The following is a 920,830-nucleotide window of genomic DNA, read 5'->3' as shown; positions in this document are numbered from 1 at the left end:
CGATCTACACCAACACGCTGTACCCCTTTCCGGTGGACCCGCCGCATGTCCCGACCGAGAACCCGACCGGTGACCACCGCCGCGTCTTCGACCTCCCGGAGAGCTGGCCGGACGGTGGGGAGGCGGTGCTGCGCTTCGAGGGTGTCGAGTCCTGCGCGCGGGTGTGGCTCAACGGGCGGGAGCTGGGCACGTTCAAGGGCAGCCGGCTGCCGCACGAGTTCGCGGTGGGAGCGGTGGGCGGGCTGCTGCGGCGGCGCGGCAACGTGCTGGCCGTGCGCGTCCACCAGTGGTCCTCCGGCAGCTATCTGGAGGACCAGGACCAGTGGTGGCTGCCCGGCGTCTTCCGCGACGTGACGCTGCTGCACCGCCCGGCCGGGGCGGTGGCGGACGTCTTCGTGCACGCCTCGTACGACCACGTGCGCGGGGAGGGCACACTGCGCGTGGACGCCGATCCGCACGGCCGGGTCACCGTTCCCGAGCTGGGCCTGGACCTGGCCACCGGCGAGAGCGCGACCGTCCCCGTCGAGCCGTGGACGGCGGAGACGCCGCGCCTGTACGAGGCGGAGCTGGGGACGGCGGGCGAGCGCGTGTCCTTGCGCGTCGGCTTCCGTACGGTCGCCGTCGAGGACGGCGTCTTCAAGGTCAACGGCGAACCGGTCCTCTTCCGGGGCGTCAACCGCCACGAGTTCCACCCGGAGACGGGGCGCGCGCTGGATCTCGCGACCATGCGCCGCGACCTGGTGCTGATGAAGCGGCACAACATCAACGCCGTCCGCACCGCCCACTATCCGCCGCACCCGGCGTTCCTCGACCTGTGCGACGAGCTGGGCCTGTGGGTCATCGACGAGTGCGACCTGGAGACCCACGGCTTCGTCGCCCTCGGCTGGCGCGGCAACCCGGCGGACGACGAGCGGTGGACCCCGGCCCTCCTGGACCGGGCGCGCCGGATGGTCGAGCGCGACAAGAACCACCCGTCCGTCGTGATGTGGTCCCTGGGCAACGAGTGCGGCACGGGCCGCGGCCTGACCGCCATGGCCGACTGGATCCGCGGGCGCGACCCGTCCCGCGTGATCCACTACGAGGGCGACATCTCCTGCAAGGACGCCGACGTCTATTCGCGCATGTACGCCTCGCACGAGGAGGTGGAGCTGATCGGGCGGCGTGCCGAGTCCCCGTGGGGCGACCCGGACCTGGACGCCAGGCGCCGCGCGCTCCCCTTCATCCAGTGCGAGTACGCGCACGCCATGGGAAACGGGCCCGGCGGGCTCGCCGACTACCAGCGGCTGTTCGAGCGCCACGAGCGCCTCCAGGGCGGCTTCGTGTGGGAGTGGATCGACCACGGCCTCGCCCGGCGCACCGCCGAGGGCGAGCTGCACTACGCGTACGGCGGGGACTTCGGCGAGGAGCTGCACGACGGCAACTTCGTCTGCGACGGCCTGCTGTTCCCCGACCGCACGCCCTCTCCGGGGCTGGTCGAGTACAAGAAGGTGATCGAGCCGGTCCGGATCGAGGGCGACGGCGCCGCGGGCACGCTCCGCGTCACCAACGCCTACGACTTCGCCGACCTGTCCCACCTGTCCTTCACCTGGGCTTACGAGGTCGAGGGGGAGACGGTCGGCTCCGGTGGCCTGTCCGTGCCGCCGCTGGCGCCCGGCGAGTCCGCCGACGTCAAGCTGCCCGCCCCGCCCGGCCCGGACGGGCACGGCGAGGCCCTGTGGACCGTACAGGCGGTGCTGGCCGCCGACACGGCGTGGGCGGATGCGGGCCACCGGGTGGCGTGGGCCCAGCTCCCGGCGGCGGGGCGCCCCCGGCCCCGTCGCGGCGCGGCTACCGCGGCACCGCGCCACGCGGCCGGCGTCATCCGCCTGGGCCCGGCGGCCTTCGACCCGGCGAGCGGCGCGCTGCTCGCCGTGGGCGCGGTCCCGGTGACCGGCGGCGCTCGGCTGGACGTGTGGCGCGCGCCGACGGACAACGACAACGGCGCCCCCTGGCAGCCGGACGACCCCCGCAACGGCCTGCGGTGGCGGCGGCTCGGGCTGCACCGGATGCGCCACCGCGTGGTGTCGCTGGAGACGTCCTCGGATACGGCTGCTGGGGTGACCGTCGTGACCAGGGTGGCCCCGGCCGCCGTGGACTTCGCCCTGCGTACGGTCTACCGCTGGACGGCGTCCGAGGAGCGGCTGCACCTGACCGTCTCGGTCACGCCGGAGGGCGACTGGCCGTGCCCGCTGCCCCGCCTCGGCATCCGGCTCGGCGTACCGGCGTCGTACGACCACGCCACCTGGTTCGGCGGCGGCCCCGGCGAGGCGTACCCCGACACCCGCGCCGCCTCCCGGGTCACGCGCTGGGAGATGGAGGTCGACGACCTCCAGACGCCGTATGTGCGGCCGCAGGAGAACGGGGCGCGGGCGGACGTCCGCTGGGCGCGGCTGAGTTCGGCGTCGGACGGACGCAGCCTGCGCGTCGAGGGCCGTCCGCACTTCTGGTTCACGGCGCGCCGCTGGACCAGCGAGCAGCTCGACGCCGCGGACCACACCACGGACCTCGTCCCGTCCGCCGACACGGTGTGGCTGAACCTCGACCACGGCCAGCACGGCATCGGCAGCGAGTCCTGCGGGCCGACCGTGCTGCCGCGGTACCGGCTGAACGTGGCGCCCGCGGAGTTCTCGTTCACCTTCGAGAGCGAGGAGACCGCCTGACGCGGGTGCCACGGTGCCCGCGGGCCGGCTTTCCCCCCGGACCCCGTCCGGGGGGAAAGCTGGAGGATCGACCACGCGTTCTCCTGTCTGAGGAACCGGAGAACCCTGCGGGACCCGGAGTGGCTAGGACGCCACCCCGCTCCCCGCGGTCCGTACCGCCTGCCGGGATCCGATCCGGTCGAGGAAACGCAGCAGCAGCGTGGTGAACTCGGCCGGCCGCTCCAGGTTGGGCATATGGGCCGCCCCCTCGATCACGGCCAGTTCCGCCCCCCGGATCAGCCGCCGCATGGTCTCGGCGTCCCGGAGCGGGGTGAACTCGTCGTCACGGCCGACCACCACCAGCGCGGGCACCGCGACCTGGGCGAGCACCGGGCGGTAGTCCGGCCGTGCCGCGCGGCCCCGCAGTGCCGCCGCTGCCCCCTCCGGCCGGGTGCCGCCCATCATCAGGCGCACATGCGTGGCGACATCCGGCAGCGCCTCGATGTTGTACGGCGCCACCATCTTGCCGAGCACCTCATCGGCGTACGGACCCATGCCCTCCCGCAGCAGCCGGTCCGCCATGGCGTGCCGCCACGCCCTGCCCTCCTCGGTCTCCGGCTCCGCGGAGGTGTCGGCGAGCAGCAGCCCGCGCACCCGGTCCGGATAGAGCCGCTGGAACTCCATCACGATCTGGCCGCCCATCGACAGGCCGCCGAGCACCACGCCGTCGATCCCCAGCTGGTCCAGCAGCCCGGCGAGGTCCGCCGCGAAGACGGAGAGCGGGGTGGTGCCCGGCACCACCGCGGAGCTTCCGTAGCCGCGCAGATCGGGGGCGATGACGCGGTGCCCGGCGCGGGCCGCCTCGGCGAGCTGGGGCCGCCACATGGACCGGTCGAAGGGGTGCCCGTGCACCAGCAGCAGAGGTGCCGCGCCGTCCCGGGGCCCCTCGTCGTCGTACCCGATCGAAATGCCGTTGACCAGCGCTGTATTCATCAGATCCCCGTTCTCCAGACCCTGTTGAGTGGATGCTAGGCGGGCCCGTCGGGTGAGTGCAATGATAACTTTGCCCTCGGTGCAATATGGGGCAATGCCCGAGAGGGGAGCGGACGATGGAGGACTACCGGCACGCGGCCGACGCGGTGGCCGAGGACATCGCGGCGGGGCGGCTGCGCCCCGGCGACCGGCTGCCCACCCAGCGGGCCTTCGCCCGCACCCATGGCATCGCCAACTCCACCGCGGGCCGCGTCTACCGCGAACTCGTCCGCCGCGGCCTGGTGGTGGGCGAGGTCGGCCGCGGCACGTTCGTCCGCGCCGAGCCCCCGGCCCCGGGCCCCGCCCTGGCCGAACCGGCCGTCCAGCACATCGACCTGGAACTCAACTACCCGGTGGTCGCGGGCCAGTCGGAGCTGCTGGCAGCCGGGCTGGCACCGCTGCTCCGCCCCGACCTGCTGGCGGCCGCGCTGCGCCCGGTCGCCGCGACCGGCACCCCCGCCGCCCGGGACGCCGTCGCCGCGCTGCTCACCCGGCCCGGCTGGGCACCCGACCCGAACCGGGTGCTGTTCGCCGGAAACGGCCGGCAGGCCATCGCCGCCGCCATCGCCGCCCTCGTCCCGCCCGGCGGGCGGCTCGCCGTCGAGGAACTGACCTACCCCGTGGTCAAGGCCGTCGCCGCCCGGCTGGGCATCACCCTGGTGCCGCTGGCCACCGACGCGGACGGGCTGCGGCCGGACGCCCTCGCCGCTGCCTGCCGGGTCGCCCGGACGCACGCCGTCTACCTCCAGCCGACCCTGCACAACCCGCTCGGCACGACCATGTCCGACCAACGCCGCGCCGAACTCGCCGACGCCCTGCGCCGACTGGGCCTGTACGCCATCGAGGACGCCGTCTGGGCGTTTCTCCGGGACGGGCCGCCGCCACTGGCCGACTACGCCCCGGACCGCACGGTCCTCGTCGACAGCTTCTCCAAGCGGCTGGCCCCCGGCCTCACCACCGGATTCACGGTGACCCCGGCACCGCTCACCGAGCAGATCGGGGCGGCGCTGCGCTCGGGGGGCTGGACGGCGACCCGCTTCGCGCTGGACGCCGTCACCCGCTGGATCGGGGACGGCACGGTGGCCCGTATCGTGCACGCCAAACGGGAAGACGCCGCGGCCCGGCAGCGCATCGCGGCCACTCGGCTGGCCGGTAGCACCCTGCGCGCCGACCCGGCCGCCTACAACTGCTGGTGGGAACTGCCGCCACCGTGGCGGGCCGAGACCTTCGTGGCCGCCGCCGCCTGGCGGGGCATCGCGGTCACGCCCGCCGCCGCGTTCGTGGTCGGCAGCGGGCGGGCCCCCGGCGCGGTGCGCATCGGCCTGGCCTCGCCCCCGCCGGATGTGCTGGGCGCCGCGCTGGACACCCTGGCCGCCCTGGCGCGCAGCACGCCCGAGGACGCCGACGCCCACTGAGAGCCACGGGTGAGATGCCGGCCCTGAGCCCGGCCGGGCGCCCGGCATCGGGCGTTGTCCGAGCCGGTCACGCGCCCCGTCGGACGGGTCCTCAAGCGGACAGGCCCTGATCCAGGCAGCCGTTGACACGGACCGCCTCCGGCGTCAGCCGGGCCCGGTGGGTCGGGCCGTCCGCCCAGCCGACCGTCACCTCGTACGCGCCATCGGCGGCCCGCCGCACCGCCACGTCCGCCAGAGCGTGGAGCGGCGCCGGGTCGCGCTCGCCGCTCAGCCGCGCGAGGCACACGAACAGGTCGCCGCTCTCGCCCCCGGCCACCATCTCGCCCGTCAGGACGGGAGCCACCGCCCGGGCCGCGAAGGCGGTGTCCGCGGCGGGCGCGGCGGGGCCCGCCGTGAGCCCGTGGACCGGCAGGAGTTCGGATCCGGGGCCGCCGGGGGCCACCGCCCAGCCCGTCTGGCGTACCGCCGTTCCCGGCGCCGCGCCCGTCACGAGGTGAACGCGGACTTCGGCGGCGCCGTGCGCCAGTACCAGGGCGGTGATCCGCAACGAGAGCGGCGGTACGGCCTTCGGCCGAAGGCGTACTACGGCTACACGCTGGACAAGGCCGCCGACGTGCCGTCGAAGGTGCGGTCCGGCGCCGGTCCCCGTGCGGGCATCGGCACGTCGGCGGGCGCGGCCGCGACCACCCTCACAGTGGCGAAGGACGGCTCCGGCCAGTTCACCACCGTGCAGGCCGCCGTCAACGCCGTACCGGCGGGCAACCCCTCACGGGTCGTCATCGCCATCAAGCCCGGTACCCATCGTGAGACGATCAAGATCCCCGCGAACAAGCCGCACGTCACGCTTCAGGGCACCGGCGCGAGCCGGAACGACACCGTCATCGTCTACGACAACGCGGCCGGCACGCCGAAGCCCGACGGCTCCGGCACCTACGGCAGCAGCGGCACCAGCGGCAGCGCCACCGTCGCCGCCGAGGCCGATGACTTCCAGGCCCGCAACCTCACCTTCTCCAACGACTTCGACGAGGCGAAGAACCAGCACCTCAACGGACTCCAGGCGGTCGCCCTGCGCACCGCGGCCGACAAGGTCTTCCTCGACGGAATCGCCGTCAACGGCGACCAGGACACCCTGCTGCTGGACACCGCCACCAAGGACAGGCTCGGCCGGGTCTACGTCAGGAACTCCTCCATCGCGGGGAACGTCGACTTCATCTTCGGCCGGGCGAGCGCCGTGATCGACCGATCGGCGATCACCCTCAAGAAACGATGGAACGGGTCCTCGGCCGGATACGTCGTCGCCCCCAGCACCGCCGCCGGCCGCAAGGGCTTCCTGATCGCCAACAGCACGGTGGGCGGTGACGTGTCCGGGTCCAGGTTCCATCTGGGCCGCAACTGGCACGCGGGCGGCGACGCGTCCCTCGACCCGATGGCCACGGTCCGCAACACGCAGCTGAGCAATGCGATCAAGTCCGCGCCCTGGACCGACATGGGCGGCTTCTCCTGGAAGGACGACCGCTTCGCCGAGTACCGGAACACCGGTCCCGGCTCCGGCACTGCGAGCGGCGACCGCCCGCAGCTGACGGACGACCAGGCCGCGGACCAGGAGATCCCGGACCGGCTGGGCGACTGGACCCCCACGGCCTCCTAGAGGACCGTCGCACCGTACGCCGCCGGGCCCCGGCGGCGGTCGGGCGGCACCCGGTGGCAGGCTGGTCCCGGCGCTGGCGTTGACACCGGCGTCAAGGTCTAGCGTCTCGGGTGGATCAGGGAGGAGCCGTCCATGCGGATCGGGGAACTGGCCGAGCGGGCCGGGGTCAGCACGCGGTCGCTGCGCTACTACGAGGCGCAGGGGCTGCTGCGGGCCCGGCGGGCCGCCAACGGCTACCGCGAGTACGGGGACGAGGACCTGCGGATGGTGCGGGAGATCCGCTCGCTGCTGGACCTCGGCTTCGGCCTTGAGGACACCCGGCCGTTCGTCGAGTGCCTGCGCGGCGGGCACGAGGCGGGCGACCGCTGCCCCGACTCGATCGCCGTCTACCGGCGCAAGCTCGCCGAGCTCGACGCGTGCATCGCGCGACTCGGCGAGGTGCGCGAGCGGGTCGCGGCGCAGCTGGAGCTGGCCGTCGAGTCCCGGGCGGCCGAGCCGCGCTGCGCGTTCTCCCCCTGACCTCGGCATGGATCCCGGCCTGGCTTCCGGCATCCGGACCTGACCTTCCGGCCCGGATCCCGACCTGACCGATCCCGACCTGACCGCCCGAAAGCAGAGGACATCACCTGTGACCACCACAGAGCCCGCCGTCGTCACCGTGACCGACGACACCTTCGAGCAGCTGGTGCTGCGCAGCCCACGGCCCGTTCTCGTGGAGTTCTGGGCGCCCTGGTGCGGCCCGTGCCGGCAGCTCGCGCCGGTCCTCGACGAGATCGCCCGCGAGGAGGCGGACCGCCTGACCGTGGCCAAGCTCAACACCGACGAGAACCCGGCCACGATGGTCGCCCGCAACGTCCTCGCCGCGCCCACCTTGCAGGTCTACCGCGACGGCGAGCTGGTCAAGGAGCTGGTCGGCGCGCGGCCGAAGCGGCGGCTGCTGCAGGAGCTGGAGGACGTCCTGCCGCACGTCGTCGAGCCCGGTCGAGGGCGCGTGGCGCCCGCGGCATCGCTGGACTGACGCACATCGCTGGACTGCCGTACGGGGAACGGGCGTTGTCAGTGGTGGGTGGCACCATCACTGCCATGACGGACACCACCACGGACACGCCCCTCGACTGGCGGCCCTTCCTGGCCCGGTGGAGCGAGGAATGGGCGGACGCATGCGACCCCGGCGAACAGCTCGACGAGGGGGACGAGGAGGCCCGGCGCAGCCGCTGGCTGGGCTTCCCGCCCGCGTCCGGCGCGCGGATAGCCGCGATGGAGGAACGGCTCGGCCACCGACTGCCGCCGTCGTACCGGACGTTCCTCGAGGTCAGCGACGGGTGGCGGCATGCGGGCGGCTTCGTATGGCTGCTCGCCGGCACCGAGGCGGCCCGCTGGCACGAGGACGAGTCCGGGCTCGGCGAGATGTTCCAGGAGGACCTGGACGAGGACTCCCTGCCGGACGAGGTCCTGGAGGCCGGCGTGTGGGCCCGTGCGCTGCAGTTGGACGTGGAGTCGGACGCCGTGTACGTGCTGCTCGATCCCGGGGACGTGGGCGACGACGGTGAGTGGGCCGTGTATTGCTACAAGAGCTGGGCGGCCATGCCGCCGGAACGGTACGCGTCTTTCCGGGAGTTCATGACGGAGATGTACCAGGAGTTCCACATGCTGCGCGCGGACCGCGCAGAGAGGGAGGCGGAGAGGGAGTTCGCCAACGACACGACGCGGGAGCTGGACGCGGCCGTCGAGGACGCGCGGCGGGACGCGCTGCGCGGTGAGTACGAGCGGGCCGAGACGGCCTTCGCGGAGGCGGCGGGCTACGGGCGGCCCCGGGCGCGGGCGCTGCGCGACCAGATCCGGCGGCTGCGAGGCCACACCGACATGGTGGACCTCGACGAACTCGCCGCGGATCCGGTGTACGCCCCCGAGGTGCTGCCCGTACTGGCGGTGGAGCATGTGGCCAGCCGGCATGACGTGGCCATGTGGTCGTTTCATGTGCGGGGCGCCTCCGACGAGGTGCGCGAGGCTGCGGACGGGATACTCCGGCAGGTACGGGAGGGGAGCTACCGCTACAGCGCGGCAGGCCCGTTCGGCCTGGCTGTGGACAGGGCGCGGGAGCAGGCGCGCTGGGGTGGGGCCGACGCGGCGTGGCGGACCCTGCTCGGCGCGCTGCCGCAGTGGCGGCCGCTGGGCCCCGACCACCTCGCGCCGCTCGGCCTGCTGGCCGACCCCGTCCTCGGCCCGCTGCTCACGCCGGAGCGGGGGCTGGAGCTGCTGGCCACCGCCAGGGGCGGGGAGGCGGGCGGCCCTCCGGGCCCCACGGCGGACCTCGACCCCGGCGGCCTGGCATGGCTGGCGGAGGCGGATCCGGACCGGTCCCGGGAGGCGTACCGCTTCATCCTGGTGGAGGGCGTGGACCCGGCCGAGCTGCCCGCTCGTATCGGCGCGGACGAGCACGGGGTGCTGCACGAGCCGATGACCTCGTGGGAGGCGCGCTGGAGGCTGCGCGACGGCCAGGAGAGCTCGTCGTACGACGACAAGGCCCTGGCCTCCGTCGGGCGCGCCGGTCCCGGCTGGAGCTTCGCCTTCGAGTCATCGCCGAGCCCCTTCGATGAGCGGCGGTTCACCTCCCCCGCCGTCGCCGCCTCCCACGGCACCCGCGCGGTCGTGGTCTGGAGTGCTCCCGCCGAGCCGCACGTGTCCCCTGGGCTCTTCCATCTCTCCGTCGCGGAGAACGGCGAGGAGGCTTTCGCGTTCACGGTTCAGGGCACGACGATCCGGCGGAGCGGGACGATACCGGCGGCGCTGGACCCTGACCGCCTCTTCGCGCGAGCGGCAGAGGAGACCGCGGACGAGGACGCCGGACGGCTGGGCGAGCAGCGCGCTCTGGAGGCGATCGCCGCCGAGTTCGGGGTGTCGCTCCCGCGCTTCGCCCTGGACCACGGCCGTCTTCACACGTTCACGACCCGGTCATGGACCCGGCCGCCGGGACCGGGAGAGGGATACATGGTCGTCCGCTTGGGGTGGCAGGAGGCGGACGAGGCCTCCGCTGAGCAGTGACGGCCGCACCACACGCTCCCGTCGGCCCGTCAGCCCGATGGGCCGATGGGCCGGTTGGCCAGCTCGTCCCAATTAATCATAAGATCCGTATAACCGATGATCCGCTTTCCGGGTGAAAGGGGCGCCCGGTGCGGCGGTGGCTGCCGGTGGGACGGCACGCGAATCACTACGGTCTGGCAGATGACCGACATGAGGGCTTGCGTGGCGGGAGCGGCAGTTCACCTGGCGGAGCGCTGGATCGACATCGCCGAGCGGGAAGCGCAGATCGCCGCGGCCAGCGCTCCGTTCGTCCCTCCCGCAGGACTGGTGCACCGGCTGACCGGTGTGGAAGGAGTGCATCTGGTCGCACCGGACCAGCAGGCGTCGGATCTCGCCGTGGCCGCGGCACGCAAGGCTTTGGCCGAGGACGGCGCGTCCGTCCGGGACATCGACCTGATGATCTTCGCAGCGGGCAGTCAGGACATGGCGGAGCCCGCGACCGGCCATATCGTGGCGGCCAAACTCGGTCTCACCTGCCCGGCGTTCGATGTGAAGAACGCCTGCAACAGCGTGCTGAACGGCATGGAGGTCGCCGCCGCGCTCATCGCCGCGGGCCGCTACCGCACGGTGCTGATCACGTGTGGCGAGGCGCCGTCCCTGACCGCCCGGTTACGGGTGAGCGACAACGCGACCTTCTTCCGTTCGTTCGCCTCCTACGGGTTCTCCGACGCGGGCGCCGCCGTGCTGCTCAGGGCGGGGGCGAACACCTCCCCCTCGGCTCCAGGGGTGCTCGGCAGCCGGTTCGCCGCCGACTCCGCCGCCTGGGACTCGGCGACCTTCCGCTTCGGCGGCACCGTCGCCCGCGACCCCGCCGGGGAGCGGGCGTACTTCGAGATGGACGGCTCCCGGCTCCGTAAGAGCATCGACGGGCTCGGCTGGGGATCCCTGCGGCCACTTCTGGACGAACTCGGCCTGGAATGGACCGACTTCGCCTTTGTCGGAGTGCACCAGGTCGCGGTCGCGGACGTGGAGCGGTACCCCGAGGACCCGGGCATTCCCGCCGACCGGCTGATCCTCACCCTGCCCCGGCACGGCAACGTCGCCTCGGCCTCGCTGCCGCTCCAGCTGGTACGGGCGATCGAGACCGGCAAGGCCCGGCCCGGCGACCTCATCGCGCTCGTCGGCCTGGCTGCGGGCACCAGCACGGGCCTGATGGTGATCCGGCTGTGAGCAGCACGGCCTGCCCGTACGCCGCCCACCCCGCGCCAGGCCGCTCGGGGTGGGCGGCCAGCCGGCTCCTGCCCTGCAGCAGCGAGCCGCGGGCGTTCCCCTTCTACCGCAGTCTGCACAGCCGGGGACCGATCAGGCTGGCCCCGACGCCCGCCGGGTTCTCCGGTTGGCTGGTCCTCCGACACGATGTGGCCCGGCAGTGGCTGAACGACCGGCGCCTGGTCAACGACGCCCGATCCGTGCTGCCTTCGCACCACGGCATGCCGCACCTGCGCTATGCCACCGACTTCCTCACCGTCCTGCCCAGCCCGCTCAGCCGCGACCACACCGAGCACCGCCGGCTTCGCGCGATCTTCACCCAGCAGCTGCACAAGGCGGCCGTGCGGCGCCGCGCGCCGCTCGTCCACCGCACCGTCGCCGAGGCGCTGGACGCGCTGGCACGGCACCGCGAGGCGGACCTGGTGACGGACTACATCCTGCCCATCGCCACCAACGTGGCCGGTGATCTCATCGGCATCCCGCCGCGGCGCCGGGCGGACGCCGCCGGCCTGGTGCGCGTACTCAGCAGCACCGCGCACCCGCAGGCGCCGCACATGCTCGACGCGGCCGCACGCCTGTCCGCCCACATCCGCGCGGCGCTGACGGAGGCGGAGCGCGATCCGGCGGACAACATCGCCACCTCGGCGCTGCGGGCGTACCGGTCCGGCGCCGTCTCCAGCCGTCAGGACCTGGTGGGCATGCTCATCAGCGCCATGTTCGCCGCGCTGGACTCCAACATCGCCTCCGCCTCCTCCGGCAGCCTGCACCTGCTGCGCGATCCGCAGGCCAGGCAGCGGCTCGTCGGGGACGCGGCCGGGCGCCACCGGGTGCTGGAAGAGGTACTGCGCCTGTCGGCCCCGTTCTCCGGGAGCAACTACCGGTTCGCCACCGAACCGCTGCGTATCGCCGGATGCGAGGTCGCGCGCGGCGACGTGGTCGTCTTCTCCTTCAAGGCGGCGAACCTCGACCCCCGCACATGGCCGAACCCCGAACAGCTGGACCCCGCACGCGACGCCCCGGCGGGCCATCTGACGTTCGGCCACGGGCCCCACTACTGCGCGGGGGCCACCCTGGGGCGACTGGTCCTCGACACCACCCTCACCCAGTTGTTCCGCCGCTTGCCCGACCTGCGGTTGGCGGCCGACGGCTCCACCCTCCCGTACCGCGTCGCCGTCGCCCGCCACCCCGAATCCCTGCCCGTCCTCACGGGAACCCGCCGACCGGGGCGCCGGGGAGCATCCGGCGTGTAGCGAGGCAAGGGAGCGGGCAGTGATCCAGCCCCCGATGACACGAAAGGCACATTCATGGACGCCATCGCCGCCAAGGCGCATATCTTCACCATGCTGGATGTGGATGGTGACGGTGTCATCTCCCGGCAGGAGTACCTCGCCCGCCCCGAACGCGCGGCAGCGGCGCTTGGACGCGAGGGAGGTGACCCCCTCGTCTCCGCTGCTCGCACAGCTCACGAACGCGTATACGCGTCGATGGACGCGAACGGCGACGGCAAGGTGACCTTCGCGGAGTACGCGACATGGGCGGGCGCCGAGACCTTCGACGACGTCTGCAGGCACGCGCTGGGGTCGTTGTTCGACCTCGCCGACACCGACGCGGACGGCACCCTGGGCCGCGCGGAGTTCACCCGGCTGCGTGCGGTACTGGGCAACCCGACCGAGAACGCCGAGAAGGCGTTCGACGCGCTGGATACCGACGGTGACGGACACATCGACCGCGACGAGTACCTGGCGTCCATCCGCGCCTACGTCACCGACGGCGCTTCGCCCATGGCGGAAGCCCTGCACAACGGCACCAGCCGCTCAGTCCGACGTCCAGACGACGGCGTCAGCTTCTGAGCACCTCGGCGCGGGCGGTGGCGGCGTCGGGGGCCGCGAGGGCTCGGGTCGCCAGGGCTCGGCAGTCGTCGAGGGTGCGGGCCGCCAGGGCGGCCCGCACCTCGCCCAGGCAACTCGGCGCGGCCGAGAGGCTGGTGACACCGAGGCCGACGAGGACCGGGGCCAGCGCGGGGTCGGCCGCGGCCTCGCCGCACACGCCGACCGGGCGTCCGTGCGCCTCGCCGGCCGCGGCCGCCATGCGCACCAGGTCGAGCAGGGCGGGCTGCCAGGGGTCCAGCAGCGCGGCCAGGCTGCCCAGGGTCCGGTCGGCGGCGAAGGCGTACTGGGCCAGGTCATTGGTGCCGACGCTGAGGAAGTCGCAGCTCTGCGCCAGCGACCCCGCGCGCAGCGCCGCCGCGGGGACCTCCACCATGGCGCCGGCGACCCGGAGTCCGTGGGCGCGCACCAGCGCCGAGAAGTCGGCGGCCTCGCCCGGCACCGAGACCATGGGGGCCATCACCCACACCTCGGCCGTACTGCCCTCGGCCGCCTCGGCGATGGCGGCCAGCTGGGTCCGCAGCAGCTCCGGGTCGCGGGTGGCGGTGCGCAGGCCGCGTACGCCGAGGGCCGGATTCTGCTCGTCGGCCGCGGTGGCGAACGGCAGTGGCTTGTCCGCGCCGGCGTCCAGGGTGCGTACGACGACGCGGCGGCCCGCGAAGGCGGTGAACACCTCCCGGTAGGCGGCGGTCTGCTCTTCCAGGGAGGGGGCCTGGGCGCGGTCGAGGTAGAGGAACTCGGTGCGGAACAGGCCCACGCCCTCGCTGTCGGCCGCCGCCGCGGTCGGCAGTTCGTGCAGCGCGCCCAGGTTGACCAGCAGCTTCACCGGATGGCCGTCCGCCGTGCGGCCGGGCCCGCGCACCTGGGCCGCCCGCCGGCGGCGCCGGTCCTCGCGTGCGGCGGCCTCGGCGACGGTCTGGGGCAGCGGGTCGGCCTCGACGGTGCCGGCGGCGCCGTCGACGAGCACCGACTGCCCGTCGGCGAGTGTGCCGGCGCCCGTGCAGCCGACCACGGCGGGCAGGCCGAGGATCTTGGCCAGGATCGCGGTGTGGCTGGTGGGGCCGCCCCGCCGGGTGACCAGGGCGAGGACCTGGGCCGGGTCGAGCAGCGCGGTGTCGGCGGGGGCGAGGTCGTCGGCGACCAGGACGTAGGGGTGCCCCGGGGCGGGCAGGCCCGGCATGGGCAGACCCAGGAGCCGGGCCACCGAGCGGTCCCGCAGGTCGTCCAGGTCGGCGACCCGTTCGGCGAAGTAGCCACCCGCCGCTTCGAGCCCGGCCCGGAACTCACCGAAGGCCGCGGCGAGTGCGTGCGCGCCGTCGGTGCCGTCCAGGACCAAGGCCTCGGCCCGGTCCGCCAGCGCCGGGTCGGTGGCCATGAGGGCCTGCGCGGACAGCACCTCGGCCGCGGCGTCGGATGCGGCGGCCGCGCGCCGCTCCAAGTCGGCGGCGACCTGCCGCAGCGCCTCGCGGACCGCGGCGGCCTCGGCCGGTGCGTCCGCCGCGCCGACGGCGCGCGGCGCGGGCAGGGCGGGCGGTGGCGCCATACGGGCGACGGGGCCGGCGGCGCTGCCGCCGCCGATCCCGATGCCGGTCATCACAGCCGCCACCGCTACTCCTTGGCGTCGAGGTCGGTGGCGAGCAGGGCGGCCAGCTCCGCGATCGCCGCTTCGGCGCCGTCGCCTTCGGCGGCAAGCACCACGTCGTCGCCGTGCTGGGCGCCCAGGGCCAGTACGGAGAGCAGGCTCCGGGCGTCGACCGGGTCCCGGCCGTCACGCGCGACGGTCACCTTGACCGGCTGGCGTGCGGCTGCCTGGACGAACAGCGAGGCCGGACGGGCGTGCAGCCCGCTGCGGGAGCCTACGGTCACGGTGCGCTGGGGCATGGGATCTCTCCTAGGGGTGGATGGGGCCTGGGAACGGTGGCCGAATGGATGAGGAGTTGGGGCGGTGGGGGCTGAGTGGATGAGGAGCTGGGACGCCGGCCGGGTGGGTGAAAGAGCTGGGACGGTGGCTGAGGGCCGGGGCGGGGCCCGGCCCCGCGGGGTTCGGTGGCGTCCGCGGGGCCGGGCGGTCGGGGCCGGCCTCCTCAGGCCGCGGCCGGTGCCTTGGCGGCCGTGTCCGTCGCCGTCACCGTGGCGGCGGCCGGTTCCCCGGCCCCGGCCGTGCCGCGCATGCCCTTGAGGACGATGACGAGTCCGGCGGTGACGGCCGTACCGGCGGCGATCGCGACCAGGTAGAGCAGTGGCTGTCCGATCAGCGGCACCACGAACATGCCCCCGTGCGGGGCCCGCAGGGTGCAGCCGAAGGTCATCGACAGGGCGCCGGTGACCGCGCCGCCCGCCATGGCGGAGGGGATCACCCGCAGCGGGTCGGCCGCCGCGAAGGGGATGGCGCCCTCGCTGATGAAGGAGGCACCGAGGACCCAGGCGGCCTTGCCGTTCTCCCGCTCGGCCTGGGTGAACAGCCTGCCGCGCACGGTCGTCGCGAGCGCCATGGCCAGCGGCGGGACCATGCCCGCAGCCATCACCGCGGCCATGATCTTCAGGCTGTTGTCGGTCGCGTCGGTCAGGCCGCCGACGGCGAAGGCGTACGCCACCTTGTTGACCGGGCCGCCGAGGTCGAAGCACATCATCAGGCCGAGGACGATGCCGAGGAGGGCCGCGTTGGCGCCGGAGAGCCCGTTCAGCCAGTCGGTCAGGGCGGACTGCGCGGAGGCGATCGGCTTGCCGACGACGACGAACATCAGGAAGCCGACGACCGCGGAGGAGATCAGCGGGATCACCACCACGGGCATGATGCCGCGCAGGACGGGGGGTACGTCGACGCGCTGGATCGCCATCACCACGGCGCCCGCCAGCAGACCGGCGACGAGGCCGCCGAGGAAGCCCGCCTCGATGGTGACCGCGATCGCGCCGCCGACGATGCCGGGGACGAGGCCGGGGCGGTCGGCCATGCCATAGGCGATGTATCCGGCGAGGATCGGGACCAGGAAGCCGAACGCGGCGGCGCCGATCTGGAAGAGCAGCGCGGCCCAGCTGGAGTGGTCGGTCCAGATGAAGTGCTCGGCGACCGAAGGGGCCTTGTTGATCTTGTAGCCGCCGATGGCGAAGGCCAGGGCGATGAGCAGGCCGCCCGCGGCGACGAACGGCACCATGTAGCTGACACCCGTCATCAGCCACTTGCGCAGCCGGGTGCCGAAGTGCTCGCCGGGTTCACCCGCGGCGTCCATGGGGGCCGGGGCCGCGGCGGGGGCGGTCGCCTCTCCCCCCGAGCGCGCGGCCTTCTCCCGTACCTCGGCGATGAGTTCGGCCGGGCGGTTGATGGCGGCCTTCACCCCGACGTCGACGGTGGGCTTCCCAGCGAACCGGTCCTTCTCCCGTACCTGGACGTCGTGCGCGAGGATCACGCCGTCGGCGGCGGCGATCACGGCAGGGTCGAGTCTGCTGAACCCGGCCGAGCCCTGGGTCTCGACGACCAGCTCGACGCCCTCGGCCTCGGCGGCCTTCCGGAGGGATTCCGCGGCCATGTAGGTGTGGGCGATACCGGTGGGACAGGAGGTCACGGCGACGAGCCGCAGCGGGCCGCTCGCCGGAGACCCGCTGGAGGCCGCTGCCTCGGTGCCGCGCGGCTCGGCGACCGGCTCGGGTCCCGCCGCCCCCGCAGGCGGCGGGGTCGGCTGCTCGCCGCGGATGAGGGCGGCGGCCGCGGCCGTGTCCCGCTCCGCGCGCAGGGCGCTGGTGAAATCGGCGTCCATCAACCGCCGGGCCAGGCTGGAGAGGATCGTCAGGTGAGCGTCGTCGGCCCCGGCCGGGGCGGCTATCAGGAAGATCAGGTCGGCGGGGCCGTCCGGCGCGCCGAAGTCGATGCCCCGGCCGCTGCGGCCGAAGGCCAGCGTGGGGGCGGTGACGTGCTCGCTGCGGCAGTGGGGGATGCCGATGCCGCCGTCCAGACCGGTCGGCATCTGGGCCTCGCGGGCCGCCACGTCGGCCAGGAAGCCGTCGATGTCGGTGACGCGGCCCGCGGCGGCCATGCGCTCGGCGAGCGAGCGGGCGGCCGCTTCCTTCGTCTCGGCGGACAGGTCGAGATCGACCAGCTCCTTGGTGATCAACTCACTCATTGCACGGATCCTTGCTCGCGGACCGCCCCGCAACAGGCGGCCTGGGGGGAGTGGGACTCAAGGCGTGGGGGGCGGGGCTGTGGGTCGGGGGCGGGGACGGGGGCTGTGCTGGCGGCCATGGGGACGGGGGCGTGGGGGCTGAGGCGGTTTCAGGAGGGCGGAGCGGCCCGCGAGGCCGGGGCAGTACGACGGGCGACGCCGCGGGTGGTCACAGCGCCGGCTCCGTCAACGCGCGGTCCACGGGGATGTCCGCGGTCGTGGTGACGGCGGACAGGTCGAGATCGGCGGGGGTCGGCATGGCGCTGCCCGGCAGCTGGACCGCCGCCGCGCCGTGGGCGACGGCAGCGGCGAGCGCCGCCGGTCCGGTGCCGCCCGCGGCCAGGAAGCCGGCCAGCGACGCGTCTCCCGCGCCGACGTTGCTGCGGACCGCGGCGACGCGCGCGCTGCCGAAGTGCGTGCCCGTGCCGTCGACGAGCAGCTGGCCGTCCCCGCCGAGGCTGGCGAGGACGGCCTGGGCGCCGCGCTCGCGCAGTTCCTCCGCCGCCTTGACCGCGTCGCCGACGGTGGTCAGCGGGCGGCCGACGGCCTCGGCGAGTTCCTCGGCGTTCGGCTTGACCACGTCGGGCCGCTCGGCCAGCGCGGCGGTCAGTGCCGCGCCCGAGGTGTCGAGGGCGATCCGGGCTCCGGCCCGGTGGACACGGGCGACCAGCTCGGCGTACCACTGGGGCGGCAGCCCGCGCGGCAGGCTGCCGCAGCAGGCGATCCAGTCCGCGGCGGCCGAGTGGGACCGCGCGGTCTCCAGCAGGGTCTCCGACTCCCCCGCCGCGATCTCGGGTCCGGCCGCGTTGACCTTGGTGAGGGTGCCGTCGGGCTCGACGAGGGTGACGTTGACGCGCGTGCTGCCGGCGATCTGGACCCCGGCCGCCTCGATGCCCAGCTCGCCGAGGAGGCGGGCGAGCAGGGCGCCCTCCGGTCCGCCCAGGGGCACGACGGCGACCGTGCGGTGCCCTGCAGCGGCGACCGCGCGGGAGACGTTGACGCCCTTGCCGCCGGGGTCGACCCGGTCCGCCGTGGACCGCAGCACGGCGCCGCGGTCCAGCCCGGGCAGCTCGTAGGTGCGGTCCAGGCTCGGGTTCGGGGTGATGGTGAGGATCATGCGCGTACTACTTCCGTGCCCTGCCGCTCGATGGCGAGGGCGTCGTCGGGGCTGAGCCCGGTGTCCGTGATGAGCAGGTCCACCTCGGAGAGGTCGCCGAAGCGGGCGAAGTGCTCCTTGCCGAACTTCCTGGAGTCGGCGAGGAGCACGACCCGGCGGGCGGCCGCGATCATGGCGCGCTTGACGGCGGCCTCGGCCAGGTCGGGCGTGGTCAGGCCGCCGTCGGTCGAGAAGCCGTTGGTGGCGAGGAAGACGACGTCCGCGTTGATCTCGCCGTAGGCGCGCAGCGCCCAGGCGTCGACCGCCGCGCGGGTGCGGTGCCGCACCCGGCCGCCGACGAGGTGGAGTGTGGTGCCGGGGTGGTCGGCGAGCCGGGCCGCGACGGGCAGGGCGTGGGTGACGACCGTGAGGGCGGACTCCACGGGGATCGCGGCGGCGAGGCGGACGGCGGTGGTGCCCGCGTCGAGGATCACGCTGCCGTCGGCCGGCAGTTCGGCGAGCGCGGCCTGCGCGATGCGGTCCTTCTCCTCGGCGGCGACGGCGTCGCGTTCGGCGAGGTCGGGCTCGAAGTCGAGGCGGCCCGCGGGGATGGCGCCGCCGTGGACGCGGCGCACCAGCCCGGCGCGGTCGAGGGCCTTCAGATCGCGCCGTACGGTCTCGGCGGTGACCTGGAACTCCTCCGCGAGGGACAGCACATCGACCCGGCCGCTCTCCCGGGCCAGACGCAGGATCTCCTGCTGGCGCTCCGCTGCGTACATGTGGGTTTACGTCCATTCAATGCCCGAAGCTGTGGTTCTGGCGTCAGATTACGCAGATGATGCAGGGAAGTAAACACACTCGGGCAAAGAAACAGACGCAATCAGAAACAAGGGCCGGAGGTCGTGGGCGCACGGACAGCGCCGCCCCGGCACCGGGGGTCCGGTGCCGGGGCGGCGTGGGCGGTGATCGCGAGTTGTGTGTGTCAGCCCGCGAAGGGCCGGCCGGGCAGGCCCCGGCCGGCGTCCGGCAGCACCAGGAGCGACCCGGAGAGGGGGTGCGGGCGGTCCAGGCCGGTGCGGGCCGTGGTGATGTAGAGGTCCCGCAGGCCGGGGCCGCCGAAGGCGCACGCGGTGGGGCGACGCACCGGCAGCTCGACGGTGCGGTCCAGGCGTCCGTCCGGGGTGTAGCGGCGGATCGCGGCGCCGTCCCAGAGGGCCACCCAGACGCAGCCGTCGGCGTCGACGGTGAGTCCGTCGGGGAACCCGGCGCCTTCCTCGATCTCCGCGAACGGCCGCCTGTTCACGGCGTATACGCACTCATCCTGGGCGCTGTCGAAGACGTCGATACGGCGGGTGGGGCTGTCGACGTAGTACATGAGCCGGCCGTCGGGGCTCCAGCCCGTGCCGTTGCTGACGGCGACCTCGCCGAGCTGCTCGGTGGCGGTGCCGTCCGGGGCGATCCGGGTCAGGCTGCCGCCACCCGGCCGCTCGTCGTACGCCATGGTGCCCACCCACAGCGACCCGTCCGGGGCCACGGCGGCGTCGTTGCCGCGGCGGCCCGGCACCGGGTTCCGCACCAGCCAGGAGAAGGACGCCCCCTCCGGTCCGTACAGGCCGACGCCGTCCCGAAGGTTGACCACCAGGCCGCCTCCGCGCCGCGGCTTCGCCGCGCCGACGTGCTGCTCCGTGGCCATGACCGTGCGGCGGCCGTTCCCGGGGGCGTAGGTGTGGACGCGCGAGCCGAGGATGTCGACCCAGATCAGCCGGGCGGTCGCCGCGTCCCAGGTGGGGCCCTCGCCGAGCGCGGCCGTCTCCCGCACCGCGACGTCGTACGCCGTCGTCCGCGCCTGCCCCATCGCCGCCCGCCGTGACGTCATCGTCCGCCCCGGTGGCCGAGGCGGACCGAGAGGTCGCCCGCGCCCTTGGCGGCCAGTTCGGCCAGTTCCCGCTCGCGCCCCTCGCTCCAGCGGATCATCGGTACGGAGATGGACAGGGCCGCGACGACACGGCCCGCACTGTCCCGTACCGGCGCGGCCACGCAGCTCACGTCCGGATTGGACTCGCGGTGCTCGGCCGCGACGCCCGCTTCCCGGACCTCGGCGAGCGCGGCGAGCAACTCGCCCGGGTCGGTGATGCTGTTGGGGGTCATCGCGGTGAACTCACGCCCCGCCATGCGGGCTTCGAGCTCCGTCAGCGGCAGCGAGGCGAGGAGCATCTTGCCGACCGAGGTGCAGTGGGCGGGGAGCCTGCGGCCCGCCGCCGAGACCATCCGCACGGCATGAGTGGAGTCCACCTTGGCGATGTATATGACGTCGGTGTCCTCCAGGATGGCCACGTGGACGGTCTCGTCGCAGGTCTCGGCGACCTCGCGGGCCACCTGCTGCCCCTCGGCGGCCAGGTCCAGCTGTTCGGCGTAGCGGCTGCCGAGCTGGTAGGTGCGCACGCCCAGCCGGTAGCGCCCCGGCTGCTCCGGGATCGGCACCAGGTAGGAGCGGGCGGCGAGGGTGGTGAGCAGCTCGTGCACGGTGGTGCGCGGCAGTTGGAGTTTGCGGGTGATCTCGGGCGCGGAGTACGTCCCGTCCCCTTCCAGGAACAGTTCGAGTATGTCCAGCGCCCTGGTCACCGCCGGCACCAGTCGCCCCATGGTCGGCCTCCCGCCCACACGTCCGAAACTTCGATCAATGATCGGTATGACGAACACAGAGTAGGGGGCGTGCGGTTCGCGGCGCAATGGCGGTACCCGGAAGGCCGACCCGTCCACACCCATTGACACCCCCCAGCGAACGTGAATACGGTCACGCCAACATTTCGAACGCGTGACGAAATATCGAACAAGTCAAGGGACAACTGTCGTGCGCATTACGGGAATCAGCACGCATGTGGTCGGGACACCCTGGCGCAACCTCACCTATGTCCAGGTGCACACCGACGAGGGCCTCACCGGCGTCGGCGAGACACGCATGCTCGGCCACACAGACGCACTCGTGGGGTACCTCCGTGAGGCGGAGGCGAACCACATCGCCGGTTCCGATCCGTTCGCGGTCGAGGATCTGGTGCGCCGTATGAAGTACGGGGACTACGGGCGGGCCGGCGAGATCGTGATGTCGGGCATCGCCTGTGTGGAGATGGCCTGCTGGGACATCAAGGGCAAGGCGCTGGGCGTTCCGGTCTGGCAGCTCCTCGGCGGCAAGGTCACCGACCGGGTCAAGGCGTACGCGAACGGCTGGTACACCACCGAGCGCACCCCGGAGTCGTACCACAAGGCGGCCCAGGAGGTCGTGGCGCGCGGCTACCGGGCGCTGAAGATCGACCCGTTCGGCACCGGCCACTTCGAACTCGACCACGAGCAGACCCTGTACGCGGTGTCGCTGATCGAGGCGGTACGGGACGCCATCGGCCCCGAGGCCGAGCTGATGCTGGAGATGCACGGGCGGTTCAGCCCGTCCACGGCGGTGCGGCTGGCGCGCGAACTGGCCCCCTACCGGCCCGCCTGGCTGGAGGAGCCGGTGCCGCCGGAGAACCTCAAGGCGCTGGCGAAGGTCGCGGAGAAGGTGGACCTGCCGATCGCCACCGGCGAACGCATCCACGACCGGATCGAGTTCCGGGAGCTGTTCGAGTCGCAGGCCGCGGACATCATCCAGCCCGACCTCGGGCACATCGGCGGCATCCTGGAGACCCGCAAGCTGGCCGCGACCGCCGAGACCCACTACATGCTCGTGGCCCCGCACAACGTCGGCGGCCCGGTGCTGACCGCGGCCTCGCTCCAGCTCGCCGCCTGCACCCCGAACTTCAAGATCCTGGAGCACTTCAACGACTTCGCTGACGCGGAGATCGAGAAGGTGGTGCGGGGCGCGCCGCGGGTGGACCCGGAGACCGGCTGCTTCGAGGTGTCGCACGCGCCGGGCCTCGGGGTCGAACTCGACGTGGACGCCGCGGCCGAGTTCCCGCAGCAGCGGGCGCGGTTCGACCTGTGGGCCGAGGGATGGGAGCGGCGGACGCCCGAGGGGACCGGGGAATGACCGGCTCCTCGGAAACGACCGGGGCCTCGCGCGCCATCGTCATCGACCGGCCCGGTGCCTACCGGCTGGTGCTCGGGCCGCGGCCCGAGCCCGGCCCGGGCGAGGTGCTGGTGCGGGTCGGGGCGGCCGGGGTCTGCATGAGCGACCGCGAGGTCTACGACGGCCACCGCGACGCGGCCTATGTGCGCTATCCGGTGACGCCCGGTCATGAGTGGTCTGGGACCGTGGTGGCGGTGGGCGAGGGCGTGGACCCCGCGCTCGCCGGGCGGAAGACCGTCGCGGAGGGGTTCCGGGCGTGCGGCGTGTGCGAGCGCTGCCGGTGCGGCGAGACGAGCCTGTGCGGCGGTGGATACGCCGAGACGGGCTTCACCGAGCCGGGCGCGTTCGCCGACCATCTGACGGTGCCCGCCCGGCTGCTGCATCCGCTGCGCGACGACGCCGACCTGCGAGCCGCCGCCCTCCTGGAGCCGGCGGCGGTGATCGCCGCCGCGGTACGGGCCGGCCGCCCCCGGCCCGGTGAGCGGATCGCGGTGGTGGGCGCGGGCACCCTCGGACTGCTCGCGGTGCAGCTGCTGGCCGCCTCCTCCCCCGCCGAGCTGACGGTGATCGACCCACGGGCGGCGCGCGGCGAGCAGGCGCTGGCCTTCGGCGCCGGCCAGAGCCTGTCGCCCGCGGACGCGGAGGCGCTGGACGGCCGCTTCGACCTGGTGGTGGAGACCGCGGGCGCGCCGTCGACGGCCGCGTCCTCGTGCCTGCTGGCGCGCCGGGGCGGCCGGGTGGTGCTCACCGGGATGTTCACCCCCGGCGCCACCGGCATCGACCCGGTGCACCTCAGCTTGAGCCAGCTGGAGATCCGCAGCGTCTTCGGAGCCCCGTCGTCGGCCTGGTCGGACGCGGTACGGGCGTTCGGCCTGGGGCTGCTCGACCCGGCGCCGCTGATCACCCACGAGTTTCCGCTGGAGCGGTTCGGGGACGCCATCGCGCTGGTCGGCGGCGGCGACCCGAAGACCGGGAAGGTGCTGCTGCGCCCCTGACATGTCCGGCGGCCCGGCCACGGCCCCTTGGGCCGATCTGGTCGAACCGCCTCCGTCCACAGGCTTGCATGTTGAGCGATTACGTCTGATGCTGCTGCTTCTTGTTGCCTTCCGTTCGGAGTCGCCGCATGAAAGCCCAAAGCCCGCCAACAAGACCCTTCATGTCCGAAATACCGGACGCATAGCACGGAGGAGCCCCGTGACCGCCCCTTCCCTACCGCGCCGACCCGGTGTCGACGCCCTCGCCCGCATCGGCCACACGGTGCGGGCCACCGATCCGGCCGACGCCTCACCGCACGCGTTCCCCGACGGCGGCACCTGGCGCACCGAGATCCCCTCGGTGGAGGGTCCGGAGGCCCTGGCCGTCGTCCTCAAGGAGAGCGCCCGGCTGGCGGTGCCCGTCCACCGGATCAGCCAGGGCAGCGGCGTCTGGATGCTCACCGACGACGAGATCACCGAGATGGTCGGGTCCTGCGCCGAGCGGGACATCGAGCTGTGCCTGTTCACCGGGCCGCGCGGCACCTGGGACATCGGCGCCGCCACCCGGACCGACTCCGGCGGCGCGGGCCTGCGCGCCCGCGGCCACGACGCGCTCGCCGGCTGTGTCGAGGACGCCCTGCGGGCCACGGCGCTGGGGGTGCGCTGCCTGCTCGTCGCCGACGAGGGCGTGCTGTGGACGCTGCACCGGATGCGCGCGGCCGGGCTGCTGCCCGCCGACACCACGTTCAAGCTGTCCGCGCTCACCGGGCCGGTCAACCCCGCCTCGTACGCCGTGTACGAGCGGCTCGGCGCGGACTCCCTCAACGTGCCCTCCGATCTGACGCCGGCCCATCTCACCGAGATCCGCCGGGTCAGCCGTGCCCCGATGGACTTCTACGTCGAGGCGCCCGACGACCTCGGCGGCTACATCCGGATGTACGAGGCCGCCGAGCTGATCCGGCGCGGCGCCCCGCTCTACCTCAAGTTCGGCCTGAGCCGCTCCCCCGGCATCTACCCGTACGGCGCGCAGCTGCGCGACACGGCCCTGGCGACCGCCCGCGAGCGGGTCAGGCGGGGCCGGCTCGTCCTTGACCTGCTGGCCCGGCACGGCGCGGACGGCGGGATGTCGCCGCTCGGCTCGCGGCAGCCCGGCGAACTCCGGCGTTTCCCCGTCCCCGAAGAGGACTGATCCATGCGCACCAGAACCACATGTACCGCGGCCGTGCTCGCCGCGCTGCTCACCGTCTCGCTCACGGCCTGCGGCCAGGAGGCCCGGGGCGGCAGCCGCTACAAGCCCCCGGCGGGCAAGGGCGGCACCATCGGCCTCGCCATGCCCACCAAGGCCTCGGAGCGGTGGGTGAACGACGGCAGGAACATGGCCGAGCAGTTCCGGAAGGCCGGGTACAAGACCGACCTGCAGTACGGCGACGACAAGGTCGAGAACCAGGTCGCCCAGATCGAGAACATGATCACCAAGGGCCGCCGGCTGCTGGTGGTCGCCGCGATCGACGGCTCCGCGCTCACCGGAGTGCTCAAGCGCGCACACGACGCGGGCATCCCGGTGATCAGTTACGACCGCCTCATCCTGGGCACGCCGTACGTCGACTACTACGCGTCCTTCGACAACGAGCGGGTCGGCGAGCTCCAGGCCACGTACATCGTAGACAAGCTCAAGCTCGGCAAGCCGGACAGGAACGCGGACGACAAGCACAACATCGAGCTGTTCGCGGGCTCCCCGGACGACAACAACACCAAGTACTTCTTCAACGGCGCCATGAAGGTGCTGGGGCCCTACCTCGACAGCGGTCAGCTGGTCGTCCGCAGCAAGCAGACGAGCATGAACCAGGTCACCACGCTGCGCTGGGACGGCGGCACCGCCCAGAAGCGGATGGACGACCTGATCAGCAAGAGTTACGGCGACGAGCGGGTGGACGCCGTCCTGTCCCCGTACGACGGGATCTCCATCGGCATCCTCTCGGCGCTCAAGAGCGCCGGTTACGGCTCCAAGAGCCAGCCGCTGCCGGTCGTCACCGGGCAGGACGCGGAGCTGGCCTCGGTGAAGTCGATCATCCGGGGCGAGCAGACCCAGACGGTCTTCAAGGACACCCGCAAGCTCGCCGCGCAGGCGGTGCAGATGGGCGACGCCGTACTCAACGACAAGAAGCCCAAGGTCAACAACACCGAGGACTACGACAACGGCAAGAAGACCGTGCCGTCGTACCTGCTGAACCCGGTCAGCGTCGACAAGTCGAACACCGATCTCCTCGTCCGCGAGGGGTACTTCACGGCGGGGCAGCTCAAGTGACCCGGCCGGTACTGGAGATGCGCGGCATCACCAAGACGTTCCCCGGCGTCAAGGCGCTCTCCGAGGTGAACCTGACGGTGCGGGCCGGGGAGATCCACGCGATCTGCGGCGAGAACGGCGCGGGCAAGTCGACGCTGATGAAGGTGGTCAGCGGGGTCCATCCGCACGGCTCCTACGAGGGCGAGATCCTCTTCGAGGGCGAGCCCGTGGCGTTCAAGGACATCCGGGCCAGCGAGCGGCACGGCATCGTCATCATCCATCAGGAGCTGGCGCTCAGCCCGTACCTGTCCATCGCGGAGAACATCTTCCTCGGCAACGAGCAGACCTCGCGCGGGTTCATCGACTGGAACGCGACGCTGGGCAAGGCGAGCGCGCTGCTCAAGCGGGTGGGGCTGCGGGAGAACCCGCAGACTCCGGTCACCGACATCGGCGTGGGCAAGCAGCAGCTGGTGGAGATCGCCAAGGCCCTGTCGAAGGAGGTGAAGCTGCTCATCCTCGACGAGCCGACCGCCGCGCTCAACGACGAGGACAGCGCGAAGCTGCTGGACCTGATCCTGGAGCTGCGCGAGCAGGGCATCGCGAGCATCATCATCTCCCACAAGCTGGGCGAGATCCGCGCCATCGCGGACTCGGTGACGATCCTGCGGGACGGGCAGACGATCGAGACGCTGGCGGTCCGCGAGACCCCGGACTCCGAACCTCTGCTGCACGAGGACCGGATCATCAGCGGCATGGTCGGCCGCGACCTCGACAACCGCTTCCCCGAGCGGACCCGGTACGAGGGCGAGGACGCGGACGAGATCGCCCTGGCGGTGCGGGGCTGGACGGTCCGGCACCCGGTCGACCACCAGCGCACGGTCGTCGACGACGTGTCGCTGACCGTGCGGCGCGGCGAGATCGTCGGGATCGCGGGGCTGATGGGAGCGGGCCGCACCGAGCTGGCGATGTCCGTCTTCGGGCGCAGTTACGGCAGTTACGTCGCCGGGACGGTGGAGATCGGCGGCGTCGAGGTGGTCACCAGGACCGTGGCCGCGGCGGTGGCCGCCGGGCTCGCGTACGTCACCGAGGACCGCAAGCAGTACGGCCTGAACCTCATCGACAACATCAACCGCAACATCTCCCTGGCCTCGCTGCCGGGCATGCGGCGCCGCGGATTCGTCGACGAGCACCACGAGCGCAGTGTCGCCGAGCGCTACCGCACCACCATGAACATCAAGGCCCCCACGGTCTTCGAGCAGGTGGGGCGGCTGTCCGGCGGCAATCAGCAGAAGGTCGTGCTCAGCAAGTGGATCCACGCCGATCCCGAGGTGCTGATCCTGGACGAGCCGACGCGCGGGATCGATGTCGGCGCCAAGTACGAGATCTACAGCGTCATCGACCGGCTCGCGGCCCAGGGCAAGTCGGTGCTCTTCATCTCCTCCGAACTGCCGGAGCTGCTGGGGATGTGCGACCGGATCTACACGATGGCCGAGGGCCGGCTGACCGGTGAGGTCACCCGCGCGGAGGCCACCCAGGAAGTCCTGATGCGCCATATGACCATGAACAGAAGCTGAGGCACCGCCATGACCACCACGTCCGCTCCCCCGCAAGAGCCCTCGCCCGCGAAGGCCGCCCCGCCGTCGGCCGTCGCGCTGCTGACGCGGCTCGTGCGCTCCAACATGCGCCAGTACGGCATGCTCGTCGCGCTGGCCTTCATCGTCGTGCTGTTCCAGATCTGGACCGACGGCACGCTGCTGCTGCCGAACAACGTCTCCAACCTGATCCAGCAGAACGGCTACATCCTCATCCTGGCCATGGGCATGATGATCGTCATCATCGCGGGCCATATCGACCTGTCCGTCGGGTCGCTGGCCGCGTTCGTCGGCGCCATGGCCGCGGTGATGATGGTCAAACACGACATGCCGTGGGTCCTCGCGCTCGTCCTGTCGCTGCTGATCGGCGCGGTCGCGGGCGCCTGGCAGGGCTTCTTCATCGCCTACCTCGGCATCCCGTCGTTCATCGTGACACTGGCCGGGATGCTGCTCTTCCGCGGCCTGACGCAGATCGTGCTGGAGGGTCAGTCTCTGGCCCCGTTCCCGGAGGGCTTCCAGGACATCGCGCAGGGCTTCATCCCGGAGATGGGCCCGTACACGCAGTACCACAACCCCACCCTCGTCCTCGGCCTGGTCACCGTCGCCTTCCTGCTGCTGCGCGAGTGGCGCGACCGCAAGCGGCAGCTGGCGCACGAGCTGGACGTGCTGCCGACCAGCCTGTGGGCGGCCAAGTGCGTGGCGATCACGGCGGCCGTGGTCGCGTTCACGCTGACCCTGGCGAGCTTCCACGGCGTGCCCGTGGTGATGCTCATCATGTGCGTGCTGCTGATCGGCCTCGGCTATGTGATGCGCAACGCGGTCGTCGGACGGCACGTGTACGCGCTGGGCGGCAACAAGGCCGCGGCGAAGCTGTCGGGCGTCAAGGACCAGCGGGTCACCTTCCTGGTGTTCGTCAACATGGGTGTGCTGGCGGCGCTCGCGGGCTGTGTGTACGCGGCGCGTCTGAACGCGGGCACCCCGCAGGCGGGCCTGAACTTCGAGCTCGAGGCGATCGCGGCCTCGTTCATCGGCGGTGCGTCGATGAGCGGCGGTGTCGGCACGGTGATGGGCGCCGTGATCGGCGGCCTGGTGCTCGGCGTCCTCAACAACGGCATGTCGCTGGTCGGCATCGGCACCGACTACCAGCAGGTCATCAAGGGCCTGGTGCTGCTCGCCGCGGTCGGGTTCGACGTCTGGAACAAGCGCAAGGTCGGTCGCTGACCCCTCCGATCGGCATCTCTTCTCCTCTCCTCATTCCTCTCTGGAGCCGCACATGGAAACGAGCAGACGGACCGTACTGGCGGCGGCCGCCGCCGCGGGCGTCACCGCGGCCGCCGCGAGCACCTCCCACGCCGCGAACGCCACGAGCGCCACGAACTCCACGAAGGGCAGGACCCCCGTGAAGGAGCTCTTCGGCAGGCTCACCGACGGCACGAAGGTCTACCGCTGGACGCTGGAAAACGGCGACACCCGCATGAAGGTGCTGAGCTACGGCGGCATCGTCCAGTCCCTGGAGCTGCCGGACCGGCACGGCCGGTACGCCAACGTCTCCCTCGGTTTCGACAACCTCGAGGACTACCTGACCGCGACGACCTTCTTCGGCGCGACGATCGGCCGGTACGGCAACCGCATCGCGGGCGGCCGCTTCACGCTGGACGGCACGACCCACCGCTTGTCCGTCAACGACGGCGAGAACAGCCTGCACGGCGGGGCCGAGGGGTTCGACAAGCGGGTCTGGGACGTCGAGCCGTTCACCAACGCGTCGGGCGCCGGCCTTCGTCTGCACTACGTCAGCGCCGACGGCGAGATGGGCTACCCCGGCACGCTGCGGGTGCGGGTGACGTACACCCTTGACCGCCGCGGTGACTGGCGGATCGGCTACGCCGCGACCACCGACCGGCCCACCGTGGTGAACCTGACGAACCACGCGTACTACAACCTCGCCGGGGAGGGCAGCGGCGACATCCTCGGCCACGAGCTGCGGCTCGCCGCCTCCCGCTACACCCCCACCGGCAAGGGGCTGATCCCCACCGGTGAGCTCGCGAGGGTGGCGGGCACGCCCTTCGACTTCCGGCACGCGAAGACGATCGGCGCGGACATCCGCACCGCGCACGAGCAGCTGACCACGGCCAAGGGGTACGACCACAACTTCGTCCTAGACAAGGGCGTCACGGCCCGCCCCGAGCACGCGGCGACCCTGCGCGACCCGGAGTCGGGCCGCACGATGCGGATCGCCACCACGGAGCCGGGCGTGCAGTTCTACTCCGGCAACTTCCTGGACGGCACGCTGACCGGCCCTTCGGGCCGGATCTACCGGCAGAGCGACGGCCTGTGCCTGGAGACCCAGCACTTCCCCGACTCGCCGAACCAGCCGTCGTTCCCCTCGACGGTGCTGCGCCCGGGCGAGACGTACCGCTCGACGACGGTGCACTCGTTCTCGGCTCGCTGAGGCCCTGGGACCTCAGCGAGCCTGGCGAAGGACGCCGACCTTCGGGTGAAGGTTTTCAACTCGGGCCCGGAATCCGGCGGTCGGCGGCGCGCGGGCAGGCGGGGCAGACGCCGCGGACCCGGATCGCCGAGGACGGCGACGCGTGGTCCTCGGCGGAGACCACCACGGCGAGGTGGGCGTGGCATGTCGCGCAGCGCCGGAAGCCGGGATTCCAGTCGTTGACCGCCGCGTCCCTGACCCGGTCGAGCGTGGCGGTGATGTCATCGTCCATGGCGCACATGTCCTGTCCTGACGGAGTGACCCGGCGATGCGTCATACCCGCCGGTGGCCGAGGTGCAACTCAGCACATGAGTACGGCGTACGGGTCAGCGGCCGGCGAGGCCGCCGCGCGGAGCGCCTCGCAGGCCGCCGCGGACCGCCGCGGACCGCCGCGGACCGCCGCGCCCAACTCCCGGAAACGCCGGGACAGTTTCCTGCGCGAGACATTGACGGCGCATCCAGCGGCGCCTAGCTTCGTCGCGTCGTACTTCGTACGTCATATACGAGACGCGATACGCGACCCTTGAGGGCACCGATGACCTTTGCGCCCCATCCCATCCCGTCCCGCACGCAGTACGTGCTGGAAGCCGTCAAACACCGTATCCTCACCGGGCAGTTGGCGCCCGGGCAGGCTCTTGTCGAGACCGATCTCGCCGCCCAGTTCGGGGTGTCGAAGACGCCGGTACGAGAGGCTTTGAAGACCCTCGCCGGCACCGGGCTCGTCGTGATGAGCCAGTACAAGGGCGCGACCGTGCGAGAGGTCGACGCGGCGATGGCGCAGCAGGTCCACGACGTGCGCCTGCTGCTGGAGCCGGAGGCACTGCGGCGCACGGTGCTGCGCGGCGCGCCGCTCGACGACGCGCGTGACGCTCTCGTACGGGCCGATGCGGCGAAGGACGCGGGGACGCGCTCCCTGGCGAACCGGGAGTTCCACCGCGCGCTCCATCTGCCGTGCGGCAATCCACTGCTCGCGCGCATGCTCGACGAGGTCCGGGACCAGGCGGCCCTGGTCTCCACCGTGGCCTGGGCGGCCCTGCCCTCGTGGGAGCGGGAGGCGGCCGAGCACCGGGAGATCCTGCGTCTGGCCTCCTCCGGCGACGCGGAGGGGGCCGCGCGCGGCCTGCGCGACCACATCGCCTCGTTCGTACAGCGGGCCTTTCCGGAAGGGGATCCTTTATGACCGGCCAGACCAGCGGCCAGACCAGCGGGCAGACCAGCGGCCAGCCGTTCGCCGCGCTGCGCGGCGCGCTCGCGGATGTCGTCGCGATCCCGGTGACCCCATTCGCCGCCGACGGCTCCGTGGCGGAGAAGACGTTCCGCGCTCTGCTGCGGCGCCTGCTCGACGCGGGGGTGCGCACCCTCGCCCCGAACGGGAACACCGGCGAGTTCTACACGCTCGGCGCAGAGGAGCGGCGCCTGGTGGCGGAGTGGACCGTGGAGGAGGCGGGTGGGCGGGCCGCCGTCGTGGTCGGTGTCGGGCACGACGTGCCGACCGCGGTCGCCGCCGCCCGCCACGCGCGCGGCGCCGGTGCGCAGATGGTGATGGTCCACCAGCCGGTGCATCCCCACGTATCGCAGGACGGCTGGGTCGACTACCACCGCGCCATCGCCGACGCCGTGCCCGAGCTGGGTGTCGTCCCGTACATCCGGTTGCCCCGGCTGAGCGGCGGACGGCTGGCCGAGCTGGGTGTGGCGTGCCCGAATGTCATCGGCGTCAAGTACGCCGTGCACGACCCCGCCACCTTCGCCGCCTTCGCCCGGGACGCGGGCGCGGGTCGCTTCGAATGGGTGACCGGTCTCGCCGAGCTGTACGCGCCCTCGTACTTCGCCAGTGGCGCCACCGGCTTCACCTCGGGCCTGGTCAACGTCGCGCCCGCGGTGTCCCTGAGCATGCTCGGCGCCCTGCGGGCGGGCGACTACCCGGCGGCCATGGAGGTCTGGGAGCGGATCCGCCGCTTCGAGGAGCTGCGTGCCGCCGACCAGTCCGCGAACAACGTCGCCGTCGTCAAGGAGGCCCTGGCCGCGCTGGGCCTGTGCCGGCGCGACGTACGTCCGCCGAGCCGGGTGCTGTCGCCGGATCAGCGCGCCGAGGTGGCCGCCCTGGTGGAGGAGTGGCGGATATGAGGCCGGAGGAGCTGCGCAGCCACCAGTGGTACGGCACCGACGGCCTGCGTTCGTTCAGCCACCGGGCCCGCACCCGCCAGCTCGGGTACCTCCCCGAGGAGCATCTGGGCAAGCCGGTCATCGCCGTCCTCAACACCTGGTCCGACATCAACCCGTGCCACGCCCATCTGCGCGACCGCGCCCAGGCGGTCAAGCGCGGGGTCTGGCAGACGGGGGGCTTCCCGCTGGAGTTCCCCGTGGCCACGCTCTCGGAGACCTTCCAGAAGCCGACGCCGATGCTCTACCGCAATCTCCTCGCCATGGAGACCGAGGAGCTGCTGCGCTCGTATCCCGTGGACGGCGCGGTGCTGATGGGCGGCTGCGACAAGTCGACGCCCGCGCTGCTCATGGGCGCGGCCTCCGTCGACCTGCCCGCCGTCTTCGTCCCGGCCGGGCCCATGCTGCCCGGGCACTGGCGCGATCAGGTCCTCGGCTCCGGCACGGACATGTGGAAGTACTGGGACGACCGGCGCGCCGGGCTCATCGGCGACTGCGAGCTGGCCGAACTGGAGGCCGGCCTGGCCCGCTCCCCCGGCCACTGCATGACCATGGGAACCGCTTCGACGCTGACCGCGGCGGCCGAGGCGCTCGGCGTCACGCTGCCCGGCGCCTCCTCGATCCCGGCGGTCGACTCCGGGCACGACCGGATGGCGGCCGCTTCCGGGATGCGGATTGTCGATCTCGTACGCCGGGATCTGAGGCTGTCGCGCTTCCTCACCCGGGAGGCGTACGAGGACGCGGTCGCCACCGTGCTGACGCTGGGCGGTTCCACCAACGCCGTGATCCACCTCATCGCGATGGCGGGCCGCTCCGGCGTGCGGCTCACTCTGGACGACTTCGACCGGATCGCCAGGACCGTGCCCGTGCTGGCCGACCTCCGGCCCGGTGGCCGCTACCTGATGGAGGACTTCCACTTCGCGGGCGGGCTCCCCGCCCTGCTGGCGCGGTTGGACGACGTACTCCATCTGGAGCGGCCGACGGTCGCCCACGGCACCCTGCGCGAGCAGCTGGCGGGCGCGCGGGTGCACGACCCCGCGGTGATCCGCGCCCGGGACGAGCCCCTCGCCCAGGAGGGCGGCCTCGCCGTGCTGCGCGGCAACCTCTGCCCGGACGGCGCGGTCATCAAGCACATCGCGGCCGACCCCCGGCTGCTGAAGCACACCGGGCCCGCCGTCGTCTTCGACGACTACCGCACGATGCAGCGCACCATCGACGACCCCGCGCTGGGCATCACCCCCGGCCATGTGCTGGTGCTGCGGAACGCCGGCCCGCTCGGCGGGCCCGGCATGCCCGAGTACGGCATGCTGCCGATCCCCGACCACCTGCTCAAGCGGGGCGTGCGGGACATGGTGCGGATCTCCGACGCCCGGATGAGCGGCACCAGCTACGGCACCTGCGTGCTGCACATCGCGCCCGAGTCGCACGTCGGCGGGCCGCTCGCCCTCGTCCGCACGGGCGACCCGATCACCCTCGACGTCGAGGCGCGCTCGCTCCGTCTCGGTGTCCCCGACGAGGAGTTGGCGCGTCGGCGCGCCGCGTGGACGCCGCCGCCCGCCCGCTACGAGCGCGGTTACGGCGCGCTGTACGGCGAGCAGATCACCCAGGCCGACACAGGCTGCGACTTCGCGTTTCTGGCCAGGTCCGGGAACGTGCCGGACCCGTACGCGGGCTGACTCCCCCTTTTTTTGTACGAGATCTCGAACGTTGTCCGCGAAGCGCTTCACCTGAAGAACGGAGAACCCGTCATGGCCTCAGCCGTGACACGACATCGATCGGCCCGTCGTCTCCCGTATCTGCTGATCGCCCCCGCCGGACTGCTGATGCTGGGCTTCATCGCCTACCCGGTGCTCAGCGTTTTCTACTACAGCCTGCGCCACTACAACCCCACCAAGCCGTGGCGGAACGGCTTCGCGGGCCTGGACAACTTCACCACCGCGTTCACGGACGACCCGCTGTTCTGGGAGACGCTCGGCTTCAGCCTGAAATGGGTGGTCGTCGAGGTCGTGTTGCAACTGCTGCTGGGCCTCGCGCTCGCGCTGCTGGTCAACCAGACCTTCGTCGGACGTGCCATGGCCCGCGCCCTGGTCTTCTCGCCGTGGGCGGTCTCCGGCGTCCTCACCTCGACGATCTGGCTGCTGATCCTCAACTCCCAGACCGGCATCACGCGCTATCTCGCGGACGCGGGGGTCGGATCGTACGGGACCTCCTGGCTCTCCGACCCCGGCACCGTCTTCCCGGCCGTCGTCGTCGCCGAACCCTGGCGCGGTGTCCCCTTCTTCGCGATCCTCATCCTCGCCGACCTCCAGTCCGTTCCCAAGGACCTGTACGAGGCGGCCGAGGTGGACGGCGCGAGCCGCTTGAGGCAGTTCCTCCACATCACGCTGCCGCATCTGAAGGACGCGATCATCCTGTCCACGCTGCTGCCCTGGCCGCTGACCTTCGAGCACTTCGGCAAGGTGTGGACCGAGCGCGCCTTCGGGACGTCCTTCTACAACAGCCTTCTCGTGGGCGTCTGCTCCATGGTGATGACCATGGTCGTGGCCCTCGCCGGCGGCTACGCGCTGGCCCGCTTCGACTTCCGGATCAAGCGCGGCTCCATGCTGGCGCTGCTGCCGCTGTCGATGATCCTCATCAGCGGCTTCATCAGGAATGTCCCGTACTCCCTCGAAGAGGCCGCGTGGGTCGACGGCTGCGGGCGCTTCCGCGCCTGCTGCGCGGTCGTGCTGCCGATGCTGCGGCCCGGTCTGATCGCGGTCGGCTCCTTCGCCTTCGTCCACAGCTGGAGCCACTTCCTGTTCGCCCTGATGTTCCTCAGCGACCAGGGCAAGCAGACGATCCCGGTGGGCCTGGCCACCTTGATGGGCGCCGACAGCGTCGACCTGGGCGCGCTGGCCGCGGGCGGCGTCGTCGCGGCACTGCCCGTCGTGATCGTCTTCGCGTTCATCCAGAAGTGGCTGGTCACCGGGTTCAGCGCGGGGGCGGTGAAGGGGTGAGCCGCCTCGGTGACGCCTCGCGCCCCGGAGCCGGTGAGCCGCACCGCGTCGTCCTCGCGGGCGCGCGCGGCCACGGCCGCCGGCACCTGGAGAACATCCGCCGCCTCCAACTGGCCGGTCGGTTGAGGCTCGTAGGCGTGTGCGAGCTGGTTCCGCTGTCCGGCGCCGAGCTCAGCGGCCCGGGCTGCTTCGACGGCGTGGCCCAGTCCGCCGACTTCGCCGCCCTGCTGGACGCCACCCGCGCCACCGTCGCCGTGGTCTGCACCCCCATCCCCACCCACACCGACCTCGCACTGGCCGCCGCCGAGCGGGGCGTCCACCTGCTGATGGAGAAGCCGCCCGCCCCCTCGTGGGCGGAGTTCCAGGGGATAACGGACGGGCTCGACGCGGGCGGCGCGGTGTGCCAGGTCGGCTTCCAGTCGCTGGGCTCGCACGCGATCCCCGCCATCCGCGCGCTGGTCGCCGACGGGACGGTCGGCGAGGTCCTCGGCGTCGGCGCGGCCGGGGCCTGGGTCCGCGACGAGGCGTACTACCGGCGCGCCCCGTGGGCCGGGCGCCGCCGCCTGGACGGAGCCGACGTCGTCGACGGGGTGCTGACCAACCCGCTCGCGCACGCGGTCGCCACGGCCCTCGCGCTGGACGGCACCACCCGCGCCGAGGAGGTGTCCGCCGTCGAGACGGAGCTGTTCCGGGCCAACGCCATCGAGTCCGACGACACCTCGTGCGTACGGATCACCACGGCACGCGGCCGCCGGATCACCGTCGCCGCGACCCTGTGCGCCCAAGTCCCCGACGATCCCTACGTCATCGTGCACGGCAGCCGGGGCCGTATCACGTTCTGGTACAAGGAGGACCGCGTACTGGTACGGCACGGGGGCCGCGCCCACGAGGCGGTACACGGCAGGACCGACCTGCTGGAGAACCTGGTCGAGCATCTGGCCGGCAGCGCCGCACTCCTGGTGCCGCCCGCGGCGACGGGGGCCTTCATGCGGGTCGTCGAAGCGGTCCGGCGGGCACCCGACCCGGTCGCCCTTCCCGCCGCCGCATGGCGCACCGCCCCGGGCGAGAGCGCGCCGCGGCGCGTCGTCCACGGCATCGACGGTCTGGTCGCGGCCGCGGCCGAGACCCTGTGCCTCTACTCCGAGCTGGGCCCTTCCTGGGCCTCCCCACCGAGGAGCGTCACGTCATGAACGGTTCGCTGGTCCTGCGCTGCGCGGGGCGCCCCGTCGGCCGGTACGTCATCCGGCCCGAGCTGGCGCACCGGCTCGTGCCCCGCCCCCACCTGCATCCCGTCCACACCCTCTCCGGAACCACCGTCACCGAACTCTGCCCGGACGACCATCTCCACCACCTCGGCGCGGGCGTCGCCGTATCCGATGTGCAGGGCCACAACTTCTGGGGCGGCAGCACCTTCGTGACCGGATCGGGGCCGACCGAGCTGGACAACCACGGGGTGCAGCGGCACCGGGGGTTCAAGCTGTGCGACCCGGACGGCTTCGTACAGGAGCTGAGCTGGGTCGCCGGGGCGGGCGAGCTGCTGCGGGAGCGGCGCACGGTCGCCATCACCGAACTGACCGAGTCGGCTTGGGCGCTGGACTTCACCTTCTCCCTCAGCAACGCCACCCGGGGCGAGATCTCGATCGGCAGCCCCGCCACCAACGGCCGCCCCGGCGCCGGGTACGGGGGCTTCTTCTGGCGCGCCCCCAAAAGGCCGTCGGCACCGGAGGTGTTCACCGCGGACGCCGAGGGTGAGGCGGCGGTGCACGGGGCCCGCGCCGACTGGCTGGCGCTGGTGGGCGACCGCTGGACGCTGGTGTTCGCCGGAGCCACGGCGAGACCCGCCGCGACCCGTGGTTCGTGCGCGCCGCCGAGTACCCCGGCGTCGGCTCGTCGCTCGCGTCGGCCGACCGGCTGCCGATCGCACCGGGCCAGACGGTCGTACGCCGTGTCGTCACGGTCATCGCCGACGGCCGGCTGGACCGCGGCGGCGCCGCCGCGCTGGTCCGCAAGGCGGTGACGGCGTGGCCTCGCGCCAGGCCGACGCGGGCCGACTGGGCGACCTGGGTGACCTGGGTGACGGGACGTACCGCAATCCGGTGCTGGGCGCGGACTGGTCCGACCCCGACGTGACACGCATCGGAGACGACTTCTACCTCACCCCGTCCAGCTTCGGCCGAGCCCCGGGCCTGCCGCTGCTGCACTCGCGTGACCTCGTCAACTGGACGCTCATGGGACACGCGCTCGACCGTCCCGAGCCCGCCGGGTCCTTCGCGGTGCCGCGCCACGACCGCGGGGTGTGGGCGCCGTCCATACGGCACCACGGCGGACGCCTCTGGATCTTCTGGGGCGACCCCGACCACGGTGTCTACCAGGTCAACGCGCCCGACGCGCACGGCTCTTGGAGCCACCCGTACCTGCTCAAGCCGGGCAGGGGCCTCATCGACGCCTGCCCGCTGTGGGACGAGGAGCGCGGCGAGGCGTATCTCGTGCACGCCTGGGCCAGGTCGGGCGCCGGTGTGAAGAACCGGCTCACCGGCCACCGGATGAGCGCGGACGGCCGGGAGCTCCTCGACGAGGGCCGGATCATCATCGACGGCGACCGCGTCCGCCCGCCGCCGGACGCCACGTGGAACAGCTTGCCGTCGAGGCCGGTCCCGGTGGGCATGACCGGCGTTCCGGTACGTTCCTGCGGCATGACCTGCCAGCGGACCAGGACATAGCCGCGCCCGCGCAGGGTGACCGCGTCCCCGCGGTGCTCCATCGCCGTCATCCCCGCGCCCGCCGAGCTGGTCAGGCCGGTCTCGGGGCGGCGCGGAAGCGGACCGGGGCGCGCCCAGGGGTCGGGGGCGGGTTCGGCCCGGTCGACGACGCTTCCGTAGCGGGCGGCGGGCGCGGCCGTCCCGCGGTCCGGCTTCGGCGACGGGGCGGGCGTCGCGGTCCGGGACGGAGCGGCTCGGGACGGGGCGGGCTTGGACGTCTCGACCCGCCGCGCGGCGGACGTGTGGATGCCGGGAGACGGGGCGGCGGTGCGCGGCGGGGGCGGGTCGTCCTGGCGGTCGTGGACGACGTACGCGCCGCCGGCCACGAGCGTCAGACCGGCGGCCGCGGCGACCGCCGGCTTGGCGAGCACCTGGAGCAGCTGGCCGGTCCAGCCCGAAGGGGCGGCGGCGTGCGCGACGCCGGTGGCGGTCGCCCCGGTCCCGGCCACCCCGCCCGCGGCCGCGCCGGTCGCCGTCGCACCGGTCGCGGTCGCACCGGTCGCGGTCGTAACACTCGCCGTGGCACCGGTCGCCGTGGCGCCGGTCCCATCGCACCACTCACCGTCGCACCGGTCGCCGTGGAACCAGTCCCCGTCGCGGTGGTTGCGGCGGCCGCCGTGGCCGCGTGGGCCGCGCCGCCGCCGAGCAGCCCCGGCAGCGCGTGCAGCGCGAGCGCGGCCGGGACGGGCACCAGGGCGAGCCCGACCAGCAGCCGTTCGGCGGGGACGGTGTCGGGCGCGGCCTCACCGCAGCGCGGACAGCCGCGCAGATGCCGGGCGATGCGCTTGCGCCACACCGATCCGGGCCGCCCGTCCCAGCCTTCAGTGAGCCCGGCCAGTTCGGAGCAGCGCGGCTCTGCGGCCAGTGCCCGCACCAGAGAGCGGGCCACCTCGAGGCGCTCCTTGAGCCGCTGGACGCGGACGGCGGTGTGCTGCCGGGTCAGCCCGAGCGCCTTGGCCAGATCGGGCCTGGTCAGCGATCCGGCGACCTCCAGCCACCACAGCGCCAGCAGCTCCCGGTCGCCCGCGTCGAGCCAGCGGGTGGCCTCGGCGACCTCGCGGCGCTGCCCCTCCAGGCCCAGGCGCAGTACGGTCAGGCCCGCGAAGTCGGCACCGGGGTCGGCGTGCTCGCCGTCCAGCGCGGAGGCGGGCGCGGCCTGCCGGGCGCGCGCCCGGTCCCGTATCCGGTGCATGGCGATGGCCACCAGCCAGGACCGGAACCCGGCGGGGTCGCGGAGCTCGGCGAGGGAGCGGACGACGCGCAGCATGGTGTCCTGGACGACGTCGTCCACATCCGGATGGCCGTCCAAGGCCCGGCCGACGATGTTGTAGACCAGCGGCAGATGAGCGGCCAGAAGGTCGTCCAGCGCCTGCCGGTCACCGGCCCGCGCCGCCTCGACCCAGCCGCGTATCCGACGCTCGTCCAACACCTGCTCAACTCCTCCGAGCCCTTGACGGGCGGGAAACCTACCTGATCTGCCTTTGAGAGGAGACGGCCGGACCGGCGCACGGATAACAGAAATCTCCGGGGTTCCCGCGCGAGCGAAACGCCGGTATGCGGCGGCGATGTGCGGCGGTGGTCCGGCAGCCTTCGCGCCCCGGCGGGGACCCAGTGGCACGACTGCCCTCTCCCCCAAGCGGACGCGTGCACGTGCACCACGCGCACACCGGAAGGCACCCCCGTCAGTGGCTACAACAAGGCCCAAGGTGCTGGCGTATGGGACGACATGGCCCTCTTCGACTGGACCGGCCACGTGAACCCGAACATCAGGTGGACCCCGTAGGAGAGGGCCGGCAGCCAGGCGAGGCAGACCTGCCGGGGGCTCGTCCCGCAGCAGACCTGCCGGGGGGCTTGTCCCGCGCTCCTGAGCGATCCCGTGGAAGACCGTCACGCGGGCCAGTCCCACGCCATCCCGTGTATGCCGGCCGGGCAGCGGACCGGGAGCATGTGGGCCGAGTGGGAGATGTCCAGGGATATCCGGCGGGTGTTGCGCGCCTCGGCGCCGATCCGCTCGCGGTAGTAGCTGCGGCAGCCGACCGGGAGTGCCGCCGGGTGGAAGTAGACGTGCAGCAGATAGTCGCGGAGATTGACCCGGGTGCGGCGTTCGTGGTGGGTGGATATCTGGCGGCTCGGGCCGAGCAGGACGTCGTAATCGACCACCATGGTCTCGTTCTTGTCCAGTTCGCGGCCGAACAGGATCTCCACCACGATGCTGCGCAGCTCCGGCAGGAAGCGTACGGAGCCGAGCCGTCCGCAGTTGGCGACGACGTCGATCGACTCGGTCTCGGTGTCGTCGATGTGGTGCACGACGGTGATCCGCCCGGCCCCGTCGCGGATGGCGCGCAGCACCTGGTTCACCGAGACACTGCGTATGCAACGGTGTTCGTCCAGGCGCACGGTCTCGCGGATCACGACCGCGCTGATGTCCTCATTGAAGTGCGCGAACGCCTCGCCGAGTGCTTGTTCCACGACCGAGTTCTCGCCGAAGACGCGCTGGGAGGCGGTCAGGTCCTGCGGCCCGGACGGTGCCCGGCCGCGCGGGCGGGGCGGGCCGAGCAGGGAGCGCAGGGTGCCTTCGGGGAGGTCGAGGATGGTCTCCAGTGCGTCCACGGCGCGTAGCGACTGCGCTCGTTCGGGCTGGCTGCGGCCGCGCTGCCAGTAGCTGAGGGTGGCCAGGCTGACGTTGATGCCCTGGGCCTTGAGCCGGTCCCGTACCCGCTCCAAGGGGAGGCCGCGCTGCCGCAGCGCCTCCCGGAGCACGGTCGCGAAGGACATGTCCGAAACACGGGGCTCGCTCGGGGAAACGCGGGAAGCGCTGGGCGAAGCCTTGGTGGTGGCTCTGCCACCCGGTCCGTCGTGGGGCGTCTCGGTCATGACGTCTCCGATGGTTCACACGGTGTCGCGATGTCGTGGGGGCGATGGTCATGGCGACGGCGGAAGGTCGCGGCCTCGTGCCCAACGGCACGGGGGGCGCTCACCGTATCCGGTGAGCGCCCCCCGGTTCTCCCGTGGGGTGGAAGTTCCTCAGTCGGTGTCGAGGGTCAGGTTGTAGTGCGCGAGCGTGTCGTCGAGCGGCTGGAAGTACGAGGAGCCTTCGCCGTTGACGCCGTCGCACTGCTGGTGGCTCGGGCCGCCGGAGGTCATGCCCTGGGCCTGGTCGCCGGAGATGTACGCGCCGCCGCTGTCGCCGCCCTCGGTGCAGACCGTGGAACTGCCGAGGCCGGTGACGACGGTGTCCGGGCCGCCGTTCTCATCGGTGTAGGTGACGGAGACGTTGTAGGCGGAGACCGTGCCGCACGTCCAGCCGGTGGTCTGGCCCGCCTTGCACAGGTCGGCGCCGACGGGGGCGCGCTCGCTGCCCTTGACCGCGTGGGCGTCCCCGTTGCCGTAGGTGTCGACCGTCGTGCCGACGGAGTCCTCGGCGTCGAGCCTGGCGATGCCCATGTCCACGCTGTCCTTGCCGAGCGCGAAGCGCGTGTTCTCGCCCTTGGCGAACCGCTCGCCCTGGTAGGCGAGTTCGGGCAGGTTCTCGATGCAGTGGCCGGCGGTCACCAGGTACCGCGTACCGTCCGCGGCCTTGGCCCCGTAGCCCACCGAACACAGGAACCCGTCGAACGTCATCCGCTTGCCCGGGGGCACCACGGCCTGGGTGACCAGCCGCTGCTTGTCCTTGATGACGCGGACGGCGTCGCCGTGCCGCTTGGCGGCCTTGAGGAACGAGCGGGCCCCGTCGCTCTTGTCGCTCTTCACCCGCACGGTGACGGTGTCGGAGGCGAGGTCGACCGACCAGGAGGTGACGCCGGTGGGCACCTGCTTGGTGGCCCTGGCGTCGAGTTCGGCCTTGACGCGGTCGAGGGCGGACTGGCCGCGCTCGGGTATTCGGGCCTTGAGGCCCGCGGCCTCGATCTTCGCGGCGGTCTTCGCGTCGGACGCGTTGACGGTCAGAGCGCCCTTGCTGTCGAAGAACGCCCCCTCCGTCCGGACCCCGTCCTTACGCAGCTCGCCGAACGTGCTCTGCTGTTCCGCCTGCTGGTCAAGCCTCTCGACGGCGGCCTTTTCGCTGATGCCGAGCGAATCGGCGAGCGCGTTGACCATTTGCGGCTGATAACGCGGGGCTTCGGGGGTGGACGCTCCGGCCTGGGCGCCCCCGGCAACGGAAACACAGAGCAAGGCGCCGGCGGTCGTGGCAAGGAAGCTGTTCCGGGAAACTCGCACGGATTCTCCTTACGATCGCAGGCCGCCCCCAGACAGTGGGGGGTAGGAAACACAAGGGGAAACCCGTGTCGTTTCCAGATGGGCGACGGCCTGGCGACGCGAGTGTGGGGGACCGCGCCGCGGGAAAGATCCTGACCGCGATGCCGGATTCCTCACAAGGTTTGCGTTCGATTAACTTTCAACAGATGTACGGAAATCTGTGAACAGCACGCGAGGCAGGGCAATTCAGGTGCCGTCGCAGCCCGCTGACCGGGCTCCGGCGCCGGAGGAACCCCCGTACACCCGGATCACATAAGCTCGTCAGCGATATGAACAGCGACTTCTCGCCGCTCGCGGGCAAGGCCGGCCGGGAGAGCGTGCGACGGCACAACCTGGGCCTGGTGCTGCGTGCCGTCCGCGACGAGGGCGAGGCGACGCGCGCCGGTGTCGCGGCGCGGGTCGGGCTGACCAGGGCCGCTGTGTCCTCGCTCGTCGAGCAGTTGCTGGCGGGCGGGTTCCTCTCCGAGTCGGGCAAGACGTTCAGTGGTCAGGCCGGGCGGCCGGGCACCGTGCTCAAGGTGGCGCGCACCGGTCCCGCCGGGATCGGTGTGGAGGTCAACATCGACTACGTGTCGGTGTGCGTGGTGGATCTCGCCGGTACCGACCGGGTGCGGCTGACCGAGTACGTGGACAACCGGGGCGCGCCGCCCGCCGAGGTGCTGGCGCGTGCCGCCCGGATCGCCGCGCGGGCACTGGTCTCGGCGGGCGAGCAGGATCTGCGCCCGGTCCAGGTGCGGCTTGCGCTGCCCGGTCTGGTGTCCGCGGGGACGGTGCGGCAGGCGCCGAATCTGGGCTGGCGGCGGGTCGCCGCGGCGGGCCTGTTCGGGAAGGCGCTGGCGGCGCTGCTGCCGGACCGGCCCGCGCTGCCGGTCAGTTCGGAGAACGAGGCGAACCTGGCGGCGCTGGCCGAGCTGTGGTTCGGCGGCCTGGAGGGGCTGCGCGGGTTCCTCTATCTGACGGGTGAGATCGGGGTCGGCGGCGCGGTGGTCGTCGGCGGCGAGCTGCTGCGCGGCGCGCACGGTTTCGCCGGTGAGATCGGGCATGTGGTCGTCGACGCGGACGGCCCCGAGTGCCGGTGCGGCTCGCGGGGCTGCCTGGAGCAGTACGCCGGGCAGTCCGCGCTGCTGCGGGCGGCCGGGATCGACGAGGACGCCGGCGCGGCGGGCGTCGCCGAGCTGGAGCGGCGGGCCGCGGACGGCGACGAGCGCGCGCTGGCCGCGCTGCGCGAGGCGGGCACGATGCTGGGCAGGGTGCTGTCGGGGGCGGTGAACCTCCTCGACCCGGACGCGGTCGTGCTCGGCGGGGTCTATCGCGGTCTGATGCCGTGGCTGGGCCCGGCGGCCGACCGGGAGCTCGCGAGCCGGGTGGTTTCCGGGCTGTGGTCCGGCGAGGACGGCAGGCTCCGCGCCTCATCGCTGGCGGGCGACGCGGCGCGAGGCGCCGCCGCGGGGATCGTACGGGAAGTGGTGGCCGACCCCGTCGCGTACGCGGAGGCCTGACCGGCACGTATACGGAGGCGTGAGGCGGCCGGACCGTCTCCGCCGCGGGCACGGGGCGCGGCGGAGACGATCCAGCGGGGCGCGGGCACCGTGGGGCACCACTTCGCGCAGGCCCGCCGTGCGGGCACCGCGCGCGCAGTCATCGCGGATGCGGGCGGGCCGGGAGCCACGGTCCTCATGAGGACCGGCGCGGGCGTCAGCGCACGCCCAGCAGGTGGTCCACGGCGAGCTGGTCCAACCGTTCGAAGGCCATGCCGCGCTCTCCGGCGGCGGTGGCGTCGAACTCCTCGAAGGCGCTTCGGTCGGCGAGCAGCGCGGCGAGCCCGTCCTCCGCGGTGGGTCGCGCGAGGTCGTCCAGCCGCGCGGCGCGCAGCGCCTCCCGGACCTCGGGGTCGGCGCGGAAGGCGGCGGCCCGCTCCTTGAGGATCAGGTAGGTGCGCATGCAGCCCGCGGCGGAGGCCCATACGCCGCCTGCGTCCTCCGTACGCGGCGGCTTGAAGTCGAAGTGCCGGGGGCCCTGGTATCCGGCCGACTCCAGCAGGTCGACCAGCCAGAACGCGGAGCGCAGGTCGCCCGCGCCGAAGCGCAGGTCCTGGTCGTACTTGATGCCGGACTGGCCGTTGAGGTCGATGTGGAAGAGCTTGTCCGCCCACAGGGCCTGGGCGATGGCGTGCGGGAAGTTGAGTCCGGCCATCTGCTCGTGGCCGACCTCGGGATTGACGCCGTACAGCTCGGGGCGCTCCAGGCGCTCGATGAAGGCGAGGGCGTGCCCGACGGTGGGCAGCAGGATGTCGCCGCGCGGCTCGTTCGGCTTGGGTTCGATGGCGAACCGCAGGTCGTAGCCCTGTCCGGTGACGTACTCGCCGAGCAGGTCGAATGCCTCCTTCATCCGGTCGAGCGCGGTGCGCACGTCCTTGGCGGCGCCGGACTCGGCGCCCTCGCGACCGCCCCAGGCGACATAGACCCGGGCACCGAGCTCCACGGCGAGGTCGATGTTGCGGATGGTCTTGCGCAGCGCGTAGCGGCGGACGTCGCGGTCGTTGGCGGTGAAGGCGCCGTCTTTGAAGACGGGGTGGGTGAAGAGGTTGGTGGTGGCCATCGGGACGATCAGCCCGGTGGCGTCCAGTGCCTGCCGGAAACGCTTGACGTGTGCTTCGCGCTCGGTGTCACCGGCGCCGAAGGGGATCAGGTCGTCGTCGTGGAAGGTGACGCCGTACGCCCCGAGTTCAGCGAGCCGCTGGACGCATTCGACGGGGTCGAGGGCGGGGCGGGTGGCGTCCCCGAACGGGTCCCTGCCCTGCCAGCCGACCGTCCACAGGCCGAAGCTGAACTTGTCCCCGGGGGTGGGTGTGAAGCGTTCCGTCATGGTCCGGCCGCCTTGACTCCATGGGGTCCGACACACGCCGGACCTATTTGTTTTCTGTCATGACTAATCATGCACGGCGGGCCGTCGCCGCAGAACCCCGCCGCTCACGAGGGAGCACAACTCGTAAGGAACACAGGAAGGGTCAAGGGTATGTCGCCATGAGGTGCCATCCCGTAATTTGTTCTCGGCACGACCAAAAGCGGCCGGGGAACCGGTGGGCCGGAGAAGAGGTACGCGCATGCCGCCGAGCGCCGTCGTCATCGGTGTGGACAGTTCGACCCAGTCCACCAAGGCGGTCCTCACCGACGCCGACACCGGCCGGACCCTCGCGGTCGGCAGCGCCCCGCACCGGGTCACCGGTGTGGCGGGCGCCCGCGAGACCGATCCCGAGGTGTGGTGGGACGCGCTGCGCGCGGCCGTCGGCGCCGGCGTCGACCAGGCCGGGATTCCGTCCGCTTCGGTGACCGGCATCGCGGTCGCCGGGCAGCAGCACGGGCTCGTCGTCCTGGGCCGCGACGGGCGCCCGCTGCGGCACGCCCTGCTGTGGAACGACACCCGCTCGGCCCCGCAGGCCGCCGCCCTCACGGAGGAGTTCGGCGGCCCCGCTGCGTGGACCGCGCGCACCGGCTCGGTCCCGGTCGCCTCGTACACGGCCACCAAGTGGCGCTGGCTGCGGGAGAACGAGCCCGCGACGGCCGACGCCGCGGCCGCCGTCCGCCTCCCCCACGACTTCCTCACCGAGCGGCTGGCCGGGGTTCCGGCGACCGACCCCGGCGACGCGTCCGGCACCGGCTGGTACGCCACGGCCACCGGGGCCTACGACCCCGGGCTGCTGGCACTGATCGGGCTGGACGCCGCGCTGCTGCCGCCGGTGGCCGCCACCGGCGCGGCCAGGGCCGGTACGCTGACCGCCGCGGCCGCCGCCGAGCTGGGGCTACCCGCCGGGATCGCCGTCGCCGCGGGCACCGGTGACAACATGGCCGCCGCCGTCGGGCTGGGCCTCGGCGGCGCCGGGCTCCTGGACCACCCCGTGCTCAGCCTCGGCACCTCCGGCACCGTGTTCGCGGCCACCCGCGCGCGGCCCGCCTCGCCCGCGCTGTCCGGTTTCGCCGCCACCGACGGCACGTACCTCCCGCTGGCCTGCACCCTCAACTGCACGCTCGCCGTCGACAAGGTCGCCGGGCTGCTCGGCCTCGGCCGCGAGGCCGCGGCCCCCGGCGGCGAGGCCGTCCTGCTGCCGTACCTCGACGGCGAGCGCACCCCCGATCTGCCCACCGCCGCCGGCCTGCTGACCGGTCTGCGGCACACGACGACGCGCGAGCAGCTGCTCGGGGCGGCCTACGAGGGCGCCGTCGTCACCGTGCTGCGCGCCCTCGACGAGGTGCTGCGCGCCTGCGGCCCGGAGGCGGCCGCCGCCTCCGACCGCCCGCTGCGGCTGATCGGCGGCGGCGCCCGGGGCCGGATGTGGGTGGAGACCGTGCGCCGCCTGTCCGGCCGGGCCGTGGTCATGCCCGAGGCGGGCGAGCTCGTCGCGCTGGGCGCGGCCGCGCTCGCCGCCGCAGCTGCGGGCGGCGGCGACCCGGTCGCCGTCGCCACCGCCTGGGGCACCGGCTCCGGGCCCGTACTCCCGCCCGTGGAGCGGGACCTGGAGACCTGGCACCGCGTCACCTCCGTCCTGGACCACGCCACCCCCGCCCTGCTGAGCTGACCGAGGAACGGCTGATGAAGTTCACCGACGGCTTCTGGCTCACGCGCGAGGGCGTCCGCGCCTCGTAGGGAAGGCGCCGCGGTAGTGGCCGACCGTGGTGGTGAGTGGTTCTTGAGGATGCCGCGCAGCTCGGCGGCCGGGTGGCCGCCGTTCTTCAGCCAGCCCGGCAGCTGGCTGTGCCAGACGAGGGTGTGGCCGCGTACGCCCTGACCGTGCGCGGCCGCGTGGGCGACGAGCCGGTCGGCGGGCGCCCAGTCGTACTGGCGCGGGTGGGTTCGAGGGTGTCCCACTTCATGGCGTTCCCGGCGGTCACGGAGTTGAACTCACGGTCCAGGACGGCGGTGTACGGCGCCTCGGAGGTGAGCGGGGTGTCGTCGGTCGCGGCACCGAACCGCACCCCCCGGGCGTCGGCGTACCCGCGCAGGGTGGTCGCGGACTGCGCGCCGTGCACGGGGTGCGGCGCGGCGAAGGTTGCCGCCGTCAGCGGCGGCCTTGTCCTCGTGCCCGTCGCGTCACCGCTGCTCCCGCAGGACCGTGAAGTGGCGTGCGAAGCCGGAGAGCCCCGGCAGTTCGCGGATCGGCGTCCAGGTCCGCAGCCCGTCGAGGCTGTCGCTGTAGTAGTACTTCTTCTCGGTGTAGCCGTCGAAGTAGATCCGCCAGCCGCCGTTGTCGAGCCGCACGAGTGCCGGTCCCTCGCGCCAGTTGCCCCAGCCGGCCCAGTCGCCCGTGCCGATGAAGGTGTAGGGCCCTTCGAGCCGGTCGGCGACGGCGTGCTCCAGGTACTTCGTCGTCTCCTGCTTGGTGATGGCGTGGTACTTGCCGCCGTGCCGGACGACGAACGTGTCGATGTAGTTGGCCCGGTCCAGGCCGGTCAGCGGCTTCGGGGTGCTCCAGCGGGTCAGCGACGCGTCGAGCGCCGTGAGCAGGTGCGGCCGGAAGGTGTAGTCGTTCGTGGTGTCGAGGGAGACGACGAGGTGGACGCGGCCGTCGTCGTCGACGAACCACTCGGGCGCCCAGGTGCGGGTGAGTCCGGCCACCGGCAGCGTGTGGTTGGCGACGAACCGCCAGGTCACGCGGTCGGTGCTGCGTGCGAGGCCGATGGTGTTCCCGGTCCAGTTCGTGGTGTAGGCGATGTAGTAGGAGCCGTCGGTGTGCCTGATGAGGCTGGGGTCGCGGATCAGGCCGGTGGGCGGGGTGTAGGCCGGGCCTTTCATCAGGGAGTAGGTGAGCGCGTCGGCGGACTCGTAGACGTACAGGTTGGATTCGCTGCTGTTGGTGAACGCGGTCATCGTGTAGCGCGTGGCCGCCTTGCCGCCGCGTGCGGGCGCGTCGGCCACCGGAATGCCGAAGTCCGGTGTGCCGTCGGCCTTCCAGCCCAGCGTCTGGACGCGGGTGTGCCGGTTGGGGTCGTTGAGCGGGTCGCCTTCGATCTCCTTGTACTGGCGGGCGTGGTAGACGAGGACGTCGGTGACGCCGTCCTCGGCGACGGTGAAGGAGTTGTGGCCGGGACCGTACTGCTTGGTCTGGTCGTTGCCGGCGAAGACGGGTACGGGTGACTTGCGCCAGGACGCCGGGTCCATCAGGTCGCTGTCGGCGTCGGCGGTCAGCAGGCCGAGGCAGTAGTTGTGGTCGGTGGCGCTGGCCGAGTACGACATGAAGACGCGGCCGTTGCGCTGGATGACGGACGGCCCTTCGTTGACCTTGAAGCCGATGGTCTCCCAGGCGTACTCCGGCGTGGTGAGCCGGATCTGGGGCCCGGTGAGGGTCCACGGGTTCGCCATCCTGGACAGGAAGACGCCGGTGTTGTTGTCCATGCCGGGCTCGTGCTGCGCCCAGGCGAGGTAGCGGTCGCTGCCGTGGGTGAAGGTGGTGGCGTCCAGCGAGAAGGTGTCCCAAGCGGTCTTGAGCTGCCCCTTCTCCGTCCACGTGCCCTCGAAGGGGTTCCGGCCGGCGTTCTCCAGCACCCAGATGCGTATCTTCCACACGTCGTCGGCGGGCGCGGCGGCGAAGTAGATGTACCACTTGCCGTCGATGTGGTGGATCTCCGGCGCCCAGATGTGCGCGGCCATGTCGCCGCTGCCGTGCTTGCGCCAGATCACCGTCTCCTGGGCACGCGAGAGACCGCTCAGGGTGCGGGAGCTGCGCAGGATGATGCGGTCGTACTCGGGGGCGGTGGCGGTGAAGTAATAGCGGCCGTCGGTGTGCCGGTGGATGTGCGGGTCGGCGCGCTGGCGGACGAGGGGGTTGGCATAACTCTCCCTGACCGCAAGCGCTTTGCCTGCGGTGAACGCGGCTGCGGGCGCTTCGCCCGTGGCGGCGTACGCGCCGGTGGGTGCCGCGGCGAGTGCACCGGCGGCCAGGGCTCCCTTCAACACCAGTCTGCGGTTGGGGACTTCGCTGCGACTCATACTCGTCTCCTCGTCTCGCCGGCGGCCCGAGACTCTCGTTGTACGAAATCTCGAACGCCATCTGTGATACCGAACGGCGAAAAGGTATGGGCGAGTCGGAGCGAGGTCAACGGGTAGGACGCCGCGACATTTCCGGGGCAGGCCGCGCACGGCTTGACCGGGCCGGGTGGATGAGTCCGACCATGCCGGGGTAGATCGCTATACGAAACCACTCAAACACATGCAGTACTCGCCTAGGAGGACAGATGGGGTCACACACGACAGCACGCCACGTCGCGTGCATCATGGACGGCAACGGCCGCTGGGCCCAGCAGCGCGGACTACCGAGGGCGCACGGGCACATGGCCGCCGAAACCGCTGTCCACACGGTCGTCAGAACCGCTCTGGAGGAGGGCGTCCCCTGGTTGACGCTGTTCGCGTTCTCCACGGAGAACTGGTCGCGCCCGCAGGAGGAAGTCGACTGCCTCATGGACACCGGCTGCCAGTTCCTGCGACGAAGAATCCACGACTGGCACCGCGACGGTATCCGGATGCGCGTCCTGGGCGACAAGAGCCCTCGCATCCCGGAGTCGCTGCGCCAAGAGCTGCACTACGCCGAGCACCTCACGCGGGACAACAGCGCGATGACCCTGACAGTGGCCCTGAACCACGGCGGCCGCGGCGAGATCGTGCGCGCGGCGCGCACGCTCATCGAACAGCAGGTTCCGGCCGAGGAAGTGACCGAGGAGAGCTTCGCCCAGCACCTGCAGCACCCCGATCTGCCGGACGTCGACCTCGTCATCCGCACCTCGGGCGAGTACCGGCTGTCCAACTTCATGCTGTGGCGGTGCGCGTACGCCGAGTTCGTCTTCCCGGAGGTGCTGTGGCCCGACTTCGGCGCCGACCACTTCAGGCAGGCCCTTGAGCTGTACGCCCAGCGCGCACGCCGCTTCGGCGGAACCACGGCCCAGATCCCCGCCCCCCGCTCCCCCGAACCGGCACCGCCCGACCGCGTCGGAGTCGGCCTGCCGTCCCTCTCCAGCGTGTTCACCGTCTCCAGCGGCATCGCCACCCGGCTCGGCCTGCACCTGCTCACCGGCCTGTGCGACACGGCCCGGTACGCCAAGTCCCACTTCGAACGGCCGCCCGAGCATGTCCCGGTGGGCGCCGCGGCCGCGCCGATGCCGCAGCCGCGCCCCTGGTGAGGAGCCTCACCACGGACCGGACGGGCACACGACCCGCCAGTCCAGGAGACGGCCGGGCCCCGCGTCAGTGGCGGGCCGAGGCCGTGATCATGAGATAGCCGAGGTGCCGGTCGGCCGCCGCCAGTTGCTCCACCAGCGCCGTCATCCGCGCCACGGCCGCGGATCCGTAGGCGTCGAGGAGCTGCTCCCGGCGGTGGCGAACGGCTTCGACCGTCTTGCGGCCGGTCGGGCACACCTGCTCGGTCAGGTCGTCGACGCGGAGCACGTCGAACCCCGCGGCGTCCAGCAGGGCGAGGTACTGCTCCCGGGTGGCCAGATGCACGGAGGGCGCTGCCGTGAGCTCGCCGTCCCGGCGTTCCGACCGGGGGGACAGCACCGAGTCGGCGAGCAGCAGGAGGCCTCCGGGGCGCAGGCAGCGCGCGGCCTCCGCCAGTGCCACGGCCTTCACCGACGGGCTCCCGCCGTTCGGGAGGTGGCCGGCGACCTCCACCATGAGCGCCTGATCGAAACCACCGCTCGGGAACGGCAGCGCGGTGACGCCACCCTGCTGAAAGGCCGTCATCCTGCCGGCCCCCGTCTGTGCGGCCCGTCGCCGAGCAGCGCGCACAAGGGCTTCACTGGCGTCGACGCCGGTCACCGAACACCCGGTCTCGGCGGCGAGGAGCAGTGCGGGCTGGCCCGTGCCGCAGCCGATGTCCAGCAGCCGGTCGCCGGGGGCCGGCCCGAGCCGCTCCCCGGCGAGGCGGGTGAGGCGGTCGGCTCCCTCCGCCAGCGTCGCCGGATCGTCAGCGCCGCGGAAGTACCCCTTGTGCAGCGCTCCGGTGCCCGCGGCGGTGGCGCAGAAGTCGGCGATCGCCCCGTAGAAGACGCCGACATCGGACTCGTCGCCGACGCCCTCGGCCAGTACGGTCACGGCGTGTCCCTCCCGGTCACCGGTGCCACGTCATCACCGGTGGCGGTGCGTAGGTGATACGGCTGCTCCGCAGTCCGAGGCGCACGGCGCTGTGCAGGGCCAGCAGCGCCGCGCCGGTGGGGTCGATGACCGGTACGTAGGGCCCGTGGGCGGCCAGGCGGTCCTGGAGGAGCGCGGCGACGCCCAGGAAGCCGGTGCAGCCGAGCACGAGGGCGTCCGCCTCGCCGGCGGCCACTGCCGCCGATGCCTGGGCGAACAGGTGGTCCACCAAGGTGTCCTGGTCGTGCAGCGAGAGCTCCGGGGTGTTGATGACCCGGACCGACCGGCAGCGTTCGGAGAGCCCGTGGTGCCGGATCAGCTCGTGGAAGATCGGTACGACGCTCGGCAGCACGCTGATGACGCCCACTCGGTGGCCCAGGGAGAGTGCCGTGAGCAACGCGGGCTCGAAGCCCCCCATGACGGGGATGTCGACCACCTCGCGTGCCGCGTGCACCGCCGGCTCTCCCGCGCAGGCGATGAACACCCCGTCGCTCCCGGCGTCCGCCGCGCGGGTCACCTCGGCCAGGAGCGCCGGGGCGGCCATGGCCATCTCGTACCGGGAGGCGACCGATGCGGCATCGCCGACCGCGGTGACCTCCAGCTTGGTGTCGTCGCCCACCCACTGCTCGCACTCCCGTCTGACCAGGTCGAGGTAGTCGGAGCTGCCGGGCATGACCACGGTCAGACGCATGAAGTCTCCGTTTCTGCGCTGCTCGGAGTGGGTACGGGGCCGGTCTCGGTTCAGGGGCGGTCGCTCTGCTGGGCCGCCGGAGTGCGCGGGTACGGCCGGGGTACGGGCCGCGGGCCGGCGGTCCGGTGCGCGGCGGCGGCCCGGGCGTAGCCGAGGGCGAAGCCGGCACAGGAGGCCGCGGCGCAGGCCAGACGGGCGCGCGGGCGGGGATGGAAGATGTCGTGGTCGGACCGCCGGATCTGCTCCAGGGTGATACGGCCGAGGCGTACGTACTGCCGTGGCAGTTCCTGGGCGGACGGATGCACCAGCCGCCACCAGTCGGCCGCCTCGGCGAAGCACCGCCGGGCGCGATCGGTCTGGAATTCCACCAGTTCCCGCAGTTGGGGGGTCATGCGCCTGTCCCGAGCGGCCTGTTCCACACCGGCGCGGGTCAGGCCGAAGTCGTTCAGGTCCTCCACCGGCAGGTAGAGGCGCCCGTCGGCGAGGTCTTCGCGCAGGTCTCGCAGGTAGTCGGTGAGTTGGAGCCCGAAACTCGCGGCGACGGCCCGGCGGTCGGCTTCCTCGTCGCGTGGTTCGAGCAGGGCGTTTCCCCAGATCGTGCCCTGCCCGCAGACCCCGTCGATGTACTCCGCCAGATCCGCGTAGCGGGGGTACTCGGTGACCGAGAGGTCGGTGCGGATGGTGGTCAGGAATCGGCGTATGGACCGCGTGGGAATGTCCCAGGTGCGGGCGAAATGACGGAAGGCACAGGCTAGTTGCCGACCGGTTCGGTCCTGTGTCGCCGCCGGCTTCCGCGGCCCTTCGCCGTCCCCCGCCAGGAGGTCCAGGAACTCCCGTACATATGCGTCGTACTGGGCGAGCCGCTCGGTGGTGGGTTTCGTCGGGTCGTCGATGAGATCGTCCACGTACGTGGAGAAGGCGAGGATGGCGTCCCAGTACGGCCGTCGTCCCGGCGGCAGCAGACAGCGCGCCAGCGGATAGGCCGCAGAGTTCCGCTGGGACAGATATCGTCCGCAGCAGGTGTAGGCGGCGGCGAGTCGCCTGTCGTGCAGACCGGCGGCTGTCAGTTCGCGCGCGTGCATGCACTCTCCTGGAATCGAGATTCCGGCCCCGCGGGACGGCCTGCCGGACGGATGACCGCGTATCCCTGACGCGGGGAGGGAGTCAGGTCCGCATTCCTTGAGAACAGGATGTCGGCGAGCGGGATCGGTTTGTGATAGAAGCACAGGGAGGACGAGACCCCGAATATCTCGGCGGACCCGAGGAAGAACGGCAGCTCGGCCAGTGGATAGCGCATTCCCGCCCGGACCTGGTCGTCCGTCGGCGCTGCGCCGTCGACGTACTTGGCGAGCGCGAGACGGCTCATCCGCAGGCAGGCCCGCCGGATCTCCCCGTCCTGGTGCAGCGCCGCTTCGGCGCGTTCGCGCAGGGTGCGGTAGACCGGGTCGTCCACGAGGTCCGACAGCAGGTGGACATGCGTGGCGCCGGCGGCGGGAATCCGCGCCGCGTCCAGCGCCCGTGTCACCCGGTTGCGCACGGCGTTGGTCTCCTGCCGGGATTTGCGCTCCGCGTATTCGGGGGAACGCCCCAGCACCAGCAGGTTCTCCCGGAGCGCCGCGTCGGGGATGATGACATCGACCCGGTTGAATCTGACATGACTCCAGCGGAGCAGGCTGCCGAGTAGTTTGACGCTGAAATAGCTGTTTCCGTGGCTGACCCCCACGACGATATGCCGCCCTTCCTCGTAGACCCGGCGGCAATTGTCGGTGATCGGAGCGACGGAGAAACCTCCCGACGGGTCGGAGGATATGGCCTCGGGAGGGGCGTCAGGAGGTCGTTTGCTGCGATCCACGCGCATCAATTCTCCTTTGGAGCAACAATCTCGGCAGAGGTTGTCCCCCGAAAAGCGACAGTCACGACAACTCCAGCACGGAACCGATGACCGTGCCACTTCGGCCCCGAGCTTCGCCAGTCTCCCAGCAGTCACTTGAGTTCCGATGGAACGCACCATTGGAACGCACCATGTCGTGCACCGCCACCGGCCCTGAGACCATGGTGACCGGCCGACAACAGGATGAATCCGCATGGACGCAGCCACCACAGCAGACGGCTATCCCTTCGCCGTCTACAACACCGCCGCAGCCCTGGTGGACGGTGCGGGCGCCCTGCTGACGTGGACCGCCGCGGCGGAGGAACTCCTCGGGCGCCGGGCCGAGGACGTGTGCGGCCGCCCGGTCACCGACCTCCTCGCCGACCCGGCCGCGCACAGGGCGAAGGCCGCGGCGCTGTGCGGCGCACAGGTGCGGGAGGGCAGGGCCACGGTGACGCACGGCTCCGGCCAGGAGCTGGAGATCCTGTGCCGTGTCATACCGCTGACCGGGCCCCGCCGCCGCCACGAGCCGAGCCATCTGATCCTCGCGGCCCCCGCCGACCTGATCGCCAGATGGCGCGAGGACCACGCCCTGGCCGGGGAGCTGTTCGCGCAGGACCGCATCGGACTGGCCGTCTTCGACGCGGGACTGCGGGTGGTGCGCACCAACACCCCGCTCCTGCCGTACACCGGCGTACCCCCGGACCTGCGCGGACTGCGGCTCGGCGACTTCCTGTGGGCACAGGACGCCGAGGCGGTCGACGCGCAGCTGCGCCATGTGCTCCGTACGGGCGAACCGGTGGTCGGATCCACCGCCCTGACGCGGACGCTGGAGGACCCGCGCAGCGGACGCCACATGACGTTCTCGGCGTTCCGGCTCCAGGAACCGGGCGGGCGCCTCCTCGGGGTGGCCGTCACCTACACCGACACCACCGAGCAACACCGTGCCCAGGAGCGGCTGGCCGTGCTCCACCGCGCCACCGCCGCCCTGGGCGGGGCCTTGTCCGCGGAGCAGACGAGCCGGGACCTGGCCGACGTGCTGGCGCCCGCGTTCGCCGACAGCGTGGCGGTGGACGTGGCCGACGCCGTGTTCGACGGCACCGAGCCCGTGCCCGACCGGTACGGGCGCGTCGCCCAGCGCCGCACGGCCACCGCCGGAGAGGGCGCGGAGGCTCCGGGCCCCGGGGCGCCGGCCACCGGGGACGACCTGGCCTCCCCGCCCGTACCCCGGGGGTCGCGCGAAGGGTTCCTCGTACCGGACACCGACCATCCCGCCGATGACCGGCCCACCGGCTGGGCCCGCGCCGTGCCGGGGGCCCGGTCGGCGATCAGCGCGCCACTGAGCGCCCGCGACATCCAGCTGGGCACCCTCACCCTCTGGCGCACCGCACCGCACCGGCCCGCGTTCGACGAGGCCGACCTCGCGCTGGTCCGGGAGATCGCCGCCCGCGTGGGGCTGGCGCTGGACAACGCCCGCCGCTACACCCGCGAGCATCTCGCCGCCGTCAGCCTGCAGCGCAGCCTGCTGCCGCCGGCCACGGCCGACATGGCCGCGGTCCGCACCGCCAGCGTCTACCTTCCGGCCGACCCGGTCGGCGGCGTCAGCGGCGACTGGTACGACGTCATTCCCCTGTCCTCCGCCCGGGTGGCGCTGGTCGTCGGGGACGTGGTGGGCCACGGCCTGCGGGCGACCGCGTCGATGGGACGGCTGCGTACCGCCGTGCGGACGCTGGCCGATCTCGACCCCGAGCCGGACGAGTTGCTCACCCACCTCGACGACCTGGTCATGCAGCTGCCCCTGGAACCGGGGCCGATGGAGCACGGAGAGTACCCGGAGCGGGCCGGTGCGGCACGCGGAGAAGAGCGCGGCCGCGTGCTCGACACCGGCTCCGACGGCGGGCGCGACTCGTTCGCCGCCACCTGCCTGTACGCGGTGTACGACCCGCTGACCGGGCGCTGCACGCTGGCCAGCGCGGGACACCCGCCACCGGCCCTGCTCGGCCCGGACGGCACCGCGTCGTACATCGAGCTGAACCCGGGCCCGCCGCTCGGGGTGGGCGGCCTGCCGTTCGAGAAGGCCGTGGTCGACCTCGCCCCCGGCAGCGTCCTGGCGCTCTACACCGACGGCCTGATCGAACGCGGTGAGGGTGACATCGACGAGGGCATGGAGCAGTTGCGGGCCCGCCTGGTGCGGGCGGACGCGCTGCACAGCCCGCTGCACGGCGTGGTCCAGGAGGTCGTGGCGGGGCTGCCGCCGACCCGGCTGCCGGACGACGTGACCCTGCTCGTCGCCCGCACCCGGCGCGTGCCGCGGGAGGACACCGCCACCTGGACACTCGACGCGGACCCGGCCGTCGTCGCCGACGCACGGGAGCTGGTGGCCCGGCAGCTCGCCACCTGGGGCCTGGAGACGCTGCAGTTCACCACCGAGCTCGTGGTGAGCGAACTGGTCACCAATGCCATCCGGTACGCGGGCGGCCCGGTGGAGCTGCGGATGATCCGCACCGACGTGCTGACGTGCGAGGTGTCCGACCCCAGTGGCACGCAGCCGCGGATGCGGCGCGCGCGGGCCACCGACGAGGGCGGCCGCGGGCTGTATCTCGTCGCTCAGCTGACCAGCCGGTGGGGCAGCCGCTACACGCGGCGGGGCAAGACCATCTGGGCGGAGCAGCCGCTGCCGAGGCCGCTACCGCTGGGCTGAGCTCCCGCCCGGCGGCTGTCTGACCGAGCGTGCGGGGCCCGCCGCGCGAGCCAGGGTCGTCGCTGGGTGGAGGCGCGAGCCCAGGTCGTCCCGGGGCGGACGCACGGGCCCGGGTCGTTCCGGCCGGACGCACAGGTCAGCGCGCGGACCGGGACAGAGCCTCCCGTACCGCCTCGTCCGTGCGCGCCACCACCGCCGATCCGTCGTCGGCCGTGATGATCGGCCGCTGGATGAGCTTCGGATGTTCCGCCAGGGCGGCGATCCAGCGGTCGCGTGTGCCCTCCTCGCGGGGCCAGTCCTTCAGCCCGAGTTCCTTCGCCGCGGCCTCCTGGGTGCGCGTGATGTCCCAGGGTTCCAGTCCGAGCCTGCCGAGCACGGCCCGGATCTCGTCCTGGCCGGGCGCGTCCTCCAGGTAGCGGCGGACGGTGTATCCGGCGCCTTCGGCGTCGAGCAGCTTGATCGCGCTGCGGCACTTCGAGCACGCGGGATTGATCCAGATCTCCATGGCCGACACGGTACCCGAAGTGCCCCTCAAACCCCGTCTGGCCAGGGGCTTTTGTCAGTGCCGGGACGTAGAATGGGGGGTGTTCAGCAAGCGGTTCCCGATCGTCTGTGGAGGATGCCGATGGCCGTTGCCGCAAAACCTCTCCCGTGCCTGCCGACCCTGCCGAAGAAGCGGTTGCCCGCGGGGCAGCCGCGTGAGTGGTACGAGTCCCACAACCGCCGTCTGAAGGCCATGCGCCTGGCCATCGCCCTGCTCGACTCGGGTGTGTACCGCCCTGAGCAGGCCCGCAACCGCCGGATACGGACCACCGCGGCGCGGATCGGGGTGCGCCCGCCGTCCAACACCACCTGCCGGATGGTCCGCTCTCTCATCCGAGACGAGACCCGGACCCGCTGAACCCGGCCGCCCCGCCGCGTCCCTGACAGGGGCGCGGCGGGGCGCTCACGTGTCCCGGTCGGCCCGTCCGGCGATCCGCCGGCCCGTTTTTCCACCGTCTCTGTCGGCCTGTTCCACTCGCATCCCGGCACGGGAAAGTGGGACCATGACGTATGGCCCGGACCCCAGCCCGAGCCCGGATTCTGGCGTATCTGCGCAGCCTGGCCGGGCAGGTCTTCGTCCTCCAGCTGATCGTCGTGCTGCTGCTGGTCGTCGCGGGGGTGGTCGCGCTGCTGCTCCAGGCGGAGCGGGACAGCAAGGAGGAGGCCCGCAGGCGGTCGCTGGCGGTCGCGGAGACCTTCGCCAGTTCGCCGGGGATCGTCGAGGCGCTGCGGAGTCCCGATCCGACGGCGGTGCTCCAGCCGCGGGCCGAGGAGGCCCGTGAGCTGTCCGACGTGGACTTCGTGGTGGTGACCGACACCGCCGGGATCCGCTACACGCATCCGCTGCCGGACCGGATCGGGAAGAAGTTCGTCGGGGACATCGAAGAACCGCTGGCCGGAAGGCCGGTCACCGAGACCATCGAGGGAACGATCGGCCCCCTGGTGCAGGCGGTGGTGCCGGTCAACGACTCCGACGGGCAGGTCGTGGGCCTGGTGTCCGCCGGGGTCACCATCGAGAAGGTCACCGGGGCGGTGGACCGGCAGCTGCCGATCCTGCTGGGCGGCACCGCCGCCGCGCTGGTCCTGGCCACGGGCGGGGCGGCCCTGGCCAGCAGGCGGCTGAGGCGGCAGACGCACGGGCTGGGCCCGGCCGAGATGACCCGGATGTACGAGCATCACGACGCGGTGCTGCACTCGGTCCGGGAGGGCGTGCTGATCGTGGGGGGTGACGGCCGGCTGCTGCTGGCCAACGACGAGGCGCGTCGGCTGCTGGAGCTGCCCGACCGCCTTGAGGGCCGCCCGGTCACCGGGCTCGGTCTCGCCCCGCGGCTGGCGGAGCTGCTGGCTTCGGGGCGGGAGGCGACCGACGAGGTGGTGGAGAGCGGTGACCGGCTGCTGGCGGTGAACAACCGGCTCACGGCCCGCAAGGGCGGCCCGCCCGGCAGTGTCGCGACGCTGCGTGACTCCACCGAGCTGCGGGCGCTGTCGGAGCGGGCCGATGTGGCGCGCCGGCGGCTGCGGCTGCTGTACGACGCGAGCACGAGCATCGGGACCACCTTGGACGTGACCCGGACGGCAGAGGAGCTGGCTCGGGTGTCGGTCCCGAGGTTCGCCGACTTCGTCACCGTCGACCTGGCGGAGCCGGTGCTGCGGGGCGAGGAGCCGCACGTCGGCCACGATCCGCGGATGCTGCGTACGGCGGTCGCCGGGATCCGGGACGACCATCCGCTGTTCCCGCTGGGGGAACGGATCGTCTACGAGCCCTCGACGCCGCAGGGATGGGGGCTGCACAGCGGTCGGCCGGCGCTCGAACCCGTGCTGTCCGAAGCGCTCGGCTGGCAGACGCAGCACCCGGAGCGGGCGGCCCGGGTGCTCGACTACGGCATCCATTCGCTGATCACAGTGCCGTTGCGGGCCCGGGGGGTGCTGCTGGGGGTGGTGAACTTCTGGCGGTCGGAGGCGCCCGAGCCGTTCGAGGAGGACGACCTCTCCCTGGCGGAGGAGCTGGGGACCCGTGCGGCGGTGTGCGTCGACAACGCCCGCCGCTTCACGCGTGAGCACAACATGGCCGTGACGTTGCAGCACAGCCTGCTGCCGCGGCGCTTCCCCGCGCAGGACGCGCTCGAACTCGCCTTCCGCTATCTGCCCGCGCAGGCAGGCGTGGGCGGCGACTGGTTCGATGTGATCCCGCTGCCGGGGGCCCGGGTGGCGCTGGTCGTGGGGGACGTGGTGGGGCACGGGCTGCACGCGGCCGCCACCATGGGCCGGCTGCGCACGGCGGTGCACAACTTCTCCACGCTGGACCTGCCTCCCGACGAGCTCCTGGGGCATCTGGACGAGCTGGTGGGCGGCATCGACCAGGACGAGTCCCCGCTGGGCGGCGAGGCCGCGATCACCGGGGCGACGTGCCTGTACGCGATCTATGATCCGACCACAGGGCGGTGCAGCATGGCCCGGGCCGGCCATCTGCTGCCGGTGGTCGTCCTGCCGGACGGTGAGGTCCGGTTCGCCGATGTGCCCGGGGGGCCGCCCCTGGGCGTGGGCGGGGTCCCGTTCGAGACGGCGGAGGTGCTGTTGCCCGAGGGGAGCATGCTGGTGCTGTACACGGACGGGCTCGTCGAGAGCCGTGACCGGGACATCGACACCGGGCTGACGCTGCTGACCGAGGTGCTGCGCGAGGAGGCCGGGCAGCCGCCGGAGCGGATCTGCGGCGCGGTGCTGGAGGCGCTGCTGCCGGCCCGCCCGAGCGACGACATCGCCCTGCTCGCGGCCCGGACGCAGCTGTGGGACGCCGACCGGATCGCGGACTGGGACGTGCCGGCGGACCCGGCGGCGGTGGCCGTGGTCCGGGCCGAGGTCTCCCGGCAGCTCGCGCGGTGGGGGCTGGAGGAGGTCGCGTTCACCACGGAGCTGATCCTCAGCGAGCTGATCACCAATGCCATCCGCTACACCTCCGGGCCGAGCCATGTGCGACTGCTGCGCGGCCGCAGCCTCATCTGCGAGGTCTCCGACACCAGCAGCACCTCCGCGCACATGCGCTACGCCGCCACCACGGACGAGGGCGGGCGCGGGCTGTTCCTGGTGGCCCAGTTCGCGGAGCGCTGGGGGACCAGGTACACCCTGACCGGCAAGGTGATCTGGGCCGAGCAGCCGCTGCCACCGCGCGGCCCCTAGCGGTGGTGGGCGAGGCCTGCGTGGGGGTCGGTGTGCGCGGGGTCGTGCGCCGGGTCTGCGTGCACCAGGGCCGCGGTGAGCCGGGGCACGGCGTGCAGCAGGGCGTGCTCCGCCTCGACGGCGACACGATGGGCCTGACGTAGGTTCAGCTCGCCGTCGACGACGATGGCGACCTCGGCGCGCAGTTGGTGGCCGATCCAGCGCAGCCGCAGTTCGCCGAGGTCCGCGACGCCGTCGACCCGCCGCAGCGCGGTCTCGGCGGACTCGACCAGCGCGGGGTCGACGGCGTCCATCAGCCGCCGGAAGACCTCTCGTGCGGCGTCCTTGAGGACCAGCAGGATGGCGGCCGTGATCAGCAGGCCGACGATCGGGTCGGCCAGATGCCAGCCGAGTGCGGAACCGCCGGCGCCCAGGAGGACGGCCAGGGAGGTGAACCCGTCGGTGCGGGCGTGCAACCCGTCGGCGACCAGCGCGGCGGAGCCGATCCTGCGGCCGGTGCGGATGCGGTAGCGGGCCACCCACTCGTTGCCGAGGAAGCCGACGACCGCGGCGGCGGCGACCGCCGCCAGATGGGACACCGGCCGCGGACTCAGCAGCCGGTCGATCGCGGCCCACGCGGCGAACGCCGCGGACGCGGCGATGGTGAGCACGATGACGACGCCGGCCAGGTCCTCGGCGCGGCCGTAGCCGTAGGTGAACTTCCTCGTCGCCGCTCTGCGCCCCAGGAGGAACGCGATCCCCAAAGGCACGGCCGTCAGCGCGTCGGCGGCGTTGTGGACGGTGTCGCCCAGCAGCGCCACCGAGCCGGATATCGCCACGATCACCGCCTGGACGACGGTGGTGGCGCCGAGGATGCAGAGCGAGCGCCACAGGGTGCGCATGCCCTCGGCCGAGGACTCCATGGCCGCGTCGACCTTGTCCGAGGACTCGTGGGAGTGCGGCGTGAGCAGATGCGCCAACCGGTGCCGCAGCCGCGCCCACGGAGGCTTGTGCGGGTGGTGGCCGTGTCCATGAACGTGCCCGTGGCTGTGCCCGTTGCCCGTCATGCCGCATACGGTGGCACAGGAATCCCGTTGCGGCTATTGCCGTGATACCAGCTCTGACCAGGTGCGATGCATGTGCAAGTGATCAGAGGCCGTCGGGCGGCAGCCTCAGTTGCGAGGACTCCCCCGGTTCCACGGTCACCTCGCGGTCGGCCAGCACCACGCGGATCGGTTCCGGGTCCGACGCCGGGACGGCGATCCGTACCTGACCGCGGCTCATCTGCAGGCTGACGCCCCAGTTGCCCCGGTAGCGCAGGGAGAACCCGTACTCGGACAGCTCCGGCATCGGGACGGGGTCCAGCCACAGCGCGTCCTGACGGGTCTCCAGGCCCGTCAGCCCGCGTTGCACCAGGTCCAGGGTGCCGGCCATGGCGCCGAGGTGGATGCCTTCGGCGGTGGTCCCGCCCTGGATGTCGGCGACGTCGCCGGTCAGCGCCTCCTGGCAGAACCGCCAGGCGTCGGCGCGCCGGACCCGGGCGAGCACCCAGCCGTGCACCAGTCCACTCAGGGTCGATCCGTGGGTGGTGCGGTGCAGGTAGTACCCGACCGTCGCGTGCCAGGTCTCGTCGTCGAGGTGGTAGCCCAGCCGCCCGAAGAGCCCGGCCAGTTCGCCGGGCGAGAAGAGGTAGCCGAGCATCAGGGCGTCGGCCTGCTTGGACGCCTGGTAGCGGTTGACCGTCTCGCCCTCGGCCTCCAGGATGCGGTCCAGGCGGCGGATGTCGCCGTAACGCCGCCGGTAGCCGTCCCAGTCCAGCTCCATCAGGTCGCCGTATCCCTCGAACTGGCTGATGACGCCCTGGTGGAACGGCACCCGCAGCCGTCGTGAGACGTCCTCCCAGCGGTCCAGTTCCGCCGTGTCCAGCTCGATGCGCTCGAAGAGCTCGCGGCGGCGCGGTTCGGGAAGGTCGCGGGTGAGGTCGAGGGCGCGCGCCAGCACCCACGCGGCGGTGACGTTGGTGTACGCGTTGTCGTCCAGTCCGGGCAGCGCGGCGCCCGGATACGCGTCGTGGTACTCGTCGGGGCCGACGACGCCGCGGATGCGGTAGCGCTCGTGCACGGGGTCGAGTACGGCCAGGTCGGCGAAGAAGCGGGCGATCTGCACCAGCATCTCGGCGCCCTTGGCGTGCAGGAAGTCCGTGTCACCGCTGGCCTGGCAGTACTGCCACACGTTGTACGCGACGGCGGCGCCCACGTGGCGCTGGAGCCGGGAGTGGTCCGGCAGCCAGTGTCCGGAGCGCGGGTTCAGATGCAGGACCTGGGCCTCCTCGCGGCCGTCGCTGCCGCTCTGCCACGGGAACATGGCCCCGGCCCGCCCGATGTCGGCGGCGGCCCGGCAGGCCCGGGGCAGCCGCCGGTGCCGGTAGAGCAGCAGCGCGCGGGAGACCTCGGGGAAGTGCAGGTTCAGATAGGGCAGGACGAACAGCTCGTCCCAGAAGACGTGGCCGCGGTACGCCTCGCCGTGCAGCCCGCGGGCCGGTACGCCCACGTCGAGTTCCGCGGTGTGCGGCGAGAGCGTCTGCAGGACGTGGAACAGGTGCAGGCGCAGGATGCGGCCCGCCTCTCCCGGCACCTCCAGTTCGGCGCGCCGCCACAGCTGCTCCCACGCGGTGCGGTGGACGGCCAGCAGGCCGGCGAAGTCGGCGGCGCGCCTGACCCGCTCGACCGCCGCCCGCAGCGGGTCGCTGATGGCCGGGTCGCGGGAGGTGTGCAGCGCGACGGTCTTCTCCACGGTCACAGAGCCCTGCGCGGCGATCGGGGCGGTCAGGGTCCGGGCGGCCCGCCGCCGGGTCAGGTCGGGCCGGGAGACCGGGGGGACTCCTTCGGTCACCCGGGTGCGGGCGGCCATGGCGATCCGGAGGTCGGAGGCGCTGGTGCGGAAGCGCAGCCAGACCGTGTCGGGCTCGACGGCGCCGGTGTGCGTCCGGGTCAGGTGCCGGGAGCCCAGTTCGCGGTAGCGCTCCACTCCGGTGTTGGTGACGGTGCCGTCGATGGCGGAGGCGATGTCGATCGCACCCGCCCAGTTCTCGGCCGTGAACGTGGTGCGCAGCGCGGCCAGATGCGGATCCCTCATGTGCACCAGCCGCCGCTCTTCGACGCGGAGTCTGCGCCCGTGCGGGTCTTCGTACGAGGACTGCCGGGTGAGGGTGCCTTCGCGCAGGTCCAGCGTCTGCCGGTGGTCGCGCAGCTCGGTCCGGTCGGGCGAGAGCCAGGGGCCCGCCGGGCCGTCCGCGGGCTTGAGGCGGTAGCGCAGCGACAGCCAGTTCGGCAGGTTGACCAGGTCCTCGTTCTCGACCCGCCGCCCGCTGACGGTGGAGACGAGGCGGTTGTAGCAGCCGGCGGCGTACGTTCCCGGGTAGTGGATCTCGTCCGCGACGGACTCGGACGCGGCGCCGCGGGTGGCGAAGTAGCCGTTGCCCAGCGTGCACAGCGATTCCCGCAGCCGCTCCTGGGCGGGCTCGTAGCCCTCGTAGGACCAGGTCCACTCCCGCATCGGCCCACCTCTCCAGCCGCTCCCCCTCCAGTGTGTGGCGTGCGGCGAGGGCGTGCACACCTCTTGACGCGCGGCTCGGGCGCGGATTGACTTCACCACGACCCGTACCGAATGTTCGGTCGGTTCGTTGTACGAGGTGGAGGTGAAAGAACGGCGATGAGCGGCGATGCGACGACCACCCCGGCGGGCGCGGCGGCGCGGCGTGGGCCCGCCCTCCCGGCGGCCCTCATGGACCCGGCGGAGCTGATGGACCGTGAGGAGCTGCGGGCGCTCCAGCTCAAGCGGTTGCGGGCCACGCTGCTGCACGCGTACGAGCATGTCGAGCTGTACCGGCGGAAGTTCGACGCGGCGGGTGTCGGCCCACGGGACTGCCGGTCGCTGGCGGATCTGGCGCGCTTCCCCTTCACCACCAAGGCGGATCTGCGCGACACCTACCCGTACGGCATGTTCGCGGTGCCCCTGGCGGACGTGCGGCGCGTCCACGCCTCCAGCGGCACCACCGGGCAGCCCACCGTCGTCGGCTACACCGAGCGCGACCTGTCCATGTGGGCTGATGTCGTCGCCCGGTCCATCCGGGCCGCGGGCGGCAGACCGGGCCACAAGGTGCACATCTCATACGGATACGGCCTGTTCACCGGAGGGCTCGGCGCGCACTACGGCGCGGAGCGGGCCGGCTGCACCGTGATCCCCGCCTCCGGAGGGATGTCCGCCCGTCAGGTGCGGCTCATCCAGGACTTCGAACCCGAGATCATCATGGTCACCCCGTCGTACATGCTCACACTCCTCGACGAGTTCGAGCGCCAGGGTGTCGATCCGCGCGGCACGTCACTGCGGATCGGCATCTTCGGCGCCGAGCCGTGGACCGAGGAGATGCGCCGGGAGATCGAGGAGCGTCTGGACCTCGACGCGGTGGACATATACGGCCTGTCGGAGGTCATCGGTCCCGGTGTGGCCCAGGAATGCGTGGAGACCAAGGACGGGCCGCACATCTGGGAGGACCACTTCTATCCCGAGGTGGTGGACCCCGTCACGGACGAGGTGCTGGCCGAAGGCGCCGGCGGAGAGCTGGTGTTGACGTCTCTCACCAAGGAGGCACTGCCGGTCATCCGCTACCGCACCCGCGACCTCACCCGGCTGCTGCCTGGCACCGCCCGGCCCGCCTTCCGCCGCATGGAGCGGGTCACCGGCCGCTGCGACGACATGATCATCCTGCGCGGGGTGAACATCTTCCCCAGTCAGGTCGAGGAGATCGTGCTGCGTACGCCGGGCGTGGCCCCGCACTTCCAGCTGCTGCTCACCCGGCACGGCCGGACGGACCGGATGACCGTCCGTGCCGAAGCCCGGGCCGGCACCGGTCCGGAGGAACGGGAGGCCGCCGCGGCGGCCATCGCCAAGGGCCTCAAGGACGGGGTGGGCCTGACCGTCGAGGTGGAGATCGTGGAGCCGGAGACCCTGGAACGCTCGGTCGGCAAGATCCGCCGCGTCGTCGACCGGCGCGAGGGGTGATGGCCGCGAGCGGACGTCCGGGCGGACGTCCGGGCGAGCCTGTGCTCAGACGTCCGGGCGAGCCTGTGCTCAGTCGGTCCGGCGTTTGGCGCGGCTGGGCTGGACCCGTTTCGGCTCCCCCGGCATCTTCGGGTGGTCCGGCGGATACGGCAGATCGCCCAGGCTGTGCTCCCGCTCGTCGCGGGCGGCCATCTCCAGCAGCCCGTCGAGCGAGTACGCGTGGTCGTCCAGGTCCGCGTGGACATCGCCGAGTTCGGCGAAGCGCCCGGGCATGGTGGCCAGATCGAAGTCGGCCGGGGTGGCCTCGTCCAGCTCCTCCCAGCGCAGCGGGGCGGAGACCGGGGCACGGGGACGGGGCCGCACCGAGTAGGCCGAGGCGACCGTCCGGTCACGGGCGGTCTGGTTGTAGTCGACGAAGATCCGCTCGCCCCGCTCCTCCTTCCACCACTTGATCGTGACCTTCCCGGGCATCCGCCGCTCCAGTTCCCGGCCCAGCGCGATCGCGGAACGCCGTACCTCGGTGAACGTCCAGCGCGGTTCGATCGGCACGAGGACGTGCAGGCCGCGGCCGCCGGAGGTCTTGGGCCAGCCGCGCAGCCCCAGGCCGTCCAGAAGCTCGCGCAGTTCGTGCGCGGCGCGCACGGCCTCCGGGTACCCGGTGCCGGGCTGCGGGTCCAGGTCGATGCGCAGTTCGTCGGGGTGGTCCAGCCGGCCGCTCCGTACCGGCCAGGGATGGAAGGTGAGGCAGCCCAGGTTGACGGCCCAGAGCACGGCGCCCAGGTCCGCCGGGCACAGCTCGTCGGCGTGCCGGCCGCTGGGGAAGGAGATCCTGGCCGTCCGCAGCCAGGCGGGGTGGTTCTGGGGGACGCGCTTTTGGAAGAACGACTCACCGCCGACGCCGTCGGGAAAGCGTTCCAGGGTGGTGGGGCGGTCGCGGAGGGCACGGGTGATCCCGGGACCGACGGCCTCGAAGTAGCGGGCGACGTCGAGCTTGGTGAAACCGCGCTCCGGGAAGTACACCTTGTCCGGATGCGACAGCCGGATCGTGTGCCCGGCGGCCTCGAGTTGCACTGCTTCGCCCATTCCGTCACCGTAGGCCCGCCGCGGGCGGCTCGCACATCGGCCCGCCACGTCGGGCGCGACCGCGCCGGGAGGCGCAGAATCGGGGCATGGACCTCCCGGTCATGCCTCCGGTGAAGCCGATGCTGGCCCGTCCCGTGGCGAAGATCCCACCCGGGATGCTGTACGAGGCCAAGTGGGACGGGTTCCGGGCCATCGTGCACCGGGACGCCACGGAGATCGTCCTCGGCAGCAGGACCGGCAAGTCCCTGACGCGCTACTTCCCGGAACTGGTCGGCGCCTTCCTGGAGCAGTTGCCCGACCGGTGCGTCGTGGACGGCGAGATCGTGATCGCGCACGACGGCCGTCTGGACTTCGACCAGCTGACCGAGCGCATCCACCCCGCCGACTCGCGGGTGCGGCTGCTGGCCGAGCGGACCCCCGCCCGCTTCATCGCCTTCGATCTGCTGGCGCTCGGCGAGGTGTCGCTGCTCGCCACCCGGCAGTCCGAGCGGCGGGCCGCGCTGGTCGAGGCGCTGGGCGCAGTGGCCCCGCCGCTCCACCTGGCGCCCGCCACCACCGACGCCGGGCTGGCCCAGGAGTGGTTCGAACGCTTCGAGGGCGCGGGCCTGGACGGAGTCGTCGCCAAACCGCTCGACCAGCCCTACCAGCCGGACGCCCGGGTGATGTACAAGATCAAGCACTCCCGGACCGCGGACTGCGTGGTGGCGGGCTACCGCCACCACAAGAGCGGTCCGGTGGTCGGCTCGCTGCTGCTCGGGCTCTACGACGCGGCCGGGCGGCTCCAGCACGTCGGGGTGTGCGCGGCGTTCCCCATGCGGCAGCGGCGAGAGCTGGTCGAGGAGCTGGAACCGCTGCGGATGGCCTCGCCCGCAGGGCACCCGTGGGGCGCCTGGATGGACGAGGCCGCGCATGAGTCGGCCCGGCTGCCCGGGGCGCCCAGCCGCTGGTCGGGCGGCAAGGACCTGGCCGTGTGGGTGCCGCTGCGCTGCGAGCGGGTGTGCGAGGTGGCCTACGACCACATGCAGGGCGACCGGTTCCGGCACACCACGCAGTTCCGCCGCTGGCGCCCCGACCGCTCCCCGCTGAGCTGCACGTACGCACAACTGGAGGAGCCGGTGAGCTACGACCTCGACGCCGTGCTCAGCGCAACCACCTCGTGAGCGCGCCATGACGACCGTCGCCGTGGACTTCGACGGCGTGATCCACGCCTACCGCCGAGGCTGGGCGGACGGCAGCATCTACGACGAACCGGTGCCCGGCGCGATGGAGGCGCTGCGGATCCTGATGCGGGAGTACGCGGTGTTCGTGTACACCACACGGGATCCGGCGCAGGTGGCGGACTGGCTCGCGGGGTACGGGTTCGAGGTGGTGGCCGACTCCCCCGGGGCGCGGCACCGGCGCATGTGGAACCGCCGCGGCCAATTGCTGGTGACCGGCTGGAAGTTGCCCGCGTCGGCGTACATCGACGACCGGGCGGTGCGGTTCCTGGACTGGGAGCAGGCGCTGCGGGACATGGCCGAGGTGGTCGGGCGGCAGCCGCCCGGGTAGCGCTCACACGCGATCTCCCGTGGGGTACGGACGGGTCAGCAGCCGGCACAGCCGCAGCAGGGTGTCCTCGTCCCCGAAGCCACCCGCCTTGATCAGAACAGGGCAGCCCGGGGCGCCGGGCGGCAGCGCCCGGGCGACGCCGGGCTCCGGTTCGTCGACGAGTTCGAGGGCCGGGACGCCAAGGGCGCGGAGTACGGCGCGGGCGGTCTCACCGCCGGTGAGCAGCAGTCCGTCCACAGCACCCTCCTCGACCAGCGGCCGGACGGCCGCGGCGAGACGCGCGGCGAGCAGCGCGACCTCGTCGGGCGCGGTACGCCCATCGGGGGTCCGCAGGGTGCGGACGGGGTCGGGCAGGGCGCGCAGAGCGGCGGCCGCGGCGGCGTCGCCGGCAGCGCCGTTCGGTGTGGGGCCGGTGCTCAGGACGACAACGCCGACACCGTCCGTACCGGCGAGCCGGGTGAGTTGACGGCGCGTCACGGGATTGGCGCTGCCGACGACGACCAAGGGCCGTCGGGCTTCGGGGACGAAGGCCGGCGGGGAGGGGCGCGCGGTGGCGCAGCGGCGGGCGAGCGCGGCGGCCAGCCCCGGGGAGCCGACCCAGAGCACGTCGTCCAGGCGGGGCACGGCGGCCACGACCCGGTCCAGGTCGCCGTCGGAGCGCGCCGAACACAGCAGCGTGCGGCCTTCGGCGATGAGTGCCGGCAGCCGCTCGGTCCGCTCGGGCGGGACCGGGGTTGCGTCGGCGACGAGTGTCCTCAGGTCGGAGCAGCGGACGGGGTGCGCCGGGTCGTCCGCGTACCCGGTGCGGTGCACCGGCACGCCGTGCGCCAGCTGCACGGTCCCTTCGGTGGTCCTGCCCTCGCCGGGGAAGGCGGGAGCGATGACGACGGCGCGGCGCCGGGCGCCGGTCCGGGCGGCGGCGAAATGCTCATGTAGTCGGTGCCGTACGCAGTTAGCTTGCCTTCCCACTCATCCACGGACGGGCCACCCTGTAAGCGAGCAGCGAAACCGACAGTGAGCAGGTCTGAGGCGACCACGGCGCTATGGCAGTGGTCGCCATAGCGTTGATGAACATACGACGCTTCACTTCCCCCTCAAGGACAGCCAGGTGTTGCGGGTCATGACGTTGTTGACGGTGGGTTTGGGGCGGTCGGCGGGGCGGGATCGGTTGTGGACGGTCTGGCGCGGACGATGGCTTGGTCTCCTCGTGGACCGAACAGGTGCAGGATCTCCACGGTGCTCGTGTCCGCGGGGCCGAACCAGTGGGGCTCGGTGGTGTCGAACTCGGCCACTTCGCCGGGCCGCAGCGTGAAGTCCTGCGCCCCGAGGATGAGGCGTAGCCGACCGGCGAGGACGTAGAGCCATTCGTAGCCCTCGTGGGTGACCAGTTCCGGCTGGCGGGGTGCCAGTACCTGTTTGAAGACCTGGACTCGGCCCGGGTACTGCGTCAGGGGCACGAGGACGCTCCCGCGCTCCTTGTGCAGGGGCCGGAGGTGCACCCGAGGGTCACCGCTGGCCGGCGCCGCCACCAGCTGGTCGAGTGCGACGTGGTGCGCCCGTGCCAGCGGGATGAGCAGGTCCAGAGTCGGGCGCCGCTTGCCCGATTCCACCCGGGACAGTGTGCTGACGGAGATCCCGGTCGTGGCTGCGAGTGCCTCGAGCGTGAGTCCCCGTTCCCGGCGCAGCCTGCGCAGCCGGGGCCCGATGCCGTCGAGAATCCGCTCCAGCTCCGCGTCCTTGGATCCTGTGTTCATGGATCCAGTTTTGCAGTGTTCGCAAAATCGATGGGCTGTGGTCGTCGTCCGGTCCGATCCTTGCCGGGCAGTGTTCCCGGACGTGAGAGGTGGACCTTGACCGCGACGACTCACCCTGTTCAGCCCATGCTGAGTGCGCGCAGGCGCTGGACGGTACTGGCCGTCTGCTGCCTGAGCATGTTCCTGGTGGGCCTGGACACCACCATCGTCAATGTGGGTCTGCCGGCCATCGGGCGCGGCCTGGATGTCGACACGCGCGGTCTCGAATGGATCGTGGACGCCTACACCCTCGTCCTGGCCAGTCTCCTGATCTCCTCCGGCGCGCTGGCGGATCGCTTCGGACGCCGCCGGGTGTTCCAGTGCGGGCTGGCCGTGTTCGGCGCGGCCTCACTGGTCTGCGCGCTCGCCCCGTCGGCGGGCGTACTCATCGCGGCCCGCGCCCTGCAGGGCATCGGCGCCTCGATGCTCAGCCCCGTGGCGCTCGCGATCGTGGTGAACGCGATGCCAGACCCGAAGGAACGGGCGCAGGCGATCGGCATCTGGGCGTCAGTGTTCGGGCTGAGCATGGCCGCCGGTCCCGTCACGGGCGGCGCGCTGCTCGCGGGGCTCGGCTGGCGGGCGCTGTTCTGGATCAACGCGCCGGTCATCGCGGCCGCCCTGCTGCTCAGTGCGGTGTTCGTGCCGGAGTCCCGGGCACAGCGGGCCCGGCGGCTCGACCTGCCCGGCCAGGTCCTGCTGACCATGGTCCTCGCAGTCGTGGTCGGCCTCCTGATCGAAGGGCCGCGCATCGGCTGGACGTCGCCTGCGGCGCTGGCGGGATACGCATGGGCTGCCGCGGCGACAGCCGGATTCGTGTGGGTCGAGTCCCGCCGACGTGAGCCGCTGATGGATCTGCGGCTCTTCGGGCGCCCGGTCTTCAGCGGTGCCGTCGTGGGTGCGGTGACGGTCTTCGTCGCCCTGAACATGACACTGCTGCTGAACACCCTCTACCTGCAGCACACCCGGGAATGGACGCCGCTGGCCGCCGGCGTGGCGACCTTGCCCTTGGCCGTCGGAGCGACCGTCTGCGCCCCCTGGTCCGGCCGCATGGTCGGCCGCACGGGACCGCGGCTGCCGCTGCTCCTTGCCGGCGGTTTCATCACGGTCGGCGGGCTCTGCCTGGTCCGGCTCACCCCGCACACGAGCGTGCTCCTGCTTCTGGCCGCATACTCGCTCATCGGCATCGGGTTTGGCTTCGCCAACGCCCCGATCACCAACACCGCGGTCAATGGACTGCCACCCGCCCGTGCCGGCGTGGCCGGGGCGATCACCTCCACCGCACGGCAACTTGGCTCCGCCCTCGGCATCGCTCTCGCCGGCAGCCTGGTCACGGCCACCAGCCCGACGGGGCTCGCACACGCCTCCCGCCCGGGCTGGATCCTGGTCGCCACCTGTGGCGTACTGCTCTTCCCCGTCGCCCACGTATCACGGCCGAAGGAGGCCACCACGGCCCCGCCTCCCCACAAGCGCGGTGAGTCGCTTCACTCACCGCAACGCGCCGTTGTCCGTTGAAGGGCGCCGCCGCCTCGTCGAGCGCTGCCGAACTCGCCCCATGGCTCACGTCGCCGCCGAGATGGGAATCTCCCGGGCCTGTGCCTCAAAGTGGGTGAACCGCTACCGCAGATTCGGCGAGATCGGGCTCTTGGACCGCTCCTCGACGCCACGACACCAGCCGACAGCCACCCCAGACGAAGTAGTAGCCCAGGTCGAGGTGCCCCGACGCGCCCACAAGTGGTCGGCAGCCCGCATCTCATGCGAGCTCACACAAGCCGGGACACCCATCAGCCGACGGACCGTGAGCCGACAGCTGGCCAGCTTAGGCTGAACCGGCGCCGGTTCATCGACCCAAACGGGGCGTCGAACAGGGAACCCCAGAAGATCATTGCTCGTCGACCAGGGCACATTGTCCACGTCGATGTCCAGAAAGTCGGTCGCATCCCCGATGGCGGTGGATGGCGCGTTCACATGCGATCGCGTTCCTGCGCCGGGCACGAGCGTCGACGGATCCTACTTCTCGGCCGTGCCGGGCTCCCCGCTGATGGACTCCTGATAGATGTCCGCGTTGGTGCGCGAGTCCTTGATCAGGTCGTCGCAGAAGGCGGCGACGTCGTTGCCGATGAGTTCCAGGACTCCCTTGCCGGCCGCCACGCCCCCCTCGAAGAAATCGACAATCCCTGAGAGCAGGTGCCCGTCATGCAAGTCGACCGGCCCGACCTTGAAGAAGTACCTCTGCATCTCCTTGTAGACGATCTGGTAGTCCGGCGGCAGCGCCTGCACCCGCGCCAGATGCGCCCGCCACTCCTTCTTGCCCTGGATGATGTCTTGGATGCCCACATCAGCCTCCCAGCCGGCCCAGTTTCTTTGCGACGTTCCTGTTCAACTGCTCGCGCCACCGGTCGCGATGGCTCCGAGCCCCTTCTCCGCCGGTCAGCGCCGCGCAGAAGCCAGCGATGTCGTCGCCGAGCACCTCGTGAACGCTCTGCCCATCCGCCGCTGATTCCTCGAGCAGCCCCAGGACGCCGTCAAAAATCGGCATCAGGTTGCGACCCGTGAAGCCCGAGTAGGGGGAGACGTAGTACTTGATCTGCTCCCACGCCGCCCGGTAGTCGGCCGGCAATTCCTCGGCCCGGGCTTCGAACGCCTTCCACTCCCTCGTGAGGTCGCTGCCCGTAATGGTCTCCCAGAAGTTCATCGCCCGCCCTCCTTGAGCCTGTCGATTCGTGATGAGAGGTACTCCCATTTCGCCCAGAACGTCGCGAGTTCTTCGCGCCCTGCGTCGTTGAGCGCGAAGAACTTGCGCGGTGGCCCCAGTCCGGATGGTCGTTTCGTCACCTGGACGAGCCCGTTCCGCTCCAGTCGCAGCAAGATGGTGTAGATCGTCCCCTCGACGACGTCGGTGAAGCCAAGTTCGTTCAGCCGACGCGTGATGGCGTACCCGTAGGTCTCCTCGCTGCCGATGATTTGAAGCACGCAGCCCTCAAGCGTGCCCTTCAGCATCTCCGTCAGATCGTCCATCGCGGGTCCTCTTCGGTCCTCCTGGTACTGCGCAGTACCAAGTACTGCTACACGGTATCACGGAGTAGTGGGCGGTACCTGGCACACGGAGGCCCATGTCCTCGCCTACCGGCAGATGGCCGCCATGACCGCGCAGCGGTTCGATCGGCGCCCACAAGTCGTCGTCCACGATCCACGGGCGGTTACTTACACCCCCACGAGCGGCCGAATCGACCCACCAGTCACGCCCGACCTGGGCACTTCAACAAGATCGTGTTACGAGCTCTAGGAGTTCGATCACCTGCGGCACGGCGTGCCGAAACGGGGCTCGGCGGTCGCTCATCGATCCTGCTGCGGCCACTTCCCGAAAGTCTGCCTAAGGCTTGTCCCGCAATGATCGATTGGACGAGTCAGACGGCGTCGCGACGGTGCGGGATGACCGGCCCAGTGCCGCGGTAGCCACCGACTGCTCAGCCACCGTGTGGTCACGCGTTGGAACCAGGGTCCCGTCCACGATGAGGATGGTGTCCTTGCGGAACCGGCGACGTAGCCGGAGTGCGAGAAGGGGGCCGACGTGGTCGATGATGCGGCCGGCCGCGGACTTTCGAGATCCCGAACAGCGGGGCCAGTTGGCGCAGCGTCAAGTTGGTACGCCAGTATGCTGCGACCAACAAGGGCACGGTCCTGCAATAGCAGGCTCCATGGCCGACCACGCCGGACGGCGTCCGCGCCCTTGCGGCGCAGCGCAGTCACGAGCTTAACCGAAGCAGCGCGGGTTCAATCCGGTAAACGGCGCTATCCAGGACGGTTCTGGCGCCGTGATCAAACCAGCCACACCACGATCATTCCACTGTGGGCAACAGGGCTGGAACGGCCGTCAGGGTTCCGGGATGAAGGTGGGCTCGATACCCATAGCGGCAATACCCTCTCGCACGGAGCGGTCAAACTGCTTGATCGCCGCCACCAAGACATCCCAGGTGACAGGAGAGGTCCAGAAGTCCGGCGTGTAGATGGAGCCGACCTGCCAGCCGTCATCGGAGTTCACGATTCGGATCAGCCCCTCCTCCGCCTGCATCGACTCAAGCTCGAAGTTCTCATAGCCAGCAGCCGGCCTCTGAAGCCAGAGCGCCAGGTGGTACGCCAGCTCGGCCACGGGGAACGCCTCTTCAGACCACACCACCCGCCCCTGCTCCCAGACGGAGAGCTCTGCCTCGATGTCGAGGAGTAGCACTTCCAGGGGAGCCTCTTGCGGGGTGAGTCCGCGCCGCGGCAGATCCGACAGCCCAAAGTTCCGACAGACGAACCGCACCGTCCGACCTCCATGTGATCTGAGGCCCTCGACGCCTCCAGGCCACCCAAATGCGGAGAACCTTACCAAGTCGCGGGAGGTGCCCCAGCTGGCCCCCGATTACCGGGACAGCCCTTGGGCCCCTCCCAGCTTGGGATTTCGCGGGAATCTTTAAATTTCCGGTCACTCCACATCAGACACTCGATTCCCCGACCATCTGAGCTTGGATAATTCCAATTACGCCACAGTGTGAAGCCGCTGCCCAAGGGATGCTGAGTGGTCATCCCCAATCAGGCGAGCTCTCCGACAACCCTCGCTTCGTTGATCTGCTCGGGCGTCATGTCGGCAAGGTCCTCACGGCTGAGCTGTTCCGGCTGCGCCGACGGCGGCGGCCGTTCGGCTGGCCGACGTGGTACGCGACGCGTTCGACCGGATCGGCGCCGCGGCCCGGCAGGTCGCCCGGGACGGTGAGGCGGGCCCGCTCGTCCTGTCGTGCGAGCCGACGCTGCTGACGCGCCGGCTGATCCCGCGGCCGCCCGAGCTCGCCGGGTAGCAGCCGCGCCTGACCCTGCACCTGTCGGCCGTGGGCGGCCGGTGTCCTTCGCCCGGGACGGCGTCGACGCGGCCATCAGGCGTTGCGGAGTTCGCCGTGCCGGCGGACATCGTCCGGACGCCGCTGTTCGACGAGTACATCCGCCCGGTCTGCTGCCCGGACCTCGCCGTCGGGCTGTCGGATCCCGCTCGGCTGGCCGGGCGTACGCTCCTGCACACCCGGATCCGGCCGGAGGCGTGGCCACACTGGCGGCGACTGGTCGGCGCCGGGTTCGCCGTGGGCGGCGAGCAGACCTTCGAGCACTTCTATCCGTCGCTGCAGGCGGCCGTCGCCGGACTCGGTGTCGCCATCGGCCCGTACGCGCTGGTCCAGGACGACCTGGCGCGCGGTCAGCTTGTGGCTTCGTTCAGCTTCGTTCAGCTTCGTTAGGCTTCGTTAGGCTTCGTTAGGCTTCGTTAGGCTTCGTTAGGCTTCGTTCCGGACGGTACCCGGCTACCAGTTGCTCACCGACCGGCTGCCCGGGCACGACGCGCGGCTCGAACAGCTGCCGGCGTGGCTGGGAACGCACACCGCCCGGTTGACGCCGCCCGGCTGACGGACGCCGGGACGGGATCGGGCCGCGGCCGGCAGGCGTGACCGCCGCTACCCGTACAGACCCCGGCACTGGCGCATCTGTTCCGGGCTGAGCCGCCGTCCCGCGAGATCGCACAGGCTGCCCGACGCCGCGTTCCCTCCCGGGCGCGGCAGCCACTGGTCCGGTACGAAGGCACCCGGCAGGCCGCCCGGGACCCCGGCCGCACCGGGCAGATCGCCGGCCCGGGGCCGTCGGTGTGCGGGCGGTGGCGACTGGGGCCGGGCGGCTCCGCCCCCCGGCGCCGTTCGAGGCCGGGGGACGGTGCCCGACGCCGACGGCTGTGCGGTGTGCTGTGACGTTCTGTCACGGTCCTTGTCCCGGTGGCCCGTCCCCGCGGGGGTACGGCCCGCCCGCCCGGGCGCCTCGGTCTGGCGCGGCGACGCCGCGGTCGCGCGCGGGCCGGCCGCGGCCGGTGTCGCGTGGCTCATGGCGCGGTCCGGCGAGACCACGACGCATCCGGCGAGCCCCGGCAGCAGCCCGAGCAGGGGGTAGAGCAGCAGTTGGTGACGCATGCGCATACCGTCCCGCACGGCGCGGGCCAGGGTGCGCGACGGCGCCGCGAGACCACCTGAACGACGGACTCCGCGCCGCGCCGTGATGACCGCGCGCGGCGGCCCGGGATCGGGTGGGGGCCGGTCCCCGCGCTCACTGAGTGATCAGGCAGGATCGGGCGCATGAGCGAGATCCTTACAAGCGCGCCGGCGCTGTCCTTCCGGCAGGCGGACGAGCGTGACATAGCCGAGCTCGTGCGGCTGCGGGACGCCGCCGCACGCTGGCAGATGAGTTCCGGCATCGACCAGTGGAAGCCGGGCGAGCTGGGGACCGACCACTTCCGGACGCGGCTCGCGGAGGGCGAGGTGTGGCTGGCCACCCTCGGTCCTGACGGGCCGACCGCGGGGGCCTGGGAGCTGTGGTGGGATGACGTCGCCGCGTGGGGAGCGCAGCCGCCGGTCGCGGGCTACGTCCACCGGCTGATGACGGACCGGGAGACGGCGCCCGCCGGGGCGGGGCGGGCGATGCTCGCCGAGGCCGAGCGGCGTATAGCCGCCGCCGGGCGGGGCCTGTGCCGACTGGACTGCCGGAACGCGCGGCTGCGCCGGTACTACGAGGACGCGGGGTACACCGTCGCGGGTGAGACGGCCGCCAAGCAGGGCGACGGCGGCAAGCGATACGCCGTCACCCTGTTGGAGAAGCGGCTCGCGACGAGCGCCGACCAGGCCTGCTGACGGGGCCTACTGACCGGGCTCCGCCTGCTCCGTGTACCCGCCGTACTCGGCCGCCTCGGCCTGATCCGTGTGCTGGCTTCGCTGGACGTACCGCAGCACGCCGAGCATGTGGTGCTCCTCGACCGTCTCCGGCGCCTGCTCGACGCACTCCCCCAGCCCGTCCTTGAGCGCGGCGGCGTCGATGCCGGCGCCGATCATCACCAGCTGGGTCGCGCGGGGCTCGTCGCGCTCCCACGTGGACTGCTGGAAGCGCAGGTAGGAGCCGACAGCGTGCAGGGCGAACTTCCCCGGCCGGTCCGCCCCGGCGAAGTCGATGAAGCCCTTCATGCGGTAGAGGCCGGCGGGCCGGGTGTCGAGGAACTCCATGAAGCGGCGCGGGTGGAGGGGCCAGTCAGAGGAGAACTCCACGCTCTCGTACGCGGCGTGCAGATGCGCGCCGCGTACGTGCCCGTCACCGTGCTCGGCGTCGTGCCCGCCACAGTGCTCGGCGTCGTGCCCGTCGCCACACGCGTGGTCATGCCCCTGGTCGGACCCGTCAGCCCACAGGTCCGCGAAGGACAGCTGCTGGAAGGGCTCGGCGCGCGTCGTACGGGGCCGCTGGTCGAAGAGGAAGCCGGGGTCGACCCGCCCGTGCTCCGCCACCACCACGGGCGCGGCCGGCGCCAGCGCACGCAGCGTGTCCAGCAGGCGCTGCCGGTGTTCCCCGCCGACCCGGTCGGCCTTGTTGAGGATGACGGCGTCGGCGGCCCTGATATGCCGGTCGAGCTCGGGGTGGCGTTCGCGGGTGCCGTCGAACTCGGCCGCGTCGACCACCTCGACCAGGCCGCCGTAGGTGATGCGCTCGTCCGTGCTGGCGAGCAGCATGCGGATCATGCTCTGCGGCTCGGCCAGCCCGCTCGCCTCGATGACGATCACGTCGATGCGGGCGGCGGGCTCGGTCAGCCGGTCCAGCATCCGGTCGAGTTCCTCGGCGTCCGCCGCGCAGCACAGACAGCCGTTCTCGATCGGGACCATCGAGTCGACCTGGCCGGCCACGGCCAGGGCGTCGATGTTGATGCTGCCGAAGTCGTTGACGATGACGCCGATCCGGGTGTCCCTGCTCACCCGCAGCAGATGGTTGAGCACCGTGGTCTTGCCGGACCCCAGGAAACCCGCGATGAGGATGACCGGTATCCGATGGGTTGCCAAGGCGGGGCCTCCGTACGACGAGCACTGATCACGGATCGGTCACTCATCGTAGCGGGACCCGCTCAGGGGATGGCGACCCCTGCCTCCGCCGAGAGCCGGTCGATCTCGGCCAGCTCCGGTTCGGTCAGCGGCGGCGTGTCACGGACGGCGATGTTCTGCTCCAGCTGGGCCACACTGCTGGCGCCGATGACGACGGATGTGACGCGGGGATCGCGCAGCACCCAGGCCAGGGCGAGCTGGGCGAGGGTCTGGCCGCGCCCCCGCGCCAGCTTGTCCAGGGCTCGCAGCAGGGTGAGCTTGCGGTCGGTGAGCGCGTCCCGTGTGAGGAAGTGGCCGACCGCCATTCGGGAGTCGGCGGGCACCCCGGCCAGATAGCGGTCGGTGAGCTGCCCCTGGGCGAGCGGGGAGTAGGCGATGAACCCGACCCCCGCGTCGGCGGAGGCGGCGAGCACCCCGCCCTCGACCTCGCGCTGGAGGATCGAGTACGGGTGCTGGTTGATCAGGTAGGGGGTGCGCAGCTCCTTGAGGAGGGCGGTGGCGCGGGTGATGGCCTCGGGCGGGTAGTTGGACAGGCCCGCGTACAGTGCCTTGCCCTGGCGTACGGCGCTGTCGAGGGCGCCCACCGTCTCCTCCAGGGGCGTGTCGGGGTCGAAGCGGTGGGAGTAGGAGACGTCGACGTGGTCCAGGCCCATGCGGGTCAGGGACTGGTCGAGGCTGGCGAGCAGGTATTTCCGGGAGCCCCATTCGCCGTAGGGTCCCGGCCACATCCCGTATCCGGCCTTGGTGGCGATGAACATCTGGTCGCGGTACGGGCGGAAGTCCTGGGCGAACAGGGTGCCGAAGTTGGCCTCGGCGCTGCCGGCGGGCGGGCCGTAGTTGTTGGCCAGGTCGAAGTGGGTGACGCCGAGGTCGAAGGCTCGGCGGAGCACGGCGCGCTGGGTTTCGAGGGGGTGGGTGTCGCCGAAGTTGTGCCACAGGCCGAGGGACACTTCGGGCAGCAGCACCCCGGTGCGACCGGAGCGCTGGTACCGCATGGCGTCGTAGCGGTCCTCGGCGGCGAGATAGGCCATGTGCGTCGTCCTTGCTCGGTGGGGGCGGGCGGGTCGGCCGGGTCGGTCCTGCCGGGCCAGTCTTCCAGCGCGGGACGGGGGTGGCGATCGTCCGTCGGGGGGAACGGTGCGGCCGTCCGGCGGCCCGGGTCCACCGGCTCCGATCCACAGGCCCCAGCACCGAACAAGGGTCCGAACGCGGGAACCCCGGCTCCCTCCCGAGCGTTCGCCGGGTACCAGGATCACGTGGGGAGGTGCGCCGTGGGCACCGATTCTGCTTCGCCGGGCGCGGACGACGGTTGGGACGAGGTCGTCCTCGATGAGGACTTCGTACGGGGTGCGGAGGTGTCGGAGCCTTCGGGACGGGCGCGGATGCTGTCCGCCCGCTGGGCGCAGGAGGCGCCGGAGCCGCAGCCGTGGCGGGCCGACGAGCCGCCCGCGGGCTGGTTCTGGAGCAGGCGGCGCAGGCGCAGACGGCGGCGGTGAGCGGCCTGGCCGTTACGTGCTCGCAACGCACGCGGCGGCGACAACGCGCACCGGCGGTGGCAGGATGCGGGCCAGCTCACTGATCAAGTAGGACGTTCGCCGACCTGTGCCCCGGAGGTGCCGTGTCCGCTCGCTCCGCACTGCCCGTGATCGCAACCGCCACCGCTGCCGCCCTCCTGCTGGTGGGCTGCACCAGCACCGAGTCGTCCGGTGACGGCTCGAAGATCAGCCTCGTCAAGTCCGGAAAACTCACGACGTGTACGCATCTGCCCTATGCCCCGTTCCAGGTCAAGGAGGGCAGCAAGGTCGTCGGCTTCGACGTCGACCTCGTCGATCTCGTCGCCGAGGAGCTGGACGTCGAGCAGGAGATCGTGGACACGCCCTTCGAGGGTATCCAGTCCGGTGAGGACCTCAACACCAACAAGTGCGACGTCGCCGCCGCCGGCATGACGATCACCACGGTGCGCGAGAAGAACCTGGACTTCACCGATCCGTACTTCGCCGCGACCCAGGCCCTGATCGTGAAGAAGGGCGCCGACTACCGGACGCTCGGCGACCTGGACGGCAAGTCGCTGGGGGTCCAGCAGTCGACCACGGGCGAGGAGTACGCCAAGAAGCACGGCGAGGGCGTGAAGCTGGTCCAGTTCGAGGACCTGGCGCTGCTGCTGACGGCGGTGAAGACCGGCCAGGTCGACGCGGCCGTCAACGACAACGGCGTGCTGTACGACTACGTGAAGGACAACGGCGACACGGAGGTGACCGCGGAGTTCGACACCGGGGAGAGCTACGGCATCGCGGTGCGGACCGGCAATGACGCGCTGCGGGAGAAGATCAACAAGGTGATCAAGGAGGCCCGGGCGGACGGCCGTTACGACAGGATCTACAAGAAGTGGTTCGGCACGGCGCCGAAGAAGTGACCCCATGTCCCCATATCCGCCACTGACCGCCGGAGTTGAGGAGTCGCTTCAGATATGGCCATGACCCGTCGCCAGCGGACGCGGGTGATCCGAACCCTCCAGTACGCCGTGCTCGTCGCCGTCCTGCTCGCCGTCGCCCTGGCCGCGGACTGGGGTGAGCTGCGGCGGGCGTTCTTCGATGTCGAGGTCGCCAGGGAGCAGTTCCCCGACATCATCACCACCGCCCTGGTCAACACCGTCGTCTACACCCTGTTCGGCTTCGCGTTCGGGCTCGTCCTGGGCCTGGTCCTGGCGCTGATGCGGCTCTCGCAGGTGCCGCCGTACCGCTGGCTGTCGATCGCGTACATCGAGTTCTTCCGGGGCGTGCCCGCGCTGCTGGTCTTCATCTCCCTGGGTTTCGGCGTCCCGCTGGCCTTCCAGGTCGCCCTGGACCGGTACGTCACCGTGATGCTGGCGCTGGGACTGGTCGGCGCCGCGTACATGGCGGAGACGATCCGCGCGGGCATCCAGGCGGTGCCCAAGGGGCAGCTGGAGGCGGCCCGTTCGCTGGGCATGTCCCAGGCGCGGGCCATGGTCTCGATCGTCATCCCGCAGGCGTTCCGGATCGTGCTGCCACCGCTCACCAATGAGCTGATCCTGCTCACCAAGGACTCTTCGCTGGTGTATCTGCTGGGCCTCTCGCTGGACCAGTACGAGTTGGCCAAGTTCGGCCGGGACGCGCTCAACCAGCACCGCAGCCTGACGCCGATCATGGTCGCCGGGCTGTGCTATCTACTCATCACCCTCCCGCTGGGCCATCTGGTGCGGCGGTTGGAGGCCCGTACGGCGAAGTCGAGGTGAGGGACGTGGACGTGGCGAAGACGGCCGCGGTAGACGGCGCGGCGGCGATCCGGGTCGAGGGGCTGCGCAAGTCCTTCGGTGACACGGAGGTGCTCAAGGGGATCGACTTCCGCGTCGCGCGGGGCGAGGTGGTGTGCGTCATCGGCCCCTCGGGGTCGGGGAAGTCGACGCTGCTGCGCTGTGTGAACCTGCTGGAGGAGCCGACGTCCGGCACGGTGACGGTGGCCGGCACCGAGGTCACCGACCCGGACGTGGACATCGACCGGGTACGGCGCCGGATCGGCATGGTGTTCCAGTCGTTCAACCTCTTCCCGCACCTCACGGCGCTGGAGAACCTCACCATCGCGCAGCGGCGGGTGCTGCGGCGCGACCGGGCCGAGGCGGACCGGGTGGCGCGGCTCCAGCTGGCCCGGGTCGGTCTGACGGGCAAGGAGGCGGCGTACCCGGCGCAGCTGTCCGGCGGGCAGCAGCAGCGGGTGGCGATCGCCCGGGCACTGGCGATGGACCCGGAGCTGATGCTGTTCGACGAGCCGACGTCGGCGCTGGACCCGGAGCTGGTCGGGGATGTGCTGGCGGTCATGCGGGCGCTGGCCGACGAGGGGATGACGATGCTCGTGGTGACGCACGAGATGAGTTTCGCGCGGGAGGTCGCGGACCGCGTCGTGTTCATGGACGACGGCGTGATCGTCGAGGAGGGCGGTCCCGGCCAGGTCATCGGGGCACCCCGGCACCCGCGGACCCGGGCCTTCCTGACGCGCGTGCTGGATCCCGCGGCCGCCCGTGTGGGCGAGCCGGACAGCCTGGAGCCGCCTGATCATCCCCGTACGCGAGTCTGACCGTCCCACCCGGGAATTCCCGCCCTCGTCCCTCGTACGCAACTGGTGATCCGACTCCGGGAGGTTCTCACCGTGTTCGTCGACCTGCCGCTCGATCAGCTCCGTGCCTACCGACCGCCGCTGCCCGTGCCCGGCGGGTTCGACGCGTTCTGGAAGCGGACGCTGGACGAGACCCGCGGGCATGGGCTGGACGCGCGGTTCGCCGAGACCGATGCGGGGCTGGCGCTGGTCGTCTGCCACGACGTGGAGTTCTCCGGCTTCGGCGGGCACCGGATCCGCGGCTGGCTGCTGGTACCGCGCGCGGCGTCCGGGCCGCTGCCGTGCGTGGTGCAGTACGTGGGCTACAACGGCGGACGGGGGCTGCCGTACCAGTGGCTGGTGTGGCCCTCGACCGGGTACGCGGTGTTCGTGATGGACACCCGGGGTCAGGGCTGGAGCCCCAGCACCTACGGCGACACCCCGGATCGGGTGGGCGGCACGGGGCCGGAGGCACCCGGGCTGCTGACCAAGGGCGTACTGGCCCCGGACGACTACTACTACCGCCGGCTCTACGCCGACGCCGTCCGTGCGGTGGAGGCGGCGCGGACGCATCCGGCGGTCGACCCGGAGCGGGTGGTGGTGAGCGGCGGCAGCCAGGGCGGCGCGCTGGCGCTGGCCGCGGCCGGCCTGGTGCCGGGTCTGGCGGGGGCGCTGGTCGATGTGCCGTTCATGACGCACATACGCCGGGCGGTGGAGATCACCGACGCGGATCCCTACGGCGAGCTGGCCCGGTTCCTGTCCGGCCAGCGCCACCTGGTCGACCGGGTCTTCGACACCCTGGACCACTTCGACGGGCTGAACTTCGCCGCCCGCGCGAGCGCGCCGGTACTGTTCTCGACCGCGCTGCGCGACGCCGTGACGCCCGCCTCCGGCGGCTTCGCCGCGTACCACCACTACGCGGGGCGGGAGAAGGAGCTCAAGGTGTGGTCCTTCAACGGCCACGAGGGCGGCGGGGCGCACCAGCAGGCGGAGCAGGTCCGGTTCCTGCGGAAGCTGTTCGGAGGCTGATGGCTGTGCTGCCGCTCCAGGGTGTCACCGTGGTCGCGCTCGAGCAGGCGGTGGCGGGCCCGTTCGCCACCCGCCAGCTGGCCGATCTCGGGGCGCGGGTGATCAAAGTGGAACGGCCCGGGCGAGGTGACTTCGCCCGCGACTACGACCGCGAGGTCAAGGGCATGTCCGCGTACTTCGTATGGGTCAACCGGGGCAAGGAGAGCGTCGTCCTGGACCTCAAGGACGACGCGGACCGCGCGCTGCTGGACCGGATCGTCGCGCGCGCCGACGTGGTGCTGCAGAACCTCAGGCCGGGCGCCTGCGAACAGCTCGGCCTGGGCTCGGCGGCGCTGCGCGCCCGGCACCCGCGGCTGATCACCTGTGACATCACCGGTTACGGCGACTCGGGACCGTATCGCGACAAGAAGGCGTACGACCTGCTGGTGCAGTGCGAGACCGGTCTGGTGTCCATCACCGGCACCCCGGAGGAGCCCGCCCGGCCGGGTGTCTCGATCGCCGACATCGCGGGCGGGATGTACGCGTACACCGGTGTGCTCACCGCGCTGTACGAACGCGAGCGCACCGGCGAGGGCACGGCGCTGGCGGTGTCCTTGCTGGACGCGCTGGGCGAGTGGATGGGGCACCCCTTCTACGCGCAGGCGTACGGCGGGGCGCCGGTGGCCCGCAGCGGCGCCCGCCATCCGTCGATCTCCCCGTACGGGCCGTATCTGTGCGGGGACGGGGCGCGGGTGTTCCTGAGCGTGCAGAACGACCGCGAGTGGGTGGCGCTGTGCGAGCGGGTGCTGCGCCGGCCGGAGCTGACCCGCGATCCGCGGTTCGCGGAGAACCCGCTGCGGCGCGCGCACGACGACGAGCTCACGGCCGAACTGGAGCGGTGTTTCGCGGGACACACGGCGAACGGGGTGAGCACGTTGCTGGAGGGCGCCGGGATCGCCTGCGCCCGGCTGCGGACGGTCGGCGAGTTCGCCGGTCATCCGCAGTTGGCCGCGCGGGACCGGTTCGGGGACTTCGGCTCCCCGGTCGGGTCGTTGCGCGGTCTGCTGCCGCCGGTGGAGGTGGCCGGGCGGCGGGCGCCGATGCGGTCGGTGCCCGCGCTCGGCGAGCACACGGAGGCGGTCCGCGCCGAGTTCTCCTGAGGCCCGGTCCTGAACCCCGGAAGGCCCGGCTCTGAGCCCCGGCCCCTGAGGTCCGGCTGCCGATCGGGTCAGGTCAGGCCGCGGCGGGGTCCAGGATCTCCACGACCCGGAAGCGGTCGGCGACCACCGGCGTGGCGTCGGTGACGGTGAACCCGGGGTCGCCGAGTGCCTCCCTCATCTGGGGGCTGTGCCAGAACCGCTCGTGCGAGGCGCGCCACTGGGCGATCGTCCCGTCGCCCTCGCCCTCGTCGATGACGTGCTGGAGGTCGATCTCCGCCACGGTCAGCTTGCGCACCTCGGTCACCTCGATGACGGCGACCGGCCGGTCCTGGGAGTCCACGACCACCTGCCGCTCACCGACGACCGGCAGCGCCTCGCCGAACGCCTCGAACTCCACCTCCAGTGTGGTCGTGGAGGTCTTGGCGCCGGAGAGGATCGCGGCGACCAGCTTGTCGCGCACCGGGCCGGGGAAGGCGAACTCGGCCTTGGGAAGATCGTCGTGGCGTGTCATGCGGACACCCTAGCTAGTTGCCCCTGAAGAAGTCCGGATTGCCGTCGGTTGAGCTGTGGGGAGAGCTGGTGCGGGCCGTTCCTGGCCGCGACAGTGGAGGCGGGTCGTGTGGCCGGGGGGGGGTAGTGATGTTGCGTGTCGCGGCAGTGCAGGACACCTGGTGGGAGGTACTGCCGGAGCAAGCGCGGCAGCTGCCCGCTGAACTGGCCAGGATCGATACCTTCCTGGAAGACGAGCGGTTCATCGCTCCTTGGCGAGCGGTGTTCGCCGAGCGGTTGGGCCGCCCGTCGGTACCGGTCGAGACGCTGCTGCGGCTGCTGTATCTCAAGCACCGGTACCAGCTCGGGTACGAGACGCTGTGCCGCGAGGTCGCGGATTCGCTGAGCTGGCGCCGGTTCTGCCGGATCCCGTTGACCTCGCCGGTGCCGCACCCGACCACCCTGATCAAACTCATGCGCCGCAGCGGCCCGCAGACCGTGGAGCAACTCAACACCGCGCTGCTGGGCAAGCTGGCCGAGGACAAGCTGCTGCGGTGCCGCAAGTTACGCATCGACACGACCGTGATCGAAGCCGACATCGACCACCCCACCGACGCTGACCTGCTGGAGCACGGAGTACGCAAGCTCGGCCGATTGGTGCACCGGATCAAGGCCGCCGGCGCCGCCAAGCGCACCCGCTTCCGGGACCGCAGCCGGTCAGCGGGCGCCCGGCTCAAGCAGATCTCCCGCACCCTGCGCAGGCGCACCGGCCAGGCGCTGGGGGACATCGACCGGCTCACCGGCGAGGTCGCCGCCATCGCCCAGGCGACGCTGCGGAACGTGGCTGCGGTGGAGCGCAACGCGCGCCGGGCGCTGAGTACACGGCCGTCGGGCCGCCTCGCGCATCTGGTGGGCGAGCTGGCTGAGACGGTAGCGGGCACGCGGCGTCTGCTGGAGCAGACCGCCCAGCGGCTGGCGGGCAACCGCACGATTCCCGATCGGCTGATCTCCCTGTCCGACCCCGATGCCCGGCCGATCCGCAAGGGAAAGCCCCAGCACCCGACCCAGTTCGGCTACACCGCTCTGGTGGCCGAGAACGAAGACGGCTTCGTCGTCGACCACCAGGTCCAGCGCGGGAACCCGCCCGATGCACCGCAGCTGGTGCCGTCGGTGGAGCGCGTCACCACACTGGCCGGCCGCCCGCCCGGCACGGTCGTCGCCGACCGCGGCTTCGGCACCGCTGCCAACGACAAGGCCCTGAGTGAACTCGGCGTGCGGCGGATCGGCCTCCAACGCTCCGGGAAGCCCGGAAAAGCCCGACGGGAGTACGAACGCAGCCGCCCGTTCCGGCGCATGCGCAACTGGAGAGTCGGCATCGAGGCCCGTATCAGCCACCTCAAGCGCAGCTTCGGTTTCCGCCGCACCCGCCTCCGCCGTCTGGCCGGGGCCCAGACCTGGGCCGGACTTGGAATCTTCGCCTACAACCTCCACCGGATGTCCGTCCTCAGCCGGTGAAGTACAGACCACCGGCAGGTCGGCAACAAACCGCCGACCATCAGCACAGCCCCGTCACCAGGCCAAACCCTTTTTCAGGGGCAAGTAGCTAGGCCGCGGGGGCGGAGGTCAGGTGGGCGTCGCCGCGAACGAGTGCCACGTACCGCCCGTCCGCGGCGAGCAGCTCGTCGTGTGTGCCCTGTTCGGCGACGCAACCCGCGTCGAGGACGACGATCCGGTCGGCGCCCCGGACCGTGGAGAGCCGGTGCGCGATGGTGATGGTCGTACGGCCCGCGGAGAGGGCGTCGATGGCCTGCTGGACGGCGTGCTCGGTGCGGGTGTCCAGGGCGCTGGTCGCCTCGTCGAGGATGAGGACGGGCGGGTCGCGCAGGATGGTCCGGGCGAGCGCGAGGCGCTGTTTCTCACCGCCGGAGAAGCGGTAGCCGCGCTCGCCGACGAGGGTGTCGTAGCCGTCGGGCAGGGACATGATGTGGTCGTGTATCTGGGCCGCGCGGGCGGCCTCGGCGATCTCCTCGTCGGTCGCGTCCGGCCGGGCGAACCGCAGGTTCTCGGCCACGGAGGCGTGGAAGAGATAGGTCTCCTGCGAGACGACGCCCACCGCGCGGGCGAGGGTGTCGAAGTCCAGCTCGCGGACGTCGACGCCGTCGATCATGACCCGGCCGCCGGTCACGTCGTACAGCCGCGGCACGAGATAGCCGAGGGTGCTCTTGCCGGAGCCGGTCGGGCCGACGACGGCCAGGCTGCCACCCGCCGGTATGGTCAGGTCGACGCCGCTGAGGGTGCGGCGGGCGGGCTCGGCGCTGGGCGGGTCGTAGGCGAAGTCGACGCCGTCGAAGCGGACTTCGCCGCGGATCTCCGGCAGCCGTACGGGCTCTGCGGGTTCGGTGATGTCCACCGGCATGTCGAGATACTCGAAGATGCGCTGGAAGAGCGCGAGCGAGGTCTGGATCTGCACACCGGTGGACAGCAGGCCGACGGTGGGCCGGAACAGGCCCTGCTGCAGGGAGACGAAGGCGACGAGCGTGCCCAGCGAGACGCTGGGGCCCCCGCCGCGCATGGCGATTCCCGCGGCCCAGTAGATGACGGCGGGCATGGCCGCCATGATCACGCCGATGGTGGCCATCCGCCAGCGGCCGGACATGCCGGCGCGGACCTCCAGGCCGACGAGCCGCTCGGATTCCCGCTCGAACGCCGCGGTGAGGGAGTCGGAGCGGCCCATGGTGCGCCCGAGCAGGATGCCGCTGACCGAGAGCGACTCGGTGACCATCGCGGACATGGCGGCCATCTGCTTCTGGCGCTGCGAGGTGATCTTCTTGCGTTCCTGGCCGACTCGGCGGCTGATCCAGACGAACAGCGGCAGCAGGAGCAGAGAGACGGCCGTCAGCCGCCAGTCGAGCGCGAGCATCGCCACGACCGTGGCGACGACGCTGGTGAGGTTGGAGACCAGCGAGGTGGCGGTGGAGGTGACGGTGGCCTGCATGCCGCCGATGTCGTTCGCGATCCGGGACTGCACCTCGCCGGTGCGGGTCCGGGTGAAGAAGGCGAGCGGCATGCGCTGGAGCCGCTCGTAGACGGCGGTGCGCAGGTCGTGCATGACGCGCTGGCCGACGGTCGTGGACAGCAGGGTCTGAAGTACGCCGAAGACGCCGCTGACCAGGGCGGCGGCGATCATCCCCAGGGCGAGGAGGGACAGCAGGCCGGTGCGGCCCTGAGGGATGGCGGTGTCGAGGATCTCGCGGAGCAGGAACGGCGAGGCGACCGAGACCAGTGAGGAGGCTGCGACGAGCAGCCCGACGAGGGCGAGCCTGCCGCGGTAGGGGCGGAAGAGGCGGAGGATGCGCCGCACCTGGGCAGGCTGATCCGGGTCGGCGGGGGGTGGGGTCCATTCGGGCGTGTCGGGGCGCATGGGCTCCTTCCGGGACGGGGTGCCGCCGAGGTGGGTACCGAGACGCCTCGATACCGGCCCCGGCGACGAGGCACGTCACAGCATTCTCCCCGCTTCGGGGGTGCGTCGCGCACTCCCGGGCACACGGCGGTGGCGGGCGACCACCGGGGCTCCTCGCGTGCCACCGCGACCACCGGAGCGCCTCACGTGCCACCGCGACCGCCGGGGCGCCTCGCGTGCCATCGCCCGCTCTCGCGGAGAAGTCCAACTTCCCGTGCCGATAAGTCCAATCCGCTCTCTTGTGCCTCCCACGCCTCACCCGCCAGGGTTCCTGACCGTGGTTCGACCACCAGCCGCGCACGTCAGTTCTCCTGGAGGATCGATGAACGAGGCAACACCGCAGCAGCCCAGCCGCCGGTCCGTACTGTGGACCGCGGGTGCCGCAGGCGCCGGGATCGGTGTCGGCGGGATGAGCGGTATCGGCGCCCAGAGCGCCGCCGCGGCTCCCACCGCGCCCACCGTCCCGAGCACTCCCCCGCGCCGGGACGCCACGATGGCCGGGGTCCCTTTCGAGCGGCGCGGCACCGTGCGCGTGGGCCTCGTGGGCCTCGGCCAGCGCGGCGGCGAGATGATCGATCTGTTCCTGGCCCTGCCGGGCGTGCGGGTCGTCGCGCTGTGCGACACGGTCAGGGCCAAGGCCGCCGCTGCCGCCGCGAAGGTCACGTCCGCCGGGCAGCCCGCCCCGGCCCTGTACACCAAGGGCGACCACGACTTCGAGAACCTGTGCGAGCGCGCCGACGTCGACTTCGTCTTTGTGGCCACGCCCTGGGACTGGCACTTCGAGATGTGCCGGACGGCGATGCGATGCGGCAAACACGTCGGTGTGGAGTGTCCGCTGGCGATGGAACTCGGCCAGTTGTGGGAACTCGTCGATACGTCCGAGCGCACCCGCCGCCACTGCATGCAGTTGGAGAACTGCTGCTACGGCAGGAACGAGATGCGGGTGCTGCGCATGGCCCACGCCGGGCTCTTCGGCGAACTCCTGCACGGCGCGGGCGCGTACATCCACGACCTGCGTCAGCTGATGTTCGATCCCGGGTACTACGAGGGGCCCTGGCGCCGGCTGTGGCACACCCGGCTGAAGGGCGACGTCTACCCCACCCACGGCTTCGGCCCCGTCGCCAACTACATGGACGTCAACCGCGGCGACCGCGCCGTACGGATCTCGACGGTCGGCTCACCCGCCCTGGGGCTGGCCGCCTACCGCGAGCAGCACATGCCGGCCGGCGACCCGAGCTGGAAGGAGTCGTACGTCGAGAGCGACATGTCGATCAGTCTGGTGCAGACGGCGAAGGGCCGGGTCATCCGGCTGGAGCACGCCGTCTCCAACCCTCACCCGTACAGCCGGCTGAACATCCTCGGCGGGACGAAGGGCGTCTTCGAGGACTACCCGGCCCGGATCTACCTCGAGCCCGAGATGACCGACGACCGGTGGGGTGACTTCGGCGCCTACGCGCAGTGGGACCACTGGCTCTGGAAGGAGCACAGCAACCCGCCCGGCGGCCACGGCGGAATGGACTACATCATGCTGTACCGGCTGATGCAGTGCATGCGGCTGGGGCTGGTGCCGGACTTCGACGTGTACGACGCCGCGACCTGGAGCGCGCCGGTCCCGCTGAGCCACGCGTCCATCAAGGCGAAGGGCGCGCCGCAGGAGATCCCGGACTTCACGCGCGGGCTGTGGGCGAAGGCCCGGCCGGGCGTGGATTCCGCGAAGCCCGCGGAGTGACGGCGGGTGCGGGCCCGGCCGGACGGGCGCCGGGCCCGCGCTCACGCCGGGCGTCGGGCCTCCCACGCCGCAGGCTTCCGGCCGGGCCGGAAGTCACCGGGCAGAGACGTCCTGGTCTCAGGTCGCCAGGTGCGCCTTGTCGCCCATGACCACGACCGGCCGCTGCCGCGGGTCGAGGGTCTTCAGCAGGTACTCCATACCGGACTTGGGCAGGCTCACGCACCCCGACGTACCGCTGCCGTGGTCCATGTGCAGCCAGATGCTGCCGCCCTTGCGCTGCCCCTCGGGCCGGGTGGGGTCGATCGGGCTGGTGCCCTTCACCCGGTTGTAGTCGATGGCGATGACGTAGTCGAAGTCGTGCCAGTGCGTTTTGGGCCAGTAGTGCGGCGCGGCGAACGCGGCGCCCTGTGAGTAGGGCAGCCGCGCCCCCGGATCGGGCAGGACCCCACCCGCGTCGGTGAGCGTGAACACCCCGACGGGGCTGCGCTTGTCGCCCTCCCGGTGGTCGGTCGTCCAGCCGCGCTTGCCGATGTGCGCGGGCCAGGTGCGCTTCTTCTCCCAGGCGCCGCTTCCCCCGGCCGCCCTGGTGTAGAGGACGGCGGTGGCGTCCGCAGAGTCCTCCCTCTCGCCGTACACGGCGACCACCTGGCGGGATCCGGCCGGGATGCGGGACTGGAGCGTGTCGCCGACCTCGGGGATACGGGTGGGGTCCGCGGTGGGCGCGGCGCTGCGCCCCGCCCGCTGGGCGGAGCCGGAGCTGTTCTTGCCCCCGCCGCCCCTGCCGCCTCCGTCGTCCGCACCGCCGCCGCAGCCCGCGACCAGGATCACAGCCATGGCGGTCAGGGCGGCCGTACGGGTGCACATCGTGCCGGAGATACGCATGTCCGCCATGGTCGCACTCCCGTGCGGCGGTCGGGTACGCGGCCTTGGCGTGTTCCGCGCGCCCTCGCGTAAAACCAGTTGAATTCCACGACCTGACGACGCGAACCTTTCACGGCCGAGCCCAGCACACCGCTCGCCTTCTCGCCTGCTGTATTTCCCCCTTCCTGCCTGCCGACCGTCTCACCGTCCTCCCTCATCCTCTTCGCCATCCACGTCTCTTCGTCATTCGAGCCTCTGGGACACCATGCAGATTCGTGATCTTCCGTACGTCGATCCCGGACGGCCCGATGTGCGGTCCGGTCCGCGCTTCCTGGTGTGGCTGGCCAGGAACCAGTTGGGCGGGCAGCTCAGGGCACTGGCCTGGGGGCTGGTCCACATGGCGGCCGTGGCCTCCTTCCCGATCGCCGTGGGCATCGCCGTACAGGCGGTGGTGGACCGTTCGGGGGCGCGGCTCGCGCTGGCGGGAGGGCTGATGGCGCTGCTCGGCGGGGCGTCGGCGCTCGGCGACGCGATGCTGCACCGGGCCGCGGTCACGAACTGGATCACCGCGGCCGCGCGGGTGCAGCAGTTGCTCGCCCGTAAGACGGCGGAGCTGGGGGCGGCCCTGACCCGCCGGGTCGCCGCGGGCGAGGTCGTAGCGGTCTCCACAGGTGACGTGGAGAAGATCGGCTGGTTCGTGGAGGCGCTGTCCCGCTTCACCGCCGCCTTGGTCACAGTGATCGGGGTCTGTGTGGCGCTGGTGCTCTACCAGCCGGCGCTGGGCGTCGTGGTCGCGCTCGGCGCGCCCGCCCTGGCGCTCGCCGTGCTGCCGATGCTGCCGCGGGCGACGCGGCGGGCCGACGAGCAGCGGGAGAAGGCGGGCCGGGCCACGGAGCTGGCCGCCGACACGGTGGCCGGGCTGCGGGTGCTGCGCGGCATCGGCGGCGAGGAACTGTTCCTGTCCCGCTATCGCACGGCCTCGCAGGAGGTGCGGGCGGCGGCGGTGCGCAGCGCCCGGATGTGGGCCCTCATCGCGGCGGTGCAGGTGGTGCTGCCGGGTCTGCTGCTGATCGGTGTGGTGGGGTACGGGGCGCGGCTCGCCCACGAGGGCCGGGTCGAGATCGGTGAACTGGTCACCGTCTACAGCGCCGTCACCTTCCTGCTGTTCCCGCTGCGTCACTTCGAGGAGATCGCGATGGCGTACTCCTTCTCCCGGCCCTCGGCGCGGCGCGCGGCGCGGGTGCTCGCGCTGCGCCGGTCCGCGCTCCCCGCGGAGCGTGCGGACGAGTGGAGCGGCGAACCCCTCGGTGGCCATCTGTACGACCCCGCGAGCGGGCTTCTGGCACCGGCGGGTGCGCTGACGGCGGTGGTGTGCGGCGATCCGGACGCGGCGGGGCTGCTGGCCGAGCGACTCGGCGGACACCCCGCCCGGGACGCGGAGAACCCAGAAGACCCGGCGAACGCGGAGGAGTCGGTGAACGCGGAGAGGTCGAAGACGCCGGAGAGCACGGAGAAGTCGGAAAGCACGGCGAAGTCGGAGAGCACGGCGGGCACACCGGCCTCGGCCGTGCCGTCGGTGCTGCTCGGCGGAGTGGCGCTGGACGACGTACCCCTGGAGGTGGCGCGCGCCGCCGTCCTCGTACAGGACAAGGACCCGATGCTGCTCTCGGGCACGCTCGCCGAACTGCTGGACGTGCCCTCCTCGGGCGCGGTGGCGGTGTCCGCCGCGCTCGACGCCGCGCAGTGCGGCGACGTCCTGGACGCGCTCGCACGGACGGTCACCCTGCCGGAAGGCGGCGCACCGGACCCGATGGAGGCCCATATCACCGAGCGCGGCCGGTCGTTGTCGGGCGGGCAGCGGCAGCGGTTGGCGCTGGCCCGCTCGCTGGTGACCGATCCCGAGGTGCTGGTGCTGGACGAGCCCACGTCGGCGGTCGACTCGCACACCGAGGCGCGGATCGCGGAGGGGGTACGCCGCCTGCGGCGCGGGCGGACCACCGTCGTGTTCACCTCCAGCCCGCTGCTGCTGGACCGCGCCGACCGGGTGGTGTTCGTGCACGACGACACCGTTGTGGCCGCCGGCACGCACCGTGAGCTGCTGCACGGCGAACCCGGCTATGAGGCGGTGGTCACCCGTGCCACCGAGCCGGAGCGGGAGAGCCGCGCACCGGTGGACGGCGGCGGGGCGCGGGACGACGCGGGCGGAACGGCGGACGGGGTCGGCGAGAGGTCGCCGCGCTCAGGCACCGCGGACAGGGTCGGCGAGGCCACGGACCAGGGCAGGTACAAGGCCGGGGACAAGGACAGGGACATCGAGCAGATCGGGGAGTCGGCATGATCGGCGTGGCGCCACCGGCGCACGACCCCGCCGCACCGGAGTCGGCGACGACGCTGCCGGTGGGCACACCCGCGACCGTGCGGGGTTATGTACGCGAACTGCTGCGCCGGCATCGCGGGGCGTTCGCCGTGCTGCTGGCGGTGAACACCGCTGCCGTGGTGGCGTCCATGGTCGGCCCCTATCTGCTGGGCGGGCTGGTGGAGGACCTGGCCGGGGGTGCCGAGGACCTGCATATCGGGCGCACCGTCGCTCTGTTCGCGGTGGCGCTGGCCGTGCAGGCCGTGTTCGTGCGCGAGGTGCGACTGCGGGGCGCGATGCTCGGCGAGCGGATGCTGGCGGACCTGCGGGAGGACTTCCTCGTACGGTCCGTGCGCCTGCCGCCGAGCGTGCTGGAGCGGGCGGGCACCGGTGATCTGCTCTCCCGCATCACCACCGACGTCGACCGGCTGGCGGAGGCGATGCGCGAGGCGGTGCCGCAGCTGTCGATCGGCGTGGTCTGGGTCGGGCTGCTGCTCGGCGCGCTGACCGCGACGGCTCCGCCGCTGGGGCTGGCCGTGCTGGTCGCGGTGCCACTGCTGGTGGTGGGCTGCCGCTGGTACTTCCGGCGCTCGCCGGCCGCCTACCGCTCGGAGGCGGCCGGGTACGCGGCCGTGGCCGCCGCGCTCACCGAGACCGTGGACGCCGGGCGGACCATCGAGGCGCACCGGCTGGGCGGGCGCCGGGTCGCGCTGTCCGAGCAGCGGATCCGGGAGTGGACGGCCTGGGAGCGGTACACGCTGTGGCTGCGCTGTGTGCTCTTTCCGGTGATCAACGGCACGTACACGCTGATCACCGGCTCGGTCCTGATGATCGGTGGCACGTTCGTGCTGCAGGGCTGGATGACGGTCGGCGAGCTGACGACGGGGGCGCTGCTCGCGCAGATGCTCGTCGAGCCGGTGGGGATGATCCTGCGCTGGTACGACGAACTGCAGGTCGCGCAGGTGTCGCTGGCCCGGTTGGTCGGGGTCCGGGAGATCGAGGCGGGGACCGGGGACGGCGCGGTGGTGCCCGATGGCCGGGATGTCCGGGCGGAGCGGGTGCGGTTCGGGTACCGGCCGGGCAGCGATGTGCTGCACGGGGTGTCGATGCATGTGCGGCCGGGGACGCGGCTGGCGCTCGTCGGCCCGTCCGGCGCGGGGAAGTCGACACTCGGCAGGCTGCTCGCCGGGATCTACGCGCCGCGGACCGGTGAGGTGACGCTCGGCGGCGCCGAACTGGCGCGGATGCCCGCGGAGCGGGTGCGCCGCCATGTGGCGCTGGTCAACCAGGAGCACCATGTCTTCGTCGGTTCGCTGCGCGACAATCTGCTGCTGGCCCGCACCTCGGCTCGGGACGCCGAACTGTGGGCGGCGCTCGCCGCGGTGGACGCCGATGCGTGGGCCCGGGGCCTGGACGAGGGGCTCGACACCGAGGTGGGGTCGGGCGGTCTCGCGCTCACCCCGGCGCAGGCTCAGCAGGTGGCGCTGGCCCGGCTGGTGCTCGCCGATCCGCACACGCTGGTGCTGGACGAGGCCACCTCGCTGCTGGACCCGCGCGCGGCCCGGCATCTGGAGCGTTCGCTGGGGCGGGTCCTGGAGGGGCGGACGGTGGTGGCCATCGCGCACCGGCTGCACACCGCCCACGACGCGGATGTGATCGCCGTGGTCGCGGATGGCCGGATCAGCGAGCTGGGCAGTCACGACGAGCTCGTCCGGGCCGATGGGGCGTACGCCGCGCTGTGGCGCTCCTGGCAGCAGTAGGGCGGCCCGGCGCCGTGCTCCCGTCCGGTCCCCCACACTTCGTACTCTCACCCTGAACTTGAGGGTGAGAGTACGGCTCAGAGGTAGCCGAGGGCGCCCAGCCCACCGACTCCGCCGAGCACCATGAAGGTGGGCATCAGCACCTTCAGCTCGACCCAGCTGCCCGCACGGAACCGCATGCCCTTCGGCGGCCCGACCGGGTACCAGCGCTTGCGCCCGATCGGGATGGGCCACAGGATCGGGCAGCCGGAGACGGTCAGCGCGTCCCCGATGTCGTGCACCAGCGCGCCGAGCACGATCGGCAGGCCGAGCCACAGGTACTCCTGGCCCGCTCCGCCGAACAGCCAGTCCGAGCCGTTCCCCGGCTGATGCAGGACATCGGCGAGGATCCATGCGCTCGTCGCGCCGAGCAGCCAGACCAGGACGTCGCTGGAGACCCGCGCCATCCGCCACAGGAGACCCTCGACGGCGAGCACCATGTGGACGAAGAGGATGCCGAGCACCGCCCAGCGGCCGCCCACCACCGCCAGCAACGAGGCGCCCGCGCCGATGAGCACCGCCCACAGCCAGGTGTGGGTCAGGGTGCGGTGGCCGCCGGAGCGGCGTGGATCGCCCTGCTTCTTCGTCGCCTTGTAGACGGCGTGGGACAGCTTGTCGGTCACTTCGCACAGTCCGCGCGAGAGTGGTCCGAAGGCCCGCGATATCGTCGCCGACTTGTGGTCGAGGTCGGGCGCGAGCGCCGCTCCGGCGCTGATCAGCGCGCCGACGACAAGCACCGGCCAGGGCATCTCGTGGCCCGCCGCCGACACCGCCGCCCCTACTCCCAGCCAGGCCGCCGCCCCGGACAGCGAGTGCGCCGGTCCCATCATGGTCGTTCCCCGCCCCTGTTCGTGCCCGCGTCAGCGCGGGAATCGGTCTCCTCGGCCCGGCACAGCCTAGCGGCGAGTGATCTTCGAACGCACGGCCGGTTCCCGGGCCGCGTGGAAAACCAGGCAGTATAGGGATGTGACTCTTATTGATCAGCTGCCGACCGACGCCGACCCTGATGCGCTTTTCGAGGCGTTCTCGACCTGGGTCGAGGAGCGGGGTATCTCGCTGTACCCCGCCCAGGAGGAGGCGCTGATCGAGGTGGTGTCGGGGGCGAACGTCATCCTGTCCACACCGACCGGCTCCGGTAAGAGCCTGGTGGCGGCGGGCGCCCACTTCACCGCGCTGGCCAACGACCAGGTCACCTTCTACACCGCGCCGATCAAGGCTCTGGTCTCGGAGAAGTTCTTCGAGCTGTGCAAGCTGTTCGGTACCGAGAACGTCGGCATGCTCACCGGCGACGCGTCGGTCAACGCGGACGCCCCCGTGATCTGCTGCACCGCCGAGGTCCTGGCGTCCATCGCGCTGCGCGACGGCAAGGACGCCGACATCGGCCAGGTGGTGATGGACGAGTTCCATTTCTACGCCGAGCCCGATCGCGGCTGGGCCTGGCAGATCCCGCTGCTGGAACTGCCGCAGGCGCAGTTCATCCTGATGTCGGCGACGCTCGGTGACATGACCAGGTTCGAGCAGGACCTGACCCGGCGCACCGGACGGCCCACCGCGGTCGTACGGTCCGCGACCCGTCCGGTGCCGTTGAGCTACGAGTACCGCGCGACGCCGCTCACCGAGACGCTGACCGAGCTGCTGGAGACGCGCCAGGCCCCTGTGTACATCGTGCACTTCACCCAGGCGGCCGCGGTGGAGCGAGCGCAGGCACTGATGAGCATCAACATGTGCACGCGGGCCGAGAAGGACGAGATCGCGGCGCTCATCGGCAACTTCCGCTTCACGACCAAGTTCGGGCGGAACCTGTCCCGTTACGTCAGGCACGGCATCGGTGTGCACCACGCCGGGATGCTGCCCAAGTACCGGCGGCTGGTGGAGAAGCTGGCGCAGGCCGGTCTGCTGAAGGTGATCTGCGGGACCGACACACTCGGCGTCGGCGTCAACGTCCCGATCCGCACGGTGCTGTTCACGGCGCTGACCAAGTACGACGGGCAGCGGGTGCGCACGCTGCGGGCGCGGGAGTTCCACCAGATCGCGGGCCGGGCCGGGCGGGCGGGCTTCGACACCGCCGGCTTCGTCGTCGCCCAGGCACCCGAGCACGTCGTCGAGAACGAGAAGGCGCTCGCGAAGGCCGGGGACGACCCGAAGAAGCGCCGGAAGGTCGTCCGCAAGAAGGCCCCAGAGGGCTTCGTCAACTGGGGTCAGAACACCTTCGAGAAGCTGATCGCCTCCGACCCCGAGCCGCTGACGTCCCGGTTCCGGGTCACCCACGCGATGCTGCTGTCGGTGATCGCCCGGCCCGGGAACGCCTTCGTGGCGATGCGCCGGCTGCTGGAGGACAACCACGAGCCGCGCAGGAACCAGCTGCGGCACATCCGGCGCGCCATCGCCATCTACCGTTCCCTGCTGGACGGCGGCATCGTGGAGCAGCTGGAGACTCCGGACGCGGAAGGCCGCATCGTGCGGCTGACGGTCGATCTCCAGCAGGACTTCGCGCTGAACCAGCCGCTGTCCACCTTCGCCCTGGCGGCCTTCGAGCTCCTGGACCCCGAGTCCCCGTCCTACGCCCTGGACATGGTGTCCGTCGTGGAGTCGACGCTGGACGACCCGCGCCAGATCCTGGCGGCGCAGCAGAACAAGGCGCGCGGCGAGGCGGTCAACGCGATGAAGGCGGACGGCGTCGAGTACGAGGAGCGGATGGAGCGGCTCCAAGACATCTCGTACCCCAAGCCCCTGGAGGAGGTGCTCTTCCACGCCTACGGCCTCTACCGCAAGAGCCACCCGTGGGTGGGCGACCATCCGCTCTCCCCCAAGTCGGTCATCCGCGATATGTACGAGCGGGCGATGACCTTCACGGAGTTCACCTCCCTCTACGACCTCGCTCGCACCGAGGGCATCGTGCTGCGCTACCTGGCCAGCTCCTACAAGGCGCTGGACCACACCGTGCCTGACGACCTGAAGTCGGACGACTTCGAGGACCTGATCGCCTGGCTGGGCGAGATGGTGCGGCAGGTCGACTCCAGCCTGCTGGACGAGTGGGAGCAGCTGGCCAATCCGGAGGAGGTGTCGGCGGAAGAAGCGCAGGAGCGCGCCGACCAGGTCAAGCCGGTCACCGCGAACGCGCGCGCGTTCCGGGTGCTGGTGCGCAACGCGATGTTCCGCCGGGTGGAGCTGGCCGCGCTGGACAAGGTCGCGGAGCTGGGCGAGATGGACGAGGAGTCCGGCTGGGACGAGTCCCGGTGGGCCGAGGCCATGGACGCCTACTGGGACGAATACGAGGACCTCGGCACCGGCCCCGACGCCCGCGGGCCGAAGCTGCTGCGGATCGAGGAGCAGCCGGAGCACGGGTTGTGGCGGGTGCGGCAGACCTTCGCCGATCCCAACGGCGACCACGACTGGGGCATCTCGGCGGAGGTGGATCTCGCGGCGTCCGACGAGGAGGGCCGCGCGGTCGTCCGGGTCACGGACGTGGGTCAGCTGTAGTCTCCGAAAGGCCACCTCCACGGCCAGCACCACCAGCAGAAGGGCACCAGCGATGACCAGTCCCGCCGAGCGCTTGGTCGATCTGCTCGACCTGGAACAGATCGAGCTGAACATCTTCCGCGGCCAGAGCCCCGACGAGTCGCTGCAGCGGGTGTTCGGCGGGCAGGTGGCAGGGCAGGCTCTGGTGGCCGCCGGCCGGACCACGGACGGGCTGCGGCCGGTGCACTCGCTGCACGCGTACTTCTTGCGGCCGGGCATGCCCGGGGTGCCGATCGTGTACCAGGTCGAGCGGGTGCGCGACGGACGGTCCTTCACCACCCGGCGGGTGGTGGCCGTCCAGCAGGGCCGGACGATCTTCAATCTGACGGCCTCCTTCCATCAGCCGGAGCCGGGGTTCGAGCAGCAGTTGCCGATGCCCGAGGTACCGGAGCCGGAGAGCCTGCCGAGGATCGGCGAGGAGCTGCGCGAGCACCTCGGCGAGCTTCCGGAGTCACTGCGCCGCATGGAGCGGCGGCAGGCGTTCGACATCCGGTATGTCGAGCGGTTGCGCTGGTCGGAGCGGGAGCTGGAGGGCGCGGAGCCGCGCAGCGCGGTGTGGATGCGGGCGCTGGGGCCGCTCGGCTCCGATCCGCTGATCCATACCTGCGCGCTGACCTACGCCAGCGACATGACGCTGCTGGACGCGGTGCGCATCCCCGTCGAGCCGCTGTGGGGGCCGCGCGGTTTCGACATGGCCTCCCTCGATCACGCCATGTGGTTCCATCGTCCGTTCCGTGCGGACGAGTGGTTCCTCTACCAGCAGGAGTCGCCCATCGCCACGGGCGCGAGGGGCCTGGCCCGCGGTCAGATCTTCGACCGTGAGGGCAAGCTGCTGGTATCCGTGATGCAAGAGGGGCTGTTCCGCAAGGTCGGTGGATGACGGGAGCTCAGCTCCGGCCGAGCAGCCGCCGCCAGAACGGGCGCGGGTGAGGCACCCGGGTCGGGCTCGCCGCACGCGGTGAGCACCGCGAGCGTGCTCGGTCCGGCAGCCGGAACGGCTCGCGCGCTGCCGGTCCGGGCCGCGTGCATGCAGCGGATTCGACCTCGCTTCCGGGAGTCGCGGCCCCAGCGTGTCCAGCGGACTCGGCCCTGTCGGGTCCGGAGGCTCCGGCCCTGGCGTGTCCGCGGGTCTCAGCCGTGGGGTCCCCGGCAGGCTCGGCCATGACCTCCCGCCCTGGCGTCCGCAACGGGGGCGGGAGCGCGGGCCGGTGGCGGCGGGCCTCCGACAGTGCTGTACGCAGGGCCTGGGCGTAGCCGCGGATCTCGTCCGGGTCCTCCGCGGTCAGCAGGGCGTCAACGGCGTCGTGGTAAGCGGGGCTCCCGGCCCTCGGCACGACCAGCGGCGGGGCGAACCGGGCGAGACAGGCCCGCTCGCGAGGGTCCGGCACGGCCGACTCCAGGTCCTCGGGGGCGAGCATCGCCGCCGTGACCGCGGCCCGCTCCCAGGGGTCCTCCGTCCGGCTCAGCAGTTGGCCGACCCTGCGGGCGCGCCATGTGCGAGCCCGCAGGTCCTCGCCCGACGCCTCGGCGGCGCGCAGCCGTTCCGGTGTACGGCCGCGCAGCAGGCCAGGCTCGCGGTCGGCGAACTCCTTCAGCTCGACCGCCAGATAGAGCCAGACCACGGCTCGGTAGCGGTTGATGTAGAAGGTGACGGGGTGGAGGCAGCCGCCCCGCGCGAGCCGGGCGAACCTGGCCGGGCCGATGCGCAGCAGCTCCGCCCCCTCCGCCGTGCCGACCACCCGAAGCCGCGCGGCCAAGGCCCGGGGCGACTCCTCTGTGGCCGTCAGCCGCGCCAGCTCCGCTCGGCACACCCGGGGCCGTTCGCCAGGGCCGCCGGTCACCGTGCGGACCTCACCCAGTTGCACGGCGAGCGCGAATTCCCTTGGTTTCAGGTTGAGTTCCCGGGCTGCACGGCTGAGGCTGACCGTGCCTGCGGGCACACCCCCTTCCACCGGCTCTGGGGCCGCCCCCGCACTCCGCCGCTGATGCTCCCGTACCGCCATGACAGTCCTCCCCCGCGACAAATCGATCACTGACAGTGACGACTGTAGCGGTGTCAAGCGGCTGTCGCTCGGGCCTGTGGATAACCTCGGAGCGCGGCCTCACAGGTGGCTGGTCGCGCTGCCCTGCTGCCGTGCCTCCACGCCCAGGTGCTCCCCCACCCTGTTGACCAGCAACGCCATCTCGTAGGCGATCTGGCCCACGTCGCTCTCCGGACCTCCGAGGACACACAGGCAGCTGCCGTCGCCCGCGGCCGTCACGAAGAGCACCCCTTCCTCGTACTCCACCATCGTCTGACGCACCTGCCCGGTCCCGAAGTGCTGTCCGGATCCCTTGGCGAGACTGTGCAGACCCGACGAGACCGCGGCCAGGTGCTCCGCGTCCTGCCGCACGAGTGACGAACTCGCCCCCGTCACCAGACCGTCGTTGGACAGCACCAAAGCGTGCCGTATGTGTTCGATCCGCTCGGTCAGGTCGTCCAACAGCCAGTCGAGCCCCTTGCTGAGTGCCATATCCTGCCTCCCCGTCCCCGGCTATGCCCAAGCTGCCGTGCCAGCCTTTCTCACTGCCGCTCTCCGGGCAACCCGACGGGCCGGTCGGCCTGGCAGTGTGAGCGGGTTGGCACAGGATGGGGACATGGCAGAGAAAATGACCAAGGATCAGTGGCAGAGCTTCGTTTCACAGGGCACGCGAACCGCGAAGCTGTCCACCGTGCGGGCCGACGGGAGCCCGCCCATCGCCCCCGTGTGGTTTGTGCTGGACGGGGACGACGTCGTCTTCAACACCGGCAAGGACACGGTCAAGGGGCGGAATCTGACACGCGACGGGCGCGTGGCCCTGTGTGTCGACGACGAGCACCCGCCGTTCGGCTTCGTCGCGCTGCACGGGCGCGCCGAACTGAGCGAGGACCTGGAGGACGTGCGCGGGTGGGCCACCCGGATCGCGGCGCGGTACATGGGCGACGACCTGGCCGAGGAGTTCGGCGCCCGCAACGGGGTTCCCGGTGAGCTGCTGGTCAGGGTCCGTATCGAAAAGGTGGTCGCGCTCTCGGGGGTCACCGACTGACCCGGCCTCCCGCTCCCCCGGCCCGGTTCGGCCGCGGCCCTCGACCAGCCCGTCGGACCGTTGCCGTCGACCCGCCGTACCGACACCGCACCCCACCACATCCGGAGGAAACACCGTGAACCACGACCACGACGAGGTCCGGGCCTTCTTCGCCGCCCGCGCCGCGGACTGGGACGCCCGCTTCCCCGACGACGGCCCGGCCTACGCCGCCGCCGTCGCCGATCTCGGGCTGCGCCCCGGAGACGCGGTCCTCGACGCGGGCTGCGGTACGGGCCGGGCGCTGCCCGAGCTTCGGGCCGCGGTGGGCGAGGCGGGCGCGGTCATCGGCGTGGACCTCACGCCCGCGATGCTGGAGGCCGCGGTCCGCGCCGGACGGCAGGAAGACGGCCTGCTGACGGTCGCCGACGTGTCCCGGCTGCCGCTGCGGGACGGCGTGCTCGACGCGGTGTTCGCGGCGGGGCTGATCTCCCATCTGCCGGATCCGGCCGCGGGGCTGAGTGAACTGGCCCGAGTGGTGCGACCCGGCGGACTGCTCGCCCTCTTCCACCCCGTCGGGCGGGCGGCACTCGCGGCCCGCAAGGGGCGGCAGATCACCCCGGGCGATCTGCGGGCCGAGCCCAACCTGCGACCGCTGCTGGCACGTGCCGGATGGGAGATGACCTCGTATACGGACGTGGACACCCGCTTCCTGGCACTGGCGGTCCGCACCCCCGGGGACCGCCGGAGCTGACCGGCGCTTCAAGGGTGGTCGTATGCCGCCGGGCCCGCGTACGCCACCGCGGCGGCGTACGCGGGCGCATTGTCGAACATCACGTTGTGCCCGGCCCTGGGGACCGTCACCACCCGGACCCCGGCGCCCTCCAGCGCCGCGCGCCCCGCCAGCTCTCCGCTGTGCTCTCCCTGAAGGTACGTACGGGGCACGGTCAGGCCGATCAGCATCTGCCGCATCGTCGGCCGGGTGCCCTCGACCAGGCCGACGGCGCTGCGGTGCAGGGCGGTCGGATCCGCGAGCCGCATCGTCGCGCGCCATATAGGACCCACCTTCTCCAGAGTCCGCGCGAACCCGCCGCCCTTGACGAACTCCTCCTCCGTATAGGTGGAGATACCGCTGCTCGCGGCGGTGACCGGCGGGGCCGGGTCGAGGTTGGCCTCGGTCAGCACCAGCCGGGAGACCAGGTCGGGCCGCCGGTGTGCGAGCACGATGGCCACCGCACCGCCCATGCTGTGCCCCACGAGCTCCGCGCCGCCGGCTCCCGCCGCGTCCAGCACGCGGGCCAGCGCTCCGGCGTGGTCCTCCAGGCTGTACCCGAAGTCCCGCGGCCGGTCACTGAGTCCGTGGCCCGGCAGATCGACGAAGAGCGAGCGCCGGCCGGCGAGCACCGGGGCGGCCGCGATATGCGCGTGGTACGGGGCGGAGGCCGCCCCGAGTCCGTGGACGTAGACCGTGGGCGGCCCGTCCCCGGCGGCCTCGGTCCAGACGATACGTGCCCCGTCCGGACCGAACTCGGTGTGGCGCATGGCCCCTCCTGTCATGTCATGTCGCCTGATCGGCTGTTGCCTCGGGCTCGCCGACTATACATCGAGAACGATGTATTGCGGATGCGATGTATAGCGACGGTGCGGCAGAATGCGGGGATGCTCGAACTCGCCATCCTCGGTTTCCTCTACGACACGCCGCTGCACGGCTACGAGCTGCGCAAGCGCATCAGCGCGCTGACCGGCCACGTCAAGCCGGTGGCCGAGAGCACGCTGTACCCGGCGATCAAGCGGCTGGAGAAGGCCGGGCTGCTGGCCCGCGAGACCCGGCCGGGCACGGGCGCCGCACCCCGGCACGTCCTGACACTCACCGCGGCCGGCCGCGCCGAACTGCGGCACCGCCTCGCCGAGCCCGCGGACTCGGACATCACGGACGAGAACAGTTGGTTCACGCTGCTGGCGTTCCTGCGCCACCTGGCGGACCCCGCCGCACAGGCGGGCGTACTCGAGCGCCGACTGGAGTTCCTGCGGCAGCCCACGAGCTTCTTCTACGAGGGCGACCGGCCACTGCGCGCGGAAGAGGTCGAAGACCCGTTCCGGCGCGGCGTGCTCACCATCGCGCGCGCCACAAGTCAGGCGGAACTCGCCTGGCTGCGGCGTACGTTGGACTCACTGCACGCCTCCGCCGGCTGACCGCCCCGCGGCGCCTCGCGTGAGCGCCATCCCTTGGTCAGATCGCGTTCGAAGCCCGTGCGAGCGGGGGACACTTGGCAGGACCGCGCATTCATCCGATCCGAGGAGAGGTGATCCGCGTGTTCGACGGTCTTCGTGGGTTGTGCAGACACGTCGGCGAACGGTTGCGCGCGCCCGGGCCGCCCGGCTCCGCGGAGCAGGGGCAGCGGGCGGCAGGGGCGAAGCCGCGCGCCCACCGGCCCAACCTGTTCGAGGCCGCGGCCGTGCACATAGCCGCGTGCGCGGACGCCGACGACCAGCGGAGCGCCGAGGCCGCGGAGTGGGTGTCGCCGGAGGCGCTGGCGTTCGGTGTGCACGAGCTGGCATGCCGCGCCGTCATCGCGCTCGCCCGGGAGCGTGACGAGTCCCCGCAGGAGGTGGCGCGCTCCCTGCTGGGCCTCCCGGTGGCGTGATCGGACACAGGGGGCGAGCCGGGCCCCGTGAGGGTAGGCCGGATCCTGTCGCCTTCCGCGCCGTCCGACCTCTCGACGCCGAAGCTACTCGCTGGTTAAGGTGCGCCCGCACGACGGATCGGTTCCGGAGGAGGAGGCTGCCGTGCCCACGACGGTAGGGATACCCCCGGCGGAGTCGGGTGACGAGTCCGGCGAGGACGCGCTGTATGTGCTCACAGCGGTCCTGCTCACGCCCGCGCAGTTCCCGAGCGTCCTCGGCGACGACTACCCCGAGGCCTGCGCCGTCCTCGGACTCGCGCCGTACGACGCCGGCTACGGACTGGTCCTCGGCCAGGACGGGAAGGGAGCGCGGTGGACCGTGGTGACCGATGACGTGTCCCTCGTCGCCTGCGCCATCGCGGCGTGGGACTGCGGCATGGAGTACGACCTGTCCATCCACGACCGTACGGTGGTCGCCTCGCTGCCGGGGTGGCCGCTGGCGGTCGCGGTGGCCGCGCCCGGCGTCCCGGCTCCGCACGACCCGGAACCCGGCCCCGACAGCGGGGACACCGCCCCGCCGCCGCTCGCGCCGCCGGACGCGGAGTCCTGGGGTCCGGCGCAACGTCGCCTCGGCGCCGACGAGATCGCGCTCCAATGGGCGATGTGGCGAGCCCAGGTCGGTGACGACATCACGTTCGTCTCGCCTGGGGAGAAACCGCACGGAGGCGTGCGGCGGGTGCTGGAGGAGGCGCGCGCCTACGTGGACACGCCGCCGCCCTTGGGCCGGGTGCGCTCGGCCTTCGCCTCGGGCGACGCCCGGACGCTCCGCGCCGACGGTCCGGGGTGGAGCATGGTGGCCCGGACCGATGACATCGCGTTCGTGCTGCTGGACGACGCGCCGGGGGAAGTGCTGCCGGTCGGGCGGGGGCCGGAGTTGCCGGGGCTGCTGTCGGCTCTGGACGGGCTGGCGGTCCGCCCACATTGAGCACGCACGTCTCAGCGGCGTCCGCCCACATTGAGCACGCACCTCCCGGCGGCCTCCGCCCGCACTGAGCACACACCTCTCACTGCGGCGTCCGCCCACGTTGAGCGCGCGCCTGTCGCTGCGGGACCGCCCGGCCGCCGCGCCGGCCGGGCGCGTCGCGCGTGCCATCATCGACTCGACATGATCGACCGTGTCGGCGGGTTCGCGGGCCCAGGGAACGGGCTTGAGAGGGGAGATGTCGTGGGGGACGGGGAGTTGGCGGCCGAGAGTGCCGTGGTGGCGGTGCCGATCGGCCGGGTGACCGGTGGGCGGGCATTGGTCGCGGACGACGACTGGGGACCGGTCGCGGCGGTGATCCGACTGGACGAGGCACGGTTCGGTCCAGAAGCGCTCTACGGGCTGGAGGACTTCTCCCACCTGGAGGTCGTCTACCACTTCGACCGCGTGCCGGAGGACAAGATCCAGGTCGGTGCCAGGCATCCGCGCGGCAACACCGACTGGCCACTGGTCGGGATCTTCGCGCAGCGCGGAAAGAACCGCCCGAACCGGCTCGGTGTCTCGCGCTGCCGCCTGCTGGCGGTCGACGGGCTGGAGGTACGGGTCGAGGGCCTGGACGCGGTCGACGGCACACCGGTGCTCGACATCAAGCCGTACATGGCGGAGTTCGGGCCGCGCGGCGACGTGGTCCAGCCGGACTGGTCGACCGAGTTGATGCGCCGGTACTACTGAGGCGTGCGGGAGCACGGGGCCCGGATACTCCTCAGAAGCGCTCCAGCGGGCGGTGCTCAGACGGGCTCCAGCGGGCGGTGTTCGCCTTCCGGTAGCACCGCCCGGATCCGGTCGCCGGGGCGAACCTGGCCGCCCGCCCGGACGACTCCCATGATTCCGGCCTTGCGGATGAGGGTGCCGTCAGCCGCGCGGCTCACCACCTGCTTGAGCAGCCCGCCCTGGAACCGGTCGATCTGCAGGCAGGGGTTGCGCAGTCCGGTGACCTCGACCACCGCGTCGTCACCGAGGTGCAGCAGGGTGCCGGTGGGCAGCGCGAGGAGGTCGATGCCGGCGGTGGTGATGTTCTCGCCCAGTTGTCCGGGGGCGACCGCGAAGCCCGCGTCGGCCACCTCCGCGAACAACTCTTCGTGGATGAGGTGGACCTGTCGCAGGTTCGGCTGGGTAGGGTCCTGAGCGACCCGCGACCGGTGCTTCACCGTCACCCCCAGATGGGCGTCGCCTTCGACACCGAGCCCGGCGAGCAGTGTGATGCCGTCCTGGACAGGCTTGCTGAACGTGTGCTCCGCGCTGTGGCACACCGCCACGACCGTCGCGTCCATATCGCCGCGTCCCCCTCCTCGCAGTCGTCAAAACCGCCGCCACTCTGCCAGGTACACCCCATGCAGCGAAGTGACGCGCCTCACGTCGCCATGCCGTCCGGGCGACGCGACGGTGCTGTACCCTCGGCGACTCCGACTCCGGCTAGTCAAATTTGAGGAATGCGTCATCGCTGTGACATCACGCCCTGCGGCAACGCCCGTCGAGATCGGCGAACTCATCGGCTGTGCCGCCGTGTTCCTGCCCGCGGACCCGGCCCGTGACGGCCGCGTCGCCTTCTGGCGGCCGGACGGTCCGACACCGGCCGGCACCGGTTCTGGTCCTGGCTCTGGTCCTGGCTCTGGTTCTGGTTCCGGTCCTGGCTCTGGTGCTGGTTCCGGTCCGGATTCCGGTTCCGGTCCTGTCGAGGACCTGACCGTCGTCGTCCCCGACGGCGCCGGGATACGCACGCGACAGGTACCGGCTCTCCTGCTCCCCGTACGCGAGGCGCTGCCCGTTCTCACGCGGGCGCGCGCAGCCCGAGCGCACCCCGCCGCGGCCTTCTGGGGGGCCGCCGCCGTGCTGGCCCTGCAACTGGCCGCCCGTGGGCGGCTGCTGCCGGGGCTCAGCGCCACCGATCACGACGTCTGGCGGGTCGGCCCGCTGACCCCGGAGGACCGGGAGCGGATCCGCGACCTGGCCGCCGCCATGCCGCCGGACGCGCACGCGGTGCCCCTGCCTACGGGATCGCCGGCAGCGTCGGCCTCGCCGCTGATGCCCGAGCCCGAGGGGCTGCTGCGCGCCTTCCTCGACGCCGTCGCCGACGGGCTGCCGCGCTCCCCCGCGGCGGCACTCGCCGCCGGCGGACCCGCCTTCGCCGCGCCGGGGCCGCGGCGGCTGCCCGAGCACCGTGCCTGGGCGGCGGACGTCGCGGCCGGGCACGACGCGGGCGTACAGGTCTCGTTGCGGATCGAGATGACCGGACTGGCCGGCCCCTGCGCGCTGCCCGAAGCCGATGCGTCCGCACGGGACGAGCCGGACACAGACACATACGCGGATACGGACACGTACGCGGATACGGGTTCGTACGCGGAGACGGACGCGAACACGGACACGTACGCGGACGTGCCCGCGCCCGGCTTCCGCGCCGTCGTCCAACTGCACAGCCTCACCGGCGTGGCCCTCGTCGCGGACGCCGCCGACGTCTGGGCTGGCGCCACGCCCGCGGCGACCGCGCTCGGGCCGCGCGCCCGGATGGACGCGCTGCTCACCCTGCGCCGGGCCGCCCGCGCCTGGCCACCGCTGGCCCCGCTGCTGTCCGCCGCCGTCCCCGACGCCATCGATCTCGCGGACGAGGAGGTCACGGAGCTGCTGGGACCGGCCGCGGCGGCGCTGGACGCCGCCGGGGTGCGGGTGCACTGGCCGAAGGAGCTGGTGCGCGGCCTCACCGCGCGCGCCGTCGTCGGCCCGAGCGGAGGCGGCGAGGGCGGCAGTGGCCGCGTCGACGGCGACGACCGCGACGGCCACAGCGGGGAGCCGCCCGTGTCCGGGCTGCCGTCGTTCCTGTCCGCCGACGCGCTGCTGCGCTTCGACTGGCGCTTCGCGGTCGGGGACCGCGACCTGACCCGCGCCGAACTCGACCGGCTCGCCGAGGCCGGTCGCCCCCTGGTGAGGTTGCGCGACCAATGGGTCGTCATCGACCCGGAGTCGGCCCGCCGGGCCCGCGAACGAGCCGGCCGCCGGCACGAACTCACACCCGTCGAGGCGCTCGGCGCCGCCCTCACCGGCCGTACGGAAGCCGACGGCACCACCGTCGCGGTCGAGGCGTCCGGCTGGCTGGCCGCCCTGCGCGACCGTATCGCGCGCCCCGCGGAGCCGGAGGGGGCCGGCGACGGCCTGGCCGCGCGGCCCGGCGAGGGCCTTGTGCCGCAGCCCGCCGGGCTCGCCGCGACCCTGCGCGACTACCAGTCGCGCGGCCTGACCTGGCTGCATCGGATGACCTCACTCGGCCTCGGCGGCTGCCTCGCCGACGACATGGGGCTGGGCAAGACCATCACGCTGATCGCCCTCCACCTGCATCGGCAGACCTCCCCGGAGTCCGCCGGAGCCACCCTCGTGGTGTGCCCGGCGTCCCTGATGGGCAACTGGCAGCGGGAGGTCGAGAAGTTCGCACCGGGGACGCCGGTGCGCCGCTATCACGGCCCGGCGCGCGATCTGGAGGCCCTTAAGGACGGCGAGTTCGTCCTCACCACGTACGGCACCATGCGGCTGGACGCGCACCGGCTCGCCGAGGCGGGGCCGTGGGGCATGGTCGTGGCCGACGAGGCGCAGCATGTGAAGAACCCGCTCTCGGCGACCGCGAAGCAACTGCGCACCATCGGCGCGAAGGCGCGCGTCGCGCTCTCCGGCACGCCGGTCGAGAACAATCTCACCGAACTGTGGGCGATCCTCGACTGGACCACGCCCGGGCTGCTCGGCACGCTCGGCGCGTTCCGCAGGCGCTACGCCGCTCCCGTCGAGGGCGGCACCGCCGACCCGGCCGCCGCGGCACGACTGGCGAAGCTCATCCGGCCGTTCCTGCTGCGCCGCCGCAAGTCCGACCCGGGGATCGCGCCCGAGCTACCGCCGAAGACCGAGACGGACCGCGCGGTCGCGCTCACCACGGAGCAGGCCGGGCTGTACGAGGCGGTGGTGCGCGAGATCCTCGCGGAGATCTCCGGCGCGGACGCGCATCTGCGCCGCGGCCTCATCGTCAAGCTCCTCACCGGGCTGAAGCAGATCTGCAACCATCCGGCGCAGTTCCTCAAGGAGGACGACCCGCGGATCCCGGGCCGTTCGGGGAAGCTGGAGCTGCTGGACGAGTTGCTGGACACCATCCTCGCGGAAGGCGCGAGCGTGCTGGTGTTCACCCAGTACGTCCAGATGGCGCGCATTCTGGAGCGGCATCTGGCGGCGCGCGGGGTGGCCACCCGGTTCCTGCACGGCGGTACGCCCGTGGCGCGGCGGGAGGTGATGGTGCGTGAGTTCCAGGACGGCTCGGTGCCGGTCTTCCTGCTGTCCCTGAAGGCGGCGGGCACCGGGCTGAACCTCACCCGCGCCGAGCACGTCGTGCATTACGACCGCTGGTGGAACCCGGCGGTCGAGGCGCAGGCGACCGACCGCGCCTACCGCATCGGGCAGACCCGTCCGGTGCAGGTGCACCGGTTCGTCACCGAGGGCACGGTGGAGGACCGGATCGCCGCCATGCTGGAGCGCAAGCAGCGGCTGGCGGACGCGGTCCTCGGCCCGGGCGGGACCGAGGCCGCGCTGACCGAACTGACCGACGCCGAGCTGGCGGAACTGGTGGAGCTGAGGGGGCCCGCTCGATGACCGATCCGTATACCGACCCGTACACCGACGGATACGAGGACGAGGAGACCGCGGGCGCCGGCGCGGCGGTACGGCCCGAGCGCACCTTCGCCGCGCTGCCGCCCGCCCACGGGCGCGGGTTCGCCCGCACCTGGTGGGGGCAGGCGTGGCTGAAGGCGCTGGAGGACACGGCGCTGGACGGCCAACAGCTCAAGCGGGGGCGCAGGCACGCCCGCGAGGGCGCCGTCGGTGCGGTCTCGGTCCAGCCCGGCCGGATCACCGCGGTGGTGCGCGACCGTGACGGCGCGGCGTACCGCTCGGACGTGCTGTTGCAGGAGCTGGGCGAGGGCGCGTGGGACCAGCTGCTGGAGATGGTCGCGGACCGCTCCGGGCACATCGCCGCCCTGCTGGACCGTGACATGCCGCCGCATCTGGTGGAGGACGCGGAGGCGGCGGGTGTCGAACTGCTGCCCGGCATCGGCGACCTGGAGCCGGAGTGCGCGTGTGAGGCGTGGGACCACTGCCCCCACACCGCCGCGCTCTGCTACCAGGTGGCCCGGTTGCTGGACGAGGACCCGTTCATCCTGCTGCTGATGCGCGGGCGCGGCGAGCGGGAGCTGCTGGAGGAACTCCAGGCGCGCAGTGCCGTGCGCGGCGCGCGGCGGGCGACGCGGGACACGGGTGACACGCACGACGCAGGCGGCGCGGACGGCACAACCGGCGCGTCCGAGGACGTGGGCGCCGCGCCGGAGCCGGTGGGGGTCGATGCGGTCGCGGCCTTCTCGGCGCGTGCCTCGCTGCCGCCGCTGCCCGGCCCGCCGCCCGCGGTGGGGGCCCCGGTCCGGCCGCCGACGCTGGACGGCGGTACGGAGCCGGGCCCCGGACTCGACCCCGCCGGGCTGGAGTTCCTGATCGCCGACACCGCCGCGCGGGCCCGCCGGATGCTGACCGAGGCACTGGCACCGGACCACGCGACGGCTCCGGTGGCCGCCGGTCTGACGGTGTGGCAGGACGCGGTACGGATGGCCGCCACCGCCGGCCCCGAGGCCCCGCTGACCGCCCCGATCGGCGGGCGCCTGGCCGACGGGTGCGGACGTGACCGCGGGGATCTGGCACGCGCGGCGCGGGCCTGGGAACACGGTGGCCCGGCCGGGCTCGCCGTCCTGGAGGAGGACTGGACGCCGGATCCGGAGGCGCTGGCCCGCGCCCGCGCCCAGCTCGCCGCCGCCTGGGCGGAGGACGACCGGCCGCCGGCGCTGCGGGCGACCGGCAACCGCTGGACGGCGGTGGGTGGCGACGTACAGGTGCGGTACGGCCCGGACGGGCGCTGGTGGCCGTACCGCAAGGAACGCGGTCGCTGGTGGCCGGCCGGTCCGTCGGACGAGGACCCGGCGGCGGCGATGGCGGCTCTGCTGACCGGATGACGGGCGACCGGTGACCGGGTGACCGGTTCACGCGTGGACGCCCTGGGGCTCCCCTACGCCTACGCCCTTTCGGGCGGGCATAGGGGCCCCGCCTTCCCGGCTGGGTCGTGACGGTCGTGGCCGGCGCGACGATGGCGAGGATGCCCAGCAACAGCTGGAAGAACGGCCGCGGCAGGGCGTTGACCGTGCCGGCCACGTTGTCCGCGACAGAGAGGGCTCCCCGGTTCCCTACCGGCCAGGCCGGCCCCACGGAAGGGAGCGTCACCCCGATCCGGGGTCGGGTTGGCCCCACCCCGGATCGGGGTGCCTGCGGGACCGGGCAAGAGCACCTTCCTGCACGGTTCCTCGCCAACCGCGCTTCCTCTCCCTCGGGCTCCGTCCGGGGGATGCCCTCGCCCCGGCCGCCGGACGGGTTGGTTCTCTCACCCGTCCGGCGACCGGGCCGGGCCTGGGGTGGAGCCCCAGTTAGGGGAAGCGGCTGGGCGGGGAAGGATCCCGTGCCCCGGACCCTCGGGCACCGCAGCCGCGCAGAGGAGAGCTCGATGGCCGCAGCCCCGTTGCCCGCGCCCGAAGGACCGCTCGTCGTCGGCGTGGACAGTTCCACGCAGTCCACCACGGTCCTGGTCGTCGACGCAGCGACCGGCCAGGTCATGGCGCGCGGCCGGGCTCCGCACGCCGTGGCCGGCGGCGGACCGGGCGAGGACGGCAGGGAGAGTGACCCCGAGCAGTGGTGGCAGGCGCTCTGCGAGGCGGTGGACGGCTGCGGGCCACGGGCCCGGGAGGCATCGGCGGTGTCCGTCGCCGGTCAGCAGCACGGGCTGGTCACCCTCGGTGCGGACGGCCGTCCGGTACGGCCGGCCCTACTGTGGAACGACGTGCGCTCGGCTCCGCAGCGGGACCGGCTGGTGGCGGAACTGGGCGGGCCCGCGGCCTGGGCCGAGCGGGTCGGCAGCGTCCCCGCGCCCGCGTTCACCGTGACCAAGTGGGCGTGGCTGCGGGAGAACGAGCCGGAGGCGGCCCGCGCCACCGCCGCCGTACGGCTCCCCCACGACTACCTCACCGAGCGGCTCACCGGCCAGGGCGTCACCGATCGAGGCGACGCCTCGGGCACCGGGTGGTGGGCGTCGGCGGTCGAGGCGTACGACGACCGGGTACTGGAGCACATCGGGCTCTCCCCCGAGCTGCTGCCGCGCGTGATGCGGCACGGCGAGGTGGCGGGCACCGTGCGGCGGCTGCCCGGTCTCGCGCTGCCCGCGGGCGCGCTGGTCGCCATCGGTACCGGCGACAACATGGCCGCCGCGCTCGGGCTGGGGCTGCTTCCGGATCAACCGGTGCTCAGTCTCGGCACGTCAGGCACCGTCTACGCCGTCTCGGCCCGCCGCCCGGCCGATCCCACCGGGGTGGTCGCGGGGTTCGCGGACGCCCGCGAGGCATGGCTGCCGCTCGCCTGCACGCTGAACTGCACGCTCGCCGTCGACCGGATCGCCGCGCTCCTCGGCCGCGACCGCGAGGCGGTCGAACCGGGCGGGACGGCCGTGCTGCTGCCGTACCTCGACGGCGAACGCACTCCCCATCTCCCGGCCGCCGCCGGCCTGGTGTACGGGCTGCGGCACAACACCACGCCCGGACAGGTGCTCCAGGCCGCCTACGACGGAGCCGCATGCACGCTCCTCGACGCGCTCGACCGGGTCCTCGGCACGGACGCCGACCCCGCCGCGCCGCTGCTGCTCATCGGCGGCGGCGCGCGGGGCGCGGCGTGGCGGGAGACCGTCCGCCGGCTGTCCGGACGGCCTGTGGTCGTGCCACGCGCCGAGGATCTGGTGGCACTCGGCGCCGCGGCACAGGCCGCGGGGCTGCTGCTCGGAGAGGACCCGGCGGCGGTGGCGCGGCGCTGGGGTACGGCGGACGGCGTGGTCTACGAAGCCGTCGAGCGCGATGAGGAGTCGCTGCGGCGGATCGGTGCGGTGCTGGCGGAGGCGGAGGGGTTGCTGCGGCACGGGTGAGGGCAGGGGCTCTGCCCCCAGACCCCAGACCCCGGACCCCAGACCCCGGACCGCTGACCGCTGACCGCTGACCGCTGACCGCTGCTCACAGCCGGATGTGCATCACATGCAGTCCGACAAATCCCTTGGTCGGGTGATGGAACGCCTCGGGAACGGTCCCGACCACCTCGAAGCCCAGGGAGCGGTAGAGCGCGACCGCGTTCGTGTTCGTCTCGACCACTGCGTTGAACTGCATGGCTCGGTAGCCCTCCGCACGCGCCCACTCCAGCGCTTCCGTGCACAGCGCCCGCCCCACACCGCGCCCCTGGTGTTCGGGAGCCACCATGAAGCTGGCGCTGGACACGTGGGCGCCTGGCCCCATCTGGTTGGGGTTCATCTTGGCCGTGCCGAGCACGGTGCCCCGCTCGTCGACGGCGACGACGGCGCGACCGGGTGCGGCGGGCAGCCAGATCCCGCGGGCGAGCCCTTCGTCCATTTCACGCGGGTAGGTGAAGGTCTCGCCCGCGGCGGTGATCTGACGCAGAATCGGCCAAATGGCGGGCCAGTCGTCGTCAGTCACGGTCCTGATCAGCATGGCGCAAGCATGGCATCGGACCCCCTGACCCGCCATCACTTTACGATAAGCATATGACCACTTACTTTGCGTTGCGAAGGAAATCCTCCAGTCCGGCCAGATCGTCCGTGTTGAGATGATCCACGCCCGCCGCCAGCAGTTCGCGCCAGACGGCTTCGCGCGCCGGTCCCGCCAGGTCGGGGGTGGCCCAGAAGCGGACCCGCCGCCCTTCGGCGTGCGCCGCGCCGACGATCCGCCGCAGCGCGTCCCGCTCGGCCTGCGGCATCGGGCCGACGCCCCGCCAGGTGAAGCTCTGCGTCCAGTTGCTGCTGATCAGCGGGATGAAGGAGGCCGGGACGCCGCTGCCGAGATCCTCCAGCCGCCCGTCGTAGAAGGCGCGCCGCACCAGTTCGCTCTCCATCGGGCCGCGGGCGGCCCGGTCGCCCGAGATGACGGCGGTGACCGCGCCGCGCCACACCTTGCCACCGACGGCGGTGCTCAGCATCGGGCCGTAGCGGCGCAGCCGCCTGGCGAGTTCCCGGTAGGTGGGGTCACCGGCGGTCTTGATGTCGATGAGCAGCTGGAGGGAGAGGTCGTGGCCGCGGTAGACCCTGCCGTGGTTCGCTCTCACCCGGCGGGCCAGCGGATCCAGATAGAGCGCCTCCAGGGTGCGGGCCGGGTCGAGGTCGACCTCGTCGTGGGCGACGAGCAGTTGCCCGTCGACCAGCCAGATGTCGGCCTCGACGCTGCCGAAGCCGTGGGAGAGCGCGTCGGCGAGCGGGCGCGGGTGCTCGTAGTCGTTGTGGGCGTGGGCCCGCGCCAGCGGCGGCGGTCCCTCCGCCGCTCCGGCGGCGTGCGCGGGGGCGGCCACCGCACCGGCCGCTCCGCCGGCCGCGGCGGCTCCGAGGGTGACGACGAAGGCGCGGCGGGTACGCATGACCATGGGGACCTCCCGGCTGACGTCCCGGCACGGGGCCGGGGATGCACTGGGCTGTACGCGGCGGACGCCAGTGAGTATCGGGGCATCGGGGCGCGATGGGCAGAGGCGTATGCAGAGTTCCGCCGCCGGCCCCCGGCCATTTCCCCCGCGTTCCCGCGCCCCGTGGTGAAGTCCTGGGCGGCGTCCGAGAGTTATCGATGGGTTCCGGGCCCTCTGGAGGGAACGTGACACGACGCATTCACGGCGGCCGGACGCGCGCGACGGTCGCTTTCATCACCGCATGCGCGGCGCTGTCCGGTGTCGGACTGGCCGGTGGGCAACCCGCTCAAGGCGCCCCCGCCGGGCCGCGGTTCATCGCCCGGTCGGCACCGGCGCCGGGTGTGAAGTACGAGGAGTTCACCCTGTCCACACCGCGCGGCGACGCGTACGGGCATCTGCTGACGGTCGATCTGGGCAACCCGCGCGTCGGGCTGGACCTGGTCCACCCGGGGGCGGTCGGGGCCCGCGCCCCGGTCTCCCGGCTGGCCGACACCCGCGGCGCGGTGGCCGCCGTCAACGGCGACTTCTTCCACCTCACCGAAACCCAGCATCCAGGGGTCCAGGTGACCGGATCGCCGGTCGGCCCGGCGGTGGGCGGGGGCAAGCGGCTGAAGGCGGCCGTGCCGGACGGACAGCGCTTCGGCCCCGCCTTGCCTCCGGGCACCGGTACGGAGAACGTCATCGGGATCGGCGTGAACGGGAGGGCGCGGCTGGACCGCCTGTCGCTGCGCGGCACGGTGCGCACCCCGCGGGGCACACTGCCGCTGCGCGGGCTGAACCAGTACGCGGTGGCCGTGGGCGGCGTCGGCGCGTTCACCTCGGACTGGGGCACGACGTCCCGGGTGCGCGCGACCTGCGGTACGGACACCGACCGGGCGGCCCCGTGCAGCACGGAGACCTACGAGGTGACGATCCGCAAGGGCCGCGTCGCGAAGGCGTCCGAGACACCGGGCAAGGGGCAGATCGCCGCGAAGACGGTGGTGCTGGTCGGCCGGGAGGCGGGCGCCCGGGCGCTGCGCAAACTGCGCGTCGGCGACCGGGTCCGCCTGGGATACCGGCTGGTGGCGACCGAGCGGGTGCCCCTGGCGTTCGCGATCGGCGGCTTCCCGATCGTCCACCGGGGCCGCCCGCTGGACGGTCTGGACCAGCGCACCGCGGCGGTGCGCACCAGCGCCGGGGTCGGCGCCGGCGGGCGCCGGTTCTATCTGCTGGTGCTGGATGGCGGGGCGGAGTACCGCTCGGGGCTGACGGTGAGCGAACTGGCGGAGGTGATGCGCCACTTCGGCGCCCAGGACGCGGTCAACCTCGACGGAGGCGGCTCCTCGACGCTCGTCACGCGGGACCCGGGCGCGGCGCGGGTCACGGTACGGAACCATCCGTCGGCCGGTGCCGAGCGGCCCGTCCCCAATGGCATCGGAGTATTCACCCGACCTTAACTACGCGATCATGCCACCCATTTGAGTGACTGCGGTTTTCAACTTTCGTTGATAGCTTCAGAGTTGCTTGCTGGCAATTCGAATCCGCAGTCCGTACAGGGTGGGTGGACATTCTTCATGACGACTTCGGTGGAATCCCGTTCCGATGCGGCGGGGCCGCAGCCGCAGCTGAGTCTGGGGACTTCGGCCGCACGGAATCTGGCGACCACGACCAAGTCCGTCCCGCAAATGCAGGGGATCACCTCGCGGTGGCTGCTGCGGCTGCTGTCGTGGGTCGATGTGTCCGGCGGCACGTACCGGGTGAACCGGCGGCTGACGCACACCCTCGGCGACGGCCGGGTGGAGTTCGTCTCGACCGGGGCGCAGGTGCGGGTCATCCCGGTGGAGCTGCGTGAGCTGCCCGTGCTGCGCGACTTCACGGACACGGACGTCCTGGAGTCGCTGGCGGACCGCTTCCGGCAGCGGGAGCTGGCCCCCGGGGAGCTGCTGACCGAGGCGGGCCGGCCGGCCGACGAGCTGGTGCTCATCGCCCACGGCAAGGTGGACAGGCTGGGGCCGGGCGCGTACGACGAGCCCACGGTGCTGGGCACCCTGGCCGGCGGCGACTATCTGGGCGACCGGGCCCTGGCCGCGGCCGATCCCGGCACCTGGGACTTCACGGCGCGGGCGGCGACGTCGACCACGGTGCTGGTGCTGGCCAGAGGGGAGTTCGAGGAGCTCCTGGCTCGTTCGGACCGGCTGCGGGCGCATCTGGAGGCGTTCCGGGCGGCGCCGGCTCCCGCGCAGAACGAGCACGGCGAGGCGGCGATCGACGTCGCGTCGGGGCACGCGGGCGAGCCGGACCTGCCGGGCGTCTTCGCGGACTACGACCTGGCTCCGCGGGAGTACGGGCTGAGTGTGGCGCAGACCGTGCTGCGGGTGCACACCCGTGTCGCCGATCTGTACAACGAGCCGATGAACCAGGTGGAGCAGCAGCTCCGGTTGACCGTCGAGGCGCTGCGCGAGCGCCAGGAGCACGAACTGGTCAACAACCGCGAGTTCGGGCTGCTGCACAACGCCGACCTCAAGCAGCGTATCCACACCCGCGGCGGTCCGCCGACCCCGGACGACCTGGACGAGCTGCTGGCCACCGTATGGAAGGACCCCGGGTTCATCCTGGCCCACCCGCGGGCGATCGCCGCGATCGGCCGGGAGCTCAACAGCCGCGGGCTGGTGCCGCAGAGCGCCGAGGTGGGTGGGCACGCGCTGCCCGCCTGGCGCGGTGTGCCGATCTTCCCGTGCAACAAGATCCCGGTGAGCCGGAGCGGGGTGAGCTCGCTGCTGGTGCTGCGCACCGGGGAGGAGCGGCAGGGCGTGGTCGGTCTTCACCAGACCGGAATTGCCGACGAATACCAGCCGGGGCTCTCGGTCCGCTTCATGGGGATCAGCGAAAAGGCCATCATCTCGTATCTCGTCAGCGCCTACTACTCCGCCGCCGTGCTGGTACCCGACGCGTTGGGAATTCTCGAGAACGTCGAAGTCGGCCACTGACGCCTGCGCATCACCGCCCCCCCACGTCCTTCACGTACAGAAATCGGGTGAACACCAGCCATGACCACGTCAGTCGAGTCCGTCGAGCCGCAGTTGAGCCTCGGTACCCCTGCGGCACGGAATCTCGCGACGACCACCAAGTCCGTCCCGCAGATGCAGGGCATCTCCTCCCGGTGGCTGCTGCGCGTGCTGCCCTGGGTGCAGGTCCAGGCCGGTACGTACCGGGTGAACCGGCGGCTGAGCTACACACTGGGAGACGGCCGGGTGGAGTTCGTCTCGACCGGCTCCGAGGTCCGGGTCATCCCGCCGGAGCTGGGCGAACTGCCGCTGCTGCGCGGCTTCACCGACACCGCCGCGCTGGAGAGCCTCGCCGACCGGTTCATCCAGCGGCAGTACGCCCCGGGCGATGTGATCGTCGAGGCCGGGCGGCCCGCGGGCGAGGTCGTCCTGATCGCCCATGGCAAGGTCGACATGCGGGGCCCCGGCGCGTACGACCAGACCGCCTCACTCGGTGTGCTGGCGGACGGCGACTACTTCGGTGACGACGCGCTGACCGGCCCCGAGCGGGACTGGGAGTTCACGGTCAAGGCGGTCACCCGCGCCACGGTGCTCGCCCTGTCCCGCAGCGCCTTCGCGGAGCTGGCCGACCGGTCCGCCGCGCTGCGGGCCCATCTGGACGCCGCCGACGACCAGCCCGTACCGCCGCAGAACCGGCGCGGGGAGGCCGATATCGCCGTCACCTCCGGCCATGTCGGCGAGCCGACGCTGCCGGGTACGTTCGCCGACTACGAACTCTCCCCGCGCGAGTACGAGTTGAGCGTGGCGCAGACCGTGCTCCAGGTGCACACCCGGGTGGCGGACCTCTACAACGACCCGATGAGCCAGGTCGAGCAGCAGCTCCGGCTGACCGTCGAGGCGCTGCGCGAGCGCCAGGAGCACGAACTGGTCAACAACCGCGAGTTCGGGCTGCTGCACAACGCCGACCTCAAGCAGCGCGTCCACACCCGCAGCGGCCCGCCGACCCCCGACGACCTGGACGAGCTGCTGTCGCGGCGCCGCAAGACGCAGTATCTGCTGGCCCATCCGCGCACGATCGCCGCGTTCGGCCGCGAGTGCAACAGCCGCGGGCTGGTGCCGCAGGGCATGGAGGTGCTGGGTTCCTCGGTGCGGTCCTGGCGCGGGGTGCCGCTGCTGCCGTGCAACAAGATCCCGATCAGCGGGACGGGGACCAGCTCGATCATCGCGCTGCGCACCGGCGAGGAGAACCAGGGCGTCATCGGCCTCCACCAGACCGGTATCCCCGATGAGTACGAGCCGAGCCTCAATGTCCGCTTCATGGGCATCAACGACAAGGCCGTGACGTCGTACCTGGTCAGCGCCTACTACTCGGCCGCGGTGCTGGTGCCGGACGCGCTGGGTGTGCTGGAGGACGTCGAGATCGGGCGCTAGGCCCGACCCCCGTACAGGTCAGCGGGGTGCGGCCGGGGCGGTCACGGCCGCACCCCGCTGACCACGTCCGCCGTGGCGGCGATGCCCCGCGAGATGGTCGGCGCGACGCTGCTGCCCGCCAGGCAGAAGCCCAGCAGACAGCAGACCAGGGCGTGGGTGAACCGCAGACCACCGTTGCGCAGGAAGAGCACCGCCAGGATCAGGAGCAGTAGGACCACAGAGATCGAAATGACCATGGCGAGCCTCCTCGGGCCGTTTCGGCTGATCGGGACCGGGCCGCCAGTCTCGCCCACGGCGGGCCCGCCACCTGGGCAATCAGGGTGCTCCGAACGGGTGAAGGTCGTCGGTTCGAACGCCCCCGGACGCGCCGGAGGCGTCAGCCTCCGGGCGGTGCGGCGTCAGCGGTCGCGCGCGGCCGTGGTGGCGGCGTCAGAGGTCGCGCGCCGCAGTGGCGGAGACGTCCGCCGTCAGCTCCGTCCAGCGCACCGTGCGGTCGCACCAGCGCTCCAGAAGCGTCCGGTCGTGGCCGACGGCGAGCAGGCCGGCGCCGCTCTCGCGGCGGTAGTCCTCCACCACGGTGACGAGCGCGGCCGTCGTGGAGGCGTCCAGCATCGCCGTCATCTCGTCGCAGATCAGCCAGCGGGGACGCAGGACCAGCGCCCGCGCGAGGCACGCGCGCTGCAACTGCCCGTCGCTCACCTCATGCGGTCGCCGCGCCAGCAGGTCGTCCGAGAGGCCGACACTCTCGGCCAGGACGCGGACGGTGCCGGCGGCGTCGGCGCGCCGTCCGGTGGCGCGCAGCGGCTCGGCGATGATGTCGCGCAGCCGTAGCCGGGGGTCGGCGGAGAGCCGGGGCTGCTGGAAGACGACTCCGCAGGCGGTGCGCTGGGCGCGCGGCGCTCGGTGCCGCCAGCCGCGTACCGGCTCGCCGTCCAGCGTGACGGTGCCCGCGTCGGGCCGGTGCAGCAGGGCGGCGACCCGCGCCAGAGTGGACTTGCCGCAGCCGCTCGGCCCGAGCAACCCGACGGCCTCCCCGGGGCGCACGCTCAGGGACACGCCCCGGAAGACGGGGCGGCGCGGGGTGTATCCGGCGGTGATGCCGCGCAGTTCAAGCATCGGCGCGCTCCTCGGCAGGCTCCGGCGCGGGCCCCTCGGCAGGCTTCTCAACACGCTGCCGGGCGGGCTCCTCAGCAGACCGCGGGGCGGGCCCCTCGGCGGGTTCCGGCGCGTGGTGGCAGGCGACGCCGCCGACGAACGCGGGGAGGGTGGCACAGGTCTCGGTGGCACGGTCGCAGCGCGCGGCGAAGGCGCAGCCGTCAGGCAGATCACCGAGTTCCGGCGGCATGCCGGGGATCGGGACGAAGGCCCGGTCGGGGAGCGCCTCCAGCAGGCCGCGCGCGTACGGGTGGCGGGGCCCGGGTGCGCCGAAGAACGCGGCGGCGGCGATCTCCACGATCCGCCCCGCGTACATCACGGCCACCCGGTCCGCGATGCGCTCGGCCGCCGCCAGGTCGTGGGTGATGATCAGCAGCGCCCGGCCGTCGTCGGTGTGGCGGCGCAGTTCGTCGACGGTGCGCTCCACGAGGTCGCGGTCGAGTCCGGTGGTCGGCTCGTCGGCGAGGAGCAGTGGCGCGTCGCCGACGAGCGCGAGCGCGGTGGCGGCGCGCTGCGCGAGGCCGCCGGAGAGCTGGTGCGGGTAGCGGTCGAGGTGGTCGGTGGGGAACGCGGCCCGGGTGGCGGCGGCCTCGGCGGCGGTCCGCAACCTGCTCCGGGGAGTTCCGGTCAGCTCCCGTACGGTCTCCTCCAGTTGGGAGCGTACGGTGCGTACGGGGGTGAGATGCGCGGCCGGGCTCTGCGGGATCAGGCCGACGCGGCGGCCGCGGACGGTGCGGGCCAGGGTGTCCTCTCCGGCGGCGGGCAGGTCCAGTCCGTCGGCCAGCAGGGCGCTGCCCGCCGTGCGGGCGTTGCCGGGGAGCAGACCGAGGAGCGCCGAGGCGAGCACGGACTTGCCGCAGCCGGATTCGCCCACCAGGGCCAGGCACTCCCCCGCCGCCAGGTCGAAGGTGGCGTCGGTGACGGCCGCGATCTCCCGTCCGCCGCGCATCCGGAAGGCCACGGACAGTTCGCGCACGCGCAGGACGGCCGGGGTCTGCGGGCTGGGCACCGGGGGTGTCGTCCGCGTCGTCACAGTGTCAGCTCCGATCGGCGGCGCGGGTTGATGCGTTCGCGCCAGGCTCCGGCCAGTCCGGCGACGGCGAGGGTCGGCACGATGATGAACAGGCCGGGGAAGAGGGTGGGCCACCAGTCCCCGGCCAGCAGGGACCCGCGGGCGCCGTCGACCATCGTGCCCAGGCTCGCCCGGTGCGCCGGGAGTCCCAGGCCCAGGAAGGACAGCGCGGATTCGTGCCAGATGGCGTGCGGCACCATCAGGACCGCGGCGAGACCGGCCTGCGGCAGGACGCCGGGCAGCAGGTGGCGGACGGTGACCCGCCACCGGGAGGCGCCGCCGGAGACGGCCGCGTCGATGTAGGGGCGGGTGCGCAGGGTCAGCACTTCGGCGCGCACGATCCGGGCGGTGGACAGCCAGTGGGTGAGTGCCACGGAGGCGATCACGGGCCAGACGCCGGGACGGAACATCGCGACGACGAAGATGCCCAGCAGCAGGTGGGGCACGGAGGAGAAGAGGTCGACCGCGCGCATCACGAGCCGGTCGGTCCAGCCGCCGAGGGCGCCCGCCAGCGCGCCGACGGCGGTGCCGATGACCGTGGCGACGAGTGCGGCGACGACACCGACCAGGAGCGAGACCCGCAGGCCGTAGACGCAGCGCAGCAGCAGGTCGCGGCCCACGTCGTCGGTACCGAAGGGGTGGTCGGGGGACGGCGGCAGGAGCTTGGCCCTCAGGTCCACGGCCTGCTCGTCGAGGGGCACCAGGAGCGGTACGACGAGCGCGGTGAGCACGACGGCGGCGAGCACGGCGGCGCTGGCGCGCGTCCGAAGGGTGCGGGCGCGCGCACCGCCGCGGGCACGCTCACCTCGGCGGGTACGCGCACCGCCGCGGGTACGCCGGGTGGGGTCAGCCATCGAAGCCCACCCTCGGGTCGGCGAGTCCGTACAGCAGGTCGGAGAGCAGGTTGCCCAGGAGTACGGCGGCGGTGGCCAGCACCGTGAGCGCGGCCAGCAGCGGGAAGTCCACGCTGGTGGCGGCCTCGACGGTGGCGGAGGCGATGCCGGGCCAGCTGAAGACCGTCTCGACCAGCAGCGCGCCGGTGATGAGTTCGGGGACGCGGGAGCCGACGAGGGTGAGGACGGGCAGCAGGCCGCCGCGCAGGGCGTGGCCGAGCAGCACGGTGCGGGGGCGCAGGCCTCGGGCGCGGGCGCCGCGCACCGGGTCCTCGGCCAGCGCGTCGCCGACACCCTGGCGTACGTAGAGCACGAACCAGGGCAGTTGGGAGATGGCGAGGACGGCCGCGGGCAGCACCAGGTGGCGGGCGACCTGGTCGGCCGTCACCACATCGCTGCCGGTGTCGGTGAGCCCGCCCGGGGGCAGGACGCCGAGCCGCACGGCGAAGAACCAGACGGCGAGCAGCCCCGTCCAGAAGGGGGGCGCCGCTTCGAGGGTGTAGGCGGCGGCGGTGACGGCGCGGTCGAGCGGTCCGCCGCGGCGTCGGGCGGCGAGGACGCCGAGCACGGTGCCCACGGTCACGGCCAGGACGAAGGCGACCGCGCACAGCAGGACGGACCAGCCGAGGCGTTCGCCGATGACCTGGGAGACGGGTTGGCGCAGGCTGCTGGAGTCGCCGAGGTCGCCGCCGGCCGCGTCCGTCAGCCAGCGCCACCAGCGGACGGTGAACGGGTCGTCGGCGCCGAGGTTGGCGCGGAGCTGGTCCAGGGTCCGGTCGCCCGCGCTGAGCCCGGCGGAGCCCGCGTAGGCGCGTGCGGGGTCGAACGGTGAGGCGGCGGCGATCGCGAAGACCCCGAAGGTGACGGCGAGGAGCACGGGGACGGCGAACAGCAGCCGGCGACCCGCCATCCGCGCCATCGGTCCCCAGGGCGGACGGCGGCTCACTTCTTGGGCTGCCAGGCCTCGACGTTCCACCAGGGACCCGCGCCCAGGCCGTGGTCGTGGGGTTCCACCTGGGTGCTGAAGCCGTCCCAGGCGTCGCGTATGACGTAGACGTGGTCGATGTGGGTGAGGAAGGTGTAGCCCGGGTCGTCGGCGAGTTCGCGCTGGACCTGGTCGTAGGCGAGCCTGCGGTCGCCGGTATCGGCGGAGCGGCGTGCCTCGTCCAGGGCCTTGTCCACGTCCGGGTTGCGGTAGCGGGCCATGTTGTTGAAGCCGTCGCCCGCGAGGGAGGAGTGCAGGAGGTTGTAGAGGTCGAAGTCGGGGTCGGCGGGGTTGCCGCCGCCCGCGAGGACCGCGTCGTGCTTCATCCGCGGCTCGATGACCTCCCAGGTGCCGCTCTGCACGGTGACCCTGATGCCGGCCTTCTTGGCGTCGCCGGCGTAGGCGAGGGCGTGCTCCTGGCGGAGCTTGTCGCCGGAGGGGTACCAGAGGGTGAAGGCGGCGCGGTGTCCGTCCTTCTCCCGGACGCCGTCCTCGCCGGGCCGCCAGCCGGCTTCGTCGAGGATGCGCTTGGCCTTGGCGAGGTCGTGCCGGCGTTCGGTGCCCTTGGTGAACCACGGGCTGTCGATGGGAACGGGCCCGTACGCCTCCTTGCCCGCGCCTTCGAGGATGGCGTCGACCATGGTGGTGCGGTCCACGGCGACGTCCAGGGCGCGGCGGATCGCGCGGTCGCCGGTGACCCGGTTCTCGGTGGGGAGGGTGACGGCGCGGTAGTCGGCGGTCTTGGCGGCGATGGTCCGCCGGTCCTCGTCGCTCTTGAAGGTCTTGGCGAGGTTCGGCGGGAGGATGGCGCCGTCGAGGTCTCCGGAGCGCAGCCGGGTGGCGCGTATGTCGTCGTCCTTGATGATCGCCATGGTGAGCTTCTTCACCTTCGGCGGCCCGCCCCAGTAGCCGGGGTTGGCCTTGAGGGTGATCTTCTCGCCCTTGCTCCAGTTGACGAGGGTGTACGGGCCGGTGCCGACCGGCTGGGTGTTGAACCGGCCGGTGTTGACGTCCTGCCCACCCGCGACGTGCTCGGGTACGACGGGCAGGACGGTGCGCTCGGCGAAGGCCGCGTAGGGGTACTTGAGCGAGAAGACCACGGTGTCGTCGCCCTTGGCGGTGACCTTCTCCACGGCGTCCAGCTCGCCCTTGGAGGGGTTGTTGGTCTTCTTGTCGAGGATCGTCCGGTAGGTGAAGACCACGTCGCGGGCGGTGAGCGGCTTGCCGTCGCTGAACCGCACGCCGTCGCGGAGGGTGAACGTGTACGTGCGGCCGTGGTCGCCGACCTCGGGCAGCGCGGCGGCGAGGGCGGGGGCGAGCTTCATGTCGGCGTCGTGCCGCAGCAGCCCGTCGAAGATCTTGGAGTTGCCGTCCTTGCCGTAGCCGAGCAGCGGGTTGAGGGTCTCGGGCTCGTTGGCGATGCCGACGACGAGGGCGTCGGTGGCCTTCCCGCGCTTGCCGTCGCTCGGCGCGGAGCAGGCCGCGGTGCCCGCCAGCAGCGCGCCGGCGGTCACCGCGGCGAGCGTCCGTATCGTCCGGGCCGTCATGCCCACACCCCTGTTGCTGAAAAACCGTTGTTGCGAGTTGCTCGCAATTACGGTCGCCATTAAACCGCACGTCAGGGGGCGGGCACGCCGCGGCCCGGGTGTTTCAGCTGGTCGGAGCGGGGAGACCGACGAGCCCGGCCAGTCGGGCGCGGTGCCGCCCCGGGGTGCCCAGGGCGATCTCCGCGCTCTTGGCGCGCTTGAGGTACAGGTGCGCGGGGTGCTCCCAGGTCATGCCGATGCCGCCGTGCAGTTGGACGCACTCCTGTGCCGCGTGGACCGCGACCTGGGCGGCGTACGACTGGGCGACGGACACCGCCACGGGCGCGTCGGAGCCGGTGGCCAGCGCGTCGGCGGCGTGCCGGGCTGCGGCGCGCGCGGTGACCAGTTCCAGCCACAGGGCCGCCATCCGGTGCTTGAGCGCCTGGAACGAGCCGACGGGCCGGCCGAACTGGGTGCGCTGGATGGTGTGCCGCACCGTCTCGGTCAGACACCATTCCGCGATGCCCAGCTGTTCGGAGGCGAGCAGCCCGGCGCCGGCGAGCATCGCGCGGCCGACCGCGGAGCGGGCCCGGCCGGCGTCGGCCAGGCGTCGTCCGGCGGCCCGCTCGAAGGTGACGGCGGCGATCGGCCGGGTGAGGTCGAGGGAGGTGACGGCGGTGATCTGCACGCCGTCGGCGGCCGCGTCGACGGCGTACAGTCCGTCGTCGGCCGGGACGAGCAGCACATCGGCACCCGCGGCACCGGCCACACCGGTGACCCGGCCGCGCAGGGTGCCGTCGCCGTCGGCGGTCACGGTCGTCGGCGGCCCGGCGTCGGGGGCGGTGTCCGGCCCGGCATCCGACGTGGCGCCAGGCCCGGCCTCCGGCCCGGCGGACAGCGGCACCGCCAGCGCCACGACGCTCTCCCCCGCCGCGAGCGCGGCAAGCGCCGCGCGTACGGCGGGCTGTGCGGTGTCGCAGCCGAGCAGCGCCTCGGCGGCGAGGACGGCACTGGTCAGGAAGGGGACGGGGGCGGCGGCCCGGCCGAGTTCTTCGAGGACGACCGCCGTCTCACGCGCGGTGGCGCCCTGGCCGCCTAGCTCTTCGGGCACCAGCAACCCGGCGACACCCGTGGCGGCCAGGGTCCGCCACAGCCCCTCGTCGTACGGACGGCCGGATTCCGCCACGGCGAGCACGGCGGAGGGCGAGCAGTGGTGGTCGAGCAGGGACCGCACTGCCGCGCGCAGGTCCTCCTCGGCTTCGGAGTACAGCAGGTCCGGCTCGACTTCGGAGTGCAGCAGCTCAGGTGTGCTCATCGCGGCAGGTCCTTCCAGGCGACGTCCTTGTCGGTACGCGGCTCCGGCGGCAGGCCGAGGACGCGTTCGGCGATGATGTTCAGCAGCACTTCCGACGTGCCGCCCTCGATGGAGTTGCCCTTGGCCCGCAGATAGCGGTAGCCCGCCTCGCGGCCGGTGAAGTCGACGAGTTCCGGGCGGCGCAGGGTCCAGTCGTCGTAACCGAGACCCTCCTCCCCGAGGAGTTCGACCTCCAGGCCGCTGATCTCCTGGTTGAGCCGGGCGAAGGCGAGCTTCATGGCCGACCCCTCGGGGCCGGGCTGGCCGAGCGCGAGCTGCTGGCCCAGCCGCATGCCCGCGAGGCGGGCGGCCTCGGCCTCGACCCACAGCCGCAGCAGCCGCTGGTGCAGGTCATGGGTGCGCAACTCCGGCCTGCCGCGCCAGGTTTCGGCGACCAGGCCGATCATGCCGCCTTCGCGGGGGATGCTGCCGCCGCCGATGGCGACGCGCTCGTTCATCAGGGTGGTCTGGGCGACGCGCCAGCCGTCGCCGACCTCGCCGAGGCGTGCGCTGTCGGGGATCCGCACGCCGGTGAGGAAGACCTCGTTGAACTCGGCCTCACCGGTGATCTGGCGCAGCGGCCTGACCTCGACGCCGGGATCGGTCATGTCGCAGACGAAGTAGGTGATGCCGCGGTGCTTGGGCAGGTCGGGGTCGGTGCGGGCGATGAGGATGGCCCAGCGGGCGAGGTGCGCGCTGGAGGTCCAGACCTTCTGGCCGTCGACGACCCAGGTGTCGCCGTCGTCGCGGACGGCGCGGGTGCCGAGCGCGGCCAGGTCGGAGCCCGCGCCCGGTTCGCTGAACAGCTGGCACCACACCTCCTCGCCGGTCCACAGCGGGCGCAGCAGGCGCCGGCGCTGTTCGTCGGTGCCGAATCCGAGGATGGTCGGGGCCGCCATGCCCAGGCCGATCCCGATGCGCCGGGGGTCGTTGTCGGGGGCGCCCGCGGCCGCCAGATCGGCGTCCACGACGGCTTGCAGCGAGCGGGGCGCGTCCAGCCCGCCGAGGCCGACGGGGTAGTGGACCCAGGCGAGTCCGGCGTCGAACCGGGCGCGCAGGAAGTCGAGTCGGGCGGTGGCGGCGGGCGGGTGCGCGGCCAGCAGGTCGGCGACCCGGCGGCGCAGGTCCGCGGCGTCGACGGTGCTCATCGGGGCTCCCCCGCTCCGCGCGTGTCGGCCGTGGGCTCCCGGCGCGTGTCCGTCATGGGCTCCGTCCCCGTGTCGGCCGTGAGTCCCCCGCGCGTGTCGTCCGCGAGGCCGGGTACGACGACGACACGCCCGGTGGTGGCGCCGTCGGCCACCCGCTGGACGGCGTCGGCCGCCCCGGCGAGCGGGACGCGTTCGCTGACCAGCGGTGAGACGGCGCCCTGGGTGGCGAGCTTGGTCAGCTCGTCGTGGCAGGCGCGCACGGCGGCCGGGTCGTGGGTGTTGTACAGGCCCCAGTGCAGGCCGAGGATCGCGTAGTTCTTGATGAGGGCGTGGTTGAGGGCGGCGCTGGGGATCACGCCGCTTGCGAATCCGACGACCACGATCCGGCCTTCGAACGCGACGCACTTGGTGGACCTGGTGAAGGCGTCGCCGCCGACGGGGTCGTAGACGACGTCGGCGCCGCGGCCCGCGGTCGCCTCCTTCACGGCCGCCACGAAGTCGTCGGCGCGGCGGTCGATCACCACGTCGCAGCCCAGCTCCCGGGCGGTGCGCGCCTTGTCCGCGCCGCCGACGACACCGATGACGGTGGCCCCGGCCGCCTTGCCGAGCTGGACGGCGGCGCTGCCGACACCGCCCGCGGCGGCGTGCACCAGCAGGGTCTCGCCCGCTTGCAGCCGCGCCCTGCGGTGCAGTCCGAACCAGCCCGTCTGGTAGCCGATGTGCAGGGCGGCGGTCCGGGCGTCGTCCAGGCTGTCGGGGGCGGGCAGGACGGCGGCCGCGGGGACGACCACGCGTTCGGCGAAGGCGCCCGCCGGGAGGGCCGCGGTGGCCAGGACGCGGGCGCCGGTCTCGGCGCGGACGCCCTCGCCGGCGGCGAGGACCTCGCCGCACAGTTCCACGCCAGGAGTGAACGGCAGCGGCGGCCGTACCTGGTACTGGCCGCGGCACAGCAGCGCGTCGGGGAAGTTGACGCCCGCGGCCCGTACCCGCACCAGCAGCTCGCCCGGTCCGGCGACCGGCTCCGGCACTTCTTCCAGGCGCATCACCTCGCGCGGCTCGCCGTTCTCGTGCACTCGCCATGCCTGCATGCGGTGGCCTCCCACAGGTGTCGTGAGGTGGGGCGCGGTCCCGCCCTCGCGGCATACTAAGCGGTCGGTCGGCGGCGGGGGAACCATCCACGGCGGGCTGTCGAGCCGGATGCGGTCCGCTGTCCACCCGGGCCGCACACGGAGCGTGATCGGCTCACTCTGCGCACTGTGAACTCTTGTGTAACTCTGTAGGCACCCTTGAGCCCGGCGACCTGAGCACGTTAGGTGGACGGCGGCATACCGGTCCGTGTCGCAACGGGCCGGTCACCGCGACGGGACAGGAGATGACAGCTGTGCCCGAACACAAGGCGACCGAGCACGAGACGATCACCGAGGCGGAGGCCGAGCTCGAGGCCCATCTGCGCGGGATCTGTTTCAAGAACGGCCCCCCTCGACTCATCGGGGTCGAACTCGAGTGGCTCGTCCACGACCTGAACGACCCGGCGACCCCCGTCGCCCCGGCCCGGCTCGACGCCGCGGCCACCGCACTGCGCGGGCTGCCCCTGCGGTCCGCCCTCACCTTCGAACCCGGCGGCCAGGTGGAGCTCAGCTCCCGCCCCGCGGACTCCCTGACCACGTGCATCGAGTCGACCGCCGCCGATCTCGCCCTCGTACGCGGGCTCCTCGCCGGATCGGGCCTGGGGATCGCCGGGCACGGCCACAACCCCTGGCATCCGCCGCGCCGGTTCCTGACCGACCGCCGCTACACCTCCATGGAGCGGTACCTCGACCGCTTCGGCCCGGCCGGGCGTTCCATGATGTGCCGCACCGCCTCGGTGCAGGTGTGTGTCGACGCCGGATACGCCGAACCGGGGCCGCTGGGCACCGGACGGCGCTGGCACCTGGCCCATCTGCTGGGCGCCGTACTGTGCGCGGCGTTCGCTAACTCGCCGCTGAGCGAGGGCGCCCCGACCGGCTACCGCTCCACCCGGCAGGCCCTGTGGGCCGCGATGGACCCGGGCCGTACGCTCGCACCGCCCGGCGGCCCGGACCCGCGCGAGTCCTGGGCGGGCTACGTGCTGGACGCGCCGGTGATGTTCATCCGATCCGAGGACGGGCCGTGGCAGGTCCCCGAGGGCCTGACCTTCCGGGAGTGGGTCCGCACCGGGCTGCCCCGCAGACCCACCCGCGAGGACCTCGACTACCACATCACCACGCTCTTTCCGCCCGTCCGGCCCCGCGGCCACCTCGAACTGCGCATGATCGACGCTCAGGCGGGAGACGCGGGCTGGATCGTGCCGCTCGCCGTCACGGTGGCGCTGTTCGACGACCCCCAGGCCGCCGAGACGGCCTACCGCACGGTGAAGCCGCTCGCCGAGACCGCCGGGCAGCGGCCCGCGCCGCGCAACCCGCTGTGGCGAAGGGCCGCCCGGCACGCCCTGACCGACCCCGAGCTGCACGCCGCGGCCATGCTCTGCTTCGCCGCGGCCCAGGAGGCGCTGCCCCGGCTCGGCGCCCCGCCCGCCGTCACCGACGCCGTCGCCGCCTTCACCGACCGGTACGTCGCCCGCGGCCGATGTCCCGCCGACGATCTGCTCGACCAGGCGGGTGCCAGGGCCTCTGCCCGTACCGAGCCGCCCGCCCGTACCGATGCCCATGGCCATACCGATACCCCTGGCCGCGCCGCGGCCCCCGCCCCTACCGGGAACCCCGCCCGTACCGGGAAGGAGCACCAGCTATGACCGCCCCCGGCTTCCCCCGCCGCCTCGGCTCCGCCGGCGCGCCGACCGGGCCCGAGCCCGAACTGCTGCGGCGGCGCGCCGAGCAGGCGCTGCGCACCGCCCGGGACCGCACCCGCGCCCTCACCGGCTGCGTGGACGACCACGACCTCACCGCCCAGCACTCCCCCCTGATGTCGCCACTGGTCTGGGACCTCGCCCACATCGGCAACCAGGAGGAGCAGTGGCTCCTGCGCGCCGTGGGCGGGCTCGACGCGCTGCGCCCCGAGATCGACTCGGTCTACGACGCCTTCGAGCACCCGCGCGCCGAGCGCCCCGCGCTGCCCCTGCTGCCGCCCGCCGAGGCGCGCCGCTATGTGGCCGACGTACGCGGGCGAGCGCTCGACGTGCTGGAGCGCAGCTCCCTGCGGGGCGCTCCGCTGGTCGACGCGGGCTTCGCCTTCGGCATGATCGCGCAGCACGAGCAGCAGCACGACGAGACGATGCTCATCACCCATCAGCTGCGCGGCGGCCCGGCCGTGCTGACCGCGCCCGAGCCGCCGCCGGCCGCCGAGAGTGGTGTCCTGCCGACCGAAGTGCTGGTCTCCGCAGGGCCGTTCACCATGGGCACCTCGACCGAGCCGTGGGCCCTGGACAACGAGCGCCCCGCGCACCGCCGCCTGCTGCCCGCCTTCTTCATCGACACCGTGCCGGTCAGCAACGGCGCGTATCTGCGGTTCATCGAGGACGGCGGCTACCGCGATCCGCGCTGGTGGACCGGGCCGGGCTGCGACCACGTACAGCGGCAGGGCCTGAGCGCCCCGCTGTTCTGGCGGCGCGAGGAGGGCCAGTGGCTGCGCCGGCGGTTCGGGGTGACCGAGCCCGTACCGCCGGGCGAACCGGTGCTGCACGTCAGCTGGTACGAGGCCGACGCCTACGCCCGTTGGGCCGGGCGCCGGCTGCCGACCGAGGCGGAGTGGGAGAAGGCCGCCCGGTACGACCCGGAGAGCGACCGGTCCCGGCGCTACCCGTGGGGCGACGCGGACCCGGCGCCCGAGCACGCCAACCTCGGCCAGCGGCATCTGCGGCCCGCGCCGGTCGGCAGCTATCCGGACGGCGCGTCACCGCTGGGCATACGGCAGCTGATCGGCGACGTGTGGGAGTGGACGGCCAGCGACTTCCTGCCGTACCCGGGCTTCGCGGCGTTCCCCTACCGGGAGTACTCGGAAGTCTTCTTCGGCAGTACGTACAAGGTGCTGCGCGGCGGGTCGTTCGGCGTCGACCCGGTCGCCTGCCGGGGCACTTTCCGCAACTGGGACCTGCCGGTCCGGCGGCAGATCTTCTCGGGGTTCCGCACCGCGCGCGACGCGGAGGACGTGTGATGGCCGCGCCGCCGGTACGACTCAGGTCAGGTCGAGGTGCCCTCACAAAGCCGCCGGAGGTGAGTCGCTGATGTGCCGCCACGTGGCCTATCTCGGTCCCGCCGTCCCGATCGGCGACGTCCTCGTCCGGCCGCCGCACGCGCTGTACCGGCAGTCCTGGGCCCCCCGCCGACAGGCGCACGGCACCGTCAACGCCGACGGTTTCGGAGTCGGCTGGTACGCGCCGGGCGACCCCGTGCCCGCCCGCTACCGCCGCAGCGGGCCGATCTGGGCCGACACTTCCTTCGCCGATCTCGCGCGCGTCGTCCGTACCGGCGCGCTGCTCGGCGCGGTGCGGGACGCCACGGCCGCCGATCCGGACGGGGAGGCCGCCGCCGCGCCATTCGGCACGGACAGCTGGCTGTTCAGCCACAACGGAGCGGTGTGCGGCTGGCCGCACGCGCCGGCCCGGCTCGCCGCCGCGCTGCCGCCCGTCGATCTGCTGTCCCTGGAGGCACGCTGCGACTCGGCGCTGGTGTGGGCGCTGGTGCTGCGCCGGCTGCGCGACGGCTACGAGGAGCCCGAGGCACTCGCCGGGACGACCCTGGCGCTCGCCGCGACCGCCCCCGGCTCGCGCCTGAACTTTCTCCTCACCGACGGCGAGACGATCAGCGCGACCGCCTGGGGCGACACCCTCTGGTACCGCGCCGACCCCGGCCGCGCGACCGTCGTCGTCGCCTCGGAACCGCACGACGACGATCCGCTCTGGACGGAGGTGCCCGACCGCACCCTGCTCACCGCCACCCGCACGGAAGTCCTTCTCACCCCGCTCAAGGAGCCCTCAGCGTGAGCCCGTACCGCTTGTCCCGCACCCTTCCCGCCGACGCCACCGCCGCGGCCCTGCGCGCCGACGTCTCCCACGGGCTGACCTGCTCCCCCAAGCAACTGCCGCCCAAGTGGTTCTACGACGCGCGCGGCAGCGAGCTGTTCGAGCGGATCACCGAGCTGCCCGAGTACTACCCGACCCGCGCCGAACGGGAGATCCTGATCGAGCGGGCCTCGGAGATCGCCTCTCTCACGCGGGCCCGCACCCTGGTGGAGCTGGGCTCCGGCTCCTCGGCGAAGACCCGCCATCTGATCGAAGCGCTGCTGCCGGAGCTTGCCGTGTACGTCCCGGTGGACGTCAGTGAGAGCGCCCTCGACCAGGCCGGGAACGCGCTGGTGGTCGAGCACCCCGGCCTGGCCGTGCACGCCCTGGTCGCCGACTTCCAGGCCGGTCTCGCCCTCCCCGAGACCCCCGGTCCCCGGCTGGTGGCGTTCCTCGGCGGGACGATCGGCAATCTGCTGCCCGAGGAGCGGGCCGTCTTCCACGCCTCCGTGGCCGAGCTCCTCTCCCCGGGAGACGCGCTGCTGCTCGGCACGGACCTGGTCAAGGACGAGGCCACGCTGGTGGCGGCGTACGACGACGCGCAGGGCGTCACGGCGGCGTTCAACAAGAACGTGCTGTCGGTGCTGAACCGCGAGCTGGGGGCCGACTTCGACCCCGCCGACTTCGACCATGTCGCGCTGTGGGACAGCGAGCACGAATGGATCGAGATGCGGCTGCGGGCGCGTACCGAACTCACCGCCAAGATCCCGGCCCTGGATCTGGCGGTGCACTTCGCCGCCGGTGAGGAACTGCGCACCGAGGTGTCCGCGAAGTTCCGCTGGGAACGAGTACGGGCCGAACTCGCCGCCGCCGAGCTGGACCTGCGGCAGTGGTGGACCGACAGCGCGGGCCGTTTCGCCCTGTCACTGGCGGTACGGCTGTGAACCGGGCGGTCCGGCGGTGCTGCCCCGGGGGGCCAGCCGCGGCAGGTCGTCCTGGATCCGCACCGCCGGGCCGCCGTCCAGCAGCGCGATGAGGAGTTCGGCGGCGTGCCGGCCGAAGGCCGCGGTGTCGCGGACCAGCGCGGTGAGGGAGGGGTGGGTGCTGCGGCACAGGACCGAGTCGTCCCAGGCCACGATGGACAGGTCGGCCGGGACCGCCAGGCCCCGCTCGGCGGCGGCGGCCAGCCCGGCGACCGCCATCACGTCGTTGTCGTAGACGATGGCGGTGGGCGGCCGGTCCTCGGCCAGCACCCGGCGGGTCGCCTCGGCGCCCTGGGCGTCGGAGTAGTCGGTGGGCACCGAACGCACGTCGGTGAGCCCGCGGCGGGCGGCCTCGGCACGCAGGGAGTCCATCCGGCGGCGGGTGTGGGTGAGTTCGGGCAGTCCCGCGATGTGCACGATGCGGCGGTGGCCGAGGGCGTGCAGGTGTCCGACGATGGACGCCATCGCGCCGGCGTCGTCCGCCCAGAGGTTGGAGATGCCGGGGCGGCCCGTGGTCGCGGCGGCGGCGCCCACCCTGCCGGTGCCGGGACCGGGGTCGCCCCCGGGCCGCGGCGCCGGACCGGCGGCAGCGGGCCCCGCGCCCGGGGCCGGGCCGTGCTCCTCGCCGCCGCCGCGCCCCGGAGAGCCGGACTCCCGTTCCGGCAGCGAGCCGATCACCACCGCGGGGAGGCCGAGCTCGTCCAGCAGGTCCGGCCGCGGATCGTCTCGGCGCGGATCGACGACGAGGAGTCCGTCCACCCGGTGCTCCGCCCACCAGCGGCGGTAGACCGCGGCCTCGGCGTCCACGTCCTCCACCACCTGGAAGAGCAGTCCCAGCCGCCGGTGCGAAAGCGCTTCCTGAACACCGGAGACAAGGTGCAGGAAGAACGACTCGACGCCCAGGGTGCGCGCGGGACGGGCCAGTACCAGCCCCACGGTGGCGGAGCCCTCGCCGGACAGCGCCCGCGCCGCCGTACTCGGCTGCCAGCCGAGCTGCTCGGCGACCCTGCGCACCCGGTCGCGGGTGGCCGGCGAGACCCCGGGCCGGCCGTTCAGCGCGAAGGACACCGCGCTCTCCGACACTCCGGCGCGGCGCGCGATGTCCTTCATGGTCGGGCGTCGGGCCGGGGTCCGGCGCATGGTTCCTCCCGGAGCGGTGCGTGCGCTAAAGCGCTTGAGCGTCAACAGACTAAAGCGCATTAGGCGTTGGCGGAACTCTTGACGCAACACGCCATACAGGTGCAGCTTCTTGAGCGGCCCCGCTGGACCGATCGAAGGAGCTCGCAGCTATGCGCATGTCCTGGAGATCCGTTGCCGCCGCCCTTCCCCTTGTCCTCTCGGCCCTCACGCTCACCGCGTGCGGTGGCTCCGGCGACGACGGCGGCAGCAGCGCGGATGGGAAGATCGAAGGCGACATCACCTTCCAGACCTGGAATCTGCGGGCGAACTTCAAGGACTACTTCAACGGGCTCATCGAGGAATTCGAGACGAAGTACCCGGACGTCCACGTGAAATGGCGGGACCAGCCCGGCGAGAACTACGCGGAGAAGCTCAGCGCCGACGCCGCCGCGGGCAGTCTGCCCGATGTCGTCAATGTATCGCCCGACCTGTCGTATCCCCTGGCCAAGGCCGGGCTGCTGATGAATCTGGACAAGGAGCGGGCCAGTGCCAGGTTCAAGGGGGAATACACCCCGGAGGCATGGCAGGGCACCTCGCTGCCCGGTCTGGACGGCAGTTACGCGTTCCCCTGGTATCTGAACACCGGGCCGCTGTTCTACAACAAGGCGCTGTTCAGGGAGGCCGGCCTCGACCCGGAGAAGCCGCCGCGGACGTTCGACGAGCTGTTCGCCGCCGCCAACGAGATGGCCAAGGCGTCGGACGGGAAGATCGCCACGCTGGCGGGCACTCCGGCCATCGAGGACTTCGGCCGCTACGGGGTGCGGCTGGTCAACGGCGACGCGACGGAGTTCACGTACAACGAGCCCAAGGGCGTCGAACTGCTGACCCGATACAAGGAGCTGTACGACAACGGAGGTCTGGACTCCCAGGTGCTGACCATGACTCCGGAGAAGGCCGGGCAGAAGTTCCTGTCCCAGAAGGTCGCGATGAATCCGGGGAGCGCCCACGACCTGGAGACGTTCAAACGGGACGCGCCGAGCCTGTACCGGAATCTCGGTATCACGGACGCGCCGACCAACAACGGAAAGCCGAACATGTACGTGATGGGCCTCGCGGTCAACGACCGCAGTGACCACAAGGCGGCGGCCATCGCCTTCGCGCACTTCGTCACCGACCAGCGGAACCAGGAGTCCTTCGCGCACCAGGTCGCGATCTTCCCCAGCACCAAGGGATCGCTGGAGAAGGCGTACTGGTCCAAGGCCGACGGCACGGACGGGGGACGGGTCCGGGTCGCCGCCGCCAAAGCGCTCAAGGGCGCGGTGAACTACACCCCCGTGGTGATGAGCGACGAAATGAAGACGATCCTGCAGAACGAGGTCGCCAAGGCGTTCCAGGGCAGGAAGTCGCCGCGGCAGGCGCTCGACGACGCCGTGGAGCAGAGCAACAAGCTGCTGCGGCAGAGCTGATGCGGCGCCGCCCCGCCCCGCCGGTGCGCAACCGTCCCGCCGTCCCTGTACGCACCCACCGGGCGGCCAGCCCCTGGCTGTTCCTGCTGCCCGGACTGGCGGTCATCACCGCCTTCACGCTCTATCCGTTCCTCACCACCGTCTACCGGTCGTTCACCGACGCCCGGACGCTGTCCGAGGGCCGGTGGGTGGGGCTGGAGAACTTCCGGACCATGCTGGACGACGAGCAGTTCCGGGTGGGGCTGCGCAACAGTCTGCTGTACGTCGCGCTGGTGGTGCCGTGCTGCGTGGTCCTGCCGCTGCTGCTGGCCCTGCTGGTGCGGCGGCAGGTCCCGGGGGTGGCCTTCTTCCGGTCCGCCTTCTACACCCCGGTGGTGGCCTCCGTCGTCGTGGTCGCGCTGATCTGGGAGTGGGTGCTCGACGACCGGGGCCTGGTCAACGCGATGCTGGAGTTCTTCGGGGCCGGGCCGGTGAACTTCCTCGGCGACCAGTGGCTGCTGCTGTTCAGCGCCATGGCGCTGACGGTATGGAAGGGGCTCGGGTACTACATGGTCATCTACCTCGCGGCGCTGGCGAACGTGCCGCGCGAGCTGCACGAGGCCGCCGCCGTCGACGGGGCCGGGGCGGTCCGCCGGTTCGTCCATGTCACGGTTCCCGCGCTCCGGTCGACGATGGTGCTGGTCGGGGCGCTGTCCTCGGTCGCCGCGTGCAAGGTGTTCGCAGAGGTGTACCTGCTGGCCGGGCCCAGCGGCGGCCCGGCGGGGCAGGACACCACGCTGGTCATGCTGGTCCAGCGGGTGGGGACCGGCCTCAACGGCCGGGTCGGCTACGCGTCGGCCATCTCCCTGGTCGTCTTCGCCCTCACCCTGCTGCTGATGCTGCTGGTGCTGCGCGCGGACCGGAAGGAGGAGCGGTGATGCGCCCGACCCGCTGGGGAACGGCCGTCCGCTATCTGCTGCTGCTCGCGGTCCTGGCGCTGACCGTCGGCCCGTTCGTGTGGCAGCTGTCCACGTCGCTCAAGGGCGGCACCGAGGACGTCTACACCTCGCCGCCGCGCTTCGTCCCCGAGCACCCCACCCTCGGCAACTACTCCGGTGTCGCGGACATCATCCCGGTGTGGGACTACGCGCTGAACTCGCTGAAGGTCGCGGTCACCAACGTCGTGACCAACTGCGTGGGCGCGTCCCTGGCCGGGTACGCCCTCGCCCGGCTGCGGTTCCGCGGCCGCAAAGCCGCCACGCTGGCGTTCGTCGCGGCGCTGCTGGTGCCGCTGGAGTCCATCGTCATCGCGCAGTTCACCACCATGCGGGAGCTGGAGCTGAACAACACGCTCATCGCCGTGGTGCTGCCGGGCGCGGTCGGCGCGCTGAACGTGCTGCTGATGCGGAACGCGTTCGCCGCCGTGCCGTACGAGACCGAGGAAGCCGCGGTCATCGACGGCGCCAACGTCTGGCAGCGGTTCACCCGGATCGCGCTGCCGCAGGTCCTGGGCACGCTCGCGGTGGTGGCGATCTTCGCCTTCATGGGGGCGTGGGACGACTTCCTGTGGCCGCTGATCGTGCTCTCCGACTCGGACAAGTTCACGCTGACCGTGGGCCTCAACTATCTGCACGGCACCTTCGCCAACGACCCCCGGCTGGTCGCGGCGGGCACGATCATCGCCGTCGCCCCGCTGATCCTGCTGTTCGTCTGCCTCCAGCGGTACTTCTTCCGCGGCGTCGGGGAGGGCGCCGTCAAGGGCTGACCGTGCCGGCCGTCTGCCGAGAAGGGATGGACCCCCGTGCGTTTCGGCGTCAACTACACCCCCACCCGGGGCTGGTTCCACCACTGGCTGGACTTCGACCTCGACGCGGTCCGCGCCGACCTGGACTCCGTGGCCGCGCTCGGCCTGGACCACGTCCGAGTCTTCCCGCTGTGGCCGCTCTTCCAACCGAACCGAACGCTGATCCGGCCGCGCGCCGTCGACCAGCTCGGCCAGATGGTCGACGCGGCCGGTGAGCGCGGCCTGGACGTCGGCGTCGACGGCCTCCAGGGGCACCTGTCGAGCTTCGACTTCGTGCCGTCGTGGACGACCACCTGGCACCGCCGCAACCTCTTCACCGACCCGGACGTGGTCGAGGCCCAGGCCGGGTATCTGCGCACGCTCGCGGGGGCGCTGGCCGACCGGCCGAACTTCCTCGGCATGACCGTCGGCAACGAGTTCAACCAGTTCTCCGGCGCCCCGCACCCCGACGCCGATCCGGTCGGCCGGGACCAGGCCGGGGCGTGGCTGCGGCGGATGCTGGACGCGTGCGAGCGGGGCGCGCCCGGCCGGCCGCATCTGCACGCCTCGTACGATGCCGCCTGGTTCCGGGACGACCACCCCTTCACCCCCGAGCACTCGGCGCGCATCGGGGCGGTCACCGCCGTGCACTCCTGGGTCTTCAACGGCACCGCCCAGCGGCACGGTGCGGACGGCGCCGCCACCGAGCTGCACGCCGCGTACCTGATCGAGTTGTCGAAGGCGTGGGCGGACGACCCGCACCGGCCGGTCTGGCTCCAGGAGGTCGGCGCCCCCGCCCCGCACATCCCGCCCGACCGGGCCGCGCGCTTCACCGAGGCGACCGTGCGGCGCGCCCTGGACTGCCCGGACGTGTGGGGGGTGACGTGGTGGTGCTCGCATGACGTCGATCGCGCGCTGGCCGACTTCCCCGAGCTGGAGTACGGGCTGGGTCTGCTCACCAACGACCGGCGCGTCAAGCCCGCCGGGGAGGCCATCGCCGCGGTCGTGCGCGCGTGCCGGGACCGCCCGCCGCGGCCGGAGCCGCGCACGACGGCGTTGGTGGTGGATCCGGGGGCCGGCCGGGCGGTGTGTGCGCCGGGCGGCGCGTACTTCGAGGCGTGGATGCGGCTCGCGGCGGCGGGGGTCCGGCCGGCGTGCGTGCTCGCCGAGCGCGTCGGCGACGCCGCGTACCTGGCCGCGCGCGGCATCACGGAGTTGGCCCACCCCGCCGGTGCCTGCTAGCCCGGCCCGGGCGCCCCGGGCCGCACGGGCCAGCCTGGCGGCGCGGCATCACGGAGTTGGCCCACCCCGCCGTTGCCGGCAAGCCGCCGGGCGGCCGGGACCGCACCGGCCAGCCTGGCCCCGGCCGCCGAGGGCGCCTGCGGCGGGCGTCTTCTCCAGCGCGGCCACTGGAGGTGCCCCCAACCCCGTTATGCGGCTACCACCGCGGGGGGGGGGAGCGAGCCCGGGGCTCCCGGGCGCCTGCCGCGGGCCCCCTTCCCCTGCCCCGTCCCTTCCCTCACCCGGCGCGGCCGCTGGGAGGTGCCCCGATCCGATGTGCGGCTACCACCGTGTGGGGGGCAAGCCCCGGCTCCGGCCCCCTGCGCCTGCCGCGGGCTCCTTCCCCTTCCCCGCCCCTTCCCGAGACTGGGGCTCCGCCCCAGACCCCGGCCCTCAAACTCCCCCAGCTAACGCTGGGAGGTGCCCCCAGACGGGCTGGCGGCACCGATGTGTGGCTCCGCCGCAGAGCGGGGCAAGCCCCCGGACCCCTGAGACGCCCTCCGGGCGGTCCTCAAGGACCGGGTCCGGGGCAGAGCCCCGCCACGCGGCGGAGCCGCGCGTCGGTGCCGGCCGTCCCGCGCTTGCGGACGCCCCTACGCCCTTACGGGCGTGGGGACCCCAGCGCGCTTCCGCAGGGTCGGGGCCCCGGCGCCCTCGGGCCCGGGGTCCGGGGCGGAGCCCCGGTTACGGGAAGGGGCGGGATCAGGGGAGAGAGCATCGCGCGCGGCCACCCACCGTTCGTCAACCCCGAGCAGAGGAGCACCCCATGAACGGCACACCACACGCACACCACCGCCCGCCCACCGGCCCCGCCCGGCGCAGCCTGCTCGCGGCAGGTGCCGCGGCCGCGGCGGTCGGGCTGACGGCGGGGCGGGCCGTCGGCGCGAGCGCCGCCGCCGAAGACCTCCAGCCGTACGCCTCGTACTGGTTCCCCGACAGCCTGCCGAGCGGCAGTCCAGGGCCCGGCGTGGTCTGGCGCAGCCTCACGGCGTGGACGCCCGGGGCCGACGCGGACCTGCCGTACAACACCGCGACCGTGCCGCTGGCGAGACGGTTCGCGCCCGTGTCCCCGAACGCCACCGCCCGCGCCGGGCAGGCCCGTGTACAAGCGCTCGCCGCGTTCGCGCCCACCTCGCGCAACCCCTCCCAGGGCGCGCCGACGGCGGACTACTACGCGCTCACCCACTGGGCGTACATCGATGAGCTCGTCTTCTGGGGAGGCTCTTCCGGGGAGGGACTGATCCTGGCGCCCAACGCGCCCGTGGTGGACGCCGCGCACCGCAACGGGGTGCCCGTCCTCGGCACCGTGTTCCTGCCGCCCGCGGCGTACGGCGGGCAGCTGCGCTGGACCCGGGACCTGGTGCGGCGCGGCGCGGACGGCGGGTTCCCGGTCGCGGACAAGCTGATCGCGGTGGCGCGGGCGTACGGGTTCGACGGCTGGTTCGTCAACGCCGAGACCGGCGGCGGGGACGCGGCGCTCGCGGCGGACATGCGCGGCTTCCTGCGCCATCTGCGGGAGCGGTCCGGCGGGTTGCGGGTGACCTGGTACGACTCGATGACCGACACCGGCGCGGTGAGCTGGCAGAACCGGCTCAACGAGCGCAACGCCGACTTCTTCCGCGCGTCCGACAGCATGTTCGTGAACTTCGGCTGGAGCCGGTCGGGGCTGGCCGCGTCCGGCGGGCTGGCGGAGGACATGGGCCGCGACCGGTACGAGCTGTGGGCCGGGATCGACACCGAGGCGCGCGGCTGGGACACCCCGGTCGACTGGGACGCGATCGTCCCGGCGGACGGGCCGCATGTGGTGTCGTACGGCTTCTACCGGCCCGAGTGGACCTGGACCGGTCTGCCGTCGGACCAGCGCACGCCCGCCGCCTTCCACGCCCGCGACGACCGGTTCTGGACCGGGTCGTCGCTGGATCCGTCCGCACCGGACGGCGGCTCCGGGGGGTGGCGGGCGCCCGCGCTCTCCGTCGCCGACCGGTCCACAGTGGCCGCGCTGCCGTTCGCCTGCGCCTTCAACACCGGGCACGGGCTGCGCTGGTACGAGCGCGGCGAGGTGCTCTCGGAGACCCCTTGGAACCATCTGGGCCTCCAGGACCGGCTGCCCGGGCGCCGCTGGGTGGTGCGGACCCGGGGCGTCCGGCCGCGGGTGGGCTTCGACTTCGCCGACGCCTGGCGCGGCGGCAGCAGTCTGCTGGTGGACGGCGCGCTCACCGCCCCCGCCACCGTCGAACTGCACTCGGTGCGGCTGCCGCTGTCGGAGGCGACGGTGGTGGAGCTCACGCACCGCGCCGACGCCGGTTCGGCCGCGGTGCGGGTGGAGTTGGCGGTCGCACTGGCGGAGCCGGGCTCGCCGGGCGAGCCGTACCGGTTCGCCTTCGTTCCGGCGGGGACCCTGGCGGCGGGCGACGGCTGGACCACGGTGACGCTGCGGCCGGGGCGGCGGCTGCGGGGCCCGCTCGGCGACCCGCGCGCCGTCACGGTCCACGCGCTGGGGGTGCGGCTGACCGCGCCCGACGGCGGTACCGTCCGCTGGCGGTTGGGCGCGCTGGCGGTGCGTGACACCCGCCCGGCCGCCCCGGCGCGCCCGGGTGCGTGCGAGGTGGCGGCATCGGGGAAGAATGCCGACGGGTCGGCCGCGCTGCGGCTGGTCTGGGGCCGCTCCCGCGGTTCCCTACGCCACTACGAGCTGTGTCAGGTGCTGCCCGGCGGGGGCCGCCGGTTCCTCGGCGGGACGTGCGGCACCGCGTTCTACGTCCCCGCACTGCGCCGTACGCGCGGTGAAGCGGTGACCCGGATCGAGGTGCGGGCTGTTGACGAGCTGTTCGTCCCGTCCGCGCCGTCCGTTGCCACGTACACCTGGTAGACCACTCGAGGAGCCGTTTCGTATGCACAGCGACCGCGACGTCATCGAAGCCCGTCTCAAGCGCGTGCTGGAGGAGAGGATCCGCCCGGCCGTCTACCCGGAGTCCGTGCCGCTCGAGGTCGGGGTCTGGAACGCGCCGGACGAGCCCGTGCCCGTGGCCGAGGGGCTGGCCGCCCCGCGCACCCCGATCGCGGTGGGCGACCAGTGGGGGCCGCCGTGGGGCACCAGCTGGTTCACCGTGACCGGGCGGGTGCCGGACGGCTGGGCGGGCCGGACCGTGGAGGCCCTGCTGGATCTGGGCTTCGACGAGAACATGGCCGGCTTCCAGTGCGAAGGGCTGGTCTACCGGCCGGACGGCTCGCCGGTGAAGGGGCTCAACCCGCGCAACCAGTGGGTGCGCGTCGGGGCCCCGGTGGCGGGCGGGGAGCAGGTGGTGCTGCACATCGAGGCCGCGTCCAATCCGGTGATCCTCGACTACGACCCGTTCCGGCCGACCGAGCTGGGCGACAAGGAGACGGCGGGCCACGAGCCGCGGTACCGGCTGGCCCGGATGGACCTGGCCGTCTTCGACACGGCGGTGTGGGAGCTGGTCCAGGATCTGGAGGTGCTGGGCCAGCTGATGCCGGAGCTGCCGGTGGACTCCCCGCGCCGCTGGGAGGTCCTGCGGGCGGTGGAGCGCGCGCTGGACGCGGTCGACCTCCAGGACGTGGGCGGTACGGCGGCCCGCGCCCGCGCGCGGCTCGCCGACGTGCTGGCCGCGCCCGCCCACGCCTCTGCGCACCGGATCAGCGCGGTGGGGCACGCGCACATCGACTCGGCGTGGCTGTGGCCGCTGCGGGAGACGGTGCGCAAGGTGGCGCGTACGACGTCGAACATGACGGCGCTGCTGGAGGACGAGCCGGGGTTCGTGTACGCGATGTCGCAGGCGCAGCAGTTCGCGTGGATCAAGGAGCACCGGCCGGAGGTCTACGCGCGGGTGAAGAAGGCGGTCGCGGAGGGCCGGTTCGTCCCCGTCGGCGGCATGTGGGTGGAGTCGGACACCAACATGCCGGGCTCGGAGGCGCTGGCCCGGCAGTTCGTGCACGGCAAGCGGTTCTTCCTGGAGGAGTTCGGGATCGAAACCGAGGAGGTGTGGCTGCCGGACACCTTCGGCTACTCGGCCGCGCTGCCGCAGCTGGTGAAGCTGGCGGGCGCGAAGTGGTTCCTGACGCAGAAGATCTCCTGGAGCCGGACCAACAAGTTCCCGCACCACACGTTCTGGTGGGAGGGCCTGGACGGCTCCCGGGTCTTCACGCACTTCCCGCCGATCGACACCTACAACGCGCAGCTGTCGGGCGCGGAGCTGGCCCACGCGGTCCGCAACTTCCAGGAGAAGGGGGCGGCGACCCGGTCGCTGGCGCCCACCGGGTGGGGCGACGGCGGCGGCGGTACGACACGCGAGATGCTGGCGCGCGCCAAGCGGCTGGCGGATCTCGAGGGGTCGGCGAAGGTCGTCTTCGAACGGCCCTCGGCGTTCTTCGAGAAGGCGCACGCGGAATACGCCCACGCCCCGGTGTGGGTGGGCGAGCTGTATCTGGAGCTGCACCGGGCGACGCTCACCAGCCAGGCGAAGACCAAGCAGGGCAACCGGCGCAGCGAGCATCTGCTGCGCGAGGCGGAGCTGTGGGCGGCGACGGCGGCGGTGCGGGCCGGCTTCCCGTACCCGTACGAGGAACTCGACCGGCTGTGGAAGACGGTGCTGCTGCACCAGTTCCACGACATCCTGCCGGGTTCGTCGATCGCCTGGGTGCACCGCGAGGCGGCCGCGACGTACGCGGCGGTCGCCGCAGAGCTGGAGCGGATCATCGGCGACGCGCAGACGGCGCTGGCCGGGGACGGCGCGGCGGGCGCGTCGGTCGTCTTCAACGCGGCGCCGCACGAGCGCGGCGGGGTGCCGGCGGGCGGCGCGGTGCCGGGGGCGGGGGCGGACCCGGGGGCGGTGTCGCGGGCGCCGCGGGACGGCGGCGGCTTCGTCCTGGACAACGGGCTGCTGCGGGTGGAGATCGACGGCCGCGGGCTGCTGGTGTCGGTGTACGACGTGACAGCGGACCGGGAGACGATCGCGCCGGGCCAGGCGGGCAACCTGCTCCAGTTGCATCCGGACTTCCCCAACATGTGGGACGCCTGGGACGTCGACCACTTCTACCGCAACACGGTGACCGACGTGGTGGAGGTGGAGTCCCTGGTCCCGATGGGCGACGAATCGGTGTACGTGGTGCGGGCCTTCGGCTCCTCGCGGGTGGGACAGCGGATCACGTTGCCGCCGGGCGAGCGGCGGGTGGAGATCAAAACCACAGTGGACTGGCACGAGACGGAGAAGTTCCTGAAGGTGGCGTTCCCGTTGGATGTGCACGCCGACCGGGCGGCGGCGGAGACCCAGTTCGGGCATCTGTACCGGCCCACGCACACCAACACCAGCTGGGACGCGGCGAAGTTCGAGGCGTGCGCGCACCGCTTCGTGCATCTGGAGGAGCCGGGCTGGGGGGTGGCGCTGGTCAACGACTCGACGTACGGCTACGACGTGACCCGCGCGGTGCGCCCGGAGACCGCGGCATCGGGAACGGGCGGGACCACGACCACGGTGCGGCTGTCGCTGCTGCGCGCGCCGCGCTTCCCCGACCCGCGGACCGATCAGGGCGTGCACCGGTTCCGGTACGCGCTGGTGCCGGGTGCCTCGATCGGCGACGCGGTGCGCGAGGGCTATCGCGTCAACCTCCCGGAGCGGCGGGTGCCGGGGGACGCGGAGGTGGTCCCGCTGGTGACGGCGGGCGACGACGCGGTCGTCCTGAGCGCGGTGAAGCTCGCGGACGACGGCAGCGGGGATGTGGTGGTCCGGCTGTACGAGTCACGGGGCGGCCGGGTCCGCAGCGGGCTCGTGGCGGGTTTCCCGCTGGCGTCGGCCTCGGTGTGCGATCTGCTGGAGCGCCCGACGGGGCCCGCCGACCACGCCGACGGCCGGGTCGCGCTGAACCTGCGGCCGTTCGAGATCGTGACGCTGCGGCTGGTCCGGGCGGAGCGCGGCTAGGGCCTGGGGCGCGGCGAGGGCGCTGAGCGCGACGCCGGGTGGCATCCGGCGCGCCGGGGCGCCCAATCGTCCGACGGTGGCGGGGGGAGGTCGCGGCGGGGGGTGGGACGGGGGGTGGCTCGCCGGGCGTTTCATCGCAGGGTGCGGAGCGGTGTGCGCCCCCGGCCGGCCATCCGCCGTTCCACGTACCCTCCACGTGGGCCCTCGGCCGCCGGGGGAAGCCGCTCGTCAGGGATGTGGGCGGCCGCCCGGCCGGCCGGGCCCGGACGCCCCGTGCGCCCACCCTCTCTCCGTGCGCCCACCCGTCATAAATGACGGGCCGTCAGCACCTCAGGCGATGGTCGCACGACGGCGCGAGGCGGTCCGCGAACACGGATGCGCCTTGTGACCTGCACCGCTCCACTGCCGTACTCGTGGCAGCCCGCCCGAGGACGGGTGGGCGATCCGCATGTCGCAGCCGAGAGGAACGGGTCCCATGGCCGTACGAGGAATCCACCGCCGTCCCGCATCTCCCAGCCACCGCGTCCTTCCGCTGAGCGCGGCTCTCGCCGCGTGGGGGGCCGGGCTCGCCCTTCCGATACTCGGCGTCGCCGCCGGTGGCGCGGCGGCGGCCTCTGCCGACATCTGGGAGCGGGTCGCCGCGTGCGAGAGCGGCGGCAACTGGAGCAGCAACACGGGCAACGGCCACTACGGCGGGCTGCAGTTCTCCCAGGCGACCTGGGAGGCGTACGGCGGCACCAGGTTCGCCGCCCGGGCCGACCTGGCGACCAAGTCCCAGCAGATCGTCATCGCGGAGGCGGTCCTGGGCCGGCAGGGCCCGGGGGCGTGGCCGACGTGCTCGGTCCGGGCCGGTCTGACGCCGACCGCGGGCGGTGCCCCGCGGACCACTCCGGCCGTCCCGCGGACCACTCCCCCTGCCCCGCGGACCGCCCCCGCTGCTCCCCGGAGGGCACCCAGCGCCACCCGCCAGGTGCCCGCGCCCGCACCGGCGCACCCCCACCGCGACCGGTCGCGGCCGGCGGCCGGGACGTACACGGTGGTCAGCGGTGACAGCCTGTCGGGCATCGCGCTGCGCCTGTCGGTCGACGGAGGCTGGCAGTCGCTGTACGACGTCAACCGCGAGACCGTCGGCCCACGGCCCGACGTGATCTTCCCCGGGCAGCGCCTCGTCCTCCCCGCGGGCTGAGTGACAGGGGCCGGCCGCCGTCCTCGGACTGCCGGGGCGGCGGCCGGCGTCAGCGCGCCCCGTACACCGGTTGGGGCGCGGCGGCCGCCGTGAGGAGCGCGGTGGCCGCGGCGCCCGCCTCGCGCGGGGTCCAGCGCGCGCCCTTGTCCGTGGCCGGTCCGGGGCGCCAGCCCTCCATCACGGTGATCCGTCCGGCCTCCGCCGCGAACACGCGTCCGGTGACCCGGTCGCAGGCGGCGGAGCCGAGCCAGACCACGAGCGGGGAGACGTTCTCCGGGGCCATGGCGTCGAAGGCGTCCGGCCGGTCGGGGGCGGCCATCTCGGCGGCGAAGGTGTCCTCGGTCATACGGGTCCTGGCGGCCGGGGCGACGGCGTTGACCTGGACGCCGTACGGGGCGAGTTCGGCGGCGGCGACCACGGTGAGGCCGAGGATCCCGGCCTTGGCCGCGGAATAGGCGCTCTGGCCGACGCTGCCGAGCAGGCCGGCACCGGAGCTGGTGTTGACCACGCGGGCCGCCGGGGTGCGGCCCGCCTTGGCCTCGGCGCGCCAGTGCCGTGCGGCGTGCCGCAGCGGCAGGAAGTGGCCCCTGAGGTGGACCCGTACGACGGCGTCCCAGTCGTCCTCGCCGAGGTTGACCAGCATCCGGTCGCGCAGGAACCCCGCGTTGTTGACGAGGGTGTCGAGGCGGCCGAAGGCGCCGAGGGCGGCGCCGACCAGCGAGACGGCGCCGTCCGGCGTGGTGATGTCGGCGCCGTGCGCGACCGCCTCGCCGCCGCGGGCCCGGATCTCGTCGGCGACCCGCTGCGCGGGGTCCGCCGAGTGTCCCGCGCCGTCGGGGCCGGTGCCCAGGTCGTTGACGACGACGCGGGCGCCCTCGGCCGCGAAGGCCAGGGCATGCGCGCGCCCCAGGCCGCGGCCCGCGCCGGTGACGGCCACCACCCGGCCCTGGCACAGTCCCGCCATCTCACTCCTCCTCGTGTTCGCGGTCGGCTTCCGGTGCGGCCGGTACGGACGGGTGGCGGGCCGCGTCGAGGAACGCCGGGCGCTCGCCGCCCCCGTGGACCTCCAGGCGCGCGCCGCTGACGTACGCGGCGAGTGGGGAGGCGAGGAAGACGCAGGCGCCGCCCGCCTCGGCGGGTTCGGCCAGGCGGCCCAGCGGAACCGTGCGGGCGACGGCGGCCACCCCGGCGTCGTCGCCGTAGTGCGGCCCGGTGCGTTCGGTGCGGACCATGCCGAGGACGACGGTGTTGACCCGGACGCGCGGGGCCCATTCGACGGCCAGGGATCTGGCGAGGTTCTCCAGGCCCGCCTTGGCCGCGCCGTAGGCCGCGCTGCCCGGGGACGGGCGGGTGCCGCTGACACTGCCGATCATCACCACGGACCCGCCGCCCACGCGCAGCAGGGGGAAGGCGGCCAGGGCAACCGTCAGCGGCGCGGTCAGGTTCAGTTCGACGACGCGGGCGGCGCGCCGGGGACCCGCGTCGGCGAGCAGCCCGTACGGGGTGCCACCCGCGTTGTTGACCAGCGTGTCCAGCCCGCCGTGGTCGGCCCGGACCCGTTCGAAGAGGCGGTGGACCGCGTCCGGGTCGCGGACGTCGGCGGGCAGGAACCGGGCGGCGCGCCCGGCGGCTTCGACGGGGCGCTCCGGCGGGCGCCGCGCGCAGACCACCACCTCGGCTCCGGCGGCGAGCAGGGCGCGGCTGATGCCCGCGCCGACGCCTCGGGTGCCGCCGGTGACGACGGCGACCTGTCCGCTCAGGTCGATGGTGACGGCCATCTGGCACCTCCCGCGCGCGGCCCGGCGCTGCTACCTTCTCCGTACCCGTACGCCTAACAAACGTTTGGTGGAAAGGTAGCTGATCCAGTGATGGGTGTCTCCACCTCCGTCCCCGAACCGGGCGTCGCCGTCGTGACGGTGGACTTCCCGCCGGTCAACGCCCTGCCCGTGCGGGGCTGGTACGACCTGGCCGAAGCGGTGCGCGGCGCGGGCGCCGACCCGCGCACCCGCTGCGTCGTCCTGGCCGCCGCCGGACGCGGCTTCAATGCCGGTGTGGACCTCAAGGAGTTGCGGCGCGACCCGGGGCACACGGCGCTGCTGGGCGCCAACCGCGGCTGCGCCGCCGCCTTCGCGGCCGTCTACGACTGCGAGGTGCCGGTGGTCGCCGCCGTGCAGGGCTTCTGCCTGGGCGGCGGGGTGGGGCTCGCCGGGAACTCGGACGCGATCGTGGCCAGTGACGACGCCACGTTCGGGCTGCCGGAGCTGGACCGGGGGGCGCTCGGCGCGGCCACCCATCTGGCCCGGCTGGTGCCGCAGCATCTGGTGCGCGCGCTGTACTACACCTCGCGCACCGTCAGCGCGGCCGAACTGCACCGGCACGGCTCGGTCTGGGCGGTCGTTCCCCGGGGCGAGCTGCGTGGCGCGGCCGTCGCGCTGGCCCGGGAGATCGCGGCGAAGGACGGCACGCTCCTGCGGCTCGCCAAGGCCGCGCTCAACGGCATCGACACCGTGGACGTACGCCGCAGCTACCGCTACGAGCAGGGCTTCACCTTCGAGGCGGGGCTGGACGGCGTGGCGCGGCGGGTCCGCGACACGTTCGGGGAGGAGCGGGAATGACGGCCTCCGATGGTTCGTGGGACAAGCGGATGACGGCGGATCAGGCCGTCGGCCGGCTGGCGAGCGGGATGACGGTCGGCATCGGCGGCTGGGGCTCCCGGCGCAAGCCGATGGCCCTGGTCAGGGCCCTGCTGCGATCGGACGTGACCGACCTGACCGTCGTCTCATACGGCGGCCCCGACGTCGGGCTGCTGGCCGCCGCGGGGAAGATCCGCAAGCTGGTCACGGCGTTCGCGACGCTGGACTCGATCGCTCTGGAGCCGTGGTTCCGGGCGGCGCGGCAGCGCGGCGGCCTGGAGCTGATGGAGCTGGACGAGGCGATGGTGATGTGGGGGCTGACCGCCGCCGCGCACCGGCTGCCGTTCATGCCGGTGCGGGCCGGGCTCGGTTCGGACGTCATGGCCGTCAACCCCGGGCTGCGTACGGTCACGTCCCCGTACCCGGACCGGGAGGAGCTGGCGGCGGTGCCCGCGCTTCGGCTGGACGCGGCGCTGGTGCACCTCAACCGGGCGGACGCGCGCGGCAACGGCCAGTACCTGGGGCCCGATCCGTACTTCGACGACCTGTTCTGCGAGGCGGCGGCGGAGGCGTACGTGTCGTGTGAGCGCATCGTGCCCACCGCCGATTTCGCCGCGGCGGGCGGCCCGCAGACGCTGCTGGTCAGGCGGCACGTGGTGACCGGGGTGATCGAGACGCCGCACGGCGCGCACTTCACCTCGTGCGCCCCCGACTACGGGCGCGACGAGGCGTTCCAGCGGGCGTACGTCCGGGCCGCCGCCGATCCGGCCGCCTGGCGGGAGTTCACCGGCCGCTTCCTGGCCGGGGACGAGCGGGGGTACCAGGCCGCGGTGGCGGCGTTCACCGAGGAGGGGGCATGACGGCGACCCGGGCGGAGTGCTGTGTGGTGGCCTGCGCGGAGGCCTGGCGCGGCGCCGGGGAGATCCTGGCGAGCCCGATGGGCACGGTGCCCGGCATCGCGGCGCGCCTGGCGCGGCTGACCTTCTCCCCTGGTCTGCTGCTCACCGACGGGGAGGCGACGCTGGTCGACGCGGCGGGCGAGGCCGAGGGCTGGCTGCCGTACCGGTGGCATCTGTCGCTGGTGACCGGCGGCAGGCGGCACGTGATGATGGGCGCCGCCCAGCTCGACCGGTACGGCAACCAGAACATCTCCTGCATCGGGGATTGGAAGCGGCCCGTGCGGCAGCTTCTGGGGGTGCGCGGCGCGCCGGTCAACACCCTCAACCACCCGACCAGTTACTGGATTCCGCGGCACAGTCCCCGGGTGTTCGTCCCCCGCGTGGACATGGTCTGCGGGGTGGGGTACGACCGGGCGGCGGCGGCCGGGCCGTCCGCGACCCGGTTCCACCGCATCGCGCGCGTGGTCACCGATCTGGCGGTGCTGGACTTCGAGTCTCCGGACCGCACCATGCGGGTGCGGTCCCTGCATCCGGGGGTGACGGCCGGTCAGGTGCGGGCGGCGACGGGGTTCGAGTTGCGGATACCGGAGCCGGTGCCGGTCACCCGTGAGCCGACCGCCCACGAGCTGCGGCTGATCCGGGAGGTGCTCGATCCGGAGGGGCTGCGCGAGCGGGAGGGGCTGAGCTGATGGAGACGGCACTGACCCGGCTGGTGGGCGTGGCGCACCCGATCGTGCAGACCGGCATGGGCTGGGTGGCCGGGCCCCGGCTGGTGTCGGCCGTCGCGAACGCCGGGGGCCTGGGCATCCTCGCCTCCGCGACCATGACCCTGGACGGGCTGCGGGCGGCGGTACGGGAGGTGGGATCCCGTACCGGCGCGCCGTTCGGCGTGAACCTGCGGGCCGACGCTCCCGACGCGGCCGACCGGGTCCGCGTCATCGTCGAGGAGAACGTGCGGGTCGCCTCGTTCGCGCTGGCGCCCTCCCGCGAGCTGATCACCCGGCTCAAGGACGCGGGCGTGGTCGTCATCCCCACGGTCGGCGCGCGGCGACACGCCGAGAAGGTCGCGGCCTGGGGCGCGGACGCGGTGGTGGTGCAGGGCGGCGAGGGCGGCGGGCACACCGGTCAGGTCGCCACGACCGTGCTGCTGCCGGAGGTCGTGGACGCCGTCGGCATCCCGGTCGTGGCCGCCGGGGGCTTCTGCGACGGCCGGGGGCTGGTGGCGGCGCTGGCGTACGGAGCCGCGGGGATCGCCATGGGCACGCGTTTCCTGCTGACGCAGGACAGCACCGTCCCGGACACCGTCAAGGCCCGCTATCTGGCGGCGTCCGCCGCCGACGCCGCCGTCACCACCCGCGTCGACGGCATGCCGCACCGGATGCTGCGCGGGGAACTGGTCCGGGCGCTGGAGCGGTCCGGGCGCGCCGCCGCGCTCGTGCGCGCGGCGCGACACGCCGCGTCCTTCCGGCGGCTGTCCGGGGTGGGCTGGCCACGGCTGCTGCGCGACGGGCTGGCGCTCAAGCGCCACAAGGAACTGACCTGGAGCCAGGTGCTGCTGGCGGCCAACACGCCGATGCTGCTGAAGGCGTCGATGGTGGACGGTAGGACCGATCTGGGGGTGATGGCGTCGGGCCAGGTGGTGGGCCGGATCGATGATCTGCCGTCGTGTGCGGAGCTGGTGGGGCGGGTGATGGACGAGGCCTACGAGGTCCTGGCCGCGCTGCCCGCCCTGTAGCCCCTGGCCCCGGACGTACGCGGCGCGGGAAGACCTCAGAGCCGTTCGACGATCGTCACGTTCGCCTGGCCGCCGCCCTCGCACATCGTCTGCAGGCCGAACCGCCCGCCGGTGCGCTCCAGTTCGTGCAGCAGGGTGGTCATCAGCTTCGCGCCGGTCGCCCCCAGCGGATGGCCGAGCGCGATGGCGCCGCCGTTGGCGTTGACCCGTTCGGGGTCGGCGCCGGTCTCCTTCAGCCAGGCCAGCACGACCGGCGCGAACGCCTCGTTGATCTCGATCAGGTCGATCTCGTCGATGGCCATCCCCGTCTTCCGCAGGGCGTGCGCGGTGGCGGGGATCGGCGCGGTCAGCATCCGGATCGGGTCCTCGCCGCACACCGACAGATGGTGGACGCGGGCGCGCGGGGTCAGCCCGTGTTCGCGCACGGCCCGTTCGGAGGCGACGAGCAGCGCGGCGGCGCCGTCGGAGACCTGGGAGGAGAGCGCGGCGGTGATCCGGCCGCCGTCGAGCACGGGGCGCAGGGCGGCCATCTTCTCCAGTGAGGTGTCGCGGCGCGGTCCCTCGTCCACGGTCACCTCCCCGTAGGGCACCAGCTCACGGTCGAAGCGGCCTTCGTCAAGGGCCCGGACGGCGCGCCGGTGGGAGCGGAGGGCGAACTCCTCCATCGCCTCGCGCGTGATCTGCCACTGCTCGGCGATGAGTTCGGCGCCGTGGAACTGACTGACCGGCTGGTCCCCGTACCGGGCGCGCCAGCCCGGCGACCCGGCGAAGGGACCCTGGTCGAGCCCCAGTGGCACGGCGGCCTGGCGGCTGGCGTAGGCGATCGGCACCTGCGACATGTTCTGCACGCCGCCCGCGACCACCAGGTCCTGGGTGCCGGAGAGCACGGCCTGCGCCGCGAAGTGCAGCGCCTGCTGGGAGGAGCCGCACTGCCGGTCGACGGTGACGCCGGGGACCTCCTGCGGCAGCCCGGCGGCCAGCCAGCAGGTGCGCGCGATGTCCCCGGCCTGCGGGCCGACGGTGTCCAGGCAGCCGAAGACGACGTCCTCGACGGCGGCCGGGTCGGCGCCCGAGCGCTCCATCAGGGCGCGCAGCACATGGGCGCCGAGGTCGGCCGGATGGACGGCGGCGAGCCCGCCGCCGCGCTTGCCGACCGGAGTGCGTACCGCTTCGACGATGTATGCCTCGGCCATGGCTGCCGCTCCTCCGTCACTCTCGCGTCACTCACGCCATGTGCGTGATGTGCGCTGTTCACGTCAATCGCGTCACTCGCGCAGGGCGATGCCGTCCAGCACCATCGACAGGTACTGGCGGGCGATCTCCTCGGGGCTGTGCTGTCCGCCCGGCCGGTACCAGGAGGCGGCGACCCATACGGTGTCGCGCACGAAGCGGTACGTCAGCCGGATGTCGAGGTCGGCGCGGAAGGCCCCGTCCGCCACGCCGCGCTCCAGGGTGCCCAGCCACGCCCGCTCGAACTTCTCCTGGGAGGCGGTGAGGTAGCCGAACCGGGGCTGGGCGGCCAGGTGCCGGGACTCCTTCTGGTAGATCGCCACCGCCGCGCGGTGCCGGTCGATCTCCCGGAAGGACTCGGTGACGAGGGCCTCGATGGTCTCCCGGGGGCCGAGACCGGCGGCGAGGACCGCGTCGTAGCCGGCCCACAGCTCGTCCAGGAAAGTGGAGAGGATCTCGTCGATCATCGACTCCTTGGAGTCGAAGTGGTAGTAGAGGCTGCCGGCGAGCATGCCCGCCTCGTCCGCGATCCGGCGGACGGTGGTGGCGTTGTAGCCGTGCGCGGCGAAGACCTCGGCGGCGGTCGACAGCAGTTCGCGGCGGCGCTCGGGGGAGGCGCTCACGGTCGTCTTCTTGCTGGTGTGGCTGGTGTTCGGCACATGGCCATTGTCGCCCCACGCCCCGCTCCCCCTCAGGCCCGCTGGGCGCTGACGGAGACCGTCTCGCCGGTCATGTACGAGGAGTAGTCGCTGGCGAGGAACACGATGACGTTGGCGACCTCCCAGGGTTCGGCGGCGCGGCCGAACGCCTCGCGGCGGGTGAGTTCCGCCAGCAGCTCGGGGGTGGTGACCTTGGCCAGGTGCGGGTGCGCGGCCAGGGTCGGGGCGACCGCGTTGACCCGTACTCCGTAGCCGGCGGCCTCGACGGCGGCGCAGCGGGTGAGGGCCATGACCCCGGCCTTGGCCGCCGCGTAGTGCGCCTGCCCGGCCTGCGCGCGCCAGCCGACGACCGAGGCGTTGTTGACGACGACCCCGCCGGAGCCGGTGGCCCGCATCCGGCGCAGCGCGGCACGGGTGCAGCGGAAGGTGCCGTTCAGCGTGACGTCGACGACCTCGTGCCACTGGCTGTCGGTCATGTCGGCGAGTTCGGCGGTGCCGCCGAGACCGGCGTTGTTGATCACGGCGTCCAGGCGGCCGTGCCGCCGCTCGGCGAGGTCGTACAGCGCGCGGATCTGCGGTTCGTCGCGCACGTCGCAGGGCAGACCGGCGACGCGGGCGCCGCCGAACTCGGCGGCGAGCGACGCGACGACCGCCTCCAGGCGGCGGGCGTGCGCGTCGCCGAGGACGACGGCCGCGCCTTCCTCCAGGAACCTGCGGGCGGTCGCTCCGCCGATCCCCGCGCCCGCCGCGGCGGTGACGACGGCGGTTCGGCCGGTGAGCAGCCCGTGCCCCGGGACGTACTGCGCCTTGTTGTCCGTCACACCGGAACGGTAACCTACCAAACACTTGTTAGGGAAGGTTGGTGGTGGCCGGATGGACCTCGAACTCTCCCCGGAGGACGCCGCGTTCCGTGCCGAGGCCCGGGACTGGCTCGCCACTCATGTGCCCGCCGGGCGGCTGCCCTCGCTGGAGACCGCCGAGGGCTTCGCCGCCCACCGCGCCTGGGAGCGGACCCTGGCGGAGGACCGGTGGTCGGTCGTGTCCTGGCCTGGGGAGTACGGCGGTCGGGACGCCTCCCTGCTGCGCCAGTTGCTCTTCGAAGAGGAGTACTACGCGGCGGGCGCACCGGGCCGGGTCGGCCAGAACGGCATCAGTCTGCTGGCGCCCACCCTGCTGCGGCACGGCACCGCCGAGCAGCGCGCCCGGATCCTGCCGCCGATGGCGAGCGGCGCCGTCGTCTGGGCCCAGGCGTGGTCGGAGCCGGAGGCCGGATCGGATCTCGCCGCGCTGCGCTCCACCGCCCGGCGGGACGCGGGAGGGTGGCGGCTGAACGGCCAGAAGACCTGGTCGTCGCGGGCGGCCTTCGCCGACCGCGCCTTCGGGCTGTTCCGCAGCCACCCCGGCACGGACCGGCCGCACCAGGGGCTGACGTACGCGATGTTCCCGCTCGACGCACCGGGGGTGACGGTGCGTCCGCTCGGCCGTCTCGACGGCAGGCCGGGGTTCGCCGAGATCTTCCTGGACGAGGTGTTCGTACCCGACGAGGACGTGATCGGCGAGCCGGGGCAGGGCTGGCGGGTCGCGATGAGCACGGCGGGCGACGAGCGCGGCCTGACCCTGCGCGCCCCTGGCCGCTTCACGGCGGACGCCCACCGCCTGGCAGCCTTGTGGCGCGAGCACGCGGCGGCTCCGGGCGGAACTCCCGGGAGAGGGGACCCCGGGGGGCGGGACAGCGGGCTGCGCGACCGGGTCGCCGACGTCGTGATCCGCGCCCGCGCCTACCAGTTGTTCGCGTACGCGCGGGCGACCGGCCCGGCGGGCGGCGGCTCGCCGGGCGCCGAGGCGAGCCTGACCAAGGTGTTCTGGTCGGAGCTGGACCTCGCGCTGCACGAGACGGCGCTGGACCTGCTCGGTCCGTACGGCGAGCTGGCCGACACGGCGCCCGACGCCCCCGCGCGCGGCGGCTGGGCGGACGGATACACCTTCGCCCTGGCCGGGCCGATCTACGCGGGCACCAACGAGATCCAGCGGGACATCATCGCCGAGCGGCTGCTGGGCCTGCCGAAGGGGCGCCGCGGATGAGACTCGCGCTGGACGAGGAGCAGACCGCGTTCGGCCGGACGCTGGACCGGATGCTGGGCGGCGCCGACGTGCCGGGCGCGGTACGGGCGTGGGCGGCGGGGGAACGAGGCCCCGGCCGTGCCCTGTGGCGGCGGCTCGCCGACGCCGGGGTGTTCGCGCTGGCCGTCCCCGAGGCGTACGGCGGCGTGGGCCCGCTGCCGGTGGAACTGGCCGTGGCGTACGTGGAACTGGGGCGGCACGCCGTGCCGGGCCCGGTGGTGGAGACCACCGCCGGGGCGGTCCTGCTCGGCGCCCTCACCGAGCGGGGCGGGACGCACACGGCGGAGCCGGCCGGACGGTGGCTGCCGCGGATCGCCTCGGGGCAGGCCATGGTCACGCTCGGCGCCCCGGAGGCCGGTCCGTACGTGCTGGACGCGGACGCCGCCGACGCGGTGTTCGTGGTCTCCGGACAGGACCTGCGGCAGGCCGCCGCCCACGGCCCGCTCCAGCCCTCCCAGGACCCGGCCCGCAGGCTGTTCCGGCCGGTGTTGGACGACCCGGGGCGGATGACCGGCCCCCGGCGCGATCCGGCGGCCGGGCGGGCGGGCGGCCCCGAAGCGGCGCGCCTGCCCGGTCAGGCCACCGGACGGGCGACCGGACCGGCCACCTGCCCCGGGCAGGCAGACGGCCCGCGGCGGCTGAACGGTCCGGCGGTGGCGGCCGCGGCCGCGCGGGCCGCCGACTGGGCGGCCTTCGCCACGGCGGCGCAGGCTCTGGGGGTGGGGCTCGCGCTGCTGGAGCGGACCGTCTCCCACGCCCGGCGGCGCTCCCAGTTCGGGCGGGCGATCGGCTCCTTCCAGGCCGTCAAGCACCGGCTCGCGGACGTGCTGATCGGGCTGGAGTTCGCCCGGCCGCTGCTGTACGGGGCCGCGGTGGCACTCGCGGATGACAGGCCGGACGCGGGTGCCGAGGTCGCCGCCGCCAAGGTCGCGGCGGGCGAGGCCGCGTACGGAGCCGCGCGGGCCGCCCTGCAACTGCACGGCGCCATCGGCTACACGGCCGAAGACGACCTGTCGCTGTGGCTGCGCAAGGCCCGCGCCCTGCGGTCCGCGTGGGGCGATCCGGCCACCTGCCGCGCCCGCTTCCTGGCGCTCCACACCGACCACCACCCCGCGAAACCGGAGGTCGGCGGCGCGTAGCCAAGATCAGCGACCTGGCGGCAACGTGACGTGCGTCACCGACGCACCGCATCCGACGCAGTATCCTGGCAGGCATGCTCCTGCTCGTACGCCGCCGCCACGTGGACTTCGTCCGCGTCACGAGCATGTCCTGTTTGCGCACTGGCTGACCCGCATTCACTCACCTAGCGTTCCTAGCGTTCTCCGGGAACGATCACCTCTCTTCAGCCTTCACCCGGTACCGCGCCCTGCCCTACCCGGGCACTGTTCGCGGTCAGCCCGGCCACCACCGGGCCCGCCGGGTCCTCACCTCGCGGATGTACCCATGTCGCAGCAGCTTCCCGTGATCGACCTCTCCGCCGCCTCCCGCAGCCCCCAGGACCGTGCCCGCCTGCACGCCGAACTCCACTCGGCGGCGCACGACGTCGGCTTCTTCCAACTGACCGGTCACGGCATCACCCCGGCGGAGACCGCCGCGCTCACCGGCGTGATGCGGTCGTTCTTCGCCCTCCCCGAGGCCGACCGTCTCGCGATATCCAACCTCCGGTCCCCGCACTTCCGCGGCTACACGCGGATCGGCGACGAGCACACCGGCGGCAGCCGGGACTGGCGCGACCAGCTCGACATCGGCGCCGAGCGCCCCCCGCGCGTCCCCGGCCCCGACGAGCCCGCCTATCTGTGGCTGGAGGGCCCCAACCAGTGGCCCGCCGCCCTTCCGGAACTGCGCACGACCGCCCTCGCCTGGATCGACCGGCTCAGCGCGGTCGCGGCCCGGCTGCTGCACGAGCTGCTGGCGTCCATCGGCGCGCCCCCGGACTTCTACGACGCGGCGTTCGGCGACGAGCCCCATCTGCACCTGAAGATGGTGCGCTACCCGGGCCGGGCCCCGGACGGTGCCGACCAGGGCGTGGGCGCGCACAAGGACTACGGCTTCCTGACCCTGCTGCTGCAGGACGACATCGGCGGGCTCCAGGTGGAGCGGGCCGACGGCCGCTTCCACGACGTGCCACCGCTGCCGGGCGCGTTCGTGGTCAACCTCGGCGAGCTGCTCGAGGTGGCCACCGACGGCTACCTCAAGGCCACCCACCACCGCGTGGTGAGCCCGCCGGGCGACCGGGAGCGCTTCTCGGTGCCGTTCTTCTACAACCCGAGGCTGGACGCGCGGATCGAACCGCTGCCGTTCCGCTACGCCCAGCAGGCGCCCGGGGCGACGGCCGACCCGGCCAACCCGCTGTTCGCGGAGTACGGCCGCAACGAGCTCAAGGGCTGGCTGCGCGCCCACCCGGGCGTCGCCCGCCGGCACCACGCCGCGCTCTTGGACGCCGTCGGCTGACCACGGCCCGGGGCGGATCCCGGTCATGGGGGGGGATCCAGGTCATGGGGGCGGGACCCCGTCACCAGGAAGCCCACCCCTCGTCCAGCGGCACCCATCGGCGGGGCGGCCCGGCCACCGGCCGGGGATCGGTCAGCCGCAGCCCGGCGCTCGCGCAGGCGTAGGCGAGTTCCGTGGCGCCGTACGGGGCGTCCGGGCCGCTCTGCCAGAAGCGGTACCGCCAGTGCCCCTCGGGCCAGATCCCGCCGATGGACAGACCGAGCTCCGGCGCCAGGCCGATCTCCTCGTGCTCCACGGCGCCGTCGCGGGCCAGATGGCCGAACGTGCCGCCCTTGGCGTTGAAGGTCACGCGGTAGGCGATCGTGCCCGCCGAGATCCGGCGCAGCACCTCGTCGTCGTAGGGCAGACCACTCATCCATTCCGCGATGACGCAGCCGCCGTCCACTCCGGTCACCCCGACGCCGCCTTCCATGTCGAACGGCTCGAAGGCGATCGGGTCCAGTGCCAGGACGGGGCAGGCCCGCGGGTCCGCGCCCAGTCTGCGGATCACCTCGTCCTCGTCGAGGCCCGCGACGAAGAAGGCGCCGCCGAGCGCTTCCGTCAGCACGTCCGCGAAGACCGCGATCAGCCGGTCCGCGTCCTCCTGTACGGCGCGCTCCTCGGGTGTCAGGGGGACGGCCAGATCGGCGACCACCTCGGCCGTGCCGTACTCGGCTGCACGGTGCGGTGGAGATGCCGACCCGTCGTCGAGCCGGTCAGGGTCCGCGCAGGGGATGCCCGCAGACGAGGCGCGCAGGAAGAGCCCCGCGGGGCCGGTCACCATCAGCAGCTCGTCGCCATCGGTCTCCTCGGCCCGTTCGTCCGGCGCCTGGCCACCGTCGCACAACGCCACGGATCTCCCCCTCCGTATTCGCCTGTAACAGGACGGAACCCTGGCAACGCTGTCTGAAGTGATCGTGACAGACGGGTCTGACAACGGCCGGTCGGCCGAACCGCGCCGGCCGTCCCTGGCCTTGATCCGTGGTGGGAGCATGGACCCGGATGACCGACGCCCGCTCCGACGCGGCCCGACGAAGTGTGAGGTGTGTGCGTATGCACCGGACCCGGCCCACTCTGGAGAGCGTGGCGCAGCACGCGGGCGTCTCACGCGCCACCGTGTCCCGCGTGGTCAACGGATCTCCCAAGGTCGCCGACGACAGCCGCCAGGCGGTGCTGCGCGCGATCCAGGAGCTGGGCTACGTCCCGAACCAGGCCGCCCGCAGCCTGGTGACGCAGCGCACCGACTCCTTCGCGCTGGTGCTGCCCGAGGAGCCGGGCCGGGTCTTCTCCGACGACCAGTTCTTCCCCGGCATCGTCCGCGGCGTCAGCCAGGAGCTGGAGGAGGCCGACAAGCAGCTGGTGCTGATGATGGCCCGCTCCGCCGCCAGCCGGAACCGGATCGAGCGGTTCGCCCTGGCCCGGCACGTGGACGGCGTCATGATGGCCTCGATGCACGGCGACGACCCGCTGCCCGCCACGCTGGCCCGCATGGGCATCCCCGTGGTGTGCAACGAACGGCTGCTGGGGGCCGCGTCCCTGCCGTACGTGGGGGTCGACAACGCGGGCGGCGCGCGGGCCGCGGTCCGCCATCTGGTCGCGGCCGGGCGGCGCGGGATAGCCACCGTCGCGGGCCCGCAGGACATGGTCGCCGGGATCGACCGGCTCGCGGGGTACCGGGCGGGGCTGCGGAGCGCCGGCCTGGCGGAGACCGTCGCCGTCGGCGACTTCACCCAGGAGTCCGGCGTGGTGGCGATGGATGAGCTGCTGGCGCGGGCGCCCGCGCTGGACGCCGTGTTCGTCGCCTCCGATCTGATGGCCGTGGGCGTGCTGCACGCGCTGCGGAGGGCGGGGCGGCGGGTGCCCGAGGACGTGGCGGTCGTGGGCTTCGACGACATCGATTCCGTGCGGTACACCGAGCCTCCGCTGACCACGGTCCGGCAGCCCGTCCCGGATCTGGGCCGCCGACTGGCGCGGCAGCTGCTGCGGTTGGCGGCGGGCGAGACGATCGAGCCGTCGGTGGTGCTGCCGACGGAGCTGGTGCTCCGCGAGTCGGCCTGAGCCGGCCCGCGGCTGTCGGGCCGGCTAGCCGGTGTGCCGGGGCAGCAGCCCGCGCAGCTCGCGTTCGAAGTCGTCGTAGCGGGCGCGCAGCCGCGCCCCCGGCCAGTCCGCGGGCAGCAGCCGGGCGGGCAGGACGGGATCGGTGAGCAGATGGCGCAGGATCGCGGCGGCGGCCGTGAACCGCCCGGCCGGTCCGTCCGCCCGGTCCAGGTCGGTCAGCAGCTGCCCGGCCTGCCGCGCCCAACCGTCCAGGTCCCAAAGGCGCGCGGCGAGCCGCACCGGGTCGCCTTCCGGGGCACCGGTGAGCAGCGTGCACTGCTCGCTGACGACGGCGGGCCGCGGGCGGAGCAGGTTGTCGGGCCGCAACCAGGTGCCTTCCCGCAGTTCGGCCAGGCGCAGGTCGGCCATGGCGGAGCGCAGGGCGGTGCGCTCGGCGGCCGGGCGGCGCTCGGAGGTGACCACGGCGATCTCCCAGCCGCCGTGCCAGCGGCGGGTGCGCGGGGACCGCGCGTCGTCCTGCCGGGCCTGGCGGGCCAGCAGCCGTTCGGTGAGCCGGTACATGCCGTCGCGCTGCTCCAGGTCGCCTGCGGCGACCATCCGGGTGAGGGCGACGCGGACGGTGCCCTCGGCGGTGCCGAACAGCGCGCCGACCCGGACCAGGGCGCGTGCGGGCAGCTGCGGCGGGTGGTGGCCCAGCAGGGTGCTCAGCACGACGGAGCGGGCGGTCAGCGGGCGCGGGGCGGGGGCGCCGGTCCGCGTGCCCGTGCTGGTCTGCGGGCTCTTGTCGGTGCCCGTGCCGGATGCGGTGTGGTCCATGGCTGTCCTGAACCCTATCCCTTACAGTTCCTCATCACGCATGATGGAAGTGTAAGACCGTGTCCGTCTCTGCCGTGCCCGCCCGTATCGGAGGTTGCCGCCGTGAGCGCAACGCACGAGGTCCTCAACCAGGCCCCGCCGCTGATCGACTTCAGTACGGCGGACGACGCCGCGCTGCTGGAAGCCCTGCGCCGCGACGGCGGCACCTGGGGCGAGCCCGAGGTGCGGGAGCTGGGCGCGCGCGCCGGCTCCGCCGAGGTGCAGGACTGGGCGCGGATGGCCGAGGAGCATCCGCCGGTGCTGCACACGCACGACCGGTACGGCCACCGCGTCGACGAGGTCGAATACCACCCGGCCTACCACCAGTTGATGACGGTCGCGGTGGAGAGCGGCCAGCACGCGGCGGCGTGGGCCGAGCCGCGCCCCGGCGCGCATCTGGTGCGCGCCGCCAAGTTCTACGCTTTCGCACAGGCCGAGCCGGGACACGGCTGCCCGATCTCGATGACGTACGCCGCGGTGCCCGCGCTGCGCGCGGAGCCGGACCTGGCCGCCGTCTACGAGCCGCTGCTCGGCTCTCGTACGTACGACTTCGGACTGCGCCCGCCGCTGGCCAAGCGCGGGCTGATCGCGGGCATGTCGATGACCGAGAAGCAGGGCGGCTCGGACGTGCGGGCCAACACCACCTCGGCGGTTCCGGCCGGGGACGGGACGTATCTGCTCACCGGGCACAAGTGGTTCACCTCCGCGCCGATGAGCGACGTCTTCCTGACCCTGGCACAGGCGCCCGAGGGGCTGACCTGCTTCCTGGTGCCGCGCGTCCTGCCCGACGGCGGCCGCAACGCGATGCGGCTCCAGCGGCTGAAGAACAAGCTGGGCAACCGCTCGAACGCCTCCTCGGAAGTGGAGTACGAGCAGGCCGTGGCCTGGCGGGTCGGCGAGCCGGGCCGGGGGGTGCGCACCATCGTGGAGATGGTCAACGTCACCCGCCTGGACTGCGTCATCGGCTCGGCGGCGGGCATGCGGGCCGGGCTGCGCCAGGCCCTGCACCACACCGAGCACCGGCGGGCGTTCGGCGCGGAGCTGATCGACCAGCCGCTGATGCGCAACGTGCTGGCCGATCTGGCGGTGGAGTCCGAGGCGGCCACGGCTCTCGCGCTGCGACTCGCGGCGGCACTGGACCGGGCCGAGGCGGGCGACGCGGCGGAGGCGGCGCTGCGCCGGCTGGGGTTGGCGGTGAGCAAGTACTGGGTGTGCAAGCGGGGCAGCGCCCATGCCGCGGAGGCCCTGGAATGCCTGGGCGGCAACGGGTACGTGGAGGATTCGGGCATGCCGCGGCTGTACCGGGAGGCACCGCTGCTGTCGATCTGGGAGGGCTCGGGCAATGTCGCCGCCCTCGACGTCCTGCGCGCGCTCGGCCGTGAACAGCACGCGCTGGAGGCGTTCCTGGCCGAGGTGGACGCCGCGGCCGGCGCCGACACGCGGCTGGACGCGGCCGTGGCGCGGGTGCGCGAGCTGCTGCCGCAGCTGGCCGATCCGCAGCGGGCGCAGCTGCTGGCGCGGCGGCTCGCCGAGCAGATGACGCTCGTTCTGCAGGGCAGTCTGCTGGTGCGGTTCAGCCATCCGGCGGTGGCGGACGCGTTCTGCGCCTCGCGACTGGGCGGGGACTGGGGGCACGCGTTCGGCACGCTGCCGCCCGGCGCCGACACCGGGCCGATCCTGGAGCGGGCCCGGCTCAAGGACGTGCGATGACGGTGCCCGCGTCCGACGCGGATCCGGGCCGTCCGGGCCGTGGCACCGTACCCGCCTCCGTCCGTACGGAACGGCAGGGTCCGGTCACCACGGTCGTGCTGGCCCGCCCCGAGGTGCGCAACGCCGTGGACGGCGCCACCGCCGCCGCACTCGCCGACGCCTTCCGCGCCTTCGAGGCCGACGCGGACGCGCGGGTGGCGGTGCTGTGGGGCGAGGGCGGCACGTTCTGCTCCGGCGCGGATCTGAAGGCCATGGGCACCGAGCGCGGCAACCGGGTGGCGGCGGATGGCGACGGGCCGATGGGGCCGACCCGGCTGCGCCTGACCAAGCCGGTGATCGCGGCGATCAGCGGCCACGCGGTCGCGGGCGGGCTGGAGTTGGCGCTCTGGTGCGACCTGCGGGTCGCCGAGGAGGAGGCGGTGCTGGGCGTCTTCTGCCGCCGGTGGGGCGTGCCGCTGATCGACGGCGGTACGGTGCGGCTCCCCCGGCTGATCGGGATGAGCCGCGCCATGGACCTCGTGCTGACCGGGCGGCCCGTGCCCGCACCCGAGGCGTACGCGATGGGCCTGGTCAACAGGCTCGTACCGGCGGGGACCGCGCGGGCGGAGGCGGAGCGGCTGGCCGCCGAACTCGCCCGCTTCCCGCAGGCGACCCTGCGCGCCGACCGGGCCTCGCTGCTCGACCAGCAGGGGCTGCCGGAGGAACAGGCGATGGCGGCCGAACTGCGCCACGGGCAGGCGGTGCTGGCCGAGGGACTCACCGGCGCCGCGCGCTTCGCGGCCGGGACCGGGCGCCACGGCGCCTTCTTCGAACCGGACGCCTGAGGCGGGCCTCACTGCGACTGCGACGCCGCGCCGCCGGCCACCGGCCGACCCCCACCTGCTCCGTGGCGCGTTCCCTCGTTCAGGCGAATAAGCCGGACCATACGGCTGCGAGCGCTGAGCGCCGTACAAGATCTCCGACGTGAACCGATGGAATCGCGCAGGGCGTGTGGGGGTCGTCGGCGCGGCGCTCGTCGTCGCATCGGCCGGAGCCGCAGCCGTCGCCGACGGAGGCGGCAGGGGGCACGGGCACGACGACGGAGGGCATGGCCCGCGCCGGTGCGCCGTGGCGGCCGCCTGGCCGCGGGGGTCGTGGGCGTGGCTGGGCTCGTGCCCTACGCGCCCGCCCACGCACAAACCCACACCCACGCCGACGCCCACGCCCACACATCCGCCCACGCACAAGCCGACGCACAAGCCGACCCCCACACCGACACCCACCCCTTCCCCGACACCCACCCCTTCTCCGACGCCGAGCCCCACCCCGACCCCCTCCCCCACGCCCAGCCCCACGCCCTCCCCCACGCCGAGCCTGACCCGGCCGCCGACGAGCGCGCCGCCGCGGCCCACGCCCCCTCCCCCCGAGCAGGCGGTCCCCCCGGTGCCGCCGCCCCCGCGGCACACGCCGCGGCGCAGTTCGGATCCGCCTCCGCCCCGCCCCGTCGCGCTTCGGACGTACTACAGGCCCACACACCACAAGAGGCCCGACAGCGGGGGCTCGCTCGTCACCTCCACCCTGCTGCTCACGGCGCCCGCCGTCTTCGCGGCCGCCGTTCTCCGTCCCCGCTCGAGCGCCGCCGGCGGCGGCCGGCGCTCCTGACCTTGGAGGTCACCGTTGTCCGAATGGCTGGTACTGGTCCTCGCGATGGTCGCGGCGTCCGCGGTCGTCCTCATCGTCACGGTGCTCAAGGAGCGCCGGGTGGGCGAGGACTACGACTCCTCGGAGACCCCCGACGTCATCGAGTACATGACGATGATGGTCGGCGTGGTGTACGCCATCGTCCTGGGCCTGGCGATCGCCGGGGTCTGGGAGGCCCGCTCCGCCGCGCAGGACGGCGCCCGGGTCGAGGCCCAAGCGCTGTACGAGATCAGTGAGCGCGCCGCCGTGTATCCCGAGCCGGTCCGCGACAGGATCCGCGCGGACGTCGACGCGTACGTGAACCAGGTGGTCGGCAAGGAATGGCAGGCGATGGCCGACCATGGGGAGCTGACCAAGGACGGGGACGTGCTGCTGCGCAAGGTCCGCCAGGACGTGGCGGAGTACGCGCCGCGCACCGAGGTGGAGGCGCAGACGTACCAGCCGCTGATGGACCAGGTGGCGATCGCGGCCGACGCGCGCGGCGCCCGTGAGCAGAGCGCAGGCTCGACCATGCCGGGGGTGGTGTGGTTCGGCCTGCTCCTCGGCGCGGTGATGACGGTCGGCCTGATCTTCACACTGCAGATCCGCCGGTCGCCCCGTGAGCTGCTGCTGGCCGGCCTGTTCAGCATGCTCATCGCGTTCCTGCTGTTCCTGGTCTGGGACTTCGACGCCCCCTTCGGCCGGTCGGGGGACGATGCGGCCGAGGCGTTCACCGCGCTGTTCCCCAGCTGACCGGCAGGTGCTTGAGTCCGTTCTGGAAGTTGGAGGTGAGCCGCACGGCCGCTCCGGCCCGCCGGAGCCCCGGTAGCCCGCCGAGCACACTCCGCAGCATGGCGCGCATCTGCACCCGGGCCAGATGCGCGCCCATGCAGAAGTGCGGCCCGAAGCCGAAGCTGACGTGGTCGCACGGGGTCCGGGTGATGTCGAACCGGTCGGGGTCGGCGAAGACGGTCTCGTCGCGGTTGGCGGAGGCGTGGTAGACCACGACCTTCTCGCCGCGCCGGATGAGCCGGCCGCCGAGTTCGACGTCGCGGGTGGCGGTGCGCCGCATGTGGATGACCGGTGGCCAGAAGCGCAGCATCTCCTCGACGGCGGAGCCGGTCAGCTCGGGCCGCTCGCGCAGCAGGGAGTACTGCTCGGGATGGTCCAGGAGAGTGAGCAGTCCGCCCGGAATGCCGTTGCGCAGCGTCTCGTTGCCCGCCACGGCGAACAGGAAGAACATGGTCTCGAACTCGTCGCCGGTGAGGCCGCCCTCGCGCATCCGGGCCATCACGCTGCCGGGCCGCGGCCGCTCGGCCAGGGCGTGGGCGTACGCGAACATGTCGCTGAGGGCCTGGCGTGAGCGCGGGTTCATGGGGCGCCCGTCCGGCCGGGTGAGGGTCGCGGGCCGCCGGGCGAGCGCGGCGCGCCCCATCGGCGTGAGCGCCCGGGCGTCGGCGGTGGCGGTTTCCGCGTACTCGGCGTCCTGATAGCCGATCACCCGGCTCGCCCAGTCGAACAGCAGCGGCCGGTCGACATCGGGGACGCCCATGATGTGGGCCAGGGTCCACACCGGCAGGTCAGCGGCGAGTGCCACGAAGTCCGTCCGGCCGTCCGCCGCGACGTCGGCCACCAGCCGCCCGGCGCGCTCCTCGATGACGCTCTCCAGCTCGCGTATCGCGCGCGGGGTGAGGGCGGCCGCCACGATGCGCCGCAACCGCGCGTGCCCGGGAGGATCCTGGTTGAGCGTCATCGCCCGGACGAACTCCAGGTCGGACGCGGTGTCCGGATCGCGGATCTGGGTGGCGCCCAGGTGCGAGGAGAACACCTCCGGTGTGCGCAGGACGTGCTTGACGTCCGCGTGCCGGAAGACCGCCCAGTAGCCGGAACCGGCGGGCCACGGCCCGACGGCGGGCTCGGCGATCCGGCAGACGGGGTCCGTGGCGCGCAGTTCGCGGAACAGGTCGTACGGCACGCCGGAGGTGTAGGTCCCGGGTTCGAACACCGCCACAGGGCCGGTGTCGCGCGCGCTCATCGCACCGCCCCTACCCGACCACGGAGATCGCCTGGACGGGGCACGCCCGGGCGGCGTCGACCGTCACCTTCATCGTCATCGTCCTTCCTCGGCAAGAGGGTTGACGTGCTCAGGCTACGGCCGGGCAGGCGGGCCCACCACAGCGTTCCGGCCGGATCGGATCAGCTCACCGCGACCCGCAGCACGCGGCGCAGCGGGTCCTCCGGCAGCCCGCCGTGCCGCTTCCATTCGCGCGGATAGCCGACGGAGACCTCCTGGAAGCGGACGCCGTCCTCCACGGTGGTCCGGGGAATGTGCAGATGGCCGTAGACGACGGTCTCGGCGCGGTAGCGCAGATGCCAGTCGGCGGTGAGTTCGGTGCCGCACCACAGGGCGAAGTCGGGGAACCGGAGGATGCGGGTGGGCAGCCGGGTCAGCGGCCAGTGGTTGATGAGGACGGTCGGCAGCTCCGGGTCGCGGGCGGCCAGCCGGGCCTCGGTCTCGGCGACCCGGGCCCGGCACCAGGCGTCGAGGGTGGGATAGGGGTCGGGGTGGAGGAGGTGCTCGTCGGTGCAGACCACACCGGCCTCGTTCGCGTGGGCCAGCGCCGCCGCCTTGGTGTGGATGCCGTCGAGGCGGAAGGTGTAGTCGTACAGCAGGAACAGCGGTGCGATGGTCAGCGGGCCGCCGTTGCCCTCCCAGACCGGGTAGGGGTCCTCGGGGGTGACGATCCCCTTGGCGCGGCACATCTCGACCAGGTGCTGGTAGCGGGCGACGCCGCGCAGTTGCAGCGGGTCCTTGGGGTGGGTCCACAGCTCATGGTTGCCGGGTGACCAGATGACCTTGGCGAACCGTTCGCTGAGCAGGCCCAGGGCCCATTCGACGTCGCTGTACAGTTCGCCGACGTCCCCGGCGACGATCAGCCAGTCGTCGTCGGAGCCCGGCCGCAGCCGTTCCACGATCGCCCGGTTCTCTTCGTAGGCCACATGCAGGTCACTGATGGCGAGAAGCTCGCCCCGGTGCGTGCCGCCCATGGTTTCTCCTGTCGTACGGTCGGTGCCGGTCGGGTGGTGGACGCGTCCGGCTCGCGGACCCCGGCACGGTGCGGCACCGTGGGAGGAGCAAGCGCCACCGGACCCTCGCACGGAACGGGAAAGCCGCCATGTCCCACCACACCTATCGGGTGACCGAGATCGTCGGCACCTCTCACCACGGTCTCGACGACGCCATCCGCAACGGCATCGGCCGTGCCACGCAGACGCTGCGCCATCTGGACTGGTTCGAGGTCACCGAGATCCGCGGCCAGATCCTGGACGGCAAGCCCGAGCACTACCAGGTGGGACTGAAGGTCGGATTCCGCTTGGAGGACGTCGAGGAGGGTGCCGGCGCCGCCGACGCCTGACGAGTACGGCTCAGCCGCTGATGAGTACGGCTCAGCCGCCGCCCCCGCCTCGGGCCACATCTGTCCCGTCTCCCCCGTCTCCCCGTGCTGTGCGCCTGCGCGCCGTCCGGCGCGCCGTAGCGCCTGAACAGCAGCGTACGCGAGAGTGATCGCTCCTTTCGAGCGATCTTCACCGGCGGGGCAGGTCCCGGACGGGTCCGTCCCAGTCCACGCGGTAGCCGGTGAGCCAGTCGTCGGCGCCCGCGCCGCCCCGGTCCAGGCGGCGCGGCAGCAGCGTGTCACGCAGTACGCGCCCCACGGGCCCCGGGGTCGTGCGGCGGGCCGTCGCCGCGCCGGCGGCCGCCACGCGCTCCACCCGCGCGCGGCGCAGCCGTTCGTACGCCGCGAAGGCCCGGCGCGCGGGCAGGTCGCGCAGACAGGTCGCCAGGACCACGGCGTCCTCCATGGCCATGGAGGCGCCTTGGGCGGTGCCGGGGGCGGGCCCGTGCGCGGCGTCGCCGATGAGCACCATGGCGTCGCCGGACCAGGTGGGGGTGGCCGCCAGGTCGTAGGCGTTGCCGGCGACCACGCCGTCATCGGCGGCGCGCACGATGCCGGCGGCGGTGCCGTCGCCCGCGAAGTACCCGGCGACCCGTCCGCGCCACTGCTCCGGGGTGGCGGCGGACCCGGTTCCGGGAAGGGAGCCGCTCCTGGGAAGTTCGGGGCCGGGGACGTCGGCGAACCACCAGACCTCGCCGTCCGGGGCGACCGTGCAGCCGAAGAACGCCTGCCTGCCGTAGACCATCGTGTACGCGCCCGGTTCCGGACGGGACGGCTCCGGCAGGGCGGCGAGGTCCCGGGTGTAGCCGCAGACGGTGTTCCGGCCGGTGTACCGGGGCCGGGGCGCCGCCGCGTCGATGAACTTCCGGGTGACCGAGTGGATGCCGTCGGCGCCGATGAGCACATCCGCCTGGGCCCGCCCGCCGTCGGCGAAGGAGGCCACGATCCGGCCGTCCGGGGTGATGTGGGCCGCGACGAACCGCTTGCCGTACTCGATGCGCACCCCGCGCCGCGCCGCCTCCTCGCGCAACGCCCGGTCGAGGGTGGCGCGCCGGAGCGTGCGCGCGCCGAGGGCGCCGTCCCCGCCGCCCGCGACCGGCCGTGAGCCCAGGGGCTTGCCGGCGCTGCCGACGAAGTGGACCCGTTCGGCGGGGAAGGACCGGGCGACCACCTCGCGGTGGGCGCCGACGGCACGCAGCGCCTCCAGGCCGTTGGCGAAGAGCACGAGGAACGCGCCCGTGTCGGCGGCTCCGAGCGGACGGGACTCGTAGACGGTCGCGCGGATCCCGGCCTTCCGCAGGGCGATGGCGGCCACCACTCCTGCGATACCGCCGCCGATGATCACGGTGTCGGGCATGCTGCTCCAAGCGGTCTGTTCCCGGTGGGGGGGGACGGGTACGGGTGCCGGAACAACGCTGTCAAGACCGGCGCGGTGCCGTCCATACCGCGTCGAGGAGGCCGGTTCGGGGCGGTTCGGGGGCGGTTCAGGGCTTGGGGGGCTCGATGTACACGATGACCTGCTGGTGGCGGAGGATCTGGCCGCGCCAGACGTAGCCGTGCCGGACGGTCTCGGCGATCCAGCCGACCGGCCGCCCGTCATCCGCGGGCCGGGACCCGACGACCTCGTGCCGCGCCGGGTCGACGGCCCCTTCGTCCCGCAGGTCGGCGACGTCGCAGGCGGCGAAGATCCGCGTAAGCCGCTGGTCGAGCCAGCGCAGCGCCGCCGCGGCCTGCTCGGCGTCGGCGGGCTCTCCCTCCTTGGTGAGGTCGGCCAACCGGTCGGCGAGTTGCAGGAGTTCGGGGACGACGGGGTGGAGGTGCCGCGCCTCGGCACGCAAGGCACGCTGTTCGGCGCGGAGTTCGGCGGCCTCGGCGCGCAACAGGGCGTTCTCCTGGCGCAGTCGCGCGATCTGATGTCCGGCCAGTGGGTTCCATGCCATCGTCGTCTCCCCCCTTGGCGATCTCCCGTCCGGATCGCCGGCGCCGGCGATTCGATCCGCAGCGGGTATGCGCGGGCACCCTCTGAACGGGGCCGCGGTGGGGATGTCCCAGTGTGCCGCCCGGCCACGGGCGCGTACAGCACATCGCCGTATTCCGTGGTCCGTAGGTGTGTCCGTAGGCAGGTGTGTCCACAGGTGGGTCCGTTCTGCCCGCGGCGGCGCGCCGTGCTCGCGCCCGCGCCCGCGCGCGGGTCGCGGGGCGAGGCGGCCGCCGGATCCGGTGCGGCGGCCGGGGCTACTTCAGCAGCCGCGACATCCTGCGGTCGGCCAGCGGCTTCCCGCCGGTCTGGCAGGTCGGGCAGTACTGGAGCGAGGAGTCGCGGTAGGACACCTCCCGGATCGTGTCGCCGCACACCGGGCAGGGCTCCCCGGTGCGTCCGTGCACCCGCAGGCCGGTCTTCTTCTCCGCCTTCAGCTCCCCTGCCGCGAGCCCGCGGGAGCGTTCCACCGCGTCGCGCAGGGTGCCGCGCAGCGCCTCGTACACCACGGCGGTCTCGTGTTCCGTCAGGTCCGCGGCGAGGCGGAACGGCGACATGCGGGCGGCGTGCAGGATCTCGTCGGAGTAGGCGTTGCCGATCCCGGCGATGACGGACTGGTCGCGCAGCACGCCCTTGATCTGGTGCCGCCTGCCGCGCAGCAGCGCTGCGAACGCCTCCTGGGTGAACGCCTCGGCCAGCGGGTCCGGGCCCAGCCGGGCGATGCCCGGCACCGCCTGGGGGTCGTCGACGACGTACACGGCAAGGGCCTTCTTGGTGCCCGCCTCGGTGAGGTCGAAGCCGGTGCCCGGCGGTGCGGTGAACAGCAGGCGCAGCGCCAGCGGCCCCTTGCCGGGCCGGGGCGGGTCCGCCGGGAGGCCCTCCTGCCAGCGCAGCCAGCCGGCCCGGGCCAGATGGACGATCAGATGCGGCCCGCCGGTGGCGAGGTCCAGGAACTTGCCGTGCCGGGTCGCGGCGGTGACCGTGCGGCCTTCCAGCGCGGTCAGCGGCGGATCGTAGGTCTTGAGCACGCTGACCGTGACGGGGTGCACACGGGCGATCTCCCGGCCGACGGCGTGTCCGGCCAGGAATCCGGCGAGGGCCTCGACCTCGGGCAGCTCCGGCATGGCACCAGTGTGCCGCAGCGCGGCGGGGCGGCAACCGCGCGCCGCGCCCGGCGATCGCGCCCGGCGGCGGGCCGCCGGTGGACCGTCCCGCGCGGCGGCTTCCCCCGCGCCCGGTGCTGCTTCATCATGTTCCGCCGTCAGCAGTCGGCGTCGGCGGAGAGGACACACCACCATGGCCAGGCTCCGGATGGGCGAGGGCGTACTGCGCCGCAAACCGATCGAACACATCGAGGAGCCGGAGGGCGCCGAGAGCGAGCGGCTGACCCGGGTGCTGGGGCTGTGGCAGCTCACCGCAATCGGCGTCGGCGGCATCATCGGCGCCGGGATCTTCACCCTGGCGGGCACCGTGGCGAACGGCACGGCGGGGCCCGCGGTGCTGATCTCGTTCCTCATCGCGGGGGTGGCGAGCGCGGCGGCGGCGTTCAGCTACGCGGAGTTCGCCGGGCTCATCCCGAAGGCGGGGTCGGCGTACACCTACGGCTACGCGGTGCTCGGCGAGTTCGCGGGCTGGTTCATCGGATGGGACCTGCTGCTGGAGTACACCGCGATCGTCGCGGTCGTGGCCATCGGCATCTCCGGCTACTTCTCCTTCCTGGTGGAGGAGATGGGGGCGGATCTGCCCGACTGGATGCTGGGCGCGCCGGGCACCGGCGAGGGGCACAAGGTGGACCTGTTCGCCGTCGTCCTGTGCCTGTTCGTGGCGTACCTGCTCAATCTCGGCATCAAGAACGCGGCCCGGTTCGAGATGGTGGTCGTGGTCCTGAAGGTCGCGGTCGTGCTGCTGGTGATCGTGGTGGGCTTCTTCCACGTCGAGACCGGGCACTACTCGCCGTTCTTCCCGTACGGGGTGGGCGGCGCGTTCACCGGCGCGGCCACGGTCTTCTTCGCCGTCTTCGGGTACGACGCGATGAGCACGGCCGCCGAGGAGTCCAAGGACGCGCAGAAGCACATGCCGAGGGCGATCCTGTACTCGCTGGCCGTCTCGATGGTGCTGTACGTCCTGGCCTGCCTGGTGCTGACCGGGATGCAGGACTACAAAGAGATCGACAAGGAGAGCGGGTTCTCCAGCGCCTTCAAGGCGGCGGGGCTGAGCGGCATCGCCGACGTGATCGCGGTCGGCGCGATCATCGGCATCCTCACCGTCATGTTCACGTTCATGCTGGGAGTGACCCGTGTGTGGTTCTCCATGGCCCGCGACGGACTGCTGCCGCACTGGTTCGCCAAGACCCACCCGACGCGGCATGTGCCGACCCGGGTGACCTGGATCGTGGGGGTCGGATCGGCGGCCATCGCCGGGTTCGTGAAGATCGGCGAGGCGGCGGAGCTGACGAACATCGGCATTCTGCTGGCGTTCGCGGTCGTCTGCGTCTCGGTGATCGCACTGCGGTACCGGCGGCCCGATCTGCCGCGCGAGTTCCTGTGCCCGTGGATGCCGTTCGTGCCGCTGGTCGGGGTCGGCGCGTCGATCTGGCTGACGACGTATCTGGCGTGGGAGACCTGGGTGCGGTTCGCGGTGTGGTTCGCCATCGGCATGGTCGTGTACTTCGGCTACGGCTACCGCCGCTCGGAGCTGGCCAGGGCGGAGCGCGCGGCGAGGGCGGCGGACAAGTAGGGCGCGGTACGGCTCGCCGTCGACCGGGCCACCTCGGCGGGCGTGCCGGCGGCGACGATCCTGCCTCCTTCGGCGCCCCCGCCGGGACCGAGGTCGATGACCCGGTCGGCGCCGGCCACCACGTCCATGTCGTGCTCGACGACCACCACCGAATGGCCCGCGTCGACCAGCCCGTGCAGCTGCCGCAGCAGCAGTTCGGTGTCGGCCGGGTGCAGTCCGGTGGTGGGCTCGTCCAGCAGGTAGACGGTGTGGCCGCGGCGGGTGCGCTGGAGCTCGGTGGCGAGCTTGATGCGCTGCGCCTCGCCGCCGGACAGCTCTGTGGCGGGCTGGCCGAGCCGCAGATAGCCCAGGCCGACGTCCCGCAGGGCGCGCAGGGCCCGCACGGCGGCGGGTACGTCGGCCAGGAACCCGGCCGCGGTGTCCACGGTCATGTCCAGGACGTCGGCGATGGTCACGCCCCGGTAGGTGACCGACAGCGTCTCCGGGTTGTAGCGGGCGCCGTGGCAGTCGGCGCAAGGGGCGTAAGTGCCGGGGAGGAACAGCAGCTCGACGGCGGTGAACCCCTCGCCCTGGCAGGTCTCGCAGCGGCCCCCGGCGACGTTGAAGGAGAACCGCCCGGCGGTGTGGCCGCGGGCGCGGGCCTCGTCGGTGGCCGCGAACACCTTGCGTACGGCGTCGAACAGGCCGGTGTACGTGGCGAGGTTGGAGCGGGGGGTGCGGCCGATCGGCTTCTGGTCGACCTGGACGAGCCGGTTTACGGCCGCCAGCCCCTCCGCCGCGGTGAGATACGCGCCGTACGCGCTGCGCCCGGCCCCTGCCTCGTCCGCGGCGGTCTCCTCCGCGCCGAGACCCAGGTGGTCGGCGAGGACGCCGGCCAGTACCTGCGAGACGAGCGTGGACTTGCCGGACCCGGAGACTCCGGTGACGGCGGTGAACACCCCGAGCGGCAGCTCGGCGTCCAGGTCGCGCAGGTTGTGCCGGGTGATGCCGCGCAGCCGCAGCCATCCGGCGGGGGTGCGCGGCGCACGGGGCGCGGGCCGGGCGCCGTCGGGGAAGAGGTACGGGCGGGTGGCCGAGGCCGCGACGGACTCCAGGCCGGACACCGGGCCGCTGTAGAGCACCTGGCCGCCGCGTTCACCGGCCGCCGGGCCGACGTCGACGATCCAGTCCGCCCGGCGGACCAGCTCCATGTGGTGCTCCACCACGAACAGCGAGTTCCCCGCCGCCTTGAGCCGGTCCAGCACGGTCAGCAGCGCGGCGCTGTCGGCCGGGTGCAGTCCGGCCGACGGCTCGTCGAGGACGTACACCACTCCGAAGAGCCCGGAGCGCAGCTGGGTGGCGAGCCGCAGCCGCTGGAGTTCGCCCGCCGACAGGGTGGGGGTCGGCCGGTCGACGGACAGGTAGCCCAGGCCGAGTTCGGTGAGCACCTCGATCCGCGCGGTCAGGTCGCGGGCGAGAGTCGCGGCGGTCTCGTCGGCCCCGTCCGCCGCGGGTCCCAGCACGTCGGCGAGGGCCGTCAGCGGGAGCGCGGCCAGCGCCGCGATGTCCTGCCCGGCGAAGGTGACGGCGAGCGCCTCGGGGCGCAGCCGCCGCCCGTGGCAGTCGGGGCACGCAGTGCTGACCAGGAAGCGTTCGGCGCGGGTGCGGAGGGTCTGGCTCTTGGAGTCGGCGAAGGTGTGCAGCACATAGCGCCGGGCGCTGGTGTACGTGCCCTTGTAGGGGCGCTGGATGCGGTGGGCCTCGCGTTCGGGGTGGACGGTGACGACGGGCTGGTCGTCGGTGAACAGGATCCAGTCGCGTGCCTCGCGCGGCAGTTCGCACCAGGGCCGGTCGATGTCGTGGCCGAGTGCGGCGAGGATGTCCCGCAGGTTCTTGCCCTGCCAGGCGCCGGGCCAGGCGGCGATGGCGCCCTGGCGGATGCTCAGCGACGGATCGGGGACCAGCGACTCCTCGGTCACCTGGTGGATCCTGCCGAGGCCATGACACGCGGGACAGGCCCCGGTGGCGGTATTCGGCGAGAACGCGTCGGAGTCCAGCCGCGCCGCACCCGCCGGGTAGGTGCCCGCGCGGGAGAAGAGCATGCGCAGGGAGTTGGACAGCGTGGTGACCGTGCCGACGGAGGACCGCGACGTGGGCGCGGAGCGGCGCTGTTCCAGCGCCACGGCGGGCGGCAGCCCGCTGACCTCGTCGACCTTGGGCGCGCCCGCCTGGTGGATCAGCCGGCGGGCGTAGGGCGCTACGGACTCCAGGTAGCGGCGCTGGGCCTCGGCGTAGAGGGTGCCGAAGGCGAGCGACGACTTCCCGGAACCGGACACTCCGGTGAACACCACGAGGGCGTCGCGCGGGATGTCCACGTCGACGCCCCGGAGGTTGTGGACACGGGCGCCGCGGACACGTACGAACGGGTCATGCGGTGGCATTCAGGTGATCTTAGGCGATGCGGGTACCCTGCGCCGTGGCGGTATGTCCGGCTGTGCTCAACTAATCCCTTTTTCGCGAGTTGCCATGAGTTTCCCAGGAGGAGACCCGATGACCGATGAGCACGTCCTGACCTGGGAGATCACCGGCACCGGCGGCTACGAGACGGCGTGGGTCACCCTGTCGGGGACGGGGCTGCGGGCCCGGGGCCGGGTGATGGCGCTGCGCCCGCGTCCGTACTGGATGACGTACGAGCTGGAGACGGGCCAGGGCTATGTGACCCGGCGGCTCCGGGTCACCTCCGAGACCGTCGCCGGGACGCACCGGCTGGACCTGCGGCGTGACGGCGGTGAGTGGACGGCGGACGGGAAGCCGCTCCCGGAACTGGACAGCGCGCTCGACTGCGATCTGGGCATGTCGCCGCTGACGAACACGATGCCGGCGCTCCGCCATCAGCTGCACACCGGGCCGGGCGAGCGGGAGTTCCTGATGGCGTGGGTGTCGGTGCCCGACCTGACGGTGCGGCCCGCCCGGCAGGCCTACACCCACGTCGGCCCGACCGGACGCGGCAGCCGGGTCCGCTTCACCTCCGGGGACTTCGCCGAGGACATCGAGTTCAGCCGGGAGGGGCTGGTGCTGACGTATCCGGGGATCGGGCATCTGCTGCGGACCGACTAGCCGTGTGGTCCCGGCGGGCCGGTGACGCGGGCGCGGCCGCCACGAGGGACGCGGTGAACGGGTGCCGGGGCCGGGTCAGTACCTGGGCGGCTGTGCCTTGTTCGACGATCTCCCCCGCGTCGAGCACCGCGATCCGGCTCGCCTGCGCGGCCGTGTCCAGATCGTGGGTGATGAGCACGAGCGCCATGTCCCGGCGGTCCCGCAGCAGCGCGGCCAGGAGGTCGAGGACGCCGCGGCGGGTGACCATGTCGAGGCCGGAGGTGATCTCGTCGCAGACCAGCACCCGGGGCCCGGCCACCAGGGCGCGGGCGAGCGCGGCGCGCTGGAGTTCGCCGCCGGAGAGCTCGCCGGGCCGCCGCCGCACCAGTTCCGGGTCCAGCCCCGTCTCGGCCAGTGTCCGCAGCGCCTCGGCGGCCGCCTCGCCGGGGGTGGCACCGCGGAGCCGTACGGCCGTGCGGGCGACCTGGTCCAGCACCGGCCGGTGCTCGTCGAACGCGGCCCGCGCGTCCTGGAAGACGTACTGCACGGCGGCCAGCAGCTCCCGCCCGCGGGCGCGCAGGCTGCGCGGCAGCACGGTGCCGTCGAGCAGCACCTCGCCGTCGTAGGACCGGTGCAGCCCGGCGACGCAGCGGGCGAACGTGGTCTTGCCGCTCCCGGAGCGCCCGACGACGGCCAGACACTCCCCCGCCGCGACCGTGAGGGAAGCGTCCCGCAGCACGGCGGTCGAGCCGTGCCGGGCGGTCAGCCCGCGCACCGTCAGCAGGGGCCGCGTGTCGGTGGCGGGCGCCGGGGGCGAGGAGTCCGGGCGGGCGTCGGCGTCGAGCGACGGTTCCGGGCGCGCATCGGTGGCGGGCGCCGGGGGCGAGAGGTCCGGGCGGGCGTCGGTGGCCAGCGCCGTCGGCGAGGGGGCAGGGCGGGCATCCGTGGCGGGCGCCGTGGGCAAGGAGTCCGGGTCGGCGTCGGTGGCAAGCAGTTGGCGGGTCCACGCGTGCCGTGGGGCGCTCCAGATCTGCTCGGCGGGGCCCGACTCCACGACCCGGCCGTCCTTCATCACCACGACGTCGTCGGCCAGTTCCCGTACGACGGCCAGGTCGTGGCTGAGCAGGACGACCGCGATGCCCTGGGCGGCGACCGACGCCAGTTCGCCGACGATGCGCCGTTTGGTGAGCGCGTCCTGCCCGGTGGTCGGCTCGTCGGCGACGACGACCCGCGCGCCGAGCAGCAGCGCCTGGGCGATGACCACGCGCTGCTGCTGGCCGCCGGACAGCTGGTGCGGGTAGCGGCGCAGCAACTCGGCGCCGTCTGGGAGCTGGGCCAGCTCCAGGGCACGCAGCACCCGTTCGCGCGCGGCCGCCCGCCGCTGGTTCCGGGGCAGCGTCCGTACCTGGGTACGGGCGATGTCGTGCAGGAGGGCGCCGACGTGCCGGACCGGGTTGAGGACGGCCGCCGGGTGCTGCGGTACGTAGCCGACCGGCCCCTCGGCCACCTGGACGTCGCCGGTGACCCGGGCTCCGGCCGGGTACTCGCCGAGCAGCGCCAGGCCGGTCGTCGTCTTGCCGCTGCCCGACGGGCCGACCAGCGCGGTCACCGTGCCGGGCCGCGCCGCGAGGCTCACCCCGTCGACGATCGGGCTGCCGTCGACCTCGACCCGCAGGTCCGTTATCCGGGCCACCGCGCTCACCGGTGTGCCTCCTTTCCCGTGCGCCGACGCCGGCTCGCGCCCTGGCGCGCCAGAGCCGCGTCGAACAGCAGGTTGGTGCCCATCGACAGGGCGACGATCAGCAGGGCGGGCACCACGACGGCCCACGGCTGCACGAACAGTCCGGCGCGATTGCGGTCCACCATCACCGCCCAGTCGGCGGCGTCGGGTTCCACTCCCACGCCCAGGAAGGCGGCGGTGGCCACCAGGTACAGCACGCCGGTGAGCCGGACGCCCGCGTCGGCGGCGAGGGTGCGCAGCATGGACCGGCCGACGTAGCCGAGGGCGATCCGCGCCCAGCCCTCGCCCTGCATCCGCAGCGCCTCGACGGCCGGGCGGGCGGCCACTTCCGCCGCCGCGGCCCGGACGATGCGGGCCGCGTCGGGCACGTTGACCGCGGCGACCAGCAGCACCAGCCCGGCGGCGCCGGGTGCGTAGACGGAGGCGACGAGCAGCACCACCAGCAAGGAGGGCACGGCGAGCAGCACATCCAGCGGCCGCATCAGCACTTCCTCCAGCCACGGCCGGTGGGTGAGGGCGGCGCCCAGACCGAGCGGCAGCGCGACGGCGTAGGCGAGCGCGGTCGCGGCGAGCGCGACCAGCACCACCGACTGGCCGCCGAGCAGCACCTGGCGCCACACGTCGCGGCCCACGAAGTCGGTGCCGAGCCAGTGCCCGCCGCCGAGGGTGAAGGACGGTGCCCGCCGTCCGGCCTCGTCCGCGAACAGCGGGCCGAACAGGGCCAGCAGCAGGGGCACACCGGCGAGTACGGCGCCGAGCGCGTAGCGGCCGGGGCCGGGAGACGTACGTGTCGCCGCGGCACGGGTGCGCGTCCTCGCCGAGAATCCACGCGACTTCGCGGAAGACATACGGCCGGTCACGCCGCCACCCCCGACCTGGGGGCGAGGCGGTGGGCGACCAGGTCGGCACCGAGGTTGAGGACGACGGCGATCAGGCCGAAGACCACCGCCAGCCCCTGGACCACCGGCACGTCGCGGGCGGCGACCGCGTCCATCAGGACCGTCCCGAGACCGGGGATGACGAACAGCGCCTCCACCACGATCACCCCGCACAGCAGCCAGTCGACGGTGCGGGCCAGTTGCTGTGCGGCGGGGACGACGGCGTTGGGCAGGGCGTGGGCGTAGCGCACGCGGACGCCGGAGACGCCGTAGCGGCGCGCCTGGGCGGCGTACGGCGAGGCCAGGGCATCGATCATGCCGGCGCGGACGAGGCGGCTGAGGGAGCAGACGGGCCGGGACAGCAGCACCAGGACGGGCAGCACCAGGACGGCCGGATGGCCCGCCAGATCCGTGCCGTAGCCGACGGCGGTCGGCGGCAGCCAGTCCAGGCGCAGGGCGAAGACCGTGACCAGCAGCACGCCGAAGGCGAACTCCGGTACGGCGTAGACGCCCAGGGTCACCGAGCTGACCAGCCGGTCGGCCCAGCCGCCCTCGCGGCGCGCGGCGAGCACGCCGAGGCCCACCGCGATGGGCACCAGCAGCGCCAGGGTGAGCCCGGCGAGCAGCAGCGTGGGCTCGAAGCCGCCGGACAGGTAGGTGGTGACGGGCCGGCCGGAGGCCAGGGAGGTGCCGAAGTCGCCGTGCAGCATCCCGGCCGCCCAGTCGGCCAGCCGCTCCAGGGCGGGCCGGTCCAGCTCCATGGCCTCGTGGATGGCGGCGATCCGTTCGGGGTCGGGCTGGTCGCCGGCCAGCGAGGTGGCGGCGTCGCCCGGCAGCGCCTCGGTGAGCGCGAAGACCAGGGCCACGACGGCCACGATCTGCAGGCACCCGAGGATCAGCCGCCGGACGAGCCAGGAACGCAGGTCCCTCACGCGAGCCAGACCTTGTCGAAGCGCGCCCAGTCGAGGGTGTTGGCGGGTGCCTTGCCCGCCACGCCCCTGACGTTGCGCGCGGTGCCGACGATCCAGTCGGCGAAGCCCCAGATCAGGAAGCCGCCTTCGGTGTGCAGGCGGCGCTGCATGCGCTCGTACACCGCGGCGCGCTCCTTGGGGTCCTTGGTGGACTGCGCCTGCTGGTACAGGGCGTCGAAGTCCTTGTGCTTCCAGTGGGTGGCGTTGGTGGTGGAGCCGGTGAGCAGCCGCTGGGAGATGTGCGACTCGATGGGCATGGCGCCGGAGCGGTAGCAGCACAGGGTGCCGGAGTCGAGGATGTCGGCCCAGTAGCTGTCCTTGCTGCCCATCTTGACCTTGACCTTGACTCCCGCCTTGGCGGCCTGGTCCCGGAAGATGCCCGCGGCCTCGGTGAACCCGGCGGCGACCTCGGAGGTGTCGAGAGTGATCCGGAGGTCCTCGGCTCCGGCCGCCTTGAGCAGGTGCCGGGCGCGGTCGAGGTCCTGTTCGCGCTGCGGCAGCCCGTCGGCGTAGTACTGGTACCCCTTGCCGAACAGGTCGTTGCCGATGTCGCCGGCGCCGGACAGGGCGCCGTCGACCAGCTCCTGCCGGTCGGCGATGAGGAAGAGGGCCTGGCGGACGCGCTTGTCGTCGAAGGGCGCGCGGTCGGTCTTCATGGCGAAGCCCTGCATGGCGCTGTTGCGCAGCCGGACGATCTCGACCTGGCCCTTGCCCTCGTGGGCGCGGGCGGTGGCGGGGTTCAGCTCGTGGGCGTACTCGATCTGGCCGCCCAGGAGCGCGTTGATCCGGGCGGACTCTTCGTTGGCGACGACGAACTCCAGCTCGTCGAGGTGGGGCGCGCCCTCCCAGTAGTCGCCGTATGCCTTGAGGACGGTGGACCGCCCCGGCGCGAAGGACACGAACCTGAAGGGGCCGGAGCCGATGGGGTGCTTGTCGAACTCCTCGGCGCCCTTGGGCACGATGTACGCGCCGAAGGCGGCGAGGACGTTGGGGAATTCGGCCGTTGGCCGCTTGAGCCGGAACTCGATGACGCGCTTGCCCTTGGCGCGGCTGGCGCCGAGGTCGATGGGCTCCAGGGACGCCTTGGCTCGGAAGGCCCGCTTCGGGTCGGCGATGCGCCGGTAGCTGTAGAGGACATCGTCGGCGGTGACGGGCCTGCCGTCGTGGAACGTCGCCTCGCGCAGGGTGACCGTCCAGCGGTCGAGGGCCGCGTTGGGCTCCCACTTGGCGGCGAGCCGGGGGACGGCGGCCATGTCGGAGCCGTAGTCGGCCAGCTTGTCGAAGAGGGCCTTGGCGCGGGCGGCGTCGGCGAAGAGGTTGGTCATGTGCGGGTCGAGGGTCTCGCCGGCGCCTCCGCCGGCGAAGGCCGCGCGCAGGCGCCCGCCGCGCTGGGGCTTGCCGTCCGCCGCACCGGATTCCGACGGCTTGGACGAGCCGCACCCGGTGAGCGCGAGGCCGCCGAGCCCGGCGGCGCCTACGGCTCCGGTGGCGGCGAGGAAGCCGCGGCGGCGCAGTCCGGGGTACGCGGTGGTGTGGTCGGGGGTGGTGTTCATGCGGGTTCTCCTCAGAGGGGGTTGGGGCCGTCCGGCGCCAGCCGGGCGATCAGGTGCAGCCGGTCGCCGTCCGCCGTGGGCGACTCGAACGGGTCTCCCGGCCGCCAGGCCGGCTCGGTGCGCGGGCCCGGGCCGTCGTACAGCGCCAGGACCGTGAAGCCGTGCGCCGCCAGCACGTACCGCAGCTCCTGGGGGAAGAGCAGCCGCCACGCGGAGTGCTGTTCGACCGGCGGTGTGCCGTCGTCCGCGGTCCACACGCGGCGGCGCCTGAGCAGCTGCGCGGCGCGGTCGACGCGCAGCGTGGTGACGGACCGATAGCCGGTCCCCTGCCAGGTGAAGCGGCTGACGGCGGGCGCGTCCAGGAGTTCGGTGCTGCCGAGGAAGAACGCCCCGTTGCGCATTTCGGCCAGCAGCAGCCCGCCGGGGGCGAGCGCCTCGCGGCAGCTGCGCAGCAGGCCGTCGAGTTGGTCGTTGGTGTGGCAGTACAGGAAGGCGCTGTCCAGGCAGACGACGGCGTCGAAGGCGCGCCCGCCCAGCTCGGACAGGTCGAAGTCGCGCAGGTCGGCGTGCCGGTAGTCCGGCCCGGGGTGGTGGGCGCGGGCGTGGTCGAGCATGGCGCCGGAGACGTCGGCGGCGACGACGCGCCGTCCGGCCCGGTGCAGATGGGCGGCGTCGCGGCCGGTGCCGCAGCCCAGGTCCAGGACGCGCGGCCCGGCGCCATACCGCCGCAGCCGGTCCTCGGCCCAGCGGGCGGCGAGCCGGTCGGGGTCGGGGAAGCGCGCCTCGTATAGGGCGGGGTTGTCGGTGAGCAGGTTTCCGCTCGCGTCGTCCGGGGCGGTCATGCGGGATCCGCTCATGCGGTTCCGGTCGGTCACGAGGCACCGTTCCTGTGGTTCCGGTCGGTCATGGGGCTCCTCACGCCGTCGCCGGTACGGGGGCGGGGGTACGGGTCGCCGGGAGGGCCCGCAGCCGGTGCAGCCAGGCGACCCCGGCGGCGGAGGCGAGCCCGAACCCGGCGCAGCACAGCCAGGGCAGCCACGTCGCGCCGCCGTGGTCGCCCGCGTCCATGGCCCAGCCGACGACGGTGTTGCCGACGGCGGCGGCGATACCCGAGACGACGTAGAAGATCCCGAAGTACGTGCCGGTGAGTTCGGCGCGCCCGAAGGCGGGGATGAGCTCCATCACGAACGGCTGGGCGATCATGGCGCCGACGTAGAGCAGAAGCGCTCCGGCGAGGACGGGCAGCAGGCGGAGCGCGGCGGCGCCGGTGCCGTCCGGTCCGCCGCTGCCGGCGGCGGTCAGCAGCGGCGGGAGGAACGCCAGCCCCATCAGGGCGAGTCCGCCGCCGATCCAGCGGGCGCGGCTGCCCCGCTCCTTCAACGCGCGCGTGACGCGCATCTGGAGGGCGAGGTTGGCGACGGTGCCGATGAGGAACACGAGCCCGGCCGCGCCGTCCCAGCCGGTGGCGCGGCGCGCGCCGTCGGGCAGCAGCAGGTACAGCTGGTTCTCCATGGTGAACATGCCGACCATGGCCAGGGAGAAGGCGAGGAACGCCCGGTTGCCGAGGACTTCGCGCCAGTCGCCGAGTACGCTGCCGGCGGCCGGGGGCACCTCGCGGGCGGGCAGGACGAGTGCCTGGGCGACGGTCAGCAGGGCGAAGATCCCGGCGGCGGTGAGCGCGGAGAGCCGGAAGTCCACCAGGAGCAGCGCGCTGCCGAGCAGCGGACCGACGAGGGCCCCGGTGGTGGCGAAGACGTTGAACAGGGCGAACGCCTCGGCCTTGCGGTCTCCGGCCTCCTGGGCGAGGTAGGCGCGGACGGCGGGGTTGAACAGGGCTCCGGCGAGGCCGCTGAGCACGGAGGCGGCGAGCAGCACCGGCAGCCCGTCGCCGAGGGCGAAGAGCGCGAAGCCGACGGTGCGGGTCGCGCAGCCGGCGATGATGACGCCGCGTGCGCCGAGCCGGTCGGCGGCCGAGCCGCCGACGATGAACAGGCCCTGCTGGCTGAGGTTGCGGACGCCGAGCACGATCCCGACGACCGCCGCGGACATTCCCAGGTCCTCGCCGAGGTGGGTGGCGAGATAGGGGATGAGCAGGTAGAAGCCGGTGTTGACGCCGAGCTGGTTGATCAGGAGGAGGCGGATGGCGAGCGGGAAGCCGCGCATCTCACGCCAGGTCTTCACGGTGTCGGTGCCTTTCCGGGGCGTGCGGGGTGGTGCTGGTGGGCGGCGTCGCTGAGCCGTACGCCGAGTCCGGCGCGGCCGTTCGCCCGTACGGTGCCGTCGGTGCCGCCGATGCCGGTCCACGGGTCGTGGGCGAGCAGCAGGTGTCCGTCCAGGTCGGCCCAGCGGGCGCGGCCGGCGAGGTGGACGGCGGGGGCGATGCCCAGCGAGCTGGCGGTGAGGCAGCCGAGCATCAGGTCGGTGCCGCTGCCCGCGAGGAGTTCGGCGATCCGCAGTGCGGCGTGGACGCCGCCGCACTTGGCGAGCTTGACGTTGATGCCGTGGACGCGCCCGGCCAGGCGGCGGGCGTCCTCGTAGTCCACCGCGTCCTCGTCGGCGATGACCGGCAGCGGGGAGCGTCCGGCGAGCTTGGCCAGCGTTTCGGGGTCGCCGGGGGCGGTGGGCTGCTCGACGGCCTCGACGCCGAGGTCGGCGAAGCGCGGGATCAGGATCTCGGCCTCGGCGGGGCTCCAGGCGCCGTTGGGGTCCAGCAGGAGCCGGACGTGTGGGGCGGCGTCGCGGATGGCGCGTACGCGGGCGAGATCGTCCTCGGGGTCGGGGGTGCCGGCCTTGACCTTGAGCAGGGTGAAACCGTTGTCGGCCAGGCAGCGGGCCTGGACGGCGGCGCGCGGCGCGGTGGTGATGCCGATGGTGCGGGCGGTCGCGGCGGCGGGGGCGGTGAAACCGCCGAGCAGTTGGTGGACGGCGCATCCGGCGCGCTTGCCGACGAGGTCGAGCAGTGCCGACTCGACGGCGGCGACGGCGGCGGGCGGGGTGCCGTCGGCGATCAGTTCGCCGTCGCGGAAAGCGGCCAGCGCCGTCTCCGGGTCGGGGATCCGGTCGAGTGCGGCCGCGGCGTCGCCCAGCAGCCTGGTCAGGGTCGCGGCGTCCAGACCGAAGTAGGCGCTGGCGACGGCCTCGCCGTTGCCGCGCAGGCCACCGTGGTCGACGGTGATCCAGACGGCGTCGCGGGCGGCCATGACGGAGCGGGATATCCGCAGCGGCTCGGTCAACTCCAGCCGTACGGTGCGCAGGGTGGTCTTCATCAGGTGGACTCCGGTCCGGTGTGGGGGTACGGCACCTCACCGCTGCTCAGCGGGTCGACGACCGTGGTGCAGCGGACCCAGCCGGTGGCCTCGGCGGCGTGCGGGTGCCGGATCTCCACCGGCCGGGTGGCGGCGCGCTCCGGGCCGATGCCATGGGCGGCGGTAAAGTCGTCGTCGTAGACGGTGCCGAGGTAGCGCTGGAGGCCGTCGGGGAAGACGGTGGCGACGACGGCGCCGGGGTGGACGCGGGCGGCCCAGGCCGAGACGAGCGCGACGGCGCCGGTGCTCCAGCCGCCGCTGACGAAGTTGTCGCGGGCCAGCCGGCGGCAGCAGTCGGCGGATTCGGCGGGCCCGACCCAGTGCACCTCGTCGAAGGCGCCGTAGGCGACGTTGCGCGGGTGGATGCTGCTGCCCAGGCCGCGCATCAGGCGGGGGCGGGCGGGCTGGCCGAAGATGGTCGAGCCGGTGGCGTCGACGCCGATGAGCCGCAGCGCGGGCCAGCGGCGGCGCAGCGGGGCGACGACGCCCGCGCTGTGGCCCCCGGTGCCGACGCTGCACACGAGGATGTCCAGGTGGTCGAGCTGGTGGGTGAGTTCGGTGGCGAGCGAGGCGTATCCGGCGACGTTGTCGGGGTTGTTGTACTGGTCGGGCCAGTAGGCGCCGGGGAGTTCGGCGAGCAGTGCGCGCAGCCGCGCCAGGCGTGCGGCCTGCCAGCCGCCGGCGGCGGCCGGGCGGTCGACGAGTTCGAGGCGGACGCCGTGGGCGCGCAGCAACCGCCGCATCGAGGGTTCGAGTTCGGCGTCGCCGACGAGGACGACGGGGTGGCCCAGGGCCTGTCCGGCGAAGGCGAGTCCGATGCCGAGGGTGCCGGAGGTGGACTCCACCACGGGCGCGCCGGAGCGCAGTTCGCCGCGCCGCCGGGCGCCGAGCAGCATGGAAACGGCGGCGCGCGCCTTCATGCCGCCGGCGCCGAGCCCTTCGAGTTTCGCCCAGAAGCCGGGCTGGGGGCAGGGCAGGTCGCAGCTGATCCGGGCGAGCGGGGTGCGGCCGAGGAGGGTGAGCAGGTCGGGGTTGGCGGTGGCGCGCGGCGAGGCGGCCGTCAGCGCGGTGACGGTCATCGGGCGTCTCCGTAGCGGTAGACGAATCCGGGGCCGCCGTCGAGCCAGAAGAAGGGGTAGGGCTCGGCGCAGACGGCGGTGACTCCGGCGCCGAGGAAGTGCGGCAGTACGGCGCTGCCGGTCTGGGCGAACATCACCAGCGGTTTGCCTTGCCGGTCGGCGTGCGCGCGCAGGGTCTCGAACGTGCCGTTGCCCAGGGTCATCCCGGAGGCGAGGACCGCGTCGCAGTGGGCGAGTTCGGCGGCGGTGTCGGTGCGGACCGGTTCGCCCCATTCGGTGGTGCCGCCCTTGAGGTCGCAGGGCACGTACCGCAGTCCGCGGGAGCGCAGCGCTTCGAGGAGGGAGTTGACGACGCCGACGACGAGGACGGTGCTGCCGGGCGGCAGGTCGAGCAGGCCGACGACGGCGCGGGCGCGGGCGCGGGACTTCTCCAGCGAGCTGCCGGCGGGCAGCGGCCAGGGCCGGGCGGCGCCGCCCGGGCGGGTGTGCGGGGTGGCGTGCATCAGGTAGGCGTCGAGGGCGGCGGTCCTGACGGGCGGCAGCGGGTGGTCGAGCAGGGTGGCGATGTCGGCGCCGACGCAGTCGTCGAGGGTGGTGGCGGGCAGTTCGCCGGGTTCGACGGCGCAGGAGCCGACGGCTTCGGCGAGCCGCAGGCTCAGCACCTCGTTGCGGTAGCCGCCGCCTCGGCCCTCGTGGCGTACGGCCTGGCTGGTGGTGAAGGCGACGGAGACGTGGGCCGCGGCCGGGTCGGGTCCGAGCGCGCCGGCGCGCACCCGGCGTATGAGGTCCTCGTAGGCGTTCATCGGCGCACCACACAGGGCCGCAGACCGGCTATGAGGGACTCGACGTGGGCGCGGGCCCGGTCGCCGCCGGCGGGGTCGGTGGCCATGACGTGGCCGAGGTATTCGTTGTTGCTGCCCGCGGCCTTGACGTGCGCGCCGGGCTCGGCGAGTTGCACCTCCAGGACGCCGGGGGCGCCGTCGAGGGCGTCGGTGCCGTCGATGCGGTCCAGTACGCCGGCGGTGGCGGGCACCAGGAAGCCGATGGCGGCGCTGCGTACGCCGGTCTGCCGTACCGTCAGGTCGGGTTCGCGGCCCAGCGCGACGTCCACGAAGGCGGCGGCGAGGTCGACGCCGGTGACGTGCCGGACGAGTTCGGTGATGCGGTTGCCGGCGGGCCGGGGGTTGACCTCGACCACGCGCGGGCCGCGGCTGGTGAGTTTGATCTCGGTGTGGGCGACGACGTCGTCCAGGCCGAGGGCGGTCAGCGCGGCCAGCGCGGTGTCGGCGGCCGCGGCCGCGTCGGCGCCGGTGAGCGCGGCGGGGAACATGTGGCCGGTCTCGATGAACGCCGGGGCGCCGCCGACGCTCTTGTCGGTCACGCCGACGACGTGCGCGGAGCCGCCGAACGAGACGGTCTCGACGCTCACTTCGGGGCCGTCAAGGAGTTCCTCGAGGAGCACCTGGGGTTCGCGCCGCTGGCCGCGCGCGTTGACGGGGAAGTCCGCGAGCGCCCGGTAGGCGGCGGACAGCGCGGCTTCGTCGTCGACGCGGCGTACGTACATTCCGGCGCACAGGTCGACCGGCTTCAGGACGAGGGGGTAGCCGATCTCGCGGGCGGCCGCGACGGTGGCCGCCCAGTCGGCGCAGACCGCGAAGCGCGGGCCGGGCACGCCCGCTTCGTCCAGGGCCCGGCGGGTGGCGTCCTTGCGGCAGGCGTCGGCGACGGCGTCGGGAGCCGGTCCCGGCAGGCCGAGGTACGCGGCGATGCGGGCGACGGCGGGCAGGTAGTAGTCGCAGGAGGTGAGGACGCCGTCGAAGCGCAGCACCTTGTGCAGCTCACCGATGCGGGGCAGCAGCGTGTCGAGGTCGTTGGTCTCGGCGGTGAGGACGTTGCGTGCGGAGAGCAGTGGATGGGCCGCTCCTTCAGGAGCCGAGCGCAGGTAGTGGTGCAGGTCGCGGGTGAGGAACGTGAACTCGTGACCGCTCTCGCGCAGCGCCCGCGGCAGCAGCCTGCTCATCGATCCGACCCAGCTTTCGACCATCAGCAGATGACCCACGACTCTCCTTCGTTTCGAAGCTTCGAAGCGTTGACGCTGTGCCCTTGTGCGGCTGGCGCCACGTGACAACATTAACGATAATCATTTTCATTGTCATCTGACTGGCCCGCACCTCCCCCTCCGATTGCGAGACCTGTGACCCCCACCACACGACGGGGCGCCCTGCTGTGCGCACTCGCCACCGGCGCGACCGTCCTCACACCCATGGCCCGGACCGCTCCGGCCGCCGCGTCCGCCCCCGCCATCGCCTTCGGCCCCTGCCCGGCGTCCGTCCCCGCTGCTCCCCCGCCGGACCGGGTGGAGTGCGGCACTCTGCGCGTCCCACTGGACCACCGGCACCCCGGCGGGCGGCACATCGACATCGCCGTCTCACGCGTCCCCGCCTCCGGGACCCCCGGCGAGCGCCGCGGCGTCCTGCTGGTCAACCCCGGGGGCCCGGGCGGCTCGGGGCTGCCGTACGCCGTCACCAAGCGCGCCAAGCTGCCCGCGAGCGTGCGCCGTTCCTATGACGTCATCGGCTTCGACCCCCGGGGCACCGGGCGCAGCGCGCCCGCGGACTGCGGGCCGATGGGCGGGCTGTTCGACAGCCCGGGCGCCGATCCGGTGCCGCGCGGCCGCGCCGCCGAGCGGGACCACCTCGCCGCGCTGCGCAGGATGGCCGCCGACTGCGCGGCCGCCACCGGCGACGCGCTGCCGCACCTGTCGACGGCGGAGACGGTCCACGACATGGACGCGATACGCACCGCCCTCGGCGAACCGCGGATCGCCTTTCTGGGCGTCTCCTACGGCAGTTACCTGGGCGCGGCGTACGCGGCCCGGTATCCGCGGCGGGTCGGCGCGATGGTGCTGGACAGCGTCGTCGGCCCGTGGGGCTGGTACGACTTCGATCTGCGGCAGAGCCGGGCGCTGCTGGCCCAGCGCGAGGTCCTCTTCGACTGGGTCGCCCGGCACCACGAGCGCTTCGGGCTCGGCGGCACGGCGGCCGCTGTCCGCGCCTCGTACCAGCGGGTGCGGGACGGCCTCGCGGACCGCCCGGTGGACGGCTTCGGCGCGGCGGGGTTCGACCGGGCGGTCTACCGGGCACTGGGCCGGACCGAGCGCTGGGCCCCGCTCGCGGAGGCCTTGCGCGCGTATCTCCGGGACGGCACCGTGACCGGGATGCGCCCGACCGCGCCGTTCGACGGCGCCGACTCGCGGACGTACGAGGCGGCCAACCGCGCGGTGAAGTGCGCCGACGGTCCGGGCCCGGACCCGGACCGGCTGCTGCCCGACATCCGCCGGCTGCGCCGGGCCGATCCGCAGCCGGTGCTCACCGGCGTCGAGGCGTCGGTGTGCGCCTTCTGGCCGCACCGGCCCGCGCGCCGCACCCCGCTGGGCGGCCCGGACGTGCCCCCGGTGCTGCTGATCGCCTCCGAGTACGACCCGGTCACCCCGGTCGAGGGGGCGCGGAAGCTGCGCCGCACGCTGCCCGGCTCGCGGCTGGTGACCTTGTACGACGACTACTCACACGGCGTGTTCGCCAGCCGGGGCAACGCCTGTGTGGACGCCGCCGCGGCGGCGTATCTGGTCGACGGGGCGGTGCCGGCGGCCGATGTGCGGTGCCAGGGCCCCGGGCTGCCGGTTCCGGAAGGCACCCCAGCCGGCTGAGGCACCCGGCGCGTGGATCCGGGCCCGGCCACGTCTGAGACCCGGCGCGTGGACCCGGGCGCGCTGCCGCGTGGATCCGTGTGAATGAACTTCCCTCCCGCCCCGTCGCACCGCGTCCCACCGGTGTGGCGGGGATGGTAGGCACCAGGGCATGGAGTGGTTCACGTCATCCGACTACTGGCTGAGCCGGCTGGTCTTCCAGCGGGGCCTGGCCGCCGTCTACGTGGTCGCCTTCGTCGCCGCGGCCCTCCAGTTCCGGGCGCTGATCGGGGAGCGGGGAATGCTGCCGGTGCCCGATTTCGTGAGCCGGACGCCGTTCCGCCGCTCCCCCAGCCTGTTCCATCTGCGGTACTCGGACCGCCTGTTCGCGGGCTGCGCGTGGCTGGGCGCGGCACTGGCCGCGGCCGTCGTGGCGGGCGCCGCCGACGCCGTGCCGCTGTGGGCCTCGATGCTGATGTGGACGGCGCTGTGGGCGCTGTACCAGTCGATCGTCAACGTCGGGCAGGTCTGGTACGCCTTCGGCTGGGAGTCGCTGCTGCTGGAGACGGGGTTCCTCGCGGTGTTCCTCGGCAACGACGAGGTCGCGCCGCCGGTGCTGGTGCTGTGGCTGCTGCGCTGGGTGCTGTTCCGCGTCGAGTTCGGCGCCGGGCTGATCAAGATGCGCGGCGACCGCTGCTGGCGCGATCTGACCTGTCTGTACTACCACCACGAGACCCAGCCGATGCCGGGCCCGCTGAGCTGGTTCTTCCACCGGATGCCGCGACCGCTGCACCGGGTCGAGACCGGCGCCAACCACGTCGCGCAGCTGGGCATGCCGCTGCTGCTGTTCACTCCGCAGCCGATCGCGAGTGTGGCGGCCGGGCTGATGGTCGTCACCCAGCTGTGGCTGGTGCTCTCCGGCAACTTCTCCTGGCTGAACTGGCTGACGATCCTGCTCGCCCTCTCCGCGGTCGACGGCCGCCGGGCCGCCGAGGTGCTGCCGCTGCCCGAGCCTCGGGAGCTGCCCGACGCCCCGGTCTGGTACGAGGTGCTGGTCCTCGCGCTCACCGCGTTCGTGCTCGTCCTCAGCTACTGGCCCGCCCGCAACCTCCTGTCGGGCCGTCAGCTGATGAACTACTCCTTCACCCCGCTCCATCTGGTCAACGCCTACGGCGCGTTCGGCAGCATCAGCCGCGCCAGGCAGGAGGTGGTGATCGAGGGCACCGACGACGTGTCGGTCACCGAGGACACGGTGTGGAAGGAGTACGAGTTCAAGGGCAAGCCCGGCGACGTGCGCCGGGTGCCGCGGCAGTTCGCCCCGTACCACCTGCGGCTGGACTGGCTGATGTGGTTCGCCGGGCTCTCCCCGGTCTACGCGAGCTCCTGGTTCGTACCGCTGGTCGCCCGGCTGCTGGAGAACGACCGGGCGACGCTGAAGCTGCTGCGGGTGAACCCCTTCCCCGGCGCTCCGCCGCGGTACGTCCGCGCGCGCGTCTACCTGTACCGGTTCACCACCTGGCGCGAGCTGCGCGCGACCGGCGCCTGGTGGCATCGCACGCTCATCCGCGACTTCCTGCCTCCGGTGCGGCGCGAGCACGCGTCCGGCTGACGCCGACGGCCCGTCAGCCCGGCTCCGGCGGCAGGTCGCTGGCGCCGGGCCGCGGGTGGGCGAAACCGCCGGTCAGTGAGGGTGTGCCGCCGAGCGGTGTACCGGGCCGTGTGCCGTCAGGCAGTGACCGGCCCGATCCCCCGGGCCGTGCTCCTCGGCGTCGGGGATGACGGTGCCGGGTGCGTGCTGCTCCGCCACCGGCGCCCGGTCGGGGACGTGGTCCACCTGCAACGTGGTGTGGGTGATGCCGTACTCCTCGCGCAGCACCTGCTCCAGCCGCTCGCGCACCGCGTGGCAGTCGCCGCCGGGCGCGACCAGCACATGGCAGGACAGCGACACCTCACCCGAGGTGATCTGCCAGACGTGCAGGTCGTGGACCTCGACCACCCGCGGGTCGGCGACCAGGCGGTCCCCCACCTCGTCCGGTTCGACTCCGGCGGGCGCGGCCTCCAGCAGGATCCGGCCGGAGGCGCGGACCAGGCGGACACCGGCGGTGACCATGAGGGCCACGACCACGAGCGAGGCGATGGCGTCGGCGCGGGCGAAGCCGGTGGTCAGGACGACCAGGCCGGAGAGCGCGGTGCCGATGAAGGCGTAGAGGTCGTTGAGGACGTGCTGGAAGGCGCCTTCGACGTTGAGGGAGGTGCGGTTGGCGCGCGACAGGCACCAGGCCGCCGCGAGGTTGACGGCCACGCCGGCAAGTCCGGTGCCCAGGACGAGGGCGCCGTTCACCTCCGGCGGGTCGATCAGCCTTTCCACCGACTCGTATCCGAGAAATGCGCCGAGCAGCAGCAGAGACAGGCCGTTCGCCTGCGCCGAGAGAATTTCCGCGCGTTTGAGCCCGTACGTGTAGCCGCCGGCCGCGGGCCGTGCGGACAGGCGGATCGCGACGAGCGCCAGCACGATGGCCGCCGCGTCGGTGAGCATGTGGGCGGCGTCGGAGAGGAGCGCCACCGACTGGGCGAGGATCCCAATGGCGGTCTCCACCACCATGAATCCGCAGATCAGCGCCAGTGCGAAGGCCAGCCAGCGGCGATCGGCCCCCGCCGTGACGCCATGTGAGTGGCCGTCGTGCGCGTGACCGCCGTGCCCCGCCCCGTGCGCATGCGTGTGCGCGCCCACCCCGAACTCCTCTCGCCATCACCGTCACAGCGAACGCAAGTGAACCGCATAACATCGGATTATCCAAAGGCTGCAATGGACACGGTTATCAATTGACGTCATATTCGACGGTGATTTCGGAAACCCTTTTCAGGTCGGGGTCGCCGAGATGTGCGAGGGGACGCCGGTCCGGGTGAGCCGTTCGCGCGGCCAGTGACCGCACCTTCCGACGGGGCGTTGGCCGAGTGTGGCAACCATGACGCAACGACGCCCCCTCGCGCAGCGAGGCCTGGCGCCGAGTACGACCCCGAACGCCGAAAGGGTTCGGTATACGGCGCACGTGCCCATCTACATGGCCCTGGTGGAGCGCTGGTCCTCGGCGGGTAAGACGGTGCCCGGGACCTACGACCAGGAGTGGGCCGACATCATGCGCCGTCCGGCCTGGCCGGACGGCGCATCGTTCCTCACGTAAGCGGCGGGTCAGCCGTCGCGGTCAGCGCTGTCCGCCTTCCCCTCGAGGTCTCCCTCGGTCTCCAGGTACAGCTCGCGGACCGCCGCCAGCACCTCGGCGTCCGGCTCGGCCCACATGCCGCGGCTCTCGGCCTCCAGCAGCCGCTCCGCCATGCCGTGCAGCGCCCAGGGGTTGGCCTGCTCCAGGAACTCCCGGTTCTGCGGGTCGAGCAGATAGGTCTGCGCGAGCTTGTCGTACATCCAGTCGGCGACCACGCCGGTGGTGGCGTCGTAGCCGAAGAGGTAGTCGACGGTCGCGGCGAGCTCGAAGGCGCCCTTGTAGCCGTGCCGGCGCATCGCCTCGATCCAGCGCGGATTGACCACCCGGGCCCGGAAGACGCGTGAGGTCTCCTCGTGCAGGGTGCGGGTGCGAACCGTCTCGGGACGGGTGCTGTCGCCGATGTACGCGGCCGGGGCGGTGCCCTTCAGCGCGCGCACGGCGGCCACCATGCCGCCGTGGTACTGGTAGTAGTCGTCCGAGTCGGCGATGTCGTGCTCGCGCGTGTCGGTGTTCTTGGCCGCCACGGCGATCCGCTTGTACGCGGTCTCCATCTCCGTGCGCGCCGGGCGCCCTTCGAGACCGCGGCCGTAGGCGTAGCCGCCCCAGACGGTGTAGACCTCGGCCAGGTCGGCGTCGGTGCGCCAGTCCCGGCTGTCGATCAGCTGGAGCAGACCCGCACCGTAGGTGCCGGGGCGGGAGCCGAAGATCCGTACGGTGGCGCGGCGCTCGTCGCCGTGCTCGGCGAGGTCGGCGCGGGTGTGCGCCCGTACGTGGTTGTCCGCGTCCGGCTCGTCCAGCGAGGCGGCGAGCCGGACGGCGTCGTCCAGCAGCCCCACCACATGCGGGAAGGCGTCGCGGAAGAAGCCGCTGATGCGCAGGGTGACATCGATCCGCGGCCGGCCGAGCTGGTCGAGCGGGATGGGCTCCAGGCCGGTGACGCGGCGGGAGGCGTCGTCCCACACCGGGCGGATGCCGAGCAGCGCGAGCGCCTCGGCCACGTCGTCCCCGGAGGTGCGCATCGCGCTCGTGCCCCACAGCGACAGGCCGACGGACTGGGGCCACTCGCCGTTGTCGGTGCGGTAGCGCTCCAGCAGGGAATCCGCCAGGGCCTGGCCCGTCTCCCAGGCGAGCCTGCTGGGCACCGCCTTGGGGTCGACGGAGTAGAAGTTGCGGCCGGTCGGCAGCACGTTGACCAGGCCGCGCAGCGGTGAACCCGACGGCCCGGCGGGGACGAAGCCGCCGCCCAGGGCGTGCACGGTGTGGTCGATCTCGTCGGTCGTGGCGGCGAGCCGCGGTACGACCTGGCGGGCGGCGAAGTCCAGGATCGCGGCGACGGCCTCGCGCTGCTCGCCGGGCAGGCCGCGGCAGACCTCGGCCACGGCCTCCGGCGCCCAGTCCGCGTCCTCCATCGCCTGCACCAGTGCGCGGGCCCGCTCCTCGGCGTCGTCCGCGCCGGTGCGGGTGGCCGCCGACTCGTCCAGGCCGAGGGCCTCGCGCAGGCCGGGCAGGGCGGACGTGCCGCCCCAGATCTGCCGGGCGCGCAGGATCGCGAGGACGAGGTTGACGCGCTCGGGGCCGGCCGGGGCACCGCCGAGGACATGCAGACCGTCGCGGATCTGGGCGTCCTTGACCTCGCACAGCCAGCCGTCGACGTGCAGCAGGAAGTCGTCGAAGCCGTCGTCGTCCGGCCGGTCGTCCATGCCGAGGTCGTGGTCCAGCTTGGCGGCCTGGATCAGGGTCCAGATCTGGGCGCGGATGGCGGGCAGCTTGGCCGGGTCCATCGCGGAGATCGACGCGTACTCGTCCAGCAGCTGCTCCAGGCGCGCGATGTCGCCGTAGGAGTCGGCGCGGGCCATCGGCGGTACGAGGTGGTCGACCAGGGTGGCGTGGACGCGGCGCTTGGCCTGGGTGCCCTCGCCCGGGTCGTTGACCAGGAACGGGTAGACCAGCGGCAGGTCACCGAGCGCGGCGTCCGGGCCGCAGGCGGCGGACAGGCCCGCGTTCTTGCCGGGCAGCCACTCCAGGTTGCCGTGCTTCCCCAGGTGGATCATGGCATCGGCACCGAAACCGCCGTCGGCCCGCGGGGTGGCGATCCAGCGGTACGCGGCCAGGTAGTGGTGGGACGGCGGCAGGTCCGGGTCGTGGTAGATCGCGATGGGGTTCTCGCCGAAGCCGCGCGGCGGCTGGATGAGGACCAGGAGGTTGCCGAAGCGCAGCGCGGCCAGCACGATGTCGCCGTCGGGGTTACTGCTCTTGTCGACGAACATCTCGCCCGGCGGCGGGCCCCAGTGCTCCTCGACCGCGTCCCGAAGCTCCTTGGGCAGCTGCCCGTACCACCGGCGGTAGTCGGCCGCCGGGATGCGCACCGGGTTGCGGGCGAGCTGCTCCTCGGTGAGCCACTCCTGGTCGTGGCCGCCCGCCTCGATCAGGGCGTAGATCAGCTCGTCGCCGTCGCCGGACGCCAGTCCTGGCACGGGCTCGGTCCCGAAGTCGTAGCCCTCCGCCTGGAGTCGGCGCAGCAGCGCGACGGCGCTGGCCGGGGTGTCCAGGCCGACGGCGTTGCCGATCCGGGAGTGCTTGGTGGGGTACGCGGACAGCACGAGGGCGAGCCGCTTGTCCGCCGGGGCGATGTGCCGCAGCCGGGCGTGTCGTACCGCGATTCCGGCGACACGCGCGGCGCGCTCGGGGTCGGCGACGTACACCGGCAGCCCGTCCGCGTCGACCTCCTTGAAGGAGAACGGCACGGTGATGAGACGCCCGTCGAACTCGGGGACCGCGACCTGGGTGGCGGCGTCCAGCGGGGAGAGCCCTTCGTCGTTCTCCTCCCACGCGGTACGGGGGCCGGTCAGGCACAGCGCCTGGAGGACGGGGACGTCGAGGGCGGCGAGGGCGCCCGCGTCCCAGGACTCGTCGTCGCCGCCGGCGGACGCGTCGGCGGGCCGGGTACCGCCCGCGGCGAGGACCGTGGTGACGACGGCGTCGGCCGTGCGCAGTTCGTCGATCAGCCCGGACTCGGGGGCGCGCAGCGAGGCGACGAACAGCGGCATGGCGCGGGCGCCCGCCTGCTCGACGGCCCGGCACAGCGCCTCGACGAAGGCGGTGTTGCCGCTCATGTGGTGGGCGCGGTAATAGAGCACGGCGATGGTCGGGCCGTCCTGCGTACCCGGCGCGTGGGCGCGGTCCAGCGGGCCCCAGGAGGGCGCGGGCGCGGGCGGCTCGAAGCCATGGCCGGTCAGCAGCACGGTGTCGGACAGGAAGCGGCCGAGCTGCTCGAGGTTGGCGGGGCCGCCGTGAGCCAGATAGGCGTGGGCCTCGGCGGCGATGCCCACGGGCACGGTGGACGCCTCCATGAGCTGGGCGTCGGGGGCCTGTTCGCCGGTGAGGACGACGACGGGGCGGGGCCCGGCGAGGAGGAGGTCGAGCCCTTCCTGCCAGGCGCGCAGGCCCCCGAGGAGGCGGACGACCACCAGGTCGGTGCCGTCGAGGAGGCCGGGCAGGTCGTCCAGGTGGAGGCGCGCGGGGTTGGCGAGCCGGAACGAGACGGGCCCCTCTGCGGCGCGGGCGCTCAGCAGGTCGGTGTCGGAGGTCGACAGCAGCAGGACTCGGGTGGGCTGGGGGCGCTCCCCGGACGAATGCAGCATGCGGCAGCAGGCCTTCCTCGGGGTCCGCGCCCCGGGCGGTGGGAGGACGGCGGGAGTTCCTGGCTCACTCGGCCGCGGTGTGCTGCCGTGCTCACAGTGGCGGGACCGCGCCGGACTCTCACCGGCTTCCTCCCCTGGCGCCGTCGCTGGCGTCCGGCGGACCGGGTCGGTCCGCCGAGCAGCATAGTAAAGGCTGATCATGCGAGCGGGGCAGGCGGCCGATGTGATGGTCGGTATGCTCGCCGCCATGCCGCTCACCCCCGAAACCAGCCCAACCCGGGCCGAACCACCCCCTCGTGGGCGTGGCGACGCCTGTCCCGGGGCGTTGCGACTGCACGAGGCGGACGACGGCGCACTGGCGCGCGTCCGGTTGCCCGCCGGATTGCTGACGACCCATCAGGCCGCCGCACTCGCGCGCGCCGCCGAAGAGCTCGGGGACGGGCGGCTGGATCTCACCTCGCGCGGCAACGTCCAGTTGCGGGGATTGGGTTCGGACTGCGGCGGCGCGCTCGCGGACCGGCTGCGGGGGGCCGGGCTGCTGCCGTCGGACCGGCACGAGCGGGCCCGCAACGTGGTCGCCTCACCGCTGGCGGGGCTGGACGGCGGGGGGTACGCGGATGTGCAGCGGTGGGCGCGGCGGCTGGATGAACTCCTGTGCACGGAACCAGACACAGCGTCTCTTTCCGGGCGATTCCTGTTCGCGGTGGACGACGGGCGCGGCGATGTGGCGGCGCTGGATGCCGATGTGACATTGATCGCACGCGTCGGCGGCGATGCCGTGTTGCGGGTCGGCGGCGCCGAGGGCGACGGCGCGGCGGCGTGTCGCGGGCTCCTGGTACGCGCCGAGGACGCGCCGGGCGCCGCCGTGCTGGCCGCGCTGGAGTTCCTCGCGGCCGTACGGGACAGCGGCACACGGGCCTGGCGGGTGCGCGAACTTCCCGCGCCGTACGCGGTGTCGGCGCGGCGGCTCGCGGGGCGACTCGCGGAGGCGGGGATCACGGCTACCGCCCTCGCCTCGCCGTGCCCGCTCGGCACCGGGAACGCGGAGGCGGCGCGGCCCGTGCCCGGACTCGTCAGCGGGCCGGAGGGGCGGTGTGCCCTGTCCGTCCTCGCGCCACTGGGCAGGCTGACCGCCGAGCAGTGGCGCCTGCTCACCGCGACCGCCGCCCGGGAGGGCGCGGGTGAACTGCGTGTGACACCCTGGCGCGGCGTGGTGATCCCGGGCGTGTCGGCCGCGAGCGGCCGTGAGCTGGTGGCCGCTTTGGCGGACGCCGGACTCGTCACCGACCGGAACTCGCCGTGGTACGGCGTCGGGGCGTGTACGGGACGGCCCGGCTGCGCCAAGTCGCTGGCCGATGTGCGGGCGGACGCCGGGCAGGCGGCACGGGCCGTGCGCACCGTGCCGGGAGCGGCGGCGCACGCGCTGCCCGTGTACTGGTCGGGGTGCGAGCGGCGGTGCGGCCACCCCGGCGGCCGGTGGGTCGACGTGCTGGCCACCGGCGACGGCTACCGGGTGGCGGCGCGCGGCACGGGCGCACCGGAGACGGAGCGCGCGGTGTGGGCGGTAACAGCGGAACAGGCGGCCGACGCGGTGGCGGCGGCACGCGGAACGACATGATCGAGGACACAGTGTTCGACTACGAGAAGGACGGCGCGGAGATCTACCGCCAGTCCTTTGCCACCATCCGCGCCGAGGCGGATCTCGCCGGGCTCCCCGCCGACGTCAGCCAGGTCGCGGTGCGGATGATCCACGCCTGCGGGATGGTCGATCTCGTACGGGATCTCGGGTACACGCCCGAGGTGGTCTCCCGCGCCCGCGCCGCGCTGCGCGCCGGCGCGCCCATCCTGTGTGACGCGCAGATGGTCGCCAGCGGTGTGACACGCCGGCGACTGCCCGCGGACAACGACGTGGTGTGCACCCTGTCCGACCCGTCGGTCCCGGACCTGGCCGCCCGGATGGGTACCACGCGCTCCGCCGCGGCGCTGGAGCTGTGGCGGGACCGGCTGGACGGCGCGGTCGTGGCCGTCGGCAACGCGCCCACGGCGCTGTTCCGGCTGCTGGAGATGATCGAAGAGGGCGGAGCGGGCGCGCCGCGCCCGGCCGCGGTCATCGGTGTGCCGGTCGGGTTCATCGGCGCGGCGGAGTCCAAGGACGCGCTGGCCGGCCATCCGGCGGGGCTCGACCACCTGGTGGTGCGCGGGCGGCGGGGCGGCAGCGCCATGGCCGCGGCCGCGATCAACGCGATTGCGAGCGAGGAAGAGTGAGCGAGCAGCAGGCGACGAGTGGCGGAGCCACCGGCAACAGCGGGGCCACAGGACGGCTGTACGGTGTGGGGCTCGGCCCCGGGGACCCGTCCCTGATGACCGTTCGGGCCGTGGAGGTCATCGCCGAGGCCGATGTGGTCGCGTACCACAGCGCCCGGCACGGCCGCAGCATCGCGCGCTCCATCGCCGAGCGGCATCTGCGCCCGGACCACATCGAGGAGCGCCTGGTCTACCCGGTGACCACGGAGACCACCGACCACCCGGGCGGTTACCGGGGCGCGATGGAGGAGTTCTACGCGGAGGCCGCCGCCCGGCTGGCCGCGCACCTGGACGCGGGGCGTACGGTCGCGGTGCTCGCCGAGGGCGATCCGCTCTTCTACGGCTCGTACATGCACATGCACAAGCGGCTCGCCGACCGCTACCCCACCGAGGTGGTCCCCGGTGTCACCTCGGTGAGCGCGGCGGCGGCCCGGCTGGGCAAGCCGCTGGTGGAGGGCGAGGAGGTGCTGACCATCCTTCCGGGCACCCTCCCGGAGGAGGAGTTGGCGGCGCGGCTGATGGCCACGGACGCGGCGGCCGTGATGAAGCTCGGCCGGACCTTCCCGACGGTACGGGCGGCGCTGGAGCGGTCGGGCCGGCTCGCGGACGCGCACTATGTGGAGCGCGCCACGATGGACGCGGAGCGCACCGCGCCGCTGGCCGAGGTCGACCCGGAGTCGGTGCCGTACTTCTCGATGGCGGTGCTGCCGAGCCGGGTGGAGCTGGCCGACCGGGTGGAGCTGGCCGACCAGATGGAGGTCCCCGGCCAGGTGGAACTCTCCGGCCAGGTCGACGCCACGCCCGAGGCGGCGCGCGGCGAGGTCGTGGTGGTCGGACTGGGCCCGGCGGGTCCGCTGTGGCTGACGCCGGAGGCGCGCGGCGAACTGGCCGCGGCCGAGGACCTGGTGGGCTACACCACGTACCTGAACCGGGTGCCGATGCGGCCGGGGCAGCAGCGGCACGCCTCCGACAACAAGGTGGAGGCCGAACGCGCCGAGTTCGCCCTGGACCTGGCGCGGCGCGGCCGGCGTGTCGCGGTGGTGTCGTCCGGTGACCCCGGCGTGTTCGCCATGGCGACCGCCGTGCTGGAGGCCGCGTCGGAGGACCCGTACCGGGAGGTGCCGGTGCGGGTGCTGCCCGGGATGACGGCCGCGCACGCCGCCGCCTCGCGCGTCGGTGCGCCGCTGGGCCACGACTACGCGGTCATCTCGCTCTCCGACCGGCTCAAGCCGTGGGAGGTGATCGCGGAGCGGCTGTCCGCGGCGGCCGCGGCGGACCTGGTGCTGGCGCTGTACAACCCCGGTTCGCGCAGCCGGATCTGGCAGGTGGGCAAGGCGCGCGAGCTGCTGCTGGCGCACCGTACGCCCGACACGCCGGTCGTGCTGGGCCGGGACATCGGCGGTCCGGAGGAGAGCGTGCGGATCGTGTCGCTGGCCGATCTGGATCCGGCGCAGGTGGACATGCGGACGATTCTGCTGGTGGGGTCGTCGCAGACCAGGACGGTACGGCGTGGCGACGGGACGCGGATCGTGTGGACGCCGCGCCGGTATCCGGAGCGGTGACACCTCCCGGCGAGGGGCCGTGGAGTGCGAGCCGCGCGGTGCGGGGTGGCGCCTTCGGCGGGTCGGTGGGCTGGGTCCCCTCCGGGGCTCCCCGGCGCGACCTTCCCCAGCACGGCCGCTGGGGGCGCCCCAGAGGTGCCCCCACTCGTGCGGTGACCCTATTGGTGGTCGCGGGGTGGGCCGGTCACTGCTTCACCTCCTGCGGGGAGCGCCTGTGGGTGTCCCCTCCCTCCCCCAGCTGACTCCCCCGAACTCCGTCCGGGGGCGCCCCCAGGGTGCCCCCGGTCCGGCGGCCGGCGGCCGGCGGCCCGCGGTGTCAGGCCGGCGTGCGGTGCAGCCAAGTGACCGCCTGAGCCGGGTCCTCGGCCACCGGTACCCCTGCCGGGACCGGCGGTCGGCGGACCACCACCACCGGCAGCCCCGCCGCGCGGGCCGCGGCCAGCTTGGCGGCCGTGGCCGCGCCCCCGCTGTCCTTGGTCACCAGGACGTCGACGCGGTGGCGGCGCAGCAGCTCGGTCTCCCCTTCGAGGGTGAACGGGCCGCGGTCCAGCAGCACCTCCATACGCGGCGGGAACGGTGGCTCCGGGGCGTCCACGGACCGGACCAGGAACCACAGGTCGGCCAGGTGCGCGAAGGCCGCGAGCCCCATGCGGCCGGTGGTGAGGAAGATCCGCTCGCCCAGCGCGGGCAGCGACGCGGCCGCCTCGGCCAGCGAGCCGACCGTGTGCCACCGGTCGCCGGGCCCGGCCACCCAGCCGGGGCGGCGCAGCGCGAGCAGGGGAACATGGACCGTGGCGGCCGCCTGGGCCGCGTGGAAACTGATCGTTCCGGCGAAAGGATGGGTGGCGTCGATGAGCGCGTCCACCTGGTGCTCGCGCAGCCAGCGGGCCAAGCCCTCGGGGCCCCCGAACCCGCCGACGCGCACCTGCCCGGCGGGCAGTCGCGGTTCGGCGACCCGGCCCGCGAGGGAACTGGTGACGCGCAGCGCCGGGTCGGCGGCGAGCTCCGCCGCCAGCCGCCGGGCTTCGGTGGTGCCGCCCAGGATGAGCACATGGCGGGGCCTGGTCGCGGCGTCGGTCATCTCGAACCTCTCGTGGTGCGGGTCCCGGCCCGGGCCGGTCGGCGTGTCGCGGTGCGCGGCGGCCCGGCCCGGCGTACGGGCTCGCTGCGCGGCGGCGCCGTCCGGCGCCCGGACGCGGTGCGCGACACGGCTGGATCATGCCAGGGCCCGGCACACGTCCGGGACACCGGGCGGCGGGTACGCGTGCGTGGGTGCGTCGGCGGTCGGCGGTGACACGCGCGAAGCGGCCAACGTGCGAGGCGGCCCGTACGCGGACGCCTCTCCCGACAGCCCGTACCGGTACCCGGATGCCTCTGCGAGCCGCGGGTGCGCGTGCGTGGGAGCGGCAGCGGACGACACGCGCGGGCCGGGGTGCTCCGCCCGGCTCCCCTCCGGCAGCGGCGGCAGGGGCGGCCGATGCGAGGGCAGCGCGTGGGCAGGCGACGGGTACGCGGGCACCGGCGCGGCGCGCGGCCGCGGCCGCCGAGGCGTGGACCGCCGGGCTCGTGGGGGGTGCCGTGGCTGAGGCGCAGGCGTCCGGGCGTGCCGCGCAGTTGGCGCGGACCGGGCTGCGGCACGGCTGGACGACCGGCGCGTGCGCGACGGCCGCCACGACGGCCGCGTACACCGCCCTGCTGAGCGGGGACTTCCCCGACCCGGTGACCATCACCCTGCCCAAGGGCCAGCGGCCCGCGTTCGCGCTGGCCGGTGAGCGGCTGGGGCCCGGTCGGGAGGCGATGGCCGCCGTGGTGAAGGACGCGGGCGACGACCCGGACGTGACGCACGGCGCGGTGATCCGGGCCACCGTGCGGATCCTGCCGCCCGGCGCGGGCGTGGTCTTCCGGGCCGGGCCGGGGGTAGGCACGGTCACCCGGCCGGGGCTGCCACTGGCCGTCGGCGAACCCGCGATCAACCCCGTGCCCCGGCAGATGATGCGCGAGCACGTCGAGGCGGTCGCGGCCGAACTCGGCGGCACCGGTGACGCGGAGATCGAGATCTCCGTGGACCATGGGGAGGAGATCGCCCGCAGTACGTGGAATCCGCGGCTGGGCATCCTGGGCGGCCTGTCCATCCTCGGCACGACGGGCATCGTCGTGCCGTATTCGTGCTCCGCGTGGATCGACAGCATCCGGCGGGGCGTGGACGTGGCCCGCGCGGCCGGGCGGACGCATGTCGCCGGGTGCACCGGCTCGACGTCGGAGAAGGTCGCGGTGGCGGTGCACGGCCTGCCGGAGGACGCGCTGCTCGACATGGGGGACTTCGCCGGTGCGGTACTGAAATACCTGCGCCGTCACCCGGTGGGCCGCCTGACGATCGCCGGAGGCTTCGCCAAGCTGTCCAAGCTCGCCGCCGGCCATCTGGATCTGCACTCCTCGCGCTCGCAGGTGGACAAGGGCTTCCTCGCGGACCTCGCCCGCCGGGGCGGGGCCGACGCGGAACTGGCGGCCGCGGTGGCCGGGGCCAACACCGGCCTGGAGACGGTCCAGTTGTGCGCCGCGCACGGCGTGCCGCTCGGTGACCTGGTCGCGGCGGCCGCCCGCGACCAGGCCCTCGGCGTGCTGCGCGGGGCGCCGGTGGCGGTTGACGTGATCTGCATCGACCGGGCGGGCACGGTCGTGGGCCGCGCCGAGTCGAGTGGACCGCGTTGACCTTGGCGCGTACGAGGGTGCCAGGTCGGCCCGGCACGGGCACTCCCCCGGTTTCCGCCGAGGAAGCGCCCGGCCGGGTTCAGGCGGCGACGGCCTGAACGGCGCGGCAGACGACGCCTACCTCGCCGCGCCCGAGGCGTCACCGCACGGGCGCTCCCGTTCCGTCGAGTACAGGTGGCTGTCGCGGAACTGCTCCGCGCCCAGGGTCCGGCCGACCAGGATGACCGCCGTGCGCGTCACGCCCGCCGCCTTCACCCGCTCCGCGATGTCGCCCAGGGTGCCGCGCAGGACCAGTTCGTCGGGGCGGCTGGCCATCGCGACGACGGCGGCCGGGCAGTCGGCGCCGTAGTGCGGCAGCAGTTCCGCCACCACGCGGTCGGCGTATCGCACCGCGAGGTGCAGCACCAGCAGGGCACCACTGCGGCCCAAGGTGGCCAGGTCCTCGCCCTCCGGCATCGGTGTGGCCTGCTGGGCGATACGGGTCAGGATGACGGTCTGGCCGACGGTCGGCACGGTGAGTTCCCGCTTGAGGGCGGCGGCCGCGGCGGCGAAGGCGGGCACGCCGGGCACAACCTCGTACGGCACGCCGGCGGCGTCCAGGCGCCGCATCTGCTCGGCGACCGCGCTGAAGACGGACGGGTCGCCGGAGTGCAGCCGTGCCACGTCATGGCCTGCCTCGTGGGCCTGTACGAACTCTCGGGTGATCTGGTCGAGGTCGAGTTGCGCGGTGTCGACCAGCCGGGCGTCCGGCGGGCATTCGGCGAGCAGTTCGCGCGGCACGAGGCTGCCCGCGTAAAGGCAGACCTGGCAGCGGGCGAGGGTGCGCGCCCCGCGCAGGGTGATCAGGTCGGCGGCGCCGGGGCCCGCGCCGATGAAGTACACCGTCATCGTTCTCTCCTCAGTCGGCACAGTCGGCTCAGGGGGCCGGCGGGGTCAAAGATCCTGGGGTTCATCAAGACGGAGTTCATCCGGGTTTGACCACGGACCACTGGGTGACCGGCATCGCCTGCCGCCACCCGGTGAAGCCGCCGACCGGGACGGCGTGCGCCACGGCGAGCCTGACCAGTTCGCCGCCGTGCCGCCGGTAGCGGTCGGCGAGCAGCGCCTCGGATTCGAGGGTCACGGTGTTGGCGACCAGCCGGCCGCCGCCGGGCAGCGCCGCCCAGCACGCGTCCAGCAGTCCCGGCGCGGTGAGCCCGCCGCCGATGAACACCGCGTCCGGCGTGGGCAGTCCGGCCAGTGCGGCGGGCGCGGCGCCGGTGACGACACGCAGGCGCGGCACGCCGAGCGCGGCGGCGTTGCGCTCGATGCGCGCGGCGCGCGCGGGGTCGCGCTCGACGGTCGCGGCGCGGCAGGTGCGGTGGGCGCGCAGCCACTCCACGGCGATGGACCCGGAGCCGCCGCCGACGTCCCACAGCTGCTCGCCCGGGGCGGGGGCGAGCGCGGCGAGGGTGACCGCCCGTACATGGCGCTTGGTCAGCTGGCCGTCGTGCTCGTACGCCTCGTCCGGCAGCCCGGGAACCGCGGCAAGGCGGGGCGTGCCGGGCGCGGCGGCGCACTCCAGGGCGATGAGGTTGAGCGGGTCGCCGGGCGGATGCGGCCAGTCCTCGGCCGTGCCGTCGACACGGCGCTCGCGGTCCCCGCCGAGCTGTTCGAGTACGCGCATCCGGCTGGGGCCGAATCCGCGGTCGCGCAGCAGCGCCGCGACCTCGCCGGGCGTGTCGGCGCCCGCCGAGAGGACCAGCAGCCGGCGGCCGGGGGCCAGGGCGGCGGTCAGTGAGGCGAGGGGCCGCCCGACGAGGCTGACGACCTCGGTCTCCTCCAGCGCCCAGCCGAGCCGCGCGCAGGCGTATGACGCGGACGACGGGTGCGGCAGGACGTGCAGGGCGTCCGCGCCCAGCACCTCCACCAGGGTCCGCCCGATGCCGAAGAACATGGGGTCCCCGCTGGCCAGGACGGCGACACGCCGTCCCGCGTGCGCGGCGAGCAGTCCGGCCACGGCGGGGCGCAGCGGCGACGGCCACGGCACGCGCTCGGCGGCGCAGTCGGCGGGCAGCAGGTCGAGTTGGCGCGGGCCGCCGATCACGGTCTCCGCGGCGCACAGCGCCTCCCGCCCGGCCGGGCCGAGCCCGCCCCAGCCGTCGGCCCCCAGCCCCACGACGGTCACTGCGGGGCGTGCGGTGCTCACGGGTACCTCATCGTGGGAGTTGGGAGTACGGGGATCGGTTCGGCGACGGAAACTCTACTGACCTGGTGGGGCGGGGCGGCGCCCGGGGCCCGGCGGCCGGGACCGCAGCGCGCAGTCACCGCAGAGCCCGCCGCCCGGCACCCGGTAGTACAGGCAGCAGCTCCGGCGCCGGAAGTCCCGCTCGGGGCCGAGGTGCCAGGTGCCGGTGTTCTCCAGTGGCGGAGCGGCGAGGAGCGCACGCGCCAGGACGACGGCCTGCCGCGCGGCCTCCGGGCGCCCCTGGGCATGGCACCAGCCGCACAGGACACGCAGCGAACCGGCGAGCGCGGCGGCGGCGTTGCCCCATAGCAGTGCCTCGGAGATCCGGCACGCCGTGCGCGTGGCGCGGTGCAGCGGCAGGAGGTTGACGTACACGGCGTGGCCCAGTTGCCCGGCGAGCCCGCCCGGCTCGCCCAGCACCCGCGCCGGACCGGGCAGCCACAGGTCGTGGGGCGCGGTACGGGCGGGGTTCCACCACAGGGTGTCGGGGCGCAGGTCGGGTACGTGGCCGCTGAGTGCGGCCGGGCCGAGTGCGATGGACCACAGGCGGGCGGCCAGCCCTTGGAAGACGAGGGACGCGGCGACCCGCCGCTCGCCGGTGCCCAGGCTCGCCGCGACGGCGTCGATGCGGTCGAGCAGCGGTTGCGCCGCCGTTCCATCGGTCGTCCGGTACGCCTCGCCGAGCGGTACGTACCCCTCGGCGCGGGGGCCGCCGGGACCGGGCGCGGCGTCGGTACGGACACCGAAGAACGGCCCTACTGCGGCTGCCTCGTGCACGTGGGTTCCTTTCCTTTCCCCTACCCGCCCCTTCCCTCAACTGGGGCTCCGCCCCAGACCCCACGGGGAAGGGGAGAACCCGCCGCAGGCGCCAACCACACCCCGTCAGCCGTCAGCCGTCAGCCGTCAGCCGTCAGCCGTCAGCCGTCAGCCGTCAGCCGTCAGCCGTGCCGAACGCCTCAAGCAGCCGGTCCGCCGCCAGCGTCGCCGTCAGCGTCCCCTCGCGTACCTGCTGTTCCAACACCGGTCCCAGCCGCCGCACCCCCGGATGTCCGTGCAGGCGCGCCAGCAGCTGGTCCCGCACCATCGACCAGGTCCACTCCACCTGCTGGTCGCGGCGCTTGGCCTGGAGCGCGCCCGAGGCGTCCAGGACCTTCCGGTGCTGCTCCAGGCGGTCCCACACCACGTCGAGACCGGTGCTCTCGCGCGCGCTGCACGTGAGGACGGGCGGGTTCCACGGCGCGTCGGCGGGCTGCAGCAGCCTGAGCGCGCCCGCCAGTTCGCGCGCCGCCGACTTGGCGTCGCGTTCGTGCGGGCCGTCGGCCTTGTTGATGGCGACGACGTCCGCCAGCTCCAGCACGCCCTTCTTGATGCCCTGCAGCTGGTCGCCCGTGCGGGCCAGGGACAGCAGCAGGAAGGAGTCGACCATGCCCGCCACGGCGGTCTCGGACTGGCCCACGCCGACGGTCTCCACCAGGATGACGTCGTAGCCCGCGGCCTCCATGACCACCATGGACTCGCGGGTGGCGCGCGCCACCCCGCCGAGCGTGCCCGCGCTCGGCGAGGGCCGGACGAACGCCGCCGGATCGACCGCCAGCCGCTCCATCCGGGTCTTGTCCCCCAGGATGGACCCGCCGGTCCGGGTCGAGGACGGGTCGACGGCGAGCACCGCGACCCGGTGGCCGAGCCCGGTGAGCATGGTGCCCAGGGCGTCGATGAAGGTGGACTTGCCGACGCCGGGCACCCCGCTGATGCCGACCCGGCGCGCCCGGCCGGCGTGCGGCAGCAGTTCGATCAGCAGCCGCTGGGCCAGCTCGCGGTGGTCGGGCCGGGTGGACTCGACGAGGGTGATCGCGCGCGCGATGAACGCGCGCGACCCGTCGAGCACCCCCTTGGCGTAGGTGTCGATGTCGATGCTCCGCCGCCGTCCGGTCGGCCGCACCGTGCTCAACGCGTCTCCTCGTTCTCCCCCAGCTCGTGGCCGAGGTCCTCGGCGAGCGACCTGACCAGGTCGTACGCGGCGTCCGGGACCACCGTGCCGGGCAGGAAGACGGCGGCGGCACCGGCCTCGTGCAGCGCCTCGACGTCCTGCGGCGGGATGACGCCGCCGACGACGATGGTGATGTCCTCCCGGCCCGCCTCGGCCAGTTGCTCGCGCAGCGCGGGCACCAGGGTCAGATGGCCCGCCGCGAGCGAGGAGACGCCGACGATGTGGACGTCGGCCTCGACGGCCTGCCGCGCCACCTCCTCCGGCGTCTGGAACAGCGGGCCGACGTCGACGTCGAAGCCCAGGTCGGCGAAGGCGGTGGCGATCACCTTCTGACCGCGGTCGTGCCCGTCCTGGCCCATCTTGGCGACCAGGATGCGCGGGCGGCGGCCCTCCGCCTCCTCGAACGCGTCGACGAGCCGACGGGTCTTCTCCACGGAGGAGGACGGTCCTGCCTCTTCTCGGTACACACCGGAGATCGTACGGATCTGGCCGGAGTGGCGTCCGTACACCTTCTCGAGTGCGTCGGAGATCTCACCGACGGTGGCCTTGGCGCGGGCCGCGTCCACGGCGAGCGCGAGGAGGTTGCCCTCCAAGCCGCTGCCCGGCCCCGACTCGGCCGCCCCCGTCAGCGCGCGCAGCGCGTCCTGGCAGACGGCCTCGTCGCGCTCGGCGCGGAGCCTGCGCAGCTTGTCGATCTGCTGGGCGCGCACCGCCGAGTTGTCGACCTTGAGCACCTCGATCTGCTCGTCGCTGTCGACGCGGTACTTGTTGACGCCGATGACCGGCTGGCGGCCGGAGTCGATCCGCGCCTGGGTGCGCGCCGCGGCCTCCTCCACCCGCAGCTTGGGGATGCCCGCGTCGATGGCCTTGGCCATGCCGCCCGCGGCCTCGACCTCCTCGATATGCTGCCAGGCCCGCCGCGCGAGGTCGTGGGTGAGCTTCTCGACGTACGCGCTGCCGCCCCAGGGGTCGATGGCGCGGCAGGTACCCGACTCCTGCTGGAGCAGGATCTGGGTGTTCCGGGCGATACGAGCGGAGAAGTCGGTGGGCAGCGCGAGGGCCTCGTCGAGGGCGTTGGTGTGCAGCGACTGGGTGTGGCCCTGGGTGGCGGCCATCGCCTCGACGCACGTACGCGTCACGTTGTTGAACACGTCCTGCGCGGTCAGCGACCAGCCGGAGGTCTGCGAATGGGTGCGCAGACTCAGCGACTTGGGGTTCTTCGGGTCGAACTGCTTGACCAGCTTGGCCCACAGCAGCCGGGCCGCGCGCAACTTGGCGATCTCCATGAAGAAGTTCATGCCGATCGCCCAGAAGAAGGAGAGCCGGGGCGCGAAGGCGTCCACGTCCATTCCGGCGGCGATGCCCGCGCGCAGGTACTCCACACCGTCGGCGAGGGTGTAGGCCAGTTCCAGGTCGGCCGTGGCACCCGCTTCCTGGATGTGGTAGCCGGAGATGGAGATGGAGTTGTAGCGCGGCATCTTCTGCGAGGTGTACGTGAAGATGTCCGAGATGATCCGCATCGACGGCTGCGGCGGATAGATGTAGGTGTTGCGGACCATGAACTCTTTGAGGATGTCGTTCTGAATGGTCCCCGCCAGCTTCTCCGGCGGTACGCCCTGCTCCTCCGCGGCGACGATGTAGAGCGCCAGGACCGGCAGCACGGCCCCGTTCATCGTCATCGACACGCTCATCCGGTCCAGCGGGATGCCGTCGAAGAGCTGCCGCATGTCGTAGATCGAGTCGATCGCCACGCCCGCCATGCCGACGTCGCCGGTGACCCGGGGGTGGTCGCTGTCGTAGCCGCGGTGCGTGGGCAGGTCGAAGGCGACGGACAGGCCCTTCTGCCCGGCCGCGAGGTTGCGGCGGTAGAAGGCGTTGGACTCCTCCGCGGTGGAGAAGCCCGCGTACTGCCGGATGGTCCAGGGCTGGTTGACGTACATCGTCGGGTACGGGCCGCGCAGATAGGGCGCTATGCCCGGGTATGTGCCCAGGAAGTCGAGGCCCGCCAGGTCCTCGGAGGTGTACAGCGGCTTGACGCCGATGCCCTCCGGGGTGTCCCACACCAGGGCGTCGACGTCCTTGCCGGTGGACTCGCGGAGCGCGGCGCGCCATGCGTCGCCGCTCGCCGGGGCGGCCGGGCCGTCGAGTTCGACGGACGAGAAGTCGGGGATCATCGCGTCTCTCCCATGGTGTCGAGAGCCGAGGAGAGGACCTCGACCGCGTCGCAGCCCGCGAAGACGAAGGTGTCGACTCCGGCCTGTTCGTACGTCTCGCGCAGTTCGCCCGGGCGGCCGGCGAGGTAGACGCGGAGCGCGCCCGCGGCCTTGAGTCGCTGGGCGACGGCGACGGCCTGCTCGGCGTACAGCGCGTCGCTGGAGCACAGGCAGGCGATCCGGGCGCCGCTGGCGGCGAACGCCTCGGCCACCGATTCGGCGTCGACGGAGGCCGGTTGGTGTACGGCCTCGATGCCGCCCGCCTGGAAGAGGTTGGCGGCGAAAGAGGCGCGGGCGGTGTGCGCGGCGGCCGGGCCGAGCGCGGCCAGGAAGACGCGCGGGCGGGTGCCGTCGGCGGCCAGGGCGGCGTCGCTGCGGGCGCGCAGCGCCTCGTACGCCTCGTCGCGGCGCACCCGCGGGAGGCCGCCACCGAGCGGGGCGGGGGCCGGCTCGCGGGTCACCGGCTGCTCGGCCAGGTTCGGGAACTCGCTGACGCCGGTGATGGGTTCCTTGCGGCGCGCCAGGTCGCGCGAGCGGCGCTCCCAGGTCGCGGCGATCCGGTCGCGGACGAGGCCGGAGGCCAGGGCCTCGGCGAGCCCCCCGGCGCGCTCGATCTCCTGGAACCAGGCCCAGGCTGCGCGCGCCACGTCGTCGGTGAGCCGCTCGACGTACCAGGAGCCGCCGGCCGGGTCGATCACCCGGGCCAGGTGCGACTCCTCCAGCAGGATGGTGGAGGTGTTCCGGGCGATCCGGCGGGCGAAGTCGTCGGGCAGGCCCAGGGCGTGGTCGAAGGGCAGCACGGTGACGGAGTCGGCGCCGCCGACTCCGGCGGCCAGGCTCGCGACGGTGGTCCGCAGCATGTTCACCCACGGGTCGCGGCGGCTCATCATGACCGGTGAGGTCACGGCGTGCTGGCGCTGCGCGCCCGCCGCGTCCGCCCCGCACACCTGGGCCACGCGGGCCCACAGGCGCCGGGCGGCGCGCAACTTGGCGATGGTCAGGAACTGGTCGGCGGTGGCCGCGTAGCGGAACTCCAGCTGCGCGCAGGCGGCTTCGGCCGGCAGTCCGGCGGCGGTCAGCTCGCGCAGGTACGCCACGGCGGCCGCCAGCGAGCAGCCGAGCTCCTCGGCGGTGGAGCCGCCCGCCTCGTGGTACGGCAGCGCGTCCACGGTGAAGGTCCGCACGCCCGGGTGGTCGCGGTGGACCAGCTGGGCGAGGCCGGTGGCGGCGGACAGGTGGGCGGCCAGGTCGGTGTCCTGGCCGGTACGGGCCACCAGGCCGAGCGGGTCGGCGCCGAGGTTGCCGAGCGCGGCCCGCGCGGGCACCTGGCGGTCGGCGTACAGGCGCAGCAGGGCGCGGGCGGCGGATTCGAAGTCGGCGCCCGCGTCGAGGACCACGGGGGCCAGGTCGAGGTAGACGCCGTCGAGGGCCTGTGGCAGGGCGTGGACGGGGATGCCCGAGGCGCCGACCGCCAGCCATACCGACGCCGCGCCGTTCTCCAGGTCCGCGAGGACGGCCTCGTTGGTGCGGCGCGGATCGGGGTGGGCGTGCCGGGGACGCACGTCCCAGCCGGAGGCCGCCGAGCCTTCCGCCCGCGCGCCGCGGAGGAACGGGGCGAATCCCGGATATCCGGCATCACCGGGTGCGTCCTGCGCGGTGTACAGGGGACGTACCGAGACGCCGTCCTGGAGCGCGGTGGCAAGCGCCTGTTCGGCGTCGGCGCCCAAGGCATCGTGTGTGCCTGATTTGCGCAGTACGCCTTCGACCAAGTGACACCACTGTTCCCGGGTAGCGTCCGGGAACTCGGCGGCTAGGGGAAGCCCGTCGGGCAGGACCGTCATGGACGGAAGGCTAGTGTGCGCTGGTCAGCCCATCAGAGTGGCCGCACCTGTGAGCTTGCTCTCTTGGGTGGCGGGGCTGCTCATCAAGAGCCCGCCCGGGAGCTCACAAAGGCCTGCCCGGTGCGACGGGGGATGCACACCGGGCAGGCACAGCACCTTTCTACCGCATGGAAGAGGTCCCCTGCATCAAAAACGTGTTCGCTTTTGCCTTCACCAGGAAACCGGGAGCGAAATCAAGCCACGTGCGCGGATAGTGGGACGGTGCCGCAGTTCCTCGCGCGGAACGCCGAGCCTCAGCCGCGGGAAGCGCTCCAGCAAGGCGCTGAGGGCGATTTCCGTCTCCAGCCGGGCCAGGGGCGCGCCCAGGCAGTAATGGATCCCATGACCGAGGGCAAGGTGCCCGGAATGGCCGCGGTGGAGATTCGGCCGATCCGGCTCATTGAAGTGCGCGGGGTCGCGATTGGCGGCGGCGAGCGACACCAGCACCGTCTCCCCGGCGGGCACCGTCACACCGCCGATCTCCGTGTCCGCCAGCGGGAAGCGGCGGATCGCCAGAGGAGCCGGGCCGTCGTAGCGGGCGAACTCGTCGACGGCGGGGGCGATCAGCTCGGGCCGAGCACGCAGCTCGCCCAGCAGCTCGGGGTGGTCGAACAGAGCGAGGACGGAGTTGGCGATGAGGTGGACGACGTTCTCGTACCCGGCGAAGAGGATGAGGAAGGCCAGCGAGGTCAGCTCGTCCTCGCTGAGCCCGTCGCTGCCGTCCTCGTCATCGCGGACGGCGATCAGATCGGAGAGCAGGTCGTCGCCCGGCTCGGCGCGCTTGCTCGCGATCAGGCCGGTGTAGAAGCGGAGCATGCGGCCGACGGCTTCCTTCGCCAGTTCCGGCCGCTGGGGGTCCGGAGTGACCATCGCGTCGGTCCAGGCCCGGAAGTCCGGCCGGTCGTCCTGCGGGACGCCCAGGAGATCGCAGATCACCGTGACGGGCAGCGGCCCGGAGTAGTCGGCGATCACGTCCATGCCGCCATCGGCCTCGACGGCGTCCAGCAGCGCGTCCGCGATCCGCCGGATCGGCTCACGCATCTTCTCGACGCGGCCCGGAGTGAACGCCTTGACCACCATCCGGCGCACCCGGGTGTGGTCCGGCGGGTCCATGTTCAGGAGGTTGGCGTCCAGGGCGGGCGGCAGGCGGAACCCCTGGTAGTTGCCGGGGAGGGCATGCCTCTTGTCCAGGGCGAGCCGGGGGTCGGCCAGCGCCTGCCGGACGTCGTCGTACCGCGTGACGAGCCAGGCGGTCTGACCGTCGGGGTAGCGGATCCGGTGCACCGGACCGGCTTCCCGCAGCCGGGCGAGGGCGGTGTACGGGTCCGGGATCAAGGTGGTCGTGTCGATCGGTTCCGGGGTGCCGGGCGTGGCGGTGCTCTGCATGAACACCGACTCTAGACGCGGCATTTGGGTGCCGCGCAGGCGCCCTGACCGACCGCGCCGCATACCCGGCTCCGGCCCGGCCCCGATACGTGTACCGCTCTGGCCCGGCCCCTACGTGTGCGGCTCCGCACCGGGCGCCCGGGCCCGGTCCGCACCGGAATGGCGTAGGGGCGGCGCCGGGTCTCCCCGGCGCCGCCCTGTGCCACAGGCGGCCCCGACCCCCGTCCAGGGCCACCTCGACTGCGGTCCCGCGCCTCACTCGCCGCGGGCGACGGTCCGTTCTCTCAGCTCGTCGAGCACGGCGTCGACCAGCGGCAGGTGGTAGGCGTCGGCGACCCTGGCCAGGTGCTCGTGTTCCTCGGCCAGGCCGGCGCCGGTGGCCACCACCACGCTGTCGGCGCCGGACGCCGGGACGTGTCCCGCCGCCTGGTTCTGCAAACCACGGCGCAGCGCCGCTGCTTCCACCACGGCAGCAACCTGCCAATCGCCCAACCGCGCCGCACGGGCCTTGACACGGGCGATGTCGAGGGTTTCGGCCTCCACATAGCGCCGCACGCCGCGCTGTACGTCACGGATCTCCGCCATCTGCCGGTTCGCCCGCCACTCCAGATCGGAGAAGGGCCACCAGGTGGACCAGCGCGAACGGCCCATGGACACCTCGGGGGCCGCGTCGGTGACCGCGCGCCACAGCGGCTCCAGCCGCCGGAGCCGGCGCCAGGCCGAGACCCGGGGGCCGATCGCGGGGATGGCGAAGCCGGACAGCACCAGCAGAGCGGCGACGGAAGCCGTCAGCGGGGCCACGCCGTTGGAGAGCCAGGGCAGGTCCCGGCCCGCCCACGAGAAGACGAATCCGATGAGCTTGCAGGCGCAGTAGACCAGGCCCAGCCAGCAGCCGACGGCCAGCACCCGCAGGCCCCGGGCGAGCCAGGAGCCCTCCAGACTCGCGGCGTAGCGCGGACACAGCAGTCCCAGCCCGGCGAGCGCGGCGCCGAAGATGGCCAGATACAGCACGAGAAAGGTGACGACGCCGGGGGCGTGGGCGTAGGCGGTGCTGAAGTCCCGCGGGTGCTCGACGGAGTCCGGGCGGCCGACGGCGAAGCCGGTGACGGCGACGGCCCAGAGCGCCGCGACGGCCGCCACCACCGTGCGGGGCCGTATCGCCGACCCGGTCCAGCGCAGCAGCAGCACCAGGGCGCCGGTGGCGAAGACCACGACGGAGGAGTACAGGAAGACCATCGCCAGGTTCGCCACGCCCACCAGCCGGTCGAACCAGCGGTACACGCTGGGGGCGGACAGCACGAAGACGTTCGCCACGCCGCCGGTCATGAGACATGCCAGACCGAGGTCGGTGTTGGCGCGGTCGCGGAACCAGGCGCGGGCCTTGTAGGCCACGATCGTCCAGGCCGCGGCGCCGAAGCACAGGTAGACGAGGTCAAACACGGGCGCCTCCGCCGGGCCCGCTGTCCGCGCCGTTCCCGCCGTCCCCCGCGCCGCCGTCGTCTCCCGCGCTGCCGTCGTCTCCGGTGGGCCGGTCGCCGCTGCGGACGTGGCGCAGCGCGGGGCCGAGCGCGGCGGCGAGTTCGGCCGCCCGGCCCTCCAACGGCAGGTTGCGGTCGGGAGCGGTGGGCACCACGTGTTCCATCAGCAGGGTGCCGAGGACCTCGGTCTCACGCTCGGTGAGGTCGTCGTAGCAGTGGTGGCGGGCGAATCCCGGGGCCAGCCCCATGCGCCGCATGGCGGTGGCGACGTCGACGGTGGGGGCCCACATCCGCAGGGCGTCCTCGGTGACGGCCGGATCGTGGTCATGGCCGAGGAGCAGATGCCCGATCTCGTGCAACACGATGTGGATCTGGTGCCAGGGGGAGGTCTTCAGTTCGTAGAAGATCCACAGGTCCTCGTCGGTGCTGGCCGTCATGCCGGAGACCACGCCGCCCAGGCTCATCGGCACCAGCCGGACAGGGCGGCCGACGCGGCGCGCGACGATGTCGCACAGGCCCTGAAGGTCTGTCGACGCGGGCAGGCCGAGCTCCTGGATGAGCTGCTTGCACTGCCGGCGGATCCGCCGCACTCGCATGCTTGCACCGTCCTCGCATCCGGTCCGCCGCCAGGTGAGGAACAGCTGGTCGGTCTCATCGACGAGGCTGTTCACGCGGTGCCTCACCGTCCGACTCACCCGGTCCGGCCGGATCCGGTGGCAGGTTCATCTGCTGGCGGAACTGGGCGATGATCGTGGTGAGGCTGTCCTGGACCTCCGGCGGGAGGCCCACAGCGCGCAGCGCGATTCCGCGCACCCGCTGGTCGCGCATGGCGACGAGGAACCGTACCTCCTCCTCCACGCGTTCCGTCTGGGACTCCGAAAGGTCTCCGAGAAGATAGCCGACCGGCACAGCGAAGAACTTGGCCAGCGCGCGCAGGACGTCGGGGCTGGGGTTGGTGCGCTTCCCATTGCGCAGCATCGACAGGTACTGCTCGCTGAGGCGGACGCCGCCGTACGCGTCGCCGCCGCTGATCTCCTCCGCCACGTACCCGTTGGTGTAGGGAGCGCCGGGCGGGTGCATGTTCGCGAACAGGTAGTTGAGCCGGCCCGCCAGCGGGCTGCCCTCGCTGTTCGGTGCCGTGTCGCTGCCGGGCGCCATCCCGACCTCCCTTCACTCTCACCGGTGGTTAAGCCGAGGGTTCCGTCGAGACGCATCCTGCCATGGCGGGAAGGACTGCACCAGCCCATGCCAGAGGCGGTATACCCAGGCAACTTAACCACCAGTTGGTCGCGGCTCACGGGGCCGGCCGCTGGCAGCAGCGATCAGCCGGGGCGGAACCACGCGTCCAGGTCGAGCCGCTTCCGTAGCAGATCACCTTGCGGCCGTCGGCGTGCAGCCGGTCCACGGTTCGGGCGGTCCCGCGGGCCGCCGTCGAAGCACCCTGTGAGCAGCATCAGCAGGCCGGTCGGCACGGCGACCGGCCGCTTCACTCCCGCACCCGTCAGTGGGTTCCCTCTCCAGCCCGAACCGGGGTCCGGGGCGGAGCCCCAGATTGACCCGAACCCACCGCTGACACCACTGACGCAAGGTACCGCCGATGCGCGGACCTTCCGTCGGCCCCGGACCTTCAGTCGACTCCCGGAAGGATGTGCGGTTCTGCGAGATCCTCCTCGTAGCCGGCGAGCCGGATCGGCGCGGACCTCGCCCACACCTCCAGGCTGCGCAGCTCGCCGTTCCTGGCGGGACGCTCCTCGCGGTCGGCCGACGCCTCGTTCCGCTTGGTCTTCTCGGGTGTCACCGCACACTCCATTCGTGTCGGGACCGGATGTGCCGACGCACGCGCTACCGGGCGCCGGACGCCCGGTGGGGTTCGATGTCACAGCACTTCGGACGCGGTAGCGATCCGTTGCCTCAGATTAACGACGCGCCCGGGTCATCGCGCGCCGATTTCGGCCACGACCCGCCGGGCAAGATGCCTCTGCCGACACGCCGCTGAGCCAGCGGGTGCGCGGCGGCCGGGTACGTGGTGAGCTGGAGCCGAAAGAGGTGAGAGCCGTGCGGGTCAATCGGGTCGGTGGGGCCGGAAGACGAGCGCTCGCCGTGCTCGCGGCCGCGGTACTGCTCGCGCTGCCGGCCTGCGACAGCGAAGGCGACGGCGGCGGTGGGGGGAAGAAGAAGACCGACGGCAGGTCGACGTTCACCGGGGAGCCTGCCGAGCCGCGCCCGGTGCTCGCCGTGAAGATCGACAACGTCGCGCCCGCCCGCCCGCAGACCGGGGTCGACCGGGCCGACGTCGTGTACGTGGAGCGGGTGGAGGCGGGGCTCAGCCGCATTCTGGCGATTTTCTCCTCCGACCTGCCGCCCCTGGTCGGGCCGGTGCGCAGCGCCCGCGAGTCCGATCTGGACCTGCTGCGGCAGTTCGGCCGGCCGGCCCTGGCGTACTCGGGGGCGCAGTCCAGGCTCGAGCCGGTCATCGACGACGCCCCGCTGTATCCGATCACGCCCGGCCGCGCGCCCGACGCCTTCGTCCGCAGCGGGGACCGGGCCGCGCCGCACAACCTCTTCGTACGCCCGGCAGCCGCGCTGCGCGCCGCCCCCGACGCGAGCGACGCCAAGGACATAGGGTTCCACTTCGGCGCGGCCCCGGCGAGCGGCGGCCGGCCGGTCCAGCAGGAGACGGTGCGCTATCCCGCCGCGCGGTTCGGGTTCTCCTGGTCCGGCGAGCAGAAGCGGTGGCTGGTGTCGATGGACGGGACACCCGCCGCGACCACGGACGGCAAGCGGCTCGCGGCGGCGACGGTCGTCATCCAGCACGTGGACATCCGGGACTCCCGCTTCCGCGACCGGTGGGGCAGCGTGTCGCCGTTCACCGACACGACGGGGTCGGGCACGGCCGAGGTGCTGCGCGACGGCAAGTCGTACCAGGCACGCTGGGTGCGGCCGGACGCCGAGGACGGTACGGAGTTCACGACCCCGAGCGGCGATGAACTCAACTTCGCCCGCGGCCAGGTGTGGGTGGTCTACACGCCCCGGTGAGAACCCCGGCGAGGACCCCGCGAGAACCCCAGTTGTGAAAATGATTTCCAATTGCATAGCATCCCGGGTGTGGCCGACGAGAGCGGCCGTACCCGGGGCCTGCTGAGCGTCGTGTACGGCAACACCCCCGAGATGCGTGGTCGCGCGCTGGAAATCCTGCTGCGCGCCGCGCCGCGGGCGATCGTGCTCTCCGTCTCGCTGCGGGCCGCCGACGGCGGCGGACGCGGCGAGAGTGGCGGGCATGGCGAGGACCACGAGAGCGGCGGGCGCGGCGGGAACGGCGGGCATGGCCAGGGCCACGAGAGCGGCGGGCGCCCCACCGTACAGCGCTTCATCTCGGGCGGCGGTGCGCACGAGCGGTGGGCGCGCGGCGCCACCGGCATCCCTTCCGTGATCCTCCGTCAGGACCTGCTGGAGCTCTCCCGCGCAGAGCGCGCCCCACACGTGGTCCTGTCCCTGCCCGAGCACATCGACGTCACGCCCTTCCTGGCGGATGTGTGGCGGCCGCCGCTGGGCTCCACCCCGCTCGCCTCCCGCTACGAGCTCGCCCCGGTCGTCGCGGCCCTCGATGTCGACCGGTTCCTCGCCGACCTGCGGTGCGTGCACCAGGCCGTGCCGGTGTGGGGCGACGCGGATCGGCCAGCCCCGTTGACCTTGGCCGAGGCCGCCGCCCGGCAGGCGGAGGGCGCCGGGGTGCTGATCACCGGGGGCGCTCCGCCGGAGACGGCGGGGCGGCACGCGGGCGTCCAGGCGCTGCTCGGCCACCTGAACCCCTCGGCCACGGTGCTCGGCGACGGCGTGGACGCCGCCGAGCTGACGGCCGCGGTGACACCCGGCGGCCGGGCCCTGCCGGCCGATCCCGCCGACCGGCTGGACCCGTTGGCCGGGTCGAGTGTGTGCCGCCGCGGGGTGCACCACGGGGTGTCCTCGGTGCTGTGGCGGGCCCGGCGCCCGCTGCACCCCGAGCGGCTGGCGGAGGCGCTGCACCGGGTGCTGCCCGGCGTGGTGCGCGGCCGCGGGCATCTGTGGCTCGCCGGCCGCCCGGACACGATCGTCGTCTGGCGGTCGGCCGGCGGGCATGTCGAGTTGGCGGAGGCAGGGCGCTGGCTGGCGCGCGACGACGCCGAGGCATGGCGCCGCGCGTCGCCGGAACGCCGCACGCTGGCCGCCTGGTTCTGGGACGACCATTACGGGGAGCGGCGCAACGAGATCGTGTTCACCGGTGGCGGCCTGGACCAGGACCGCATTCGCACCGGGCTGGACGCGGCGCTGCTGGACGACGGCGAACTCGCCCTGGGGGCCGCGGAATGGGCCCGGTTCCCCGACCCGCTGTTCGGCACCCGGCCCGGCCGCTGACGCGCATCCCGTCCGCGCCGAACGGGTAGGAAACCGTATCGGGGTGGAGGTCGATCGAGGTGGAGAACCTCCGGGTGGAGATCGTCCGAGAGTGCCTCGACGTGGTCGGGCGTACGGCCCAGGTAGGGAGTTGGGCCGTGGGTCGTACTCCGTCGGTAGTACATGAAAATGCGTGCTCAGGGACGACGACCCGGCGCGGGTTCCAGGCCAGGGTAGGAACATGGACGATGACCGACCAGCGCGGCTGGTCCCGACGTGACCGCGCTCGCGCTGTCCGTGCTGCTCGCTCTGGTCTCGGCGGTCTGTTACGCCGCCGGGGCCATCCTTCAGGAGCACGTGGCGGCCACCACGCCGGGACAGTCGTACGCCCCGCTGCGGCGCGGGAGTTGGTGGGCCGCCGTTTCGCTGAACGGCGCGGGTGCGGTGCTGCATGTGCTCGCGCTCGCGTACGGGCCGCTCAGCGTGGTGCAGCCGCTGGGCGCGCTGACCATCGTCTTCGCGCTGCCGATGGCCGCGTTGTTCGTCCGCCGCGAGGTCGGCGCCTCGGGCTGGCGGGGCGCGGTCCTGGCGACGGCGGGGCTGGCAGGGCTGCTGTCGCTGACCGGGTCCTCGCCCGCGGAGTCGCTGTCCCGCGGGGAGCGGGCCGGGCTGACGGCCGTCACCGTCGGTTCCATCGCCGTGCTCGCGCTGGCCGCGCGCTGGATACGACGGCCCGTCGTCCGCAGCGTCGTCCTGGCCACGGCCGCGGGCACCGCGTTCGGTGTCTCGTCGGTGTTCACGAAGAACGTGACCGTGGGGTGGACCTGGACCGCGTGGGCCGACGGGCTGCCCAGCCTGGTCATGATCGTGCTCCTCGCGGCGGCGGGGGTGTTCCTGTCCCAGGCGGCCTACCGCGGCGCCGGGCTGACCGCTCCCCTGGCCACCGCCACCGTCGTCAACCCCGTGGTGGCCACGGCGGTCGGCATAGCCGCGCTCGGGGAGCACTTCCGGCACGGGACGGCGGGCACGCTGCTGGCACTGCTCGCCGGGGCCGTGGCGAGCGCCGGCCTGGTACTGCTGGCCCGGCACGGCGCGGATACGGCCGCCCATGACGCGGACACCCCGGAGGAGCCGCCCACGGGGCCGGGAGCGCCCGGCGTCGTCGGCACGGGCGTGGACACGGCCGCGGAGCACGTCCTGGACCGGCGCGACAGCGCCCGCACCGGCAGGGAGCCGGGCACGGGCGTGCCGGTACCGTCCACCCGCCGGGTGCGCGTGCCCCGGCAGGCCGGGCGCGCGGACCGCGACTGCTCCGAAGGCGTGCTCCAGGCCCACGGATAGCCCGCCTGCGGCGGGTCCTCTCCCGACCCCGCCGCTTCCGGCGTGACGGGGCCGCACGGGCGGGGACTCAGCCCATGACCGGGTCGGACAGGGGGCTCAGCGGATCAGGTCCGCGTGCACGTGCGTGACCTCCTCGATGTCCACCCCCGCCTTGTCGAGCAGTTGCTTGGAGAGGTCGTTCAGCGCCCTGGCTGCCGCGATCTCCTCGCCGACCCGCTGCTGCGCCGGGTCGTCGGGGTGCCGGTGGGCCACACCGTGCGCCTTGAGTTCGGTTCCGTCGTGGAGTCGCACCCGCACCGCCGCCTCCGTCTTGGTGGCGTCGATCTCGTGGAACTCCATCTCGATGTTGCATCCCACGATCGTCTCCATGGGGGACCACCTCCTGTGTCACCCTTCTGCGTCGTCTTTCAAGAATGCGCGCGGAACCACTCAAGCGCGAGGTCTGAGACCGCCCGCAGCGCGCCCGGCTCCTCGAAGAGATGACCCGCCCCGGGGACGACGGACAGCCGGTTCTCGCAGCGGAGCCGGGCCTGGGCCTGGCGGTTGAGGTCCAGTACCGTCGTGTCGCGGCCGCCGACGATCAGCAAGGTGGGCGCGGCGACGTGCGGAAGCCGGTCGTCCCCCGCCAGGTCGGGGCGGCCACCCCGGGAGACGACGGCGGCGATGTCCGCTCCGGGTTCGGCCGCGGCGCGCAGCGCGGCGGCGGCTCCGGTGCTGGCACCGAAGTAGCAGACGGGCACGGAGGCCCGGCGCGCCCACCGGGTCACCTCGGTGAGCCGCCCCGCCAGCAACCCGATGTCGAAGACGTTCGCCCGGTCGATCTCCTCCTCGGGGGTCAGCAGGTCGAACAGCAGGGTGGCCAGGCCGGCCCGGTTCAGCTCCTGGGCGACCGCCCGGTTGCGCGGGCTGTGGCGGCTGCTGCCGCTGCCGTGGGCGAAGAGCACGACGGCGGGCGCCCCCTCGGGGACGGTGAGATCGCCCGGCAACCGCACCGCGCCGTCGGCCACCGGGATCAGGACGGTGGCGGGGCCGGCCGCGGAACTCGGAGCTGCGCTCCCTTCGGGCCTCGGCTCGGGGCCGGGGTTCGCGCCGCCGGGATCCGGGTCCGGACCTGGGCCTGGGTTTGGGTTTGGGTTCGGGCCTGGGCCGCCGGGATCCGAGATCGGGCCGCCGGGGTCCGGGTCCGGGCCGCCGGGATCCGGGGCTGAGCTTGGGCCTGGGTTTGGGTTCGGGCCTGCCGTGTCTTCCGGGTCCTCGGCGCCTTCCCGGTCCGCGTCCCGGACCGGACCCGGCTGCTCCGCCGCGGCCCTGGCCAGCAGGTCCATGACCTCCTCGTCCGGAGTCTGGGAGAAGTCCCGGTACCACTCCCCCACGGCGGCGAACCCCGCAGGGGCGGACAGATACACCACCTCGTCCGCCTCGGCGCTGAGCGGGCCCAGTGCGCTCGGCGATGTCACCGGTACCGCCATGACGACGCGCGCCGCGCCCTGGGCGCGGGCCACGCGGCAGGCGGCCTCGGCCGTCGCGCCGGTCGCGATGCCGTCGTCGACCACGACCACCGTGCGGCCCGCCAGGCTCAGCCGGGGCCTGTCGCCTCGGAACCGCCGCGCCTGCCGGTCGAGTTCGGCCTCCTCGCGCCGTTCGACCTCCGCGAGTTCGTCCTTGCTGGCACGGCTCATGCGGACGATGTCGTCGTGGATGACGCGCGCCCCGCCCTCGCCGATGGCGCCGAAGCCCAGTTCCCGGTGGAAGGGGACGCCGAGTTTCCGGACGATGATGACGTCGAGAGGCGCGCCGAGCACGTGGGCGACCTCGTAGGCCACGGGCACCCCGCCCCGGGGCAGCCCGACGACGATCGGCCTCTCGTCGCGCAGCCGTTCCAGGCGCGCGGCGAGGCGCCGCCCGGCGTCCGTGCGGTCGTTGAACAGCATGATCCGCTCCCAGCCCGGGGAGAGGTGGCGGGAAGAGTCGCCGCCCTCCTTCGAATCAATCCGAAATATCCCGTTTTGGCAAATGCACCGGTGAGCCGGCCGCGCCATCCGGACGGCCGTCGCCCATCACGTCACCGCCCGTAGCCTCACCGCGCACGGCGTCGCGGAACGCCCCCGGCGCCTGGCCGGTGCGGTGCTGGAAGAACTTGGAGAAGTTGGCCGCGTCGGTGAACCCGGTCTGGGCGGCGACCCGCGCCACCGGCAGCTCGCTGTGCGCGAGGAGCCGCCTGGCCTCCAGCACGACCCGGCGGTCGAGGAACTCCTTCGCCCCCACTCCGGCCGCCGCCAGCGTGGCGCGGGAGAGCGTACGCGGCGAGTAGCCGAGCACCTCCGCGTAGTCCGCGACCCGGTGGGTTCGCGCGAAATCGCGTTCGACGGCGTCACGGAAGCGCAGGTAGGTCTCGGAAGGCCGGGGTACGGGGCTGCCCGCCGGGGCCGTCTGATGCGCGACGCACAGCACCAGGACGGCGAGCAGATGGCGGAGCATCGCCGTGTGCACCTCGGCGGGCAGCCCGCGCCCCGACCGGAAGACGTACTCCAGATGCCGCAACGCCGCGGACACCGCCTCGCGGTCGTCCCCCACCGGCTGCCACCACGTACCGCCGAACCGGTCGTCAAGCCGGGCGGCCCGGGCCGTCTCCGGGGTCAGGAAACCGGGCTGGAACAGCACCAGCGTGCCCTCGATCGCCGTCAGGTCGCCGAACTGCTGCACCTGTCCCGGCCGCACCCAGAGCACGGTGCCCGCGCCGAGCGTGTAGCCCGTGAAGTCGACGGTGTGCGAGGCGGTTCCCGACTCGATGGCGAACAGGGAGTGGAAGCGCGGCCGCTGCGGCGCGTCGAACTCGCCTTCCGGAGCACGTCGGCGAAGCTCGCTCAGGGACATCACCTCGACGCCCGGCGGGGTCCCCGCCGGTGCCCGGTAGAGGACCTCGGGAATCGCATCGTGTCGCTTTTTCACCATAGCGAGTCACCACGCTACCTCGCTCACCTGCCGCGATGAACGTAGCGTGGACACCGTTGACCGAAACAGCCACAGGAAAGTGCAAGGAGTCCCCATGGCCCACGAGCGCGTCCGGCTGACGTACGCCTTCGACGCGTACTGCGGCTGGTGCTACGGCTTCGGCCCGGCGCTGCGCGCCTTCGCGGCGGGCAACGCCGATCGCGTCGAGGTCCGGGTCCGCAGCGGCGGCCTGTTCACCGGCGGCCGGGCCGGGCCCCTGTCGGCGCATCCCTACATCCCCGCGGCGAACGAGCGCATAACCCAGCTGACCGGCGCCGAGTTCGGCGCGCCGTTCCAGGCACTGCTCGCGGACGGCCGCATGGTCCTGGACTCGGCCGGCCCGGCGGTCGGGCTGGTGGCCCTGCGCCGCCAGGTGCCGTCCCGGCAGGTCGAGTTCGCGGGCGCGCTCCAGCGGGCCTTCTACCGCGACGGCCTTGACCTGTCCGCCCCCGCGACGTACGAGGTCCTGGCCGACCGGCTCGCCCTGGACCCGCGTGCGGTGACCGGGGCACTGGACGATCCGGCCGTGCACGCCGAGGCCCGGCAGGACGTCCGGGAGGTGCGCGCGCTGGGCGTCGAGGGCTTCCCGACCCTGCTGCTGCACACCCCGGGCGGGCCCCGGCGGCTCGGCGGCCCGGTCTCCTCCGCGGACGAGCTGACCGCCGCGCTGGACCGGCATCTGGCCTGAGCCCTCCTGCCCTGACACCTGGATCCCCTTTCCGGGGAAGCCCGCCGACTTTCCGCTGAAGCCCGCCACCCGGGCACCTCGGCCCCGCCGTTTCGAACCTTTCGAACACCAAGGAGAAACACCATGACCAAGATCGCCCTTTTCGGCGCCACCGGCACCATCGGACGGCGTGTGCTGGACGAGGCCCTGTCCCGCGGCCACGAGGTGACGGCCGTCGTCCGCGACCCCGCCAAACTGACCGCCGACCACCCGAAGCTCACCGTGACCACCGGTGACGTCCTGGACCCGGCGTCCGTCGCCGCGGTGGCCAAGGGGCAGGACGTCGTGGTCAGCGCCGTCGGCGGTGGTGACGGGCCGGGCCACCAGCAGCTCATCCCGGCCGCCGCCCGGTCCTTGGTGGCGGGGCTGCGCACGCTCGGCGACGGCGCCCCGCGGCTGATCGCGGTCGGCGGCGCGGGCAGCCTGGAGACCGCGCCCGGGGTGCGGGTGTGGGACGCCCCCGGCCTGCCGGACTGGCTCCTGCAGATCATGCACGCCCACGGCGAGGCGCTGGAGTTCCTGCGCACGGTCGGTGACGTCCGCTGGACCAGCCTGAGCCCGGCGGCGACCATCGAGCCGGGCGAGCGCACCGGGACGTACCGCACGGGCGACGACCAGCTGGTCGCCGACGCGGACGGCAACAGCTACATCACCGCCGAGGACTACGCCGTCGCGCTCGTCGACGAGGTCGAGAGCCCGCGGCACGTCGGCCGGCGGTTCACCGTCGCCCGCTGACAACCGGTCTCGCCGCCCCGTCGTCCCGTCCGCCAAGTCCGTTGTCAGACGCGGCCCGTAGAGTCGGACGCATGAAGAAGGGTTCGTATGTCTGTGGCACCGACGCCGCGATGGATGCCGTCGGCGGCAAGTGGAAGGTGCTGATCCTCTGGGCGCTCTACCACCACGCCCCGCGCTTCGGTGAACTGCGCCGTCTCATACCGGGCATCAGCGAGAAGGTGCTGGTCCAGCAGCTGAGGGAGCTGGAAGCGATCGGTGTGGTGCACCGCGAGGTCTACGAGGAGCTGCCGCTGCGCGTGGAGTACTCCCTGACCCCGTCCGGAGTCGCCCTCCACGAGGCCCTGGGGCCACTCGGCGCCTGGGCGAAGGAGCATCTCCCGGCCGCCGGAGTGGAGATCGCGCACGTCTGAGGCCCCCGGGCACCGCCGCCCGTTCTGTTAACGGGATGGAGAGTCGGGCCAACGCAGTCACCTGCGAGAACACACCCAGCGGAAGGGTTCACCCCTCCCTAAGGTCGTCGACCGGCGAGCTGGGCCAGATCTTCGAGAAGACACCGGCGCTGTTCGGCTACCCACTTGAGCGGGACGGCGTGGTGCTCAGCTCCGAACTATGCGTGGACAGTCCACGCATCAGCGAGCTCGCCAACCACTGGCGGGGTGCACCCCGCGCGGGTCTGCCGGAGCTGGGCGGCGAGTTCCGCATCACCGATCTGTTCAGCGCAATGAACAAGCATCCGCCCGATCTGATCCCCTCCGGCTGGCCAGGGGCCGAGCCCTGCTCCGAGTTGCGCGTCATCGACAACACCCCGCTCACGGCGGCAGGGCAGCTCGCGGCGATCCGGATCCAGCGGCACACCGACCCGCTGGACCACTTTCCCGGGCTCTTCCCCGCCTGGGACTACACCGACCTGCGGCGGCGCTTCACCGCCCGATTCGACTGATGTCACCACGCGGCTCGGCGCATGCGTGCGCTTCCTCGGTGCCAGGCTCGGTGCGCGTGGTGGATCTCGGGGCTGCCGTAGTTGTCGGCCCAGCCGGCGGCCCCGGCATACCGTAGGAGGTGGGCGCGCCTGCCCAGTATCGGTCCTTCGTACCCGCGACCTTGTGGACGGCATCGGCGTCGGTACGGTGTTCCGAGCGGCGGGAGTTCCAGACCTTGACGACGCCGCCCGGCCCGTCACCGAAGTTCTCGAGTCGGCCGCTGTCCCCGATGACGGTGTAGTTGCGCCAGTAGTCGGAGGTGAAGTGGCACTGCTGGTAGGCAGCCAGCAAACCGTTGTCGAGTACCGACCGACCAAAGGCCGCACGACACCTGACACGCCATCAGAACGAGCGTCGAATGAGCGTCACGAGCGCTCGGGCGCACCCACAGCGGCACGCCGTAGTGCGCGAACAGCGGGAAGTTGTTGCCGAACTGGGCGCCGCAGAAGGGCCGCTGCAGCTCGCCGATCACTACCGCGTAGAGCCGAGCCCGGGGGCCGGGCGAGCTGCTGGAGCGCGCGGTGGCGTCAAGGCACCCGCAGGCGGATCACCGATCGGTGGATCCAGCCTCAAAGCTTGCGCACAAATTACACACATCCTCTCTACATACTGGCCTCGATGGTCTAGATTGACCGTGCTTCAGCTGTTCGATCACGAGGCGACCAATAGTGATCCATAGGTCCGGCGCCACGGAAGGCCAGCAGTCACGTCCCCGGCGCCAGACGTGGGGATGATCAATTCTTGGAGCCCGAGAGGGGCCTTGGGTGCGGGGAGCACCCGAGGTTTCGACGGGTTCCCGCGCACCTCGAGAGCCTGGCAGGGCATGCGAGTCTGCTGCCGCCAGGGTGGGTTGTTCAGGTAGCTCCGAAATAGCCGGGATGTCATGCGCGGGGGGCGGGGGCCTCCCAAGGGGAGGAACAGCGCGGCGCCGGGGGGCGGGGGCCTCCCGAGGGGAGGAACAGTGCGGGGGGCGGGGCCTCCCGGGGGGGGGGGGAGGAACAGTGTTGGGCGAACACGTCGAACCACTGGGGACCTGGGGGGTTCTGTGCGGCAGGGGGGATTAGTCAGCCCGTTTCCGTCAGAGCGCGGGCGTCTGACGAACGGGGCAATCAGCCAGCTCGCGATCGGCTGGGAGCAGCGGTACCGCCGTACCGTGATCACCAGCGATACCGTGGCCACCGCCTTCGTGGTGGCGGCGATCGGCAACTTCTTCGGGGCTCGGGACGCGGCCAACTGGCATGAGAAGTGGGGAATTCTCGCATTCGGCACCGAGCTGCTGGTGCTGGGGGCGCTTGCGGTGAGCCGGTCGTGGGCTCCGGCCGTGCTCGGCCAGGGCGCCGAGGAATTCCGCAGGCTCGGACGCTCACTGTTCACGGCGACCGTCGTACTGGCGCTCGGCGGGATCGCCCTCACCTCGCGCAACATCAAGCTCTGGATCTTCGTCGCGATCCCCGCGATCGCGCTCATCACCATGACCGCGCGGTATCTCCTCCGCCTCTGGCTGCACAAACAGCGGAAGGAAGGACGGTGCCTGCGACCGGTCCTCGCTGCCGGGAGCCCGGCCACCGTGCGCGACCTGATCACCCGAACCCGCAAGTTCCCGCACCTCGGCTGGCGGGTGGATGCGGTGTGCACGACGGACGGTCTCGGGCTCGACGGTGACCATCTGGACGGAGTGCCGGTCGTCGGGCAACTGGCGGACGTCGCCAAGCACGTCCGCCACGACGGCTACCGTGTCGTCGCGGTGACACCGGACCCGCACTGGTCACCGGACCGGCTGCAGCGGCTGGCCTGGAACCTCGAAGGCAGCGATGCCGAGATGGTCGTGGCCCCCGTGCTGATGGAGGTGGCCGGCCCGCGGCTGCACGTCGACGCAGTGCTCGGGATCCCGCTGCTGCGGGTCAGCATGCCGACCTTCACCGGGGGGCGCCGGGCGGTCAAAGGGGTCGTCGACCGGGTGGGCGCGGCGATCCTGCTGATGCTGTTCGCACCGCTGATGGTGCTCGTCGGGCTGCTCGTACTGGTGGACAGCCGGGGCGGAGTGTTCTACCGCCAGCGCAGAGTCGGCAAGGACGGCCACGAGTTCACCATTCTCAAGTTCCGCACCATGGTCGCCGGGGCCCACGGGGCACGTGCCGAGCTGGCCGACCTCAACGAGGGCGCGGGGCTGCTGTTCAAGCTCCGCCGGGATCCGCGGGTGACCCGGGTGGGAGCAGTGCTGCGCCGGTACTCGCTCGACGAGCTCCCGCAGCTTTTCAACGTGCTCACCGGATCGATGTCGCTCGTCGGTCCGCGGCCACCGTTACCGGAGGAGTCCGCTGCGTACGGCCCGGACATCCGGCGTCGGTTGCTGGTCAAGCCCGGGCTCACCGGCCTGTGGCAGATCAGCGGACGCAGCGACCTGCCGTGGGAGGAGGCGGTGCGCCTCGACCTGCGGTACGTGGAGGACTGGTCGCTCGCCCTGGACACAGTGATCTTGTGGAAGACGCTGCGTGCGGTGCTCCATGGCCAGGGGGCCTACTGATGCGCGGGGGCCGTCGTCCGGCCGGCGCGCGGACCGCAGGCCACAAGAGCCTGTCCGGGGGGACCGCAGGCCACAAGGGCCTGCCTGGGGGGAGGAACGCGTCATGAGAGTCAGCGTTTTCGGGCTCGGCTACGTGGGCTGCGTGTCGGCCGCGTGCCTGGCCAGCATGGGTCACGAGGTCATCGGGGTGGACGTGAACCAGGTGAAGGTCGACCTGGTCAACGACGGCAAGGCCCCGGTGGTCGAGGAGCGTATCGGCGAGCTCATCGCCGAGGTCGTGCGGACCGGAGCGTTACGCGCCACCGGCGACGTCCGCGAGGCGATCATGGGCAGCGAGGTGTCGCTGGTCTGCGTGGGCACGCCGTCGGAGCCCAACGGCAGCCTGTGCACCACGTACTTGGAGCGGGTCACCGAGCAGATCGGCGCCGCGCTGGCCGAGGGGGCCAAGCAGGGGGGCCGGCATACCGTCGTGTTCCGCAGCACCATGCTCCCGGGCACCTGTCTGAACCTGCTGGTACCGATCCTGGAGAAGTACGTCGGCGGCACGGCCGGGGTGGACATCGGGGTCGCGGTCAACCCGGAGTTCCTGCGCGAGGGCACGAGCGTGCGGGACTTCTTCGACCCGCCCAAGACCGTCATCGGCGAGCTCGACCCGGCAAGCGGCGACGTGGTGGCGGCGCTGTACGACGGATTGCCCGGCGAGGTGTTCCGGGTGCCGGTCCCGACGGCCGAGGCGATCAAGTATGCGGACAACGCGTTCCACGGCCTCAAGATCGGCTTCGCGAACGAGCTGGGCGCGGTGTGCCAGGCGCTCGGGGTGGACTCGCACCAGGTGATGGACGTGTTCCTGGCCGACCGCAAGCTGAACATCAGCCCCGCCTACCTGCGGCCCGGCTTCGCCTTCGGTGGCTCCTGCCTGCCCAAGGACCTGCGCAGCCTGGTCCACGCGGCGCAGCGGGCCGACATCTCGGTGCCCATCCTCGCCCACGTGTTGCCCTCCAACTCCGCACATCTGCAGCGCGCGGTGGAGCTGGTCGAGCGCACCGGCAAGCGCCGGGTGGGCCTGTTCGGCCTTTCCTTCAAACCCGGCACCGACGACCTCCGCGAGAGCCCGCTCGTCGAGATGGCGGAGAGGCTCTTCGGCAAGGGCTACGACCTCAAGATCTACGACGCCAATGTGAGCCTCTCTCGGCTGATCGGCGCGAACCGCGAGTACATCGAGACCCGGCTGCCGCACCTCGCGCAGCTGCTCGCGGACTCCGTCGACGAGGTGCTCGAGCACGCCGAGGTGTGCCTGGTCGGGACCAGGGACCCGGCCGTGCTGTCGTCGCTGCCCCATGGCGACGGCCCGGTGATCGTCGACCTCGTCCACCTTCCCGACGCCGACGCGCGCCGGACCGAACCGGGATACATGGGCCTTGCTTGGTGACATAACCAGCGGCGACTGGCAAGGCCGGCGCGCGCTGATTCTGGTGGAGAACCTGTCGGTGCCGTTCGACCGGCGGGTGTGGCAGGAGTGCACGACGCTGCGCGACGCGGGCTGGGAGGTGCACGTCATCTGTCCCCGGGGGGAAAAACGGGACACGGAGTTGGAGGCGGAGATCGACGGGGTGCGGATCCACCGCTACCCGTTGCGCGCGGCCACCGGAGGGCCGGCCGGCTACCTGCGCGAGTACGGATCGGCGTTGTGGCACACGGTCCGGCTGGCCCGCAAGGTCGGCCCGGTCGACGTGGTCCACGCCTGCAACCCGCCCGACCTGCTGTTCCTGCCCGCACTGTGGCTGAAGCGGCGCGGCGCGCGGTTCGTCTTCGACCAGCACGACCTGGTGCCCGAGCTGTACCTCTCCCGGTTCGACCGCGGCAAGGATCTGCTCTACCGCGCCGTGTGCGCACTGGAACGGCGGACCTACCGGGCCGCGGACGTCGTACTCGCCACGAACGAGAGCTACCGGGACGTCGCGGTGCGCCGTGGCGGTCTTCGGCCGGAGGACGTGTTCGTGGTGCGCAGCGCGCCCGACATCGACCGTTTCCATCCGGTGCCGCCCGAGCCGGAGTTGAAGCGCGGCAAGTCTCATCTGCTGTGCTACCTCGGCGTGATGGGCCCGCAGGACGGCGTCGACTACGCCTTGCGGGCCCTCGCGAAGCTGCGCGACGAGCTCGGGCGCACCGACTGGCATGCGGTGTTCGTCGGCGCCGGCGACGCCTTCGACGCGATGGTGGAGCTGTCCCGGCGGCTCGGGCTCTCGGAGCAGGTGCAGTTCACCGGGCGCATCCCGGACGCCGACCTGGCGCGCTACCTGTCCACCGCGGACGTGTGCCTCTCCCCCGACCCGCGCAATCCGCTCAACGACGTGTCGACCATGAACAAGGTCCTGGAGTACATGGTGATGGGCCGGCCGATCGTCTCGTTCGACCTGAAGGAGGCGCGGGTCTCCGCCGGGGACGCCGCCGTCTACGCGCCCGCCAACGACGAGGCCGAATTCGCCGGGCTCGTCGCGCTGCTGCTGGACGACCCGGAGCAGCGGGCCCGGATGGGCAAGATCGGCCAGGAGCGGATCGCAGGGCAGCTTTCCTGGCGGAACTCGCAAGCGTCACTGCTCGCTGCCTACGCCGCTGCCTGCCGTGACCACGCTCCGGTGTCGGCGGGTGGCCCGGTCCGCACAGGGAAGAGGCCGCGGCGTTGAGCGATGACACGATCCGCCTGATCACCATCGGGCGGATTCTCCGTCGGCGGTGGCGGCTTCTCGCCATCGTCGCCGTGATGGGCGCGCTCGTCGGCTACGGCACCTCGGTGCTGTTTCCGCCGCGGTACACGGCGTCGGCATCGGTGCTGCTGCCGGGGGCATGGGAGGAGCGCGAGCTGCTGACTCAGGCGGAGATCGCGACCAGTTCGGTGGTGGTCGACCGCGCGGCTGCCACGCTCGGCTGGACCGGGGTCAGCGGCAGCAAGCTGCGGGATCGGGTGAGCGCCAAGGCCGCCGACGGGAACATCATCAAGATCTCGGGCACGGCCGACACCCCGGAGCGTGCCCAGCGGCTCTCCGACCAGGTGGCCAAGGAGTACCTCACATTCGCCGCGCGGATCGCAGGCGACAACACCGACCCCGAAGCGGCGGATGGGCCCGAGGCGCTGCGGAAGATGGTGGCGCAGACCAGCCGCCGCATCACCGACCTGGCCGAGGCGGCCGATCCGGGGCAGACCGTGGAGAGCGTGCAGGGCCGCAACGAGCTCGAGAAGCTGCGCACCGCGCTGCAGGAGGCCATGAAGAAGCTGGACGAGGCCGACCCGGCGACCGATAAGGCCAACATGGTCGTCATGGGGCCGGCGGCCCGGCCGACCGGCGAGGCACCGCCGACGAGGATGCAACTCATCGTCGCCGGGGCGCTGCTGTTCTTCCTGCTCGCGGTCATCGGCCATCTCACCGCCGCACGGATGAGCCGCCGGCTGCGCACCGAACCGGAGATCGCCGCGGCGCTGGGCTCGGCGCTCCTTGGCACCGTCGATGTACCTCGTGAACGGCCCGCGCACCGGCCACAAGGTGGTGGCCCGCGAGCCTGGATCCGCTGGCTCCTTGGCGTCGACACCCGGTGGGACATACCGACCCTTCAGGCGTCCGGCGGCGAGGCCAGCAGGAAGATCCGCTACCGGCGGGTGTGCGCTCGCCTCCGGGACCAGCTGCCATCTCCCCGGCGGCGACTGCTGGTTCTCGTCCCGGACGGCGACGAGATCGCCCGCCGGGCCGCCGGGCAGCTCGTCGCCGAGGCAGGGAGCGATCCCTCCCCAAGCTCTTCGAGCAGGGGATACCCCATGCTTCGGGTGGTTGGGGTTTCGGTGTTCCGGCCGCTGGTGCCGGACCGCGAGACCGAGTCCGGTGCCCTGGTCGTGCTCAGCGCGGGCAGCTGGACCGCAGGAGAGCTCGCCGGCATCGCCGAGGCGTGTGCGGACGCCAGGCATGAGGTCGTCGGCATTGTCGTCGCCGGCACGGTCCGGGCCCGTCCGAGGCGGTCTGCCGACCGTCCTCCGGATGCCGTCACGCCGGCGATCGCGGTTGGCGTCGACGCGAGGGGAGGTTCAGTGTGACGACGAGTACGACTTCGGAGTCGTCGGCCGCCGCTCCGCTCCTTGACCTGCAGGCGCTGATCGTCGCGGTGCGCAGGCGCCGCCGCCTCTGGTGTTCCATGGCCCTGCTGGGGCTGCTGGTCGGCGCGGCGCTGGCGGTCCTGCGGCCGCCGCCGCCGACCGCGGTGACCACGGTGCTGGTCGCGCATGAGGCGGACCAGCCGAACGACCCCGGAACGCTGATCCGCACCGACGTCGCGCTGCTGCAGACCACGCGGATCGCCAGTAAGGTCCTGCAGTCCCTCAAGTCCCCGGAAAAACCAGAGGACTTCATGCAGGACTACCGGGGTATCGGCTTGACCAACAACCTGCTGCAGATCAATGTGACAGGTGACAGCGACACGGAAGCGGTGACCCGAGCCAAGGCGCTGGCCGATGCGTTCGTCGCGGACCATGTGAGGCGGATACAGGAAGCCGCGAACGCCGAGGCCAAGGCCCTGCTCGACCAGCGTGACCGAATGCGGGACGAACTCGCCCAGGTCAACAAGGCGATCGGAGACGGATCGCCGAAGAGCGGCCCGGAAGGCTCGGCGAACCTCGAGTCGCTCTTCACCCGCCGGGCCGAACTCACCTCGCGGATCGCCGATTTCGACCAGCGCGCCGCGGAGGCGCGCACCAGCACGCCCAAGCTCATCGCCGGCACGCAGATCGTGGACGCCTCGCGCGCGGTGCAGCACTCCCTGCCCAGGGCCGCTGTCATCAACGCCGCGATCGGGCTCGCCCTCGGGCTCGTCCTCGGGCTCGCGCTGGCCGCGGTCGGCGCGGTGGTGGCGGACCGCCCCGTGCTGCGCCGGGAGATCGCGGCGAACCTCGGCGCCTCGGTCATCGCGGAGCTGCGCCGCACGCCCCGCAGGTCGGCCAGGCTGTGGCAGCGTCGGCGGACCCGGGCGGCACGGATACGGCTCACCTCGACCCTGGCGCGCACCATGCGCGGATCCGCGGAACCGGTGTCGCTGCTGGAACTGGGCTGTGCGCGCAGCACGAGCGTGATCGCCCTGGACCTCGCCGACGCACTGGCGGAGGAGGGGCCGGTGGTGATCATCGATGGTCTGCCCGGCCTGCGGCTCGCCAACCGCCGCCAGAAGCCAGGAGACCCGACCGTGGTCAGTGGCGAGCGTGCCGCGACCGTGCCGCATCAGATGCGCCGGCTGGGAGTTGGCTCGGTCGCGCCCGGCACGGCGTGGACCGACCTCCACTACCTCGGTACGCAGACCGTGCTCGTCGTCCGTGCCGGGCACGGCAGCGCCGCATGGCTGCACACGGTGGCGCGGCAGCTCGCGGATCAGCGCATTCCGGTGATCGGTGTGGTGCTGATCGACCCCGATCCACGTGACCGGACCGACGGCACCCTGTGGGACGGGCTGCACACCGCGCTGCGCGGCAGGAACGAGCGGCCGGGCTGGCAGAACGGGACCGGCCAGCGGCGGACGGAGCGGTCGTCATGGGCCGTACGGGTCCCGGACAGCAAGCAGGAGGCGCGGTAGGACATGTGTGGCATCGCAGGCACTTACCGATGGCCGGACGGGAAGATCGTGACCGACCGGCTCACCGATACCCTCGCCCACCGCGGCCCGGACGGTGCGGGCCGGTACAGCCACCCCGTCGGTGACGGCGAAGTGCACCTCGGGCACCGCCGGCTGGCCATCATCGACCTGTCCGAGACCGGCGCCCAGCCGATGGCCTCGGGCGGCCTCGTCCTGACGTACAACGGCGAGCTGTACAACGCGCCCGAGCTGCGTGCCGAGCTGGCGGCCGCCGGGGTGCGCTTCCGCGGTACCTCCGACACCGAGGTGCTGCTGGAGGCCTGGCGGCGCTGGGGCACGGACTGCCTGCCCCGGCTGCGCGGCATGTTCGCGTTCGGGATCTTCGACGAGCGGACCGGCGAACTGGTGCTGGCCCGCGACCAGTTGGGCATCAAGCCGCTGTTCCTGCTCCGGCGCGGCGAGGGCCTGGTGTTCGCCTCCGAGCTCAAGGCGCTCGCCGCCGCGACCGGTGGATCTCTGGAGGTGGACCATGCGGCGCTGGTGGCCTCGCTCCTTTACTACTGGGTGCCGGACTCGCGGTGCGCGTTCCGCGAGGCGGAGAAGCTGCCGCCGGGGAGCTGGCTGAGATGCCGGCCCGACGGCCGGGTGGAGCGTGGCCGGTTCTGGAACCTGAGGGACGTCGCCGCCGAGGGCCGGGAGCGGGCCCGCAGTGGCGAGCGGCCGGACCTGGCCGCCATCGTCGAGGAGTCGACGCGGCAGCACCTGCTCTCCGACGTACCCGTGGCGACCTTCCTCTCCGGCGGCCTGGACTCCAGCTACCTGACCGCGCTGGCGGCCCGCGACCGACCCGGGATCTCCGCGTACACGATCGGATTCCGCGCCGAGGACGCCAGGTTCGAGGCGATGCCGGACGACCTGCGCTACGCCCGGCAGGTGGCCGAGCGGTTCGGCGTCGACCTGCACGAGATCGAGATCGCCCCGAACGTGCTCGACCTGCTGCCGCAGATGACGTATCACCTGGACGAGCCGATCGGCGACCCCGCCGCGATCAACACGTTCCTGATCTGCTCGGCCGCCCGGGAGGCCGGGGTCAAGGTGATGCTCTCGGGGATGGGCGCCGACGAGCTGTTCGCCGGTTACCGCAAGCACCTGGCCAACCTGCTCGCGCTGCGCTACCAGCGCGTCCCACGGCCCCTGCGGCGCGGTCTGTCCAGGGCCGTGGACCGACTGCCGGTCGCAACGGCCCGCCGGGGGTACCGGTCGGTGCGCTTCGCGAAGCGGTTCCTCTCCTTCGCCGATCTGCCGGAGGAGACCGCGTTCCGGCGCAGCTACACCATGTACGACCAGGACGAGCTGCTCGCCTTGGTCAATCCGGACTTGGCCGGGACGGTCGACGACGTGCTGACCGAGCACGCGGACATCTACCAGGACAACGACCTCGACGACTTCGTCAACCGCATGTGCCTGGGCGACGCCCGGATGTTCCTGCCGGGTCTGAACCTCGCGTACACGGACCGGTCGAGCATGGCCGCGTCGACCGAGGTGCGGGTGCCGTATGTGGACGTCGAGGTGGTCAAGGCGGCGTTCGCCGTGCCCGGTGATCGCAAGATCGTCGGACGGCAGGGCAAGGCCGTCCTCAAGGAGGCGGCCACCTCGATCCTGCCCCGGGAGATCGTGTACCGGCCCAAGGGCCTGTTCAGCGCCCCGCTGCGGGCCTGGATGAGCCGGGATCTGGCACCGCTGGTGCGCGAGGTGGTCAACGACGGCGTGCTCGTCAATTCCGGGCTCCTGCGCCGCGACGCCCTGGCGTGCATGGTCGCCGAGGACGCCGCCGGGCAGCGGGACTTCTCCAAGCATCTGTGGCATGTGCTGACCCTCGAGTACTGGTATCGCGACGCGACCTCTGGGTCCGGTCAGAGCACTCGGTTAACGGCTTAGGAATCTCAGAGGAGTTCGGGTGAAGCAGGTTGTACAGAACTACAAGAGCGGCGAGCTGGCGGTGCTCGACGTGCCGGTGCCGGGGTGCAAGCCGGGCGGTGTGCTGGTCCGCACCGCCTACTCGCTGATATCCACCGGGACCGAGCTCATGAAGGTGTCCGAGGCCGGCATGTCGATGCTGGGCAAGGCCCGCTCCCGGCCGGACCAGGTGGCCAAGGTCATGCAGAGCGTGGCCACCAACGGGGTGCCCGCCACCTACCGCAAGGTGATGGGCAAGCTGGACTCCTACACGCCGCTGGGCTACTCGCTGTGCGGGGTGGTCGAGCAGGTCGGCGCCGGGATCGACGATGTGAAGGTCGGCGACCTCGTGGCCTGCGCCGGCAATGAGCACGCGCTGCACGCCGAGCTGAACTGGGTGCCGAAGAACCTCTACTCCCCCGTGCCGGATGGCCTCGCGCCGCGGCACGCGGCCTTCGGCACCGTCGGGTCGATCGCGTTGCAGGGCGTCCGCCAAGGCGAGTCACAGCTGGGCGACGTGGCGCTGGTCATCGGCCTCGGGCTGATCGGGCAGCTGGTGGTGCAGCTCCTTGCCGCCTCGGGAGTCCGCGTGGTCGGGGTCGACCCTGACCCGGTGCGCTGCGAGCTCGCCGAGCGCCTGGGCGCCGCGGCCTGCGGCGATCCCGCATCCGCCGCTGTGGAAGCCGCCGTCGCCGAACTCACCGGCGGTCACGGCGTGGACCAGGTGTACCTGGCCGCCGGCGGCGACAGCAACCAGCCCGTCGAGCTGGCCGCCCGGCTCTCCCGAGACCGCGGCCGGGTCGTCGACATCGGCAAGTGCCGCCTGGACCTGCCGTGGAACGCGTACTACGAGAAAGAGCTCGACGTCCGGTTCTCCCGCAGTTACGGCCCCGGTCGCTACGACCCGGAGTACGAGCTGGAGGGGCGCGACTACCCGATCGGCTACGTGCGCTGGACCGAGCGCCGCAACCTGGCGTGCTTCCTCGACCTCGTCGCCCGCGGCAGCGTCGACGTGGAGCCCTTGGTCTCCCACGTAGCCGACTTCGATGACGCCGTGGAGACGTACCAGCGCCTGAAGGACGGCGACCTGAAGGCCGTGGCCGTGCTGTTCCGCTACCCCGAACACACGGGGGAAGCGGAGGAAGCGGGAGCCCCGGCGGTGGCCGTGCCCGCAGTGAAGCGAAGCGGCGGAGTGTCCACCCCCGCCCGGGCCGCCAAGACGCCGGTGCGCCTTGCGTTCGTCGGCGCGGGAAACTACGCGACGTCGATGCTGCTGCCGCACCTGACGCAGCGCGACGGCGTCGAGTTGTCGACCGTCGTCACCACGACGGCGCTGTCCGCGGCCAACGCGCAGCGCAAGTTCGGCTTCGCCGAGGCGACCACCGATCTCGACGCCGTACTCGGCGACAAGTCCATCGACGCGGTCTTCGTCGTCACCCGGCACAGCTCGCACGCCGAACTGACCCGGAAGGCGCTGCTGGCCGGCAAGACCGTGTTCGTTGAGAAGCCCCTGGCCCTCACCGAGGACGAACTGGCCGGCGTACTCGCGGCGGTGGAGGAGTCCGGCAACGACCGGCTGCAGGTGGGCTTCAACCGCCGATTCGCGCCGCTGCTGCAGGAAGCCAGGAAGCGGTTCGGCGCCCGGACCGGGCCGGCGAGCCTCCGCTATCTGGTCAACGCGGGCCATCTGCAGCACGGCAGCTGGTACCTCCGACAAGGCACCGAGGGCTCGCGGTTCGTCGGCGAGGGCGGACACTTCATCGACACGGCGAGCTGGCTGCTCGAGGCCGACCCGGTTTCGGTGTACGCGGTCGCCCCGTCCGGCAACGAGGACCTGCAGGTCGTGCTGCGCTACCCGGACGGGTCCACCGCCACCATCAGCTACGTCACCACCGGCTCGTCGGCCTTCCCCAAGGAGACGCTGGACCTGATCGCGGACGGCAAGGTGCTGCGGCTCGACGACTTCGTCCGTGCCTCGGTCTACGGCCGCAAGCGGTGGGTCTCCTCGCGGCTGCCCAAGGCCCGGGACAAGGGCCAGTCCGCCGAGCTGGCCGCGTTCATCAAGGCCGTGCGGACCGGCGGGCCGATGCCGGTGCCTCTGGAGTCGCTGGTCGCCACCACGTCGGCCACCCTCGCCGTGCAGGCCGGCCTGGCCGGCGGCGCGCCGGTGACGTTGGCGAGGGCGCGATGACTGTGAACTCGGGGAGTCCGGGCTGGTACCTGCGGCGGCTGTCCCGGATGGGACCGCGGGAGGTCGGCGGCCGGGTGGGCGACGTGGTGCGCAGGCGGCGCTGGCGGTCGGCGCTGCCGGACTGCCCGACCGTGACCGGCGCCCGGTTCACCGCCGTACTGCCCGCCGGGACGATCGCCGCGATACCTCCGGACGCCGCGAAACGTCTCATCGCCGAGGCGGACCGGCTGATGTACGGGCACGCCGAGTATTTCGGGGTGGTCCGCGACGACCTGGCCGACCCGGACTGGTGGTGTGACCCGAAGACCGGGCGCCGGGCTCCGTGGGGCTACGCCTTCGACGTGCCGTACCGGAACGAGGACGCGGTCGGGGACATCAAGCAGATCTGGGAGCTGTCCCGGCATCAGTACCTCACCGTGCTCGCCGCCGCCTACGCGGTCACCGGGGACGACCGGTATGCCGAGCGGGTGGCCGAGCACCTGCGGTCGTGGTGGGCGGCCAACCCACCGCTGCGCGGCGTGCACTGGATCAGCGGCATCGAGCTGGGCATCCGGCTGCTGTCCTGGGTGTGGATCCGCCGGCTGCTCGACGGCTGGCCGGGCGCGGCCGGGCTGTTCGAGGGCAACCCGGTGGCACTGAACCAGATCTGGCACCACCAGCGCTGGCTGGCGGCCTTCCCCAGCCGGGGGTCTTCGGCGAACAACCACGTCATCGCCGAGGCCGCCGGGCAGTTCGCAGCGGCCTGCGCGTTCGGGTGGTTCCCCTCCTCGGCGCGTTGGCGAGCCGACGCGCTGCGGTCGCTGGAGCGGCACCTGCGCAGCAACACCTTCGGCTCCGGCCTCAACCGCGAGCTGGCCACCGAGTACCACGGACTCGTCCTGGAGCTGGGCCTGGCCGCGGTGGCCGAGGCGGATGCCGCAGGTGTGCCGGTCCCCGCGTCGATCCGGCTGGTACTGCTGCGGATGACCGACGCACTCGCGGCCATCGTGGACAACCGGCTGCGGCCGCCGCGCCAGGGGGACGCGGACGACGGGCACGGTCTGATCGTGGACGGCGCGGGCACCGACCGCTGGGCCTCGCTCCTTGCCACCGGGGACGCCGTGTTCGGCCGGCTCGACTGGTGGCCGACGGCGGGTGGCACCGATGTGCGCACCCCGCTGCTGGCCGCGCTCATCCGGCCGTACGCGAAACAGGGAACCGCACCGGCCGTGACCCGCCCGGCAGGCCGGCCGGCCCACTTCGCCGACGCGGGGCTCACCATCCTGCGCGGACCGGAAGAGATCTGGTGCCGCTGCGACGGGGGGCCGCACGGCTTCCTGTCCATCGCCGCGCACGGCCACGCGGACGCGCTGTCCGTGGAGGTCCGGCACGACGGGGTCGACGTGCTCGCCGACCCGGGGACGTTCTGCTATCACGGGCAGCCCGAGTGGCGGCAGTACTTCCGGTCGACCCTCGGTCACAACACCCTGCAGCTGGATGGCAGTGACCAGTCCGTCTCCGGTGGCCCGTTCCTGTGGACCCGGCATGCCAAGAGTCGCGTCCTGGTCGCGGACACATCCGGCGCCTCCGACGGGGGGACGGCCCGCTGGTGTGCCGAGCACGACGGTTACCAACCCTCCGTGCACCGCCGCCGGGTGGAGCTGACGGCCGCGAGCCAGGAGCTGACGGTGGTCGACGAGGTGCGCGGACCGCGCCGGGACGTACGCCTGGCGTTCCACCTCGGCCCGGCGATCGCCGCGGACCTGGTGGGGAACCGGGCACAGCTCACCTGGACCCGGGACGGCGAGGACCGATCCGCGGTGCTCGACCTGCCCGGGCAGCTGTCCTGGCAGGCGCATCGCGGCGAGACCGACCCGCCGCTGGGCTGGTACTCCGCAGGTTTCGGGCGCAAGGAACCCACCACCACGCTGGTCGGCACCGGCTTCGCCGACGGCACTGCGCTGTTGGGGGAGTTCACCACCGTGCTCAGGTTCCACGGCTAGGGGGGCGCGTGGGGAACAAGAGGCGGCACGGGGCGTCGGCGGCGGCACCGCTGGCGCTGGCCCTGCTGGCGGTGACCGGCTGTGACAGCACGTCGGACGCCGGGGCGAAGCCGACCGCTGCGCCGTCGTCCACGCCCGTGGCCCGAGTGTGCGCCAAGCCCGCCGCCGGACCGGCGAAGGCGCCGGCGGGCGCGGTGACGGTCGACCCCGCGGTGGTCGGTGACCTGGCGGCGAAGACCAAGAGCAGCCCCCCGAACACCACGTTCTGGCTTCGGCCGGGCAAGCACAGGCTCGACCCGGACCGCTACGCCCAGGCCATCCCCAAGGAGGGGAACCGCTACCTCGGTGCGCCAGGCGCGGTGCTCGACGGCCGGAAGACCAACCAGTACGCGTTCGGCGGCACCGCCCGCAACGTCACCATCCGCTACCTGACCGTGCAGGGTTTCGTCGCGCCGCACAACGAGGGCGTGGTCAACCATGACTCGGCCGACGGGTGGGTGATCGAACACGCGACGATCCAGAACAACTCCGGCGCCGGGCTGATGGCCGGTGCCCGCCAGCGGGTCCGCGCCAGCTGCCTGCGCGGCAACGGTCAGTACGGCATGAACGCGTACAAGGCCACCGGCCGTATCAGCGGCCTGGTGGCCGAAAGCAACGAGATCGTGGGCAACAACACCGGCGACTGGGAGCGGCGGCGGAAGGGCTGCGGCTGCACCGGAGGCATCAAGTTCTGGGCCGTCAACGGCGCCGACGTACGCGGTAACTGGGTGCACGACAACCGCGGAGCCGGGTTGTGGGCGGACACCAACAACAACGACTTCCGCATCGAGGACAACGTGCTCGAGGACAACGACGGTGCCGCGCTGATCTACGAGACCAGCTACAACGCGGTCATCCGGAACAACACGATCCGGCGAAACAACTGGGTCGAGGGCCGCAGGGAAGCCGACCGCGGCGACAGCTTCCCGTTCGCGACCGTCTACCTGTCCGAGTCCGGCGGCGAACCACGGATCCGAGCCCGCACCGACAAGATCGAGATCTACCGGAACGTGCTGGAGAACAACTGGTCCGGGATCACCCTGTGGGAGAACGCCGACCGGTTCTGCAACAGCCCGGCCAACACCTCGTCCGGTGACTGCACATTGCTGGTTCGGGACACCGACCGCTGCGCGCGGCCGGCGATCGCCACCGCACCGCTCTACGCCGACTGCCGGTGGAAGACCCAGCGGGTGGACATCCACGGCAACCGCTTCGTGCTGGACAAGTCCGTCGTCGACTGCACGGTGAAGTGCGACCGCATGGCAGTGCTGGCCAACTACGGCACCTATCCGCACTGGTCGCCGTACCAGGGCGAGCGGGTGGCCGAGGCGATCACCCGCAAGCAGCACAACCGCTGGCACGACAACGTCTACCTCGGACCATGGACATTCGTCGCCCACGACCCGAGCCGGGTGCTCGACTCCGGGCAGTGGCAGGGCACGCCGTACCAGCAGGACGCGGGCAGCACCTTCCGCGCGCGGGACGGTGGTTGAGATGGTCGCGGACCACACGTCGAAGATCGTCGGGACGGCCTGGGGGCTGCTGGTCCTCAACACGCTCGGCTCCGCCGGGGCGAAGACCATCATCCCGCTGCCTCGCTCCCTCATCCAGATGGTCACCATGGGCGCGCTGGTCGCCGCGTTCGCGCTGGCGCTCGCGGTCAATCTCCGGCTGCGCATCCGAGCCAGCGCCTTCGTGTTCCTGCTCACCCTGCTGCTGGTGCCGAGCGTGATCTCCAGCGCGAACCTGGAGTCCGGGTTCGGCGCGCTGTTCCGCTGCGCCCGGCTGGCTCTCTTCGTCGGCACGCTGTGGCTGCTCAGCCGCTGGTGGGACGGCGGCCCGACGTTCGTCCGGCACCACATACGGATGTACTTCGTTGTCCTCGGGTCGGTGGCCGCCGGCCTGGTCATCTCACCCGGCGCGGCCCTGCCCGAGCTCTACGGCGGGCGGCTGGTCGGCGCGCTGTGGCCGCTCACCCCGCCGCAGATCGGACAGTACGCCGCGGTGATCATCGGGCTGACCGTGCTGCTCGTTCTGGGCCGCCGGACCGACAGGACCAGCGCTGCGGTGGTCATCGTGCCGTCACTCGTCCTGCTCGCGCTGACCCACACCCGGACGGCCACGCTCGGCCTGCTCATCGGGCTGGCGTTGGCGATCGGCTCGCTCGTCCTGACCAGCGCCGCCGCCCGCCGGTTCTTCGCCTGGGCGGTGCTGTGCGCCACGGTGGCCGCGGTGGCGTTCAGCTCCGCGCTACAGGCGTGGTTCCTGCGCGGACAGAGCAAGGAGAACTTCTCCAACCTCACCGGTCGGGCCAAGGTCTGGGACACCCTGCTGGCCGCGCCCCGGTCGACCTCGGAGAAGTTGTTCGGCGTGGGCCTGGGCGACAAGTCGTTCGGCGGGCTGCCGATCGACAACAGCTGGCTGGCCGTTTACCACGAGCAGGGCCTGGTCGGCGTCACCCTCGTCGCGGCGATCATCATCGTGCTGGGCGGCGTCGCGTTGCTGCGGCCACCGTCGCTGCAGAGGGCCTGCGCGATCTTCCTGATCAGCTACTGCGCGATCGCGTCGTACACCGAGGCCGGTCTTGGCGACGCCTCGCCGTATCTGCTGCATCTGGCCGTGGCGGCCTCGCTGCTTGCGGCACCTGCCGCGGCCACTCCCCTCTCGACGCCCGAAGTCCCTCGGCGACACATCCCGCGCTGGGCCCAGAGATCGGAGGTGACCTGAGCATGCACGTCCTCGTGGTGCACAACCGCTACGCCTCGGCGCAGCCGAGCGGGGAGAACAAGGTCGTCGACCAGGAGGTGGACCTGCTGCGCGCGGCCGGCCACCGGGTCGAGGTGTTCGAGCGGCGCAGCGACACCATCGCCGACCGGTCCCTCCTGGCCAAGGCCGCGGTGCCGCTCCTCGTGCCGTGGAACCCGGCGGTCCGCGCGGAACTCGCCGCCCGGCTGCGCAAGGAGCGGCCGGACGTGGTGCACGTCCACAACGTCTTCCCGCTCCTGTCGCCCGCGGTGCTTTCCGCCTGCGCCGACGCCGGCGTGCCCGCCGTCGCCACGCTGCACAACTACACCCAGGTCTGCCCGCCCGGCACGCTGCAGCGGGACGGCCGGCCGTGCACCGAGTGCGTCGGGTCCACGCCGCTGCCCGCCGTCCGACACGGCTGCTACCGGAGCTCCCGGCTGGCGACGGTGCCGCTCGCGGTCAGCCTGTCGGTCAACCGGCGGCGGTGGTGGTCCGGCGTGGAGCGGTTCTTCTGCATCTCCGCGGCGCAGCGCGACGTCCTGGTGCGGGCCGGCATGCCGGCCGAGCGCCTTGCAGTGAAGCACAACTTCGTGCCGGAGCCGGGCACTTGCCGAGAGGAAGCCGGCGAGCATCTGCTCTATCTCGGCCGGCTCGCGGAGGCCAAGGGCGTGCGGCTGCTCATGGCCGCGTGGGACGAGCTCGCCGCCGGCGGCGGTGTGGGCGTGCCTCTCGTGGTCGCCGGCGCGGGGCCGCTGGAGCGGGAGGTGACCGCCTGGGCGGCGGGCCGGGACGACGTGCGGTACGTCGGCCTGTACGACACGGCGGAGTGCCGGAAGGCCCTCGCGCGGTCGGTCGCCGTGGTGGCTCCCTCGACGTGGCTGGAGGCGTTCGGCCTGGTGGTCGTGGAGGCGATGGCGGCGGGGGTCCCGGCCGTCGCCGCCGGTCACGGCGCCTTCGTCGAACTCGTCGAGGACGGGGTGACCGGACTGCTGCACCGGCCGGGCGAGGCAGCCTCGCTCGCGTCCTGCATACGCCGGATCACCGCCGAGCCGACCCGCAACCAGGAGATGGGCCAGGCGGCCCGGCGCCGTTACGAGCAGGGGTTCAGCCCGGCCGTCGGCCTTGAGCGCCTGGTGGAGGGGTACCGCACCGCGATCGCGGGACGGACGGAATCAATGGGGGACCGAATCAATGGGGGGCAGTAAATGACACGATGCCGACTCTGCGGCTCGGGGTCGCTGGCGAGCGTCGTCGATCTGGGGGCGACGCCACCATGTGAGAGCTTTCTCGCCGCGGACCAACTGGATCAACCGGAACCGGCGTACCCGCTGCACCTGCGGGTCTGCACCGACTGCTGGCTGGCGCAGATCCCGCCGCTGATCACGCCGGAGGAGACGTTCAAGGAGTACGCGTACTTCTCCTCGTACTCGACGTCCTGGGTGGAGCACGCGCGCACGTTCGTAGCCGACGCCGTACAGCGCCTTGCTCTCGGCACCGACGCCTTCGTGGTCGAGGTCGCGAGCAATGACGGGTACCTGCTGAGGCATGTGGTGGACCGGGGGATCCGCTGCCTCGGCATCGAGCCGTCGGAGAACGTCGGCGCCGCGGCGCGGGATGCGGGTGTGCCCACGCTCACGGAGTTCCTGAGCCCGGACACCGGCTCCGCCGTCCGCGCCGAGCACGGTCCGGCGGACCTGGTCGTGGCCAACAACGTGTACGCGCACATCCCCGACGTGGTGGGGTTCACCCAGGGGCTGCGCGCCCTGGTCGCCGACGACGGCTGGGTCTCCATCGAGGTGCAGCACCTGCTGACCCTGATCGAGGAGAACCAGTACGACACGATCTACCACGAGCACTTCCAGTACTACACGGTCGCCTCCGCGATCCGGGCGCTGGCCAGCGGCGGACTCACGCTCGTGGACGTCGAGTTGCTGCCCACGCACGGCGGCTCCATCAGGCTGTGGGCCCGGCCGGCCGAGATGGCCGGCGAGCCGACCAATGGGGTATCCCCTGCTCGAGCGGAGTCGAGAGCTTGGGGAAGGGTGGCCGACGTACTGGCACGGGAGAAGGCCGCCGGGCTGCAGGAGCTGTCCGGGTACACCGAGTTCTCCGCTCGGGTGGCCAAGGTGCGCCGGGACCTGCTGCGGTTCCTCATCGAGGCGGCCGAGCGCGGCGAGACGGTCGTCGGCTACGGCGCCCCGGGCAAAGGCAACACCCTGCTCAACCACTGCGGCATCCGGCCCGACCTGCTCCCGTACACGGTCGACCGCAACCCCTACAAGCACGGCAGGTTCACCCCGGGCACCCGCATCCCGATCCTGCCGCCCGAGCAGATAGCCGCCGACAGACCCGACTACGTGCTCGTCCTCCCCTGGAACCTGCGGGCCGAGCTGGTCGAGCAGCTGTCCTTCGTGCACGCCTGGGGCGGCCGGCTGGTCTTTCCCATCCCGGAACTGAGCATTGTCGAGGTCAAGGCATGAAGGTCGTACTGTTCTGCGGCGGTTACGGGATGCGGATGCGGAGCGGTGCCGCAGACGACGTGCCCAAGCCGATGGCGATGGTCGGCCCGCGGCCGCTGATCTGGCACGTCATGCGCTACTACGCGTACTTCGGGCACACGGAGTTCATCCTGTGTCTCGGGTACGGGGCGCACCACATCAAGAACTTCTTCCTCAACTACGAGGAGACGACGTCCAACGACTTCGTGCTGCGGGGCGGGCGGACCGAGCTGCTGTCCACCGACATCGCGGACTGGACGATCACGTTCGCGCAGACCGGCATCGAGTCACCCATCGGGGAGCGGCTGCGCCGGGTGCGGCACCACTTGGACGGCGACGAGATGTTCCTCGCCAACTACGCCGACGTGCTCACCGACGCCCCGCTGCCGGAGATGATCGACCGGTTCGCCCGGCGCGACGCCGGTGCGTCGATGATGGTGGTGCCGCCGCAGTCCTCGTTCCACTGCGTGGACCTGGGCGAGGACGGCCTGGTGGGGGGCATCACCGCGGTGAGCGAACTGCCGCTGTGGGAGAACGGCGGCTACTTCGTGCTCCGCCAGGAGGTCTTCGACCACATACCGGAGAACGGGGACCTGGTCGCCGACGGATGCGCCCAACTGGCCAAGCGCGGCCGGTTGGTGGCGCACCAGCACCGCGGCTTCTGGAAGCCGACCGACACCGTGAAGGAGCGGGCCGCGCTCGACGACGCCTACGCCCGGGGCGACCGCCCGTGGGCCGTGTGGGAACGGGACGGCGCGGGGGCGAGCGCCGGTGTGAGGACCGCGTGATCCGGCTCGGGGCCGGGCCCCTGGATCGGATGGTCGCGGTAGGGGCGCACTGCGACGACATCGCCATCGGTGCCGGCGGCACGCTGCTGACGCTGTGCCGCGCGCGGCCGGGAATCCGCGTCGACGCGCTGGTGCTCTCCGGCGGTGGCAGCGAGCGGGAGCAGGAGGAGCAGGCCGCGCTCGCCGCCTTCTGCCCGGGCGCCGACCTGCGGCTGACCGTGCTCAAGTTGCCGGACGGCCGGATGCCCGCGCACTGGGAGGAGGCCAAGGCCGCTGTCGAGGAGCTGCGCGAGCGTACCGAGCCGGATCTCGTGCTGGCCCCGCGTACCGATGACGCGCACCAGGACCACCGCGGCCTGGCGCAGCTGCTGCCCACGGCATTCCGCGACCACCTCGTGCTCGGCTACGAGATCGTCAAGTGGGACGGCGATCTCGGCCGTCCGGCGGCGTACCAGCCGCTGGCGCCGGAGATCGCCGAACAGAAGGTGCGGCTGCTGCAGGAGCACTACCCCTCGCAGCGGCACCGACCCTGGTACGACCGGGAAGCCTTCCTCGGCCTCGCACGAATCCGCGGGATCGAATGCCACGCGCGATACGCCGAGGCGTTCGCCGTCACCAAACTCACGCTCAACCTGGGGGAATGAACCTTGCGCGTACTACTGACCGGACACCAGGGCTACTTGGGCACCGTGATGGCCCCGGTCCTCGCGGCCGCCGGGCACGAGGTCGTCGGCCTCGACACCGGCCTGTTCGCCGACTGCGTCCTCGGCCCGTCGCCCGCCGACCCGCAGGGGCATCGGGTGGACCTGCGCGACGTCACGGCCGAACACGTGGCGGGGGTGGACGCCGTGATCCACCTGGCCGCGCTGTCCAACGACCCGCTGGGATCGCTGGCGCCGGAGCTCACCTACGACATCAACCACCACGCGTCCGTACGGCTGGCCCGGCTGGCCCGCGACGCCGGAGTGCGGCGCTTCCTGTACGCGTCGACCTGCTCGGTCTACGGCGCCGCCGGCGGCGACGACCTGGTGACCGAGGACGCCCCGCTGCGCCCGGTGACGCCGTACGCGGAGTCCAAGGTGCGGGTGGAGGACGACCTGCACGCCCTGTCCGACGGCGACTTCAGCCCGGTGTTCATGCGCAACGCCACCGCCTTCGGCCACTCACCCCGGCTGCGCGCCGACATCGTGCTGAACAACCTGGTGGGCCACGCGCTCCTGTCCGGCGAGGTGCTGGTGCTCTCCGACGGCACCCCCTGGCGCCCGCTGGTGCACGCCGCCGACATCGCACGGGCCTTCGCGGCCGCGCTGACCGCGCCGCGGGAATCGGTGCACGACCTGGCGTTCAACATCGGCAGCGAGATCAACAACGTCACGGTCGCCGAGATCGCCGAACAGGTCGCCGAGGCGGTGTCCGGCGCGAAGGTGGTGATCACCGGGGAGACCGGTGCCGATCCGCGGTCGTACCGGGTGAACTTCTCCCGGTTCCGCGCCGCGGTGCCCGGCTTCGACTGCGAGTGGACGGTGAAGCAGGGCGCGCTCGAACTCGCCGACGCCTACCGGAAACACGGGCTGACCCGGGAGGACTTCGAGCGCCGCTTCACCCGCCTTGCCGTGCTGCGCGCGGCGTCCGACGCCGGCGCCGTCGACGACACCCTGCGGTGGCGCCGATGACCGCAGTCGGCGAAGAGATGCACGCCCTGGTGGAGCGGCTGTACCCGCTGTGCCGGAGCATCACCGGCGACGGTGTGCGCGCCACTCTGGAGATCGTCGGCGAATACGTCCCGCTACAGGTGCACGAGGTGCCGACCGGGACGCAGGTGCTCGACTGGACGGTGCCGCAGGAGTGGAACATCCGGGACGCGTACATCGCCGACAGCGCCGGCAACCGGGTCGTCGACTTCGCCGCGTCCAGCCTGCACGTGCTCGGCTACAGCATCCCGGTGTCGACCACCATGCCGCTGGCCGAGCTGCGCGAACACCTGCACACCCTGCCGGACCACCCGGCCTGGGTGCCGTACCGCACCAGCTACTACAAGCCGGAATGGGGGTTCTGCCTGGCCCAGGAGGCCCTGGACGCGCTGCCGGACGGCGAGTATGAGGTACGCATCGACTCCACGCTGGAAGACGGCCACCTCACCTACGCCGAGCATGTGATTCCCGGTCAGGTCCCGGACGAGGTGATCGTCTCCTGCCACGTCTGCCACCCGTCGCTGGCCAACGACAACCTGGCAGGCATCGCGGTGGCGACGTTCCTGGCCCGGACGGTGGCACAGGAAACGCCGTACTACACCTACCGGTTCATCTACGCGCCCGGCACCATCGGGGCGATCACCTGGCTGGCCCGCAACGCGGAGCGGGTGGAACGGGTGAGGCACGGCCTCGTGCTGGCCTGCGCCGGAGACTCGGGCCAACTGACGTACAAGCAGAGCAGACGCGGCGACGCGGAGATCGACCGGGTGATGCGGCATGTGCTGACCGCATCCGAACGCCCGTACCGCGTCAACGAGTTCACCCCGTACGGCTACGACGAGCGGCAGTACTGCTCGCCCGGGTTCAATCTCGGCGTGGGCTCGCTCAGCCGGACCCCGTACGCCGGGTACCCCGAGTACCACACCTCGGCGGACAACCCGGACTTCGTCTCCCCGGAGGCGATGGCGGACACGCTCACTGTCTGCCGCGAGGCGTTCGCCGTGCTGGACCGCAACCGGCGGTACGTCAACCTCAGCCCCTACGGCGAACCACAGCTGGGCCGACGTGGGTTGTACGACGCGCTCGGCGGCCGCAGTGACACCAAGCAGGCCCAGATGGCCATGCTCTGGGTGCTCAACCTGTCCGACGGCGAGCACAGTCTGCTGGACGTCGCCGAGCGGTCCGGGCTGCCGTTCGACACCGTTGCCGTCGCGGCCGACGCCCTGCACGGCGCCGGGCTGATCAAGGCATGACGCCGATGACCATCGAGGGGGAGAAGACGAGGCCAAAGGCGGCGACCGCCAGGAGGGCCCTCGTCGGCCGGTTGTCCTGGGGACTGGCCGACCAGGCAGCCTCCAGCATCAGCAACTTCGTGGTGGGCATCTACGTGGCCCGCTCGCTGGGGGTGACCGCGTTCGGCGTGTTCAGCCTGGCCTGGGTGACCTACGGCGTGGTGCTCAACGTCTCCCGCGGGCTGGCCACCGACCCGCTCGTGGTGCGCTTCAGCGGCGTGCCGGACGCGTCCTGGCGCGGAGCGGTGGCCCGGTCGACGGGTACCGCACTCGGCGTCGGTGCGGCCCTCGGCGCGGCGTGTCTGGTGGCCGGGCTCGGCCTCGGCGGCCGCGTGGGGCCCGCGTTCGCCGCCCTTGGCGTCATGTTGCCGGGGCTACTACTCCAGGACGCCTGGCGGTTCTCGTTCTTCGCCGCCGGCACCGGGCGGAAGGCGTTCGGCAACGACGTCGTGTGGGGCATTGCGCTCGTCCCGGCCATGGTGGTGGCGGCCCGTGTGGGCAGCGTGGCCGCTTTCGTGCTCGCCTGGGGCGCGTCCGCCACGGTGGCGGCGGCGTACGGGTACATCCAGTCCGGCATCTGGCCCCGGATGGCCGAGGCGCGCGGCTGGCTTCGCGAGCAGCGCGATCTCGGCTACCGGTACCTGGTCGAGAACGTCAGCCTCAGCGGCGCGAGCCAGCTGCGGGCGTACGGGCTCGGCGCGATCGTCGGGGTAGGCGCGGTGGGTGCGGTGCGGGGCGCCGAGCTCCTGCTCGGCCCGTTCCTCGCCGTGCTGATGGGGCTGTCGCTGGTCACCGTCCCGGAGGCGGCACGGGTGCTGCGGCAGGCCCCGCACCGCCTCGGCGCGTTCTGCCTCGTGCTGGGCGGCGGGCAGGCCGCCGCCGCGCTGCTCTGGGGCGGGGCACTGCTGCTGATGCCCGACCGGCTCGGCGAGCTGGTCCTCGGCGGCGTCTGGCACTCCGCCTCGGAACTCATCGTGCCGGTCACCCTCGGCGTCGCTGGCGCCGGCCTCGGCACCGGCGCGGGGGCCGGGCTGCGCGCACTCGGCGCGGCCCGGCGCAGCCTGCGCTGCCAGCTGTTCGCCTCCGTCTGCTACGTCAGCGGCGGGCTCGGCGGGGCGGCCGTCGCCGGCACGGTCGGCTCGGCCTGGGGCGTCGCCGCCGCGACCGTCAGCAGCTCGGCCGTGTGGTGGCTGCAGCTGCGATCCGCCCTGCGCGAGCACCACCACAACCCCATCCCCGAAGTGAGGACCTCATGACCGCCCAACCCAGGCTGAGCATCGGCCTGCCCGTGTACAACGGCGAGGAGTACCTGGCCGAGTCGCTCGACGCCTTGCTCGGCCAGACGTACGAGGACTTCGAGCTGGTCATCTCCGACAACGCCTCGACCGATGGGACTCAGGAGATCTGCCGCAAGTACGCCGCGCAGGACTCGCGCATCCGGTACATCCGGCTGACCCGGAACATCGGCGCCGCGCCGAACCACAACTACGTGTTCACCGAGTGCCGCGGCGAGCTCTTCAAGTGGGCCTCGCACGACGACCTTTACGGCCGTGATCTGCTGCGGCGCTGCGTATCGGCGCTGGACGAGCGGCCTGACGTGATCCTCGCGCACAGCGGCCAGGCGGTCATCGACGGCGACGGCCAGGTGAAGGTCCCGTACGAGTACGGGCTCGCCACCGACTCGCCGCACGCGCCGGAGCGCTTCCGCAGTCTGCTGTTCGAGCCCGGCGGCGATGACTTCTACGGGGTGATGCGGGCCGACGTGCTGCGCCGGGTGAAGCCGCACGACAGCTACCACCACGCGGATCGCACGTTCGTCGCCGAGATCACCCTGCACGGGCCCTTCCACCAGGTGCCGGAGCTGCTGTACTTCCGCCGCGATCACCCCACCCGCGCCGAGCGGGCGAACCCCTCCAAGCGCTCCCGGTGCGTCAACCTGGACCCGCGCCGGGCAGGCCCGCTGCACCCGACGCCCCGCCTGCTCGCCGAGTACGTCTGGGGCTTCGTTTCGGCCATCCGGCGGGCGCCGTTGTCCGCGGCCGACCGCCGCGCCTGCTACCGCCACCTGGCCACATGGATGACCAGCCGGGTCCGGCCGGGCGCCGGCGAACGGGTCGAGGACCGAGCCCCGGTCGACCCGGCCCTGCTCACGGTCTCCGTCGACGCCCTCGTTGCCGGCCGTGAGGGGAGGCAGGCTTGACATCTGCGAACAAGACCCCGGTGCGCGTCGGGGTGTTCGGCCTGCTCGGCTCCGGCAACCTCGGCAACGACGGGTCACTCGAAGCCGTGCTCGGGTACCTGCGCGCCGAGCACCCGGAGGCGGTCGTGGACGCGCTGTGCGGCGGGCCGGAGGGCGTCGCGGCCCGGTTCGGGATCCCCGCGACCCGGATGCACTGGTACCGCGGCGAGTACCGGACCGCGTCGCGTGCGGGCGCCATCGCGGCGAAGGGGCTGGGCAAACTCGTCGACGTCTTCCGCACCGCCGCCTGGGTGCGCCGGCACGACGTGGTGATCGTGCCGGGCATGGGTGTCCTGGAGGCCACGCTGCCGCTGCGGCCGTGGGGCTTCCCGTACTCGCTGTTCCTGCTCTGCGCGAGTGGCCGGCTATTCGGCACCCGGGTCGCGCTGGTCAGCGTCGGCGCCGCCGAGATCGGCAACCGGCCCACCCGGGCCCTGGTGCGTTGGTCGGCGCGGCTGGCCGCGTACCGGTCGTACCGGGACGCCCAGTCCCGTGACGCGATGCGGGCGATGGGCGTGGACACTTCGCGCGACGAGGTCTACCCGGACCTCGCGTTCGCCCTGCCGACGCCGGAGGCGAGCACGCCCTCGGGCTCGCCGGGCCCGGTCTGCGTCGGCGTCATGGACTTCCACGGCGGCAACGACGACCGCGCCCGCGCCGAGGAGATATACCGGCGCTACCTCGACGGGACGATCCGGTTCGTCCGCACGTTGGTCGAGGAGGGCAGGCCGGTCCGGCTGCTCACCGGCGACGAGTGCGATGCGTCGGTGGTCGCCGCGATCCTCGACGCGGTGGACTCACCGCTGGTCACCGCTGCCGAACCGTCCTCACTGGCCGACCTGATGAAGGAGATGGCGGCTGCCGACACCGTGGTGGCGATCCGCTACCACAACCTGATCTGCGCGCTGAAGACCGGTACGCCGGTGCTCGCTCTCTGCTATGCGGCGAAGAGCGACGCGCTCATGGCGGAGATGGGCCTTGGCGCGTACTGCCACCCGGCGCGCGAGGTCGACGCCGACCGGTTGCTCGAGCAGTTCCGGGTGCTGGAGAAGCGATCGGCCGAGCTGCGGCGGACCCTCACCGAGCGGAACCTGGCCGCCGTCCGGCGACTTGAGCACCAGTTCACCGCCTTGACCGCGGCCCTGTTCCCGGCGACCGACCACGCCCACGCCCACGCCCGGCAGGAGACTCCATGAAAGCGATCGAAATCCCGGCGATCGCCGGCGCCTACCTGTTCGAGCCGACGCCGTACGCCGACGAGCGCGGCTTCTTCAGCCGCACCTTCGACGCCGACGTGGTCCGCTCGGTGGGTCTCGATCCGGACGCCTTCGTTCAGGACAGCCTGTCCCGCTCGGTCCGGGGCGTGCTGCGCGGCCTGCACCTGCGCTCCGGCGCCGGCGAGGCCAAGTTGGTGCGGTGCTCGTACGGGAGGATCTTCGACGTCGTCGTGGACCTGCGCACGGACTCGCCGACATACCGCAACGTGGCTTTCTTCGAGCTGTCCGACGAGACGCAGGTGACCCTGTACATCCCGGCGGGGTGCGCGCACGGCTTCCAGGCGCTGACCGATACCGCTGACACCTCGTACCGGATCGACCGCCCGCACGATCCGGCCGAGGACGTGACGATCGCCTTCGACGACCCGGAGCTCGCCATTCCCTGGCCGCTGCCGGTCACATCGATGTCCCAGCGGGACCGGGAGGCGCCGAGCCTCGCCGAGGTCCTGAAGCAGAGAGAGAGCTGAGGCCGGAGTGGACACCGAACACACCGGAGGAACCGAGGAGTTCGTCCTGCCCCGGTCGCGGGCGGCGAACGAGCGGCTGCACGCCATGATCCCCGGGGGCGCGCACACCTACGCCAAGGGCGACGACCAGTACCCCGAGAACCTGGCCCCGGTCATCAGTCACGGCCGCGGTGCCCACGTGTGGGACATCGACGGCAACCGCTACGTCGAGTACGGCTCCGGACTGCGGTCGGTCAGCCTCGGCCACGCCCACCCACGCGTGATCGAGGCGGTGCGACGGGAACTCGACCGCGGCAGCAACTTCGTCCGGCCGTCCATCGTGGAGGTCGAGGCCGCGGAACGCTTCCTGGCCACCGTGCCGACCGCCGAGATGGTGAAGTTCGCGAAGAACGGCTCCGACGTCACCACCGCCGCGGTGCGCCTCGCCCGCGCCGTCACCGGGCGCCCGCGGGTGGCCATCTGCGGCGACCATCCGTTCTTCTCCGTCGACGACTGGTTCATCGGCACCACGCCGATGTCCGCCGGCATTCCGGCGGCGACCACCGAACTCACCGTGGCGTTCCCCTACGGGGACCTGGCCGCCACGGAGGAGCTGCTCACCCGGTACCAGGACGAGGTCGCCTGCCTGATCCTCGAACCCGCCGGCCACACCGAGCCTTCCCCAAGCTCTCAACTTCTCCCCCAGCCTTCGGCCGGGAGGGGCCCCCAGAGCAGGGAAGACCCCACTCCCGGGTACCTCGCCGGCCTGCGCGAGCTGGCCGACCGGCACGGCTGCGTACTGATCTTCGACGAGATGATCACCGGCCTGCGCTGGTCCGAGGCGGGCGCCCAAGGCCTGTACGGCGTCGTGCCCGACCTCTCCACGTTCGGCAAGGCGCTGGGCAACGGGTTCGCCGTCTCCGCGCTGGCCGGGCGCGGCGATCTGATGGAGCTGGGCGGGCTGCGTCACTCCGGCGACCGGGTGTTCTTGCTGTCCACCACGCACGGTGCGGAGACGCACTCGCTGGCCGCCGCGATGGCCGTGCAAACCACCTATGCCGAGGAGGGCATCACCGCGCGGTTGCACGCCCTCGGCGAGCGGTTGGCCGCCGGTGTCCGCGACGCCGCGGCCGCCATGGGCGTCGGCGACCACATCGTTGTCCGAGGCCGAGCCAGCAACCTGGTCTTCGCCACCCTCGACGAGAACCGGCAGCCCTCGCAGCAGTACCGCACCCTGTTCCTGCGCCGGCTCCTCGCAGGCGGGGTGCTGGCCCCGTCGTTCGTGGTGAGCAGCGCGCTCGGCGACGCCGACATCGATCACACCGTCGACGTGGTGGCCCAGGCATGTGCGGTGTACCGGAAGGCACTGGACGCCGCCGACCCCACCCCTTGGCTGGCGGGACGACCGGTGAAGCCCGTATTCCGCCGCTTGGCGTGACGTGACGTCAGCGACGCTCCCGCCGACCGGCGTCGGCCATCCGATCGACCAGCCAGCCAGCCATCCGGTCGACCAGCCACGCGGTCGCCGGTATCACCGCCAGCGCGGTGCACCAGCCGCCGAGGACGTCGGTCGGGTAGTGCGCGCCCAGGGCGACCTGCGCCCAGCCCATGGCGGCGCCGGCGACCAGCGCCGCGGCGAGCACGAGTGACGTGCCGGCCGTCCTGCCGAGGCCGAGCCGGCCGGACGCGAGCAGCGCCACCACGAGGGCGAGCGCGGTGAGGAAGGCGGTGTGCCCGCTCGGGTAGGACAGGTTGTCGTCGCCGTGGATGGTGCGTCCCACCAGGGGCTTGAGCAGCGTCGTCGTCCCCACGGTCAGGCAGACGCCGGCCACGACGAGCACCACCGCGCGACGACGCCGAAGCAGCAGGCAGCCCGTCACGGTGGCCACGACCAGCGTCGCCGCTCCCACGGGCTCCCCCAAGAAGTCCGTGGCCAGCGCGACGTTCCGCCACGGCGGCCGCACACTGTCCGCCGTCGGCTGGATGATCCACCTGTCCACCGTGCCGGGCTCGCTGTGGCCTGCGTACAGGACCCCGAGCACGACGACCACCAGCGCGGCGAGGGCCGCAATCAGCCCGAGCCACACGCGCAGCGATGGGGGCAGCACCACGGACGCCGACCGGCCGGTCACACGCCCACCGCGCCCCCCGACGGCGGGGTGCAAAACACGTCACGTGCGAACTGGGCTGGGCCGGGCCGACTTCCAGACCCGCTCCGGCCAAGCGATCCAACGCCACTGACGCTCGTCGACGTGGCCTTCGGCTTCTGCTGGCGCCAACTCCCCACCAAGGAGCCCCCCGTCGTGTCTGACTTGGCCCGCGCGGGAGCCATCAGCCTGTGCAGCCCTGAACTCGCCAGCCTGTCCATCACCCTGGCCAAGGGCATCGGAATCAGTCTCTACGTGCCACCCTAACCAACAATGCGGTCGCGGCACATCCGTGCGTCAAGTGGCCCAGTGGCGCCGGCACGCAGCCCACCACCGCACCACCGGAAGACAGACCTCCTGAGACCCGCTCAAGAGCTTGAGCGCCTGCCGGTCTCCGGTAGAGAGGAATCCACCGCCTGTGTTAACGGGATGTTAGCTCTGGGCACCTGGCCTGTACGCGGGTGGGCCTCGGCGCGGAAGCTGCGACCCGCGGCGACGCTCCCCGCTCGGAGCGCCGCCGCGGCCCGCACACCTGTAAGGAGGCTTCCGTGACCGAGTCCGAGTCCGAGTCCGCGTCCTCGTCCGAGTCCGCTCCGGCGACCGAGTCCGCATCCGCGCCCCGCGCCCGAACGCCCTGGAGGGCCGTGATCGGCGGCTCGATCGGCAATCTCGTCGAGTGGTTCGACTGGTTCGTCTACGCAAGCTTCGCCACCTACTTCGCCGGGGCGTTCTTCCCCAGCGGCGACGACACCGCGCAGCTGATGAAGACCGCCGGCATCTTCGCCGTCGGCTTCTTCATGCGGCCCATCGGCGGCTGGCTGCTGGGCCGGTACGCCGACCGGCGCGGCCGCAAGGCCGCCCTCACCCTCACCGTGACGCTGATGTCGGTGAGCGCCCTGCTCATCGCCGTCGCCCCGACCTACGACCAGGCCGGCTATCTGGGCGCCGTGGTGCTGCTGATCGCCCGGTTGCTCCAGGGGCTTTCGGTGGGCGGGGAGTACGCCGCCAGCGCCACCTACCTCACCGAGGCCTCGCAGCCCGCCCGCCGCGGCTTCGTCTCCAGCTTCCAGTACGTCTCCATGACGCTGGGTCAGCTGTGCGGCCTGGGCCTGCTGATCATGCTCCAGCACACCATGTCCGACGACGCGCTGCACTCCTACGGCTGGCGGATCCCGTTCCTGGTGGGCACGGTCGGCGCGGCCGTGGTGTTCTGGCTGCGGCGGAACCTGCTGGAGACGGAGGCGTACGAGGCCGCCGAGGGCGCCGGGGGCGCCGGGGGCGAGGGCGCCGCGGCGGAGCAGGAGCGCGGGACGCTCCGCGGGCTGCTGCGCCACCGCAGGGAGTTCGTCCTGGTGATGGCGCTGACCATGGGCGGCACGGTGGCGTATTACACGTACACGACCTACCTCACCAAGTACCTGTCGAACACGGCCGGGCTGAGCAAGTCCGACGCCTCCCTGGTCAGCTTCTGCGCGCTGTTCCTGTTCATGCTGCTCCAGCCGCTGGCCGGGGCGCTGTCCGACCGGATCGGCCGCCGCCCGTTGCTGATCGGCTTCGGTATCGGCTCCATGCTCTGCACGGTGCCGATCATGACGGCGCTGTCGCACACCAGCACCTTCGGCGGGGCACTGCTGCTGTCGCTCGCGGCCCTGGTGATCGTCACCGGTTACACCTCGATCAACGCGGTGGTGAAGGCCGAGCTGTTCCCCACGCAGGTCCGAGCGCTCGGCGTGGCGCTGCCCTACGCCCTGGCCAACGCCCTGTTCGGCGGGACCGCGGAGTATGTGGCGCTGTGGTTCAAGAACGCGGACGCGGAGTCCGGCTTCTACTGGTATGTCTCCGGATGTGCCGCCGTGTCCCTCGTCGTCTACCTCACGATGCGCGAGACCCGCGGCACCGCGCTCACCGCGGAGGACGACGCCGGAGCCGCCATAGCCACCGATGCTCCGGCCGACCGGCAACGGCCCGAACAAGCCGCTGTCTGAGCACCGCGGCGCCGCTTACCCTTACGCGCATGCACGTTCTCCTGGTCGAAGACGACGACCGGCTGGCGGCCGCGCTGACCGCCTCGCTCGCCCGGCACGGACACCAGGTCGTCCGTGCCGGGCGCGCCGATGACGCACTGCGACTCAAAGACGGCGCCGACTTCGTCCTGCTCGATCTGGGGCTGCCGGACATGGACGGCTTGGAGGCGCTGCGCCGGCTGCGGCGGGTCTCGGCCGTCCCGGTCATCGTGGTCACCGCGCGGACCGAGGAGCGCGACGTGCTGCGGGGGCTGCGCGGCGGCGCCGACGACTACCTGGTCAAGCCGTTCCGTACGGCCGAGCTGATCGCGCGGATGGAGGCGGTGGTGCGGCGCGGCACCCGGCCGCTCGCGGCCCCCGGACCGGCGGTGGTGGCGGCCGCGGGCGGGGTCCGGATCGATCTGGCGGCCCGTCGGGTCGAGGCGGACGGCAGGCCGGTGGAGCTGACCCGGCGCGAGTTCGACGTCCTGGCGCTGCTGGCGCGCGAGCCGGGGGTGGTCCGCGGCCGCGAGGAGATCCTGGACGCGGTGTGGGGCGATGTGCTGCTCTCCGCCTCCCGTTCGCTGGATGTGCACATCGCGGGCATCCGGGCGAAGACGGGCTGTCCGGGGCTGATCGAGACGCTGCGCGGCACCGGGTACCGGCTGGGGACGGGCGGATGCGCCGCCGGATCCTGACCGTCTACACCGTTCTGGTCGCCTGTCTGGTCACCGCGCTCGCCGTGCCGTGTGCCCTGGCGTACTCCTCGCATCGGACCGGGCAGCTGCTGCTGGAGCGGCGGGCCGACGCCACCCGGTTCGCCGAACTCGCCGACCAGGCGATCCGGGACGGGGACACCTCCGGTCTCGCCCTGGAGGTGCGGCGCTACACGCTGCTGTACGGCACGCCGGTGGAGATCCGCGACCGGGACGGCGCGTCGGTCACCGGAGGCGGGGCGTGGCAGGCGGAGGCCGCCGACCGGGCCCTGTCCGGCCGTACGACCGGCAGCCTGCCGCTGGTCACCCCCTTCGGCCCGGGGGCGGTGGTGGTCGCGGAACCGGTCGGCCGGGACGCGCAGGTCTCGGGGGTGGTGGTGCTGCGGGCGGGCACCGCGGCGGCGCGGCGGGACGTGGCCTGGGTCTGGGCGGCCGTCGGCGCCGGTTCGGTGGTCGCGGTGCTGTGCGCGCTGTTCGCCGCCCGGCGGCTGGCCCGGTGGATCCTGCGCCCGGTCACGGAGTTGGACGCCACCACGCGGGCCATCGCCGAGGGGCGGATGGACGCGCGCGTGGGCGCGGCCGACCGCGGGCCGGCGGAACTGCGGCTGCTGGAGCGGCGGTTCAACGCCATGGCCGACGCGGTGTCGGCGGCGCTGGACCGGCAGCGGGCGTTCGTCGCGGACGCCTCGCACGAGCTGCGTACCCCGCTGACCGTGCTGTCGCTGCGGCTGGAGAACCTGGAGCCGCACCTGACCGCGGCGGGGAGCGCGGAGTACACCGAGGCGCTCGCGGAAGTGGAACGGCTGGCCCGGCTGCTGGAGGATCTGCTGGCCCTGGCCCGGGTGGAGGCCGACGCCGCGGCGCCGGAGCCGGTCCCGGCCGGTGAGCTGCGGCAGCGGCTGGCGGCGTGGCGGGAGGTGTACGGCGTGCGTGGGCTGACACTGGACCTCCGGCTCCACGACACCGGCCGACTGCCCGCCGCGGCCGCCCGGATCGCCGACATCGCCCTGGACAACGCGGCGAAGTTCGTACCGGACGGCGGCACGGTGACGGTGTCGCTGCGCGCGGGCACGCTGCGGATCGCCGACGACGGGCCGGGGCTCGACCCGGATCAGCGGGCGGCGGCACTCGGCCGGTTCTGGCGTTCGCCGAGCCATGGCAACGTCCCCGGCAGCGGCTTGGGCCTGGCCATCGCCGCCGAACTGGCCCGGGCCTGCGGCGGCACGCTCGCCCTACTCCCGGCGGAACCGCACGGCCTGGCGGTCGAACTGCGCCTGCCGGACGCCCGGTCCGACGCCACGGCGCCGCCGTCGGTCACCGGCGCCCGGCCGAGCGCGGGCGCCTGACCGGCGCCGAGTTCGGCGTGCACGGGGCCGCTGGAGCCTGCCCGGCTGTGCTCTTTCCCCTCCCCGCCCCTTCCCTGTTCCGCCCTCAAACGCCGGACCGGGCTCGAAGCAGCCCAGCCCTGCCACGGGGCCCGGGGCCCGGGGCCTGGGCGGAGCCCCAACCGGGGCCTGGGGCACAGTCCCCATCCGGCGCTCAGGGGCACAGCGCCCGGCGGGGGCTGCGGGCGCAGCCCCCGGCGCAGGCTTTGGGGCACCCCACAGGGTCTGGGACCCGCCCCCGCAGGTGCCTGGGGGCACACCCCGGCAGGAGGCGCAGCCCCGGTGGGGGTCTGGGGGCGCAGCTCCCAGTTTCGGGAAGGGGCGGGGTGGGGAGAGTGCTCCTCCCCCCGGGCACCCCGGGGCACACAGGGCAGCCGCGTAGCCGGCGCCCGGCGCCCGCCGCCCCCGGCAGGGGCACGCGTACGGGCAGGCGCGGGCTCGCCTGGGGCGCACGGCTCCGTCAGCCGTGGACGGAGCGGTAGTAGGCCGCGGAGCCCGGGTGGAGCGGCACGGCGCCGGTGCCGATCGCGTACCGCTCGTCCAGTCGGCTGCCCGGCGCGTCCGGCACCGGCAGCCGGTCCCGGCGTTCGAACAGCACCTCGGTGACCGCACGCGCGATGTCGTCACCCAGGCCCGTGCGGCAGACCAGATAGCTCGGGGTCCCCACGGTCGCGGTCGGGCCGCCGTGTCCGTAGGCGCCCGCGGGTATGGAGACGGTCTCGTACACGGGGCCGTGCGCCCGGCGCAGCCGCGCGGCGAGGTCGCCCAGCGGGACCAGCCGTACGGGCAGCTCGCGGGCGAGTTCGGCGATGGCCCGGGTGGGGGCTCCGCCGGACCAGAAGAACGCGGCGACGGCACCCTCGCGCAGCGCCGCCACGGACTCGCCGAGCCCCAGCCGTACGTCGCGCGGGGAGCGCACTCCGGCGGCGTCGAGGACCCGTCCGGCGCTCACGGAGGTGCCGGACCCGGCGGCACCGAGCGAGATGGTGCGCCCGGCGAGCTGGGCGGGCTCGTAGATCGCCGAGTCGGCGGGTACCACGAGGTGCAGGTAGTTGAGGTAGAGCCGGGCGAGGGCGGCCACCGGTACCGGCCGCCGGAAGGTGCCGCGGCCCGCCGCCGCGTCCGCCGCGCTGTCCGCGAGGGCCGGTGCCACGTCCGCCCGCCCGTCGGCGAGCATCCGCAGGTTCTCCACGCTGGCGGCCGTGGTGAGCACCCGTACGGTCAGCTCGTGGTGCGCGCGGTGCACCTCGTCGGCGAGGCGGCTGCCGAAGACGGCGTACGGGCCGCCTTCGGGGCCGGTGGCCAGCCGGATCGTGCCGCGCGGGCCGGAGGCGTCGCAGCCGCCCGTGAGACCGCCGGCCGCGGTGAGGGCGAGGGCCAGCAGGGAGCGGCGTGGGACGGCGGACACGCGCACATGCTAGGCGCCGTACGGGTCGGCGTCCCATCCTTGAGGCTCGGCCCGGACCCAGCCCTGGGGGATCGGCGGTCCCGGGCGGCTCGCCGGAAGCCGTGCACGCCGCCGGCGGCGCCCCGCTCCTGGCCGCTCCCCGAGCTCCCTCTCGGGCGTGTTCGGCGCCAGAGGGAGCTCGGGGACGATCGGGCCGGCCGCGGTCAGCGCCTCAAGCGCGCCCAGACCACGCGGCCGCCCCCCGCGGCGGGCCGGTCCCCCCACGCGTCGACCAGGGCGCACACGAGCATCAGCCCGCGCCCGCTCTCGTCGCCCGCGCCGGCCTGCCGCGCCGAGGGTCCGACCGGTCCCCCGCCCTGGTCGGCGACCTCGACGTACAACACCTCCGCTTCGGCCCGCAGCACGCACAGGATCTGCTCGCTGGCCGTGTGCACCAAGGCATTGGTGACCAGTTCGGAGATCACCAGTTCGACGGCGTCGCAGAGGTCGGCGCAGAAGCCCCACGCGGGCAGATGCACACGGACCCGGCGCCGGGCCGCGGCCACGGAGGTTCCCCGCGCGGGCAGTTGGAATCTTTCGTGGCACAGGCCGGTCTCGACACCGCCCGGGGGCAGGAGGCGGATCATCGTGCTGCGCTGAGGTAGTGCCACGGCCATGCGCCTTCCATCTACCTGTGGGGGCCTGGGTGCTGCAAATCCTCGGTTGCGCGGCCGAGTTGGCCGTGCCGCCACGTCACTATCGTTGTTGCGACCATCATTTGGCAAGAGGCGATCTGCGAATTGCAGAATAGCGAAGGCAGTCTGTTCGATTCAGGGCGGTCATGGCACACTGATCGCGTCGACAAGCAGGTGTCCCGGGAGGAACGACGTGGGTGAAGCGCGGTCTGCCCCGACCGTCGGCCAGATGGTCCTCGGCATGCGGCTGCGGACGCTGCGCGAGAAGGCCGGGGTCTCGTTCGACCAGGCCGCCAAGGCGCTGCACGTCAACCAGACCACGGTGCGCCGCATGGAGAAGGCCGAGGTCGGCCTGAAGATCCCGTACGTCGAGAAGCTGCTGCTGACGTACGGCGTCCCGCGCGAGGAGGTCGACGCGTTCCTCGCACTCGCGCAGGAGGCCAACAGGCCCGGCTGGTGGCACCGGTTCCGCGATGTGCTGCCCGAGTGGTTCAGCCTCTATGTGAGCCTGGAGGAGGCGGCCTACCGCATCAGGGCGTACGAGCCGCACTGCGTGCCCGGTCTGCTGCAGACCGAGGACTACGCCCGCGCCCTGTTCAGGGTCGGGTTCCCCGCCGCGAGCGACCAGGAGCTGGACCGCCGGGTCGCGCTGCGGCTGGAGCGGCAGGCGCTGCTCACCCGCCCCGACGCGCCCCATCTGTGGGCCGTGATCGACGAGACGGCCCTGCGCAGACCCGTCGGCGGGCCGGCCGTCATGCGGGCGCAGATCGACCGGCTCGTCGAAGCCCTCGCGATGCCGAACGTCACCCTTCAGGTACTGCCGTTCGCCGCCGGCCCCCATCCGGGCATGTTCGGTCCGTTCCAGATCTTCAGGTTCCAGATCCCGGAGCTGCCGGACATCGTCTACGGCGAGAACCTGACCGGCGCGGGCTACGTCGACCAGCGCGCCGACGTGGCCACCTATCTGGAGGCCCTGGACCGGATGTGCACCCAAGCCACTCCGGTGCACCGAACCGAGGCCTTCCTCGGCGCGATTCGCAAGGAGTACTGACTTTGGATCACATATACAACGGCATGCCCTCCAAACATCTCGGTACGGAGGGCTGGCAGAAGCCATGGAGCGGGCCGAACGGCGGCAGCTGCGTGGAGGTCATGAAGCTCAGCGACGGGCGGGTGGCGCTCCGTCAGTCGACCGACCCCGACGGCCCCGCCCTGATCTACGCGTACCACGAGATCGAGACGTTCATCCAGGGAGCCAAGGCCGGCGCGGCGGACTTCCTGCTCACCTGACGGCCCCACGCACACCCATCCAGCACCCCGAGCCGACCACTCCGGGTGACCCCCAGCGGCGATGACACACGAACGGAGGGCCGCATGACCGACAACGGCCTCACACTCGGCCAGATCGACACCAGCAAGCCGCACACGGCCCGGATGTACGACTACTACCTCGGCGGCAAGGACAACTACGAGGCGGACCATGAATCCGCCGATCACGTGATATCGCTCTTCCCCGCCATCAAGGTCTGCGCCCGCACCAACCGGTCGTTCATGCACCGCGCCACCCGCTGGCTGGCCCAGGAGGCGGGGATCCGCCAGTTCCTCGACATCGGCACCGGCATCCCCACCGAGCCCAACCTGCACCAGGTCGCCCAGAGCATCGCGCCCGACGCCCGGATCGTCTACACCGACCACGATCCGATCGTCCTCACCCACGCCCAGGCCCTGCTGCACAGCACCGCCGAGGGCCGTACCGCCTACATCCAGGCGGACGTGCGGGAGCCCGAACGCATTCTGTCGGCACCCGAGCTGCACGAGACGCTGGACCTGAGCCGGCCCGTCGCCCTCTCCCTCAACGCCCTGCTGCACTTCGTCTCGGACGAGTTCAAGCCGTACGAGATCGTCCGGCGACTGCTCGACGCCCTGCCCTCGGGGAGCTACCTCGTGTTGTCCCACTGCACGCCCGACTTCGCCCCGGAGACCTGGGCCAAGCTCGTCGAGATCTACCGCAACGGCGGTATCCCGGCCCAAGTGCGCTCCCGCGCCGAGGTCCAGGCCTTCTTCGCGGGGCTGGAGCTGGTCGAGCCGGGTGTGGAGGTGGCGCACCGGTGGAAGCCGGACGAGGAGGCGGCCGCGAGCACCGTCACGGACGCCGAGGTGTCCCTGTGGGCGGGCGTCGCCCGCAAGCCGTAGCCCCCTGACGCGACGGGTCGCGGGGGTACGCCGTCTGGTCGCGCGCCGGTCGCGGGCGATCGGGGGCGCTGTGAGCCTGAGGTGGTGACCGGCACCGCACCCGTTCTCACCCCTCGCGCCCGGCTCTCCGCGCCCCGGCGCCCGTCCGCCGTCCCGTGGCTCGCCGTGGTCGCGGTCGGGTACGCCGTGGTCCAGCTGGCCGTCGTCGTACCGCAGGTCGGCTTCGGGCTGCTGTGGGACGAGAGCGTCTACGCCTCGCAGGTCGACCCGCGGCGGCCCGCGCTGTTCTTCAGCGCACCCCGTTCCCGCGGCATCAGCGTGCTCGTCGCGCCGGTGGTGTCCGTGACGCAGTCGGTCGCCGTGCTGCGGGTGCTGCTCGCGCTGCTCGCGGCCGGTGCGCTGTACGCCGCGTTCCAGGTGTGGGAACGGCTCGTCGGGCGGGCCGCCGCCGCGCTCGCCGCGCTGCTCTTCGCCGGGCTGTGGATCACCCAGATCAGCGGCTCGCAGGTGATGCCGAACCTGTGGGTGGCGCTCGGCGCGGTCGCCGCCGTCGGCTGGTTCCTGCGGGTGCCCGGTGAGCCGCGCGCCCGCTGGTGGCTGGCCGCCGTGCTCGCCGCCATCACCTTGGTCCGCACCCCGGACGGCGGCTGGCTGGCGCTGCCGCTGCTGGTCGCCGCGGTGGCGGTGCGCGACTGGCGACCCGCTCTCCCCGCGCTCGTCGCCGGTCCGGCGCTCGGCGCGCTGCAGTGGGTGATCGAGGCGTACGTCCGCTTCGGCGGCATCGGGGAGCGGCTGCGGATCTCCAGCGCCACCGAGGGCGACATGGGCCTGCACTGGAACGTCGGCACGGTGCTGCGCAGCCTCAACGGGCCGCTGCTGTGCCGCCCCTGCGAGTCGGCCCTGGGCCCGCATCCCGCGCTGGCCCTGTGGTGGCTGGCGCTGCCGCCGCTGGCGGCCGCCGCGCTCGCCGTCGCCTGGCGTGACCGGCGCCGCGCGCCCACGGTCCTGCCCGTCGTCTGCGCCGCCGCCCTGTCCTTCTCGTACCTCTTCCTCATCGGCTACTCGGCGCCGCGCTTCCTGCTGCCCGCCTACGCCCTGCTGGCACTGCCCGTCGCCGCACTCGCGGTGCGTGCGGCGCGCCGCGTACGGGAACCCGGCGCCCGGCGCCGGGTGGCGGCCGCGCTGGGGACCGTCCTCGCGCTGCACCTGGCAAGTCAGCTGGTGGTGCTGGCGCACACCACGGAGTCCACCGCCGCCAGCGCCGCCCGCTACCAGCACGCCGCGGCCGACCTGCATGAACTGGGGCTGCGGCCGCCCTGCCTGCTCACCGGCTATCGCGCGCTGCCGGTCTCCTACGCGGCGGGCTGCGCCTCGGCGCAGCTGCGCGGCAACAACCGCTCCATCAGCGAACCGGAGCTGCGCCGCCGCGCCGCGCGCGTGCCGACCGCCGCGCTGGTCGAACCGGGGCGGTCCACCGCGCCGCGCTACGCCCGGGAGTGGACGCCGTACACGCTCACCCGCACCGGCTGGACGGTGTACGTGGCGCCGCTCGGCTGACCGTGGATCCGGCCCCGGACGACCGGGGCCCGTGCCAGGGCCGGCGCCGGTGGCCTGCTGGGGCTCAGCCGGCCAGGGTGTTCCAGAACATCAACTCGTAGGACTGCACCAGGCGCCCGTGACGGCGGGCGGCGCCGGTCACCCGGCCCGCGTCCAGTCCCGCCTGGACGGCGGCCCGGGTCCGCTCCTGGGCGTCCGGAGCGGGCTCGGCGAAGAGGTCGAAGAAGCCGCAGGCCGCGTCGTCGAAGCCGTAGTGGCGGCGCAGGGCCCGCGAGACGGTGGCGCAGTAGCCGCCCCAGGAGGCGAAGTTGACGGCGAGCGCGATCACCGTGTCGGCGGGTTCGGCGAGCAGCGCCAGCCGGGCGACGTACGACGGGTAGGCCTGGCAGCCCGCCCGCGGCTCGTAGGTCTCGATCGCCGACTCGTCCAGGCCGCAGGCGGCGGTCAGGGCCGCTAGCCGGTCCAGCGCGACGGTCTCGTGCTCCGCCAGGGCGGTGAAGAACGCGGCGACGGCCGGTTCCGGTGCCGCGCGCTGGGCCAGATGACGGAAGCTGCGGCGGTCGCTGTCGATGATGTGGCGCTGCTCCAGGGCGAGCGCGGCCAGGACGTCCCTGGGGGCGGTGCCCGCGGCGATCAGCGGGACCAGGCGGTTGGCGCCGCCCGCCGGGGCCAGTGCCCGGACCGCGTCGTGCAGGACCTCGGCCGCGTCACGCGTCATCGCGGGCACCTTTCCGTGGAGCCGGGGGCGTCGCCGTCCGCTCCACGGTCTCATGGGGCGCCGGCCGGCGGTCACCGGCCCGTGGTCATCGGCCCCGGGGGCGTCCGCCGGTGGTCACCAGTCGGTGGGCGCGTAGTCCTTGAGGAAGACGCCGAAGACGTCCTCGCCGTCCTCGCCCCGCACGATCGGGTCGTACACGCGGGCCGCGCCGTCGACCAGGTCCAGCGGCGCGTGGAAACCGGCTTCCGCCAGGCGGATCTTGTCCGGGTGCGGGCGCTCGTCGGTGATCCAGCCGGTGTCGACGCTGGTCATCAGGATGCCGTCGGACTCGAACATCTCCCGGGCACTGGTGCGGGTGAGCATGTTCAGCGCGGCCTTGGCCATGTTGGTGTGCGGGTGGCCCGCGCCCTTGTAGCCGCGGCTGAACTTGCCCTCCATCGCGGAGACGTTCACCACGTACTTGCGGCGGGCCGGGGAGGCCGCCATGGCCGGACGGAGCCGGCTGACCAGGATGAACGGCGCGGTCTCATTGCACAGCTGGACCTCGAGCATCTCGACCGGGTCGACCTCGTGCACCCGCTGGATCCAGGTGTTGGTGGCGTCCAGGTCGGGGACGAGCCCGCCCGCGTCGATCGCGGTGCCGGCCGCGATCCGCTCCAGGGAGGCGGAGCCGGTGGTCAGGGCGAGGGCGGCCACGTCGTCGGGGGTCAGGGCGTTGTCACGCGGGGTCGCGGGGCCGGGCAGGGCGGCCTGGGCGCCGCTGCCGAACGCGCCGAAGACGACGGACTCCGGCAGCTCTCCGGCCGGCAGCGCGGCGGACTCGCCCGCGACCAGCTCGGTGTACGCCTGTGCGGAGCGGCGGACGGTCTGGGCGGCGTTGTTGATCAGGATGTCGAGCGGGCCCGCGGCGGCCACGGAGTCGGCCAGCGCGACCACCTGGGCGGGGTCGCGCAGGTCGATGCCGACGACCTTGAGCCGGTGCAGCCAGTCGGCGCTGTCCGGCATCGCCGCGAAGCGCCGGACGGCGTCCTTGGGGAAGCGCGTGGTGATGGTGGTGTGCGCGCCGTCGCGCAGCAGCCGCAGCGCGATGTACATGCCGATCTTGGCGCGGCCGCCGGTGAGCAGCGCGCGGCGCCCGGTGAGGTCGGTGCGCGCGTCACGGCGCGCGCGGTTCTCCTTGGCGCACGGCTGGCACAGCTGGTGGTAGAAGGCGTCGACCTCGACATAGCGGCTCTTGCACGTGTAGCAGGAGCGGGGCCGCTGCAGGATCCCGGCGATCTCGGTGGTCACGGAGCTGGTCAGCGCCAGACCCAGGGTCTCGTCGTCGATCCGGTCGGCGGCGCCGGTGGCGGTGGCCTCGGTGACGTTCTTGTCGTGGGCGGTCTTCGCCGCGCGCCGCTCCTGGCGGCGGCGCTGCTTGACCGTGCGGTAGATGCCCGCGGTGGCGCGGCGCACCATGATCGCGTCGGGGTGGTCCAGCGGCAGCTCGTCCAGTTCGGCGAGGACGCCGAGGCAGACCGCGAGCCGCTCCGGGTCGATGCCCGGCCCGTAGGCGGCCGCTCCTTCGACGGCGGCCATGTCGACCCGGCCGTCCTCAGTCACCGTCATCGCCGCCGCCGCTTTCTGGTTCGTCTGTTCTACTGAAGCTTCGCCGGAACTGTACGTAAGCGGAGGCGGCGACGCCAAACCGGTGACGGGAACGCGGTCACTCCCGCTCCGGCCTGCGGTAGGCGTAGGCGGGCGCGACGGCCGTCCGGGCGGCGGCGTCGGTGAGGGCGCGCAGCCGTGCGTGGTCCGGGGAGAGCGCGCAGGCGGGGTCGGTGCGGGCGGGGTCGCCGGTGAGCGCGTAGGCCTGGCAGCGGCAGCCGCCGTGGTCCTCGTCCCGCCGGGCGCAGCTGAGGCAGGGCTCGGGCAGCCACGCGGTGCCCCGGTAGCGGCGGAACGCCGGCGAGTGGCACCAGATCCACTCCAGCGAGTGCTCCCGCACGCTGGGTGGGTCGAGGCCAGGCAGGGTGCCCGCCGCCGGACAGGGCAGGACGGTCCCGTCGGGGGCGACGGTGAGGGAGACCGCGCCCCAGCCGCCCATGCAGGGCTTGGCGACGCCGTCGAAGTAGTCGGGGACCACCCACACCAGGTCGGGGCCGCCGCGGAGCCGGCCGCGCCAGCTCTCGACCACCTCCCGGGCGCGCGCGAGCTGGTCGCGGGTGGGCAGCAGCGCGTCGCGGTTGCGCAGCGCCCAGCCGTAGAACTGGGTGTTGGCCAGTTCCACACGGTCCACGCCCCAGTCGAGGCCGAGGCGGATCAGGGCGTCGACGGCGTCGAGGTTGCCGCGGTGCAGCACGACGTTGAGGCCGAGCGGCAGCCCCGCGTCCCGTACGAGTGCCGCGGCCCGCTCCTTGTCCGGGAATGAGGCGGCACGCCCGGCGATGCGGTCCGAGGCGGCCGGGTCCGCGTGCTGTACCGACAGCTGGACGCCGCGCAGACCGGCGGCGGTCAGCTCGGCCAGCCGGGTCCTGGTGAGGCCGCTGCCGCTGGTGACGAGCTGGGTGTAGATCCCGGCGGCCTCGGCGGCGGCGACGATGCCGGCCAGGTCCGGGCGGAGCAGCGGCTCGCCGCCGGACAGGTGGGTGTGGACCACGCCGAGCCGCCCCGCCTGGGCCAGCACATCGGCCCATTGCGCGCCGGTCAGCTCCCGCGAGCAGCGGGTCAGCTCCAGAGGGTTGGAGCAGTACGGGCAGTGCAGCGGGCAGGCGTGCGTGAGCTCGGCGAGCAGCGCCCAGGGCCGGGGCGGGGCGGCTTCCCGCGGGGCGGCCTCGTGCGGGTCGGCCTCGTGCGGGTCGGCCTCCCGAGGTGCGGCCTCGTGCGGGTCGGCCTCCCGACAGGCGGCGGCCTCCTGTGGTGCGCCGCCGCTCACCGCAGCCAGCCCTCCTCCAGTACGCGGTGCAGGAAGGCGGGGACCTCGGTCTCCACGGGCGCGCCGGGGAAGCTCTCCGCGAGTTCCTCGACGATCTCCCAGACTTCGCGGGTGCCGTCGCACAGCCGCAGCACCGCCGCCGCCGAGCCGCCCAGCACGACCACCCGCTCGGGCAGGACCAGCAGGTCGTCGTCGCGTACGTGGTCGTAGCGGAGCAGGACCGTGGGCGACAGGTTGGGCCGCCACTGGGTCGCGAGGGTCACGACCCCGCTCGGGTCCTCCGCCTGTGTGTGATTTCGGTGCCGCCCCTGCTCCGGCCCTCGGTGTCGTCCCTGTTCTGTCACTGGGTGCCGTCCTCGGTCTCGTCCTCGGTTTCCTCGGTGTCGGTGGTGTCGGTGGTGTCAGCGGTCCCCGCGTGGTCGACGGCGTCGAGCAGCGCCCACAGCACGTCGCACTTGAAGGCCAGCGCGGCCACCGCCCGGTCCTGGTCGGCCTCGGTCCCGGCCCACTGGAGCACCAGGGCGAGCGCCTCCTGGCTGTCGCGCCGCCCTTGGCTGACGCGGGAGCGGAAGTACGCCAGGCCGTCGCCGTCGATCCATCGGTAGTGCCGTTCGAAGGCCGCGGTACGCGTGCGCATGATGTCGGGGGCGGACAGTTCGGTGAGGGAGGCGGCGACCGCCTCCAGTGGGGAGCGGAGCCGGCAGAAGTTGACGTAGCCGTCGACAGCGAGCGCCACCCCCGGCAGGACGTCCTGCCCGGACGCCATCCGGGCGCGGTCGAGCCCGGCGGCCTCGCCCAGCCGCAGCCAGCGTTCGATGCCGCCCTCCCCCTCCGCGGCGCCGTCGTGGTCCTGGATCCGGCGCAGCCACATGCGGCGCAGCGCGGGAGTCTCCAGTTTGGCGGTGATGAGGGCGTCCTTGACGGGGATGTGGCGCTGGTAGTGGAAGCGGTTGCTGATCCAGCGCCGCAGTTCGGCGGGGGTCAGTTCGCCTTGGTGCATACGGACGTTGAAGGGGTGGCGGTCGTGGTAGCGCTCGCGGGCGACGGCCCGCAGCCTCTCCTCGAAGGTCGCCATGCCGCTCATAGCGTGATCTCCATCCCGTCGGCGGCCACCTCGATGCCCAGCTCGGTCAGTGCGGTGTGCTGCGGTGCGGCCGGGTCGGCGAGTGGGTTGGTGTTGTTCAGGTGGGTGTAGAGGCAGCGGGCGCGCAGGGCGGCGAGCCGGTGCGCTGTGCCGCCGGGCCCGTCGATCGGCAGGTGTCCCATGGCGGTGGCGGTGCGGCCGGAGAAGCCGCTGCGCCGGGGTTCGTCGTCGTCCCAGAACGTGCCGTCGACGATCACGCAGTCGGCTGCCTCGACGGCCTGCTGGAAGGCGTCGGGCCAGGCGGCGAGCGCGGGGGCGTAGACGAGCGTGCGACCGGTGGTGCGGTCGCGCAGCCGCAGGGCCACCACCCAGGTGTCGGCGTCGGGTCCGGTGCCCGCCGCGTAGCGCGGGCGTTTGGCGGCGACCGGCAGGGCGCTCGCGGTGACCGGCGAGCCGGGTTCGAGCGGCTCGTCCCGGCCGCCGAGTTCACGCCATTCCAGCGCCGCGTAGGGGGTGAGGACGTCGCCGAGGCGGAGCCGGTCCAGCAGGGCGCCGCGGACGGGCGCGGTGGCGTGGATCCGTATCCGGTCCGCCTCGCGCAGCCGTGCGATGCCGAGGGTGTGGTCGAGTTCGGCGTCGGTGAGCAGGACGCCTGCCAGCGGGGTGCGGCGTACGCCGGGGCCGGGGTGGAGGTCCGGGCAGTCCTCGATCTGGTCGCCCAGATCGGGGGTGGCGTTGACCAGGTACCAGCGGCCTTCGGCGACCTGGACGGCGAGTGAGGCATGGCGGCGGCGCCGGTGCGGGTGGGCGCGCGCCCCGGAGCAGCCGGGACACGCGCAGTTCCACTGGGGTAGGCCGCCGCCCGCCGCGGTGCCGAGCACGCGCAGCAGCATGGCGGCGGGTCAGCGGGTGCTGAGCGAGTAGGCGGTGACCTCCAGCGCGGTCTCCACGATCACGTAGTCGGGGGTCTGCCAAGCGGTTTCCTCGGGGCGGAGCGCGGTCTGCTCCGCCTGCTGCGGGGTGTCGTTCATGACGGTTCCGCCTTCCTGTGGTTGGGGGTGATCCCCGGGACGGATTCCCGGGGATCCGCACATGGTGAAGGTCACGTCGTGGGCGTATGTGCCCCTGATGTAAGGCGAGTTGACGACCGCACACATCTCTTGACCCTTCGCGAGCGGCGGCAGTACGTTCCCACGAATCATCAGGAACCTTTCCTATCAGCTTTCCCCACCGTTGGAGCCGTTGATGCGGAAATCAACGCACCGCCCTCACCTCCCACCCCACAGCAGTACCCGCATTCGCCGCGGTCTGATCGCGGCGGGTGCCGCGACCGCCCTGGCCGCCGGGCTGCTGCTCGGCGCGGCCGGCAGCGGCGGCGCGGCGGACACGGGGGACACGGCGGGCACGGGGGCGGCGTCGGTACCCTCCGGCGTGACCACCGTCTCGTCCGGCTGGACCGTCCCGTGGGGCTTGGGCTGGCTGCCCGACGGCTCCGCCCTGATCACCGAACGGGACTCCTTCGCGGTCTCCCGGCTGACCGGGTCGGGAACGAGGACGCAGGTGGGCAAGGTGCCCGGGGTGGTCACCACGGGCGGCGAGGGCGGCCTGCTGGGTGTCGCCGTCTCACCGAGCTGGAACAGCGACCACCACGTCTACTTCATGCACTCGTCCGCGTCCGACAACCGCATCGTGCGGATGACCTACGACGGCTCCTCGCTCAGTGCGCACAAGACGCTGGTCACGGGCATCAAGAAGAACAGGTTCCACAACGGCGGGCGGATCGCGTTCGGCCCGGACGGCTATCTGTACGCCACCACCGGGGACGCGCAGGACACCGCGCTGGCGCAGGACAAGAACTCCCTCAACGGCAAGATCCTGCGGCTGACGAAGGACGGCGCACCGGCCCCGGGCAACCCGTTCGGCACGCTCGTCTACTCCTACGGGCACCGCAATCCGCAGGGGCTGGCCTGGGATCCGGACGGCAGGCTGTGGTCCGCCGAGTTCGGCAACAACGCGTACGACGAGCTCAATCTGATCGAGTCGGGGAAGAACTACGGCTGGCCGATCTGCGAAGGCTCCTGCTCCACCCCGGGCATGACCGGTCCCGAGCGCCAGTGGCGGACCGGCGAGGCGTCGCCCAGTGGTGTCGCCTACGCCGACGGGGCGCTGTACATGGCGGCGCTGCGCGGTGAGCGGCTGTGGCGGATCCCGGTCGACGGGGCGGACACCGGCACGCCGCAGGCGTACTACGTGAACGCCTACGGGCGGCAGCGGACGGTCGCGGCCTTGCCGGGGGCGAGCGCCCTGTGGCTGACCACGACGAACGCCGACAACAACGGCGGTGAGCCGGACGGGGCCGACAAGGTGCTCCGGATCGAGCTGAGGTAGCCCGGTCGGCGGCGGAAGCGGCCCGGTCGGCGGGCGGGGCGCGGGTGCGGCCGGATCCGGCACTCGTAGATCATCAGCGTGCGACACTGCGTCATGACGGAGTGCCGCATGCCGACGGGAGCCGCCGTGGACGCACAAGGGCGCGAGCACGCACGGGCCAGGGCCCGCCAGGAAGCCGACCGGCTGGCCGCCGAGGGTGTCCGGGGCGCCGCGCTGACCTGGGTGGACAACGCCGGGCTGACCCGCGTGAAGGGGGTACCGACCGCGCGGCTGCCGGATGCCGCGCGCTGGGGCGTGGGCATGTCGCCGGTCTTCGACGTCTACCTGGTGGACGACTCGATGACCAGCAGCCGCCATGTGGGCGGCCCGGACGGGGATCTGCGGCTCTTTCCCGACCTGGACCGGCTGACTCCGCTGGCGGCGCAGCCCGGTTGGGCGTGGGCGCCGGTCGACCGGTACGACCAGTCGGGGGCGCCGCACCCGGTGTGCCAGCGGCTGTTCGCCCGCCGGATGTCCGAACGCGCCGCCCAGCGCGGCTTCGGGCTGCGGATGGGGTTCGAGACCGAGTGGGCGGTGACGCGCGCCGGCACACAGGAGGCCGGTGCGGGGATGGTGCCCGAACTCGTCCGCCCGGGTGCGGGCCCCGCCTATGGCATGGCGCGCGTCGTGGAGCTGTCGGACTACCTCTCCGACGTCCTCGACGCTCTGTGTACCGAGGGCGTGGAGGTCCTCCAGCTCCACCCCGAGTACGCGCCCGGCCAGTTCGAGGTGTCCGTGGCGCCCGCCGACCCGGTCGGCGCCGCCGATCTGGCCGTACTGGTGCGGGAGACGATCCGGGCGGTCTCGGCCCGGCACGGACTCACCGCGCTGTTCGGGCCCGTCATCGAGGCGGGCGCGGTCGGCAACGGCGGGCATCTCCATCTCAGCCTGTGGCAGCACGACCGGAACCTGTGCCGGGGCGGCGACGGCCCGTACGGGATGACGGCGACGGCCGAGGCGTTCCTCGCCGGGGTGCTGCGGGAGTTGCCCGCGCTGCTGGCGATCGGGGCGCCGTCGCCCGCCAGCTATCTGCGCCTGGAACCCTCCCGCTGGGCCGGCGCGTTCCAGTGCTGGGGGCTGGAGAACCGCGAGGCCGCCCTCCGTTTCGTCACCGGCGCGCCGGACGCCCCGGGTGCGGCCAACGCCGAGGTCAAGTGCTTCGACGCGGCGGCCAATCCGTACCTGGTGGTGGGCGCGGTCATCGCGGCGGGTCTCGCGGGGCTCGACGCCGGGCTGTCGCTGCCGGATCCGGTCGCCGGTGATCCCGCGGTCTGCGGCGCAGCGCCCCGGTTGCCCACCTCGCTCGGCGGGGCGCTGCGGCATTACGAGGGCTCGGCGGTGCTCCGCGAAGCGCTGGGCGATCCGCTGTTCGAGTCCGTCGCGGCGGTGCGCCGAGCGGAGGCGGAGCTGTTCGAGGGGGCCTCGCCGGAGGCGATCGCGGCGGCCACCCGCGGACGGTACTGACATGCCGCCCGAGCACGGTTCCGGTTCGCAGCCCGGACAAGGCTCCGGTATGGCGCCCGAGCACGGTTCCGGTACGGCGCCCGAGCACGGCTCCCGTACGCCCCTCGCGGCGCGGGAGCTGCCGCTGCCGCCGCTGGTCGACCACCACTGCCATGGCGTGGTGCGCGGCGACCTGGACGATGCGGGGTTCGAGGGGCTGCTCAGCGAGTCCGACGCGCCCGCCGCCCGCGGCACCAGCTTCTTCGACACCCAGCTGGGCTTCGCGGTGCGCCGCTGGTGCCCGCCGCTCCTCGGGCTCGACGCGCACTGCCCGCCCGAGATGTATCTGGCCCGGCGGCGCGCACTGGGCTGGGAGGAGGTGACCCGGCGGCTGCTGCGGGCCGCGGGCATCGGCACGTTCCTGGTGGACACCGGCCTCCCCGGTGACCTGACGGACCCGTCGCAGCTCGCGGCGGCGGGCGGCGGCACGGCGCGCGAGATCGTCCGGCTGGAACACCTCGCGGAGCGGATCGCCGACGGCACGCGGTCCGCGGCGGCCTTCCCGGCCGAGCTGGCGGACGCGCTGCGCATCGCCGCGCGGACGGCGGCCGGGTTCAAGTCGGTGGCCGCCTACCGGCATGGTCTCGACCTCCCGGCCGAGCCCCCCACCGCCGCGCAGGTCGCGGCGGCGGCGGGCCGGTGGCTCGGCGACCGCGCACCCGGCGGCCGGCTCACCGACCCGGTGCTGCTGCGCCATCTGCTGTGGTCCGCGGCCCGGACGGGGCTGCCGCTGCAACTGCACACCGGGTTCGGCGATCCCGACCTGACCCTGCACCGCTGCGACCCGCTGCTGCTCACCGACTTCATCCGCGCCGTACGCCCCACCGGCTGCACGCTGGTGCTGCTGCACTGCTACCCGTACCACCGGAACGCGGCCTATCTCGCCCATGCCTTCCCGCATGTCTACGCGGACGTCGGGCTGGCCCTGGGGCACACCGGGGCCCGGGCCGAAGCCGTGCTCGCCGGGTTCCTGGAGTTGGCGCCGTTCGGCAAGCTGCTGTTCTCCACCGACGCGTACGGGCTTCCCGAGCTGTACGTGGTCGGCAGCCGGCTCTTCCGCGGGGCGCTGAACGGTCTGCTGTCCCGCTGGGTCGCCGACGGCGCCTGGGCACGGGCGGACGCGGAGCGGGTCGCGGCGCTGATCGCGGCGGGGAACGCCCACCGGGTGTACGGGACGGGTGCCTGACCTGGGCTCCGTCCCGGACCCGCTGCCCGGTAGCGTGCCACCGACCGAACAAACTGGAGGTGGATCGTATGCGCATCCCCGGCTCGACCGTCCTGATCACCGGCGCCACCGGAGGGATCGGGCGGACCCTCGCCCGCGCCTTCGCCGCCAAGGGCGCCAGGCTGCTACTCACCGGACGGCGCGCGGACGTCCTCCAGGAGCTGGCCGCGTCGCTGGGCGGGACCACCCGGACCGTGGTGGCCGATCTGGCCGTCCGCGCCGACGTGGAGCGGCTGGCGCACGAGGCGGCGGACGTGGACATCCTCGTCGCCAACGCCGCGCTCGCCTCCAGCGGCGAGGTGCTGGAGTGCGCCCCCGAGGACGTCGACCGGGCGCTGGACGTCAACCTGCGCGCACCGATCATGCTGGCCCGGCTGCTCGCGCCGCGGATGGTGGCGGCCGGGCGCGGCCATCTGGTCATGGTCGGCTCGATGTCGGGGCGGACCGCCTCCCCCGGCGCCGCGCTCTACAACGCGGCCAAGTTCGGCCTGCGCGGCTTCTCCCACGGCCTGCGGCAGGATCTGCGCGGCACGGGCGTCGGGGTGTCGATCGTGCAGCCCGGCTTCGTGCGCGACGCGGGCATGTTCGCCGACAGCGGCGCCACCCTGCCCGCGGGGGTCCGTACGGTCTCGCCGCGCCAGGTCGCCCTGGCCACCCTCCGCGCGGTCGAACAGGACCGCGGCGAAGTCAACATCGCCCCGCTGGAGCTGCGGCTGGGCGGGGCGATCGGCGGGCTGTTCCCGGGGCTGGCGGCGGCGGTGCAGCGCCGAGTGGGGGGCGACACCGTCCGCCAACTCGCCGAGGCGCGGCGCGGCAAGCGGTGACGCGCGGCGGGGGCGTCCGTCACCGGCTGACGACCGGAGGGACGCATCCGCCACCGTATGACCGGAAATGACGGCCTGGGCGCGATGTCGGCCTGGTCTGTCTTCTCCTCTCCCGGTCCGTACCGGAGGATGAGCGGGAGCGATTTCTTCGCGCTCGCCAGTCCACAGTTCGTACCGACAGCCGTCACCATAGGGGCGTACGGCGGACGGTGAGGGAGCGGGCCTATGCGGGCGGTGGTGTTCGATGCGTTCGGGCGGAAGCCTGAGGTCCGGGAGGTCCCGGATCCCGCGGCCTCGCGCGGCGGGGCGGTGATCCGCGTCGAGGCCACCGGACTGTGCCGCAGCGACTGGCACGGCTGGATGGGGCACGACCCCGACATCCGGCTGCCGCACGTGCCCGGCCATGAACTGGCCGGTGTGGTCGCGGCGGTGGGGCCGGACGTCGCCAACTGGCGGCCGGGGCAACGCGTCACCGTGCCGTTCGTGTGCGCCTGCGGCCGCTGCGGGGCCTGTGTGGAAGGCGCCCAGCAGGTGTGCGAGCGGCAGAGCCAGCCGGGGTTCACCCACTGGGGTTCCTTCGCCGAGTACGTACCCGTGGAGAACGCCGACATCAATCTGGTCGGCATCCGGGATGAGCTGTCCTTCACCACGGCGGCGGGTCTCGGCTGCCGCTTCGCGACCGCGTTCCGGGCCGTCGTGGCACAGGGCCGGGTCGCCCCGGGCGAATGGGTCGCGGTGCACGGCTGCGGCGGGGTCGGCCTCTCCGCCGTGATGATCGCGGCGGCGGCGGGCGCGCGGGTCGTCGCGATCGACATATCGCCCCGCACGCTGGACCTGGCGCGCCGCTTCGGCGCCGCGCTGTGCATCGACGCCTCGTCGCTGCTGGGCTCGGTGGCGGACGCCGTGCTGGACGCCACCGGCGGTGGCGCGCATCTCTCCCTCGACGCGCTGGGCAGCCCGCGTACCTGTGCCGCGTCGATCAACAGCCTGCGCCGGCACGGCCGGCATGTCCAGGTCGGCCTGCTGCCGCCGGCCGCCGGGAACCCGATGCTCCCGATGGCCCGCGTGATCGCCCTCGAACTGCACGTGCTCGGCAGCCACGGCATGGCCGCCGCCGCGTACGCGCCGATGATGGAGATGGTCAAGGCCGGGACGCTACGCCCGGACCTGCTGGTGACCCATACGATCGGCCTCGACGAGGCGCCGACGGCGCTGGTGGCGATGGGTTCCAGGAGCCGCAACCGCACCGGGGTCACGGTCATCGAACCGCACCGCGCCGCGGAGGGTTCCCGCTAGTCCGGGACGCGTCAGGCGCCGCTGGGGCGCGGCCCGGGCTCGGGGCCGGAGCCGTGGGGGCACCTCCCGGCGGAGGTCAGGGGAAGGCCGGGTGCGGCCGGGGTGCGCGGCGGCTCACTCAGGCGCGCACCCTCGACGTCGACGTCAGGCAGGATCCGGTCCAGCCACTTCGGCAGCCACCAGGCCTTCCCGTCGAGCAGGGCGAGCAGCGCGGGCACGATCGCCATACGGACCACGAAGGCGTCGAAGAAGACGGCCACCGCCAGCCCGAAGCCGATCGTCTTGACCATCACCTCGTCGGAGCCGACGAAGCCCGAGAAGACGCTGATCATGATCACCGCCGCGGCGGTGACGACGCGCGCGCCGTGCCGGAAGCCCGCGACCAGGGACGGGGCCGGGCGCATGCCGTGCACGTACGCCTCCCGCATCCGGGTCACGAGGAAGACCTCGTAGTCCATCGCCAGGCCGAAGACCACGCCGATCACGAAGATCGGCATCGTGCTGGTGATCGGGCCGGTCTCCTCGACCCCGAACAGGGCGCCCAGCCAGCCCCATTGGAAGACCGCGACGATCACGCCGAGGGTCGCGACGACGGACAGCAGGAATCCCAGCGCCGCCTTCAACGGCACGAGCACGGACCGGAAGACGACCGTCAGCAGTACGAACGCCAGGCCGACCACCAGCGCCAGATACGGCACGAGCGCGTCGTTGAGCTTGCGCGACATGTCGATGTCCATGGCGGTCCGCCCGGTGACGAGGACCTCGTCACCGGCGAGGCCGCGGAGCGCGGCGACCAGGTCCTGGGTGGTGGTGCTGGTGGGGGCGGACGCCGGTACCACCGTGATGGTCGCGGTGTCCCCGGCCTTGTTGAAGGCGGGGGCGGACGCGCTGGTCACGTCGTCGAGCCGCTTGACGGCCCGGTGGACCCGGCCCGCCACGGCCTTCGGGTCGCGGCTGCCCTTGGCGTCCACCGCGACGATGAGCGGCCCGTTGAAGCCCGGGCCGAACCCCTCCGCGAGCATGTCGTACGCCTTGCGCCGGGTGCTGTCGCCGGGCGCCGTCCCGTCGTCGGGCATGCCCAGTTCCAGGCTCGCCGCCGGGATGGCCACGGCGCAGAGCCCGAGCACGCTCAGCAGCAGCACGCCGACCGGGCGGACCAGTACGTAGCGGGCCCAGCGGGTCCCGGTGTTGGTCTCCGGCACCGCGACCCGCCCGCCGTCCGGGCGCCCCGCACCGTCCGGGCGCCGCTCGCGGCCCGTACGCCGCCCGTGGGCCGAGGGCTTCCCGCGCTCCGCGCGCCCGCGCCGCCCCGGGCGCCGGTCGCGGGCGAGCACCCGGTCGCCCGCGAAGCCCAGCAGCGCGGGTATCAGCGTGAGCGCGATGACGACCGCGACGGCGACGGCGCCCGCGCCCGCCAGGCCCATCTTGGTCAGATCAGGGATGTCGACGACGGACAGGCCGACCAGCGCGATGATGACCGTGAGGCCCGCGAAGACGACCGCCGAGCCCGCCGTGCCGACGGCATGGCCGATCGCGTCGTCCCGCTCCCTGCCCGCGGCCAGTTCGCCGCGGAAGCGGGAGACGATGAACATGGCGTAGTCGATGCCGACGGCGAGGCCGAGCATCATCGCCAGGATGGGTGTCGAACTGCCCAGCCCCAGCGGTCCGGTGAGCGCGGTGATCCCCGCGACGGTGACGCCGACGCCCACGACGGCGGTCAGCAGCGGCAGGCCCGCGGCGACCAGCGACCCGAAGGTGACGGCGAGGACGAGCGCCGCGACGCCGACGCCGATGACCTCGGTCACGCCGGTCGATGGCTGCTCGTCCATCGCGTCGCCGCCGATCTCCACGACCAGCCCCGCGGACCGCCCGCGCCGGGCCGCGTCCTTGAGCGCATGCCGGTCGCCGTCCGCCAGCTCGACGGCCTTGACCTCGTACGAGACCAGTGTGTAGGCGGTGGTGCCGTCCTCGCTGACCCCGCCGTCCCGGAACGGATCGCTGACGGAAGCGACCTTCCCCGAGCCGGGCCCGGTCCGCAGGCCCTGGACGACCTTCGCGACGCCGCGCCGGTGTTCGGGATCCTCGATCTTCTCGCCGAAGGGCGCCTGGAACACCACCCGGGCGGTGGCGCCATCGGAGTGGGAGTCGGGAAACCGCCTCTCCAGCAGGTCGAACGCCTTCTGCGCCTCGGTGCCGGGGACATTGACGTCGTTGGTCGCCGGGTACGACGCGGTCACCGCCGCCGTGCCGACGGCCGCGAGCAGGGCGACCCAGAGCAGTACGACGAGCCGACGCCTCCGGAACGCGAACCGGCCGAGTGTGCTGAGGAACGTGGCCACGAGGGTGGTGCTCCCGTCTCGTCGAACCCGACACGCCAGTGCATACGAGACGGTTTGGTACACCGGGTGGGTGGAGCACGGCTCTCGGACCGCTGGAACTCCGGCGGCTCAGCCGGTCTCGGTGCCACAGGGGCCGCCGCCGCTGCTCGGCTCCAGGAACACCTCGTCGCCGCCGAGCGTGAAGGTCCGGTAGAAGCGCGCGATGCTGCGGGTCGATCGGGGCGCGTAGTGGCAGATGAAGGAGCGCCGGAAGCGGTCGGCGGTGGTGTTGGGCTCCGAGCCGTGCACCAGGCTGCCGTTGAAGAACAGCACGTCACCGGGGTCCATGTCGACGGGCACCCGGGCGAGGCCGGGCGGCACCCGCACGTACTCCTTGGTGAAGTACGTGCCGGGGTCGGCGTCCTCCGGGCAGAACAGCTCCATCCGGTGGGTGCCGGGGACGACTTCCAGGCCGCCGTTGGACCGGTCGGCCCGGTCCAGCGCCACCCAGGCCGCGACGCAGGTGCCCGGTTCGACCCGTAGATAGAAGTTGTCCTGGTGCGGCGCCTGGCCGCGGGCGCCGGGCGGCTTGAAGTAGAACATGCTCTGCGCTGCTACCGGCTCCTCCCCCATCAGCTCGGTCACCACCCGGCCGATGCGGGGGTCCAGCAGGGTGCGCAGGGCGAGTTCGCTGACCAGGTGCGGGTTCATCACGCGCGGGTAGGCGCGCAGCGGGTCGTAGGGGCCGTACGGATCCTGCGGGCGGGGTTCGAAGTGGCCCGGCAGCGGTCCCGCGGCCCGCAGCGCGGTGAACTCCGCCAGCAGCCCCCGCACCTCGGCGGGCGGCAGGAAGCCGCGCAGCACGGTGTGCCCGGTGCGGTGGAACAGGGTCGTGTCCAGGCTCGGGTCCATGGTTCGACCGTAGGCGCGCCCGGCCGTGCCAGGCTATGCCCGTGGCGTCCGAGAACCTGCCTGATCCTGCTGCCCCGCCCGCCGAAGTGCTGATCGTCGGCCGCTACGCGCAGCGCGCCGGATACGCGGTGCGGCGCGAGCGCGGGGCACCGAGCTGGCTGCTGCTGTGGACCGACGGCGGCGCGGGGCGCGTCCGGCAGGGCGGGGCGGAGCTGACGGCACGGGACGGCGACCTGGTGGTGCTGGCGCCGGGTATCCGGCAGGACTACGGGCTCGCGCCGGATGCGGAGCGGTGGTGCTTCTGGTGGGTCCACTTCCAGCCCCGACCGGCGTGGGAGCAGTGGCTGCGGCCGTATCTGCGGGGTGCGGGCTGCTTCGCGGTGCCCCGGGTGGCGCCCGGGGTCCGGCCCCGGATCGGCGCCGCGCTGCGCCGGGCGCACGCCGACGCCCGGTGGTCGGGCGAGGGGGCGCCGCCACCGGCCGTCGCCGCGCACCGGACCACGGCACCGGCGGTGGTGGCCGCCCTTCCGCACGCGCACGAGCTCGCGCTGAACGGCGTCGAACGCGCCCTGCTGCTCGGCACGTGCGGCGCCCCGGGGGCGGTCGGGGAGGATCCGCGGGTGCGGCGGGCGGAGGCGCTCATCGCCGCCGACCCCGCCGCGCCGCACACCGTGGCCTCGCTGGCCGCGGCCGTGGCCCTGTCACCGTCCCGGTTCGCCCACCTGTTCGCCGCGCGGACGGGCCGTACCCCGATGCGGGCGCTGCGCGAGGCGCGGCTGCGGCACGCGGCGCGGCTGCTGGAGACGACGGCGCTGGACGTCGGCCAGGTCGCGTCGGCGTCGGGCTTCGCCAGCCCGTTCCACTTCAGCCGCGCCTTCCGGGCCCGCTTCGGGGTCTCTCCCCGGGGGTTCCGCGGCTGAGCCGGTCCGGTGGGCCTGCTCCGGCCGCGGCCGGACGGCGCCGTCCGCCCGGGGAGGGGCGGGTCAGGGGAGGGAGCCATGGCCATGGTGCTGCCCCGCCTCGATCGTGCCGCCGAGTTCGTCGCGCAGCGCCGCGAGCGGCTTCACCGGACGCGCCGTGACGACCCATCGCTTGCCGACGAGATACGTGCCCCCGTACGCGCGGGCCTCCGACAGCCAGGCGCGCTGTCCGCTGTCGGCGGCGAAGGTGACCATCCGGAACTCGCCGCGCTCGGTCCGGCAGCCGGCCTGGCGGAGCTCCTCGGCGTCGACGTAGACATCCGCCGTGCAGCCGATGGCCGCGGCGATGTCGCGCACCGACTCGGGGGCGGCGGCCGGCGGACGGGTGCGGTCCGCCGTACCGCCGCCCGCCACGCCGCCGCCCGCCGTACCGCCGCCTCCGCAGCCGCCCAGGAGGGCCGCCGCGCAGAGCGCGGCGACCGGGGACAGCAGCCGTCCGGGCCGGGGACGGGCCACGGTCAGCTCCCCTGCCCCGCGCCGGCTCCGGCCTTCTTGCCGTCCTTCGTGACGGCGAACCACAGGCCCTGCTTGCCCTGGCCGTTGGTGTCGCCGGGCTCGGTGTCGCCGGTGAACGTGTAGACGGGCCAGCAGTCGACGGCGAGCTGCTTGGTGCCGTCGGGCCGGGTGAACGTGCTGACCAGCTTGGCGTTCACGCCCTTGACCTTGGCCTTGTCGACGGCCGCGGCCGGCTTCCAGGTGTCCAGGCAGGCGTCGACGCACGCGGACTTCATGGGCCAGGCGCTGTCCTTGTTGAAGCGGTAGAGGGTCATCCACTTCCCGTCCACGATGATCTCGCCGAGCTTCGCGTCCTTCATCGTGGACAGCTCCGCGGCGTCCTCCGGTGCCTTGGGCTTGTCCGCCGTCTGGCCGGCCTTCTTGCCGTCGGGGGCCAGCGCGTTCCACGTGCCGCCGACGCCGTGTCCCTTGGTGTCGCCGGGCGCGGTGTCCTTGGCGTAGCGGTAGACCGGCCAGCCGCCGAGGGTGAGCTGCTTGGAGCCGTCGGCGCGGGTCACCTCGCCGAGGAGTTCGGGATCGATGCCACTGGACGCGGTGGCGTCGGCGGCGGGGACGGGCGGCCAGGCGGCGGCGCAGTCGCCGTCGCAGTTGGAGGCGGGGGGCTTGGCGGTGTCCTTGTCGAATCGATACAGCGTCCAGCCCTTGCTGTCGGTCACGACCGGGCCCAGTTCGGGAACGTCGCGCACGGCCAGCTTCTTCGCCGGTGCGCCTGCCTCGGACTTGCCGTCGCCGTAGCCGCCGGACTCGCCGGAACCGCTGCCCTCGCTCGATCCGTAGCCGTAGCCGGACCCCTTCGATCCGTCACCGGCGCCGTATCCCTTGTCGATCGCGTCTCCGGCCGGCTGGACCTTGTCGTTTCCCTGGGACTTCGTATCCGAGCCGCCGCACGCCGCCGTCAGCATGATGACCGCGACCGCCGTGCCGGCGAGTGCCGCGTGACGCCGATTCCTCATGTTCACTCCTTTGGGTCGGGGCGGCGGTGTGCCGCTGCCCCCTCGATACGGGGTGCGGCGCGCCCGGCGTTCAATCGGCCGGGAATTTGTCACAGAGCGACAAACGCGCCGCGGTCCTGTCACGGTTGGGGTTCAGGTCTGGATGCGCAGTGCCAGGGCGGGGCAGCGCCGGATCGCGCGGAGCGCCCGGGGGCGCTGGCGGCGCGGCAGCGGCATGCTGGCCTGCGCGGGATAGCCGTCGGCGCCGAGCCGGATCACGCCTGGCACGATGTCCGCGCACAGGCCGTGGCCCTGACACAGCGTCCAGTCCACGACCAGCCGCTCGTCCGCCTCGGCGGCGGTGCCGGTGGCCGGCGGTCCGTACGGGGTCGCGGCGGCGGGGTCCTCGGCGGGCAGCGGCAGGACACCGCGTACGGGGCGTCCGCAGCCGCTGCCGAAGGCGTGCTGTTCGAAGTCGTCGGGGAAGGCGGCGAGGGCGCTGGCCACGAAGTGCGAGGTGCCGTCGGGGTGGCTGCACGCCCCCCTGCCGCGGACGGCCCGCACCCGCGTGTGGACGGCCTCGAAGGCGGCCCGGCCGCCCCCCTGGACGAGGCCGGCGAGGGTGTCGGCGAGGGCGGGCAGGCCGAGCACGCACGGCCCGCACTGGCCTGCCGACTCGGCCGCCATCCAGCGGGCGACGCGCAGCGTCTCACCGGCCGGGCAGGTGTCCTCGGGCAGCGGCAGGACGGCGCCCGCGCCGAGCACCGCGCCCTGCGCGGCCAGCGAGTCGCGGGAGACGGTCGCCGCGCGGGCCGCGCCGGGGCCGAGCCACCGGCCGTGGTAGCCGCCGACCAGGACGCCCTGCCCGGCGTCGGTGCCGCACAGCTCCAGGACGTGGGAGAGCGGCACGCCCGTGGGGACCTCCACGACCTGCGCTCCGGCGACGGTGAGCAGGACGGTGCCGGGTTCGGTGGGCAGGCCGGTGGCGCGGAAGGGCAGCGCGCCGAGCCGGGCGGCGACGCCCAGTTGGGCATAGGTCTCGGTGTTGGACAGCAGCGTGGGCAGGCCGTCCAGGCCGCTCTCGCTGGTCCGCACCCGGCGGCCGGAGGGCAGCGCCACGCCGTTGTTCAGGCCGCCCGTGAGGGCGGTCCCCTCGCCGGTGACGAACCGTTCGGGCAGCTGGGTCACCCGTATCCGGCAGCCGCCGGGGGCGCGTTGGGCGACGGCCGCGGTCACCGACCGGGCCACGTCGGGCCGGGTGACGCCGATCGCGATGTCCTCGGCGCCGAGCGCCTCGGCGGCCAGTTGCGCGCCGTCGAGCACCAGGTGCGGGGTGTGCAGCAGCAGCGCGGTGTCCTTGAGGCAACTGGGCTCTCCCTCGCTGCCGTTGACCACCACGGCGGTCCGTCCGTCGGCACGCCGGGCGGCCGCTGCGACGGCCCGCAGCTTCCGGGCGAACGGGAAGCCCGCGCCGCCCCGGCCGCGCAGGTCGATGTTGTCGGCGAGTTCCAGCAGCTCGCCGGAGCGCTGTTCGGGCAGGGCGCCGTGCACGGTCAGGTGGGTGACCCGGTCCAGCCACCCCACCTCGTCCAGCCCGGCCAGCAGCCGGGGCGGGCCGACGCAGGCGAGCCGGGGGACGGGCCCGGTCATGGCCGGTACCCGCGCGGGCCGCGTGGTCGGCCGTCGGCGGCGGAGGTGGCGGCGGTGGTGGCACGGGCCGCCGCCGCACCGCGCCGGAGCCTGGCGTACGCGCGCTGGACGAGTACGGCGGCGACTCCGGCCAGGCACAGGGCGTACGCGGTGGTCGCCCACCAGGCGGCCGCGCGGCCGGATTTGAGGCCGTGCACCAGGGCGGCGCCCCAGGCCGCGTACGCGCACAGGTGCACCGCGCGCCACCAGTGGGAGCGGCCCTTGGCCGCGAACGAGCCGCGGACCGCGCCGGTCACCGCGGCGGCCAGGAACAGGTAGCCGGCGAGCGTGCCGAGGCCGATGAGCAGCCGCTGGTCGCCGTCGGTGAACGGCACCGCGGCGGCGACCGGGCCGGTGCGGCCTTCCGCGACCTTCACCCAGATGTGCAGCGCGAGGAAGCCGAATCCCGCGACGGCCGTGCCTCGGTGGACGGCCTGGGCGATCAGCCGGTGGCCGGTGCGCAGCAGCAGCCGGTCGGTCGCGACCAGCCCCCACAGCACGGTGGCGCTGAGGGAGACGAGCGCGAGGACCCCCGCGCCGAAGTCGAGGAAGTCCCAGAACCGGGCGAGGGCGCCCGCGTTGCCGGCGACGGCGAGGGAGAGCACAGCGGCGGCACCGAGGACGCCCGCGCGGATGGTGCCGGACACCGGCCGGAGCCGACCGGGATCCGGTCCGCCGCGGAGGAGCGGCGGTTCGGGCGGTTCCGGCCGCGGCGGGGGCCTGAGCCCGGCGCGCCGCCCGCCGGTGGCCGGCGGGCCCGCGTGGCGCCCCCTCCTGCGGGGCCGGTGCGGACCGGCCGGCGGACGGGCTGTCAGCGACTCTGTCTGAACGTGTGTTTGCGTTTGCGCTTGCGACTGCGTCGGGGAAAGGGTCATCGATGCCTTCCGAGCGCGCGGGCGCCCATTTCGTCTCGGATGCCCAGGTCGGGGGGTAGTCGGCTGAGGCGCCAGCGGCGGCAGCCGGGAGGCAGAAGTATCGCGACTCTTCCCAGAAGCTTCACAAGCTTTATCGCGGTGTGACAAATTCTTGGGCGCACCCGTTCGCCGTGCCCCGCGGCTACGGAAGATGCCCATCCGGGCGGTTCGGCCACGGCTTGGACCGGCCCCGAGTGGAAGGTGTCCCCATGCATGCATTCCCAGGTTCACGGCCCGTGAACAGCCCCCGCCCGGCACCGGCCGGGGCAAGATCCGCCGGCCGGCACTGACCGCGTCGACAAGCGCCCCGCGAGGCGCAGGAGGACCCTCAACTCCTGATTACCGGGCAGGTGCATTGCCCCCCGGCGAGAACGAGGTAAAGATGTGCGAACTTCTCAACCGCATGTGGTCGCGCCCGAAAAGCGAGTGGGATTGCGTTCTGCGCAGCGAAATCCCGATGTTCGCTGAAGTACTGGCGGATGCTCTGCGCCATACAGAACCGGGCTTTGCCGCTTTTCTGAGGGAAACATCCCAGGAAGCGGCCCGGCAGGGCATGGAGCTGGCGCTGCTGGTCGCGCTCGGCTACCGGACGGTCGCGGACGAAGCGCCGTCAGGCGCCGTACCGAAGCAGCAGCGCGGCGGCCGGGAGATCGGGCCCGGTCCGGCGGCGCTGACTCCCACGGTCGCTCCGGCCCCGGCGCCGAACCCGACCCCGGCCCCCGTCCCCGCCCCCGTCGCGGACCGCACCCGGCAGGCGCTGTTCGAGGCGCTGGTCGGTGACCCGGCGCGCGCGTCGCGCTCGCTGCCGGAGCTGGCCAGGTCGGCGCGGTGGCCGCTGCCCGACACGGTCCAGGCCGTCGTGCTGGCCGCGCCGGGCGAACTGCCCCGGCTCTCGGCCGCCATGGGCGATCTGCTCGTCGGCGCCGTCGACAACCGGCCGTGCCTGCTCATCCCGGATCCGGGCCAGGGGCCGGAGGCGCGAACCGCGCTGGAGACGGCGCTGCGGGGGCGTTCGGCGGCGGTCGGGCACACGGTGCCGCTGTACGACGCCGCGTCCTCGCTGCGCTGGGCGCGGCGGCTGCTGTCGATGGCGCCCGTGGACGGCGGTCCCGAAGGCCCGGTGGTGTTCGTCGACGACCACCTGTCCACCCTGCTGCTCCTTCAGGACGAGTCGCTGGCACGGGCGCTGGCCGCCCGCTGGCTGCGGCCGCTGACCGGTCTGACCCCGCGGCAGAGCGAGCGGCTGGAGGAGACGCTGCTGGCGTGGCTGGAGGGCGGGGGCGCGCCGGAGGCGGCGAAGGCGCTGCACGTACATCCGCAGACCGTGCGCTACCGGCTGCGCCAGATCGAGAAGCTCTTCGGCCCCGGGCTGCGCGATCCGCGGACCCGCTTCGAGCTGGAACTCGCGCTGCGCAGCCGCCGGTTGATGGCGCAGGTGCGGCGGCAGCGGGCGCGCGTGACCCGCAGGGCCCGGACTATGGCGGGCGGCGTGACCAGCGGCATGACGGGCGGCCGCCGCCTCGCGCTGGGTATCGCGCGGGAGGCCCGGGTCAACGGCCTGTGAGCGCCGCGGAAACCGTACGGCGGCCCTGGCGTCGGAGCCGGGGCCGCCGTATGTCGTACGCCGTGCGTCCGGTCAGCGGCACTCACGGCCGTCGTTGACGCAGTCCACCGCCTCCGCCATCAGCCGGTCCGGCATCACGTTGATGAAGTCGCCGTGGTCGGTCACCGGCTTGTGGAGCTGCTCGGGGAAGCTGTCGACGGCGAACAGCGTGCCTTGCGGAACGTCGTAGACGATGCGCTGCACCAGCTGGGGGATGGCCCGGAAGCCGTTCCCGCACGAGCCGTCGGCTTCGGCGAAGGCGACGTGAGTGCGGTGGTTGGCGCTGTCGGTGTTGCGGCCGTCCCAGCAGTTCTGGAAGGCGAAGGTACGCACCACCTTGCTGCCCTCGGGGCACAGCGGATACTTGTCCTTCAGCTGGCGGTTCTCGAATCCGGTGCAGCTCCATGAGGCGTTGGCGTTGCCCGGGCCGTTGGTGAACGCCTTGGCGTCGCCGGTGATGATCCGCAGGAACCGCGGCATCGCGGTGACCTCGCCGACCGGGCTGCCCTGGAAGGTGATCGTCACCTCGTCCGGGGTGAGGATCCGGCCGACGTTGGCGTCCTGTCCGCCGCCGGGGGCGTCGGCGTCGCGTTCCCGCTGGCCGTCGCGGAGCCGCAGCACCGGCCAGTAGTACGTGGACTGGTCGCCGTTGTCGCAGGTGGTGCCGGACGCCGCGAGGCTCTCGTCGGTCGAGAAGGCGTCGGTGGACTCGTTGCCGACGTAGTCGTGCATGTGGTGGGCGCCGTTGCTCACGCCCGGCGCGACGATCACGTTGTCCGGGTTGAAGTGGCCGTTCTCGTTGCGGCCGCAGGCGGAGGTGAACGTCCCGGTGGAGGCTCCGTCGCGCTCCTGGGGCCGGTCGGCCTCGGGCCTGACCGTCGTGATGTCGACGAAGTCGTCCCGGGACGGCCCGACGCCCTGGCCTTGCCCCTGATCCTGGCCCTGGTCCTGATCCTGGCCCTGATACAGGTCCTGGTCCTGGTCCTGGACTTGGGTCTGGTTCTCGCTCCGCACCTCGCAGGCGCTCATCCCGCGCAGCCGGTCGGCCTCACCCGACCCGGCGCCCATGGCCCGTACGATCCGGTCGATCGTCGTGCGGCGCTGGGCGTTCAGGTCGGTGAGCACGGCGTCGCCGCCGTCCCGGCCGGAGGCGAGCCGCCGGTAGGCGTCGGCCACCTGCTCGTCCAGCTTCGCCAGGTCGGTGTCGATGGAGGACCGCGCGCCGGACGGCACCCAGCGCAGCCGGTCCCCCACGTCCGGGCAGTCGACCGTCCGCACCTGCTCCCGCGCCGTGTCGCCACCGCCCTGGTCACCGGCGCCGCTTCCCGCGGAGGCGGTCGCCGCGATGGCGGCCACCCCGCCGGCGCCCAGCGCCAGCACGGCGGCCAGCACCACGTACGGGCGGGCGAACCGCGCGCGTTTATGGGTCTGTTCCCGCTGTTCCCTCATGAGATCACTTCGCTTCGTCATCGTGGTGCGATCGGTCAGTGCGATCGATCAGTGCGATGGGTGGGTGCCGTCGGTGAGTGCGTCGAAGTCCACGAAACCGGTGTCCTCCAAGACCGTGATGTGGTCGAGGACGACGGTGTTGGCCCGGGTCGCCAGTGACCGGACCATGGAGTTGCGGCTGTTGGCGCGGATCTGCGCGACCAGCGAGAAGACCTTTCCGTGCGCCTTCCGCAGCAGGTTGGCGAAGAGCCGGTCGTACTCGCGGCCGCGCGCGGCCTCCAACTGGGCCAGCCAGCCCTGCTGTTCCTCGGTGGGCTGATTGGCCAGGTCCACGCCGACGTCCCGCCCGACCTGGATGACCAGCCTGTCCAGCTCGGTGTGGCCCTCGACGAGGTGTTCTCCCGCTGTCCGCACCGCCGGGGTGGTGCCGCGCTGCTGCGCCTGGCGTCCCGCGGGCAGCTCCCACAGTCCGGCGAGCCGGACCTTGCGGACGAACTCCCGGTCCAGCGGGGTCAGCGGCCCGTACTGGGTGCTCATGACCCCGCGTCCGTCGTCCTCCCCCGCCGCCGGGCCGGCGGCCGCCGCGCCGCCGCGGCCGAAGAGCTGAACGGGGATCAGCAGGGCCACGAAAGTCGCGGTGAGTGCTCCCACCACCAAGGTGGTGGCGAGCATGTGCCGGGACTCCACTGTGCCGCCGAGGACGAGTCGCCGTAGGCCGGGTCGCATGAGCACCCTCCCTTACTCCGGGCCGGATGAGATGCGACGGGACGCTAGCGCCGGGCGGCGGGGTACCGGTGAGGGTTCGTCACCCATGGACAAAGAACGGCCGGGCCCCGGAATCCCTGGTACGGTGCGGCGGATCGGCGGCCCCACCTGCGGGTCCCCCGGCTCCCGGGACGCCGGTCACGGCCGTGCGCCGGTTACGGCCGTGCGCCCGTTACGGCTGTGCGTCGGTCACGGCCGTGCGCCGCCGTCGGGGAGCGTCATGAACTCGCACCACACGACTTTTCCGCCGCCGCGCGACTCCACGCCCCAGACGTCGGTCAGCCGGTCCACCAGCAGCAGGCCGCGCCCGGAGACGCCGGCCTCGCCGGGGTCCCGCCGCCGGGGCAGCGCGCTGGAGACGTCCTCCACGTCGACCCTGAGCCTGCGCTCGGCCCCGCTGAGCATACGGACGGTGACGATCGCCCCGCCGTCGGTGTGGAGCAGCACGTTGGTCATCAGCTCGTTGGTGACGAGTTCGATGTCGTCGGCCCGGCCTCCGGTGCCCCACGCCCGCAGCGCCGCGCGGAGCATGTGCCGGGCGGAGGACAGGGCCTCCGGATCGCCCTGGGCGACGTGCTGCTGGAGCCGCCCGCTGGACTGGGGTACGTCGCCGCCCTGGCGGCGCAGGAGCAGCAGGGCGATGTCGTCCTCGCCGCCGCGCGCCTCCGCCATGGCGCACAGTTTGTCGGCGAGCGGCTGGAGCTCGCCGGGGCCGTCGCGGACGATCCGGGTGAGCAGGTCGATCCCGTCGTCGAGGTCGTCGCCGGGCTGCTCGACGAGTCCGTCGGTGTACATCAGCAGGGTTTCGCCGGGGGCCAGCTCCACGGTGGTCACCGGGTATTCCAGGCGGTGGAACTCGGCCGAGAGCCCGAGGGGGAGGCCGCCGGCGACGGGCAGTCGCCGACAGGTGCCGTCGGTCTGCCGCAGCAGCGGGTCCATGTGCCCGGCCCGTACCACGTGCATCGCCCCGGTGGCGGGGTCGACCTCGGCGTAGACGCAGGTGGCGAAGCGGTCGGTGTCCAGCTCGTACAGGAACACCGAGGCACGGGCCATGACGGTGGCGGGGTTGTGGCCCTCGGCCGCGTAGGCGCGCAGCACGATGCGCAGCTGGCCCATGACGGCGGCGGCGTGGGTGTCGTGGCCCTGGACGTCGCCGACGGCGACCCCGACCCGGCCGCCGGGCAGCGGGACCACGTCGTACCAGTCGCCGCCGATGTCCCGGCCCAGGCGTGCGGAGCGGTAGCGGACGGCGACGCGGGCGCCCGGGATGACGGGGATCCGGCGCGGCAGCATGGCCTGCTGGAGCCCTTCGGCGAGGTCGTGTTCCTGCTCGAAGAGCATGGCGCGCTGGAGGCTCTGCGCGATGCTGGTGCCCAGGGTGATGATGAGGTTGCGGTCCTCCGCGGTGAAGCCCTCCTTGTCGCTGTAGAGCAGTCCGAGCGCGCCGATGGGCCGGCCCTGGGCGATCAGCGGGAGATACGCCGCCGAGGCGACGTCCAGGGGTTCGATGTGCGGCCACAGCACGGGGTAGCAGCTCTCGAACTCCTCGCGCGAGACGATGAAGCGCGGGTTGAGGGTCCGCACCACTTCGCTCATCGGGAACCGCTCGTCGATGCCGGTGTACTCGAACTCCGGGACGTTGCTGCCGATCTGTCCCTCGGCGACGATGTGGATGCGGGTGCCCTCGACCAGGCCCAGTATCACGCTGACCAGGCCGAGGTGGCCGAGCGCGCGGGCGTCCTCGAGGACGTCGATGACGTCGGAGACGGTCCGGGCGTGCGCCAGGATGACGGTGACCCGCTCCACCACACTCGTCTGGCGGACGCGCTCCTCGTCCAGATCGGCGCGGCCGGCGGCGTCGGCGAGCTCCTGGGTGGCGTCGCGGAACACGCCGAGGATCCGGTGCGGGCGGCCGCCGCTGTCGCGCTGGATGCTGCCCTGGACGTGGATCCAGCTGTCGGGGCCGTCACCGTGCCGGGCGCGCACATACGTGCTGTAGCCGCTGCTGCCGTCCTTGAGGGCCTGCGAGACCTGGGCGTCCAGGCGCGCCGACTCGGCGCCCGGGAGGAAGCGGGCGAGCGACGCGGGCTGCCCGTCGTACTCCTCCGGGGTGACGCCGAGCACCCCGAGGGCGCTTGAGTCCATGTGCATCAGGCCGCTGTCGAGATCCCAGTCGAAGCAGCCCATGCGGTTCAGGGCCAGGCTCAATTCCGGGCGGGCGGGCCAGTCGTCCGGGTCCTGCGCGGCGGCCGACGTCGCTCCCCGATCAGCCATAGAGCCACTCTGCCACCATTTGTCCGGATTTTCGATGTGGCGGCACAGGCGTACGGGAGCGTCACTCCTTCACCGACCCGGTGAGCATGCCCGCGATGAAGCGGCGCTGCAACGCGAGGAAGACGACCACCACGGGCAGGGCGATCAGCACGGCCGCGGCGGCGAGCAGCGAGGTGTCCGAGCCGTGCTGCCCCTGGAAGAAGGCCAGCCCCAGCGGCACCGTGCGGTGCTCCTCGTCGCTCACCATGACCAACGCCATGAGGAACTCGTTCCACGTCCACATGAAGGTGATGACGACCATGGTGGAGATCGCGGGCCGGCCCATCGGCACCAGGACGCGCCACAGCGTGGTCCAGCTGCCCGCCCCGTCGATCCGGGCGGCCTCGATCACCGCCCGGGGGGCACCGTTCCGGAAGTACGTACGCATCCAGAAGACGCCGAAGGCCAGGGACTGGGCGGTCTGCGGCAGGATCAGCGCCCAGTAGGTGTCCGTCAGCCCGGCGTGCCGCAGATCGAAATAGAGCGGGACGACGAGGGCCTCCTGCGGCAGGGCCAGGCCGATCACGAAGAGGTGGAAGAGCGTGTTCGAGCCGGGGAAGCGCAGCACCCCGAACGCGTACGCGGCCAGGATGGACAGCACGGCCGAGGCGGCGACGACGGCCACCGCGACCAGGACGGAGTTCGCCAGGTACGTACCGAAGTGGCCACGGCTCCAGGCGTCCGCGAAGTTGCTCCAGTGGAGGCCGTCCTCCGGGAGGGAGAAGCCGGTGTCGAGGGAGTCCCGCGGGCCGAGGGCGGTGGCCAGGATGCCGATGACCGGGGTGAGCGACACGGCGGCGAACGCCGTCAGGATGCCGTAGGTGACGGCGCGCTCCAGGCGGGTGCTCGTGGGAGGCGCGGCGCGGCGGCCGCGCGGGGTCGGCGCGATGCGTCGGCCGCTCGCGGTGGGCGCGCTTCGTCGGCTTCTCATGGGCGGCGCCCTTCGGCCAGCCGGGACACGGCGACGGTCAGGGCGAAGATCACCACGGTGAGGGCCACCCCGACGGCGGCCGCGGACCCGACCTGGTTGGTCTCGAACGCCCGGTGGTAGACCTCGTACGCGGGCACGGAGGTGGCGTTCCCGGGGCCGCCGCCGGTCGTGATGTAGATGAGGTCGAAGTTGCGCAGTCCGGCCACGATGGTCAGGGTCAGCGCGACCGCGATCTGCGGCCGCAGGCCCGGCAGGGTCACGGTACGGAACTCGCGGACCGGCCCCGCGCCGTCCACGCGTGCCGCCTCGTACAGCTCGCGGGGAATGCGCTGGGCCCCGGCGAGGAACAGCACCACGCAGAGCCCGGTCTCCACCCAGGTGCCGACCAGCCCCACGGCGGGCAGCGCCCAGTCGTAGTCGCCCAGCCAGGGCCGGGCCAGGCGGCCGAGGCCGACCGTGTGCAGGGTGTCGTTGAGCAGCCCGTCGGGGGCGAGGATCGAGCGCCACGCCACGCCGACCACGATCAGGGCCAGGACCTGCGGCAGGAACAGGGCCGTGCGGAAGAAGGCCATGCCGCGCACCGGGGCGCGGGAGAGCACAGCGGCCAGCAGCAGTCCGATGGCGACCGGCAGCGCGGAGTAGAAGACCAGGAGGAGCAGGGCGTGGCCGAAGGTGGCCCGCAGGTCGGGGTCGGTGAACAGGTCGCGGTAGTTGTCCAGGCCGGCGGGGGTGGCCCGGGTCAGGCCGTCCCAGTGCAGGAAGGACAGCCAGACCGACTGGCCGAAGGGGTAGAGGAGGAAGGCCGAGTAAAGGGCGAGGGCGGGGAGGATGTAGAGGTAGCCGACGGCACGCGGCTCGCCGGGGGCCCGCCGCCGGTACCGGCCCAGGTGCTCGTCCAGGTGTCGGCGGCGTCCTCGGGGCCGCTTCACCTCGCGCCCGCCGGGGCCGGTGGCGCCGACCGCTGCTTCCTGATGAAGGCGCCGTAGTCCTTCTGCAGGGTGGCGGCGAAGCGTGCGGGCGACAGCCTTCCGGCGACGACGCCCTGAAGGTGCTCGGAGAGGGTGTCGTAGAAGCTGGGCGTGGCGTAGTCGAGATACGGCACGAGCCCGTCGGCGGCACTGAGCCGCCGCCAGCCCGCGATCATCTGGCCGTCGACGGTGTCCGGCGGCACGCGGGAGGCGGCCTCGCCCGCCACCGCGGGCAGCACCCCGTGCGCGGTCATCACGTCCGCGGCGTGGCCGCCGGTGAGGAAGTCGAGGTAGGCGGCGGCGACTTCGGGGTGCCGGGACCGGGACGTCACGGACCAGGCCAGGCCCTGCCCGCCGGTGGTGACGGGGTCGCCGCCCGCGGTCGCCGGGGGCGGCGGCATGAAGCCGAGCCGGTCGCCCATGGCCTTCTTCAGCTGGGCGAGCTGCCAGGTGCCGGTGAGCAGGTACCCGCCCTCGCCGGAGGCGAACTTCTTCGCCGCGTCCTCGTAGCCGAGGCCGTTGGCGCCCTCCGGCAGGTAGCCGCGGTCGGCCCAGTCGGCGAGGGTCGCGGCGGCGGCGCGGGTATCGGCGGTGTCGAAGCCGGGGCCGTGGCCGAGGACGGTGTCGCGGACGCGCGCGGCGCCGAGCCGGCCCTGGAGTACGCCGAAGGTGTGGATCGCCGGGTACTTGTCGAGGTTGCCGAACTGGACGGGTAGCTCGCCCCGGGCCTTGAGCCGGCCGAGACCCGCGGTGAAGTCGCCCCAGGTCCTGGGCGGCGCGAGCCCGGCCTTCTCCAGCACGTCCTTGTTGTAGTACAGGCCGATGTACTCGCCGGTCTGCGAGATGCCGTAGAGGCGGCCGGCGCCGAACCGCCTGCCGTCGGCGGAGACCCGGTTGAGGTTGAGCAGGGTCGCGGGGTAGCGGGTGTTCCACTCGTAGATCCCCGCGTAGTTGTCCAGCGGGGCGAGCAGCCCGGCCTGGACGAAGGCCACCATGTCCGGGTAGCCCTGGTTGGCCTGGACGACGTCGGGCGGATTGGCGCCGGAGAGCGCGAGCTTGAGGGTCGCCTTGAGGTCGGTGAAGCTGCGTGCCACGCGTTTGACGCGGACGTTCGGGTACTTCTCCTGGAACTCGCGGTTGAGCTGCTCCAGTTCGTCGTTCTGGCCGCCGCGTATCTCCTGGTCCCAGACCGTCAGCGTGACCCTGCCCGCCGTCGCCGGGTCCGGTATGGACGTACCGGCGCCGGGGCCCGGGGCGCCGGCCGCCGACCCGTCGGTGCCCGGTACGCACGCGGCGGCGAGCAGGGCGGCACCCGCCGCCAGCACCGCGGGCCGGGCCCTCCCGGATAAGCCCATCGCGATCTCCTTCCGGCTCGGTCCGGCCCCGATCGGCCCGGCGTCAAGTCACGGAAACCTTGCAGCTCGGACGGGCCCGGGGCAAGAGGCCGAGCGCGCTCGCGCGGACTCGCCCACGTGGAGTACGTTGCGAACCGGAGGTACTGAGCGTATGAGGCTGACCGTGCTCGGCGGCGGCGGGTTCCGCATGCCGCTGGTGCATCGGGCCCTTCTCGACGACACCGGCGACGAGCGGGGCCGCTGCACCGACCTGGTGCTGTACGACACCGACCGGCAGCGCCTGGACGCCATCGGCGCGGTGCTCGCCCATCAGGCGCGGGGCCGCCCCGCCGCCCCGGCGGTCACCGCCACCACCGACCTCGACGAGGCCCTGCGCGGCGCCGACTTCATCTTCTCCGCCATCCGCGTCGGCGGTCTGGAGGGGCGCACCCGCGACGAGCGGATCCCGCTCGGGCAGGGGGTGCTCGGCCAGGAGACGGTCGGTGCGGGCGGGGTGCTGTACGGCCTGCGGACGCTTCCGGTGGCGGTACGGATCGCGGAGCGGATCGCCGCCCTGGCCCCGGACGCCTGGACCATCAACTTCACCAACCCGGCGGGCATGGTCACCGAGGCGATGCAGCGGATCCTGGGCGACCGGGTGATCGGGATCTGTGACTCGCCGATCGGGCTGTGCCGCCGGGCCACGCGCGCCCTGGGCGCCGACCCGGACCGGACGGTCTACGACTACGTCGGCGTCAACCACCTCGGGTGGCTGCGGCGGGTGCTGGTCGACGGCCGGGACCGGCTGCCCTCGCTGCTCTCCGACACGGCCGCGCTGGAGTCGTTCGAGGAGGGCAGGCTGTTCGGCGCGGACTGGCTGCGGACGCTGGGCGCGCTGCCCAACGAGTATCTGCACTACTACTACTTCAACCGGGAGTCGATCGAGGCGATCAGCGCGGCGGACGCCACCCGCGGCGAGTTCCTGCGGGACCAGCAGGCGGGTTTCTACCGCGCGGCCGCCGCCCGGCCGGAGAACGCCTGGCAGGCGTGGGAGCGCACCCGGCTGGAGCGCGAGGAGACCTACATGGCGGCGAGCCGGGCGGCCTCCGGCGGGTGGGAGCGCGACTCGTGCGACCTGGAGGGCGGCGGCTACGACCGCGTGGCGCTCGCCCTGATGCGCGCCGTCGCCCGCAACGAACGCACCAAGCTGATCCTCAACGTACGCAACCGGTCGGCCGTGCCGGGGCTGGACGCGGACGCGGTGGTGGAGGTGCCGTGCCTGGTGGACGCGGGCGGCGCCCACCCGCTGGCGGTAGGCGCCGTCGCCCCGGACCAGCTCGGCCTGATGCTCTCGCTCAAGGCGGTGGAGCGTTCGACGATCGAGGCGGCCGCGGACGGCGGCCGCCCCGCCGCGCTGCGCGCGATGGCCCTGCACCCGCTGGTCGACTCGGTGCGCGTGGCGGACCGTATTCTGCGCGCCGCGCTGGACCAGGAGTGAACGCCTGTTCAGACGGTCTGCCAGGGCCCGCACTCGGCGATCGCGTTGCCTCGACCGAGGTCAGGAGCTCGTGAGGATGACGAGTTGCCGGGTCGCTCGGGTCATCGCGACATAGCGGTCGACCGCTCCTTCGATCCCCTCGCCGAACGCGTCCGGGTCGATGAGGACGACCAGGTCGAATTCGAGCCCCTTCGACAGCTCCGGGGTCAGCGACCGGACGCGGGGCATCGCCCGGAACGTGCCCTCCCCGATGTCACCAGTGCCGATGACGCAGGCGATCCCCTCGGCATGCGCGGCGAGCCAGGTGTCGAGGATCGAGTCCAGGTCCGAGACGGATCCGTGGACGACGGGGACGTCGCCGCTGCGGATGGAGGTCGGCACATTGGCGTCCGGGAGCACGGCCCGGATGGCCGGCTCGGCTTCCGCCATGACCTCTTCCGGCGTCCGGTAGTTGATGCTCAGGGAGGCCACGTTGATCCGGTCGAGCCCGACCCGCTCGAGCCGCTCCTGCCACGACTCCGTGAACCCGTGCCTGGCCTGGGCGCGGTCCCCGACAATGGTGAAGCTCCGGGACGGGCAGCGGAGCAGCAGCATCTGCCACTCCGCGTCGGTCAGTTCCTGAGCCTCGTCCACGACGATGTGCGCGAACGGGCCGGCGAGCAGGTCCGGTTCGGTGCCGGGCAGTGCCGTCTCGTCGATCAGGCTGTCCTGTAGGTCCTGTCCGCGCAGCATCGTCACCGCTCCTTCACCGTCGTCGTCGGCGGCGAGCACGTTGTCGATGACGTCGGCCATGCGCGCGCGTTCGGCGGCGACAGCGGCGTTGTGCCGACGCTTCCGTCGCGCCGCCTCCGGGTCGCCGAGCCGCTGCCGTGCCGCGTCCAGGAGCGGCAGGTCGGACACCGTCCAGGCCTGGGGCCGGTCCTTGCGCCGAAGCTTCGAGACGTCATCGGGGCTGAGCCAGGGAGCACACATCCGCAGGTAGGCGGGTACCGACCACAGGTCTCCGACGAGGTCGGCCGCTTCGAGCAGCGGCCACGCGCGGTTGAGGGTCGTGACCAGCTCTTCGTCGTGCAGCAGCGACCTCCGGAACAGGTCCGGCGGGACGTCGTCGCCGTCGTGCTTGTCCATCAGGATCGTGACCAGCGCCTCCCAGACCTGCTCGCGCGCCTCGTTGTGCGGAGTACCTGGTTCCGGTGCTTCGAACGCCTCGGCCCAGTCGTCGGCGCTCAGCCAGATGTCGGACCAGTGGGTCGTGACCGTCATCCCCTCGGTGGGCGGCTCCTCGTAGAACCGGACGGCCGTCTCGATGGCCTTCACCATGTCCGCGGAGGACTTCAGGCGGGCCACGTCCGGGTCGGCCTCGATCGCCGCTGCGGCTCCCTCGGCGACCAGGTCCCGCAGGGTGCAGGTCTGCACGCCCTCCTCTCCGAGGCTGGGGAGGACGTCGGCGACGTAGGCCAGGTAGGGCTGGTGCGGACCGACGAACAGCACGCCGCCCCGACGGTGACCGAGGCGGGGGTCGGAGTAGAGGAGGTGGGCGGAGCGGTGCAGGGCGACGACGGTCTTCCCCGTGCCCGGACCGCCGTCGACGACGAGAGCGCCGCGGGATCCCGCCCGGATGATGGCGTCCTGGTCGGCCTGGATGGTGGCGAGCACGTCTCGCATCCGGCTCGACCGGTTGCTGCCCAGGCTGGCGATGAAGGCGGACTGGTCGTCGAGCGCGGCGTGCCCTTCAAGCCCGTCAGCGGTGAACACTTCGTCCCAGTAGTCGCTGATCCGGCCGCGGGCCCAGCGGTACCTGCGGCGGCTTGCCAGACCCATCGGGTTGGCGTGGGTCGCCGCGAAGAACGGCTCGGCCGCGGGCGAGCGCCAGTCGAGCAGCAGCCGCCGACCCGCGCTGTCGGTGAGGCCGAGTCGTCCGATGTACACGGGCTCGGGGTTGTCCGCGCCGACGATGTGTCCGAGGCACAGGTCCAAACCGAAGCGGCGCAAGGCGCGCAGACGACCGGTCAGCCGGTGGATCTCCATGTCCCGGTCCATCGCCTGCCGGCCCATGCCGCCGGGCGCCCTGAGCTCGGCATCGAGGCGGTCGGACAGTTCGGCGATCGTCTGCTCGAGGCTCTCCGCGATGGCCGCGAAGTGCTGGTCGTCGGCGGCGATCAGCATCGGGTCGGCCTTGGCGGAGAGACGGTCGGGAAGGTCGAACGCGCTGGTGGTCAGGGGGGTCAATGAATCTCCTGCTTCCTCAGGTTCTGGGCTCGGCGAGCGATTCTGCGGCACGACCCGGGCCTTGCCGCAAGCCCCCCGGTGCGCTATAAGTTGAAAGTGGCAAGGAGTGGGTACTCTCCTTTGCCCTGACGGGCGTCGCGGTCATGCGAGGCTGTCCCCATGCCGATCCCCGTTTCCTCCCTGCCCGAGCTGGTCGAGGCGCTGCTCGCCGGTCCGCGGCCACTGCCCATCGTCGCCGCGGGCGACCCTGTCCTGCGGACTCCCGCGGCGCCGTACGAAGGGCAGCTGGCCTCCGGGCAGTTGGACCGCCTGGTGCGGACGATGCGGGAGACCATGCGTGCCGCGCCCGGTGTGGGGCTGGCCGCTCCCCAGGTGGGCATCCCCCTGCGGCTGGCCGTCCTGGAGGATCCGGCCGAGGTGAGCGATGAGGTGCGGGCCGTCCGCGGCCGGGTGCCGCTGCCGTTCCGGGTGCTGGTCAATCCGGTGTACGAGCCCGTCGGCGACCGGAGCGCGGCCTTCTTCGAGGGCTGCCTGAGCGTGCCCGGCTGGCAGGCGGTGGTCGTACGCCACGCGGACGTGCGGCTGCGCGGGCAGGACGAACGGGGGCGGGAGCTGGACGAAGAGGTGACGGGGTGGCCCGCGCGGATCGTGCAGCACGAGACGGACCATCTGAACGGCACGCTCTACCTCGACCGCGCCGTGCCCCGTTCGCTGTCCTCGGCCCAGGCCATGGCCGAGCGGTGGTCGCAGCCCACGCCCGCCGCGGCGGCCCGCGCCCTCGGCTTCGACCTGCCCTGACGGCTCCTGGCCCGCTCACCCGGCGGAGCCCCCGTCACCCGCGGAGCCCCCGTACCCGGCGGAGCCGTACACGGCGGTGATCGCGGCCGCCGCGTGTGCCATCTCGCGCCGGGCCTCCGGCGGGCCCAGGACCTCCACGTCCGGGCCGAACTGGAGCAGTTGGCGGACCGCCCGGAGCACCGGGTACACCAGCTCCGCCGTCGCCCACTCCCCCTCGGGCACGGGCTCGTCGGCCAATTGCGGCCGGGTGATGCGGATGAAGAGAGCCAGCCGGGCGGTACGGACCCGGACGCGGACCCGGACGCCGTCGGAGCGCTGTTCCACCTCCGCGCGCAACGCGTCCCAGGCGTCGGCCAGTTCCACCCCGTCCCGGCGCCGCACGGGCGCGTCGGTGACCGTCGCCGCGGCCACCCGGTCCGCCCGGAACAGCCGGGCCCTGCCGCCGCGGTCCGCGACCAGGTACCAGGTGCCCGCCTTGGCCACCAGCCCGTACGGATCGACGGTGTAGGTGCGCGGCTCGGTCCGGCCGCCGTGCCGGTAGCGGATCCGCAGCCGGCGGTCGGTGAAGACGGCGGTGTGCAGCGCGTCCAGATCCACCTCGGGGCGCGGCCCGGCCAGCCAGCCGACCGGGTCGACGAGGATGCGGCGACTGGTGAGTTCGGCGGTGGGGCGGTGCGGGGCGGGCAGCGCGGCCATGACCTTGCGCAGCGCGGAGCCCAGCGCGCCGTCGAGGCCGAGCGCGCTGTGCGCGCCCTGCGCGGCGAGCACGAACAGCGCCCGCGCCTCGTCGCCCGTCAGCCCGGTGACATCGGTGCGGAAGCCGGGGAGCAGGGCGATCCCGCCGTGCCTGCCGCGTTCGGCGTAGACCGGGACCCCGGCCGCCGACAGCGACTCGACGTCGCGGTAGATGGTGCGGGCCGAGACCTCCAGCCGCCGGGCGAGCTCGGTGGCCGGGACCCGGCCGCGGGTCTGCAGGAGCAGCAGGATCGAGAGCAGGCGATCGGATTTCACCCCGCCAAGACTGCCGCAGAGCCGCCCGGAAAAACATGACGGTGGGTGTCAGGTTATCGCGGGATTCTCCTCCCACCTGGCCACGGGGCGCCGCGTCGATGCACGGCTCCGCCGCGTGGCCGAGTTCACGAAAGGGAAGAGAAGTTGACCAAGCACGCAGACCTGCTCGCCCCCGCCGCCGATGACCTCGCCGCCGACGCCCGGCGGCTGGGCGAACGGGTCCGGGGGCCGGTGTTCCTGCCCGGGGACGACGGGTACGACGCCGAGCGGTCCGGGTTCCAGACCGGGCTGCGGCACCTGCCCGCCCTCATCGTGGGGGCGGCCGGGGCGGAGGACGTGCGGGCCGCGGTGGCGTTCGCGCGGGACCGCGGGCTGCCGGTGGGCGTGCAGGCGACGGGGCACGGGCTGCCCGCGGCCGCCGAGGGCGGGGTGCTGGTCAACACCAGCCGGATGACCGGGGTGCGGGTGGACCCCGAGGCCCGTACCGCGTGGTTCGAGGCGGGAGTGCGCTGGGAGCGGATCGTGCCGGAGGCGGCCCGGCACGGGCTGGCGCCGCTGAACGGTTCGGCCCCGCACGTGGGCGCGGTGTCGTACACCCTGGGCGGTGGGCTGGGCCTGCTGTCGCGCGAGTACGGCTACGCCGCGGACCACGTGCGCGCCATCGACATCGTCACCGCCGACGCCGAGCTGCGGCACGTGACGGCGGACAGCGATCCGGACCTCTTCTGGGCGCTGCGCGGCGGGCAGGGCGGCTTCGGGGTCGTGACGGCCATGGAGGTGGACCTCTTCCCGGTGTCGCGGGTGTACGGCGGCGGCCTGATCTTCGACACGGATCTGCTGCACGACGCGCTGACGGCCTACGTGCGCTGGACGGAGACGGTACCGGAGGAGCTGACGTCCTCGATCGGGCTGATCCCGATGCCGGACCTGCCGATGGTGCCCGAGCCGCTCCGAGGGCGGCACATCGCGCACGTCCGGATCGCCTACACCGGTGACCCCGCGGAGGGCGAGCGGCTCGTGGCCCCGCTGCGGGCGATCGGGCCGCGGCTGGTGGACAGCCTGGCCGACATGCCGTACAGCGAGTCGGGCGCCATCTACAACGACCCGACGCGGCCGCATCCGTACCGCGGTGACAACGCGCTGCTGAGCGGCCTCGCCCCGGACTCGATCCGTGCCGTACTGGACCTGGCCGGGCCGGGCGCGCCGGTCGGCTGCGTGGTGCAGGTGCGGCATCTGGGAGGAGCGCTCGGCCGCCCGCCGGCCGTCCCCAACGCGGTCGGGCACCGGGACGCGCGCTTCCTGCTGAGCGTGCTGTCGCTGGCGGAGGACGGACAGCGCGAGGAGGTCGGGGCCGCCCACCAGCGCGTGTTCGACGCCGTGGCGCCGTCGACGGTGGGCCGATCGCTCAACTTCCTGTACGGGATCGGCGGCGAGGACGGGCAGGACGACGGCCAGGGCGGTCGGGCGCGAGGCGTGTACGAGCCCGGGGACCTGCGCCGGCTGCGCGAGCTGAAGGCGGTGCACGACCCGGCCGGGACGTTCCGCCTCAACTACCGCCTGTCACCGGCTTGTTGACGCCAGTTATTTGAAATTACGCCGTTTCACTCTTGCCTTCTCTCGCCATGCGCGCGTCAATGGCATGGTCCCCGCCCGACCGACCGTCAGGTGGGGGCGAACGCGCGGCCCTCAGGCAACTCCCCCCACCTTGGAGGAAGCTCCATGCGACGCAGCAAGCTCGGAATCGGCATCGTGACGGCGACGGCCGCCCTGGCCACGGGCGCGATCGTCCTGGCGCCCACGGCCTCGGCGGTCGACCCGACGACCGCCACGGTCACGGCCGACTGCGGAACTTACGGCTCGGGTACGGCGACCCTCACGGCCACGCAGGACGGCACGGCGGCGACCATCACCCTGACCTCGTCGGCGGTCAAGGCACCCGCGGCGGTGCCGGCGGGTTCGGTCGACTCCACCCTCACCCTGTCCAAGAACGGTTCCGGGACCACGACGTTCACCGGCAAGGACAACCCGGCGATGGAGACCGGTGACGATGTGACGACCGGCCCACTCAAGGGCACGGTGGCCGCCGGCGACATCCTGGAGGCGAAGTCGCTGAAGCTGACGGTCTTCGGGGTGATCACCGTCAACTGCACGGCGACCTCGGCGCAGTCGCCGGGGCCGTTCACCTTCTGACTCCGACGGCGCGCACGCACGACGGCGGGCCGGCGCCCTCGACGGAGGAGGCCGGCCCACCGCCACCAACCAGGAGCGGGGCGGTCTCACACGACCCAGGGGTCGGACGGCGTGTCTAGCCATGCTTGATGCCCGTCGGGAGTCACCGTCAGGCCGAACCGGGAGTGGTCCGGCTCGCCATGGCCGCCCCACCACCGGTGGGCCTCCTCTGCCTCATCCCACAGCCGCCGGGGGCCGCCTTGCCAGACACGTGCCTCCGCCCCGTCACGGAACATCACGCATGCCCAGGAGCGGTCAGTCAGCCCGTAGAACCAGACAGGCCGTGCTCCCTCGCGCTTGTCGGCGACGACGTGACAGCAGTCCGGAACGCGGAGCCCTAGAGCGAACCGGTGGGCGTCGAACTTCTCCCTGACGAACTCCTCCTCCGTGATCTTTGTGGAGGTCTCGTCACCCTCGGCCACGCTCCCCGGAACGTACTCGGCGTGCACCACAGGAGGGCGGCGCTGGGCTCGCAGCTTCATGAACTCCACAGGCCCGGTGAAGAGGCCCGATGCCTGCTCACCGTCCGGCGAGACCACAAGACGCGCGACGGCGTCCTGGTGACTGAAGTGCGTCCCCCAGGGGGCCACGATGACCCCACGCGGCCGGGTCTGCTCCACCCACGCGAAGGGGATGGACCGCAGGCCGCACGTCGCGATGACCCGGTCGTACGGCGCGTCCTCGGGGTGGCCGCGGAATCCATCTCCATGGACCACCTGTGCGGGCAGGCCGAAGCGCTCCAGCGCGGCCCGCGCGGACGCCGCGACCGCTTCATCCACTTCGACCGTGACCACGTTCGCCGAGCCGAGGCGGTGAGCGAGTAGTGCGGCGTTCCAACCCGTTCCCGTGCCGACTTCCAGCACGCGGCTGCCCGGCTGGACGTCCAGGTCGCGGAGCATGGAGAACACGACGCTGGGCATGGACGCGGAACTGGTGGACTCGCCGCCCGGCTCCGCGCCGGAATGCCTGCCGTCATCCCACTGAGTGACGATGGGGACATTGGAGTCCGCGTATCCCTGCCACGCCGCTGGATCGCTGGCCTTGCTGACGGCGACACTCCGGCCGGTCTCCATGTCTTGCGGCCAGATCAGATCAGGCAGGAACGCGGATCGGGGCACCGCCTCGTAAGCGGAGGCCCAGTCGGACGTCACGACCTCGGATTCGAGCAGGGAGCGGCCCAGCGGGGGCCGCTCCCCTTCCCGCTCATGCGACGTCATAAAGGGCCCCCAGGAGAACGCCGCACACCACAAGCGTCAGGACGAACAACGGACCCGCGAAGCGCCCCACGCGGGCCGGGACATGGCGTCTGACCGGCCGAGCGTGGGACCGGGGCCGGTGCGGCTGGAGCCCAGGAGGGGCAGCGGGGACGACCAAGAGGGTCCTTGGGGCCGGGGGCGGCTCCTCGCTGGTGGCGCAGGGGTCAACACGCCAGTGTTGTTGTGTCGTCACGAGGAACTGATGGTGTGTCGGCTCGGCTTCCGTGTGGGCGATGGCCCATGCGCCGATCGGCCGCGCGTCGTCGTCCACCAGACCGGACTCATGCCCGCAGCGGAGGCACTGCGCGCCATAGATTCCCTCCGGCGCACCCTCGGCGGTCTCGGGGCTCAGCACCCACTTCGCGCCCTTCATGATCGCCGGGGCGGTCACAGCCACTCTCCCGGAACGGCGCGGTACGGACGGGTGATGTGCTCCCGGTAGGTGAGATGCGCGGGGTTGGCCTTCAAGTGCTGGACGGCCCAGTTGTGCGCCTCGTCCATGTCCTCGCTGCGGGGTCCGACCGTGTGGCATGCGGTGCAGGTCATGGCGTAGGTGTGCGGTTCGGCCTCCGGCCTGGTGTCCGGGGTGATCACGTATTCGCGGAACCGGTAGGTCTTGCGGGTCACTTCTTCTCACCTCGCGCCAGGTGGTCATGGACCTGAGCCCCGAGCTCGTCTGCGCGCTTCCGCAACTCCGCCAAGGTCGGGCGGTCGATGCTGTCTTGAACGTCGCCTTGCTGGGGCGGGGGCGCGGCCGGGGCGTTCGTGGTCTTACTGGTCACCGACCGCTCCTCTCCGTAGCGCTTCCACTACCAAGGAGGTTCAGCGTGGACTAGAGTCAGGGGCCGTTCAACCTGTCACTTGTGGACGGAAGGACGGTGAACGCCCGTTGAATCGCAACGAGTTGAACCCGGACGCCTCCCCCCAGGCGGCCTACGGAGCGCGTTTACGCAGACTGCGGGAAGCGCGCGGCTGGACGCAAGACGATCTTGCCGAACGCGCGGAATATTCCAGTGTGCATGTTTCGGCCGTCGAAAATGGTCGGAAACCTCCGACTCTCCGGTTCTCGCGTAACGTGGACCGCGTCTTCGGCCTTGAGGGCACAGCAGACTCGTTCGAGCGTGAGTACCGCGAGATCAAACACGGCAGCCTGCTGGAGGGCTTCCCGGAGTACGTCGGGTACGAGGGCCGTGCAGTAGAGATCCGGCTCTACAACATCGGGATCATCCCCGGCTTGTTGCAGACACCGGAGTACGCACGCGTGCTGGCGGATAGCACCGTGAGGCGGGGCGCCATCACGCCCGAACAGGCGGATGAACGTGTCGCGTTTCTGGCAGAGCGTCAGGCGGCGCTGGAGCGGCCTCGGCCACCCATGGTGTTTGTGACCCTGGACGAAAGCTGTATCCGTCGACCGGTTGGCGGCTCCACTGTCATGGACGCACAGTTGGCGCGGCTGGTCGAGTTTGCTGACCTGCCGAACACGCTGTTGCAGGTGGCACCGTACGAGATAGGGGAGCGCCGCACGCTCAACCTGCCCGTTAACGTCTTGACGTTGCCGGACCGGTCCCTGATTTGCTACGCCGAATCTCAGGCTCAAGGAAACCTAGACCGGGAGAGTACCTCCGTGGTGCCTGTGCTGACGGCATACCATCAGTTGCAGGCCGAAGCGTTGTCGCAGGCGGCATCTGTGGCCATGATCGAGCAGATACGAAAGGGCACCCCGTGACAACCGAATCCCCTCGTTGGTTCAAGTCCTCCTACAGCGACAACGGCGGCGACTGCATCGAGATCGCCGCAAACCTCCTCGCCTCGCGTGGCGTCGTCCCCGTCCGGGACAGCAAGGACCCGAACGGCCCGTCCCTGGTCTTCGACGGTGCGGCGTGGTCCGCGTTCGTGGCAGGGGTGAAGGCAGGGGACTTCCCCAGCGCCTGACCCAAGCAAACGTGGCCCCGACCGGAGTGATCCGGCCGGGGCCTGTCGCTGCGAAAGCCCTGCTACGGGAGGTTGCGGGCCATGACGATGCGCTGGACCTGGTTGGTGCCCTCGTAGATCTGCGTGATCTTCGCGTCCCGCATCATCCGCTCCACCGGATAGTCCCGCGTGTAGCCGTAACCACCCAGCAGCTGGACCGCGTCCGTGGTGACCTCCATCGCCACATCCGACGCGAAGCACTTCGCCGCCGCGCCCTGGAACGTCAGATCCGCATCCCCACGCTCCGACTTCGCCGCCGCCGCATACGTCAACTGACGAGCCGCCTCGATCTTCATCGCCATGTCGGCCAGCATGAACTGGATCCCCTGGAAGTCCGCGATCGGCTTCCCGAACTGCTTACGCTCCCGCACATAGCCCTTGGCGTAGTCCAGGGCTCCCTGTGCGATCCCCAGCGCCTGCGCAGCGATCGTGATCCGCGTGTGGTCCAGCGTCTTCATCGCGGTGGCGAAGCCCGTGCCCTCCGCGCCGATCATCCGGTCCGCCGGGATCCGCACGTTGTCCAGATACACCTCACGGGTCGGGGAGCCCTTGATGCCCAGCTTCTTCTCCGGCGCCCCGAAGGAGACCCCCTCATCCCCCTTCTCCACCACGAACGCGCTGATGCCCTTGCTGCGCTTCTCGGGGTCGGTGACCGCCATCACCGTGTAGTACTCCGAGACGCCGGCGTTGGTGATCCACCGCTTCACACCGTTGAGGATGTAGTGGTCGCCGTCGCGTACCGCGCGGGTCTTCATCCCCGCCGCGTCCGAACCCGCGTCCGGCTCGGACAGGCAGTACGAGAACATCGCATCGCCCTTGGCCAGCGGACCCAGGTACTTGCGCTTCAGCTCCTCCGAACCCGACAGGATCACCGGAAGCGACCCCAGCTTGTTCACCGCCGGAATCAACGACGAGGACGCGCACACCCGCGCGACCTCCTCGATCACGATCACCGTCGCCAGCGCGTCCGCCCCCGCACCCCCGTACGACTCCGGCACATGCACCGCGTGCAGATCATTGGCCACCAGCGCGTCCAGCGCCTCCTGCGGGAACCGCGCCTCCTCATCGACCGCCGCCGCGAACGGCGCGATCTTCGCCTCAGCGAGCCCCCGCACCGACTCACGAAGCATCTCGTGCTCCTCCAACGGCCGGTACAGGTCGAAGTCCTGGCTCATGATCGGTACCCCTGGTTTCCTCGGTCGGACGGCAGGCAGAGCAACATACGGCACTCAGTACCCTCCAGTATGCACACTCAGTGCCATATGGTCATGCTGGTGCTATGTTCCGGGCATGAGCGAGGAACGCGGGCCGGGCCCGGGAACAGGTACGACGGCCTCCCGTCCCCCCATGCGGGAGGCGCTCGTCGCCGCGGCCTTCCGGCTGTTCCTGAAGCGCGGCTACGAGGCCACGACCGTCGATGACATCGTCACGCTGGCCGGCGTCGGGCGCCGCTCCTTCTTCCGGTACTTCCCCTCCAAGGAGGACGTGGTCTTCCCCGACCACGAGCGCTCCCTCACGGACATGACGGCCTTCCTCGACGCGGGCAGCGACGAGGACGACGAGCCGGTCGCGCGCGTCTGCGACGCGGCCCGCCTGGTGCTGCGGATGTACACGGAGAACCCGACGTTCTCCGTACAGCGGTACCGGCTGACCAAGAGCGTGCCGGGGCTGCGCGCCTACGAACTGTCGGTGGTGTGGCGCTACGAGCGCGCCATGGCCGCCTATCTGCGCCGCCGCTTCGCCGGCTGGTCCGACGGGGACCTGCGGGCCGACGTCATCGCCGCGGCCGTGGTCGCGGCGCACAACAACGCCCTGCGGTCCTGGCTGCGCTCCGGCGGCGAGGGCGACGCGGAGGCCGCCGTCGACCACGCCCTGGAGTTCGTGCGCCAGTCCTGGGCCCCGGACGGCACCGAGGGCGACGCCGCGACGCGGGACGACCGGGACGTGGTGGTGCTGATCGCCAAGCGGCGGACTCCAATGTGGCGGGTGGTGCGGGAGATCGAGGCCACCCTCGACGAGGCCCAGACCCCCCGGGCCAGGGCGGAGCGCCTGCCCAACTGAGGGAACTCAGTGCCTTTACATCTGGCACTGGGTGCCATAGCCTCGGGCCGAGCGCACCAGATTCCTCCGGCCCAGCGCAGGGAGATGACATCGTGTTCCACACCGTGGCCGAGATCGCCGAACATCCGCCCGCCCCCGACACGCCGGACACCGCCACTGTCCCGGATTCCGCCTCCGGCCTGGAGCCGGAGACGTACGTCCCTGCCGCGCCCGACGAGGGCTGGCCCGGTCAGACCTACCTCGACGGACTCCAGCACGGCGAGCTGTACTTCCAGCGCTGCCGCTGGTGCCACAGCGCGGCCTTCCACCGCCTGCTGTGCCCGGTCTGCGCCGCCACCGACATGGACTGGGAGGCCAGCGCGGGCACCGGCGTCGTCCGGCAGGCCACCGTCGTACGGCGCAGCAACGGCTCGCTGCGCACCGTGGCCGTCATCGACATGGCGGAGGGCTTCCGGCTTCGCGCGACGCTCTCGGGGGTGAGCGCCGACAGCGTCCGTCCGGGCACGCTGGTGTGCCTCGACCCGCACGCCGTCCACCCGCGGGAGCTCACCTTCAAGCCGGCCGACACCCGGTCCGCCGACGACCGGATCCCCGCCGCCTGGCGCTGACCGTACGGTCACGGTCCGCAGGGGGCTCTGTACGGTACGGGCCCCCAGCACCGAGCGGTCCCTCAGCGCTGGACGGTGCACCGCGCCAGGAACGCGGCCAGCCGGTTGGCGCGGAACTCGGTGGCGTCCCACGTGCCGGGGAGCACGTCCCCGCCGTGCCAGAGGTAGCTCCACGCCCACCGCCCGTCGGACAGCGGCAATCGGCGCAGCTCGTACTCGGCGTCCTCGAAGGCGTCCAGTATCCGCCACTCGTCCGGCGTGAGGCCGGTCAGCAGCAGGCCGGGGGCCGTCTGCCCTTCGGCGGGTACGAGGCCCGGGTAGTCGCGGCGCGCGAGCCGCGCCGCGCGCCAGCCGGGTGCGGAGGCGGCGGACCGCTCCGGTACCCGCCCCAGCAGCGCGGTGAGCACTTCGGGGAACTGGAGGCTCCCGTACGCGAACAGCACGTCGGGGGCCGAGGATATGCCGTGGTTCCTGCCGTGGTTCATGTCGAGGATGCCGTTCCGTGTCGTCCGTGCCCCGGTGGGCGGTCGATGTCTCCGGTGAGCGGTCGATCGGATCGTATGCCGCACCGCACCGTCCCGCGCCAGCCGTTGGCGCGCCAAACCGTCAGTCGGCCGGCGGGAGCGGCCCCGTCGTACGGGTCGGGCGGCCGGGCCCCAGCATCCTGCCGATCATGCGGCCGAACACCAGGCGTCCGACCCAGGCCGTCGGCCGGTCGCACAGCCGCGGCAGCGCCCGCACCCGCGCGTCCTCTTCCCAGACCACTCGCGAACCGGCCCCGTCCCGGCGTACGTGGATCTCCGCCCAGCCGACGACGACCGAGCCGCGCTTCTCCAGTCGGCAGTGACCGGGCCGCCCGGTCGGCTCCGGCGGCTCCCAGCGCACGACCTCCATGGGGTCGTCGAAGACGGCGCGGCCGACTCCGGTACGGGCGAGCACCACCGTGCCCGGGCGGGTCGGGCCCGGCGGAGTCGCGGTGATCCGGGTCAGCGGGACGTGGGCGGAGTGGCGCGGCCAGTCCGTGATCCGCCGCCAGGCCTCGTCGGCCGGCAACGGAGAACGGCGCTCGATCAGAAAGCGGGCCATACCGGGGATGTTAGGCGATCCGGGGATGACGGGGCGATCAGTGCCGGGCGGGCTCCGCGGCCGGGGCCGGCCGCCCGTTCACGGTGGGGATGCGCCGCCCGCGGGCGCTGCCGCGGAGGCCCGGACACCCTCGGCACCTGGCTCGGCCTCTCGGCACCTGGCTCGGCCTCTTCGCGGGCCCGCCCACCACGGTGGCACTGCCGCTGCCCCGCCTCACGCGGGCGATCGCCGAACGGACTTGATGTCATCGGCCTTGATGTCATCGGCCCTCCGGGGCGAGCGCCCGTCCGGGTCGAGCACTCCGGCGGCGCAGGCCACCACCACGCACAGCGCGACCGGGAGGAGGAAGGTCACGTTGAGCGGTACGAGACCCGTGAGCGGTCCGATGACGGCGGGGCCCGCCAGCATGCCCACGTATCCCAGGCCCGCGACGCGTGACACCTGCGCCCCGGCAGCGTCGGGGTCCAGCCGGCCGGCGGCGCTGAAGAACTGGGGGACGGCACCCGACAGCCCGATGCCGAACGCCGTCCAGCCCGCCAGGGCCAGCGGTATCCACGGCGTCAGGGCGGCGGCCGCCAGCCCCGCGGCGGCCAGCGCCGTGCCGTAGCGGACCACCCGCACCGGGCCGACGCGGGCGACGACCCGGTCGGTGGCGAACCGTCCGGCGGTCATCGCGGTGGCGAAGGCACCGTAGGCGAGCGCGGCCGTGGCGCCGGGCGCGTCGAGGGTGTCCCGAAGGTGCAGCACGCTCCAGTCGTTGGCGACTCCTTCACAGAGCATGACCAGCAGGGCGAGGACGGCCAGCGCCCAGCCACGCGCGGCAGGCCTCCGAGCGGGCGGCGCCGCCTCGGGCTCCGGACCCGCCTCGGGCGTTCCTGGGCTTGTCCCGGGCGTTTCCGGACCCGCCCCCGGCGTTTCCGGACCCGCCCCGGGCACTCGCCGCCCCGCCTCGGGCGCCGGCCTGAGCAGACCGAGGGCGCCGAGGCCGGTGGCCACCACCCCGGCGACGGCCACGCCGCCCAGGGTGCCGGGCACGCTCCAGCCCTCGCCGATGGTGCGGGCGCCCAGGAGCGCGGCGAGTACCCCGCCGACGGAGAACACCGCGTGGAACGCGGACATGACCGGCCGTCCGTAGCCGCGCTCAACCTGCACGGCGTGGGTGTTCATGGCGACGTCGAGGCAGCCGTTGCCGAAGCCGAGGACGAACAGGGCCGCGGCCAGGGTCCGGCCGTCGCCCGCCAGGCCGGGCAGGACCAGCGCCGCGCTGCACAGCACACCGCCCGCGGGCACGACCCGCCGGCTTCCGTACCGGTCGGCGAGCGTGCCGCAGATCCGCATGCCGAGGAAGGCCCCGGCGCCGAGGAAGAGCAGCAGCCAGCCCAGTACGGCATGGCTGACGCCGACCCGCTCCTCGACCGCGGGGATGTGCACGATCCACATGCCCATGAGGAAGCCGTTCAGCGCGAAGAAGGCGAAGGTGGCCAGCCGCGCCACGCGCAGTCGGCGGGTCGGGGCCGGGGCCTCCGGCCGGGGAGTCTCTGTCGTGGTCACCGCGGGAGCGTATCGAACATATATGGTGTGCGGAAGATTGACTTACGAACATGAATGCTGTGCGATAGCGCCATGACAACGAGCGTGGACCGATTGACGCTGATCACCGAGGCCTTGCGGGAGGCGGAGCGGCTGAGCGTGGCGGAACTCGCCGAACTCACCGGCTGCTCCGAGATGACCATCCGGCGGGACCTCGAACAGCTGGCCGAGCAGGGCGTGTTGGAGCGCTACCGGGGCGGCGCCCGGAGTCTGCTGCTGCGCGGCGAGGAACCCCCGTTCGGGCTGCGGGCGCGGGAGGGGACGGAGGCCAAGCGGCGCATCGCCGCGGAGGTGGCCGGGATGATCGCCGACGGCGAGTCCGTGGTGATCGACAGCGGCACCACGTGCCTGGAGGTGGCCAAGGTGCTCGCCGAGCGCCGGATCACCGCCATGCCGCTTTCCCTGCACGCCGCCAACGCCCTGGCGGGCGGGGCCTCCGGCGCGGTCACGCTGCTGCTGCCCGGCGGCGAGGCGCGCCGCGGTGAACTGGCGCTCACCGGCCCGCTGGCCGAGGCGTCACTGGCCGCGCTGCGTTTCGACACGGCCGTCATCGGCTGCTGCGGCATCGGTCCGGCCGACGGTCTGACGGCGTATGACCTCGCCGACGCCGCGGTGAAGCGGAAGGCGATGTCCGCGGCCCGCCGGGTGATCGCGGTCGCCGACGCCACGAAGTTCTCCCGCACCGCGCTGGCGTTCGTCGCGCCCGTCACCGCGCTGCACGCCGTGGTCACCGACGACGGGGCGGCGGCCGCGGACGTCGACGCGCTGCGGGCGGCCGGTGTGGCCGTACGCCAGGTGTGAGCCGTGGACGCACCGCACCGCACTTCACCTTCGCCTGCGACGGCGAACTGCTCAGCTGCGCGGCGCTCGACCCGGCGGTCGAGGCGCGCCCCGGCGTCGAAGCGAACCCCGGCGCCGAGGACGGCGACCGGCCCGCCGCGGTCCTCCTGCACGGCGCGGGAACCAGCGACGAGGGCCGGTTCTCCGGCCTGTTGGGCGATCTCGCGGCGCGTGGCCACCAGGCGCTGTGCTTCGACTTCTCCGGCCACGGCGCCAGTTCGGGCCGCCTGCCCCACCTGAGCCTGCGGCGCCGCTTCACCCAGGCCCGCGCGGTGATCGACGCGCACGTCCCGCCGGGCCGCCGACTGCTGCTGATCGGCTTCAGCATGAGCGGCCAGACCGTCGCCGACCTGGTCGCGCACTACGGCTCCCGGGTGGCCGCGATCGGCCTGTGCGCCCCGGCCGTCTACGACCGCGCCGCCTGGGACGTGCCGTTCGGCGACGGTTCACTCGGGTGCCATGGCGGAATGCTGCCGAACGCCGGGCGGGCCGTCGAACGAATGGCAGCGGCCCCGCCGCTCAGCGGATGCCCTCCCACACTCGGCGTTCCGCGGCCGCCGGGTCGTGGTGGACCATGGGCGGGCCGTCGCCCAGGCGCATGACCGAGCGCCGGATTCCATACGCGGGCCACTCGGGGAGCAGACCGCCCGCCGTGCCGGGGCGGCCGTCGCGGGCGAAGGCGGTCCACGCGGCGCGCATCTGGTCGGACAGTTCGCCCGGGGCGGTCTCCCCCGTCAGGCCGCAGCCGAGGTTGCCGAAGACGAACCCGATCTCGGCGGCGTGGCAGGCGCCGAGGGTGCCGTCGAGCGCGGGGGTCCGCCAGGCGAACTCGTAGACGTGGGTGTCGGCGCCGTGCGCGGCGCGGCCCTCGGCGAGCCGGAGGGCGGGGACGCGGTAGGCGTAGTCGGTGAGGGCGGCGGACAGCAGGTCGCCGGGGGTGGCGCCGGGACGGGCGGCGCGGTACGTGGCGAGACCGGGCTCGTCCGCCAGACCGCAGCCGGCGATCAGCTGCCCCAGGACCTCGTCGGTGATCAGGTTCTGCAGGCCCAGCGGTACGAGGAAGAAGCGGAACTCGTCGGCGTTCGTACCGATGAGGAGATCGACGTCGGCCCCGGAACCGGCGGCGATGGCGTCCACGGGCCGCGCCGGCAGGGTGGCGCCGTCCACGACCGGAAGCAGGGTGAGGACGCCGCCGGCGGCCTCGCCCCACACCGCCCGGTCCCGGTCCCCCGACAGCTCCTTGCCGAGCGCGGCGTTGGCGTCGATCAGCCGCTGCGGCGGGGCGGCGGTGAGTGCCTCCCTCGTGGGCTCGACCCCGGCGAGGGCGGCCAGACGTGCGGTGACGCGCCGGGCGACGTCCTCGGTATGGACATGGTGTCCGGCACCGCTCTGCGCGATGGCCCGGTGGAACAGGCCGCGGGCGCGGGGCATGGCCATGAGGGTGACAACGCTTATGGCCCCGGACGACTCGCCGAAGACCGTGACGTTGCCCGGATCCCCCCCGAAGGCCGCGATGTTGTCATGGACCCATTCGAGGGCGGCGATCACGTCGAGGAGTCCGAGGTTGGCGGTGCCGTCGGGCAGCCACAGGAACCCCTCCGGGCCGAGCCGGTGGTTGAGCGTGACGCACACGGTTCCGTCGGCGGCGAGCCGTCCGCCCTCGTATAGGGGCAGCGAGCCCGCCCCGTAGCGGAACCCGCCGCCGTGGATCCACACCATGACGGGAAGCCCGCCGCCGGTGCGACCGGGCGCCGGTGTCCAGATGTTGAGATTGAGGCAGTCGTCGCCGGGGCTTTCGAGGTTGGGGAAGAGATCGGACATCGGCGGCACATAGCCGGGCTGCGGGGCGCTGTCGCCGTACTCGGTCGCGTCGCGCTCTCCGGTCCAGGGCTCCGGGGGCCTTGGCGGCCGCATCCGGCGGGGGCCGAACGGCGGTGCCGCGTACGGGATCCCGAGGAACCCGGCGATACCGCCGCTGTCTCTGCCACGCACTCTTCCGTACCTGGTCGGGGCGGTGACGTCCATGTCTGTGTGCCTCCCGGAGCATGATCCCTGCGCACGCCCCGGCCCTGACCGGGCGGCGGCGACAAGTGGGAGTTTTCCCGCATCAGCGGCATACCTCACCTACCCGCCGCTGTCCGCCCGCTCCGCGGGAGCCCACCCGTGCGGCGGCACGGTCCGTACCCGCCGGTCACATCGGCCACCGCCGGCGGGCCGGCCGTACGGCCGCGGCGGCTACCCGGCCGTAACCCGTGCGGCCCATGCCCGCACCGGGCGGAAATCCTGCGTGCGACGCAGCGGCAGCGGCCGAGTACGTCCGGTAAGGTCATCGCACTTGATCTGGAAGTCGCTCACGCCCGGAGCGATGATGGAGGCCAGCGGTAGGCACGCCGAGCGGGGACCGGACCGACGCTGCCGAAAGCGCGTCGATCCGCGACGGCTGGCGGAAGGAGTGCCTGGATGGGTTCGACCGACGCGTTCCCGGTGCGCCTGGACCCGGCGGAGGCGGGCCCCTCCGAGCCCGGTGGCCTGCTGGACGCCCTCGGCGTCGCCGCGGTCATGCTCGACTCCGACGGGCGGATCACCCTGTGGAGCCCGCAGGCCGAGCAGCTCTTCGGCTGGACCGCCCAGGAGGCGCTCGGCCAGTTCGCCGCGCAGCTCATGGTCGCCCCGGAGCACGTCGAGCTCGTCCTGAGCCTGTTCGCCAAGGTCATGGCGAGCGGCGAGAACTGGGCCGGGGCCTTCCCCATCCGGCACAAGGACGGCACCACTCGGATCGTCGAGTTCCGCAACATGCGGCTGCTGGACCAGGCGGGTGCCAGCTACGCCCTGGGCATAGCCGCCGACCAGTCCGTGCTGCGCGGGGTGGAGCAGGACCTGGCCCTGTCGGTGCGCCTGGTGGCGCAGTCCCCGATCGGCCTGGCCGTCTACGACACCGATCTGCGGTACGTGATGGTCAACCCCGCCCTCGCCCAGATGAACGGGCTGCCCGCCGAGCAGCACGTGGGCCGCAGCGTCCACGAGGTCCTGGCGTTCCTGGACACCGAGGCCCTGGCGGCGACCATGCGGCAGGTGCTGGAGAGCGGCAGGCCGCTGCTGAACCAGTACACCGTCGGCCGCCCGCCGCCCGACATGCGGACCGAGCACGCCTGGTCGGTGTCGTACTACCGACTCGAGGACCACACCGGGCGCGTCCTGGGGCTGTCCACCTCCGTCATCGACGTGACCGAACAGCACCGGGCGGCCACCGAGGCGGCCCGCGCCCGGAAGCGGCTGGCACTCATCGCCGACGCCACGGTGTCCATCGGCACCACCCTCGAAGTCGATCGCACGGCACAGGAACTGGTCGACGTGGTGGTGCCCCAACTGGCCGATCTGGGCGCGGTCGACATCCTGGACGCCGTCCTGGAAGGGCGGCGCCCCGGCGTCTCCCCCACCACCGGCAGCACTCGTTTCCGGGCCCTGGCCGTCAGGGGATCCGCCTACGCCGCGGAGGCGCTGGACGCCAGGGACCCCACCGGGCAGATAGCCGCGTACGACTCCGACCGCCTGATCACCCAGTGCGTCACCACCGGCCGCCCGGTGCTGGTGGCGCACGTCGGCGAGCAGGATCTGCGGCGGATCGCCCCCGACGCGCGGTCCGCGGCGCTGCTGGCCCGCACCGGCCTCCACTCCTATATGGCGGTGCCGCTCATCGCCCGGGGCGAGGTGCTCGGCGCGCTGGACCTGGGCCGCGCCCGCAACCCGCTGCCCTTCGACGACGAGGACGTGGTGCTGGCGGGGGAACTGGCCGCGCGGGCCGCCGTCTGCATCGACAACGCGCGTTGGTACCAGAACGAGCGCCGTACCGCCCTCGCGCTCCAGCGGCACCTGCTCACCCATCAGCCGCCGCAGCCCAAGGGGCTGGACATCGCCTACCGGTACGAACCCGCCCACGCCGCCGGCCAGCTCGGCGGCGACTGGTTCGACGCCATCCCGCTGGCCGACGACCGTACCGCGCTGGTGGTCGGGGACGTCATGGGCAGCGGGATCAACGCGGCCGCCACCATGGGACAGCTGCGGACCGCCACCCGGACCCTGGCCGAACTCGACCTGGGTCCGGCGGAGTTGCTGCGCCACCTCGACCGCATCGCCGCCGACCTCGACCCGGCGCTCGCCACCTGCATCTACGCCCAGTACGACCCGCACCGCATGCGCTGCACGATATCCGTGGCCGGCCATGTGCCCCCGGTCGTGGTCCGGCCCGGCCGGCAGGCCGAGCTGCTGCACCTGCCGTCCGGCGCGCCGCTGGGGGTGGGCGGTGTGCACTTCGAGGAGAGCACCCTCCAGCTGTCCCCCGGCGACCAACTGGTGCTCTATACCGACGGCCTCATCGAGACCAGGGACCAGCCGATCAACGCCCGGCTCAACACGCTGGTAGGGCTGCTGGCGGAGCCCCGGGCGAACCTGGAAGACCTCTGCGACCATCTGCTGGCGGCGCTGCGCAACCCCGACGAGCACGACGACGTGGCGCTGCTGATCTCGCGGGTCGGCAAGTTCAGCCCGCCGCTCCTCTGACGCCGCCGCGCACCTCGCGTCCATCGTTCTGACACAAGATCGACTCATGCCGTTCACACGTTCGATGTCATGTCTGTGTCACTCTCTCTGGTTGAGCGATCAACCGTCAGCTCGCGCCGGGCGAAGGGGACATGCCCCGATCGCCCGCGCGAGCCCCCCACCGGGAGAGGACCTTCTCCATGCGCATCCACCGCGTGAACCGCTGGATACCCGTGACCTTGGCGACCGCCGCCGTACTGACGGCCGGCGTCATCGTCCAGACCCCCGCCGCCGCGGCGGACACCGACTTCGACGACACGTACTACAGCGGCGCGATCGGCAAGACCGGTCCGCAGCTGAAGTCCGCGCTGCACACCATCATCAAGGACCAGAACAAGGTGTCGTACTCCCAGGTGTGGGAGGCGCTCAAGGTCACCGACGAGGACCCGGCGAACCCGTCGAACGTCATCGAGCTGTACACCGGCCGCTCGATCAGCGAGAACAGCAACGGCGGCGACTCCGGCGACTGGAACCGCGAGCACGTCTGGGCCAAGTCCCACGGCGACTTCGGCACCGCCACCGGGCCGGGCACCGACCTGCACCACCTGCGTCCCGAGGACGTGACGGTGAACAGCATCCGCGGCAACAAGGACTTCGACAACGGCGGCAGCGCGGTCAGCGGCGCCCCCGGCAACTACACCGACTCCGACTCCTTCGAGCCCCGGGACGCCGTCAAGGGCGACGTGGCCCGCATGATCCTGTACATGGCCGTGCGGTACGAGGGCGACGACGGCTTCCCGAACCTGGAGCCCAACGACTCGGTCACCAACGGCACCCAGCCGTACCACGGGCGGCTCTCGGCGCTGAAGCAGTGGAGCCAGGAGGACCCGCCGGACGCCTTCGAAAAGCGCCGCAACGAGGTCATCTACGACAGCTACCAGCACAACCGCAACCCGTTCATCGACCACCCGGAGTGGGTCGAGGCGATCTGGTAAGGCGCGCCCAGCGCCTTGTCGCGGGAAGTGACGCGCGTAGCACCGCCGTGTGCTACGCGCGTCACCGCCCGTCCCGGCGGATCGCCGCCGGTTCCCGCGGGCTCCTCACCGCCTCCCGAAGAACTCGACCTCGGCGATGGCGAGCCTGCGCTGGGAGCGGGCGCCGAACGCGGCGTCGGCCGTCAGCCGGACCCGTACGACATCCGAGCCGCGCACGTCGAACGTCTGCTGGCCGGGCTGGTCCTTGAGGTTGACCGCCTCGGTGGTGCGCTTGCCGTCCGCGGAGAACAGCGTCACGGTGAGCTCGGCGGGCCGCGCCTGGAGGAGGAACTCGTCCTGCTTCGCCGAACTCCCCGGCGTGATCAGCACCTTGCGCAGCCGCACGGGTTCCTCGAACTCGGCTTCCAGATACTGCCCGACGCCGGGGCCCGCCTCCGCGGGCGCCCAGTAGCGGTTGTTGAAGCCGTCGAACGCCGCGCCCGCCCGGTGCCCGGACGCCTCGCTGGAGGCGCGGCTCTCCTTGGGCCGCAGGGCCTCCAGTTTGCCGGTGCGGTCCTGGGTGAAACTGAACACGTCGTCGAGCTGGGAGCGGGCGAACCAGGCCGCTGCCGCCAGGACGAGCAGGGTCAGGGGCAGCGCCAGGCGGGGCCGGGGCCAGGTACGGGTCCGGGGGCGGCTCCCCGCCTCCAGGACCCGGTCGGAGCGCCGCCGGAAGAGCCGCCGCCACCACGGGAGCGGCGACGCGTCCGGACCGGCACCGGTCTCCAGCAGTCCGCCGCAGCGTACGCACAGGTTCCGGTCGGCGGAGTTGTCCGCCCGGCACCGGGGACACGGGCGTCCGGACCGGCGCGGAGCCGCGATCGGAGCGGCTGCGGCGGACGGGGCGGGCTCCTCCTCGGGCCGGTGGCCGGGCCCGCTGCCCGGCCCGCCGTCCAGCGGGTCGCCGGGTCGGCGCGGGGCCGCGGGGCCGGACGGCACCGGCCCGGGGCGCGTGCTCCGGGCGGGCGGTGACGGCGCGGGCGAAGGCGGCCCGACGGGCCGCAGCGGCCCGAGGTGAATGGTCGGCGGTGTCGGAGCGGCGGGACGCGCGGGCGCCCCCGGCGACTCAGCCGCGGCCCGGTCCCCCGCGGGGGACCCCGCGCCCGGAGCCCCTGGCGGCACGGGCCGGTCGGGCACGCCGCCCGGCGCGGCCGGCGTGCCGGTCCGCCGCGACGCACCGGGCGGCGCGGACGGGGCCTGCGCGGGGTAGGCGGGCGGGCCGGACCCGGCGCCCGGCCGCGCCGGTGGCGCTCCCGACCCCGTGGGGGCCGCACGCGGCGCGGGCGGCTGCGGCGCTGCGGGGTCGTCCTGCGACCCCGGCCCGGGCGGGGCGGGCCACCGCGGCGGCACGGGCGCCGCAGGCCCCCGCTGCGGAGGCGTGGACGCGCCGGGTGCCGCGGGGTGGTCCGGCGCCGCGGGCGGGCCGGGTTGCGGTGGCGCGGGCGCCGTCGGCCGCTGCGGCGGCGCGAATGCGGCAGGCGGCGTGGGTGCGGCAGGTGCCGCCGGATGGCCCGGCGGCGCCGGAGCGACCGGTGGCGCCGGGTGGACCGGTGGGGTGGCTCCCGGCTGGGCCGACCGCTCGTCAGGGCCGTCCTCCCAGTCCAGAAACGCCTGGCACGACACGCAGAACCGCGCACCGGCGGCGTTGCGATGTCCGCAGTCGGGACAGGTCATGGTCTCCCCGCTCCCTCCGCCGTGGGCAGGATCTCGACCCGGTACGCGACATGCGCGGGTACCTCGGCCGCCACCAGCTTCTCCAACCGCGCGCGGTCGAGCCGCGCCGGATCCGGCACCCGCAGCCGGACCGCCACCCACGGCCGTGCCGAGCCGGGCAGCGCGCCGCCCGGCGCCGACGACCAGGTGGTCGCGCCACTCTCGCTGATCTCCGGCTCGATGCCGGTCTCCACCCTGATCGCCGCGGCCAGCCCCCGCCGGGTGCCGCGCCTCCGGTGCCGTACGACGGCGCCCGCGACCACGGCGCGCCGCTGGGTCTCGGGCCGCTCCTCGTCCACCTCCACCGCGACCCACCCGGCCAGCCAAGCGAGGAAGTCCTCGGGCGCGGTGCGCGGGTGCAGGTGGGCTGGCAGGTTGTCGAGGGTGAGCAGCAGCGGTGCCAGCACCTCGTCCAGCGCGCCGAGGAACCGCTGGAGGAAGTCGTGCTCCAGGTAGGCGGCGGGGAGTTGGTGCAGCAGCGGGTGGGGGGTGGGCAGTCCCGGGATCGTCGCGCGCACGGTCAGCCCTCCCGTACCCGGAGCTGGTGCTCGTAGGAGAAGACCAGGGCGTGCCGGTCGAGGGCAATCTTGTTGGTCGCCTCGGTGCGCTGCCCCGTCACGGGGTCGGCGGGGAACAGCCGTACGTCCTCGACCAGATCGACCCCCGGTACCTGCTGGAGCACCGCGAACACCTCGCCGGAGTGGATGGGCCGCCCGAAGGGCCAGCCGGTTCCGGCCGGGCCTCCGGTGAGCGGGTTGAAGTAGCCGTACAGCGCGGTCAGCGCCGCGTCGCGCAGCCGCTCGGCGGGGTGGCCGCGGCCCGCCTGGACCGAGGCGACGACGGTGACGCCCTGGTAGTAGGGCGGTTCGACCACCAGCCGGGTGCCGATCGGGCGGGCCGTGTCCAGATGCGCGGCGATCCTGGCGAGGGTGTCCTGGTGCGGGATGAGTTCGTCGAACTGGATGCGGCCCTGCGCGTCGCTGCGACCGGCGGGCACCACCAGCAGCCGTACCCCGCCGTCGCCCGCGGACGTCCGCGCCTCGCTCCGGTCACGGCCGTCGCCGTGCACACTGCCCGCGGGGACGCAGAAGACCCGGGCGGCGTCCGGCGCGACCTCGCGGGCGAGCTGCTCGTAGTCGTGCGGAACGACGGCCCGGTCCAGGGTGCGCAGCGTCATGGGGCCGCGCACCCGCGCGTTCTCCACGGTCTCGCCGTCCACGCCGCCGAGCGCGGGACGGCGGTTCTCCACCCGTGCCACGTACGGCAGCGAGCTGCGCAGCACCCGCAGCGCGCCGCGGGCCACGTTGCCGCGGCGGCCGCCGCCGGTGCGGTAGCCGCGGACCCGGATCGGGCAGCCTTTGGGCGGTACCGCTCCGTACAGCCGCACGGATCCGTCGCGTTCCCGTACCGCGGGGCCGAAGTCCACCTGGCCGGAGTTGGGGTCCAAGGTGATGTGGCGGTCGTGGGCGGTGGAGTGGGCGAAGTTCTCCACCCGTGTCCACGCCACCCATCCGCTGCCCTCCGCGACCTCGACCACGAACGGCTCCTCCCCCGGCACCACCGGGGGCCGGGCGATCCGGAAGCCCTGGCCGGGGACGCCTTCGGAGAGGCCGAGCAGTTCCTCGGTGACGGTCTCGGCGTGGGCGGCCTCCACGGTGCCGCCGATGGTGAACGCGGTGATCTGCCGCACGGTCGGGGAGGCGAGGTACGTGGGCTGGTCGGGGGCGGCCTCGACCAGGCGGCAGCGCAGCCAGCCGCCGGAGTGCCGGGCCACCACGGAGGCGGTGTGCGCGGCGGGCATGTGCAGGATGACCTCGCCGGCCTTGTTGAAGCCTCCGGTGTCGTCCTTGTCGACCGCGCAGGCGACCCAGTTGCCTCCGTCCCAGGCCTCCCACAGCAGCGGCGGGCGGCGCGGGTCGACGCCGACGCCCTCGACCTTGCAGTCCAGGCGCAGGACGAGGACGCAGCCGGGGACCGGGTTGGACAGGCCGATGTACAGGCAGTCGCCGGGGGTGGGCGCGGCGGAGAAGCAGGGCACGTCGCGGCCGAGGGCGAGTTCCTCGGAGCGGTCGGTGGCGTTGCCGGTGGCGGGCCAGCCGGCGAGGTGGGCGAGCGAGCAGGGCGCCACGGACAGGTCGCGGCTGGTGGTGAAGACGACCGCTTCCTCGGTCTCGGTGCGCACGGTGGCGACCTCGGTGCCGGATGTGACGCGCACCGGCTCCGGTTGCGGGGCCGACAGCCAGAACGTCACCTCGGTGCGGGCCGCCGTCGGCGGGTACAGCCGTACCCCGATCAGGTCCAGGAAGGCCAGGTAGTTCTTGTCCGGCACCCGGTTCAGCCGGTAGACCAGCTGGTCGACCATGGTCGCGAACGCCTCGATCAGGGTGACGCCCGGATCGGAGACGTTGTGGTCGGTCCACTCCGGGCAGCGCTGCTGCACCAGCCGCTTGGCCTCGTCGACCAGTGCCTGGAAGCGCCGGTCGTCCAGGTTGGGGCTGGGGAGCGTCATACGCCCTCCTCATGGTGCGGGAGCGTCATACGCCCTCCTCGTGCCGCGGGATCACGTAGAACGGGAAGACGAGGTTGCGCGGGTCGTTGGCGCCGCGCACGGTGTAGCTGATGTCGATGTAGAGCACGCCGTTGTCCGCCTCGTCGAACCGGACGGCGACGTCTGCCACGTCGATGCGCGGCTCCCACCGCTCCAGGGCCAGCCGTACCTCGTAGGCGAGCTGTCCGGCGGTGCCCGCGTCGGCGGGTGCGAAGACGTACTCGCTCAAGGGGCAGCCGAATTCGGGCCGCATGGGGCGTTCGCCGGGCGTGGTGCCGAGGATCAGCCGGATGGCCTCCTCGATCTCACGCTCGCCGCTGACCAGGGCGATGGAGCCGGTGGCGTCGGTGCGGGGCGGGAAGGCCCAGCCCGCGCCGACGAACTGCTGGGCCACGCTCAGCCTCCGATCAGTACGGTCGGGCAGCCGGCGACGATCGGCGCGCCGCAGCCCGCCATGTCGCCGACGCGGGCGGCCGGTCTGCCGCCGATCAGGACGCTGGTGCTGCCGGGCGGTGCGACGGGGCTCGGGGGGTGCACCGCGGGCGGGGGGAACGCGCAGATGTGCGGGGTGCCGACGGTGGCCGCGGGCATTCCGCCGATGAGCACCGTCGGCACACCTGGCGGGCCGATGGCACCCGGGTGTCCGGTGGCATCGCCGACACGGGCGGCTGGTGGCATGTGCGGGGTCCCCCTGCCTCAATTGATCTTCACCAAGGGGGCGTTGACGGACACCGTCGCGCCGCCCTTGATCTCGGTGCGCGCGGTGCCGTTCACCGTCACCTGGCTGCCCTGGACCTCGACCGCGCCGCCGCTGGACAGCTTGACCTGGCCGCTGCCGCCGTCGAGTTGCACTCCGCTGCGGGCGGTCAGCTTGACGGAGCCGCCCGCGAGTTCGAGCGTTCCGGTGCCCGCGTCCAGCGCCATGGAGCTGCCCTTGATCGACACCTTGTCCTTGGCGTCGATCTCCACGGTGCCGTCGCTGTGCAGCACGATGGTGGTGCCCTTGCGGTCCAGCGCGATCTTCAGCTTGCCGTCGGTGGACGCAAGCCGTACTTCCTGCGGGCCGTTGGGGGTGTCCAGCACCTCCAGCTTTCCGTGCTTGGAGCCGAAGGCGCGCTTGTTGACCGCGCCACTGGTGGAGTCCACCGTCTCGCCTTCCTCCTTGCCCTCCTGCCCCGGCTTGTCCTGCCCGTTGTAGAGCGCGGCGATGACGTACGGGCGGTCCAGGAACCCCTGGTCGAACCCGACCAGGACCTCGTCGCCGACGTCCGGGATGAACGCCTGGCCGCCGGCGGTGCCGGTCGCCTGCGCGGTACGCGCCCAGTCGCTGGCGTACTCGTCGGACAGCCACGGGAAGCCGACCTTGACCCGGCCGAGCCCTTCCGGGTCCTTGGTGTCCGTGACCGTGCCGTTGACCAGCCCGGACGAGGCCGCCGCGGGATTCTGGGCGCCTCCGGTCAGCCCGAACAGGGAGCGCTCCTGCTGCCCGGAGACGCTGATCCACGTCTCGTAGCCGCGCCGGGAGTCGAACACATGCCGGGTGGAGGTGACGGTGTACCGGCCTTCGAACGGTGCGCCGACACCCGTGAGAGTGACCGCGCCGCCCGCCCTGACCTGGGGGTTGCCGCGGATGACCGCCTCCAGTTCGGCGAAGGACCCGGCGATGCGCTCGGCCAGGGCCTTGGCGGCCTGGTCGACCTCCGCCTGGGTCCCGTACGCGGCGTCGCTGACGACGAAGTAGGCCTCCCCGAACGGCTCGGACACCTGGGCGGCGGTGACGCCCAGCTCCAGGGTGCCGGCCCTGCCCGCGGGTGCCCGGCCGACCAGCGGCCTCTTGGCCCGCAGGTCCCAGCCGCGCACCTCGACGGCCGACACCTGTTCGGCCGCCGACACCCCGGCTCGGCAGCGCAGGAGGTTGTCGCCCATCTCCAGGACCAGCGGGCTCTTGTCCGCGCGGGTGGAGACATCCGGTGCGCCGCCGGCCTCGGTGGGTCTCACGACGTGCAGCTGCCCGTCACGGACATAGATCTGCGCCCCCGCCTCCTGGGCGAGGTGGCGCAGGAACTCCCAGTCGGTGACGTTGGGCTGGGCAACGTGCTCCAGGACCGGGCCGGCGACATCGACCTTGCCGGGCCGCAGTCCCGCGCGCTGGGCCACCCGGGCGCAGATGTCGGCGAGCGTCATGTTCTGGTAGCTGGCCACCCGGCGGCCGCGGAAGAGGCGGTAGGACTCGTCGAGGCCGCGCACCACCGTGAAGGTCCCGGTGTCGTCGATCTCCACTTCGAGGGCGGTGACGCTGCCGGTGAGCAGGGGCTGCGGCGACGCGCCGCCGGCCTTGGCCAGCAGTCGCGCCTTCGCGCCGATCGTGATGCCCGCCTGCTCCAGCAGCACCCGGCTGGGGTCGCGGAACCGCAGCACGAACAGATCGGGCAGCGTACGGCTGTCGTCCACATAGCCCTCGACCAGGGTGTTGGCGAGGGCGGGAGGCAGCGGGCGGCCCGCGAACTCCACCACCACCGACTTGGCGACGCTCTGTTCGACCATGTCTCACCTCACCGGCCCGCGCGCAGCGCCGCGCGGGCACCGGGACGGTCGGGCTCGTCCTGGAGCCGTTCGAGCTCGTCGAGAGCCGGCAGCAGCAGCTCCCGGCCGTGGGTGAGCCGCATCGGGTCGTCGATGCCGTTGGCCTCGGCGATCACCCGCCAGGCGGCGGGGTCGCCGTACTCCCGGTAGGCCAGGTGCGGCAGCGTGTCGCCGGACTGGACCCGGTGCACCCGGCGGGCGTGCAGCGCGCCGGATGTCGGGTTCTGGCCGGGCGTCTCGCCGCTGATCTCCTCCATGGTCACCAGGCACACCGCCCGGATCGGCACCCCGGAGGTGGTGAACAGCGTGTACTTGACCTGGACCTGGCTGACGTAGCCGGGGAAGCCGGTGAGCCCGCCCCAGTGGAAGACCACCCACGGCGGGGAGGACCGCTGCTGCTGCCGGGTCTCGCTGGTCGGCACACAGCAGGCGAACAGCTTCTCCACCGACGTCACCACGCTGGTGTCCTGCTTGTCGCTGGCGTCGAAGAACATCTCGACGGTGAGCTTGCTGGGCTGCGGCCCCTGGTACTCGGGCGGGCCCGCGCTCTTCGCCCCCTTGGCGTTGTCGCGCTTCCACGCCGCGGCCTTGGTCAGGCTCAGTTCCTTGGGGTTGAACTGGAAGTCGATCCGGCCGCACGGTCCGCCGGGGGTCAGGCTGCCGCCGGGCGGCGGGGTGCGCAGCTCCAGGTAGGCGTGCTCGAGTTTGGGCCGGGCCCCGCCGGCGCGGGCCGCGGCGCCGCCGGTGCCCGCGGCGCTGAACGCGATGGGGGTGCTCATCGCCTCAGCCCTCCATGACGTAGCCGTGGTGGGCGATCTCGATGGTCTCGATGGCCACCTTGGGGGACTCGGGATTGAAGGTGGGCCCGGTCCAGCGCACCGGCACCACCTCCAGCAGCCCCCATTGGGCGACCTTCTGACCGTCGCCGGTGCGCGCCTCGATGTGCGCCGTCTTGCGGCTGAAGCCGGTGGTCATGGACGCGAACCACTTGGCCACCTTCTCGGTCTCCCGGGTCAGCGGCCGGGACAGCTTCACGTTGGAGTACTTCAACCGGGTGGGCAGCTGCCACAGGTGGAAGTTGTTGCCGCCCTCCTCGCGCTGCTCCAGTACCACCTCGCAGCCGAGCCCCTCGCAGGTGTTGAACGAGCCGAGCTCGATGCCGTCGATGGTGACGACGAAACAGACGCTGACCGCCGGGTCGTCGGTTACGGGCACGGCCTGCCCCCTTTCTCGTCAGTACCTGGTGTCGTCAGTGCCTGGTGTCGATCAGGAACCCGGCCCGTTCGCGTTCCAGCCGCAGCTCGGCCTTGAGCAGCCGGCTGAGCGGCCCGAACAGGGCTCGGACCAGCTCGTCGGTGACGGCGAGTGCGCCTGGTTTTCCGGCCGCTGCCCCTGGTGCGCCTGGTGCGCCTGCTGCTGTGGCGCCTCCGGGGGTGTCCGGCTCCGGGCCGGGGGCCGGCTGGGGCTCGGGGGGCGGTTCTGGGGGTGGGTCGGGCGGCGCCGGTGGACCGTCCGCCGCGTCCCGCTGGGCGGTGGGCGGCACGTCGACCGGTGGCGCGAAGCCCCGCGTGGTGTACGTCTGCGGGGTGTACGTCTGCGGGGTGTACGTCTGCACAGTGGGGTGCCGCGCGACTGGCGACGGGGGGACGGGCGCCTGAGTGACGGGGAACTGGGCAACGGGGAGCTGGGTGGTGGTGGGCGGCCGGTCGGGTGGCCGGAAGACCACGGACCCGTCGGCCATCCGCTGCGCCACCCCCGCGGCCACGGCAACTGCGCCCGCGTCCACCAGGTCGTGTCCGGGGCCCGTCCGAGCCTCCTGCCCTGCACGGGCCTGGTACGGCATGGCTGCGGCGGCGCGCTGTACCGGCACCGGGGCGGCGGCCGGGCGCGACACCGGCAGCCCGGATCCGGCCCCGGCCGTCTGGACCGACGGGGTGGACGGGATGGACTGGGTCGTCCGGACCCACTGCACCGGCTCGGCCGGCGACGCCGTTGAGGAGGCGGCGGCCGCGGTCGCCGCTGACCGCTGCACGGACGCGGCACCGGCGGTGAGCCGGTCCGGAGGGGAGCCCGTACGACCGGCGGGCGGCGGCGCGGGCGGGGCTGCGGCCGCCCATCGCAGCGGAACCGCCTCGGGCGCGAGGGCGGGTGACGCTTCGTCGGCCGATGTCGGCGCCGCTACGCCGGAGAACAGCGGCACGGAGCGCTGGGCGACGAGCGGCACCACCGGTTCCGCGACCGGTGACGGTGCGGCGGGCCCGGGGATCAGCGTGCCGTCGGCGGTGGTCCGCTGGAGTGGTACGGGCGTACGGAGCGCGGTGTCCGGCGAAGGAACGGTCGGGGCCACGGGCCCGGCGGGCACCGGATCCGGCCGCGTGGTCGTCGTCAGCGGATCGTCCCCCAGCAGCGGGCTGATCGGCTCGGCCGGATCCGTTCCGTCGGCCCCGGCGGGCGGGTCAGGTGGGGTGGCACCGGCGCTGTCGGCCTCCCGCGCCACGGGCAGCGTCGGGGCGTCCGCCGGACCGCCGTCCGACGCGCCGGAGGACGACGCAGCGGAAGGCGACACACCGGAAGGCGACACACCGGAGGACGACGCGCCGGAGGACGAGGCGCCCGGAGGCGGCGCATCGGAGAAGGTCGGGCCGGAGGGCGTCGGACCGGTGATCGGGGCCGCGGGCGACGCGCCGGTACTCGCGGCCGGTGTGCGCTGTGCGGTGGGCGGCAGGCCTGGCAGCGGCGCGCCGAGCCCGACCCCCCGGGGCGGCGGGGCGTCTGCGGCGCGGGACCGCTGCACCGGTGCGAACACGTCGTCGCCCGAGCGCGGAGCCGTTCCCGGACCCGGGTTCGGACCCGGGTTCGGGCTCGGGTTCGGGCTCGGGTTCGGGCTCGGGTTCGGGCTCGGGTCCGGGCTCGGGTTCGGGCTCGGGTCCGGCTCGCGGCCCGTCTCCGTCGCCTGCGGCGGTGCGACGACCGGCAGTTGTGCCAGGTCACGTAGGGATGTCTCCAGCGGCCGGGCGGAGACCAGTGACCGGGTAACGGCCCGTTGGAGCGGGACAGGCGGGGCGGGCGCGCCGTCGTCCGCCGGCGGCCCGGCGGCACTTGGAGCCTCGGGCAGGGCGGCAGTCGCGGCTGGGCCGCCCCCGACTCGGTCGGCACCCGAGGCACGACCGTCCTGGGTCCCGACACCACCCGAATCGAAACCGTCCTCGGCCCCGACACGCCCCGCAGCAGGACCATCCCCCGCCCGGACACCCCCCGAAGCAAGCCCCTCCCCGGCCCGGGCACCCCCTGGCCCGGAGCGGTCCGGGGTCCGGCTCACCGTCGGCTCGACGGCGTCGGCAAGCCCGTGCCCCAGCCCGGACGGGGCCCGCGCGCTGACCAGATGGCCGAGCGGGGCCGTGAAGGAAGCGTCCCGCCAGGTCGCCAGCGAGCCGCGGAACCCGGCCGGGTCGGAGACCAGATCGACGGCGCCCACGGCCCGCTGGAGCGGCGGCAGTTCGCGCCATCCCCCGGGCTCGGGCGACGGTCCCGGGGTCGTGGCCGGTGCGGGGGTCACCGGGGCGGCGGGCGCGGCGGTGTGCCGGCGGCCGCTCAGCCAGGACAGCAATCCCATGAGTTCTCGGTTCCCCCCTTGCGTGTGCTTGCGTCACTTTCCGTTCAGCCGGGCGATCTGGTCCACGTACCTGAGTCGGTCGGCGTGTTCCAGGTCGAGGATCTGATCGAGCGACCAGTGGAAGTGGTAGGCGAGGTACGCGACTTCCTCGTGGATGCGGTCCGCCGCGTACGTCACGATTCCCCCAGGCGACCACCGCCGGCGAGGTCCACCGCGAAACTCTCCTGGCATGAGGGGCAGGTGACGGCCGCCCGGGTGTGCCCCTCGGCGTTGATCCGGCGGTAGAAGTCCTGTAGGAAGGCGAGGTCGGAGGCGAACAGGTCCTCGACGACGCCCGGATGGATGTCCTCGATGGTGCCGAGGCTGACGAGGACACGGGAGATGAGCACCACGGACAGATAGGCGGAGTTCTCCCGCACGCGGTCATCCCGCAGGGGGATCAGCTCGTCGCGTGCGGTGGCCAGGCGCATCACGCCCGTGCGGTGCACGGTGCCGGTCTCGTCCACGTACCCCCGCGGCAGTTCGAAGGGGAACTCGGTACGCAGCCGCTCGGTACGCTCCGGTCTCCCCGCGGCCTCCGGGCCCGGGGATGCCTGGCCGTCGCGCACGGCCGCTGGGATCGTCCGGCGCATCAGTCGACTTCCACGCTCTCGTAGGTGATGACCAGCTTCTCCGTGAGCACCGAGGTGTCGCCCGCCTTGAGGGTGCTGATCTCCAGCGACTTGGGCCAGGCGCCGATCAGCTTGTACCGCTTGATCGGCATGCCCTCATAGTCGAAGACGATGATCGAGCCGCTGCGGCGGACCTGGCTCATCCTTCCGAACCGCGAGTCCTTGATCCACCGCTCGAAGCTGTTGTCCTCCGTCAGACCGCGGGTGACCGTGACCTCGCCGGCCTTCGGCTTCCCCGGGAGCTTCTTGACGATGTACTGGCCGTTGACGGTGTTCTGCTTCAGCTCGATGACGTCCTGCTCCATCTTCAGACCACTGACCTCCGTGATATGCCGGATGAGGACGCTGTCGAATTCCAGCCCGAAGGAATTGGCTACTGAACTGTCGAGATCGGGGAGCGGCATTGCAGCCTCCTTGTGTCAGTCTCCGAAAGGCCGTGGGCGGCCGGTAGGTCGTCTGTCACGGACCGCCGTTCGGACCACCGTCACTCGTCGACCGCGCCGGAGCCGGCGGACAGCTGAGCGAGCCGGAAGACCACGAACTCCGCCGGTTTGACCGGGGCCACCCCGATCTCGCAGATGACCTGGCCCGCGTCGATGCTCTCTGGCGGGTTGGTCTCGCGGTCGCACTTGACGTAGAAGGCCTCGTCCGGAGTGAGCCCGAAGAGCGCGCCCTTGCGCCACTCGTTGACCAGGAACGCCCCCACGACGCGCCGGACCCGCGCCCACAGGGCGTCGTCGTTCGGCTCGAACACCACCCACTGGGTGCCGGCCAGGATCGACTCCTCCAGGTAGTTGAAGAGCCGTCGTACGTTGAGATAGCGCCAGGCCGGATCGCTGGAGAGGGTGCGGGCGCCCCAGATCCGGATGCCGCGGCCGGGGAAGGCCCGAATGCAGTTGAGGCCGATCGGGTTGAGCAGGTCGTGCTCGCCCTTGGTCAGCTGCGTCTGAAGCGCGACGGCGCCCCGGACCACCTCGTTCGCCGGGGCCTTGTGCACCCCGCGCGCGTCGTCGGTGCGCGCCCACACGCCCGCGATGTGCCCACTGGGCGGTACGAACGCGTTGCGCCCGGCGCCCGGGTCGAAGACCTTGATCCACGGGTAGTACATGGTGGCGTACTTGGAGTCGAAGCCGGTGCGGTCCTGGCGCCATTCCCGGACCTGCTGCGGGCTCAGCCCGGGCGGCGCGTCCAGGATGGCGATCCGGTTGCCCATCGTCTCGCAGTGCGTGATCAGCCCCTGCTGCACGGAGATCACCGTCTCCAGGTCCAGCACGCCGCGCTCGTAGGCGCCCATCAGGTCGGGGGCGGCGACCATCGTGATCTCGTCGACCGCTTCCAGGCCGCCGAAGCCGGTGCGCCGCTCGGCGTCGCCGACGTAGCTCTCCGCCGACAGCCGCCCGGCGGCGGGGTCCCCACCGGACGGCACGGCCAGCGTGACCGACTGCGCCGCGGGCCGGGCGGGGGCGGCCCCCTTGCCCGGCTCCTCCAGCGCGATCACCCGGGACTGGGCCTTGACCTGCGTGGCCACGTTGTCCTTGCTGCGCTTGCTGGTGACGGCCGGATAGGCCTCCACGACCTGGCCGTCCCGCTTGACCACCAGCTTGAACAGGTCCTGCGGCGGGTCGTCGCCCTCCGGTTCGGCGACCTCCACGGTGATCTCGCCGGTCACCCCGGGCAGGGTCCGTACGACGTACGGGCCGAGCTGGGCCTGCGGCCCGGCGGCGAGCTCCGCCCTGCCGGGCCCGGCCGCGGCGTCGGGACCGCCGATCCGCACCACGTAGCAGATGCCGCCGCCGTTGGCGAAGAAGCCGTAGACGGAGCCGGCGAGGTAGGCCCCGTCGACGAAGTCGCCGAAGGCACTGACGAACTGGGACCAGTTCGTGATCAGTGTCGGTTCGTTGAGCGGACCCTTCTGCGCGAAGCCGACGAAGGCGGCGACCGACGTGCCCACCCCTTCGATCGGGCGGGATCCGGACTCCACTTCCTCGACGTAGACGCCCGGGGACAGGTACGACGGCATACCACTCTCCTTGACCGGGGAAACGACAGTGATTCTCGTCAGCGGCCGGGATCAGCGGATAGGGCTTTCGGCCGCCCCGCCGTACAGATCCGGCTGCCCGATGGGGCACGGGGTGGTGCACCGCGTCCGTACCCGACGCGCACCCGGTGGATCCCGGCCGCCGCACATGCTGGCGGGTATGGCGGGTGACGGGGACGGCGGGATGGACCGGGAGATGCCGTGAAGGCAGCATCGGAGAAGTCCGCGTCACGGGACCACCAGGACCACCATCGGTCGCAGCCGACTGCGGCCCGCACTCCCGACGGGCCCCCGGCCCGTCCGCCAGCGGTCTCCGGCGGCGCCCAGGCCCTGGACCACCGCGATCTCCGGCGTCTCCAGGGCGCGGTGGGCAACGCCGCGGTCTCGCGACTCGTGGCGCAACGCTACACCGCTCCGGTGAAGCCTCCGCCCGCGCAGGACGCGCGCTTCCGCAAGGTGAAGGCGGATGTGGCGGCGAAGAAGCAGAAGATGGCGCATCATCCGCCGGCGGCGAACGAGTCGAAGGCCGCGCAGGACGCGGCCGTGGCCCCGCCGGACGACAAGGAGGCGCAGGGCAAGGCGGCCAACGCCGAGAAGATGAACGCGGCCAAGCCGGGTGAGTTCGACAAGCGGGCGTTCATCGCCGCGGTCAACGAGGCCATCGCCAAGCAGGCGCCGAAGAACCTCGACGAGGCGGACAAGTTCTCCGAGTCCGGCAAGGCCGACAAGGTCAAGGAACAGGTCGACGGCAAGGTCTCCGACGGCAAGGACACCTCGGCGAAGGACATCGAGACCACGACCAAGGCGGAGCCGGACACATCGGCGGCCAAGGAGAAGCAGGTCACGCCGATGTCCCCGGACCGGCCGCCGGGGAATCCGGGCGCGCCGAGCGCCGAGGACGCGATTCCGGAGAAGCAGCCGCCGGAGGTCACGGACTTCTCCGAAGGGCCGAAGCGGACCGACAAGGAGATGGCGGACGCCGAGGTCACCGAGGAGCAGCTGGCCAAGGGCAACGAGCCGCAGTTCGACGAGGCGCTGGGCGAGAAGAAGAAGGCCGAGGCGCATTCCGCGAAGGCTCCGGCGGAGGGCCGGGCGGCGGAACAGGAACAGTTGGCGGCGGCGAAGGCGCATGCGGCGGCGTCCGGCGAGAAGGCGATGGCGTCGCTGACCACGACCCGGGCGACGGCGGGCAAGGCGGTCGACGGCGGCAAGGGCGAGACGAAGTCCAAGGACGAGCAGCAGCGCGAGAAGGTCACCGCGAAGCTCCAGAAGGTCTTCGACGCGACGAAGAAGGACGTCGAGGAGACACTGGCGGGCCTGGACAAGAAGGTCGACGACCAGTTCACGCAGGGAGAGAAGGCGGCGCGGGACGCGTTCACCGCCGACCACGAGCGGCGCATGAAGGCGTACAAGAAGAAGCGCTACAGCGGCTTCTTCGGCCCGGCGAAATGGGCCAAGGACAAACTCGCGGGCATGCCGGAGGAGGCGAACCAGCTTTACCAGGAGTCGCGCAAGCTCTACGTCGGCCAGATGCAGAGCGTCATCTCCGGCATCGCCGACACGATCGGCGCCGAACTGGGCAAGGCCAAGGCCCGCATCGCCCAGGGCCGCAAGGACCTGAAGGCGGAGGTCGACAAACTCCCGGACGATCTGAAGAAGTTCGGCGAGGAGGCGGCGAAGGACTTCGCGGGGAAGTTCGAGGATCTCGAATCACAGGTCAACGACAAGAGCCAGGAGCTGGTGCAGACCCTGGCCCAGAAGTACACCGAAGCGTTGAACGCGGTGGACGAGGAGATCAAGAAGCTCCAGGAGGCGAACAAGGGTCTGGTGCAGAAGGCCGTGGACGCGGTCGTCGGGGCCATCAAGACCATCATCGAACTCAAGAACCTCCTCCTCGGCATCCTGGCCAAGGCCGCCAGCGCCATCGGGAAGATCATCAAGGACCCGATCGGCTTCCTGGGCAACCTGGTGAAGGCGGTGGGTTCGGGTCTGAACCTGTTCATCACGAACATCGCCGACCACCTGAAAAAGGGCCTGGTCGCGTGGCTGCTGGGCACGGCCACGAAGGCGGGCATCGAGATCCCGGAGAAGTTCGACCTCAAGGGCATCATCAAGCTGATCGCCTCGATGCTCGGCCTGACGTGGGCGAACATCCGCGCCAGAATCGTGCGCAAGGGCGTCCCGGACCAGGCGATAGAGGCGGTCGAGCAATCGCTCCCGGTGGCCCAGGCACTGGCCCGCGAGGGCCCCTCCGGCGCGATGGAGAAGATCCAGGAGGAGGCGGGCGACCTCAAGGCCAAGATCCTCGACGACCTGAAGTCCTATCTCATCCCCACGGTCATCGTCGCCGGTATCACGTGGATTCTCTCCCTGCTGAATCCGGCGTCGGCGTTCGTCCGCGCGGTCAAGGCGATCGTCGACATCGTCAGCTTCATCGTGAACCAGGGCGCCCAGATCGTGCAGTTCGTCAACGCGGTCCTGGACGCGGTCATAGCCATCGCGAACGGCGGGGCGGCGGGCGTCCCGCAGATGGTCGAAACGTCCCTGGCGGCCAGCATCCCCCTGCTGATCGGGCTCCTGGCCTCGCTCCTGGGCATCGGCGGTCTGGCGAACAAGGTGAAGAGCGTCTTCCACGCGGTGGGGCGGCCGGTGAAGCGGGCGATCGACAAGGTCGTGGACTTCATCGTCAGGAAGGGCAAGGCGCTCTGGGCGAAATTCAGGAAGAAGGATCCCGCGCACAACAAGCCGGGCGGCAAGGACGGGACCGAGGAGATAACGGCGCCTCGGAAACTCGTCGAACCGGGCAGCGCCACGCTCAAGAATCCCTCACCGAAGCTCGCCCAGGAAGTGGAAGCAGTCGGCGGCGAGCACTCCATATACAGCAAGAGTGGCGACCCGGCCGCCGTCACCAAGGACATACTGACTCATCATAAAGACGCACATTACGATAAGAGGAGTAAGACCCTCACGCTGCCCCGGGTTTCGATGGAAAGCAAACCCGAGACGCTGTCGGAGCTCGGAGCCCAGCTGGGACAGCAGACCGGCGTGAGCAAGGTGATCGTTGAGAAGCAGAAGCACAGCGCGATACTCTGGGGCTCGATAAATCCACGCATCCGGCTGGCCACCTTGGCGAACCTGGATCAAGATCTTGCCATTGTCATGTTGGCCGTGGAGAAGTCCGGAGACGTGGTCAAGTTCCTCAAGGACATATCAAGCAAGGGCGGCTCGAAGACCATCGCGGTCAATAAGGGAGGCATCCAGGGGGAAATGAATCTCGACCTCTTCGAGAAGGCCTGGAACAAGCAGATCGACGGGAAGCTGAAGGTCAGAGCCTGGATCAAGGATCAATTCCGGCAGGTACAGAAGAACCATCACGAATGGATCCCGAGCGACCTGATACTGGATGTGACGAAGCAGGCAGCCACCATGGCGGAAGAGGGTCCCCCGTTGATCGACATGCAGAACGACCTCCGCAATGAGACGTTCTGCGTCGTCTTCAACGAAAAAATGGGACGACCGGAAATCGTTGAGGACCACTTCGTGCCGAACGGTCACGCCGGCGCCGTGTACTTTGCCGATCCCCAGCCGGCCAAGGGCCAACTCCTTGGGAAGCGGTCCCTCTACGAGGAGGACTTCCACAACGAGCTGCGAGACGCGTTCAACAAGAGCCAGACGGCCAAGGATGCCGCGAAAAACGCCCTGTCCGTTGCCAAGAAGTGGATATGGACAGGCGACCCCATGAGCCTGCCCATCCATCCGAAATGCCTGGACAGGAAACGCAAGAAGCTGGAGCCGGGCACCCAGCGGGACAGGTACCAGGAAATCATGAACATGTTCAGCAAGCACACATGAGACCGAAGGCTGAAAGGTTCACACTATGTCGCTCGTTCGCGGATCGAGCAGAGATGCCCTGGAGTGGATCGACGCATCGGAACTCACTACCGAGCAGAAATCCGAGCTCGCGCGGTTCGTCAACCGGTTTCCCACGCTGACGTACTCCAGGGCGTCTCGGGAACTGCTCGACGACATGGAGAACCGGCACGGGGTGAGAATCCCCGGTTGGCTGCGAACGCTGAGCTCCGCCGTGGCCTTGATCGGAGACTTCCCGGAATTCCAAGTGGAGAGCTACGCCCACTGGACACCCCGCATGGACCATGTGGACCCCGGCTGGTACACGAGCGAGTGGGGTTACGCGAATGAGCAGGAGCGCCAGTCGTTCGTCCAGGCCGGAATGTATCCCATTGCCCTGTGGATCGAGGACGCGCTCTCGTATCTCGCCGTCAACATCGCCGACGAGCACGATCAAAGGATCTTCGAGTTCACCGGCGAGGATATTTCGGATGACCTCCGCAACAGCCTGCCGGCGGACTCGTCCGTCTTCCCGGTCTACGACTCCTATACCGAGATGGTGTCCCGTATCGTCCAGCTCCGGATGCCGGACGGCTCGGTCGTCGAGGCGCGGTGAGCCGTGACGCGGGCGGCGCTGTCAGCCCGCCTGCTCCGCGTTCTTCTCCTTGATGCGCACTGCTTCCTTGCGCACCTCGGCCTGGGTGGCGCGCTCCTTCTGGAGCCACTCGGGGCTGTCCTTCTTCAGGGCGTCGATCTGCTCCGTGGTGAGCGGCTCGGTGACTCCGCCGCGGGCGAGACCCGAGATGGAGACGCCCAGCCTGGCGGCGACCACCGGCCGGGGGTGCGGGCCGTTGCGGCGCAGCTCCCGCAGCCACTCGGGCGGATCGGCCTGCAGCGCGCTCAGTTCGTCGCGCGTGACGACGCCCTCCCGGAACTCCGCGGGGGTGGCCTCGAGGTACACACCCAGCTTCTTCGCCGCGGTCGCGGGCTTCATGGACTGGGTGCTCTTGTGCGACGTCATGAGGTCAAGGATATCGAGCGTGTGCGCTGCCTCCGACCACACCCGGTAGCCTGGGCCGAGTGACAGGTTCGGAAACACCCTCCTCGTTCCGGCTGGCTTACGTACCGGGCGTGACACCCGCCAAGTGGGTGCGGATCTGGCACGAGCGGCTGCCCGACATCCCGCTGGATCTCGTCGCGGTGCCCGCCGCCGAAGCGCCCGACGTGTTGCGCCGCGGCGGCGCCGACGCGGGCTTCGTGCGGCTGCCGATCGACCGGACCGATCTCAGCGCCATCCCCCTCTACACCGAGACGACGGTGGTCGTGGTGCCGAAGGACCACCTCGTGGCGGCGGTCGACGAGGTGTCCGCTGAGGATCTGGCCGACGACGTCGTGTTCCATCCCCTCGACGACACCCTCGACTGGGAGCGGCGGCCGGGACGGCCCGCGATCGAGCGCCCCGCCACGACGGCGGACGCGGTCGAACTGGTGGCGGCAGGGGTGGGACTCCTCGTCGTCCCGCAGTCGCTCGCCCGCCTGCACCACCGCAAGGACCTCACGTACCGGCCGGTCACGGACGCTCCTCAGTCCCGTGTCGCGCTGTCGTGGCCCGAGGACGCGACCACGGACATGGTGGAGGACTTCATCGGGATCGTCCGCGGGCGGACCGTCAACAGCACACGGGGCCGCACCCAGGCCCCGGCCCAGCCGAAGGCCAAGAAGCGCTCTGACGCGAAGGGCGGCGCACGGCCCAAGCCCGCGGCCGGAAAGGCGGCCGGCAAGAGCTCGCGGGGCGCTTCCGGCGGCCCCAAGGGGGGCAGGCGGGGCAAGCCTCGCCGGCGGTCGTAGCGATCGCGGCGGATCACGTGCGGCTCACGTGCGGCGGAAGCGTGCCTGGCGCGGTGGCGCGAGGATGGTCTCCGGTGCGTACGTGTCGGCCCAGGTGAAGCGGAGCAGCGTGAGGCCGGGCACGATCACCGCCAGCCGGTTTGGGGGTCCCCCCACGCCCTCAAGGGCGTAGGGGGAGGAACCGGTCCTGGTAGAGGGCTGGGAGAGCGCCGTGCGCGGATCTGCCGTCGGCCTCGACGCCGACGAGTCGGGCGGGCCAGCCCAGATCGATGCGGAACCGCCAGCCCTGCTGCGGGTCCTGGATCCGCCACTGGAGGACGGGTGGGGGCAGGCCGCCGTCCAGGCAGATGAGCCGGATCCGGGTCTCCAGAGGGCTCTCCGCTCGGGCGTCGGCCAACGGCACCCAGGTCCGGGCCCGAGGGGCGCCGGGCCGGCCGGACAGGTGGGTCAGGACGGTCCGGCGGTCGGCCTCGGCCAGCAGCCGCTGGTGGAGGGCGGAGTCCAGGGCGCTCACGGCCTCCTCCCGCGGTAGCGCCAGCAGCAGATCCGCGCAGGTGCGCGCCGGGGTGGTCAGCGCGACGCCGCGGAGGAGCATGCGGGCGCCGGGCGGGAGGTTCGTGCGGTGTACGTGTCGGCCCACGCGCGAGCGCAGGCCGTGGCCCGATGGGGCGGCGAAGTGCAGGGCGCCGTCGTCTCTCGGCAGGCCCTGGACACCGAGCAGGCGCGCGGCCGTGAGGCCCGCGGCCACGACGCGCGGTCCGCATCCGAGGAGGACGGCGCGCACCCGAGACCGCAGTGGCGGACCGCAGGGGTCCGCGCCCACCCAGCAGCGGCCCCGGGCCAGCGGGACCCACTGTCCCGACCGGACCATCCGGCGTACGTCGTCCGGCCGGGCTCCGGCGGCCCGGAACGGAGCGGTGGTCACCACCCAGTCCTGCCGGGCCGCCACGGCACGGACCCGGTGCAACACCTCGTGACTGATCCCCATGTCGCACCATGGTGCAAGCACCGCGGATCTCCCGCTCGGCCCTGTGGATAAGTCGCGCGGTGACCTCTGGTGCCGCGTGGTGACCCCTGGCGTCGCATGCCGGCGCCTGACCGCGCCCGGTGCGCCTTCAGGTCAGCAGGTCCATGTACGGGCCGAACTCCGACGCCAGCGTCAGCCGGCCCAGTTTCTGGTACTCCCGCTGCACCGCGTGGATCAGGTCCGCCATCGCCACGGGTGCGCCCGACTCCGCCGACAGGTACGCGGCCGTCACCGCCACGGAGCGGATGTTGCCGCCCGCCAGGTCGAAGGACTCCGCGCAGAAGTCCAGGTCCAGGTCCGGCGAACACGGGACCGGGGCCAGGCAGCGTTCCCAGAGCAGCCTGCGCTGGGCCGCGTCCGGCACCGGGAAGTCGATGACGAGGTCCAGGCGGCGGGTGAAGGCGTCGTCCAGGTTGGCTCGGAGGTTCGTGGCCAGGATGGCCAGGCCGTCGAAGGTCTCCATACGTTGCAGGAGGTAGGCGCTTTCGACGTTGGCGTAGCGGTCGTGCGCGTCCTTCACCTCCGACCGTTTGCCGAAGATGGCGTCCGCCTCGTCGAAGAGCAGGACGCCGTTGATGCCCGCCGCCTCGGAGAAGATCCGCTCCAGGTTCTTCTCCGTCTCGCCCACGTACTTGTCGATGACCGTCGCCAGGTCCACCGTGTAGAGGTCCAGTCCCAGGTCCGCGGCGACGACCTCCGCCGACATCGTCTTGCCGGTTCCCGAGTCGCCGGCGAAGAGCACGGCCACGCCGCGGCCCCGGCCGCCGCCCGGGCGCATGCCCCACTCCCCCAGGACGCGGTCGCGATGGCGGGCGCGAGCGGCCAGTTCGCGGAGTTGGGTCAGGGAGTCCTTCGGCAGAACCAGGTCCTGCCAGGTCACGGCGGGTTCGACGCGGCGCGCCAGGCGGTCTAGGCCCGCCGCGTTCTGGGCGCGGGCGCCCGCCCTGATGTGGTCCGGGAGAAGCTCACCACCGTCCAGCAGCGCCGTCTGTGCCGCGCTTCTCGCCGCCCGCGCGATCTGGTCGGGCGTCAGCAGGAACGGGGACAGTACCCGGGTCACGTCCAGATGAGCCGGGACGTGCTCCCCGTAGGCCCGCGTCCACAGCCCCGCCCTCGCCGTCGGCTCCACCCTCGGCGCGTGCAGCAGCACCGGCGGGCGCGCGGACCAGTTCGCGTCCCATGGGGCCCTGCCGACCAGGACCACCGGCAGTGGGGTGTCCGCCACCGCCCGGATCGCCTCGGGCCGCTCCCGGATCAGCGCGTCGACAGGTCCGCACACCACGCCGGAACCCGTGAGGCGGGCCTCGCGGGTCAGAACGCGTACGGCCTCCGTCGGGTTCGGGTCCTCCGCCAGGCGCTCCAGGTCCACGCCCAGGACCCCGCGGCCCGACTCTTCCAGCGCCGACGCCGCCAGCGCCGTGCCCGCGCCGCCCTGCTCCTCCTTCACGTACACCAAGTGCGCGCCCGCGTTGAGGGCCCGTGCCAGCGGGGACGGATCGCCCACACGCGGGACGTCGCCCACCCCGGGTACGTCGTGCCAGGGCGCCAGGACGTCCGCGATGCGCGGGTCCGGGGTGTCGTCGCCGAGCAGGTGGGCGGTCACACGGTCGGGGACGCGCAGCGCCCGCGCCAGGAACGGGCGATCCGGCTCCTCCACCAGCAGCAGGCCGCCCGCGCGCAGCGGCGAGAGCGGATGCAGGCGCGCCCGCGCGCCCGCGTCGGCCGCCGGCACGCCGCACAACCCCAGCGCCAGGCCGGTCGACGGGCGGCGGCGTGTCACGTCGTCGTTCAGATAGCCGTAGAACGCCTCGAAGCGGTCGTCGAGATCCGGGACCAGCGCGATCAGCAGGATCTCCACGTCCAGCTCCGTCAGGTCGAACTCCGCCGCCAGTGAGCGGAGTCGTGTCGCACCCGGCGTCCGTGACTCCGCCTCGGCCACCAGAGGCGGCTCCGCCGCGTCCGGCCCCGCGACCTCCCGGCCCTCCTCCAGCAGGCGGCGCACCGCCTCGTCGCTCAGGTACAGGCCGCGGAACGCGTCGTCCGGATTCGGGTCGACGGACTGCCGGGCCTCCACCGCCCGGCGTACACGCTCCTCGATGATGACCGCGCGGTCGAGGAGATGGCGCAGGCTCGCCTCCTTGAGCAGGCTCGCCTCCCGGTGCCGGTCCGCGTACGGCTCCCGTGCCGCGCTCATTCCGGCCCTTCCGACGGCCCCGGCCGCTGTCCCGGCCCCTCCGCGACCCTTGACGCGATGCCGCTCCGGCGTGCACCGCCCGCGTCGCCGTCCGGGCGCGGCGGGGCCCCCGGGCGCCTGCCGTACACGGGGATCCGTCTGCCGTCCGGCGTCGTCGCGTACGGTCCCGAGGGCTCGGCCCCCTCCCCACCGTGGTCCGAGAGGCCGACGCGCAGGCCCTCCTCGCCGACCGGTGGGCCCGCCTCGTACACCGGCGAATCGGTGACCGGCACGCTCACCACGAGATCCAGCGACGGCTTGAGTTCGCCGCCGAGCGCGCTCCATACGTCGGCGAACGATCGGTCCTCCGGTGGCGGCAGGGCGATGGTCATGGGGACGGCCACGCCGATCTCCGCGAGAGAGCCGGTGAGCCGTTCGGGCGGAAGGGCCTCGTGGCGCAGCAGGCAAGACAGCAGTGAGGCGAGGAGGCGGTGCTCGTCCTCGGGGCGCTTGGTCCAGGCGGTGATGAGATACGAGAGCTTGAAGTAGCGGGGCGGGCGGTGGCGGGCCACGACCCTGCCCTGCTCGTCGTACTGGTTGTGCAGGCCGCGCTCCCGCCGCCGCATGTCCTCCCGTATGTCGTACAGGTACAGATTGACCGTGGGCGCGTTGACCTTGGCGGCCCAGTCTCGCGTGGGCGCGTCGAAGACCACCGATATCTGGGCGCCTTCGATCGCTTCCGCCCGGAACAGCGTGCGCAGGGCCTCGTCGACCTCATGGATCACTGTGGGCGTCTCCCGGTTCTCGATCGCGCTCACTGCTCGGTCTCGTGTGGCGTCAGCGCTCGGCCTCGTACGGCGTCAGCGCTCGGTCTCGGTGGCGTCAGCTCCGGCCCCGGAAGTCCGGCGGCTCCAAGTTCCGTTGGACGGCCAGGAACGGCTTGCGCAGGGGCTCCAGTCCCCCTACCTCGGCGCGCAGCACGCGCGGGCCGAGCCGGTCCTTGCGCAGGACCAGGACCTGCGCCTCGAAGGTGCCGTCCCGTCCTACCCGTACCGCCGAACGTGCCGCCGTGATCCCGGGCTGCCAGGTGAGGCGGACCGTGCTGCCGGGCGGGAAGTCCTTGCCGCGCGCCACCACCGTCTGGCCGGGCGGGCCCACCTCCGGGGTGATCGTGAACTTCGGCTGGAGGACGCGGAGCCGGGCACTGGCCTTGTTGTTCCCCGCCTTCGGGTCGCGCGGCGTGCCGCGTACGGAGACCGTCACGTCACCGTTGACCGCCGTGCGGTAGACCGCCTGCTGGGTCACGGTGAGGCGCTTGCCCGGGGCGATGGTGCACGGGTCGCTGTCCGTGCACCCCGGCAGCCGGCCGACGCTGCGCTTCGCCGCGTCGGCTGTACGGGGCCACGAGGTGCTCAGCACCACGCCCTTCGCCGTCTTGGGACCGGTGTTCGTGATCGTGAAGACCGCGGTGGCCGCCCGGCCCGTGTACGTGCGCTCGCGCGCGATGTTCACCAGAACCGCCAGGTCGGCCTCGTTCGGCACCGGGGCGGGGACGACCTTGAACGTCGCCGTGTCGGTGCCCTTGTTGCCCGCGGAGTCGGTCGCGGAGCAGGTGACCGTGGTCGCGCCCAAGGGGAAGAGGGAGCCCGACGCGTGGTCGCAGGTGGCGGGAAGCCGTCCGTCGACCGCGTCTACGGCCGCCGCGGTGAAGTCGATTTTCGCGCCGTCCTTGCCGGTGGCCTCGACCGTGCGGTCGTCCACGACGACCTGCGGTGCCTCGACGTCGTTGACGCTGATGGTGATGCGCTGCTGGTAGGCCGGTACGGGATCGTCGTCGCCCCCGTCGCCGCCCCCCGGGCCCTCGGTGTCACCACCCGGGCCCTCGGTGTCACCGCCGGGACCCTCGGTGTCACCGCCCGGGCCACCGACCTCGCCACCGGGACCGCCCACGTCACCACCGGGGCCGCCCACATCACCGCCAGGGCCACCCACGTCACCACCGGGACCGCCCACACCACCGCCAGGCCCGCCCACGTCACCGCCAGGGCCGCCGACCTCGCCACCCGGCCCGCCATTCGCGCCGCCATGCGCGCCACCGTGCGCGCCGCTGGTGACGCTGCCGATGAGGCCGCCGATGACCCCGGCGTTCTGGCCGCCGTCGGATCCGCCGATCGCGCCCGCGACGGCCCCCGCTGTCGACTCTTCGCCGGAGCCGCCCGAGTCGCTCGTGCCTCCCGAACCGCTCGTCCCGCCCGCATCGTCGGAGCCGCCCGACGCGCTCGTACCTCCCGCGGCGTCCGAGCCGCCCGAGGCGCCCGAGGCGCCGGATCCGCCGGTCGAGTGGCCGAACGTGCTGTCCCGCGCCTCGGCGTCGCCGATCACCGTGTCCGGGGTTCCGCCGCCCGGCACCTTTCCGTCCACGAGGAACTGGATGCCGCAGGACAGTTCGGCCCCCTGCGGGGCGTCCTCCGCCACCTTGATCGTTTCCTTGAACGCGGCGGTCTCGCCGCTGGTGACGGTCCGGGTCGCCGGTTCCAGGGTGACGGTCAGGGACGGGTGGCAGGCGAGGATCTGGTGGCTGACGGTGGTGGGGAGGTTGGAGAGCCCCTCCGCGATGGTGTCGGCCACCCGGTCGGAGTCGATGCCCTCGAAGAGCTTGCCCCCGGTGGCGTCGACGGCCTTCGTGGCCTGGTTCGGCTCGTGTGTGGGCTCGCCGGGCTGGCCGTTGCCGTTGTCGCCGTTGCCGTTGAGCCCGTCGCCGACGGGGGTGTCGATGTCCACGGCGAGGATGCGCGCGCCCTTGCTCTGCAGCGCGTTGACGGCCTCCGTCAGCGTGTGCCCCAAGCTGGGGTCGTGGCTCGACGCGTCGCCGACGAGGACCACGACAGGGCTCGCGCCGTCCCGGAAGGCCGTCCCGTCCTCCCCGTTGTTGGCGACCTGCCACAGCGCGTTGATCCAGTCCTCGGAGGGGCTGAAGTTTCCCAGGTCGGCCGTGAGCTTCCCGACGCCCCTCTTCACTGCGTCCAGGTCGTCGGTCAGCCCCTGTAGGACCTGGTACGCCCGCTCCCCGTCGGCCGCGTCACCATAGGTGGCCACGGCGAACCGGGCGTCGTCCTGCTCCCGGGTCACCGCGTCCGTGATGAGGTTCAGCTGGTCCTGGATGTTGCCGATGCTGCGATCCATGCTGCCCGTTCCGTCGACCAGCAGCACCACGTCCGGCCGCGGCGGCACCACCGGCGTACGGACCCGCTTGTCCACCGTGAGGGAGCCGCCGGGGTCCAGGGCGTCCTGGACACGCGCGGGCGTGACGGTCGGCTCCGGCTCCGGCGGCCGGGTGGGGGCGGCCGTGCCGGGTACGACGCTGATCACCAGGATCAGCGCGGCGGTGAGGCCGGCCACGCGGAAGGCCCCGGCGGCCCGTGCCCCGGCCCGCCGGAAGCCCGCCGCCCCGGTCCACCGGAAACTCGCTGCCCTGCTCGATCCGAGGCCCGCGGCTCCGGTCGACCGGAAGCCTCGGAGCCGCATGCCGCGTGGTCGAAGGCGTCGAAGGCGCTGAACCCCCCGCACGGAACACCCCATTCGAGATCGGCGCGCCGGGCCGGATCGGTGCGCTGGGCTCCAACGTCGCGCGGGCACGCGGCGCGTACAGCGGGAGGTGAGCCAACCCTTCGGGTACGGCCCCGTGCCCGAACGTGCATCCGGGTCGCATCGCGACCGCTCTACGCTCCGGCGGTCAGATCAGGCCCTGCCGCAGCGCGTACGCCACCGCGTGCGAGCGGTTCCGCAGATTGAGCCGGGCCATCACCGCGTGCAGGACGTTCTTGATGGTCCGCTCGGAGTAGGACAGCTTCAGGGCGATGTCGGCGGTGTCGTACCCCTCGGCGACCAGTCGCAGCACCTCGACCTCCCGCGCGGACAACCCGGTGAGGTTCAGCCCGCGCGGTCCGAGCACCTCGCCCTGCAGCTTGCCGACCTGTTCCAGCAGACTGCCGAGCAGGTCCGCCGGAACGTGTCCCTCTCCTCTCGCCACCGCCCCGATGACCTGCACCAGGCGCTCCGGGGTGGCCTCGGAGCGCCGTACGACGCCGACGAAGCCGCACTCCGCCGCGCTCATCAGCTGCTGTTCGTCGATGTGGGTGGTGACCAGCACTCCCCGCGCGGCGCTGGTTCGCTGGATCTGCCGCAGTATGCGGAGCACGGTGTCGTCGACCGCGTCCACGACGACCAGGACGACCTGGGCCGTCTCGGTGCCGTCCCGGTCGATGAGGCGTACTTCGGGCCGGGTCCGTAGATGACTGGCCACTCCGGCCTGCGAGATGGGGTCCTGGGCTCTCAGGTCCACTGGGATACGGTCGGCAGTTGTCTGATTCATGTCGGTTCCTCCCCCTAGAACGGCGACGCCATCACGCTGCTGTCATACCCTGCGCCTCGCTCCTCCCCGGCCGACACGTCTTCCCCTGCCAAGCACGTTATCCACCCAGGGAAACTGACGATGGCTCAGAGAGAACCTCATTGTGCCCGAAAGTGTTCCTGTGCGGCCGCTCCTTCGCTGTCCTACCCGGCCGTACGGTTCGCGCCATGAGTGTTTCGGCGAGTCTGGACGAGTCTTCCGTCACCGTCGAGCCCGGTGGCGAGGCTGACCTCCCCGTAACGGTGCTCAACTCGGGCACCACCGTCGAGGAGTTCCGGTTCGAGGTGGTCGGTCCGTGCGCCGGCTGGACCACCGTGGAACCGGAGAGTCTGTCGCTCTACCCCGGCGCGTCCGGCACCGCGACGCTGAAGCTGCGCCCGCCGCGCGACCACCGGATCGCCCCCGGCGAGACGCCGCTCGGGCTGCGGGTGGTGCCCACCGGTGACGCCGCGCAGGCGGTGGTCCCCGAACGCACCGTGACGGTGCTGGCGTTCTCCGAGGTCACCTCGGAGCTGGTGCCGCGCACCTCGCACAGCCCTTGGCGCGGTCGGCACAAGGTGGCGGTGGACAGCAGGGGCAACACGCCCGTGACGGTCATGCTGACCGCCCAGGAGGGCGGCGGGCGGGCCCGTCTGCTCTTCGAACCGGCCGAGCTGGAGATCCCGCCGGGGCAGGCGAAGTTCTCCACGGTGACCATCCGCCCCACCAAGCGCGTATGGCGCGGCGCGCCGGTCACCCACCCCTTCCAGGCGGTGGTCGCGCCGAAGCCGGTGCCCGGACGGGATCCGCACGCGCCGGTGGTCGTGGACGGCTCGTACGCGCAGCAGGCCATCCTGCCGCGCTGGCTGCCCCGCGCGCTGATCGCGGCCTGTGTGCTGGCGGCGATGCTGGTCGGGCTCTGGTTCTCGGTGCTGCGGCCCACCGTGCGGTCCGCGGCGCGGGAGGCGATCACCCCTGAGGCGGTGGAGTCCGCCATCGACAAGGGGAAGGACGGCGGCAACGGCGGCCAGAGCCCGGGCGAGACGGGCGGCGCGAACGGCTCGGGCGGGGCGAACGGCGGGGCCAGCGGCGGGGCGAACGGGGGCTCCGGCGGCGCGAACGGGTCCGGCAAGCCGAAACCGTCGCCCGGTTCGTCGGCCAAGCCCGGCGAACCGGGCGGGCCGGGAGCGCCGACCAGCGCCCGGAAGCAGGTCAAGGACTCGGTGGGCGGCGGCGCGACCACCGAACCGGTCATCGAGGTGCCGAAGGGCAAGACCTTCGAGCTGACCGACATCGTGGTCCAGAACCCGCAGGGCGACGCGGGCACGGTGGTCGTCTCCAGCCAGGACGGCCAGTTGCTGAATCTGGCGCTGGAGAACTTCCGCGACTCCGACTACCACTTCGTCACCCCGATCGAGGTGCCCGCGGAAGGCGAGGTCACCATCTCGGTCACCTGCCGCGAGGTGGGCAAGCCGGTCAAGGCCCCGACCCCTTCGCAGTGCGCGGAGTCGCTGTTCCTCGGCGGCACGCTGCGGGCGGACGACTCGGCGGAGGACGACTGAGGTGGTGACTGACCGGCCCGGCCCTTGGCCGGGCCGCGTCACTCCGGCGGTGCTTCCTCGTCCTCCTCGGCGCCCGCCGGGGCCCGCTGGACGAACAGGCCCTGGACGTCCGCCGGTTGCTCGTCCTCGCCTTCGTCCGCGGCCCGCTGTACGGCGGCGGGGGCGGCCGGGGCCGGCTCGGAGGGCCGCGCCATCGCCCGTTCGGCATTGGCGGTGGCCTCCTGCTCGAAGCGGTCGGAAGGGTCGCTGACCCTGATCCCGCCCGGTGCCTCGGTGCCGTCGACCGGCCCGTTCCGCTGCTGGATGACGTGGGTCAGTTCATGGGCGAGCGTGGTGCGGCCCGCGTGCGAGGAGGGGTCATAGGCGTCGCGCTGGAAGACGACGTTGTTGCCCACCGTGTAGGCGCGGGCGCCGACCTCGCGGGCCGAGTCGTGCGCCCGCGAGTCGTTGTGCACCCGCACGTCGGAGAAGTCGGCACCGAGCCTGGACTCCATGTCGGACCGGGTGTCGGCGTCCAGGGACTGCCCGCCGCCGGACGCGACCACGTCGTGGACGGACGAACGTGGCGGGGTGGGCGGGGTATCCTCGCCTGCCTCCTCCGGCGCGGCCTCCTGCGCCGCCCGGGCGGCGCGCTCCCGCTGGATGGCCGACCCCACGGCGCTGTTGCCCACCGCCCGCTGCAACGTGCCCATGCCGGAGGAGCCGATCACATCCGTACGGCCCGTGGCCGCGGCCTTGAACAGATGCGGCAGCTCCGCGGGCCCTGGTGCGTCCTGAGGCCCCCGCGGTCCCGTTGTCTCGTCGTGTTCGTGCCGGTGCTCGCGTTCGTGCTCGTACCCGGTCTCGTGTTCGTGTGCATGCATCGTCTGTCGCTCCCTCGGGGCGTCACGCCCGGCCGGACGTCTCCCGGTCCATCCCGGTCACCAGCCTCGCGGGCAGCCGCGGTGGGCGTCCAGGTCGGGCTCCGCCGGGCGGGGGCAGGCCCGTCTGCCCCTTCGGGCATCTGTGCGGTGCGTCGTCGTACGCGGCCCGCCCGTGGGCGGGAACACGGCGCGCCTCACACCGCGGCGCCGCCGAACTCCCGCATCGCGCCGTCCACGATCGCCTCGAGCTGGGCGTGGTGGGCCCCGCGCCAATAGACGCGCTCGCACGCCGTGCACTGCGCGAAGACGTCGTACGTACGGCGCGTGCCGTGCTCCAGGCGCTCGCGGACCGCGTCCTTGTCGGCCTCCTGAAGCAGCCCGTTGCAGGCGGTGCACCGCGTCCACGGAGCGAGCCGGGGCGCGAACCGGCCGAGGACGTCCCGCAGTTGCTCGTCGGGCCGCTCGCTGTAGACGTACGCGCCCGCCCAGAGCTCCCGCCGCCGCAGCAGTCCGCGGTCACGGGAGAGCAGGACGCGCCGCTCCGCCGCCGATCGGGCCGCCAGCTCCGGGTCGCCGATGTCCTCGCTCTCGTACGCCGCGTCCACCCCCAGGAGGCGCAGCCGCCGGGCGAGTGTGCCCAAGTGGACGTCGAGCAGGAAGCGCAGCGGCGCTCCCGGCACCCGCTGCGGACGCTCGACCGGACGCACCTCGACGCTCTCGCCCGGGCCGGGTACGTGCGAGGCCGACCGCTCGCGGCCGTCGACGAGCAGTCGGCCGACCTCGGTGAGCGGGACGCCGAGCGACTCGATGACGTGGCCGAGGGTGGACGAGCCGTCGGTGATGAGGGCCGTGCGGCCCTCCCGTCGCTCGGGTGCGGCGAGAAGCCGCAGCTCAGGGGCGAAGCTGAGGTGGATCTCCGGTCGGTTCACATGGTCAGGATGCCATCGCGGCGGGCGGTGCGGCGGAGGTTTTCCGCGGGTACGGAACCCGCCGGTACGGCGCACGCGCTCCTCGAGCCCCGTGGCCGGTTGTGGCGGGCGGCCGTCGTGGTCAGCCGGCGCGGTCGCGCACCGACGTGCCGCTGACCGTGACCGCGTGGCATACGCCGTCCGGCCAGCGGACCGCGACGGCGAAGGCGTCGGGTGCGGCGGCGGTGACCGTGACCTCCGGGTACGGACGGCCGGGGCCGGGGGCAGCCGTCAGCCGGGCCACGGCGGCGAACAGGTGGTACTCGTCCCCCGCCACCGTGCCGGTGAGGACGGGATACCGGGTGTGGGGCCCGTACGCCGTACCGCAGGCCGTCAGCCGTGCCGTGTCCTCGCCCCGGCCCCCGTCCCCTCCCCCGCCTCGGCCTAGTCCCTGGCCTTGGCCCTTGTTCCAGCCCTGCCCCTCGCTCCCGCCGAAGCCGTGGACGGCGATGAGCTCCGAGCGCGTCCCGGCCGACGGGTCCGCCGCCCAGCCGCTCTGCCGGACCTGTGTGCCCGCCGCGGCGCCGCCGACCAGGTGCGCGCGTACCTCGTCGGGGCCGTGCGCCAGGGTGACGGACACGATCCGGACGCCGGGCAGCGCGGCCCCGGCGACACGCGGGCGGTGCGCGGACGCCGCCCATGCGTCGCCGGTTCCCATCGGTTCGATACGCCCCCGCTCGGTGAGCTCGCCCTCGATGACCAGGGCGAAGTGGTTGTCGGGGAGCGCGCCGGGCGGGGTGGGCCCGGTGCGGGTGGAGTACGCGAGCCGCGCGTAGAGCGGGTCGTCGGGCTGGACGCCGTCGCCGGGCCGGACACCGTCACCGGGCTGGTTGTCGCTGCCGTGGTTGTGCAGCCGTACGAGCCCGTCCGCGGCCGTGGACTGGATCAGCCACCCGGGCACGGGCAGCGGGGTGACCGCGTCCCCGCGCTCGGCCGGAAGCGGTTCCTCCACCGCGGTCCACACGGGGTGGTCCGGCGGCATCAGCAGGCCGAGGAAGCCCTTGCTCGCCCAGTACGGGGACGCCGGGCCGGAGTAGGGCTGCACGGCGGGCTCGTACGGCCCGTACCAGCCGAGGTTCATCAGCCCGTGCGGGGCCGCCGCGCCCCGGTCGAGGAAGTGCCGCAGCGCTCCGGAGGCCAGTCGCCGGGTGGCACCCGGGGCCAGCGGGGTGCGGCCGGTCAGCGCGCCGAGCCAGGGCGCCGCCGCGGTGGCGAACCGGTAGGTGAGGGAGCGGCCCTGGTGGACGGGTGCGCCGTCGGCGCCGAACAGGAGGGCGGCCGCGCGCAGTTGGCCGGCGAGCCGGGGACCGTAGCGGGCCAGCAGCCGCCGGTCTCCCGCCAGATGCGCGTGCAGTGGCGGGTAGAAGTGCAGTGCCCAGCCGTTGTAGTGGTCGAAGGCCCGGGGACGTCCGTCGGTGTACCAGCCATCGCCCAGCCACCATCGCTCGATCCGTTCCAGACCGCGGTCCACGGCGCGCCCGGCGGCGTCGGGCTCCACCCCGACCTCGGCGAGGAACCCACCGACGGTCAGCGGGAACAGCCACCAGTTGTTGTCGCACGGCGTGCGGCGCAGTGCACCGCCCAGCCAGGCGGCGGCGCGCTCGCGCACCCGGTCGTCCAGCCGGTCCCAGAGCCAGGGCCGGGTGAGCCGGAGGCCGAGCGCGACGGACGCGGCCTCCACCATGGCCTGCCCGCGGTCGGTGACGGCCGGCCATGCCTCGGGGTGCGCGGCCGTCAGCTCGGGGTCGGTCACCGGGTGGGCGGTGCCCGACGCGAGTCCGTCGGCGTATCGGTCCAGCAGCCCGTGCGGGTCGTCCCCCTGGGCGCCGGCGATCCGGAAGGCCGCCAGCAGGAAGGTGCGGGCGTAGCCCTCCAGGCCGTCCGAACGCGGCCCGGACACGCTGGGCCGGGCGCCCGGCAGCAGGATGAGGGCCTGACCGGGGGTGGCATAGGGGCGCACGGCGGCCAGGAGGCCGTCGGCGACGGCCTCCCAGTGGGCGCGGGTCAGCCCGGTGAACGGGCTGAGCACGCGGTCTTCGGGCGGCAGCGGGAAGGGGTGGGCAGGGGGCGTGGGCGGAGTCGGAGGCGGAGCGGCCATGCGGGTTCTCTACCCGCGCCCGGACCGGCGCCCCAGACCCACGCCCGGACCCGCGCCCGGATCGGCGCCCGTTCCCGCCTTCGACTCCCGCCTCCATTCGCGAGTCCAGTGGGCCACCCGGCGGCCCGCCCCGATATTCCCGGTACCGGCCCGGGCTGCGACATAGACTCGGTGCGTGGCTTCAGACGAAGGGACCGTACGGGTCGACAGCTGGATCTGGTCCGTACGACTGACGAAGACGCGGTCGCTGGCCGCGACCGCCTGCCGGGCTGGGCACGTGCGGGTCAACGGGGAGCGCGTCAAGCCCGCGCATGGGCTGCGTCCGGGCGACGAGGTGCGGCTGCGGCACGCCGGACGCGAGCGGATCGTCGTCGTCTCACGCCTCGTCCGCAAGCGGGTCGGCGCCCCCGTAGCCGTCGAGTGCTACGTCGACAACAGCCCGCCGGCTCCGCCGCGCGAGGAAGTGGCGGTGGTCGCCGTGCGCGACCGGGGGACGGGCCGCCCGACCAAGCGGGACCGGCGCGACCTGGACCGGCTGCGGGGTCTGGAGGCGTCTCGGGTGGCGGCGGCGCAGTCCGCGGCGCGGGACGACGACGAGGAGTGACGCCCCACCGCTGGGCGAGGGCCTCGCGCCCGCTTCGGGCGACCGGGCACAGCGGGCATTCCGCGGCCCGGGGCATGGAGTAATCCGCATCATGGGGTGATCCGATCCTTCCGCGGGACACGGCTCCATGTGTCCCGCGGCCGCACATGTGCCCCTCGGCCGCAAGGGACAATGGAGCCATGTCCCGACGCACCCCCCGCCCGCGCCCGCGCCCGGCCGCCGACCGCGCCCCGGAGGGCTGCCCCTGCGGGCTGCCCGCCGCCTACGCCGACTGCTGCGGCCGGTTCCACGGCGGCCGGGCCCAGGCCGCCACCCCCGAGCAGTTGATGCGCTCCCGCTTCAGCGCCTTCGCCCTGCACGACGAGGCGTATCTGCTCCGCAGCTGGCACCCGGAGACGCGGCCGCCCGCCGTCGACTTCGACCCCGAGCTGCGGTGGCGGCGGCTGGAGATCCTCGGCAGCACGGACGGGGGCGCGTTCCGCAACGAGGGCACGGTCGAGTTCCGCGCCCACTACACCGCGCAGGGCCGACCGGGCGAGCTGCACGAGAACAGCCGCTTCGTCCGTCTCGACGGGGCGTGGGTGTACGTCGACGGGGTCATCGGCGACTGAACCGCCCCGGCCTCAGGGCCGGTTCGGCTCTGGGCGATTCTGCTGAGAGCATGCGGGCGTTCCCACGGCACCGGTCCGCGGGCAGAGTCGACCCCATGAGACTACTGATCTTGGGTGGCACGGAGTTCGTGGGCCGGTCGGTCGCCGAGGCGGCCGTCGCGCGGGATTGGGAGGTGACGGTCTTCCATCGCGGCCGCCACGCGCCGCCGGAGGGCGTCACGGCCCTGCACGGCGACCGTACCCGTGAGGACGGGCTGGCCGCCCTCGCCGAGGGCGAGTGGGACGTCGTCGTCGACACGTGGTCGGCCGCGCCCCGGGTCGTACGGGACGCGGCGCGGCTGCTGGCCGACCGCGTCGGCCGGTATGTGTACGTCTCCAGTGGCTCGGTGTACCGCCACCCCGTCCCCGCCGGGCTCGGTGAGGACGCTCCCCTGGTGGACGCCTCGCCCGACGACGGCGACGTCGACTACGCGGCGGCCAAGCGAGGCGCCGAGCTCGCCGTCCTCGACGCCTTCGGCGAGCGCGCGCTGCTGGCTCGCGCGGGGCTGGTCCTCGGCCCCGGTGAGAACATCGGGCGGTTGCCGTGGTGGCTGGGGCGGCTGGCGCGCGGCGGCGCGGTGCTGGCGCCCGGTCCGCGCGATCTACATATCCAGTACATCGACACGCGCGACCTGGCGGCCTGGATCCTGGACGCCGCCGAGAGCGGTCTCGGCGGGGCGTACAACCTGGTCGGCCCGCCGGGGCACACCACCATCGGCGAGCTGCTGGAGGCCTGTGCGCGGGTCACCGGCGGCACGGCCGAACTGCGCTGGACCGCTCCGGAGAAGATCGTGGCGGCCGGGATCGAGCCGTGGTCGCAGCTTCCGATCTGGCTGCCGCCGGGCGAACTGCACGACTCGATATTCCAGCGCGAGGTGTCCAAGGCGCTGGCGGCCGGGCTGCGGTGCCGCCCTGTGGCGGAGACGGTGGCCGACACGTGGGAGTGGCTGCGGGGGCTGGGCGGAGTGGCGCCGCAGCGGCCCGATCGGCCGCGGGTCGGCCTGGACCCGGAGACGGAGGCGAGGTTCCTGCGGGGCTGAACGGACCTGGCGGCGGGGGCCGTCCCGTACGACGAGGGCCGTCCCGTACGACGGGGGCCGTCCCGTACGTCCCGGGGCGGATCGCGTACCCCGTGGTGCGGCCCCGGCGAGGTCGGCGGCGCCCGCGCACGGCCGACCCGGCAACATCAGCGGCGGCGACGCACACCGCCAGCCCGGTGACGTCGCGGCGCCCGCGCGCGGCACCGACCCCGCGATGTCGGTGGCGCACGCGCGTCGCCCGCCCCGCGAGGTCAGCGGCGGGCGGCAGCGCCCTGTACGGCGATCCGTACCGGGCCCCCGTCCGGGTCCACCCGGACGGTCCAGTCCGCGGACAGGCACAGCGGCCGGTTCGGGATCGCGGTGCGGGCGGGCCGCTCGCGGTGCAGCTCGCGGCCGTCCTGGGCGACGATGAGCAGGGGCCGGGTGCGGAACTCCGCGATCCGCAGCGTGAAGTGACGGCCCACGGGCGGCGGTGCGCTGGGGTCGATGCGGTTCGGCGCCACCCAGCACAGCGGGGCCGCCGCCTCGACGGGCAGCCACGCGCCGGGCCAGGGCACACCGGCCAGGTGGCGCAGCACCGCCTCGGCGGTGTCCCGTCCGTCGCCCGCGGCGGCGTCCGCCGGTTCGACGGGGTGCAGCAGGTTGCCCGCGGCGAAGACACCGGGCCGGGAGGTGCGGAACCACGGGTCGACCGCGGGGCCCAGGGTGCCGGGGTCGAGGGCGATCCCGCCGGTCCTGGCCAGCTCGTGTTCGGGGATCCAGTCGCCGGTGAAGACCACCGTGTCGCAGTCGAGGGTCGCGGTGCGGCCGTCCGCGCGGCGGAGCCTGATGCCCGTCAGCCGGTCGCGGCCGAGCAGTTCGGTGACCGTGGCGCCGGTGAGCAGCGGGATCCGGCGGTGGAGCCGGGCGGCGGCGGCGAACGCCGGGAAGGACTGGTGGCGCGGGAGGTCGGTGACCATGGCGACGACGTCGGTACCGGCGCGGCGCAGGGCGAGCACCGCGAAGTAGCTGACGTGTTCGGCGCCGACGACGACGGCGCGGGTGCCGACGGGCTGCCGGTAGATGTTGACGGTCTGTTGCAGCTCACCCGTGGTGAACACCCCGGCGGGCCGGGTGCCGGGGATCAGCCGTGCGTTGCGCGGGCGTTCGCGGGCGCCGGTGGCGAGGACGACGGCTTTGGCGGTGACCCGTTCCGCTCCGCCGGGTCCGGTGAGGTCCAGGGTGAGCGGCCCGGTCCAGCCGGTGGCGGTGACCGAGGTCCGCACGCGGGCTCCGGCGCGGGCCGCCGCGTCGGCCCAGTGGCGGGCGTAGTCGGGACCGCTGAGCGGGCGGCGCACGTCGCGCAGCCCGTATCCGGTGTGGTGGGAGTGGCGCGGGGCGCCGCCGGCCCGCCGTTCGCGGTCCAGGACCTCGACGGTGCCCGCTCCGGCTTCGGCCAGACGGGCGGCGGTGGCGAGCCCGGCCGGACCCGCGCCGATGACGAGCACGTCGACGGAGCGCGCGCGGGGGGCGTCGGCGAAGCGCGTACGAGGCGCGTCGGCGAAGGCCACGCGACCGTCGTCGGCGGAAGCCGCCTCGGGGTCCTCGGGGACCTCGGGGACCTCGGCAGCGGCCGTGCGGCCGTCGTCGGTGGAGCCCACGGCACCGCCGCCGGCGGCCGTGCGGCGGTGGTCGGTGGCGGAGTGCGTGCGGGGTTCGTCGGCGGAGACCTCACGGCCGTCGTCGGCGCGGGCCGTGGTGGCCCCGCAGGTCCTGGTGCCGCAGGTCGTGGACCCGCAGGTCGTGGAGCCGCTGTCCGCGGTGCCCTTGGCCAGCAGGTCCCGGATCGCCGCCGCGCAGTGGAAGCCTTGGCAGCGGCCGCCCGTCGCGCGGGTGCGGCGGCGGAGTCCGTCGAGGGTCGCGGGCGGCACGGGAGACGCCAGCGCGTCGCGGATCTCGCCCCGGCTCACCCGTTCGCAGTGGCAGACGAGGGTGCCGTACTCGGGGTCGGCGGCGATGAGAGCGGCCCTCTGGTACGGGCGGGGGAAGGCCTCGCCGAGATTCGGTACGCGCAAGGGGGCCGGTTCGCGGGGTTGTCCGAGGGCGAGGCCCGCCTCGGCGAGGAGTCCGGTGACGTGCCGGGCGATGGCCATCGACGCGCTGAGCCCCGTGGAGCGGATGCCGCCGACCGTGACGTACCGCTGGCCGGGGTGGCCGGTGATGCGGTAGTCGCTGTGCTCGGTCGCGGCGCGCAGCCCGGCGTAGACGGCGGTGACCTCCTCGCGGAGCAGGTCCGGCAGGATGCGGGCGCCGCCCGCCCGCAGTGCGGCCAGGCCGTCGGTGGTGGAGCCGGTGGCCCGTTTGTCGTCCAGGTTCTCGGCGGTGGGGCCGAGCAGGACGTTGCCGAACACGGTGGGGCTGACGAGCACGCCCTTGCCGAGCGCGGTGGGCACGGGCAGCAGGATGTGCCGGACCAGGTCGCGGGCGGGCTTGTCGAAGACGATCAGCTGGCCGCGGCGCGGGGTCACGGTGAAGTCGGTGTGGCCCAGCAGCCGGTCGATCTCGTCGGAGCGCAGGCCCGCGGCGTTGACCAGGTGACGGGCCCGCAGGGTGCCCCTGCTGGTGGCGAGTTCGTGGGGTCCCGCGCCCGTTCCGGTACGGACGGACCGGACCCGGCAGTCGAGGTGGAGGTCCGCTCCCGCCCGTACCGCCTGGGTGGCGTAGGCGATGACCGTGGTCCACGGGCAGATGATGCTCTCGCCTGGGATGTCGAGGGCGCCGAGCGCGCCGGGCCCGAGCCGCGGTTCGCGGGCACGTAGTTCGGCCGCGTCGACCAGGCGGGCGTCGTGGTAGCCGTTGCGTTCCGCCTTGGCGGCGAGCCCAGGCAGGGCGGCGAGCTGTTCCTCGTCCCAGGCGATGAGCAGGGCGCCGACGGGTTCGACCGGGATGCCGGTCTCGGCGGCGTACGCGGTGAGCAGCTGGTACCCCTCGCGGACGAGGCGGGCCTCCAGGCTGCCGGGTACGGCGTCGAAACCGGTGTGCAGGATCGCGGTGTTGGCCTTGGAGGTGCCGTCGCCGACATCGTGGGCGGCCTCGACGAGCGCGATCCGCAATGGATGGCGGGCCAGTTCGCGGGCGATGGCGGTGCCCACCACTCCGGCGCCGACGACGGCGACGTCGTACACGTCGTCCGGCAGGTCACCCGTGGTCGTCAAGGTCATGGTGATCCCTCGTTCGATGGAACGTGATGGGGCGGATGTCCGTGTTCCGGGTCCGGGTCCGTGGCTGGGTCCGAGTCCGGGGCCGTGGCCGGGCTCGGCCGTCACGCCCGGTGGTCACGCCCGGCGGTCACGCCCGGTGGTCAGGCCCGGCCGTCACGCCCGGCGGTCACGCCCGGCGGGCAGGTGTCGCGTCCACCGCCGCGCGAAAGACGGCGCGGCGTTCCGCGGCCTCCTCCGCCGTGACGCGCGGTTCGTACACGGCGGCCGGTTTCCACTCGGGCAGCGCGTCGGCCAGTGGCAGCCGAGGGTCGAGGCCGAGCCGGGCGGCGGTGCCCACGCCCAGCGCGGTGACGTCCGGCAGCGCGGAGACCTCGACGGGCCGTTGCAGCAGGTCGGCCTGGGTCTGCATCAGCAAGGCGGAGCGGGTCAGGCCACCGTCGACGCGCAGGGCGGTCAGCGGGGCGCCGGTGGTGGCGGCGGCCGCGTCGGCGATCTCCACGATCTGGGCGGCGATCCCCTCGCACAGGGCCCGGACCAGGTGCCCGGCGGTGGTGTCGAGGCCGAGTCCCGTCAGCGAACCCCGGAGGTCGCTGCGCCACCAGGGGGCGGCGAGTCCGGCGAATGCCGGTACGAAGACGGTGCCGCCTGTGTCCGGTACGGAGCCGCCCACCGGGTCGAGGTCCTCAGGCCCGCGGATGACGCCGAGGTCGGCGAGCCAGCGTACGGCGGACGCGGCGGTGTAGACCTGACCGTCGAGGCAGTAGCTGGTGCGTCCGGCGAACCGCCACGCCACACAGCTGACCAGGCCGGTGGTGGTGCGCCGGGGGCGGTCGCCGGTCTGTGCGAGCAGGAACGCGCCGGTGCCGTAGGTGCACTTGGCGGTGCCGGGTTCGGTCACGTTCTGGGCGAGCAGCGCGGCCTGCTGGTCCACCAGGAGGCCGGTGAGGGGGACGGGGGCGCCGAAAGCGCTCGTCGTGCCGAACGCGCCGCCCGCGTCCACGATCTGCGGCAGCCGCTCCCCGGCCAGGCCGAAGACCTCCAGCGCGGACGGGGACCAGGTGACGTCGTCCAGGTCGAGCAGCTGGGTGCGGCCGGCGGTGGCAGCGTCGGTGACGAACGCCCCGGTCAGTTGGTGGGTCAGCCACACGTCACTGGTGGTGACCACCCCCTCGCGGGTGAGATGGCGGCGGATCCAGGCCATCTTCGGGGCCGCGAAGTACGGGTCCAGGGGCAGCCCGGTGAGCTCGCGCAGCGTGTCGGCGTGCGGGGCGAGTTCCGCGCACAGCCCTTCGGCCCGCCGGTCCTGCCACACGATCGCGTCGGTCAGCGGGGCGCCGGTCACCGGGTCCCAGGCCAGTACGGTCTCGCCCTGGTTGGCCAGTCCCACGGCCGCCACCGGTTCGCCCGCCTCGGCCAGGGCGCGGCGGCTCGCGTCGAGGACCGAGGAGAGCAGCGCCGCCGGGTCGACCTCGACCAGCCCGTCCGCTCCGTAGCGGGGCCGTACCGGAGCCGTACCGGAGCCGATGACTCCGCGTTCTGGGCAGAGCACCAGGGCCTTGGTCCCCGATGTGCCCTGGTCGACGGCGAGTACGGGACCGGTCATGTCGGGACTCCTTCACTCGTCTTCACTCGTCTTCACTCGTTCACGAGCTGTTGGCCGTACGGGCGTCGCGAAAGTCGCCCGAGTGCCGCCGCACCGACTCTAGACTGCCGAACGGAACGCCAACCTCCGGCCGCCGGACGGCTTTCCGTCTCCGCCGCGGCACCGCACGAGAGGGGCACACGACAGCGTCACCCGCACGAGAACGTCAGCTCCATGACCGTGTCACCCCCCACGACGCGTCCGCCCTTCGACACGACACGTCGCCCGCGACGCGGGCCGGTCACGCACCCGGACATGACGCGTCCCCGCCGACTCCGAGGACTTATGACCAGCACGACTCCCGCCGGATGCCGCAGCGGCGGCGCCGGCTCCGTCCGCCGCTCCCCCACCCGCACCGCCGCGGCGGCCGCTTGATGCCCGAGGACGGGTTCCGCCCGGTGTACCACCCGGCGGGTTACGACAACGGGCTGCGGATCGCGTTACAGGACCTGCGCACCGGGCGGTGGGTGGCGATGCGGAACCTCCTGGACGAGACCTCGGAGTGGGCGTCGTGGACCCGGCGGACGCAGGTGCTGGCGACGGCCGCGGCCGGGTCCAACGTGGTGCGCACATGGCGGACCGAGGAGCCCGACAGCACCGCCGCGCTGGTGATGCACGCGAGGGTCGCGGTGGAGCGCACCGTACGCGCCCACCGCGATGGCCACCGGCACACCCGTGAGCTGCGGCAGGAGGCGTGGGAGGCGTGCCACGCGGCCGCGCGCGGCGCGCCGGCCGACCCGGTTCCGTGGGTCTGCCTGCTGGCCCTGGCGCAACTCGACCACCGGCAGCAGTTGGCGGAGCACCGGCTGCGGCCACCGGAGCCGATGCTGTTCCCGGGGCCGTGGGGGCTGTTGGGTGAGGCGCACCGGCGGGACCCGTTCAATCGCGAGGCGTACCACCGGATGCTGCAGTTCGTGTACGCGCGACGCGACGGGGGGCCGCTCGCGGAGGCGGTCAACTACGCGCAGTGGGTGGCCTCGTGCGCGCCCGTGGGCTCGGCGCTCCAGGCGGTGCCGCTGTATGTGCACGTCGAGCGGTTCCGGGAGGGGCACGGCTACAAGCGGGCCCTGGATCTGCACTGGACCACGGAGGAGGCGGTCCGGGACGCGCGGCAGGCGCTGCGCAACTGGTTCGATCACGCCGACCCCGCCGCGTGCTCGCCGCTGGATCTGAACCATCTGGCACACGCTCTGTGGGGTGCGCTGCGGTTCGCCGACGCGGCCCGGGTGTTCGAGGCGCTCGGCCCCTATCTCACGCCGACGCCGTGGGCGCACCGGCACCCCGACGGCCCGGACGGCGGCCCCGAGCGGGCCGAGGAGGTGTTCCTGCGCGCCAGGAGCCGCTGCCTGGCCGCCGCGCGCGACCCGGGGTCCGGACCGGGGCGCGATCCGGACCCCGGGCCAGGGCGCGACCCGGGCGCGCCAAGCGGCTGACCACCCGCGCTCTCCCCCGCCTTTCCCCATGTCCCCCCACCCCCTCTCCCTTCCGGAGGTCGCGTATGTCCCGTATGACATGGACGAGTTCGAGCCAATCCGAACAGCGGGACGAAGAGCAACGGTTACGGGAACTCGGCTATCAGCCGGTGCTGGCCCGCCGCATGGGCGATTTCGGGAACTTCGCCATCAGTTTCTCCGTCATCTCCATCCTGTCCGGCTGCATGACGCTCTACGGGTTCGGAATGCGCACCGGCGGCCCGGCGGTCATGCTGTGGGGCTGGCTCGGTGTCGGGCTCTTCGTGCTCTGCGTCGGCATGGCACTGGCCGAGGTCACCAGCGCCTACCCCACGTCAGGGGCGCTGTACTACATGGCCGACCGGCTCGGGGGCCGGAAGTGGGGCTGGTACACGGGCTGGCTGAACCTGCTCGGCCTGCTCGGCGCCATCGCCGGTATCGACTACGGGGCCGCCCTGTTCACGGGCGCGCTGCTGCATCTGGAGTTCGGGTTCGAGCCCACTCCGGAGAAGACCATGGCCATATTCGGATGCATACTCCTGCTGCACGCGGTGCTCAACCTGTTCGGGGTGCGGCTGGTGAGCGTGCTGAACTCCGTCAGCGTCTGGTGGCATCTGGCGGGCGTCGCGGTGATCGTGACCGCGCTCGCGGTGGTGCCGGACCGGCACCGGTCGGTGTCGTTCGCGTTCTCCGAGTTCGCCAACGAGACCGGCTGGTCCAATCCGCTCTACGTGGCGGCGATCGGGCTGCTGCTGGCGCAGTACACCTTCTCCGGCTACGACGCCTCCGCGCACCTGTCGGAGGAGACCTCGCGCGCGTCGGTGTCCGCGGCCCGCGGCATAGTGCGCTCGATCTGGGTCTCATGGATCGCGGGGTTCGTGCTGCTGGCCGGGCTGACCTTCGCCATCCAGGACTACTCCGGCACGCTGGAGAGCGACACCCAGGTGCCGCCGGCGCAGATCTTCCTCGATGGGCTCGGCACGACCGGCGCCGAACTGCTGCTGCTCGTGGTCATCGTGGCACAGCTGTTCTGCGGCAACGCGGAGGTCGCCGCGGCCAGCCGGATGGTGTTCGCCTTCAGCCGGGACGGCGCGCTGCCGGGCTCGGGGCTCTGGCGGCGGGTCAGCTCCCGTACCCAGACCCCCGTCGCGGCGGTGTGGCTGTCGGTCGGCGTGGCCGGTGTGCTCGCGGCCCCCTCCCTGTACTCCGACACGGCCTACGGGGCGGTGACGGCCATCAACGTCATCGGCATCACCCCGGCCTACGCGATCCCCATCTTCCTGCGGCTGCGCGCCGGGGACCGGTTCCAGCCCGGTCCCTGGCGGCTGGGCCGCTGGAGCCGACCGATCGGCTGGGTGGCCGTGTGCTGGGTGGCGGTGGTGACCGTGCTGTTCTGCCTGCCGCAGTCCCGTCCGGTGACCGTCGATTCCATGAACTACGCCTCGGTCGCCCTGGCGGTGGTGCTGCTGCTGGCCACGGCGTGGTGGTACGTCGCCCGCCGGTCGTACGGCACGCCACAGGGCGCACCGTCCGCGTACGGGACGGCGCGTGAGCAGAAGGAGATAGCGGAGGGGATCGTGTGAGCGGCTCGCGCCCGCCCGCTCGGCCCCGGTGAACGACCCGGCCGCGCGGGCGACCTGAGGAACCGTCCCCGCCGTACGGCGGGGACGGACCTCAACCCGCGGCTCCGCAGTTGTTGCAGCTCCACTGTCCGCTCGGCCCCTGGATGACCGGGGCTCCACACTGGGTGCAGTTCACGACGCCCCTCCTTTCTGGCTCTCTCCAAGAGAGACGCAGTGGAGCCGCCGGAAGCTGCCTCCACGATCGCAACTCGCCGCGACACAGCGCACTGTGAGACGAAATCTCCGGAAACATACCACCCATGGAGATGGCCGAAATACGCGCACCCGGGACGTCGTCACGTGGTCACGTCGTCACGGGCGGGCTCAGCCGGAGCCGGACCTCCATCTCGTGCTCGCCCGATACGTGGTGTTCGCTCTCGATGCCGAACGCGCTCTCCAGCACGTCGCGCACCCAGCGCAGCTCCGGATCGGTGCCGAAGAGGTCGACGGCGATCGGTTCGTCCAGCCCGACGGGGCCCGCGACGCTCCCCCGGCCGGTCGCCTCCACCACGATGGACCACACCGTGGGGCCGTGGGCCGCGGCGCCCGGCGGCGAGGCGGCGGCCTTCTCGCGCACCCCCGCGTCGGTGGCCGGGAACGCGGCCTTGAGGACGTCGAACACGCGGTAGGCGTCGTCCCGGTCGCCGGAGACGCAGACGCCGACGCGCACCGAACTCAGCTGAGCACTCATTGCACCCGGGTAACCGCTCCTGAGGCCGTCAAACGCGGCGGCCGGGTGCCGTTAGGGAGCACCCGGCCGGGGAACCCGACAAGGTCGCACACGGGCCTGAGCACGAGAACGGGAGGTGTCCGCTGTGCCCAGGGGATCGAGCGCCAAGCGCGAACGCCAGTACGAACACATCAAGGACAGCGCGAAGGAGCGCGGCGAGAGCGAGAAGCGGGCCAAGGAGATCGCCGCGCGGACGGTGAACAAGGAACGCGCCCGGGCCGGGGAGTCGCGCACCGCGAGCCGCACGTCCACCCAGGACATCTCCTCCTCCCACCGGGGCGGCCTGCGGTCGGGATCGGGATCCCAGGGCCCGACCAAGGACCAGCTCTACCAGGAGGCCAGGAAGAAGAACATCGAGGGCCGGTCCCACATGAACAAGGAGCAGCTCAAGAACGCCCTCGGGAAGTAGTCGGCGCCCGCGGGCGGTGCGGCGGGACGCACCCCGCGGCGACCACCTTCCTCCCCTCCGCGAAGCGGGAGGGGAAGAGGGTGTCCGCCGCGAGCACCACACGGGCCTGCCGACCGTGGACGTCGACCTCGGAGTGAGCCGGATGCGGTGATCTTCCAGGATGGCTACGGTGGAGGTGACGGGTTGATTGTCATGCTTCGCCCGATTGAGGCGCGGCATTGACACGTGGCCCGTACACAACAGGTGCTTCGGACCGGAGGCACTCTCCGCGGGGTCCGGTCGCACCGGGACCGTCGCCTTCGGCCCCGGTGCGCACGCTCCCCCTGGTGCTCCGCTCACCACCGATCCTGGAGCTCTCCGACATGAGCGTACGTACACAGGCCAGGCGTCCCTCTGCACGGCATCCGCACGACGACGCCCCGGACACGGCGGACATGTTCGAGAAGATCGCCGCACTTCCGGACGGTCCCGAGAAGAACGCGCTCCGGCAGCAGGTGGTCAGCGCCTGGATGCCCATGGCCGACCGGCTGGCCAGGCAGTTCCGCAACCGCGGCGAGTCCCTGGAGGACCTCCAGCAGATCGCGGCGCTCGGGCTGGTCAAGGCCGTCGCCCGCTACGATCCCGCGCGCGGGAACACCTTCGCGAGCTTCGCGGTCCCCACGGTCGTCGGCGAGGTCAAGCGGCACTTCCGGGACCACATGTGGGGCACGCATGTGCCCCGCCGGGTGCAGGAGCTCCGCAACCAGGTGCGGGTCGCCGAACGGGAGCTGTCGTACTCGCTCGACCAGCGCGGCCCCAGCGTGCAGGAGATCGCCGCCTACGCCCACCTGAGCGATCAGGAGGTGCGGCTCGGCCTGGAGGCGATGAACAGCTACTCGCCCCTCTCCCTGGACGCCGAGCTGCCGGGCACCGAGGACGGCTATTCGCTGACCGAGACGCTGGGCGATCTGGAACCGGGATACGACTGGGTGGTGGACCGCGAGGCGCTCAAGCCCCAGCTGCGCAGCCTTCCCTACCGTGAACGGCAGATCCTCTACCTCCGCTTCTTCCGCGGCATGTCGCAGAGCCGGATCGCCGAGGAACTCGGGATCTCCCAGATGCATGTCTCCCGGCTCCTGAGCCGGACCTGTGCCACGTTGCGGGACCGCGTCATGGCCGACCCGGCCTGATGGTGGCTGTCTTTCCCGATGGTCTCCGCCGACCCTTTTCACCGACCCGGCTACCAGCCCGGCATGGCCTCCCATCCGCGCCCGCGGCCGCGCAGCGGCGGCGTCGGCGCCCCCGCCTCCTCCCGGAGGCCGCGCAGCAGTTCCGCCAGCGCCTCGCGGGCGCTGTACCGGGGGCGCCAGCCCAGTTCCTCGGCGGCGCGGCCGGTGTCCATCACCGGCAGCCGCAGGACCGTACGGAGCAGGCCCGGCGTGGCGGGGACGGCGTGCAGCCGCCACAGCGCGGTCAGGGCCGCGGTCGCGGCGGCGGCGGGCAGCCGCACCACCCGCGCCCGCAGCAGCTCGGCCAGGAGGCGCGCGTCCACCACCGGATCGGCGGCGAGGTTGAACGCCCCGCGCACCGGGCGGGTGACCGCCAGCCGGTAGGCCTCGGCCGCGTCGTCGGCGTGCAGCACCTGGAAGCGCAGCCCCGGCAGATCCGGGACCACGGGCACCAGCCCCGGGCGGACCAGCCGACCCGGCACCAGAGGCCCGGCGAACAGCCGGCGCTGCTCGGAGGCCGCGGCCCGCTGGAAGATGAAGCCGGGCCGCATGCGCACCACGCGCACGCCGGGGTGGCGCAACTCGAAGGTGTCCAGAACGCGCTCGACGTACGCCTTCTCGCGGGGGTACGCGGCTTCGGGCCAGCCGTGCGTCGGCCAGCTCTCGTCCACGGCCAGGTCCTTGGGACCCGGCGAGTAGGCCCCGACGGACGAGGCGTACACGAGAGCGGGCACACCCGCGGCCGCCACCGCGTCGAAGACCGCCAGGCTGCCGGTGACGTTCGTCCGCCAGGTCGTGGCCGGGTCGCGCGCGGGCTGGAACCGCCACGCCAGGTGGACGACCGCGTCCGCCCCCGCGAAGTGCCCGACGAGGTCCGCCTGGTCCGCCCCGATGTCCGCGCTCACCCAAGCGGTCTTCGGCGCGTCCCACAGCGGCTCCCGCCGGGCGATCCCCACGATCGACCCGATCGCGGGATCCTCTCCCAACGAGCGCACCACCGCGGTCCCCACGTTGCCGGTGGCGCCGACGACCACGACGCGCGACGGCCCCGCGTCCTGCGGAGTGCGGCTCGTCATGTCTTCCTCCCTTCGCAGGTGGGCCTACCGGGGTACCCGTGATCCCCAGTGGCAAACCCGGTGGCCCGACCATGTGAACGGCACCCGCCGAGCCCCCCGAAAGAGTGAGTTAGCGCAGGAGCGGCCTGGGAACCCGTACTCAGCGGCTGTGACGATCGTGGCCCGTACCCTCTGCCACCGCGGGGCGGAGGGCACGTCGGTGTGGGCGCGGAAGAGGAGCAAGGCGAGTCTCATGTCGGCGGCAAGAGCGGCGAGAGCGGCGAGAGAAGCAGTGGTGGGAGCACCCTGCTGGGTGAGTCTGATGTCCCGGGACATGGAGACGACCCAGGAGTTCTACGGATCGGTCCTCGGCTGGACGTTCCGTTCCGGAGTGCCGGAGGAGGGGTTCTGCGTCGCGTTCGCCGACGGGGCGCCCGTGGCCGGGATCGGCGCGGTCGCGCGCGCCTACCAGGTGGCCGTCTCCTGGACCCCGTATTTCGCCGTGGAGGACGCCGACGCGGCGGCCGCACGGATCCGGGAGCGCAGCGCCACGGTGGCGGTCGGCCCGATCAACTTCGGCAAGGGCCGGGCCGCGCTCGCCTCGGATCCCGACGGCGCGGTGTTCGGGATCTGGCAGGGACAGCTCCCGCACTGGTCCGTCGGGCGCGGCAGCGCGCCCGCCTGGTTGGAGCTGCGCACCCGCGACACCTTCGCCGCCGCCATCTTCTACGCCGGGGTGCTCGACTGGGCCTCCGAGGGCGAGGGGGGCTGCGACGTCGTCTACAAGGGCGACCAGGTGATCGTCCGGGCCGAGTCGGTGGAGGTCGCGGGGATCAGCGGCGGCGCCGTCGAGGCGGCGCCCGACCCGCATGTCCGGCCCCGCTGGCACGTGTACTTCAAGGTCGCCGACGTGGAGGAGGCGGCGCACGCGGCGAGAGCCGCCGGAGGCACGGTGACGCAGTCGCCGCACGTCTCCCGGCTGGGGAAGGAGGCCACGCTGCGCGACCCGGACGGCGGGCTCTTCACCGTCCTGGCCACGTGACGCCAGGGCCCCGCAGGCCCCCATACCCTCCCCCTGCGGGCGCGGGGATCCACCGGGTCGGGCCCATGCCGGCTGCCGGGCCACAGCCGTACCGGTCACGGCGGTGGCAGCAGCGGGCCGCAGTCCCATTGCTGGAAGATCAGCCGCGTCTCCACCCGCGCCACCTCGCGGTGCGAGGTGAACTCGTCCAGCACCAGACGCTGCAGATCGGCGGCGCCGGTCACCGCGACATGCACCAGATAGTCGTCCGGTCCGGTCAGGTGGAACAGTGCCCTCGACTCGGGCAGTGCCCGGACCCGCTCCACGAACGGCCCGATGAGGTCCCTGCGGTGCGGGCGCACCTGCACCAGCAGCACGGCCTGGAGGCCCCGGCCGAGCTTGGCCGGGTCGATGCGCAGTTCATGGCCGAGGATCACCCCCGACCTGCGGAGCCGGTTCACCCGGTCCAGACAGGTGGACGGGGCGATCCCCACCTCCGCGGCCAGGTCGCGATAGGTCGTCCGGGCATCGTTCTGCAGGAGGCGCAGAATGTGCAGATCCACCGGGTCCAGGGGGATGGAATCGGCCATTGGCCGAACATAGCACGGCGATTTTCCGCCATTCCCCGATCGCCGTTCAGCATGCGCGCATGGACACGACAGCACCGAACCCCGTCCGATCACTGGCCACCGAGGCCGTCCACGCCGGACGCGAAGATCTCGCGGAACTCGGCCTGCACGCGCCGCCCCTCGATCTGTCGACCACGTATCCGTCGTACGACAGCCGTGCCGAGGCGGCCCGGATCGACGCCTTCGCCGGCACCGGCGAACGGCTCGAAGGACCGCCGGTCTACGCCCGACTGGACAACCCGACCACGGCCCGGTTCGAGACGGCCCTGGCGCGGCTGGAAGGCACCGAGAGCGCGGTGGCCTTCGCCAGCGGCATGGCGGCGCTGACGGCCTGCCTCCAGGTGCGGATCAGCATGGGACTGCGGCACGTCGTCGCCGTCCGGCCGCTGTACGGATGCAGCGACCATCTGCTCACCGCGGGCCTGCTGGGCAGCGAGGTGACCTGGGTCGACCCGGCGGGGATCGCCGACGCGATCCGGCCCGACACCGGGCTGGTGATGGTCGAGAGCCCGGCCAACCCGACCCTGGCCGAGCTCGATCTGACGGCCATAGCGCGCTCCTGCGGCGAGGTCCCGCTGCTCGCGGACAACACCTTCGCCACCCCTGTGCTGCAGCGCCCCGCCGAGCAGGGCGCGCGGATCGTGCTGCACAGCGCGACGAAGTACCTCGGCGGCCACGGCGACGTGCTCGGCGGGGTCGTCGGCTGCGACGAGGAGTTCGCCCGCCGACTGCGCCTGGTGCGGTTCGCCACCGGCGGGGTGCTGCACCCGCTGGCCGGATACCTGCTGCTGCGGGGCCTGGCGACGCTGCCGGTCCGGGTGCGGGCGGCGTCGGCCACCGCCGCGGAACTCGCGGCGCGCCTGGCGGCCGATCCGCGCGTGGCGCGGGTGCACTACCCCAGGCTCGGCGGCGCGATGGTCGCCTTCGAGGTCGCCGGCGATCCGCACGCGGTGATCGCCGGGGTGCGGCTGATCACTCCGGCGGTCAGCCTGGGCAGCGTCGACTCGCTCATCCAGCACCCCGCCTCGATCAGCCACCGAGTGGTGGCCGAGGGCGATCGGCACGCGGCCGGCGTGAGCGACCGCCTGCTGCGCATGTCGGTGGGGCTGGAGGACGTCGAGGACCTGTGGCGCGATCTCGACGCCGCGCTGGGACGCGGCTGAGCCGATTCCGGACAGACGCGGCCGGGCCGGTCCCCGGGCGTGGGGGCCGCGCCCGGACCCGGTTCGCGAGAGCGGACCGGGTCAGCCGCCGTGCCGCTCCGTGAGGGCGTCCTCCAGCGAGCCCTGCGGCACATCGCCGTCCGGGGTGAGCTTGTCCACCGCCTCGGGGAGGACCTCGGCCAGTTGATCGGCCGCGGTCTCCGGGGAGACGCCCGCCTGCTCGGCGACGTACTCCAGCGCCTGGTACGGCAGCGCCTGCGCGAGCTCCGGACCGCTGACCGGGTCGTTGGCCCCCGTGCTCACCCATGACCGCGCCTTGTCGCCGAGCCCGCCGTCCCGCAGCTGCTCCAGCAGCCCGTCCAGCGCGTTCCCGCCGACCCCGCTGCCGCTGCCGAGGGCGCCGAGCAGCGCGCTCAGCAGATGCGCGCGACCACCCCGTCCGGCGCCGAGCAGCCCGCCGAGCAGGCCCTCCAGGTCATTACCCGCCATCGCTGTGCCCTTCCTGAAAGGCGGTATCGCCACGAATCTACCCAAACCGACCTGGAACGGCATGCCAGGGTGTCATCGGCCGGCCACCCGCCCTTCGGGCATCAGCTCCCGGATGTCGCGCGGCAGCGCCTGGTACAGCCGCTCGGACAGCTCGGGGCTCACGGCCGAGTCCAGTACCTCGAAGACGGCCGCGGCCTCCTCGATCCCGCGCTCCTCCGATGTCCGCGCGCGCCACGCCACCCGCCCGGCGAAGCCCGTCAGATCGAACCGTTCGCCGTGATCGCGCCGGTAGGCGCGCTCTTCCGGAGAGCCCTCGTGGGACAGTCCGGCCCGCCGCAGCGAGACCGCCGCCTCGCCCGGGAGCTGTGCCGCCACATGGTCCGCCAGCCCGTCCGGGATCCGTTCGCCGAGGGTCTCCAGGACCGCCCGGAGGATCCGCTCCGCGGACTGCCGGTCGGGCAGACCCGCCCGGTTCTGGACCAGACCTGTCAGTTCCTCGTAGCGCATGATCGACACCCCTCGGTCGGCGTCCCGGCCCCTCGCCGACCGGGTTCCCGCAGGCCCTCGCGCCAATCACCCACGAAGGGCGGGCCTGCCTGCGGGTGACGTGCCGCCACCGCCGTTTCGGAAGCTCTTGTTCCGGATACCGGAGACATGTCCGCACCCGGAGTGCGGACGTTGCCCGTGCCGACGGTCGCCCGGCCGGACGAGGAGGCGCGCATGGAGTCGGCCGACGCGGCGGAGCACACGTCCCGGATCACGCTGTACGTGAACGAGGCGCCCCGTGACCTGGTGGTCGACCACCGCACCACCGTGCTGGACGTGCTGCGCGAGCGGCTGGATCTGACCGGCGCCAAGAAGGGCTGCGACCACGGGCAGTGCGGCGCCTGCACGGTGCTCGTGGACGGGCTCCGGATGAACAGCTGCCTGCTGCTGGCCGTGGCCCACGACGGGGCGCGGATCACCACCGTCGAGGGCCTGTCGGACGGGTCGCGGCTGCATCCGCTCCAGGAGGCGTTCCTGGAGCGGGACGCCTTCCAGTGCGGTTACTGCACGCCCGGTCAGATCTGCTCCGCCGTCGGCGTGCTGGACGAACTGGCGGCCGGCCTGCCCAGCCTGGTGACGGGCAGCGGCCATCCCGCCGGCGCACCGGTGCCGCCCGATGACGCGGAGATCCGGGAGCGCTTGAGCGGCAACATCTGCCGGTGCGGCGCGTACGTGAACATCGTCCGCGCGGTACGCGACGCGGCCGGCGCCCACACCGGAGCAGCCACCGGACCGGAGCGAGCGGCCACCGGACCGGAGGGTGATGCCCCGTGAAGGCCTTCCGGTACGAGCGCGCGGCCGACCCCGCGGCGGCGGTGGCCACCCTGCGCGCCTACCCCACGGCCCGCTATCTGGCCGGCGGCACCAACCTGGTGGACCTGATGAAGCTCGGCGTGGAACGCCCCGAGCTGCTGATCGACATCACCGGGCTGCCGTACGGCGGCGTGCGGCCCGCTCCCGGCGGCGGACTCCTCATCGGAGCCACCGTCACCAACAGCGAGCTGGCCGCCGACCCCGCGGTGCGCCTGCGCTACCCGCTGCTCGCCCAGGCCCTGCTGTCCGGCGCCTCCGGCCAGTTGCGCAACGCCGCCACCGTCGCCGGCAACCTGCTCCAGCGCACCCGCTGCCTGTACTTCCAGGACACCGGCAAACCGTGCAACAAGCGCGCCCCCGGCACCGGATGCCCGGCGCGGGAGGGCGTGCACCGCGAGCTGGCCGTGCTCGGCGCCTCCGAGCACTGTGTGGCCACGCACCCGTCCGACATGGCCGTCGCGCTGGCCGCGCTGGACGCCGACGTCCACGTCCTGGGCCCCGACGGGCCGCGCACCGTACCCCTCGACGAGCTGCACCGGCTGCCCGGTGACCATCCGGATCGCGACACCGAGCTGGCCCACGGCGACCTCATCACCCACATCGAGCTGCCCGACGTGCCGGAGGCCGCGAACTCCGCCTACCGCAAGGTCCGCGACCGGGCCTCGTACTCGTTCGCACTGGTCTCGGCGGCCGCCGCGTTGGAGGTCGTGGACGGCGCCGTCCGCCGGGTGCGGCTCGCGTTCGGCGGGGTGGCCCACAAGCCGTGGCGGGCGAGGACCGCGGAGCGGCGGCTGCTCGGCGGCCCGGCCACCGAGCAGGCGTACGCCGCGGCCGTGGACGCCGAGCTGGCCCCGGCGGAGCCGCTGCGCGACAACGCGTTCAAGCTGCCCCTGCTGCGCCACGTGGCGGTACGGACCCTCGCCGGGCTCGCCGACGCGCAGGGCGGCACCGGCCGTACCGGGCACGGGGGCGCGGACCGTACCGAGGAGGGCCCATGAGCCACGGCGGGACCGGGGAGCCGGTGCTCCGGCTGGAGGGCCGCGAGAAGGTGACCGGCGCCGCCCGGTACGCGGCCGAGCACCCGGTCGACGGCTGCGTCCACGCCTGGCCGGTGCCCGCGGCGATCGCCAAGGGCCGGATCACCGGCATCGACACCGAACGGGCCCTGGCCGAGCCCGGCGCGCTGGCCGTGCTCACCCACGACAACGCTCCCCGGCTGGGCGAGGCCGACGACCCGGGACTGCTGGTGCTCCAGTCGCCGCGGGTGGCGCACCGCGGGAGTTACGTCGCGCTGGCCGTCGCGGACACCGTGGAGGCGGCGCGGGCCACGGCCGAGGCCGTGCACGTGGAGTACGCGCCGGAGCCGCACGACGTCCGGTTCCACTCCGCCCATCCCGGCCTGTACGCCCCGGAGTACGTCAACGGCGGCTACCCCGCCGACCGGGAGCGCGGCGACTTCGACGCCGCGTACGCGGACGCGGCGGTGCGGATCGACACCGTCTACCGCGTCCCCCCTCTGCACAACCATCCGATCGAGCCACACGCCGCGACCGCGGTGTGGGCGGGCGGACGGCTGCGCGTGTACGACTCCAGTCAGGGTGCCGCCCTGGTCCGCGACACCCTGGCCGGGCTGTTCGGCCTGGATCCGGAGCGGATCACGGTCGTCTCCGAGCACGTCGGCGGCGGGTTCGGCTGCAAGGGGACGCCGCGGCCGCACGTGGTGCTGGCGGTGATGGCGGCCCTGGCCACCGGCCGTCCCGTCAAACTGTCGCTGCCCCGGCCCCAGATGGCCGCCGTCGTGGGGCACCGTGCGGGCACCGAGCAGCGGCTCCGGATCGGCGCGGACACCGACGGGCGGATCGCCGCGCTCGCGCACGAGGTGGCCACCTACAGCTCCGCCGTACGGGAGTTCACCGAGCAGGCCGCGCTCCCCTCCCGGACGATGTACGCCAGCCCGAACAGCCGCACCACGCACCGGCTGGCCCGGCTGGACGTGCCGACACCGTCCTGGTTGCGGGCTCCCGGGGAGTGCCCGGGGATGTTCGCGCTGGAGTCGGCGATGGACGAACTGGCCGTCGCCTGCGGGGTCGACCCGGTGGAGCTGCGGCTGCGCAACGACACCCCGGTCGAGCCCGATTCGGGGCGGCGGTTCAGCAGCCGCGGACTGGCCGACTGCCTGCGGGAGGGGGCGCGCCGCTTCGGCTGGGCGGGCCGCGACCCGCGCCCCGGCAGCCGTGCCGAGGGCCGGCTGCTGATCGGCACCGGTGTGGCGGCCTCCTGCTATCCGACGGAGGTCAGCCCCTCGCACGCCGAGGCCCGCGCCTCGGCCGCGGGCGGCTTCGCGGTCCGGGTCAACGCCACCGACATCGGCACCGGGGCGCGCACGGTGCTGGCGCAGATCGCCGCCGACGCCCTGGAGGTCCCGGTGGACCTGGTGCGGATCGAGATCGGGTGCAGCGATCTGCCGAGGGCGCCGCTGGCCGGTGGCTCGGCCGGGACCGCGTCCTGGGGCTGGGCCGTACACAAGGCGTGCCGCTCGCTGGCGCGCGCCGTGGCCGAACAGGGCGGCCCGCTGCCGGAGTCGGGGCTGTCGGTACGGGTCGACACCGAGGACGAGGTGGCGGCCCTGCCGGAGGACGTCGCCCGGCGGGCGTTCGGCGCGCAGTTCGCCGAGGTGGCGGTGGACATGGACACCGGGGAGACCCGGGTGCGGCGGCTGCTCGGGGTCTTCGCGGTCGGCCGGGTCCTCAACCCCCTCACGGCCCGCTCCCAGTTGGTCGGCGGCATGACGATGGGCCTGTCGATGGCCCTGATGGAGCACAGCACCATGGACCCGGGCTTCGGCGACCACGCCGAACGCGACCTGGCGTCGTACCACGTGGCCGTGCACGCGGATGTGCCGGACGTCCAGGCGTACTGGGTGGCGGAGCAGGACACCCGGCTCAACCCGATGGGCTCCAAGGGCATCGGCGAGATCGGCGTCGTCGGCACGGCGGCCGCCGTCGCCAACGCCGTCCGGCACGCGACCGGCGTGCGCGTACGGGACCTGCCGGTCCGCCCGGAGTCGGTGCTGCCGGGTCTCGGGGAATGGCAGACGGCCGGCGGCTGAGCGGTTCTGACCAGGTATGGCCTCTCCCCCACCCGCCTCCGCCGCCGGCCCCGCGCCACCGGGGCTTCCGGAGCTGGCGCCGATGCTGGCGACCCTGGGCGCGCTGCCGACGGGCGCCGCCGACTGGGCGTACGAGGTCAAGTGGGACGGCGTGCGGACGCTGGTCTATCTGCCGGGCGACGGGACCGTACGGCTGGTCAGCCGCACCGGCCGGCAGATCACCGCGGGCTACCCCGAGCTCGCCGCCGTCGCCGCACCCGGGCTCACCGCCGTCCTGGACGGCGAGATCGTCGCCCTGGACGAGCGCGGCCGACCCGACTTCGGGCGGTTGCAGCAGCGGATGGGCCTCACCCGTCCGGCGCGGGTACGGGCCGTGGCGCGGGCCGTACCCGTCACCCTGATGCTCTTCGACGTCCTCCATCTGGCCGGGCGGTCCACGCTGGAGCTGCCGTACACCGAGCGGCGGCGGCTGCTGGAGGCGCTGGAGTTCCCCGCTCCGTACGTCGCCGTCCCCCCGTACTGGCCGCCGGGCCGCGGCGAGACCGCCCTGACCTGGACCCGGGAGCAGGGTCTTGAGGGCGTGGTCGCCAAGCGCGTGGCGTCGCGCTACGAACCCGGTCGGCGGTCCCGTAACTGGATCAAGACAAAGCACGTCCGTACGGTCGACATCCTCATCGGCGGCTGGGTGCCCAGGGACCCCGGGGCCGCCGCCGTCCGCTCGCTGCTGGTCGGGGTGGGCGGCCCGCGCGGCCTGGCTTACGCGGGGTCGGTGGGCACGGGCTTCTCCGAGCAGGAGAGCCGCCGCCTCGCCGGACTGCTGCGCCCGCTCCAGACGCCGGCGCCGCCGTTCGAGGACACGAGCGCCGTCGACCTGACCCTGCCGGTCCGCTGGGTGCGTCCCGTACTCGGCGGCGAGGTGGAGTTCCTCGAATGGACCCGCGGCGGCCGGCTGCGCGCGCCGGTGTGGCGGGGCCTGCGCGGACCCCTTGGCGTCTGAGGACACAACAGGACCCCGGTGCGCAAAGCGGTACGCGGGGGTTGCCAGAATGGGCCGCAGGCAGTAACGGAACGATGGCAGGAGCCGCGCATGCAGAGCCGTACCGCGTTGGTCGAGGATCTGATGGGGCGCTTCCCCCATGTGCCACGTGAAGCCGTGATCAAGGAGGACCTGCTGCGCGGCGGCATCGCCTTCGACGAGTCAGCGCTCAGCGACAGCGCCGACGAGGCGTCCGGCGAGGTCAAGCCGAAGTCGTACTTCATCTTCTCCTTCGACCACCGCACCCTGCCCGAGCTGGGCGCCGCGGCGCTGCGCCGCCCGCCGGAGGAGATCGTGCTCACCGGCGGCCCGTACGAGCTGCGCCGCACGGTGGTCTCGGTGCGCGTCAACCCCGCGTCGCCGTACCGGGTGATGCCGGGCGAGGACGGGTCGCTGGGGCTCTACCTCGACGGGACGCGGATCGCCGACGTGGGGCTGCCGCCGATGCCCGAGTACTACCGGCACAAGCTGGCCAGCGGCAAGTCGGTGATGGAGGTGGCACCGACCATCCAGTGGGGCTACCTGATCTATCTGACGGTGTTCCGGGTCTGCCAGTACTTCGGCGCCAAGGAGGAGTGCCAGTACTGCGACATCAACCACAACTGGCGCCAGCACAAGGCGGCAGGGCGCCCCTACACCGGGGTGAAGCCGGTGGAGGAGGTGCTGGAGGCGCTGGAGATCATCGACAAGTACGACACCGCCCGCGCCTCGACGGCCTACACCCTCACCGGCGGCTCCATCACCTCCAAGGTCGCGGGCCGGGACGAGGCCGACTTCTACGGGCACTACGCGCAGGCCATCGAGGAGCGCTTCCCGGGCCGGTGGATCGGCAAGGTCGTGGCGCAGGCGCTGCCCAAGGCCGACGTCCAGCGGTTCCACGACTACGGCGTACGGATCTACCACCCCAACTACGAGGTGTGGGACCGGCGGCTGTTCGAGCTGTACTGCCCGGGCAAGGAGCGCTATGTGGGCCGCGACGAGTGGCACCGGCGGATCCTGGACTCCGCCGAGGTCTTCGGCCCGCGCAACGTGATCCCGAACTTCGTCGCGGGCGTGGAGATGGCGGAGCCGTTCGGCTTCACCACGGTCGATGAGGCGATCGACTCCACCGCCGAGGGGCTGCGGTACTTCATGTCGCGGGGCATCACCCCGCGGTTCACCACCTGGTGCCCGGAGCCGACCACCCCGCTGGGGAAGGCCAATCCGCAGGGTGCGCCGCTGGAGTACCACATCCGGCTGCTGGAGGTGTACCGCGCGACGCTGGAGGAGTTCGGGCTGACCTCGCCGCCCGGTTACGGGCCGCCGGGACCGGGGCGCGCGGTGTTCTCGGTCAGCTCCTTCATGGACAGCCTGCCGCTGGAAGACGACCGCGCGACCGCTGACGTCGGCGCGTGACCCGCTGACACCGGCGCCTGACCCGCTGACGCCGGGCGCTCGTCAGGGCGGTCCGGGCCGGTGCCGGGCGGTGGCGGCATTGGGCGGCTCGCCGCGCCGCACCGAGCCCGGGGCGCGCGCGGCCGGGTGGTCGGCCCGGACCGAGGAGCTGAGCTGCCACGGCACGCTGGTGACCATCACGCCCGGGGTGAACAGCAGTCGGCTCTTGAGCCACAGCGCGGACTGGTTGTGCAGCAGGTTCTCCCACCACCGGCCGACCACGTACTCGGGGATGTAGACACTGATCACGTCGCGTGGGCTGGAGCGCCGGATGGAGCGCACGTACTCCACCACGGGCCGGGTGACCTCGCGGTAAGGGGAGTCGAGGACCTTCAGCGGTACGTCGACGTCCAGTTGCTCCCAGCGGTGCTCCAGTTCGGCCGCCTCCTCGCGTTCGACGGCGACGGTGAGGGCTTCGAGGTGGTCGGGGCGCAGCGCGCGGGCGTAGGCCAGGGCCCGCAGGGTGGGTTTGTGCACGGTGGAGACGAGGACGATCGCCAGGACCCGGGAGGGCGGGGCGAGTTCGTCGCGCGGGTCGGTGACCGCGAGTTCGGCGGCCGTGGCGTCGTAGTGGCGGCGGATGCCCCGCATCATCAGCCACAGCAGGACGGCGGCGAGCACCGCCAGCCAGGCGCCCTGGACGAACTTGGTGGCCAGCACGATCACCAGCACCAGGCCGGTGATGACGGCGCCGGTGGCGTTGACGACGCGCGCCACGTGGTACCTGCGGCGTACGGCGGAGGTCGACTCGGCGCGCAGCGCCCGGTTCCAGTGCCGGACCATGCCGGCCTGGGAGAGCGTGAAGGAGGTGAAGACGCCCAGGATGTAGAGGTGGATGAGGTCGGTGACGTTCGCCTTGTAGGCCCACAGCAGCGCGCCGACGACGACGGCCAGCGCCAGGATGCCGTTGGAGAAGGCGAGCCGGTCGCCCCGGTTGTGCAGCTGGCGCGGCAGATAGCGGTGTTCGGCGAGGATCGAGCCCAGGAGCGGGAACCCGTTGTAGGCGGTGTTCGCGGCCAGGATCAGCACCAGGGCGGTGGCGGCCTGGATGTAGTAGAAGCCGACGCTGCTGTCGCCGCCGAAGACGGCGGCGGCCAGCTGGGCGATGACGGTGCGCTGGGTGTGGTCATCGCAGTCGGCGAGGCCGACGAGGTGGCAGGGGTCGTCGACGATGTGCACCTTGGCGACCACGGCGAGCGTGGTGACCCCGCTGAACATCGTGATCGCGATCAGGCCCATCGCCGCCATCGTGGTCGCCGCGTTCTTCGACTTGGGCTTGCGGAAGGCCGGTACGCCGTTGGAGATGGCCTCCACCCCGGTCAGCGCCGTACAGCCGCTGGAGAAGGCGCGCAGGACCAGCATCGTCAGCGCCAGTCCGGCCAGGTCCTCGTCGCCGGGCTCGGGTTCGATCCCGTACGCGGCGCTCTCGGCGACCGGCGCGTCGCCCACGAGATAGCGGAACAGCCCCGTGCCGACCATGATCAGCACGCCGCCGATGAACAGATAGGTCGGGGCGGCGAACGCCCGGCCCGACTCCCTGATGCCGCGCAGGTTCGCCGCGGTCAGCAGGGCCACGAAGCCCAATGCCATGGGGACCCGGTAGGTGTCCAGGTCGGGCACCGCCGAGATGATGTTGTCCACCCCTGAGGCGACCGAGACCGCCACCGTCATCACGTAGTCGACCAGCAGGGAGGCGGCGACGACGAGCCCGGCGGCGGGCCCCAGGTTGCTGGAGGCCACCTCGTAGGAGCCGCCGCCGCTGGGATAGGCGTGCACCACCTGGCGGTAGGAGAGCACCACGACGGTCATCAGGAAGACCACGGCGGCGGCGATCCACGGGGTGAAGTGCAGATACGCCAGTCCGCCGAGGGTCAGGACGAGCAGGATCTCCTGGGTGGCGTACGCCACGGAGGACAGCGGGTCCGACGCGAAGATCGGCAGGGCGAGACGCTTGGGCAGCAGCGTCTCGTGCAGTTCCTCGCTGCGCTTGGCGCGGCCGATCACCAGACGCTTGAGCAGCTCGGTCACGTGGATCACGGTGCGAGCGTCTCAGGGCCGCCGCCGTTTCCTCGCCGTTCACCAGCCGCGCCCGGGGCTGTACGTACGAATGGCAGACGGGCGTACCGGCATTCGGGCGTACGCGGCGGTGGCCCGAGACCTATCTGTGCCGTCGTCCCTGGGTCAGCGGGCGGTCGCCGTCACCCGTACCGTGGCACCCGGACGGGCCGCCGGGAGCAGGACCTTCGCCTCCCCCGGCCCCGTGGCCACCACCGCCGCGCCGCCGCCGGTCACCGACACCCGCGCCCCGCCGGGGAAGGCGGCGGCGGGCAGGCTGAGGAGGGTCCAGGCGCGCCGCGTGGTGCGGTCGGCGGTCAGGGTGAGGGTGTAGGTCCGGGTGACCGGGTCGTAGGACTCGGCCTCCGGGGTGCCCGCCACCGCCCGCGCGTAGGGGGCGAAGGCGGGCTCCTTGCCGGGGGCGGGGCTGCCGTCCCGGTCGTGGACGCAGTAGCCGCCGCCGTCCTGGGCACGGCAGCCGTACCACATGGCCCAGCCCGAGGCGAAGCCGTCCATGGAGGCCACCTGACGTCGAATCAGCTCGGCGTTTCCGGGGCTGGTGGCCTTCGGCGGGCCCCATTCGCCGACGAGCACGGGAAGCCGGTGGGCGGCCGGATAGCCGCCGATGGAGGCCTCGTAGTTCTCGATGAAGCGGCCCGAGGGGTCCCAGTCGGCGCCCGATTCGACGGCGGTGTCGTAGTAGTGCGGGGCGTAGCCGAGTCGGTCCGCGCCGCGCCGCGGGTCGTCGAAGCCGGGCAGGCGGGTGGGGACGCCCTGGCCGACCAGGACGGTGGGTTCGAGGAAGAGCCACGCGTCGGGGTCGGCGGAGCGGACGGCGCCGATCAGCCTCCGGTACATGGCCGCGAGTCGGCCGCGTTCGAGCGCGGCGGCGGCGTCGGCCTGGTCCTCGGGGTCGGCCGGGTCTCCCGGGACGGGCCCGAAGGGCTCGTTGAACAGGTCGTAGCCCAGCAGGGAGCGGTGTCCGCGGAGGGTGGCGGCGACCTCGGCGTAGGCGGCGGTCTGGGCGGCGCGCAGGTCGGCGTCGTCGTACAGGTGCGTGAAGGCGGCCTGTACGGCGGGCTGGAAGTAGTCCGCGAACCAGTCGTCGGGGTTCGGTTCGAAGGGCAGCCCATCGGTGCGGGTGGCCCATGCGGGGATCCCGTTGTGCCCGAACGCCGGACCGTAGACGTCCTGGTGCCAGTCGACCAGGACCAGCACCCGGTGGCGGTCCGCCCAGCCCAGGACCCGGTCGAGATAGCGCAGATAGCCGGTGTCGTAGCGGCCGCGGCGCGGTTCGACCTTCTCCCACTGGATATTGAGCCGCATCAGCCCGAAGCCGTCGCGGGGCAGCCGGGCGACGCGCTCTTCGGTCACGGTGTCGGTCTTGCCGAGGTTGAGTCCACGGAGCCGTAGTACACGGCCGTGCCGGTCGGTGAGATACGTGACGCCGTCGGGTGCGGTGACGGTGCCGGACGGGAGGGGCCAGTCCACCCGCTCGGGCGGCGCGGCCGCTGCCGCCGGGGCCACCGTGGTCGGCGCGGTCACCGTCGCGGCCGGATCCGGCGCCGGTGCGGATGCGGCGGCGGATCCGCTGGTGGGGGCGATGGCGGGGGCGGCGCAGAGCAGGGCCGTGCCGAGGGCGAGTGTCGTGGCGGCGCGGAGCGGACGCATGGCGGCCTCCCGTTGGCGGTCGGATCGGTGCCCGGCAGCAGCCGATCCTGGCCTCCGTCAGTCGTGCGGACAAGGGGCGGGCACCAAGTTTCCTGACACGTTGTCATCTTTCCTGCGCGCCGACAGGGCGGAGTGCGGCGAGTCAGGGCAGGCCGGGCCGCGGCTTGGCGGGGCAGCGGCCTGGCGCGTCAGCCGCATGGGGGCACCGGCCTGACAGGTCAGGCGCCTGGCGGGTCAGGCGCCGAACCAGCCCGCGACGTCGAGGCGGAAGTAGCCGCCGGGCGCCAGGGTGCGCAGGTCCGCTTCCAGCGCGCGGACGCGCTCCGCGCCCAGCGCCGCGACCCATTCGACCCGCAGCTCTTCGAAGATCGCGGCGGACTTGCGCAGGGCGTCGACCCCGTGCGGCGTGAGCCGGACGATCTTGCGCCGCGCGTCCGTCAGGTCGATCGCCCGCTCGGCGTAGCCGAGCGCCACCAGGCGGTCGACCGTCTTGCCCGCGGCCTGCTTGGAGACGTCGAGCCGCCGCCCCAGTTCACTGGCGGTGGCACCGTCGGGCCCGATGGCCTGCATCGCGAAGCCGAAGGCCGGGCGGACGTCCGGATGCCCCTGGCGCGACAGCTCGGCGTGCAGCCGGTCGATGATCGTGCGGAATCCCGCGAACAGCAGCAGCGGGAGCTCGAACCCGGCTCCATCCCGGGCCTCTCGCGTTGATCCTGACCTCGCTTCAGAGGTGGGTTCAGTCATTGCACATCTCGACAACCTGGTTTACGATTTCGACAACCACATTGTCCATCTTAGTGCTTGTGCCGTACCCGCCGCACCTCACGGCGTGTCACGGCCCGTGGAAGGATGCCCCATGCCGTCGCACGCCTTCACCGACCACACCCCGGACTCGGCGCCCGCCGCCTCACGCAGGCTGATGGAGGCCACGGCCCAGCGACTGGGCTATCTCCCGGCGCCCGTCGGCCGCCTGGCCGCCTCGCCGCATCTGCTGGACGGATTCCTCAAGCTCAGCGGGCTGTTCGAGGCGACGACCCTCAGCCCGGTGGAGCGTGAGGTCGTCATCCTCACCATCGCCACCCGCAACGCCTGCCATGTCTGTGTGGCGATGCACACCGCGAAGCTCCAGGCGATGGACGCCCATCCTGACCTGGTCGCGGCGCTGCGTGCGCGAGAGCCGCTGGACGACGCGCGCCTGGAGGCGATACGGGTCTTCGCCCTCGATGTGCTGGCGACCGCGGGCGCGGTGCCGGACGCCGCCCTGGAGGCGTTCCTGGCACATGGCTACACCGTGCAGAACGCCCTGGAAGTGGTCCTGGGCATCGGCACCTACACGATGTCGACGCTGGCGAACCGGCTGACCGGCGCACCATTGGACGAGCAGCTGCGGCCCTTCGCGTGGGAGGAGGAGGGGCAGGAGGTGGTGGTCTGACGCCGGTGCGAACCCCGCCGGAGCCGACCCGTTCGCCGGGGTCCGTCCCGGGCGCTATGCGTTCCGTACGAGCCGGTCGGCGGAGCGTGCGGCGCGGAACAGCAGCCCGGCGGTGAGCGCGATGAGGACGGCCGCGACGCGTACGGCCGTGCCCGCGCCGGGCCCGTGCGACAGCGCACCGTCGAGGACGAAGGCCAGCGACCCCGCCGCCGTCAACGGCCCGGCCACGTACCAGAAGGCGTACAGCAGCGGACCGGGGTCACCGACAGGGGTGGTGACGCCGGTGAACAGCAGATCCGTGCGCGACGGCCCGCGGCATGCCCCGTACACCGCGGCGGCCGCGAGCGGCGGCGCGCACAGCGGCATCAGCAGCAGTGGCCACAGCGTGCCGGCCATCGCATAAGGTGCCGCGACCAGCGCCGCCAGCAGCGCGCCGACCGTCGCGGGTACGACGGCGTGCTGGAGCATCAGGTGGCGCAACCGCACCGGCGACCAGGCCGAGCGGCGTACGTCGTCGGTCTCCAGACGAGCGGTCTCGGCGAGCGCGGCCACGCCCATGTAACCGAGGAGCAGCGCCACCGCCAGCAGGAAGAGCCGCGCCCTGCCGCCTAGCGCGTCCGCGGCACCAGCCGTGGCGGAAGCGCAGATCAGCCAGGCGAGCGCCTTGCCCAGCAGGCCCGGGGCGCGCAGCAGGGCCAGCGCGTCGCGCCAGACTATCGCCGCCCGGCGGCGCGGCGGCCGCAGCCGGAGCCCCCGGAGCGCCGTGCCGCCGCCGGTGGCCCGCACGACCGCCAGCTTGGCGACGCGCGGGTCCATGGTCCACAGGCCCGCCGTGACCGCCGAGACGGTCGCGGCCCGGCGGCGCAGTTCGGCGTTGGGCAGTCGCGCGGCGTCACGGTGCGCCTGCGCGAGGGCGGCGGCGGTGGCGGCGAGCAGCAGGGCCGGCGCGGTCCACCACGCGGGGGCGGCGCCGCCGCAAGCATGCACCACGGGCTGGGCCGCCCAGCCCCACGGCCCGGACCACAGCTCACACCACTCCAGTACGGCGCTCCGGTGCCCCCGGGCGGCCAGCACCGTCTGCGTCACGAGCAGCATGAGCAGGACGACGGCGCCGGGTGTGTACCGCCGTACGCGACCAGCCCAGCCGGGCCGGCGCTCCACGGCCATGGCGAGCGCGACGGTCAGCGCGGGCAGGCATACGGCGGCGGGGAGGAGGGCGAGCAGCGCCGCACCGAGCGCGGCGACGCCGGTGATGTGCAGAAACGTGGCGGCGACGCACGCCAGGAACAGGGCGGGGAGCACGGCGAGACCGACCGAGAGCCACAGCCACGGCCGCAGCACGGCCGCCCGGCGGACCGGTTGGGCCAGCAGCCAGCCGACGGTCGGGCCGGGGACGACGACCGGGCCGCGCCACAGCGCGTCACGGGCGGCGAGCAGTGCGGTGGCGACCGTGACCAGGGCGAAGGCGGCGGGCAGCGCATGCTGGACGGCCTCGCCCGCCTCGCTGTAGTCGGCGCCGAGGTGTACCTGCCGCACGAAGTGGAAGGCGTAGCCGCTGCCGTAGCCGACGGCGATGAGCAGGACACCGTAGACGGCGACGGCGAGATCGCGGCCCTTCTGCCGACGGTGCTCCCGTCGCTTGACCCGCAGCCAGCGCAGGGCCTCCCGCGTGCGGTCGTCGTCGGCCTCGGACCAGACGGCGTCACCGGGTTCGGGCGCGGCCGTGTCGCCGATGTCGGGCGCGGCCGCGTCGTCGGGGTCGCGTACGGCGGCGGCGGCGCGCGCGGACAGCGCGCCGTTGTCCGCCCCGGGCGGGGCCGGTCCGTCCTCCGGGCCTTGCCAGGCCCGCTGCGCGGCGGTCCTCGCCTGGTCGGTCATGCGCGCACCCCCAGGCGGGCCAGTACCTGCGCAGGGGTGCCCTCGGCGATCACCCGGCCGTCTTCCAGGGCCACCACGCGGTCGGCGACCGCTTCGGCGAGTTCCGCCTGGTGGGTGGCGAGGAGTACCGCGACGCCGTCCTCCTTCTCCGCCACGAGCAGCTCCGCCAGGCGAGTGCGGGCTCCGGGGTCGAGGCGCTGCTCCGGTTCGTCGAGGATGAGCAGATCCCGGGGCCGGACCAGCGCGGCGGCCAGCATCAGGGACTGCATCTGTCCGGACGACAGCGATCCGGGCAGGGCCGCGGCGTGGTCGGACAGGCGGCGGTCGGCCAGCACGTGGTCGATCCAGGCGTCCGCGTCGGCCACCGCGTGCGCGACGGCGACCAGTTCCAGATGTTCGCGAACCGTGAGGTCCGGATAGCAGGCGACCATGTCCCCGACGACGGCGACGCGGGCCCGGACCTCCGGATCGTCCTCGCGGACCGGGCGGCCCGCGAACCGCGCCTGGCCGGTGGTGGGCACGTCACGGCCCGCGGCGATGCGCAACAGGGTCGACTTTCCGGAGCCGTTGTGGCCGAACAGCGCCGTGCAGGTGCCGGCGGCCACGTCGAGATCCAGCGGATGCAGCGCCTGCCGTTCGCCGTACGTGCGGCTCACCCCGCTCAGCCGCAGCAGCGCTCCCCCCGTGTCCCCACCCATATCCGCTCGGCCCCCCTGTGATCGATTCCGGTCCCGCCCCGACCCTAACCGCAATGACCTCAATGGCCGCGATGACCGCGATGACCTCAATGAGCGCGGCAACCGTGGTGGCCCGCCATGCGACTTACAGAGTATCCTCTGCAAATTCCTCTTTGCAGAGGATACTCTGCACTCTACGATGCCGGCATGACCCAGAAATCCAGCCCAACGCCCGGACCGGAGCAGCCCGTTCGGCATCTCGACGCCCGCAGTCTGCGCGGGCTCGCACATCCGCTGCGGATGCGCATCCTCGACCTGCTCACCCTCGACGGCCCGGCCACCTCCGCCCGGCTCGCCGCGCGCCTCGGCGAGAACACCGGCACCGTCAGCTGGCACCTGCGGCACCTCGCCGAACACGGCTTCATCGAGGAGGAGAGCGGGCGCGGCACCAGGCGCGAACGCTGGTGGCGGCGGGTGGAGGCGACCAATGTGCTCAACACGGCGGAATTCCAGGACGACCCCGACAGCCGGGGCGCGCTGTCGGTCTACACCCATGAGCTGGCCCAGCAGCAGTTCGACCGGGTCGTGCGCTACTTCGCCGAGGACTGGGACGCCGAGTGGCGCAACGCGGGCAGCGTCTCCCACTGGTCCGGCCTGCGGATGACGCCGGAGCAACTGGCCGCGCTGAACGCGGAGCTGATGGACGTGATCGCACGCCACACCCCGCCCCCGGACGCCGAGCCCGACCCGGACGCCCTCCCCGTCGTCGTACAGCTCCAGTCGTTCCCGCGGAAGGCGTCCGCCCCGGATCGGAGTCCGGCGTGAAGACCCGCGGCGACGGCGGGCTGCTGCGCCGGCACCGCGACTTCCGGCTGCTGTGGTGCGGTGAGACCGCCGGGAAGTTCGGTGCCGCGGTGTCCGGGGTGGCGATGCCGATGGCCGCCGTCTCCGCCCTGGACGCCGGCACCTTCGAGGTCGGCCTGCTCAGCGCCGCCGGCTGGCTGCCCTGGCTGGCCATCGGCCTGCCGGCGGGCGCCTGGGTGGACCGGACGCGGCGCAGGCCGGTCATGCTGACGGCGGCCGCCGTCTCGTGCGCGCTGTTCGCGTGTGTGCCGGTGGCCGCCTGGTGCGGCGTGCTGTCCATCGGTCTGCTGCTGGCCGTCGCCCTGCTGGCGGGGGCGGCCTCGGTGTTCTTCCAGACCGCCTACAGCGCCTATCTGCCCGGCCTCCTCGACCCCGCGGACCAGGCCGAAGGGAACGCGAAGCTGCACGGCAGCGCGTCCGCCGCGCAGATCGCCGGGCTGGGGTCGGGCGGCGTCGTCGCGCAGCTGGCGGGCGCGGTCAACGCGATGTCCGCCAACGCGGCCACGTTCCTGGTGTCGTTGGCATGCCTGGCGCGCATCCGGCACCGCGAGCCGCGCGGCCCCCGCTCGACGCGACCGCGGCGAGCGCTGGCCGGCGAGGTACGGGAGGGGCTGCGGCTGGTCGCGCGGGACCCGTGGCTGCGTACGCTGACGCTGTTCGCGGCGGCCTCCAACTTCGCCTTGATGGGGTACCAGGCGATTCTGGTGGTCTTCCTGGTCCGCGAGGTCGGGCTGGCGCCCGCGACGGTCGGCGGGCTGGTGGCGGCGGCCGGGTCGGGCGGGGTGGCCGGGGCCTTCCTGGCCCGCCGGGTCGCCGCCCGGATCGGCACGGCCCGCGCGACCTTGGTGTGCGAGGCGGGGTTCGCCGTGTTCGCCCTGCTCATCCCGCTCACCACGCCGGGCGCCGGGGTTCTGCTGTACGTCTCCGGGGGCTTCTGCGTCGCCGCGGGCGTCGTCGCGGGCAACGTGCTGAAGGCCACCTTCCAGCAGAGCTACTGCCCACCGGAGCTGCTGGGCCGGCTCACCGCGACGTCGGCGTTCCTCAACTACGGAACGCTGCCCCTCGGGGCCCTGCTCGGCGGCGCGCTCGGCACGGCGCTCGGCGTCCGTACCACCATGTGGATCATGACGGCGGGAGTGCCGCTGGCGGGGCTCATCCTGCTGTGCTCCCCCCTCGCACGGGTGCGTGACCTGCCGGTGTCCCGGATGCGGCCGGCGCCGGAGGACTGCCCGTCCGACGCCTGTCAGCCCGCCTAGACCGGGTCACCGTACGACGGCCTCCGGTCACAGGTCGTTGTCGCGCTCGCCTTCCGCCTGGGACGGCGTGGTGCGGGGGACGTCCGGGTGCTTCTCGGTTCCGGGCAGCTTCCTGCCGGGCGCCTCGTTCTCGTCGTCCCGTTCTCCCTCGGCCTGGGAGGGGGTGTGCTCCCACGGAGACGGAGAGGGGGTCTGCTTCTGCATGGCTGCTCCTTCCGGACCCGCCCGGCGCCCGCCGCCCGGGGCCGTCGGCTCTCCGAGTACCCCGTACGGCCCGGTCCACCCCTGACCCCGGGCGTCCGGCACCGGGCCGGGCTGGGCCGGGCCGGGCCGGGCCGGGCACGCCATAGGCTGGCAGCACGATGAGACGCAGAACCACCGCCCCGCCCGCCCCCCTGCCGCAGCGCGACGGCATCGATCCGGTCCGGCTGCGGCTGCCCGCCGAAGGGGCCTGGGCGACGATCCGGGACCACCTGGTCGACCGGCTGCCCGCGCTCGGGCCCGGTCTGATCGACGCCCTGCTGGACGAGGGCGGGATCGTCGGGTCGGACGGGCCCGTCGCACCCGGTGCCCCGTTCGCACCCGGGGCCTTCCTGTGGTTCTACCGGCCGCTGCGCCCGGAGGTGCCGGTCCCCTTCGAGCTGGATGTGCTCCACCGCGACGAGAACCTGCTGGTGGTGGACAAGCCGCACTTCCTGTCCACCATGCCCCGCGGCCGGCATGTGACCGAGACCGCCCTGGTACGGCTGCGCCGGGATCTGGGCCTGCGCGAGCTGAGCCCCGCCCACCGGCTGGACCGGCTCACCGCGGGCGTCGTGATGTTCGTGATCCGGCCGGAGCACCGCAGCACCTACCAGTCGCTGTTCCAGGACCGCGCGGTGCGCAAGGAGTACGAGGCCGTCGCGCCGTACGCCCCCCGGCTGGCGCTGCCGCGGACGGTGCGCAGCCGGATCGTCAAGGAGCGCGGGGTGATGGCCGCGCGGGAGGTGGCGGGCCCGCCCAACAGCGAGAGCCGTATCGAGCTGGCCGAGCGCCGGGGCGGGCTGGGCCGCTACCGGCTGCGCCCGGTGACCGGGCGCACCCATCAGCTGCGGGTGCACATGAACGCCCTCGGTGTGCCGATCCTGGGCGACCCGGTCTACCCGGTCGTCGGCGACCCCGCCGCCGACGACTTCAGCGAACCGCTGCAACTGCTCGCCCGGGAGTTGGCGTTCACCGATCCGGTCACCGGGCACGAGCACCGGTTCACCAGTCGGCGCACCCTGCGGTCCTGGCCCGCCCCGGCACCGTCTAGTTGACCCGGCCGTACCAGACCTGACGGGTCCAGATCCTTTCCAGCCGGACCGACTTACCCGGCTTGGGTGAGTGCCAGATCTGATTCTTACCGGCGTAGATCCCGACGTGGTACACGCTGCCGCCGGAATGGAAGAACACCAGATCACCGGCTTTACGGGAACCGGCGGAAAGGTGCCGGGTCTTGTTGTACTGGGCGGCCGCCGTACGCGGCAGCGTACGGCCCGCCTTCTTGTAGGAATAGAGCGTCAGCCCGGAGCAGTCGAACCGGTTGGGGCCGGCCGCTCCATATACGTAAGGTGCGCCCTTCTTCGATGCGGCGACCTTCAGCGCCTTGGATGCCAAGGTCGCCGCCTGTGCGTCGGAGCTCATACCCGGGACCAGCAAGGACGCGGTGACGGTCGCCACGGTGAGCGCCGAGACCCGACCCGTCCTGGATATGAGCGCGGGTATACGGGGAAGCACGGGTTTGCGAGAAATCGCGGACATGCCGAAGCCCTTCGTCATCCGCCTGCGAAAGATGACCTGTCGGGTTCGGGCCGGCGAAGTTGCCCGGCCACATAAGTGGCTTCACCCCAAGGACCACCGCGTTCGTGGTCCGCCGTGCTTGGGTCTCCCGCTCCTGCCGCTGTGCGTATCTGTCCGGCCATCCGGTGCGGCGGCAGGACTCGGCGTCCGCCCGGACGGTCCCGCCTCGGTGACGGGATCTTGTACCGGGAGGAGATCCTGCACCATCAACCGTCGGATTTCAGAGCCGAGATGGCTTTCTGTGAACTTCTTCACGTCGGCCGCATTACGGAATTCCGAGGCCACGGGAGACTCCGCACTCCTTCACCAAGGGGTACGAACTTGCCTTCGTGCAGCGGGAGTTGTTATCTCACGAAGGAATGGAATCCGCCTGGTGGAGCAATCGATTCCGGCATGTGCCTCAGGCCGGGGCCGGTCCGGGGTCAGGAGGCGGCGGAGCGCTTCCGGCCGTCCCGCAGGAAGCGGCGCAGCCGCTGGAGCGGCCAGGTGTTGATGATGTCGTCGGGGGTGAGCCAGCCCCGCTGCGCGGTGCCCACGCCGTAGCGCATGTACGCCAGATGAGGGGTGGCGTGGGCGTCGGAGTTCACCGCGAACTTCACGCCGTACCGCTTGGCGCGCAGGATCTCCTCGTCGCCCAGGTCGAGCCGTTCGGGATGGGCGTTGACCTCCAGCGCCGTGCCGGTTCTGGCGCACGCCTCGAACACCGCGTCGAAGTCGGCGTCGATGGCGGGGCGCTTGCCGATCCGCCGGGTGGTCGGGTGGCCGATGACCGCGACGTACGGGTTCTCGCAGGCCCGTATGAGCCGCCGGGTCTGCGCCTCCCGGCTCTGGTTGAAGTGCGAGTGCACCGAGGCCACGCACACGTCGAAGCCTTCGAGGAAGTCGCCGGGCCAGTCCACGTCCCCGTCGGGGCCGATGTTGAGCTCGGTGCCGTGCAGCACCCGCATCCGGCGGTGCTCGCGGTCCAGTTCCCGCACCCGCTCGCGCTGGGCGAGCATCTTCTCGTCGGTCATCCGCTGCATGACCAGGTCCGGGGCGTGGTCGGTGACGGCGTAGTACGCGTAGCCGCGGGCCGCCGCGGCGGCGACCATGTCCTCCAGCGGGGCGAGGCCGTCGGTGAGGTCGGTGTGCGTGTGCAGGTCGCCGCGGATGTCGTCCTCGGCGACCAGCTCGGGGAGTTCACCGCGCAGCCCGGCGGCCACCTCGCCGCGGTCCTCGCGCAGGGTCGGCGGGATCCAGGGCAGGCCGAGCCGGTCGTAGATCTCCTCCTCGGTCTGCGAGGTGATCTTCCTCCCGCTCTTGGCGTGGAACAGGCCGTACTCGGACAGCTTGAGCTTGTGGCGCACCGCCATCTCGCGGATTCTGATGTTGTGCGCCTTCGACCCCGTGAAGTACTGGAGGCCCGCGCCCCATGAGTCGGGGGGCAGCACCCGCAGATCCACCTGGAGCCCCTTGGTGGTGCGGATGGAGGTCTTCTTCTCCCCGTGCGCGATGACCTCGGCGGTGTACGGCAGACCGCTGAACGCGTCCATGAACGGCGCCGACCGGGCCGCGGCGACCAGGACGTCGACGTCCCCGATGGTCTCCTTCATCCGCCGCAGCGATCCGGCGTACGTACAGCCCTCGCACCCGGTGACCCGCGACAGCTCGGAGACGACCTGCTCGGCGACGTCCATCGCGGCGCTGAGCAGGATGCGGCCGCCCGCCTTCTGCATGAGGGCGATGCCGTGCAGGATGTTCTCCTCGGTCTTCGGGCCGAAGCCCTTGACGTCGCGCAGCCGCTCCTCGTGGAGGGCGTCGAGGAGCTCGTCCACGGAGGAGATGCGCAGCTCCTCGTAGAGCGCCATGGCCTTCTTGGGGCCGAGCATGGGGATGGTCATCAGCTCCCGGACCCCGGCCGGGATCGAGACCCTGACCTCCTCGATGGTGGCGACATGCCCGGTGCGCAGGTACTCCACGACCTTGTCGGCGATCGACTTCCCCACGTTCGGGATCTCGCGCAGGCCCTTGGCGTCGAGTTTCGAGACGTCGGCGTGGTAGCCGCCGATCGCGCGGGCGGCCTTCTCGTAGGCACGCGCCTTGAAGGCGTCGCCGCCCGTGATCGCGATGAGGTCGGCGTACTCCTGGAGCAGGGCCGCGACCTCGTCATTGGGCCGCACCATGTCTCCACAGGTGCCCCGATGGGCGCGGACGACACCTGGCCCGGGTGGTGCGCCGTACGGACACCCGGGCCGTTCGGGTCACCGTCGGTGCGCGGTCGGCGACGGCGGGGCCGCCGCCGACCCCAGGTGGTCGACCAGTGCCGCCGCGACCGGTGCCACGACCTCCGGCGCGATCATGTGGCCCATGTCCGGGACGGTCAGGAGGCGGGCGCCGCGGATCGCCTCGGCGATGAGGCGGCCGTGGCCGGGCTTGGCCGGTTCGTGGGTGCCTTCGACCACGAGGGTGGGTGCCTGCACCCGCTCCAGCGCGCCGACGGGTTCGACCTCGGTGTCGGCCATTCCGGCGAGGCGGTGGTTGACCGCCGCGCGGGGGTCGCGGGCGCGGTCGAAGAGCAGCTCCTCAAGGCGGCGCTGGGCGTCCTCGTCGAACGGCAGGGCGGTGCCGTTCATCACCCTGGCCACCTCGATCTGGAAGTCGATCGCCGCGGCGCGGGCGGCGGGCGGCGGGGCCGCCAGCGCCTTCCGGAAGAACTCGGTGAACTCCGGCCTCGGCTCCGGCAGGCTGCCAGGCTCCTGCGGCTCGCCCGTCAGGGCCCGGATCAGCACCTGCGACTCGCGGCCGCCGAGCGGCGAGGAGCCGATCACGGTGAGCGTGCGCACCCGCTCGGGGTGGTCCGCGGCGATCCACTGGGCGACCAGTCCGCCCGCGGAATGGCCGACGAGGTGGGCGCGGTCGATGCCGAGTGCGTCGAGCAGCCCCAGGGCGTCGTCCTTGATCGCGGCCCACGTGTACGGGTGGGCCGCGAAGTCGCGGGCCGTCGAGCGGCCGACGTCCCGGTGGTCGTAGCGGATGACCCGGTGTCCGGCGGCCGCCAGCCGCCCCACGAACTCGTCGGGCCACAGCAGGCCCTGGGTCATCGAGCCCATGATGAGCAGGACCGGGGGGTGGGCGGGGTCGCCGAACTGCTCGGTCCACAGTTCGATGTCGCCTACCTGGATCAGCTGTGCTTCAGCGGTCATATGTGGGTGTGCTCCTGTGTGGTGGCGCGTCGTGTCTCTTCCGCCGGGACCGTGGCGCCCCGACAAGCGAGAACTCTGCCGGGGCGCGGCACCGGTGCCATCCGTAGGACTACTGGTGCGGACTACGGGGGGCCTACGGGGGTCTACGGGGCGGATCACGAGGGCGGCCGGTGGGCTGCTGGGGGCAGGCCGGTGGGCTTACTGGGGCAGGTCGGTGGGCTTACGGGGCGGTCCGCTGCACGAGGCGGGCCAGCTCGGTGCGCGAGGTGATCCCGAGCTTCGGATAGACCTTGTACAGGTGGTACTCGACCGTGCGGGGGCTGAGGAAGAGCCGGGCGGCGACCTCCTTGTTGGACGCGCCGTCGGCGACCAGCCGGGCGATGCGCAGCTCTTGGGCGGTGAGGGCGGCCAGGGTGTCCGGCGCGGGCCGGTCGGCGGTCTCGCCCGCGGCCCGCAGTTCGCCCAGGGCGCGGCGTTCCCACGGCTCGGCGCCCATCCGCCGGAACGATTCAGCCGCCTGCCGCAGGTGCGGGCGGGCCTCGGCGGCCCGGCGGTCGCGGCGCAGTCGTTCGCCCAGGAGGAGCGCGGTACGGGCGCGGTCGTACCCGGCGCCGCTGTCGGCGGCGAGCAGGCCGAGCGCGTCCCGCAGCAGGGTCACGGCCGCGTCGTCGTCGGTGGCGGCGAGCGCCCGGCAGCGGGCGAGGAGCGCACGGGAGCGCGGTGACGCGGCGTGCGCGGACCAGCGGCCGAGGAAGTCGACGGCGTCGCGGGCGGCGGCCCGGTCGCCCGCGGCGACGGCGGCCTCCGTACGGTCCGCCACCGAGCCCCATACGACGACCGGGTGCCCGGCGCCGGGGCCCGCGGCGGTCAGCGCGGTGAACCGCTCATGGGCCTGCTGGAACCGGCCCATGCCCAGGTCCAGCACGCCGAGCGCGTAGGAGGCGACGCCGGCCCGCAGTCCGAGCCGGTGCGGGATCGCGATGGCCAGCGCCTGGTGGGCGTGGTCCCGGCACTCGTCCTCGCGGCCGCTGACGGCGGCGCAGACCGCGAGGTTGGCCAGGTGCGCGGCGGCGGAGTTGGTGGTTCCGGAAGCGCGGGCCAGGGCGAGCCCCTCGGTGGACAGCGCGGCACTGAGCGCGAACCGGCTGTTCATGCGCTCGGCGGTGGCGGCGTTCTCCAGGACGACGGGGAGGGTCCCGGTCATCCCCGACACCCGGGCCACGCCTCCGGCCCGGGCGCCGTAGTCCGCCGCGGCGTCGCCCTCACCCAGCAGGCTGGCCGCGTTGGCCGCCCACAGCAGGGTCGCCGCGTCGTCCTCGTCACTCCGGACGCCGGCGAGCGCCCGCCGCAGCAGCGGCACCCCGCGCCGGGCGTCGCCGCCCTGCAACGCACCGGCTCCGACCAGCACGTCCCGCAGGAACGCGGTCGCGTGGTCCCACGGCCCGCGCAGCACCTCTGCGCGGCGTCCGATCCGTACGGCGGCGTCGGTGTCGCCGACGTAGGCGGCGGCTTCGGCGGCGTCGGCGAGCAGCGAGACGGTCTGCCGGAGGTCCGCGGCCGGGGCGGTGGCCTGCCGGATCCGTGCCGCCGAGGCGGCGCCGGCGGGGTCCGCGCCGGCCGGATCCGCGTCGACCAGGTCGGCCGGGGCGGCGGCGATGTGCGCTTCCGCCGCGCGGAGATCGGCCCCCTGGCCGCCTCCTGCCAGGGCTTCCCCGGGCGCGGCGGCATGGGCGACGGCGTCGGCGCGGTCGACGGGATCGGCGCGGTCCGGATCCGCGCCGGTGCCGGTGCCATCTGCCGCGGAGTCCCGGGCCGCGGCGACTCCGGATGCCGTGCCACCGAGGCCGATGCGCCCACGACCCGCCGCAGGACGCCCGGCCGCGACCGGACGGGCGGCCGCGTCACCGGGCTCGGCGCCGAGGGCCGGTGCCGAGCCGTCCGCGCCCACGGTCGCCGGGGCAGGCACCGCGCCGGGCCCACCTCCCCCACCGTTCAGCTCCGCCGGGTACGCCGCCGCCTCGCCCGGCGCCGGAAGACCCGTCACTTCGCCGTCGCCACCCGGCGAACCAGCGGCCATCAGGCCACCGAGCGCGCCGTCGGGCGGCGACCCCGCGGGCGCCCCGCCGTCCGCCGCCGCCCCGTCCGCCGCCGCGCCGTCCGCCGCCGCCAGGAAGATCCGCAGGGCCTCGGCGGCGTCGCCCGCGTTCAGTTCGAAGCGACCGCGCAGCTGGGCGAGTTCGATGCATACAGCGGGGTCCTGGGTGGCTTCCGCGGCTGCCGCGACGGCGGTCTGGGCCTGGCCCGGGCGGCCGCCGAGCCAGGCGGTGACGGCCGCGTCCGTCAGGCGGCGGGCGCGGGTTCGAGGGTCCGGGGTCAGCCGTGCGGCCCGGGTGAGGGCGTCCGCCGCGTCCGCGTACCCGCCCCGGGTGCGGGCGCGATCCGCCGCCGCTGCCAGGTCCGCCGCGATGTCCTCGTCCGGGCCGAGGGCGGCGGCGGCCCGGTGCCGGGCGCGCCGGTCGGCGTCGCCCCTCTCGTCCAGCACGGCGGCCAGCGCCGTGTGGGCGGCCCGGCGGTCCGCGGGACTCGCGGCGGCGTGCACGGCGGAGCGGACGAGCGGATGCCGGAACCCGATGGCGTCGGGGGTCACCTCCACCAACCCGGCCGCCTCCGCCGCGTGTACGGCCTCGGGCGGTGCGCCGAGCCGGGACGCCGCCCCGAGTACCACACCCGGGTCGCCCGGCCCGTCCAGCGCGGCGACCAGCAGCGTCCGCCTGGTGTCGTCCGGCAGCCGGGCGATCTGCTCGCCGTAGACCGCGTTGACGCCGTCACCCAGCGGCAGCGGATCCGGCAGCGGCTCCCGGCCCGTCAGCTGCCCGGCCGTCAGGAGTTCGGCGGTCTCCAGCATGGCGAGCGGGTTGCCTCCGGTGGCGGCCGCGAGCCGGTCGGCGACCTGCGGCGCCGGTTCCACCGCGGTCCATGCCGCGAGGGCCAGAGCCGCCTCCGCCGCGTCCAGTCCGGCGAGCCGCAGGCCGGGCAGGCCACGCAGCGCGTGACGGGCGTCCGCCGTGTCGCGGGTGGCGATCAGCAGCCCCACCGCGTCGGTGTCCAGGCGGCGCGCGGCGAACAGCAGGGCGTCGGCGGAGGCCCGGTCCACCCAGTGGAAGTCGTCGACGACGCACACCAGGCCGTGCGGTCGCGCGGCCTCGGCCAGCAGCGACAACACACCGGCCGACACGAGGAACCGGTCCTGCGCGGCCGCCGGGGCCGTCAGGCCGAGTGCGGCGCGCACCGCGTCGCGCTGGGCCGCGGGCAGGGCATCGCCGAGCGCGGCGACCGGGCGCAGGAGCTGGTGCAGCGCCGCGAACGCCAGTCCGGCCTCGGGTTCGGCCCCGGTGGCCCGCAGCACCCGGGCCGGGGCCGCGCCCGCCACGGCGTGCCGCAGCAGCGCGGACTTGCCCACGCCGGGCTCGCCGCGCACCGCGAGGACCCGGCCGGCCCCGGACCGTACCCCGGTGAGGAAGTCCTCCAACGCGGCGCGTTCGCGATGCCGACCGGCGAGTTCGTCCATCGGGTCCATCGGTATGTGCCTGCTCCCCGCGCTCCCGCCAGCTCCGGCCGGGAGGCCCCCAGGAGGCCCCGCGCCCCCGTCCGGGAGCCGACTGTACCGGTCTGTCGATCACGCCCCGGACGAGCGGGGCGGGGGGCACCCCTGCCCGGAGAAGGGCGCGACCCTGTCTGGAGAATTACGCGGCCCTGGCTGGGGAATCACGTCGACCGCGTCCGCATCCGGCCACACGTGGGGGCCGATCGCCCCCGGGCGCGCGCCTAGTGGCGGCCCCCGGCCGCGGGCTTGGGCGGGTACCGGACGTCGTCGATGTACTCCTGCGCACGCTCGCGCACCACCGGCGGCAGCTGCCCCTGGGCCAGGTCGGCGAGCGTGACGTGTTCCAGCACCTGACGCAGGCTCACCCGTACGGCCCGCCATACGTCCGGCAGCGCGGCGGCCGCCCCCGGGTAGCTGAGGCCGCCGAGACTCAGGTCGTGCACGTTGGCCAGGGAGCCGTCCACGGCGCGGATCACGTCGGCGAGGGTGATCTCGTCGGCGGGCCGCGCGAGGAAGTAGCCCCCCTCGGGCCCGCGGACGCTGTGCACCAGCCGGTGCTGGCGCAGTTCGCGCAGGATGGACAGCAGGAAGCGCAGCGGGATGTCCTGGACCGCCGACAGGTGCTCCGCCTTGGTCGGAGCCGCCCCGGTCCCTGCCAGCTCCGCCATGGCGCGCACCGCGTAGTCCACTCTCGCCGATATCCGCATGCCCAGTAATGTCTCACGCCGCCCGGTGACGGCACTCTCCCCGCGCGGCCGCGCCGGCATCCGCCACCCGCGTGATGCGAGCCACTCCCTCCTCAACTGCCCCTACGGCGAACGCCATCTCCATATAGTTCATCGGGTTAGTAGAGAATGCGCCCGCCGGAGGAAGAGGAACTGGAGGAAGCGGTGTCCTTGCGAGTTCACCAGGCCCAGCGGACCGTCGCCGTGGTCGGCGCGGGAGCCGCCGGCACCCTCGTCGCCCTGCATCTGTGCGAGGCCGCCGCGCGGCGGCGCGCCCGGCTCGAGGTCGTGCTGGTCGATCCGGCCCCGGAGGTCGGCGCGGGGACCGCGTACGCGACGCGGGACCCGCGGCACCGGCTCAACGTCCCGGCGGGCAACATGAGTTGCTACCCCGACGACGCCGGCCACTTCCTGCGCTGGCTCGTCCGCCACGACAACCCCCGCGCGACCGCCGCCGACTTCGTGCCCCGCGGGCGCTTCGGCGGCTATCTGGCGGACGCGCTCGCGGACGCGGCGGTACGGGCCCGGGGCGCGGCGGTGCTGCGGCACGTGCGGGCCCGGGTGACCGGCTGCTCGTGGGCCGGCGACCGGGCGGCGCTGCCGCTGTCCGACGGCTCCGTCCTGCGCGCCGACGCCGTCGTCCTGGCCACGGGCCCGCTGACCGGCGGCGGAGCCTGGGTCCCCGGCGGGCTGCGCCGCTCCCCCGGGTTCGTGCCCGACGCGTGGGCGCCCGGCGCGCTCGACGGGCCGCTCGCCTGCGACCGTGACGTCCTCCTGGTCGGGACCGGCCTGACCGCGGTGGACGTGGCGCTCTCCCTCGACCGGCCCGGCCGCACCGTGCACGCCGTCTCCCGCAGCGGCGTGCTCCCCCGGCCGCACGCGGTCACGCCGCTGCCCCCGGCGGCTCCTACGGAGCCGCTGGAGGGGCTGCCGCTGCGTCAACTGCGGCGCCGCGTGTACCGGCATGTCCGCCGTACGGTGCGCAGCCACGGCGACTGGCGGCCCGCGCTGGACGGGCTGCGCCCGCTGACCGCCCGGCTCTGGGGCACCCTGACAGCCGAGGAGCGGGACGAGTTCCTGGCCAGGGACCGGTCGCTGTGGAACACCCACAGGCACCGCATGGCGCCCGTGACCGCGGAGGCGGTGGCCCGGCTCAGGCGAGCGCGACGGCTGACCGTGTCCGCCGGCCGGATCGCCTCCGTGAGGCAGGCCGACTCCATCACGCAGGTCGACTCCGTGACACAGGTCGACTCCGTGGCGCCGACCGACGTCGTGGCACAGACCCACGCCGTCGCGCAGACCGAGCCCGTGGCGCAGGCCGACTCCGCGGCACAGGCCGACTCCGCCTCACCGGCCGTCTCCGCGACGGCCTCCCGCGACCGGGCCTCGGACCTGTGCGTGACGCTGGACGACGGCCGGGTGCTGCGGGTCGGCTGGGTGGTGGACTGCACGGGCCCCGAGACCCACCCAGCCCGGTCCGGCGACCCGCTGCACCGCGGGCTGCTGGAGGCCGGGCTCGCGGCCCCCGGCCCGCTCGGCATCGGCTACGCCACCGACGCCGACGGGCGGCTCCTCGGACCCGGCGGCGACGTACGGGCACCGCTGTGGACCCTCGGCGCGCACCGGCGCGGTGAGTTGTGGGAGAGCACCGCGATTCCCGAGATCCGGGTGCAGGCCGCGCGCGTCGCGGAGGTGCTCCTGGACCGGCTGGCCCCCGCGGCGCACGGCGCGGCCCACCGCAGGCCCGCCGATCCGATGGGTCTGCCGCTGAGTACGCACGCCGCCGCGGCGGCCGCGTACCGCACCGGCCTGGAGCGGGTGATGAAGGTCCGCGCGGGCGCCGAGCGCGCGTTCCGCCGCGCCGTCGAGTTGGACCCGGGCTTCGCCCTGGCGCACACCGCGCTGGCGGCGCTGGGCCACGAGGGTGGGGCCCCGGTGGACGTGCCGCGCGCCCTGGCCGACGCCCGGCGCGCCGTACGGGAACGCGGGGACGAGCGCGAGCACGCCCTGGTCGAGGTCGTCTCCCTGCGGATCGAGGGCCCGGCCGGGAGCGGCGACGCCGCTCTGCTGCGCCATCTCGCCGACCATCCGCGCGATGTGCTGGCCCTGGGCCTCGCCGTGCCCACCATCGCGTTCTCCGGCGTGACGGATCTGCGGGAGGAGGCGCACGAACTGGTCGAGCGCACCGCGGCCGCCCACGACGGCCACTGGTTCCACACCTCCTTGCTGGCCTTCGTCCGGCAGGAGCAGGGCGATTTCCCGGGCGCCCGCGCGCTGGCCCGGGACGCTCTGGCCCGTGAGCCCGCCTCCGGGCACGCCGTCCACGCACTGGCCCATGTCCACTACGAGTGCGGGGACCACGAGGAGGGGCGGCGCCTGCTCGACTCCTGGATCGGTGGGCACGGCCAGGGCGCCACACACCGCGCGCACTTCTCCTGGCACGCCGCGCTGCACGAACTGGCGCTGGACGACCCGCCCGCCGTACGCAAGCGCTGGTTCGCCCAGTTGTCGCCCTCGCGGGTGCACGGCATCCGGGCCCTGGTGGACTCGGCGTCGCTGCTGTGGCGGGCGCGGCTGGCGGGGCAGTGGTCCGGCCGGATGCCGACCGGTGACGTGCTGACCGCGGTCGCCCCCGAGACCCTTGAGCGGCCCGGGACCCCGTTCACCGCGCTGCACAGCGTGGTGGCGCTGGCCGCCGCGCGGGACCTGTGCGCGCTGCGGCGGCTGCGGGGGTACGCGGACCAGCACAGCGACCCGGTGCAGCGCGAGGTCATCGTGCCGCTGTGCGACGCGATGACGGCGGTGGCGGAGGAGCGCTGGGAGACGGCGGCGGAGGCCCTGAGCGCGGTCCGGCCGTCGCTGCGGCGCGTCGGCGGCAGCGCGGCGCAGCGCGAAGTCGTCGAGGAGACGCTGCTGTACGCGCTGGTGTCGGCCGGGCGATGTACCGAGGCGCACGGTCTGCTGCGGGAGCGGCTGGACCGCCGCTCCTCCCCACTGGACCACCGCCGCCTGCGAGCCCTGCCCGCCTGATCCCCCTGAGTCGGCGGGGAGGCCCGGGCCGCCACACAAGTCGACGCAGAGCCCCCGGGCCACGGCTCGAGACAGCACAGAGCCCCGGGCCGCCGCGCGAGACAGCACAGACGCCGGCCTGACCGAGCCCGCCGGCGCAGAGGGCCCGGCTCCCGGCCGACCGCCACGCGGACGAGTTCTCCGGCCCCCAGGCATGCCCGCACTCGCCCGAGGGGACATAACGTCGCATGACGGACCTCTCGCCCGACCTCCCGGACGGCATCACCACCTGCCTGTTCGACCTCGACGGCGTGCTGACCCGGACCGCCGTCGTGCACGCCGCGGCGTGGCAGGCGACGTTCGACGCGTTCCTGCGCCGCCGGGAGGGGGCGGGTTTCCGTCCGTTCGACCCGGTGGCCGACTACGACGAGTACGTGGACGGCAGACCCCGCGCCGACGGCGTCCGCACCTTCCTCGCCTCGCGCGGCATCCGGCTCCCCGAGGGCTCGGCCGACGACCCGCCGCAGAGCGACACCGTCCACGGCCTCGGCAACCACAAGAACGCGCTGCTGCTGCGGAAGATCCGCGAGCAGGGCGTCGAGGCGTACCCGGGCTCCGTGCGCTTCCTGAAGGCGGTCCGCGCGGCGCGGCTGCGTACGGCGGTGGTCTCCTCCAGCGCCAACTGCAAGGACGTGGTCGCCGCCGCGGGCCTGGAACCGTATCTGGAGGTCCGGGTGGACGGCGTGGTCGCCGCCGAGCGCGGGCTGCCGGGCAAACCGCACCCCGACACCTTCCTGGAGGCCGCCCGCATGCTGGGGGCGCGCCCGGCCCAGGCCGCCGTCTTCGAGGACGCGCTGGCCGGCATGGACGCCGGACGGTCCGGGCACTTCGGGTACGTGGTCGGGGTCGACCGGACCGGCCAGGCGCGGGCGCTGCGCGCGCACGGCGCCGACATCGTCGTGACGGACCTCGCCGACCTGCTGGAGGACATCCGTGATCACGCATGACGCGTACGCCGTCGAACCGTGGTGCGTGCGCGAGACCGAGCTGCATCTGGACGTGCTGCCGCAGAGCGAGTCGCTGTTCGCGCTGTCCAACGGCCATGTGGGCTGGCGCGGCAACCTCGACGAGGGCGAGCCGCACGGGCTGCCCGGCTCCTACCTCAACGGAGTGCACGAGCTGCGCCCGCTGCCGTACGCGGAGGCCGGCTACGGCTATCCCGAGTCCGGCCAGACCGTCATCGACGTCAGCAACGGCAAGCTGATCCGCCTGCTGGTGAACGACGAGCCGTTCGACCTGCGCTACGGGCAGCTCCTCAGCCACGAGCGGGTACTCGACCTGCGCGCCGGGGTGCTGCGGCGCACCTGCGAGTGGAGTTCCCCGGCGGGCTGCACCGTGCGGGTGCGCTCCACCCGGCTGGTCTCCTTCACCCAGCGCGCGGTGGCGGCCATCGCCTACGAGGTGGAGGCGGTGGATTCCACGGTGCAGTTGGTGGTGCAGTCCGAGCTGGTGGCCAACGAGCAGCTCCCGCCGGTGGGCGGCGACCCCCGGGTGGCGGCCGTCCTGGAGTCGCCGCTGGACCCGGAGGAGCACGCCGCCGAGGGCAGTCGGCTGCGGCTGGTGCACCGCACCCGGCGCAGCGGGCTGCGGGTCGGGGCGGCCGCCGACCACCTGGTGCAGGCGGCCGACCTGCGCAGCACGTCGAGTGAGAGCAGCGACGACCTGGCCCGGCTCACCGTCACCTGCGGGCTGCGGCCGGGTGAGTCGATGCGGCTGGAGAAGATGGTGGCGTACGGCTGGTCGGGGGTGCGGTCGGTACCCGCCGTCCGGGGCCAGGTGGACGCCGCGCTCGCCGGGGCGCGCAGCACCGGCTGGGACGGCCTGCTGGCGCAGCAGCGCGCGTACCTGGACGACTTCTGGAGCCGGGCGGACGTGGAGGTCGAGGGGGACGCGGAGATCCAGCAGGCGGTGCGGTTCGGGCTGTTCCATGTGCTCCAGGCGGGGGCCCGCAGTGAGCAGCGGGCCATTCCGGCGAAGGGGCTGACGGGTTCGGGGTACGACGGGCACTCCTTCTGGGACACCGAGACCTTCGTGCTGCCGCTGCTGACGTACACGGCGCCGGACTCGGTGGCCGAGGCGCTGCGCTGGCGCCAGTCGACGCTCCCCGCCGCGCGTGCGCGCGCCCGCCAACTGGGGCATCAGGGCGCCGCGTTCCCCTGGCGGACCATCGACGGGGCCGAGTGCTCGGGCTACTGGCCGGCCGGTACCGCCGCCTTCCACGTCAACGCCGACATCGCCGACGCCGTGGTGCGCTACATCGCGTGTACCTCGGACGCGGACTTCGAGCGGGACACCGGGGTGGAACTGCTGGTGGAGACGGCCCGGTTGTGGCGGTCGCTGGGCCATCACGACCACCACGGGCGGTTCCACATCGACGGGGTCACCGGGCCGGACGAGTACAGCGCGCTCGCGGACGACAACGCTTACACGAACCTGATGGCGCAGGCGAACCTGCGCGCGGCCGCGGACATCGCCGAACGGCATCCGGAGCAGGCCTCGGCGCTGGGCGTGGACGACGAGGAGGCGGCGGCGTGGCGGGACGCCGCCGAGGCGATGTCCATCCACATCGACCACAATCTGGGGGTGCACGCCCAGTCGGCGGCTTTCACCAGCCATCAGACGTGGGACTTCGCGGGCACCCGGCCGGACCAGTACCCGCTGATGATGAACTTCCCGTACGTGGACCTGTACCGCAGGCAGGTGGTGAAACAGGCCGACCTGGTGCTGGCGATGTATCTGCGCGGTGACGCCTTCACCGAGGAGGAGAAGGCCCGCAACTTCGCCTACTACGAGGCCCTGACGGTCCGCGACTCCTCGCTCTCGGCATGCTGCCAGGCCGTCATCGCCGCCGAGGTGGGCCATCTGCGGCTGGCCTACGACTACGTGGGCGAGACCGCGCTGATGGATCTGAAGGACCTGGAGAACAACACCCGGGACGGGCTGCACATCGCGTCGCTGGCCGGGACGTGGATCGCGCTGGTCGCGGGCTTCGGCGGGATGCGGAACCGGGGCGGCGTCCTGCACTTCGCCCCCAGACTGCCGGAGAAGCTCGCCCGGCTGGCCTTCACGGTGCAGGTGCTGCGGCGCCGCCTGCGGGTGGAGATCTGCGACTCGGACGCCACGTACAGCCTCCTGGCGGGCTCGCCGCTGGAGATCTGCCACTACGGCCAGCGGCTGACGGTCTCCGAGAAGAGCCCGCAGCGCCGTTCCGTACCGGAGTCGCCGTCGCTGCCCGAGCCCCAGCAGCCGCCGGGCCGCCGGCCGGCCCGCCGCCACTGACGTGCCTCGCCCGTGGCCGGAACCCACCCGAGCCCGGCGGCGTCCGTTGCTGGCAGAGGCCCGGCTACGGAAAGGCAGGCGATGGTGGCTGGAGTCAAGGTCGTGGGCGACGCGCTGGAGCTCCCCGGCGGGATACAGGTGCGCTTCATGCGGACGCTCCGCATCCCCGAGACGGGTACGTACCCGCTCCCGCCGGGGCTGGGCGCGTTTCCGCTGCGCCACGTGGCGGACTACCCGCACACCGTGCCCGAGGAGTGGCGGCGGCGCGGCGGGGTGATGCTGCCGGTGTATCAGCGGGAGGCCATGTGGCTGAACTTCTCGGCGGGGGTGCCGGCCGCGCTGAAGGTCGGCGTCGGCAAGGTGTGCGCGGTCTCCGGGAAGCCGTGGAGCCCCGCCCTGAGCCGGCGGCCGCAGAACTACGTCGCGGTGCCGCAGCAGCCCTGGCTGGACGGCATCAACTCCGGTGACGGCTTCATCCGCCAGTTCGTGGCGGTGCCGATGGGTCTGGGGGCCACGGTGGAGGGCCAGGTCACCGGCGAGGAGCGGTGGGGCGGGGTGCAGTTGGCGGTCCACGAGCTGACGGACACGGCTCGCGCGGCCTGGCAGCGGACGTTCCACCCCGCGCGGCCGGCCGACGGCGGCTACGGCGGACCGCCGCCACCCCCGCCCGGGGCGGCCCCGGCCGGCCCCGCGGCACCGGGCGGCTTCGGCTGCCCTCCCCCGTCGCCGGGCGCGGCGCCCGCGGCCCGGTCCATGGGGCTGGGGGCCGGCGGCCGGATGCGGCAGGAGGTCTACGCGGACCAGCGGCCGCTGTCGGACTACCAGGCTGAGGCCGGCGGGCGGGTCTTCGTCCACCTGGCGTCGGCCGCCCAGTGGCGGCAGATCACGGGCGAGGCGGCGCCGCCGACTCCGGTGACGCCGCAGGCGTACGCCCAGCAGGGGTTGCCGTGGTTCGACTACTACGACGCCGACGCGGCGGACCTGCCCGCTTCCGCGGAGCTTTCCGGGGTCAGGCCCACCGGCCACTGGCTCGCGGACGAACAGCCGGGGTGGACGCCGCCGACGCCGCCGCCGGCGGTCCAGCTCAAGGACGAACGGCCGGTCAGCGACGGAGAATGGTGAGCCCCGGGAAGCGGTGACCGGGCCGCCCGTGCCCGTCCGGAGCCCGTCGTACACTCGTGCTCCACACCCAGCCGCAGCCCCTGCCCCCGCATCCACCCCCGCCCACCGGAGCAGCCGTCATGCATCCGTACCCCGTCACCCGACTGGGCGGGCGCGCCTCCGGCGGTGTTCCGCCGCGGGCGGGTTGCCCGGTGGCACGGGCGGTGGTAGAGGCACCATGCCCGTGGCCCGTGGCCCGTGGCCCGTGGCCCGTGGCCCGTGGCCCGTGGCCCGTGGCCCGTGGCCCGTGGCCCGTGGCCCGTGGCCCGTGGCCCGTGGCCCGTGGCCCGTGGCCCGTGGCCCGTGGCCCGTGGCCCGTGGCCCGTGGCCCGTGGCCCGTGGCCCGTGGCCCGTGGCCCGTGGCCCGTGGCCCGTGGCCCGTGGCCCGTGGCCCGTGGCCCGTGGCCCGTGGCCCGTGGCCCGTGGCCCGTGGCCCGTGGCCCGTGGCCCGTGGCCCGTGGCCCGTGGCCCGTGGCCCGTGGCCCGTGGCCCGTGGCCTGCCGGGACGCGGGGCGCGCGTAAGTCCGGCGGTGGCGGCGGGCCTCCGGGCGGAACGGGAGCGCCGCCGTGGTCGCTGACCAGCCACTGCGCGTACCGGTAGGTCCCGACGCCGACCGCTGGCGCACCTTCCCTCACGACCGGATCCTCGTGGCGGCCGCCCGGACCGTGACGTCGACCGTCCGGCTGCTCGACGTCCTGCGCGACCTGCTGCGCGGGGACGACCGGGTCGGCACCGTCTTCGCCTACGACCCCTCCTCCGCCTTCAACGACGGTGTGTACGACCTGCTGCGCGCCGCGGGCTGCCGGATCATGCCCTGGGAGCAGCTCGCCGCCATCAGCCCCGATCTCGTGGTGTCCGCGAGCGAGAACATCACCGTTCCCGACGGGCAGTACCCCGTGCTCGTCCTGCCGCACGGGGTGGGGTTCCACAAGTCCGTACCCGACTCCCGCAGCCGCCGTGAGCGGCTCTCCGGCGTGGTCACCGACGCGCTTCTGGAGAGCGGCCGGGCCTGGATGACGGTCTCTCACCCCGACCAGGCCGACCAGTTGGCGCAAGCCCATCCCAAGGCCGCCGGGCGGACGCTGCTCGTCGGCGACCCCTGCCGCGACCAGCTGTTCGCGAGCCTCGACCGCCGCGACGGCTACCGGCGCGCGCTGGGTCTGGAGCCCGGCCGGCGCCTGCTGGTGCTCAGCTCCACCTGGCGCGAGACCTCGCTGCTCGGCCAGGACCCCGGGCTGCCCGGCCGGCTCCTGGCCGAACTTCCCGCGGACACCTGGCGCGTGGCCGCCATCGCGCACCCGAACGTGTGGTCCGCGCACGGCGCCTGGCAGCTGCGCACGCTCCAGGACGCCGCCGAGGCGGCGGGGCTGCTCATGGTCCCCCCGGTCAGGGACTGGCAGGCCGTGCTGATCGCGGCGGACGTCGTCATCGGCGACCACGGGTCGGTCACCCTGTACGGGGCGGCCATCGACCGCCCCTTGCTGCTGGGCGCGTTCGGCGCCGACGCGGTGCCGGGCACGCCGATGGCGGAGCTGGGGCGGACCGCGGACCGCCTGGACCGGCGCGGTGCGCTGCGCGACCAGGTCACCGAGGCGCTCGCGGGGCACCGGCCCGGCCGTCTCACACACATCGCCGACCGCGCGTTCGCATGCCCCGGAACGGCCCTCGCCGCCCTCCGTACGCACGTCTACGAGTTGCTGCGGCTGCCCGAACCGGCCGGGGCACCCCCCGTCCTGACGTATCCGCCGCCGCGGGTCCGCCTCACGCCGCCGACCGCCCTGGCGACGTACAGCGGCGCGGCCGAGGCGGGCGGGCGCGTGGTGGTCGACGTCGAACGGTTTCCGGCCGCCGTCGAGAACCGGCGGCCGGAGACGCCCGAGCGGTTCCGGCACCTGTCGTGTGCCGCGACCACCTCGGACCGAGGGCTGAGGGACAGCGCTTCGGTGCTGACCGCCGCCGCACCGGCGGGGACGGCGGTGACCGCGATCCGCTGGATCAAGGACACTCTGGAGGCGCATCCGGGAAGCCGGGTGGCGGCGGTCCCGTTCGCGGGCGGCTGCCTCGTCGGGCTGCGGGACGGGCGGGTGGTGGAGACGACGGCCACCGGCGGGCTGACCGATCCGTCGCTGCACGCGGCCGTCGTCTACACGCTGCTGCGGGCGGGGCTGCCGCAGGGCGGACCGGTGACGCTGCGCGTCGGCCAGCGCGAGGAGGACGTGGAGCTACGGGTCAGGCCGCACCCGCGCTGACCGAACCGGCGGGTACGGCCACACCATGTCCGGCGGACACGGTCCTGGACGCGACGTGCGGCGCGGCGTGCGGCACGCCGCACGGGTGCGCCACGTGGTCCGCGCCGCCCACCCCGGGCCGGGGTGGCCGCGCCCTGACCCGCCGAGCCACCGGGCCACGACCCTCCCGTCCCCCCCCTGCCGCCGGGGCTGACGGGCGGTCATCGCGGTCATCCCCCGTCCGGCTCCGCCAGCGCCTCGCGTACCCGCGCGGCCCTGGGGCTGCCGCCCGCCTGGTAGATCTCCAGGGCCCGGGACCAGTGGTCGCGCGCGGCGGCCCGGTCGCCCTCCCGCGCACACAGCCGCGCCAGGCTCTCGCGCGCCAGCGCCTCGTGGTGCGTGGAGCGCTCCTGCCGCAGCATGTCGATCGCCTCGCTCAGCGCGATCGCCGCCAGGTCGGTCTGCCCCAGGGTCACGTGCACGTCGCCGACCGCGTGCAGGGCGCGCCCGGCCATCCGCACGTCGCCGACGCCGCGCAGGCCGCGGATCGCCTCGCGCAGCGTCGTCAGGGCCGTGGCGTGGTCACCGGTGGCGTCCTGCGCGCAGCCGAGGAAGTACCGGGCGATGGCGGCTCCTCGCGGTTCGTCCGCGCTCTCGTTGAGCTCCAGGGAGCGCTCGTAGGCGGCGATGGCCCGGGGGCGGTCGACACGGTCCCAGTAACGGCCGAGGAATTCCTGTACGGAGGCGCGCAGGACCAGGTGCGCGCTGCGGTCGGCCAGTTCCTGGGCGGCCTCCAGTTCCCCACGCGCCGCGTCGTACTCGCCCTGGTCCATCAGGGGGCGGGAGAGCAGGCTGCGCAGCCGGGCCTCGGCCGCCACGGCGCCGTCCCGGGCCGCTGCGGCGGCGCCGATCCCGGCGGCCTCCGCCCAGTCGCCCAGGATCCGGTGATGGAGGAACAGGACGATGAGGGCCTCGGCCAGCTGCCAGATCTGCCGGTCCAGCCCCGACTCGCCCCGTGGCCGCTGCGCTGGCCCCCGCTCGCCCCGCGCCTGCCCGTCCGCCGCCCTCAGCACCGCCATGGCATTGGCGCGCTCCGTCGCCAGCCAGTCCAGTGCCGCGTCCTTGCCGGCCGCGCCGAACGGGTCGTCGCGGCCCTGGAGGAGCGCGTCGACGTCGGTGATGCGCAGCCGGTCCGCCCTGACGGCCCGGTCCGCGGCGGCCGTCCGGAGCACGTAGTGGGTCAGCACCCGGCGCAGCACGTCCCGGTCCGGCTCGCCCGCCGCCGCGGCCTGTTCGCGGGCGTGCAGCCGGACCAGGTCGTGGAACGCGTAGCGGCCGTCGGAGACGATGTCGAGGAGGCTGGCGTCCGCCAGCCCGTCCAGCAGCTCCTGTGCGGTCCCGTGGCCGAGATCCGCCGCCGCGCCCGCCGTCCACGCGTCGTAGGTGCGGGTCGGCAGCACTCCCAGGCACCGGTACATGCGGGCCTCGTCCGGCGCCAGGCCGCGGCAGGCGACGGTGAGCATGGCGGCCATCCCGCGGTCGGTGCCGTGCGAAAGACCGCTCAGGCGCCTGTTCTCGTCCGACAGTTCGTCGGCGAGCCCGGTCAGGGACAGCCGCCTGCCGCGGCTGAGGCGGGCGGAGGCGACGTGGAGGGCGACCGGCAGTCCGCCGCAGGCCGCCACGATCCGTTCGGCCGCCTCCGGTTCCGCGGCCACCCGCTCGGGGCCGCACAGCGTGGCCAGCAGTCGCATGCCGGAGTCCGCGTCGAGAGGTTCCAGCTGCATGAGCCGGGCTCCGTCCTGGAGGAGTTCGCCGAGCCACTCGCCGCTGGTGGCGAGCACGGCGCTGCCGGGCGTGTTGAGGATGAACGTGGAGACCTGGGCGGGTTCGCTGACGCCCTCCAGTACGAGGAGCGGCGGGCGCTCCGCGGTCTTCGTCCGGAGCATGCCCACGCGCTCGGACAGCGACGGCGGGAGGAAGTCCACGTCGACGCCGAGGGAGCGCAGGAGGCGGGCCGCCCCCTCCGACAGGTCGACTCCGGCGCCGCCGCCGTGCCGCGGCAGGTCGCCGAAGTCGATGTACAGCTCACCGCCGGGGAAGCGTCCGCGCATGGACTCGGCCCAGTGGCGCGCCATGCCGCGCTTGCCCACGCCTGGCAGTCCGGTCAGCAGGAAGACACGGGCGGAGCCACCCCGATCCGGGGCCAGCCAGCCGCTCATGGCCGCCAGCTCCTCGTCCCGGTTCTCCCAGAAAGGCGTTCCGCCGGGGACCTCGTGCGGCACTTCGGGGGACGGCGGCGGAGGCGCGTGGTAATGGTGGTGCGTCGAGATGTCGCCGGTCCGCCCGGCCTGGACGACCGGGCCCGTGACCGTGCCGGACAGCTCGTTCGCCACCTGTGAGGGGCCCTCGGGCCTGCCGTCGCCGCCGTCCCGGCTCGCGTCCTCGGCGTCGTTGTCCCTGTGCATCGCCACGCCCCCACCGTGTGCCGCGTGTCGGCAACCGCCCGCGTACCCGTCCGAATGCACGGATCACCCGTACACGCTACTGGAGAGGCGGCGCCGGCCGCGCGGACGCGCCCAGGGGCTATGCCGGAGTTGGCGGAATGATTATCGTTACGCCCTGTCCGTCGAATGGTCGAATCTCGGAGTCGCCGTGTCCCCCACACAAGAGCGGGTCGCTACGGAGGCGCACTGCGCGCCCGCACCCCCAGGCGGGGCACCCGCTGTCACCGCGCTGATCGGCCGGGCCGGATTCGTCGCCCTCGCGATCGCCGGCGCGGCGGTCCTGGGCACCGGGAGGTGGTTCGACGCGCCCGCCCTCCAAGCGTGGCGGACGGTCTGCGTGGCCATCGCGCTGCAGGCGCTGCCCTTCCTGCTGCTGGGCACCGTCCTCTCCGCCGCCATCGGCGCCTTCGTACCCGCCCACGTCTTCGCCAGGGCGCTGCCGAAGAACCCCGCGCTGGCCGTGCCGGTCGCCGGGGCGGCCGGCGTGGTGCTGCCCGGGTGCGAGTGCGCGTCGGTCCCGGTGGCGGGGAGTCTGATCCGCCGCGGAGTGGCGCCCGCCGCGGCGCTGACGTTCCTGCTGGCGGCCCCGGCGGTCAATCCCATCGTGCTGACCGCGACGGCCGTGGCCTTCCCCGGCGACCCGGCCATGGTGGCCGCCCGGCTCATCGCCTCGCTCGCGACGGCCGCGGCCATGGGCTGGCTGTGGCTCGCGTTCGGGCGCCCGGAGTGGCTGCGGCTTCGCCCCCGGCACACCGGGCACCAGCCGGGGCAGAGCCGGTGGGAGGAGTTCCGGCTCGGCTTCCAGCACGACTTCCTGCACGCGGGTGGGTTCCTGGTCCTCGGAGCCATGGCCGCCGCCACCTTCAACGTCGCCGTGCCGAGCACCGTCCTGGACGCCTTCGCCGACCGGCCCTGGCTGTCCGTGCTGTTCCTCGCCGCCCTGGCGATCATCCTGGCGGTCTGCTCGGAGGCGGACGCGTTCGTCGCCGCCTCGCTGACCGGCTTCTCGCCGACGGCCCGACTCGCGTTCATGGTCGTCGGGCCGATGGTCGACCTCAAGCTCATCGCCCTGCAGGCGGGCACCTTCGGATCGGCGTTCGCCGTCCGCTTCTCCGCGGCGACGGCGGTCGTGGCCGTCGCCTGCAGCGTCCTGATCGGATGGTGGATCCTGTGAAGCGCCAGGTCGAGATTCTCCTCCTCACCATGGCGGGCGCCGCCGTCCTGCGGATCTCGCTGTTCGGCGACGTGTACCTGCGGTACGTGAAAGAGGGGCTGCGGCTGCCGCTGATCGTCGCCGGGATCGTGCTGATCGCCCTGGGCATGGCCGGCGCCTGGCGGGACGGCTTCCCGTTCCCGTACGCACGGGCCGCGGCGGGGTCCGGCCCCGACGGCGCCGAGGACGCGCACCGGGCCGGGACGGCGCACGGCGACGCCGAGGGCGGGCAGGACCCGCGGACCGAGCACGGGCACGGGCACGACCACTCGCGCGGGCCGAGCGTCGCCTGGCTGCTCTTCCTCCCTGTCATCGGCCTGATGTTCTCGGCCCCGCCCGCCCTCGCCTCGTACACCGCCGAGCGGCAGCGCCCCATGGAGGTCGAGGAGCAGGCGCGGTTCGACCCGCTGCCGCCGGGCTCGCCCCTCCCCATGACGCTGTTGGACTTCTCGACGCGGGCGGTGTGGGACAAGGAGCGGAGCCTGAAGGGCCGTACGGTGCGGATGACCGGATTCGTGACGCGCGGGAAGGGCGAGCGCTGGCATCTGACCCGGATGCAGCTCAGTTGCTGCGCGGCCGACGCCCAGGCCCTCAAGGTGGAGATGAACGGCGGGAGTCCGCCGGCCTCCGGCGCCTGGGTCACCGTGACCGGCACCTGGCGTCCGAGCGGCGAGCCGGGCACGGAGAAGGCGCGCGCCGCGCTCGACGTGACCGGCCTGCGCCGGATCCCGGAGCCCGAGAATCCCTATCGCGACACACCGGGCTGAGCGGTCCGCGAGGCCGCGTCCGCCAAACGGCACCGGGCCACTTCCTGACAATCCCAACCCTGACAAATCCTCAACCACTGGCCCCCGCACTATGCTTGGCCGGGCAGATATTCCGTATCGGCCCGGTTCCAGGGAGGGCGAGTCCGGTGAGTGGTCTCAACAAGGGGCTCAGGAAAATCGAGGTGGCACTTCGGTGGGACCCCAGTCCCAGCGGCACGCCCGCCAACGATCTCGACATCGTGGCCGCCACCTACACCGCGGACGCCCCGAACGGCGAGCCCGCCTACCTGGTGCACTTCGACAGCCGGTCCCCTGACGGCACCATCACGCTCAACAGGGACAGCCGCACCGGCCAGGGCTTCGGCGCCGACGAGGTGATGACGCTGGAACTCGACCGGTTGAGCACGTCCTACATACGGGTCGTCGTGGGTGTCGCCATCCAGCAGCGCGAGGGACGCAAGACCTTCGGCGAGGTGGCGAACACCGACGTCCGATTCAGGGAAAACGGCCTGGAGTTCGCGCGATGCGACTTCTCGGGCGTCTCCGGATCCACCGCCGTGACGCTGGCGGAGTTCACCCGGGACAATGCGGGAGCGTGGGAATTCCGGCAGGCCGTCAGGGGATTCGACACCGAGCCCGCGGCCTTCGCCGGACTGATGGGCGGCCCCGCCGCCTGACGCCGGCGAACCGGCCACGGGCCGGCTACTGGCGGCTCAGGGAGCGGGTGATGCCCGCCGCCGTCGTCGTGGCCAGGATCCAGCCGGTGACGACCAGCAGGTACGACAGCCACTGGAACGCACCTTGGGGCGCGAAGGCCGCCTCCTGTCCGAAGCCGATGATCGGCAGCAGCAAGTCGAGGGTGTAGAAGACGGGGTTGAAGTCGGGGGCCTCGTCGGCCTTCAGCGGGCGCGGATGTCGCACGGCGAAGGCGAGCGCGCCGACGAGCAGCAGGGCCAGCAGCCATCCGGCGGCGCGCATCGGGCGGAAGCCGTAGCCGACGGTCACGTCCTGAAGGTGGCCCCAGACCCTGGCGTACCAGGGCAGGGTGTGGCGGTGGCGGCGGAGTTTGGCGAGCTGGACGGCACGGGCGGCGGCTTCGTCGCCCGCCGTGCGGTACGCGGCGGCGAGTTGCTCGTACGAGTACGACACGTATCCGGCGCGTTCGCGCTCCAGCACCGGAAGCCGTTCGGCGGCGGGCAGATGCGGCAGGAGCGAGCCGTAGACGAGCCTGTCCAGCTTGACCTCGTCCGGCCAGACCTCCGGCGGAACGTACAGCACGTCGAACTGGGCGCGGCGGAGATTGACGGCGCCCACGACGGGCTTCGCCTCGCGCAGCCACATCTCGCCCGCGACGCAGCTGCTGACGCGCAGCGCGACCCCGCCGGGGTTGGCAAGCGCGGCGTAGGCGAGGTTGAGCTGGCCGCTGATCCTGGCGCCGCGCAGATCGACCCTGCCGTGGGCGCGCAGCCGCATCGCGTGCAGGTCGGTGCCGACGTTGAGGGTCTCGGCCTGGAGCGCGTGGCCGCCGGGGGCGGTGAGCTGTGCGTCGTTGAGGTTGACCTGTCCCGCGACGGTCGCGCCGTACAGCCGGATCTGGCCGTGGGCGACCACGTCGGGGGCCCAGAGATCGGCGCCGATGTCGGCGTGGTTGAGCTGGAGAACCGGCTCCTCCGGTTCCTGCGCCCCTGCTGGATCCCCGAGGCGCGCCCCGTTGGCGAAGAACGCGCCGGAGATCTGCGCCCCGGCCAGCCGCACCGGGCCCGTGACGCGGCAGCAGGTGAGGCGCAGCACTCCGTCGACATGCAGGTGCCCGGCCGTGAGCCCCGGCAGGAACGAGTCGTTCAGGGCCAGGACGCGAAGCTGCGCCCCGTAGAGGTCCGGAGCCTGCTCGAAGTGGCAGGACCGCAGCCGTACGGGGTGGTCGACCGCGCCGTACTTGAGATCCAGGTGTCCCGTGATGCGCGCGCCCCACACCTTCAGGCCCGCTATCTCGCCGTCTCGTGACGGCCCGTCGAGCAGCAGCGCCCGCAGCACCCGGGCGCGCACGGTCCGCTCGGGACCCCAGGAAGCGCCGGTCTCGGGGTCGTCGTCGGCGCCGTCCCGGAAGTCGACGCTCTCGCCGAGCGGGAACGCCCGCCAGACGCGCCGTTCCGCCGGTGTCAGGTCGGTGATCTCCACCGGCGGGATGCTGTCGTGTACGTGATCACCTGTCAAGAAACACCAGGTTGCCTCACCTCGGCTTCATCGCGGTGGGGGCGGGATGACCGGGTCAGGCCGGGGTGGCCACAGGAGTGAGCACGACGAAGTCGGCGCCGGACGGGTCGACGCAGACCGCCAGCCGCCCGACGTCCTCCGCGTCCTCCGGGCCCATCTGCACGCTGCCCTCGTTCCTGGTGACCTTGGCGACGGTGGCGTCGCAGTTCTCGACCGCGAAGACCGGGTGCCAGTAGGGGCGGCCGCCGGTCAGGGCGAGGGCATCGGTGGGCAGCTGCATCAGGCCGCCCTGCATCCGCTCCTCGCCCTGCCCCTGCGGAGTGATGAGCGAGTACGTACCGCCGCCGCCCGGCAGCGGCACATCGCTGGTCCGCCAGCCGAAGAGCCCGCCGTAGAACTCCTTCGCGGCGGCCGCGTCGGTGGTGTACAGCTCGGTCCAGCACAGCGCGCCCGGCTGGTCCGCCGCCTCCATCCCCTTGTGCCGCCCCGGCTGCCAGACGGCGAACTGGCCGCCCTGCGGGTCGCTGAACTGGGCCATCCGCCCCTCACCGTCGGCGTCGACCGGGGCGACCCGCACCGTGCCGCCCGCCGCCTCCACGGCCCGGGTCGCCGCGTCGGCGTCGCGCGTGTGGAAGTAGATCATCCATGCCGAGCGGGCGCCTTCCTCGGTGAGCGGGCCGATCCCGCCGATGGTCTTGCCATCCAGCTCGAAGGTGCCGTATTCGCCCGCGTCCCCGCCCATGGGCCGAAAGTCCCAGCCGAAGACCGACCCGTAGAAGGCGGCCGTGGCGGCGACGTCGGGTGCCCCGAGATCGATCCAGCAGGGCGAACCGGGTACGAAGTCAGTGGTGATCATGACGATTCCCTTCACGGATCCCTGATGACCTCAGCGTGACACCGGCCACTGACAATCGCCCGTCGGGACCGGCCCGTCGGCTTCCGGCATCGCGCGCCCGCGGAGGAGGCGTCCCGGGCCGTCCGCACCACCTTCCGGCCGTCGGCCGCGCCGAGCAGGCCGGCGGTCCGCCCATCGCCGCACCGTGACCTCCACGTGGCTGACCAGGGTGTCTTTGGCGCGGAAGGGGGCGACGGCCCAGATCTCGTCCAGGAGGGTCGTGCTGTCGGAGCGGGTCGGGCAGCTTGGATGAACTGCGTCTGGGGGGAGGCGGCGAGGAACCCGGGGTGGCTCGGGCCGCCCCAGGTGTTCGCCGCCGGGGCCGCCCGTGGTGATGGCGAAGCGGGGGTTTCCGTTCCCGTTGCGGGCGGCCAGGTAGAGGTAGCGCTCGGTGCCGTCGCCGAAGTCGAAGACGCGGGTCCAGTTGGCATCGTGGGTGGGGTTCACCCAGGCGGAGAGGGTGACGGAGGAGGCGCCGCCGAGGACCCCGGCGGGCAGGTCGACGTACTGGTGGGAGCCGCGCGCGTTCTCGGCGCCGTACCGAATCTGCCAGGGACGCCGAGGACGGCCGGGGCGCGGCGCAGTGCCGCGCGGACCTCCGTGAGCGCGCCGAACATGCCTTGGCGGCGAAGACGCCGTCGCCGCCGAGGGCCGCGTCCCCCAGCGCGAAGGGCCGGACCGTCCAGGCGGCCGGGAGGGCGGAGGCCAGCGGTGCCGCCGCGAGGAGCGTCGACGCGCGGAGGAAGAGCCGTCTGTCGAGAGGCGGTGCCATGACCTCTCCTACTTCGTCCGATATTTCGAACAATGTTTGAAATATCGACTAGAACGTAGAGGCACGGCGACGGAACGTCAACAGCGCCATCAAGCCGCTTGAGCCGTTCTCCACCGGCCTCTGATATGCCGACGGCAACGGCATCGGGGACGAGGGCTGAGGTGACGTGGTGTGAGATGGGGTTTCATCGGGTCGGCGGAGACCGCGGACGAGGAGCGGTGTTCGGAGTCGGAACGGCTGCTCTTCGGCGGGCCGTTGCGGTACGACATGGGATGGAACCGGCACGACGGGTCGTTCCTGGAGCTGACCCTGCGGTCGATGGTGCGGCGATTACCGCATCTGCTCGGCACCACGGTGCGCCTGGCGCACCAGGCCGATCCGCGCGCGCTGCGGGTCGTCGCGGCGGCGGAGTCCGGCCGCGGGATCGCCCAGGCCGTCGGCCTGGTCGCGGTCAACCAGGTGCTGGCGCACCTGCTCGACGGCGGCACCACCGCCGACCGGCTCACCGCCGCCCTGCCCGCCATCGCGGTGGTGGCGCTCGCCGCGATGGCGGGGGCACTGCTGCGCTCGGCGTCCACGGCGGGCACCGGCCGCCTCGAGCCGAAGGTGGAGCGGGTGGCGACGGAGGCGTATCTGGAGCGGGTGGCGCGGGTGGAGCTCGCGGCCGTGGAGGACCACGAGTTCCACAAGCTCCTGGACTCCGCCTCCTGGGGCGCGTCCGCCGCCCGGCGTCTGATCAAGTACTGCACGTCGGTGGTGAACGCGATGATCTCCCTCGTCGCGGCCGCCGGGGTGCTCGCGGCCCTGCACCCGGTGCTGCTGCCGCTGCTGGCCCTGATGACCCTGCCCAGCGCGTGGAGTTCGCTGACGATCGCCCGCCGCCGCTACCGCTCCTTCCACAGCTGGGTCCAGCACGCGCGGGCCGGCCAGCTGCTGGGGCGGATCCTGATCGACACCCAGGCCGCGCCGGAGGTCCGCGTCCACGGGGTGGCGCCGTTCCTGCTGCGGCACTACCGCGCGATGTCGGAGGCCGGTGAGCGGGAGCAGACCCGGCTCGCCCGGCTCGCCGCCCGTACCGGGCTGCTCGCGGCCTGCGGCACGGGCCTCGCGGCGGCCGCCACCTACGGTGCGCTGGGAATGCTGCTGTGGACGGGCACGATGGCGCTGTCCGCGGCCGGGACGGCCGTGATCGGGATCCGCTCCGGGGCCGCCAGCCTCGACAGCCTCGTCCTACAGGTCAACTACCTGTACGAGGAGAGCCTGTTCGTCGGGGACCTGGAGCGGCTGTGCACGGAGGCGGACCGCCGGCTGATCCCCACCGGCGGCCGGGACCTGCCCGAGAAGGTCGCGAAGATCCGCTTCACGGACGTCACCTTCAGCTACCCCGGCAACGACAGCGGTCCGGCGCTGAAGGGGGTGGATGTGACCATTCCCGCCGGCAAGACCATCGCGCTGGTGGGCACCAACGGCAGCGGCAAGTCGACGCTGGCCCGGCTGCTGTGCGGGCTGTACGTCCCGGACAGCGGCACCGTCCACTGGGACGACGTGGACGCCACCGAGGCGGACCGCGCCCAGATCTTCGACCGGATCGCGGTGGTCAACCAGGACTTCTACAGGTGGCCGTTCACGGCCCGGGTCAACGTCGGCATCGGCCGCACCAGCACCCCGGCCGGCGACGAGCAGTTGGAGGCCGCGGCCCGCTACGCCGGGGCGGACGACGTGATCACGGAGCTGCCGCACGGGTGGGGCACGCTGCTGGCCCGGGGCTACCGGGGCGGGCACCAGATCTCCGGTGGCCAGTGGCAGCGGCTGGGCATCGCCCGCGCCCGGCTGCGCGACGCCCAGATCCTGGTCGTCGACGAGCCGACCAGCGCGCTGGACGCCGCCGCCGAGCAGCAGGTCTTCGACCGGATCCGGGATCTCGCCGCCGAGGGGCAGACCGTCATCCTCATCACCCACCGGCTGCACAGCGTCCGGCACGCCGACGAGATCTACGTCCTCCAGCACGGGCAGGTCGCCGAGCACGGCACCTTCGACGAGCTGATGGACCCGGTGACGGGCACCGGCGCGTTCCGCGACATGTACCTGCTCCAGTCGAACGCCTATCAGCCGTGCCCGGGCGAGGATCAGGCGTGGCAGGACAGCGGGCGGCCGCCGTTGTAGGCGATCATGTCGTCCAGCGCGCTCCGGGCGTCTATCGGGGCGCCGGGGGCCGCGCCCGCGAGTTCGGCGTAGGCGCGGTGCAGATTGCCCACGATCCGTTCGCGGTCGGCCAGTTCCGCGTACGGCCCCAGGTCGGTCTCCCGGGCCGCCTCCAGCGGGGACAGGCCCGCGGCGCGGCCGCGGGCCGCGGTGTCCTGGACGAACCGGAGGTAGCCCAGCACGGTGTCGATCAGCTCGGGCCCGGCGACCGGGCCGTGCCCGGCGACGATGGTCCGGGCACCCAGCGGCGCGATCACGTCCTCCAGCACGCTGACGGCCCCGGAGAGCGACCCCTGGACGAGGAACGGGGTGCCGCCGTTGAACAGCAGATCGCCGCAGAACAGAACCCGGCGCTCCGGGATCCAGACGATCGAGTCGTTGGTGGTGTGCGCGGCGGTGCCGACGTGCCGCACCTCGCAGCGCAGGTCGTCGACCCACAGGGTGACGCCGTCGGTGTAGGTGAGGAACGGCGGTTCGAGCTGGATGTCGCCCCATTCGACGTCGGTCCAGTACGGCGCCGCGCGCGGCTCGCCCCAGTCCCGTATCCCGGCCCGCACGCCCTCGTGGCCGACGATGGTGGCGCCGCGGAAGAGATGGTTGCCGAAGGTGTGGTCGCCGTGGTGGTGGGTGTTGACCAGGGTCCGGACCGGCTGCGGCGTGACCGCCTTGATCGCGTCGAGGTAGGCCCGGGTGCGGCGCTCGGTGGCGCAGGCGTCCACGCTGATCACCCCGCGTCTGCCGACGAGGAAGCCGGTGTTGTTGATCCACCAGGTGCCGTCGGGCTGGACGTACGCGTAGACGCCCTCGGCGACCTCCTCGACCCGGGGCGCCGCGGGGACGGTGATGTCGTGCGTGCTGCTGCTCATCGGCGACGGCTCCTCAACGGTTGCACGGCGCGGGCGGGATGCCCTGCGGCGGCCGCGCGGCGGGGGTCGTACCGGCGCGCGGACCGCGGGTCCCATCGTCCTCGATCTCCGATGGCGCGGCGGGGAGTTCGCAGATCCGGCCGGTACGGCACGCGTGCCGGGGCCGCGCCGGGCGGGTCGTCGGGCGGGCACGCGCGCCGGGCGGCCGGCATCCGGCGGGGCCGGGCACGCGCGGGCCGGCCGGCTCCACCGGCCCGGCCGCCACGGCGCCGGACGGCGGAGCTGGGGCGCCAGGGGTGTCGGGGCGCCGGGTGAGCAGGACCACGCCGCGGGCCGCCAGGGCCGCCCCCGCCACGGCGGACACGGCTCCGGCCGCCCCGCCCTGGAGCCGTTCACCCAGCAGCGTGAGCCCGATGACGGCCGCGGCGACCGGGTTGGCGAGGGTCACCACGGCCAGCGGCGCGCCGAGCCCGTCCCGGTAGGCGGTCTGCGCCAGCAGCAGCCCCGCCCCGGCGAAGGCCGCGACGAGCAGCGCCACGAGCAGCACGCGCGGCACCGGTCCGGCGCCGCCACCGGTGAGGGCCACGGTGACGGTCTGGGTGAGCGCCGACGCGACGCCGGAGGCGAGGCCGGAGGCGGCGGCGTGCCGCAGTCCCGGGCGCGCTCCCGGCCGGGCGAGTACGGCGATCAGCACGGCGCTCACGGCCGCGACCCCCAGCGCCTGGCGCGCCCCGAGCGTGTCCTGGGGCGCGGCGGCAGACGTGGCCGTCAGCAGGGCGCCGAGGCCGACGAGGGTGGCCGACGTGCCGCGCCGTTCGGCACGGGAGACCCGGCGCCCGGCGCGGTGCGCGCCGAGCGGCACGGCCGCGACCAGGGTGAGCGCGCCGAGCGGCTGGACGAGGGTGAGGGGCCCGAACCTGAGCGCCGCGACGTGCAGCGCGGCTCCCGCCGCGTTCAGCGCGACCGAGCCCCACCAGGCGGCGCTGCCGAGCAGCCGCAGCAGCCCGGTCCGGTCCGCGCGGGCACGGGAGGCGAGCCGCTCCTGGGCAACCGCGGCGGCGGCGTAGGCCACGGCGGAGACCAGGGAGAGGACGACGGCTATGCCGGTCGCGCTCACCTCGCGGCCCGCGGGGCGAAGGGCGCGGGGCCGGTCGGGACGGAGCCGGTCTGTACAGGGTCGGTCTGTACAGGGCCGCTCGGTATGGGGCCGCTCGGCGCGGCGAGGACGCCGGCCGGCGGTGCCGGGCGGGCGGCTGTGCCCGGGTCGGGCTCGGCTGGCTCGGATCGGGGGTCCATCACCCGTTCCCTTCGCATCGCGGTGGCGGCGCGGCGCGCCGGAGTGTCGCGCCCATCGATACAGGAGTGTACCGATACGGCGATGTACCGATACACTTGCGTATCGAGAACAGCAGGCCGAGAGGAAGGGACCCATGCCCGCCCAGGACATCGCGCCCCCCGCTCGCCGCTCCAAGATCACGCCGGAGCGGGAGCGGGAGTTCTACGAGGCCGTACTCGACCTGCTCAGGGAGGGCGGCTACGACGCGGTGACCATGGAGGGCGTCGCCGCCCGGACCCGCGCGAGCAGATCGACGCTGTACCGCCAGTGGCAGACCAAGCCGCGGCTGGTCGCGGCCTCCCTGCGCGGCACCCGCCAGGTGCGGCTGGCCGGCATCGACACCGGCTCGCTGGCCGGTGATCTGCTCGCGGCGGCGCGCGCCATGGGCGACTGCTCCGGAATGGACACCTCACTCCAGCACGCGCTCGGCCACGCCGCCCTCAACGATCCCGAGCTGATGGACGCGCTGCGCGAAGCCCTGGTCGAGCCCGAGCTGGCGGCGGTCGACGCGATGGTCCGGCGCGGTGTGGAGCGCGGTGAGGTCGACGCGGGCGACCCGGCGCTGGAGTTCGTCGCGGCGCAGCTGTTCGGGGCCATGCGCATCCGGCCGATCCTGGAAGGCCCGTACGCGGACGAGGCGTACCTCACGCGGTTCGTCACGGCGGCGCTCCTCCCCTCGCTCGGACTCTCCGGGCGCTCATGATCTGCGGGCCGTCGTGAGAGCGGAGACGGCCCGCGTGCGCCGCCCCCTGGGGACGGGGGCGGCGCACAACCCTTTCCGGGCGCCGTCCACGCGGGTTCCGGGCGCCGTCCACGCGGGCCGGGGCACGGCGGGAAAGACATCCTCAGGCATGACGCCGAGCCCGCCGTGCGGCGGATGTGCCGCCGTGCGGACAGCGCCCAGGTCTGACGTCCGGTCACCGGGACGCGCCTAGCGTGGTCCCGCCGGCGGTCCTCGTCGGCCGCCGTCACGCCGTACCGCGCCGTACCGCGCCGTACCGCGCCGACGGGAGAGTCGCTCAGAGACAAGGGAGTTGGGCATGCTGCGCGCTGTGCCACCGAAGGTCGCCCGGCGGATCGCGGGATTCGGTGTGGCCGCGGCCGTGCCGTACGTGGCGGTCAAGACGTACTGGGCGGCGGGCGGGCGGGCCGGCCTGCCCGACGGGTTCGACATGAGCGACGAGTTCCGCGAGAACGGCGCGCCCGAGGCGGTCGTGTGGCTGGTGGAGCACGGCGTCGACTTCACGGCCGTGGCGGCGGTGTGCGGGATGGTCCTCGTATCGGCGCTCGTGCGGCCGTGGGGCCGGGTGTTCCCGCGATGGCTGCTTCTCGTGCCGGCCTGCGCCGGAACGGCACTGCTGATCCCGTACGGCCTGCTGACGTCGGTGCTGTCCGTGGTGCAGCTCGGCGAGGAGTCCCACTCCGGGGTTCCCGGCATGACGCAGTGGATCGTGCCGGCCGGGGTGGCCGCCTTCCTGGGGCTCGGGGTGGCCATGGGCGCGGGGGTCTGGTCCCAGGTCGGCGGGAAACCGCTCGCGCGGCGGGCGGAGGGCGGCGCGCGGTCCGCGCGCGGCTGACCCGCCACTTGTCGCGACGGGGCGGGAGCCGCCCCCGGCCCACCGCCCCTGGCCCGCTACTCCTGGCCCACCGCCCCGGCCCAGCGCCTTCGGCGAGCCGGACAAGCGCCGGCTCGGGGGCGGTGACCCCTGTCAGTCGTCCTCGCCGCCCACCAGCATCTGGGAGGCGGCGAGTTCGCGGTACAGCTCGTCGGTCTCCACCAGTTCGCGATGGCTGCCCAGGGCCCGGACGCGGCCGTGTTCCAGCACCACGATCTGGTCGGCCCCGGTCACCGTCGACAGCCGGTGGGCGATGAGCAGCACGGTGCACGTGCGGGCCGCCTGGTCCACCGCCTCGCGCAGCGCGCGCTCGTTGCTGGCGTCGAGTGCCGCGGTGGCCTCGTCCAGCAGCAGTACCTCCGGCTTGCGCAGCAGCGCCCGCGCGATGGCCAGCCGCTGGCGCTCGCCACCGGACAGGGTGACGCCGCGGGTGCCGACCTCGGTGCGCAAGCCGTCGGGGAGGCGGGCGATCAGCGTGTCGAGCCGGGTCAGCCGCAGCGCCTCGGCGATGTCCTCGTCGGTGGCGTCGGTCGCCGCGTACCGCAGGTTGTCCTCGATGGTGCCCGCGAGCACGGGTGAGTCCTGCTCCACGTACGCGATCCGGCGGCGCACCTCGGCCCGGGGCAGGGTGGCGATGTCCACTCCGTCCAGCAGGATCCGGCCCGACTCCGGTTCGTAGAAGCGCTGGAGCAGCGCGAACATGGTGGTCTTGCCCGCCCCCGACAGCCCGACCAGCGCGGTCTGGGTGCCGCCCGCGGCGGTGTAGGAGATGCCTCGCAGGGCGGGTCCGCGGCCGGGGTAGCCGAAGCGCACGTCGCTGAACTCGATGGTCGGCGGAAGGGCGGGACGAGCCGGGAGCGGTCCGTCCAGGCCTCCGGTGTCCGTGTCCCCGTCCACGTCGTCCTCGATCGGCATGGCGCCGACCTGTTCGATGCGTCCCACGGCGCCGAGTCCCCCCTGGAGAATGCTCAGCCCCGACACCAGGGAGCCGATCGGGCTCGCCAGGTAGAAGACGTACAGCAGGAAGGCGATCAGCTCGGGCGCGCCGAGGTCTCCGGAGGCGACGAGGGCGCCCCCGGCGCCGAGTACGGTGAGGAAGGCGAGTTGGACGGAGACGCCGGAGAGGATCTGCACCACGGCGACGTAGCGGGCGCCGGTCAGTCCCGCCCGGTACGCCCCGTCGATGGCCTCGTCGGCGAGCTCGGTCTCCCGGCGCTCGGCGCCGTTGGCCTTGACGGTGCGGGCCGCGCCCAGGGTGCGGTCCAGGGCGGCGCCGACCGCGCCGACCGACTCCTGCGCGCGGGCCACGGCGCCGCTGATCCGGGGCAGGACGAGCAGCATCCCTGCGGCGACGCACAGCAGGACGGCGAGGGTGATGCCGAGCAGCCCCAGATGCACCACGCCCATCAGCGCGATCGCGCCGACAATGCTGAGCGTGCCGTTGGCGACCATGATCAGACCCTCGGTGGCGGCGTTCTGCACCAGGGTGCTGTCGGAGGTGACCCGGGCGATGAGGTCGCCCGGGGGCCGGCGGTCCAGCTCCGGCACCCGCAACCGGATCAGCCGGAAGACCAGGTCCCTGCGGATCTGCCGGACCACCCGTTCCGCGGTGCGCTGCTGCCACCAGGACTGGAGTCCGGTGAGCGCGGCGCCGACCACCACCAGGGCGGCCAGCAGCACGACCGGTCCGACGACGCTGTCGCCGTCGGCCAGCCCCTCCAGGACGTGCTGGGCGACCAGCGGCTGCACCAGCCCGGCGGCGCTGGCCACCAGGACCAGTAACAGGGTGGCGGTGAGTACCAGCCGGTGCGGGCGGGCGTACCGCAGCAGCGTCCGTATCGGGGCGGGAGCGCCAGGCGCGGGGGTGCCGTCGGGATCGCCCGGCGCGTGGGAGCCATCGGGATCGCCCGGCGCGTGGGAGCCGTCGGGGGCCGCGGGCGTGTCCTTCCCCCCGGTCGGTGGCGGGAGCGGAGAACGGGAGGCGGCGGGGGTGTCGGATGCCGTTGTCATGTGTCGGTCCTGGGTTGGCTGTCGTGAGCGTGCGTACGGGGCCGTGGGCCGCCGTGGGTGGTCACCGGCCGGGCGCGGGCTCGGCGGCGGGCCGCGGGTGCCGGGCGGCGATCCGGTCGAGGTGATCGGCGGCGGCGGTCACCCCGCCCGCCGCGCGGAAGGAGCGGCCGATCGCCTCGGCCGCGGACCGGTGGCCGCGGCCCGGGTCGAGGACGGTCTCGATGGCGGTGCCGAGCCGGGCGGCGTCGACCCGGTTGAACCGCACCCGCACCCCGGCGCCCGCCTCGACGACCTGTCCGGCGACGATCGGCTGGTCGTCGCGGATCGGGGCGAGCACCAGCGGGACCCCGTGCCACAGCGACTCGCAGACCGTGTTGTGGCCGCTGTGGCAGACGACCGCGTCGAGGTGGGGCAGCAGGTCGAGTTGGGGTACGTGGTCGAGGACCAGCACCCCGTCGGGTGCGGCGGTGAGCGTGTGCCCGGGGTCGACGACGATGCCCTGGACGCGGTCGGCGAGCCGGTCGAGGGCCTCGGCGGCGGTGGCGAGGAACCGGCCGCCGGCGTCCGCGTTCGCCGTACCGAGCGTGACCAGCACCTTGGCGCGGTCCGGGGACAACCGGGCCCAGGGGAAGGCCGCGCCGGCGGCGGCGCGGGGCGCGATGGCCGGTCCCACCAGGTGCACCCTCTCGTGGGGCAGGGCCGCGTCCCCGAGCAGTTCCCGTCCGGTGAACGCGAGGATCCCGTACGGGGAGAAGCGCGGGTCGCCGGTCCGCGCCGGGTCGCCGAGCCGGCTCCGCAGCCCGGCCAGCAGGCCGTCCAGCCAGGCGCCCACCTTGGGCATGCCGGCGAGCGGGTCGACGAACTCGGCCGAGGTGCTGGCGGAGGTGACATGGACGACGCCGTGCCGCTCGGCGACGAGGGCGCCCGCCACCGCGTGCTGGTCGGCGACCACGACGTCCGGCCGGAAGGTGCCGATCGCCATGTCGACGCCGGGGGCCATGAGTTCGGCCAGCGGGGCGAAGAACTCCTCCCAGAGGAACTGGAAGGCGGCCGGTCCGATGAGCCTGGGCGGTCTGCGGACCTCCGCACCGGGCATCGCGCACGCGAAGACGGTGGTGTCCGTGCCCGCGAGCCGGCGGATCTGGTCGGGGTAGCCGGCCCAGGCCACCCGGTGGCCGCGGCGGGTCAGTTCGTGCGCGACGCCGACCAGGGGGTTGGTGTGCCCGACCAGCGGGGGGACGACGAGCAGGAACCGGGTCACCGCACCGCCTCGGCCAGCGTGTGCTCCCGCACTGCCGGCGTGTGCTCCCGTACCCAGTCCAGTATCAGGTCGCGGGTCTCGGCGGTCCGCTCCACCAGGACGGAGTGCCCCTGGTCGGCGAGGACCACGGTGCGGCAGCGCGGCAGCCTCGCCCGCAGCCCGGGCACCTGGGCGCTGAGCCCGGACTCGTCGCCGAAGACGGCCAGCATCGGGCAGCCGATGGCGCTGAGGTCGTCGTCGATGACCTTGCTGCGGGGGACGTCCTCGGCGAGCGTCGTGGTCTGCAGGATCCGGCTGGCGCCCCGGGAGAGCCGCGCGGTGTGCGCGCCGTGGTGGGCCGATATCCAGCTGATGACCTCCTCGTGCTGGAGCCGGTCCTTGGCGTCGGCGAGTCCGTCGGCCATGTGCCGGGTCCACTCGGCGACCGGCGGTTCGGACTCGATCATGGTGACGGTGGCGACGCGGTCGGGGTGCCAGGCGGCGAGCGCCCCGGCGATCGTGCCGCCGAAGGAGTTGCCGACCACATGCGCCCGGCGGGTCTCCCCCAGCGCGTCGAGCAGCGCGACCAGGTCGTCGACGAAGGACTCCAGCCGGTAGCCCTCCCGCGGCCGGTCGCTGCGGCCGTGCCCGCGCAGGTCGTACATGAGCACGTCGATGCCCTCGGCCGCGAACGCGGGGCCGAGGGTGAAGTAGTAGCTGGCCAGGCTGTCGGTGAGCAGCCCGTGGACGAAGACCACCAGCGGCGGCTCGGTGCCGTCCGCGGGCCGGGTCCGGGCGGGCAGCCGCTGGACGTGGGTGGTGATCTCGCCGGTACGGAGCTTGGTCATCGGGTTCAGCTCCGCTCGGTGGCGCGCAGCGACACGACCACGTGGTCGACGAGCCGGCCGACGGTCAGCGCGATGATCTCGTCCAGTTCGAGGTCGGCGATGAAGGCGGCGAAGTTGACGCGGTCGCCGTAGTGCTCGCGCAGCGACCCGGAGAGGGTGACCAGGTCGACGCTCTCCAGTTCGAGATCGTCGTGGAAGGTGGTCTCCCGGGTGATCTCGGCGTCGTCCAGGGCGTATTCCTCCAGCAGGGTCCGCAGCATGCCCGCGATGTCCGCCAGCACGGCGTCGGGGTCCGCGGCCGGGGTGGCGCCCGCTGTCGTCGCGTGTGCGGCTGACGTCGCCTCGGCCGCTGACGTCGCGGGTGCCGCCGGCGTCGTGTGTCCCACAGTCTCAGTGCTCATGTCGGTTCTCCTGATTCGTTGTCCGGCCGTGTCCCTGGCCGCCGGCTGTCCACGCGACCACGTACTCCCGCTCCGGCAGGCCGGGCGGGTTGGCGCTCCGCCGCACCCGCACGTCGTACGACGCGCCCTGGGTCTCGACCCGGAGCCGGTCCGCGTCGGCGGCCACCACACGGAAGTCGGCGGGCCGGCCGCGCAGGCCGGTGCCGCGGTGCTTGGCGACGGCCTCCTTGGCCGCCCAGAAGCGGGTGAACCACACCGCTTCGCCGTCGGTCCCGGTGGCCACCCGCGCGTCGAGCAGGGCCAGTTCCCCGGCGTCGCACGCCGCCTCGATCGTGGCCCGCGGCCGTTCGGCGACCTCCTCGACGTCGATCCCGCAGGGCCCGCGCCGGGCGATGGCGACCCCGGCCTCGGCCCGGTGCGCGAGCGAGACCACCAGGTCGTCGCCGAGGACGCGGCCGTGGACACCGTGGACCGTGGGGCGGCCTTCGGCGTCGTTGCGGACGGCGATCTCGGCCGGGTAGACGTCGCCGGGCTCCTCGGTCCACAGCAGGCCGCGGACCGCGTCCTTGGCTGCGATCCGGCCGAGCAGCCACTGCCGTCGGCGCACCGGGGGGAGTTGCTCGTAGTGGGCGCGCTCGTCGCCGCCGAGGACGTTCCGCCTGATCAGCTCGCGGGTGGCCAGGTCCGGCCAGCGCTCGTGGACCTGGGCCCAGCCTTCGGGCCGGAGGGTGGACAGGGTGTTGCTCCCGGGGAAGCGGTCCACGGCCCGGATGTTGGGGTCGGTGTCGAAGCGGCGGTCCTGCCAGCCGCTGAACCGCGCCCAGACCCGGCCGTCGTGGACGAGCTGCATGTCCGCGGTGAGGGTGCTGTCGGTGACGTCGGTGATCCGGATGGCGCACTCCAGCCGGTCACCGGGCCGGGGGTGGGGGCCGTGGAAGCGGATCTGTTCCATCCGTACGGGGAAGACGGTGGTGCGCTCGGTCAGCGTCGCCATGATCCAGTAGCCGAGGAGCTGCCCGACGTTGTCCAGCAGCGCGCCGGGCGCGCCGGGGTCGGTGAGCACGCCGCGTACGTGCCGGTCGCCGATGGCGGTCAGCTCGCTGACGCCCTGGAAGCGCGGGCCGTGGAACATCCACCGCTCGCTGTAGAGCTGTTCCGCCGTCAGCCCGGGGACGCGTTCGGCGGCCGGATCGACGGGCCAGGGGGCGGGCGGCGCGGTGTACCGGGGCGCCAACTCGACCACGGCCTCCGAGGAGCCGACGAGGCTGACGTGGATGCGGTCGGGTGCGGTCCGGCGCACCTGTACGGGGACGTCGACGGCCGGGATCGCCTCGATCCACTTCAGCAGCCGCACGTCGTGCACGGCGACCGCGCGCATCCCGGGGACGGTGCGTTCCGCGATGTCCATGAGGTGGGTGACGACCGTCGTGGCGGGGACGATCGGCCACCGGTCGCCCTCGTCGGGCCAGCCGGGCCGCTGGCGGAAGAAGCAGTGGTCGAGGAGGTAGGGCATCTCGGCGACGTCCACGCGGAGCACGTCCGAGAGGGGCATGTCGGAGGGCGGTGCGGGGGGTACGGGCGCGGGCGCTTCGGCACGGCCTGCGGGGGTACTGATGCGGCCCGACGCGCCGGGGGCCGCGGGGGGCTCGGGTGCCGCGGACGGCCCGGCGGGCCCAGTGGGGCCGGTGGACCGCCCCGGGTACGCCGCGCCGAGACGCGGCGTACCCGCAGACGTCACCGGCGCGCCGGGCGGCACGAGAGGCGCTGCGGGCTGCGGCCCGCGACCGGCCGGCCTCGGGCCGCCGGTACCCGGCGGCACGGCCACGCGGGCGTCGGCGGGCTGGGACACCGATGTCGCGCCGGCGGCGGAGGTGCCCCGGCTCTGAACGGCGGCACGGGCGTCGAGGAGTACGCCCGCGAGCGCCGCGGTGTCGTACAGCAGCGCGGACAGCTCGGCAGCCGCCGGGTGACCGGCACCGGAGCGGCCGAGCCGGTCCAGCACGCCGTCATCGGCGGGTGTGGCGGAACGGACCGGCGCCGCGCCGAGCAGGCCCCGAGCGTGCGCGGGCAGCGAGACCAGCGCCCCGCCGAGGTCGAGCCGAACCCCGGCCCGGGCCGCAGGGTCGGCTCCGGTCGCCGCCGAGGCGGTGGTGGCCGGAGCCGCGGGGGCGTGGGATCCGGCGGCCGCGCGGGACGCGGCATGGCCGGACACGGTGTCGGTGACCCTGTCGGCCTCGGGCTCCGCGCCCCTGAACGCCGGAGGGACTCCGGTCACCACCGGAGCGGCGGCGTTCGGGGACGCCGTCACACGGGACGCGGCGGCGGGACGGGGCGCGGCGCTGCCGGACGCGGCAGCCGCGTACGCGGCAGCCCCGGCACCCGCACCCCCGCGCTCCGGAGAGACCCCGGTCGCGGTCGGCGCGGCCTGGGCCGCGCCGGTACGGGACACGGCACCGTCCTGCGGCACGCCGACCGTCTGGGGCACGGTGCCTGTGGAACCGGGGCCCGGGGAGCCCACGTACGCGGAACCGGCGTGCTCGGGCCGAGCACGCCCGGGACCGTCGGCCTCAGCGCTGCCGTACCCGGCCCCGGCGACCTCGGCCGCGGCACCCTCAGCCCGGACGTGCTCGTACCCGGAACCAGACCCGGCCCCGGCGTCCACGGGTCCGACAACCTCGGTCGCGGCACCCTCGACCCGGACGTGCTCGTACCCGGAACCAGACCCGAGCCCGGCGTCCACGGGTCCGACAACCTCGGTCGCGGCACCCTCAGCCGGGACGTGCTCGTCCCCGGAGCCGGACCCGGCCCCGGCGTCCACGGTCCCGGCGGCGCCCGGCCGGGTGCCCTCGGCGGCCCCGTGGCCCGATGCCGACCGAGACGCCGCGGGCGTCAGCAGCGGTCCGGCGTCCGGGGCCGCGCCGGACGTCCACAGCGCGGTGACCACCCTGCGCAGCTGCGCCAGGCTGTCCCGTCCCGTGGCGTGCGCGGAGACCACCAGCCGGTCGCGGTCGGCCAGGGTGTCGTCGATCAGTGAGCCGAGCTGTCCCGCGCCGAGCTGGACGAAGGCGCGGTACCCGGCGCCGTGCATCGCGTCGATCATCAGGCGGAACCGCACCGGTTCCAGCAGGTGGCGGACGAACAGCTCACGGACCCCTGCCGGGTCCTGCGGATAGGGCGCGGCGGTCGTGGCGGACCAGACCGGGGTGGTCTGCGGGTACAGGGTGTAGGTCTCCGCGGCGCGCCGGATCGGGTCCAGGTAAGGGGCGAGCATCGGGGTGTGGAAGCCGGAGCGGAACGGCAGGATCTGCCCGATCACCCCCTGGCCGCGCAGCCGCAGCACGATCTCCTGGACCGCGTCCTCCGGGCCGCAGATCATCGACTGCTTGGGCGCGTTGTCGTGGGAGAGCACCACATCGGTGCGGTCGGCGAGTTCGGCGAGCACCCGGTCGGCGGGCAGGCCGAGGACGGCGAAGGCCGCGCCCGGCACCCGGAGCCCGTCCGGGTCGAAGTCGGCGAGGAAGGCGTCGACCTCGTCGGCGGCGTGGATACCGCCGCAGGCCATGGCCGTCCACTCGCCCACGCTGTGACCCGCGACGGCGTCCGGCACCACCCCCAGGCGGCGCAGCGCCGTGTCGAGCAGTCTGCCGAGCTGGAACACGGCCGCGCCGTGCCGCCCCACGTCGCCGACCTCGGCGTCGTCGCCGGCGGTCCAGTCGAGCTCGAAGTGCCGTGCCAGCTCGGCCACCCGGGGGTCGAACTCGGCCTCCAGGCCCGGGAAGACGAACGCGGTGCGGCCACCGGCCGGGCCGAGCAGCGGTGCGGGGCTGAACCACACGTCGCTGCGGCCGTGCCAGGGCTTGCCCTTGCCCAGCACCTTGCGGGCGAGCGCGAGCCTGCGCGCGGTGGGGTCCACGATGCCCAGCCGGGCGGGTTCGGTGACGGGCGCGCGCTCGTCCAGACCGGCGGCCAGAACCGCGGCGTCGTCGCCGTCCAGCAGCGCGGCCAGCGCGTCGGGACCGGACGCGGCCAGACGCAGCACGCGCTCGGGTTCGGTCACGACGGTGCGGGCGGGATGCGATCGCTGCGCCGTACGCGGAGCCGGCGCGGCGGCGATCTGGCGCGGCGCGGTGGCGGCGTCTTGCTGCGGCGCGGTACGCGGCTCCGGCGCCGTGGCGATCCGCTGCCGTCCCCTACCCGGCTCCGGGACGGCGGCCACCTCGTACGGCACGGTAGCGGCGTCGTGCTGCGGCACCGTACGCGGCTCCGGCGCCGTGGCGGCCTGTCGTCGCGGTGTACGCGGCTCCACGGCGGTGGCAAGCCGTTCCGGCGCCGTGGCGGCCTGTTCCAGTACGACGTGCGCGTTGATGCCGCCGAAGCCGAAGGCGTTGACGGCTGCCCGGCGCGGCGCTCCGGTGGTCGGCGGCGCCCAGGGGCGGGCCTCGGCCAGCGGGGCGAACCGGGTGCCGGCAAGACCCGGGTGGGGTTCCTCGCAGTGCAGGGTCGGTGGCAGTACCCCGTGGTGCAGCGCCAGCGCGGCCTTGATCAGACCGGCGATGCCCGCGGCGGGCATGGTGTGGCCGATCATGGACTTCACCGAGCCGATGGCGGCCCGCTCGCCCTGGGCGGGGCCGAACACCTCCGCGAGGGTGGCGAGTTCGGCGCGGTCTCCGGCCGGGGTGCCGGTGCCGTGCGCCTCCAGCAGCCCGATCGCGTCCGCCGCTCGCGGGTCGAGTCCGGCCGCGTCCCACGCCTGGCGGACGGCGCGGACCTGGCCGCCGGGGTCGGGGTTGAGCAGGCTGGCCGAGCGGCCGTCGCTGGCCACGCCCGTACCGGAGACCACGGCGTAGACCCGGTCGCCGTCGCGTTCGGCGTCCGCGAGCCGTTTGAGGACCACGACGCCGGTGCCCTCGCCGATCAGCACCCCGTCGGCGTCCCGGTGCAGCGGGCGGATCCGCTGGCTCGGCGAGAGCGCGCCCAGCTGGCTGAAGACGCTCCACAGGGTGATGTCGTGGCAGTGGTGCACTCCCCCGGCCAGCATCACGTCGCAGCGTCCGGCGGCGAGTTCCCGCGCCGCGTGGTCGACGGCGACCAGCGAGGAGGCGCAGGCCGCGTCCACGGTGTAGGCCGGGCCGCGCAGGTCCAGCCGGTTGGCGACCCGGGAGGCCGCCAGGTTGGGCACCAGGCCGATGGCGGATTCCGGTCGCTCCGGGCCGAGTTGCCCGGTGAACGCCGACCGCACCCGCTCCAGCCGGTCGTCGTCGAGCTCGGGCACCAGTTCGCGCAGCGTGCGCACCAGCTGCTGGGCGGTGCGTACCCGCTGGTCGAGACGGACCAGTCCGGGCGTCAGATAGCCGCCGCGGCCCAGGACGACGCCCACCCGCTGCCGGTCCGCGGGCAGCACCGTCTCGCCGCCCGCGTCCGTGATCGACTGGTGGGCCACGTGCAGCGCGATGAGCTGGTCGGGCTCGGTGCCGGGCACGGAAGTCGGCATGATGCCGAACCGGGTGACGTCGAACTCGGCGTCGGTGTCGACGAACCCGCCGCGCCGGCAGTAGACCCGGTCGGCCCTGCGGGGCCCGTCGGGGGCGTAGAACTCCTCGTCCCAGCGCCCGGCGGGGACATCGGTGACGGCGTCCACGCCGCCCACGATGTTCCGCCAGTAGCCGTCCAGGTCCCTTGCGCCCGGCAGGAACACGGCCATGCCGACGATGGCGATCGGTGTGCGGTGGGGGTGGTGGGGGGTGTGGGGGGTGCGGGAAGCGTGGGGGGTGTGAGGGGCCATCCAGGTCACCACCCCGACGCGGTGTAGACCGCCGCGTGCACGGTGGGCGCGCCCCAGGCGAGTTCGCGCAGGAGGCTCAGCGGCCCTTCCTCGGGGTCGATGAGCTTGATGCCGCGCGCCGCGTACGAGCGCATCAGCTCGGGGGTGACCATGCCGCCACCGGTCTCGGCCGCAGCCCAGGGTCCCCAGTGGACGGTCAGGCCGCGCCGGTCGGCGGTCTCCCCACGCCCCCGGGCATAGGGGGAGGTGGACCAGCGGCGGCCCAGCTCCTCCAGCGCGTCGTTGGCCGCCGCGTAGTCGCTCTGGCCCCGGTTGCCCAGCGCCCCGGCGATGCTGCCGAACAGCACGGCGAACCGGGGTTCGGCGGGAGTGGCGTCGACCGCGTCCAGCAGGACGCGGGCGCCGTCGACCTTGGTGGCGAACACCCGGCGAAAGGACTCCGCCGACTTCTCGGCGATCAGCTTGTCCTCGATGACCCCGGCCGCGCAGACGACGCCGTCGAGCCTGCCGCGCTCGGCGTGGATGGCCTTCACCGTGGCCCGCACCGCTTCGGAGTCGAGGACGTCGACGCAGTGATAGCGCGCCTCACTGCCCAGGTCGCGCAGGGCGGTGAGGGTGGCGCGCACCTCGCGCTCGGCGAGCAGGGCCGCGACCCGGCGCTCGATCTGGGCGGGTGCGGTCATGCCGGCGGCGAGGAGGGCCGCGCGCAGCCCGTCCCGGCCCTGCGCGCCCGCGGTCGCCGGGTCCTCGGACTCCGGTGGGACGGGGGTGCGGCCCATCAGTTCGATGCGGCAGCGGCTGGTGGCGGCGAGGGTGCGGGCGAACCGGGCGGTGATCCCGCGTGCGCCGCCGGCGAGCAGGACGACGGAGTCGCGGTCGAGTCCGGCGGCCTCGGCCTCGGCGGCGCCGTCCCCGGCCGGTCCGGCACCGGTGGCGCCGAGCGTGCCCAGGCCGGTGGGGGTGAGCCGCAGGGCGCGCCGGGTCCCGCCGCGGCTGAGGACGACCGGTTCCCGGTCGGTGGCGGCGAGTTCGGTGACCAGGGCGTCGGCCACGGTTCGCGAATCGGCGTCGGCCGCCACCTCGACCAGAGTGGCGGTGAGGTCCGGGTATTCGCGGGCGACGGTGCGGAAGAAGCCGCGCAGTCCGGTGGCCGCGCCCTCGGTCCTGCGGTCGGCGGCGAGCAGCAGCCGGGGCCCGGTGGCCAGGACCCGCTGGTACAGCTCGAACGTCTCCGGCAGCGGGGATTCGGCCGCGTCGAGTGCGTCCAGGAACAGGGCGGCGTCGGCGCTCCCGTCCGGCAGGTCGCCGTCGGTGATCCGCCGGGGCCGGGCGCCGGCGGCGTCCAACCGCTCGGCGACGGCCCGGGCCACCGGGCCGTCGCCTCCGCCGAGGATCCATACGGTGGTGCCGGGTTCGACGCTTCCGGTCACGGCGGGCAGCTCGGCCTCGGTGAACTCCAGGCGCTGCGGGGGCAGGATCTCGGCCACGGGCTGCCCGGCCGCGGCCGTCCCGGTACCCGCGGCGGCCGGGGCCCTCCCGGTCCCTGCGGCGGCCGAGGCCGTCCCGGTCCCTACGGTCGCCGCGGCGATCTCGGCGGAGGGGGCAGGACCGGGCTCGGGGATGTCCGGCCCGCCGAGCCGCTCGGCCAGCAGTCCCGCGATCCCGGCAGCGGTACGGGCCGTACTCAGCCCGTCCAGGTCGGCACCGGCGTCCACCGGCAACCCCAACCGCACCGCCAACTCCCCCGCGATCTCCGCGCGCTTGATCGAATCCACACTCAGATCCGCCTCGAGATCCAGATCCGGCTCGATCATCTCCTCCGGATACCCCGTACGCTCCGCCACCACCGACAACACCGAGGCCAGCACGGCTGCGCGGTCCGTCGCGGCGGGGGCGGGGTCGACCGGGTCCGGGGCGACGAGGGGCTCGGGAACGGCAGCCGCAGTGGTCGCCGCGGGCGCGACGGGCAGGGCGGGGGCGGCGGTCACCGCGGGCGGGGCGGGGGCGGGCGGGACGGCGTCCGGAGCACCGAGGTAGCGCAGCAGGACGTCGCGCTGTGCGGCGACCATCTCCCGGCTGGTGCGCAGGAACTCGGTGATCAGGGCATCCGGTCCGGACAGCGGGATGCCGTGGGGGGTGGCGTTATCCGGCACGTTCAGCTCCGTGACGACTCGGGCGGGTTGGAGGGCGTTGGGCGGGATGGTGCCGTCGGCGAGGCGCAGCAGCTGGCCGTCCACGGTCCACCCGGCGGGCCGCGCCGCCGGGGTGGTCTCCGCGTCGACCGCGTCGCGGCCCTGGAAGAGCGGACCGGTGCGGAGGTCCGCACCGCTGACCGCGAGCCGGGCCAGGGCGGTGAGGAAGGCGGTCAGCCCGGCCGTGCGGCCGCCGCCGTCCAACTGGACCGTACGGTGGGGGCGGTCGCCGAGCTGCGCCGCGACCAGTCCGCTCAGCACCCGGCCGGGCCCGACCTCGACGAAGGTGCGGGCGCCTGCGGCGTACATCGCCTCGATCTGCTCGGCGAACCGGACCGGAGCGCCGATCTGTGCCGCCAGCCCGGCGCGTATCTCCCGGGGATCGGCCGGATACGGCTCGGCCGTGCGGTTGGCCCAGACCTCGACGCGGGGCGGGTGCACGGTCAGCGGGGCCAGGCGGCGGGCGAAGGCCTCGCCCGCGCCGGCCACCAGGGGGCTGTGGAAGGCGCAGGCCACCTGGAGCGGTTTGACCGGGTGGCCCGCGTCGCGCAGTCGGCCGACGGCGGCGGCGACCCGCTCCGTCGGGCCGGATATCACCGTCTGGCGGGGCGAGTTGCGGTTCGCGGCGACGACGTCGGCGTCCAGGCCCGCCAGCCGCAGCACCTCGTCGACCTGCTCGGGGGTCGCGGTGACGGCCGCCATCGCGCCGGGGTCGCCCGCGGCGACCTCGGCCAGGATCGCTTCGGCACGTGCGGCGCTGGCGGTGAGCACGTCGTGCGGTGCGAGCGCCCCGGCCACGCCGAGGGCCACCAGCTCGCCATAGCTGTGCCCGGCGGCCATGTCGGGGTGTACGCCGAGCGTGGCCAGCAGTTCGGCGGCGGCCAGCTCGACCACGCCGAGCGCGGGCTGGGCGACGGCGGTGTCGGTGATCCGGGCGAGCTGCTCGGCCCTGGCGGTCTCGTCGAACGCGGCGGGCGGATAGAGCGTGTCCGCCCAGCGCGCGCCGAGGTGCAGATAGCGCTGTAGCTCGGGGAAGGCGACGAAGAGGTCGGCGAGCATGCCGGGGCGCTGGCTGCCCTGGCCGGGGAAGAGGAACGCCAGCTTGCCAGCCTCGGCGGACGCCGGTTCGGCACCCGCTGCCCCGCCCGGCTCCGGCCCGGTGTCCGTGAAGAGCCCGGCCGCCGGGTCGTGCTCGCCGTCGGCCGCCCGGCGGAGCAGGGCGGGCAGCTCGGTGAGGCTCGGGGCGACGACCGCGATCCGTACCGGCTCGCCGCGCAGCGCGGCCTGATCGCCGCGGCGGGCGGCTGTCCGCGCGTAGTCCCGCAGCCGCCAGGGGCCGCCGCGTTCCACGAGTTCCAGCAGGCCGCGGGCGGCGCGGCGGGCGGCGCCGGCGTCCTGGCCCCGGAAGGTGAGGAGTTCCGCCGGCCAGGCGTCCAGGGCGTGCGGGGCGGGGGCCTGGTCGTAGGCGCGCAGGACGACGTGGAAGTTGGTGCCGCCGAAGCCGAAGGCGCTCACGCCCGCGACGCGCTCGGCGGGTTCGGCGGCCCACGGCCGGGCGGCGGTGTGGAAGACGAAGGGGCTGCGCTCGGCGTCCCAGGCCGCGTTCGGCTCCCGTACGTGCAGGGTCGGGGGCTTGATCCCGTGGTGGAGCGCGAGGGTCGTCTTGATGAGTCCGGCCAGTCCCGCGGCGCACTTGGTGTGACCGATCTGGGACTTCACCGAGCCGATCGCGCAGGAGCCCGGCGCGGCGCCCGCCTCGGCGAAGACCTCGGTCAGGGTGGCGAGTTCGGTGCGGTCGCCGACCACGGTGCCGGTGCCGTGCGCCTCGATGAGCCCGACGTCGGCCGGGGAGACCCCGGCGTTGCGGTACGCGCGGTCCAGCGCGGCGCGCTGCCCTTCGGGGCGGGGCGCGGTCAGGCCGAGCGCGCGGCCGTCGCTGGCGCTGCCGACGCCGTCGATCACGGCGTAGATCCGGTCCCCGTCGCGCTCGGCGTCGGCGAGCCGCTTGAGCACCACGCAGGCCACGCCCTCGCCGAGCGCGATGCCGTCGGCGGCGGAGTCGAAGGTCGCCGAGCGGCCCGAGGGCGACAGCGCGTGCACGGAGGAGAACAGCAGATAGTCGTTGATGCCGTTGTGCAGGTCGGCGCCGCCGCACAGCACCAGGTCGCTGGTCCCGGTGGACAGTTCCTTGCAGGCGACGTCGACGGCGGTGAGGGAGGAGGCGCAGGCGGCGTCGACGGTGTAGTTGGCGCCGCCGAGGTCGAGGCGGTTGGCGATCCGTCCGGCGATGACGTTGGCGAGCATCCCGGGGAAGGAGTCCTCGGTCAGCCGCGGCAGCTGCGCGTCGAGTGCGGGCGGCAGGGTGCCGACGTAGGCGGGGAGGACGGTGCGCAGCGTGCTGGCGTTGGACAGGTCGCTGCCCGCCTCGGCGCCGAAGACCACGGAGGTTCGCGTGTGGTCGGTGCCGGCGGTCCCGTAGCCCGCGTCGTCGAGGGCGCGCCGGGCCGCTTCCAGTGCGAGGAGCTGGACGGGTTCGATGCTGGCCAGCGAGGCGGGCGGGATGCCGTACCGGAGGGGGTCGAAGGGGATCTCCGGCAGGAAGCCGCCCCAGCGGGACGGGGTCCGTTCGCCGTCGCCGTCCGGCGCGAAGTACCGCTCGGCGTCCCAGCGGTGGTCGGGGACCTCGGTGACGCAGTCCTCACCGGAGAGGACGTTGGCCCAGAAGGCGGACAGGTCCTCGGCGCCGGGGAACATGCCGGCCATGCCGACCACCGCGATCCGCAGCGGTGCGGGCGCGGTCTTCTCGGCGGGCCGGTCCAGACCGAGGCGGGTGCGGAGTTCCCCGGCCCTGGCGCGCAGATGGCGGGCGGCTCCGTCCGCCACGGAGGCGTGGAGCGCCGCGACGGTGGTGGTCCGGTCGCGCAGGACGCAGACCTCGCCGGCCATGAACATGCCCTCGTCGGCCTGGCGTCGCTCGTCGACCGGGCGCAGTTCGCCGCCTACCCGCTCGATGCCCTTGCTGGCGAGGCGGAGCCTGCCGACGTTGAACCGCTCCAGTCGCTCCCAGACCTCGCGGTCGGGTACGCCCTGCTCGCGCAGGGTGCTCTTGTGGTCGGCGAAGTCGGCGGTGAAGGCGCTGTGCGCGCACCGGGTGGCGTGGCCGGGCGCGGTCTCCAGCAGATCCGTGCGGTCGGCGGCGAGGATCTGGTGCTGGAAGAGCGGCTGGATCGCGCCGGCCCGTACCGCTTCCTCGGTGAAGAGATAGCCGGTGCCCATCAGGACGCCGTATGCGATGCCCGCCCGGGTCAGCGGTGCGGCCAGGGCGGCGACCATGGCGGAGGAGCGTTCGTCGTGCACCCCGCCCGCGAAGAGGACGGTCAGCTCGGCGGCCGCCGCGGGCTCGGCGGCGGCGAAGTCGAGGAGGACGCCGATCTGGGCCTCCCAGAGCGGAAAGCTGTTGCGGGGGCCGACGTGTCCGCCGCATTCCGCGCCCTCGAAGATGAACCGGCGGGCTCCGGCCGCGAGGAACTGCCGTAGCAGTCCGGGCGACGGGACATGCAGGAACGTGGTGATGCCCGCGGCTTCCAGGGCGGCGGCCTGCGGGGGCCTGCCGCCCGCGATGATGGCGTGGGTCGGCTTCAGTTCCCGGACGACGTCCAGTTGGGCGGAGCGGATCTCCTCGTCGGCGAACCCGAGGACGCCGACGCCCCACGGCGCGTCGCCGAGCGCGTCGCGGGTGCGCTCCAGCAGAGTGCGGGTCTGCTCCCCGGAGGCGAGTGCCAGGGCGAGGAAGGGCAGCGCGCCCTCGGCGGCCACGGCGGCGGCGAACTCGGGCTGGTCGCTGACGCGGGTCATGGGCCCCTGGGCGATGGGCAGTGCGGTGCCCAGGGCCCGGGCGCCGGGCGAGCCGGCGCCGAGGGCGGTGGCGGGCGCGTCGTCCTCGAACGCCGCGTCGATCGCCGAGCGCAGCCCCTTGATCGCTTCGCCGGCCGAGCGCCAGCGACGGGCGAAGGCGTCGGCGAGGAAGGCGTCCTGTCCGGCCGGCAGGAACTGGGTCCGCATGTCGTCGCTGCCGATACGGGCCGCGAACTCGGCGGCGTCCTCGGGGAGTTCCGGGGCGCCGGGGCCGCGGCGGCGCAGCACGCGGATGCCGTGGTGGGTGATGGTCTCGGAACCGTCGAGGCCGGTGAGCGCGGCCGTCACGGCCATCGGCAGGCCGGCCTCGTCGAACAGGGCGAGCTGGGTGTCGATCACGACGCCCGCGGCGCCTCCGGCGACGGCCGCGGCGGCCGTGTGCGGCCCGATTCCGCCGCACGCCCAGACGGGCAGCGCGAGCGTCGGCTCGGCGAGTATCTGCTGGAGCAGTACGAAGGTGCTCAGGCGTCCGGCCCGCCCGCCGCTCTCGCTGCCGCGGACGATCAGCCCGGCGGCCCCGGATCCGGCGGCACGCAGGGCCCCCTCACGCTCCGTCACCTCGACCAGGACCTGGCGTCCGGGGAACTCCTCGGCCGTGCGACCGGGGTCGGCGAGGAGCACCGTGCCGACCCGTTCGGGCAGTTGATCGGCGCGTATGGCGCAGCCGGGGCGTATCCGTATCCCGAATGGCCGCGTCGACCAGCGGCTGGTGCGGTCGAGCAGGTCGGCGAGTTCTCCGGGATCGCCGACGGGTAGTTCCAGTACTCCGAGCGCACCCGCCTTCGCCGCGGCCGCGGTCAGCCGCGGGGACGGCCGGTGCACCGGATTGACGGCTATGACCACAGGAAAAAGGGAGGACTGGGTGGACCTGCTGGAACCCGGCATCCGCATGAAGTCTCCCGAGTGCAAGATCTGCTGACCGCAGGTAGTTAACTGGGCAGTTTTCGCTGCGGTCAACCAACCTCATCCCACAGCGACTCACTCTGTGTCACCAACGGCGGGTAACTCGCGGGTGAACCCCAGCCGTTCCGCCATTGCAAAACGGGGCGTTTTCGACGTCCGCAATCCCGACACCATGCGGCGGATACATCCTTGCCATGCCCACGAAACTCTCGGCACACGTCAGAAAACGCATTCTGTGCGCAAGCTCACACTCACAGGGTTCATAATTCGACAACTGACTGAATTTCTATCCCGCACGCGCTCCACCGCCGAACTTCGCCCCCACGCTACGGGCAGTGGCGGCCCCGCCACTCGAATATCGACATCGGACCGGTCGAACTGCGCGGAGGGTAAGCGGCTGTTGATTACGAGTCAGCACTTACCGCTATTAATGGGGCACGAGCAATTTCCCCGGGAAGTACGGTTGACGACCTCCTGGCGCCCCGTCAGGCTGGGCAGTTCATGGACCCGAGGAACGGAGTACCGGTGGGTGACGCGGTGGTGGTCGGCGGCGGGCTGGCCGGGATGCTGGCCGTGGGGGCACTGCTCGACCATGTGGACACGGTCACCGTCGTCGAACGCGACCGCTACCCGGCCGAGCCCGTCTTCCGCAAGGGCGTGCCCCAGAGCCGGCACCTGCATGTCTTCCTCACCGGCGGCCAGCACGCCCTGGAGGCCCTGCTGCCCGGAGCGCTCGCGGAACTCGAGGCCGCGGGGGCGCGCCGCCTGGAGGCGCCGCGCGACTTCCTCACCCGCGCCCCGAGCGGCTGGAACCGGCGCTACCACGAGGGCCGGCACTCCATGGTCAGCTGCACCCGTCCGGTCTTCGACGCCACCGTACGAGCCCGGGTGCTGGCCGACGCCGCGAAGTCCCGCACCCGGGTGGCGGTGCTGGAGGGCAGCGAGGCCGTCGGCCTGCTGGGCGGCGCGGACCGGGTCACGGGGCTACGGGTCCGCTCCCGCGACGCCGGGCGCGCGGAGCGGGAACTGCCCGCCGACCTCGTCGTCGACGCGTCCGGGCGCGGCTCGCGCACCCCGAGGTGGCTGGCGGAGCTGGGCCGCCGGCCCCCGCGCGAGGAGGTCGTGGACGCCGGGATCGCCTACACGACGCAGATGTTCCGGCCCGCCGCGCCACTCGACGCGGGGGTGGCGGTCCAGGCCCGGCCCGACTGCCCGCGGGGCGCGGTCTGGTGCCCCGTGGAGGACGGCAACTGGCTGCTCACCCTGGCCGGGGTGCGCGGCCACCACCCGCCGACCGACCCCGCGGGCGTTCTGGACTTCGTGGCCTCCCTCGACGAGCCGCACCTGCGCGACCACGTCCGGGCCGACGAGGCGGTGGCCCCGGCGTACGGCTTCCGCGACACCTCCAACCGCCGCCGCCGCTACGAGGCGCCGGGCGGGGTGCCCGACGGCCTCGTCGTGGTCTCCGACGCCGCCTGCACCTTCAATCCGATCTACGGCCAGGGCATGTCGGTCGCCGCGATGAGCGCCCGCGCCCTGCGTGACGTCGTCTCCATCGGCGATCTGCAGGCGCCCGGTTTCGCCGCGGCGGCCCAGACCGCCACGGCCCGGGCCGGCGACACCGCCTGGCTGACCGCCGTCGGCGCGGACCGGCCGTACGCCGCGGCCGACCGCACCACGCCGCCGGGCCTGCCCGAACGGCTGCGGACCTGGTACTTCGACCGTCTGGTGGCCCGCGCGGCCATCGACCGGACGGTCGGGGCCGCGTTCCGCGACATCACGTTCCTGACCGCGACGCCCAACCGGCTGCTCTCCCCCGCCGTCGCCCTGCGCACGCTCCTCCTGCCGCGTCGGCCCGGGCTGGCGGGCCCGCCCATACACCAGCGGAGCACCGTCGGCTGAGCCGGGTGGGCGGGGGCAACGGTCCGCACACCTGGGTGGTACTGCCAGACCTAGGTTCAATGGGCACTGGTCCACCGGGCCCGTTCCCCGCAGGGTTGGGGGAATGACCCACACCACTGCCGCCGCCTACGCCGCGCCCGCACCGAAGGCTCCGCTGGAGCGCACCACCATCACGCGCCGTGAGCTCGGCGAGCACGACATCCTGATCGACATCAAGTACGCCGGCATCTGCCACTCCGACATCCACAGCGTGCGGGGGGAATGGGGCGAGGGCGGGCACTTCCCGCTCGTCCCCGGTCACGAGATCGCGGGCGTCGTCTCCGCGGTCGGCTCCTCGGTCACCCGCTACGCGGTCGGCGACCGGGTCGGCGTGGGCGTCTTCGTCGACTCCTGCCGGGAGTGCGAGAACTGCCGGGCCGGTCTTGAGCAGTACTGCACGGGTGACGGCGGACTGGTCGGCACGTACGGCGCGGCGGGGCGGGACGGCCGGCCCACCCAGGGCGGCTACTCCACCCACCTCGTCGTCGACGAGAACTACGCCCTGCGCATCCCTCAAGGGCTCGCGCTGGACGAGGCCGCCCCGCTGCTCTGCGCCGGGATCACGCTGTACTCGCCGCTCGCCCGCTGGCAGGCGGGCCCCGGCAAGAAGGTCGCCGTCGTCGGCCTGGGCGGTCTGGGCCACATGGGCGTGAAGATCGCGCACGCGATGGGCGCCGAGGTCACCGTGCTCAGCCAGTCGCTGCGGAAGAAGGACGACGGGCTGCGGCTCGGCGCGGACCACTACCACGCCACCTCCGACCCGGCCACCTTCGAGAAGCTGGCGGGCACCTTCGACCTGATCGTCAACACCGTCTCCGCCGATCTGGACCTGGACGCCTACCTCGGGCTGCTCAAGACCGACGGCACCCTGGTGCAGCTGGGCGCGCCGGAGAAACCGCTGTCCGTCGCCCCCTTCGCGCTCATCACCCAGCGCAGGACGTTCGCCGGTTCAATGATCGGCGGCATCGCGGAGACCCAGGCGATGCTGGACTTCTGCGCGGCCCACGGCCTCGGTGCCGACATCGAGGTCATCCGGGCCGACCAGATCAACGAGGCGTACGAGAGGGTGCTCGCCAGTGACGTGCGCTACCGGTTCGTGATCGACACCGCCACGATCTGACCGGCTGAGCGGGCCCGGTCCACCCGACCGGGCCCGCTCCTGGTGGCGGCCGGTGGCTCGCCCCGTACCGCGTTCCGACTACCGCCGCCGGAACCAGCGCGCCAGCGGGCTCCACCAGGATCGCCGGGCCTTGGGTCCGGTGGTCTGCGGGGGGACCGGTCCGGCGGGCGGGGCCGCGGGCTCCGGCTGGGGCAGCGGTGGGTGTTGCCCGGCCGGGAGGGCGGCGTAGTCCGGGGCCTCCAGGGTCGGCCGCCGCGGTGCGAACTGCACGGGGAGCGACTTCAGATGGCGTGTCCAGGTCGTGGCACGCCAGCCGAGTTCGTTCTCGTCCACGGCGAGATGGAGGTCGGGCAGCCGCACCAGCAGGGCGTCGATGGCGGTGTCGACGATGGCGCGCGCGATCTCCCGACCAGGGCACTCGTGCGGTCCCCCGCTGAAGGAGAGGTGGGACCGGTTGCCGTACATGGGGGCTTCGAGGTCGGGGCGGACCGCCGGATCGATGTTCCCCGCGGCCACTCCGAGCAGCAGCATGTCGCCGGCCTTGATGGGGCGGCCGCCGAGTTCGGTGTCGGACGTGGCCCATCGGGCGGGGATCACGGTCGTCGGCGGGTCGTCCCACAACACGTGCTCCACCGCGTCGGGCACGGTCATCTGCCCGCCCGCCAGCGAGGCGCGGAACCGCTGGTCCGTCAGGACCATCCGCAGGGTGGTCGCCAGCAGTCCGGTGGTGTTCTCGTTCGCGGCGAGGAGGACGATCCACAGGACGCTGACGAGTTCGGCGTCACTGAGCCCGGCGGGGTGCTCGACCACCCATGTCGCGAGGTCGTTGCCCGGATCCACGCGTTTGCGCGCCACCAGGCGGGCGAGTGTCTCCTTGATGTACTCGCTGCTGGCGATGGACTTCTCCGTCCCCTTCACCAGCTCGATGGCGGCGTCGACCAGGCGCGGGCCGTACTCCTCGGGCATGCCGAAGAGCTGCGTCAGGACGACCATGGGCAGTTGCTGGGCGAACCGGGGCAGCAGGTCGGCGCTCCCCTCGGCGGAGAACTCGTCGGCCAGCTGGTTGGTGAAGCGGATCACATGCCGGCGCAGGCCCCGGCGGTCGCAGCGGTCCAGGCACTCAGTGATGGCGTCCCGCAACCGCCGGTGGTCGTCGCCGTCGGCGGTCATCCGGTCCGGGTTCCAGCCGATGACCGGCAGCAGCGGATTGTCCGGGGGGACCTTGCCCTCCTTCAGCATGTGCCAGTGCCGGGAGTCGTGGGAGAACCGGGTGGGCGTCCGCGCCACCTCCAGGATCTCGCGGTATCCGAGCACCAGCCAGCCGGGCAGGTCGCCGATGAGCCGGACCGGCGCCACCGCGCCGTGTTCGGCGCGCAGTTGCTCGAAGACCCGCAGGGGGTCGGATTCGTAGACGGGCCCGAAGAGCGGCACCGCGCCCTTGGCGTCCAGGCCCTGGTGGGCCGGGCAGCCCGGGGGTGGGGCGAGGGCGGAGTCAGCGCGGGCGGAGTCGTACTGAGGGGGCGTCACTGGGGCTCCGAGGTTCCTGTGGCGAGGGCGTGCAGATAGTGCATGAGGGTCATCAGCGTGTCGCGGCTGGAGACGCGGTCGCGGGCGTCGCAGTCGATCACCGGTACGTGGTCGGGGATGTCCAGCGCGTCCCGGAGGTCCTCCGTGGGGTGGAACGGGGCGTCGGGGAAGGCGTTGACGGCCACGACGAAGGGCACGCCGCGGTCCTCCAGCTTGCCGATCACGTCGAAGCTGACCTCCAGCCGCCGGGTGTCGACCAGGACGACCGCGCCCAGCGCGCCTTCGAACAGCCCGTTCCACAGGAACCAGAAGCGCTCCTGGCCGGGCGTGCCGAACAGGTACAGCACCAGCCGCGGGTTGAGGCTGATCCGGCCGAAGTCCATGGCCACCGTGGTGGAGGTCTTGCGCTCCACCCCGGCGATGTCATCGATGCCGACGGCCGCCTCGGTCATCGTCTCCTCGGTGGTCAGCGGCCTGATCTCGCTCACCGAGCCGACCAGTGTGGTCTTTCCGACCCCGAAGCCTCCGACGATCACCACCTTGACGGCCGAGGCCACCGTGGCGGGCAGGGTGTCCTCGCTGCGCGGGCCGACGTGGGCCTCAGAGGTTTTGAAGTCCATGCATCACCGCCTCCAGGATTTCGATGTCGGGCAGCGTGGCCGTCGGCAACGGCGCACGCGCCTCGATGTGGCTGCCGTCCAGCAGCGTCTCCAGGAGCACCGTCACCGTGCTGACAGGCAGGCGCAGGTAGGCGGAGATCTCCGCGACGGACAGCGGGTAGTTGCACATGTGGATGATCGCGGCGTGCTCGGGCTGCATGTCCGAGCCGGGAGTGCCGCGGGCCACGATCAACGTGACGAGATCGAGGTCCGATCGCTTGCCGGCCTGGTCCCGGCCGGACCCGACTATGTACAGCCGCTCGGGTCCGCCCTCGTCCCAGCGCTCCGGTCGCTCGTCTTGCGCTTCGGGTCCTGCTGTCATGCGTACTGCCCGTCGGCGCGCGGCGGGCTCGTCAGGTGCTCGCCGATCCGGGCGACCAGGTCCCGCATCCGGGCGGCCATCAGCCCGGCGTCGACCCCTTCGTCGGCGAGCGCGGCGAGATAGGCGCCGGCGCCGGCGGCCATCAGATAGAAGAAGCCGGCGTCGACCTCGAGGACCACCAGCCGCATGGTCCCGTCACCGTGCGGGAACTCCGCCGCGATGGCCGCGGCCAGGCTCTGCAGCCCGGCGCAGGCCGCCGCGACGCGGTCGGCGATGTCGATATCGGCGCCGTACCGGGCCATGCACAGGCCGTCCGAGGACAGCACCACGACATGGCGGATCTGCGGGACGCTCGTGCCCAGATCCTTGAGCATCCAGTCCATGTTGGGCCGCTGCTGTGTCGTCACCTTGATTACCTACGCATCCTTACCTGATGGCTCATCACTTTTCGAGCGGTCGGAGCCGTCCGATGGTGCCGTTCCGTTGAGGCCCGACATGAAATCGGCCACCCACAGCCCAGGAGCCGGGGACGTCCGCCGGCTGGTCTCCGCGGCGGGCGCGGGGGAACGGGGGGCGGCGGGGGCCCAGGTCACGGGTCGTCCGCCGCGGGCGGGGAAGCCGGGGGCCCGCCGGCGGCGCTGCGGCAGCCCGTTGGCGTTGCGGGGTGCCTCGGGCTCGGTGCCGCCGGGGGCGGGCTCCGGGGGCGGGGTGGCTCCGGGCCGCAGCCGGCGCTTGGGCGGCGGCAGTTTCGCGGCCCGCGCGATCATGCCGCCCGGCGCGGGGGTGGCGGTGGTCTGGTCCTGTGGGACGACCAGGACGGCCCGTACGCCGCCGTACGCGGACTTGCGCAGCGAGATGTCGAACTTGTAGGCCGCGGCCAGTCGTCCGACGACGGCGAGGCCGAGCCGCGGCGCCTCCCCGAGGTCGTCGACGTCCAGCCCGCCGCCTTCCAGGTCCAGCGCGTGTGCCACGCGCTTGGCGGCCTCGTCGGTCAGGCCGACTCCGGCGTCCTCGATCTCGACCGCGACGCCGTTTTGGACCTCGGTGGCGGTCAGGTGCACGCGGGTGAGCGGTGGCGAGTACCGCGTGGCGTTGTCCAGCAGTTCGGCCAGCGCGTGGATGAGCGGCTCGACCGTGGCGCCGACGATGGCGATGTCGGCCACCGAGTGCAGATCGACCCGGCGGTAGTCCATGATCCGGGACATGGCGCCGCGGAGCACGTTGAAGAGGGGGACCTCCTTGACCCACTGGCGGCCCGGCCGGGCGCCGCCGAGCACGGCGATGCTGTCCGCCAGCCGCCCGACCAGCGCGGTGCCGTGGTCGATGTGCAGCAGGTCGGCGAAGACCACCTTGTCGTTGCCGTGCTTGTCCTCCATCTCCCGCAGGTCCTGGGCCTGTTGGTGAACGAGGGCCTGCACCCGGCGGGCGATGTTGACGAAGGCCCGCTGGCCGGAGTCGCGGAGCGCTTCCTCGGTGTCGACGATGCCGACCAGCACGCTCAGCAGCCTGCGGTGGGCGGCCTCGTAGTCCGGGTCGACGATGGAGGCGCAGCGGAGGTCGCGCAGCACCTCTTCGGCGGGCATGCCCCCCTGGAGCCGGGTCACGACCAGGGGCATCAGCTCGTTGGCCAAGCGGAGGGTCTCCCGCTGCTGGTCCGCGAGCCGGCGCCGCAGCAGGTCCTCCTGTTCGGCGTGGAGTCTGCGCTGTTCGGCGATCTTCCGTCCGCGACGTATGACTTCGCCGGCGGCGGCCGCCACCGCCGCGGTCGCCACCGCGCCGCACAGGGCGACCGGAGCACGGGCTCCGGGGGGCGCCAGCGGCACGGCCGCCATCGCGCATACGGCGACCAGGAGAGGGAGGAGAAGCCACGGGCGGGCGGAGCCGGGCTCCGGTCCTTCACGTGACGTACCGACTCGAACCATCGACATCCTCAAGGCGCTCGGGAAAGGTGGGGCGACGCGGGTGAGTGGTGTGGGCACCGGTCGGCTGGTCGCGGCGAAGACCTCGACCACCGCCGGATGGCGCTCACCTGCGCAGGGCCGCGGGAGATGCACGGCGGTGCGCCGCGCGCCTGGACACGGGCCCCAGGACGCCTGTGTCCGCACGCGATCGGCGGCGGCGCAGCCGCCCACTCGCGGTAGTCGTCGTGACGCGCTGCGCAACAGCGAGCATAGTCAGATCAGCGTGCCGCGGCGCTCCAGGCGCATATTTCACCGGCATGTACTCATGTGCGATATTCATATCGGACGTTCCGCCGCAACCAACTGATTCAGGGCTGAAGTTGACGCCCGATCGCCCGGGTTCCTCACCTATTCGGACGACGACTCCGGGACCTGAGTCCGGTCGGACGCATGGCGTCACCCGTTCCGGTGAATTCCCGTGTCGCCACGCAGAAGCCACCCCTCCCACGCGCAATACATGCGACTATCGACCTTTTTGTCTCATATGAATGCGTGTGAACCATGCCCCCTCGCAAGCTCCAGCGGGCGGTGCTCGTCGCCGCCGCACTGACCGGTACGGCCGTCGCCTGCAGCAGCGGCACGCCCTCGGGCCATCAGGCCCGTAACGAAGCCCCCGGAGCGGCGGCCGAGGACGGCAGGGGATTCACCCTGGTCGCCACCGGCGATCTGCTCATCCATGCCTCGGTCATACGCCAGGCGCGGGCGGACGCGGGCGGTGACGGCTACGACTTCCGGCGCATGCTCGCCGGGGCCAAGGCCATGGCCAGGGACGCCGACCTGGCGATATGCCACATGGAGACGGTGTACGGAGCCGACGGCGGGCCGTTCACCGGCTACCCGGCGTTCAAGACCCCACCGCAGCTCGCCCAGGCCGTCAGGTCGCTGGGCTACGACTCATGCTCCACCGCCTCCAACCACACACTCGACGCCGGAACCGCCGGGGTGGCCCGCACCCTCGACGCCATGGACCGGGCCGGGCTCGGGCACGCCGGCTCGGCCCGCTCCGCCGCGGAGCGCCGCGAGCCGACCCTGCTGACAGCCGGTGGCGCCAAGGTCGCCCAGCTCGCCTACACCTACGGCACGAACGGCATCCCCGTCCCCAAGGGCAAACCCTGGCTGGTCAACCGCATCGATCCGGCCCGCATCATCAAGGACGCCCGCGCCGCCCGCCGCGCCGGGGCCGACGTCGTCGTGGTGAGCACGCACTGGGGCACCGAGTGGCAGGAGGAGCCGGACGCGCTCCAGCGCTCCCTCGCCAGGAGACTCACCGCCTCGGCCACCCACGGCCGCCGCGACATCGACCTCGTCATCGGCACCCATGCCCACGTACCCCAGGCGTACGAGAAGGTCAACGGCACCTGGGTCGTCTACGGCATGGGCGACCAGGTCGCGGGCGTCATGAACGACGCCCGCGGCCAGATGGGGTCGGCCGCCCGCTTCACCTTCGCCCCGCCCGCCGCCCGCGGCCGCGCCTGGACCGTGACGAAGGCGGAGTTCATCCCGCACATCGTGGACAACGACCCCATCGAGGTGGTGAACCTCCCCCGGGCGCTGGAGAAACACCCCGGCGACGACCGCTACCGCGCCGCGCTGGAGCGCGTCCGGGACGCCGTCCACAGCCGGGGCGCCGAGCAAGACGGTCTGGTCATGGGCCGCTGACGACCCCTGCCCCTTGGGGCTGCCTACTCCGCCAGCTCCTTGGGGCACGGCGTGCCGCGCGGCAGCTTGTAGCGCGCCCCTATGCGGTACGTACCGGGCCGCGGTGCGTGCAGCACCGTCCACTCGTCCTTCGGCTGCCCTTCCTCGACCTCCTGGACCTCCTTGACCAGGCAGCCCTGAGTGTTCACCGCGGGGGCGCCGCCGTCACCCTTCTTCGGCCGTGCGACGTTCCGGCCCCCACCGTCTATCAGGCCGAGCCAGGGCGAGTACGGGATCCGGATCAGCACCGGGCCCGCGGCCTTCACGTCGATGGTCAGCTCCACGTCCCTGGCGCTGCGGACGACGGCCGGCGGGTCCGCCATCGGCACGGGGTCCCGCACCTCGTACAGGCTCCAGTTGGCGTCGGACCACACCTTGTCCAGGTACGGCTGGCCGGCGGCGACCAACTCGGCCTCCGCCTTGCCGGCGAAGTCCGGCTTGTCCTCGGGCAGGACCACGTAGTGCACCGCCCAGCGCCGCAGCCAGCGGTGGTAGCTCTCCGCGTCGAGCGTGTCGTCGTAGAAGAGCGGATTGCGCTCCTTGTCCGCCTGGCGGTTCCAGCCGCGCGCCAGGTTGAAGTGCGGCCCGATCGCCGACGCCTCGCGGTGGCTCCGCACCGGGACCACCTCGATCCGGCCGCGCTCCGCGTGCTCCTGCTCCAGGCGGTCCAGCAGCGGCGCCAGCTCACTCGCCTCCCAGGACGCCGACGGCGTGGTCCTGATGACGTCGCCTGCGGACTGCCACACGGGATCCATCGCCACCACCACGACGGCCGCGGCCAGCACGGCCCAGTTGGCCACCACGGCCCACTTCCGGCGAACGGCGCGCAGCAACACGGCGCGGATGGCTTTGGGGGCGGGCAGCGCGGCGATCAGCACCACCCCGCCGAAGACCCCGCCGAACCGGTTGATGTTGGAGCCTATCTGCGAGGGGATCAGAAAGACGAGAACGACCGCGACCGCGTAGAGGAGTCCGGCGATCCGGACCGTACGCCACGCCTTCGGCGCGAAGACGAAGGCGGCCACGCCGCTCAGGAACGGCACGACCCCCGAGTTGAAGCTCATCGGCATGGTCCCGGAGAAGGGGAACAGCCAGTGCGACAGGGCGACCACCAGCGCGGGCGTGACGCCGAGCGCGTACGCGGCGGGGCGCCGCCCGGTCAGCCACAGGGCCGCGGCCACGATCCCGACGTACAGCCCGGCGACCGGGCTGGAGGCGGTCGCCAGCCCGGACAGCAGCGCCGCGAGACCGGCCCGCGCCAGCCGGTGGGTCCACCGCCGCGACCGCCACCTGGCCGGCCACGCGAAGACCACGGCCACCGCCGCCAGGCCGAACATCATGCCCAGCCCGAACGTCACCCGGCCCGAGGCGGCGTTGCAGATCAGCGCGACCGTCCCGTACAGGGCGGGCCACAGGGGGCGGCGCACCGCACGGCTGCGCACCAGCAGCAGCGCGAGCAGTCCGGCGGACACGGTGCCCGCGATCACCATCGTGGTGCGGACCCCGAGGACCGCCATCAGGTAAGGAGAGAGCGCACTGTACGAGACCGGGTGCATCCCGCCGAACCAGGCGAGCGTGTACGCCGAATCCGGGTGCTCCAGGGCGAACTTCGCCCACGCGTCCTGCGCGGCCAGATCGCCTCCGCTGTTCGCGATCAGCCGCACCCACGCCAGGTGCAGGACCGCGGCGAGGACGAGCGAGACGGACACGGGGTGCGCCAGGGCCTTCCCGAGCCGACCCCAGTCGCGGCGGGACCGCGAACCGAGCGTGCGGCGCACGCCATCCGACGTCGGGTCAACCGCTTCGCGCTGTGCCGGTAGTCGCGGTTCCGCGGCGGTCTCCTGGCCGCGCTTCCGCGCGCGGACCGGGTCCACGGTGCTCACTCGGCTCTCACCTGTCTTCCCCCCGCGAGCCCGCCCCGGACTCGTCCCCTCATATAAACATGTAAGAGGCCACCCTATGGAACGTCACCGTACTGCCAGGGCGCCGGGGGTGGCGCGGGAACGAGGTTCAGAGGCTGATCTCCGGGTTCAGAGGCTGATCTCCGGCCGGTGGTCGTCCAGCCACAGCGCGAGGTCGACCACCCGCTCCAGCCGTAGGCGGTGGCCCCAGGACAGCGCGTCGGGCGGGGTGGCCAGGCAGGACTTGACGACGTTCTCGTCGGCGAGTTCGCGCACCTGCCCGTGGTGCGCGTCCAGGGCGTCGCGGGCCATCGCCTGGAGTCCGCGGTTGTAGTCGGGGTGATGGGTGGCCGGGTAGTGGTTCTTGGCCCGCCACAGAACCGATGCCGGGGCGAGGCCGGTGCCCACGGCCCGCAGCAGGCTCTTCTCCCGGCCGTCGTGGCTCTTCAGCGCCCAGGGGGTGTTGAAGGCGTATTCGACGAGCCGGTGGTCGCAGTACGGGACGCGGACCTCCAGCCCCTGGGCCATGCTGAGGCGGTCCTTGCGGTGCAGGAGCTGGCGCAGCCATCGCGTGAGCGACAGGTGCTGCATCTCGCGCTGCCGGTGCTCCTCCGGGGTCTCGCCCTCGGTGTGGGGGACCGCGGCGAGCGCATCGCGGTAGGCGTCGGCACGGAACTCGGCGATCCGCAGGGTCGCGGCGAGGCCGGGGTTCAGCGGCATGGCGGCCTCGTCCCCGGTCACCAGCAGCCAGGGGAAGGTCCTCGCGGCCAGGGCCCTGGGGTCGTGGAACCAGGGGTAGCCGCCGAAGACCTCGTCCGCGGCCTCTCCCGACAGGGCGACGGTGGAGTGCTCCCGGATCCGGCCGAAGAGCAGGTAGAGCGAGGTGTCCATGTCGCCGACGCCGATCGGCGAGTCGCGGGCGGCGACGACCGCCCGGCGGTGCTCGGGGTCGAGCAGGTCGCGCGGGTCCAGTACGACCGTGGCGTGGTCGGTGCCGATGTACGCGCCCGCCTCCGTGGCGTACGGGGTGTCGTGTCCGGTGCGCAGGACGTCGCCGGTGAACTGCTCGGCCTGGTCGCTGTAGTCCACGGCGTACGAGCGGATCCGGGCGTCCGGGCCTTCCCGGCGGCGCAGTTCCCCGGCGAGCAGCGCCGTCAGCACGGTGGAGTCGAGGCCGCCGGAGAGCAGGCTGCAGCGGGGTACGTCGGCGTCGAGCTGGGTGCGGGCGGCGTGGCCGACCAACTCGGCGATCCGCTCGACGGTGCCGGGCTGGTCGTCGGTGTGGGGCCGGGCCTCGAGCTGCCAGTACAGGCGCTCGGTGAGGCCGCCGCGGTCGAGGGTGAGCAGGCCGCCGGGCGCCACCTCGCGGACGCCGCTCCACAGGGTGGTGCCGGTGCTGAAGAGCAGGCTGTACGCCTCGCGCAGCCCGTCGGCGTCCACCCGCGGGGTGATCTCGGGGTGGGCGAACAGCGCCTTGGGCTCGGAGGCGAACGCGATCCCGCCGCCGATCCGGGCCCAGTACAGGGGCTTGACGCCGAGCCGGTCGCGGACCAGCAGCAGCCGCTGCCGCCTCTCGTCCCAGACGGCGAAGGCGAACATGCCCTCCAGGTGGTCGGCGACCCCGGCTCCCCACTGTTCGTAGGCGCGCAGCACGACCTCGGTGTCGGAGCGGGTACGGAAGGTGTGGCCGCGGCGGCGCAGTTCGGCACGGAGTTCGTGGTGGTTGTAGACCTCGCCGCTGTAGGTGAGCACGGTGGCGGAGGTCTCGTCGCCGGGGCGGGCCGCCGGGCGGGGCGCGCTCATGGGCTGGGCGCCGCCTTCGAGGTCGATGACGGCCAGTCGACGGTGGCCGAGGGCGGCGTGCTCGCCGAGCCAGGTCCCGGCGGCGTCGGGTCCCCGGGGGGCCAGGGCGGCGGTCATGGCCTCGATGACGGGGGTGTGGCGGCGGGCGTCGGTGTGGAAGGACACCCAGCCGGTGATTCCGCACATGGTGGTGGGTCTCCTCAGCGGTCCGGGGCGCGGACGCGAGACCGGTTGCCGCGCCGCTGCCTGAAGAGTCGGCTGGATGCCGGGGTGAGTTCCCGGATGGGTGAGGGAATCCGGCGGGAGTCGCCGCGCCCCTCGTGAGGGGCCTCTCCCGAGCGGGCCCTCGTGAGGGGCCTCTCCCGAGGGGGCCCTCGTGAGGGAGCCCTCGTGAGCGGGCTCGTGCGGGCGGCACGCCGGCGCTCGGCTCAGCCGACGGTCGGCCCTGGCCCCTCCGCCGGCTCCAGTCCCCATGCCGCGGCGCGGGCGGCGGCGGCCGCACGGTTGGCGACGTCGAGCTTGGCGAGGATATGTTCGATGTGGGTCGCGACCGTACGCGTACCGACGAAGAGCCGGGCGGCGATCTCGCGGTTGGTCCGGCCGTGGGTGAGTTCGGCCAGGACCTGCAGTTCGCGTGGGGAGAGCCCGGCGGGCCGGGCGACGGGACGGCATACGACGACGGTCCCGGCGCCCTGGCGCGACAGCCGGAGCTCCAGGAGGCGCCGCCCGTGCGGCACCAGGACCGTGGCGGGCAGCGGCCGCCGGGCGGTCAGCCGCCGTACGAGAACGGTCAACGGGGAGTCGGCCTCGGCGAACTCCGGTGGCAGGACCGCTCCGCCGAGTGGCACCGGAGCGGCCCGCTCCGCCGCCGGGAACGCCACGGCGCACGCCTGGTCCGCGGTCCCGTCCGGGGTACCGGGTGCGTCGGTCGGCGTCGGCCGCAGCGGGTCGGCGACGGCCGCGAGGCATTCGCCCAGCAGGGTCAGCACACCCCGGGCGGGGTCCTGCCTCGCCCGAACCCGCGTCGTACTCACGTTGAGCACCCCGACATACCGGCCGTCCGGGGCGAACAGGCACTGCGCCACGCCGTCCTCGATGCCCCACGGTTCGAGCACCTCGCGGAACCCCGGTGAGGTCCGCCGCAGTTGGCCGGGCACATCACGCAGCCACCGTGCGCCGCCCGCCGAGTGGCGGATCAGCGCGAACACCGGGTCGTCGTGCAGCCGGGTCTCGATGTACGCGGCGGTGTCGGCCGGGTAGCTGCCGGCCAGGGTGAGATGGCGGCGGCGCAGCGGGTCCCACCGGGACAGCGAGGCGTGGTCGTAGTCGATGACGTCGGACAGCGCCCTGAGGACGGAGTCGGCGCCCGCGGCCCGGTGCACGGCGTCCCACGCGGCCTCGCGCACCCGCAAGGCCGCGCCCAACACGTCCGCTGTGCTCCGCTTCGCCGCCATCCGTTCAGCATGATCACCCGGATGGGGCAGGTCAAACCGCGAGGGCGTCGCCTCCCGGCGCGTCCAGCGCGTCGTACACGATCTCGCCGCCGACGGCGGTGAGGACGACCGGCATGTCCGGGATGTCGTGTGGGTCGGCGGAGAGCAGGTCCCCCGCGAGGACGCACAGGTCGGCGACCTTGCCGACCTCCAGGGAGCCCTTCCAGTCCTCGGCGAGGTCCTGCCAGGCGGCGTTGACGGTGTAGGTGCGGACCGCCTCGGCGAGCTGGATGCGCTGGTCGGGGCCGCTGACGCGGCCGCTGGCCTTCGACTCGCGCAGCAGCATGGTGGCGATGCCCTGGCGCCAGTCGGGGAAGGTGACGGGCGCGTCCGAGCCGCTGGCCACGGTCACTCCGGCGTCGATGGCGTCGCGGTAGGGCCACGCGTACGCGGCCCGTTCGGGACCGACGAACTCCTCTTCCAGATCGGCGACGGTCCATTTGATGGTGGGGTTCATGTTGACCCCGAAGCCGTGCGCGGCGAGCAGCTTCATGCTGCGGGCGGTGAGGAAGTCGCCGTGGATCACGTAGTGCCGTGGGTCGGGGCGCGGGTGCTCGGCGGCCGCGTCGGCGAAGGCGTCGACGACGGCGTCGATGCCGCGGTCGCCGGTGACGTGGACACCGACCTGGTAGCCGGCGGCGTGCGCGTGCCGGATCATCCGCCCGACCTCGGCGACCCGCTCGTCGTCGGCGGCACCGTCCCCGCCGACGCACAGCGATCCGCAGCCGCCGCCCACATACGGCTGGTGCATCCAGGCCGTCTTGTTGGGCACGACGCCATCGGCGAAGATCTTCACGCCGATGACGTTGAGAAGACGGGGATCGGCGGTCATGGTCTCGCCGATGCCGTCAAGCGCCCGGATGAACTCGTCGCCCGTACCCGCCATCCCGCTGGGCAGCAGCAGGACGCTGACCCGCGCGGTGAGTTCTCCGTCGGCCAGCAGCCGCCGGTAGACGTCCAGGGTGCTGTGGGCGAGCGCGCCGCGCATCAGAGAGTCGCCGCCGGGCCCGAGCCCGGGCTCGGTGTAGCTGGTGACGCCGAGCCGGGCCAGGGTCTTCAGGGTCGCGGTGATCGCCTCGGCCCGCACCTTCGGGGACAGGGCGGGCAGCGCCCGGTGGACCAGGTCCTGCGCACCCTCGGTCAGCATGCCCGTGGGCTCCCCGGCGGCGTCGGTGACGACGAGGGGGCCGTACGGGGCGGTGGCGTTCCGGTCGACCCCGGCGCGCACCAGGGCAGCGGAGTTGACCCAGGTGGCGTGCCCGGAGAAGGAGTACAGCAGCACCGGATGGTCCGGACTGACGGCGTCCAGGTCGTGCCGGGTCGGCAGCCGCGAGGGATCGGCGACGCACTCGTTCAGGAAGCCGGGGTCCCAGCCGTGGCCGATGATCCACTCACCGGGCGGGGTGCTCCGGGCGGCCTCCTGTACGGCGTCGGCGACATCGGCTATGGAGCGGACGGCCGGGTGCTTGACGTCGAGCGACAGCGGCGGCATCCCCACCCCGAACGCGCACCCGTGCAGGTGCGAGTCGTTGATACCGGGCAGCAGCGTCCCGCCGTCGAGGTCGACGACCCGGGTCGCGGGCCCGACGTACGGCGCGACATCCTCCCGGCCGCCCACGGCACTGACCACCCCGTCGGTCACGGCCAGTGCGGAGGCGACGGTGAAGTCCGGATCGACGGTGAGCACCGATCCGTTGAGGAAGACCAGATCTGCGGGGGCGGCCATGGGCGGCGTCCTCTCATCGAGTGAGCGTGTCGATGAGGACTATCGGACGGCGAACAGGGTCAGCACATCGGTCATCCAACCGATAACCGGATCACCACCCAACCCCCGTTGTCACATTCGAGGGGTCGGCGGTGTCTTCATGTCAAACAGGCCAACGGATAAGGAACACCATGACACTGCGCATTCCCAAGGCGGAGCTTCCCACCGAGGTGAGCGAGAACATGATCAAGCAGCTCGGTGCCGTGCCCGAGCCCGTCGAGGTGGTGTGGCACAGCCCCAAGGTCGCCACGTCCAATCTGGAGTTCTCGGCCAAGCTGAGCGAGTGGGATGCGGCCGACGCGAGCCTCAAGTCGTTCGCGCACATGGCCGTCGCGACACAGGTCGGCTGCAGCTGGTGCCTCGACATCGGCTACTTCCAGGCGCAGAACCAGAACCTGGACCTGACCAAGGCGAGCCAGGTGCCGCGCTGGCGGGAGTCGGAGGTGTTCGCCCCGCTGGAGCGGGACGTCCTGGAGTACGCCGAGGCCATGACGAACACGCCGCCGACCGTCACCGACGAGCTGTACGCGGGTCTGCTGGACCGGCTCGGCCCGGCGGCGATGGTCGAGCTCACCGCGTACATCGCCTTCGTCAACATGGCGACCAGGAACAACAACGCGAACGGGATCACGTCGCAGGGCTACTCCGACGCCTGCGAGATTCCGCTGGCACAGCGCCCGGAGCAGTCCGGCGTAGCGTCGACGGCATGACCCAGGACCCGTTCGTCGCCCATCGCAGCCTGCTGTTCACTGTCGCCTACGAGATGCTCGGGTCGGCGGCCGACGCGGAGGACGTGCTGCAGGAGTCCTGGCTGCGGTGGGCCGACGTCGACCGGTCGCAGGTCCACGACCCGCGGGCGTACCTCGTCCGGGTCGTCACGCGGCAGGCGCTCAACCGTCTGCGGACGTTGTCGCGCAGCCGCGAGGACTACGTCGGCGAGTGGCTGCCGGAACCGCTGCTGACCAGCCCTGATGTAGCCGAGGACGTCGAACTCGCGGAGAGCGTCTCGATCGCGATGCTGACCGTGCTGGAGACGCTCGGGCCGGCGGAGCGGGCGGTGTTCGTGCTCCGCGAGGTCTTCGAGCTGCCGTACGGCGAGATCGCCGAGGCCATCGGAAAGTCCGCGGCCGCGGTGCGCCAGATCGCGCGGCGGGCACGCGAGCATGTGGCGGCCCGGCGGCCGCGGGTACGGGTGAGCCGGTCGGAGCAGCAGGCTGTGGTGGAGCGGTTCCTGGTCGCGCTGCGGACCGGGCAGTTGCAGCAGCTGATGGAGGTCCTGGCGCCGGACGTCGTCCTGATCACCGATGGTGGCGGACTGGTGGCCGCCGCCCTGGCTCCGATCAACGGGGCCGAGCTGGTGGCGCCTTTGCTCGCGCGCGCGAACCGTGTGGTGGCCGCGTTCGAGACGACGGCCGTGTGGCTCAACGGTGCGCCTGCCGGCCGGATCGAGATCGACGGCGAGCCGTCCGCGGTGAGCCTCGTGGTGGAGGACGGGCGGGTCACCCGGATCTATGTGGTGCGGAACCCGCGGAAGCTGACGCGACTGGACGAACTGATCGAACTCGCCAGGTGAGCCTGCTCCTGCTCTGGCGTCGTGGGTGTTCCGGGCGATGAGAACCGCCCGGAACACCCACGAATGTCAGGCGGTAAGAAATGGTTTGCGGGCGCGCGCATTCCCGGTCTACGGTGCTGCGCATGGGTTCCCTGTGATATTCCCCGTGCGACCGCGTTGAGCTTGGCTCCGCCGTCGCGCGTTCTCATCCGCGCTGCCGATCCGTGCTGCCGATGCTCTCGTGATGCCGCCTGTCTGGCGTGCCGCTGAGTGTCTTGGCATACGCGGATGCGTCCACCTACCCGCTTCGATCGGCCTGGCCGAGAACAGGGGACCTTCCATGCTTACTGCACAGCTATCTCTTCAGAACGTCACCCGGCGCTACGCCGACCGCGTCGTGCTGGACGACGTGTCCTTCAGCCTCAAGCCAGGCGAAAAGGCGGGCGTCATCGGTGACAACGGGGCCGGGAAATCCACCCTGCTGCGACTGATCACCGGGCAGGACCGGGCCGACGATGGCGAGTTGACTGTGATCGCGCCTGGCGGCATCGGCTATCTCGCGCAGTCGTTGGCCCTGCCTGCCGAGGCCACCGTCCAGGACGCGGTGGAGGTGGCTCTTGCTGATCTGCGCGATCTCGAAGCGCAGATGCACCAGGCCGAAGCCGGGCTCCAGGGCCTGGCAGGGGCGGAGCTCACCGCCGCGCTGGACGCCTATGACCGCCTGGTCACCCAGTACGAGGCGCGCGCCGGTTACGAGGCGGATGTCCGGGTGGACATCGCCCTGCACGGTCTCGGCCTGCCAGACCTGGCCCGGGACAGGACGCTGGGCACGCTGTCGGGCGGTGAGCGGTCGCGGCTGGCGCTGGCCGCGACCCTGGCGTCCCAGCCGGAGCTGCTGCTGCTGGACGAGCCGACCAACGATCTGGACGACCAGGCGGTGGGCTGGCTGGAGGCTCATCTGCGGGCGCATCGCGGCACCGTGCTCGCGGTCACCCATGACCGACTGTTCCTGGAACGGGTCACCACCACGATCCTGGAGGTCGGTGAGGGCAAGGTGACACGTTACGGCGACGGCTACGACGGCTACCTGGCCGCCAAAGCCGCCGAGCGGCAGCGTCGGCTTCAGGAGTACGACGACTGGTGTGCGGAGCTGGCCCGCAACCGAAAGACGGCCACGACGAATGTGGTCCGCCTCGATGCGATCCCACGCAAATTGCCGTTCGCCGTGTTCGGCCATGGTGCCTTCCGCAGCCGCAGCCGTGGCCACGGAGCGATGGGCCGTATCCGCAATGCGAAGGAGCGTGTCAAGCGGCTGACGGAGCATCCCGTCGCGCCGCCGCCCGACCCACTGGTGTTCGCCGCCCGCATGACCACCACCGGCGACCGGACGTCGCAGGCGGCAGCGGAACTTACCGGCATCCGTGTCGGGGACCGACTGCACGTGCCGTCGCTGCGGCTCGGCGGCGGGGAGCGGCTGCTGATCACCGGGCCCAACGGGGCGGGCAAGACGACGCTCATGCGGGTTCTGGCCGGCGAGCTGCGATCCGATGAGGGGACAGTGCGCACGCGGGGCCGCGTCGGCCACTTGAGACAGGAGGAAACGCCGTGGCCGCCCGGCCTGACGGTCCCGCAGGCATTCGCCCACGGCCGCGGGGGCGACCTGGATGAGCACACCGACCACCTCCTGTCACTCGGCCTGTTCAGTCCCGCCGACCTGCGCCTGAAGGTGGGCGAGTTGTCCTACGGACAACGACGCCGGATCGAACTGGCCCGCCTGGTCAGCGACCCCGTCGACCTGCTGCTCCTGGACGAGCCCACCAACCACCTCGCCCCGGCCCTGGTCGAGGAACTGGAAGGAGCCGTGGCCGACTACCCGGGCGCGGTCGTCATCGTCACCCACGACCGCCGCATGCGCACCCGCTTCACCGGCACGCACGTGGAACTGAACGCCGGCCACCTCACACAGCTTCAGGAGGCGACAGCGAGCTAGCAGGCCGGTCGGTATCAAGTGGGACTCCAGCGCGGCCTGCGACGTGCCGGTGGCCCTTTCCGGCGCTTTGCGGACGCGTGCGGTCGGTACCGGTCGCGCACCGGTGATGAGTACGCGACTCAGGATCCTGCCCGTCGCACTGCGAGGCAGGGCCCACACGGCTTCGATGGCTCTGTGTAGCGGGCGAAGAGGGACCGACGTTACGCACAAGCCCCTTGCTGCCGCCACTGCGAGGCGTTGTCAGCCCCCTCGGCTACCGTGCGGCCATGTCGAACTTTGTACTGGTTGCAGGTGCGTGGCTCGGATCATGGGCGTGGGATGAGGTGGTACCCACGCTGCGTGAAGCCGGCCACGGTGTCCACCCGTTGACGCTGTCCGGTCTCGCCGACAAACAGGCCGTGCCTGCTGGGCGGCAGACTCACGTCCGGGACATCGTCGATGAGGTCGAGCACCTCGATCTGCGCGACGTCGTGCTGGTCGGTCACAGCTACTCGGGCATCCCGGTCGGTCAGGCCGCCGAGCTGATCGGCGACCGGCTGGCCCGCGTGGTCTTCATCGACGCCAACGTTCCGGCCGATGGTGAGTCGTTCGTCTCCAACTGGTGGGCGGGCCCGGCGAAGCTGGAAGCCGCCATTGCTGAGAACGGCGGCTTCTGGGCACCGCTGGCCGAGGCCGACTGCGACGGTCAGGGCCTGACCGATGAGCAGATCGCCCGGTTCGTGGGCGGATCGACGCCGCACCCGGGCGCCTCGCTGGCCGACCCGGCGGTGCTGGCCCGGCCGCTCGGCGAGCTTCCGGCGACGTACGTCAAGTGCCTGCTCGACGGTGCCGAGCCGAACGAGGATGTGGCCAGGCTACTGGCGAGCGATCAGTGGCGGCTGGTCGCGATGGATACTGGCCATTGGCCGATGTTCTCCCAGCCGGACGCACTGGCGCGGATCCTCCTCGACGCGGCCGGGCAGTGACCGCGGTTCCATGCCGACGGGCTGCTTCCGGGCGTGCACCACAACTGCTGGTCACAGCCACTGGCTGATGGCCGCGACGAGGACGGTGGCTTCGTAACGGACGGCGAGTCTCTCGGGAGTGGTCGGCCCTATACGGGGGTGGTGCAGCGAATCCCGCGCCTGCGCAGGTAGGACCGGTTCTTGCGGGAGGCGTACGCCTTGTCGGCCCGCTCCGCGGCAGGCGATGCTCGCGCACACCGACTGGAGCACGGTCTGGACCCGTCTGGGACTGCTCACGGCGGCCGTCCTCGTGATGGGCGTCCTGGCCACACGGGCATTCCGGGCCTACCGGAAGCCGACGTAGAGAGGCGAGCCGGCTCACCTGGCGGGGCGGAGGCTGTAGCGCCCCCGGTACTGAACCTGCGTCGCGGGAGGCCAGCCGCCCACCCCTGCTTCCCTACCTCCTCGCCCCTAGGCATCTAGAGTGCTAGCATCCTAACCATGGCCTCCGAGAGACAGGTAAAGCAGTTCAACGTCTACCTGCCGGTCGACCTCATCCGCGAGGTCAAGCATCACGCCGTCGACACCGAACGGTCACTCTCCGCGATCGTCGAGGCGGCCCTGACCGAGTACCTCCAGCGCGTCGCAACCGCTGGGAAGGAGAGCACTCATGACGACTGACGGCATCGAGGGGTTCCTCGTCGAGACCCGCAACTACGGCGCGACCGCCGCGTTCTGGAAGTCGCTCGGCTTCGAGAGCGTGTTGGAGACCGACCACGGCTCCGGACGCTGGTCCCATCCGGCCGGCGGGCCCTACGTGTTCATCGTCGAGCAGCACGAACGCGAGCTCGCCACTCACCCCGTGCTCAAGGTGGCCGACGCCGAGGCCTTCGCGCCCGACCGCGCACCGGAGTTCGCCCAGCCGTTCACGCCGACGCACTGGGGTGTCCGACAGGCGCTGGTCCGCGACCCCGACGGGCGGATCGTCACTCTCGAAGCCCCACTCCCCGACGGCAACGACGGCACGGAAGGACACCACCATGGCTGACGGACAGCACCTCTCCGGCAAGTACGAACCCGACCACACCGCTGTGCGCGTCGCCCTGTGGCGCGCTCTTCACGCCCAGGCCGACGCCCCGCCCCACGTGCTCAACGACGAGATCGGGCTGAAGCTCGCCGACCCCGGGCAGAACTGGCGTGAGCGCGGCGACATGACCATGCCGGGCATCAGTGGCGTCCGCGCGTCCATCGTCGCCCGCGCCCGCTTCATCGAGGACCTCGTCGCCGAACGCGCCGACGCCGGCGTGGCGCAGTACGTCATCCTCGGCGCCGGCCTGGACACCTTCGCCCAGCGGCGCCCCGAACTCGGTTCCCGCCTCCGCGTTTTCGAGATCGACCAGCCGGGCACGCAGGCATGGAAGCGGCAGCGCCTGACCGAACTCGGCTACGACATCCCGTCCTGGCTGACCCTGGTGCCCGTCGACTTCGAGGCCGGCGACTCGTGGACGGAGCGGCTGACCGCCGCCGGGTTCGATCCGCAGAAGCCGACGGTCATCGCGTCGACCGGCGTCAGCATGTACCTCACACACGAAGCCAACACCGCGACGCTGCACCAGGTCGCCGCGCTCGCGCCCGGCTCCGTATTCGCCACGACGTTCCTGCCGCCGCTCGACATGCTCGACCCGGACGAGCGGCAGGTCCAGGAGTTCTCGATGCGCAACGCCGCCGCGTCGGGCACCCCGTTCATCAGCCTGTACTCGCCTGACGAGATGCGGCAAGCAGCCCTGGAGGCAGGGTTCACGAAGGCTGAACACATATCCCCCGACGACCTGGCCGCTCGATACTTCGCCAACCGTCCCGACGGCTTGCGTCCCCCCAGGGCCGAGCAATTCCTCGTCGCCGAGGTGTAGCTCGCCGACGACGCAACGACCACGTCGCGGCGTCCGGTCCGGCGGCAATGGACCGCTCCCCCAGCGTGGTGAGCGCGCGCAGGTGCTCCGTCCGTACGTCCGCCGGTCACGCCTTCCAACGGCGTCCACCCGTTCTGTGGACCGGCGGAGATGCCTCACGAGCCACCGCAGAAGTCCTGCGCTGAAGCGGACTGGCACCAGGCCCTACTCGCCGTACTCGCGGTCGTGGACCGGCGCGTCCGGCAGTTGGCGATCCAGCGATTCCCGGTAGCGGACGCAGCCGCGCAGAAAGCGCGGCCATGGCGGCACCGCCACCTCCGGTTCCACACGCTCCGGCAGCAGACCCCACAGCCGGGGGTGATGCCAGCACAGCTCGTGCCCCGAACTGTCCCTGTGCGCACGGATGCCTGTGCGCAGCCGCCGTACCTCGGCGACCAGTTCGTCACGGCTGAGCAGGCGCAGATCGTCGTCCAGGTCCACAGCCGCACCTTAGGCAGCCGAGAGTCCCCGCGGGGCCAGGCGCACCGCACCCGACCGGGCGACTCACGAGCGCGCGGGAAGGCGGCCCGGCCGTGGCCGGAGGCGGCGAGACCGGCCGGACCGCCCCATGTCGCGTGGTTCCAGACCGTGTCGGGGGCCCGCGCCGTGAACGCGGTGAGGGCCCGCGTGTCCGCGGGTACGAGCCGTCGCACGGCCACCGCGGCGGAGCGGCGCGGCGGCGGGGCGGCCGCGCGGGTTCCTGGTGCAGCCGGACCAAGCGTTCCCAGGGGACGACGCGGCCGACGGCGCCCCGTTCTCGCCGCCCTGCCGGCGCCCGACGGTTCAGCGGTGAGGCAGGGGGATCTCGAAGTGCACGGTCCCGAAGCCCGTTCCGTGCTCACCGGTCGTCCTGGCGTCGAAGACCTCCTTGGCGAGGCTGTTCCAGAAGGCCTGCGCGCCTGGGATGTCGACGTTGGTGTGGAGGTAGACGCACTCGTATCCCCCCGTGGCGGCGGCGAACTCGCACGCCATCCTCACCATGGCGCGGGCCAGTCCATGGCGCCGGTGGTCGGGACGTACGTAGACCCGGACCAGCTGGGCGGTGGACCCGGAGGGGTAGCGCTCGGCGAGCCATCGCGGATGCGGGGGATGAGCCGGGCCCCGTGACAGCAGCCCGGTGGTGCCCACAACGTCGTCCCCCGATCGGGCGACGACCAGCAGATGGCGCGGGTGCTCCAGGTAGGCGCCCCGGATGTCGACGACGTCGTCGTGCCACGCGGGCACGTATCCGTACCCGAACTCGCGATAGAAGGTGTCCAGCATGACGCGGCGTGCGCCGTCGCAGTCCCGGGGCTCCGCCGGGCGGACCGTGTAGGGGCCGAGCTTCTGCGGCTCTTGCTCGTGTCGTCGTTCGTGCATACCCATCCCATGAGGTGTCGCTGCCCGACCAAGCTAACCGAAATGACATTCGTTTCCAAAATGCGTACGGTGAGACTCGGACCGACACCAGAGGAGGAGATGTGCCGCCGGCGCTGCTACGGGTACGCAAGACCGCCTACGCGGTCGTGACGGTGATCGCGAAGGCCGGTGCCCACGGCGGAACATGAGTCCACTGGCCCGAGGCCGAGCCCGCCCCCTACGACGCCGAGAGGGTGGACCGCCGTTGCCCGGCATGACGCGCCCGGGTCCGTCACGGAGCCGCCGGCAGTGACAGCACCATCGTCAGGCCCCCGCCGGGGGTGTCCTCCGGGTCGAGCGTGCCGCCCATGGCCTCGGCGAAACCGCGGGAGAGGGCGAGGCCGAGTCCGGTGCCGGTGGTGTTGTCGGTGTCGCCCAGACGCTGGAAGGGCTGGAAGAGGTGGTCGCGGCCGCCCGGTGGGAGACCGGGGCCGCGGTCGATGACGCGCAGCTCCACACGGTCGGCGAGGGCGCTCACGGTCACCGTGACGGGGCGTTCACCCGGGCTGTACCGGAGGGCGTTCGCGAGGAGGTTGGCGATCACCCGCTCCAGCAGCGCCGGGTCGGCCAGGACCTCCGGGGCGGTGTCCAGTCCGTGCGTGGCGACCCGGCGGGGTGGCTGTGCGATCGAGTCCAGCGCGAGCGGCAGCAGCTCCTCCACGGTCGTGGGCCGCAGGTGCAGCGTGACCGCACCTGCCTGGATCCGGCTCATGTCCAGCAGGTTCTCCACGAGCCGGTGGAGCTTGACCAGGGATTCCTCGGCGGTGCACAGCAGTTCGTCACGGTCCGCCGCGGAGAACTCGACCTCGCGGCCGCGAAGCGAGCTGACCGCGGCGAGCGCCCCGGCGAGCGGGGTGCGAAGGTCGTGGCTGACCGCCCGCAGCAGCGCGGTGCGCATCCGGTCGGCCGCTTTCACCGGCTCGACCTCGGCTGCCGCCTCGGCCAGCCGGGCGTGCTCCAGCGCGGCGGCGACATGGGCGGCGAACGCGGCCAGCACGCGGCGGTCGGACGCGGGAAGTCCGCGTCCGCTCAGGACCAGGGCGGTGTCCTCGTCGACCGGGACCATCACGCCCTCCCCCGTGCTCGGCTGCTCAGGAGCGGGATCGGGGCCGCGGAGTGCGGATGTCCCGGGCCCCGGAAGCCGGTTCCATCCGTACGCCAGCCGCACCGACTCCATCCCGAAGGTCTCCCTGATGCGGCTCAGCAGCGCGGGGATGGCCTGGTCACCGCGGAGCACGCTGCCCGTGAGGGCGGAGAGCGTCTCCGCCTCGGCCGTTGCGCGCGCGGCCCGTCGGGACAGCCGCAGCGAACGGTCCACGATCGCCGCGACCGTCACGGCGACACCGGTCAAGGCCGCGAGGGCCAGGACGTTGTTGGGCTCGGCGAGCGTGAAGTGCCCGGACGGCGGCATGAAGAAGTAGTGCAGCAGCAGCGAGGCGTTGACCGCGGCCAGCAGCGCGGACAGCACACCTCCGAAGCACGCCACCCCGACCACGGTGATCAGGAAGAGCAGTGCCTCGCTGGTGATGTCGAGGGGACCGCCGGGCCGGTCGAGCAGGAGCAGCAGGGTGAGCAGGAACGGGAGGACCAGTGCGGCAGCCGGCCCCGCGATCCGGCGGGAGAGCGGGGGCTTGCCGCGCAGCGCCGGGAGACGGCGGCCTTGTCCGGACCGCTCATGGGTCACCGTATGGACATCGATTTCGCCGGACATCGCGGTGGCCCTCTCGCCGATGCCGCGGCCGCCGAGGACGCGCAGAAGCCGGCCGCGGCGCGAGGCGCCGATCACCAGTTGGGTGGCGTTCTCCGCGCGGGCGAAGTCCAGCAGGGCGGTGGGGACATCGTCGCCGACGACCGAGTGGTAGCTCCCGCCGAGGCTTTCCACCAGCCGCCGCTGCGCGCCCAGCGCCGCGGGCGAGGAGTCGGCCAGACCGTCGGTGCGGGCGACGTGCACGGCGAGCAGGTCGCCCCCGGACGCGCGGGCCGCGATCCGGGCCGCCCGCCTGATCAGGGTCTCGCCTTCCGGTCCCCCGGTCAGCGCCACGACGACGCGCTCGCGGGTCTCCCACACTCCCCCGATGGCGTGTGCCGTGCGGTACCTCTTCAGCGCCTCGTCGACCTGCCCGGCCAGCCACAGCAGCGCGAGCTCCCGAAGCGCGGTCAGACTGCCCACACGAAAGCAGTTGGCCAGCGCCGCGTCGATCCGCTCCGGAGGGTGGATGTCCCCGTGTGCCATGCGGCGGCGCAGCCCCTCCGGTGCCATGTCCACCAGCTCGATCTCGTCCGCGCGGCGGACCACCTCGTCGGGGACGGTCTCCCGCTGCGGGACTCCGGTGATCTTCTCGACGACGTCGTTGAGGGACTCCAGGTGCTGGATGTTGACCGTGGTGACCACGTCGATGCCGGCCGCCAGCAGCGTCCGCACGTCCTGCCAGCGCTTGGCGTGCCGGCCGCCGGGAGCGTTGGTGTGCGCCAGCTCGTCGACCAGCACCACCTGCGGGCGCCGGGCCAGCACGGCCTCGACGTCCATGTCGGTCGGCTCAGCTCCCCGGTGGCCGCGCCGGATCCGGGGGACGGTCTCCAGGCCGCCCAGCATCCCCTCGGTGCGGGGCCGCTGGTGGCACTCGGCGATGCCGACGACCACATCGGTGCCGCGCCCCGCCCTGCGCCGGCCCTCGTCGAGCATCCGGTACGTCTTGCCCACTCCGGGTGCCGCCCCGAGGAAGACCTTGAGTCGGCCGGGCGCACCGCCCGGCCGAAGATCACGTGTCACCGCGGCCGTCAGAGCTTCTCCGGGAAGATCCGCGCCAGCACCAGGTATCCGAGCAGGCAGACAGCGATGATGACGCCGACGATGTTCTCTTGGGACATGACACCACCCGAGGGAGAGGGCTTGATGAGCCCACGGTGAGGGTTCCGGACGGCGGCGCGGTCGCGCGAGGCATGAACGCCGGCCACCCCAAAGCGAACGTGGCGACTCGGCTCATGCGGCCGGTGTTGACGCTTCCCTGGCGAGAGTTCTCCCATCGTTGACGCATCGCTGACGCTTCATTGACGTCCGGCGGCCGGGTGGGGCGTGCGCTGCGTGGCCAGTCCCCCATGGCGAAGCTGTCCGGCGGCGGCATGGTGGACGGCCTCCTCCGGCGGCCCCCTGTGGCTGACAGAAAGCCGTCAAGGAGTCCCGGGCTTCCGTAAGGGCCACGTCAACGCAGCAGGTCGAAGGCTCGCTCATGAGGGAATCTTGCCCACGGGGGACGGGCGGCCGTCCGTGGCGCGAGGTTGGAGGGCGAGCCGATGGCCAGAGGCCATCATTCGCCGGTACCGGTCCGCGGAGTCAGAGGGGCGTGGGGGCCCGGCTGTCCGCGGCGACGCGGCAGAGTACGGCCGTACCGATGGGGGAAGCCCGGCGTCTGACGGAGCGCCGCCCAGAGGGGGGACCGGAATCCGGTCGGCGTGGGTGGTGGCGGCTCGAGCCGCCGCCACCCACGGGTGCTCCCTCGCGAGCGCCACGGGTGCTCCTCGGCGAGACCGTCAGGCCCCGGAACCGGCCCCGGGATCAGGGCATGCCTTCCTGGGCCAGTGACACGCGGAGCAGACTGATCACTTCCTCGTCGTGGAGGCCGAGGCGCCGGGCCTGGGCGACGAGCTCGCGGGTGTGCTCCACCAACCGGGCGCGCCCGGAGGGCTGTACGCCGGTGACCACCGCGCCACGGCCCCGGCGGAGGTCGACCAGGCCCTCCTCGCGCAGACGCTGATAGCCGCGCAGCACCGTGTGCATGTTGACGTCCAAGGACTCGGCGAGCTGCCGGGCCGGAGGCAGGCGTTCACCGCCGCGGACCTCGCCGTCGGCGATGGCCTGGCGTACGCAGCCCGCGATCTGCTCGCTGAGCGACCGCGGCGAGGCGGGGTCGAGGCGGAACAGCATCTCAGCCCTCCCCGGTCGCCCGTTCGCGGGCGGCGAGCGCGTTCAGCAGGGCGGCGGCGGTGTGCGCGTCGTCCACCGTGACGACGAACTCGCTGCCATGGGCGAGCCGCATCGAGAGCGCGCCGCCAGACCGCAGGATCACCCCGCCGGCGCCCGGGCGCACCCGGTAGCCCCAGCCTCCGAAGTCGCGCAGCGCGCGGACCTCGCGCGCGGTCGCCTCCTCGATGCGCTCCAGGGGTACGGTCATCCGGGGGCGGGGCAGCAGCAGCGGGGCGACGGTGACGCCCCGCCGGTCCACGGTCACCCGCGCACCGGTCAGCAGGGCCATGGGAACACCGCCGCCCAGCAGGGCGAATCCCGGCCCCCAGCTGACGGCGAGGCCGATCGCCGCACCGGCGGCGGCGATCGCCACACCGGCCGGCGGGAGCACCCGTGAGCCGACGGTGCGCGTCCAGGTGACCACCTCGCCCTCGGCCAGCGCCAGGCGGGGCGCCGCCGGGGACGGCGCCGGTACCGAACCGGACGGACGCGGGTCCGCCCCGGCCAGCAGCCACCCCAGCCCGCCACCCGCGGCGGCCGCGGCGAGGACCACCGCCATCAGCCAGCCGGGCAGCGTGGCCACCGCCGCGCCATCGGCCGCGGCGTTCGCCCATGCCGTCGCGCCGAAGGCCGTGGCGAGCAGCGCCGCGACGGCGCATCCCGACGCGGCCAGAACGCGCTGCGCGCTCGGCGCCGTGCGGCTGGCATACGTCAACACGCCGAAGACGACCCCCGCGCCCAGCAGCACTCCCAGCACCGTGCCGAGGAATCCGTCCCGCCCGCTGAAGCCGTCCGCGCCGCCGTCGGCACTGAAGTGCGTGGCCACGGGATCCGGCAAGCGGTCCCGCAGCGCCGCGAACGCCACCAGCGCGGCAACAGCGGCGAGCCCGAACGGAAGTGACACCACAAGGGTCCGGCGACGGCTCGTCGGACGCGTCGAGTCACGCAACGCAACCACCCCCCACTTGTTCGCATATCACTAGAACAATATACCTGCGATGCGAGCCGTGCCGAGAGCGGTTTCCCGCGCCACCGCCTCGCCGCCGTGGGCTACCGGGCGTCGAAGGGGTTCAGCGCGTCGGCCATCCAACTGACGGGCCCCTTGATGAGGTGCTGCGGCGGGAAGGTGAGGGACACGCTGTTGACGCACACGTCGCCATTGCACGGGACGGCGCTCGCCGGGGAGGCGGCGAGCCCCAGCAGCGCGGTGGCTCCGAGGGCGAGGACGGCGATACGGCGCATGGCACAGCCTTTCAGTTCGGGAGTTTCCAGGCGGATTTCGGGTGGTTCGACTGCACACGGTCTCTCGGCGGGCGGCCCCGGCCAAGCCAGAACCGCCCCAACCCGCCGTATGGACATGCGATCATCACTCGAATGACCGGCGTGGAGTTGCCCGGCGGCGCCGTCGCGTGCGATGAGATCGAGGCATGGTCGTCCTCATCGGAACGTCGGGATGGCAGTACAAGGACTGGCGCGGCGTCCTCTACCCGTCCGGCTGCCCCCAGCGGCTGTGGCTGGAGGAGTACGCGCGGCACTTCGCGACCCTGGAGAGCAACAACGCCTTCTACAGGCTCCCCACGACCGAGCAGTTCGCCGCCTGGCGGGACCGCACCCCCGACGGATTCGTCATGGCGGTCAAGGCCAGCCGGTACCTGACGCACATCAAGCGGCTGCACGACCCCGAGGAGCCCGTGGACCGGCTCATGTCGCACGCCTCCGGCCTCAACGACCGCCTGGGCCCCGTCCTGCTCCAGCTTCCGCCGAACCTGCGCGTGGACACCGGCTTGTTGGACGCCTGCCTGGGCTGCTTCCCGGCCACGGCGCGCGTGGCCGTCGAGCCCCGCCACGACTCCTGGTGGACGGCGGAGGTCCGGGAGCTGCTGGAGCGGCACGGTGCCGCACTGTGCTGGGCGGACCGGGGCTCCCGCCCCGTCGCACCGCTATGGCGGACGACCTCGTGGGGGTATCTGCGCTTCCACGGCGGAGCCGCCCGGCCGTCGCCCCGCTACGGCCGCCAGGCGCTCGGCCGCTGGGCCCAACGGGTGCACGACACCTGGCCGGACAGCGCCGAGGTCTACGCGTACTTCAACAACGACCTGGGCGGCGCCGCCGTCCACGACGCCGCAGCCTTCGCCAAGGCCGTGTCGTCACTGGGGCGCGAGGCGACCCGCACACCGGACGCGTGAGCCCATGAACCTGACCCCCAAGCCACTCCTTGGGGATTTACCAGAAAATCCTAGGATTGACTTAACTCTCCGCGCATTGTGATCATCTGATCGATCGACAGTTGAGCGGGAGGAATTCAATGACCGGGACACATCCATGGACCGTGGCGGTGCTCGGCCCCGGCGGCGTGGGCGGGCTGCTGGCCGCCCTGCTGGCCCGTGCCGGACATCGCGTGATCTGCCTCGCGGGTGAGGAGACGGCCGCGACGCTGCGCCGGGACGGCATCCGCGTGCGCAGCTCGGCCTTCGGCGGCTTCACCGCGCGGGTCGAGGCGGACACGGAGCTGCGCGAGCCCGCCGACGCGTGCCTGGTCACCGTCAAGCACACGGCTCTGGCCGCGGCGCTGGAGCGGGTGCCGCCCGCCGCGCTGGGCGGCGGTCTCGTCGTACCGCTCCTGAACGGCATCGAGCACCCGGCCCTCCTGCGCCGCCGCTACCGCCCGGAACAGATGGCGCCGGGCGTGATCCGCGTCGAGTCGACCCGCGTCGCCCCGGGCGTCATCGAGCACGGCAGCCCCTTCGCCGAAGTCGACCTGGCCGGCGCCGCGGTGGACGGGGACCGCCTCGACGCCCTGGCCGAGGTGCTCACCGCCGCCGGTGTGCCCACCCGGGTCCGGGACGACGAGGCCGCCGCGCTGTGGGCGAAGATGGCCTTTCTCGCTCCCATGGCGCTGCTCACCACGCGGTACGGGCTGACCGTGGGCGCCGTGCGCGAGGAGCGGCGCGCGGAGTTGCTGGCGGTGGTCGAGGAGACCGCCGCGGTGAGCGGCGCCGCCGGCTGCCCGGTCGACACCGCCGCCATCCTGCGGCGGTTCGACTCCTTCCCCGCGGACACCAGGTCGTCGATGCAACGGGACGCCGAAGCGGGCCGCCCGCTGGAGGTGGACGCGATCGGCGGCGCCCTGCTCCGGGCCGCCGAGCGGCACGGTGTGGCGGTGCCCGTCGCCGCCGGGCTGGTGGCGGAGTTGAGCCGCCGCGCGACGCCGTCATCGGGTACCGCCGCCGGTCAGGACAGCCACGCCTCGTAGGACATCACGTCTCCGGCCTTGACCTGGAACTCGTCGAGGTCCTTGGTGAAGGTGACCTCGATGCCAAGGACCCGCCCGTCGTGCGGGTCGAGGATCACCATGTGCCGGGTCCCGTTCGAGAAGCCGTCCGGCCCGTCGTAGACGTACGCCTGCCCCGGCCGGCCCATGCGGTCGGTGACCATACCGACGCCGCGGAGGCCACCGGTGTCGGCCAGCAGCTCGGAGATGGCGGCGTTCTCGCGGGGACCCGGCGTCCACTGCTGAAGCATCGAGGAGATCGCTTGCAGCAGCTGGGGCGGCTTGTCGCCGGCGCCTCCCCACAGGTCCGACAGATAGGAGCGCAACTTCCCGGGGTCGTACGGCGGTTCGAGGCCGGAGAGGCCGTCGTGGCCGCCGCCGGTCCCCGGCGGGTACGACTTGCGCTGGAGCACCTTGGCGTCGTCGACGGTGCGCCACTTGCCGCCGGCGTCGACGACGGTTCGGCCCGGGTGTTCCGGGTCGGTGGCCACGACCAGCTCCGAGCCGCTTCCGTCGGCGTTCCAGCGCGTGACACGCTCCTCCGGGAGCGTGACCGGCCGCACGGCGTCGGGGCCGGTCTCCATGCTCATGTACCACGCCTGGAGATGGCTGCCCCGGCGCGGACCCGCCGTGCTGCCCCGCGCCAGCTCCTTCGCCCGGCGGGCGATCTCGTCGAGCGGTACGGCCTGGGAGCCGGCCCGCGGTACGAGCGCGACCGGGGCGGCGGCCGCGGGGGCCGTGGTGGCGCCGGAGAAGGCGAGGGTGAGGACGGCGACCGTGGCGACGGCCGCGGCGGCGACGCCCAGCGCGAGCCGCCGCGCTCGTCCCGGCCGCCGCCCGCCGTGCAGCAGGCGGTTCAGGCGCCGCTCCGCCCAGCTGTCCAGGGGCCGGTCGCGCCAGAGGCCTTCGTCCGCCGTGACGGGGTTGGCCCGCCGGAGCAGTTCGAGTTCGTCAGTCATCGCCGCGGTTCCTCTGCTGTGCCGGGACGGCGCCGCTCGCCGCCGCCCTGTCCGTCGCCGCTCCCGTGGTGGCGGCCGCCGGCACGGCGGGCGTCCGTGCCGGGCGCATACGGTCTATCTGCGCGCGCAGGCGCCGGCGGGCCCGGTGCAGCCGCATGGCCGCCGCGCCGCGGCCGCACCCCAGGGCCACGGCGAGCTCGCCGACGTCCAGCTCCTCCCAGCTCGTCAGGCGCAGGATCTCCTGGTCCACGGCCGAGAGCCGGGTCAGGGCCTCGTGCACCCAGGCGCCGGGGCGTTCCGCGTCGGGACTGTGCACGATCTGGGCACCGTGCGTCGCCTCGTGGTGGCCGATTCTGTGCAGCAGCCGCCGGTAGCGGCCCTGGCCCCGGACGGTGTTGGCCAGGCAGTTCCGCGCCACGCCGTACAGCCACGGCAGCGGCGCCTCGGGGAGTTCGCCCCTGCGCCGCCACGCCACGGCGAAGACCTCCGCGACCACTTCCTCGACCTCGTACGTCTGGCCGTCCAACCGCCGGGCCACATAGCGGCTCACCGCCCAGTAGTGCGCGCGATAGGCATCGGCGAATGCGTCGTCCGTGCTCATGTCCCGCCTGTGTCCGGCAACGCCCCGGGCATCACACCCCGGCCCTGTGATCTTTCCCGTGTGACGGCGCGCGGGGGGCCGGACACGTACAGGGCATGAGGATCACGCATGACCGCCGCCCCGCGGCGGTGCGGTGGCTGACCACCACCGACCACAAGACGATCGGCACGCTGTATCTGGTCACGTCGTTCGGGTTCTTCCTGTTCGGCGGTGTGCTGGCGCTGTTCATGCGCGCCGAGCTGGCCCGGCCCGGCACGCAGATCATGTCGAACGAGCAGTTCAACCAGGCGTTCACCATGCATGGCACGATCATGCTGCTGATGTTCGCCACCCCGCTGTTCGCGGGCTTCGCGAACTGGATCATGCCGCTCCAGATCGGCGCCCCCGACGTGGCCTTCCCGCGGCTGAACATGCTGGCGTACTGGCTGTACCTCCTGGGGTCGCTGATCGTGGTGGCGGGCTTCCTGACCCCGCAAGGGGCCGCCGACTTCGGCTGGTTCGCGTACGCGCCGCTGTCGGACTCCGTCCGGTCGCCGGGTGTGGGCGCCGACATGTGGATCATGGGTCTGGCGTTCTCGGGCTTCGGTACGATCCTGGGCTCGGTCAACTTCATCACCACGATCATCTGCATGCGCGCTCCGGGCATGACGATGTTCCGGATGCCGATCTTCACCTGGAACGTGCTGCTGACCGGTGTGCTGGTGCTGCTGGCCTTCCCGGTGCTGGCCGCCGCGCTGTTCGCGCTGGAGGCGGACCGGAAGTTCGGGGCGCACATCTTCGACGCGGCCAACGGCGGGGCGCTGCTGTGGCAGCACCTGTTCTGGTTCTTCGGGCATCCCGAGGTGTACATCATCGCGCTGCCGTTCTTCGGCATCATCTCCGAGGTCATCCCGGTCTTCTCGCGCAAGCCGATGTTCGGTTACGGCGGTCTGGTCGCGGCGACGATCGCGATCGCGGGTCTGTCGGTGACGGTGTGGGCGCACCACATGTACGTCACCGGTGGTGTGCTGCTGCCGTTCTTCTCGTTCATGACGTTCCTGATCGCGGTCCCGACCGGTGTGAAGTTCTTCAACTGGATCGGCACCATGTGGAAGGGGTCGTTGAGCTTCGAGACGCCGATGCTGTGGGCCGTCGGCTTCCTGATCACCTTCACCTTCGGTGGTCTGACCGGTGTCATCCTGGCCTCGCCGCCGATGGACTTCCACGTCTCGGACTCGTACTTCGTGGTGGCGCACTTCCACTACGTCATCTTCGGCACCGTGGTCTTCGCGATGTTCTCCGGCTTCCACTTCTGGTGGCCGAAGTTCACCGGCAAGATGCTGGACGAGCGACTCGGCAAGATCACCTTCTGGACGCTGTTCATCGGCTTCCACGGCACCTTCCTCGTCCAGCACTGGATCGGCGCCGAGGGCATGGTGCGCCGCGTCCCCGACTATCTCGCGGCAGACGGCGTCACCACGCTGAACACCGTCTCCACGATCGCCTCGTTCCTGCTCGGTCTGTCGTTCCTGCCGTTCTTCTACAACGTCTGGAAGACGGCCAAGTACGGCAAGAAGGTCGAGGTCGACGACCCGTGGGGCTACGGCCGCTCGCTGGAGTGGGCGACCTCCTGCCCGCCGCCGCGGCACAACTTCACCGCCCTCCCCCGGATCCGCTCCGAATCCCCGGCGTTCGACCTGCACCACCCCGAGATCGGGCTGCCCGCCGCCGAACCCGCCCAGGAGAAGGGGGCGCTGGTGTGAACACCGCCGACACGAACACAGCCGGGACGGTCAACGACATCGAGGGCTTCCTCCTCTGGGAGGCGGAGAAGCGTACGGCGCACAGCCGCGCCCGCGCCTTCGGCTCCCGGATGCCGTGGCTGACCGACTCCCAGCGCCAGGAGGTGGAACGGCTCTACGCCCAGGACCATCTGGACGCGTCGAGGGGATTCCTGGAGCGCGTGGCCGCCCGCGGCGGCGAGCTGCGTGCCGAGTACGAACACCGCTACCGCGCGCTGCGCTGCCGCCTCCTCGCCGCGGCCCTGTTCGGCGCGGCGGCGGTGGCGGCGGTGGCGGCGGTGGCGGCGGTGGCCATGGTGGTGACAGTGCCGTAGGGGCATGCCGAGTACCCCTGCCCGCGGGCTTTTTTCCGGGCAACCCGGCGAAAATCAGCGGCATTTGGCGTGCAAGGTCAGCGGACGCGGGGCATTCTTGCTGTCACTGAAAGAGAGTCAGGCCACATGTAGCACCGGGGGGCGCGGCGTGACGGAGTCCGGGTCGGGTATGGGCCTCAGAGGCCGTGACGGGATCATCTCCCTCGTCGGCCAGTGCCTCGCGCAGCCCCCCGCCAGGGAACGCCCCGTGATCACGCTCCTCGGGCCGCGGGGCAGCGGGGCCAGCGAGGCGCACAGCGCTCTCATGGAGGCGTTCGGCGCCGAGCACCCGTTCGCGTACGTGAGCTTCGGGGGCGAGCAGTCGGTGCTGCCGCGCTATGCCCTGGCCCTGCTCGCGCGGCAGCTGGAGCGCAAGCTGCCGCGGTACCGGCGCTCCCACTTCCCGCGGCTCACGCTCGGGCTGCTCGCCTCCGACCACGAGCTGCGGATGACCAGCCTGGCCGACGGGCGGCGCGGCATCCGCCAGGAGCTGGACCGCTTCCAAGCGGAGAACGAGGCCCGCCACGGCGACTACCTCGCCGCCTTCTTCGAGGTGGCGGGGGGCGCCGTGGGGGCTCCGGACGGCGCGTCGACGGCGGCCCTGGCGCTGCTGCGGGACGCCGTGCGGCACGGCCGCCGCCGACTGCCCGGCCGGAAGTCCACGGGCAACGCGGCGTGGTACGGCGGCCACCCGCTCACCCGGAGCCAGGACCCCTGGGACGCGCTGGTGGAGCTCAACCTCTGGCGGCACGAGGGCGACGAGAACGACCAGGACCGGCTGGACCGGGTGCTCTTCTCGGCCTTCATGGAGGATCTGCGCCAGAACGCGGGCCGCTCGTTCATGCCACGCTCGTACCTGCTGCTGCTCGACAACTCCCATACGGAACGCGGCCGCCGCTTCCTCGACCTGCTGATACGCGCCCGGCGCGACGACGCCCTCGCGCCGGGCACCGCCTGCGACCCGCTGACGGTCGTCGCGAGCGCCAACCGCTGGCTCCCCCGCTGGGGCCCGGCCACGGGCGACCAGTGGCCCTGGCGGTTACGCGGCCCGGACCGGGCCTCCCTGGAGGACTGGCGCGAGCACCGGCCCGGCCGCGACAGCGACGACACCTGGTGGTATCCGCTGCGGCTGCGCGACCTCACCCTCGACGAGGTGCGCGTCCGTATCGAGCTGGAGCTGCACGACCACCCCGGTCTCGCCCCGTTCACGCGGCTCGCCCCGTTCGTGCACCGGCTGACCGGCGGCCTGCCCCGGGCCGTACGCCAGGTGCTGGACGTCCTTCGGCAGCCCGGTACGCCGGTGGAGGACGGGCCGGACCAGGACCGATGGCTGCGTGCGCTGCCCACCCGGACGGCGCACGAGGATGAGGACGCCCGCGCCCTCATCCAGGCGGCCCTGGACCATCTGCTGCGGGGATTCTCCGACGCCGAGCGGGATTCGCTGGCCGAATGCGCCGCCGCGCGCGACCTGTCCATCGGCACCCGGGTGCTCAGCCGCGGTGACGCGCTGTTCAGCGAGGCCCGCGCGCGCTGGCTGCTCAGTCCGGGGACGGTGACGCCGACCCTCCACCCGTGGCTGCGACGGCTGCTGCTGTGGCGGCTGGCGGAGCGCCCGGGTGACTGGGACACGGTGCACGAGCTGCTCGCCGAGCACTTCGCGGCCGAGCGGCGCCTGGTCCAGGAGATGTACCACCGGCTGGCCACCGGGCAGGTCGAGGCGGTGACCGGCCATCTGGTCGAGCGCTTCCCGGCGGTTCCGGCGACGCAGTGGATCAGCGAGTTCAACGCGATCACCTCGGCGCCCAACCGGTTCCGGAGCGACGGCACCCCCCTCGACCTGCTCGCCGGGCTCTCGCCGGACGACCCGCGGGGCTCGGTCACCAACGAGTCGGTCATCCGCGACCTGGTCCTGACGCGATGGGTGTGGAGCGATCCGCTCGCCGACCCCGGGATGCGGCTGAACAACCTGATCGCCGACGGGTTCAACCAGCTGTCACGCATTCGGAGGAGCGACATCGTGGCCCTGTTCAACGAGGCGGAGCGCTATCGCCACTGGCGCCATCCGCTGACGTCCACCAGTGAGGGATGAGCCCGATGCCCAGACTCGAATGGCCGCTGCACATCGTGCGCCGCGTCGTGATCGCCGCCGTCGTCCTCACCCTGCTCGCGGTGGCCGTACCGCTGACCATGGACTGGATCGAGGACACCCGGTCGCGGTGCGCGGACGGCGTGGTGAAGAAGGGCGAGGCCGACGAGTGCGTCGGGGTCACCGACGGCTCGTACAGCTTCGACGACCACCTCGACGCCGTCATCGAGAAGATCAAGGAAGAGAACGACCGGGTCGCCGCCAACGCCGACGAGGAGCCGTACGTCAGCGTCGCGTACATGACGTCCTTCACCCTCACCGACGACGACAGCAACTCCGATGAGTCGGTCCGGCACGAGCTGGAGGGCGCCTACCTCGCGCAGTACCGGCACAATCGCGGCGACCTGCCCGCCTCCCCCAAGATCCGGCTGCTGATCGCCAACCCGGGCTCCCGCGCGGGCCAGTGGGAGCACACCGTCGAGGAGCTGGCCAAGCGGAAGGACTCCGACGACAGGCTGGTGGCCGTCGCCGGACTGGGGCCCAGTACGGACCGCACCCTCGCCGCCCTGAAGCGGCTGTCGGAACACGGCCTCGCGATGGTCGCCAGCTCCATGACGGCGACCAACATCCGCGACATCAACGGCTTCGTACGGGTCGCGCCCACCAACGTCGACGAGGCGCGCGCCGCCTCCGCGTACCTGAAGCGGGAGAAGGTCCGCACGGCGGTCGTCGTCCAGGACGTCGCCGACCACAACCTGTACGCCAGGACGCTGGGCGACGCGTTCACCGAGGCGTTCCCGGACAAGGACGGCGGCCACCGGCTGGTCGCGGAGCGGCTGACCTTCGACTCCTCGGTGCGCAGCGCCTGGGAGAACGAGCTGCGCTTCATCCCCGGGCAGCTCTGCCAGAGGAAGCCCGAGGTGGTCTACTTCGCGGGCCGCGGGCAGCACCTGACCCACTTCCTCGACGCGATCGCCAACCGCACCTGCCAGGAGGAGAAGTTCACCGTCATCACCGGCGACGACACCACGAACCTCACCGCGAAGCAGCTCGCGTACGCCGCGCGGACCGGGGTGCGGGTGCTCTATACGGGCCTGGCCCACCCCGACATGTGGCGCGGGGCCCCGCACAGCGTCTCCGCCCCTTCCGCGAAGCACTTCCAGGAGGGCGGCACCCTGGACCGCTGGTTCCCGAACGACCCCCGCTACGACGGCGGCGCCATCGTGGCCCACGACTCCGTCCTCACCGCCGCCCAGGGCGTCAGGATGGCCGCCCGCTGGGAGGGCGAAGTGACCGGCGAGGCGGTGGCCCGTATGTTCCACCAGATGGACGGCGATCAGCAGGTGCCGGGGGCGAGCGGCTTCATCGCGTTCCAGAACAACGGCAACCCCCGCGACAAGGCGGTCCCGATCCTGAGTCTCGACTCACGCGGCCGGGCGGCGTTCGTCGAGTTGTCCGCCGCCGACGGCGCACCGCCGCAGGGCGGGTGACGCGGGTCCCGAGCCGCGGGGAACGCCGGCGCGCCGCACACTGGCAGGGTGACGGCAAGACAGAGTGCCGGGGTCCTGCTGTACCGCCGGACGGGCCCGGACACCGAGGTGCTCCTCGGCCACATGGGCGGGCCCTTCTGGGCCCGGAAGGACGCGCGCGCGTGGTCGCTGCCCAAGGGCGAGTACCAGCCTGACCAGGAGGAACCGGAAGCCGCGGCGCGGCGCGAGTTCGCCGAGGAACTCGGGCTGCCGCCACCGGCCGGCGACTGGGCGGCGCTCGGGTCGGTCCGGCAGACCGGCGGGAAGGTGGTGACCGTCTGGGCCGTGGAAGGGGATCTGGACCCCCGACTGGTGGTCCCCGGCACCTTCGAACTGGAGTGGCCGCCGCGCTCCGGCCGGCTCCAGCGGTTCCCGGAGCTCGACAGGGTCGCCTGGTGGGGCCTCGACCAGGCCAGGGAGAAGATCGTGGCCAAGCAGCAGGTCTTCCTCGACCGCCTCGGCGAACTCCTGGCGAGCGGCTGAGGACGTCCCTCCGCGCAAGATTGGCCAACCGACATATCACCTGCGTGCCCGAATAGGCCGACTTGTAGGGCAGCGCTGGGCGCACCGGTCACCGACCCGCTCGGGGCGCGGGCCGCCGACCTGCGCGAAGGGCTCTCCCGGCGGGGTCACCGCACTGTCAACCCCTATTTCGGGGGATATCGGCATCTTCGCGGCCGCGGCTAGCTTCGCTGCCCGTCCGGATCCGCTCGTCCCGACGCCGTGTCAGGGGACCGAGGAGAGAGGCAGGTTGATGAGAAGCAGAAGAGATGTACTGAGGGCGGCGACGGCCGCGGCGGGCGCCGCCGCGGCCGTCGCCGTGGGGAGCGGCACGGCCGCCGCCTCGTCCAGGACTCCGGCGCCGGCACCGAGACGGGTGCTGAGTTCCGTGGGGACACGGCTCAACACGTTCCGGGACGCGTCGGGCAAGGTGACCGTGTCGGTGTTCTCGCATCACGGAAACCCCGCCCAGCAGCACTGGATCAACGAGACCATACTCGTCGGCGACGGCGACATGATCGCCATCGGCGGCGGCGCCAGGGCGACGAACACCGGCAACGGCGCGCTGCTGACCGCGTCGCATCCCACCGACGACCTGTCGGGCTGGACCGTCTGCTCGAAGGACCACATCGACCCCCAGCCGCATGAGCTGGAGTCCTATGTCATCGGTCTGAAGATCGCCGGGATGAGCCGCGACCAGCTGCTGCGGTCGGTGTACGTCTCGCGCGCGGACAGCGGCGTGGCCCCGCATCCGGAGGCCGAGGCCGGAATCCCGTCGTCGAACGACTACGTCCTCGTTGGCGGCGGGTTCCGGGTGGACTGGCACGGGTCCGGCAACCTCGGCACCGCCTCCTTCCCCGCCACGGAGACCTCCTGGAAGGCGCGGTCGAAGGACCACATCGTCTCCGACCCGGCCAACATCCGCGCGTTCTCCATCGCGCTGCGGCGCCGCCTCCCGGTCGGCACCGTCCTGAACAGCTTCTCCCGGGCCGACTCCGGCCAGTCCGCGCACCCGGCCGCGGTGGCATCGGTGGCGCAGGGGTACGCGCTGACGGGCGGCGGCGCCGAGGTGCACTACCGCGGGGCGGGCAACCTGCTGTGGCGGCTCGAACCGTCGACCACCCAGACGCCGAGCTTCAGCGCGGCCTCCAAGGACCACCACATCTCGGATCCGGCCACGATCACGGCCTGGGCACTGGGCATCCGCATCGTGTGACGCGACGCCCCGCACTGCGCCATGCCCCAAGGGAGGGTGGGGCATGGCGCAGGTCTCCTATCGCCCCGTATGACGGATTCACCAGGCGTCAGGAGCTATTTCCGCATGTACGTTGAGTGCGGGGGTCTCGGGCCATACGGTTGCCGCATGCAGTGGAGGATCTGGCGCCTCGCAGCTCGCAGCCCGGCCGTGCGCATCCAGCACAGCCGGTCGCACCCGTCCGGCGGCCACCACACGGTCGTCATGCGGGACGGCAGGGACCGCGCCGTCGGCCGCCTGGACTACCAGCTGTGCCACGCATGCCGGACGGGGCGCGTCGAGCAGATCTCCGTCGCCCTCGCCTGGCAGCGCCAGGGACTGGCACGCGAGGCGATCCATGAGGCGCTGGCACGCGGCCCCGGGTACCACTGGGTCACGTCGCGTCAGTCGCGGGAAGGCCGGTTATTCTTCGCCGCCATGGCCCTTGAGACGGGCGCGGCCTTCACCAGACGCGGCAAACGCTGCCCGCACATGCACGGACGGACGGGGTAGCTCAGTCATCCGCTCCAGGGGCCGCGTGACCGTCCTCCGGTGCGGCGGCCGCGCGGCGGAGCCGGGCGCCCAGGGTGCGGAGGTGGTGGACCAGCGCCTCGGGCTCGTGCACGCGGAACTCGCAGTCGACCAGAGCCAGCCGCAGCGCCAGCCACTCCAGGGAGTCCGCGGCCGTGGTGCGCAGGCGGCAGGCCCGTTCGCCGGTCGGTTCCGGGGTGCCCAGCGACGCGGGCAGGCGGGCGGCCACGAAGGACGCGGGCGCCTCGAAGGTGACGTCCAGCCGGTGCCTGGGTTGGAGCCGGGACAGCGAGCGGGTCATGAACTCCGCCGCGCCCCCGGCGGGCAGCTCCCGCGGGGTGAACCGCGCCCCCGTCGCGAACACCTCGCTGACCCGGTCGACCCGGAAGGTGCGCCAGTCGTCGCGGTCCAGGTCGTACGCCACGAGGTACCAGCGCCGACCGGTCGACACCAGCCGATGCGGCTCCGCCTGCCGGCGGCTCTCCGTACCGTCGCCCGAGCGGTAGCCGAAGCGCAGCCGCTCGTGGCCGGTGGCCGCCGAAGCCATCACCGTCAGCGTGTGCGGGTCCACGGTCGCGGCGTCCCCGCCGCCTCCCATCACCAGCGGCACGGTCGCCGCCTGAAGGCTGGAGACGCGGTGCCGCAGCCGCGAAGGCAGTACCTGCTCCAGCTTGGCGAGGGCCCGTACGGACGCCTCTTCGACGCCCTCGACGGCGTGTCCGGCACCCGCCCGCAGCCCGACGGCGATCGCCACCGCCTCCTCGTCGTCGAGGACCAGCGGCGGCATGGCCTTGCCCGCGACCAGGCGGTAGCCGCCGTCGGCGCCCATCGTGGCCTGTACCGGGTATCCGAGTTCGCGCAGGCGCTCGATATCGCGCCGTACGGTGCGCCTGCTGACGCCCAGCCGGGCGGCGAGCTCGCCGCCCGGCCACTCGCGCGGGGTCTGGAGCAGGGAGAGCAGGGTGAGCAGCCGTGCCGGTGTGGTGTCCGTCATGTCTTCAGGATGCCGTCCATGTGGGACAGAAGCTGACCTATATGAGGTCTAGGTTCACCGTATGACTTCAGCAGCACCTCAGGAACCCGCTCAGGCGGCCTCTCCGAACGACCGCCGCCGCTGGTTCGCGCTCGCCATCGTGATGACCGCGGCCTTCATGGACCTGGTCGACGTCACGATCGTCAACATCGCCGTCCCGAGCATCAAGCAGGACACCGGCGCCTCGCTGAGCGCGATCCAGTGGATCACCGCCGGATACGCCCTCGCCTTCGCGGCCGGGCTGATCACGGGCGGCCGCCTCGGCGACATCCACGGCCGCAAGCGGCTCTTCCTGATCGGGATCGGTGGCTTCACCGTCGCCTCCGCGCTCTGCGGCGTCGCCCCGAACCCGGAGGTGCTCGTCGCCGCCCGGCTCCTCCAGGGGGCCATGGCCTCGCTGATGGTGCCGCAGGTCCTCTCGATCGTGCACGCCACCTTCCCCGCGCATGAGCGCGGCAAGGTCTTCGGCCTGTTCGGCGCGGTCGTCGGGCTCGGCGCGGTGTCCGGACCGATGCTGGGGGCGCTGCTCACGCAGTGGAACCTCTTCGGCCTCGAATGGCGGCCGATCTTCCTGATCAACCTGCCGGTCGGCGTGCTGGGCCTGCTGCTGGGCCGCAAGTACATCACCGAGTCCAAGGCACCCATGGCGCTGCGGCTGGATCTCGTCGGCGTCGCGCTCGTCACGCTCGGCCTGCTGATGCTGATCTACCCGCTCACCCGCGGCCATGAGCTGGACTGGCCGCTGTGGGGGTACGCGTCGATGGCGGGCAGCCTCGTCGTCCTCGGGGTGTTCGTGGCGTACGAGCGGCGCAAGGCGCGCAAGGACGGCTCGCCGCTGGTCGAGCTCAGCCTGTTCCGCGTCAAGAGCTTCGCCGCCGGTATCGCGGTGCAGCTGACGTTCGGCGTCGCGTGCGGCATCTTCTTCCTGGTCTGGACGCTGTACATGCAGATGGGGCTCGGCTGGAGCGCGCTGCGGGCCGGTCTGACCGGTATCCCGTTCTCCCTCGCCGTGTCGGCCGCGGCAGGTATGTCCGTACAGAAGCTGGTACCGCGCTTCGGCCGGAAGGTGCTCCAGGGCGGTGCGCTGACGATGGCCGCGGGTCTGCTGCTCTACATATGGGAGGCAGGGCGGTACGGCACGGACATCGCCTCCTGGCAGATGGCGCTCCCGCTGGTCGTGATGGGCACGGGCATGGGTCTGATCGTCGCGCCGCTGACGGACGCGGTGCTGTCGGAGGTGCCGCGTGAGCACGCCGGCTCGGCGTCCGGGCTCATCAACACCACCATGCAGATGGGCAACGCGCTCGGGCTCGGCCTGGTGTCGGTGGTCTTCTTCGGGGCGATCGGCGATGAGCAGCTGTCCGCCGCGCCGGGCACGGCGGGCCAGGCGTTCACGGACGCGTTCCAGCAGTCCTTGTGGTGGGTGGTCGGCGTCCTGGCGGCCATCTTCGCCGTGATGTTCGCGCTGCCGGCCCGCCCCAAGCAGCACATCGAGGGCGCGGACGCCGGGCCGGCGGCGGAGGCGCCGGGCGTCGACGCCGTGCGGGAGCCGGTGCCGGCCCCCTGACGTACTGCCCCGGCGCCAACGCGCCCGTGCGCGAGGCGGCTTCGCCTCGCGCACGGGCGCGCCGGCACGTCGCGGGCCGGTACGGGCGTCAGACGGGCCGGGCCTCGATCAGGCAGTACGGGTTGCCCTCGGCCAGCGGCGTGACGGAGGCGACCGCCAGGCCCGAACGTCCGCACAGCTCCTCGAACTCGGCGCGGGTGCGTTCCCGGCCGCCCAGGTTCACCAGCATGTTGAGGTCGCTGAGATAGGGCAGGCCGCCGTAGCCGGTGTCGGCCGTCTCGGGCAGCACCACCTCGACGATCAGGACCCGGCCGTGGTCCGGCAGTGCCCGGCGGCAGTGGCCGAGGATGACGGCCGACTGCTCGTCGCTCCAGTCGTGCAGCACGCTCTTGAGCAGGTGGGCGTCGGCGCCCTCGGGCGCGGCGGCGAAGAAGTCGCCGGCCACCAGGGCGCAGCGGCCGGTGAGCCCGTCCCGGTCCAGTACCGGGTCGGCCTGGGCCAGCCCCTCGGCGGTGTCGTAGACGATGCCGCGCACGTCCGGGTACGCCCTCAGGACGGCGGCGAGCAGGGTGCCGTCGCCGCCGCCCACATCGGCCACGGTGGTGAAGCGGCCGAAATCGCAGGCTTCGGGGAGGAGTTCGGCGACGCCTCGGGTGCCCTGGCTCATCGCCTCGTTGAACTGCTCCGACAGCGCCTGGTGGTCTTTGAGGTAGCCGAAGAAGTCCGTGCCGAAGACCTTGTCGAAGGAGCGCTCGCCGGTGCGGACGCTGTCGTCCAGGTGCTCCCAGGCGCGAAGCATCGCCGGGTCGGCGAACAGGCCGACCAACGACGCCTTGGAGTCAGGCCGGTCGGTGCGCAGCAGGGCGCCGGTCGCGGTGGCGGAGAACGCGCCGGAGGCTGTCTCGGCGAGCAGTCCGAGCCCGGCCAGCGCGCGCAGCATCCTGGTCGTGGCCTGGGGATGCGTGCCGCACTCCGCCGCGAGGTCGTCCGCATGCCGTTCGCCGTCGCCGATGCGGTCGAGTACCCGCAGGCGTACGGCGGCGCCCATCAGTTGACCCGCCATGGCCCCGAATATCAGCTGGATCACTCGTGCGTGGTCCTCGGCGCCCGGCGTCCGTTGCCCGGTCTCAGCCATCGTGTTCCCCTTCCCGATCCCGCGTAGGTTAGGTAACCCTAAGTCCACTCGGCCGGGGTCGCCGCGGGGACCGTCGGCTTCAGGCCACGGCGCGGCGAACCGCTTGGCGGGTGCGTGCAGTTGCCCCGCCCCCCGTCCCGGGAATTCTTAGACCGAGCGGGGGAATTCGCGTCAACGACGCGCGCCGCCATGGGATTGCGTGTTCCAGCAGCCCATCATGCTGTTATTCCCGCATGCTCGGGAATGCCCCGGTCAGGAATTCCGCTGGTCCACGCGAGGACACAGCGAGCAGTCGGCACAGCGCCGGGCGGCCCTCCGCCTCGTAACGCGCTCACAGGTTCATCCAGTTCCCCCCAGCGTCTTCTCCCTTGCCCCGCCCTTGCCTTCCGGCCTTCCCGGCGGACAGCCGCCGCCGGGAAGCCCCCGCAACGCACCGGCCGGGCCTGCCTCGTGAAGGAGACCGCCCATGACCGTCACCGGCCCCACCTCGACTTCGCACCGCCGCCGCCCCGTCCGTGACCGTCTCCGCTGCGCCGACGGCGATCGCGGTGGGCGCCTGCCCCTGATCGGCGAGATCGCCGCCGCGGTCGTCTCCGGCGCGGTACGCGCCCTCGTGGCCTGGCTGCTGGATGCCTGACACCGGGCCCAGGCCCGAGCCCGGGCCCCGTGCTCAGCGGGCGTTGACGGAGGGCGAGAGGACGGGGTCGGGCGCGGCGCCGCGGCCCCGGGTGCGGTAGCTGTCGCCCTGGAGATGGATGATCTCGGCGTGGTGGGCCAGGCGGTCGATCATGGCGGAGGTGACGGCGTTGTCGCCGAAGACCTCGGGCCAGCGGTCCAGATGCTTGTCGCTGGTGACGATCAGCGAGGCTCGCTCGTAGCGGTGGGAGACGAGCCGGAAGAAGAGGTTGGCCGTCTCGGCGTCGAAGGGGACGTAGCCGATCTCGTCGACGACCAGCAGTGCGTAGTCGTCCAGCCTGGCCAGTTCCCCGGCCAGGCGGCCCGCGTCGCGGGCCTCGCTCAGCCGGGCCGCCCACTCGGTGGCGGTGGCGAACAGCACGTCGTGTCCGGCCTGGCAGGCGCGCAGGCCCAGCGCGGTGGCCAGATGCGTCTTGCCGGTGCCGGGCGGGCCGACGAGGAGCAGGTTCTCCCTGGCCGTGACGAAGTCCAGCGCCCCCAGCCGGGCGACGGACTCCCGGTCGAGGGACCGCTGATGGCCGTGGTCGAACTCCTGCAGCGTCTTACGGGCGGGGAACCCCGCGGCGCGGATGCGGGACTCGGCGCCGGGGGCCTCCTGGGCGACGGCGAGATCCTCGGACCCGGCGGGCAGGGCCGCCGGGTGCTGGGCCGGAATCAGTGCGGCGAGGGCGCGGGCACGGCCGAGGCCCTCCGTGACGTCCGCATCTCCCATGCGGCTCCGTCCGGCGTGGCTCGTGGCGCCGCGCATGTCCATGGGGCCGGTCATGTACGCGAGGATCGCGGCGGAGGCGATGAACGCCATGTGGATCACCGTTCCCCACTGCAGGGAGTGCCGGGAGGTGTGGTCGACGTCGACGAACATCTGGAGCAGGTGGACCGAGGAGATGCCCACGATGGCGGTGGCGAGCTTGACCTTCAGCACGTTGGAGTTGACGTGCGAGAGCCACTCGGGCTGGTCCCGGTGCCCCTGGAGGCCGATACGGGAGACGAACGTCTCGTAGCCGCCGACGATCACCATGATCAGCAGGTTGGCGATCATCACCACGTCGACGAGCTTGAGGACGGCGAGCATGACGTGGGTCTCGTCGGCGTGACCGCTGACGACATGCTGGACCAGGTGCCACAGTTCGGAGAAGAACTTGAAGACGTACACGCCTTGTGCGGCCACCAGCCCGAAGTACAGCGGGGCTTGGAGCCATCGGGTGGCGAACAGCGCGTATCCGAGCGAGGGAGCGGAATAGCTCCTCAGGTCCGTCTTGGGCGACGTGGGCATGTCGTAACCAGGCAACGGCATCTCCAGGGGGGTGGCGTGACAGCGGACGCTCCGCCATTGTCGGGTCTGTCCGTTGAAAGTCTGAATTCACAACACCCTTTGGAGGGAATAGGAGTTCAGTACGAAAAGGTGACCAAGGGTGACGGGTGCACGGACCGGCACCGGACTGACACCGGACCGGCACCGGACCGCTTGACTTAAACCTTGGTTCATGTCGGAACCTCGTGGCACGGCGGGAACACGAGCCCCGCCCCACCACCGCGGTGCCCCTCGGTCCACCGCGGTCCACCGGTCACCGAAAGTCGAGGCTCCCCATGCCCCATACGCCAACCTCCGCCGCGCCGAAGGTCGCGGCCCTGGCCTCCGTCGTCACCCTCGGCTCCATCATGTCGGTGCTGGACGTGACCGTGGTGAACGTCGCCATGCACCCGCTGGCCGAGCACTTCGACGCGCCCCTCTCCACCATCCAGTGGGTGGCCTCCGGCTACTCCCTGGCCCTGGCCGCCGTGATCCCCGTGACGGCGTGGGCGATCCACCGCTTCGGCACCAAGCGGGTCTACATGACGGCCCTGATCCTTTTCGTCCTCGGCTCCCTCCTGGCCGGACTGGCCTGGTCGGCCGAGTCGCTGGTGGCGTTCCGGGTGGTCCAGGGGCTGGGCGGCGGCATGATCACGCCGACCGGCATGACGATCATGATGCGCGCCGCCACCCCGCAGACCATGGGCCGCATCATGAGCATCATGGGCATCCCGATTCTCATCGGGCCCCTCGCAGGCCCCATCCTGGGCGGCTGGCTGGTGGACTCCTTCTCCTGGCGGTGGATGTTCACCATCAACGTCCCTGTCGGGATCGCCGCGTTCCTCCTGGCCGCCCGGATCTTCCCGCGGACGCAAGGAGCGCCCGGCCGGCGGCTGGACATCCCCGGACTGCTGATGCTCTCCCCGGGCCTGGCCGGATTCATCTACGGGGTGTCAACCGGCGCCGAGCGCCGCGACTTCGGCTCGCTCGACGCGCTGCTCCCGGCGCTGCTGGGCGCCGCCCTGGTCGTGGGCTTCGTCGTGCGGGCCCAGCGGTCCCCGCACCCGCTGATCGACCTGCGGCTGTACCGCGACAAGGCCTTCGCGGCCGGTGCGGCGACCCTGTTCCTGTTCGTCGTCGGCTACTTCGGCAGCATGCTGCTGCTCCCGATGTACTTCCAGATCGTCCGTGGCGAGTCCGTCGTCGCCTCCGGGCTGATGGGTGCCCCCTTGGCGCTCGCCGCCGGCGTGACCATGCAGTTCTCCGGACGGCTGTCGGACCGGGTGTCCCCGCGGATGCTCGTCACCTCCGGCATCACCCTGGCGGCGCTCGGAGTGGCGCTGCTCAGCCTGCACCTGGCCGAAGCCGCCGCGTACTGGCGGCTGGCCGGCTCACTGGCCGTCATGGGGATCGGCGTGGGGCTGACCATGATGCCGACGATGGCCGCCGCCACGCGTGGCCTGTCCCCGGACGACGCCCCGTCGGCGTCGACGGCGCTCCAGATCACCTCCCAGGCGGGGGCCTCGATCGGCATCGCGTTCTTCTCGGTCATGCTCTCCGTCAACGGCAGCGGCGGCGCCACCGTGCCCACCCGCGCCGAGCCGTTCGCCGAGACCTACCTGTGGGCCGTTGCGCTCATGCTCCTCGCCCTCCTCCCGGCGCTCCGCCTGCCCCGCCGCCGCACCCCGGCCGCGGCGGCCGCGGTGGTCAAGTCGCCCGCCGAGGACCGTACGGCGGCCCATGTCTGACCGGTGACACGCCTGATCGGCGCCCGGATCGCGCGGCCAACCCGGCCGCGCGGCCGGGCGCCGTCCCGTTCCTGCCGGGCGCCGTCCCGTTCCTCAGGCCTCTCCCGGCCGCAGCAGCGTGAGCGTGCCGTCCGGCTCGGAGCCGACGCGCGTGCCGAAGCCTCGGCCGACCCGGTCCAGCACCGCCCGCAGCCACCCGGCGTCCTCGCCCGAGGCGCGCCACAGCCGCATCCGGCGGGCCTGCAGGACGACGATCCGCAGCCGGTCGAGCCTGCCGGTGCCGGTCTCCACCGAGGCGAGGTACAGCGGCCGCAGGTCGTCCCGGTACTGCGCGTAGCCGCGGATGCCCTCGTAGTCGTCGACGAAGTCGCCGCAGCCGTAGAGGATCAGCTTTCCCCCGTACACCTCCAGGGGGCGGGCGTGGTGCGAGGAGTGTCCGTGCACGACGTCCACCCCGCCGTCGATCAGCCGGTGCGCGAAGCGGACCTGGTCGCGGGGGATGTCGTAGCCCCAGTTGGAACCCCAGTGGACGGAGACGACCGCCACGTCGCCGGGCAGCTTTGTCTCCCGTACCCGGTCGGCCACGGCGCTCGCGGCGGCGTCCGACGCCTCGGCCACGAAGTCGACCCCGCCGCGGTCGTCCGTCGCCGCCCAGCGCCGCGGGATGCCGCTGGACGGCAGTCCGACGGAGAACACCAGCACCCGCCGGCCGCCGCCGACGGGGACGACGGCGGGGCGCCGCGCCCGGTCGGCGTCCCGTCCCGCGCCCGCCGTGCGCAGCCCCGCGGCGGCCAGGGTGTCGAGGGTCTCCTCCAGACCGGGGTGGCCGAAGTCCAGGACGTGGTTGTTGGCCAGGACGCAGACGTCGGGCCGCGCGGCGGCCAGGCACGGCACGTTGTCGGGGTGCATCCGGTAGTGGATGCCCTTGCCCGGCGCGAAGGTGTCGGTCCGCGTGACGCTGGTCTCCAGGTTGATCACCCGGGCCTCGGGGGCGGCCTCGTCGAGTACCCGCAGCGCGTCGCCCCACGGCCAGGCGAAGTCGACCGGGCGCGGAATCGGCCCGTTCACCGCTTCCGCCAGCTCGACATAGACGCGGGCGTCCTTGACCCAGCCCTCCCGCAGCGCCGGGTCGCCGGGATGCGGAAGGATCTGGTCGACGCCGCGGCCGAGCATCACGTCGCCGCAGAGGGACAACGTGACCAGGTCACCTCGCACTCCCCCAGGCTAGGACCGTATCTCCGGATGCCCAACCTCATCTCCGGATGCCCGACCGAGGTGCCCCGGCCGTTCCGGCCGAACGTGCCCGGGGGGCCTCAAGGCGCTCAAGGCGCTCAGGGCTCGTCGATCATGGCTGGCACGTCCCCCTCCGTCGTGCTCATGTCGATCACGGAGAACGCCGCTCCCTGCGGGTCGGACAGCGCCGCGAACCGCCCGAACGGGGTGACCAGCGGCCCGAAGCGCAGGATCCCGCCGCGCTCGGCCGCCCTGGCCACCGCCGCGTCGCAGTCCTCGACGCCGAAGTACACCTGGATGTACGACGGGATCTCGGGCGGGAACTCGTCCGTCATCGTCATGCGCCCGAGGACGGGGTCGCCGCCGAGGTTGAAGACCTTGTAGTCGATGGCGTCGTCCGCCATGCGCTGGACGCGGAAGGGGAAGACGGCGGGGAAGAAGGCGTCCGGCTTGCCGGGATCGCGGGTGAAGACCTCGGCCCAGCAGTACGCGCCCGGCCCACCGCGCTTCTCGAAACCCTCGTGGGTGCCTGCCTGCCAGACACCGAAGACCGCGCCGCTGGGCTCTCGGGCGAGCAGCATCGAGCCGAACTCGCCGACCCGCATCGGCTCCATCACCAGCTCACCGCCGTTCTCGCGGATCTTCCCGGCGGTGGCGGTGACATCGGGCGACGCGAAGTACAGGCACCAGGCCGACTGGCCTTCGCTGCCGGGCATCGGGGGGACGACGGCGGCGACGGCCTTGCCGTCGGAGTACGCCTGTGTGTAGCCGCCGTACTCCGAGGCGCTCTCGCCGAAGGTCCAGCCCAGCACGTGCCCGTAGAAGCTCTTCGCACCCTCCACGTCACTGAACATCGCGTCGGCCCAGCACGGGGTGCCTTCAGGTGGTGCGGCCATGGCTCCGCTCCCTCCTGCTCGGTGGGTGGATGGTCCTGGCCTTCACGCTAGTCAGTCGCCAACCACCCCGCGCGGCGGCGGGGCGGCCGGTACACGGCGGCGACGCCCGGGCTGCGGCCCCGACCGCGCCCGGTTACGCTCCCCCGAGGGGGGCGCCCGTACCCGCTCCGAGCCACGGAGAGCCGCGATGCCCGACATATCAGCGCCGAGGCCGCACCGGGACCGCACCGGCCTCGCGCACAAGGCCCGCTACGCGGTACGGCACCCCCGGCGGATTCCCGCCCATCTGCGGCGGGCGGCGCGGGACGCCTGGCTGCGCACCAGGCACCGCGACCACATCGCCTACTACCGGGCCGTCATGGCGTCGGACACGGCGCGGAGCCCCGACGCGGCGGTGGGGAGCGCGTCGGCGGAGCGGTGGCTGGCACTCGGCCGGATGCAGTTCGACTACCTCACCGAGCACGGGCTCACCCCGCAGGACCGGATGCTGGAGATCGGGTGCGGCAACCTCCGGGCGGGCTGGCGGTTCATCGACTACCTCCAGCCGGGCCACTACTACGGGATCGACATCTCCCCCGACATCCTGCTCGAAGCCCATCGGACCCTCGTGGGCCGCGGCCTGCGGGACAAGCTGCCGTATCTGGCGCTCACCACCGATCTGACGCTGGACTTCCTGCCCAGCGGACGGTTCACGGTGGTCCACGCGCACAGCGTCTTCTCGCACTCCCCACTCGACGTCATCGACGAGTGCCTGGCCCATGTCGGCCGGGTCCTGGCACCCGGAGGGTTCTTCGACTTCACCTTCGACCGCACGGAGGGCAACGAACACCACGTGCTCCGCGAGGACTTCTACTACCGCACCGAGACGCTGCTGGAACTGGCCCGCGGACACGGCCTCGCCGCCCGCTTCATGGAGGACTGGGAACAGCGTCCGCACGGTCAGTCCAAGATCCGGGTCACGCACGGGCCGGGGTGACACGGGACGGATCGCTTCAGAGCGGACCGAAGAGCCAGTTCCCTGGGGTCTGCGGCTCCTCGCTGGTGTAGTACTCCTCGACCGCGCGGTGGATGTCGCTGCGGCTCAGCATGCCGTCGCCGTCGGTGTCGAGCCGGGTGAACGCCTCCGCGAGGCTGTCGGGGAACAGGGCCAGGGTCTTGGCGTACATGGTGATGAAGTCGTCGAGGCTGATGCGCCCGTCTCTGTCGCTGTCGCAGATGTCCAGCCATGCCTCCAGCATCTGGTTCATGCGGCCGAGGAACCCGTCACGGTCGGCGTCCACGGCTCTGCGTACGCCGGAGCGGAACTCCTCGCGGTCGATCGCCTCGGTGCCGTCGGTGCCCATGTTCTTCAGGTCGGCCTCCCACAGCGCGGCGAAGGCGCGCTGGAGGCGTTCGACGGGGCCCTTGGCGTCCACGTCGAAGGCTCCGCCCAGCCTGCCGGCCAGCACCAGCAGATCCTGTTCCTCCAACTTCCCGTCGCCGTCGGCGTCGAGCATGTCGAACGAGCGGTCGAGCTTGATGTCGAGAACGTTCTCGTCGTCGGTCATGTGCCTCACCTTGGAACGGGGTCGGTCGGCCGGATCCGGATCTGCGGGGATTTCCGTCGCAGAACCTCATTAGGTTGCGGTTGTGAACTACCCGTCCCGGTTTACCTCGTACGCCCCACGAACGAGGGAATCCCCGACTACCGGTCCGCGGCGGGGTGGTGGTAGCGACGGGTGTTCGACGTCCACGCGTACACGCCGGTGATGAGGTCGGCCGTGCCGTCCAGATACGGCCGGGCGGCCGGGTGGGCTGCCGCGAGCCGGGCGCGCGACTCCGCGCTGTCCCGCAGCGACCGGTGCACCCGGTCGCGGACGGCCGCGATCGCCTCGTCCCGCCGCAGGCCACACCGGGCCTGGAGGATCCGCACCATGTTGAACGGCTGGGCCTGGCGTTCCTCGCGTTCGAGCGAGAAGAGGTCGTTGATGTAGGTCGCGGCGTCCGCCGTGTCCGCGCGCAGGCGCTGGAGGAGCGGGTCCTCGACGAGCGCCGGGGGCAGCTCGCCTCCGGTCACGCGCTCCAGCATGTTCATGAAGGGGTACAGGCAGCTGGAGTGACGGCGCAGCCGGATGCCCTCCTCGACGGTGGGCAGGGTCCCCGCCTCGCGGTGGGTCGCCTCCTGGACGAACGTGCCGAGGCAGTCCTCCCATTCCCGGGCCGCGCGGGCCCGCCATGTCCGGGTCATGTCGTGAGCCTGCCGGTGCCACAGGTCCCGCCATGCCCGCTCCAGCACGGTCCGCGCCCCACCGGTGGAGGGCCCGCTCGCGCCGTCGACGCGCAGTACGGCGGTGAGCGGGGCGACGAGGGCGCGTGCGGCGGCGGACGACCGGCCGGCCGGTCCGTCGAACAGGTCGTCCACGACGGTGAACCAGCTCAGGATGTCCACCAGCAGGTCGAGGTCGGGACCCTCGGCGTGCGGATACGAGGAGACGATCAGCCGCGGCAGGTCGAAGGACAGGTGCCGGCGCAGCTCTTCCTCGCCGGCGAGGAGCCGGTGCCGCGCGATCCAGGCGGCGTTCTTCCGCGCGGCGTGCGGCGTTCCGGCGCTCGGCGGCACGGCAGGCAGGGGGAGGTCGAGGCGCTGTCCCACGGTGTTTTCCTGAATGGCTGGCGTATCGCGTCGCTGACGTGTCGCATCGCTGGTGGAGACCGCGTCGGGCCGGGGCGCTATCGGCGCGGGGCGACCGTGACGTGGAGCCCCTGGGCCTGGACCGTCGTCCAGACGACCTCGCGTGCCCGCGTCCCGGGGACGCGGATCAGCTGCCAGCGTCTGAGGACGGTCGCCACCGCGACGACGAGTTCGGCCAGTGCGAGGGTGTCGCCGACACACTTGTGCTTGCCGGCGCCGAAGGGGAGATAACTGTGGCGGGAGGGGCCATCCGCGTCGGATCCGGGCCGCCGGCGGTCGGGGTCGAAGCGCAGGGGGTCCGGGTACCGGGCGGGGTCGCGGTGGAGTGCGGTGAGGCTGTAGAGGAGTTCGGCCCCGGCCGGGACACGGTAGCCGCCGAGCCGCACGGGCCGGGTGGCGACGCGCGTGAGAAAGGCGTTGGGGGTGTGGAGCCGGAGCACTTCGTGGATCACGCGCCGGGTGTACGTGAGCCGTTCGACCGCGTCCATGCCGAACTCCTCGCCGTCCGCGAGGTGTTCGTCGACCTCGGCCAGCACCCGGGCGTGGATGTGCGGATGCTCCAGCAGTTCGTGGAAGAGCCAGGCCAGTGTGGTCGAGACGGTTTCGGTCCCCGCTCCGAGCATGGTGACGACCTCGGACCGCACATCCCGCTCGCGCAGCACCTCCTGCGTCTCGGGGTCCACGGTGGCCCGCAGTACGGAGAGCAGGGTGTCGCGTCCGGGTTCGTGGTCCCGGACGACCTGGTCGACCACCTCGTTCAGGACGCGGACGGCTCCGGCGAAGCGGCGGTTGACCGGCAGCGGCAGCCGGGCCAGCACCGGCCATGGGTACAGCGAGTGCACGATCTGCCCCTTCACCACCTCGGGCAGGGCGCGCTGGAACGCGGCGGCGGTCTCGTCCGCCAGCCGGGTGCCGAAGAGCACCGAGGTGACGATCTCCAGCGCGAGGTGGTGCGTCTCCACGCTGACGTCCAGCACCCGGCCCGGGCGCCACCGGTCGATCCGCTCCCGCACCGCATCCCGCATCACGGGAACGTACCGGGCGATCCGGCCCGGCGCGAACACCGGCTGCACGGCCCGGCGCCGGAAGCGGTGCAACGTTCCGTCGGTCATCAGCAGCCCGTCCCCGAAGGCACCCTTGAGCGTCTCGTGCACGGAGCCGCGCGGGCAGGCGTACGCGTGGGTCACCAGCAGGCTGTGCACCAGCGCCGGATCGGTGACGACGTACACGGGGCGGACGCCGAGGCGGATCCGCACCACACCGCCGAGCCCGGAGAGCGAGGCGAGGAAGCCGAGCGGGTCACGCAGCAGCGGCAGGGCGTGGCCCAGACCGGGGATGCGGCCGGGGGCCGTCAGCACGACCGGGCCGCTGGACGCGATCACGGTGCTCACGCGTTCACCTTCCACGACTGGGGGGGTCGTCATACAGATACTCACCCTGAAAGAAGATCAACCGAACAATCCGACTCTTTCAGCACTTCGGGGATGACTTCGCACATTCATCCGCCATGGGCGATAACCGGCGGGCATGCGGGGCGAGTTGGCACAGCGCGCCGCGGCGCGGGCGGCGGGCGCACCCGGGAGACGGCGCGGGAGCAACGTGACATTGTACGCTTGATGATCCGCGGCAGCACGGAGGAATCACTATGGGGCACCTGAAGCAGACCAACCTCATCACCGCGCAGGAACGGCTGCGCGACCAGGTCGCCCATGCCCTGCGCGCCGCCCTCATCTCCGGCGAGCTCCGCCCCGGCGAGGTCTACTCCGCACCGGGGCTCGCGGCGGACTTCGGCATCTCCGCCACCCCCGTGCGCGAGGCCATGCTCGATCTGGCGCGCGAGGGCCTGGTCGAGCCGGTACGGAACAAGGGCTTCCGGGTCACCGAGGTCAATGAGCGCGATCTCGACCAGTACACGGAGATCCGCACCCTGATCGAGGTGCCGACCGTCGGCCGGATCACGCGCAGCGCCCCGCGCGAGGAGCTCGAGGCGCTGCGCCCCGTGGCCGAGGAGATCGTCAGCGCCGCACGTGAGCACGACCTCATCGGCTATCTGGAGGCGGATCGCCGGTTCCACCTCACCCTGCTCGGCCTCGCCGGCAACGAGCGCCTCGTCGAGGCCGTCGGAGAGCTGCGCAAGCGCTCCCGGCTCTACGGGCTGACGGCACTCGACGAGAGCGGGGAACTCCTTCCGTCCGCCGAGGAGCACCTGGAACTCCTCGACCTCATGCTGGCCGGCGACGTCGAGGGCGCGGAGGCGTGTATGACCCGGCACCTCGGCCACGTCCGCTCGCTGTGGGCAGAGGGCCGCACGGAGCGGGGGAAGCAGCACCCCAAGAGCGCGCTGGGCGCCGGCTGACGGCGCGGCGGGCTCAGGTGACGGAGGCTCCCCGCTCCGCGGCGTCGTCGCCGGTGCCGCACTCCTCGATGTTCTCGACGGCCGCCCCGGCAGGCCCGGCGCTCCCGGCGCCTCCCTTGGGCGTCGGCCGCTGCGCGCGGGAGCGGCGGCGGGACACCCCCACTCCGGCCAGGCACAGGGCGCCGCCGGCCAGCGTGAGCGGGCCCGGGACCTCGTCCAGGACCAGCCAGGACATGAGCACGACCATCGCCGGCACCACGTAGGTGGTCGCGGCCATCCGGCCCGCAGTGGTGCGGGCCAGGGCGAAGGCCCAGGTCGTGAAGGCCAGGGCGGTGGGGAAGACGCCCAGGTAGATCATGTTGAGCGTCGCGGACGGCGGGGCGTGCTCGGCCTCCGACACCAGCGTCCCGGCGAACGGCAGGCAGGCCACCGTCCCGATCAGGCATCCGAACGTGGTCACCTGAAGCGCCCCGGTGTGCCGCAGCGCCGGCTTCTGGGAGACGACACCGCCCGCGTAGCACACCGCGGCCAGCACGCAGAGCAGGACGCCGAGGACGGACGCGCCGCCGCTGTCGGATATGGAGACGCCCACTACCACCGCCCCGGCGAAGGACACCGCCATGCCCGCCATCAGCTGACGCGGCAGCCCCTCGCCCAGCAGTCGGCTGCTCAGCAGCGCGATGAGGATCGGCCCGATGTTGACGACCATCGCCGCCGTGCCCGCGTCGACCTCCCGCTCGCCCCAGTTCAGCACCACCATGTAGCCGCCGAACCACAGGAGCCCCGAGCAGACGATGCCCGGCCAGGCGGCCCGCGCCGGCCACCCCGTGCGACGTATGGCGCTGATGGCCGCCAGGACCAGCGTTCCGGCGAGCAGCCGCCCCAGCGCCAGCGCGCCCGGCGAGTAGGCGGAACCCGCGCTGCGGATGGAGACGAAGGCCGAGGCCCACAGCACGACGGTGACGCCCGCCGCGGCCAGCGCGAGCCATTCCCTTTGACGGCCGGTGTCCGGCGAAGTTCTCATGCCGCCGACGCTAAGCCGTGAACCTTTCGGCGCTCAACGAAATATGCCGCGGCCCCGCCGGAGCCCCCAACGGGGCGGCGGGGCCGCGGCCTTGTGCGTCAGCCGAGGGCAGGCGCCTCCTGCCGCGCCGTCACCTCGGTCTCGGCGCCGGTCGCGCGCGGCGCCAGGGCCCGGTGGGCGAGGGCGCCGAAGACGATCGCGAACACCGTCCACAGCACGGCCTGGATGCCCAGCGAGGCCAGCCTGAACTCCCACAGCACGTCGGCGGGGAAGCTGTCCTTGACCGCGTCGCCGTTCCCGGGCAGGAACACGAAGGCGATGGCTACGGCGGCGATGAAGCTGCCGCCGGCGGCCAGGGTCGCGTTCCAGTTGCCCAGACGCGGCGCCAGCCGCCGCCCGAGGATGATCGCGGCGACCCCCAGCAGCACGCTGAGCAGGATCATCAGGAAGAACAGCGTGGTGCGCTTGCCGATGGTGTCCGGATTGCCGACCGCCGGCGGCGTGGCCGGGTACTTCAGGAACGGCACCAGGTAGACGGTGGTGAAGGCACCGGCCGCCGTCAGTGCCGCGGTCGCGCGGGCGCTGAACCGGCCCGCGCGGCCCAGCGCGAAGCAGAACGCCAGGGAGGCGATGCCGCCCAGCGCGACCCCGTACACCAGGACGCCGGTGGCCAGGCCGGCGGTCGACTGGACCGACCGGCTGACCAGTTCCTCTTCCTCCTCCCCTGCCGACTCGGCCGCGGCACCGTGATGCCCGGCGTGCCCGCCGTCCTCGGCGTGCGCCGCCGGGGCGGACTGGGCCTCCTCGACCGCGATGGCGTCGTCCACGGGCGGTTCACCCACGACATAGGCCACCGCGAAGGCGAACAGTCCGGCGATCAGGCCCGCGAGCATGCCGCGGACCAGCAGTCCTCTGACAGTAGAGGCGTACACGTACGTCGCCTCTCAGTGGCAGGGGAAGCCGAGCAGATGACGTCCGTCGTGCACCCACTCGTGCACTCCGGCGCCGGAGAAGACGGAGGTGGCGCCCTGTTCGGCACCGACGAAGTACAGCGCGACGAGCATCAGGACGCCGACGAATACCGCCCAGGGCAGTACCGCTCGGACGGGCAGGGCCGCCGGCGCGGAGACGGACGGGGTGGATACGGCAGCGGAGACGACGGCCTCGGCCATGTCAGATACCTCCTTGGGGAACACGCGTCCCATACGGTGGTGCGCGACGACGGTCCACGGGTCTGACTCACCGCGGCGTTCCCCCTGATGGAGGCCCGCTTACGGCACACAGTGGCGCGACCGTGCCGGAGTTTCACCGGACTTCCGTCTCGCCGTCGTCGAAATTGTCGCGGTGACCGTACCGCGACACATGGTTTCGGCCAAGCCCTTGAGTCCTGTATCACTACCGTGCGCCCCCCATGTGTAAGGTGCGGCGTGCGAAATGGCAGCAAAAGAAAGGGAAAGGACGCGGATGACGGTACGGGTCACCCTGATCTCCCCCGCGACGAGCGAGGCGCTGCGGGAGGTCCGGTTCGACCACGACAGCCCTCTGGACCCGGCCGGCCTGGCGGCCGCCGAGGCCGCGGCGGGCGCGTTCGGCACGGACGGTCAGGCGTACGCCTCGCCAGGCCTGCGCTGCCGTCAGACCGCGCGGGCCCTCGGGCTGGCCGCCGAACCGCTGGCCGACCTCGCCACCTGCGACATGGGGCGCTGGCGCGGGCAGCGGCTGGAGGCCGTCGCGGCCGCCGAGGAAGAGGCCGTCACGGCCTGGCTGACCGACCCGACCGCCGCGCCCCACGGCGGTGAGTCGCTGCGGGACACTCGCATGCGCGTGGGGGCGTGGCTCGACGCGTTGCCCGACGGGGCCGGACGCGTCGTCGCCGTCGTGGAGCCGGACGTCGTCCGCACCGCCGTGGTCCACGTCCTGTCGGCACCCGACCACGCCTTCTGGCGCCTGGACGTCCGCCCGCTCACCGCCACCGAGCTCAGCGGCCGCGCCCAGCGCTGGAACGTCCAGGGCGGCCGCCCCGTGCAACCGACCGCCGCCCTGGGATGACCCACGTGATGTGCCCTCCCAAGGGGTTCGGCGCCCGTGAGGACGCGACGGTGGTCGGGCGGGCCAGGCGGTTCGCCGTGCGTACCGCGCGCCTTCATATCCGCGACACCGACCCTTCCCCGGCAGGCACGGCTCTTGGAACACTCTGACTCCGGTCCCCCGTCCCCCTCATTCCAAGAGGTCCCCGCACTCATGGCTGAACTCAATAGGCGGCGCTTCCTCCAGATCGCCGGCGCGACCGCGGGCGTCGCGGCGCTGTCGCACAGCATCGACCGCGCCGCCGCCATTCCCGCCACGCGGCGTTCCGGCACCATCGAGGATGTCGAGCACATCGTGGTGCTGATGCAGGAGAACCGTTCCTTCGACCACTACTTCGGGTCGCTGAAGGGCGTGCGCGGGTTCGGTGACCCGCGCCCGGTGACGCTGCCCGGCGGCAAGTCGGTCTGGCACCAGCCCGACGGCACCAAGGACGTGCTGCCCTACCACCCGGACGCCGAGAACCTCGGCATGCAGTTCATCGCGGGCCTCGACCACGACTGGGCGGGCGGCCACAAGGCCTGGAACAACGGCAAGTACGACCAGTGGATACCCGCGAAGTCGGCGGGCACCATGGCGTATCTGACGCGCGAGGACATTCCGTTCCACTACGCGCTCGCCGACGCGTTCACCGTCTGCGACGCCTACCACTGCTCCTTCATCGGCGCCACCGACCCCAACCGCTACTACATGTGGACGGGCCACACCGGCAACGACGGCACGGGCGGCGGCCCCGTCCTGGGCAACCAGGAGGCCGGGTACGACTGGACGACGTACCCGGAGCGGCTGGAGCAGGCCGGGATCTCGTGGAAGATCTACCAGGACATCGGCGACGGACTGGACGCGGCGGGCCACTGGGGCTGGATCGAGGACGCGTACCGCGGCAACTACGGCGACAACTCGCTGCTGTACTTCAACAAGTACCGGAACGCCAAGCCCGGTGATCCGCTCTACGACAAGGCGCGCACCGGCACCAACGCGAAGGCCGGCGACGGCTACTTCGACCATCTCAGGGCCGACGTGAAGGCCGGGAAGCTGCCGCGGATCTCCTGGATCGCCGCCCCGGAAGCCTTCACCGAGCACCCCAACTTCCCCGCGAACTACGGCGCCTGGTACATCTCCCAGGTCCTGGACGCCCTGACGTCCAACCCCGAGGTGTGGAGCAGGACCGCCCTGTTCATCACCTACGACGAGAACGACGGCTACTTCGACCACGTCGTGCCGCCCTTCCCGCCGTCCTCCGCCGCACAGGGCCTGTCCACGGTGGACACCGCGCTCGACTGGTTCGGCGGCAACGCCAGCTACGCCGCGGGACCCTACGGCCTCGGACAGCGCGTCCCCATGCTCGTCGTCTCCCCGTGGAGCACCGGCGGCTTCGTCTGCTCGGAGACCTTCGACCACACCTCGATCATCCGCTTCATGGAGCGCCGCTTCGGCGTGCGCGAGCCCAACATCTCGCCCTGGCGGCGCGCCATCTGCGGCGACCTCACCTCGGCCTTCGACTTCGGGCTCAAGGACACCGATCCCGCCGTGCTGCCGGACACCGACGCCTACGAGCCGCCGGACCACGAGCGGCACCCCGACTACGTGCCGAAGCCGCCCGCCCACCCCTCCCTGCCGAAGCAGGAGGCGGGTTCGCGGCCCTCCCGCCCGCTGCCGTACGCGCCGCTGGTGGACGCCTCGGCCAACGCCTCGACGGGCCGCATCACGCTCACGTTCGGCGGCGGTGACAAGGCGGGCTCGCAGTTCCTCGTCACGTCGGGCAACCGCACGGACGGCCCCTGGACCTACACCACGGCTGCCGGCAAGACGATCTCCGACACGTGGAACTCGACGTACTCGGGCGGGAAGCACGACCTGACGGTGCACGGCCCCAACGGCTTCCTGCGCGCCTTCAGGGGGTCGGGCACAGCGGCGGGTCCCGAGGTGACCGCGCGCCACGTCGCGAGCAGCGGCAACATCGCGCTGGCCATGAAGAACGCGGGCACCGCCGACGTACACCTCACGGTGACCAATGCCTACGACGGCCGGAAGGCGACGTTCACGGTCCGCTCGGGGGCGACGGTGACGCACACCGTCGACCTGCGCGGCACCAAGCGCTGGTACGACCTGTCCGTGGTGTCGGACGCGGACGGCGCGTTCCTGCGCCGGTTCGCCGGGCACGTCGAGACCGGCGCGCCCGGCGTGAGCGATCCGGCGACGATCACGGGCTGACCGGCCGCGGGGGCGCGGCGGCGACCGGCTTGCGGGCCAGCACGAAGCCCTGGGGCGTCCGCTCCGGGAAGTCGCCGTCCTCGTCGCGCTCCCGCAGCGTCCGGGCACGCACGGTCAGCCCGGCCTGGTCCAGCAGCTCGGCGACCCGGTCGGGCCGCCGCCGGTGGAAGTCGAGCGAGATCGCGTGCCCGAACGCCTCCTCGAGGTGCAGCGGCTCGTCGCCGACCTGGAACCCGAGCAGCACGTGGCCGCCCGGCGCCAGCACCCGGTGGAACTCGGTGAACACCTCCGGCAGCCGCTCCCACGGGATGTGGATGATCGAGTACCAGGCCAGGATGCCGCCGAGGCCGCCGTCCGGAAGGTCCAGGGCCAGCATCGACCCCTCCTCGAACCGCAGGCCCGGGTGCGCCCGCCGGGCCGCCGCGAGCATCCCCGGCGACAGGTCGACCCCGAACACGTCGACTCCAAGGGCGTGCAGATGCGCCGTCACCCGGCCGGTGCCGCAGCCGATGTCGGCGACCGGCCCGGCACCGGAGGCGGTGACGAGTTCGGCGAAGCCGGCGAGCAGGGCCCGGTCCAGCGGCTTGGCGGCGAGTTCGTCCCGCCACCGCTCGGCGACGTCGGCGGCCATGGCGTCGTAGGACGCCCGGGTGGTGCGCAGGAAGTCCGGCTCGGTCATGGACCGGCACCCTACTGGCTGCCGACCGGCCGCCCGGCGAGGGGGTCAGTAGCCGGGGGGCCGGGTCTCCTCCTGGTCGGTCTCCTGGTCGTCGTCCGGCTCGGCGCGCGTGATCTTGTCGCCCGCCGAGTCGAGCACGTACCACTTGGCGCCGAACTGGTCGAGTCCTTGGCCTTCCGTGTCGCCGGGCTCGTCGTCCTCCACGTAGTAGTACAGCGGGTGGCCGTTGTAGACGACCTCGGTCTTGCCGTCGCTGCGGGTCGTGGTGGAGAGCTTGCTCGCGTCCACCCCCTCCCCGGCCTTGGGCTTGCCGGAGGTGATCAGGGGCGGCCACGCCGCCGCGCATCCGCCCGAGCACGTCGACCGATCCGAGGTGTCGGCCTCGAACAGGTACAGCGTGCGGCCGCTCGCGTCGGTCAGGATCCGGCCGAGCTCGCTGGAGCGTACGGTCACGGTGGCCGCCCCCTCGGAGGCCGGCGGACTGGTGGCCGGGGTGGTCCTGGTGGGCCCCGTGGCGGTCGGCGTGGGGGGCTCTGTCGTGTCCTCGTCGCCGTTACCGTCACCGTCGCCGCATCCGGCGCATACGGCTGCGAGGAGGGCGGCGGTGACCATGAGGCCGGGCTTGGCGGGGTGCTTCATCACGGGCTCCTGCGGAATCACGGGCTCCTGCGGACCGGGGCCCGCCCCGATCGGACAGCGCCGGGCAGGGCTCGGACAGGGCGAGGCCTGCGGTCCGCCCTCGCGGACCGCCCTCCCTCCACTACGGGGCAACTCCCCTGGCGCGGCAATTCCGGTGGCCCGTCCGGGGCACCCCCGAGGTCCTCGGGGCGCGAGCGGTCCGCCGCGTACACCACGCGGTCCGCCCCGCTCAGGGCGGGAAGCCGTGCCGTCCGTGCAGGCGGACGAACCGCGCCCAGGTGAGAACCTGCCGGCGCGTCAGCCCCGTGCCGGTGCGCTCGAACGCCACGACCTCCTCCTCGCCGCCCGGCCCGATGGGCTGGACGAGACGGCCGCCGGAACGGAGCTGTTCGACCAGCGGCGGAGGGACGTGCGGGAAGGCCGCGGACACGACGACGGCGTCGTACGGGGCGCGGTCCGGCACGCCGCAGCTGCCGTCCCCGACGCGCAGCTCCACGTGCGCGATCCTCTCACGGTCGAGGTTGCGCCGTGCCTGCTCGCTCAGGTCCGGCCACATCTCGATGCTCACGACGTCGGCGGCGAGGCGGGCGAGCAGCGCGGTCTGGAAGCCGAGGCCCGTGCCGACCTCCAGGACGTGCTCGGTCCCGCGGAGGCCGAGGCCCTCGATCATCCTCGCCGACAGCGACGGCTGCGTGGTCACCTGCCCGTGCGCGATCGGCACGGGCTCGTCGCGATAGGCGAGCGCGACGTGGCCGGTGGGGACGAACCCCGCGCGCGGCGTCGCGCGCACGGCCGCGAGCACGCGCCGGTCGGTGATGCCGGCCGCGCGGCAGGCCCGGACGAGGTCTTCGGGAGCGGGGGGTGCGGCCATGTCGCCGCCTCAGCGGCCGCCCCACTTGGGCGGAGCCTTTCTCATCAGCCAGTTCACGGTGCGGTTGACGTCCGACGGGGAGACGATCCCGACGAGCTTGCCCCCCTCCAGCACCAGCGCCGGATGCTCGGTGCCCGGATCCGTACGCGTCAGCAGGTCCGCCAGCGGATCGTCCGGCGCCACCACCGCGACCTGCGACAGCGGCAGCATGATCGCGCCCACCTCGACCGTGCCCCGCCGGTCGTCGGGCACCTGTTTGGCCGCGTCCACGGTCACCAGTCCGGCCGGCGCGCCGTCGTCGCCGGCGACCGGGAAGGCGGAGTGCCGGTACCGGTACCGCGGCTCCGCCAGGAACTCCCCGACCGTGAGCCCGATCGGCACGGTGACCGGATCCGGTGTCATCGCGTGCCGTACCGGAATACCGGCGAGCACCGCCTGGAACTGCGCCTGCCGGCCTTCCGCCGAGGCGGCCGCGACCAGGAACCAGCCGATCAGCGCCATCCACAGGCCGCCGACCGCGCCGCCGCCCAGGAACAGGTACAGGCCCGCCACCACGAGGAACCAGCCGAAGACGCGGCCGGCCGCGGTCGCCCCCGCGGTCGCCCGCGCCCGGTCGCCCGTACGCCACCACAGGAAGGCGCGCAGCAGTCGGCCGCCGTCGAGCGGGGCGGCGGGAATGGCGTTGAAGACCGCCAGGATGATGTTGATCGCCGCGAGCCACGTCACCGCCTCGACCGCGAGCCCCGGTGCCGACGCCACGTCGAGCAGCCACGCGGCCAGCGCGAAGAAGCCTCCCGCGAGGAGGCTGACCAGCGGGCCGACCCCGGCGATGCGCAGCTCGGCGCCCGGGGTCCTGGCCTCGGTCTTGATCCGCGCCGCGCCCCCGAGCAGCCACAGGACGATGTCCTCCACGTCGATGCCGTTGCGCCGGGCCAGGGTGGCGTGCGCGAGTTCGTGGGCGAGGAGCGAGGCGAAGAACACCACGGACGTGGCGAGCCCGACCACCCAGTACACCGGCCAGGGATGGCCCGGGTAGGCGTCGGGCAGCCGGCTCTGGGCGAGGCCGAGGGCGATGAGCGTGAAGATGACCAGGACGCTCCAGTGCACCCCGATCCGGACCCCGGCGATCCGCCCCAGTACGAACGTCGCCCGCACAGCACTTCCCCGATGTCCCTACCGCGCCGCAAGGGGCCGCGGACAGATGAGGCGAGGAGGACTACCCACTTCTCGCGGGTCCTGATTGCGCGGTGCACGGTGTCTCTCCGCTACTCCGCGTCTCTTTTGTCCTCCTCGTCACTTTCAGTAAAGCCGACTGGGCCGTTCCGGTCCAGCGGAGGGCATGATCACGACGACCGGCGCGGGGAGCGGTACCGGCCGCGGGCCCGTAGGCTCCGAAGCATGGTGCGCGACTCCAGCGGTGACGCGAGCTCGGTCGCCTGGGTGGTCGAGCGGCCCGGCCCCATGGGCTCCGCGCCGCTGCGGATGCTGGAGCGCCCGGTTCCGGCGCCCGGGCCGCACGGCCTGCTGCTGGAGGTGCTGGCGTGCGGGGTGTGCCGCACGGACCTGCATCTGGCCGAGGGCGACCTGCCGCCGCGGCGACCGCGCTGCACCCCCGGCCACGAGATCGTCGGCCGCGTGCTGGCGGTCGGGGACGCCGCCGAGGGGTTCGCCCCGGGCGACCGGGTGGGCGCCGCCTGGCTGGCCGCGACCTGCGGCGTGTGCCACTTCTGCCGCACCGGCCGGGAGAACCTGTGCCCCCGCTCCCGCTACACCGGCTGGGACATCGACGGCGGCTTCGCCACCCACACGGCTGTCGACTCCCGGTACGTGTACCAGCTGCCGACCGGTTGGCCCGACGCCGAGGCCGCACCCCTGCTGTGCGCGGGGATCATCGGCTACCGGGCGCTGCGGCGCGCCGACCTGCCGCCCGGCGGGCGGCTGGGCATCTACGGGTTCGGCGCGTCCGCCCATCTGACCGCCCAGCTCGCGATCGCGCGCGGCGCCACCGTGCATGTCGTCACCCGGGGGGAGCCGGCCCAGCGGCTGGCGCTCGAACTGGGCGCGGCCTCCGCCGGGGCGGGCCCCCCTCCGGAACCGCTGGACGCCGCGATCCTCTTCGCTCCGGCCGGCGAGCTGGTGCCGGTCGCCTTGGAGGCGCTGGACCGGGGCGGGACGCTCGCGGTCGCCGGAATCCACCTGACGGACGTGCCCCGCCTCGACTACGCGCGCCACCTGTTCCAGGAACGGACGCTGCGCAGCGTGACCGCGAACACCCGCGAGGACGGCCGCACTTTCCTGGCCGCCGCGACCGAGCTGCGCCCCACGGTCCGGGTGGCCCGCTACCCCCTGGACCGCGCCGACCGCGCCCTGACCGATCTGGCGGACGGCCGGATCACCGGGGTGGCGGTGCTGACGCCATAGGGTGAGGCGCTGACGCCATAGGGTGAGGTGCTCATCTGCAAAACGGCTCGCAAGGAGTAGTGCGCTCGTTATGACGAGGAAGTACAGGGCGGGGGCCGCCGCGGCGGCGTGTGCGGTTCTGGCGCTCGGTGTCACCGGCTGCGGCGGGGACGACGAGAAGTCGAGCGGCGGGAGTTCGGACGCCAGGTCCGGCGGCAACGGGATCGAGCAGCTTTCCGCCAAGGAGATCGCGGACAAGGGTGAGAACGCGTTCGCGTCGGCGAAGTCGGTCCGGATGCGGATCGACGGGAAGCTCAACGGCCAGAAGGCGACCGGGGACTTCGTCATGGACAGCGGCGGCAACTGCCGCGACACCATGTCGGTGGGCTCCGCGGGCTCCTGGGAACTGGTGAGGCGCGGCGACCGGATCTGGCTGAAGCCGGACGCGGCGATCGCGAAGCAGCTGTTCGGCCCGGGCAGTGCCGCCGCCACGCAGAAGTACCAGGGCAAGTACATCCAGGGCACCGCCTCCGACAAGGCGCTCAACGACATGGCCGACGGCTGCGACATGAAGTCGGCCCAGAAGCAGGTCGATTCGTCCGAGGGCGACAAGTGGACCAAGGGGGGCTCCGTCGACGTGGGCGGCCGGCGGGCCATCGCCGTGAAGGGCACGTCGGACGAGGGCGACCCGGTGACCTTGTACATCGCCACCGAGGGCACGCCGTACGTGCTGAAGTCCGAGGAGGCGGGCGACAACCCGGCCACGGTCCTGTTCACCGACTACGACGAGCCGGTGCCGGCCGAGACGCCGTCGGCCGACCAGTCCGTCGGCATCGCGGAGTTCCAGAAGGCGGCGGGCGCGGGCCGTTGAGGCGGTAGCCGCGACGAACACGCCGGGCCGGGGAGGCGGTAGCCGCAACGGCCCGCGCCGTGCCGGGGAGGTCGGGCGCCGGCAGCCGCCCTGACCTCCGCGGCCGTCCCTCCCGAGCGAACGCCCTGGTAGTGTTGCCGACTCAAGCAGTGAACGACCTAGGAGGTGAGACCCATTACCGCTGTATCAGGTCGGGTGCTCCCTTCCGGCGGCCGAACGGTCGACCGGCACAGGTGACCGAGGGAGCCCCATCGGCTTCCCGAAAGGTTCCCGTGTCGGTTTTCCCGTCAGTCTCGTCGTTCTCGCCCTCCCCTCTCCGTTCCGCCATCGTCACCAGGCTTCGGGCCGCCGGCTGCGTCTTCGCCGAGGACGAGGCCGAGTTGCTCATCTCCGCGGCGCGGACGCCGTCCGATCTCGACGCCATGGTGGACCGGCGCGTCGCCGGCCTGCCCCTGGAACACGTCGTCGGCTGGGCCGAGTTCTGCGGCCTGCGCATATCCGTGGGCCCCGGCGTCTTCGTACCCCGCCCCCGCACCGCGTTCCTGGTGGAGCGGGCCGCCGCCGTCGCTCCGCGGCCCGAGGGGCGGGAGGCCGTCGTCGTGGATCTGTGCTGCGGCTCGGGCGCGGTGGGCGCGGCGCTGGTCGCGGCCCTGGGGCGGGCCGAGTTGCACGCCGCGGACATCGACCCCGCGGCGGTCCGGTGCGCCCGCGGCAACATCGCCGCCGCCGGCGGCCGGGTGTACGAGGGCGACCTCTACGAGCCGCTGCCCGCCGCGCTGCGCGGCCGCGTCGACGTCCTGGTCGCCAACGCGCCGTACGTGCCCACCGAGGCGATCGGGCTGCTGCCTCCGGAGGCGCGCGAACACGAGCCGCTGGTGGCGCTCGACGGCGGGGCGGACGGACTGGAGGTCCAGCGGAGGGTCGCCGCGTCGGCGGCCGACTGGCTGGCGCCGGGCGGATGCCTGCTGATCGAGACCAGTGAGCGCCAGGCGCCGCTGACCGCCCGTACCTTCGCCCGCGGCGGCCTGGTCACCCAGATCGCCGCCTGCGACGAGCTGGACGCCACCGTCGTCATCGGCACCAGGCCCGCTTAGCGGGTCCCGCCCCGGGCCGGCGCCTCTGTCCGGCAGAGACGCCGGCCCCCGCTCATTCACACCTCGCCCATTTGTTTCTTACACAGCAGTCACATAATTTAGGGCAGCCTAACTTAAGTGAGACGAGGAACAGTGGTGAGTACCGAGGTCTACCGCGACGCGTGGGGGATCCCTCATCTCCGCGCCGACAGCGCTGACGAACTCGCCTTCGCCCAGGGACGGAACGCCGCCCTGGACCGGGCCTGGCAGATCGAGGTGGAACGGCACCGTTCGCAGGGGACGACAGCCGCCTTCCTGGGCGCCGACGCCGTGGGCTGGGACCGGTTCGCCCGGCAGGCCCGGCTGGACGACACCGCCCAGCGGTGCTTCCGCGCCCTCGACGCCGACACCGCTGCCTGGGTCCGCGCGTACGTCGACGGGGTTAACGCGGGCCTCGCCGAGGGGGCGCGGCGGGCCCCGGAGTTCGCGGCCACCGGGCTGGCGCCCGGAGCGTGGCGGCCGTGGACACCGCTGGGGGTCTGGCTGGCCACGCACATCCTCTTCGCGGGGTTCCCCACCAAGCTGTGGCGCGAGGAGGTGGTACGGCGCCTCGGCCCCCGGGCGGTCGGGCTGTTCGCCACCGACGGCCCCGTCTCCTCGGGCAGCAACGGCTGGCTCGTCACCGGCGACCGCACCGCCACCGGAGCGCCCGTCATCGCCGGCGACCCCCACCGTTTCATCGAGGCCCCGGGCGTCTACCAGCAGATCCGTCTGGCGTGCCCGGAGTACGACGTGGTGGGGCTGGCCGTCCCGGGCGTACCGGGCGTCGCCCACTTCGGACACACCGGCAAGGTGGCCTGGGCCATCACCAACGCCATGGCCGACTACCAGGACCTGTACCGGGAACGGCTCCGGCGCGACGGGCCGCGGGTGCGGGCGCTGGGCCCGGACGGCTGGCGCACCGCCTCGGCGCACACCGAGACCATCGAGGTGGCCGGGGCCGATCCGGTCGAGGTCGAGGTGGTCGAGACCGAGCGCGGACCGGTCGTGGTCGGCGGCCCGGACAGCGCGGAGGCGATGAGCCTCCGCTATCCCCCGCGGGTCCGCGAGGACCTCGGCTTCAGCACCCTGCCCGCGCTGCTCAGGGCGGGCAGTGTCGCCGACGTGGACCGGGCGTTCGACCATTGGGCGGAGCCCGTCAACGTCGTCCAGGCCGCGGACACCGAGGGCGGCCTGCTGCACAGGGTCGCGGGCCGGGTCCCGCTGCGCCACCAGGACAACCGGTTGCGCGTCGTACCCGCCTGGGAGCCCGGGTACGAGTGGCGCGGCTGGCACGACCCGCTGCCGCGCGAACCGGTCGACGGGGTGGCCGTCATGGCGAACCAGCGCGGTCTGGCCGAGCCGCTCGGCGTCGAGTTCGCGCCGCCGCACCGTGCCGAGCGCATCCGGCAGCTGCTGGAGGGGGCGGACGGCTGGACCGCCGCGAGCATGGCGGCGGTCCACACCGACACCCATCTGGGCTCGGCCCGGCTGCTGCTGGGCCTGGTGGCGGAGTCGGAGGGGCTCAGCGCGGCGGCCGCCCGGCTGCGGGACCGGCTCCTGCGCTGGGACCGCCGGATGGCGGCCGACAGCACGGACGCGACGGCGTACGCAGCGGTACGGGCCGCTGTGGTGCGCCGACTGGCGGCGCACCCGGCGCTGGCCGGTCTGACCGATGTGACCGAACTCGCCGAAGCGGCGGAACTGGCTGAACCGGCCGAGCGGGCGGAACTGGCCGGACCGGCTGAACCGGCCGATCCGGACGGACCCACCGGGCCGTCGGCCTATCCGCAGATCTTCCTCCCCTGGCTCGCCCTGGTCCCGCGGGTCGCGTTCGCCCTGGACAGCCTGCTGACGACGGATCTGCTGCCCGGCCTCGACCCGGCCGAGGCCGTCAGGGCGGCCGTCGAGGAGGTGGCCGCCGCCGGGGAGGCTCCCGTGCCGTGGGCCGAGGTACACCGCCTCGCGCCGTGGCAGGCGCTGCCCGACCCGGCGCCCGAGCTGCGCCCGGGGCTGCCCGGTGACCACGACTGCGTGCTGTCGACCACGAGCGTCCCCGGCGTCACCGACCACAGTGTGCGCGGCCCTGCCGCACGGTACGCGTGGGACCTCGCGCGGCGCGAGGACAGCCTCTGGGTGGTCCCCTTCGGCTCCTCGGGCGTCCCCGGTGACCCGCACCACCGCGACCAGCTGCCGCTGTGGCTGCGGGGCGAACTCGTCCCCGTCGTCACCGACTGGAACCGCCTGACCAAAGAGAGCCATGACCAGGAGAGCCATGACCACTGAGCCCGCCCCCCACGCCGCCGCCCGCCCCGGTCCCGTCGGCGGCGCCCGCCGCGAAGCCGTGCACGAGCAGGCCGTCGGCGGCTTCGGCACCGTCCGTGTGCTGCCCGTGCGCCCCGCCAAGGACATCGACCTGATCCACGCCTGGGTCACCGAGGACCGGGCCCGGTTCTGGGGCATGGCCGAGGCCGACCGCCGGCGCGTTCTGGAGATCTACGAGCACCTGGACTCCCTCACCACGCACCACGCCTACCTGGTCCACCGGGACGACGAGCCGGTCGCGCTCCTCCAGACGTACGAACCGGCCGCGGACCGCGTCAGCGAGGTCTACGACGTCGAACCCGGCGACATCGGCGTCCACCTGCTGATCGGCCCCGCCACCGGCGCCGCCCGGCCGGGCTTCACCGGCGCCCTGCTGCCCGCCCTCATGGCGTACGTGCTCGCCGACCCGGAGCGCAGGCGCATCGTCGCCGAACCCGACGCGCACAACGAGAAGGCGATCGCGCGGCTGCGCCGGACGGGCTTCGTGCTGGGCCCGGAGGTCGTCCTGCCCGAGATCGTCCTGCCGGAGGTCCACGTGCCCGAGAAGCGGGCCCGGCTGTGCTTCCTGAACCGCGGTGCCGCCGACTCGGCATGACCGCCGCGGGAGAATGCGACGGTGGACGATGTACACGTGATGGGGGTGGACGCCTGCCCCACGGGCTGGGTCGGGGTCATCCTGGGCGCGGGCGGGGTGGGCGGCGCCGACGCGGCGGTCCGCCTGACCGAACTCCTTGAACGCGCCCCCGACGCGACGGTGATCGGAATCGACATGCCGCTGGGGCTGCTGGAGACCGGCCGCCGGCGAGCCGACGCGATGGCGGCCGAGTGGATCGCGCCGCACCGCTCGCGGGTCTTTCCGGTGCCGCCGCGCCCGGTCTGGGACCAGCCGGACTACCAGGCGGCGAACCTGCGCTGCCGCGAGGTCACCGGCGCCGGGCTGAGCCGCCAGACCTGGGGCCTGGCGGCGAAGCTCCGGCAGGCCAACGCGTGCCGCGAGGGCGGCGACCGAAGGCTGCACGAGGTGCACCCCGAGGTGTCCTTCGCGGCCATGAACGGCGGCAGGCCGGTGGCCGCGAGCAAGAAGAGCTGGAACGGCCAGGCGGCACGCCGGCGGCTGCTCGCGGACCACGGCATCGTCCTGCCCGAAGAGCTCGGCGCGGCCGGGCGTGTCCCACCGGACGACATCCTGGACGCCGCGGCGGCGGCGTGGAGCGCGCGGCGCATCGCCCTGCGCACCGCCGCCAGGCTCCCCGATCCGCCGGAGACGACGGCCACGGGCCTGCCCGTCGCCATCTGGTACTGACGGCGCGGCGAGCCGACCGCCCGCTCCGGCCGCCGCCGCCCGTGTCAGGTGCCGGGCTTGCGGCCGTAGATGAAGACGTCGTCGCCGTTGCGGAGCAGCTTCCAGTACGCGGCGGCGTCCGCCTTGCGCATGTTGACGCAGCCGTGGGAGCCGGGCTGGGAGTAGACGGAGCCCGAGATGGAGTGGAAGGCCTGACCGCCGTCGAAGAACTGGCTGTACGGCATGGGCACGTCGTAGATCGACGACACGTGGTCCTTGTGCCGCCAGTAGATCTTGTGCATGCCGGTGCGCGTCTCATAGCCGTTTCGTCCGGTACGTACCGGAATCGGCTCGTAAATCCGCTTGCTTCCGTCCTGCACCCAGCTGAGCTGCCGGGTGAGGTCGACACAGGCGATACGGCCCTTGTTGGTCGGGCAGCTGGACCTGTCGCCGGTGCTCTGCTGCCGCTTCATCACGCCCCAGGTGACGGGCCCGGCGTACCCGGATGCCGGCGCGATGCCGTTCACGGTCTGGAAGGCGCGTATCGCCTTGCAGTCCTTGGCCGACTGCTTGCCGTCGGCCGGAAGGCCGAGGAACTTCTCGGCCTGCTTCTGGTACGGGCCGGTCCCGGCGGTGCAGCTCGGGGCCGCCTTGGCGGGAGCGGCCTGGGCCGGTGCGGCTCCCAGGCCGACCGTCACGGCACCGGCCGTCCCGACCAGGCCCAGCACCGCGCCGAACGCCGCGCCGACACGGCGCCTCCCAGCCGATCTTGCTCTCATGATGTACCTCTCACTGCTCCCCTGGGCGGGCTCACGGGCCGCGCTGGTCCGACGGTGGGGGAAACGCCCCTGCCCAGAGGACGGCCACGGCAGGGCAAAGGTTGCCCGAAACGTCGTGATCGTTCCCGATCGCCCGCCAGGGGTGGCCGCCGGCCGAGAGGTCAGACGCGGTCGGCGGCGATGAGGAGGTAGTGGAAGCTGCCCTCGCGGTAGGCGGTCAGGAACGGGTCCTCGACGCCGGTGGCGAGGGAGGACTGCGCGCGCAGCTCCCAGTACGGGATCGTGGCGGCTGTGAGGTCGACGACGTTGATGGGCACGAGGCCGTTGGCGGCCATGGCCTTGAAGTAGGCGCTGCGGGGGTGGATGTTGCAGGTGTAGTGCTCGTCGATGCGGCTGACCGCCTTGGAGCGACCGCCGGTGACATCGTTGTAGCAGCCGGTGATGGTGACATAGCGGCCGCCGTAAGCCAGCTGGCGGGCGTGCTCGGAGAAGAGCTCGAACAGGTCCACGTACATGGTCGACTCGTTGTTCCAGATTCCCTGGAAGGCGCCGGTGGGGAGGCCGGTGTCCAGCATGTTCCGGAAGTGGTAGCGGACCTTGTCGTCCACACCGCGCTTGTGGGCCTGACTATTGGCGAAGTCGACCTGGGACTGGGAGATGGAGACGCCGTCGACCTGGCAGCCGAAGCGCGCGTTGGCCATGATGCTGGTGCCGCCCCGGCCGCAGCCGGCGTCCAGCAGACGCTGGTCGGGTGCGACGGGGCCCAGGTGGTCGAGGAGGACGTCGGCCTGTGCCGACTCCAGCCGGTGCAGTTCCTCGACTATGCGCTCGTCGCGGGTCTCCCGCGGGCCCTCCAGGACGGACGGGTCGTAGTCGCCGATCCCGTAGTGGTGGTGGTAGAGGCCGTCGACGTCGCCCAGGCGCAGGTTGACCGGGTCCTTCTCGTTGTTCCAGTACTCCGCGACGGCCTTCTGGTAGGCGGTGCGCAGTACTCCAACCGAAGCGCCGGGCGCGGCGGGGGCGGGCGTGGTCGTCATGGAATGCTCCTTACGGCATGCGTGGGGATATGTGCGGTGACAGGGAAGTGGGGCGGGCTCACGCGCCGTTGTAGCGGGGGCTGCCGCTGTGCCATTCGCGGTTGCCGCCGAGCCAGGCCCACACCCCCGCGAGGAACCGGCGCAGCTGGGGTGATCCGGCGAGGGCGAGGGCCGCGGCCTCCGCCTCGAAGCGGTGCACCAGCTCGTCGTGGATCTCCGCGCTCCGCTCGATCGCCTCGCGCGGCGAGCACCGCTCCCCCTCGGCGATCACGGTGGGCAGGTTGAACTCCACTCCTGAGGAGTCGTGTTCCTTCGTCATCGAGTACAGGTCGTTGACGAGCGTGGCGGCCGTGGCGGCCATCGCCACGGCGCGGCGCACGCGCGGATCGCCGTACTCCGTGGCGGGCAGTGCGTAGCCGCCCACCGCGTCGACCAGCGCGATGCAGGGCAGGAAGCTGTTGATCTGGCGGTGAACCAGGTATTCGTGGACGCTGGGCATGTGGCCCCGGGACCGCCAGGAGCCCTCCTGGCCGTAGCCCACGAAGAGGACGGCGATCTCGTGGCGCAGCCGGGACACCTGGGACGGCTCCGCGTACCGGGCCAGGTGCTCGAAACCCGAGCGCAGGGCGACCCGTACGGGGTCGTCGCGCAGGTCGCTCTCCCATGCGGGCGCGTAACGGGCCGGGAGCTGGGCGGGGTCGGCGGCGGCGTAGGCGAGCCCGAGGTGCGAGCCGAGGAGTTCGGGCCTGGAGCCCGTGGTCTCGTCGTCGCAGTAGTAGTCGTCCGTGGCCCATTCCGCCAGCGCGCACTTCCCCGCCGCCAGCAGCCGGTCCGGGTCGTCGGTGTCGGGGTGGGCCAGCATCATCAGGCGCCCGAAGTCGGCCGCGCGGACGCGGTCGAGCCGTCCGGCGTAGATTCCGACCTCGTCGGCCCACTCCACCAGCCGGTCGTTGACCTCCTGGCCCAGTGCCGGGTCGTCCCGGAGCGCGGGCGGGCAGTACAGCCGCGGGACGCCGGTACCGCCCTCGTCGGGGGCGTCCGGGGTGCCGGCCGGCTTCCGGGCCGCGACGCGGGCAGCGGAGGTGCCCAGCCCCGTCGGCCCGGTGGGCAGGGCGGTGCCCACCGGGTGGGGGGCGGTTCCGGGCAGCGCCGTCGGCGCGGCCCGGCGGATGCCCTCGTGGTGGGTGAGCAGTGCGGCCACGAGCCGCGCCACGTCGTGGCCGGCCGTCGGCGCGGTGATCCGGGACAGCAGTGACACAGGTTGTTGTCTCCGTTCCGGGGTGATGCCCGTCAGGACGGGGCGTGGAAGACCTCGACGTTCTCCAGGACGCCGAGCGCGTCGGGGACGAGAACGGCTGCCGAATAGTAGGTACTCACCAGGTAGGAGATGAGGGCCTGATCGTTGATGCCCATGAAGCGCACGTTCAGGCCCGGCTCGTACTCGTCGGGGATCCCCGTCTGCCGCAGGCCGACCACCCCTTGCTCGGCCTCGCCCAGGCGCATGGCGAGGATGGCGGAGGTGCCCTCGTCCGAGACGGGGATCTTGCCGCAGGGGAGGATCGGCACACCCCGCCAGGCGGGAACCGGGTGGCCGCCGACGTCGGCGCTGTCGAAGTTCAGACCCCGCTTGTTGCACTCGCGGCCGAGGGCGGAGATGGCCCGGGGGTGGGCGAAGAATGCCTTGGTCCCCCGCCGCATGCTCAGCAGCTCGTCCATGTCGTCGGGCGTGGGCGGGCCGGAGTGGGTGGAGATGCGCTGGCTGTGGTCGGCGTTGTGCAGCAGGCCGAACTCGGGGTTGTTGACGAGCTCGGCCTCCTGGCGCTCGCGCAGCGCCTCGATGGTCAGCCGCAGTTGCTGCTCGACCTGGTCCATCGGCTCGTTGTAGAGGTCGGCGACCCGGGTGTGCACCCGCAGGACCGTCTGGGCCACGCTGAGTTCGTACTCGCGGGGGGTGAGCTCGTAGTCGACGAAGGTGCCCGGCAGCACCGGCTCGCCGGTGTGGCCGGAGGCGAGGGCGATGCTCGCCTCGCCCCTCTTGTTCTGCGGCCGCGCCTTCTCGGCCTCGCGCCGCCGGACGTGGTCCCGCAGCCGCTCGTTGCGGCGCGCCACCTCCTGGTACGCGGCCCGGGTCAGGGCCAGGACGGTGCACGAGGTCATCGCGCGCGCCGTGAACCCCCACTCGCCGGGCTCCTCGGCGACCGCCTGCGCGCCGAAGAAGCCGCCGTCGGCCAGCACGCCGCGCCGGGACTCCTCGCCGTACTTTCCGGTGCCGGTCTTCTCCACCTTGCCGCGCGCGATCAGATAGACGTGGTCGACGGCCCGGCCCTGTTCGGCGATCACCTGGCCGGGTTCGTACTCCTGCTGCCAGCACCGCTCGGCCAGCGCCCGCAGCGCCTCGTCGTCGTGGAACCCGCGCAGCAGGGGCAGTTCCCCCAGCTCCGCGGGGATGACCTTGACGGTCGCGCCTTCCTGGACGAAGGTGACCCGGCCGTCCCCGACCTCGTACGCCAGGCGCCGGTTGACCCGGTACGTGCCGCCCTTCACCTCCACCCAGGGCAGCGTGCGCAGCAGCCACCGCGAGCTGATGCCCTGCATCTGCGGGACGCTCTTGGTGGTGGTCGCGAGGTTCCGCGCAGCGGCGATCCCCAGGCTCAGTTGTTCCCGGCCTGCTTGCTGTGCGGGCTGCTCCGGCTGCTGCCGGTGCGCTGCGGTCGACATCCCGGTCCCTTCCATCTGGGCGCACGCGTCAAAAGGGAGCCCCTGAAATCGCCCGATCAGGTGACAAGGAGCTCCGGCCGCGCAAGTGAAGCAGCGCGTAATGATGTTGGTCGAGATGGCTGGGGAAGCACCGGCGTGTTTGCGCCATGGAACGGACACGGCCTCGCACCGGCCGCCCCCGTTCTCGGGGCGACGAATGATGAGCGAGAACGGCGACCGTGTCCGCTATGCCGTGATGCACCGCATTCCGGGCAAGCCGAGGCGGCGGCCCGGCGGCGACTCTGACGCAGAGTCCTCCGTTGCCCAGGTGGCCGATATCGTGCCGTCAGTCCGGTCGATGCTGCTATTGCGACGCGAAGGCCTCGTACGCCCGCTCGTCGAAGAGGACGAACCGCACCTCCTCCACCGCCGTCTCCGCCGCCCGCACCGTCTCCACCGCGATACGGGCGGCGTCTTCCATGGGCCAGCGGTAGACGCCGGTCGAGATGGCGGGGAAGGCCACCGTGCGGGCGCCGAGCTCGTCGGCGACCCGCAGCGACTCGCGGTAGCAGGAGGCGAGCAGGTCGGAGCGGTCCTCCTGCCGGGAGAAGACCGGGCCGACGGTATGGACGACCCACCGCGCGGGAAGCCGGCCCGCGGTCGTGGCCACGGCCTTCCCCGTCGGCAGGCCCTTGCCGTAGTGGGAGGCGCGGAGAGCGCGGCAGGCGTCGAGGATCGCGGGACCGCCCGCGCGGTGGATGGCGCCGTCCACGCCGCCGCCCCCGAGCAGGGAGGAGTTCGCCGCGTTGACGACGGCGTCGACGTGCTGATCGGTGATGTCGCCCTGGACGAAGGTGATGATGGTCACGGTCCCATCTTCGGTCATCCCGTCACATCGGCCTGGTCGGATACGTCATGGCAGTAACAGATCATGACGAGGAAGACGGGCCCATGGACGGAAGCGAATTTCTGGCGGAGCACTTCGAGTCCCACCGCACCCATCTGCGGTCAGTGGCCTACCGGATGCTCGGCTCACTGAGCGAGGCGGACGACGCCGTCCAGGAGACCTGGCTCAAGCTCAACCGCTCGGACGTGTCCGGTGTGGAGAACCTGGGCGGCTGGCTGACGACGGTGGTCGGCCGGGTCTGCCTGGACATGCTGCGCTCGCGCGCCTCGCGGCGCGAGGAGCCGCTGGACGTACGCGTCCCCGACCCGATCGTCAGCGGCGCGGACGGCATCGACCCCGAACAGGAGGCGCTGCTGGCCGACTCGGTCGGCCTCGCGCTGCTCGTGGTCCTCGAAACGCTGGCCCCCGCCGAGCGGCTCGCCTTCGTCCTGCACGACCTGTTCGCCGTGTCGTACGACGAGATCGCCCCCATCGTCGGCCGTACCCCGACCGCGGCGCGGCAGCTCGCCAGCCGCGCCCGCCGCCGGGTGCAGGGAGCGGCTCCGGCTCCGGACACGGATCTCACCCGGCAGCGCGAGGTCGTCGACGCCTTCCTCGCCGCCGCGCGCGGCGGCGACTTCGAGGCCCTCGTCGCGGTCCTCGACCCGGATGTCGTGGTGCGGTCCGACGGCGGTGCCCTGCGTCCGAGCAGCGTGGTCCGCGGTGCGCGCGCCGTGGCAGAGGGCGCGATCATCTTCGCGCGGCTCGCCGAGTTCACCCGGCCCGCGCTCGTCAACGGAGCCGCGGGAGCCGTCGCGATGTCGGAGGGCCGGCCGATGTCGGTCGCGGCGTTCACGGTCGCGGGCGGGAAGGTCGTCGAACTCGACATCCTCACCGACCCCGAACGCCTCCGCGAGCTGGACCTGACGGTCCTCGACGCCTGACAGCCGGTCAGGGGCGTTGGCGCCGCGGGACGCCCCCGCGGGCGGCGGATCTCCTCGGCCTTGTGCCGGGGGGATCCGCCGCCCGGTACGCGGTCGACGCCGATCCGGGCGGCGATGGCGGCGGCGGTGCGGGCGGACGGGCGGGCACGCGGTGGTGCGCGCGTACGCGGGAAGCCCGGCGCCGACCCGCAAGGCGGGGAAGAGGACTCGCGACAGGTCGGGGAAGACGGCCCGTGGGGCGGGGGTCACGACGGCGTCAAGCGCGCCCACGGCGGATCGCCGCCCCGCGCGGTCACCCCTCCAGCGGGCCTCGGGACGCCGTCGCGGCGCCGTCGCGCGTATCGTCGAAGGAGGTGGGCAGGACCGACCGGTGCGGTGGCGTGCGAGGTGCCGCCAGGCCGTATGCGAGCCGCGTCAGCTGAGGGAGGTTCTCATGGCCGGGACCCCGCGGACGGTCGGCGATGTGATGACGCAGGCCGTTGTCGCCGTGGGACGTGCCGCGACCTTCAAGGAGATCGTCGGGACCATGGTGCGCTGGAAGGTCAGCGCGCTGCCGGTGCTGGAGGGCGAGGGGCGGGTCATCGGGGTCGTCTCCGAGGCGGACCTGCTCCCGAAGGAGGAGTTCCGCGACCGTGCGCCCAACCGCTACGACGAGTTGCGGCGCCTGTCCGACCTGGCGAAGGCCGAAGCCGTGACGGCGGAGGAGCTGATGTCCAGCCCGGCCGTCACGGTGCATGCCGGGGCGACGCTGGCGGAGGCGGCCAGGACCATGGCGATCAAGGGGGTCAAGCGCCTTCCCGTGGTGGACGACGTGGGCAAGTTGCGGGGCATCGTCAGCCGGGCCGACCTGCTGAAGGTCTTCCTGCGCCCGGACGAGGACATTGCCGAGGAGGTCCGCCACGTGGTGGCGTCCGACCCGTTTCCCGCCCTCGGCGACGTACGGGTGAGCGTGCGCGAGGGGGTCGTCACCCTCACCGGGAACGTTCCGGACACCTCGCTGGACTCCGTCGTCGTGCGTCTGGTCCGCGCCGTGGAGGGCGTCGTGGACGTCGACTCGCGGCTGACGCACGCGCCGGGGTCCTCAAGCGCCGGACAGCCCTGACCTCACGCGGTCGGTGAGGGCCGACAGCCGGTCGGAGAAGACCGCGCGCGGCGCGACCGGATCCGTGATGCGGCGGGCGTCCTCGGGAAGCTCGGCCAGGTCGGCGGTGAACCGGGCCCGGGCGGCGGCGAGCGCGCGGCCTGTGCCGTCGCCGCCGCCGACCCGGTGTCCCTCCCGCATCACGGCCTCCAGCAGCGGCCGTCCGCCACCGGGGGCCGGTTCGTCCGCCAGGCCGATCACGTCGGCGTACCCGGGGCGGCGGAAGACCTGCTTGGGCGCGGGTGCGGTCACCTTCTTCGAGGACAGCTTCATCACCGGACGGCCGTCGTAGGCGACCAGCTTGTAGGCGGAGTCCAGGTAGGGGGCGTCGGCCGCGACGCCGACGCGGGTCCCGACGGCGTAGGTGTCGATCGGCGCCCCGGAACGGACCAGCCGGTCCACGTCGTACTCGTCCAGGCCGCCGCTGACGATGACGAGTACGTCGGCCAGGCCGGCGGCGTCGAGGGCGGCGCGCGCCCGTACCGCCAGCTCGCCGAGGTCGCCGCTGTCCAGCCGGATCGCCGAGCCGGGGCCGCGGCCCAGGTCCCGCAGCACGCGCGCGGCGGTCTCGGTGCCCCGCTCGGTGTCGTAGGTGTCCACCAGGAAGGTCAGCGGGCCGGGGTGGGTCCGGGCGAAGGCGCGGAATGCCTCCTCCTCCGAGGCGAACGCCTCGACGTACGAATGCGCCATCGTGCCGACGGCGGGTACGCCGAGGGCGGTCGCCGCCGCCACGTTGCTCGTTCCGGCGAACCCCACCAGGGCGCCGAGCCGGGCCGCGTGGAATCCGGCCCGCACGCCGTGGGTGCGGCGGAGGGAGAAGTCCACCACCGGGTGTCCCGCCGCCGCGAGGACGCACCGTGCCGCCTTCGAGGCGACCGCGGTCTGGTGGCTGACCTGGTTGAGCAGGTAGGTCTCGACCAGTTGGGCCACCGGCAGGGGCGCGGTCACCTCCAGCAGGGGCTCGTCCGCGAGCATCACGCGCCCCTCGGGAACCGCGCGCACCTCGCCGGTGAACCGCAGCCCGAGCAGGGGCGCGAGCTCGGCTCGCGGGCGGTGCAGCGCCGCGGCGAAGGCGTCGACGTCCTCGGGGCCGACCCGGAAGGCGCCCAGATAGTCCAGCGCCTGCTCCAGTCCCGCGGCGACGAGGAACCCCCGGCTCGGCGGCAGGGTGCGCACGAACAGGCTGAAGGTCGCCGGCCGGGTCATGCCCTCCCGCAGATACGACATCGCCATCGTCACTTCGTAGAGATCGGTGGTCGTCGCGTCGGACATCGGCTCGGCTCCGTCTCCTCGGCGTCCGGCATGCGCGCCGGAGCGCCCTGGGCATGCGGCGTGCCGCCGAAGCGCGCTCGGCGTCCGGCATCCGTCCCGAAGCGCGCCCGGCGTCCGTCCCAGGGCGCGCGTCTTCATCCGTCCCGGGGCGCGCTCGGCGTCTTCATCCGTCCCGGGGCGCGCTCGGCGTCTTCGTCCGTCCTACGGCGCGCTCGGCGTCCGTCTTCCGTCCTGCGGCGCTCAGCCCGGCAACCGCCGGGACCACACGGGCTCCAGTTCGTCCCACTCCTTCTCCCACTGCGCGCACCGGCGGTGGTCCAGCGCCCGGCGGATGGCCGCCCGCGTCCCCCACACCACCGTGGCGCCCGCCGCCGCGGTCATGGCGCCCGCCGTCCAGCCGGTCGACATCGCCGCCGAGGACGGCAGCGGCGCCGTCGTGACCTTCCCGGCCCGGTCGACCCAGACGCGCACGGTCTCGCCCTTCTCGGTGCCCGGCGGCACCTCGGCCACGCCCGTCCGTGCCGCGCCGTTCTTCTCGGTCCACCGCACCGGTGCCCTTTGCCGGTCCTCTCCGGCACGGGTGACGGGGGCACCGCCGGCGTCCTCGGTCAGGTGGGCGGTGACCTGGTGCCGCTCCGCCGCCTGGGAGCGCGCGGTGCGCAGCTCGGAGGTGTAGGCGGCCGATCCCGCGGCGAACGCGAGGACCGGCACACCCAGCAGGAGCAACACCATCAACAGTCTGTTGAGCCACTGCTCGGCGACATCGGACGGCCGTCTCAAGGCGTCGGCTGCCATGGCTCCCCGCCTCCTCGCCTCGGCGCTCCCCCGGTACCAATAATTCCGGAAATCAAGCCAAACAGCACCAGATCATCTGTTGGGGGTACTCGTGGAGGTAGTCGGCCTGGAAGGTCGGCTCGCTGAACAGCACAGAGGCCATCGACAGCACGGAGGCCATCGCCATGGAGGACGTCGTCACCGTAGGCCTCGACGGCTCGGCCGAGAGCCTGGCCGCCGCGCGCTGGGCCGCCCGGGAGGCCGACCGCCGCCGCCTCACGCTGCGGCTGCTGCACGCCTGGATCATGCTGGCCGCCGCCTCGAACGGGGTCCCCGCCGAGCGGGACCAGAACTACTGGGCGGAGCGGATCGTGCACGACGCGGCGAAGGAGCTGCACAGGCGCCATCCCGAGCTGCCCATCGTCGAGGAACTCGTGGCGGAGGACGCCTCGCGGGCGCTCTTCGACGCGGCCACCCACTCCCGCATGCTGGTCCTGGGTTCCCGTGGGCTGAGGGCCATCGAGAGCTTCTTCCTGGGAGACATCAGCCTCTACGTCACCGCGCGCGCCGAGCAGCCCGTCGTGCTGGTCCGCGCGGCAGCGGGCACGGCCGCGGGGGACGGGGAACCCGCACCCGCCGCGGGGCGGACCAGGGTGGTGGTCGGGCTGAGCCTGCACGAGCCCTGTGAGCGGCTCCTGGAGTTCGCGTTCGACACCGCCGCCGGACGGGACGTACCCGTGTACGCCGTGCACGGCACGAGTCTGCCGGTCGCCGCGTACGCGCCCTGGGGCGTGGACCCGGATGTCGCCGACGAGTACCGGCAGGGCGCCCAGAAGCAGCTGAGCGAGACACTGCGGCCGTGGCGGGAGCGGTTCCCCGGGGTGCAGGTGACCGGGACCGTGGTCCTGGAGAGCGCCGCGCGAGCCCTGCTGCGCGCCGCCGGCAACGCCGAGCTGCTGGCCGTCGGGCGGCGCCTGCACCGCCCGCCCGTGGCGCCCCACCTCGGCCCCGTGGCGCACGCGGCGGTGCACCACGCCATGTGCCCGGTCGCCGTCGTCCCGCATGACTGAGCCCGGCGGACGAACCCGGCGGACGAACCCGGCGGGGGAACACGGCGGAGGAACACGGTGAGTGAACGCGGTGAGTGACCAAAAGCCTCACGCTGCACGCATATTCGGCGCCGAATGGGTACTCGTGTCGCGGAACGAACGGTAGCCCCGGCTACGTACGCCGCCTTGAGGAGGCAGCCATGAAGACCGCACGGGAGATCATGCACGCTGGCGGTACCTGCATACAGGAGAGCGAGACGCTGGAGACCGCCGCACGGCGGATGGCGGACCTGGGTGTCGGCTCGCTGCCGATCTGCGGGCCGGACGACCGGCTGCACGGGATCATCACCGACCGCGACATCGTGATCAAGTGCCTGGCCAAGGGCAAGGACCCGAAGACCACGACGGCGGGCATGCTGGCGCAGGGCAAGCCGGTGACGATCAGTACCGGGGCGGACACGAACGAGGTGCTGCGCGCCATGGAGGAGCACCGGATCCGGCGGCTACCGGTGATCGACGACAAGCACCGCCTGGTCGGCATGATCAGCGAGGCGGACCTCGCGCGCAACCTGCCGGAGGATCAGGTGGGCCACTTCGTCGAGGTGATCTGCGCGCCGTCCTGACTCTCCCGCTCCTGACTCCCCTGCTCCTGGCTCCCCACTCCAGGGCTTCCTGATGGGCCGTCCGTACGCGATGCCGTTAAAGTCGCGTACGAATCGGGTCAGGGACGTGGCGACGAGGGGACCGGAACCGTGGACGAACGCGTGCGAGCTCGGCGCCGCGTCTTCACCGCCCATCCCGCTCGTACGGTCGTCCTCGCGTTCGCCCTGGTGATCCTCCTCGGCACGGCGCTGCTGTCACTGCCGGTCGCCTCCGAGGACGGCCGGACCACCGGGTTCGTCACCTCGCTGTTCACCTCGACGTCCGCGGTGTGCGTCACGGGCCTGACGGTGGTGGACACCGGGACGTACTGGAGCGGCTTCGGCGAGGGCGTCATCCTCGCGCTCCTCCAGATCGGCGGGTTCGGCATCATGACGATGGCGTCCCTGCTGGCCCTGCTGGTCTCCGGGCGGCTGCGGATGCGGATGCAGCTCACGACGCAGGCGGAGGCCAAGGGCCTGGGCATGGCGGAGGTCCGCCGGGTGCTGCTCGGCGTCGCCGGGACCACGCTCGCCGTCGAGCTGACGGCTGCCACGATCCTCGCGCTGCGCCTCACGTTCGGCTACGACGAATCCCCCGGCCGCGCAGCATATCTGGGCACCTTTCACGCCGTCTCCGCGTTCACCAACGGGAGCTTCGGGCTGCACGCCGACAGCCTGACGCGCTACGCCACGGACCCCTGGGTGACACTGACCGTCGCCTTCACCATCATCCTCGGCGGCATCGGCTTCCCCGTCATCCTGGAACTGCTGCGGCACCGCAGGCGGCGGGCCCAGGGGCGGCCCAACTGGTCACTGAACACCAAGCTGACGCTGGTGGCCACGGCGGTGCTGCTGTTCGGCGGCACCCTGCTCATCTGCCTGCTGGAGTGGACCAACTCCGGCACCCTCGGCGCCTTCAGCACCCCCCAGAAGGTGCTGAACGGATTCTTCGTCTCGGCGGCGAGCCGGACGGCGGGCTTCAACACCTTCGACGTCGGATCCCTGCACCCCGCGACCCTGCTGCTGATCTCCATTCTGATGTTCATCGGCGGCGGCAGCGCCGGTACCGCGGGCGGCATCAAGGTCACGACGTTCGCGGTGCTGGCCGCCGCCATGTCGGCCGAGGTACGCGGCGAGAACCACGCGGTGATCATGCGGCGGCGGCTGACGCCGGACCTGGTGCGCCAGGCGCTGACCGTCGCCCTGCTGAGTGTGGGCGTGGTGGTGGCCTCGGTGCTCGCCCTGCTGACCGTGACCGAGGAGCGCATGGAGGCGGTGCTCTTCGAAGCCGTCTCCGCGTTCAGCACGACGGGCATGTCCACCGGCATCACTCCGGACCTTCCGGAGTCGGCGCGGCTGATCCTGATCCTGCTGATGTTCGTCGGGCGACTCGGCCCGATCACCCTGGTCTCGGCCCTGGCGCTGCGCGAGCGGACCCGCCGTTACCAGCTACCCGAGGAGCGACCTGTCATTGGCTAGCTATCTGCATGCCCTGCGCCGCCGCCGGCACCGGAAGCGGCCGGCGGCCCGGCACGTGCCCCTGGGCGACCAGCGGGTCGCGGTGATCGGCCTCGGCCGGTTCGGCTACTCGCTCGCCGGCGAGCTCATGCGACGGGGCTGGGAGGTCCTCGGCATCGACACGGACGCGGCCCTCGTCCAGAAGTACAGCGAGACCCTCACCCACGCGGTGGTCGCGGACTGCACCGACCCGGAGGCGCTCGCCCAGCTCGGCGTGGGCGAGTTCACCCGGGTCGTCGTCGGCATCGGCACGGACATCGAGTCGAGCCTCCTGATCAACTCCAACCTGCTGGAGGTCGGCGTACCGAACATTTGGTCCAAGGCCATCAGCCGGCAGCACGGCCAGATCCTGCGTCGGCTGGGCGTCCACCACGTCGTCCTGCCGGAGTACGACATGGGTGAGCGCGTCGCCCATCTGGTGACCGGGCAGATGCTCGACTTCATCGAGTTCGACAGCGACTACGCCCTGGCGAAGACGATCGCGCCGAGCGTCGTACGGGGTATCCCGCTGGGCGAGAGCCGGATCCGCAGCAACTACGGCGTCACGGTGGTGGGCATCAAGCGCATGGGTGAGGACTTCACCCACGCGACGGCGGAGACGGTCGTCGAGAAGGGCGACGTGATCATCGTCACCGGGCGGACCGCGGCTGTGGAGACGTTCTCCGCGCTCGGCTGAGGCGTCCACCGCCGCCCCGGCCCGGGCGCCGGGCGGCTTCAGGCCGGTCCGCGGCGGGGCGTGCCGCGCGGCACGCCCTCACGCGACGGCGTACTCCAGCCCCAGCAGGGCGCACAGATCCCGCAGGCACTCCTCGAAGACCGGCTCCAAGTCCGTGTAGGCGAAGTCCAGTTGGCCAAGGACCTCCATGCACAGCAGCCCGTAGAGCCTGATCCAGCAGGACAGGAAGACGTGCAGGGCCTCGGGTGGCAGGCGTCCGTCCGTCGCCGACGCGTACGCGCGCAGCTGCCGGCGCAGGGAGGGGGCCAGGTCCGCGAGGTCGGGCGCCGGGAACGCCCGCGTCTCCCACAGGTCCGCGACCTGGTCCAGCAGGACTCGCTCGAACCGCTGCCCGGCCAGATAGCGCGGCGAATCCGCGTGCTTGCCCGACGGCGGTATCGGGCTGGCGAAGATCCAGCCGAACTCGGCCGGATGGGCCGTCGCCCAGCCGCGCATCGCGCGGCAGGTGGCGAGGAGCCGCCGCGCGGGCGAGCGGGAGGCGTGCGCGTCACGCGCGGCCTCCATCTCCTCGGCGAGCTCCCGGTACAGGTCGGCGGTCACCGCCCCGACCAGCTCTTCGTGGCTGGAGTAGTAGTGGTAGAGGGCGGGGCCGCTCATCCCCACCTCCCGGGCCACGGCGTTGATGGTCACCGCCCCGGGTCCGCGCGTGGTCAGCAGCCCGCGGACGGCCGCGTGGATCTCCGCCAGGGTCGCCCGGCGCACCCTGTCCCGCCGGCTCGTGGCCCGCTCAGCCATCCGCTCACTCCCCTTCGCCGCTCGGCGTTGACAGTCTAGAGCATCTATGTTTGCTTAATGGCTCTAAGGAAACCTAGAAGCCGTAGGGGGAGTGTCGTGAGCACGAGAGTGCGCCGTCCACTGGCCAAGGCCTTCGCCAAGTACTCGATGGAGGCGGTCGTCACCGAGGCCGAGCTGGTCACGCCCACGATGCGGCGGATCCGCCTGGTGGCCGACGAGCCCATCACCTTCCCGTACACCCCGGGCCAGCACGTCAGGGTCCAGATCAACGACCCGCTGTCCGTGTACGGGATCCTGCGCCCGAGCGAGACGCTGCGCACGTACACCATCTGGGAGTTCCGCCCCCAGGAGCGCGCCCTGGAGCTGCGCGTCCATCTGTACGGCGGGGACGGCATCGGCCTGAGGTGGGGGCGCGACGTCCGGCCCGGCGAGCCGGTGACGCTGTGGTGGCCCCAGGGCGACTTCACCCTCCGGGAGGCGCCTTACCACCTGTTCATCGGCGAGGAGACGGCGAGCGCCGCGTTCGGCCCGATGATCCGGGCACTGGGGCCCGCGGCGTGGCTGTACGGGGTGCTGGAGAGCGACTCCGCCGAGCACGACCTGCCCATGCCCGGCCCGCACCGGCTGCGCCGCGTACACCGCGCGGGCGCGTCGGCCGCCTCCTCGCGGACGCTCCTCGCGGCAGTGGCCGGACTCGACCTGCCCCGCACGGTGGGGGCCGCATACGTGGCCGGGGAGGCCAGGACCTGCCAGATGGTCCGCGACCACCTCGTCAAGGAGCGCGGCTGGCCACGCACCGCCATCAAGGTCAAACCGTTCTGGACCCCGGGCAAGCGCGGGCTGCACTAGCCAAGGCGATGCTGGTCCAGACCTTGAGACGCTCACATCCCGGCATACGGACAGGTAGTGTCGCAGTTCCGCCCATCGAGGTAACGATCCGTTCCAAGATCTCCTTCTGCGTCGACACCGCCCGTACGCTCGCCCAATGCTCTTCGGAATACGTCGGAAGTCCGCTCCGCGCCTCACCCCCGAACTCGACGACAGCGCCCTCGGCCGGGTGCTGGTGCAGTTGCAGGCTCCGCCCACCCCCGGCCTGCGGGACCTGCACGTCGATCAGATCGAGAACGTGATCACGCAGAGCGCGGACTGGGACCGGCAGACCCACCGAATGGCTGTACTCGCCGAGACCGCGCAGGCCGGCAACCTCTCCGAGGCCTGGGTCGTCCGCCGTCCCGGCAGCGCCCACGCGCTGACCTTCCAGGCGTGGGTGGACCTGGTACGCGCCCAGCGGTCGGGCACCATGCCGGACGAGCGAGCGACCGTCGACCGGTGCCACCGGGCCACGGAGCTGGCGCCGCAGGACCCGACGCCGTGGGTCGTGCTGCTGGGAGTGCTGCGAGCGCTCCAGGCCCCCTCGCGCGAGGTCTTCCCCGTCTGGCGCGAGGCGACGGCGCGCGACGCGTGGAACCGGGAGGCGTACCTCCAGATGCTCGGCTACCTCTCCCCCGAGGAATGCGGCTCCCACGTCCAGCTGCGCGACTTCATCGACACCGTCCGGTCCCGTATCCCGTCCACGGCCCCGGCTGTCGGCGTGGAGCTGGCGGCAGCCGTCCAGAACCACCACAGGATCGTGCAGGAAGGCGGCATCAACGGGCTCCTCGCCGACCGGCAGTGGACGCACCCGCCCGCCGCCAACGCCCTGAACCAGGCGTTCACCGACTGGACCCGCCCCGGGTTCCTGAGCCATGCCGCCGCCCTGGCCGACCTCAACGTCCTCGCCTACGCGCTGGCCCAGGCCAACCGCCTGACCGACGCCGCCGCCGTGTTCACCCTGATCGAGGGCCGGGTCACCTCCTGGCCGTGGCGGCTGAACGGGGATCCGCTGCGGACTTACGCGCACTTGCGGGAACGCGCACTGCGCTGAGCACGTTTCCCCGGATGAGCGGGCCGTCGCCGGCACGGCCCCTCCGGGGGGTGGACATTGAACGAGCTGGTGCCCGGCGGCAATACGGTGCTGCCGGACGGCGCGCTGGTCATCCGCGTGCCGGGCCCCTTCGACGTGTCCGTGCTGATCACCGGTGACGAGGGCAAGGTCGCCGGGGACGGCGACTTCGTGTTCTTCAACCAGCCCTCAGCTCCGGGCGCCCGGCTGCGCGGTGACACCGTGACCGTGCGGCCGGAGCGGCTGCGCCCCGGCGCGAGCCGGGTGACGGTGGTGGTCTCCCCCGCCGATCCCGGCACCCCGCTCGGGCGGCTGCCCGCGCCGAGCATGAGCGTGACGCGGGAAGGCGGAGCGCCTGTCGCCCGCTTCACCCCGCCGCGACCCGCGCGGGAGACGGTCCTGCTGCTGGCCGAGCTCTACCGGCGGGGCGCCCAGTGGAAGCTGCGGGCCCTCGGCCAGGGATACGCGGACGGTCTGGCGGGCGTGGCGCGCGACTTCGGCGTCGATGTCGTGGACGACGCCGGTGCCGCGCCCGATGCCGATGCCGCAGGCCGCCCCAGCACCGCGCGCGGCGGGGTGGCCGCGGCGGGGCCCGCCGGTGCCCCCGGCCCGGCGCCGCGGCATCCAGCCGGCACCGCCGCCGCGGCCGCGCCCCCCGACGGGTTCGTCGGTGCGGTCAACTCGGCGCGGCTGCGCTTCGGTTGCCCGCCGGTGGCCCTCGACCGCCGGCTCGCCGCCGCGGCGCAGGCCCACGCCGAGGCCATGGCCGGCGACGGGCGGCTCGGCACCGCGAGCCGCGGCGGGACATCGGTCCACCACCGGATCGCCGCCGGCGGATACGCGTGCCTGGGCATCGCCGAGCACCTCGTCTCCGGCCCCCGCACCCCCGCCGATCTCGTCGACTACCTCCTGGCCGACGAGCGGCGCAGCGGGCCGTTCCGCGACCGGGCGTTCGTCCATGTGGGCGTCGGCCGGGCCGTCAACGGCGGCTCGGGCGACGTCTTCTGGACGGCGCTGTGGGCCGAGCCCTTCACCGCGGCCGGGCTGGCACGTACGGCCTCGGAGGTCATCGCCCTCACCAACGCCCAGCGGGCCGCCGCCCGGCTGGCCCCGCTCGCACCCGACCCCCGCCTGACAGTCGCCGCCCAGGCGCACAGCGACGACATGGTCGGCCGCGACTTCTACTCCCACACCAGCCCGGACGGGCACCAGCCGTGGGACAGGGCCGCGGCCGCGGGGTGTGCCCACCGGGGGATCGGCGAGAACATCGCCTGCGGCCAGCGCACCCCCGCCGAGGTGGTCGAGGGATGGATGAACAGCCCGGGCCACCGCGCCAACATCCTCAAGCCCGACTTCACCCACATAGGCATCGGCTACGCCGTCGGCGGCGCGTCGGGCACGTACTGGACACAGCTGTTCGGCGCGTCCGCCGGGCGGGCTCGCAGGTGAGCCCGCCCGGCGGACTGAGGACGTCAGAAGCCGTCAGCCGATCCGCGAACCGGTCGCCCGAAGGGCTTCGGCCACCGGCTGGTAGTAGGTCTGACCGCCCAGGGTGCAGTCACCGCTGCCCCCGGAGGTCAGGCCCAGCGCCGTGCTGCCCGCGAAGAGCGAGCCGCCGCTGTCGCCGGGCTCGGCGCAGACCGACGTCTGGATCAGGTCGTCGACCGTGCCCTGCGCGTAGTTGACGGTCACGTTGACCGCGAGCACGGAGCCGCTGTGCACGCGGCTGGTGCTGCCGCTGCGCAGCACCCGCTGGCCCACGATCGGATCGCCCGCCCGGGTGATCGGCTGCGTCCTGCCGTTGTACAGGTTCACCGCGCTCGGGTGGGCGACGTTGGCGGTGTACGCGGCGAGGCCGTAGTCATCACTCGGGAAGCTGCTGCCCGTCGTCGAGGCGATCTCCGGTCCGCCCCGCGTGGCGGACCAGGTCTGCACCCGGCTGGTGCAGTGGCCCGCGGTCAGGAAGTACGGCCGCCCGGCCCTGATGACGTTGAATCCGAGCGAACAGCGGGCGCTGTCGCCCCAGATGGCGTCGCCACCGGCGATCAGCGGCTGGATCGTGCCCGTCGTCCGCCTGACCGTGGCCCGGTCACCGAGCGAGGAGACGGCCTTGTTCAGCCGGGACAGGGCGGTGCTTTTGACCGTGCGGTCGGCGGTGACGACCACCTTGTTGAGCTTCGGGTCCATCGCCCAGGCCGTACCGGGGATCGTGGCCTTGCCCTTCAGGGTCTCGCGGGCCTCGTCCAGGGACTGGAGCGAGTGTTTGACGACCTGGGCCTCGGCACCGGCCGCCCGGACCTTCTTGGCGGCCGCCGCGTTCAGCACGTTGACGACGAGCTTGCGGTCCTTGGCGTCGTAGTAGGAACCGGCCGCGTCCGCCCCGAGGTCGGAGCTGATGGTCGTGGCCAGCTTCCCGGCCGCGGTGGCGGTCAGGGGGGCAGGGTCAGCGGCGGGAGCCGCGGTCGCGCTCTGCAGGGTGATCGCGGCGGTGGCCAGCGCCATCACGCCCGCACCGGCGATGACCGAATGATGCTTGCGTATGCTTGTGCGCTTCAACTCAAACCTCCAGTGGGGGCACAGGCCCGGCAATCAGGGCACAGACCCGACAACAGGGGTCCGGAACCCGCAGGGGACGCGGGCACTCCCGTCATGAGGGAGCCACGTCCCTGCCACATCGCCCCGCCGGGCACTCCCCAGGCACGCCCGTGCCACACAGGCCGCGTTCACAACGTGTCCGTCGTGAGGCACGTGTGCTGCCCGAGTCACAGACCATACGTAACCCGCCCACGCCGCAGCCGCACCCCGGCGCCCGGCGGAATCCGCCGACGGCTCCGCGCTCGGACCGTGTCCGCCCGCTGCGCGACCTGGTGTTTCGGGAATTCGAGCCCGACGGGCCGCCGCTCGCCCAGCCGCGTCACGCCTGACGCCTCCCGCCCGCGGGAGGCGGCCGCACCCCCCGGCCCCGCCTCCGGCGCATCCGCTCGGACGTCCACGACGCGAAGAGGAACACCGGCAGGGCGATTCCCGCCATCAGCGCGGAACCGGTGAACGCGCTCGCCAGGAAGTGCCCCGCCACGCGCGCCACTCCGTAGTAGTAGCCGACCACCACGACCATCAGCAGCAGATACCCGCCGACGGCGGTACCGAGGACCTGTCGCACGAGGCCGGGCCAGCCCCTCCTACGGGGTACGACCGGAATACGTCCGCCGCGTCGGCGACCCGCACCGGTCCCCCGCGCGTCCCGGACCGGGTGCCGGCGCAGGATGCGCAGGCCGACGGCGAGATAGCCCATGACCAGCAGATAGCCGACCAGCATGACCGCGATGTTCGTCAGGGTGGGGAGCACGGCTGAGCCCTTCGGTCGTCGGCGGCGGCCCTATTGGGGGTCCTGCCCGTCCCGGAGCAGAAAGTGCCAGCCCCGGACGAAGGTGTGCCAGCCGAACCACAGCCACAGCGCGAACAGCGCCCAGCGTCCCACCGGATAGCGCATGACCGCGCGCATGGCGTCGCTGAGGGTCGGAAAGGCATCACCCGTCCGGATCAGGGAGACGCCCTCCCACGCGAAGAGCGCGCCGAACAGCACCGCCCAGACCAGATACCCGATCACCGGATGCTCGCCCACCGCGCCTCCCATCACACTCGTGTGACCGCTCCGCCGGTCCGGAGCGGCGATGGGTCGATCATCCGCCACCGGCGGCGCGCGAGGCGGACCCGGCGGCCAGGGCCGCGACGTGTCGGATCATCAGTACCCGCGTGCCCCGCGCCCCGGGCACCCCGAGCGGCCGCCGACCGCGCCGCGCCCCGCGATCGTTCACGATGGCCGGTTCACACACTGTTCGGACAGACCGCGTGCGAGGCGGTGGCGCGATGCGGCTAGGATCACGGCATGGTCACGGCCCGGCCGCCTTCCAGCCTGCTGCGGGCCCGCCGCACGTCGGCGGGTCCCGTTCGCGTGGTGTGGCTGGCGGCGCTGCTGCTGGGCCTGTTGTACACGCACGGACTGAGCGGCGAGAGCGTCGCCGGCCACATGGCCGCGGGTTCGTCCGTGACGGCGGCGTCCACGCACACCGCTCGGACACATGCGGAAGTCGGCGGGACCGCCGTGGCAGCGGTTGCCGACCACCCCGAACCCCGTCTCGGCCCCGGCCACCACGACCACGAGGAGTCGGGGCACGCCGCGCCGGACTGCCTCTCCGGCAAGCCCCAGCACGGCATTGACCTGCCGATGCCCTGCGCCGCCCCGCCGGCCGCGGTCCCGTCCGCGCCCGCACACCATGGCGCGGTCATGCGGCGCGGCCCGGCCGAGACGCCCCCGCCACCTGCCAGAGATTCGGCGATCCTGCGGATCTAGGCCGACACGGTCCGAACCGGCCGTCGGCGATTCCAGCGCGCGCTCGCGCCCTGTCCCACCGTCTCGCGTGCGTCCCTGACGCCGGGCGATCGGTTCTTCCCGGGCACGTCCCTGTCATCCGTCCGCCCTTCCCCCGCAGCCGCCTTCGCGCGCGGGAGGGCTGACCAGTGCGCCCGCACCGCGTCCGTATCGCGTGCGGCATCCGAGAGGAAAAGATGCGCTCTCAGACCCCCACCCCCACCCCCGCCGTCCCTCAATCCGGAATGTCCGGACTGGTCGGCAACACCCCCCTGCTGCGTGTCTCCGAGCCGCTGGCCCCCGCCGGGCGCGGCTTCTGGGCCAAGCTGGAGGGCTTCAACCCCGGAGGTATCAAGGACCGTCCGGGCCTGCACATGGTGGAGCGGGCCCGCGCCCGGGGCGAACTCCGCCCGGGCGGCCGGATCATCGAGTCCACCAGCGGCACCCTCGGCCTGGGGCTCGCGCTGGCGGGCATGGTCCACGGCCATCCGGTCACGCTGGTCACCGACCCCGGGCTGGAGCGGTCCATGACCCAGCTGCTGACCGCGTACGGGGCCCAGGTCAACGTCGTCTCCGAACCGCACCCGAGCGGCGGCTGGCAGCAGGCGCGCCGCGACCGGGTGACCCAGCTGATGGCGCGGTACCCCGACTCGTGGTGCCCCGACCAGTACAACAACCCGGACAACGTCGCCGCCTACACCCCGCTCGCGCTGGAGCTGGCGTCCGAACTCCGCCACATCGACGTACTGGTGTGCAGCGTGGGGACCGGCGGGCACTCCGCGGGCGTCTCCCGGGTCCTGCGCCAGCTCTATCCCGAGCTGAGGCTGGTGGGCGTGGACACCGTGGGCTCGACGATCTTCGGGCAGCCCGCGCGGCCGCGTCTGATGCGCGGACTGGGATCGAGCATCTATCCCCGCAACGTCGCCTACGAGAACTTCAGCGAGGTGCACTGGGTGGCACCGGCCGAGGCGGTGTGGACCTGCCGCCAGCTCGCCGCCTCCCACTACGCCACCGGTGGCTGGAGCGTCGGCGCGGTCGCCCTGGTCGCCGGGTGGCTGGCCCGTACCCTGCCCGCCGAGACCCGGATCGCGGCCGTCTTCCCCGACGGCCCGCAGCGCTATCTCGGGACGGTGTACGACGACGACTACTGCGCCGCCCACGGGCTCCTCGACTCCGCGCCCGCCCCCGAACCGGAGGTGGTGGGCAGCGCGGTCGAGAAGGAGGTCACCCGCTGGACCCGGTGCGCCGACGTCGTGGACCCGCTCACCCTGTCCGCCGCACCGGAGGAAGCCGGCTCCCCGGCCGGGACCGGCTCCCCGGCGAAGGCCGACTCCCCGGCGGAGGCGGGCGCGTGAAGACCACCCTCGCGCAGGTGCGCTCACACCCGCGCAGCGTCCAGTTGCTGATGGCGAACCAGTTCACCATCAACCTCGGCTTCTACATGCTCATGCCCTACCTGGCCCAGCATCTGGCCGGAAACCTGGGGCTGGCCGCGTGGACGGTCGGCCTGATCCTGGGCGTGCGCAACTTCAGCCAGCAGGGCATGTTCCTCTTCGGCGGGACCCTGGCCGACCGGTTCGGATTCAAGCCGCTGATCATCGCCGGTCTGACGCTGCGCATAGTCGGCTTCGCGGTGCTGGGGCTGGTCGACTCCCTGCCCGCGCTGCTGGCCGCGTCGGCGGCGACCGGGCTGGCCGGCGCCCTGTTCAACCCGGCCGTGCGGGCGTATCTGGCGCAGGACTCCGGTGAGCGGCGGGTGGAGGCGTTCGCGCTGTTCAACGTCTTCTACCAGGCCGGGATCCTGCTGGGCCCGCTGGTGGGTCTGGCGCTGACCGGGGTGAGCTTCCGCCTCACCTGCCTGGTCGCCGCGGGCGTCTTCGCCGTCCTGGCCGCCGTCCAGCTGCGCGCGCTGCCGGCCCGTACCGCGCCGCACGACAGCGACAGGTCGGTGGCGTCCGTGCTCTCCCAGTGGCGCACGGTCGTGACGAACCGCCCCTTCCTGCTGTTCTCCGTCGCGATGATCGGCTCGTACGCGCTGTCCTTCCAGGTCTACCTCGCCCTGCCCCTGGAGGTACGGCGGGTGGCCGGGGACGGGCAGGTCAACACCATCGGTGTGGCCTTGTTGTTCGCCGCCTCCGGGCTGTCCACCATCTGGTGGCAGACCCGGCTGACCGCCTGGTGCAAGCAGCGGCTGGGGGCGGGGCGTTCACTGGTCGCCGGGCTGGCCGCGCTCGGGATCGCCTTCCTGCCGCTGCTGGCCGCCACGGCGGTGCCCACGCCCGCCGACGGGCCGGGCCGCTGGGCGCTGGCCGTGGTGCCACCGCTGGTCTCCGCGCTGCTGCTGGCACTGGGCACCATGCTGGCGTACCCGTTCGAGATGGACACGATCGTCGCTCTGGCCGAAGACCGGTACGTGGCCACGCACTACGGCCTCTACAACACCATCTGCGGGATCGGCATCACCCTGGGGAACCTGCTCACCGGCGCGGCGCTGGACGCCGCCCGCGCCGCCGGGGCCCCGGCTCTGCCATGGGCGATCCTCGCCGCCGTCGGAGGCGCGTGCGCGCTGGCCGTCCTCGGCCTGCACCGCACCGGCCGGCTGGCCCCGCCCGCGCGGCCCGGGGCACGAACCGCCACCGCCTGACACGCGGACACCGCGTGGGACGGCCGAAGCCGTCCCACGCGGCACGGGGTCAGGGCTTCTTGGCCGGGCACTCCTTCCACTTGAGCCGGTACACGGTGTTGATGTCGCCGTCCGTGGAGTCCATCGTCATGAAGCTGGTGGTCGTCGTCGTATCCGACGTTCCGGCGCTGACCCTCAGTTCGGTGTTGATGTTGAAGTTCCGGCGCTCACCGCACGGTGCCCAGACGATCGTCCCGATGTCGGTGACATCGGTGGCTTGCCAGTTGTCGCTGCGCGGCCCCGCGAAGGGATGGCTGACCGGTGTCGTCTCCGCGGAGCCCTGGAAGTAGTACGACGCCTTCTGTACCGCGCTCGCGCCGCGCTCCAGGTGGGCGAACCCGCGGTAGTCGGCGCTGGCGATGGCGTAGGTGAAGCCCTGCGGGACGTGCACGATCAGGTTGAGCTGGCAGTTCTTGCGGAAGTCGGTCGGCTTGGAGCCGACGCCCACCTGGGCGAGGTACTCGCTGTACGTCACGGTGAATGCGGTGTTGTCCGGGGAGACGGCCACGGCGGCGCTGCCGGGTCTGCATCCCGATCCGTTGACGGTGGCGATCTCGATCTGCATCTTGTCCGGCGGCTCGGTGATCTCCGCGGACGCGCTCTGTGTGGACAGCGTCGTGGCGCAGAGCGCCGCTATGGCGGCCCCAGCGAACAGTAGGCGCGGCATGGTTCTCCGATCAGTCGTCAGGGGAACGCGCCGGGAAGGCTCGAGCGGCCCGGGCGGCGCTCCACGTGGGGTTGAACGACTTGCTGAACCGAACACGCCCGGGCGCGAGGAATCGTTTCGGCGACGGTTCGCCCGGGTCTTGCGCATGCCGAGCTCCAGCGCTTCCCCACGCCCTTCGGGCATGGGAGGTACCCCCTTGGGGACGGTGTGTGCGGGGCGCCGGAGCAATCGCACCATAGGAGCGGGCGCGCGAAGAGTCCAGACCACATCAGGCCGCGAGTGCCAGGACGGCTACGGTCGCGTGGTGCGCGCCTCCAGGGAGCGCCGGGTGCCGGCGCCGTACACGCCTTCCTCGTCGCCCTCGACCCGGTAGCCCTGCTGATAGCGCAGCACCGCGTACCGCACGCCGCCGTCGTATCTGCCGTCGGCGCTCTCGTCGTAGAGGCCGACCTGGGCGAGGCGCTCCTGCAGTTCGACGACCTCGGGGCCGCGGCTGCCGGGCTTGAGGACCGGGCCGCCGTCCGGGGCCCGCGTGGCCGCGGCCGACTGCCGAGCGGGGCCGACGCCGGGGGACGCCGATGGCGACGGGGCCGGTTCGGGCGCGGCGGCCGGAGCCGAAGTGGCGCGGCGGGACGGCGACTTGACCGACGGCGAACCGGTGGACGGCCCGGTGGGGCGGGCGAGGGAGGCGTCGCTGGAGGGGAGGTGCGTGGGGAGGACCAGGCGCGGAGTCAGGGAATCGCCGTCGGGTACCGCCCGGTCGGTCCGTTCCGAGCCGCTGAACAGCGAGACGGCGAGCGAGACCAGCCCCGCCGCGGCGGCGGTCGCGACGACCGCGCCGACCACGACGGACGCCCTGCGGGAGCGTGGCGCGCGGCGGCGGCGCGCGGCCCGGCCGAGCGCGCCCGGCCGCGGTTCGACCGGCCCGTAGGACTCGAGGCCCGGGGCGTCCGGCCCGGCGGCGAACAGGTCCAGGTCCGCCGCCGCGGGCCCGGCGCCCGCCGCCCCGACCAGGGGTCTGACCGTCGAGTCGGCCGAGGGCGCGGGCCCCCGGTCCGGCGGCCCTGCGGGGCCGGCGGCTCTCCCAGGTATCTCCGATCCCACCTGCTCTTCCTCCCTAGCACCCCGAAGACGCACTGATTATGCAGAACCCCCGGTCACCACGCGTCGCACACCTCTCGCCCGCCTCATTATTCCTATTAAATGACCTTTAATACATGTATTGAACACTCTAGGTGACATGGGGGTAGTCTCATCCGCGTCGCAAATCCCTTGCCCCGCAAGCTCGATGAGCTCGCGGGCGAATCGCATGAGGAGATGGCATGAAGAAGTCGTACGAAGCCCCGACGCTGGTCCGGCTCGGCACGTTCCGGAAGAAGACGGGACTTCTCCAGCACCACGGCAACGACCGACTCATCTTCAGCAAGAACTGAGGCTGACGGTTCGCTGATCCGAATTCATGCCTGAGTTGCACGAGAGTGCGGGGACGGGCCCCGGCGACGCGTACTTCGCGGTCTTCCCAGACTGCGCGGACGCGGCAGCCGTGGCCCGCTCCTTCACCCGCCCAGGAACACAGACGCTGTCCCATGCCTCGGGACGGCCATGGCTGATCGGCGAGTGGGGCGAGCACGAGTGCGTGAGCGTGCGAGCGGGGCAGACCTCGCTCGCCGTCATCGGATGCTGCCCCGTCGACACCGGCGAGCTGGAGCGTCGCGCCGCCCGTCTGCGCGACCTCGCCGAGCTGGAGACGCTGGCGCGCACGCTGCCCGGCAGCTTCCATCTCGTGGCCTCCTCCGGAGGGCGGGTGCGCGTGCAGGGCGCCGCCTCCGGTCTCCGGCTCGTCTTCGACGCGTCCGTCGGCGGCGTGCGGGTCGCCGCCAGCCGCGCCGACCTGCTCGCCGCCGCGATCGGCGCCGAACCCGACCCCGAGCAGCTGGCCGTCCGGCTGCTGTGGCCGGCTCCCTATCCCCTGTTCGAGTCCTCCATCTGGCGCGGCATCGCGGCCGTGCCGCCGGACGACGCCCTGATCATCGAGCCGGACGGCCGGACGGCGCGGCGGTCGCGCTGGTGGACGCCCCCCGAGCCGACCCGGACCCTCGCCGACGGCGCGCCGATCGTGCGGGAGGTTCTCGCCGAGGCCGTCGACGCCCGGACCCGGGACGGCGGCGTGATCAGCTGCGACCTCTCCGGCGGCCTGGACTCCACTTCCGTCTGCTTTCTCGCCGCGCGGTCACCGGCCAAGGTGCTGGCAAGCACCTGGCCGGGACGGGACCCCGCCGACACCGACCTCCAGTGGGCCGAGAAGGCCGTCTCCTTCCTGCCGGACGTCGAGCACGTGGTGTGGGACGCCGACGCCTCACCGCTGGTCTACACCGACCTGCTGGACATCGACGATCCGATGGACGAGCCGACCATCGGCGTCATGGACCGGTCGCGGGCCCTGCACCATCTGCCGGGACTGGCGGAACGGGGCAGCCGCCTGCATCTCACCGGCATCGGCGGCGATCATGTCGCGTGGTGTTCGGAGGCGTACTACCACCGGCTGCTCCGCACGCGGCCGTTGTTCGCCCTGCAACAGCTGCGGGGCTTCCGGGCCCTGTGGCACTGGCCGCTCGCCGGGACCGCACGGGCGCTGGCCGACTGTCGGTCGTACGGACGATGGCTGGCCGACTCCAGCCGCCGGCTGCGCGGTCCCCTGCCCTCGTCCGTGAGCAACGGACTCGGCTGGGGCATGTCACCGCGCCTGTTCCACTGGGTCACCCCGGACGCGGAGCGGATGGTCGGGCGGGCGCTGCGCGAGGCCGCGGCGAGCGTCGCACCTCTCCACCGCGACCGTGGCATGCACACCGACCTGGAGCAGATCCGCTCCTGCACGCGCATCATCCGCCAGTGGGACCGGATGGCCGCCCGCGCGGGGCTGCCGATGGCGCACCCGTTCTTCGACGACCGGGTGATCGAGGCCTGTCTCGCCGTCCGGCCGAGCGAGCGGGTCACACCCTGGCAGTACAAACCCCTGCTGAGCGCCGCCATGCGAGGGGTCGTTCCGGAGGCGTGCCTCAGCCGTACCAACAAGGCCGAGGCGTCGATGGACGCCGCCAACGGCCTCCGCGAACACCGCGGCGACCTGATGGCGTTGTGGGAGGACTCGCGGCTGGCGGAGCTCGGGCTCGTGGACGCCGACGCCTTGCGGCGGTTGGCCAGACGGCCCTCCTCTCCCGGGCTGAGCAAGGGGATCCTCTACACCACGATCGCCTGCGAGGTCTGGTTGCGCGGACTGGCACCCGCGAAGGACGAAGCGGTGCCCACCACTTCGTAGGTCACGTTTCACCGGGGTTCAGGCAGAAAGGGGCTTCACCACATGACACTGCGACTCCGTGCCGGTGTCTCCACCGCGGAGACCGATTACGGCACGGTGCTTCTCGACGAGCGCGGCGGACACTATTGGGAGCTGAATCCCACCGGCGCGCTGGTGGTCCGCACCCTGCTCGGCGGCGGGGCGGAGCCGGAGGCGGTCGACGCGCTCATCGCGGAGTTCGACATCGACCGTGCGCAAGCGGCGCGGGATGTCGCCGAACTGGTCCAGGAACTGCGGGCGTCGGGGCTGGCCGCATGACGACACCGAGCGTGGTGGAGCGGCCGACCGGGGTCCCCTTCACCCAGCGGCTGGCCGCCCGCGCCGTCCTCGTCCCCGCCGTGGCCCTGTCCCTGCTGCCGCCGCGCCGGATCCGGTCGGTACTGGAGATCGTGCGGCGCGGGGCCGCTCCGGCCTCCGCCGACCAGGCCAAGTCGGCGCGCGACGCGATGTGCGCGGTGAGCCTGCGCTGTGCCGGGCCGCGCGGCTGCCTCCCCAGGTCGCTGGGCGCGGCGCTGCTGTGCCGGCTGCGGGGCCGCTGGCCGACATGGGTCACCGGGGTGCGCGTGGTGCCCCCGTTCACGGCCCACGCCTGGGTGGAGGCCGACGGCCACCCCGTGGGCGAGGGCGTGCCCGACGGGTACTTCACCCGGCTCATGACCGTCGCCCCGGTGCGACGCGCGGCAGAATGAGCGGATCCGTCGCGGTCGGCGAGGAGACATCCGCCGACGGGACGTCGGAAACGGGCGGGCACTCCACCCGGAGTTCGATCATCGCCATGTTCCGGCTCACCGCCGAGCACCGGCCCGCCATGGCCGCCGCGGCGCTGCTCACCCTGGCGAGTTCGGCTCTGGGGCTGGCTCAGCCGCTGCTCGCCAGGGGCATCGTCGACGCCGGCGGTCAGGGCCGTGCGTACTGGCCGCTGGTGCTGCTCCTGGCCGCCGTCTTCGTCGCCGAGGCGGCGACAGGGGCGGTGGGGCGCTTCGTCCTGGAGCGCACCGGTGAGGGCGTGGTGCGGGGGCTGCGGCATGGCCTGGTGGCCCGGCTCCTTCGCGTGGAGATGCGGGAGTACGACAAGCACCGCAGCGGTGACCTGATCTCCCGCGTCACCGCCGACACCACGCTGCTGCGGGAGGTGGTGGCCCAGGCGCTGGTCGACCTGGCGACGGGGGCGACGGTCGCCGTGGGGGCCGTGGCCCTGATGCTGTGGCTCGACCCGCTGCTGATGCTCCTGGTCACCCTGACCGTCGCCGCGGCGGCGGTGGTCGTGGCCTCGCTGCTGCGCGGGCTCCGGGCCGCGGCGGAGCGCATGCAAGGAGCCGTGGGCCAGCTCGCCGCCGATCTGGAGCGGGCGCTCGGCGCGCTGCCCCTGGTACGGGTCCACCGGGCCGAGGAGCGGGAGGCCGCCCGCATCGGGGAGCGCGTCGAGGCGGCGTACAGCGCGGGCGTACGGACCGCGCGGCTGGCGTCCTTGACCAGTCCGGCGGTCGAACTCGCCGTCGGAGGTTCGTTCCTGATCGTCCTGGTCATCGGCGGACTGCGGGTGGGTGGAGACGCCGACTCGCTCGGGGACCTGGTCGCCTTCCTGCTCTATGCCTCGTATCTCGTGGTGCCGTTGTCATCGGTCTTCGGGGCGATCGGTCTGATCCAGCGCGGCATGGGGGCGTTCCAGCGCATCGAGGAGGCGCTGGCGCTGCCCGTGGAGCCGGTGGAACCCGTGGAGCCCATCGCGCGTCGGGCGCCGGAGACGGGCTCGCCCGGGCTCCCCGAGCGCCGCTGTGCGGACCGGGCCGCGGACGGCGAGGCGCCGGCTCCCGCCCTGGCCCTGCGCGACGTGCGCTTCGGGTACGTTCCGGACCGCCCGGTGCTCCGCGGTGTCTCGCTCACCGTCCCCCACCGGCAGCAGGTCGCCCTGGTCGGCCCGTCGGGTGCGGGTAAGAGCACGCTCTTCGCGCTGGTGACCCGGTTCTACGAACCGGACTCCGGGACCTTGCTGTTCGACGGCCGTCCCGCGACCGAGCTGGGGCGCGGGCCGTGCCGCTCGCGGCTCGCCATCGTGGACCAGGGCACGCATGTCATCGACGGCACGCTGTGGGACAACCTCACCTACGCCGCACCGGAGGCCGCCGAGGCCGACGTCCGGCGGGTGGTCGAACTCGCTCAGCTGGACGAGGTGGTCCAGCGGCTGCCCGGTGGGCTGTACGGTCCGCTCGGTCAGCGCGGCCGTACCCTGTCCGCGGGGGAACGTCAGCGCGTCGCACTGGCCCGAGCCCTGCTCACCAGGCCCTCACTGCTCCTGCTGGACGAGCCGACCTCCCACCTCGACGCCATCAACGAGGCAGCTCTGACGAGGGTGATGAAGGAGATCACCCAGGAGTGCGCGGTGCTGGTGATCGCACACCGGCTGTCCACCGTGCGGCACGCCGACCGCATCGTCGTCCTGCGGGAGGGCCGTGCCGTGGCTTCCGGATCGCACGAGGAGCTGCTCGCCGGCAGCGCCATGTACCGACAGCTGGCGCACGGTCAGATGCTGCGCCCGGCACAGCCGTAGGCGATGCGCCCTACCCGGCGTCGCCGCTGGGGGGCAGTGGCTGCTCGGCCCAGATGACCTTGCCCTCGGGGGTGTACCTGGTGCCCCAGCGTTCGGCGATCTGGGCGACCAGGAACAGTCCCCGGCCGCCCTCGTCCGTCGAGGCCGCGTACCGCAGGTGGGGCGAGGTGCTGCTGCCGTCGGCCACTTCGCTGATCAGGGTGCGGTCGCGCAGCAGCCGTACCCTGATCGGCGGCGAGCCGTAGCGGATGGCGTTGGTGATCAGCTCGCTGAGGACCAGCTCCGTGGTGAACTCCAGGTCCGACAGGCCCCAGTCGGCCAGTTGCCCGCTGACGGCGGCGCGCATCCCCGCGACGGCGGCGGGGTCGGACGGCACGTCCCACTCCGCGACGCGGTCGCGCCCCAGCGTCCGGGTCCGGGCGATGAGCAGGGCCACGTCGTCCTTCGGGCGGGCGGGCAGGAGCGCCTCCAGCAGCGCCTGGCAGCTCTCGTCCGGTGACCGGTCGGGGTGTGCCAGCGCTCGGCGCAGCAGCTCCATCCCCACGTCGATGTCCCGGGTGCGGTCCTCGATCAGCCCGTCGGTGTAGAGCACGAGCTGGCTGCCCTCGGCCAGCTCCAGTTCGGTGGTCTCGAACGGCATGCTGCCGAGGCCCAGTGGCGGCCCGGCCGGGAGGTCCGGGAACTCCACGCGGCCGTCGAGGTGGACCAGTGCGGGCGGGGGGTGTCCCGCCCGTGCCATGGCGCAGCGCCGGGACACGGGATCGTAGATCGCGTACAGGCAGGTGGCTCCGGTGATGCCCGATCCGCCGGCGGCGGCGCTCCCGTCGGGGCCCGCTCCCGGTTCGTCCTGGTCGATGCGGTTGACCAGGTCGTCGAGGTGGCCCAGGAGTTCGTCGGGTGCCAGGTCGAGCGTGGAGAAGTTGTGGACCGCGGTCCGCAGCCGCCCCATGGTGGCGGCGGCGTGCAGTCCGTGTCCGACGACGTCGCCGACGACCAGCGCGACGCGGCTGCCGGACAGCGGGATCACGTCGAACCAGTCGCCGCTGACGCCGGACTGGGCGGGCAGGTAGCGGTGGGCGACGTCGAGGGCGCTCTGCTGGGGCAGGGCGCGCGGCAGCAGGCTGCGCTGGAGGGTCACGGCCACGGCGTGCTCGCGGGTGTAGCGGCGTGCGTTGTCGATGCTGATCCCGGCGCGGGCGACGAGTTCCTCGGCCAGGAACAGGTCCTCTTCGTCGAACGGTTCGGGCTTCTCCGAACGCCAGAAGTTGGCCACGCCCAGCACGATGCCCCGCGCCTGGATCGGGGCCGCGATCAGGGAGTGGATGCCGTAGTCGGTGACCCTCCGGGTCTGCACCGGGTCCTGCGCCTGCCAGTCGAGGGCGTCGGCGAGGTCGGCCACGACCTCCGACCGGCCGCTGCCGAATCCGCGCGCCTGCGGGGTGGTGGCGGCGTAGTCGATGGTCGCGTCGATGGGCAGGAGCGGGTGGTCGTCGCGGATGCCCCGGACGGCGCTGCGCCGCATGCGGGTCTCCCCGCCGGTGGGCTCCTCCCCCCGCAGTACCGGTTCGGCCAGGTCGACGGTGACGAAGTCGGCGAATCCGGCGACCGCGACCTCTGCCAGTTCCTCGGCCGTACGCACCACGTCCAGGCTGGTGCCGATGCCGACACCGGCGGCGTACAGGAGCTTGAGGCGCTTGCTGGTGACTTCCATCCTGCCGGTCAGGGCTTGCAGCTCCGTGGAGTCGCGCAGGGTCGTGACCGATCCCATGGGTCCGCCGTAGCGGTCCGTGGCGCGCTGGTTCACGGCCAGCAACCGGTCCCCGGCCGGATGCAGCTCGTCCGTCGCCGTGCGGCCGGAGACCACCAGCCGGGCCATGCCGGGGTCCAGGCCGGGCAGCTCCGCGATGTTCCGCCCCTCGGCGTCCGGCGGCAGTCCGAGCAGCCGCTTGGCCTCGTCGTTCGCCAGCAGCAGCCGGCCGTCGCCGCCGACGATGAGTACGCCTTCCCGGACGGCGTGGAGCACCGCGTCATGATGCTCGTACATGCGGGTCATCTCGGCCGGGTCCAGGCCGTGGGTCTGCCGGCGCAGCCGCCGGGCCACCAGCGCGGTGCCGGTCATGGCCAGGGCGAGTCCGCCCGCGCCGGTGCCGAAGATGATCGGCAGGTGGCGCTGGAAGGCGTTGTCCACGTTCTTGACCTTCATTCCCGCGGACACCAGGGCGACGACGTCGCCGCGGTCGGTGACGGGGACGATGGCCTGCACCTCTTTGCCCAGGGGGCCGTCGACGCTCTCGGTGTGCACGCGCCCGGCCAGCGACGGTTCGATGGTGCCGACGAACCGTCCGCCGATCCGGTCCGGTTGCGGGTGGGTGTAGCGGATCCCATGCGTGTCCATGACCACGATGAAGTCGACGCCCGCCTCCTTCCGCGCCGTCTCCGTGATCGGCTGGAGCACCTTCGCGGGATCGGGGGCGTCCAGGGCGCCCAGGAGCCCGGGGGAATGCGCGAACGTCTCCGCGACGGCGATGGAGCGCTTGCGGGCCTCCCTGTCGCTGTCGGACCGCGTCTGCAGGACCAGCGCCAGCACCGCCGCGACGACGAGCAGCACGGCGAACGCCACCTGCAGGATGAACACCTGCCCGGCAACGCTTCTCGGGCGCTTTTCGGTCAGTGACCGGACCGATACGCGCCGAAATCGGTCAAAACCAACGGCCACAGCGCCATCTAACACTGTCCGGCCTGGTACGGCCATGGTGCGCTGAGGATTCGATGTCCGCGAACCCGCCGCGCCCGTCACCCGAACGGCGGCGTCCGAGCGGGCGACGCCCCGCGAGCGGGAGCACGCTGGACCTCATGTGGCCCCGCAGGCTGACGCGGGCGGTGGCACTGGTGCCGCTGGCCCTGCTGGTGACGTGGGACGCTCCGGAGCGCTGGACGCCGGAGCCGCGGCAGCGCCATGAGACCGCCGCCCGCCCGGCGGCACCGCGGCCCGCCGTCGTGGGCCGGGCGTCGTGGCACGCGGACGAGACGGCGGTACGGGAGAAGCCGAGGTACGCCGACGCGGTGTCGGCGGTGTTCGTGCACCACACCGGCCACCCCCATGATTACGACTGCCGCGAGGACGTGCCCGGGATGCTGCGCGCCATGCAGGATGACCACACCCACGGCGAGGGGTGGGACGACCTGGGCTACAACTTCGTCGTGGACCGGTGCGGAACCATCTACGAGGGGCGCGCCGGCGGGGTGGATCGCGCGGTGGTGGGAGCCCACACGAAGGGCTTCAACACCGGAAGCACGGGGATCGCGGCGCTCGGGCACTTCGGCGCGGGCGAGGAGATACCGCGCCCCATGCTGGAGGCGATCGCCGCGGTGGCGGCCTGGAAGCTGCGGCCGGGCGCGGACCCGAAGGGGCGGGTGCGCATGGTGTCGACCAACGACGAGAGCCGGTACCCGAAGGGGACGCCGGCGGAACTCGATGTGATCTCCGGCCATCGGGACGGGTACGAGACGGACTGCCCGGGCGGGGCGCTGTACGAGAAGCTGCCCTGGCTGCGGGAGGCGGCGGCCCGGTTGCGGTCCGGGTGACCGGGCCGGGGGCAGGGCGCGGCCGGTTCAGAGGCACGTCGCCGGCGGAGCCCGCCGGTTCAGAGCACGTCGCTGGCGGAGTCCGCGGACCTGCGGCGGGCGGCGCGCGCGGCGGGGATGACGGAGACGGCTATCGCGCCCGCGACGGCGGCGGCGCCCACCAGCAGCAGGACGCCCGGCGGGGGCGGCTGTGCGATGCCCGCGCCGATGCCGCTGGTCCGGCCCTGCAGGTCGATCAGCCAGGAGGCCGCGAAGACGCCCAGGGACGTTCCGACGACGGCGGCGGCGGCCGCGATGAAGCCTGTGGCGGCCACGATCACCGCCGCTATCTGGCGGGGAGTGAGCCCGATGGCCTTCAGCGCGAGCAGATCGCGGCCGCGGTCGCGCACCGACGCGCCGATCGTGGTCGACAGCTCGGCCAGGCCGATCAGCGCCAGGACCACGACCAGGCCGACGGTGACCCCGCGCACGGCGGACAGCCGGTCGGCCGGATTGGGGATCTCCCGTACGTCGACGCGGCCGTCCGAGGCGTCCAACACGCCCTCGCGCACCGCCGCCGGGTCGGCGCCGCGCTGGAGCACCAGGTGGTAGAAGTCCGGCCGGGGCACGTCGGCACCCTCGCGCAACGTGTCGAGCGTCGTGGTGATCACCCGGCCACCGTCCGCCGGTTCGATGCCGCGCCCGACGATATGGAGTACGTGCGGGGTGCCGCCGACGGTCATCCGTACCCAGTCGCCGACCCGCACGTCCAGCAGGTCGAGCAGTCCCTGTCCGGCCACCGCCTCGTCCGGGCCGCGGGCCGGCCGCCCCTCGGCCACCGAGAGGGGGTAGGGGTCGCGGTCGGTGCCCAGCGCGCGCAGGGTGATCGTCCCGGTCTGGCCGGGGACCAGCGCCTGCACCTCCCTGCCGGGGTAGGGCGTCGCGTCGGGCCGCGCGGCCAGCAGTCCCCGCAGCTCGCGGTCGTCGAGGCCGTCGGCGCGGGCGATGAGCGCGGCGGGCAGCCCGACCTTCTCGGGGTGGGACTCGAAGCGGTCCAGGGTGGCCCAGGCGCCGAGCGCGACGGTGATCAGCAGCAGCGGCACGGCGAGCCGTCCCACCGCCGCCGAGGAGCGCAGCGGCCGGTGGAAGGCGCCGCGCCAGCCGAGCACCAGGGCGGGCGGCACCTTGAGGCCGAGCGCCCGGCGGGCGGTGCCGGACATCCGCCGGCTGGGCGCGACGGCGGCGCGGGCCACGGGCACCGGCGGCACCCGGCCGGCCCGCCACGCGGCCAGGCACGTCGCCGTGGCGATGAAGACCACCGCGCCGCCGCAGATGGCGAGCGGCGCCCAGGTGTGCTCGGGCAGTTCCCGCCACAGCGCCATGGCCTCCCCGATCCGCCCGGGGATACGGCTGCCGAGGGCCTCGGTGAGCACCGCCCCGAGGGTGACGCCCAGCAGCGCCAGGCCCAGGTGCTGGGCCAGGAACATCCGGGTCACCTGGCCGGGGGTGAACCCGATGGCCTTGAGGACGGAGATGTCCCGCAGGTGGCCCCGTACCCGGGTGCTGATGGCCCCGCCGACGGCCAGCGCGGCGGCGAGCAGCGCGCCGAGTCCGAACAGGCCGAGCAGCCGGCCGAGGAGCCGGTCGTCGCCTTCGGCCTCGGACTTGGCCTGCCGCCAGGTGGAGACTCCGGTGATCTGGCCGGCGCCGAGCTCGGTGACCGCGCGCTGGACCACGAAGTCGGTGTCCTTCGCGTCGGCCAGCCGCAGTCCGACGGTCTGGCCGCGGTGGTCGCGGCTCGCGTCGGAGGCGGCCAGGGTGCCGGGAAGGACCCACGCCACGCCGGGGGTCTCGCCCACGCGGTACCGCACCTCGGCGGTGTCCGCGACCCCCACCACGCGCAGCGGCACGGCGAAGCCGCGCAGCGCGATCGAGTCCCCGGGCTCGGCCCACAGCGCCCTGGCCAGGGAGCGCTCCAGCACGATGCCGCCGCGCCGCCCCCCGCGTCCGCCGTGCCCGCCGGGTGTGCCCTCGTCGGTGCCGGGCTCGAGCCAGCGGCCGGAGGCGACCAGGGGGGCGGCCGTGGTGGGCCGCTCGGTCACCGCGCGCACTTCCAGCGCCACCTTGGAGCCGCCGGAACCGCCGGTCTCCCGGGCCGCGCCGCGCTCCTGGGCCGCGGTGGTGCGTACCGTCCGGTACGGACCGGCGGCGGCCCGGACCTCCTCCAGGCCGCTCAGCCCACCCGCGGGCGCGTCGGCCTTCGCGTGGATCCACACATGCGCGCCGGAGGACTGGGTGAAGACCCGCTGCCAGGGGTCGGCCGCGTACGAGAACAGGGCGCCGGCCAGCAGCAGCGAGACGGTGATCCCTGCCGTCGCCAGGACGAGGAAGACGGCAGCGCCGCGGTGTGCCCGCAGGTCCGCGTGTGCCCAGCGCGCCGTGGCCCACACGCCGGTCAGCCCTTCAGCCTGAGGACGTCGGCGACCCCGCTGGTGCGGCGGTCCCGGTCCGCGCCGAGGGGCGCGTCGTCGGCGATCCGGCCGTCGAAGAAGCTGATCACCCGGTCCGCGGCGCTGGCGACCCGGGCGTCGTGGGTGACGAGCAGGATGGTCTGTCCGCGCTGGTGGAAGCGGGAGAGCAGGCGCAGCACCTCGCGGGTGCCCTTGCTGTCGAGGCTGCCGGCGGGCTCGTCGGCGAGCAGCAGGCTGGGGGCGTTGACCAGGGCCCGGGCCAGGGCGACGCGCTGCTGCTCGCCGCCGGACAGCTCGCTGGGCGTGCTGTTCTCCTTGCCTTCCAGGCCCAGCTCCGCGAGCAGTTCCGCGCGGGCGGCCCTGGCCTGCCGCGGGGAGCTGCCGGCCAGCAGCGCGGGCAGTTCGACGTTGTCGGCGACGGTGAGGTTGGAGACCAGGTTGAAGAACTGGAAGACGATCCCGATGTGCTTGCGGCGCAGTACGGCCCAGCGGGCCTCACTACAGGTGTCGACCTGACGGCCGTCGAGCCAGATGGACCCGCTGTCGGGGCGGTCGAGGCCGCCGAGCAGATGCAGCAGGGTGGACTTGCCCGCGCCGGAGGGGCCGGTGACGGCGACGAACTCGCCGCGCTGCACGGTGAGGTCGACGCCGCGCACCGCGGGGACGGGGGCGGCGCCTTCCGGCCGGTAGGTCTTGACCAGGCCCTCGGCCCTCACTATGGCGCCGCACGGCTCCTCGCGGCTCATTCCAGCTCCTCCAGCTCCTCCTGACAGCGCTCCAACCAGTCGAGGTCCGCCTGCAGATGCAGCATGGCGCCCTCGATCAGCAGCTGTGCGACCCGGTTGTCCCGGTCCTCGGCCGCGGCCAGCTTCGACAGGTCGCGCATGGTGTTGAGGTAGTGGCGGCGCTGCTTGTTGATCAGGGCGATCTGGTTGACGTCCCCGGTGCGCGGAGCGAGGGCGAGTTTCATGAAGAACTCGTCCCGCACCCGCGGCTCGGCGGTCGACTCCTCGAACCAGGCGTCCACCGTCTCGCGCCCCGCGTCGGTGATGCGGTAGATGCGCTTGTTCGGGCGATCCGACTGTTCGACGTCCTCGCCCTCGATCAGACCGGCCTTCTCCAGTCTGCCCAGAGTGACGTAGATCTGGCCGACGTTCGGCTGAGGGTACGCTGCGCCCAGGAGCTTCTCAAGGGCCTGCTTGAGTTCGTAGCCGTGTGCGGGTCCGCTCGCCAACAGCGCCAGGAGTGGCAGCCGCACAATCTCTCTCTTCCTCGCAGGCGTACTTGACCGTTAGCCGTCCTCGCCCGGCTGTGAGCCGGATCGCTTCCGCATCTTCCAGCACCGTCTAGTATCGCGCATGCCTAACCGGTATACAGGGGGGCTGGACGCCGGACCGCAGGTCGGCGCCTCGGTGCAAGGAGGAACCTATGCGGTGGAAGCGTGCCGCGGGTAGGGCCCTTCTTGTCTGTGTCCTGCTGCTCGCGGGGTACGCGGGCGTGGAGGCGCGGGCCGGCCGGCCGGCCCCGGACGCCGCCGGGCGGGGCCCGATCACGCTGGTGACCGGGGGCGACCTTACCGGCTATCTGCGCGGGATCCTGGACGGCTGGAACCGTTCGCACCCTCGCGAGAAGGTCACGCTGGTCGAGCTGCCGGACTCCGCCGACGAGGTGCGGGCGCAGATGGTCAGCGAGTTGCGTTCCGGCAGCGACCGCTTCGACGTGCTCAACATCGATGTGGCGTGGACGTCGGAGTTCGCCGCCGCGGGCTGGATCGCGCCCGTGGACGGCAAGCGGTTTCCGCTGGACCGTTTCCTGCCGCCCGTGGTGGACACCGCCACCTTCGGCGGGCGGCTGTACGCGGTGCCGTATGTGACCAACGCGGGGCTGCTCTACTACCGCAAGGACGTGCTGGACCGGGAGGGCGAGCGGCCCCCGCGCACGTGGGCCGAGCTGGAGCGGCTGGCGAGGACCGTCGCGCCCAGGTACGGCATGGACGGTTACGCGGGGCAGTTCCTGCCGTACGAGGGGCTGACCGCGAACGTCGTCGAGGCGGTGCAGTCGGCGGGCGGGACGGTGCTCGGCGACGAGGGCGCGCGGGTCACGGTGGACTCCCCCGCCGCCCGCCGGGGCCTGGACTTCCTCACCGGCGGGCTGCGCGAGGGGTGGATTCCCCGGCGGGCGCTGTCCTTCACGGAGGAGGAGTCCCGCGCGGCGTTCCAGAACGGCGAGCTGCTGTTCCTGCGCAACTGGCCGTACGCGTACACGATGGCCGGCGCGAGCGGCTCGGCGGTGGCCGGGAAGTTCGGCGCCGTGCCGCTCCCTGGCCCCGAGGGGCCGGGCTCCAGCGTCCTGGGCGGCTCCAACCTCGCGGTCAACGCGCATTCGCGGCACCGGGCGACGGCCACCGAGCTGATGGCGTATCTGACGAGCGAGCCGGTCCAGCGGCGGGTGCTCACCCAGGGGGCGCTGCCGCCTGTGTGGGCGCAGCTGTACACCGAGCCGCGGCTGGTACGGCGGTTCCCCTACCTGCCGACGCTGCGGCGCAGCGTGCTGGCGGCCAAGCCGCGACCCAAGAGCGCCCGGTACGACCAGGTCAGCCTGGCGGTACAGGCCGTGGCGCATGACGCGCTGGCCGGGCGGCAGAGCCCGGGCGCGGCGGTCGCGCGCCTGTCGCGGGAGCTGCGGGCCATCGTCGGCCGCGGCTGATCCCCACCACACATCTACTTACCTGTTAAGTACGTGCATCTCTGGCATGCGCCACCCAGCCATCCCGCATTTCTCCTCAAATCGGGCAATCGCTCGCCAGTTTCGGCAGTTTCGTTGACACCCAAATGACACACCTACTTAACATGCATGCACAACACCCACCGCATGCCGTGTCGGCGTGCACGTGTAAGAACGGGTTTCACGGCAGATGCTCACAGCCACGCTCGCTCCGGTCACTCCGACCGTCGAGAACACCGCGAACACCGCGCAGCCCTGGTGGCGGGACGCGGTCATCTACCAGGTCTACGTCCGCAGCTTCCTCGACAGCACCGGGGACGGCATCGGCGATCTCGCCGGCGTCCGCACCGGGCTGCCCTACCTGAAGAAGCTCGGGGTGGACGGCATCTGGCTCAGCCCCTTCTACCCCTCCCCGCAGCACGACCACGGCTACGACGTGGCCGACTACCGCGGCGTGGACCCGGTCTACGGCGACCTCGCCGAGTTCGACGGCCTGGTGGCCGACGCCCACCGGCTGGGTCTGAAGGTGCTCCTCGACATCGTCCCGAACCACTGCTCCAGCGAGCACCCCTGGTTCCGGGCGGCGCTGGCGGAGGGGCCGGACGGTCCGGCCCGTTCCCTCTTCCACTTCGCCGACGGCCGCGGCGCGGACGGCTCGCTGCCGCCCAACAACTGGCGGGCCATGTTCGGCGGCCCCGCCTGGTCCCGCGTCACGGAACCGGACGGCACGCCCGGCCAGTGGTACCTGCACATGTTCACCCCGGAGCAGCCCGACCTGAACTGGCGGAACCCCGCCGTGGGCCGCCACTTCGACCAGGTGCTGCGGTTCTGGCTGGACCGCGGCGCGGACGGCTTCCGCATCGACGTGGCCGCGGGCCTGTTCAAGCACCCCGAGCTGCCCGATTCGCCCGACCCCGAGGCCGACGAGCGGACCCGCGACTCGGTCAACCCGCTGGCCTGGAACCAGCCGGAGGTCCACCAGGTATGGCGCGAGTGGCGGGCGCTGTGCGAGGAGTACACCGCGCGGGACGGCCGGGACCGGCTGCTGGTCGGCGAGGTCTCGGTCCGCACGCCCGCCGAGCAGGCCGCCTACGTCCGCCCGGACGAGCTGCACCAGGCGTTCTTCTTCCACCTGCTGACCGCCCGCTGGGACGTGGACGTCTTCCGTACGGCCATCTCCGGGGCGCTGACCGACATCGCGGAGACCGGCTCCACCGTCACCTGGGTGCTCAACAACCACGACCAGGTCAGGACCGTCACCCGGTACGCGACCGAGCTCAGCGAAGGGCCGAGCGGCCTCGGTCCGGCGCGGGCCCGCGCCGCCGCCCTGCTGATGCTGGCCCTCCCCGGGGCCGCGTACGTCTACCAGGGCGAGGAGCTGGGCCTGCCCGAGGTCCTCGACCTGCCCGACGAGGTCCTCACCGACCCGATCTTCCACCGCACCGGCAGCCGCCAGCACATACGCGACGGCTGCCGGGTGCCGCTGCCGTGGTCCGGCCACGCCTCGCCGTTCGGCTTCACCAGCGCCACCGAGGGGGTGCGGCCGTGGCTGCCGCAGCCCGAGTGGTTCGCCGAGCACGCCACGGACCGGGCCCTGGCCGACACCCGCTCGTTCTGGCACCTGTACCGCGAGGGGCTCCAGCTGCGCCGCAGCCTGCCCCAGCTCGGCGAGGGCACGCTGCGCTGGCTGCCGTCGCCGCCGCAGGTGCTCGCGTTCGCCCGCGGGGACGGCCTGGTGTGCGCCGTCAACTTCGGTACGGAGCCGGTGCCCGCCCCCGTACCCGGAACCCCGCTGCTGGCCAGCGGTGACTGCCCCGCCGGGACGCTGCCCGGATCCACCGCCGCCTGGTGGATGACCGGCGCGTGACGCCCCCCGGCCGACCCGACCTCCATCTCTCCCACCCCCGACGAAGGGAACCCTCATGAGACACCTCGCGGCACGACGCGTACGCGCCGGCATACGTACCGCCGTCTCCAGCACCGCCGTGCTCGGCCTCGCGCTGACCGCGACCGCGTGCGGCGGCGGCGACGGCGACAGCTCCGGGGGCGGCAAGCAGACGCTCAAGGGCCAGTCGGTGACCGTCGCCGGGGTCTGGACCGGTGTGGAGCAGAAGAACTTCAAGAAGGTCCTGGACGCCTTCTCCGAGAAGACCGGCGCCAAGACCTCCTTCGTCTCCACCGGCGACAACGTCTCCACCGTCATCGGCAGCAAGATCGAGGGCGGCAACGCCCCGGACGTGGTGATGGTGCCGCAGGTCGGCGTGCTGGAGCAGTTCGCCGAGAAGAAGTGGCTGGAGCCGCTGTCCAAGGAGGTGGCCGACCGCGCCGCGGCCGACTTCGCGCCGGTGTGGAAGGAGTACGGCACGGTCGACGGCACCTACTACGGCCTGTACTTCAAGGCGTCCCACAAGTCGACGGTCTGGTACAGCCCGGAGGCGTTCGAGCAGGCGGGCGTCGAGCCCGCGAAGAGCTACCAGGACCTCCTCAAGAACGGCCGGACCCTCTCCGACTCGGGCGTGCCCGCTTTCGCGGTCGCGGGCGAGGCCGGATGGCCGCTCACCGACTGGTTCGAGAACATCTACCTCTCCCAGGCGGGCCCGGAGAACTACGACAAGCTGGCCGCCCACGAGATCCCGTGGACCCACCCCACCGTGGTCAAGGCGCTGACCACGCTCGGCGAGCTGTTCGGGGACAAGGACCTGGTCGCCGGGGGCGGGGCGGGCGCGCTGCGCACCGACTTCCCCGAGTCCGTCGAGCACGTCTTCGGCCCCGAGCCCAAGGCGGGCATGGTCTACGAAGGCGACTTCGTCGGCGGGCTGGTCACCGACCAGCTCAAGAAGAAGGTCGGCGAGGACGCGAAGTTCTTCCCGTTCCCTGCGGTCGACGGCGGCAAGGCGCCGGTGGTCAGCGGCGGTGACGCCGCCGTGGTGCTCAAGGCCGGGAAGAACAAGAAGGCCGCCATGGAGCTGGTGAAGTATCTCGCCTCCCCGGAGGCGGCGGGCATCTGGGCCGAGGCCGGCGGCTTCCTCTCCCCCAACACCAAGGTGGACATGGGCCGGTACGCGGACGACACCACCCGCCAGACCGCCAAGTCGCTGGTCGACGCGGGCGACTCGGTGCGGTTCGACATGTCCGACCAGGCCCCGGCCGCGTTCGGCGGCACCCAGGGGGCGGGCGAGTGGAAGCTCCTCCAGGACTTCCTGCGCGACCCGTCCGACCCGAAGGCCACGGCCCGCAAGCTGGAAGCCGCGGCGGCCAAGGCCTACCGGAAGTAAGGACCCCCGCCCCGATGTCTGTGACCACCCCTCAGGTGCCGCCCGCGAAAGCGGGCGGCACCCCGCCCGGACCCTCGCGCGCCGGCCGCCACCCCGGCCCGCCGCCCGCCCCCGACCCCAGGCGGCGCGCCGCCCGACGGCGCAGGCTCATCGCCGCGCTGTTCCTGCTGCCCGCGCTGCTGCTGCTCGGCGCCCTGGTCGCGTACCCGATCCTGTTCTCGGTCGGCCGCAGCCTCTTCGACGCCTCGGGCGAGAACTTCGTCGGCACCGACAACTACGCCGAGATCTTCCATGACCCGGCGACGCTCAAGGCCATCCGCAACAGCGCGGTCTGGGTGGTGTTCGCCCCGGCGCTGCTCACCGGGCTCGGCCTGATCCTCGCCGTGCTGACCGAGAAGGTGCGCTGGAAGACCGCCTTCAAGCTGCTGATGTTCATGCCGATGGCGATCTCCTTCCTCGCCGCCGGGATCATCTTCCGGCTCGCGTACGAGCAGGATCCGGACCGCGGGGTGCTCAACGCGGTGGCGGTCGGCATCCACGACAGCTTCGAGGAGCCCTCCGCCTACCCCACCGCCAAGGCCCGCTTCGGCGACAAGCTGCTGGAGAAGCGGGACGACGGCTCGTACCGCACGGCGCACGCGACCCGGCTGACCGGGCCGGGGCAGACGGTCAACCTCGGGCTGGTCGGCGTCCCGGCCAAGGAGCTGCCCGCGGAGGCGAAGCCGGCCGCGAAGGCCGCGACCACCCCGGCCGCCGCCGGGGAACTGCGCGGCACGGTCTACCTCGACTTCACCCTCGGCGGCGGTGGCAAGCCGGGCCGGGTGGATCCCACCGAGCGCGGCATGCCGAAGATGGCCGTGGAGGCGGTCGACGCGCAGGGGGAGGTCGTGGGGAAGGCCACGACAGGGCCGGACGGCGGGTACCGGTTCGCCGGCCTGGAGCCGGGCGCGTACACCGTCCAGCTGCCCGCCAAGAACTTCGCCCCGCCCTACGAGGGGATCTCCTGGCTCGGGCCCGCCCTGGTCACCCCGGCCATCATCGGCGCGTACATGTGGATCTGGACCGGCTTCGCCATGGTCCTCATCGGCGCCGGGCTCTCCGCCATGCCGCGTGACGTCCTGGAGGCCGCCCGGATGGACGGCGCCAACGAGTGGCAGATCTTCCGCAAGATCACCGTCCCGCTGCTGGGGCCCGTACTCGGCGTGGTCTTCGTGACCATGGTGATCAACGTGATGAAGGTCTTCGACCTCGTCTACATCATCGCCCCGGGCCCGGTGCAGCAGGACGCCAACGTCCTGGCCATGCAGATGTGGCTGGTCTCCTTCGGCGGCGGCAACAACCAGGGACTCGGCAGCGCGCTCGGCGTCCTGCTGCTGCTCCTGGTGGTCCCCGCCATGGCCCTCAACATCCGACGCTTCCGCAGGAGCCAGTCATGACGACGACCACGCCCGGCGCATCCGGGCCCCGCAGGCGCCCGGCCGCCCGGCTGACGAAGTGGCTCAGCGGCGGCCTGATCCAGATCTTCCTGCTGGTCATCGGGCTGATCTGGGTCACCCCCGTCGCCGGACTCTTCTTCTCCTCGCTGCGCACGGAGGAGGAGAACGCGACCAGCGGCTGGTGGAGCGCGCTCACCTCGCCCGGCAAGCTCTCGGTCGACAACTACACCGCGCTGCTGGAGAACTCCGGCATCACGCAGGCGTTCTGGAACACCCTGCTGATCTCGGTGCCCACGACCGTCCTGGTCGTGGTGATCGCCGCGCTGGCCGGATACGCCTTCGCCTGGCTGGAGTTCCCCGGCCGGGACTGGATCTTCCTGCTCGTGGTCGCGATGCTGGTGGTGCCCATCCAGATCGGCCTGCTGCCGGTGGCCAAGATGTTCGGGGCGCTGGGGCTCTTCGGCTCCATCCCCGGCGTGGTGCTCTTCCACGTCGCCTACGGCCTGCCGTTCGCCATCTTCCTGCTGCGCAACTACTTCGCGGAGATCCCCAAGGAGATGCTGGAGGCCGCCCGGATGGACGGCGGCGGGGAGTGGCGGATCTTCTCCCGGCTGGTGCTGCCGCTGGGCCGGCCCGCCATCGCCAGCCTGGCCATCTTCCAGTTCCTGTGGGTGTGGAACGACATGCTGGTGGCGCTGATCTTCGCCGACAGCGAGTCGCAGCCGCTGACCGTGGCCCTCCAGTCGGAGATGCGGCAGTTCGGGAGCAACATCGGGGTGCTGGCGCCCGGCGCCTTCCTCTCCCTCGTCGTACCGCTGATCGTGTTCTTCGCCTTCCAGCGGCATTTCGTCCAAGGCGTCATGGCAGGATCGGTGAAGTGACCGGAATGCACAGATTGACACCTGTGTGCGAAGATTTTAGGTGCGCCATGTAGCCCGGGAGGAGGGCCGACATGTCCCGCTCAGTCGGTATTGACCTCGGCACGACTAACTCGGTGGTGTCGGTCCTGGAGGCCGGCGAGCCCACCGTGATCGCGAATGCGGAGGGTCAGCGCACCACACCGTCGGTGGTGGCCTTCGCCAAGACCAACGAGGTGCTCGTCGGCGAGATCGCCAAGCGCCAGGCCGTCACCAACGTGGAGCGCACCGCGAGGTCGGTGAAGCGCCACATGGGGGACGCGCAGTGGCGGTTCCCGGAGTCCGGCAGCGTGGACGGCAAGCGGTTCACCGCGCAGGAGATCTCCGCGCGGGTCCTCCAGAAGCTCAAGCGCGACGCGGAGCACTACCTCGGTGAGAACGTGACCGACGCCGTCGTCACGGTGCCCGCGTACTTCAACGACGCGCAGCGCACCGCCACCAAGGAGGCCGGCGAGATCGCGGGGCTGAACGTCCTGCGGATCATCAACGAGCCGACGTCCGCCGCCCTGGCGTACGGCCTGGACAAGGAGCAGGAGCAGACGGTCCTGGTCTTCGACCTGGGCGGCGGCACGTTCGACGTGTCGCTGCTGGAGATCGGCGAGGGCGTGGTCGAGGTCAAGGCGACCCACGGCGACACGCACCTGGGGGGCGACGACTGGGACCAGCGCATCGTCGACCACCTGGTCAAGCAGTTCAAGAACGCGTACGGCGTGGACCTGTCCAAGGACAAGATGGCCGTCCAGCGGCTGCGTGAGGCGGCGGAGCGGGCGAAGATCGAGTTGTCCGCGGCCACCGAGACCTCGATCAACCTGCCGTACATCACCGCCTCGGCCGAGGGTCCGCTGCATCTGGACGAGAAGCTCAACCGCGCCCAGTTCGAGCAGCTCACGGCCGATCTGCTGGAGCGGTGCAAGGGCCCGTTCCACGCCGCGGTCAAGGACGCGAAGATCACGGTGGCCGATGTCGACCACGTGATCCTGGTCGGCGGCTCGACCCGGATGCCCGCGGTGACCTCCCTGGTCAAGGAGCTCACCGGAAAGGATCCGCACAAGGGTGTGAACCCGGACGAGGTCGTCGCCATCGGCGCCTCGCTCCAGGCCGGTGTCCTCAGGGGCGAGGTCAAGGACGTCCTGCTGCTCGACGTCACCCCGCTGTCGCTCGGCATCGAGACCAAGGGCGGCATCATGACCAAGCTGATCGAGCGCAACACCACGATCCCGGTCAGGCGTGCGGAGATCTTCACCACGGCCGAGGACAACCAGCCGTCGGTGCAGATCCAGGTCTACCAGGGCGAGCGTGAGATCGCCGCGTACAACAAGAAGCTCGGCATGTTCGAGCTGACGGGCCTCCCGCCGGCGCCGCGCGGCGTCCCGCAGATCGAGGTCGCCTTCGACATCGACGCCAACGGCATCATGCACGTGACCGCGAAGGACCTCGGCACGGGCAAGGAGCAGAAGATGACCGTCACCGGTGGCTCCGCGCTGCCGAGGGACGACATCGACCGCATGATGCGCGAGGCCGAGCAGTACGCGGAGGAGGACCACCGCCGCCGCGAGGCCGCCGAGACCCGCAACCAGGCCGAGCAGTTCGTGTACCAGACGGAAAAGCTGCTGCGCGACAGCGGGGACAAGATCCCCGGCGACGTGAAGTCCGAGGTCGAGGCCGCCGTCGGAGAGCTGAAGGAGAAGCTCAAGAGCGAGGACACCGCCGCGATCCGTACCGCGATGGAAGCGGCGGCCGCGGCGGCGCAGAAGGTCGGCACGGCCCTGTACTCCCAGGCCCAGGAGGAGCGGCCCGCCGGCGCGGGCGCCCCGCAGGGCCCGGGAGACGAGGACGTCGTGGACGCCGAGGTCATCGACGAGGAGGACAAGGGCGAGGAGGGCAAGGGCAGCTCCTCATGAGCCTCCGCATGGACGTCCTCATGGATGTCCGCATGAGCCTCCTCATGGGCCGTCGGACCCTCAGGTCGCTTGCGCCTGTTCGTAGAGGCTCTTGATCTCGTCGCCGAAGTACGGGCCGAACATCGTGTTCGGAAGGAAGCGGTAGCCGAAGCTGTTCACCGAGGACTGGAGGCCGGTGCCCTTGGCCTCGTCGAACGAGGCGAACCACGGGCCTCCGCTGGAACCGGGCGTCATGTTGCAGGCCAGTCCGTGGTCCTTGGTGAGCAGGAAGTCCTTGGACGTGTTGCCGCTGCAATAGATGAGCTTCTTGCCGTCGTACGGGGACGCGGCGGGGAACCCGAAGGCGTACATGGCCTTGTTGTAGCCGCCGTTGAACTGGAGGCCCTGGGCGCCGACGGCCTCGGTGAGCTTCCTGCCGTCGAGGGGGCCGACGACGGCGGCGCCGACGTCGAAGTTCATGTCCTCACTGGCCGTCCACTGCGGGGTGGACAGCGTCTTGGTCGCCGTCCAGGTGCCGTAGGGGGTCTGTCCGTCGTTGTAGCCGGGCACGAACGCCCAGTTGGTATGCCAGTTGCCCTGGTACTTGACGCAGTGCCCGGCGGTGATCACGGTGCTGCCGTTGGTGCTGGTCACCGCGTTGCCCGAGCAGGAGGCCGTGCGGCCCTGCATGGTGAAGAACACCCGGCCGGAGGTCTTGACGACCGCGCCGCCCCCGGTCCACGGCCCACCGGCCTGCGGGAAGGACCTGGTCTGCGGGGAGGGAGCGGTGGGCGCGACCGTGGTCGTGCTCCCGCCGCGCTTCGGGGCGGAGAGGTGGCCGGGGGCGATGGTGAGCCGGTCGAGCGGGGTGGCGCTCCGCATCCGCTCGGGCGTCCAGAAGTCCCTGACCTTCTGCTGCGCGCTCGCGGAGTCCGCGGCGGTGTGCACGGCGGCGGGCTCGGGGGACGGAGCGGGGGCGGCGGTGGCGGTCTGAAGTCCGGTGGCGAGCAGGGCACCTGCGGCCAGCAGGATGCCGGTGGCGGTACGGCGGGGACGTCTCACGCGTACTCCTTCTGCCCAGGCCGCGCGAGTCGTCGCGCGGGCAGTGTGGGGGGCCGGACCGCCGTGGGTGCGGTCCTGGCAGATGAGCGGTGCGGATCGGGCTTGCGTGGGGGCAGAGTGCCACGGAAGCGTCACACTGTCAGGAGCCCGTCGGTGACATGGCCGAAACGCGGTGGTTCGCGCCTGCGGGCGTCCGCGGTTCCCGTCGCGGCTACCGCGGCTCCGGGCGCCGGTTCAGCCGGTGCAGGCAGCGTCGGGCGAGGTCGCCGATCGAGGTGGCGTTGACGATCTCCAGCATGGGCAGGTCGCAACCGAGCCGCTGCTGGACGGAGTTCATCAGTTCCGCGCCCATGAGGGAGTCGAGGCCGAGCTGGGCCAGGGGCCGGTCGGGCGGCAGCCGGTCGGCCGTCGTCTGCAGAATGCCCGCGAGTACCTGGGTGAGGAGGTCGGTGAGCAGGACGAGGGCGGACTCGGGTGTGGCGGCGGCCAGTTGCCGGGCCAGTGCGTCATCGGCCCGGACGTCGCCGTGGCCCTCGGGCAGGACCGCGGCGAAGCGGGCGGCCGAGACGGCCGGGGCCAGGCGCCGGGCCCGGCTCCAGTCGAGCTCCGCCAGGACCGCCACGTCGTCGCCGCGGGCCAGCAGGGAGCCGAGCGGCCGCAGGAGTTCGGCCGGGGGCACCGGGGGCAGGCCGAGGCTCCGCAGATAGTCGCCCAGGTCGCTGCGTACGACGTGGCCGACGTCGGCCACCGGCCCCCAGCCGACGGCCAGCGCCGGCCGTCCTGCCTGGCGGCGCGCCCGCGCCAGGGCCTCCAGGAACACGTTGGCCGCCACGTAGTTGCTCTGGTGGCGGTTCCCGACCAGCCCGGTGACCGAGGAGTACAGCAGGAACAGCGCCAGGTCGCGGTCACGGGTCAGTTCGTCCAGCACGGCCGCGCCCGCCGCCTTGGGCGCCAGCACGCTCCGGAGGCGTTCGTCGGTGAGCTCCGCCAGCGGCGCGTCGTCGAACACGGCGGCCGCGTGGACCACGCCCCGCAGCGGATGTTCGCGGGTGTCGACGGCGTCCAGCACGGCCCGCATGGCCGTGCTGTCGGAGGCGTCCGCGGCGTGGGTGGTGACGTGTACGCCTTCCCGGCGCAGCGCGTCGAGGAGGCCGGGCGCCTCGGGGGCGTCCGCGCCGCGCCTGCCGACCAGGGCCAGCCGGCGCGCCCCCTGCCGGGTGAGCCAGTGGGCGGTGGCGGCGCCGAAGCCGCCGAGCCCGCCGGTGACGAGGTACGTCGCCTGAGGATCCAGGGCGAGCGGCGCGGGGCGGTCCTCCAGGTGCGGCGGCGGGTCCAGGGAGATGACGACCTTGCCGATGTGGCGTGAGTGCTGCAGCGCCTGGAACGCGTCGGTGATCCGGTCGGCGGGATAGACGTGGTGCAGGATGGGCCCGTAGACGCCGTCCCGTATCCGCTCGGCGAACTCGGGCCCCTCCGCGCTCGCGATCTCCGGGTGATGGGTGAGCAGTTCGTTGATGTCGCCCACCGCCGACAGCGTCAGGTTGTTGAGGAAGGGGCGCAGCAGCAGTCGGCTGTTGCCGTAGAGGTCGCGTTTGCCCAGCTCGATGAAGCGGCCGCCGCTGCGCAGCGACTCCAGGCCCCGGCTGATGGCCTCGCCCGCGAGCGAGTTGAGGACGACGTCGACCCCCTGGCCGTCCGTGAGGTCCTTCACCTGGTGGGCGAAGTCCAGCGAGCGCGAGTCCAGTACGTGCCGGACGCCGAGCAGCCGCAGCAGGTCGCGTTTGGCGGGGGTGCCGGCGGTCGCGATGACGTGGGCGCCCGCGTGCGCCGCGTACTGGAGGGCGGCCAGGCCCACTCCGCCCGCGGCGCCGTGCACCAGGACCGTCTCGCCGGGTGCGAGCCGGGCGAGGCGGCGCAGGCTGTGGTGGACGGTGAGGTAGACGGCGGGCAGCGTCGTGGCCCGGGAGAAGTCCATGCCGTCGGGGATGTGGCCGGCGAGGACCTCCTGGATGGTGGCGTGGGAGCGCAGCGTGTCGGAGCCGAAGCCGAAGACCCGGTCGCCCACGGCGAACCGGGTGACGCGGGAGCCGACGCCGGTGACCACACCGGCGCACTCCAGGCCGAGGGCGCCGTCGTCGCCCACCGAGCCGCCTCCGCCCGCGGTGGGCTCCTCCCCCGCAGTGGCGTCCTCGCCGGTCGGGCCGCCGGTCTTCGGCGCGATGAGCGGGATCAGGCCGAGGGCCTGCAAGACGTCGCGGTAGTTGAGCGCTGCCGCGCGTACGGAGATGAGCACCTCGTCCGGCCCCGGGCGGGGGATCGCGGCGGGCGCCCACGCCAAACGGTAGGCGCGGCCGGGGTCGCGCATCCGCAGCGCGAAGGAAGCCCCCTCCGGCGCCGGTTCGGCGGTGGTGAGGGAGGGATGCGCGTGGACGCGGGGCACGAAGCGGCCGGAGCGGGCGAGGAGGATCTCGTCCTCTTCGGTGGGGTCGGCCAGCTCCGCGGCCAGCCGGGCGGCGTCCGCCTCGGGTCGGTCCCCGCGTTCCAGCGCGATCCGCCGGACGGTCAGGTGCGGATACTCGGTGCCGAGGCAGCGTCCCACGCCCCACACGGTCGCGGCCTCGGGGTCCAGGGGGCGTTCGGGGGCGGGCAGCACCCCGGTCGGGGGTGTGACCAGCCACAGGGCGACGTCGTCGCGGTCCCCGGCGGACGCGGCCAGGGCGCGCAGCGCCGCGAGGCGGCGCACCGTACGCCGCATGTCCAGCTCCGGAGTACGGTCGGTGTCCGGCCCCGGACGGGGCCCGGCGCCGGTGTCCGCTCCGAGGAGTACGACGATTCGGACGTCCCCGGGCCGCTGGTCCAACAGGGCGGCCCAGTCGGCGGGTTCGGCGCTGAGCGGGGCCCGGCACTCACCCGGGCCGTCGTCCCGCGTGGGCAGCTGCCGGGCGAGCGCGTCCGCGAGCGGGTCGGGTGAGCGCTCGGCGGCGACGATCCAGGTACGTGTCGCCTCCGCGGACTCGGCGGACCCGGCGGGACCGGCGAACTCGGCAGGACCGGCCAATTCGGCAGGACCGGTGGAAGCTGCGGTCCCGGGCGGCCGGGCGGGCCGGGCCCGGTGCGGCCGCCGGGCCAGGAGTACGGAGGACTCCCCCGCGTCCGAGCCGCGTTCGCCCTGCCCCACCGCCGTCGCGTCCCCGTATCCGGCGTGCGTCAGGACCGCTGTCCACGCGTCGGCCGACAGCAGCGGCCCGTCGGGGCGCAGGTCGGGGTCCTGCTGCCGCCAGAAGCCGGGGAGCAGGCCGGACAGCAGTGCCGACGCGGCCGGGTCGTGCGGTTCCGTGGCGAGGAGGAGACCGCCGTCCGCGAGGAGCCGGCCGATGTGGTCGAGCGAGCGGCGCAGGTCGTCGGCGGTGTGCAGCGCGTGGCCGGCCGCCACGACGTCGAACCCGGCCTCCGGCAGCCCCTGTTCCACGGGGTCCTGGTCCAGGTCCAGCGTCCGGTAGGTCACGAAGTCGTGGGCGGGGAAGCGGCGTCGGGCCCGGGGGAAGACGCTGTCGGAGACGTCGGTGTACGCGTACTCGGTGCGTTCGGGCGGCAGGACGGGCAGCAGTTGCGCGGTGGTGCCGCCGCTTCCCGCGCCGATCTCCAGTACGCGCAGGGGCCGGTCGGCGGGCCAGGTGCGGACGAGGGCCGCCAGCACCGCGCGGGCCGCCCGGGCGCCGAACCAGGGCATGCCGCCCCCGCTGTACAGCTCCTCCAGCAGGTGCCGGTTGGTCTCGGTGGGCAGGACGTCCTCCGGGGCGCGGCGGCCGCTCAGCACCTCGGGCAGCCGCGTCCCGCACGTGCCGAGCAAGGTGAGTTCGACGGCGAGGCCCGGGCACCGCTCGGTGAGGTCGCGGAACCGCTCGCGCGGCGCCGGGGTCCGTACGATCCGCCACCGCCGGGCGCCCCCGGGGCCGTCCGAGCCGCCGGAGCCGCCGGAGCCGCCGGAGCCGTCCGATGCGACGAGCCCGTGGGCCCCGGCCGTCTCCAGCAGCACGCCGAGCAGCTTGGTGTACGGCTGCGGCACGCCCGCGCCGATCAGGTCCGGCACGGTGAAGGGCCCCGCTCCGGCGTCGGGTAGGGCGCCCGCGATGGCCGCCGCGCCGAAGTGCGCCGCCAGTTCCCGTGCGGCGTCGAAGGCGTGGGCGCGGTCGCCGCGGCGGGCGGCCGAGCGCAGCTCGCGCAGTTCGGGTCCGCAGGCGCGCACGAGTTCGGCGGGGTCGGGCACCGGGCTGGGGCCGAGGTCCTGGCCCGGGCGGGAGGCGGCGCGCAGCACGGTGGCGTGGTGGAGCACGCCGCTGGTGCGGGGCTTGTCGACCCGCCGCAGCCGGACCCCTTCCAGCAGCAGGCAGACCTGGCCGTCGGGGTCGGCGACGGTCAGGTCCAGCAGCGACTCCCGTCCGGACCGGGCGCGCAGCCGGGCGTGGAAGTGGCCGGCGGCGGGCAGCGGCCGCCACGCGCGGACCCGGTCGATGGACGCGGGGAGGTGCGGCACCCCGTGCACGGCCAGGTCCTCGAGCAGGACGAGGCCGGTCTGGACGGCTCCGTCCAGCAGGGCGGGGTGCGCCTCGTAGCCGTCGAGTTCGGCTTCGGTGGTGTAGCGGGTCAGAGCCTGGTCGCCGTCGATGAGGAGGTCCTCGTCCAGTACCAGGAAGTCCGGCCCGTACCGGACGCCGGCCCGTTCGAGGCCGTGGTAGAGGTCCGCCGCCGGGCGGCGCTCGGTCAGCTCGGCCGCGAGGCGGTCGAGGTCGAGGGGGCCGGCCGGCGGGTCGAGCAGTCTTCTGGCCCGCCCCCGGGCGTGGTCCTGCCAGGCGTCGGTGTCCTCGCCGCGGCTGGCGATCCGGGCCAGGCCGTCGTCCGCCGACAGCGTGGTCTGGATCTGGACCTGCCGGTCGTCGTCGAAGGGCAGCACGAGGGCGTGGGGGATGGTCAGGTCCGTGATCTCCACGGCGGAGTCCCATGCCCGGCGCCCGGCGGCCAGCGCCATGTCCACGTAGCCCGTGGCGGGCATGAGCACGGCTTCGGCGATCTTGTGGCCTGCCAGCCAGGGCACACGGGCCGGATCGAACGTGCCGTGCCAGGTGGGCTCGGCCACGGCGGCGCGCTCGCCCAGCAGCGGGTGGTCGATGGTGCCGTCGCCGCAGCGGCGCAACCAGACTCCGGGGTCGCCGTTCCAGTGGCGCTCGCGCTCCCAGGGGTAGGCGGGCAGGTCGACGACGCGGCCGGGCCGGGGGAAGAAGGCGTCCGTGCCGCCTCGGGCCCCCGCCGCCAGGAGGCGGCTGACGGCGGCGCGCACCGCGGTCGGCCCGGGCACGTCCCGGCTGAGGGTGGGCACGACGGTGAGCGGGGCGGGCGGCGGCCGGCCCGGCACGGGCCGCCGGAGGTAGCCGCCGAGCACCGGATGCGGTCCGACCTCGACGACGATGTCGCAGCCGCGTTCCCGCAGCCGGGTGACGGCGGGTGCGAACAGCACCGGGTGGCGCAGGTTGCGCCACCAGTACGCGGCGTCCATCTCGGGGCCGGTCAGTACGGTGCCCGTGGTGGCCGAGGCGTAGGGGGTGTGCGCCCGGTGGGCCTCCAGGTCCGCCAGCGCCGCCAGCAGGCCGTCCTCCAGGCCGTCCATGGCGTGGCTGTGGAAGGCGTACGCCAGGCCCAGGTCCTGGCAGTAGACGCCGCGCCGCCGCAGGTCCCGGCCCAGCTCGGCCAGGGCCGCCCGGTCGCCGCTGACGGTCACGTCCTGGGCGCTGTTGACCCCGGCGATCTCCAGCCGCCCGGCGTACGGCGCCAGCAGCGCCCGGACGGACTCCTCGTCGGCCCCGATCGCCGCCATGCCCCAGTCGCCGGCCGTCGTCGCCTGGGCCCGGGAGCGCTCCACCACCACCCGGGCCGCGGCGTCCAGTTCGAGTACGCCCGCGGCCCACGCGGCCGCCATCTCACCGGAGCTGTGCCCGACCACCCCGGCCGGCCGGACGCCGAGCGACCGCAGCATCGCGACCACCCCCACCTGTACGGCGAACAGCAGCGGCTGGGCGACGTCGGTGGTGTCCGGCCGCCGGTCGGCGGCGGCCGCGGTCAACTCCGCCGGCACCGACCAGCCCAGGAGCGGGCGCAGCGCGTCGTCCGCGTCGGAGACGGCGGCCCGGAAGACCGGATCGGCCGCCAGCAGGTCCGCCCCCATCCCGGCCCACTGCGACCCGTTGCCGCAGAACGCCAGCGCGACGTTCCCGTGCTCGGCGGCAGCCGCCTCCGCGCCCGCGACCGGCTGCTCCCCGGAGGCCAGCCGGTCCAGGAGGGCCGCGGCCTCGGCGGGGTGGTCGGCCAGCACGGCGGCCCGGTGCTCGTGGTGGCCGCGCCGGCGGCAGGCGGTGTACGCCAGGTCGTAGTAGTCCCGTTCCCCGCAGGTGCCCAGCCGCTCGGCCATCCGGCGGGCCGCCGTCAGGGCCGCGCCGGGGCTGCGGCCCGACACGACGACCGGCAGCGGCCCTGGAGGGTCCGGGCGGTCGGGGCAGGTGGCGGCCCGGGGCCGCTCGGGTCCCGGGGCGAGGACGACGTGGGCGTTCGCGCCGCCGAAGCCGAAGGAGTTGACGCCGGCCACGGCCCGTCCGTTCGGGGGCCGTTCCAGGGGGCGGGGCTCGGTGGCGGGGGCGAGCCGCAGGCCGTCGAAGTCGATGCCCGGATTGAGGGGCACGGCATGGAGGTTCGCGGGTACTCGCCCGTGCTTGAGGACCAGCATGGCCTTGAACATCCCCGCCATGCCGGACGCCGGTTCCAGGTGGCCCAGTTGGCTCTTGACCGACCCGACCGGGAGCGCCCGGCCCGGTGCCCGCCGGACGCCGAGGGCCTGTCCGACGGCGCGGCACTCCGTGGGGTCCCCGGTCGGCGTGCCGGTGCCGTGCATCTCCAGGTACGCGACGTCGTCGGGCGCGACGCCGACCGCCTCGTACACCTCGCGCAGCAGCGCCTCCTGGGCCGCCGGGCTGGGCTGCGCCAGTCCCGGTGTGCGCCCGTCGGTGTTGACGGCGCTGCCGAGGATGACCGCGTGCACGCGGTCGCCGTCCGCCAGCGCGCGGGGCAGCGGCTTGAGGACGGCCAGACCGCCGCCCTCGGCCCGTACGTAGCCGTCGGCCGCCGCGGCGAACGTGCGGCAGCGCCCGGTGGGCGAGAGCATCGACGCCTTGGCGAACCCGACGAACTCGAAGGGGCTCAGCAGTACGTGGACCCCGCCCGCCAGCGCCGTCGCGCAACGCCCCGTACGCAGCGCCTCGCAGGCGTGGTGCACGGCGACCAGGGCGGAGGAGCAGGCGGTGTCCACGGCGAGGCTGGGGCCGCGCAGGTCCAGGAAGTACGAGACCCGGTTGGCGACGTTCGACGTGGCGCCGCCCGTCATCGTGTAGGCGTCGGTCGACCTCCCGTGCAGTCCCTGCATCACTCCGAAGGCCGGGCTGGAGACGCCCGCGTACACCGCCGTGTCGGAACCGGCGAGCGAGGCGGCCGCCACCCCCGCGTCGTCCAGGGCCTCCACCGCCATCTCCAGGAAGAGGCGTTGCTGCGGATCGGTGCGCCCGGCCTCGCGCGGCGACATGCCGAAGTACCCGGCGTCGAAGCCGTGGACGTCGTCGAGGAACCCGCCGGCGACGGTGTAGGTCTTCCCCGGGCGCCACGGAGCGGAGTCGAGCCAGCGGGCCGGGTCGAACCGGTCCGGCGGCACCTCGCCGACCAGGTCCCGCCCCTCGACGAGCGCCGACCACAGTCCGTCCAGTGTGGTGATCCCGCCGGGCAGCCGGCAGGCGGCGCCCACCACGGCGATGGGGGTCTGGTCAGGAGGCGGCGTCATGGCGAACCCCTTTCAGCGAGCCGGGAACTCGGGGAGTTCCCGTAGCAGCGCCGGGTCGACCAGGCGCATCGACATCAGGACGTACAGGACGGCTGTGCCGAGCCTGGGCATGTAGCTGGGTTCGCCGCACACCCACGCGCCGAGCGAGAGGGCGCCGCGCACCAGCGGCGGAACCAGGGACGGGTCCAGCGGTGCGGCGACGTCCGTCAGCACGGGCGTCCGCGGGCTGACCCGGTACTCCTCGGGTGACAGATGGTCCGGCGCGACCATCCGCCATACGGCTGAGGCCAGTTCGCCGCGGTCCCCCATCGGCACCGCGGCGATTCCGCCCACCCAGGCGTGCCCCGCCTGGAGGACGTAACGGGCGACGCCGAGGGTCATCAACGGGACGAGGACGCCGCCGCGGTGAGCAGGGTGGAGACAGGCCCTGCCGACCTCCACCAGATCGCCGTGGAGCCGCGCGTGTCCGCTCAGGTCGAAGTACGCCTCGGAGTCGAGGCGCCCGGCGGCCGCCGCGCCCCCGGGCGGCAGCAGCCGGCAGGTGGCCCCGACGGCTCCGGTGGCCGCGTCGCGTGCGAGCAGGTGGTCGCAGTGGTCGTCGAGGTCGTCGATGTCGTGGCCGGGCAGCGGGGTGCCGGCCCGTGCCCCCATCTCCTCGACGAACACGAGGTGGCGCAGCCGTTGGGCGGCCCGTACGTCGTCCTCATGCCGTGCCAGGTGGAGCGTGTACCCAGGGTGCTGCCCGGACATGGGAGATCTCCGACATCGCGCGGTCAGGCGTACGGCTTGTCCTTGGCGGGGCGCAGGCCGCCGTCCTTGATGGGACCGAGGCCCTTGTCCGGGTCGGTGAGCGGCGAGACCGTCAGGGGGCGCCCGCCCACCCCGTTGACCGGCGTTCGCGGTCCGGCGGCCGGCGGCGTCTCCGTGCCCGCGGGGCTCTGGCGCAGTTCCGGGGCGAGGCGTTGCAGCGTCTCCACCACGATGGCGGTCTGGTCGGCCATCCGCTCGCCGTCCGCGGTGTCGGTGACCGCGCCGTGGGCGGCCGGCGCCGCGTCGCCCGGCATCAGGTGCACCGGCCGCGCGACCCGGACGAGGTCGGGGATCTCGTAGGTGCGGACGAACCCGCCGGAGCCGGGAGGGTTGTCGGTGTGCAGGTCCAACGGGACGTCGACCGCCTGCCGCATCGCCGCCACGGCCGCCGGCGGCAGGTCGCGTACGGGGGTGACGCTGTCGGCGCCCAGTCCGGCCAGCAGCCGCACGCCGGCGGCGTTGGCGTAGCCCAGGCGCGCCGACGCCTTGAACCGCACCTCGGCGGGGATCCGGCGGCGGGACCGGGCGAGTGACAGGATGTGCAGCAGTCCCTCGTCGTGGACCACGAAGTTGCGGCACCCCAGGTCGATGCCGCGCAGCACGTCGTCGAGCGCGTTGCGGACCTGGTCCACGCCCCGCAGCCGGTCGCCGGCGCAGCCGCCGGTCCGCGGGGTGGGGCGCGTCGCGCCGGCGTCGTACTCCGCCGGCGGCCCGGCGGAGAAGTACATCGCGACGCCCTCGTCTCGGGCGAGCGAGAGATAGTCCCTCAGTTCCCGGCGGGTGTGCCGGAACAGGCCCAGTGTCTCGGTTGCCCGGTTGACGAAGATGCCCTGGCGGCGGGCGCGGCGGAGAATTCCGGAAAAGGTCGCCAAGCTGTTCACGGCCGGGACTTCTATTCGGAAGTCGGCGCCGTCATCGAATTTCGCGAACGAGGCGGTCAGACCGTGGTCGTCGTGCGCCGCGAAACCCAGTTGCCGCAGGATTTCCGCGCCCGGGGTCGTCGAATGCATCTGCCTCACCACCGTTCCGGATGATGACACATCGAATTGAGCGTAGCAGTGGCCCGTCGTCGCGCAACCTGACGCAGCGCGAAATGGCCGGCCTCACGTGCCGCGCACCAATGCGGCGTAGATGGTCAGTCCGGGGCCGAACGCCACGGCGATGCCGTGCTTCCCGGTCTCCAGCGGTGTGCTGCTCTGCAGCGCCTCCATGACCATCAGCACGCCCGCGGAGGCGCAGTTGCCGTAGTCGTGGAGCACCCTCCGGGAGACGTCGGCGGCGGCGGGGTCGAGCTCCAGGCTGTTCACCGCGGCGTCGATGATGGCGGGCCCGCCCGGGTGGATCGCCCACCACCCCACGTCGGAGACGTCGAGCCCGCGGCGCCCGAGCAGTTCCCGGACCATGCCGGGCAGATGGGTGCCGACCACGCCGGGGACCTGCGGGGACAGTCCCATCCGGAACCCCTTGTCGGTCACCGTCCAGGACATGCAGTCCTCGTGCTCGGCGTCGGTGCGGGTGGTGACGTCCACTACCTCAAGGCCCCAGCCGCCGCGGCGCTGCTCGTGCTGGACGACCGTGGCCACGGCCGCGTCGGCGAACAGCGAGCTCACCACGACCTGCTGGTTGTCGTAGGGCGGCGGTTGCAGGTGCAGGGACGAGAGTTCCACGTTGATCATCAACGCGGGCCGCTCGTTGTGGCGCACGAAGTCCGCGCAGACCTCCAGGGCGGGGAGCGCGGCGAAGCAGCCCATGTGCCCCACCGAGACGCGCTTGGTGTCCGGCGCCATGCCGAAGTCCCGGGCGATGCCGGTGTCGACGCCGGGCGTCACGTAGCCGGTCGACGACACGAGGCACAGGAGCCCGATGTCGTCGGCGTCGAGGGACGTCCGCTTGAGTGCGGTGGCGACGGCCTCTTCGCTGAGCGGCAGCGCCTCGTCCAGGTGACGGCTCATGCGCGCCCCGGTGGACCAGTTCCGCACGTCCTCGGCGATCGGGTCCACCGCCAGATAGCGGCCCTCGATTCCGCAGTGGGCAACGACCTTCTGGAGGAAGCCCTTCTTGGGATAGTCGTCCGGCAGGAAGTCAGGGATCTCCGCCTGGGACTGGTATATCGACGGGAGAGCCACGCCGAAGCCGGTGATTCGTGGAACCCATATGTCGTCCATGGCGACAATTATCAGAAGCACCCGCATTCGGGGCAATTCGGCGAGTCGAATGGACGTTCGCGGAACGCCTCCCCCTCACTCTCCGTCAGCTCCGGTCACGGGCAAAACGAGCGAGTTTACCCGACCGGAGGCCCCGGCGGCGGAATTCATCACAGCTTGAGTGGCCTCGAATCGGGGCGGCCCGCACCCCGTACGAATGGATGACCAGCGCGCACGGGGTGCCGAAGGGCGTGGAACAGGCCCTTGACGGCGGTTCCCCCGCGCTCCCCCGACCGGAGGACAGCGAGTTGAGCCATCGACATGTGAACAAGCGGACGGGTCTCATAGTGGGAGCCTCCGGAACCGCCCTCCTGGCAGCGGTGATCCTGCTCCCCGACGCCAACGCGAGCCCGGACGCCGACGCCGACGCGAGCCCGGACGGGACGTCGTCCGCCCGGACGTTCACCGCCCGCTCCGCGACGCGGCTCGCCGGCACGCTCGTGCCCGGCCTCGACGCGAAGGCCGCGGGCTGGTACTACGACGCGCGGCGCGGCCGACTGGTGGTCAATGTGCTGGACGAGGCCGCCGCCCGCCGGGTCCGGGGCACCGGTGCCGAGGCCAGGACCGTCGAGAACAGCATGGCCGAACTGCGGGCCGCGACCCGCACCCTCGGCGACTCGGCGGCGCTGCCCGGCACCGCCTGGTCCATCGACCCGCGCACCAACAAGGTGCGCGTCATCGCCGACAGAACCGTGACCGGGAGCAGGCTGCGCACCCTGACCAGGGCCGTCGAGCGGATGGGCGGGCTGGTGTCCGTACAGCGCTCCCGGGGCGAGTTCAAGGCGTTCGACACCGACGGCGCCGCCAACGGCGGTGACGCCATCTTCGGCGGCGGTTCGCGCTGCTCGCTCGGGTTCAACGTCACCGTCGACGGGGCGCCGGCGTTCCTGACCGCGGGCCACTGCGGCAACATCGCCCGGGCCTGGACCAGCGACCAGGGCGGCGCCCAGCCGCTGGGCACCACGCGGGAGTCGCAGTTCCCGGGCAGCGACTTCGCGCTCGTGACGTACGACGACCCGAACGCCGCGGCTCCCAGCAGCGTCGACCTCCAGGACGGCGGCACCCAGGAGATCACCCGGGTCGCCGACGCCGCCGTGGGGATGGAGGTGCAGCGCTCCGGCAGCACCACCGGCCGCAGCGCCGGCACCGTCACCGGCCTCGACGCCACCGTCAACTACGGCAACGGCGACATCGTGAACGGCCTGATCCAGACGGACATCTGCGCGGAGCCGGGCGACAGCGGCGGCGCGATGTTCTCCGGCGATGCCGCGGTCGGCCTCACCTCGGGCGGCAGCGGCGACTGCACCCAGGGCGGCGAGACATTCTTCCAGCCGGTCTCGGCCGCACTGGAGGCCACGGGCGCGGTCATCGGCACCGAGGACGGCGACGGGTCCGCCCCGGGGACCGCGGCGAACTGACGGCCGCGCCGGAACCGGCCGTAACGGAAGCCGCACCGGAACCGGCCGTCCCCGTCCCGGCATCGGCCGCACCGGAAGGCGCCGCACCGTAACCGGCCGCCGTACCGAGACCACCGAACCGGAACCGGTCGGCAGTCCGGCCCGCACACCGGGCCCCGGGCTTCTCCCTCCCTGCCCTGTGCCCGGGGCCCTCCGCGCACGTCAGACGCCCTTGTCACGGTTCCTGCGCTCCTTGGCCGCGGCGCGGCGGACCTCCTCCTGGTCCCATAAGCGCTTCAGTTCCAAGGTCCGCTCGTCGAGTTCGATCGGCTCGTCCTCCTCCTTCCACAGCCCTTCCGCCTTCAGTTGCGCCGTCTGGACCTCGACGGGCGGGTCCGGATCGAAGTCCGAGGGGCGCGGGCCCTCGGGCCCGTCTGGGCCGATGCGGATCAGCCGCTCGACCCGTGTCACCCGGAAGCGGCGGCCCGCGACGCTCGCCGCGTTGCCGCGCTTCTCGTCCAGCCGGTCGGCCGCCCCCGCGTACTCCGCGCGCTCCGCCTCGTCGAGTTCCATCGTGAACGGCGCCATCACGCGCAGCCAGGTCGCCAGGCCGTCGCGCGCGCCCTGCGGCGTCGAGTACGTCGAGCCCGGGTTGTGCGCCTGCCACTGCCCGTCCACCCGCTCGGAGATCGTGTACGCGGCCGGCAGCAGCACCCCGCCCGGATACCGCTCGAGGGCCCGCCGCGCGTCCTCGGCCATCTCCGGAGGCCCCCCGGCCGGAGCTCCGGCGAACCGGACCAGGTCCAGCTTGAGGATGCCGTCGGAGAGGCCGGTGCCGGTGAACGGGTCCACGACGAAGCCCTTGGTACGGCACGGCAGCCGGTACGACTCACCGACCTCCCCCGGATCGGGGTCGGAGGGGCGGGGCGGCTCCGGGCCGCTGTCCCCGGCCCGGATGAAGTGCGAGGCGCGTACGATCCGTCGTCTCTCGCCCTGGACGCGCAGATCGTCGACGACCTCCCGGTCCATGCGCAGCGCCGCCGCCATCCACCTCCGGTGCGCCTTGTCCTCCCCGGCCTCGGCGGCCTCGGCGGCCTCGGCGGCCCGCTGCCGGAAGTAGGAGCCGAGTGAGTCCCGCGCCTGCTGCGGAGTGCCGTTCCCGTAACCGGACAGCTCCCAGCCTCCCGCCTCCAGCTCCTTCGCGTGGAAGAACTCCGGCGCCCCCAGACCCATCAGCTTGGGATACCGCTCCCTGGCCTGCCACGCCTCCTGCTCGGCGAAGGCCGCGATCGGACCGTCCTGCAAGGTCACCCGCACCGTCAGATAGGCGGGGACCTCGTCCTCGTATCCACTCATGGACCGAATGTGCACGAGTGGCGGCGGGTGCGCCCCGTGAATCGGAGATTCCACACGCGCTGGTGAACGGGTGTTGCGGCTGCTGCGGAAGACCGGCTATGACGCGCCGGACCCCACGGTCGGCGGCATGCGGCCGCCGGGATGGTGGAACGCGACGTGACCCCCCGCGGTCCGCCTCGTTGTGCGGACCGCGAACCCCCCACACAAGATCATTCGGAGTGTCTGATGACCCGCATCGCACGCCGCGGCGCCGCCCTGGCCGCCGTCGTCACCGCCGCCCTCAGCCTCTCGGCCGCCCCGGCGGCGGCGGACGACGGCCTCGTCGCGACCATCCTCATCCCCGTCACCCGATCCGTCGCCGAGGCCGACCGCTGCGTCGCCGAGTACACGACCCGCCACCTCGACTCGGCCCTCACCGGGAACGGCCCCGGACTGCCCCTCGGCACCGCTCTCCGGTGCGCGGGACGCATCGGCCGCTAGCGACGGCCCGGAGCACGTCCGCGCGGCATCACCGCCGCCGGCTCCGCCGGCGCCTCGTCAGCGGCTTCCCGCCCCCGGTTGCCGCAGGTGAGGCGCTGGTCAAGGCTGGAGGAAGGGGCCCCGGACCCCTGGGCCGGAGGAGAGGCGGTGGACGATCGAGTGCCCGCCGACCGGCCTCCCGGCAGCGGCCACCGGGCCGTGCCGCACACCGCGGACACCCGCCTGGAGGCCTGGTCCACCACGCCCGAGGGATGCATCGCCGAAGCCGTGCGCGCGATGGTGGAGGGCTTCGCCGACACCTCCGCGGCCGGCTTCGTGGCCGAACGGGAGTGTTCGGTCACCGCCGGCACCGACGCGGACGTGCTGTGCGCGGTGCTGGAGGAAGTCATCTCCAGGATGGACATCGACGGGGAGATCCCCCTGGACGTGGCGGTGGAGCCCATCAGCGCGGAGGACGGCCGCCGTACCACCACGGTCCGCTTCCGCATGGTCGACGCCGCCGCGGCGGCACCGGTCGGAGCCGTCCCCAAGGCCGTCGCGCTGCACGGCCTCCGCCTGGAGGGCGCGCCGGGGAGGTGGAGCTGCCACGTGACGGTCGACGTCTGACACCGCGATGGCCGGACTGGAGGCGCGGAGCATGGAGATCACCCTGGTGGAGGAAGGCTCGTTCCGCTTCGTCATCGAGCGGCGAGGGCCCATGCGGGTGCCCGGAGTGGTGTTCGGCTCGAAGGACCTGCTCCCCCAGATCGCCGGCGACCAGGCGCTGGAGCAGGTCGCGAACGTGGCGACGCTGCCCGGGATCGTCCGCGCGTCCTTCGCCATGCCCGACGTGCACTGGGGGTACGGCTTCCCCATCGGCGGAGTGGCCGCCACCGACGTCGCGGCGGGCGGCGTGATCTCGCCCGGCGGCGTCGGCTTCGACATCTCCTGCGGCGTCCGGCTGCTGGCGGCCGGCATCGACCGCGGACCGCTGGCCCGCAGGTTGCCGCGGCTGATGGACATCCTCGACGCCACCATCCCGCGCGGCATGCGACGTGGCGGCCTGTGGCCGCTGTCCGGCCGCGGGGAGGTGGACGGGCTGCTGACCGGCGGCGCCCGGTACGCGGTCGAGCACGGCCACGGCGTGCCGCGCGACCTCGCGCGCTGCGAGGACGCCGGCGCCCTGGCCGGGGCCGATCCGGCGCAGGTCGGGACGCGGGCCGTGGAGCGGGGGCTCGGCCAGGTGGGCAGTCTCGGCTCGGGCAACCACTTCCTGGAGGTGCAGGCGGTGGACCAGGTGTACGACCCGGCCACCGCGGCCGCCTTCGGGCTCCGGCCCGAGCAGGTGTGCGTGATGATCCACTGCGGCTCGCGCGGTCTGGGCCACCAGGTGTGCACCGACCACGTGCGGGTGATGGACCAGGCGATGCGCCGCTACGGCATCGAGGTCCCGGACCGGCAGCTGGCCTGCGTGCCCGTGGAGTCCCCGCCCGGCCGCGCCTACCTGGGGGCGATGGCGGCGGCCGCCAACTACGGCCGCGCCAACCGGCAGCTGCTCTCCGAGGCCGCTCGCAGGGCGTTCGCCACCGCGGCGGAGACGGGCCTCGACCTGGTGTACGACGTCTCCCACAACATGGCGAAGCTGGAGACCCACGAGGTCGACGGCGCGCCGCGCCGGCTCTGCGTCCACCGCAAGGGCGCCACGCTGGCGCTGCCGCCGGGTGCCCCGGGTCTGCCGGACGATCTCGCGGCCGCCGGCCAGCCCGTGCTGATCCCCGGCACCATGGGCACCGCTTCCTACGTGATGGTGGGCATGCCCGGCAACGACGCGTTCTTCTCGGCCTGCCACGGCGCGGGGCGGGTGTGGAGCCGCCACAAGGCGCTGCGCATGGTGCGCGGGCAGCAGCTGCGCGACGAGCTGGAGTCCCGGGGCATCGCCGTCCGCCCGTCCTCCTGGCGCGGACTGGCCGAGGAGGCACCCGACGCGTACAAGGACGTCGACGCGGTGGCCGCCGCCACCGAGGGCGCCGGGCTGGCCCGCGTCGTCGCCCGTCTCGTACCCCTCGGCGTCGTCAAGGGCTGACGCGGTCTACTGGAAGCGGGGACACCGAGAGTGGAAGCGGGGCGCCGAAAAGGGGAGCGATCGTGAAGCTGACCTTTCTCGATCCGGTGTACGCGAGCCCGGGCCCCTACGCCTGCGCCTATCTGGACACCTCGCGCGATGTCGACGACCCGGAGACGGCCATGGGGCTGCGACGGCGGCACGTGCGCGAGGAGCTGGCCGGGCAGGGGGCCGACACCGCCACCGTGGCCGCCGTCGCCGGGGCGGCGGGCGCCGACCGGCGGGTGGCCGGGCGGCACGGGCAGGCGATCTTCGCCAGCCACGGCCATCTGGTGCTGGTGGACGAACTGCCCGAGCCACCGGCGCACGACGCGGCCCGGTTCACCCGGCTGCCCGACGTCCTGCCGCTGGTGGTGCAGCACGCGCCCGACATCCCGTACACCGCGGCGGCCGTGCACCGTGTCACGCACGCGGACACCGGTGCGCCGGAGGAGCTGGAGGTGGACTTCCAGGCGGGACGGTGGCCCAGCAGCATGGTCTCGCCCGGGGTCCGCCACCACCGGCGCGGTCCCGCGGATCAGTGGCCGCGCGGCGCCGCCCGGATCGCCGCCGAGCTGGCGGAGCTGGCGTACGGCAGCGACGCCGAGGCGATCGTGGTGAGCGGCACGCCGTGGGCGCGCAACGTGCTGGTCAACCGCCTTCCCCGGCAGTTGCGCGAGCGCGTCGTCGCGGTCGCGGGCGACGGGCGCGGCGCCGGCCCGGGCCGCGCGCTGATGGAGCGGGAGCTGGAGGCGGCGTTCCGGGGGAGGCTGAGCGCGCGGGACCGGGCCCGGATGGAGACGTTCCTGGCGCAGCGGGCCCGTGGCGGGGGCGCGGTCGAGGGGATGGCCGACGTCGTGGCCGCGTTGCAGCGCGGCCAGGTGAGCGCGCTGCTGCTCAACACCCCCGTCCAGTTCTGGGGGCCGCTGTGGACCGGCTCGGAGCCGACGGAGATCGCCCTGTCGCCCGCGGAACTGGAGTCGTTCGGCGTGCTGGGCTGCCAGGAGGGCCCGGCCGGGGCGGCGCTGATCCGCGCGCTGGTCCGCACGGGGGCGGAGCTGGTCGTCGTGCCGCGCCGCGAACTGCCGCTGGAGGAGGGCGTCGGGGTGCTGCTGCGGTACACCGACCCGGGCACCCGGCCGTGACGTCGGCGCGGCCGGGGCGGCGTGGTCGCCGCGGCCGGGGCGGCTCGGTGGCCGCAGCCGATCCGGCGTGGCCTCCGTGGCCTCCGGCGCAGTGGCCGTGGCCGATCCGGCGCGGCCGCAGTGGCCTCTGGCCCGGTGGCTGTGGCCAGTCCGGCTCGGTCGCCTTGGCCGCGGGCGCATTGGCCGTGGCCGATGCGGCTCGGTGGCCGTGGCCTCCGGCGCATTGGCCGCGGCCGGTCCGGCTCAGTGGTCGCCGGGCCGCCGCGCCTCGTGCGGGTCCGGCTCCGGCTGCTCTTGCTCGCGCAGGTCGTGCCGCTCCTCGCGCAGGTCGGTCTGCCGCTCCTTGCGCAGGTCCGGCCGCCTGTCCTCGCTCCGGTCCGGCTGCCGCTCCTTCGCCAGGACGTCGAGGACCATGGCCCCGTCGACGGTCTCCCGTGCGACGAGGAGGGCGGCGAGCCGGTCCAGTGCCGTCCGGTGGGCGCGCAGCAGGGCGACGGCGCGTTCTTCGGCCTGCCGCACCAGACGTGCGACCTCTTCGTCGACGAGCCGCTGGGTCTGCTCGGAATAGGGCCGCCACTGGGGCTCGTCCGCCGGTTCGCCGACGAACTGGGGGCGGCTGGCGGCGTAGCCGACCGGTCCCAGTTCCGGGGAGAGCCCGAACTCGCGCACCATACGGACGGCGATCTGGGTGGCCGCGGCCAGGTCGTCGGCGGCCCCCGTCGTCCCCTCGCCGAAGACGACCAGCTCGGCGGCCCGGCCGCCCAGGCGGACGGTGAGCAGGTCGCTGAGGTAGCTCTCGCTGTAGAGGTGCCGCTCGGCCTCCGGGAGCTGCTCGGTGGCGCCGAGCGCCGGGCCGGAGGGCAGGATGGTCACCTTCGCCACCGGGTCGGCGTGCTCGCACAGCGCCGCGGCAAGCGCGTGTCCGGACTCGTGGACCGCGACCGAACGGCGTTCCTCGGGGAGCAGGGCGTTGGAGGACTCCCGGCGGCCGAGCAGGATCCGGTCGCGGGCCGCGTCGAGGTCGTCGGGGCCGATGGTCGACCGGTCGGCGCGCACCGCGTTGATGGCCGCCTCGTTCACCAGGTTGGCCAGGTCGGCGCCGGAGAAGCCGGGGGTGGCTCGGGCGATCACGCCCAGGTCGACCGCGGCTGACATGGACTTTCCTCGGGAGTGGACGGCCAGGATCGCGGCTCGCTCGGCCTGGTTGGGCAGCGGGACGGTCACGTGCCGGTCGAAGCGGCCGGGGCGCAGCAGGGCCGTGTCGAGGGCCTCGGGCCGGTTGGTGGCGGCCAGGACGACGATGCCGGTGCTGACGTCGAAGCCGTCCATCTCGGCCAGCAGCTGGTTGAGGGTCTGCTCGCGCTCGTCGTTGCCGCTGATCCGTACGGCGCTCCGGCGGCTGCCGACGGCGTCGATCTCGTCGATGAAGATGATCGAGGGAGCGCGCTTGCGTGCCTCGCCGAACAGGTCGCGCACCCGGGAGGCGCCGACGCCGACGAACATCTCGACGAACCCCGAGCCGGTCACCGACAGGAACGGCACGTCGGCCTCCCCGGCGACGGCCCGCGCGAGGAGGGTCTTCCCGGTGCCGGGCGGCCCGACCATGATCACGCCGCGCGGCCCCTTGGCGCCCGCCGCGGCGTAGCGGCCGGGGTTCCGCAGGAAGTCGACGACCTCGTTGACCTCCTGTTTGACGCCCTCGTAGCCGGCGACGTCGTCGAACCGGGTGGTCGGCCGCTCCGCTTCGATGATCTTCGCTCGGGACCGCCCGATGGCGCTGATGCCGCCCGTCAGCGACCGTGCCGCCCGCCGCCCGGTCCACAGCAGGAGACCGCCGAGCAGCAGCAGCGGCAGGAACAGCACCGCGAGCGTCACCAGCGCGTTGCCGCCGCCCTCGCTGTCCCGGGTGGCCGTGATCCGCACGTCCTTGTCCTGGAGATCCTGTTCGAGGCCGCGGTTGTCGAGCGCGGTGGGGATCTGGGTGGTGAATTTCGTGCCGTTCTTCAAGGTGCCGTGCACCTCGCCCTTGTCGTCGATGCTCACGGTCCGCACCTGGCCGACGTCCACCTTGCCGACGAAGTCGGTGTAGCTGTACGAGGTGGGCTTGTCCCCCGCCGGGGTCCGTACCAGCAGCAGGACGACGAACACGACCACCAGGGCGAGGGGCAGCAGCCACCGCCGCCAGGCGGGAGGGGACGTGGTCGGGCGCGGAGGCTGGGGCGGCTCGCGCGGGGGCCCCGGCTTGGCCGACCGTGTCGGGTGCCGGCGGGAGAGGCGTACGCGTGTGATCACGGCAGCTCGCCCCGATCGGGTCCAGGATCTGTGTCTCTCCCTGCCAGGGTAGGTTTCCGGCCCGACCATTTTGCCCCCTTTTGCGAACTAGGGGTCGAATGACGAGTCTGGAAGTACGGCGCGAGAGGGGACGCCACCCACTACGGCCTGATCACACCCGCCGAATAGGAACCTGACCGGTACGTACCAGCACGACGTCGCGGAGGCCGATGATGACGACCGACAACCCCGCCGCCCAGCAGGTCCCGGAAGGCCACGCCGAGCGGCTGCGCCTCCTGGAAGCGCAGGTCCAGACCCTGGCCGACGCCGTCCGGGCCCTCGCCCAGGGCCTTGAGCAGATTCCGTCCGAGGACCGGGGGCCACAGGACAGCTCCGCGCGTGGCGCGCGGCTGGCGCACGAGCTGCTGCTCGCGCAGGGCCTGTAGCCGTCGCCCCGCGCCGCCCGGCGATGACCGCGTCATCGCCAGCGCTGCGCGCCGCCGTCCTTGAGCAGGGCTTCCGTGATCAGCCGCACTCCGCACGCGAGGCGGTTGAGCTGCTCCAGCTCGGTCGCGTACATCCTGATGCTGCTTTCGATGATCGTCTCGGCGACCCCGAGCCCGGGCAGTTCGGCCCGGGAGGTCCGCAGCGCGACCCGCACGGCGCGGATCTCGTGCTGGAGCTGGATCTGCGCGTGCCGGGCGAGCAGGACGGGGTGCCGGGTGAGCGTCGGGTATCCCGCGTAGCGGGCCGGCAGGAGGTCCCGGAGCCACCGGGCCGCCGCACGCTCCCAGTCCCGCGTCCCGGGGGCCGGAACCTGGCAGGGCCAGGCCGCGTTGATCGGTGAGGAGGTCTGGGTCATCGTCTGGGACATCGCCGTCGCTTCCGGAGCTGAGGGTTCTGGTCGCGGGGACCAGATGATGACCGGCGGCCCCGGCCCAGGGGTTGACCGGGGGCCGCCGGGGGCATCCGAGGGGAGCGGACTGCCCGAACGGAACACCGCCGGGCCGACGAGGAGGGTAGTCGTCCCAGGGTGTTCGTCCACTTGGCTCCCGGGGCTCGCCGTCGCGAGCGCTGTTACCGGCTCCAGCCCCGTGAGGCCCAGGTGCCACACGTAGTAAATATATATACTGCGAAGTACGCAAGGACATGAAAAATTTCATGCATCGCGGGGCCTGAAAAAACGCCCCCGCTTCCGCGCGTGGCGCCCCGCCGCGGAGGCCGGAGAGGCCAAGCCCGCCGGGTCACTGGTCCAGGAAGAAGTCGTGCTGCTCCGCGGCCTGTTCGTACTTCTCCAGCCGCAGTTGGGTGCGCTCGGGATCGGCGTCCGCCATGGCCTGGAGGATGGCCGCGGCCAGGACCCCCGGCGCCGAATACGAGTCGAAGACGAGGCGCGATCCGGTGCCGGCGGTGAGCGCCACCTCGGCCTCCTCCACCAGCGGCCCGAGCGTCAGGTCCGTGATCAGCGCGACGCGCAGCCCGGTACGGCGCGCGGCCCGCATCGCCGCCAGGGTCTCGTGGGCGTGCCTGGGCATCGCGAACGCCAGCACCCACGTCCCGCCGGCCTCCCGCGACTGGAGCAGCGCGTCATAGGCCACGCTGCCGCCGCGGGACACCAGGCGCACGTCCGGGTGGATCCGCTTGGCCGCGTACGCGAAGTACTCGGCCAGCGAGACGGAGATCCGCAGGCCCAGGATCGTCAGGGGGACGGACCTGGCGAGTTCGCGGCCGACGTCGAGCACCTGGTCGGTGTCGGCGAACACCCGGCGCAGGCTCTCCAGGTTCGCGATCTCGGCGTCGACGGCCGCCTGCAGCTCGTTGCGGCGGATCTCCTCCCGCGTCCCCGGGGCGCCGGCGACCGCGCTCAGCGCGATCGGCTGCAGCGCCTCCCTGAGCGCGGGGTACCCGCTGAAGCCCAGGGAGGACGCGAAGCGGGTCACCGACGGCTGGCTCACGCCGACCCGCTCCGCGAGGTCCGTGATCGACAGGAACGCGGCCTCGGTGAGGTGGTCGGTGATGTACTGCGCGATGCGCCGCTGCGCGGGAGACAGCCGGTGGCCGCCGAACAGGGCGCGCACCTTGTCCGCGGGCAGCGGCTCCGCCTCCGCGGACCGCTTTCCCGGGGTGATCGCGGACGCCTGCGCGCGTGCCTGCTGCCCTGATGACACGGGAGTGCCTCCTTCTCGACCCTCTCCCGCTCAACATAGCTCACGCACCGTGGTCGCCAGCGACGGAGATTCTCGGGGCGGGAGGAGCGCGGGAGTCCGCCCGCGGACGGCGATCAGCCGCAGTTGCCCGTGGAGGGCCTGCCCGCGAAGCGGTCCGCGAGCCATTCCATGGCCGGGAAGGCGCCCACCGTCACGCCCGTGATGTGGCCGAGCGGATAGGTCCGCCACTGGACCTGGGCGCCCTTGGCGCACCAGTCCGCGCGCAGCCCCTTACCGACCTCGTACGGGATCAGCTCGTCGACCAACCCGTGGTAGAGGTACACCGGGTGGTCGGGCGCCCGGGTGCCGAGGTCGCTCTCGCGCAGCCGCCGCTGCCAGTCGGCCTCGTCCAGCGGGTTCTTGACCGTCACGTCGGAGACGCGCTTGAAGAGCCCGGCCACGGTGTCGATGGCGACGCAGTTCCTCCGCATGAAGTCGACGTGGTGGCGGCCCTGGTCGTTGAGGTACCTGTCGAGGTCCAGCTCCGGGAAGGCGGCGTTCTGTCCGGTGGCCGCCATCAGGACCAGCCCCGCTCCGACGTTGCCGTTGTTGAAGTCGGCGGTCTTGAGCAGGTCGGCGGGGACTCCGCCGGTCGCGGTGCCCTTCACCTTCAGCTCGGGGGCGTAGGAGGCGTGGAGCTCGGCCGCCCAGCCGGAGGCCTGACCGCCCTGGGAGTAGCCCATGATGCCGACGGGCGAGTCCTTCGACAGGCCCGCGCCCGGCAGCCGCTGGGCGGCGCGCGCCGCGTCGAGGACGGCCTGCCCCTCGGCACGGCCGACGGTGTAGGTGTGGTCGCCGGGGGTACCGAGGCCCTCGTAGTCGGTGACGGCGACGGCCCAGCCGCGCCGCACCACCTGGTTGATCAGGCTGGCCTCGACGGTCGTGCCGTGCGGGAAGCCGGCCGAGGGGGCGCACTGGTCGCCGAGGCCGACGGTGCCGACGGCGTAGGTGACGATCGGGCGCGGTCCCCTTCGGCCGTCGTCCGGGACGATGACCGTGCCGGAGACGGTGTTCGGGGCGCCGGTGGCGGTGGTGGAGCGGTACTCGACGTGCCATGCCCTGGTGTTCGTCGGCTGGCCGGGCAGCGGGTGGAAGGAGGTCGGCGCCGAGCTGACGATGTCGCCCGGCTTGCCCGCCGGGGCGCCGGCGGCCGCGGGTGCCAGGGCCTGGGGCAGCGCCAGAGAGAGGGTCAGGGCCCCCACGGCCGCGGCGAGTCGGCGGTGGCTGCGCGGGTGTCGGAGGTACATGCGGCTCTCCCAACGGTCACGGCCTGGATGGTGAGGGGACCGTAGTGACTTCCGGGCGGGGACGGCGCTGACCGGACCGCTCACCTTTGCTGGCCTCGCGCCTCACCAGGCGTACGGCAGGCCCCGCGGCGTTCCCTCTCACGGGTGACGGTCGCGGACAGCCGGTACGCGCCCGGCGTCGTCCCGGTCCAGCGGCGGAAGGCCCGGTGGAAGGCCGTGTCCTCCGAGAACCCCAGCCGCGCCGCCAACTCCGCGATCGGCTCGCTCCCCTGCGTCAGCCCCGCGATCGCCGCGTCCCGGCGCACCGCGTCCTTCAGGAGCCGGTACGACGTGCCCTCGCGCTGGAGCCGCCGCCCCAGCGTGGCGGGGCTGACCGCGAGCCGGGCGGCGACCTCGGCCACCTCGGGCAGCCGTGCCGCCCCGGCACCGCCGCACAACGCCCGTACAAGGGTGCGGCGCACCTGCTCGGCGACCGTCGTGCCGTAGTCGCGGCGGCTCAGCAGGTCGGCGGGGGCCCGGCGCAGCAGACGCTCCAGCGCCGCCTCGTCCCGTACGACGGGCGAGGCCAGCCAGCGGGCGTCGAAGCCCACGCGCGTACGGTGCGCACCGAAGCGCACCGGGCAGCCGAACAGCAGGTCGTACTCCGCGTGGCAGGACGGCGCGGGATAGGCGAACTCGGCCCAGCGCAGCGGGATCCGGCGGCCGATGAGCCAGTTGGAGAGCCGGTGCCAGATGACGACGAGGCACTCGGAGAGGAAGTGGTCCTCGTCGTGCGTGAGATCGCTGCGGACGACGAGGACAGCGTCGTGACGGGTGGCGCGGCACGCGTCGGTCCGGGGTGCCACGGGGGTCTCCAGCGCCAGGTCGGGGCCGTGCGGGAAGAGCCCGTAGAAGCGGATGCCGCGCCGCAGCGCGGCACCCAGGTCCCGGCAGCCCAGGCAGGCGTAGCACATCATCGCGAACGTGCCGCGCCGGCTCGGGCCGGTGCCGAGGCCGAGGAACTCGTCGTCCGTGGCCCGGTACAGGCCGCGGACGAGCCGGGTGAACTGCTCGGCGGTGACTCGGCCGTGGTCGTCAGCGAGCAGCAGCGGCGGGATCCGCGCGCGCTGGAGCAGCGGCACGGTGTCGACGCCGAGGCGCCGCGCGCCGCGCAATGCGGCGCGCACATGGTGAACGCTGACGGTCCGGCTCGCCATGCGGGTCACGGTAGCCGCGACGCGCGCCGGGGTCAGTCGCGGTGACGGTTCCCGTCGTGACGGCCCACGGTTCCGTGCCAGGAGGCCGTGGCCGCGGCGAGCCCCTGTGAGGGCCCCTCACCAGCGCGACGTCACAACTTCCACTGCCTGAGTCACTGTTGATGACCCGGGTTGCCGCCCGGGTGGTGACCGAGGTCGGGAAGGGAGACAACGGAGAGGTGGAGGTGGCACGCCTCTGCCGCAGCCCCACCGCCGCCGCCCCTCGGCGCTGGACGGCGTGCCGCTGGAGGGCGTCCGATGGGACGCCACCACGGTATGGCCGGTGGAATGGGAGCCACTGATCCGCCGGGCGTCACTTCCGGCGGGCGGCGAGCACGGGGTCCTCGTCATCGCCGTGGATCCCTGGGACACCGTCGTATCGGCCGACGCCTGAGGGGGAAATCCCGGCGAGAAATCCGCGGCGAACGACGCAACCCATCCCTCACTTCCCCCCTCTATCAGGGCGAAGGTCGTCCAATTCACACGATGTGGAAGAAATGCCATGAATCAGACGCGTCGCCTTGTCATCGCCACCACCCTCGCCGCCGCGATCCTCGGCGGCGGTGCCGCCACGGCGATGGCCGCCTCCCCCGCTCCGGCCAAGCCCGTGGCGCAGGTGAAGGTCCAGCCCAAGGCCAAGGCGGCCCTCACCGCCAAGCCGTCCGTGAACAGCGTCCGCGCCTGGCAGGAGTTCCGGATCACCGGCAAGGCGACCGGCATCGCGGCGGGCACCAAGGTCGGCCTCCAGCAGAAGCAGCGAGGCAAGTGGGTCGCGCTGCCCGCCGGCACCGTCGTCAACAAGAGCGGCGCCTACTCGCTGCGCGCCAAGCTCGGCCTGAAGGGCAAGAACGAGCTGCGCATGGTCAGCGGCAAGACCGCCTCCGCCGTCTTCACCGTGACGGTGCGCTGAGCACCGTGCGTGCATGGGAAGGGGCCCCCGGCCGTCGCTTGGACGGCCGGGGGCCCCTTCTTCGTGAGTCGGTCGGTCAGCCGAGGGTCGCGAGCGCCTCGTTGAGGGTCTTCGACGGACGCATGACGGCCTCCGCCTTGGCGGGGTCGGGCTGGTAGTAGCCGCCGATGTCGGCGGGCGAGCCCTGGACCGCGATCAGCTCGTCGACGATCGTCTGCTCCTTGGCGGTCAGCGACTCGGCGAGCGGCGCGAACGCCTTGGCCAGGTCCGCGTCGTCGGTCTGCTTGGCCAGCTCCTGCGCCCAGTACAGCGACAGGTAGAAGTGGCTGCCGCGGTTGTCGATGCCACCGACGCGGCGGGTCGGCGACTTGTCCTCGTTGAGGAAGGTAGCCGTGGCGCGGTCGAGGGTGTCGGCGAGGATCTGGGCGCGCGCGTTGCCCGCCGCCTGCGCGAGGTGCTCGAAGCTGGCCGCGAGCGCGAAGAACTCACCCAGGCTGTCCCAGCGCAGGTAGTTCTCCTTGACGAGCTGCTGGACGTGCTTCGGCGCGGAGCCGCCGGCGCCCGTCTCGAAGAGGCCGCCGCCCGCCATCAGCGGGACGACCGACAGCATCTTGGCGCTGGTGCCCAGCTCCAGGATCGGGAACAGGTCGGTCAGGTAGTCGCGCAGCACGTTGCCGGTGACGGAGATGGTGTTCTCGCCGCGGCGGATGCGCTCCACGGAGAGCTTGGTCGCCTCGACCGGGGACAGGATCCGGATGTCCAGGCCCTCGGTGTCGTGCTCCGGCAGGTACTGCTCGACCTTGGCGATCAGGTTGGCGTCGTGGGCACGGGTCTCGTCCAGCCAGAACACCGCCGGGTCGCCGGTCGCGCGGGCGCGGGTGACGGCCAGCTTGACCCAGTCCTTGATCGGGGCGTCCTTGGTCTGGCAGGCGCGGAAGATGTCGCCGGCGGAGACGGCCTGCTCCAGGACCACGTTGCCGGCCTGGTCGACGAGGCGGACCGTACCGGTGGCCGGGATCTCGAAGGTCTTGTCGTGGCTGCCGTACTCCTCGGCCTTCTGCGCCATCAGACCGACGTTCGGGACGGAGCCCATGGTCGACGGGTCGTAGGCGCCGTGGGCGCGGCAGTCGTCGAGCACGGCCTGGTAGACGCCCGAGTAGCTGCTGTCCGGCAGGACCGCGAGGGTGTCGGCCTCCTGGCCGTCCGGGCCCCACATGTGGCCGGAGGTGCGGATCATGGCCGGCATGGAGGCGTCGACGATGACGTCGGACGGCACGTGCAGGTTGGTGATGCCCTTGTCGGAGTCGACCATCGCCAGCTCCGGGCCCTCGGCGAGCTCGGCGTCGAAGGAGGCCTTGATCTCAGCGCCCTGGGGCAGAGACTCCAGGCCCTTGAAGATGCCGCCGAGACCGTCGTTCGGGGTCAGGCCGGCGGCGGCGAACACCTCGCCGTACTTGGCGAACGTCTTCGGGAAGAAGGCGCGCACCACGTGGCCGAAGACGATCGGGTCGGAGACCTTCATCATCGTCGCCTTGAGGTGCACCGAGAACAGCACGCCCTCGGCCTTGGCGCGGGCGACCTGCGCGGTCAGGAACTCGCGCAGCGCGGCGACGCGCATCACGGAGGCGTCGACGACCTCGCCCGCCAGCACGGGCACGGACTCGCGCAGCACGGTGGTGGAGCCGTCGTCGCCCGCCAGCTCGATGCGGAGGGCACCGGCCTCGGAGATCACCGCGGACTTCTCGGTGGAGCGGAAGTCGTTCTCACCCATGGTCGCGACGTTCGTCTTGGACTCGGGGGTCCAGGCGCCCATGCGGTGCGGGTGGGTCTTGGCGTAGTTCTTCACCGACGCGGGGGCGCGGCGGTCGGAGTTGCCCTCGCGCAGCACCGGGTTGACGGCGCTGCCCTTGACCTTGTCGTACCGGGCGCGGATCTCCCGCTCCTCGTCGGTCTTCGGGTCGTCCGGGTAGTCCGGCAGCGCGTAGCCCTGCTGCTGCAGCTCGGCGACCGCGGCCTTGAGCTGCGGAATGGAAGCCGAGATGTTCGGCAGCTTGATGATGTTCGCCTCGGGCGTCTTGGCCAGCTCGCCGAGCTCGGCGAGCGCGTCGTCGATGCGCTGGGCCTCTTCGAGGTGCTCGGGGAAGCTGGCGATGATCCGCCCGGCCAGGGAAATGTCACGGCTCTCGACACTGATCCCGGCCGTCGCTGCGTACGCCCGGACCACAGGCAGGAACGAGTACGTCGCCAGGGCCGGAGCCTCGTCAGTGTGCGTATAGATGATGGTCGAGTCAGTCACCGATACTCCGCTTCACGTCTACATCGTCTCTCGACATCAAGATATCTCGTGATCGGCGCTCCCCGACACCGACCCCCCGCGCCCCTGATCCATCGGGGTGGCGCGCATGCCGCGCAGGCCCGGCTCCGCAGGAATGAGACACCGTCCCAAATGACCGGTTCGCGACGGCGGAGGCCCTACGCTCGTCTCGGCGCCCCGTAAGACGGGTATGGCGGGTATCAGGCTCAAGGGAGGGAAGCACCCATGCAGAACAGAGCTCTCCGGTCCGGTGCCCGCTGGGGGAAGGCCGTCGTCGTCGGCGGCGGGTACGCCGGTCTGGTGACGGCCCGCGTACTGGCGGACCACTTCTCCGAAGTGGTCATCCTGGAGCGGGACTCGGTGGACGAGCAGACCGGCACCCATCCGCACGTACCGCAGGGCTACCACGCCCATGCCATGCTGGCCAAAGGCGCGGAGGTCCTGGAGCGGCTCTTCCCCGGGCTCCGCGCGGAACTGAAGGAGATCGGGGCGCCGGTCTTCGACTACGGCGAGCACATCAGCTTCCTGCTGCCGTCCGGGTTCGCCCCGCGCGCCCGGACCGGCGTGGAGATCCAGTCGTTCACCCGGGACGAACTGGAGCGGCGCCTGCGGCACAAGGTGCTCGCGCTGCCCGAGGTGACGTTGCTCTCCTCGACCCGGTGCGAGGGCCTGCGAATGGGGAGTCCCGGCAGGGTCAACCGGGTGCTGTACCGGACGGACGGCGCCGAGCGGCCCACGGAGCTCACGGCGGACCTGGTGGTCGACGCCTCGGGGCGGTCCAGCGCGCTGGACGGCTGGCTGGAGGAGATGGGCCTGCCGGTCCCCCGCAAGCGCGTCGTGAAGGCGAAGATCACGTATACGTCGATGAACTTCGACCGGCCGGAGAAGGGCCACCCGGACTTCAACATCGCCTACCAGATGACGTTCGCCCCCCACATCCCCCGGGGCGGCGTCGTCCTGGCCGTGGAGCGGAACCGCTGGACGTGCTCGTTGATCGGGTTCGGCGACCACGCGCCGCCGACCGACGACGCGGCATACCTGGATTTCGCGAAGAGCCTCGACAACGCCCATCTGGCCGAGCAGATCGAACGCCGCACCCACCAGGAACCTATCTACCGGTACACCAACGTCAACAACCAGTGGCGTCCGTACCACAAGGTCAAGGAATGGCCGGAACGCCTGATCGCCATCGGCGACTCGGTCTGCGTGTTCAACCCGGCCTACGGGCAGGGCCTGACGGTCGCCGCGCTGGAGGCCGACCTCCTCCACCGCACCCTGGCCAAACACCGGCGGGTCAAGGCCGGCCTCGACGGTCTGAGCAGGGCGTATCAGCGCGCGGTGGCACGGATCGTCCTGGTGCCGTGGACGCTGTCGACCAACTCGGACCTCATGTGGAACCCGCACCACCAGCCCCTCACGGCGAGGATCGCCCACTGGTACAACAAGCACCTCTTCGCGGTGTCGGTGCGCGACGCGCAGGTGTGGTCCCGTTTCGTGCGGGTCGCCAACATGCTGGCTCCGCCCACCGTCCTCTTCCACCCCTCGGTGGTGGCGAAAGTCGTCGGTCAGGCCCTGTCCCGCCGCGCGCGCGGCCCCGCCTGACCCCGGCGACCGCGGTACCACGGCCCGCGTGGCCGATGGGCGAGGCATGCTAGCCTGAGTCCGATTCGTTCTTGGTACCCATGAACTCTGCGCGCCTGACCGGAAGCCTCCTCAGGCGCCTAATTGTTTTCCGGCAGCTCCGGATGGGGCCTACGCGGGGCCCGCACCTTCGCGGTGCGGGCCCCGGCTTGTGCTGTCCGTGAGGCCCAGGAAGGCATTTCCCCATGACTCGATCCGCACGCCCGGCCCGCACGCGGCCGGCGACATCCCGCGGCACGGCCCCTGCGAAGGCCGCCGCGAGGGGCACCGGCAAGGCCCCCGCCCGCAAGGCCGCGCCGCCGCGCGAATTCGCGCTGCCGGAAACCGTCACCCCCGCGCTGCCCGCCGCCGAGACGTTCGACGCGCTGGACATGCCGGCCGCCCTGGCGAAGACCCTCGCGGCACAGGGCGTGACCGAGCCCTTCCCGATCCAGGGCGCGACGCTGCCGAACTCCCTCGCCGGACGGGACATCCTCGCCCGGGGACGCACCGGCTCGGGCAAGACGCTCGCGTTCGGCCTCGCGCTCCTCGCCCGCACCGCGGGCCGCCGCGCCGAGGCGAAGGCGCCGCTCGCGCTGGTGCTGGTGCCCACGCGGGAGCTCGCGCAGCAGGTCACCGACGCCCTCACGCCGTACGCGACGGCCGTGAACCTGCGGCTGGCCACGGTCGTCGGCGGGCTGTCGATCACCAAGCAGGCCGGCACGCTGCGGCGCGGCGCGGAAGTGCTCGTGGCCACGCCCGGGCGGCTCAAGGACCTCATAGAACGGCGCGACTGCACCCTCGACCGGGTGTCGATCACCGTCCTGGACGAGGCCGACCAGATGGCCGACATGGGTTTCATGCCGCAGGTCACGGCGCTGCTCAAGCAGGTCGAGCCGGACGGGCAGCGGATGCTGTTCTCGGCGACGCTGGACAAGAACATCGACCGGCTCGTCCGGATGTTCCTGACCGACCCCGTGGTCCACTCGGTCGACCCGTCGGCGGGCGCGGTGACCACCATGGAGCACCATGTGCTGCACGTCGCGGACGAGACCGACAAGAAGGCCGTGGCCATGCGCATCGCGGCCCGCGACGGCCGGGTGATCCTCTTCGTGGACACCAAGCGCGCGGCCGACCGCTTCGCCAAGCGGCTGCTCGCCAACGGCGTACGAGCGGACGCGCTGCACGGCGGCCGCTCGCAGCCGCAGCGCAATCGCACCCTCGACTACTTCAAGAACGGTCACGTCACGGCGCTCGTGGCCACCAATGTGGCGGCCCGCGGCATTCATGTCGACGATCTGGATCTGGTCGTCAACGTCGATCCGCCGACCGATCACAAGGACTACCTGCACCGTGGCGGGCGCACCGCCAGGGCCGGGGAGTCCGGCAGCGTCGTGACGCTGGTGCTGCCCGAGCAGAGGAGGGAGATCTCACGGCTGATGGCGGACGCGGGGATCAGCCCGTCCACGGCCAGGGTCAAGTCCAGCGACGAGGAGCTCGCGCGGCTCACCGGGGCGCGGGAGCCGTCCGGCGTGGCCGTGACGCTCGAGGTGCCGGCGGCCGCCGACCAGCGCAAGCAGAAGGCGCCCGCCAAGGCCGCCAAGGCGAAGGCGGGCACCAGGGCGAGGGCGGGCGCGCGGCCGAAGCGCGCCGCGGCCGGGGCCGATCCCGGCGGCAGGTCCGGTTCCGGTGCCGGCGGCAGGGCCGGTGCCGGCAGCAGGTCCGGCTCCGGTTCCGGCAGCAGGTCCGGTGCCGTGGGCGGGGCCGGTGCCGAAGGCGGGTCCGGTACCGGGAGGTCGGGCGCCCGGCGCCGGCGCCCGCGACGCGGCGGGCAGGGCGGGCAGGGCGGCGGCAGCCGTACGACGGCTTGATCGCGGCGCCTTGATCCCGGCGCTGTCGGCAAACGGCCGCGGTGAGGCAACTTCCAGCCGTCGCGGCGCATCTTCTTCGCGGGAGTGCCTCTTGGTCCGCAGTCCCCTCGCGCGTGAACGGAGCTCTTAGTGATCATCGGCCTCCTGACGGCCGTCGCGGCCTCGGCCTGCTACGGCACGGGATCGGTCCTGCAGGCCGTGGGATCCCGCAAGTCCGCCCGCCAGGAGGCGGCCGCGGCCTCCACCACCGGTACCACCCAGCACGGCGGACCGAGTCTCTCCTCCACCGCCAAAGCCGCTATGACCTGGGAGTTCATGGTCGGCACGGTGCTGGACTTCGTCGGCTTCGGGCTGGGCGCGCTGGCCGCCCGGCTGCTCCCGCTGTTCCTGTCGCAGACCGTGATCAGCGCCAATCTGGTGATCACCGCGCTGCTGGGCATCAAGCTGCTCGGCATCCGGCTGTCCCGCGCGGAGTGGACCTCCATCGGCGTCGTCTGCGCGTCGCTGGTCATGCTGGCCACGGCGGCGGGAGCGGAGGGCGACAGCCGGGGCTCCGACGCGGCGCACTGGTGGCTGCTCGCGGTCACCGTGCTGCTGATGGGCGGTGGCACCCTGCTGGTCCGCCGACTCGGCTCCCGGGGCGCCATCACGGCCGGTCTGCTGTCGGGCCTCGGCTTCGGCGCCATCGGAGTGGGCGTACGGGTGCTGGAGGGGGTCGATCCGTTCGACCCGCTGGCCCTGCTGGCCGACCCCGCGCTGTACGCGATCCTCGTCGCCGGCGCCGTCGGCATGTACCTGCACACCGTCGCCCTGCAGATCGGGTCGGTCAATGGCGCAACGGCGGCGCTGGTCGTAGGAGAAACGATCCTGCCGGGGATGCTGGGCGTGCTGTGGCTCGGTGACTCCTCGCGCCCCGGGTTCCTGTGGCTCGCGATCGCGGGCTTCGCCCTCGCCGTGGCCGGTGCCGTGGCGGTCGCGTGGTTCGGCGAGCCGGACGGCGCGGCCGGAGACGGGCCCGCGGAGGACGGGCCCGGAATCCGGCACGAGGAGCTGGCGCGCACCTAGGTGCCTGCGGCGCTCCATTCCCCCGGCCCTCCCCCCTACGCCCTGCGGGCGTGGGGCCCCAGCCCTCCCGGCTGAGTCCGATCTGCGGCTACCCCCGCGCCGGGGCCCCTCCCCGGACCCGGGGGTCCAGGGGCGAAGCCCCAGCCAGCCGCGTCACCGACCTGCCGGGACAACACACCTAGCCGGCGGACGGCTGCCCCACCGGCCGGGAGTCGAAGTGGCGCAGGGTGGGCTCACGGTCGAAGAAGTGCTCGATGGCCGCGGCGAACTTCCCGGCCTGCTCGCTCTTGGGGAACTTCTCCAGGTGGTCGTCCAGGTGCGCCCAGCCGACACGCAGCAGGTAGGAACCGGTGGTCTCGACGTCGCGGTAGAGGTCGACGGACTCGCAGCCCTCCGCGGACTTCAGGATCGGGCTCGCCGCGACGAGCGCCTGCTCGAACTCGTCCTCGCGGCCCGGGGTGATGTACAGGTAGGCGTATTCGTAGATCACGGGTTCCTCCAGATGGCCAGATGATGCGGATGGTGGTCAGCGCACGGTCTTGATCCGGGTGACGGTGACGGCCCCTACGAGCCCGACGACCATCGTGAACAGGTAGAGAGCTGTGTAGTTGTGTCCCGAGCCGACGGCCAGCAGCAGCGGCGCGAGGGCCGGGCCGATGGACTGCGGAAGGACGTCGGCACTGTTGATGACGCCGAGGTCCTTGCCGATGTCGGCGGAGTTGGGCAGTACCTCGGTCGCCAGGGCCATGTCCACGGCGAAGTAGAAGCCGGAGCCGACGCCCAGCAGGGCCTGCGCGACGTACACCCACGGCATCGTGGTCGCGCTCGCGAGCAGGCCGAGGCCGGCCGCCAGGAGGAGCGCGGCCGCGGTCACGAAGGGCTTGCGGCGGCCGATCCGGTCGGAGAGCCAGCCGCACAGGACCGCGGTCAGGCCGCTCAGGCCGTAGTTGACCGTGGTCAGCAGCGCGACGGTGGCCGCTACCTCGCCGTCGGAGACGTGCAACTCCGAGGTGAGGTAGTACGCGAGGTACGGCACGGGTGCCACGGAGGCGAAGAACGTCAGGAACCGCGTCAGCCATACCCATCCGAAGTCCGGGTGGCTGCGGGGATCGGTCCAGAAGCTGCCGAGGAACTCCCGCGCGGAGAACGGGACCTGGCCGGCCGGCGCCGCGCGGTCGCGCAAGGGCACGGCGAACAGGGTGATGACCGCCACCGCCGCCACGGCCGGTACGAGGAACCCGGCGGCGCCCGCCGAGAACAGCGCGGCCGCCCCCATGCCGACGGGTACGGCCAGGCGCTGGCTGAAGCCCACGACGCCGGAGACCAGGCCGCGCTGCGGTGCCGGTACCTGCTCGGGCACGGTGGCGGCCAGCGCGGCGATGGTCGCGTTGAAGCAGAGCTGCGCCAGGCACCATCCGGCGGCGACCGCGGCGACGGACGGGGACAGGGCCATGATCGCCAAGCCGAGTGTGCCGCCGAGCACGCCGCCTATGAGCCACGGCCTGCGCCGTCCGAATCGCGAGGTGGTGCGGTCCGACAGCCGGCCGGCCAGGGGGTTGGCCAGCAGGGCGACCAGGGCCCCGAGGCTCGCCACGACCGCGAGCGAGGTCTCCTTGTGCCGCGGGTCGACGTCCTCGATCCGCAGCGCGAGGGTGACCAGCGCGACCGAGAGCACCGCGCTGTACAGGCCCAGGTAGCCGAGCCCGAGCCGGACCACGAATGCCCGCGACACCCGTGGTCCGCTCTCGGTCGTCGCCGGTACGGCGGTCGATGTCATCGTGCGTCCGCGCTCGTCACGCGGCCGGCCCCTCGCCCAGACGCCGGAGCGAGCTCTCGACGCTCTCCAGGAGTGCCTGCCACGCGTTCTCGAACGCCTTGACCCCCTCGTCTTCCAGCAGCTGGACGACCTCGTCGTAGTCGACGCCCACTCCGGCCAGTCCGGCGAAGACCTCCGCGGCCTGCGCGTACCGGCCGCGGACCGTGTCGCCCTGGATGTCGCCGTGGTCGGCCACGGCGTCCAGGGTCTCCTCCGGCAGGGTGTTGACCGTTCCCGCCGTGACCAGGCCGGTGACGTAGCAGGTGTCCGGGTAGGCGGGGTTCTTCGTGCTGGTCGAGGTCCACAGCAGTCGCTGCGGGTTCGCACCGGCGGCCTCCAGAGCCCGCCACCGCTCGGAGTCGGCGATCTCCTCGTACGCCTCGTGGGCCAGGCGGGAGTTGGCGAGCCCGGTCTGGCCGCGCAGCGCCAGGGCCTTCTCGCCTCCCACCCGCTCCAGGCGCCGGTCGGTCTCGGTGTCCAGCCGGGAGACGAAGAAGGAGGCCACCGACTCGATGCCGGACACGTCGAGGCCCGCTTCGAGAGCCGCTTCGAGTCCGCTGAGATAGGCGTCCGCCACCGCCCGGTACCGCTCGATCGAGAAGATCAGCGTCACGTTCACGCTGATGCCCTCGGCGATGGCCCGGGTGATCGCCGGGAGACCCGCCCGGGTGGCCGGGATCTTGATGAGGACGTTGGGCCGGTCCACCATCCACCACAGCTGCCGGGCTTCGGCGACGGTGGCCTCCGTGTGATGGGCGAGCCGGGGATCCACCTCCAGTGAGATGCGTCCGTCGTGCCCTTCCGTGCGGTCGAACACCGGCCGCAGGATGTCGGCCGCGGCACGCACGTCCGCGGTCGTCAGGACCCGCACGGCTTCCTCCGCGGTGACCCCGCGCAGGGCGAGATCCCGCAGTTGTGCCTCGTACGCGGATCCCGAGCCGCCGGCGATGGCCCGCTGGAAGATGGAGGGGTTGGTGGTGACGCCGACCACCGCCTTGTCGCGGATGACGGCGGCGAGGTTGCCGGATATGAGGCGCTCGCGGCTGAGATCGTCCAGCCAGATCGACACGCCCTCTTCGCTGAGCCGCCTTAAACGTTCCGCTATGACCGTCATGAAAGTGATGACTCCTCAGCTGGTGCCGGGATGGCTGATGCCCGGTTCATGCCTTGATCGCGGCGCCGGCGTCCACCGGCAGGGTCGCGCCGGTGACATAGCGCGCCTCGTCGGAGGCGAGCCACAGCACGGCGTTGCTGACGTCGACGGATTCCACCCACGGCACCGGGATGACGCTGAGCTCGGTGAAGGCCGCGGCGGCCTGCTCGCGGGTCGGGTTCTCCACCTCGGGCAGCAGCAGTTTGCGCCCGGTGGTGTTCTGCACCATGTCGGTGTCCACATTGCCCGGGTGGATGCTGTTGACCCTGATGTAATACGGCGCCAGTTCGTTGGCGAGCGACCGCATCAGGCCCACCAGCCCGTGCTTGGACGCCGCGTAGTGCGCCATGTTGGGGCGCCCGAGGGTGCCGGCCACCGAGTTGGTGAAGATGATGGACCCGCCGCGGCCGGCCTCGATCATGTGCGGGATGACGGCCCGTACGGTGTTCCACGCCCCCGTCAGGTTGACGTCGAGCATGTCGCCCCACTGCTTGTCGGAAAGCTCCCAGGCTCGTCCGAGCGAGCCGATTCCGGCGTTGGCGCACACGATGTCGATGTGCCCGAAGTCCGACAGGCCGGCGTCGACGACCGCCTTCAGCTGCTCCGGCTCGCGCACGTCGGCGCTGACGGTCAGGATCTTCCCGCCCTCGTTCTCGACGAGCCGTCGGGTCTCGTCGAGGTCCTTGCTGGTCGCCAGCGTGTAATGCGTGCTTCCGACTTCCTCGCATATGTCGGAGGCGATGATGTGCGCCCCTTCCTGTGCCAGCCGGACGGCGTGCGAACGCCCTTGTCCGCGGGCGGCACCGGTGATGAGGGCGACCTTTCCCTCTACGCGTCCCATGTGATCGTTCCTTCCGGGCGAAGTGGATGCGGGGGCGGCTTCAGGACGCTTCGGCGACGACCAGCTTCGCGTCCTCGGCCTTCGTACGCAGGGCGCGCACGGCGGCCGCGGGGTCGGCGGCGGCGTACACGGCCGAGCCGGCCACGAACGAGTCCGCGCCCGCCTCGGAGCAGCGCGCGATGGTGCTCTCGTTGACGCCGCCGTCGACCTGCAACCACAGGGGTATCTCGCGGCCGCTCAGGCGCCGCAGCGCGTCGATGGCCTCGCGTGCCTGCCGGACCTTCTCCAGCGTGAACTCCAGGAACTTCTGGCTGCCGAAACCGGGTTCGACGGTCATGATCAGGAGCGTGTCGGCCTCTTGGAGCAGCCCTTCGTAGGGCAGCAGAGGGGTGGCGGGGCTGAGCGCGAGTCCCGCCTGCGCCCCCGCCGCCCGGATCGCCCGCAGTGTGCGGACCGGGGAGTTGGTGGCCTCCGCGTGGATGGTCACGCTGCCCGCTCCCGCCTCGGCGTAGTCCGGGGCCCAGCGGTCGGGGTCGGCGACACCGAGGTGGATGTCGAGCGGGAGGCGCACGTTCTTCACGAGGGACTCCACCACCGGAAGCCCCACCGTGAGGTTGGGAACGAAGTGGTTGTCCATCACGTCGACATGCAGCAGGTCGGCGTCGTGCGCGACCGCGTCCGCCTCGTCGGCGAGCCGGGTGAAGTCGGCCGCGAGGATGCTCGGCGATATGCGTACGGTCATGACTGAACTCCGGGAATGTGGAGGGAAATTCCGCCGGTCCGTGTCTGGAACACGATGGAGCCCACGCCGTCCGCGATGGCATGCGCTTCCTGTAGTGCGCTGTCCTCCTGCCGGAAACGCACCGCGATGGTCGTCATACCGGCGGCTCTGGCCGCGGCGATGCCCATGGGGGAGTCGTCGATCCCCACCGCGGACTCGGGGTCGACGCCCATCTTCCGCGCGGCGAGGAGGAACCCCTCCGGGTGGGGCTTGGGATGGACGACGTCGTCCGCGCTGACGATCACTTCGGGGGCCGGAAGGCCCGCGCTGCGCAGACGCGCCAGGGCGACCTCCGTGTCGTTCGATGTGACGATGCCCCAGCGATCGGAGGGAAGCGAGGCGAGTACCTCCGCCGCGCCGGGCAGCGCGACCACCTTCGCGACACGGGCCCGCTCGGCGAGCCTGACGCGCTCCGCGTGGTCCAGGATCTCCTGCTCCGGCAGATCCGGAAGCAGGGTCCGCACGATGTCGCTGCGCTTCTGCCCGTAGAACCTCGACAGGTCGAAGACTTCGCCTACGCCGACGGACTCCGCCCACTCGCCCCAGCAGTCCTCAGCGTCTGCGTAGGAGTCGACGAGCGTGCCATCCAGATCGAACAGGATCGCGCCGTGAACTTTGCTCATTGCACGTACCTTCCCGAGGAAGGGGATCTAGCAGCTGGCATATTCACCTTAGGTGGACGGTCGTTGATCTCTGCGTAGGCGAATCGGTCCTTCCGGTTCGGCTGATTCCACGCACTCGACCTGCGGAGTCAAGACCCGTGACAGAAGATTCTTTACCTATGACCGATTCGGGAACGGCCGGAAGTCAGTAGTCCGGTACCCGTGGATCCGGCGGGCAGGTCGGTGCCGTGCACAGGGACGGGGCGGGGGAATCTCCCCCGCCCCGCCCCGGTGGTGCGCCCTTACTGCGACTGGATCGACGCCAGCATGTTCAGGCGGGCGGCCCTGCGGGCCGGCCAGATCGCCGCCAGGACCCCGATCACCAGCCCCAGCGTCAGGAAGATCCCGAGCCTGGCCCACGGCAGCGCCATCTCGTACGTCGGCATCGACGACGCCGTCAGGCTGCCCCCGGCCCAGGCCAGGAAGATGCCCGTGCCGATCCCGAGCACCGCGCCGAACATCGAGATCACCACGGATTCGAGCCGCACCATCTGCTTGATCCCGGAGCGGTCGAGCCCGATGGCCCGCAGCATCCCGATCTCCCGGGTGCGCTCGAAGACCGACATGGCCAGGGTGTTGACGACGCCGAGCACCGCGATGACGACGGCCATGCCGAGCAGCCCGTACATCATGTTGAGGACCAGGGTGATCGACCCGCTGTCCGCCTTGACGATCTGCTCCTGGTCCTGGACCTTGAGCAGCGGGCTGTCGCCGAGCGCCGCGCGGATGCCGCGGTCCAGGTCCACGGCCTTGCCGGGCTCGGCCTTGACCAGGACGCTGTCGAACTTCTTGGAGCCGGAGTACGGGAGCACGTCGCGCAGCGTGCCCAGCGCGTCTTCGATGACGGCGTTCTTCTCGTACACGCCGACGACCTTCAGCTTCTTCTCGGCCTTGCCGAGGTCCCTGTCCGTGGTGACCGTATCGCCCACCCGGAGGCCCGCCTTCTTGGCGAACTCGTCGGACACCGCGATCCGCCCGGGGCCGATGTCGCGCGGCGAACCGTCGCGGAACCGCAGGTCGACGACCTTGTCGAGCGTCGCCGGGTCGGTACCGGTGAGCAGGCCGAACTCGCCCTTCGCCGTGAGGCTCGCCGAGGTGACGGGCGCGGCCGCGGCGACTCCGGGCACCTTCGCGACCTTGCCGGGTACGCCCGCGTCGAGGCCCTCGTAGGAGCTGTTGGTGACCTTGTAGTCGGCCGTCAGGCCCTGGGTCGCCCGCTTGTCGATGGTCTGCTGGGTGGAGTGCCCGGCCACGGTGAGGCCGGTGATCAGGGCGAGCCCGATCATCAGGGCCGAGGCGGTGGCGGCGGTGCGCCGCGGGTTGCGCAGCGCGTTCTCCTTGGCCAGCTTGCCGCTGACGCCGAAGAGGCGGGTGGTGACCTTGCCGGCCAGGGTGATCAGCGGCTTGGACAGCAGCGGGGCCAGGACGATCATGCCGCTCAGGGTCAGCGCGGAGCCGAGCATGGCGATCATCAGGTCCGACTCGTTGCTGGTCTTGAGCGTGGAGACGTACAGCATGACCAGCACGCCGAGCCCGGTGAGGAGCCCGCCGAGCACGTTGCGGACCACCAGGGCGCGGGTGGGCGGTGCCTGGTCGACGCTGCTGAGCGCCTCGACGGGCGCGATCTTCGCGGCCTTGCGGGACGGCAGCCAGGCGGCCAGCACGGTCACGACGACGCCGACCGCGAGCGACCACAGCAGGGACGCGGGCGAGATGACCAGCGGTCCGTCGGGCAGCCCCGCGCCGCCCGCGTTGAGCAGCGGGCGCATGGCGGTGGCGATGCCGAGGCCGAGCCCGAACCCGGCGGCGGAGGCACCGAGCCCGAGGAGGGCCGCCTCGGCGAGGACGGAGCGTACGACCTGGCGGCGCGAGGCGCCCACGGCCCGCATCAGCGCGATCTCGCGGCCGCGCTGGGCGATCAGCATGGTGAAGGTGTTGGCGATGATGAACACGCCGACGAACAGCGCGATGCCGGCGAAGACCAGCAGCGTCTTGGTGAGGGACTTGGTGTCTTCGGTGATCTGCCGGGACTGCTCGGCGGCGAGCTCGGCACCGCGGGTGGCCGTGGCGCCCTCCTCGGGCAGCAGCGCCCGCACCTCGTCGGTCAGCGCGCGGTCGTTGGCGCCGGGCTTGGCCGCCACCGCGAACTCGTCGAAGTGGCCGGGCTTGAGGTACAGCTTCTGCGCGGTCCTGGTGTCGAACAGCGTCAGCGTGCCGCCCGCGGTGACCCGCGGGTCGTCGGTGCCGACGATGCCGACGAGCTTCTTGGTCAGCGCGGGCCCGTCGATGGCGAAGCGGACGGTGTCGCCGATCTCGTAACCGGCCTTGTCGGCGGTCTTGGCGTCCAGGGCCAGCTCGCCCTCGGCCGCCGGGCCGCGGCCTTCCTTCAGCGGGTAGTGACTGTCCTTGCCGTCCTTGCCGGGCTGGTAGTTCGTGGCGAGGTTCTGCCAGGTGTTGTCGGCGTTGACCGGGTCGCCGTCCTTGCCGGCCAGGGTGGCCTCGCCGTTGACGGTGGGGCGCACCGAGTCGACGCCGGGCAGCGCGCGGATCTTCCCCGCCAGCGCGGTGTCGAGGGCGGTGCCGCGCTTGTCGCCGGCGTCGTCCGCCTGGACGGAGACGGCCACGTCCTTGAGGCTCTTGGCGGAGGCGTTGCGGAAGGAGTTCGCGACGGTGTCGCCGAAGACGAGGGTGCCGGAGACGAAGGCGACGCCGAGCAGGACCGCGAGGGCGGTCATGACCAATCGGGCTTTGTGCGCAACGACGTTGCGCAGGGCTGTACGCAGCATGGTGGTGTCAGTCCTGGAGTTACGCGGGGATGGGGTACGGAGGGAGCACCGGGAGGCGGGGGCCCGGAAGGGGCGCGTCAGCTCGTCCGGCCCTTGGCGTCGAAGAGCCGCATGCGGTCGAGTACGTCCTCGGAGCTGGGGGCGGGCAGCTCGTCGATGAGGCGCCCGTCGGCGAGGAAGACCACCCGGTCCGCGTAGGAGGCGGCCACCGGATCGTGGGTGACCATCACGACGGTCTGCCCCAGCTCGCGCACGGACTCCCGCAGAAAGCCCAGGATCTCGGCGCCGGAGCGGGAGTCGAGGTTGCCGGTCGGCTCGTCCGCGAAGATGATCTCCGGTCGGCCGGCCAGCGCGCGGGCCACGGCGACCCGCTGCTGCTGGCCTCCGGAGAGCTGCGAGGGGCGGTGCTGGAGCCGCCCGCCGAGACCGACGGTGTTGACGACCAGGTCGAGCCACTTCTGATCGGGCTTGCGGCCGGCGATGTCCATGGGCAGCGTGATGTTCTCGATGGCGGTCAGCGTGGGCAGCAGGTTGAACGCCTGGAAGACGAAGCCGATCTTGTCCCGGCGGAGCTTGGTGAGGTGCCGGTCGTTCAGGCTGGACAGCTCGGTCTCACCGATCCGGGCGGATCCCGCGGAGATGGAGTCGAGGCCCGCCATGCAGTGCATCAGCGTCGACTTGCCCGAGCCGGACGGTCCCATGATCGCGGTGAACCGGCCGCGCCCGAACTCCACGGAGACCGAGTCGAGGGCGACCACGCGGGTCTCGCCCTCGCCGTAGACCTTGCTCAGCTCGGTCGCGCGGGCGGCGGCGACGGCGGGGACCTGGCGGGACGCGGGGGTGGCTGCTTGCTGCATGGGGACTCCTGGAAGGGGCGGTTCGACTCCCTTCCATCGTGGTCGCGGCCCACCCCCGGATCCGTCGCTCTCAGGGCGTGAATCCGCCGCCTGCCCATGGGCAGACCCGACCTACGGAGGTGCTACTTCCGGATTACCGGGACTCTGCCATGAGGTAGACCCTCCCCCTTAGGGGACTCTCTCCCCCGGCCGCCCACCCGCCGCTTCGCGGCTCAGCCCATCAGCCCCGCCTGGTGCGCCAGCAGGGCCGCCTGCACCCGGCTGCTCGACCCCGTCTTCTCCAGGATCGACCGGACGTGCGTCTTGACCGTCCCGACGCCGATGCCGAGCCGCTCGCCGATCTCCAGGTTCGACAGCCCCTCCCCCAGCATGGCCAGCACCTCGCGCTCCCGGCCCGTCAGCCCGGCCAGCCGCCGGTCCGGCGTGACGGGCTCGGCACCGGCCGCGCCGCCCCGCAGCATCCGCCGGATGACGGCTCCGGTGACCCCGGGCGAGAGGACCGCGTCCCCCGCGGCCGCGGCCCGTACCGCGCTGATCAGCTCCTGCGGACCCTCGTCCTTGAGCAGGAAGCCGATGGCGCCGGACTTCAGGGCCCGGACGACGTTCTCCTCGTCGCCGAAGGTGGTGAGCATGACGACCTGCGGGGCGGGGTCCGCGGCGAGCAGCCGCTCGATGGCCGCGAGCCCGTCGAGCACGGGCATACGGATGTCGAGGAGCACCACGTCCGGCCGGTGCTCGGCGGCGAGCCGGACGGCCTCGGCGCCGTTGACCGCCTCGGCCACCACCTCGATGCCGTCGGCGTGCCGGAGGATCAGCCGGACGCCGTGCCGGATCATCTCCTCGTCGTCGGCGAGCAGCACCCGGATCGCGGAACCCGCCCCGGGAACCCCTGCGGCGTGGGCCTGGTCAGTCATGCGTCCTGCCTCCACGGGGCGATTCGGTCACCATGGGGACCTTGAAACGGTCGATCGCGATCAAGCTGTCGGCGCGGAAACAGTAGCGGACGATCTCCAGCCGCCCGCCCTTGGCCTCGCCCCCCGCGTACGGGTAGATGCAGGTCGTGGCGGACCGGGGCCGCGGCGGCTCGCGCCCGGCGGCGGCCGCGCGCACCACGTCGTCGTCGTAGGCGACGGCGCCCTCCACCTGCTCCTTGGTCATCCCCAGCCGGGGCTTGGGCGGGGGCTGGTAGTCGGGCTCCCGCGCCTGGTCCAGCAGGACGAGCCCGAACAGCATCATCACGCCCACGCCCGCCATGCCGAGCAGCCCGGTGACGGCGCCGGCCAGGCGCCGCTGGACGGTGGAGAGCTCCCGGCCGGGCTCGACGGCCGCGACGCGGCCCGCCCCGTCCTCGTACGGCGCCGCGCCCGTCGCCTCGGGGCCGGTCCCGGGGTCCGCGGGGATGTCCGCCGCCACGGCGAACCCGCCGCCCGGTGTCGGGCCCGCCTCGAAGCCGCCGCCGAGCAGCGCCACCCGCTCGCGCAGGCCGGTCAGCCCGCGCCCGGAGCCGAGCCCCGTCGCGGCGGCGGGCGGTGCGGGCGGCACACCGTTGCGCACCCGGATCTCCACCCGGTCGCCGGTGTGGGTGACGGCGACGGTCACATGGGCCCCGGCCGCGTACCGGTGCACGTTGGTGAGCGACTCGCGCACCACCCGGTGCACCGCCCGCCGCACGCGGGCCGGCCGCGCGTCGAGATCGGCGCCCTGCCAGGAGAACTCGACGGGGATGCCGCCGGCGCGTGACTCCTCGACCAGCGCCCCGATGTCCGAGCGGGTGCCCGTCGCGTCGGTCAGCGCGTCGGTGCCGGTGTCCCGTCCCAGCGGGCCGAGGACCCCCAGCGCCTCGCGCAGCTCCTGCATCGCGTCGCGGGTGGCGCGGCGCACCAGCGCGGCCTCGTCGCGCAGTTCGGGCGACTCCTTCAGCAGCGCCATCTCCAGGCCGCCCGCGTGCAGCGAGATCAGGCTCAGCCGGTGGCCGACGAGGTCGTGCATCTCCGCGGCGATCCGCGACCGCTCGTGCATGCGCGACTCGCTGTCCGCGAGCCGGCGCGCCTCTTCGGCGGCGGCCGTACGCTCCCGCAGCGCCTGCAGCAGGCGGTCCTGCTGCCCCGCGGCCGTGCCGACGAGGCCGGGCACGATGACGGTGGTCGCGGCGAGCACCGCGCCGAGCGCGAGTCCGTACGACCTGCTGCCGAACCCCACCTCGGGCGCGAACCCGGTGCACGCCGACATCGCCAGCGCGACCCCGGCGAGCAGCAGCGCGGCGCGCCGGCGGGGCGCCTCGGTCTGCCGGGTCGCGCCGTACACGGCCACCGCGGTCAGCATCGCCACGGCGGGCATGAGTCCCATCAGCGCGGCCAGTCCGAGCGCGCTCGCCACCGGGAACCGGCGCCGCACCAGCACCAGCCCGACACCGGCGAGCGCCAGGACCATCGTGGGCCCGCCGTCGAGCGTGCTGCCGACCCCCGACACGGCCTGGTACGTGAGGGCCATGAGCAGTCCGGCGAGGATCCCCTCCCCCACGGCCCGCCACAGCCGCGGCCCCCGCTCGCCCGGACCGGCGAAGGGGCTCCGGGGTGGACGGTGCTTCGAATCTGGCGGAGGGCTGGGCGGCATATCGCCGATTATCGGTCACGCCCACGTGGCATCCCCTGCGCCTGGCGGCCGATCCCCCCTCTACCGAAAGGCAGACGTGACGGCACTGCGGCTGAACGAGTTGCTGAACGGCGCAGGACGTGACCTGGCCCACGGGTTTTCGTTGTTCCGGTCATGATCAAGAAGACCGCAACCGCGGCCTGGCTGGCCGCGGCCGCCCTCGTGGCGCCCCAGACGTCCGCGTCGGCAACCGAAGACGCGCCGGTCCGCGTGGCCCAGGGGCACGGCCTGGAGGCCTGCCCGGAAGAGTCCCTGTGCCTGTACGAGGACGCCGACTACAACGGCGAGCAGGACGCCCAGATCTGGATCATCACAGGCCAGGTGGACTCCCTGGCCCCGTACGGGGCGAACGACCTCGCCAGCTCCGCGTACATGAACACCTCCGACGAAACCGAGGCCTATCTGCGGGAGCACGCACAGGTCGACCACAACCCCTACATCCACATGCACGGCCAGGAGAAGCACTCCCAGCTGAACAACGTCTACATCCACGCCGAGCACGACGACTGGACCGGGGACTTCAACGACCGGGTCTCGTCCGTCGACTGGTTCGACTCCTCCACCGAGGGCGAGGGCTTCGGGCCGGACCTCCAGCCCTCGTTCAAGAGCCTGCTCAGCCCCGGTGACCTCGGCCCCCAGTGACCTTCTGCACCGCGCACTGAGCGGCCTGCCTCTTGCCGCCCGCCGGGAGCATGGCATGATCACGCAATCGACCGCTCTTGGGCAAACCGCCCACGAGCGGCCGTCTTTCGTGCCGATGACGTGTGACGCGGCCCCGAGACGCCCTTCCGGGGCGCCTTGCGGCCGTCCCCACCTCACGCCCCCGAGGATCCAACGTGCGCAAGATATCCAGAACCGCTTTACTGCCTGCGCTCAGTGCCATGGCACTGCTCGCTGTCGGGTGCTCGGCGACCGGGCCGTCCGAGTCGTCCGGTCCCGGCAAGCCCGCCGCGGCGCGGCCCTCGTCCGCCGATGACGCGGCCCCCGGCACCTCTGCCGACGGGCAGCTCGCCGTCGGCAAGGGCCCCGCGGCGTCGGCCACCCCGACCGCCGTCGCCCGCCCCACCGGTGGCGACCGCCCGGTCCAGAAGTCCTCGCTGAAGATCACCTCGTTCGACCGGAACAGCGGACGGGCCGTCATCTCCACGCCCGCGCCCCGGGCGAAGGGCTCCCCCAAGGCCGAGCCCAGCCAGACGCCCGCGTCCGGCACCGGAGCGGACGGCCACGACAGCCTCGCCGTGGGCGACGTCGTCGCCAGCGGGCCCGTGCCCGGTGCCCCCGACGGTGTACTCGCCAAGGTCACCGAGGTGCTCGGCACCACCAAGCGGGCGACCGAGGTCAAGACCGCCCCGGCCACCCTCAACTCGCTGCTGGGCGGCGCCAAGGCCGACGGCCAAGTGCCCGTCGACCCGGCCTCGGTGGCGGTCGAACCACTGGTCAAGGGCGTCAAGGTGTCCTGGTCGAAGGCCGGCGGCGTGCACTCCGGGCCGCAGGGCACGAAGGTTCCGCTGGGCAACCTCCGCCTCGACGTCGGTGCCGAGATCGCCACCGCCGAGGACGCCCCGGCGTCCGCCGCCGCGTCGGTCTCGGGCTTCGTCCAGCTGGCACCGGAGGTGGAGTTCTCGTACGACGGCGGGGGCGCCGGCCACTCCGGCTCGCCCGGCGGCGCCTACCTGGGCCTGTCCGGCGACTGGTCCTCGCAGTGGCGGCTCAAGGGCCAGGCGGCCGCCCGCACCCCGGACGGCAAGCCGCTGCGGATGCCGTTCGCCAAACTGCACGCCGACCCGGTCATCCAGGTCGGCCCGGTCCCGGTCGTGGTCAACCTCGACCTCACCGCCTACATCGAGGTGGACGCCGACGGCCGCGTCAGCGTCGACGTCAAGGAGGACGTCAAGGGCGACTTCCGGGTCGGCGGCAGCTACAGCCGGGCCAAGGGCTGGCACGCCGTCAACGAGTCCGACATCAAGGCGTCCCCGATCAAGGCCACGGTGGCCGCGAAGGGCGAGGTCAAGGCCACCCTCGGCGCCGAGGCCACCGTCGGCCTCTACGGCGTGACCGGCGTGACCGCCGAACTCGCGCCGTACCTGCGCGGCGACGCCGAGGCCAGCGCGACGGGATCCAGCGACGGGAACGGCTCGGCCGTGGGCCACTGGCTGGTCGCCGGCGGGGTCGACTTGTCCGGAGCGCTCCTGTTCCACCTGAAGATCTTCGGTACTCCGGTCTTCGAGAAGCGCATCCCGCTGGGCTCCCTGCACCGGGAGTGGAAGCTCGCGGAGGGCAACGGCTCTGTCCGTACCACTCCGGCCAAGCACGGCCGGTAGGCGCCGTTTCGGCAGGCAGCAGACAGGGGAAGGCCCGGGACCGCGAACGCGCGGTCCCGGGCCTTCCTGCGTCAGCCCATGTGGGCGGGGGCCGCGCCCTCGGTGTGCCGCTGCCTGCCGGCGTTGACGGCCAGCACGGTGACGGCCAGGCCGGCCAGGAACATGGCGCCCGCGGCGGCGAACGCCACCGTGTAGCCGTGGGTCAGCGCCTCACCCGCCCGCGCCACCAGGCCGAAGTCCTCCGTGGCCAGGCCCCGATAGAGGGCGGAGGCCGCCTTCGGGAGCTTGGCGTCCGACGCCGAGGTGGAGATCGTCGACAGCACCGCGAGGCCCAGTGCGCCGCCGATCTGCTGCGCGGTGTTCAGCAGCGCCGAGGCGATCCCCGTGTCCTCGTGCGCGACCCCGCTGACCGCGCCCAGCGTCATCGGCACGAAGCTCATGCCCAGGCCCAGGGCCGTGACGAACATGGCGGGCATCAGGTGCGCGGTGTACGAGGAGTCCGGCTCCAACGTGGCGAACCAGAACATGCCCGCGGCCGCGACCAGCAGGCCCGGCCCGGCGATGGCCCGGGGTGCGACGTGGGTGACCAGCTTGGAGCTGATGCCCGCCGCCGCGGCCATGCCGAAGCTGAACGGCAGGTAGGCGAAGCCGGTCCGCACCGGGCTGTAGCCGAGGATCAGCTGCATATAGAGCGTCAGGAAGTAGAAGGTGGCGAACATGCCGGAGCCGATGAGCAGCATGGTGGCGTAGCTGCCCCACCGGTTGCGGTCCTTGAACAGCCGCAGCGGCATCATCGGGTGCCCGGTGCGGGCCTGGACGACCAGGAAGGCGGCCAGCAGGACCGCGGCGGTGGCGAAGGAGGCCAGCGTCAGGCCGCCGGTCCAGCCGTGCTCGCCGCCGCGGGTGATGCCGTAGACCAGGGCGATCAGACCGCCGGTGCCGGTGATCGCGCCGGGGATGTCGAGGCGGCCGGGGTGGCGTTCGGCCTCCACGAGGGTCCTGGTCCCGGCCAGCACGGCCAGGCCGATCGGGATGTTGACGAACAAGACCCAGCGCCAGTCCAGGTAGTCGGTCAGGACGCCGCCCAGGAGCAGGCCGATGGTGGAGCCGAGACCCGCCATCGCGGCGTACACACCCATCGCCGTGTTGCGCGGTTTGCCCGCCGGGAACGTCGTGGCGATCAACGCCAGCGCACTGGGCGCGGCGAGCGCCGCGCCGACTCCCTGGAGCACGCGTGCGCCGATCAGCAGCGCCTCGTTCGGGGCCAGCCCGCCGAGCAGCGACGCCAGCGTGAACACCGCGATGCCGGCCTGGAACATCCGCCGGCGCCCGAACAGGTCGCCGGCCCGTCCGCCGAGCAGCAGCAGCCCGCCGAAGGCCAGCGCGTACGAGTTGACGATCCACGCCAGGCCCGAGTCGGACACGCCCAGGTCGGTCTGGATGCTGGGCAGGGCGATGTTCGTGATCGTGGCGTCCAGGACCACCATCAACTGGGCCGCGGCGATCACGACCAGGGCCAGGCCGAGATGACGCCCCCGGGGTGAATCCCCGGGGGCCGCCGGGCGCGCGGAAGCGACGGCGATTGTGCTGTCAGAAGACATGGAGGAACTCCGAAGAATGGCCGGGACGAATTCAACCGGCGAACGGCTTTCGCGAATTGAACGTAGCAGCCCAGGGACCCCGGGAAGCCGCCAAAAAGCGGGGGTTTTCCGGGGTGATGATCCTCACCCTTGACAGACCCATTCGGCTTGTGTGCACACGAGAAGAAGGACATCTCCCTGTGCCCACACTTTTTCCAGAAATGCAAGCGAAGAGCGCCCGGAAAGCCCTCTGCTAAGAGCTCGTAACACGAGCGGCCATCTGCCGGCAGGCGAGGACATGTTGTTGTCTCTCGCAGGTGTTGCACTCGGCGCGGGCAGGTCGCTGTTTGGCCAGTACCTCGTGTCGCGAGCGAGCGCCCGACAGCTTGAGTACAGGAATCAGCCGCGCACCGCGCGGAGCTCAAGGACGCGGTCCTGAGCGGGGCGCTACCTATCGTTATGCGTTCCGCCTTGCTGAGGCGGACCGAGGCGTGATGGCTGACGCGTCCGCGCTGCACAGGCCCCGAGATCGGCGACGACCGCAACCGGTTCGCGGGCGCCCGCGGTCTGAAGGCATACGCCGGCTCCTCGCGTGTCACCAGAGCTTCGGGCAAGAAGGCTGCGATCACCCGCCGTTGGGTGAAGAACGACCGCCTCAACCACGCCGGCTATCTATGGGCCTTCTCCGCGATCACCGCCTCACCTGGCGCCAAGACCCACTACCGACGCCGCCGCGAAGAGCACGGTGACTGGCACGCCGCCGCCCAGCGCAATCTCTTCAACCGCATGATCGGACAGCTCTACCACTGCCTGCAGCACGGCCGGCGCTTCGATGAGGCATCGCCTTCTCGTCCTCGTCTGCCAGGGTGGTGGCTGCATAGTTCGCCTCGTTGGCTACGCCGGAGGCCGCACCCACGGAGCGAAGCGCTGACCAGGGACTGCGTCATCCCGCCAGTACCTCAGAACGGTCTCATGCACTACCTCGAACCGCTCCGCGGCGATGAGGCATGGGACGGGCTCCTGACCGCCCGCGTCCGCTTCGAAGGCGACGAAAACCGGCGGTTCCTCACCCAGCTGACGAGCGACTCGCATCCGCTCCTCGCTCGTCGGCACGCGGAAGACCGGGTCGTGAAACATCGCCGGGCAGCTGACGAAGACCGGATCGCCGAAGACCAACTCCAGGCCGTGGCAGTAGGTGAGGTCATGTCCGGCCGCCAGACGGAACTGACCGGCGTTCCAGGTGATGACGTCCCAGTCCCACCAGGACCCCTCGGGGAGCTGGATGCCAACGTGCTGGCGTTCCCTGTCCACCCTCAGCCCCTCGCCGTTCGAACAGATCGACAGGCTACACAGGGACTCAGCACTCCGAACTTGACTTCTTACACGCCTGAGGTGTCTGGACAGCCCCGTTCACCGGGCTGAGCCCGCGCTGCTTCCGCAAGCTGATCACTGCGTTACGCCGCGAAGGCGCGGATCCGGTTCGCAAGGCCGTCCATGGAGCCTGCCGCTGGGAGGGCCGTGTGCTGCTGGTGACCGCCTACTGGCGAACGAACTTGACGCTGCGACAGCTGGCCCTTTTGTTCGGCGGCCGACCGGTGCCAGGCAACCGCAATGACTGCAAGGCGTGGGCGCTGTCCGGCGCCAAGGATGCCGTCGGCCGGGCCACGGCCATCGCAGACGGCGGCTACCGGGGCACCGGCCTCACGATCACCGGGTGACCAGGAAACGAGCAGCCTGGCATGCACGTCAGAGGTCATTTACGGAACAGCGTTCAGGCACCCGGTCCACTACTCTGTGATACCGTGTAGCAGTACTTGGTACTACGTAGTACCAGGAGGACCGAAGAGGACCCGCGATGGACGATCTGACGGAGATGCTGAAGGGCACGCTTGAGGGCTGCGTGCTTCAAATCATCGGCAGCGAGGAGACCTACGGGTACGCCATCACGCGTCGGCTGAACGAACTTGGCTTCACCGACGTCGTCGAGGGGACGATCTACACCATCTTGCTGCGACTGGAGCGGAACGGGCTCGTCCAGGTGACGAAACGACCATCCGGACTGGGGCCACCGCGCAAGTTCTTCGCGCTCAACGACGCAGGGCGCGAAGAACTCGCGACGTTCTGGGCGAAATGGGAGTACCTCTCATCACGAATCGACAGGCTCAAGGAGGGCGGGCGATGAACTTCTGGGAGACCATTACGGGCAGCGACCTCACGAGGGAGTGGAAGGCGTTCGAAACCCGGGCCGAGGCTTTGCCGGCCGACTACCGGGCGGCGTGGGAGCAGATCAAGTACTACGTCTCCCCCAGCTCGGGCTTCACGGGCCGCAACCTGATGCCGATTTTTGACGGCGTCCTGGGGCTGCTCGAGGAATCAGCGGCGGACGGGCAGAGCGTTCACGAGGTGCTCGGCGACGACATCGCCGGCTTCTGCGCGGCGCTGACCGGCGGAGAAGGGGCTCGGAGCCATCGCGACCGGTGGCGCGAGCAGTTGAACAGGAACGTCGCAAAGAAACTGGGCCGGCTGGGAGGCTGATGTGGGCATCCAAGACATCATCCAGGGCAAGAAGCAGTGGCGGGCGCATCTGGCGCGGGTGCAGGCGCTGCCGCCGGACTACCAGATCGTCTACAAGGAGATGCAGAGGTACTTCTTCAAGGTCGGGCCGGTCGACTTGCCTGACGGGCCTCTGCTCTCGGGGATCGTCGATTTCTTCGAGGAGGGCGTGGCGGCCGGCAGGGGAGTCCTGGAACTCATCGGCAACGACGTCGCCGCCTTCTGCGACGACCTGATCAAGGACTCGCGCACCAACGCGGACATCTATCAGGAGTCCATCAGCGGGGAGCCCCGTCCGTCGCAGATCAGGTGATGTTCACTGCCCGTCTTGCGCCGGTCGACCGGCGACGGACCAGTGATGCCGCCCGCCGCGCAGCCCTTGACGACGAGGCGCGGGTGGCGGTCGAGCAGCGGAGCCAGTCGAGGTAGGCACGGTTGTGGGCTGGCAGCCCGTGGCCGGGGCCGTGCGGGGCGGCGGTGCGCCAGCGGGACCGGACGTTCGTACGGCGGGGCCGGAGGCGGCGGCCCGGCGGCGGCCGTTACGCGGTGCGCTCCAGTTCCGCGGGGTCGATGCGGTGGGCGAGCTCCCGGCCGGTCAGCAGCCGCTCCAGTTCCTCGGTCACGGTGCGGCCGAGCCGCGCCAGCTCGTTGCCCTGAGAACCCGCGACGTGCGGGGTGACGAAGGCGTTCGGCAGGTCGAAGAGCGGTGAGTCGACAGGCAGCGGCTCGGGGTCGGTGACGTCCAGGATGGCGCTGATCCGTCCGCCCCGCAGTTCCTCGACGAGCGCCGCGTGGTCGACGAGCGATCCGCGCGCGGTGTTGAGGAGCACCGATCCGTCGGGCATCAGCGCGAGTTCGCGGCGGCCGATGAGGTGGTGGGTCTCCGGGGTCTGCGGGGCGTGCACGGTGACGATGTCGCTGGTGCGCAGGAGGTCGTCAAGGGGCAGCAGGGGCACGCCGAGCGCCGCGGCGGCGGCCTCGTCGACGTGCGGGTCGGCGAGGCCGACCCGCAGGTCGAAGGGGCGCAGCAGTTCGATGAGGCGGCGGCCGATGCGGGAGGCGCCGATGACGCCGACCCGGCGGCCGAAGTTGCCGACGCCGGGGACGATCTCGCCGAACGGGAAGGCCCGCTGCGCGCGGTAGCGGTCGCGCTGCGCGAAGAGGTCCTTGCCCGCGAGCAGCACCATGGCAAGCGTGTACTCGGCTACGGGCAGCGCGTTGGCCGAGGCCGCCGACGACACCGCGATGCCGCGCTCCCAGACGGCGGGGGTGGTGAAGCCCTTGACCGAGCCCGCCGCGTGCAGCACGGCCCGCAGCTCGGGTGCCGCGTCCAGCACGGTCTCCTCCAGCCGGGGGCAGCCCCAACCGGTGATCAGGACCTCGGCGCGGGCCAGCGCCTCGCGGACCCTGGGGCGGGCGAAGTCGTCGGCGACCAGCTCCGGGTCGATCTCGACAGACCGCCGGACCCGGTCCAGGACCTCGGGAGGGAAGAGCCGCGGCACGTTCTCGGGCGTCATGGCGAACAGCGCGCGCGGACGCCCGGGCAGGTCAGGCACGTCGGACAAGGCAGCGGCCCTCCGGCTCGGCGACTGGGCATAGCAACCGGTCTCTACCGTAGATATCACCGGCGGAGACTTTCCATGCGCGGAGCGCGGCCCCGCAGGGGCGGTCTTCGCGCCGGTGGGGCCGCACTGTCCGGTCGGCGTCTGCGCGCCGGTCGGACCCGCGGGGTCGGCGAGCGCCACCGCGCGCCCGGTGACCGGCCCTCGGGGCGCTCGTTGAGCGCGGTGTGGATGATCGCACGGACACCATCCGGCGCCCCCCGGCGCACCAACCCTCCATGATCCGGCTGGCGACCGCCTCGCTCGCGGGCACCGCCATCGAGTTCTACGACTTCTTCGTCTACGGCACCGCCGCGGCACTGGTCCTCGGCCCGCTGTTCTTCCCGAGCTTCTCCCCGCTCGCCGGCACCCTCGCCGCCTTCGGCACCTTCGGCATCGGCTTCCTGGCACGACCGCTCGGCTCGATGCTGTTCGGGCACATCGGCGACCGCCACGGGCGGCGGCCGGTCCTCATCGCCTCGCTGCTGCTGACGGGCGTGGCGACCGTCGCCGTCGGCTGTGTGCCCACATACGCATCGATCGGGATCGCCGCCCCCGTGCTGCTGCTCGTGCTGCGCTTCCTCCAAGGGCTCGGCGTGGGCGGCGAGTGGGGCGGCGCGGTGCTGATCACCGCTGAGCACGCGCCCGAGCGGCGCCGCGTGCTGTGGACCAGCTTTCCGCAGTTCGGTCCGGCGGTCGGTTTCCTGCTCGCCAACGGTGTGGTCCTGGCCCTGTCCGCGTCGCTCAGCGATGCCCAGTTCCGCTCCTGGGGCTGGCGGGTGCCGTTCTGGGCGGCGGGGGTGCTGGCGCTGGGCGGGGTGCTGCTGCGTCACGCCCTGGCCGAGAGCCCGCGGTTCGAGGAGCTGGCCGCCGAGGGCGGCCGCGCCCGGCTGCCCCTGGCCGAGGTGGCACGCGACCACTGGCGGACCGTGCTGCTGACGGCGGGCGCGCTCACGGCCGGCTACGCGGTCTTCTACACGGTGAGCACCTGGTCCCTGGCGTACGCGACCGAGGAACTCGGCGTCAGCAGGACGGTGGTGCTGGCCTGCATCATGGCGGCCGTGGCGGTCAAGGCCGCCTTCACACCCATCGCGGCGCTGTTCGGCGACCGGTTCGGGCGGAAGCCCATGTGCCTGCTGGGCTGTGCGGCTTCCGCGCTGTGGGCCTATCCGCTGATCGCGCTGCTGCACACGGGCGAGCCGCTGCTGATGTTCCTCGGCTTCCTGGGCGCGGGCCTGGCGTTCACCTCCACGTTCGCCGTCGTCGCGGCGTATCTCCCGGAACTCTTCGAGCCACGGGTGCGCTGCACCGGGGCCGCGGTCGGCTACAACCTGAGCGGTGTCTTCGGCGGCGCCCTGACGCCCCTGGTGGCGACGGTCGTGACGAGCGGCGGCGGGCCGCCCTGGGGCGTCGCGGCGTATCTCGCCGGTGTCGCGCTCCTGAGCCTGGGCTGCTTCGCGCTGCTGCCGGAGACCCGCCCCGCCCCGGCTGCCGCGCCTTCGGCGGACTCCGTGGCGGACTGCCCCGCCGCCTGACCCGCCGTGCCCGGAAAGGTCGGGTCACCCGGCGTGTACTGCGTTCTCAGTAGGGCGACGCGTGGCGCGTTGACCCGGCCTCCCGGAAGGAACGAGACTCGGTCGTCCGTGGCCTCCGCCACGTGCACCGGGTGACCACCTCGGACCGGAGGGGACGCTGTGACAGGGCAGGTTGTTCCGCACGACGTGCAGGGAAGCGGTTCCGAACGGGTCCTGCTCCTCCACAACTGGTTCGGCGACCGGTCCAGCTTCGACCCGATGCGCCGGTATCTGAACGGGGACGCGTTCACGTACGCCTTCCTCGACTGCCGCGGGTACGGCGAGGCGATCGACGCCGAGGGCGCCTTCACCATGGAGGAGGTCGCCGAGGACGCCCTCGCCGTGGCCGACCGTCTCGGCTGGGAGTCCTTCTCGGTCCTCGGTCACTCCATGGGCGGCAAGGCGGCCCAGTTGATGCTGCTGGACGCCCCGTCACGCGTCCGCTCGATCGTCGGCGTCTCGCCGGTGCCCGCGTCCGGCTTCCCGCTCGAGGGGGAGACCTGGGAGCTGTTCGCCGGAGCCGCGGAGAGTCCCGGCAACCGCAGAGCGATCATCGACAACACCACCGGTGGGCGGTACGACGACGCCTGGCTGGACGCCATGGTGAGCCGCTCTGTGGAGCGTTCGTCACCGGCGGCGTTCCGCGCGTATCTGGACTCGTGGTCGCGTACCGACTTCCACGAGCGTGTGCGGGGCAACCCGGTCCCGGTACTCCTCGTCGCCGGTGCCCACGACCCGGCGCTGGGGCCGGAGGCCATGCACGCGACCTGGCTGCGGTGGTACCCGAACGCCGAGCTCGCGGTGCTCGATGAGGCGGGCCACTACGCGCCGGAGGAGACCCCCGAGGCCCTCGCGGCGGCTGTCGAGCGGTTCCTCGGCCGCTGAGCGCCGGGCGCCGCGGCGCCGCCGAGCCACCGGTTCGGCCATTCCGGCGCGGCATGACGCGGAACCATGACGGCCGACACCACACCCCGCCCCCCTAGCCGCCGGGCAGCACGGCACGGAGTTCACGCCACGCACCGCGCGGGAACGCGTCCGGATCCTCGCCGAGGACCTGCAGCGCGACGTGGTCGGCGCCTGCCTCGAGGTGTTCGGTGACCCGGGCCGCGATCGTCTCGGGTTCGCCCCACACCACCAGCTCGTCGACGAGCCGGTCGCTGCCGCCCCCCGCCACGTCGTCCTCCGTGAAACCGGCGGCGAGCCAGGTGTCGACGTAGTTGGGCAGCGACAGATACGGGCTGATCGCAGCCCGGGCGGTCGCACGGGCCGCCTGGGCATCGGCCCGGCCGGCGTGGAGGACGACCGTCTGGATCGGCGCCAGCAGCGGCCCCTCACCCAGCAGTTCACGCGCCCGGGCCGTGTGGGAGGAGCCGACCAGATAGGGCTGGACCCCGGCGGCTCGTGCGGCGGCGAGCCGCGTCATACGGGGCCGGTGCGCGCCCACGAACCGCGCGGCCGGCGGCAGTGGCCGGGGGGCCGCGTCCAGCTCGTCCAAGTAGGAGCACATCGTCGAGTAGGGGCGGTCGTAACGCTCCGAGAACGGGGCGTGGGCGACGGCCAGGCCCAGCAGCGCGCGGGCGCGGTCCCGCTCCGGAAGACCGCCGTACGCGGCGGCCAGCCGATCCGCCGTCAGCCACCAGATGTTCACGCACGAGGGGGCGACCACGACCCGGCCGGTCGCCGCGAGGAGTTCGGCGGTCGTGACGAGGTCACCGCCCGGGTTCCCGCCGGGACGGCCGCCGAGCCACAGCGTGCCGTAGCCCAGCTCCTCCAGCTCGGCGGCCGCGTCCCGCGCCTCGCCGCGATCCCCGTGCGTGAACGCGACACTCCAGATACCGACGGCTCCCAGACGCATGGGCGCTCCTCCCGCGATGCGATCGGCCGGCGAGTCGACTCTCGCTCATGTTGACGTCATGCCGTCCGGGCGGACCGGGGCTTGGCGAGTTCCCGTTCAAGTTCTGCCAGATCCTGGGGGGTGTTGACGGCCCGCCACGGAGCGTCGACCGGGTATCCCATGAGCTGGCGGGTCCTGATCAGGTGGGCGAGAGTGCTCTGGACGTGGTCGCCTTCGTCGGGAAGCAGGTCGACCGCCTCGGGGGCGAGGAGGTATATCCCGGCGTTCACCCGGGGACGCGGGGACCCCGCCGATGCCAGCGACGTCACCCGGCCCCGCTCATCGCACTCCACGCCGGCGCGCGGCGCCCCCGCGCGGGCCAGGGCCACGGTCGCCAGCGCGGCGTGCCGTTCGTGGTGCGCACACATGTCGGAGAGGGAGAAGCTGGTCCAGATGTCCCCGTAGGCGGCGAGCCAGGGTTCGTCGGGGTACGGCAGCACCCTGGCGGCCCGCTTGAGTCCCCCGCCGCGCCCTAACGGCCGCTCCTCGACCACCACTTCGGCGCGCAGCGGCAACTCCCGCGACCCGAGGTAGTCGCTGATCACCGTCGCCAGGTACCCCGCCGAGACGATGACCCGCTCCACCCCGGACTCGGCGAACCAGTCGATCTGATGCCGCAGGATCGGCGTGCCCCGCACCTCGACCATCGCCTTCGGCCGATCACACGTCAACGGTCGAAGTCGCCGCCCGTAGCCGCCCGCCAGCACCACCCCCTGGCGAACGGCCGACCGCCCCGGCTCCCCTGAGTCACGACGCATCCGCTCAGCGTATCCGACGTCCGCGGCGCCGGAGCAGGAGCAGTCCTCCGGCCAGGGCGGTGACGCCGGTGGCGGCCAGGTCACCGTCGCCCTTCCCGCCCTGGGGGCGAGGCGAGGAGGACGGTCCGGCGGACGCGCCGGAGGCGGTGGTGGGGCAGGGGCCGGGGCCGATGGCGGTGCCGTCGCCTCACATCCCGGGGTGCGCGAAGGCCCCGCCGGCCGCCGATGCCGGGGCCGCCGCGCCGACCGTGACGGCACCGGCGGCGCCCGCGGCCGCACCGGCGATCTTCAGGTCGGCCGCGGCCGCCGGTCGCCTCGTGCGGCGGGGCGCCCGAGGAGGATGCCGGTCAGGACCAGGAGGAGGCCGCAGACCTGCTGGGCCGTGAGCGCCTCCCCCGCGATCGCGGTGCCCAGGAGCACGCCGGTCACCGGGTTGAGCAGCCCGACCAGGCCGACGGTCGCCGCGGGCAGGTGGCGCAAGCCCGCGAACCAGGCGACGAAGGCCAGCGCCGTGGCCACGACCGTGATGTAGCCGAATCCGGCGAGGGACGGACCGTCGAGAGCCGGCGGAGATCCCTCCACGACGGCGGCGAGGGGCAGCAGCAGAAGGCCGCCTGCCATGAGCTGCCAGGAGGTGGCGGCGAGTACGTCGACTTCGGAGCCCCAGCGCTTGGCGAGGATGTAGCCGAGGGACGACATCGCCATGGCGGCGACGGAGGCGAGCACGCCGAGGGCGTCGATCGACACGGTCGAGGTGAGCAGCATGAGGCAGACTCCGCCGGCACCGACGCCGGCACCGGCGAGGTGTGCCGGGCGCGGCCGTTCGGCGATCAGTGCCCACGCGATGAGGGTCATGGCCAGTGGCGAGGTCGCCATGACGGTCGAGGCCACACTCGTCGGGAGCCGCTGCGCGGCGACGTAGACCAGCGCGAAGAACCCGCCCATGTTGAGGAAGCCGAGGACCGGCGACTTCCACCACCAGGATCCGCTCGGCAGCCTCCGGCATATGGCCAGGAGCAGGACGCCGGCGGGCAGTGCCCTGATCGCCGCTCCGTACAGCGGGTGACCGGCGGGCAGGAACTCATGGGTGACGAAGTAGTTCGTGCCCCATGCCATGGGCGCGAGTGCGGTGATCAGCGACCACCGAGAGTTACCTTCCATGGAAGGGAATATAGCTTCCATGGAAGGTATGCGGGTACGCTGGTGCTGTGCAGCAGCCCATGGACCACGTCGCCCGCATCCAAGCCGAGTGGGCCCGCGAACGAGCAGACCTCGATGTGAGCCCCCAGGCGGTGATCGGGCGACTGCACCGTCTCGGCAGGCTTCTGACGGAGCGCCTCTGCCTCGTCTACCGGCGATACGGTCTGAGCGAGGGCGAGTTCGACGTCCTGGCCGCGCTGCGGCGTGCGGGCGATCCGTTCGAGCGGGCGCCCGGCGAGTTGGCGGCGCACACCATGGTGACGACCGGCGCGATGACCAAGCGGATCGACCGGCTCGAACGCGACGGCCTCGTCACTCGCCGCCGATCCGCCGCCGACGGCCGAGGACGGGTGGTGGCGCTCACCCAGGCGGGTCGGGAACTGTTCGACCAGGCCTTCACCGACCACATGCGCAATGAGCGCCATCTCCTCGACGCCCTGACACCGCAAGAGGCCGCGCAGTTGGAGGCGCTCCTGACGGCCTGGCTGGCCCGCGTCGAGCCGCCACCGGGCACATGACGGCCACGGGTTGCGGTTACGGCCCCGGGTCGCGGTTCAGGCGTCCCTCGCGGCGGCGGTGGCGGTGCGCGGGAGGGCCGGGCAGAGGGCGGCGCAGAGCACGAACGCCGTGATCACCCAGGGCATCGCCGCCGACAGCGCGTCCGTCAGGCCGCCCGCCGCGTGCTCGAAGAACACCGCGCCGATCACCGCGGCACCGAGAGCGCCGCCGAACTGCTGGGCCGTGGAGAAGATTCCCGAGGCGCCGCCCGCGATGTCGGCCGGGACGGCGGACAGGACGACGTTCACCAGCGGGACGACCAGGAAGCCGAGGCCCGCGCCCGCGACGACCAGCCCGGGGACCAGCGGCCAGGCGCCGGTGCGGGTGGCGTCGGCATGGGCCACCGCGTGCCACACCCAGGCGAAGCCGCCGGCCATCATCAGCGAGCCCGCGACGAGCACCAGTCGGCCGGCCTTGACCGCGAGAGCGTCCGCGGCCGGGGCGGTGAGGAAGCCGCCGACCGAGAAGGCGACCGTGACCAGGCCCGCCCGCATCGGGGTGTAGCCCTCGCCGTCCTGCAGCCAGATCGCGAAGACCAGGAAGAAGCCCTGCATGCCGATCGCGAACAGCGTCTGTACGGCCACGCCCACGGAGAAGGCGGGGAGGCGGAAGGCCCGCGCGGGCAGCAGCGGTACGGTCCCGCCCCGTCGGCGCGCCTCGAACAGCGCCAGTCCGACGACCACCAGAACACCGGCGGCGAGGCAGATCCAGCCCCACAGCGGCCAGCCGTTGGAGCGCCCCTGCACCAGTGGCAGGACGATGGCGATCAGACCGGTCGCCAGCACCAGGCTGCCCAGGATGTCGGGGCGGCCCGCCGAGCGCTCCCTGGTCGCCGGGACCAGGACCGCCCCGGCGACGAACGTCACGGCGGCCACCGGCACGTTCACCAGGAACACCGCGCGCCAGCCCCAGCCGAACAGGTCGGCGTCGGTGAGGAGACCGCCGAGCAGCAGCCCGACGGCGGAGGCGAAGCCCGCGACGGCTCCGTACATCCCGAAGGCGGCGCCGCGCTCCTTGCCCTGGAACAACGTGCGGAACGAGCCGAGGACCTGCGGCATCAGTATCGCGGCCATGACGCCCTGGAACGCGCGTGCCGCGATCAGCTGCCCCGGGCTCTGCGCGATTCCGCACGCGAGGCTGGCGATGCCGAACCCGGCGGTGCCTGCCAGGAAGAGCGTCTTGCGTCCGCACCGGTCGCCGAGGTGCCCGGAGACGACGAGGGTCGCGGCGAAGCCCAGCAGGTAGGCGGAGACGGTCCACTGGAGGGCGCTTTCGGAGGCGTGCAGGTCGCGCCCGATGGACGGGATCGCCACGTTGACGATCGTCACGTCGAGGAGGTCCATCAGCGCGGCGACCATCATGACGGCGGCTGCCGCCCAGCGGTGCGGGTGGAGCGCCGCGGGGGGTGCGGCGGCGGTGGATGTCGCGGTCATCTCGGCTCCCGTGGGTCCCTCAACTTATTTCGTTCGGTCGAACGAAATGCTTGCATGACAGCAAGGCCGTCCGCAAGTCCTTCGTTCGACCGAACGAAATATTTGCTAGGGTTCCGCCATGAGCAGGGACGACAGCACACGACGGGCCGAGGCGATCGCAGCCCTGACCGCCGCGGGCCGGGACTCCAGCGCGGCGTCCGTCGCGTTCCACACGGCGGTCGCGGCCAAGCAGGGCCTCGGCCCCACCGAGACCAAGACCCTCGACCTCCTCGAGCGCCATGGCGCCCTGACCGCGAAGGACCTCGCCGAGCTCTCGGGGCTGGCGCCCGCGTCGGTGACCGGGCTGGTGGACCGGCTGGAGAACAAGGGCTACGTCCGCAGAGTGAAGCACCCGACGGACAAGCGCCGGGTGCTCGTCGAGTCCCGCCCGGAGAAGCTGGCAGAGCTGGCTCCGCTCTTCGACGACTGGGCGCGCGAAGTCACGGAACTGTACGAGGAGTTCACCACCGAGGAACTGGAGGTCGTCACCCGCTTCCTGACAGGCGCGAACGCGCGCCAGCGGGAAGCGACGAAGCGGCTCCGCCCGTGACGGAGTTCGCGGCCGCTCAGGCCACACCGACGGCCACCGGCACGGAGCGGGTCGGGTCAGGTCAGGTCAGGCCGGGCCATGGCGCGGGCACGCGTCCCCCTCCCCTCGGGTCGATGAAGGGGGATGAGGCCGAGGCGGTCAGTCGTCGCCTTCGTCTTCCGGGCCGTGGTCGGGCTGGCTGCCGACGACCTTGAAGCCCTCGTCGAGGTGGACGTCGACCCGGCTGCCGTCGGGGAGGGTCACCTCGACTTCGTAGAAGGCGTCCTCGTCGCCGACCTCGGAGTCGGTGACCCGGCCGCCGCCGGTGTGGTCGAGTGCCGCGGCGCTCGCCTTCTCCAGGGCGCGCCCGGTGATCGGCGGCTCGGAGTCGTCCCCGCCGCTGCTCGCCAGGCCGATTCCCGTTCCGCCGCCGATCAGGGCGGCGGTGGCCACCGCGCCGACGATCCACTTCTTCTTGCGGTTCATCACGGGGCTCCTCTCCTGCTCACCCCATTCCCGTGCACCCCCATCGTGCGCCGCACATGCTGAACAGAGGCTGAACTCACGCGCCCTCTGCGGAGGGGAGAACCACCTCGATGCGCGCCCCGCCCAGCCCGCTGTCGGCGATCGCGACCGTGCCGCCGTGCGCGCGGACGAGTTCGGCGACGATCGCGAGACCGAGACCGGTCCCTCCGTGGTCGCGGGCCCGGGCGTCGTCGAGTCGTACGAACCGCTCGAAGACCCGCTCACGCTCGGCCTCCGGGATGCCGTCACCGTCGTCCTCGACGGTGAGGACCACGCTCCCGGCCCGTTCGGAGAGGGTGAAGGCCACCTGCCGGCGGGCGTATCGGGCGGCGTTGTCCGCGAGATTGCGCAGCATGCGCCGCAGCCCCGTGGCGTCGCCGCGGACGCGCCCGGCCGAGACGGCGGCGGTGTCGATCCGCAGACCGGTCACCGCTCGCAGCCGGCCCGCCTCCTCGAAGACCAGATCGTCGAGATCGACCGGGCGGCGCTGGAGCGCCAGGGTCTCCTCGCCGGCCCGGGCCAGCAGGAGCAGGTCGTCGACCAGGTACTGCATACGGAGCCCCTCAGCCAGCACCGTCTCGGCCAGGCCGGTGACGGGGATGCGTTCGGGGTGGGCGAGGGCGACCTCGGCGTGCTGCCGGATGGTGGCGACGGGCGAGCGCAGCTCGTGGGAGGCGTCGGAGACGAAGCGCCGCTGACTGGCCTGGGCGCGCTCCAGGCGGCCCAGCATGCGGTTCATCGTCGCCGCCAGGCGGGCGATCTCGTCGGTTCCGGGCGGCTCGGGGACCCTGCGGTGCAGCTCGGCGGCGGAGATCTCGTCGACCCGGGTGCGGATCGCCTCCACCGGAGCCAGCGCCCGCCCCACCGCCTTCCAGGTCGTGAAACCGACCAGCAGCAACAGCACCGGCAGACCGATCAGCAGCAGCCTGATGACGGTCTGCGTCGAATCGGAGACGTCCGCGAGCGCGCGGGCGGCGACCACGGTGCGCGCGCCCTCCGGGGTGTCGGCGGCCGCGGCCACGGCGATGAACCGGTCGTCGTCGACCGGCGTCGCGATCTGCGCCGACTGCCCCGGCCGCAGTGTCGCCAACGCGGGGCTGCCGCGGACGTTGGGGCTGGACGCCACGACCCGGCCGTCCGCGTCGAGGATCTGGACCACCTCCTCGTCCTCTTCGGCGACCGCCAGGGTCGGCTCCCGCCCCGCTTCGAGCTGCGCGGCCACCTCGGCGGCCCGGGCCCTGGCCGCCGAACGCACCTGGTCGGTGAGCGTGCCGCGCAGTCCGGTCACCAGCGTCAGGGCCCCGGCGACCAGCGCGACGGCCACCACGAGCACCGCCGCGACGGTCGACCGGACGCGGACGGTGCCGGACAGGGCGCGCCAGCTTGTGCGGCTTGGGTTCGTACGGCGCGGGTCCGTCCGGCGTGGGTTCGTCCGGGGTGGGCGGGTACGGCGCGGGTCCCTCCGGCCCGGGTCCGCCGGCCTGTCAGCCGCCATCAGCGGCCAGCCGGTATCCGGAGCCCCGCAGGGTCTCGATGGCCGCCCGCCCGAAGGGGCGGTCGAGCTTGTTGCGCAGACGCCGCACGTAGACCTCGACGATGTTCGGGTCGCCCTCGAAGTCGTAGTCCCAGACGTGATCGAGGATGTCCTGCTTGGAGACGGCCTCGCCCCGGTGGCGCAGCAGGAACTCCAGGAGCGAGAGCTCCCGGGCGGTCAGCTCCACCTCGTTCGGGCCCCGCCACACCCGCTTGGCCGCCGGGTCGAGTCGCAGGTCCCCCGCTGCCAGCACCGTGGGCCGCGCGGGGGCGCCCCGGCGCAGCAGGGCCCGCAGCCGGGCGATCAGGACCGCGTAGGAGAAAGGCTTGGTCAGATAGTCGTCCGCACCGGTGTCCAGGCCCTCGACCTCGTCCCACTCGCCCTCTTTCGCGGTGAGCATGAGGATCGGGGTCCAGATGCCCTGCTCCCGCAGGGCGGCGCAGACCCGGTAGCCGTTGAGCCCGGGCAGCATGATGTCGAGGACGATCGCGTCGTAAGGGTTCTCCTGGCCCATCCACAGGCCGTCGGTGCCGTTGAGGGCCACGTCCACGGCGAAGCCCTCGGCCTCCAGCCCGTGGCGCAGCCCTTCGGCGAGCCGCTCCTCGTCCTCGATCACCAGGAGACGCATCGTCACCGCCGTCGTCGCTTCTCGCGGTCATCCGGAAGGCTTCACCAGGTTGAGTAACCGTCAATACGTGAGGCGATTGCACCATTCACGGAGAGGTACCCGAACGGCCGAGTCCAGCGGCGCACTTCCTCTTGCCGCATTACCGTGAAAACCGGCATTCACTTTCTCGCTGGGAGCAGGAGAGCATCATGAGAACAGGCAAGCGGCGGATACGGTATGCCGTTGTGGCCACGGGAGCCGCCGTTCTGGCGTCGCTGACGGTCAGTGGCGTCAGCCCTCCCGGGGACGGCCGAGGCGACACCGGGGCCCGGACGCCGGCACCCCGTACTGCCAACGTTTCCGCGGTGAACACGTCCCATGTCATCCACGTGGAGGCCAATCTCCTGGTCGGCGAAGAGCTGGACCTGGGGGCACCGGGCCGTAGTGTCGGCGACCAGTTCGTCTTCAGCGGCAACCTGCTTTCGACGGCGAAACCGGCGGGTCGCGTCGTCGGCCGCTTCGGCGGGTTCTGTGTCATCACCGCCCTGGAACGCAACTCCGGGCAGTGTTCGACAACCGCGGTGTTCTCGGGAGGGCAGATCACCGTGCAGGGCGAGCAGACGGGAATTCCGACGCCGAGTCCGGTCACCAACGCGATCACCGGAGGCACCGGGAAGTTCCGTGACGCGGGCGGCGAGATGAAGCTGAGGCTCCTGACCCCGGCGACCTGGGATCTCACGTTCCATGTGACCGGCCACTGACCGGACCACCAGGAGCCCGCCGCGTCCTCACCACCCGATTGCCCCGGACCGTGGTCGGTCCGGGGCAATCGGTATGGCTGCCGGGAAAACCCGAAACGGGCGCGAACCCGGCGGTGTTCATTCTGTGGGCGTGGCCACCCGTAGCCGGTTTCCGTAAGGGTCGCGCAGTTCGATCTCGCGTGCCCAGGGCGCGTCCGCTGCCCGGACTCCGAACTCGGCCGCGATGGCGTCGACATCGCGGACACGGAGGTACACCAGCGTATCGGGACGGGCGTCGTCCTTGTGCTCTGACAAGAACAGCCTCACCCGGCCACGGGCGACCTCGACGAAAGCGGGGAGCCCCGCTTCGAAGCGATGCTCCCATTGCTGGGTGAAGCCCAGGCGGCCGTACCACGCGACCGCCGCGGCGGCGTCCTCGACATGAAGAATGGGAATGACTTCCTCGTCCATGGGGGCCATCGTCCCAGACGACCCCGTCGACTCCGGCGCACAGGCCCGGTATTCGGGGCCCGTGAGAAGATCACTTCGCAGTGTGCCGGGTCTCGACCGTGGAGGACGACGATGTACGCGATATCCCTGGGCGACGACGGCGCGGAGCTGCGCCCGCTCGAGCCGTGGCGGGCCGAGGAGTTCCTGGCCCACATCGACCGGGGACGGGAGTTCGTCGGGCAGCACATCTTGCTCGCGGACGTCGTCACGGACGCGGAGTCGAGTCGGGCGTTCCTCCAGGCGTACGCGGAGAAGGCCGCGGCCGACACCGGGCGGATCCACGGCATCTGGCTGGACGGCAAACTGGTCGGCGGAGTCCTCTTCCGGACGATGGACGTCGCGCAGGGCACCGCCGAGGCGGGCTGCTGGCTGGAGCCGTCGGCGGCGGGCAGGGGCCTGGTGACCCGGGCCGTGCGGGTGATCATCGACTGGGCCGTCGAGGAGCGGGGCATCCACCGCGTGGAGTGGCGGGTCTCGGCGGCGAACGAGGCCAGCATCGCCGTGGCCCGGCGGCTGGGGATGACGAGGGACGCCGTGCTGCGGGAGAGCTTCCTGTACCGGGGGAAGCGGCGTGACATCGAGGTCTGGTCGGTGCTCGCCCCCCAGTGGCGGGCGAGCACGCGCGCGTCCTGACCCTGCGGCGGGCCTCAGCCCGTCCTCGTCCTGCCGGCCCGTGCCGACTGCCAGTCGGCGGCGTCGAGGAAGTGCACGTCGTAGCGGTCCTGCTCGGGCAGGAGGCTGTCGAAGGAGTCCTGACCGTGCTGGATGCGGCCCAGGGCACGGAAGTATCCGAACCGTTCGATGCCGGGAGTCAGGACCGCGATCAGATCGGCGTCGCCGCCATGAGCGGCGCCGAAGGCGTGCGGCATCCCGGGCGGCACGACGACCAGCCCTCCCCGGCCCACGGTCGCCATGCCACCGTCCAGGAAGAAGTCCACCGCCCCGTCGAGCACGTAGAACATCTCCGACGACAGCGCGTGGTAGTGCGGTCTGGCGCCGTCGGCGCCCCCTTTGAGGACCAGGCGGTTGGCGCCCAGGGCTCCGCCGGTCGCGCCGGCGTCGGCCAGCAGTCGGAACCCTCCACCATGCGGCAGAGGTACGCTCTCGGCCTCCTCGGCCCGCACGATCAACGCGTCCGCGGTGCGTCCGGCGTTCGCCGTCATCTCTTCGGCTCCCCTTCTTCTCGGATCCTGTGATCGGATTCCATTCGAACCCAGGAAGAAGCGCCGTACCAGAAGCGGTTGACACCTCCAGAATTCACGGATCGTGAACAGTGTGGACAGCGGAGGACCGATGGAACTGCGGCAGCTGCGGTACTTCACGGCCGTCGCCGAGGAGGGCGGCTTCGGCCGCGCCGCCGAGCGCCTCGGCATCGTCCCGTCGGCGGTCAGCCAGCAGATCAGCCGTCTTGAACGCGAGCTCGGGGTGGTCCTGTTCGACCGCTCGACCCGCCATGTGCGCCTCTCCGGTGCGGGTGAGCGGCTGATGCCCGAGGCACGGGCCGTGCTCGCGGCCGCGCACCGCGTCCGTCAGGTGGCCGGTGACATCGCCTCCGGCGACGAGGGACTGCTGCGGCTCGGCACCGTCCAGGGCCCCGGCGACCGGATCCACCGGCTGCTGAACGACCTGGCGGTCACCGCCCCGCGCCTCCAGGTACGGCTGCGGCGCCTGGCGGTCGTCGACCGACTCGCCGCGGTGCGCTCCGGTGAGCTCGACGCCGCGTTCGTACGGGCCCTGTCCACGGCGCCCGGTCTGGAACTCCTGCCGGTGTGGACCGATCCGCTGTACGTGGCCCTGCCCGCCGATCACCGGCTGGCGGATGCGGCGGCCCTCCGCCTGGAACAGCTGGCGGAGCTGCCGCTGCGGCTCGCCCGGCGGGAGAGCAACCCGCCGTTCCACGACCTGGTCACCGAGGCCCTGCGCGCGGCCGGAGCCGAACCGCTCCAGGGGCCGCCGTTCACCACCTTGCAGGAGACCCTGGCCGAGATCGCGACCGGCGCGCCCTCCTGGACGGTCTTCTACGAGGTCACCGGAGTGCCGTCATTCCCGCGGATCGCCCTGCGCCGCCTGGCCGCACCCGCCCTCACCACATCGCTGGCCGTGCTGCCCGGACCGCCCGGCGCCGCCCTGCGCCACCTCCTCCAAGCCCTCCGTGAACCACGCCCGGCGGACCCGTCTCGAACAGGCCGCCGGGATCCTTCCGCTACGGGCACCGCTCAGCCCTCTTGACCACGGCGAACTTGACCTGCTGGATCTCCCGGGACGCTCCCGGGGCCGGCTGCTGGAGACACACCTTCCACATCGGGGGCCAGACCGCGTTGCGGTTCGGGCGGCTCACACCCTTGACGTCCAGCTGCTCCAGATTGTTGAGGCTCTTGAGGGCGGCGGGCAGGCCCTTGCCCGTCATGTCCAGCGTGGGGTCGCCCTGGGCGTGGGCCGGTCCGGCCAACGCGATGAGCGACAGTGTCAGGGCTGCGGTGGTGATGTTCCTCTCCATATCCGGATAAACGATCACTGTGGGCGGTGGTAACCGTCGGGCAGCCGTTGGATCTGATGGAGCCGGGCTCGCGGCGCCGCCGCTACGATCAGTCGCCATGCCAGCCGAGCCCGAGCGCCACACCGTCTGCCACTTCTCCCAGGCCAACCCGTCGGGTCCGGGATGCGACAGCGCCCCCGCACTCCTGCGACGGGTGGCTGACACCATCGAGTCCCTCGGACCGGTGGAGATCCAGGACATCGTCATCCACTCGGAGGTCACAGAGCACGGTGACTGGCTCTCCGCGACCGTGTACTACCACCCGCATACCTGAGTCTCATACGGCCACTCACCCGTCAGGCGGAGGAGGATCGTTCAGACGGCCGACGCCACGGCATCGCGGTCGATGCGACGTTCGGAACATGATCGGTGCTGTACGGACGATGAGGACGCCCTGGCACACGTGGCGGCAGCGGCCGCAACGGTGGGTGGGCCGGGTCACGATGTGCTGGGGGGTGGTGTACGCCTGCTTCGGCGTGGGCTGCGCCCTGAGCGGGGCTCCGCTGCTCCACCACGGCGGCGGCCCGGGGCCCTCCGCGCTGGGTTGGGTGGTCGCCGTGGTGGGCGCGTCGGCGGCGCTGACCTGTGCGGCGGTGGCGCGGTACGGGACGCGGCCGACGCTCCGCGTGCTGCTCTGGGTGGTCTGCGCGCTGGCCGGGGTCGCCGCGTTCAGCCTCCTGATGGACGTGATCACGCTGATGGTCGGCCAAGGGGTGGACAGTTGGGTGTCCGCCGCGCACCACGCGCTGGCGGCGGCCGGGGTGCTCCTGCTCGCGGCCACCGCCCGGTCCGGCCGCCGCCCGCCCGCCGCCGCCTCCGCGCAGGCGCCCTCCGCCGCTCCCCGGCCGGTCCAACTCGCCGCCTGGGCCGGTTCGGTGGCCTTCCTCCCGTATATGGCGATGAAGTTGGTGTGGGCCTTCGGCGGCACTTTCGCCGGGGTGTCGGGCGAGGAGATGCTCGCGGTCTCCGAGCGCAACGGCGCCTCGGAGATGTGGCTCACCATGGAGTCCTGGGGTCTGGACCCCACCGTGCTGCTGGCCGCACTCGGCGTCTTCCTGCTCTGGGGCCTGGTCCGCCCCTGGGGCCAGATCTTCCCGCGCTGGACGCTGTTCCTGCACGGCCGCCGCGTCCCGCGCTGGCTCCCCCTGGCCCCGGCCCTGATCGGTGCCGCCACACTCGCTCCGTACGGGGTGCTCGGGGTCGGCTACTCGGCCCTGGCTTCGGCCGGCGTGGTGACGATGCGGCGCGGCGACCTCCACTCCTCACGGGACGCGCTGCTGGTCAGCTGGATCGGCATGGCCGCGTTCGCCGTGTACGGCGTCGCGCTGACCGTCGCCGCCCGCTCGTACTGGCTTCGCACGCGCCGCGTCTAGCGCAGCGTCGGCACGGCGCCGCACTCCGCCCATTCGATCTCGACACCAGGTGTGCCGCCGCCCCACGTGGCGGCGATCTCGGCGAGCCGGGCCGCGTCCGGCGGTGTGCGGCCGAGGCCGATCGCGTACCGCTCCGATGCCGGGCCGGTCTCGAACGGGCGGGGCCAGGCGTGCGCGTCCGGTATCCCGGCGTCTTCCAGTTCGGTGAGCAAGGCCCGCACCCGGCCCCGGACGCGGTCCGGGGCTTCCTCCGGCTGTCCGGTCCGGCCCGGGCGTACGGACAGGATCGCCCATGCCGCGTGCCGGCGGTGCAGGGGCGGAGGTGACAGTAGCTCGGGCCAGGCGTCCGCGCCGGTCTTCGCCGCCGTCTCCAGGGTCTCCCAGGCCCGGTAGAGCTCCTGGGTGAGCAGGTCCCGGAATCCGGGGCCGACCCGCGCGGCGCAGTTGCGGACCGGGTCGGCGGGGGCCATGACCGTCATCGCGGCCCCGCTGACCGGTGGCCCGGTGGAGGTGGCGGCGAGGCTGACCGGTTCTCGCCAGTCCCAGGCCGCCCAGGTGCCGAAGAAGCGCCGGAGCAGGTCATCGGCGGGGACGTCGCCGGCCTCGCGGGTCGTGCGCGCCACCAGTACCGCCCAGGCCGGATCGGGCAGTCCCCCGAACGGGGCGCAGTCGAGGCCGCGCGCCGTGGCCCACGCCTTCACCTCCCGGGCCAGCCGCGCGAATCCGGCGTGGTCTGCCCCGGCCGCGGCACCGGAACACACCGCGTCGGCGACCGCGCCGAACGCGGCACCGCCCGCTCGGGCGGCGTCCGAGGCGCGCGGGGCGGTGTGCCCGGCCAGCGCCTCCGGGGGCCCGGACTCCCCCGCCGGCTCACCGGTGCCCGTCTCGGGCAGCCACCGCACCTCGCCCGTTCCCAGAGCGACGGTGGCCCGTGGCCGCATGGGCTCGTCACCTCGGCGGGAGAGCAGGACTACCTCCCCCACCCGCGCCGACATGCCGTCCAACAGGGCCTCGCACTGGGCTGCGAGCCGGTGCGGATCCCGGGTCCGGCCCAGGGAGAGGTGCGGGGTGAAGCCCTTGGCGCGGCCCTCGCAACGGGGGAACCGCCGTTCCAGGGCGTGGTGCAGTGCCGCCCACGGTGCCGCGTCTGCCGCCGCCGGGTCGAGCCAGACCGTGGCGTCCTCCCGGTGCCTGAAGGCGCGTACGCCCTCCAGGCGGGCGGTGAACGCCGTCGTCTCGGCGGCCGCCGCGGCGAGCAGCGGCGCCGCCCGCTCGAAGTCGGACTCCGGTACGAAGCCGAAGAGCAGATTGACGTGCGGTGGCCAGCGGCGGATCTGCCGGTCGTGCTGCCGCCGGATGTGCTGGATCGACGGCCACAGCTCCTGCGGGGGGATCCAGGCCACGGCGGTGCGGGCGGTCGGCGCGACGGCGAGGACGCCGGCGGGCCGGGTCGCGCCGGAGCCCGGGTCCGCCCCCGCGCCGTACCCGCCGCCGCCCGGGTCCACCCCCACGCCGTACGCGCCGTCGCCCGGGTCCGCCTCCCCGCCGTAAGCGCCGAGGCGCAGGTCCACTTGCATGCCGTACGGGGCTGATACGTACCGACCCTCCGAGGTGGGCGAGTCACCCCGCAGGGCAGCCCCGGTCGCGCGCCAGCCGTCCGCGCGCACCAGCACCCGGTCCGGTGGCAAGGCCCGGCCCGACGGCGGGGAGACCGCGGCCGGCGGACCGGCGCGCGGGGTGGACGCCGGGGTCCGGTGGTGGGGTCCGCGCGCCTCGGTCCAGGCGTCCAGCAGCCCGAGCCCCGCGGCGGGCCCGTCCTCGCCCTCTCCGGCGTCACCGAAGTCGCCGAGCAGGATCAGGTCGCCCTCCACACCGGCCAGCGCCTCGGCGAGCCGGAGCAGTTCGGCCCGCCTCCGGGCCGGGCCGTCCTCGGAGTGGTCGCTGCTCAGGCGGGTGTCGGCCACCACGAGCGGGTGGGAGGCGGTGTCCACGACCATGGCGGTGACGGACCTGTGCGGCCCGAGGGCGTGCCACCCCGCCTCCCGTACGGGCAGCCGGCTGAGCAGCAGCAGCCCGCTGTCGTCGATGTCCGCCGCGGCCGGATCGGTGCTCAGTGTGTAACCGGCCCGCACCCATGGGGTCCGCAGCAGCGTGGCGAGCGGTTCGGGCTCCACGTCCTGCAGCGCGATGACGTCCGCGTCGGCATCCCTCAGGGCCGCCGGGAGCGGGGGACGGCGCGGGGCGGTGGCGACGCGCTCGCCGCCGTACCGGTCCCGACGCGCGTTCCAGGTCAGCACACGCAGCCCCCGCGCCGTCGGCGCCGCCCGGGTCGTCCGGCCCGCGGGGCGCCAGCCGGCCGCCGGATCCCACGTGTACGGTGTCCTGGCCGTGAAGAACGGCGCCCGCAGGCGGCGCGGGTCCGGTGCCCGCCCGGCCTTCGAGACGTCGACGCGGTCCACACCGGTGGCGCGGTCCCAGACCAGCTCGCCGTCCGCCTCGAAGAACAGCACGCGGTGCCAGGGGATCTCGCCTCCTGGTACGAAGTCGGGCAGCGGCATCCGCTCCGGCGCGGCTCCGCGCTGCCTGATCCCCAGCACGAACCTGGTGGGGTCGAACCGCGGGTCGTAGCAGACGCGGTGGTAGATCTCCTCGCTGGTGTGCATCACGCCTCCGTGGCCTCCGCTACCACAGTGCCACCACGCGCGCGGGCGGGGTCGGCTCCGGCTCAGGCCCTACTGGAGGGCGTCCCCCGCCCGGGCGCCGGAGGCCCGGCGCCCCCCCGCCCCGCCGCCGGTCAGGGGCTCAGCCCCGTGACAGCGCGGCGGATCCGGTCGGCCGCGTCGGGGCGGCCCTCGGCGGCCAGCCGGTCGGCGAGCCGGGAGCCGACGGCCTGGTGCAGGCCGCCGACGCCCGCCGCGATGGCGTCGCGCCGCCCGCAGACGCCCGTGGCCTCGATGAACAGGTGGACGGCCTCCGTCAGCCGGGAGCCGCCCGCCTCGGCCCGGATTCCGGTGGCGTTGAGCAGGGCGTGGGCGAGCTTCGGCATGACCCCCGGGTCGGCCGCGGCCATTCGGCGGCGTACGGCCACGCACTCGTCCGCCGCGGCGAGGGCGTCGTCGAGTCGCCCGGTGGCGAGCAGCACGGTACTGAGCGCGCCCTGCGCCTCGGCCAGAAAGTGCCCGTGGGCCTCCGGCCGCCGTTCCGCCAGCCGGCGCAGGATCGTCACCGACTCGTGGGCGGCGGCGACGGCCTCGTCCGGCTGCCCCGCCATGAGCAGCCGCAGACCGAGCCCGGACAGGACGTTCGCCAGTTGGCTCTCGTAGGAGGCCGGGTTGGCGGTGGCGAGCCGCCGGTACAGAGCAGCCGCCTCCCGTCCCGCGGGGACGGCGTCGCGACCGCCGGTGCGGGCCAGAGCCGCGGCGAGGTTGGTCAGGGCATTGGCCAGGGCCGGGGTGTAGGCGGCCGGCTCGGCCCGCGCGAGCCGGCGCAGGATGCTCACGCCCTCCCGGGTCGCCGTCACCGCTTCCTCCGGCCGGCCCGTCCGCCCGAGGCACAGGCCGAGCGCCACCAGCGACGCGGCCAGGTCCGACTCGTGTGCGGCGGGATCGGCCGCGGCCAGTTCCTGGTGCAGGGCCACGCACTCCCGCGTCGCGGCGGTCGCCTCGTCCCAGCGGTCGGCGAGGGTCAGACCGCGTCCCACGTTGAGCAGCGCGCTCGCGAGATCCGGAAGGAACCGCCTGTCGCGCTCGGCGAGTCCGCGCAGGATGTCCACGGACTCCTCGGTGACGGCCAGTGCCTCGGCACGCCGTCCGACGGCGGCCAGCCGGACGCCGTGGGCCTTCAGCCCGACTGCGAGGTTGCGTTGGACGGCCACCGCCAGGGCCGGGGTGGGCATGCCGTCCGGATCGATCACCCGGTACTGCTCCACGGCGGCTCCGGACTCGGCCACGGCCTCTTCCAGCCGCCCGGCGTGGTGGAGCAGGATGCTGAGCCGGTGCCGTTCGGCGGCCTGGTCGCCGGGGTGTCCCGCGGCGGCGAGGCGGTGCGGCAGCAGCCGGACGCTGACGGCGGCGATACCCGGGTCGAGGTCGACGTCGGGCCGCTGGGAGGACGGGAAGTGCGCGGCGACGGCTTCGAGGAGCTCGGGAGCGATGCCGTCGAGCGCGGCCAGGGCGGACAGCACGCCGCTGCCGCCGGCGACGGCGAGTCGGGGGGCGGCCGTGAGCAGTGGGTACAGGTACCGCGGGCCGATGTGCGGCCAGCGCTCGGCGGCGGCGACGAGGAAGGTGACGGCACGGGGCGTCCAGCTGTCGGCGACCGAGCCTGTGAGCAGCGTGTCGACGACCGGCCCGGCCCACGGCTGTGCCGGGTACTCGGCTCGGTGTCCTGGGAGGGTGAGCGCCAGGAAGTCCTCGCTGAGCCGGTCCGGATACAGCGGTTCCAGGACGGTGTCCTGGTCCGGATCCGCCCGGGGGTAGCACACGGCGTGGTCCGCGAGGACGCGCCCCGCCGGCAGCCCCAGGCCCATCCCGCCGACGACGTCCCGCCCCTTCGCGGGAGCCAGCGGCCCGGTGAGTGCCGCGGTGAAGACCGTACGGTTCATCACCTCGGGCGGCGTGCGGAACGCCTTGGCGGAGGGGGCGATCTCGTGGTCGGCGTCGCCGGCGTCCCCGTAGAGCCGCGCCCAGTGGAGGTGTTCGCGGTCCAGGAGGTAGCTGGTCAGCCCGGCGAGGTCGGGCGGTGGCCGCCGGCCCGCGGCGCGGGCGTCGACGGCGACCAGTGCGGCCATGTGCACCGCCAGGGTCAGGCCGAAGTCGGCGCTGGTGAGCGTCTCGGGGGCGGTGATGCCGACGGACGGGATGCCGTACCGGACGGCGAAGCTGTCCCGGGCGGCGGTGAACATCTCCGTCCGCGGGGACTCGGTCCCGGCCTCCCCGGCGCCGTCCCCCTCGCCGGACGCGCCGGGCAGCGGCGGGAGGAACTGGGCGGATGTCGCCGCCTGCTGGTTGGCCAGTGCGGCGCGGACGGCGGGCCATACGTCGTCGCTCCGGGCCAGCAGCAGGACACGGGCGCGCCCGGCGGGCCGGTGCAGCAGCGCGTTGCTGAACAGCCACAGCAGGTGGGACAGCGGCCAGCGGTCGGCGTAGTCGACGATGAGCAGGGTCCTGGCGTCGGCCGCGGCACCGAGGTCCTGACTGCCGGGGGGCGGAAGGACGCTGCCCGGGCCGTGCGTGGCGGTCACGACCTGCCAGCCGTCGGCCGCCGACTCCTGCGCGAAGCGGTCGGCGAGCCGGGTCTTGCCCTGGCCGCCCGGAGCGTGCAGCCACCGCACGGCCAGCCGCGCCCCGTCGTCCCGCCACCGCCGCAGCGCCCCCAGCTCCGCCGAGCGCCCGGTGAACTCCACGACGCCGAACCGGGCGTTGAGCATGCGGCTCGGCATCTCGCGCAGGAATCCGTCGTCGGGCGGGGCCGAGGCCCTCCACCGCTGGAGCAGGTAGACCGGTACGCCGTCGCCGAAGACGTGGATGTCCGCGCCGACCGCACCGTAGGCGAAACCGTTCTCGGCGCGTACGTGCTGCGTCACGAGGCGCCGTCCCCCGCGCCCGTGGGGTGGGAGGGTGGCGACGGGTGCGGCGGCGCGTGGTGGTGGATGTGCACGCTGCTGCCCGGCCCCAGCGCTCCGTACGCCGAGCCGCCGCCGGTGGCCGTCACGCTCTGGTGCCAGACGGGCCGGTCGTCCCGGAGGCGGCCTTGGACCTCGTCGATCAGTGCCTGAAGCTCATGGGCGGCCTCCGGGTCGCGGTGCAGCAGGTCGGCCAGGGTCTCCCGCAGGCGCCGCGTCTGCGCGCCGCGGGCGCCCTCCGGCGCGGCGGCGTCCCGCACCTGGGCGGCGCCCGCCTCCAACTCGGTGCGTATGGCGTCGCCTTCGCCACCCGTATCCCCGCCCTCGGCGTCGCCGCCCCGCCGGAACAGCGCCACGGTCCGGTCGCGGGCCACTTCCCAGGTGCTGGTGGCCATGGCGGCGACGATCGTGCTGGCGCCCGTCATGGCGAGTAACGACATGGGGTCCGTCATGGTGGTCTCCTCCCACCCCGAGGCGGCCGGCTGACCGCCGTCGGGCAAACGTACCCCCCTCCTCCCTCTGACGCCCGCGTGGACCCGGACCGGCCCAACCGCCCCCGGCGCACCGCCCGCACACCGTGCCGCGGCGCCGTCCGCGGCCCTCCGGAGGGTGAGGCGGCCCCCCGGAAACCCCGTTCACTTCGACGACATCCGCATACAACCCTCCGGACGACTCGTGTGTCACACACCGGAAGCCCGTCCACCTGACGGCTGCACGGAGATCGCGGTCGGCGCCCCTGGCGAGACCGCGGCCGGCGCCTGACCCCCACACACGCCACCCCCCTCATTCTTCTCAAGGATTTCGGAGAACCACTTGCGCAGAAAGACTCTCTCGGCGGGCGTGCTCTGCTCGACCGCCGTCCTGTGCTCGACCGCCCTCGTCGCCATGTCGGACCTGAGCGCGGGCACCGCCTCCGCGGCCCCCTCCGGCCTCAGGGGCGACTTCAACGGCGACGGGTACGCGGACCTGGCGGTCGGCATGCCGAAGGCGGCCGTCGGCGGCAAGGCCAAGGCGGGCTACGTCAACGTGGTGTGGGGCAGCCCGAAGGGCCTCGGCGGCAAGGGCTCCACCAGCGTCAGCCAGGACAGCACCGGGGTGCCGGGCACCGCCGAGGCGGGCGACCTGTTCGGTACGGCGGTGGCCGCCGCCGACCTCAACGGCGACGGCTACAGCGACCTGACCGTCACCGCTCCCGGCGAGCAGGTCACGAACACCGGCACCGACCGCGAGGGCACCGCCACCGTGCTGTGGGGCTCGGCGACCGGCTTCAAGAGCGGGCTCACCGCCGCCAAGGGCGCGGCCGACGGCCGGCTCGGCAGGCTGCTGTCGGTGGGCGACTACGACCACGACGGCCACAAGGACCTCGCGCTGAGCACCGCCGGCGAGGAGGGCGGCGCGATGCAGCTGCGCCGCGGCCCGTTCACCGCGGGCTCGTCCACCGCCACGTCCCTCATCCAGGGGTATCAGTTCGCCGCTCCTCAGGCCGTCACCACGGGTGACTTCGACGGCGACGGCGGCGACGACCTCGCGGTGACGTACGACGGCATGGAGAGCGCCGGCACCCACGTCCTCAGCAAGGCGTCGGGCGGCTGGAAGACGACCTGGTCCACCGGCGACCACGGTTCCGCGATCGTCGCCGGCGACCTCAACGGCGACAAGGCGACGGACCTCGCCATCGGCCTGGTCCAGGCCAATCCGGAGGCCGACGGCACGCTCTGCGAGGACCGCCTCGGCGGGGCGGTCGCCGTGATCCTCGGCAAGCCGGGCACCACCCTCGGCGGCGTGGCCACATGCGCCACGCAGTCCTCCCGGGCCGTCGGCGGCACCGCCGAGCCCGAGGACGACTTCGGCGCGGCGCTCGCCGTCGCCGACGTCGACCGGAGCGGTTACGACGAACTGGTCGTCGGCGTCGGCCGCGAGGGCGTCGGCACGCGGGCGAAGGCGGGCTCCTGGTACTCCCTCTCCGTGGTGGGCCCGGAAGCCACGCTGGTCGGCTCGCCCCGCACCCAGGACACCGAGCGCGTGCCCGGCACGGCCGAGGCGGGCGACCGCTTCGGCGGGGCGGTCGCCAGCGGCGACTACAACGGCGACAACTACCTCGACATCGCCGTCGGCGCGCCCGGCGAGAACGCCGGCTCGGGCGGCGTCTGGGACTTCCAGTCCCGCGAGGAGGGCGACCCGCTCCCGATCCTCTCGGTGACGCCGGGCAGCCTGGGGCTGCGGGGCGCGGTCGAGTTCGGCGGAACGCTCAGCCGATAGGCACCCGGTGGGCGGGTGGGGTGCGGCCGCCGCACGCCACCCGCCCTCGGCGGTTCCCGCCGACGGGACTACCGCTTCCCGCCGGAGAGGGCGTCGCGGACGTGTCTCCTCGTGACGCCCAGCTTCTTGAGTACATGGGCCACGTGCTGCTCGATGGTGCGGGGAGACAGGAACAGGGCCTGCGCGATGTCCTGGTTGGTGGCGCCTCGGGCGAGCAGCTCGGCGACCTGCCGTTCGCGCGGCGAGAGTTGGTCCCCGTAGCCGCGGCGGCCGCGCGGCGAGGGGCGGGCCAGGCCGAGTTCACGGAGGGTCCGCTGGCAGCGGGCGGCGTCGGAGGTGGCGCCGAGCCGCTCGTAGGCGTCGGCGGCCCGGGTGAGGTGCTCGGCGACCGTGTCGAGGTGGGAGCGGCCCAGGGCGCGCCCCTGGCGTTCGGCCGCGCGGGCGGTCTCGTACGGGCGCCCGATCTGCCGCCACATCTCGCGGGCGTACCCGAACTCCTCGGCGGCGGCTTCGGCGTCCTCGCCCCGCAACAGGCCCCGAGCCAGGTGCAGTTCGGCGACGGCGCCGGGCGCGTCCCGGCCGCGCAGTCCGTTCTCGGCGTCCTCGGCCAGCCGTCCGGCGGCCTCCCGGTCGCCGCGGGCGAGGGCCGCTTCGACGGCCACGGGCACCAGACCGGTGGCCCTCGCCCACGCGCCCGCCCGGCGCAGCGCCGCCACCGCCGGGAGGGTGGTCGCGAAGGCGGCCTCCGGTGCCCCCTCCGCCAGCCGGATCGCGGCGATCTCCGCGGCCGCCCGGCAGGCCATGGTCACCTGGGACTCCCGCTCCCCGGAGGCGGCGGCCGCGTCCAGCCACTCCAGAGCGCGGGCGTACTGCCCACGGGCCGCTGCCAGCCGGGCGTTGACCATGGCCTGCTCCGCCGTGGCCATGCGGATGTCGGGGAACTCGTCCCCGAGGGCGCCGAAGCGCCGCTCCAGGTCCGTCCAGTGGCCGGCCAGACCGGCCAGCCGCAGCAGGGCGATGCGGCTGTAGCACTCCAGGTACGGGATGCCCGCGCGCCTGGCGAGCTCCCGGCTCTCCTCCAGCAGCGCGGCGGCACGGCGGCCGTGGCCCAGCTCGATGGCGATCTCGCCGACGTTGTACAGGGCGCGGACCGTCTGCCTGAGGACGTCCGCGTCGTCCGCCCGCCGCGGCAGCCCGTCCAGGAGGGCCCATACCCGGGCGTCGCCGTCCCGGGCGAGCAGTGTGAGCCGGGTGGCGCGCACCGTCGCCCGGATGGCGTCGTTCCGGCTGTCCCGGATGGTGTCCTCGGCCCGGTCCAGCCAGGTCCAGGCGTGGTCCGAGGCGCCGTTCTGCTCGTTCATGGCCAAGGCGGCCATGGCGCGGGCGGCACGTTCGGGGCGGCTGCCCAGCTCCTCGACGGCCTCTTCGAGCCGCCGGAAGCCGGCCCGGTCGCCGACCTGGCTGATCATGATGATGCCCAGCGTCAGGCGGATGTCGCCACGGGTGGCCGCCGGCAGCTGCGGATCGGCGAGGATGCGGCGCAGAATGGCGGCGTTGGCGGCGTGGTCGACGCCGTTGACGGCGATCCGCGCCAGCGCGAGGGCGGCCCGCGACCGCAGGTCGGCGTCCAGACGCGGCTGGTCCAGGATCTGGTGCAGCAGCGCGGCGGCGGTGCCCTGGTCGCCCAGGGCGATCGCCTGGTCGGCGGCGGCCTCCGCCTGCCGCAGCCATGCCGCGTGATCGCCCAGGGCGTGGGTGTGGTGCGCGATCTGGACCAGCGGCGGAGGTGACTGCGCCGCGAGCGCCTCGACCGCCCGCCGGTGCAGGCGGGTGCGCTGCGGGCCGGGGATGTGCTGGTAGGCGGCCTGCTGGGCCAGGACGTGCCGGAAGACGTACCGGCCAGAGCCGGTCTCGCGGAGGAGGGAGGACCGCAGCGCCTCCGTCAGCCCCTTGGCGCCTGCGTCGGCCTCCAGGCCGGCGACGCCGGTGAGGAGGGGCTCCGGGGCGGGGACGGCGAGCACACAGGCCGCGTCGACGATCGCCGCCCCGGCCGGTGACAGGGCCGCCAGGCGTTCCGTGACCGCTTCGCGCAGGCTCCTGGGCACCCCGGCGCGTTCGAGGCCGGCGGTGAGATCGTCGCCGCCGCTGAGCAGCTGTCCCTGCTCGCACAGAGTGATCAGGTCCTCCTCGGCGACCAGTGGCAGGCCCTCGCTGCGGTGGTACAGGGCGTGGCCGAGTGCCGGTGTGGCGCGCGGGCCGAGCACGGCACCCGCCAGATCCCGCACGTCCTGCTCGGACAGCGGGTCGAGGCGGATCGTGGTGCCGCCGGTCCCGGGCGGGCGGCGGTACGCGGCCCCGAGCAGCGGGGCGTCCACCGGCAGGTCCTCGGCCCGGTAGGTGAGCACCAGGCTCAGCTGTTCGGGCAGGTCCCTGGCGATCAGGAGGAGCAGCTCGCGGGTGGCGTCGTCGACCCAGTGCAGGTCCTCGACGACCAGGACGGCGGGGCCCAGTGCCTCCAGGAACGAGCGGACCGCCTGCACCAGCTGATGGCGCTGGGAGTGGGCGTCCTCCGGCCGCGGCGGCGGGGGCGGAAGCCGGTCGGCCAGGTCCGGCAGGAGCGGTGCCAGCGCACCGGCGGTCGGCGGAACGCGGCCCGATGGCGGCAGCCAGCGGCCCGCCTTCCGCAGGGCGTCCACGACCGGGCCGAACGGGAAGGGCTCGCGCAGCGGGTGGCAGAAGCCCGTCAGCACCCGGCGGTCCGCCGCGGCCCGCACGGCCTCGCGGACCAGGCGGGACTTGCCGATCCCGGCCTCGCCCTCGACCAGTACGACCGCCGGCGGATGGCTGAGCGCGGTCAGCAGCAGGTCGAACTCCCGCTGCCTGCCGACGAATCGGAAGGTCCCGCCGGTCGCCGCGGCAGCGCGGTCGGGGCCGACTCGCACGCGATCACCTGCCTCGCCCACGGCACCGGACGGAGCGGCGCTGACCGGTCCCGTGGCCCTGTGCTGGCCACGCTAGACCGGCGCACGAGGGGCGGCAACAGACGGGTGCGCGAGGGGCGGCGACCGTACGCCCGGGCCGCCGCCGCGCCGCCGCGGCGGCGCGGCCGTCAGCGGTCAGCGGTCAGCGGGGACGGGCGATCCCACCACCGAACGGCGGTCAGCCGGGGACGAGTGAACCCACCACCGAACGGCGGTCAGCACGGACGGACGAGCCCACCACCGAACGGCGGTCAGCCCGGACGGACGAGCCCACCACCGAGCGGCGGTCAGCCCGGACGGGTGAACCCACCACCGAGCGGCTGTCCGCCACCGGCTCCCAGCACCAGCTCGGCGGCCACCCGGGTGCCGCGCGCCGTGACCGTGACGAAGCAGCCGGCCGCGTACGCCTCCACGATCCGCAGGCCGCGGCCGCGGCACGGCGGGTCGCCGGCGTCCTCCTCGTTCACCCGGCGCGCCGCCGGCCGTGGCCGCCACCGCCCGGTGTCCTGGACCTGGACCGTCATGGTCGGGCCGGCGACGGCCAGCAGGACGGCCACGTCGGGGCTGCCGCTGTGCCGCACCGCGTTCGCGACCAGCTCGGTCACGATGACGGCCACCGCCTCGTCGACCGCCTCGGACTGTTCCCACCGCCGCACCGCGTCACGGGCGAAACACCGCAGGACGGGTACCGATTCGGCGACCGCGGGCATGACGCACACGGCCGACCTCGTCCCGTCGGCGGTCCGGCCCGGCCAGCGCCGACCGGAGGTAACGGAGCGTGTCTTCTCGACCGTCATCACGTGGGGCTCCTTCACGTCACCGGCTTTCGCGAGCCGGGACGCGGAGTGGGGATGTTCGTACAGCCGGCCGCGGCAGCGGCCCCTCGACGTGACCTGGCCCCGCTCGACAGACGCAGGCGGGGCCCGGCCATCCGCAGCAGCCCGGTCGAAGGCTGCGGAGACTGGTGGGGCAGCCTCTTGCCCGCCACTCTCGCCGCCGGACCCCGGCCGGAACAATCAGGGGGCGCTCAAGTACGGGTACGCAAAAAAAGCCGGGCCCGGGGACGGAGCCCGGAGGGACGGAGCCCGAAGAGTCGTCCCGTCATGGCCGCCCCCGCCTCCGGCACCGGCACCGGCCCGCGTGCTACGTTTGCGAGGGTTCGCATGATCCGGATCGAGGACGAAAGGGAGGTGGGGCTGATGACCGCGCTCAAGGCCACTGCGCAGTGCAGCGCCCGGACCGCCCTCACGTCCCGGGCGACGGTCTGACCCAGCCGTCCTTGCCTCGCCGAGAGCGTGAGCTCGCGAGGCGATGCCATGCCCGTACGAACCTCACCATGAAACGGATCCGCATCCCGTCATGCGTACACGCGACAACTGGATCACCCGCGCCGAGACCGGCGCCGACATCCCCGCCATCCGCGACATCCTCCTCGCCGCGTTCGAGACACCGCTCGAGGCCGACCTCGTCGACGCCTTGCGCGCCGACTCCTCCTGGATCGACGGCCTGTCCATCGTCTCCACCGACGGGGACGGCGAGCTCATCGGCCACGCGCTGCTGACCCGCTGCCACATCGGCGACACCCCGGCCCTGTGCCTGGCTCCCGTCGCCGTACGCCCGGATCACCACAACGGCGGCGCCGGCTCGGCTGCCATCCGCGCCGCTCTCGCCGCGGCCAAGGGCATGGGCGAGTACTACGTCACCGTCCTCGGACACCCGGCGTACTATCCGCGCTTCGGCTTCACCCGCGCCTCCACCCACGGCATCGGCCTGACCTTCGACGTCCCGGACGAAGCCATGATGGCCCTCAGCCTGGACCCGTCCCGCCCGCTGCCCACCGGCACCGTCCGCTACGCCGCACCCTTCGGGATCTGACGGTCGGGCGCGGGTGTGCGGGGGGGCGCCATGCCCCCCGCACACCCGCGCCCGGGGTGCGCACCCCGGGCCGCGTGCGCCCGGCCGAGCGGGGCCCACATGCGACTCAGGGTGCATGCCGGCGTACGACTGGGGTGTGACGGGCATCGTGCTTCGGCGCGATGCGGGGGCGGCCTGACGGGCAGTTCAATGACGGGGTCGCTGATCACCAGGGAGTCCCCATGCCGCCCACTGCCACCACCGCCCCCATCTCCTCGCCGTCGGGCCCGACCGCGACCGCGACCGCCGTCCCGCGCTGGGCACGCAGAGCGGCGACGGCGGCGGCGCTGACCAATGTGCCTTCGGGGCTGTGGCGTATCGCCATCGCCGTGGGCATCCCCGTCGGACTGGCCCACTCGGAGTACGAGGCGATGGGTGCGCCCGGGTGGGGTTCGCTGTTCCTGGTGTGCCTGAGCGTGGTGTCCGAAGCGTTCGCGCTGCTCGCGCTCGGCCTCGTCAGACCGTGGGGCGAGGTGTGGCCACGCTGGGTGCCGTGGTTACGCGGGCGGACGATCCCGGTGGCGGCGGCGGTGGTCCCGGCGGCGTTCGGTGTGCTGGCGACGTCGGTCTACGGAGTGGCGTTCGTCTACACCGCCCTCAACAGCGAGTTGGAGGCGGAGCCGTGGGGGGTCGTGCTGCTGAACGTCTGCTACCTGCCCCTGCTGGCTTGGGGTCCGCTGCTCGCCGCCGTCACCGTCCACTACTACCGACGCCGAACCGCGCACCCGGCGGCCGACCGGTGAACCGCACGCGCTCGACGCCTGCTCGGCCCTGCCCGGCATGTGCGTCAGCCGGCGTCGGGCCCTCCGGGGCACAGCGCGCAATGGATTCGCGGACGGCCGGCTTGCGGAGCAGGAGCAGCGCCGCGTCGTCGTGGAGCCGACCGCCCACGTGTGCCAGCAGGTCGCCGTGGAGCGCCGCGAGGGTACGGGACACGTCGTCAGACGCGTGCCGCGCCACCCGCTCCATGAGCGGGTAGAACTGATGGCGGTGGTCGCGGGCCTCGGTGACTCCGTCGGTGTAGAGCAGCAACTGCTCGCCGTCGGCGAAGGGCAGCCTCTGGAGGGTCGGGGTCTCGCCGGTGAGGGCACGCAGCCCGAGAGGCGGGGAGTGCCGGGTCGGCTCGACGGCCACCACCTCGGACCGACGGATCATCAGTGGTGGGGCGTGTCCGCAGTTGACCACCTCCATGTGCCCGTCGTCGGGGTACCCGACGACCACGGCGGTGACGAAGTCGTCGGAAGCCAGGTTGCGTGCCAGACTCCGCTCGATCCTGTCGACGACGTCGAGGAGGCGCGGCTCGTCGTAGGCGGCCTCGCGGAACACGCCGACCACCAGAGCGGCTGTGCCCACCGCGGGCAGCCCCTTGCCGCGTACGTCGCCGACGATCAGCCTGACCCCGTACGGGGTGGGCACCAGTGCGTAGAGGTCTCCACCGATTCGGGCCTCCGCGGCCGCGGCGCTGTAGCGGACGGCCACCTGGAACCGACCGACAGTGGCGGGCACGGGCTTCAGGAGTGCGTGCTGGGCGGCCTCGGCGACCGAGCGGACGGCCGCCAGCACCCGTTCCCGGCGCCGGCGCATCGCGCTGGCCAGACCGCTCGCCAGAGTCACGGCGGCCAGCGCGGACAGCACGATCGCCTGCTCGCTGCCCGGCGCGCCGCCGCTGGCGCCGATCCCGGCGCCCAGTGCCACGGCGAGGAAGCCGACCAGGAGGACTCTCCAGGGGCCGCTGGTCGCGGAGGCCAGCGCGGGGGCGACGGCGAGCAGCGGCAACCAGCTCATCCCGGCCCCGCCGACGAGGGCGAGGGGCGCCACGGCGGAGACGATCAGTACCGGAACGACGGCGGCGAAGTGCCCCGCGGCGCGAGGCCGGGCGGGCGGCGCCGCGCCTGAGGCCGAGGCCGGCTCCGGATGATCCGGGTGATCCGCGTGATCGCCCAGCCGGGACGGTCCCGCGGAGCGGGGCGGCCGGTTCGTGAGCTGCGGCATACGCCAGCGGTCGCGCTGATGGTCTCGGGCCTGACTCATGTCCTCTTTTGCAACTCTCTTCGCCGCTTACGCCGCGTATCCGCCTGAACGTGTGCTTCATCCAGGGAACACGCGCCAGTGCGGGAGCCACAAGGACAGGGATTTCAGATAGTGAGCGAGAGGCTCCTGGTCACGCGGGTCGCCGCCGGTATCAGCCGCGCTTGGACCTGCTCGATACGGGAGCGCTGGTCGGCCCGAAGGGAGACACCGAGCGCGCCGGGCCTGCCCTCGCTGTACACGGGCACCGCGACGCACACCGTGCCGAGGGCGTACTCCTCCAGGTCCAGGACCGCCGGGGCGAGGGGCGGCGAGTCGAGCCGCCGGAGAAGTTCGGAACGCCGGGTGATCGTGCGGGGCGTGAGGTCGGCGAGATGGTGCCGGGAGAGGTAGTCGTTGCGGGCCTCGTCGTCCAGCTCGCGCAGCACGCACTTGCCCAGCGCCGTCGCGTGCCCGGCGTCCTCGAATCCCACCCACAGGTCGACGCGTGGCGCCCGGGGGCCGTCGACGATCTCGGCGACCCGGATCTCCCCCTCCTCGTAGAAGGTCAGGTACGTGGCGACCGACAGCTCGTCCCGCAGGGCGGCCAGCGTGGGGCGGATACGGGTGAGCAGCGCCTGTCCACGGCTTCCGGCGTGCAGCACGTGCAGCTTGTCACCGATGACGTACCCGCCGTCATCCAGCTTTCGGACGTACCCGTCGTGGGCCAGAGTCCGCAGCAGGTGGTAGGCGGTGGCAAGCGACAGCCCCGCCTCGCGTGCCAGCTGCTTCGCGGGCGCACCGCCTTCGTGTGCGCTCACGGCCTCCATCAAGCGGAAGGCTCGCTGCACGGAAGTGATGAGCGTGGGACCCTGCTGAGCACCCATATGGCCAGCTTGCGCCCGATTTACCGCCCAATCAACGCCCTGCGCGCATCGGTGGGGGGAGCAGGTGATGCCGTCGGCGGGCGGGCCTCGTCTCCACGCCGCCGCCCCACCCGTCGGCACACCGCGAATCCGGCAGCGGCGACCAGCAGGTACGCGGGGACGAGCAGGACCGCGTCCGGTGCCGTCTGGTCCGCGGACCAGCCCGCGTCACGCCGGTCGCCCTCCAGCACGATCCGGTTGACCGTCAGAAAGGTCAGATGAGTACCGATGGCGACCCACAGCGGAGCCCGGCCCACCGCCGTCCGGGCCGCGACGAGAGTCAGGCCGAAGACCGTCAGGAGCATCAGGTAGTCGGCCGGGTGCTGCCCCTCCGGCGAGATCCCGATTCGCGCGGGCTCGGCTCCGACCAGGTGCGCGGTCCCGGCCTCCACCACCGTCGAGGCCCCCGGCACCAGCAGGAACACCGCCGTCGTGCCGAGCGCCGCGCCCGTGCCGCCGAACCGCTCGCGCAGCGAGGTCCAGGCGTGGCCGCGCAGCGTCGTCTCCTCCGGCAGCGCCTCGAGCAGGAAGGCGACCGCCCCGTTCGAGACGACGAACCCGGTGAGGGCGACGGGGTCGGGGGTCGACCAGCGCAGCATGCCCGCGGCCGTGCCCGCGCCGAGGACGAGCGCCGCCGCTGCCGCCGTCACGCCCACGCCCGTCAGGAGGGCGCGCAGGCTCGCACCCGCGCTGCCGAACCCGAGCGGCGCCGGCGAGCGGCGGCCCCGGCACGCGGCGACGAAGACGAGCGGAAGGGCCAGGGCGCTGACAAGCACCGCCGGTATCAGCCGGGCCGCCCAACCGGTGGCTCCGGCGGCGTCGGCGACCACCGAGCCCAGCGTTGTACCGACGCCCAGCGCCGTGGCCATGATGAGGCCGCCGATCAGGGCCTGACCCAAGGCCCTGGAGTGAGAGGGCGCGGGCGTGCCACGGTGATGCTCGGTCATGTAACCCCTTCGAGCGCGGGTGGTTCCCTGGCCGCGATGCAGGCCCAGGTGCGCTGACTTCCGCCATCCTCGCCACCCGATCCGCCACAGGCCTCATGACCTCTGATGAAAGATCCGTACATCCTTCGATGTATCGGTGATCAAGGCGGTGCCCCGCCCAATCGCCTTCCGGGGGCCGGACCCGCCGACATCACGCGGGCACAACGTGAAGATCTGGTGTACATGAGCTGGAGAGCGGCCGTAGACTCAGCCAGTCATCCAGCCAGTCACCCAGTCACCACGCGCCACAGGAGCCATGACAGAGCGCCCACCCCATGGCACGGCTCGCCCTGGCGGGCGCACGGCCCGCACTCGGGCGGCCGTGCTGGCCGCGGCCCTCGAGGAACTCGACGCCGACGAGTACGGAGCGCTCACCCTGGACAGGCTCGCCAAGCGCTCCGGGGTCCACGTGTCGACGATCCGGCGGCGCTGGCGCACCGTGGAGGGCGTCGTCGTCGACCTGCTGGCCCAGCACAGCACGGCCATCCCGACCCCCGACAGCGGCGACCTCCTGCGGGACCTGCGCGAACTGGCCCAGGCGATCGCCGATTTCCACGCCACGTTGCGCAACCGCAACCTCATCGAGGGGATCGTCGCGGCCGCCGCCCGCGACGCACGTGTGGCAGAGATCGTCCGTGGCGCGTTCGCCGCCCGCACCGAGCACGTCACGCGGATCGTGCGGCACGCGGTCGAGCGCGGCGAACTCGCTCCGGACACCGACGCCACCGAGGTCATCGCCGCACTGAGCGCACCCTTCTACTACCGGATGCTCGTCATGCGCGGCCCCATCGACGCCCGACTGGTACGGACCAGCGCCGAAGCCGCCTACCAGGCCGCCCGCGCGGGAGCCTTCGGGACCGGGTCGGCTCCGACGCCCTGATGTCCGCCGCGCCGCTGAGGGCACGGTCCGGCCGGACAGAGCCCGGACCGCCATGCCGAGGAAGCGGTGCGTTCAAGCCGAACTCACCATGCGATCGCGGTGATGCGCCGTACGGCCTCGCGGATCACATCGGATCGGCACACACGGTGAGGCGGACACAGCCCTCGCCGCCGGGGCCGAAGTAGCCATGGTGTCCACCGTTGCCCGGCCGACCCGGCTGGCGGGAAACGGCCCCTCCACAAGTGGCGGTGTTGCGCCGGCCGGAGGGTCCGATCACCGTGTTCGGGTGGCTACCAGGGCACGGAAGGGCGTGGGGACGGCACGGAAGGCATAGGACAACAGGAGGTCAGCCGCATGGGAGAGCAAGCATCCGCGTACGCCCTGCCTCCGGTCACCGTGTTCCCCGACGCCACGCGGCCGCACCCCATGCCCTGTCTGGGCGCCGGAGCACGCGCCGAGGCCGGGCGACTGGCCGCCGTGCTCGCCGCCGTCCCGGCGTTCGGCACAGCCGCACTGCGCGCCTCGGGGCTGCGGGCGGCCGCCCGCGCGGCCGCCGGGCTTGTCCGGGCGCTGCCTGCGGCAGACGCCCTCACCGACACGGACGGGCTGCCGGTCAGGTCTCCGGTACAGGGCTACTTCCGGGTGCGTACGGCCGCGCTCACCGCCGGGCAGGCCGCCCACCAAGCCGCTCAGGTGATCCACCGGGGACTCGCGGACCTGTGCGAAGTGCCGCTCTCCGGGAGCGACATCGTCCGGGAGACCGCCGCGATGCGGCAGGTGGTGGTGGACCTCGCGGGAAGCGAGGAGAGTCCGCAGGGCACCGGGGATCGGAGCGGCGAGAGCGGCGAGTCGGCTCCCGCCGCGCCCGGGACGGGGCCTCGGTGGCAGGAGGAGATGTGGCTCTCCCGCTGGATCACCGGCCATCATGTGCACGTCCTGTTCAACGTCTACGCGACGATCACGCTGAGACAGGCCGTCGAGCGGCTACGCGGCGGCGCGGTACGCGAGGCCATCGCGCGGATCGACCGCACCACCGTCTACGTCCAGGGGTTCGCCGCCGCCCGGGCACATGCCGCGGCCCTGCCTTCCGACTTCTACAACACGACCGTTCGCCCCACGATGGTCCCGACCGTGGTGCCGGTGCCCCTCAGCGGAGGCATGCACGTGGAGTACCGCGAGTACCGCGACGCGATCGGCGAACTGGTCGAGGCCCTGCCCGACGCGATCGAGGACCTCGCTCCGCGCGAACCGGACCTCGCCTTCGCCCGGGAGGCTCTCCTGGAGGCCGACCTCATCGAGGCAGAGCGCCACGTATGCCTCGTGGAGCCGGTGGTGGGGGCCGAGCGGTCACTGATCCAGCCACCGGCGACCACGGACAACGCCGTCTCGGTACTGCGCCTCATGCGTCACGTACGAGCGGCCAGGATCGCCTCGCTCGTCCGGTTCGGAGACCACCTCGTCGCCACCGCCGTCCAGCACCGGCGGGAGGGCGGAGACGGCGCGGCCACGCCGGGACGCGCGTTGGAGTAGCCCGTCGGCACGAGGCCGAGGCCATTCCGGTACGTATGGCCGCTCAGCGTGTTGAAGGCGCTTCGAGGCAGCCCCGCCCCAGCACGATGTCGCCTTCGGCCGGTTCCCGCTCGGCAGCGTCGCATGACCCTCCGGTGCCCCGCCGCCGCAGGTCCACCACGGCGAGGACCGCGCGCTCCACCGCGAGCGCCGACGCGAGCACGACAGCGGCCACCACGCCCCACCCCACATCGGGCAGCCACAGCAGCGCCATCGAGATCGTGCCGCCGAGGGCCGAGGGCAGTACCCACCACAGGAGTGCCGCGAGGGTCAGCGCGGCGGTGACCGACGCGATGGCGGTCAGCACGATCCGGCGGCGGGAGCGAGAGCGAACCGCCGCGCGCCGTCCGGGCAGGCAGCGCAGGGCGGGAGCGGCCAGGCACAGGAGAAGCACCGCGGCGAGACCTGCCGTGGCCCACGGCAGGACGATGGCGAACGGGTCGGCCGACGTGGTGCCGGGGGCCACGCCGGACAGCATTCGGGCCGCCCCGAACGCCGCGTCACCGAACTCCTTGGCCCGCAGCAGGTGGTAGGCGTTCTGCAGGACGATCACGGCTCGGCCGCTGTCGGGCAGCATGACGACCATGGCGTGGTGGCCGGGCAGTGCTCCGTCGTGCCAGACCATGCGCTCACCCGTGCCCTTGAGCGTGCCGACCGACCAGCCGAGGCCGTAGCGGTCGACGCTGCTGTCGACGTGCCCGCGCTGGGTGTCGGCCGTACCCTTCGCCGAGAGCACCCGCCGGCCGTCGAGCCGGCCGCCGTCGAGTTCGGCGCGGACGAACCGGGTCAGGTCCCGCAGGGTGCCGCCCACATGGCCGAAGGGGACGCCCGAGGTGTCGTAGGGCGCGTCGAACCGCACAGGGGAGCCGAAGACGAAGCGGTGACCGGGCGCCACCCGCTCACGTTCGAAGTCCCGTTCGGTGGCGACGGCGTGCTCCATGCCGAGCGGGTCGAGGATCCTCTCGTGCAGGTAGGTCCCGAACGGCCGTCCGGAGACCGCCTCGACCAGCGCGCCGAGTACGGCGTATCCGGCGCTGGAGTAGGCGAAGGAGTCGCCGGGCGCGGCGGCCGGAGCGATCCGCGTGAGATCGCGGGCCGCGTCGGCGAGGGCGCCCGGAGCGTTGTCGTAGCGGTCCCCGATCTCGCCGGAGGCGGAGGTGGGAATGCCGCTGGTGTGGGTGAGCAGGTGCCGGACCGTGATGCGGCCGGATGCGTCCGGGTCGGCGAGCCCGAACCAGGGCAGGTACGTCCGCACCGGCGTGTCGAGGTCCACGCGGCCCGCCTCCACCAGTTGCATCACGGCAAGGCCGGTGATCGGCTTGGACACCGAGCCCCAGAGGAAGGGCGTGTCCGGCGTGACGGCCCGGCCCCGGCCGTCCTCGCCGAAGCCCCGCTGGTGCACGACACGACCGTCCTCGATCACGGCGAACGCGGCACCCGGCGTGTCCGTCGCCCCGAGCCTGCCGCGGACGAACGCGTCCAACTCCGGCCAGCGCCCCGTGTCGGCGGCCGTGGCGTGCGACGCCGCACCCGTCGGCGCCGCGGCTCGCGGCCCCGCGCCCTCGGCCGCCGCGGCGGGTGTCGCGAGGCCCGCCACCGCACCTGCCGCGAGCACCGCCCGCGCCAACTTCCCCAGCCCTGCGCGCCATCGGCGCCATGGTGCCCTTGCTAACGCTGCCATGTCCGCAGCCACCCCCCGGTCCGTGCCTCTTCGTTTTTACCATACGAGCATATGGTTAAAGAGTTCCGCAAGCCCCGCCGGCGGATACCCTGACGGCATGCCGAAGGTCGTCGATCATCAAGCCAGGCGCGTCCAGATCGCCGACGCCGTACAGGCGCTGATCACCGAACAGGGCCTCGACCGGGTCACCATGGCGCGCACCGCCGCCACGGCAGGCGTCTCCGTCGGCCACGTACAGCACTACTTCCCGACCAAGGACGAGATGCTGCTGTTCACCCACGAACGCGTCGTGCAGAAGACCCTCGACCGGGTCTCGGCGCTCCGGGACCGCGCCGCTCGCCAGCAGCTGCCGATCCGCGACGTGGTCGCCGAAGGACTGGCCGAGTGGCTCCCGGCGGACCCCCGCCGCCGCTCGGCGCACCGAGTGGCCCTGGCGTTCGTGGGCCGCACCGTCGACAACCCGCGCCTCGCGCGCGCCCACGCCGAGACCGGACGGCTCATCCGCTCGATGCTCGCCACAGCCATCCAGAACGGAAAGGAGTGCGGCGAGGTCCCCCACGACACCGATCCGGCCCTCACCGCCCTGGAACTCCACAGCCTGGCCGAGGGCCTCGCCCTGCAGCTCGGATCCGACCCCGACGCCACCGCCGCCAGCGCCGCCCTCGCCGTCGTCACCGCACGCGTCCAGACCGCCTTCCCCGGCCACTGCCGCCAGTACGAGCGACCTGCCGGCTGAGCCGCTTGTTCGTCAGTTCCCGATCGCGCCGGCAGCTGCGAGAAAAGCGGTTTCGTTCGGACGAACCGGTCTGCGAGAGTGCGGCCATGAATGACTTCGTTGTCCGTCGGGCCGAGCTTGTTGACGCTCCTGCCCTGGCGGCCCTGCGCTGGCAGTTCAAGGTGGAGGACGAAGGCGACGGAGTCCCCCAGGGTGAGAAGGAGTTCGTCGCCGGGTGCGAGGAGTGGCTGCGCACCCGGATGACCGGGCCGTGGCTGGTCTGGCTCGCGGAAGTCGGGGGCCGGCCTTGCGGCCACGTGTTCGTGTGCCTCGTGGAGAAGGTCCCGAGCCCTTGCCCACAATCCGAGACGTTCGGATATGTGACGAACTTCTATGTCACCCCGGAGCAGCGCAACCGTGGCCTGGGCAGGGCCCTCCTCGATGAGGTGACCCGCTATGCGCATGACCACCAGCTGGACACGTTGATCGTGTGGCCGTCGGAGCGAAGCGCTCCGCTGTACCAGCGCTGCGGCTTCGACGGACCGGACGAACTCCTCGAACACCCGGTGACGCCCAGCTGAACCAGCCGTGTCACCCGCAGGTCACCGTTCCACCGCGAACCGACCCGTCTGGCGGTCGCCCCGTCCCGCCGGCCACGACCCGTCACGGATGGCCGGGGCCCGGCTGCTTGGGACCCGCGCACGGATGGCCGGGGCCCGCAGCTTGTGGGACCCGCGCTCAGCGGGCGGCATCCCCTGACCGCACCCGCCAGCAGGCGCCGAGCGCCCGGAGTCGGCAGGGTGGAGGCATGAGCGACTCTCCCCGGCCCCGCGGCGTGGTACCTCCGCCGGCACCCGGCGGCCGCCGCCGCGTTCTCCCCGTCCACCGCCGCCGGCCCCCCACCAGGTCCTGGGCCACCCCGCTGCCACGGAGCTGAGATGGTCACGGCGCTGAACCGCCCCTTGGGCGTCGGACTCCTGCACCACGCGGACACTTCTCCCGACCGCATCGCGCTGACCATCGGCCGGCGCGAGTACACCTACCAGGAGGTCGCGCACACCGCCCGGCGGTGGGCGGCCTCGGTCGTCGAGGCAGCGGGACCCCGGCCGCGGCGGGTCGGTGTCCTGGCCTCTCGCAGTGAGGCCGCGTACCTGGGGGTGGCCGCGGCGCTGTTCGCCGGAGCGGCCTTCGTCCCGCTGAACCGGAATCTCCCCGTACGTCGGACCCGGACCATGCTGGCGCTGTCCGGGGTCGACGCGCTGATCGTCGACGAGGAGTCGCTGCCCCAACTGCCCGACCTGCTGCGGGGCCTGCCGCGGCGGCCGGCCGTGCTGCTGCCCGGCAGCCCGCGCGCCGATGTACCGGACCTCGGCGACGGCCCGGTGCTGGACGCGGCCCATCTCGCGGCCGCCGCGCCGCTGGAGCAGCTGCCCGAGGTCGGCCACGACGACCTGGCGTATCTGCTGTTCACCTCGGGCAGCACCGGTGAGCCCAAGGGCGTCCCCATCACCCACTCCAACGTCCGCTGGTTTCTCGACGCGAATCAGGACCGCTATCGGCTGACAGCCGACGACCGGCTTACGCAGATCGGCGACCAGACCTTCGACCTGTCGGTCTTCGACCTCTTCATGGCCTGGGAGAACGGGGCGCGGGTCTGCGCGATGGACCCCCTGGAGCTGCTGGCGCCCTTCCCGTACCTGGAGCGCAATGGAATCACCGTCTGGTTCTCGGTGCCGTCGGTGGCCGCGGTGCTGCGCAAGCAGGGCGTGCTCACGCCCGGATCGATGCCCACCCTGCGCTGGAGCCTGTTCTGCGGCGAGGCGCTGCCCAGGGCCACCGCCGAGGCCTGGCGGGCCGCCGCTCCCGGATCGACCGTGGAGAACCTGTACGGCCCGACCGAGCTGACCATCGCCTGCACGGCCTACCGCTGGGACCCGGAGACGAGTCCGGAGCAGTGCGTGCACGACAACGTGCCGATCGGGCGGCCGTACCCCGGACTGCATACGCTGATCGTGGACGAGGACCTGGCTCCGGTCACGGACGGGGCCACCGGTGAGCTGTGCGTGGCCGGCCCCCAGACCACGCCCGGCTACTGGCAGGCGCCCGAGCTGACCGCTGAGCGCTTCTTCGAACGCGATGGCAGGACGTACTACCGCACGGGCGACCTGGTACGTACGCACCACGGCCAGTTGGTCTGTATCGGCCGCAACGACCAGCAGGTCAAGATCGACGGCTACCGGATCGAGCTGGGTGAGATCGAAGCGGTGCTGCGCCGGTCCGGAGCGGTGGAGGCGGTGTGCCTGATGTGGCCGGACCCGGGGACGATCACCGCCGTACTGTCCGGTGCGGCGGATCCGACCGCCGTGGCCGAGGCGTCCGCGGACAGCCTGCCGCCGTACATGGTGCCCACGTCGGTGCACGCCGTCGAGACCATGCCGGTGAACGCGAACGGCAAGGTGGACCGCACCGCGCTGCGCCGCTGGCTGGACGGCCGGGCGGCCCGTCCGCAACCTCTGGAGCCGGCGGACGCGGCGACTCCCCCGAGCGGAGCATGACCGCGTCCCCGGCCGAGAGCCGCTGTCGCGGCGCGACGCGGCCCGCTGATCACCGCCCGGCGCGGCGGCGCCGGGCGACCAGGAACGCGGCACCGCCGGCCAGCGCGGCGGCGGCAGCCACCCCGGCCCAGATGGGCGCGGACGACGACGTGTCGGACGAGTGGCCGTCGGCGGACTTGGGCGACGGCTCGGCGGCGGGCCGGTCCGTCGGCGGGTCCGCGGGCGCGCTGGTGGGGGCGCCGGTGGGCTTGGTGCCGGCGGCGGGTACGTCGACGGTGGCCTCGCCGTGGCCCAGATCGGGGAAGCCGCAGTCCACGGTCACCTTCCAGCGGCCGGGTGGCAGCACCTGGCGGGTGGTGTAGGTGGCCTTCGCACCGTCGACGGGGACGAGCTTCCACGGGCCGAGGGAGCGCCCGTTCACATCGACGGCGGACAGCGTCCCCGCGATGGATTCGGTCACCGGGTCGTTGTCGTTCTCCCAGGTCGCGACGGTGCGGATATGGCCGTCGGCGGGCTGCGTGGTGACGATGTCGAAGGCGATGGTGTCGCCGTGCGCGACGGCCGACGGGGCCGGGCCGGCGACGAGCAGCGCGGCGAGGACGGCGACCGGCGCGTGGCGGAGGGAACGGGAGTGTCGCACGGGTGCTCCTGGCAATGGGGGGGGTGAGAGCGGTGGGGGGTGAGAGGGGTGAGGGGTGAGGGTCATGAGGCTGAGGGGGGAGCGGCCGGTGGGCCGGCGGCTGGGGGGTGGGCAGCCGCCGGCCCGGATCAGCCGGCCGTCAGCGGTCGGGAGAGCGCCGCGGGACGGTCAGGAGGCGCGCTGAAGGGTCCACTTCTGGTAGCCCTCGTCGTTCTGCTTCTGCAGTTCGAGCAGCCAGCCGCCGTAGTACCAGCGCTTGCTGACGCCCAGGACGAGCGAGGAGCCCTGCGGCTGGAGCACGTGCGAGCCGTCCCCGGCGCTCTTCAGGCGCCACTTCTGGGACGCGGCGCCGCTGCACGGCTGCTGGGCGACGTACGCGCCCGCGGCGTCGGAGGAGAACTGCAGGCACTTGCCGGACGCCGCCGACGTGACGTTCACGGCGCCGCCGCCGGCGTCCTTGAAGGTCCACTGCTGGTTGGCGTAGCCGTGGCGCTGGTAGGCGATGGCGACCGTGCCGTTCTGCGTGGAGCCGCCCCACATGTCGGCGGCCTGCCCGGTGAGGGAGTTGACCATCACGTACTTCGTGCCCGGCCGGGTGGGCGTGTCGCCGTCGGAGGCGACGAGGGTGCGGAAGGTGCTGGCGGGGCCCGGCTGCGAGGTCTTGCCGCCGGAGTCACGCGTGGCGACGGCGATCTTGTACGAGGTGTCGGGGGTCAGCCGGACGACGCGGATCGCAGTGTCGCTCACGTCGGCGAGCTTGCTGCCGTTCAGGAAAACGGTGTAGCCCGCGGCGGAGGGCACCTTGGTCCAGCTGACCACGGCCGAGTTGGCGGTGATCTGGGTGACCTTGGCGGCGGGGCCGGTGCCCGGGTCGGGGGTGGACGTCGGGGACGGCGTCGGGGTGGGTGTGCTGGTCGGGTTCGGGTCGGGCTCGGTGTCGCCACCGCCGCCGGCTATCAGGAAGCGGTTGTTGGCGATGTTCCAGTGGGTGGCCAGGTAACTGCCGGGCTTGGGCGCGGTGTTGAAGTAGTCGTCGTGGCGGCAGTCGAGCCGCGCGTCAGCTGCGCGGTCGGGGCACACGGTCTTCATCTGCGGGTAGTTCGGCGAATCCGAGTAGCACATGATGTCCCACTCGTCCACGCAGTGGCCGCCGCCGCTGGTGTTCGGGGCGCTGTTGTTGACGGCACCGAGGTTGTGGCCCAGTTCGTGGGCGGGGGTGGAGCCGCCCCAGCAGCCGGCGTCCGTACGTCCGTAGGAGGGGCCGAAGTTGCTGAGGTTCTCCTGCCCGGGGCGCTCGTCGCCGTTGAAGGAGCCGATGCCGCAGTAGACATTGGTGTCCGCGAAGATCATGTACTTGCGGTCGCGGCGGTTGAAGCCCTTGGCGGCCAGCGCGTTGTTGGTCGAGCCGAACTCGTTCAGGGCGCCGGACGAGACCTCGACGTCCAGGACGTTGGCCGTGCAGTCGGAGTCGGTGACGAACCGGATGTGGCGGTTGCCGCCGGTCTCCTTGGCGCTCTCGTTGTAGATGACGTCGGCCTCGGCCGCCCACTTCTTGAACGAGGCCACGTACTGCGCGAATCGGCTGTTTCCGGGGCCGTGCACGTAGAGCGCCTGGACGCGGTTGCCCGAGGAGCCGTCGCCCTCGCAGACCACCTTGGAGCCGGCGTCGGCCTTGGCGCCGGTGGCCGAGCCGGGGGCCGCCGCGCCGGGCCGCTCCGCCTCACCGGTGCGCGCGTCGAGCGCCGGCAGGCCGCCGCGCAGTACGTCGGAGGCCTCCGGGGTGCCGCTCGTGCCGCCCTTCAGCGCCGGGGCCGGGGCGGTCTGCCGCACCGCGGGCGGGGCGTCCTTGCTGATGTCGACGCCCTTGGGCGGGGCGTCCGGGCCGTGCGTGCACAGCTTCGCCTTGGAGCTCGCCTGGGAGACGACGTAGACACCGACGCAGGGGTCGCCCTCGGGGGCGGGCTTGAGCCCCTCGTAGACCATGCCGCGCCGCTCGTTGCTCTCCGGGACCTCGGTGAGCGGCTCCGGCGGCGTCTCGTAGAGCGGTTCCACGCCGGGCGTCGGCCGGTCCGCGGCGCTCGGCTGGTCGGTGTTGGCCGAGCCGATGGTGACCACGCCGACGGCGATTCCGGCGGCGGCCGCCGTCGCGGTGGCTATCAGCGCCAGACGGCGCTTGGCTTTGCCGCGCCGGTGTGTCGAGCGTCTTGTTTCCATGAGGGAATCCCGTCTGTACTCGTGTGGGGATGGGAGTGGAGGGATGGCTTGAGGAGGTGCCGGGCAGGCGCCGGGCACGAAGGGGGCTGGGCAGGGCGCGGCGGCCGGGTGGCTGTGGCGCATACGGGAGATGGCGGGCGGTGCGCGCCGGCTGCTCAGCGGGTGGCGAAGACCTGGGTCCAAAGGGGGCCGCCGGAGTCGTCGGTGATGCCGACTCCGATCTCGGTCACGTCGCAGTTGAGGATGTTCTGCCGGTGTCCGGGACTGTTCATCCAGGAGTCCATGACGGTGTGCGGGGTCTGCTGGCCGGCGGCGATGTTCTCGCCGTAGGTCTGCCACCGGTATCCGGCGGCGGTGATCCGCTCGCCGGGCCCGGTGCCGTCCGGCTCGGTGTGGTCGAAGTAGTGGCGCGCCGCCATGTCGTCCGAGTGCCGCTGGGCGGCGGTGGTCAGCTGGTCGTTGGGGCGGACCGGCGCGCATCCGGCCTTCGCCCGCTCGGCGTTGACCAGGGCCGTCACCTGCTGTACGAGGGGCGCTCGGGGGTCCGCGGGGCGGGTCGCCTGAGGGGTCGGGCTCGGCGTGGGGCGGGCCGGGGGCGTGGCCGGAACGGTCTTCGGGGGGCGCGGGGAGGGTGATGCCGTGCGCGGTGGCTTGGTGACCGGGCGCCGCGTGGGCTTGTCGGAGCGGCTGGTGGGCTCGGCGGTCTCCCGCTGGGCGGTGGACGGGGTCGCGGAGGGCAGCCGGTCGGGGAGCGGCTCGGTGCGCGCGGTCCCGCTCTCCACGCGCTCGCCCTTGTTCCCGGGAAGGTTGAGGACGAAGGCGGCTCCTCCCACGGCCATGACGAGCGCCGCGGCGCCCACGACCTTGCCCCCCGTCCGCGGACGGCGGTGCGCGCGGTGCCGGCCGGTGTGCGGCATGGCGCGGTCGTCGGCGGGGTGGACGGGCGGGGCGTCGTCGGCGGGGGTGGCGGCGATGTGCCCGGGCGCCGCGTCGGCGCCGGGGGTGGCGGCGGGATGCCCGGGCGGCGCGTCGGCGGTCGAGGGCGAGGCGTACCCCACGGGGGCGGCGCCGGGCGCCGCGGCGTCGCTCGCCCGCCACCGCAGGAGGGCTCCGGCGACGGGGACGAGCCCCAGTGCGACGAGCAGTCCCTCGGCCGGGGCCAGCGTGGACCAGTGGTCGGCGCAGCCGGCGCAGCCCCGCGCGTGCCGGGCGATGCGCTTGCGCCACAGCGCCGAGGGGACCCCGTCCCAGAGGCCGATCAGCTGCTCCAGGTCACCGCAGCGGGGCACGGCGCCGAGGGCGCGGACCACGACCCGTGCGGTGTCCAGTTGCTCCTTGGTGCGCTGCATGCGTACGGCGGCGTGCTGCGGGGGGAGTTCGAGGGCGGCGGCGACCTCGGCGCGGGTCAGCTCGCCCGCGGCCTCCAGCCACCACAGGGAGAGCACCTGCCGCTGGTCGTCGTCGAGCCAGCGCGTCGCCTCGGCGACCTCCTTCCGCTGGCCTTCGAGCCCCAGCCGAACGATCGTCATGTCGGCGAAGTCGGGCTCGGGGGCGGCGAGTTCGTGGACCTCGTGCAGACCGCCGATCGGCGCGTCGCGGCGTTCCTGCTGCCAGTGGCCGCGTATCTGGTTCATCGTGATCGACACGAGCCAGGAGCGGAAGCAGGCCGGGTCGCGCAGCCCGTCGAGTCCGTTGAGTGCCCGGATCATCGTCTCCTGCACCACGTCGTCGACGTCCGCGTGTCCCTTCAGGGCACGGCCGACGATGTTGTAGACCAGCGGCAGGTACGTGGCGACGAGCTGATCCTGCGCGCCGGTGTCACCGGTCCGCGCGGCTTCGACGAGCCGCGTCCCAACCTCACTGTTCACGCTCCGCGCCCCTCTTCCTGTGCCCTACCCGGGTGACGTCCGATACCTGGGAGATCTGGGGGCGATCATCAGATAACAAGAATTTGCTGAGGAGAAGCTGTGGAGATGATCTGGATGCCGCGGACGCCGTGGGCGGGACGGCGAACCGAACCCCGTCCCGTCCCGTCAGGGATGAAGAAAGCGCAGCTCAGGGCCAATGTGAGAGACAGCGCTCCGGTTGAGCCCCTCGCTGGGACGCCCAACTGGTGTGACCCATCACACAGTTTGCGGCGCCCACTCACTTCGCTTCCCGTGCGCGACGGAGCACTGACCGCCGCCGCTTGTCCAGAGCCGAGTTCAAGACAGTTCTGAGCATGTTCCGTTGGAACTTGCCAAAACCCTCACCGGGCGGCGAGCACCATGCGTAACGTCATGGTCACTGCAATGCCGTCCGCACCAGCGCGCTGTGCGGGGAGGGGAGTTACGCGTGCCGGGAATCGACGAGTGCCTGCTCGAGGCCATGGCGCTGCCGGGTGCGCGCGGCGCGGCCGTCATCGACTGGGTCAGCGGGCTCGCGCTCGGCACGGTCGGGGCGTGTCCGGGCGGCGATGGCGAGGCCGGCGCCGTGGAGACCGCGGAGTTCGCCCGGATGGCCGCCGAGCACACCGCGTTCGCCCCCGCGGAGGCGGGCAAGGGCCTCCCGGTCCAGGACGTCATCGTCACCACACGCGACGGCTTCCACCTGCTCTGCTTCGTCGAGACCTGCTTCGACAGCAGCGTCTTCCTCCATCTGTGGCTCGACCGGGACACCGGCAATCTCGCTCTCGCCCGGCTGCGGTTGCAGAACCTGGCCGAGCGCCTGGTCCTCGCATGACGAGCCAGGTCTCCACACTGCTCGCCCGGTTGACCACCGAGCGCGCCACGGGCGCGCTGCTGCGGGACACCGGCACCCTCTACCTCGCCGACGGCGCGGTCGTCCACGCCGAGAGCCCCGCCGCACCCGGCCTGGACGCGCTGCTCACCCGGGGCGGGCGGCTGCCCACCGAAGGGTGGCGGGAGGCTGTCGACCGGGCGGGGGCCCGGCGGCGGGTCGCCCGGTATCTGGTGGAGAAGGGCCACATGTCCAGCGGCGAGTTGGAGATATGCCATCTCGGCGCGCTGTTCGACGCCGCCTTCTTCGTCCTGGCCCCGGACAGCGGACCGGCCCGCTTCCGCTCCGGCGCGGCCCACTGGCTCGGCCCCGTACGGCCCGTGCCGGTCCCGGCCGTGGAGCGGGAGGCCCGGCGCCGCAGGGAGCTGCTGGACAGGCTCTGGCCGCGGCCGGAGGTCGACACCGCGCCGGTGGTGGCGGTCCCGGCCGCCGGCGGTCCGGCCACGACGTGCCGTCAGCGGGCCGTACTCGCCGCGGCGGACGGCGTACGGACGGCCACCGGCATCGCCTGGCTGCTGGGGCGCCCGGCCTTCCACACCCTGCTGGACGTACGGCGGCTGGCCGCCGCCGGGCGGGTACGGACTCCGCCCGCGGCCGCCCCGCCCCCCGCTCCCACGCTTCCCGCCTGGGTCGCCGGCATCTCCGCCGACCCGGACGTCGCCCTGTTGCACCGGCTTCGTGATGCTCTGGAGGCTCGTCTGTGATGTCACGGTCCGTCCGCACGGCACCGTCCGCGCTGTCATGAAGCGCGTACTGAGGCAACGCTCCGAAAGGAGGCAGCTATTGGCGGCCGAGCCCGAAGTGCTCGATGAACTGCGGCGCCTGCGGGTGCGCGTCCCGCATCTCACCGCCGCCCTGACGGCCACGGTCGACGGCCTGATCCTCGCCCAGGACACCCCGGCGGCGGGGACGGCGGGCGTGGAGGCGGAAGGGGTGGCCGCCATGACCGCGGCGGCACTCGGCGTCGCCCTCCGGCTGACGGACGCCACCGGCCAGGGGGAGTTCCGGGAGCTGCTGATCCGGGGCGAGCAGGGCTACGTCGCCACGTATGCGGCGGGGACGGCGGCCGTCGTCACCGTACTGGCCGGACCGCGGATCAACATCGGCCGTCTGCACCTGGAAGCCCGCCGCGCCAGTGCCCGCATCGGCGAACTGGTCGACGCCGCGCTGGCACGCCGGGAGCCCGCCTGACCCCACGCCCGCGCTCCCCGGGGCCCCCGCGCCCCGCCCCACCCGCACCATCCGCACCACCCCGCAGAGCCCAACCCCGAAAGGACACCCCACTGATCATGGCCAACACGGAGACCGCGCTGAAGGAAGCGATGACCATCGAGGGCGCGCTGGGCGTAGCCCTCGTGGACTACACGAGCGGAATGGCCCTCGGCACGCTCGGAGGCGGCCATGAGCTCGACCTGACCGTGGCCGCGGCCGCGAACACCGACGTGGTGCGCGCCAAGGTGCGGGCCATGGAACTGCTCGGCCTGAACGACGAGATCGAGGACATCCTGATCACCCTCGGCAGCCAGTACCACCTGATCCGGCTGCTGAAGGGCCGCAACAACGGCGGGCTCTTCCTGTATCTGGCCCTGGACAAGGCGCGGGCGAACCTGGCGATGGCCCGGCACCAGCTGAAGCGGATCGAGGCCGAGCTGGAGGTCTGATCGCCCACCGACCTGCGAGGCGCCCGGCAGTCCCCCTGTGCCGGGCGCCCCTTCACGTCCTGCGTTCCGGCGGTCCCAGCGCATGAGGGGCCGTCGTCGTCACACGTCGGGGGCGATGGTGTCCAGCGCGGGTTCCACACGCGTGATGGGCAGGTAGAGCCCGCGCAGCCGGAGCAGGGGCATCGGGCTGCGGGTCAGATTCGACACGATGGTCAGGTCCAGCGCCAGGTCTCCCCCGCCGAGCGGGGTCTTGGTCTCGAACCACCTTCTGACGGCGCGGGCCCAGCTCCCGCACAGTGCCTTCAGCTCCGCCGGCTCCGGCCCCAGGGTCACCAGGAGCGGCGGCTGTACGAGGATCGGCAGCGGCACGGCGGGGAGCTTGGCGTTGAGCAGATAGCGGTAGGTCACCTCGGCCCGGACCGTCACCTCATCGGCCTTGGGCTCGCCGTCCCGCAGCAGCAGCGTCTCGAAGAGGGTCAGCAGATGCTCGTCGAGCGCCTTCCGCTCCGCGCTGCCGAGTTCGGCGATGTTCACCGGTGTGCTCACATCGACGTGCGGATGCAGCGGGTTGGGGAAGGACACCTGAGCCGTGGTGAAGACGAAGGGTTCGGCCAGCGGGCGGCCCGGCACCAGAGATCTGTTGCGTTCCAGGTGGGCGGCGGCGTGGGCGTCCTGGAACGCCAGAATGTCCAGCCCGGGCAGCACGACGGTGCGCTCGGGGACGGCCTGGCCCCGGCTCGCGGACAGATACACCTTCGGATCGGTCTTCTTGCGGTACGCGAAGCGGTGGGTGCCGGGTTCCGCGCCGGTCGAGGGCAGCGGGACGGGCTCGTACGCGTCCGGTTCGACGAGTACGCGCGGCGCGCCGAGCCCGGTCGGCGGCTCGCCCTCGACCGCGACCTCGACCACGAGGACGTCCCGGGTCCCGTCCACGGTCCCGACCGACTCGCTGAGGACGAAGCGGTAGGCGGGGTTTCCCTCCCCCGCGGCCGTGGCGGGCGGCGGGCAGACGGTCAGCGGCCCGCCGCCACTGCCACTGCCACTGCCGCTGCCGCTGCCGCTGCCGCCGTCGGCGGTGACCGCGGTGACCATGCTCACCAGCGCGTTCACCGCGACCGCCGCCTTGCGGAACTTCACCGCCTCCTTCACCGGGTCACTGGTGGCGTCGATCGCCGCGAGATAGGTGTCGAGGTCGGCCCGCACCTTGGGGAACGCCGTGGTGAACTGCGCCAGTTGCGCGAAGGCGTCCTCCAGCGGGCCCGCACCGCCGCGCATCTGGTCGCGGACGTTGAACCGCACGTCCAGCCGCACCTGGTCCTGCGGGTAGTGGAAGGGGAGCGTGTAGGTGAAGCCGTAGTCCCAGCGGGTGAGGTCGCCCAGCCGGTCGCCGCCGGCGGACGTCCGGCCGGTCTGCGTGGTGAGGACCGGGCTGTCGGGGAACGCGCGCAGCGGCAGCGGAACCTCGAAGCGGTTGGGGGCGAGGTCGGCCAGACCGTCGGGTTTGACGAAGGCCAACCAGCTCGACGGCCGGTAGTCGGTGGTGCCGAGCGGCTCGCCGATCTGGTGCTCGATCGCGGTGGGGGTGTACCTCAGGTTCAGAGCGGCGTGCTTGATGACGCCGCCTTCCGGGTCGTGGACGACCTCCGGTCCGCTGAGGACGAAGGTCAGCGGACGCGTGCCGCTCTTGAGCACGAGTTTGGGCGACGAGGGGGTGAGGGCGGCTTCCGGCTTGGCGGTGTCCCGCTCGGCGGCGTCCCGCCTGTCGCCGTCCGGCGCCGGGCTCCCCTGGCGTGCCCCGTCGACACGGAGCACCATGCCGCCGTACAGGCGCGGCGGTTCCTCGGCGAGCGGTTCGGGGATGTCGGCGGTCACGTCGGCCTGGAACTCCACCGCCGCGCGGGTGGCGTAGGCGTTCGACAGCCGGCCCAGGAGCTGCTGGAGGAACGTCTCGCGCGCCGTGCCGGGGTCCGCGCCCTGCTGGTCTGCGAAGACCGGCACCAGCCAGGTCGTGGCGGCCTCGGCCAGCCGCCTCTTGCACATCAGCAGCTCGTCGAGCCAGTCGCGCTCGCCGTCGCCGAACGGCTGCCGCGACAGGATCTGGAGGGCGGCCGTGTAGCGGGGGCCGAGCACGGCGTCGACCGCCGTGAACAGCCCCCGGCACCATACGTCCATGTCCACGCCCTTGAAGTCGCGCTGGGCGGGGTTGACGAGGCCCTCCCCCGTCTTGAACTCGCGGATCTCCACCCGCGAGCGGGACTGGAGCTGGTTGGCGGCCGGGCGCGGCACGAACACCGCGGGCTTCGCCCTGCTCGCCTCGGTGAGTCCGTAGGAGATCGGCACACCGGGCTCGCGGCCGACGCGTACGGCCCACAGCGCCGATGCCGCTCCCGGCCCGGTGTCGTCGCGGTCGGCGCCGGTGGCGACCTTCAGCAGTTGTCCCGCCCCGGACAGGGCCGTCTCGAAGGAGCCGGCGAAGGCGGTGAGGCCCAGGGCGGCGCCCGTGCCGGTGGCCTTCTCGTGGCGGGGCGGCACCGCCGTCGTGGCCCGGCGGACGCCGGGGGCGGTGGCGAGGTCGCCCAGGATGACGCCGCCGGTGCGGGCCACGGTGAAGGACAGCGACAGCTCGAAGACCTGGGCGGGGTTGACGGAGGCGGGGTCGAGCGGGATGGCGATGGTGTGCTCGCCCGTGGGTTCCGGTTTCGCGGTGCCGAAGGCGGCGCGGTCGGTGAGGAAGTCCCTGACGGCCCCGAGCCAGCTGACGAGCTTGGTGACCTGCGCCGGGGTGAGGGCCAGTGGCTTCGGCCGTCCCTCGCCGCCGACGACCAGGGTGGTCTCGACGGTGAGGGCGGTTCCTCTGGTGTCGGTGAGCTGGTCCAGGAGCCTGGTGTAGACCCGCAGATCGCGGACGGCGTTCAGCTGCGCCGTGGAGGAGTGGTGCAGGCCTTGGGGGTCGGAGCTCGCCGTGCCGCCGAGGTCCCGGTGGCGTGCGGTGTCCTTCGGCTTGATGTCGCGGGCGGTGAGCGTCAGGATTCCGCCGGGCATGCCGCTCACGGTGAGCGAGACCGTGCGCCCGTCGGCGTGGAGTTCGGCGCGGGTGACGGTCGCGTCGGGGCTGATCGTGTAGTGGGCCACGTCCGCGGCCGAGGCGGGGTCCAGGGGTTCGGTGAACTCGGCCCGCACGGTGGAGGCGTCGACGGCGCGCGCGGAGAGCAGTCCCGCGTAGCGGGTGGCGTCGAAGACCTGGCGGAGCTCGACCGCTGGTGAGCCGCTCCGGCCGGTGACGCGCCAGTCGGCGCTGACCGCCGGCCACTGGCCGAGCCCGGTGAGCGCGTCGGCGTACCCCGCGAGCACCGGCGGCCGGCCCAGCGGCGCGGTGTCCTGGGCGCTGGGTGCGGACAACGTCGTCACCAGGCGGTTGCCGAACTGGTCCAGCCAGTCGAAGGACGTCCGGAGCACCTCGCCCACCCCCGCGTACGGCCCCGAGGGCTGCTTCGCGAAGCCCGTGTAGGGCACGGTCATCGCGTACGTCCACGTCTCGTCGGCGGTCGGTGCGGGGAGGGTGCGCAGCTTGTTCCCGTCGTGCGGTGCGGTGGGCGCCACGGTGGGGCCGGCCGGCACCCCGAGCGGGCTGGCCTTGAAGGCCGGGTTGTCCTCGACGCGGTAGCCGAGCAGGGTGAAGTCGCGCAGCAGATACGACCGGGCGAAGCCGGCTGCCTCCGGGTCGTCGGGGACGACGTCCGGTACGGGCCGCTCGGCCCGGAACGGCAGGACCCCCTGCGGCACGCTCGGCGTGCGGTCCATGGGGCCACCGGTGACCTGGATCCGCTGCCCGTCCGCGAAGAGGCCCGCCACGTCCGCGTTGTCGGCGCCCAGGGCGGCGAGGTCCTCGCCGCAGAAGGCGCCGGCCTCGGCGAGCGTGCCGGTCCTGCCGGCGGTGCCCGCGGGGAGGGTCAGCGGGGGCAGGCGCAGGGTGTCGGGGTAGGCGAGGTGGGCGTCCGGCTGGAGGTCGCGCAGCGGGTTGGCCTTCCGCAGCGCGTCCAGGGTGGTCGAGAAGCGGGTGGCGACGTCCGCGACCTTGATGCGGGAGACCGGTGCCTGGTACAGGCCCTGGTTGACGCGGAGGTGGGCCTTGCCGCTGAGTTTGAGTGCGGCGTTGCGCACGGCCAGGTCGCCGACGTCGGAGAACGAGGGCTCGGCGACGCCGGCGAGGGAGACGTCGGGGCCGGTTTCGACCGTCACGTCGGTCGGCGGGTCGGCCTCGGTGTACAGCGTGGCGTGCGTGCTCTCGAGGCGTTCGCCCGTCACGAGCGCGTTCATGTGGTCCGCGAGGCGGTTCCGGGCGGCGGGCGTGTCGGGCTTGGCGTGCAGGACGAGGAGGGTGAGCCGGGCCTGCCCGCGGTCGTTGAAGACCCGGTCGGGCAGGCCCGTGCCCTCGGCCGTGTCGAAGTAGTAGAGGAAGAAGCCCCCGTTGCGGGTGATGCTGGCCTCCCACAGCAGCCGGGCCAGCTCCGCGGGCCGGTTGAGGAGTCCGTGAGTGGTTGCGGACGGCTCCGCCGCGGGGGCCGCGGCCAGGAGGGAGCCGGGCCGGGTGGTGGTGGACAGGTCGACCTGCGCGATGCCGGTGGTCACCCGCGCCGGGTCGCCGGTCTGCAGCCCGTCCGCGGCGCCGCCGGTGGCGCTCGGCGGGAAGCCGATGTACAGCCCGGCGTAGGCGGAGTCGTCGTCGCCGACCTGGTCGACCAGGCGCTCCAGCAGCAGCAGGTCCTCGCCTTCGGCGCCGGTGATCTGGTACGTGGCCGAGGACGCGCGGCCAACGGTGTCGGGCGGGACGCGGGTGACGCCGAAGTGGATCACGGACGCCCAGGCGTACTCCGTCACCGGGGCGCCGGTGGTCGCGCCGGTCGCCTCGTCGTAGCGGGCCACGCCGATCCGCATCCGGGGCCCGTCGGGGTGGCGGGCCGGATCGGGCAGGGCGCGCAGGGCGTCGGGCAGCCGCCACACGCGCAGGGCGCCAGGGTCGGCGGCCGCGCCGGACCCGTACGGCAGGGGCACCGGCGCCACCGCCTGCCACACGCTCTGCGTGGTCAGCGGGTGCCGCTGGGGGGTGCTGCGGTGCGTGGGTGCCGGGCCGAGCCGCAGCTTCGGTACGTCGAGGCGGTTCTGCCGGGCCCAGGCGGTGAGCTTGGCCACCGCCTGACCGCGCCTGCCCCGGGCCAGGGGGAGGTCCAGCCGCTCCTTGGGGTTCCCGTCGGCGTCGGCCAGGCGCAGCCAGGACATGCCCGGGGAGGTGCCGACCGTGAGGACTGCCTTCTCCGGCTTGCCCTGCGGTACGGCCAGCTGCTGGCCCGTGAGCGCGTGCAGGCCGGCCTCGGGCGGCAGCTTCAGGGCTCCGTCGACCCCGGTCACCCACATGCCGCGGGCCTTGGGGGTGATGCCGGTGGTGTTCAGGCGCAGCCCGTGCAACTGGTAGCGGGAGGCCATCCCGGACAGGTGCTGGAGCGCGTGGGCGCGTTGCGCCTCGTCGATGAGGGTGCCCAGCCGCAGCCGGGACAGGTGCGGCAGGGTGAGCGACGGGGTGCTGTCGGCGGCGAAGGTGACGGCGCCGTTGGCCGGCTGGTGGCCGAGCACGGCGAGGGTCGTGCCGAACCGTGCGGCGATGCCCTGCAGCGTGTCGCCCTGTGCCGGGGTGACGGTGAGCGTCGGCAGGACGAGCACGCCGAGCGGGGCGAGCAGACCCTCGGCTTTCAGCAGCGGGTGCTTGCCCACCGTGCCGTGGGCCAGCAGGTCGGCGAGCGGGACGCCGAGGGCGTTCGCCGCGTCGCCCAGGCACTCCCCCGGCAGCAGGGTGTGGTCGGCCTTGCCGGGGTAAGAGACCGTGGCCCCCGCGCGCAGCACGGCGCGCCCGGCGTTGGCCTTGGCCAACACGTCCGCGGCCAGGCCGAGTTCCTTGGCGAGCGAGCTCAGGGTGTCCTTGGCGCGCGTCTGCCGGGTCACGGCGGGTGCCAGCAGGGTGGCCCGGTCCGCGAGCAGTCCGGTCTGTTCGAGCAGTGCCGCTTCCGCCAGAAGCTGCCCCAGCCGCAGGCCGAAGTGGCCCGCCACCGTGAGCAGGGTGTCGCCGGATCGGACGGTGTACTCGCGCTCGCCGACCATGACCTTCGCGCCGTCGCGCAGGCAGGCCGCGGCGCCGTTGGCGGTCGCCAGGTCGGCGGCGGTGGCCTTGGCGCCGACGGTCCTGGGCAGCGCTTCGGCGAGCGTGTCGAAGGTGTCGTCGCCCCCCGCGGTGCAGGTCGCGCCGATCGTGACGCCGGTGCCGCTCGCGGTGGACAGGCGGTGCCTGGCGTTGGCCGCCAGCACGTCGTACAGGTGCAGTTCCGGGCCGCCCTGTCCGGCGATCCATGTGATGGCCTGCTGCGCGGTGGCCCCGTCGGACAGCGGATAGGTGAAGGAGCGCAGCCCGCTGCGGGCGGCCTGGACCATCTGACGGGCCAGCAGCAGGAAGAAGTCGGCGAAGACCCACGAGGCCACCGAGAGCGGCGCGGCCTCCTCGGCCGTCGGCACGACAGCGGTCGGCTGCTCGGCCTGGGTCCGCACGAGCAGCTTGTTGAAGTCCTCGCGGAGGGCTTTGAGGGCCTCCCTGCCGATCGCGTTGTACGTGCCGAGGGTGTAGGAGCCGCCGGAGGGCGGGGTGAGCGTCAGTCCCGGCGGCATCGGGAACACCGCCGCGGGTTTGGACTCGGTCTTCCCGGCGGCCTTGGCGTCCTCGGGCGCGGCGCGCACGGTGAGGACGAACTGCTCGGCGAGGAACGTCTCGACGGCGTCCGGGGGGATCGGGGTAGGCCTGTGGTCCTTGCTGACCAGCACCACGTCCAGCAGGTAGGCGAGCTGCGCCTCGGTGACCTGCCGGGCGCACACCTCGTCGTACGACTGCTTGCCGGCATCGTCGGCGCCGACCGCCGCGACGGCCCAGGCGAGCACGCGCTTGCACAGCAGCTCGAAGGAGCTGTCCTTCCCCGTCCTTTCGGGGTTCTCCTGGCCGGCAGGTGCCACCGAGTCCAGGGACAGCATGGCGGCGCAGACGGCCTGCTGCCGGGCCGGCTCGCCCGGCGCGTACTCGTCGGCGGCCATCGTCAGGGGGGTGAGCAGATGGCCGGAGAGCGGGTGGGCCTTCTTGTACGCGTCGTCGGCGGGCTTCAGCCGCGTCCAGTCCGCTCGGGGCTCGGTGGTCCCGGCGATCGCCGCGGTCCCGATGGTTCCCGGGGCGGCCGCGACTGCGGCGGGCGACGTGGCGTTCACCGCGTACGCGACCAGCAGCGCGGGCCCCGGTGCCACGGCGGCCAGCGGGCGCATGTCGCTCAGCCGCCGGTCGCTCGCGCCCGCCAGGACGCCGCCGGTCTCGTGCCCGTCGGGCAGCCAGGGGGGCGTGCCGTGGTTGGGGAGGGTGAAGGTCTCTTTCAGATGGAGGGAGAAGCTGAAGTGGAGTGTGATCGAGGCGAGCCACAGGTCGATCTTCACGCTCGCGGAGACCTCCACGGAGACCACGACGCTGATGGCGAGGCTGACGTATGACTCGTAGGTCATCTGCACGTACAGCTTGATGTCCACGTCGACCTGCGCCTTGATGATCGCGAAGTCGACGCTTCCGTAGAGTTTCCCGGCGATGCCGATGCTGCCCTGGAGCCAGTAGTAGTTGGTGCTCTGGAGCTGGGCGCGGTCGTCGGGGCCGGACGACGGGGGGAGCGCCCGGTACGGGTTCCAGGTCGCGACCACCCCTTCGAGCACGCCGAACATGGTCAGGCTGAAGCCCGCCTTGAGTACGCCGTACTCGACCGACTTGCCGAATCCGACGCGCAGTCCGAGGCCGAAGACGATGATGGGGTTGAAGGTGCCCAGGGCCGGTGCCGAGGGCACCTTGGGGGTTGCGGCCGCGGGCAGTTTGCCGAAGTAGAAGCCGCCGGAGCCGAGCATGGGGATGCCCGGGGGGACGATCCCCTCGATGCTGAACGACCGTGTCCAGTCGCCGTTCTTCGGGAAGCCCACGTCGATGAGGAAGTCGCCGTTGGTGTAGACGGCCACCGCGAAGATCGGCAGGGTCAGCGTGTACGCCCCGATGCTGAGGTGCCGCATGGTGTCGGGCAGCGCGATCTGCGCCTGGTAGACGCCGAGGTCCTTGCTGAGCTGGCGGTACATCACCTGGAAGTCCAGCCCCTTGAAGACCTTGGCCGCGTCGCCGTCGAGGGCGACGCGCAGGCCGTAGAGGCTGGGGTCGTTGAAGACGGCCTGGAGGGTCACCAGGTAGCCGGGCTTCTCCTCCGAGGCGGCGGCGCCGTCCTGCTTGCCACCCTTGTCGAGCCGCAGCACCCCGAAGTCCGCCCCCACGAGCCAGTCGCTGGCGGCGTCGAACCGGACGTCGGGGATCTCGCCCGGCTTGGTCTCGTTCAGCTTGTACATCGCCGTGATCGCCGCCTGGACGGTCTCGGCCTCCTTCAGGCCGTCGACGGTGACGTGCTGGCCGAGCGCGAGGAGGCGCAGGTCCAGGTACTTCCCGCCCTGCCCGGGAGGCGTCGGCGCGTCGCCGGGCCGGCTCGCGTCCCAGGGGCCGAGGGTGCCGGTGTCGCCCTTGGCGGTGTCGCCGACGTTCCACGGGAACGAGCCGGTGATGGACACCTTGACGCCTGGCGAGGCGGCGTCCTTGGCGTAGTCGACGCTGATGCCGTCGATACGGGCGAACCCCAGGTCGATCGGGTCGATGGCGACCCGGAAGCCCACCCCTGCCCGCTGGGGTGAGGCGGAGTTGAACGTGTAGCGCAGCGTGAGGCCGTTCAGCTTGACGTTGTCCAGGATGTTCCAGGGCGCTTCGAGGCCGAATCGGGAGCCGGTGAGCCAGGAGACCATCTCCTCGATCACCCAGCCGACGGTGACGGTCTCGGTGAAGGCCAGCTCCGCGGTCCAGTCGCCCTTCTCCCCCTTCGTCAGCGTCCCCCCAAGTCCGCGCCAGGCGAGGTAGGGCTGCCCCTTCTGGAGCTCGTATCCCAGCTTGACGTCGATGCCCTGCCACGCGATGTCGGCCTCAAGGCGACCGGACTTGGTCTTCTTCTCCCCGTCGTAGGCCAGTTGGACGGATGCGCTGACGGCCGCGCCGAGGAAGGGCGGGCGCCATGGCTTGGCCGTCCGGCCGCCGACTTCCCACGATCCGGTCGGCGACACCAGGCGCGCGGTCAGCCCCTGGATCTGGAAGTCGTACTCGCTGCCCACCGTCCAGCCCAGGTACTGCTTGGCGAGTGCCGCGAGGCTCAGGGCCTTGCCGGTCTGCCGTGCCTCGAACGTCCAGCGGCGGGTGTCCCTCGCATAGCTGCTGGTGACGTCGAGTTCGAGCTGGGCCGGGCCCGGCAGCAGGGTCAACCGGCCCGTCAGGCGGCCGTCGGCGCCGCCCTGTACGGAGTCGATGAACAGGGAGAGGTCCGTGATGGTGAACAGCTCCCCCACCGGGAGCGAGCCCTTCAGCGCGGCCGAGACCGTGGTCGCCCGGCCGGGGTGGTCGTGCCGGAAGGAGAACGTCGAGATCTCCGGCGCCTTGACGCCCTCCAGGGTGACGCCGGGCAGGAATGCCGCGAGGAGGTCGGCGGTCTTGATCGCGCCGGACACCAGCTGCCCGGAGAAGACCATCTCCGGTGTGGTCGCGGCGACCGCGACGACCGCCTTCCCGATCGTGAACGTCCCCTGGAACCGGGTGGCCACACGGCGGTCGGTGAGGCTGCCGGGTGCGGTGACGGAGGTCTCGACCTCGATCTCCTTCAGGGTGATGTTCCCGAGCAACTGCACGGCCTTGGTGGTCGTCATGGTGAAGGTGAGGCTCTCGGCCGTCTTCCGCTTCGGGTCGTAGGCGATGCTCAGCGTCTTGAGTCCCAGGTCGCCCAGCTTCGAGAAGGGGGCGGGGAGCCGGGCGAGATCGATGCCGCCGGCCAGGTTGAAGAACCGGGCGGCGGTGGCCTGCCGGGGGTCGAGGGAGGCGGTCAGCAGCCATTGGTCGGCGGGCGAGGGCAGGAGCAGTTCCAGCTCCGCCTGCGGCCCGTCGTCGATCCTCACCTTGGTGCGCAGCGCGCCGTGGGAGAGTTTCAGCCGCTCCGCGATGGTCATGGTCAGTTCGAGACCGCTGAGCTGGACCCACTCCAGTCCGGGGAGTCCACCGGCGCCCGCCCAGGCCACGGTGATCCGGGCTTCGACGGTGTCGCCGGGCGCGGTGAAGACCAGCGTGAGAGTGGGGTGCAGCGGGAAGTCGGTGGCGGCCCCCGATACCGTGATCTTGGTCAGGGAGCCGTTCTGGCGCTCCGGCACGATCGCGACCGCCTGGAGGGTCAGCGGCCCGGGGCCGGTCAGCTTGCCGAAGAAGGCCCGCCATCTGCCGGGGAACGAGTCCGCGAGCACCAGGGTGTGGTTCTTGAGGGCGCTGGTCAGGTCTTGGTGGAGGGTTTCGAGCGGTGTCGAGGTGACGGCTGAACGGAAGCGGATGTGATCGGCCTTCTCGGAGTACCGCTGTGCCAGGAAGGCGAGGGCGAGGTTGATCTTGTCGTTGGCGGGAGACCGGTAGAAGTCGGCGACGCCACGGAAGTAGTCGTGGTAGGGCCCGCTGCCGTTCTCCCGGCGGTAGGCGATGATCGGCCTGGCCAGGATCTCCGGCGGCAGGGCGCGCGCGGACCAGTGCACCATTTCGACGCCGACCTGATTCGCCGCGGTCTGCAGATCCGCGAGGGGACGCCGGCGTGGGTCGGCTGCCAGGTCCGTGGTGGGATACAGCACCTCGACCCCTGCCAAAGCGCCCCGCCCTCGGGCGCGGTAGTACATCGTGCCGAGGTTGAGCGCGAAGCACGTGGTGTTGGCACCTTCGAACACCGACGGGTAGGTGCCGCACCTCATCAGATAGTGGAAGAGCTCTTCCGGCACCGGCCCGATCTGCGCCCACAACACCTTCTGTTTCGCGGGGACATCGCCGTCGGTCGTCAGCCATGTCAGGTCACGTGTGATGGCGGCCTTTTCACCGATGTCCCAGAACTTCACCCTGTGGGACGCGTCGGCCTTCTTGGTCAGATACTCCTTCCGCAGCTCGAGCACGGCCTTGGGAGTGAGGTTCGGGCAATTTCGCTCGCGTTCGAGGATCCCGCCTGCCAGCAGCTTGCGCACCGGATCGAAGGGATGATCCGGCTTCTCGTACCCTTCCGATTCGTCCCACGAGAAGTCGCCGAAATTGACGATGACGACGGGCTTGGCGCCCGCGTAGGCACTGCCGTCCGGCGCCCGCTGTGCCGCCAGCGCGCCGGCTGCCAGCGTCACCACCTGCTCGTACGGCTTCGTCCCGATGCCGTTGGTCGCGGACTTCCCCTGCCGGTTCTTCACGGTGCAGATGCCATACGCGGTCAGCAGGTCGCACGGGCCGGTCCCGTCCGATCCACGGACGAGTTTCACCACCTCCTGCAAGGCCGCGGCCTGCCGTCGCAACGACTCATCCGCGCTCCCGGTGTACTTGCCCCAGTCGAATCCGGTGAGGACGGGCACCGGAAAGCGCATGGCCCGCTGGTGGAACGTCGCGCCGCCCAGCTCCCGCTGCCCGGTCAGATCGAGGCATTCCGCTCCGAGCCACAGCTGGTTGAGCCCGTGCCACTGAAAGGGCTGGATCTGGAGGTAGTAGCCGACGTTCAGCTTGCCGGGGTCCATGTCCCTGTCGCAGGCGGCGCACAGCGCGAACTTCGCGGGTTCGGCCGGTGGATTCTTGCCGTCCCACTTGATGAGCTCCACCCGCCCCCCTTTGTATGACCCTTCGTTCTGCCCGTCCGGCCATCGGAGCAGCCTGCGCAGTTTCGCTCCCGTGCCGGCTGCCGCCGCCTCGCCTTCGTCGTAGAAGACCTTGGCCACGCCGCCGTATCCCAGGCCGGGAATCTCACCGCCGGCGGGCGAGAAGAGCCTTTCGAGAAGGTGTACGGCCGCGGACTGGTGCCCCTGTCCCTTGGCGCTGTCCACGAACACCCGGATTTCCTTCTCCGCGGCGAGGACGGTGCGCAGCTTCTCCAGGTTCTTCTCGACGTCCTCGCTTCGGTACGCGGCCGCGCCGGTGGCGAACGAGGCCAGCCAGGTCAGGAAGTTCCAGAGCATCATCGGCTCCCTTCGGCCTCCGCGGTCGGCTTCTTGGACTCCTTGGCGTACTGCGCGTACCAGCCGAGACCGGATGGTTTGCCGCCGGCCTGGGGATTGCCGAACAGATAGAACGACGTCGATCCCGAGGGCGGGATCTTCAGCAGGCCCAGGAATTTCAGGGCAATCTGGGTGAGCATCAGCAGGAAGCTCTTCTTGTCGCGGGCCAGGGTCAGCCGCAGCTGGCCGATGGAGAGCTTCAGGACGTTCTCCAGGCTCAGCAGTTCGGTGCCGCCGCCGGTGCCGGGCAGCTCCAGGCCGACGAACAGCTCGGGTGACGCGGCGGTGCTGGACGGCGCCCAGGCCAGCAGCAGCGTGGCGGCGAGGCCCACCTCGCCGGCCAGCCTGCCGGGACTGCCCAGGTCGACGCCCAGGCGCAGCCCGTACCACGGCTGCTTGTCCAGCCCGCGGGTCGACACGTCCGTCACCACCGGGAGAAAGCCCGTGGCGGCGGGAGAGCGCTTGCCGTCGCCGTGCTCCAGGCCCTTCAGGCTGAGCGCGAACTGCTGCGTGAGGCTGTCCTTGCGCAGGGTGCTGCGGGCGGGGTCGAAGCGGATGCCGCCGGTTTCGAGGGAGAACGCCGGGCTGCCGCCGCTCTTCGCGGACATCACCAGGTCGAGGCCGGAGAAGCTCAGGCCCTGCCGGGTCGCCGCGCCGTCGCCGTCCGCCGGGCCGCCGTACGAGAACAGATCCACCGGCATGGCCCGGCCGTCCCGCGTCGCCCGCGGTACACCGAAGTCCAGGAACCCGGTGAAGCCGAAGGCGGACACGGGCTCCTGGCCCGTGGCGCGGGTCGCCATCCGGACGCCGGTCACCTCGATCCGCCGCAGGATGTCGTTGGCGAACCGGAAGATGGTGTCGGCCTCGGTGGTGAGCGAGTAGTCGGGTTTGCCACCGGTGGCCTGGAAGGCGCCGCTCAGCACCAGCGTGTTGTACGGGTTGCCGCCGCTTCCGGTCATCTCCTTGACAGGCATGCCGAACAGCTGGTTGACGGTGAGCTGCACGGTGCTGCTGAACCGCTGGACGCCGGTCCGGGCGAAGAGCGCCTTCAACGTCAGCACCCGGAAGGCATAGTCGACGCCGGGCGCGGGCGGGATCGGCGGGCTGCCGGTCAACTCGGGGTCGGCGTAGTGGATCAGCCCGAAGATCGAGCTCCTGTTGTCGATCACCGGGCCCGTCTCGGTGAGCTTCAGATGGCTCATCTCGACGCCGATGTGGTGGGCGCGGAACAGGTCGGGACGGGTGACTCCGGCCCGGATGCCGGCGAGTTCGGCGGGAAGCTTGGCGATCTCGGCGCGGAGCACGAGGATCCCGGTCCAGTTCTCGTCGCGGGCGAGGGCGTTGAAGGCGCGGAAGTAGTCGGCGTCGTCACCGGTGTGCCGCGCCGCGTCCTCGATATAGCTCCGCAGCCAGGCCGACAACGCGGCCAACTGCCGTCCGTCGGGACGTCCGTCGATCGCGGGCCAGGCGAAGTCCTCTGCTTGCGTCCACGCCTCCGGCGTGGTCACCAGGTCCACGAGCTTCCCTTTGCGCGCCTTGACGATGAAGACGTTGGAGTAGTCGCCCGGCGCGTTGGCCCCGACCTTCGCCTCCAGGACCCAGCTCTCGACGTTGATCTTGTTGTGGAAGGCCGGTGCCTCGCCGCCGCCGTCGCCGGCCGTCGCGGGCCCCAGGTGGTCGGCGTTGGCCGCGACGAGGAAGAGCCCGTTGGTCTGGAACGCCTGGCGCAGCTTGTCGCCGGGCGCCCGGAAGCCCAGCGAGAGTTTCCCGGCGGGCCCTTCGGACAGCGTGTTCTGGCCCAGGGCGATGCCGGCCCAGCCGCCGTCCGGCTTCAGCGTCACGACCACGCCAGCCGGTGTGGTCGCCGTCCGGGGCCGCTCGTCCGCGGCCACGGCCGCCTCTTTGGCCGCGACGGCCTTGGAGGGCGCGGTGCCGCGCGTGCCGGTGGCGATGGCCGCGCGGCGCCGGGGTGCGAGGACGGTGTGCTCTACCTCCACCAGGTGGGCCGCGGTCATGGCGCCCGCGCCGGTGCCGATGGTCACCCCGGCATAGGGCACGAGCGGGAAGGCCGCCGCTCCGTCCTCCAGCGTGATCGCGGGGTCCACGGGGCCGAGCAGACCGGGGTGGTGGGGTGCGATGACCGGGTCCTTGCCGTAGAGCGAGGCGCCGCGGGGCTGCGCGACGTAGCTCATGGCGCCCGCTGCCGACGCGGCGCCCGGCGCCGACACGGCCGACACCCACGAGGTGAGGTACCGGGAGTCCAGCAGCCTGGTGGGGTCGACCGGCGGGCCGACCGGCGAGGCGGACTTCAGCGGGAACACGGGGACGTACGCGGGCATCCCGGCGACGAATCGCAGCCGGTCGCCTTCGTACCCCGTGCCTCTCGGCCGGAAGCCGATGTGCTCCGTGCCGTCGAGCGCGCACAGCAGCTCGCGTTCTCCCGCCCCGTTCGCTCCGTCCACGTCGAGCGTGAAGTCGCCGGCGGGCGCTGCCTGGAAGCGTCGGCCGCCACCGGCCACGATCCCGCGCGTGAACACCAGGCGGGCGGGGTGCGCGTTGGTCTCCGCCGCGCTGGTGACCGGGACCAGGGTGACCTTCTTGCCGGTGGTGGTACGGAAGTAGGAGGCCAAGCGGGTCTCGGAGGCGCCCTCGGCGAAGAAGAAGGCGGTCCGGTCCGCGGCGAAGGCGTTGAGCGAGTCGCCGGGATCGATCCGCGCCGTGAAGGGGAGGTAGTCCCCCGCCCCTTGATCGGCGGCGGCCAGGGGCAGCCATTGGACGGCCTCGGACACCGGTTCGGTGTGGCTGGGAGTGACGATCTGGAATCCCCAGGAGAAGCCATCGTGCAGATAGGTCCGTTGGAGAGCGATGGCGAAGACGAAGCAGCCGCGCAGCGGTCCGGCGAGACTCAGGACCGCCGCGGTGACGGGCAGCGCCGCCCCTGAGGGGCCGGAACTCCCGGTCAGGCTGAGCACCTTGTTCCCCGACTGGGCGGTCAGTCCGAGCCGGCCGCCGTCCAGTGCCAGCGTGACATTGTTCTCCACCGAAAGAGCGAGCACCTGGTCCAGGTTGTCCGCCTGGATGAGTGGGGCGGTGAGACCGCCGACGACTTTCGTGCCCTGCTGGTCCACGGCCATGGCGGACACGGTCTGGCCGGAGATGTCATCCGGCCGGCGCAGCCATACGAGGTGGCGTTCCCCGGGCAGCGTCGCGATGACGCTGTCGAGCTTCAGGATGAATCCGTCGAGGTCGCCGAGGTGCTTCGGGACACTGGTCGCGAACAGGAACGAGCTGTCCTGGACGGCGTACGCGTCTTTGAGCGGGATGGTGTCCGGGAGCTTTCCGGAGCTCGGTGCCGCCAGGAAACCCAGCCAGCCCGGGGCGGTGTCGTCCTGCGCCCGGAAGAGCCGCGATGTCGAGTAGCGCGTGAAGGTCGTCATGGCTCTCCCCGCGCCGGCTGCGGTGCGGTGCGCACGGCAGCCGGCACGGCATCAGCTATGCGGTGAAGGTCTCGGTGCAGGCGAGGGTGGTCTGCTTGGGGTTGCCGTCCTGGTACCCGCCCTTGAAGTAGCCGATGGTGTACTTCCGGTCTCGGATGAGGCCGTGGAAGAGCGCGCCATCACCCTCGTGGAGGTTTCCCGAGGGATATCCCGTGGCAACGGGCCGCGAGGAGTACAGGTCGGCGGGCGAGTCCGTCTCCCAGAGGCCGAACCAGTCGCGGTCGGTCACGCCCTTCGTCCCGGCGGGCATGAAGTACTTGAACGTCACGGAGTCGGTGCCCACCTCCTTGATGGAGAGGTCCGCGAAGAAGTGCTTCTGCTCTTCTCCCTGCTCGTTGAACAGCAGCAGCGAGCAGATGTTCTTGACCTCGGGGCCGACCCCGTAGCCCATCAGATAGGGCTTCCTCTCGAGACTGACCGGCTGGAACACGTCACTGCCCTTGGGCTCATCCTTCTTCACCGGCATGCTGAACAACGGCGCAGTCGAAGGAATACGCAGATCCGAGGTCTGCCACAGGAACACGGTGTTGGCGTTGCTCTTCGGCCTGTTCCCGTCGATCGTGTCGAACTTGAAGGGAATCTGAGTGCCTGTGGCCTTACCCTGAAGCTGGAATTTTGTGGTGCAGGGGGCGTAAGCGAGCCTCGCCATGGTCTGGGGCTCTACGACAGCTGTCACGATACTCTCCTCGAGTGGGTCAACCGGCGCGGAAGCAGGACACACGCGCGCCATGACCGTCACGAACACGGCACACGACGCGGACCCCGCCTGGCGCGAATGCGAGAGGGAAGAGAAGCAGGGCAGGGTCGTCCGAAGCCGGTCAATATGTGTCGGTTCCATACATGACCAGCGGGGCGGACGGGATAACGACCCGAGCGAGTGACAGAGGCATATCCGCCCCCGCACGCCTCGGCCGCCACTGGTGACCCCTTGAGGGCGGTTTGCGCCGCCCTGGTGGCGACCAGGGAACTTTCCCCCGCGATCGGCGCGTTGGGCGCCGTGCCCGCGGCGCTGGTCCGCGCGGCGCGGGCCATGTCTGCTGCGGGCTCGCCGCCGCCGGGGATCCGGCCGGTCAGCAACCGGGGGCGAGGGTGACGGTCACCTGGTCCAGCAGCGTGCTGCGGGCGGGAATCGTGATGGCCACACCGGGCCGCCACTTCTCGGCTTCCTTGGCGCCGCCGGGATCGAGCCAGTACACCGAGAGCTCCGTGGGCCCGTAGTCGTGGCAGGTCCGGAAGACGAAGAGGTTCTTCTGCCAGGTCGTGGCGGTGAAGCGGTCGGCGGACTTGCGCTCCACCGCGTACTGGCCGTACAGCGGTTCGTCCGCGAGCGGCATACCCGCACCGTTGGTGAGGATCCTGGAGACGATCCAGATCCGCCCCTGGGAACCGTCCCCGGCGGGGTACCGGGGCACCGCGAGGGTGACGGTCGGGTACGGGGCGGTGGCGGAACCCCCGTCGCACGGCGCGACGAACGCGGCACGGAAGCCGTGCGCCGTCTTGGTGGACCGGCAGGGCTGGTCCACCGCCTGCGCGGACGGAGGCTGCGGGGGGCTGACCGTCGGCGAGGTGGGCGGCGTCGCCGGAGTCATCGCCGGTGTCGTGGCGGGCGTCGCGTGCCCGGGTTCGGCACCAGACCGCCGCGAGGGGCTGACCGTCGGCGAGGTGGGCGGCGTCACCGGAGTCATCGCCCGCCCGGTGGCGGGCGACGCCGGCCCGGGTTCGGCGCCGCCGCCACCCCCGCCGGTCAGCCAGGGAGTGAAGGCCGTGACGAGGGCGGCGACAGCGGTGGCGATGGCGACGCCGCTGCCGATCGCGACCGTCCAGGTGACCCGCCGGGATCTCTCCCCGCCCGGCTCTCCGCCCGGCTCCCCGTCCGGCTCCTCGTCCGCGGGGGCGGCGGACGCGGCGTCCTCACCTCCCTCGTCGGAGGGGTCCGGTGTACCGGAGGGTGTGCTCATGCGGGTCTCCTTCGCGCCGGGACGAAGCCCGGCTGATCCGCGGTCCCTGCCACGGGCGCGCGTGTCCGCAGCGGTCCTGCCCGGGCGCCGACGAACACGTTGGATCTCCTGGCGCGCGCCCGCGATCCCCCGAACCGAACTCGCCCCGAAACAACGGCAATTGGCTCACTTCAGCTTATCCGATGACGCACCGGCAGGAGAGCTGACAGACAGCACTACTGCCAGGTAACGGGGCGATGCTGTACATACGGTCGCCGCCGCCCCGGAGCATCCGCCCCCGCGTCCGCCGGCATCGACGGGTGTTGCGGCGCAACAGCCCGGCAACGATCGCGGTCGCATCGCCCTGAGCAGCGGAAGGACACGGTGGCGACGAAGTGCCCCGTTGCCTTTCCCCCGGAGCGCGGCGCGCAACGGTCTGGCGACCCTCCATCCTGTAACCCTCCCTCTCGCAATCCGCTGGAAGGGTGACGACTCCCGCCGCTTTCGTGACGGGTTGGACGGACGGAGAGCCTGGTGGACCGGCCACTGCTGTCACTGAGAACGACCCTGGTGCTCCTGCTCGGCTCCCTCGCCGGCGCGGCAGCGGGAGTCCTGACCGCGCTGGCGGGAGAGGGCGCCCCGCGCAGCGTGCTCGCGAGTCTGGCCGCCGCGGGGCTGGCGGTGTCCTTCTTCAACCGGCTGATCGCCACCGAGCCGGTGGGGCACCAGCCCCGTGCGCGCGCGGGTGCCGGTATCGGGGAGGACGACGGGAATGGGTGAGCTGCGGCCGCTGGGAGACGACCTCACGGATGAGTCCCGGGCGCTCGCTCAGGCGCTGCGGGAGCTCTTCGAAGGGCTGGAGGTATCCGTACGGCGGTACGCGGCCCGACGCACGCGCGATCCGGGGACGTTCTCGCGCTACCTGAACGGCACGCGCTTACCCCCGTGGCAGGTGATCACGGACCTGTTCACGGACCTCGCCGAGCACCGCGGAACCGCGGTCACCACTGAGGCCATCGAGTTCGTCCGCGGGTTGTACCGATCGGCGGTCGACGCCGGGTCCTCGCCGAAGCACGCCGTCGAGATCCTGGAGCGGCAGCTCGCCGACGCCGACCGGGTCTCGCGGCGCTCCAGCGTGCGCGGTGACGTCCTGGGCGACGCCCTGCTGGACCGCACACACCGCATCGCCGACCTGGAGGTGCGGCTGACCCAGCTGGAGGCCGACTGGAGCGCCGAGCGCGAGCGCGCGGACCTGCTCGCGGCGGCCCACACCGATGCCTCCGAGCTGCTCCAGGAGCGCGACACCCTGCGGCAGGAAGTCACTCGGCTGGGGGCCGAACTCCGCGCGGCGCGAGAACAGCGCGACGCCGCGGAAGCCCGATGCGACCTGCTCGAACGCCAGCTGGACGCCGTCGAGCAGCCGAGGGTCCTTCCTCCGGCCGCGGCCTCGGCGGCCCAGGGGATGCCCAGGATCCTGGTCGTCGACGACCAGCCCGACAACCTGCTCGCGATGACGGCGGTGCTGGCGACCCTGGACCAGGAGCTCGTCACCGTCTCCTCCGGCCGGGAGGCCCTCAAGGCGCTGCTCGACCACGACGACTTCGCGGTCATCATCATGGACGTGCAGATGCCGGAGATGGACGGCTACGAGACCGCCGCGCACATCAAGCGCCGGCCCCGGACCCGCGACGTGCCCATCATCTTCCTGACCGCGATGGGCGTCGATCCAGAGCACTCCGCCCGCGGGTACGCGGCCGGCGCGGTCGACTACATCAGCAAGCCCTTCGACCCCTGGGCCCTGCGCGCCAAGGTGGCCGTCTTCACCGCCATCCATCTCGAGCGCCGCGCCGAACGATGAGTCAGCGGCGGAGCCGTGCGGCCAGTCGGCGGGTGTCGCGGGCGGCCTGGCGGGCGCGTCCGGTGGTGAGGACCGACCGCAGCGAGGCCAGGGCTCGCAGCGGCGTGTCAAGCAGGCGGGGGTCGGCGTACGGGGTCCAGCCCGTGGCGCGCGGGTGGTAGCGCGGGGGGCCGAGGCAGATCCGCTTGGTGACGACCCAGCGGGTTTCCGGCCCGGTGTTCGGGCGGGTGGCGTGGAGGTGGTCTCCGGCGAAGAGCAGCAGGTCGCCGGGGTCGAGTTCCACCTCCACCGGGTCGCCGACGTGCTGGCCGGGCAGCAGCCGCACCCCGTCGTGCCGCAGCGGCCGCCGGAACGCGTCCGGCCAGACGATCAGGCCGTTGTCCCGCCGTACGCGGCTGACGGCCATCCACAGGTTGACCGAGTTGACGGCCGTGTTGAACCAGGAGTCCGTGTGCGCGCCGGTCGGGAGCAGGAATCCGGTGTAGTCCCTCAGCTCCTCCTCCCGGCCGTCGACGGCGGTTCGCGGCGGCATGATCCGCACACCGAGGTGTTCGCTCACATAGAGCCGGCGCCCCTGCGGGGGCAGGGCGCGGGCGAAGCGCAGCAGCAGCTGTCGGGCGGGCCGGCGCAGCCGACGGTCCAGCTCGTCGCGGACGGCGCGGATCTCCTCGACTCCGGCGACGGTGTGGAGCCGTTCCAGGCCCCGCTCCGCCAGCCGCTCGGCGGCGTCGGGGGCGGTGGCTGACGCGACGGCGGCCAGTGCCGTCCGGCGCAGCCGTTCGGCTCCGGCGAGCAGGTCCGATCCACCGCGGACCACGACCAGCCGGCCTCGCAGCACCTGGCTGAGGCTGACGTCCGGAAGACTCGACTCCCGTAAGAGCGCCGGTGGCATGGTTCCTCCCTTCGTCAGGTGGGGGGTTCGGCGGGCGGTTTGGCCGCGCGCAGTGAGAAGGACAACGGCATCTGCGGCAGGCCGTCCGGCAGCCGCCACCAGCCGTCCTCGTCCTGTGTCATGAAGGGCACCATCGGCCAGGCCACGAACGGCCACTCGTGCAGGAACTCGACCCGCATCCCGGCGGCCGCCAGGGCGCTGACGATCTCGCCGAGCGAGTGTCCCCATGCGTACTCCATGCCGGGCACCTGCCGGCCGGGCACGGCGATCGGGCTGCGGTACTCGAATGCCAGTGGCTCCGGTTCGCCGAAGTACGAGTAACGGAGCCTCAGTTCGGGTTCCGCGACCTGGTTGTCGAGCATCCAGGCCGCCGGGTGGGACTCGAAGACGTAGACGAAGCCGCCCGGCGCGGTGAAGTGCGCGACGACCTCGGCCCAGCGGCGCAGGTCGGGCAGCCAGCCGAGGACCCCGTGCGAGGTGTAGACGATGTCGAAGACCCCGTCGAGGTGGTCGGGGAGGGTGAGGACGTCGGCCTCCACGAAGACGGCGGAGGGGTCGATGTCGGCAGCGAGGGAGCGGGCGGTGGCCACGCCTTCGGCCGAGAAGTCGACGCCGGTCACACGCGCGCCGAGCCGCGCCCAGGAGAGGGTGTCCACCCCGACATGGCACTGGAGGTGCAGCAGCGACCGGCCGCGTACGTCACCGACCTCGGTGCGTTCCAGCGCGCGCATCCGGGAGCCGCCGGAGCGGAAGCCGTCCAGGTCGTACTGGGCCGAGGCGGCCTTCAACGGGGTCCAGCGCTCCCACATTTCGCGGTTGTTCCTCACATACGCCTGCGGGTCGCGCGCCCCGCGGGCGGAGGCCGGCCCGGTCATGCGGGCAGCTCGTAGACGCTGACGTGGTAGCCGCTGGTGTCGCTGAACGGGGTGCCGGACCAGCCGCCGAACCGCTCGCGCAGGCGCAGGCCCGCGGCGGCGGCCATCAGGTCCAGCTCGCCGGGGGACGCATAGCGGAAGTCCACCCGGACGTGCCGGAAGAGGCCGTCGGCGAAGACCAGGTAGTCGGAGGTGTAGCGCTGGCCCGCCGGCCGCAGCCGGCGGACCCGCAGGACCGGGTCGCCGTTGGCCGTCTCCACGGTCTGGGCGCCGGCGCCGGCATGGGCCGCGAGGGCCTCGGGCAGATGGGCGTCCAGAACGAACAGCCCGCCGGGCAGCAGGCGCCGCGCGGCCTGGGCGAAGCAGCGCAGTTGGGCCTGCTGGGTGCGCAGCTCGAAGAAGGTGCCGCCCGCGACGTAGGCGACGGCGAACTCACCCTCGTGGTCCACCTCGGCGAAGTCACCGATGCTGACGGTGAGCTTCTCACCGCCCGGCTTGGCGCGGAGCCGCTCGACCATGGTCGTGGACGCGTCGATGCCGTGCACGTCGTGTCCGCGTGCGGCCAGGGGCAGGGCCACCCGGCCGGTGCCGATGCCGAGTTCGAGCAGCGGCCCGTCCGGGGCGCTCCCGGCCAGCCGCGCCAGCAGCGCCACCGTCGCGTCCGTGGTCGCGGCGGGCGGGGCGAACCAGTCGTCGTAGCGGTCCGCGAGGTCCGTGGCGTAGCCGGGGCCTTGGGGCATGGTGCTCCTCTGGGAAGGGGTCAGCCGAACGGGTGGGGCGGGACGCCGGCGCCCGGGTGGGTCGTGGACGGCAGGGGGCGGGCGCCGGGGGCGACCAGGCGGACGACGGCCGTCGCCTCGTCGCGGAGATCGCCGGGGGTGGTGTCGACGGCGAGGACGTCCTGGGCGGTGAGTTCGGCGAGCAGCCGCACCGGGTCCGCCGGTGCGACCTGCCGCCCCCGCGGTTGCCGTGGGGGCGGTGCTTCGCCGCGCAGCCAGTACCCGAGGGCGTCCTGGCTTCCGTGGTACGTCCACAGCGCGTGGTCGACGGCGGAGACCGGCGTCCCCGTCGATGCCAGCCGCTCGCGGGCGCGGTGGGCCACCGGGGTGGTCATGCTCCAGCGCACCATCAGCGCCTCGTGGGCGGCCCGGGCGAGGAGCTCGGCGCGGTGGGCGGGCGGGCCGCAGCGGGCGCCGAAGGTCTGCTCGCGGCGGTCGGGGGTGTGCAGGCAGACGGCGACCGTGAGGACCCCGGGCGCGGGCAGGGTCAGCGCGGTGGCGCGCAGGCCGAGATGCTCGCACACGCGCCGTACCGGAGGCGGGAGTCGGTCGAGGGCGGGGTGGGCGGCGGGCGGGTGGTCGACGGGAGCGTGCCAGCTGCGGCGCAGTTGGTCGCGCTCCAGGATCTCCCAGGCCGCGTGGTCGACGGCCTTGGACCGGTCGGGGTGGGCGGCCAGCCCCGTGGAGCCGGCGCGTGCCGGTGCCACGCAGCCCTGGGGCGGGCGGTGCTGGAGGAAGGCGAGCCCGGCGGGGATCAGGACCTCGGCATCGGTGAGCAAGGAGCGTCCGGCGACCCAGAGTTGGCGTGCCGCCCGCCCCTCCGGGCCGCACCAGGGCGCGGGATCCAGCGCGGGTGCCCGGCGTCGCCGCAGTTCGTCGTGGGTGGCGACGAGTGAGGCACTGGCCTCGGCGGCGCGGGCGGCCAGGACGTTGCCCATCCGTTCCAGCAGCTCGCCCCGTGCCCGTACCGCGACCTCGCCGGCGTCCGAGCCGGCCGCGCCGCCGATCAGGACCCGGTCCCCGCCGGCGCTGCTCGTGGCGCCGAACAGCGGGCTGCGGGCGGCGACCCGGCCGAAGCGCACGGCAGGCTCGGCGGGGAACGGCTGGAAGATCTGCGGCGTCCAGGCGGACCCGGTGGCCGGCACGGGGTGGGCAGCGGGCGGCGGCATGACGGGCTCCCGGGGATAGCGGGTCATACGGTGGTCGCCCGCAGCAGCGAGTCGCACTCCTCCACGGCGGCCAGCCCGTGCTCGGTGAGCATCGAAGAGCGCTCCCGGAGGCTGGTGATCGCCTGTCGGGCGCGGTCCGACAGGCGGTCCCGGCGTGCCGCCAGCGCAGTGCCGGCCGCGGTCTCGGCCGCCAGAAACCGCCCGTACAACGCGGTGCACCTGGCCAGCACCACCGCCTGCTGGAACAGCCCCGCGAGCGGTCGTGGATCGGGCCGCAGCGGGGTCCGCACCGGATCCGCGGCGTCGGCCGCGGTGGTCAGGGGCGGGGCGCTGAGCTGGGCCGCGTTGCAGCGGGTGTGGGTGCCCTCGTGTACGAGGGCCTCGGCGAACCGCGCCGGGCCTGGCAGCCCCAGGGGGCTCGCGGTCAGGCGGGTGCGGTTGACGTGGATCGCGCCGTGCGCGGCGAAGTCGGTGAAGCCGTCGATGGCCCGGCCTTCCAGGAGCGCCACCTGGGCCACGCAGACCCGCAGTTCGGCCAGCATCTCCGGCCAGGCGGCGGCCAGCAGCGCGAGGCTCTCGTCCAGCGCGGCGCGGTCGGCGGGCCGCCAGGCGGCCACCCGCGAGCCGTCGCCGGGATCCGCACCGGCGGGCAGCATGGCGAGGGCGCGGGCCACGGACCGGGCGAGATACGGTGCCGGCTCGGCCGGCGCCAGGCTCTGCCGGGTCCTGTCGGGTCCGGCGGGGCCGGGTCCGGGGCCCTCGGGTCCGGTCCTCCGGACCGGCGCCAGGCTGTGCGGGCCCCCGTCCGGTCCGTGGCGGTCGGGTCGGGTCCGGTCCGGCGCCTTCCGCATCGCCGCGTCCCGGAGCACGCGGTGCCCGTCTTCGCCCGCCTGCGCCGCGAAGGCGGCCGCCACCACCGCCGGGTGGGCCGGCATGGGAGCGGGGAGACCGGCCGCCGCGAGCACGGCGTGCACCGTCCGCCGCACCGCCTGCTCGTCGTGCGCGGCCTCGCGCTCGTCGGGGGCTACCCGCAGCATCGTTTCGCCTCCACCGAGTTCACAGTCCACCTCCGGGTCGGGAACGGATGCGGCGGGTAGCCGACGCGACACGATCCGGGTCAGTCCTGGTCCGGGATGTCGACCATGAGCGCGTAGTCGGGGAGCTCCTCGGTGACCTGCTCGATGTCCTGGATCTCCGTGCGGTCCTCCATACGGTCCTCCAATGCCTAGTCGTCGGACTACCACCGAGCGCCGGGCGACGCCCTGATCAGAACTACCCCAGGCCCGGCCGGCGGACCATCGGCGGTCGAACGGCCGGTACGAGAACCGGACAGCGGTCGGCTCACGTGCGCCCCGGCGTTCGGAAGGCAGGGCAGAACAGGCGTACGGCAGGCCGTTTCGCCGCCCATGGTGGGACGCCAGGTGCGTGACGGGAGCCGTGTGACGCCAGTGGCTCGTGAATCTGGCTCATACCGGCGTGCGGCCGGGCCCACCGCGCACCGGTGTGCGCCCCCGCCGTGCTGCCGGGAGATCGACGAGCACCGTTGTGGCCCCAGAGGGCCGTGGGGACCATGGGCAGCCGCCGTCCCCACGCCTCCGGAGGCCCATTCAGCCATGCGGATCGCCTATCTGCATTCCGGCAGCATCCCCTCCGTCTACGCCAACGGTGTGCACGTCATGCGGATGTGCGACGCCTTCACGGACGCCGGACACGACGTCGTGCTCTACGCCCCGCCGGGGACCGTCCCCGTCGACGACGTCCACGCCTACTACGGCACCCGCAACCGCTTCGAGGTGCGCACTGTGGCCCAGCCCCGCGTCCCTGGGCTGGGCAGGTGGATCCGCGCCCGGCGGGTACGCGCCGACCTGCGCCGCCGGGGCGTGCCCGACCTGCTGTACGGGCGGGACCTGCGGGCCTTGCTCGCCGCCTCGGACCTGGCCCCGGTGGTCTACGAGACCCATCTGCTGTGGCCCGACCGCGCCGTCCGCGGCATCGAACGCCTGCTGTTCGGCAGGCCGAACCTGCGCCGCGTGGTGTTCGTCTCCCAGGCGCTCGCCGACGACTACCGCCGGTCCTTCCCCCGGCTCGGCTCCCTACGGCGGGTCGACCTGGTCACGGCCCACGACTGCGCCGATCCGGCGCCTGAGGGCGGCCCGGCGGCCGGGCTGCCCGGCCGGCCCGGAGCGCTGCGGATCGGCTATGTCGGCCATCTGTACCCGGGCCGCGGCACGGACGTCATCCTCGACCTGGCGGACCGCCTCCCGGCGGCCGACTTCCACCTCGTCGGCGGCACCGCGGCCGACCGCGAGCACTGGCAGAGCAGGTGCGGTCGGCCCAACGTGCACTTCCACGGGCACCTGCCGCCGGCCGGACTCGCCCCCTACTACCGGGCGTTCGACATCGTGCTGGCGCCGTATCAGCGGAAGGTCTTCTGCGCCGGGGGCGTCGGCGAGATCAGCCGCTGGGTGTCACCGATGAAGCTGTTCGAGTACATGTCGCACGGCAAGGCCATCATCGCCTCGGACCTGCCCGTACTGCGGGAGGTCCTGGACGACGGGGTCAACTGCCTGCTCTGCCCGCCGGATTCCGTCGACGCCTGGTCGGACGCGGTGACACGGCTGGCCGAGGACCAGGCCCTGCGCGAGGCCCTGGGCGCCGAGGCCCGGCGGCGGCTGCACGACCGGCACACCTGGCGGGCCCGCGCCGACCAGGTACTGCCCGCGCCCGGCGAGCCCGCCGGGAGGCGCTGATGCGGGCGGTGGTGACCGGCGCGGCCGGCTTCATCGGCTCGCACCTGTCCGCGCACCTCCTGGCCGCCGGGGACACCGTCATCGGCGTCGACTCGCTCACCGACTACTACGCCCCGGCCCTCAAGGCGCGCAACCTGCGCGAGCTGACACCCCACCCGGCCTTCACCTTCCACCGGGCCGACCTGCTGGAGGCGGACCTCGCCGCCCTCCTCGACGGCGTGGACGTCGTCTACCACCTGGCCGGACAGCCCGGCGTACGGCCCTCCTGGGGCCGGGAGTTCGCCCTGTACGACCAGCGCAACCTGCTCGCCTCCCAGGCCCTCCTGGAGGCCGCGCGGGGGCGCCCGCTGCGCAAGTTCGTCTACGCCTCCAGCTCCTCCGTGTACGGCGAGGCGCCGATCTTCCCCACGCCGGAGACAGTGTGCCCACGCCCCGTCTCCCCCTACGGGGTCACCAAGCTGGCCGCCGAGCACCTGTGCGAGCTGTACCGTTCCGCGCACGGCCTGCCCAGCGTGTCGCTGCGCCTGTTCACGGTGTACGGCCCCCGGCAGCGGCCGGACATGGCCTTCGCCCGCCTGATCGCGGCCGCCTTGAGTGGCGCATCGTTCCCTCTGTACGGCGACGGCGAACAGACCCGCGACTTCACCTATGTACTGGACGTCGTCAGTGCCATGCGGGACGCGGCCCGCTCCCGTTTCACCGGGGTGGCCAACCTCGGCGGGGGCAGCCCGGTGTCCATGAAGCAGGCGATCGCCGCGGTCGAGCACATGGTCGGCCCGGTCAACCTCGACCCGCGGCCCGGCGGCCTCGGCGAGTCCCGGCACACGGGCGCCGACATCTCCCTGGCCGCCCGGGCGTTCGGCTACCGTCCGCGGACCGAGCTGCTCGACGGGCTGGCGGCGATGGCCGCGCACGCCGCCGCGCTGAGGGGGTCCGTCATTGGGTGAGGGCCGACTCCGCTCCGGCGCGCCCCGGAACCTCCCCGGTCCCGGCCGGCCGAAGGTCTTCGGCCTCGGCCTGTCGCGCACCGGCACCCTCTCCCTCACCGCCGCGCTGCGCACCCTGGGCTTCGACGTCGCCCACTACCCGGCCGACCAGGGCACCTACCAAGCGCTGCTGGAAGGCGCCGCCCGGTTCCCGCTGCTCGCCGAGCGCGACGGGATCACCGACATCACGGCCGTGCCCTGCTACGAGGAACTCGACCTCGCCTGGCCGGGCGCCAAGTTCATCCTGACGGTCCGCGAGGAGGAGAGCTGGCTGCGCTCCTGCGAACGGCACTGGCGGCGGCCCATCGACAGCAAGGCCGGCCAGGGCGACGTCTACCCTCAGCTCCAGCGCTTCCTCCGCGCCGCCGTCTACGGCTGCCACGCGTTCCAGCCCCGGCGCTTCGCCCGGGTCCGCCGCCGGCACATCGAGCAGGTGGAACGCCACTTCGCCGGCCGGAGGAGCGACCTGCTGGTGCTGGACATCATCGGGGGCGAGGGATACGAGCGCCTGGCGCCGTTCCTCGGAGTGCCGATTCCCGACGAGCCGTTCCCGCACGTCAACCGGGTGGCCGTCGCGGCGGACGAGGCCGGTGCGGTGATTCCAGCGCCCGAGAGGAATGGACTGCGATGACGACGGTCGATGCCCACGGTGAGGTCTATGTCCTCTCCTTCCCCAAATGCGGCCGTACCTGGTTGCGCGTACTGATGGCCAAGGCCGTTTCGGAAGCTCGCGGGATTCCGATGGAGATCTGCCGTGATCTGGACCTCACCGAATTCAGCAGGATCGACTCGGCTGTTCCGCGCATCGTCTTCTGGCACGACGATCGCGTCGGCTGGCGAACACCTGCCGAGCTGTCCCAGGACAAGAGCTTCTACCGTGACCGCAAAGTCGTGCTTCTGCTCCGCGACATCCGGGACACCACCGTCTCCTACTACTTCCAGCGGACGCGCAGGAAGGGGAATCCGTACACCGGCAGGCTCGGGGACTTCCTATCCGAGGAGGAGGGCAGTGTGAGGACCTGTCTGGCCTGGTGGAACATCTGGCACGCCCGGCAGAACGTGCCCGCCTCGTTCCTGCTCACCTCGTACGAGAGACTGACCGCGGACACCGCCGGGGAACTCTCCCGTGTGCTGGATTTCTGCGGGCTGCCGCCTGCCGCGGAGGAAACGCTGCGCGCTTCGGTGGCGTTCGCGGATTTCAAGGCCATGCGCACCATGGAGATCTCCGACGCATTGGCCACCGAACGGCTGCGACCGGGCGTGCCCGGCGACCCCGAGTCCTACAAGACCCGCCGGGGAGTCATCGGGGGATTCCGCGACTACCTCACCGTGGAGCAGATCGACTACGTGAACGACATCGTGCACCGGAACCTCATGCCGCAGTGGCGGCCGGCGGCTCTCGCGGCGGACGCGGCACGATGACGCTCGCGGTCGGCAACGGTACAAGCCGGGTGCTGTCGTCGCGGTTGCCACCTGTCAGGACCGAAGCGGAACCATGAACATGGGCATAACACTGTCCAGTGCATGTACATTGCAGTAGTTCTACCGGTACTGCACGGAATGGAAGTGGCTTGTGTTCGCGGATCGGGGCGCTGCCCTACTCAGTTCGCGCCGAACCGCGTGGGTTGTCGGGCTGACCGCCTTGCTGCTGTTCTCACCGGCCGCGGCGGGGCGATCCATCGCGGCGCCCGGCGACGCCCCGGCCGGGCCGCGGCTGACGCTCGCTCATGCCCCGGTCGAGGTCGGGGACACTTTCGGGCTCGCCATCGAGGGGCTGGCCGGGCCGTGGGACGCGGTGGCCGTCACGTCCCCCGCCTTGAACGGCCCGCTGCGTCTGACCCCCGAGAGCAAAGGGGCCACGCACTCCGTCGACCCCTTCATGCCACAGGCCCGAGCACAGGTCCGCAGCGGCATCAAGCCGGGGAACTACCCGCTCACCGCGAAGCTGAACGGCCGCGCCGTGGCGACCGGGCGGCTCGAGGTCGTGCCGCAGGGGCCGGCCGAGATCCGCCGGTTCGCCCTGGAGCCCAAGGGGACGAAGGCCCACCCCGGTGAGAAGGTGCTGGTCGTCCTCTCGGACGATCACGCCGCGCCGGACGAGGCAGCGGTGACCGTCGAGTCCCGCGCCTTCGGCGGCTCCCACAGCATCAGGGAAGCGGGGCCCGACAGCCCCGACAACCCGGCCTGCAAGTGCGACGACGGGGCCACGGTCTACGCGGCGCGGATCGCCGTCCCGAAGGGCACGCCTTCGGGAACGTACGACGTCACGGTCACCAGTCACCACGGCCAGAAGAAGACGACCAAGCGCCTCCTGGTGGCAGGGGACGAGGCGGCAGGGGACGAGAAGGACTCCGGCGACCGGGCGCCCTGGTTCCTCGCCGGCGGCGCCGGGGTGGTGGCCCTGGCGGCCGGCGCGTGGTTCGTCGTGTCGCGCCGGCGCCGTCACGCGGATGCCGGCGCCGGGTGACGGCCCGCGATCCAGGGCGGGGAGCCCGGCCGGTTCCGTGACGCCTCTTCGACCGGTTCCTTGACTCCTCTTCCGTGACACCGCGCTTTCTCCCAGGCCTCCGCCCTGGGCCAAAGGGGCCGGTGGCTGGGCACGCCCTCGGCGTGCCGTACATCTCTTCTCACCGTATGGAGTACATACCTTGCGCACGTTGCGAATACGCCGGATGGTCATTTCGGCCGTCTGCGTCTCGCTGGTGACCGCCGGCGCAGCCGGTGCCGCGCCCGCCCAGCCGAAGCGGTCGCCGGCTCCGGTGACGTCGGAGTCGGCGACCCCGCCGAGCGCGGGCGCCGGTGCCTCCAAGACCGCCCGGGCGGCCGAGTCCGGCGACTGGACGGTGGAGGAGGCGACGCGCTTCTGGACGCCCGAGCGCATCACCTCCGCGACCGACCCCGGCGCCTTCGCCCGGCCGGCCCCCACCACGCCCTCCTCACCGGCCGGTGGCGCCGCGAGGTCCGGCACCCCTGCCCCGGCGCTCAAGGGCAAGCCCCGCCCGGGAATCACGCACGAGGGCTCCTCGCACTTCCGTGGCATCAAGTCCGTCGGCGTGCTCTTCGCCAAGGACCCGAACAACCCCAAGACCCACTACTGCTCCGCGTCCGTGGTGGAGAGCGCCGGCCGCAACCTGATCCTGACGGCCGGGCACTGCCTGAACACCAAGGCGATCTTCATTCCGTACTACGACGGCTCCAAGGACGTCAGGCACCAGCCGTACGGCATCTGGCCCGTCAACAAGTGGTTCGTGGACGGGAACTACAGCAAGAACACCAAGGCGCGCGAGTCCGATCTGGACTTCGCCTTCGCCCGTGTCGGCAAGAACGGCGGAAAGAACGTCCAGGACGTCGTCGGCGGCAACCGCCTGGCGCGTACGCAGAGTGCCAAGAACCGCGTGACGGTGATCGGGTACCCGTCCGTCGGCCACAACCCGAAGGACAAGGCGGTCCAGTGCACCACCGACACGGGTGCGCTGCCGGGCTTCAACCAGATGCGCATCGACTGCGCGGGCCTGTGGGGCGGCATCTCGGGCTCCCCGTGGTTCTCCTCCGTGAACCTCGATCGCGGCACCGGAACGATCATCGGTAACGTCGGCGGCTCCAATGGCGGCGGCCCCGACGTGAAGCCCGAGAACCCGCTGTACAACCGGCTGACCTACAGTCCGCTCCACACGGACCGGTTCTTCCAGCTCTTCGACGACGCCCAGAAGAACAGCAACGCCGGCCACGGCCCGTACCGCCAGCCCACGCCGCCCTACTCCGTCGGCCGGGCCGGGACCTGGAAGTCCGCCAAGCTCATGGCGGCCGGGGACTTCAGCGGCACCGGCCGCGGCGACCTGGTCGTGGTCTGGACGGACGGCGAGGTCACCCTCTACCGCGGCGACGGCCACGGCGACTTCTCCTCCGAGCGCCGGCTCGCGCCCAAGAAATCCACCTGGACGCACGCCCGGACCATCACCGCCGGCGACTTCGGGGGCAGCGCCGAGTTCGACCTGATGGTGGTCTGGTCGAACGGTGAGGTCACCCTCTACCAGGACCTCGGCAGCAAGAGCCTCGGCAGTGAGAAGAAGATGCCCGGCAAGAAGTCCGACTGGTCGCACGCCACACAGATCGCCGCGGGCCGGTTCAATGCCCGCAAGTACGTCACCGACCTGGTCGTGCGCTGGTCCGACGGGGAACTCACGCTCTACACCAACGTGGGTCCCGGCACCTTCGGCCAGGAGCACAGGCTCAAGGCAAAGAACGGCACGTGGAAGCGCGCCAAGCTGCTCACCAGCGGCGAGTACTCGGGCAAGGCCAAGTGGGACCTGATGGTCAGCTGGACGGACGGCGCGCTCGACAACTACGCCGGGACCTCCACCTCGGGCCTGGGCGCGAAGCAGCGCATCCTGAACGCCAACGGGACCTGGACGCACAACGCGGCCATGACCACGGGCAGGTTCACGCCCAACGGCCGCACCGACGACCTGCTGGTCCGCTGGTCGGACGGTGAGACCACGATGTACAACAACACCACCGCCAAGCGGCTCGGCAGGGAGAACACCCTGGTGTACCCGGTGCTGTGAGCCCTGGGGCCCGCGCCCCGAGGACGGCATCGAGGAGGCGGAGGCGGTGGTACGGAGGAGTTCCGTGCCACCGCTTCGTCGTCCCTCAGCCGTCGACCGGCAGCCCTCGCGGCTCCTTGATCCGTTTCATGACGATCTGCGAGTTCACCTCGGTGACGCCGGACAGCGTGGTGAGGCGCTCGATCCACAGCCGCTCGTAGGCGGTGATGTCGGTGACGGCGATACGCAGCAGGCAGCCGGGGCTGCCGAAGAGGCGGTACGCCTCGATGACGTCGGGGATGTCCTGGAGCGCCGCCTCGAAGGCCTCGACCGCCTCCCGGTCGCGTCTGACCTCGACGGAGACGAGGACCTCGAAGCTCCGCCCGACGGCCTCGGGGTTGATGACCGCCCGGTAGCCCTGGATGACGCCGTCCTGTTCGAGCTGGCGGACGCGGCGCATGCAGGGCGAGGGCGTGAGGCCGACCCGCTGGGCCAGCTCCTGGATGGTCAGCCGGCCATCACTCTGAAGCTCACGCAAGATATTCCTGTCAATCTGATCCACTGCGCAATTATCCACCACACCTTCGGCCGGGTCGCGCCTGATTTAGCGATCCGATTGCGCGCGATTCGTCCTATTGTTGCCACCGGCCCGACCGCCGACGAACTGGCGTACGGGGCCACGCCCAGCAGTGATCACCCGGAAGAAGCGGGAAGAGGAGCGAGCAGACGTGGGACAGGTCGTCGTCATCAGCACCGGCGGGACGATCGCCAGCCGCTGGCAGGGGTCCGGATTCGCCGCCGAGGCCCGGGGCGGGGACGTCCTGGCCACGGCCGCCGTGCCCGAGGGCGTGACCGTGCGGGTCGTCGACCTGATGAGCGTGAACAGCGCCCGGATCACCACCGCACACCAGCTGGCGCTCCTGCGCACCGTGCGCGAGGTGCTGGCCGATCCCACCGTCGACGGCATCGTCGTCACGCACGGCACGGACACACTGGAGGAGTCCGCGTTCCTGCTCGACCTCCATCACGACGACCCCCGGCCGGTGGTCTTCACCGGCGCCCAGCGCCCGCTCGAAGCACCGGACGGCGACGGTCCGCGCAACCTCCACGACGCGCTGCTGACGGCGGCCGGGGTGCGCGACCTCGGCGTACTGGTGGTCTTCGACGGGCAGGTGCATGCCGCGCGCGGCACGGTGAAGGTGCGGACGCTGGCCGCCGACGCGTTCGCCGACCCCTCCGGCAGCCGGGTCGCGGACGTGACGGCCGGCGGAGTCCTCGTCCACCGGCGGCCCGAGCGCCCCACGCCGCTGCCCCTGCCGCCGGCCGTCGAGCCGCTGCCCCGGGTCGACGTCGTCATGCACCACTGCGACGCGGACCCGCTGCTGTTCGACGCCGCCGTCGGGGCCGGCGCCCAGGGCATCGTCCTGGTCGCGACGGGAGCGGGCAACGCCACCCCCGAGATCAGCGCCGCCGTCGGGGCGGCGGTCTCCCGTGGCGTCCTCGTCGCCGTGACCACGCGCGTGTCCAGCGGGCCGGTCGCGGAGATCTACACCCACGGGGGAGCGGTGGACCTCGCGGCCGCCGGAGCCGTACTGACCGGCACCCTGCGCGCCGGCCAGGCACGGATCGCCGTGCTCTCCGCGGCCCTCGCCTCCACCGACCCGGCCGAACGCGCCCGTGCGCTGCGCCACACCCTCGGCAGCGCCACGGCCACCGCGGCCGCCTCGCCGGGCGCGGCCGCCTGACGCCCCTCCTCCCCGCGCGCCCGCCTGACGCTCCTGCCCCTCTCGGCCCTCGCCTTCCACCACGCTCTCCCTCATCTGATCGGACCCCTCCATGTCGGCATCCGTCCCCGGCCCCGCCCTCGCCCCCGCCTCGCCTCACGACCACCCGCGCGTACGGACCGAGCACGACCTCCTCGGCGACAGGGAGGTCCCCGCTGCCGCGTACTACGGCGTCCACACCCTGCGGGCCGTGGAGAACTTCCCCATCACCGGCACCCCCATCTCCGCCTACCCCGACCTCGTCATCGCCCTGGCCTCCGTCAAGCAGGCCGCCGCCCAGGCCAACCGCGACCTGGGGCTGCTGGACGAGCGCAAGGCGGACGCCATCGTGCGCGCCTGCGAGGAGATCCGCGCCGGGCGGTTCCACGACCAGTTCGTCGTGGACGTCATCCAGGGCGGCGCCGGCACCTCCACCAACCTCAACGCCAACGAGGTCGTCGCCAACCGGGCGCTGGAACTGCTCGGCCACGGCAAGGGCGAGTACCACCACCTCCACCCGCTGGAGGACGTCAACGCCGGTCAGAGCACCAACGATGTCTACCCGACCGCCGTCAGCCTCTCCCTGCAACTCGCCGCCGGCCGCCTGCTGGAGGCCATGGAGGTGCTGCGCGTGGCCTTCGCGGCGAAGGCCGGGGAGTTCGCGGACGTCCTGAAGATGGGCCGCACGCAGCTTCAGGACGCGGTGCCCATGACGCTCGGCCAGGAGTTCAGGGCCTACGCGGTGATGCTGGCCGAGGACCGGGCACGCCTGGACGAGGCGTGCGCGCTGCTGCGCGAGATCAACCTCGGCGGCACCGCGATCGGCACCGGCCTCAACGCCCACCCGCGGTACGCCGAGACGGCCTGCGGCCACCTGAGCGCGATCACCGGCATCCCGCTCACCGTCGCCGGTGACCTCGTCGAGGCCACCCAGGACATGGGCGCGTTCGTGCAGCTCTCCGGCGTGCTCAAGCGGATCGCCGTCAAGCTCTCCAAGACCTGCAACGACCTGCGCCTGCTCTCGTGCGGCCCGCGCGCCGGTCTCGCCGAGATCAACCTGCCGCCCGTGCAGGCGGGGTCGAGCATCATGCCGGGCAAGGTGAACCCGGTGATCCCCGAGGTGGTCAACCAGATCGCCTTCGAGGTGATCGGCAACGACGTGACCGTCACCTTCGCCGCCGAGTCCGGCCAGCTCCAGCTCAACGCCTTCGAACCGGTCATCGCGCACAGCCTGCTCAAGAGCCTGACGCATCTGCGCGCCGGGTGCCTGACCCTCGCCGAACGATGCGTCAGCGGTATCACCGCCAACCGCGAGCACCTGGCCCGCCTCGTCGGGCAGTCCATCGGGCTGGCCACCGCGCTCAACCCGCACATCGGCTACGAACAGGCCACCGCCGTCGCCCAGGAGGCGCTGACCACCGGCGCCTCAGTACACGACCTCGTCTTGGCCAAGGGCCTGCTCACCCCCGAGCAGCTCCAGGAGATCCTCCACCCGGACCACCTCGCCCACCCGCACGCCCAGGCCACCGCGACCGCCGCGCCCTGATCCCCCGACCGACCCGATCCCGCACCACCACCAGAAAAAGAAGGAAGAAGCACCCCGATGGCAACGGCGCCCAGCGTCTCCTACTCGATGACCGTTCGGCTTGAGGTTCCGGCGAGCGGCACGGCCGTGAGCCAGCTGACCACCGCGGTGGAGTCCTCGGGTGGTTCGGTCACCGGCCTGGACGTGACCGCCTCCGGCCACGAGAAGCTCCGTATCGACGTCACGATCGCCGCGACCTCCACCGCGCACGCCGACGAGATCGTCGAGAAGCTGCGCGGCATCGAGGGCGTCACGCTGGGCAAGGTCTCCGACCGTACGTTCCTGATGCACCTCGGCGGCAAGATCGAGATGTCGTCCAAGCATCCGATCCGCAACCGTGATGACCTGTCCATGGTCTACACCCCCGGTGTGGCCCGGGTCTGCCAGGCGATCGCGGAGAACCCCGAGGACGCCCGCCGGCTGACGATCAAGCGCAACAGTGTCGCGGTCGTCACCGACGGCTCCGCGGTGCTGGGTCTGGGGAACATCGGCCCCATGGCCGCGCTGCCGGTGATGGAGGGCAAGGCCGCGCTGTTCAAGCGCTTCGCGGGCATCGACGCCTGGCCGCTGTGTCTGGACACCCAGGACTCCGACGAGATCGTCGCCATCGTCAAGGCCATCGCGCCGGGGTTCGCGGGCATCAACCTGGAGGACATCTCCGCGCCCCGCTGCTTCGAGATCGAGGCGAGGCTGCGTGAGGCGCTGGACATCCCGGTCTTCCACGACGACCAGCACGGCACCGCCATCGTGGTGCTCGCCGCCCTGACCAACGCGCTGCGCGTGGTGGGTAAGAAGATCGGCGATGTGCGGGTGGTGATGTCCGGGGCGGGCGCGGCCGGCACCGCCATCCTCAAGCTCCTGATCGCCGCCGGGGTCAGTCACGCGGTGGTCGCCGACATCCACGGCGTGGTGCACGCCGGCCGCACCGACCTGGTCGACGCCGACCCGGACTCCCCGCTGCGCTGGATCGCCGACAACACCAATCCCGAGGGTGTCACCGGCACCCTGAAGGAGGCCGTGCGCGGCGCTGATGTGTTCATCGGTGTCTCGGCGCCCAACGTGCTGGGCGGTCAGGACGTGGCCGCGATGGCGGACGACGCGATCGTCTTCGCGCTGGCCAACCCCGACCCCGAGGTGGACCCGGCGATCGCCCGCCAGACCGCCGCCGTGGTCGCCACCGGCCGCTCGGACTTCCCCAACCAGATCAACAACGTGCTGGTCTTCCCCGGCGTCTTCCGCGGCCTGCTCGACGCCCAGTCCCGCACCGTCGACACCGGCATGATGCTCGCCGCCGCCGGAGCGCTGGCCGACGTCGTCCACGACGAGGAACTCAACGCCAACTACATCATCCCCAGCGTCTTCAACGACAAGGTGGCGGACGCCGTGGCATCGGCGGTGAAGCGGTCTGCGCTGGCGCTCGATCAGACGCGGTGAATCCGGCCGCGACTCGGAGGGCGTCAGACGTTCCACCACCACGCTATGGAGGTCACCGGGAGAGGAGCGCGGCTCCTGTCGGACGGGGTGTCCTTCCACGCGCGCGGCAGGGGAACCCGGTCCGTCCGCACGGGGTCGCCCGGGTTGCGAGGGTCTCCGTAGCGATCCGTGATCATGCTCCACTCGAGGTAACCGCGAACCCATTCACCAAGGCCATGGATATATCGGGCCGTCTCGGGGCGCACTTCTTGCCGAACCCTGTCGCTGAGGTGAAGGAACCGGCACATGAGCCGGTCCCGCATGGCCATCGCGGACGCCAGTGCCTCTTCGGTGGTCGACGCCTCGTGGTGAGCGAGAACAGTGACGATGTTCTGGAGTTCGGCGTAACCGTAACGAACTTTGCGGAACACCTCCTTGTTGAAGGAGATGATGTCGTTGTCCCAGCCCACCAGCATGTTGGCCATCTCCGTCAGGGCGCGTACCCGCGGCCTGACCATGTCCGCGGCCGGCACCTCGTACCCGGAACTGATGTCGATGAACATCAGGCTGGGCCCGGTGGCGGTGACGTTGAGCCACATCGCGGTGTAGTCGTTCACGGTGGGAATGCGGCCCGCGGAGCGATTGGCCGCTTCCCAGATCAGCCCGAAGAGATACTTACGGAGCTCCTCCGCCCAGCGCGCCACCTGCGAAGGAGTCCCATATCCGGCAAGCCGCTCGCGGATGTCCCGCAGCCCCTCGGCCCATGGATTCCCCGGCAGCATGTCCGCGGCCGGTGCCTCGACGATTCGGGCGAGCCTCCCCAGGAGCTGGACCAGTTCGTCGAGCGAGAGGCTCGCCGTCCGTTCGTCGCAGTACATGTCATCGAACGTGAACAGCCAGAACAGCTGGTCACTGGCGATCTGGAGGCCCTCGCCGGATCCGTGGGGCATGGTCAGAGAAGCGAAGTAGCCGACCTTCTGCGTGGCGAGATAGTCGCGCTGGGTACTCGTCTGAAAGAGCCCGAGGTCGTCCATCCACTGGACTGTTCGGCGATCCACCTCAGCCGCCTCGGGAGAGACCGCATAGGGAAACGGGCAGTAGAACGGCGGCACTTCGGTGAAAGGGGACCGCGGCGCATTCGTGGTCACTGTGGCTCAGCCTCTCCCAGCCGTGATCGTCATGGGTATGGAGTCGGCTGACATGGTCCCCCGGGCCACTTCCCGTACCCGATGGCCGGCGACGGGGCGCAGCCGCATCCGCGAGCAGACGGTGGCGAGCACCAGGACCATGGAGATCCTGGCGAGCTGCTCGCCCACGCATTGATGTGAGCCCGCGCCGAACGGCATGAAGGAGGTGCGTGGCATGTCCTTCAGCCGGCCGGGCAACCATCGGTCGGGATCAAAGCGCATGGGGTCGGGATAGACGCGCGGGTCGCGATGCAGGGACGTAAGGCTGATCAGCAGCTCGGTGCCGGCGGGAATCGAGGCCCTGCCGAGGTCAACGGCTTCTGTGGTCCGGCGCATGAGAATCCAGCCCGGATTGTGCACGCGCAACGCCTCGTTGACGATCTGTCCCGTGTACACGAGCTGACGCACGGTGTCCTTGGTCGGCCGGGTCCCGCACAGGACTCGGTCGAGCTCGTCGTGCAGCTGCCGCTCGATCTCCGGGTTGCGGCCCAACTCGTGGAAAATCCACCCCAGAACATGGCCGGTCGTGTCACTGCCCGCGACCAGCATCGACATCGCTTCGTCCCACAGCTCCTGGTCGGACATGGGCACCCCGTCCGGGTCGCGGGCATCCATGAGCATGGAAAGGATGTCGTCCTGTCGGCATCCGCCGGATCGGTACAGATCGATCACTGTCGTCAGGGCGTTGTCCAGCACCTTCCGTGCCGTATCGAATCGGCGATTCATCGGGATCGGCAGTCGGTGCAGCGCGCTGCTGGGCAACACCGTCCTGATTCCCACGCCGTTCATGAAATCGGCGATGGCCTGCTGTACGGCGCGCACGTCACCGAATGCCGCGTCAGACGAGAACAGTGTCTTGATGGTCAGCGCCACGCTCAACTGATCCATCTCCTTCGCGATGTCCAGCATGTCGCCGGAGCGCCAGGGAGCGATGCGCGATTCGATGACGGCGAGCAACGTCGCGACGTCGTACCCGGGCCTCGCGTGGTGGAACGCCGGTTGCACCATGCGCCGCTGCCTGAGATGGAACGGCCCGTCGGAGGTCCCGAGGCCATTGCCGAGCAGGGGGCGCAGATTCTCGAAGAACCGCCCCTTGGCGTAGACGGTCCCGTTGTCACCGAGAGCTTCTCGGGCGAGTCGCGGATCGTTGATCACATAGGCCGGGGTACGGCCCAGGAAGATCTCTACGATGTCTCCCTGCTCGCGCACGCGTTCCAGGAACGCCAGACGCCGTGTCGCCAGGGACGGCAGATGTCCAAGGAAGGGGAACTTCCCTTTTGCGACAGGAATGTACCGAGGAATGACTACCTCCTGGGTCCGCTGCAATCTGCCACGAGCTGCCTCAACGAGCGAACGTTTCCAGCGTACTTGGAGCCAAAGCAGGAGGGAACGGTGCGACTGCTTGGCAGGAATTGAGCGCGTGAGCACTCTGTTTCCCATGCGCCGGGCGCGGGCTCTGATCAGGCCGGGCCGCCCGGCTGGAAGAGCCCGTTCCCGGGGGCTGGGCCCACCTCCAGCACGGGAGGTGGGAGGGCTCAGGCGGTCGGGCGGCCGGCTGGCGGCGGAGGAGCCGGGCACCCCCCGTTGGGCGTGCAGAGGTGCAGCTCACATAGGGTGTCGGGCATGTCTCGGTCAAAGAACGCCCAGCAAGACTCTCACCACCAGCACTCCGCACCGATCCCGTCCCGCCGGAGCAAGCAGGCTCTGGTCGCGGCCGTCGGTGTCGCCATGACCCTCGCCCTGAGCGGGTGCAACGACGACTCCGACGGGGCCGCCGACAAGGCCACCCCCGCCGCGGAGTCGAAGGCTCCGACGTCGGCCGGCTCGCCCCAGCCCTCCTCCCCCGGCACGGCCGACTCCTCTGCCCCGGCGAACCCCTCCGGCGACCAGCCGCTGGTCGCCGGATGGCAGACGCAGGCCCGGCAGGACCACCACTTCCGCTACGACGTGCCCGCCAAGTCCGAGAAGTGGAAGGTCTTCGACCAGGACATTTCCCTCTCGTACACGGACAAGGCCGGCAAGCCGATCGTCGTCATGACCGGCGTCTCCAACTACCGCGAGGGCGGTTGCGCCTCCACCCCGAACCCCAAGACGTTCGGCGAGGCGGGCAAGGGACAGCTCGCCACGGTCGGCACCACCGGCGGCGGCAAGGACGGCACCCTCCAGGAAAACGCCCGTAACTGGGCGGGCAACTGGGGATTCGCGGCGTTCGGCGGCGAGGACCACAAGCCCAAGATCAAGGTCAGCCAGGCCAAGCCGTGGAAGCGGGGCGGCATCGACGGCTACACCGCGACCGCCACGGTCACCGTCACCAACCGGCCGAGCAAGTGCGTCCCGGCGACGGCCGTCGTGCACAGCATCGCGCAGAAGCTCCCCGACGGCACCATGCACGGCTGGGTGATCTACGCGGACCAGGGCGTGCCGAACGCGCTGACCGCCGCCGAGATCGAGAAGATCATGAACACCGTCCGGTCCACGGACAGCTGAGCCCCTTCGCTCAGCGATCGCCCCGGCCCGCGCCCGACGCCCGACAGACGGCGGGCGCGGCCGGGGCGACCTTTCATTGCCGGGGCTCCGCCCGTCGTCAGTGGTGGGCGTGGACGACCGCATGTCCCTTGCCGCGGGCGATCAGCCAGCGGTTGACGGGCACGGTCAGAAGGAACGCGATGACCAGGGCGAACGCGAGCGCGCCCCAGAACAGGAAACTCGCCAGGCCCGCGTCCATGGCGCCGGGAACGGCGACCATGACGGCGTTGTCGATGACCTCCATGACGAGGATGGAGACGGTGTCGGCGGCGAGCGCCACCTTCAGGGCCTGCCGGACGGGCAGTCCGGCCTTGAGGACGCCGCGCATGGTCAGCGCGTAGCCGAAGACGAAGGCCAAGACCACGGCGAGGGCCACGGTCGCGCCGGCCGAGAGGGCGAGGGCGGTGCCGATGACCATGCCCATGACCTCGCCGATGGCGCAGCCGGTGAGGCAGTGCAGCGTCGCCTGCGCGGCGGTCCGCCAGGAGGGGACGCCTCCCCCCGCCACGTGGTGGTGAGCGGCGTGGCCATGCTCAGGGTGCGTGGCGTGCTCGGCGGGGCGGTGGCCGCGGTGTTCCATGACGTCCTCATTCCCCCTGCTTGGTGTGCCGACGGTTCCGCCCGACACCACCCAATGTATACCCCCTAGGGGTATGGGGCAACGGTCTTCATTTGACCGCTCCGAGTGACAGGCCCTGGACGAGCCTGTCCTGAGCGGCGAATCCCGCGATGAGCACCGGCAGCGACACGGCGACGGCCGCGGCGCACACCTGGGCCAGGAAGAGTCCCTGGCTGGTGACGAAGCCGGTCAGGAAGACCGGGGCGGTGGTGGAGCGGATGCCGGTGAGCACCCGGGCGAAGAGCATCTCGTTCCAGCTGAAGATGAAGCAGATGAGAGAGGTGGCCGCGATGCCGGGTGCGGCGATCGGGGTGATGATCTTGCGGAAGACGGTGAGCAACCCGGCGCCGTCGATGGCGGCCGCTTCGAGGATCGACACGGGGATCTCGGCGAGGAACGAGCGCATCATCCACACGGCGATCGGCAGGTTCATCGCGGTGTAGAGGACGGTCATCAGCCAGATGTTGTCCAGCAGTCCGATGTTCTTGGCGGCGAGGTAGATCGGGAGCAGGCCCGCGACGGCCGGCAGCATCTTCGTGGACAGGAAGAAGAACAGCACGTCAGACCATTTGCGCACCGGTTTGATCGACAGGGCGTACGCCGCCGGGATCGCCAGCGCGAGGACGAGCGCGGTGGAGGCGACGGCCGCTGTGGCGGAGTTGGCCAGCGCCGGCCACGGGCTGGTGCCGGTGGAGGTCCCGAAGAACTCGCGGTAACCGTCGAGGGTCAGATGGGCGGTGATCGCGGGGGGATTCGTCGCGGCGTCGGGCTCGCTGTGGAAGGAGGTCAGGACCATCCATGCCACCGGCAGGAAGAAGAACAGGCCCGTGGCCCAGGCGGCCAGACCCAAAAGGGCGCCCGCGTGACGCCGCAGCGGTCCGCCTCCCGGCCGTCGGTGCGATCGTGCTGGTGCCGTGGCTGTGCTCATGACTGCTCCTCCCGCAGGAGTGTCGAGACCAGGCGCAGTGCGAGCGTGGCGACGACGATGGTGCCGAGGACGACGATGACGCCGGCCGCGGACGCTCTGCCGTAGTCATGCGCCTGGTAGAAGCTCTGGTAGATGGTGTAGGGCAGGTTGGCGGTGTCCAGGCCGCCGGAGGTGATGGTGAAGACCGCGTCGAAGTTCTGCACGATGTAGATGGATCCGAGCAGCACGGCCAACTCGATGTACCTGCGCAGGTGCGGCAGGGTCAGGTAGCGGAAGATCTGCCACGCGCCCGCGCCGTCCACCCGGGCGGCCTCGACCACGTCGAGGGGACGGCTTTGCAGGCCCGCGAGCAGGATCAGCATCATGAACGGGGTCCACTGCCAGATCAGGGAGGCCGTGACGGCGGTCAGCGGGGCCTGGGTGATCCAGTCCGGTTGCGGCGGGCTGTCGGAGCCGAACAGGGACCAGATCCAGGTCAGCGCGCCGTTGAGCAGTCCGTACTCCGGGTTGTAGAGCGCGTGCTTCCACAGCAGTGCGGCCGCGACGGGCACGACCAGGAACGGCGCGATCAACATCGTGCGCACGAGCCCGCGACCGCGGAACTTCCGGTCGAGCAGCAGCGCCGCTCCCAGGCCCAGCACGAGGCTGACCAGTACGACGCCCGCGGTGAGCCAGACCGTGGTGAACACCGAGGAGCGCAGTTCCGGGTCGCTGAACAGCTGTGTGTAGTTTCCGAACCCCGTGAACCCGCGCTCGCCCGGCCGCAGCGCGTTCCAGTCCATGAAGGAGATCACCAGCGTGGCGACGAACGGCAGCTGGGTGACGATCACCATGAACACCAGAGCCGGCAGCAGGGGTCCGCGTCTGGCCCAGGCCTGGCGTGAACGCAATCGCCGTGCCGGCGCGGCCGCGCCCGTGGCGAGAAGTCTTGCCTTTTGCATGTGCGTGATACTCATTTCATCGGTGTTTCCCCGGTCGGGTCGGCGCCCCCGCCCCAACCGCCGGCAGCAGCGGGCCTCTTGGGCGACGCGTCAGTCCTTCCGGTACTTCGCGGCCACGTCCTCCGCGAGCTCCTGTCCCTTGTCCAGGGCCGAGGTCACCGAGGTGCGGCCCGCGATGGCCGAGGCGATGTACTGGGAGACCTTGGTGCCCAGATCCGGGAACTCCGGGATGTCCACGAACTGGACGCCGACGGTCGGGCGCGGCTGCAGCCCGGGGTTCCTCGGGTCGGCGGTCGCGATGGCGTTCTGGGTGGCCATGTAGAAGGAGGCCGCCGTCTTCTGGTAGTCGGGGTTGGCGTAGGTCGAGGCGCGCTTGCCGGCCGGCACCCTCGCCCAGCCGAGCTTGGCCCCGACGAGTTCCTCGTACTCCCTGCTCGACGCCCACGCGACGAACTGCGCGGCGGAGTCCTGGCGCTTGCTCGCCTTCTGGATGCCCCAGGCCCATGAGTACAGCCACCCGGAGCTCTTGGTCTTGTTCACCGGAGCCGCGACGTAGCCGACCTTGCCGGAGACGGCCGAGTCCTTGCTCTCCAGCAGTCCGGCGGCCGAGGTGGCGTCGTACCACATGGCGGTCTTGCCCTGCTGGAAGCTGGCCAGGCACTCGGCGAACCCGGCCTGTGCGGCACCGGGCTCACCGTGTTCGCGGACCAGGTCGACGTACAGCTTCGTCGCCTCGGTGAAGCCCCGGCCGTTCACCTGCGCTTTCCAGTCCTTGGTGAACCAGGTGCCGCCGTAGGTGTTGACCACTGTGGTCAGCGGGGCGAAGACCTCACCCCACCCGGGCATGCCGCGCAGGCAGATGCCCTTCATGCCCGGTCTGGCACCGTCCGCCTTGGCCGCCAGGTCGGCGACCTGCTTCCAGGTCGGGTGCTCCGGCATGGTCAGCCCGGCGGCCTTGAACACGTCCTTGCGATACATCAGGAACGACGACTCGCCGTAGAAGGGCTCGGCGTAGAGCTTGCCGTCCTCCCCCATCAGCCCCTCCTGGATCGAGGGGAGGATGTCGGTCTGGCGGAAGGACCCGTCTTTGGCGACGGTGTCGTTCAACGGGGCCAGCCAGCCGTTCTTTCCGTAAATAGGTGCCTCGAAGTTGCTGATCGACGCCACGTCGTACGTGCCGGCCTGGCTGGTGAACTCCTGGCTGATCTTGTCGCGTACGTCGTTCTCCGGCAGAACGGTGTAGTTGACCTTGATGCCGGTCTTCTTGGTGAAGTACTTGTTCGTCAGCTTCTGCAGGTCGAGCATCTGAGGGTTGTTCACCATCAGTACGTTCACCGACTTGGCTCCCCCGTCCTGGCCTCCCGCTCCGGCGCAGCCGGCGAGCAGCAGGGAGGAGGTGGCGGTGAGAAGCGCGGCGAGTGAGGCGGTGGTACGCCGCCCGGGCCTCATGGATCTTGCGTTCATGGAAATGTCTCTTTTCGAGCGGGAATTCAGGGGAGTTGGACGCGGCTGCGGGTGTCAGCGGGTATGGCGGCATGAGCCTGCGGCGTTCCACGCCGAGGCCGAGGGGGCTTGCGGGGAGGGTCTTCAGGTGCGGATGACGTCTGGTCCGAGGAGGGAGTAGCGGCCCGCTTCCGCGGCTGACAGCCCCGTGTCGGTGACGATCGTGTCGAAGTCGCCGATCTCGCCGAATCGGCAGAAGCTCTTCGCGCCGAACTTGGTGTGGATCCCGACCAGTATTCGGCGCCGGGAAGAGCGCAGGGCCTGCGCCTTGACATCGGCGACCACCGGGTCGGGGGTCGTCAGGCCGAAGTCGCGGGAGATGCCGTTGGCGCCCAGGATCGCCAGGTCGATGACGAAGGAGGACAGCATCTGGGTGGCCCAGGATCCGACGGTGGCCAGGGTGCGGCCGCGGACTCTGCCGCCGAGGAGGAGAACGGTCGCCTGGGATGACTCCGCGATCGCCGCGGCGGTGGGCAGCGATGCGGTCACCACCGTCAGGGGCCGGCCGGTGGGCAGCTCGGCGGCGATGAGCTGCTGGGTGTAGCCCTCGTCGATGAAGACGGTCTCCGCCTCGCCGAGCAGGCCCGTGGTGACGGCTGCGATACGGCGTTTGCTCTCCACGTGGTTGGCCTCGCGCTGGGCCAGGTTGGTCTCAAAGCCGGCGCTCTCCACCGGGTAGGCACCGCCGTGTGTGCGACGGACCAGGCCGCGCCGCTCGAGCTCGCTCAGATCCCTGCGGATGGTCTCCGGTGCCACGCGGAAGTCGGCCGCGGCGGCCGCGACTTCGACACCGCCCCGCTGCCGTGCGAGAGCCAGGATCCGGTGCTGTCGCTCTTTGGCCTTCATCGTGTCCAGCACCTCCCTGGTTCTCCGTTCGGGACGCCGTGTGCCGAGGGCGTCGTATGTCCGAGGCGTCGTATGCCCGTTTGGGGCTGCCTGAGATTTATACCTTTGCCTGGTGCCCCTGGAAGCCTCCGTTCCGTCATGGATTCCGCCCGTTTACGCCCGACCCGACGGACGGCGTTCACGCAGGTCAGAGAGGGGGACGGCCAGATTCTGCGGGCTTGGTACGGACCGGTCGGGCGCGCCCGGGTGCCCGTTTCCGCGTCGCGCGTCCGGTCGGCCGGCGGTGGCTCGCGGGCTCATGCGAGGAGGTACTCGGCGACGGCCGAGTCCGTGACGATGCCGTTGAACACGCCGGTCTTCAGGGCTGCCGCGGTGGCGGTGGTCCGCTGGGCGCCGTCGGCCAGGAGGATCACGTCGGGCACGCGGCGCAGCTCCTCGAAGCTGATGGCGATGATCCGTTCGCTCAGTTCCTCGGCGACGATCCGCCCCTCGGCGTCGAGCAGCCGGCCGGAGACCTCGGCGCATGCTCCCTGGCGCCGGTAGTCCTCACGCTCCGCCTCGCTGAGCGCGTCGTAGACGGTGGACAGGCCCGGCCCCCAGGCACCGACGGTGATGACCGCCTTGGTCACCTGGCCGAACCGGCTGACGGCTTCGACGATGCCCGGCTGCCGGCGCAGCATGCGGGCTGTCGCGCCGTCAGGAAGCAGGTGCGGTGCGTAGATGGGGTAGGCGACGCCTCTGGAGACCGCGGCGGCCCGGCGCACGGCCTCCACGGCGTTGGCGTCCACCGGCCGCAGCGGGGTGACGCCGCACAGTTGCACCACGGTGCACCGGGGCAGCTTCGTCAGCTCGGGGCTGAGCGCCTCGATCTCCGGGCCCCAGATGAGCCCGAGGACATCGCCCTCGGTGACGATCTCGGCGAGCAGGTCCGCCGCGACCGCGCCGAGGCGGCGGGTGACCAGCGCCGCGCCGCCCGGGTCGTGTGCCTGCGAGTGGAACACGATGGCGTGGCTCAGGCCGTACCGGGTGCGCAGGGCGTCGGAGCGTTCGGCGTCCAGCTCGGCGGGCAGGCGGATCTCGAGCCGGATCAGGCCGTCGCGGATGGCGGTCTCGAGCGTCCGGGCCACCTTGAAGCGGCTGATACCGAACTTCTCCGCGATCTCGATCTTGGACTTGCCCTCGAGATAGAACATCCGGGCCATGGCAGCGGTCTGCACCAGCTCCTCGGGGCCCGCGTGGTGCGGGCGGGCTCCGGCCCGTGGTCTTTGCTGAGCTCCCACCATCACGTCACCTCACGAGGGCGCCGGCCATGCGGGCAAGGGAGGCCCGGACCCATTTTCCGCCGCCGGGGTCCCGGCCGGATGTCCAGGATTCGGCGAGCGCCGAGATGATCATCAGCCCGCGTCCGTGGTCGTCGTCGCGTCCGGCCGCGCGCGGGACGGGCAGCACCGCGGAGCCGTCGCGCACCTCGATGTGAAGCGCGTCGGTTCGCAGCATCAGCCTGAGGGTGATCGTCGAGCCCCGCCCGCGCTCGCGCCCGACCGGCAGCGGGCGAGCGCCATGACAGACGGCGTTCGTGGCCAGCTCGCAGACGACCAGCACCGCCGCTTCGATGAGCTCCTCGTCCTCGCCCCACAGGCGCAGGGACTCTTCGGTGAAGACGCGCGCCTGCCGGGCTGCCGACAGGACCGCCTGGAGTTCGAGCCGCACGGAGGCGACCTCGGTATCAGCGCGGGTGGGGCGTTCGGCCAGAGCATCCATTTCGTCGGCCCTTCAAGCGATCGGCCCTTGAGGCCGCCGCGGCCTCAAGGAGGGATCCCCCCGGATCTGCTGCAGTGCGGGGATCCGAGAGCCATTTCCTGTCGTGGGCGACTGAAGTTCTGGACGCGTATGCACTGCGCTTTTGCTCAATTGAGCAATTACATCTCATATGTGTAGTTCTGCTTCCATTAAAGATCGCCATCAGCCCATGTCAATAGCCCGAGGGCCTTTCCGGCGAACTTTTTCAAAAAATGAGCGCGTAATGCTCAGATGAGCATTTTGGAGCCGTTTCTGGTGACAGCACGTAGTAAAGGGAGGACAGGACGCATATCAGGGCGAGGGCAGCCGGTCAGGTGGGGCGCCTGGTGAGGGGGGCGGTACTGCAGTAGCCTCGACTACCGTTCGTGCACTGCTCCCCCGCTCCACACACGTACCTCCACATGCCAACCGTCAATTCGTCACGGTGAGACCGTGGGAAACGGGAGTGCCGGTGAAGTACAACAACCTCGGGCGCGCGGGCGTCACCGTGAGCCGACTGGGACTGGGCACCATGAACTTCGGGCCGCTGACCCCTGAGCCCGAAGCCCACCAGATCATGAGCCGGGCCCTGGACGCGGGCGTCAACCTCTTCGACACCGCCAACATCTACGGCTGGAAGCCCGGCGAGGGCATCACCGAGCAGATCATCGGCAGATGGCTCGACCACGATCCCGCCCGTCGCGAGCAGATCGTGCTCGCGACGAAGCTGTACGGGCCGATGGGCAGGAAGGCCAACACCAACAGGCTCTCCGCCCTGCACATCCGGCAGGCCTGCGAGGACTCGCTACGGCGGCTGCGCACCGACCACGTCGACCTGCTCCAACTCCACCACGTCGACCGGACCACCCCGTGGGAGGAGATCTGGCAGGCCCTCGAACTCCTCGTCGCCCAGGGCAAGGTGTTGTACGTGGGCACCTCCAACCACGCCGCCTGGCACATCACCCGCGCGCAGGAACGCGCGCTCCGGCGCGACATCGTGGGCCTGGTCAGCGAACAGTCCGTCTACAACCTGCTGGAACGCACCGTGGAGCTGGAGGTGCTCCCCGCCTGCCGGGAGTACGGAATCGGCTTCCTGCCCTACAGCCCGCTCCAGGGCGGACTGCTCTCCGGCGTCCTGCGGCGGGAGGCGGAGCAGACCGGCCGCAGCACGGAGCCGAAGACCCGCAGGCTGCTGGACCGGCACCGTGATCGCATCGCCGCGTACGAGAAGTGGTGCGCCGACCTGGGCGAGGAACCCGCCCGGGTGGCACTCGCCTGGCTCCTCCACCAGACCGGAGTGACCTCCGTGATCGTCGGACCGCGCACGCCGGCGCAGTTCGAGGAAGCGCTGCGGGCACCGCGACTGAAGCTGGGCGACCAGCAGCTCGCCGAACTCGACGCGCTCTTCCCCGGCCCCGGAGGCGCGGCGCCCGAGGCGTACGCCTGGTGAGCGGCCGCGGTAGGGACGGCGGGGCGCGCGGGTCGGCCCCCGCCGCGCCCGGCCGCTCGGGGCGAGGGCCGTCTCACGGCGGGTCCAGGAGGTCCAGGTGCTCCTTGCGGACCAGGCCGAACCGCAACGCGGTCGCCACCACCGCCTCCCGTTGCCAGTTGACCCGCTCCCCGGTTCCAGGGGCCTGTTTGTCGCGGACCCGTAGCTTGTGGCGGGCCAGGTACTCGATGTGGAAGTTGACCGCGGCCCGGGTGATGCCGCCCCACGAGCCGACGCCGCTCAGCCGCCGGACGATCTCGGGCGTGTTGGGGATCGCCGGTGTCGAGGCGTCGCGCAGCCTCGGCTCGCACAGGGCGACGAGTACCAGGAAGTACTTCGCCGCCTCGTCCAGCGCGAAGGCGTCCATCGCCTGATCCACCGGCAGCGGCGGCGGCGCGGTGTAGATGTCGACGTAGGCGGGCCGGGGCGCGGTGACGGTCAGCGACGGCCTCCCGCTGAGCGAGGGAAGGGTCACTCGGGCGTGGGTGAAGGGGATGGGCATGTTGACCCGGCCGGGCGGCACCCGCACGTACTCCCCGCGGTCGTCGTCGTTGTCCACCACGTAGCTGGAGACCCGGCTGAGGTTGGTGATGAGCCAGTAGTCCGCCGTGGCCCGGATCCGGCCGGCCAACGGCTCGGCCGCCGGGTCTTCGAGAGGGATGTCCACCGGCTCGCCGTCGACTCCCGCTCCATCGGCGGCGCCCCTGCCGAAGGTGACCTCCTGGTCGCACCGCACCTCGAACGGTCCCGGGGAGGGCCCCGGCATGCCGGTCGGTTCGATGAGCAGGCCGCCCACTATGCTCCGGCCTCCGGTATCAGGCGCACTCGCAGGCGTTCCAGGCCGTGGAGGAAGTTCGACGGTCGCCGGCCGGGCTCGCCGACCACCTCCACGCGGCGGACACGGCACAGCAGGAGTTCCAGCAGGCAGCGCACCTCGACACGGGCCAGGGCGGAGCCGATGCAATAGTGCGGCCCGGCTCCGAAGCTCAGGTGCGGGTTGGGATGCCGGTCCACGAGGAAGCTGTCGGCCCGCGGGAAGACCGCCTCGTCGCGGTTGCACGAGGGGAACCACACCACGACCCGGTCGCCCCGGCGGATCCCGGCTCCGCCCAACTCGGTGTCCTGTGTGGCGGTGCGCATCGTGTGGGTGGGCGGAGAGGTCCACCTCAGGATCTCCTCGACGGCCGTGTCCAGCAGGTCGTGGTCCTGCTTCAACCGCCGCCACTCCAGGGGGTGCCGGGCGAAGGCCAGCAGGGCACCGGCGATGGCGTGCGGGGTGGTCTCCAGACCTCCATTCATGAGGCCGTCGCAGTTGAGGATGATCTCGTCGTCCGAGAACGCCCTGCCACCGACACGCGCCTCCGCCAGCGAGGACACTATGTCCTCCCCCGGGCACTCCCGACGCTCGTCGAGCAGGTCGGCGAAGTACCCGAAGATCTCCGTGTGCGCCTCGGTCCGGGCAGCCGCCGCGGCAGGGGTGTCATCGGTGTCGTCGAACGCCCGCGCGGTCATCTCCGCCAGCGCCGCCCCGTCCCGGCCGTCGACGCCCAGCATGTGGAAGAGCACCCAGGTGGGTAGGGGCGCGGCCAGTTCGGCGACCGCGTCGAAGGGTTCACCGCAGGTCAGGAGCGCGTCGAGGCGCTCCTCCAGCCGCTGCCGGAGAAGCGGGCCGAGCGCCGCGACGGCTCTGCCGGTGAACCAGGAGGCGTGCCCCGCGCGCAACGCCCGGTGGTCCTCCCCGTCCGAGACCACCAGCATCCTTCCCGAAGCGGCCCCCACGCCGGCCGGATCACTTCCCAGGCGCATCCCGGACGTCGAGGTGAACACGGCCGGCCGCGTGACGACCTGGCGTCCCTCCTCATAGGTGGTCACCGACCAGAAACCACCCACCCGAGCGGACTCGCTCCAGGCCACGGGATGAACGCGGCGGGCCTCACGCCACATCTCCGGATAGCGGGGGGTGGTGTAGAGGTGAGGATCCGCCAGGTCGATACCGGGTCCCCCCACACGCCATACCGGAGCGCGGCTCTCCGCGGCGGAAGAATCTGACGAGGGCTCAGGCAAGGGCACGGCCGGGGTCACGGGTGCCACGGGTTCCATCACGAGTCTCCCTACGGTCGGGAATGCGATATACAAATGCCCTTAATCCGAACCTGAATTGTTCGAGGATGGCAAACGGAGATTCGATGCGTAGTATGAGTCCGGCGACGGTACATGGCTGGAAGCCAGGACAGGAGTAGCGATGGCTGCGCAGGCGACCGTGTACTCCCCGCTCATCAAGACCGAGCGGGGAAAGATATCCGTGGAGTTCTCCGCGGACCATCCCGGATACCACGACCAGCGCTACCAGGAACACCGGGCGCGGATCGCCCGAGCGGCTCTTGACTACCGGTCCGGGCGGCCCGCCCCGCTCATCGACTACACCGACGAAGAACACGAGATCTGGCGACTCATCAACGCGGAATTCGCCCTGAAACACCAGCAGTACGCCTGCGAGGAGTTCCTCGAGGCGTCCGAACGGCTCGCGCTGCCGACCCATCGGCTGCCGCAGCTCCGCGAGGCGTCCGCCACCATCCAGCGCGAGACGGGGTTCGCCTTCGAACCCGCCCCGGGCCTCGTTGAGCAGCGCGACTTCTACGGGTCCCTCGCGGACCGGCGCTTCCAGGCAACCCAGTACATCCGGCACTCCTCCTTTCCGCGCTTCTCCCCCGAACCCGACATGATCCACGAGATCGTCGGGCACGGCACCCATTTGTGCAGCCCGCGCTGGGCGCGCCTGTACGAACTCATCGGCCACACCATCCGGCGTCTGCGGACTCCGGAACCCGTCAACGCCATATCCCGCGTCTTCTGGTTCACCGTGGAATACGGACTCGTCCGGGAAAACGGCCGGTTGAAGGCATGCGGAGCCAGTCTCCTGTCTTCCCCCGGAGAGCTCGAACAGTTCCACAAGGCCGAGATCCGCCCGCTCGACACCACCTCCATGGCCCAGCAGAAATACCAGGTCCAGAACTACCAGCCCGTTCTCTACTACGCGGAATCCCTCAGCCATCTCGAGGACACCCTCAGCGCCTTCCTCACCGGCGCCCATGACCGGGCGCAGGCATCCACCGCGTGACGGCACGGACGTCACAGGCGATCTGAACCGGAGCCGCCGCGGGCACCGAGCACGGTCAGCAGATTGCCGCCCAGCAGGAGTTCGCGCTCCCGCCGCGGCACGCCGGCGAAGACCGTCGGACCGTGCACGATCTCGTCCACCAAACGGCTCAGCCCACCCGCCAGTCGGCTGAGCGGCCAGTCGGTACCGAACACGACCTTGTGGTTGAGCCCCAGCCGGAAGAGCCGGTTCAGGTGCGCGCGCCAGTCCGGGATCGTCGGAGTGCTGGCGAAGCCGCCGATGTCGAGGTAGACGTTGGGCCGGTGGGCGGCGAGATAGCCAGCGATGTCGACGTGCGTGAGACCCGCGTGTCCCAGGACGAAGTTCACCGAGGGGAAGTCACGGGCGGCCCGGTCGATCAGCAGCGGATGCGCCGGAGCGTAGTCCAGGCTCCCCGCCGTCGGGCCGGTGTGGACGAACACCGGCAGCGAACGCGCGGCACACACCTCGTAGTACGGGTAGAGCCCGTCGTCGGACGGCGAGTAGCCGCAGGGCGGGTACAGCTTCAGGCCGTCGAGGCGGTAGGCCTCGACCATCCGCTCGAAGGCGCGCACGCCCTCGGGCCCACGCCGCGGATCCGCGCCGATGAAGACCCAGAACCGGCCCGGGTGGCGCGACCGGATCTCGTGGTGCCGCCTGGCCATCTCCTCGAGCGTGAGCGGGCACTCCATGCGCAGCCCGAAGTCCGGCACCATGAGCACGGCGCGGTCCACGCCTGCCAGGTCCATCTCCCGCACCAGCCGGTCCGCCTGGTGGTCCTGGTGCTGCGCCGCATACCCGGCGAGGACGCGGTCCGGCGAGGACGCGGTACCCCGGGCCTGGAGCCTGCGCTGGACGTTCCGGGCGACATCCGCCATGAACCGGCGCGGGATGAAGTCGGTCGACGCCACGTGGCAGTGGGCGTCGTACAGCGTCGGCACCGCTCAGCCCACGCAGTGCCGGACGAGCCGGCGGATCGTCGTGCCCTCGCTCGGGTCGAAGCTCGCGAAGTCGAAGGAGCTGTCGGTCCGGTCCTCCAGGTAGGTGACCAGTCCCACCAGTGCCATCGAGTCCAGCAGGCCGGACGCGCTCAGGTCCGTCTCCACGTCGACATCGCCCTCCCCCTCCCCTTCGTTCCAGTTGAGGACCCACTCGACCAGGTCCTTCTCCAGCGCCTCGACGTCAACGCTCATCCCCAGCTCCTGTCTGTCCGGTCGTTCCCGCGCCCAGCAGGCGAAGGCTGTTGCCGCTCATGATCAGCGCCCTGGCCGACTCCCTGATCCCGGTGAAGACTTCCGACTCCGGTCCGAATGCCCCGACCAGGCCGGCAAGGGAGGCCGAGAGCCGGAAGGAGGGCCAGCACGTGCCGAAGAGGATCTTGTGCTCGATGCCCATCCGGAAGAGCCGGTTCAGGTGCGCCTGCCAGCCGTCCGAGCTGAGCACGGCATGGAACTGGCTGATGTCCAGATGGACGTTGGGCCGGTGCGCGCACAGGTAGGACGCCTCGTCCACATGCGTGACACCGCCGTGTCCGAGGATGAAGTCCACCCCGGGGAAGTCCCGCGCCGCCCGGTCGACCAGCAGCGGCGGCCCGTAGGTGAAGTCCAGCGGTCCCCAGCCCGGGCCGGTGTGGCTGAGCACCGGCATCCGGCGCTGGGCGCAGATCTCGAAGTACGGGTAGAGCCGCGGGTCGCTGGGCGAGTAGCCGCACAGCGGATACAGCTTCAGCCCCGCGAAGCCGTACTCGGTGACGCACCGTTCGAACAGGTCGAGGCCGTCCTGGCCGGCACGCGGGTCGACGCCCCAGAAGACCTTGAACCGGCCCGGGTGGCGCCGGTTCACCCGGTCGTGCAGCGCGGCGAGTTCCGGCGGGGACAGCGCGCAGCGCGTCGCGTGGGAGAAGTCCGCCGCCACCAGGAACGCCTGGTCGACGCCCGCGGCGTCCATCTCGGCGACGAGCCGGTCGCCGTCGTCGTCCTGGTAGAGGGAGAACACCCGGTCGCTGACCCGCGCATAGGGTGTCTTGTGCCCGTGGGAGACCAGCCGGTGGTGGGCGTTGGCCGCCTGGTGCCGGATGAAGTCGCTCGGGATCGCCAGCTCGCTGGCGAGGTTCACCTGCGCGTCCACCACCAGCGGCCGCGGGCCGGGCACCGCGTCCACGGCCCTCACGCCTGCCGGCCGCGGGGCGTGGCGACCGGCCCGTGGTCGGGTGCCGTGCCGGGTGCGGCCACGGCGTCGGCGAAGAAGTCCGCGGCGCGCCCGCGGCTGAGCTTCAGGTTGGCGGTCATGAACCGGGGATCCGCGCGGAGCGGCTGCGCGGAGAAGACCACCGAAGCGATCCGCTGGTGGGCGTCGAGCGACCGGTTGACCTGCTCGATCCCCTGCCGTATGCGTTCCCGCGCCTCGGGCGCGTCCGGGCCCGACGGGGTGACGATCGCGCCGAGCCGCTGGGACTGCGGGGTGGGGACGACGATCAGCTCCGCGATGCCGTCGACCCCGGCGAAGAAGCCCTCGATCTCGGCCGGGTGGACCTTCCGGCCGCTGCCCAGTGCGATGACGTCCTTCTTGCGGCCCACCAGGGTCAGGAAGCCGTCCGCGTCGAGCCGCCCGTAGTCGCCCGTGACGATCGAGCCGTCGGCGCGGTAGGTGCCGTCCGCCGCGTCGCCGCCGGTGTCGAAGTATCCGGTGCTCAGCGGGGCGGGCCGGCGGATGATCAGTTCCCCGTCCGGGAGGAAGGTGACGGCCTGCGGGTCGATGAGCTTGCCGACGCTGCCGATCCGGTGGTCCTGCTCGGTGTTCCAGGCGATCATCCCGGACTCGGTCATCCCGTACGCCTCCAGCAGCCGGACCCCGGCGGCGGCGAACGCCCCCAGGGTCTCGCGCCGGATCGGGGCCATGCCCGTGATCGAGAAGCGTATGCGGCCGCCCAGGAAGTCACCGAGGGACGCCCCGCCACCTGTCTTCCGGTGGAGCTGGAGCGCCGTGTCGTAGAACACCGGCGGTCCGATCAGGAACGTCGGCCGCTCCTCGGCGATGGCGGGGAAGACCCGCTGGAACGGCGCCAGGACGAGGTCGGCCCCGGTCCACAGGCAGCAGTAGAGCGACAGCCGCTGCTGGTAGTTCGACAGCGGCAGGAAGATCAGGTGCCGGTCCTCGGCGGTGACCGCGAAGGACTCGACGAACCGGTTGATGACGTACTCCGTGCCCTTGGCGCTGACCCGCAGCCCCTTGAGCCGTCCCGACGTCCCGGAGGAGTAGACGAGGCTGTGCAGGTCGCCGGGGTCCTCCTGGCTCGCGGTCGCCGGCACGACCTTCTCGCCCGGTACGTCGGCCGGGCCGATGACGTACGGGAGCGCGCCGGCCGGGGCGTGGTCGGTGATCAGCAGCGCCAGGGCGTGCCGTGCCACGAACTCTTCCGCGTCCTCGATGGGCGTGTCGTCCGGGAACGCCTTCAGCACGGCGCCGGTCATGACGGCGGCGAGGTCCCAGGAGATCCAGTCCAGGCCGCCCGCGGCCCGGATGCCGATCAGGTGCCCCGCGGCCACGCCGGCGGCGTGTAGCTGGTCCGCGCGGGAGCGGGCCAGGGCGTACAACTCACTGTGTGTCAGACGGCGGCGGCCGCCCCGGGCGTCGATCTCCACGACGGCCGCGGAGGTGTTGCGGCGGTACCGGTCGGTGAGTTCCGCGATCCTCATGTCCACTGTTCCTCCAGGCGCGTGACGAGTTCGGTCAGCCGCTGGGCCGCGAGGAAGCCGATCCTCCCGGCGAGCATCTCCTCGTACGCGCCGCTGCCGGTGTCCCAGTCGACGCGCACCTCCACTACCGACGTCTCCTCGTCCGCCAGCGGCCGCACCACGACCGAGCGTTCGAGCCGGTCCCACAGCCAGTCCGGCTCGGCGCGCAGCACCACGCCCTCGTCATGGATCTCGGTCCGGTCGGTCCAGACGACGGTGTCGCCGCCCAGCGTGCCCGCGAACTCCGGGTCGACGGGCGCCGTCGCCCGCGCGCCGGGGCGCGCGGCGAACGGGTCGAGGAGGTGCGGGGTGTTCCGCAGCAGGTCGAGCACCACCTTGGGCCGGCGGCCCAGCCGAAGGGTGCGCACCAGGGGGCGCGGCACGGCGCCGTCCTCCCGCCGGGTGGCCTCCCGGTCGGCGCTCACCTCGGTCAGGATCGCCGCCAGGACGTCCAGTCCGTGGTCCAGCTCCTCGGTCGGGATCACCATCGGCGGTTGCACGCGGAGCACCGCGGTGTTGTAGAGCGAGTACGTCGAGGTGATCCCCTCGGCGAGCAGGCGTCCCAGGACGAGCCCGGCGAGGGCCTCGTCCCGGAACTCCAGGCCGTGCATCATGCCCACGCCCCGGTGTTCCGCGATCAGGTCGGGGAAGTCGGCCGCGGCCGCGGCGAGCCGGTCGCCGATCACCCGGGCCCGCTCGTCGACGCCGGCGAGGAAGGACGCGTCCGAGGCGATGGCGATGGACTCCAGGCCCACCCGGCACGACAGGGGGTTGCCGCCCAGGCTGGAGCCGAAGGAGGAGGGCAGGGTCCGCAGGGCTCCCCACACGGCCTCGGTGCCCAGCACCGCGGAGATCGGCACCACGCCGCCGCCGAACGCCTTGCCGATGCACAGCAGGTCGGGGGTGACGCCGAACCGCTCGTAGGCGAAGAACGTGCCGCACCTGCCGAACGCGGTCTGCATCTCGTCGAGGATCAGCAGGGCGCCGGCGCGCGTGCACACCTCGCGCACCCGCGCCAGGTAGTCCGGGGGCGGCACGATCACCCCGGCCTCCGCCTGGACGGGTTCCAGGAGGACGGCGGCCGTGTCGGAGTCGACGGCCTGGGCCAGTTCCCCGATGTCGCCGAACCGCACCTGCCGGAAGCGGTCCATGAACGGCCCGAAGGCGGCGCGGTGCTCGGGTCGGCCGGACGCGCTGAGCGTGGCGAAGGTCTTGCCGTGGAAGCAGCCGGCCGCGGTGACGAACGCGGACCGCCCGGTGGCCGCCCGGGCCAGTTTCAGGGCGTTGTCGATGGTCTCGCCGCCGCCGTTGGCCAGATAGGCGTAGGGCAGCCTGTTCCCGGTGAGCTCGGCCAGCCGTTCGGTGAGGCGGATCTGCTCCTCCTCGAACATGATCTTGGTGCTGTTCAGCACCTCGCTGTCCAGCTGTTCGCGGATCGCGGAGACGACCCGCGGGTGGGAGTAGCCGAACGACTGGTTGCCGTACTGGTCGAACAGGGCAAGGAAGGACCTGCCCCGCTCGTCGGTGACGCGGCCGGCCCGGCCCGGTCCCTGCACCCCGCAGCCCATCACGAAGGCCATCTTCGAGTAGGCCGGGTGGTTGTGGGCGGCCTTGGACTCCGCCAGTGTCTGACGCCGTGTCCGCATGCGCTCACCTCCCCCGCGCGGCTTCCCGAAGGCCGTCCGCGTACGTGTCGAAGTCCCCGAAGAAGAACCGCAGCAGCTCGATGCGTCCGCCCTCGACGGTCCTGGACCGGCTCACGGCGTCCGCGATGTCGAGCACCCCGACCACGCTGAGCGGCGCTTCCTGGAACCGGGCGTCCGGGTAGGGCTCGCCGACCGGCTCGAAGCCGATCGCCGTGTAGAAGTCCCGCAGCCGGCCGGTGTCGTCAACGAAGAAGTCGCCGAGAATGTGCGTCGCCCGGTGCTCCCGTACGCTGCGTACCAGCCCCTCGCGCATCAGCGCCACGCCGATGCGCCGCTGCCGCACGCCGGGGAGGGTCATCAGATGGCCGAACTCCACCAGCCGGTTGCCCGGGCGGAGTTCGGTCAGGTCGACGACGTCGTCGCAGGGCAGGCCCGCGGCCGAGTCCGGCACGACCTTGACCGTGCCGACCGGCTCCCCGTCCGCGTACGCGACGATGTACTCGGCGGACGCGTCGAATCTGTCGAACGTCGCCGCGGTGTCCGCGGCGTCGGCCAGTCGGCCCTGGTCCTGTACGTAGACCGCTTCGCGCAGCCGCAGCACCGCGTCCTTGTCGGCCGCTGACCGCGCGAGTCGAAACTCCACAGACCCCACCGTCGGCTCCCCTCCGGTCACTTGCGGACCAGCTTGTAGAAGTAGTGGGTGTAGCTGGGGTGGAAGTGCCGCAGCCGGTCGCGGACGACGGCGTGCGCGTCCGGCAGGCGCTCGATCGGCAGGTTGGGCACCAGATGGTGTTCGACGTGGAAGTTGTTGCCGTTGGTGAACCAGGTCATGAACCGGTTCGACCGGATGGTCCTGGTGTTGGCGAACGGGTCCTCGTCGAGCGTGTCGCAGCCGTGGTGCTCGGGGAGTTCGATCGCGGCGTGCACCGGTGCGGCGACGAGGACCAGCGGCAGCACCCAGACCACCACGACGACGGGTTCCCGCAGCGCCGCGGACAGCGCGGTCAGGCCCGCGAACACGGCCAGGGCGATGCGGTGGTCGCGCCGGATGCGCCGTGAGGTGGTGGCGGTCTCCCCCTCGAAGTCCCGGCCGAGCAGTGAGCGGGCCAGGTTCCGCAGGAACAGCCCGTAGTGGTGGATCATCGAGAACCGGACCGCCCAGGACAGCAGGGCGTCCCGTCGCGACCGGGGCCGATCGGCACCGTACTGGTTTCCGTAGTCGAAGAACTCCCTGTTCAACGGCGTGCCCAGATAACGGTGGTGGCGCAGGTGGGTGACGCGGTAGGCGGCGAACGAGATCAGCATCGGTATGCCCAGCACGATGCCCGCGGCCGCGTTGGCGCGCCGGTTGCGGAAGCCCAGGCCGTGCAGGGTCTGGTGCTGGAGTTCGGCGGCGTGTGCGTACATGCAGCCGAGCAGCAGAACGCCGGTGATCCGGCACCACGTCTCCGGGCGCAGCACGGTCACGATGCCGACGGCGGTCAGCAGGCCGCACAGCAGCAGCTTCCAGGCGAACGCCCGGCCGCGCACCTCGGTGCGCAGGTGCTTCAGCGCGGTGCGCAGCTCCGCCCCGCCCCCGCCGGGCGGCCCGGCCGTCTCCTGCTCGGCCGTCGCCGGCGCCATGGTCTCCGCCGGACCGGCGGCGCCGGGGTCGGGCGTGCCGGACCCCCTGAACCTCATCGCTCCTCCAAGTCTCGCCTGTCCCCATGCCGGGACGGGGGTTGCGGGGTGTGGAGCGCGGCGGCGACGGCCGCGCTGATCTCGGTGAGCGGCGCCGGACGCAGCATGTCGTCGTGGCGGCTGTCGACCTGCCGGTCCACGACCGTGCCGGCCACGTGCTTCCGCCAGGCGTCCGCGGTCGGGGCCCCCTCCTCCCGGTCGAGTGCCGCGGTGAAGAACAGCACGTCGCCGCGGAAGCGTCCGGGTGCGAAGGCGCAGGCGAGCGCGCTGGAGTGCTGGAAGGTGCGCATCATCGACACGGTGTCGTCCTCGTCGAAGTGCTCCAGGTGGCCGCCCTGTGCGCGCAGGGCGGCGGTGACCCGGGCGGGGGTCACGGGGTCGCCGGGCCGGCCGGGCGGCTCCACGTCGAAGTAGCGCAGCATCGCGTGCAGCGCCCCCTCCTCGGTCAGCGAGCTGACCATGTGGGTGTCGGTGCGCGGATAGCAGTCGAGCAGGGCGAGGAGCTCCACCTGCTCGCCCTGCGCCTGCAACCGGGTGGCCATGGCGTGGGCGACGAGCCCGCCGAAGGACCAGCCCAGCAGCCGGTAGGGGCCGGTCGGCTGGACGGTGCGGAGGGCGTCGACGTACTCGGCGGCCATGTCCTCGACCCGGGTGGGGAGCGGTGCGCCGTCCCGGGGTGTGCGGGCCTGGAGGCCGTAGAGGGGCAGCCGGGCGGGGAGGTGGCCGGCGAGCCGGAGGAAGACCCAGCTCTGCCCGCTGGCCGGGTGGACGCAGAACAGCGGGGGCTCGTTCCCGGTGGGGCGCAGCGGCACCAGTACCTCCCCGCCGTCCCGGGCGGACCGCGTGGTGGTGCGGCGCGCGAGCGCGGCGACCGACCGGGCCTCGAACAGGTCGCCCACGGACAGCTCCACGCCCAGGGTCCTGCGCACCCGGCCGAGCAGCCGGGTGGCGGACAGGGAGTGCCCGCCGAGCTCGAAGAAGCTGTCGTCGATCCCGACCTGGGGCAGCCCGAGCGTCTGGGCGAACAGGCCGGCCAGGATCTCCTCCGTCGCGGTGCGCGGCATGCGGCTGTGGGTCTCGGGGGCCGTGGCGGGGGCCGGCAGGGCTTTGCGGTCCAGCTTCCCGTTCAGTGTCCGGGGCAGGGCGTCGACGATCACCACCAGGCCCGGGGTGAGATGGGCCGGCAGGTCGGCGGAGAGACGTTTCCTCAGTTGGGCGGGGTCCAGCCGGGTGCCGGGTTCGGCCACCGCGTACCCCACCAGCCGCCGGTCCCCCGGGGTGTCCTCCCGCACCGCGGCGGCGGCCTGCGCCACTCCGGGGCAGCGGGCGAGGGCGGCCTCGACCTCTCCCAGCTCGATCCGGAAGCCGCGCAGCTTGACCTGGTCGTCGTCGCGGCCGACGAAGACCAGTTGCCCGTCGGCGTTCCAGCGCACCAGGTCCCCGGTGCGGTACATCCGGGTTCCGGGCGGGCCGTACGGGTCGTCACGGAAGCGCTCCGCGGTCAGGGCGTCCCGTCCCAGGTAGCCGCGGGTCACCCCGGCGCCCGCGACGTGGAGCTGTCCCACCGCACCCACCGGCACCGGCTCCTGGCGGGAATCCAACACATAGGCCCGGACGTTGCGCAACGGGGTGCCGATCGGCGGGGCCTCGTCGGGGCGGCCGACGGGCAGCGGGGGGCTCATCGCGGTGGACACGGTCGCCTCGGTGGGCCCGTAGCCGTTGATGAGCCGGCACACCGGGGCCCAGCGTTCCACGACGGTGGGCTTGCACGCCTCTCCGACGACGGACACGGTGACGCCGGCCGGCATCAGCTCCGGCGCCATCACCTCCAGCGCGGAGGGCGGCAGTACGAGGTCGTTGACGCCCTTCTCGGCGATCAGCGCGGTGAGCGCGGGGCCGGGGGCCAGTCGCTCGGTGGGGGCGCCCACCAGCGTGCCGCCGTTGAGCAGGGACTGGGTCATCTCGCCGACGAACGCGTCGAAGCTGGCGGAGGCGAACTGCAGCGTGCGCGTGCCCGGCCCCGAGCCGAGCCTGTCGACCATCGCGGCGGTGAGGTTCACCACGCCCCGGTGGGGGACGACGACGCCCTTGGGCACGCCGGTGGAGCCGGACGTGTAGATGACGTAGGCCGGTTGGTCGGGCCGGACCGGGCCGCCGCGTTCCCGGTCGGTGAGGCGGTCGCCGGACAGCCCGTCCAGGACATGCTCGGCCTCGGCGTCGTCCAGGCACACGCACGGCGCGTCCAGGCCGGTGGCGAGCCCGGCGGTCGTGGAATGCAGCAGGACCAGGGTCGGCTTGGCGTCCTCGACCATGAAGGCGATCCGGCGGAGCGGGTAGGTGGGGTCCAACGGGACGAACGCCGCGCCCGCTTTGAGGACGCCGAGCGCCGCCACGTGCAGGTCGGCCGACCGGGGCAGGGCGAACGCCACCACCTTCCCCGGCCCGGCGCCGGCGGCGAGCAGGTACCGGGCCAACCGGTTGGCCCTCTCGTCGAGTTCGGCGAAGCTCAGCACCGTGTCCCCGAACTCCAGCGCCGGTGCCCGCGGGGTGCGTTCCGCCCACGCCTCGAACAGGGCGTGCAGGGGGATGTCCGGGATGTCGCGGACCGGCCCGGCGGACCACGCCATCACCCGGTCCCGTTCCGCGGGACTCACCAGCGGCAGCTCGCCGACGCGCGCGGTGTCCGCGTCCGCGGCCGCGACCGCGTCGAGGAAGAACGACAGGCGCTCCAGATGGCCCTCGGCCTCCTGGAGCCGGTAGAGGTCCGGGTGCGCGTCGAGGATCAGTTCCATCCGGTCCTCGGCGGAGGTGCGGTAGAAGGTCACCGCCAGGTCGTCCGTGACGGCCCGGGAGACGTTGCGCACCGTGGCGGGGGATCCGGCGAAGTCCAGCTCGTAGGCGAGGTCCATCACGTTGACCACCGGGCCCCACAGGGAGTGTCCGGTGCCCACCAGACCCAGGTCGCGGGAGAGGTCCTCGCTGCGGTAGCCGCAGTGCAGGCTCGTCTCCCGTACGGCCAGTTGCGTCCGGCCGGCGAGTTCGGCGAGGGTCATCGCGGTATCCACCGGAACGCGGATCGGCAGGCCGTTGGTGGTCATGCCGGGGACGTCGCGTTCCCGTCGGCCGGTGCGCGCGCTCAGCGGCGCGCCCAGGACGATGTCCTGGGCGTTCGTCATCCGGGCCACGTAGGCCGCGGTGACGCCGATCAGGAGGTCCGTCCGGCTCACCCCGAGCCGCTCCGCGGTGTCCCGCAGCCGGGTGAGCGTCTCCGGCGCGATCGGGGCCCGGCACCGGTGCGCCGGCCGGGACGCGGTGGCCCGCCCGCCCGCCAGCCGGACGGGTTCGGGGTGCTCCGGCAGCCGGCGTGTCCAGTAGGCGCGGTCCCGCGCGCGGCGCCGCGAGGCCCGGTACTCCGACTCGCCGTCCAACAGCAGCCGGAACGGCGGGAAGGCGCCTTCGTCCGGTGACCGGCCCTCGGCCAGCGCGGTGTAGACGGCCGCGGTCCGGTTGTGGATCAGCGCGAGGCTCCAGCCGTCCAGGACGGCGTGGTGGACCCGGCGGTACAGCGTGAAGCGGTCGGCGGCGATCCTGAACAGAGCGGTGGTGCACAGGGGGTCGCGCAGCAGGTCGACCGGGCCGGACATGTCGGCCGCCATCCACGCCTCGGTGGCGGCGACCGGGTCGGGCTCGGCGCTGACGTCGAGGTGGTGCAGGGGCGACCCGGCCGACGGGTCGAGGTGCTGGGCCGGCCCCTCCTCCCCCGCCGCGAAGCGCAGGCGCATGGCCTCGGCCTCGCGCTCGACCTGCGCGTGCGCGGCTGTCATGAGGGCCGGGTCCACCGCTCCGTGGATGTCGAGGCAGTCGCTGATGCTGTAGGCGGTGGAGGCCGGGTCCAGTGACTGGGCGAACCAGATTCCCTGCTGTGCTGCGAGCAGCGGCCAGCTTTCCCTGCGGTGCACGGACAACACGCGTCCTTCCGACTCGTCTTTGCGAAACGGAGATGTGCTCGCCGGAATGTCCCTCACACTGGGGTGGTCTCTGTCAGGGGCCGGTGGCCGCCGTCAGACTTCCGGTCGTTCGCGCTCGGTCAATCAACGTCGAGAATGGGGGGATTCGTTGAGACCGTGTCCAGGGAACGCATGCACGGCGTGGAATCATCCTGGACCGGGATTCGCATCATAGCCAGCACGCCGTCGCGAGAGTCAAGACCTTGAACGTGGCCTCTGACAGCGGCATGTGCGGGCCCTGGGCGGTGCGATATGACCGGGATGCCATGATTGCCGGGCCCACCCAAGCCGAACACCCTTACGGATCAAGCCAACTTGAGCGGGCGGGTTCCTTCGCTGCCGGTGATCGCCTACATTGCTGATTTCGTCATCGGCATTCATTCTTCGGGGCGCCCTTCGCGAGGCGACCGTTACCGAAAACGCCCAATTCAACCGGATCAGGTTCTCTGTGTAGACAGTGGGGGAACATGAAACTGGACGTGGCTTTTCTGGACATTCCCTTCAATCTTCCGTACAGCTTCGCACGGGCGCATCTGGTATCCGCTCCGCTGCTGCGGGTGGAAATCACGGACGATGACTTCTCGGGCCGCGGCGAGGCGACCCTCTTCGAAAGCCCCTTCGCAGATCCGAAGGCCGCCACGGCGGAGCAACTGGAGCGGGCGAGGCGTGACATCGAGGAGGGCGCGACCCGCGACGAACTCCTCACCCTGCTGCCGGCGGGACCGGCCCGCAACGCCGTCGACGCCGCGCTGTGGGACCTGGAGGCCAAGCGGAGGGGCGTCCGGGTCTGGAGCCTGGCCGGCCTTCCCGCGCCCGTCCCCGTCGAGGACATGCTCACCATCTCCCTGGCGGACGAGCCCCAGTTCACACAGGAGCTGGAGGACAGCCGGGGACGGCGGGCGCTGAAGCTGAAGCTGGGCTCGGACACCGACGTCCAGCGGCTGGAGACCACCCGCGCGCTCCGCCCGGACGCCGAGCTCGTGGTCGACGTCAACTGCGGGTGGAGCCTGGACCGGCTCGTCGAGATGCTGCCGGTCCTGGCTCGCCATGACGTCCGCATGGTGGAGCAGCCGGTCGGCCCCGACGAGGAGGAGGGGCTGCGGGGCCTGCCCCGCGCGGTCCCGCTCGTCGCGGACGAGTCCTTCTACGGCGAGGGGGACCTGCCCAGGATCTCCGAGCTCTACGACGGGGTGAACATCAAGCTCGACAAGTGCGGCGGCCTCACCGCGGCGCTGCGGATCGTCGAGCAGGCGCGCCGCAGGGACCTCAGGATCATGGTGGGCTGTTTCGCGGCGAGTTCGCTGGCGACCGCCGCCGCGTTCCAGGTGGCGACGTTCGCCGAGTTCCGGGACATCGCCGGCCACCTCATCCTGACCGAAGACGTGCAGCCCGCGATGCCGTGCCGGGACGGCTGGCTGGATCCGCCCTCCGCGGACCTGTGGGGCTGACCGATTCCGACGCCGTCGGGTGCGGCGACCGCGGTTGAGAATGGATGGTTCCCGTATGCGTACCGACACCTGGCGGCGGGTCAGCGTGGTCGCGGCCCTGTCCGTGGCGGCCTTCGCCTTCAACACCACCGAGACGCTTCCGATCGGACTTCTCGGGCTCATCGCCGACGACTTCGACGTGTCCCTGTCGTCGGTGGGTTATCTGGTGACCGGCTACGGCCTGACGGTGGCGGTCGTGTCCGTACCGCTGGCCCAACTGACCCGTCAGGTGCCGCGCCGTCACGTCCTGTCCGCCCTGCTCGCCGTGTTCGTCGTGGCGACGTGGGTGTCGGTCGCCACCTCGTCGTACGGGGTCCTCCTCGCGGCGAGGGTGTGCGTCGCCCTCGCCCAGGCCCTGTTCTGGGCGGTGATGATGCCGGTCGCGGTGGGGCTGTTCCCGCCCCGCGTGAAGGGCCGGGTCGTGGTGGTGACGGCCGTCGGCGGCTCGCTGGCCACCGTGCTGGGCGTGCCGGTCTGCACCTGGCTGGGACAGCGCGCCGACTGGCAGACGCCCTTCCTGGTGCTCAGCGGCATGGGCCTGCTCACGCTGGTCGTGATCGCCGCGCTGCTGCCGACCACGCCGCCCGAGGAGGGGCACGCCGCCTACGCGCCCGCGCCGGACACCCGCAGGTTCGCCCTGGTGCTGGCCACCACCGTCCTGTCCGTCACGGGCGCGTTCACCGGATTCACCTATGTCACCGAGTTCCTCACCAGGGAGGGCGGTTTCAGCGAGCAGCGGGTCGGCGTGCTGCTGATGGTCTTCGGACTCGCCGGCGTCGCCGGCGTGCTGGGCATCGGCACCCTCGCCGACCGCAGTCCCACGACCACCCTGGCACTCCCGGTGGCGCTCCAGTCGGCCGCCCTGACCGGGATGTACCTGTTCGACTCGGTGCAGCCCGCGGTGATCGGCATGCTGGCCCTGCTGGGCCTGTCGGCGGCCCCGGTCTTCACCGCCACCCAGAACCGCGTCTTGCGGGTCGCGCCCGGAAGGACCGAGATCGGCCTGGCGATGAACTCGGCCGCGTACAACGTGGGGATCGCCGCCGGCGCCCTCCTCGGCGGTGCGGTCCTGCCGCACACCGGCGTGCGCGGGCTCTTCCTGCTCGGCGGGGTGCTGAACTTCGCCGCGGTGGCGGTCCTGGCGGGCGAGCGGCTGCTCGCCCCGGAGCAGGACCGGCCGGAACAGGACCGGTCGGCGCCCGCCCCGGCATCGCCGGCCGGGGACGAACGGGCCGGGGAAGAGCTCACCACCCGGGCGAAGGGAGACACGTGAGCGAGGAACCGATAGCGGACGTCGCGGCGCTGTTCGACCTCTACCAACAGGGGATCGTCTTCCACTGCGTCTGCGCCGTCACCCGGCTGGGCATCCCCGACGCGCTCGATCACGAGCCGCGCGAGGTGGCGCGGGTCGCGGCCGAGACGGGCTGCGACGAGGACGCGCTGCGGCGCGTGCTGCGGCTGCTCGCCGGCCACTCACTGCTGACCTACGACCCGGAGCGCGACCTCGCCGGTCTCACCGCGCGCAGCGAGCTGCTCCAGGGCCGGCACGCCATGTCCCTGCGGGCAACGTTCGCGACGCTCGGGATATCGGACGTCGCCCACGCCCTCACCGAGACCGTCCGGACCGGCCGGCCCGCCACCGTACCGGCGCTGGGCACCGGGTTCTGGGAGTACCTGGCCGAGCGCCCGGAGCAGCAGACCGTGTTCAGCGAGGCCATGGCGGAGCAGGCACGGCTGCTGTCGCTGCCCTGCGTGCACCTGGTGGACTGGCCGCCCGCCGGCACCGTCGTCGACGTGGGGGGCGGCATCGGTGTCCTGCTGGCGGCCGTGCTCCAGGAGGAGCCGGGCGCGCGCGGGATCCTCGTCGACCAGCCCCAGGTGCTGGATCGGGCCCGGTCCTTCCTGAAGGACGAGGGCGTCGCCGACCGCTGCGCGGTCCGGGCGGGGAACCTGTTCGAACCACCACCGCCGGCCGACATGTACCTGCTCTCCCGGGTGCTGCACGACTGGGACGACGACGGCGTGGTCCGGATCCTCGCCGCGATCAGCCGGGACGCCGACGCGGCCGCCCGCCTCCGGATCTTCGAGGACCTGCTCCCGGAACGGGGCTCCCCGGCCCCCGCGCAGAACTGGTCCGACTTGGTGATGATGGCCCTGTACGACGGCGCCCGGGAGCGCACCCTCACGCAGTACCGCGCGCTGCTGGAGCGCGGTGGCTGGACGTTCGACAGGGTCGTCCACGGCCCGCCCGGGATGAACGTCATCGAAGCGACCCGGGCGGGGTGAGGGAAGTGAGGTGAGCCAGGGAACTCGTCGCTGGTTCCGCGGCTCCGCGGAGGTGCCTCAGGAGGCGGTCCGGATCCATATCTCCCAGCGGCGCAGCGTCCCGGGGCCGCGCAGCCCCGCGTCGGTGATCCGGAGCTGCCAGTCGCCCGCCACGCCCTCGCCGACCAGCGGAGCGAGGAGTGAGGGCGTCCTGGAGTCGAGGGTCAGCCGCAGGTTGTCCGCCTCGCCGCCCGAGCGGTTGTGCAGCACCGCTCGGCGGCCGGTCGGCGACATCAGTACCACGCGCAGATCACCGATACGGGGGTGCGCGATGTCGATCGAGACCTCCAGCTGACGGGCCGTGCCGGCACCCGCCAGCTCGATGCTGTCGCTCAGCCCGGTGGCGCTCTGCCGCGGGATCTGGGCGTCCGGCGCGGACCGGCCGCTGATCGTCACCCCGGCGACGCCCTCCTCACCGGTTTGGAACTCCATCACCTGTCCGGGGGCGCTGACCTGCGAGATGGTGAGACCGGACTCCGTCCCGTTCCACCACAGCGACGCCGGACGGCTGCTGTGCGACATCGCGGTGCCCTCGACCGGCCCGTACAGGTCCCCGCCGTCCCCCTGGTTGGCGTTGGTCTCCAGGTCCTGGTGGCCGTCGGCCTGCATCAGCGCGCACTGGTAGTGGTGGGTCGGGGTGCCCTGCTGGAACTCGTTCGAGCCCTTGATGTCGCAGTGGAGGACCGCCAGTCCGCTGGCCGTCAGCTTCTCGTCGAAGTCCAGGCGCGTCCGGTTCTCGACCAGGAAGTACTCGACGTCGGGGCGCTGCGGGTTCTGGTAGATCAGGGCGGTGTCGTAATCCCCGTGGGTGGCCTCGTAGACACCGTCCTCCGCCAGGTCGACCTCATTGGCGCACCAGTCGACGAGGCGCCGCAGATACACGCACACCGGGGACGGCGAACGCCCCTGGCCCAGGTGGTTCCCCGCGCCCATCACGCAGTAGGTGCCCATACCCGCGCTGGTGAAGTCGTCGCCTTCCCGATCGGCCCGGCCGTAGTCGTACACATCCGGGAACCGGCACAGCAGGTGCCCGCTCTCATGGCAGAACGTGCCGATGCTCAGGTCGGCCGGGGTGCGCCCCATGCTGGTGACCGTGTAGAGGTCCGTCCGCATGCCGTCCCAGGTGTCGCGGTGCACCCAGTTGTGCGGCCACAGGTCGCCCTTGTACTCGGTCCGGCCCGCGTACATGATGCACACCGAGTCGACCACTCCAAGGCCCTGAGAATCGAACGCGCTGAAGTCGACCCCGGCGTCGAACGCCGCCTGAATCGCCTCCGGCACCAGCATGCCCTCCGTATTGGCATACGCCAGCCGGGACCGGCTCATCTGGAACGGACCCACGACCTCGTTGGTGAAGTTGAGCCGGTCCGTCGACATCGTGCGGAAGAACTCGTTGACCGAGCAGCGGTTTCCGTGCGCGTGGAAGTCCGGGCCGTTCAGCATGGCCTTCACCTCGGCCGGTGTGACCGTGGTCGTGGTGCCGGGGAAGGTGACGAGGATGGTCAGGCCGCGGACGTCGCCCTCACTCACCCGGCGTCCGGGCAGCAGGCCCTGGTTCGGGCCGAAGGTCAGCATGGCGTCGGGGGGCACCGAGCCGCGCTCCTCGGGCGGGATCATCGCCGCGAAGCGATTGACCACCACGTTCCGACGGTATTTCTGCCCTTCCCGCAGATGGCGGGGCAGCGCGTGCGGCGGGCCCTGGTCGATGCGGTCGCCGGTGGAGTGGAACCGCCGTTCCATGCCGTCCTCGGTCGGCTCGGCGTAGCAGTACCCGCCGTAGTCCTCGTCATAGACGACCGTATAGCCGTCCAGCGTCTCGTAGCGGGCGTACTTGTCGTCGCCGAAGACCACGAGTTCCACATCGCCTCCGTCCTCCTGAGTGAACGTGAGGGTTTCTCCGAAAATGGCGCTCATCGCGGAATCCTCCCGGCCAGTCGAGGAGAGCGGATCTTCGAATTCAGTCTTGTCGTGACTGCGGCATATGCCAAGGGGTGTAAATACCCACGTCGCCGGGGCGGAGTCGCCCCTGCCTCTCCCCCTGTCCCCTACCGCTGTCCCCTCAGCTCTGCCCCGCACCGCCGGACGGCGTGATGATGTCGTGCTCGATCGCGAAGCGGGTCAGATCCGCCCTCCGCCGCGAGCCGATCTTGTCGCGGAGCCGGTCCAGGTGCGAGTGCACGGTGTGCTCGCTGATGCCGAGGCGGGCGGCGATGCCGTGGTCGGTCTCGCCGTGGGAGAGCAACTCCAGGATCTGCCGCTCCCTGTGGGTGACATGGCACGGCGGTTCGTCGCCGGGGCGCACGGCGAGCGCCGCGGACACATAGGGGCAGCCGGAGGCCACCAGCCGGACCGCCGCCAGCGCCTCCTCCTCGGTGGCCTGTCTGCTCAGGCAGCCGCGCGCGCCGGCCCGCAGGGGCGGCACGATGTCGATCCGCGGGGAGGAGCAGACGAGCAGGACCGCCGTCCCCTGACCGGCGAGCCGGGACACGGCGGCCGCCAGGCACACGGGCGGCTCGGGCAGGTCCAGCAGCACCACGTCGCCGGGCCCGAGCTGTCCGTCCAGTTCCTCCACCGACCGCACCCCGGCGGCCAACTCCAGGTCGGAGGCGGTGCCGATCACCTGGGCCAGGCCGCGGCGGAAGAGCGGGCAGTCGCTCACCACGGCGACACGTCTGACGTCTCCCGCGTCGGAAGGTCCGGCGTCCACGCCCCCAGACTCGCCCCGGCCGCCCCGCCCCGGCACGCCGGGCGCGACCGGGTGGGTGAGCCGGGGCCGACGGGCCCTCGCCGACGCGGTGGGTCAGGCCCCGAGCGGCCCGGCTCCGGCCCGCGGGCCTTCCGCCGTCACCAGCACCCGCTCGCGGCGGCGCGCACGATCCGTACGACCTCCTCGGCGCTGACCCCGGGACGGTCGAGGGCTACCGGGTCCTCCACGCCGGCCTCCTTCAGATGGGCACGTGCCGCCTCGGCGTCGCCCTGGCGGGCCGCCACCTGGGCGTACAGCCGGTGCGCCGTCCGGTGACGCGGGCTGCGCTCCAGGACCGCGTCCAGCTGCTCACGGCACTCGTCATCCGCTTCCCGCTCGCAGAGCACCTCGGCCAGCTCGATCCGGGGATCGAAGAGCGAGGTGAGCATGAACCCCGAGTAGCGGGACTGGACGTAGCCGTGGATGTCGACGGCCGTACGCAGCCAGGTCAGCGCGTCGTCGAGCTGCCCGAGCTCGCGGAAGGCGCGTCCGAGCCAGTACGCGCCCTCCGGGACATCCTTCTCGTACGCCAGCCGCAGCAGCGGCTCGGCCTCGGCGGCGTCGCCGCGCAGGAACAGCGCGCGGCCGGCCTTGAAGGCGGGCATGCCGTGCCCCTCCTCGGCGGCCCGCCGCCACAGCCGGACCGCCTCCTCCTTGTCGCCGTATTCGTCCGACCGTTCGGCGCACCACCAGGCGGCCTGTCCGCTGCCGAGCCGCGCGGCGCGGCGCAGCCAGCGCTCGGCGCCGACCTTGTCGTCCATGCGCAGATACAGCTGACCCAGCTCGTCGGTGGCCTCCGGGGCGAGTTCGGGGCTCTCCGCGGCCGGGCGGTAGAGGTCCAGCAGACGCTCGGGCGGGGCTCCGATCCCCTTCAGCATCCGGCCGAGAGCCAGTCCGGCCCCGGCGTGTCCGGCCGCGAAGGCGCGCTCGTACCACGCGATGGCCTCCGGGAGGTCCCGCTTGCGGGCCAGGAGGTCGGCCAGCTCGGTGGCGGCCTCGGCGTCGCCTGCCTCGGCGACGGGGCGCAGGGCGAGCTGGCGGGACTCGTCCTCCTCGGTCAGCACGTTGTCCGGCGCGTCCCGGAGCTCATCGAGGTGTTCGAGCTGCTCCTCGTAGTCCTCGTGCTCCGACCGCTCGATCCACGCATACGCCTCGTCCAGGCGGCGCTGGCGCTTGTAGAGCAGGCCGAGGTTCCACTGGGCGGTCTCGTCGCCGCCCTCCGCCGCCTTGAGGTACCACTCCTCCGCCGTCGCGATCTCGCCACGGTCCTCATGGAGGGAGGCGAAGACGCGGGCCGCGCGCAGGCTGCCCCGTTCATGGGCGCGCAGCAGCAGGGCGTCCGCCTCCTCGAAGCGGTCCTGTTCCCGTTCGATGACCAGCGCATGATCGACCAGGGCGTGGTCGCAGCCGAGCTCCGCGGCCTGTTCGTAGATCCTCTCGGCCTCGGCGACCAGCCAGGGGTAGGCGCGGAAGATCTCCTTCTCGTGCATCAGGTCCTCGATGGCGTCGAACGCCTCCTCGGCGTCCTCGGCCTCCGCCAGCTCGTCCGCGTAGTCGATGAGCTTGCCCTCGGCCGTGTCCATGGCGTCCAGGGCGTGGTGGGCGATGTGGTCGCCCGCGTCGGCCGCCTCCCGCAGCTGGTCGCGGGCCGCCTCCTCCTGGCCGCTCCGGGCCAGCAGCACCGCACCGTTGGTCTTGCAGGCCAGGCTGCCGAGCGCCGCGCCGCGGCGGTACCACTCGGCGGCACCCGCCAGGTCCCCGCCCTCCTCCAGGAAGTTCGCGAGACCGAAGGCGCAGCCGCCGTCGTGCTCCGCGGCGCAGCGGTACCAGCGCTCGGCCGCATCCCATTCGCCGCGGTCCTTGGCTATCACGGCCCGCTTCCGCGCGGCCGTGGCGATGCCCGCCTCGGCGCCGCGCTCCAGCCACGCCACGGCCTCGTCGACCCGACCGGTGGCGACGAGCAACTCGCCGTAGGCCGCGGCGGCTTCCGGGCCGCCGGACTCGGCCGCGGCGGACAGCGGCGGCTCGGCGGCGTCGTGATCACCGGCGTCGAGCAGTCGCCGTCCGTCTGCGAGGAGTTCTTCGGTGCTCTGGGCCGGGATGTCGGTGCTCAACGGCTTTCCCTTTCTGGGAGACGGCGTGCCGCGCCCGCCGCGGCGAGCGGTCTCCGCAGCCTAAAGGGTGTGTGACCAGGCCCGTTACGGAGGACCTCCGGCTCGGCCCTCCTCGGTGTCTCCGGGGAGCCCCGACCGGCGCCCCCGGTACGCCCCGGGCGTGTGTCCGAAGGTCCGTCGGAAGACGTCGATGAACGCGCTGGCGGACGACCAGCCGCAGCGATGCGCCACGGTGGTGACCGGGGTGTTCTCGGCCAGCAGGATCAGGGCGTGGTGCAGGCGCAGCTGAGTACGCCACTGCGGGAAGGTCATGCCGAGGTCGGCCCGGAACAGCCGGGACAGCGTGCGTTCGCCGGCGCCGACCTCCTTGGACAGGGCGGACAGCGTACGGCTGTCGGCCGGGTCGGCGCGCAGGATGTCGCACAGGTCCCTCAGTTGAGGGGCGATGGGGGTGGCCAGGTGCAGCGGCTGCTGGGGCGAGGCCCGGAGTTGGTCCAGCAGTACGGCACGCAGCCGCGTGCGTTCGGGGCCGTCGTCGAGCGGGGCACGCGTGTAGGCGAGGAGGAGTTCGCGCAGCAGGGGGCCAACGGCCAGCACGGTCGGCTCCTCCAACCCGAGCGGGTTGTCGCTCGCGGGCAGGCCGACCAGGTGCAACTCCAGTTCGCCGTGGGCCTGGTGGGCGTGCACCGTGCCGGCGGGCACCCAGATGGCGCGCGTGGCCGGCGCCACCCAGGTACCCGTGCTGGTCGTCACGGTGAGCACGCCCCGCCCGGCGTAGACGATCTGGTGGTCGTCGTGCCGGTGGGCGTCGATCTCCGCTCCGGTCGCCAGCGTCTGGGTGCGGGTCGACGCGATCGGCTGGTGGCGGATCTGCGTCATTGTTTGGCAGTTTATTGGAAGTACGACATGCGGCACGCTGCCGACGATGGAGGCGTGCCAAGGAACAAGTCGATCATCCTGCTGTCCGTCGGTCATGCCTGCGTGGACGTCTACCAGGGCGCGGTGGCGGCGCTCGTCCCGTTCTTCGCCGCCGAGCGCGCCTACGGCTACGCCGCGGTGTCCGGCATCGTCCTCGCCGCGTCCGTGCTGTCCTCGGTGGCCCAACCCGTGTTCGGGGTGCTGACCGACCGGTGGCCGATGCCCTGGCTGCTGCCGGTGAGCACACTGCTCGGCGGGGTGGGCATCGCCCTGAGCGGTGTGAGCGGGTCCTATGCGCTGACGCTGGCCTTCGTGGCGGTCTCGGGGCTGGGGGTGGCCGCCTACCACCCCGAGTCCGCCCGCGTCGCACGGCTCGCCAGCCGCGGCAGCCACAGCAGCATGGGCTGGTTCGCCCTCGGGGGCAACCTCGGTTTCGCGCTGGCACCCCTTATGGTCTCCGCCATCGTCGCCACCGGCGGCCTTCGGCTGACGCCGCTCCTCGTGCTGCCGGCCCTCGTCGGCAGCGTGCTCCTCCTGCCCGTGCTGCGGGCGTTGGACGGCTCCGGTGGCGTCCGTGCCGACGCCGCGGTGCCGGCGGGACGTGACGACCACGTCTCATTCGTGAAGCTCTCGCTGGCGGTGATCTGCCGGTCCGTCGTCTTCATCGGCCTGAGCACCTTCATCTCGCTCTACGCCACGCAGCGCATGGGAGGCAGCACGGCGGCGGGGACCGCGGCGCTCTTCGTGCTCTATCTCGGCGGCGCGGTGGGCTCCGTGCTGGGCGGCAGGCTGGCCGACCGCTGGGACCGGGTGACCGTGTCCCGCTGGTCGTACCTGGCCACGGCCGTCGCGGTCGCGGGGATCGTGACCGCCCCCGGCCCGGGGCTCTACCTGTTCGCGGCGCTGGCTTCCGCCGGCCTGTACGTGCCGTTCTCGCTACAGGTCACCCTCGGCCAGGACTACCTGCCCTCCCGGATCGGTACCGCCAGCGGGATCACCCTCGGCCTCACCGTCAGCGTCGGCGGCCTGGCCAGCCCCCTCATCGGGAGCCTCGCCGACGCGACGTCCCTGCGCACGGCGCTGGCCCCGCTGATCCTGATGCCCGCTCTGAGCTGGTTGCTGTTCCGCACGCTGCCCGAACCGGGACTGACGCGTGACTGACAGCCGCTACGCCTGACCGGAGCGGATCCGGTCGACCGCGGCGGCCGCCAGCAGGATCCTCAGCAGCTCGTCGGGGGCGTCCCGCATCACGTTGTGGCCAGACGCCACGGCGTGCGTGCGCCAGGCGGGGTCGTCGCGCAGTCGTTCGTGGAGCGCGGTGAAGGGGGACTGCCCGTCCCAGCCGGTGGCGTAGACGTAGTCCCTGCTGCGGTAGCGGTCGAGCCCGCCCGCCAAGCGGACGGACTGGAGCAGGGAGGCCAGCGGGTGCGGTGTGGCCCGGGGGTCGAAGAACGGCAGCGGCGCGCTGGTGTAGCCGGTCTCGCCCACGCCCTCGAGGTACCAGGCGCGCTCTTGGTCGGTGACGAGGGACCAGCACGAGTCACCGTCCTCGGGGACCATGGCGTCGACGTAGACCAGTCCGGCCACGCGCTCCGGGACGCGGTCGGCGGCGCCGGTGATCACCATGCCGCCGTAGCTGTGTCCGACCAGTACGGCATCGGTGATCTGCTCGTCCGTCAGAAGGTTGACCACGTCGGCGATGTGGGTGTCGAGGTTGACCGTGGCGGTGAGCAGGTGCCGGCGGTCCCCCACTCCGGTGAGGGTCAGGGGGTAGGCCTGGTGGCCGTGCGCGCGCAGCTGCCGGGCCAGCGGTTCGTAGGTCCAGGCGCCGTGCCAGGCACCGGGTATGAGGACGAAGGTGGTCATCGCGGGAATGTCTCTTCCGGTCAATCAGGTGGTCAGTCGGGCGGTCAGTCGGTGAGGGAGAGGACGATCTTGCCGGTGGTGCGGCGGCTGTCGCCCAGTTCGTGGGCCTTGGCTGCTTGGTCGAGGGGGAGCACCGTGTCGATCTCGGGCCGGAGCAGGCCCGCCTCGGTGAGGGCGGCGATCTCCCGCATGCCCGCCTGGTCGGCTTCGACGATCATGAAGGCGGCGCGCAGTCCGAGGGGGCGGGCCTCGTCGGCCAGGTACGCCTCGGCCGGGGAGGCGAGTGAGACCAGGACACCGCCCCGGCGCAGGGTCCGCAGGGAGCGCGGCCCGTACGCGCCGCCGATCGCGTCGATGACGACGTCGACCGGTTCGACGGCCGTCTCGAAGTCGGCCTCGGTGTAGTCGACCAGTTCGTCGGCGCCGAGGCCGCGCAGGAAGTCGTGCTTGGCCGAGCGGGCGGTGCCGATCACGTGGGCGCCGCGGGCCTTCGCGATCTGCACGGCGAGGTGGCCGACGCCGCCCGCCGCGGCGTGGATCAGCACCCTCTGGCCGGAGCGCACTTCGGCGACGTCGACCAGGGCCTGCCAGGCGGTGAGCGCGGCCAGCGGCAGCGCGGCGGCCTGTACGTGGGTCAGCCCGGCGGGCTTGCGGACCAGGTGCCGGGCCGGGGAGGTCACGTACTCGGCGTAGGTGCCCGCGGGGAGCGGGTGGCGCGGCAGGCCGAACACCTCGTCGCCGGGAGCCAGCGTGGTCACCCCCGGGCCGACCGCCTCGACGACGCCGGAGACGTCCCAGCCGAGCCGGACCACGGCGCCGGCCAGCCCGCCGGAGGCCCGGTGCCAGGAGTCGGTCGGGTTGACCCCGGCGGCGTGCACCCGCACCAGCACCTCGGCCGGACCCGGCTCCGGGCGCTCCACCTCGATCACCTTCAGTACCTCGGGCCCGCCGAAGCCGTCCTGGCCGATCGCACGCATCGTCATCCCCCTTGTCCGTTCGGGCCGCTCCGGCCCGCTTGGATCAAGGTTCTCGCCTTCCGGCACCGGGAGCGAGTGGCATGATTGCCATCATCTGAAAGGATCTTGCCATGCACCGTGTCGTCGTCCTGGCCCTCGAAGGCGTCTACCCCTTCGAACTCAGCATCCCGGTAAGGATCTTCGGCACCGCCGCCGGGCGCGATGGGGAGCCGCTGTACGAGGTCGCCACCTGCGGCCTGGACGGCGGCCCGGTCACCACCAGCGCCGACTTCGCCATCACCGTGGCCCATGGGAGCGAGGCGCTGCGCACAGCGGACACCCTCGTCATCCCCCCGTTCACCTGCGGCCCCGACGAGCAACGGGACTGGCTGCCCGACGAGGTGGCCCGGGCTCTGGCCCTCCTGCCCGCCGGCGCCCGCATCGTCTCGATCTGCACCGCCTCCTACGTCCTCGCCGCCGCGGGCCTGCTCGACGGCCGCCCCGCCACCACGCACTGGAACGAGGCTCACCACTTCCAGCAGGCCTTTCCGCGGGTCCAGGTGGACGCCAACGTGCTGTTCGTCGACAACGGCCAGGTCCTCACGGCGGCGGGGGTCGCCGCCGGCGTCGACCTCTGCCTGCACCTGGTACGCCGCGACCACGGCAGCGAGGTCGCCAACCGGGTGGCCCGGCTCTGCGTGGTGCCCCCATGGCGCGAAGGCGGCCAGGCCCAGTACGTCGACCGCCCCGTGCCGGAGCCCTCGGCCACCACCACGGCCGCCACCCGCGACTGGGCCCTGGAACACCTCCACCGGCCGCTCACCCTCGCCGAGTTGGCGGCGCATGCCCGCATGAGCGTCCGAACGTTCTGCCGGCGGTTCCGCGACGAGGTCGGCATGCCGCCCGGCCAGTGGCTCACCCGACAGCGGGTCGATCACGCCCGACGGCTCCTGGAGACCACCGACCTGCCGGTCGACCACATCGCCACCCATGCGGGCTTCGGTACCGCCGCCTCACTCCGCCAGCACCTCGCCACCACGCTCGGCATCTCACCTGTCGCCTACCGCCGCGCATTCCGCAACAGATGAGGCCCCGTCGCCTTCGGCGCCCCGCGTTCCCGCCGCCCACCGCGTCACGGGCCCCAACGCGTACGACGCCGCCAGGAACAGTCCGCCGAGCAGCAGCCAGCCCATCGCGCCCATCCCCAGGAGCAGCCCGGTGAGCATCAGCGGTCCGAGCGTGCGGGCGACCGTGGTGCCCGTGCCGAAGAAGCCCTGGTACTCGCCGACGCGCCCCACCGGCGCCAGATCGAAGCCGAGTTGCCAGGACCCGGCCGACTGGAGCATCTCGGCGGCCACCAGCAGCACCGAGCCGCCGGCCAGGACGGCGACCGCGCCCCAGGGCGAACGTCCGGCCGAGAGCGCGAAGACCCCGCAGGTCAGCAGCATGAGTGCGCCGGATCGACGGATGGCACGGGCTGCCGTGGCCAGTCCGGTGACCGAGCGAGCGGCACGGACCTGGAAGAGCATCACGGCACCGGTGTTGAGCATGAAGAGCGCGGAGACCAGCCACTCGGGGGCGTCGGTGCGCTCGGTGATCCACAGGGGCAGGCCGAGGCTGAGCAGCGGCATGCGCAGCAGCAGCACGGTGTTGAGGAGCGTCACGGCGACGTACGGCCGATCCCGCAGGACTTCGAGTTTCGCACCCCGGGCCAGGGGAACGGGGGCGACCGCAGGCAGCCGCGACAGCAGAAGCGCGCAGATCAGGAAGCTCAGGGCATCGATCGCGAAGACCGCGAGATAGGCCGACCTGGTCGCGGCGGAGAGCGCGAGCCCGCCCAGTGCCGCCCCCACCGCGAGGCCCGCGTTGAGCGTCGACTGGAGGTGGGCGAGCGCACGGGTGCGCTCCTCCTTGGCGACCAGGCCCGCGAGCAGCGCCTGCCGGGCGGCGGCGAGGCCCGACTGCGCGGTGGCGTAGAGGCAGGCGGCCGCGAGGAACGGCACGAAGTCCCGTACGACCAGGAAGGACGCGACCGCGGCGGCGGTCGCGAGGGCGAGCAGCACCGCGGTGCCGCGTGGTCCGCGCCGGTCCGCGATCCGGCCGAGCGGCACCCCGACGACCGAGCCGACGGCCCAGGCCAGGGTGAGGCCGAGGCCGATCCTGGCGGGTGCGAGACCGACGACGTGAGTGAAATAGAGAGCCGAGGTGACGTAGTACGCGCCGTCACCCACGGAGTTGCTCAACTGGGCGAGGGCGAGCGTGCGTTGGGGACCGGCAGGCGGCAGCAGCGTGGACATGGCTGGACGGTATCCAGACAGTGGCTCGCCCAGACAGGACAATGAGGGCCGCTTTTAGTGGGCCACTTCGTGCGGCCTGTCGGCGGGCGCACCGACCGCGGACTGAACACGCACTCGCGCTAGTGTGCGCACGTGAGCCTTCATGTCGTTGTGGGATTCGGGCCCGCCGGGGCGGCCACTGCTCGGCTGCTCGCCGAACAGGGTCATTCGGTACGGGTCGTCACCAGGTCGGGCCGAAGCCCGGAGCCCGGCATCGAGCACGTCGCGTTGGACGCGACGGACAGCGAGCGACTGATCGAGGTCGCGCGGGGCGCGGCCGCGATCTACGGCTGTGCCGCACCGCCCTACCATCGCTGGGCGCGCGCATGGCCGCCGCTGGCCTCAGCAGCCTGCGCGGCGGCCGAGGCGACCGGGGCCGTCCTGGTCATGCTGGGCAACCTCTACGGCTACGGTCCGGTGGACGGTCCCATGACCGAGGAGCTGCCGCTCGCGGCGACCGGCCCCAAGGGGCGGGTGCGCGCCGCCGCCTGGGAGCAGGCGCGGAAACTGCATGAGCAGGGCCGTATCAGGGCGGTCGAGGTGCGGGCCTCGGACTTCTTCGGGCCCGGCGTGACCGGCGGCGGGCACCTGGCCGCGCGGGTCGTGCCACGCGTGCTGCGCGGCAAGCCGGTCTCCGCGCTCGGGGACCCGGACGCCCCGCACAGCTGGAGCTATCTCCCCGATGTGGCCAGGGCCCTGGTCGAGGTCGCGGGCGAGGAGCGGGCCTGGGGACGGGCCTGGCACGTCCCGACGGAGCCCGCGCTGTCCACCCGGGAGATGGTCGACCGCCTCGCCGCCCAGTCGGAGACGGGGCCGGTCGCGGTGCGCGGGCTGTCGCCGGCCGTGCTGGGTGTCGTGTCGGTCTTCTCCCCGCTGATCCGCGAACTGAAAGAGATCCGCTACCAGTTCGACCGCCCGTTCGTCGTTGACTCAAGCGCTTACCAAGCCGCGTTCGCGGTACGGGCCACCCCCGTCGACGAGCAGGTCAAGGCGACGGTGGACTGGTGGCGTGAGCGGCTGCGGGCCCGGTGAGGGTTCGTGGTGTCCTCGGCCTGGATTCCCCGCGGGTGACGCGCACGCGGCGGACCGTCTAGTCGGTGTTCTCACCCAAGGGAACCACCAGTCCGATGCCTTCGGCCGCCACCGCGACGGCGTAGTCGAAGAACGCGGACTCGTCCCGGACACTGTCGTGGGTACGGCTGAAGACCTGGAACACCAGGAGCCCGATCAGGCTGCTCCACAGCACGATGCCGCGCTCGATGACGTCCGAGAACGGGGCCTCGGGCACGCCGCCGAAGAGCTCCACGGCCTCCGGCAGGAGCAGCGGCGGCCCGGGCACCGCCCGCCGGGGCGGGGTGAGTTCACCGGCCTCCAGCGCCGAACGGACAATGCCGGCCAGCACCGCGGGGGTGCGCGAGGCGGGCGGAACCGTCTCCTGCGGGGCGTGGTAGTCCGGAACGGGCGAGCCGTAGATCAGCGTGAACTCGGCGGGGTTGTCGAAGGACCACTGCCGCAGTGCGCGAGTGACCGCGAGGAGCCGCGCGCCCGCCGACGCGTCGGCGCGCCCGGCGGCCTGATCGGCCTGCTCCATCGCGGCGCCGGACTCGTTGTAGGCGTCGATGACCAGCGCGGTCAGCAGGTCGTCCCGATGCGGGAAGACGGCTTCCACGTCGACGACTGCCAGACCGCCGCCGGCGGCCACGGCATCCAGGGACAGCCCTCCGGCGCCCAGTTTCACCAGCAGTTGGCGCGCGGTGGCCTTGATGACCTCCGGCTGCCCGGTGTTCTCATCGGCGGCGTTCGCTCCGGATACATCCATGGCGAAACCGTACCCCTGCCGACCGCGACGGCGATCAGCGCGGTCGCCCGAGCACCCGCGGACGTGCGGTGATCCCAGGGGCCGGCGCCGGGCGGCTCGGCCGCGCCGCGGGCCGCACGGTGTCTCCCGCGCCTCCGGGCACCGGGCGAGCCCATGCCGTTCCCCCGGGCGGGCCCCGATGCCGGCGCATGCGGCGTCGCGGTACGTACCCAGGCACGTACCCATACGGCCGTGCCACGACTGGCAGCCGTAATCCGGCCCGAGGATGCTTGAGCGTGTGGTACAGCGCAACAGAGCGGGAGCGGGTACGTGAGGGCACCGGGCGCGGCGCGGCGCACCACCGTCGGACGCTGGTTTCTGCGCCACCTTCAGCTGCTGCCCGTCGCTCTGCTCGTCGGAGGTGTCCTCTTCGACTACAACACTTCCGGGCACGTGAGTGGAGAGGCCTTCTACACAGCCGCGCCGATGACAGCCGCCGCACTGCTGTCGCTGCGCGCGACGATCCTGGCGGGCATCGGTGCCTGTGCCGCCGACGTCGCGCTGCTCACCCACTTCGGCTTCATAGGGAAACCGGGTGGGCAGAGCGAGCTGGCGGCGGTCGTGACCGTCTCGGCCTTCGCCATCGTCGTCAACCGGCTCATGTACTACAGCAACGTGCGGCTGCAGTCCGCACGCAGAATCGCCCTCGCCGTGCAGCGCGCCGTGCTGCCGCGGCTGCCGGCCACGATCGGGCCCCTGCGGATCGCCGTGCGCTACCAGGCAGCAGTGAAGGACGCTCAGATCGGCGGTGACCTGTACAGCGTGCAGGACACCCCGTACGGCGTACGCTGCCTGGTCGGCGATGTCCGGGGCAAGGGCATGGGCGCGGTCAAGGTGGTGGACGTGGCCATGGGGGTGTTCCGGGAGGCCGCCGAGGAGGAACCCACGCTCGTCAGGATCGCGGCCAGGCTGGAGCGGGCGCTGGTACGGGAGAAGGAGCGGCGGACGGGACCCGAGCGGGCCGAGGGGTTCGTCACCGGCGTTCTCGTCGAGATCCCGCACCGCGGCGGTGAACTGCGGCTGGTCAACCGGGGCCACCCGGCGCCTCTGCTGCTGCACGCCGGCCGGGTGCGCTGCGCGGAACCGTCCGAGCCGGCCCTCCCCCTGGGGCTGGCGGAGCTGGCCGCCGGCCAGGACCGGACCGAAACGGTGCCCTTCCCCACAGGGGCCACTCTCCTGCTGTACACCGATGGCCTGAACGAGGCCCGGAACCGCGCCGGGGACTTCTACGACCCCGCGGCCGGGCTTGCCGGGCGCGACTTTCCCGGCCCGGACGCGCTGCTCGACACCCTTCTCACCGAGGTGAGCCGCCACACCGGCGGCCGCATCACCGATGACATGGCGCTGCTCGCGGTGACCCGAGGCAGCGGCTGACCTGGGAACGGGCCCGGTACGGCCCTCCGGCACGGCGCCGGAGACGCCTCAGAGGTCCGAACGGGTGAACATCACTCTGGTGGGTGCCCGAGGGCGCCCCGGCGGACCCGCCGGAGTGAGGCGCGGGGCCCGTCAGGTGAGCAGTCCGCGCATCACGGTCACGGGCAGCGCCGGGTTGGCGGCCGCGTGCTGCGCCAGTTCCTCGTCGTCGAGGAGGGCGAGCAGCCGCCCGCCCGGCAGTCGGGGATGGCGGGCCGCCCCCGCGCGGACCGCCGGATCCGGGTCGCGGGTGAGGCGGTCGGCGGTGCCGGGCGCGAGTCCGGGGTCGAGGACGGCCAGGCGCCGTTCGTCGGGTGCGTCGGCGTCCGCGAAGCGTGCGCCCAGTCCGGCGACGGGGAAGCGCGGGTGCTCGGTGAGCAGGTCGCGGGCCGCGCCCCGGTGCTCCAGGTAGCCGCGCAGCAGCAGCTCCGGCGGCGGCGCCGGGTGGTTGTGGGCAAGCAGCATCCGTACGCCCAGGTCGTCGTCGCGCGCGAGCAGGGCGACGAGCGCGGCGGGCAACGCGGGGTCCCGGGCGGCCCGGCGGCGCAGCAGAGGGTGGCGTGAGCGGGCGTACGCGGCGGAGGCGTCCGGGTCGGGGGCCGCGCACGCGTGGTGGTCGATCGGCCCGAAGTCGTCGTCGGCGTCCACCGTGTAGTCGATCGCCGCCCGCTCGTCCTCGGTCAGTTCGGGCCGCAGGGAGATCGCGGTGCGCACCCGCGGGTCGAGGTCGCGCGCGAGGGTCTTCACGAGCGCGGGGACGAGGTCGCCGCGACGGGCCAGCTCCAGTCTGACCTCCGGATCGGGGTGCTCGACGAGCCGGGCGACGACGTCCGGCGGAGTGCTGTGGTTGTGGGCGAGGACCCAGGGGTTGTCGGGGTGGGGGTCGCGCAGCAGCCAGTCGACGACGGTCCGGGAGAGGCGGTAGTTCACCAGGATCAGCCCGGTCCCGTGATTGCGCGGCACCGGCAGCGGCCCCAGCCTGCGCTCCATCGCCTCCGCGTCGTCGGTCTCCAGCATGTGCTCCGCGCTCGCCCGGACCCGCGGGTGCGGGTCGTTCAGCAGAGCCGTCCGTTCGTCCCCGGACATGAGGGTCCACATGTTGGTGGCCATCTGCCGGATCGAGGCCATGGGGTGGCCGCCGAACGACCGCTGGACGCGGAAGGGGATCTGACAGGAGAAGAACAGCTCCTGCAAGCAATCGCTTTCGTACGTCGTGAGCATCCGGTCGATCACCCAGTCGGGGAGCGGGCGGACGGGCCGCGTCCGGTCCGGGCGGCCGGCGAGGCGTGCCCGGACGAGCCACTCGGGATCGTCCACGACCAGCCCGCGCACCTCGGGGTCCACGAACGGGTTGCGGGCCAGGGCACCGCGGACCCGGGGGTGCGGGTGCGTGACGATCGCGGCGGTCACCTCCTCGGGGAAGGAGGCGCGCCGGGAGGCCAGCGCGGACCAGGCGCTCTCGTGCTCCGGTTCCAGCAGCCGCAGCAGCAGGTCGGCCGGGGCGGCCGGGTTGACGGCAAGGCCGTCGAGCAGCGCGGTCATGCCACGGCCTCCTTCTCGGCCGCGTCCCGCTCGTCGTCCCGGCCATTCCCCTCGTCCTGTTCATCGTACGGGGGAACGGGCAGGGGCCGGCTGTCACGACCGCGACAGCCGACCCCCGGTGATGCGGCGTCAGCCGGACCGCCTAGGAGCCGACGTGCTCCAGGCTCATCCGCACCGGTTCGGTGCCGGCGTCGTTGTGACGGGCCGCCCAGTTCTCCAGGGCCGCGCGGCACGCGTGGTCCAGGTGCCGGACGGACGACAGGTCGAGCTCGATGGGCCGGTCCTTGGGCAGGGCCTCCAGCGCGTCGAGGATGCGCGGCAGCCGGAGGAAGGTGGCGTTGCCGGTGAGCGTCACCACCGTTCTGCCGCCGGTGAGTTCGCGGGTGTCGACGTGGACGTGCGAGGTCTCCCACGCCGATTTCACCACCGCCAGGACCAGGCCCAGCACCACGCCCTCGAACATGCTGGTCGTCACGATGGCGACGGCCGTGATGGCGAGGATGACGGCCTCACCGCGGTGCTCCCGCCACAGCGGGACGATCTCCTTGGCGGGGATCAGCTTGCACCCGGCGTGCACCAGGACGCCCGCCAGCGCCGCGAGCGGGATGATCCCGATCGCCGCCGGCAGCAGCACGGTGAACAGCAGGATCCACAGCCCGTGCAGGATGCGGGAGAGCTCGGTCCTCGCACCCGCCTGGACGTTGGCGGAGCTGCGGACGATGACCGCGGTCATCGGCAGGGCCCCGAGGGCGCCGCAGACCGTGTTGCCCACGCCCTGGGCGACCAGCTCCTTGTCGTAGTGCGTGCGCGGGCCGTCGTGCATGCGGTCGACCGCGGCCGCGCTGAAGAGCGATTCCGCCGACGCGATGAGGGTGAAGGCGAGGACGGTACCCAGAATCGCGACGCCACCCAGCGACGTGAGGTCGTTCATGGCGGGCGGCTGAATGGCGTCGAACAGCCCCTGCACCTTCACGTGGGCGACGTCCAGCCCGCCGACGGCCGTGACGGCCGTCGCCAAGGCCACCGCGGCCAGCGGCGCGGGAACCAGCCGCACCTTGGCGGGCAGCCTCTTCCACGCCACGAGCACGACGATGGTGCCGAGGCCGACCGCGAAGGCGGTCAGCGCCGTACGGGTGGTGGCGATGTCGGCGGCCAGCTCCGGGATGCCGACGATCTTGTCCAGCCCCGAGCGCGGCTGCTTGGCCTCGGCCATCGTGTACAACTGGCCGAAGACGAGGACGAGTCCGATGCCGGCCAGCATGCCCTGCACGACCGCGACGGAGATCGCCCGGAACCAGCGGCCGAACCGCAGCAGGCCGAGGAGGATCTGGAGCGCTCCGGTGGCCAGCACGATGGCCCCGAGCATCCCCAGGCCGAACTCCCGGACGGCCTCGTATACGAGCACGGTCAGGCCCGCGGCGGGTCCGCTGACCTGCATGGCACTGCCGGGCATGAAGCCCACGACCAGGCCGCCGACGATGCCGGTGATCAGGCCGAGTTCGGCGGGCACGCCGGACGCGACGGCCACGCCGACGCACAGCGGCAGCGCCACGAGGAAGACGACGAGCGAGGCGAGCACGTCCTGGCGGAGGACAGCCGGATTCCTGAGAGCGGAGAAAGCGGAGAACATGGGTGAGAGTCCCTCGGTCTTTGTGTCAGGCCGGTTCACAGCGCTCCGAAGGACAGGGCACCCTCGTCGGGCCGGTGCGCCGACACCGCACCCGTGTGCACCTCGTAGTACCAGGCGTGCAGGGAGAGCGTGCCCTCGGCGATCCGCTCCCTGACGCAGGGGTAGCCGCGCAGCGCCTCCAACTGGGCGACGGCGTGGGCCTGTACGGCCTGCGCCACATCGGAGGAGTCCGCCTCCGCCGAGCGGACGGACGCGTGCGGCGGAACGGCGTGCTCGAGCCAACCGCGCACCGCGGGAACGGTGGAGAGGTCGTCGTCGCGGACCACCGCGCCCACCGCGCCGCAGTGGGAGTGGCCGCAGACGATGATGTCGCGGACGCCGAGGACGCGGACGGCGTACTCGATGGTGGCCGCCTCTCCGGTGGGGCGGTCGCCGCCGGGGTACGCCGGGACGATGTTGCCGGCGGTGCGCAGCTCGAAGAGCTCCCCCGGGCGCGCCCCGGTGATCAGCGCGGGTACGACGCGCGAGTCGGAGCAGGTGATGAAGAGGACCTCGGGGGACTGCCCGGCTTCGAGGGCTCTGAAGGCCTCGGCGTGCCGGGGGTCGGCCACGTGCGTGGCCGAGAAGGAACGGGCGTTGTCGATCAGTGACTTCATGATGGCCTGCCTCCTGCGCCTCCGCGGCATCGGCCGGGGCGCGGTGTGGTCGGGTCGGTCAAGAGTTCCGGGCGCGGCAGCGGTATGCCTGGCACCGCGACATCGGGGTACCGGGCGTCACACCACGCCTCTGCGGCACATTCTGCGTGACGGCCACAACGATCACTTTACCAGCGCATTACCGCTTCATGGCAGATTAAAATACCGCCAAAACCCCTACACAGTTGGACACTGACCAAATGTTCGATCCATGACACGCCTTGTCGCAGTGTGCGGCAATTCCCGCGGCTCTACGCGCCGGCACCGGCGCCCACAGCCCGGCGCGACGGCTCCAACGCGGGCGACAGTTGAAGAATCAAAGGTTTATGGACGGATTTACCTGACATGTGGTCAGTAGAGGTTCGATTCTGCGGTATCTTCTATGGTGTTCCCTCGTGACCCACCGTCGGACGCGACGACGGCACGACGCCGGGAGGGCCGTGCGCACGCCCCCCGCGGAACACCCCGAGCACCGATGCGTGGCGAAGACGCGCCTCCTTGTCCTTCAGGCGCCCTCGTCACGGCTTCGCCGTGCCGGCAGACCCTCACCGTTACCGTTCGTATCCCCCTAGGCAAAGGCCGAATGTCCGTTCATCCGTTGTCGGACCTCATACGTCACACCCGCCTTAACTCTCCCTTCTACTCGGATCTCTACGCGGCGCTCCCGCCGGACGTGGACGACCTCACCGCACTGCCCGTGGTGGACCAGGAAGCCTTCTGGGCGGCCAACACCCTTCAGGGCAACCGCGTCCTGACCGGCCCGCTGAGCGAGGCCGTCGTCTACAAGACCGGCGGAACCACCGGCGCGCCGAAGTTCTCCTGCTACACCCGCGAGGAGTGGCGGGAGTTCACCACCGCCTTCGGTCAGGGCCTGGTGGACGCGGGGCTGCGCCCGGGCCACCGGGTCGCGGACCTGTTCTACGCGGGGGACCTGTACGCCAGCTTCCTCTTCGTCCTGGACGCCCTGGCCCACGCCCCCGTCGGCAACGTCCGCCTCCCCATCGGCGGGGCCGCTCCCCCGGAGTCCACCGTCCCCGCGCTGGAGGACTTCCGGGCACAGGTGGTGGCGGGCACCCCGACCACGCTGTGCCGGCTCGCCGCGCACCTGGTGGCCACGGGCCGTCAGCTGCCCTCGGTGGAGCTGCTGTTCTTCGGCGGCGAGGCGCTCTTCCCCGACCAGCGGCCGCTGCTGGCCGCCGCGTTCCCCCAGGCAGAACCGCGCTCGCTGGGGTACGCGAGCGTCGACGCCGGACTGCTCGGCCGTCCGGTCCCCGGGCCGGACCCGCGCGTGCACCGCGCGTTCACCCCGCACACCGTCGTGGAGATCCTCGACGAGACGACCGGGGAGCCCATCCGCGAGGCGGGCCGGGCAGGGCGCGTCATCGTGACCCAGCTCTACCGCCGCCTGATGCCCGTCCTGCGCTACCCCGCCGGTGACCGCGCCGAGTGGACGGACCCCGAGGCCGGCTGCTTCCGCATCCTGGGCCGGGCCGAGGAGGGCGTGCGCGTGGGGCCGGTGTCGCTGTACGCGCAGGACGCGCTGGCCGCCGTCGCCGAGGCGGACCGCGACGGCCGCGTCGTGGGCACCCAGCTCGTGGTGCGGCGCCGGGAGGGCCGCGACGGGCTCGTGCTGCGCCTCGCCACGGCGCCCGGCGGCGACGACGCCGGACTGGAGTCCCTGGGCCGCACGGTCGTGGACGGGCTCAACCGGGCCCGGCCGCTGTACCCGGAGAGCGCTGCCGCCGGGCACGTCCACCCGCTCGCCGTGGAGTGGGCGCGCCACACCGACCTCGTGGTCAACTCCCGCTCGGGCAAGCTCGTCCGGGTGGTCGACGAGAGGCCGACCGCGTGACCGCCACCACCGGGAGGGCGGGGCGCAGGCTGCCGCTCGTCCTGCGCAACCGCGCTTTCGGCGCGGTCTGGCTGGGCCAGGTGCTGACCCAGGCCGCGGTCCGCATGTTCCAGGTCGGCGTGTCGTGGTGGCTGGTGGCCTACGCCGTCGGCGCCGGGCGGGGACTGGCGTCGGGCCTGTTCATGGCCGTCAGCACGCTGCCGGCCGTGGCGCTGGCGCCCGTGGTCGCCCGCGTCGTGGCCCGTTGCGCGCACCGGTCTGTGCTGCGCGCGGCCGCGGCGACGGCCGGTGCCGCCGTCGCCGTCCTGGCCCTGTGGGGTCACGGCGGCACGGCGCCGGTGGTGGCCGCGTACGCGGCGACGCTGGTGCTGGCCTCGTGCCAGGCGTTCTTCGACCCGTGCCTGACCACCTCCGTGCCCGAGCTCGTCCACGACGAGGACATCGAGGCCGCCACCGGCTTCGAGCTGTCCACCCAGTCGCTGGCGAGTCTGGGCGGTGCGCTGCTGGGCGCGCTGGTCGTGGACGCGGCCGGGGTGCCCGGGCTGGCCGCCGGCTGTGCCGCCGCCTACCTGGCCGCCGCGCTCCTCGTCACGACGGTCCGTTTCCGCACGGCCGCCGAGCCGGCGTCGCACGGCGGCGCGGAGGGCGCTGACGGCCCTGCGGCCACGGACGGGAAGCCGCGCGGGCTGCGCGAGACGCTGGCGGGGCTGCCGGCCATCCGGAGGATCCTGGTCTGCTTCACCGCGGCCAACCTGTTCACCACCGCCGTCTTCGTGGTCATCCCGCTCTACACCACGTCCGAACTCGGCGACGGCGGTTCGACCGTGGCGCTGCTGGAGGCGGCGCTGGGCACGGGCACGCTGCTCGGCTCGGTCACCGGCGCCCGGGTCCCGGGCCGGCCCACGCGCCTGGGGGCCTGTCTGCTGGGCGTCATGGCCGCGGCGTTCGCCTTGGCGGGGCTGCTGGCTGGGCGGTTGGTCCTGGCGAGCTGTCTGGTGGTGGCCGGCTGGTGCGTGGGCGTCATCGGGGTGCGCTTCGTGGCGCTGTTCCAGCGGCTCGTCCCGCCCGCGGACAAGCCGGGGTTCTTCGCCGTCATGCAGGCCGTGCTCGGGGCGTCCTTCCCCGTGGCGTCACTGCTGTTCGGCCTGCTCGGCGATCACCTCCCGGCGCGGACGCTGTGCCTGGTCCAGGCCGCTGGACTGGTGCCCGCCGCGATCGCGCTGGCGCTGCTGCGCACGCCGGGCACCGGCGACCGGGACCGCGGGCGGGCCAGCGAGGGCCGGCAGACCGGTGCGGACCGGCGGACCGGTGATAACCCGCAGGCCGACGAGGACCCGCAGGCCCACGAGGGCCGGAAGCCCCATCCGTCCGACCGGTCCCCTGAGTTGGCGGCCACCGGAGGAGAGCGATGACCGCCGTGATCGACCGGGCGTCGCCGACCGACATCGCCGAGCTGCGCCAGCTCTACTACGCCGTCTACGGGCCGCACTACCCCGGCGCCCTGGGCACGGACCCCGCCGAGATGGCCCGGCTCATCGGCGACCCGGACACACTCTGGCTGGTCGCCCGCTGCCCGGACACCGGCGCCGTCACCGCGTCGGCCGCCGTCCACGGCGAACCGGGCGGCCGGGTCGGCCGGCTGGAGGGCGTGGCCGTGCACCCCGATTACCGATCCGGCGGGCTGGCCTCAGTCCTCACCGGCGAGTTGTGCCGACGCACGCTGGAGGCCGGGCGCCTGGACTCGGTGTACGCCACCGTCCGTACCGTCGGCGCCGGTCCGCAGCGCGTCGTCTCCCGCAACGGCTTCAGGCCGCTGGGCCTGCTGGCCAACGCCGTGGACCTCAGCACCCGTGAAAGCCTCGCCCTCTACGCGCGTCACGCCGCGGGGGTGCTGGACCGCCGCATCCCCGTCGCCGAGGTGCCGGCCCCGCTGGCCCCCCTGCTCCGCGCGGCCGAGGACAGCGTCGGCGTCGACTACGGGCCCACGCGCACGACCGCGCCGCGCCCCGTGCCGGGCCACCCGGCGGCTCCGGCGGCTCCCGCCGCTCCGGCCGCCCGGCTGGACATGCTGGAGATGATCGAGGCGCCCGGCTTCGTCCGCCGCCGCTTCCGCGACCGGTTCCCCGGCACCGAGCGCTGGTTCTACCCACTGCACACGCCCAACACCCTGCTCGTCCCCGACGACGACGGCTGCGAGGTGTACGCGTACCTCAACCGGGCCGGGCGCTACTGCTCCCTGGTCGCCGCCCACCCCGGCCCGGAGGCGGCGGCCGCCTGGCTGGAGCCCGTCACCCGCGCCCTGACCCGGGCGGGCGCCGGCTACGTCGAGGCACTGCTGCCGCTGGCGCGGCACGACCTGCTGTCCGCGTTCCTCGCGCAGGGCTTCATTCCCGGCGCGCTCTACCCGGCGATGCGCCCCGAGCCCGGCGGCGACGGCTTCCACGACTACGTGGTGATGTCGCGGACCGCCGAGCAGATCGACTTCCGCGGCGTGGTCGCCGACGGGCCCCTCCAGCCCTACCTGGACGCTTACCTGTCGACCTGGGCGTCGACCTACCTGCCCCCTTTCGAGGTTGCCTCATGACCACGACCGAATCCCCGGTCCTCAACCCTCATCTCGCCCCCGTGGAGGTCCCCGACCCCGCCTTGCTGCCGCGGGTGCAGGAACTGTGCGATCTCACCGATCCGTACGCCTGCGGCCCCCTGCAAGAAGAGCTGTTCGCCGCGGCCATGGCGGAGGTCAACGCCTGGCACGCGGACCGCTCCCCGTTCTTCCGCTCGCTGTCCGAGCGAGCCGACCGGGATGCAGCCGAGCCGTACGGCGCACCCCCGGTGCACGCCAACTTCTTCAAACGGCACGAGGTGCTCTCGATCCCCCGGGACGAGGTGGAGCTGCACCTGACCTCCTCGGGCACCACCGGCCAGAAGTCGCAGATGTTCTTCGACCACTGGACCATCCGCTCCGCCCAGCGCATGGTCGCCCGCATCTTCGAACGCAACGGCTGGATCACCCCGGAGCAGGAGGTCAACTACCTGCTCTACAGCTACGAGCCCGCCCCCGGCCTGAAGCTGGGCACCTCCTTCACCGACAACTACCTGTGCGACTTCGCGCCCGCCCGGCGGGTGGAGTACGCGCTGCGGCACACCGGCAGCGGCCACGAGTTCGACCCGTTCGGCTCGGTGGCGGCGCTGCGGCGGTTCGCCGAGGACGACGTACCGGTGCGCATCCTCGGCTTCCCCGCCTTCCTGTGGTTCACGCTGGAGCGGATGCGGGCCATGGAGCTGCCGCCGCTGACCCTGCCGGAGGGCTCCCTGGTCGTCCTCGGCGGCGGCTGGAAGGGCCACGCCGACCGGCGGATCGGCAAGGAGGAGCTGTACGCCCGGGTCACCGAGCAGCTGGGCGTGGCGCCGGAGCGGATCCGCGACACCTTCGGCTCGGTCGAGCACTGCGTTCCGTACATCGAGTGCGACCACCACCGGCTGCACGCCCCCGTTTGGTCGCGGGTGTTCGTCCGCTCGACGCGCACGCTGGAGCCGCTGCCCCACGGCGAGCCCGGATTCCTGCACCTGGTCTCCCCGTACATCACCTCCGTACCGGCGCAGAGCGTCGTCATGGGGGACCTGGCGACGCTTCAGCCGGGCCGGGAGTGCCCCTGCGACCTGGGGACGCCCTGGTTCACCGTCCTGGGCCGGGCCGGGGTGAGCCGCAACAAGAGCTGTGCGGTGGCCGCCGCCGAACTGATGAAGGGACTGTCGTGACCACCCCCACTCCAGAGAACCAGCATTACTGGCAGGGCTCGTTCGTCGGCGACGAGGAGGCGGGCCGCCGCCTGGCCGGCCTGGCCGCCACCGTGGAGGCCGCCCTGGCCGCTCCGCTCGACACCGCGGCCGTGCTGTCCGCGTGCGACGCGCTGGCCACCGCCCTGCGCGACCCCGCCCATCCGACGCGCGTGCGCCTGGCCACCCAGTTGCCCGCCGGCGAGGACGAGGGCGTGCTCGCCGAGCTGGGCCTGGCCCTCACCCGCGCCGAGCTGACCGCCAAGCTCCGCCGCGAGCTGGGCGGCACGGCGCCGCAGCGGCTGATGCGGCCCGATGCGAAGGAGACCGTTTACGAGGCGTGGGCGCCGGTGGGCCTGGTCGCCCACATCGCGCCCGGCAACGCCGCGACCGTGGCCCCGCTCAGCGTCGTCGAGGGCCTGCTCGCCGGCAACGTCAACGTGCTCAAGACCAGCTCCGGCGACACCCTGCTCGCGCAGGCCGTGCTGGCCGAACTGGCCGCGCTGGACCCCACGGGAGCCGTCGCCGAGCGCGTGATCGTCCTGCGCTTCCCCTCGTCGCGTCGGGAGTGGCTGCGCATGATGTGCGCGCCCGCGGACGCGGTCGCGGTGTGGGGCGGGGAGGCGGCCGTCGAAGGTGTCGCCGCGCACGTACCGCCCGGCTGCCGCCTGGTGGAGTGGGGCCACAAGATCTCCTTCGCGTATCTGGCGCGCGAGGCCTGGCACGACGGCCGGGCGCTCGCGGCGCTGGCCGCCGACGTCTGCGCGTACGAGCAGCAGGCCTGCTCCAGCCCACAGGTGGTCTACCTCGACACCGAGGACGAGGAGGAGGTCTTCGCGTTCGCGGAGCGCTTCGCCGGCGCGCTGGCCGCGGTGCCCGCCCCGGCCGCCGCCGACGCGCCCGGCCGCGCGGAGGAGGCGGAGGTCACCACCACCGAGCTGATCGCCCGGCTGGAGGAGCACCTCGGGCTCACCCGCGTGCACGCCGCGGCCGACGGCTCGTGGCGCGTGATCGCCGACACCCGGCCGGCGCTCACGGCCTCCCCGCTGTACCGGAGCGTCTGGGTCAAGCCGCTGCCGCGCAAGCGCGCGCTGAGCGTGCTGCGGCCGATGCGCCGCTACCTCCAGACGGCCGGCGTCGCGGGCGGCCGCGCCGACGTCGCCGAGCTGGCCCACCTGTTGCTGACCGCCGGCGCGACCCGGGTCACGCCACTGGGCGGAATGCCGTCGGGCTACTCCGGCGAACCGCACGACGGCGTGTACGCGCTCCAGCGCTACAGCCGCCGCGTCGCGGTGCGGGCCGACGAGCGGTTCGCCACCGTGGCCTGCCTCGACGACCTGGTACGGCCGGTGCAAACGCCCGCGCCGGGCGGCCCGCTGCGCGACAAGGCCGCGGTGCGGGAGCTGAACGGGACGGTCTCCCGGGCCGACGCCGAGCTGTACTTCCGCAGCGGCGGCAGCACCGGCACGCCCGCGCTGTCGCTGTTCACCTACGAGGACTACGACGCGCAGATGCACGCCGCCGCCCGGGGCCTGCTGGCGGCCGGATACGACCCGCGCCGCGACCGGACCGCCAACCTCTTCTACTGCGGCGGAATGTACGGCGGGTTCATCAGCTTCTTCTCCATCCTGGAGCGGCTGGGTGGCGTGCAGATCCCCCTCGCCGCCGGCCCCGACCACCGGGCGACGGCGCAAGCGCTGGTGGCGTACGAGGTCGACACGCTGTTCGGCATGCCCTCGTACCTGTGGCAGCTGCTGCACGACCAGGCCGACCTGCTGCGCGCGTACGGCGGCCTCCGCCGGATCTTCTACGGCGGCGAGCACTTCACCGCCGAGCAGCGGCGGGTGCTCGCCGAGGAGTTCGGCATCGAGACGGTCCACTCGCTCACCTACGGCAGCACGGACCTGGGCCCGCTGGGCTACCAGTGCACCGAGAGCACCGGCGGCGTGCACCACCTCCACGCCGACCTGCACACCCTGGAGATCCTCGACGCCGACGAGGACCGCCCGGTGGCCGACGGGGAGACCGGCCGGCTGGTCTTCACCACCCGTGCGCGACGGGGCCAGGACCTGGGCCGGTACGTCATCGGCGACCTCGGCCGGGCCGTGCCGGGCCCGTGTCCCTGCGGCAGCCGCGCCCCGCGCTTCGAGCTGCTGGGGCGGCTCGGGGACGTGGTGCGGGTGGCGACGTACTTCCTCAACTACCGGCGGTTCGTCACCCTCGCCGAGGAGGAGCTGGGCCACCGGGGCGAGACACAGGTCGTGCTCGCCCACGACGGGCGGCGCGAGCGGCTCACGGTCCGCCTGGAGCGGGCGGCCGGCGAGCCGCGCGCCGCGCGGGCGCGCGAGGTGTTCCTCGCGGGCTACCCCGAGCTGCGGGCGGCCGTCACCGAGGGGCTGCTGGAGCTGGAGGTGAGGGAAGTGGACAGCGCCGCCCTGGAGCGGACACCCGCCACCGGCAAGCTGCGGACGGTGGTCGACACGCGGCACGAGCCGGCCACGGCCGCGGCCGCTGTCTGAACCGCCGTCAGGACAGCGCGCTGACGGCAGTGCGGGGGGCCAGCCCACACGGCACGACGCGCCCGCCGACGACCTCCGCGGTCAACCCCGCCTGTGCGCCTGTCCACCTGTCCGTGAGCGTGCCCGCCGCCGTGCGGGCGCGCTCACGCGTGACGGAGTTCCGCACTCATGCCGCTTTGGCCCACCGGTCGAGGCAGAAGCCCCGTTCCATGTCCCCGGCGCGCTGCCCCGCGTGCCGGACGCCGCAGTCCCGCTCGTAGGCATGCCGCCCATTGGCGCACGTGATGAACTTGGTCTCGTCCGTCGGGTGGAGGTAGTCCCCGTTCGGATGACCGCTGCAGTCGTACCAGTGCGTCTTCGCGCCGGTGGGCACGACCGCGACGCCACGCAGCAGTTCCGAGGTGGCGCCCAGAGCGGCGGCGCCCTGGTCGGCCACCCCGTTGTGGACGGGCGGCTGGGCTTGGGCGGCGGGAGCGGCGAACAGGGCACCGCCGACGAGTGCGGCTGTCGCAAGAATGTTTCTGATCACGACGCGTCCAACGAGACGACCCCTTTGGGCGTTACTTGGTCGAATCGGGTCAACCCCCTCTCATGCCCCTGCCGAGGGGGCCCTTCTCCGTTCACTCGTGAGGGGGAGCCCGGCCCCGGGTGGCCACCGCCTGGGAGGCGCGGCTGGCACGCTGCGGTGGCATGACCACTATCAGCGAAAGCGCACGTGCCGCGATCGTCAAGGAGTTCCAGCGCATGGACGCCGACGGCGAGGGAGCCGTCGACCTCACCGACTTCCTGCGCGCCCCCCGCAGGCTCCTCACCGCCCTCGACATCCCGGAGGACGCCCCCAAGGCCCAGGCTCTGATCCGGGCCAATGAGACCCAATGGGCCTTCTTCCTGTCCCTGGGCGACGCCAACGGCGACGGGAAGCTCACCTCCGACGAGTACGTGACCGCCCGCACCTCGCCCGAGTTCCGTTCCCCCGACCGCCCGGGCAAGGGCGAGGTCTGCCAGACCCTCTTCGCCGTCCTCGACAGCGACGACGACGGCACCATCAGCCAGGAGGAGTTCCTCCGCGCGGCCGACTTCCTGTGCATGCCGCCCACCGAGGCGTCGTCCTACTTCGCGAAGCTCGACAGCGACGGCGACGAACGGCTGAGCGCCGCGGAGTTCCTGAAGGCGGTCAAGCGCTTCTACACGAGCTGACCGGACACAAGCAGGGCCAGTGGAGGTCGCCCGTCACCGGGGGGCCTCCACCCTGTGCCCCCTCGCCGGACCGTAGAGGGCCGCGTCCTCCCCCGTGATCAGAGCCCAATAGCGGTCGCCGAAGGACCAGTGCCACCATTCCGTGGGGTAGTTCACCAAACCGGCGGCGGTGAGCACAGTGCCGAGCAGCTTCCGGTTGGCGCGAGCCTCCTCACTGATGTTGACGGCGTGGGTGTAGCAGGCGCCGTCGCTCTCCTCCGGGTCCGCGTTCATCCGCGTGCCCAGGTCCAACTCGCCTCCCTCCACGTCGGCCAGGGTGAGGTCGACGGCCGCGCCGGCACTGTGCGGCGCGATGTCGGGTGGGGACACGTACCGGCTCGCCGCCGAGTGGATCCGCTCGTCGGGCCATTCAGGGTGGTCGGCTCGGAGCCGGCCGGCGTACTCCTCGAAGTACTCCTGCTGGAGCGAGGGCGGCCGGTACCCCTCGACGAACAGCAGCCGCAGGCCCCGCGGAAGCATCGCCTGGGCCTCGAGCAGCCGCTTCAGCACACCTTCCCGCAGGTACGCGAAGGCGTCCGCCGGGTCCTGCTTGCGCGCGTCCACCAGCAACGAGCCACCGCGGCGGACGTCCACGAGACGTTCACCGCATTCCGCGACGGGTATGGCGGCGACGTTCGGATCGGACATCAAGACGATCTCACCCATGACGCGATCATCTCGCACGGCGCGGCCCGGCGACCCCTCCCCCTCACAGCACTGGCGCGGACCGACCGGCCGCACCGTCTTCGCGAGCGGACCACCGCGCCTACGTCCGCAGGGCGTACACGAAGCCGCTGTCGTTGCCGACGAAGACCAGCCCGTCTGCGACGGCCGGGGAGGACTTGATGTCGGCGCTGGTCAGGTGGCGCCAGCGCTCCTCGCCGGTGCCGGCGTCGACCGCGTAGAGCTCGCCGTTCTTGGCACCGACGTAGGCCACGCCACCGGAGACGGCCGGGGAGGAGTAGACGATGTGGCCGATCCGGAAGGCCCAGCGCCGTTGGCCGCTTCGGATGTCGACGGCGTACAGATGGCCGTCGTCGCTGCCCACGTGGGCCGCGCCGCCCGCGATGGCCGGGGAGGAGCCGACCCCGCCGTCCGTGCGGAACCGCCAGCGCCGCTTCCCGCTGCCGGCGTCCAGGGCGTACAGGCTGCCGTCGTAGCTGCCGGCGCAGACGACGCGGCCCCACACCGCCGGCGACGACTTGACCTCCGCGCCGGTCGGGAACCTCCAGCGCTCCTCGCCGGTACGGGCGTCGACCGCGTAGAGACTGCCGTCCCGGCTGCCGACGTAGACGAGACCGCCCGCCACCACGGGCGACGAGCGCACCCAGCCGCCGGTGGGGAACTTCCAGCGCTGCTCGCCGGTGCGGGTGTCGACCGCGTACAGATGGCGGTCGTCGCTGCCGACGTAGACGACACCGCCCGCGACCACCGGCGAGGAGTTGACCTCACCGCCGGTGTCGAAGTGCCACTTCTCCCTGCCGGTGGCCGCGTTCACCGCGTACAGCGCGTAGTCGGCGCTCCCGACGTAGACGACGCCGCCGGTGACGGCCGCGGAGGAATAGACCCCGTTGCCGGTGGGGAACTGCCAGCGCTGCTCGCCGCTGCCGGCGTCCAGCGCGTACAGGCTGCCGTCCTTGCTGCTCGCGTAGACCACGCCGCCCGCGGCCACCACTGCCGCCGTCACCGGGCCGCCCGTGGCCACCGCCCACGATTCCCGTTCCGCCCGGCGCCCGCGCCCGCCGGAGGCGCTCGCCCGCGCGCCCCCGGTGTCCCCGCCCGTCCCTCCGCCGAGGAGTCGGGCGCCCAGGCCCGCGGCCGCCGCGGCGGCCACCCCGGCGAGCCCGGCCAGCACCCGCCGACGCGTGGCGTGGCCGCCCGCCCCGGTGCCCGGTCCGGCGGGCTCCGGCCGCGGGCCGGTGCCGGTGGCCGCTCGGTCGGCGCGGGGGTCGGGGGCCGGGTCCGCGGGGGCTTCGGTACGGGCGGCGTCGGCGCCGCCGAGGGGGTGGGCGCGGTCGACGGAGTCGGCGACCGGGTCCGGCAGCCAACGGGCGCCGCGGAGGGCGAGGACGACCGTTCCCGCGTCGTCCTCGGCACCCAACGGTGGCTCTGGTACGACGCGTTCGGCCAGCTCGCGCAGGATGTCGGGAACGGTGGGGCGGGCGTCCGGGGCCTTGGCCAGACAGCGGACCGCCACGGCCCTGACGTCCTCGGGCACACCCGCCACGTCCGGCGGCTCGTGGACGACGCGGTAGCCGAGGGCCGCGCCGGATCCCTGCCCGAAGGGGCCGCGCCCGCAGGCGGCGAAGACCAGGACCGCGCCCAGGCAGAACACGTCGGCAGCCGGGCCCACCGGCCCGCCGGTCAGCTGCTCGGGGGCCATGAACCCGGGGGTCCCGATGATGACTCCGCTGCGGGTGAGGGTGGCGCCCGCCTCCAAGGCCGCCGCGATACCGAAGTCGATGACCCGCGGGCCGTCGGCGGCCAGCAGCACGTTCGACGGCTTGAGGTCCCGGTGGACCAGCCCCGCGGCGTGGATGGCCTGAAGGGCCTCCGCCAGCCCGGCCCCCAGCGCCCACACCGAGCGAGCCGGCAACGGCCCGTGCCGGACGACCGCCTCGGCGAGCGAGAGACCGGGCACGTGCAGGGTCGCGAGCCAGGGCGGCACGCTGTCCGGGTCGGCTCCGACCACGGCGGCGGTGAAGGCGCCGCTCACGGACCGGGCCGCGGCGGCCTCCCGGGCGAACCGGGCGCGGAAGCCGGGATCGCCGGTCAGCTCGGGCCGGATGACCTTGACGGCCACCGCGCGCCCGCCCGGGGAGCGGCCCAGATACACCCGGCCCATGCCCCCGGCGCCCAACCGGCCCGTGATCCGGTACGGCCCCACCCACCGCGGGTCGTCGGCCGCCAGCGCTTCGACCATCGATGTCCCCCCACACACGGCGCCCCGAGGGGAGCCCGCCACCCTCCCACCGTCGTCTCCATAGTGTCCGGAAACCGTCCCGCCGACACCCGCAACGGGCTACCGGCAACCACCCATAAGCTGTCGGTCTGCGCCAGGCTGACGGGGCGGCAGATCAACCTCTCCTCCAAGGGGGCGACCTGGCCGGACCCTGCTCGCGATAGGAGCGTCCAGTGGTACCACCTCGCCTCATCCCCTTGCTCGAGCGGTTCGACTTCGCGTGCCAGCGCCTCGCCGACCGTATGGCAGGGCCCGCCATGGACAGCGGCGACGGGGCGGAGACCGAGGTCAGCCGCATGACCGACGAGGAGTACTTCTGGGAGCCGGTACAGAAGGCGCTGCTGAGCGTCGAGGACTCCGCGCTCGACACCGTCGGGTACTGCACCTATCCCCACGGCAGCGACGCTGACGAGCCGCTCATCGACATCGTGTGGTGGGTCAACCAGGAAGTGCTGCACCACGGGGCCGAGATCGCCCTGATGCGCGATCTGTACTTCGCACGACACCGCTGACCCCGCAAGCCGTTGCTGGGCGACCGCACATGATCGCGGGCGTTCCCGATCCCGGCCGCACCCGTGATCCACCGGGCAGGATTTCAGCGCAGCGCGTTCTCGCCGCAGCCCGCGCGCGGCGGCGAGCCTCCGGGCGGGACGGGGGCCGGGCTGGACAGGGGGCCGGGCGGGACAGAGGGCCGGGCGGGCGCGGGGGCGCCGTCCGTGAGCGCGCCGACCGGGCGTCAGCCGCGGGCGTGGGCCGCCAGCAGAAGGCGGTACGCGGCCCAGGCGTCCAGCAGGGGCGGGGTCACCGAACCCCGGCCGCGCACAGCGGCGGAGTGCGTGACCGCGAAGCGCACCTCCGCTGCCGACGCCGCGGGGAACTCCGAGCGCAGCAGCGCGATCGTGCCGGTGACGAACGGGGCGGCGGCGCTGGTCCCGCTGAGGGTCAGCGCCCTGCCGTCGATCCCGAGACTCACGATGCCGTCGCCGGGTGCCCCCAGGCCGCGCCTGCCGATCGAGCCCCCGAGGTTGGACAGGCGCAGTGGGCGGCCGCCCCGGTCGCAGGCGACGACCGGGATCGTCCAGGGGTGCCGGGTGATGGACGAGATGCCGAGTGTGCCCTGATTGCCCGCCGCGACGACAATGATCACGCCGTGTCTCGCGGCGTGGTCCAGCGCCTCGTCGAGTTCCCGGTGCCGTCTGCCGGACGGCTCCGCCTGCGCGAGGCTGAGGTTGATCACCTGGGCGCCCGCCGCCACCGTCTCGACCACGGCCGCGGCCAGTTCCTCGGTCCGCGCGCCTGACATGCATGCCGGTCCGGGGGCGGGGCCGGGCCCGCCTGATCCGGCATACGGCCCGCCCGAGAAGATGGGGCGCGTCAGCAGCGTGCAGTGCGGGCAGATGGCCGGTGCCACCGACGTCCGTCGCGCGCTGAGGATCCCGGCGACGAACGTCCCATGGGCGCAGCACGCGTCCTTGGGCCCGCACCGGCCCCGCCCCGGTCCTCCCTGCCGGGCCGGGCGGAGTTCCCGCACCGGGTGACCGGCCAGATCGGGATGGTCCAGCGCCACGCTCCCGTCGATCAGTCCGACGGTGACGGCGGGGCTCCCGGCCGTGCGTTCCATCAGAGGCGGCAGCCCGACCAGTTCCAGCGGTTTCATCGCCTCTTACCGGGTCGGGACGTCGCACCAGAAGACGCGGTCACGGATGCGATCCTCCCGGTGGTTCTTCGGCGCTGAATCGCTGAATCCAGGGAGTCTCACTGCCGCTCAGTCCTTCCTGTCCGGCTCGGCCTCACCACCACTGTTCGGAGCACGCCTCGGCGAGACACCTTTGGACGCAACGGGGATCATGGGAGTGTCGGCAGCGGTGGCGGCACACCGGCCGGAGTTCCTCCTCGCAGGTGAACTGCTGCGGCACCACCCGGTCACCGTGGCCGCCGCCCATCCGGGCGGCCTCGCCCGGCAGCCCGCCGCTTCTTGTCGCGCCTGTCCGGTAGACCGCCGTCCCGGCGGTAAATCCAGGAATACTCATCCTTCTTCACCTCTCCCGCAACATCACCGGTAGTAGTAGGGCGACCAGTTGGTCCTGATGAACAGAAACTGCTCGGTGGCATCGACCCGGACGAACGACTTCTCGGTCGCGTCCGATTTCCGGCTGGTGAACGAGAACACGACGTCCAGAATCTTGCGCGTGCCGCTCAGCCGTGAGGGGTAGACGTCCACACCGGACAACCGGAAGCCGTCCGCGTACGCCTTGACCGTTTCCTGGTAGACCTTCTCGTACCGGACCGCCAGGTAGTTCAGGACGCGATGCTCGTCGGCGGCACCGGCGTTGTCACCGATCTGCAGGAATCTTTCCAATACCTTCTTCGCCGCCTTCTCGAAATCTTTGGCGGGTATGTCTTTCGGACGCTCGACCGCCTTGATCAGCTCTTCGCTGTCGAAGGAATAGATCTTGTCGAAGGTGACCACCGGAATGGTCAGCCCATTGCACAGCTCAGGTGGTGCGACAGGCCCGCGCACCCCGATGACGACGTCGAGGTCCATGGGGCTGCTCACGGGACGCACCGCGTCGACCAGCGCGTTGAGATCCACAGGATCGCGCGGCCGCAGGATGTAGGTCTCAATCCCCTGAACGGACAGCACGAAGCACAGTTGCCGCACCAGGTAGCGGTTGTCCGGATCCGACAGCACCCGATGAAGCATCTCCTCATCCGTCAGATCCGGCGCTTCGGCCCTGCCCAGGACCTGGGCGAACTCCTTCTCGATACCCGGACTGGGGAAGCGCGCCTCGATGCGCCCCAACGCATAGACATAACTCGGGTTCGCGGCATCCTCCACCGGGTCGGCCTGTGCCTCCGGTTGTACCTCGGCGACGGCTCTCTCCCCCGCGCAACCGCAGGTGGCCTGAGTGATCGACGGCGTCTCGGTCGGCTCCACCGCGCGCAGTTCGTCATCGTCTTCGTCCACGGACCGGCTTGTCACAACGTCGCTCTGTTCGGGCTCCATCGGTGTCTCCTCGCACGGATTCGGCCGGACTCGGGATTCAGCCGCCTTGAGCTGGAGGCGCAGCCGAGCTGTCGGTGTGCGAACTCTCTGCGTACGAACTCTCTGGGTGCGGACCGGCTACGGGCCCGTCGAGAACTACCTGCGGGCCCGTCGACTGGAGAACGTCACCCGCTGGTTCAGGGCGGCAGCACGCCGTTCACAGCCGCCGCAGGGGTGTCTCACGCCCATCGCATACGTGACTCGCTTGATAACGTCGCCGAGGCCGACCTCTTCATCCCCGCTGACGAATCCGGGAATACGCACCCGGTGCGGCCGGCTCTCGGCTGCTGCGGCGCGGTCGGTCTTCTTCTCGCCTTCGCCCATCGCCATCACCCTGGAGGTCCCGCGCATCGGGTATCGCGGCAGATTCATCCCTTTTTCATGCTCCCCCCGCGCGGCGCGGCACGCATCTCGGCGCCGCGCGGGGGCGGATCGGCCGATGTATGTCGCGGCGGCGGAAATCGGCCGCACGGCGCGGGAAGCACGCCGTGCGGCCGACGAGTCCGTGCGTACCGCGGCCCGGCTCACCAGCTGACGGTGGACACCTCCGACCGTCTGGGGCCGCGGGACGCGGTCAGCCGAGGTCGGCGATGCGCTGGCGCACCACCGCTTCGATCGCCTGCTGGCCCGGCAGGATCGGATGCGCCTGCTGCTGGCCGCCGTAGACGTTGATCGGGTAGATCCAGGAGCGCCTGGTGCACAGCTCATGCCGGTTCATCGTCTCCAGCACGGGCACGTACTCCACACCGGCGCTACGCGCCGCCCCGGCGAGCATCCGGTCCAGCCTGACGGTCAGCTGGTTCAGACCGGCCCGCTCATTGTTCGCCAGCCACAAGCAGTTCTCGTCCTGGCTCCGTTCGGGGAACAACCGCGGGTAGCCGACGATGACCACGGTGGCGTTGGGTGCCGCGTTCTGGATTCGCTTGTAGTGGGACACCAAGGTGGGACGCAGGGCATCGATCCTGGCCGCTGCCTGAGCCAGCGTGCCGTCCCTGACGCAGTTGCGCAGGAAGCAGCCCTTCAGGATCGGGGCGAACCCGACGTCGTTGCCGCCCATGCTCATGGTGACGTAAGCGGGTTCGTCCGCCCCCTTGAGCTTGCCCAGGGCCTCCAACTGCGGAATCTCGCCCTTGAACCGGCCGTTCAGCGCCACGGTCGTGGCCCCCGAGCAGGCGACGTGCTTGACCCGCTTGAACGACTGGTTGTTCTGGCCCAGCAGCCGGGGCCAGCCTCTGGCACTGCGGTGGCAGCCGCTGCCGGAACCGGTGCCCGGGTCATAGGGCGGGTTGGCCTCCCCGGAGGAGTACGAGTCGCCGAGCGCCGCCAGAACCTCGGGCTGGGCGTAGGCGACGTTGTCGATGGCGAATCCGGCCGCCTCGCCACTGACCTCATCGACCCGGAACGAGGCGATGCCCTTGACCTGGAGGGTAACCGGGACGATCCCGGACCGGTCGACGACCTTCTTGGCGATCTCCTTGCCCTTGCGGTCGAGGGCGGTGACGGCCACCGTGCCCGGGGTGTCGATGTAGCCGACATCCAGCGAGAACGCGGAGACGGTGCGCGGCTTGCCGTTCTTCTTGACGAACGTGCCCTGGATGCCACCGTGGAACTGGGGACTGCCGGAGAGCACGGGGGATGTCGGGTTGGCCCCGTCCTGACTGATGAACGGGGTACCACCGCCGCCGGATCCCGCGAAGACGATGCCGCGCGACCGGTACTGCGTGCTGATCGCGGTGTTCAGCGGGAACTCGGAGAAGGTGATCTTCTGATCCGCCCGTATCAGCGCCGCGCCCTCCCGACGGGGCGCCGCGGCCGACGGGGCACCGGGACGCGCTGTGCTGGGAATGCCGTGCCCGGCGACCGGCGTCCGGCCCTCGTCGCTCCCCGCTCTCTCCAGCCCCTCCGTACTCTGCTGCCTCTGGACGGAGTTGTCCGCCTGCGCCGCTCCGGCGGGAATCCCTAACGCGCAGACGAGCAGAACCGATCCAACCCAGGTCGTTCTTCGATGAACCCTCATGGAAGATCGTCCCCCCTCTTCACTTACACCCCACCCGTGACGTTACACGGGGGCTCCTGCTGGATGAGGAGCGCAGCCAGCGTCGCAACCATTGCGGCTGTTGAACGGTGAATGTTGCCAATTAGGCCTTTATGGTGAAGAGGATGTGGAAGTGTCGCGCATAAATGTCGTACTGGCGTGTAAATTATCCGGTTCACGGGCAGTGGTAACCGGCTGCCATGGCGAGAGCACTGTACGTGACTGCGTCAAGGGCAGCGACTCCGGCCAGACACCGGTCATGTGCTGGACGGCACGTTCCGCGCGCTGGGCAAGTGCCTGGACAACGCGCGCAACGCGAGCACGAACGGCAACAGGATCAGCCTCTTCGACTGCCACGGCGGGCCTGCCCAACCGGCCGTGGATTACGCGCGATTGGGGACTCCCGCCTACCTCTGGGCGGTAGCGTCTGCACCGTTCATGTGGGCGGCGCGGACAGGACTGGGGTGGGAGATGACCGGGGCGGCGGATGGCGGTCCGCAGGTGCGTAAGTACCGTGCGCCACTCGCGATGTCGGTGTTCGTCACCGTCTTCTTCGGGGGTGGCGGCCTTTCGGTGCTGGGCCCGTTCTTCGTGGAGGACAGGGCGCCCATAGTCCTCGTGGTCGCGATGGTCGCGCTGGTGGCTCCGCTGGTCGTCCTGCTGGTCGCGGCGGTCTGGCGGAGCATGACCATCGTCGACCAGGACCACGTCGCTGTCCGCAGGGTGTTCCGGACCCGGAGAACGGCCTGGTGCGACATCCAGGCCATCGAGATCGACGGCAACGCGGCCGCGGTGGCCGACGAGACGCAGCCCACGGGGATCGTCACGATCTACGACCGCGACGGCCGTAGGTTCACGCTTCCCCATCTCCACGACAGGCGCGGGCTGTCGGTGTACCAAGAGGTGCTCGCCATGCGCGAGATGTGGGAGCGGCAGCGTGGCGAGGACTGGACGCCTCTGCCGGTCACCGAGGTCGCGGTGACGAAGGCCGAGGCGCAGACGAGGACCGCGGGTACGATCATGGCGGCGAGTCAGCGGGGGCGGGCGGCCGCGATGGGGACGCTCTGCGTACAGACCGTTCTCTTCCTGACCTTGATGTTCACTGGTGCACTCGACGACCTCCCGGACATCCCCGAGGGGCTGTTCATCGGGGTGTTCATGGGTCTGCCCGTGGTGGCATTCGTGGCCGTCCTCCTGACCTCCATCGCCCGCGACCGGCGCCGGTAGACGTTCCGCCTCCACGGCACGGGGTCGCGGAGCATGCCGTGGTGCTCAGCACCTGTGGACGCGGACCAGCAGCTCTCGTGTGCGCGGTCCGTCGAACTCCGCGAGCATGACTGCCTGCCACCGGCCCAGGTACAGCTCGCCCGCCGTGATCGGGATGTTCAGCTCAGGGTGCGTGGCGATCAGGGCGCGTGCGTGGGAGTGGCCGTTGTCGCGCTCGCCGTGGACTGCTCGCTCGGCGGGAGTGCGCGTCTTGTCGTGGGCGTAGTAGTGGTGGCTGCTGTGCGGGGCGATGCGCTCCAGCACGGCTTTCATGTCCGTGTCCAGGCCACTGTCGTTCTCGTTGATGGTCAGGCCGCAGGTGGTGTGGCCGCAGTAGATGTGCAGCGTTCCCTCGGTTACTCCCGACTGCGCGACCAGTCGGCAGAGGTCGTCGGTGAGGCCGATTGCTGCTTCGGGAACGTCAATGGTGACGGAGAGCCGGGCCGATACGGCGATGGAGCTTCCCGCCGGAAGTACGTCGCGGAAGACGATGTCTGTCCGAGTGTCCGAGGTGGCCGCCATAACCCCTCCAGGAGGTTGCTTCAGGGCGGGAAACCCCCCAACCCTGCCAAGGGAACGGTGGCAGGCGTTCACATGCGGGACAACGGCTCATTTCGGTCAACGGCTGCCCCGCCACCGGCGCCTCAGGTCCGATAGCCGAGGACGTACCGAAGCCGGTGCACCAGGTGATCGTCCAGGACCAGAGGCCAGGCGCCGATCGGTGCGTGATCCGGTTGGGATGCCCGACAGTTGGCGGATGACCTCGGGGGCGGCCGCGGTGAGGATGGTCGACATGGATCCCGAACTCGAAGCATTCATCCCGCTGTTCCCCCGTGCCGACCTGGCCACACCAGGCGCGGGGCAGCGCCGTCGTCTGGCTGCACGGCGGCGGATTCGTCATGGGCGACCTGGACACCGAGCACCCGTGAGCCACCCGCATCGCAGATCTCTCCGGCGCGGCGGTGATCTCGGTGGGCTATCGTCTGGCCCCCGAGCACCCGTTCCCGGCCGCCCTCGACGACGCGTACGCCACGCTGACCTGGACGTCCGAGCACGCCGCCGAGCTCGGTATCGACCCGGAGCGGATCGCGGTCGGAGGGCACAGTGCGGGCGGCGGGCTCGCGGCCGCGGTGGCGTTGCGGGCGCGTGACCAGCAGGGGCCGCCGATCCGCCTCCAACTGCTCAACCAGCCCCCGCTGGATGACCGGCAGGAGACGTGGTCGGCACGGAACTTCACCGGCACGCCCTGGATGAACCGCGACAAGATCACCGCAGCGTGGCGGCACTACCTGAGCTCCCAGCCCGCCACGCCGTACGCCGCCCCGGCGCGGGCCGCCGACCTTGCCGGCCTGCCACCGGCCTGGTCGCGGCCGACCACCTCCATGCCACAACCCACCCGATGAAAGACCACCGCAGGAAGGACGTCCCGGCATGACTGTCACCCCGATCGATCTCTTCACCTCCGCTGTCCACCTTCACCCAGGCGGCCAAGTGCACACCGAGCAGCAAACGATGGACCCCGAACTCGGGCGGGACGGCTGGCTGCTGATGGCCGCCCACGCGGAGACCGAAGCCGACGTCCACGGCGACCACTGGGAACTTCACCCCGACGCTGACGAACTCGTCTCCTGCATCACCGGCGGAATACGCCTCGTCCTCCGCCCGGAACGGCCGGGGGACGACGAGGACGAGATCAAGCTGGCGGCCGGAACCGCGGCCATCGTGCCGCGCGGGCGATGGCACCGCATCGCACTGGACGCCCCCAGCGGCATCATGGCCGTCACGCTGCCACGCGGCACCCACCTGGAGAAGCGGACCGAAGCCTGAGCAGGCCGGATACAGCGCTGTGGACGCTCAGGCTGGTGCTGACAGGCCGTTAGGTGATCTACGCCCGTCCAGACGCGGCAGCGAAGCCCGCGTACTGGAGGCGATGGGCGCGGTCGAGCGTGCTCTGGCGCCCGGCTGACGGGGACACCGCTGTCAGCCACGAGCCGGCCGCCACCGCGGGCTCGGCCGCACCCGACGATCACCTCGGCGCCGCCTGTCACCAGATAGCGCGTGGCCGCCTGCTGCGCGCGCTCGCCGACGACCCCGTCCGTAGCGGCGTTCCGCCGAAGGGCCCGGAGCTGCCCCGGCTGACCACGGTGACGGCTTGTTCCCTCGTCCGCCATCTGCCGGTCCTGCTGCGCGCCGGCACTCGCCCGCCGTCTCGTCCGTGGCCGCCACGGTGGCCGTCGTGGAACGTGACTCCAGCATGGCGCTGCTCCGGGAGGTCACCGGGCTCGACGACGTCGCCGTGGCCGGTGCGGTCACCGTCCGGGAACAGGCCGGCCTGCTGGAGCCGGGGCCGCCCTGGCGACTGCGCCACCCCCTCCTGCGGGAGGCACTGCTGGCCCAGGCAGGCTCGGCCATCTGCGTACGGCCGTGGAGGAGGAGCCCGAACCCGCCCGGCTGGTCCCCCACCTGTCCGAGGCGCTGACCCGTACCGGCCGGGCCGAAGAAGCCATCGGAGTGCTGGACGCGCTCAGAGGCCAGATTCCCGAGGCCGACCGCGAGTCGCTGTACGCACTGTGGGCGCAGGGCATCCTGCTGGCCAGCGTCTCCTGATGGCGGCGCTCGCGTTGAAGGCCGAGTGCTGGTACGAGCGCGTGGTCGGCACCACGCCGGAGCGGCAGTCGCCACCACTGCGGCCGCTGCTGCCGTCCATCCGGACCGAGATCGCCCACCGGCTGGGAGACCCCCGCACGGCCCTGGAGCACAGTCGGCAGGCTCTCGCCTTGTCTCGGCCTCGGCCTCGGCCTCGGCCGACCAGCGCTATCAGCCCGCCCGGATGTGCCTGGCCCCGTTCGAAGGCCCAGTGGGCAGGCACTGGAGCTGGACACACCTGTTCGCCGCGCGGGCCCGGCTGCGGCTGGTCCAGGGGAAGCCCCGGGCCGCCCTGGCCGATCTGGAGGAGTGCGGCCGTCGCCAGGTAGAGGGTGGCTACGACAGTCCCACGCTGGTCCCACGGCGCTCCGAACCGCCCGGATCCACCACCAGCTGGGCGACGGCACGACCGCCGCGCGCCTGGCCCGGGAGGAGCTGGAGCTCGCTCGCGCATGGGGCAGCCCGCGCACCGTCGCCACGAGCCTGCGCGGCCTCGGGAAGCTCCTGACCGGCCCGGCCGCGACCGGCGACGCTGGCCGAGGCGGTCGCCTCGCTGGAATCGACACCGGCACGCCTCGACCTCACCCACGCCCTGACCGAGCTGGGCGAGGCCCTGCACAAGGACGGTTCACATCGAGGAATCCCGTGCCCAGCTGCGACAGGCGCTCGACCTGGCCGACGCGTCCGGTGCCGCGCCGTTGACCGAGCGCGTGCACCACGCGCTGGTCGCCACCGGCGCCCGTCCACGCCGCTGTGGCCAACTGGCTGAACAGGACGCGCCGGACCACGTCTGCGGCGACAAAACACACAGTCCCTGCCATAACCACCGTAACCGCTACAACCGCCGCACCCCTGCGGCGACGGCAGATCCGGCACGCGATCCCCGAACGCCGGGACCAACGGGCATTCATGGTCATCCCCGAGACGCCGGACCATCGAGCGCAGCATCGACTGGCCTTCGTGCCGCCCGTGACCAGCGAAGCCACCCGCACCGCTCCGATAGCATGCTCGAACTCACGACGATCGCCCTCATCGCCCACCCTTCACCGGAAAACCATGCCAACCGGCACAAAGGGTGACCTAGCCAACTAGAACTAACAAATCGGCCAAACAATTGATACCTATAGCATCGCGGGTGTTTTCGCGAATAAACAACAGAATGCCGTTCGCCGCGTGGCGTCAACCACGGGTGATGCTGTGGGCCACGGCGGGTGTGGTGACCCTCGGATTCCTCATCGCGCTGGAGATCGCCGCGCGTCGCTACACCGGCCAGCCGGGGCCGATCACCAACCAGGCGCGAGAGGTGATATTCGCCCCCAAACCCGGGCCGCTGTACGGCGGTATGGCGTTGATGATGGTGGTGCTCACCTGGCGGCAGCGGTTCATCGCGGCTGGTGCCGCGATCGGCATCGACGTCGTCTTCGTGCTGGTGCGGTGGGCGGTCGACGCTGAGACGCCCGACGGGCACTTCTTCGGCAACGGCGCGTTGTGGGTGATGTTGGGCTATGGGGTCATCGCTGTCACGCGCCGCACCGGCCGGGAACGTGTCCTGCTCCTGAAGGGCGTCGGGCTGGGCCTGGTGCTGGTGGCCGGCCGCAAGACCGGCGATACCTGGCTGCTCATCACGTCGAAGACCCGCCCGCAGGTGCTCGACCAGTATGTGGCAACCGCCGATCACGCGCTGGGCAACCCGTCATGGCTGGCAGGCCGGATTCTCAGGGCCACCGATCCGATCGGCACCCATCTTCTCGACTGGGTCTACGGTGAGCTCGCGGTGGCCGCGGTCGTCGTCGCGCTGTACCAGCTGCGTAACGTGGCGGTCGAGCGCCGCTTCCCGCGCCATCATCTGGTGCGCACCTTTTTGGTGATCGGCCTCCTCGGGCCGGCCATCTACATGGTCTTCCCGGTGGTCGGACCGATCTTCGCCTACGGCCCGGGCACCTCCGGCACCGGCGGCGTGCAGTGGGCGGTGGCCAACCTGTGGCCGGACACGCTGCCGCCGATCAATACCCCGCACCCGGTGGGATACGACGGGATCACCCCTCGCAACTGCATGCCCAGCCTGCACACGGCGTGGGCTGTCGCGATCTTCATTCATACCCGCAAGGGCCCAAGGATTCTGCGATTCGCAGGCACGTTCTGGCTGATTGCCACGCTCGGCGCAACGCTGGGATTCGGCTACCACTACGGCGTGGATCTCATTGCCGGCGTGGTGTTCGCGCTCACGATCGAGGCGGCTCTGCGCTCGCTCGACCGTGGCTGGGATCGGTCAGGAATCCAGCTGGTCGCCTCCGGCGCAACGGTCTTCGTCGCGCTCTTGGTGTCGTATCGGTATCTGCCGATGGAGATGGCCGAGCATCCGTGGGTGTTCGGACCACTTCTCATTCTGGCGATGACCTCAGTGGTCTACGGCTACGTACGGACCACCAAACTGTGGGAACCGAAGGCCGCACCAGTGCGGCAACCGGAACCGCAACCCGAACTGGTTTGAGTCATGTCGCATCAGGTTTGCGCCTCGACCTTGGCGGAGTCGAATCGGACATACTCGATGACCGCTCCACCGGGGTGGAGAATCGTCAAATTCTGCCCGGTTGGGACAGCGTTGGGGCCGTCGAGCGTCTGGCCACCCTCGCGCGCAACTACCGTGAGGATTTCCTCGAGGTCGTCGACGATGGCGGTGACCTGCACGTTGCGGAACGGAGCCAACGCCTCCGGCGTTCCCGCGACCAGCAGGCAGGCGCCTACTGCCGCGAGCTCGACACCCTCGTACACGAAGCGGAGCTCCGGCTTGGCGCCGGTCAGGGCCTCGAAGGTCGGGAGAGCGGCGTCCAGGTCGTCGACGTACACGCGGGCGTAGGTAGTGAGAACTGCCATCAGGCCACTCCTTGATCATTTCGATGATCCCGAAACATGGAAATGATCGTATGCTGGGTTGGCGACGATGCCAAGCCTGGTGGCCAACAGAGAGTGCGGGATGCGATCACTGACTCAACCGGAGACGGCAGACCTGGATCTGGTCTCCGTGCTGCACGCTCTGAGCGATCCGGTCCGCCTGGAACTGGTGCGCCTGATGGCCTCCGACGGCGAGGTGCCGTGCAGTCCAGAGCACCTCGACATCCCGCGCTCCACGCTGTCCAACCATTGGCGCATCCTGCGGGAGGCGGGCCTGACGTGGACTCGCTCAGAGGGCAAGGCGCGCTACATGACCCTGCGCCGCGATGATCTGGAGACGCGTTTCCCTCGCGTACTGGCTGCCATCCTGGCTTGCGCCACCGCGCCACTCCGCGAGTGATCCAGCGCGTGTCTCGTCGACGATCCGAGCGTTCGAGCGGCGCGGACAGGCGGGTCCACCGTGTCCGTATGTGACAGGGAATCGTCATTGCGGTCCCGGAGTGGCGGCAGTGAGGATGGGCGCATGCCCACTTCGCACCGTGTCGTCATCGCGGTCTTCCCCGATGTCGATCTCCTCGACGTCACCGGCCCGGCCGAGGTCTTCGCGCTGGCCAACCGGGAGACCGCAGGCCGGGCCGGCTACCAGGTCCGCCTTGCCGGGCCGGTCGAGGGCGCGGTCCGCACGTCGGCGGGGGTGCGGCTGCTCACCGACGTGGCCTTCGACGACGTCGGCGGGCAGGTGGACACCCTGCTGGTGCCGGGCGCGGTGGACATGACCGACGACGGTCCCCGCGCGCGTATCGACAGCGCTGTCGTGGCGTGGGTGAAGGAGACCGCCCCGCACGCCCGGAGAGTGGCATCGGTGTGCGTGGGCGCGCACGTGCTGGCCGCGGCCGGGCTGCTGGACGGGAAGCCGGCGACCACTCACTGGTCGACCGCCGCCCAGCTCGCCGCCGACCACCCGGGCGTCACGGTCGATCCGGACCCGATCTTCGTCCGTACCGACCGCGGCCGGCTGTGGACCGGGGCGGGGATCAGCGCCTGCCTGGATCTCGCCCTGGCGCTGGTCGCGGAGGACCAGGGTGAGCAGACCGCGCTGGCGGTGGCCCGGCAGCTGGTGATGTACCTCAAACGGCAGGGCGGCCAGAGCCAGTTCTCCGTGCCGCTCAGCCGCCCCGCCGCCACCCGCCGGGACATCGACGAGCTGCGGTTGTGGATCGCCGACCACCTCGACGCGGACCTGTCCGCTGGGGCCCTGGCCGCCCGGATGTGCCTCAGCGAACGGCACTTCGCCCGCGTCTTCAAACAGGAGACGGGCACAAGTCCCGGCGCCTATGTCGAAGCGGCCCGTATCGAGGTGGCCCGGCGTCTGCTGGAGACCACCGACTGCCCGCTCGACCAGGTCGCGGCCGCTGCCGGGCTCGGCTCGGCGGAGACCCTGCACCGGGCGTTCAGGCGGCAGCTCGCCACCACCCCGGCGGCCTACCGCCGCCGCTTCCGCGCCCAGGCCGCCTGACCCGCGCACCCACCTGATTCACCCCGCATGGAGCGAGGCGGAGGACTCCGCCATGCCCGCTTCCCTGATGATTCGCCATGCCCACTTCCCTGATGAAAGGCCCCTGATGAGCACGCACCACCCGTCCACGACCCTGCGCGACGTGATCGGGCTGGACGACCAGCCGCCCCGGCTGAGCGAGTCCGCCCTGATCATGATCGACTTCCAGAACACCTACCGCACCGGCGTCATGGCCCTGGCCGGCGCCGAGGAGGCCCTCGCAGCGGCCGCCCGCCTGCTGGGGCGCGCCCGCGACACGGGCACGCCGGTCATCCACATCGTCAACGACGGCGGCGAGAACACCCCGTACGACATCCGCGCCCACATCGGCTCCATCAGCGACGAGGTCGCCCCGGTCGGCGGCGAGCCGGTCGTGGTCAAGCGGTTCCCCAACGCCTTCCACGCCACCGAGCTGGAGAAGACCCTGTGCGACCTGGGATTCGGCCCGGGCAGCGGCAAGGACCTCGTGCTGGCCGGGTTCATGACGCACATGTGCGTCACCTTCACCGCCCAGGGCGCCTTCAACCTCGGCTACCGGCCCACCGTCGTCGCCGAGACCACCGCCACCCGCGCTCTCCCCGTCCCGGACGGCACCGTCCTGCCCGCCGCCCACCTCCAGACCGCCGCCCTGACCACCATCACCGACCTGTTCGGCCTCGTCGTCCCCACCGCCGACGCACTCCGCGCCTGAGCAGGCAGCGGGTACGCGGCCGGCAGGAACCCCAGCCGCAGCGCGCCCCCGAGCGTTCCCCCGACACCGGCCACCGCGAGCAGCACCGCACCGACATCCATCGGACGGCCCTGCGCTCCCAGCCGTGGCCGGGAGCGCAGGGCCGGGATGGGCCAACGCCTCGCTATCGTGCGAACGACACGTCGTACTGGGTGTCAGCCGGTGTCCCCCAGGCGGTGAAGCAGCGCACCTGGATGCCGGTGCTCGGCGTCCAGTAGTCCACCTTGCAGTGCCTGGAGTCGGAGCCATAGGCCGTCACCTGGACATCGCCGTAACCCAGGGGCATTCCGGGGGTCCAGACACGGTAGACGCCGACGCCGTGGCGCGTGATCCGGTTGGTGTTTCCGGTGGAGTTGTACTGGTACGCCGTCGCCGGCGTGTACGAGCCCGCGGTCGGCTGGTTCGCCCAGGCGTACGCGGCGGGCGCGGTGCGGAGGATGCTCGTGCCGCGGGCGTAGGTCAGCGTGAACCGGGTGTCGCGCAGAGCGCCGCCGAGGGTGAAGCAGCGGACGTTGACGAGCTGGGAGGTTCCGGAGGGGTACCAGTTGACGACCTTGCAGCGCGCCTGCACGTCTCCGTACGCGGTGGCCTGCACGTGCCCCGCCGAGGAGCCGATGTTCGGGAACCGCACCGTGTACTGGCCCACTCCGCCGCGCGTGACGGTGTTGGCGGCGCCGGTCGAGTTGAACTGGTACGTCGTCGACGCCGTGTACGAGCCCGCGGTCGGCCGGTCCGCCCACACGTAGCCGAAGCGGCCGCCGAGGGAGGAGGCGTTGACGAAGCTCGCGGTGAACCGGGTGTTGGCGCGGTAGCCGGACGGGGTGAAGCACCGCACGTGCACGTCGAGCCGGTCACCGACGGGGTACCAGGAGGAGACGTTGCAGGAGTGGGATGTCGCTCCGTACGCCGTGACGTGCACGGTGCCGCCCAGCAGCCCGAGTCTGGGCATGCGCACGGTGTACTGGCCGGTGCCGGTGCGGACGACGGAGTTGGCCGCGCCGGTGGAGTTGGCGCTGTAGTAGCCGGACGGTGTGTAGGGCGTGTTGAGCGGGGCGGACGCCTGGTTCGCCCACACGTAGGCATAGCCACGGCTCGGGGCCGCGTGGGCGGTGAAGGGCGCGAGAGCGATCATGCCGACGGCGAGTGCGACCACCGTCAGGGCACGGAGTATGCGAGTCGGCCATCCCGTGGGATTCCCATGGCTTTTCGCGTGCATCTCTTACCTTCTCTCTGCTGGGATCGGCAACAGGAATGGTGCTGGGATGCGGGGACGGCCGCCGTTACGGAACCAATGCGACTGGATGTGTCGGAAGTACTCCGCAGCTTCGACTGGTGGCGGCGCGGCGCGGTTTCGGAATTCCCCCAAGCCCTTTCGCGCGGACGGCGCGATCGGGAACGCCCGGTGGACACTGGTGACATCAGGCCACCGGAGCAATCAGAGAATTACACAGCGCCGGTCGGTTAGCCACTCTTTACAACGATGAAGGAGAGGTGAAGGAGCGTAGAGGGAGTGCAACGGCGCTGCACCCCTCTCGATCACGCGCCCCCTCGCCGCCGGCTACCGCCACCAGCGGCGCAGCACGTCCTCCGCGGGCTTGCCGTGCGGGGTGTAGGCCAGGCGCCGCGCGGTCTCCCCACTGCCGGGCCAGTCGTCCCACATCCACCAGCAGACCCCGGCCCACCAGGGGCGGCCATCGAAGGCGGTCAGCAGGGCCTCGTACGCCGCGGACTGCTCGCTCACGGCGGCCCGTTGGCTGACGGTCCAGGAGTACGGCGCGGTGGTGGAGCCGCGCTGGCTGACGTAGCCGGCCTCGGTGAACAGGATCTCGCGGTCCTGCCGGCGGGCGAACGCGGCGAGTTCGGTGACGATCGGCCGCCAGCCCTCGGCCAGCCGGTCGGGGTCGGTCGTGGCGGTCTCCGTCAGCGGCCAGTAGGCGTCGATGCCGATCGTGTCGAGGGAGGACCAGAAGCGGATGCGGCGGTATTCGTCGTAGTTGGCGGCGTAGGTCAGCGGGCCGCGGTAGGTGCCGCGTACGGAGGAGATCACCTCGGTCCAGCGCCGGCGGTCGCGGCTGGTGCCCGCCAGCTCGGTGCCGACGGCGAACCGCTCCACGCCCATCTCCTCGGCCAGTTCGGCGTAGTGGGTGATGAAGCGCTCGTAGGCGGTGAACCAGGCGTCCGTGTCGGTGGGCCGGATACCGGCGCGGTCTCCCCCGTCCACCAGGTCCACGTGCGGCTTGAGCATCACCTTCAGCCCGGCGGCGTGGGCCAGCCCGACGATGCGACGCACGCTGCGGTCGCTCGCGGTCTCCTCGGTGGTGTGCATCGCGGACCGGCGGGGGCCGTCCTGGTACCAGGTGGGGGTGAAGACCACCCAGCCGGCGCCGGTGTCCGCGATCTGCCGCAGATAGCGCCGGGCTTCGGGCCGGTCGTAGTCGTCGGTGCTCCAGGCGGGCAGGGTGATGCCCCGCACCTGTTCACCCGGGCCGCCGGTGGCGGGGGAACGGGTGGGGCTGCCGGTGCGGGGTGCGGTCGAGCCGTCGCCGCCTCCCGAGCATCCGGTCAGAAAGGCGAGGGCGGCGGTCACCGCGGCGGTCGCCCGCCTCAGTGCTTTCATCGGCAGGGCCTCACTATGGCGTGACTATGGCGTCGTACGGATGCCCGTGCCGTCCCCGCCGCAAGGGGCGGGGACGGCACGGGTGGTGCTCAGGCGATACCGGGCGCGTCAGCTCACCCGATCAGGCTCTCCGGGCTGACGAAGGTGTAGCCCAGCTGCTGGAGCCCCTGAACGGTCTCCTTCAGCGGCTCCACCGGGTGGTACGGGTGGTAGTAGAAGCTGGCGAAGCCGTCCCGCACCGCCAGGTTGGCCTTGGCGGCCTTGACCAGGTCGGCCGCCAGCCGGGGCGGATGGTTGTTGGCGGCCTCGGGCTCATAGCTGCCCAGGTTCTCCGGGAGCACCTTCGTCCCGTACACATCGGTGACCGGGTACGGGAAGAACTGCCCCAGGTAGCGGGTGGGGTCGGCCGCGGCGCCCCGCAGCGTTCCCGCGAAGTACAGCGACCGCTCCAGCCGGGCCGAGAAGTTCTGCGCGAAGACCCGGTAGTCGGTGGCCGAGGCGGCGTAGTGCGGCGTGGTCCACAGCTTCGGCTTGGGCAGGCCCACCCGGGCGAACTCGGCGAGGGCCGCGGTGATCCGGCCCTGGGCCCACTCGGCGGAGTCCTCGGCCACCGGACCGTCGTAGACCACCGAGTTGTCGGCTGCCACGTGGGCGCGGAAGAACTCGAAGTCGTCCCCGCTCACCCCGTTGTACGGGTTGTCCGCGTTCCCGTACTGGTGGGTGTAGCCGTGGTCCATGAGCACCGCGCCGTTGCCGAGCATGTACTTGAGGGTGCTGACCAGACCCGGCCGTTGGGAGAGCTTGACGGTGCGCGGCACGCCGTTGTTCTGCGCCCCCTTGGGGTCGGTGTAGACCGGGATGACGTTGATGCCGTAGGAGATGTTCTGCGACTTCAGGTAGTCGGCGATCGCCCGCAGTCTGGTGGCGTCGGACAGCGGGGTGATGTCCTCCAGACGCACCATGGCCCGGTGCTGCTCGGCCGTCTGCGGCGCCAGCGCGTCGAACAGCAGGTCCTGGAAGGCGATGACCCGGTCGGTCTCGTTGACGTACGTGAACGGGATCTCACCGACGTAGGTCAGGTTGCCGGAGCGGATCGCCCAGGGGAAGGCCGTCTCCGTACCCCCGGCCGTGTCCACCGCCTGCGCCACCTCGGCCACCGGCGCGTAGCCCGGTCCGGTCTTGATGTCCGGGCGCAGCACACCGCCGTCCTGGCCAGCCGGGATCGTGCGGGTGAGCTGCTGGCCCTTGTAGGTGACCTTGCTGACCTGGCCCACGCTGCCGCCGGACTCGTAGAAGGAGGTCGTCGGGTCCCAGCCGTACTTGAACCCGAACTCCTGCCGGCTGATGGAGTTGGCCATGTTCCAGATGTTGGCGCCGACCCAGACCACCGGCCGCTCGGACAGCAGCGTGTCGAGGTAGAAGTCCTCCGGTACGGCGTCCGGGATCTCACCGCCGTAGTAGGTGGAGCCGATGTAGACGGTGGCGTCGTAGTTCTCCAGCATGCCGGAGGCGTACTCCTGGACCGGCTTGGCCGTCACCGTGCCGAAGTGGCCACCGAGGTTGGCCACGCCCATCGCGTACAGCTCGCCCAGGTGCCCGTACGGGCCCGCCGTGTCGTACAGGACCAGGGTCTTGGCCTGACCGGGCTCGGCGGCGGCCGCGCGCGGCCTGAGCCGGAGCCGCGGCCCGGCGGTCAGCGCCGACCGCAGCTTCTTCACCTTCTTCACAAGCCGGTTCGACCGCGGATCCTTCGCCGACCGGTTCCCGATGGTGCGCTTTTCGGCCATCTCAGCGCGCCGCTGCGCGTCCGCGGACCGCTGCGTCGCCGCCCAGCCCCTGACGTCCTGCGCCCGCACGCCGGTGCCGGGGTCGTGCGCCGACGACCGGTCCGCGCTGCCACCGGCGGCGGCCGTGGGCGTCAGGAAACCACCCCCCAACAGGGCGGCGATCGCCAGAGCGATCATGGCCAGCCATGCCGGCCGGGATCTCCTACGGGGTTCTCGCATTCTGTGTACCCCCCTCGATTCGGTCCCGCGTGCTGTGGAACGCAGCCACTCAGAAGACATCGGATCATGGCCGATTGTGGTACCAGGAATATGTTCGAGCCGTCACCGAATTCCACGCGCGGGATCACGGAGCTCAACAATCCGGTGATTGTGGTGATCGTCCCGCCCGGCTGTCAATGGGACCGTACCGTGAAAAAATCTCCGCTTGAAAAAAGAACAACCGCCCCCCGTACGGGCGGATGTGTCTGGTACCTTCCATAAGCGCGCAGCAGTGGGCCTATTGGGGACGGGTCCACCACTTCTGCGCCGCGTCACATTGGGGGGACCGATGTACGGTAGGTCTGCTCTGGGATCTGTGCTGCCCTTGGCGGGACTTGCGGCGGCACCGGAAATGATCCCAGGGATTTCGGTTGCCAGGGTTCTCCAGGCAGCCGCCGGTGCGGGATTCCTGCTCTACTGCCTGATTGTTTTCGGATTGATTATCGCGCGTTTTCGAATACGTGCGGTCTCTGCCCTGCCGCCTTCGGACGGCGTCGCGCGTGACGGTCTGCCGGCGGTGGACCGGCCGTGACGCTCGAGCCGTTGACATGGGCTGCCGTCGCGCTCATCGCGATGGCCGGGACATACAACTTCAGCCTCTTCCTGCTCTCCCGGCGCCGGGTGCCGCACGCCCCCGGCTCCGGCCGAAGCCGCCGCTACGTCTTCCTGCTCGCCTGCCTCAACGAGGAGAAGGTGCTGGCCGAGAGCCTGGCGCGGATCACCAGCCTGCCCGCCGACGACTGCGTCGCCCTGGTCATCGACGACGCCTCCGACGACCGGACGGCCGAGATCGCGCGCGCCGCGGACCCCGAGCGGGTCCGGCTCCACCAGCGCCGGTTGCCCGACGCCCGGCGCGGCAAGGGCGCCGCGCTCAACGACGGCGTCCGCCGGTTGCGGGCGTCCGGGCTGCTCGACGACCGGGACCCGCACGATGTGATCGTCTGCGTCGTGGACGCGGACGGCCGGCTGGACCGCCATGTGATCGAGGCGGTCGACCCGTTCTTCAACGACCCGCGGACCGGGGCCACCCAGCTCTGCGTCCGGATGTACAACCGGGAGGCGGGGCTGCTGGCCCGGCTCCAGGACATGGAGTTCGTCGTCTACGGCGACGTCTTCCAAAGCGCCCGCCGGTCCATCGGCAGCGTGGGGATGGGCGGCAACGGCCAGTTCATGCGGCTGTCCGCGCTGGACTCGCTGGGTGAGGAGCCGTGGAGCGACAGCCTCACCGAGGACCTGGACCTGGGCGTGCGGCTGATCGCACGCGGCTGGACCAACCAGCACTGCACCATGGCCGCCGTCTCCCAGCAGGCCGTACTGGACCTGCGGCGGCTGGTGCGCCAGCGCTCCCGCTGGTTCCAGGGGCACCTGCAGTCCGCCAACCTGGTCCCGCTGATCCTGCGTGAGGTGCGGGGCAGGGCCGCGACGGACCTGGTCTACCACCTGTCCAGCCCGCTCCTGATCCTGCTGACCTCCCTGCTTCCGCTGTCCTTCCTGATCGCCGTGATCGGCACGGCCGCCGCCTCGTTCCAGGCCGGACGCCCGCTGATCTCCCCGCTGTGGCTGCTCGGCCCGTATCTGCTCTCCTTCACCTCCGCCTGGATCTACGGCTTCGTCTACCGCCGGCGCGAGCGGTCGCTCGGAGTGCTCCGGGCGGTGCTGCTCGGACACGTCTTCGTGCTCTACGGCTACATCTGGTTCGCGGCGGGCTGGTGGGGGTTGTGGCGGGCCGCCACCGGCAAGCGGACCTGGCTCAAGACCGCGCGTACCTGACGCTCACTCCACGCGTACCTGACGTCCCAGGACCGTACGCGCCTGACGCTCTTTCCCTTTCCGTCCGCTCACCCGCCTAGGGAGACCCATGTCCTCATCAGGTAGACCCCTGTCCGTGCGCGCCATGCTCCTGCTCGGCACCCGCCCGGAGGCGATCAAACTGGCGCCGGTGGCCCGGGCGATGGCCGCCTCCTCGCTGTTCGAGCCGATGGTGGTGACCACCGGTCAGCACCGCGAGATGCTGGACCAGATGCTCGGCCTGCTCGGCGTCGGGGTGAAGACCGACCTGGCGGTGATGCGGGACCGGCAGCGGCTGCCGGAGCTGACGGCCCGACTGGTGGCGGGGCTGGGCGCGGCGATCCGGACCGAACGACCGGACGTGGTGGTGGTCCAGGGCGACACCACCACCGCGCTGTGCGGCGCGCTGGCCGCCTTCTACGAACGCGTCCCGGTGGCCCATGTGGAGGCGGGGCTGCGCACCGGTGTCCTCGACAACCCGTTCCCCGAGGAGCTCAACCGCCGGCTCATCGGCCGCATGGCGTTCTGGCACTTCGCCCCCACCGCCCGGTCCGCGGCGCATCTGCGCGCCGAAGGGGTACCGGCCGAGCAGGTGATCACCACGGGCAACACCGTCGTCGACAACCTGCTGTGGGTCCTGAGGGAGGGGACCGGACGCAGCGCCTTTCGCACGGGCGCCCGGCGGGTGCTGCTGACCCTGCACCGCCGGGAGAACCAAGGGCACCGGATGCGAGCGATGGGCGCGGCGCTCCGGCAGCTGGCCGACCGGGGGGATGTGGAGATCGTGCTGCCGCTGCACCGCAGCCCCGCGGTGCGCGACGCCCTGCTCCCGGAGCTGGCCGGGCATCCGGCGGTGACGGTGGTGGAACCGCTCGACTACCTGGACTTCGCCGCCACCCTGGCCGCCTGCGATCTGGTGCTGACCGACTCAGGAGGCGTACAGGAGGAGGCTCCCAGCCTGGGCAAACCCGCCCTGGTGCTGCGGACCACCACCGAGCGCCCGGAGGCGGTGGAGGCGGGAGCGGCCCGACTGGTCGGCACCGATCCGCAGGCCATCCTGGCCGCCGCGGTACGGCTGCTGGACGACCGGGCCGAGTACGGGCGGATGGCGCAGGCCCGCCACCCGTTCGGGGACGGCCGGGCCGCGGAGCACATCGTGGCCCGGCTTGCCGAGGACTTCAAGGGTGGACCGGTCCGGGCCGGTCGGAGCGGAGCGAAGGAGGACGACGGGCGCCCACTGGGCGACGGGGCATCGGGCTCGTATGATCCGACGGCATGACGTCCGTGCGGTGGTGCGCCTTCCGGCGGTGTGCGGGGATCGCTCTCATCGCCGTCCTCGTGGTGAGCGGCGCACTCGTGGTGGACCGTGTCCGCGGAGACGGGCGGCGGGACGGGACGGCACCGTCCTGGCAGGACGGCGCGGTGTACGGGCCGTGGCGGTCGGTCTTCCACGGGTACGGGCACACCACCGGCGGGGTGGACGAGCTGACGCTCACCCCGCTCGCGGCCCGCGAACCCGGCCGCACCCACGCCGCACTGGTCGTCTCCACCGCACGCTATGAGCGGGTGGACTACCGGGCGCGGATGCGTACCGCCGAGCAGTTGCGCAGCCCCGAGCCCAACCCGTGGGAAGTGGCGTGGCTGGTGTGGGCGTACACCGACCCCGAGCACTTCTACTATCTGGCGCTCAAGCCCAACGGCTGGGAGCTGGGCAAGCGGGACCCCGACTACCGGGGCGGGCAGCGGTTCCTGGCCACCGGCTCCCCCTCCTTTCCGGTCGGGACCTGGTCGGAGGTCAGGGTGCGGCAGCGGGGCCCACGGATGACGGTGGTCGTGGACGGCCGTCCGCTGGTGGACTTCGAGGACCGGGAACGCCCGTACACGGCGGGCAGCGTGGGCGCCTACACCGAGGACGCCCGTGCCGAGTTCCGGAAGATCGGCGTCGCGGAGCACGGGACCGGCGAAGAGCGGTGAGGGGAGGGGGCCCGCCACGGCGGAGCCTCTCACCACGACCGGCCGCGCCGGCCGCGGGGCATGCCCCTTGGCGGCGGGCTCTCAGCCTCGGTCGAACCGCGCCTCGTCTCCGGGTGTCCAGGAGCCGGGGGAAGCCGCCCTCCCATCGTCGCTCGGGATCGTCTCGTCGTGTTGGGGCTGCCTGCTGTTCAGGCAGCAGCGGACGAAGGCCTGGACGACGGGATCGGCGTCGTCAGCGGGTGCCCAGGCGACGCCGACCTGGCTGGGGCTGACACCGCTGACGGGTCGGTAGGTGATGCCGGGGCGCGCGTAGAAGCGGGCGGAGGATTCGGGGGCGAGGGCGATGCCGTAGCCGTTGGCGATCGCACTGAGCCAGTCGTCGGGGTGTTCGGTGACGGCGCCGATGCGGACCGGGCGGCCGTCGCGTTCGTCGGTGGCCAGCCAGTAGTCCCGCCACCCTCCTGTTTCGGGTGGGGCTGCCACGAACGGCTCATCCCACAGGTCCGCGAAGGGGATCCGGTCGCGTGCGGCGAACGGGTGGGTCGCGGGGAGCGCGACCCACCGAGGCTCGGTGAACAGTACCTCCACGCGCAGGGCGTCCTGCCCCGGGAAGGGCAGCCGCAGCACAGCGGCGTCCACGTCTCCGGCGGAGAGCCCGGCGGTCGGGTTCGACCAGGCGGCCTGCCGCATGTCGACCTTCCAGCCCGGCTGGCGGCGGGTGAACTCCGCGATGATGCGTGGCGTGGCCTCGTTGGCGGCACTGGCCAGGAAGCCGACCCGCAGCACGCGGGCCGCCCGGTTGGCCGTGCTCTTGGTCGCCCGTAGCACCTGGTCCCAGTCGGCCAACAGGGCGGGCACCCGCTCCGCCAGGGTCCGGCCCGGTTCGGTGAGGGCCATGCCGGCCCGGGACCGGGTGAACAGCTCCACGCCCAGTCGGCTCTCCAACTGCTTGATCTGCTTGGTCAGGGTCGGCTGCGCCACGAAGAGCCGTTGTGCGGCATAGGTGAGGTTTCCCTCTTCGGCCACCGCGGCGAAGTAGCGCAGCAACCGAGTGTCGATGTCCATGCCGCCAGGCTATGGAACCTGCCCATCTGGGGCCACGCCCACGACTCTTCGGCTGATCGAAGGGCCGCCAAGCCGAGTTAAGAAGTCGTGTTGTTCACCATCCGATTACCCTACGTTTACCTAGAGTTTCCTACGGTCTGTAGTCGACCCACTACCGAAAGGGAGTCCATGGAGTCTTCGACCCAGCTCGCCGCGCGCCTGGCCCTCGACCTGACCGCCGTGTCCGTGCTGACCTTCGCGGTGTACTACCCGCGGCACCGGCGCCGTGATCTCGTGCCGGCCTATCTCGCCCTGAACGTCGCGCTCTTCGCGGTCGTCGCGGCGCTGGCCAGGGTCGGCGGCAACGGCGGCATGGCGCTCGGCTTCGGCCTCTTCGGCGTCTTGTCGATCATCAGGCTCCGCTCCGACTCGGTCCAGCACGAGGAGGTCGCGTACTACTTCACGACCCTGGTGCTGGGTCTCATCTGCGGTCTGACCCACCTTGAGTTCGGCTTCGCCGCGGCCTTCGCCGGCCTGCTGCTGCTCGTCGTCTACATATCCGACCACCCGCGCCTGTTCGCGCGCTCCCGCCGCACCGTCGTCACCCTCGACTCCGTCCACAGCGATCCGGCCGACCTGCGCGCCGATCTCGCCCGGCGCCTGGGCGAACCCCTCAACTGGACGGTCATGGAGGTCGACTTCGTGCGCGACCTGACCGTCGTCGACGTCCGCTACCGCGAGGCCGCACCGGGCGAGGACGCCGCACATGGCGAGCAGCCCGCGGCCGGGAACTCCACCGCCGAGCGTCCGGCTCCCTCGCACCGGCCCGCACGCTCGTGGGAGGCCGCGTGACCCCGGCGACGGCGTCGGCGCGGGACCTCGACCCATTAGGCGGGGACTCCGCGGGCGGGGACCTCGTGAGCGAGCCCCTCCACACGGCGCGGGACCTCGACGCCGTGGGCGAGCCCATCCACACGGCGCGGCCCATCTCCCTCGCCGAGGTCAACCAGCGCGCCGCCCTGATGGCGCGGGTGGACCGCTGCTACCTCGTACCCGCCCAGGTCTTCACCGCGCTCGCCGCGCACCTGACCGACGAGCGGCGCCCGCAGGGGCCCTTCCGGGCGCTCACCATCGACGGACAGCGCTGGTTCCGCTACCACTCCGTCTACTACGACACCCCGGGGCTCCGCTCGTTCCACGACCACCGCCAGGGGCGCCGGCTGCGCTTCAAGCTCCGTGAGCGGGTGTACCAGGACTCGGGGGAACGGCACTTCGAGATCAAGCTCAAGGGCGGTCGGGGCGAGACCGTCAAACAACGGCGGGCTCTCACCGGCGCGGCCACCCCGCTCGATGCCCCGTTCCGGGAGTTCCTGGCCACCGTCCTCCATGACGCGTACGGCATCGATCCCCCGGACCGGCTGCACCCGTCGCTGACCACCGACTACCGGCGGGCGACGCTGGTGGCCGACGGCGAACGCGTCACCTGCGACGCGGCGCTGATCTGCCGCGACGTACGCGCCGGCCGGGCGGTCAACTGCGACACCGGCCTGGTCCTGGTAGAGGTCAAGACGGCGGGTCACCTCACCGAGGCGGATCACTTCCTGCACGCCCACGGGGTGCGGCCGGCCGTGTTCACCAAGTACTGCGGGGCGCTGGCGGCGCTGCGTCCCGCCCTGCCCGCCAACCGCTGGCGCCGCGCGGCGCGGCGCGCTTTCGGGGGCTGACTGCGGCCGTCCCGCCCCTCACCACACGGGGCCGATGCCCACGGGGGTGCAGGCTGGGGGGCGGGAGCGGGGCCTACGGGCCCGTCAGGTGAAGAACCCTATGTAGGACGAGGCGAGGCTTGAGACGAGCCAATACGCCCCGTAGGCGATACCGATGATGATCAGTATCGCCAGCACGCTGTCTATCTTCTCCGCCAGTGTGGACGGAGATCGGGGCTCCAGGTCACGTATGCTCACCCGTTCAACATACGACAAGAAGTAGGTGCATGTGGCGTCTTGTTGACGTTTCTGCCGCCGCCGATTCACCTGGCCCGGCCTTGACACGGTCGCCGCGGACCGCCCTGCGGCGGCCGTTCGACCCCGCTCGGCAGATACGGAATGCGGCGGCGCCGTAACGGCGCACGGCCGGAGGGCGACGCCCCGAGCCCCACCGAAGGTGGCACCACTCAGGACCCGGCGATGGCACCACTCACCCGGAGACTTGGGGGCATCACTTCAAACTTATACCGGCACCACCATGGTGCCATACAGCTTGACGTGGCACCACAGTGGTGCCACAGTGAGGCCATGGACCTGGAAGCCTATGTCGGCAGACTCCGGCACGAGTTCACGGTCGCCGCCGAGGCCATTGGCCAGGAGGCGACGGAGCTGACCGACCGTCTCAGCCGCCCGTTGGAGTCGGCGATCCGGCTCACGCTGCTGGACGCCCTGTCGGTCGCCGCGGAGGAAATCACGCGCGAACTGGGGACCGGATCAGTTGATCTGCGGCTGCGCAGGGACGTCCCGGACTTCGTCGTGACGCCGCCGGCCGATTGGTCCGCCGAGGAGCGGGCCGACGAGGTCAAAGCCCCCAAGCCACCCGCCAAACCGATCACGCCACCCGATGCCGACAACGGAGCGATGACGCGGATCAATCTCCGTCTCCCCGAGAACCTCAAGAGCCGGGCCGAGCAGGCAGCCGATCACGAGGAGCTCTCGACGAACGCGTGGATCGTCCGCACCATGGCGGCAGCGCTGGACAAGGCCGACCGCGACCAGCTTCCCGGCCGACGCGCCGATCGCAGCGGCAGGCGGTACACCGGCTGGTCGCACTGAGCGCACCGGCCCCACCCCTCCCCTGCCCCGAGCCCACAACCACCCCACGCCTCTCCCCCCTTCAGTGCCGGAGAGGCCACCAACGGCCCCCGTCAGGAGCGGATTCGCCATGCCCAGGTTCGACACCCCAGGAGCCATCTCCGTCAGCCTCGACCTCGTGGTCGGCGACGCCCAGTTCATCGCGGGGGACGCCGCGCATACCGTCGTCGAGGTCCAGCCCACCGACGCGTCCAAGTCGATCGACGTGGAGGCGGCGGAGCAGACCGACATCGAGTTCAGGAACGGCAGGCTCCTGATCAAGGCTCCCCGTCAGCGCGGCTACCTCGGCTACGGCCGCAAGAAGGGCGCGTCGGTCGACGTGACGGTCACACTGCCCGCGGGCTCACGGCTCGAAGCCACCGCGGCGGTAGGGGGATTCCACTGCGAGGGCCGGTTCGGCGAATGCCGGCTCCAGACCGGCCTCGGTGCCATCCGGGTCGACCGGGCCGATTCGGTCCACCTGGACACTTCCGGCGGCGACGTGGCCGTGGACCGTGTGGCGGGCCCGGCCGACGTCACGAGCGGGGGCGGCACGGTACGTGTCCGCAGGATCGACGGCACCGCGGTGATCAAGAACTGGGCCGGCACCGTCACGGTCGGCGACGTCACCGGCGACGTGCGGGCCGACACGACCGCGGGCGACATCGTGATCGACCGCGCCCACGCCTCGGTCGAGGCCAGCACCACCCTCGGCCAGGTCCACCTCAGGGAGGTCGCCGGCGGCACCGTCACGCTCAAGTCCGGTGGTGGCGCGGTCGATGTCGGCATCCGCGCGGGCACGAGCGCCTGGATCGACGCGCACTCCGCGCACGGCAGTGTGCACAACCTCCTGGAACCCTCCGACAAGCCCGAACCGTCCGACCGTACCGTCAAGGTGCGTGCCCAGACGGAGTTCGGCGACATCGTGATCCGGCGCTCCCCGCTCCTGTCCGACACGGTTCTCTCCGAGACGGTTCTCTCCGACACGGAGTGACAGCGCACGCCACGCCCCTCCTCCTGCTGATGCCGGGATCGACCTGAGGATCGGCGAGGGAACGATCTTCGCCCTGCTCGGCCCGAACGGCGCCGGTAGGACACCCGTGGTCGAGATCCTGTCCACGCTCGGCCCCCGCGGACGACGGCCGGGCGAGCGTCGCCGGGCACGATCTGGGGCGCGACGCCAAGGGAGTACGGTCGGCGATCGGCGGCATGCTGCGCCGGCTCGACCTCGCGATGACTCTTGTGGGCAGCCCACGCGTCACCTTCCTCGACGAGCCCACCCCCGGCCTCGACCCGCGCAGCCGCCGCACGATGTGGCAGATCGTCAGGGAGCTCGTCGCCGACCGCATCCCCGGTGGGCACATCAGGCTGCGGTTCGCCGATGAGGAAACCCTCGAAGCGGCGGAACGGGTGATCGAGGCATTCGAGCGCGCGCCCAGTCGCTGACCCACCCCTGGCCGGCCATCGCTCCCGAGAGCACACCGCACTCTCCCACAGCGAGACAAGGGAGAATCGGTCTCGCACCGGCAGGGAGAAGAGAGTCACATGGGACAGCGAAGCGCACGGCAAGAGCAGGGGCAGCGGGAGCCCGACCCTGTGGAGGCCGCGCTGTCCGCGGTGCGGTCGGCGCCGGACGACGGTCTTGAGGACGCGCTCGACATCGCCGCCTCCGCCCTCACCACCGCCCCCGGGGGCTGGGAGGCGGTGAGCCTGAGGGTGGTCGCGGTCGCCGAGCGGCACGTGCGGCGGTGTTGGGACGGCGGCTGGCAACCCGCTGACCTGGTGCGGATCGTCCGCAGGGAGCGGGGCGCCGGCCCGGCCCGGTTCATCACCGACATGATCGCCGCCGAGGCGCGGCGGCAGCCCGCGCGGGGGACGGACGCGCGCTGGGCGGGGCAGCTGCGTGAGCTGGACGCGCGGGTGTGGTGGGACGGCGACGGCGCGTATCTGGACGGGTTCGCCCGGTGGGAGCGCCCGACGAGCCGGTTCGAGACGGCGTCGTGCGTGCTCGACGTACTGCGGCTGATCGGGCGGCTGCCCCGGATCATGCCGCTCGGGCGGCCGGCGGAACGGCGGGCGGGTGGCGAGCCGCGCATGTTGGGGCGGGTCCGCGCGCTGCTCGCCAAGGCCGAGTCCACGTCGTATCCCGAGGAGGCGGAGGCGTTGTCCGCCAAGGCGCAGGAGCTCATGGCCCGGTACAGCATCGACGAGGCGCTGATCGAGACCGACGCGAGCGGCGGCCCCGGGGCCTGCCGGATCGGCGTCGACGCCCCGTACGAATCGGCCAAGGCCCTGCTGCTCGACGCCGTGGCGGAGGCCAACCGCTGCCAGGCTGTCTGGGCGAGCGAGCTCGGTTTCTCGACGGTCGTCGGCTTCGAGGCCGACCTGGAGCACGTCGAGTTGCTCTACGCCTCCCTCCTGCTCCAGGCCACGACCGCGATGCGCCAGGCCGCCGACGACCACCACGCGCGCGGCCGTGCCCGCCGCACCCGGAACTTCCGTGAGTCCTTCCTCATCGCCTACGCGGGCCGTATACGTGACCGCCTCGCCGCGGCGACACGGCAGGTGACCGAGCAGGCCATGACCACCGGCCACGTCCTGCCCGTGCTCGCGGCCCGCGAGGTGGCCGTGGGTGAGGCGACAGAGCGGATGTTCCCGGACACCACGGCACACCGCCTCAAGTGCCGTGACGCGGAGGGCTGGGCCCACGGCACCGCCGCGGCGGACCGCACCTCGCTGCCGTAGCGGGTGTCCGGTGGCAGCACGGTCCGAGCCCGATCTGGGCCATGGGTTTCGGGAGGTGCCGGTCCTCGGGACGTGCCGGTCCTCGGGACGTGCCGGTCCTCGGGACGTGGCGTCCCCACCCGCAGGCGATCATGGCGCGCCGTGCCAGTCGCCCGCCCGGGCCGGCGCGGGGAGGGCGGCGGCGTGACCACACCGCTGCCCTCCCCGCGGCCGGCGCCGCCGTCCCCCCGCCGGGGCCGGATCGACGGATCGGCGGATCAGCGCGAGGGGCTCACCTGCACGGTGGTCAGCCGGCCGTCCTGGGCCTCCTTCACCACCGCGATCCTGGTCCCGGTGTCCGGCACCTTCACCCCGACCTGCGGCAGCTCCTCGTTCCAGTACACGCCCGTGTGGTCGTCGAAGGCCGGCACGCCCGGGCGCTCCGGGATGACCGCGGGCACTCCCGCGCGGTGCAGCAGGATCTCGTCACTCGGCCGGAGCGAGAAGGGCGCGTCGAAGGTCTGCGCCCGCGCGTTGGCCGCGGTTCCGTCCGCGAACCGCAGCGCCTGCGGCCGCGCGTCGACCGGCAGGAGCATGCCCTTGCCCGGATGTGCCTTGGTGGTGTTGTCGCTGTACGCGGTGTCCCAGAGCCAGATGAGCACGCCCTCCTGGTACGGGTAGAACTCCACCGTCTCCTTCTTCTCGGGGTGGGCGGCGTCGCCGGTCCAGCCGAAGTTGTACGGGCCGGTCTTGAGATAGGCGCCGTACCCGGTGTGGCGGCGGTTCTCCACGAGGTACGCCCGCGGATGCTCTGCGGTGCCCGTACGCCCCTGGGTACGTGACCACTTGACGGCGCTCCAGCCGTTCGCGCCCTGCTCGGCGCCGTCGCGCAGCACCTCGGTGCCGCCCGCCGTGATGCGGATGTCGTCGAAGGTGACGCCCTTGCCGTGGGTGTTGCTGTCGGATGTCGCCCGCAGCCGCAGCTGCACGCTCCGGCCGGTGAACTCGTCCAGCGACACGCTCAGCTCGGTCCAGCCGCCCGAGGAGCCGGAGATTCCGCCTGCGGGGATGGGCCGTCCGCCGACGGTGCCGGTCAGGGGGCTCCAGCGCACCCCGCCGTCCGTGGACGCCTCCACGGTCAGGAAGTCGTAGCCCTCCTCGGTGTCGTACCAGGCCCTGGCGTCGAGGCGGGCCGGGCCGTTCGCGGCGGTCAGGTCGACGGTGCGGGTCAGCGTGTTGTCCATGTAGTCACCGGCGCCGCTCCACCACTGGCTGCCGCCCTCGTAGGGGTCGGTCAGGTCGGTGGAGGTGGTGGACGGCGGCAGGTGCACCATGAGCGCCTGCGGGTCCTCGGTGTTGTAGCCGGACACACCCAGCAGAGCCCGGGTCTTGCGGCCCGCGTCGGCCTCGGTGTATTCCAGCCAGCCCAGTTGCAGCTTGCTCCAGGCGTCGAGGTCGCCCGGGTACTCGCCGGTGGTGTTGCGGCCCTTGGCCAGGTAGGAGGCGGACGACATCAGCGACCAGAAGTTGACGCTGTTGTCGCCGTCGGAGCTGTACATGTCCGGCAGGCCCAGGTCGTGGCCGAATTCGTGAGCGAACAGGCCGACCCCGCTGTTCTCGCCGCCGGTGAGGTAGTCGCCCGCCCAGATCCCGGACTCCCCGACCGGGGTGCCGCCGTTCCTGTTGTCCTGGGGGCCCGCGGTTCCTGCCTGGTTCCAGTACGCGAACCAGCGGTGCGCCCAGACGGCGCCGGTGCCCTGCTTGCCGCCGCCCCAGGTCTGGTCCTTCCCGGCGTGCACGATCATCAGGTGGTCGAGGTAGCCGTCGGGCTCGTCGAAGTCACCGTCGCGGTCGAAGTCGTAGCGGTCCCACACGTCGTACTCGGCGAGCTGGGCCTTGATCTCGGCCGGGGTGCGGCCCTTGGCCCGCTCGGAGTGGTACCAGGCGTTGGTGGCGTCGCGCACCAGGTCCCAGTTGGTGCGGCACTGGCCGGACTCGGAGCAGTTGTCGGTGCCGTAGCGGTTCTCGTTCCAGGGGAGCTTCACCCAGTCGGTGACATGGCCGTCCATGTCGTACCGGCCGGAGGACTGCAACCGGTAGTAGTTGCGCAGGCTGACGGCGCCGGCCTTGTCGCTGAAGAACCGCTGCTGGTAGTAGGCGCGGTTGAAGTCCTTGCGCCAGACCGTGTGGTTGTCGGCCTTTGCGGGCTTGTCGATGGAGTTGTGCAGCGGACCGGGCTCGCCGCCGAAGCGGGGCTTGCCCTCGAACTCGGTCGTGTTGTCCACCTGCTCGCCGAACTCGGCGAGGATGACGAAGACCTTGTCCTTGCGTTCCTGGGCGAGTTCCACGTAGCGCTTGCCGACCTTGACCCGCTGCGGGAGGCGGCCGTCGGCGGTGCTGCTGACGCGTCCCGCCGCCACCTGCTCCAGGGCCTGCCGGCGCACTGCCTGCTGCTGGAGTTCCTGGCGGCTGGGCGGCGGCGGGGCCTCGGCGCCGTGCCCGTGGCCGGCGTCCTGCGGGTGGCCGGCGGATTCCGGCGGAGCGGCGGCGGCCGGTGCGGGGGCGGCCAGCGCCTGGGCGCCGATTGCGGGGGCGGCGAGGAGCGCGAGGGCTATCGCTGCTCCTGCCGCCGTGAGTCTGCGCGACATGACGGATCCCTTCGATTGAGTCGCCGGGCGCGCAGTAATATTTCACATGTGACAGGTGATGGATAGGCCTAGGCGGCGGCCCGTATGCCCACCTGGCCGGAGGTCGGGGCAGACGCGTTCGGCGCCCGTACCTGGCTCGAACTTCGGTGCCCGTGTCTGGCTCGAAAGGCGCCGTGGACGAGGGGCGATCACGCCGCGACAATCCCAGTGATCCCAGTGATCCCAGTGATCCCAGTGCCGAAACGATTCTTCTGCGTTTCTCCTACGTTCCGAAATGCCAGCATGCCGCCCGGGCCGGACTCGGCTCGGCGCGCACCTCTGACCGTCAGGCTCGACGCATCAGCGTGATCCTTGATGAGGAGTGATGTTGCCCCGGAATCTCCCTCCGCGAGACTCATGTGCTCCCGCCGAGCCGATCGCCGTCATCGGCATGGGAGTTCGCCTGCCGGGCGGGACAACGACGCCCGGTGAATTGTGGGACCTGTTGGCGGGCGGTCGGGGCGCGGTCAGGGAAGGCCCGTTCGACCGATGGGCGGTGGACGCGTTCTACTCCCCCGAGTCGGATGTTCCCGGTCGGACCGTCTCCCGCTGGGGCGGCTTCCTCGACGACATCGCCGGATTCGACGCCGAGTTCTTCGGGATCTCCAGGCGCGAGGCGGATGCCATGGACCCGCAGGCCCGGATGCTCCTGGAACTGGCCTGGGAGGCCCTCGAACGGGCGGGCATTCCCCCGCGCTCGCTGGAGGGCCGGGCAGTGGGGGTGTTCGCGGGTCTGTGCCACTCGGACTATCTCCTGCGCATGGCGGGACGGTTCGACGGCATCGAGGCGTACACGTCATCCGGTACGGCGCACTCCACAGCGGCCGGACGGATCTCCTATCTGCTGGGCCTCCGTGGGCCCAGCATGGCCGTCGACACCGCGTGCTCATCGGCGCTGGTGTCGGTGCACCTGGCCTGCCAGAGCCTGCGTTCGGGCGACTGCGCGCTGGCGCTCGCGGGCGGCGCCAACGCCATGGTGGTGCCCGAGCCCGGCCTGTCGTACTCGCGTTGGGGCATGCTCTCGCCACGCGGCCGGTGCCGCCCCTTCGACGCCGAGGCCGACGGCTACGTACGTGCCGAAGGCGCGGGACTGGTCGTGCTCAAGCGCCTGGAGGACGCCCGCCGGGACGGCGACCCGGTCCTGGCTGTCATCCGGGGCTCGGCGGTGAACCAGGACGGCCGGTCCAACGGCCTGACCACGCCGTCGGCCGACGCCCAGCGCGCCCTGCTCCGCAGCGCGGTGCGCTCCGCCGGTGTCGATCCTTCCGCGATCGGCATGCTGGAGGCCCACGGCGCCGGCACGCCGGTGGGCGATCCGATGGAGTTCTCCGCGCTCTCCGACGTGTACGGGGCCTGTGGGACCGACGTGTACGGGGCCGGTGGGACCGGCGGTTGTGCCCTGGGCAGCCTCAAGTCCAATATCGGGCACCTCGAAGCCGCGGCCGGTGTCGCCGGGTTGATCAAGGCGGTGTTGTGCGTACAGCACGCGACCGTGGTCCCGACGCTGCACTTCACCCGGTGGAACCCGCGGATCGACGCGACGGGGTCCCGGCTGTTCGTGCCCGTCGACCGCATGCCCTGGCCGGTCCACTCCCCCACCCGGCTCGCGGGGGTGTCGAGCTTCGGGTTCAGTGGGACCAACGCACACGTCATCGTCGAGAGCCACGACGCACCCGCGCCAGGTCCGAGATCTGCCCACGGGGCGGGGCCGAGGGTGTTCGCCGTCTCGGCGCACACCGGTGAGGCATTGGCCGAGACAGCCGCGCGGCTCGCGGACCGGCTCGCCGACCGGCTCCGCGACGACAGCGGCCCGGCCCCGCTGGACGACATCGCGCACACCCTGGCCATGCGGCGTTCGCCCGCGCGGGAGCGGCTCGCCGTGGTCGCCGACGACCGGGAGAGTGTCGTACGGCAGCTGCGCCTGGCGGCGGAGGGCGGGCCGCCCCACCCCGCAAGCGCGGTCCGGGGCACAGCGCGCGCCGGCACGGGGCCGGGAGCGGTATGGGTCTTCCCCGGCCAGGGGAGCCAGTGGCCGGCGATGGGACGCTCCCTGCTCGACGTGGACGCCGCCTTCACCGCGGTCATCGACGCTCTGGAGCCGTTGGTGGCGGGCGAGTCGGGCTTCTCCCTGCGCCAGGCGCTGACCGACCCTGGCGGCGTCACCGATATCGCGAAGGTCCAGCCCGCGCTGTTCGCCATGCAGGTGGCGCTCGCGCAGTGCTGGCGGGCGCAGGGGGTGGAACCCGCGGCGGTCATCGGGCATTCGATGGGTGAGGTGGCGGCGGCCGTCGTGGCCGGCGCGCTGTCACTCGACGACGGTGTCCGGGTGGTCTGCAGACGCTCCGCGCTGATGGCACGGCTCAGCGGCCGGGGCGCGATGGCCGTTGTCGGCCTGGACGAGGACCGGATCAGGGAGGAACTGGCAGCGCACGACGACGTCTCGGTGGCAGCGCTGTCCGCCCCGCACTCCACGGTGATCTCCGGCGCGACGGCGACGGTCCGGTACCTCGTGGAGGGCTGGACGGCACGGGAGGTTCCCGCCCGCATGGTCGAGGTCGACGTGGCCTCGCACTCCCCGATGGTCGACCCGATCCTGGCGGAGCTGGCCGACCGCCTCGCCTGCGTGCGGGCCGCGCCCGACGCACCGGGCAGCGCCCGCCCCGCGTTCTACTCCACCGTCCTGGACGACTGCCGGAGCCCGGTGGCCTTCGACGCCCGGTACTGGGTCGGGAATCTCCGCAGGCCCGTCCGGTTCCACCATGCCGTCACGGCGGCCGCCGCGGACGGGCACAGCGTCTTCATCGAGATCTCGCCGCACCCCGTGCTCGTCTCCGCGATCTGCGGCACGCTGGCTGAGCACAGCCCGGAACCCCTGGTCATCGGCACGCTGTCGCGCGACGACGACGGACCTGCCGCGCTGCGCCGCGCGCTGGCCACCGTCTGGGCCCACGGGCTGACGGTCGGCTGGCAGGCGCTGTACGGCTCCGGTCGGCTCGTGGACCTACCGGTGACCGTGTGGCGCCGCGAGCGTCACTGGATCGACCTTCCACCGCCGCACCCGGACCACTCGTCCGTCGTCGGCTCCCCTGGCCGGCACCCGCTCCTCGGGCCGCGGGTGGCGCTGCCCCCACCCGCCACCGGGCACCTCTGGCAGCTCGACCTCGCAACCGGCACCGAGCCGTGGGTCGCCGCCCAGGAAGTGCATGGTGACGCGGCTCTTCCGGTGGCCGCGTTGGCCGAGATGGCCATCGCGGCGGCCTGTCAGGCGCTGGACCGCACGGCCACCGACGTATGGATCGGCGACCTGCGCGTACAGCAGATGCTGGTGCTCGGCCCGTCGACCCGGGTGTGCGTCACGGCCGTGCCCACGGCCGGCGGGGCACTGCGTTGCGAGATCCGCACGCACGACGCGGGCACCGGCGAGTGGATCGTGCACGCGACGGCGGAGATCCTGCCCTCCTCCCCTGCCGAAGCAGCCCACGGCTTCGGTCCCGACACGGACTTCGGCGCCACGTCGGACCCCGGCGGCCTCGCTGCCGACGAGACGCACACGGAATCCGTCACGGCGGACATGCTCCGGGACGAGTTCCTGCGGCGCGGCGTCCGCCGTGGTCCGGCGCTTCCGGCCCCCGGCGATGTGCGGATCACCGCGGCCGGTCCTCGCGTCCATGCCCGGGCCGGACTGGACATGCCCGGCCACGTGCGTGCCGCGGGGCGCTTCCACCTGCACCCCGTCCTGTTCGACGCGTGCCTCCAGACGCTGAGCGCCGCGCTGATGCGCACCCACACCGCCCTGGACATCGCCCCGCTGCCCGTCGGGATCGACGCACTGCGGATCGTCGCGGACCCCGCCCGAGCGGCACGGTGCGAGTCCTGGCTGGCCCCCGCCGCGGACGGCGGCCTGCGGGGTGCTCTCCGGCTGGTGGACTCGGAGGGCGCCGTCGTCGCCGAGGCGGCCGGCGTACGGTTCGCGCGTTACGCGCGCGGCCCCCGGCGACTCGATCCGCTGCTGCACGAACTGTCCTGGGTACCGTCGCCCCTTGACGACACCGGCGATGGTGCGGGCGGGGACTGGATCGTGTGCGCGGCGCCCCATGATGGCCTGGCCGGACGGCTCACGGACCTGCTCCTGGACACCGGCGCTCAGGTGGACCGACTGGCGGTGCCCACCGCTGACCGCTCCGGCGCGGCAGAGGACCAGGAAGAGCGCTTCGCGGCCCTGGAGGCCCAGGTGGCGGAGGCGCTCGCCCGCTCCGCCGCACGCGGTCGGCCCCGGCGGGGCGTGGTGCTGATGCTGCCGCGGGCGGAGACCCACCAGGCGCCGCCGCGTCGCGCGGTCGGGTCGGCCGGACTCGTCGCCATGGTCGCCCGTGCCTGTGTCCGCGCCGGCGGCGGCCCCGCTCCCCGGTTGTGGGCGGTGGCCCGCGGGGCCCAGACCGTGTGCCCGGGTGAGGCGCCGGACCTGGGCCAGGCCGGGGTCACAGGGGTCGTCCACGTCCTGCGCTGGGAGCATCCCGAGTTGAGGGCCACACTCGTCGACCTCGGCGCGGACACGTCGGATGCCGAGGATCTGGCGGCGGAGATGGCCGCGGACCAGGACGTGAGCGCGGTCGCCTGGCGGTCCGGTGCCCGGTCGGTCGCCCAGATCACCCCGACCCCGCTGCACGACGGGACCTGGAACCATCGGCCCCGTCGAAAGGTCGCGCCGGCCATGGAGTTCGCCGTCGCCGCCGGCGCGCCCGCGGCCCGTCCCGACACGGTCCAACCCATGCTCGTACGGCGGCGGCCGCCCGGCACGGGGCAGGTCGAGATACGCGTGCACGCGGCCGCGCCGACAGCGAGCCCGCCACCGGCAGACGGCCGGGAAGCCCACCCGGTGGTGGGCGTCGTGACCCGCGCGGGCGGCGAGGCAGGCGCGCTGCGCGCGGGGCACCGGGTGACGGGCTGGGCATCCGGTCCGGCGTCGACGTACGCGGTCCTCGACGCGGCGGACGCCGCGGCCGTGCCTGACGCGCTCAGCGACGCCGAGGCGCTGGCCCTGCCCGTCACCGCCGCCGTCTGGCACTCTCTCCGCGTTCAGGCGGGCCTCCGCGCCGACGACTTCCTCCTGGTCCACGACGCCGACCACGCCGCGGGACGGTCGGCGATCGCCGTCGCGCGGGCCCTGGGCGCCCGCGTCCTGGCGACGACCGGCAGCGATCGAGCACGTCGCGAGCTGGCCGAGCGCGGCGTCGTGGTGGTGGGCACCGGCAGCGGCGACGCCGACCTCCCCGAAATCGCCCGCGTCACCGGAGGCCGGGTGTGCCATGCCGTGATGCACACCACTGCCCCGGCCTCGGGCGTCGGCGTCCCGAGCGCGCTGGCGGACGGGGGCACGCTCCTGCTGCCCGCCCCGGATGCTCCGGGCTCCACCGCGACGCTCGACCTGTCAGCGCTGCCGGCCGGTGCCGGGGTCCTGACGGTGGACTGGACGCGGCCGCCCCGATCCCGCACCGCGCCCGCCGCGGGTGAAACGCTGGGGTACGTCATCGCTCAGGCGGCCGCCAGGACACTCGCCCCGCCCTCCCTGACCGGCATCCCCCTGCTGGAGGCAGCGGAGGCCGGACACGCCTGCTCTCTCACGGACGGGGCGGCGGGCACGTACCTGGAGATGCCGCGGGGCCCGGTCAGCGCGGTGGTGGCACCGAACACGATCCCTCTGGCCAGGCCGGATGGGGCGTACGTCATCACCGGCGGACTCGGTGCGCTGGGGCTGCGGGCGGCCGACTGGCTCAGCGCCCAGGGCGCCGGGCGCGTCATCCTCAACGGCCGCTCCGCGCCCGGCGCCGACGCCGCCCGGGCGATCGCCGCGTTACGGGCCGCGGGCACCGCGGTCGACCTCGTCCTGGGCGACATCGGCGACCCCGGCACGGCGCGGCGGCTGGTCGCGCGGGCCGAGGCCGGAGGCACCGTGCTGCGCGGCATACTGCACGCCGCGCTCACGCTCCATGACCGTCTGGTGGCCGACCTGAAGCCGGCGGACCTGGAACCGACCTGGCAGGCCAAGGCCGCGGGGGCCTGGCACCTGCACGAGGCGAGCGCGGGACGGCCGCTGGACTGGTGGGTCAACTTCACGTCCCTGTCGGCCCTGATCGGCATGCCGGGCCTCGCCGCGTACGCCTCCGCCAACGCCTGGCTGGACGGCTTCGCCGCCTGGCGGCGGGCGCAGGGGCTGCCCGCCACCAGCATCGGCTGGGGCCTGTGGGCCGGCAGCGCGCTCGCCCGCTCGTACGAGGAACGCGGCCAATCGGCCCTCGACCCCGAGGACGCCCTGGAGGCCATGGGCGTCGTACTGGACCACGAACTCACCCAGGTCGGGGTCTTCCGACCAGACACCGAGCACTGGTTCGCCGACCAACCGGCCCTGGCCTCACTGCCGTTGTTCGCCGCGCTCCCCCGGCCGCCGGCCGCGGAGCGGGCTGGCGGGACGGCTCAGCCGCTGCCTGCGCTGCCGGCCCGGGCGTCGGCGGCCGAGCGAGAGAGCATCTGGACCGAGTTCCTCCGCGGACAGCTCGGCGAGATCCTGGGCAGGCGGCCCAGCCGCATCGATTCCGACTCCCCCTTCATCACCATGGGACTGGACTCGCTCGGCGCCGTGCAGTTGCGCCAGCGCGTGACGACCGGAGGTCAGGCCACCATGTCCACGACGGCCGTCTGGCGCCACCCGACCCCGAGGCTCCTGGCCAGACACCTCGCCCGCCAGGCCGACGGACCCGTTGCGGGGGCCACGGGCGACGCGGCCGCGCTGCCGTCGGAACCGGGAAGTGGAGAGTCAGCGGGAAGTGGGGAGCCGGCATGAGCAGCGACCACCTGGGCTCGCGTCCGGACACCTGGCTCCTGCCCCTGCCCGCCAAGCCCGACGCCCGCCTGCGCCTGTACTGCTTCCCCCACGCCGGTGGAGGCATCGCGCCGTACGCCCGCTGGGCGGCCGGGCTTCCCCACGCGGTCGAGGTCGTCGGGGTACAGCTGCCCGGACGTGAGAACCGCATCGGCGAACCCTTCGCCATCCGCGTCCAGGACATCGCCGACCCCCTGTGCGAAGCCCTGGCACGACACCATCCGCACCTGCCCTTCGCCTTCTTCGGACACTGTGCCGGCGCCCTGCTCGCCTACGAGTGCGCCCAGGCACTCAACCGCGCGCAGACGCGACTACCCGTGGCGCTGCTGGCCTCGGCCGCCCCCGCACCCTCGCGGTGGGACGGCCCCCGGATGATGTACGGACTCGACGAGACCGACCCGCTGGAGGCATACCGCCGACTCGGCGGCATACCGTCCGACGTCGCCGACGATCCGGAACTGGCCGAACTGATACGCGACATCCTGCGCGCGGACGCCAGGCTCTACGGCGGCCACACGTCGGCGGCGGTGCACCCCCTGCCGCTGCCGATCACCACCTTCACCGCCGAGCACGACACCCTGGTGACCCCCGCGCAGGCGCCGTACTGGCAGCAGCACACCGTTCTCCCGCTGCGCTCCTACGTCCATCCCGGCGGTCACTTCTCAGTGCTGAAGCAGCCGCCGCCCCTGCTCGGCGACCTCGCCGCCGAACTCGGCACCCACCTCGCCACGCCCCACCAGCCGTAACCCCCCGTTGGCAGCACCGCGTCCAGGAGGGTCGATGTTCAAACACCGCGTCACGGCCTCGGCAACCACAGCGGCACCGACGGAAGTCGTCTTCGCGCTCATCGCCAACGGCGCCACCTGGCCCGACTGGTGCTCCTCCGTCGACGCCTTCAGCCTGGAACGGGAGGGCGCCGGCGACCGGGAGGGCCCGGGCGCCATCCGCCGCTTCGCCTTCAGGGGCCGTACCACCCGCGCCGAGATCGTCGAGGTACAGCCCCCGCGGCTGCTGCGCTACCGGCTCCTGTCCGGCCTGCCCTTCTTCGGCTATGAGGGCCGCGGGACCGTGAGCGCGGGCCGGATCCGCTGGGACCTGGCCTTCCACGTCAAGGTGCCCGGGCGCGGCCGCCACTGGCACCACTACATGGAGGACTTCCTCAACGAGTTCGTACAGGAGCTGTCCGCCCACGCGGAACGGCAGGCCACCGGACAGCAACCGCCCGCGCGCCCCGCGGGACACATCGTCCATCCGGCCACCGACAAGGGTGCCGATCAAGGAGGTCGACGCGCATGACCGCCCACCTGAGCGCAAGCGACGAGGCGTTCGTCCAAGGGGCCGCGTCCCTTGTCCCGCCGCTGCGCTCCATGGCGGCCGAGGCGGAACGCGGGCGCAGGCTCCCGGACGAGGTGCTGGCCGCGCTGACGGACAAGGGCCTGTTCTCCGCCAGCCGCCCCGCCGCCTACGGCGGTCAGCAGCGCGGCCTGTCCGTGTTCGCCAGGGCAGCCGTCGAGGTGGGCCGCGGGTGTGGCAGCACGGGCTGGACGATCAGCATCATGTCCGCCTGCCAATGGATGGCCAGCCTGCTGCCGAAGCAGGCCACGGACGAGATCTGGGCCGCCGGTCAGGAACCGCGCTTCTGCTCCGTGGTGTCCCTGCCGTCCCAGGCGCAGCCCGACCGCGACGGCCTGCGGGTCTCCGGAGAATGGCCCTACGCGACCGGCTGCCTGCACGCCGACTGGGCCCTGGTGGGGATTCCCGTGTTCCGGGATGAAGGACCGGCGGCTCCCGGCCTGGGGCTGGTCCCGATGAGCGAACTGGAGGTCAGGGACACCTGGCACATGGCCGGGATGCGCGCCAGCGGCAGCAACACGCTGGTCGGACGGGACCTCTTCATCCCTCGGCACAGGGTCCTGGATGTGGCGGGACTCGACCAGGGCCGCGTGCTCCCGGATGTCGAGGGTGACCTCTACCGCTCGGGTTTCGCGGCGGCGATGATCCTCTACGTCGTCGGCGCCTTCGTCGGCATGGCCAAGGGCGCCCTCGAACTGACGCTTGACCAGGTCAGGTCCGGCAAGCGCATGACCTTCACCGTGGTGGAACGCCTGCGCGACTCGCCGATCGTCCAGCTCCAGGTCGCCGAGGCCCAGGCCAAGGTCGACACCGCCGAACTCCACCTGCTGCGGGCGGCGGACGTGGCCGACGACCACGCGAAACGCGGTCAGCTCCTGCCCGCGCCCGAGCGATCCCGGATCCGTATGGACTGCGGCTGGGCCCTGCGCCACAGCCGCGAGGCCATCGAGCTGCTCCTGGACGCCCAGGGCGCCGCCGCCTTCGCCGAGACCAATCCGATTCAGCGACTCTGGCGGGACTGCGAGGTCGGAACCCGCCACGGGATGATCCTGCCGGCCCTCGGCCAGCACATCCTCGGAGCCGACCTGTGCGGCGGCGACCCCGTCGTCCACCTGCTGTGAGGAAGGGATGGGCCCGCAGGGGCTGGGTGCACAGTCAGGTGGGTTGCGGCGTGAGGCGCTTGTGGCCCTTGCGGTCGTAGTAGGCGGTCATGGCGAAGCCGAAGAGCAGGGCGAGGGCCGAGCCGATCGCGATCATGATCCAGGAGCGGGTGAGGCCGGCATCGCCGCGGGCGTCGAAGAAGAGGATCGCGCGCACCCCGTCGCTGAGCTGGCGCATGGGCTCGAAGTGGGACAGGAAGCGGTAGAAGTCGGGGACCGCCTGGAGCGGCACCGTCGCGCCCGACGATGGCAGGCCCAGAACGATGAACACGAACATCGACACAAGCTGACCGACCCCGCCGAAGGCGGCGTTGATGGCCTGCACGCCCAGGCCGACGGCGAGGGTCGCGCAGTAGGAGTAGATCCACAGCAGCGGCAGGTGGGAGGTGTCCATGTCGAGGATGGCGACGCAGGCGAGCATCACCAGTGAGGCGCTGAGGAGCGTGATGCCCGCGGTCATGGCCATCTTCAGCAGCAGCGTCTGGGTGCGGTCGATCGGCACGGTCGGGCGGCGGGTGTGCCAGGGGCCGATCTCGTTGTCGGCGTAGCCGAGGGCGGTGTCGACGCCGTTGCTGATGACGTTGCCCCCCATGAACCCGGCCAGCACGAGCAGCAGGGCGTAGTAGAAGGCGGTCAGGCCGAGGCCGCTGCGGGTGCCGATCGGGTGGCCGACCCGGGTGACGACGTTCGCCGGGTCGGCGAGCAGCAGCCGCGCGGTGGAACTCGCCCGAGTGCCGGCGGCTGCCGTGAGCTGTTCGCCGATGGACCGGGACGCCTGGTGGGCGGCCTGGGTCGTGATCTGACTGGCAAGGGAGGAGCCGAGGCTGCCCTTGCCGGGGTTGGTCAGCACGGTGATCGTCGGCCGCTGCGTGGCCCCCGCCGTGGTGAGCGCGGTGACGGAGTCCGTGAAGCCGGCCGGGACGACGAGGGCGCCGAAGACCTTGCCGGAGTCGAGCTGGTCCTCGGCCCGGCCGTGGGTGAGCGTGCGCCACTCGGCCTTGCCGCCCGCGGTGTCGGCGGCGATGGCGGCGGTGATCTGTGCGCCGAGGTTCTGTTTCTGCCCGGCCGGCGGCTTGCCGGTGTCGTCGTTGACGAGGGCGATGGGCAGGTCGCGCAGGTCCCGGTGGGGGTTGACGATGCCGCCCATGTAGAGCAGGGACAGCAGAAAGGCGAGCAGTCCCGTGAGGATCGTGGGGATCAGCCACAGCTTGGGGCGGCGCAGCAGTGTCGCGGCACTGGCCTGAGGGGCGGCGGGCTCGGCCATGGTTCTCCGTACGTTCCGGGCGGTGCGAGGACCGAACAGCGGGTGAGGGCGGCCATTCGAGCGGTCGTGTCCCGACCGCACGAGACGTCAGCATGAGGCCCGCACCGCCACAAGCAGTCACACGCCTCGCCTTCCCTCCCCCCGTTGCAGTACGGGAGCGGCGGCCCGAGCCGATCCCAGGGGCTCGCATCAGATCCACGGTGCCGAAGGGATGCGTACGCTGTTCAGGAAGTGGTCCCCGATGGCACGCAGTGTCCGGGCGGTAGGGCTGCGCCCCACCACGACCCTGACATTGCGCCAGAACCGGTCCAGGCCTTCGGCGTCGGTGAGTTCCACGACTCGTTCACCCGTGAGCAGAGCCGCCTTGGTGGTCACGGCCTCCGCCGCCGCCACGAGCGCGGCCGAGTCCTCGCGCTGCTCGGGATCCAGTTCCCGTCCCACCCGGAGGGCGCGCGCCATGGCGGCCGTCGCGCGATCGACGACCGCCGACGCGGTGTGCACGGCCAGAACCAGTTCTCCATAGGCCAGAAGGAGATCCGCGTCCGTGCCGGGGGCGGTACCGCCCGTTCGGGCACCGGCGTCCGCGCCGTCCGCCGGCCGAACATGGGATGCCGCATGGCTGAGGTCCTTGGCTTCCGCCAGCGCCCCTTCGGCTATGCCCAGCGCGACATGGGCCAGCATGAGCCTCAGGGCGGGCGGAGCGAGCGTGGCGAACGGTGTGGCCGCGTGCTCGTCACGCACGGCGATGCCGAGCACCTGGTCCGCGCCGACCGGAACGTCCTCGAAGCGCACACTGCCGGCCCCCGCGAGCCGCTGGCCGAGCCGGTCGTGCAGGGGGTCGCGAGCGACGCCGGGGTGACGCGGGTCCACGACCACCACGAGTGACTCGTTCGTGTCGGTACAGACCGCGTCAAGTGCCAGCCGGTCGGCCAGGTTCACCGCGGTGGCCAGGGCCCGGCCGCCGCGGAGGAGATATCCGTCGGCGGCGGGAACGAGGGCGAGGGGTGGGTCTTCGCGCGCGAGGCGAGCACCGTCTGTGCCGCAGGAGCCGATGTCGCCCGCCCACAGCCATTGCTCCCGCATCGCGATGGCTTCCAGAGCGGCCGCGTGCTCCGGGGCGGCGAAGAACCGGGCGCTCCAGGACAGGGCGTAGTGGCGGCCGAGGAGTTCGCCCATCGATCCGTCGGCGGCGGCGATCCGGCGGACGATGGCGCAGGCTTCCTGCCAGTGCATTCCCTGACCCGTCGGCCCGGGTGGTGCGAGGGCGGCGAGGAGTCCGGATTCACGGAGCCGCATCACCTCGTCGAACGGTGGTTTGCCGGCCCGATCGCGGTCGAGCGCGTCGACCGCGAGGTCGTCTCCGAGTTCGTAGGCGACCCGCATCCAGAAGCCCTCGGCGACGGCGGCCTCGTCCGTCGCGCCGCCGCTCACCGCTGTTCTCCGAGCCGAGACGGAATGAGCGTTCTCACGGCCACCTCGCATATTCCCTATTTTTCCTACTGGATTAGTAGGGATTCTTGCTGCTCCGTAATCCGCGAGCAAGGCCGATCCACCAGTCGGACAGCGCCGGCCTCAGCGACCGGAACGGCTGCCGCAGGCGCTAGGGGTTCGTCCAGGCGGCCGGGTCGTCGGCGAGAGCCTCGACCGCGGCGGGCAGATGTCCCGAAACGACGTCCGCGAGCGAGACGCCGTCCAGGATCTGGCGGACGTTGGCCCGCAAGGCGATCCACAGAGGGAGCAGCGACGCGGCGGGGCCGGCGTACGACAGCTCGGGGGGACGCACCCCCTGCACCGACACCAGCGGCCCGTCGACGACGCGGATGACGTCCGCGACGGTGATGGACTCCGGCGGCCTGGCCAGCCGGTAGCCGCCGTTGACGCCGCGCTGACTCCGGACGAGCCCGCCGCGGCGCATGTCGTTGAGGATGCCTTCGAGGAACTTGTGCGGGATCTTCTGGGCGTCCGCGATCGCCTCAGCCTTCAGCGGCCCCGCGTCCGGAGCCGCCGCGAGTTGCAGTGCGGCCCGTACCGCATAGTCCGCCCTGGCCGAGATCCGCATGGCCGCATTATCCCGCACCACTCGACTCGGCCGATCGCCGCGGAGGCCCGTACTTGCGGAGCTTTTTCGCGTCCATCTCCTGGCTGGAGCGTCGCCGCATCCCGGCGTAGAACAGGGTCGACGTGGTGACGACGAGAAGGCCGCCGGTGGCCGACAGGCTCACAGCGTCGACGCCGCGGTCGTCCGTGGCCTCCGCCCAGGGCTTGAAGGCGCCGAGCGGGTCCTTGAACAGGATGATGTGCTGCTTCGGCTTGAACTGGCCGTGGCAGTTCTGCTGATTGGACAGGTCCTGGACCTCGCCCGACGTGTCGACCACGCGGCAGACGTCGAGTTCGGTCCCCTTGGCGTTGACCCGGTTTCCGGTGTCGGCCACCAGGGCGTCGACCTTCTCGCCGTACCGCTTGGCGTATGCCTCGTACAGTGTGGGCCCGGAGAAGAGCCCGAGCGCGAAGGTGGCGACGGCGGCGAGGGTCGCGGCGCCCGCACGGTGCCAGACACCGCCGGCCACGATGGCCGCGGCCGCCCCCGCGATAAGCCCGATGCCGGCTCCGATCCACAGGAGCCAGGAGACCTGGGCGAGGACCGCGCCCACCACGGTCACCAGCGGAATCGCCACAGCCCACAGCAGGGTGTTCAGCACGCGTGGTGGTGTGGGCGGAGTGGGGCTCGGGTCCACGACTCCCTGTGCGGCCTCGTCGTCTATTCCGGCTGTCCCGGACGTTCCCACGCTGATCCCCTCGTCACGGCTGGCAGACGCTTCGCCGGGCTACTTTACGGCGGACTGGCTGGTCGCACGGGGGATGACTTGCCCCATGGAGCTCTCGATGTCCCAGGGCGCCGTTTTGCGTCGGGTGTTGCCCGGTGACTACCGTTCGATCGAACTAATGCGCGCAGGTGCGTGTTAGTCGCATTCAGGGGGATCACGACCATGAAAAAGATCGGCCGTACTCTCGGCGTTGTCGCCGCTGCCGCGAGCCTGGCAGCCCTCGGCAGCGCCCCGGCACACGCCGCGGGAGACGTCTACCAGGGCACCGGGTGGCGGATCTCGACGCACCACGGCATCCAGTCGCTCAGCCCCGACCCGTATGTCATCCGGCTCGTCAAGCCCACCGCGGACGACAAGCTCACCCCCGCGCAGAACAAGGCCGCCGAAGCCCAGCTGCGGACGCTGCTGAAGAAGAGCGCCGCCCAGCTGACCTCGATCACCGGCACCAAGTTCACGGTGTCCGACGCCTACCACAGCCCGGAGACCGCCTGCTCCTCCGCGGAGCGCCACGTCATCGTGGTGGGGCTGAGGTACCGGCCTTTCGACGGCAAGCCGGGGATGTCCCGGGCGTGGCCCTGCTCGGCGAGCGGCAACCGCAGCGCGTGGGGCGGCTGGATCTGGATGGACAGTGAGTACTGGATGCCGGACCGCAAGCTCGAACCGTGGATCCTGGCGAACGCGGTGACCCACGAGGTGGGGCACTCGATAGGCCTGAACCACCCCAATGTGGACGGTCCGGACGCCGACAAGACCGCCGACCCGTACGAGTGCGTCACCAACAGCAGCAAGGACACGCCGGTGATGTGCTCTCCCAACGGGGGCTACGGGAGGGGGAAGGGCGGCAGCGTGACCCGCGCCAAGCAGCACGGGGGGCAGTACACACCGTGGGACATCGAGGGGCTGAAGGCGCTGAAGGCGAACTTCACCCGCTGAAGACAGACCGCGGCTGAGCGTTCACCGTAACGCCCCGAAACCACAGAACGCCCCGAAATCCCAGCTCAGGGCCACCCCAGGCAGCACACCTGAGGTGGCCCTGAACCGCGCTCGGCCGCCGACAGGCGCGTGGCCGAGTCCGCCGCGGGCCGAGTCCGCCGCGGGCCGGGCCGGCCGCCGGGGGTGAGCTGCGCCTCAGCGGGGTGGCACCTCTTGTTATGCAACGAGTTGCATAGGAGGATCAGGGCATGGCGCTCGAGCACGCGATCCTCGTCTCTCTGCTGGAGAAGCCGGGCTCCGGCTATGAGCTGGCCCGGCGCTTCGAGCGGTCCATCGGCTACTTCTGGACCGCCACCCATCAGCAGATCTATCGCGTCCTCAAGCGCATGGAGGGCGACGGCTGGATCGACGCCCGCGAGGTGCCGCAGCAGGCCCGGCCGGACAAGAGGGAGTACTCCGTCACCGACCTCGGCCGGGCCGCCCTCTCCGAGTGGCTGCATGAACCGATCGAACCCGAGAGTGTCCGGCACGAGCTCGCCGTGAAGATCCGCGGCGCGGCCTTCGACGACCCGACCGCGCTGATCCGCGAGGTCGAGCGGCACCATCAGACGCACACTGACCGGCTCGCGCACTATCTCGCCGGTGAGCGCCGTGACTTCACCGGACCCGAGGCTCCCCCAACGCTCAGCGCCGGGCAGGAGCTCCAGCACGTCGTGCTCCGCGGCGGCATCGCGTACGAGCGGATGACGCTCGCCTGGCTCGACGACGTACTCGCCACGCTCCACCGGCTCCATCCCGAGCGCTGAAGGGTGCCGACGAGCCACTCGTCCGCCCCAGCCGCTCCACGCACTCTCACCTGCCTGAATCCTTCACTGCCCCAATCTCTCCACCACCTGAACCTCCGCGGCCCACAACCCGCAACCCCGAGCCGGAAAGGCGACCAGCCATGGCCGACCCGCTGCTGTTCAACCCGCGCACCTACGACCCGGCGCACTTCGACCCCGAGACCCGCAGGCTGCTGCGCGCCACCGTCGACTGGTTCGAGGACCGCGGCAAGCGCAAGCTGATCGAGGACTACCGCTCCCGCGCGTGGCTCGCGGAGTTCCTTGCCTTCTCCGCCAAGGAGGGGTTGTTCGCGGCCTTCCTCACCCCGGCCTCGGCCGCCGACGGGCAGCAGGACAAGCGCTGGGACACCGCCCGGATCGCCGCCCTCAACGAGATCTTCGGTTTCTACGGGCTCGACTACTGGTACGCGTGGCAGGTCACCATCCTCGGCCTCGGCCCGGTCTGGCAGAGCGACAACGCCGCCGCTCGCACCCGCGCGGCGGAACTCCTCTCCCAGGGCGAGGTGTTCGCCTTCGGCCTGTCAGAGAAGGCCCACGGCGCCGACATCTACTCCACCGACATGCTGCTGGAGCCCGACGGTGACGGCGGATTCCGGGCCACCGGCTCCAAGTACTACATCGGCAACGGCAACGCCGCCGGACTCGTCTCCGTCTTCGGCCGTCGCACCGACGTCGAGGGCCCCGACGGCTATGTCTTCTTCGCCGCCGACAGCCGCCACCCGGCGTACCACCTCGTGAAGAACGTGGTCGATTCCTCGAAGTACGTCAGCGAGTTCCGTCTCGACAACTACCCGGTCGGTCCCGACGACGTACTGCACACCGGCCGTGCGGCCTTCGACGCCGCTCTCAACACGGTCAACGTCGGCAAGTTCAACCTCTGCACCGCCTCGATCGGCATCTGCGAGCACGCGATGTACGAGGCCGTCACCCACGCACACAACCGCATCCTCTACGGCCGGCCCGTCACCGCCTTCCCGCACGTGCGCCGCGAGCTGACCGACGCGTACGTCCGCCTCGTCGGGATGAAGCTGTTCAGCGACCGCGCCGTCGACTACTTCCGTTCCGCCGGCCCCGACGACCGCCGCTATCTGCTGTTCAACCCGATGACGAAGATGAAGGTGACCACGGAGGGCGAGAAGGTGATCGACCTGATGTGGGACGTCATCGCCGCCAAGGGCTTCGAGAAGGACACCTACTTCGCCCAGGCGGCCTCCGAGATCCGGGGGCTGCCCAAGCTGGAGGGCACGGTCCACGTCAATCTCGCGCTGATCCTCAAGTTCATGCGGAACCACCTGCTGAACCCGGCCGAGTACCCGCCCGTGCCGACCCGCCTCGACGCGGCGGACGACGACTTCCTGTTCCGGCAGGGACCGGCCCGCGGCCTGGGCTCCGTGCGCTTCCACGACTGGCGCACCGCGTACGAGGCCTATGCCCACGTGCCCAACGTCGGCCGCTTCCGGGAGCAGGCGGACGCCTTGTGCGAGTTCGTCACCACCGCCGCCCCCGGCGAGGAGCAGAGCCGCGACCTGGATCTGCTCCTGGCCGTCGGCCAGCTGTTCGCGCTGGTCGTGCACGGCCAGCTGATCCTGGAGCAGGCGCGTCTGACCGGCTGCGAGGAGGATGTGCTCGACGAACTGTTCGCCGTCCTCGTACGCGACTTCTCCGCGTACGCCGTCGAGCTGCACGGCAAGGATTCCGCCACCGCGGAACAGCAGCGCTGGGCGCTGGGCGCGGTCCGGCGCCCGATCGTCGACGAGGCCCGCTCGGCGCGCGTCTGGGACCGTGTCGAGGCGCTGTCCGGGGCTTACGAGATGGCTCCCTGACAGCCGTGCGATAGCAACGGCGCGACAGCGAAGGCGCCGTAACAGCGGAGCGACCGCGCGTTCCGCTGTTACGGCGCCCTCGCGGTCGGCATCCGGCCGACGTCACCTGCGCTCAGCGGGCTCTGGGGCGTGCGTCAGGCCGGTATGCGGCCGGGCGGCCAGGGCAAGGGGCAGGAGGGCGATCGCGAGGACTGCCCCGGCGGCCGCCAGTGCCGAGTATCCGGCGGATGCGACGACCGTGCCCGAGGCCATCCCGCCGGTGGCACCGGCGATCGCCACACCGACGTCGACCAGGCCCTGGGTTGAGGCGCGGGCAGCCCGGTGAGCGGGGACGGCAGGAACATCGCCGTGGAGAGCGATGACGAGCCCGGCGTCCTGCGTGCCGTGCCCGTGCTCCCGCATGTGGACGGGCGTCATAGTCAGGACCCGATTCTGCTCGGGAAGCTCAGGGAGCTCCGGGAGTTCCGAGGGCTCCGGGGGCTCCGGCATGCCGGGCCCGGGCGGTTCGCCGGACCGCGCGGTCACAGCCGGGGCGATGGCCCCCCTCCCGACGTTATAAGGACGTTTCAAGGAGTCTCCACGAATGTCCACGAGGGGCTGAGGGCGCGTGCGGGCCGGGCGGAAGTGCGCGGGGCGTCGCGTGCTACGCCGCGTCCAGCGGTTCGAGCGCCGCGATGTCCTCCAGCGACATGCGCATCTGCTGGTGGAGGAAGCGCAGGACCGTCCAGTGCGGCAGTGCGCCCTCGTCGAACCGGCCGAACTCCTCGCAGTACAAGGGGATCCAGCGCAGCGCTTCTTCCAGCGCCTGCTCGCGTCCGGGTTCCTGCTGGTAGTCCTCGTAGGCAATGCTGCGGTGCTCGATGAAGAACCGCCCCGGCAGCCGCTCCTCGCACAAGGCCCGGTACTCGCGCGTCTGCAGGATGAGGTAGTGCCAGATCTCGTCGATGTCCTGCTCGACGGGGAGGAAGAGTCCGCTGAGCCGCTCGCGGTGACGTGAGACGAGGTAGAGGTACCGCAGGCACTCGGTGACCTGCCTCTCGACGAATTCCGGTGCTGCTCCGCTCTTGTCGGCGAAGTACGTCACCACCTCGGCGTGGAGGTCATCGCCTATCAGGGCCTTGAGATCGTCGGCGGACATGTGCGGCTGGTCGGTCATGGCTCTCCCGTGCAAAGGGCCCGTACGGACACGGTCAGTGGTCTGTCGCGAGCCAGGCGTACTTGCCGGACTTCCCGATGGGTATGTGCGCGCCGTGCTCGACCCGGCAGCGGCGACCGATCAGGTCGCTGACGGCGTCGGCGAGTTCGAGGGCCTCCACCGGCTTCAGTGCGGTGCCGTCGAACGTCGTGTAGGACAGCCGGGCTTCCGTCTCGCACATCACCCGCAGCTGGTGGACGAAGACGCTGGTCGAGACGCCGCTGACGCGGTCGTCCAGATCACCTTGCGCGACGGGGCCGCGCGACGCGGCGCCTGACGTGCCCGGAGTGAGGAGTTCCTTCTCCCGGCCGCAGAACCGCGCGATCCGATCCGGGGCCGGTGTTCCGTCCAGCGTGCGGACGCAGTCCCCCGAGCGGTACCGGATCAGCGGCATGTACGGATTGCGCACGCTCGACACGATCAGGCTGTAGATCTGGCTCCCCGGTGTGACCGGGAGCAACTCGACGCTCATCTTGTCGAGGTGGGGGTGGAACCGGCCGTGGCGGTCGCTGTAGTAGAGGTAGCCGAGTTCGGTGCTGCCGAACAGGTCGATGACCGGGCACGCGAAGTGCTGTCGCAGGAAGCGCCGGACGTTCATCGGGGTGTACTCGTAAGCGTGGATGATCGTCGCGGGCCGCGGGAAGTCGTCCCACAGGCCCCACTGCTTGGCCTTGAGTACCAGGTGCGCCAAGTGGTAGCCGGAGCAGTCGAGGTGGTACCAGCCTCGCGGGTGTGCCCGCTGGGCGGCCCGGATCTCGCTCAGCATGCGCTCGAGCTCGTCGCGCTGCCACAGCGCCGGATCGAGCCGGAGATTGAGATATACGGTGCGGCTGTCGAGCCGCCGCTCGTCCAGTTCCGGAACCGGGTCCGGCTGCGCCCCGCGCTTCTTCGCGTTGACCCGCGCGACGTGCTCGGTCGCCAGCACCGTGGTGAGAGAGACGCGTTGGCAGCCCTGTTCCCAGGTGAAGGCGATGTCGGGGTGCTCGCTCCACAGCTGGTAGTAGGAGTTCAGCAGGAAGTACGGGGGCCGGATGATCTGCATACGGGCGTGGTTGGTGCCCGTCGAGAGCACGTACTCCGCCTCGCCGGCTGCCAGCGCGGCGGTGAGCCCCGGTGTCATCCAGTTGTCCGGAAAGCCCCGTGCGATCTCGGATTTGTCGAGGATGGGGAAGTGCCCCCGCTCGATCGACGTGCGGTAGATCGGTATGTCCTTGATCTGGTCGACGACCTCGGCTGTCGGCTGACCATGCATGGGCACCCTCTGTGCGCTAGGCGAACGGAAACCTCCGGAGGAGGTCCTGGGCGACGGGAAGAGCCCGGAGAGGGCCAGGGACCGGAAGACGCGCCCCGGCCCACTCCGGCAGCTCGGTCAGCAGCCGTTCAGGAGATACAGCCGGACTTCGGGGCCGCGCTGATGCAACCCGCCTTGGACGCCGCGCTGATGCACCCCTCCAAAGAAATACCCAAGGCAGTGTCAATCAAAGGCAATGTGACAGGGTGTCGATCAAGCCACTTCAGCCTTGCGAGCAGCTAGTTTCAGACGCGAGAGGCGTCTGCGTAAGTGCGGGGCGACGGGGGGCCTCGAGCCATCCATCACGGTCGGAACCACGTTCGCGGGGGCGGGCGAAATCGGTCGCAGCGGGGGCCGGGCGCTGCTAGCTTGCGGCCGTGGATCTCTTCTCACGCTCTTGGACGGCGTTGCGCACAGCGGTCGCCGAACTCCACGACGAGGACTTCGCGCGGCCGTCCGGGTGCGCCGGCTGGCTCGTGCGGGACCTGGTGTGCCACCTGATCATCGACGCTCAGGACGTCCTGATCACCCTCGTCACCCCCGCCGAAACGGAACCGACCCGGGACGCGGTGACCTACTGGGACATCGTCGAAGCCCCGACCGGCGACGACCCGCTCGACGCGCTGATCGTCCGCCTGGCCACCGCGTACGAAGAGCCGTGGCTGCTCAAGTTCCACCTCGACGACGTCGGTTCCGCCGCCGGTCGGGCCGCCGAGCTCGCGGATCGCGCGCTCCGGGTCGGCACCCGCGATGAGGTGCTCACCTCGGGCGACTACCTCTCCGCGTACGTCCTCGAATGGACGCTGCACCACCTCGACCTGATCGCGCACCTCCCGGACGCGGCGGAACCGCCCGCCGAGGGGCTCATCTGGTCACGCGCGCTGCTGGAGAAGATCGCCGGCGCGGCTTTTCCCTCGTCGTTCTCCGACAAGGACGCGCTGCTGATCGGCACCGGACGGCGTACTCCCACCGAAGCGGAGAACGCCGAACTGGGCGAGTTGGCCGCGAAACTCCCGCTCGTCCTCGGCTGATCATCCGGCGGCTGATCAGCCGCCGGATGATCAAACCCCGGTGACCGGCTCGCCTGGTCGTCTCATGCCCGGTTCCGGCTGGGGTGTTGGGACAGTGCGCTGTCGGCAGTGTCGAGGATGTTGCGGAAGGTGCGGGTGATGATCGGCCTCGCAAGGCGCCGGGTGAGGAAGGCGCCGAGCAGGGGGACGGGGATCTCGGCGCGGGTGGTCCAGCGCACCTGCGTGCCGCCGTCGACCTCGGTGAACGTCATGCGGCCGAGTTCGTGCCGGGACGGCGGCAGACTGCGCTCGACGACGTACTCGGTGGCGTACGGCGGGTCGTACTGAGTGATGCGTTCTCGAAACCAGCCGATCAGCCAGAGGTGATTGCGTATCGCGCCGACGCCGTAGGGCGCGGACTCGCCGCGCCGGGTCAGGCGGCAGCGCACCACCAGGGGCGAGGTCGTGTAGTTGGTGGTCGTGGTGAGCCAGGCGAACACGTCCTCGATCGGGGCGTCGATGACACGTTCAACGATCATGGTTTCCACAGCTGGTGGTCTCCTCTGTCGAGTGGGAGCACCGTCTCGGCACGGTGCAGCTTGTCGGGGTTGCGAATGCCGTAGAGGCCGGTGATCCGTCCGTCGTGGATCTCGAACGCGACCAGCCAGTCGAGTTCGTCGTTGGTGACGAACCGTGCCGCGGGCATGCCGTTGTACGTGGCGTGCTCGATGCGGGTCGCCGCGGTGGTGGTGCGGAGCACGCCGAGGACGAACCGGCCGACGTCGTCGCGGCCGGTGATCGGGCGCCGGGCGGCGACCACTTTCCCGCCGCCGTCGGAGATCTGCACGACATCGGGCGCCAGCAGGTCCATCAGCACCTGGACCTCACCGGTCCCCGCCGCGTGCAGGAACCGTTGGACGATCTCCCGGGTGGCGCCGGAGTCGGGCTCGAAGCGGCGGCGGCGCGCGTGGACGTGGCGGCGTGCGCGGTGGGCGATCTGCCGGACGGTGACCTCGGTCTTCCCGATCGAGGCGGCGATCTCGCCATGGGTGTAGCCGAACACGTCGTGCAGCACGAACACCGCGCGCTCGGCCGGGTTCAGCGTCTCCAGGACGAGCATCATGGCCATCGACACCGACTCGGCCAGGATCGCGTCGTCGCTCACCTCGGGTGCGGTGCGGATCGGCTCGGGCAGCCACGTGCCGACGTACTCCTCACGCCGCGCTCTGGCCGCGCGCAGGTGGTTGAGGGCCTGCCGGGTCACCACGCGGACCAGGTAGGCGCGCGGATGCTCGACCGCGGACGGATCGACCGCGCTCCATCGCAGGTAGCTCTCCTGCAGCACGTCCTCGGCGTCGGTGGCGCTGCCCAGCATCTCGTAGGCGATGGTGAACAGCAGCGCGCGGTGCTCGGTGAAGGCGTCCACCGCCTCGGTGCACCCGGTGACCGGGGGCCCGACCGGAGTGCCGTCGGGCCGGGAAGGCCGGATCACATCCGCTCGGCGCCCCAGGCTGATGGCCTGTCCGACGCGTCGACACTCCGACACCACACCGTGCTCCTCTCCTCGGGACACCCATCGAGACACCCCGCACCAGCCAACCGTGACAGCCCGCCACTGTGAATCACTTCACACCGCGCTTCCACGGGGCCGGAGCGCTGGAACCTCCGACACGACCGCTGCCGGTCGTCGATGGTGACGGCGGACTCCGCGGACGTCTGCGCAGGATGACGGCGGCGACCTCAGGTGGCAAAGAGCGTTACGGGCGCGGCCCGAGGACGCTGTTACTGGTGGGGTTGGCGCAGGTGGGTCTTGGCGTCGTCGTAGGTCGCCTGGCCGGGTGACTCGGCTGGGGCATAGCGGAGGTTCAGCACGCCTGTCTGGAAGGTCTCGCAAGAGATCAGCTTGAGCGGGAGGGGGGCCTTGCCGTCCTCGAACAGCCGCATGCCGTGACGGACGGCGATCGGGTGCACCAGCAGATGCAGCTCGTCCAGCAGTCCCGCGGTCAGCAGCTGACGGACCACGGAGATCGAGCCGCTGATGCTGATGGGACTGGTGCCCGGCTCGTTCTTCAGGGCGGTGACCGCCTCGATGAGATCGCCCGTGAGCTGCTCGGAGTTCCGCCAGGTGAACTCGAGCCTCCGGCTCGACACGACGATCTTCCGCGCATCGCCGAGCACCTTGGCAAAGGGAGCGTCCTCGCCACCGGCCGCCTCCCGCTCGGGCCAGGCTCCGGCGAAGCTGTCATAGGTCCTACGGCCGAGGATCAACGTGTCGGCCGCGCCGAACACGGCGTCGACGGCCGCCCCCATCTCATCGTTGAAGTAGGGGAAGTGCCACTGATCGGGCGCTTCTACAACGCCGTCAAGCGAGATGAACAGCTGTGCGGTGATCTTCCTCATGCCGGCTCTCCACAGAAGTCGTCGGTGATGCCCTCCTACTCCAGTAGACGACGCGGGCCGGCCGAACTCATCGATGGCGCGTCGGCAGAATCGGATCCTCAGCTGAGAGCAGGCTCCCCGGCCTCTGCCTCTGCTCTACGCTGCGGATGACTCAAGATCTACTTCGTCGCGCCACCGCGCGCCTCTCGACCCGGGAGCACCCATGCCGCACATCGTCGTCGACTACTCCGACACGCTCTCCGCAGCGTTCGACCGCCGCGATTTCGGCCTCGCGCTGAACCCGCTCGTCGCCGGCCTCCTCGAGGCCTCCATCGACACCTGCAAGACGCGCTTCCGGAGGATCGAGGAAGCCTGCATCGCCGATGGCTCCCCGGATCACGCGATGGTCCACATCGAGCTGGCGATACTGTCCGGCCGGACCCCGGAGGCCAAGCGCGACCTGTCCCGTGCCGTGCTGGACCTCGCCCGCAACCACGTCCCCGTCCCGGCCGATACCACCCTCACGCTCACCGTGGATGTGACCGAACTGGACAGCGAGTGCTACAGCAAGCAGGTGCTCACCTCCCAGTCCTGAACTGCCGGGCGGCCCCGGCAGCCACGGCCGCCGGGGCCGTCGAGGCAGGCGTTCACCGCTGCCGGGCGGTACGGGCGGCGGGACCCCTCCCGCTTGTCACCGGGCACCGAATCGGCCGCGGCGGTCAGGCGGACGGCAGCGCGGCGGCGGCCGCCCCGGCGAGATCGGTGGCCAGCTCGCAGGGCCGGCCCTTGGGGCCCGCCCCCTTGATGACGAGGGCCACCCGCTCGGTCCCCTTCACCCGGTCCACGCCGGTGTAGTCACGATGGACCACCTCGACGCGGCAGGTCCCCGGGCCCTCGTTCTCCGGCAGCACGATGGCCCGGTGATCGCTGAGCCTGGTCGACCGGGCGTTCTTCTCGCTCGGCAGGCCGCCCTGGTCGAACCGCACGTCCACCTCGAGCTCGCTGGTGGTGGACTTCCACTGGCAGTCCCAGCGGCCGAATCCGACGTCCGGGTCCTGGGCGTCGATACCGGGCACCTTCTCCAGCGCCTTGACGTCGAGCAGCGTGCACGCGTCCTGGTGCGCCAGCGAACCGGACGGGAAGCCCGGGGAACGCCGGGGGATCTCACCGCGGTTGAGCACCTTGACCGCGATCACCGTGGCGACATCGGCGGTGTCGCACAGCGGCTCCTTGACCTCGGCAGGCCGTCTCGCGGCCGCGGTGACCCGAAGGCTGTCGTCGCGAGCGCCGGTCACCGCCAGGGCCCGCTCGCACGCGTCGCGCTCGGCGGCTCGCTCCACGACGGTGACCCTGCCCTCGGTCTTCCTCCTCACGGCCTCCGGCAGCGGGTCGGCGTCGAGTTCCACCCTGACGTCCACGACGTCCTCGCCGCGCTCCTTCAGGATGACGTCGCATCGGTTGAAGTTGCCGTCGTCGCGGTCCAGTTCGGCCTCTTCGTACCGATCGAACACGGCGGCCTTCAGCAAGGCGCAGGGGTCGGCCGTACGGGGATCGCCGATGAAGTCCGACGCGCTGGTCGGCGTGCCCGACGGCGGGACGGCTCTGTCCGCTCCGGCCTCGCCACCCAGGCTCATCATGATGAACGGAACGGCGATGGCCAGTGCCGTGACGGCGGCTGCACCGGCCGTCAGCAGCGGGCGGCGCCGGACGAGGGTCGTCGTCCGGCGCCACTGTCCTCCCGGCGGGTCCTCGCCGCCGGAAAGGGCGTCCGCGTAGGGCGTGGTCACCGAGGTCAGCGGCAGGGTCGCGAGCCGGTCCGGCGATCCCGCGATGTCCACGAGCGCGCTGAGCACCTCAGGAGCGGTGGGCCGGGCCCTGGGGTCGCGGTGGAGCATCGCGGTGAGCACCCCGCCGAGCGGCCCGACCTGAGGGCTTATGGCCTCCATCCGGACCACGCGTCCGGGGCCGCGCAGCGGCGGAGTCCCGGTGACCAGCCAGTACATCGTGGCACCAAGGGAGAACACGTCGGACGCACGCTCGGGCGCTCCCCGGAACGCCTCGGGAGCCGCATAGGCCGGGGTGAGGGCGGTCGGCCCGTTGGGCGTGATCGTCTCGCTGCCGTCCACCCGGTACGCGGCGCCGAAGTCGGCCAGCTTGGCCACTCTGTCGTGGGTGATCACGATATTGCCGGGCTTGACGTCGCAGTGCACGATGCCCTTGGCGTGCAGGGCCGCGAGCGCGCCCGCGATCTGCGCGCCGATGTGCGCCGCGAGCTCCGGGGCCATCTTCACCGGGACGTCCAGGCTCCCGCCGGTCACGTGCTCCATCACGAGCCAGAACGTGGCCCTCCTGCCCTTGCCCGCGCGGACGGCGTCATAGAGGGTGACCACGTGCGGGTGACTGAACTTCGCCAGAGCGCGCGCTTCGGCCAGCAACTGGTCCACGTCGGCCTGGCTGTCCTCCTCAAGCAAGGCCCGCTTGAGGACGACTGGCCGACCCAGTTCCGTGTCGACGGCGAACCAGACCGCGCCTCGCCCTCCCTCCACGGGCCCTTTTGTGAGCCGGTACTTGCCCACCTTCTCTCCCCGGCGCACGACGGCACTCCCCTCGCACAAGACCAGAACCCCTGCTGTTGCCAGGGACGCGCACCGAACTTACTGCGTACGGGGAGAGTCACACACCGTTTCCGGCGCTCAGCACTCCAGAAATCTTCATTCCTGTGGAGGCTGCGGCGCGCGGAGGCACACGGGGTCGAGGCAGGTGCTGGGAGGGCAGGTCGCATAGGAGTCGCGGCGGTGCCGGGCCTTCCACGGCGGGGAGGCCCGGCGCCGCGATCCCCTGGCTAGGAGTGGGTGACCTCGATGCTGGATATGTGGACCTCGCCGTAGTTGTCGCTGTCGCACGGGGCCGAGTTCTCGCAGTTGGCCTGCGTGTAGGCCCCTGCCTTGAAGTAGTTGGTGTCGCCGTCGTGGGAGATCGTGGTCTCAAGCTTCCCGTCGTAGTACACGTTGATCTGCCCGTCCTGCGCCACGAACTTGGCCTCGAACTCGGTGCCCAGCTCATAGTCGCCGGTGACGAGGTGGTGGTGGGAGTCATCACCGGCGGTGATGTAGAGGCGGCTGCCTTCGAGGCGGAAGACCGTGACGTCGTCGTCCCCGCCGTGGACCTGGGCGCCGACGAGATGCGGCTTGTCGTTGGGGAGCGCCGTGAAGGCCTCTGTGACCGCGAGAGTGTGGGTGCCCTCAGTGGTCGACCAGCCGGCCTCCTCCCCACCGCCTGTCATCTCCCGCAGTTCGGCGCGCGGGTAGCTGGAGCCCCCCGTCGTCACGCCGTCGACGGCGGACCGGAACTGGACCGCGTCGCACGCCTCGTCGACCCGGAACCAGGGCTTTGCGGAGAAGGTGGCGAGATCGGGCTGCGTGATCTCGGTTGGGTCCTCGTTCTCGCCGGTGGGGAGGGTCATCTTCCAGTTGGTGAGGTCGAGGACGTCTGCGGGGTACTCGCACTGGGCGGCCGCGGTGTCGTGGGGGGTGCGGGTGTCGGCCTGCGCGGGGAGCGCGAGGGCGGCCGTCGAGGCGGCCGCGGTGACGCCCGCGAGGACGATCATGCGTATGCGCGTCATGGGGGTCCTTCCTGCTCTGGGAGCAGAGCGACTGTCAATCCCCTTGAATCGTGGGGGATATCGTCATGCCGATTCCTTCGGCCCTGTGACTGGCTACGCCGTATGGGGCTCAGGCAAGTGTTCCCCGGGTGCGCATGTGTGCCGCCAAGCTGTGGCCGGCGGCGCTGGGCAACTCCGGTGCGACGTGGCACGATCTCGCGGGTGAGCAGCAGACCCACCACGGCGCAGCACCTGCGCGACCTCGCGCGGCTGCGCCGGGTTCGCGACCGGATCGACCGGGAGTACGCGCAGCCGCTGGACGTCGAGGCGCTCGCCCGCGGCGTGAACATGTCGGCCGGGCACCTCAGCCGCGAGTTCCGGCACGCCTACGGAGAGTCGCCGTACGCCTATCTGATGACGCGGCGCATCGAGCGCGCGATGGCACTGCTGCGTCGCGGCGACCTCAGCGTCACCGAGGTCTGCTTCGCAGTCGGCTGCTCGTCGCTCGGCACGTTCAGCACCCGCTTCACCGAGTTGGTCGGTATGCCGCCCAGCGTCTATCGGCGCCAGGCGGCGAGCGCGACGGCGGGGGTCCCGTCGTGCGTCGCGAAGCAGGTGACCAGACCGATCAGGAATCGAGAAGCACGTACCCCGGGCCGCGGCTAGCGTGACCGCCATGGACATCACCATCCACACGAGCTCCCTCCCGCATGACGACCCGGAGGCCTCCCTGGCCTTCTATCGCGACACCCTCGGCTTCGAGGTCCGCAACGACGTCGGAAGCGGCGCGATGCGCTGGATCACGGTCGGCCCCGCCGACCAGCCCGGCACGTCCATCCTCCTGGCGCCGCCGGCCGCCGACCCCGGCATCACCGACGACGAGCGCCGCACCATCGCCGAGATGATGGCCAAGGGCACGTACGGCTGGATCCTGCTGGCCACGAAGGACCTCGACGGCACCTTCGAGCGGCTGCAGGCCGGCGACGCCGAGGTCGTCCAGGAGCCGACCGAGCAGCCGTACGGCGTTCGCGACTGCGCCTTCCGCGACCCCGCGGGCAACCTGATCCGCATCCAGGAGCTGCGCTGACCGTCCGGCTGTCGCAGCCATGACCTGCACGTGTGCCGTACCGGGTACCGCCGTGGTGCGACCGGGACGGCGAGGCGGGTCATATCGGGCAAGGCGACGCTGACGGAGACCCGAAGGCGGACCCGCGTAACAGATGGAGACACGATAAGCATGGCCAAGAAGACGGACGCGCAGTCGTCTGCGCCGCACGTTGCCGACAGCCACGATCTGATCCGCGTGCACGGCGCGCGCGAGAACAACCTCAAGGACGTCAGCATCGAGATCCCGAAGCGCCGGCTGACGGTGTTCACCGGCGTGTCCGGCTCGGGCAAGAGCTCGCTGGTGTTCGACACGATCGCCGCGGAGTCGCAGCGACTGATCAACGAGACCTACAGCGCGTTCGTGCAGGGCTTCATGCCGACGCTGGCGCGGCCCGAGGTCGACGTCCTCGACGGGCTGACGACCGCGATCAGCGTCGACCAGCAGCGGATGGGCGGCGACCCCCGCTCCACGGTCGGCACCGCCACCGACGCCAACGCGATGCTGCGCATCCTCTTCAGCCGGCTCGCGAAGCCGCACAGCGGTCCGCCCAGCGCGTACGCCTTCAACGTCGCGTCGGTCCGGGCGAGCGGTGCGATCAGGGTCGAACGCGGTGCCAAGAAGGCGGTGAAGGCGACCTACTCCCGCACGGGCGGCATGTGTACGCGCTGCGAAGGCCGGGGCACGGTCTCCGACATCGACCTCACCCAGCTCTACGACGACTCCAAGTCGCTCAACGAGGGCGCGCTCACGATCCCCGGCTACAGCATGGATGGCTGGTACGGCCGCATCTTCAAGGGCTGCGGCTTCTTCGACCCGGACAAGCCGATCCGCAAGTACACCAAGAAGGAGCTCCACGACCTCCTCCACAAGGAGCCGACCAAGATCAAGGTCGAGGGCATCAACCTGACGTACGAGGGCCTGATCCCGAAGATCCAGAAGTCGATGCTGTCCAAGGACATCGACGCGCTGCAGCCGCACATCCGCGCGTTCGTGGAGCGGGCGATGACGTTCACCGTCTGCCCCGAGTGCGACGGCACCCGGCTCAGCGAGGCGGCCCGATCGTCGAAGATCAAGGGGATCAGCATCGCCGACGCCTGCGCGATGCAGATCAGCGACCTGGCCGAATGGGTCCGCGGCCTCGACGAGCAGTCGGTGGCGCCGCTGGTCGCGAAGCTGCGGCACACCCTCGAGTCGTTCGTGGAGATCGGCCTCGGCTACCTCTCGCTGGAGCGGCCGTCGGGCACGCTCTCGGGCGGCGAGGCACAGCGCGTCAAGATGATCCGCCACCTCGGCTCCTCGCTCACCGACGTCACCTACGTCTTCGACGAGCCCACCACGGGCCTGCACCCCCATGACATCCAGCGGATGAACGACCTGCTGCTGCGGCTGCGGGACAAGGGCAACACGGTGCTCGTCGTGGAGCACAAGCCACAGGTGATCGCGATCGCCGACCACGTCGTCGACCTCGGCCCCGGCGCCGGTACGGCGGGCGGCACCGTCTGCTTCGAGGGCACCGTCGAGGGGCTGCGGGCCGGTGGCACCGTCACCGGCCGCCATCTCGACGACCGGGCCGCCCTCAAGGAGACGGTGCGCAAGCCCACCGGCACGCTGGAGATCCGCGGCGCGACGACGCACAACCTGCGGGGCGTCGACGTCGGCATCCCCCTCGGAGTGCTGACCGTCGTCACGGGCGTCGCCGGCTCCGGCAAGAGCTCGCTCGTACACGGGTCGATCCCCGCCGACGAGGGCGTGGTCTCGGTCGACCAGGGCGCGATCCGCGGCTCGCGACGGAGCAACCCGGCGACGTACACCGGACTGCTCGACCCGATCCGCAAGGCGTTCGCGAAGGCCAACGGCGTGAAGCCGGCCCTGTTCAGCGCCAACTCCGAGGGCGCCTGCCCCAACTGCAACGGCGTCGGCGTCGTCTACACCGACCTGGCGATCATGGCCGGCGTCGCCAGCACCTGCGAGGAGTGCGAGGGCAAGCGGTACCAGGCAGCGGTGCTCGAGTACCACCTCGGCGGCCGCGACATCAGCGAGGTGCTCGCGATGCCGGTGAACGAGGCCGAGGAGTTCTTCGGCGCCGGCGAGGCGCACACGCCGGCCGCGCACCGCGTTCTCGGCCGGCTCGCCGACGTCGGGCTCGGCTACCTCAGCCTCGGCCAGCCGCTCACCACGCTGTCCGGCGGCGAGCGGCAGCGGCTCAAGCTGGCCACCCACATGGCCGACAAGGGCGGCGTCTACGTCCTCGACGAGCCGACCACCGGCCTCCACCTGGCCGACGTCGAGCAGTTGCTCGGCCTGCTCGACCGGCTCGTGGACTCCGGCAAGTCGGTCATCGTCGTCGAGCACCACCCGGCGGTCATGGCGCACGCCGACTGGATCATCGACCTCGGCCCCGGCGCCGGCCACGACGGCGGCCGGATCGTCTTCGAGGGCACCCCCGCCGACCTCGTCGCCGCCCGCTCCACCCTCACCGGCGAGCACCTCGCGGCCTACGTCGGCACCTGACCGAGGTCCTCGCGGACACGTCTTCTGCCTCTGAGTCCGCCTCTGGGCTGCCTCTGGGTCTCGGCCTTGCTGATGACGCTGGTGCGAGGTCAGCGGCGGGGCAGGGGGGACGACGCCCTTGGCGCCGTCCCCCCTGTTCTTGGTCTGGCACCGGCCCAGGCTCGCACGGCACGGCAACCATGGACGCATCCGAAGTGACGGGGATCACAGGCGAGATTCTCCTTCTCATTGCCGGAAGGGGGCGCTGCGAAGCCTTGGAAGTGAACGTCCCGTCTGCCGTGGAGGAGAGCTCGCTTCATGCCCACCGTCCCCGCTGCCTCCGAACCGGAGCCCGAACACAGGGTCTCGATGGTCCCGTCCTTCACGATATTCGCCGGCCGTCGGCTGGCCGCCGTCCTGCGCGAGCTCCACCGAGATGAACGGATCGTGGCCCACGAGCGAGCCCATATCGGGGACAGCCGGCGTCAGGCCGCGCCCGCGGCCGGCCCACCCGCCTCGTACGGCGAACGGATCCGCCGCAAGCTCAAGCGCCTCGGGGAACGGCATACCGCCTGCCCCCAGGCAGCCGCCCTGTTACGGGGCAGCGCCCGATGAGCCTCCTCAGCAGCGCATTGCCTGAGTTCCTGGGCAGCCTGGCCGCCGGCATCGTCCTCGCCGCGAGCGCCCGGGGCTGGCGCCGGATCCGCAACAGTCCTCGCCGCCACGAACACCGCACCGGCCGGCCGGCCGCGGTCACCGGCGAGGACCGCGGCGAGTCCGCCGGTCACACGGTCACGCCCTGACAACTCGCTGTCGTGGGGCGCCCCAGTCGGGGCGCCCCACGCGCTGCGGGTCGTTTTCCGACATCCCCAGCCCCCGTGGCCGGTTCACCCGCGGTGATGCTGGACGCCGGATACGACGCTGCTCAGCGGAGTACCTGACGGATTCGAAGACCGGCTGCCCCACGGCTGCTCCTATTACCCTGCTGACATGTAGGGCTGGAGGGCCGCACGAACCGCGGTGGGCATCTCCTTCTTGCTGTGGGTCGCGGGATCGACGAACACGTGCCGCACTTCACCTTCTGCGATGGTCCGTTCACCGACCTTGAACACCGGGCGCACGATCATGCTCGTTGTTCCGAGATGGGCGATGGGCATCTCAATGTCGAGCAGCTCATCGAAGCGTGCCCCCAGACGGTAGAGAATCCGCGCTTCTGCCACGACCAGGTCGGCTCCGCCCTCGACCGTGGACGCGTAGTCTTCGATGGCTTCCCGCCACAGCTCCGTCAGGGCGACGTCGTAGTAGAAGAGGTAGTGGCCGTTGAACACCACGCCTTGCTGGTCACACTCGCTGTAGCGCACTCGCAGTCGGTGCGTGAATAGCTTGGCCATGACGAGATCGTAGTTACCTCACGCACTGACGATCGAGGCGGACCCTGATCAGCGGAGTCGCCTCAGTCGCCAGCTGAGGCACCTTCACGAGGGGGCGTCTGACGGCCGTTGTCACCCGCCGAGGGACGCGGGCCGAGCAACCGGTAGCGCAGGAACAGGTAGGACGCCCGCCGACGCGCGCTGATCAGGTCTGCCCCTTCGTGCCGGTTCGGGAGCAGTTCCAGGCCGGCGACCAGGCCATGGCGGGTGGTGTCCGCGCGGCCCGCCAGCACGGGAGAGACCGTCAGGAACAGCTCGTCCAGGAGGCCGTCGCCGACGAGCTGCCCGACGACGAGAGGGCCCGCCTCGGACAGGGCCATGGCATGTCCTCGGGCCCGAAGGGCGTCGAGCACGGAAGCCAGGCGCAGCGAGGGGCCATCACCCAGGGGAAGGACGGTGCAGCTCGGCGGGACGCGTCCGGCGAGGCGGTCTGCCCCCGCGGTGGTGGTGGCGATCAGGGCGCCCGCCCGCAGCGCCGGGTGCTCGGCCGGCAGGGCGCCACTGGCGGTGACGACGACCAGTTCCGGCTCGGCGGGGCGGCTCCGGTGGAGGCGAAGCCGGGCGTAGTCGGCGGCGGCCGGCGGGTAGACGTGCTCGGGCGTCCAGCGGTGGCGGGGTGAGGCGCGCAGGGTGCCGGCACCGATGAGGACGGCGTCGGCGCAGGCTCGCAGCAGGCCCATGAGGAATCGGTCGGCGGGCTCCCGTCCGCTGATGGTCGAGCCGGAGGAGGGGTGTTCGGGGCCGAGCGCGACCACCCCGTCGAGCGAGGCGACGAAGTTGGCGTACAGGCGTGGTTCGGTGAAGCCCAGGTCGCCTCCGTAGAGCGCGGCGAGAGCCGGTGGCAGGCGCCACAGGGGCAGCCCGGGCTCCTCGTACAGCGGTACCAACGGCTCGGCCCGTACCGGCGAAGCGCCGGGTGCGGCGTCAGGCCCGGCCACGCCCGGTTCCCCTCGGCCCGCACAGCTCGAAGAACTCCATCCTCAGCTGGTCCTGGGTGTCGTAGTTGCCGCGCCAGTAGGTGGTGCGGGTTCTGGACTCGATCTCGCCGACGCCGCGCATCTGCGTGCACAGGTGCTCCGCTTCCAGATGCACGGCGACGCCGTGCGGCAGCAGGATGCGCTCCAGCGCGTCGGCGAGCTGCTGGCCGATCCGCTCCTGCACCGAGAACCGGCGGGCGAACAGCCGCACCAGCCGGGTCAGCTTGGACAGGCCCAGGATGTGCTCATGGGCGACGTAGCCGACGTACGCGGTGCCGAAGAACGGCAGGCTGTGGTGCTCGCACAGGGAGAAGAACGGGATCGGGCCCTCCACCACCTGGCTGATGCGGCAGTCCGGGCCACCGCGGCATTCGGTCGGGAACGCGGTGACCAGCTTCTCGTCCCCCTCATAGCCGCTGGTCGCCTCCAGGAGCGCGCGGAGGAAGCGGCGCGGCGTGTCGACCGTCCCGGGCAGGCCATCGGGCATGCCCAGCGCCGTGAAGATCTCCCGCATGTACCCCTCGAACCGCTGCCACTGCTCGGGGGCGATGCGCCGGGGGCGGACGGCGGCCCATTCCTCGCTGTCGTATCCGATGTCGTCCCCGGCCAGGCCGCCGACCTTCGGCGCCCCACTGGGTGACTGCTGCTGATCACTCACCTGTCGTCCCTCGCGGTCGACCGCCGATCCCGCGGCGCGTACGCCGCGGCACATGCCACGCTTCGATCATCCGGTGGCAGCAGCGTCGGCGCACCCGGGGAGCGGCTCGACCTGCGCCGTCCCGGCTGATGGGTGAGTCTTGGCCCGACGGACCCTTACCGCGGCTCGTGTCCGCGGCTCGTGACGGTCGCAGAGGGACACCGCCCGTCCACCGGAATGACGGCACCGAGGAGCACGCCTGATGGCACCACGCACGTTCGTGATCGTCGGAGCGAGCCTGGCCGGAGCCAAGGCCGCCGAGGCCCTGCGCGGGAACGGTTTCGACGGCCGGATCCTGCTCATCGGGGACGAGCCGGAGCCGCCCTATGAGCGGCCGCCGCTGTCCAAGGGCTACCTGCAGGGCAAGCAGGACCGCGAAAAGATCTTCGTCCACCCGTCGCAGTGGTACACCGACCAGGACATCGATCTGCGGCTGCGGACCACCGTCACCGCGATCGACCGCGACCGTCGGTCGGTCACCGTCTCCGACGGGGAGACGATCGGCTACGACAAGCTGCTCCTGGCCACCGGCGCGGCCCCACGCCGCCTCCCCCTACCGGGCGCCGACCTCGACGGCATCTTCTACCTGCGCCGCGTCGGCGACTGCGAGCGCATCCGAAGCACCTTCCGGACCGCCTCCCGCATCGTCCTCGTCGGAGGGGGCTGGATCGGCCTGGAGGTGGCGGCAGCCGCCCGGAACGCCGGCGTCGAGACGACCCTCCTGGAGGCGGACGAGCTGCCACTGCTGCGCGTCATGGGTCGGCGGATCGCGCCCGTCTTCGCCGACCTGCACCGCGACCACGGCGTGGACCTGCGGCTCGGCGCGCAGGTCACCGAGATCGTCGGCGAGCGGGGAAGCGCCGCCGGGGTACGGCTCGCCGACGGCGCACGCATCGACGCCGACGCGATCGTGGTCGGCATCGGCGTCACCCCCAACACACGGTTGGCCACCGAATCCGGCCTGCGCGTCGACAACGGCGTCGTGGTCGACGCCTCCCTGCGGACCTCCGACCCCCACATCCACGCGGCCGGTGACGTGGCCAACGCCTGGCACCCGATGCTGGGCAAGCACATCCGTGTGGAGCACTGGGCCAACGCCCTCCACCAGCCCGCGACAGCCGCGCGTTCGATGCTGGGCGAGCCCGCGGTCTACGACCGCGTCCCGTACTTCTTCACCGACCAGTACGACCTCGGCATGGAATACGCGGGCTACACCGAACCCGGCGGCTACGACGACGTGGTGGTACGTGGCGATCCGGCGAGCCGCGAGTTCATCGCCTTCTGGCAGGCCGACGGCCGCGTGCTGGCGGGCATGAACGTCAACATCTGGGACGTCAACGAGACAATCCAGCAACTGATCCGGTCCGGCCAGCGGATCGACCGATCAAGGCTGGCCGACCCGGACGTGCCACTGGACCGGCTCACCCACGGATGACGTGCGGACACAGTGGTGCAGGTGTGAGAAGGCGAAGCGACGGAGCGCGCAATGTGCTCGGCCGCCCGGTCGAGATGGCTCATGGTGGCCCCGCCGCCGACCCGGGCCTTGCGGGCCCCTGTTCCCGTCATGTCGGAGGGAGACGTACAGGGAAGGGGGCCTGGTCATTGTCGACGCTGCACGTGAACAGGCAGCCGGTGAAGTGTTATCGGGGGTGGGCCCTGAACGCCCTGCGGTAGGCACCTGGCGTCGTGCCCAGGGCGCGAAGGAAGCGCCTGCGGAGGTTGGTGGCCGAGGAGAGGCCGACGCGGCGAGCGACGGCGTCCAACGGGAGGTCGGTGGTTTCCAACAACTCCCGTGCCACGGCTATCCGCTGGGCCAGCAGCCAGTGTCCAGGGCCGATGCCCAGCTGGTCGGTGAACCGGCGGGCGAGCGTGCGTGACGAGACGCCGGCCCGCGCGGCCAGGTCCTCGACCGTGAGCGGTTCGCCGAGTCGCCCTGTCATCCACTCCAGCAATGGCGCAAGCGAACCGTCAATCTGGGCGGGGTGCGGTGGCGCCGCGTACTGCAACTGGCCGCCCTCGCGGTGGGGCGGCATGACCATGCTCCGAGCGACGTGGGCGGCGTATCCGGCCCCCTGGTCGGTGCGTACCAGGTGGAGGCACAGGTCGATGCCGGCTCCGGCGCCTGCGCTGGTGGCCACGTCGCCGTGATCCACGTAGAGCACGTCCCGGTCGATGTGGACGGCTGGGAAGCGTGCGGCCAGTTCGTCCGCTCGGGCCCAGTGCGTGGTCGCCCGTCGCCCGTCCAGCAGACCGGCGTGCGCCAGTGCGAAGGCACCGGTGCAGATGCTGACCAGTCGCGCTCCGCGGTCGTGTGCGCGCCGCAGGGACCGGGTGACCGCAGGCGAGGGTGGCTCCTCGGTGGGCAGCCACCCGGGGATGATCACGGTGTCTGCCTGGTCGAGCGCGTCGAGTCCGTCGGTCACGAGCATGGCGTACCCGGCGCAGGTCGCGACGGGTCCGGGATGCCCAGTGCACACGCTGAACGCGTACCGCGTCGGAAGCCCTCGCCTCTCCATCCCGAACACCTCTGCCGCGCAGCCGAGTTCGAAGGCCGACTGCGGTGAGCGGACGAGTGCGACTACTCGATGCATGGCAGGAAAGTACCTCAGGATGTCATCCCTGACACTCGGCAGGGGCGCAGCGGTCGGAGAGGCTGGCTCCATGACGACAGACCAGAACACGCTCGGCTACGTGTGGGCCTCGGTGCAGGACGCCCCGGTTCGCGAGCTCTTCCCGGGTATCCGCCTGCGCCCGCTGTGGCTGGGAAGTAACGGCGCGAAGGCCCATGTGCTCGAGATGGACCCGAACACGTGCTGGCAGGGAATCGACGTTCACGAACCGGGGCCCGAGGAGGTCTTCGTGGTATCCGGCGTCTTCAACGACGGTGACCGGGACTATCCCGCCGGCTCCTTCATCCATGCCCCCGCAGGCTCCTCGCACATCCCGCAGACGATGACGGGTTGCACGCTGTTCGTCTTCTACCCCGAAGGCTAGATCGCCAACTGACCGAATGTAGCGATGGCGTCTTCAGCGATCGGCGTCAGAGCCGTCGGTGAGCATGACGCGGACCAGGCAGCGCCGCAGTGTGGCGTGGTCGTCGTAGGCTGTTCGGCCGTGCAGGACCCGGCGGTCATCGGTGATCAGGCAGTCCCCTGCCTCCAGGAGGATCGAGACTCTGAGATCCGGTCGGTCGAGGACGTGCTTGAGGGCGTCGAGCGCCGCGCGTTTGCCGGAGGGCAGTGGTGCCCCGGTCAGTTCGGCCGCGGTCTCGTTCCGCTTGACATTGCACCGGACGTGTACGCGGCCGTCGCGTTCTTCGAAGACCGGTGCCCACACCACCGGCGACCCGCCCGGTGGCGTGACATGGCGCCTGTCGAAGGGGAAGGGGGTGTGCAGCACGTCCAGCTCCCGCGGGAACTCCTCGCACAGGATCTGGTGGACGGCCCAGCCGTCCGCCAGGAGGGAGTCACCGCCCTGCCGGGCTCGTCGGTGGGTGAGCAGGGCGAGATAGTCCGGCTCGTGGCCGAAGGGCCGGACGGCCCGGTCGTTGTGCAGGTGCAGGTAGCCGCGTGACTTCGATGTGTAGGCGTTCTCGTGGAAGCGGCGGTCGTCGGTGTGCGCGGAGACGCCCTCGTCCCGTACCAGCCAGGCACGGGCCATGTCCGCACCGCGCCCTTGAGTGAGCGGCACTCCGAGGTGGCTGAGCATCGACTCACTGAACCGCTGGAGGTCCTGGATGGTCATCGAGGTGACGGGAACGCCGGTCACCACGGCGAAGCCGGGACCGTCGAGCAGCGCCTTACGCGTTCGGCGGGCGAGTACCACGTGATCGGCTACGTACGGGAGCCGGAAGACCGCCGGCGAGGCGAAGGAATGACGGCTCCAGCCGGTCACGGCGGCGCGACGCACGACGTCGTCCTCCTTCCTGCCGGACATGGCGAGACTAGAAGCACCAACCCGGGTGCGAGGAGACGGAAATCAGCCGTCCGTCTGCTGTCCCGTCGGAACTACGCTGGCCTCCCGTGGCTCGAGGGGGACTGGTGGAGCAGAGACGGCTGGGCCGTGGTGGTCCACTGGTGTCGGCGATCGGTCTCGGCTGCATGGGCATGTCCGAGTTCTACGGCCCCACCGATGAGGGCGAAGCCGTCGCCACCATCCATCGCGCACTCGACACAGGGGTCACCCTTTTCGACACGGCCGACATGTACGGCCCGTACACCAACGAGGAGTTCGTGGGCCGGGCCCTCGCGGGGCGCCGCCACCAGGTCTTCCTCGCCAGCAAGTTCGGCGTCGTCCGCGGAACCGACCCGGGAGCACGGAGGGTTGACTCATCCCCGCAGTACGCGAAGCGGGCATGCGAGGCTTCACTGCGACGTCTCGACGTCGACCACCTCGACCTGTACTACCTCCACCGCCGCAACCCGGACGTGCCGATCGAGGAGACGGTCGGCGCGATGGCCGAACTCGTGGCAGAGGGCAAGGTCCGGCACCTCGGCCTGTCGGAGGTGAACGCCCGCACCCTGCGCCGGGCATGCGCGGCAGGGCCCATCGCGGCTCTGCAGAGCGAGTACTCGCTGTGTACCCGCGGCCTGGAGCGGGACATCCTGCCCGCAGCCCGCGAACTGGGCGTCGCGCTCGTCCCGTACTCGCCTCTCGGCCGCGGCCTCCTCACCGGGACCCTCACGTCCGTGGACGAGCTGGCCCCCGACGACATCCGACGCGGACAGCCCCGCTTCCGGGGAGCCAACCTGCTCGCCAACCTGCGCCTGGTCCAGCGCGTACGCGCACTCGCGGTGGACATCGGCTGCACGCCGGCGCAACTGGCCCTCGCCTGGGTGCTGGCGCAAGGGGACACCGTGATCCCCATACCCGGCATGCGCCGTCGCGCGCACCTCGAGGAGAACATCGGCGCGCTCGCGGTGACACTCACCGACGCACAGCTCCGGTCCATCACCGCAGCCATCCCGGAAGCCGAAGGCGACCGCGCGCCCGACCTGTCCCGACTCGAGAAGTAGAGATTCCGTCAGTTGCTCCCGGCATGGTCCGGACGCCACGATGATCTCCGCCGCGCACCATGATCGCGCGGGACCGGACCATCCACCCCGAAGGGGACCGCTCCATGCCCGATCTGGCAGCCCATGCCGCCGCCGTCGACCCCGCCATATCCGCGGGCAGCGCCCTCGCTGCGGGGGCCGCCGCGAAGGCCGCCACCTGGCCGCTGACCGCGCTGGTCGCCGCGGCCACCGTGACCCTGTTCGTGGTCGGCGTCTCGGTGGGCTCACGCCGGCTGCTCGGCATCCGGGTCGGGCTGCTGCGCACCATTGTGGCCGGGCTGACCGGGGTTGCCACGTTCCAGGCGTTCGGCGTCGTGATCGACGACCAGAAGAGTCTGGCGGCCCTGTCCACGGTCGGGATGACGCTGTCGCTGCTGGCGGCCATGACCGTACTCGTCGTCATCGAGGTGGCGTTTCCGTCCGGCAGCTGGATCCGGCCGGTGCAGTGGCTGCGGCTGCTGCGCCGCCGGCTGGTCCGGGCCCGTCGCTACTCCCAGATCAGCCGCATCTTCATGCGCCACGACCTGGGCCGCTATGTGCGCGGGCGGGCCAGCCTGGACCGGGCGGCGCATCCGGACGAGGCGGGCCTGCACGCCGCCCGCTCGCTGCGGCTGGCGCTGGAGGAGTGCGGGGGTACGTTCATCAAACTCGGCCAAGTGCTGTCGACCCGGCGCGATCTGCTGCCGCCCCATGTCGTCGACGAGCTCAGCCGACTGCAGAACGATGTACCGCCCGCGCCCTGGCCCGAGGTCGAGGCGGTGCTCCGCGAGGAGTTGGGCGCGCCGGTCGACAAGGTCTTCGCCGAGTTCGACCGCGAGCCGTTGGCCGCCGCCTCCATCGCCCAGGTGCACCGGGCCCGGCTGCGGGACGGCAGCACCGTAGCGGTGAAGGTGCAGCGGCCCGGTGTCCGCGAGTCCGTCGAGCGCGACCTCGACATCGTGCTGGCCATAGCCCAGGGTCTGCATGTCCGGGCCCGCGCCGTGCAGGCATTCGGTCTGCGGGAACTGGCGGACGGCTTCGCCATGGCGGTCCGCGAGGAGCTGGACTTCCGGATCGAGGCGCGGAACGCCGACGCGGTGGCGGCGGCCTGCGGCGGGCATGCACCGGACGCGCCGGTGAAGGTGCCCCGGGTGGATCACCAGCTCTCCTCCACCCGCGTGCTGGTGCAGGAGTGGCTGGACGGCGTCACCCTGGAGCATGCCGGGGCTGCCGCCGACGAGCGCGGGCTGGACCGTGCGGAGTTGGCCCGCACCCTGTTGGGCGCGATGCTCCGGCAGATCATGCGGGACGGTGTCTTCCACGCCGATCCGCACCCCGGCAACATGCTGCTGCTCGCCGACGGAGCCCGGGTCGGTCTGCTGGACTTCGGCTCGGTGGGCCGGATCGACCCGACCGTGCGGGCTGCCATCCAGCACCTGCTGCTGGCCGTGGACCGCGGTGACCCGGCCGGGATGTGCGATGCGCTGCTTGAGCTGCTCGGCCCGCGCGCGGACGGTCCCGGTGGCGAGGAGGCGGAGCTGGACACCCTCCTCCTGGAACGGGAGCTGGGCCGCTTCATGGCCCGTCATCTGGGCGCCGGAGTCCAGCCCGACGTGGAGATGTTCACCGCGCTCTTCCGGCTGCTCACCCACTTCGATCTCACCGTGCCGCCGGAGGCCGCCGCGGTCTTCCGTGCGCTGGCCACCCTGGAGGGCACCCTGGCGCGCCTCTGCCCCGGCTTCCGGCTGGTCGACGAGGCCCGCCGCACCGCCACCGAGCTGCTCGCGGACCGGCTGTCCGGCGGGCCAGGCGGGCCAGGCGGGGTAAGCGGCCGGATCGCCGCCCGCGCGGCCGAGTCCTACGCGCGCTGGACCGGCGCCCCGGATCCGGGTGACCCGGCGGCCGTCGACGGCGCCTCGCTCACCCGCACCGTGGCCCAGGAGATCCTGCCGCTGCTGCCCATGCTGCGCCGCCTCCCCCGCCGCGTCGAACGCATCAGCTCATCCGTCGAGCAGGGCCGCCTAGGCATGCGGATCCGGTTCCTCGCGGACGAGCGGGACCGCCGCTACCTCTCCGGCCTGTTCCATCAGCTGCTGGTCGCGCTGCTGGCCACCGGCACCGGAGTGATGGGGGTGATGATGCTGGTCTTCGGCACCGGACGCGGGCCGCGGGTCACCACCGAGCTGGAGCTCTTCCCGCTGCTGGGCTACAACCTGCTGGCGGTCAGCGCGGTCCTGTCGCTGCGGGTGCTGTACGGGGCGATGCGCCGATCGCCATGACCTCGCGCCCCAGGGGGCGGGGTGAGGGCGCAGCGGTGATCAGCGCGCCCTCGCCCCATCCCCCATCCCCCGGGATGGCGAAGTCCTCCTGCCGGTAAAGGCGTTGAGCCGCTCGTCGGGGGTTCGAGGTACGGTCGGCCGTTGCGGTCATGCCGTAGGCCGGCGTGCCTGTCTTACTTCGCGGTGGACTGCCCAGGCGTCCGCTACCGGGCCCACATGCCCGAGCTTCTCGGGGTTGATCACCGAGCGGATCGTCTGGATCTGCCCGTCGAGTACGTCGAGCGCCATGGTGTTGAGGACCTTGCCGTCCCGGTCGCGGAAGATCGCGCCCGGCTGGCCGTTGACCTCGTGCGGCTCCCATGTCACGTCGATCCGGGCCATCAGGGGGAAGACGGAGGCAAGCAGACGGGCCACGTTCTCGGCGCCGATGACGGCCCTGGCCAGCTGCGGAGCCTTGCCGCCGCCGTCGCCGACCATCGATACGTCGGCGGCGAGCACTTCCCTCAGGCCGGCGACGTCGCCTTCGCGGAGGGCGTCGAAGAACCGCGACGCCAGTTCCTCCCGCTCTTTGCGGTCCGCTTCGAAGCGCGGCCGCCCGGCCTCCATATGCCGCCGCGCCCGCACCAGCAGCTGCCGGCACGCCGCCTCCGACCGCCCCACCGCCACGGCGACCTCGTCGAACCCGAAGCCGAACACCTCCCGCAGCACGAAGACCGCACGCTCCAGCGGACTGAGCCGCTCCAGCAGCAGCAACGCCGCCATCGACACCGAGTCGGCCAGCTCCACCGACCGCGCCGGATCCTCATAGGGGTCGGCGAGCAGCGGCTCGGGAAACCACGGGCCCACGTACTCCTCGCGCCGCACCCGCGCGGAACGCAGCACATCGATCGAGATCCGCGTCACCGCGGCCGACAGAAATGCCTTGGTCGACGTGGGCCGGGTCGCCGAGCCGTCAAAGCGCAGCCACGTATCCTGCACCGCGTCCTCGGCCTCACCCACACTGCCCAGAATCCGATAGGCGATCGAGAACAGCAGCGGCCGCAGCTCCTCGAACTCCTCGACCTTGCTCACGCCGAATCCCCTCCCCCTGAAGCCCTCCCACCCGGCCTTACTCGCCGGCGCAGGCATCTTTTGATGATCATCCAGACCACCGGCAGGCCAGAGTAACGCCCCCGAGCCCGGGGGCCCGGAGCCCGCAGCCGGACCCCGAGCCCGTTGCCGCTGCCGCTGCCGCTGCCGCTGCCGCTCAGTGGAACTGCCCGACCTCGTAGTTGCCGGCCGGCTGCTGGGTGATGAGGTTCAGCCGGTTCGCCATGTTCATGAAGGAGACCAGGACCACCAGGGCGGTGAGCTGCTCCTCGTCGTAGTGCTTGGCGGCGTACGCCCACACCGCGTCACTGACCCCACCGGCCGCATCCGCGACCCGGGTTCCCTCCTCCGCCAGCTCCAGCGCGGCACGCTCGGCGTCGGTGAAGACCGTGGCCTCCCGCCACGCCGCGACCAGGTTCAGCCGCACCGAGGTCTCGCCGGCAGCGGCGGCCTCCTTGGTGTGCATGTCGATGCATACGGCACAGCCGTTGATCTGACTCACGCGCAGCGCCACCAGCTCCTGCGTCGCGGCCGGCAGCGGCGATTCCTTGAGCGCCTTGCCCGCCGACATCAGGTGCTTGAAGGCCTTGGGGGCGGTCGGGCCGGTGGCGAAGTTCAGTCGCGCGTCCATGGTGTGCTCCTCTGTGGTCGTCAGTGGCTACACCCCCTGAGACGGGGTAGCCCGGCCCCCTGTGACATGAGCGAATGTGACCTGCGTCTCCCGGCCGTCGGCGCACGTCAGCCGCCGAATTCGGCGTCATCCGCCCACCATCTGCCGACACCTCGACAAGCCCCTGGGCGCCGGGACGGCCGCGACGCCCTGTACCTCGCACGCCGCGGCTTGCCCGCCCTGGCCCTCGACTTCAATCCCACCGGCCTGGAACAGCCCAGGAACGTCGGCGTCGCGTCCCTCCCATGGACAACGGCCGTGAATCCGCCCACTCCCCTGCCTTCACCGTCCTGTGGCCGGCGGTGATCAGTTAGCCGCCGGCGGTCTCGTGGGTGCCGGTGACGCGGAGGGCGTTCTCCGTGTTGAGGCCGAGGCGGGCTGCCCAGGCGAGGGCCTCGTCGAGGGTGGCCTCTGTGTCGGCCAGGCGGGCGGCGGTGAGGGTGGGGGGCACTTTGCCCTCGTTCAGCAGGGTGGCCCACTGCCGTCCGGTGAGGGAGAGGTAGCGCAGGTTCGTCAGGTCGGCCAGGACGGTCGGGGCGGGGACGTCGGCCCGGGAGAGGTCGAGGCCGCGCAGGTGGGGGACGGTGCGCAAGGGGGCGAGGTCGACCGGGACGATGGTCGTCAGGTCGAGGGATGTGAGGTGGGGGTGGCCTGCGAGCGGGGTCAGGTCGCCGTCGTCGAGGGCGACGCGCAGAGATTCGACGGGCAGTTCGCGCACCGGCGTCAGGTCGGCGGTGGTGGAGCGGTTGAGGTGCAGTCGGCGGAGGTTGGGGGCGGCGGTGAGCGGGGCGAGGTCGACGAGGCCGGTGGCGTTGTTGATGTGGATGGCCTGGAGGGTGGGCGGCACCTCGTCGGGGATGTCGCCGATGATCTGTTGGGGGGCGGGATCGCAGTCGGGTTCGAGCAGGGAGATGTGGTCGCCGTGCTTCTCGTAGGTGCCTTGGTCCAGCAGTTCCAGGTGGTGGCCGAGGAGTGAGGTGATCGAGTCGGCGACGTAGGCGGGCCCCTCGTCGTAGTCGCGGCCGGTGCCGATGATCTGGCCGGGGCGACCGTTGCGGGCCGGGGCCGTGTCGACGGCCAGGAAGTTGCCGTCCTGGCTGGTGGCGAAGCGCAGCCAGCCGGGGGGTGGGCTCCGCAGCGGCGGACGGTGTCGGTGGGGGTGGGGGTGGTGTCGAAGACGACGGCGTCCCATTCCAGGTCCCAGCCGTACCAGGGCCGTTCGCCCGCTCTCCACTCGGTGTACTCGGCGACGAGGCTCTCCAGCGACAGCCAGGCGTTGCCCTGGAACAGGTAGCGGTTCTCGTAGCCGATGCCGTCGCCGTCGGCGATCGTGTAGAGCGCCCGCAGATCGGCCGGCAGGCGTCGGCCAAGGCGGCGTTCGGCGTCCTCGATCGCGGCGGCGGTGGCGGGCGGGGGCAGTTCGTCGGGGTGTCCCAGGATCGCGGCGCGCCGTTCGAGGTAGGCGCGGAAGCGGGCCACGGCCAGCTCGGGGCCGCCCGCCGGAGCGGCTGCGCCGGGCTCCTGGTGCAGGCCGGGCTGGGGCAACCGGTAATCGGGGTCCAGGACCACTTGGAAGCCGCTGCCCATCCCGGTCACATAGGTGATGGCGTCGTCGAAGGCGACGAGCCGGTACTCGCCGGACGGCCGGCACTGGATCTCAAGGCTGACGGGTTCCCATCCGCGGTCCTCGCGCAGCGTCTCCGCCAGTGCCATGAGTTCCACGTGGGGCTTGGGCATGCCGACGTTCCAGCGCTCCCTCTGCCGGGCGTAGCCGCCGGTCACCGAGGAACCGCCCCGCCCTGCCCGGCCGTGCAGTACCGCGTGCGTCCAGCCGCTCGGGGCCTTCGCGACGATCGCCTCGACTATGGCTCGACTATGGGGCGTACTGCCTGCTCCACCATGCTCTGCTCCCGTGCTGCCGATGTTGCCAGGCATCATGGCAGCGACCACCGACATGGAGACTGTGTGCACCTGACATCGGGGGTGGCGGTGGAGCGGGCCACGGTGAGGAAGACGGGTTCTTGGGGGGTGGCGGACGGCGGCGCTCAGCCGCCGCGGCGCGCGCAGGGGCCGGATGTCGTGGTGGGCGGGTGGGTGCAGGCGTGAGAGGAGCGGGGGCGGTGGCCAGGGCATCGAGTTGGGTGTGGTGGCCGGTGTGGGCGGCGGGCTGCGCCTCACAGGGGGCGCCGCGGCGAAGCAGTGCAAGAGAGCTCGGACATGCCCTCGCTAGGTCCACCACAGCAGCTCGCCGTCATCGTTCAAGGCGGTGAAGCAGGTCAGCAGCAGACGCTTGCCGGCCGCCGCGGCGGATCCGCCCAGGACCGCGTGTGCGAGGTTTCCGTTGATCACGCACAGGTCTCCGGTCGCCACCGGAACGACCAGGCTGGGACGTCCTTCGAGGAGCTCCGGTGGATACGGGAATCCGCTATGGGCCAGCCCGAGCGCCTCGCGGGAGCAGTCGTCCGGCTCGACGTTCCACAGCTTGATCTGCCCCGTTCCAGGGGGCACGTGCGGGTAGACGTTGACGGCCATGACCCGGCGCAGCCGCTGGATCTCGAAGCCTGTCTGCCGAGGGTCGCGGAGCTGGGCCAGGTCCTCGTGGGGAAGCAGCAGGAAGTCACCGCCGTTGTTCCAGCACACCGCCTTCACCTCGCCGGCGGTGCGTCCCTCGTGTGCTGCGGGACGGGCCCGCGCCACGGCCCCCTCCTCGGCCAGCCGTGCGCGCAGCACCGATACCGGGTCCGCCGCCCCCCGGAACAGGCTCCGGACAGCCTCCGCGGACTGCTCGACCTCCGCCAGGTACTGGTCCGTGTTCTTCTCGATGTGCGAGGCCCCGACGATATAACCCTCGACTCCGTCGTCGCCCTCGCCGTACCGGGGCTTGCGAAGGGGCGAGGACCAGAAGTTCGCCGCGATCCGCGCGCAGTCCTCCGCGCGGACGAATCCGCTGATCCGATAGGCGGCGAGCTCCCCTCGCAGGACCTGGAACACGGCCTTGGTGTCCACGGCCTGGAATGTCTCGTGTATGCGGAACTGATGTGCCTCCAAGGTCCTGCCCGTGATGCGGGTCGCCTTCGGGAGCGTGGTCACGGTGCCTTCACCTCTTGCTGGTACCGGCCGGCCTCCGAGGCGTGCGGACACCCCTCGACGCCGCGGTGCAGCAGGGGGCGCCGTCGGTGCAGGAAGCCGAGCATGGCCGGGACGGGGCTGACGATCCGGGGCTGGGCATCCAGCCGGGCCCGGTTCCGCTCGCGCACGGCCGGCAGATCGGACCAGTGCGCCGTCGGACTGAGGTGGTGCTCCTGGTGGTAGCCGTCGTTGAACGTGACCAGGTTGTACAGGCGTCCGTAGTAGCTCACTGAATCCGCGGCGCGCTCGTGCGGGTCGGCACCGTAATGCCGGTAGTAGTTCTGTACGTTCACGATGGTCAGGGAGAGCAGGAAGGCGGGGGCGTAGCAGAGCAGCAGCCACTGCCACGAGATCGCCGCGAACAGCACCAGCACCAAGACATGTGCGGCGCGGTCGGCCTGGATCTGGCGCAGCTCCCGAGCACGGCGCGCTGCCCCGCGGGAGGCAAGGGAGCACAGCACCGTCTCGTCCCGACCGACCCTCCAGAGCCGTCGTACGTACAGCACCTCCCTGCCTCTGTCGGCAAACGACCGCAGCGCCCCACCGACCGCGTAGCGCGGCAGCGGGGCGTGTTCGCCGTCCTTGCCGGCGCGGTACGTCGAGGAGAGGTCCCGTGTCGTACCGTCCTCGGCCTTGGAGTCATTGTTGAAGCGATGGTGATTGCGTACATGGGTCAGCCGGTACGCCTGGACCGACTGGCCGATGTTCATCGAATTGAGCACCGAGACCAGCGCGTTGAGCCGGTTCGAGGTGAACCACGGCGCGTGGGTGAACAGATGGGAGACGACAATGATGTTGTACGTGGTCATCGCGGCTACGGCGGCGCATCCGCCGACCCGAACCAGGTGCGAACCGGCCGCCCAGCCGACCGCCAGCCAGAGGGTGAGGACGAACTGGGCGACGCTGATCGCGAGCAGCAACGCGTCCCAGGGCGAGCTTCTCCATATTCGCCCGGTCGCCATCAGAGGTAGGTCTCCAGCGTCCCACGACGGCGCACATCCAAGGTGGCGCAGTGAAACGAGCCGCCGAAGCTGTTGAAGTTGCGGAAGTCGCACAGGACCGGCGTGAACCCGAAGTTCTTCATAGCGTCGATCATGGGCTCGTCCTGCCGCTCCACGATCACCCGCTGCTCGTCCAGCATCAGAATGTTCATGTTGATCCACTTGCTGGTCATGTAGAGCGGGTGGGAGTCGGGGATCACCGGGGCGGGCGCGGCCATCACGTCCCAGCCCTTGAAGATCTCCGGCACTGCGGTAACCCGTTCGGGATTGACGAGGAGCTTCCCCGGCGCCATCGGCGCGATGGTCGCATCGATGTGCATCGGGTGTGTGTCATGGAATTCGAGTACATGGACGCGGTATTCATCGCCGAGGTGACGGCGCAGCCACTCGATACCGAATTCGTTGGTGACGTTGCTCTTCTGCGCGATGATGTCGCGGCCGCAGCGGACGAAATCGGCAGCGTCGAAGGTCGGTTCGAATTCGGTCACGACGAGCCGCGGCGGGCCCTGCTCACCAGGGTCGACCCAGTCCTGGTCGAACTGGTCGTCCGTGAGCTCCGGCTTCGGCCCTGCGCTCCACTTGGCTCCGCCCCTGAAGTACTCCTTCAGAAGCGGCCGGTACGCGAGGTTCTCGTAATAACGGGAACGCCAGGCCATGGGGCATTCGATGATCTCGTCGCCGACGACCAGCAGCGTGTCCCGGGGCATCGCCGCATACATCCCCGTGCTCGTCCAGTCCAATGTGCTGTAGGGCGTGCGCTGTGGAATCGCCTCCGGACGGCGTACGGTTACTCCCTCCCCCTCGAGAATGCGGACGAGCTCCTCCAACTCCGCGTGGGCGGCGGCAATCCGATCGGCGGGAAAGGGGCGGCCGGCCTGGCGGCGGAAGGTGCCGAGCTGGTTGCCGGGAAGCACCGGTGGCAGGGCCATGTGCCAGGTCGGAAAGCTCGCTCCGTCCACGATGCCGACGATGACTTCTTCCAGTGGATCCCACTCGGTGTACGACGAGACCGGGCTGCCCGGCTGTTCACCGGTCCAGCAGAGGCCATCGGAGGCAGGGGGCATCGACGCGTCGGACTTCATTGGGTACTCCTCGTGTTGCTGTGGATGGGGTCAGCCCGCTGCGGGCCCTTGTCTGCCGCGTGCAGGGGCGATTCCTGGGGCGCGCTTCGTCGCGGAGGCGCTGCGCCACGGGGTCAGGGCCGCGGTGATCAGCATCATGCTGCCGCCCACCGCATAGGTGAGACGTGGGCCGACGGCGTCCGTGAGCAGGCCGCCGACCAGCGAGCCGAACGCGTCGGCCAGGAATGTCCCGCTCATGACCGTGCCCATCACGACGCCCAGGGATTCGGAGCTCTTGAACCCCTGCAACAGCGTCGTGCCGGATATGTCCCGCAGGCATGCCGCGACTCCGGCGAGCAGCGTCGCGGCGAAGAGGACGGCCAGGGTGAACGAGGCGCCGGTGGCGAGGTGGCCGATGGCGAGCAGCGTCACGGCGCCGGCGAACAGGCGCAGCGAGGGGGCGAGGCGTTTCGACCTCAGGGCCATGAACGCCGCGAGGAGTCCGCCGAGACTCGCCGCGCCGAGGACGAAGCCGTACATGCTGCTCCCGGCATGCAGCCTGCCCTCGACGAGCACGATGAGGGCGGGCCGGTCGACGGCGACCGCGAAGGTGGTTCCCGCCGTGGCGAAGGCGACGGCTCTGAGTTGGCGGTCCTTCAGCAGCGCCCGCACTCCGGACAGGGCGGAGTTCACCAGGGTGGACCGCTTGGGTAGGGCGGTCCGGGAGGCCGAGCTCAACGGGATCATCCCGAGCAGAACGGCCGAAGCCACGAAGGTCCCCGCGTTGATGACCAGGGCGTAGCGGTATCCGAGCCCGGAGACCATGCCGCCGAGACCCGACCCCGCGGTCATGCTGATGGTCGCGATCATCATCAGTACGGCGTTCGCCTTGGCCCGCGATTCGGCCGGTATCGCCTTGGCGATCATGGTTCGGGCGGCGGGTGCGGACACCGTGGCGACCGACTCCGCCAGCAGCACCATGCCGAGCAGCGCGAAGTAGGACGGCTGTAGCCAGGCGATCGCCACGTAGAAGGTGGTGGCGGCGACATCGCAGTAGATGAGCAGCGTACGCGGGTCGAATCGGTCGGATAGCGCGCCGCCGAGGGGGCCCAGCAGCCGAGGGATGATCCGGGCGGCGAAGAACCCGCTGATCGCCAGCCCGGACCGCGTCTCCTGATACAGGTGGACCGTCAGGGCCGCCGCCGCGGCGAAGTCCCCGACAACGGACAGCGTGCGGGCGGCGACGAACAGCGGAAAGCGGTTGAGCCGCCACCACGCCTGCTGCTGCACCATGGAGCACCTTCCAAAGTTGCGGGAGCGACTAGCGGTTCATTTGGCTGACGAGGCTCTTCGGGCGCAGGTCGGTCCAGTTCTCGTTGACGTAGCCAATACATTCCTGTCGGCTGGTGGGACCGAGCACGACACGCCATCCCTCCGGTACATCGGCGAACGAGGGCCAGAGCGAATGCTGGCCCTCGTCGTTCACCAGGACCAGGTAGCTTCCGTCGGGGTTCTCGAACGGGTTGGACATGGGGTCTCCTTTCATCCTGTCCGACTGTCGGCACGGCGGCTTCGGGGCTATGGGGCTACGGGGCGGCGCGCGAATCCGCGAGCACATTCGCCATGACATCCGACAGCGCTGCGACATATGGCACCCGGAGGACATCGAAATGTCCTCCCTTCAACTCATGAACGGACAACTCACTGCACCACGGCTCCCACTGCGACGGCAGCGAGTCCGGGGATCCGGCGCAGTGCACGACGTGAACGGGGCCCGAGAACACCCCCGTCCGATGGCCGTGGATCTCCCGGTACAGCCAGTCGAACACCGCGAAGCGCGCCTCGATCCAGGGCTGGTCGAGGTCGACATCGGCGAGGCGGTGCGCCTCGACCCCGGCTCCCCGGGCCACGTCATGGTCGAAGGCACGCCGGATGGTCTCCGGCTCGCAGCCGTGCAGCAGCTGATCGGCGGGGACGGAATCGACCAGCAGCAGGGGAACAGCGACGCCGGACGCCGCCTGCCACTGCCGGGCGATCTCATGGGCCAGGACCCCACCGGACGACCAGCCGCACAGCAGGGCGGGCCCCCGCTGGTACCTGGCCGCCAGCTCTCGCACATAGCGGGCGGCGAGTTGGGCGAGCGACTCGCCCGAGGGGACACGGGCCTCGAACGCGGCGATCTCCCAAGCCTCGTCGAGAGCGTCGACCAGCTCCCGGTAGCACAGAAGGCCGCCGCCGACGGGGTGGACGAGCACGATGGGTGAGGGGTCGGCGCCTTCCGCCGCACCGCGCCCTCCCGGGCGGCCGGCGCCCTCGCGCAGGAGGACGAGCGGGCCTTCCTCTCCGGGCTCGGCGCTCTCCAGAGCCTTCGCCAATCCGACGACCGTGGGGGCTTGGAAGAGCGCGGGCAGGGTCAGGTCCACGCCTGCCGTGGTCCGCGCCCGGCTCACCAACTGGGCCGCGAGGAGCGAGTGACCGCCGAGGTCGAAGAAGTCGTCGTCGACCCCGACCGCCTCCACGCCCAGGACCTCTTCGAACAGGCCGCACAGCGTGCGCTCCAGCGCCGTGCGCGCACCGCCCCGCGACGTCTCGTACCGCGGGGCGGGCAGCGCCTGACGGTCCAGCTTGCCGTTGGCCGTCCGCGGCAGCGTCTCCAAGAGCACCACGGCCGACGGCACCATGTACTCCGGCAGCCGCCGCGACAGTTCGGCGCGGAGGAGGCCGGCGGACGGGGCCCGGCCGCGCTCCGCGGGGACGACGTAGGCGATCAGTCGCTTGTCCCCAGGGACCTCCTCACGGGCCACGGTCACCGCCTGGCGCACTCCGTCGCACCCCAGGAGCTCAGCCGTGATCTCACCCGGCTCGACACGGAAGCCACGGATCTTGACCTGGTCGTCGGCCCGGCCCACCGTCTCAAGAACGCCGTCCGCAGCGCGTCTGGCCACATCGCCGGTGCGGTACATGCGGCTGCCCGGGGGGCCGAACGGATCCGCCACGAAGCGCTCCGCCGTCAGCGCCCCGCGCCGCAGATAGCCGCGGGCCAGACCCGGACCCGCCACGTAGATCTCACCCGACACGCCCGGTGGTAGCGGCCGCAGCCACTCGTCCAGCAGGTAGACCGCGAGATCCGGCAGCGGCCGTCCGACCGGGCTCCTGCCCGCCGCCTCGATGTCACTCTCCCGCACCGGGTGATGTGTGACGTGCACCGTGGTCTCGGTGATGCCGTACATGTTCACCAGAGCCACCCGGTCGAGGCCCACCCGGGCCACCCACGGCCTGAGTTCGGCGACCTCCAGCCTCTCTCCCCCGAGGACCACCGCGCGCAGCCGAAGCCGGTCCATCCGGGCATCCCCCTCGGCCGCGGCCGCCACCAACGAGCGGAACCCCGTCGGCGTCTGGGAGACGACGGTGACCTGCTGTTCGACCAGCAGCTCCAGGAAGTCCTCCGGGGATCGGGCCACGGATCGGGACACCACGACGACACAGCCGCCGAAGGCCAGCGCACCCCACATCTCGAAAACGGAGAAGTCGAAGGCGTACGAGTGGGCCATGGTCCACACGTCGTCCGCGGTGCAGGGGTAACTCGCGTGCGCCGCCTCCATGAGGCGCACCACGTTGGCGTGGGTGAGCAGCACTCCCTTGGGGCGGCCGGTCGACCCTGAGGTGTAGATCGTGTAGACCGCGTTGTCCGGGCGGACCGTCACCGACAGGTCGGTCACCGGTTGCGATGCCAGCGCCCCGGTGGTCTCCGGTTCGTCCAGCAGCACCAGCGCACCGTCGTAAGCGCGGGCGAGGGAGGCGGCCAGTGAGGAGGTCGTCACCACCATCCGCACGTCCGCGTCGTCAGCGAAGTACCGCAGTCGTTCCGGCGGGTTCACTGGATCCAGGGGCACGTAACCCGCACCGGCCTTCAGCACGGCCAGCAGCGTCGGCAGCAGGTCAGGGCCCTGCTCCAGATGCACGCCCACCAGGTCTTCCACTTCCACGCCGAGTGATCGCAGATAGTGGGCCAGTTGGTTGGCCTGGGCGTTCAACTCGCCGTACGTCCAACGGGCACCGCCGACGACCACGGCCACCGCGCCGGGGGACCGCTCCGCCTGCCGCTCGAACATCGCGTGCACGGTCCCGCCCGCCGACGGTGGACCGGTGGGCCGCCATGTTGAGGACAGGTGTTGCAGCTCCTCGCCCGACAGCAACTCGATCTGGCCGAGGCGTCGTTCCGGGTCACGCACGACGGCCTGCAGCAGGCTCTCGAACCGGGGCGCGAATCCCTCCACGGTCGCCCGGTCGAAGAGTTCGCCGCTGTACTCGAAGGAGCCCGCGATGCCCAGGCGGGCCCCGCCCTCGTCCGTCTTCTCCCTGACGTGCAGGGTGAGGTCGAACTTGGCCATGCCGGTTCCCGTTCGCCGCGCGACGACCTCGACGCCCGGCAGGTCCATCGACGCCTCGGCGTCGTTGAGGAAGTTCAGCATGACCTGGAACAACGGGTGGCGCCCCGCGGACCGGGCCGGGTTCACCTCCTCGACCAGCCGCTCGAACGGAACGTCCTGTCGGGAGAAGGCGGACAGGGTGGTGTCGCGCACCCGGTGCATCAGCTCACGGAACGTCGGGTTCCCGGACAGGTCGGTGCGCAGTACGAGCGTGTTGACGAAGAAGCCGACCAGATCGTCCAGCGCCTCATCGGTCCGGCCCGCCACCGCGGTGCCGATCGGAATGTCCGTGCCGGCGCCCAGCCTGGCCAGCAGCGCGGCAAGGGCGGCCTGCATCACCATGAACATGCTGACGCGCCCGTCACGGGCCAGCTCCGCGAGCCGCTGGTGGGTCCCGGCGTCCAACGCGAAGTCGACGCGCCCGCCCTCGTGACCCTCCACCGGGGGGCGCGGCCGGTCGTAGGGCAGGGCAAGCTCCTCCGGGACTCCGCACAGGCGGTGCCTCCAGTAGCCCAGTTGCCGGGCGATCAGGCTGTCGGGCTCGGCATCGGTGCCGAGGAGCTGCTGCTGCCACACCGCGTAGTCCGCGTACTGGACCGGCAGCGGGGTCCACGCGGGAGCGTTCCGGCGGCACCGGGCACGGTAGGCCGTGGAGATGTCGCGCCACAAGGGCGTCATGGACCAGCCGTCGCAAGCGATGTGGTGCACGACGAGGAGAAGTACAAGTTCATCGGGGCCGACCGCGAACAGAGCGGCCCGCACGGGGAGTTCGGTGACCAGGTCGAACCCGGTGTCGGCCACGGCGGCGAGTGCCTCGTCAAGGCCGTCTGCCGCGACCGCGGTCAGCGACACGTCGAGCCGTGCGTCATCGGCCGCGATGACCTGCTGCCTCGGCCTCCCGTCGACGTCGGGGTAGACGGTACGCAGAGCCTCGTGCCGCGCCAGCACGTCCCAGAGCGCCGCCCGCAGCGCGTCGATGTCCAGGGCACCCTTCAGGCTGAAGGCGAAGCGCAGGTTGTACAAGGCGTTCGGCCCGGCGAACCTGTTGAGGAACCAGAGTCGCAGCTGCCCAGGCGACAACGGTACGGCTGCGGGCCGCGGCCCGGCCCGCAGCGGCTGCCGTGCGGTCTCCCCGGCCGCCAGCCGAAGAGCCAGCAGTGCCGGGGTCGGCGCATCGAACAGGGCCTTGACCTCGACTTCGAGCCCCATCACCGTCCGGATGCGGCTCAGCAGCCGCATGGCGAGCAGCGAGTGTCCGCCGAGTTCGAAGAAGCTGTCGTCGACGCCCACGCCGCCGATGCCCAGGATCTCGGCATAGAGGCGGCACAGGACCTCTTCACGTGGGGTGCGCGGCACGCGCCTTGTCGCGGCGGCGCCCGGGTCCGGTGCCGGCAGGGCGTTCCGGTCCAGTTTGCCGTTCGGGTTCAGTGGCAGGGCGTCGAGCAGGACGAACGCCGAGGGGACCATGGAGCGCGGCAGCCTGCGGCTCAGAAAGGCGCGCAGTGCGTCCACGTCGGCCGACTCGGCCGGCTCCGGCACCACATAGGCCACCAGCCGCTTCCTGCCCTGTGCGTCCGGTCGGACCACGACCGCGGTCTTCGCCACCGAGGCGAGCTCGTGCAACGTCGCCTCGATCTCGCCCGGCTCGATCCGGATGCCCCGGAACTTGACCTGGTGGTCGGCCCGGCCCCGGTACTCCAGACTGCCGTCCGCGCGCCATCGCACGAGGTCACCGGTCCGGTACATCCGCTCGCCGGGCGCGCCGAACGGGTGCGCCACGAACCGCTCGGCCGAGAGCCCCGGCCGATTCAGATAGCCACGCGAGAGCTGTTCCCCCGCCAGGTACAGCTCGCCCACGACACCCACCGGGACGGGCTGAAGCGCATCGTCCAGCACATACATGCGACTGTTGATCACCGGGCGGCCGATCGGCGGGAACACCGGCCAGCCCGTGACGTCCCCGTCGAGCACGTGCGTGGTGACGACATGGGACTCGGACGGGCCGTAGTGATTGCGCAGCACACGCCCAGGGACCTTGGCGAAGAAGTCCCGCACGGGTCCGTGGAGAGCCAGCACCTCGCCTCCCTGCGCCAGCATCCGCAGCCGGGGCAGGGTCAGTCCCTCCTCCGCCGCCGCTTCGGCCACCGCCTCGAGGACCAGGTTCGGTACGTAGATCTCGTTCACCCCAAGCCGGTCGAGCCAGCGCACCAGGGCCACCGGGTCGCGGCGTACGGCGTCGCGCGGCACGGCCAGGGAGCGGCCCGACAGAAGTGCGGCGAGGATCTCCTGGGTAGCGACGTCGAAGCTGATCGTCGTGAAGTTGGCGGTGACCACGCCCCGGCCGGTTCCGGTGCCGTGGTGCCACGCCATCAGGTTGGCCATGCCACCCGCGGTAAACACAAGGCCCTTTGGGCGCCCGGTCGAGCCTGAGGTGAAGACGATGAAGAACGGGTGCTGCGGCAGCACCGGGCCCCGGCGCTCGTCGTCCGACAGATTCTCCGCAGGGCCGTCCGTGAGGGTCGTTCCCTGCTCGTCGAGGACGACCACCGGTATGTCGTCGGGTAGCAGCGCCCGGGTACCGGTCGTGGCGAGCGCCAGTTCGGGCCCGGCGTCGCCGAGGATGTGGGCGACGCGGTCGGCCGGGTAGTCCGGATCGACCGGGACGTATGCCGCGCCCGTCTTCACCACACCCAGCAGGGCCGCGATCAGCTCGGTGGAGCGTGGCATCACCAGCGCCACGGTGCGCTCCGGGCCCACGCCCCGGGCCACCAGCAGCCGAGCCAGCCGGTTAGCCCGGGCGTTGAGTTCGGCGTACGTCAGCTCCGCGTCCTCGTACATCACGGCGGTCGCGTCCAGGGCGAGCGCGACCTGGCGCTCGAACAGCTCCGCCACCGGCGTCCAGGGCACGTCCGCCCGGGTGTCGTTCCACTCCTTGAGGATCCGGGAACGCTCCTGCGGGGCGAGCAGATCAGGGCGGCCGATGGGCTGGTCCGGGGCCTTGGTGGCCGCCTCCAGGAACCGTTCTAGCCGCGCCACCAGCGTCTGTGCCGTCTCCCGGTCGAAGAGGTCGCAGGCGTACTCGCAGACCCCCTCCAGGCCGGCCGGGGCCCCCTCCGCCGTGTAGCGGTCCGCGATGCTGAACAGCAGGTCGAACTTGGCCGTTGGTACGTCGGCCTGCTCCAGGGTCACCACGAGCCCGGGCAGCTCGAAGGAGGGCGCCGTGTTGTTGCGGAAACTCAGCATGGTCTGGAAGAGGGGGTGCCAGGCTGTCGAGCGGGGCGGGTTGAGGACCTCGACGAGCTGTTCGAAGGGGACGTCCTGGTGGGCCATGGCCTCCAGATCCGTGGTGCGGACTCGCCGCAGCAGCTCCCGGAACGTCGGGGCACCGCCGGTGTCCGTGCGCAGCACCAGCGTATTGACGAAGAATCCGACGAGGTCGTTCAGGGCGTCGTCGGCGCGGCCGGCCACGGGAGTGCCGATGGGCACGTCGGTTCCGGCGCCGAGCCGGGTCAGCACCGCGGCGACGGCCGCGTGCACGACCATGAACACACTGGCCCGCTCTTCACGGGCGAGGACGGCGATCCGACGGTGCAGGTCGGCACCGAACCTGATGGGCGTCCTGCTGCCGCGGAAGGACTGGGTGACGGGGCGCGGCCGGTCGGTGGGCAGGTCCAGGTGGTCGGGGAGACCCGCCAGGCGCCGCCGCCAGTACGCGCCCTGCCGGACGAGGAGGCTGTCGGGGTCGTCCTCGCCGCCCAGCAGCTCGCGCTGCCACATGGTGTAGTCCACGTACTGCACGGGGAGTCGCTCCCAGGCCGGGGCCCGCCCCGAGCGCCGGGCCCCGTAGGCGGTGGCGATGTCTCGAGCCAGCGGCACCAGGGACCAGCCATCACAGGCTATGTGGTGCAGTACCAGCAGCAGCAGATGGTCCGACGGCGCGAGGGCGAACAGGACGGCCCGCAGGGGAGGTTCGCGGGTCAGGTCGAAGGGGCGGCGGAACTCCTCGCGTACAGCGATGGTGAGCTCGGCCTCCGACACCTCGCGGACCACCAGTGCGAAGGGCACGTCAGCGGCGTCCAGGACGTGTTGGCGGGGCACGCCGTCGGTCTCCGGGAAGACGGTCCGCAGTGTCTCGTGCCGGAGCACGACGTCCTGGAGTGCCGAGCTCAGCGCGGAACGGTCCAACAGGCCGGACAGCCGCAGGGGCAGCGGCATGTTGTACGCCGCGTCACTGCCCTCCATCCGGTTGAGGAACCACTGGCGCCGCTGGGCGTACGACAAAGGGATCACGATGGCTGCTCCTCGCGTCGCATCCGGCGCAGCGCCGGCCGAGCGGGCGCCGCGGTCTCCAGCCGGGCGGCCAGGCCCGCGATGGTGGGCTCCTCGAACACGGTGTGGACCGGGAGCTCGCGCGACAGCACGTCCCGCACCCTGTTGGCCAGCCGTGTCGCCAGAAGCGAGTGCCCACCGAGGTCGAAGAAGCTGTCGTCGGTCCCGACGCCCTCGACGCCCAGCACCTCTTCGACCAGGCCGCACAGCTCCCGCTCCAGCTCGGTGCGCGGCAGGCCTCCCGACACCCGGTGCTCCGGCGCCGGCAGCGCCGACCGGTCCAGCTTCCCGTTCGCCGTCAACGGCAGCGCGTCCACCACGACCACCGCGGAAGGCACCATGTACGCGGGCAGCCGCCGCGCCACGGCGGCGTGCAGCGCGCTGCCCTCGACCAGCGAGCCGTCGCTGACGGCGTAGCCGACCAGACGGCGGTCGCCCGGCCGGTCTTCTCGGACCACCACGACGGCCCGTACCACTCCCGGGCATGCGGACAAGGCCGCTTCGACCTCCCCGAGCTCCACCCGGAAGCCTCGTATCTTCACCTGCTCATCGACCCGCCCCAGGCATTCCAGGACGCCGTCGTCCCGCCATCGCGCCACATCTCCGCTCCGATACATGCGCCCACCGGGCGGGCCGAAGGGATCCGTGACGAACCGCTCGGAGGTCAGATCCGCGCGTCCGGAGTACCCGCGCGCCAGCACGTCGCCGCCGATGTACAGTTCCCCGGCCACCCCCACGGGTACCGGCCGCAGCCACGCGTCGAGCACGTACATCCGCGCATGGTCGAACGGCCGGCCGATCGGCACCGGCCCCTCGTCCAGCGGCGCACCCGGCTCGATCCGGAAGTCCGCACACCCCACCGTGGCCTCGGTGGGGCCGTAGTGGTTCACCACGACCGCATCCGGGTGCAGCGCCCGCCAGGCCGACAGCGCGCCACCCGTCAGCGCCTCACCGCCCAGGACCAGTTCGCCGGATGGTGCACGCCCCGATGCCAGCAGGAGCGGGAGGTGGCTGGGGGTGGCCTTCAGGAACCCGACATCGACTGCCGGGGTCTCCCCGGTGTCCGCCACGTCGCCCACGTGCACACAGCCGCCGGCCTCCAGGGCCCCGAACAGGCCGGTCAGCGGGAGGTCGAAGGCGACGGACGAATGCAGCAGCGCACCCCGCGCCAGGCCCTGGTACGCCCCCGCAACGCGACGTACGTAGCCGACGATGGACCGGTGCTCCACCACCACGCCCTTCGGCGCGCCCGTCGACCCCGAGGTGAAGACGACGTACGCCGCCGCCCGTTCGGGTACAGCCATCGGGGAGGATGTCCCGGCGGGTCTCCCGGCCCAGCTCTCCAGGCCCTCCTCGCCCTCGTCCACCGCGATCGGCACCACGCCATGCGGGACCCATGCCGCGCACGAGGAATCCCCCACCAGGACGCTCCCGCCGACCTGCTCGACGACTACCCGAAGGCGCTCCTTCGGCGTACCGGGGTCCAAGGGCACGTATGCCCCGCCGGCCTTCAGCACGCCGAGCAGGGCCACCACCAGGCCGACACCCCGCTCCAGGCACACGGGCACCGGAACTTCGGGCCCCACGCCCAGTCCCCGCAGCCGGTGCGCCTGCCGATTCGCCATGGCGTCCAGTTGCCGGTACGTCACGCGGCGGCCGCCGCACTCCACCGCCGGCGCGTCCGGTGACCGGCGCACCCGCTCCTCGAACAGGCCGTGCAGCGTGCCGCCCTTCGACGTTCTGCCGCTCCCGTTCCACGCCGTCAGCATCCGCGCCGACTCCGTCTCTGGGAGCAGCTCGATGTCCCGCAGCCGGATCCGGGGATCCTGAGCCACCCGCAGAAGCACGCGCCGCAGATGACCGGCCATGCGCTCGATCGACTCGGGGTCGAACAGGTCGGTGGCATAGACGAACTGGAGCGCCAGGCTCTCCTCGGACTCGTCGACATTGAGCGTGAGATCGAACTTGGACGCGTATACGTCGCGGGCCAGCGGTTCGACGTCCGCACCAGGGAGGGAGAGCCGCATGCCGCTAGAGTTCCGCACCGCGAAGCTCACCGAGAAGATCGGGTTGCGGCTCAGGTCCCGTTCGGGGTTGAGCTCGTCGATGAGGTGGTCGAAGGGCAGGTCCTGATGGTCGTACGCGTCCAGCGCGGTTTCCCGTACCCGGGCGAGCAGCTCGTCGAACCGCGGGTTGCCCGCGAGGTCGATGCGCAGGACGAGCGTGTTGACGAAGAAGCCGACGATACCTTCGGTTTCGAGTCGGGTCCGCCCAGCGGTCGGTGTGCCGATCGCTATGTCGTCACGCCCGGTGTGGCCGCGCAGCAGCACGGTGAATGCGGCCAGCAGGGTCATGAAGAGCGTGGCGCGGTGGTGCTGCGCGATCGAGCGCAGCGCGTTCCCGGTCTCCGGCTCCAGCCGGAAGGCGAAGGACGAGCCCCGGCCGGTCGGCAGGTTCGGCCGGGGCTGGGAGAGCGGCAGCTGAAGCGGCTTCAGATCGCCCAGCCTGGCACGCCAGTACTCCAGCTGGCCGTGCGCGGTCGCCTCCCGGAGCCAGCCCTGCTGCCACACGGCGAAGTCGGCGTAGGTCAGGGTGAGTACGGGCAGGTTGGCAGGGCGGTCGGCCACGCCAGCCGTGTACAGCAGGCCCAGCTCCCGCACAAGGATCTCGCACGACCAGCCGTCCGCGAGGATGTGGTGGAGCGTCAGGGAGAGGACGTGATCGTCCGGGGCGACAGAGATGAGCAGCGGCCTCAGCAAGGGGGGTCGCGCCAGGTCGAACGACTGCGTGGCCTCCGCCGCCACGCGGTCGCGGCACCGTTGCCACGCCTCCCTTTCGGGACAGCTGGTCAGGTCCAGCCGCTCCAGCGTCGTCCTGACCAGGGGGCGTACCAGTTGGCGCGGCCCTCCGCCGGAGTCCTGGAAGCAGGTGCGCAGCGATGCGTGCCGATCGACCAGCGCCGCGATCGCCGCCTCGAGCACGGCGGCGTCCAGTCGGCCGCGTATCCGCAGGGGGAGCGAGACGTTGTAGTCGGCCCGCCCGGGATGGAGCTGCTCCATGAACCACAGGCGGCGCTGTGCCGAGGACAGCGGCAGTCCCTGGGAGGCGCCTTCCTCCGCCGCTCCGGTCGTCGAGCCGGCCGATGCCGCTGCGCCGGAGCGCGGCCCGGATTCCCGCGCGGGGGACGTCTCACCGGCGCGGGCGACGACCAAGTCGCCGACGACAGTGGCGATCTCCGCCACGGTACGGGCGCCGCGCAGCCGCTCGACCGGCACCTCAAAGCCCAGCGTGTCGGCCAGCCGCGCCGCGAGAGCCCCGAGCCGCTGGTCGCCGCCATGGTCGAGGAGGTTGTCTCCGGGGGGCAGCGCGCCGACGCCCGGGACAGCGGCGCACAGATCCGCGACGAAGCGCTTCATCGGGCTCGTCACCTCCGTTCGCCTCCCTCGTCCGGCCCACCGGCCGCGGCCTCGAGGGCCCTGTTCAGCGCGAGGCCGCTCACCGAGGCAGCGAGCCCTTCGACGGTCGGGGTCTCGAAAAGCAGCCGGATCGGAATCGCGAACCCGAACCGCTCCTCCAAGCGCAGGACGGTGCGGTTGGCGAGCAGCGAGTGGCCGCCGAGCGCGAAGAAATCGTCCGTGGCCGAGACGGAGGCCCGGCCGAGGACCTCCGCCCAGACCTCGGCGATCAGCTGTTCAGTACGGCTGCCGGGCGGCCGCCCCGCCGGCTCGGCCGGGCCCGCGGTGAACTCGGGCAGGGCGGCGCGGTCGACCTTTCCGTTGGGAGACAGCGGCATGGCCTCGAGCACTTGGATGCCGGCGGGCACCATGGACGGCGCCAGCGTGAGGCCGACGCGGTCGCGCAGCTTCACCGGGTCCACGTCATACCCCGGTGCGGGCAGGACGAAGGCGAGTAACCGCCGGTCCCCGTCCCCCGTTTCCCGGAGGAGGGCGACGGCCTGGTGCACGCCGGGGTGACGTTCCAGGGTCGCCTCCACCTCGCCCAGCTCGATGCGGAAGCCGCGCAGCTTGACCTGGTCGTCGGCGCGTCCGACGAACTCCAGCTGCCCGTCGGCACGCCACCGTACGAGGTCCCCGGAACGGTACATGCGCGCGCCGGGCGTGCCGTACGGGTCGGCGAGGAACCGCACGGCGGTCGGCCCGGGCCGGTTCAGATAGCCGCGGGCGATGCCGTCGCTGTGGATGTACAGCTCCCCCACCACGCCGGGAGGCACCGGGCGCAGCTTCGCGTCGAGGACGTACAGCCGGGAGTTGATCAGCGGCCTCCCGATGGGCGGCGCCGTGTCACCCGACATCGGCCCGCACCACGTGACGTACACGGTGGTCTCCGTGGGACCGTAGAGGTTGATCATGCGTCGGCCGGGCGACCACTGGCGGACCATCGCTCCTGTGACCCGCTCCCCCGCAACGACGAGCGTGATCCCGGGCGGCAGGCCGTCGGCCGGCACCGCCGAGAGGGCGGAGGGCGGCATCGTCAGGTGCGTCACGCGCTGGGCGGCCACCAGGTTCCGCAGCGGAACCCCGGGGGTCAGCTCTCGTGGCTCTGCCACGACCAGGCAGGCTCCCGAGAGCAGGGCCATGCAGATCTCGAGGAGAAAGGCGTCGAAACTCGGCGACCCCATCTGCAGGACCCGGCTGCCGACTCCCGCCCCGAAGACGACGGGTTGCGCCTCGACCAGGCTGCTGATGCCGGCATGTGTGAGCACCGCGCCCTTCGGCCGCCCGGTCGATCCCGACGTGAACAGTACGCAGGCGGCGCCGTGCCGGTGCAGTGGCGCCATCCGGTCCGTGTCGGACAGATCGTCCATCGGCATCGCCTCGCGGGCTCGTGCCGTGGCGCCGTCGTTCACCAGCAGGAACGGGCCGGCCTCGGCGGGGAGGCGCCGCACCAGCTCGGAGTGGGTGATGACCAGTTCCGGCCGGGCGTCATCGAGCATGAACGCGATCCGGTCCGACGGGTAGTCGACGTCGACGGGCAGATATGCGGCACCGGCCTTCAGAACGGCCAGGACCGAGACGACCATCTCCGGCGAGCGGGGCAGGGCCACCGCGACGGTGCGCTCCGGTCCGACACCGTGCTCTACGAGCAGCCGGGCCAGTTGGTTCGCGCGGGCGTTGAGCGCCGCATAGGTCAGTTCGTCCGCGCCCGCGGCGAGCGCGGGCGCTTCTGGATTCCGCACGACCTGGTCCTCGAACAGCTCGGGCACGGTGAGTCGCGGCACATCGACCGTGGCGCCGGGCCAGTCGACGAGCAGCCGCTGCCGCTCGTCGTCCAGCAGGACATCGAGCTCGTCGACCGGATGGTCCGGGTCGGCAACCGCCCACTCCAGGAGGCGGACCAGCCGTCCGGCCATCCGCTCGGCGGTGCAGCGGTCGAACAGGTCCGTGCTGTACTCGATGAATCCCTCGATGCCCTTGCAGCGGCCGTCGGACGACCTGACCTCCCGCAGGTTGAACGTCAGGTCGAACTTGGCGTATCCGGCCGGGATCTCGACGCCGTCGGCCACGAGTCCGGGCAGTCGCAGCCGCAGGTCCGCCCTCGGCGTGTTGCGCAGCATGAGGAGCACCTGGAACAGGGGGTGCCTGGCCATGGCGCGTTCCGGGTTGATCGCCTCGACGAGGCGGTCGAAAGGCAGGTCCTGGTGGGCGAAGGCGGACAGGTCGGTGTCCTTCACACGCGTCAGCAGCTCGCGGAAGGACGGGTTGCCGGAGACGTCCGTGCGCAGCACCAGGGTGTTGATGAAGAAACCGACGAGATCCACGAGCGCGTCGTCGACCCGTCCGGCGACGCCGGTGCCGATCGGGATGTCCTCACCGGCGCCGAGCCGGGTGAACATCGCGGCCAGGCCGGCTTGGATGACCATGAACAAGGTGGTCCCGGAGTGCTCCGCAAGTTCGGCGAGTTGGCCGTGGAGCCTTTCGTCCAGATCGAGCGGGACCGTGTCGCCGCCGTAACTGGGTACGGTCGGCCGGGGGCGGTCGACGGGGATGTCCAGCTGCGCCGGCACACCGCGCAGTTGCTCGGACCAGTAGGCGAGCTGCTGCTCCATGACGCCTCCGGGGCGGTTCTCCGCCAGGAACTCGTGCTGCCACAGCGCGTAGTCCGCGTACTGGACGGCGAGCGGCGGCCACTGGGGCAGCGATCCGCGGCTGCGTGCCGCGTACGCCGTCTCCACGTCGCGGGCGAACGGCGCGAACGACCAGCCGTCGCCGACGATGTGGTGCAGCACGACGACGAGGACATGGTGCTCAGCGGCCACCTCGAACAGCACGGCCCGGACGGGCAGATCCTTCTCCAAGTCGAAGGCGACGCGGGCGAAGGCCCGGGAAAGCTCGGGCACGCTCTCCTCCGTCGCAGGCACCACCTCCGGTTCCATTCGGGCGGCCGCCGGGGCGAGGATCACCTGCGTGACCCCGTCCGGCCCCGTCGGGAAGATCGTCCTGAGGGCTTCGTGCCGTTCGACGACGTCGGACAGGGCCATGCCCAGCGCCGCCCGGTCCAGCCTGCCGTGGATCGGCACGGACAGCGGGATGTTGTAGACGCCGCCCGGGATCTCCAGCTGATTCATGAGCCACAGCCGGTTCTGCGCCATGGAGAGCGGGATCGCCGCTGGGTGCTTGCGCCGGGTGACGGGCGGCCGCCCCGCATCGGTGCCGGTGAGCAGCGCGGTGAGCTCGGAGACGGTCGGGGTCTCGAAGATGCTGCGCAGCGGGAGGTCGGTTCCGGTCTCGCGGCGGATCCGGCTGAGGAGCCGGACCGCGGACAGCGAGTGCCCGCCCAGGTCGAAGAAGCTGTCATCGATCGTGACCCGGGCGACGCCCAGGACCTCGGAGAAGAGATCGCAGAGGATCTTCTCCTGGCGGGTGCGGTGGGGTCGGCCACCCGGGTTGCCGCTGACGAGAGGAGCCGGCAGGGCGGCGCGGTCGAGCTTGCCGTTGGGCGTCAGCGGCAGTGCGTCCATGAAGACGAACGCCGAGGGCACCATGTATGCGGGGAGGCCGCGGCCGACGTACTCGCGCAGGTCCGCCGGGCTCACGTGGTCGTCCTTCTCGCAGACGACGTACGAGACCAGCCGCTTGTCCCCGGGCTCGTCCTCGCGCACTACCGCGGCGGTCCGTAGAACGCTCGGGTGCCGGCCGACGGCCGAGTCCACCTCGCCCAGCTCGATCCGGAATCCGCGGATCTTCACTTGGTGGTCGACGCGGCCGAGGATGTCCAACCGGCCGTCCTCGCGCCAGCGGACGACGTCCCCGGTGCGGTACATGCGGCTGCCGGACGCGCCGAACGGGTTGGCGACGAACCGCTCGGAGGTGAGGCCGGGGCGGTCGAGGTAGCCCCGCGCCAGGCCGCTGCCCGAGACGTACAGTTCGCCCACGCCGCCGACCGGTACGGGCCGCAGGGCCGAGTCGAGCACCCAGAGGCCGGTGTTGGCGAATGGCCGGCCGATGGGGAGGATGCCGGGCGGGATGTCGTCGGCCGGGTCGATGCGCAGATCCACACAGCCGCAGGTGGTCTCCGTCGGACCGTAGTGGTTGATGACACTGACCTGCGGATTGAGCCGTCGCCACGCCGCGAGGACTTCTCCGGTCAGCGGCTCACCGCCGACGACCGCCTCTCGGGTCGGCGAGCAGTGGGCGGGCAGGGTGGAGAGCATCGCGAGGTGGCTCGGGGTGGCCTTGAGGAAGGTGTACCGGCCTCGGGGATCGTCGAACGAGGCGTACTCCTCCAGGTCGTACAGGCGCAGGCAGCCGCCACCGCACAGGACGCCGTACAGAGCCGTCACGGTGAGGTCGAAGGCGATCGGAGAGTGGAGGAGGGCCTCCTCGTGCAGTGCGGGGTAGGCCCGCACTCCTCGTACGGCGTAGTTCACGACGGAGCGGTGCTCAACCAGGACGCCCTTGGGGCGGCCGGTGGAGCCCGAGGTGTAGATGACGTACGCGAGATTCGCCTGGGTGAGGAGTCCGCCACGGTCGGCAGCCGTCGGATCGGCCGTGCTCCGGCGGGCGAGCTCCTTGGCCGTGGCCTCGTCGTCGAGGAGCACGGTCGGTACGCCCAGATGGGTCGGGAGCGAGGCCACCGAGCCGGCTGTGGTCACTAGCAGGGCCACGTCCGCGTCCTCGAGGGTGAGCGCGATGCGCTCGGCCGGATAGTCCAGGTCGACCGGCAGATAGCCGGCTCCGGCCTTGAGGACCGCCAGCACCGAGACGACCATGTCCGGTGAGCGGGGCACGGCGACCGCTACCAGGTCGTCGAGCCCGACCCCGCGGTCCAGCAGGAGCCGGGCCAGCCGGTTGGCCCTGGCGTTCAGCTCCGCATAGCTCAGCTCGGTCTCCCCGCACACCAGCGCAGGTGCGTCGGGGGTACGGGCGACCTGCGCCTCGAAGAGGTCGGGGAGGGTCTCGTCCCCCGCCGGGTGGCGGGAGGAGTTCCACTCGGGATCGAGGACGCGGGCCTTCTCGGGCGCGGTGGCAACGGGTAGTGCGGCGAGAGGTGTTTCGGGGTCGGCGGTCTCGGCGAGCCAGCACAGTACGTTCAGGAAACGGGCGTGCTGGGCGGCGAGCTGCTCCTCGGTGTAGCGCGCCGGGTTGGCCTCCAGGTCGATCTGGAGGCCGTCGGTCCCGACGCGGTTGTAGACGTTCACGATGACGTCTTCGATCGGACCGGTGGACAGCGTCTGCATCACCACGGGGTGGCCGTCGAAGGCCGCGTCGAATTCGAAGGGCATGATGTTGACCCGCCAGCCGAAGACGTGGGCATCGGCACCGAGACCGAGGTCGCGCCGCATGTCCTCGCCGCGGTAGCGCTGCGCGGCCAGACCCGCGCGCAGCTTCTCCCGGGTCTGCCCTACCAGCTCAGCGGTGGTGGTCCACGGGGTTGCCGACAGGCGCAGGGGGACCAGGTTCGAGACGTGTCCGGGGGTGTTGCGGGCCACGGCGCCGATGCGGCCGGTCACTGTGAACCCGAGCAGCACGTCCTGGTGGCCGCTGACACCGCCCACGTAGCCGGCCGCTGCCGCCACGACGAGCGCCGGCCACGTGGTCCGCAGGGACCGCGCGAGGCGGAACAGTTTGGCGCTGTGCTCCGGCGGCAGGGTTCCCCGGTGGATGAGCGAGTGCGGCAGCGCCTTGGTGGCGCCGGGCACCACGCTGGCGACGTCGGGCAACGCGGCGAGCTGCACCCGCCAGTAGGCGCGGTCCTGCTCGTACTCCGGTGAACTCCGGTATGCCTGGTCGTCGGCCACCAGGTCACTCAGCGGTCTGAAGGCGGTGGGTGGTACCGGCCGGTCGGAGACGAGAGCCGTGTACACCTCAGCCGTGCGCTGCGCGATCGCGGCGAGACCGTAACCGTCCATGACCACGTGGTGGGCGCGCTGGAACCAGATGAACCGGTCCGGCGCCACCTGGAACAGCACCTGGGCGAAGAGGGCGTCCTCGACGATGTCGAGCGGCCGGCTCAGGTCGGCCCGCATCCACGACGTGGCGCACCTCTCGGGCTCGGGCTGTGCGCTGGCGTCGATGAGGAGCGGTGACCAGTCCCCGAGGGGGGCGACGCGCTGCCGGGGGCCGTCCTGGCCGGTGGTGATCTTCACCCGGATCGCCTCCGTCTCCTCCATGACGTGCCGCAGGGCGGCTGTGAAGACACCCGTGTCGATGGGGCCGGATATCTGGAAGTAGCAGCCGATGTTGAAGCTCGGGTTCGAGGGGGCGAGCTGCTGGGCGACCCACATCTCCAACTGGGCGGCAGTCAGGGGCAGCTCCTGCGGTGTCACCATTGCTCGGCTTCTCCAGGGGTCGGTAAGCGTCGGCGCAGACGGACCGGCATGTGCTCGACTCCGCCGATCAGGTTCGAGTACATGCGGCGGACTTCGCCGGCGAGTTCGGGCAGTTCCATTCGGCGGAGCAATTCGCCGAAGAATATGGCGAGTTCAGTGCTCGCCAAGGCCGACCCGATACAGAAGTGCGAACCGTAGGCGAAGGTCAGGTGCCGGTTCGGGAAGCGCTCGATGTCGAAGGTGTGCGGATCGCCGAAGACGGTCTCGTCCCGGTTGGCCGAGGCGAGCCAGAGCGTCACCGCGTCGCCCACCATCAGCTCCCGACCGCCGAAGGCCGTGTCGTGTACCACCGTGCGCAACACGTGCATGGCGGGCGTCGAGTAGCGGAGGATCTCCCGTACCGCGCTCGGCAGCAGGCCGGGGTCCGAACGCAGCCGTTCCCACTGTCCGGGGTTCTGGACAAAAGCGAGCAGGCCCTTGATCGTGGCGTGCCGCGTGGTTTCGTTTCCGCCCGAGACCAGGCCGTTGCAGTTGAGGATGACCTCCTCGTCGGTGAGCGGCCTGCCGTCGAGCGATCCGTGCACGAGCGCGCTGATGATGTCTTCCTGTGGCTCCTTGCGCCGCCGCCGCATCAATTCGTCGTAATAGAGGAAGATTTCGGTGTGTGCCGCCGCCGCCTCTGCCGGATCCGCCGTCTCGGCGCCGACGCCGAATGCGGTCATGGTGTGCCTCAGCATGAAGTCCCAGTCTTCGCGCGGCACCCCCAGCATGTCGCAGATGACCGAAACGGGAAGCCGGGAGGCGACCTCGGCGAAGTCGCATTGACCCTGCTCCAGGGCCTGCTCGATGATCTCGATCGCGGTGATCCGCATGTTCGACTCAAGCCGCTGGACCATCTTCGGAGTGAAGGCGTTGCTCACGATCCGTCGGATCTTGCCGTGCTGCGGCGGGTCGGTGATGACCATCATCTTTCCGGATGCTGCGGCGGTGGCGACAGAGTCGGCGTCCAGCCGCATGCCCCTGCTGGAGCTGAAGGTCCGGGTGTCGGCCAGCGCCTGGGACACGAGGCCGTAGGTGAGCACCGCCCAGAAGGGGCCCCCGTTCTCCCGTTCCACCCGGCAGACAGGCGCGACCGTACGGAGCCTCTCCCATACGCCCGCCGCCCTGTCGCTCTGATACAGCGCCGGGTCCGAGAGGTCGGGGACCGTCGCCGGGCCGCTCTCGGCCGTCTCGCTCATGCCAGGCCCGCCTCCCGCGCCGCACCGAGCCTCGCGGCCAGTGTCTCCAGCACCTGCTCGACCTGGTCGAGAAGGTAGAAGTGCCCACCGGGGAACACCTCCACGGTGGCTGTGCCAGTGGTGAGTTCCCGCCACCGCTCCAGCAGCGCCACGCCGACTCCCGGGTCGCGGTGGCCGCCGAAGGCGGTCAGTGGAACACGCAGCGGCCCGCGTTCGACGTACTCATACGTCTCGCATGCCGCGAAGTCGTCTCGGAGCACCGGCAGCAGCAGCTCGAGCAGTTGGGGGCTGTCGAGCAGGTCGGGAGCGGTGCCCTCCAGGTTGATGACGTGTTCCAGGAACTCCTTGTCGGGGAGCGTGTGGACGGGGTTCGCCGCACGCGCGTGCGGGGGTGCGTACCCCGATACCGCCAGATGCGCCGGCGGGCTCCCCAGCCGGGCCAGCTCATTGCTGAGGTCGTATGCGAGCAGTGCCCCCATGCTGTGCCCGAAGAAGGCGAAGGGGACGGCGCCGGCGCGGGTCACGACCGGCTCGAGCAGACGCTCGGAGAGACGGCGTATCGAGCGTTCGGCGGGCTCGGTGAACCGGCCTTCGCGGCCGGGGAGCTGAACGGGCACGACCTCGATGCGCGGGCCGAGGAGCCGCTGCCAGTCGCGGTAGGTCGACGCACCCGCGCCCGCGTGGGGCAGGCAGAACAGGCACAGTTCCGGGGTGCTGGTCATGGGCTGGCCGGGGAACCACGGCGACACTGCGGACGGTTGCATCCGGATTCCTTTCAGAGGCGCTAGCGGGACGCCACGAACAGGCGCCCTGTGGGGAAGCCGAGTTCGACGATCGCGACCTCACGAAAACCGGCGGCCTTGAGCTTGTCGGACCACTCCGATTCAGTGAGCAGCTTTCGCCTCATGAACTGCTGGTGGTAATAGGTGACGATGGCGCTGAACCGGCGCTCGCGGTCATTGCGCAGATAGGGAACGGCGTCGGTGATCGCCATGATGCCGCCGGGCCGCAAGGCGTTCCGGCAGTTGGCCAGGACGGCATCGGCCACGTCCTCCTCCTCCGGCATCATGTCGTGGAAGACGAAACCGGCATGGATGACGTCGGTGTCCGCGACGGGCGCGGGGTCGGTGGCGATGGACTGGATGGGCCTCTCGATCACCGTGAGACGGTCGCCGACGCCTGCCTGTTCGCCCGCCGCCTCGGCAGCGCGACACGACGGCCCGTCCAGGTCCAGCCCGATGCCGGTGCATCCGGGGAACTTCCGCAGTACCTCGATCAGCAGTCGGCAGGTGCCCGATCCGAGGTCGGCGATCCGCTCCGGCTTGCTGGCGGCGATGACCTCCAGGGCTGCCGGGTAGAACGCCATCGAGCCCATCCACTGGGAACTGACGGCGACTTGGCGGCCGTCGCGGAGGTAGGCCCCGCTGCCCTTGTCGGGGTTGCAGAGGTATTCACGGGCGTTTTCGATGAACGGCCGGTTGGCGTTCATCACCCAGGACAGATAGCCGGCCTGATGCCGGACCCGCTCGAAGTCCGCAGCCGTCACGAAGGCGCCGGACCCGGTCGGCTCGATGATGCCCGCGGACTCCATCGCCGCCAGATAGCCCGCCGTACCCGCCTGGGGCAGATCGGCGTGTGCGGCGAGCTCCTGGACGGTGAACTCCTTTCCGGGGACGATACGGTCGAGAAGGCTCAGCCGGTCTCCCATTTCCAGCAGCGCGGCCACCGCCGCCAGGGCGGGGGCGTCTCCGCTGGCCTCGATCTCGTCCTTGAGTTTCCGCGTTCCCGTACTGAGCGCTTTCATGGGTTCCCCTTCATCGAGTGCAGGTCTGTCGGTGTCTCCCAGGAGTGCGTCACCACGCGGCCAGCGCGGCCAGTCGGCCGATCCCCGCCGTGAACTCCGCGGGCTCCATCGCCTGGAACGGAAGTCGCAGGAAGAGCGTCCCTTCCGGTGGCGCAGTCCCGTCGGGGTAGAACGCGGAGCCGCGGGTGAGCGCGACTCCCGCATCGCGCGCGGCGGCCAGGAAAGTGGCCTCCCCGGTCTTCACCGGAAGGTGGACGGTGACGTAGTAGCCTCCTTCGGGAACGGCGACCAGCACCTCTCCGAGCTGCGCACGGACCGCTTCGACAGCGGCGTCGAGACGCGGTGCCATGAGCTGCCGCACGCGCTCGACATTGCTCCGCAGCAGATCCTCGGCCAGGCACCTGACGGCGATGGCCTGGCTGAGCGGGGCCGGGGAGAGATAGACGCCTTCGGCCCGGTCCGCCAGCCGGCGCACGAGGGCGGGGTCGCCGATGACATAGCCGATACGAAGGCCCGGGCTGAGCACCTTGCTCAAAGAACCGATGGCGATCACCTGACCGCTGGTGTCGAGCTCGGCGAGCGACGCCGGAGCCGTGCCGGTGTACCGCAGTTCCCGGTAGGGGGTGTCCTCCAGCACGGTGAATCCGTACGCGGCCGCGAGGCGGAGGAGCTCACGGCGCTTGGAACCGTTCATCGTGACGCCGCTGGGGTTCTGGAAATCGGGGATGGTGTAGAGGAGTACCGGGACTTCGCTCTCCAGCCGCCGCGCCAGCTCGGCCGTGTCCAGCCCGTCGCTCTCCAGCGGTACGCCGACGACCCTCGCACCGTGCCGTTGGAAGATCTGGACCGCCCGGTCGTACGTGGGGGCCTCGGCATAGACGACATCACCAGGGTTCACCAGGTGCGCCGCCACGAGGTCGAGGGCCTGCAGCGAACCGTTGGTCACGAAGATCCGCTCCGGCTCCGTGGCGTGGTGCGCGGCAAGCTGCCGGCGGAGCTCCGGGTCCCCGGCGTATCCACCGATCGGCGCGTACTGGAAGACCCGGTCGCGCTCGGTGTCGAGTACCTGCTCGGTCAGTCGGGCGATACTCACGGACGGAATCGCCTCAAGAGGCGGGATTCCGCGGGAGAAGTGGAACAACGTACTGCCCTCCAGTCGGGTCTGTCCTCAAGCCGGAGCCGGTCCTGCCCGGCCGGCGTGCCGCGGACGCGCGAGCCCTCAGTCCGAGCGGGCAGCGTGGCCCGGCGCCGTCGCCGCAGTGACGTACGAGGAGTCGAGATCGGCCACCCCCGCCGCCCCCAACTGCCGTAGCGCGTCGTCCAGCTCCTGCCTCAGCAGGGTGAGTACGGCGGCGACCCCAGCCTGGCCCGCCAGCCCCAGCCCCCACAGGTAGGGCCGGCCCACGCACACCGCGTCCGCTCCCGACGCGAGGGCCTTGATCACGTCGGTTCCGGATCGCACACCGCCGTCGACGAGGACAGCGCAGTCCCGCCCGACCTCCGCTACCACCCCTTCCAGGGCCGCCAGGCTCGATACGACGTCGTCCAGCTGGCGGCCACCGTGGTTGGAGACCACGATCCCGTCCGCCCCGAGGTCCACGCACCGGCGGGCGTCGGCGGCGCGCAGCACTCCCTTGACGACGAGCGGGACGGCAGTGCGCTCACGGATCCAGGCCAGGTCGTCCCAGGTGACCGGGTAGCGTTCGATGCGCGCGGAGGCCGGGATGGGGCCCTCGAGGATTCCCAGCTCTCTCAGCGTCCCGAATTCGACGTCGGACGGAGTGCGGAAGCCCGAGCGCGCAGCCGCGACCCGCCGCGCCGGATAGTGCGCGTCCACGGTGAGGACCAGGGCTCGGGCCCCGGCCGTCTCAGCCATGGCGAGGGTCTCGGCGATACAGGCCCGGCCCTCGTAGGCGTACAACTGGAACCAGCATCCGTCCTTGACCGAACCTGCGATCTCCCGGAAGGGATAGTGGCTGTCGCTGCTCACGATGGAGACGGTGCCGGCCTCCTGCGCCGCGCGCGCGGTGGCGAGTTCGGCGTCCGGGTGCAGGAGCCGCTGAGGGCTGATGGGGGCGAGGAGGACCGGCGTGGAGAGGGTCTGCCCGAACAGGGTCACCTCGGTGTCAGGATCGCCTCGCGTCTCGGCGAGCACGCGCGGCACGAGTCGCAGCGCGTCGAATGCGGCACGGTTGCCCTCGACCGTCCGCTGCGCGCCCGCTCCTCCGTTGATATAGGCCCTGACCGGTTGACTCAGCGTCAGGTCGACGGCTCGTCCGAACTCCATAACGCACAGCAGTGCCGTGAGATCCATGAATGGTTGTCCCCAGTACGCAGTGGAAGCGGCCTATTCGTCGACGGCGATCTCGTCGAGGAGTCCCGCGATGGTCGGCTTGAGGTAGAGCGCGCGGGCGGGGACATCGATGCCCAGATCCCGCTGGATGTCGGCCAGGAGATGCGCGGCGAGCAGTGAATAGCCGCCCATGTGGAAGAAGTTGTCCTCGATACCCACCGGTTCGACGCCGAGGATCTCGCCCCACAGCTCCGCCAGCCGCCGCTCCAGGGGAGTGCGTGGCGGTACGTAAGCGTGGGCGTCGGCCGCCGGGGGCCGGTGCGCCGGCGGGAGCGCACGCCGGTCGAGCTTCCCGTTCCGGTTGAGCGGGAGTTCCGGGCAGGTCAGGACGGCCCACGGGACCATGTAAGGGGGCAGTTCACCGCGGAGCGCCGTGGCCAGGCGCTGGCCCAGTCCGCCGAGGTCCGGCGCGGGCACCCCGTCCTCCGCCACGACGTAAGCCAGTAGCCGCTTGGTCCCGTGCCGGTCCTCCTGGACAACGACCGCGGCGGCGCGGACCTCGCGGTGGCGCGTCAGAGCTGCCTCGATGTGGCCGAGTTCCACGCGATATCCACGGATCTTGACTTGCTGGTCCACCCGGCCGACGAACTCCAGGGAGCCGTCGGCGAGTCGGCGGACCAGGTCGCCCGTCCGGTACATCCGGCCGCCGGGTTCGGTGGCGAACGGGTCGGCCACAAAGCGTTCCGCCGTAGCCGCGGGCCTACCGATGTAGCCGCGGGCGAGTCCGTCGCCACTCGCGTACAGCTCCCCGCACACCCCCACGGGCACCGGGTGCAGCGCGGCGTCCAGGACGGCGATACGGGTTCCGCGGATCGGCCGGCCGATCGGAACGGGGCCGCGATGGCTGCCCCGCACGGTCCAGCACGTCGTGTACGACGTGTTCTCGGTAGGCCCGTAGCCGTTGGTGAACGTCAGATGCGGGTGGGCGCTCAGCAGCCGCTCGACGTGGCCGGGCGAGGCGACGTCACCGCCGGTAAGCACATGGCGGACGGTGCGGAAGCACGCCGGTTGCGAGGTGACCATCTGGTTGAGGAGGCCGGTTGTGAGCAGCAGGACCGTGACTCCGCGGCTCTCGATCTCCCTCGCGAGCCGCTCGAGGTCCGAGGGGTCACCCGGGTGGACCGCGAGCCTGCCGCCGTTGAGCAGGGGGCCCCAGATCTCGATGGTGGAGGCGTCGAAGGCGACGGGCGCCAGCGTGAGGAAGACGTCATCGGGGCCGATGCGGACCCAGTCCGGGCCGCGCAGCAGCCGGGCGACCGCTCGGTGTGGTACCCCGACGGCTTTCGGCTCACCGGTCGAGCCCGAGGTGCAGCTCACGTACGCCAGATGGTCCGGGGTGACCGCGGGCTGCCCGCCGGCCACCGCCGAGGTGGCGTCCGCGTCCTCCAGTTCGGACGGCACGACGGTCGGTACCACGGTGTTGACCTTGTGGCGGAGGTCCTCCTCCGCGACCGTCAGCACGGCGTCGGCGGATGCCAGCAGCTGGGCGCAGCGGACGGGCGGATCGCCCGGGTCGAGGGCCAAGTAGCAGGCACCCGCCTTGAGCACGGCCAGCAGGATGACGACCAGCCTCGCCGAGCGCTCATGGGCGACACCGACGACATGGCCCGGCCGCACACCGCGGGCGGCAAGGGCGTCGGCGAACCAGTCGGAGCGCTCGTCTAGTTGCCGGTATGTCAGGGCGTCGGGCCCGCACACCACGGCTTGGGCGTCGGGGCGCAACCGGGCCTGCCGTCTGACGAGTTCGTGGAGGCACTGCGCCTCCTCGGCGGCGGATCCGTCGCCGTTCATCGAGGTGACGCGCGCCATCTCCGCGGCATCCAGGAGAGGAAGCACGGACACGCGGACGTCCGCGTTCCGGCGGCCCGACCTGGCCGCGCTCATCAGCTCTTCGGTGAGAAGGTCCGCATCCTCGGCGCTGCCGTTCGTAACCGCCGTGGCGGCAAGCCGCACCCGGCCGGCCCCGTCGGCAACGGCACGCACCAGAGGAACGGCAGAGGCCCCGTCCGCGGCCTCTCGCACGGTCACGCCATCACACCGCGCGGCGTTCGTGAAGGAGAACCGGACGTCGATCTCCTCGTCCTTGGCCGACAGCTCCCGGCTCCCCGCCGCCGCCAGCTCCCCCATCGACCGCCCCAGCTGCTCAGCCAGCGCCCGGAATGTGGGGTCGCCGTCGAGGTCGGCCACCAAACGGCCCGATAATGGCTCGCCGGCCGGACCTGCGATATCACAGCACACCGTGACCCGGTCGTTCCCGGTGCGGCGGTGGAATAGCGCGACTGTCGCCGTGAGCGCCGAAATCACCGCCGGTGGTACCGGGATTCCCGGAAGCTCATCCGGTATCGATTCATGCCCTTGTCCGGGGTTCACGGTCCACGCCTCCTTCGGCCGAAAAGCAGATGTGCGAGTTCTTCCTTGCTCATACGTTGGCGCCATCACCAAGTAGCACGGGTGGCGGGCCGAGACGGGGCCTCCGCCCGCCACCCGTCCGTCAGGGTTCCGAACCGGCTGCCATCCGGTTCGGAACTCCTGTCGACCATTCGGAACTACTGAAGACAACTGCTTTGTGAAGAGCCGATGCTCAGCGGTTGGTTCAGCAGCCGCACTCGGTCGTGAGGGTGCAGACCCAGCCGCTGCTCAGCACGTTGTGCGCGGACTGGTCCTCCCGGAGCTCCGCGAGGGAGAGCTCGCCGAACCCGGAACCCGCCGGGTTGGTGGCGGCCTGGGCGTCCTTCCACATCTTCGCTTCGGTGCTCATAACATCCTCCGTTGTTGTTGAAACACCGACCGCCCGCATACACAAACCGGCGATGCGGGCGACCGCTCGCTCTCCACCCTGCACAACAGTTGTAGTGAATCTGTAGCAGCGCAGTAGCACCCCTGGTCAGCGGATGTCGCACCATCCCCGCACTCGAAATGGAAGGCCGTGGTTATCGTGGCCAGGTAGGCCCTTGCGGTAATGTGCGGACCCCCTGAGGCCCACCATGCAGAACACACCAGGAGTCCGCCTTGATTTCTCCCACGGAGTTTCCCGAGGTCGCGATAGGCGCGCACGATCGGCGTGCGATTTTCGGACTGGCGACCCGGGCCGCACCCTGCTTCTCCGCCTATCAGACCGAATTGAGCGACCTGCTCAACGAGATTCCCGCCGCGTTACATGAAAGCCTGCGCCAGTTGACCTTCTCCACACATGAGTCGGGATATGTCATCTTTCGAGGCATAGCGTCACCGGACACCCTGCATCTGCCCAGCACCCCAACGGAGCGCAGCCCGCGGCTCCTGCAGCATCATTGGACGGCCGGTCTCCTGCTGCTCACGGCCGAGCTGCTCGGATCACTCATCGGATACGCCGACGAGAAGGACGGCGCACTGATCCACGATGTGCATCCGGTCAGGGGCGAGGAGGAACGCATAGAGAACAGCGGGTCGGTCGAGTTCGACTACCACACCGAGAACGTCCACCACCCACTTCGGCCCGACTACCTGGGGCTGCTCTGCCTCCGCCAGGACCACGACGGCCGGGCCAGGCTGCGGGTCTCCTCCGTGCGCCACGCCCTCAGGGAACTTCCCCCGCACCATGTCGCCGAGCTGCGGAAGGAGAACTTCTCCAGCCGGCACCCGACCTCCTTCACTCAAACCATCGGAGGCGTTCCGCCGACGACCCGGCACCCCGTGTTGTTCGGCAGCGAGCGGGAGCCCTGCGTCCGGTTCAACGCCCACCACACGAAGGCCGTCGGTGCGGCGGCGAACTCTGCGCTCACAGCTCTCGCCACCGCCCTGCGCCGTGCGGGGCAGGAGCTGGACATCACCTCCGGCGACCTGGTTGTTGTCGACAATCACACGGCTGTGCACGGCCGTTCGGCATTCACACCGCGCTATGACGGTCAAGATCGGTGGCTGCGCCGCTTCTACGCCTTGAGAGCGCTACCCGAAGGGATGGCCGCATCGATGCCTCGGCCGCGCGTGCTGCCCCCACTCGACGGGGCATGGCCGGCCACCGGCGGCCCATCGGCCTACCGAGGGCAGGCATGACGGTGCACAGCGGGTTCGTCGGCACGCGGCTGGCGGCGGGGCGATGACGGGCCGTGCGGACCCTGCCGGGGTCGCCGGGCGCATCGCCTCGGCTGCTACCCTCGCTTCCTCGCTCCGTGGCATCCTCACCCTTTCCACACAGCCGGGCACGATCTCCTTGGCCGGCGGAATGCCCGCGCCGGAGCTGTTCGACGCCGAGGGCATCTCCGCTGCCTACGCCCGCGCGCTGAAGGCCCCCCGACGCGTTCTGCAGTACTCGACCACCGAAAGGGATCCGCTGCTCCGCGAGACCATCGCTGCGCGACTCTCCCGGCGTGGCCTTGCCACCGCGGCGAACGATCTGGTGGTGACGACCGGTGGGCAGCAGGCGCTTTCACTGCTCGCCGCCGCACTGTTCGCGCCGGGCGATGTCGTTCTGGTCGAGGACCCGACCTACCTCGTCGCCCTCCAGTGCTTCCACCTCCCCGGAGCACGGGTGATTCCCGTGCGGTGCGATGAGTACGGTGTCGAACCGTCAGCTCTGGAGAAAGCCGTCCAGCGTCACCGGCCGAAGCTCCTCTATCTCATCCCGAACTTCCACAATCCGACCGGCAGGACCATGTCGGCCACGCGCCGCGGGGCCGTGGCCTCTCTCGCGGAGCAGCACGGATTCTGGATCGCCGAGGACGACCCGTACGGCGAGCTCCGGTACGCGGGGCAGACCGAGCAGTGGGTCGCGGCCATGCCGGAGGCTAGCGACCGGACGGCACTCCTCGGGAGCCTGTCCAAGCTCATGGCGCCGGGGCTGCGGCTCGGCTGGCTGCGCGCGCCCGCCGTGCTGCGCCGGGCCTGCGTCATCGTCAAGGGGGCCACCGAATGTCCACTCCTCCGCGGTCGACCAGGCGGCCGCCGCCGGCTACCTGGTCGACCTTGGCCTCGACGCCCATCTGGGACGGATCCGCGAGGCGTACCGCGGCCGCCGGGACGCATTGTTGACCGGTATGCGGCGGGTGCTGCCGGAGGGGAGCCACTGCGGCCGTCTGCTCGGCGGCATGTTTGTCTGGGTCCGGCTGCCGTCCGGCTACGACACGACCGTCCTGCTGTCTCGGGCAGCGGTGCACCAGGTCGCCTTCGTACCCGGAGAACCGTTCTTCTGCGGGCCGCCGGACCGTGCGACGATGCGGCTGTCCTTCCCGACCCATCCCCCGGAGACCATCTCGGAGGGGGTGCGACGGCTGGGGCTCGCCCTTGCCGAAGTCTCCAGCGGTCTGCGTGCCGAACAGGTCGCAGATCGGTAGCCGCGCCCCTGATCGCCTTGCCCCTGGGGCCGGATGATCAGGGCGGTGCGGGCGTCAGTCCCCCTCGAAGCGCGCCCAGTCGCCTTCTCTACGGGCAGCGAGCCCCCGTCGCACATCGGAGGTGCTCAGGCCCCGGAGGAACATCTCATGCTCCTGCCTCATGTGCTCCGAGAGTGTATTGGCCGCGCTCACGTCGATCAGCTCCTTGCCGGCCCGGACGACGTGCGGCGCCAACTCCGCGAGCAGAACGGCCTGCTGGAGGGCGGCCGACAGCAGTTTGTCGCGTGGGACGACGGCGTTCACCAGCCCCAGCTCCATCGCGCGCCGCGGCCGGATCACCGCCTGTTCCAGGATGATCTCCAAGGCTCGGGCGTGGCCGCGATACGGGGAAGGAACCAGCTAACACCGCCATCGGTGGAGGCGCCCAGTCGGCCATAGGCCAGGTTCAGCGACGAGCGGTCCGCGGCGATCCGGTGGTCACAGGCGAGAGCGAGCGCCAGGCCGGCCCCGGCGACCTGCCCGTTCAGCGCCCCGACCACCGCGCACCGCAGCCCCCGCATGCTCTGGACCACAGCGGCGAGGCCGTCCAGTTGGTCCCGCCAGTGAGCGGCGGCACCGATCGGACCCGACTCCAGGCTATGGTCCAGTTCGGTGACGTCCGCGCCAAGGCAGAAGGAGGTCCCCGCCCCGGTGAGGACCACCGCTCTGGTCCGCTTCTCGCACGCGACGGCGGAAAGCGCGTCGGCGAGACCTCCGAGCATGGGGGCCGTCAGAGCGTTCCCGTTCTCGGGCGTATCCAGCGTGATGACGGACACGGGCCCGTCGGACTCCAGCCGTACCGGGCCGTCGTCGGCCGTCATGCGGGGCTGCCTGGGGTGTCCGCCCCCACAGCGTGAACGCATCCCTTCCAGTCGACGATGGCCGCGCCCCAGGTCAGGCCGGCTCCGAAGGCCGTCAGGGCGACCGTGGCGCCAGGCACAAGGCGGCCGTCCCGCTGCGCCCGGGTCAGGGCCACGGGTATCGACGAGGACGAAGTGTTGCCGACCTCGTCGACCGTCACCACGACCCGGTCCATGGGAACGTCGAGTTCCCGCACCAGGGCCGAGATGATGCGCGCGTTGGCCTGGTGGGTGACGAACAGGTCGACGTCCTCGACCGCCAGCCCGCGTTGCAGGCAGACGTCCCGGCATCCCTCGGCCATGGCCTCCAGAGCCGCCTCGAAGACAGCGGGGCCGTCCATCCGAACGAGCCGGTCGGCGTGCTCGATGTGCAGGATGTGCAGGATGTGCCCAAGGTTGCGGTCCGAGCCGAGTCGCGATACGGGGCGGCACCTGCCGTGCCCGCAGTCCTCGTCCGCGGTGACGACGACGGCTCCGGCGGCGTCGCCGAAGAGGGGCCCGGTGGACCGGTCAGTCATGTCGGTGATGCGGAACACCGCGTCAGCGCCGCAGACCACCACACAGCGGTACCGGCCCGACTCCACCGCCACGTGGGCGTAATCAAGGGCGTACATGAAGCCGGTACACGCGGCGTTGAGGTCCACCGCTCCAACCTTCCGGGTGCCCTGCCTCGCCGACAGTTCCGCCGCCAGCGCGGGTGACACGCGGTCGGGTGTGAGTGTCGCGGCAAGTACGAGATCGACATCCTCGCCGTCCCTGCCGGCGTCTGCCAGCGCGTCGGCGGAGGCGTCAAGGGCCAGGCCGTACAGCGTCTCGCCCTCCGAGAGCCATCACCGCCGGTGGATCCCGAGGCGCCGGACGATCCGCTCACCGGTGATGGCAAGGGAGACGAAGTGGTCGTTGTCCACGACACGTTGGGGAAGGGCTGAGCCCGTCCCGCTGATCAATGCCCGCATATCAGCGCGACTCCGCCCGGCTACCCCATCTGACATCTCCTCGACCAGGGCGGCCAGGTCGTCGACGGTCGAGTAGGGATCCAGCCGGGCGAGCTTGAGTTCGATGCTCCACTCCTTGCGGATGGCGATGACCAGCTCTACCAAGTTGAGCGAATCCAGACCCAAGTCCGCTACGCGTGGCAGTCCCTTCACACAGGAATGACCGGAAAGGTCACCGAATTTGCGACGCCAATTAACCGTAACCCACAGTAGCTCTTTGCGGAAGGATTCCAAGAGGGCTCAAGCAACCTCAACTCCGCACCAACTGAGCGGAGTTGATCCATCCCCTGGTAGCATGCGCCGACAAGTAGCCTTTGCGGCAGTGTGGAGTGGTGCCGGTGTTGTCAGTGATTCGCTCGACCATAGAGGCGGTATACGAACGCCGTCTGGCCGCCAAACTCAAGGGCCTCCCGCACCCACAGCACGTCGGCATCATGCTCGACGGAAACCGCCGGTGGGCTCGTGGCGCCGGGTTGGAAGACCCCCGTGAGGGATACCGGGTAGGCGGTGCGAAGGCCGTCGAGTTCCTGGGCTGGTGCGCGGACTCCAGGATCGAACACGTCACGCTGTTCATGCTCAGTGACGACAATCTGCATCGTCCCGCCGAGCAGCTGGGCCCACTGATCGAGGTCATCGAAGAGACGGTCGGCAATATCTCCCAGCCGGGCCATCAGTGGGAGGTCGAGATCATCGGCTCGCTGGACCTGTTACCCGGCAGCACTGCCGCGTCCCTGAAGAGTGCCGCCCAGCAGACGTCGGGACGCGGCGGCCTCAAGGTGGACGTCGCGGTCGGGTATGGGGGTCGCCGCGAGATAGTGGACGCAGTGAAATCGGCATTCGAGGCGCATCGTGCCGCAGGCATGGATCTGACCGATTTCATCGAGACCTTCAACGAGGACCACATCTCCAAGCACCTCTACTCGTCAACGGGGCGCGACAGCACGGACTTCATCATTCGCACATCCGGCGAGCAGCGCCTGTCCGGATTCCTGCTGTGGCAGTCGGCGTATGCCGAGATTCATTTCGTCGACTGCTTCTGGCCTGCTTTCCGCCGCCTCGACTTCCTCCGCGCCCTGCGCGCGTATGCCAGCCGAGATCGTCGCTACGGACGCTGAGTCCGCGACTCGACCGCCGCATTCTCCCGATAAGATCGCGCCACGTGCTCGCGATGGCAAGGGGGCGCCCGGTCCGGGCGCCCCCAGCAGCCGGGAGATTCACCGGCCGGGGCCCGTCACACTGCCGTTCCGCATTCCGCAGCGGCCCTCCATACCATCAGGGCCGGATCGCCCTTCAGAATCGCCTGTTCCAGCTTACGGAGGTTGACTCCGGGTTCGATCCCGAGCTCTTCGACCATGCGCTCCCTTGTGGACCGGTAGACGTTGAGCGCATCAACGGTACGTCCGCAGCGATAAAGGGCCGTCATCAACTGGTGTACCAGCCGCTCTCTCATACAGTAGATCGCTCCCGTAGCCATGATGTCCTCGACGATTTCGGCGTGCTTGCCGAGTTCGAGTCCGATGGCGAAGCGCTCCTCTACCGCAGTGAGATAAAGCTCTTCCAGCCGTGTCTGCCCGAAGGATCGCAGCGGACAGTCGCACAGATCAGTCAGCGGAGTGCCGCGCCACAGGGTCAGGGCTTCATCAAGTGTCTTCGCGGCTTCGACCAGGTTCTCACGACCCAGCTCCCTTGAGCGCTGCAGCATGTCCCGAAACCGCTCCACATCGATCTCGCTGCGGTCGGCAACCAGGCGGTACCCACCCGATTCCGTGTGGATGCGATTGCTGGGAAGCAGCTGACGTAATCGCTTGATGTAATTACGCATGGTGGCTCCTGCGGTCACTGGCGGGCGGCTTCCCCATATCTGGTCGGTCAACTCGCTTGAAGGAACGATATATCTGGCTCTCAACGCAAGGGCAGCCAGAGTGGTCCGCAGCAAGGGGGCACCGATCGACACCGTGGCGCCACCGTCGTCCAAGACCTCCACCGTTCCCAAGAGTCGTACTTCCAACAGACGCCTCCATGTCAGCAAAGGCGGGGAGCGGAGTCCCATATTCCGCATTTCCCCCCATGCGGCTGTTTTCATCCCATGAACATCATATGTCAAATTGGGCCGATCGCCGGGGTTTTTGTTCGCATGTTCATTTGAGGCGGCAGAACTTGTTCCGGCGATGGCCACCGCGGCCGGATTGGCACCATTGCCACACGCCGGAGCGGCGCTGGTGCACGAAGTGTCACCAGCGCCGCTCCGGCGAGAAGGAGGAACTTGCGAGTTCGGTCAGCGCACGACTGCGGGGCTTTCTGCGAATTGCAGGGACAGCACGCTGGGGATCCGCCCCGGTGCCGCCAGTCGCATGAGGCCCAGACAGATGCCAGCCGTTCCGATCATCACGCCCGGGACATCAACCAGCCCCGCCGGAATTCCGCAGATGGCCCCTGTCTTCTCCATTCGCGCCAGGGTGCCCTGCGCGATGTCGTCTCTCGTTCGGCGCCAGTGGGCCGCCCGGCCAGCTTCCGGCATCACCTCGCCGGCGAGTGTGAACAGTTCAAGGTTCCCGAAGTCTCCGTGACACAGGCTGTGGTTCTGCCCGAATCCCCCCTCGTAAACAGCCTGCAGTGCGGTCTCCGCCTCGGCGTACAGTCCGCTGTCGTCCTGGTGACGTGAGATCAGCAGCCGGGACAGACCAATGCCCGCACCGCCGTTGCACCACCAGCCCGCGGGTTCGGGGGCTCGGGAGATGACGCCTTGCTCCTGGCGCAGATCCCGCCAGCGCCGCTCCTCCGGCAGGAACAGCCTCCGGTCGAACTCCACCGCCCTCCAGCCCAGCACTCGCAGGTCGGGCACGTCGAGCGCGGTCGCGAGCTCGAACACGGCCCAGGCGATACCGGCCGACCCGTGGGAAAGGCCCCCCATGGGCGCGGAGTTCGGCGCCGGCTTCCAGCCCGCGGCACCATTCACGTCCACGCTCATCTCCTGGAGTCGTTGCGCGCACACCTCCGCTGCCTCGCGGAACTCGGTGCTCGCGTACCGCTGTCGGAGGCCCAGTGCGACGATCGCGCTTCCGGCGAGTCCACTGATGAGGTCCGGTGAGGCCTCTTCTTTGACCACCCGCAGCAGCAGGCCAGAGGCTTCTTCCACATGGCCGCGGTAGGTGGGGTCGCCGGTGGCCGAGGCCACCTGATCCAACGCGTACAGCAGGCCGGCGATGCCGTCGAAGGCTCCTGCGGGCTCGTTCAGCCTGTTCTTCTGCGCATCCTTGAGATGGGCCAGAATCGGGACGGTGCAGCGCTGCGCGAGATCGAGGTACCGGTCGTCGGCGAACAGTTCGGCGGCGTGCGCGAACATCACAGCCAGGCCGGCGAGGCCGTCGTACAACGAGGTACCGACGGGCTTGTAGGTGAGGGAGTCCTCCTGCCCTCCGTCCAGACTCACGCCGAGCCAGCTGCAGTCATCGGCCCCGAGAATGGCCTGGTCCGCGAGTTTCGTCGCGAGCTGTCTGGCGGCAGAGGCGGCGCGGTGCACCGCGTATGGCGGGGCGTCCTCCTCGGGATGCCAACGCGGCCGGCTTCCCCCGACCAGCAACGTGCTCATGGTCTCCCGGATGATGCGCTCCTGGGCACGCCGGTATTCTGGCGTGAAGCTGGCGAGCCGCTTCCGCATCGCGATGATGCTGGGCTCGGTGAAGTAGTCGCGCACCGTTCCATAGCCCGGCGCACAAAGGTCCTTGCTGCTGGCATGGGTGCGGAAGCAGGGAATATCACCGTGCACGATCTGGCGCTTTTCGAGCTCAATGACCGGCATCAGGTCAGGGCGTGTTTCGGCAGTGGCCCACAGCTTGTCCAGCAACCGCTCCCGCTCGAGTGCGTCCCTCAGATAGTCGGGATGGTAGCTTTCCGTCAGGAACAAGGAATATCGGCGAGTCTGCCGGGGAAGATGACGGATCTCGACGGCAGCCGCTGAGTCAAGTATCTCGCGAAAGACTTGTTCATTCTGCCTGACGATGCCGTAGGCTTCACCGAATCCCGAGACGATCTCTTCGGTGTACTCTTCGGGCCGGACCTCGACGCCGTGACAGAACGGCCTGTTCTTGGCCTTCCCCAGGGCGGTGCTCCGCGCTTCGATCCGCATGGTGTCCGCATAGCTGTCGACAACAGTGGGAATCGGTCGTGAGGTCTCCTGGGAGATCCCGCCGTTGATCGCGCTGAGGTCCACTCCCCTGGCTCTGCGATCACCGAATACGCGGGCGGGAAGCATCCCTGTGGCCAGGACACCCTCGAACAGTTGACGCATCGCGCGCTGATGGGCGGTGTCGCCGCCCCCCTGGACCGTCGGGTGCTGGAAGATGGTCTCCATATCGATGGGGACCGGGTACGAACCTGATGCGATGACGTTCTCCATGTGGAAGTCGATGGCCCCCAGATACAGGAGAATCGCCAGCGAGCTGCCGATTCTCCAGTAGAACGACCCGACGTCCTGGGGAGAGGAGCAGGGCTGGTGCGCGATGAACTCGCACCAGCCGTAGCCGTCTCGTTCGACCGCTGAGACGGCGATGTTGTGGTGGCGCGGCTCGTAGCCGTTGACTGTCCCGACGATGGTGCCGTACAGCACCTCCGCTGCCACCGAACGCGGCTTGTAGATCAGACGTCCGCCGTCGTCGAAGATCAGCAGGGCGACGGAGCGGCCCTGGTGATGGTTGTCGCCCAGATCGAGATCGATGTCGACGAGTGACCGGGCTCCGGGACCGATGAGGCCGTGAGCACGCAGCGTCGTCTCGTCCGCCATCAGACGCATGAGTACTTCGCTTATATGGACGGTCCATTGCTGCGCACACTCAACCATCGAGCGGCCGAGGACCGGGTACTCGGCGAACAGTCCAGCCAGGTAGTCCTCATCCGACAAGAGCTGCCGGGCATAGAAGTCGTACCGGTCCTCAGGAGTGTCACCCTGCAGTTTCCCGTCGACGCGGGCGACGTTCAGTTCCAGGATCAGCGTGCGGGCGCAGATCTTGAGCAATCGATTCGCCAGCGATCCGAGAAGTTGCTCGCGCAGCCTGCCTGCGACGCCCCGCAGGGCAGGCTGAGAGTTCGGCAGACGGACCAGCAGGCGCCGTTCGTAATAGGCGAGGAAACTGCCTATCAGCGCCTCGAAGGGAAGCCTGGGGAAGCCGTATCCGTAGAGTCTGGTCCGAATCCCGGAGAAATCGACCCCAGGACCGTGCAGGACCTCTGCGAGTTCATCGCCCCAGGAAACGGATTCCGGTGCGACTGAGAAGGCCGCCTCCGCGTCGATCAGCGCACTGAATGTTTCCTCTGTGATATCGGAGTGGTCCAAGCGGTGTCGGAACGTCTCCCGGGAGAGGAATGCCGAATCGCGCCATTCCTTCAGCTTCGCAGCCGTTCCCTCTGGAACAGCGCCCGCCTGGATAGCTCGCTCGTGACTGTAGGCCGCTTTCTTGGCATGCGTGAGCGCGATTCCGCGAGTGCCGGTCATTTCTCCGTATGCCTCGTCTTCTCAGCGTGACGGTTCATTGAGTCAAAACGGGTGGCGGGCCGAGACGGGGCCTCCGCCCGCCACCCGTCCGTCAGGGTTCCGAACCGGCTGTAATCCGGTTCGGAACTCCTGCCGACCATTCGGAACTACTGAAGACAACTGCTTTGTGAAGAGCCGATGCTCAGCGGTTGGTTCAGCAGCCGCACTCGGTCGTGAGGGTGCAGACCCAGCCGCTGCTCAGCACGTTGTGCGCGGACTGGTCCTCCCGGAGCTCCGCGAGGGAGAGCTCGCCGAACCCGGAACCCGCCGGGTTGGTGGCGGCCTGGGCGTCCTTCCACATCTTCGCTTCGGTGCTCATAACATCCTCCGTTGTTGTTGAAACACCGACCGCCCGCATACACAAACCGGCGATACGGGCGACCGCTTGTTCTCCACCCTGCACAACAGTTGTAGTGAATCTGTAGCAGCGCAGTAGCACCCCTGGTCAGCCGGGCACCGGCTATTCCGCCTTGACGGCGTCGAGCGGATTGATTTTCGCCGCCCCGCGCGCCGGCCAGAGAGCGGCGATCACCCCCACCACAATGGCAAGCACCAAGAAGACACCCAAACGGCCCCACGGCAGGACGAGTTCGTATGTCGCCATCCTCTCGGTGATCAGTCTGCTGACCGACCAGCTCAGGAAGAGGCCGATCAGGATGCCGAGCCCGCCGCCGAACACAGAAATGACCACAGACTCCAGACGAATCATGCGCTTGATGGACCCTCGGTCCATACCGACCGCCCCCAGAATGCCAATTTCTCTCGTTCGTTCGAACACGGACAGGGCGAGCGTGTTGATGACCCCGAGAACCGCGACGAGCACCGCTACTCCCAGTAGCGCGTACAGCATGGTGAGGAGCAGATTGGCCATCTTGGAGATGGACTTCGAGACCTCTTCCTTGTCCTGCACACGCAGCGCCGGATTGTCGCCGAGCGCCCTGGTCAGGGAGTCTTTGACGGTGCTGGACGCGCCGTCCTGGGTCTTCACCAGCAGAAGCACGTCACCGGTCCGGTGCCGTTGGTGTGGAGCAAGCGTGGCGGTATCGACCATGATCCCGTTCAGCAGGTTGTTTCCCTCGAACAGCCCGGTGACAGTCAGTCTGGCCCTCCGGCCGTCCTCATAGGTGACGTTGAAGACGGAACCGACGCGCCAGCCGAAGGTGTCGGCGGTCTTGTGATCGACGACAGCGTGGTTGCCGCCGAGTCGGCTGAAAGAGCCCGCAGAGAAGTCGAGTCTGGTCAGCGTGTCCATCGTCCGGCGATCGACACCCGTCAGGCTCTTGGATTTTCCCTCGATCCGTGCCGCGGAGTTGCGCACTGGGCTGGACCGGGTCACCTCCGGCAAGCGGTCCAGGGACTTCTCCACCTGCGGCGAGAGCGGTGTCTTGGTCACCATGGAGATGACGTAGTCGGCGCGCAGACCGTCGGTGGCCATCTTGTCCAAGCCCCTTTGGAGTCCGACGGCGACCACCGTCATGCCCGTGATCAGGGTGAGGCCGATCATCAGCGCCGAGGCGGTGGCGGCGGTGCGGCGGGGGTTACGGACGGCGTTCTGGCGTGCGAGCCTGCCGGGCATCCCGAAGAGGCGCAGTGCGGGGGCGGCAGCGGCGATCAGGACGCGGGCGAGCACGGGCGTCAGCACGATCACTCCCACCAGCAGAAGAACCGATCCCAGTGCCAGTGGCCCGCTGGCCGGCTCGTTTCCGGCTCGTGCGACGAGGATGAGTGCCAGACCACCCGCGCCCAGGAGCGCACCGACGCTGTTGCGCAGTACCAGAGAGCGGGCACCGGCCGGGGCGTGCACGCTGCCCATGGCTGCGACGGGTGGGACTTTGGCGGCACGGCGGCTGGGCAACCAGGCCGCGAGCATGGTGACGCCGACGCCGACCAGCAGGGAGGTGAAGACCGCGACAGGGGGGATGACCAGCGGACCGTCCGGGATGAGCACGCCGGTGGAACGCATGAGCGGCCCCAGGAGGGCGCCGATACCCACACCCACCGCGAATCCGGCGGCTGCCGCGGCGGTGCCGACGACGAACGCTTCGACGAGTATGGATCGGATGACCTGACGGCGGCTCGCGCCCACCGCTCGGAGCAGGGCGAGTTCCCTGGTGCGCTGGGAGACCAACACGGTGAAGGTGTTGGCGATGGTGAAGATTCCGACGAACAGCGCGATGACGGCGAAGAAGAGCAGCGCCATCCGCATGCTCTCCATGTCCCGCTTCACGGCCGCGGCCTGGTCGTCGGCGAGTTTCTCACCGGTGACGGCTCGGGTATGGTCAGGCAGGATACCCTCGATCTCGGCCTTCAGTGTGTTCTGATCGGTATCCGACTGGGCCTTGACGTAGATCTCGCTGAACTCCCCAGGCCTGGTGAACAGCTTCTGCGCGGTGGCGGTGTCGAAGAGGACGAGTGTGCCACCCGCCGCGACGTTGCCGTCGTCGGTGGTGAAGATGCCGACGATCACCTGGTCCATGACCGGCCCGTCGACGGACATGCGGGCGGTGTTGCCGACCTTGTAATGCGCGCGTTCGGCGGTCTTGGCGTCGAGGGCCACCTCGTTCGGTGCCTTTGGCGGGCGGCCCCGCTTCATCGGATAGCGGGCGTCCTTGCCGTTCACGCCCGCGAAGTAGTTGGCGCCTACCGTCGAAAAGCCCTGCCCGATGAGGTCGCCGTCCTTGTCGGCCACGGCCGCCTCCCCCGTGACCGTGCCGGTGACCGAGGCGGCGTGCGGCACCTGAGCGGCCCTGTCGAGGAGTTGCTGGGTGAGGTCGGGAGGGGCTCCGGGTTTGCCCTCACCGGACTTCTTGTGCGGCTGGACGGCGACGTCGACATCCGAGAAGCCCTTCTCGGAACCGTTGCGGTACGCGTCGGAAATGGTCGAGGTGAAGATCAGGGTGCCGGAGACGAAGGCCACGCCGAGCATCACGGCGAGCACGGTCATCAACAGACGGGCCTTGTGCATGAGCACATTGCGTAAGGCGGTACGGAACATGGCGAATCCTGGGGTGAGAGCTTCGGCGTGATCTGCTGGCGATTGCAGGTCAGCTCGTTCTGCCCCCGGACTCGGATCGCTTCACACGGTCCAGCGCCGCCGAGTCCCCCGGAGAATTGGATAACTCATGAGGGCGGGGTGTACGGGTCACAGAGCAACTCCCGTCGAATGAGTGCAATCAGCAGGCACCCATCCTCCTGAGGGTCCGGCGTGGCGCAATCAGACTCTGCGCCCGCCTTCCGTCGCCCCGCGGTATTACCCGGCGCAGCCATGTAGTCCTCAAGTAGGACCTGGCCCCGCGGCACATCGAAAGCTCGAACCGTGGTGGTCGAGCGCGGTGCGGTCATCGTGACGGACTTGTGCCGCTCACCCGTGTCTACGAGACGACTTGGCATGCCCCTCAAGCGCCTCGGCAAGCTGGACCCATGACTCCGCGCAGGCGCGAGCGGCGCGGGCCACAGCCTGGGCTCGGTGCGGAGGCACGCAGCGGACGAACCTCTCCGGCCCCTCATCTGCGATGGTGGTGGCGCCGAGCCACTGGAGCAGGTATCTGCACATCTCGTTGAAGCGCAGGGACGGGTCTTTGCGAAGCCGCTCCAGGAGGTCGGCGGAGGCCGGCTCAGCAGCACCCCCGGTGGCAGCGGTCGGCTGCTCGCAGGCGGCGAGTCGGCCTGCCGGAGACCTGGCGAGCCTCTCCCGCTGCCGTGTCGGCAGCGGATCGTTTCCCGCGCGCAGCCGCACCCGAACGTCGTGCGCGGTGCTGAGGGAGATCCCAGCGGTCTTCGCGACCGCACGCAGCGATATCTGCGGCTGCTCGGAGAACAACCTGCTCGCCAGTCGACGTCTCTCTGCGATATCCAGCGGTCGGACGCGCCCGTCCATGCCGAGACGGCCGTTCGACTGGTCGATCTGTTCAGTCGAACGCTTGCGGATGGCGCCGACGCTGCTTGCCGCCAGATCGGTCACCTTTGCGATCTTCCGGTCCGACCAATGCGGATGCGAGGCGATGATGCGAGCCGCTGCCAGGCTGCGGTCAGCATGTGAGAGCGGGAGTCCATGGGCCTTGTTGAGTTTGACGGAGAGCACGAAGGCGTCGGCTTCACTACCGTCGACAAAGCGGACCTCGATGTCCGTGTCGCCCCGCAACTCGGCCGCGCGAAGGCGGTGCATTCCATCGATGACGCGCAGGGTCGCGCGATGCACAACGATGGGAGGTAAGGGGATGTCCAACCGGGCCAAGGCCCGCACATGCTGGTCATCCTCGCCGGCCAAACGCGGCGACACGGCCGACCGCAAGGCGTGGAGCTGCACTCTCTCAATGTCAACTGGCTTGCGCAGCACGGTACTTTGCTGATGCGGCGGGTGCCCGGGAACCTGTGTGACACACGGCCCCCTCTTGCTCATCGAGGTGTGCTCGCGACGGTGACTCTGCTCTGCCAAGGCCAGCCCTTCTCTCTTGGGAGTGAGCCGAGGGCATGACCTCGCGATGGGCGGCGCCGTAGATGCGGAGCCTGTCGCCACACGCAACGGGAGACGGGCTCCGCCGGGCACGGAAGGTCCCTATGCGACACCGGCGCGGTCTCCACGAAACGATCCCCCCAGCGACGATCATTCCAGCCGGCCGCTCACCCGCCCGGCCGGGGGCGTGCCCCGCAGTGCACTGGGGCCGGCTGGCGCCCGTGATTAACCTCAGTTAATCTCACTGACGACGAATCTGACATACGCTGTAGCCCAGCGTCAACTCACCTTATTCCTGGCCGCGTTGGCGGACCTCGGGAGGTCCTTCCGCCGATGGACACGTTCGGTGAACGCCTGAACCGGCTCTTCGAGTTGGTGCACCCGCCAGGCCGCGGTCCGTACACGAACCATGAGGTCGCCGAGCTGCTGCGCGAGCGCGGCCGCCCGACCGTCTCCCACGTCTACCTGTGGCAGTTGCGCACGGGACGGCGAGACAACCCCACCCGGCGGCATCTGGAGGCGCTGGCCGAGTTCTTCGGTGTGCCTGTGGCCTACTTCTTCGACGACGACACCGCGGTCAAGGTCGGGTCCGAGCTGGAGTTCGTCCGACATCTCCGGGAGAGCGGGGTGCGGCGCGTGGCCGCGCGCGTCGCCGGGCTGTCGCCGCAGAGCATGGAGCAGATCCTCGCCACCATCGAGCACATCCGCGAGCGGGAAGGGCTGCGCCCCGGCCCGACCGGCGAAGGCGCGGACGAGACCTCGTGAGGCGCAGGGACACCATGCGGCGCGAGAGCCGCCGCTTCGTCCGCGGCCTCGGCCTGCCGCCGGTGGGCAGTATCCGAGAGCTGCTACCCACCATCGAGGAACGGTCGGGCTACCCGATCCGCCTCACGCCCGCTCCAGTGGGCAGCGAGCAGGGCATGTGCGGTATGTGGATACGGACCACCGAGGGCGTGGACTACATATTCGTCCACGAGATGACCAGCCGGGCCCACCAGGATCACATCATCGCGCACGAGGTGGCACACATCCTTTGCGATCACCGCGGAAGCCTGCCTCTCCCGCAAGCGGCGCCGATACCCGACCAGCTGCTCACCACTCTCGACCCGGCGGTGGTGAAGTTGATACTCGGCCGCAGCACCTACGAATACCAGGACGAACGGGAGGCCGAGCTGATCGGCTCCTATCTCCAGCGTCATGTGCACCGCCCCGGTGTGCACATCGGAGGCCACGACCGCGTGGCCGAGACGTTGCTACGCAACAGGGAGTAAGAGGCCCGTGCAGCAGCTCCTCCATCCCTTATGTCTGGCGCTGGCCGTCGTTGGCTTCCTCCTGCTGCTCTGCCCTGCGCGGTACCTGCGCCAGGACCGCGCACTGGCCGCCCTCGTCGGTGTCTACGGCTTCTGCGGCCTCTCCTTCCTGGTGTCCATGGCACCGAGCTGGAGACTGCTGGACGACGCCACCGGCCGCCCCTCCATCGGCATCCTCGGGGCGTTCGGCTCCGTGGTGGTACAGGTATCCCTTCAACCGGTGGTGCTCGCCTACTGGGCGATGCCGCCGGAGAGAGCCCGGAAGCGGGCCCATCTGTGCCTGCTGACAGGGGCCGTAGTCGTCTTGGCCCTGTGCGTACTGTTCTTCCAGATCCCGTCTGACGGACAGACAAGCCCGCAAGGTTTCACCGCCCAGCACATCCATCTGGGTGTCTACCAGGCGTACCTGGCCCTCTACATCGTCGCCTACACCATCGGCGAGGCCATCCTCGCCATAGGCTGCTGGAGCGCCGCCCGCCGTACGGACCAGGCGTGGATCGCTCGTGGGCTGCGCATCGCCGGGGTCGGCGCGACGCTGACCTTCGGCTACAGCGCTGTCCGTCTCACAGGTGTAGGTGCCGCGCTGTTCGACCTGAACCGCCCGCCGCCCGCCGCCGAGAACCTCGCGTGGATCTGCGCCGACGGTGGCAACACGCTCACGCTGACCGGGTTTCTCATCCCGACCCTGGCCGTGCGGATCGTCCCGCATGTGCGGGCGTGGGTGCGTGCGCGCCGCGACTACCGGAGCCTGACGCCGCTGTGGGAGGCGGTCCACCACGCCGTTCCCACCATCGCGCTCCAGCCCACCCGCGCCGCGTCCCCGGCCCGTATGCGCATCTGGGACACGCCCTGGCATCTGTACCGTCGAGCCGTGGAAATCCGAGATGGTCAATGGGCTCTGCAACACCACCTGGAGGAGTCCGTACGCAGCGCGGCAGAGCAACGCCACGGCGCCGCCGGTCTCACCGGCGCCGAGCTGGCCTCCGCCGTCACCGCCGACCAGCTGCGTTCGGCGCTCGCCGCCTACAGCCGCAACGAGTCCCCACGGACCCCGGCCGAGTACGCCGACGCCGGCACCCGAGAGGACGTGCGCACCCCCGATGACGACGTCCGCGCGCTGCTCCGCATCGCCGCCCACTTCACCACCTCACCCGCCGAACAGGAAGCCGCCACTTCATGGACCTGACGCACCGCTCCGCCAGTGAGCAACTGCACGCCCTTGGACGAGGCGAGGTCTCCAGCTGCGAGCTGACCATCGCGCACCTGGACCGCATCGCCCGTCATCCGGAGTACAACGCGGTGGTCACCCTCGACCACGACGGCGCGCTCACCGCGGCCGCCGCGGCGGACGAGCAGCGGGCCGACGGCCGGGCCGACAGGGCGCTGCTCGGGCTGCCGGTCACCGTCAAGGACTCACTGGAGACCGAAGGTCTGCGCACCACATGCGGAGCTGTGGAGCTGGCCGAACACATACCCAGCCGGGATGCCGACGCCGTGGCGCGGCTGCGCGCCGCCGGCGCGGTCATCCTTGGCAAGACCAATACCCCGGCGATGTGCCAGGACGTCCAGACCAGCAACCCGCTCTTCGGCACCACGCCCAACCCGCACGACCCGCAGCGCACGTCCGGCGGTTCCTCCGGCGGCGCGGCAGCGGCCGTCGCCGCCCACCTGAGCCCCTTGGGTATCGGCAGCGACCTCGCCGGATCGCTGCGGCTGCCGGGCCACTACTGCGGCGTCTACAGCCTGCGCACCAGCTGCGGCATCGTGCCCTCCCGGGGCCACATCCCCCGCCCGCCTGGTTGGCTCTCGACCTCGGACATGCTCGCTCTCGGCCCTCTGGCCCGCAGCGCGGCGGACCTCGAGCTCGCCCTGGGGGTCCTGGCCGGCCCATCGTCCGACGACAGTGCCGCATGGCGGCTGGAGTTGCCCGCCCCTCGCCGCGGACGGTTGCACGAGTACCGCGTCGGCGTGTGGGCCGATGACCCGTACTGCCGGGTGGATGCCGAGACCCTCGCTCTCCTCCAGCACGTCTCCAAGACCCTGCACGACAACGGCGCCCACGTCGATGACACTGCGCGGCCCGTCAGCATGGCCGACTCGGACCGCCTCTTCCAAGCCCTGATGTACGCCGGCTCGTCCGCCAGCGCTTCACCTGAGGCATTCGCCACTGATGCCACGGCCGCCGCGGACCTGTCCCCCGACGACCGGTCTCCCTACGCGTCCTACCTGCGAGCTCGCACCATGCGGCACCGGGACTGGCTGCTGGCCAACGAGGAGCGTCAGCGCCTGCGGACGCAGTGGGCGACTTACTTCGGCGACATCGACATCCTCATCACGCCCGCGGCACCGACTGCCGCCGTGCCCGACGAGACCGGCGTACCCATATCCGAGCGGTACATCACCGTGGACGGTGAGCGCCGCGGGTACTGGGAGCAGACCACCTGGCTCAACCTCGCGGGCCCCGTACACCTGCCGGCGGCCACCATCCCCGCGGGCCGCACCGCCGACGGCCTCCCCCTCGGCCTCCAGCTCATCGGGCCGCACCTGGCCGACCGCACCGTGATACATCTGGCCGACCTGCTGACGAGGGCTCTGCGACACTGAGGAATGAGCATGAGGGCATGAAAGAGTCGTCGATTCGCAGCGTGGGCATCACACGCGGCGGCCGGAAGAGCCCCGCATGTGGATCACGGCTCGATCCTGGCTACGACAGGCAGCTGCCGCACCGGCGATGGGCGACGAGAGCCATGTTCCCCTCCGTGGCCTGCACCGGACGCTTTGGACCTATGCCCTCCCACAGTCCTTTCACCGGCTGCGGGATCCATCCCCAACCTGCGTCACGATGGCTCTGCTCCGGATGGTGGTTGCAAGTAGCCGGATCTCTTGGCAGCCATGGAGCCATGGTGGCAGCTGCCTCTGACAGGCACAGCGCTTTCCCAAACCTGAAGTCAGCTGCCCTACTTGAGCGCTCTGGTCCAGGCCGCGCGCAAACCGGCGACGAGTTGTGCCACGGCTTCTCGGGAGGGGAAAGAGGAGCCGGGGCACAACCGTGAGAGTGGCACTACGACTCGGATATGCGCACGGTCTCGCCGACCCAGTACGGAGCATCGTCCGGCGGGCGGCAGCCGGACGCCGGGTGGTGCTCGGTTTGGCGTCCATGACCCGGATCAGTCCTTCGCCGGTCTTCACGGAGGAGTCGACCTTGTAGACCAGCGCGCCGGTCGAGCAGACGCCTCTGTCCCCTGGATCCCCCTCGCGATTCGACGGCGTACACGGTGGTGGGGCCGGTGGGTGGTGGAGCACAGGGCGACACACTGGCCATCAGTCCCACCCGCGCCGGGCTCCGGCACCGGCGAGTCGGGTTGCTCACCGGGCGGGCAAAGGGCCCGTCGGCTTGCTGACGGGCCCTCGCCGCAGTACGGCTAACGAGCAGTGGAGCAGTAGCTCTGGGTCTCTCCAGACGTCATTGCCGCTTCATCCGCCACCAGGGAAGGTGCGCGCTCCTGCATGGCGGCGAAGATGCGGTCGAGGAGGTAGTAGGTGTATCCGACGCCGCTGTCGTTGTACCGCTTGACGAACAGTGAGCCTTCGACTGATTTCATGTGCTTGACGGCCTTGACGAAACCGGCCATGCGGGGCTTGATCGTGGCGCTGAGTTCTTCCGTGGTGGTGGTCTCCCAGTTCCAGGACCGGGCTTCCTCGTACTTGGCCTGGATCGAGCCTTTGACCGCGACGTCGAACGGGCTTCCTCCTGCCTCGGCCCCCAGCGTGACGCCCGTCGTCACGGTGTAACTTCCGCCGTATTTCCGGGAGACGGCGTACTTGGCGCTGAGGTTCTCCGTCTGGGAGCAGTTGTACTTCTTCTCCGAGACAACCTCAGGCGCCGCATCGAACGTCTGAGGCTCCCCAGAGGGCGTGAACGTGCAGTCGCTTGCGTTCTTCTGGCAGTAGTCGATCAGTTCGCCGGCCAGCTTCGGGTCTTCACTGGCGTCCTGGCCATGGACCTCGTCCGCGTGCGCGGCCGGTGCGAGGAGCGTCAACGCCGCGAGGGGGACCAGGATCGCACTCGCACGCTGTGCGGTGCGCTTGGACCGTCGCTTGGCTCCGCTCCGTTGGTCTCGACGAGCTGGGGTGGTGCACTGTGTGGACACGCGAATCTCCGTAACTTGTCGGGAACTTCTCGGGCGTCGACCGCTTGTCGGCCACGCCGCTCTTCAGTGGGCTTTCGGGGGTTGTTCAGGGCAGTACCAGGAACGCGCCGGGCCTCCCCCGCGGCAGGACCGTCTCGTATCTCGCGCATCGAGGACGTGGTCAGGCGACCGCGCGGATCTCGCCCTCGTCGTAGCCCTTGGTCAACCCCGTCGCGTAGGCGGCAGCGGAGGAGGCACTGAGGCGGGCGATAGCGGTGGCAGGCTGCGGCATAGGCGCTCCTGGAACGGGGTGCGAAACTCCCGACCATCGTGGCCGCGGCAAACCCCCGCACACGTCACCCTCAGGTTGGTGATGCGCCTTCTGCCGATCGGCAGACCCGCGGCGGCCGCGTCGCCCTCAGGGACCACCGCCCCTCTACCAACAGACAGAGCCGACAGGTCTACCCGAAGACAGAGCAAGCGGCACCAACCGGTGACTTCAGCCCATGAGCCCGGCCTGGTGCGCCAGCACCGCCGCCAGCACCCGACTGCCGCACCCCGTCTTCTCCGGGATCGATCCGACGTGGCTCTTGACCGCCCCCACACCGATGCCGAGCCGCCGGCCGACCTCCGGGTTCGACCGCCCCTCCCTCAGCATGACCAGCGCCTCCCGCTCCCGGCCCGTCAGCCCCGTCACAGCAGCGGGCAGCACGGGCGGCACGCCGTTGCGCACCTGGACGAGCACCCGCTCGTCGGTGCGCGTGACGGCGACGGTCACATGGGCCCATCGAGATCGGCCCCCTCCCCGGAGAACTCGACGGGGATGCCGCCGCGCGACTCCTCGACCAGCGCCCCGGTGTCTTCTAGCAACGCCTGAACACAATGAGCTGACCTGTCTGAGGCGGTGTCATGAGGCAGCAGGCGAGGCGGAGGAAGGCCGCGCGGATGTCACGTCACGGCTGAACCGCGGGTGGCGCCGAGCTTCATGGTTTGCGGGCGTGCAGGAAGCGCATGCCCCGCGGGCCGTTGGCGTCGTGCTGTATGTCCACCCCCGCGCCACGGCATCGGCTGACCAGCCACCCGGAGCCGATCCTCAGCTTGGGGTAGCTGCTGGCCTGCAGGGTCCAGGTCCCGTCGGATCGGGTGTGGAGGAGGTCGTGGACCATCACGGTGTCGTCGTCGAGGTATTCGAGGAAGCAGGTGAGTAGCCGGTCATGGGCAGTGCGGACCGGCAGGAACCGGTCGGTGCCGATCAGCGGGCGAGTGAGGTCGCGGTACGCGACGACATCGGATTTCTCCTGGAGATGAGGGAGCGTGTCGCCCATGCATACGACCGCGCCCACCGTCCCCGGGTCGGCGACCTGGGGAAGAGCGTCGCGGATGTCCGCACGGATGGGGCGGATTGCCGGGTTCTGGTCCCCGTGCCGGGCGAGTTCGGTGAGGAGTGTCTCGCTGGTGTCGACGGCGGAGATGGGGCCGAAGCCGAGGCGGGCGAGGGCCAGTGACTGAGGGCCGGGCCAGCACCCGAGGTCGACGGCGATGTCTCCCGCGGGTCCCCCCTCCCTCGGCGAAGGGATTCCCTCATGATCAGCAGTGACCGTCCGATGCCCCCACTGGACGGGGCCGAGCACCGGTGGGTGACGGTCCGCGGGGCCCGGCTGCACATCGCCGAGGCCGGCAGCGGTGAACCCGTCGTGCTGCTGCACGGCTTCCCGCAGCACTAGTACGCGTGGCGCGCTCTCGTCCCGATGCTAGCCGACAGCTACCGGCTGATCTGCGTCGATCTGCGCGGCTTCGGCTGGTCGGAGCAGACCGAGCGCGGCCATGACACGGATGGACTCGGGCGCGACGTTCTCGCGCTTCTTGACGAGCTCGGCCTGGACCGCGTGACCCTGGTCGCTCACAACTGGGGCGCCGGAGCGGGCTTCCGGCTCTGCCAGCGGGCCCCGGAACGGTTCCGCGCCTTCCTGGCGCTGAACATGACGCACCCGTGGACGCGCCACCGCGACGTCCTGCCGAATCTGTGACGGATGTGGTTCACCGCCTTCATCGAGTACCCGGTGCTCGGACGGCTGTTTCTGCGGCGCTGGCCCGCCTTCACCCGGTTTCTGCTGCGGCGTGCGGTCGCCGACCCGACGACGTGCGGGAGGCGGATCTCGCGGAGTTCACCGAGGCGGCACAGGCCTCGGCCCACGCCGGGCAGGCGATGTTCTGGCAGTACGTCGTACGGGACATCCCGGCGGGCTTCCGGGGCACCCGCCGCCGCGGACTGGCCGTCCCGACGCTCGTCCTGGGCGGCGAGCACGACCCGGTGATCCCGCCGGTCCTGCTGCGGGGCGGCGATCCCAACGCGGACGGCCTGACCGTACGGGTGGTGCCGGGCGCCAGGCACCATCTGTACGAGGAGCGGCAGCGGCCGGAGTTGGTGGCCGAGGGTCTGCGGAAGCTCATCGCCAGGACCGGGTGAGAGGTCAGCGCAGTGCGGCGCGGTGCTCCACCTCGCGGAAGAAGGCACGTGTGCGACGCGGTCCGAGCAGGCGGCGATACACGCGCTGCACGGGGCCAAGGGCGGCGGGCCGCGCCGCGCCGCAGACGGGCAGCCGCGTCCAGGTGCCCTCGGGCGTGGCGGCCATGCCCATCGTGACCAGCCGGGACTGCATCAGGCACCACCCGGGGCTCAGCCGCACGTCGCGGTTGTGCTCACCCGACCCTGACCAGCCGAGCGACGGGGATTTCCCCCGGCAGGTTCGGGATTCAGCCCAGGCGTCTGCGCAGGGCCGCCCGCGCGGGCAGCAGGCTCGCGGCCAGGGCGAGCGTGTACGTGCCGGCGACGGCGGCGAGGACGGGCGTCCAGGGGATGACGAGGTCGACCGGGACACCGAGGCTCGCGCTGAGGCCGGCCCGGATACCCAGGAGTGAGGGCAGGGCGACGAGTCCCCCCAGTACGGTGCCCAGGGCCACCACGATCGTGGTCTCCCCTGCGACGGTCCACAGCACCTGCCGGTCGGTCGCGCCGGACAACCGCAGCACGCGGAAGTCGGGCACCCGGTCGGCGGTGGCCATCAGCAGCGTGTTGCCGACGGCGATGCCGGTGCATCCGGCGGACATGCCGACCAGCAGCAGGGTGAAGACCCACACCAGGTGGTCCTCCTCGGCGTCGGCGCGGCCCGCGTGGGCGACGGTGATCTCCCGGGCGCCGAGGTCTTCCGGGAGGTCCGCGCGCACGGAGCCGGTGCGGTACACGACGTCAGTGAGCGCGGACGGGTCGTGGGCACGCGCGGCGCGGGTGAGCAGCACACCGTAGGGGGCGGAGGTGTCGGCGAGTACGGCCACGATGCGCAGCCGGGCGGTGCGCCCGTCCTCGAAGGTGACCTCGGCGGTGCCGCCCAGCCGGCCGTCCAGGGAGGTCAGGGCGGAGCGGGACACGGCCATGGTATCCGGGGCGCGCAGGGCGGCCAGGGATCCGGAGACCACGGTCAGCCGGTCGTGGACGGCGGTGAAGGACCGCGGTTCGACTCCGGCGCCCTCGATCGCGGTCCTGGTGGGGCCGGCGTAGACGGTGGTCGGCAGGATCGGGCTGCCATCGGCGGCGTCGACCGCCGCGTCCGACAGGCCCGGTGTGCCGTCGGCGACTACAGCGGCCTCGGCACGCACCGCGGCGGCGTCCCTGGCGGTGTAACTGTGCGCCGAGGTCTGGGTGTTGCCGGTGATCAGGACCACGAAGCCGATGGTGGCGAGGACGGGGGCGGTGCAGTACATCGAGCAGACCTTCGCGGAGGAGCTGCTGGAGGGGCGGGGCGGCGCGGGTACCGGCTATCTGCTGAAGGACCGGGTCGGGGACGTCGCGGAGTTCATGGCGTCGGTGGCCCGGGTGGCGGACGGCGGCATGGTGGTGGACCCCGAGGTGGTACGGCAGTTGCTTGCCCGGCGCCGTGATCCGCTGAGCCGGTTGCCGCCCCGGGAGCGTGAGGTGCTGGCGCTGATGGCCGAGGGGCGCTCCAACGCGGCGGTGGCCCGCGCCCTGGTGGTGGCGGAGGCGGCGGTGGCCAAACACATCGCCGGCATTCTGCAGAAGCTGGATCTGCCCCCGCCCCGGACGACCACCGCCGGGTCAGGGCGGTACTGACGTATCTGGGACCTGACCGGCTCCGGTACACCGCGTCGCCCGGGACGGCGCGAGCGGCGAAGTGGCCCGCGGAGGAGGCGGCTCCGGCCGCACAAGCCACCGCTTCGGTCGTCGTACGGCGTGGCCCCACACATACGACGGCACCGTCCTTGGCCGGCTTCAGACGAGGGGGTAGCCGTGGGTGTGGATCCACTGGGTGGCCTGATCGGTGAAGGCGCGCGCGGCGGCGCTTCGGTAGCCGCCTTCGCGGCGCAGCAAGGTGACGGTGCGCGAGGGGAGCGCAGGGGTGAGGGGGATGGGGGTCAGGTGGGGGTGGTCGCGGGTGACCGCATCGGGCAGGACGGTGGCGAGCGGGGTGCGCCGCACGATCTCGGTGAGCGCGGTGACGGAGTTGGCCTCCACCGCGATGCGCGGTTGAACGCGGTGTGCGGCGAAGTGCTGGTCGATGTGCCGGCGGGTGGCGAAGTCCTCGCTCAGCAGGGCCAGGTGATGCTCGGGCAGTTCGCTCACCGGCATGGGGGTGGCACGGCCGGTGTCGGGGTGGTGGGGGCCGACGACGAGGCTGAGGGTCTCGGTGAACAGCGCTGTGGCGTCGATGCCCGGCAGGTGGGCGGCGCTGAAGGCGATGCCGAGATCGAGGCGGTCGTCCAGGAGGTCGGCCTCGATGCGGTCCTGCGTCATCTCCCGTACGTCGACGGTGACGCCAGGGTGGCGGGCGTGGAAGCCGGCGACGAGCGGCCCGGTGAGGTAGGCGGTGAAGGTCGGGGTGACCGCCAGCCGGAGACGTCCGCGGGAGAGGTCCTGCACGTCCGCCACCGCCCGCTCGCCGGCCGCGAGCTCGTGCAGGGCGCGCTGGGCGTAGCCGACGTACGTCTGCCCGGCGTCGGTCAGCCGCACGGTGCGGCCGGCGCGGTCGAGCAGCTGGACGCCGAGGGATTTCTCCAACTGCCGGATCTGCTGGGAGAGGGTGGGCTGGGAGATTCGCAGCTCTTCGGCGGCGCGGGTGAAGTTGGCGTGCTCGGCCACGGCGAGCAGGTAACGCAGGTGACGCAGTTCCGGCCTCATGAGCCAACTATAGACATCATCGATAGCAGACATCGATATTGCGTCTTGGACGCTATAGATGCTGGTCATGCACAGTGAATGGCGTCGGCCCCACCGACAACCCGATCGAAGGGAGTGCGGGCCATGCCGCATCTCGCCCAGGGAATCGACCGCTTCCAGCGGGAGGTCTTCCCCGCCAAGGCCGGACTCTTCGCCCAGTTGGCCACCGTCCACCAGCCCACCACGCTGTTCATCAGCTGCTCCGACGCCCGCGTCGTCCCCGAGCTGATCACGCAGACCGACCCCGGCGAGCTGTTCGTCATCCGTACCGCCGGCAACCTGGTCCCCGCCTACGCCCCCGGCGCCGACGGCGTCGCCGCCAGCATCGAATACGCGGTGGCCGTCCTGGGCGTGCAAGACGTCATCGTCTGCGGGCACTCCGCCTGCGGCGCGATGACCGCACTCGCCGAAGGCCACGACCTGACCGGCGCACCGGCCGTCGCCGGCTGGCTGCATCACGCCGACGCCGCCCGGGCCCGTACCGCCGGCACCGACGGCGCCGCGGGCGGCGCCAAGGTCGCCGCCCTGGTCCGCGCGAACGTCGCCGCGCAGCTCGCGAACCTGGCCACCCACCCTTCCGTGGCCCGCACACGCGCCGAGGGCAGTGTGCGGCTGCACGGCTGGGTCTTCGACATCCCCACCGGCGCCGTCGAAGACATCGGCGACACCACGGGCCCGGCCCTCCCTGCCTGACACGTCCCCTGATCCCGCCCGGGGCGCCCTCGCCCCTGGCCTCCCCCACGAACCTGCCGCCCCCTTCCGGCGGGCGGCTCCCATCCGAAAGGAATCCCTTCCCATGGTGCACGCCCAGTTCGACAACAGCGCCCGTCAGCAGCTCGCGAACGCCGCGGTCGAGGCCAAGACGCGCAAGGACCTGTCCTGGCAGCAGATCGCCGACGCCTCCGGCCTGTCCGTCGCCTTCACCACCGCCGCCGTCCTCGGCCAGCACCCCCTGCCCGAGGCGTCCGCGAAGGCCGTCGCCGAGCTGCTGGACCTGGACGCGGACGCGGCGCTTGCGCTGCAGACCATCCCCACCCGCGGATCCATCGAGGGAGGCATCCCCACCGACCCGACCATCTACCGCTTCTACGAGATGCTCCAGGTCTACGGCACCACCCTCAAGGCCTTGGTCCACGAGCAGTTCGGCGACGGCATCATCTCCGCGATCAATTTCAAGCTCGATGTGAAGAAGGTCGCCGACCCCGAGGGCGGCGAGCGCGCCGTCATCACCTTCGACGGCAAGTACCTGCCCACCAAGCCCTTCTAAGAGCCCTTCCAAGCCCCAAGGCAATGCGGACTACAGGCCCAGGTCAACGACCTGGGCCTTTTCGCTCAAGGTGTCGGTGCTGCGGCGTCCCACAGGTCGCATCGGTGTGCCGCCCGCAGTCCGGTGGTGGCGGCGTTGCCGCCCTCGGAAGCGGTGCGCAGCTGGAGCACTCGGCCAGGTCGGGAGCCTTGCTCCGGCATGGCCGGCTGCCCCGTGGCGTGCGGCGGTGAGCCGTGGATGAAGGAGCCCCAGTACGCGGTCATCTGTGCGGCCAGGGCGCGCTGCTCGGCGTTGAGTTCCGCGCTGCGGCCGTACGGCTTGAACAGGTAGTTCAGCTCGGCTGCGTGGGTGGCGCCGAAGTCGAAGTCGGCGTGCTGCGGGAGGGAGGCGAACAGCGGCGAGGTGCGGTCCGCGAACTCGTACGCGTAGACCCGGCCGCGTTCGGCGAGGCGCGGGTTGATCCGCAGTGCCGGGCAGGCGAAGAGGTGGTCGCCGAAGGCGGCGGCATAGGCGTAGCCGGGCCGGTCGTAGGCGCTGAGCGGGTAGCGCTCCAGTGCTCGGGTGCCGGCCTCCTCGCCGAAGGCGGAGGTGAGGGCCTTGGGGTAGGCGTGGGCGGTCAGCGGGGTGCCCCAGCGGTCGAAGCTGTCGTAGGCGAAGACCAGGCCCTCCTTGCTGTTGGCGCCGTTCATGACGGGGACGCGGGCGGCGCGGCCGGAGGTGAAGGCGTCGGCGGGCTGGAGCGGCAGTTCGCGGCCGCCGACGGTGTACCGCCAGAGGTCGGGGCCGGTGCCGTTCTGGGCGTCGAGGATCTCCTTGGCGGGCTTGGCGCGCAGGCAGTCGGCCGCTGTGCCGGGCTCGGTGCAGCCAAGCTTGGCGGCGAAGGCGAGCCCGTCGGCGGCGGCCTTCTTACGGGGGGTGCCCGCGCAGTCCGCGAAGGCACCGCTTTGGATGATGGCCGCCCGGTACAGGCCGCGGCTGCCCGGGGACGCGAGCTGGGAGCAGACCGCGCTGCCGCCCGCCGACTCGCCGGCGAGCGTGACCCGGGTGCGGTCGCCGCCGAAGCGGCCGATGTTGGCCTGCACCCAGCGCAGCGCCTGCTGCTGGTCGAGCAGGGCGAAGTTGCCGGTGGCGCCGGGGAGGGTGAGGAAGCCCAGGGCGCCCAGGCGGTAGTTGACGGTGACGACGACGGTGCCCGTGCGGCGGGCGAAGGCGTCGGGCACGATGTCGCGGCCCGCGCCGCCGATGTTCCCGCCGCCGTGGATCCACACCATGACGGGGAGCTTGCCTCGGTGACGGTCGGCGGGCGGGGTGTAGACGTTGACGTCGAGGCAGTCCTCGGCGGTGTGCCGCTTCTCGTAGCCGGGCGCCCAGTAGGTGTTCTGCGCGCAGTAGTTGCCGTACTGGGTGGCGTCCTTCACCCCGCGCCAGTCGGCGGCGGGCCTCGGCGCCGACCATCGCAGAGCGCCCGCAGGCGGCTGGGCGTAGGGGACGCCGAGGAACTGCCGCCCTTCGGCGGTGGCCTCGCCACGCACCCACCCGTTCTCGGTACGGACGAGGACGGACCCGCTGGCGGACTGGTCGGCCTGAGCCGACGAGGGGATGAGGGCCGTGGCGGCGACGGCGAGGGGCAGCACGACCCCGCGCGCTCGGCGCAGGAGTCTCGCGGGCCCAGGCATAGGGTCTCCTGACGACAGGGGCATGCCCGGATACGGCTCCGGGGCCGAGAGCATAGGTGCCGAGTGTCATAGGTGACTAGTGGCATATCAGAGAGGTGGCGAGACGGAAGTGAAGTTCGAGCATGTTCTGCTCGGATTCGTGGCGATGCGTCCCTGTACGGGCTACGACCTCAAGCGCTGGCTGGACAGCGAGATGGGCCGGATGATCCGGCTGCGCACCCAGCGGAGCCAGATCTACCGAACACTGAGCCGCATGTGCGCCGACGGCTGGGTCGAGTACACCGTCGAGCGCAAGGAGGGGCGCCCGGACGCGAAGGTGTACAGCGTCACGGAAACCGGCGAGCAGGTGCTGCGTGCCCGCCTCGCCGAGCCGTACACGCCCTCGCCCGACTTCGGCGACCCGGAGTTCCTGATCCGCTATACCTTCGCGATCTTCCTGAGCCGGGACGAGCAGGTCCGCCTGGTCCGCACCGAGCTGGAGGCCCGGCGCGCGCAGGCGGAGCGCTTCCGCGCCCGGGAGATCCGCGAGGAGCCGTGGCTGCCAGGGGTGGATCGCGCGAGGATGGCGCTGATCCTCGATCACGTCCACGACTACAAAGGCCGCGCCCTGGACACGCATCTGGCCTGGCTGGAGGAGGTCCTGGCGGAACTCACCAGATGATCGCGGCCAAAGGCTCCGCCCCGTGAAGCGGGTGCGCCCTGGCGCGGGCCGTGCCCTGCCCTGCTCGGCGTCCCGTACGCCGACCGGGGCCGGTTCCGTGTCTTCAGCAGACCGCGAACGTACTCCCGGGTCGTCCGGGGAGGGATCAGGCCCGCAGGAACTCCAGCACCGCCAGCACCCGGCGGTGGGTCTCCTCGGTCGGGGGCAGGTCCAGCTTCATGAGGATGTTGCCGATGTGCTTGCTCACTGCGGCATCCGACACCACGAGCTCGCGGCAGATCGCCGCGTTGGACCGGCCCTCGGCCATGAGCGCCAGCACCTCGCGCTCGCGTGGAGTCAGCCGCTCCAGCGGGTCCCGGCGGCGGCGCAGCAGCTGGCGCACCACCTCCGGGTCGACCACCGTGCCGCCGGCCGCGACCGTGCCGACCGCCGCCAGGAACTCCTCGACCTGGCCGATCCGGTCCTTCAGCAGATAGCCGACCCCCGAGCCGTCCCCGGAGTCCAACAGATCTGCCGCGTAGGAGCGTTGGACGTACTGGCTGAGGACCAGCACCGGCATCCCCGACCGCTGCTCGCGCAGGGCGACGGCGGCGCGCAGCCCCTCGTCCGTCTGGCCCGGCGGCATCCGCACATCAGTGATCACGATGTCCGGCCCGTGCTCGGCGACGGCCGCGTACAGGGCGTCGGCATCGCCCACCGCGGCCACCACCCGGTGACCGAAGCGGGCGAGCAGGCCGATCAGCCCTTCGCGCAGCAGCACACCGTCCTCGGCCAGGACTATCCGGAGCGGGTCGGGCTCAGTGGGGTGCAAGGGATCTCCACGCGCAGCAGGGTCGGGCCGCCGGGCGGGCTGCTCACCGTCAGCGTGCCGTCCACCACCGAGACCCGGTCGGCCAGCCCGGTGAGGCCGGTACCGCCTGCCGGGTCGGCGCCGCCACCCCCGTCGTCCGACACGTCGATCGTCAACAGCCCGTCAGCGTAGTGCCCGTCGATCCGGGCGGTTCCGGCGCCGCTGTGCTTGGCGACATTGGCCAGCGCCTCGGACACCGCGAAGTAGCCGGCCGACTCGACCGCCGACGGCAGCCGTCCGGGCAGGTCGAAGCGGACCTCGACGCGTATGGGCGAGCGGTCGGCGGCGTCCGCGCAGGCATCCGGCAGGCCGCGGTCGGTGAGCACCTGGGGGTGGATGCCGTTGATCAGCTCTCTCAGCTCGGACAGGGCTTCGCCCGCCTCCCGGTGCGCGACGGCCAGCTGGGCGGCCAGCGCACTGTCCGGCGGGGCGTCCAGCCGGGCCAGCCCCAGCGTCATCGAAAGGGCCACCAGCCGCTGTTGGGCGCCGTCGTGCAGATCGCGCTCGATCCGGCGCCGCTCCGCCTCGAAGGCGTCCACCAGCCTCGCCCGGGAGCTGACCAGTTCACCGATCCGCAGCTCCTGCCCACCCGGCGACAGCACCAGCCGGACCAGTGCCGCCCGGCCCGCCGCCACCGCTGTCAGCGGATACGCGAACAGCGTCAGCGCCACCAGTCCGACGATTCCGAACGCGCCCGCCACGGCCGGCGAATGGACCTCCCACAGTTTCAGGACGTTCACCTGCTCGCCGTCGGCCAGCAGCAGAGGCAGCGCCGCCAGCAGGTACGCCGGCACCACCAGAGCGCAGCCCACCACGACCAGGTCCACCGGCCACAGCACGAACGCCGCCAGCACGGTGAAGCCCAACTCCCTCCAGGTCGCCTGCTCGCGATATCGCAGCCTCAGCCAGGCCGACAGCCCGGGGCGGGACGGCAGCTGATGCGGATCCGCCACCCGCGTGCCGTCGAGCAGCCGCACCAGCCGCCGCTCCCACGCCGCGAACGGCACCCCCACCAGGGCCAGCCCGGCCAACAGCGGCAACCCCACCAGCACCACCGCCAGCACCCCTGCGGCAACCGCCGCCACCAGCAATCCCGCGCAGAGCAGCACCCCAGCCGCCCCGCTCACCAGCAGGTACCCGGCGGCCCGCCACGGTGTCGCCGACCGCAGGAACCCCGGGCGTCTCAACTCCCCCCAGACGTCGCCCATCCACCCCCCTCTCCCGACCCACCACCTACCCTAGGCACCGGCCCGCCCGTCGCGCGGTAGGGCAGGCTCTACCTTTCACAGTGGCCCCTGCTCCACTGATCCCCGCGTCCCCGGCCGGTTGGCTTGCGGCATGAGGATGTTGCCGATTGCACTGAAGTCCCTCCGGACCCGCTGGGTCTCGCTCATCGGAGCGTTCACCGCCCTCGCGCTCGGCGTCGCGATGATGACGGTCATGCTGCTCGGACTGGCCACCGCGATGGCGATGCCCGGCAGCGAGGAGGTGGTGTCGCTGGTGGCGGCGCTCGGCACGGCGGGCGGGGTGAGCGCGTTCGTGTCGGCGTTCGTCGTCGCGTCCACCTTCTCGTACGTGGTGGCACAGCGTCGGCGCGAACTCGGCCTGCTGCGCCTCGCCGGCGCCACCCGCGCCCAGGTGCGCCGCACTGTGCTCGCCGAAGCCCTCGTCCTCGGCATCGTGGCCTCCGCGACCGGCTGCGCGCTCGGCCGGCTCGCGGCGCCCCGGATGGTGCGCTGGCTCGCGGACGTCGGCATGGCGCCGCCCGACCTCACGCTCGGGCACCAGAACTGGCCCCTGCACGCCGCCTTCTGGACGGGCCTGCTGGTGGCCCTGGCCGGGGTGGCGGTGGCCGCCCGCCGCGCGGGCCGGCTCGGACCACTGGACGCGCTGCACGCCGCGGACCTCGACGCCGGGGTGATGACCGGGGGCCGTTGGTTCTGGGGCCTGGGGCTGCTCCTCACCGCCGCCGCCCTGATCGTCACCGCCCTGGTCACCGACCCCGCCGATCTCCTGCATCGCAAGACGTACACCGTGCAGCCGATGGTGCTGATCTCCGCGTGCGGCCTGCTCGCGCCCGTCCTGGCGCGCCCGCTGCTGCGCGCGTTGACCTGGTTGCCGGTCCGCTGGACCTCGTACGCCGGGCGGCTGGTGCGCGAGAACGCCTCGGCGGCGCTGCGTCGGACGGGCGCCGTCGCCGCGCCCGTTCTGGTGTCGGTTGCGCTGACGGGCTCGCTGGCCGGAGCCCTGGAGACGGTGAGCGCCGCCCGCACGGCCGAGGCCCGCTCGCGAACCGCCGCTGACTTCGTCGCCGTACCGCACGCCTCCTCCCCTGATGCCCTCGTCTCCTCCCCCGATGCCCTCGTCGCCGCTCTGCGCGCCGTCCCGGGCGTCACCGTCTCCCCCACCGCCCCCACCGCGCTCTCGCTGGTCGAACCGGACGGCACGGCGGTCAGGTCCGAGGCCAGGACCGCCGATCCGGCCGCCCTGGCGGCCACCGCCCGACTTCCGGTGCTCAAAGGATCGGTGTCCGCACTGGACGACGACGGCATCGTGCTGCCTGAGGAGTGGGGCCAGACCACCGTCGGCGCCCCGGTACAGGTGGTGCGCGCGGACGGCAGTCGGGCGACCCTGCGGGTGGCCGCGGTCCTGCGCGACGGCCTGGGCGACAACGGGCTGTACGTGACCGCCCGCAACGGCCCGGGAGCCCTCGTCGATCGGATCGAGATCAGACTCACCGCCGCGGCCGACGTCACCACCCCCGACCTGCTCCGCGCCGCCGCACGCCCGTTCGGCACCGCCGTCGCCACCCGGGAGGAGTGGCTCGCCGCCACCGCCCCCGCCGCGAGCCGGATCGCCTGGCTGCGGACGGTCCTGGTTCTGGGCCTCGCCCTGACTTACACCGGCATCGCGCTCGCCAACACCCTCGTGATGGCGACCGCCGACCGGCGCCGCGAACTGGCCCTGCTGCGCCTGGCCGGCGCCACCCGGGCGCAGGTGATACGGCTGGTGACCACCGAGGCGGTGCTGGTGGTGGCGGTCGGCGCGGTGCTGGGCTGCGCGGTGGCCGCCATCCAACTGGGCACCATGCACGCCGGTTTGGCACTGCTTGGGGTCGGCGCGCCACTGGCCGCACCCTGGCGCCCCCTCGGCCTGGTGACAGGGGCGTGCGTACTGATCGCGGCACCGTGCGCGGCGCTGTCCGCCGCCTGGGCACTGCGCCGCCGCCCGGTGACGGCGGCAGCCCGTTAGGCCGGGTCCGTTCGCCCGCGATCGGCCGGACGCGGCCAAGTGCGCCCTGGGCGGCGGGGCGGGCGGGATCGCGTCGCCGTCGCGGACGCGGACGACGGGGTTCACCGGGCCGCTCCGGCCAGGTGCGCGCGGGGGTGCAGCGCCGCGTATTCCAGAGGCGCCGAAGGGTCGATGGAGATGTCGAACGGGGCGGACGGCGCGCACGCCCGGACCAGCAGATCACCGACGGCGGCGATCACGGCGCCGTTGTCCGTGCACAGCCGCAAGGGCGGTACGCGGAGCCGGATCCCGGCCGCGTCGCAGCGCTCCTCGGCCAGCGCCCGCACCCGGGAGTTGGCGGCCACCCCGCCGACCACCACCAGCGTCCCGACACCGTGCTCGCGGCAGGCGGCGACGACCTTGCGGGTGAGTACGTCGGCGATGGCCTCCTGAAGCGAGGCGGCGGCGTCGGGCACGTGGCCGTCGGGGTGGCGCTCGGCCCATCGGGTGGCGGCCGTCTTCAGCCCGGAGAAGGAGAAGGCGTACCGGTCCTCGTGAGAGCCGGTCATGGGACGAGGGAAGGCGATGGCGCGCGGGTCCCCGCCACGGACGGCACGGTCGATCGCCGGACCGCCGGGGTAGGCCAGGCCCAGCACCCGGGCGGCCTTGTCGAAGCACTCCCCCTGCCGCGTCGTCCACGGTGTCTCCCAGATGCAGGATCGGGTCCCGGACCAGGTCCCGCACCAGCAGCAGGCAGGTGTGCCCGCCGGAGACGATCAGCACCACGCAGGGGCCGGGCAGCGGGCCGTCCTCCAAGGTGTCGGCGGCGACATGCCCGGCCAGGTGGTGCACCCGTACAGCGGCACACCCAGCGCGTACGCGTAGCTCCTGGCCGCCGCCACCCCGGCCTGGAGCGCCCCGGACAGCCCGGGGCCGGTCGTCACCGCCACGGCCCCGACGTCCTCCAGGGCGAGGCCCGCGTCGGCGAGGGCGGCGCGGACGACGGGGCCGACGGAGTACAGGCGCGCACGGGCCGCGATCTCCGGCACCACGCCGCCGAACCGGGCGTGTTCGTCCATGCTCGACGCGACCGCGTGCTCGCGAGCAGCTCCCGTCCCAGCAGGGCGGTGGCGAGCGGGGCGGGTGGGTGCGGGGCCGTTCAACGCGGCGGAGGCCAGGGCACGGGGGCGCGCGAGCGGTGCCCCCGGACACGGCGCGGGCCGGTCCTGCTGGCGATGAGCGCCACGTGGACCGGCCCGCCCCGTTGACGGCGGATTCAGGCGGATTCAGTCAGAGTGTGAACTGGGTGATGACGGCTCGGTGGTCGGACGGCCAGTTCTCCTTGTCGCCGCCGTGGACCTTCGAGCTGGTGGCGTCCAGCGAGCCGCCCTTGTACAGGATGAAGTCGATGCGGTCCTGGGGCTCGGGCCTGTTGCCGTAGTCGCTGTTGGTGGCGAACTTCGGACTCCAGGTGTCGCCGGGGGAAGCCGCTTCGTCCGGGTTGACCTCACGGTAGGAGTCCCAATACCCCCCGTCGGCGAACGCCTTTGTCGCGGGCCATTCCACGACCGAGTCGCAGTGCTTTCCCTTGGTCTTTTCGGTCCAGTCCATGTGGGACGGGGTGTTGAGATCGCCGGCGATGATCGCCGGTGAGGACCCGGCCCACTTGACGACCGCCTCGGCCTGCTCCTTGCGCTCGGTCTCGTCCGCGTAGATCGTCTCGTAGCTGTCACCGTCGAAACAGGCGTTGTACGGCCCGTACTTCGTGTAGCCCAGGTGGATCGAGTACACCCAGGCTCCCTTGATCTTCGCGGCCACCGCCAGCGACGGCAGGGAGTCGACCTTCTCAATGGGCTGACTGCTGATGATGTCGACGTCCAGACCGCTCTGTGTGTAGTGCTCCCATCCCAGCTTCTCGGCGAGCTGTTTGGTGACGGCCTTGTCGGTCTCCTGCAAGGCGACCACCTCGGCGCCGGAGGCGTTGATCTCCTGGACAGTCGTGTTGACACCGTCCGTGACCTGGGAGCCGCCATGCCAGGTGTTGAGGCTCATCACGGTCAGCGTCTCGTCGGCCGCCTCGGCGGTGCTCATCGTGGCGACGGAGGCGGCCGCACTCAGGGCGAGCGCGGTGCCAAGCGCGAGTATGACGCGTCGATTCATCGTGTGGACTCCTTGGTGGGGGCCCGTCAACTTGCCAGATGGGAATGGAGCGGCCACTAACAGAGAATGAACAAGCAGGCGGGCTTCCCCAGACTCACCCCAGCCGCCCTGGCCGCCCCGGCCCCCCTGGCGCTGTCTGCCGCATGACTTCGCCCCTTGGGAGGCCACTTGGGCGATGAATCGCCCTCTTGGCCCACGCGATGATTCGCAGTAGAAGGCCCAGTCCGGTCCGGCTAGGGTGGGTGCCCGTGAGCGAACACATCGACCGTTCCTTGCCGCTTCCCTCCCGCCCACTCCGCGTCGCCGCCGCACAGGCCCAGGCCGCCGCCGGGGACATTCCCGCCAATGCCGCGGCGGCTGCCCGGATGGTGCGGAAGTCCGCCGACGACGGGGCGCAGGTCGTCCTCTTCCCCGAGAAGTTCCTCACCGGGTACGAGCCGGAGCTCATCCGGGCCGATCCCGCTCGGTGCGCGGTGCGCGCGGACGCCGGCGGAGACGCGCGGCTGGACGTGGTGGCGGAAACCTGCCGCGACACCGGCACGGTGGCAGTGGTGGGGGCCGCCGTGCACGAGGCCGGTGACCTGTACGTGTCGGCGCTGGTGTTCGGCCCCGACGGCGCCCTCGCCGCCCGCTACGACAAGCAGACACTGTTCAAGTCGGAGCGTGAGGTGTACCGCGAGGGTACGCGCGGGTGCACGCTCGTCGTCGACGACTGGCGGCTCGGGCTGGGCATCTGCTACGACTCCGGCTTCCCCGAACACGCCCGCGCCGCGGCGCTCGACGGGTGCCACGCGTACCTGGTGGGCGCGCTGTTCGGCGTCGGCAACGGCTACCACGAGTCCCGCATCTGGTTTCCCGCCCGGGCCTTCGACAACACCGTCTACGCCGTCCTGGCCAACCACATCGGCACCACTGGCGGCTGGAACACCTGCGGATCGAGCGCGATCTGGGGGCCGGACGGCCGTATCGTCGCCGAAGCGGGCCCGGACAAGCCGGAGCTGGTCACGGCGACGCTGAACCCGGAACAGCTGCGTGCCGCTCGCGACGCGGAACCGATGCTGCGCGACTTCCGGCACGACCTGGCCGCCGCCCGGGCCACGCACCAGCTCGGCTAGGCGGTTTCGTTTTGGATCAGCACTCCGTTGCCCGCCGAATCGGTGGACAAGGCGAGGGACGACGGTGCGTGAACCAGGCATCGCTCGCGTTTCCAACGCGAGCTTCTGGAACTGGTCGATCCCCGCTGGCGTCGTGACGTTCATGGCACAGGGTGGGAGCACGATGGGTGAGGAGCCGACGTGGGCAGATCTCCTGCTGTCCTTTGCTCTCGCGGCGGCCGTCCCGACCCTCATCGGAGGGACCTTGGTCTTTTCCCTTGTTGGACTGACGATGTGGGTGACAGCGCCGCTGCGGCGACGCAGGCGTTCACGCTCCGCTGACAGCTAGCCAGTTTTGTATCGATCAGCCTGCTGGAGTGTGCACTGCGAGGGTGACTCGGTGGGGATCTGTGGTCTGGTCGGCGCTCTCGCGACGTCTTACGCGCTGAGCGGTCGGCAACGGCCGCTGCGGATGCTGTCCGTGCTCGTGCCGGCCGCCGGTGCGGTGCTGTGCCTGATGGAGAACAACCATGGCATCGGCGTGCTGACCGGCATGGTGCTGGGGGCCGCCTTCGCGCTCGTGCCCGAGGGCAGCCGCGAGCAGGCTGTGGCCGTGCAGTCGTGAAACCCGCGCATGGCGCTGTCGGCCTGAACCGCGGGACAACCCGGTGTCCTGAGCCGGAGATTCCTGGGTGGCTCCGCGAAGAACTACCGACAGACTTCCGACTCAGGACAGCACAGCTAGGTCGTGTCTCTTCGGTCAGGAGACTCGCCGTTCTGGACACGCCCAGCAGGGGGGATCTGACCCACCAGCTCCGCCCAGGCCGCGGCGAGGCGGTTCGCGAGGTCGGTGAGCCGGTCCTCGGGGAGGCTGAACGGGATCCTGATGTGGCTGTCGTGCGCGCCGCTTGCGTCCGTTACGGCTCCCGGTACGACCTCGACCCGGTGCCGGAGCGCCACCTGGGCGTACACCTGGGCGTCGGTGTCGCCGGGCAGCCGTACCCACAGTGCGGACCCGCCGGCCGGCCTGCTCCACTGCCAGGCGGGCAGCCGGGCCGCGAGCAGCCCTTCCAGATGGTCCAGGCGCCGGCGCAGCGTCACGGCCCGGCGGGCCTTCAGTTCGTCGAGCCGGGGCAGCAGCCGCGCGGCGAGGGCCTGGTCGAGAACCGGGCTGCCTAGGTCGGCCAGGGCCTTCAGCCGGGCGAGCCGCCCGATCACGTCGGCCGGCCCGCGGACCCAGCCGATGCGCAGCCCTCCCCATACGGCCTTGGCCAGCGAGCCCACCGTGAGCACTTCGGCTGCCGTGTGCGTGCCCGTACGCGTGTCCGTTCCCGGTTTGGCGCCCGGCTCCGCGAAGGCCGCGATGGGCGCGGGCTCCCCCGCCGCCTGCCCGACGCCGATGTCGTAGGCGATGTCCTCCAGAACGGGTACGGCATGGCGGCGGCAGAGTTCGGCGACCCGGCGCCGGCGCCCCTCCGACATCAGCACGCCGGTCGGGTTGTGATAGGTCGGCGTGACGTACAGCAGCTCGGGACGGTGCCGGGTGAGCGCTTCCGCGAGTCCGTCGACACGGATCCCGTCCTGGTCCAGGGGCACGGCGTGCGGCCGGGCTCCGGCGGCGCGGAACACGTCCAGGCAGCCGGGCCAGCTCGGGCACTCCACCACGACGCCCGAACCCTTGCGCAGGTACAACTGCGCCACGAGCCCCAGGGCCTGGGTCGCCCCAGTGGTGACCAGCACCTGCTCGGGTGTCGTGGGCAGCCCGGCGGCGGCGAAGTGGTCCGCGGCGGCGCGCCGCAGGACGGGGAGACCGCTCGGGTGGTACCCGGTGTCGGCCATGAGCCCGGTCAGGTCCGTGCACAGCACCTCGTGGAGCGCTTCCCGGACTTCGGCCGCCGCCGGCTCCGCCGCCATGGCCAGCGAGATGGTCTCGTCCCGCCGGTCGACCAGCCGCTGCAGCAGCGCGGTCGCGCGCCCGCCGGACACCCGGCCGTCGCGGCCCGCCGACCGGGGCACCGGCCGCGCGGCGATCCGGGTGCCGCTCCCCCGCCGGCTCTCCACCGCCCCGAGCGCACGCAGTTCGTCGTAGGCCGCGACGACGGTGGCCCGGCTGACGCCGAGGGCCTTCGCGAGGCCGCGCTCGGAGGGAAGCCGTGCGCCGGAGCCGAGGTCCCCGGCCAGTACGGCGCGGTGGAGCGCGTGCGCGAGCTTGCCGTACAGCGGGCCGGGGCCGGCCATCCAGTCGCCGAGCAGGAGCAGCAGCTCCGAGGGATCCGTCATCCGGTCCACTTTCCCCTTCGTTGGCCCGGGTGGAGTTCTTCTCGCGCCGTCAGGCTAGGGGACATGAGTCCTTCTGCTGCCCCGCTCCGCTGCGAATCCGGGTCCCCTGCCCCCCCTCGCTGTGAGACCGGGGCTCCGTCCCGGCCCCCGGCCCGCCACCGCCACCGGACGACGTCCGGGGGTGGTGGCCGGGGGCGAGACGGGGCGGGGCGGCGGACCCGCCGCGGGCACCGCATCGTGGCGGAGCGCGCGTGATCCCGGAGACCTCGCGGCTGCTCGCCTTCGTCGCCGCCTCCCTCGTGCTGATCCTGGTCCCCGGACCGAACCTCGTCTACGTCCTCACCCGGAGCGTCAGCCAGGGCCGCCGCGCCGGGCTCTGCTCGGCGCTCGGGGTGGAGGCCGGCACCCTGGTCCACATCGCGGCCGCCGCGTTCGGTCTCTCCGCCCTGATCGCGCGCTCCGACGTCGCCTACGCCATTCTGAAATACGCCGGTGCCGCCTATCTCGTCCATCTCGGCGTACGGGCCATCAGGCGCCCGTCCGCACTCGACCTGTCGGGGACGGCGGCCCCGACGCCCCTGGTGCGGGTGTTCCGGGCCGGCGTCCTGGTGAACGTGCTCAATCCGAAGGTCGCGCTGTTCTTCCTCGCCTTCCTGCCGCAGTTCGTCAGCGCCGACGCGGGCACGGCGGCGGCCCGGGGACACATGCTCGTGCTGGGCGCGGTGTTCTTCGCCATCGCCCTGGTGCTCGACGTCGCGTACGCCCTGGCAGGCGGCCTACTGAGCGCCTGGCTCCGCGGCCGCCCCCGGATCCTGCGCCGGCAACCGCTCGTGGTCGGGGCCGTCTACATCTGCCTCGGGCTGTTCGCGGCGGTACCCGCTGCCTGAACCGCAGTGCCCACTGCCTGAGCCGCAGCGCCCACCGTCCGAGCGGCGGGTGCCGCCGTCCGAAGCGAGCCAGCCGAGTTCCTGGGCGCGCACGCCCGCCTGGAAGCGGCTGGTGGCGTTCAGCTTGTCCATCAGGTCCGCGGTGATCCGGCGCAGGGTCCGGATGGAGACGCCCAGTTCGCGGGCGATCGCCTCGTCCTTGAGACCGGCGTTGAGCATCTGCAGCACGGTGAACTGCTGGGTGTCCAGCGGCGGGGCGTGCTCACCGGGCCCGTCGGGCGACGCGCTGTCCAGCGCCGTCGCCGAGTGCCAGCAGTGCTCGAAGACCCGGCGGAGCAGATGCGTGATGATCGGGCCGCGCGTGACCAGCGCGGCGGCCTGCGCCTCGTTGCCAGGAGCCGGGGTGAAGGCCATGACGTCGTCGATCACGATGAGGCGGAACGGGATGGTGGGCGCCAGCCGGATCGTGGCGCCCATGCCCTGGAGTTCCCGCAGATAGCGCAGGCCGTGGGGGACCCGGCTGGTGGAGGCCAGATGGATGGTGCGCATGGCGACGCCGCGCTTGAGGACGCGCTGGTTCCGGGCGATGCGGTCCGGGGTCCGGCTCTCGATCACGGGCCCGGGGTGCATGCTCAGCACCTCGTTGACCGCGATCTCGGCGGAGTCCTCCAGGCATTCCGAGATCCTGTCCATCCCGACGATCAGCTCCGCCGGCGCCAGACTCGTCTGGTCGTGGTACTGGTCGGCCAGCTCCGTGCACAACAGCCGGATCGCCTTGCGCAGGCGCACCGAGTCGGCCAGCAGCATGTCGGCCGACTCCTCTGCCATGCACGCCAGCCGGGCCAGCGCCTTCTCGGTGGAGATGGTGGCCAGCCGGCCGGGCCCGGCGTCGGCGAGCAGGCCGACCTCCCGCAGCAGCCGGGTCGCTTCACTGAAGGTCTGCTGGTCAAGTCGGGTGCGCTCCCGTAACTCCCGGATTTCCAGCGTGGGTTCCTTCAGCATGCTTCTGTACAGATCCGCGAGTACTTTCCGGTCCTCTTCAATATCCACCGAGACCCCCACGGCACGAAAACGGAATGGATCATTTTGCTGGCCGGTGGGCGTCATGTCCCTTGGCTGCCAGCCTTCGTCACTTTACTGGCGTTTTTTCCATCGGCAGAGTTACTTCCATCAGCGCCTTCCAAAGAGGGTTCTCCTTCGGCGGGCGGCCAGTTGGAGGGAGTGCACGACACCATGGCACTACGGACTGCGTGCGGACCCGCCGGTACGGCGGGGCGCACGACTCGGGGGACGGTCGCGGATTCGGCGGCGCCGGCGGCAAGACGCGGGGAGACACTGTCGACCGCCGTGGCGCGGGGAAGGCAGCGGACCGCCTGCCGCGGGCGCGCGGACGACGAACGCGACTTCGAGTGGGGCTGAGGACACCGCTCCACTGAGTCGGCGACGGACTGCTCGGCCATTCCGGTGCAGGGCCGGATTTCGCCACCTTGCACCTCCATAAAGGTTCGGCCATCAACAACTTGGTATTCCTTCATGCCTGGCGCCGATGCGCCGTTCCCTTTTCACTCCGTCGCGTTTCGCCGTTTCCTTTTGTGCGGCTCTGTGCCGAGGAAGGACTGCCCGATGTCGAGTCATCTGCCGGCGCGTATCATCCGGCACGCGGTACGGCGCCCCGACGCCCCGGCGCTGCTCTGGCACGGCCGTGAGATCGGCTACGGACGGCTCATCGCCATGGCCGGCCGGGCGGCCGAGAAGCTGCGTACGGACGGCGTTCGCTCCCCGGTCGCCCTCGTCGCCAAGAAGTCACCGGAATCCGTGGCCGTGGTACTCGCCTGCCTCCTGCTGCGCCGACCCGTGCTCATCGCCTCGGCCGACCTGGGTGAGGAGGCGTTGCCGGTCCTGCTGGCCTCCGCCGGCGCCGAACGGCTGCCGGACCCCGGCGACCTCACCTCGGGAGGGCCGGAGGAGACCGGGCCGGGCGGGGACGCCCGGCCCGGCGAGGGCGGCACGGCGGGGCTCGGCCCGGCGCCGGGTGCCCCTGACGACGTCGCACTGCTGCTCACCACGTCGGGCTCCACGGGGGTCCCCAAGGTCGTGCCGGTCACCTTCGGCGCCCTCGACCGCTTCGCCTCATGGGCGGCCGGCCACTTCGCGGTCGGGGCCGACAGCACCGTGCTCAACCACGCACCACTCAACTTCGACCTGTGCCTGTTCGACATCTGGACGACGCTGGGCAGCGGCGGCTGCGTGGCCGTCGTCGACCAGGACCGCGCCGCCAACCCCGCCCACCTGGCAGCGGTCTTCCGCGCGCGGCCCGTCCATGTCGTCCAAGGGGTGCCCCTGCTCTACGCCTTGCTCGCCCGCGCCACCGCGGACGCGGACGCCGCGCATCTGGCCTCCGTCCGGCACGTCCTGATCACCGGTGACGCGATCTCCGAGCGGGCCTTCGCCTCCCTGCCGGCCCTCTTTCCGCGGGCGCGCTTCCACAACGTCTACGGCTGCACCGAGACCAACGACAGCTTCGTCCACGAGATCGACACCGACACCCCGATGCCGTACGGTTCGCTGCCACTCGGCCGTCCGGTGGCCGGTACGCGCGCATGGCTCCGGGCCGACGACGGCAGCGTGCTGCGCGGTGCGGGGCGGGGCGAACTCGTCGTCCGCACACCGTTCCAGACCACCGGCTACGCCGGCGCCGCCCCACCGGTGAGCCCGTTCGTTCCCCACCCGGACGCCGCGGCGACCGGCCTCTTCTACCGCACCGGCGACCTGGTGCGCAGACACCCCGACGGCACGCTGACGCTGGAGGGCCGCCGGGACTTCGTGGTGAAGGTGCGCGGCGTCCGCGTGAACACGGCTGAACTCGAAGCCGCCTTGAGCGCGCACGACGAGATCGAGGAGGCCGCGGTGCTCGCGCTGCCCGACGAGGAGGCCGGCAAGGTGCTGCACGCGGTCGTGCGCCGTACCGTCACGGCCACCCTCGACAGTCTCACGCTGCGCGAGTACCTGGGGCGCCGGCTGCCGCGGGCGGCGCTGCCCAAGACCGTCGGGTGGGCCGACGGGCCGCTGCCGCGCACCTCCACCGGAAAGCTCGACCGCGCCGCGCTGGCGGCCGCGCTCGGCGCCGGCCCACGGCCTCCCGCCCCGCCCATCCGCCGACCGAGCTGACGAACCGGAGACTGACCATGGCCCGCACCGCGCAGATCAAGAAGTACCTGATCGAGCAGTTCTCCCTCGACATCCAACCCGACGACCTGGCCGACGACTACGACCTGCTGGCCGGCGGCGTCATCGACAGCCTCGGCCTGCTCACCCTGGTGAGCTGGCTGGAAGCCACTTACGGACTGGACCTGGACGTCCTGGACATCGCCCCGGAGAACTTCCGCTCCGTCGCCGCGATCGACGCGTTCTGCGACACGGCGGACGCAACGGCGGGGACGCGGTAGCGGTGCCCGATCTGCTCCCCGCCCTCATCGCCGGCGACCGCCCCGTGCCCGTCCGCGCCTGGTCGGACTTCTGGGACCGGCTGCACACCGGTGCCACACCGAACGCCGAAGCCCTCGCGGTGCTCACCGCGCTGTCGACCCGGCTGCCGGACGCCGCCACCCTCGACGCCCTCCTCGTCTCTCTCGACGAACGGCGCGCGAGCGGCCCCCGCGGCGGCGAAGCGGTGCCCGCCGCATGGCCGGGGACGGTGAACCTGGTCGGCACCGGCGGCGGCCCGCCCACCGTCAACCTGAGCACGGCCGCCGCACTGCTCGCCGCGACCCTGGGCGTACGGATCGTCAAGACCGGCTCGCGCGGCCAGACCAGCCGCACCGGCTCGGTCGACATCCTGGAGCGGCTGGGCATTCCCCTCGCCTCCTCCTACGCGCAGTGCGAGGACGGGCTCGGCCGCCACGGCATCGCGTTCGCCGGCGGATTCGTCTACCCGGTCGAACTGACCACGCTGGCCCGGCGCATCCTGCCCTACGGGCTGAAGCAGGTCGGCGGGGCCGTGAACACCCTCGGCCCGCTGCTGGCGCGCGTACCGGTCGCCGCACAGCTCACCGGCGTCGCCGAGCCGCGCGCCCGCACGGTGCTCACCGGCCTCGTCGCGCGCCGGGCCGCCGCCGGGCGCCGTGTCTGGCTGCTGCACAACGACCTCGGCGTGGACGAGCTGGTCAGCTTCGCCGACAACGTCGTCCGCCCGGATGACGGCCCGCCGCTGCGCATCGGGCCGCACACGCTACGGGCGCTGAGCCCCGCCGAGGGCACGCTGGCGGACCTCGCGCCGGCCCCGGACGGGGTGCCGCCCGAGACGTATCTGAGGGAGCTGCTCGCCGGGCGCGGCCCTCGTGCGGCGCTGCGCAGCATCAGTCTCAACGCCGCGGCGGCCGCCGTCCTCTCCGGCGCCCGGCCGGACTGGCCGACCGCACTCGCCGCCGCCGAGGACGCGCTGACCGACGGCGCCGCGCTGCGGCTCGTGGAGCGGCTGCGGGCCGACCGTACACACCGTCCGAACGGTGCGCGGGGCGGCGACCGCACGGCCGGGGCAGGCGTCCATGGCTGAGCCGCACCGGTTCTTCCCCGGCCGCGGAGCACATGATCCGGGACTCGCCCTGTTCCTCAACGCCGGGGATCCGGGCCCGCCGGACCGCTTCGAGGAACTGCTGCTGATGCTGGACGAGTCCGGCGTGGACTGCCTCGAACTGGCCGTGCCGTTCCCCGACTCCATCACCGACGGGCCGGTCATCCGCCGTTCGGCCCGACGGGCCCTGGACAGCGGCGTCGACCTGGCATGGACCCTGGATCTGCTGGCCCGCGTACGCCCGCGGCTGCGGCACACCCGGGTGGCCCTGCTCGCCGACTGGCGGTATTCCGTCCACCCCGCCGGCCCGCGGGAGTTCCTCGCACGGGCCCGCGACGCCGGAGCGGACGGCGTGCTGGTGCACGGGGCGCCGCCCCGAGCGCGGCCGGGGTGCCTGGAGGCCGCCGCCCACCTCGGCCAGCCGATGGTGACGACCTGCTACGCCCGGTCCGAGCCGGCCGTGCTGGAGGAGGCGGCGCGCACCGCCTCGGCCTATCTCTACCTCGTCGCCCATTACGGGCGCACGGGGTCCGCCGCTCTCGATCCCAGATCCCTGGAACCGGTCCTGAGCAGGCTCAAGAAGCTGACCGAAGCACCCGTCGCGGTGGGCTTCGGTGTCCGTACCGCCGCCGATGTCTCCGCGGTCGGCCGCCTGGGGGCGGACGCCGCGGTCGTCGGGACCGCCGTGGTCGCCCGGCTGGAACGGGCGCTGCTCACCGGGGCGGATCCGGTCACCGAAGCCCGCGCCTGCGTCGCGGAGCTGCTCGGAAGCGCTGCGGAACCGCCCGGAAGCGCTACAGACACGTCCACGGGGAGGAATCCATGATCATCCGTCGGCTCGCGGAAGTCCCGTCCGTCGACTGGGGCAACGGGCTCAGCCGCCGCTTCCTGCTGGACTCGGACGGCATGGGATACACCGTCACCGACACCGTGGTGTCGGCCGGAACCAAGTCGCTGCTGGAGTACAAGCACCACCTCGAGGCGTGCTACTGCATCTCCGGCAGCGGTGAGGTCGTGGACATGGCCGGCGACAGCCACCCCATCACCCCCGGCACCCTCTACGCGCTGGACCAGCACGACGCGCACTGGCTCATCGCCCACCCCGCCGAGGACCTGCGCCTGGTCTGCGTCTTCACCCCGGCGCTGCGCGGCGACGAACGGCATTCGCTCAACGGCGCGCACTCCTCCCACTACTGAAGACGCCGGCCGACGGCAGACGACGACGCAGGAGCCCCAGTGATCGAATGGACCGGTGAGCAGACGCGGTTGCGCGACGGGCTCACCCCCTGGTTCGAGAAGTTCGGCGACCGGCACCTGAAGTACGACGCGGCGGCGGAATTCCCCCGCGGTCCCTGGGACGCCGTCCGGGACAGCGGGCTCCTCCGACTGCCGTTCGGCGAGGACTGGGGCGGACTCGGGCAGTCCCTCCTGACGACCATGTACGTCCTCGAAGCCCTCGGGTACGGCTGCCGCAACGGCGGTCTGAACTTCTCCGTCACCACCCACATGGTCAGCACGGGGGTGCCGCTGCAGCGCTTCGGCTCCGCCGAGCTCAGGCAGCGGTATCTGCCGCGGGTGTGCGACGGTTCGCTGATCGGCGCCCACGCCATCAGCGAACCGGACGCCGGCTCGGACATGATGAGCATGCGGACCACCGCGGTGCGCGACGGCGACGCGTACGTGCTGCGCGGCTCCAAGACGTTCGTCAGCAACGGCCCGGTCGCCGAGCTCGTCGTGGTGTACGCCAGGACCGACGCCTGCGCCGGGCCGCTGGGGATCAGCGCGTTCCTGCTGCGGCGCGGCACACCCGGCCTGGCCTTCGGCAACCCCATCGCGAAGATGGGACTGAAGTCGTCGCCGTTCTGCGAGCTGTTCCTCGACGACTGCCGGATCCCGGCCGACCACCTGATCGGCCGCGCCGGGACCGGCTTCCTGATCCTGGACCACGTCATGCGGTGGGAGATCCTTTGCTCCTTCGCCGTGACCCTGGGCGAGATGCAGCGGCGCCTGGAGCGTTGCGTCGCGTACGCCAAGGAGCGCCGGGCCTTCGGCCGGCCGATCGGCGGATTCCAGGCCGTCTCCCACAAGATCGTGGATATGCGGATCGGCGTGGAGAGCGCGCGGAAATGGCTCTACGACACCGCGGAGAAACACACCCGGGGCGAGAACGTCGCCGCCGATCTCGCGATGGCCAAGCGGGTGGTCAGCGAGGCCAACGTGGCCTCCGCGCTGAGTGCCGTGCAGATCTTCGGGGGCAACGGCTACACCGCCGAGTACGGCCTGGAGCAGGAGTTGCGCAACGCGGTCGCCGGGACCGTCTACTCGGGCACCTCCGAGATCCAGTCGTCCCGCATCGCCGCCAGCCTGGGCCTGTAGCCGGGGCTCCGCCCCGGACCCGGTCCGTCCCTCCGACACGACGAGGCCCCATGAATCACGACTCCGCACTCGCCCGCACCGCCTTCCTCGACCACGACTCGCCCGAGGTACGGCGATTCGTCCGCCAGGCGCTCCGCGGCGCGGGTACCGGCGACCGGGAGCGCGCCGTGCGCCTCTACTACGCCGTGCGCGACCAGATCCGCTACGAGATCTACGGCGCGGACCTGACCCGCCGCGGCCTGACCGCGTCACAGGTGGTCCGCACCGGCAAGGGGCTGTGCATCCACAAGTCCGTGCTCTACGTCTCCGCGCTGCGCTGCGTGGGCATCCCCGGCCGGCTCGTGTTCACCGACGTCCGCAACCACCTGTCCTCGGAAGCCGTACGGGAGTTCATCGGCGGGGACATCTTCCACTACCACGCCCTGACCTCGCTCCGCCTGGACCGGTGGATCCGCGCGACGCCGGTGTTCAACCGGCTGCTGTGCCGCCTCTACCGCATCGAGCCGATGGAGTTCGACGGGACCGCCGACAGCGTCTACCACCCCTACGACGAGCGCGGCGGGACCCACATGGAACTGATCAAGGAGCACGGCGAGTTCGACGACCTGCCGTACGACGAGGTACTGGCCGGACTCCGCCGCGAGCACCCGCGCATCTTCGTCGAGGGCACCGACGACCGGTTCGTCGCCGGCTCGCTGGCAGCGGACGCCGACGCGGAGGCCGCCGGCACAGGCGCGCCCCGCACCGACTGACCGAGAGGACAAGCCCGCAGTGGAATCCATCAAGTACCAGCTCAGCGACGTCCGCATCCCCACGTCCTGGTACAACATCGCCGCCGATCTGCCCGGCCTCGCTCCGCTGCTGCACCCGGCGACCGGCGCCCCGGCCTCGGTCGGTGACCTGACCGGCATCATGCCCAAGGAGCTGGCGGAACAGGAGCTGTCCACGACGCGTGAGATCGAGATCCCGGACCCGGTCCGGCAGGTCTACGCCCAGTGGCGGCCGTCCCCGCTGTTCCGCGCCCGCCGTCTGGAGAAGGCGCTGGGCACACCTGCGCGGATCTACTACAAGTACGAGGGCGTCAGCCCGGCGGGCAGCCACAAGCCCAACACCGCCTTCCCGCAGGCCTTCTACAACAAGCAGGCGGGCATCAGACGGCTGACGACGGAGACCGGTGCCGGGCAGTGGGGATCGTCGCTGGCGCTGGCGGGCGCGCTCTTCGGCCTCGACGTCCAGGTGCACATGGTGCGCGTCAGCTACCACCAGAAGCCGCACCGGCGTGCCCTGATGCACGCGTACGGCGCCACCTGTCTGCCCAGCCCCTCCCGTGAGACCGAGTTCGGCCGCCGGATCCTCGACCAGGATCCGGACTGCCCCGGCAGCCTGGGGATCGCCACCTCGGAGGCGCTGGAACTGGCCATGAACGACCCGCACACCAACTACGCCGGCGGCAGCGTGCTCAACAACGTCGTCCTGCACCAGACGGTGATCGGGCAGGAGGCCATGGCGCAGCTGGACATGGCCGAGGACTACCCGGACCTGATCGTGGGCTGCGCCGGCGGCGGCAGCAACCTCGGCGGGCTGGCCTTCCCCTTCCTCGGCGCACGGCTGCGCGGCGGGGACGGCGTCCAGGTCGTCGCGGCGGAACCGGCGGCCTGCCCCACGCTGACCCGCGGCCGGGTCGCCTACGACTTCGGGGACACCGCGGGGCTCACCCCGCTGCTGAGGATGCACACCCTCGGGCACTCCTTCATCCCGCCCTCGATCCACGCCGGGGGCCTGCGCTACCACGGGATCTCACCGCTGGTCAGCCATGCCGTGACGGAGGGGCTGATCGAAGCGCGGGCCGTGCCGCAGACCCGCTGCTTCGAGGCCGGACTGGTCTTCGCCCGCAGCGAGGGCATCGTGCCGGCTCCGGAATCCACGCACGCCGTCCGCGTGGTCGTCGACGAAGCGGTGCGCTGCCGCGAGGAGGGCCGGCCGCGGGTGATCCTTTTCGGGTTGTCCGGGCACGGCCACTTCGACCTGCTCTCGTACGAGAAGCATCTCGCGGGTGAGCTCACCGACGACGGTCTCGATTCCGACGCCGTGGCACGGTCGCTCGCGGCCCTCCCGGATGTCCCGGATGTCGCGGACCTTCCCGGGCACGAGGGCTGAGGCGCCGTGCTGCTGAAGGTGTGCGGCGTCACCGATGTCCACGAGCTGCGCCGGATGTCCGGCTTCCGCGTCGAGCTGGCCGGGCTGTGGCACGGCGTGCCCGGCGGGCGGCGGGAGCTGCCGCCGGCCCGGCTGGCCCGACTGGCCCGCTGCGCCCGGCAGGTGGCCGTCGAACCGGTCCTGGTCACGCTCCTGGACGACCCGGAGCGGCTACGGGAGGTGGTCGCGGCGTCGGGGGTGCGCTGGGTCCAGCTGCACGGCTACCCGATGCCCGCCCGGGTGCGGCGGATCAGAGCGGCGCTGCCGGACGTCACGCTGGTCAAGGTGCTGCACGCGCGAGGCGGGCAGATCGTGGAGGAGTCGCTGGCGGACGCGTACCGGCGCGCGGGAGCCGATCTCTTCCTCTTCGACTCGGTGGCCGGCGACGGCCGAGTCGGCAGTACCGGCACACCCCTGGACCCCATGGCGCCGATCCGCGTACTGGAGCGGACCGACCTGCCGTTCCTGCTGGCCGGCGGCCTCGGTGACACCGGCGCCGACCGGTACGACGGGCTGATGCGGCACCGCGGCTTCCGGGGCATCGACGTGGACAGCGCGCTGCGCGCGGACGATGGGTCCCTCAGGCTGCGGCGGGTCGACGCCATCCGAGCCGCGTGGGGCGAGCGGCACGCGGCGGTCCGGTGCGCGCCGTGACGGCGCCTCGCGCGCGCGGCGGGTCCGGTGCGGGCGCGGCGGCCTTCGAAACCGCCCTGCTGCACGCGCGGACGCCGGTCATCATGGAGCTGAAGCGGCGCAGCGCGCACGGAGCCGACCTGTTCCGGGGCCGGACGGCAGCCGAACTCGTCGCCGCGTACGAGGCGTTGGGCGCCCCGGCGCTGTCGGTGGTCACCGGCTCCTGGTTCGGCGGCGGTCCGGAGCTGCTGGCGGACGTGGTGGCGGCGACCGAACTGCCGGTGCTCGTCAAGGACTTCCTCACCAAGGAGCGCCAGCTCGCCGACGCGGCGGCCCACGGCGCGGCCGCCATCCTGCTCACCGCGGGCCTGCTGCCGCGGACCGTGCTGCCGCGCCTGATCGAGGGCTGCCTGGCGCACGGCCTCACCCCCTTCGTGGAGGTGACCGCGGAAGCCGAGCTGGCGAGCGTCGTACACGCGGACCGGTGTGTCATCGCCGTCAACAACAAGGACATCCGGCAGCGCGAACGGGACGCCGGCGGCCCCGAGCGCAGCCGCGGCCTGCTGCCCGCCGTGCTGGCGACCGGCACCCGCGTGCCGGTCAGCGCCAGCGGCATCCGCACCCCGGGGCAGGCCGCCGATCTGCTGTCCGCCGGCTACCGGGCGCTCCTGGTGGGCACCGGCCTGCTGCTCCAGGACGACCTCCGGGCCTGGTTCGCGGCTCTGGAGCGGCAGCGGGAGCGGGTCCGGTGACCGGCGCGACGGCGCCGCCGCCGGGCCTGTCGCTGCGGGCCGCCCTGGCCGAGCTGCGCGCCGATCGGCCGGGCGCGGTCCGCGACCACGGCGGTCCGACGGACCGCACCCGGGTGGCGGACCACTTCGCCCGCACCCACGCGGGGGTACCGGCGGTGGGTGTCTCCCGCGCCGAGCCCGCCGTGCTGTACACGGCGGTGCCCGGAGCCCAAGGCCCGGTGCTGCTGGGCCTGTACGGGGACGAGGAGCGGCTGCGCCGATGGCTGCCCGGGATGCCGGAACGCGCCGCGCCCGACACCGCGGCGCGCCTGGTGACCGAGGCCGCCCGCGCCTCCGCCGCACCCGTCAACGTCGGCCGCCCGGGGTGCCAGGAGCAGCGGTTCACCGGGGCGGAAGTCGATCTGACGCGCCTTCCGGTGCTGACCATCACCCCGCGCGACGCGGGCCCGTACCTCACCGCCGCGCTGGTCCGCGCCGAGGATCCGGAGACGGGCCGGACCGCGCTGTCGGCACACCGGATGCTGGTCCTGGACCGCGGGCGGCTGACCGTGTCGATGGCGCCGGGGCGGCAGCTCGGAGCGCTGTACGAGGAGGCGGTGCGGGATCGCCGCGCCCTGCCGGTGACCGTGAACATCGGGGTGCCGCCCGCGGCCATGGTGGCGTCCGCGCTGAACACCCGCTTCCTGCCGGAGGGGCTGGACAAGCTCGCCGTCGCCGGAGCGCTCGCCCGGCAGCCGCTCACGGTGGCGCCCGCGCTCACCCAGCGGGTGTCCGCGCTCGCGGAGGCCGAGATCGTCCTGGAGGGGTACCTCGACGGCTCCCTCGCGGACGAGGCCCTGCCGGGAGCCGCCCCCAGCGGGTCGCTGCCGGAGTTCCTGGGCTACGACGGGGGCGCCCGGACCGGCCTCCCGGTGCTGACCGTCACCGCCGTGACACACCGGACGGCCCCGGTCTACCAGGCGGTCATCGGGCCCGGCCGCGAGCAGTCGGCCATCCTCGGCACGGCCGGGGCGCTCTCGGCCGCGCTGTCGCTGCGACCGGTGCTGACGAGCGCCGGGGGCGTGCGGGTGCACCGGCTCCACTTCGCCGCCGCGGGCGGCGGCATGCTGCTGCTGACGGTCGCCGTGCGGAAGGAGTCGCGGGCGGCGGACGGCGGGCTGGAGGTGCTCGCGCGGGAGCTGCTGGCGCACCATCCCTTCGTGAAGCTGGTGCTCTTCACGGACGACGACATCGACGTCGCGTGCGCGGAGGACCTGCTGTGGGCGCTGCTGACCCGCTCGAACCTCGGCGCCGACACCACCGTCTGGCCGCAGTTCGCGCCCGTACCCATGGACCCGTCCCAGACGCCCGACTGGGCCGCGGCCCGGCCTGGCGCGCCCCGGCCGCCGGGCCGGGTGTCCGTGGACGCGACGACCCCGTTCGCGCTGCGCACCCGCACCGTGCGCAGCTTCCGCCCGTGACCGGCTGGCCGCTACCGGCCATTGCCGGTAGCGGGCACCACCGGGACCGGTGGGCGCCGCACCACCCGTAGGTAGATTCTCGAACTGACGAGCTCTGGAAGGGCATTGAGGTGGATTGGAATGACACTGCCGTGCCGCTGCCCGGTACGGACAGGACCCTGCCGGAGCTGTTCGCCGCGCAGGTGGCGCGCTCACCGGAACGGCTCGCTCTGGTCCACGAGAGCGAACGGCTGACGTACGCGGAGCTGGACCGGCGCGTCGACCGACTGGCGCATCTGCTCGCCGAGCGGGGCGTCGGCCCGGAGTCCGTCGTGGCGATCACCGTGCCCCGCTGCACGGAGCTGATCGTCGCGCTGCTCGCCGTGCTCAGAACCGGTGCCGCCTATGTGCCGGTCGACCCCGACTACCCGGCCGACCGCATCACCTACCTGCTGCGGGACTCCGCTCCCGCGCTGGTGCTCAGCCACACCGGCGCCGAGGCGGTGCTGCCGCCCGGCGCCCGCCCCGAGGGGCTGGACACGGTGGTGCTGGACACCGCGGAGACGCGGGAGCGGCTCGCCACCAGGCCCGCCGGCCCGTATCGGCCCGCCCGGCCGCTGACCGAGGATGACGCGGCGTACGTCATCTACACCTCCGGCTCCACCGGGCGCCCCAAGGGCGTGGTCGTGCCGCACGGCGGCATCGCCAACCGCCTGTACTGGATGCAGGCGGAGTACCGACTGGGTGCCGGCGACCGCGTCCTGCAAAAGACCCCGTCCGGATTCGATGTCTCGGTCTGGGAGTTCTTCTGGCCGCTGTCCTTCGGGGCGACGCTGGTGATGGCGAGGCCGGAAGGCCACCGCGACCCGGGCTATCTCGCCGAGACGATCCGCCGGGAACGGATCACCACGGTCCACTTCGTCCCGTCCATGCTCCAGCTGTTCCTCGAGGAGCCGACCGTCGCCCGGTGCACCTCCCTGCGCGACGTCATCTGCAGCGGCGAGGCGCTGCCGGCCGAACTCGCGGCGCGCTTCCGCGGCGTCCTGGGCGGCACGGCGGCGCTGCACAACCTGTACGGCCCCACCGAGGCGTCGGTCGACGTCACGTACTGGGAGTGCGTGCCCGAACCCGGCGCGCACACCGTGCCCATCGGCCGCCCCGTGTGGAACACCCGGGTGTACGTCCTCGGCCAGGACCTCATGGAGCTGCCGCCGGGCGAGACCGGCGAACTCTACCTGGCGGGCGTCCAGCTCGCCCGCGGCTACCTCGGCCGCCCCGGGCTGACGGCCGAGCGCTTCGTGGCCGACCCGTACGGCCCGCCGGGATCCCGCATGTACCGCACCGGTGACCTGGCCAGGCGCCGGGACAGCGGCGCCATCGAGTACATCGGGCGGGTGGACCACCAGGTCAAGATCCGCGGTGTGCGGATCGAACTGGGCGAGATCGAGGCGGCGTTCGCGAAGCTGGACGGAGTCGCCCAGACCGCGGTGACGATCCGGGAGGACCGCCCCGGCGACCGCCGCCTGATCGGCTATCTGGTCCCCGAGCCGGGCGCGGCCGCCGACCCGGTCGAGGTGCGCGCCCGGCTCGCCGGGCTGCTGCCCGAGTACATGGTGCCCTCCGCCGTCGTCGTCCTCGACCGCTTCCCGCTGACCCCGAACGGCAAGCTCGACCGCGCGGCGCTGCCCGCGCCCTCCGGTGCCCGCGCCCCGGACGCCGTGGGCCGAGATGCGCGCACGCCCCGCGAAGAGCTGCTGTGCGGGCTCTTCGCCGAGGTGCTGGGGCTGGACAAGGTCGGCGCCGACGAGGACTTCTTCGGCCTGGGCGGCCACTCGCTGCTCGCCACCCGGCTGGTCGCGCGGGTCCGCGCGGCGACCGGGGTACCGCTGGGCGCGCGCAGCCTGTTCCAGGCCCCGACGCCGGAGGCGCTGGCACGGCGGCTGGCGGGCCCGGCGGCCGCGGGCGAGGCGCTGCCGCCGCTGCGTCCCGCGTCCCCGCGCCCCGAGCGCGTACCGCTGTCGTACGGGCAGCGGCGGCTGTGGATCCTCAGCCGCATGGACGACGTCCCGCCCGCCACCTATCACATTCCGCTGGCCCACCGGCTCACCGGAGCGCTGGACGTGCCGGCGCTGCGCGCCGCGCTCGCCGACGTGTGCGACCGCCACGAGGCGCTGCGCACCGTCTTCCCGTCCGTCGAAGGGGAGCCGCACCAGCGCATCCTGCCCGCGTACGCGCCCGAACTGCCGGTCGGCGCGGTCGCCGAGGCGGAGCTGGCCCACGCCCTGCCGCAGGAGGCCGGGCGCGCCTTCGACCTGGCCGCCGAACCTCCGCTGCGCGCACGCCTGTTCCGGCTGGGCGACACCGAGCACGTCCTGCTGCTGACGCTCCACCACATCGCGGCCGACGGCTGGTCGCACGAGCCGCTGCTCCGCGACCTGGCACAGGCCTACCACGCCAGGGCCGCCGGCGCCGCCCCGGACTGGGCGCCCCTGCCGGTGAGTTACGCCGACTACGCGCTGTGGCAGCACGACGTACTCGGCGGGGACGACGAGCCGGGCAGCCTCCTGGCACGGGAACTCGGCTACTGGAAGGACGCCCTCGCCGGCCTGCCCGAGCAGCTCGGCCTGCCCGCCGACCGCCCCCGGCCCGCCCGGGCGAGCTACCGCGGCGGGACCGTCCCGCTCCGGGTCGGCGCGGAGCTGCACCAGTCGCTGCTCACCCTCGCCCAGCGGCACCACTGCTCCCTGTTCATGGTCCTGCAAGCCGGTCTCTCCGCCCTGTTGACCAGGCTCGGGGCGGGCGAGGACATTCCGGTGGGCGCCCCGGTCGCCGGGCGCGACGACGACGCGGCCGACGGGCTGGTCGGCCTGTTCATCAACACCCTGGTGCTGCGCACCGACACCTCCGGCGACCCCGCCTTCACCGAGCTGCTGGCCCGGGTGCGGGAGCGCGATCTGGCCGCCTACGCCCACCAGAACGTGCCGTTCGAGCGGCTCGTCGAGGCGCTGAACCCGACCCGGTCGATGGCCCGGCACCCGCTGTTCCAGGTGCTGCTGGCCCTCCAGGCCGGTTCGCGCCCCGGGCTGGCGCTGCCGGGCGTGGCGGCGTCGCCGGTGCCGGTCTCCCTTCCCGTGGCCAGGGTCGACCTCTCTTTCTTCCTGGAGGAGGAGCGCGACGCCGAGGGGCGGCCCACCGGCATCGGCGGCTTCCTGGAGTACAGCGCCGACCTGTTCGACCACGGGACCGCCGAGCTGCTCGCGGAGCGGCTGGAGCGGCTGCTCGCGGACGCCGCCGCCGACCCGCGGCGCCCCCTGTCCCGGCTCGCCGTCCTCGGCGGCACCGAGCGGCGGCGGCTGCTGCACGGGTGGAACGACACCGCACAAGCGCCGCCCTCGGCCGGGCTGGTGGAACGGTTCCAGACCGTCGCCGCGCGGGCGCCCCGGGCGACCGCCGTCGTCACCGCCGACGACGAGCTGGACTACGCCACGCTCAACGCGCGCGCCAACCGCCTGGCCCACCATCTCATCGGCCGGGGCGTGGGGCCCGGGGACTTCGTGGCTCTGGCCCTGCCGCGCACCGCCGACCTGCCGGTCGCGCTGCTCGGGGTGCTGAAGTCCGGCGCCGCGTACCTGCCGCTGGACCCCGGATACCCCGCCGAACGTGTGGCCGCCATGCTGGCGGACGCCCGCCCGGCGCTGGTGCTGGCCACCACCGCCACCGCGGCGGCGCTCCCCGGCGACGGGTCCTGCCCGCGGCTCCTCCTCGACCTGCCGGAGACCGCCGCCGCCCTGGCCCGCCGGCCGGACACCGCCCCTGACACCGCCGCCTTCCCGCCCGCCCTGCCCGCGTACGTCATCTACACGTCGGGATCCACCGGCAGCCCGAAGGGCGTGGTCGTCCCGCGCGGAGCGCTCGACAACTTCCTGGCCGCCATGCGGGAGCGGTTCGGCCTCGGCGCGGCGGACCGCCTCGCCGCCGTCACCACCATCGCGTTCGACATCGCGGCGCTGGAGATGTACCTGCCGCTGCTGGCCGGCGCCGCCGTGGTCCTCGCCGACGAGGACACCGTACGGGACCCGGCGGCGCTCGCGTCGCTGCTGGAGCGCACCGGCGCGACCGCCATGCAGGCCACACCCTCGCTGTGGCAGACCCTCGCGGCGGCCCGCCCGGAGGCACTGGAGGGGCTGTGCGCCCTCGTCGGCGGCGAGGCGCTGCCCGAGGCCCTGGCGGCCGGACTGCGCCACCGCTGCCGGCGCGTCACCAACCTCTACGGCCCCACCGAGACCACCATCTGGTCCACGGCGGCCGAGGTCGGCGAGGCGGACGGCCCACCCTCGATCGGGCGACCGGTGGCGAACACGCGGGTGTACGTGCTGGACAGGGCGCTGAATCCGGTGCCGCCCGGGGTCCCCGGTGAGCTGTACATCGCGGGCGACGGTCTGGCGCACGGCTATCTGGGGCGCCCGGACCTGACGGCCGAGCGGTTCGTCGCGTGCCCGTACGGCCCGGGCGGCTCGCGCATGTACCGCACCGGCGACCTCGCGCGCTGGCGCGCCGACGGGCAGTTGGAGTTCCTTGGCCGGGTGGACCACCAGGTCAAGATCCGCGGCTTCCGCGTCGAACTCGGCGAGATCGAATCCGTCCTGTCCGATCACCCCGACGTGGCCAGGGCCGCCGTCGTCGTACGCGAGGACATCCCCGGCGACCTGCGGCTGACCGCCTACGTGGTCCCCGCCCCCGGCAGCGGTGTCGACGGGGCCGCGCTGCGCACGCGCGCGGCCGCCCGCCTGCCGCACTTCATGGTGCCCGGCGCGATCGTCCTGCTGGACGCGCTGCCGCTGACCCCCAACGGCAAACTCGACCGTGCCGCGCTGCCGGCTCCCGCCGCGGCCGAGGACACCGGGGGACGCGACGCCCGCACCCCGCAGGAAGCGCTGCTGTGCGAGCTGTTCGCCGACATCCTCGGCCTGCCCGCCGTCGGCGCGCAGGACGACTTCTTCGCCCTGGGCGGCCACTCGCTGCTCGCCATCCGGCTGATCAGCCGGGCCCGGGGGCTCTTCGGCCGGGAGCTGAAGATCCGGCACCTGTTCGAGTCGCCCACGGCCGCAGCCCTCGCCCGGCGGCTGGACGGCGAGCGGGACGACCGTGCGCCGCTGCGCCGCGCCGAGCAGCGCCCCGACACCGTTCCGCTCTCCTTCCAGCAGCAGCGCCTGTGGTTCCTCAACCGCTTCGAGGACGACGGGGCGCTCTACAACATTCCGCTGGTCCTCCACCTCCAGGGTGCTCTGGACCGGGACGCGCTCGAAGCGGCGCTGGGCGACCTGGCCGAGCGGCAGGAATCGCTGCGCTCGGTCTTCCCGGACGTGGCCGGCGAGCCCCGGCAGCGGATCCTGTGCGGTGACGCGGGACGGCCGAGGCTCCATCGGCACCGCTGCGCCCGCGCCGACCTGGACGGGACGATCCGCACCTTCTCCCGCCGCGGCTTCGACCTGACGCGGGAACTCCCCCTGCGGGCCGATCTGTTCGAGCTGGCGGAAGAGGAGCACGTCCTCCTGCTGGTCCTGCACCACATCGCCGGTGACGGCCCCTCCACCACCCCGCTGACCCGCGACCTGTCGCGCGCGTACGCCGCACGCGTCGCCGGCGGGGCGCCCCGGTGGGAGCCGTTGCCCGTCGCCTACGCCGACTACGCGATCTGGCAGCGCCGGACCCTGGGCACGGAGGCCGACCCGGACAGCGGGCTCTCCCGCCAGCTCGCGTTCTGGCGCGCCGAGCTGGACGGCCTGCCCGACCAGCTCGACCTGCCCACCGACCGGCCGCGGCCGGCGATCGCCGGCTACCGCGGCGGCACCGTGCCGCTGGAGATCCCGCCCGAGCTCCACCGCCGGCTGCGGGACATGGCCAGGGCCGAGGGCGCCACCGTGTTCATGGCCCTCCAGGCCGCGCTGGCCGCGCTGCTCACCCGGCTCGGCGCCGGCGAGGACATTCCCCTCGGCAGCCCCATCGGGGCACGCACCGACGCGTCGCTGGACGAGCTGGTCGGCTTCTTCGCCAACACCCTGGTGCTGCGCACGGACACCTCCGGCGACCCCTCCTTCGCCGAGCTCCTGGCCCGGGTACGGACCCGCGATCTGGCCGCGTTCGGCCACCCCGACCTGCCGTTCGAGCGGCTGGTGGAGGTGCTGAACCCGGCGCGCTCGCTGGCCCGGCACCCGCTCTTCCAGGTGCTCCTGGCGTTCCAGGACAGCCTGCGGCCGGAACTGGCCCTGCCGGGGCTGACCGGCACCGTCGCGATCCCGCATCTGGGTACGGCCCGCTTCGACCTCGCCGTGGACCTGACCGAACGGCGCGCCGCCGACGGCTCCCCCGACGGCATCACCGGCGTCCTGGAGTACAGCGCGGACCTGTTCGAGGAGCGTACGGCGCGGCGGATCGCCGGCTATCTGCTGCGGGTGCTGCGCAGCGTGGCCGACGATCCCCGTCAGCCGCTCAGCCGTGTCGCCGTCCTCCCGGACTCCGAGCGCGAGCGGATCCTCCACGGGTGGAACGACACCGCCCGCGAACTGCCCGTCCGTACGCTGCCGCGGCTGATCGAGGAGCAGGTGCGGCGGACACCGGACGGCGACGCCGTGGTCTTCGCGGACACCACCGTCTCCTACCGGGAGCTGAACGAGCGGGCCAACCGGCTCGCGCACCATCTCATCCGGCTCGGGGTGGGCCCCGAGGACTTCGTGGCGCTGCTCGTGCCGCGCTCCGTGGAGATGGTCGTGGCCCTGCTGGCGACGGTGAAGGCCGGGGCCGCGTACCTGCCCGTCGACCCGGAGTACCCGGCCGAGCGGGTCCGTCACATGTTCCGGGACGGCGCACCGGTGCTGGCGGTGACCACCGCTCAGGTGGCGGGCGCGGTCCCCGCCGACGTGCCCGCGGTCGTCCTGGACGATCCCGCGACCGCCCAGGCCCTGCGCGCCGCGCCGGACCACGACCCGTCCGACGCCGACCGCCGGTCGCCGCTGACGCCCGCCCATCCGGCGTACGTCATCTACACCTCGGGATCCACCGGAAGCCCCAAGGGCGTCGTCGTCACGCACACCGGTGTCGCCGGTGTCGCCGGCGTGCACATCGACCGGCTCGGCCTCGACGCGAGCAGCCGGTTCCTGCTCCTGGTCTCGCTCTCCTTCGACGTGTCGATGGCCGACATCGCCATGACGCTGGCCTCCGGCTCGGCCCTGGTGGTCCCCGAGCCCGGCCGGCACACGTTCGGCGAGGACCTGAGCGAGCTGATCCGTACCCGCGAGGTGACCCACACGGATCTGGTGGCGCCCATGCTGGCCTCGCTGCCCGAAGGGGATCTGCCCACCCTGCGCGGTTTCGTGGTCGGCGGCGAGGCGCTCTCCGCCGAACTGGTGGAGCGCTGGGCGCCCGGGCGCCACGTGATGCAGGTCTACGGGCCCACGGAGGCGACCGTGGTGACGACGATGAGCCGTCCGCTCTCCCCCACCGGCTCGGCCCCGCCGATCGGGCGACCGGTGTGGAACGCCCGCGTGTACGTGCTGGACGGGAGTCTGCGTCCGGTGCCGCCCGGGGTCGCCGGTGAGCTGTACATCGCGGGCGACGGCCTGGCACGCGGCTACCGGGGGCGTCCGGACCTGACGGCCGAACGGTTCGTGGCGTGCCCGTACGGCCCGGGCGGCTCGCGCATGTACCGGACCGGCGACCTGGCACGGTGGCGCGCCGACGGGCAGTTGGAGTTCCTTGGCCGGGTGGACCACCAGGTCAAGATCCGCGGCTTCCGTATCGAACTCGGCGAGATCGACGCGGCCTTGGCCAAGCATCCGGCCGTGGCATCCGCGGTGACCCTGGCGCGCACGGACGACGGCGCCGCGTCCCTGGTGGGCTACGTCGTGCCGGTGGACGGCGCCACCCTCGCCCCCGCCGAGGTCAGGTCGTTCCTGTCCGGCGCTCTCCCGGAGTACATGGTGCCCGCCACCGTCGTCGTGCTGGACGAGCTGCCGCTCACTCCCAGCGGCAAGCTCGACCGCAAGGCGCTTCCGGAGCCCGCACTGAGCGCGCCGGTGTCCGCGCGCGGCCCCCGCACCGTCCACGAAGAGCTGCTGTGCGAGCTGTTCGCCGAGGTGCTGGGGCTGCCCCGCGTCGGCATCGACGACAACTTCTTCTCCCTGGGCGGCCACTCGCTGCTCGCCACCCGGCTGACCAGCCGGATCCGCTCCGTACTGGGCGTGGAACCGGGCATCCGCGGACTCTTCGAGGCCCCGACCGTCGCCGGGCTGGCCGAACGCCTCGCCCGCGGGTCCGCGGACGGCCGCCTTCCCGACGACTTCGACGTGGTGCTGCCGCTGCGGCCGCAGGGCGAACTTCCGCCGCTCTTCTGTGTGCACCCCGCGGCTGGTATAAGTTGGGTCTACTCCGGGCTGCTCCGGCACCTGGAGCCCGGGCGCCCGGTGTACGGGCTCCAGGCGCGGCACTTGACGCATCCGGACGCCGCACCCGCCGGTGCCCGCGAGATGGCCGCGGACTATCTGGCCCGGATCCGGGAGATCCAGCCGCACGGCCCGTACCACCTGCTCGGCTGGTCCCTCGGTGGGACCGTGGCCCACGAGATCGCGGTACAGCTGCGCGAGGCCGGCGAGCGGGTCGGGCTGCTGGCCCTGCTCGACAGCCGCGCGGGTACGGGCCCGGGTACCGCGGGCAGCCCGGCGGCGGCCGGGGCCGAGGCGACGACCCAGCTGCTGGAGTCGCTGGGGCACCGCGTCCCCGACGACGCCGACGGCCTCGCACCGGCCGATGTACTACGGCTGCTGCGGGCCGAGTTCAGCCCGCTCGCGGCGCTGGGCGAACAGCGGCTGTCCGCGCTCGTCAGCACCTTCACCGACAACATCCGCCTGGCCGCGGACTTCACACCGGGGGTCCACGACGGCGACCTGCTCTACTTCACCGCGGCCGAGGACGGGCCGACCGGCGGTGGCCCCGGCCGGCGGGCCGAATGGAGCGCCCATGTCACCGGCCGGATCCACGACCATTCCGTGCCCTGCGCGCACGGCGCCATGGTCCGGCCCGAGGCGCTCGCCGTGATCGGTCCGGTGCTGGCCGCCGCGCTGGCGGCCGGTTCCTGACAGCCGCCGTACGCCCGCCCTGTATCCATCCCATCCACCAGAAGGGCCGCCCCCGATGCAGACCAACCCGTTCGAGGACCCGGAGACCCGCTATCTCGCGCTCGTGAACGACGACGGCCAGTTCTCGCTGTGGCCAGTGGCGCTGGAGACCCCCGCGGGGTGGCGGACCGCGTTCGGACCCGGCACGCGGGAGTCCGCGCTCGACCACATCGAGGCCAACTGGACCGACATGCGCCCGGCCGGCCTGGCCGGGGCGGCCGGCACCGCGGGCTCCTGAGGGGTGCCCATGACGCAACTGGAGGCATTGCGCACCTGGATGCGCACCCCGTGGTGCGCGCTGTTCGCGGTCTGCTTCGCGCAGGCCGTGGTGCTGCTCGACACCACGGCGGTCAACGTCGCGGTACCCGCGATCACCACCGGCCTGGACACGGGGCTGACCCAGGTGCTGTGGGTGATCAACGCGTATCTGCTCTCCTTCGCCGTGCTGTTGGTCACCGGCGGGCGGCTGGGCGACCTCTTCGGGGCGCGCCGCGTCTTCCTGATCGGTCTGCTGGTCTTCACCCTGGCCTCGGCCGCGTGCGGACTCGCGCAGGACCCCGGCCAGGCCATCGCCGCACGGGTGTTGCAGGGGATCGGCGGCGCCCTGCTCACCCCCCAGACCCTGGTGATCATCAATCAGATCTTCCCCGCCGACCGGCGTGGCGCCGCGCTCGGCGTCTGGGGCTCCTTCGCCGGCATCGTGGCCGCCACCGGACCCACCGTCGGCGGCCTGCTGGTGGCCTCCCTCGGCTGGCGCTGGATCTTCTACATCAACATCCCCATCGGCATCGTCGGAGGCGCACTCGTGCTGCTCTCCGTCCCTCGGCTGCCGAGCCGGAGCAGGCCCCGGATCGACATCGTGGGCTCGGCCCTGCTCAGCGTCGCCATGCTCTTCGTCGTCTACGGACTCCTGGAGGGCGAATCCCGCAACTGGGGCGAGGTCTGGGGGCCGGTCACCGTGCCCGTCCTGGTCGCCGCCGGTCTGCTGGTGCTCGGCCTGTTCTTCCTCGTCGAGCGCGGACGGCAGCACCGCGACCCGCTGGTGCCGTTCGCCGTCCTGCGCAACCGAGACTTCACCCTCATGTCCGCGGTGGTCTGCGTCCTGCCGTGCGGGCTCGGCGGCATGCTGCTGCTCACCGGGCTGTACCTACAGGATGTCCAGGACCTGTCGGCCTTCCGGGCGGGCCTGGTGATCGCGGTCGCCCCGCTCGTGTCGGTCTTCATCGCCCCGTACTCGGGACGGCTCACCGACCGCTTCGGCGGCAAGTACGTGATGATCACCGGCCTGCTCGCCTTCGCCGGGGGAATCGCGCTCATCGCCGCGCTGATCAGAGCGGAATCCGGGCCGGAGGCCACGGTCCCGGGGCTGCTGCTCGTCGGTGTCGGCATGGGCGTCGCCTTCGCCCCGGCGAGTGTCGTCGCCTTCAAGGACATCGACCCGGCGATGGCCGGAGCGGCGTCCGGGCTGTTCAACACCACCCGGCTCTGCGGCAGTCTGCTCGGCAGCGCCGCCGTCGGAGCCCTGCTCCAGGCGCAGTTGGCCCGCACCGACATGACCACCGCCATCCGGGTCACCTACCTGCTGCCGGTCGCGATCATGCTGGTCGGCGCCGCCGCCACCCTCGCCGTACGGGGGCAGCCGACCGCCCCGCCGAAGGACGCCGCGGGCCCCCTGCCCGGCCGGGAGCCCCAGTCGGAGGCGGCCGGCGGCTGAACCGACCGGCAGGCGGCAGGGAACCGGCGTCCCCACACCGACCCGGAATGCTTCAGCACCCCTTGGAGGGGCACCGATGGACTTCAGTCTGTTCTACTTCGCGGCCGGCCAGGCGACCGGCACCGACGGCTACCGCCTGCTGCTGGACGGCGCGAGATTCGCCGACCGGAACGGGTTCAGCGCCGTGTGGACGCCGGAACGGCACTTCCACGAGTTCGGCGGCCCGTACCCCAATCCGGCCGTGACCGGCGCCGCCGTGGCCGCGGTCACCGAGCATGTCGGCATCCGCGCGGGAAGCGTGGTCGGCCCGCTGCACCACCCCCTGCGGCTGGCGGAGGAGTGGTCGGTCGTGGACAACCTCTCCGGCGGCCGGGTCGGCCTCTCCTTCGCCTCCGGCTGGCACGCCCGCGACTTCACCCTGCGCCCGGACGCGTACGCCGACCGCCGGCGGATCCTCATGGAGACCATCGAAACCGTCGAGCGGCTGTGGCGGGGAGACAGCGTGCGGCTGCCTGACGGAGAGCACGCACCGGTCGACGTCCGCACCTTCCCCACTCCCCTCCAGCCCCGCCTTCCGGTCTGGGTCACCAGCGCCGGGAGCCCGGAGACCTTCCGGCAGGCCGGCCGGCAGGGGTACGGCCTGCTCACGCATCTCCTCGGGCAGGAGCTGCCCGACCTGGAGAAGAAGATCGCCGAGTATCGGGCGCATCTTCCGCGGGAGAACGCCGCGAACCCCGCGGCGGGCACGGTGACCCTGATGCTGCACACGTTCCTCGGTACGAACAGGGAGACCGTCCGCGAGACGGTCCGGGGCCCGTTCACCGACTACCTCCGCAGTTCGCTCGGCCTGATCATGAAGGCGGCCGGCGACATCCTGCCGGGGGTCGATCCGGAGGACCTCGACGCCGACGACAGGGAGTTCCTCGTCGAACGCTCCTTTGAGCGCTACTTCGGCACCGGGGGGCTGTTCGGCACGGTGGAGGACGCCCTGCCCCTGCTGGAGCGGCTCGACGCCGTCGGCGTGGACGAGGTCGCCTGCCTGATCGACTTCGGGGTCGGGACCGACGAGGTGCTGGCCGGACTGGAGCACCTCGGCCGGCTGCGCTCCGCCTGGGCGGAGCGGCAGCGCACCGTGCGGAGTGCCCGATGAAACTGTGTCTCGTCTCCGGTACCACCGCCGCCGTCTCCGGGTGCCACCGGCTCAGCGCTCTGATCCGGGACCGGGCGGAGGGCGCCGGGTTCGACGCCCACGACCTCGACCGCTCCCTGCTCGCGCTGCCCGTCCTGACGCCCGAGGCGTACGTCTCCGGCGAGCTCTTCGAAGACCCGCGCGTCCGCCGCCTGCTGAAGGAGACGGCGGACGCGGACGCGGTCGTTCTGGCCACCCCTGTGCAGCACGGCAGCATGTCGGGGGCGCTGAAGAACACCCTGGACCACCTGCCGCCCACCGCCCTGAGCGGCAAGCCGGTGCTGCTCGCCTCCACCGCGGCCGGCCTCCGCAACGGCGCCACCGCCTGCGACCATTTGCGCTGCGTCGTACGCGCGCTGGGCGGCTGGTCGGCTCCGACGCAGATCGTCGCCGAGCGGTCGGAGCTGGTGCGGTCCGCGCCGGACAGCGCGCTGCTGACCCGGATCGACACCGGACTGGCCGAACTGGCCCAGCTCGTCCGGGCGTTTCGGGCCACGTCCGCGACACTGGTCTGACCTGCCGAAACAGCTTTCCCTCTGCATGATGACCGGTGGCCCCGGGCGGGCTAAGCGGGCTGATCCCGCTGACCGTCAGGCGGCTCCTCAGAGGCGCACAAGCGCACGGCGAGGGCGGCGATGTCGTCGTCGAGGCGTCCTCTGCTGTATTGGAGGAGGTCATGGTGAAGAGTGTTGAGCAGTTCGCGGGGTCGCCCCGGGGTCTGCCGGCGCAACCAGGCCGCCACCGGGAAGAACTCGCCGTCGCGGTCGCGGGCCTCGGCGACACCGTCGGTGTAGAGGAGCAGCAGGTCGCCGGAGGCGAAGCCGAAGGTGTCGATGCTGTAGTGATCGCCGATCAGCTCCGCGAGGTTGAGAAGCGGCGAGGGAGCGGTGGGCTCCAGGGCGCGCAGTTCCCCGCGGTTCAGGAGCAGCGGCGGAGGATGTCCGCAGTTGAGGATTCCGATACTGCCGCCCCCGTGGGGGATCTCGACGAGCAGGGCGGTGGCGAAGCGCTCCATCATGCCCTCGGGGGGAAAGGCGGCGTTGTAACGGTTACTGCTGGCCTCCAGGCGACGCGCGATGTTGACCAGGTCGGCCTCGTCGTAGGCGGCCTCCCGGAAGGAGTTGACCATCGCCGCGGCCGAGCCCACCGCCGGCAGACCCTTGCCCCGCACATCCCCGATGAGCAGCCGGACCCCGTACTTCGTGTCGACCACCTCGTAGAAGTCGCCGCCGATGCTGGCCTCCGCGGCGGCCGCGAGATACAGCGCCTCGATCTCGACGTCCCCGAAGCGGCGCGGCATCGGGCTCAGGACCACCTGCTGCGCCGCGTCGGCGACGAGCCGGACCTGGAACAGGGTCTGCTCCCGCTGGAGCCGGACATGGCTTCCATACGCGGCCGCCACGGTGACGGCGACGATCCCGCCCGCCGTCCACCACGTCCCCAGGCCGGGGAAGACGATGCCGAGGCCGATCATGAGAAGAAGGCAGACCGTCCCCAGCAGGACGGTGGGGAGCACGGGCCACATGGCGGCCGCGAGGGCCGGCGCCGCGGGCAGGAGCCGGCTGAAGGCCACTTCCGGGGGAGTGGCGTACGCCAGGCTGGCGATGACGATGGTCAGGACCACCGGAGACAGCAGAGTAAGTGGCCCCCGGCCGTCGCGACGACGGAGGCGCAGCCGTCCAGGCGTGATCACACTTCGCAGGATATCCACGCACAGCGGACATGGCGCCTCGACGGCGCCCGGGAGCCGGTACTCCTCCGATCACGCCATGATCAAACACCCGAAAGCGATAGAAATAGGTTATGCGTAGCCTTTCGGGTCGGACCTGGCGCAGCGCGCCGCGGCGCCTGCGCTCCCTGCTGAGCGTGCGCAGCCTCGCCGGCGAGGTGTTCCTCCTGCATCTGGTCGTCGTGGTGCTGCTCGTCGCCGCCACTGTGACGGCTCTGGTCGTACAGGCGCGGAGCCAGAGCAAGGCCGAGGCCGGGCACCGGACGCTTGCCGCCGCCCAGACGTTCGCGAACTCTCCGGGAATGCTGACGGCACTGGACAGCTCCGACCCGACCGCGGTCCTGCAGCCACACGCCGAGGCGGCACGGAAAGGCTCCGGCGTCGACGCGATCATCGTGTACCGGCGCGACGGGATCACGCTCACCCACAGTGACCCGCGGCAGATCGGGAAACGCGTCATCGGCCCCTTCGCGGAGGCAGCGGCCGGCCAGGCGTTCACGAGGACCTTCGAGGGGACGCTGGGTCTCTCCGTGGTCTCGGTGGTCCCCGTCAAGAACGCCGACGGCTCGGTTGCCGCCCTCGTCGCGGTCCCGGTCACGGTCGAGAAGGTCCAGGACAGGGTGAACCAGCAGCTGCCGGTGCTGTTCGGGAGCGCGGGCGGCGCTCTCGCGCTCGCCGCGGGCGGGGCGGGGCTGGTGAGCCGGCGGCTGCGGCGGCAGACGCATGGCCTGGGCCCGGCCGAGATGACCCGAATGTACGAGCACCACGACGCGGTTCTGCACGCGGTCCGGGAGGGCGTGCTGATCATCGGGGGCGACGGCCGGCTGCTGCTGGCCAATGACGAGGCCCGGCGGCTGCTGGACCTGCCGCAGGACGCGGAGCGGCGCCACGTCACCGACCTGGGCCTGGAGGCGGCCGTCGCCGAGCTGCTGGCCTCGGATCGCACGGCCACCGACGAAGTACTCCTGGCGGGTGACCGGCTGCTGGCCGTCAGCAAGCGGCTCACCGCCCCCCACGGGCCGCCCAGCAGCGTGGTGACGCTGCGTGACACCACCGAGCTGCAGGCGCTCTCCGGCAGGGCCGAGATAGCCCGTGAGCGCTTGAAGCTGCTCTACGACGCCGGGGTGCGGGTCGGGACCACCCTGGATGTGACGCGCACGTGCGAGGAACTGGCGGAGGTGGCGGTCCCCCAGTTCGCCGACGTCGTCACCGTCGAGTTGCTGGACCCGGTTCTGCGCGGTGAGGAACCGCCCGGCGCGAGCACCGAGATGCGCCGCACCGCGGTTGTCGGCCTGGACGGCGGCCTTCCCCTCTACCCCGTCGGTGAACTGATCCGGTTCGCTCCCACCAACCCCATCGCCACCGGGGTGACCGACGGCCGCGCGGTCCTGGAGGCCGATCTGAGCGCCTCCGACGGCTGGCGGGCCCAGGACCCGGAACGGGCCCGGCGGGTGCTGGACCAGGGCATCCACTCCCTGGTCGCCGTGCCGCTGCGGGCCCGGGGGATGGTGCTGGGAATGGCGGACTTCTGGCGGGCGGGCGCCTCTCCACCGTTCGAAGAGGAGGATGTGTCCTTCGCCGAGGAGCTGGCCGCTCGGGCGGCGGTATGCATCGACAATGCCCGCCGCTACACCCGCGAGCACGCCATGGCTGTCACGCTGCAGCGCAGCCTGTTGCCCCGCGAGCTGCCCGAGCAGACCGCGCTCGACGTCGCTCACCGCTACCTGCCGGCGAAGGCCGGGGTGGGCGGCGACTGGTTCGACCTCATCCCGCTGTCCGGTGCCCGGGTCGCCCTGGTGGTCGGCGACGTCGTCGGCCACGGCTTGCGCGCCGCGGCCACCATGGGCCGGCTGCGCACCGCCGTGCACAACTTCTCCACCCTGGACCTGCCTCCTGACGAACTGCTGAGCAATGTGGATGAACTGGTGACCCACATCGACACCGAGGAAACCGCCGCCGAGGAGGACTGGCAGGGGATCACCGGGGCCACGTGCCTGTACGCGATCTACGACCCCGTCTCCGGGCAGGTGGCCGCCGCCACCGCCGGCCATCCGGGGCCCGCTGTGGTCCATCCCGACGGAACCGTGGCCTTCCCCGAGATGCCGGTCTCCCCGCCGCTGGGCGTGGGCGCCGGCCTGCCCTTCGAAAGCACCGAGCTGACCCTGCCCGAGGGCTCCCGGCTGGTGCTCTACACCGACGGGCTCGTCGAGGACCGCGACCGCGACGTGGACGACGGCCTGGAGGCCCTGCGCGGTGCCCTCGCAGGGCCTGACCGCACCCCGGAGGCAACCTGCGCCGCGGTGATCGAGGCGATGCTTCCCGCCCGGCCCCGCGACGACATCGCGCTGCTGGTGGCCCGGACCCGTCGGCTGGGCCGCGCGCAGATCGCCGAGTGGGACGTGCCCTACGACCCGGCGGCGGTGGCCTCGGTCCGCTCCGCCTGCGTCCGGCGGCTGACGGACTGGGGTCTGGAGCAGATCGCCTTCGCCACCGAGCTCATCCTCAGCGAGCTGATCACCAACGCCATCCGCTACGGCACCGAGCCCGTCACCGTGCGGCTGCTGCGCACAGCGCCCATCAGCGGCTCCGCCGCGGGCACCCTCATCTGCGAGGTCTCCGACGGCAGCAGCACCTCCCCCCGCCTGCGCCGGGCCAAGATCACCGACGAGGGTGGCCGCGGACTGTTCCTGGTCACCCAGTTCGCCCAGCGCTGGGGCACCCGCTTCACCCCGACCGGCAAGATCATCTGGGCCGAACAAGCCCTCCACGACGGCGCCACCTCGGCCGGCGAGGACCTCGGCGAGATCGCCCCCGGCCTCTGGGACGACACCGCGTGGTGAACGTCGTACTGGGTACTCTGGCCTCGGTGACCGCTTCGCCGACGCGGTGGACCAAGGAGACACATCGTGACCGCACCTCGTGCCCGAGCAGGGGTCGTCTCCGGTTGCCTCGCCCTCATGGCACTGGCCTTGAGCGCCTGCGGCGACACACCCACCGCAACGCCCCAGAAGCCGTCGGTGGCCACCTCCGCCGAGCGCGTGGGTGGCATGGAGGCACTGGTCGCCGCGGCGAAGGACGAGGGGACGCTCAACGCGATCGCGCTGCCGCGCGACTGGGCCAGCTACGGCGCCCTGCTGGACGGCTTCGAGAGGAAGTACGGGATCGACGTCAGGGTCGAGAATCCGCAGGGCTCCAGCCAAAGCGAGATCGACGCCATCAAGCGGAACCGGGGTCGGGCAAGCGCTCCCGACGTGATCGACGTCGGTGACACCTTCGCACAGGACGCGGCCCGGCAGAATCTGCTCGCTCCCTACAAGGTCGCCGCGTACGGCTCGATCCCCAAGAATCAGAAGGACCTCGAAGCCCGCTGGTACAACGGCTATGGCGGCTACATCTCCATCGGCTGCGACGCCAGGCGCATCAAGACCTGTCCCCAGACCTTCGCCGATCTGGTGAAGCCCGAGTACAAGGGCGCGGTCGCGCTCAACGGCGACCCCACCCAGGCCGGCGCCGCTTTCGCCGGCGTGTATGCGGCGGCCCTGGCCAACAAGGGGTCTTTCGACGACGTCCAGCCCGGCATCGACTTCTTCGCCAACCTCAAGAGGATCGGCAACTTCAACCCCGTCGAGTCCACCCCGGCCGCCATCACGAACGGCGACACGCCCATCAGCATCGACTGGGACTTCGTCAACCTCGGCTACGCCGACGAGTTCCGCAGCGAGGGCGTGGACTGGAAGGTCGCCATCCCCTTCGACGGCAGCTTCGGCCAGTACTACGCGATGGCGATCAACAAGGACGCCCCGCACCCCGCCGCCGCGCGCCTGTGGCAGGAGTACCTCTTCAGCACGGAGGGCCAGAACCTCCGGCTCGAGGGCTACGCCCGCCCGGTCCTGCTGGACGCCATGGAGGAGGACGGCACCCTTGACGAGGCCGCCGCCGCGAGGCTGCCGACGGTCGAGGGCACGCCGGAGTTCCCGACCGAGGCGCAGTCGGCGAAGGCGAAGGCGAAGATCGCCCGGGGCTGGGCCCCGGCCATATCAGGCTGACGGCCCACCCCTGATATCACCCGAATGGCCCCGCCGGCGGGACCGGCGTTCCAGGTCTGCCTACGTTGGGGGTACCAGACCGTCGTTCCTTGCGTGCTGGGTGCCCCTGGCCGGAAGGGGATGCGCTGATGCCCATCGACCCCGAGATCTCCGCGCTGCTGAAGCAGTTCGGGGTGGACGGGCCGCCGCCCGCCACCCCGCCGACCGTCGAGGAGATGCGCGCGGGCAACAGGACGCTGTCGCTGGCCGTCGCGCCGCAGCCGCCCATCGCGGTCGGTTCGCTGGACGACAGCACCCTGGCCGGGGTACCGGTGCGGGTCTACCGGCCCCAGGGCGCGGGGACGGCGCCGGCGATCGTGTTCATCCACGGGGGAGGCTTCGTCGTCGGCGATCTCGACACCCATGACGGGGTCTGCCGCCGCCTGTGCCGGGACCTGGGCGCGGTGGTGGTCAGCCCCGCCTACCGGCTCGCCCCCGAGCACCCGTTCCCCGCCGCCTACGACGACTGCCTCGCCGTGGCCCGCCACCTCAGCGACCACATCGCCGACTTCGGCGGCGGACCGCTCGCGGTCGCAGGGGACAGCGCCGGAGGGAACCTGGCCGCCGGGGTGGCCCTGGCCTTCCGGGACGAGGGCCGCCCGCTGGCAGCGCAGATGCTCGCCTACCCCGCCACAGACCTGC

At 72.3% G+C, this 920,830-nt stretch carries 748 protein-coding genes, 21 pseudogenes and 2 riboswitches (2 of these 771 running past the window's edge); of the genes and pseudogenes, 375 read left to right on the top strand and 394 right to left on the bottom strand.

The window, feature by feature from the left end:
* Positions 1–2,699, top strand: the 3' portion of a protein-coding gene (locus ACQUSR_RS32620) for a glycoside hydrolase family 2 TIM barrel-domain containing protein (RefSeq protein WP_431046848.1). 262 nt of this gene lie to the left of the window's left edge; 2,699 of the gene's 2,961 nt are visible here — the last part of the coding sequence; its start codon lies off the left edge, out of view; its stop codon occupies positions 2,697–2,699.
* Positions 2,700–2,822: 123 nt separating this feature from the next.
* Here the strand turns inward: ACQUSR_RS32620 and ACQUSR_RS32615 are convergent, their stop codons facing one another.
* Positions 2,823–3,671 carry an alpha/beta fold hydrolase gene (locus ACQUSR_RS32615; protein ID WP_431046846.1) on the bottom strand — a complete coding sequence of 283 codons (849 nt, stop codon included), beginning with the start codon at positions 3,669–3,671 and terminating at the stop codon, positions 2,823–2,825.
* A 116-nt stretch (positions 3,672–3,787) separates the two neighbouring features.
* Here ACQUSR_RS32615 and ACQUSR_RS32610 point away from each other — a divergent pair, with 116 nt between their 5' ends.
* Positions 3,788–5,125, top strand: a complete 1,338-nt coding sequence (locus ACQUSR_RS32610) for a PLP-dependent aminotransferase family protein (protein WP_431046844.1) — start codon at positions 3,788–3,790, stop codon at positions 5,123–5,125.
* Between the two features lie 91 nt (positions 5,126–5,216).
* Here ACQUSR_RS32610 and ACQUSR_RS32605 read toward each other — a convergent pair whose 3' ends face one another.
* Positions 5,217–5,672, bottom strand: a complete 456-nt coding sequence (locus tag ACQUSR_RS32605) for a hypothetical protein (protein ID WP_431046842.1) — start codon at positions 5,670–5,672, stop codon at positions 5,217–5,219.
* On the opposite strand from ACQUSR_RS32605, the pseudogene ACQUSR_RS32600 reads away from it, so the two are divergent.
* The 7 genes and pseudogenes from ACQUSR_RS32600 to ACQUSR_RS32570 form a co-directional block, all read left to right on the top strand.
* A pseudogene (locus ACQUSR_RS32600) lies at positions 5,668–6,773 on the top strand (pectinesterase family protein); the annotation flags it as partial. The gene ACQUSR_RS32605 and the pseudogene ACQUSR_RS32600 sit on opposite strands and share 5 nt — an antisense overlap.
* Before the next feature lie 132 nt (positions 6,774–6,905).
* Positions 6,906–7,292, top strand: a complete 387-nt coding sequence (locus ACQUSR_RS32595; RefSeq protein WP_431046840.1) for a MerR family transcriptional regulator — start codon at positions 6,906–6,908, stop codon at positions 7,290–7,292.
* A 109-nt stretch (positions 7,293–7,401) separates the two neighbouring features.
* Positions 7,402–7,791, top strand: a complete 390-nt coding sequence (gene trxA / locus ACQUSR_RS32590) for a thioredoxin (protein ID WP_431046838.1) — start codon at positions 7,402–7,404, stop codon at positions 7,789–7,791.
* Positions 7,792–7,856: 65 nt separating this feature from the next.
* Entirely contained in the window at positions 7,857–9,815 is a 1,959-nt protein-coding gene (locus tag ACQUSR_RS32585; protein ID WP_431046836.1) for an SMI1/KNR4 family protein, read from the top strand.
* A 180-nt stretch (positions 9,816–9,995) separates the two neighbouring features.
* Entirely contained in the window at positions 9,996–11,024 is a 1,029-nt protein-coding gene (locus ACQUSR_RS32580) for a 3-oxoacyl-ACP synthase III family protein (protein ID WP_431046834.1), read from the top strand.
* The gene (locus tag ACQUSR_RS32575) at positions 11,021–12,313 is read left to right on the top strand and encodes a cytochrome P450 (protein WP_431046832.1); all 1,293 of its coding nucleotides are present in this window, start codon (positions 11,021–11,023) and stop codon (positions 12,311–12,313) included. The genes ACQUSR_RS32580 and ACQUSR_RS32575 overlap by 4 nt, the downstream gene beginning before the upstream one ends.
* 54 nt (positions 12,314–12,367) lie before the next feature.
* Complete coding sequence (locus ACQUSR_RS32570) at positions 12,368–12,913, top strand: EF-hand domain-containing protein (protein ID WP_431046830.1); 546 nt, start codon at positions 12,368–12,370, stop codon at positions 12,911–12,913.
* On the opposite strand, the gene ptsP is transcribed toward ACQUSR_RS32570, so the two are convergent.
* The 7 genes from ptsP to ACQUSR_RS32535 all read right to left on the bottom strand — a co-directional run bounded on the left by ptsP (position 12,903) and on the right by ACQUSR_RS32535 (position 20,842).
* On the bottom strand, positions 12,903–14,555 hold the full coding sequence (ptsP, locus tag ACQUSR_RS32565; RefSeq protein WP_431046828.1) for a phosphoenolpyruvate--protein phosphotransferase: 1,653 nt from the start codon (positions 14,553–14,555) through the stop codon (positions 12,903–12,905). The two genes, ACQUSR_RS32570 and ptsP, sit on opposite strands and share 11 nt — an antisense overlap.
* Positions 14,556–14,557: 2 nt before the next feature.
* Positions 14,558–14,830 carry an HPr family phosphocarrier protein gene (locus ACQUSR_RS32560; RefSeq protein ID WP_431046826.1) on the bottom strand — a complete coding sequence of 91 codons (273 nt, stop codon included), beginning with the start codon at positions 14,828–14,830 and terminating at the stop codon, positions 14,558–14,560.
* Between the two features lie 203 nt (positions 14,831–15,033).
* A complete protein-coding gene (locus ACQUSR_RS32555) occupies positions 15,034–17,064 on the bottom strand; it encodes a PTS fructose transporter subunit IIABC (protein ID WP_431046825.1) in 2,031 nt (676 codons plus the stop codon).
* Positions 17,065–17,272: 208 nt separating this feature from the next.
* Positions 17,273–18,220 (bottom strand): 1-phosphofructokinase, encoded by a 948-nt coding sequence (gene pfkB, locus ACQUSR_RS32550; protein ID WP_431046823.1) that lies wholly within the window; start codon positions 18,218–18,220, stop codon positions 17,273–17,275.
* Positions 18,217–18,978, bottom strand: a complete 762-nt coding sequence (locus ACQUSR_RS32545) for a DeoR/GlpR family DNA-binding transcription regulator (protein ID WP_431046821.1) — start codon at positions 18,976–18,978, stop codon at positions 18,217–18,219. Before ACQUSR_RS32545 ends, pfkB begins: the two co-directional genes overlap by 4 nt.
* A 203-nt stretch (positions 18,979–19,181) precedes the next feature.
* Positions 19,182–20,075, bottom strand: coding sequence for an SMP-30/gluconolactonase/LRE family protein (locus ACQUSR_RS32540; protein ID WP_431046819.1), 894 nt, complete (start codon positions 20,073–20,075; stop codon positions 19,182–19,184).
* Positions 20,072–20,842, bottom strand: coding sequence for an IclR family transcriptional regulator (locus ACQUSR_RS32535; RefSeq protein WP_431046817.1), 771 nt, complete (start codon positions 20,840–20,842; stop codon positions 20,072–20,074). Before ACQUSR_RS32535 ends, ACQUSR_RS32540 begins: the two co-directional genes overlap by 4 nt.
* 208 nt (positions 20,843–21,050) lie before the next feature.
* On the opposite strand from ACQUSR_RS32535, the gene ACQUSR_RS32530 reads away from it, so the two are divergent.
* The 7 genes from ACQUSR_RS32530 to ACQUSR_RS32500 all read left to right on the top strand — a co-directional run bounded on the left by ACQUSR_RS32530 (position 21,051) and on the right by ACQUSR_RS32500 (position 29,555).
* Positions 21,051–22,217 carry a mandelate racemase/muconate lactonizing enzyme family protein gene (locus tag ACQUSR_RS32530; protein WP_431046815.1) on the top strand — a complete coding sequence of 389 codons (1,167 nt, stop codon included), beginning with the start codon at positions 21,051–21,053 and terminating at the stop codon, positions 22,215–22,217.
* Positions 22,214–23,251 carry a zinc-dependent alcohol dehydrogenase gene (locus tag ACQUSR_RS32525; RefSeq protein WP_431046813.1) on the top strand — a complete coding sequence of 346 codons (1,038 nt, stop codon included), beginning with the start codon at positions 22,214–22,216 and terminating at the stop codon, positions 23,249–23,251. Before ACQUSR_RS32530 ends, ACQUSR_RS32525 begins: the two co-directional genes overlap by 4 nt.
* A 199-nt stretch (positions 23,252–23,450) precedes the next feature.
* A complete protein-coding gene (locus ACQUSR_RS32520) occupies positions 23,451–24,419 on the top strand; it encodes a hypothetical protein (RefSeq protein WP_431046811.1) in 969 nt (322 codons plus the stop codon).
* A gap of 3 nt (positions 24,420–24,422) precedes the next feature.
* Entirely contained in the window at positions 24,423–25,535 is a 1,113-nt protein-coding gene (chvE, locus tag ACQUSR_RS32515) for a multiple monosaccharide ABC transporter substrate-binding protein (protein WP_431046809.1), read from the top strand.
* Between the two features lie 17 nt (positions 25,536–25,552).
* Positions 25,553–27,088 carry a multiple monosaccharide ABC transporter ATP-binding protein gene (mmsA, locus tag ACQUSR_RS32510; protein WP_431047980.1) on the top strand — a complete coding sequence of 512 codons (1,536 nt, stop codon included), beginning with the start codon at positions 25,553–25,555 and terminating at the stop codon, positions 27,086–27,088.
* A gap of 9 nt (positions 27,089–27,097) precedes the next feature.
* A complete protein-coding gene (gene mmsB / locus ACQUSR_RS32505) occupies positions 27,098–28,327 on the top strand; it encodes a multiple monosaccharide ABC transporter permease (protein ID WP_431046807.1) in 1,230 nt (409 codons plus the stop codon).
* A gap of 52 nt (positions 28,328–28,379) precedes the next feature.
* On the top strand, positions 28,380–29,555 hold the full coding sequence (locus ACQUSR_RS32500) for an aldose epimerase family protein (RefSeq protein WP_431046805.1): 1,176 nt from the start codon (positions 28,380–28,382) through the stop codon (positions 29,553–29,555).
* Positions 29,556–29,610: 55 nt separating this feature from the next.
* On the opposite strand, the gene ACQUSR_RS32495 is transcribed toward ACQUSR_RS32500, so the two are convergent.
* Entirely contained in the window at positions 29,611–29,826 is a 216-nt protein-coding gene (locus ACQUSR_RS32495; RefSeq protein ID WP_431046803.1) for a hypothetical protein, read from the bottom strand.
* A 303-nt stretch (positions 29,827–30,129) separates the two neighbouring features.
* Here ACQUSR_RS32495 and ACQUSR_RS32490 point away from each other — a divergent pair, with 303 nt between their 5' ends.
* The 7 genes and pseudogenes from ACQUSR_RS32490 to ACQUSR_RS32460 form a co-directional block, all read left to right on the top strand.
* Positions 30,130–30,774 carry a GntR family transcriptional regulator gene (locus tag ACQUSR_RS32490; RefSeq protein ID WP_431046802.1) on the top strand — a complete coding sequence of 215 codons (645 nt, stop codon included), beginning with the start codon at positions 30,130–30,132 and terminating at the stop codon, positions 30,772–30,774.
* Positions 30,771–31,718: a dihydrodipicolinate synthase family protein gene (locus ACQUSR_RS32485; RefSeq protein ID WP_431046801.1), complete on the top strand. Its 948-nt coding sequence runs from the start codon at positions 30,771–30,773 to the stop codon at positions 31,716–31,718. Before ACQUSR_RS32490 ends, ACQUSR_RS32485 begins: the two co-directional genes overlap by 4 nt.
* Positions 31,715–33,430, top strand: a complete 1,716-nt coding sequence (gene araD, locus ACQUSR_RS32480) for an L-arabinonate dehydratase (protein WP_431046799.1) — start codon at positions 31,715–31,717, stop codon at positions 33,428–33,430. The genes ACQUSR_RS32485 and araD overlap by 4 nt, the downstream gene beginning before the upstream one ends.
* A 72-nt stretch (positions 33,431–33,502) precedes the next feature.
* On the top strand, positions 33,503–34,750 hold the full coding sequence (locus ACQUSR_RS32475) for an ABC transporter permease subunit (protein ID WP_431046797.1): 1,248 nt from the start codon (positions 33,503–33,505) through the stop codon (positions 34,748–34,750).
* The gene (locus ACQUSR_RS32470; RefSeq protein ID WP_431046795.1) at positions 34,747–35,940 is read left to right on the top strand and encodes a Gfo/Idh/MocA family protein; all 1,194 of its coding nucleotides are present in this window, start codon (positions 34,747–34,749) and stop codon (positions 35,938–35,940) included. The genes ACQUSR_RS32475 and ACQUSR_RS32470 overlap by 4 nt, the downstream gene beginning before the upstream one ends.
* Positions 35,937–36,769 (top strand): annotated as a pseudogene (locus ACQUSR_RS32465) (PmoA family protein); the annotation flags it as partial. The gene ACQUSR_RS32470 and the pseudogene ACQUSR_RS32465, both read left to right, overlap by 4 nt.
* Positions 36,770–36,801: 32 nt before the next feature.
* Positions 36,802–37,356: pseudogene (locus ACQUSR_RS32460) on the top strand (family 43 glycosylhydrolase); the annotation flags it as partial.
* A 484-nt stretch (positions 37,357–37,840) separates the two neighbouring features.
* On the opposite strand, the gene ACQUSR_RS32455 reads toward ACQUSR_RS32460, so the two are convergent.
* The 3 genes from ACQUSR_RS32455 to ACQUSR_RS32445 form a co-directional block, all read right to left on the bottom strand.
* Positions 37,841–38,938 carry an RNA polymerase sigma factor gene (locus tag ACQUSR_RS32455; protein WP_431046793.1) on the bottom strand — a complete coding sequence of 366 codons (1,098 nt, stop codon included), beginning with the start codon at positions 38,936–38,938 and terminating at the stop codon, positions 37,841–37,843.
* A gap of 458 nt (positions 38,939–39,396) precedes the next feature.
* On the bottom strand, positions 39,397–40,284 hold the full coding sequence (locus ACQUSR_RS32450; RefSeq protein WP_431046791.1) for a hypothetical protein: 888 nt from the start codon (positions 40,282–40,284) through the stop codon (positions 39,397–39,399).
* A 249-nt stretch (positions 40,285–40,533) separates the two neighbouring features.
* Positions 40,534–41,724 (bottom strand): S1 family peptidase, encoded by a 1,191-nt coding sequence (locus ACQUSR_RS32445; protein WP_431046788.1) that lies wholly within the window; start codon positions 41,722–41,724, stop codon positions 40,534–40,536.
* A 308-nt stretch (positions 41,725–42,032) separates the two neighbouring features.
* Between ACQUSR_RS32445 and ACQUSR_RS32440 the strand changes: the two genes are divergently transcribed.
* Positions 42,033–43,262, top strand: a complete 1,230-nt coding sequence (locus ACQUSR_RS32440; RefSeq protein WP_431046786.1) for an ROK family protein — start codon at positions 42,033–42,035, stop codon at positions 43,260–43,262.
* A 196-nt stretch (positions 43,263–43,458) separates the two neighbouring features.
* On the opposite strand, the gene xylA is transcribed toward ACQUSR_RS32440, so the two are convergent.
* Complete coding sequence (gene xylA, locus ACQUSR_RS32435; protein ID WP_431046784.1) at positions 43,459–44,628, bottom strand: xylose isomerase; 1,170 nt, start codon at positions 44,626–44,628, stop codon at positions 43,459–43,461.
* Between the two features lie 238 nt (positions 44,629–44,866).
* Between xylA and xylB (ACQUSR_RS32430) the strand changes: the two genes are divergently transcribed.
* Positions 44,867–46,336, top strand: coding sequence for a xylulokinase (gene xylB / locus ACQUSR_RS32430; protein ID WP_431046782.1), 1,470 nt, complete (start codon positions 44,867–44,869; stop codon positions 46,334–46,336).
* A 164-nt stretch (positions 46,337–46,500) separates the two neighbouring features.
* Here the strand turns inward: xylB (ACQUSR_RS32430) and ACQUSR_RS32425 are convergent.
* The 3 genes and pseudogenes from ACQUSR_RS32425 to ACQUSR_RS32415 all read right to left on the bottom strand — a co-directional run.
* Positions 46,501–46,733: pseudogene (locus ACQUSR_RS32425) on the bottom strand (endo-1,4-beta-xylanase); the annotation flags it as partial.
* Positions 46,734–46,848: 115 nt separating this feature from the next.
* Positions 46,849–47,550 (bottom strand): glycoside hydrolase family 43 protein, encoded by a 702-nt coding sequence (locus ACQUSR_RS32420; RefSeq protein WP_431047978.1) that lies wholly within the window; start codon positions 47,548–47,550, stop codon positions 46,849–46,851.
* Positions 47,551–47,655: 105 nt separating this feature from the next.
* A pseudogene (locus tag ACQUSR_RS32415) lies at positions 47,656–48,744 on the bottom strand (glycoside hydrolase family 43 protein); the annotation flags it as partial.
* A gap of 245 nt (positions 48,745–48,989) precedes the next feature.
* On the opposite strand from ACQUSR_RS32415, the gene uppS reads away from it, so the two are divergent.
* The gene (uppS, locus tag ACQUSR_RS32410) at positions 48,990–49,928 is read left to right on the top strand and encodes a polyprenyl diphosphate synthase (protein WP_431046781.1); all 939 of its coding nucleotides are present in this window, start codon (positions 48,990–48,992) and stop codon (positions 49,926–49,928) included.
* Between the two features lie 64 nt (positions 49,929–49,992).
* On the opposite strand, the gene ACQUSR_RS32405 is transcribed toward uppS, so the two are convergent.
* The 4 genes from ACQUSR_RS32405 to ACQUSR_RS32390 are packed head-to-tail and all read right to left on the bottom strand — an operon-like array spanning position 49,993 to position 53,429.
* The gene (locus ACQUSR_RS32405) at positions 49,993–50,841 is read right to left on the bottom strand and encodes an SAM-dependent methyltransferase (RefSeq protein WP_431046779.1); all 849 of its coding nucleotides are present in this window, start codon (positions 50,839–50,841) and stop codon (positions 49,993–49,995) included.
* Between the two features lie 16 nt (positions 50,842–50,857).
* Positions 50,858–51,571: an aspartate/glutamate racemase family protein gene (locus tag ACQUSR_RS32400; RefSeq protein ID WP_431046777.1), complete on the bottom strand. Its 714-nt coding sequence runs from the start codon at positions 51,569–51,571 to the stop codon at positions 50,858–50,860.
* A gap of 50 nt (positions 51,572–51,621) precedes the next feature.
* The gene (locus ACQUSR_RS32395; RefSeq protein WP_431046775.1) at positions 51,622–52,653 is read right to left on the bottom strand and encodes a squalene/phytoene synthase family protein; all 1,032 of its coding nucleotides are present in this window, start codon (positions 52,651–52,653) and stop codon (positions 51,622–51,624) included.
* Positions 52,635–53,429, bottom strand: a complete 795-nt coding sequence (locus tag ACQUSR_RS32390) for a tRNA-dependent cyclodipeptide synthase (protein ID WP_431046773.1) — start codon at positions 53,427–53,429, stop codon at positions 52,635–52,637. The genes ACQUSR_RS32395 and ACQUSR_RS32390 overlap by 19 nt, the downstream gene beginning before the upstream one ends.
* A 226-nt stretch (positions 53,430–53,655) precedes the next feature.
* Here ACQUSR_RS32390 and ACQUSR_RS32385 point away from each other — a divergent pair, with 226 nt between their 5' ends.
* Positions 53,656–56,142 carry a SpoIIE family protein phosphatase gene (locus ACQUSR_RS32385; RefSeq protein ID WP_431046771.1) on the top strand — a complete coding sequence of 829 codons (2,487 nt, stop codon included), beginning with the start codon at positions 53,656–53,658 and terminating at the stop codon, positions 56,140–56,142.
* A 136-nt stretch (positions 56,143–56,278) separates the two neighbouring features.
* On the opposite strand, the gene ACQUSR_RS32380 is transcribed toward ACQUSR_RS32385, so the two are convergent.
* On the bottom strand, positions 56,279–56,647 hold the full coding sequence (locus ACQUSR_RS32380) for an arsenate reductase family protein (protein ID WP_431046769.1): 369 nt from the start codon (positions 56,645–56,647) through the stop codon (positions 56,279–56,281).
* A gap of 120 nt (positions 56,648–56,767) precedes the next feature.
* Between ACQUSR_RS32380 and ACQUSR_RS32375 the strand changes: the two genes are divergently transcribed.
* Together ACQUSR_RS32375 and ACQUSR_RS32370 are read left to right on the top strand one after the other, a co-directional pair.
* On the top strand, positions 56,768–57,043 hold the full coding sequence (locus ACQUSR_RS32375; protein ID WP_304460106.1) for a hypothetical protein: 276 nt from the start codon (positions 56,768–56,770) through the stop codon (positions 57,041–57,043).
* A 152-nt stretch (positions 57,044–57,195) separates the two neighbouring features.
* Complete coding sequence (locus tag ACQUSR_RS32370; RefSeq protein WP_431046767.1) at positions 57,196–59,859, top strand: SpoIIE family protein phosphatase; 2,664 nt, start codon at positions 57,196–57,198, stop codon at positions 59,857–59,859.
* Here ACQUSR_RS32370 and ACQUSR_RS32365 read toward each other — a convergent pair.
* On the bottom strand, positions 59,856–60,905 hold the full coding sequence (locus tag ACQUSR_RS32365) for a cation diffusion facilitator family transporter (RefSeq protein ID WP_431046765.1): 1,050 nt from the start codon (positions 60,903–60,905) through the stop codon (positions 59,856–59,858). The two genes, ACQUSR_RS32370 and ACQUSR_RS32365, sit on opposite strands and share 4 nt — an antisense overlap.
* Positions 60,906–60,987: 82 nt before the next feature.
* Positions 60,988–63,393, bottom strand: coding sequence for a glycoside hydrolase family 65 protein (locus ACQUSR_RS32360; protein ID WP_431046763.1), 2,406 nt, complete (start codon positions 63,391–63,393; stop codon positions 60,988–60,990).
* Between the two features lie 156 nt (positions 63,394–63,549).
* Between ACQUSR_RS32360 and paaK the strand changes: the two genes are divergently transcribed.
* Entirely contained in the window at positions 63,550–64,899 is a 1,350-nt protein-coding gene (paaK, locus tag ACQUSR_RS32355; protein WP_431046761.1) for a phenylacetate--CoA ligase PaaK, read from the top strand.
* 69 nt (positions 64,900–64,968) lie between these two features.
* Here paaK and ligD (ACQUSR_RS32350) read toward each other — a convergent pair whose 3' ends face one another.
* Positions 64,969–65,982, bottom strand: coding sequence for a non-homologous end-joining DNA ligase (ligD, locus tag ACQUSR_RS32350; RefSeq protein WP_431046759.1), 1,014 nt, complete (start codon positions 65,980–65,982; stop codon positions 64,969–64,971).
* Between the two features lie 86 nt (positions 65,983–66,068).
* Here ligD (ACQUSR_RS32350) and ACQUSR_RS32345 point away from each other — a divergent pair, with 86 nt between their 5' ends.
* Positions 66,069–67,142, top strand: coding sequence for an ATP-dependent DNA ligase (locus ACQUSR_RS32345; protein WP_431046757.1), 1,074 nt, complete (start codon positions 66,069–66,071; stop codon positions 67,140–67,142).
* Between the two features lie 7 nt (positions 67,143–67,149).
* Positions 67,150–67,530, top strand: a complete 381-nt coding sequence (locus ACQUSR_RS32340) for a hypothetical protein (protein ID WP_431046755.1) — start codon at positions 67,150–67,152, stop codon at positions 67,528–67,530.
* A 3-nt stretch (positions 67,531–67,533) separates the two neighbouring features.
* On the opposite strand, the gene ACQUSR_RS32335 is transcribed toward ACQUSR_RS32340, so the two are convergent.
* Both ACQUSR_RS32335 and ACQUSR_RS32330 read right to left on the bottom strand, forming a co-directional pair.
* Positions 67,534–68,499, bottom strand: coding sequence for a nucleotide-binding domain containing protein (locus tag ACQUSR_RS32335; protein ID WP_431046753.1), 966 nt, complete (start codon positions 68,497–68,499; stop codon positions 67,534–67,536).
* A gap of 149 nt (positions 68,500–68,648) precedes the next feature.
* Positions 68,649–69,284, bottom strand: coding sequence for a helix-turn-helix domain-containing protein (locus ACQUSR_RS32330; protein WP_431046752.1), 636 nt, complete (start codon positions 69,282–69,284; stop codon positions 68,649–68,651).
* 126 nt (positions 69,285–69,410) lie between these two features.
* Here ACQUSR_RS32330 and ACQUSR_RS32325 point away from each other — a divergent pair, with 126 nt between their 5' ends.
* Both ACQUSR_RS32325 and ACQUSR_RS32320 read left to right on the top strand, forming a co-directional pair.
* Entirely contained in the window at positions 69,411–70,835 is a 1,425-nt protein-coding gene (locus ACQUSR_RS32325) for an MFS transporter (protein ID WP_431046750.1), read from the top strand.
* Positions 70,795–71,288 (top strand): annotated as a pseudogene (locus tag ACQUSR_RS32320) (helix-turn-helix domain-containing protein); the annotation flags it as partial. The gene ACQUSR_RS32325 and the pseudogene ACQUSR_RS32320, both read left to right, overlap by 41 nt.
* Positions 71,289–71,330: 42 nt before the next feature.
* Here the strand turns inward: ACQUSR_RS32320 and ACQUSR_RS32315 are convergent.
* The 5 genes and pseudogenes from ACQUSR_RS32315 to ACQUSR_RS32295 all read right to left on the bottom strand — a co-directional run bounded on the left by ACQUSR_RS32315 (position 71,331) and on the right by ACQUSR_RS32295 (position 73,626).
* Positions 71,331–71,657, bottom strand: a complete 327-nt coding sequence (locus ACQUSR_RS32315) for a DUF1048 domain-containing protein (RefSeq protein WP_431046748.1) — start codon at positions 71,655–71,657, stop codon at positions 71,331–71,333.
* A gap of 1 nt (position 71,658) precedes the next feature.
* Complete coding sequence (locus tag ACQUSR_RS32310; protein WP_431046746.1) at positions 71,659–72,015, bottom strand: DUF1048 domain-containing protein; 357 nt, start codon at positions 72,013–72,015, stop codon at positions 71,659–71,661.
* Entirely contained in the window at positions 72,012–72,338 is a 327-nt protein-coding gene (locus ACQUSR_RS32305) for a PadR family transcriptional regulator (protein WP_431045929.1), read from the bottom strand. Before ACQUSR_RS32305 ends, ACQUSR_RS32310 begins: the two co-directional genes overlap by 4 nt.
* Before the next feature lie 442 nt (positions 72,339–72,780).
* A pseudogene (locus tag ACQUSR_RS32300) lies at positions 72,781–73,152 on the bottom strand (helix-turn-helix domain-containing protein); the annotation flags it as partial.
* Between the two features lie 42 nt (positions 73,153–73,194).
* Positions 73,195–73,626 carry a hypothetical protein gene (locus ACQUSR_RS32295; RefSeq protein ID WP_431046744.1) on the bottom strand — a complete coding sequence of 144 codons (432 nt, stop codon included), beginning with the start codon at positions 73,624–73,626 and terminating at the stop codon, positions 73,195–73,197.
* A gap of 388 nt (positions 73,627–74,014) precedes the next feature.
* Between ACQUSR_RS32295 and ACQUSR_RS32290 the strand changes: the two genes are divergently transcribed.
* Both ACQUSR_RS32290 and ACQUSR_RS32285 read left to right on the top strand, forming a co-directional pair.
* Positions 74,015–74,158 carry a hypothetical protein gene (locus ACQUSR_RS32290; protein ID WP_431046743.1) on the top strand — a complete coding sequence of 48 codons (144 nt, stop codon included), beginning with the start codon at positions 74,015–74,017 and terminating at the stop codon, positions 74,156–74,158.
* Between the two features lie 96 nt (positions 74,159–74,254).
* Complete coding sequence (locus tag ACQUSR_RS32285; RefSeq protein WP_431046742.1) at positions 74,255–74,587, top strand: LysR substrate-binding domain-containing protein; 333 nt, start codon at positions 74,255–74,257, stop codon at positions 74,585–74,587.
* 213 nt (positions 74,588–74,800) lie between these two features.
* On the opposite strand, the gene ACQUSR_RS32280 is transcribed toward ACQUSR_RS32285, so the two are convergent.
* Entirely contained in the window at positions 74,801–75,304 is a 504-nt protein-coding gene (locus ACQUSR_RS32280; protein ID WP_431046740.1) for a hypothetical protein, read from the bottom strand.
* Positions 75,305–75,466: 162 nt separating this feature from the next.
* On the opposite strand from ACQUSR_RS32280, the gene ACQUSR_RS32275 reads away from it, so the two are divergent.
* A complete protein-coding gene (locus ACQUSR_RS32275) occupies positions 75,467–76,018 on the top strand; it encodes a GNAT family N-acetyltransferase (protein ID WP_431046738.1) in 552 nt (183 codons plus the stop codon).
* Between the two features lie 6 nt (positions 76,019–76,024).
* Here ACQUSR_RS32275 and ACQUSR_RS32270 read toward each other — a convergent pair whose 3' ends face one another.
* Together ACQUSR_RS32270 and ACQUSR_RS32265 are read right to left on the bottom strand one after the other, a co-directional pair.
* Positions 76,025–77,206 (bottom strand): CobW family GTP-binding protein, encoded by a 1,182-nt coding sequence (locus ACQUSR_RS32270; RefSeq protein WP_431046736.1) that lies wholly within the window; start codon positions 77,204–77,206, stop codon positions 76,025–76,027.
* Positions 77,207–77,268: 62 nt separating this feature from the next.
* A complete protein-coding gene (locus tag ACQUSR_RS32265) occupies positions 77,269–78,276 on the bottom strand; it encodes an aldo/keto reductase (RefSeq protein ID WP_431046735.1) in 1,008 nt (335 codons plus the stop codon).
* Positions 78,277–78,516: 240 nt separating this feature from the next.
* On the opposite strand from ACQUSR_RS32265, the gene ACQUSR_RS32260 reads away from it, so the two are divergent.
* The 6 genes from ACQUSR_RS32260 (at position 78,517) to ACQUSR_RS32235 (ending at position 83,520) form a co-directional block, all read left to right on the top strand.
* The gene (locus ACQUSR_RS32260) at positions 78,517–78,741 is read left to right on the top strand and encodes a hypothetical protein (protein ID WP_431046734.1); all 225 of its coding nucleotides are present in this window, start codon (positions 78,517–78,519) and stop codon (positions 78,739–78,741) included.
* A gap of 122 nt (positions 78,742–78,863) precedes the next feature.
* The gene (locus ACQUSR_RS32255; RefSeq protein ID WP_431046732.1) at positions 78,864–79,658 is read left to right on the top strand and encodes a basic amino acid ABC transporter substrate-binding protein; all 795 of its coding nucleotides are present in this window, start codon (positions 78,864–78,866) and stop codon (positions 79,656–79,658) included.
* 54 nt (positions 79,659–79,712) lie between these two features.
* The gene (locus ACQUSR_RS32250; RefSeq protein WP_431046730.1) at positions 79,713–80,498 is read left to right on the top strand and encodes an amino acid ABC transporter permease; all 786 of its coding nucleotides are present in this window, start codon (positions 79,713–79,715) and stop codon (positions 80,496–80,498) included.
* 5 nt (positions 80,499–80,503) lie between these two features.
* Positions 80,504–81,334, top strand: coding sequence for an amino acid ABC transporter ATP-binding protein (locus ACQUSR_RS32245; RefSeq protein ID WP_431046728.1), 831 nt, complete (start codon positions 80,504–80,506; stop codon positions 81,332–81,334).
* A 72-nt stretch (positions 81,335–81,406) separates the two neighbouring features.
* The gene (locus tag ACQUSR_RS32240; protein ID WP_431046726.1) at positions 81,407–82,381 is read left to right on the top strand and encodes an acetylxylan esterase; all 975 of its coding nucleotides are present in this window, start codon (positions 81,407–81,409) and stop codon (positions 82,379–82,381) included.
* Positions 82,381–83,520: a CaiB/BaiF CoA transferase family protein gene (locus ACQUSR_RS32235; protein WP_431046724.1), complete on the top strand. Its 1,140-nt coding sequence runs from the start codon at positions 82,381–82,383 to the stop codon at positions 83,518–83,520. Before ACQUSR_RS32240 ends, ACQUSR_RS32235 begins: the two co-directional genes overlap by 1 nt.
* A gap of 73 nt (positions 83,521–83,593) precedes the next feature.
* Here the strand turns inward: ACQUSR_RS32235 and ACQUSR_RS32230 are convergent, their stop codons facing one another.
* The gene (locus tag ACQUSR_RS32230) at positions 83,594–84,031 is read right to left on the bottom strand and encodes an ASCH domain-containing protein (protein ID WP_431046722.1); all 438 of its coding nucleotides are present in this window, start codon (positions 84,029–84,031) and stop codon (positions 83,594–83,596) included.
* Positions 84,032–84,159: 128 nt separating this feature from the next.
* Between ACQUSR_RS32230 and ACQUSR_RS32225 the strand changes: the two genes are divergently transcribed.
* Entirely contained in the window at positions 84,160–85,524 is a 1,365-nt protein-coding gene (locus ACQUSR_RS32225; protein ID WP_431046719.1) for an ISNCY family transposase, read from the top strand.
* Between the two features lie 88 nt (positions 85,525–85,612).
* On the opposite strand, the gene ACQUSR_RS32220 is transcribed toward ACQUSR_RS32225, so the two are convergent.
* Entirely contained in the window at positions 85,613–87,430 is a 1,818-nt protein-coding gene (locus ACQUSR_RS32220) for an ABC transporter ATP-binding protein (protein ID WP_431046717.1), read from the bottom strand.
* A 361-nt stretch (positions 87,431–87,791) separates the two neighbouring features.
* Here ACQUSR_RS32220 and ACQUSR_RS32215 point away from each other — a divergent pair, with 361 nt between their 5' ends.
* On the top strand, positions 87,792–89,198 hold the full coding sequence (locus ACQUSR_RS32215) for a Gfo/Idh/MocA family protein (RefSeq protein WP_431046714.1): 1,407 nt from the start codon (positions 87,792–87,794) through the stop codon (positions 89,196–89,198).
* Between the two features lie 117 nt (positions 89,199–89,315).
* On the opposite strand, the gene ACQUSR_RS32210 is transcribed toward ACQUSR_RS32215, so the two are convergent.
* Positions 89,316–90,080, bottom strand: a complete 765-nt coding sequence (locus ACQUSR_RS32210; RefSeq protein WP_431047976.1) for a L,D-transpeptidase family protein — start codon at positions 90,078–90,080, stop codon at positions 89,316–89,318.
* A gap of 244 nt (positions 90,081–90,324) precedes the next feature.
* Between ACQUSR_RS32210 and ACQUSR_RS32205 the strand changes: the two genes are divergently transcribed.
* The gene (locus ACQUSR_RS32205) at positions 90,325–92,397 is read left to right on the top strand and encodes an ABC transporter transmembrane domain-containing protein (RefSeq protein ID WP_431046712.1); all 2,073 of its coding nucleotides are present in this window, start codon (positions 90,325–90,327) and stop codon (positions 92,395–92,397) included.
* Positions 92,394–94,175, top strand: coding sequence for an ABC transporter ATP-binding protein (locus ACQUSR_RS32200; RefSeq protein ID WP_431046710.1), 1,782 nt, complete (start codon positions 92,394–92,396; stop codon positions 94,173–94,175). The genes ACQUSR_RS32205 and ACQUSR_RS32200 overlap by 4 nt, the downstream gene beginning before the upstream one ends.
* A 77-nt stretch (positions 94,176–94,252) precedes the next feature.
* On the opposite strand, the gene ACQUSR_RS32195 is transcribed toward ACQUSR_RS32200, so the two are convergent.
* Entirely contained in the window at positions 94,253–95,044 is a 792-nt protein-coding gene (locus ACQUSR_RS32195) for a metal-dependent hydrolase (RefSeq protein WP_431046708.1), read from the bottom strand.
* A gap of 136 nt (positions 95,045–95,180) precedes the next feature.
* On the opposite strand from ACQUSR_RS32195, the gene ACQUSR_RS32190 reads away from it, so the two are divergent.
* On the top strand, positions 95,181–97,694 hold the full coding sequence (locus ACQUSR_RS32190; RefSeq protein WP_431046706.1) for a DEAD/DEAH box helicase: 2,514 nt from the start codon (positions 95,181–95,183) through the stop codon (positions 97,692–97,694).
* A gap of 52 nt (positions 97,695–97,746) precedes the next feature.
* Positions 97,747–98,613 (top strand): acyl-CoA thioesterase, encoded by an 867-nt coding sequence (locus tag ACQUSR_RS32185; protein WP_431046704.1) that lies wholly within the window; start codon positions 97,747–97,749, stop codon positions 98,611–98,613.
* Between the two features lie 7 nt (positions 98,614–98,620).
* Here the strand turns inward: ACQUSR_RS32185 and ACQUSR_RS32180 are convergent, their stop codons facing one another.
* The gene (locus ACQUSR_RS32180; protein WP_431046702.1) at positions 98,621–99,673 is read right to left on the bottom strand and encodes a DUF6397 family protein; all 1,053 of its coding nucleotides are present in this window, start codon (positions 99,671–99,673) and stop codon (positions 98,621–98,623) included.
* Between the two features lie 162 nt (positions 99,674–99,835).
* Complete coding sequence (locus ACQUSR_RS32175; protein ID WP_304460126.1) at positions 99,836–100,246, bottom strand: roadblock/LC7 domain-containing protein; 411 nt, start codon at positions 100,244–100,246, stop codon at positions 99,836–99,838.
* A 124-nt stretch (positions 100,247–100,370) separates the two neighbouring features.
* Between ACQUSR_RS32175 and ACQUSR_RS32170 the strand changes: the two genes are divergently transcribed.
* Both ACQUSR_RS32170 and ACQUSR_RS32165 read left to right on the top strand, forming a co-directional pair.
* Positions 100,371–100,799 (top strand): PPOX class F420-dependent oxidoreductase, encoded by a 429-nt coding sequence (locus tag ACQUSR_RS32170; RefSeq protein WP_431046699.1) that lies wholly within the window; start codon positions 100,371–100,373, stop codon positions 100,797–100,799.
* A gap of 115 nt (positions 100,800–100,914) precedes the next feature.
* Entirely contained in the window at positions 100,915–101,529 is a 615-nt protein-coding gene (locus ACQUSR_RS32165) for a class I SAM-dependent methyltransferase (protein WP_431046697.1), read from the top strand.
* Between the two features lie 8 nt (positions 101,530–101,537).
* On the opposite strand, the gene ACQUSR_RS32160 is transcribed toward ACQUSR_RS32165, so the two are convergent.
* Positions 101,538–102,317 carry an alpha/beta fold hydrolase gene (locus ACQUSR_RS32160; protein ID WP_431046695.1) on the bottom strand — a complete coding sequence of 260 codons (780 nt, stop codon included), beginning with the start codon at positions 102,315–102,317 and terminating at the stop codon, positions 101,538–101,540.
* A gap of 117 nt (positions 102,318–102,434) precedes the next feature.
* Here ACQUSR_RS32160 and ACQUSR_RS32155 point away from each other — a divergent pair, with 117 nt between their 5' ends.
* From ACQUSR_RS32155 to ACQUSR_RS32140, 4 genes are all read left to right on the top strand, one after another.
* On the top strand, positions 102,435–102,968 hold the full coding sequence (locus ACQUSR_RS32155; RefSeq protein WP_431046693.1) for a PadR family transcriptional regulator: 534 nt from the start codon (positions 102,435–102,437) through the stop codon (positions 102,966–102,968).
* A 119-nt stretch (positions 102,969–103,087) separates the two neighbouring features.
* Positions 103,088–103,420: a hypothetical protein gene (locus ACQUSR_RS32150; protein WP_431046691.1), complete on the top strand. Its 333-nt coding sequence runs from the start codon at positions 103,088–103,090 to the stop codon at positions 103,418–103,420.
* A 160-nt stretch (positions 103,421–103,580) separates the two neighbouring features.
* Positions 103,581–104,384 (top strand): hypothetical protein, encoded by an 804-nt coding sequence (locus ACQUSR_RS32145; protein WP_431047974.1) that lies wholly within the window; start codon positions 103,581–103,583, stop codon positions 104,382–104,384.
* A gap of 180 nt (positions 104,385–104,564) precedes the next feature.
* Complete coding sequence (locus ACQUSR_RS32140; protein WP_431046689.1) at positions 104,565–105,113, top strand: SAM-dependent methyltransferase; 549 nt, start codon at positions 104,565–104,567, stop codon at positions 105,111–105,113.
* A gap of 56 nt (positions 105,114–105,169) precedes the next feature.
* Here the strand turns inward: ACQUSR_RS32140 and ACQUSR_RS32135 are convergent, their stop codons facing one another.
* The gene (locus ACQUSR_RS32135) at positions 105,170–105,712 is read right to left on the bottom strand and encodes an MOSC domain-containing protein (protein WP_431046687.1); all 543 of its coding nucleotides are present in this window, start codon (positions 105,710–105,712) and stop codon (positions 105,170–105,172) included.
* Between the two features lie 172 nt (positions 105,713–105,884).
* On the opposite strand from ACQUSR_RS32135, the gene ACQUSR_RS32130 reads away from it, so the two are divergent.
* From ACQUSR_RS32130 to xylB (ACQUSR_RS32120), 3 genes are all read left to right on the top strand, one after another.
* On the top strand, positions 105,885–109,058 hold the full coding sequence (locus ACQUSR_RS32130) for a DEAD/DEAH box helicase (protein ID WP_431046685.1): 3,174 nt from the start codon (positions 105,885–105,887) through the stop codon (positions 109,056–109,058).
* The gene (locus tag ACQUSR_RS32125) at positions 109,055–110,461 is read left to right on the top strand and encodes an SWF or SNF family helicase (protein ID WP_431046683.1); all 1,407 of its coding nucleotides are present in this window, start codon (positions 109,055–109,057) and stop codon (positions 110,459–110,461) included. Before ACQUSR_RS32130 ends, ACQUSR_RS32125 begins: the two co-directional genes overlap by 4 nt.
* Before the next feature lie 542 nt (positions 110,462–111,003).
* Positions 111,004–112,464, top strand: coding sequence for a xylulokinase (xylB, locus tag ACQUSR_RS32120; RefSeq protein WP_431046681.1), 1,461 nt, complete (start codon positions 111,004–111,006; stop codon positions 112,462–112,464).
* A gap of 85 nt (positions 112,465–112,549) precedes the next feature.
* Here the strand turns inward: xylB (ACQUSR_RS32120) and ACQUSR_RS32115 are convergent, their stop codons facing one another.
* Positions 112,550–113,038: a GNAT family N-acetyltransferase gene (locus ACQUSR_RS32115; RefSeq protein ID WP_431046679.1), complete on the bottom strand. Its 489-nt coding sequence runs from the start codon at positions 113,036–113,038 to the stop codon at positions 112,550–112,552.
* A 61-nt stretch (positions 113,039–113,099) separates the two neighbouring features.
* A complete protein-coding gene (locus ACQUSR_RS32110) occupies positions 113,100–113,960 on the bottom strand; it encodes a phosphatidylinositol-specific phospholipase C/glycerophosphodiester phosphodiesterase family protein (protein ID WP_431046677.1) in 861 nt (286 codons plus the stop codon).
* A gap of 221 nt (positions 113,961–114,181) precedes the next feature.
* On the opposite strand from ACQUSR_RS32110, the gene ACQUSR_RS32105 reads away from it, so the two are divergent.
* The 3 genes from ACQUSR_RS32105 to ACQUSR_RS32095 all read left to right on the top strand — a co-directional run bounded on the left by ACQUSR_RS32105 (position 114,182) and on the right by ACQUSR_RS32095 (position 118,411).
* On the top strand, positions 114,182–115,432 hold the full coding sequence (locus ACQUSR_RS32105; protein ID WP_431046675.1) for a phosphodiester glycosidase family protein: 1,251 nt from the start codon (positions 114,182–114,184) through the stop codon (positions 115,430–115,432).
* 117 nt (positions 115,433–115,549) lie between these two features.
* Positions 115,550–116,962, top strand: a complete 1,413-nt coding sequence (locus ACQUSR_RS32100) for a family 2B encapsulin nanocompartment shell protein (protein ID WP_431046673.1) — start codon at positions 115,550–115,552, stop codon at positions 116,960–116,962.
* Positions 116,963–117,022: 60 nt separating this feature from the next.
* A complete protein-coding gene (locus tag ACQUSR_RS32095) occupies positions 117,023–118,411 on the top strand; it encodes a family 2B encapsulin nanocompartment shell protein (RefSeq protein ID WP_431046671.1) in 1,389 nt (462 codons plus the stop codon).
* A gap of 41 nt (positions 118,412–118,452) precedes the next feature.
* Here the strand turns inward: ACQUSR_RS32095 and ACQUSR_RS32090 are convergent, their stop codons facing one another.
* From ACQUSR_RS32090 to ACQUSR_RS32050, 9 genes are all read right to left on the bottom strand, one after another.
* The gene (locus ACQUSR_RS32090) at positions 118,453–118,647 is read right to left on the bottom strand and encodes a hypothetical protein (protein ID WP_431046669.1); all 195 of its coding nucleotides are present in this window, start codon (positions 118,645–118,647) and stop codon (positions 118,453–118,455) included.
* Between the two features lie 193 nt (positions 118,648–118,840).
* On the bottom strand, positions 118,841–119,527 hold the full coding sequence (locus tag ACQUSR_RS32085) for an ABC transporter ATP-binding protein (RefSeq protein ID WP_431046667.1): 687 nt from the start codon (positions 119,525–119,527) through the stop codon (positions 118,841–118,843).
* Positions 119,520–120,515 carry an oligopeptide/dipeptide ABC transporter ATP-binding protein gene (locus tag ACQUSR_RS32080; RefSeq protein ID WP_431047973.1) on the bottom strand — a complete coding sequence of 332 codons (996 nt, stop codon included), beginning with the start codon at positions 120,513–120,515 and terminating at the stop codon, positions 119,520–119,522. Before ACQUSR_RS32080 ends, ACQUSR_RS32085 begins: the two co-directional genes overlap by 8 nt.
* Positions 120,516–120,595: 80 nt before the next feature.
* Entirely contained in the window at positions 120,596–121,492 is an 897-nt protein-coding gene (locus ACQUSR_RS32075) for an ABC transporter permease (RefSeq protein WP_431046665.1), read from the bottom strand.
* On the bottom strand, positions 121,485–122,450 hold the full coding sequence (locus ACQUSR_RS32070) for an ABC transporter permease (RefSeq protein ID WP_431046662.1): 966 nt from the start codon (positions 122,448–122,450) through the stop codon (positions 121,485–121,487). The genes ACQUSR_RS32075 and ACQUSR_RS32070 overlap by 8 nt, the downstream gene beginning before the upstream one ends.
* Before the next feature lie 23 nt (positions 122,451–122,473).
* Positions 122,474–124,063, bottom strand: coding sequence for an ABC transporter substrate-binding protein (locus tag ACQUSR_RS32065; RefSeq protein ID WP_431046660.1), 1,590 nt, complete (start codon positions 124,061–124,063; stop codon positions 122,474–122,476).
* 103 nt (positions 124,064–124,166) lie between these two features.
* Entirely contained in the window at positions 124,167–125,357 is a 1,191-nt protein-coding gene (locus ACQUSR_RS32060; RefSeq protein ID WP_431046659.1) for an acyl-CoA dehydrogenase family protein, read from the bottom strand.
* A complete protein-coding gene (locus ACQUSR_RS32055) occupies positions 125,354–126,544 on the bottom strand; it encodes an acyl-CoA dehydrogenase family protein (protein WP_431046656.1) in 1,191 nt (396 codons plus the stop codon). Before ACQUSR_RS32055 ends, ACQUSR_RS32060 begins: the two co-directional genes overlap by 4 nt.
* Positions 126,541–127,632 (bottom strand): NADPH:quinone oxidoreductase family protein, encoded by a 1,092-nt coding sequence (locus ACQUSR_RS32050; RefSeq protein ID WP_431046654.1) that lies wholly within the window; start codon positions 127,630–127,632, stop codon positions 126,541–126,543. Before ACQUSR_RS32050 ends, ACQUSR_RS32055 begins: the two co-directional genes overlap by 4 nt.
* 284 nt (positions 127,633–127,916) lie before the next feature.
* On the opposite strand from ACQUSR_RS32050, the gene egtA reads away from it, so the two are divergent.
* The 4 genes from egtA (at position 127,917) to egtD (ending at position 132,463) form a co-directional block, all read left to right on the top strand.
* Positions 127,917–129,314: an ergothioneine biosynthesis glutamate--cysteine ligase EgtA gene (gene egtA / locus ACQUSR_RS32045; RefSeq protein WP_431046652.1), complete on the top strand. Its 1,398-nt coding sequence runs from the start codon at positions 127,917–127,919 to the stop codon at positions 129,312–129,314.
* Positions 129,311–130,672, top strand: a complete 1,362-nt coding sequence (gene egtB / locus ACQUSR_RS32040) for an ergothioneine biosynthesis protein EgtB (protein ID WP_431046650.1) — start codon at positions 129,311–129,313, stop codon at positions 130,670–130,672. The genes egtA and egtB overlap by 4 nt, the downstream gene beginning before the upstream one ends.
* Before the next feature lie 70 nt (positions 130,673–130,742).
* Positions 130,743–131,501, top strand: a complete 759-nt coding sequence (gene egtC / locus ACQUSR_RS32035; protein ID WP_431046648.1) for an ergothioneine biosynthesis protein EgtC — start codon at positions 130,743–130,745, stop codon at positions 131,499–131,501.
* Entirely contained in the window at positions 131,498–132,463 is a 966-nt protein-coding gene (gene egtD, locus ACQUSR_RS32030; RefSeq protein ID WP_431046646.1) for an L-histidine N(alpha)-methyltransferase, read from the top strand. The genes egtC and egtD overlap by 4 nt, the downstream gene beginning before the upstream one ends.
* Here egtD and ACQUSR_RS32025 read toward each other — a convergent pair.
* Positions 132,443–133,642, bottom strand: coding sequence for a LacI family DNA-binding transcriptional regulator (locus ACQUSR_RS32025; protein ID WP_431046644.1), 1,200 nt, complete (start codon positions 133,640–133,642; stop codon positions 132,443–132,445). The two genes, egtD and ACQUSR_RS32025, sit on opposite strands and share 21 nt — an antisense overlap.
* 149 nt (positions 133,643–133,791) lie before the next feature.
* Here ACQUSR_RS32025 and ACQUSR_RS32020 point away from each other — a divergent pair, with 149 nt between their 5' ends.
* From ACQUSR_RS32020 to ACQUSR_RS31990, 7 genes are all read left to right on the top strand, one after another.
* Entirely contained in the window at positions 133,792–135,087 is a 1,296-nt protein-coding gene (locus ACQUSR_RS32020) for an ABC transporter substrate-binding protein (protein WP_431046642.1), read from the top strand.
* Positions 135,087–136,004: a carbohydrate ABC transporter permease gene (locus ACQUSR_RS32015; protein ID WP_431046640.1), complete on the top strand. Its 918-nt coding sequence runs from the start codon at positions 135,087–135,089 to the stop codon at positions 136,002–136,004. The genes ACQUSR_RS32020 and ACQUSR_RS32015 overlap by 1 nt, the downstream gene beginning before the upstream one ends.
* Positions 136,001–136,831 (top strand): carbohydrate ABC transporter permease, encoded by an 831-nt coding sequence (locus ACQUSR_RS32010; RefSeq protein WP_431046638.1) that lies wholly within the window; start codon positions 136,001–136,003, stop codon positions 136,829–136,831. The genes ACQUSR_RS32015 and ACQUSR_RS32010 overlap by 4 nt, the downstream gene beginning before the upstream one ends.
* Before the next feature lie 36 nt (positions 136,832–136,867).
* Positions 136,868–138,091, top strand: a complete 1,224-nt coding sequence (locus ACQUSR_RS32005) for a glycoside hydrolase 5 family protein (RefSeq protein ID WP_431046636.1) — start codon at positions 136,868–136,870, stop codon at positions 138,089–138,091.
* A gap of 805 nt (positions 138,092–138,896) precedes the next feature.
* Positions 138,897–140,999, top strand: a complete 2,103-nt coding sequence (locus ACQUSR_RS32000; protein ID WP_431046634.1) for an endo-beta-N-acetylglucosaminidase — start codon at positions 138,897–138,899, stop codon at positions 140,997–140,999.
* Between the two features lie 22 nt (positions 141,000–141,021).
* Complete coding sequence (locus ACQUSR_RS31995; protein ID WP_431046632.1) at positions 141,022–144,063, top strand: alpha-mannosidase; 3,042 nt, start codon at positions 141,022–141,024, stop codon at positions 144,061–144,063.
* Between the two features lie 475 nt (positions 144,064–144,538).
* Entirely contained in the window at positions 144,539–145,249 is a 711-nt protein-coding gene (locus tag ACQUSR_RS31990; RefSeq protein ID WP_431046630.1) for a transglycosylase family protein, read from the top strand.
* A gap of 49 nt (positions 145,250–145,298) precedes the next feature.
* Here the strand turns inward: ACQUSR_RS31990 and ACQUSR_RS31985 are convergent, their stop codons facing one another.
* The gene (locus ACQUSR_RS31985) at positions 145,299–146,213 is read right to left on the bottom strand and encodes an SDR family oxidoreductase (protein WP_431046628.1); all 915 of its coding nucleotides are present in this window, start codon (positions 146,211–146,213) and stop codon (positions 145,299–145,301) included.
* 1 nt (position 146,214) lies between these two features.
* Positions 146,215–147,027 carry an SDR family oxidoreductase gene (locus tag ACQUSR_RS31980; RefSeq protein ID WP_431046626.1) on the bottom strand — a complete coding sequence of 271 codons (813 nt, stop codon included), beginning with the start codon at positions 147,025–147,027 and terminating at the stop codon, positions 146,215–146,217.
* Between the two features lie 90 nt (positions 147,028–147,117).
* On the opposite strand from ACQUSR_RS31980, the gene ACQUSR_RS31975 reads away from it, so the two are divergent.
* The 4 genes from ACQUSR_RS31975 to ACQUSR_RS31960 are packed head-to-tail and all read left to right on the top strand — an operon-like array spanning position 147,118 to position 150,516.
* Complete coding sequence (locus tag ACQUSR_RS31975; RefSeq protein WP_431046624.1) at positions 147,118–147,864, top strand: enoyl-CoA hydratase family protein; 747 nt, start codon at positions 147,118–147,120, stop codon at positions 147,862–147,864.
* Positions 147,861–148,742, top strand: a complete 882-nt coding sequence (locus ACQUSR_RS31970; protein ID WP_431046622.1) for a CoA transferase subunit A — start codon at positions 147,861–147,863, stop codon at positions 148,740–148,742. The genes ACQUSR_RS31975 and ACQUSR_RS31970 overlap by 4 nt, the downstream gene beginning before the upstream one ends.
* Entirely contained in the window at positions 148,739–149,470 is a 732-nt protein-coding gene (locus ACQUSR_RS31965) for a CoA-transferase subunit beta (RefSeq protein WP_431046620.1), read from the top strand. Before ACQUSR_RS31970 ends, ACQUSR_RS31965 begins: the two co-directional genes overlap by 4 nt.
* Positions 149,470–150,516 carry an NAD(P)H-dependent flavin oxidoreductase gene (locus ACQUSR_RS31960; RefSeq protein ID WP_431046618.1) on the top strand — a complete coding sequence of 349 codons (1,047 nt, stop codon included), beginning with the start codon at positions 149,470–149,472 and terminating at the stop codon, positions 150,514–150,516. Before ACQUSR_RS31965 ends, ACQUSR_RS31960 begins: the two co-directional genes overlap by 1 nt.
* Before the next feature lie 35 nt (positions 150,517–150,551).
* Here ACQUSR_RS31960 and ACQUSR_RS31955 read toward each other — a convergent pair whose 3' ends face one another.
* The 3 genes from ACQUSR_RS31955 to ACQUSR_RS31945 all read right to left on the bottom strand — a co-directional run bounded on the left by ACQUSR_RS31955 (position 150,552) and on the right by ACQUSR_RS31945 (position 153,226).
* Positions 150,552–151,709, bottom strand: a complete 1,158-nt coding sequence (locus ACQUSR_RS31955) for an acetyl-CoA C-acetyltransferase (protein ID WP_431046616.1) — start codon at positions 151,707–151,709, stop codon at positions 150,552–150,554.
* Positions 151,710–151,781: 72 nt separating this feature from the next.
* A complete protein-coding gene (locus ACQUSR_RS31950; RefSeq protein WP_431046614.1) occupies positions 151,782–152,405 on the bottom strand; it encodes a TetR/AcrR family transcriptional regulator in 624 nt (207 codons plus the stop codon).
* Between the two features lie 32 nt (positions 152,406–152,437).
* Positions 152,438–153,226 carry an SDR family oxidoreductase gene (locus ACQUSR_RS31945; protein WP_431046612.1) on the bottom strand — a complete coding sequence of 263 codons (789 nt, stop codon included), beginning with the start codon at positions 153,224–153,226 and terminating at the stop codon, positions 152,438–152,440.
* A 52-nt stretch (positions 153,227–153,278) separates the two neighbouring features.
* Between ACQUSR_RS31945 and ACQUSR_RS31940 the strand changes: the two genes are divergently transcribed.
* The 3 genes from ACQUSR_RS31940 to ACQUSR_RS31930 all read left to right on the top strand — a co-directional run bounded on the left by ACQUSR_RS31940 (position 153,279) and on the right by ACQUSR_RS31930 (position 156,977).
* Positions 153,279–154,487, top strand: a complete 1,209-nt coding sequence (locus ACQUSR_RS31940) for an acyl-CoA dehydrogenase family protein (protein ID WP_431046610.1) — start codon at positions 153,279–153,281, stop codon at positions 154,485–154,487.
* Positions 154,484–155,665 carry an acyl-CoA dehydrogenase family protein gene (locus ACQUSR_RS31935; protein WP_431046608.1) on the top strand — a complete coding sequence of 394 codons (1,182 nt, stop codon included), beginning with the start codon at positions 154,484–154,486 and terminating at the stop codon, positions 155,663–155,665. Before ACQUSR_RS31940 ends, ACQUSR_RS31935 begins: the two co-directional genes overlap by 4 nt.
* A gap of 304 nt (positions 155,666–155,969) precedes the next feature.
* The gene (locus tag ACQUSR_RS31930; protein ID WP_431046605.1) at positions 155,970–156,977 is read left to right on the top strand and encodes an isopenicillin N synthase family dioxygenase; all 1,008 of its coding nucleotides are present in this window, start codon (positions 155,970–155,972) and stop codon (positions 156,975–156,977) included.
* Between the two features lie 61 nt (positions 156,978–157,038).
* On the opposite strand, the gene ACQUSR_RS31925 is transcribed toward ACQUSR_RS31930, so the two are convergent.
* On the bottom strand, positions 157,039–157,869 hold the full coding sequence (locus tag ACQUSR_RS31925) for a hypothetical protein (RefSeq protein ID WP_431046603.1): 831 nt from the start codon (positions 157,867–157,869) through the stop codon (positions 157,039–157,041).
* Between the two features lie 200 nt (positions 157,870–158,069).
* Here ACQUSR_RS31925 and ACQUSR_RS31920 point away from each other — a divergent pair, with 200 nt between their 5' ends.
* Complete coding sequence (locus ACQUSR_RS31920; protein WP_431046601.1) at positions 158,070–159,074, top strand: LacI family DNA-binding transcriptional regulator; 1,005 nt, start codon at positions 158,070–158,072, stop codon at positions 159,072–159,074.
* Between the two features lie 24 nt (positions 159,075–159,098).
* Here the strand turns inward: ACQUSR_RS31920 and ACQUSR_RS31915 are convergent, their stop codons facing one another.
* Complete coding sequence (locus ACQUSR_RS31915) at positions 159,099–159,890, bottom strand: PaaX family transcriptional regulator C-terminal domain-containing protein (protein ID WP_431046599.1); 792 nt, start codon at positions 159,888–159,890, stop codon at positions 159,099–159,101.
* A 102-nt stretch (positions 159,891–159,992) separates the two neighbouring features.
* Here ACQUSR_RS31915 and ACQUSR_RS31910 point away from each other — a divergent pair, with 102 nt between their 5' ends.
* The 3 genes from ACQUSR_RS31910 (at position 159,993) to ACQUSR_RS31900 (ending at position 164,051) form a co-directional block, all read left to right on the top strand.
* On the top strand, positions 159,993–161,639 hold the full coding sequence (locus ACQUSR_RS31910) for an acyl-CoA dehydrogenase family protein (protein ID WP_431046597.1): 1,647 nt from the start codon (positions 159,993–159,995) through the stop codon (positions 161,637–161,639).
* On the top strand, positions 161,636–162,463 hold the full coding sequence (locus ACQUSR_RS31905; protein WP_431046595.1) for a crotonase/enoyl-CoA hydratase family protein: 828 nt from the start codon (positions 161,636–161,638) through the stop codon (positions 162,461–162,463). Before ACQUSR_RS31910 ends, ACQUSR_RS31905 begins: the two co-directional genes overlap by 4 nt.
* A gap of 832 nt (positions 162,464–163,295) precedes the next feature.
* A complete protein-coding gene (locus tag ACQUSR_RS31900; protein ID WP_431046593.1) occupies positions 163,296–164,051 on the top strand; it encodes a DUF4239 domain-containing protein in 756 nt (251 codons plus the stop codon).
* On the opposite strand, the gene ACQUSR_RS31895 is transcribed toward ACQUSR_RS31900, so the two are convergent.
* A complete protein-coding gene (locus tag ACQUSR_RS31895; RefSeq protein ID WP_431046591.1) occupies positions 164,029–165,333 on the bottom strand; it encodes a cytochrome P450 in 1,305 nt (434 codons plus the stop codon). The two genes, ACQUSR_RS31900 and ACQUSR_RS31895, sit on opposite strands and share 23 nt — an antisense overlap.
* A gap of 161 nt (positions 165,334–165,494) precedes the next feature.
* Positions 165,495–166,346, bottom strand: coding sequence for a metallophosphoesterase family protein (locus ACQUSR_RS31890; RefSeq protein WP_431046589.1), 852 nt, complete (start codon positions 166,344–166,346; stop codon positions 165,495–165,497).
* 128 nt (positions 166,347–166,474) lie between these two features.
* Here ACQUSR_RS31890 and ACQUSR_RS31885 point away from each other — a divergent pair, with 128 nt between their 5' ends.
* Complete coding sequence (locus ACQUSR_RS31885; protein WP_431046587.1) at positions 166,475–166,714, top strand: dodecin; 240 nt, start codon at positions 166,475–166,477, stop codon at positions 166,712–166,714.
* A 169-nt stretch (positions 166,715–166,883) separates the two neighbouring features.
* Here the strand turns inward: ACQUSR_RS31885 and ACQUSR_RS31880 are convergent, their stop codons facing one another.
* The 3 genes from ACQUSR_RS31880 to ACQUSR_RS31870 all read right to left on the bottom strand — a co-directional run bounded on the left by ACQUSR_RS31880 (position 166,884) and on the right by ACQUSR_RS31870 (position 169,855).
* A complete protein-coding gene (locus tag ACQUSR_RS31880) occupies positions 166,884–168,110 on the bottom strand; it encodes an FAD-dependent oxidoreductase (protein ID WP_431046585.1) in 1,227 nt (408 codons plus the stop codon).
* A gap of 127 nt (positions 168,111–168,237) precedes the next feature.
* On the bottom strand, positions 168,238–168,693 hold the full coding sequence (gene grpE, locus ACQUSR_RS31875; RefSeq protein WP_431046583.1) for a nucleotide exchange factor GrpE: 456 nt from the start codon (positions 168,691–168,693) through the stop codon (positions 168,238–168,240).
* Between the two features lie 295 nt (positions 168,694–168,988).
* A complete protein-coding gene (locus tag ACQUSR_RS31870) occupies positions 168,989–169,855 on the bottom strand; it encodes an Fpg/Nei family DNA glycosylase (protein ID WP_431046581.1) in 867 nt (288 codons plus the stop codon).
* A 172-nt stretch (positions 169,856–170,027) separates the two neighbouring features.
* Between ACQUSR_RS31870 and ACQUSR_RS31865 the strand changes: the two genes are divergently transcribed.
* Positions 170,028–171,467, top strand: a complete 1,440-nt coding sequence (locus tag ACQUSR_RS31865) for an amino acid permease (protein WP_431046579.1) — start codon at positions 170,028–170,030, stop codon at positions 171,465–171,467.
* Here ACQUSR_RS31865 and ACQUSR_RS31860 read toward each other — a convergent pair.
* Complete coding sequence (locus ACQUSR_RS31860) at positions 171,410–173,887, bottom strand: ABC transporter (RefSeq protein ID WP_431046577.1); 2,478 nt, start codon at positions 173,885–173,887, stop codon at positions 171,410–171,412. The genes ACQUSR_RS31865 and ACQUSR_RS31860 overlap by 58 nt on opposite strands.
* Positions 173,888–173,996: 109 nt before the next feature.
* Here ACQUSR_RS31860 and ACQUSR_RS31855 point away from each other — a divergent pair, with 109 nt between their 5' ends.
* Complete coding sequence (locus ACQUSR_RS31855) at positions 173,997–174,563, top strand: putative glycolipid-binding domain-containing protein (RefSeq protein WP_431046575.1); 567 nt, start codon at positions 173,997–173,999, stop codon at positions 174,561–174,563.
* On the opposite strand, the gene ACQUSR_RS31850 is transcribed toward ACQUSR_RS31855, so the two are convergent.
* The 10 genes from ACQUSR_RS31850 to ACQUSR_RS31805 form a co-directional block, all read right to left on the bottom strand.
* Entirely contained in the window at positions 174,502–176,244 is a 1,743-nt protein-coding gene (locus ACQUSR_RS31850; RefSeq protein ID WP_431046573.1) for an ABC transporter ATP-binding protein, read from the bottom strand. The two genes, ACQUSR_RS31855 and ACQUSR_RS31850, sit on opposite strands and share 62 nt — an antisense overlap.
* A complete protein-coding gene (locus ACQUSR_RS31845) occupies positions 176,241–177,131 on the bottom strand; it encodes an ABC transporter permease subunit (protein ID WP_431047971.1) in 891 nt (296 codons plus the stop codon). Before ACQUSR_RS31845 ends, ACQUSR_RS31850 begins: the two co-directional genes overlap by 4 nt.
* 8 nt (positions 177,132–177,139) lie before the next feature.
* A complete protein-coding gene (locus ACQUSR_RS31840; RefSeq protein WP_431046571.1) occupies positions 177,140–178,093 on the bottom strand; it encodes an ABC transporter permease in 954 nt (317 codons plus the stop codon).
* The gene (locus tag ACQUSR_RS31835) at positions 178,090–179,685 is read right to left on the bottom strand and encodes an ABC transporter substrate-binding protein (protein ID WP_431046569.1); all 1,596 of its coding nucleotides are present in this window, start codon (positions 179,683–179,685) and stop codon (positions 178,090–178,092) included. Before ACQUSR_RS31835 ends, ACQUSR_RS31840 begins: the two co-directional genes overlap by 4 nt.
* An 11-nt stretch (positions 179,686–179,696) precedes the next feature.
* A complete protein-coding gene (locus ACQUSR_RS31830) occupies positions 179,697–180,527 on the bottom strand; it encodes a class I SAM-dependent methyltransferase (RefSeq protein WP_431047969.1) in 831 nt (276 codons plus the stop codon).
* Positions 180,528–180,600: 73 nt separating this feature from the next.
* Positions 180,601–181,866 carry an MFS transporter gene (locus ACQUSR_RS31825; protein ID WP_431046567.1) on the bottom strand — a complete coding sequence of 422 codons (1,266 nt, stop codon included), beginning with the start codon at positions 181,864–181,866 and terminating at the stop codon, positions 180,601–180,603.
* Positions 181,863–182,951, bottom strand: a complete 1,089-nt coding sequence (locus ACQUSR_RS31820) for a dipeptide epimerase (protein WP_431046565.1) — start codon at positions 182,949–182,951, stop codon at positions 181,863–181,865. The genes ACQUSR_RS31825 and ACQUSR_RS31820 overlap by 4 nt, the downstream gene beginning before the upstream one ends.
* Positions 182,951–184,069 (bottom strand): PLP-dependent cysteine synthase family protein, encoded by a 1,119-nt coding sequence (locus ACQUSR_RS31815; protein WP_431046563.1) that lies wholly within the window; start codon positions 184,067–184,069, stop codon positions 182,951–182,953. The genes ACQUSR_RS31820 and ACQUSR_RS31815 overlap by 1 nt, the downstream gene beginning before the upstream one ends.
* Positions 184,066–184,872 (bottom strand): Rossmann-like domain-containing protein, encoded by an 807-nt coding sequence (locus ACQUSR_RS31810; RefSeq protein WP_431046561.1) that lies wholly within the window; start codon positions 184,870–184,872, stop codon positions 184,066–184,068. Before ACQUSR_RS31810 ends, ACQUSR_RS31815 begins: the two co-directional genes overlap by 4 nt.
* The gene (locus ACQUSR_RS31805) at positions 184,869–186,128 is read right to left on the bottom strand and encodes an ATP-grasp domain-containing protein (protein ID WP_431046558.1); all 1,260 of its coding nucleotides are present in this window, start codon (positions 186,126–186,128) and stop codon (positions 184,869–184,871) included. Before ACQUSR_RS31805 ends, ACQUSR_RS31810 begins: the two co-directional genes overlap by 4 nt.
* A 135-nt stretch (positions 186,129–186,263) precedes the next feature.
* On the opposite strand from ACQUSR_RS31805, the gene ACQUSR_RS31800 reads away from it, so the two are divergent.
* Complete coding sequence (locus tag ACQUSR_RS31800) at positions 186,264–187,775, top strand: alpha/beta hydrolase (protein ID WP_431046556.1); 1,512 nt, start codon at positions 186,264–186,266, stop codon at positions 187,773–187,775.
* Positions 187,776–187,926: 151 nt separating this feature from the next.
* A complete protein-coding gene (locus tag ACQUSR_RS31795; protein ID WP_431046554.1) occupies positions 187,927–189,363 on the top strand; it encodes a lipase maturation factor family protein in 1,437 nt (478 codons plus the stop codon).
* A gap of 72 nt (positions 189,364–189,435) precedes the next feature.
* Here ACQUSR_RS31795 and ACQUSR_RS31790 read toward each other — a convergent pair whose 3' ends face one another.
* Positions 189,436–190,485 carry a cation diffusion facilitator family transporter gene (locus ACQUSR_RS31790; RefSeq protein WP_431046552.1) on the bottom strand — a complete coding sequence of 350 codons (1,050 nt, stop codon included), beginning with the start codon at positions 190,483–190,485 and terminating at the stop codon, positions 189,436–189,438.
* Between the two features lie 319 nt (positions 190,486–190,804).
* On the opposite strand from ACQUSR_RS31790, the gene ACQUSR_RS31785 reads away from it, so the two are divergent.
* Positions 190,805–190,936: a hypothetical protein gene (locus ACQUSR_RS31785; RefSeq protein ID WP_431046550.1), complete on the top strand. Its 132-nt coding sequence runs from the start codon at positions 190,805–190,807 to the stop codon at positions 190,934–190,936.
* 8 nt (positions 190,937–190,944) lie between these two features.
* On the opposite strand, the gene cobN is transcribed toward ACQUSR_RS31785, so the two are convergent.
* Positions 190,945–194,616 carry a cobaltochelatase subunit CobN gene (gene cobN, locus ACQUSR_RS31780; RefSeq protein WP_431046548.1) on the bottom strand — a complete coding sequence of 1,224 codons (3,672 nt, stop codon included), beginning with the start codon at positions 194,614–194,616 and terminating at the stop codon, positions 190,945–190,947.
* A gap of 53 nt (positions 194,617–194,669) precedes the next feature.
* Positions 194,670–194,748: riboswitch (cobalamin riboswitch) on the bottom strand.
* Between the two features lie 67 nt (positions 194,749–194,815).
* On the opposite strand from cobN, the gene cobG reads away from it, so the two are divergent.
* The 3 genes from cobG to cobJ all read left to right on the top strand — a co-directional run bounded on the left by cobG (position 194,816) and on the right by cobJ (position 198,482).
* Entirely contained in the window at positions 194,816–196,234 is a 1,419-nt protein-coding gene (cobG, locus tag ACQUSR_RS31775) for a precorrin-3B synthase (RefSeq protein WP_431046546.1), read from the top strand.
* On the top strand, positions 196,231–196,881 hold the full coding sequence (locus ACQUSR_RS31770) for a precorrin-8X methylmutase (RefSeq protein ID WP_431046544.1): 651 nt from the start codon (positions 196,231–196,233) through the stop codon (positions 196,879–196,881). Before cobG ends, ACQUSR_RS31770 begins: the two co-directional genes overlap by 4 nt.
* Before the next feature lie 95 nt (positions 196,882–196,976).
* Complete coding sequence (cobJ, locus tag ACQUSR_RS31765; RefSeq protein WP_431047968.1) at positions 196,977–198,482, top strand: precorrin-3B C(17)-methyltransferase; 1,506 nt, start codon at positions 196,977–196,979, stop codon at positions 198,480–198,482.
* 316 nt (positions 198,483–198,798) lie between these two features.
* Here cobJ and ACQUSR_RS31760 read toward each other — a convergent pair whose 3' ends face one another.
* Positions 198,799–199,563 (bottom strand): cobalt-precorrin-6A reductase, encoded by a 765-nt coding sequence (locus tag ACQUSR_RS31760; protein ID WP_431046542.1) that lies wholly within the window; start codon positions 199,561–199,563, stop codon positions 198,799–198,801.
* A 497-nt stretch (positions 199,564–200,060) separates the two neighbouring features.
* Here ACQUSR_RS31760 and ACQUSR_RS31755 point away from each other — a divergent pair, with 497 nt between their 5' ends.
* Positions 200,061–201,191 carry a cobalt-precorrin-5B (C(1))-methyltransferase gene (locus ACQUSR_RS31755; RefSeq protein WP_431046540.1) on the top strand — a complete coding sequence of 377 codons (1,131 nt, stop codon included), beginning with the start codon at positions 200,061–200,063 and terminating at the stop codon, positions 201,189–201,191.
* Between the two features lie 117 nt (positions 201,192–201,308).
* On the opposite strand, the gene cobM is transcribed toward ACQUSR_RS31755, so the two are convergent.
* The 11 genes from cobM to ACQUSR_RS31700 all read right to left on the bottom strand — a co-directional run bounded on the left by cobM (position 201,309) and on the right by ACQUSR_RS31700 (position 214,160).
* On the bottom strand, positions 201,309–202,079 hold the full coding sequence (gene cobM, locus ACQUSR_RS31750) for a precorrin-4 C(11)-methyltransferase (RefSeq protein WP_431046538.1): 771 nt from the start codon (positions 202,077–202,079) through the stop codon (positions 201,309–201,311).
* 76 nt (positions 202,080–202,155) lie between these two features.
* Entirely contained in the window at positions 202,156–203,379 is a 1,224-nt protein-coding gene (cbiE, locus tag ACQUSR_RS31745; protein WP_431046536.1) for a precorrin-6y C5,15-methyltransferase (decarboxylating) subunit CbiE, read from the bottom strand.
* Between the two features lie 54 nt (positions 203,380–203,433).
* Positions 203,434–204,195 (bottom strand): (2Fe-2S)-binding protein, encoded by a 762-nt coding sequence (locus tag ACQUSR_RS31740; RefSeq protein ID WP_431046534.1) that lies wholly within the window; start codon positions 204,193–204,195, stop codon positions 203,434–203,436.
* A 154-nt stretch (positions 204,196–204,349) separates the two neighbouring features.
* Entirely contained in the window at positions 204,350–205,366 is a 1,017-nt protein-coding gene (gene meaB / locus ACQUSR_RS31735) for a methylmalonyl Co-A mutase-associated GTPase MeaB (protein WP_431046532.1), read from the bottom strand.
* On the bottom strand, positions 205,363–207,579 hold the full coding sequence (scpA, locus tag ACQUSR_RS31730; protein WP_431046530.1) for a methylmalonyl-CoA mutase: 2,217 nt from the start codon (positions 207,577–207,579) through the stop codon (positions 205,363–205,365). The genes meaB and scpA overlap by 4 nt, the downstream gene beginning before the upstream one ends.
* Positions 207,576–209,459: a methylmalonyl-CoA mutase small subunit gene (mutA, locus tag ACQUSR_RS31725; protein ID WP_431046528.1), complete on the bottom strand. Its 1,884-nt coding sequence runs from the start codon at positions 209,457–209,459 to the stop codon at positions 207,576–207,578. The genes scpA and mutA overlap by 4 nt, the downstream gene beginning before the upstream one ends.
* Before the next feature lie 210 nt (positions 209,460–209,669).
* Entirely contained in the window at positions 209,670–210,884 is a 1,215-nt protein-coding gene (locus tag ACQUSR_RS31720) for a cytochrome P450 family protein (protein ID WP_431046525.1), read from the bottom strand.
* A 255-nt stretch (positions 210,885–211,139) separates the two neighbouring features.
* Complete coding sequence (locus ACQUSR_RS31715; protein ID WP_431046523.1) at positions 211,140–212,324, bottom strand: MAB_1171c family putative transporter; 1,185 nt, start codon at positions 212,322–212,324, stop codon at positions 211,140–211,142.
* Entirely contained in the window at positions 212,317–212,958 is a 642-nt protein-coding gene (locus ACQUSR_RS31710) for a hypothetical protein (RefSeq protein WP_431047966.1), read from the bottom strand. The genes ACQUSR_RS31715 and ACQUSR_RS31710 overlap by 8 nt, the downstream gene beginning before the upstream one ends.
* Positions 212,959–213,013: 55 nt before the next feature.
* Positions 213,014–213,520 (bottom strand): helix-turn-helix domain-containing protein, encoded by a 507-nt coding sequence (locus ACQUSR_RS31705; protein ID WP_431046521.1) that lies wholly within the window; start codon positions 213,518–213,520, stop codon positions 213,014–213,016.
* 469 nt (positions 213,521–213,989) lie between these two features.
* Positions 213,990–214,160, bottom strand: coding sequence for a hypothetical protein (locus tag ACQUSR_RS31700; protein ID WP_431046519.1), 171 nt, complete (start codon positions 214,158–214,160; stop codon positions 213,990–213,992).
* A 257-nt stretch (positions 214,161–214,417) separates the two neighbouring features.
* Between ACQUSR_RS31700 and ACQUSR_RS31695 the strand changes: the two genes are divergently transcribed.
* The 3 genes from ACQUSR_RS31695 to ACQUSR_RS31685 all read left to right on the top strand — a co-directional run bounded on the left by ACQUSR_RS31695 (position 214,418) and on the right by ACQUSR_RS31685 (position 218,074).
* Positions 214,418–215,398, top strand: a complete 981-nt coding sequence (locus tag ACQUSR_RS31695) for a DUF3048 domain-containing protein (RefSeq protein WP_431046517.1) — start codon at positions 214,418–214,420, stop codon at positions 215,396–215,398.
* 69 nt (positions 215,399–215,467) lie between these two features.
* Positions 215,468–216,754 carry a GTP-binding protein gene (locus ACQUSR_RS31690; RefSeq protein ID WP_431046515.1) on the top strand — a complete coding sequence of 429 codons (1,287 nt, stop codon included), beginning with the start codon at positions 215,468–215,470 and terminating at the stop codon, positions 216,752–216,754.
* Positions 216,755–217,009: 255 nt separating this feature from the next.
* Positions 217,010–218,074 (top strand): DMT family transporter, encoded by a 1,065-nt coding sequence (locus tag ACQUSR_RS31685; RefSeq protein ID WP_431046513.1) that lies wholly within the window; start codon positions 217,010–217,012, stop codon positions 218,072–218,074.
* A 96-nt stretch (positions 218,075–218,170) separates the two neighbouring features.
* Here the strand turns inward: ACQUSR_RS31685 and ACQUSR_RS31680 are convergent, their stop codons facing one another.
* The 3 genes from ACQUSR_RS31680 to ACQUSR_RS31670 are packed head-to-tail and all read right to left on the bottom strand — an operon-like array spanning position 218,171 to position 221,026.
* Positions 218,171–218,443 (bottom strand): DUF1876 domain-containing protein, encoded by a 273-nt coding sequence (locus ACQUSR_RS31680; protein ID WP_431046511.1) that lies wholly within the window; start codon positions 218,441–218,443, stop codon positions 218,171–218,173.
* Positions 218,444–218,481: 38 nt separating this feature from the next.
* Positions 218,482–220,005: an alpha/beta family hydrolase gene (locus tag ACQUSR_RS31675; RefSeq protein WP_431046509.1), complete on the bottom strand. Its 1,524-nt coding sequence runs from the start codon at positions 220,003–220,005 to the stop codon at positions 218,482–218,484.
* 55 nt (positions 220,006–220,060) lie between these two features.
* Positions 220,061–221,026, bottom strand: coding sequence for a helix-turn-helix domain-containing protein (locus ACQUSR_RS31670; protein WP_431046507.1), 966 nt, complete (start codon positions 221,024–221,026; stop codon positions 220,061–220,063).
* A gap of 94 nt (positions 221,027–221,120) precedes the next feature.
* Between ACQUSR_RS31670 and ACQUSR_RS31665 the strand changes: the two genes are divergently transcribed.
* The 4 genes from ACQUSR_RS31665 (at position 221,121) to ACQUSR_RS31650 (ending at position 223,467) form a co-directional block, all read left to right on the top strand.
* Positions 221,121–221,753 carry a DsbA family protein gene (locus ACQUSR_RS31665; protein ID WP_431046505.1) on the top strand — a complete coding sequence of 211 codons (633 nt, stop codon included), beginning with the start codon at positions 221,121–221,123 and terminating at the stop codon, positions 221,751–221,753.
* A gap of 123 nt (positions 221,754–221,876) precedes the next feature.
* Positions 221,877–222,527, top strand: coding sequence for an NAD(P)-dependent oxidoreductase (locus tag ACQUSR_RS31660; protein ID WP_431046503.1), 651 nt, complete (start codon positions 221,877–221,879; stop codon positions 222,525–222,527).
* Positions 222,528–222,598: 71 nt separating this feature from the next.
* Positions 222,599–222,937 carry a winged helix-turn-helix transcriptional regulator gene (locus ACQUSR_RS31655; protein WP_431046501.1) on the top strand — a complete coding sequence of 113 codons (339 nt, stop codon included), beginning with the start codon at positions 222,599–222,601 and terminating at the stop codon, positions 222,935–222,937.
* A 203-nt stretch (positions 222,938–223,140) separates the two neighbouring features.
* Positions 223,141–223,467, top strand: a complete 327-nt coding sequence (locus ACQUSR_RS31650; protein WP_431046499.1) for a hypothetical protein — start codon at positions 223,141–223,143, stop codon at positions 223,465–223,467.
* A 165-nt stretch (positions 223,468–223,632) separates the two neighbouring features.
* Here the strand turns inward: ACQUSR_RS31650 and ACQUSR_RS31645 are convergent.
* A pseudogene (locus ACQUSR_RS31645) lies at positions 223,633–223,810 on the bottom strand (gfo/Idh/MocA family oxidoreductase); the annotation flags it as partial.
* Between the two features lie 742 nt (positions 223,811–224,552).
* On the opposite strand from ACQUSR_RS31645, the gene ACQUSR_RS31640 reads away from it, so the two are divergent.
* From ACQUSR_RS31640 to ACQUSR_RS31540, 21 genes are all read left to right on the top strand, one after another.
* On the top strand, positions 224,553–226,031 hold the full coding sequence (locus ACQUSR_RS31640; protein ID WP_431046497.1) for a sugar transferase: 1,479 nt from the start codon (positions 224,553–224,555) through the stop codon (positions 226,029–226,031).
* 103 nt (positions 226,032–226,134) lie between these two features.
* Entirely contained in the window at positions 226,135–227,460 is a 1,326-nt protein-coding gene (locus ACQUSR_RS31635) for a nucleotide sugar dehydrogenase (protein ID WP_431046495.1), read from the top strand.
* On the top strand, positions 227,450–228,715 hold the full coding sequence (locus ACQUSR_RS31630; RefSeq protein ID WP_431046493.1) for a glycosyltransferase family 4 protein: 1,266 nt from the start codon (positions 227,450–227,452) through the stop codon (positions 228,713–228,715). The genes ACQUSR_RS31635 and ACQUSR_RS31630 overlap by 11 nt, the downstream gene beginning before the upstream one ends.
* On the top strand, positions 228,712–230,112 hold the full coding sequence (locus ACQUSR_RS31625; RefSeq protein WP_431046491.1) for a Wzz/FepE/Etk N-terminal domain-containing protein: 1,401 nt from the start codon (positions 228,712–228,714) through the stop codon (positions 230,110–230,112). The genes ACQUSR_RS31630 and ACQUSR_RS31625 overlap by 4 nt, the downstream gene beginning before the upstream one ends.
* Positions 230,109–231,635 (top strand): Wzz/FepE/Etk N-terminal domain-containing protein, encoded by a 1,527-nt coding sequence (locus tag ACQUSR_RS31620; RefSeq protein WP_431046489.1) that lies wholly within the window; start codon positions 230,109–230,111, stop codon positions 231,633–231,635. Before ACQUSR_RS31625 ends, ACQUSR_RS31620 begins: the two co-directional genes overlap by 4 nt.
* Positions 231,636–231,638: 3 nt before the next feature.
* Entirely contained in the window at positions 231,639–233,573 is a 1,935-nt protein-coding gene (gene asnB, locus ACQUSR_RS31615) for an asparagine synthase (glutamine-hydrolyzing) (protein WP_431046487.1), read from the top strand.
* Positions 233,574–233,592: 19 nt separating this feature from the next.
* On the top strand, positions 233,593–235,782 hold the full coding sequence (locus tag ACQUSR_RS31610; protein WP_431046485.1) for a bi-domain-containing oxidoreductase: 2,190 nt from the start codon (positions 233,593–233,595) through the stop codon (positions 235,780–235,782).
* On the top strand, positions 235,779–237,764 hold the full coding sequence (locus ACQUSR_RS31605; RefSeq protein ID WP_431046483.1) for an alginate lyase family protein: 1,986 nt from the start codon (positions 235,779–235,781) through the stop codon (positions 237,762–237,764). The genes ACQUSR_RS31610 and ACQUSR_RS31605 overlap by 4 nt, the downstream gene beginning before the upstream one ends.
* A gap of 8 nt (positions 237,765–237,772) precedes the next feature.
* On the top strand, positions 237,773–239,296 hold the full coding sequence (locus ACQUSR_RS31600; protein ID WP_431046481.1) for a right-handed parallel beta-helix repeat-containing protein: 1,524 nt from the start codon (positions 237,773–237,775) through the stop codon (positions 239,294–239,296).
* A gap of 1 nt (position 239,297) precedes the next feature.
* A complete protein-coding gene (locus tag ACQUSR_RS31595; protein WP_431046479.1) occupies positions 239,298–240,530 on the top strand; it encodes an O-antigen ligase domain-containing protein in 1,233 nt (410 codons plus the stop codon).
* Positions 240,531–240,532: 2 nt separating this feature from the next.
* Positions 240,533–241,753, top strand: a complete 1,221-nt coding sequence (locus ACQUSR_RS31590) for a glycosyltransferase (protein WP_431046477.1) — start codon at positions 240,533–240,535, stop codon at positions 241,751–241,753.
* Positions 241,754–243,028 (top strand): class I SAM-dependent methyltransferase, encoded by a 1,275-nt coding sequence (locus ACQUSR_RS31585; protein WP_431046475.1) that lies wholly within the window; start codon positions 241,754–241,756, stop codon positions 243,026–243,028. It abuts the gene before it with no gap.
* Complete coding sequence (locus ACQUSR_RS31580; protein WP_431046473.1) at positions 243,025–243,834, top strand: glucose-1-phosphate cytidylyltransferase; 810 nt, start codon at positions 243,025–243,027, stop codon at positions 243,832–243,834. The genes ACQUSR_RS31585 and ACQUSR_RS31580 overlap by 4 nt, the downstream gene beginning before the upstream one ends.
* The gene (locus ACQUSR_RS31575) at positions 243,831–244,478 is read left to right on the top strand and encodes a PIG-L deacetylase family protein (protein WP_431046471.1); all 648 of its coding nucleotides are present in this window, start codon (positions 243,831–243,833) and stop codon (positions 244,476–244,478) included. Before ACQUSR_RS31580 ends, ACQUSR_RS31575 begins: the two co-directional genes overlap by 4 nt.
* Positions 244,479–244,481: 3 nt before the next feature.
* Positions 244,482–245,507: an NAD-dependent epimerase/dehydratase family protein gene (locus tag ACQUSR_RS31570; protein ID WP_431046469.1), complete on the top strand. Its 1,026-nt coding sequence runs from the start codon at positions 244,482–244,484 to the stop codon at positions 245,505–245,507.
* Positions 245,495–246,778, top strand: coding sequence for a DUF4910 domain-containing protein (locus ACQUSR_RS31565; protein WP_431046467.1), 1,284 nt, complete (start codon positions 245,495–245,497; stop codon positions 246,776–246,778). Before ACQUSR_RS31570 ends, ACQUSR_RS31565 begins: the two co-directional genes overlap by 13 nt.
* Before the next feature lie 5 nt (positions 246,779–246,783).
* Positions 246,784–248,073: a hypothetical protein gene (locus ACQUSR_RS31560; RefSeq protein WP_431047964.1), complete on the top strand. Its 1,290-nt coding sequence runs from the start codon at positions 246,784–246,786 to the stop codon at positions 248,071–248,073.
* Complete coding sequence (locus ACQUSR_RS31555; RefSeq protein WP_431046465.1) at positions 248,070–249,017, top strand: glycosyltransferase family 2 protein; 948 nt, start codon at positions 248,070–248,072, stop codon at positions 249,015–249,017. Before ACQUSR_RS31560 ends, ACQUSR_RS31555 begins: the two co-directional genes overlap by 4 nt.
* Positions 249,014–250,252, top strand: coding sequence for a polysaccharide pyruvyl transferase family protein (locus tag ACQUSR_RS31550; protein WP_431046463.1), 1,239 nt, complete (start codon positions 249,014–249,016; stop codon positions 250,250–250,252). The genes ACQUSR_RS31555 and ACQUSR_RS31550 overlap by 4 nt, the downstream gene beginning before the upstream one ends.
* The gene (gene rfbC / locus ACQUSR_RS31545; protein WP_431046461.1) at positions 250,249–250,800 is read left to right on the top strand and encodes a dTDP-4-dehydrorhamnose 3,5-epimerase; all 552 of its coding nucleotides are present in this window, start codon (positions 250,249–250,251) and stop codon (positions 250,798–250,800) included. The genes ACQUSR_RS31550 and rfbC overlap by 4 nt, the downstream gene beginning before the upstream one ends.
* Positions 250,801–250,885: 85 nt before the next feature.
* Positions 250,886–252,217 carry a glutamate-1-semialdehyde 2,1-aminomutase gene (locus ACQUSR_RS31540; RefSeq protein ID WP_431047962.1) on the top strand — a complete coding sequence of 444 codons (1,332 nt, stop codon included), beginning with the start codon at positions 250,886–250,888 and terminating at the stop codon, positions 252,215–252,217.
* A 7-nt stretch (positions 252,218–252,224) separates the two neighbouring features.
* Here ACQUSR_RS31540 and ACQUSR_RS31535 read toward each other — a convergent pair whose 3' ends face one another.
* A complete protein-coding gene (locus ACQUSR_RS31535; RefSeq protein WP_431046459.1) occupies positions 252,225–252,911 on the bottom strand; it encodes a phosphatase PAP2 family protein in 687 nt (228 codons plus the stop codon).
* A 659-nt stretch (positions 252,912–253,570) separates the two neighbouring features.
* On the opposite strand from ACQUSR_RS31535, the gene ACQUSR_RS31530 reads away from it, so the two are divergent.
* From ACQUSR_RS31530 to ACQUSR_RS31520, 3 genes are read left to right on the top strand one after another with little or no spacing between them, the layout of a single operon-like run.
* A complete protein-coding gene (locus ACQUSR_RS31530; protein WP_431047960.1) occupies positions 253,571–254,911 on the top strand; it encodes an MFS transporter in 1,341 nt (446 codons plus the stop codon).
* A 29-nt stretch (positions 254,912–254,940) separates the two neighbouring features.
* On the top strand, positions 254,941–255,627 hold the full coding sequence (locus tag ACQUSR_RS31525) for a response regulator transcription factor (RefSeq protein ID WP_431046457.1): 687 nt from the start codon (positions 254,941–254,943) through the stop codon (positions 255,625–255,627).
* Entirely contained in the window at positions 255,609–256,991 is a 1,383-nt protein-coding gene (locus tag ACQUSR_RS31520; protein WP_431046455.1) for a sensor histidine kinase, read from the top strand. The genes ACQUSR_RS31525 and ACQUSR_RS31520 overlap by 19 nt, the downstream gene beginning before the upstream one ends.
* A 499-nt stretch (positions 256,992–257,490) precedes the next feature.
* Here ACQUSR_RS31520 and ACQUSR_RS31515 read toward each other — a convergent pair whose 3' ends face one another.
* Together ACQUSR_RS31515 and ACQUSR_RS31510 are read right to left on the bottom strand one after the other, a co-directional pair.
* On the bottom strand, positions 257,491–258,438 hold the full coding sequence (locus tag ACQUSR_RS31515) for a TAXI family TRAP transporter solute-binding subunit (RefSeq protein WP_431046453.1): 948 nt from the start codon (positions 258,436–258,438) through the stop codon (positions 257,491–257,493).
* A 203-nt stretch (positions 258,439–258,641) separates the two neighbouring features.
* Positions 258,642–259,094, bottom strand: a complete 453-nt coding sequence (locus ACQUSR_RS31510) for an ATP-binding protein (protein WP_431046451.1) — start codon at positions 259,092–259,094, stop codon at positions 258,642–258,644.
* A 247-nt stretch (positions 259,095–259,341) separates the two neighbouring features.
* On the opposite strand from ACQUSR_RS31510, the gene ACQUSR_RS31505 reads away from it, so the two are divergent.
* The 4 genes from ACQUSR_RS31505 (at position 259,342) to ACQUSR_RS31490 (ending at position 262,862) form a co-directional block, all read left to right on the top strand.
* A complete protein-coding gene (locus ACQUSR_RS31505; protein ID WP_431047958.1) occupies positions 259,342–260,163 on the top strand; it encodes a helix-turn-helix domain-containing protein in 822 nt (273 codons plus the stop codon).
* Between the two features lie 2 nt (positions 260,164–260,165).
* Complete coding sequence (locus ACQUSR_RS31500) at positions 260,166–260,402, top strand: DUF397 domain-containing protein (protein ID WP_304460247.1); 237 nt, start codon at positions 260,166–260,168, stop codon at positions 260,400–260,402.
* A gap of 84 nt (positions 260,403–260,486) precedes the next feature.
* Positions 260,487–261,305, top strand: coding sequence for an SAM-dependent methyltransferase (locus ACQUSR_RS31495; protein ID WP_431046448.1), 819 nt, complete (start codon positions 260,487–260,489; stop codon positions 261,303–261,305).
* Between the two features lie 84 nt (positions 261,306–261,389).
* Complete coding sequence (locus ACQUSR_RS31490; protein ID WP_431046446.1) at positions 261,390–262,862, top strand: hypothetical protein; 1,473 nt, start codon at positions 261,390–261,392, stop codon at positions 262,860–262,862.
* A 64-nt stretch (positions 262,863–262,926) separates the two neighbouring features.
* Here ACQUSR_RS31490 and ACQUSR_RS31485 read toward each other — a convergent pair whose 3' ends face one another.
* The 7 genes from ACQUSR_RS31485 to pqqA form a co-directional block, all read right to left on the bottom strand.
* Entirely contained in the window at positions 262,927–263,580 is a 654-nt protein-coding gene (locus ACQUSR_RS31485) for a transcriptional regulator (RefSeq protein WP_431046444.1), read from the bottom strand.
* 114 nt (positions 263,581–263,694) lie between these two features.
* Positions 263,695–265,188, bottom strand: a complete 1,494-nt coding sequence (locus ACQUSR_RS31480; protein ID WP_431046442.1) for an SDR family NAD(P)-dependent oxidoreductase — start codon at positions 265,186–265,188, stop codon at positions 263,695–263,697.
* Positions 265,189–265,285: 97 nt separating this feature from the next.
* A complete protein-coding gene (pqqE, locus tag ACQUSR_RS31475) occupies positions 265,286–266,353 on the bottom strand; it encodes a pyrroloquinoline quinone biosynthesis protein PqqE (protein ID WP_431047956.1) in 1,068 nt (355 codons plus the stop codon).
* Between the two features lie 137 nt (positions 266,354–266,490).
* Positions 266,491–266,757 (bottom strand): pyrroloquinoline quinone biosynthesis peptide chaperone PqqD, encoded by a 267-nt coding sequence (pqqD, locus tag ACQUSR_RS31470; protein ID WP_431046440.1) that lies wholly within the window; start codon positions 266,755–266,757, stop codon positions 266,491–266,493.
* Positions 266,758–266,834: 77 nt separating this feature from the next.
* The gene (pqqC, locus tag ACQUSR_RS31465; RefSeq protein ID WP_431046438.1) at positions 266,835–267,578 is read right to left on the bottom strand and encodes a pyrroloquinoline-quinone synthase PqqC; all 744 of its coding nucleotides are present in this window, start codon (positions 267,576–267,578) and stop codon (positions 266,835–266,837) included.
* Positions 267,575–268,471, bottom strand: a complete 897-nt coding sequence (gene pqqB, locus ACQUSR_RS31460) for a pyrroloquinoline quinone biosynthesis protein PqqB (RefSeq protein ID WP_431046436.1) — start codon at positions 268,469–268,471, stop codon at positions 267,575–267,577. Before pqqB ends, pqqC begins: the two co-directional genes overlap by 4 nt.
* A 9-nt stretch (positions 268,472–268,480) precedes the next feature.
* Positions 268,481–268,609: a pyrroloquinoline quinone precursor peptide PqqA gene (gene pqqA, locus ACQUSR_RS31455; RefSeq protein WP_431046434.1), complete on the bottom strand. Its 129-nt coding sequence runs from the start codon at positions 268,607–268,609 to the stop codon at positions 268,481–268,483.
* Positions 268,610–268,823: 214 nt separating this feature from the next.
* Between pqqA and ACQUSR_RS31450 the strand changes: the two genes are divergently transcribed.
* From ACQUSR_RS31450 to ACQUSR_RS31425, 6 genes are all read left to right on the top strand, one after another.
* Positions 268,824–269,966 (top strand): PQQ-dependent sugar dehydrogenase, encoded by a 1,143-nt coding sequence (locus ACQUSR_RS31450; RefSeq protein WP_431046432.1) that lies wholly within the window; start codon positions 268,824–268,826, stop codon positions 269,964–269,966.
* A gap of 108 nt (positions 269,967–270,074) precedes the next feature.
* A complete protein-coding gene (locus ACQUSR_RS31445; RefSeq protein WP_431046430.1) occupies positions 270,075–271,469 on the top strand; it encodes a glutamine synthetase in 1,395 nt (464 codons plus the stop codon).
* A 1-nt stretch (position 271,470) separates the two neighbouring features.
* A complete protein-coding gene (locus ACQUSR_RS31440) occupies positions 271,471–272,694 on the top strand; it encodes an amidohydrolase family protein (RefSeq protein ID WP_431046428.1) in 1,224 nt (407 codons plus the stop codon).
* A gap of 68 nt (positions 272,695–272,762) precedes the next feature.
* A complete protein-coding gene (locus tag ACQUSR_RS31435) occupies positions 272,763–273,557 on the top strand; it encodes an SDR family NAD(P)-dependent oxidoreductase (protein WP_431046426.1) in 795 nt (264 codons plus the stop codon).
* 57 nt (positions 273,558–273,614) lie between these two features.
* A complete protein-coding gene (locus ACQUSR_RS31430) occupies positions 273,615–273,770 on the top strand; it encodes a glycoside hydrolase domain-containing protein (protein ID WP_431046424.1) in 156 nt (51 codons plus the stop codon).
* A 12-nt stretch (positions 273,771–273,782) separates the two neighbouring features.
* Positions 273,783–274,853 (top strand): zinc-dependent alcohol dehydrogenase family protein, encoded by a 1,071-nt coding sequence (locus ACQUSR_RS31425; protein ID WP_431046422.1) that lies wholly within the window; start codon positions 273,783–273,785, stop codon positions 274,851–274,853.
* Positions 274,854–274,864: 11 nt separating this feature from the next.
* Here the strand turns inward: ACQUSR_RS31425 and ACQUSR_RS31420 are convergent, their stop codons facing one another.
* Together ACQUSR_RS31420 and ACQUSR_RS31415 are read right to left on the bottom strand one after the other, a co-directional pair.
* Positions 274,865–277,192: an MMPL family transporter gene (locus tag ACQUSR_RS31420; RefSeq protein WP_431046420.1), complete on the bottom strand. Its 2,328-nt coding sequence runs from the start codon at positions 277,190–277,192 to the stop codon at positions 274,865–274,867.
* Between the two features lie 108 nt (positions 277,193–277,300).
* Complete coding sequence (locus tag ACQUSR_RS31415) at positions 277,301–278,083, bottom strand: phytanoyl-CoA dioxygenase family protein (RefSeq protein WP_431046418.1); 783 nt, start codon at positions 278,081–278,083, stop codon at positions 277,301–277,303.
* Positions 278,084–278,118: 35 nt separating this feature from the next.
* On the opposite strand from ACQUSR_RS31415, the gene ACQUSR_RS31410 reads away from it, so the two are divergent.
* Positions 278,119–279,003: a helix-turn-helix domain-containing protein gene (locus ACQUSR_RS31410; protein WP_431046416.1), complete on the top strand. Its 885-nt coding sequence runs from the start codon at positions 278,119–278,121 to the stop codon at positions 279,001–279,003.
* A gap of 63 nt (positions 279,004–279,066) precedes the next feature.
* Here the strand turns inward: ACQUSR_RS31410 and ACQUSR_RS31405 are convergent, their stop codons facing one another.
* From ACQUSR_RS31405 to ACQUSR_RS31390, 4 genes are all read right to left on the bottom strand, one after another.
* On the bottom strand, positions 279,067–279,519 hold the full coding sequence (locus ACQUSR_RS31405) for a hypothetical protein (RefSeq protein ID WP_431046414.1): 453 nt from the start codon (positions 279,517–279,519) through the stop codon (positions 279,067–279,069).
* Between the two features lie 2 nt (positions 279,520–279,521).
* A complete protein-coding gene (locus tag ACQUSR_RS31400) occupies positions 279,522–280,532 on the bottom strand; it encodes an SCO0930 family lipoprotein (protein WP_431046412.1) in 1,011 nt (336 codons plus the stop codon).
* Between the two features lie 132 nt (positions 280,533–280,664).
* A complete protein-coding gene (locus ACQUSR_RS31395) occupies positions 280,665–282,161 on the bottom strand; it encodes an NADH-ubiquinone oxidoreductase-F iron-sulfur binding region domain-containing protein (RefSeq protein WP_431046410.1) in 1,497 nt (498 codons plus the stop codon).
* The gene (locus ACQUSR_RS31390) at positions 282,158–282,847 is read right to left on the bottom strand and encodes a hypothetical protein (protein ID WP_431046408.1); all 690 of its coding nucleotides are present in this window, start codon (positions 282,845–282,847) and stop codon (positions 282,158–282,160) included. The genes ACQUSR_RS31395 and ACQUSR_RS31390 overlap by 4 nt, the downstream gene beginning before the upstream one ends.
* Before the next feature lie 820 nt (positions 282,848–283,667).
* On the opposite strand from ACQUSR_RS31390, the gene ACQUSR_RS31385 reads away from it, so the two are divergent.
* Positions 283,668–284,678, top strand: a complete 1,011-nt coding sequence (locus tag ACQUSR_RS31385; RefSeq protein ID WP_431046406.1) for a PucR family transcriptional regulator — start codon at positions 283,668–283,670, stop codon at positions 284,676–284,678.
* 72 nt (positions 284,679–284,750) lie between these two features.
* On the opposite strand, the gene ACQUSR_RS31380 is transcribed toward ACQUSR_RS31385, so the two are convergent.
* The 6 genes from ACQUSR_RS31380 to ACQUSR_RS31355 all read right to left on the bottom strand — a co-directional run bounded on the left by ACQUSR_RS31380 (position 284,751) and on the right by ACQUSR_RS31355 (position 292,498).
* Positions 284,751–286,166: a DUF1996 domain-containing protein gene (locus tag ACQUSR_RS31380; RefSeq protein ID WP_431046404.1), complete on the bottom strand. Its 1,416-nt coding sequence runs from the start codon at positions 286,164–286,166 to the stop codon at positions 284,751–284,753.
* Positions 286,167–286,214: 48 nt separating this feature from the next.
* Positions 286,215–286,892 carry a DUF4142 domain-containing protein gene (locus ACQUSR_RS31375; protein ID WP_431046402.1) on the bottom strand — a complete coding sequence of 226 codons (678 nt, stop codon included), beginning with the start codon at positions 286,890–286,892 and terminating at the stop codon, positions 286,215–286,217.
* 228 nt (positions 286,893–287,120) lie between these two features.
* Positions 287,121–289,205 carry a SpoIIE family protein phosphatase gene (locus tag ACQUSR_RS31370; RefSeq protein WP_431046400.1) on the bottom strand — a complete coding sequence of 695 codons (2,085 nt, stop codon included), beginning with the start codon at positions 289,203–289,205 and terminating at the stop codon, positions 287,121–287,123.
* A 61-nt stretch (positions 289,206–289,266) separates the two neighbouring features.
* Positions 289,267–290,175, bottom strand: a complete 909-nt coding sequence (locus ACQUSR_RS31365) for a carbohydrate ABC transporter permease (protein ID WP_431046398.1) — start codon at positions 290,173–290,175, stop codon at positions 289,267–289,269.
* Positions 290,172–291,104, bottom strand: coding sequence for a carbohydrate ABC transporter permease (locus tag ACQUSR_RS31360; protein ID WP_431046396.1), 933 nt, complete (start codon positions 291,102–291,104; stop codon positions 290,172–290,174). Before ACQUSR_RS31360 ends, ACQUSR_RS31365 begins: the two co-directional genes overlap by 4 nt.
* Positions 291,101–292,498 carry an ABC transporter substrate-binding protein gene (locus ACQUSR_RS31355; protein WP_431046394.1) on the bottom strand — a complete coding sequence of 466 codons (1,398 nt, stop codon included), beginning with the start codon at positions 292,496–292,498 and terminating at the stop codon, positions 291,101–291,103. Before ACQUSR_RS31355 ends, ACQUSR_RS31360 begins: the two co-directional genes overlap by 4 nt.
* A 151-nt stretch (positions 292,499–292,649) precedes the next feature.
* Here ACQUSR_RS31355 and ACQUSR_RS31350 point away from each other — a divergent pair, with 151 nt between their 5' ends.
* Positions 292,650–293,975: a 6-phospho-beta-glucosidase gene (locus ACQUSR_RS31350; protein ID WP_431046392.1), complete on the top strand. Its 1,326-nt coding sequence runs from the start codon at positions 292,650–292,652 to the stop codon at positions 293,973–293,975.
* A 60-nt stretch (positions 293,976–294,035) separates the two neighbouring features.
* Here the strand turns inward: ACQUSR_RS31350 and helR are convergent, their stop codons facing one another.
* Complete coding sequence (gene helR, locus ACQUSR_RS31345; protein WP_431046390.1) at positions 294,036–296,204, bottom strand: RNA polymerase recycling motor ATPase HelR; 2,169 nt, start codon at positions 296,202–296,204, stop codon at positions 294,036–294,038.
* A 159-nt stretch (positions 296,205–296,363) separates the two neighbouring features.
* Between helR and def the strand changes: the two genes are divergently transcribed.
* Positions 296,364–297,002 (top strand): peptide deformylase, encoded by a 639-nt coding sequence (gene def / locus ACQUSR_RS31340; RefSeq protein WP_431046388.1) that lies wholly within the window; start codon positions 296,364–296,366, stop codon positions 297,000–297,002.
* A 15-nt stretch (positions 297,003–297,017) separates the two neighbouring features.
* Here the strand turns inward: def and ACQUSR_RS31335 are convergent, their stop codons facing one another.
* Positions 297,018–298,013, bottom strand: a complete 996-nt coding sequence (locus ACQUSR_RS31335; protein WP_431046386.1) for a helix-turn-helix transcriptional regulator — start codon at positions 298,011–298,013, stop codon at positions 297,018–297,020.
* A gap of 144 nt (positions 298,014–298,157) precedes the next feature.
* On the opposite strand from ACQUSR_RS31335, the gene ACQUSR_RS31330 reads away from it, so the two are divergent.
* Together ACQUSR_RS31330 and ACQUSR_RS31325 are read left to right on the top strand one after the other, a co-directional pair.
* Positions 298,158–299,588, top strand: a complete 1,431-nt coding sequence (locus ACQUSR_RS31330; protein WP_431046384.1) for an FAD-binding oxidoreductase — start codon at positions 298,158–298,160, stop codon at positions 299,586–299,588.
* A gap of 144 nt (positions 299,589–299,732) precedes the next feature.
* The gene (locus ACQUSR_RS31325) at positions 299,733–300,203 is read left to right on the top strand and encodes a hypothetical protein (protein ID WP_431046382.1); all 471 of its coding nucleotides are present in this window, start codon (positions 299,733–299,735) and stop codon (positions 300,201–300,203) included.
* 86 nt (positions 300,204–300,289) lie between these two features.
* Here ACQUSR_RS31325 and ACQUSR_RS31320 read toward each other — a convergent pair whose 3' ends face one another.
* The 3 genes from ACQUSR_RS31320 to ACQUSR_RS31310 all read right to left on the bottom strand — a co-directional run bounded on the left by ACQUSR_RS31320 (position 300,290) and on the right by ACQUSR_RS31310 (position 302,280).
* Positions 300,290–301,459, bottom strand: a complete 1,170-nt coding sequence (locus ACQUSR_RS31320) for a methyltransferase domain-containing protein (RefSeq protein ID WP_431046380.1) — start codon at positions 301,457–301,459, stop codon at positions 300,290–300,292.
* A gap of 426 nt (positions 301,460–301,885) precedes the next feature.
* Positions 301,886–302,125 carry a hypothetical protein gene (locus tag ACQUSR_RS31315; RefSeq protein WP_431046378.1) on the bottom strand — a complete coding sequence of 80 codons (240 nt, stop codon included), beginning with the start codon at positions 302,123–302,125 and terminating at the stop codon, positions 301,886–301,888.
* Entirely contained in the window at positions 302,122–302,280 is a 159-nt protein-coding gene (locus ACQUSR_RS31310) for a hypothetical protein (protein ID WP_431046376.1), read from the bottom strand. Before ACQUSR_RS31310 ends, ACQUSR_RS31315 begins: the two co-directional genes overlap by 4 nt.
* Positions 302,281–302,387: 107 nt before the next feature.
* Here ACQUSR_RS31310 and ACQUSR_RS31305 point away from each other — a divergent pair, with 107 nt between their 5' ends.
* Positions 302,388–303,224, top strand: a complete 837-nt coding sequence (locus ACQUSR_RS31305; protein ID WP_431046374.1) for a helix-turn-helix domain-containing protein — start codon at positions 302,388–302,390, stop codon at positions 303,222–303,224.
* Positions 303,221–303,430, top strand: a complete 210-nt coding sequence (locus tag ACQUSR_RS31300) for a DUF397 domain-containing protein (RefSeq protein WP_431046372.1) — start codon at positions 303,221–303,223, stop codon at positions 303,428–303,430. The genes ACQUSR_RS31305 and ACQUSR_RS31300 overlap by 4 nt, the downstream gene beginning before the upstream one ends.
* A gap of 62 nt (positions 303,431–303,492) precedes the next feature.
* On the opposite strand, the gene ACQUSR_RS31295 is transcribed toward ACQUSR_RS31300, so the two are convergent.
* The gene (locus ACQUSR_RS31295; RefSeq protein WP_431046370.1) at positions 303,493–304,644 is read right to left on the bottom strand and encodes an acyl-CoA dehydrogenase; all 1,152 of its coding nucleotides are present in this window, start codon (positions 304,642–304,644) and stop codon (positions 303,493–303,495) included.
* Positions 304,645–304,759: 115 nt separating this feature from the next.
* Between ACQUSR_RS31295 and ACQUSR_RS31290 the strand changes: the two genes are divergently transcribed.
* The gene (locus ACQUSR_RS31290; protein ID WP_431046368.1) at positions 304,760–305,530 is read left to right on the top strand and encodes a TetR family transcriptional regulator; all 771 of its coding nucleotides are present in this window, start codon (positions 304,760–304,762) and stop codon (positions 305,528–305,530) included.
* Positions 305,531–305,622: 92 nt separating this feature from the next.
* On the top strand, positions 305,623–306,138 hold the full coding sequence (locus ACQUSR_RS31285) for a Zn-ribbon domain-containing OB-fold protein (protein WP_431046366.1): 516 nt from the start codon (positions 305,623–305,625) through the stop codon (positions 306,136–306,138).
* A gap of 62 nt (positions 306,139–306,200) precedes the next feature.
* Here the strand turns inward: ACQUSR_RS31285 and ACQUSR_RS31280 are convergent, their stop codons facing one another.
* From ACQUSR_RS31280 to ACQUSR_RS31270, 3 genes are all read right to left on the bottom strand, one after another.
* Positions 306,201–306,623, bottom strand: coding sequence for a gamma-glutamylcyclotransferase family protein (locus ACQUSR_RS31280; protein WP_431046364.1), 423 nt, complete (start codon positions 306,621–306,623; stop codon positions 306,201–306,203).
* Between the two features lie 121 nt (positions 306,624–306,744).
* Positions 306,745–307,224, bottom strand: a complete 480-nt coding sequence (locus ACQUSR_RS31275; RefSeq protein WP_431046362.1) for an SRPBCC family protein — start codon at positions 307,222–307,224, stop codon at positions 306,745–306,747.
* Positions 307,225–307,437: 213 nt separating this feature from the next.
* Positions 307,438–308,670: an MFS transporter gene (locus ACQUSR_RS31270; RefSeq protein ID WP_431047954.1), complete on the bottom strand. Its 1,233-nt coding sequence runs from the start codon at positions 308,668–308,670 to the stop codon at positions 307,438–307,440.
* Positions 308,671–308,847: 177 nt separating this feature from the next.
* Between ACQUSR_RS31270 and ACQUSR_RS31265 the strand changes: the two genes are divergently transcribed.
* Together ACQUSR_RS31265 and ACQUSR_RS31260 are read left to right on the top strand one after the other, a co-directional pair.
* Positions 308,848–309,615 carry a DeoR/GlpR family DNA-binding transcription regulator gene (locus ACQUSR_RS31265; protein ID WP_431046360.1) on the top strand — a complete coding sequence of 256 codons (768 nt, stop codon included), beginning with the start codon at positions 308,848–308,850 and terminating at the stop codon, positions 309,613–309,615.
* A complete protein-coding gene (locus ACQUSR_RS31260; RefSeq protein ID WP_431046358.1) occupies positions 309,612–310,256 on the top strand; it encodes an alpha/beta hydrolase in 645 nt (214 codons plus the stop codon). The genes ACQUSR_RS31265 and ACQUSR_RS31260 overlap by 4 nt, the downstream gene beginning before the upstream one ends.
* Here ACQUSR_RS31260 and ACQUSR_RS31255 read toward each other — a convergent pair.
* On the bottom strand, positions 310,174–311,679 hold the full coding sequence (locus tag ACQUSR_RS31255) for a carboxylesterase/lipase family protein (protein WP_431046356.1): 1,506 nt from the start codon (positions 311,677–311,679) through the stop codon (positions 310,174–310,176). The genes ACQUSR_RS31260 and ACQUSR_RS31255 overlap by 83 nt on opposite strands.
* A gap of 435 nt (positions 311,680–312,114) precedes the next feature.
* Here ACQUSR_RS31255 and ACQUSR_RS31250 point away from each other — a divergent pair, with 435 nt between their 5' ends.
* Both ACQUSR_RS31250 and ACQUSR_RS31245 read left to right on the top strand, forming a co-directional pair.
* Positions 312,115–314,211, top strand: coding sequence for a SpoIIE family protein phosphatase (locus ACQUSR_RS31250; RefSeq protein WP_431046354.1), 2,097 nt, complete (start codon positions 312,115–312,117; stop codon positions 314,209–314,211).
* A gap of 179 nt (positions 314,212–314,390) precedes the next feature.
* Entirely contained in the window at positions 314,391–315,185 is a 795-nt protein-coding gene (locus ACQUSR_RS31245) for an endonuclease I family protein (RefSeq protein WP_431046352.1), read from the top strand.
* Between the two features lie 105 nt (positions 315,186–315,290).
* Here the strand turns inward: ACQUSR_RS31245 and ACQUSR_RS31240 are convergent, their stop codons facing one another.
* The 13 genes from ACQUSR_RS31240 to ACQUSR_RS31180 form a co-directional block, all read right to left on the bottom strand.
* Complete coding sequence (locus ACQUSR_RS31240) at positions 315,291–316,163, bottom strand: discoidin domain-containing protein (protein WP_431046350.1); 873 nt, start codon at positions 316,161–316,163, stop codon at positions 315,291–315,293.
* Positions 316,164–316,894: 731 nt separating this feature from the next.
* Positions 316,895–317,455, bottom strand: coding sequence for a phage tail protein (locus ACQUSR_RS31235; RefSeq protein ID WP_431046348.1), 561 nt, complete (start codon positions 317,453–317,455; stop codon positions 316,895–316,897).
* A gap of 2 nt (positions 317,456–317,457) precedes the next feature.
* Complete coding sequence (locus ACQUSR_RS31230) at positions 317,458–319,446, bottom strand: putative baseplate assembly protein (protein ID WP_431046346.1); 1,989 nt, start codon at positions 319,444–319,446, stop codon at positions 317,458–317,460.
* Positions 319,447–319,471: 25 nt separating this feature from the next.
* Positions 319,472–319,879, bottom strand: a complete 408-nt coding sequence (locus ACQUSR_RS31225; protein ID WP_431046344.1) for a GPW/gp25 family protein — start codon at positions 319,877–319,879, stop codon at positions 319,472–319,474.
* A 2-nt stretch (positions 319,880–319,881) separates the two neighbouring features.
* Positions 319,882–320,163, bottom strand: a complete 282-nt coding sequence (locus ACQUSR_RS31220; protein WP_431046342.1) for a PAAR domain-containing protein — start codon at positions 320,161–320,163, stop codon at positions 319,882–319,884.
* 18 nt (positions 320,164–320,181) lie between these two features.
* The gene (locus tag ACQUSR_RS31215; RefSeq protein WP_431046340.1) at positions 320,182–322,029 is read right to left on the bottom strand and encodes a VgrG-related protein; all 1,848 of its coding nucleotides are present in this window, start codon (positions 322,027–322,029) and stop codon (positions 320,182–320,184) included.
* Between the two features lie 8 nt (positions 322,030–322,037).
* Positions 322,038–322,847, bottom strand: a complete 810-nt coding sequence (locus ACQUSR_RS31210; protein ID WP_431046338.1) for a LysM peptidoglycan-binding domain-containing protein — start codon at positions 322,845–322,847, stop codon at positions 322,038–322,040.
* Positions 322,848–322,851: 4 nt separating this feature from the next.
* A complete protein-coding gene (locus tag ACQUSR_RS31205) occupies positions 322,852–323,283 on the bottom strand; it encodes a phage tail protein (protein WP_304460301.1) in 432 nt (143 codons plus the stop codon).
* 34 nt (positions 323,284–323,317) lie between these two features.
* Positions 323,318–324,634, bottom strand: a complete 1,317-nt coding sequence (locus tag ACQUSR_RS31200) for a hypothetical protein (protein ID WP_431046335.1) — start codon at positions 324,632–324,634, stop codon at positions 323,318–323,320.
* A gap of 1,080 nt (positions 324,635–325,714) precedes the next feature.
* A complete protein-coding gene (locus ACQUSR_RS31195; protein ID WP_431046333.1) occupies positions 325,715–325,858 on the bottom strand; it encodes a DUF6760 family protein in 144 nt (47 codons plus the stop codon).
* Positions 325,855–326,313, bottom strand: coding sequence for a hypothetical protein (locus tag ACQUSR_RS31190; RefSeq protein ID WP_431046331.1), 459 nt, complete (start codon positions 326,311–326,313; stop codon positions 325,855–325,857). Before ACQUSR_RS31190 ends, ACQUSR_RS31195 begins: the two co-directional genes overlap by 4 nt.
* Positions 326,313–326,756, bottom strand: coding sequence for a phage tail protein (locus ACQUSR_RS31185; RefSeq protein ID WP_431046329.1), 444 nt, complete (start codon positions 326,754–326,756; stop codon positions 326,313–326,315). Before ACQUSR_RS31185 ends, ACQUSR_RS31190 begins: the two co-directional genes overlap by 1 nt.
* 80 nt (positions 326,757–326,836) lie before the next feature.
* Positions 326,837–328,372: a phage tail sheath family protein gene (locus ACQUSR_RS31180; protein WP_431046327.1), complete on the bottom strand. Its 1,536-nt coding sequence runs from the start codon at positions 328,370–328,372 to the stop codon at positions 326,837–326,839.
* Between the two features lie 219 nt (positions 328,373–328,591).
* Here ACQUSR_RS31180 and ACQUSR_RS31175 point away from each other — a divergent pair, with 219 nt between their 5' ends.
* Together ACQUSR_RS31175 and ACQUSR_RS31170 are read left to right on the top strand one after the other, a co-directional pair.
* Entirely contained in the window at positions 328,592–332,242 is a 3,651-nt protein-coding gene (locus ACQUSR_RS31175) for a hypothetical protein (RefSeq protein ID WP_431046325.1), read from the top strand.
* 25 nt (positions 332,243–332,267) lie between these two features.
* Positions 332,268–332,855, top strand: a complete 588-nt coding sequence (locus ACQUSR_RS31170) for a hypothetical protein (RefSeq protein ID WP_431046323.1) — start codon at positions 332,268–332,270, stop codon at positions 332,853–332,855.
* Between the two features lie 21 nt (positions 332,856–332,876).
* Here ACQUSR_RS31170 and ACQUSR_RS31165 read toward each other — a convergent pair whose 3' ends face one another.
* Positions 332,877–333,260 (bottom strand): DUF5997 family protein, encoded by a 384-nt coding sequence (locus ACQUSR_RS31165; RefSeq protein ID WP_431046321.1) that lies wholly within the window; start codon positions 333,258–333,260, stop codon positions 332,877–332,879.
* Positions 333,261–333,319: 59 nt separating this feature from the next.
* Between ACQUSR_RS31165 and ACQUSR_RS31160 the strand changes: the two genes are divergently transcribed.
* Positions 333,320–334,087 (top strand): LysR family substrate-binding domain-containing protein, encoded by a 768-nt coding sequence (locus ACQUSR_RS31160; protein WP_431046319.1) that lies wholly within the window; start codon positions 333,320–333,322, stop codon positions 334,085–334,087.
* A gap of 24 nt (positions 334,088–334,111) precedes the next feature.
* Here ACQUSR_RS31160 and ACQUSR_RS31155 read toward each other — a convergent pair whose 3' ends face one another.
* From ACQUSR_RS31155 to ACQUSR_RS31130, 6 genes are all read right to left on the bottom strand, one after another.
* The gene (locus ACQUSR_RS31155; protein ID WP_431046317.1) at positions 334,112–334,243 is read right to left on the bottom strand and encodes a hypothetical protein; all 132 of its coding nucleotides are present in this window, start codon (positions 334,241–334,243) and stop codon (positions 334,112–334,114) included.
* A gap of 4 nt (positions 334,244–334,247) precedes the next feature.
* Positions 334,248–335,075: a type IV toxin-antitoxin system AbiEi family antitoxin domain-containing protein gene (locus tag ACQUSR_RS31150; RefSeq protein WP_431046315.1), complete on the bottom strand. Its 828-nt coding sequence runs from the start codon at positions 335,073–335,075 to the stop codon at positions 334,248–334,250.
* Positions 335,076–335,202: 127 nt separating this feature from the next.
* On the bottom strand, positions 335,203–337,308 hold the full coding sequence (locus tag ACQUSR_RS31145; protein ID WP_431046313.1) for an ATP-binding protein: 2,106 nt from the start codon (positions 337,306–337,308) through the stop codon (positions 335,203–335,205).
* Positions 337,305–338,072, bottom strand: coding sequence for a DUF4255 domain-containing protein (locus ACQUSR_RS31140; protein WP_431047952.1), 768 nt, complete (start codon positions 338,070–338,072; stop codon positions 337,305–337,307). Before ACQUSR_RS31140 ends, ACQUSR_RS31145 begins: the two co-directional genes overlap by 4 nt.
* 97 nt (positions 338,073–338,169) lie before the next feature.
* A complete protein-coding gene (locus ACQUSR_RS31135; RefSeq protein ID WP_431046311.1) occupies positions 338,170–340,686 on the bottom strand; it encodes a VWA domain-containing protein in 2,517 nt (838 codons plus the stop codon).
* 334 nt (positions 340,687–341,020) lie between these two features.
* On the bottom strand, positions 341,021–341,659 hold the full coding sequence (locus ACQUSR_RS31130) for a helix-turn-helix transcriptional regulator (RefSeq protein ID WP_431046309.1): 639 nt from the start codon (positions 341,657–341,659) through the stop codon (positions 341,021–341,023).
* 206 nt (positions 341,660–341,865) lie between these two features.
* Here ACQUSR_RS31130 and ACQUSR_RS31125 point away from each other — a divergent pair, with 206 nt between their 5' ends.
* Complete coding sequence (locus ACQUSR_RS31125; protein WP_431046307.1) at positions 341,866–343,239, top strand: hypothetical protein; 1,374 nt, start codon at positions 341,866–341,868, stop codon at positions 343,237–343,239.
* Positions 343,240–343,277: 38 nt separating this feature from the next.
* Here the strand turns inward: ACQUSR_RS31125 and ACQUSR_RS31120 are convergent, their stop codons facing one another.
* From ACQUSR_RS31120 to ACQUSR_RS31110, 3 genes are all read right to left on the bottom strand, one after another.
* A complete protein-coding gene (locus tag ACQUSR_RS31120; protein WP_431046306.1) occupies positions 343,278–344,102 on the bottom strand; it encodes a DUF4157 domain-containing protein in 825 nt (274 codons plus the stop codon).
* Positions 344,103–344,296: 194 nt separating this feature from the next.
* Complete coding sequence (locus ACQUSR_RS31115; protein ID WP_431046304.1) at positions 344,297–345,031, bottom strand: Mut7-C RNAse domain-containing protein; 735 nt, start codon at positions 345,029–345,031, stop codon at positions 344,297–344,299.
* Positions 345,032–345,152: 121 nt separating this feature from the next.
* A complete protein-coding gene (locus ACQUSR_RS31110) occupies positions 345,153–347,168 on the bottom strand; it encodes a DUF2264 domain-containing protein (protein ID WP_431046302.1) in 2,016 nt (671 codons plus the stop codon).
* A 175-nt stretch (positions 347,169–347,343) separates the two neighbouring features.
* Here ACQUSR_RS31110 and ACQUSR_RS31105 point away from each other — a divergent pair, with 175 nt between their 5' ends.
* The 3 genes from ACQUSR_RS31105 to ACQUSR_RS31095 all read left to right on the top strand — a co-directional run bounded on the left by ACQUSR_RS31105 (position 347,344) and on the right by ACQUSR_RS31095 (position 349,462).
* Positions 347,344–347,772: an RNA-binding S4 domain-containing protein gene (locus ACQUSR_RS31105; protein ID WP_431046300.1), complete on the top strand. Its 429-nt coding sequence runs from the start codon at positions 347,344–347,346 to the stop codon at positions 347,770–347,772.
* Positions 347,773–347,951: 179 nt separating this feature from the next.
* Entirely contained in the window at positions 347,952–348,383 is a 432-nt protein-coding gene (locus tag ACQUSR_RS31100; RefSeq protein WP_431046298.1) for a YchJ family protein, read from the top strand.
* Between the two features lie 95 nt (positions 348,384–348,478).
* Positions 348,479–349,462, top strand: a complete 984-nt coding sequence (locus ACQUSR_RS31095) for an NAD-dependent epimerase/dehydratase family protein (RefSeq protein ID WP_431046296.1) — start codon at positions 348,479–348,481, stop codon at positions 349,460–349,462.
* Positions 349,463–349,713: 251 nt separating this feature from the next.
* Here the strand turns inward: ACQUSR_RS31095 and ACQUSR_RS31090 are convergent, their stop codons facing one another.
* The 3 genes and pseudogenes from ACQUSR_RS31090 to ACQUSR_RS31080 form a co-directional block, all read right to left on the bottom strand.
* Complete coding sequence (locus ACQUSR_RS31090; RefSeq protein ID WP_431047951.1) at positions 349,714–351,012, bottom strand: NAD(P)/FAD-dependent oxidoreductase; 1,299 nt, start codon at positions 351,010–351,012, stop codon at positions 349,714–349,716.
* A 264-nt stretch (positions 351,013–351,276) separates the two neighbouring features.
* Positions 351,277–352,662 (bottom strand): annotated as a pseudogene (locus tag ACQUSR_RS31085) (FAD-dependent oxidoreductase); the annotation flags it as partial.
* A 166-nt stretch (positions 352,663–352,828) separates the two neighbouring features.
* The gene (locus tag ACQUSR_RS31080; RefSeq protein ID WP_431046294.1) at positions 352,829–354,265 is read right to left on the bottom strand and encodes an FGGY family carbohydrate kinase; all 1,437 of its coding nucleotides are present in this window, start codon (positions 354,263–354,265) and stop codon (positions 352,829–352,831) included.
* 413 nt (positions 354,266–354,678) lie between these two features.
* On the opposite strand from ACQUSR_RS31080, the gene ACQUSR_RS31075 reads away from it, so the two are divergent.
* Both ACQUSR_RS31075 and ACQUSR_RS31070 read left to right on the top strand, forming a co-directional pair.
* The gene (locus ACQUSR_RS31075; RefSeq protein ID WP_431046292.1) at positions 354,679–355,737 is read left to right on the top strand and encodes a hypothetical protein; all 1,059 of its coding nucleotides are present in this window, start codon (positions 354,679–354,681) and stop codon (positions 355,735–355,737) included.
* 65 nt (positions 355,738–355,802) lie between these two features.
* Positions 355,803–357,338, top strand: a complete 1,536-nt coding sequence (locus tag ACQUSR_RS31070; protein ID WP_431046290.1) for an amino acid permease — start codon at positions 355,803–355,805, stop codon at positions 357,336–357,338.
* Between the two features lie 343 nt (positions 357,339–357,681).
* On the opposite strand, the gene ACQUSR_RS31065 is transcribed toward ACQUSR_RS31070, so the two are convergent.
* On the bottom strand, positions 357,682–358,068 hold the full coding sequence (locus tag ACQUSR_RS31065; protein WP_431046288.1) for a hypothetical protein: 387 nt from the start codon (positions 358,066–358,068) through the stop codon (positions 357,682–357,684).
* Between the two features lie 124 nt (positions 358,069–358,192).
* On the opposite strand from ACQUSR_RS31065, the gene ACQUSR_RS31060 reads away from it, so the two are divergent.
* The gene (locus ACQUSR_RS31060) at positions 358,193–358,516 is read left to right on the top strand and encodes a plasmid stabilization protein (RefSeq protein ID WP_431046286.1); all 324 of its coding nucleotides are present in this window, start codon (positions 358,193–358,195) and stop codon (positions 358,514–358,516) included.
* A 362-nt stretch (positions 358,517–358,878) separates the two neighbouring features.
* Entirely contained in the window at positions 358,879–359,685 is an 807-nt protein-coding gene (locus ACQUSR_RS31055) for a SigB/SigF/SigG family RNA polymerase sigma factor (RefSeq protein ID WP_431046284.1), read from the top strand.
* 50 nt (positions 359,686–359,735) lie between these two features.
* On the opposite strand, the gene ACQUSR_RS31050 is transcribed toward ACQUSR_RS31055, so the two are convergent.
* Complete coding sequence (locus tag ACQUSR_RS31050; protein ID WP_431046282.1) at positions 359,736–360,800, bottom strand: NAD-dependent epimerase/dehydratase family protein; 1,065 nt, start codon at positions 360,798–360,800, stop codon at positions 359,736–359,738.
* 301 nt (positions 360,801–361,101) lie between these two features.
* Here ACQUSR_RS31050 and ACQUSR_RS31045 point away from each other — a divergent pair, with 301 nt between their 5' ends.
* Positions 361,102–361,821, top strand: a complete 720-nt coding sequence (locus ACQUSR_RS31045) for a VOC family protein (protein WP_431047949.1) — start codon at positions 361,102–361,104, stop codon at positions 361,819–361,821.
* Between the two features lie 95 nt (positions 361,822–361,916).
* Here the strand turns inward: ACQUSR_RS31045 and ACQUSR_RS31040 are convergent, their stop codons facing one another.
* Complete coding sequence (locus tag ACQUSR_RS31040; protein ID WP_431046280.1) at positions 361,917–362,390, bottom strand: Lrp/AsnC family transcriptional regulator; 474 nt, start codon at positions 362,388–362,390, stop codon at positions 361,917–361,919.
* A gap of 59 nt (positions 362,391–362,449) precedes the next feature.
* Here ACQUSR_RS31040 and ACQUSR_RS31035 point away from each other — a divergent pair, with 59 nt between their 5' ends.
* Positions 362,450–363,592 carry a trans-sulfuration enzyme family protein gene (locus ACQUSR_RS31035; protein WP_431046278.1) on the top strand — a complete coding sequence of 381 codons (1,143 nt, stop codon included), beginning with the start codon at positions 362,450–362,452 and terminating at the stop codon, positions 363,590–363,592.
* A gap of 81 nt (positions 363,593–363,673) precedes the next feature.
* Here the strand turns inward: ACQUSR_RS31035 and ACQUSR_RS31030 are convergent, their stop codons facing one another.
* Together ACQUSR_RS31030 and ACQUSR_RS31025 are read right to left on the bottom strand one after the other, a co-directional pair.
* Positions 363,674–364,081, bottom strand: a complete 408-nt coding sequence (locus tag ACQUSR_RS31030) for a YidB family protein (protein ID WP_431046276.1) — start codon at positions 364,079–364,081, stop codon at positions 363,674–363,676.
* 72 nt (positions 364,082–364,153) lie between these two features.
* Complete coding sequence (locus tag ACQUSR_RS31025; RefSeq protein WP_431046274.1) at positions 364,154–364,588, bottom strand: DUF2267 domain-containing protein; 435 nt, start codon at positions 364,586–364,588, stop codon at positions 364,154–364,156.
* A gap of 213 nt (positions 364,589–364,801) precedes the next feature.
* Here ACQUSR_RS31025 and ACQUSR_RS31020 point away from each other — a divergent pair, with 213 nt between their 5' ends.
* From ACQUSR_RS31020 to ACQUSR_RS31000, 5 genes are all read left to right on the top strand, one after another.
* Positions 364,802–365,401, top strand: a complete 600-nt coding sequence (locus tag ACQUSR_RS31020) for a (2Fe-2S)-binding protein (protein ID WP_431047947.1) — start codon at positions 364,802–364,804, stop codon at positions 365,399–365,401.
* Positions 365,398–366,438: an FAD binding domain-containing protein gene (locus ACQUSR_RS31015; RefSeq protein WP_431046272.1), complete on the top strand. Its 1,041-nt coding sequence runs from the start codon at positions 365,398–365,400 to the stop codon at positions 366,436–366,438. Before ACQUSR_RS31020 ends, ACQUSR_RS31015 begins: the two co-directional genes overlap by 4 nt.
* Positions 366,435–368,549 (top strand): xanthine dehydrogenase family protein molybdopterin-binding subunit, encoded by a 2,115-nt coding sequence (locus ACQUSR_RS31010; RefSeq protein ID WP_431046270.1) that lies wholly within the window; start codon positions 366,435–366,437, stop codon positions 368,547–368,549. Before ACQUSR_RS31015 ends, ACQUSR_RS31010 begins: the two co-directional genes overlap by 4 nt.
* Positions 368,550–368,565: 16 nt before the next feature.
* Positions 368,566–369,546, top strand: a complete 981-nt coding sequence (gene ligD, locus ACQUSR_RS31005; protein ID WP_431046268.1) for a non-homologous end-joining DNA ligase — start codon at positions 368,566–368,568, stop codon at positions 369,544–369,546.
* Positions 369,547–369,636: 90 nt separating this feature from the next.
* Positions 369,637–370,980 carry a radical SAM protein gene (locus tag ACQUSR_RS31000; RefSeq protein WP_431046266.1) on the top strand — a complete coding sequence of 448 codons (1,344 nt, stop codon included), beginning with the start codon at positions 369,637–369,639 and terminating at the stop codon, positions 370,978–370,980.
* A 42-nt stretch (positions 370,981–371,022) separates the two neighbouring features.
* Here ACQUSR_RS31000 and ACQUSR_RS30995 read toward each other — a convergent pair whose 3' ends face one another.
* The 3 genes from ACQUSR_RS30995 to ACQUSR_RS30985 all read right to left on the bottom strand — a co-directional run bounded on the left by ACQUSR_RS30995 (position 371,023) and on the right by ACQUSR_RS30985 (position 375,489).
* The gene (locus ACQUSR_RS30995; protein ID WP_431046264.1) at positions 371,023–373,056 is read right to left on the bottom strand and encodes an APC family permease; all 2,034 of its coding nucleotides are present in this window, start codon (positions 373,054–373,056) and stop codon (positions 371,023–371,025) included.
* A 144-nt stretch (positions 373,057–373,200) separates the two neighbouring features.
* Positions 373,201–374,745: a cellulase family glycosylhydrolase gene (locus tag ACQUSR_RS30990; RefSeq protein WP_431046262.1), complete on the bottom strand. Its 1,545-nt coding sequence runs from the start codon at positions 374,743–374,745 to the stop codon at positions 373,201–373,203.
* 234 nt (positions 374,746–374,979) lie between these two features.
* Positions 374,980–375,489 (bottom strand): MarR family winged helix-turn-helix transcriptional regulator, encoded by a 510-nt coding sequence (locus ACQUSR_RS30985; protein ID WP_431046260.1) that lies wholly within the window; start codon positions 375,487–375,489, stop codon positions 374,980–374,982.
* A gap of 112 nt (positions 375,490–375,601) precedes the next feature.
* Here ACQUSR_RS30985 and ACQUSR_RS30980 point away from each other — a divergent pair, with 112 nt between their 5' ends.
* Complete coding sequence (locus ACQUSR_RS30980) at positions 375,602–376,177, top strand: carboxymuconolactone decarboxylase family protein (RefSeq protein ID WP_431046258.1); 576 nt, start codon at positions 375,602–375,604, stop codon at positions 376,175–376,177.
* Between the two features lie 54 nt (positions 376,178–376,231).
* Here ACQUSR_RS30980 and ACQUSR_RS30975 read toward each other — a convergent pair whose 3' ends face one another.
* Together ACQUSR_RS30975 and ACQUSR_RS30970 are read right to left on the bottom strand one after the other, a co-directional pair.
* Positions 376,232–378,055, bottom strand: a complete 1,824-nt coding sequence (locus ACQUSR_RS30975) for a hypothetical protein (protein ID WP_431046256.1) — start codon at positions 378,053–378,055, stop codon at positions 376,232–376,234.
* On the bottom strand, positions 378,052–378,753 hold the full coding sequence (locus ACQUSR_RS30970) for an ABC transporter ATP-binding protein (RefSeq protein ID WP_431046254.1): 702 nt from the start codon (positions 378,751–378,753) through the stop codon (positions 378,052–378,054). Before ACQUSR_RS30970 ends, ACQUSR_RS30975 begins: the two co-directional genes overlap by 4 nt.
* A 186-nt stretch (positions 378,754–378,939) precedes the next feature.
* On the opposite strand from ACQUSR_RS30970, the gene ACQUSR_RS30965 reads away from it, so the two are divergent.
* Both ACQUSR_RS30965 and ACQUSR_RS30960 read left to right on the top strand, forming a co-directional pair.
* Entirely contained in the window at positions 378,940–379,557 is a 618-nt protein-coding gene (locus ACQUSR_RS30965; protein WP_431046252.1) for a winged helix-turn-helix domain-containing protein, read from the top strand.
* On the top strand, positions 379,554–380,852 hold the full coding sequence (locus ACQUSR_RS30960) for an MFS transporter (protein ID WP_431046250.1): 1,299 nt from the start codon (positions 379,554–379,556) through the stop codon (positions 380,850–380,852). The genes ACQUSR_RS30965 and ACQUSR_RS30960 overlap by 4 nt, the downstream gene beginning before the upstream one ends.
* Before the next feature lie 27 nt (positions 380,853–380,879).
* Here ACQUSR_RS30960 and ACQUSR_RS30955 read toward each other — a convergent pair whose 3' ends face one another.
* A complete protein-coding gene (locus ACQUSR_RS30955; RefSeq protein ID WP_431046248.1) occupies positions 380,880–381,056 on the bottom strand; it encodes a hypothetical protein in 177 nt (58 codons plus the stop codon).
* 158 nt (positions 381,057–381,214) lie between these two features.
* Between ACQUSR_RS30955 and ACQUSR_RS30950 the strand changes: the two genes are divergently transcribed.
* Positions 381,215–382,150, top strand: a complete 936-nt coding sequence (locus tag ACQUSR_RS30950) for an RluA family pseudouridine synthase (RefSeq protein WP_431046246.1) — start codon at positions 381,215–381,217, stop codon at positions 382,148–382,150.
* Here the strand turns inward: ACQUSR_RS30950 and ACQUSR_RS30945 are convergent.
* The 5 genes from ACQUSR_RS30945 to ACQUSR_RS30925 all read right to left on the bottom strand — a co-directional run bounded on the left by ACQUSR_RS30945 (position 382,143) and on the right by ACQUSR_RS30925 (position 390,166).
* The gene (locus ACQUSR_RS30945; protein ID WP_431046244.1) at positions 382,143–382,652 is read right to left on the bottom strand and encodes a C40 family peptidase; all 510 of its coding nucleotides are present in this window, start codon (positions 382,650–382,652) and stop codon (positions 382,143–382,145) included. The genes ACQUSR_RS30950 and ACQUSR_RS30945 overlap by 8 nt on opposite strands.
* Positions 382,639–382,790, bottom strand: a riboswitch (cyclic di-AMP (ydaO/yuaA leader). It overlaps the preceding gene by 14 nt.
* A 305-nt stretch (positions 382,791–383,095) precedes the next feature.
* Entirely contained in the window at positions 383,096–384,835 is a 1,740-nt protein-coding gene (gene polX, locus ACQUSR_RS30940) for a DNA polymerase/3'-5' exonuclease PolX (RefSeq protein ID WP_431046242.1), read from the bottom strand.
* A 78-nt stretch (positions 384,836–384,913) separates the two neighbouring features.
* A complete protein-coding gene (locus ACQUSR_RS30935; RefSeq protein ID WP_431046240.1) occupies positions 384,914–385,855 on the bottom strand; it encodes an alpha/beta fold hydrolase in 942 nt (313 codons plus the stop codon).
* Positions 385,856–386,075: 220 nt separating this feature from the next.
* Positions 386,076–389,432 carry a helix-turn-helix transcriptional regulator gene (locus ACQUSR_RS30930; protein ID WP_431046238.1) on the bottom strand — a complete coding sequence of 1,119 codons (3,357 nt, stop codon included), beginning with the start codon at positions 389,430–389,432 and terminating at the stop codon, positions 386,076–386,078.
* Positions 389,433–389,680: 248 nt separating this feature from the next.
* A complete protein-coding gene (locus tag ACQUSR_RS30925; protein ID WP_431046236.1) occupies positions 389,681–390,166 on the bottom strand; it encodes an RrF2 family transcriptional regulator in 486 nt (161 codons plus the stop codon).
* A gap of 189 nt (positions 390,167–390,355) precedes the next feature.
* Between ACQUSR_RS30925 and ACQUSR_RS30920 the strand changes: the two genes are divergently transcribed.
* From ACQUSR_RS30920 to ACQUSR_RS30900, 5 genes are all read left to right on the top strand, one after another.
* Complete coding sequence (locus ACQUSR_RS30920) at positions 390,356–393,214, top strand: FAD/NAD(P)-binding protein (RefSeq protein WP_431046234.1); 2,859 nt, start codon at positions 390,356–390,358, stop codon at positions 393,212–393,214.
* 227 nt (positions 393,215–393,441) lie between these two features.
* Positions 393,442–394,200 carry a beta-phosphoglucomutase family hydrolase gene (locus tag ACQUSR_RS30915; protein ID WP_431046232.1) on the top strand — a complete coding sequence of 253 codons (759 nt, stop codon included), beginning with the start codon at positions 393,442–393,444 and terminating at the stop codon, positions 394,198–394,200.
* Complete coding sequence (locus ACQUSR_RS30910; RefSeq protein ID WP_431046230.1) at positions 394,187–396,532, top strand: glycoside hydrolase family 65 protein; 2,346 nt, start codon at positions 394,187–394,189, stop codon at positions 396,530–396,532. The genes ACQUSR_RS30915 and ACQUSR_RS30910 overlap by 14 nt, the downstream gene beginning before the upstream one ends.
* Positions 396,533–396,613: 81 nt before the next feature.
* A complete protein-coding gene (locus ACQUSR_RS30905) occupies positions 396,614–397,654 on the top strand; it encodes a hypothetical protein (protein ID WP_431046228.1) in 1,041 nt (346 codons plus the stop codon).
* Between the two features lie 606 nt (positions 397,655–398,260).
* Positions 398,261–399,943, top strand: coding sequence for a CDP-glycerol glycerophosphotransferase family protein (locus ACQUSR_RS30900; protein WP_431046226.1), 1,683 nt, complete (start codon positions 398,261–398,263; stop codon positions 399,941–399,943).
* A gap of 209 nt (positions 399,944–400,152) precedes the next feature.
* Here ACQUSR_RS30900 and ACQUSR_RS30895 read toward each other — a convergent pair whose 3' ends face one another.
* A complete protein-coding gene (locus ACQUSR_RS30895; RefSeq protein ID WP_431047945.1) occupies positions 400,153–402,387 on the bottom strand; it encodes an NB-ARC domain-containing protein in 2,235 nt (744 codons plus the stop codon).
* 268 nt (positions 402,388–402,655) lie between these two features.
* On the opposite strand from ACQUSR_RS30895, the gene ACQUSR_RS30890 reads away from it, so the two are divergent.
* From ACQUSR_RS30890 to ACQUSR_RS30880, 3 genes are all read left to right on the top strand, one after another.
* Positions 402,656–403,600 carry a permease gene (locus tag ACQUSR_RS30890; RefSeq protein ID WP_431047943.1) on the top strand — a complete coding sequence of 315 codons (945 nt, stop codon included), beginning with the start codon at positions 402,656–402,658 and terminating at the stop codon, positions 403,598–403,600.
* The gene (locus tag ACQUSR_RS30885) at positions 403,597–404,406 is read left to right on the top strand and encodes a TIGR03943 family putative permease subunit (protein ID WP_431046224.1); all 810 of its coding nucleotides are present in this window, start codon (positions 403,597–403,599) and stop codon (positions 404,404–404,406) included. Before ACQUSR_RS30890 ends, ACQUSR_RS30885 begins: the two co-directional genes overlap by 4 nt.
* A 146-nt stretch (positions 404,407–404,552) precedes the next feature.
* Positions 404,553–405,083 (top strand): TerD family protein, encoded by a 531-nt coding sequence (locus ACQUSR_RS30880; RefSeq protein ID WP_431046222.1) that lies wholly within the window; start codon positions 404,553–404,555, stop codon positions 405,081–405,083.
* A 25-nt stretch (positions 405,084–405,108) separates the two neighbouring features.
* On the opposite strand, the gene ACQUSR_RS30875 is transcribed toward ACQUSR_RS30880, so the two are convergent.
* The 3 genes and pseudogenes from ACQUSR_RS30875 to ACQUSR_RS30865 all read right to left on the bottom strand — a co-directional run.
* Positions 405,109–406,584: a membrane-associated oxidoreductase gene (locus ACQUSR_RS30875; RefSeq protein WP_431046220.1), complete on the bottom strand. Its 1,476-nt coding sequence runs from the start codon at positions 406,582–406,584 to the stop codon at positions 405,109–405,111.
* Between the two features lie 91 nt (positions 406,585–406,675).
* Positions 406,676–407,476 (bottom strand): VOC family protein, encoded by an 801-nt coding sequence (locus tag ACQUSR_RS30870; protein WP_431046218.1) that lies wholly within the window; start codon positions 407,474–407,476, stop codon positions 406,676–406,678.
* A 348-nt stretch (positions 407,477–407,824) separates the two neighbouring features.
* Positions 407,825–408,132, bottom strand: a pseudogene (locus tag ACQUSR_RS30865) (LamG-like jellyroll fold domain-containing protein); the annotation flags it as partial.
* A gap of 422 nt (positions 408,133–408,554) precedes the next feature.
* Here ACQUSR_RS30865 and ACQUSR_RS30860 point away from each other — a divergent pair.
* Complete coding sequence (locus ACQUSR_RS30860; protein ID WP_431047941.1) at positions 408,555–410,450, top strand: ABC transporter ATP-binding protein; 1,896 nt, start codon at positions 408,555–408,557, stop codon at positions 410,448–410,450.
* Here ACQUSR_RS30860 and ACQUSR_RS30855 read toward each other — a convergent pair.
* Together ACQUSR_RS30855 and ACQUSR_RS30850 are read right to left on the bottom strand one after the other, a co-directional pair.
* Positions 410,414–411,355 (bottom strand): MBL fold metallo-hydrolase, encoded by a 942-nt coding sequence (locus ACQUSR_RS30855; RefSeq protein WP_431046216.1) that lies wholly within the window; start codon positions 411,353–411,355, stop codon positions 410,414–410,416. The two genes, ACQUSR_RS30860 and ACQUSR_RS30855, sit on opposite strands and share 37 nt — an antisense overlap.
* Before the next feature lie 13 nt (positions 411,356–411,368).
* Positions 411,369–412,472, bottom strand: a complete 1,104-nt coding sequence (locus tag ACQUSR_RS30850) for a DMT family transporter (protein ID WP_431046214.1) — start codon at positions 412,470–412,472, stop codon at positions 411,369–411,371.
* A gap of 313 nt (positions 412,473–412,785) precedes the next feature.
* Between ACQUSR_RS30850 and ACQUSR_RS30845 the strand changes: the two genes are divergently transcribed.
* Both ACQUSR_RS30845 and ACQUSR_RS30840 read left to right on the top strand, forming a co-directional pair.
* Positions 412,786–413,394 carry a TetR/AcrR family transcriptional regulator gene (locus tag ACQUSR_RS30845; RefSeq protein WP_431046212.1) on the top strand — a complete coding sequence of 203 codons (609 nt, stop codon included), beginning with the start codon at positions 412,786–412,788 and terminating at the stop codon, positions 413,392–413,394.
* Between the two features lie 337 nt (positions 413,395–413,731).
* Entirely contained in the window at positions 413,732–414,268 is a 537-nt protein-coding gene (locus tag ACQUSR_RS30840; RefSeq protein ID WP_431046210.1) for a hypothetical protein, read from the top strand.
* A 132-nt stretch (positions 414,269–414,400) separates the two neighbouring features.
* On the opposite strand, the gene ACQUSR_RS30835 is transcribed toward ACQUSR_RS30840, so the two are convergent.
* From ACQUSR_RS30835 to ACQUSR_RS30810, 6 genes are all read right to left on the bottom strand, one after another.
* Positions 414,401–416,317 (bottom strand): ABC transporter ATP-binding protein, encoded by a 1,917-nt coding sequence (locus tag ACQUSR_RS30835; RefSeq protein ID WP_431046208.1) that lies wholly within the window; start codon positions 416,315–416,317, stop codon positions 414,401–414,403.
* A gap of 61 nt (positions 416,318–416,378) precedes the next feature.
* On the bottom strand, positions 416,379–417,578 hold the full coding sequence (locus ACQUSR_RS30830; RefSeq protein ID WP_431046206.1) for a glycosyltransferase: 1,200 nt from the start codon (positions 417,576–417,578) through the stop codon (positions 416,379–416,381).
* Positions 417,575–418,405 (bottom strand): alpha/beta fold hydrolase, encoded by an 831-nt coding sequence (locus ACQUSR_RS30825; RefSeq protein ID WP_431046204.1) that lies wholly within the window; start codon positions 418,403–418,405, stop codon positions 417,575–417,577. The genes ACQUSR_RS30830 and ACQUSR_RS30825 overlap by 4 nt, the downstream gene beginning before the upstream one ends.
* 5 nt (positions 418,406–418,410) lie before the next feature.
* Positions 418,411–418,665 carry a phosphopantetheine-binding protein gene (locus ACQUSR_RS30820; protein WP_431047939.1) on the bottom strand — a complete coding sequence of 85 codons (255 nt, stop codon included), beginning with the start codon at positions 418,663–418,665 and terminating at the stop codon, positions 418,411–418,413.
* A gap of 130 nt (positions 418,666–418,795) precedes the next feature.
* The gene (locus ACQUSR_RS30815; RefSeq protein WP_431047937.1) at positions 418,796–424,507 is read right to left on the bottom strand and encodes a beta-ketoacyl synthase N-terminal-like domain-containing protein; all 5,712 of its coding nucleotides are present in this window, start codon (positions 424,505–424,507) and stop codon (positions 418,796–418,798) included.
* Between the two features lie 86 nt (positions 424,508–424,593).
* Entirely contained in the window at positions 424,594–431,586 is a 6,993-nt protein-coding gene (locus ACQUSR_RS30810) for an SDR family oxidoreductase (RefSeq protein ID WP_431046202.1), read from the bottom strand.
* A 513-nt stretch (positions 431,587–432,099) separates the two neighbouring features.
* Between ACQUSR_RS30810 and ACQUSR_RS30805 the strand changes: the two genes are divergently transcribed.
* Both ACQUSR_RS30805 and ACQUSR_RS30800 read left to right on the top strand, forming a co-directional pair.
* Positions 432,100–433,500, top strand: a complete 1,401-nt coding sequence (locus ACQUSR_RS30805) for an NAD(P)/FAD-dependent oxidoreductase (protein WP_431046200.1) — start codon at positions 432,100–432,102, stop codon at positions 433,498–433,500.
* Positions 433,501–433,603: 103 nt separating this feature from the next.
* Positions 433,604–434,659, top strand: coding sequence for an NAD(P)-dependent alcohol dehydrogenase (locus ACQUSR_RS30800; RefSeq protein WP_431046198.1), 1,056 nt, complete (start codon positions 433,604–433,606; stop codon positions 434,657–434,659).
* Between the two features lie 78 nt (positions 434,660–434,737).
* On the opposite strand, the gene ACQUSR_RS30795 is transcribed toward ACQUSR_RS30800, so the two are convergent.
* The 5 genes from ACQUSR_RS30795 to ACQUSR_RS30775 are packed head-to-tail and all read right to left on the bottom strand — an operon-like array spanning position 434,738 to position 439,089.
* Positions 434,738–436,186, bottom strand: a complete 1,449-nt coding sequence (locus tag ACQUSR_RS30795) for a cytochrome P450 (RefSeq protein WP_431046196.1) — start codon at positions 436,184–436,186, stop codon at positions 434,738–434,740.
* Positions 436,183–436,806, bottom strand: a complete 624-nt coding sequence (locus ACQUSR_RS30790) for a GTP-binding protein (protein ID WP_431046194.1) — start codon at positions 436,804–436,806, stop codon at positions 436,183–436,185. Before ACQUSR_RS30790 ends, ACQUSR_RS30795 begins: the two co-directional genes overlap by 4 nt.
* On the bottom strand, positions 436,787–437,167 hold the full coding sequence (locus ACQUSR_RS30785) for a DUF742 domain-containing protein (RefSeq protein WP_431046192.1): 381 nt from the start codon (positions 437,165–437,167) through the stop codon (positions 436,787–436,789). Before ACQUSR_RS30785 ends, ACQUSR_RS30790 begins: the two co-directional genes overlap by 20 nt.
* A complete protein-coding gene (locus tag ACQUSR_RS30780; protein ID WP_304465453.1) occupies positions 437,164–437,550 on the bottom strand; it encodes a roadblock/LC7 domain-containing protein in 387 nt (128 codons plus the stop codon). The genes ACQUSR_RS30785 and ACQUSR_RS30780 overlap by 4 nt, the downstream gene beginning before the upstream one ends.
* Positions 437,551–437,583: 33 nt before the next feature.
* Positions 437,584–439,089, bottom strand: coding sequence for a sensor histidine kinase (locus tag ACQUSR_RS30775; protein ID WP_431046190.1), 1,506 nt, complete (start codon positions 439,087–439,089; stop codon positions 437,584–437,586).
* 540 nt (positions 439,090–439,629) lie between these two features.
* Between ACQUSR_RS30775 and ACQUSR_RS30770 the strand changes: the two genes are divergently transcribed.
* The gene (locus ACQUSR_RS30770) at positions 439,630–440,787 is read left to right on the top strand and encodes a CapA family protein (protein ID WP_431046188.1); all 1,158 of its coding nucleotides are present in this window, start codon (positions 439,630–439,632) and stop codon (positions 440,785–440,787) included.
* Positions 440,788–440,810: 23 nt separating this feature from the next.
* On the opposite strand, the gene ACQUSR_RS30765 is transcribed toward ACQUSR_RS30770, so the two are convergent.
* From ACQUSR_RS30765 to ACQUSR_RS30750, 4 genes are all read right to left on the bottom strand, one after another.
* Entirely contained in the window at positions 440,811–442,709 is a 1,899-nt protein-coding gene (locus tag ACQUSR_RS30765; protein WP_431046186.1) for an MFS transporter, read from the bottom strand.
* Positions 442,710–442,856: 147 nt separating this feature from the next.
* Positions 442,857–444,716 (bottom strand): asparagine synthase (glutamine-hydrolyzing), encoded by a 1,860-nt coding sequence (gene asnB / locus ACQUSR_RS30760; RefSeq protein ID WP_431046184.1) that lies wholly within the window; start codon positions 444,714–444,716, stop codon positions 442,857–442,859.
* Between the two features lie 242 nt (positions 444,717–444,958).
* On the bottom strand, positions 444,959–445,984 hold the full coding sequence (locus ACQUSR_RS30755; protein ID WP_431046182.1) for a LuxR C-terminal-related transcriptional regulator: 1,026 nt from the start codon (positions 445,982–445,984) through the stop codon (positions 444,959–444,961).
* Positions 445,985–446,015: 31 nt separating this feature from the next.
* A complete protein-coding gene (locus ACQUSR_RS30750) occupies positions 446,016–447,749 on the bottom strand; it encodes an amidohydrolase (protein ID WP_431046180.1) in 1,734 nt (577 codons plus the stop codon).
* Between the two features lie 170 nt (positions 447,750–447,919).
* Here ACQUSR_RS30750 and ACQUSR_RS30745 point away from each other — a divergent pair, with 170 nt between their 5' ends.
* The 4 genes from ACQUSR_RS30745 to ACQUSR_RS30730 all read left to right on the top strand — a co-directional run bounded on the left by ACQUSR_RS30745 (position 447,920) and on the right by ACQUSR_RS30730 (position 452,295).
* Positions 447,920–448,498, top strand: coding sequence for a carboxymuconolactone decarboxylase family protein (locus ACQUSR_RS30745; protein ID WP_431046178.1), 579 nt, complete (start codon positions 447,920–447,922; stop codon positions 448,496–448,498).
* On the top strand, positions 448,495–449,361 hold the full coding sequence (locus ACQUSR_RS30740) for an RNA polymerase sigma-70 factor (RefSeq protein WP_431046176.1): 867 nt from the start codon (positions 448,495–448,497) through the stop codon (positions 449,359–449,361). Before ACQUSR_RS30745 ends, ACQUSR_RS30740 begins: the two co-directional genes overlap by 4 nt.
* Before the next feature lie 319 nt (positions 449,362–449,680).
* Entirely contained in the window at positions 449,681–451,330 is a 1,650-nt protein-coding gene (locus ACQUSR_RS30735) for a TlrC/CarA/OleB/SrmB family ABC-F type ribosomal protection protein (RefSeq protein ID WP_431046174.1), read from the top strand.
* A gap of 266 nt (positions 451,331–451,596) precedes the next feature.
* The gene (locus ACQUSR_RS30730) at positions 451,597–452,295 is read left to right on the top strand and encodes an alpha/beta fold hydrolase (protein ID WP_431047935.1); all 699 of its coding nucleotides are present in this window, start codon (positions 451,597–451,599) and stop codon (positions 452,293–452,295) included.
* A gap of 134 nt (positions 452,296–452,429) precedes the next feature.
* On the opposite strand, the pseudogene ACQUSR_RS30725 reads toward ACQUSR_RS30730, so the two are convergent.
* Positions 452,430–452,525, bottom strand: a pseudogene (locus tag ACQUSR_RS30725) (IS5 family transposase); the annotation flags it as partial.
* Positions 452,526–452,775: 250 nt separating this feature from the next.
* Here ACQUSR_RS30725 and ACQUSR_RS30720 point away from each other — a divergent pair.
* Genes ACQUSR_RS30720 through ACQUSR_RS30710 form a run of 3 tightly spaced genes read left to right on the top strand, consistent with a single transcriptional unit; the run spans position 452,776 to position 454,184 of the window.
* Complete coding sequence (locus ACQUSR_RS30720) at positions 452,776–452,955, top strand: ribbon-helix-helix domain-containing protein (protein ID WP_431046172.1); 180 nt, start codon at positions 452,776–452,778, stop codon at positions 452,953–452,955.
* Positions 452,945–453,322 (top strand): VOC family protein, encoded by a 378-nt coding sequence (locus ACQUSR_RS30715; RefSeq protein WP_431046170.1) that lies wholly within the window; start codon positions 452,945–452,947, stop codon positions 453,320–453,322. Before ACQUSR_RS30720 ends, ACQUSR_RS30715 begins: the two co-directional genes overlap by 11 nt.
* Positions 453,315–454,184: a class I SAM-dependent methyltransferase gene (locus tag ACQUSR_RS30710; RefSeq protein WP_431046168.1), complete on the top strand. Its 870-nt coding sequence runs from the start codon at positions 453,315–453,317 to the stop codon at positions 454,182–454,184. Before ACQUSR_RS30715 ends, ACQUSR_RS30710 begins: the two co-directional genes overlap by 8 nt.
* Before the next feature lie 204 nt (positions 454,185–454,388).
* Here ACQUSR_RS30710 and ACQUSR_RS30705 read toward each other — a convergent pair whose 3' ends face one another.
* The 7 genes from ACQUSR_RS30705 to ACQUSR_RS30675 all read right to left on the bottom strand — a co-directional run bounded on the left by ACQUSR_RS30705 (position 454,389) and on the right by ACQUSR_RS30675 (position 460,824).
* Positions 454,389–454,664: a hypothetical protein gene (locus ACQUSR_RS30705; RefSeq protein ID WP_431046166.1), complete on the bottom strand. Its 276-nt coding sequence runs from the start codon at positions 454,662–454,664 to the stop codon at positions 454,389–454,391.
* A gap of 342 nt (positions 454,665–455,006) precedes the next feature.
* On the bottom strand, positions 455,007–455,582 hold the full coding sequence (locus tag ACQUSR_RS30700) for a GNAT family N-acetyltransferase (RefSeq protein ID WP_431046164.1): 576 nt from the start codon (positions 455,580–455,582) through the stop codon (positions 455,007–455,009).
* Positions 455,583–455,853: 271 nt separating this feature from the next.
* A complete protein-coding gene (locus ACQUSR_RS30695; protein ID WP_431047933.1) occupies positions 455,854–458,304 on the bottom strand; it encodes an ATP-binding protein in 2,451 nt (816 codons plus the stop codon).
* 95 nt (positions 458,305–458,399) lie between these two features.
* Positions 458,400–458,489: a potassium-transporting ATPase subunit F gene (locus ACQUSR_RS30690; RefSeq protein WP_431046162.1), complete on the bottom strand. Its 90-nt coding sequence runs from the start codon at positions 458,487–458,489 to the stop codon at positions 458,400–458,402.
* 685 nt (positions 458,490–459,174) lie between these two features.
* Positions 459,175–459,543 carry a GntR family transcriptional regulator gene (locus ACQUSR_RS30685; RefSeq protein WP_431046160.1) on the bottom strand — a complete coding sequence of 123 codons (369 nt, stop codon included), beginning with the start codon at positions 459,541–459,543 and terminating at the stop codon, positions 459,175–459,177.
* A 1-nt stretch (position 459,544) separates the two neighbouring features.
* Complete coding sequence (locus tag ACQUSR_RS30680) at positions 459,545–460,486, bottom strand: DUF1648 domain-containing protein (RefSeq protein ID WP_431046158.1); 942 nt, start codon at positions 460,484–460,486, stop codon at positions 459,545–459,547.
* Between the two features lie 146 nt (positions 460,487–460,632).
* Positions 460,633–460,824: a hypothetical protein gene (locus tag ACQUSR_RS30675; RefSeq protein ID WP_431046156.1), complete on the bottom strand. Its 192-nt coding sequence runs from the start codon at positions 460,822–460,824 to the stop codon at positions 460,633–460,635.
* Between the two features lie 185 nt (positions 460,825–461,009).
* Here ACQUSR_RS30675 and ACQUSR_RS30670 point away from each other — a divergent pair, with 185 nt between their 5' ends.
* Positions 461,010–461,768 carry a DUF72 domain-containing protein gene (locus tag ACQUSR_RS30670; RefSeq protein WP_431046154.1) on the top strand — a complete coding sequence of 253 codons (759 nt, stop codon included), beginning with the start codon at positions 461,010–461,012 and terminating at the stop codon, positions 461,766–461,768.
* Between the two features lie 119 nt (positions 461,769–461,887).
* Positions 461,888–462,835: a ketopantoate reductase family protein gene (locus ACQUSR_RS30665; protein WP_431046152.1), complete on the top strand. Its 948-nt coding sequence runs from the start codon at positions 461,888–461,890 to the stop codon at positions 462,833–462,835.
* Here ACQUSR_RS30665 and ACQUSR_RS30660 read toward each other — a convergent pair.
* Together ACQUSR_RS30660 and ACQUSR_RS30655 are read right to left on the bottom strand one after the other, a co-directional pair.
* Complete coding sequence (locus ACQUSR_RS30660; protein WP_431046150.1) at positions 462,814–463,812, bottom strand: CU044_5270 family protein; 999 nt, start codon at positions 463,810–463,812, stop codon at positions 462,814–462,816. The genes ACQUSR_RS30665 and ACQUSR_RS30660 overlap by 22 nt on opposite strands.
* Positions 463,805–464,413, bottom strand: coding sequence for an RNA polymerase sigma factor (locus tag ACQUSR_RS30655; protein WP_431046148.1), 609 nt, complete (start codon positions 464,411–464,413; stop codon positions 463,805–463,807). The genes ACQUSR_RS30660 and ACQUSR_RS30655 overlap by 8 nt, the downstream gene beginning before the upstream one ends.
* A 95-nt stretch (positions 464,414–464,508) precedes the next feature.
* Here ACQUSR_RS30655 and ctaD point away from each other — a divergent pair.
* The 7 genes and pseudogenes from ctaD to ACQUSR_RS30620 all read left to right on the top strand — a co-directional run.
* Positions 464,509–466,107 (top strand): annotated as a pseudogene (gene ctaD / locus ACQUSR_RS30650) (aa3-type cytochrome oxidase subunit I); the annotation flags it as partial.
* A gap of 44 nt (positions 466,108–466,151) precedes the next feature.
* Positions 466,152–466,508 carry a hypothetical protein gene (locus tag ACQUSR_RS30645; RefSeq protein ID WP_431046146.1) on the top strand — a complete coding sequence of 119 codons (357 nt, stop codon included), beginning with the start codon at positions 466,152–466,154 and terminating at the stop codon, positions 466,506–466,508.
* A 247-nt stretch (positions 466,509–466,755) separates the two neighbouring features.
* Positions 466,756–468,636: a hypothetical protein gene (locus ACQUSR_RS30640; RefSeq protein WP_431046144.1), complete on the top strand. Its 1,881-nt coding sequence runs from the start codon at positions 466,756–466,758 to the stop codon at positions 468,634–468,636.
* A 5-nt stretch (positions 468,637–468,641) separates the two neighbouring features.
* Positions 468,642–470,123: a branched-chain amino acid ABC transporter substrate-binding protein gene (locus ACQUSR_RS30635; RefSeq protein ID WP_431046142.1), complete on the top strand. Its 1,482-nt coding sequence runs from the start codon at positions 468,642–468,644 to the stop codon at positions 470,121–470,123.
* A 48-nt stretch (positions 470,124–470,171) separates the two neighbouring features.
* On the top strand, positions 470,172–470,645 hold the full coding sequence (locus ACQUSR_RS30630; protein WP_431046140.1) for an NUDIX domain-containing protein: 474 nt from the start codon (positions 470,172–470,174) through the stop codon (positions 470,643–470,645).
* A 271-nt stretch (positions 470,646–470,916) separates the two neighbouring features.
* Positions 470,917–471,879, top strand: a complete 963-nt coding sequence (locus ACQUSR_RS30625) for a hypothetical protein (RefSeq protein WP_431046138.1) — start codon at positions 470,917–470,919, stop codon at positions 471,877–471,879.
* A 147-nt stretch (positions 471,880–472,026) separates the two neighbouring features.
* Complete coding sequence (locus ACQUSR_RS30620) at positions 472,027–472,410, top strand: GNAT family N-acetyltransferase (RefSeq protein WP_431046136.1); 384 nt, start codon at positions 472,027–472,029, stop codon at positions 472,408–472,410.
* Position 472,411: 1 nt separating this feature from the next.
* Here the strand turns inward: ACQUSR_RS30620 and ACQUSR_RS30615 are convergent, their stop codons facing one another.
* Positions 472,412–473,422, bottom strand: a complete 1,011-nt coding sequence (locus tag ACQUSR_RS30615; protein ID WP_431046134.1) for a helix-turn-helix transcriptional regulator — start codon at positions 473,420–473,422, stop codon at positions 472,412–472,414.
* A gap of 61 nt (positions 473,423–473,483) precedes the next feature.
* Between ACQUSR_RS30615 and ACQUSR_RS30610 the strand changes: the two genes are divergently transcribed.
* Positions 473,484–475,028, top strand: coding sequence for an MFS transporter (locus ACQUSR_RS30610; RefSeq protein ID WP_431046132.1), 1,545 nt, complete (start codon positions 473,484–473,486; stop codon positions 475,026–475,028).
* Between the two features lie 88 nt (positions 475,029–475,116).
* On the opposite strand, the gene ACQUSR_RS30605 is transcribed toward ACQUSR_RS30610, so the two are convergent.
* Positions 475,117–476,163: a methyltransferase gene (locus ACQUSR_RS30605; RefSeq protein ID WP_431046130.1), complete on the bottom strand. Its 1,047-nt coding sequence runs from the start codon at positions 476,161–476,163 to the stop codon at positions 475,117–475,119.
* A 466-nt stretch (positions 476,164–476,629) separates the two neighbouring features.
* Here ACQUSR_RS30605 and ACQUSR_RS30600 point away from each other — a divergent pair, with 466 nt between their 5' ends.
* Positions 476,630–476,800: a hypothetical protein gene (locus ACQUSR_RS30600; protein ID WP_431046128.1), complete on the top strand. Its 171-nt coding sequence runs from the start codon at positions 476,630–476,632 to the stop codon at positions 476,798–476,800.
* Between the two features lie 33 nt (positions 476,801–476,833).
* Here ACQUSR_RS30600 and istB read toward each other — a convergent pair whose 3' ends face one another.
* Positions 476,834–478,132 carry an IS21-like element helper ATPase IstB gene (istB, locus tag ACQUSR_RS30595; RefSeq protein WP_431046126.1) on the bottom strand — a complete coding sequence of 433 codons (1,299 nt, stop codon included), beginning with the start codon at positions 478,130–478,132 and terminating at the stop codon, positions 476,834–476,836.
* A gap of 314 nt (positions 478,133–478,446) precedes the next feature.
* Between istB and ACQUSR_RS30590 the strand changes: the two genes are divergently transcribed.
* Positions 478,447–479,898 (top strand): DHA2 family efflux MFS transporter permease subunit, encoded by a 1,452-nt coding sequence (locus ACQUSR_RS30590; protein ID WP_431046124.1) that lies wholly within the window; start codon positions 478,447–478,449, stop codon positions 479,896–479,898.
* A gap of 93 nt (positions 479,899–479,991) precedes the next feature.
* On the opposite strand, the gene ACQUSR_RS30585 is transcribed toward ACQUSR_RS30590, so the two are convergent.
* Both ACQUSR_RS30585 and ACQUSR_RS30580 read right to left on the bottom strand, forming a co-directional pair.
* Positions 479,992–481,113 carry a CapA family protein gene (locus ACQUSR_RS30585; RefSeq protein WP_431046122.1) on the bottom strand — a complete coding sequence of 374 codons (1,122 nt, stop codon included), beginning with the start codon at positions 481,111–481,113 and terminating at the stop codon, positions 479,992–479,994.
* A 116-nt stretch (positions 481,114–481,229) separates the two neighbouring features.
* On the bottom strand, positions 481,230–482,027 hold the full coding sequence (locus ACQUSR_RS30580) for a VOC family protein (RefSeq protein ID WP_431046120.1): 798 nt from the start codon (positions 482,025–482,027) through the stop codon (positions 481,230–481,232).
* Between the two features lie 187 nt (positions 482,028–482,214).
* Here ACQUSR_RS30580 and ACQUSR_RS30575 point away from each other — a divergent pair, with 187 nt between their 5' ends.
* A complete protein-coding gene (locus ACQUSR_RS30575; protein ID WP_431046118.1) occupies positions 482,215–483,003 on the top strand; it encodes a class I SAM-dependent methyltransferase in 789 nt (262 codons plus the stop codon).
* 16 nt (positions 483,004–483,019) lie between these two features.
* On the opposite strand, the gene ACQUSR_RS30570 is transcribed toward ACQUSR_RS30575, so the two are convergent.
* The 3 genes from ACQUSR_RS30570 to ACQUSR_RS30560 form a co-directional block, all read right to left on the bottom strand.
* Complete coding sequence (locus ACQUSR_RS30570; RefSeq protein WP_431046116.1) at positions 483,020–483,574, bottom strand: EF-hand domain-containing protein; 555 nt, start codon at positions 483,572–483,574, stop codon at positions 483,020–483,022.
* Positions 483,575–483,711: 137 nt separating this feature from the next.
* Positions 483,712–484,659 carry a terpene synthase family protein gene (locus ACQUSR_RS30565; RefSeq protein ID WP_431046114.1) on the bottom strand — a complete coding sequence of 316 codons (948 nt, stop codon included), beginning with the start codon at positions 484,657–484,659 and terminating at the stop codon, positions 483,712–483,714.
* Between the two features lie 77 nt (positions 484,660–484,736).
* Positions 484,737–486,089, bottom strand: a complete 1,353-nt coding sequence (locus tag ACQUSR_RS30560) for a cytochrome P450 (protein ID WP_431046112.1) — start codon at positions 486,087–486,089, stop codon at positions 484,737–484,739.
* Positions 486,090–486,343: 254 nt separating this feature from the next.
* Here ACQUSR_RS30560 and ACQUSR_RS30555 point away from each other — a divergent pair, with 254 nt between their 5' ends.
* Positions 486,344–487,054, top strand: a complete 711-nt coding sequence (locus ACQUSR_RS30555) for a GntR family transcriptional regulator (protein ID WP_431046110.1) — start codon at positions 486,344–486,346, stop codon at positions 487,052–487,054.
* A 13-nt stretch (positions 487,055–487,067) separates the two neighbouring features.
* Here ACQUSR_RS30555 and ACQUSR_RS30550 read toward each other — a convergent pair whose 3' ends face one another.
* From ACQUSR_RS30550 to ACQUSR_RS30540, 3 genes are all read right to left on the bottom strand, one after another.
* Positions 487,068–488,078 carry a DMT family transporter gene (locus tag ACQUSR_RS30550; RefSeq protein WP_431046108.1) on the bottom strand — a complete coding sequence of 337 codons (1,011 nt, stop codon included), beginning with the start codon at positions 488,076–488,078 and terminating at the stop codon, positions 487,068–487,070.
* 98 nt (positions 488,079–488,176) lie between these two features.
* Positions 488,177–489,010, bottom strand: coding sequence for a CbtA family protein (locus ACQUSR_RS30545; protein ID WP_431046107.1), 834 nt, complete (start codon positions 489,008–489,010; stop codon positions 488,177–488,179).
* Positions 489,011–489,022: 12 nt separating this feature from the next.
* Positions 489,023–489,250, bottom strand: coding sequence for a CbtB domain-containing protein (locus ACQUSR_RS30540; protein WP_304460489.1), 228 nt, complete (start codon positions 489,248–489,250; stop codon positions 489,023–489,025).
* Between the two features lie 292 nt (positions 489,251–489,542).
* On the opposite strand from ACQUSR_RS30540, the gene ACQUSR_RS30535 reads away from it, so the two are divergent.
* Positions 489,543–490,127, top strand: coding sequence for a histidine phosphatase family protein (locus ACQUSR_RS30535; protein WP_431046104.1), 585 nt, complete (start codon positions 489,543–489,545; stop codon positions 490,125–490,127).
* Positions 490,128–490,319: 192 nt separating this feature from the next.
* Positions 490,320–492,377 (top strand): phosphocholine-specific phospholipase C, encoded by a 2,058-nt coding sequence (locus ACQUSR_RS30530; RefSeq protein WP_431046102.1) that lies wholly within the window; start codon positions 490,320–490,322, stop codon positions 492,375–492,377.
* Here the strand turns inward: ACQUSR_RS30530 and ACQUSR_RS30525 are convergent.
* The 4 genes from ACQUSR_RS30525 to ACQUSR_RS30510 all read right to left on the bottom strand — a co-directional run bounded on the left by ACQUSR_RS30525 (position 492,367) and on the right by ACQUSR_RS30510 (position 495,721).
* On the bottom strand, positions 492,367–493,056 hold the full coding sequence (locus ACQUSR_RS30525) for a class I SAM-dependent DNA methyltransferase (protein ID WP_431046101.1): 690 nt from the start codon (positions 493,054–493,056) through the stop codon (positions 492,367–492,369). The genes ACQUSR_RS30530 and ACQUSR_RS30525 overlap by 11 nt on opposite strands.
* 45 nt (positions 493,057–493,101) lie before the next feature.
* Positions 493,102–493,695 carry a COG4315 family predicted lipoprotein gene (locus tag ACQUSR_RS30520; protein ID WP_431046099.1) on the bottom strand — a complete coding sequence of 198 codons (594 nt, stop codon included), beginning with the start codon at positions 493,693–493,695 and terminating at the stop codon, positions 493,102–493,104.
* A 229-nt stretch (positions 493,696–493,924) separates the two neighbouring features.
* Positions 493,925–494,566 (bottom strand): protein-L-isoaspartate(D-aspartate) O-methyltransferase, encoded by a 642-nt coding sequence (locus ACQUSR_RS30515; RefSeq protein WP_431046097.1) that lies wholly within the window; start codon positions 494,564–494,566, stop codon positions 493,925–493,927.
* Positions 494,567–494,575: 9 nt separating this feature from the next.
* Positions 494,576–495,721: a site-2 protease family protein gene (locus ACQUSR_RS30510; protein ID WP_431046095.1), complete on the bottom strand. Its 1,146-nt coding sequence runs from the start codon at positions 495,719–495,721 to the stop codon at positions 494,576–494,578.
* Positions 495,722–495,964: 243 nt separating this feature from the next.
* Between ACQUSR_RS30510 and ACQUSR_RS30505 the strand changes: the two genes are divergently transcribed.
* The 6 genes from ACQUSR_RS30505 to ACQUSR_RS30480 all read left to right on the top strand — a co-directional run bounded on the left by ACQUSR_RS30505 (position 495,965) and on the right by ACQUSR_RS30480 (position 502,577).
* Positions 495,965–496,987, top strand: a complete 1,023-nt coding sequence (locus ACQUSR_RS30505) for a zinc-dependent alcohol dehydrogenase family protein (RefSeq protein ID WP_431046093.1) — start codon at positions 495,965–495,967, stop codon at positions 496,985–496,987.
* Positions 496,988–497,057: 70 nt separating this feature from the next.
* Positions 497,058–497,837, top strand: a complete 780-nt coding sequence (locus tag ACQUSR_RS30500) for a hypothetical protein (RefSeq protein WP_431046091.1) — start codon at positions 497,058–497,060, stop codon at positions 497,835–497,837.
* 272 nt (positions 497,838–498,109) lie between these two features.
* Positions 498,110–498,931, top strand: a complete 822-nt coding sequence (locus ACQUSR_RS30495; RefSeq protein ID WP_431046089.1) for a putative protein N(5)-glutamine methyltransferase — start codon at positions 498,110–498,112, stop codon at positions 498,929–498,931.
* Between the two features lie 135 nt (positions 498,932–499,066).
* A complete protein-coding gene (locus ACQUSR_RS30490) occupies positions 499,067–501,235 on the top strand; it encodes a penicillin acylase family protein (protein WP_431046087.1) in 2,169 nt (722 codons plus the stop codon).
* Positions 501,225–501,869: a GNAT family N-acetyltransferase gene (locus ACQUSR_RS30485; RefSeq protein ID WP_431046085.1), complete on the top strand. Its 645-nt coding sequence runs from the start codon at positions 501,225–501,227 to the stop codon at positions 501,867–501,869. The genes ACQUSR_RS30490 and ACQUSR_RS30485 overlap by 11 nt, the downstream gene beginning before the upstream one ends.
* Positions 501,870–501,890: 21 nt before the next feature.
* The gene (locus ACQUSR_RS30480; protein WP_431046083.1) at positions 501,891–502,577 is read left to right on the top strand and encodes a DUF429 domain-containing protein; all 687 of its coding nucleotides are present in this window, start codon (positions 501,891–501,893) and stop codon (positions 502,575–502,577) included.
* 44 nt (positions 502,578–502,621) lie between these two features.
* On the opposite strand, the gene ACQUSR_RS30475 is transcribed toward ACQUSR_RS30480, so the two are convergent.
* The 5 genes from ACQUSR_RS30475 to ACQUSR_RS30455 all read right to left on the bottom strand — a co-directional run bounded on the left by ACQUSR_RS30475 (position 502,622) and on the right by ACQUSR_RS30455 (position 507,937).
* Entirely contained in the window at positions 502,622–503,335 is a 714-nt protein-coding gene (locus ACQUSR_RS30475; RefSeq protein WP_431046081.1) for a L,D-transpeptidase family protein, read from the bottom strand.
* Positions 503,336–503,496: 161 nt separating this feature from the next.
* Complete coding sequence (locus ACQUSR_RS30470) at positions 503,497–504,372, bottom strand: geranyl diphosphate 2-C-methyltransferase (protein WP_431046079.1); 876 nt, start codon at positions 504,370–504,372, stop codon at positions 503,497–503,499.
* A gap of 58 nt (positions 504,373–504,430) precedes the next feature.
* On the bottom strand, positions 504,431–505,630 hold the full coding sequence (locus ACQUSR_RS30465) for a family 2 encapsulin nanocompartment cargo protein terpene cyclase (RefSeq protein ID WP_431046077.1): 1,200 nt from the start codon (positions 505,628–505,630) through the stop codon (positions 504,431–504,433).
* A gap of 32 nt (positions 505,631–505,662) precedes the next feature.
* On the bottom strand, positions 505,663–507,090 hold the full coding sequence (locus tag ACQUSR_RS30460; protein ID WP_431046075.1) for a family 2B encapsulin nanocompartment shell protein: 1,428 nt from the start codon (positions 507,088–507,090) through the stop codon (positions 505,663–505,665).
* A 343-nt stretch (positions 507,091–507,433) separates the two neighbouring features.
* A complete protein-coding gene (locus tag ACQUSR_RS30455; RefSeq protein ID WP_431046073.1) occupies positions 507,434–507,937 on the bottom strand; it encodes an O-acetyl-ADP-ribose deacetylase in 504 nt (167 codons plus the stop codon).
* 83 nt (positions 507,938–508,020) lie between these two features.
* On the opposite strand from ACQUSR_RS30455, the gene ACQUSR_RS30450 reads away from it, so the two are divergent.
* Positions 508,021–508,899, top strand: a complete 879-nt coding sequence (locus ACQUSR_RS30450; RefSeq protein WP_431046071.1) for a sigma-70 family RNA polymerase sigma factor — start codon at positions 508,021–508,023, stop codon at positions 508,897–508,899.
* Positions 508,900–509,332: 433 nt separating this feature from the next.
* Complete coding sequence (locus ACQUSR_RS30445) at positions 509,333–510,001, top strand: CBS domain-containing protein (protein WP_431046069.1); 669 nt, start codon at positions 509,333–509,335, stop codon at positions 509,999–510,001.
* Here the strand turns inward: ACQUSR_RS30445 and ACQUSR_RS30440 are convergent.
* Positions 509,981–511,312 carry a nicotinate phosphoribosyltransferase gene (locus ACQUSR_RS30440; RefSeq protein WP_431046067.1) on the bottom strand — a complete coding sequence of 444 codons (1,332 nt, stop codon included), beginning with the start codon at positions 511,310–511,312 and terminating at the stop codon, positions 509,981–509,983. The two genes, ACQUSR_RS30445 and ACQUSR_RS30440, sit on opposite strands and share 21 nt — an antisense overlap.
* Before the next feature lie 240 nt (positions 511,313–511,552).
* Positions 511,553–512,107, bottom strand: a complete 555-nt coding sequence (locus tag ACQUSR_RS30435) for an Rv1733c family protein (protein WP_431046065.1) — start codon at positions 512,105–512,107, stop codon at positions 511,553–511,555.
* A 164-nt stretch (positions 512,108–512,271) separates the two neighbouring features.
* Between ACQUSR_RS30435 and ACQUSR_RS30430 the strand changes: the two genes are divergently transcribed.
* The 4 genes from ACQUSR_RS30430 to ACQUSR_RS30415 all read left to right on the top strand — a co-directional run bounded on the left by ACQUSR_RS30430 (position 512,272) and on the right by ACQUSR_RS30415 (position 515,970).
* Positions 512,272–513,156, top strand: coding sequence for a universal stress protein (locus tag ACQUSR_RS30430; protein WP_431046063.1), 885 nt, complete (start codon positions 512,272–512,274; stop codon positions 513,154–513,156).
* Positions 513,157–513,335: 179 nt separating this feature from the next.
* The gene (locus tag ACQUSR_RS30425; protein ID WP_431046061.1) at positions 513,336–513,758 is read left to right on the top strand and encodes a CBS domain-containing protein; all 423 of its coding nucleotides are present in this window, start codon (positions 513,336–513,338) and stop codon (positions 513,756–513,758) included.
* A 129-nt stretch (positions 513,759–513,887) separates the two neighbouring features.
* Positions 513,888–515,255, top strand: a complete 1,368-nt coding sequence (locus tag ACQUSR_RS30420; RefSeq protein ID WP_431046059.1) for a TrkH family potassium uptake protein — start codon at positions 513,888–513,890, stop codon at positions 515,253–515,255.
* A complete protein-coding gene (locus tag ACQUSR_RS30415) occupies positions 515,248–515,970 on the top strand; it encodes a potassium channel family protein (protein WP_431046057.1) in 723 nt (240 codons plus the stop codon). The genes ACQUSR_RS30420 and ACQUSR_RS30415 overlap by 8 nt, the downstream gene beginning before the upstream one ends.
* 78 nt (positions 515,971–516,048) lie before the next feature.
* On the opposite strand, the gene ACQUSR_RS30410 is transcribed toward ACQUSR_RS30415, so the two are convergent.
* Positions 516,049–516,765 carry a TetR/AcrR family transcriptional regulator gene (locus tag ACQUSR_RS30410; protein ID WP_431046055.1) on the bottom strand — a complete coding sequence of 239 codons (717 nt, stop codon included), beginning with the start codon at positions 516,763–516,765 and terminating at the stop codon, positions 516,049–516,051.
* A 96-nt stretch (positions 516,766–516,861) separates the two neighbouring features.
* On the opposite strand from ACQUSR_RS30410, the gene ACQUSR_RS30405 reads away from it, so the two are divergent.
* From ACQUSR_RS30405 to ACQUSR_RS30395, 3 genes are all read left to right on the top strand, one after another.
* Positions 516,862–517,614, top strand: coding sequence for a siderophore-interacting protein (locus ACQUSR_RS30405; RefSeq protein ID WP_431046053.1), 753 nt, complete (start codon positions 516,862–516,864; stop codon positions 517,612–517,614).
* A 136-nt stretch (positions 517,615–517,750) separates the two neighbouring features.
* Positions 517,751–518,689 carry a hypothetical protein gene (locus tag ACQUSR_RS30400; protein WP_431046051.1) on the top strand — a complete coding sequence of 313 codons (939 nt, stop codon included), beginning with the start codon at positions 517,751–517,753 and terminating at the stop codon, positions 518,687–518,689.
* A gap of 57 nt (positions 518,690–518,746) precedes the next feature.
* Positions 518,747–520,156 (top strand): CAP domain-containing protein, encoded by a 1,410-nt coding sequence (locus ACQUSR_RS30395; RefSeq protein WP_431046049.1) that lies wholly within the window; start codon positions 518,747–518,749, stop codon positions 520,154–520,156.
* 33 nt (positions 520,157–520,189) lie between these two features.
* On the opposite strand, the gene ACQUSR_RS30390 is transcribed toward ACQUSR_RS30395, so the two are convergent.
* The 3 genes from ACQUSR_RS30390 to ACQUSR_RS30380 form a co-directional block, all read right to left on the bottom strand.
* On the bottom strand, positions 520,190–521,263 hold the full coding sequence (locus ACQUSR_RS30390) for a S1 family peptidase (protein ID WP_431046047.1): 1,074 nt from the start codon (positions 521,261–521,263) through the stop codon (positions 520,190–520,192).
* Between the two features lie 358 nt (positions 521,264–521,621).
* On the bottom strand, positions 521,622–522,053 hold the full coding sequence (locus tag ACQUSR_RS30385; protein WP_431046045.1) for a DUF6256 family protein: 432 nt from the start codon (positions 522,051–522,053) through the stop codon (positions 521,622–521,624).
* 30 nt (positions 522,054–522,083) lie between these two features.
* On the bottom strand, positions 522,084–522,329 hold the full coding sequence (locus ACQUSR_RS30380; protein ID WP_431046043.1) for a DUF6186 family protein: 246 nt from the start codon (positions 522,327–522,329) through the stop codon (positions 522,084–522,086).
* 264 nt (positions 522,330–522,593) lie between these two features.
* Here ACQUSR_RS30380 and ACQUSR_RS30375 point away from each other — a divergent pair, with 264 nt between their 5' ends.
* The 3 genes from ACQUSR_RS30375 to ACQUSR_RS30365 all read left to right on the top strand — a co-directional run bounded on the left by ACQUSR_RS30375 (position 522,594) and on the right by ACQUSR_RS30365 (position 525,720).
* Entirely contained in the window at positions 522,594–523,058 is a 465-nt protein-coding gene (locus ACQUSR_RS30375; protein ID WP_431046041.1) for a DUF6153 family protein, read from the top strand.
* 215 nt (positions 523,059–523,273) lie between these two features.
* On the top strand, positions 523,274–524,431 hold the full coding sequence (locus ACQUSR_RS30370) for a PLP-dependent cysteine synthase family protein (protein WP_431046039.1): 1,158 nt from the start codon (positions 523,274–523,276) through the stop codon (positions 524,429–524,431).
* A complete protein-coding gene (locus ACQUSR_RS30365) occupies positions 524,428–525,720 on the top strand; it encodes an MFS transporter (protein WP_431046037.1) in 1,293 nt (430 codons plus the stop codon). Before ACQUSR_RS30370 ends, ACQUSR_RS30365 begins: the two co-directional genes overlap by 4 nt.
* Before the next feature lie 49 nt (positions 525,721–525,769).
* Here ACQUSR_RS30365 and ACQUSR_RS30360 read toward each other — a convergent pair whose 3' ends face one another.
* Both ACQUSR_RS30360 and ACQUSR_RS30355 read right to left on the bottom strand, forming a co-directional pair.
* Positions 525,770–526,426, bottom strand: a complete 657-nt coding sequence (locus ACQUSR_RS30360) for a DUF4360 domain-containing protein (protein ID WP_431046035.1) — start codon at positions 526,424–526,426, stop codon at positions 525,770–525,772.
* 291 nt (positions 526,427–526,717) lie between these two features.
* Positions 526,718–527,530 carry a peptidoglycan-binding domain-containing protein gene (locus ACQUSR_RS30355; protein ID WP_431046033.1) on the bottom strand — a complete coding sequence of 271 codons (813 nt, stop codon included), beginning with the start codon at positions 527,528–527,530 and terminating at the stop codon, positions 526,718–526,720.
* A gap of 218 nt (positions 527,531–527,748) precedes the next feature.
* Here ACQUSR_RS30355 and ACQUSR_RS30350 point away from each other — a divergent pair, with 218 nt between their 5' ends.
* The 5 genes from ACQUSR_RS30350 to ACQUSR_RS30330 are packed head-to-tail and all read left to right on the top strand — an operon-like array spanning position 527,749 to position 532,329.
* Positions 527,749–527,859: a keywimysin-related RiPP gene (locus ACQUSR_RS30350; protein WP_431046031.1), complete on the top strand. Its 111-nt coding sequence runs from the start codon at positions 527,749–527,751 to the stop codon at positions 527,857–527,859.
* Between the two features lie 26 nt (positions 527,860–527,885).
* On the top strand, positions 527,886–529,742 hold the full coding sequence (locus tag ACQUSR_RS30345) for a lasso peptide isopeptide bond-forming cyclase (protein WP_431046029.1): 1,857 nt from the start codon (positions 527,886–527,888) through the stop codon (positions 529,740–529,742).
* Positions 529,743–529,784: 42 nt separating this feature from the next.
* Complete coding sequence (locus tag ACQUSR_RS30340) at positions 529,785–530,039, top strand: lasso peptide biosynthesis PqqD family chaperone (RefSeq protein WP_431046027.1); 255 nt, start codon at positions 529,785–529,787, stop codon at positions 530,037–530,039.
* On the top strand, positions 530,036–530,470 hold the full coding sequence (locus ACQUSR_RS30335; protein ID WP_431046025.1) for a lasso peptide biosynthesis B2 protein: 435 nt from the start codon (positions 530,036–530,038) through the stop codon (positions 530,468–530,470). Before ACQUSR_RS30340 ends, ACQUSR_RS30335 begins: the two co-directional genes overlap by 4 nt.
* The gene (locus ACQUSR_RS30330; protein ID WP_431046023.1) at positions 530,467–532,329 is read left to right on the top strand and encodes an ABC transporter ATP-binding protein; all 1,863 of its coding nucleotides are present in this window, start codon (positions 530,467–530,469) and stop codon (positions 532,327–532,329) included. The genes ACQUSR_RS30335 and ACQUSR_RS30330 overlap by 4 nt, the downstream gene beginning before the upstream one ends.
* A gap of 10 nt (positions 532,330–532,339) precedes the next feature.
* On the opposite strand, the gene ACQUSR_RS30325 is transcribed toward ACQUSR_RS30330, so the two are convergent.
* The gene (locus ACQUSR_RS30325) at positions 532,340–535,045 is read right to left on the bottom strand and encodes a SpoIIE family protein phosphatase (protein WP_431046021.1); all 2,706 of its coding nucleotides are present in this window, start codon (positions 535,043–535,045) and stop codon (positions 532,340–532,342) included.
* Between the two features lie 137 nt (positions 535,046–535,182).
* On the opposite strand from ACQUSR_RS30325, the gene ACQUSR_RS30320 reads away from it, so the two are divergent.
* The gene (locus ACQUSR_RS30320) at positions 535,183–535,914 is read left to right on the top strand and encodes an N-acetylmuramoyl-L-alanine amidase (RefSeq protein WP_431046019.1); all 732 of its coding nucleotides are present in this window, start codon (positions 535,183–535,185) and stop codon (positions 535,912–535,914) included.
* Positions 535,915–535,973: 59 nt separating this feature from the next.
* Here ACQUSR_RS30320 and ACQUSR_RS30315 read toward each other — a convergent pair whose 3' ends face one another.
* Genes ACQUSR_RS30315 through ACQUSR_RS30305 form a run of 3 tightly spaced genes read right to left on the bottom strand, consistent with a single transcriptional unit; the run spans position 535,974 to position 539,622 of the window.
* On the bottom strand, positions 535,974–538,343 hold the full coding sequence (locus tag ACQUSR_RS30315; RefSeq protein WP_431046017.1) for an FtsX-like permease family protein: 2,370 nt from the start codon (positions 538,341–538,343) through the stop codon (positions 535,974–535,976).
* Positions 538,344–538,348: 5 nt separating this feature from the next.
* Entirely contained in the window at positions 538,349–539,110 is a 762-nt protein-coding gene (locus ACQUSR_RS30310; protein ID WP_431046015.1) for an ABC transporter ATP-binding protein, read from the bottom strand.
* On the bottom strand, positions 539,107–539,622 hold the full coding sequence (locus tag ACQUSR_RS30305; protein ID WP_431046013.1) for a PadR family transcriptional regulator: 516 nt from the start codon (positions 539,620–539,622) through the stop codon (positions 539,107–539,109). Before ACQUSR_RS30305 ends, ACQUSR_RS30310 begins: the two co-directional genes overlap by 4 nt.
* A gap of 170 nt (positions 539,623–539,792) precedes the next feature.
* Here ACQUSR_RS30305 and ACQUSR_RS30300 point away from each other — a divergent pair, with 170 nt between their 5' ends.
* The 6 genes from ACQUSR_RS30300 (at position 539,793) to dnaK (ending at position 548,617) form a co-directional block, all read left to right on the top strand.
* Positions 539,793–541,070, top strand: coding sequence for an ABC transporter substrate-binding protein (locus ACQUSR_RS30300; protein WP_431046011.1), 1,278 nt, complete (start codon positions 539,793–539,795; stop codon positions 541,068–541,070).
* A 208-nt stretch (positions 541,071–541,278) separates the two neighbouring features.
* Positions 541,279–542,955, top strand: a complete 1,677-nt coding sequence (locus tag ACQUSR_RS30295; RefSeq protein WP_431046009.1) for a glycoside hydrolase family 13 protein — start codon at positions 541,279–541,281, stop codon at positions 542,953–542,955.
* A 55-nt stretch (positions 542,956–543,010) separates the two neighbouring features.
* Positions 543,011–544,363 (top strand): ABC transporter substrate-binding protein, encoded by a 1,353-nt coding sequence (locus ACQUSR_RS30290; RefSeq protein ID WP_431046007.1) that lies wholly within the window; start codon positions 543,011–543,013, stop codon positions 544,361–544,363.
* Positions 544,364–544,377: 14 nt separating this feature from the next.
* Entirely contained in the window at positions 544,378–545,799 is a 1,422-nt protein-coding gene (locus ACQUSR_RS30285; RefSeq protein ID WP_431046005.1) for an ABC transporter permease subunit, read from the top strand.
* Positions 545,796–546,680, top strand: a complete 885-nt coding sequence (locus tag ACQUSR_RS30280; RefSeq protein ID WP_431046004.1) for a carbohydrate ABC transporter permease — start codon at positions 545,796–545,798, stop codon at positions 546,678–546,680. The genes ACQUSR_RS30285 and ACQUSR_RS30280 overlap by 4 nt, the downstream gene beginning before the upstream one ends.
* A 71-nt stretch (positions 546,681–546,751) precedes the next feature.
* Positions 546,752–548,617, top strand: a complete 1,866-nt coding sequence (dnaK, locus tag ACQUSR_RS30275) for a molecular chaperone DnaK (protein ID WP_431046002.1) — start codon at positions 546,752–546,754, stop codon at positions 548,615–548,617.
* Positions 548,618–548,677: 60 nt separating this feature from the next.
* Here the strand turns inward: dnaK and ACQUSR_RS30270 are convergent, their stop codons facing one another.
* The 5 genes from ACQUSR_RS30270 to ACQUSR_RS30250 all read right to left on the bottom strand — a co-directional run bounded on the left by ACQUSR_RS30270 (position 548,678) and on the right by ACQUSR_RS30250 (position 560,506).
* Positions 548,678–549,658, bottom strand: coding sequence for a trypsin-like serine peptidase (locus tag ACQUSR_RS30270; RefSeq protein WP_431046000.1), 981 nt, complete (start codon positions 549,656–549,658; stop codon positions 548,678–548,680).
* A gap of 211 nt (positions 549,659–549,869) precedes the next feature.
* Positions 549,870–557,531, bottom strand: coding sequence for an SDR family NAD(P)-dependent oxidoreductase (locus ACQUSR_RS30265; RefSeq protein ID WP_431045998.1), 7,662 nt, complete (start codon positions 557,529–557,531; stop codon positions 549,870–549,872).
* Positions 557,532–557,543: 12 nt separating this feature from the next.
* Complete coding sequence (locus tag ACQUSR_RS30260; RefSeq protein WP_431045996.1) at positions 557,544–558,281, bottom strand: GNAT family N-acetyltransferase; 738 nt, start codon at positions 558,279–558,281, stop codon at positions 557,544–557,546.
* A gap of 23 nt (positions 558,282–558,304) precedes the next feature.
* Positions 558,305–559,351, bottom strand: a complete 1,047-nt coding sequence (locus ACQUSR_RS30255; RefSeq protein WP_431045994.1) for a peptidase — start codon at positions 559,349–559,351, stop codon at positions 558,305–558,307.
* 93 nt (positions 559,352–559,444) lie between these two features.
* The gene (locus tag ACQUSR_RS30250) at positions 559,445–560,506 is read right to left on the bottom strand and encodes a type III polyketide synthase (RefSeq protein ID WP_431045992.1); all 1,062 of its coding nucleotides are present in this window, start codon (positions 560,504–560,506) and stop codon (positions 559,445–559,447) included.
* Between the two features lie 200 nt (positions 560,507–560,706).
* Between ACQUSR_RS30250 and ACQUSR_RS30245 the strand changes: the two genes are divergently transcribed.
* A complete protein-coding gene (locus ACQUSR_RS30245) occupies positions 560,707–561,963 on the top strand; it encodes a S1 family peptidase (protein WP_431045990.1) in 1,257 nt (418 codons plus the stop codon).
* Positions 561,964–562,164: 201 nt separating this feature from the next.
* On the opposite strand, the gene ACQUSR_RS30240 is transcribed toward ACQUSR_RS30245, so the two are convergent.
* Positions 562,165–563,298 carry a DUF5954 family protein gene (locus ACQUSR_RS30240; RefSeq protein ID WP_431045988.1) on the bottom strand — a complete coding sequence of 378 codons (1,134 nt, stop codon included), beginning with the start codon at positions 563,296–563,298 and terminating at the stop codon, positions 562,165–562,167.
* 225 nt (positions 563,299–563,523) lie between these two features.
* Between ACQUSR_RS30240 and ACQUSR_RS30235 the strand changes: the two genes are divergently transcribed.
* The 4 genes from ACQUSR_RS30235 to ACQUSR_RS30220 all read left to right on the top strand — a co-directional run bounded on the left by ACQUSR_RS30235 (position 563,524) and on the right by ACQUSR_RS30220 (position 567,003).
* Positions 563,524–563,778 carry a hypothetical protein gene (locus tag ACQUSR_RS30235; RefSeq protein WP_431045986.1) on the top strand — a complete coding sequence of 85 codons (255 nt, stop codon included), beginning with the start codon at positions 563,524–563,526 and terminating at the stop codon, positions 563,776–563,778.
* A gap of 147 nt (positions 563,779–563,925) precedes the next feature.
* Positions 563,926–564,384 carry an archease gene (locus ACQUSR_RS30230; protein ID WP_431045984.1) on the top strand — a complete coding sequence of 153 codons (459 nt, stop codon included), beginning with the start codon at positions 563,926–563,928 and terminating at the stop codon, positions 564,382–564,384.
* A gap of 31 nt (positions 564,385–564,415) precedes the next feature.
* Positions 564,416–565,840: an RtcB family protein gene (locus ACQUSR_RS30225; protein WP_431045983.1), complete on the top strand. Its 1,425-nt coding sequence runs from the start codon at positions 564,416–564,418 to the stop codon at positions 565,838–565,840.
* 62 nt (positions 565,841–565,902) lie between these two features.
* Complete coding sequence (locus tag ACQUSR_RS30220; protein ID WP_431045981.1) at positions 565,903–567,003, top strand: hypothetical protein; 1,101 nt, start codon at positions 565,903–565,905, stop codon at positions 567,001–567,003.
* A gap of 243 nt (positions 567,004–567,246) precedes the next feature.
* Here ACQUSR_RS30220 and ftsH read toward each other — a convergent pair whose 3' ends face one another.
* The gene (gene ftsH / locus ACQUSR_RS30215; RefSeq protein WP_431045979.1) at positions 567,247–569,295 is read right to left on the bottom strand and encodes an ATP-dependent zinc metalloprotease FtsH; all 2,049 of its coding nucleotides are present in this window, start codon (positions 569,293–569,295) and stop codon (positions 567,247–567,249) included.
* 209 nt (positions 569,296–569,504) lie between these two features.
* On the opposite strand from ftsH, the gene ACQUSR_RS30210 reads away from it, so the two are divergent.
* Entirely contained in the window at positions 569,505–569,720 is a 216-nt protein-coding gene (locus tag ACQUSR_RS30210; RefSeq protein ID WP_431045977.1) for a hypothetical protein, read from the top strand.
* 32 nt (positions 569,721–569,752) lie between these two features.
* On the opposite strand, the gene ACQUSR_RS30205 is transcribed toward ACQUSR_RS30210, so the two are convergent.
* The 4 genes from ACQUSR_RS30205 to ACQUSR_RS30190 form a co-directional block, all read right to left on the bottom strand.
* On the bottom strand, positions 569,753–570,148 hold the full coding sequence (locus ACQUSR_RS30205; protein WP_431045975.1) for a hypothetical protein: 396 nt from the start codon (positions 570,146–570,148) through the stop codon (positions 569,753–569,755).
* A gap of 370 nt (positions 570,149–570,518) precedes the next feature.
* Complete coding sequence (locus ACQUSR_RS30200) at positions 570,519–571,442, bottom strand: MurR/RpiR family transcriptional regulator (RefSeq protein WP_431045973.1); 924 nt, start codon at positions 571,440–571,442, stop codon at positions 570,519–570,521.
* Between the two features lie 113 nt (positions 571,443–571,555).
* Entirely contained in the window at positions 571,556–572,728 is a 1,173-nt protein-coding gene (locus tag ACQUSR_RS30195) for a lipase family protein (protein WP_431045971.1), read from the bottom strand.
* Between the two features lie 80 nt (positions 572,729–572,808).
* Positions 572,809–573,924 (bottom strand): AraC family transcriptional regulator, encoded by a 1,116-nt coding sequence (locus ACQUSR_RS30190; RefSeq protein ID WP_431045969.1) that lies wholly within the window; start codon positions 573,922–573,924, stop codon positions 572,809–572,811.
* 541 nt (positions 573,925–574,465) lie between these two features.
* On the opposite strand from ACQUSR_RS30190, the gene ACQUSR_RS30185 reads away from it, so the two are divergent.
* Positions 574,466–574,873, top strand: coding sequence for a hypothetical protein (locus tag ACQUSR_RS30185; RefSeq protein ID WP_431045967.1), 408 nt, complete (start codon positions 574,466–574,468; stop codon positions 574,871–574,873).
* Between the two features lie 76 nt (positions 574,874–574,949).
* Here ACQUSR_RS30185 and ACQUSR_RS30180 read toward each other — a convergent pair whose 3' ends face one another.
* The gene (locus tag ACQUSR_RS30180; protein ID WP_431045965.1) at positions 574,950–577,169 is read right to left on the bottom strand and encodes an NADP-dependent isocitrate dehydrogenase; all 2,220 of its coding nucleotides are present in this window, start codon (positions 577,167–577,169) and stop codon (positions 574,950–574,952) included.
* Between the two features lie 243 nt (positions 577,170–577,412).
* Here ACQUSR_RS30180 and ACQUSR_RS30175 point away from each other — a divergent pair, with 243 nt between their 5' ends.
* The 3 genes from ACQUSR_RS30175 to ACQUSR_RS30165 all read left to right on the top strand — a co-directional run bounded on the left by ACQUSR_RS30175 (position 577,413) and on the right by ACQUSR_RS30165 (position 581,743).
* Positions 577,413–578,789: an FAD-dependent oxidoreductase gene (locus ACQUSR_RS30175; protein ID WP_431045963.1), complete on the top strand. Its 1,377-nt coding sequence runs from the start codon at positions 577,413–577,415 to the stop codon at positions 578,787–578,789.
* A gap of 224 nt (positions 578,790–579,013) precedes the next feature.
* Positions 579,014–580,678, top strand: coding sequence for a DEAD/DEAH box helicase (locus ACQUSR_RS30170; protein WP_431045961.1), 1,665 nt, complete (start codon positions 579,014–579,016; stop codon positions 580,676–580,678).
* A gap of 129 nt (positions 580,679–580,807) precedes the next feature.
* Positions 580,808–581,743, top strand: coding sequence for a hypothetical protein (locus tag ACQUSR_RS30165; protein ID WP_431045959.1), 936 nt, complete (start codon positions 580,808–580,810; stop codon positions 581,741–581,743).
* A gap of 178 nt (positions 581,744–581,921) precedes the next feature.
* Here the strand turns inward: ACQUSR_RS30165 and ACQUSR_RS30160 are convergent, their stop codons facing one another.
* From ACQUSR_RS30160 to ACQUSR_RS30115, 10 genes are all read right to left on the bottom strand, one after another.
* Entirely contained in the window at positions 581,922–582,233 is a 312-nt protein-coding gene (locus tag ACQUSR_RS30160; protein WP_431045957.1) for an antibiotic biosynthesis monooxygenase family protein, read from the bottom strand.
* A gap of 36 nt (positions 582,234–582,269) precedes the next feature.
* Positions 582,270–583,520: an MFS transporter gene (locus ACQUSR_RS30155; protein WP_431045955.1), complete on the bottom strand. Its 1,251-nt coding sequence runs from the start codon at positions 583,518–583,520 to the stop codon at positions 582,270–582,272.
* A 16-nt stretch (positions 583,521–583,536) separates the two neighbouring features.
* The gene (gene tal, locus ACQUSR_RS30150) at positions 583,537–584,664 is read right to left on the bottom strand and encodes a transaldolase (protein WP_431047931.1); all 1,128 of its coding nucleotides are present in this window, start codon (positions 584,662–584,664) and stop codon (positions 583,537–583,539) included.
* A 55-nt stretch (positions 584,665–584,719) separates the two neighbouring features.
* Positions 584,720–585,553 carry a mycofactocin-coupled SDR family oxidoreductase gene (locus tag ACQUSR_RS30145; RefSeq protein ID WP_431045953.1) on the bottom strand — a complete coding sequence of 278 codons (834 nt, stop codon included), beginning with the start codon at positions 585,551–585,553 and terminating at the stop codon, positions 584,720–584,722.
* A gap of 40 nt (positions 585,554–585,593) precedes the next feature.
* A complete protein-coding gene (gene rpe / locus ACQUSR_RS30140; RefSeq protein WP_431045951.1) occupies positions 585,594–586,295 on the bottom strand; it encodes a ribulose-phosphate 3-epimerase in 702 nt (233 codons plus the stop codon).
* Positions 586,292–586,957 carry an HAD family hydrolase gene (locus ACQUSR_RS30135; RefSeq protein ID WP_431045949.1) on the bottom strand — a complete coding sequence of 222 codons (666 nt, stop codon included), beginning with the start codon at positions 586,955–586,957 and terminating at the stop codon, positions 586,292–586,294. Before ACQUSR_RS30135 ends, rpe begins: the two co-directional genes overlap by 4 nt.
* Positions 586,958–587,238: 281 nt before the next feature.
* Positions 587,239–589,782, bottom strand: a complete 2,544-nt coding sequence (locus ACQUSR_RS30130) for an ABC transporter permease (protein ID WP_431045946.1) — start codon at positions 589,780–589,782, stop codon at positions 587,239–587,241.
* Positions 589,783–589,859: 77 nt separating this feature from the next.
* Positions 589,860–590,639, bottom strand: coding sequence for an ABC transporter ATP-binding protein (locus ACQUSR_RS30125; RefSeq protein ID WP_431045944.1), 780 nt, complete (start codon positions 590,637–590,639; stop codon positions 589,860–589,862).
* 212 nt (positions 590,640–590,851) lie between these two features.
* Positions 590,852–591,553 carry a response regulator gene (locus ACQUSR_RS30120; RefSeq protein WP_431045942.1) on the bottom strand — a complete coding sequence of 234 codons (702 nt, stop codon included), beginning with the start codon at positions 591,551–591,553 and terminating at the stop codon, positions 590,852–590,854.
* The gene (locus tag ACQUSR_RS30115) at positions 591,546–593,252 is read right to left on the bottom strand and encodes a sensor histidine kinase (RefSeq protein ID WP_431045940.1); all 1,707 of its coding nucleotides are present in this window, start codon (positions 593,250–593,252) and stop codon (positions 591,546–591,548) included. Before ACQUSR_RS30115 ends, ACQUSR_RS30120 begins: the two co-directional genes overlap by 8 nt.
* Before the next feature lie 153 nt (positions 593,253–593,405).
* Between ACQUSR_RS30115 and ACQUSR_RS30110 the strand changes: the two genes are divergently transcribed.
* On the top strand, positions 593,406–593,933 hold the full coding sequence (locus ACQUSR_RS30110) for a peptidase inhibitor family I36 protein (RefSeq protein WP_431045938.1): 528 nt from the start codon (positions 593,406–593,408) through the stop codon (positions 593,931–593,933).
* Between the two features lie 194 nt (positions 593,934–594,127).
* On the top strand, positions 594,128–595,612 hold the full coding sequence (locus ACQUSR_RS30105) for a hypothetical protein (protein WP_431045936.1): 1,485 nt from the start codon (positions 594,128–594,130) through the stop codon (positions 595,610–595,612).
* A 71-nt stretch (positions 595,613–595,683) separates the two neighbouring features.
* Here ACQUSR_RS30105 and ACQUSR_RS30100 read toward each other — a convergent pair whose 3' ends face one another.
* Positions 595,684–597,213, bottom strand: a complete 1,530-nt coding sequence (locus ACQUSR_RS30100; protein WP_431045934.1) for a DHA2 family efflux MFS transporter permease subunit — start codon at positions 597,211–597,213, stop codon at positions 595,684–595,686.
* Positions 597,214–597,717: 504 nt separating this feature from the next.
* Between ACQUSR_RS30100 and ACQUSR_RS30095 the strand changes: the two are divergent.
* Positions 597,718–598,053 (top strand): annotated as a pseudogene (locus ACQUSR_RS30095) (transposase); the annotation flags it as partial.
* Positions 598,054–598,086: 33 nt separating this feature from the next.
* Here ACQUSR_RS30095 and ACQUSR_RS30090 read toward each other — a convergent pair.
* The gene (locus tag ACQUSR_RS30090) at positions 598,087–598,503 is read right to left on the bottom strand and encodes a hypothetical protein (RefSeq protein WP_431045932.1); all 417 of its coding nucleotides are present in this window, start codon (positions 598,501–598,503) and stop codon (positions 598,087–598,089) included.
* Between the two features lie 107 nt (positions 598,504–598,610).
* Here ACQUSR_RS30090 and ACQUSR_RS30085 point away from each other — a divergent pair.
* From ACQUSR_RS30085 to ACQUSR_RS30070, 4 genes and pseudogenes are all read left to right on the top strand, one after another.
* Positions 598,611–598,901: pseudogene (locus ACQUSR_RS30085) on the top strand (transposase family protein); the annotation flags it as partial.
* A gap of 146 nt (positions 598,902–599,047) precedes the next feature.
* Positions 599,048–599,374, top strand: coding sequence for a PadR family transcriptional regulator (locus ACQUSR_RS30080; RefSeq protein ID WP_431045929.1), 327 nt, complete (start codon positions 599,048–599,050; stop codon positions 599,372–599,374).
* Positions 599,371–599,727: a DUF1048 domain-containing protein gene (locus ACQUSR_RS30075; protein WP_431045927.1), complete on the top strand. Its 357-nt coding sequence runs from the start codon at positions 599,371–599,373 to the stop codon at positions 599,725–599,727. The genes ACQUSR_RS30080 and ACQUSR_RS30075 overlap by 4 nt, the downstream gene beginning before the upstream one ends.
* 1 nt (position 599,728) lies before the next feature.
* Positions 599,729–600,058, top strand: a complete 330-nt coding sequence (locus ACQUSR_RS30070; RefSeq protein ID WP_431045925.1) for a DUF1048 domain-containing protein — start codon at positions 599,729–599,731, stop codon at positions 600,056–600,058.
* Positions 600,059–600,284: 226 nt separating this feature from the next.
* On the opposite strand, the gene ACQUSR_RS30065 is transcribed toward ACQUSR_RS30070, so the two are convergent.
* Entirely contained in the window at positions 600,285–601,292 is a 1,008-nt protein-coding gene (locus ACQUSR_RS30065; RefSeq protein WP_431047929.1) for a hydroxyacid dehydrogenase, read from the bottom strand.
* A 293-nt stretch (positions 601,293–601,585) separates the two neighbouring features.
* Here ACQUSR_RS30065 and ACQUSR_RS30060 point away from each other — a divergent pair, with 293 nt between their 5' ends.
* A complete protein-coding gene (locus ACQUSR_RS30060) occupies positions 601,586–602,881 on the top strand; it encodes an MFS transporter (RefSeq protein WP_431045923.1) in 1,296 nt (431 codons plus the stop codon).
* A 159-nt stretch (positions 602,882–603,040) separates the two neighbouring features.
* Positions 603,041–603,805 (top strand): alpha/beta fold hydrolase, encoded by a 765-nt coding sequence (locus tag ACQUSR_RS30055; protein ID WP_431045921.1) that lies wholly within the window; start codon positions 603,041–603,043, stop codon positions 603,803–603,805.
* Between the two features lie 94 nt (positions 603,806–603,899).
* Here ACQUSR_RS30055 and ACQUSR_RS30050 read toward each other — a convergent pair whose 3' ends face one another.
* The 3 genes from ACQUSR_RS30050 to ACQUSR_RS30040 form a co-directional block, all read right to left on the bottom strand.
* A complete protein-coding gene (locus ACQUSR_RS30050) occupies positions 603,900–604,775 on the bottom strand; it encodes a TIGR03620 family F420-dependent LLM class oxidoreductase (protein ID WP_431045919.1) in 876 nt (291 codons plus the stop codon).
* Positions 604,776–604,831: 56 nt separating this feature from the next.
* On the bottom strand, positions 604,832–605,572 hold the full coding sequence (locus tag ACQUSR_RS30045; RefSeq protein WP_431045917.1) for a nucleotidyltransferase family protein: 741 nt from the start codon (positions 605,570–605,572) through the stop codon (positions 604,832–604,834).
* 288 nt (positions 605,573–605,860) lie between these two features.
* Positions 605,861–606,733: an EamA family transporter gene (locus ACQUSR_RS30040; RefSeq protein WP_431045915.1), complete on the bottom strand. Its 873-nt coding sequence runs from the start codon at positions 606,731–606,733 to the stop codon at positions 605,861–605,863.
* Positions 606,734–606,792: 59 nt separating this feature from the next.
* Here ACQUSR_RS30040 and ACQUSR_RS30035 point away from each other — a divergent pair, with 59 nt between their 5' ends.
* Positions 606,793–607,290, top strand: a complete 498-nt coding sequence (locus ACQUSR_RS30035; RefSeq protein WP_431047927.1) for a MarR family winged helix-turn-helix transcriptional regulator — start codon at positions 606,793–606,795, stop codon at positions 607,288–607,290.
* A gap of 36 nt (positions 607,291–607,326) precedes the next feature.
* On the opposite strand, the gene ACQUSR_RS30030 is transcribed toward ACQUSR_RS30035, so the two are convergent.
* Positions 607,327–608,763, bottom strand: coding sequence for an MFS transporter (locus tag ACQUSR_RS30030; RefSeq protein WP_431045913.1), 1,437 nt, complete (start codon positions 608,761–608,763; stop codon positions 607,327–607,329).
* A gap of 118 nt (positions 608,764–608,881) precedes the next feature.
* Here ACQUSR_RS30030 and ACQUSR_RS30025 point away from each other — a divergent pair, with 118 nt between their 5' ends.
* On the top strand, positions 608,882–609,352 hold the full coding sequence (locus tag ACQUSR_RS30025; protein ID WP_431045911.1) for a MarR family winged helix-turn-helix transcriptional regulator: 471 nt from the start codon (positions 608,882–608,884) through the stop codon (positions 609,350–609,352).
* Between the two features lie 138 nt (positions 609,353–609,490).
* Here ACQUSR_RS30025 and ACQUSR_RS30020 read toward each other — a convergent pair whose 3' ends face one another.
* From ACQUSR_RS30020 to ACQUSR_RS30010, 3 genes are all read right to left on the bottom strand, one after another.
* On the bottom strand, positions 609,491–609,817 hold the full coding sequence (locus ACQUSR_RS30020) for a PepSY domain-containing protein (protein WP_431040859.1): 327 nt from the start codon (positions 609,815–609,817) through the stop codon (positions 609,491–609,493).
* 76 nt (positions 609,818–609,893) lie between these two features.
* The gene (locus tag ACQUSR_RS30015; protein WP_431045909.1) at positions 609,894–611,189 is read right to left on the bottom strand and encodes a sensor histidine kinase; all 1,296 of its coding nucleotides are present in this window, start codon (positions 611,187–611,189) and stop codon (positions 609,894–609,896) included.
* Between the two features lie 151 nt (positions 611,190–611,340).
* On the bottom strand, positions 611,341–612,018 hold the full coding sequence (locus ACQUSR_RS30010; RefSeq protein WP_431047925.1) for a response regulator transcription factor: 678 nt from the start codon (positions 612,016–612,018) through the stop codon (positions 611,341–611,343).
* A 344-nt stretch (positions 612,019–612,362) separates the two neighbouring features.
* Here ACQUSR_RS30010 and ACQUSR_RS30005 point away from each other — a divergent pair, with 344 nt between their 5' ends.
* Entirely contained in the window at positions 612,363–612,758 is a 396-nt protein-coding gene (locus tag ACQUSR_RS30005; protein WP_431045907.1) for a dirigent protein, read from the top strand.
* A gap of 117 nt (positions 612,759–612,875) precedes the next feature.
* Here the strand turns inward: ACQUSR_RS30005 and ACQUSR_RS30000 are convergent, their stop codons facing one another.
* Complete coding sequence (locus tag ACQUSR_RS30000) at positions 612,876–613,208, bottom strand: glyoxalase superfamily protein (protein WP_431045905.1); 333 nt, start codon at positions 613,206–613,208, stop codon at positions 612,876–612,878.
* A 111-nt stretch (positions 613,209–613,319) separates the two neighbouring features.
* Between ACQUSR_RS30000 and ACQUSR_RS29995 the strand changes: the two genes are divergently transcribed.
* Positions 613,320–613,880 carry a GNAT family N-acetyltransferase gene (locus ACQUSR_RS29995; protein WP_431045903.1) on the top strand — a complete coding sequence of 187 codons (561 nt, stop codon included), beginning with the start codon at positions 613,320–613,322 and terminating at the stop codon, positions 613,878–613,880.
* A 14-nt stretch (positions 613,881–613,894) separates the two neighbouring features.
* Here the strand turns inward: ACQUSR_RS29995 and ACQUSR_RS29990 are convergent, their stop codons facing one another.
* On the bottom strand, positions 613,895–614,410 hold the full coding sequence (locus ACQUSR_RS29990; RefSeq protein ID WP_431045901.1) for a cupin domain-containing protein: 516 nt from the start codon (positions 614,408–614,410) through the stop codon (positions 613,895–613,897).
* A gap of 130 nt (positions 614,411–614,540) precedes the next feature.
* Here ACQUSR_RS29990 and ACQUSR_RS29985 point away from each other — a divergent pair, with 130 nt between their 5' ends.
* Positions 614,541–615,476, top strand: a complete 936-nt coding sequence (locus tag ACQUSR_RS29985) for a LysR family transcriptional regulator (RefSeq protein WP_431045899.1) — start codon at positions 614,541–614,543, stop codon at positions 615,474–615,476.
* Here ACQUSR_RS29985 and ACQUSR_RS29980 read toward each other — a convergent pair.
* Entirely contained in the window at positions 615,451–615,744 is a 294-nt protein-coding gene (locus ACQUSR_RS29980; RefSeq protein ID WP_431045897.1) for a hypothetical protein, read from the bottom strand. The two genes, ACQUSR_RS29985 and ACQUSR_RS29980, sit on opposite strands and share 26 nt — an antisense overlap.
* Positions 615,745–615,841: 97 nt before the next feature.
* On the opposite strand from ACQUSR_RS29980, the gene ACQUSR_RS29975 reads away from it, so the two are divergent.
* On the top strand, positions 615,842–616,057 hold the full coding sequence (locus tag ACQUSR_RS29975) for a hypothetical protein (RefSeq protein ID WP_431045895.1): 216 nt from the start codon (positions 615,842–615,844) through the stop codon (positions 616,055–616,057).
* 88 nt (positions 616,058–616,145) lie between these two features.
* Positions 616,146–617,156, top strand: a complete 1,011-nt coding sequence (locus tag ACQUSR_RS29970; protein ID WP_431045893.1) for a hypothetical protein — start codon at positions 616,146–616,148, stop codon at positions 617,154–617,156.
* On the opposite strand, the gene ACQUSR_RS29965 is transcribed toward ACQUSR_RS29970, so the two are convergent.
* The 3 genes from ACQUSR_RS29965 to ACQUSR_RS29955 form a co-directional block, all read right to left on the bottom strand.
* Positions 617,153–619,819 (bottom strand): poly(A) polymerase, encoded by a 2,667-nt coding sequence (locus ACQUSR_RS29965; protein WP_431045891.1) that lies wholly within the window; start codon positions 619,817–619,819, stop codon positions 617,153–617,155. The two genes, ACQUSR_RS29970 and ACQUSR_RS29965, sit on opposite strands and share 4 nt — an antisense overlap.
* Before the next feature lie 131 nt (positions 619,820–619,950).
* Positions 619,951–622,740, bottom strand: a complete 2,790-nt coding sequence (locus tag ACQUSR_RS29960; RefSeq protein ID WP_431045889.1) for a tetratricopeptide repeat protein — start codon at positions 622,738–622,740, stop codon at positions 619,951–619,953.
* Positions 622,737–623,231, bottom strand: coding sequence for a hypothetical protein (locus ACQUSR_RS29955; protein WP_431045887.1), 495 nt, complete (start codon positions 623,229–623,231; stop codon positions 622,737–622,739). Before ACQUSR_RS29955 ends, ACQUSR_RS29960 begins: the two co-directional genes overlap by 4 nt.
* Before the next feature lie 361 nt (positions 623,232–623,592).
* On the opposite strand from ACQUSR_RS29955, the gene ACQUSR_RS29950 reads away from it, so the two are divergent.
* On the top strand, positions 623,593–625,038 hold the full coding sequence (locus tag ACQUSR_RS29950; protein WP_431045885.1) for an FG-GAP repeat protein: 1,446 nt from the start codon (positions 623,593–623,595) through the stop codon (positions 625,036–625,038).
* Between the two features lie 68 nt (positions 625,039–625,106).
* Here the strand turns inward: ACQUSR_RS29950 and ACQUSR_RS29945 are convergent, their stop codons facing one another.
* Together ACQUSR_RS29945 and ACQUSR_RS29940 are read right to left on the bottom strand one after the other, a co-directional pair.
* Positions 625,107–627,980: an ATP-binding protein gene (locus ACQUSR_RS29945; protein WP_431045883.1), complete on the bottom strand. Its 2,874-nt coding sequence runs from the start codon at positions 627,978–627,980 to the stop codon at positions 625,107–625,109.
* Between the two features lie 326 nt (positions 627,981–628,306).
* On the bottom strand, positions 628,307–628,816 hold the full coding sequence (locus ACQUSR_RS29940) for an ATP-binding protein (protein WP_431045881.1): 510 nt from the start codon (positions 628,814–628,816) through the stop codon (positions 628,307–628,309).
* Between the two features lie 562 nt (positions 628,817–629,378).
* Between ACQUSR_RS29940 and ACQUSR_RS29935 the strand changes: the two genes are divergently transcribed.
* A complete protein-coding gene (locus ACQUSR_RS29935; RefSeq protein WP_431045879.1) occupies positions 629,379–629,894 on the top strand; it encodes a GNAT family N-acetyltransferase in 516 nt (171 codons plus the stop codon).
* A 221-nt stretch (positions 629,895–630,115) separates the two neighbouring features.
* Positions 630,116–630,676 (top strand): hypothetical protein, encoded by a 561-nt coding sequence (locus ACQUSR_RS29930; RefSeq protein ID WP_431045877.1) that lies wholly within the window; start codon positions 630,116–630,118, stop codon positions 630,674–630,676.
* Here the strand turns inward: ACQUSR_RS29930 and ACQUSR_RS29925 are convergent.
* The 3 genes from ACQUSR_RS29925 to ACQUSR_RS29915 form a co-directional block, all read right to left on the bottom strand.
* Positions 630,624–631,964 (bottom strand): PP2C family protein-serine/threonine phosphatase, encoded by a 1,341-nt coding sequence (locus tag ACQUSR_RS29925; protein WP_431045875.1) that lies wholly within the window; start codon positions 631,962–631,964, stop codon positions 630,624–630,626. The two genes, ACQUSR_RS29930 and ACQUSR_RS29925, sit on opposite strands and share 53 nt — an antisense overlap.
* Positions 631,965–632,068: 104 nt before the next feature.
* Complete coding sequence (locus tag ACQUSR_RS29920) at positions 632,069–632,827, bottom strand: IclR family transcriptional regulator (RefSeq protein WP_431045873.1); 759 nt, start codon at positions 632,825–632,827, stop codon at positions 632,069–632,071.
* A gap of 20 nt (positions 632,828–632,847) precedes the next feature.
* Positions 632,848–633,813 (bottom strand): CPBP family glutamic-type intramembrane protease, encoded by a 966-nt coding sequence (locus ACQUSR_RS29915; protein ID WP_431045871.1) that lies wholly within the window; start codon positions 633,811–633,813, stop codon positions 632,848–632,850.
* Between the two features lie 295 nt (positions 633,814–634,108).
* On the opposite strand from ACQUSR_RS29915, the gene ACQUSR_RS29910 reads away from it, so the two are divergent.
* Together ACQUSR_RS29910 and ACQUSR_RS29905 are read left to right on the top strand one after the other, a co-directional pair.
* The gene (locus tag ACQUSR_RS29910) at positions 634,109–634,732 is read left to right on the top strand and encodes a TetR-like C-terminal domain-containing protein (protein WP_431045869.1); all 624 of its coding nucleotides are present in this window, start codon (positions 634,109–634,111) and stop codon (positions 634,730–634,732) included.
* Between the two features lie 354 nt (positions 634,733–635,086).
* Positions 635,087–636,262 carry a hypothetical protein gene (locus ACQUSR_RS29905; protein ID WP_431045867.1) on the top strand — a complete coding sequence of 392 codons (1,176 nt, stop codon included), beginning with the start codon at positions 635,087–635,089 and terminating at the stop codon, positions 636,260–636,262.
* Positions 636,263–636,305: 43 nt separating this feature from the next.
* Here the strand turns inward: ACQUSR_RS29905 and ACQUSR_RS29900 are convergent, their stop codons facing one another.
* On the bottom strand, positions 636,306–637,982 hold the full coding sequence (locus tag ACQUSR_RS29900; RefSeq protein WP_431045865.1) for a serine hydrolase domain-containing protein: 1,677 nt from the start codon (positions 637,980–637,982) through the stop codon (positions 636,306–636,308).
* Positions 637,983–638,079: 97 nt separating this feature from the next.
* Here ACQUSR_RS29900 and ACQUSR_RS29895 point away from each other — a divergent pair, with 97 nt between their 5' ends.
* The 3 genes from ACQUSR_RS29895 (at position 638,080) to ACQUSR_RS29885 (ending at position 641,252) form a co-directional block, all read left to right on the top strand.
* Positions 638,080–638,718, top strand: coding sequence for a TetR/AcrR family transcriptional regulator (locus ACQUSR_RS29895; protein ID WP_431045863.1), 639 nt, complete (start codon positions 638,080–638,082; stop codon positions 638,716–638,718).
* Positions 638,719–638,804: 86 nt separating this feature from the next.
* The gene (locus tag ACQUSR_RS29890) at positions 638,805–639,278 is read left to right on the top strand and encodes a GNAT family N-acetyltransferase (protein WP_431045861.1); all 474 of its coding nucleotides are present in this window, start codon (positions 638,805–638,807) and stop codon (positions 639,276–639,278) included.
* Between the two features lie 357 nt (positions 639,279–639,635).
* On the top strand, positions 639,636–641,252 hold the full coding sequence (locus tag ACQUSR_RS29885) for an amino acid adenylation domain-containing protein (RefSeq protein ID WP_431045859.1): 1,617 nt from the start codon (positions 639,636–639,638) through the stop codon (positions 641,250–641,252).
* Positions 641,253–641,301: 49 nt separating this feature from the next.
* On the opposite strand, the gene ACQUSR_RS29880 is transcribed toward ACQUSR_RS29885, so the two are convergent.
* From ACQUSR_RS29880 to ACQUSR_RS29870, 3 genes are all read right to left on the bottom strand, one after another.
* The gene (locus ACQUSR_RS29880; protein WP_431045857.1) at positions 641,302–641,892 is read right to left on the bottom strand and encodes an LPXTG cell wall anchor domain-containing protein; all 591 of its coding nucleotides are present in this window, start codon (positions 641,890–641,892) and stop codon (positions 641,302–641,304) included.
* A gap of 168 nt (positions 641,893–642,060) precedes the next feature.
* Positions 642,061–644,106 (bottom strand): RICIN domain-containing protein, encoded by a 2,046-nt coding sequence (locus ACQUSR_RS29875; RefSeq protein ID WP_431045855.1) that lies wholly within the window; start codon positions 644,104–644,106, stop codon positions 642,061–642,063.
* A gap of 155 nt (positions 644,107–644,261) precedes the next feature.
* Positions 644,262–645,974 carry a sigma-70 family RNA polymerase sigma factor gene (locus ACQUSR_RS29870; RefSeq protein ID WP_431045853.1) on the bottom strand — a complete coding sequence of 571 codons (1,713 nt, stop codon included), beginning with the start codon at positions 645,972–645,974 and terminating at the stop codon, positions 644,262–644,264.
* 466 nt (positions 645,975–646,440) lie between these two features.
* Here ACQUSR_RS29870 and ACQUSR_RS29865 point away from each other — a divergent pair, with 466 nt between their 5' ends.
* From ACQUSR_RS29865 to ACQUSR_RS29850, 4 genes are all read left to right on the top strand, one after another.
* Positions 646,441–646,827 (top strand): hypothetical protein, encoded by a 387-nt coding sequence (locus tag ACQUSR_RS29865; protein WP_431045851.1) that lies wholly within the window; start codon positions 646,441–646,443, stop codon positions 646,825–646,827.
* Positions 646,824–647,588, top strand: coding sequence for a transcriptional regulator (locus ACQUSR_RS29860; protein WP_431045850.1), 765 nt, complete (start codon positions 646,824–646,826; stop codon positions 647,586–647,588). The genes ACQUSR_RS29865 and ACQUSR_RS29860 overlap by 4 nt, the downstream gene beginning before the upstream one ends.
* Positions 647,589–647,625: 37 nt before the next feature.
* The gene (locus tag ACQUSR_RS29855) at positions 647,626–648,075 is read left to right on the top strand and encodes a roadblock/LC7 domain-containing protein (protein ID WP_431045848.1); all 450 of its coding nucleotides are present in this window, start codon (positions 647,626–647,628) and stop codon (positions 648,073–648,075) included.
* 98 nt (positions 648,076–648,173) lie between these two features.
* Positions 648,174–648,545, top strand: a complete 372-nt coding sequence (locus ACQUSR_RS29850) for a hypothetical protein (protein ID WP_431045846.1) — start codon at positions 648,174–648,176, stop codon at positions 648,543–648,545.
* A gap of 99 nt (positions 648,546–648,644) precedes the next feature.
* Here ACQUSR_RS29850 and ACQUSR_RS29845 read toward each other — a convergent pair whose 3' ends face one another.
* From ACQUSR_RS29845 to ACQUSR_RS29830, 4 genes are all read right to left on the bottom strand, one after another.
* Entirely contained in the window at positions 648,645–660,689 is a 12,045-nt protein-coding gene (locus tag ACQUSR_RS29845; RefSeq protein WP_431045844.1) for a LysM peptidoglycan-binding domain-containing protein, read from the bottom strand.
* Entirely contained in the window at positions 660,686–664,162 is a 3,477-nt protein-coding gene (locus ACQUSR_RS29840) for a hypothetical protein (RefSeq protein WP_431045842.1), read from the bottom strand. Before ACQUSR_RS29840 ends, ACQUSR_RS29845 begins: the two co-directional genes overlap by 4 nt.
* A gap of 55 nt (positions 664,163–664,217) precedes the next feature.
* On the bottom strand, positions 664,218–664,898 hold the full coding sequence (locus ACQUSR_RS29835) for a hypothetical protein (RefSeq protein ID WP_431045840.1): 681 nt from the start codon (positions 664,896–664,898) through the stop codon (positions 664,218–664,220).
* Between the two features lie 394 nt (positions 664,899–665,292).
* Positions 665,293–666,180: a hypothetical protein gene (locus ACQUSR_RS29830; RefSeq protein ID WP_431045838.1), complete on the bottom strand. Its 888-nt coding sequence runs from the start codon at positions 666,178–666,180 to the stop codon at positions 665,293–665,295.
* 513 nt (positions 666,181–666,693) lie between these two features.
* On the opposite strand from ACQUSR_RS29830, the gene ACQUSR_RS29825 reads away from it, so the two are divergent.
* Both ACQUSR_RS29825 and ACQUSR_RS29820 read left to right on the top strand, forming a co-directional pair.
* A complete protein-coding gene (locus tag ACQUSR_RS29825) occupies positions 666,694–666,939 on the top strand; it encodes a hypothetical protein (protein ID WP_431045836.1) in 246 nt (81 codons plus the stop codon).
* A complete protein-coding gene (locus ACQUSR_RS29820; RefSeq protein ID WP_431045834.1) occupies positions 666,932–668,017 on the top strand; it encodes a response regulator in 1,086 nt (361 codons plus the stop codon). The genes ACQUSR_RS29825 and ACQUSR_RS29820 overlap by 8 nt, the downstream gene beginning before the upstream one ends.
* Position 668,018: 1 nt before the next feature.
* On the opposite strand, the gene ACQUSR_RS29815 is transcribed toward ACQUSR_RS29820, so the two are convergent.
* Genes ACQUSR_RS29815 through ACQUSR_RS29795 form a run of 5 tightly spaced genes read right to left on the bottom strand, consistent with a single transcriptional unit; the run spans position 668,019 to position 672,769 of the window.
* Positions 668,019–668,909, bottom strand: coding sequence for a phytanoyl-CoA dioxygenase family protein (locus tag ACQUSR_RS29815; protein WP_431045832.1), 891 nt, complete (start codon positions 668,907–668,909; stop codon positions 668,019–668,021).
* A gap of 14 nt (positions 668,910–668,923) precedes the next feature.
* Complete coding sequence (locus tag ACQUSR_RS29810; protein WP_431045830.1) at positions 668,924–669,784, bottom strand: class I SAM-dependent methyltransferase; 861 nt, start codon at positions 669,782–669,784, stop codon at positions 668,924–668,926.
* On the bottom strand, positions 669,781–670,524 hold the full coding sequence (locus ACQUSR_RS29805) for a class I SAM-dependent DNA methyltransferase (protein WP_431045828.1): 744 nt from the start codon (positions 670,522–670,524) through the stop codon (positions 669,781–669,783). Before ACQUSR_RS29805 ends, ACQUSR_RS29810 begins: the two co-directional genes overlap by 4 nt.
* Positions 670,525–670,544: 20 nt before the next feature.
* The gene (locus ACQUSR_RS29800; protein WP_431045826.1) at positions 670,545–671,732 is read right to left on the bottom strand and encodes a YcaO-like family protein; all 1,188 of its coding nucleotides are present in this window, start codon (positions 671,730–671,732) and stop codon (positions 670,545–670,547) included.
* 23 nt (positions 671,733–671,755) lie between these two features.
* Entirely contained in the window at positions 671,756–672,769 is a 1,014-nt protein-coding gene (locus ACQUSR_RS29795; RefSeq protein ID WP_431045824.1) for an aKG-HExxH-type peptide beta-hydroxylase, read from the bottom strand.
* Positions 672,770–673,345: 576 nt separating this feature from the next.
* Here ACQUSR_RS29795 and ACQUSR_RS29790 point away from each other — a divergent pair.
* The 6 genes from ACQUSR_RS29790 (at position 673,346) to ACQUSR_RS29765 (ending at position 680,033) form a co-directional block, all read left to right on the top strand.
* Positions 673,346–674,482 (top strand): glycosyltransferase family 4 protein, encoded by a 1,137-nt coding sequence (locus ACQUSR_RS29790; protein WP_431045822.1) that lies wholly within the window; start codon positions 673,346–673,348, stop codon positions 674,480–674,482.
* Complete coding sequence (locus ACQUSR_RS29785) at positions 674,482–675,429, top strand: NAD-dependent epimerase/dehydratase family protein (RefSeq protein ID WP_431045820.1); 948 nt, start codon at positions 674,482–674,484, stop codon at positions 675,427–675,429. The genes ACQUSR_RS29790 and ACQUSR_RS29785 overlap by 1 nt, the downstream gene beginning before the upstream one ends.
* Positions 675,422–676,099, top strand: a complete 678-nt coding sequence (locus ACQUSR_RS29780) for a sulfotransferase family protein (RefSeq protein WP_431045818.1) — start codon at positions 675,422–675,424, stop codon at positions 676,097–676,099. Before ACQUSR_RS29785 ends, ACQUSR_RS29780 begins: the two co-directional genes overlap by 8 nt.
* A complete protein-coding gene (locus ACQUSR_RS29775; RefSeq protein WP_431045816.1) occupies positions 676,096–676,890 on the top strand; it encodes a sulfotransferase domain-containing protein in 795 nt (264 codons plus the stop codon). Before ACQUSR_RS29780 ends, ACQUSR_RS29775 begins: the two co-directional genes overlap by 4 nt.
* A gap of 220 nt (positions 676,891–677,110) precedes the next feature.
* Entirely contained in the window at positions 677,111–677,935 is an 825-nt protein-coding gene (locus ACQUSR_RS29770) for a hypothetical protein (RefSeq protein WP_431045814.1), read from the top strand.
* Positions 677,936–678,116: 181 nt separating this feature from the next.
* Positions 678,117–680,033, top strand: coding sequence for a trypsin-like peptidase domain-containing protein (locus tag ACQUSR_RS29765; RefSeq protein WP_431045812.1), 1,917 nt, complete (start codon positions 678,117–678,119; stop codon positions 680,031–680,033).
* Between the two features lie 85 nt (positions 680,034–680,118).
* On the opposite strand, the gene ACQUSR_RS29760 is transcribed toward ACQUSR_RS29765, so the two are convergent.
* Positions 680,119–680,574, bottom strand: a complete 456-nt coding sequence (locus ACQUSR_RS29760) for an Lrp/AsnC family transcriptional regulator (protein WP_431045810.1) — start codon at positions 680,572–680,574, stop codon at positions 680,119–680,121.
* Between the two features lie 166 nt (positions 680,575–680,740).
* On the opposite strand from ACQUSR_RS29760, the gene ACQUSR_RS29755 reads away from it, so the two are divergent.
* The 3 genes from ACQUSR_RS29755 (at position 680,741) to ACQUSR_RS29745 (ending at position 684,794) form a co-directional block, all read left to right on the top strand.
* Complete coding sequence (locus tag ACQUSR_RS29755; RefSeq protein WP_431045808.1) at positions 680,741–681,757, top strand: asparaginase; 1,017 nt, start codon at positions 680,741–680,743, stop codon at positions 681,755–681,757.
* 91 nt (positions 681,758–681,848) lie between these two features.
* Entirely contained in the window at positions 681,849–683,321 is a 1,473-nt protein-coding gene (gene aspA, locus ACQUSR_RS29750; protein ID WP_431045806.1) for an aspartate ammonia-lyase, read from the top strand.
* A gap of 57 nt (positions 683,322–683,378) precedes the next feature.
* Positions 683,379–684,794, top strand: a complete 1,416-nt coding sequence (locus tag ACQUSR_RS29745; RefSeq protein ID WP_431045804.1) for an NAD-dependent malic enzyme — start codon at positions 683,379–683,381, stop codon at positions 684,792–684,794.
* Between the two features lie 23 nt (positions 684,795–684,817).
* Here ACQUSR_RS29745 and ACQUSR_RS29740 read toward each other — a convergent pair whose 3' ends face one another.
* Positions 684,818–685,885, bottom strand: coding sequence for a terpene synthase family protein (locus ACQUSR_RS29740; protein WP_431045802.1), 1,068 nt, complete (start codon positions 685,883–685,885; stop codon positions 684,818–684,820).
* 42 nt (positions 685,886–685,927) lie between these two features.
* Positions 685,928–687,400 (bottom strand): cytochrome P450, encoded by a 1,473-nt coding sequence (locus ACQUSR_RS29735; protein WP_431045800.1) that lies wholly within the window; start codon positions 687,398–687,400, stop codon positions 685,928–685,930.
* 183 nt (positions 687,401–687,583) lie between these two features.
* On the opposite strand from ACQUSR_RS29735, the gene ACQUSR_RS29730 reads away from it, so the two are divergent.
* Positions 687,584–688,447 carry a hypothetical protein gene (locus ACQUSR_RS29730; RefSeq protein WP_431045798.1) on the top strand — a complete coding sequence of 288 codons (864 nt, stop codon included), beginning with the start codon at positions 687,584–687,586 and terminating at the stop codon, positions 688,445–688,447.
* 97 nt (positions 688,448–688,544) lie between these two features.
* Here the strand turns inward: ACQUSR_RS29730 and ACQUSR_RS29725 are convergent, their stop codons facing one another.
* The 7 genes from ACQUSR_RS29725 to ACQUSR_RS29695 form a co-directional block, all read right to left on the bottom strand.
* Positions 688,545–689,066: a DUF4396 domain-containing protein gene (locus ACQUSR_RS29725; RefSeq protein ID WP_431045796.1), complete on the bottom strand. Its 522-nt coding sequence runs from the start codon at positions 689,064–689,066 to the stop codon at positions 688,545–688,547.
* Positions 689,067–689,154: 88 nt separating this feature from the next.
* Positions 689,155–690,033, bottom strand: coding sequence for a carbohydrate ABC transporter permease (locus tag ACQUSR_RS29720; protein ID WP_431045794.1), 879 nt, complete (start codon positions 690,031–690,033; stop codon positions 689,155–689,157).
* Positions 690,030–690,989: a carbohydrate ABC transporter permease gene (locus tag ACQUSR_RS29715; protein WP_431045792.1), complete on the bottom strand. Its 960-nt coding sequence runs from the start codon at positions 690,987–690,989 to the stop codon at positions 690,030–690,032. The genes ACQUSR_RS29720 and ACQUSR_RS29715 overlap by 4 nt, the downstream gene beginning before the upstream one ends.
* A 75-nt stretch (positions 690,990–691,064) precedes the next feature.
* Positions 691,065–692,438: an ABC transporter substrate-binding protein gene (locus ACQUSR_RS29710; RefSeq protein ID WP_431045790.1), complete on the bottom strand. Its 1,374-nt coding sequence runs from the start codon at positions 692,436–692,438 to the stop codon at positions 691,065–691,067.
* 123 nt (positions 692,439–692,561) lie between these two features.
* Positions 692,562–693,323, bottom strand: coding sequence for a DeoR/GlpR family DNA-binding transcription regulator (locus tag ACQUSR_RS29705; RefSeq protein WP_431047923.1), 762 nt, complete (start codon positions 693,321–693,323; stop codon positions 692,562–692,564).
* Positions 693,324–693,619: 296 nt separating this feature from the next.
* A complete protein-coding gene (locus tag ACQUSR_RS29700) occupies positions 693,620–694,606 on the bottom strand; it encodes a sugar-binding transcriptional regulator (RefSeq protein WP_431045788.1) in 987 nt (328 codons plus the stop codon).
* A 4-nt stretch (positions 694,607–694,610) separates the two neighbouring features.
* Complete coding sequence (locus tag ACQUSR_RS29695) at positions 694,611–695,084, bottom strand: ATP-binding protein (RefSeq protein WP_431045786.1); 474 nt, start codon at positions 695,082–695,084, stop codon at positions 694,611–694,613.
* Positions 695,085–695,574: 490 nt separating this feature from the next.
* Between ACQUSR_RS29695 and ACQUSR_RS29690 the strand changes: the two genes are divergently transcribed.
* Positions 695,575–696,552: an aldo/keto reductase gene (locus tag ACQUSR_RS29690; protein WP_431045784.1), complete on the top strand. Its 978-nt coding sequence runs from the start codon at positions 695,575–695,577 to the stop codon at positions 696,550–696,552.
* A gap of 73 nt (positions 696,553–696,625) precedes the next feature.
* Here ACQUSR_RS29690 and ACQUSR_RS29685 read toward each other — a convergent pair whose 3' ends face one another.
* Both ACQUSR_RS29685 and ACQUSR_RS29680 read right to left on the bottom strand, forming a co-directional pair.
* The gene (locus ACQUSR_RS29685; protein WP_431045782.1) at positions 696,626–697,387 is read right to left on the bottom strand and encodes a serine/threonine protein kinase; all 762 of its coding nucleotides are present in this window, start codon (positions 697,385–697,387) and stop codon (positions 696,626–696,628) included.
* Positions 697,387–698,463, bottom strand: a complete 1,077-nt coding sequence (locus tag ACQUSR_RS29680; RefSeq protein ID WP_431045780.1) for a cytochrome P450 — start codon at positions 698,461–698,463, stop codon at positions 697,387–697,389. The genes ACQUSR_RS29685 and ACQUSR_RS29680 overlap by 1 nt, the downstream gene beginning before the upstream one ends.
* A gap of 370 nt (positions 698,464–698,833) precedes the next feature.
* Here ACQUSR_RS29680 and ACQUSR_RS29675 point away from each other — a divergent pair, with 370 nt between their 5' ends.
* The gene (locus ACQUSR_RS29675) at positions 698,834–699,709 is read left to right on the top strand and encodes a phenylalanine 4-monooxygenase (RefSeq protein ID WP_431045778.1); all 876 of its coding nucleotides are present in this window, start codon (positions 698,834–698,836) and stop codon (positions 699,707–699,709) included.
* 11 nt (positions 699,710–699,720) lie between these two features.
* On the opposite strand, the gene ACQUSR_RS29670 is transcribed toward ACQUSR_RS29675, so the two are convergent.
* Genes ACQUSR_RS29670 through ACQUSR_RS29635 form a run of 8 tightly spaced genes read right to left on the bottom strand, consistent with a single transcriptional unit; the run spans position 699,721 to position 710,746 of the window.
* Complete coding sequence (locus ACQUSR_RS29670; RefSeq protein ID WP_431045776.1) at positions 699,721–700,668, bottom strand: amidohydrolase family protein; 948 nt, start codon at positions 700,666–700,668, stop codon at positions 699,721–699,723.
* Between the two features lie 3 nt (positions 700,669–700,671).
* Positions 700,672–700,920 carry a phosphopantetheine-binding protein gene (locus ACQUSR_RS29665; RefSeq protein ID WP_431045775.1) on the bottom strand — a complete coding sequence of 83 codons (249 nt, stop codon included), beginning with the start codon at positions 700,918–700,920 and terminating at the stop codon, positions 700,672–700,674.
* A complete protein-coding gene (locus tag ACQUSR_RS29660) occupies positions 700,910–701,887 on the bottom strand; it encodes an amidohydrolase family protein (protein WP_431045773.1) in 978 nt (325 codons plus the stop codon). The genes ACQUSR_RS29665 and ACQUSR_RS29660 overlap by 11 nt, the downstream gene beginning before the upstream one ends.
* A 5-nt stretch (positions 701,888–701,892) precedes the next feature.
* Positions 701,893–703,422, bottom strand: a complete 1,530-nt coding sequence (locus ACQUSR_RS29655; RefSeq protein WP_431045771.1) for an AMP-binding protein — start codon at positions 703,420–703,422, stop codon at positions 701,893–701,895.
* Positions 703,419–705,107 (bottom strand): aspartate aminotransferase family protein, encoded by a 1,689-nt coding sequence (locus ACQUSR_RS29650; RefSeq protein WP_431045769.1) that lies wholly within the window; start codon positions 705,105–705,107, stop codon positions 703,419–703,421. Before ACQUSR_RS29650 ends, ACQUSR_RS29655 begins: the two co-directional genes overlap by 4 nt.
* A gap of 4 nt (positions 705,108–705,111) precedes the next feature.
* Positions 705,112–705,750: a GNAT family N-acetyltransferase gene (locus tag ACQUSR_RS29645; RefSeq protein ID WP_431045767.1), complete on the bottom strand. Its 639-nt coding sequence runs from the start codon at positions 705,748–705,750 to the stop codon at positions 705,112–705,114.
* Positions 705,751–705,776: 26 nt separating this feature from the next.
* Positions 705,777–706,787: a fatty acid desaturase family protein gene (locus ACQUSR_RS29640; RefSeq protein WP_431045765.1), complete on the bottom strand. Its 1,011-nt coding sequence runs from the start codon at positions 706,785–706,787 to the stop codon at positions 705,777–705,779.
* Positions 706,784–710,746: an amino acid adenylation domain-containing protein gene (locus tag ACQUSR_RS29635; protein ID WP_431045763.1), complete on the bottom strand. Its 3,963-nt coding sequence runs from the start codon at positions 710,744–710,746 to the stop codon at positions 706,784–706,786. The genes ACQUSR_RS29640 and ACQUSR_RS29635 overlap by 4 nt, the downstream gene beginning before the upstream one ends.
* A gap of 515 nt (positions 710,747–711,261) precedes the next feature.
* On the opposite strand from ACQUSR_RS29635, the gene ACQUSR_RS29630 reads away from it, so the two are divergent.
* From ACQUSR_RS29630 to ACQUSR_RS29620, 3 genes are read left to right on the top strand one after another with little or no spacing between them, the layout of a single operon-like run.
* On the top strand, positions 711,262–712,242 hold the full coding sequence (locus ACQUSR_RS29630; protein ID WP_431045761.1) for an enolase C-terminal domain-like protein: 981 nt from the start codon (positions 711,262–711,264) through the stop codon (positions 712,240–712,242).
* Between the two features lie 55 nt (positions 712,243–712,297).
* The gene (locus ACQUSR_RS29625; protein ID WP_431045759.1) at positions 712,298–713,554 is read left to right on the top strand and encodes an MFS transporter; all 1,257 of its coding nucleotides are present in this window, start codon (positions 712,298–712,300) and stop codon (positions 713,552–713,554) included.
* On the top strand, positions 713,551–714,567 hold the full coding sequence (locus tag ACQUSR_RS29620) for a methyltransferase (protein ID WP_431045757.1): 1,017 nt from the start codon (positions 713,551–713,553) through the stop codon (positions 714,565–714,567). Before ACQUSR_RS29625 ends, ACQUSR_RS29620 begins: the two co-directional genes overlap by 4 nt.
* 57 nt (positions 714,568–714,624) lie before the next feature.
* Here ACQUSR_RS29620 and ACQUSR_RS29615 read toward each other — a convergent pair whose 3' ends face one another.
* The 4 genes from ACQUSR_RS29615 to ACQUSR_RS29600 all read right to left on the bottom strand — a co-directional run bounded on the left by ACQUSR_RS29615 (position 714,625) and on the right by ACQUSR_RS29600 (position 720,345).
* Entirely contained in the window at positions 714,625–716,520 is a 1,896-nt protein-coding gene (locus tag ACQUSR_RS29615) for a M6 family metalloprotease domain-containing protein (protein WP_431045755.1), read from the bottom strand.
* Between the two features lie 145 nt (positions 716,521–716,665).
* A complete protein-coding gene (locus ACQUSR_RS29610; RefSeq protein ID WP_431045753.1) occupies positions 716,666–717,313 on the bottom strand; it encodes a LuxR C-terminal-related transcriptional regulator in 648 nt (215 codons plus the stop codon).
* A 137-nt stretch (positions 717,314–717,450) separates the two neighbouring features.
* Positions 717,451–719,466 (bottom strand): tetratricopeptide repeat protein, encoded by a 2,016-nt coding sequence (locus ACQUSR_RS29605; RefSeq protein WP_431045751.1) that lies wholly within the window; start codon positions 719,464–719,466, stop codon positions 717,451–717,453.
* An 84-nt stretch (positions 719,467–719,550) separates the two neighbouring features.
* A complete protein-coding gene (locus ACQUSR_RS29600; RefSeq protein WP_431045749.1) occupies positions 719,551–720,345 on the bottom strand; it encodes an AraC family transcriptional regulator in 795 nt (264 codons plus the stop codon).
* Positions 720,346–720,399: 54 nt separating this feature from the next.
* Between ACQUSR_RS29600 and ACQUSR_RS29595 the strand changes: the two genes are divergently transcribed.
* The gene (locus ACQUSR_RS29595; protein ID WP_431045747.1) at positions 720,400–721,545 is read left to right on the top strand and encodes an MFS transporter; all 1,146 of its coding nucleotides are present in this window, start codon (positions 720,400–720,402) and stop codon (positions 721,543–721,545) included.
* A gap of 6 nt (positions 721,546–721,551) precedes the next feature.
* Here the strand turns inward: ACQUSR_RS29595 and ACQUSR_RS29590 are convergent, their stop codons facing one another.
* Together ACQUSR_RS29590 and ACQUSR_RS29585 are read right to left on the bottom strand one after the other, a co-directional pair.
* On the bottom strand, positions 721,552–722,250 hold the full coding sequence (locus ACQUSR_RS29590) for an alpha/beta fold hydrolase (protein WP_431045745.1): 699 nt from the start codon (positions 722,248–722,250) through the stop codon (positions 721,552–721,554).
* 44 nt (positions 722,251–722,294) lie between these two features.
* Positions 722,295–723,227 carry an NADP-dependent oxidoreductase gene (locus tag ACQUSR_RS29585; protein WP_431047921.1) on the bottom strand — a complete coding sequence of 311 codons (933 nt, stop codon included), beginning with the start codon at positions 723,225–723,227 and terminating at the stop codon, positions 722,295–722,297.
* Between the two features lie 110 nt (positions 723,228–723,337).
* Here ACQUSR_RS29585 and ACQUSR_RS29580 point away from each other — a divergent pair, with 110 nt between their 5' ends.
* On the top strand, positions 723,338–724,294 hold the full coding sequence (locus ACQUSR_RS29580; RefSeq protein ID WP_431045743.1) for a GlxA family transcriptional regulator: 957 nt from the start codon (positions 723,338–723,340) through the stop codon (positions 724,292–724,294).
* On the opposite strand, the gene ACQUSR_RS29575 is transcribed toward ACQUSR_RS29580, so the two are convergent.
* The gene (locus ACQUSR_RS29575) at positions 724,256–725,503 is read right to left on the bottom strand and encodes an MFS transporter (protein ID WP_431045741.1); all 1,248 of its coding nucleotides are present in this window, start codon (positions 725,501–725,503) and stop codon (positions 724,256–724,258) included. The two genes, ACQUSR_RS29580 and ACQUSR_RS29575, sit on opposite strands and share 39 nt — an antisense overlap.
* A gap of 132 nt (positions 725,504–725,635) precedes the next feature.
* On the opposite strand from ACQUSR_RS29575, the gene ACQUSR_RS29570 reads away from it, so the two are divergent.
* Positions 725,636–726,574 carry an NAD-dependent epimerase/dehydratase family protein gene (locus ACQUSR_RS29570; RefSeq protein ID WP_431045739.1) on the top strand — a complete coding sequence of 313 codons (939 nt, stop codon included), beginning with the start codon at positions 725,636–725,638 and terminating at the stop codon, positions 726,572–726,574.
* Between the two features lie 58 nt (positions 726,575–726,632).
* On the opposite strand, the gene ACQUSR_RS29565 is transcribed toward ACQUSR_RS29570, so the two are convergent.
* Positions 726,633–727,361 carry a TetR-like C-terminal domain-containing protein gene (locus tag ACQUSR_RS29565; protein WP_431045737.1) on the bottom strand — a complete coding sequence of 243 codons (729 nt, stop codon included), beginning with the start codon at positions 727,359–727,361 and terminating at the stop codon, positions 726,633–726,635.
* A 309-nt stretch (positions 727,362–727,670) separates the two neighbouring features.
* Here ACQUSR_RS29565 and ACQUSR_RS29560 point away from each other — a divergent pair, with 309 nt between their 5' ends.
* Positions 727,671–728,774, top strand: a complete 1,104-nt coding sequence (locus ACQUSR_RS29560) for a PP2C family protein-serine/threonine phosphatase (protein ID WP_431045735.1) — start codon at positions 727,671–727,673, stop codon at positions 728,772–728,774.
* Positions 728,775–728,906: 132 nt separating this feature from the next.
* Here ACQUSR_RS29560 and ACQUSR_RS29555 read toward each other — a convergent pair whose 3' ends face one another.
* The 3 genes from ACQUSR_RS29555 to ACQUSR_RS29545 form a co-directional block, all read right to left on the bottom strand.
* A complete protein-coding gene (locus ACQUSR_RS29555) occupies positions 728,907–730,355 on the bottom strand; it encodes a translation initiation factor 2 (RefSeq protein ID WP_431045733.1) in 1,449 nt (482 codons plus the stop codon).
* Between the two features lie 142 nt (positions 730,356–730,497).
* On the bottom strand, positions 730,498–731,985 hold the full coding sequence (locus ACQUSR_RS29550; RefSeq protein ID WP_431045731.1) for a SulP family inorganic anion transporter: 1,488 nt from the start codon (positions 731,983–731,985) through the stop codon (positions 730,498–730,500).
* A gap of 35 nt (positions 731,986–732,020) precedes the next feature.
* On the bottom strand, positions 732,021–732,641 hold the full coding sequence (locus ACQUSR_RS29545) for a carbonic anhydrase (protein ID WP_431045729.1): 621 nt from the start codon (positions 732,639–732,641) through the stop codon (positions 732,021–732,023).
* 622 nt (positions 732,642–733,263) lie between these two features.
* On the opposite strand from ACQUSR_RS29545, the gene ACQUSR_RS29540 reads away from it, so the two are divergent.
* The 5 genes from ACQUSR_RS29540 to ACQUSR_RS29520 are packed head-to-tail and all read left to right on the top strand — an operon-like array spanning position 733,264 to position 740,828.
* Positions 733,264–734,532, top strand: coding sequence for a phenylacetate--CoA ligase family protein (locus ACQUSR_RS29540; protein WP_431045727.1), 1,269 nt, complete (start codon positions 733,264–733,266; stop codon positions 734,530–734,532).
* Positions 734,529–735,944, top strand: a complete 1,416-nt coding sequence (locus tag ACQUSR_RS29535) for an MFS transporter (RefSeq protein WP_431045725.1) — start codon at positions 734,529–734,531, stop codon at positions 735,942–735,944. Before ACQUSR_RS29540 ends, ACQUSR_RS29535 begins: the two co-directional genes overlap by 4 nt.
* On the top strand, positions 735,941–737,116 hold the full coding sequence (locus tag ACQUSR_RS29530; RefSeq protein ID WP_431045723.1) for a GNAT family N-acetyltransferase: 1,176 nt from the start codon (positions 735,941–735,943) through the stop codon (positions 737,114–737,116). Before ACQUSR_RS29535 ends, ACQUSR_RS29530 begins: the two co-directional genes overlap by 4 nt.
* Positions 737,113–738,291, top strand: a complete 1,179-nt coding sequence (locus ACQUSR_RS29525) for an acyl-protein synthase (protein WP_431045721.1) — start codon at positions 737,113–737,115, stop codon at positions 738,289–738,291. The genes ACQUSR_RS29530 and ACQUSR_RS29525 overlap by 4 nt, the downstream gene beginning before the upstream one ends.
* The gene (locus ACQUSR_RS29520) at positions 738,288–740,828 is read left to right on the top strand and encodes an acyl-CoA reductase (protein ID WP_431045719.1); all 2,541 of its coding nucleotides are present in this window, start codon (positions 738,288–738,290) and stop codon (positions 740,826–740,828) included. Before ACQUSR_RS29525 ends, ACQUSR_RS29520 begins: the two co-directional genes overlap by 4 nt.
* Before the next feature lie 166 nt (positions 740,829–740,994).
* Here ACQUSR_RS29520 and ACQUSR_RS29515 read toward each other — a convergent pair whose 3' ends face one another.
* A complete protein-coding gene (locus ACQUSR_RS29515; protein ID WP_431045718.1) occupies positions 740,995–741,357 on the bottom strand; it encodes a chitin binding peritrophin-A domain-containing protein in 363 nt (120 codons plus the stop codon).
* A gap of 161 nt (positions 741,358–741,518) precedes the next feature.
* Between ACQUSR_RS29515 and ACQUSR_RS29510 the strand changes: the two genes are divergently transcribed.
* Complete coding sequence (locus tag ACQUSR_RS29510; protein ID WP_431045716.1) at positions 741,519–742,025, top strand: EF-hand domain-containing protein; 507 nt, start codon at positions 741,519–741,521, stop codon at positions 742,023–742,025.
* Between the two features lie 33 nt (positions 742,026–742,058).
* On the opposite strand, the gene ACQUSR_RS29505 is transcribed toward ACQUSR_RS29510, so the two are convergent.
* Entirely contained in the window at positions 742,059–742,730 is a 672-nt protein-coding gene (locus ACQUSR_RS29505) for a M15 family metallopeptidase (RefSeq protein ID WP_431045714.1), read from the bottom strand.
* 100 nt (positions 742,731–742,830) lie between these two features.
* A complete protein-coding gene (locus ACQUSR_RS29500) occupies positions 742,831–744,987 on the bottom strand; it encodes a PQQ-binding-like beta-propeller repeat protein (RefSeq protein ID WP_431045712.1) in 2,157 nt (718 codons plus the stop codon).
* Positions 744,988–745,199: 212 nt separating this feature from the next.
* Here ACQUSR_RS29500 and ACQUSR_RS29495 point away from each other — a divergent pair, with 212 nt between their 5' ends.
* On the top strand, positions 745,200–745,538 hold the full coding sequence (locus ACQUSR_RS29495) for a hypothetical protein (RefSeq protein ID WP_431045710.1): 339 nt from the start codon (positions 745,200–745,202) through the stop codon (positions 745,536–745,538).
* A 224-nt stretch (positions 745,539–745,762) separates the two neighbouring features.
* Here the strand turns inward: ACQUSR_RS29495 and ACQUSR_RS29490 are convergent, their stop codons facing one another.
* The 4 genes from ACQUSR_RS29490 to ACQUSR_RS29475 all read right to left on the bottom strand — a co-directional run bounded on the left by ACQUSR_RS29490 (position 745,763) and on the right by ACQUSR_RS29475 (position 750,089).
* Positions 745,763–746,683, bottom strand: coding sequence for a S8 family peptidase (locus tag ACQUSR_RS29490; protein ID WP_431045708.1), 921 nt, complete (start codon positions 746,681–746,683; stop codon positions 745,763–745,765).
* A gap of 396 nt (positions 746,684–747,079) precedes the next feature.
* On the bottom strand, positions 747,080–748,033 hold the full coding sequence (locus ACQUSR_RS29485) for a hypothetical protein (RefSeq protein ID WP_431045706.1): 954 nt from the start codon (positions 748,031–748,033) through the stop codon (positions 747,080–747,082).
* A gap of 135 nt (positions 748,034–748,168) precedes the next feature.
* On the bottom strand, positions 748,169–748,396 hold the full coding sequence (locus ACQUSR_RS29480) for a hypothetical protein (RefSeq protein WP_431045704.1): 228 nt from the start codon (positions 748,394–748,396) through the stop codon (positions 748,169–748,171).
* Between the two features lie 250 nt (positions 748,397–748,646).
* Entirely contained in the window at positions 748,647–750,089 is a 1,443-nt protein-coding gene (locus ACQUSR_RS29475; RefSeq protein ID WP_431045702.1) for an SGNH/GDSL hydrolase family protein, read from the bottom strand.
* Between the two features lie 279 nt (positions 750,090–750,368).
* Here ACQUSR_RS29475 and ACQUSR_RS29470 point away from each other — a divergent pair, with 279 nt between their 5' ends.
* Complete coding sequence (locus tag ACQUSR_RS29470; RefSeq protein ID WP_431045700.1) at positions 750,369–751,334, top strand: PH domain-containing protein; 966 nt, start codon at positions 750,369–750,371, stop codon at positions 751,332–751,334.
* A gap of 45 nt (positions 751,335–751,379) precedes the next feature.
* Here ACQUSR_RS29470 and ACQUSR_RS29465 read toward each other — a convergent pair whose 3' ends face one another.
* Positions 751,380–751,895: a secondary thiamine-phosphate synthase enzyme YjbQ gene (locus ACQUSR_RS29465; RefSeq protein ID WP_431045698.1), complete on the bottom strand. Its 516-nt coding sequence runs from the start codon at positions 751,893–751,895 to the stop codon at positions 751,380–751,382.
* A gap of 449 nt (positions 751,896–752,344) precedes the next feature.
* On the opposite strand from ACQUSR_RS29465, the gene ACQUSR_RS29460 reads away from it, so the two are divergent.
* The 4 genes from ACQUSR_RS29460 (at position 752,345) to ACQUSR_RS29445 (ending at position 756,510) form a co-directional block, all read left to right on the top strand.
* Positions 752,345–752,776 carry an alpha/beta hydrolase fold domain-containing protein gene (locus ACQUSR_RS29460; RefSeq protein WP_431045696.1) on the top strand — a complete coding sequence of 144 codons (432 nt, stop codon included), beginning with the start codon at positions 752,345–752,347 and terminating at the stop codon, positions 752,774–752,776.
* A 28-nt stretch (positions 752,777–752,804) separates the two neighbouring features.
* The gene (locus tag ACQUSR_RS29455; RefSeq protein WP_431045694.1) at positions 752,805–753,200 is read left to right on the top strand and encodes a cupin; all 396 of its coding nucleotides are present in this window, start codon (positions 752,805–752,807) and stop codon (positions 753,198–753,200) included.
* Between the two features lie 597 nt (positions 753,201–753,797).
* Entirely contained in the window at positions 753,798–753,980 is a 183-nt protein-coding gene (locus tag ACQUSR_RS29450; protein WP_431045693.1) for a hypothetical protein, read from the top strand.
* Between the two features lie 1,198 nt (positions 753,981–755,178).
* The gene (locus ACQUSR_RS29445; RefSeq protein WP_431045691.1) at positions 755,179–756,510 is read left to right on the top strand and encodes a phosphatase PAP2 family protein; all 1,332 of its coding nucleotides are present in this window, start codon (positions 755,179–755,181) and stop codon (positions 756,508–756,510) included.
* An 11-nt stretch (positions 756,511–756,521) separates the two neighbouring features.
* Here the strand turns inward: ACQUSR_RS29445 and ACQUSR_RS29440 are convergent, their stop codons facing one another.
* Positions 756,522–756,893 carry a VOC family protein gene (locus tag ACQUSR_RS29440; RefSeq protein ID WP_431045689.1) on the bottom strand — a complete coding sequence of 124 codons (372 nt, stop codon included), beginning with the start codon at positions 756,891–756,893 and terminating at the stop codon, positions 756,522–756,524.
* Positions 756,894–756,993: 100 nt separating this feature from the next.
* Here ACQUSR_RS29440 and ACQUSR_RS29435 point away from each other — a divergent pair, with 100 nt between their 5' ends.
* The 3 genes from ACQUSR_RS29435 (at position 756,994) to ACQUSR_RS29425 (ending at position 759,157) form a co-directional block, all read left to right on the top strand.
* A complete protein-coding gene (locus tag ACQUSR_RS29435; RefSeq protein WP_431045687.1) occupies positions 756,994–757,311 on the top strand; it encodes an ArsR/SmtB family transcription factor in 318 nt (105 codons plus the stop codon).
* A gap of 123 nt (positions 757,312–757,434) precedes the next feature.
* A complete protein-coding gene (locus ACQUSR_RS29430; protein WP_431045685.1) occupies positions 757,435–758,427 on the top strand; it encodes a GlxA family transcriptional regulator in 993 nt (330 codons plus the stop codon).
* A 106-nt stretch (positions 758,428–758,533) separates the two neighbouring features.
* Positions 758,534–759,157, top strand: coding sequence for an isochorismatase family protein (locus ACQUSR_RS29425; RefSeq protein WP_431045683.1), 624 nt, complete (start codon positions 758,534–758,536; stop codon positions 759,155–759,157).
* A 163-nt stretch (positions 759,158–759,320) separates the two neighbouring features.
* Here the strand turns inward: ACQUSR_RS29425 and ACQUSR_RS29420 are convergent, their stop codons facing one another.
* The 3 genes from ACQUSR_RS29420 to ACQUSR_RS29410 form a co-directional block, all read right to left on the bottom strand.
* Complete coding sequence (locus ACQUSR_RS29420) at positions 759,321–760,349, bottom strand: hypothetical protein (protein ID WP_431045681.1); 1,029 nt, start codon at positions 760,347–760,349, stop codon at positions 759,321–759,323.
* A 405-nt stretch (positions 760,350–760,754) separates the two neighbouring features.
* Complete coding sequence (locus ACQUSR_RS29415; RefSeq protein WP_431045679.1) at positions 760,755–761,813, bottom strand: glycoside hydrolase family 113; 1,059 nt, start codon at positions 761,811–761,813, stop codon at positions 760,755–760,757.
* Between the two features lie 113 nt (positions 761,814–761,926).
* Entirely contained in the window at positions 761,927–763,777 is a 1,851-nt protein-coding gene (locus tag ACQUSR_RS29410) for a DUF2334 domain-containing protein (protein ID WP_431045677.1), read from the bottom strand.
* A 624-nt stretch (positions 763,778–764,401) separates the two neighbouring features.
* Between ACQUSR_RS29410 and ACQUSR_RS29405 the strand changes: the two genes are divergently transcribed.
* From ACQUSR_RS29405 to ACQUSR_RS29395, 3 genes are all read left to right on the top strand, one after another.
* Positions 764,402–765,628, top strand: coding sequence for a glycosyltransferase family 2 protein (locus ACQUSR_RS29405; RefSeq protein ID WP_431045675.1), 1,227 nt, complete (start codon positions 764,402–764,404; stop codon positions 765,626–765,628).
* Positions 765,629–765,752: 124 nt separating this feature from the next.
* Entirely contained in the window at positions 765,753–766,925 is a 1,173-nt protein-coding gene (gene wecB / locus ACQUSR_RS29400) for a non-hydrolyzing UDP-N-acetylglucosamine 2-epimerase (protein ID WP_431047919.1), read from the top strand.
* A complete protein-coding gene (locus tag ACQUSR_RS29395) occupies positions 766,922–767,620 on the top strand; it encodes a family 16 glycoside hydrolase (RefSeq protein ID WP_431045673.1) in 699 nt (232 codons plus the stop codon). Before wecB ends, ACQUSR_RS29395 begins: the two co-directional genes overlap by 4 nt.
* 81 nt (positions 767,621–767,701) lie before the next feature.
* Here ACQUSR_RS29395 and ACQUSR_RS29390 read toward each other — a convergent pair whose 3' ends face one another.
* Positions 767,702–768,685: a LysR family transcriptional regulator gene (locus tag ACQUSR_RS29390; protein WP_431045671.1), complete on the bottom strand. Its 984-nt coding sequence runs from the start codon at positions 768,683–768,685 to the stop codon at positions 767,702–767,704.
* 168 nt (positions 768,686–768,853) lie between these two features.
* On the opposite strand from ACQUSR_RS29390, the gene ACQUSR_RS29385 reads away from it, so the two are divergent.
* Positions 768,854–769,516: a DUF4956 domain-containing protein gene (locus tag ACQUSR_RS29385; RefSeq protein ID WP_431045669.1), complete on the top strand. Its 663-nt coding sequence runs from the start codon at positions 768,854–768,856 to the stop codon at positions 769,514–769,516.
* A 65-nt stretch (positions 769,517–769,581) separates the two neighbouring features.
* Entirely contained in the window at positions 769,582–770,388 is an 807-nt protein-coding gene (locus ACQUSR_RS29380; RefSeq protein WP_431045667.1) for a polyphosphate polymerase domain-containing protein, read from the top strand.
* A gap of 84 nt (positions 770,389–770,472) precedes the next feature.
* Here the strand turns inward: ACQUSR_RS29380 and ACQUSR_RS29375 are convergent, their stop codons facing one another.
* Positions 770,473–770,625: a hypothetical protein gene (locus ACQUSR_RS29375; protein WP_431045665.1), complete on the bottom strand. Its 153-nt coding sequence runs from the start codon at positions 770,623–770,625 to the stop codon at positions 770,473–770,475.
* A 330-nt stretch (positions 770,626–770,955) separates the two neighbouring features.
* Between ACQUSR_RS29375 and ACQUSR_RS29370 the strand changes: the two genes are divergently transcribed.
* From ACQUSR_RS29370 to ACQUSR_RS29355, 4 genes and pseudogenes are all read left to right on the top strand, one after another.
* Entirely contained in the window at positions 770,956–771,483 is a 528-nt protein-coding gene (locus tag ACQUSR_RS29370; RefSeq protein ID WP_431045664.1) for a toxin-antitoxin system HicB family antitoxin, read from the top strand.
* A gap of 109 nt (positions 771,484–771,592) precedes the next feature.
* Positions 771,593–772,495: a DUF4097 family beta strand repeat-containing protein gene (locus tag ACQUSR_RS29365; RefSeq protein WP_431045662.1), complete on the top strand. Its 903-nt coding sequence runs from the start codon at positions 771,593–771,595 to the stop codon at positions 772,493–772,495.
* 34 nt (positions 772,496–772,529) lie between these two features.
* Positions 772,530–772,917: pseudogene (locus ACQUSR_RS29360) on the top strand (ATP-binding cassette domain-containing protein); the annotation flags it as partial.
* A 129-nt stretch (positions 772,918–773,046) separates the two neighbouring features.
* Positions 773,047–774,246, top strand: a complete 1,200-nt coding sequence (locus ACQUSR_RS29355; RefSeq protein ID WP_431045660.1) for a DUF2786 domain-containing protein — start codon at positions 773,047–773,049, stop codon at positions 774,244–774,246.
* A 257-nt stretch (positions 774,247–774,503) separates the two neighbouring features.
* Here ACQUSR_RS29355 and ACQUSR_RS29350 read toward each other — a convergent pair whose 3' ends face one another.
* Positions 774,504–776,873, bottom strand: coding sequence for an immune inhibitor A domain-containing protein (locus ACQUSR_RS29350; protein WP_431045658.1), 2,370 nt, complete (start codon positions 776,871–776,873; stop codon positions 774,504–774,506).
* Positions 776,874–777,237: 364 nt separating this feature from the next.
* Between ACQUSR_RS29350 and ACQUSR_RS29345 the strand changes: the two genes are divergently transcribed.
* Genes ACQUSR_RS29345 through ACQUSR_RS29330 form a run of 4 tightly spaced genes read left to right on the top strand, consistent with a single transcriptional unit; the run spans position 777,238 to position 786,263 of the window.
* Positions 777,238–783,750, top strand: coding sequence for a beta-ketoacyl synthase N-terminal-like domain-containing protein (locus ACQUSR_RS29345; protein WP_431045656.1), 6,513 nt, complete (start codon positions 777,238–777,240; stop codon positions 783,748–783,750).
* A complete protein-coding gene (locus ACQUSR_RS29340) occupies positions 783,747–784,535 on the top strand; it encodes a thioesterase II family protein (protein ID WP_431045654.1) in 789 nt (262 codons plus the stop codon). The genes ACQUSR_RS29345 and ACQUSR_RS29340 overlap by 4 nt, the downstream gene beginning before the upstream one ends.
* 34 nt (positions 784,536–784,569) lie before the next feature.
* A complete protein-coding gene (locus ACQUSR_RS29335; RefSeq protein ID WP_431045652.1) occupies positions 784,570–785,085 on the top strand; it encodes an SRPBCC family protein in 516 nt (171 codons plus the stop codon).
* Positions 785,082–786,263: an acyl-CoA dehydrogenase family protein gene (locus ACQUSR_RS29330; RefSeq protein WP_431045650.1), complete on the top strand. Its 1,182-nt coding sequence runs from the start codon at positions 785,082–785,084 to the stop codon at positions 786,261–786,263. The genes ACQUSR_RS29335 and ACQUSR_RS29330 overlap by 4 nt, the downstream gene beginning before the upstream one ends.
* A 34-nt stretch (positions 786,264–786,297) precedes the next feature.
* Here ACQUSR_RS29330 and ACQUSR_RS29325 read toward each other — a convergent pair whose 3' ends face one another.
* From ACQUSR_RS29325 to ACQUSR_RS29310, 4 genes are all read right to left on the bottom strand, one after another.
* The gene (locus tag ACQUSR_RS29325; RefSeq protein ID WP_431045648.1) at positions 786,298–787,566 is read right to left on the bottom strand and encodes a DUF3533 domain-containing protein; all 1,269 of its coding nucleotides are present in this window, start codon (positions 787,564–787,566) and stop codon (positions 786,298–786,300) included.
* A gap of 189 nt (positions 787,567–787,755) precedes the next feature.
* On the bottom strand, positions 787,756–788,997 hold the full coding sequence (locus ACQUSR_RS29320; RefSeq protein ID WP_431045646.1) for an acyl-CoA dehydrogenase: 1,242 nt from the start codon (positions 788,995–788,997) through the stop codon (positions 787,756–787,758).
* A gap of 169 nt (positions 788,998–789,166) precedes the next feature.
* Positions 789,167–789,625: an RrF2 family transcriptional regulator gene (locus ACQUSR_RS29315; protein WP_431045644.1), complete on the bottom strand. Its 459-nt coding sequence runs from the start codon at positions 789,623–789,625 to the stop codon at positions 789,167–789,169.
* Positions 789,626–789,632: 7 nt separating this feature from the next.
* Positions 789,633–790,265, bottom strand: a complete 633-nt coding sequence (locus ACQUSR_RS29310; RefSeq protein WP_431045642.1) for a hypothetical protein — start codon at positions 790,263–790,265, stop codon at positions 789,633–789,635.
* A gap of 288 nt (positions 790,266–790,553) precedes the next feature.
* Between ACQUSR_RS29310 and ACQUSR_RS29305 the strand changes: the two genes are divergently transcribed.
* From ACQUSR_RS29305 to ACQUSR_RS29295, 3 genes are all read left to right on the top strand, one after another.
* On the top strand, positions 790,554–791,324 hold the full coding sequence (locus ACQUSR_RS29305) for a hypothetical protein (protein ID WP_431045640.1): 771 nt from the start codon (positions 790,554–790,556) through the stop codon (positions 791,322–791,324).
* Positions 791,325–791,572: 248 nt separating this feature from the next.
* The gene (locus tag ACQUSR_RS29300) at positions 791,573–792,130 is read left to right on the top strand and encodes a PadR family transcriptional regulator (protein WP_431045638.1); all 558 of its coding nucleotides are present in this window, start codon (positions 791,573–791,575) and stop codon (positions 792,128–792,130) included.
* 140 nt (positions 792,131–792,270) lie between these two features.
* Positions 792,271–793,992 (top strand): acyl-CoA dehydrogenase family protein, encoded by a 1,722-nt coding sequence (locus ACQUSR_RS29295; RefSeq protein WP_431045636.1) that lies wholly within the window; start codon positions 792,271–792,273, stop codon positions 793,990–793,992.
* A gap of 102 nt (positions 793,993–794,094) precedes the next feature.
* On the opposite strand, the gene ACQUSR_RS29290 is transcribed toward ACQUSR_RS29295, so the two are convergent.
* The 3 genes from ACQUSR_RS29290 to ACQUSR_RS29280 form a co-directional block, all read right to left on the bottom strand.
* Complete coding sequence (locus ACQUSR_RS29290; protein WP_431045634.1) at positions 794,095–794,409, bottom strand: hypothetical protein; 315 nt, start codon at positions 794,407–794,409, stop codon at positions 794,095–794,097.
* Positions 794,410–794,635: 226 nt separating this feature from the next.
* Positions 794,636–795,148 (bottom strand): hypothetical protein, encoded by a 513-nt coding sequence (locus tag ACQUSR_RS29285; protein WP_431045632.1) that lies wholly within the window; start codon positions 795,146–795,148, stop codon positions 794,636–794,638.
* 34 nt (positions 795,149–795,182) lie between these two features.
* The gene (locus ACQUSR_RS29280) at positions 795,183–796,439 is read right to left on the bottom strand and encodes a hypothetical protein (protein ID WP_431045630.1); all 1,257 of its coding nucleotides are present in this window, start codon (positions 796,437–796,439) and stop codon (positions 795,183–795,185) included.
* A 416-nt stretch (positions 796,440–796,855) separates the two neighbouring features.
* Between ACQUSR_RS29280 and ACQUSR_RS29275 the strand changes: the two genes are divergently transcribed.
* Entirely contained in the window at positions 796,856–797,509 is a 654-nt protein-coding gene (locus ACQUSR_RS29275) for a maleylpyruvate isomerase N-terminal domain-containing protein (protein ID WP_431045629.1), read from the top strand.
* A gap of 62 nt (positions 797,510–797,571) precedes the next feature.
* On the opposite strand, the gene ACQUSR_RS29270 is transcribed toward ACQUSR_RS29275, so the two are convergent.
* The 3 genes from ACQUSR_RS29270 to ACQUSR_RS29260 form a co-directional block, all read right to left on the bottom strand.
* Positions 797,572–798,036 carry an SRPBCC family protein gene (locus ACQUSR_RS29270; protein WP_431045627.1) on the bottom strand — a complete coding sequence of 155 codons (465 nt, stop codon included), beginning with the start codon at positions 798,034–798,036 and terminating at the stop codon, positions 797,572–797,574.
* Positions 798,024–798,863, bottom strand: coding sequence for an RNA polymerase sigma factor SigJ (gene sigJ, locus ACQUSR_RS29265; protein ID WP_431047917.1), 840 nt, complete (start codon positions 798,861–798,863; stop codon positions 798,024–798,026). Before sigJ ends, ACQUSR_RS29270 begins: the two co-directional genes overlap by 13 nt.
* Positions 798,864–799,270: 407 nt before the next feature.
* A complete protein-coding gene (locus tag ACQUSR_RS29260; protein ID WP_431045625.1) occupies positions 799,271–799,888 on the bottom strand; it encodes a dihydrofolate reductase family protein in 618 nt (205 codons plus the stop codon).
* Between the two features lie 202 nt (positions 799,889–800,090).
* Here ACQUSR_RS29260 and ACQUSR_RS29255 point away from each other — a divergent pair, with 202 nt between their 5' ends.
* Positions 800,091–800,462: a 5-carboxymethyl-2-hydroxymuconate Delta-isomerase gene (locus ACQUSR_RS29255; protein ID WP_431045623.1), complete on the top strand. Its 372-nt coding sequence runs from the start codon at positions 800,091–800,093 to the stop codon at positions 800,460–800,462.
* A 124-nt stretch (positions 800,463–800,586) separates the two neighbouring features.
* Here ACQUSR_RS29255 and ACQUSR_RS29250 read toward each other — a convergent pair whose 3' ends face one another.
* Complete coding sequence (locus tag ACQUSR_RS29250) at positions 800,587–802,413, bottom strand: serine/threonine-protein kinase (protein ID WP_431045621.1); 1,827 nt, start codon at positions 802,411–802,413, stop codon at positions 800,587–800,589.
* A gap of 296 nt (positions 802,414–802,709) precedes the next feature.
* Positions 802,710–803,489 (bottom strand): polysaccharide lyase family 7 protein, encoded by a 780-nt coding sequence (locus ACQUSR_RS29245; protein WP_431045619.1) that lies wholly within the window; start codon positions 803,487–803,489, stop codon positions 802,710–802,712.
* A 201-nt stretch (positions 803,490–803,690) separates the two neighbouring features.
* On the opposite strand from ACQUSR_RS29245, the gene ACQUSR_RS29240 reads away from it, so the two are divergent.
* From ACQUSR_RS29240 to ACQUSR_RS29220, 5 genes are all read left to right on the top strand, one after another.
* Positions 803,691–804,134, top strand: a complete 444-nt coding sequence (locus ACQUSR_RS29240; RefSeq protein ID WP_431045617.1) for a helix-turn-helix transcriptional regulator — start codon at positions 803,691–803,693, stop codon at positions 804,132–804,134.
* Between the two features lie 10 nt (positions 804,135–804,144).
* Complete coding sequence (locus tag ACQUSR_RS29235) at positions 804,145–804,555, top strand: VOC family protein (protein ID WP_431045615.1); 411 nt, start codon at positions 804,145–804,147, stop codon at positions 804,553–804,555.
* Between the two features lie 150 nt (positions 804,556–804,705).
* The gene (locus ACQUSR_RS29230; RefSeq protein ID WP_431045613.1) at positions 804,706–807,087 is read left to right on the top strand and encodes an ATP-binding cassette domain-containing protein; all 2,382 of its coding nucleotides are present in this window, start codon (positions 804,706–804,708) and stop codon (positions 807,085–807,087) included.
* Positions 807,088–807,384: 297 nt separating this feature from the next.
* A complete protein-coding gene (locus ACQUSR_RS29225) occupies positions 807,385–807,681 on the top strand; it encodes a hypothetical protein (RefSeq protein ID WP_431045611.1) in 297 nt (98 codons plus the stop codon).
* Positions 807,678–807,869 carry a hypothetical protein gene (locus tag ACQUSR_RS29220; protein WP_431045609.1) on the top strand — a complete coding sequence of 64 codons (192 nt, stop codon included), beginning with the start codon at positions 807,678–807,680 and terminating at the stop codon, positions 807,867–807,869. Before ACQUSR_RS29225 ends, ACQUSR_RS29220 begins: the two co-directional genes overlap by 4 nt.
* Before the next feature lie 174 nt (positions 807,870–808,043).
* Here the strand turns inward: ACQUSR_RS29220 and ACQUSR_RS29215 are convergent, their stop codons facing one another.
* The 3 genes from ACQUSR_RS29215 to folE all read right to left on the bottom strand — a co-directional run bounded on the left by ACQUSR_RS29215 (position 808,044) and on the right by folE (position 810,131).
* A complete protein-coding gene (locus ACQUSR_RS29215; protein ID WP_431045607.1) occupies positions 808,044–808,457 on the bottom strand; it encodes an acyl-CoA thioesterase in 414 nt (137 codons plus the stop codon).
* A 62-nt stretch (positions 808,458–808,519) separates the two neighbouring features.
* A complete protein-coding gene (locus ACQUSR_RS29210) occupies positions 808,520–809,434 on the bottom strand; it encodes a dihydrofolate reductase family protein (RefSeq protein ID WP_431045605.1) in 915 nt (304 codons plus the stop codon).
* Positions 809,421–810,131 (bottom strand): GTP cyclohydrolase I, encoded by a 711-nt coding sequence (folE, locus tag ACQUSR_RS29205; protein WP_431045603.1) that lies wholly within the window; start codon positions 810,129–810,131, stop codon positions 809,421–809,423. Before folE ends, ACQUSR_RS29210 begins: the two co-directional genes overlap by 14 nt.
* A gap of 241 nt (positions 810,132–810,372) precedes the next feature.
* Between folE and ACQUSR_RS29200 the strand changes: the two genes are divergently transcribed.
* Positions 810,373–811,605 carry an NAD(P)/FAD-dependent oxidoreductase gene (locus ACQUSR_RS29200; protein ID WP_431045601.1) on the top strand — a complete coding sequence of 411 codons (1,233 nt, stop codon included), beginning with the start codon at positions 810,373–810,375 and terminating at the stop codon, positions 811,603–811,605.
* 205 nt (positions 811,606–811,810) lie between these two features.
* On the opposite strand, the gene ACQUSR_RS29195 is transcribed toward ACQUSR_RS29200, so the two are convergent.
* Positions 811,811–812,761, bottom strand: a complete 951-nt coding sequence (locus tag ACQUSR_RS29195) for a helix-turn-helix domain-containing protein (protein ID WP_431045599.1) — start codon at positions 812,759–812,761, stop codon at positions 811,811–811,813.
* A 70-nt stretch (positions 812,762–812,831) separates the two neighbouring features.
* On the opposite strand from ACQUSR_RS29195, the gene ACQUSR_RS29190 reads away from it, so the two are divergent.
* Positions 812,832–813,164 carry a cupin domain-containing protein gene (locus tag ACQUSR_RS29190; RefSeq protein ID WP_431045597.1) on the top strand — a complete coding sequence of 111 codons (333 nt, stop codon included), beginning with the start codon at positions 812,832–812,834 and terminating at the stop codon, positions 813,162–813,164.
* Positions 813,165–813,197: 33 nt separating this feature from the next.
* On the opposite strand, the gene ACQUSR_RS29185 is transcribed toward ACQUSR_RS29190, so the two are convergent.
* Positions 813,198–814,106 (bottom strand): TauD/TfdA family dioxygenase, encoded by a 909-nt coding sequence (locus ACQUSR_RS29185; RefSeq protein ID WP_431045595.1) that lies wholly within the window; start codon positions 814,104–814,106, stop codon positions 813,198–813,200.
* A gap of 104 nt (positions 814,107–814,210) precedes the next feature.
* Here ACQUSR_RS29185 and ACQUSR_RS29180 point away from each other — a divergent pair, with 104 nt between their 5' ends.
* Both ACQUSR_RS29180 and ACQUSR_RS29175 read left to right on the top strand, forming a co-directional pair.
* The gene (locus ACQUSR_RS29180) at positions 814,211–815,185 is read left to right on the top strand and encodes an aldo/keto reductase (RefSeq protein WP_431045593.1); all 975 of its coding nucleotides are present in this window, start codon (positions 814,211–814,213) and stop codon (positions 815,183–815,185) included.
* A gap of 104 nt (positions 815,186–815,289) precedes the next feature.
* On the top strand, positions 815,290–817,482 hold the full coding sequence (locus tag ACQUSR_RS29175; protein WP_431045591.1) for an ABC1 kinase family protein: 2,193 nt from the start codon (positions 815,290–815,292) through the stop codon (positions 817,480–817,482).
* Positions 817,483–817,629: 147 nt separating this feature from the next.
* On the opposite strand, the gene ACQUSR_RS29170 is transcribed toward ACQUSR_RS29175, so the two are convergent.
* From ACQUSR_RS29170 to ACQUSR_RS29080, 19 genes and pseudogenes are all read right to left on the bottom strand, one after another.
* Positions 817,630–818,553, bottom strand: coding sequence for an RNA polymerase sigma-70 factor (locus ACQUSR_RS29170; RefSeq protein ID WP_431045589.1), 924 nt, complete (start codon positions 818,551–818,553; stop codon positions 817,630–817,632).
* A 175-nt stretch (positions 818,554–818,728) separates the two neighbouring features.
* On the bottom strand, positions 818,729–819,202 hold the full coding sequence (locus ACQUSR_RS29165; RefSeq protein WP_431045587.1) for a carboxymuconolactone decarboxylase family protein: 474 nt from the start codon (positions 819,200–819,202) through the stop codon (positions 818,729–818,731).
* A gap of 349 nt (positions 819,203–819,551) precedes the next feature.
* On the bottom strand, positions 819,552–820,433 hold the full coding sequence (locus tag ACQUSR_RS29160; protein WP_431048017.1) for a hypothetical protein: 882 nt from the start codon (positions 820,431–820,433) through the stop codon (positions 819,552–819,554).
* 83 nt (positions 820,434–820,516) lie between these two features.
* Positions 820,517–820,828: pseudogene (locus ACQUSR_RS29155) on the bottom strand (SMI1/KNR4 family protein); the annotation flags it as partial.
* 639 nt (positions 820,829–821,467) lie between these two features.
* Positions 821,468–822,331: a hypothetical protein gene (locus ACQUSR_RS29150; RefSeq protein WP_431045585.1), complete on the bottom strand. Its 864-nt coding sequence runs from the start codon at positions 822,329–822,331 to the stop codon at positions 821,468–821,470.
* A complete protein-coding gene (locus ACQUSR_RS29145) occupies positions 822,328–823,332 on the bottom strand; it encodes a fatty acid desaturase family protein (protein ID WP_431045583.1) in 1,005 nt (334 codons plus the stop codon). The genes ACQUSR_RS29150 and ACQUSR_RS29145 overlap by 4 nt, the downstream gene beginning before the upstream one ends.
* Entirely contained in the window at positions 823,332–824,453 is a 1,122-nt protein-coding gene (locus ACQUSR_RS29140; RefSeq protein WP_431045581.1) for an amidinotransferase, read from the bottom strand. The genes ACQUSR_RS29145 and ACQUSR_RS29140 overlap by 1 nt, the downstream gene beginning before the upstream one ends.
* Positions 824,454–824,483: 30 nt before the next feature.
* A complete protein-coding gene (locus ACQUSR_RS29135) occupies positions 824,484–825,725 on the bottom strand; it encodes an MFS transporter (RefSeq protein ID WP_431045579.1) in 1,242 nt (413 codons plus the stop codon).
* A gap of 28 nt (positions 825,726–825,753) precedes the next feature.
* On the bottom strand, positions 825,754–825,963 hold the full coding sequence (locus ACQUSR_RS29130; RefSeq protein ID WP_431045578.1) for an MbtH family protein: 210 nt from the start codon (positions 825,961–825,963) through the stop codon (positions 825,754–825,756).
* A 55-nt stretch (positions 825,964–826,018) separates the two neighbouring features.
* Entirely contained in the window at positions 826,019–833,152 is a 7,134-nt protein-coding gene (locus ACQUSR_RS29125; RefSeq protein WP_431045576.1) for an amino acid adenylation domain-containing protein, read from the bottom strand.
* Positions 833,149–836,619, bottom strand: a complete 3,471-nt coding sequence (locus tag ACQUSR_RS29120; protein ID WP_431045573.1) for an amino acid adenylation domain-containing protein — start codon at positions 836,617–836,619, stop codon at positions 833,149–833,151. Before ACQUSR_RS29120 ends, ACQUSR_RS29125 begins: the two co-directional genes overlap by 4 nt.
* A complete protein-coding gene (locus ACQUSR_RS29115) occupies positions 836,616–842,981 on the bottom strand; it encodes an amino acid adenylation domain-containing protein (RefSeq protein WP_431045571.1) in 6,366 nt (2,121 codons plus the stop codon). Before ACQUSR_RS29115 ends, ACQUSR_RS29120 begins: the two co-directional genes overlap by 4 nt.
* Positions 842,975–844,096: a cytochrome P450 gene (locus tag ACQUSR_RS29110; protein ID WP_431045569.1), complete on the bottom strand. Its 1,122-nt coding sequence runs from the start codon at positions 844,094–844,096 to the stop codon at positions 842,975–842,977. Before ACQUSR_RS29110 ends, ACQUSR_RS29115 begins: the two co-directional genes overlap by 7 nt.
* Before the next feature lie 119 nt (positions 844,097–844,215).
* Positions 844,216–844,983, bottom strand: a complete 768-nt coding sequence (locus tag ACQUSR_RS29105) for a thioesterase II family protein (RefSeq protein ID WP_431045568.1) — start codon at positions 844,981–844,983, stop codon at positions 844,216–844,218.
* Positions 844,984–845,003: 20 nt separating this feature from the next.
* A complete protein-coding gene (locus tag ACQUSR_RS29100) occupies positions 845,004–846,023 on the bottom strand; it encodes a methyltransferase (protein ID WP_431045567.1) in 1,020 nt (339 codons plus the stop codon).
* Between the two features lie 49 nt (positions 846,024–846,072).
* Positions 846,073–847,116 (bottom strand): PLP-dependent aminotransferase family protein, encoded by a 1,044-nt coding sequence (locus ACQUSR_RS29095; RefSeq protein WP_431045566.1) that lies wholly within the window; start codon positions 847,114–847,116, stop codon positions 846,073–846,075.
* A 126-nt stretch (positions 847,117–847,242) separates the two neighbouring features.
* On the bottom strand, positions 847,243–848,337 hold the full coding sequence (locus ACQUSR_RS29090) for an alpha-hydroxy acid oxidase (RefSeq protein WP_431045565.1): 1,095 nt from the start codon (positions 848,335–848,337) through the stop codon (positions 847,243–847,245).
* A 33-nt stretch (positions 848,338–848,370) separates the two neighbouring features.
* Positions 848,371–850,563, bottom strand: coding sequence for an amino acid adenylation domain-containing protein (locus ACQUSR_RS29085; protein ID WP_431045564.1), 2,193 nt, complete (start codon positions 850,561–850,563; stop codon positions 848,371–848,373).
* Between the two features lie 406 nt (positions 850,564–850,969).
* Complete coding sequence (locus ACQUSR_RS29080; RefSeq protein ID WP_431045560.1) at positions 850,970–851,134, bottom strand: hypothetical protein; 165 nt, start codon at positions 851,132–851,134, stop codon at positions 850,970–850,972.
* A 251-nt stretch (positions 851,135–851,385) separates the two neighbouring features.
* Between ACQUSR_RS29080 and ACQUSR_RS29075 the strand changes: the two genes are divergently transcribed.
* Together ACQUSR_RS29075 and ACQUSR_RS29070 are read left to right on the top strand one after the other, a co-directional pair.
* Positions 851,386–852,408, top strand: a complete 1,023-nt coding sequence (locus ACQUSR_RS29075) for a TauD/TfdA family dioxygenase (protein ID WP_431045563.1) — start codon at positions 851,386–851,388, stop codon at positions 852,406–852,408.
* A 43-nt stretch (positions 852,409–852,451) separates the two neighbouring features.
* Positions 852,452–853,685, top strand: a pseudogene (locus tag ACQUSR_RS29070) (PLP-dependent aminotransferase family protein).
* Between the two features lie 54 nt (positions 853,686–853,739).
* Here the strand turns inward: ACQUSR_RS29070 and ACQUSR_RS29065 are convergent.
* The 3 genes and pseudogenes from ACQUSR_RS29065 to ACQUSR_RS29055 form a co-directional block, all read right to left on the bottom strand.
* A pseudogene (locus ACQUSR_RS29065) lies at positions 853,740–854,545 on the bottom strand (enoyl-CoA hydratase/isomerase family protein).
* Positions 854,542–855,393: a beta-ketoacyl-ACP synthase 3 gene (locus ACQUSR_RS29060; protein ID WP_431047915.1), complete on the bottom strand. Its 852-nt coding sequence runs from the start codon at positions 855,391–855,393 to the stop codon at positions 854,542–854,544. Before ACQUSR_RS29060 ends, ACQUSR_RS29065 begins: the two are co-directional and overlap by 4 nt.
* A 21-nt stretch (positions 855,394–855,414) precedes the next feature.
* Positions 855,415–855,705: a phosphopantetheine-binding protein gene (locus ACQUSR_RS29055; protein ID WP_431045562.1), complete on the bottom strand. Its 291-nt coding sequence runs from the start codon at positions 855,703–855,705 to the stop codon at positions 855,415–855,417.
* Between the two features lie 212 nt (positions 855,706–855,917).
* Here ACQUSR_RS29055 and ACQUSR_RS29050 point away from each other — a divergent pair, with 212 nt between their 5' ends.
* Positions 855,918–856,694, top strand: coding sequence for an isoprenyl transferase (locus tag ACQUSR_RS29050; protein ID WP_431047913.1), 777 nt, complete (start codon positions 855,918–855,920; stop codon positions 856,692–856,694).
* Between the two features lie 116 nt (positions 856,695–856,810).
* On the opposite strand, the gene ACQUSR_RS29045 is transcribed toward ACQUSR_RS29050, so the two are convergent.
* From ACQUSR_RS29045 to ACQUSR_RS29025, 5 genes are all read right to left on the bottom strand, one after another.
* Positions 856,811–857,629, bottom strand: a complete 819-nt coding sequence (locus tag ACQUSR_RS29045) for an AfsR/SARP family transcriptional regulator (protein ID WP_431047911.1) — start codon at positions 857,627–857,629, stop codon at positions 856,811–856,813.
* Between the two features lie 225 nt (positions 857,630–857,854).
* Positions 857,855–861,067, bottom strand: a complete 3,213-nt coding sequence (locus ACQUSR_RS29040) for a type 2 lanthipeptide synthetase LanM family protein (protein WP_431045561.1) — start codon at positions 861,065–861,067, stop codon at positions 857,855–857,857.
* 193 nt (positions 861,068–861,260) lie between these two features.
* Complete coding sequence (locus ACQUSR_RS29035) at positions 861,261–861,425, bottom strand: hypothetical protein (protein WP_431045560.1); 165 nt, start codon at positions 861,423–861,425, stop codon at positions 861,261–861,263.
* Positions 861,426–861,566: 141 nt separating this feature from the next.
* On the bottom strand, positions 861,567–864,101 hold the full coding sequence (locus tag ACQUSR_RS29030; RefSeq protein WP_431045559.1) for an ABC transporter permease: 2,535 nt from the start codon (positions 864,099–864,101) through the stop codon (positions 861,567–861,569).
* 366 nt (positions 864,102–864,467) lie between these two features.
* Complete coding sequence (locus ACQUSR_RS29025; protein WP_431045558.1) at positions 864,468–865,412, bottom strand: ParB/RepB/Spo0J family partition protein; 945 nt, start codon at positions 865,410–865,412, stop codon at positions 864,468–864,470.
* 480 nt (positions 865,413–865,892) lie between these two features.
* Here ACQUSR_RS29025 and ACQUSR_RS29020 point away from each other — a divergent pair, with 480 nt between their 5' ends.
* Genes ACQUSR_RS29020 through ACQUSR_RS29005 form a run of 4 tightly spaced genes read left to right on the top strand, consistent with a single transcriptional unit; the run spans position 865,893 to position 869,473 of the window.
* Positions 865,893–866,324, top strand: coding sequence for a helix-turn-helix domain-containing protein (locus tag ACQUSR_RS29020; RefSeq protein ID WP_431045557.1), 432 nt, complete (start codon positions 865,893–865,895; stop codon positions 866,322–866,324).
* A 14-nt stretch (positions 866,325–866,338) separates the two neighbouring features.
* Positions 866,339–866,830, top strand: coding sequence for a hypothetical protein (locus ACQUSR_RS29015; RefSeq protein ID WP_431045556.1), 492 nt, complete (start codon positions 866,339–866,341; stop codon positions 866,828–866,830).
* Between the two features lie 7 nt (positions 866,831–866,837).
* Positions 866,838–868,055 carry an MAB_1171c family putative transporter gene (locus ACQUSR_RS29010; RefSeq protein ID WP_431045555.1) on the top strand — a complete coding sequence of 406 codons (1,218 nt, stop codon included), beginning with the start codon at positions 866,838–866,840 and terminating at the stop codon, positions 868,053–868,055.
* Positions 868,046–869,473, top strand: a complete 1,428-nt coding sequence (locus tag ACQUSR_RS29005) for an amidase (protein WP_431045554.1) — start codon at positions 868,046–868,048, stop codon at positions 869,471–869,473. Before ACQUSR_RS29010 ends, ACQUSR_RS29005 begins: the two co-directional genes overlap by 10 nt.
* Before the next feature lie 818 nt (positions 869,474–870,291).
* Here ACQUSR_RS29005 and ACQUSR_RS29000 read toward each other — a convergent pair.
* From ACQUSR_RS29000 to ACQUSR_RS28990, 3 genes are all read right to left on the bottom strand, one after another.
* Entirely contained in the window at positions 870,292–870,909 is a 618-nt protein-coding gene (locus ACQUSR_RS29000) for a hypothetical protein (protein WP_431045553.1), read from the bottom strand.
* A gap of 589 nt (positions 870,910–871,498) precedes the next feature.
* On the bottom strand, positions 871,499–871,777 hold the full coding sequence (locus tag ACQUSR_RS28995; protein ID WP_431045552.1) for a response regulator transcription factor: 279 nt from the start codon (positions 871,775–871,777) through the stop codon (positions 871,499–871,501).
* Between the two features lie 205 nt (positions 871,778–871,982).
* A complete protein-coding gene (locus tag ACQUSR_RS28990; RefSeq protein ID WP_431047909.1) occupies positions 871,983–872,630 on the bottom strand; it encodes a methyltransferase domain-containing protein in 648 nt (215 codons plus the stop codon).
* Here ACQUSR_RS28990 and ACQUSR_RS28985 point away from each other — a divergent pair.
* The 3 genes and pseudogenes from ACQUSR_RS28985 (at position 872,583) to ACQUSR_RS28975 (ending at position 873,466) form a co-directional block, all read left to right on the top strand.
* Positions 872,583–872,723: an alpha/beta fold hydrolase gene (locus tag ACQUSR_RS28985; protein ID WP_431048015.1), complete on the top strand. Its 141-nt coding sequence runs from the start codon at positions 872,583–872,585 to the stop codon at positions 872,721–872,723. The two genes, ACQUSR_RS28990 and ACQUSR_RS28985, sit on opposite strands and share 48 nt — an antisense overlap.
* A 15-nt stretch (positions 872,724–872,738) precedes the next feature.
* Positions 872,739–873,026: pseudogene (locus ACQUSR_RS28980) on the top strand (alpha/beta fold hydrolase); the annotation flags it as partial.
* Between the two features lie 113 nt (positions 873,027–873,139).
* The gene (locus ACQUSR_RS28975; protein ID WP_431045551.1) at positions 873,140–873,466 is read left to right on the top strand and encodes an alpha/beta fold hydrolase; all 327 of its coding nucleotides are present in this window, start codon (positions 873,140–873,142) and stop codon (positions 873,464–873,466) included.
* Between the two features lie 4 nt (positions 873,467–873,470).
* Here the strand turns inward: ACQUSR_RS28975 and ACQUSR_RS28970 are convergent, their stop codons facing one another.
* Positions 873,471–873,686: a hypothetical protein gene (locus ACQUSR_RS28970; protein ID WP_431045550.1), complete on the bottom strand. Its 216-nt coding sequence runs from the start codon at positions 873,684–873,686 to the stop codon at positions 873,471–873,473.
* Positions 873,687–873,753: 67 nt separating this feature from the next.
* A complete protein-coding gene (locus ACQUSR_RS28965) occupies positions 873,754–874,758 on the bottom strand; it encodes an ABC transporter permease (RefSeq protein ID WP_431045549.1) in 1,005 nt (334 codons plus the stop codon).
* Positions 874,759–874,771: 13 nt separating this feature from the next.
* Here ACQUSR_RS28965 and ACQUSR_RS28960 point away from each other — a divergent pair.
* A pseudogene (locus ACQUSR_RS28960) lies at positions 874,772–875,133 on the top strand (LuxR C-terminal-related transcriptional regulator); the annotation flags it as partial.
* 151 nt (positions 875,134–875,284) lie between these two features.
* Here ACQUSR_RS28960 and cynR read toward each other — a convergent pair.
* Positions 875,285–876,190 carry a transcriptional regulator CynR gene (gene cynR, locus ACQUSR_RS28955; RefSeq protein ID WP_431045548.1) on the bottom strand — a complete coding sequence of 302 codons (906 nt, stop codon included), beginning with the start codon at positions 876,188–876,190 and terminating at the stop codon, positions 875,285–875,287.
* Positions 876,191–876,313: 123 nt separating this feature from the next.
* Between cynR and ACQUSR_RS28950 the strand changes: the two genes are divergently transcribed.
* Positions 876,314–876,922 carry a carbonic anhydrase gene (locus ACQUSR_RS28950; protein WP_431045547.1) on the top strand — a complete coding sequence of 203 codons (609 nt, stop codon included), beginning with the start codon at positions 876,314–876,316 and terminating at the stop codon, positions 876,920–876,922.
* 103 nt (positions 876,923–877,025) lie between these two features.
* A complete protein-coding gene (cynS, locus tag ACQUSR_RS28945) occupies positions 877,026–877,496 on the top strand; it encodes a cyanase (RefSeq protein ID WP_431045546.1) in 471 nt (156 codons plus the stop codon).
* 65 nt (positions 877,497–877,561) lie between these two features.
* On the opposite strand, the gene ACQUSR_RS28940 is transcribed toward cynS, so the two are convergent.
* A complete protein-coding gene (locus ACQUSR_RS28940) occupies positions 877,562–879,172 on the bottom strand; it encodes a carboxylesterase/lipase family protein (protein ID WP_431045545.1) in 1,611 nt (536 codons plus the stop codon).
* Positions 879,173–879,281: 109 nt separating this feature from the next.
* Between ACQUSR_RS28940 and ACQUSR_RS28935 the strand changes: the two genes are divergently transcribed.
* On the top strand, positions 879,282–879,833 hold the full coding sequence (locus ACQUSR_RS28935) for a PadR family transcriptional regulator (protein WP_431045544.1): 552 nt from the start codon (positions 879,282–879,284) through the stop codon (positions 879,831–879,833).
* A 145-nt stretch (positions 879,834–879,978) separates the two neighbouring features.
* Here the strand turns inward: ACQUSR_RS28935 and ACQUSR_RS28930 are convergent, their stop codons facing one another.
* Positions 879,979–880,644: a response regulator gene (locus ACQUSR_RS28930; protein ID WP_431045543.1), complete on the bottom strand. Its 666-nt coding sequence runs from the start codon at positions 880,642–880,644 to the stop codon at positions 879,979–879,981.
* The gene (locus tag ACQUSR_RS28925) at positions 880,611–881,891 is read right to left on the bottom strand and encodes a sensor histidine kinase (RefSeq protein WP_431045542.1); all 1,281 of its coding nucleotides are present in this window, start codon (positions 881,889–881,891) and stop codon (positions 880,611–880,613) included. Before ACQUSR_RS28925 ends, ACQUSR_RS28930 begins: the two co-directional genes overlap by 34 nt.
* A 130-nt stretch (positions 881,892–882,021) precedes the next feature.
* On the opposite strand from ACQUSR_RS28925, the gene ACQUSR_RS28920 reads away from it, so the two are divergent.
* The gene (locus tag ACQUSR_RS28920) at positions 882,022–883,935 is read left to right on the top strand and encodes an FtsX-like permease family protein (RefSeq protein WP_431045541.1); all 1,914 of its coding nucleotides are present in this window, start codon (positions 882,022–882,024) and stop codon (positions 883,933–883,935) included.
* A gap of 101 nt (positions 883,936–884,036) precedes the next feature.
* Here the strand turns inward: ACQUSR_RS28920 and ACQUSR_RS28915 are convergent, their stop codons facing one another.
* The 3 genes and pseudogenes from ACQUSR_RS28915 to ACQUSR_RS28905 all read right to left on the bottom strand — a co-directional run bounded on the left by ACQUSR_RS28915 (position 884,037) and on the right by ACQUSR_RS28905 (position 886,074).
* Positions 884,037–884,627: a hypothetical protein gene (locus ACQUSR_RS28915; RefSeq protein ID WP_431047907.1), complete on the bottom strand. Its 591-nt coding sequence runs from the start codon at positions 884,625–884,627 to the stop codon at positions 884,037–884,039.
* Positions 884,628–884,661: 34 nt separating this feature from the next.
* A pseudogene (locus tag ACQUSR_RS28910) lies at positions 884,662–884,993 on the bottom strand (tRNA (adenosine(37)-N6)-threonylcarbamoyltransferase complex transferase subunit TsaD); the annotation flags it as partial.
* Between the two features lie 211 nt (positions 884,994–885,204).
* Positions 885,205–886,074: an endonuclease/exonuclease/phosphatase family protein gene (locus tag ACQUSR_RS28905; RefSeq protein WP_431045540.1), complete on the bottom strand. Its 870-nt coding sequence runs from the start codon at positions 886,072–886,074 to the stop codon at positions 885,205–885,207.
* A 248-nt stretch (positions 886,075–886,322) separates the two neighbouring features.
* Between ACQUSR_RS28905 and ACQUSR_RS28900 the strand changes: the two genes are divergently transcribed.
* Together ACQUSR_RS28900 and ACQUSR_RS28895 are read left to right on the top strand one after the other, a co-directional pair.
* Entirely contained in the window at positions 886,323–887,189 is an 867-nt protein-coding gene (locus ACQUSR_RS28900; protein WP_431045539.1) for a carbon-nitrogen hydrolase family protein, read from the top strand.
* A 379-nt stretch (positions 887,190–887,568) separates the two neighbouring features.
* Positions 887,569–887,793 carry a hypothetical protein gene (locus tag ACQUSR_RS28895; RefSeq protein ID WP_431045538.1) on the top strand — a complete coding sequence of 75 codons (225 nt, stop codon included), beginning with the start codon at positions 887,569–887,571 and terminating at the stop codon, positions 887,791–887,793.
* Between the two features lie 116 nt (positions 887,794–887,909).
* Here the strand turns inward: ACQUSR_RS28895 and ACQUSR_RS28890 are convergent, their stop codons facing one another.
* Positions 887,910–889,448: a PLP-dependent aminotransferase family protein gene (locus ACQUSR_RS28890; protein WP_431045537.1), complete on the bottom strand. Its 1,539-nt coding sequence runs from the start codon at positions 889,446–889,448 to the stop codon at positions 887,910–887,912.
* Between the two features lie 251 nt (positions 889,449–889,699).
* On the opposite strand from ACQUSR_RS28890, the gene ACQUSR_RS28885 reads away from it, so the two are divergent.
* Positions 889,700–890,335: a LysE family translocator gene (locus tag ACQUSR_RS28885; protein WP_431045536.1), complete on the top strand. Its 636-nt coding sequence runs from the start codon at positions 889,700–889,702 to the stop codon at positions 890,333–890,335.
* Here the strand turns inward: ACQUSR_RS28885 and ACQUSR_RS28880 are convergent.
* Positions 890,225–891,337 (bottom strand): LuxR C-terminal-related transcriptional regulator, encoded by a 1,113-nt coding sequence (locus ACQUSR_RS28880; RefSeq protein WP_431045535.1) that lies wholly within the window; start codon positions 891,335–891,337, stop codon positions 890,225–890,227. The genes ACQUSR_RS28885 and ACQUSR_RS28880 overlap by 111 nt on opposite strands.
* A 621-nt stretch (positions 891,338–891,958) precedes the next feature.
* Between ACQUSR_RS28880 and ACQUSR_RS28875 the strand changes: the two genes are divergently transcribed.
* From ACQUSR_RS28875 to ACQUSR_RS28800, 16 genes are all read left to right on the top strand, one after another.
* Positions 891,959–893,503: an AMP-binding protein gene (locus ACQUSR_RS28875; RefSeq protein ID WP_431045534.1), complete on the top strand. Its 1,545-nt coding sequence runs from the start codon at positions 891,959–891,961 to the stop codon at positions 893,501–893,503.
* Between the two features lie 17 nt (positions 893,504–893,520).
* Entirely contained in the window at positions 893,521–893,781 is a 261-nt protein-coding gene (locus ACQUSR_RS28870) for a phosphopantetheine-binding protein (RefSeq protein WP_431045533.1), read from the top strand.
* 2 nt (positions 893,782–893,783) lie between these two features.
* A complete protein-coding gene (locus tag ACQUSR_RS28865; RefSeq protein ID WP_431045532.1) occupies positions 893,784–894,887 on the top strand; it encodes a hypothetical protein in 1,104 nt (367 codons plus the stop codon).
* Positions 894,880–895,731, top strand: coding sequence for a tryptophan synthase subunit alpha (gene trpA / locus ACQUSR_RS28860; RefSeq protein ID WP_431045531.1), 852 nt, complete (start codon positions 894,880–894,882; stop codon positions 895,729–895,731). Before ACQUSR_RS28865 ends, trpA begins: the two co-directional genes overlap by 8 nt.
* Positions 895,728–896,102, top strand: a complete 375-nt coding sequence (locus ACQUSR_RS28855; protein WP_431045530.1) for an ectoine synthase — start codon at positions 895,728–895,730, stop codon at positions 896,100–896,102. The genes trpA and ACQUSR_RS28855 overlap by 4 nt, the downstream gene beginning before the upstream one ends.
* 39 nt (positions 896,103–896,141) lie before the next feature.
* Positions 896,142–897,281 carry an acyl-CoA dehydrogenase family protein gene (locus tag ACQUSR_RS28850; protein ID WP_431045529.1) on the top strand — a complete coding sequence of 380 codons (1,140 nt, stop codon included), beginning with the start codon at positions 896,142–896,144 and terminating at the stop codon, positions 897,279–897,281.
* Between the two features lie 50 nt (positions 897,282–897,331).
* A complete protein-coding gene (locus tag ACQUSR_RS28845; protein WP_431045528.1) occupies positions 897,332–898,033 on the top strand; it encodes a transglutaminase-like domain-containing protein in 702 nt (233 codons plus the stop codon).
* 19 nt (positions 898,034–898,052) lie between these two features.
* Positions 898,053–899,438 (top strand): TrpB-like pyridoxal phosphate-dependent enzyme, encoded by a 1,386-nt coding sequence (locus ACQUSR_RS28840; protein WP_431045527.1) that lies wholly within the window; start codon positions 898,053–898,055, stop codon positions 899,436–899,438.
* A gap of 6 nt (positions 899,439–899,444) precedes the next feature.
* A complete protein-coding gene (locus tag ACQUSR_RS28835; RefSeq protein ID WP_431045526.1) occupies positions 899,445–900,131 on the top strand; it encodes a phosphoribosylanthranilate isomerase in 687 nt (228 codons plus the stop codon).
* A complete protein-coding gene (locus ACQUSR_RS28830; RefSeq protein ID WP_431045525.1) occupies positions 900,128–900,862 on the top strand; it encodes an indole-3-glycerol-phosphate synthase in 735 nt (244 codons plus the stop codon). Before ACQUSR_RS28835 ends, ACQUSR_RS28830 begins: the two co-directional genes overlap by 4 nt.
* Positions 900,859–902,322: a UbiD family decarboxylase domain-containing protein gene (locus ACQUSR_RS28825; protein ID WP_431045524.1), complete on the top strand. Its 1,464-nt coding sequence runs from the start codon at positions 900,859–900,861 to the stop codon at positions 902,320–902,322. Before ACQUSR_RS28830 ends, ACQUSR_RS28825 begins: the two co-directional genes overlap by 4 nt.
* A gap of 110 nt (positions 902,323–902,432) precedes the next feature.
* The gene (locus tag ACQUSR_RS28820; RefSeq protein ID WP_431045523.1) at positions 902,433–911,432 is read left to right on the top strand and encodes an amino acid adenylation domain-containing protein; all 9,000 of its coding nucleotides are present in this window, start codon (positions 902,433–902,435) and stop codon (positions 911,430–911,432) included.
* 55 nt (positions 911,433–911,487) lie between these two features.
* Entirely contained in the window at positions 911,488–911,709 is a 222-nt protein-coding gene (locus tag ACQUSR_RS28815) for an MbtH family protein (RefSeq protein WP_431045522.1), read from the top strand.
* A gap of 9 nt (positions 911,710–911,718) precedes the next feature.
* The gene (locus tag ACQUSR_RS28810; RefSeq protein ID WP_431045521.1) at positions 911,719–913,185 is read left to right on the top strand and encodes an MFS transporter; all 1,467 of its coding nucleotides are present in this window, start codon (positions 911,719–911,721) and stop codon (positions 913,183–913,185) included.
* A 76-nt stretch (positions 913,186–913,261) separates the two neighbouring features.
* The gene (locus tag ACQUSR_RS28805; protein ID WP_431045520.1) at positions 913,262–914,335 is read left to right on the top strand and encodes a MupA/Atu3671 family FMN-dependent luciferase-like monooxygenase; all 1,074 of its coding nucleotides are present in this window, start codon (positions 913,262–913,264) and stop codon (positions 914,333–914,335) included.
* Entirely contained in the window at positions 914,332–914,889 is a 558-nt protein-coding gene (locus tag ACQUSR_RS28800; RefSeq protein WP_431045519.1) for an NADPH-dependent FMN reductase, read from the top strand. The genes ACQUSR_RS28805 and ACQUSR_RS28800 overlap by 4 nt, the downstream gene beginning before the upstream one ends.
* Positions 914,890–914,939: 50 nt before the next feature.
* Here the strand turns inward: ACQUSR_RS28800 and ACQUSR_RS28795 are convergent, their stop codons facing one another.
* Positions 914,940–915,998: a PP2C family protein-serine/threonine phosphatase gene (locus ACQUSR_RS28795; protein WP_431045518.1), complete on the bottom strand. Its 1,059-nt coding sequence runs from the start codon at positions 915,996–915,998 to the stop codon at positions 914,940–914,942.
* Positions 915,999–916,177: 179 nt separating this feature from the next.
* On the opposite strand from ACQUSR_RS28795, the gene ACQUSR_RS28790 reads away from it, so the two are divergent.
* The 3 genes from ACQUSR_RS28790 to ACQUSR_RS28780 form a co-directional block, all read left to right on the top strand.
* Positions 916,178–918,943, top strand: a complete 2,766-nt coding sequence (locus ACQUSR_RS28790; RefSeq protein WP_431045517.1) for a SpoIIE family protein phosphatase — start codon at positions 916,178–916,180, stop codon at positions 918,941–918,943.
* Positions 918,944–919,060: 117 nt separating this feature from the next.
* Positions 919,061–920,149, top strand: a complete 1,089-nt coding sequence (locus ACQUSR_RS28785; RefSeq protein WP_431047905.1) for an ABC transporter substrate-binding protein — start codon at positions 919,061–919,063, stop codon at positions 920,147–920,149.
* 128 nt (positions 920,150–920,277) lie between these two features.
* On the top strand, positions 920,278–920,830 hold the 5' portion of the coding sequence (locus tag ACQUSR_RS28780) for an alpha/beta hydrolase (RefSeq protein WP_431045516.1). Its footprint extends 374 nt past the window's final position; the window shows 553 of its 927 coding nt (coding positions 1–553); its start codon is at positions 920,278–920,280; its stop codon lies beyond the right edge, outside the window.

The organism is Streptomyces sp. P1-3 (assembly GCF_050613155.1).
GTDB lineage: Bacteria > Actinomycetota > Actinomycetes > Streptomycetales > Streptomycetaceae > Streptomyces.
Note: the sequence above shows the minus strand (reverse complement) of the source record. Positions and strands in the feature narration are given on the sequence as shown.

Excerpts from the sequence above, each read along its gene's own strand:
- rpe (WP_431045951.1), bottom strand. The coding sequence starts at position 586,295 with ATGACCGTACGCATATCGCCGAGCATCCTCGCGGCCGACTTCACCCGG.
- rfbC (WP_431046461.1), top strand. The coding sequence starts at position 250,249 with ATGAAAGCGATCGAAATCCCGGCGATCGCCGGCGCCTACCTGTTCGAG.
- ACQUSR_RS29860 (WP_431045850.1), top strand. The coding sequence starts at position 646,824 with ATGACGAGCCAGGTCTCCACACTGCTCGCCCGGTTGACCACCGAGCGC.
- ACQUSR_RS30530 (WP_431046102.1), top strand. The coding sequence starts at position 490,320 with ATGGCTGAACTCAATAGGCGGCGCTTCCTCCAGATCGCCGGCGCGACC.
- egtB (WP_431046650.1), top strand. The coding sequence starts at position 129,311 with ATGACCGCCCCCGGCTTCCCCCGCCGCCTCGGCTCCGCCGGCGCGCCG.
- ACQUSR_RS28870 (WP_431045533.1), top strand. The coding sequence starts at position 893,521 with ATGGCCCGCACCGCGCAGATCAAGAAGTACCTGATCGAGCAGTTCTCC.
- ACQUSR_RS29365 (WP_431045662.1), top strand. The coding sequence starts at position 771,593 with ATGCCCAGGTTCGACACCCCAGGAGCCATCTCCGTCAGCCTCGACCTC.
- ACQUSR_RS32475 (WP_431046797.1), top strand. The coding sequence starts at position 33,503 with ATGGCCTCAGCCGTGACACGACATCGATCGGCCCGTCGTCTCCCGTAT.
- cobJ (WP_431047968.1), top strand. The coding sequence starts at position 196,977 with ATGACCGTTCGGGCCGTGGAGGTCATCGCCGAGGCCGATGTGGTCGCG.
- ACQUSR_RS29300 (WP_431045638.1), top strand. The coding sequence starts at position 791,573 with ATGGCGCTCGAGCACGCGATCCTCGTCTCTCTGCTGGAGAAGCCGGGC.
- ACQUSR_RS30525 (WP_431046101.1), bottom strand. The coding sequence starts at position 493,056 with ATGACCGAGCCGGACTTCCTGCGCACCACCCGGGCGTCCTACGACGCC.
- ACQUSR_RS31540 (WP_431047962.1), top strand. The coding sequence starts at position 250,886 with ATGATCCCCGGGGGCGCGCACACCTACGCCAAGGGCGACGACCAGTAC.
- ACQUSR_RS30810 (WP_431046202.1), bottom strand. The coding sequence starts at position 431,586 with ATGCGGATGCCGGGTTCCAGCAGGTCCACCCAGTCCTCCCTTTTTCCT.
- ACQUSR_RS30035 (WP_431047927.1), top strand. The coding sequence starts at position 606,793 with ATGGACCACGTCGCCCGCATCCAAGCCGAGTGGGCCCGCGAACGAGCA.
- ACQUSR_RS31965 (WP_431046620.1), top strand. The coding sequence starts at position 148,739 with ATGACGGCGACCCGGGCGGAGTGCTGTGTGGTGGCCTGCGCGGAGGCC.
- ACQUSR_RS29735 (WP_431045800.1), bottom strand. The coding sequence starts at position 687,400 with ATGGGAAACAGAGTGCTCACGCGCTCAATTCCTGCCAAGCAGTCGCAC.
- ACQUSR_RS30000 (WP_431045905.1), bottom strand. The coding sequence starts at position 613,208 with ATGGACGAGGAAGTCATTCCCATTCTTCATGTCGAGGACGCCGCCGCG.
- ACQUSR_RS30615 (WP_431046134.1), bottom strand. The coding sequence starts at position 473,422 with ATGACGGACACCACACCGGCACGGCTGCTCACCCTGCTCTCCCTGCTC.
- ACQUSR_RS30695 (WP_431047933.1), bottom strand. The coding sequence starts at position 458,304 with ATGCTCGACGAGGGCCGGCGCAGGGCGGGGCGCGGCACCGATGTGGTC.
- ACQUSR_RS29445 (WP_431045691.1), top strand. The coding sequence starts at position 755,179 with ATGCCGTTCGCCGCGTGGCGTCAACCACGGGTGATGCTGTGGGCCACG.
- ACQUSR_RS31270 (WP_431047954.1), bottom strand. The coding sequence starts at position 308,670 with ATGGGCATGTGGATCGTGCACATCCCCGCGGTCGAGGAGCGGGTCGGC.
- ACQUSR_RS30295 (WP_431046009.1), top strand. The coding sequence starts at position 541,279 with ATGCTCACAGCCACGCTCGCTCCGGTCACTCCGACCGTCGAGAACACC.
- ACQUSR_RS30805 (WP_431046200.1), top strand. The coding sequence starts at position 432,100 with ATGGACCCGAGGAACGGAGTACCGGTGGGTGACGCGGTGGTGGTCGGC.
- ACQUSR_RS32155 (WP_431046693.1), top strand. The coding sequence starts at position 102,435 with ATGCTCGAACTCGCCATCCTCGGTTTCCTCTACGACACGCCGCTGCAC.
- ACQUSR_RS32175 (WP_304460126.1), bottom strand. The coding sequence starts at position 100,246 with ATGGCACTCAGCAAGGGGCTCGACTGGCTGTTGGACGACCTGACCGAG.
- ACQUSR_RS29545 (WP_431045729.1), bottom strand. The coding sequence starts at position 732,641 with ATGAAGTCACTGATCGACAACGCCCGTTCCTTCTCGGCCACGCACGTG.
- ACQUSR_RS32340 (WP_431046755.1), top strand. The coding sequence starts at position 67,150 with ATGACGACCGTCGCCGTGGACTTCGACGGCGTGATCCACGCCTACCGC.
- ACQUSR_RS29725 (WP_431045796.1), bottom strand. The coding sequence starts at position 689,066 with ATGGAACACCGCGGCCACCGCCCCGCCGAGCACGCCACGCACCCTGAG.
- ACQUSR_RS29430 (WP_431045685.1), top strand. The coding sequence starts at position 757,435 with ATGCCCACTTCGCACCGTGTCGTCATCGCGGTCTTCCCCGATGTCGAT.
- ACQUSR_RS30460 (WP_431046075.1), bottom strand. The coding sequence starts at position 507,090 with ATGTCGACCGCAGCGCACCGGCAGCAGCCGGAGCAGCCCGCACAGCAA.
- ACQUSR_RS29005 (WP_431045554.1), top strand. The coding sequence starts at position 868,046 with ATGGACCTGACGCACCGCTCCGCCAGTGAGCAACTGCACGCCCTTGGA.
- ACQUSR_RS29785 (WP_431045820.1), top strand. The coding sequence starts at position 674,482 with ATGCGGGCGGTGGTGACCGGCGCGGCCGGCTTCATCGGCTCGCACCTG.
- ACQUSR_RS29490 (WP_431045708.1), bottom strand. The coding sequence starts at position 746,683 with ATGAAACCGCTGGAACTGGTCGGGCTGCCGCCTCTGATGGAACGCACG.
- ACQUSR_RS30515 (WP_431046097.1), bottom strand. The coding sequence starts at position 494,566 with ATGGCCGCACCCCCCGCTCCCGAAGACCTCGTCCGGGCCTGCCGCGCG.
- ACQUSR_RS30060 (WP_431045923.1), top strand. The coding sequence starts at position 601,586 with ATGATCCGGCTGGCGACCGCCTCGCTCGCGGGCACCGCCATCGAGTTC.
- ACQUSR_RS31220 (WP_431046342.1), bottom strand. The coding sequence starts at position 320,163 with ATGCCACCAGCCGCCCGTGTCGGCGATGCCACCGGACACCCGGGTGCC.
- ligD (WP_431046759.1), bottom strand. The coding sequence starts at position 65,982 with ATGGGCGAAGCAGTGCAACTCGAGGCCGCCGGGCACACGATCCGGCTG.
- grpE (WP_431046583.1), bottom strand. The coding sequence starts at position 168,693 with ATGGCATGGAACCCACTGGCCGGACATCAGATCGCGCGACTGCGCCAG.
- ACQUSR_RS30980 (WP_431046258.1), top strand. The coding sequence starts at position 375,602 with ATGCCGTCGCACGCCTTCACCGACCACACCCCGGACTCGGCGCCCGCC.
- ACQUSR_RS32615 (WP_431046846.1), bottom strand. The coding sequence starts at position 3,671 with ATGAATACAGCGCTGGTCAACGGCATTTCGATCGGGTACGACGACGAG.
- ACQUSR_RS30750 (WP_431046180.1), bottom strand. The coding sequence starts at position 447,749 with ATGGCCGCCCCCGCAGATCTGGTCTTCCTCAACGGATCGGTGCTCACC.
- mutA (WP_431046528.1), bottom strand. The coding sequence starts at position 209,459 with ATGACGGTCCTGCCCGACGGGCTTCCCCTAGCCGCCGAGTTCCCGGAC.
- ACQUSR_RS32535 (WP_431046817.1), bottom strand. The coding sequence starts at position 20,842 with ATGGGGCGACTGGTGCCGGCGGTGACCAGGGCGCTGGACATACTCGAA.
- ACQUSR_RS30040 (WP_431045915.1), bottom strand. The coding sequence starts at position 606,733 with ATGGAAGGTAACTCTCGGTGGTCGCTGATCACCGCACTCGCGCCCATG.
- ACQUSR_RS32265 (WP_431046735.1), bottom strand. The coding sequence starts at position 78,276 with ATGGCCTATCTCGCCGCCGAGGACCGCTACGACGCCATGCGGTACCAG.
- ACQUSR_RS31320 (WP_431046380.1), bottom strand. The coding sequence starts at position 301,459 with ATGACGTCGCATGAGCGGGAAGGGGAGCGGCCCCCGCTGGGCCGCTCC.
- ACQUSR_RS32250 (WP_431046730.1), top strand. The coding sequence starts at position 79,713 with ATGGCCATGACCCGTCGCCAGCGGACGCGGGTGATCCGAACCCTCCAG.
- ACQUSR_RS29285 (WP_431045632.1), bottom strand. The coding sequence starts at position 795,148 with ATGACCGACCAGCCGCACATGTCCGCCGACGATCTCAAGGCCCTGATA.
- ACQUSR_RS31710 (WP_431047966.1), bottom strand. The coding sequence starts at position 212,958 with ATGCGAGTGCGGCGGATCCGCCGGCAGTGCAAGCAGCTCATCCAGGAG.
- ACQUSR_RS29540 (WP_431045727.1), top strand. The coding sequence starts at position 733,264 with ATGTCCGTTCATCCGTTGTCGGACCTCATACGTCACACCCGCCTTAAC.
- ACQUSR_RS29720 (WP_431045794.1), bottom strand. The coding sequence starts at position 690,033 with ATGAGCACAGCCACGGCACCAGCACGATCGCACCGACGGCCGGGAGGC.
- ACQUSR_RS29030 (WP_431045559.1), bottom strand. The coding sequence starts at position 864,101 with ATGTTCCGTACCGCCTTACGCAATGTGCTCATGCACAAGGCCCGTCTG.
- ACQUSR_RS29480 (WP_431045704.1), bottom strand. The coding sequence starts at position 748,396 with ATGGGCGAAGGCGAGAAGAAGACCGACCGCGCCGCAGCAGCCGAGAGC.
- ACQUSR_RS32365 (WP_431046765.1), bottom strand. The coding sequence starts at position 60,905 with ATGACGGGCAACGGGCACAGCCACGGGCACGTTCATGGACACGGCCAC.
- ACQUSR_RS29370 (WP_431045664.1), top strand. The coding sequence starts at position 770,956 with ATGGACCTGGAAGCCTATGTCGGCAGACTCCGGCACGAGTTCACGGTC.
- ACQUSR_RS29485 (WP_431045706.1), bottom strand. The coding sequence starts at position 748,033 with ATGGAGCCCGAACAGAGCGACGTTGTGACAAGCCGGTCCGTGGACGAA.
- ACQUSR_RS28805 (WP_431045520.1), top strand. The coding sequence starts at position 913,262 with ATGGACTTCAGTCTGTTCTACTTCGCGGCCGGCCAGGCGACCGGCACC.
- ACQUSR_RS30245 (WP_431045990.1), top strand. The coding sequence starts at position 560,707 with ATGACCAGCGCGCACGGGGTGCCGAAGGGCGTGGAACAGGCCCTTGAC.
- ACQUSR_RS31215 (WP_431046340.1), bottom strand. The coding sequence starts at position 322,029 with ATGGTCGAACAGAGCGTCGCCAAGTCGGTGGTGGTGGAGTTCGCGGGC.
- ACQUSR_RS32070 (WP_431046662.1), bottom strand. The coding sequence starts at position 122,450 with ATGGCGCGGATGGCGGGTCGCCGGCTGCTGTTCGCCGTCCCCGTGCTC.
- ACQUSR_RS30660 (WP_431046150.1), bottom strand. The coding sequence starts at position 463,812 with ATGACTGACGAACTCGAACTGCTCCGGCGGGCCAACCCCGTCACGGCG.
- ACQUSR_RS32385 (WP_431046771.1), top strand. The coding sequence starts at position 53,656 with ATGGACGCAGCCACCACAGCAGACGGCTATCCCTTCGCCGTCTACAAC.
- ACQUSR_RS29965 (WP_431045891.1), bottom strand. The coding sequence starts at position 619,819 with ATGCACACCAGCGAGGAGATCTACCACCGCGTCTGCTACGACCCGCGG.
- ACQUSR_RS29955 (WP_431045887.1), bottom strand. The coding sequence starts at position 623,231 with ATGACGGACCCCATGTCGTTACTCGCCATGACGGGCGCCAGCACGATC.
- ACQUSR_RS30720 (WP_431046172.1), top strand. The coding sequence starts at position 452,776 with ATGGCCTCCGAGAGACAGGTAAAGCAGTTCAACGTCTACCTGCCGGTC.
- ACQUSR_RS31020 (WP_431047947.1), top strand. The coding sequence starts at position 364,802 with ATGGAGTCGGCCGACGCGGCGGAGCACACGTCCCGGATCACGCTGTAC.
- ACQUSR_RS30080 (WP_431045929.1), top strand. The coding sequence starts at position 599,048 with ATGGACGATCTGACGGAGATGCTGAAGGGCACGCTTGAGGGCTGCGTG.
- ACQUSR_RS31000 (WP_431046266.1), top strand. The coding sequence starts at position 369,637 with ATGCAGAGCCGTACCGCGTTGGTCGAGGATCTGATGGGGCGCTTCCCC.
- mmsA (WP_431047980.1), top strand. The coding sequence starts at position 25,553 with ATGCGCGGCATCACCAAGACGTTCCCCGGCGTCAAGGCGCTCTCCGAG.
- ACQUSR_RS31815 (WP_431046563.1), bottom strand. The coding sequence starts at position 184,069 with ATGACCGTCACCGCGCTGACGGCCGCCTCGCCGCGCGCCACCGCCAAC.
- ACQUSR_RS29830 (WP_431045838.1), bottom strand. The coding sequence starts at position 666,180 with ATGAGCACACCCTCCGGTACACCGGACCCCTCCGACGAGGGAGGTGAG.
- ACQUSR_RS29425 (WP_431045683.1), top strand. The coding sequence starts at position 758,534 with ATGAGCACGCACCACCCGTCCACGACCCTGCGCGACGTGATCGGGCTG.
- ACQUSR_RS29500 (WP_431045712.1), bottom strand. The coding sequence starts at position 744,987 with ATGGTCGAAGCGCTGGCGGCCGACGACCCGCGGTGGGTGGGGCCGTAC.
- asnB (WP_431046487.1), top strand. The coding sequence starts at position 231,639 with ATGTGTGGCATCGCAGGCACTTACCGATGGCCGGACGGGAAGATCGTG.
- ACQUSR_RS32305 (WP_431045929.1), bottom strand. The coding sequence starts at position 72,338 with ATGGACGATCTGACGGAGATGCTGAAGGGCACGCTTGAGGGCTGCGTG.
- ACQUSR_RS31995 (WP_431046632.1), top strand. The coding sequence starts at position 141,022 with ATGCACAGCGACCGCGACGTCATCGAAGCCCGTCTCAAGCGCGTGCTG.
- ACQUSR_RS31590 (WP_431046477.1), top strand. The coding sequence starts at position 240,533 with ATGCACGTCCTCGTGGTGCACAACCGCTACGCCTCGGCGCAGCCGAGC.
- ACQUSR_RS30975 (WP_431046256.1), bottom strand. The coding sequence starts at position 378,055 with ATGACCGACCAGGCGAGGACCGCCGCGCAGCGGGCCTGGCAAGGCCCG.
- ACQUSR_RS32610 (WP_431046844.1), top strand. The coding sequence starts at position 3,788 with ATGGAGGACTACCGGCACGCGGCCGACGCGGTGGCCGAGGACATCGCG.
- ACQUSR_RS30400 (WP_431046051.1), top strand. The coding sequence starts at position 517,751 with ATGCTCTTCGGAATACGTCGGAAGTCCGCTCCGCGCCTCACCCCCGAA.
- ACQUSR_RS29840 (WP_431045842.1), bottom strand. The coding sequence starts at position 664,162 with ATGACGACCTTCACGCGCTACTCGACATCGCGGCTCTTCCGGGCGCAG.
- ACQUSR_RS29225 (WP_431045611.1), top strand. The coding sequence starts at position 807,385 with ATGCCCACCGTCCCCGCTGCCTCCGAACCGGAGCCCGAACACAGGGTC.
- ACQUSR_RS29890 (WP_431045861.1), top strand. The coding sequence starts at position 638,805 with ATGAATGACTTCGTTGTCCGTCGGGCCGAGCTTGTTGACGCTCCTGCC.
- ACQUSR_RS30155 (WP_431045955.1), bottom strand. The coding sequence starts at position 583,520 with ATGACATCGACCGCCGTACCGGCGACGACCGAGAGCGGACCACGGGTG.
- ACQUSR_RS31835 (WP_431046569.1), bottom strand. The coding sequence starts at position 179,685 with ATGAACACCACCCCCGACCACACCACCGCGTACCCCGGACTGCGCCGC.
- ligD (WP_431046268.1), top strand. The coding sequence starts at position 368,566 with ATGGCCTCTCCCCCACCCGCCTCCGCCGCCGGCCCCGCGCCACCGGGG.
- ACQUSR_RS31080 (WP_431046294.1), bottom strand. The coding sequence starts at position 354,265 with ATGACCGGTCCCGTACTCGCCGTCGACCAGGGCACATCGGGGACCAAG.
- ACQUSR_RS31385 (WP_431046406.1), top strand. The coding sequence starts at position 283,668 with ATGGAGCTGGCGCTGCTGGTCGCGCTCGGCTACCGGACGGTCGCGGAC.
- egtA (WP_431046652.1), top strand. The coding sequence starts at position 127,917 with ATGACAGCTGTGCCCGAACACAAGGCGACCGAGCACGAGACGATCACC.
- ACQUSR_RS31480 (WP_431046442.1), bottom strand. The coding sequence starts at position 265,188 with ATGACGGTGACTGAGGACGGCCGGGTCGACATGGCCGCCGTCGAAGGA.
- ACQUSR_RS30260 (WP_431045996.1), bottom strand. The coding sequence starts at position 558,281 with ATGTCCGGGCAGCACCCTGGGTACACGCTCCACCTGGCACGGCATGAG.
- ACQUSR_RS29730 (WP_431045798.1), top strand. The coding sequence starts at position 687,584 with ATGTCTCGGTCAAAGAACGCCCAGCAAGACTCTCACCACCAGCACTCC.
- ACQUSR_RS30785 (WP_431046192.1), bottom strand. The coding sequence starts at position 437,167 with ATGACAGCAGGACCCGAAGCGCAAGACGAGCGACCGGAGCGCTGGGAC.
- ACQUSR_RS30485 (WP_431046085.1), top strand. The coding sequence starts at position 501,225 with ATGACCACTGAGCCCGCCCCCCACGCCGCCGCCCGCCCCGGTCCCGTC.
- ACQUSR_RS31820 (WP_431046565.1), bottom strand. The coding sequence starts at position 182,951 with ATGAAGACCACCCTGCGCACCGTACGGCTGGAGTTGACCGAGCCGCTG.
- ACQUSR_RS30895 (WP_431047945.1), bottom strand. The coding sequence starts at position 402,387 with ATGCACAGGGACAACGACGCCGAGGACGCGAGCCGGGACGGCGGCGAC.
- ACQUSR_RS31450 (WP_431046432.1), top strand. The coding sequence starts at position 268,824 with ATGCGGAAATCAACGCACCGCCCTCACCTCCCACCCCACAGCAGTACC.
- ACQUSR_RS29990 (WP_431045901.1), bottom strand. The coding sequence starts at position 614,410 with ATGACGGCGAACGCCGGACGCACCGCGGACGCGTTGATCGTGCGGGCC.
- ACQUSR_RS32225 (WP_431046719.1), top strand. The coding sequence starts at position 84,160 with ATGTTGCGTGTCGCGGCAGTGCAGGACACCTGGTGGGAGGTACTGCCG.
- ACQUSR_RS29290 (WP_431045634.1), bottom strand. The coding sequence starts at position 794,409 with ATGACGCCCGTCCACATGCGGGAGCACGGGCACGGCACGCAGGACGCC.
- ACQUSR_RS29675 (WP_431045778.1), top strand. The coding sequence starts at position 698,834 with ATGGCTGCGCAGGCGACCGTGTACTCCCCGCTCATCAAGACCGAGCGG.
- ACQUSR_RS32110 (WP_431046677.1), bottom strand. The coding sequence starts at position 113,960 with ATGGTCATGCGTACCCGCCGCGCCTTCGTCGTCACCCTCGGAGCCGCC.
- ACQUSR_RS32525 (WP_431046813.1), top strand. The coding sequence starts at position 22,214 with ATGACCGGCTCCTCGGAAACGACCGGGGCCTCGCGCGCCATCGTCATC.
- pqqB (WP_431046436.1), bottom strand. The coding sequence starts at position 268,471 with ATGCTGCTGCGCGTGCTCGGCACCGCGGCGGGCGGCGGCCTACCCCAG.
- ACQUSR_RS29985 (WP_431045899.1), top strand. The coding sequence starts at position 614,541 with ATGGAACTGCGGCAGCTGCGGTACTTCACGGCCGTCGCCGAGGAGGGC.
- ACQUSR_RS30045 (WP_431045917.1), bottom strand. The coding sequence starts at position 605,572 with ATGCGTCGTGACTCAGGGGAGCCGGGGCGGTCGGCCGTTCGCCAGGGG.
- ACQUSR_RS30790 (WP_431046194.1), bottom strand. The coding sequence starts at position 436,806 with ATGGACTTCAAAACCTCTGAGGCCCACGTCGGCCCGCGCAGCGAGGAC.
- ACQUSR_RS31415 (WP_431046418.1), bottom strand. The coding sequence starts at position 278,083 with ATGGACCCGAGCCTGGACACGACCCTGTTCCACCGCACCGGGCACACC.
- ACQUSR_RS31930 (WP_431046605.1), top strand. The coding sequence starts at position 155,970 with ATGTCGCAGCAGCTTCCCGTGATCGACCTCTCCGCCGCCTCCCGCAGC.
- ACQUSR_RS30935 (WP_431046240.1), bottom strand. The coding sequence starts at position 385,855 with ATGACCGCTGAAGCACAGCTGATCCAGGTAGGCGACATCGAACTGTGG.
- ACQUSR_RS30735 (WP_431046174.1), top strand. The coding sequence starts at position 449,681 with ATGCTTACTGCACAGCTATCTCTTCAGAACGTCACCCGGCGCTACGCC.
- ACQUSR_RS30690 (WP_431046162.1), bottom strand. The coding sequence starts at position 458,489 with ATGTCCCAAGAGAACATCGTCGGCGTCATCATCGCTGTCTGCCTGCTC.
- ACQUSR_RS31045 (WP_431047949.1), top strand. The coding sequence starts at position 361,102 with ATGTCCCGGGACATGGAGACGACCCAGGAGTTCTACGGATCGGTCCTC.
- ACQUSR_RS31295 (WP_431046370.1), bottom strand. The coding sequence starts at position 304,644 with ATGAGCCAGGACTTCGACCTGTACCGGCCGTTGGAGGAGCACGAGATG.
- ACQUSR_RS31370 (WP_431046400.1), bottom strand. The coding sequence starts at position 289,205 with ATGGCTGATCGGGGAGCGACGTCGGCCGCCGCGCAGGACCCGGACGAC.
- ACQUSR_RS31185 (WP_431046329.1), bottom strand. The coding sequence starts at position 326,756 with ATGCCGCTCCCCGATCTCGACAGTTCAGTAGCCAATTCCTTCGGGCTG.
- ACQUSR_RS32370 (WP_431046767.1), top strand. The coding sequence starts at position 57,196 with ATGGCCCGGACCCCAGCCCGAGCCCGGATTCTGGCGTATCTGCGCAGC.
- ACQUSR_RS31010 (WP_431046270.1), top strand. The coding sequence starts at position 366,435 with ATGAGCCACGGCGGGACCGGGGAGCCGGTGCTCCGGCTGGAGGGCCGC.
- ACQUSR_RS32545 (WP_431046821.1), bottom strand. The coding sequence starts at position 18,978 with ATGTACGCAGCGGAGCGCCAGCAGGAGATCCTGCGTCTGGCCCGGGAG.
- ACQUSR_RS30010 (WP_431047925.1), bottom strand. The coding sequence starts at position 612,018 with ATGCGTCTCCTGGTGATCGAGGACGAGGAGCGGCTCGCCGAAGGGCTG.
- pfkB (WP_431046823.1), bottom strand. The coding sequence starts at position 18,220 with ATGATCCTCACCATCACCCCGAACCCGAGCCTGGACCGCACCTACGAG.
- ACQUSR_RS32135 (WP_431046687.1), bottom strand. The coding sequence starts at position 105,712 with ATGGACGCGACGGTCGTGGCGGTGTGCCACAGCGCGGAGCACACGTTC.
- ACQUSR_RS29810 (WP_431045830.1), bottom strand. The coding sequence starts at position 669,784 with ATGACCGGGCCGGCCTCCGCCCGCGGGGCGCGCGACCCGCAGGCGTAT.
- ACQUSR_RS30930 (WP_431046238.1), bottom strand. The coding sequence starts at position 389,432 with ATGGACCCGATGGACGAACTCGCCGGTCGGCATCGCGAACGCGCCGCG.
- ACQUSR_RS29705 (WP_431047923.1), bottom strand. The coding sequence starts at position 693,323 with ATGAAGGCCAAAGAGCGACAGCACCGGATCCTGGCTCTCGCACGGCAG.
- ACQUSR_RS28940 (WP_431045545.1), bottom strand. The coding sequence starts at position 879,172 with ATGCCTGGGCCCGCGAGACTCCTGCGCCGAGCGCGCGGGGTCGTGCTG.
- ACQUSR_RS31190 (WP_431046331.1), bottom strand. The coding sequence starts at position 326,313 with ATGCGCCGGACGATCCCAGCGGCCGTGCGCGACGGCCAGGCATCCCCG.
- ACQUSR_RS29815 (WP_431045832.1), bottom strand. The coding sequence starts at position 668,909 with ATGCCACCGGCGCTCTTACGGGAGTCGAGTCTTCCGGACGTCAGCCTC.
- ACQUSR_RS29710 (WP_431045790.1), bottom strand. The coding sequence starts at position 692,438 with ATGAACGCAAGATCCATGAGGCCCGGGCGGCGTACCACCGCCTCACTC.
- ACQUSR_RS29695 (WP_431045786.1), bottom strand. The coding sequence starts at position 695,084 with ATGGATGCTCTGGCCGAACGCCCCACCCGCGCTGATACCGAGGTCGCC.
- ACQUSR_RS29505 (WP_431045714.1), bottom strand. The coding sequence starts at position 742,730 with ATGGGTGAGATCGTCTTGATGTCCGATCCGAACGTCGCCGCCATACCC.
- pqqA (WP_431046434.1), bottom strand. The coding sequence starts at position 268,609 with ATGAACGACACCCCGCAGCAGGCGGAGCAGACCGCGCTCCGCCCCGAG.
- ACQUSR_RS29795 (WP_431045824.1), bottom strand. The coding sequence starts at position 672,769 with ATGCTGCGGGTAGCCCCCGACGAGCGCGAGGCCGCGCACGACGAGCAG.
- ACQUSR_RS31705 (WP_431046521.1), bottom strand. The coding sequence starts at position 213,520 with ATGGCGCCCGGCAGCGACACGGCACCGAACAGCGAGGGCAGCCCGCTG.
- ACQUSR_RS31275 (WP_431046362.1), bottom strand. The coding sequence starts at position 307,224 with ATGGCCCGCTTTCTGATCGAGCGCCGTTCTCCGTTGCCGGCCGACGAG.
- ACQUSR_RS30335 (WP_431046025.1), top strand. The coding sequence starts at position 530,036 with ATGACGACACCGAGCGTGGTGGAGCGGCCGACCGGGGTCCCCTTCACC.
- ACQUSR_RS28845 (WP_431045528.1), top strand. The coding sequence starts at position 897,332 with ATGAATCACGACTCCGCACTCGCCCGCACCGCCTTCCTCGACCACGAC.
- ACQUSR_RS30145 (WP_431045953.1), bottom strand. The coding sequence starts at position 585,553 with ATGGGACGCGTAGAGGGAAAGGTCGCCCTCATCACCGGTGCCGCCCGC.
- ACQUSR_RS31255 (WP_431046356.1), bottom strand. The coding sequence starts at position 311,679 with ATGGACGTCACCGCCCCGACCAGGTACGGAAGAGTGCGTGGCAGAGAC.
- ACQUSR_RS30845 (WP_431046212.1), top strand. The coding sequence starts at position 412,786 with ATGCCCGCCCAGGACATCGCGCCCCCCGCTCGCCGCTCCAAGATCACG.
- chvE (WP_431046809.1), top strand. The coding sequence starts at position 24,423 with ATGCGCACCAGAACCACATGTACCGCGGCCGTGCTCGCCGCGCTGCTC.
- ACQUSR_RS31110 (WP_431046302.1), bottom strand. The coding sequence starts at position 347,168 with ATGGCCGCTCCGCCTCCGACTCCGCCCACGCCCCCTGCCCACCCCTTC.
- ACQUSR_RS29465 (WP_431045698.1), bottom strand. The coding sequence starts at position 751,895 with ATGGCGGCCACCTCGGACACTCGGACAGACATCGTCTTCCGCGACGTA.
- ACQUSR_RS29135 (WP_431045579.1), bottom strand. The coding sequence starts at position 825,725 with ATGGTGCAGCAGCAGGCGTGGTGGCGGCTCAACCGCTTTCCGCTGTTC.
- ACQUSR_RS30255 (WP_431045994.1), bottom strand. The coding sequence starts at position 559,351 with ATGCATTCGACGACCCCGGGCGCGGAAATCCTGCGGCAACTGGGTTTC.
- ACQUSR_RS30125 (WP_431045944.1), bottom strand. The coding sequence starts at position 590,639 with ATGCAGCAAGCAGCCACCCCCGCGTCCCGCCAGGTCCCCGCCGTCGCC.
- ACQUSR_RS32280 (WP_431046740.1), bottom strand. The coding sequence starts at position 75,304 with ATGCGTCACCAACTGCTGCTCTACCCCCTGCTCGGGCTGCTGCCGGGG.
- ACQUSR_RS29555 (WP_431045733.1), bottom strand. The coding sequence starts at position 730,355 with ATGACCGCGCTGCTCGACGGCCTTGCCGTCAACCCGGCCGCCCCGGCC.
- ACQUSR_RS31860 (WP_431046577.1), bottom strand. The coding sequence starts at position 173,887 with ATGCCACCGCATGACCCGTTCGTACGTGTCCGCGGCGCCCGTGTCCAC.
- ACQUSR_RS31065 (WP_431046288.1), bottom strand. The coding sequence starts at position 358,068 with ATGAGTGCTCAGCTGAGTTCGGTGCGCGTCGGCGTCTGCGTCTCCGGC.
- ACQUSR_RS31040 (WP_431046280.1), bottom strand. The coding sequence starts at position 362,390 with ATGGCCGATTCCATCCCCCTGGACCCGGTGGATCTGCACATTCTGCGC.
- ACQUSR_RS31165 (WP_431046321.1), bottom strand. The coding sequence starts at position 333,260 with ATGACGTCGCACAAGAGCACCCAGTCCATGAAGCCCGCGACCGCGGCG.
- ACQUSR_RS30600 (WP_431046128.1), top strand. The coding sequence starts at position 476,630 with ATGACCGTCACCGGCCCCACCTCGACTTCGCACCGCCGCCGCCCCGTC.
- ACQUSR_RS30345 (WP_431046029.1), top strand. The coding sequence starts at position 527,886 with ATGCCTGAGTTGCACGAGAGTGCGGGGACGGGCCCCGGCGACGCGTAC.
- ACQUSR_RS30500 (WP_431046091.1), top strand. The coding sequence starts at position 497,058 with ATGACGAGGAAGTACAGGGCGGGGGCCGCCGCGGCGGCGTGTGCGGTT.
- ACQUSR_RS32185 (WP_431046704.1), top strand. The coding sequence starts at position 97,747 with ATGACCAGTCCCGCCGAGCGCTTGGTCGATCTGCTCGACCTGGAACAG.
- ACQUSR_RS30570 (WP_431046116.1), bottom strand. The coding sequence starts at position 483,574 with ATGACCGACGACGAGAACGTTCTCGACATCAAGCTCGACCGCTCGTTC.
- ACQUSR_RS32200 (WP_431046710.1), top strand. The coding sequence starts at position 92,394 with ATGATCGGCGTGGCGCCACCGGCGCACGACCCCGCCGCACCGGAGTCG.
- polX (WP_431046242.1), bottom strand. The coding sequence starts at position 384,835 with ATGGTGCGGCCCAATGACGAGGTCGCGGCCCTGCTCCAGGAGTACGCC.
- ACQUSR_RS31050 (WP_431046282.1), bottom strand. The coding sequence starts at position 360,800 with ATGACGAGCCGCACTCCGCAGGACGCGGGGCCGTCGCGCGTCGTGGTC.
- ACQUSR_RS30820 (WP_431047939.1), bottom strand. The coding sequence starts at position 418,665 with ATGCTGCGGACCCTGCTGGAGGAATACGCCCTGGACGACGCCGAGATC.
- ACQUSR_RS31520 (WP_431046455.1), top strand. The coding sequence starts at position 255,609 with ATGCGCCGCCGGATCCTGACCGTCTACACCGTTCTGGTCGCCTGTCTG.
- ACQUSR_RS31795 (WP_431046554.1), top strand. The coding sequence starts at position 187,927 with ATGGAGTGGTTCACGTCATCCGACTACTGGCTGAGCCGGCTGGTCTTC.
- ACQUSR_RS31410 (WP_431046416.1), top strand. The coding sequence starts at position 278,119 with ATGCCCGTGGCGTCCGAGAACCTGCCTGATCCTGCTGCCCCGCCCGCC.
- ACQUSR_RS29295 (WP_431045636.1), top strand. The coding sequence starts at position 792,271 with ATGGCCGACCCGCTGCTGTTCAACCCGCGCACCTACGACCCGGCGCAC.
- ACQUSR_RS29715 (WP_431045792.1), bottom strand. The coding sequence starts at position 690,989 with ATGAGTATCACGCACATGCAAAAGGCAAGACTTCTCGCCACGGGCGCG.
- ACQUSR_RS29935 (WP_431045879.1), top strand. The coding sequence starts at position 629,379 with ATGCGTACACGCGACAACTGGATCACCCGCGCCGAGACCGGCGCCGAC.
- ACQUSR_RS30205 (WP_431045975.1), bottom strand. The coding sequence starts at position 570,148 with ATGTCCCAGACGATGACCCAGACCTCCTCACCGATCAACGCGGCCTGG.
- ACQUSR_RS30050 (WP_431045919.1), bottom strand. The coding sequence starts at position 604,775 with ATGCGTCTGGGAGCCGTCGGTATCTGGAGTGTCGCGTTCACGCACGGG.
- xylA (WP_431046784.1), bottom strand. The coding sequence starts at position 44,628 with ATGACGGAACGCTTCACACCCACCCCCGGGGACAAGTTCAGCTTCGGC.
- ACQUSR_RS30290 (WP_431046007.1), top strand. The coding sequence starts at position 543,011 with ATGAGACACCTCGCGGCACGACGCGTACGCGCCGGCATACGTACCGCC.
- ACQUSR_RS30745 (WP_431046178.1), top strand. The coding sequence starts at position 447,920 with ATGACACTGCGCATTCCCAAGGCGGAGCTTCCCACCGAGGTGAGCGAG.
- ACQUSR_RS30225 (WP_431045983.1), top strand. The coding sequence starts at position 564,416 with ATGGAGATCACCCTGGTGGAGGAAGGCTCGTTCCGCTTCGTCATCGAG.
- ACQUSR_RS29415 (WP_431045679.1), bottom strand. The coding sequence starts at position 761,813 with ATGAAAGCACTGAGGCGGGCGACCGCCGCGGTGACCGCCGCCCTCGCC.
- ACQUSR_RS31290 (WP_431046368.1), top strand. The coding sequence starts at position 304,760 with ATGAGCGAGGAACGCGGGCCGGGCCCGGGAACAGGTACGACGGCCTCC.
- ACQUSR_RS30780 (WP_304465453.1), bottom strand. The coding sequence starts at position 437,550 with ATGGACTGGATGCTCAAGGATCTGGGCACGAGCGTCCCGCAGATCCGC.
- ACQUSR_RS30450 (WP_431046071.1), top strand. The coding sequence starts at position 508,021 with ATGGACGGAAGCGAATTTCTGGCGGAGCACTTCGAGTCCCACCGCACC.
- ACQUSR_RS32310 (WP_431046746.1), bottom strand. The coding sequence starts at position 72,015 with ATGAACTTCTGGGAGACCATTACGGGCAGCGACCTCACGAGGGAGTGG.
- ACQUSR_RS30025 (WP_431045911.1), top strand. The coding sequence starts at position 608,882 with ATGAGCAGGGACGACAGCACACGACGGGCCGAGGCGATCGCAGCCCTG.
- ACQUSR_RS30235 (WP_431045986.1), top strand. The coding sequence starts at position 563,524 with ATGACCCGCATCGCACGCCGCGGCGCCGCCCTGGCCGCCGTCGTCACC.
- ACQUSR_RS30675 (WP_431046156.1), bottom strand. The coding sequence starts at position 460,824 with ATGCGCCGTATCGCCGTCCTCGCCCTCGGAGCCACCGCGCTGCTGGGG.
- ACQUSR_RS32390 (WP_431046773.1), bottom strand. The coding sequence starts at position 53,429 with ATGCGCGTGGATCGCAGCAAACGACCTCCTGACGCCCCTCCCGAGGCC.
- ACQUSR_RS31895 (WP_431046591.1), bottom strand. The coding sequence starts at position 165,333 with ATGAGCGCGCGCGACACCGGCCCTGTGGCGGTGTTCGAACCCGGGACC.
- ACQUSR_RS29045 (WP_431047911.1), bottom strand. The coding sequence starts at position 857,629 with ATGGGACTCCGCTCCCCGCCTTTGCTGACATGGAGGCGTCTGTTGGAA.
- ACQUSR_RS30835 (WP_431046208.1), bottom strand. The coding sequence starts at position 416,317 with ATGACAACGGCATCCGACACCCCCGCCGCCTCCCGTTCTCCGCTCCCG.
- ACQUSR_RS29165 (WP_431045587.1), bottom strand. The coding sequence starts at position 819,202 with ATGGACGCGCGACTGAACTTCGCCACCGGCCCGACCGCCCCCAAGGCC.
- ACQUSR_RS29800 (WP_431045826.1), bottom strand. The coding sequence starts at position 671,732 with ATGCCGCCGCCCGCTGCCCACCCCGTGCCGGCCACCGGGTCCGCCTGG.
- ACQUSR_RS30955 (WP_431046248.1), bottom strand. The coding sequence starts at position 381,056 with ATGCAGAAGCAGACCCCCTCTCCGTCTCCGTGGGAGCACACCCCCTCC.
- ACQUSR_RS29220 (WP_431045609.1), top strand. The coding sequence starts at position 807,678 with ATGAGCCTCCTCAGCAGCGCATTGCCTGAGTTCCTGGGCAGCCTGGCC.
- ACQUSR_RS30575 (WP_431046118.1), top strand. The coding sequence starts at position 482,215 with ATGCCCGACATATCAGCGCCGAGGCCGCACCGGGACCGCACCGGCCTC.
- ACQUSR_RS30195 (WP_431045971.1), bottom strand. The coding sequence starts at position 572,728 with ATGTACCTCCGACACCCGCGCAGCCACCGCCGACTCGCCGCGGCCGTG.
- ACQUSR_RS30300 (WP_431046011.1), top strand. The coding sequence starts at position 539,793 with ATGCGGTGGAAGCGTGCCGCGGGTAGGGCCCTTCTTGTCTGTGTCCTG.
- ACQUSR_RS30670 (WP_431046154.1), top strand. The coding sequence starts at position 461,010 with ATGGTCGTCCTCATCGGAACGTCGGGATGGCAGTACAAGGACTGGCGC.
- ACQUSR_RS29585 (WP_431047921.1), bottom strand. The coding sequence starts at position 723,227 with ATGCGTGCGATCGGCCAGGACGGCTTCGGCGGGCCCGAGGTACTGAAG.
- ACQUSR_RS31180 (WP_431046327.1), bottom strand. The coding sequence starts at position 328,372 with ATGCCGTCGTACCTGTCCCCGGGCGTCTACGTCGAGGAAGTGGAGTCC.
- ACQUSR_RS29915 (WP_431045871.1), bottom strand. The coding sequence starts at position 633,813 with ATGACCGAGCATCACCGTGGCACGCCCGCGCCCTCTCACTCCAGGGCC.
- ACQUSR_RS28965 (WP_431045549.1), bottom strand. The coding sequence starts at position 874,758 with ATGTACTGCACCGCCCCCGTCCTCGCCACCATCGGCTTCGTGGTCCTG.
- ACQUSR_RS29970 (WP_431045893.1), top strand. The coding sequence starts at position 616,146 with ATGATCGGTGCTGTACGGACGATGAGGACGCCCTGGCACACGTGGCGG.
- ACQUSR_RS30550 (WP_431046108.1), bottom strand. The coding sequence starts at position 488,078 with ATGAGAACTTCGCCGGACACCGGCCGTCAAAGGGAATGGCTCGCGCTG.
- ACQUSR_RS32345 (WP_431046757.1), top strand. The coding sequence starts at position 66,069 with ATGGACCTCCCGGTCATGCCTCCGGTGAAGCCGATGCTGGCCCGTCCC.
- ACQUSR_RS29575 (WP_431045741.1), bottom strand. The coding sequence starts at position 725,503 with ATGTCCACGCTGCTGCCGCCTGCCGGTCCCCAACGCACGCTCGCCCTC.
- ACQUSR_RS29920 (WP_431045873.1), bottom strand. The coding sequence starts at position 632,827 with ATGGGTGCTCAGCAGGGTCCCACGCTCATCACTTCCGTGCAGCGAGCC.
- ACQUSR_RS29905 (WP_431045867.1), top strand. The coding sequence starts at position 635,087 with ATGGGAGAGCAAGCATCCGCGTACGCCCTGCCTCCGGTCACCGTGTTC.
- ACQUSR_RS32585 (WP_431046836.1), top strand. The coding sequence starts at position 7,857 with ATGACGGACACCACCACGGACACGCCCCTCGACTGGCGGCCCTTCCTG.
- ACQUSR_RS32160 (WP_431046695.1), bottom strand. The coding sequence starts at position 102,317 with ATGCGCCACACCGAGTTCGGTCCGGACGGGGCACGTATCGTCTGGACC.
- ACQUSR_RS31990 (WP_431046630.1), top strand. The coding sequence starts at position 144,539 with ATGGCCGTACGAGGAATCCACCGCCGTCCCGCATCTCCCAGCCACCGC.
- ACQUSR_RS32085 (WP_431046667.1), bottom strand. The coding sequence starts at position 119,527 with ATGCTTGAACTGCGCGGCATCACCGCCGGATACACCCCGCGCCGCCCC.
- ACQUSR_RS31865 (WP_431046579.1), top strand. The coding sequence starts at position 170,028 with ATGGCCAGGCTCCGGATGGGCGAGGGCGTACTGCGCCGCAAACCGATC.
- ACQUSR_RS28880 (WP_431045535.1), bottom strand. The coding sequence starts at position 891,337 with ATGCTGAAGGAACCCACGCTGGAAATCCGGGAGTTACGGGAGCGCACC.
- ACQUSR_RS31635 (WP_431046495.1), top strand. The coding sequence starts at position 226,135 with ATGAGAGTCAGCGTTTTCGGGCTCGGCTACGTGGGCTGCGTGTCGGCC.
- trpA (WP_431045531.1), top strand. The coding sequence starts at position 894,880 with ATGGCTGAGCCGCACCGGTTCTTCCCCGGCCGCGGAGCACATGATCCG.
- ACQUSR_RS29315 (WP_431045644.1), bottom strand. The coding sequence starts at position 789,625 with ATGCGGATCTCGGCCAGGGCGGACTATGCGGTACGGGCCGCACTGCAA.
- ACQUSR_RS31245 (WP_431046352.1), top strand. The coding sequence starts at position 314,391 with ATGCGCATCCACCGCGTGAACCGCTGGATACCCGTGACCTTGGCGACC.
- ACQUSR_RS30715 (WP_431046170.1), top strand. The coding sequence starts at position 452,945 with ATGACGACTGACGGCATCGAGGGGTTCCTCGTCGAGACCCGCAACTAC.
- ACQUSR_RS31120 (WP_431046306.1), bottom strand. The coding sequence starts at position 344,102 with ATGCATGCACACGAACACGAGACCGGGTACGAGCACGAACGCGAGCAC.
- ACQUSR_RS29440 (WP_431045689.1), bottom strand. The coding sequence starts at position 756,893 with ATGGCAGTTCTCACTACCTACGCCCGCGTGTACGTCGACGACCTGGAC.
- ACQUSR_RS29260 (WP_431045625.1), bottom strand. The coding sequence starts at position 799,888 with ATGAGGAAGATCACCGCACAGCTGTTCATCTCGCTTGACGGCGTTGTA.
- ACQUSR_RS30905 (WP_431046228.1), top strand. The coding sequence starts at position 396,614 with ATGGTGGCTGGAGTCAAGGTCGTGGGCGACGCGCTGGAGCTCCCCGGC.
- ACQUSR_RS30605 (WP_431046130.1), bottom strand. The coding sequence starts at position 476,163 with ATGGCTGAGACCGGGCAACGGACGCCGGGCGCCGAGGACCACGCACGA.
- ACQUSR_RS30755 (WP_431046182.1), bottom strand. The coding sequence starts at position 445,984 with ATGGCGGCGAAGCGGAGCACAGCGGACGTGTTGGGCGCGGCCTTGCGG.
- ACQUSR_RS32055 (WP_431046656.1), bottom strand. The coding sequence starts at position 126,544 with ATGAGCACCGTCGACGCCGCGGACCTGCGCCGCCGGGTCGCCGACCTG.
- ACQUSR_RS29625 (WP_431045759.1), top strand. The coding sequence starts at position 712,298 with ATGCGTACCGACACCTGGCGGCGGGTCAGCGTGGTCGCGGCCCTGTCC.
- ACQUSR_RS32380 (WP_431046769.1), bottom strand. The coding sequence starts at position 56,647 with ATGGAGATCTGGATCAATCCCGCGTGCTCGAAGTGCCGCAGCGCGATC.
- ACQUSR_RS32440 (WP_431046786.1), top strand. The coding sequence starts at position 42,033 with ATGAACAGCGACTTCTCGCCGCTCGCGGGCAAGGCCGGCCGGGAGAGC.
- ACQUSR_RS30520 (WP_431046099.1), bottom strand. The coding sequence starts at position 493,695 with ATGAAGCACCCCGCCAAGCCCGGCCTCATGGTCACCGCCGCCCTCCTC.
- ACQUSR_RS30250 (WP_431045992.1), bottom strand. The coding sequence starts at position 560,506 with ATGGACGACATATGGGTTCCACGAATCACCGGCTTCGGCGTGGCTCTC.
- ACQUSR_RS29235 (WP_431045615.1), top strand. The coding sequence starts at position 804,145 with ATGGACATCACCATCCACACGAGCTCCCTCCCGCATGACGACCCGGAG.
- ACQUSR_RS32090 (WP_431046669.1), bottom strand. The coding sequence starts at position 118,647 with ATGGTCATTTCGATCTCTGTGGTCCTACTGCTCCTGATCCTGGCGGTG.
- ACQUSR_RS31525 (WP_431046457.1), top strand. The coding sequence starts at position 254,941 with ATGCACGTTCTCCTGGTCGAAGACGACGACCGGCTGGCGGCCGCGCTG.
- ACQUSR_RS28785 (WP_431047905.1), top strand. The coding sequence starts at position 919,061 with ATGGCACTGGCCTTGAGCGCCTGCGGCGACACACCCACCGCAACGCCC.
- ACQUSR_RS31915 (WP_431046599.1), bottom strand. The coding sequence starts at position 159,890 with ATGGACCACACCGCATCCGGCACGGGCACCGACAAGAGCCCGCAGACC.
- ACQUSR_RS30175 (WP_431045963.1), top strand. The coding sequence starts at position 577,413 with ATGCAGAACAGAGCTCTCCGGTCCGGTGCCCGCTGGGGGAAGGCCGTC.
- ACQUSR_RS29475 (WP_431045702.1), bottom strand. The coding sequence starts at position 750,089 with ATGAGGGTTCATCGAAGAACGACCTGGGTTGGATCGGTTCTGCTCGTC.
- pqqC (WP_431046438.1), bottom strand. The coding sequence starts at position 267,578 with ATGAGCGGCATGGCGACCTTCGAGGAGAGGCTGCGGGCCGTCGCCCGC.
- ACQUSR_RS28905 (WP_431045540.1), bottom strand. The coding sequence starts at position 886,074 with ATGAATCGACGCGTCATACTCGCGCTTGGCACCGCGCTCGCCCTGAGT.
- ACQUSR_RS29805 (WP_431045828.1), bottom strand. The coding sequence starts at position 670,524 with ATGCCCCAAGGCCCCGGCTACGCCACGGACCTCGCGGACCGCTACGAC.
- ACQUSR_RS31760 (WP_431046542.1), bottom strand. The coding sequence starts at position 199,563 with ATGACCGACGCCGCGACCAGGCCCCGCCATGTGCTCATCCTGGGCGGC.
- ACQUSR_RS32420 (WP_431047978.1), bottom strand. The coding sequence starts at position 47,550 with ATGAAAGGCCCGGCCTACACCCCGCCCACCGGCCTGATCCGCGACCCC.
- ACQUSR_RS31400 (WP_431046412.1), bottom strand. The coding sequence starts at position 280,532 with ATGAGGAATCGGCGTCACGCGGCACTCGCCGGCACGGCGGTCGCGGTC.
- ACQUSR_RS31855 (WP_431046575.1), top strand. The coding sequence starts at position 173,997 with ATGACCGATGAGCACGTCCTGACCTGGGAGATCACCGGCACCGGCGGC.
- ACQUSR_RS31665 (WP_431046505.1), top strand. The coding sequence starts at position 221,121 with ATGGCCCACGAGCGCGTCCGGCTGACGTACGCCTTCGACGCGTACTGC.
- aspA (WP_431045806.1), top strand. The coding sequence starts at position 681,849 with ATGTCGGCATCCGTCCCCGGCCCCGCCCTCGCCCCCGCCTCGCCTCAC.
- ACQUSR_RS29115 (WP_431045571.1), bottom strand. The coding sequence starts at position 842,981 with ATGGTGACACCGCAGGAGCTGCCCCTGACTGCCGCCCAGTTGGAGATG.
- ACQUSR_RS31580 (WP_431046473.1), top strand. The coding sequence starts at position 243,025 with ATGAAGGTCGTACTGTTCTGCGGCGGTTACGGGATGCGGATGCGGAGC.
- ACQUSR_RS31870 (WP_431046581.1), bottom strand. The coding sequence starts at position 169,855 with ATGCCGGAGCTGCCCGAGGTCGAGGCCCTCGCCGGATTCCTGGCCGGA.
- ACQUSR_RS31250 (WP_431046354.1), top strand. The coding sequence starts at position 312,115 with ATGGGTTCGACCGACGCGTTCCCGGTGCGCCTGGACCCGGCGGAGGCG.
- sigJ (WP_431047917.1), bottom strand. The coding sequence starts at position 798,863 with ATGCTGGGCAGCGCCACCGACGCCGAGGACGTGCTGCAGGAGAGCTAC.
- ACQUSR_RS30190 (WP_431045969.1), bottom strand. The coding sequence starts at position 573,924 with ATGGCGAGCCGGACCGTCAGCGTTCACCATGTGCGCGCCGCATTGCGC.
- ACQUSR_RS29600 (WP_431045749.1), bottom strand. The coding sequence starts at position 720,345 with ATGACGCAGATCCGCCACCAGCCGATCGCGTCGACCCGCACCCAGACG.
- ACQUSR_RS29035 (WP_431045560.1), bottom strand. The coding sequence starts at position 861,425 with ATGAGCACCGAAGCGAAGATGTGGAAGGACGCCCAGGCCGCCACCAAC.
- ACQUSR_RS32235 (WP_431046724.1), top strand. The coding sequence starts at position 82,381 with ATGGCTGTGCTGCCGCTCCAGGGTGTCACCGTGGTCGCGCTCGAGCAG.
- ACQUSR_RS29590 (WP_431045745.1), bottom strand. The coding sequence starts at position 722,250 with ATGACCACCTTCGTCCTCATACCCGGTGCCTGGCACGGCGCCTGGACC.
- ACQUSR_RS31675 (WP_431046509.1), bottom strand. The coding sequence starts at position 220,005 with ATGCTGTTCAACGACCGCACGGACGCCGGGCGGCGCCTCGCCGCGCGC.
- ACQUSR_RS31025 (WP_431046274.1), bottom strand. The coding sequence starts at position 364,588 with ATGCGCTACGAGGAACTGACAGGTCTGGTCCAGAACCGGGCGGGTCTG.
- ACQUSR_RS30265 (WP_431045998.1), bottom strand. The coding sequence starts at position 557,531 with ATGACGCCGCCTCCTGACCAGACCCCCATCGCCGTGGTGGGCGCCGCC.
- ACQUSR_RS31880 (WP_431046585.1), bottom strand. The coding sequence starts at position 168,110 with ATGCCCGACACCGTGATCATCGGCGGCGGTATCGCAGGAGTGGTGGCC.
- ACQUSR_RS30320 (WP_431046019.1), top strand. The coding sequence starts at position 535,183 with ATGTGGCCCCGCAGGCTGACGCGGGCGGTGGCACTGGTGCCGCTGGCC.
- cynR (WP_431045548.1), bottom strand. The coding sequence starts at position 876,190 with ATGAGGCCGGAACTGCGTCACCTGCGTTACCTGCTCGCCGTGGCCGAG.
- ACQUSR_RS31125 (WP_431046307.1), top strand. The coding sequence starts at position 341,866 with ATGAGTGTTTCGGCGAGTCTGGACGAGTCTTCCGTCACCGTCGAGCCC.
- ACQUSR_RS31955 (WP_431046616.1), bottom strand. The coding sequence starts at position 151,709 with ATGGCCGAGGCATACATCGTCGAAGCGGTACGCACTCCGGTCGGCAAG.
- ACQUSR_RS28875 (WP_431045534.1), top strand. The coding sequence starts at position 891,959 with ATGTCGAGTCATCTGCCGGCGCGTATCATCCGGCACGCGGTACGGCGC.
- ACQUSR_RS28815 (WP_431045522.1), top strand. The coding sequence starts at position 911,488 with ATGCAGACCAACCCGTTCGAGGACCCGGAGACCCGCTATCTCGCGCTC.
- cynS (WP_431045546.1), top strand. The coding sequence starts at position 877,026 with ATGGTGCACGCCCAGTTCGACAACAGCGCCCGTCAGCAGCTCGCGAAC.
- ACQUSR_RS29820 (WP_431045834.1), top strand. The coding sequence starts at position 666,932 with ATGGGTGAGCTGCGGCCGCTGGGAGACGACCTCACGGATGAGTCCCGG.
- ACQUSR_RS32115 (WP_431046679.1), bottom strand. The coding sequence starts at position 113,038 with ATGCTGATCAGGACCGTGACTGACGACGACTGGCCCGCCATTTGGCCG.
- ACQUSR_RS31975 (WP_431046624.1), top strand. The coding sequence starts at position 147,118 with ATGGGTGTCTCCACCTCCGTCCCCGAACCGGGCGTCGCCGTCGTGACG.
- ACQUSR_RS32400 (WP_431046777.1), bottom strand. The coding sequence starts at position 51,571 with ATGCGTCTGACCGTGGTCATGCCCGGCAGCTCCGACTACCTCGACCTG.
- ACQUSR_RS30210 (WP_431045977.1), top strand. The coding sequence starts at position 569,505 with ATGATGACGACCGACAACCCCGCCGCCCAGCAGGTCCCGGAAGGCCAC.
- ACQUSR_RS31350 (WP_431046392.1), top strand. The coding sequence starts at position 292,650 with ATGAGGCTGACCGTGCTCGGCGGCGGCGGGTTCCGCATGCCGCTGGTG.
- ACQUSR_RS31920 (WP_431046601.1), top strand. The coding sequence starts at position 158,070 with ATGCACCGGACCCGGCCCACTCTGGAGAGCGTGGCGCAGCACGCGGGC.
- ACQUSR_RS29160 (WP_431048017.1), bottom strand. The coding sequence starts at position 820,433 with ATGGGACGCCGTCGTCTTCGACACCACCCCCACCCCCACCGACACCGT.
- ACQUSR_RS31380 (WP_431046404.1), bottom strand. The coding sequence starts at position 286,166 with ATGAGGGAACAGCGGGAACAGACCCATAAACGCGCGCGGTTCGCCCGC.
- ACQUSR_RS31845 (WP_431047971.1), bottom strand. The coding sequence starts at position 177,131 with ATGTCTTCCGCGAAGTCGCGTGGATTCTCGGCGAGGACGCGCACCCGT.
- ACQUSR_RS30775 (WP_431046190.1), bottom strand. The coding sequence starts at position 439,089 with ATGGTTCGAGTCGGTACGTCACGTGAAGGACCGGAGCCCGGCTCCGCC.
- ACQUSR_RS31395 (WP_431046410.1), bottom strand. The coding sequence starts at position 282,161 with ATGACCGGGCCCGTCCCCCGGCTCGCCTGCGTCGGCCCGCCCCGGCTG.
- ACQUSR_RS30990 (WP_431046262.1), bottom strand. The coding sequence starts at position 374,745 with ATGCGTCCGCTCCGCGCCGCCACGACACTCGCCCTCGGCACGGCCCTG.
- ACQUSR_RS32140 (WP_431046689.1), top strand. The coding sequence starts at position 104,565 with ATGATCGACCGTGTCGGCGGGTTCGCGGGCCCAGGGAACGGGCTTGAG.
- ACQUSR_RS31560 (WP_431047964.1), top strand. The coding sequence starts at position 246,784 with ATGACCATCGAGGGGGAGAAGACGAGGCCAAAGGCGGCGACCGCCAGG.
- ACQUSR_RS28985 (WP_431048015.1), top strand. The coding sequence starts at position 872,583 with ATGATCAGCAGTGACCGTCCGATGCCCCCACTGGACGGGGCCGAGCAC.
- ACQUSR_RS29330 (WP_431045650.1), top strand. The coding sequence starts at position 785,082 with ATGACCGCCCACCTGAGCGCAAGCGACGAGGCGTTCGTCCAAGGGGCC.
- ACQUSR_RS29140 (WP_431045581.1), bottom strand. The coding sequence starts at position 824,453 with ATGAAGTCCGACGCGTCGATGCCCCCTGCCTCCGATGGCCTCTGCTGG.
- ACQUSR_RS30860 (WP_431047941.1), top strand. The coding sequence starts at position 408,555 with ATGGGATGGAACCGGCACGACGGGTCGTTCCTGGAGCTGACCCTGCGG.
- ACQUSR_RS29195 (WP_431045599.1), bottom strand. The coding sequence starts at position 812,761 with ATGCATCGAGTAGTCGCACTCGTCCGCTCACCGCAGTCGGCCTTCGAA.
- ACQUSR_RS30685 (WP_431046160.1), bottom strand. The coding sequence starts at position 459,543 with ATGCTGTTCCGCCTCGACCCCGCCTCGCCGCGGTCGCTCAGCGAGCAG.
- ACQUSR_RS28810 (WP_431045521.1), top strand. The coding sequence starts at position 911,719 with ATGACGCAACTGGAGGCATTGCGCACCTGGATGCGCACCCCGTGGTGC.
- ACQUSR_RS29395 (WP_431045673.1), top strand. The coding sequence starts at position 766,922 with ATGACGTCCGTGCGGTGGTGCGCCTTCCGGCGGTGTGCGGGGATCGCT.
- ACQUSR_RS30730 (WP_431047935.1), top strand. The coding sequence starts at position 451,597 with ATGTCGAACTTTGTACTGGTTGCAGGTGCGTGGCTCGGATCATGGGCG.
- ACQUSR_RS29080 (WP_431045560.1), bottom strand. The coding sequence starts at position 851,134 with ATGAGCACCGAAGCGAAGATGTGGAAGGACGCCCAGGCCGCCACCAAC.
- ACQUSR_RS31170 (WP_431046323.1), top strand. The coding sequence starts at position 332,268 with ATGTCGCTCGTTCGCGGATCGAGCAGAGATGCCCTGGAGTGGATCGAC.
- ACQUSR_RS31095 (WP_431046296.1), top strand. The coding sequence starts at position 348,479 with ATGAGACTACTGATCTTGGGTGGCACGGAGTTCGTGGGCCGGTCGGTC.
- ACQUSR_RS32020 (WP_431046642.1), top strand. The coding sequence starts at position 133,792 with ATGCGCATGTCCTGGAGATCCGTTGCCGCCGCCCTTCCCCTTGTCCTC.
- ACQUSR_RS31935 (WP_431046608.1), top strand. The coding sequence starts at position 154,484 with ATGAGACTCGCGCTGGACGAGGAGCAGACCGCGTTCGGCCGGACGCTG.
- ACQUSR_RS30470 (WP_431046079.1), bottom strand. The coding sequence starts at position 504,372 with ATGACGACCACGCCCGCCCCCGCCGCGCCCGGCGCTTCGGTTGGAGTA.
- ACQUSR_RS29335 (WP_431045652.1), top strand. The coding sequence starts at position 784,570 with ATGTTCAAACACCGCGTCACGGCCTCGGCAACCACAGCGGCACCGACG.
- ACQUSR_RS31375 (WP_431046402.1), bottom strand. The coding sequence starts at position 286,892 with ATGCGACCCGGCCTACGGCGACTCGTCCTCGGCGGCACAGTGGAGTCC.
- ACQUSR_RS30870 (WP_431046218.1), bottom strand. The coding sequence starts at position 407,476 with ATGATCACCACTGACTTCGTACCCGGTTCGCCCTGCTGGATCGATCTC.
- ACQUSR_RS29040 (WP_431045561.1), bottom strand. The coding sequence starts at position 861,067 with ATGACCGGCACTCGCGGAATCGCGCTCACGCATGCCAAGAAAGCGGCC.
- ACQUSR_RS32230 (WP_431046722.1), bottom strand. The coding sequence starts at position 84,031 with ATGACACGCCACGACGATCTTCCCAAGGCCGAGTTCGCCTTCCCCGGC.
- ACQUSR_RS30100 (WP_431045934.1), bottom strand. The coding sequence starts at position 597,213 with ATGTCTTCTGACAGCACAATCGCCGTCGCTTCCGCGCGCCCGGCGGCC.
- ACQUSR_RS29745 (WP_431045804.1), top strand. The coding sequence starts at position 683,379 with ATGGCAACGGCGCCCAGCGTCTCCTACTCGATGACCGTTCGGCTTGAG.
- ACQUSR_RS31505 (WP_431047958.1), top strand. The coding sequence starts at position 259,342 with ATGGTCCTCGGCATGCGGCTGCGGACGCTGCGCGAGAAGGCCGGGGTC.
- ACQUSR_RS31905 (WP_431046595.1), top strand. The coding sequence starts at position 161,636 with ATGACGGTGCCCGCGTCCGACGCGGATCCGGGCCGTCCGGGCCGTGGC.
- ACQUSR_RS32170 (WP_431046699.1), top strand. The coding sequence starts at position 100,371 with ATGGCAGAGAAAATGACCAAGGATCAGTGGCAGAGCTTCGTTTCACAG.
- ACQUSR_RS30700 (WP_431046164.1), bottom strand. The coding sequence starts at position 455,582 with ATGCACGAACGACGACACGAGCAAGAGCCGCAGAAGCTCGGCCCCTAC.
- ACQUSR_RS31595 (WP_431046479.1), top strand. The coding sequence starts at position 239,298 with ATGGTCGCGGACCACACGTCGAAGATCGTCGGGACGGCCTGGGGGCTG.
- ACQUSR_RS30665 (WP_431046152.1), top strand. The coding sequence starts at position 461,888 with ATGACCGGGACACATCCATGGACCGTGGCGGTGCTCGGCCCCGGCGGC.
- ACQUSR_RS30740 (WP_431046176.1), top strand. The coding sequence starts at position 448,495 with ATGACCCAGGACCCGTTCGTCGCCCATCGCAGCCTGCTGTTCACTGTC.
- ACQUSR_RS31720 (WP_431046525.1), bottom strand. The coding sequence starts at position 210,884 with ATGCAGAGCACCGCCACGCCCGGCACCCCGGAACCGATCGACACGACC.
- ACQUSR_RS32375 (WP_304460106.1), top strand. The coding sequence starts at position 56,768 with ATGGCCGTTGCCGCAAAACCTCTCCCGTGCCTGCCGACCCTGCCGAAG.
- ACQUSR_RS30185 (WP_431045967.1), top strand. The coding sequence starts at position 574,466 with ATGAATCAGACGCGTCGCCTTGTCATCGCCACCACCCTCGCCGCCGCG.
- ACQUSR_RS31055 (WP_431046284.1), top strand. The coding sequence starts at position 358,879 with ATGAGCGTACGTACACAGGCCAGGCGTCCCTCTGCACGGCATCCGCAC.
- ACQUSR_RS32360 (WP_431046763.1), bottom strand. The coding sequence starts at position 63,393 with ATGCGGGAGTGGACCTGGTCCTACGAGGGCTACGAGCCCGCCCAGGAG.
- ACQUSR_RS31130 (WP_431046309.1), bottom strand. The coding sequence starts at position 341,659 with ATGAATCAGACAACTGCCGACCGTATCCCAGTGGACCTGAGAGCCCAG.
- ACQUSR_RS29280 (WP_431045630.1), bottom strand. The coding sequence starts at position 796,439 with ATGCATGGTCAGCCGACAGCCGAGGTCGTCGACCAGATCAAGGACATA.
- ACQUSR_RS30985 (WP_431046260.1), bottom strand. The coding sequence starts at position 375,489 with ATGACTGAACCCACCTCTGAAGCGAGGTCAGGATCAACGCGAGAGGCC.
- ACQUSR_RS32080 (WP_431047973.1), bottom strand. The coding sequence starts at position 120,515 with ATGCGCGGCGGACGGGAGATCGCGGCCGTCACCGACGCCACCTTCGAC.
- ACQUSR_RS29565 (WP_431045737.1), bottom strand. The coding sequence starts at position 727,361 with ATGGATGTATCCGGAGCGAACGCCGCCGATGAGAACACCGGGCAGCCG.
- ACQUSR_RS30580 (WP_431046120.1), bottom strand. The coding sequence starts at position 482,027 with ATGGCCGCACCACCTGAAGGCACCCCGTGCTGGGCCGACGCGATGTTC.
- ACQUSR_RS29200 (WP_431045601.1), top strand. The coding sequence starts at position 810,373 with ATGGCACCACGCACGTTCGTGATCGTCGGAGCGAGCCTGGCCGGAGCC.
- ACQUSR_RS30505 (WP_431046093.1), top strand. The coding sequence starts at position 495,965 with ATGGTGCGCGACTCCAGCGGTGACGCGAGCTCGGTCGCCTGGGTGGTC.
- asnB (WP_431046184.1), bottom strand. The coding sequence starts at position 444,716 with ATGTGCGGAATCACCGGCTGGGTGTCCTTCCACACCGACGCCCGCCGC.
- ACQUSR_RS30310 (WP_431046015.1), bottom strand. The coding sequence starts at position 539,110 with ATGAGCCGCGAGGAGCCGTGCGGCGCCATAGTGAGGGCCGAGGGCCTG.
- ACQUSR_RS30815 (WP_431047937.1), bottom strand. The coding sequence starts at position 424,507 with ATGGCCGTGTTCCTGCCGGGCGCAAGGGACCTGGACGGCTACTGGCGG.
- ACQUSR_RS31585 (WP_431046475.1), top strand. The coding sequence starts at position 241,754 with ATGACACGATGCCGACTCTGCGGCTCGGGGTCGCTGGCGAGCGTCGTC.
- ACQUSR_RS31980 (WP_431046626.1), bottom strand. The coding sequence starts at position 147,027 with ATGGCCGTCACCATCGACCTGAGCGGACAGGTCGCCGTCGTCACCGGC.
- ACQUSR_RS29230 (WP_431045613.1), top strand. The coding sequence starts at position 804,706 with ATGGCCAAGAAGACGGACGCGCAGTCGTCTGCGCCGCACGTTGCCGAC.
- ACQUSR_RS30285 (WP_431046005.1), top strand. The coding sequence starts at position 544,378 with ATGTCTGTGACCACCCCTCAGGTGCCGCCCGCGAAAGCGGGCGGCACC.
- ACQUSR_RS30950 (WP_431046246.1), top strand. The coding sequence starts at position 381,215 with ATGAGACGCAGAACCACCGCCCCGCCCGCCCCCCTGCCGCAGCGCGAC.
- ACQUSR_RS31150 (WP_431046315.1), bottom strand. The coding sequence starts at position 335,075 with ATGGGGATCAGTCACGAGGTGTTGCACCGGGTCCGTGCCGTGGCGGCC.
- ACQUSR_RS30280 (WP_431046004.1), top strand. The coding sequence starts at position 545,796 with ATGACGACGACCACGCCCGGCGCATCCGGGCCCCGCAGGCGCCCGGCC.
- ACQUSR_RS28950 (WP_431045547.1), top strand. The coding sequence starts at position 876,314 with ATGCCGCATCTCGCCCAGGGAATCGACCGCTTCCAGCGGGAGGTCTTC.
- ACQUSR_RS29355 (WP_431045660.1), top strand. The coding sequence starts at position 773,047 with ATGGGACAGCGAAGCGCACGGCAAGAGCAGGGGCAGCGGGAGCCCGAC.
- ACQUSR_RS32210 (WP_431047976.1), bottom strand. The coding sequence starts at position 90,080 with ATGCGTATCTCCGGCACGATGTGCACCCGTACGGCCGCCCTGACCGCC.
- ACQUSR_RS30970 (WP_431046254.1), bottom strand. The coding sequence starts at position 378,753 with ATGGGTGGGGACACGGGGGGAGCGCTGCTGCGGCTGAGCGGGGTGAGC.
- ACQUSR_RS30635 (WP_431046142.1), top strand. The coding sequence starts at position 468,642 with ATGCCCAGACTCGAATGGCCGCTGCACATCGTGCGCCGCGTCGTGATC.
- ACQUSR_RS29650 (WP_431045769.1), bottom strand. The coding sequence starts at position 705,107 with ATGCGGACACGGCGTCAGACACTGGCGGAGTCCAAGGCCGCCCACAAC.
- ACQUSR_RS29580 (WP_431045743.1), top strand. The coding sequence starts at position 723,338 with ATGCACCGTGTCGTCGTCCTGGCCCTCGAAGGCGTCTACCCCTTCGAA.
- ACQUSR_RS30535 (WP_431046104.1), top strand. The coding sequence starts at position 489,543 with ATGACGGTACGGGTCACCCTGATCTCCCCCGCGACGAGCGAGGCGCTG.
- ACQUSR_RS29020 (WP_431045557.1), top strand. The coding sequence starts at position 865,893 with ATGGACACGTTCGGTGAACGCCTGAACCGGCTCTTCGAGTTGGTGCAC.
- ACQUSR_RS29130 (WP_431045578.1), bottom strand. The coding sequence starts at position 825,963 with ATGTCCAACCCGTTCGAGAACCCCGACGGAAGCTACCTGGTCCTGGTG.
- ACQUSR_RS30360 (WP_431046035.1), bottom strand. The coding sequence starts at position 526,426 with ATGCCGCGCCTACTGTTCGCTGGGGCCGCCATAGCGGCGCTCTGCGCC.
- ACQUSR_RS29530 (WP_431045723.1), top strand. The coding sequence starts at position 735,941 with ATGACCGCCGTGATCGACCGGGCGTCGCCGACCGACATCGCCGAGCTG.
- scpA (WP_431046530.1), bottom strand. The coding sequence starts at position 207,579 with ATGATCCCCGACTTCTCGTCCGTCGAACTCGACGGCCCGGCCGCCCCG.
- xylB (WP_431046782.1), top strand. The coding sequence starts at position 44,867 with ATGCCGCCGAGCGCCGTCGTCATCGGTGTGGACAGTTCGACCCAGTCC.
- ACQUSR_RS32560 (WP_431046826.1), bottom strand. The coding sequence starts at position 14,830 with ATGCCCCAGCGCACCGTGACCGTAGGCTCCCGCAGCGGGCTGCACGCC.
- ACQUSR_RS31890 (WP_431046589.1), bottom strand. The coding sequence starts at position 166,346 with ATGGGCGGCACGCACCGGGGCGAGCTTCTCGCCATCAGTGACCTGCAT.
- ACQUSR_RS31960 (WP_431046618.1), top strand. The coding sequence starts at position 149,470 with ATGGAGACGGCACTGACCCGGCTGGTGGGCGTGGCGCACCCGATCGTG.
- ACQUSR_RS31670 (WP_431046507.1), bottom strand. The coding sequence starts at position 221,026 with ATGGTGAAAAAGCGACACGATGCGATTCCCGAGGTCCTCTACCGGGCA.
- ACQUSR_RS28925 (WP_431045542.1), bottom strand. The coding sequence starts at position 881,891 with ATGGGCGACGTCTGGGGGGAGTTGAGACGCCCGGGGTTCCTGCGGTCG.
- ACQUSR_RS30240 (WP_431045988.1), bottom strand. The coding sequence starts at position 563,298 with ATGAGTGGATACGAGGACGAGGTCCCCGCCTATCTGACGGTGCGGGTG.
- ACQUSR_RS31355 (WP_431046394.1), bottom strand. The coding sequence starts at position 292,498 with ATGGGCTTATCCGGGAGGGCCCGGCCCGCGGTGCTGGCGGCGGGTGCC.
- egtC (WP_431046648.1), top strand. The coding sequence starts at position 130,743 with ATGTGCCGCCACGTGGCCTATCTCGGTCCCGCCGTCCCGATCGGCGAC.
- ACQUSR_RS30130 (WP_431045946.1), bottom strand. The coding sequence starts at position 589,782 with ATGCTGCGTACAGCCCTGCGCAACGTCGTTGCGCACAAAGCCCGATTG.
- ACQUSR_RS30540 (WP_304460489.1), bottom strand. The coding sequence starts at position 489,250 with ATGGCCGAGGCCGTCGTCTCCGCTGCCGTATCCACCCCGTCCGTCTCC.
- ACQUSR_RS29775 (WP_431045816.1), top strand. The coding sequence starts at position 676,096 with ATGACGACGGTCGATGCCCACGGTGAGGTCTATGTCCTCTCCTTCCCC.
- ACQUSR_RS29875 (WP_431045855.1), bottom strand. The coding sequence starts at position 644,106 with ATGGAAACAAGACGCTCGACACACCGGCGCGGCAAAGCCAAGCGCCGT.
- ACQUSR_RS28790 (WP_431045517.1), top strand. The coding sequence starts at position 916,178 with ATGCGTAGCCTTTCGGGTCGGACCTGGCGCAGCGCGCCGCGGCGCCTG.
- ACQUSR_RS29305 (WP_431045640.1), top strand. The coding sequence starts at position 790,554 with ATGAAAAAGATCGGCCGTACTCTCGGCGTTGTCGCCGCTGCCGCGAGC.
- ACQUSR_RS31430 (WP_431046424.1), top strand. The coding sequence starts at position 273,615 with ATGACCGGAAATGACGGCCTGGGCGCGATGTCGGCCTGGTCTGTCTTC.
- ACQUSR_RS30435 (WP_431046065.1), bottom strand. The coding sequence starts at position 512,107 with ATGGCAGCCGACGCCTTGAGACGGCCGTCCGATGTCGCCGAGCAGTGG.
- istB (WP_431046126.1), bottom strand. The coding sequence starts at position 478,132 with ATGCCCACGTCGCCCAAGACGGACCTGAGGAGCTATTCCGCTCCCTCG.
- ACQUSR_RS31325 (WP_431046382.1), top strand. The coding sequence starts at position 299,733 with ATGCGACGCAGCAAGCTCGGAATCGGCATCGTGACGGCGACGGCCGCC.
- ACQUSR_RS30945 (WP_431046244.1), bottom strand. The coding sequence starts at position 382,652 with ATGACGAAGGGCTTCGGCATGTCCGCGATTTCTCGCAAACCCGTGCTT.
- wecB (WP_431047919.1), top strand. The coding sequence starts at position 765,753 with ATGCTCCTGCTCGGCACCCGCCCGGAGGCGATCAAACTGGCGCCGGTG.
- ACQUSR_RS29885 (WP_431045859.1), top strand. The coding sequence starts at position 639,636 with ATGGTCACGGCGCTGAACCGCCCCTTGGGCGTCGGACTCCTGCACCAC.
- ACQUSR_RS30915 (WP_431046232.1), top strand. The coding sequence starts at position 393,442 with ATGACGGACCTCTCGCCCGACCTCCCGGACGGCATCACCACCTGCCTG.
- ACQUSR_RS31605 (WP_431046483.1), top strand. The coding sequence starts at position 235,779 with ATGACTGTGAACTCGGGGAGTCCGGGCTGGTACCTGCGGCGGCTGTCC.
- ACQUSR_RS29525 (WP_431045721.1), top strand. The coding sequence starts at position 737,113 with ATGACCACGACCGAATCCCCGGTCCTCAACCCTCATCTCGCCCCCGTG.
- ACQUSR_RS31265 (WP_431046360.1), top strand. The coding sequence starts at position 308,848 with ATGACAACGAGCGTGGACCGATTGACGCTGATCACCGAGGCCTTGCGG.
- ACQUSR_RS30770 (WP_431046188.1), top strand. The coding sequence starts at position 439,630 with ATGCCCCCTCGCAAGCTCCAGCGGGCGGTGCTCGTCGCCGCCGCACTG.
- ACQUSR_RS31100 (WP_431046298.1), top strand. The coding sequence starts at position 347,952 with ATGTCCCGACGCACCCCCCGCCCGCGCCCGCGCCCGGCCGCCGACCGC.
- ACQUSR_RS29930 (WP_431045877.1), top strand. The coding sequence starts at position 630,116 with ATGCCGCCCACTGCCACCACCGCCCCCATCTCCTCGCCGTCGGGCCCG.
- ACQUSR_RS31445 (WP_431046430.1), top strand. The coding sequence starts at position 270,075 with ATGCCGACGGGAGCCGCCGTGGACGCACAAGGGCGCGAGCACGCACGG.
- ACQUSR_RS29975 (WP_431045895.1), top strand. The coding sequence starts at position 615,842 with ATGCCAGCCGAGCCCGAGCGCCACACCGTCTGCCACTTCTCCCAGGCC.
- ACQUSR_RS30110 (WP_431045938.1), top strand. The coding sequence starts at position 593,406 with ATGATCAAGAAGACCGCAACCGCGGCCTGGCTGGCCGCGGCCGCCCTC.
- ACQUSR_RS31440 (WP_431046428.1), top strand. The coding sequence starts at position 271,471 with ATGCCGCCCGAGCACGGTTCCGGTTCGCAGCCCGGACAAGGCTCCGGT.
- ACQUSR_RS32065 (WP_431046660.1), bottom strand. The coding sequence starts at position 124,063 with ATGACGGCCCGGACGATACGGACGCTCGCCGCGGTGACCGCCGGCGCG.
- ACQUSR_RS29410 (WP_431045677.1), bottom strand. The coding sequence starts at position 763,777 with ATGATCGCTCTGGCGATCGCCGCCCTGTTGGGGGGTGGTTTCCTGACG.
- ACQUSR_RS32485 (WP_431046801.1), top strand. The coding sequence starts at position 30,771 with ATGACCGGCCAGACCAGCGGCCAGACCAGCGGGCAGACCAGCGGCCAG.
- paaK (WP_431046761.1), top strand. The coding sequence starts at position 63,550 with ATGAGCGGCGATGCGACGACCACCCCGGCGGGCGCGGCGGCGCGGCGT.
- ACQUSR_RS30825 (WP_431046204.1), bottom strand. The coding sequence starts at position 418,405 with ATGACCAAGCTCCGTACCGGCGAGATCACCACCCACGTCCAGCGGCTG.
- ACQUSR_RS31810 (WP_431046561.1), bottom strand. The coding sequence starts at position 184,872 with ATGAACGCCTACGAGGACCTCATACGCCGGGTGCGCGCCGGCGCGCTC.
- ACQUSR_RS32000 (WP_431046634.1), top strand. The coding sequence starts at position 138,897 with ATGAACGGCACACCACACGCACACCACCGCCCGCCCACCGGCCCCGCC.
- ACQUSR_RS30610 (WP_431046132.1), top strand. The coding sequence starts at position 473,484 with ATGACTTCAGCAGCACCTCAGGAACCCGCTCAGGCGGCCTCTCCGAAC.
- xylB (WP_431046681.1), top strand. The coding sequence starts at position 111,004 with ATGGCCGCAGCCCCGTTGCCCGCGCCCGAAGGACCGCTCGTCGTCGGC.
- ACQUSR_RS31075 (WP_431046292.1), top strand. The coding sequence starts at position 354,679 with ATGCCCGAGGACGGGTTCCGCCCGGTGTACCACCCGGCGGGTTACGAC.
- ACQUSR_RS30430 (WP_431046063.1), top strand. The coding sequence starts at position 512,272 with ATGGAGGACGTCGTCACCGTAGGCCTCGACGGCTCGGCCGAGAGCCTG.
- cobM (WP_431046538.1), bottom strand. The coding sequence starts at position 202,079 with ATGACGGTGTACTTCATCGGCGCGGGCCCCGGCGCCGCCGACCTGATC.
- ACQUSR_RS30135 (WP_431045949.1), bottom strand. The coding sequence starts at position 586,957 with ATGAGCAAAGTTCACGGCGCGATCCTGTTCGATCTGGATGGCACGCTC.
- ACQUSR_RS30410 (WP_431046055.1), bottom strand. The coding sequence starts at position 516,765 with ATGGCTGAGCGGGCCACGAGCCGGCGGGACAGGGTGCGCCGGGCGACC.
- ACQUSR_RS30330 (WP_431046023.1), top strand. The coding sequence starts at position 530,467 with ATGAGCGGATCCGTCGCGGTCGGCGAGGAGACATCCGCCGACGGGACG.
- ACQUSR_RS31830 (WP_431047969.1), bottom strand. The coding sequence starts at position 180,527 with ATGACCGCCCCGGACGACGCGAGCGGAAACCTGCTCACCGACAACCCC.
- ACQUSR_RS32015 (WP_431046640.1), top strand. The coding sequence starts at position 135,087 with ATGCGGCGCCGCCCCGCCCCGCCGGTGCGCAACCGTCCCGCCGTCCCT.
- ACQUSR_RS29855 (WP_431045848.1), top strand. The coding sequence starts at position 647,626 with ATGAAGCGCGTACTGAGGCAACGCTCCGAAAGGAGGCAGCTATTGGCG.
- ACQUSR_RS31435 (WP_431046426.1), top strand. The coding sequence starts at position 272,763 with ATGCGCATCCCCGGCTCGACCGTCCTGATCACCGGCGCCACCGGAGGG.
- dnaK (WP_431046002.1), top strand. The coding sequence starts at position 546,752 with ATGTCCCGCTCAGTCGGTATTGACCTCGGCACGACTAACTCGGTGGTG.
- ACQUSR_RS32450 (WP_431046791.1), bottom strand. The coding sequence starts at position 40,284 with ATGTCCTTCGCGACCGTGCTCCGGGAGGCGCTGCGGCAGCGCGGCCTC.
- ACQUSR_RS30350 (WP_431046031.1), top strand. The coding sequence starts at position 527,749 with ATGAAGAAGTCGTACGAAGCCCCGACGCTGGTCCGGCTCGGCACGTTC.
- ACQUSR_RS32580 (WP_431046834.1), top strand. The coding sequence starts at position 9,996 with ATGACCGACATGAGGGCTTGCGTGGCGGGAGCGGCAGTTCACCTGGCG.
- ACQUSR_RS29510 (WP_431045716.1), top strand. The coding sequence starts at position 741,519 with ATGACCACTATCAGCGAAAGCGCACGTGCCGCGATCGTCAAGGAGTTC.
- ACQUSR_RS30625 (WP_431046138.1), top strand. The coding sequence starts at position 470,917 with ATGAGAAGCAGAAGAGATGTACTGAGGGCGGCGACGGCCGCGGCGGGC.
- ACQUSR_RS29435 (WP_431045687.1), top strand. The coding sequence starts at position 756,994 with ATGCGATCACTGACTCAACCGGAGACGGCAGACCTGGATCTGGTCTCC.
- ACQUSR_RS32060 (WP_431046659.1), bottom strand. The coding sequence starts at position 125,357 with ATGAGCACACCTGAGCTGCTGCACTCCGAAGTCGAGCCGGACCTGCTG.
- ACQUSR_RS30445 (WP_431046069.1), top strand. The coding sequence starts at position 509,333 with ATGGCCGGGACCCCGCGGACGGTCGGCGATGTGATGACGCAGGCCGTT.
- ACQUSR_RS30555 (WP_431046110.1), top strand. The coding sequence starts at position 486,344 with ATGGGGCACCTGAAGCAGACCAACCTCATCACCGCGCAGGAACGGCTG.
- ACQUSR_RS31030 (WP_431046276.1), bottom strand. The coding sequence starts at position 364,081 with ATGGCGGGTAATGACCTGGAGGGCCTGCTCGGCGGGCTGCTCGGCGCC.
- ACQUSR_RS31680 (WP_431046511.1), bottom strand. The coding sequence starts at position 218,443 with ATGGAGACGATCGTGGGATGCAACATCGAGATGGAGTTCCACGAGATC.
- ACQUSR_RS30800 (WP_431046198.1), top strand. The coding sequence starts at position 433,604 with ATGACCCACACCACTGCCGCCGCCTACGCCGCGCCCGCACCGAAGGCT.
- ACQUSR_RS29015 (WP_431045556.1), top strand. The coding sequence starts at position 866,339 with ATGCGGCGCGAGAGCCGCCGCTTCGTCCGCGGCCTCGGCCTGCCGCCG.
- cobN (WP_431046548.1), bottom strand. The coding sequence starts at position 194,616 with ATGCTGCATTCGTCCGGGGAGCGCCCCCAGCCCACCCGAGTCCTGCTG.
- ACQUSR_RS30925 (WP_431046236.1), bottom strand. The coding sequence starts at position 390,166 with ATGCGGATATCGGCGAGAGTGGACTACGCGGTGCGCGCCATGGCGGAG.
- ACQUSR_RS29700 (WP_431045788.1), bottom strand. The coding sequence starts at position 694,606 with ATGGTGGGAGCTCAGCAAAGACCACGGGCCGGAGCCCGCCCGCACCAC.
- ACQUSR_RS31555 (WP_431046465.1), top strand. The coding sequence starts at position 248,070 with ATGACCGCCCAACCCAGGCTGAGCATCGGCCTGCCCGTGTACAACGGC.
- ACQUSR_RS31365 (WP_431046398.1), bottom strand. The coding sequence starts at position 290,175 with ATGAGAAGCCGACGAAGCGCGCCCACCGCGAGCGGCCGACGCATCGCG.
- ACQUSR_RS32395 (WP_431046775.1), bottom strand. The coding sequence starts at position 52,653 with ATGCACGCGCGCGAACTGACAGCCGCCGGTCTGCACGACAGGCGACTC.
- ACQUSR_RS29090 (WP_431045565.1), bottom strand. The coding sequence starts at position 848,337 with ATGGATCTCACGGCACTGCTGTGCGTTATGGAGTTCGGACGAGCCGTC.
- ACQUSR_RS29390 (WP_431045671.1), bottom strand. The coding sequence starts at position 768,685 with ATGGACATCGACACTCGGTTGCTGCGCTACTTCGCCGCGGTGGCCGAA.
- ACQUSR_RS31970 (WP_431046622.1), top strand. The coding sequence starts at position 147,861 with ATGACGGCCTCCGATGGTTCGTGGGACAAGCGGATGACGGCGGATCAG.
- ACQUSR_RS30115 (WP_431045940.1), bottom strand. The coding sequence starts at position 593,252 with ATGCCGCCCAGCCCTCCGCCAGATTCGAAGCACCGTCCACCCCGGAGC.
- ACQUSR_RS32050 (WP_431046654.1), bottom strand. The coding sequence starts at position 127,632 with ATGCAGGCATGGCGAGTGCACGAGAACGGCGAGCCGCGCGAGGTGATG.
- ACQUSR_RS32500 (WP_431046805.1), top strand. The coding sequence starts at position 28,380 with ATGGAAACGAGCAGACGGACCGTACTGGCGGCGGCCGCCGCCGCGGGC.
- ACQUSR_RS29455 (WP_431045694.1), top strand. The coding sequence starts at position 752,805 with ATGACTGTCACCCCGATCGATCTCTTCACCTCCGCTGTCCACCTTCAC.
- ACQUSR_RS29550 (WP_431045731.1), bottom strand. The coding sequence starts at position 731,985 with ATGTTCTCCGCTTTCTCCGCTCTCAGGAATCCGGCTGTCCTCCGCCAG.
- ACQUSR_RS31885 (WP_431046587.1), top strand. The coding sequence starts at position 166,475 with ATGTCCCACCACACCTATCGGGTGACCGAGATCGTCGGCACCTCTCAC.
- ACQUSR_RS32220 (WP_431046717.1), bottom strand. The coding sequence starts at position 87,430 with ATGCGCCCCGACACGCCCGAATGGACCCCACCCCCCGCCGACCCGGAT.
- ACQUSR_RS32100 (WP_431046673.1), top strand. The coding sequence starts at position 115,550 with ATGACGACTTCGGTGGAATCCCGTTCCGATGCGGCGGGGCCGCAGCCG.
- ACQUSR_RS32555 (WP_431046825.1), bottom strand. The coding sequence starts at position 17,064 with ATGAGTGAGTTGATCACCAAGGAGCTGGTCGATCTCGACCTGTCCGCC.
- ACQUSR_RS29245 (WP_431045619.1), bottom strand. The coding sequence starts at position 803,489 with ATGACGCGCATACGCATGATCGTCCTCGCGGGCGTCACCGCGGCCGCC.
- ACQUSR_RS30855 (WP_431046216.1), bottom strand. The coding sequence starts at position 411,355 with ATGAGCAGCAGCACGCACGACATCACCGTCCCCGCGGCGCCCCGGGTC.
- ACQUSR_RS29105 (WP_431045568.1), bottom strand. The coding sequence starts at position 844,983 with ATGCAACCGTCCGCAGTGTCGCCGTGGTTCCCCGGCCAGCCCATGACC.
- ACQUSR_RS31210 (WP_431046338.1), bottom strand. The coding sequence starts at position 322,847 with ATGAGCACCCCCATCGCGTTCAGCGCCGCGGGCACCGGCGGCGCCGCG.
- ACQUSR_RS31070 (WP_431046290.1), top strand. The coding sequence starts at position 355,803 with ATGTCCCGTATGACATGGACGAGTTCGAGCCAATCCGAACAGCGGGAC.
- ACQUSR_RS29925 (WP_431045875.1), bottom strand. The coding sequence starts at position 631,964 with ATGAGTCAGGCCCGAGACCATCAGCGCGACCGCTGGCGTATGCCGCAG.
- ACQUSR_RS31660 (WP_431046503.1), top strand. The coding sequence starts at position 221,877 with ATGACCAAGATCGCCCTTTTCGGCGCCACCGGCACCATCGGACGGCGT.
- ACQUSR_RS29910 (WP_431045869.1), top strand. The coding sequence starts at position 634,109 with ATGACAGAGCGCCCACCCCATGGCACGGCTCGCCCTGGCGGGCGCACG.
- ACQUSR_RS29350 (WP_431045658.1), bottom strand. The coding sequence starts at position 776,873 with ATGTCGCGCAGACTCACGGCGGCAGGAGCAGCGATAGCCCTCGCGCTC.
- cobG (WP_431046546.1), top strand. The coding sequence starts at position 194,816 with ATGCGAGCGGGGCAGGCGGCCGATGTGATGGTCGGTATGCTCGCCGCC.
- ACQUSR_RS29190 (WP_431045597.1), top strand. The coding sequence starts at position 812,832 with ATGACGACAGACCAGAACACGCTCGGCTACGTGTGGGCCTCGGTGCAG.
- ACQUSR_RS29940 (WP_431045881.1), bottom strand. The coding sequence starts at position 628,816 with ATGACGGTCGAGAAGACACGCTCCGTTACCTCCGGTCGGCGCTGGCCG.
- ACQUSR_RS31655 (WP_431046501.1), top strand. The coding sequence starts at position 222,599 with ATGAAGAAGGGTTCGTATGTCTGTGGCACCGACGCCGCGATGGATGCC.
- ACQUSR_RS31485 (WP_431046444.1), bottom strand. The coding sequence starts at position 263,580 with ATGACGCGTGACGCGGCCGAGGTCCTGCACGACGCGGTCCGGGCACTG.
- mmsB (WP_431046807.1), top strand. The coding sequence starts at position 27,098 with ATGACCACCACGTCCGCTCCCCCGCAAGAGCCCTCGCCCGCGAAGGCC.
- ACQUSR_RS29630 (WP_431045761.1), top strand. The coding sequence starts at position 711,262 with ATGAAACTGGACGTGGCTTTTCTGGACATTCCCTTCAATCTTCCGTAC.
- ACQUSR_RS30425 (WP_431046061.1), top strand. The coding sequence starts at position 513,336 with ATGAAGACCGCACGGGAGATCATGCACGCTGGCGGTACCTGCATACAG.
- ACQUSR_RS32195 (WP_431046708.1), bottom strand. The coding sequence starts at position 95,044 with ATGATGGGACCGGCGCACTCGCTGTCCGGGGCGGCGGCCTGGCTGGGA.
- ACQUSR_RS31495 (WP_431046448.1), top strand. The coding sequence starts at position 260,487 with ATGACCGACAACGGCCTCACACTCGGCCAGATCGACACCAGCAAGCCG.
- ACQUSR_RS30590 (WP_431046124.1), top strand. The coding sequence starts at position 478,447 with ATGCCCCATACGCCAACCTCCGCCGCGCCGAAGGTCGCGGCCCTGGCC.
- ACQUSR_RS29900 (WP_431045865.1), bottom strand. The coding sequence starts at position 637,982 with ATGGCAGCGTTAGCAAGGGCACCATGGCGCCGATGGCGCGCAGGGCTG.
- ACQUSR_RS29100 (WP_431045567.1), bottom strand. The coding sequence starts at position 846,023 with ATGAAAGCGCTCAGTACGGGAACGCGGAAACTCAAGGACGAGATCGAG.
- ACQUSR_RS30840 (WP_431046210.1), top strand. The coding sequence starts at position 413,732 with ATGCTGCGCGCTGTGCCACCGAAGGTCGCCCGGCGGATCGCGGGATTC.
- ACQUSR_RS32540 (WP_431046819.1), bottom strand. The coding sequence starts at position 20,075 with ATGACGTCACGGCGGGCGGCGATGGGGCAGGCGCGGACGACGGCGTAC.
- ACQUSR_RS32075 (WP_431046665.1), bottom strand. The coding sequence starts at position 121,492 with ATGGCTGACCCCACCCGGCGTACCCGCGGCGGTGCGCGTACCCGCCGA.
- ACQUSR_RS30440 (WP_431046067.1), bottom strand. The coding sequence starts at position 511,312 with ATGTCCGACGCGACGACCACCGATCTCTACGAAGTGACGATGGCGATG.
- ACQUSR_RS29980 (WP_431045897.1), bottom strand. The coding sequence starts at position 615,744 with ATGGAGAGGAACATCACCACCGCAGCCCTGACACTGTCGCTCATCGCG.
- ACQUSR_RS29790 (WP_431045822.1), top strand. The coding sequence starts at position 673,346 with ATGCGGATCGCCTATCTGCATTCCGGCAGCATCCCCTCCGTCTACGCC.
- ACQUSR_RS31230 (WP_431046346.1), bottom strand. The coding sequence starts at position 319,446 with ATGACGCTCCCCAGCCCCAACCTGGACGACCGGCGCTTCCAGGCACTG.
- ACQUSR_RS28920 (WP_431045541.1), top strand. The coding sequence starts at position 882,022 with ATGAGGATGTTGCCGATTGCACTGAAGTCCCTCCGGACCCGCTGGGTC.
- def (WP_431046388.1), top strand. The coding sequence starts at position 296,364 with ATGCCGATCCCCGTTTCCTCCCTGCCCGAGCTGGTCGAGGCGCTGCTC.
- ACQUSR_RS30370 (WP_431046039.1), top strand. The coding sequence starts at position 523,274 with ATGCGCTCTCAGACCCCCACCCCCACCCCCGCCGTCCCTCAATCCGGA.
- ACQUSR_RS29145 (WP_431045583.1), bottom strand. The coding sequence starts at position 823,332 with ATGGCGACCGGGCGAATATGGAGAAGCTCGCCCTGGGACGCGTTGCTG.
- ACQUSR_RS31425 (WP_431046422.1), top strand. The coding sequence starts at position 273,783 with ATGCGGGCGGTGGTGTTCGATGCGTTCGGGCGGAAGCCTGAGGTCCGG.
- ACQUSR_RS29215 (WP_431045607.1), bottom strand. The coding sequence starts at position 808,457 with ATGGCCAAGCTATTCACGCACCGACTGCGAGTGCGCTACAGCGAGTGT.
- ACQUSR_RS28855 (WP_431045530.1), top strand. The coding sequence starts at position 895,728 with ATGATCATCCGTCGGCTCGCGGAAGTCCCGTCCGTCGACTGGGGCAAC.
- ACQUSR_RS29640 (WP_431045765.1), bottom strand. The coding sequence starts at position 706,787 with ATGAGGTTCAGGGGGTCCGGCACGCCCGACCCCGGCGCCGCCGGTCCG.
- ACQUSR_RS31940 (WP_431046610.1), top strand. The coding sequence starts at position 153,279 with ATGGACCTCGAACTCTCCCCGGAGGACGCCGCGTTCCGTGCCGAGGCC.
- ACQUSR_RS30020 (WP_431040859.1), bottom strand. The coding sequence starts at position 609,817 with ATGAACCGCAAGAAGAAGTGGATCGTCGGCGCGGTGGCCACCGCCGCC.
- ACQUSR_RS28800 (WP_431045519.1), top strand. The coding sequence starts at position 914,332 with ATGAAACTGTGTCTCGTCTCCGGTACCACCGCCGCCGTCTCCGGGTGC.
- ACQUSR_RS29665 (WP_431045775.1), bottom strand. The coding sequence starts at position 700,920 with ATGAGCGTTGACGTCGAGGCGCTGGAGAAGGACCTGGTCGAGTGGGTC.
- ACQUSR_RS32025 (WP_431046644.1), bottom strand. The coding sequence starts at position 133,642 with ATGCGCCGGACCCCGGCCCGACGCCCGACCATGAAGGACATCGCGCGC.
- ACQUSR_RS30475 (WP_431046081.1), bottom strand. The coding sequence starts at position 503,335 with ATGAGAGCAAGATCGGCTGGGAGGCGCCGTGTCGGCGCGGCGTTCGGC.
- ACQUSR_RS29615 (WP_431045755.1), bottom strand. The coding sequence starts at position 716,520 with ATGAGCGCCATTTTCGGAGAAACCCTCACGTTCACTCAGGAGGACGGA.
- ACQUSR_RS31035 (WP_431046278.1), top strand. The coding sequence starts at position 362,450 with ATGGACACGACAGCACCGAACCCCGTCCGATCACTGGCCACCGAGGCC.
- ACQUSR_RS30375 (WP_431046041.1), top strand. The coding sequence starts at position 522,594 with ATGGTCACGGCCCGGCCGCCTTCCAGCCTGCTGCGGGCCCGCCGCACG.
- ACQUSR_RS29185 (WP_431045595.1), bottom strand. The coding sequence starts at position 814,106 with ATGTCCGGCAGGAAGGAGGACGACGTCGTGCGTCGCGCCGCCGTGACC.
- ACQUSR_RS31510 (WP_431046451.1), bottom strand. The coding sequence starts at position 259,094 with ATGGCCGTGGCACTACCTCAGCGCAGCACGATGATCCGCCTCCTGCCC.
- ACQUSR_RS31145 (WP_431046313.1), bottom strand. The coding sequence starts at position 337,308 with ATGAGCGCGGCACGGGAGCCGTACGCGGACCGGCACCGGGAGGCGAGC.
- ACQUSR_RS29255 (WP_431045623.1), top strand. The coding sequence starts at position 800,091 with ATGCCGCACATCGTCGTCGACTACTCCGACACGCTCTCCGCAGCGTTC.
- ACQUSR_RS29385 (WP_431045669.1), top strand. The coding sequence starts at position 768,854 with ATGGAGTCTTCGACCCAGCTCGCCGCGCGCCTGGCCCTCGACCTGACC.
- ACQUSR_RS30655 (WP_431046148.1), bottom strand. The coding sequence starts at position 464,413 with ATGAGCACGGACGACGCATTCGCCGATGCCTATCGCGCGCACTACTGG.
- ACQUSR_RS32325 (WP_431046750.1), top strand. The coding sequence starts at position 69,411 with ATGCTGAGTGCGCGCAGGCGCTGGACGGTACTGGCCGTCTGCTGCCTG.
- ACQUSR_RS30710 (WP_431046168.1), top strand. The coding sequence starts at position 453,315 with ATGGCTGACGGACAGCACCTCTCCGGCAAGTACGAACCCGACCACACC.
- ACQUSR_RS32125 (WP_431046683.1), top strand. The coding sequence starts at position 109,055 with ATGACCGATCCGTATACCGACCCGTACACCGACGGATACGAGGACGAG.
- araD (WP_431046799.1), top strand. The coding sequence starts at position 31,715 with ATGAGGCCGGAGGAGCTGCGCAGCCACCAGTGGTACGGCACCGACGGC.
- ACQUSR_RS32570 (WP_431046830.1), top strand. The coding sequence starts at position 12,368 with ATGGACGCCATCGCCGCCAAGGCGCATATCTTCACCATGCTGGATGTG.
- ACQUSR_RS32215 (WP_431046714.1), top strand. The coding sequence starts at position 87,792 with ATGAACGAGGCAACACCGCAGCAGCCCAGCCGCCGGTCCGTACTGTGG.
- ACQUSR_RS30120 (WP_431045942.1), bottom strand. The coding sequence starts at position 591,553 with ATGACTGACCAGGCCCACGCCGCAGGGGTTCCCGGGGCGGGTTCCGCG.
- ACQUSR_RS31770 (WP_431046544.1), top strand. The coding sequence starts at position 196,231 with ATGATCGAGGACACAGTGTTCGACTACGAGAAGGACGGCGCGGAGATC.
- ACQUSR_RS28890 (WP_431045537.1), bottom strand. The coding sequence starts at position 889,448 with ATGACGGATCCCTCGGAGCTGCTGCTCCTGCTCGGCGACTGGATGGCC.
- ACQUSR_RS30170 (WP_431045961.1), top strand. The coding sequence starts at position 579,014 with ATGACTCGATCCGCACGCCCGGCCCGCACGCGGCCGGCGACATCCCGC.
- ACQUSR_RS29895 (WP_431045863.1), top strand. The coding sequence starts at position 638,080 with ATGCCGAAGGTCGTCGATCATCAAGCCAGGCGCGTCCAGATCGCCGAC.
- ACQUSR_RS29845 (WP_431045844.1), bottom strand. The coding sequence starts at position 660,689 with ATGATGCTCTGGAACTTCCTGACCTGGCTGGCCTCGTTCGCCACCGGC.
- ACQUSR_RS29325 (WP_431045648.1), bottom strand. The coding sequence starts at position 787,566 with ATGGCCGAGCCCGCCGCCCCTCAGGCCAGTGCCGCGACACTGCTGCGC.
- ACQUSR_RS29995 (WP_431045903.1), top strand. The coding sequence starts at position 613,320 with ATGTACGCGATATCCCTGGGCGACGACGGCGCGGAGCTGCGCCCGCTC.
- ACQUSR_RS30075 (WP_431045927.1), top strand. The coding sequence starts at position 599,371 with ATGAACTTCTGGGAGACCATTACGGGCAGCGACCTCACGAGGGAGTGG.
- ACQUSR_RS31985 (WP_431046628.1), bottom strand. The coding sequence starts at position 146,213 with ATGGCGGGACTGTGCCAGGGCCGGGTGGTGGCCGTCACCGGCGCGGGC.
- ACQUSR_RS29850 (WP_431045846.1), top strand. The coding sequence starts at position 648,174 with ATGGCCAACACGGAGACCGCGCTGAAGGAAGCGATGACCATCGAGGGC.
- ACQUSR_RS32330 (WP_431046752.1), bottom strand. The coding sequence starts at position 69,284 with ATGAACACAGGATCCAAGGACGCGGAGCTGGAGCGGATTCTCGACGGC.
- ACQUSR_RS32490 (WP_431046802.1), top strand. The coding sequence starts at position 30,130 with ATGACCTTTGCGCCCCATCCCATCCCGTCCCGCACGCAGTACGTGCTG.
- ACQUSR_RS32495 (WP_431046803.1), bottom strand. The coding sequence starts at position 29,826 with ATGGACGATGACATCACCGCCACGCTCGACCGGGTCAGGGACGCGGCG.
- ACQUSR_RS32275 (WP_431046738.1), top strand. The coding sequence starts at position 75,467 with ATGAGCGAGATCCTTACAAGCGCGCCGGCGCTGTCCTTCCGGCAGGCG.
- ACQUSR_RS31280 (WP_431046364.1), bottom strand. The coding sequence starts at position 306,623 with ATGAACCACGGCAGGAACCACGGCATATCCTCGGCCCCCGACGTGCTG.
- ACQUSR_RS30340 (WP_431046027.1), top strand. The coding sequence starts at position 529,785 with ATGACACTGCGACTCCGTGCCGGTGTCTCCACCGCGGAGACCGATTAC.
- ACQUSR_RS32205 (WP_431046712.1), top strand. The coding sequence starts at position 90,325 with ATGCAGATTCGTGATCTTCCGTACGTCGATCCCGGACGGCCCGATGTG.
- ACQUSR_RS29340 (WP_431045654.1), top strand. The coding sequence starts at position 783,747 with ATGAGCAGCGACCACCTGGGCTCGCGTCCGGACACCTGGCTCCTGCCC.
- ACQUSR_RS29175 (WP_431045591.1), top strand. The coding sequence starts at position 815,290 with ATGCCCGATCTGGCAGCCCATGCCGCCGCCGTCGACCCCGCCATATCC.
- ACQUSR_RS30620 (WP_431046136.1), top strand. The coding sequence starts at position 472,027 with ATGCAGTGGAGGATCTGGCGCCTCGCAGCTCGCAGCCCGGCCGTGCGC.
- ACQUSR_RS29655 (WP_431045771.1), bottom strand. The coding sequence starts at position 703,422 with ATGAGGATCGCGGAACTCACCGACCGGTACCGCCGCAACACCTCCGCG.
- ACQUSR_RS29345 (WP_431045656.1), top strand. The coding sequence starts at position 777,238 with ATGTTGCCCCGGAATCTCCCTCCGCGAGACTCATGTGCTCCCGCCGAG.
- ACQUSR_RS32095 (WP_431046671.1), top strand. The coding sequence starts at position 117,023 with ATGACCACGTCAGTCGAGTCCGTCGAGCCGCAGTTGAGCCTCGGTACC.
- ACQUSR_RS32595 (WP_431046840.1), top strand. The coding sequence starts at position 6,906 with ATGCGGATCGGGGAACTGGCCGAGCGGGCCGGGGTCAGCACGCGGTCG.
- ACQUSR_RS30965 (WP_431046252.1), top strand. The coding sequence starts at position 378,940 with ATGACCCAGAAATCCAGCCCAACGCCCGGACCGGAGCAGCCCGTTCGG.
- uppS (WP_431046781.1), top strand. The coding sequence starts at position 48,990 with ATGGGGTCACACACGACAGCACGCCACGTCGCGTGCATCATGGACGGC.
- ACQUSR_RS30030 (WP_431045913.1), bottom strand. The coding sequence starts at position 608,763 with ATGACCGCGACATCCACCGCCGCCGCACCCCCCGCGGCGCTCCACCCG.